This is a genomic window from Billgrantia sp. NRB1 (assembly GCF_056921725.1).
Genome location: NZ_CM167783.1, coordinates 3,169,185 through 4,065,600, shown reverse-complemented (window position 1 = coordinate 4,065,600; position 896,416 = coordinate 3,169,185). Strand labels below are relative to the sequence as shown.

General features: G+C 66.7%; 816 protein-coding genes, 15 tRNA genes, 6 rRNA genes, 1 other RNA gene, 13 pseudogenes and 1 riboswitch (1 of these 852 running past the window's edge). Of the genes and pseudogenes, 496 read left to right on the top strand and 355 right to left on the bottom strand.

Annotated features, from left to right (window positions below; genetic code table 11):
• Positions 1 to 206: 206 nt before the first annotated feature.
• The 3 genes and pseudogenes from ACZIYR_RS18625 to ACZIYR_RS18615 form a co-directional block, all read left to right on the top strand.
• Positions 207 to 338 (top strand): annotated as a pseudogene (locus ACZIYR_RS18625) (CoA transferase subunit A); the annotation flags it as partial.
• Positions 339 to 369: 31 nt separating this feature from the next.
• Positions 370 to 1,158, top strand: a complete 789-nt coding sequence (locus ACZIYR_RS18620) for an alpha/beta fold hydrolase (protein ID WP_483527684.1) — start codon at positions 370 to 372, stop codon at positions 1,156 to 1,158.
• A 93-nt stretch (positions 1,159 to 1,251) separates the two neighbouring features.
• Complete coding sequence (locus tag ACZIYR_RS18615) at positions 1,252 to 2,082, top strand: 3-oxoadipate:acetyl-CoA acetyltransferase (RefSeq protein WP_483527683.1); 831 nt, start codon at positions 1,252 to 1,254, stop codon at positions 2,080 to 2,082.
• A gap of 189 nt (positions 2,083 to 2,271) precedes the next feature.
• Here the strand turns inward: ACZIYR_RS18615 and ACZIYR_RS18610 are convergent, their stop codons facing one another.
• On the bottom strand, positions 2,272 to 3,174 hold the full coding sequence (locus tag ACZIYR_RS18610; RefSeq protein WP_483527682.1) for a LysR family transcriptional regulator: 903 nt from the start codon (positions 3,172 to 3,174) through the stop codon (positions 2,272 to 2,274).
• A gap of 104 nt (positions 3,175 to 3,278) precedes the next feature.
• Between ACZIYR_RS18610 and ACZIYR_RS18605 the strand changes: the two genes are divergently transcribed.
• From ACZIYR_RS18605 to ACZIYR_RS18570, 8 genes are all read left to right on the top strand, one after another.
• On the top strand, positions 3,279 to 4,397 hold the full coding sequence (locus ACZIYR_RS18605) for a muconate cycloisomerase family protein (protein ID WP_473031830.1): 1,119 nt from the start codon (positions 3,279 to 3,281) through the stop codon (positions 4,395 to 4,397).
• Between the two features lie 32 nt (positions 4,398 to 4,429).
• On the top strand, positions 4,430 to 4,720 hold the full coding sequence (gene catC / locus ACZIYR_RS18600) for a muconolactone Delta-isomerase (RefSeq protein ID WP_473031829.1): 291 nt from the start codon (positions 4,430 to 4,432) through the stop codon (positions 4,718 to 4,720).
• 70 nt (positions 4,721 to 4,790) lie between these two features.
• A complete protein-coding gene (gene catA / locus ACZIYR_RS18595) occupies positions 4,791 to 5,765 on the top strand; it encodes a catechol 1,2-dioxygenase (protein ID WP_473031828.1) in 975 nt (324 codons plus the stop codon).
• Between the two features lie 256 nt (positions 5,766 to 6,021).
• On the top strand, positions 6,022 to 7,389 hold the full coding sequence (locus tag ACZIYR_RS18590) for a Rieske 2Fe-2S domain-containing protein (RefSeq protein ID WP_473031827.1): 1,368 nt from the start codon (positions 6,022 to 6,024) through the stop codon (positions 7,387 to 7,389).
• Between the two features lie 31 nt (positions 7,390 to 7,420).
• Entirely contained in the window at positions 7,421 to 7,909 is a 489-nt protein-coding gene (benB, locus tag ACZIYR_RS18585; RefSeq protein ID WP_473031826.1) for a benzoate 1,2-dioxygenase small subunit, read from the top strand.
• 33 nt (positions 7,910 to 7,942) lie between these two features.
• The gene (benC, locus tag ACZIYR_RS18580; RefSeq protein ID WP_483527681.1) at positions 7,943 to 8,977 is read left to right on the top strand and encodes a benzoate 1,2-dioxygenase electron transfer component BenC; all 1,035 of its coding nucleotides are present in this window, start codon (positions 7,943 to 7,945) and stop codon (positions 8,975 to 8,977) included.
• The gene (gene benD, locus ACZIYR_RS18575; RefSeq protein ID WP_483527680.1) at positions 8,974 to 9,774 is read left to right on the top strand and encodes a benzoate diol dehydrogenase BenD; all 801 of its coding nucleotides are present in this window, start codon (positions 8,974 to 8,976) and stop codon (positions 9,772 to 9,774) included. Before benC ends, benD begins: the two co-directional genes overlap by 4 nt.
• A gap of 94 nt (positions 9,775 to 9,868) precedes the next feature.
• Entirely contained in the window at positions 9,869 to 11,119 is a 1,251-nt protein-coding gene (locus ACZIYR_RS18570) for a benzoate/H(+) symporter BenE family transporter (protein WP_483527679.1), read from the top strand.
• 331 nt (positions 11,120 to 11,450) lie between these two features.
• Here the strand turns inward: ACZIYR_RS18570 and ACZIYR_RS18565 are convergent, their stop codons facing one another.
• The 6 genes from ACZIYR_RS18565 to ACZIYR_RS18540 form a co-directional block, all read right to left on the bottom strand.
• Entirely contained in the window at positions 11,451 to 12,680 is a 1,230-nt protein-coding gene (locus ACZIYR_RS18565) for an ABC transporter substrate-binding protein (protein WP_473031823.1), read from the bottom strand.
• Positions 12,681 to 12,761: 81 nt separating this feature from the next.
• Complete coding sequence (locus ACZIYR_RS18560) at positions 12,762 to 13,256, bottom strand: MarR family winged helix-turn-helix transcriptional regulator (protein WP_483527678.1); 495 nt, start codon at positions 13,254 to 13,256, stop codon at positions 12,762 to 12,764.
• Between the two features lie 71 nt (positions 13,257 to 13,327).
• Positions 13,328 to 14,467, bottom strand: coding sequence for a cyclohexanecarboxyl-CoA dehydrogenase (gene aliB, locus ACZIYR_RS18555; protein WP_483527677.1), 1,140 nt, complete (start codon positions 14,465 to 14,467; stop codon positions 13,328 to 13,330).
• A 94-nt stretch (positions 14,468 to 14,561) separates the two neighbouring features.
• Positions 14,562 to 15,353, bottom strand: a complete 792-nt coding sequence (locus ACZIYR_RS18550; RefSeq protein ID WP_473031819.1) for an enoyl-CoA hydratase-related protein — start codon at positions 15,351 to 15,353, stop codon at positions 14,562 to 14,564.
• Positions 15,354 to 15,399: 46 nt separating this feature from the next.
• Positions 15,400 to 16,167: an SDR family NAD(P)-dependent oxidoreductase gene (locus ACZIYR_RS18545; RefSeq protein WP_483527676.1), complete on the bottom strand. Its 768-nt coding sequence runs from the start codon at positions 16,165 to 16,167 to the stop codon at positions 15,400 to 15,402.
• 51 nt (positions 16,168 to 16,218) lie between these two features.
• Positions 16,219 to 17,862 (bottom strand): AMP-binding protein, encoded by a 1,644-nt coding sequence (locus ACZIYR_RS18540; RefSeq protein ID WP_483527675.1) that lies wholly within the window; start codon positions 17,860 to 17,862, stop codon positions 16,219 to 16,221.
• A 264-nt stretch (positions 17,863 to 18,126) separates the two neighbouring features.
• On the opposite strand from ACZIYR_RS18540, the gene ACZIYR_RS18535 reads away from it, so the two are divergent.
• From ACZIYR_RS18535 to ACZIYR_RS18460, 16 genes are all read left to right on the top strand, one after another.
• Positions 18,127 to 19,020 carry an enoyl-CoA hydratase/isomerase family protein gene (locus ACZIYR_RS18535; protein ID WP_483527674.1) on the top strand — a complete coding sequence of 298 codons (894 nt, stop codon included), beginning with the start codon at positions 18,127 to 18,129 and terminating at the stop codon, positions 19,018 to 19,020.
• Positions 19,017 to 20,213, top strand: a complete 1,197-nt coding sequence (locus tag ACZIYR_RS18530) for an acyl-CoA dehydrogenase family protein (protein ID WP_473031814.1) — start codon at positions 19,017 to 19,019, stop codon at positions 20,211 to 20,213. The genes ACZIYR_RS18535 and ACZIYR_RS18530 overlap by 4 nt, the downstream gene beginning before the upstream one ends.
• A 9-nt stretch (positions 20,214 to 20,222) precedes the next feature.
• Positions 20,223 to 21,365: an acyl-CoA dehydrogenase family protein gene (locus tag ACZIYR_RS18525; protein WP_473031813.1), complete on the top strand. Its 1,143-nt coding sequence runs from the start codon at positions 20,223 to 20,225 to the stop codon at positions 21,363 to 21,365.
• 42 nt (positions 21,366 to 21,407) lie between these two features.
• Complete coding sequence (locus ACZIYR_RS18520) at positions 21,408 to 22,589, top strand: acyl-CoA dehydrogenase (RefSeq protein ID WP_483527673.1); 1,182 nt, start codon at positions 21,408 to 21,410, stop codon at positions 22,587 to 22,589.
• A 183-nt stretch (positions 22,590 to 22,772) separates the two neighbouring features.
• Entirely contained in the window at positions 22,773 to 23,522 is a 750-nt protein-coding gene (locus ACZIYR_RS18515; protein WP_483527672.1) for an electron transfer flavoprotein subunit beta/FixA family protein, read from the top strand.
• A 13-nt stretch (positions 23,523 to 23,535) separates the two neighbouring features.
• On the top strand, positions 23,536 to 24,462 hold the full coding sequence (locus tag ACZIYR_RS18510) for an electron transfer flavoprotein subunit alpha/FixB family protein (protein ID WP_473031810.1): 927 nt from the start codon (positions 23,536 to 23,538) through the stop codon (positions 24,460 to 24,462).
• A gap of 106 nt (positions 24,463 to 24,568) precedes the next feature.
• Positions 24,569 to 26,086, top strand: a complete 1,518-nt coding sequence (locus tag ACZIYR_RS18505; protein ID WP_483527671.1) for a 3-hydroxyacyl-CoA dehydrogenase — start codon at positions 24,569 to 24,571, stop codon at positions 26,084 to 26,086.
• A 67-nt stretch (positions 26,087 to 26,153) separates the two neighbouring features.
• Positions 26,154 to 26,930, top strand: a complete 777-nt coding sequence (locus ACZIYR_RS18500; RefSeq protein ID WP_473031807.1) for an ABC transporter ATP-binding protein — start codon at positions 26,154 to 26,156, stop codon at positions 26,928 to 26,930.
• A complete protein-coding gene (locus ACZIYR_RS18495; protein ID WP_473031806.1) occupies positions 26,927 to 27,682 on the top strand; it encodes an ABC transporter ATP-binding protein in 756 nt (251 codons plus the stop codon). Before ACZIYR_RS18500 ends, ACZIYR_RS18495 begins: the two co-directional genes overlap by 4 nt.
• A gap of 34 nt (positions 27,683 to 27,716) precedes the next feature.
• Positions 27,717 to 28,604: a branched-chain amino acid ABC transporter permease gene (locus tag ACZIYR_RS18490; protein ID WP_473031805.1), complete on the top strand. Its 888-nt coding sequence runs from the start codon at positions 27,717 to 27,719 to the stop codon at positions 28,602 to 28,604.
• Positions 28,605 to 28,608: 4 nt separating this feature from the next.
• Positions 28,609 to 29,592, top strand: a complete 984-nt coding sequence (locus ACZIYR_RS18485) for a branched-chain amino acid ABC transporter permease (RefSeq protein ID WP_473031804.1) — start codon at positions 28,609 to 28,611, stop codon at positions 29,590 to 29,592.
• A 27-nt stretch (positions 29,593 to 29,619) separates the two neighbouring features.
• A complete protein-coding gene (gene pcaF / locus ACZIYR_RS18480; RefSeq protein WP_483527670.1) occupies positions 29,620 to 30,822 on the top strand; it encodes a 3-oxoadipyl-CoA thiolase in 1,203 nt (400 codons plus the stop codon).
• 14 nt (positions 30,823 to 30,836) lie between these two features.
• The gene (locus tag ACZIYR_RS18475; RefSeq protein WP_473031802.1) at positions 30,837 to 31,877 is read left to right on the top strand and encodes a zinc-binding dehydrogenase; all 1,041 of its coding nucleotides are present in this window, start codon (positions 30,837 to 30,839) and stop codon (positions 31,875 to 31,877) included.
• A 645-nt stretch (positions 31,878 to 32,522) separates the two neighbouring features.
• Positions 32,523 to 33,734, top strand: coding sequence for a benzoate/H(+) symporter BenE family transporter (locus ACZIYR_RS18470; protein WP_483527669.1), 1,212 nt, complete (start codon positions 32,523 to 32,525; stop codon positions 33,732 to 33,734).
• 137 nt (positions 33,735 to 33,871) lie between these two features.
• A complete protein-coding gene (locus ACZIYR_RS18465; protein WP_483527668.1) occupies positions 33,872 to 34,684 on the top strand; it encodes a universal stress protein in 813 nt (270 codons plus the stop codon).
• Between the two features lie 192 nt (positions 34,685 to 34,876).
• A complete protein-coding gene (locus tag ACZIYR_RS18460) occupies positions 34,877 to 35,902 on the top strand; it encodes an LLM class flavin-dependent oxidoreductase (RefSeq protein ID WP_483527667.1) in 1,026 nt (341 codons plus the stop codon).
• A gap of 81 nt (positions 35,903 to 35,983) precedes the next feature.
• Here ACZIYR_RS18460 and ACZIYR_RS18455 read toward each other — a convergent pair whose 3' ends face one another.
• Positions 35,984 to 37,012, bottom strand: a complete 1,029-nt coding sequence (locus tag ACZIYR_RS18455; RefSeq protein WP_483527666.1) for a LacI family DNA-binding transcriptional regulator — start codon at positions 37,010 to 37,012, stop codon at positions 35,984 to 35,986.
• A 152-nt stretch (positions 37,013 to 37,164) separates the two neighbouring features.
• Between ACZIYR_RS18455 and ltnD the strand changes: the two genes are divergently transcribed.
• From ltnD to ACZIYR_RS18405, 10 genes are all read left to right on the top strand, one after another.
• A complete protein-coding gene (gene ltnD, locus ACZIYR_RS18450) occupies positions 37,165 to 38,109 on the top strand; it encodes an L-threonate dehydrogenase (RefSeq protein WP_473031798.1) in 945 nt (314 codons plus the stop codon).
• The gene (gene otnK, locus ACZIYR_RS18445; RefSeq protein ID WP_473031797.1) at positions 38,106 to 39,437 is read left to right on the top strand and encodes a 3-oxo-tetronate kinase; all 1,332 of its coding nucleotides are present in this window, start codon (positions 38,106 to 38,108) and stop codon (positions 39,435 to 39,437) included. The genes ltnD and otnK overlap by 4 nt, the downstream gene beginning before the upstream one ends.
• Positions 39,434 to 40,105, top strand: coding sequence for a 3-oxo-tetronate 4-phosphate decarboxylase (gene otnC / locus ACZIYR_RS18440; RefSeq protein WP_473031796.1), 672 nt, complete (start codon positions 39,434 to 39,436; stop codon positions 40,103 to 40,105). Before otnK ends, otnC begins: the two co-directional genes overlap by 4 nt.
• Positions 40,106 to 40,129: 24 nt before the next feature.
• Positions 40,130 to 40,930: a 2-oxo-tetronate isomerase gene (gene otnI / locus ACZIYR_RS18435; RefSeq protein WP_483527665.1), complete on the top strand. Its 801-nt coding sequence runs from the start codon at positions 40,130 to 40,132 to the stop codon at positions 40,928 to 40,930.
• Between the two features lie 35 nt (positions 40,931 to 40,965).
• The gene (denD, locus tag ACZIYR_RS18430) at positions 40,966 to 41,925 is read left to right on the top strand and encodes a D-erythronate dehydrogenase (protein WP_483527664.1); all 960 of its coding nucleotides are present in this window, start codon (positions 40,966 to 40,968) and stop codon (positions 41,923 to 41,925) included.
• A 110-nt stretch (positions 41,926 to 42,035) separates the two neighbouring features.
• Positions 42,036 to 43,034 (top strand): TRAP transporter substrate-binding protein, encoded by a 999-nt coding sequence (locus ACZIYR_RS18425; protein WP_483527663.1) that lies wholly within the window; start codon positions 42,036 to 42,038, stop codon positions 43,032 to 43,034.
• 55 nt (positions 43,035 to 43,089) lie between these two features.
• Positions 43,090 to 43,674, top strand: a complete 585-nt coding sequence (locus tag ACZIYR_RS18420; RefSeq protein WP_483527662.1) for a TRAP transporter small permease — start codon at positions 43,090 to 43,092, stop codon at positions 43,672 to 43,674.
• Positions 43,671 to 44,948, top strand: a complete 1,278-nt coding sequence (locus ACZIYR_RS18415; protein ID WP_089656411.1) for a TRAP transporter large permease — start codon at positions 43,671 to 43,673, stop codon at positions 44,946 to 44,948. The genes ACZIYR_RS18420 and ACZIYR_RS18415 overlap by 4 nt, the downstream gene beginning before the upstream one ends.
• Before the next feature lie 12 nt (positions 44,949 to 44,960).
• Entirely contained in the window at positions 44,961 to 46,421 is a 1,461-nt protein-coding gene (locus ACZIYR_RS18410) for an aldehyde dehydrogenase family protein (RefSeq protein WP_483527661.1), read from the top strand.
• A 39-nt stretch (positions 46,422 to 46,460) separates the two neighbouring features.
• Positions 46,461 to 47,357, top strand: a complete 897-nt coding sequence (locus ACZIYR_RS18405) for an NAD(P)-dependent oxidoreductase (protein ID WP_483527660.1) — start codon at positions 46,461 to 46,463, stop codon at positions 47,355 to 47,357.
• 82 nt (positions 47,358 to 47,439) lie between these two features.
• Here ACZIYR_RS18405 and ACZIYR_RS18400 read toward each other — a convergent pair whose 3' ends face one another.
• Positions 47,440 to 49,155 (bottom strand): methyl-accepting chemotaxis protein, encoded by a 1,716-nt coding sequence (locus tag ACZIYR_RS18400; protein WP_483527659.1) that lies wholly within the window; start codon positions 49,153 to 49,155, stop codon positions 47,440 to 47,442.
• A 331-nt stretch (positions 49,156 to 49,486) separates the two neighbouring features.
• On the opposite strand from ACZIYR_RS18400, the gene ACZIYR_RS18395 reads away from it, so the two are divergent.
• The 9 genes from ACZIYR_RS18395 to ACZIYR_RS18355 all read left to right on the top strand — a co-directional run bounded on the left by ACZIYR_RS18395 (position 49,487) and on the right by ACZIYR_RS18355 (position 60,052).
• On the top strand, positions 49,487 to 50,647 hold the full coding sequence (locus ACZIYR_RS18395; protein WP_483527658.1) for a ChaN family lipoprotein: 1,161 nt from the start codon (positions 49,487 to 49,489) through the stop codon (positions 50,645 to 50,647).
• Positions 50,648 to 50,655: 8 nt separating this feature from the next.
• The gene (locus ACZIYR_RS18390) at positions 50,656 to 52,635 is read left to right on the top strand and encodes a M1 family metallopeptidase (RefSeq protein WP_483527657.1); all 1,980 of its coding nucleotides are present in this window, start codon (positions 50,656 to 50,658) and stop codon (positions 52,633 to 52,635) included.
• A gap of 73 nt (positions 52,636 to 52,708) precedes the next feature.
• On the top strand, positions 52,709 to 53,113 hold the full coding sequence (locus tag ACZIYR_RS18385) for a ribonucleotide reductase subunit alpha (protein WP_483527656.1): 405 nt from the start codon (positions 52,709 to 52,711) through the stop codon (positions 53,111 to 53,113).
• 126 nt (positions 53,114 to 53,239) lie between these two features.
• A complete protein-coding gene (ahpC, locus tag ACZIYR_RS18380; RefSeq protein ID WP_473031780.1) occupies positions 53,240 to 53,803 on the top strand; it encodes an alkyl hydroperoxide reductase subunit C in 564 nt (187 codons plus the stop codon).
• A gap of 179 nt (positions 53,804 to 53,982) precedes the next feature.
• Positions 53,983 to 55,539 (top strand): alkyl hydroperoxide reductase subunit F, encoded by a 1,557-nt coding sequence (gene ahpF / locus ACZIYR_RS18375; protein ID WP_473031779.1) that lies wholly within the window; start codon positions 53,983 to 53,985, stop codon positions 55,537 to 55,539.
• A gap of 282 nt (positions 55,540 to 55,821) precedes the next feature.
• Positions 55,822 to 56,847, top strand: a complete 1,026-nt coding sequence (locus ACZIYR_RS18370; RefSeq protein ID WP_483529105.1) for an amino acid ABC transporter substrate-binding protein — start codon at positions 55,822 to 55,824, stop codon at positions 56,845 to 56,847.
• 125 nt (positions 56,848 to 56,972) lie between these two features.
• On the top strand, positions 56,973 to 58,163 hold the full coding sequence (locus ACZIYR_RS18365) for an amino acid ABC transporter permease (protein ID WP_483527655.1): 1,191 nt from the start codon (positions 56,973 to 56,975) through the stop codon (positions 58,161 to 58,163).
• 9 nt (positions 58,164 to 58,172) lie between these two features.
• Positions 58,173 to 59,273 carry an amino acid ABC transporter permease gene (locus tag ACZIYR_RS18360; RefSeq protein WP_483527654.1) on the top strand — a complete coding sequence of 367 codons (1,101 nt, stop codon included), beginning with the start codon at positions 58,173 to 58,175 and terminating at the stop codon, positions 59,271 to 59,273.
• Positions 59,274 to 59,323: 50 nt separating this feature from the next.
• On the top strand, positions 59,324 to 60,052 hold the full coding sequence (locus ACZIYR_RS18355; RefSeq protein ID WP_483529104.1) for an amino acid ABC transporter ATP-binding protein: 729 nt from the start codon (positions 59,324 to 59,326) through the stop codon (positions 60,050 to 60,052).
• Positions 60,053 to 60,065: 13 nt separating this feature from the next.
• Here ACZIYR_RS18355 and ACZIYR_RS18350 read toward each other — a convergent pair whose 3' ends face one another.
• Together ACZIYR_RS18350 and ACZIYR_RS18345 are read right to left on the bottom strand one after the other, a co-directional pair.
• The gene (locus ACZIYR_RS18350) at positions 60,066 to 61,526 is read right to left on the bottom strand and encodes a sensor domain-containing diguanylate cyclase (RefSeq protein WP_483527653.1); all 1,461 of its coding nucleotides are present in this window, start codon (positions 61,524 to 61,526) and stop codon (positions 60,066 to 60,068) included.
• Positions 61,527 to 61,834: 308 nt separating this feature from the next.
• Positions 61,835 to 62,449, bottom strand: a complete 615-nt coding sequence (locus tag ACZIYR_RS18345; protein WP_483527652.1) for a histidine phosphatase family protein — start codon at positions 62,447 to 62,449, stop codon at positions 61,835 to 61,837.
• Between the two features lie 198 nt (positions 62,450 to 62,647).
• Between ACZIYR_RS18345 and phnD (ACZIYR_RS18340) the strand changes: the two genes are divergently transcribed.
• The 6 genes from phnD (ACZIYR_RS18340) (at position 62,648) to ACZIYR_RS18315 (ending at position 68,848) form a co-directional block, all read left to right on the top strand.
• Complete coding sequence (gene phnD, locus ACZIYR_RS18340) at positions 62,648 to 63,643, top strand: phosphate/phosphite/phosphonate ABC transporter substrate-binding protein (RefSeq protein WP_473031772.1); 996 nt, start codon at positions 62,648 to 62,650, stop codon at positions 63,641 to 63,643.
• Between the two features lie 64 nt (positions 63,644 to 63,707).
• Positions 63,708 to 64,526, top strand: a complete 819-nt coding sequence (gene phnC, locus ACZIYR_RS18335; protein ID WP_483527651.1) for a phosphonate ABC transporter ATP-binding protein — start codon at positions 63,708 to 63,710, stop codon at positions 64,524 to 64,526.
• Positions 64,513 to 65,331 (top strand): phosphonate ABC transporter, permease protein PhnE, encoded by an 819-nt coding sequence (phnE, locus tag ACZIYR_RS18330; protein WP_483527650.1) that lies wholly within the window; start codon positions 64,513 to 64,515, stop codon positions 65,329 to 65,331. The genes phnC (ACZIYR_RS18335) and phnE (ACZIYR_RS18330) overlap by 14 nt, the downstream gene beginning before the upstream one ends.
• Complete coding sequence (gene phnE, locus ACZIYR_RS18325; protein ID WP_473031770.1) at positions 65,325 to 66,134, top strand: phosphonate ABC transporter, permease protein PhnE; 810 nt, start codon at positions 65,325 to 65,327, stop codon at positions 66,132 to 66,134. Before phnE (ACZIYR_RS18330) ends, phnE (ACZIYR_RS18325) begins: the two co-directional genes overlap by 7 nt.
• A gap of 29 nt (positions 66,135 to 66,163) precedes the next feature.
• The gene (locus ACZIYR_RS18320; protein ID WP_473034945.1) at positions 66,164 to 66,664 is read left to right on the top strand and encodes a host attachment protein; all 501 of its coding nucleotides are present in this window, start codon (positions 66,164 to 66,166) and stop codon (positions 66,662 to 66,664) included.
• 96 nt (positions 66,665 to 66,760) lie between these two features.
• A complete protein-coding gene (locus tag ACZIYR_RS18315; protein WP_483527649.1) occupies positions 66,761 to 68,848 on the top strand; it encodes a methyl-accepting chemotaxis protein in 2,088 nt (695 codons plus the stop codon).
• 38 nt (positions 68,849 to 68,886) lie between these two features.
• Here ACZIYR_RS18315 and ACZIYR_RS18310 read toward each other — a convergent pair whose 3' ends face one another.
• On the bottom strand, positions 68,887 to 69,813 hold the full coding sequence (locus ACZIYR_RS18310; protein WP_483527648.1) for a LysR family transcriptional regulator: 927 nt from the start codon (positions 69,811 to 69,813) through the stop codon (positions 68,887 to 68,889).
• A gap of 145 nt (positions 69,814 to 69,958) precedes the next feature.
• On the opposite strand from ACZIYR_RS18310, the gene ACZIYR_RS18305 reads away from it, so the two are divergent.
• Positions 69,959 to 70,735 (top strand): ferredoxin--NADP reductase, encoded by a 777-nt coding sequence (locus tag ACZIYR_RS18305; protein WP_473031767.1) that lies wholly within the window; start codon positions 69,959 to 69,961, stop codon positions 70,733 to 70,735.
• 117 nt (positions 70,736 to 70,852) lie between these two features.
• Here ACZIYR_RS18305 and glnK read toward each other — a convergent pair whose 3' ends face one another.
• From glnK to ACZIYR_RS18290, 3 genes are all read right to left on the bottom strand, one after another.
• Positions 70,853 to 71,191 (bottom strand): P-II family nitrogen regulator, encoded by a 339-nt coding sequence (gene glnK, locus ACZIYR_RS18300; protein ID WP_473031766.1) that lies wholly within the window; start codon positions 71,189 to 71,191, stop codon positions 70,853 to 70,855.
• A 146-nt stretch (positions 71,192 to 71,337) separates the two neighbouring features.
• Complete coding sequence (locus tag ACZIYR_RS18295) at positions 71,338 to 72,669, bottom strand: ammonium transporter (RefSeq protein ID WP_483527647.1); 1,332 nt, start codon at positions 72,667 to 72,669, stop codon at positions 71,338 to 71,340.
• 35 nt (positions 72,670 to 72,704) lie between these two features.
• Positions 72,705 to 73,043 (bottom strand): P-II family nitrogen regulator, encoded by a 339-nt coding sequence (locus tag ACZIYR_RS18290; protein WP_209474746.1) that lies wholly within the window; start codon positions 73,041 to 73,043, stop codon positions 72,705 to 72,707.
• A gap of 360 nt (positions 73,044 to 73,403) precedes the next feature.
• On the opposite strand from ACZIYR_RS18290, the gene ACZIYR_RS18285 reads away from it, so the two are divergent.
• Together ACZIYR_RS18285 and ACZIYR_RS18280 are read left to right on the top strand one after the other, a co-directional pair.
• A complete protein-coding gene (locus tag ACZIYR_RS18285; protein WP_473031764.1) occupies positions 73,404 to 73,724 on the top strand; it encodes an accessory factor UbiK family protein in 321 nt (106 codons plus the stop codon).
• A 69-nt stretch (positions 73,725 to 73,793) separates the two neighbouring features.
• Positions 73,794 to 75,302, top strand: coding sequence for a YifB family Mg chelatase-like AAA ATPase (locus ACZIYR_RS18280; RefSeq protein ID WP_483527646.1), 1,509 nt, complete (start codon positions 73,794 to 73,796; stop codon positions 75,300 to 75,302).
• Positions 75,303 to 75,328: 26 nt separating this feature from the next.
• Here the strand turns inward: ACZIYR_RS18280 and ACZIYR_RS18275 are convergent, their stop codons facing one another.
• Both ACZIYR_RS18275 and ACZIYR_RS18270 read right to left on the bottom strand, forming a co-directional pair.
• Positions 75,329 to 75,808 (bottom strand): hypothetical protein, encoded by a 480-nt coding sequence (locus tag ACZIYR_RS18275; RefSeq protein WP_483527645.1) that lies wholly within the window; start codon positions 75,806 to 75,808, stop codon positions 75,329 to 75,331.
• Positions 75,805 to 76,776 (bottom strand): alpha/beta hydrolase, encoded by a 972-nt coding sequence (locus ACZIYR_RS18270; protein WP_483527644.1) that lies wholly within the window; start codon positions 76,774 to 76,776, stop codon positions 75,805 to 75,807. Before ACZIYR_RS18270 ends, ACZIYR_RS18275 begins: the two co-directional genes overlap by 4 nt.
• 267 nt (positions 76,777 to 77,043) lie before the next feature.
• Between ACZIYR_RS18270 and ACZIYR_RS18265 the strand changes: the two genes are divergently transcribed.
• The 5 genes from ACZIYR_RS18265 (at position 77,044) to trmB (ACZIYR_RS18245) (ending at position 81,911) form a co-directional block, all read left to right on the top strand.
• Positions 77,044 to 79,218: a malate synthase G gene (locus ACZIYR_RS18265; protein WP_483527643.1), complete on the top strand. Its 2,175-nt coding sequence runs from the start codon at positions 77,044 to 77,046 to the stop codon at positions 79,216 to 79,218.
• Positions 79,219 to 79,532: 314 nt separating this feature from the next.
• On the top strand, positions 79,533 to 79,946 hold the full coding sequence (locus ACZIYR_RS18260) for a PaaI family thioesterase (protein ID WP_483527642.1): 414 nt from the start codon (positions 79,533 to 79,535) through the stop codon (positions 79,944 to 79,946).
• A gap of 114 nt (positions 79,947 to 80,060) precedes the next feature.
• On the top strand, positions 80,061 to 80,261 hold the full coding sequence (gene thiS, locus ACZIYR_RS18255; RefSeq protein WP_473031760.1) for a sulfur carrier protein ThiS: 201 nt from the start codon (positions 80,061 to 80,063) through the stop codon (positions 80,259 to 80,261).
• Positions 80,262 to 80,312: 51 nt separating this feature from the next.
• Positions 80,313 to 81,110: a thiazole synthase gene (locus tag ACZIYR_RS18250; RefSeq protein WP_483527641.1), complete on the top strand. Its 798-nt coding sequence runs from the start codon at positions 80,313 to 80,315 to the stop codon at positions 81,108 to 81,110.
• A gap of 54 nt (positions 81,111 to 81,164) precedes the next feature.
• Positions 81,165 to 81,911: a tRNA (guanosine(46)-N7)-methyltransferase TrmB gene (gene trmB / locus ACZIYR_RS18245; RefSeq protein ID WP_483527640.1), complete on the top strand. Its 747-nt coding sequence runs from the start codon at positions 81,165 to 81,167 to the stop codon at positions 81,909 to 81,911.
• A gap of 249 nt (positions 81,912 to 82,160) precedes the next feature.
• Here trmB (ACZIYR_RS18245) and ACZIYR_RS18240 read toward each other — a convergent pair whose 3' ends face one another.
• Positions 82,161 to 83,075 carry an AEC family transporter gene (locus tag ACZIYR_RS18240; protein WP_473031757.1) on the bottom strand — a complete coding sequence of 305 codons (915 nt, stop codon included), beginning with the start codon at positions 83,073 to 83,075 and terminating at the stop codon, positions 82,161 to 82,163.
• A gap of 108 nt (positions 83,076 to 83,183) precedes the next feature.
• Here ACZIYR_RS18240 and ACZIYR_RS18235 point away from each other — a divergent pair, with 108 nt between their 5' ends.
• Positions 83,184 to 83,696, top strand: a complete 513-nt coding sequence (locus ACZIYR_RS18235; protein ID WP_483527639.1) for a hypothetical protein — start codon at positions 83,184 to 83,186, stop codon at positions 83,694 to 83,696.
• A complete protein-coding gene (locus ACZIYR_RS18230) occupies positions 83,693 to 84,289 on the top strand; it encodes an SCO family protein (RefSeq protein WP_473031754.1) in 597 nt (198 codons plus the stop codon). Before ACZIYR_RS18235 ends, ACZIYR_RS18230 begins: the two co-directional genes overlap by 4 nt.
• A 28-nt stretch (positions 84,290 to 84,317) precedes the next feature.
• Here ACZIYR_RS18230 and ACZIYR_RS18225 read toward each other — a convergent pair whose 3' ends face one another.
• From ACZIYR_RS18225 to ACZIYR_RS18195, 7 genes are all read right to left on the bottom strand, one after another.
• Entirely contained in the window at positions 84,318 to 85,289 is a 972-nt protein-coding gene (locus ACZIYR_RS18225) for an alpha/beta hydrolase family protein (RefSeq protein WP_483527638.1), read from the bottom strand.
• 89 nt (positions 85,290 to 85,378) lie between these two features.
• A complete protein-coding gene (gene bamJ, locus ACZIYR_RS18220; protein ID WP_473031752.1) occupies positions 85,379 to 86,056 on the bottom strand; it encodes a BamJ family beta-barrel-assembly machinery protein in 678 nt (225 codons plus the stop codon).
• A gap of 130 nt (positions 86,057 to 86,186) precedes the next feature.
• Positions 86,187 to 86,630 carry a universal stress protein gene (locus tag ACZIYR_RS18215; protein WP_473031751.1) on the bottom strand — a complete coding sequence of 148 codons (444 nt, stop codon included), beginning with the start codon at positions 86,628 to 86,630 and terminating at the stop codon, positions 86,187 to 86,189.
• A gap of 37 nt (positions 86,631 to 86,667) precedes the next feature.
• Positions 86,668 to 87,951 carry a TRAP transporter large permease gene (locus ACZIYR_RS18210; RefSeq protein ID WP_473031750.1) on the bottom strand — a complete coding sequence of 428 codons (1,284 nt, stop codon included), beginning with the start codon at positions 87,949 to 87,951 and terminating at the stop codon, positions 86,668 to 86,670.
• Positions 87,952 to 87,975: 24 nt separating this feature from the next.
• Positions 87,976 to 88,554, bottom strand: a complete 579-nt coding sequence (locus ACZIYR_RS18205) for a TRAP transporter small permease (RefSeq protein ID WP_483527637.1) — start codon at positions 88,552 to 88,554, stop codon at positions 87,976 to 87,978.
• A gap of 212 nt (positions 88,555 to 88,766) precedes the next feature.
• Positions 88,767 to 89,783, bottom strand: coding sequence for a TRAP transporter substrate-binding protein (locus ACZIYR_RS18200; RefSeq protein ID WP_483527636.1), 1,017 nt, complete (start codon positions 89,781 to 89,783; stop codon positions 88,767 to 88,769).
• Between the two features lie 91 nt (positions 89,784 to 89,874).
• Positions 89,875 to 90,411 carry a TIGR02444 family protein gene (locus ACZIYR_RS18195; protein ID WP_483527635.1) on the bottom strand — a complete coding sequence of 179 codons (537 nt, stop codon included), beginning with the start codon at positions 90,409 to 90,411 and terminating at the stop codon, positions 89,875 to 89,877.
• 49 nt (positions 90,412 to 90,460) lie between these two features.
• Here ACZIYR_RS18195 and ACZIYR_RS18190 point away from each other — a divergent pair, with 49 nt between their 5' ends.
• Positions 90,461 to 92,413: an ATP-binding cassette domain-containing protein gene (locus ACZIYR_RS18190; protein ID WP_483527634.1), complete on the top strand. Its 1,953-nt coding sequence runs from the start codon at positions 90,461 to 90,463 to the stop codon at positions 92,411 to 92,413.
• Positions 92,414 to 92,737: 324 nt separating this feature from the next.
• Here ACZIYR_RS18190 and dtd read toward each other — a convergent pair whose 3' ends face one another.
• The 3 genes from dtd to thiD form a co-directional block, all read right to left on the bottom strand.
• Positions 92,738 to 93,175: a D-aminoacyl-tRNA deacylase gene (dtd, locus tag ACZIYR_RS18185; RefSeq protein ID WP_483527633.1), complete on the bottom strand. Its 438-nt coding sequence runs from the start codon at positions 93,173 to 93,175 to the stop codon at positions 92,738 to 92,740.
• A gap of 62 nt (positions 93,176 to 93,237) precedes the next feature.
• Complete coding sequence (locus ACZIYR_RS18180; RefSeq protein ID WP_483527632.1) at positions 93,238 to 94,083, bottom strand: universal stress protein; 846 nt, start codon at positions 94,081 to 94,083, stop codon at positions 93,238 to 93,240.
• A gap of 83 nt (positions 94,084 to 94,166) precedes the next feature.
• On the bottom strand, positions 94,167 to 94,979 hold the full coding sequence (gene thiD, locus ACZIYR_RS18175; protein ID WP_483527631.1) for a bifunctional hydroxymethylpyrimidine kinase/phosphomethylpyrimidine kinase: 813 nt from the start codon (positions 94,977 to 94,979) through the stop codon (positions 94,167 to 94,169).
• Positions 94,980 to 95,041: 62 nt separating this feature from the next.
• Between thiD and ACZIYR_RS18170 the strand changes: the two genes are divergently transcribed.
• Positions 95,042 to 95,473 carry a YqaA family protein gene (locus ACZIYR_RS18170; protein ID WP_473031745.1) on the top strand — a complete coding sequence of 144 codons (432 nt, stop codon included), beginning with the start codon at positions 95,042 to 95,044 and terminating at the stop codon, positions 95,471 to 95,473.
• Between the two features lie 7 nt (positions 95,474 to 95,480).
• Here the strand turns inward: ACZIYR_RS18170 and ACZIYR_RS18165 are convergent, their stop codons facing one another.
• The 5 genes from ACZIYR_RS18165 to ACZIYR_RS18145 all read right to left on the bottom strand — a co-directional run bounded on the left by ACZIYR_RS18165 (position 95,481) and on the right by ACZIYR_RS18145 (position 99,833).
• Entirely contained in the window at positions 95,481 to 96,884 is a 1,404-nt protein-coding gene (locus ACZIYR_RS18165) for a TRAP transporter large permease (protein WP_483529103.1), read from the bottom strand.
• A 10-nt stretch (positions 96,885 to 96,894) separates the two neighbouring features.
• Positions 96,895 to 97,443, bottom strand: a complete 549-nt coding sequence (locus ACZIYR_RS18160; protein WP_483527630.1) for a TRAP transporter small permease subunit — start codon at positions 97,441 to 97,443, stop codon at positions 96,895 to 96,897.
• Between the two features lie 95 nt (positions 97,444 to 97,538).
• Complete coding sequence (locus tag ACZIYR_RS18155) at positions 97,539 to 98,375, bottom strand: endonuclease/exonuclease/phosphatase family protein (RefSeq protein WP_483527629.1); 837 nt, start codon at positions 98,373 to 98,375, stop codon at positions 97,539 to 97,541.
• Positions 98,376 to 98,378: 3 nt separating this feature from the next.
• Positions 98,379 to 99,029, bottom strand: a complete 651-nt coding sequence (locus tag ACZIYR_RS18150) for a thiol:disulfide interchange protein DsbA/DsbL (protein WP_483527628.1) — start codon at positions 99,027 to 99,029, stop codon at positions 98,379 to 98,381.
• 183 nt (positions 99,030 to 99,212) lie between these two features.
• Entirely contained in the window at positions 99,213 to 99,833 is a 621-nt protein-coding gene (locus tag ACZIYR_RS18145; protein WP_483527627.1) for a c-type cytochrome, read from the bottom strand.
• Between the two features lie 423 nt (positions 99,834 to 100,256).
• Here ACZIYR_RS18145 and yihA point away from each other — a divergent pair, with 423 nt between their 5' ends.
• Positions 100,257 to 100,868, top strand: coding sequence for a ribosome biogenesis GTP-binding protein YihA/YsxC (gene yihA, locus ACZIYR_RS18140; RefSeq protein ID WP_483527626.1), 612 nt, complete (start codon positions 100,257 to 100,259; stop codon positions 100,866 to 100,868).
• 117 nt (positions 100,869 to 100,985) lie between these two features.
• Here the strand turns inward: yihA and ACZIYR_RS18135 are convergent, their stop codons facing one another.
• From ACZIYR_RS18135 to argH, 7 genes are read right to left on the bottom strand one after another with little or no spacing between them, the layout of a single operon-like run.
• A complete protein-coding gene (locus tag ACZIYR_RS18135; protein ID WP_483527625.1) occupies positions 100,986 to 101,735 on the bottom strand; it encodes an HAD family hydrolase in 750 nt (249 codons plus the stop codon).
• 5 nt (positions 101,736 to 101,740) lie between these two features.
• Entirely contained in the window at positions 101,741 to 102,652 is a 912-nt protein-coding gene (locus ACZIYR_RS18130; protein WP_483527624.1) for a tyrosine recombinase XerC, read from the bottom strand.
• Positions 102,645 to 103,358 (bottom strand): DUF484 family protein, encoded by a 714-nt coding sequence (locus ACZIYR_RS18125; RefSeq protein WP_483527623.1) that lies wholly within the window; start codon positions 103,356 to 103,358, stop codon positions 102,645 to 102,647. The genes ACZIYR_RS18130 and ACZIYR_RS18125 overlap by 8 nt, the downstream gene beginning before the upstream one ends.
• Before the next feature lie 29 nt (positions 103,359 to 103,387).
• Positions 103,388 to 104,221: a diaminopimelate epimerase gene (gene dapF, locus ACZIYR_RS18120; protein ID WP_483527622.1), complete on the bottom strand. Its 834-nt coding sequence runs from the start codon at positions 104,219 to 104,221 to the stop codon at positions 103,388 to 103,390.
• The gene (lysA, locus tag ACZIYR_RS18115) at positions 104,221 to 105,513 is read right to left on the bottom strand and encodes a diaminopimelate decarboxylase (protein WP_483527621.1); all 1,293 of its coding nucleotides are present in this window, start codon (positions 105,511 to 105,513) and stop codon (positions 104,221 to 104,223) included. Before lysA ends, dapF begins: the two co-directional genes overlap by 1 nt.
• Before the next feature lie 2 nt (positions 105,514 to 105,515).
• The gene (gene lptM / locus ACZIYR_RS18110) at positions 105,516 to 105,677 is read right to left on the bottom strand and encodes an LPS translocon maturation chaperone LptM (protein ID WP_483527620.1); all 162 of its coding nucleotides are present in this window, start codon (positions 105,675 to 105,677) and stop codon (positions 105,516 to 105,518) included.
• Positions 105,674 to 107,098 (bottom strand): argininosuccinate lyase, encoded by a 1,425-nt coding sequence (gene argH / locus ACZIYR_RS18105; RefSeq protein ID WP_483527619.1) that lies wholly within the window; start codon positions 107,096 to 107,098, stop codon positions 105,674 to 105,676. Before argH ends, lptM begins: the two co-directional genes overlap by 4 nt.
• Positions 107,099 to 107,367: 269 nt before the next feature.
• On the opposite strand from argH, the gene hemC reads away from it, so the two are divergent.
• The 4 genes from hemC to ACZIYR_RS18085 are packed head-to-tail and all read left to right on the top strand — an operon-like array spanning position 107,368 to position 111,925.
• Entirely contained in the window at positions 107,368 to 108,309 is a 942-nt protein-coding gene (gene hemC / locus ACZIYR_RS18100; protein WP_473031735.1) for a hydroxymethylbilane synthase, read from the top strand.
• Complete coding sequence (locus tag ACZIYR_RS18095) at positions 108,309 to 109,106, top strand: uroporphyrinogen-III synthase (protein ID WP_483527618.1); 798 nt, start codon at positions 108,309 to 108,311, stop codon at positions 109,104 to 109,106. Before hemC ends, ACZIYR_RS18095 begins: the two co-directional genes overlap by 1 nt.
• Positions 109,107 to 109,112: 6 nt before the next feature.
• Positions 109,113 to 110,675: a uroporphyrinogen-III C-methyltransferase gene (locus ACZIYR_RS18090; RefSeq protein WP_483527617.1), complete on the top strand. Its 1,563-nt coding sequence runs from the start codon at positions 109,113 to 109,115 to the stop codon at positions 110,673 to 110,675.
• Entirely contained in the window at positions 110,672 to 111,925 is a 1,254-nt protein-coding gene (locus ACZIYR_RS18085) for a heme biosynthesis HemY N-terminal domain-containing protein (RefSeq protein ID WP_483527616.1), read from the top strand. The genes ACZIYR_RS18090 and ACZIYR_RS18085 overlap by 4 nt, the downstream gene beginning before the upstream one ends.
• A 114-nt stretch (positions 111,926 to 112,039) precedes the next feature.
• On the opposite strand, the gene ybiO is transcribed toward ACZIYR_RS18085, so the two are convergent.
• From ybiO to pyk (ACZIYR_RS18070), 3 genes are all read right to left on the bottom strand, one after another.
• Positions 112,040 to 114,364 carry a mechanosensitive channel protein gene (ybiO, locus tag ACZIYR_RS18080; RefSeq protein ID WP_483527615.1) on the bottom strand — a complete coding sequence of 775 codons (2,325 nt, stop codon included), beginning with the start codon at positions 114,362 to 114,364 and terminating at the stop codon, positions 112,040 to 112,042.
• 299 nt (positions 114,365 to 114,663) lie between these two features.
• Entirely contained in the window at positions 114,664 to 115,143 is a 480-nt protein-coding gene (locus ACZIYR_RS18075) for a methylglyoxal synthase (RefSeq protein ID WP_473031730.1), read from the bottom strand.
• Complete coding sequence (pyk, locus tag ACZIYR_RS18070) at positions 115,136 to 116,605, bottom strand: pyruvate kinase (protein ID WP_483527614.1); 1,470 nt, start codon at positions 116,603 to 116,605, stop codon at positions 115,136 to 115,138. The genes ACZIYR_RS18075 and pyk (ACZIYR_RS18070) overlap by 8 nt, the downstream gene beginning before the upstream one ends.
• A gap of 359 nt (positions 116,606 to 116,964) precedes the next feature.
• Between pyk (ACZIYR_RS18070) and gap the strand changes: the two genes are divergently transcribed.
• Positions 116,965 to 117,987 (top strand): type I glyceraldehyde-3-phosphate dehydrogenase, encoded by a 1,023-nt coding sequence (gene gap / locus ACZIYR_RS18065; protein WP_483527613.1) that lies wholly within the window; start codon positions 116,965 to 116,967, stop codon positions 117,985 to 117,987.
• 73 nt (positions 117,988 to 118,060) lie between these two features.
• On the opposite strand, the gene ACZIYR_RS18060 is transcribed toward gap, so the two are convergent.
• From ACZIYR_RS18060 to ACZIYR_RS18050, 3 genes are all read right to left on the bottom strand, one after another.
• Positions 118,061 to 119,356 (bottom strand): aspartate kinase, encoded by a 1,296-nt coding sequence (locus tag ACZIYR_RS18060; RefSeq protein WP_483527612.1) that lies wholly within the window; start codon positions 119,354 to 119,356, stop codon positions 118,061 to 118,063.
• Between the two features lie 161 nt (positions 119,357 to 119,517).
• Positions 119,518 to 120,696, bottom strand: a complete 1,179-nt coding sequence (gene nspC / locus ACZIYR_RS18055) for a carboxynorspermidine decarboxylase (RefSeq protein WP_483527611.1) — start codon at positions 120,694 to 120,696, stop codon at positions 119,518 to 119,520.
• 3 nt (positions 120,697 to 120,699) lie between these two features.
• Positions 120,700 to 121,899 (bottom strand): saccharopine dehydrogenase family protein, encoded by a 1,200-nt coding sequence (locus ACZIYR_RS18050; protein WP_473031727.1) that lies wholly within the window; start codon positions 121,897 to 121,899, stop codon positions 120,700 to 120,702.
• Between the two features lie 226 nt (positions 121,900 to 122,125).
• Here ACZIYR_RS18050 and ACZIYR_RS18045 point away from each other — a divergent pair, with 226 nt between their 5' ends.
• Positions 122,126 to 122,374 carry a hypothetical protein gene (locus tag ACZIYR_RS18045; protein WP_483527610.1) on the top strand — a complete coding sequence of 83 codons (249 nt, stop codon included), beginning with the start codon at positions 122,126 to 122,128 and terminating at the stop codon, positions 122,372 to 122,374.
• A gap of 96 nt (positions 122,375 to 122,470) precedes the next feature.
• On the opposite strand, the gene ssrA is transcribed toward ACZIYR_RS18045, so the two are convergent.
• Positions 122,471 to 122,851, bottom strand: a transfer-messenger RNA (tmRNA) gene (gene ssrA, locus ACZIYR_RS18040).
• A 39-nt stretch (positions 122,852 to 122,890) separates the two neighbouring features.
• Positions 122,891 to 123,382 (bottom strand): SsrA-binding protein SmpB, encoded by a 492-nt coding sequence (gene smpB / locus ACZIYR_RS18035; protein ID WP_473031716.1) that lies wholly within the window; start codon positions 123,380 to 123,382, stop codon positions 122,891 to 122,893.
• Positions 123,383 to 123,508: 126 nt separating this feature from the next.
• Between smpB and ACZIYR_RS18030 the strand changes: the two genes are divergently transcribed.
• A complete protein-coding gene (locus tag ACZIYR_RS18030; RefSeq protein ID WP_473031715.1) occupies positions 123,509 to 123,943 on the top strand; it encodes a type II toxin-antitoxin system RatA family toxin in 435 nt (144 codons plus the stop codon).
• Positions 123,933 to 124,250 carry an RnfH family protein gene (locus tag ACZIYR_RS18025; RefSeq protein WP_483527609.1) on the top strand — a complete coding sequence of 106 codons (318 nt, stop codon included), beginning with the start codon at positions 123,933 to 123,935 and terminating at the stop codon, positions 124,248 to 124,250. Before ACZIYR_RS18030 ends, ACZIYR_RS18025 begins: the two co-directional genes overlap by 11 nt.
• 56 nt (positions 124,251 to 124,306) lie before the next feature.
• On the opposite strand, the gene ACZIYR_RS18020 is transcribed toward ACZIYR_RS18025, so the two are convergent.
• Positions 124,307 to 124,792, bottom strand: coding sequence for an outer membrane protein assembly factor BamE (locus ACZIYR_RS18020; RefSeq protein ID WP_473031713.1), 486 nt, complete (start codon positions 124,790 to 124,792; stop codon positions 124,307 to 124,309).
• Between the two features lie 72 nt (positions 124,793 to 124,864).
• Here ACZIYR_RS18020 and fur point away from each other — a divergent pair, with 72 nt between their 5' ends.
• On the top strand, positions 124,865 to 125,311 hold the full coding sequence (gene fur, locus ACZIYR_RS18015) for a ferric iron uptake transcriptional regulator (protein ID WP_473031712.1): 447 nt from the start codon (positions 124,865 to 124,867) through the stop codon (positions 125,309 to 125,311).
• A 76-nt stretch (positions 125,312 to 125,387) separates the two neighbouring features.
• Here the strand turns inward: fur and recN are convergent, their stop codons facing one another.
• Positions 125,388 to 127,064, bottom strand: coding sequence for a DNA repair protein RecN (recN, locus tag ACZIYR_RS18010; RefSeq protein ID WP_483527608.1), 1,677 nt, complete (start codon positions 127,062 to 127,064; stop codon positions 125,388 to 125,390).
• Positions 127,065 to 127,290: 226 nt separating this feature from the next.
• Here recN and grpE point away from each other — a divergent pair, with 226 nt between their 5' ends.
• From grpE to dnaJ, 3 genes are all read left to right on the top strand, one after another.
• A complete protein-coding gene (grpE, locus tag ACZIYR_RS18005; RefSeq protein ID WP_473031711.1) occupies positions 127,291 to 127,923 on the top strand; it encodes a nucleotide exchange factor GrpE in 633 nt (210 codons plus the stop codon).
• 131 nt (positions 127,924 to 128,054) lie between these two features.
• The gene (gene dnaK, locus ACZIYR_RS18000) at positions 128,055 to 129,986 is read left to right on the top strand and encodes a molecular chaperone DnaK (RefSeq protein WP_483527607.1); all 1,932 of its coding nucleotides are present in this window, start codon (positions 128,055 to 128,057) and stop codon (positions 129,984 to 129,986) included.
• 106 nt (positions 129,987 to 130,092) lie between these two features.
• Positions 130,093 to 131,238 (top strand): molecular chaperone DnaJ, encoded by a 1,146-nt coding sequence (gene dnaJ / locus ACZIYR_RS17995; RefSeq protein WP_483527606.1) that lies wholly within the window; start codon positions 130,093 to 130,095, stop codon positions 131,236 to 131,238.
• A gap of 72 nt (positions 131,239 to 131,310) precedes the next feature.
• Here dnaJ and ACZIYR_RS17990 read toward each other — a convergent pair whose 3' ends face one another.
• A complete protein-coding gene (locus ACZIYR_RS17990; RefSeq protein WP_483527605.1) occupies positions 131,311 to 132,255 on the bottom strand; it encodes an HNH endonuclease in 945 nt (314 codons plus the stop codon).
• A 235-nt stretch (positions 132,256 to 132,490) separates the two neighbouring features.
• Here ACZIYR_RS17990 and ACZIYR_RS17985 point away from each other — a divergent pair, with 235 nt between their 5' ends.
• The gene (locus ACZIYR_RS17985; RefSeq protein ID WP_473031708.1) at positions 132,491 to 132,772 is read left to right on the top strand and encodes a DUF2218 domain-containing protein; all 282 of its coding nucleotides are present in this window, start codon (positions 132,491 to 132,493) and stop codon (positions 132,770 to 132,772) included.
• Positions 132,769 to 133,674, top strand: coding sequence for an EamA family transporter (locus ACZIYR_RS17980; protein ID WP_473031707.1), 906 nt, complete (start codon positions 132,769 to 132,771; stop codon positions 133,672 to 133,674). The genes ACZIYR_RS17985 and ACZIYR_RS17980 overlap by 4 nt, the downstream gene beginning before the upstream one ends.
• On the opposite strand, the gene ACZIYR_RS17975 is transcribed toward ACZIYR_RS17980, so the two are convergent.
• Both ACZIYR_RS17975 and ACZIYR_RS17970 read right to left on the bottom strand, forming a co-directional pair.
• Entirely contained in the window at positions 133,671 to 135,641 is a 1,971-nt protein-coding gene (locus ACZIYR_RS17975; protein WP_483527604.1) for an MBL fold metallo-hydrolase, read from the bottom strand. The genes ACZIYR_RS17980 and ACZIYR_RS17975 overlap by 4 nt on opposite strands.
• Positions 135,642 to 135,732: 91 nt before the next feature.
• Positions 135,733 to 136,083 (bottom strand): hypothetical protein, encoded by a 351-nt coding sequence (locus ACZIYR_RS17970; protein WP_473031705.1) that lies wholly within the window; start codon positions 136,081 to 136,083, stop codon positions 135,733 to 135,735.
• Between ACZIYR_RS17970 and ACZIYR_RS17965 the strand changes: the two genes are divergently transcribed.
• The 5 genes from ACZIYR_RS17965 (at position 136,067) to greA (ending at position 142,584) form a co-directional block, all read left to right on the top strand.
• On the top strand, positions 136,067 to 136,369 hold the full coding sequence (locus tag ACZIYR_RS17965) for a HigA family addiction module antitoxin (protein ID WP_473031704.1): 303 nt from the start codon (positions 136,067 to 136,069) through the stop codon (positions 136,367 to 136,369). The genes ACZIYR_RS17970 and ACZIYR_RS17965 overlap by 17 nt on opposite strands.
• Before the next feature lie 53 nt (positions 136,370 to 136,422).
• A complete protein-coding gene (gene dapB, locus ACZIYR_RS17960) occupies positions 136,423 to 137,229 on the top strand; it encodes a 4-hydroxy-tetrahydrodipicolinate reductase (protein ID WP_483527603.1) in 807 nt (268 codons plus the stop codon).
• 424 nt (positions 137,230 to 137,653) lie between these two features.
• Entirely contained in the window at positions 137,654 to 138,811 is a 1,158-nt protein-coding gene (carA, locus tag ACZIYR_RS17955; protein ID WP_483527602.1) for a glutamine-hydrolyzing carbamoyl-phosphate synthase small subunit, read from the top strand.
• 54 nt (positions 138,812 to 138,865) lie between these two features.
• Positions 138,866 to 142,111: a carbamoyl-phosphate synthase large subunit gene (carB, locus tag ACZIYR_RS17950; protein WP_483527601.1), complete on the top strand. Its 3,246-nt coding sequence runs from the start codon at positions 138,866 to 138,868 to the stop codon at positions 142,109 to 142,111.
• The gene (greA, locus tag ACZIYR_RS17945; RefSeq protein ID WP_483527600.1) at positions 142,108 to 142,584 is read left to right on the top strand and encodes a transcription elongation factor GreA; all 477 of its coding nucleotides are present in this window, start codon (positions 142,108 to 142,110) and stop codon (positions 142,582 to 142,584) included. The genes carB and greA overlap by 4 nt, the downstream gene beginning before the upstream one ends.
• Before the next feature lie 128 nt (positions 142,585 to 142,712).
• On the opposite strand, the gene yhbY is transcribed toward greA, so the two are convergent.
• Positions 142,713 to 143,039, bottom strand: a complete 327-nt coding sequence (gene yhbY, locus ACZIYR_RS17940) for a ribosome assembly RNA-binding protein YhbY (protein ID WP_483527599.1) — start codon at positions 143,037 to 143,039, stop codon at positions 142,713 to 142,715.
• Positions 143,040 to 143,207: 168 nt separating this feature from the next.
• Here yhbY and rlmE point away from each other — a divergent pair, with 168 nt between their 5' ends.
• From rlmE to pnp, 15 genes are all read left to right on the top strand, one after another.
• Positions 143,208 to 143,894, top strand: a complete 687-nt coding sequence (gene rlmE / locus ACZIYR_RS17935) for a 23S rRNA (uridine(2552)-2'-O)-methyltransferase RlmE (RefSeq protein ID WP_483527598.1) — start codon at positions 143,208 to 143,210, stop codon at positions 143,892 to 143,894.
• A 214-nt stretch (positions 143,895 to 144,108) separates the two neighbouring features.
• The gene (ftsH, locus tag ACZIYR_RS17930; protein ID WP_483527597.1) at positions 144,109 to 146,109 is read left to right on the top strand and encodes an ATP-dependent zinc metalloprotease FtsH; all 2,001 of its coding nucleotides are present in this window, start codon (positions 144,109 to 144,111) and stop codon (positions 146,107 to 146,109) included.
• Positions 146,110 to 146,207: 98 nt separating this feature from the next.
• Positions 146,208 to 147,065, top strand: a complete 858-nt coding sequence (folP, locus tag ACZIYR_RS17925; protein ID WP_483527596.1) for a dihydropteroate synthase — start codon at positions 146,208 to 146,210, stop codon at positions 147,063 to 147,065.
• A gap of 2 nt (positions 147,066 to 147,067) precedes the next feature.
• Positions 147,068 to 148,417, top strand: a complete 1,350-nt coding sequence (glmM, locus tag ACZIYR_RS17920) for a phosphoglucosamine mutase (protein ID WP_483527595.1) — start codon at positions 147,068 to 147,070, stop codon at positions 148,415 to 148,417.
• Between the two features lie 66 nt (positions 148,418 to 148,483).
• Positions 148,484 to 149,233 (top strand): triose-phosphate isomerase, encoded by a 750-nt coding sequence (tpiA, locus tag ACZIYR_RS17915; RefSeq protein ID WP_483527594.1) that lies wholly within the window; start codon positions 148,484 to 148,486, stop codon positions 149,231 to 149,233.
• Positions 149,234 to 149,238: 5 nt separating this feature from the next.
• Complete coding sequence (gene secG, locus ACZIYR_RS17910; RefSeq protein ID WP_483527593.1) at positions 149,239 to 149,598, top strand: preprotein translocase subunit SecG; 360 nt, start codon at positions 149,239 to 149,241, stop codon at positions 149,596 to 149,598.
• Positions 149,599 to 149,622: 24 nt separating this feature from the next.
• Positions 149,623 to 149,709: transfer RNA gene (locus ACZIYR_RS17905), tRNA-Leu, on the top strand.
• A 133-nt stretch (positions 149,710 to 149,842) separates the two neighbouring features.
• A tRNA-Met gene (locus ACZIYR_RS17900) sits at positions 149,843 to 149,919 on the top strand.
• 214 nt (positions 149,920 to 150,133) lie between these two features.
• On the top strand, positions 150,134 to 150,595 hold the full coding sequence (rimP, locus tag ACZIYR_RS17895) for a ribosome maturation factor RimP (RefSeq protein WP_473031693.1): 462 nt from the start codon (positions 150,134 to 150,136) through the stop codon (positions 150,593 to 150,595).
• A gap of 47 nt (positions 150,596 to 150,642) precedes the next feature.
• Complete coding sequence (gene nusA, locus ACZIYR_RS17890) at positions 150,643 to 152,133, top strand: transcription termination factor NusA (RefSeq protein ID WP_473031692.1); 1,491 nt, start codon at positions 150,643 to 150,645, stop codon at positions 152,131 to 152,133.
• Between the two features lie 91 nt (positions 152,134 to 152,224).
• Positions 152,225 to 154,738, top strand: a complete 2,514-nt coding sequence (gene infB / locus ACZIYR_RS17885; protein ID WP_483527592.1) for a translation initiation factor IF-2 — start codon at positions 152,225 to 152,227, stop codon at positions 154,736 to 154,738.
• A gap of 18 nt (positions 154,739 to 154,756) precedes the next feature.
• Positions 154,757 to 155,179 carry a 30S ribosome-binding factor RbfA gene (gene rbfA / locus ACZIYR_RS17880; protein WP_483527591.1) on the top strand — a complete coding sequence of 141 codons (423 nt, stop codon included), beginning with the start codon at positions 154,757 to 154,759 and terminating at the stop codon, positions 155,177 to 155,179.
• Positions 155,179 to 156,096, top strand: a complete 918-nt coding sequence (truB, locus tag ACZIYR_RS17875) for a tRNA pseudouridine(55) synthase TruB (RefSeq protein ID WP_483527590.1) — start codon at positions 155,179 to 155,181, stop codon at positions 156,094 to 156,096. The genes rbfA and truB overlap by 1 nt, the downstream gene beginning before the upstream one ends.
• Positions 156,097 to 156,172: 76 nt before the next feature.
• On the top strand, positions 156,173 to 156,442 hold the full coding sequence (gene rpsO, locus ACZIYR_RS17870) for a 30S ribosomal protein S15 (RefSeq protein WP_473031688.1): 270 nt from the start codon (positions 156,173 to 156,175) through the stop codon (positions 156,440 to 156,442).
• Positions 156,443 to 156,608: 166 nt separating this feature from the next.
• Positions 156,609 to 158,741, top strand: coding sequence for a polyribonucleotide nucleotidyltransferase (gene pnp / locus ACZIYR_RS17865; RefSeq protein ID WP_483527589.1), 2,133 nt, complete (start codon positions 156,609 to 156,611; stop codon positions 158,739 to 158,741).
• 315 nt (positions 158,742 to 159,056) lie between these two features.
• On the opposite strand, the gene ACZIYR_RS17860 is transcribed toward pnp, so the two are convergent.
• From ACZIYR_RS17860 to dksA, 11 genes are all read right to left on the bottom strand, one after another.
• On the bottom strand, positions 159,057 to 160,232 hold the full coding sequence (locus ACZIYR_RS17860) for an acetyl-CoA C-acetyltransferase (protein WP_473031686.1): 1,176 nt from the start codon (positions 160,230 to 160,232) through the stop codon (positions 159,057 to 159,059).
• Between the two features lie 219 nt (positions 160,233 to 160,451).
• Positions 160,452 to 160,832 (bottom strand): aspartate 1-decarboxylase, encoded by a 381-nt coding sequence (gene panD / locus ACZIYR_RS17855; protein ID WP_473031685.1) that lies wholly within the window; start codon positions 160,830 to 160,832, stop codon positions 160,452 to 160,454.
• Between the two features lie 48 nt (positions 160,833 to 160,880).
• The gene (gene panC, locus ACZIYR_RS17850) at positions 160,881 to 161,729 is read right to left on the bottom strand and encodes a pantoate--beta-alanine ligase (RefSeq protein ID WP_473031684.1); all 849 of its coding nucleotides are present in this window, start codon (positions 161,727 to 161,729) and stop codon (positions 160,881 to 160,883) included.
• A gap of 21 nt (positions 161,730 to 161,750) precedes the next feature.
• Positions 161,751 to 162,542, bottom strand: a complete 792-nt coding sequence (gene panB, locus ACZIYR_RS17845) for a 3-methyl-2-oxobutanoate hydroxymethyltransferase (protein WP_483527588.1) — start codon at positions 162,540 to 162,542, stop codon at positions 161,751 to 161,753.
• Positions 162,543 to 162,619: 77 nt separating this feature from the next.
• A complete protein-coding gene (gene folK, locus ACZIYR_RS17840; protein WP_483527587.1) occupies positions 162,620 to 163,153 on the bottom strand; it encodes a 2-amino-4-hydroxy-6-hydroxymethyldihydropteridine diphosphokinase in 534 nt (177 codons plus the stop codon).
• Complete coding sequence (gene pcnB, locus ACZIYR_RS17835) at positions 163,150 to 164,553, bottom strand: polynucleotide adenylyltransferase PcnB (protein ID WP_483527586.1); 1,404 nt, start codon at positions 164,551 to 164,553, stop codon at positions 163,150 to 163,152. The genes folK and pcnB overlap by 4 nt, the downstream gene beginning before the upstream one ends.
• 938 nt (positions 164,554 to 165,491) lie before the next feature.
• The gene (locus ACZIYR_RS17830; protein WP_483527585.1) at positions 165,492 to 166,886 is read right to left on the bottom strand and encodes a sigma-54-dependent transcriptional regulator; all 1,395 of its coding nucleotides are present in this window, start codon (positions 166,884 to 166,886) and stop codon (positions 165,492 to 165,494) included.
• Complete coding sequence (locus tag ACZIYR_RS17825) at positions 166,864 to 169,824, bottom strand: ATP-binding protein (RefSeq protein WP_483527584.1); 2,961 nt, start codon at positions 169,822 to 169,824, stop codon at positions 166,864 to 166,866. The genes ACZIYR_RS17830 and ACZIYR_RS17825 overlap by 23 nt, the downstream gene beginning before the upstream one ends.
• Positions 169,814 to 169,990, bottom strand: a complete 177-nt coding sequence (locus tag ACZIYR_RS17820) for a hypothetical protein (protein ID WP_167119311.1) — start codon at positions 169,988 to 169,990, stop codon at positions 169,814 to 169,816. The genes ACZIYR_RS17825 and ACZIYR_RS17820 overlap by 11 nt, the downstream gene beginning before the upstream one ends.
• A gap of 13 nt (positions 169,991 to 170,003) precedes the next feature.
• Positions 170,004 to 170,915: a tRNA glutamyl-Q(34) synthetase GluQRS gene (gluQRS, locus tag ACZIYR_RS17815; protein WP_473031679.1), complete on the bottom strand. Its 912-nt coding sequence runs from the start codon at positions 170,913 to 170,915 to the stop codon at positions 170,004 to 170,006.
• A gap of 81 nt (positions 170,916 to 170,996) precedes the next feature.
• Positions 170,997 to 171,434 carry an RNA polymerase-binding protein DksA gene (gene dksA / locus ACZIYR_RS17810; protein ID WP_238978710.1) on the bottom strand — a complete coding sequence of 146 codons (438 nt, stop codon included), beginning with the start codon at positions 171,432 to 171,434 and terminating at the stop codon, positions 170,997 to 170,999.
• 281 nt (positions 171,435 to 171,715) lie between these two features.
• Between dksA and ACZIYR_RS17805 the strand changes: the two genes are divergently transcribed.
• Together ACZIYR_RS17805 and sfsA are read left to right on the top strand one after the other, a co-directional pair.
• Positions 171,716 to 172,876, top strand: a complete 1,161-nt coding sequence (locus tag ACZIYR_RS17805) for a pyridoxal phosphate-dependent aminotransferase (protein WP_483527583.1) — start codon at positions 171,716 to 171,718, stop codon at positions 172,874 to 172,876.
• Between the two features lie 3 nt (positions 172,877 to 172,879).
• On the top strand, positions 172,880 to 173,650 hold the full coding sequence (gene sfsA, locus ACZIYR_RS17800; protein WP_483527582.1) for a DNA/RNA nuclease SfsA: 771 nt from the start codon (positions 172,880 to 172,882) through the stop codon (positions 173,648 to 173,650).
• A gap of 36 nt (positions 173,651 to 173,686) precedes the next feature.
• Here sfsA and ACZIYR_RS17795 read toward each other — a convergent pair whose 3' ends face one another.
• The 6 genes from ACZIYR_RS17795 to ACZIYR_RS17770 form a co-directional block, all read right to left on the bottom strand.
• Positions 173,687 to 174,145 (bottom strand): DUF4426 domain-containing protein, encoded by a 459-nt coding sequence (locus tag ACZIYR_RS17795; protein WP_473031678.1) that lies wholly within the window; start codon positions 174,143 to 174,145, stop codon positions 173,687 to 173,689.
• A gap of 103 nt (positions 174,146 to 174,248) precedes the next feature.
• A complete protein-coding gene (gene metW, locus ACZIYR_RS17790; protein WP_473031677.1) occupies positions 174,249 to 174,848 on the bottom strand; it encodes a methionine biosynthesis protein MetW in 600 nt (199 codons plus the stop codon).
• Positions 174,848 to 176,005 carry a homoserine O-succinyltransferase MetX gene (gene metX / locus ACZIYR_RS17785; protein WP_473031676.1) on the bottom strand — a complete coding sequence of 386 codons (1,158 nt, stop codon included), beginning with the start codon at positions 176,003 to 176,005 and terminating at the stop codon, positions 174,848 to 174,850. The genes metW and metX overlap by 1 nt, the downstream gene beginning before the upstream one ends.
• A 47-nt stretch (positions 176,006 to 176,052) precedes the next feature.
• Entirely contained in the window at positions 176,053 to 176,646 is a 594-nt protein-coding gene (locus ACZIYR_RS17780) for a YggT family protein (RefSeq protein ID WP_473031675.1), read from the bottom strand.
• Positions 176,647 to 176,839: 193 nt separating this feature from the next.
• Complete coding sequence (gene proC, locus ACZIYR_RS17775) at positions 176,840 to 177,664, bottom strand: pyrroline-5-carboxylate reductase (protein WP_483527581.1); 825 nt, start codon at positions 177,662 to 177,664, stop codon at positions 176,840 to 176,842.
• 59 nt (positions 177,665 to 177,723) lie between these two features.
• Entirely contained in the window at positions 177,724 to 178,428 is a 705-nt protein-coding gene (locus tag ACZIYR_RS17770; RefSeq protein ID WP_483527580.1) for a YggS family pyridoxal phosphate-dependent enzyme, read from the bottom strand.
• 76 nt (positions 178,429 to 178,504) lie between these two features.
• On the opposite strand from ACZIYR_RS17770, the gene ACZIYR_RS17765 reads away from it, so the two are divergent.
• Both ACZIYR_RS17765 and ACZIYR_RS17760 read left to right on the top strand, forming a co-directional pair.
• Positions 178,505 to 179,539 carry a type IV pilus twitching motility protein PilT gene (locus ACZIYR_RS17765; RefSeq protein ID WP_483527579.1) on the top strand — a complete coding sequence of 345 codons (1,035 nt, stop codon included), beginning with the start codon at positions 178,505 to 178,507 and terminating at the stop codon, positions 179,537 to 179,539.
• A gap of 31 nt (positions 179,540 to 179,570) precedes the next feature.
• Positions 179,571 to 180,713, top strand: coding sequence for a PilT/PilU family type 4a pilus ATPase (locus tag ACZIYR_RS17760; RefSeq protein WP_483527578.1), 1,143 nt, complete (start codon positions 179,571 to 179,573; stop codon positions 180,711 to 180,713).
• Positions 180,714 to 180,895: 182 nt separating this feature from the next.
• Here ACZIYR_RS17760 and ACZIYR_RS17755 read toward each other — a convergent pair whose 3' ends face one another.
• Positions 180,896 to 182,026 carry an anhydro-N-acetylmuramic acid kinase gene (locus ACZIYR_RS17755; RefSeq protein ID WP_483527577.1) on the bottom strand — a complete coding sequence of 377 codons (1,131 nt, stop codon included), beginning with the start codon at positions 182,024 to 182,026 and terminating at the stop codon, positions 180,896 to 180,898.
• A gap of 121 nt (positions 182,027 to 182,147) precedes the next feature.
• Between ACZIYR_RS17755 and tyrS the strand changes: the two genes are divergently transcribed.
• From tyrS to rrf (ACZIYR_RS17725), 6 genes are all read left to right on the top strand, one after another.
• Complete coding sequence (gene tyrS / locus ACZIYR_RS17750) at positions 182,148 to 183,347, top strand: tyrosine--tRNA ligase (RefSeq protein WP_473031674.1); 1,200 nt, start codon at positions 182,148 to 182,150, stop codon at positions 183,345 to 183,347.
• A gap of 908 nt (positions 183,348 to 184,255) precedes the next feature.
• Positions 184,256 to 185,793 (top strand): 16S ribosomal RNA (locus ACZIYR_RS17745).
• A gap of 70 nt (positions 185,794 to 185,863) precedes the next feature.
• A tRNA-Ile gene (locus ACZIYR_RS17740) sits at positions 185,864 to 185,940 on the top strand.
• Between the two features lie 86 nt (positions 185,941 to 186,026).
• Positions 186,027 to 186,102 (top strand) — tRNA-Ala (locus ACZIYR_RS17735).
• Positions 186,103 to 186,472: 370 nt separating this feature from the next.
• Positions 186,473 to 189,362, top strand: a 23S ribosomal RNA gene (locus tag ACZIYR_RS17730).
• A gap of 83 nt (positions 189,363 to 189,445) precedes the next feature.
• Positions 189,446 to 189,561 (top strand): 5S ribosomal RNA (gene rrf / locus ACZIYR_RS17725).
• The 16S, 23S and 5S rRNA genes sit together here with 2 tRNA genes alongside, the layout of an rRNA operon.
• A gap of 258 nt (positions 189,562 to 189,819) precedes the next feature.
• On the opposite strand, the gene hisC is transcribed toward rrf (ACZIYR_RS17725), so the two are convergent.
• Positions 189,820 to 190,875, bottom strand: coding sequence for a histidinol-phosphate transaminase (gene hisC, locus ACZIYR_RS17720; protein ID WP_473031673.1), 1,056 nt, complete (start codon positions 190,873 to 190,875; stop codon positions 189,820 to 189,822).
• A 115-nt stretch (positions 190,876 to 190,990) separates the two neighbouring features.
• On the opposite strand from hisC, the gene ACZIYR_RS17715 reads away from it, so the two are divergent.
• From ACZIYR_RS17715 to mnmH, 5 genes are all read left to right on the top strand, one after another.
• On the top strand, positions 190,991 to 191,887 hold the full coding sequence (locus tag ACZIYR_RS17715) for an AEC family transporter (protein ID WP_473031672.1): 897 nt from the start codon (positions 190,991 to 190,993) through the stop codon (positions 191,885 to 191,887).
• Between the two features lie 117 nt (positions 191,888 to 192,004).
• Positions 192,005 to 192,466 carry a copper resistance protein NlpE N-terminal domain-containing protein gene (locus tag ACZIYR_RS17710; protein WP_483527576.1) on the top strand — a complete coding sequence of 154 codons (462 nt, stop codon included), beginning with the start codon at positions 192,005 to 192,007 and terminating at the stop codon, positions 192,464 to 192,466.
• A gap of 110 nt (positions 192,467 to 192,576) precedes the next feature.
• On the top strand, positions 192,577 to 193,953 hold the full coding sequence (gene radA, locus ACZIYR_RS17705; protein ID WP_483527575.1) for a DNA repair protein RadA: 1,377 nt from the start codon (positions 192,577 to 192,579) through the stop codon (positions 193,951 to 193,953).
• Between the two features lie 58 nt (positions 193,954 to 194,011).
• Positions 194,012 to 195,049, top strand: coding sequence for a selenide, water dikinase SelD (gene selD, locus ACZIYR_RS17700; RefSeq protein WP_473031671.1), 1,038 nt, complete (start codon positions 194,012 to 194,014; stop codon positions 195,047 to 195,049).
• A complete protein-coding gene (mnmH, locus tag ACZIYR_RS17695) occupies positions 195,046 to 196,173 on the top strand; it encodes a tRNA 2-selenouridine(34) synthase MnmH (protein WP_473031670.1) in 1,128 nt (375 codons plus the stop codon). The genes selD and mnmH overlap by 4 nt, the downstream gene beginning before the upstream one ends.
• Before the next feature lie 10 nt (positions 196,174 to 196,183).
• Here the strand turns inward: mnmH and ACZIYR_RS17690 are convergent, their stop codons facing one another.
• A complete protein-coding gene (locus ACZIYR_RS17690) occupies positions 196,184 to 196,879 on the bottom strand; it encodes a type 1 glutamine amidotransferase (protein ID WP_483527574.1) in 696 nt (231 codons plus the stop codon).
• Positions 196,880 to 196,951: 72 nt separating this feature from the next.
• Here ACZIYR_RS17690 and ACZIYR_RS17685 point away from each other — a divergent pair, with 72 nt between their 5' ends.
• A complete protein-coding gene (locus ACZIYR_RS17685; RefSeq protein ID WP_483527573.1) occupies positions 196,952 to 197,245 on the top strand; it encodes an MGMT family protein in 294 nt (97 codons plus the stop codon).
• Between the two features lie 43 nt (positions 197,246 to 197,288).
• Positions 197,289 to 197,885: a YjaG family protein gene (locus tag ACZIYR_RS17680; RefSeq protein WP_483527572.1), complete on the top strand. Its 597-nt coding sequence runs from the start codon at positions 197,289 to 197,291 to the stop codon at positions 197,883 to 197,885.
• Here ACZIYR_RS17680 and ACZIYR_RS17675 read toward each other — a convergent pair.
• The 5 genes from ACZIYR_RS17675 to hisB all read right to left on the bottom strand — a co-directional run bounded on the left by ACZIYR_RS17675 (position 197,882) and on the right by hisB (position 201,366).
• Positions 197,882 to 198,406, bottom strand: a complete 525-nt coding sequence (locus tag ACZIYR_RS17675) for a hypothetical protein (protein ID WP_483527571.1) — start codon at positions 198,404 to 198,406, stop codon at positions 197,882 to 197,884. The two genes, ACZIYR_RS17680 and ACZIYR_RS17675, sit on opposite strands and share 4 nt — an antisense overlap.
• Positions 198,407 to 198,435: 29 nt before the next feature.
• Entirely contained in the window at positions 198,436 to 199,209 is a 774-nt protein-coding gene (hisF, locus tag ACZIYR_RS17670) for an imidazole glycerol phosphate synthase subunit HisF (protein ID WP_473031665.1), read from the bottom strand.
• A gap of 2 nt (positions 199,210 to 199,211) precedes the next feature.
• Entirely contained in the window at positions 199,212 to 199,961 is a 750-nt protein-coding gene (gene hisA, locus ACZIYR_RS17665) for a 1-(5-phosphoribosyl)-5-[(5-phosphoribosylamino)methylideneamino]imidazole-4-carboxamide isomerase (RefSeq protein WP_473031664.1), read from the bottom strand.
• 141 nt (positions 199,962 to 200,102) lie between these two features.
• A complete protein-coding gene (gene hisH / locus ACZIYR_RS17660; RefSeq protein WP_483527570.1) occupies positions 200,103 to 200,744 on the bottom strand; it encodes an imidazole glycerol phosphate synthase subunit HisH in 642 nt (213 codons plus the stop codon).
• Positions 200,745 to 200,772: 28 nt separating this feature from the next.
• Positions 200,773 to 201,366, bottom strand: coding sequence for an imidazoleglycerol-phosphate dehydratase HisB (gene hisB, locus ACZIYR_RS17655; RefSeq protein ID WP_483527569.1), 594 nt, complete (start codon positions 201,364 to 201,366; stop codon positions 200,773 to 200,775).
• Between the two features lie 207 nt (positions 201,367 to 201,573).
• Between hisB and ACZIYR_RS17650 the strand changes: the two genes are divergently transcribed.
• From ACZIYR_RS17650 to ACZIYR_RS17620, 7 genes are all read left to right on the top strand, one after another.
• Positions 201,574 to 202,035 (top strand): GNAT family N-acetyltransferase, encoded by a 462-nt coding sequence (locus tag ACZIYR_RS17650; protein ID WP_483527568.1) that lies wholly within the window; start codon positions 201,574 to 201,576, stop codon positions 202,033 to 202,035.
• On the top strand, positions 202,032 to 204,386 hold the full coding sequence (locus tag ACZIYR_RS17645; protein ID WP_483527567.1) for an AsmA family protein: 2,355 nt from the start codon (positions 202,032 to 202,034) through the stop codon (positions 204,384 to 204,386). Before ACZIYR_RS17650 ends, ACZIYR_RS17645 begins: the two co-directional genes overlap by 4 nt.
• Positions 204,387 to 204,471: 85 nt before the next feature.
• Complete coding sequence (mutY, locus tag ACZIYR_RS17640) at positions 204,472 to 205,557, top strand: A/G-specific adenine glycosylase (protein ID WP_483527566.1); 1,086 nt, start codon at positions 204,472 to 204,474, stop codon at positions 205,555 to 205,557.
• A gap of 28 nt (positions 205,558 to 205,585) precedes the next feature.
• Positions 205,586 to 205,858: an oxidative damage protection protein gene (locus ACZIYR_RS17635; RefSeq protein WP_473031659.1), complete on the top strand. Its 273-nt coding sequence runs from the start codon at positions 205,586 to 205,588 to the stop codon at positions 205,856 to 205,858.
• Between the two features lie 93 nt (positions 205,859 to 205,951).
• A tRNA-Phe gene (locus ACZIYR_RS17630) sits at positions 205,952 to 206,027 on the top strand.
• Between the two features lie 6 nt (positions 206,028 to 206,033).
• Positions 206,034 to 206,108 (top strand) — tRNA-Gln (locus tag ACZIYR_RS17625).
• 46 nt (positions 206,109 to 206,154) lie between these two features.
• Positions 206,155 to 206,230, top strand: a tRNA-Thr gene (locus ACZIYR_RS17620).
• A 420-nt stretch (positions 206,231 to 206,650) separates the two neighbouring features.
• On the opposite strand, the gene istB is transcribed toward ACZIYR_RS17620, so the two are convergent.
• Complete coding sequence (gene istB / locus ACZIYR_RS17615) at positions 206,651 to 207,448, bottom strand: IS21-like element helper ATPase IstB (protein ID WP_483529102.1); 798 nt, start codon at positions 207,446 to 207,448, stop codon at positions 206,651 to 206,653.
• Entirely contained in the window at positions 207,448 to 208,755 is a 1,308-nt protein-coding gene (istA, locus tag ACZIYR_RS17610; protein ID WP_483527565.1) for an IS21 family transposase, read from the bottom strand. Before istA ends, istB begins: the two co-directional genes overlap by 1 nt.
• A gap of 244 nt (positions 208,756 to 208,999) precedes the next feature.
• Between istA and ACZIYR_RS17605 the strand changes: the two are divergent.
• Positions 209,000 to 210,141: pseudogene (locus ACZIYR_RS17605) on the top strand (IS3 family transposase).
• Between the two features lie 266 nt (positions 210,142 to 210,407).
• On the opposite strand, the gene nfsA reads toward ACZIYR_RS17605, so the two are convergent.
• The 4 genes from nfsA to ACZIYR_RS17585 form a co-directional block, all read right to left on the bottom strand.
• Complete coding sequence (gene nfsA, locus ACZIYR_RS17600) at positions 210,408 to 211,139, bottom strand: oxygen-insensitive NADPH nitroreductase (RefSeq protein ID WP_483527564.1); 732 nt, start codon at positions 211,137 to 211,139, stop codon at positions 210,408 to 210,410.
• Between the two features lie 195 nt (positions 211,140 to 211,334).
• Positions 211,335 to 212,537, bottom strand: coding sequence for a 3-oxoadipyl-CoA thiolase (pcaF, locus tag ACZIYR_RS17595; protein WP_483527563.1), 1,203 nt, complete (start codon positions 212,535 to 212,537; stop codon positions 211,335 to 211,337).
• A 35-nt stretch (positions 212,538 to 212,572) separates the two neighbouring features.
• The gene (locus tag ACZIYR_RS17590) at positions 212,573 to 213,346 is read right to left on the bottom strand and encodes a CoA-transferase subunit beta (protein ID WP_483527562.1); all 774 of its coding nucleotides are present in this window, start codon (positions 213,344 to 213,346) and stop codon (positions 212,573 to 212,575) included.
• Positions 213,346 to 214,176: a CoA transferase subunit A gene (locus ACZIYR_RS17585; RefSeq protein ID WP_483527561.1), complete on the bottom strand. Its 831-nt coding sequence runs from the start codon at positions 214,174 to 214,176 to the stop codon at positions 213,346 to 213,348. Before ACZIYR_RS17585 ends, ACZIYR_RS17590 begins: the two co-directional genes overlap by 1 nt.
• A gap of 177 nt (positions 214,177 to 214,353) precedes the next feature.
• Between ACZIYR_RS17585 and ACZIYR_RS17580 the strand changes: the two genes are divergently transcribed.
• The 6 genes from ACZIYR_RS17580 (at position 214,354) to ACZIYR_RS17555 (ending at position 221,474) form a co-directional block, all read left to right on the top strand.
• Positions 214,354 to 215,145: an IclR family transcriptional regulator domain-containing protein gene (locus ACZIYR_RS17580; RefSeq protein WP_483527560.1), complete on the top strand. Its 792-nt coding sequence runs from the start codon at positions 214,354 to 214,356 to the stop codon at positions 215,143 to 215,145.
• 264 nt (positions 215,146 to 215,409) lie between these two features.
• Positions 215,410 to 216,396 (top strand): Bug family tripartite tricarboxylate transporter substrate binding protein, encoded by a 987-nt coding sequence (locus ACZIYR_RS17575; RefSeq protein ID WP_483527559.1) that lies wholly within the window; start codon positions 215,410 to 215,412, stop codon positions 216,394 to 216,396.
• A gap of 78 nt (positions 216,397 to 216,474) precedes the next feature.
• Positions 216,475 to 216,975 carry a tripartite tricarboxylate transporter TctB family protein gene (locus tag ACZIYR_RS17570; protein WP_483527558.1) on the top strand — a complete coding sequence of 167 codons (501 nt, stop codon included), beginning with the start codon at positions 216,475 to 216,477 and terminating at the stop codon, positions 216,973 to 216,975.
• Positions 216,976 to 217,007: 32 nt separating this feature from the next.
• Entirely contained in the window at positions 217,008 to 218,504 is a 1,497-nt protein-coding gene (locus ACZIYR_RS17565) for a tripartite tricarboxylate transporter permease (protein WP_483527557.1), read from the top strand.
• Between the two features lie 155 nt (positions 218,505 to 218,659).
• On the top strand, positions 218,660 to 220,057 hold the full coding sequence (gene hglS / locus ACZIYR_RS17560) for a 2-oxoadipate dioxygenase/decarboxylase HglS (protein ID WP_483527556.1): 1,398 nt from the start codon (positions 218,660 to 218,662) through the stop codon (positions 220,055 to 220,057).
• 181 nt (positions 220,058 to 220,238) lie between these two features.
• Positions 220,239 to 221,474, top strand: a complete 1,236-nt coding sequence (locus ACZIYR_RS17555) for a hypothetical protein (RefSeq protein WP_483527555.1) — start codon at positions 220,239 to 220,241, stop codon at positions 221,472 to 221,474.
• Positions 221,475 to 221,487: 13 nt separating this feature from the next.
• Here ACZIYR_RS17555 and ACZIYR_RS17550 read toward each other — a convergent pair whose 3' ends face one another.
• Positions 221,488 to 222,201: an SDR family NAD(P)-dependent oxidoreductase gene (locus ACZIYR_RS17550; protein ID WP_483527554.1), complete on the bottom strand. Its 714-nt coding sequence runs from the start codon at positions 222,199 to 222,201 to the stop codon at positions 221,488 to 221,490.
• Positions 222,202 to 222,364: 163 nt separating this feature from the next.
• Between ACZIYR_RS17550 and ACZIYR_RS17545 the strand changes: the two genes are divergently transcribed.
• Positions 222,365 to 223,258 carry a 3-hydroxyacyl-CoA dehydrogenase NAD-binding domain-containing protein gene (locus ACZIYR_RS17545; protein WP_483527553.1) on the top strand — a complete coding sequence of 298 codons (894 nt, stop codon included), beginning with the start codon at positions 222,365 to 222,367 and terminating at the stop codon, positions 223,256 to 223,258.
• Between the two features lie 117 nt (positions 223,259 to 223,375).
• Here the strand turns inward: ACZIYR_RS17545 and ACZIYR_RS17540 are convergent, their stop codons facing one another.
• Together ACZIYR_RS17540 and ACZIYR_RS17535 are read right to left on the bottom strand one after the other, a co-directional pair.
• Positions 223,376 to 224,530: an acyl-CoA dehydrogenase family protein gene (locus tag ACZIYR_RS17540; RefSeq protein ID WP_483527552.1), complete on the bottom strand. Its 1,155-nt coding sequence runs from the start codon at positions 224,528 to 224,530 to the stop codon at positions 223,376 to 223,378.
• Positions 224,531 to 224,580: 50 nt separating this feature from the next.
• The gene (locus tag ACZIYR_RS17535; RefSeq protein ID WP_483527551.1) at positions 224,581 to 225,435 is read right to left on the bottom strand and encodes an IclR family transcriptional regulator; all 855 of its coding nucleotides are present in this window, start codon (positions 225,433 to 225,435) and stop codon (positions 224,581 to 224,583) included.
• Between the two features lie 248 nt (positions 225,436 to 225,683).
• On the opposite strand from ACZIYR_RS17535, the gene ACZIYR_RS17530 reads away from it, so the two are divergent.
• From ACZIYR_RS17530 to ACZIYR_RS17520, 3 genes are read left to right on the top strand one after another with little or no spacing between them, the layout of a single operon-like run.
• On the top strand, positions 225,684 to 226,475 hold the full coding sequence (locus ACZIYR_RS17530) for an enoyl-CoA hydratase (protein WP_228169037.1): 792 nt from the start codon (positions 225,684 to 225,686) through the stop codon (positions 226,473 to 226,475).
• Positions 226,475 to 228,004: a 3-hydroxyacyl-CoA dehydrogenase gene (locus ACZIYR_RS17525; protein ID WP_483527550.1), complete on the top strand. Its 1,530-nt coding sequence runs from the start codon at positions 226,475 to 226,477 to the stop codon at positions 228,002 to 228,004. Before ACZIYR_RS17530 ends, ACZIYR_RS17525 begins: the two co-directional genes overlap by 1 nt.
• A 41-nt stretch (positions 228,005 to 228,045) precedes the next feature.
• Positions 228,046 to 229,269, top strand: coding sequence for a CaiB/BaiF CoA transferase family protein (locus tag ACZIYR_RS17520; protein WP_483527549.1), 1,224 nt, complete (start codon positions 228,046 to 228,048; stop codon positions 229,267 to 229,269).
• A 31-nt stretch (positions 229,270 to 229,300) separates the two neighbouring features.
• On the opposite strand, the pseudogene ACZIYR_RS17515 reads toward ACZIYR_RS17520, so the two are convergent.
• Positions 229,301 to 229,807 (bottom strand): annotated as a pseudogene (locus ACZIYR_RS17515) (IS30 family transposase); the annotation flags it as partial.
• A gap of 29 nt (positions 229,808 to 229,836) precedes the next feature.
• Positions 229,837 to 230,364: a DUF1269 domain-containing protein gene (locus ACZIYR_RS17510; RefSeq protein WP_473031658.1), complete on the bottom strand. Its 528-nt coding sequence runs from the start codon at positions 230,362 to 230,364 to the stop codon at positions 229,837 to 229,839.
• A gap of 282 nt (positions 230,365 to 230,646) precedes the next feature.
• Between ACZIYR_RS17510 and thpD the strand changes: the two genes are divergently transcribed.
• Together thpD and ACZIYR_RS17500 are read left to right on the top strand one after the other, a co-directional pair.
• The gene (thpD, locus tag ACZIYR_RS17505) at positions 230,647 to 231,645 is read left to right on the top strand and encodes an ectoine hydroxylase (protein WP_473031657.1); all 999 of its coding nucleotides are present in this window, start codon (positions 230,647 to 230,649) and stop codon (positions 231,643 to 231,645) included.
• 108 nt (positions 231,646 to 231,753) lie between these two features.
• Positions 231,754 to 232,419 carry a fumarylacetoacetate hydrolase family protein gene (locus ACZIYR_RS17500; RefSeq protein ID WP_473031656.1) on the top strand — a complete coding sequence of 222 codons (666 nt, stop codon included), beginning with the start codon at positions 231,754 to 231,756 and terminating at the stop codon, positions 232,417 to 232,419.
• Between the two features lie 74 nt (positions 232,420 to 232,493).
• On the opposite strand, the gene speA is transcribed toward ACZIYR_RS17500, so the two are convergent.
• The 3 genes from speA to ACZIYR_RS17485 all read right to left on the bottom strand — a co-directional run bounded on the left by speA (position 232,494) and on the right by ACZIYR_RS17485 (position 235,773).
• Positions 232,494 to 234,404: a biosynthetic arginine decarboxylase gene (gene speA / locus ACZIYR_RS17495; RefSeq protein ID WP_483529101.1), complete on the bottom strand. Its 1,911-nt coding sequence runs from the start codon at positions 234,402 to 234,404 to the stop codon at positions 232,494 to 232,496.
• Positions 234,405 to 234,406: 2 nt separating this feature from the next.
• A complete protein-coding gene (locus tag ACZIYR_RS17490) occupies positions 234,407 to 235,366 on the bottom strand; it encodes a homoserine kinase (protein ID WP_483527548.1) in 960 nt (319 codons plus the stop codon).
• Between the two features lie 110 nt (positions 235,367 to 235,476).
• Positions 235,477 to 235,773 (bottom strand): DUF2782 domain-containing protein, encoded by a 297-nt coding sequence (locus ACZIYR_RS17485; protein WP_473031654.1) that lies wholly within the window; start codon positions 235,771 to 235,773, stop codon positions 235,477 to 235,479.
• A 189-nt stretch (positions 235,774 to 235,962) separates the two neighbouring features.
• Between ACZIYR_RS17485 and polA the strand changes: the two genes are divergently transcribed.
• On the top strand, positions 235,963 to 238,731 hold the full coding sequence (gene polA, locus ACZIYR_RS17480; protein ID WP_483527547.1) for a DNA polymerase I: 2,769 nt from the start codon (positions 235,963 to 235,965) through the stop codon (positions 238,729 to 238,731).
• Between the two features lie 85 nt (positions 238,732 to 238,816).
• Here the strand turns inward: polA and ACZIYR_RS17475 are convergent, their stop codons facing one another.
• From ACZIYR_RS17475 to ACZIYR_RS17435, 9 genes are all read right to left on the bottom strand, one after another.
• Positions 238,817 to 239,890, bottom strand: coding sequence for an ABC transporter ATP-binding protein (locus ACZIYR_RS17475; RefSeq protein WP_473031653.1), 1,074 nt, complete (start codon positions 239,888 to 239,890; stop codon positions 238,817 to 238,819).
• Positions 239,887 to 241,494 (bottom strand): ABC transporter permease, encoded by a 1,608-nt coding sequence (locus ACZIYR_RS17470; protein ID WP_483527546.1) that lies wholly within the window; start codon positions 241,492 to 241,494, stop codon positions 239,887 to 239,889. The genes ACZIYR_RS17475 and ACZIYR_RS17470 overlap by 4 nt, the downstream gene beginning before the upstream one ends.
• A 66-nt stretch (positions 241,495 to 241,560) precedes the next feature.
• Complete coding sequence (locus tag ACZIYR_RS17465) at positions 241,561 to 242,559, bottom strand: iron ABC transporter substrate-binding protein (protein WP_483527545.1); 999 nt, start codon at positions 242,557 to 242,559, stop codon at positions 241,561 to 241,563.
• A gap of 222 nt (positions 242,560 to 242,781) precedes the next feature.
• Positions 242,782 to 244,116, bottom strand: coding sequence for a TRAP transporter large permease (locus ACZIYR_RS17460; RefSeq protein ID WP_473031649.1), 1,335 nt, complete (start codon positions 244,114 to 244,116; stop codon positions 242,782 to 242,784).
• Positions 244,113 to 244,613, bottom strand: a complete 501-nt coding sequence (locus ACZIYR_RS17455) for a TRAP transporter small permease subunit (RefSeq protein WP_473031648.1) — start codon at positions 244,611 to 244,613, stop codon at positions 244,113 to 244,115. The genes ACZIYR_RS17460 and ACZIYR_RS17455 overlap by 4 nt, the downstream gene beginning before the upstream one ends.
• A gap of 64 nt (positions 244,614 to 244,677) precedes the next feature.
• The gene (dctP, locus tag ACZIYR_RS17450) at positions 244,678 to 245,781 is read right to left on the bottom strand and encodes a TRAP transporter substrate-binding protein DctP (protein WP_473031647.1); all 1,104 of its coding nucleotides are present in this window, start codon (positions 245,779 to 245,781) and stop codon (positions 244,678 to 244,680) included.
• 393 nt (positions 245,782 to 246,174) lie between these two features.
• The gene (locus ACZIYR_RS17445; protein WP_483527544.1) at positions 246,175 to 247,545 is read right to left on the bottom strand and encodes a TRAP transporter large permease; all 1,371 of its coding nucleotides are present in this window, start codon (positions 247,543 to 247,545) and stop codon (positions 246,175 to 246,177) included.
• Between the two features lie 21 nt (positions 247,546 to 247,566).
• Entirely contained in the window at positions 247,567 to 248,148 is a 582-nt protein-coding gene (locus ACZIYR_RS17440; protein WP_473031645.1) for a TRAP transporter small permease subunit, read from the bottom strand.
• Between the two features lie 84 nt (positions 248,149 to 248,232).
• Positions 248,233 to 249,348: a TRAP transporter substrate-binding protein gene (locus tag ACZIYR_RS17435; RefSeq protein ID WP_473031644.1), complete on the bottom strand. Its 1,116-nt coding sequence runs from the start codon at positions 249,346 to 249,348 to the stop codon at positions 248,233 to 248,235.
• A gap of 359 nt (positions 249,349 to 249,707) precedes the next feature.
• Here ACZIYR_RS17435 and ACZIYR_RS17430 point away from each other — a divergent pair, with 359 nt between their 5' ends.
• Together ACZIYR_RS17430 and ACZIYR_RS17425 are read left to right on the top strand one after the other, a co-directional pair.
• On the top strand, positions 249,708 to 251,798 hold the full coding sequence (locus ACZIYR_RS17430) for a GNAT family N-acetyltransferase (RefSeq protein ID WP_483527543.1): 2,091 nt from the start codon (positions 249,708 to 249,710) through the stop codon (positions 251,796 to 251,798).
• Positions 251,799 to 251,860: 62 nt separating this feature from the next.
• Positions 251,861 to 253,321, top strand: coding sequence for an aminoacyl-histidine dipeptidase (locus tag ACZIYR_RS17425; protein ID WP_483527542.1), 1,461 nt, complete (start codon positions 251,861 to 251,863; stop codon positions 253,319 to 253,321).
• A 63-nt stretch (positions 253,322 to 253,384) separates the two neighbouring features.
• On the opposite strand, the gene ACZIYR_RS17420 is transcribed toward ACZIYR_RS17425, so the two are convergent.
• The gene (locus tag ACZIYR_RS17420) at positions 253,385 to 253,858 is read right to left on the bottom strand and encodes a Dps family protein (protein WP_473031642.1); all 474 of its coding nucleotides are present in this window, start codon (positions 253,856 to 253,858) and stop codon (positions 253,385 to 253,387) included.
• Positions 253,859 to 254,170: 312 nt separating this feature from the next.
• Between ACZIYR_RS17420 and ACZIYR_RS17415 the strand changes: the two genes are divergently transcribed.
• The 4 genes from ACZIYR_RS17415 to ACZIYR_RS17400 are packed head-to-tail and all read left to right on the top strand — an operon-like array spanning position 254,171 to position 256,803.
• Entirely contained in the window at positions 254,171 to 254,722 is a 552-nt protein-coding gene (locus ACZIYR_RS17415; protein WP_483527541.1) for a hypothetical protein, read from the top strand.
• Positions 254,719 to 255,090 carry a hypothetical protein gene (locus ACZIYR_RS17410; RefSeq protein ID WP_473031640.1) on the top strand — a complete coding sequence of 124 codons (372 nt, stop codon included), beginning with the start codon at positions 254,719 to 254,721 and terminating at the stop codon, positions 255,088 to 255,090. Before ACZIYR_RS17415 ends, ACZIYR_RS17410 begins: the two co-directional genes overlap by 4 nt.
• A 37-nt stretch (positions 255,091 to 255,127) precedes the next feature.
• Entirely contained in the window at positions 255,128 to 255,805 is a 678-nt protein-coding gene (locus tag ACZIYR_RS17405; protein WP_473031639.1) for a DUF1007 family protein, read from the top strand.
• On the top strand, positions 255,796 to 256,803 hold the full coding sequence (locus tag ACZIYR_RS17400; RefSeq protein ID WP_483527540.1) for a nickel/cobalt transporter: 1,008 nt from the start codon (positions 255,796 to 255,798) through the stop codon (positions 256,801 to 256,803). The genes ACZIYR_RS17405 and ACZIYR_RS17400 overlap by 10 nt, the downstream gene beginning before the upstream one ends.
• On the opposite strand, the gene ACZIYR_RS17395 is transcribed toward ACZIYR_RS17400, so the two are convergent.
• The gene (locus ACZIYR_RS17395; RefSeq protein ID WP_483527539.1) at positions 256,800 to 257,222 is read right to left on the bottom strand and encodes an HIT domain-containing protein; all 423 of its coding nucleotides are present in this window, start codon (positions 257,220 to 257,222) and stop codon (positions 256,800 to 256,802) included. The genes ACZIYR_RS17400 and ACZIYR_RS17395 overlap by 4 nt on opposite strands.
• Before the next feature lie 137 nt (positions 257,223 to 257,359).
• Here ACZIYR_RS17395 and ACZIYR_RS17390 point away from each other — a divergent pair, with 137 nt between their 5' ends.
• Together ACZIYR_RS17390 and ACZIYR_RS17385 are read left to right on the top strand one after the other, a co-directional pair.
• Positions 257,360 to 257,491: an entericidin A/B family lipoprotein gene (locus tag ACZIYR_RS17390; protein WP_473031634.1), complete on the top strand. Its 132-nt coding sequence runs from the start codon at positions 257,360 to 257,362 to the stop codon at positions 257,489 to 257,491.
• Between the two features lie 59 nt (positions 257,492 to 257,550).
• Positions 257,551 to 257,874, top strand: coding sequence for an I78 family peptidase inhibitor (locus ACZIYR_RS17385; protein WP_473031633.1), 324 nt, complete (start codon positions 257,551 to 257,553; stop codon positions 257,872 to 257,874).
• Positions 257,875 to 258,044: 170 nt separating this feature from the next.
• Here ACZIYR_RS17385 and ACZIYR_RS17380 read toward each other — a convergent pair whose 3' ends face one another.
• From ACZIYR_RS17380 to ACZIYR_RS17365, 4 genes are all read right to left on the bottom strand, one after another.
• Positions 258,045 to 258,548, bottom strand: a complete 504-nt coding sequence (locus ACZIYR_RS17380) for an acyl-CoA thioesterase (RefSeq protein WP_473031632.1) — start codon at positions 258,546 to 258,548, stop codon at positions 258,045 to 258,047.
• A gap of 86 nt (positions 258,549 to 258,634) precedes the next feature.
• Complete coding sequence (locus tag ACZIYR_RS17375) at positions 258,635 to 259,945, bottom strand: short-chain fatty acid transporter (protein WP_483527538.1); 1,311 nt, start codon at positions 259,943 to 259,945, stop codon at positions 258,635 to 258,637.
• A gap of 93 nt (positions 259,946 to 260,038) precedes the next feature.
• A complete protein-coding gene (locus ACZIYR_RS17370) occupies positions 260,039 to 261,418 on the bottom strand; it encodes an MATE family efflux transporter (RefSeq protein WP_483527537.1) in 1,380 nt (459 codons plus the stop codon).
• A 104-nt stretch (positions 261,419 to 261,522) separates the two neighbouring features.
• Entirely contained in the window at positions 261,523 to 262,116 is a 594-nt protein-coding gene (locus ACZIYR_RS17365; protein ID WP_483527536.1) for a porin family protein, read from the bottom strand.
• Between the two features lie 200 nt (positions 262,117 to 262,316).
• Here ACZIYR_RS17365 and ACZIYR_RS17360 point away from each other — a divergent pair, with 200 nt between their 5' ends.
• Complete coding sequence (locus ACZIYR_RS17360) at positions 262,317 to 262,637, top strand: hypothetical protein (RefSeq protein ID WP_483527535.1); 321 nt, start codon at positions 262,317 to 262,319, stop codon at positions 262,635 to 262,637.
• 24 nt (positions 262,638 to 262,661) lie between these two features.
• Here the strand turns inward: ACZIYR_RS17360 and ACZIYR_RS17355 are convergent, their stop codons facing one another.
• The 3 genes from ACZIYR_RS17355 to ACZIYR_RS17345 all read right to left on the bottom strand — a co-directional run bounded on the left by ACZIYR_RS17355 (position 262,662) and on the right by ACZIYR_RS17345 (position 265,437).
• Positions 262,662 to 262,910: a YfhL family 4Fe-4S dicluster ferredoxin gene (locus ACZIYR_RS17355; RefSeq protein WP_483527534.1), complete on the bottom strand. Its 249-nt coding sequence runs from the start codon at positions 262,908 to 262,910 to the stop codon at positions 262,662 to 262,664.
• Positions 262,911 to 262,993: 83 nt separating this feature from the next.
• The gene (coaD, locus tag ACZIYR_RS17350) at positions 262,994 to 263,473 is read right to left on the bottom strand and encodes a pantetheine-phosphate adenylyltransferase (RefSeq protein ID WP_473031629.1); all 480 of its coding nucleotides are present in this window, start codon (positions 263,471 to 263,473) and stop codon (positions 262,994 to 262,996) included.
• A gap of 86 nt (positions 263,474 to 263,559) precedes the next feature.
• Positions 263,560 to 265,437 carry a beta-ketoacyl synthase gene (locus ACZIYR_RS17345; protein WP_483529100.1) on the bottom strand — a complete coding sequence of 626 codons (1,878 nt, stop codon included), beginning with the start codon at positions 265,435 to 265,437 and terminating at the stop codon, positions 263,560 to 263,562.
• 308 nt (positions 265,438 to 265,745) lie between these two features.
• On the opposite strand from ACZIYR_RS17345, the gene trmB (ACZIYR_RS17340) reads away from it, so the two are divergent.
• The 5 genes from trmB (ACZIYR_RS17340) (at position 265,746) to glnE (ending at position 271,781) form a co-directional block, all read left to right on the top strand.
• A complete protein-coding gene (gene trmB / locus ACZIYR_RS17340) occupies positions 265,746 to 266,429 on the top strand; it encodes a tRNA (guanine(46)-N(7))-methyltransferase TrmB (protein ID WP_483527533.1) in 684 nt (227 codons plus the stop codon).
• A 58-nt stretch (positions 266,430 to 266,487) separates the two neighbouring features.
• Entirely contained in the window at positions 266,488 to 266,817 is a 330-nt protein-coding gene (locus ACZIYR_RS17335; RefSeq protein WP_473031627.1) for a DMT family transporter, read from the top strand.
• A 70-nt stretch (positions 266,818 to 266,887) separates the two neighbouring features.
• The gene (dacB, locus tag ACZIYR_RS17330; protein WP_483527532.1) at positions 266,888 to 268,318 is read left to right on the top strand and encodes a D-alanyl-D-alanine carboxypeptidase/D-alanyl-D-alanine endopeptidase; all 1,431 of its coding nucleotides are present in this window, start codon (positions 266,888 to 266,890) and stop codon (positions 268,316 to 268,318) included.
• 26 nt (positions 268,319 to 268,344) lie between these two features.
• Complete coding sequence (locus ACZIYR_RS17325; protein ID WP_473031625.1) at positions 268,345 to 268,716, top strand: diacylglycerol kinase; 372 nt, start codon at positions 268,345 to 268,347, stop codon at positions 268,714 to 268,716.
• A gap of 83 nt (positions 268,717 to 268,799) precedes the next feature.
• Positions 268,800 to 271,781 carry a bifunctional [glutamate--ammonia ligase]-adenylyl-L-tyrosine phosphorylase/[glutamate--ammonia-ligase] adenylyltransferase gene (glnE, locus tag ACZIYR_RS17320; RefSeq protein ID WP_483527531.1) on the top strand — a complete coding sequence of 994 codons (2,982 nt, stop codon included), beginning with the start codon at positions 268,800 to 268,802 and terminating at the stop codon, positions 271,779 to 271,781.
• Between the two features lie 73 nt (positions 271,782 to 271,854).
• Here the strand turns inward: glnE and ACZIYR_RS17315 are convergent, their stop codons facing one another.
• The 3 genes from ACZIYR_RS17315 to ACZIYR_RS17305 form a co-directional block, all read right to left on the bottom strand.
• On the bottom strand, positions 271,855 to 272,244 hold the full coding sequence (locus ACZIYR_RS17315) for a hypothetical protein (RefSeq protein WP_473031624.1): 390 nt from the start codon (positions 272,242 to 272,244) through the stop codon (positions 271,855 to 271,857).
• A gap of 102 nt (positions 272,245 to 272,346) precedes the next feature.
• Positions 272,347 to 272,655: an AzlD family protein gene (locus ACZIYR_RS17310; protein ID WP_483527530.1), complete on the bottom strand. Its 309-nt coding sequence runs from the start codon at positions 272,653 to 272,655 to the stop codon at positions 272,347 to 272,349.
• Positions 272,652 to 273,368 (bottom strand): AzlC family ABC transporter permease, encoded by a 717-nt coding sequence (locus ACZIYR_RS17305; RefSeq protein WP_473031622.1) that lies wholly within the window; start codon positions 273,366 to 273,368, stop codon positions 272,652 to 272,654. Before ACZIYR_RS17305 ends, ACZIYR_RS17310 begins: the two co-directional genes overlap by 4 nt.
• 307 nt (positions 273,369 to 273,675) lie before the next feature.
• Between ACZIYR_RS17305 and ACZIYR_RS17300 the strand changes: the two genes are divergently transcribed.
• The 3 genes from ACZIYR_RS17300 to ACZIYR_RS17290 all read left to right on the top strand — a co-directional run bounded on the left by ACZIYR_RS17300 (position 273,676) and on the right by ACZIYR_RS17290 (position 276,144).
• A complete protein-coding gene (locus tag ACZIYR_RS17300) occupies positions 273,676 to 273,849 on the top strand; it encodes a hypothetical protein (protein ID WP_473031621.1) in 174 nt (57 codons plus the stop codon).
• A 34-nt stretch (positions 273,850 to 273,883) separates the two neighbouring features.
• Positions 273,884 to 274,831 (top strand): cobyrinic acid a,c-diamide synthase, encoded by a 948-nt coding sequence (locus ACZIYR_RS17295; RefSeq protein ID WP_473031620.1) that lies wholly within the window; start codon positions 273,884 to 273,886, stop codon positions 274,829 to 274,831.
• 86 nt (positions 274,832 to 274,917) lie between these two features.
• Positions 274,918 to 276,144, top strand: coding sequence for a toxic anion resistance protein (locus ACZIYR_RS17290; RefSeq protein WP_483527529.1), 1,227 nt, complete (start codon positions 274,918 to 274,920; stop codon positions 276,142 to 276,144).
• 60 nt (positions 276,145 to 276,204) lie between these two features.
• Here ACZIYR_RS17290 and ACZIYR_RS17285 read toward each other — a convergent pair whose 3' ends face one another.
• On the bottom strand, positions 276,205 to 277,473 hold the full coding sequence (locus ACZIYR_RS17285) for a GGDEF domain-containing protein (protein WP_483527528.1): 1,269 nt from the start codon (positions 277,471 to 277,473) through the stop codon (positions 276,205 to 276,207).
• The gene (locus tag ACZIYR_RS17280) at positions 277,470 to 278,876 is read right to left on the bottom strand and encodes a substrate-binding periplasmic protein (protein WP_473031617.1); all 1,407 of its coding nucleotides are present in this window, start codon (positions 278,874 to 278,876) and stop codon (positions 277,470 to 277,472) included. The genes ACZIYR_RS17285 and ACZIYR_RS17280 overlap by 4 nt, the downstream gene beginning before the upstream one ends.
• 223 nt (positions 278,877 to 279,099) lie before the next feature.
• On the opposite strand from ACZIYR_RS17280, the gene ACZIYR_RS17275 reads away from it, so the two are divergent.
• The 3 genes from ACZIYR_RS17275 to ACZIYR_RS17265 all read left to right on the top strand — a co-directional run bounded on the left by ACZIYR_RS17275 (position 279,100) and on the right by ACZIYR_RS17265 (position 283,929).
• On the top strand, positions 279,100 to 280,404 hold the full coding sequence (locus ACZIYR_RS17275) for an ATP-grasp domain-containing protein (RefSeq protein ID WP_483527527.1): 1,305 nt from the start codon (positions 279,100 to 279,102) through the stop codon (positions 280,402 to 280,404).
• Positions 280,405 to 280,426: 22 nt separating this feature from the next.
• Positions 280,427 to 282,469 (top strand): CocE/NonD family hydrolase, encoded by a 2,043-nt coding sequence (locus ACZIYR_RS17270; protein WP_473031614.1) that lies wholly within the window; start codon positions 280,427 to 280,429, stop codon positions 282,467 to 282,469.
• Positions 282,470 to 282,552: 83 nt separating this feature from the next.
• On the top strand, positions 282,553 to 283,929 hold the full coding sequence (locus tag ACZIYR_RS17265) for an MFS transporter (RefSeq protein ID WP_473034937.1): 1,377 nt from the start codon (positions 282,553 to 282,555) through the stop codon (positions 283,927 to 283,929).
• A 67-nt stretch (positions 283,930 to 283,996) separates the two neighbouring features.
• Here the strand turns inward: ACZIYR_RS17265 and ACZIYR_RS17260 are convergent, their stop codons facing one another.
• A complete protein-coding gene (locus ACZIYR_RS17260) occupies positions 283,997 to 285,223 on the bottom strand; it encodes an E22 family MetX-like putative esterase (protein ID WP_483527526.1) in 1,227 nt (408 codons plus the stop codon).
• Between the two features lie 125 nt (positions 285,224 to 285,348).
• On the opposite strand from ACZIYR_RS17260, the gene ACZIYR_RS17255 reads away from it, so the two are divergent.
• The 5 genes from ACZIYR_RS17255 to ACZIYR_RS17235 are packed head-to-tail and all read left to right on the top strand — an operon-like array spanning position 285,349 to position 291,971.
• Positions 285,349 to 285,876: a retropepsin-like aspartic protease family protein gene (locus ACZIYR_RS17255; protein ID WP_473031612.1), complete on the top strand. Its 528-nt coding sequence runs from the start codon at positions 285,349 to 285,351 to the stop codon at positions 285,874 to 285,876.
• 12 nt (positions 285,877 to 285,888) lie between these two features.
• Positions 285,889 to 286,887, top strand: a complete 999-nt coding sequence (locus ACZIYR_RS17250; RefSeq protein ID WP_483527525.1) for a YihY/virulence factor BrkB family protein — start codon at positions 285,889 to 285,891, stop codon at positions 286,885 to 286,887.
• Position 286,888: 1 nt separating this feature from the next.
• Entirely contained in the window at positions 286,889 to 287,953 is a 1,065-nt protein-coding gene (locus ACZIYR_RS17245; protein ID WP_483527524.1) for an NAD(P)H-dependent flavin oxidoreductase, read from the top strand.
• A gap of 12 nt (positions 287,954 to 287,965) precedes the next feature.
• Positions 287,966 to 289,690 carry a VRR-NUC domain-containing protein gene (locus tag ACZIYR_RS17240; protein WP_483527523.1) on the top strand — a complete coding sequence of 575 codons (1,725 nt, stop codon included), beginning with the start codon at positions 287,966 to 287,968 and terminating at the stop codon, positions 289,688 to 289,690.
• The gene (locus tag ACZIYR_RS17235; RefSeq protein WP_483527522.1) at positions 289,683 to 291,971 is read left to right on the top strand and encodes an ATP-dependent DNA helicase; all 2,289 of its coding nucleotides are present in this window, start codon (positions 289,683 to 289,685) and stop codon (positions 291,969 to 291,971) included. The genes ACZIYR_RS17240 and ACZIYR_RS17235 overlap by 8 nt, the downstream gene beginning before the upstream one ends.
• A 7-nt stretch (positions 291,972 to 291,978) precedes the next feature.
• Here the strand turns inward: ACZIYR_RS17235 and ACZIYR_RS17230 are convergent, their stop codons facing one another.
• Together ACZIYR_RS17230 and ACZIYR_RS17225 are read right to left on the bottom strand one after the other, a co-directional pair.
• The gene (locus ACZIYR_RS17230) at positions 291,979 to 293,796 is read right to left on the bottom strand and encodes a monovalent cation:proton antiporter-2 (CPA2) family protein (RefSeq protein WP_483527521.1); all 1,818 of its coding nucleotides are present in this window, start codon (positions 293,794 to 293,796) and stop codon (positions 291,979 to 291,981) included.
• 116 nt (positions 293,797 to 293,912) lie between these two features.
• On the bottom strand, positions 293,913 to 295,145 hold the full coding sequence (locus ACZIYR_RS17225) for a TIGR04086 family membrane protein (RefSeq protein WP_483527520.1): 1,233 nt from the start codon (positions 295,143 to 295,145) through the stop codon (positions 293,913 to 293,915).
• Positions 295,146 to 295,379: 234 nt separating this feature from the next.
• On the opposite strand from ACZIYR_RS17225, the gene ACZIYR_RS17220 reads away from it, so the two are divergent.
• Positions 295,380 to 295,559 carry a PLDc N-terminal domain-containing protein gene (locus ACZIYR_RS17220; RefSeq protein WP_473031607.1) on the top strand — a complete coding sequence of 60 codons (180 nt, stop codon included), beginning with the start codon at positions 295,380 to 295,382 and terminating at the stop codon, positions 295,557 to 295,559.
• Positions 295,560 to 295,577: 18 nt separating this feature from the next.
• Here ACZIYR_RS17220 and ACZIYR_RS17215 read toward each other — a convergent pair whose 3' ends face one another.
• Both ACZIYR_RS17215 and ACZIYR_RS17210 read right to left on the bottom strand, forming a co-directional pair.
• Positions 295,578 to 296,123 carry a GspH/FimT family pseudopilin gene (locus ACZIYR_RS17215; RefSeq protein WP_473031606.1) on the bottom strand — a complete coding sequence of 182 codons (546 nt, stop codon included), beginning with the start codon at positions 296,121 to 296,123 and terminating at the stop codon, positions 295,578 to 295,580.
• A 138-nt stretch (positions 296,124 to 296,261) separates the two neighbouring features.
• The gene (locus tag ACZIYR_RS17210; RefSeq protein WP_483527519.1) at positions 296,262 to 296,525 is read right to left on the bottom strand and encodes a PP0621 family protein; all 264 of its coding nucleotides are present in this window, start codon (positions 296,523 to 296,525) and stop codon (positions 296,262 to 296,264) included.
• Between the two features lie 99 nt (positions 296,526 to 296,624).
• On the opposite strand from ACZIYR_RS17210, the gene ACZIYR_RS17205 reads away from it, so the two are divergent.
• Positions 296,625 to 298,256: an NAD+ synthase gene (locus ACZIYR_RS17205; RefSeq protein ID WP_483527518.1), complete on the top strand. Its 1,632-nt coding sequence runs from the start codon at positions 296,625 to 296,627 to the stop codon at positions 298,254 to 298,256.
• A 242-nt stretch (positions 298,257 to 298,498) separates the two neighbouring features.
• Here the strand turns inward: ACZIYR_RS17205 and ACZIYR_RS17200 are convergent, their stop codons facing one another.
• Positions 298,499 to 299,320, bottom strand: coding sequence for an outer membrane protein assembly factor BamD (locus ACZIYR_RS17200; protein WP_473031605.1), 822 nt, complete (start codon positions 299,318 to 299,320; stop codon positions 298,499 to 298,501).
• A gap of 123 nt (positions 299,321 to 299,443) precedes the next feature.
• Here ACZIYR_RS17200 and rluD point away from each other — a divergent pair, with 123 nt between their 5' ends.
• The 5 genes from rluD to ilvN all read left to right on the top strand — a co-directional run bounded on the left by rluD (position 299,444) and on the right by ilvN (position 306,950).
• The gene (gene rluD, locus ACZIYR_RS17195) at positions 299,444 to 300,403 is read left to right on the top strand and encodes a 23S rRNA pseudouridine(1911/1915/1917) synthase RluD (RefSeq protein ID WP_483527517.1); all 960 of its coding nucleotides are present in this window, start codon (positions 299,444 to 299,446) and stop codon (positions 300,401 to 300,403) included.
• Between the two features lie 11 nt (positions 300,404 to 300,414).
• Positions 300,415 to 301,170, top strand: coding sequence for a peptidoglycan editing factor PgeF (gene pgeF / locus ACZIYR_RS17190; RefSeq protein WP_483527516.1), 756 nt, complete (start codon positions 300,415 to 300,417; stop codon positions 301,168 to 301,170).
• 236 nt (positions 301,171 to 301,406) lie between these two features.
• The gene (gene clpB, locus ACZIYR_RS17185; protein WP_483527515.1) at positions 301,407 to 303,989 is read left to right on the top strand and encodes an ATP-dependent chaperone ClpB; all 2,583 of its coding nucleotides are present in this window, start codon (positions 301,407 to 301,409) and stop codon (positions 303,987 to 303,989) included.
• A 745-nt stretch (positions 303,990 to 304,734) separates the two neighbouring features.
• On the top strand, positions 304,735 to 306,459 hold the full coding sequence (locus tag ACZIYR_RS17180; protein WP_473031603.1) for an acetolactate synthase 3 large subunit: 1,725 nt from the start codon (positions 304,735 to 304,737) through the stop codon (positions 306,457 to 306,459).
• Positions 306,459 to 306,950 (top strand): acetolactate synthase small subunit, encoded by a 492-nt coding sequence (gene ilvN, locus ACZIYR_RS17175; RefSeq protein WP_473031602.1) that lies wholly within the window; start codon positions 306,459 to 306,461, stop codon positions 306,948 to 306,950. Before ACZIYR_RS17180 ends, ilvN begins: the two co-directional genes overlap by 1 nt.
• Before the next feature lie 275 nt (positions 306,951 to 307,225).
• Here ilvN and ilvY read toward each other — a convergent pair whose 3' ends face one another.
• Complete coding sequence (ilvY, locus tag ACZIYR_RS17170) at positions 307,226 to 308,113, bottom strand: HTH-type transcriptional activator IlvY (protein WP_473031601.1); 888 nt, start codon at positions 308,111 to 308,113, stop codon at positions 307,226 to 307,228.
• 172 nt (positions 308,114 to 308,285) lie between these two features.
• Between ilvY and ilvC the strand changes: the two genes are divergently transcribed.
• The 53 genes from ilvC (at position 308,286) to rplQ (ending at position 349,575) form a co-directional block, all read left to right on the top strand.
• A complete protein-coding gene (gene ilvC / locus ACZIYR_RS17165) occupies positions 308,286 to 309,302 on the top strand; it encodes a ketol-acid reductoisomerase (RefSeq protein ID WP_483527514.1) in 1,017 nt (338 codons plus the stop codon).
• A 149-nt stretch (positions 309,303 to 309,451) separates the two neighbouring features.
• Complete coding sequence (gene pssA, locus ACZIYR_RS17160; RefSeq protein WP_473031600.1) at positions 309,452 to 310,330, top strand: CDP-diacylglycerol--serine O-phosphatidyltransferase; 879 nt, start codon at positions 309,452 to 309,454, stop codon at positions 310,328 to 310,330.
• 697 nt (positions 310,331 to 311,027) lie between these two features.
• Positions 311,028 to 312,565: ribosomal RNA gene (locus tag ACZIYR_RS17155) — 16S ribosomal RNA — on the top strand.
• A 70-nt stretch (positions 312,566 to 312,635) separates the two neighbouring features.
• Positions 312,636 to 312,712 (top strand) — tRNA-Ile (locus ACZIYR_RS17150).
• A gap of 86 nt (positions 312,713 to 312,798) precedes the next feature.
• A tRNA-Ala gene (locus tag ACZIYR_RS17145) sits at positions 312,799 to 312,874 on the top strand.
• Positions 312,875 to 313,139: 265 nt separating this feature from the next.
• Positions 313,140 to 316,138, top strand: a 23S ribosomal RNA gene (locus ACZIYR_RS17140).
• 83 nt (positions 316,139 to 316,221) lie between these two features.
• Positions 316,222 to 316,337 (top strand): 5S ribosomal RNA (gene rrf / locus ACZIYR_RS17135).
• A 345-nt stretch (positions 316,338 to 316,682) separates the two neighbouring features.
• Positions 316,683 to 317,666: a biotin--[acetyl-CoA-carboxylase] ligase gene (locus ACZIYR_RS17130; RefSeq protein WP_483527513.1), complete on the top strand. Its 984-nt coding sequence runs from the start codon at positions 316,683 to 316,685 to the stop codon at positions 317,664 to 317,666.
• Positions 317,663 to 318,502: a type III pantothenate kinase gene (locus ACZIYR_RS17125; protein WP_483527512.1), complete on the top strand. Its 840-nt coding sequence runs from the start codon at positions 317,663 to 317,665 to the stop codon at positions 318,500 to 318,502. Before ACZIYR_RS17130 ends, ACZIYR_RS17125 begins: the two co-directional genes overlap by 4 nt.
• 117 nt (positions 318,503 to 318,619) lie before the next feature.
• Positions 318,620 to 318,703, top strand: a tRNA-Tyr gene (locus ACZIYR_RS17120).
• A gap of 48 nt (positions 318,704 to 318,751) precedes the next feature.
• A tRNA-Gly gene (locus tag ACZIYR_RS17115) sits at positions 318,752 to 318,825 on the top strand.
• An 11-nt stretch (positions 318,826 to 318,836) separates the two neighbouring features.
• Positions 318,837 to 318,911, top strand: a tRNA-Thr gene (locus ACZIYR_RS17110).
• 146 nt (positions 318,912 to 319,057) lie between these two features.
• A tRNA-Trp gene (locus tag ACZIYR_RS17105) sits at positions 319,058 to 319,133 on the top strand.
• Positions 319,134 to 319,222: 89 nt separating this feature from the next.
• Positions 319,223 to 319,591: a preprotein translocase subunit SecE gene (gene secE / locus ACZIYR_RS17100; RefSeq protein ID WP_473034934.1), complete on the top strand. Its 369-nt coding sequence runs from the start codon at positions 319,223 to 319,225 to the stop codon at positions 319,589 to 319,591.
• An 8-nt stretch (positions 319,592 to 319,599) separates the two neighbouring features.
• Positions 319,600 to 320,133 (top strand): transcription termination/antitermination protein NusG, encoded by a 534-nt coding sequence (gene nusG / locus ACZIYR_RS17095; protein WP_238978558.1) that lies wholly within the window; start codon positions 319,600 to 319,602, stop codon positions 320,131 to 320,133.
• A 122-nt stretch (positions 320,134 to 320,255) separates the two neighbouring features.
• Positions 320,256 to 320,687, top strand: coding sequence for a 50S ribosomal protein L11 (gene rplK / locus ACZIYR_RS17090; protein WP_043514686.1), 432 nt, complete (start codon positions 320,256 to 320,258; stop codon positions 320,685 to 320,687).
• A gap of 2 nt (positions 320,688 to 320,689) precedes the next feature.
• The gene (gene rplA / locus ACZIYR_RS17085) at positions 320,690 to 321,382 is read left to right on the top strand and encodes a 50S ribosomal protein L1 (RefSeq protein ID WP_483527511.1); all 693 of its coding nucleotides are present in this window, start codon (positions 320,690 to 320,692) and stop codon (positions 321,380 to 321,382) included.
• 278 nt (positions 321,383 to 321,660) lie between these two features.
• The gene (gene rplJ / locus ACZIYR_RS17080; protein WP_473034933.1) at positions 321,661 to 322,164 is read left to right on the top strand and encodes a 50S ribosomal protein L10; all 504 of its coding nucleotides are present in this window, start codon (positions 321,661 to 321,663) and stop codon (positions 322,162 to 322,164) included.
• An 89-nt stretch (positions 322,165 to 322,253) separates the two neighbouring features.
• Entirely contained in the window at positions 322,254 to 322,625 is a 372-nt protein-coding gene (gene rplL, locus ACZIYR_RS17075; RefSeq protein ID WP_473034932.1) for a 50S ribosomal protein L7/L12, read from the top strand.
• Between the two features lie 232 nt (positions 322,626 to 322,857).
• On the top strand, positions 322,858 to 326,934 hold the full coding sequence (rpoB, locus tag ACZIYR_RS17070; RefSeq protein WP_483527510.1) for a DNA-directed RNA polymerase subunit beta: 4,077 nt from the start codon (positions 322,858 to 322,860) through the stop codon (positions 326,932 to 326,934).
• Between the two features lie 11 nt (positions 326,935 to 326,945).
• Positions 326,946 to 331,166 (top strand): DNA-directed RNA polymerase subunit beta', encoded by a 4,221-nt coding sequence (rpoC, locus tag ACZIYR_RS17065; protein WP_483527509.1) that lies wholly within the window; start codon positions 326,946 to 326,948, stop codon positions 331,164 to 331,166.
• A gap of 144 nt (positions 331,167 to 331,310) precedes the next feature.
• Positions 331,311 to 331,685: a 30S ribosomal protein S12 gene (rpsL, locus tag ACZIYR_RS17060; RefSeq protein ID WP_473034931.1), complete on the top strand. Its 375-nt coding sequence runs from the start codon at positions 331,311 to 331,313 to the stop codon at positions 331,683 to 331,685.
• Positions 331,686 to 331,822: 137 nt separating this feature from the next.
• Positions 331,823 to 332,293, top strand: coding sequence for a 30S ribosomal protein S7 (gene rpsG / locus ACZIYR_RS17055; RefSeq protein ID WP_238978563.1), 471 nt, complete (start codon positions 331,823 to 331,825; stop codon positions 332,291 to 332,293).
• Positions 332,294 to 332,338: 45 nt separating this feature from the next.
• Entirely contained in the window at positions 332,339 to 334,459 is a 2,121-nt protein-coding gene (gene fusA / locus ACZIYR_RS17050) for an elongation factor G (RefSeq protein WP_483527508.1), read from the top strand.
• A gap of 37 nt (positions 334,460 to 334,496) precedes the next feature.
• On the top strand, positions 334,497 to 335,690 hold the full coding sequence (gene tuf, locus ACZIYR_RS17045) for an elongation factor Tu (protein WP_483527507.1): 1,194 nt from the start codon (positions 334,497 to 334,499) through the stop codon (positions 335,688 to 335,690).
• Between the two features lie 162 nt (positions 335,691 to 335,852).
• Positions 335,853 to 336,164 (top strand): 30S ribosomal protein S10, encoded by a 312-nt coding sequence (gene rpsJ / locus ACZIYR_RS17040; protein WP_021819602.1) that lies wholly within the window; start codon positions 335,853 to 335,855, stop codon positions 336,162 to 336,164.
• Between the two features lie 148 nt (positions 336,165 to 336,312).
• Positions 336,313 to 336,951, top strand: coding sequence for a 50S ribosomal protein L3 (rplC, locus tag ACZIYR_RS17035; RefSeq protein ID WP_473034928.1), 639 nt, complete (start codon positions 336,313 to 336,315; stop codon positions 336,949 to 336,951).
• Positions 336,952 to 336,964: 13 nt separating this feature from the next.
• Complete coding sequence (gene rplD, locus ACZIYR_RS17030) at positions 336,965 to 337,570, top strand: 50S ribosomal protein L4 (RefSeq protein WP_473034927.1); 606 nt, start codon at positions 336,965 to 336,967, stop codon at positions 337,568 to 337,570.
• Positions 337,567 to 337,863 (top strand): 50S ribosomal protein L23, encoded by a 297-nt coding sequence (gene rplW, locus ACZIYR_RS17025; RefSeq protein WP_473034926.1) that lies wholly within the window; start codon positions 337,567 to 337,569, stop codon positions 337,861 to 337,863. Before rplD ends, rplW begins: the two co-directional genes overlap by 4 nt.
• 17 nt (positions 337,864 to 337,880) lie before the next feature.
• Entirely contained in the window at positions 337,881 to 338,711 is an 831-nt protein-coding gene (gene rplB / locus ACZIYR_RS17020; RefSeq protein ID WP_483527506.1) for a 50S ribosomal protein L2, read from the top strand.
• Between the two features lie 33 nt (positions 338,712 to 338,744).
• Positions 338,745 to 339,020: a 30S ribosomal protein S19 gene (gene rpsS / locus ACZIYR_RS17015; RefSeq protein WP_238978570.1), complete on the top strand. Its 276-nt coding sequence runs from the start codon at positions 338,745 to 338,747 to the stop codon at positions 339,018 to 339,020.
• Between the two features lie 18 nt (positions 339,021 to 339,038).
• Positions 339,039 to 339,371, top strand: coding sequence for a 50S ribosomal protein L22 (gene rplV, locus ACZIYR_RS17010; protein WP_010626471.1), 333 nt, complete (start codon positions 339,039 to 339,041; stop codon positions 339,369 to 339,371).
• 11 nt (positions 339,372 to 339,382) lie between these two features.
• Positions 339,383 to 340,081 carry a 30S ribosomal protein S3 gene (gene rpsC / locus ACZIYR_RS17005; protein WP_473034925.1) on the top strand — a complete coding sequence of 233 codons (699 nt, stop codon included), beginning with the start codon at positions 339,383 to 339,385 and terminating at the stop codon, positions 340,079 to 340,081.
• 15 nt (positions 340,082 to 340,096) lie between these two features.
• Complete coding sequence (rplP, locus tag ACZIYR_RS17000) at positions 340,097 to 340,510, top strand: 50S ribosomal protein L16 (RefSeq protein ID WP_111413341.1); 414 nt, start codon at positions 340,097 to 340,099, stop codon at positions 340,508 to 340,510.
• Complete coding sequence (gene rpmC / locus ACZIYR_RS16995) at positions 340,510 to 340,701, top strand: 50S ribosomal protein L29 (protein WP_238978572.1); 192 nt, start codon at positions 340,510 to 340,512, stop codon at positions 340,699 to 340,701. Before rplP ends, rpmC begins: the two co-directional genes overlap by 1 nt.
• 1 nt (position 340,702) lies before the next feature.
• On the top strand, positions 340,703 to 340,963 hold the full coding sequence (rpsQ, locus tag ACZIYR_RS16990) for a 30S ribosomal protein S17 (RefSeq protein ID WP_238978630.1): 261 nt from the start codon (positions 340,703 to 340,705) through the stop codon (positions 340,961 to 340,963).
• Positions 340,964 to 341,002: 39 nt separating this feature from the next.
• The gene (gene rplN / locus ACZIYR_RS16985) at positions 341,003 to 341,374 is read left to right on the top strand and encodes a 50S ribosomal protein L14 (protein ID WP_238978573.1); all 372 of its coding nucleotides are present in this window, start codon (positions 341,003 to 341,005) and stop codon (positions 341,372 to 341,374) included.
• A 14-nt stretch (positions 341,375 to 341,388) separates the two neighbouring features.
• A complete protein-coding gene (gene rplX / locus ACZIYR_RS16980; protein WP_238978574.1) occupies positions 341,389 to 341,706 on the top strand; it encodes a 50S ribosomal protein L24 in 318 nt (105 codons plus the stop codon).
• An 18-nt stretch (positions 341,707 to 341,724) separates the two neighbouring features.
• Positions 341,725 to 342,264, top strand: a complete 540-nt coding sequence (rplE, locus tag ACZIYR_RS16975; protein WP_473034924.1) for a 50S ribosomal protein L5 — start codon at positions 341,725 to 341,727, stop codon at positions 342,262 to 342,264.
• Positions 342,265 to 342,274: 10 nt separating this feature from the next.
• Positions 342,275 to 342,580, top strand: a complete 306-nt coding sequence (gene rpsN / locus ACZIYR_RS16970) for a 30S ribosomal protein S14 (RefSeq protein WP_473034923.1) — start codon at positions 342,275 to 342,277, stop codon at positions 342,578 to 342,580.
• A gap of 34 nt (positions 342,581 to 342,614) precedes the next feature.
• A complete protein-coding gene (rpsH, locus tag ACZIYR_RS16965) occupies positions 342,615 to 343,007 on the top strand; it encodes a 30S ribosomal protein S8 (RefSeq protein WP_238978577.1) in 393 nt (130 codons plus the stop codon).
• A gap of 9 nt (positions 343,008 to 343,016) precedes the next feature.
• Positions 343,017 to 343,547 (top strand): 50S ribosomal protein L6, encoded by a 531-nt coding sequence (gene rplF, locus ACZIYR_RS16960; protein ID WP_473034922.1) that lies wholly within the window; start codon positions 343,017 to 343,019, stop codon positions 343,545 to 343,547.
• A gap of 9 nt (positions 343,548 to 343,556) precedes the next feature.
• Complete coding sequence (gene rplR / locus ACZIYR_RS16955) at positions 343,557 to 343,907, top strand: 50S ribosomal protein L18 (RefSeq protein WP_483527505.1); 351 nt, start codon at positions 343,557 to 343,559, stop codon at positions 343,905 to 343,907.
• Between the two features lie 11 nt (positions 343,908 to 343,918).
• Positions 343,919 to 344,419 (top strand): 30S ribosomal protein S5, encoded by a 501-nt coding sequence (gene rpsE / locus ACZIYR_RS16950; RefSeq protein ID WP_238978580.1) that lies wholly within the window; start codon positions 343,919 to 343,921, stop codon positions 344,417 to 344,419.
• A 5-nt stretch (positions 344,420 to 344,424) separates the two neighbouring features.
• Positions 344,425 to 344,607 carry a 50S ribosomal protein L30 gene (gene rpmD, locus ACZIYR_RS16945; RefSeq protein ID WP_066452141.1) on the top strand — a complete coding sequence of 61 codons (183 nt, stop codon included), beginning with the start codon at positions 344,425 to 344,427 and terminating at the stop codon, positions 344,605 to 344,607.
• A 3-nt stretch (positions 344,608 to 344,610) separates the two neighbouring features.
• A complete protein-coding gene (gene rplO / locus ACZIYR_RS16940; RefSeq protein ID WP_473034921.1) occupies positions 344,611 to 345,045 on the top strand; it encodes a 50S ribosomal protein L15 in 435 nt (144 codons plus the stop codon).
• The gene (secY, locus tag ACZIYR_RS16935; protein WP_473034920.1) at positions 345,046 to 346,377 is read left to right on the top strand and encodes a preprotein translocase subunit SecY; all 1,332 of its coding nucleotides are present in this window, start codon (positions 345,046 to 345,048) and stop codon (positions 346,375 to 346,377) included.
• A 31-nt stretch (positions 346,378 to 346,408) separates the two neighbouring features.
• Positions 346,409 to 346,522 (top strand): 50S ribosomal protein L36, encoded by a 114-nt coding sequence (gene rpmJ, locus ACZIYR_RS16930; protein ID WP_009099023.1) that lies wholly within the window; start codon positions 346,409 to 346,411, stop codon positions 346,520 to 346,522.
• Positions 346,523 to 346,645: 123 nt separating this feature from the next.
• Positions 346,646 to 347,002 carry a 30S ribosomal protein S13 gene (rpsM, locus tag ACZIYR_RS16925; protein WP_473034919.1) on the top strand — a complete coding sequence of 119 codons (357 nt, stop codon included), beginning with the start codon at positions 346,646 to 346,648 and terminating at the stop codon, positions 347,000 to 347,002.
• A 39-nt stretch (positions 347,003 to 347,041) separates the two neighbouring features.
• On the top strand, positions 347,042 to 347,428 hold the full coding sequence (rpsK, locus tag ACZIYR_RS16920) for a 30S ribosomal protein S11 (RefSeq protein ID WP_010626488.1): 387 nt from the start codon (positions 347,042 to 347,044) through the stop codon (positions 347,426 to 347,428).
• 12 nt (positions 347,429 to 347,440) lie between these two features.
• Positions 347,441 to 348,061 (top strand): 30S ribosomal protein S4, encoded by a 621-nt coding sequence (gene rpsD, locus ACZIYR_RS16915; protein ID WP_238978584.1) that lies wholly within the window; start codon positions 347,441 to 347,443, stop codon positions 348,059 to 348,061.
• Positions 348,062 to 348,144: 83 nt separating this feature from the next.
• Complete coding sequence (locus tag ACZIYR_RS16910) at positions 348,145 to 349,143, top strand: DNA-directed RNA polymerase subunit alpha (RefSeq protein WP_473034918.1); 999 nt, start codon at positions 348,145 to 348,147, stop codon at positions 349,141 to 349,143.
• A 39-nt stretch (positions 349,144 to 349,182) separates the two neighbouring features.
• Complete coding sequence (gene rplQ / locus ACZIYR_RS16905) at positions 349,183 to 349,575, top strand: 50S ribosomal protein L17 (RefSeq protein WP_473034917.1); 393 nt, start codon at positions 349,183 to 349,185, stop codon at positions 349,573 to 349,575.
• Between the two features lie 173 nt (positions 349,576 to 349,748).
• On the opposite strand, the gene uvrA is transcribed toward rplQ, so the two are convergent.
• On the bottom strand, positions 349,749 to 352,619 hold the full coding sequence (gene uvrA / locus ACZIYR_RS16900) for an excinuclease ABC subunit UvrA (RefSeq protein ID WP_483527504.1): 2,871 nt from the start codon (positions 352,617 to 352,619) through the stop codon (positions 349,749 to 349,751).
• 162 nt (positions 352,620 to 352,781) lie between these two features.
• Here uvrA and ACZIYR_RS16895 point away from each other — a divergent pair, with 162 nt between their 5' ends.
• The 4 genes from ACZIYR_RS16895 (at position 352,782) to ACZIYR_RS16880 (ending at position 356,569) form a co-directional block, all read left to right on the top strand.
• Positions 352,782 to 354,170 carry an MFS transporter gene (locus ACZIYR_RS16895; protein ID WP_473034915.1) on the top strand — a complete coding sequence of 463 codons (1,389 nt, stop codon included), beginning with the start codon at positions 352,782 to 352,784 and terminating at the stop codon, positions 354,168 to 354,170.
• Positions 354,171 to 354,264: 94 nt separating this feature from the next.
• Positions 354,265 to 354,897, top strand: coding sequence for a single-stranded DNA-binding protein (locus ACZIYR_RS16890; RefSeq protein WP_483527503.1), 633 nt, complete (start codon positions 354,265 to 354,267; stop codon positions 354,895 to 354,897).
• A 44-nt stretch (positions 354,898 to 354,941) separates the two neighbouring features.
• Positions 354,942 to 355,829 carry a sugar nucleotide-binding protein gene (locus tag ACZIYR_RS16885; protein ID WP_473034914.1) on the top strand — a complete coding sequence of 296 codons (888 nt, stop codon included), beginning with the start codon at positions 354,942 to 354,944 and terminating at the stop codon, positions 355,827 to 355,829.
• Positions 355,826 to 356,569: a lysophospholipid acyltransferase family protein gene (locus ACZIYR_RS16880; protein WP_473034913.1), complete on the top strand. Its 744-nt coding sequence runs from the start codon at positions 355,826 to 355,828 to the stop codon at positions 356,567 to 356,569. Before ACZIYR_RS16885 ends, ACZIYR_RS16880 begins: the two co-directional genes overlap by 4 nt.
• Before the next feature lie 92 nt (positions 356,570 to 356,661).
• Here the strand turns inward: ACZIYR_RS16880 and fabB are convergent, their stop codons facing one another.
• Both fabB and fabA read right to left on the bottom strand, forming a co-directional pair.
• Entirely contained in the window at positions 356,662 to 357,879 is a 1,218-nt protein-coding gene (gene fabB, locus ACZIYR_RS16875; RefSeq protein ID WP_473034912.1) for a beta-ketoacyl-ACP synthase I, read from the bottom strand.
• 13 nt (positions 357,880 to 357,892) lie between these two features.
• Positions 357,893 to 358,408, bottom strand: a complete 516-nt coding sequence (gene fabA / locus ACZIYR_RS16870) for a 3-hydroxyacyl-[acyl-carrier-protein] dehydratase FabA (RefSeq protein WP_473034911.1) — start codon at positions 358,406 to 358,408, stop codon at positions 357,893 to 357,895.
• 238 nt (positions 358,409 to 358,646) lie between these two features.
• On the opposite strand from fabA, the gene ACZIYR_RS16865 reads away from it, so the two are divergent.
• Positions 358,647 to 360,515 carry a putative bifunctional diguanylate cyclase/phosphodiesterase gene (locus ACZIYR_RS16865; RefSeq protein WP_483527502.1) on the top strand — a complete coding sequence of 623 codons (1,869 nt, stop codon included), beginning with the start codon at positions 358,647 to 358,649 and terminating at the stop codon, positions 360,513 to 360,515.
• Positions 360,516 to 360,556: 41 nt separating this feature from the next.
• Here ACZIYR_RS16865 and ACZIYR_RS16860 read toward each other — a convergent pair whose 3' ends face one another.
• The 8 genes from ACZIYR_RS16860 to ACZIYR_RS16825 form a co-directional block, all read right to left on the bottom strand.
• Complete coding sequence (locus tag ACZIYR_RS16860; protein ID WP_483527501.1) at positions 360,557 to 361,828, bottom strand: class I SAM-dependent methyltransferase; 1,272 nt, start codon at positions 361,826 to 361,828, stop codon at positions 360,557 to 360,559.
• Positions 361,825 to 362,646, bottom strand: a complete 822-nt coding sequence (locus ACZIYR_RS16855; protein ID WP_473034909.1) for a DUF1365 domain-containing protein — start codon at positions 362,644 to 362,646, stop codon at positions 361,825 to 361,827. The genes ACZIYR_RS16860 and ACZIYR_RS16855 overlap by 4 nt, the downstream gene beginning before the upstream one ends.
• Positions 362,643 to 363,995 carry an NAD(P)/FAD-dependent oxidoreductase gene (locus tag ACZIYR_RS16850; protein ID WP_483527500.1) on the bottom strand — a complete coding sequence of 451 codons (1,353 nt, stop codon included), beginning with the start codon at positions 363,993 to 363,995 and terminating at the stop codon, positions 362,643 to 362,645. Before ACZIYR_RS16850 ends, ACZIYR_RS16855 begins: the two co-directional genes overlap by 4 nt.
• Complete coding sequence (locus ACZIYR_RS16845; protein ID WP_473034908.1) at positions 363,992 to 364,780, bottom strand: SDR family NAD(P)-dependent oxidoreductase; 789 nt, start codon at positions 364,778 to 364,780, stop codon at positions 363,992 to 363,994. Before ACZIYR_RS16845 ends, ACZIYR_RS16850 begins: the two co-directional genes overlap by 4 nt.
• Before the next feature lie 32 nt (positions 364,781 to 364,812).
• A complete protein-coding gene (locus ACZIYR_RS16840; protein WP_483527499.1) occupies positions 364,813 to 365,250 on the bottom strand; it encodes a nuclear transport factor 2 family protein in 438 nt (145 codons plus the stop codon).
• Between the two features lie 27 nt (positions 365,251 to 365,277).
• The gene (gene phrB, locus ACZIYR_RS16835; RefSeq protein WP_483527498.1) at positions 365,278 to 366,693 is read right to left on the bottom strand and encodes a deoxyribodipyrimidine photo-lyase; all 1,416 of its coding nucleotides are present in this window, start codon (positions 366,691 to 366,693) and stop codon (positions 365,278 to 365,280) included.
• Between the two features lie 35 nt (positions 366,694 to 366,728).
• Complete coding sequence (locus ACZIYR_RS16830; protein WP_483527497.1) at positions 366,729 to 367,643, bottom strand: MerR family transcriptional regulator; 915 nt, start codon at positions 367,641 to 367,643, stop codon at positions 366,729 to 366,731.
• A gap of 132 nt (positions 367,644 to 367,775) precedes the next feature.
• Positions 367,776 to 368,810, bottom strand: coding sequence for an NAD(P)/FAD-dependent oxidoreductase (locus ACZIYR_RS16825; protein ID WP_483527496.1), 1,035 nt, complete (start codon positions 368,808 to 368,810; stop codon positions 367,776 to 367,778).
• A gap of 105 nt (positions 368,811 to 368,915) precedes the next feature.
• Here ACZIYR_RS16825 and ACZIYR_RS16820 point away from each other — a divergent pair, with 105 nt between their 5' ends.
• Positions 368,916 to 369,827 carry a TIGR01777 family oxidoreductase gene (locus ACZIYR_RS16820; protein ID WP_483527495.1) on the top strand — a complete coding sequence of 304 codons (912 nt, stop codon included), beginning with the start codon at positions 368,916 to 368,918 and terminating at the stop codon, positions 369,825 to 369,827.
• Between the two features lie 18 nt (positions 369,828 to 369,845).
• Here ACZIYR_RS16820 and rapA read toward each other — a convergent pair whose 3' ends face one another.
• Both rapA and ACZIYR_RS16810 read right to left on the bottom strand, forming a co-directional pair.
• The gene (rapA, locus tag ACZIYR_RS16815; protein ID WP_483527494.1) at positions 369,846 to 372,794 is read right to left on the bottom strand and encodes an RNA polymerase-associated protein RapA; all 2,949 of its coding nucleotides are present in this window, start codon (positions 372,792 to 372,794) and stop codon (positions 369,846 to 369,848) included.
• A gap of 133 nt (positions 372,795 to 372,927) precedes the next feature.
• The gene (locus tag ACZIYR_RS16810; RefSeq protein ID WP_483527493.1) at positions 372,928 to 373,728 is read right to left on the bottom strand and encodes a TlpA family protein disulfide reductase; all 801 of its coding nucleotides are present in this window, start codon (positions 373,726 to 373,728) and stop codon (positions 372,928 to 372,930) included.
• 149 nt (positions 373,729 to 373,877) lie between these two features.
• Between ACZIYR_RS16810 and ACZIYR_RS16805 the strand changes: the two genes are divergently transcribed.
• The 3 genes from ACZIYR_RS16805 to ACZIYR_RS16795 all read left to right on the top strand — a co-directional run bounded on the left by ACZIYR_RS16805 (position 373,878) and on the right by ACZIYR_RS16795 (position 376,233).
• On the top strand, positions 373,878 to 374,123 hold the full coding sequence (locus ACZIYR_RS16805; protein ID WP_473034903.1) for a hypothetical protein: 246 nt from the start codon (positions 373,878 to 373,880) through the stop codon (positions 374,121 to 374,123).
• A 46-nt stretch (positions 374,124 to 374,169) separates the two neighbouring features.
• Positions 374,170 to 375,672: an SLC13 family permease gene (locus tag ACZIYR_RS16800; protein WP_483527492.1), complete on the top strand. Its 1,503-nt coding sequence runs from the start codon at positions 374,170 to 374,172 to the stop codon at positions 375,670 to 375,672.
• A 111-nt stretch (positions 375,673 to 375,783) separates the two neighbouring features.
• A complete protein-coding gene (locus ACZIYR_RS16795) occupies positions 375,784 to 376,233 on the top strand; it encodes a universal stress protein (protein ID WP_473034900.1) in 450 nt (149 codons plus the stop codon).
• A 6-nt stretch (positions 376,234 to 376,239) separates the two neighbouring features.
• Here the strand turns inward: ACZIYR_RS16795 and ACZIYR_RS16790 are convergent, their stop codons facing one another.
• Positions 376,240 to 377,568, bottom strand: coding sequence for a sensor domain-containing diguanylate cyclase (locus tag ACZIYR_RS16790; RefSeq protein ID WP_483527491.1), 1,329 nt, complete (start codon positions 377,566 to 377,568; stop codon positions 376,240 to 376,242).
• A gap of 245 nt (positions 377,569 to 377,813) precedes the next feature.
• Here ACZIYR_RS16790 and relB point away from each other — a divergent pair, with 245 nt between their 5' ends.
• A complete protein-coding gene (gene relB / locus ACZIYR_RS16785) occupies positions 377,814 to 378,008 on the top strand; it encodes a type II toxin-antitoxin system RelB family antitoxin (protein ID WP_473034898.1) in 195 nt (64 codons plus the stop codon).
• Complete coding sequence (locus ACZIYR_RS16780) at positions 378,008 to 378,292, top strand: type II toxin-antitoxin system RelE/ParE family toxin (protein WP_483527490.1); 285 nt, start codon at positions 378,008 to 378,010, stop codon at positions 378,290 to 378,292. Before relB ends, ACZIYR_RS16780 begins: the two co-directional genes overlap by 1 nt.
• Positions 378,293 to 378,410: 118 nt before the next feature.
• Here the strand turns inward: ACZIYR_RS16780 and ACZIYR_RS16775 are convergent.
• Positions 378,411 to 378,487, bottom strand: a tRNA-Pro gene (locus tag ACZIYR_RS16775).
• 114 nt (positions 378,488 to 378,601) lie between these two features.
• Positions 378,602 to 379,609 (bottom strand): octaprenyl diphosphate synthase, encoded by a 1,008-nt coding sequence (ispB, locus tag ACZIYR_RS16770; RefSeq protein ID WP_483527489.1) that lies wholly within the window; start codon positions 379,607 to 379,609, stop codon positions 378,602 to 378,604.
• Positions 379,610 to 379,903: 294 nt separating this feature from the next.
• Between ispB and rplU the strand changes: the two genes are divergently transcribed.
• The 16 genes from rplU (at position 379,904) to ACZIYR_RS16690 (ending at position 395,135) form a co-directional block, all read left to right on the top strand.
• Positions 379,904 to 380,215, top strand: a complete 312-nt coding sequence (gene rplU, locus ACZIYR_RS16765; RefSeq protein ID WP_473034894.1) for a 50S ribosomal protein L21 — start codon at positions 379,904 to 379,906, stop codon at positions 380,213 to 380,215.
• Between the two features lie 60 nt (positions 380,216 to 380,275).
• Entirely contained in the window at positions 380,276 to 380,533 is a 258-nt protein-coding gene (rpmA, locus tag ACZIYR_RS16760) for a 50S ribosomal protein L27 (protein ID WP_473034893.1), read from the top strand.
• 109 nt (positions 380,534 to 380,642) lie between these two features.
• Positions 380,643 to 381,830, top strand: a complete 1,188-nt coding sequence (gene cgtA, locus ACZIYR_RS16755) for an Obg family GTPase CgtA (RefSeq protein ID WP_483527488.1) — start codon at positions 380,643 to 380,645, stop codon at positions 381,828 to 381,830.
• A gap of 13 nt (positions 381,831 to 381,843) precedes the next feature.
• Entirely contained in the window at positions 381,844 to 382,983 is a 1,140-nt protein-coding gene (gene proB / locus ACZIYR_RS16750; RefSeq protein WP_483527487.1) for a glutamate 5-kinase, read from the top strand.
• Between the two features lie 386 nt (positions 382,984 to 383,369).
• Positions 383,370 to 383,636, top strand: a complete 267-nt coding sequence (gene rpsT / locus ACZIYR_RS16745) for a 30S ribosomal protein S20 (protein WP_102626712.1) — start codon at positions 383,370 to 383,372, stop codon at positions 383,634 to 383,636.
• 186 nt (positions 383,637 to 383,822) lie between these two features.
• A complete protein-coding gene (murJ, locus tag ACZIYR_RS16740) occupies positions 383,823 to 385,346 on the top strand; it encodes a murein biosynthesis integral membrane protein MurJ (RefSeq protein ID WP_483529099.1) in 1,524 nt (507 codons plus the stop codon).
• 450 nt (positions 385,347 to 385,796) lie between these two features.
• Positions 385,797 to 386,831, top strand: a complete 1,035-nt coding sequence (gene ribF, locus ACZIYR_RS16735; RefSeq protein ID WP_483527486.1) for a bifunctional riboflavin kinase/FAD synthetase — start codon at positions 385,797 to 385,799, stop codon at positions 386,829 to 386,831.
• Between the two features lie 10 nt (positions 386,832 to 386,841).
• A complete protein-coding gene (gene ileS, locus ACZIYR_RS16730) occupies positions 386,842 to 389,676 on the top strand; it encodes an isoleucine--tRNA ligase (RefSeq protein WP_483527485.1) in 2,835 nt (944 codons plus the stop codon).
• A 25-nt stretch (positions 389,677 to 389,701) separates the two neighbouring features.
• Positions 389,702 to 390,190 (top strand): signal peptidase II, encoded by a 489-nt coding sequence (gene lspA / locus ACZIYR_RS16725; RefSeq protein ID WP_473034888.1) that lies wholly within the window; start codon positions 389,702 to 389,704, stop codon positions 390,188 to 390,190.
• Positions 390,191 to 390,315: 125 nt separating this feature from the next.
• Entirely contained in the window at positions 390,316 to 390,762 is a 447-nt protein-coding gene (fkpB, locus tag ACZIYR_RS16720; protein WP_473034887.1) for an FKBP-type peptidyl-prolyl cis-trans isomerase, read from the top strand.
• A gap of 86 nt (positions 390,763 to 390,848) precedes the next feature.
• The gene (ispH, locus tag ACZIYR_RS16715; protein WP_483527484.1) at positions 390,849 to 391,844 is read left to right on the top strand and encodes a 4-hydroxy-3-methylbut-2-enyl diphosphate reductase; all 996 of its coding nucleotides are present in this window, start codon (positions 390,849 to 390,851) and stop codon (positions 391,842 to 391,844) included.
• 173 nt (positions 391,845 to 392,017) lie between these two features.
• A complete protein-coding gene (locus ACZIYR_RS16710; RefSeq protein ID WP_483527483.1) occupies positions 392,018 to 392,425 on the top strand; it encodes a type IV pilin protein in 408 nt (135 codons plus the stop codon).
• The gene (locus ACZIYR_RS16705; protein WP_483527482.1) at positions 392,425 to 392,862 is read left to right on the top strand and encodes a GspH/FimT family pseudopilin; all 438 of its coding nucleotides are present in this window, start codon (positions 392,425 to 392,427) and stop codon (positions 392,860 to 392,862) included. The genes ACZIYR_RS16710 and ACZIYR_RS16705 overlap by 1 nt, the downstream gene beginning before the upstream one ends.
• An 8-nt stretch (positions 392,863 to 392,870) precedes the next feature.
• Positions 392,871 to 393,287, top strand: coding sequence for a type IV pilus modification protein PilV (gene pilV, locus ACZIYR_RS16700; RefSeq protein WP_483527481.1), 417 nt, complete (start codon positions 392,871 to 392,873; stop codon positions 393,285 to 393,287).
• A gap of 9 nt (positions 393,288 to 393,296) precedes the next feature.
• A complete protein-coding gene (locus ACZIYR_RS16695) occupies positions 393,297 to 393,878 on the top strand; it encodes a PilW family protein (protein ID WP_483527480.1) in 582 nt (193 codons plus the stop codon).
• Between the two features lie 18 nt (positions 393,879 to 393,896).
• Positions 393,897 to 395,135, top strand: coding sequence for a pilus assembly PilX family protein (locus tag ACZIYR_RS16690; RefSeq protein ID WP_483527479.1), 1,239 nt, complete (start codon positions 393,897 to 393,899; stop codon positions 395,133 to 395,135).
• A gap of 30 nt (positions 395,136 to 395,165) precedes the next feature.
• Here ACZIYR_RS16690 and ACZIYR_RS16685 read toward each other — a convergent pair whose 3' ends face one another.
• From ACZIYR_RS16685 to ACZIYR_RS16675, 3 genes are all read right to left on the bottom strand, one after another.
• The gene (locus ACZIYR_RS16685) at positions 395,166 to 395,288 is read right to left on the bottom strand and encodes a hypothetical protein (protein ID WP_483527478.1); all 123 of its coding nucleotides are present in this window, start codon (positions 395,286 to 395,288) and stop codon (positions 395,166 to 395,168) included.
• Between the two features lie 112 nt (positions 395,289 to 395,400).
• Positions 395,401 to 397,032, bottom strand: coding sequence for an alpha/beta hydrolase (locus ACZIYR_RS16680; RefSeq protein WP_483527477.1), 1,632 nt, complete (start codon positions 397,030 to 397,032; stop codon positions 395,401 to 395,403).
• A gap of 91 nt (positions 397,033 to 397,123) precedes the next feature.
• Complete coding sequence (locus tag ACZIYR_RS16675) at positions 397,124 to 397,999, bottom strand: LysR substrate-binding domain-containing protein (RefSeq protein WP_483527476.1); 876 nt, start codon at positions 397,997 to 397,999, stop codon at positions 397,124 to 397,126.
• A gap of 98 nt (positions 398,000 to 398,097) precedes the next feature.
• On the opposite strand from ACZIYR_RS16675, the gene ACZIYR_RS16670 reads away from it, so the two are divergent.
• Complete coding sequence (locus ACZIYR_RS16670) at positions 398,098 to 399,099, top strand: EamA family transporter (protein WP_483527475.1); 1,002 nt, start codon at positions 398,098 to 398,100, stop codon at positions 399,097 to 399,099.
• Here ACZIYR_RS16670 and ACZIYR_RS16665 read toward each other — a convergent pair.
• Together ACZIYR_RS16665 and ACZIYR_RS16660 are read right to left on the bottom strand one after the other, a co-directional pair.
• Positions 399,059 to 400,300: a ribonucleotide-diphosphate reductase subunit beta gene (locus ACZIYR_RS16665; protein WP_473034876.1), complete on the bottom strand. Its 1,242-nt coding sequence runs from the start codon at positions 400,298 to 400,300 to the stop codon at positions 399,059 to 399,061. The two genes, ACZIYR_RS16670 and ACZIYR_RS16665, sit on opposite strands and share 41 nt — an antisense overlap.
• 284 nt (positions 400,301 to 400,584) lie before the next feature.
• Complete coding sequence (locus ACZIYR_RS16660) at positions 400,585 to 403,500, bottom strand: ribonucleoside-diphosphate reductase subunit alpha (RefSeq protein ID WP_483527474.1); 2,916 nt, start codon at positions 403,498 to 403,500, stop codon at positions 400,585 to 400,587.
• 423 nt (positions 403,501 to 403,923) lie between these two features.
• Here ACZIYR_RS16660 and ACZIYR_RS16655 point away from each other — a divergent pair, with 423 nt between their 5' ends.
• Together ACZIYR_RS16655 and ACZIYR_RS16650 are read left to right on the top strand one after the other, a co-directional pair.
• On the top strand, positions 403,924 to 404,637 hold the full coding sequence (locus ACZIYR_RS16655; RefSeq protein WP_473034875.1) for a winged helix-turn-helix domain-containing protein: 714 nt from the start codon (positions 403,924 to 403,926) through the stop codon (positions 404,635 to 404,637).
• Positions 404,638 to 404,641: 4 nt separating this feature from the next.
• Positions 404,642 to 406,264 carry an ATP-binding protein gene (locus ACZIYR_RS16650; RefSeq protein WP_483527473.1) on the top strand — a complete coding sequence of 541 codons (1,623 nt, stop codon included), beginning with the start codon at positions 404,642 to 404,644 and terminating at the stop codon, positions 406,262 to 406,264.
• Here the strand turns inward: ACZIYR_RS16650 and ACZIYR_RS16645 are convergent.
• Complete coding sequence (locus ACZIYR_RS16645; RefSeq protein WP_473035096.1) at positions 406,251 to 407,165, bottom strand: LysR family transcriptional regulator; 915 nt, start codon at positions 407,163 to 407,165, stop codon at positions 406,251 to 406,253. The genes ACZIYR_RS16650 and ACZIYR_RS16645 overlap by 14 nt on opposite strands.
• Positions 407,166 to 407,267: 102 nt before the next feature.
• Between ACZIYR_RS16645 and metE the strand changes: the two genes are divergently transcribed.
• Both metE and ACZIYR_RS16635 read left to right on the top strand, forming a co-directional pair.
• Complete coding sequence (gene metE, locus ACZIYR_RS16640; protein ID WP_483527472.1) at positions 407,268 to 409,568, top strand: 5-methyltetrahydropteroyltriglutamate--homocysteine S-methyltransferase; 2,301 nt, start codon at positions 407,268 to 407,270, stop codon at positions 409,566 to 409,568.
• A gap of 114 nt (positions 409,569 to 409,682) precedes the next feature.
• Positions 409,683 to 410,477: an MliC family protein gene (locus tag ACZIYR_RS16635; RefSeq protein ID WP_483527471.1), complete on the top strand. Its 795-nt coding sequence runs from the start codon at positions 409,683 to 409,685 to the stop codon at positions 410,475 to 410,477.
• Here the strand turns inward: ACZIYR_RS16635 and ACZIYR_RS16630 are convergent.
• On the bottom strand, positions 410,464 to 411,111 hold the full coding sequence (locus tag ACZIYR_RS16630; protein ID WP_483527470.1) for a helix-turn-helix transcriptional regulator: 648 nt from the start codon (positions 411,109 to 411,111) through the stop codon (positions 410,464 to 410,466). The two genes, ACZIYR_RS16635 and ACZIYR_RS16630, sit on opposite strands and share 14 nt — an antisense overlap.
• A gap of 140 nt (positions 411,112 to 411,251) precedes the next feature.
• On the opposite strand from ACZIYR_RS16630, the gene ACZIYR_RS16625 reads away from it, so the two are divergent.
• On the top strand, positions 411,252 to 411,830 hold the full coding sequence (locus tag ACZIYR_RS16625; RefSeq protein ID WP_473034873.1) for a superoxide dismutase: 579 nt from the start codon (positions 411,252 to 411,254) through the stop codon (positions 411,828 to 411,830).
• Positions 411,831 to 412,005: 175 nt separating this feature from the next.
• On the top strand, positions 412,006 to 412,608 hold the full coding sequence (locus ACZIYR_RS16620) for an FMN-dependent NADH-azoreductase (RefSeq protein WP_483527469.1): 603 nt from the start codon (positions 412,006 to 412,008) through the stop codon (positions 412,606 to 412,608).
• Positions 412,609 to 412,616: 8 nt separating this feature from the next.
• Here ACZIYR_RS16620 and ACZIYR_RS16615 read toward each other — a convergent pair whose 3' ends face one another.
• Together ACZIYR_RS16615 and ACZIYR_RS16610 are read right to left on the bottom strand one after the other, a co-directional pair.
• On the bottom strand, positions 412,617 to 413,693 hold the full coding sequence (locus ACZIYR_RS16615) for a metal-dependent hydrolase (RefSeq protein WP_483527468.1): 1,077 nt from the start codon (positions 413,691 to 413,693) through the stop codon (positions 412,617 to 412,619).
• A gap of 525 nt (positions 413,694 to 414,218) precedes the next feature.
• On the bottom strand, positions 414,219 to 414,755 hold the full coding sequence (locus tag ACZIYR_RS16610; protein ID WP_483527467.1) for a DNA-3-methyladenine glycosylase I: 537 nt from the start codon (positions 414,753 to 414,755) through the stop codon (positions 414,219 to 414,221).
• A gap of 93 nt (positions 414,756 to 414,848) precedes the next feature.
• Here ACZIYR_RS16610 and ACZIYR_RS16605 point away from each other — a divergent pair, with 93 nt between their 5' ends.
• The 3 genes from ACZIYR_RS16605 (at position 414,849) to ACZIYR_RS16595 (ending at position 416,460) form a co-directional block, all read left to right on the top strand.
• Positions 414,849 to 415,340: a DUF411 domain-containing protein gene (locus ACZIYR_RS16605; RefSeq protein ID WP_483527466.1), complete on the top strand. Its 492-nt coding sequence runs from the start codon at positions 414,849 to 414,851 to the stop codon at positions 415,338 to 415,340.
• A 198-nt stretch (positions 415,341 to 415,538) separates the two neighbouring features.
• Positions 415,539 to 415,979 (top strand): lactoylglutathione lyase, encoded by a 441-nt coding sequence (gloA, locus tag ACZIYR_RS16600; protein ID WP_483527465.1) that lies wholly within the window; start codon positions 415,539 to 415,541, stop codon positions 415,977 to 415,979.
• Positions 415,980 to 416,013: 34 nt separating this feature from the next.
• Complete coding sequence (locus ACZIYR_RS16595; protein ID WP_483527464.1) at positions 416,014 to 416,460, top strand: META domain-containing protein; 447 nt, start codon at positions 416,014 to 416,016, stop codon at positions 416,458 to 416,460.
• A gap of 222 nt (positions 416,461 to 416,682) precedes the next feature.
• Here the strand turns inward: ACZIYR_RS16595 and ACZIYR_RS16590 are convergent, their stop codons facing one another.
• The 5 genes from ACZIYR_RS16590 to ACZIYR_RS16570 all read right to left on the bottom strand — a co-directional run bounded on the left by ACZIYR_RS16590 (position 416,683) and on the right by ACZIYR_RS16570 (position 421,607).
• Positions 416,683 to 417,417 (bottom strand): phosphatase PAP2 family protein, encoded by a 735-nt coding sequence (locus tag ACZIYR_RS16590; protein WP_483527463.1) that lies wholly within the window; start codon positions 417,415 to 417,417, stop codon positions 416,683 to 416,685.
• Positions 417,418 to 417,560: 143 nt separating this feature from the next.
• Complete coding sequence (locus tag ACZIYR_RS16585) at positions 417,561 to 418,343, bottom strand: 3-hydroxybutyrate dehydrogenase (RefSeq protein ID WP_483527462.1); 783 nt, start codon at positions 418,341 to 418,343, stop codon at positions 417,561 to 417,563.
• Positions 418,344 to 418,369: 26 nt separating this feature from the next.
• A complete protein-coding gene (locus tag ACZIYR_RS16580) occupies positions 418,370 to 419,740 on the bottom strand; it encodes a TRAP transporter large permease (protein ID WP_483527461.1) in 1,371 nt (456 codons plus the stop codon).
• A gap of 58 nt (positions 419,741 to 419,798) precedes the next feature.
• Complete coding sequence (locus tag ACZIYR_RS16575; RefSeq protein ID WP_483527460.1) at positions 419,799 to 420,395, bottom strand: TRAP transporter small permease subunit; 597 nt, start codon at positions 420,393 to 420,395, stop codon at positions 419,799 to 419,801.
• Between the two features lie 99 nt (positions 420,396 to 420,494).
• On the bottom strand, positions 420,495 to 421,607 hold the full coding sequence (locus ACZIYR_RS16570; RefSeq protein WP_483527459.1) for a TRAP transporter substrate-binding protein: 1,113 nt from the start codon (positions 421,605 to 421,607) through the stop codon (positions 420,495 to 420,497).
• Positions 421,608 to 422,141: 534 nt separating this feature from the next.
• On the opposite strand from ACZIYR_RS16570, the gene ltrA (ACZIYR_RS16565) reads away from it, so the two are divergent.
• Complete coding sequence (gene ltrA, locus ACZIYR_RS16565; RefSeq protein WP_483527458.1) at positions 422,142 to 423,530, top strand: group II intron reverse transcriptase/maturase; 1,389 nt, start codon at positions 422,142 to 422,144, stop codon at positions 423,528 to 423,530.
• 210 nt (positions 423,531 to 423,740) lie between these two features.
• Here the strand turns inward: ltrA (ACZIYR_RS16565) and ACZIYR_RS16560 are convergent, their stop codons facing one another.
• From ACZIYR_RS16560 to ACZIYR_RS16540, 5 genes are all read right to left on the bottom strand, one after another.
• Positions 423,741 to 425,207: a sigma-54 interaction domain-containing protein gene (locus ACZIYR_RS16560; RefSeq protein ID WP_473034864.1), complete on the bottom strand. Its 1,467-nt coding sequence runs from the start codon at positions 425,205 to 425,207 to the stop codon at positions 423,741 to 423,743.
• A gap of 21 nt (positions 425,208 to 425,228) precedes the next feature.
• Positions 425,229 to 428,210 (bottom strand): valine--tRNA ligase, encoded by a 2,982-nt coding sequence (locus ACZIYR_RS16555; RefSeq protein ID WP_483527457.1) that lies wholly within the window; start codon positions 428,208 to 428,210, stop codon positions 425,229 to 425,231.
• 300 nt (positions 428,211 to 428,510) lie between these two features.
• Positions 428,511 to 428,951, bottom strand: coding sequence for a DNA polymerase III subunit chi (locus ACZIYR_RS16550; RefSeq protein WP_483527456.1), 441 nt, complete (start codon positions 428,949 to 428,951; stop codon positions 428,511 to 428,513).
• A 214-nt stretch (positions 428,952 to 429,165) separates the two neighbouring features.
• Positions 429,166 to 430,263 (bottom strand): branched-chain amino acid aminotransferase, encoded by a 1,098-nt coding sequence (locus tag ACZIYR_RS16545; RefSeq protein ID WP_473034860.1) that lies wholly within the window; start codon positions 430,261 to 430,263, stop codon positions 429,166 to 429,168.
• Positions 430,264 to 430,448: 185 nt separating this feature from the next.
• A complete protein-coding gene (locus ACZIYR_RS16540; protein WP_483527455.1) occupies positions 430,449 to 431,969 on the bottom strand; it encodes a leucyl aminopeptidase in 1,521 nt (506 codons plus the stop codon).
• A gap of 129 nt (positions 431,970 to 432,098) precedes the next feature.
• Between ACZIYR_RS16540 and lptF the strand changes: the two genes are divergently transcribed.
• The 8 genes from lptF to ACZIYR_RS16500 all read left to right on the top strand — a co-directional run bounded on the left by lptF (position 432,099) and on the right by ACZIYR_RS16500 (position 438,701).
• A complete protein-coding gene (gene lptF / locus ACZIYR_RS16535; RefSeq protein WP_473034858.1) occupies positions 432,099 to 433,178 on the top strand; it encodes an LPS export ABC transporter permease LptF in 1,080 nt (359 codons plus the stop codon).
• Positions 433,178 to 434,242 carry an LPS export ABC transporter permease LptG gene (gene lptG, locus ACZIYR_RS16530; protein WP_473034857.1) on the top strand — a complete coding sequence of 355 codons (1,065 nt, stop codon included), beginning with the start codon at positions 433,178 to 433,180 and terminating at the stop codon, positions 434,240 to 434,242. The genes lptF and lptG overlap by 1 nt, the downstream gene beginning before the upstream one ends.
• A gap of 43 nt (positions 434,243 to 434,285) precedes the next feature.
• Positions 434,286 to 434,762 (top strand): RDD family protein, encoded by a 477-nt coding sequence (locus ACZIYR_RS16525; protein WP_473034856.1) that lies wholly within the window; start codon positions 434,286 to 434,288, stop codon positions 434,760 to 434,762.
• A gap of 112 nt (positions 434,763 to 434,874) precedes the next feature.
• Positions 434,875 to 435,081, top strand: coding sequence for a (2Fe-2S)-binding protein (locus ACZIYR_RS16520; protein ID WP_473034855.1), 207 nt, complete (start codon positions 434,875 to 434,877; stop codon positions 435,079 to 435,081).
• A 190-nt stretch (positions 435,082 to 435,271) separates the two neighbouring features.
• Complete coding sequence (bfr, locus tag ACZIYR_RS16515) at positions 435,272 to 435,754, top strand: bacterioferritin (protein WP_473034854.1); 483 nt, start codon at positions 435,272 to 435,274, stop codon at positions 435,752 to 435,754.
• A 290-nt stretch (positions 435,755 to 436,044) separates the two neighbouring features.
• Positions 436,045 to 437,094: an ABC transporter substrate-binding protein gene (locus ACZIYR_RS16510; RefSeq protein ID WP_483527454.1), complete on the top strand. Its 1,050-nt coding sequence runs from the start codon at positions 436,045 to 436,047 to the stop codon at positions 437,092 to 437,094.
• A gap of 2 nt (positions 437,095 to 437,096) precedes the next feature.
• Entirely contained in the window at positions 437,097 to 437,924 is an 828-nt protein-coding gene (locus ACZIYR_RS16505; protein ID WP_473034852.1) for an ABC transporter ATP-binding protein, read from the top strand.
• Between the two features lie 9 nt (positions 437,925 to 437,933).
• Positions 437,934 to 438,701 (top strand): ABC transporter permease, encoded by a 768-nt coding sequence (locus tag ACZIYR_RS16500; protein ID WP_473034851.1) that lies wholly within the window; start codon positions 437,934 to 437,936, stop codon positions 438,699 to 438,701.
• 6 nt (positions 438,702 to 438,707) lie between these two features.
• Here the strand turns inward: ACZIYR_RS16500 and ACZIYR_RS16495 are convergent, their stop codons facing one another.
• From ACZIYR_RS16495 to ACZIYR_RS16485, 3 genes are all read right to left on the bottom strand, one after another.
• Positions 438,708 to 438,932, bottom strand: a complete 225-nt coding sequence (locus ACZIYR_RS16495) for a DUF1653 domain-containing protein (protein WP_473034850.1) — start codon at positions 438,930 to 438,932, stop codon at positions 438,708 to 438,710.
• A gap of 62 nt (positions 438,933 to 438,994) precedes the next feature.
• Entirely contained in the window at positions 438,995 to 439,843 is an 849-nt protein-coding gene (tcdA, locus tag ACZIYR_RS16490) for a tRNA cyclic N6-threonylcarbamoyladenosine(37) synthase TcdA (protein WP_483527453.1), read from the bottom strand.
• A 21-nt stretch (positions 439,844 to 439,864) separates the two neighbouring features.
• A complete protein-coding gene (locus ACZIYR_RS16485) occupies positions 439,865 to 440,632 on the bottom strand; it encodes a pseudouridine synthase (protein WP_483527452.1) in 768 nt (255 codons plus the stop codon).
• 162 nt (positions 440,633 to 440,794) lie between these two features.
• On the opposite strand from ACZIYR_RS16485, the gene ACZIYR_RS16480 reads away from it, so the two are divergent.
• On the top strand, positions 440,795 to 442,114 hold the full coding sequence (locus tag ACZIYR_RS16480) for a ferredoxin reductase family protein (RefSeq protein WP_483527451.1): 1,320 nt from the start codon (positions 440,795 to 440,797) through the stop codon (positions 442,112 to 442,114).
• A 120-nt stretch (positions 442,115 to 442,234) separates the two neighbouring features.
• Here the strand turns inward: ACZIYR_RS16480 and ACZIYR_RS16475 are convergent, their stop codons facing one another.
• Positions 442,235 to 442,783 (bottom strand): thioredoxin family protein, encoded by a 549-nt coding sequence (locus tag ACZIYR_RS16475; RefSeq protein WP_483527450.1) that lies wholly within the window; start codon positions 442,781 to 442,783, stop codon positions 442,235 to 442,237.
• Positions 442,784 to 442,914: 131 nt separating this feature from the next.
• On the opposite strand from ACZIYR_RS16475, the gene ACZIYR_RS16470 reads away from it, so the two are divergent.
• The 4 genes from ACZIYR_RS16470 (at position 442,915) to ACZIYR_RS16455 (ending at position 447,510) form a co-directional block, all read left to right on the top strand.
• Complete coding sequence (locus ACZIYR_RS16470) at positions 442,915 to 444,147, top strand: DUF418 domain-containing protein (RefSeq protein ID WP_483527449.1); 1,233 nt, start codon at positions 442,915 to 442,917, stop codon at positions 444,145 to 444,147.
• Between the two features lie 101 nt (positions 444,148 to 444,248).
• Positions 444,249 to 444,668 carry a SpoIIAA family protein gene (locus tag ACZIYR_RS16465; RefSeq protein WP_483527448.1) on the top strand — a complete coding sequence of 140 codons (420 nt, stop codon included), beginning with the start codon at positions 444,249 to 444,251 and terminating at the stop codon, positions 444,666 to 444,668.
• Positions 444,669 to 444,737: 69 nt separating this feature from the next.
• Positions 444,738 to 446,363, top strand: coding sequence for a LuxR C-terminal-related transcriptional regulator (locus tag ACZIYR_RS16460; RefSeq protein WP_483527447.1), 1,626 nt, complete (start codon positions 444,738 to 444,740; stop codon positions 446,361 to 446,363).
• A 304-nt stretch (positions 446,364 to 446,667) separates the two neighbouring features.
• On the top strand, positions 446,668 to 447,510 hold the full coding sequence (locus ACZIYR_RS16455; protein ID WP_483527446.1) for an SDR family oxidoreductase: 843 nt from the start codon (positions 446,668 to 446,670) through the stop codon (positions 447,508 to 447,510).
• A 76-nt stretch (positions 447,511 to 447,586) separates the two neighbouring features.
• Here ACZIYR_RS16455 and ACZIYR_RS16450 read toward each other — a convergent pair whose 3' ends face one another.
• Positions 447,587 to 448,174: an NAD(P)H-dependent oxidoreductase gene (locus tag ACZIYR_RS16450; RefSeq protein WP_483527445.1), complete on the bottom strand. Its 588-nt coding sequence runs from the start codon at positions 448,172 to 448,174 to the stop codon at positions 447,587 to 447,589.
• Between the two features lie 220 nt (positions 448,175 to 448,394).
• On the opposite strand from ACZIYR_RS16450, the gene ACZIYR_RS16445 reads away from it, so the two are divergent.
• Positions 448,395 to 449,696 (top strand): hypothetical protein, encoded by a 1,302-nt coding sequence (locus ACZIYR_RS16445; protein ID WP_473034840.1) that lies wholly within the window; start codon positions 448,395 to 448,397, stop codon positions 449,694 to 449,696.
• 58 nt (positions 449,697 to 449,754) lie between these two features.
• Positions 449,755 to 450,420 carry an SDR family oxidoreductase gene (locus tag ACZIYR_RS16440; protein WP_473034839.1) on the top strand — a complete coding sequence of 222 codons (666 nt, stop codon included), beginning with the start codon at positions 449,755 to 449,757 and terminating at the stop codon, positions 450,418 to 450,420.
• 83 nt (positions 450,421 to 450,503) lie between these two features.
• Here the strand turns inward: ACZIYR_RS16440 and ACZIYR_RS16435 are convergent, their stop codons facing one another.
• Complete coding sequence (locus ACZIYR_RS16435) at positions 450,504 to 451,271, bottom strand: DeoR/GlpR family DNA-binding transcription regulator (RefSeq protein WP_483527444.1); 768 nt, start codon at positions 451,269 to 451,271, stop codon at positions 450,504 to 450,506.
• Positions 451,272 to 451,399: 128 nt separating this feature from the next.
• Here ACZIYR_RS16435 and ACZIYR_RS16430 point away from each other — a divergent pair, with 128 nt between their 5' ends.
• Entirely contained in the window at positions 451,400 to 452,386 is a 987-nt protein-coding gene (locus tag ACZIYR_RS16430) for an ABC transporter substrate-binding protein (RefSeq protein WP_473034837.1), read from the top strand.
• A gap of 2 nt (positions 452,387 to 452,388) precedes the next feature.
• Positions 452,389 to 453,567: pseudogene (locus ACZIYR_RS16425) on the top strand (ABC transporter permease); the annotation flags it as partial.
• A 23-nt stretch (positions 453,568 to 453,590) separates the two neighbouring features.
• Here ACZIYR_RS16425 and ACZIYR_RS16420 read toward each other — a convergent pair.
• Positions 453,591 to 454,732, bottom strand: a pseudogene (locus ACZIYR_RS16420) (IS3 family transposase).
• Between the two features lie 64 nt (positions 454,733 to 454,796).
• Here ACZIYR_RS16420 and ACZIYR_RS16415 point away from each other — a divergent pair.
• From ACZIYR_RS16415 to ACZIYR_RS16395, 5 genes and pseudogenes are all read left to right on the top strand, one after another.
• A pseudogene (locus tag ACZIYR_RS16415) lies at positions 454,797 to 455,327 on the top strand (ABC transporter permease); the annotation flags it as partial.
• Positions 455,315 to 456,361 carry an ABC transporter ATP-binding protein gene (locus ACZIYR_RS16410; RefSeq protein ID WP_483527443.1) on the top strand — a complete coding sequence of 349 codons (1,047 nt, stop codon included), beginning with the start codon at positions 455,315 to 455,317 and terminating at the stop codon, positions 456,359 to 456,361. The pseudogene ACZIYR_RS16415 and the gene ACZIYR_RS16410, both read left to right, overlap by 13 nt.
• A complete protein-coding gene (locus ACZIYR_RS16405; protein ID WP_483527442.1) occupies positions 456,358 to 457,404 on the top strand; it encodes an MBL fold metallo-hydrolase in 1,047 nt (348 codons plus the stop codon). The genes ACZIYR_RS16410 and ACZIYR_RS16405 overlap by 4 nt, the downstream gene beginning before the upstream one ends.
• A complete protein-coding gene (locus tag ACZIYR_RS16400) occupies positions 457,391 to 457,939 on the top strand; it encodes a histidine phosphatase family protein (RefSeq protein WP_473034833.1) in 549 nt (182 codons plus the stop codon). Before ACZIYR_RS16405 ends, ACZIYR_RS16400 begins: the two co-directional genes overlap by 14 nt.
• Positions 457,929 to 458,381 carry a phosphatase domain-containing protein gene (locus tag ACZIYR_RS16395; protein ID WP_483527441.1) on the top strand — a complete coding sequence of 151 codons (453 nt, stop codon included), beginning with the start codon at positions 457,929 to 457,931 and terminating at the stop codon, positions 458,379 to 458,381. Before ACZIYR_RS16400 ends, ACZIYR_RS16395 begins: the two co-directional genes overlap by 11 nt.
• A 68-nt stretch (positions 458,382 to 458,449) precedes the next feature.
• Here the strand turns inward: ACZIYR_RS16395 and ACZIYR_RS16390 are convergent, their stop codons facing one another.
• From ACZIYR_RS16390 to ugpB, 6 genes are all read right to left on the bottom strand, one after another.
• The gene (locus ACZIYR_RS16390; protein WP_483529098.1) at positions 458,450 to 459,823 is read right to left on the bottom strand and encodes a CHAD domain-containing protein; all 1,374 of its coding nucleotides are present in this window, start codon (positions 459,821 to 459,823) and stop codon (positions 458,450 to 458,452) included.
• Between the two features lie 289 nt (positions 459,824 to 460,112).
• Positions 460,113 to 460,913 carry an inositol monophosphatase family protein gene (locus ACZIYR_RS16385; protein WP_483527440.1) on the bottom strand — a complete coding sequence of 267 codons (801 nt, stop codon included), beginning with the start codon at positions 460,911 to 460,913 and terminating at the stop codon, positions 460,113 to 460,115.
• Complete coding sequence (locus ACZIYR_RS16380; protein ID WP_473034828.1) at positions 460,910 to 461,983, bottom strand: sn-glycerol-3-phosphate import ATP-binding protein UgpC; 1,074 nt, start codon at positions 461,981 to 461,983, stop codon at positions 460,910 to 460,912. Before ACZIYR_RS16380 ends, ACZIYR_RS16385 begins: the two co-directional genes overlap by 4 nt.
• Position 461,984: 1 nt before the next feature.
• A complete protein-coding gene (ugpE, locus tag ACZIYR_RS16375) occupies positions 461,985 to 462,833 on the bottom strand; it encodes a sn-glycerol-3-phosphate ABC transporter permease UgpE (RefSeq protein WP_473034827.1) in 849 nt (282 codons plus the stop codon).
• Positions 462,834 to 462,854: 21 nt separating this feature from the next.
• A complete protein-coding gene (gene ugpA, locus ACZIYR_RS16370) occupies positions 462,855 to 463,739 on the bottom strand; it encodes a sn-glycerol-3-phosphate ABC transporter permease UgpA (RefSeq protein WP_473034826.1) in 885 nt (294 codons plus the stop codon).
• A gap of 72 nt (positions 463,740 to 463,811) precedes the next feature.
• A complete protein-coding gene (gene ugpB / locus ACZIYR_RS16365; RefSeq protein WP_483527439.1) occupies positions 463,812 to 465,131 on the bottom strand; it encodes a sn-glycerol-3-phosphate ABC transporter substrate-binding protein UgpB in 1,320 nt (439 codons plus the stop codon).
• Between the two features lie 288 nt (positions 465,132 to 465,419).
• Here ugpB and ACZIYR_RS16360 point away from each other — a divergent pair, with 288 nt between their 5' ends.
• Together ACZIYR_RS16360 and ACZIYR_RS16355 are read left to right on the top strand one after the other, a co-directional pair.
• Entirely contained in the window at positions 465,420 to 467,180 is a 1,761-nt protein-coding gene (locus ACZIYR_RS16360; RefSeq protein ID WP_483527438.1) for a GGDEF domain-containing protein, read from the top strand.
• Positions 467,181 to 467,317: 137 nt separating this feature from the next.
• Complete coding sequence (locus ACZIYR_RS16355) at positions 467,318 to 468,568, top strand: MFS transporter (protein WP_483527437.1); 1,251 nt, start codon at positions 467,318 to 467,320, stop codon at positions 468,566 to 468,568.
• Here ACZIYR_RS16355 and ACZIYR_RS16350 read toward each other — a convergent pair.
• From ACZIYR_RS16350 to phnD (ACZIYR_RS16325), 6 genes are all read right to left on the bottom strand, one after another.
• Positions 468,565 to 469,428 (bottom strand): undecaprenyl-diphosphate phosphatase, encoded by an 864-nt coding sequence (locus ACZIYR_RS16350; RefSeq protein WP_483527436.1) that lies wholly within the window; start codon positions 469,426 to 469,428, stop codon positions 468,565 to 468,567. The genes ACZIYR_RS16355 and ACZIYR_RS16350 overlap by 4 nt on opposite strands.
• 108 nt (positions 469,429 to 469,536) lie before the next feature.
• Positions 469,537 to 470,169: a histidine phosphatase family protein gene (locus ACZIYR_RS16345; RefSeq protein WP_483527435.1), complete on the bottom strand. Its 633-nt coding sequence runs from the start codon at positions 470,167 to 470,169 to the stop codon at positions 469,537 to 469,539.
• Positions 470,170 to 470,189: 20 nt separating this feature from the next.
• A complete protein-coding gene (gene phnE / locus ACZIYR_RS16340) occupies positions 470,190 to 471,005 on the bottom strand; it encodes a phosphonate ABC transporter, permease protein PhnE (RefSeq protein ID WP_483527434.1) in 816 nt (271 codons plus the stop codon).
• A gap of 142 nt (positions 471,006 to 471,147) precedes the next feature.
• Positions 471,148 to 471,957, bottom strand: a complete 810-nt coding sequence (phnE, locus tag ACZIYR_RS16335) for a phosphonate ABC transporter, permease protein PhnE (RefSeq protein WP_473034817.1) — start codon at positions 471,955 to 471,957, stop codon at positions 471,148 to 471,150.
• Positions 471,954 to 472,790: a phosphonate ABC transporter ATP-binding protein gene (phnC, locus tag ACZIYR_RS16330; protein ID WP_483527433.1), complete on the bottom strand. Its 837-nt coding sequence runs from the start codon at positions 472,788 to 472,790 to the stop codon at positions 471,954 to 471,956. Before phnC (ACZIYR_RS16330) ends, phnE (ACZIYR_RS16335) begins: the two co-directional genes overlap by 4 nt.
• 82 nt (positions 472,791 to 472,872) lie before the next feature.
• Positions 472,873 to 473,838, bottom strand: coding sequence for a phosphate/phosphite/phosphonate ABC transporter substrate-binding protein (phnD, locus tag ACZIYR_RS16325; protein WP_473034815.1), 966 nt, complete (start codon positions 473,836 to 473,838; stop codon positions 472,873 to 472,875).
• Positions 473,839 to 474,105: 267 nt separating this feature from the next.
• Between phnD (ACZIYR_RS16325) and ACZIYR_RS16320 the strand changes: the two genes are divergently transcribed.
• The 4 genes from ACZIYR_RS16320 (at position 474,106) to ACZIYR_RS16305 (ending at position 480,335) form a co-directional block, all read left to right on the top strand.
• The gene (locus ACZIYR_RS16320; RefSeq protein ID WP_473034814.1) at positions 474,106 to 474,723 is read left to right on the top strand and encodes a LysE family translocator; all 618 of its coding nucleotides are present in this window, start codon (positions 474,106 to 474,108) and stop codon (positions 474,721 to 474,723) included.
• Positions 474,724 to 475,215: 492 nt separating this feature from the next.
• Positions 475,216 to 476,064: a Hachiman antiphage defense system protein HamA gene (locus tag ACZIYR_RS16315; protein WP_483527432.1), complete on the top strand. Its 849-nt coding sequence runs from the start codon at positions 475,216 to 475,218 to the stop codon at positions 476,062 to 476,064.
• Positions 476,054 to 479,176: a DEAD/DEAH box helicase gene (locus ACZIYR_RS16310; RefSeq protein ID WP_483527431.1), complete on the top strand. Its 3,123-nt coding sequence runs from the start codon at positions 476,054 to 476,056 to the stop codon at positions 479,174 to 479,176. Before ACZIYR_RS16315 ends, ACZIYR_RS16310 begins: the two co-directional genes overlap by 11 nt.
• Before the next feature lie 178 nt (positions 479,177 to 479,354).
• On the top strand, positions 479,355 to 480,335 hold the full coding sequence (locus tag ACZIYR_RS16305) for a hypothetical protein (RefSeq protein WP_483527430.1): 981 nt from the start codon (positions 479,355 to 479,357) through the stop codon (positions 480,333 to 480,335).
• 145 nt (positions 480,336 to 480,480) lie between these two features.
• Here the strand turns inward: ACZIYR_RS16305 and ACZIYR_RS16300 are convergent, their stop codons facing one another.
• Both ACZIYR_RS16300 and ACZIYR_RS16295 read right to left on the bottom strand, forming a co-directional pair.
• Positions 480,481 to 481,539 (bottom strand): GGDEF domain-containing protein, encoded by a 1,059-nt coding sequence (locus tag ACZIYR_RS16300; RefSeq protein WP_483527429.1) that lies wholly within the window; start codon positions 481,537 to 481,539, stop codon positions 480,481 to 480,483.
• Between the two features lie 224 nt (positions 481,540 to 481,763).
• Complete coding sequence (locus ACZIYR_RS16295) at positions 481,764 to 483,743, bottom strand: serine hydrolase domain-containing protein (protein WP_483527428.1); 1,980 nt, start codon at positions 483,741 to 483,743, stop codon at positions 481,764 to 481,766.
• A gap of 182 nt (positions 483,744 to 483,925) precedes the next feature.
• Here ACZIYR_RS16295 and ACZIYR_RS16290 point away from each other — a divergent pair, with 182 nt between their 5' ends.
• From ACZIYR_RS16290 to ACZIYR_RS16275, 4 genes are all read left to right on the top strand, one after another.
• On the top strand, positions 483,926 to 484,522 hold the full coding sequence (locus ACZIYR_RS16290) for a TetR/AcrR family transcriptional regulator (RefSeq protein WP_483527427.1): 597 nt from the start codon (positions 483,926 to 483,928) through the stop codon (positions 484,520 to 484,522).
• Positions 484,523 to 484,600: 78 nt separating this feature from the next.
• A complete protein-coding gene (locus tag ACZIYR_RS16285) occupies positions 484,601 to 485,182 on the top strand; it encodes a hypothetical protein (protein WP_483527426.1) in 582 nt (193 codons plus the stop codon).
• Complete coding sequence (locus ACZIYR_RS16280; RefSeq protein WP_483527425.1) at positions 485,179 to 485,532, top strand: hypothetical protein; 354 nt, start codon at positions 485,179 to 485,181, stop codon at positions 485,530 to 485,532. Before ACZIYR_RS16285 ends, ACZIYR_RS16280 begins: the two co-directional genes overlap by 4 nt.
• Before the next feature lie 80 nt (positions 485,533 to 485,612).
• Positions 485,613 to 486,596 (top strand): alpha/beta fold hydrolase, encoded by a 984-nt coding sequence (locus tag ACZIYR_RS16275; RefSeq protein ID WP_483527424.1) that lies wholly within the window; start codon positions 485,613 to 485,615, stop codon positions 486,594 to 486,596.
• A gap of 40 nt (positions 486,597 to 486,636) precedes the next feature.
• On the opposite strand, the gene ACZIYR_RS16270 is transcribed toward ACZIYR_RS16275, so the two are convergent.
• Positions 486,637 to 487,167 carry a PadR family transcriptional regulator gene (locus ACZIYR_RS16270; RefSeq protein WP_483527423.1) on the bottom strand — a complete coding sequence of 177 codons (531 nt, stop codon included), beginning with the start codon at positions 487,165 to 487,167 and terminating at the stop codon, positions 486,637 to 486,639.
• 140 nt (positions 487,168 to 487,307) lie between these two features.
• Between ACZIYR_RS16270 and ACZIYR_RS16265 the strand changes: the two genes are divergently transcribed.
• Positions 487,308 to 487,679 carry a DUF2306 domain-containing protein gene (locus ACZIYR_RS16265; protein WP_483527422.1) on the top strand — a complete coding sequence of 124 codons (372 nt, stop codon included), beginning with the start codon at positions 487,308 to 487,310 and terminating at the stop codon, positions 487,677 to 487,679.
• A 30-nt stretch (positions 487,680 to 487,709) separates the two neighbouring features.
• Here ACZIYR_RS16265 and ACZIYR_RS16260 read toward each other — a convergent pair whose 3' ends face one another.
• Positions 487,710 to 488,450 carry a dienelactone hydrolase family protein gene (locus ACZIYR_RS16260; protein ID WP_483527421.1) on the bottom strand — a complete coding sequence of 247 codons (741 nt, stop codon included), beginning with the start codon at positions 488,448 to 488,450 and terminating at the stop codon, positions 487,710 to 487,712.
• Positions 488,451 to 488,543: 93 nt separating this feature from the next.
• Positions 488,544 to 490,403 (bottom strand): PHA/PHB synthase family protein, encoded by a 1,860-nt coding sequence (locus tag ACZIYR_RS16255; protein WP_483527420.1) that lies wholly within the window; start codon positions 490,401 to 490,403, stop codon positions 488,544 to 488,546.
• 245 nt (positions 490,404 to 490,648) lie between these two features.
• On the opposite strand from ACZIYR_RS16255, the gene ACZIYR_RS16250 reads away from it, so the two are divergent.
• Positions 490,649 to 490,957 (top strand): hypothetical protein, encoded by a 309-nt coding sequence (locus tag ACZIYR_RS16250; protein ID WP_473034805.1) that lies wholly within the window; start codon positions 490,649 to 490,651, stop codon positions 490,955 to 490,957.
• Positions 490,958 to 491,052: 95 nt separating this feature from the next.
• On the opposite strand, the gene phnE (ACZIYR_RS16245) is transcribed toward ACZIYR_RS16250, so the two are convergent.
• From phnE (ACZIYR_RS16245) to phnD (ACZIYR_RS16235), 3 genes are read right to left on the bottom strand one after another with little or no spacing between them, the layout of a single operon-like run.
• Positions 491,053 to 491,853, bottom strand: coding sequence for a phosphonate ABC transporter, permease protein PhnE (gene phnE, locus ACZIYR_RS16245; protein WP_483527419.1), 801 nt, complete (start codon positions 491,851 to 491,853; stop codon positions 491,053 to 491,055).
• Positions 491,810 to 492,613: a phosphonate ABC transporter ATP-binding protein gene (gene phnC / locus ACZIYR_RS16240; RefSeq protein WP_473034801.1), complete on the bottom strand. Its 804-nt coding sequence runs from the start codon at positions 492,611 to 492,613 to the stop codon at positions 491,810 to 491,812. The genes phnE (ACZIYR_RS16245) and phnC (ACZIYR_RS16240) overlap by 44 nt, the downstream gene beginning before the upstream one ends.
• Positions 492,614 to 492,624: 11 nt before the next feature.
• Entirely contained in the window at positions 492,625 to 493,479 is an 855-nt protein-coding gene (phnD, locus tag ACZIYR_RS16235) for a phosphate/phosphite/phosphonate ABC transporter substrate-binding protein (protein ID WP_473034800.1), read from the bottom strand.
• A gap of 270 nt (positions 493,480 to 493,749) precedes the next feature.
• On the opposite strand from phnD (ACZIYR_RS16235), the gene ACZIYR_RS16230 reads away from it, so the two are divergent.
• Positions 493,750 to 494,718, top strand: coding sequence for a porin (locus ACZIYR_RS16230; protein ID WP_483529097.1), 969 nt, complete (start codon positions 493,750 to 493,752; stop codon positions 494,716 to 494,718).
• Positions 494,719 to 494,918: 200 nt separating this feature from the next.
• Here the strand turns inward: ACZIYR_RS16230 and ACZIYR_RS16225 are convergent, their stop codons facing one another.
• Together ACZIYR_RS16225 and ACZIYR_RS16220 are read right to left on the bottom strand one after the other, a co-directional pair.
• The gene (locus tag ACZIYR_RS16225) at positions 494,919 to 495,455 is read right to left on the bottom strand and encodes a phosphatase PAP2 family protein (RefSeq protein WP_473034798.1); all 537 of its coding nucleotides are present in this window, start codon (positions 495,453 to 495,455) and stop codon (positions 494,919 to 494,921) included.
• The gene (locus ACZIYR_RS16220) at positions 495,427 to 496,590 is read right to left on the bottom strand and encodes a glycosyltransferase family 4 protein (protein ID WP_483527418.1); all 1,164 of its coding nucleotides are present in this window, start codon (positions 496,588 to 496,590) and stop codon (positions 495,427 to 495,429) included. Before ACZIYR_RS16220 ends, ACZIYR_RS16225 begins: the two co-directional genes overlap by 29 nt.
• Before the next feature lie 259 nt (positions 496,591 to 496,849).
• Here ACZIYR_RS16220 and aceK point away from each other — a divergent pair, with 259 nt between their 5' ends.
• The 3 genes from aceK (at position 496,850) to ACZIYR_RS16205 (ending at position 500,459) form a co-directional block, all read left to right on the top strand.
• A complete protein-coding gene (gene aceK / locus ACZIYR_RS16215; protein ID WP_483527417.1) occupies positions 496,850 to 498,595 on the top strand; it encodes a bifunctional isocitrate dehydrogenase kinase/phosphatase in 1,746 nt (581 codons plus the stop codon).
• A 32-nt stretch (positions 498,596 to 498,627) separates the two neighbouring features.
• Positions 498,628 to 499,362, top strand: a complete 735-nt coding sequence (locus ACZIYR_RS16210; protein WP_483527416.1) for an SIR2 family NAD-dependent protein deacylase — start codon at positions 498,628 to 498,630, stop codon at positions 499,360 to 499,362.
• 320 nt (positions 499,363 to 499,682) lie between these two features.
• On the top strand, positions 499,683 to 500,459 hold the full coding sequence (locus ACZIYR_RS16205) for a tRNA-uridine aminocarboxypropyltransferase (protein WP_473034795.1): 777 nt from the start codon (positions 499,683 to 499,685) through the stop codon (positions 500,457 to 500,459).
• 6 nt (positions 500,460 to 500,465) lie between these two features.
• Here the strand turns inward: ACZIYR_RS16205 and ACZIYR_RS16200 are convergent, their stop codons facing one another.
• Positions 500,466 to 502,313: a sensor domain-containing diguanylate cyclase gene (locus ACZIYR_RS16200; RefSeq protein ID WP_483527415.1), complete on the bottom strand. Its 1,848-nt coding sequence runs from the start codon at positions 502,311 to 502,313 to the stop codon at positions 500,466 to 500,468.
• 173 nt (positions 502,314 to 502,486) lie between these two features.
• Between ACZIYR_RS16200 and ACZIYR_RS16195 the strand changes: the two genes are divergently transcribed.
• Entirely contained in the window at positions 502,487 to 502,921 is a 435-nt protein-coding gene (locus tag ACZIYR_RS16195) for a transcriptional regulator (RefSeq protein ID WP_473034794.1), read from the top strand.
• Positions 502,922 to 502,936: 15 nt separating this feature from the next.
• Here ACZIYR_RS16195 and ACZIYR_RS16190 read toward each other — a convergent pair whose 3' ends face one another.
• From ACZIYR_RS16190 to def, 7 genes are all read right to left on the bottom strand, one after another.
• Positions 502,937 to 504,184 (bottom strand): TraB/GumN family protein, encoded by a 1,248-nt coding sequence (locus tag ACZIYR_RS16190; protein WP_473034793.1) that lies wholly within the window; start codon positions 504,182 to 504,184, stop codon positions 502,937 to 502,939.
• A 75-nt stretch (positions 504,185 to 504,259) separates the two neighbouring features.
• The gene (locus tag ACZIYR_RS16185; protein ID WP_473034791.1) at positions 504,260 to 505,714 is read right to left on the bottom strand and encodes a TrkH family potassium uptake protein; all 1,455 of its coding nucleotides are present in this window, start codon (positions 505,712 to 505,714) and stop codon (positions 504,260 to 504,262) included.
• Between the two features lie 43 nt (positions 505,715 to 505,757).
• Entirely contained in the window at positions 505,758 to 507,131 is a 1,374-nt protein-coding gene (gene trkA, locus ACZIYR_RS16180; RefSeq protein WP_483527414.1) for a Trk system potassium transporter TrkA, read from the bottom strand.
• A 117-nt stretch (positions 507,132 to 507,248) separates the two neighbouring features.
• Positions 507,249 to 507,455, bottom strand: coding sequence for a dodecin (locus ACZIYR_RS16175; RefSeq protein ID WP_473034789.1), 207 nt, complete (start codon positions 507,453 to 507,455; stop codon positions 507,249 to 507,251).
• A 53-nt stretch (positions 507,456 to 507,508) separates the two neighbouring features.
• Positions 507,509 to 508,861, bottom strand: a complete 1,353-nt coding sequence (gene rsmB, locus ACZIYR_RS16170; protein ID WP_483527413.1) for a 16S rRNA (cytosine(967)-C(5))-methyltransferase RsmB — start codon at positions 508,859 to 508,861, stop codon at positions 507,509 to 507,511.
• Positions 508,861 to 509,847 carry a methionyl-tRNA formyltransferase gene (fmt, locus tag ACZIYR_RS16165; RefSeq protein WP_483527412.1) on the bottom strand — a complete coding sequence of 329 codons (987 nt, stop codon included), beginning with the start codon at positions 509,845 to 509,847 and terminating at the stop codon, positions 508,861 to 508,863. The genes rsmB and fmt overlap by 1 nt, the downstream gene beginning before the upstream one ends.
• Before the next feature lie 118 nt (positions 509,848 to 509,965).
• A complete protein-coding gene (gene def, locus ACZIYR_RS16160) occupies positions 509,966 to 510,478 on the bottom strand; it encodes a peptide deformylase (protein WP_483527411.1) in 513 nt (170 codons plus the stop codon).
• A 179-nt stretch (positions 510,479 to 510,657) separates the two neighbouring features.
• Here def and ACZIYR_RS16155 point away from each other — a divergent pair, with 179 nt between their 5' ends.
• The 10 genes from ACZIYR_RS16155 to ACZIYR_RS16110 all read left to right on the top strand — a co-directional run bounded on the left by ACZIYR_RS16155 (position 510,658) and on the right by ACZIYR_RS16110 (position 522,697).
• The gene (locus ACZIYR_RS16155) at positions 510,658 to 511,755 is read left to right on the top strand and encodes a LysM peptidoglycan-binding domain-containing protein (RefSeq protein ID WP_483527410.1); all 1,098 of its coding nucleotides are present in this window, start codon (positions 510,658 to 510,660) and stop codon (positions 511,753 to 511,755) included.
• Between the two features lie 53 nt (positions 511,756 to 511,808).
• Positions 511,809 to 512,858 carry a DNA-processing protein DprA gene (gene dprA, locus ACZIYR_RS16150; protein WP_483529096.1) on the top strand — a complete coding sequence of 350 codons (1,050 nt, stop codon included), beginning with the start codon at positions 511,809 to 511,811 and terminating at the stop codon, positions 512,856 to 512,858.
• 68 nt (positions 512,859 to 512,926) lie between these two features.
• Positions 512,927 to 513,484: an L-threonylcarbamoyladenylate synthase type 1 TsaC gene (gene tsaC / locus ACZIYR_RS16145; protein WP_483527409.1), complete on the top strand. Its 558-nt coding sequence runs from the start codon at positions 512,927 to 512,929 to the stop codon at positions 513,482 to 513,484.
• 33 nt (positions 513,485 to 513,517) lie between these two features.
• Entirely contained in the window at positions 513,518 to 514,432 is a 915-nt protein-coding gene (gene hemF, locus ACZIYR_RS16140) for an oxygen-dependent coproporphyrinogen oxidase (RefSeq protein ID WP_483527408.1), read from the top strand.
• Positions 514,433 to 514,605: 173 nt separating this feature from the next.
• Positions 514,606 to 515,418 (top strand): shikimate dehydrogenase, encoded by an 813-nt coding sequence (gene aroE / locus ACZIYR_RS16135; RefSeq protein WP_483527407.1) that lies wholly within the window; start codon positions 514,606 to 514,608, stop codon positions 515,416 to 515,418.
• Positions 515,419 to 515,626: 208 nt separating this feature from the next.
• Positions 515,627 to 517,159: an ABC transporter substrate-binding protein gene (locus tag ACZIYR_RS16130; RefSeq protein WP_483527406.1), complete on the top strand. Its 1,533-nt coding sequence runs from the start codon at positions 515,627 to 515,629 to the stop codon at positions 517,157 to 517,159.
• Between the two features lie 85 nt (positions 517,160 to 517,244).
• Positions 517,245 to 518,225 carry an ABC transporter permease gene (locus ACZIYR_RS16125; protein ID WP_483527405.1) on the top strand — a complete coding sequence of 327 codons (981 nt, stop codon included), beginning with the start codon at positions 517,245 to 517,247 and terminating at the stop codon, positions 518,223 to 518,225.
• The gene (locus tag ACZIYR_RS16120; protein ID WP_483527404.1) at positions 518,222 to 519,964 is read left to right on the top strand and encodes an ABC transporter permease subunit; all 1,743 of its coding nucleotides are present in this window, start codon (positions 518,222 to 518,224) and stop codon (positions 519,962 to 519,964) included. Before ACZIYR_RS16125 ends, ACZIYR_RS16120 begins: the two co-directional genes overlap by 4 nt.
• Positions 519,961 to 522,267 carry an ABC transporter ATP-binding protein gene (locus tag ACZIYR_RS16115; RefSeq protein ID WP_483527403.1) on the top strand — a complete coding sequence of 769 codons (2,307 nt, stop codon included), beginning with the start codon at positions 519,961 to 519,963 and terminating at the stop codon, positions 522,265 to 522,267. The genes ACZIYR_RS16120 and ACZIYR_RS16115 overlap by 4 nt, the downstream gene beginning before the upstream one ends.
• A gap of 97 nt (positions 522,268 to 522,364) precedes the next feature.
• Entirely contained in the window at positions 522,365 to 522,697 is a 333-nt protein-coding gene (locus ACZIYR_RS16110; RefSeq protein ID WP_483527402.1) for a hypothetical protein, read from the top strand.
• On the opposite strand, the gene ACZIYR_RS16105 is transcribed toward ACZIYR_RS16110, so the two are convergent.
• Both ACZIYR_RS16105 and ACZIYR_RS16100 read right to left on the bottom strand, forming a co-directional pair.
• Entirely contained in the window at positions 522,698 to 522,958 is a 261-nt protein-coding gene (locus ACZIYR_RS16105) for a hypothetical protein (protein ID WP_483527401.1), read from the bottom strand.
• A 44-nt stretch (positions 522,959 to 523,002) separates the two neighbouring features.
• A complete protein-coding gene (locus tag ACZIYR_RS16100; protein WP_483527400.1) occupies positions 523,003 to 523,806 on the bottom strand; it encodes a M48 family metallopeptidase in 804 nt (267 codons plus the stop codon).
• Between the two features lie 134 nt (positions 523,807 to 523,940).
• Between ACZIYR_RS16100 and ACZIYR_RS16095 the strand changes: the two genes are divergently transcribed.
• Positions 523,941 to 524,807 carry an ATP-binding protein gene (locus ACZIYR_RS16095; RefSeq protein ID WP_483527399.1) on the top strand — a complete coding sequence of 289 codons (867 nt, stop codon included), beginning with the start codon at positions 523,941 to 523,943 and terminating at the stop codon, positions 524,805 to 524,807.
• 253 nt (positions 524,808 to 525,060) lie between these two features.
• On the opposite strand, the gene ACZIYR_RS16090 is transcribed toward ACZIYR_RS16095, so the two are convergent.
• The 15 genes from ACZIYR_RS16090 to trmJ form a co-directional block, all read right to left on the bottom strand.
• On the bottom strand, positions 525,061 to 525,690 hold the full coding sequence (locus tag ACZIYR_RS16090) for a hypothetical protein (RefSeq protein WP_473034780.1): 630 nt from the start codon (positions 525,688 to 525,690) through the stop codon (positions 525,061 to 525,063).
• A gap of 215 nt (positions 525,691 to 525,905) precedes the next feature.
• Entirely contained in the window at positions 525,906 to 527,312 is a 1,407-nt protein-coding gene (gene der / locus ACZIYR_RS16085) for a ribosome biogenesis GTPase Der (protein WP_483527398.1), read from the bottom strand.
• A complete protein-coding gene (gene bamB, locus ACZIYR_RS16080) occupies positions 527,309 to 528,475 on the bottom strand; it encodes an outer membrane protein assembly factor BamB (protein ID WP_483527397.1) in 1,167 nt (388 codons plus the stop codon). The genes der and bamB overlap by 4 nt, the downstream gene beginning before the upstream one ends.
• The gene (locus ACZIYR_RS16075; protein WP_473034779.1) at positions 528,472 to 529,131 is read right to left on the bottom strand and encodes a YfgM family protein; all 660 of its coding nucleotides are present in this window, start codon (positions 529,129 to 529,131) and stop codon (positions 528,472 to 528,474) included. Before ACZIYR_RS16075 ends, bamB begins: the two co-directional genes overlap by 4 nt.
• Before the next feature lie 49 nt (positions 529,132 to 529,180).
• Positions 529,181 to 530,506: a histidine--tRNA ligase gene (hisS, locus tag ACZIYR_RS16070; protein WP_483527396.1), complete on the bottom strand. Its 1,326-nt coding sequence runs from the start codon at positions 530,504 to 530,506 to the stop codon at positions 529,181 to 529,183.
• 25 nt (positions 530,507 to 530,531) lie between these two features.
• On the bottom strand, positions 530,532 to 531,647 hold the full coding sequence (gene ispG / locus ACZIYR_RS16065; protein ID WP_483527395.1) for a flavodoxin-dependent (E)-4-hydroxy-3-methylbut-2-enyl-diphosphate synthase: 1,116 nt from the start codon (positions 531,645 to 531,647) through the stop codon (positions 530,532 to 530,534).
• A gap of 9 nt (positions 531,648 to 531,656) precedes the next feature.
• Entirely contained in the window at positions 531,657 to 532,625 is a 969-nt protein-coding gene (locus ACZIYR_RS16060; RefSeq protein WP_483527394.1) for a RodZ domain-containing protein, read from the bottom strand.
• Positions 532,626 to 532,655: 30 nt separating this feature from the next.
• Positions 532,656 to 533,393: a type IV pilus biogenesis/stability protein PilW gene (gene pilW / locus ACZIYR_RS16055; RefSeq protein WP_483527393.1), complete on the bottom strand. Its 738-nt coding sequence runs from the start codon at positions 533,391 to 533,393 to the stop codon at positions 532,656 to 532,658.
• A 114-nt stretch (positions 533,394 to 533,507) separates the two neighbouring features.
• The gene (gene rlmN, locus ACZIYR_RS16050; RefSeq protein ID WP_483527392.1) at positions 533,508 to 534,635 is read right to left on the bottom strand and encodes a dual-specificity RNA methyltransferase RlmN; all 1,128 of its coding nucleotides are present in this window, start codon (positions 534,633 to 534,635) and stop codon (positions 533,508 to 533,510) included.
• A 75-nt stretch (positions 534,636 to 534,710) separates the two neighbouring features.
• Positions 534,711 to 535,136 (bottom strand): nucleoside-diphosphate kinase, encoded by a 426-nt coding sequence (ndk, locus tag ACZIYR_RS16045; protein WP_473034773.1) that lies wholly within the window; start codon positions 535,134 to 535,136, stop codon positions 534,711 to 534,713.
• Positions 535,137 to 535,501: 365 nt separating this feature from the next.
• Entirely contained in the window at positions 535,502 to 535,828 is a 327-nt protein-coding gene (locus tag ACZIYR_RS16040; RefSeq protein ID WP_473034772.1) for a HesB/IscA family protein, read from the bottom strand.
• 26 nt (positions 535,829 to 535,854) lie between these two features.
• Entirely contained in the window at positions 535,855 to 537,003 is a 1,149-nt protein-coding gene (locus ACZIYR_RS16035) for an aminotransferase class V-fold PLP-dependent enzyme (RefSeq protein ID WP_483527391.1), read from the bottom strand.
• 62 nt (positions 537,004 to 537,065) lie between these two features.
• Positions 537,066 to 537,539: a Fe-S cluster assembly transcriptional regulator IscR gene (gene iscR / locus ACZIYR_RS16030; protein WP_473034770.1), complete on the bottom strand. Its 474-nt coding sequence runs from the start codon at positions 537,537 to 537,539 to the stop codon at positions 537,066 to 537,068.
• 128 nt (positions 537,540 to 537,667) lie between these two features.
• Complete coding sequence (gene cysE / locus ACZIYR_RS16025; RefSeq protein ID WP_483527390.1) at positions 537,668 to 538,537, bottom strand: serine O-acetyltransferase; 870 nt, start codon at positions 538,535 to 538,537, stop codon at positions 537,668 to 537,670.
• 85 nt (positions 538,538 to 538,622) lie between these two features.
• Positions 538,623 to 539,387 carry a tRNA (cytosine(32)/uridine(32)-2'-O)-methyltransferase TrmJ gene (trmJ, locus tag ACZIYR_RS16020; RefSeq protein WP_483527389.1) on the bottom strand — a complete coding sequence of 255 codons (765 nt, stop codon included), beginning with the start codon at positions 539,385 to 539,387 and terminating at the stop codon, positions 538,623 to 538,625.
• Between the two features lie 241 nt (positions 539,388 to 539,628).
• Between trmJ and ACZIYR_RS16015 the strand changes: the two genes are divergently transcribed.
• Positions 539,629 to 540,423 carry an inositol monophosphatase family protein gene (locus tag ACZIYR_RS16015; RefSeq protein WP_473034769.1) on the top strand — a complete coding sequence of 265 codons (795 nt, stop codon included), beginning with the start codon at positions 539,629 to 539,631 and terminating at the stop codon, positions 540,421 to 540,423.
• 119 nt (positions 540,424 to 540,542) lie between these two features.
• On the opposite strand, the gene secF is transcribed toward ACZIYR_RS16015, so the two are convergent.
• The 5 genes from secF to queA form a co-directional block, all read right to left on the bottom strand.
• Complete coding sequence (secF, locus tag ACZIYR_RS16010) at positions 540,543 to 541,469, bottom strand: protein translocase subunit SecF (protein ID WP_473034768.1); 927 nt, start codon at positions 541,467 to 541,469, stop codon at positions 540,543 to 540,545.
• 22 nt (positions 541,470 to 541,491) lie between these two features.
• Positions 541,492 to 543,342: a protein translocase subunit SecD gene (gene secD, locus ACZIYR_RS16005; protein ID WP_483527388.1), complete on the bottom strand. Its 1,851-nt coding sequence runs from the start codon at positions 543,340 to 543,342 to the stop codon at positions 541,492 to 541,494.
• 351 nt (positions 543,343 to 543,693) lie between these two features.
• Positions 543,694 to 544,020: a preprotein translocase subunit YajC gene (gene yajC / locus ACZIYR_RS16000; RefSeq protein WP_473034767.1), complete on the bottom strand. Its 327-nt coding sequence runs from the start codon at positions 544,018 to 544,020 to the stop codon at positions 543,694 to 543,696.
• Between the two features lie 106 nt (positions 544,021 to 544,126).
• Complete coding sequence (tgt, locus tag ACZIYR_RS15995) at positions 544,127 to 545,245, bottom strand: tRNA guanosine(34) transglycosylase Tgt (protein ID WP_483529095.1); 1,119 nt, start codon at positions 545,243 to 545,245, stop codon at positions 544,127 to 544,129.
• A 53-nt stretch (positions 545,246 to 545,298) separates the two neighbouring features.
• The gene (queA, locus tag ACZIYR_RS15990; RefSeq protein WP_473034766.1) at positions 545,299 to 546,339 is read right to left on the bottom strand and encodes a tRNA preQ1(34) S-adenosylmethionine ribosyltransferase-isomerase QueA; all 1,041 of its coding nucleotides are present in this window, start codon (positions 546,337 to 546,339) and stop codon (positions 545,299 to 545,301) included.
• Positions 546,340 to 546,455: 116 nt separating this feature from the next.
• Between queA and ACZIYR_RS15985 the strand changes: the two genes are divergently transcribed.
• The 3 genes from ACZIYR_RS15985 (at position 546,456) to ACZIYR_RS15975 (ending at position 547,280) form a co-directional block, all read left to right on the top strand.
• Positions 546,456 to 546,542, top strand: a tRNA-Leu gene (locus ACZIYR_RS15985).
• Between the two features lie 103 nt (positions 546,543 to 546,645).
• Entirely contained in the window at positions 546,646 to 546,978 is a 333-nt protein-coding gene (locus ACZIYR_RS15980; protein ID WP_483527387.1) for a type II toxin-antitoxin system RelE/ParE family toxin, read from the top strand.
• Positions 546,975 to 547,280: an addiction module antidote protein gene (locus ACZIYR_RS15975; RefSeq protein ID WP_473034762.1), complete on the top strand. Its 306-nt coding sequence runs from the start codon at positions 546,975 to 546,977 to the stop codon at positions 547,278 to 547,280. The genes ACZIYR_RS15980 and ACZIYR_RS15975 overlap by 4 nt, the downstream gene beginning before the upstream one ends.
• A gap of 112 nt (positions 547,281 to 547,392) precedes the next feature.
• Here ACZIYR_RS15975 and ACZIYR_RS15970 read toward each other — a convergent pair whose 3' ends face one another.
• Positions 547,393 to 547,671 carry a hypothetical protein gene (locus ACZIYR_RS15970; RefSeq protein WP_473034761.1) on the bottom strand — a complete coding sequence of 93 codons (279 nt, stop codon included), beginning with the start codon at positions 547,669 to 547,671 and terminating at the stop codon, positions 547,393 to 547,395.
• Between the two features lie 396 nt (positions 547,672 to 548,067).
• On the opposite strand from ACZIYR_RS15970, the gene ACZIYR_RS15965 reads away from it, so the two are divergent.
• The 4 genes from ACZIYR_RS15965 (at position 548,068) to ACZIYR_RS15950 (ending at position 550,800) form a co-directional block, all read left to right on the top strand.
• Positions 548,068 to 548,250 (top strand): hypothetical protein, encoded by a 183-nt coding sequence (locus ACZIYR_RS15965; RefSeq protein ID WP_473034759.1) that lies wholly within the window; start codon positions 548,068 to 548,070, stop codon positions 548,248 to 548,250.
• A 146-nt stretch (positions 548,251 to 548,396) separates the two neighbouring features.
• On the top strand, positions 548,397 to 548,810 hold the full coding sequence (gene rnk, locus ACZIYR_RS15960; protein WP_473034758.1) for a nucleoside diphosphate kinase regulator: 414 nt from the start codon (positions 548,397 to 548,399) through the stop codon (positions 548,808 to 548,810).
• A 46-nt stretch (positions 548,811 to 548,856) separates the two neighbouring features.
• Positions 548,857 to 549,474, top strand: a complete 618-nt coding sequence (locus ACZIYR_RS15955; protein ID WP_483527386.1) for a LysE family translocator — start codon at positions 548,857 to 548,859, stop codon at positions 549,472 to 549,474.
• A gap of 96 nt (positions 549,475 to 549,570) precedes the next feature.
• Entirely contained in the window at positions 549,571 to 550,800 is a 1,230-nt protein-coding gene (locus tag ACZIYR_RS15950; protein ID WP_483527385.1) for an EAL domain-containing response regulator, read from the top strand.
• Here the strand turns inward: ACZIYR_RS15950 and ACZIYR_RS15945 are convergent.
• Positions 550,740 to 552,392, bottom strand: a complete 1,653-nt coding sequence (locus tag ACZIYR_RS15945) for an isovaleryl-CoA dehydrogenase (protein ID WP_483527384.1) — start codon at positions 552,390 to 552,392, stop codon at positions 550,740 to 550,742. The two genes, ACZIYR_RS15950 and ACZIYR_RS15945, sit on opposite strands and share 61 nt — an antisense overlap.
• A gap of 125 nt (positions 552,393 to 552,517) precedes the next feature.
• Here ACZIYR_RS15945 and ACZIYR_RS15940 point away from each other — a divergent pair, with 125 nt between their 5' ends.
• Together ACZIYR_RS15940 and ACZIYR_RS15935 are read left to right on the top strand one after the other, a co-directional pair.
• Complete coding sequence (locus tag ACZIYR_RS15940; RefSeq protein ID WP_483527383.1) at positions 552,518 to 553,066, top strand: NUDIX hydrolase; 549 nt, start codon at positions 552,518 to 552,520, stop codon at positions 553,064 to 553,066.
• Between the two features lie 79 nt (positions 553,067 to 553,145).
• Complete coding sequence (locus tag ACZIYR_RS15935) at positions 553,146 to 553,631, top strand: glutathione peroxidase (protein ID WP_483527382.1); 486 nt, start codon at positions 553,146 to 553,148, stop codon at positions 553,629 to 553,631.
• Positions 553,632 to 553,633: 2 nt separating this feature from the next.
• Here the strand turns inward: ACZIYR_RS15935 and ACZIYR_RS15930 are convergent, their stop codons facing one another.
• Positions 553,634 to 554,023 carry a DUF7079 family protein gene (locus tag ACZIYR_RS15930; RefSeq protein WP_483527381.1) on the bottom strand — a complete coding sequence of 130 codons (390 nt, stop codon included), beginning with the start codon at positions 554,021 to 554,023 and terminating at the stop codon, positions 553,634 to 553,636.
• Positions 554,024 to 554,205: 182 nt separating this feature from the next.
• Between ACZIYR_RS15930 and fabV the strand changes: the two genes are divergently transcribed.
• The 3 genes from fabV to ACZIYR_RS15915 all read left to right on the top strand — a co-directional run bounded on the left by fabV (position 554,206) and on the right by ACZIYR_RS15915 (position 556,942).
• The gene (gene fabV, locus ACZIYR_RS15925) at positions 554,206 to 555,402 is read left to right on the top strand and encodes an enoyl-ACP reductase FabV (protein ID WP_483527380.1); all 1,197 of its coding nucleotides are present in this window, start codon (positions 554,206 to 554,208) and stop codon (positions 555,400 to 555,402) included.
• Positions 555,403 to 555,614: 212 nt separating this feature from the next.
• Complete coding sequence (locus ACZIYR_RS15920; RefSeq protein WP_483527379.1) at positions 555,615 to 555,815, top strand: hypothetical protein; 201 nt, start codon at positions 555,615 to 555,617, stop codon at positions 555,813 to 555,815.
• 149 nt (positions 555,816 to 555,964) lie between these two features.
• The gene (locus ACZIYR_RS15915) at positions 555,965 to 556,942 is read left to right on the top strand and encodes a GlxA family transcriptional regulator (RefSeq protein WP_483527378.1); all 978 of its coding nucleotides are present in this window, start codon (positions 555,965 to 555,967) and stop codon (positions 556,940 to 556,942) included.
• A gap of 24 nt (positions 556,943 to 556,966) precedes the next feature.
• Here the strand turns inward: ACZIYR_RS15915 and ACZIYR_RS15910 are convergent, their stop codons facing one another.
• Positions 556,967 to 557,593, bottom strand: coding sequence for a class I SAM-dependent methyltransferase (locus ACZIYR_RS15910; protein WP_483527377.1), 627 nt, complete (start codon positions 557,591 to 557,593; stop codon positions 556,967 to 556,969).
• Between the two features lie 205 nt (positions 557,594 to 557,798).
• Between ACZIYR_RS15910 and ACZIYR_RS15905 the strand changes: the two genes are divergently transcribed.
• From ACZIYR_RS15905 to zapE, 6 genes are all read left to right on the top strand, one after another.
• On the top strand, positions 557,799 to 559,013 hold the full coding sequence (locus tag ACZIYR_RS15905) for an aspartate aminotransferase family protein (RefSeq protein ID WP_483527376.1): 1,215 nt from the start codon (positions 557,799 to 557,801) through the stop codon (positions 559,011 to 559,013).
• A gap of 50 nt (positions 559,014 to 559,063) precedes the next feature.
• Complete coding sequence (locus ACZIYR_RS15900) at positions 559,064 to 560,137, top strand: arginine N-succinyltransferase (protein ID WP_473034751.1); 1,074 nt, start codon at positions 559,064 to 559,066, stop codon at positions 560,135 to 560,137.
• On the top strand, positions 560,137 to 561,183 hold the full coding sequence (astA, locus tag ACZIYR_RS15895) for an arginine N-succinyltransferase (protein ID WP_483527375.1): 1,047 nt from the start codon (positions 560,137 to 560,139) through the stop codon (positions 561,181 to 561,183). Before ACZIYR_RS15900 ends, astA begins: the two co-directional genes overlap by 1 nt.
• Positions 561,183 to 562,652: a succinylglutamate-semialdehyde dehydrogenase gene (astD, locus tag ACZIYR_RS15890; protein ID WP_483527374.1), complete on the top strand. Its 1,470-nt coding sequence runs from the start codon at positions 561,183 to 561,185 to the stop codon at positions 562,650 to 562,652. The genes astA and astD overlap by 1 nt, the downstream gene beginning before the upstream one ends.
• A complete protein-coding gene (gene astB, locus ACZIYR_RS15885; RefSeq protein WP_483527373.1) occupies positions 562,649 to 564,019 on the top strand; it encodes an N-succinylarginine dihydrolase in 1,371 nt (456 codons plus the stop codon). The genes astD and astB overlap by 4 nt, the downstream gene beginning before the upstream one ends.
• A gap of 146 nt (positions 564,020 to 564,165) precedes the next feature.
• On the top strand, positions 564,166 to 565,344 hold the full coding sequence (zapE, locus tag ACZIYR_RS15880) for a cell division protein ZapE (RefSeq protein WP_483527372.1): 1,179 nt from the start codon (positions 564,166 to 564,168) through the stop codon (positions 565,342 to 565,344).
• Here zapE and ACZIYR_RS15875 read toward each other — a convergent pair.
• The 4 genes from ACZIYR_RS15875 to ACZIYR_RS15860 all read right to left on the bottom strand — a co-directional run bounded on the left by ACZIYR_RS15875 (position 565,334) and on the right by ACZIYR_RS15860 (position 567,822).
• Positions 565,334 to 565,930, bottom strand: coding sequence for a putative adenosine monophosphate-protein transferase Fic (locus tag ACZIYR_RS15875; RefSeq protein ID WP_473034748.1), 597 nt, complete (start codon positions 565,928 to 565,930; stop codon positions 565,334 to 565,336). The two genes, zapE and ACZIYR_RS15875, sit on opposite strands and share 11 nt — an antisense overlap.
• A gap of 20 nt (positions 565,931 to 565,950) precedes the next feature.
• Entirely contained in the window at positions 565,951 to 566,112 is a 162-nt protein-coding gene (locus ACZIYR_RS15870) for a YhfG family protein (protein WP_473034747.1), read from the bottom strand.
• A 154-nt stretch (positions 566,113 to 566,266) separates the two neighbouring features.
• Positions 566,267 to 567,313: an SPFH domain-containing protein gene (locus ACZIYR_RS15865; RefSeq protein ID WP_483529094.1), complete on the bottom strand. Its 1,047-nt coding sequence runs from the start codon at positions 567,311 to 567,313 to the stop codon at positions 566,267 to 566,269.
• A gap of 11 nt (positions 567,314 to 567,324) precedes the next feature.
• Positions 567,325 to 567,822: an NfeD family protein gene (locus tag ACZIYR_RS15860; protein ID WP_483527371.1), complete on the bottom strand. Its 498-nt coding sequence runs from the start codon at positions 567,820 to 567,822 to the stop codon at positions 567,325 to 567,327.
• A 278-nt stretch (positions 567,823 to 568,100) separates the two neighbouring features.
• Here ACZIYR_RS15860 and copM point away from each other — a divergent pair, with 278 nt between their 5' ends.
• Entirely contained in the window at positions 568,101 to 568,586 is a 486-nt protein-coding gene (gene copM, locus ACZIYR_RS15855) for a CopM family metallochaperone (RefSeq protein ID WP_483527370.1), read from the top strand.
• 199 nt (positions 568,587 to 568,785) lie between these two features.
• On the opposite strand, the gene proX is transcribed toward copM, so the two are convergent.
• The 5 genes from proX to tdh form a co-directional block, all read right to left on the bottom strand.
• Positions 568,786 to 569,823 (bottom strand): glycine betaine/L-proline ABC transporter substrate-binding protein ProX, encoded by a 1,038-nt coding sequence (proX, locus tag ACZIYR_RS15850; protein ID WP_483527369.1) that lies wholly within the window; start codon positions 569,821 to 569,823, stop codon positions 568,786 to 568,788.
• A 36-nt stretch (positions 569,824 to 569,859) separates the two neighbouring features.
• The gene (locus ACZIYR_RS15845; protein ID WP_483527368.1) at positions 569,860 to 570,753 is read right to left on the bottom strand and encodes an ABC transporter permease; all 894 of its coding nucleotides are present in this window, start codon (positions 570,751 to 570,753) and stop codon (positions 569,860 to 569,862) included.
• Positions 570,750 to 572,006: a quaternary amine ABC transporter ATP-binding protein gene (locus ACZIYR_RS15840; protein ID WP_483527367.1), complete on the bottom strand. Its 1,257-nt coding sequence runs from the start codon at positions 572,004 to 572,006 to the stop codon at positions 570,750 to 570,752. Before ACZIYR_RS15840 ends, ACZIYR_RS15845 begins: the two co-directional genes overlap by 4 nt.
• 159 nt (positions 572,007 to 572,165) lie before the next feature.
• Positions 572,166 to 573,356 (bottom strand): glycine C-acetyltransferase, encoded by a 1,191-nt coding sequence (gene kbl / locus ACZIYR_RS15835; protein WP_483527366.1) that lies wholly within the window; start codon positions 573,354 to 573,356, stop codon positions 572,166 to 572,168.
• Positions 573,357 to 573,360: 4 nt separating this feature from the next.
• Positions 573,361 to 574,386, bottom strand: a complete 1,026-nt coding sequence (tdh, locus tag ACZIYR_RS15830) for an L-threonine 3-dehydrogenase (protein WP_473034740.1) — start codon at positions 574,384 to 574,386, stop codon at positions 573,361 to 573,363.
• Between the two features lie 236 nt (positions 574,387 to 574,622).
• On the opposite strand from tdh, the gene ACZIYR_RS15825 reads away from it, so the two are divergent.
• Positions 574,623 to 575,213 carry a helix-turn-helix domain-containing protein gene (locus ACZIYR_RS15825; RefSeq protein WP_483527365.1) on the top strand — a complete coding sequence of 197 codons (591 nt, stop codon included), beginning with the start codon at positions 574,623 to 574,625 and terminating at the stop codon, positions 575,211 to 575,213.
• The gene (locus tag ACZIYR_RS15820; RefSeq protein ID WP_483527364.1) at positions 575,210 to 575,965 is read left to right on the top strand and encodes a trimeric intracellular cation channel family protein; all 756 of its coding nucleotides are present in this window, start codon (positions 575,210 to 575,212) and stop codon (positions 575,963 to 575,965) included. The genes ACZIYR_RS15825 and ACZIYR_RS15820 overlap by 4 nt, the downstream gene beginning before the upstream one ends.
• A gap of 5 nt (positions 575,966 to 575,970) precedes the next feature.
• Here ACZIYR_RS15820 and ACZIYR_RS15815 read toward each other — a convergent pair whose 3' ends face one another.
• The 5 genes from ACZIYR_RS15815 to ACZIYR_RS15795 all read right to left on the bottom strand — a co-directional run bounded on the left by ACZIYR_RS15815 (position 575,971) and on the right by ACZIYR_RS15795 (position 585,000).
• On the bottom strand, positions 575,971 to 576,786 hold the full coding sequence (locus ACZIYR_RS15815) for a PEP-CTERM/exosortase system-associated acyltransferase (protein ID WP_483527363.1): 816 nt from the start codon (positions 576,784 to 576,786) through the stop codon (positions 575,971 to 575,973).
• 40 nt (positions 576,787 to 576,826) lie between these two features.
• Complete coding sequence (locus ACZIYR_RS15810; RefSeq protein ID WP_483527362.1) at positions 576,827 to 579,655, bottom strand: bifunctional diguanylate cyclase/phosphodiesterase; 2,829 nt, start codon at positions 579,653 to 579,655, stop codon at positions 576,827 to 576,829.
• A gap of 42 nt (positions 579,656 to 579,697) precedes the next feature.
• Positions 579,698 to 580,912, bottom strand: a complete 1,215-nt coding sequence (locus tag ACZIYR_RS15805; RefSeq protein ID WP_483527361.1) for a hypothetical protein — start codon at positions 580,910 to 580,912, stop codon at positions 579,698 to 579,700.
• Positions 580,881 to 581,315, bottom strand: coding sequence for a hypothetical protein (locus ACZIYR_RS15800; RefSeq protein WP_473034730.1), 435 nt, complete (start codon positions 581,313 to 581,315; stop codon positions 580,881 to 580,883). Before ACZIYR_RS15800 ends, ACZIYR_RS15805 begins: the two co-directional genes overlap by 32 nt.
• Positions 581,316 to 581,574: 259 nt before the next feature.
• Complete coding sequence (locus tag ACZIYR_RS15795) at positions 581,575 to 585,000, bottom strand: hypothetical protein (protein WP_483527360.1); 3,426 nt, start codon at positions 584,998 to 585,000, stop codon at positions 581,575 to 581,577.
• A 146-nt stretch (positions 585,001 to 585,146) separates the two neighbouring features.
• Between ACZIYR_RS15795 and ACZIYR_RS15790 the strand changes: the two genes are divergently transcribed.
• The gene (locus tag ACZIYR_RS15790) at positions 585,147 to 585,860 is read left to right on the top strand and encodes a DUF3581 family protein (protein WP_473034726.1); all 714 of its coding nucleotides are present in this window, start codon (positions 585,147 to 585,149) and stop codon (positions 585,858 to 585,860) included.
• A 13-nt stretch (positions 585,861 to 585,873) separates the two neighbouring features.
• On the opposite strand, the gene ACZIYR_RS15785 is transcribed toward ACZIYR_RS15790, so the two are convergent.
• Together ACZIYR_RS15785 and ACZIYR_RS15780 are read right to left on the bottom strand one after the other, a co-directional pair.
• Positions 585,874 to 586,767, bottom strand: coding sequence for a universal stress protein (locus ACZIYR_RS15785; protein ID WP_473034725.1), 894 nt, complete (start codon positions 586,765 to 586,767; stop codon positions 585,874 to 585,876).
• 66 nt (positions 586,768 to 586,833) lie between these two features.
• On the bottom strand, positions 586,834 to 587,883 hold the full coding sequence (locus ACZIYR_RS15780) for an acyltransferase family protein (protein WP_483527359.1): 1,050 nt from the start codon (positions 587,881 to 587,883) through the stop codon (positions 586,834 to 586,836).
• 163 nt (positions 587,884 to 588,046) lie between these two features.
• Here ACZIYR_RS15780 and ACZIYR_RS15775 point away from each other — a divergent pair, with 163 nt between their 5' ends.
• Positions 588,047 to 588,901, top strand: coding sequence for an alpha/beta hydrolase (locus ACZIYR_RS15775; RefSeq protein ID WP_483527358.1), 855 nt, complete (start codon positions 588,047 to 588,049; stop codon positions 588,899 to 588,901).
• A gap of 4 nt (positions 588,902 to 588,905) precedes the next feature.
• Here ACZIYR_RS15775 and ACZIYR_RS15770 read toward each other — a convergent pair whose 3' ends face one another.
• Positions 588,906 to 590,675 (bottom strand): diguanylate cyclase, encoded by a 1,770-nt coding sequence (locus tag ACZIYR_RS15770; RefSeq protein ID WP_483527357.1) that lies wholly within the window; start codon positions 590,673 to 590,675, stop codon positions 588,906 to 588,908.
• Positions 590,676 to 590,885: 210 nt separating this feature from the next.
• Complete coding sequence (locus ACZIYR_RS15765; protein ID WP_473034722.1) at positions 590,886 to 591,293, bottom strand: phasin family protein; 408 nt, start codon at positions 591,291 to 591,293, stop codon at positions 590,886 to 590,888.
• A 251-nt stretch (positions 591,294 to 591,544) separates the two neighbouring features.
• On the opposite strand from ACZIYR_RS15765, the gene ACZIYR_RS15760 reads away from it, so the two are divergent.
• Both ACZIYR_RS15760 and ACZIYR_RS15755 read left to right on the top strand, forming a co-directional pair.
• Positions 591,545 to 592,720, top strand: coding sequence for a zinc-binding dehydrogenase (locus ACZIYR_RS15760; protein ID WP_483527356.1), 1,176 nt, complete (start codon positions 591,545 to 591,547; stop codon positions 592,718 to 592,720).
• Complete coding sequence (locus ACZIYR_RS15755; RefSeq protein WP_483527355.1) at positions 592,717 to 593,772, top strand: proline racemase family protein; 1,056 nt, start codon at positions 592,717 to 592,719, stop codon at positions 593,770 to 593,772. The genes ACZIYR_RS15760 and ACZIYR_RS15755 overlap by 4 nt, the downstream gene beginning before the upstream one ends.
• Positions 593,773 to 593,835: 63 nt before the next feature.
• On the opposite strand, the gene ACZIYR_RS15750 is transcribed toward ACZIYR_RS15755, so the two are convergent.
• On the bottom strand, positions 593,836 to 594,609 hold the full coding sequence (locus ACZIYR_RS15750; protein ID WP_483527354.1) for a DUF1499 domain-containing protein: 774 nt from the start codon (positions 594,607 to 594,609) through the stop codon (positions 593,836 to 593,838).
• Between the two features lie 552 nt (positions 594,610 to 595,161).
• Here ACZIYR_RS15750 and ACZIYR_RS15745 point away from each other — a divergent pair.
• On the top strand, positions 595,162 to 596,469 hold the full coding sequence (locus tag ACZIYR_RS15745; protein WP_483527353.1) for an acyltransferase family protein: 1,308 nt from the start codon (positions 595,162 to 595,164) through the stop codon (positions 596,467 to 596,469).
• Here ACZIYR_RS15745 and ACZIYR_RS15740 read toward each other — a convergent pair.
• The 5 genes from ACZIYR_RS15740 to ACZIYR_RS15720 all read right to left on the bottom strand — a co-directional run bounded on the left by ACZIYR_RS15740 (position 596,383) and on the right by ACZIYR_RS15720 (position 602,417).
• On the bottom strand, positions 596,383 to 597,624 hold the full coding sequence (locus tag ACZIYR_RS15740; protein ID WP_483527352.1) for an MFS transporter: 1,242 nt from the start codon (positions 597,622 to 597,624) through the stop codon (positions 596,383 to 596,385). The genes ACZIYR_RS15745 and ACZIYR_RS15740 overlap by 87 nt on opposite strands.
• Before the next feature lie 78 nt (positions 597,625 to 597,702).
• Complete coding sequence (locus ACZIYR_RS15735) at positions 597,703 to 598,638, bottom strand: 5-oxoprolinase subunit C family protein (protein WP_473034716.1); 936 nt, start codon at positions 598,636 to 598,638, stop codon at positions 597,703 to 597,705.
• Entirely contained in the window at positions 598,635 to 599,369 is a 735-nt protein-coding gene (pxpB, locus tag ACZIYR_RS15730; RefSeq protein WP_483527351.1) for a 5-oxoprolinase subunit PxpB, read from the bottom strand. Before pxpB ends, ACZIYR_RS15735 begins: the two co-directional genes overlap by 4 nt.
• Positions 599,370 to 599,556: 187 nt before the next feature.
• Complete coding sequence (locus tag ACZIYR_RS15725; protein ID WP_483527350.1) at positions 599,557 to 601,290, bottom strand: M14 family metallopeptidase; 1,734 nt, start codon at positions 601,288 to 601,290, stop codon at positions 599,557 to 599,559.
• A 125-nt stretch (positions 601,291 to 601,415) separates the two neighbouring features.
• Positions 601,416 to 602,417 (bottom strand): ion transporter, encoded by a 1,002-nt coding sequence (locus tag ACZIYR_RS15720; protein ID WP_483527349.1) that lies wholly within the window; start codon positions 602,415 to 602,417, stop codon positions 601,416 to 601,418.
• A 164-nt stretch (positions 602,418 to 602,581) separates the two neighbouring features.
• On the opposite strand from ACZIYR_RS15720, the gene ACZIYR_RS15715 reads away from it, so the two are divergent.
• Entirely contained in the window at positions 602,582 to 603,232 is a 651-nt protein-coding gene (locus ACZIYR_RS15715; RefSeq protein WP_483527348.1) for a TolB-like translocation protein, read from the top strand.
• Positions 603,233 to 603,249: 17 nt separating this feature from the next.
• On the opposite strand, the gene ACZIYR_RS15710 is transcribed toward ACZIYR_RS15715, so the two are convergent.
• Positions 603,250 to 604,104: a sirohydrochlorin chelatase gene (locus tag ACZIYR_RS15710; protein WP_483527347.1), complete on the bottom strand. Its 855-nt coding sequence runs from the start codon at positions 604,102 to 604,104 to the stop codon at positions 603,250 to 603,252.
• Between the two features lie 134 nt (positions 604,105 to 604,238).
• Complete coding sequence (locus ACZIYR_RS15705) at positions 604,239 to 604,766, bottom strand: YgjV family protein (RefSeq protein ID WP_483527346.1); 528 nt, start codon at positions 604,764 to 604,766, stop codon at positions 604,239 to 604,241.
• 129 nt (positions 604,767 to 604,895) lie between these two features.
• Here ACZIYR_RS15705 and ACZIYR_RS15700 point away from each other — a divergent pair, with 129 nt between their 5' ends.
• Positions 604,896 to 605,462, top strand: coding sequence for a nucleoside deaminase (locus ACZIYR_RS15700; protein ID WP_483527345.1), 567 nt, complete (start codon positions 604,896 to 604,898; stop codon positions 605,460 to 605,462).
• A gap of 52 nt (positions 605,463 to 605,514) precedes the next feature.
• On the opposite strand, the gene ACZIYR_RS15695 is transcribed toward ACZIYR_RS15700, so the two are convergent.
• Entirely contained in the window at positions 605,515 to 605,802 is a 288-nt protein-coding gene (locus ACZIYR_RS15695) for a sll1863 family stress response protein (RefSeq protein WP_473034709.1), read from the bottom strand.
• A 147-nt stretch (positions 605,803 to 605,949) separates the two neighbouring features.
• On the opposite strand from ACZIYR_RS15695, the gene ACZIYR_RS15690 reads away from it, so the two are divergent.
• A complete protein-coding gene (locus ACZIYR_RS15690) occupies positions 605,950 to 606,297 on the top strand; it encodes a hypothetical protein (protein WP_473034708.1) in 348 nt (115 codons plus the stop codon).
• A gap of 79 nt (positions 606,298 to 606,376) precedes the next feature.
• On the opposite strand, the gene ACZIYR_RS15685 is transcribed toward ACZIYR_RS15690, so the two are convergent.
• Positions 606,377 to 606,607 carry a DUF3820 family protein gene (locus ACZIYR_RS15685; protein ID WP_473034707.1) on the bottom strand — a complete coding sequence of 77 codons (231 nt, stop codon included), beginning with the start codon at positions 606,605 to 606,607 and terminating at the stop codon, positions 606,377 to 606,379.
• 17 nt (positions 606,608 to 606,624) lie between these two features.
• Entirely contained in the window at positions 606,625 to 606,957 is a 333-nt protein-coding gene (hmuQ, locus tag ACZIYR_RS15680) for a heme-degrading protein HmuQ (RefSeq protein WP_483527344.1), read from the bottom strand.
• A 192-nt stretch (positions 606,958 to 607,149) separates the two neighbouring features.
• Here hmuQ and ACZIYR_RS15675 point away from each other — a divergent pair, with 192 nt between their 5' ends.
• Together ACZIYR_RS15675 and ACZIYR_RS15670 are read left to right on the top strand one after the other, a co-directional pair.
• Complete coding sequence (locus ACZIYR_RS15675) at positions 607,150 to 607,782, top strand: SDR family oxidoreductase (RefSeq protein ID WP_473034705.1); 633 nt, start codon at positions 607,150 to 607,152, stop codon at positions 607,780 to 607,782.
• A 260-nt stretch (positions 607,783 to 608,042) separates the two neighbouring features.
• Complete coding sequence (locus tag ACZIYR_RS15670; RefSeq protein WP_473034704.1) at positions 608,043 to 609,305, top strand: hypothetical protein; 1,263 nt, start codon at positions 608,043 to 608,045, stop codon at positions 609,303 to 609,305.
• 80 nt (positions 609,306 to 609,385) lie between these two features.
• Here ACZIYR_RS15670 and bfr (ACZIYR_RS15665) read toward each other — a convergent pair whose 3' ends face one another.
• A complete protein-coding gene (bfr, locus tag ACZIYR_RS15665) occupies positions 609,386 to 609,853 on the bottom strand; it encodes a bacterioferritin (RefSeq protein ID WP_473034703.1) in 468 nt (155 codons plus the stop codon).
• 141 nt (positions 609,854 to 609,994) lie between these two features.
• The gene (locus ACZIYR_RS15660; RefSeq protein WP_483527343.1) at positions 609,995 to 610,672 is read right to left on the bottom strand and encodes a 5'-methylthioadenosine/S-adenosylhomocysteine nucleosidase; all 678 of its coding nucleotides are present in this window, start codon (positions 610,670 to 610,672) and stop codon (positions 609,995 to 609,997) included.
• A gap of 273 nt (positions 610,673 to 610,945) precedes the next feature.
• On the opposite strand from ACZIYR_RS15660, the gene ACZIYR_RS15655 reads away from it, so the two are divergent.
• A complete protein-coding gene (locus ACZIYR_RS15655; protein WP_473034701.1) occupies positions 610,946 to 611,569 on the top strand; it encodes a PAS domain-containing protein in 624 nt (207 codons plus the stop codon).
• A gap of 82 nt (positions 611,570 to 611,651) precedes the next feature.
• On the opposite strand, the gene ACZIYR_RS15650 is transcribed toward ACZIYR_RS15655, so the two are convergent.
• A complete protein-coding gene (locus tag ACZIYR_RS15650) occupies positions 611,652 to 612,086 on the bottom strand; it encodes an ATP-binding cassette domain-containing protein (RefSeq protein WP_483527342.1) in 435 nt (144 codons plus the stop codon).
• A gap of 98 nt (positions 612,087 to 612,184) precedes the next feature.
• On the opposite strand from ACZIYR_RS15650, the gene ACZIYR_RS15645 reads away from it, so the two are divergent.
• The 3 genes from ACZIYR_RS15645 (at position 612,185) to ACZIYR_RS15635 (ending at position 614,331) form a co-directional block, all read left to right on the top strand.
• Entirely contained in the window at positions 612,185 to 612,589 is a 405-nt protein-coding gene (locus tag ACZIYR_RS15645; RefSeq protein ID WP_473034699.1) for a GFA family protein, read from the top strand.
• Between the two features lie 60 nt (positions 612,590 to 612,649).
• Positions 612,650 to 613,750, top strand: coding sequence for a sensor domain-containing diguanylate cyclase (locus tag ACZIYR_RS15640; RefSeq protein WP_483527341.1), 1,101 nt, complete (start codon positions 612,650 to 612,652; stop codon positions 613,748 to 613,750).
• 68 nt (positions 613,751 to 613,818) lie between these two features.
• A complete protein-coding gene (locus ACZIYR_RS15635; protein ID WP_483527340.1) occupies positions 613,819 to 614,331 on the top strand; it encodes a GNAT family N-acetyltransferase in 513 nt (170 codons plus the stop codon).
• 138 nt (positions 614,332 to 614,469) lie between these two features.
• On the opposite strand, the gene ACZIYR_RS15630 is transcribed toward ACZIYR_RS15635, so the two are convergent.
• The gene (locus ACZIYR_RS15630; protein WP_473034696.1) at positions 614,470 to 614,967 is read right to left on the bottom strand and encodes a hypothetical protein; all 498 of its coding nucleotides are present in this window, start codon (positions 614,965 to 614,967) and stop codon (positions 614,470 to 614,472) included.
• A gap of 1 nt (position 614,968) precedes the next feature.
• Entirely contained in the window at positions 614,969 to 615,289 is a 321-nt protein-coding gene (locus ACZIYR_RS15625; protein ID WP_483527339.1) for a hypothetical protein, read from the bottom strand.
• Between the two features lie 118 nt (positions 615,290 to 615,407).
• Between ACZIYR_RS15625 and ACZIYR_RS15620 the strand changes: the two are divergent.
• Positions 615,408 to 615,521 (top strand): annotated as a pseudogene (locus ACZIYR_RS15620) (DUF427 domain-containing protein); the annotation flags it as partial.
• Positions 615,522 to 615,615: 94 nt separating this feature from the next.
• On the opposite strand, the gene ACZIYR_RS15615 reads toward ACZIYR_RS15620, so the two are convergent.
• Together ACZIYR_RS15615 and ACZIYR_RS15610 are read right to left on the bottom strand one after the other, a co-directional pair.
• Positions 615,616 to 615,924, bottom strand: a complete 309-nt coding sequence (locus ACZIYR_RS15615) for an RES family NAD+ phosphorylase (RefSeq protein WP_473034693.1) — start codon at positions 615,922 to 615,924, stop codon at positions 615,616 to 615,618.
• A complete protein-coding gene (locus tag ACZIYR_RS15610) occupies positions 615,863 to 616,306 on the bottom strand; it encodes an antitoxin Xre-like helix-turn-helix domain-containing protein (protein WP_473034692.1) in 444 nt (147 codons plus the stop codon). The genes ACZIYR_RS15615 and ACZIYR_RS15610 overlap by 62 nt, the downstream gene beginning before the upstream one ends.
• A gap of 399 nt (positions 616,307 to 616,705) precedes the next feature.
• Between ACZIYR_RS15610 and ACZIYR_RS15605 the strand changes: the two genes are divergently transcribed.
• Entirely contained in the window at positions 616,706 to 617,992 is a 1,287-nt protein-coding gene (locus ACZIYR_RS15605) for an MFS transporter (protein WP_483527338.1), read from the top strand.
• Between the two features lie 69 nt (positions 617,993 to 618,061).
• Here ACZIYR_RS15605 and ACZIYR_RS15600 read toward each other — a convergent pair whose 3' ends face one another.
• Positions 618,062 to 618,274, bottom strand: coding sequence for a hypothetical protein (locus ACZIYR_RS15600; RefSeq protein WP_473034691.1), 213 nt, complete (start codon positions 618,272 to 618,274; stop codon positions 618,062 to 618,064).
• 484 nt (positions 618,275 to 618,758) lie between these two features.
• Between ACZIYR_RS15600 and ACZIYR_RS15595 the strand changes: the two genes are divergently transcribed.
• From ACZIYR_RS15595 to ACZIYR_RS15575, 5 genes are all read left to right on the top strand, one after another.
• The gene (locus ACZIYR_RS15595) at positions 618,759 to 619,001 is read left to right on the top strand and encodes a DUF427 domain-containing protein (RefSeq protein ID WP_483527337.1); all 243 of its coding nucleotides are present in this window, start codon (positions 618,759 to 618,761) and stop codon (positions 618,999 to 619,001) included.
• Positions 619,002 to 619,084: 83 nt separating this feature from the next.
• A complete protein-coding gene (locus ACZIYR_RS15590) occupies positions 619,085 to 620,443 on the top strand; it encodes an IS1380 family transposase (protein ID WP_473034048.1) in 1,359 nt (452 codons plus the stop codon).
• Positions 620,444 to 620,665: 222 nt separating this feature from the next.
• Positions 620,666 to 620,779 carry a DUF427 domain-containing protein gene (locus ACZIYR_RS15585; protein WP_483529093.1) on the top strand — a complete coding sequence of 38 codons (114 nt, stop codon included), beginning with the start codon at positions 620,666 to 620,668 and terminating at the stop codon, positions 620,777 to 620,779.
• Between the two features lie 243 nt (positions 620,780 to 621,022).
• On the top strand, positions 621,023 to 621,649 hold the full coding sequence (locus ACZIYR_RS15580; protein WP_483527336.1) for a hypothetical protein: 627 nt from the start codon (positions 621,023 to 621,025) through the stop codon (positions 621,647 to 621,649).
• Positions 621,650 to 621,747: 98 nt separating this feature from the next.
• Positions 621,748 to 622,266 carry a hypothetical protein gene (locus tag ACZIYR_RS15575; RefSeq protein ID WP_483527335.1) on the top strand — a complete coding sequence of 173 codons (519 nt, stop codon included), beginning with the start codon at positions 621,748 to 621,750 and terminating at the stop codon, positions 622,264 to 622,266.
• A gap of 241 nt (positions 622,267 to 622,507) precedes the next feature.
• Here the strand turns inward: ACZIYR_RS15575 and recD are convergent, their stop codons facing one another.
• From recD to recC, 3 genes are all read right to left on the bottom strand, one after another.
• Complete coding sequence (recD, locus tag ACZIYR_RS15570; protein ID WP_483527334.1) at positions 622,508 to 624,925, bottom strand: exodeoxyribonuclease V subunit alpha; 2,418 nt, start codon at positions 624,923 to 624,925, stop codon at positions 622,508 to 622,510.
• Entirely contained in the window at positions 624,922 to 629,100 is a 4,179-nt protein-coding gene (locus tag ACZIYR_RS15565; protein WP_483527333.1) for a UvrD-helicase domain-containing protein, read from the bottom strand. The genes recD and ACZIYR_RS15565 overlap by 4 nt, the downstream gene beginning before the upstream one ends.
• A gap of 89 nt (positions 629,101 to 629,189) precedes the next feature.
• Positions 629,190 to 632,852 (bottom strand): exodeoxyribonuclease V subunit gamma, encoded by a 3,663-nt coding sequence (recC, locus tag ACZIYR_RS15560; RefSeq protein ID WP_483527332.1) that lies wholly within the window; start codon positions 632,850 to 632,852, stop codon positions 629,190 to 629,192.
• A gap of 235 nt (positions 632,853 to 633,087) precedes the next feature.
• Here recC and ACZIYR_RS15555 point away from each other — a divergent pair, with 235 nt between their 5' ends.
• Positions 633,088 to 633,696 (top strand): biliverdin-producing heme oxygenase, encoded by a 609-nt coding sequence (locus ACZIYR_RS15555; protein ID WP_483527331.1) that lies wholly within the window; start codon positions 633,088 to 633,090, stop codon positions 633,694 to 633,696.
• A 26-nt stretch (positions 633,697 to 633,722) separates the two neighbouring features.
• Here the strand turns inward: ACZIYR_RS15555 and ACZIYR_RS15550 are convergent, their stop codons facing one another.
• Positions 633,723 to 634,139 (bottom strand): NUDIX hydrolase, encoded by a 417-nt coding sequence (locus ACZIYR_RS15550; protein ID WP_473034684.1) that lies wholly within the window; start codon positions 634,137 to 634,139, stop codon positions 633,723 to 633,725.
• Between the two features lie 184 nt (positions 634,140 to 634,323).
• On the opposite strand from ACZIYR_RS15550, the gene ACZIYR_RS15545 reads away from it, so the two are divergent.
• Entirely contained in the window at positions 634,324 to 634,461 is a 138-nt protein-coding gene (locus tag ACZIYR_RS15545) for a hypothetical protein (RefSeq protein WP_483527330.1), read from the top strand.
• Here ACZIYR_RS15545 and ACZIYR_RS15540 read toward each other — a convergent pair.
• Together ACZIYR_RS15540 and ACZIYR_RS15535 are read right to left on the bottom strand one after the other, a co-directional pair.
• The gene (locus ACZIYR_RS15540) at positions 634,458 to 635,039 is read right to left on the bottom strand and encodes a cytochrome b (protein WP_483527329.1); all 582 of its coding nucleotides are present in this window, start codon (positions 635,037 to 635,039) and stop codon (positions 634,458 to 634,460) included. The genes ACZIYR_RS15545 and ACZIYR_RS15540 overlap by 4 nt on opposite strands.
• Before the next feature lie 22 nt (positions 635,040 to 635,061).
• The gene (locus tag ACZIYR_RS15535) at positions 635,062 to 635,730 is read right to left on the bottom strand and encodes a siderophore-interacting protein (RefSeq protein WP_483527328.1); all 669 of its coding nucleotides are present in this window, start codon (positions 635,728 to 635,730) and stop codon (positions 635,062 to 635,064) included.
• Between the two features lie 142 nt (positions 635,731 to 635,872).
• Between ACZIYR_RS15535 and ACZIYR_RS15530 the strand changes: the two genes are divergently transcribed.
• From ACZIYR_RS15530 to ACZIYR_RS15495, 8 genes are all read left to right on the top strand, one after another.
• A complete protein-coding gene (locus ACZIYR_RS15530) occupies positions 635,873 to 636,130 on the top strand; it encodes a 5'-nucleotidase (RefSeq protein ID WP_483527327.1) in 258 nt (85 codons plus the stop codon).
• Positions 636,131 to 636,380: 250 nt separating this feature from the next.
• The gene (locus ACZIYR_RS15525) at positions 636,381 to 637,358 is read left to right on the top strand and encodes a Bug family tripartite tricarboxylate transporter substrate binding protein (protein WP_483527326.1); all 978 of its coding nucleotides are present in this window, start codon (positions 636,381 to 636,383) and stop codon (positions 637,356 to 637,358) included.
• Positions 637,359 to 637,439: 81 nt separating this feature from the next.
• The gene (locus tag ACZIYR_RS15520) at positions 637,440 to 638,954 is read left to right on the top strand and encodes a tripartite tricarboxylate transporter permease (RefSeq protein WP_483527325.1); all 1,515 of its coding nucleotides are present in this window, start codon (positions 637,440 to 637,442) and stop codon (positions 638,952 to 638,954) included.
• Positions 638,951 to 639,439: a tripartite tricarboxylate transporter TctB family protein gene (locus ACZIYR_RS15515; protein ID WP_483527324.1), complete on the top strand. Its 489-nt coding sequence runs from the start codon at positions 638,951 to 638,953 to the stop codon at positions 639,437 to 639,439. Before ACZIYR_RS15520 ends, ACZIYR_RS15515 begins: the two co-directional genes overlap by 4 nt.
• A gap of 112 nt (positions 639,440 to 639,551) precedes the next feature.
• On the top strand, positions 639,552 to 640,535 hold the full coding sequence (locus ACZIYR_RS15510) for a TRAP transporter substrate-binding protein (RefSeq protein ID WP_483527323.1): 984 nt from the start codon (positions 639,552 to 639,554) through the stop codon (positions 640,533 to 640,535).
• Positions 640,536 to 640,550: 15 nt separating this feature from the next.
• The gene (locus tag ACZIYR_RS15505; RefSeq protein ID WP_483527322.1) at positions 640,551 to 641,117 is read left to right on the top strand and encodes a TRAP transporter small permease; all 567 of its coding nucleotides are present in this window, start codon (positions 640,551 to 640,553) and stop codon (positions 641,115 to 641,117) included.
• Entirely contained in the window at positions 641,114 to 642,379 is a 1,266-nt protein-coding gene (locus tag ACZIYR_RS15500; protein WP_483527321.1) for a TRAP transporter large permease, read from the top strand. The genes ACZIYR_RS15505 and ACZIYR_RS15500 overlap by 4 nt, the downstream gene beginning before the upstream one ends.
• Before the next feature lie 153 nt (positions 642,380 to 642,532).
• A complete protein-coding gene (locus ACZIYR_RS15495) occupies positions 642,533 to 644,008 on the top strand; it encodes a protein adenylyltransferase SelO (protein WP_483527320.1) in 1,476 nt (491 codons plus the stop codon).
• A gap of 139 nt (positions 644,009 to 644,147) precedes the next feature.
• Here the strand turns inward: ACZIYR_RS15495 and katG are convergent, their stop codons facing one another.
• Together katG and ACZIYR_RS15485 are read right to left on the bottom strand one after the other, a co-directional pair.
• Complete coding sequence (gene katG / locus ACZIYR_RS15490) at positions 644,148 to 646,328, bottom strand: catalase/peroxidase HPI (RefSeq protein ID WP_483527319.1); 2,181 nt, start codon at positions 646,326 to 646,328, stop codon at positions 644,148 to 644,150.
• A gap of 244 nt (positions 646,329 to 646,572) precedes the next feature.
• Positions 646,573 to 647,514: a LysR family transcriptional regulator gene (locus ACZIYR_RS15485; protein ID WP_483527318.1), complete on the bottom strand. Its 942-nt coding sequence runs from the start codon at positions 647,512 to 647,514 to the stop codon at positions 646,573 to 646,575.
• 207 nt (positions 647,515 to 647,721) lie between these two features.
• Here ACZIYR_RS15485 and ACZIYR_RS15480 point away from each other — a divergent pair, with 207 nt between their 5' ends.
• Both ACZIYR_RS15480 and ACZIYR_RS15475 read left to right on the top strand, forming a co-directional pair.
• Complete coding sequence (locus tag ACZIYR_RS15480) at positions 647,722 to 649,221, top strand: CoA-acylating methylmalonate-semialdehyde dehydrogenase (RefSeq protein WP_473034675.1); 1,500 nt, start codon at positions 647,722 to 647,724, stop codon at positions 649,219 to 649,221.
• 279 nt (positions 649,222 to 649,500) lie between these two features.
• A complete protein-coding gene (locus tag ACZIYR_RS15475; RefSeq protein ID WP_473034674.1) occupies positions 649,501 to 650,088 on the top strand; it encodes a peroxidase-related enzyme in 588 nt (195 codons plus the stop codon).
• Between the two features lie 9 nt (positions 650,089 to 650,097).
• Here ACZIYR_RS15475 and ACZIYR_RS15470 read toward each other — a convergent pair whose 3' ends face one another.
• Positions 650,098 to 650,775: a hypothetical protein gene (locus ACZIYR_RS15470; RefSeq protein ID WP_473034673.1), complete on the bottom strand. Its 678-nt coding sequence runs from the start codon at positions 650,773 to 650,775 to the stop codon at positions 650,098 to 650,100.
• Positions 650,776 to 650,924: 149 nt separating this feature from the next.
• Positions 650,925 to 651,042, top strand: a riboswitch (TPP riboswitch).
• Between ACZIYR_RS15470 and ACZIYR_RS15465 the strand changes: the two genes are divergently transcribed.
• The 4 genes from ACZIYR_RS15465 to ACZIYR_RS15450 all read left to right on the top strand — a co-directional run bounded on the left by ACZIYR_RS15465 (position 651,032) and on the right by ACZIYR_RS15450 (position 657,033).
• The gene (locus tag ACZIYR_RS15465) at positions 651,032 to 652,438 is read left to right on the top strand and encodes a sodium:solute symporter family transporter (protein ID WP_483527317.1); all 1,407 of its coding nucleotides are present in this window, start codon (positions 651,032 to 651,034) and stop codon (positions 652,436 to 652,438) included. Its footprint overlaps the riboswitch before it by 11 nt.
• The gene (locus ACZIYR_RS15460) at positions 652,435 to 653,130 is read left to right on the top strand and encodes a TenA family protein (protein WP_483527316.1); all 696 of its coding nucleotides are present in this window, start codon (positions 652,435 to 652,437) and stop codon (positions 653,128 to 653,130) included. The genes ACZIYR_RS15465 and ACZIYR_RS15460 overlap by 4 nt, the downstream gene beginning before the upstream one ends.
• 68 nt (positions 653,131 to 653,198) lie before the next feature.
• Positions 653,199 to 654,887, top strand: coding sequence for a dihydroxy-acid dehydratase (ilvD, locus tag ACZIYR_RS15455; RefSeq protein ID WP_483527315.1), 1,689 nt, complete (start codon positions 653,199 to 653,201; stop codon positions 654,885 to 654,887).
• A gap of 103 nt (positions 654,888 to 654,990) precedes the next feature.
• Entirely contained in the window at positions 654,991 to 657,033 is a 2,043-nt protein-coding gene (locus ACZIYR_RS15450) for a diguanylate cyclase (RefSeq protein WP_483527314.1), read from the top strand.
• Between the two features lie 81 nt (positions 657,034 to 657,114).
• On the opposite strand, the gene ACZIYR_RS15445 is transcribed toward ACZIYR_RS15450, so the two are convergent.
• From ACZIYR_RS15445 to ACZIYR_RS15420, 6 genes are all read right to left on the bottom strand, one after another.
• Positions 657,115 to 657,486: a DUF5362 family protein gene (locus tag ACZIYR_RS15445; protein ID WP_483527313.1), complete on the bottom strand. Its 372-nt coding sequence runs from the start codon at positions 657,484 to 657,486 to the stop codon at positions 657,115 to 657,117.
• 137 nt (positions 657,487 to 657,623) lie between these two features.
• On the bottom strand, positions 657,624 to 657,902 hold the full coding sequence (locus ACZIYR_RS15440) for an XRE family transcriptional regulator (RefSeq protein ID WP_473034655.1): 279 nt from the start codon (positions 657,900 to 657,902) through the stop codon (positions 657,624 to 657,626).
• Between the two features lie 144 nt (positions 657,903 to 658,046).
• Entirely contained in the window at positions 658,047 to 659,366 is a 1,320-nt protein-coding gene (locus tag ACZIYR_RS15435; protein WP_473034654.1) for a TRAP transporter large permease, read from the bottom strand.
• Between the two features lie 79 nt (positions 659,367 to 659,445).
• Positions 659,446 to 659,991, bottom strand: coding sequence for a TRAP transporter small permease subunit (locus ACZIYR_RS15430; RefSeq protein WP_473034653.1), 546 nt, complete (start codon positions 659,989 to 659,991; stop codon positions 659,446 to 659,448).
• Positions 659,984 to 661,003 carry a TRAP transporter substrate-binding protein DctP gene (gene dctP / locus ACZIYR_RS15425; protein WP_473034652.1) on the bottom strand — a complete coding sequence of 340 codons (1,020 nt, stop codon included), beginning with the start codon at positions 661,001 to 661,003 and terminating at the stop codon, positions 659,984 to 659,986. Before dctP (ACZIYR_RS15425) ends, ACZIYR_RS15430 begins: the two co-directional genes overlap by 8 nt.
• Positions 661,004 to 661,402: 399 nt before the next feature.
• Positions 661,403 to 662,827 carry an aminotransferase-like domain-containing protein gene (locus ACZIYR_RS15420; protein WP_483527312.1) on the bottom strand — a complete coding sequence of 475 codons (1,425 nt, stop codon included), beginning with the start codon at positions 662,825 to 662,827 and terminating at the stop codon, positions 661,403 to 661,405.
• Positions 662,828 to 662,968: 141 nt separating this feature from the next.
• Between ACZIYR_RS15420 and ACZIYR_RS15415 the strand changes: the two genes are divergently transcribed.
• The 4 genes from ACZIYR_RS15415 (at position 662,969) to lhgO (ending at position 668,232) form a co-directional block, all read left to right on the top strand.
• Positions 662,969 to 664,423: an NAD-dependent succinate-semialdehyde dehydrogenase gene (locus tag ACZIYR_RS15415; protein WP_483527311.1), complete on the top strand. Its 1,455-nt coding sequence runs from the start codon at positions 662,969 to 662,971 to the stop codon at positions 664,421 to 664,423.
• 37 nt (positions 664,424 to 664,460) lie between these two features.
• Complete coding sequence (gene gabT / locus ACZIYR_RS15410; RefSeq protein WP_483527310.1) at positions 664,461 to 665,747, top strand: 4-aminobutyrate--2-oxoglutarate transaminase; 1,287 nt, start codon at positions 664,461 to 664,463, stop codon at positions 665,745 to 665,747.
• A gap of 203 nt (positions 665,748 to 665,950) precedes the next feature.
• Positions 665,951 to 666,931, top strand: a complete 981-nt coding sequence (gene glaH / locus ACZIYR_RS15405) for a glutarate dioxygenase GlaH (RefSeq protein WP_483527309.1) — start codon at positions 665,951 to 665,953, stop codon at positions 666,929 to 666,931.
• Positions 666,932 to 667,035: 104 nt separating this feature from the next.
• Positions 667,036 to 668,232, top strand: a complete 1,197-nt coding sequence (gene lhgO / locus ACZIYR_RS15400) for an L-2-hydroxyglutarate oxidase (protein ID WP_483527308.1) — start codon at positions 667,036 to 667,038, stop codon at positions 668,230 to 668,232.
• Positions 668,233 to 668,265: 33 nt separating this feature from the next.
• Here the strand turns inward: lhgO and ACZIYR_RS15395 are convergent, their stop codons facing one another.
• Positions 668,266 to 670,353, bottom strand: a complete 2,088-nt coding sequence (locus ACZIYR_RS15395) for a TonB-dependent receptor (RefSeq protein ID WP_483527307.1) — start codon at positions 670,351 to 670,353, stop codon at positions 668,266 to 668,268.
• 195 nt (positions 670,354 to 670,548) lie between these two features.
• Here ACZIYR_RS15395 and ACZIYR_RS15390 point away from each other — a divergent pair, with 195 nt between their 5' ends.
• From ACZIYR_RS15390 to ACZIYR_RS15330, 13 genes are all read left to right on the top strand, one after another.
• Positions 670,549 to 671,343 carry an ABC transporter permease gene (locus ACZIYR_RS15390; RefSeq protein WP_483527306.1) on the top strand — a complete coding sequence of 265 codons (795 nt, stop codon included), beginning with the start codon at positions 670,549 to 670,551 and terminating at the stop codon, positions 671,341 to 671,343.
• A 1-nt stretch (position 671,344) separates the two neighbouring features.
• The gene (locus tag ACZIYR_RS15385; RefSeq protein WP_483527305.1) at positions 671,345 to 672,085 is read left to right on the top strand and encodes an ABC transporter ATP-binding protein; all 741 of its coding nucleotides are present in this window, start codon (positions 671,345 to 671,347) and stop codon (positions 672,083 to 672,085) included.
• The gene (locus tag ACZIYR_RS15380; protein ID WP_483527304.1) at positions 672,082 to 673,071 is read left to right on the top strand and encodes an ABC transporter substrate-binding protein; all 990 of its coding nucleotides are present in this window, start codon (positions 672,082 to 672,084) and stop codon (positions 673,069 to 673,071) included. Before ACZIYR_RS15385 ends, ACZIYR_RS15380 begins: the two co-directional genes overlap by 4 nt.
• A gap of 29 nt (positions 673,072 to 673,100) precedes the next feature.
• Positions 673,101 to 674,312, top strand: a complete 1,212-nt coding sequence (locus tag ACZIYR_RS15375; RefSeq protein ID WP_483527303.1) for an NnrS family protein — start codon at positions 673,101 to 673,103, stop codon at positions 674,310 to 674,312.
• A 164-nt stretch (positions 674,313 to 674,476) separates the two neighbouring features.
• Entirely contained in the window at positions 674,477 to 675,436 is a 960-nt protein-coding gene (locus tag ACZIYR_RS15370) for a TAXI family TRAP transporter solute-binding subunit (RefSeq protein WP_483527302.1), read from the top strand.
• Positions 675,437 to 675,464: 28 nt separating this feature from the next.
• Complete coding sequence (locus ACZIYR_RS15365; RefSeq protein ID WP_473034643.1) at positions 675,465 to 675,980, top strand: DUF1850 domain-containing protein; 516 nt, start codon at positions 675,465 to 675,467, stop codon at positions 675,978 to 675,980.
• 8 nt (positions 675,981 to 675,988) lie between these two features.
• The gene (locus tag ACZIYR_RS15360; RefSeq protein WP_483527301.1) at positions 675,989 to 678,010 is read left to right on the top strand and encodes a TRAP transporter permease; all 2,022 of its coding nucleotides are present in this window, start codon (positions 675,989 to 675,991) and stop codon (positions 678,008 to 678,010) included.
• Between the two features lie 349 nt (positions 678,011 to 678,359).
• Positions 678,360 to 678,866 carry a 5-(carboxyamino)imidazole ribonucleotide mutase gene (gene purE / locus ACZIYR_RS15355; RefSeq protein ID WP_473034642.1) on the top strand — a complete coding sequence of 169 codons (507 nt, stop codon included), beginning with the start codon at positions 678,360 to 678,362 and terminating at the stop codon, positions 678,864 to 678,866.
• A gap of 11 nt (positions 678,867 to 678,877) precedes the next feature.
• Positions 678,878 to 679,993, top strand: coding sequence for a 5-(carboxyamino)imidazole ribonucleotide synthase (locus ACZIYR_RS15350; protein WP_473034641.1), 1,116 nt, complete (start codon positions 678,878 to 678,880; stop codon positions 679,991 to 679,993).
• A 190-nt stretch (positions 679,994 to 680,183) separates the two neighbouring features.
• Positions 680,184 to 681,479, top strand: coding sequence for a ferredoxin reductase family protein (locus tag ACZIYR_RS15345; RefSeq protein ID WP_483527300.1), 1,296 nt, complete (start codon positions 680,184 to 680,186; stop codon positions 681,477 to 681,479).
• Positions 681,476 to 682,303 (top strand): cytochrome b5 domain-containing protein, encoded by an 828-nt coding sequence (locus ACZIYR_RS15340; protein WP_483527299.1) that lies wholly within the window; start codon positions 681,476 to 681,478, stop codon positions 682,301 to 682,303. Before ACZIYR_RS15345 ends, ACZIYR_RS15340 begins: the two co-directional genes overlap by 4 nt.
• A gap of 84 nt (positions 682,304 to 682,387) precedes the next feature.
• Positions 682,388 to 684,715 carry a putative bifunctional diguanylate cyclase/phosphodiesterase gene (locus tag ACZIYR_RS15335; RefSeq protein WP_483527298.1) on the top strand — a complete coding sequence of 776 codons (2,328 nt, stop codon included), beginning with the start codon at positions 682,388 to 682,390 and terminating at the stop codon, positions 684,713 to 684,715.
• 61 nt (positions 684,716 to 684,776) lie between these two features.
• Complete coding sequence (locus ACZIYR_RS15330; protein WP_473034638.1) at positions 684,777 to 685,976, top strand: cation:proton antiporter; 1,200 nt, start codon at positions 684,777 to 684,779, stop codon at positions 685,974 to 685,976.
• Here ACZIYR_RS15330 and ACZIYR_RS15325 read toward each other — a convergent pair.
• Positions 685,860 to 688,178, bottom strand: coding sequence for a heavy metal translocating P-type ATPase (locus ACZIYR_RS15325; RefSeq protein ID WP_483527297.1), 2,319 nt, complete (start codon positions 688,176 to 688,178; stop codon positions 685,860 to 685,862). The genes ACZIYR_RS15330 and ACZIYR_RS15325 overlap by 117 nt on opposite strands.
• Before the next feature lie 125 nt (positions 688,179 to 688,303).
• Here ACZIYR_RS15325 and cadR point away from each other — a divergent pair, with 125 nt between their 5' ends.
• Positions 688,304 to 688,759, top strand: coding sequence for a Cd(II)/Pb(II)-responsive transcriptional regulator (gene cadR, locus ACZIYR_RS15320; RefSeq protein ID WP_473034635.1), 456 nt, complete (start codon positions 688,304 to 688,306; stop codon positions 688,757 to 688,759).
• Between the two features lie 7 nt (positions 688,760 to 688,766).
• Here the strand turns inward: cadR and iadA are convergent, their stop codons facing one another.
• From iadA to ACZIYR_RS15280, 8 genes are all read right to left on the bottom strand, one after another.
• Positions 688,767 to 689,915: a beta-aspartyl-peptidase gene (iadA, locus tag ACZIYR_RS15315; protein ID WP_473034634.1), complete on the bottom strand. Its 1,149-nt coding sequence runs from the start codon at positions 689,913 to 689,915 to the stop codon at positions 688,767 to 688,769.
• A gap of 77 nt (positions 689,916 to 689,992) precedes the next feature.
• Positions 689,993 to 690,778: a transporter substrate-binding domain-containing protein gene (locus ACZIYR_RS15310; RefSeq protein ID WP_473034633.1), complete on the bottom strand. Its 786-nt coding sequence runs from the start codon at positions 690,776 to 690,778 to the stop codon at positions 689,993 to 689,995.
• Between the two features lie 375 nt (positions 690,779 to 691,153).
• The gene (locus tag ACZIYR_RS15305; protein WP_483527296.1) at positions 691,154 to 691,921 is read right to left on the bottom strand and encodes a transporter substrate-binding domain-containing protein; all 768 of its coding nucleotides are present in this window, start codon (positions 691,919 to 691,921) and stop codon (positions 691,154 to 691,156) included.
• A 129-nt stretch (positions 691,922 to 692,050) separates the two neighbouring features.
• Entirely contained in the window at positions 692,051 to 692,776 is a 726-nt protein-coding gene (locus ACZIYR_RS15300) for an ABC transporter permease (protein WP_483527295.1), read from the bottom strand.
• A 2-nt stretch (positions 692,777 to 692,778) separates the two neighbouring features.
• Complete coding sequence (locus ACZIYR_RS15295; protein ID WP_473034631.1) at positions 692,779 to 693,480, bottom strand: ABC transporter permease; 702 nt, start codon at positions 693,478 to 693,480, stop codon at positions 692,779 to 692,781.
• Between the two features lie 12 nt (positions 693,481 to 693,492).
• Positions 693,493 to 694,263 (bottom strand): ABC transporter ATP-binding protein, encoded by a 771-nt coding sequence (locus ACZIYR_RS15290; RefSeq protein WP_473034629.1) that lies wholly within the window; start codon positions 694,261 to 694,263, stop codon positions 693,493 to 693,495.
• A 247-nt stretch (positions 694,264 to 694,510) separates the two neighbouring features.
• On the bottom strand, positions 694,511 to 695,497 hold the full coding sequence (locus ACZIYR_RS15285; RefSeq protein ID WP_483527294.1) for a succinylglutamate desuccinylase: 987 nt from the start codon (positions 695,495 to 695,497) through the stop codon (positions 694,511 to 694,513).
• Positions 695,498 to 695,617: 120 nt separating this feature from the next.
• The gene (locus ACZIYR_RS15280) at positions 695,618 to 696,160 is read right to left on the bottom strand and encodes a lipocalin family protein (RefSeq protein WP_483527293.1); all 543 of its coding nucleotides are present in this window, start codon (positions 696,158 to 696,160) and stop codon (positions 695,618 to 695,620) included.
• 110 nt (positions 696,161 to 696,270) lie between these two features.
• On the opposite strand from ACZIYR_RS15280, the gene ACZIYR_RS15275 reads away from it, so the two are divergent.
• A complete protein-coding gene (locus tag ACZIYR_RS15275) occupies positions 696,271 to 697,134 on the top strand; it encodes a class I SAM-dependent methyltransferase (protein ID WP_483527292.1) in 864 nt (287 codons plus the stop codon).
• A gap of 107 nt (positions 697,135 to 697,241) precedes the next feature.
• Complete coding sequence (wrbA, locus tag ACZIYR_RS15270; protein ID WP_473034626.1) at positions 697,242 to 697,838, top strand: NAD(P)H:quinone oxidoreductase; 597 nt, start codon at positions 697,242 to 697,244, stop codon at positions 697,836 to 697,838.
• Between the two features lie 55 nt (positions 697,839 to 697,893).
• Here the strand turns inward: wrbA and ACZIYR_RS15265 are convergent, their stop codons facing one another.
• The gene (locus tag ACZIYR_RS15265; protein ID WP_473034625.1) at positions 697,894 to 698,253 is read right to left on the bottom strand and encodes a hypothetical protein; all 360 of its coding nucleotides are present in this window, start codon (positions 698,251 to 698,253) and stop codon (positions 697,894 to 697,896) included.
• A 12-nt stretch (positions 698,254 to 698,265) separates the two neighbouring features.
• Positions 698,266 to 699,660, bottom strand: coding sequence for an NAD(P)/FAD-dependent oxidoreductase (locus ACZIYR_RS15260; RefSeq protein ID WP_483527291.1), 1,395 nt, complete (start codon positions 699,658 to 699,660; stop codon positions 698,266 to 698,268).
• 411 nt (positions 699,661 to 700,071) lie between these two features.
• On the opposite strand from ACZIYR_RS15260, the gene ACZIYR_RS15255 reads away from it, so the two are divergent.
• Together ACZIYR_RS15255 and ACZIYR_RS15250 are read left to right on the top strand one after the other, a co-directional pair.
• Entirely contained in the window at positions 700,072 to 701,634 is a 1,563-nt protein-coding gene (locus tag ACZIYR_RS15255; protein WP_483527290.1) for a tetrathionate reductase family octaheme c-type cytochrome, read from the top strand.
• A gap of 1 nt (position 701,635) precedes the next feature.
• Entirely contained in the window at positions 701,636 to 702,268 is a 633-nt protein-coding gene (locus tag ACZIYR_RS15250) for a cytochrome b/b6 domain-containing protein (RefSeq protein ID WP_483527289.1), read from the top strand.
• A gap of 80 nt (positions 702,269 to 702,348) precedes the next feature.
• Here the strand turns inward: ACZIYR_RS15250 and ACZIYR_RS15245 are convergent, their stop codons facing one another.
• Positions 702,349 to 703,422, bottom strand: a complete 1,074-nt coding sequence (locus ACZIYR_RS15245) for a tartrate dehydrogenase (protein ID WP_483527288.1) — start codon at positions 703,420 to 703,422, stop codon at positions 702,349 to 702,351.
• Between the two features lie 113 nt (positions 703,423 to 703,535).
• Here ACZIYR_RS15245 and ACZIYR_RS15240 point away from each other — a divergent pair, with 113 nt between their 5' ends.
• Positions 703,536 to 704,450 (top strand): LysR family transcriptional regulator, encoded by a 915-nt coding sequence (locus ACZIYR_RS15240; RefSeq protein WP_473034620.1) that lies wholly within the window; start codon positions 703,536 to 703,538, stop codon positions 704,448 to 704,450.
• Here ACZIYR_RS15240 and ltaE read toward each other — a convergent pair.
• The 4 genes from ltaE to ACZIYR_RS15220 are packed head-to-tail and all read right to left on the bottom strand — an operon-like array spanning position 704,440 to position 708,836.
• On the bottom strand, positions 704,440 to 705,447 hold the full coding sequence (gene ltaE / locus ACZIYR_RS15235; protein ID WP_483527287.1) for a low-specificity L-threonine aldolase: 1,008 nt from the start codon (positions 705,445 to 705,447) through the stop codon (positions 704,440 to 704,442). The two genes, ACZIYR_RS15240 and ltaE, sit on opposite strands and share 11 nt — an antisense overlap.
• Positions 705,428 to 706,300, bottom strand: coding sequence for a M90 family metallopeptidase (locus ACZIYR_RS15230; protein ID WP_483527286.1), 873 nt, complete (start codon positions 706,298 to 706,300; stop codon positions 705,428 to 705,430). The genes ltaE and ACZIYR_RS15230 overlap by 20 nt, the downstream gene beginning before the upstream one ends.
• Before the next feature lie 4 nt (positions 706,301 to 706,304).
• On the bottom strand, positions 706,305 to 707,876 hold the full coding sequence (locus ACZIYR_RS15225) for a GNAT family N-acetyltransferase (RefSeq protein ID WP_473034618.1): 1,572 nt from the start codon (positions 707,874 to 707,876) through the stop codon (positions 706,305 to 706,307).
• Between the two features lie 54 nt (positions 707,877 to 707,930).
• Positions 707,931 to 708,836: a DMT family transporter gene (locus ACZIYR_RS15220; RefSeq protein WP_483529092.1), complete on the bottom strand. Its 906-nt coding sequence runs from the start codon at positions 708,834 to 708,836 to the stop codon at positions 707,931 to 707,933.
• 310 nt (positions 708,837 to 709,146) lie between these two features.
• On the opposite strand from ACZIYR_RS15220, the pseudogene ACZIYR_RS15215 reads away from it, so the two are divergent.
• Positions 709,147 to 709,443 (top strand): annotated as a pseudogene (locus tag ACZIYR_RS15215) (BCCT family transporter); the annotation flags it as partial.
• An 85-nt stretch (positions 709,444 to 709,528) separates the two neighbouring features.
• On the opposite strand, the gene ACZIYR_RS15210 reads toward ACZIYR_RS15215, so the two are convergent.
• The 5 genes and pseudogenes from ACZIYR_RS15210 to ACZIYR_RS15190 all read right to left on the bottom strand — a co-directional run bounded on the left by ACZIYR_RS15210 (position 709,529) and on the right by ACZIYR_RS15190 (position 715,992).
• Positions 709,529 to 709,930: a GlcG/HbpS family heme-binding protein gene (locus ACZIYR_RS15210; protein ID WP_483527285.1), complete on the bottom strand. Its 402-nt coding sequence runs from the start codon at positions 709,928 to 709,930 to the stop codon at positions 709,529 to 709,531.
• A 325-nt stretch (positions 709,931 to 710,255) separates the two neighbouring features.
• Positions 710,256 to 711,488 (bottom strand): glycolate oxidase subunit GlcF, encoded by a 1,233-nt coding sequence (gene glcF / locus ACZIYR_RS15205; RefSeq protein WP_483527284.1) that lies wholly within the window; start codon positions 711,486 to 711,488, stop codon positions 710,256 to 710,258.
• A gap of 19 nt (positions 711,489 to 711,507) precedes the next feature.
• Positions 711,508 to 712,587, bottom strand: a pseudogene (gene glcE / locus ACZIYR_RS15200) (glycolate oxidase subunit GlcE); the annotation flags it as partial.
• A 34-nt stretch (positions 712,588 to 712,621) separates the two neighbouring features.
• Positions 712,622 to 714,121: a glycolate oxidase subunit GlcD gene (gene glcD / locus ACZIYR_RS15195; RefSeq protein ID WP_483527283.1), complete on the bottom strand. Its 1,500-nt coding sequence runs from the start codon at positions 714,119 to 714,121 to the stop codon at positions 712,622 to 712,624.
• Positions 714,122 to 714,291: 170 nt separating this feature from the next.
• The gene (locus tag ACZIYR_RS15190; RefSeq protein ID WP_483527282.1) at positions 714,292 to 715,992 is read right to left on the bottom strand and encodes an L-lactate permease; all 1,701 of its coding nucleotides are present in this window, start codon (positions 715,990 to 715,992) and stop codon (positions 714,292 to 714,294) included.
• 367 nt (positions 715,993 to 716,359) lie between these two features.
• On the opposite strand from ACZIYR_RS15190, the gene ACZIYR_RS15185 reads away from it, so the two are divergent.
• Positions 716,360 to 717,067 (top strand): glutathione S-transferase N-terminal domain-containing protein, encoded by a 708-nt coding sequence (locus ACZIYR_RS15185; RefSeq protein WP_473034610.1) that lies wholly within the window; start codon positions 716,360 to 716,362, stop codon positions 717,065 to 717,067.
• Between the two features lie 12 nt (positions 717,068 to 717,079).
• Here the strand turns inward: ACZIYR_RS15185 and ACZIYR_RS15180 are convergent, their stop codons facing one another.
• Positions 717,080 to 717,736 carry a phosphoribosyltransferase gene (locus ACZIYR_RS15180; RefSeq protein WP_483527281.1) on the bottom strand — a complete coding sequence of 219 codons (657 nt, stop codon included), beginning with the start codon at positions 717,734 to 717,736 and terminating at the stop codon, positions 717,080 to 717,082.
• Positions 717,737 to 717,957: 221 nt separating this feature from the next.
• Between ACZIYR_RS15180 and ACZIYR_RS15175 the strand changes: the two genes are divergently transcribed.
• On the top strand, positions 717,958 to 718,821 hold the full coding sequence (locus ACZIYR_RS15175) for a hypothetical protein (protein ID WP_483527280.1): 864 nt from the start codon (positions 717,958 to 717,960) through the stop codon (positions 718,819 to 718,821).
• A gap of 305 nt (positions 718,822 to 719,126) precedes the next feature.
• Here the strand turns inward: ACZIYR_RS15175 and ACZIYR_RS15170 are convergent, their stop codons facing one another.
• Positions 719,127 to 720,518: a uracil-xanthine permease family protein gene (locus ACZIYR_RS15170; RefSeq protein WP_483527279.1), complete on the bottom strand. Its 1,392-nt coding sequence runs from the start codon at positions 720,516 to 720,518 to the stop codon at positions 719,127 to 719,129.
• A gap of 327 nt (positions 720,519 to 720,845) precedes the next feature.
• Positions 720,846 to 721,372: pseudogene (gene uraD / locus ACZIYR_RS15165) on the bottom strand (2-oxo-4-hydroxy-4-carboxy-5-ureidoimidazoline decarboxylase).
• Between the two features lie 246 nt (positions 721,373 to 721,618).
• On the opposite strand from uraD, the gene uraH reads away from it, so the two are divergent.
• From uraH to ACZIYR_RS15005, 32 genes are all read left to right on the top strand, one after another.
• Positions 721,619 to 721,972 (top strand): hydroxyisourate hydrolase, encoded by a 354-nt coding sequence (gene uraH, locus ACZIYR_RS15160; RefSeq protein ID WP_483527278.1) that lies wholly within the window; start codon positions 721,619 to 721,621, stop codon positions 721,970 to 721,972.
• A gap of 75 nt (positions 721,973 to 722,047) precedes the next feature.
• Positions 722,048 to 723,250, top strand: a complete 1,203-nt coding sequence (locus tag ACZIYR_RS15155; RefSeq protein ID WP_483527277.1) for a urate hydroxylase PuuD — start codon at positions 722,048 to 722,050, stop codon at positions 723,248 to 723,250.
• A 162-nt stretch (positions 723,251 to 723,412) separates the two neighbouring features.
• Positions 723,413 to 724,150, top strand: coding sequence for a GntR family transcriptional regulator (locus ACZIYR_RS15150; RefSeq protein WP_483527276.1), 738 nt, complete (start codon positions 723,413 to 723,415; stop codon positions 724,148 to 724,150).
• Positions 724,151 to 724,607: 457 nt separating this feature from the next.
• Positions 724,608 to 725,648, top strand: coding sequence for a TRAP transporter substrate-binding protein (locus ACZIYR_RS15145; RefSeq protein ID WP_473034603.1), 1,041 nt, complete (start codon positions 724,608 to 724,610; stop codon positions 725,646 to 725,648).
• Positions 725,649 to 725,698: 50 nt separating this feature from the next.
• Positions 725,699 to 726,277: a TRAP transporter small permease subunit gene (locus tag ACZIYR_RS15140; RefSeq protein WP_483527275.1), complete on the top strand. Its 579-nt coding sequence runs from the start codon at positions 725,699 to 725,701 to the stop codon at positions 726,275 to 726,277.
• A complete protein-coding gene (locus tag ACZIYR_RS15135) occupies positions 726,274 to 727,572 on the top strand; it encodes a TRAP transporter large permease (protein ID WP_473034601.1) in 1,299 nt (432 codons plus the stop codon). Before ACZIYR_RS15140 ends, ACZIYR_RS15135 begins: the two co-directional genes overlap by 4 nt.
• An 88-nt stretch (positions 727,573 to 727,660) precedes the next feature.
• Positions 727,661 to 728,338, top strand: coding sequence for an aspartate/glutamate racemase family protein (locus ACZIYR_RS15130; RefSeq protein ID WP_483527274.1), 678 nt, complete (start codon positions 727,661 to 727,663; stop codon positions 728,336 to 728,338).
• Between the two features lie 134 nt (positions 728,339 to 728,472).
• Positions 728,473 to 729,420, top strand: coding sequence for an allantoinase PuuE (gene puuE, locus ACZIYR_RS15125; RefSeq protein WP_473034599.1), 948 nt, complete (start codon positions 728,473 to 728,475; stop codon positions 729,418 to 729,420).
• A 212-nt stretch (positions 729,421 to 729,632) separates the two neighbouring features.
• Entirely contained in the window at positions 729,633 to 730,466 is an 834-nt protein-coding gene (locus ACZIYR_RS15120) for a bifunctional allantoicase/(S)-ureidoglycine aminohydrolase (RefSeq protein ID WP_483527273.1), read from the top strand.
• A gap of 9 nt (positions 730,467 to 730,475) precedes the next feature.
• The gene (locus ACZIYR_RS15115; RefSeq protein WP_483527272.1) at positions 730,476 to 730,964 is read left to right on the top strand and encodes an ureidoglycolate lyase; all 489 of its coding nucleotides are present in this window, start codon (positions 730,476 to 730,478) and stop codon (positions 730,962 to 730,964) included.
• Positions 730,965 to 731,153: 189 nt separating this feature from the next.
• On the top strand, positions 731,154 to 732,929 hold the full coding sequence (gcl, locus tag ACZIYR_RS15110) for a glyoxylate carboligase (protein WP_483527271.1): 1,776 nt from the start codon (positions 731,154 to 731,156) through the stop codon (positions 732,927 to 732,929).
• Between the two features lie 158 nt (positions 732,930 to 733,087).
• Positions 733,088 to 733,864, top strand: a complete 777-nt coding sequence (hyi, locus tag ACZIYR_RS15105) for a hydroxypyruvate isomerase (protein WP_483527270.1) — start codon at positions 733,088 to 733,090, stop codon at positions 733,862 to 733,864.
• A 193-nt stretch (positions 733,865 to 734,057) separates the two neighbouring features.
• A complete protein-coding gene (locus ACZIYR_RS15100) occupies positions 734,058 to 734,945 on the top strand; it encodes a 2-hydroxy-3-oxopropionate reductase (protein WP_483527269.1) in 888 nt (295 codons plus the stop codon).
• 183 nt (positions 734,946 to 735,128) lie between these two features.
• On the top strand, positions 735,129 to 736,454 hold the full coding sequence (locus tag ACZIYR_RS15095; protein WP_483527268.1) for a glycerate kinase type-2 family protein: 1,326 nt from the start codon (positions 735,129 to 735,131) through the stop codon (positions 736,452 to 736,454).
• On the top strand, positions 736,423 to 737,916 hold the full coding sequence (gene pyk, locus ACZIYR_RS15090) for a pyruvate kinase (protein ID WP_483527267.1): 1,494 nt from the start codon (positions 736,423 to 736,425) through the stop codon (positions 737,914 to 737,916). The genes ACZIYR_RS15095 and pyk (ACZIYR_RS15090) overlap by 32 nt, the downstream gene beginning before the upstream one ends.
• Positions 737,917 to 738,043: 127 nt before the next feature.
• Positions 738,044 to 738,778, top strand: coding sequence for a GntR family transcriptional regulator (locus ACZIYR_RS15085; RefSeq protein ID WP_473034593.1), 735 nt, complete (start codon positions 738,044 to 738,046; stop codon positions 738,776 to 738,778).
• Positions 738,779 to 738,905: 127 nt separating this feature from the next.
• A complete protein-coding gene (gene modA / locus ACZIYR_RS15080) occupies positions 738,906 to 739,715 on the top strand; it encodes a molybdate ABC transporter substrate-binding protein (RefSeq protein WP_483527266.1) in 810 nt (269 codons plus the stop codon).
• Positions 739,712 to 740,383, top strand: a complete 672-nt coding sequence (modB, locus tag ACZIYR_RS15075; protein WP_483527265.1) for a molybdate ABC transporter permease subunit — start codon at positions 739,712 to 739,714, stop codon at positions 740,381 to 740,383. The genes modA and modB overlap by 4 nt, the downstream gene beginning before the upstream one ends.
• A complete protein-coding gene (locus ACZIYR_RS15070; RefSeq protein ID WP_483527264.1) occupies positions 740,376 to 741,548 on the top strand; it encodes an ABC transporter ATP-binding protein in 1,173 nt (390 codons plus the stop codon). The genes modB and ACZIYR_RS15070 overlap by 8 nt, the downstream gene beginning before the upstream one ends.
• Positions 741,545 to 742,099 (top strand): DUF192 domain-containing protein, encoded by a 555-nt coding sequence (locus tag ACZIYR_RS15065; RefSeq protein WP_483527263.1) that lies wholly within the window; start codon positions 741,545 to 741,547, stop codon positions 742,097 to 742,099. The genes ACZIYR_RS15070 and ACZIYR_RS15065 overlap by 4 nt, the downstream gene beginning before the upstream one ends.
• 139 nt (positions 742,100 to 742,238) lie before the next feature.
• The gene (locus tag ACZIYR_RS15060; protein ID WP_483527262.1) at positions 742,239 to 743,249 is read left to right on the top strand and encodes a DctP family TRAP transporter solute-binding subunit; all 1,011 of its coding nucleotides are present in this window, start codon (positions 742,239 to 742,241) and stop codon (positions 743,247 to 743,249) included.
• Positions 743,250 to 743,307: 58 nt separating this feature from the next.
• The gene (locus tag ACZIYR_RS15055) at positions 743,308 to 743,787 is read left to right on the top strand and encodes a TRAP transporter small permease (RefSeq protein WP_483527261.1); all 480 of its coding nucleotides are present in this window, start codon (positions 743,308 to 743,310) and stop codon (positions 743,785 to 743,787) included.
• Positions 743,777 to 745,081 (top strand): TRAP transporter large permease, encoded by a 1,305-nt coding sequence (locus tag ACZIYR_RS15050; protein WP_483527260.1) that lies wholly within the window; start codon positions 743,777 to 743,779, stop codon positions 745,079 to 745,081. Before ACZIYR_RS15055 ends, ACZIYR_RS15050 begins: the two co-directional genes overlap by 11 nt.
• 418 nt (positions 745,082 to 745,499) lie before the next feature.
• Positions 745,500 to 746,498, top strand: a complete 999-nt coding sequence (locus ACZIYR_RS15045) for a DctP family TRAP transporter solute-binding subunit (RefSeq protein WP_483527259.1) — start codon at positions 745,500 to 745,502, stop codon at positions 746,496 to 746,498.
• 68 nt (positions 746,499 to 746,566) lie between these two features.
• Positions 746,567 to 747,067, top strand: a complete 501-nt coding sequence (locus tag ACZIYR_RS15040) for a TRAP transporter small permease (RefSeq protein ID WP_483527258.1) — start codon at positions 746,567 to 746,569, stop codon at positions 747,065 to 747,067.
• A 2-nt stretch (positions 747,068 to 747,069) separates the two neighbouring features.
• Complete coding sequence (locus ACZIYR_RS15035; RefSeq protein WP_483527257.1) at positions 747,070 to 748,341, top strand: TRAP transporter large permease; 1,272 nt, start codon at positions 747,070 to 747,072, stop codon at positions 748,339 to 748,341.
• Positions 748,342 to 748,378: 37 nt separating this feature from the next.
• Positions 748,379 to 749,152 (top strand): SDR family oxidoreductase, encoded by a 774-nt coding sequence (locus ACZIYR_RS15030; protein ID WP_483527256.1) that lies wholly within the window; start codon positions 748,379 to 748,381, stop codon positions 749,150 to 749,152.
• On the top strand, positions 749,152 to 750,114 hold the full coding sequence (locus ACZIYR_RS15025) for a 3-hydroxyacyl-CoA dehydrogenase (RefSeq protein ID WP_473034573.1): 963 nt from the start codon (positions 749,152 to 749,154) through the stop codon (positions 750,112 to 750,114). The genes ACZIYR_RS15030 and ACZIYR_RS15025 overlap by 1 nt, the downstream gene beginning before the upstream one ends.
• Positions 750,115 to 750,142: 28 nt before the next feature.
• Complete coding sequence (kce, locus tag ACZIYR_RS15020; protein WP_483527255.1) at positions 750,143 to 751,075, top strand: 3,5-dioxohexanoate:acetyl-CoA acetone transferase; 933 nt, start codon at positions 750,143 to 750,145, stop codon at positions 751,073 to 751,075.
• A 43-nt stretch (positions 751,076 to 751,118) separates the two neighbouring features.
• Positions 751,119 to 751,637 (top strand): gamma carbonic anhydrase family protein, encoded by a 519-nt coding sequence (locus tag ACZIYR_RS15015; protein WP_473034572.1) that lies wholly within the window; start codon positions 751,119 to 751,121, stop codon positions 751,635 to 751,637.
• A gap of 82 nt (positions 751,638 to 751,719) precedes the next feature.
• On the top strand, positions 751,720 to 752,757 hold the full coding sequence (locus ACZIYR_RS15010) for a LacI family DNA-binding transcriptional regulator (RefSeq protein ID WP_483527254.1): 1,038 nt from the start codon (positions 751,720 to 751,722) through the stop codon (positions 752,755 to 752,757).
• A gap of 28 nt (positions 752,758 to 752,785) precedes the next feature.
• Positions 752,786 to 753,925: a glycerate kinase gene (locus tag ACZIYR_RS15005; protein ID WP_473035076.1), complete on the top strand. Its 1,140-nt coding sequence runs from the start codon at positions 752,786 to 752,788 to the stop codon at positions 753,923 to 753,925.
• An 18-nt stretch (positions 753,926 to 753,943) separates the two neighbouring features.
• Here the strand turns inward: ACZIYR_RS15005 and ACZIYR_RS15000 are convergent, their stop codons facing one another.
• Positions 753,944 to 754,471 (bottom strand): macro domain-containing protein, encoded by a 528-nt coding sequence (locus ACZIYR_RS15000; RefSeq protein ID WP_483527253.1) that lies wholly within the window; start codon positions 754,469 to 754,471, stop codon positions 753,944 to 753,946.
• Between the two features lie 156 nt (positions 754,472 to 754,627).
• On the opposite strand from ACZIYR_RS15000, the gene ACZIYR_RS14995 reads away from it, so the two are divergent.
• The 5 genes from ACZIYR_RS14995 (at position 754,628) to ACZIYR_RS14975 (ending at position 761,060) form a co-directional block, all read left to right on the top strand.
• Positions 754,628 to 754,858 carry a DUF2798 domain-containing protein gene (locus ACZIYR_RS14995; RefSeq protein ID WP_473034570.1) on the top strand — a complete coding sequence of 77 codons (231 nt, stop codon included), beginning with the start codon at positions 754,628 to 754,630 and terminating at the stop codon, positions 754,856 to 754,858.
• A 212-nt stretch (positions 754,859 to 755,070) separates the two neighbouring features.
• Entirely contained in the window at positions 755,071 to 756,459 is a 1,389-nt protein-coding gene (locus ACZIYR_RS14990) for a KamA family radical SAM protein (protein ID WP_473034569.1), read from the top strand.
• Between the two features lie 421 nt (positions 756,460 to 756,880).
• Positions 756,881 to 757,861 carry a TAXI family TRAP transporter solute-binding subunit gene (locus tag ACZIYR_RS14985; protein ID WP_473034568.1) on the top strand — a complete coding sequence of 327 codons (981 nt, stop codon included), beginning with the start codon at positions 756,881 to 756,883 and terminating at the stop codon, positions 757,859 to 757,861.
• 158 nt (positions 757,862 to 758,019) lie between these two features.
• Positions 758,020 to 760,617, top strand: coding sequence for a TRAP transporter permease (locus ACZIYR_RS14980; protein WP_483527252.1), 2,598 nt, complete (start codon positions 758,020 to 758,022; stop codon positions 760,615 to 760,617).
• A gap of 14 nt (positions 760,618 to 760,631) precedes the next feature.
• Positions 760,632 to 761,060, top strand: coding sequence for a universal stress protein (locus tag ACZIYR_RS14975; RefSeq protein ID WP_483527251.1), 429 nt, complete (start codon positions 760,632 to 760,634; stop codon positions 761,058 to 761,060).
• A gap of 83 nt (positions 761,061 to 761,143) precedes the next feature.
• Here ACZIYR_RS14975 and soxZ read toward each other — a convergent pair whose 3' ends face one another.
• The 4 genes from soxZ to ACZIYR_RS14955 form a co-directional block, all read right to left on the bottom strand.
• Positions 761,144 to 761,971: a thiosulfate oxidation carrier complex protein SoxZ gene (gene soxZ, locus ACZIYR_RS14970; RefSeq protein ID WP_483527250.1), complete on the bottom strand. Its 828-nt coding sequence runs from the start codon at positions 761,969 to 761,971 to the stop codon at positions 761,144 to 761,146.
• Positions 761,972 to 761,990: 19 nt separating this feature from the next.
• Complete coding sequence (locus ACZIYR_RS14965; RefSeq protein ID WP_483527249.1) at positions 761,991 to 763,016, bottom strand: YeeE/YedE family protein; 1,026 nt, start codon at positions 763,014 to 763,016, stop codon at positions 761,991 to 761,993.
• Positions 763,017 to 763,121: 105 nt separating this feature from the next.
• On the bottom strand, positions 763,122 to 764,438 hold the full coding sequence (locus ACZIYR_RS14960) for an NAD(P)/FAD-dependent oxidoreductase (RefSeq protein ID WP_483527248.1): 1,317 nt from the start codon (positions 764,436 to 764,438) through the stop codon (positions 763,122 to 763,124).
• Positions 764,439 to 764,449: 11 nt separating this feature from the next.
• Positions 764,450 to 764,785, bottom strand: a complete 336-nt coding sequence (locus ACZIYR_RS14955) for a c-type cytochrome (protein ID WP_483527247.1) — start codon at positions 764,783 to 764,785, stop codon at positions 764,450 to 764,452.
• 354 nt (positions 764,786 to 765,139) lie between these two features.
• On the opposite strand from ACZIYR_RS14955, the gene ACZIYR_RS14950 reads away from it, so the two are divergent.
• The 5 genes from ACZIYR_RS14950 to ACZIYR_RS14930 all read left to right on the top strand — a co-directional run bounded on the left by ACZIYR_RS14950 (position 765,140) and on the right by ACZIYR_RS14930 (position 771,462).
• Positions 765,140 to 765,970 carry a DUF2189 domain-containing protein gene (locus ACZIYR_RS14950; protein ID WP_473034561.1) on the top strand — a complete coding sequence of 277 codons (831 nt, stop codon included), beginning with the start codon at positions 765,140 to 765,142 and terminating at the stop codon, positions 765,968 to 765,970.
• A 145-nt stretch (positions 765,971 to 766,115) separates the two neighbouring features.
• Positions 766,116 to 766,607, top strand: coding sequence for a putative pterin-binding protein (locus ACZIYR_RS14945; RefSeq protein ID WP_473034560.1), 492 nt, complete (start codon positions 766,116 to 766,118; stop codon positions 766,605 to 766,607).
• 59 nt (positions 766,608 to 766,666) lie between these two features.
• Positions 766,667 to 768,835, top strand: coding sequence for an ATP-binding protein (locus tag ACZIYR_RS14940; RefSeq protein ID WP_483527246.1), 2,169 nt, complete (start codon positions 766,667 to 766,669; stop codon positions 768,833 to 768,835).
• 97 nt (positions 768,836 to 768,932) lie between these two features.
• Entirely contained in the window at positions 768,933 to 770,120 is a 1,188-nt protein-coding gene (gene nosP, locus ACZIYR_RS14935) for a nitric oxide-sensing protein NosP (RefSeq protein ID WP_473034558.1), read from the top strand.
• A complete protein-coding gene (locus ACZIYR_RS14930) occupies positions 770,059 to 771,462 on the top strand; it encodes an ATP-binding response regulator (RefSeq protein WP_483527245.1) in 1,404 nt (467 codons plus the stop codon). Before nosP ends, ACZIYR_RS14930 begins: the two co-directional genes overlap by 62 nt.
• On the opposite strand, the gene ACZIYR_RS14925 is transcribed toward ACZIYR_RS14930, so the two are convergent.
• Complete coding sequence (locus ACZIYR_RS14925; RefSeq protein WP_483527244.1) at positions 771,459 to 772,145, bottom strand: response regulator; 687 nt, start codon at positions 772,143 to 772,145, stop codon at positions 771,459 to 771,461. The genes ACZIYR_RS14930 and ACZIYR_RS14925 overlap by 4 nt on opposite strands.
• A 118-nt stretch (positions 772,146 to 772,263) precedes the next feature.
• On the opposite strand from ACZIYR_RS14925, the gene exaC reads away from it, so the two are divergent.
• Both exaC and ACZIYR_RS14915 read left to right on the top strand, forming a co-directional pair.
• Positions 772,264 to 773,784 (top strand): acetaldehyde dehydrogenase ExaC, encoded by a 1,521-nt coding sequence (gene exaC / locus ACZIYR_RS14920; protein WP_483527243.1) that lies wholly within the window; start codon positions 772,264 to 772,266, stop codon positions 773,782 to 773,784.
• A 138-nt stretch (positions 773,785 to 773,922) separates the two neighbouring features.
• On the top strand, positions 773,923 to 775,080 hold the full coding sequence (locus ACZIYR_RS14915) for an iron-containing alcohol dehydrogenase (protein WP_483527242.1): 1,158 nt from the start codon (positions 773,923 to 773,925) through the stop codon (positions 775,078 to 775,080).
• Positions 775,081 to 775,369: 289 nt separating this feature from the next.
• Here the strand turns inward: ACZIYR_RS14915 and ACZIYR_RS14910 are convergent, their stop codons facing one another.
• From ACZIYR_RS14910 to ACZIYR_RS14895, 4 genes are all read right to left on the bottom strand, one after another.
• Complete coding sequence (locus ACZIYR_RS14910) at positions 775,370 to 775,609, bottom strand: hypothetical protein (protein ID WP_483527241.1); 240 nt, start codon at positions 775,607 to 775,609, stop codon at positions 775,370 to 775,372.
• Between the two features lie 152 nt (positions 775,610 to 775,761).
• On the bottom strand, positions 775,762 to 776,991 hold the full coding sequence (locus ACZIYR_RS14905) for a MerC family mercury resistance protein (protein WP_483527240.1): 1,230 nt from the start codon (positions 776,989 to 776,991) through the stop codon (positions 775,762 to 775,764).
• Between the two features lie 12 nt (positions 776,992 to 777,003).
• Positions 777,004 to 777,279 carry an anti-sigma factor family protein gene (locus tag ACZIYR_RS14900; RefSeq protein WP_483527239.1) on the bottom strand — a complete coding sequence of 92 codons (276 nt, stop codon included), beginning with the start codon at positions 777,277 to 777,279 and terminating at the stop codon, positions 777,004 to 777,006.
• Positions 777,276 to 777,917, bottom strand: coding sequence for a sigma-70 family RNA polymerase sigma factor (locus tag ACZIYR_RS14895; protein WP_483527238.1), 642 nt, complete (start codon positions 777,915 to 777,917; stop codon positions 777,276 to 777,278). Before ACZIYR_RS14895 ends, ACZIYR_RS14900 begins: the two co-directional genes overlap by 4 nt.
• A gap of 279 nt (positions 777,918 to 778,196) precedes the next feature.
• On the opposite strand from ACZIYR_RS14895, the gene ACZIYR_RS14890 reads away from it, so the two are divergent.
• On the top strand, positions 778,197 to 778,673 hold the full coding sequence (locus ACZIYR_RS14890) for a cupin domain-containing protein (RefSeq protein ID WP_483527237.1): 477 nt from the start codon (positions 778,197 to 778,199) through the stop codon (positions 778,671 to 778,673).
• A gap of 86 nt (positions 778,674 to 778,759) precedes the next feature.
• Here ACZIYR_RS14890 and betT read toward each other — a convergent pair whose 3' ends face one another.
• The 10 genes from betT to ACZIYR_RS14840 form a co-directional block, all read right to left on the bottom strand.
• A complete protein-coding gene (gene betT / locus ACZIYR_RS14885; protein ID WP_483527236.1) occupies positions 778,760 to 780,808 on the bottom strand; it encodes a choline BCCT transporter BetT in 2,049 nt (682 codons plus the stop codon).
• Between the two features lie 287 nt (positions 780,809 to 781,095).
• A complete protein-coding gene (locus ACZIYR_RS14880) occupies positions 781,096 to 781,758 on the bottom strand; it encodes a hypothetical protein (protein WP_483527235.1) in 663 nt (220 codons plus the stop codon).
• Positions 781,759 to 781,853: 95 nt separating this feature from the next.
• On the bottom strand, positions 781,854 to 782,564 hold the full coding sequence (locus ACZIYR_RS14875) for a response regulator (protein WP_483527234.1): 711 nt from the start codon (positions 782,562 to 782,564) through the stop codon (positions 781,854 to 781,856).
• Between the two features lie 12 nt (positions 782,565 to 782,576).
• A complete protein-coding gene (locus ACZIYR_RS14870; RefSeq protein WP_483527233.1) occupies positions 782,577 to 784,004 on the bottom strand; it encodes an ATP-binding protein in 1,428 nt (475 codons plus the stop codon).
• The gene (locus tag ACZIYR_RS14865) at positions 784,001 to 787,102 is read right to left on the bottom strand and encodes an efflux RND transporter permease subunit (RefSeq protein ID WP_483527232.1); all 3,102 of its coding nucleotides are present in this window, start codon (positions 787,100 to 787,102) and stop codon (positions 784,001 to 784,003) included. Before ACZIYR_RS14865 ends, ACZIYR_RS14870 begins: the two co-directional genes overlap by 4 nt.
• Positions 787,099 to 788,361, bottom strand: a complete 1,263-nt coding sequence (locus tag ACZIYR_RS14860; protein ID WP_473034536.1) for an efflux RND transporter periplasmic adaptor subunit — start codon at positions 788,359 to 788,361, stop codon at positions 787,099 to 787,101. The genes ACZIYR_RS14865 and ACZIYR_RS14860 overlap by 4 nt, the downstream gene beginning before the upstream one ends.
• 127 nt (positions 788,362 to 788,488) lie before the next feature.
• The gene (locus tag ACZIYR_RS14855) at positions 788,489 to 789,415 is read right to left on the bottom strand and encodes a LysO family transporter (RefSeq protein ID WP_473034535.1); all 927 of its coding nucleotides are present in this window, start codon (positions 789,413 to 789,415) and stop codon (positions 788,489 to 788,491) included.
• A gap of 278 nt (positions 789,416 to 789,693) precedes the next feature.
• On the bottom strand, positions 789,694 to 790,365 hold the full coding sequence (locus ACZIYR_RS14850; protein WP_483527231.1) for a hypothetical protein: 672 nt from the start codon (positions 790,363 to 790,365) through the stop codon (positions 789,694 to 789,696).
• 107 nt (positions 790,366 to 790,472) lie between these two features.
• A complete protein-coding gene (locus ACZIYR_RS14845; RefSeq protein ID WP_483527230.1) occupies positions 790,473 to 791,822 on the bottom strand; it encodes a nicotinate phosphoribosyltransferase in 1,350 nt (449 codons plus the stop codon).
• Positions 791,819 to 792,385, bottom strand: coding sequence for an isochorismatase family protein (locus tag ACZIYR_RS14840; protein ID WP_473034532.1), 567 nt, complete (start codon positions 792,383 to 792,385; stop codon positions 791,819 to 791,821). Before ACZIYR_RS14840 ends, ACZIYR_RS14845 begins: the two co-directional genes overlap by 4 nt.
• A gap of 288 nt (positions 792,386 to 792,673) precedes the next feature.
• On the opposite strand from ACZIYR_RS14840, the gene ACZIYR_RS14835 reads away from it, so the two are divergent.
• Positions 792,674 to 794,632: a methyl-accepting chemotaxis protein gene (locus ACZIYR_RS14835; RefSeq protein ID WP_483527229.1), complete on the top strand. Its 1,959-nt coding sequence runs from the start codon at positions 792,674 to 792,676 to the stop codon at positions 794,630 to 794,632.
• A gap of 2 nt (positions 794,633 to 794,634) precedes the next feature.
• Here the strand turns inward: ACZIYR_RS14835 and ACZIYR_RS14830 are convergent, their stop codons facing one another.
• On the bottom strand, positions 794,635 to 795,570 hold the full coding sequence (locus ACZIYR_RS14830; protein ID WP_483527228.1) for a 2-hydroxyacid dehydrogenase: 936 nt from the start codon (positions 795,568 to 795,570) through the stop codon (positions 794,635 to 794,637).
• Positions 795,571 to 795,843: 273 nt separating this feature from the next.
• Here ACZIYR_RS14830 and doeA point away from each other — a divergent pair, with 273 nt between their 5' ends.
• The 10 genes from doeA to ACZIYR_RS14780 all read left to right on the top strand — a co-directional run bounded on the left by doeA (position 795,844) and on the right by ACZIYR_RS14780 (position 809,941).
• Positions 795,844 to 797,043, top strand: a complete 1,200-nt coding sequence (doeA, locus tag ACZIYR_RS14825; RefSeq protein ID WP_483527227.1) for an ectoine hydrolase DoeA — start codon at positions 795,844 to 795,846, stop codon at positions 797,041 to 797,043.
• 266 nt (positions 797,044 to 797,309) lie between these two features.
• Positions 797,310 to 798,323 carry a N(2)-acetyl-L-2,4-diaminobutanoate deacetylase DoeB gene (gene doeB / locus ACZIYR_RS14820; protein WP_483527226.1) on the top strand — a complete coding sequence of 338 codons (1,014 nt, stop codon included), beginning with the start codon at positions 797,310 to 797,312 and terminating at the stop codon, positions 798,321 to 798,323.
• 16 nt (positions 798,324 to 798,339) lie between these two features.
• Complete coding sequence (locus ACZIYR_RS14815; protein ID WP_473034528.1) at positions 798,340 to 798,813, top strand: Lrp/AsnC family transcriptional regulator; 474 nt, start codon at positions 798,340 to 798,342, stop codon at positions 798,811 to 798,813.
• A gap of 214 nt (positions 798,814 to 799,027) precedes the next feature.
• Positions 799,028 to 799,897 (top strand): carbon-nitrogen hydrolase family protein, encoded by an 870-nt coding sequence (locus ACZIYR_RS14810; protein WP_483527225.1) that lies wholly within the window; start codon positions 799,028 to 799,030, stop codon positions 799,895 to 799,897.
• Between the two features lie 194 nt (positions 799,898 to 800,091).
• Positions 800,092 to 801,564: a biotin carboxylase gene (locus ACZIYR_RS14805; RefSeq protein ID WP_483527224.1), complete on the top strand. Its 1,473-nt coding sequence runs from the start codon at positions 800,092 to 800,094 to the stop codon at positions 801,562 to 801,564.
• A gap of 44 nt (positions 801,565 to 801,608) precedes the next feature.
• A complete protein-coding gene (locus ACZIYR_RS14800) occupies positions 801,609 to 802,607 on the top strand; it encodes a C45 family autoproteolytic acyltransferase/hydrolase (protein WP_483527223.1) in 999 nt (332 codons plus the stop codon).
• Between the two features lie 58 nt (positions 802,608 to 802,665).
• Positions 802,666 to 805,449, top strand: coding sequence for an aminotransferase class I/II-fold pyridoxal phosphate-dependent enzyme (locus ACZIYR_RS14795; RefSeq protein ID WP_483527222.1), 2,784 nt, complete (start codon positions 802,666 to 802,668; stop codon positions 805,447 to 805,449).
• Between the two features lie 232 nt (positions 805,450 to 805,681).
• Positions 805,682 to 807,181, top strand: coding sequence for an NAD-dependent succinate-semialdehyde dehydrogenase (locus ACZIYR_RS14790; protein ID WP_483527221.1), 1,500 nt, complete (start codon positions 805,682 to 805,684; stop codon positions 807,179 to 807,181).
• A 507-nt stretch (positions 807,182 to 807,688) separates the two neighbouring features.
• Positions 807,689 to 809,107 carry an aminotransferase gene (locus ACZIYR_RS14785; RefSeq protein WP_483527220.1) on the top strand — a complete coding sequence of 473 codons (1,419 nt, stop codon included), beginning with the start codon at positions 807,689 to 807,691 and terminating at the stop codon, positions 809,105 to 809,107.
• Positions 809,108 to 809,257: 150 nt separating this feature from the next.
• Positions 809,258 to 809,941 (top strand): haloacid dehalogenase type II, encoded by a 684-nt coding sequence (locus ACZIYR_RS14780; protein ID WP_473034523.1) that lies wholly within the window; start codon positions 809,258 to 809,260, stop codon positions 809,939 to 809,941.
• Between the two features lie 38 nt (positions 809,942 to 809,979).
• Here the strand turns inward: ACZIYR_RS14780 and ACZIYR_RS14775 are convergent, their stop codons facing one another.
• On the bottom strand, positions 809,980 to 810,636 hold the full coding sequence (locus ACZIYR_RS14775) for an ArsR/SmtB family transcription factor (RefSeq protein ID WP_473034522.1): 657 nt from the start codon (positions 810,634 to 810,636) through the stop codon (positions 809,980 to 809,982).
• 111 nt (positions 810,637 to 810,747) lie between these two features.
• Between ACZIYR_RS14775 and ACZIYR_RS14770 the strand changes: the two genes are divergently transcribed.
• Together ACZIYR_RS14770 and ACZIYR_RS14765 are read left to right on the top strand one after the other, a co-directional pair.
• Entirely contained in the window at positions 810,748 to 811,092 is a 345-nt protein-coding gene (locus ACZIYR_RS14770; RefSeq protein ID WP_473034521.1) for a DsrE/DsrF/TusD sulfur relay family protein, read from the top strand.
• A gap of 68 nt (positions 811,093 to 811,160) precedes the next feature.
• Positions 811,161 to 812,360 carry an MFS transporter gene (locus ACZIYR_RS14765; protein WP_483527219.1) on the top strand — a complete coding sequence of 400 codons (1,200 nt, stop codon included), beginning with the start codon at positions 811,161 to 811,163 and terminating at the stop codon, positions 812,358 to 812,360.
• A 61-nt stretch (positions 812,361 to 812,421) separates the two neighbouring features.
• Here ACZIYR_RS14765 and chrA read toward each other — a convergent pair whose 3' ends face one another.
• From chrA to ACZIYR_RS14750, 3 genes are all read right to left on the bottom strand, one after another.
• Positions 812,422 to 813,621, bottom strand: coding sequence for a chromate efflux transporter (gene chrA / locus ACZIYR_RS14760; RefSeq protein ID WP_483527218.1), 1,200 nt, complete (start codon positions 813,619 to 813,621; stop codon positions 812,422 to 812,424).
• Complete coding sequence (locus tag ACZIYR_RS14755; RefSeq protein ID WP_473034517.1) at positions 813,618 to 813,935, bottom strand: PadR family transcriptional regulator; 318 nt, start codon at positions 813,933 to 813,935, stop codon at positions 813,618 to 813,620. Before ACZIYR_RS14755 ends, chrA begins: the two co-directional genes overlap by 4 nt.
• Positions 813,936 to 814,325: 390 nt before the next feature.
• Positions 814,326 to 815,282, bottom strand: coding sequence for a sulfurtransferase (locus tag ACZIYR_RS14750; RefSeq protein WP_483527217.1), 957 nt, complete (start codon positions 815,280 to 815,282; stop codon positions 814,326 to 814,328).
• 350 nt (positions 815,283 to 815,632) lie between these two features.
• Here ACZIYR_RS14750 and ACZIYR_RS14745 point away from each other — a divergent pair, with 350 nt between their 5' ends.
• The 5 genes from ACZIYR_RS14745 to ACZIYR_RS14725 all read left to right on the top strand — a co-directional run bounded on the left by ACZIYR_RS14745 (position 815,633) and on the right by ACZIYR_RS14725 (position 821,311).
• A complete protein-coding gene (locus tag ACZIYR_RS14745; protein ID WP_483527216.1) occupies positions 815,633 to 818,014 on the top strand; it encodes a PqqD family peptide modification chaperone in 2,382 nt (793 codons plus the stop codon).
• 123 nt (positions 818,015 to 818,137) lie between these two features.
• Positions 818,138 to 818,434 carry a hypothetical protein gene (locus ACZIYR_RS14740; RefSeq protein WP_473034511.1) on the top strand — a complete coding sequence of 99 codons (297 nt, stop codon included), beginning with the start codon at positions 818,138 to 818,140 and terminating at the stop codon, positions 818,432 to 818,434.
• Positions 818,435 to 818,669: 235 nt separating this feature from the next.
• Positions 818,670 to 819,233 carry a DinB family protein gene (locus ACZIYR_RS14735; RefSeq protein WP_483527215.1) on the top strand — a complete coding sequence of 188 codons (564 nt, stop codon included), beginning with the start codon at positions 818,670 to 818,672 and terminating at the stop codon, positions 819,231 to 819,233.
• 89 nt (positions 819,234 to 819,322) lie between these two features.
• On the top strand, positions 819,323 to 819,679 hold the full coding sequence (locus ACZIYR_RS14730) for a hypothetical protein (RefSeq protein WP_483527214.1): 357 nt from the start codon (positions 819,323 to 819,325) through the stop codon (positions 819,677 to 819,679).
• 330 nt (positions 819,680 to 820,009) lie between these two features.
• Complete coding sequence (locus ACZIYR_RS14725; protein WP_483527213.1) at positions 820,010 to 821,311, top strand: DcaP family trimeric outer membrane transporter; 1,302 nt, start codon at positions 820,010 to 820,012, stop codon at positions 821,309 to 821,311.
• A 42-nt stretch (positions 821,312 to 821,353) separates the two neighbouring features.
• On the opposite strand, the gene ACZIYR_RS14720 is transcribed toward ACZIYR_RS14725, so the two are convergent.
• Together ACZIYR_RS14720 and ACZIYR_RS14715 are read right to left on the bottom strand one after the other, a co-directional pair.
• Entirely contained in the window at positions 821,354 to 821,551 is a 198-nt protein-coding gene (locus ACZIYR_RS14720; RefSeq protein ID WP_483527212.1) for a zf-HC2 domain-containing protein, read from the bottom strand.
• Positions 821,551 to 822,132: a sigma-70 family RNA polymerase sigma factor gene (locus tag ACZIYR_RS14715; protein WP_473034506.1), complete on the bottom strand. Its 582-nt coding sequence runs from the start codon at positions 822,130 to 822,132 to the stop codon at positions 821,551 to 821,553. The genes ACZIYR_RS14720 and ACZIYR_RS14715 overlap by 1 nt, the downstream gene beginning before the upstream one ends.
• 330 nt (positions 822,133 to 822,462) lie before the next feature.
• Between ACZIYR_RS14715 and ACZIYR_RS14710 the strand changes: the two genes are divergently transcribed.
• The 3 genes from ACZIYR_RS14710 (at position 822,463) to ACZIYR_RS14700 (ending at position 825,060) form a co-directional block, all read left to right on the top strand.
• The gene (locus tag ACZIYR_RS14710) at positions 822,463 to 824,208 is read left to right on the top strand and encodes a cation:proton antiporter (RefSeq protein ID WP_483527211.1); all 1,746 of its coding nucleotides are present in this window, start codon (positions 822,463 to 822,465) and stop codon (positions 824,206 to 824,208) included.
• Between the two features lie 107 nt (positions 824,209 to 824,315).
• Positions 824,316 to 824,747 carry a DoxX family protein gene (locus ACZIYR_RS14705; RefSeq protein ID WP_473034502.1) on the top strand — a complete coding sequence of 144 codons (432 nt, stop codon included), beginning with the start codon at positions 824,316 to 824,318 and terminating at the stop codon, positions 824,745 to 824,747.
• Positions 824,748 to 824,814: 67 nt separating this feature from the next.
• Complete coding sequence (locus ACZIYR_RS14700) at positions 824,815 to 825,060, top strand: hypothetical protein (RefSeq protein ID WP_483527210.1); 246 nt, start codon at positions 824,815 to 824,817, stop codon at positions 825,058 to 825,060.
• Between the two features lie 122 nt (positions 825,061 to 825,182).
• Here ACZIYR_RS14700 and ACZIYR_RS14695 read toward each other — a convergent pair whose 3' ends face one another.
• Both ACZIYR_RS14695 and ACZIYR_RS14690 read right to left on the bottom strand, forming a co-directional pair.
• The gene (locus tag ACZIYR_RS14695; protein WP_483527209.1) at positions 825,183 to 825,800 is read right to left on the bottom strand and encodes a TIGR04282 family arsenosugar biosynthesis glycosyltransferase; all 618 of its coding nucleotides are present in this window, start codon (positions 825,798 to 825,800) and stop codon (positions 825,183 to 825,185) included.
• Positions 825,790 to 826,482: a TIGR04283 family arsenosugar biosynthesis glycosyltransferase gene (locus ACZIYR_RS14690; protein WP_483527208.1), complete on the bottom strand. Its 693-nt coding sequence runs from the start codon at positions 826,480 to 826,482 to the stop codon at positions 825,790 to 825,792. The genes ACZIYR_RS14695 and ACZIYR_RS14690 overlap by 11 nt, the downstream gene beginning before the upstream one ends.
• A gap of 220 nt (positions 826,483 to 826,702) precedes the next feature.
• On the opposite strand from ACZIYR_RS14690, the gene ACZIYR_RS14685 reads away from it, so the two are divergent.
• Both ACZIYR_RS14685 and ACZIYR_RS14680 read left to right on the top strand, forming a co-directional pair.
• Positions 826,703 to 827,737, top strand: a complete 1,035-nt coding sequence (locus ACZIYR_RS14685) for a DUF3179 domain-containing protein (protein WP_483527207.1) — start codon at positions 826,703 to 826,705, stop codon at positions 827,735 to 827,737.
• On the top strand, positions 827,734 to 828,285 hold the full coding sequence (locus ACZIYR_RS14680; RefSeq protein ID WP_483527206.1) for a hypothetical protein: 552 nt from the start codon (positions 827,734 to 827,736) through the stop codon (positions 828,283 to 828,285). The genes ACZIYR_RS14685 and ACZIYR_RS14680 overlap by 4 nt, the downstream gene beginning before the upstream one ends.
• 22 nt (positions 828,286 to 828,307) lie before the next feature.
• On the opposite strand, the gene ACZIYR_RS14675 is transcribed toward ACZIYR_RS14680, so the two are convergent.
• On the bottom strand, positions 828,308 to 828,526 hold the full coding sequence (locus tag ACZIYR_RS14675) for a zf-HC2 domain-containing protein (protein ID WP_483527205.1): 219 nt from the start codon (positions 828,524 to 828,526) through the stop codon (positions 828,308 to 828,310).
• Entirely contained in the window at positions 828,520 to 829,143 is a 624-nt protein-coding gene (locus ACZIYR_RS14670) for a sigma-70 family RNA polymerase sigma factor (RefSeq protein ID WP_483527204.1), read from the bottom strand. Before ACZIYR_RS14670 ends, ACZIYR_RS14675 begins: the two co-directional genes overlap by 7 nt.
• A gap of 314 nt (positions 829,144 to 829,457) precedes the next feature.
• Here ACZIYR_RS14670 and ACZIYR_RS14665 point away from each other — a divergent pair, with 314 nt between their 5' ends.
• The 4 genes from ACZIYR_RS14665 (at position 829,458) to ACZIYR_RS14650 (ending at position 832,169) form a co-directional block, all read left to right on the top strand.
• Positions 829,458 to 829,856, top strand: coding sequence for a hypothetical protein (locus ACZIYR_RS14665; protein ID WP_483527203.1), 399 nt, complete (start codon positions 829,458 to 829,460; stop codon positions 829,854 to 829,856).
• Between the two features lie 399 nt (positions 829,857 to 830,255).
• Entirely contained in the window at positions 830,256 to 830,669 is a 414-nt protein-coding gene (locus tag ACZIYR_RS14660) for a hypothetical protein (protein ID WP_483527202.1), read from the top strand.
• Between the two features lie 146 nt (positions 830,670 to 830,815).
• Entirely contained in the window at positions 830,816 to 831,214 is a 399-nt protein-coding gene (locus ACZIYR_RS14655; RefSeq protein WP_483527201.1) for a hypothetical protein, read from the top strand.
• 163 nt (positions 831,215 to 831,377) lie between these two features.
• Positions 831,378 to 832,169 carry a YiiX/YebB-like N1pC/P60 family cysteine hydrolase gene (locus tag ACZIYR_RS14650; protein WP_483527200.1) on the top strand — a complete coding sequence of 264 codons (792 nt, stop codon included), beginning with the start codon at positions 831,378 to 831,380 and terminating at the stop codon, positions 832,167 to 832,169.
• On the opposite strand, the gene ACZIYR_RS14645 is transcribed toward ACZIYR_RS14650, so the two are convergent.
• The 4 genes from ACZIYR_RS14645 to ACZIYR_RS14630 all read right to left on the bottom strand — a co-directional run bounded on the left by ACZIYR_RS14645 (position 832,159) and on the right by ACZIYR_RS14630 (position 836,908).
• The gene (locus ACZIYR_RS14645; RefSeq protein ID WP_483527199.1) at positions 832,159 to 832,794 is read right to left on the bottom strand and encodes an ATP-binding cassette domain-containing protein; all 636 of its coding nucleotides are present in this window, start codon (positions 832,792 to 832,794) and stop codon (positions 832,159 to 832,161) included. The two genes, ACZIYR_RS14650 and ACZIYR_RS14645, sit on opposite strands and share 11 nt — an antisense overlap.
• The gene (locus ACZIYR_RS14640; RefSeq protein WP_483529091.1) at positions 832,791 to 834,485 is read right to left on the bottom strand and encodes an ABC transporter permease; all 1,695 of its coding nucleotides are present in this window, start codon (positions 834,483 to 834,485) and stop codon (positions 832,791 to 832,793) included. Before ACZIYR_RS14640 ends, ACZIYR_RS14645 begins: the two co-directional genes overlap by 4 nt.
• A 75-nt stretch (positions 834,486 to 834,560) precedes the next feature.
• A complete protein-coding gene (locus ACZIYR_RS14635; protein WP_483527198.1) occupies positions 834,561 to 835,790 on the bottom strand; it encodes an ABC transporter substrate-binding protein in 1,230 nt (409 codons plus the stop codon).
• 47 nt (positions 835,791 to 835,837) lie between these two features.
• Positions 835,838 to 836,908, bottom strand: coding sequence for a phosphotransferase (locus ACZIYR_RS14630; RefSeq protein ID WP_483527197.1), 1,071 nt, complete (start codon positions 836,906 to 836,908; stop codon positions 835,838 to 835,840).
• 296 nt (positions 836,909 to 837,204) lie between these two features.
• Here ACZIYR_RS14630 and ACZIYR_RS14625 point away from each other — a divergent pair, with 296 nt between their 5' ends.
• A complete protein-coding gene (locus tag ACZIYR_RS14625; protein WP_483527196.1) occupies positions 837,205 to 837,939 on the top strand; it encodes a cytochrome c peroxidase in 735 nt (244 codons plus the stop codon).
• Between the two features lie 292 nt (positions 837,940 to 838,231).
• Here ACZIYR_RS14625 and ACZIYR_RS14620 read toward each other — a convergent pair whose 3' ends face one another.
• The gene (locus ACZIYR_RS14620) at positions 838,232 to 838,636 is read right to left on the bottom strand and encodes a VOC family protein (RefSeq protein WP_483527195.1); all 405 of its coding nucleotides are present in this window, start codon (positions 838,634 to 838,636) and stop codon (positions 838,232 to 838,234) included.
• Between the two features lie 98 nt (positions 838,637 to 838,734).
• On the opposite strand from ACZIYR_RS14620, the gene ACZIYR_RS14615 reads away from it, so the two are divergent.
• From ACZIYR_RS14615 to ACZIYR_RS14585, 7 genes and pseudogenes are all read left to right on the top strand, one after another.
• Positions 838,735 to 839,046 carry a putative quinol monooxygenase gene (locus tag ACZIYR_RS14615; protein ID WP_473034480.1) on the top strand — a complete coding sequence of 104 codons (312 nt, stop codon included), beginning with the start codon at positions 838,735 to 838,737 and terminating at the stop codon, positions 839,044 to 839,046.
• 309 nt (positions 839,047 to 839,355) lie between these two features.
• The gene (locus ACZIYR_RS14610; RefSeq protein WP_483527194.1) at positions 839,356 to 840,834 is read left to right on the top strand and encodes an NfeD family protein; all 1,479 of its coding nucleotides are present in this window, start codon (positions 839,356 to 839,358) and stop codon (positions 840,832 to 840,834) included.
• A 55-nt stretch (positions 840,835 to 840,889) separates the two neighbouring features.
• Positions 840,890 to 841,627: pseudogene (locus ACZIYR_RS14605) on the top strand (slipin family protein); the annotation flags it as partial.
• Positions 841,628 to 841,888: 261 nt separating this feature from the next.
• Positions 841,889 to 842,803, top strand: coding sequence for a DMT family transporter (locus ACZIYR_RS14600; protein WP_473034478.1), 915 nt, complete (start codon positions 841,889 to 841,891; stop codon positions 842,801 to 842,803).
• A 344-nt stretch (positions 842,804 to 843,147) separates the two neighbouring features.
• Entirely contained in the window at positions 843,148 to 844,638 is a 1,491-nt protein-coding gene (locus ACZIYR_RS14595; protein ID WP_473034477.1) for a SulP family inorganic anion transporter, read from the top strand.
• 85 nt (positions 844,639 to 844,723) lie between these two features.
• Complete coding sequence (locus ACZIYR_RS14590; RefSeq protein WP_483527193.1) at positions 844,724 to 845,737, top strand: isocitrate dehydrogenase; 1,014 nt, start codon at positions 844,724 to 844,726, stop codon at positions 845,735 to 845,737.
• 91 nt (positions 845,738 to 845,828) lie between these two features.
• A complete protein-coding gene (locus ACZIYR_RS14585; RefSeq protein WP_483527192.1) occupies positions 845,829 to 846,683 on the top strand; it encodes a universal stress protein in 855 nt (284 codons plus the stop codon).
• 54 nt (positions 846,684 to 846,737) lie between these two features.
• On the opposite strand, the gene ACZIYR_RS14580 is transcribed toward ACZIYR_RS14585, so the two are convergent.
• The 6 genes from ACZIYR_RS14580 to ACZIYR_RS14555 form a co-directional block, all read right to left on the bottom strand.
• Entirely contained in the window at positions 846,738 to 847,787 is a 1,050-nt protein-coding gene (locus ACZIYR_RS14580; protein ID WP_483527191.1) for a LacI family DNA-binding transcriptional regulator, read from the bottom strand.
• Positions 847,788 to 847,904: 117 nt separating this feature from the next.
• Positions 847,905 to 849,011: an ABC transporter ATP-binding protein gene (locus ACZIYR_RS14575; RefSeq protein WP_483527190.1), complete on the bottom strand. Its 1,107-nt coding sequence runs from the start codon at positions 849,009 to 849,011 to the stop codon at positions 847,905 to 847,907.
• Positions 849,012 to 849,090: 79 nt separating this feature from the next.
• Complete coding sequence (locus tag ACZIYR_RS14570; RefSeq protein WP_483527189.1) at positions 849,091 to 850,710, bottom strand: alpha-glucosidase family protein; 1,620 nt, start codon at positions 850,708 to 850,710, stop codon at positions 849,091 to 849,093.
• A gap of 202 nt (positions 850,711 to 850,912) precedes the next feature.
• A complete protein-coding gene (locus tag ACZIYR_RS14565; RefSeq protein WP_483527188.1) occupies positions 850,913 to 851,755 on the bottom strand; it encodes a carbohydrate ABC transporter permease in 843 nt (280 codons plus the stop codon).
• Complete coding sequence (locus ACZIYR_RS14560; RefSeq protein WP_483527187.1) at positions 851,752 to 852,732, bottom strand: carbohydrate ABC transporter permease; 981 nt, start codon at positions 852,730 to 852,732, stop codon at positions 851,752 to 851,754. Before ACZIYR_RS14560 ends, ACZIYR_RS14565 begins: the two co-directional genes overlap by 4 nt.
• Positions 852,733 to 852,747: 15 nt before the next feature.
• Positions 852,748 to 854,019, bottom strand: a complete 1,272-nt coding sequence (locus ACZIYR_RS14555; RefSeq protein ID WP_483527186.1) for an ABC transporter substrate-binding protein — start codon at positions 854,017 to 854,019, stop codon at positions 852,748 to 852,750.
• 349 nt (positions 854,020 to 854,368) lie between these two features.
• On the opposite strand from ACZIYR_RS14555, the gene ACZIYR_RS14550 reads away from it, so the two are divergent.
• Positions 854,369 to 855,871, top strand: a complete 1,503-nt coding sequence (locus ACZIYR_RS14550; protein WP_473034467.1) for a carbohydrate porin — start codon at positions 854,369 to 854,371, stop codon at positions 855,869 to 855,871.
• A gap of 243 nt (positions 855,872 to 856,114) precedes the next feature.
• Positions 856,115 to 856,486 carry a RidA family protein gene (locus tag ACZIYR_RS14545; RefSeq protein ID WP_473034466.1) on the top strand — a complete coding sequence of 124 codons (372 nt, stop codon included), beginning with the start codon at positions 856,115 to 856,117 and terminating at the stop codon, positions 856,484 to 856,486.
• On the opposite strand, the gene ACZIYR_RS14540 is transcribed toward ACZIYR_RS14545, so the two are convergent.
• The 4 genes from ACZIYR_RS14540 to ACZIYR_RS14525 all read right to left on the bottom strand — a co-directional run bounded on the left by ACZIYR_RS14540 (position 856,487) and on the right by ACZIYR_RS14525 (position 860,106).
• Positions 856,487 to 858,004, bottom strand: coding sequence for a PhnE/PtxC family ABC transporter permease (locus ACZIYR_RS14540; RefSeq protein WP_483527185.1), 1,518 nt, complete (start codon positions 858,002 to 858,004; stop codon positions 856,487 to 856,489).
• Positions 858,001 to 858,774: an ATP-binding cassette domain-containing protein gene (locus ACZIYR_RS14535; RefSeq protein ID WP_473034464.1), complete on the bottom strand. Its 774-nt coding sequence runs from the start codon at positions 858,772 to 858,774 to the stop codon at positions 858,001 to 858,003. The genes ACZIYR_RS14540 and ACZIYR_RS14535 overlap by 4 nt, the downstream gene beginning before the upstream one ends.
• Before the next feature lie 12 nt (positions 858,775 to 858,786).
• Positions 858,787 to 859,644: a putative selenate ABC transporter substrate-binding protein gene (locus ACZIYR_RS14530; protein ID WP_483527184.1), complete on the bottom strand. Its 858-nt coding sequence runs from the start codon at positions 859,642 to 859,644 to the stop codon at positions 858,787 to 858,789.
• 108 nt (positions 859,645 to 859,752) lie between these two features.
• On the bottom strand, positions 859,753 to 860,106 hold the full coding sequence (locus ACZIYR_RS14525; RefSeq protein ID WP_483527183.1) for a carboxymuconolactone decarboxylase family protein: 354 nt from the start codon (positions 860,104 to 860,106) through the stop codon (positions 859,753 to 859,755).
• A 114-nt stretch (positions 860,107 to 860,220) separates the two neighbouring features.
• Here ACZIYR_RS14525 and ACZIYR_RS14520 point away from each other — a divergent pair, with 114 nt between their 5' ends.
• Positions 860,221 to 860,883 (top strand): ArsR/SmtB family transcription factor, encoded by a 663-nt coding sequence (locus tag ACZIYR_RS14520; protein WP_483527182.1) that lies wholly within the window; start codon positions 860,221 to 860,223, stop codon positions 860,881 to 860,883.
• A gap of 23 nt (positions 860,884 to 860,906) precedes the next feature.
• Here ACZIYR_RS14520 and ACZIYR_RS14515 read toward each other — a convergent pair whose 3' ends face one another.
• Positions 860,907 to 861,770: a MurR/RpiR family transcriptional regulator gene (locus tag ACZIYR_RS14515; protein ID WP_473034461.1), complete on the bottom strand. Its 864-nt coding sequence runs from the start codon at positions 861,768 to 861,770 to the stop codon at positions 860,907 to 860,909.
• A gap of 219 nt (positions 861,771 to 861,989) precedes the next feature.
• On the opposite strand from ACZIYR_RS14515, the gene zwf reads away from it, so the two are divergent.
• The 3 genes from zwf to ACZIYR_RS14500 are packed head-to-tail and all read left to right on the top strand — an operon-like array spanning position 861,990 to position 864,855.
• A complete protein-coding gene (zwf, locus tag ACZIYR_RS14510) occupies positions 861,990 to 863,483 on the top strand; it encodes a glucose-6-phosphate dehydrogenase (protein WP_473034460.1) in 1,494 nt (497 codons plus the stop codon).
• Between the two features lies 1 nt (position 863,484).
• On the top strand, positions 863,485 to 864,159 hold the full coding sequence (gene pgl, locus ACZIYR_RS14505) for a 6-phosphogluconolactonase (RefSeq protein ID WP_483527181.1): 675 nt from the start codon (positions 863,485 to 863,487) through the stop codon (positions 864,157 to 864,159).
• Positions 864,160 to 864,192: 33 nt separating this feature from the next.
• Entirely contained in the window at positions 864,193 to 864,855 is a 663-nt protein-coding gene (locus ACZIYR_RS14500) for a bifunctional 4-hydroxy-2-oxoglutarate aldolase/2-dehydro-3-deoxy-phosphogluconate aldolase (RefSeq protein ID WP_483527180.1), read from the top strand.
• A gap of 325 nt (positions 864,856 to 865,180) precedes the next feature.
• On the opposite strand, the gene pgi is transcribed toward ACZIYR_RS14500, so the two are convergent.
• From pgi to ptsP, 4 genes are all read right to left on the bottom strand, one after another.
• Positions 865,181 to 866,863, bottom strand: a complete 1,683-nt coding sequence (pgi, locus tag ACZIYR_RS14495; RefSeq protein WP_483527179.1) for a glucose-6-phosphate isomerase — start codon at positions 866,861 to 866,863, stop codon at positions 865,181 to 865,183.
• A gap of 156 nt (positions 866,864 to 867,019) precedes the next feature.
• Positions 867,020 to 868,762, bottom strand: a complete 1,743-nt coding sequence (locus ACZIYR_RS14490; RefSeq protein ID WP_483527178.1) for a PTS fructose-like transporter subunit IIB — start codon at positions 868,760 to 868,762, stop codon at positions 867,020 to 867,022.
• Entirely contained in the window at positions 868,759 to 869,739 is a 981-nt protein-coding gene (pfkB, locus tag ACZIYR_RS14485; protein WP_483527177.1) for a 1-phosphofructokinase, read from the bottom strand. Before pfkB ends, ACZIYR_RS14490 begins: the two co-directional genes overlap by 4 nt.
• The gene (gene ptsP, locus ACZIYR_RS14480) at positions 869,739 to 872,618 is read right to left on the bottom strand and encodes a phosphoenolpyruvate--protein phosphotransferase (RefSeq protein WP_483527176.1); all 2,880 of its coding nucleotides are present in this window, start codon (positions 872,616 to 872,618) and stop codon (positions 869,739 to 869,741) included. Before ptsP ends, pfkB begins: the two co-directional genes overlap by 1 nt.
• 193 nt (positions 872,619 to 872,811) lie before the next feature.
• On the opposite strand from ptsP, the gene cra reads away from it, so the two are divergent.
• Positions 872,812 to 873,813, top strand: a complete 1,002-nt coding sequence (cra, locus tag ACZIYR_RS14475) for a catabolite repressor/activator (RefSeq protein WP_483527175.1) — start codon at positions 872,812 to 872,814, stop codon at positions 873,811 to 873,813.
• Between the two features lie 157 nt (positions 873,814 to 873,970).
• On the opposite strand, the gene ACZIYR_RS14470 is transcribed toward cra, so the two are convergent.
• Positions 873,971 to 874,237, bottom strand: coding sequence for a hypothetical protein (locus ACZIYR_RS14470; RefSeq protein WP_473034443.1), 267 nt, complete (start codon positions 874,235 to 874,237; stop codon positions 873,971 to 873,973).
• A 36-nt stretch (positions 874,238 to 874,273) separates the two neighbouring features.
• Between ACZIYR_RS14470 and ACZIYR_RS14465 the strand changes: the two genes are divergently transcribed.
• The 7 genes and pseudogenes from ACZIYR_RS14465 to ACZIYR_RS14435 all read left to right on the top strand — a co-directional run bounded on the left by ACZIYR_RS14465 (position 874,274) and on the right by ACZIYR_RS14435 (position 882,080).
• A complete protein-coding gene (locus ACZIYR_RS14465) occupies positions 874,274 to 874,792 on the top strand; it encodes an Hcp family type VI secretion system effector (RefSeq protein WP_473034038.1) in 519 nt (172 codons plus the stop codon).
• 156 nt (positions 874,793 to 874,948) lie between these two features.
• A pseudogene (locus tag ACZIYR_RS14460) lies at positions 874,949 to 876,955 on the top strand (type VI secretion system Vgr family protein); the annotation flags it as partial.
• Between the two features lie 975 nt (positions 876,956 to 877,930).
• The gene (locus ACZIYR_RS14455) at positions 877,931 to 878,689 is read left to right on the top strand and encodes a PoNe immunity protein domain-containing protein (RefSeq protein WP_473034442.1); all 759 of its coding nucleotides are present in this window, start codon (positions 877,931 to 877,933) and stop codon (positions 878,687 to 878,689) included.
• Positions 878,686 to 879,489, top strand: coding sequence for a PoNe immunity protein domain-containing protein (locus tag ACZIYR_RS14450; protein ID WP_473034441.1), 804 nt, complete (start codon positions 878,686 to 878,688; stop codon positions 879,487 to 879,489). The genes ACZIYR_RS14455 and ACZIYR_RS14450 overlap by 4 nt, the downstream gene beginning before the upstream one ends.
• Positions 879,490 to 879,657: 168 nt before the next feature.
• Positions 879,658 to 880,509: a hypothetical protein gene (locus ACZIYR_RS14445; RefSeq protein ID WP_483527174.1), complete on the top strand. Its 852-nt coding sequence runs from the start codon at positions 879,658 to 879,660 to the stop codon at positions 880,507 to 880,509.
• 12 nt (positions 880,510 to 880,521) lie between these two features.
• Positions 880,522 to 881,280 (top strand): PoNe immunity protein domain-containing protein, encoded by a 759-nt coding sequence (locus ACZIYR_RS14440; protein ID WP_483527173.1) that lies wholly within the window; start codon positions 880,522 to 880,524, stop codon positions 881,278 to 881,280.
• 2 nt (positions 881,281 to 881,282) lie between these two features.
• Entirely contained in the window at positions 881,283 to 882,080 is a 798-nt protein-coding gene (locus tag ACZIYR_RS14435) for a PoNe immunity protein domain-containing protein (RefSeq protein ID WP_483527172.1), read from the top strand.
• Positions 882,081 to 882,340: 260 nt separating this feature from the next.
• On the opposite strand, the gene ACZIYR_RS14430 is transcribed toward ACZIYR_RS14435, so the two are convergent.
• The 5 genes and pseudogenes from ACZIYR_RS14430 to ACZIYR_RS14410 form a co-directional block, all read right to left on the bottom strand.
• Entirely contained in the window at positions 882,341 to 883,315 is a 975-nt protein-coding gene (locus ACZIYR_RS14430; RefSeq protein ID WP_483529090.1) for a carbohydrate kinase family protein, read from the bottom strand.
• A 9-nt stretch (positions 883,316 to 883,324) separates the two neighbouring features.
• Positions 883,325 to 884,323: pseudogene (locus ACZIYR_RS14425) on the bottom strand (aldose epimerase family protein); the annotation flags it as partial.
• On the bottom strand, positions 884,323 to 885,291 hold the full coding sequence (glk, locus tag ACZIYR_RS14420) for a glucokinase (protein WP_483527171.1): 969 nt from the start codon (positions 885,289 to 885,291) through the stop codon (positions 884,323 to 884,325). The gene glk and the pseudogene ACZIYR_RS14425, both read right to left, overlap by 1 nt.
• A gap of 50 nt (positions 885,292 to 885,341) precedes the next feature.
• Positions 885,342 to 887,228 (bottom strand): phosphogluconate dehydratase, encoded by a 1,887-nt coding sequence (edd, locus tag ACZIYR_RS14415; RefSeq protein WP_483527170.1) that lies wholly within the window; start codon positions 887,226 to 887,228, stop codon positions 885,342 to 885,344.
• 120 nt (positions 887,229 to 887,348) lie between these two features.
• Positions 887,349 to 888,743 (bottom strand): aldehyde dehydrogenase family protein, encoded by a 1,395-nt coding sequence (locus tag ACZIYR_RS14410; RefSeq protein WP_483527169.1) that lies wholly within the window; start codon positions 888,741 to 888,743, stop codon positions 887,349 to 887,351.
• Positions 888,744 to 889,791: 1,048 nt separating this feature from the next.
• Here ACZIYR_RS14410 and ltrA (ACZIYR_RS14405) point away from each other — a divergent pair.
• The 7 genes from ltrA (ACZIYR_RS14405) to surE all read left to right on the top strand — a co-directional run.
• Positions 889,792 to 891,123 (top strand): group II intron reverse transcriptase/maturase, encoded by a 1,332-nt coding sequence (gene ltrA / locus ACZIYR_RS14405; protein ID WP_483527168.1) that lies wholly within the window; start codon positions 889,792 to 889,794, stop codon positions 891,121 to 891,123.
• A gap of 608 nt (positions 891,124 to 891,731) precedes the next feature.
• Positions 891,732 to 892,877: a GNAT family N-acetyltransferase gene (locus ACZIYR_RS14400; protein WP_483527167.1), complete on the top strand. Its 1,146-nt coding sequence runs from the start codon at positions 891,732 to 891,734 to the stop codon at positions 892,875 to 892,877.
• Positions 892,878 to 893,116: 239 nt separating this feature from the next.
• Positions 893,117 to 893,464: a cell division protein FtsB gene (gene ftsB, locus ACZIYR_RS14395; protein ID WP_483527166.1), complete on the top strand. Its 348-nt coding sequence runs from the start codon at positions 893,117 to 893,119 to the stop codon at positions 893,462 to 893,464.
• Positions 893,457 to 894,206: a 2-C-methyl-D-erythritol 4-phosphate cytidylyltransferase gene (gene ispD / locus ACZIYR_RS14390; protein ID WP_483527165.1), complete on the top strand. Its 750-nt coding sequence runs from the start codon at positions 893,457 to 893,459 to the stop codon at positions 894,204 to 894,206. Before ftsB ends, ispD begins: the two co-directional genes overlap by 8 nt.
• Position 894,207: 1 nt before the next feature.
• Positions 894,208 to 894,708, top strand: coding sequence for a 2-C-methyl-D-erythritol 2,4-cyclodiphosphate synthase (gene ispF, locus ACZIYR_RS14385; protein WP_473034435.1), 501 nt, complete (start codon positions 894,208 to 894,210; stop codon positions 894,706 to 894,708).
• Positions 894,701 to 895,792, top strand: coding sequence for a tRNA pseudouridine(13) synthase TruD (gene truD / locus ACZIYR_RS14380; RefSeq protein WP_483527164.1), 1,092 nt, complete (start codon positions 894,701 to 894,703; stop codon positions 895,790 to 895,792). Before ispF ends, truD begins: the two co-directional genes overlap by 8 nt.
• Before the next feature lie 10 nt (positions 895,793 to 895,802).
• On the top strand, positions 895,803 to 896,416 hold the 5' portion of the coding sequence (surE, locus tag ACZIYR_RS14375; RefSeq protein ID WP_473034432.1) for a 5'/3'-nucleotidase SurE. 133 nt of this gene lie beyond the right edge of the window; 614 of the gene's 747 nt are visible here — the first part of the coding sequence; its start codon is at positions 895,803 to 895,805; its stop codon lies beyond the right edge, outside the window.

Below are 896,416 nucleotides of genomic sequence, written 5' to 3'. Positions count from 1 at the left end.
TGGCTCCGCCTACCCCGGCCCGCTTCCTCGGCAACCGACCGAAACACCAAGACATTATCCGCTGCATCGCAATGGGAGGCCTGGCCTCCCTTTGGCATGCCTGGAATCCGGGATTTGACGTCGGCCGGGATCGGGAGTAATTTGTTCGCATAACATATTATTGTTCGTTATTCGAACAATAGGAACGGCCACCAGGAGAAGATCCCATGGCCGAGTTCCTGAGCCTGCATGACGCGGTGGCGCGCTACGTCCACGACGGCGCCACCGTGGCCATGGAGGGCTTCACCCACCTGGTTCCCTTCGCCGCGGGTCACGAGGTGATCCGCCAGGGGGGGCGCCACCCTGATCGAATGGTGTAACGGAGGTCCTATGGCATTTCTGAACATCGAGGGGCGCTGCGTCGCCTACCGCCTGCTAGGCGCCGAGGCCAACCCCCTGGTGGTACTGGCCCATCCGCTGGGCATGACCCAGGCGGTGTGGGACGACCTGCTGCCGGCGCTGCTGCCGCGATACCGGGTGCTGGCCTGGGACCTGCCCGGCCACGGCGCCAGCCAGGCTTGGGGCGAGGCCCCCATCACGCCGGCCGACCTGGCTACTGAGGTCCTGGCCTTGGCCGATCACGCCGGTGCCGAGCGCTTTCACTTCGTCGGCACCTCCATCGGCGGGGTGGTGGGCCAGCAGCTGCTAGCCGAGCACGCCGAGCGCCTGCTCTCTGCCACCCTGACCAACACCGGGGCGGTGATCGGCACCGAGGAGCTGTGGACCACCCGCGCCGGGCGCGTGCGCCAGGAGGGCCTAGCGGCGATGGCCGAGGAGATCGTGCCGCGCTGGTTCGCCCCGGCCCGGATCGAGGCCGAGCCGGCCCTGAAGGCGGGCTGGTGCACCCAGATGGGCCGCGGCGACGACGACTCCTACGCCAGGCTCTGCGAGATGCTGGGCCGCCACGCCTTTACCGGCAAGCTCGCCAGCAAGCCGGTGAAGGTGCAGCTGCTGGGCGGCAGCGTGGACCTGGCTACCCCGCCGGCGACCCTCGAGGCCCTGGCCGCCGAGCTCGACGGCGCTTCTCTGGAGATCCTCGAGGGTGTCGGCCACGTGCCCGCCGTGGAGGTGCCCGGCCTCTTCGCCGAGAAGCTGTTGGCCGCGATCCAAGAGGGCTGAGCTGCCCCCGTTGCCACGAGCGCACATACAACGACATCTCCCCCACTCGAACAGCCGCACCGATGCGAAGCGTCGGTGCGAAGCGAGGTCACCATGTCCAACCCCTGCATTATCTGCGTTGCCATTACCGGCAGCCTGCCCCGTAAGGAAAACAACCCGGCCGTTCCCATCACCATCGAGGAGCAGGTCGAGAGCACCCAGGCGGCCTTCGAGGCCGGGGCGACCATCGCCCACTGCCATGTGCGCAACGACGACCAGACGCCGAGCTCGGATCCCGAGAAGTTCGCTCGCCTGATGGAAGGCCTGCAGAAGTACTGTCCGGGCATGATCATCCAGCTCTCCACCGGGGGCCGTTCCGGTGCCGGCGAGGAGCGCGGCGGCATGCTGCCGCTCAAGCCCGACATGGCGAGCCTGTCGGTGGGCTCCAACAACTTTCCCACCCGCGTCTACGAGAATTCGCCTCAGCTGGTGAACTGGCTGGCCGAGGAGATGCTCAAGTACGACATCAAGCCCGAGATCGAGGCCTTCGACCTGTCGCACATCCACCAGGCGGTAGCGCTCTCCAAGCAGGGCAAGCTCAAGGCGCCGCTCTACGTCCAGTTCGTGATGGGCGTGAAAAATGCCATGCCCGCCGACAAGCCGACCTTCGACGTCTACATCGAGACCCTCAAGCGCCTGGCCCCGGATGCCCAGTGGTGCGGTGCTGGGGTCGGCCCCAACCAGCTGATGCTCAACGAGTGGTCCATCGCCGCCGGTGGCCACACCCGTACCGGCCTCGAGGACAACGTGCGCCTCGACCGCGACACCCTGGCCCCCTCCAACGCGGCCCTGGTCGAGCGCACCGCGGCCCTGTGCGAGAAGTACGAGCGTCCGGTGGCCAGCTGGCAGCAGGCTCGTGAGATCCTCGGCCTCAAGGCCGTCTGAGCTCTTTATGGGACTATCCACGCCGCCTCCAGCCATTGGAGGCGGCGTTTGTTATGTTGCGATCAGCTCGCGGTAAACAGCTGCCGGCATCCCGGCTGGGCCTGGACACCCTTGACCGCCTGCCCCTCGCCTGCGATTGGTGAGACGCCTCCCCACCGAGCCGCCGTCCATCCAGCCTGGCAGGCATCCTCAGGGATAGCGCCCGCTGCGGCGGTTCTCCACCAGTACCTCGAGGATGGCGTTGGCCTCCCGCATGATCGGCGAGGGCGTCTCGCCGCGGCGTCGGCTGCACAGCACCGGCGACGTCAGGCTCCTGTCGGCGAGGTAGACGAAGCTCACGCCGTCGCGTCGCACGCGCTTGACCTGCTCCGGTACTAGGCTGATACCGATCTCCGAGGCCACCAGGCCCAGCGCCGTCTGCAGCTCGTTGGCCTCCTGCACCACTTCCACCTTGAGCCCCTGGCGGCGGAACAGGCCCAGCATGATGTCGGCCATGCTGGGGCGGGGCTTGGCGGGGAAAAGAATCAGCGGGTAGCGGGCCAGCGCCTCGAGGGTGGGGGTGGTGCCCTCCAGGGGGTGGCCGCAGGGCACCGCGGCCATGATCGGCTCGTCGAAGAGTACCTCCTGCTCCACTTCCGGGTCGTCGATGCGCAGGCGGCCGAAGCCCATGTCGATGCGCCCCGCCTTGAGGGCCTGGATCTGCTGCACCGTGGTCAGCTCGGCCAGACTCAGCTCGACATTATCCTTTTGTCGTAAGTCACGCACCAGCAGCGGCAGCTGCCCGTAGAACACCGAGGGCACGAAGCCGATGCTGAACAGCACGCGCTTGCTACGGGCCATGCGCCGGGTGGCCGCCACCGTGGCGTCCACCTTCTCCAGTATCTGCAGCGCATGCTGCTGGAAGAACAGCCCGGTAGGGGTCAGGCGCAGGCCGCGGGGCCCTCGCTCGAACAGCTCGGCGCCCACTTCCTGCTCCAATTGCTTGATCTGTCTGGATAAAGGCGGCTGCGACATATGCAGCTTCTCGGCCGCACAGGTCAGGTTGAGCTCCTCGGCCACCACGCAGAAGTACCTCAGATGGCGCAGCTCCATGATACCTCCAGGGTATGGCGGGACACCTAAACAATATTGGTTCCGCTTTTCCGCTGCAATCACACTGCTTCCCAATCATCGAAACATCTGGATTGGGAACCGCCATGACACCCCTGATCGACACCATCGAGACGCTGCTGGTCGACCTGCCGACCATCCGTCCCCACAAGCTCTCCATGACCACCATGGCCTGCCAGACCATGGTCATCGTGCGCATGCGTCACAGCGACGGCATCGAGGGCCTGGGCGAGGGCACCACCATCGGTGGCCTGGCCTACGGCCCCGAGAGCCCCGAGAGCATCAAGCGCAATATCGACAGCTACCTGGCGCCGCTGCTGATCGGCCAGCCGGCCGACAATCTCAACGCCCTGCGCGCCCGGCTGGCACGCCACACCCGCGGCAACATGATCGCCAAGTCGGCGCTGGAGACGGCCCTGCTCGATGCCCAGGGCAAGCGCCTGGGCCTCAGCGTGGCCGAGCTGCTGGGCGGCGCCCGTCAGGAGCACCTGCCGGTGCTCTGGACCCTGGCCAGCGGCGATACCGCCAAGGATATCGATGAGGCGCTGCTGCGTCTGGAGCAGCAGCGCCACCGCGATTTCAAGCTCAAGATCGGCGCCAACCCGGTGGATCGCGACGTGCGCCACGTGGCCGCCATCAAGGAGGCCCTGGGCGAGCGGGCCAGCGTCCGCGTCGACGTCAATCAGGCGTGGGACGAAGCCACCGCGGTGCGCGGCATCGCCGCCCTGCAGGAGGCCGGCATCGCACTGATCGAGCAGGCCATCCCGGCCCGCGAGCACGCCGGCCTGATCCGCCTGGCCAACCGCTTCGAGGTGCCGATGCTCGCCGACGAGGCGGTGCAGGACGCCCGCGACGGCTTCGACTTGGCGGCCGGCGGCTTCAGCGGCGCCTTCGCCCTGAAGATCGCCAAGTCCGGTGGCCTGGGCGGCGTGCTGGAGCTGGCCCACGTGGCCCAGGCCGCGGGCATCGGCCTCTACGGCGGCACCCTGCTGGAGGGCACCATCGGCACCGCCGCCTCCCTGCACGCCTGGGCGACCCTGCCCGAGATGGCCTGGGGCACCGAGATGTTCGGTCCGCTGCTGCTCCAGGACGACATCGTCGAGACGCCGCTCGAGTACCACGACTTTGGAGTGGCCCTGCCATCCGGCCCGGGCCTTGGCATCACCCTGAATGAAGCCAAGCTGGCCCGGTATTCGCGCCAGTAAGCGAGCGCTTACAGACTGAGGAGGAGAGAGCGATGCTGTTTCACGTGGAAATGACCGTCAAGCTGCCGCCGGAGATGCCGGCCGAGCAGGCCGCCGAGATCAAGGCCACCGAGAAGGCCTACGCCCAGGAGCTGCAGCGCGCCGGCAAGTGGCGCCACCTGTGGCGCGTGGCCGGCAGCTACTCGAACGTCAGCATCTTCGACGTCGAGGACAACGCCGAGCTGCAGGAGCTGGTTGGTCATCTGCCCCTCTTCCCCTACATGGAGATCAGCGTCAAGCCGCTGTGTCGCCACCCGTCCTCCATCCGCGAGGACGACACCTGAGTCACGGATGAAGCACGCCAGAGCCCGTCACCGGACGGGTGAACAAAGAGAAATCCAAGAGGAAACCGCCATGACCGTGAAGATTTTCGATACCCCCGAAGTGCAGGACTTCCTGAAGGCCGTCGCCGGCTTCGACCAGGAGGGCGGCAACGAGCGCGCCAAGCAGATCATGCACCGCCTGCTCTCCGACCTCTACAGGCTGATCGACGACTTCGACGTCAGCGAGGAGGAGTACTGGTCCGCCGTCAGCCTGCTCAACGCCCTGGGCCGCGACACCCAGTTCGCGCTGCTCTCGCCGGGGCTGGGCTTCGACCACTACCTGGACATGCGCCAGGACGCCGCCGACGCCGAAGCCAAGCGCCTAGGTGGCACCCCGCGCACCATCGAGGGCCCGCTCTACGTGGCCGGCGCCCCGGAGGCCGAAGGCTTCGCGCGCATGGACGATGGCAGCGACCCTGAGGCCGAGGTGATGTGGCTGACCGGCCAGGTGCGCGACCTGGACGGCAACCCCATCCCCGGCGCCAAGGTCGAGATCTGGCACTGCAACTCCAAGGGCGGCTACTCGTTCTTCGACCCGACCCAGAGCGAGTACAACATGCGCCGCACCATCTACGCCGATAGCGAAGGGCGCTATGCCGCGCGCAGCATCATTCCCTCCGGCTACGGCGTGCCGGAAGGCGCTCCCACCGACGTGGTACTGAAGTCCCTGGGCCGCCATGGCGAGCGCCCGGCACACATCCACTACTTCATCTCCGCACCGGGGCACCAGCACCTGACCACTCAGATCAACCTGGCCGGCGACCCCTACACCTTCGACGACTTCGCCTTCGCCACCCGCGAGGAGCTGGTGGTGCCGGCCGAGCGCATCGAGGATGCCGACGAGATCGCCAAGCGCGAGCTGGAGGGCCCCTTCTCCGAGGTGGTGTTCGACATCGAGCTGGCCAAGACCGACAAGGCCGAGCTGCAGAGCCGCCACGCCCGCCCGCGGGCTAAGGAAGACGAGCAGGACCGGCACAGCCAGCTGGCCGGTACCGCCAAGGTCTGATCGGCCCCTGACTCCGACTCTGACTTACCGCGAGGGGCGCCGGGGGCGGGCCGAAGAGGAGGTCATTCGACAGGGATGTCGAATGTAGCGTCCAGGGAGGGATTCACAGCGCCTCCTCAACGGCCCGCCGCCGGAAAAGCACCGAGCGGTGGGAGTCGACCACCATTCAGGAGCGCCGGAGGCGGGGCCGAAGAGGCGTCAGGCCCGCCGCCGGATCAGCCCCAAGCGGTCACGACAAGATAAAGAGGATGACTCCATGACCAGCAAGCTTGATCAACTCGAGAAGCGCGTGCGCGGCGCCGTCGTCGACGACGCCGAGGCCGGCATCTTCCGCTGCCACCGCAGCATGTTCACCGACCGCGAGTTCTTCGAACTCGAGATGAAGCACGTCTTCGAAGGCAACTGGCTGTTCCTGGCCCACGAGAGCCAGATCGCCGAGCCGGGCGACTACTTCACCGTGACCATGGGCCGCCAGCCGGTGATCATCACCCGCGACAAGGCCGGCGAGCTGCACGCCCTGATCAACGCCTGTGCCCACCGTGGCGCCACCCTGTGCCGCCGCAAGCAAGGCAACAAGGGCACCTTCACCTGCCCCTTCCACGGCTGGACCTTCAAGAACGACGGCAAGCTGCTCAAGGCCAAGAACGAGAAGCTCGGCGCCTACCCGGACGGCTTCAAGCAGGAGGGGTCCCACGACCTCAAGCGGGTGCCGCGCTTCGAGAGCTACAAGGGCTTCCTGTTCGGCAGCCTCAACGCCGATGTAATGCCGCTGGACGACTATCTCGGGGAAACCAAGAAGATCATCGACAATATCGTCGACCAGGCGCCGGAAGGCCTGGAGATCCTGCGCGGCACCTCCTCCTACACCTTCAACGGCAACTGGAAGCTGGGGGCCGAGAACGGCGCCGACGGCTACCACGTCAGCACCGTGCACTGGAACTACGCCTCCACCATGGACCGCCGCAACTACGACGCCGGCGGCACCAAGGCGGTGGACGCCGACGGCTGGTCGAAGAGCCAGGGCGGCTTCTACTCCTATGAGAACGGTCACATGCTGCTGTGGACCCGGCTGCTCAACCCCGAGGTGCGCCCGGTCTACCAGAACAAGGCGTGGATCGAGAAGGAGCTGGGCGAAGCGCGGGCCGACTCCATCGTCAACCAGACCCGTAACCTCTGCCTCTACCCCAACGTCTACCTGATGGATCAGTTCTCCACCCAGATCCGGGTGATCCGCCCCATCGACGTCGACAAGAGCGAAGTGACCATCTACTGCTTCGCGCCCAAGGGCGAGTCGGCCGAGAGCCGCCGCATCCGCATCCGTCAGTACGAGGACTTCTTCAACGTCTCGGGCATGGGCACGCCGGACGACCTGGAAGAGTTCCGCGCCTGCCAAGAGGGCTATCACGGTGAGCTGGCGGAGTGGAACGATCTCTCCCGCGGTGCCAAGCAGTGGATCCAGGGCGCCGACGAGAACGCCCAGGCGATCGGCATGAAGCCGCTCTTGAGCGGTGCCTCCCCCGAGGACGAAGGCCTCTACGTGCTGCACCACAAGCACTGGGTCGAGGAGATGCTGCGCGCCATCGAGAAGGAACGCAGCCAGTTTATCGCCACCCAGAGCGCCTGAGTCAGGCCGTACCGAGAAGGGGAGACACGACATGAGCCTTAGCTATCACGAGATCCAGGCCTTTCTGTACCGTGAGGCGCGGCTGCTCGACGACCGCGAGTGGGACGAGTGGCTGACCTGCTACCACAAGGAAGTGGAGTTCTGGATGCCGGCCTGGGACGACGACGACCGGCTGACCCAGGACCCGCACAGCGAGATATCGCTGATCTACTACCCCAGCCGCGAGGGGCTGGAGGACCGGGTCTATCGGATCAAGACCGAGCGCAGCGGGGCGAGCACGCCGGAGCCGCGCACCACCCACCAGATCACCAATATCGAGGTGCTCGAGGAGGCGGGCGACAAGGTGGAGTTGCGCTTCAACTGGCAGACGCTGGTGCACCGCTACAAGGAGACCCGCAGCTTCTTCGGGAGCTCCTTCTACACCCTGGACGTGTCCGGCGAGCGCCCGCTGATCACCCGCAAGGTAGTGCAACTCAACAACGACTATATCCACCAGGTCATCGACGTCTACCACATCTGATCGTCGACGGCCCGGTGTCGGAGGAGAACGACCATGAGCTACACCATTGCCCTCAACTTCGAGGACGGCGTCACCCGTTTCATCGGCTGCAAGGAAGGGGAAACGGTACTCGACGCCGCCTACCGCCAGAAGGTCAACCTGCCGATGGACTGCTCCGACGGTGTCTGTGGCACCTGCAAGGGCCACTGCGAGCAGGGTGACTTCGACATGGGTGACGAGTACATCGAGGAGGCGCTCTCCGACGAGGAGGCCGCCGAAGGCATGGTGCTGACCTGCCAGATGGTGCCGTCCACCGACTGCGTCATCCAGGTGCCGGTGGCCTCCACCCTGTGCAAGACCCAGGTGGGCAAGGTCGAGGGCAGGGTCGCCGCGGTCGAGCCGCTCTCCGAAGACAGCATCGAGCTGGCGGTGGAGCTGGACCCGGGGAGCGAGCTGACCTTCCTGCCCGGCCAGTACGTGCATATCGACGTGCCGGGCACCGAGGCGCACCGCTCCTACTCCTTCAGCTCCCTGCCGGGCGAGCGGCGCGCCACCTTCCTGATCCGCAATATCCCCAACGGGGTGATGAGCGGCTACCTCGGCGAGCGCGCCGCGGCGGGGGATCGCCTGACCCTCACCGGCCCGCTGGGCAGCTTCTATCTCCGCGAGGTCACCCGCCCGGTGCTGATGCTGGCCGGCGGCACGGGCCTCGCGCCCTTCCTCTCCATGCTGGCCCAACTGGTGGAGAAGGGCTGCGAAGCGCCGATCCACCTGATCTACGGCGTCAACAAGGACGACCACCTGGTCAAGGTGGACGCCCTGGAGGCCATCGCCGCCAAGCTGCCCAGCTTCACCTACGCCACCGTGGTGGTGGACGAGGCGAGCGAGCATCCCCGCAAGGGCTACGTGACCCATCACATGGACGCCGAGGTGATGCACGACGGCGACGTCGACGTCTACCTGTGCGGGCCGCCCCCCATGGTGGACGCCGTGCTCAAGCACTTCGATGCCGAGGGCATCGTGCCCCAGAGCTTCCACTACGAGAAGTTTACCCCCAACCAGGTCGCCCAGGCCGAGGAGGTGGCATGAGCGCCGTCGCCTTCGGTAGCCCGCGTTTCCAAGGCAGGGTGATGGTCGTGACCGGGGCGGCCCAGGGTATCGGCCGGCGGGTCGCGGAGCGGGCCGGCGCCGAGGGGGCCCGCCTGGCCCTGGTGGACCGCTCGGAGCTGATTCATGAGGTGGTGGCTGGGCTGACCGAGCAGGGCGTGGAGGCCATCGCCCTGCAGGCAGACCTGGAGACCTGGGAAGGCGCCACGGCGGTGATGGCGAAGAGCGTCGAGCACTTCGGCCGCATCGACATCCTGATCAACAACGTGGGCGGGGCGATCAACTTCAAGCCGTTCACCGAGTTCAGCGAGAGCGAGATCGCCGCCGAGGTGAACCGCTCGCTGATGCCCACCCTGTGGTGCTGTCGGGCCGTGCTGCCGACCCTGGTGGCCCAGGGCGGCGGGGTGATCGTCAATGTCTCCTCGGTGGCGACTCGAGGCATCCACCGGATCCCCTACTCGGCGGCCAAGGGCGGCGTCAACGCCTTGACCGAATCCCTGGCCTTCGAATACGCCGAGCACGGCATCCGGGTGGCGGCCGCCGGCATCGGCGGCACCGAGGCGCCGCCGCGAAAGATCTCCCGCGGCACGCCGGAGCCCCGCAACGAGACGGAGCGGGCCTGGTTCCAGGCCCATATCGACCAGACCAAACAGAGCTGCCTGATGGGCCGCTACGGCACCCTCGACGAGATGGCCGCGCCGATCCTCTTCCTGGCCTCCGACGAGGCCAGCTACATCACCGGCAGCGTGCTGCCGGTGGGTGGCGGCGACCAGGGATAGTCGGCTGTCGTGCCGGTTCGGCCAATGCCGAGCCGGTGAAATTGCCCTCGTCACTACCAAGACTACCAATGACAACAATCCCCTGGAGCACACCGTGAAACATATCGAAAAAGGCGTGAGTCTGAGGCATGCGCCCTCCGACTTCGTCAGAGACCTCAACCCCGACAACTTCAGCGCCGGCCTGGTGGCGGGTATCTTCGGCCTCAGCGCCGGGGTCATCCATATCAGCGCCGGCACCGCCGCGGGCCTCGACTCCTCCTTCATCATGATCTGGGTGATCAGCTACCTGATGATCAACGGGCTCTTCGGCCTGTTCATGCCGGCCTACTATCGGCTGCCCCTGCCCATGGCCAACTCCATCCCCGGGGCGCTGCTGTTCGCGGCGATCATTCCGGTGGTGGGCCTGGAGGCGGCGCTGGGGGCGACCCTGATCGCCGGAGCCATTTCGCTGGCGGCGGGACTCGCCGGGGTGATGAAGACCGTGATGCGGCTGATTCCGATGCCCATCGTGATGGGCATGATCGGCGGCGTGCTGCTCAGCTTCGGCCTCAACATGGTCAGCCCGCTGGACAACGCCCTGCTGCCGGCCTCGATCATGATCCTCTCCTTCTTCCTCTCGGCGAGACTGTTTCGCAAGATTCCGCCGCTGATCGTCTCCATGCTGGCGGGGATCCTCTACCTCTCGGTCACCGGCGTCGACTTCTCCGGCATCGAGTTCTCGGTGCGCTTCCCCGAGTTCATCGTTCCCGAGTTCACCCTGGGCGCCTTCCTGGCCTACGGCCTGCCGCTGGCGATCATCCTGGTGGGCATGGAGACGCCGGCCGGCGTCGGCCTGGTCAAGGGCATGGGCTACAAGGAGGTGCCCGCCAACGGGATCACCGCGGTAGGCGGTATCGGCACCATGATCTCCTCCTTCTTCAACCTGCACAGCACCTGCATCGCCGCGCCCATGACCGGCATCTGCTCCTCCCCCGAGGCCGGGGAGCGTGACAAGCGCTGGGTGGCGGCGGTGATCGCCGGGGCCATCTTCGTGATCGGCGCGCCCTTCTACGGCTTCGTGGTCAGCCTGCTCGAGGCGACCCCGGGCTACTTCATCGCCATCATCGCCGGCCTGGCGCTGGTGCGGGTCATCACCTCCTCGCTGGCCATCGCCTTCTCGGGCAAGAAGCACGAGATGGGCGCGCTTTTTGCCTTCCTGATCGCCGCCTCGGGCATCCAGATCCTGGACATCGGCTCCTCGTTCTGGGCCCTGGTGCTGGGCGTGCTGGTCTCGCTGATCTTCGAGACCAAGGACTTTGAGTTCGCCAGCAATCCCCACCCCCTGAAGAAGCCGGCGGGGGAGTGAAGCCCCTAGCTGGCTGAGACTGCTGCGTCCGGTTTCACGCGGTAACCGCTATCCTCCTTGGCCCGTATCCGCTTCGGCGGGCGGGCCTTTTTTCACTGCTGTAAAGCGATCGTAGGCTCGAAGTTGTAGGAAAAGTGAGGAGGCGAGAGGTGCCAAGCGCAAATTGGCTAGGGATTTCAGACGGAGAAAGTTCAGATTCAGCCGTGTATCACGGGAGCCCTTGTCTTGAAGCCATGCTCAAGGAGCCTGGTTGGGGAGGTGCCGATGATAGCAGGGGCAAGAAAAGCGAGCGTGGCGCTGCCACACTCGCAGGTTACAGGAGTTGAAGAGATCAGGAGTTGATGAGTGAGCAGCCGCTGTTATCAAGAGACTGGAAGGCCTGATCGCCTGGAATGGTCCGCAGCACACGATAGAGGTCCCACTCGCCTGAGGACTCCTCGGGCGACTTCACCTCAACCAGGTACATGTCATGGACCATGCGGCCGTCTTCACGAATCACGCCGTTGCTTGTGAACATGTCGTTGACTGGGTTCTCGCCCATCCAGGCGCGCACGGTGCTGGCATCGTCGCTTCCGGTACCCTCGATAGCATTGAGGTAGTGCAGTGTGCTGGAATAGATCCCGGCCTGCACCATGGTAGGCATGCTGCCCACACGCTCGTAGTAGCGCTCCGCCCACTCACGGGCCTCATCGTTCACGTCCCAGTACCAGCCGGTGGTGAGCTGCATGCCTTGAGTGGTTTCCAGGCCTAGCGCATGAATATCATTGAGAAACACCATCAGCCCAGCCAGGGTTTGACCTGCTTCCGCCAGCCCAAACTGGCCAGCGGTGCTGATGGCGTTGACCGTGTCAGATCCAGCATTGGCCAGACCGACGATCTCGGCCCCCGACCCCTGGGCCTGGAGAATGTAGGAGGAGAAGTCGCTCGTATTGAGGGGGTGGCGGACCTTGTCGAGGACCTCACCGCCCATTTCGGTGACCACATTTTCCACCTCGGCTTCCAGGGAGTGGCCGAAAGCGTAGTCTGCCGAAAGGATGAACCAGCTGTCACCGCCCTCCTCGACAATGGCTCGCGCGGTGCCGTTGGACATGGCGTGGGTATCGTAGACCCACTGGATGTGGTTGGGGCTGCAGTGTTCGTTGGTAACGCTAAGGGCAGCGGCTCCGGAGACCATGCCGATGCGGTCGTGATCGGCGAGCAGTCGGGTGGCAGCGATGGTAACTGAAGAAGCCACCAGTCCTCCTACCATGTCGACGTTGCGCTGGTCGATCCATTCGCGCACCGTGTTGGCGCCCACGTCGGCGCTGTTGCGGTCGTCTGCGCTGAACACCTCGATAGGAGCGCCGTGAATCGACCCTCCGTGCTCCTCGATGGCCATGCGCATGGCTTCCAGGCCGCCGGGACCTGCCAGATCGCGGTAGGGACCCGACATATCAGCCAGGTAACCAATGCGGATGGCACCGTCGCTAATGCTGGCGCTGGCACTTGTCCCACTGGCGAGCAGGGTGGCACCGACGGCCAGGGCGATGGTCTTTAGAAGGGTGTTGCGATTTTTAGACATGCGAATTCCTTGCCTCATCGTGGATGAGGCCGTTGTTGTTGTGACGGAAGGTGTTGCATTGGGGCGCCGGGGGCGCCGTGATCAGTTCTTGAAGATATTGTCGGTGGTGGCGGCCTCCTCTTCGGTCGATATGGGCTGAATTCGCTCCAGGTCCTTCTGGAACTTGTTGAGGTAGTGCAGCAGGCTGACCGTTTCGTCGAAGCTCAGGCTTTCCAGTCCCTGGGCATAGAAGTCATGGATCTTTGGCTGCAGGCTTTCCCAGTAAGTCCGCCCCTGATCGGTCAACAGGATCAGCCGGGCGCGGCCGTCGTCGGGGTGGGGGATTCGCCGCACATGGCCCTCGCGCTCCAGGCGCTTGAGGACACCGTCCAGGCTCTGTCGGCTGACGACCAGATACTCGGTCAGGTCATTGAAGGCGATTCCCTCTTCGTAGCCGCTGCGGGACAGGGCGCCAAGCACCGCCCACTGGACGGTAGTGAGCCCCACGGCGCTGACGGTCTGCTTCTGCAGGATATTGCTGGCCTGGAAGAGGCGGAAGAAAAGGCGGTTGGCGACGCTTCTGTCGTCCTGAGCCATCGGGAGCACTCCTTTGTCGCTCGGTGGCGTCAGGGGGGCGGCGCTGCGCCTCACTTCCCGGTAGGCGCTGGTCACCGCGGCACCGACTGACGCGTGATAATGTTCTTCATGATCTGGGCGGTGCCGTCGCCGATCTGCAGCCCCAGCACGTCGCGCATGCGCTGCGAGAAGGGCAGGTCCTCGCCCCAGCCGGTGTGGCCGTGGGCCAGCATGCACTGCTTGATCACGTCGAAGGCGAGCTTGGGACCCCACCACTTGTTCATGGCCGCCTCTGCCGTGTGGGGCAGGTCGTTGTCCTTCAGCCACAGGGCGTAGTAGCACTGCAGGCGGGAGGCCTGGACGTAGGTCTGGTACTCGGCCAGCGGGTGGGTCAGCCCCTGGAAGCCCGCCAGCGGCTGGCCGAAGGCCTCGCGCTCGGTGAGCCACTGCCAGGTCTCGTCCAGAGACTGCTGGGCCACCGCCAGGCACTGAAGGCCGATCAGCGCGCGGCTGTAGTCGAAGCCCTGCATCACCTGCTTGAAGCCCTGGCCCTCCGCGCCAAGCATGTGATCGGCGGGCACGGCCACATTGTCGAAGAAAATCGAGCCGCGGCCAATGGCGCGCTGCCCGGAATCCTCGAAGCGGCTGGTGGTGATCCCGTCCAGATCCATGGGCACCAGCAAGGCGCTGATGCCGCTGGCGCGCTGCTCCTGGGTGCCAGTGCGGGCGAAGACCACCGCTACATCGGCCTGGTCTGCCATTGAGATCGAGGTCTTTTCGCCGTTGACCACGAAGTGGTCGCCGTTGCGGGTCGCCTTAAGCTTCAGGTTGGCGGCGTCACTGCCGCCGTGGGGCTCGGTCAGGGCGATGCAGCAGATCTTCTTGCCGGAGGTGATGCCGGCGAGCCATTCGCGGGCTAGCTCGGGGCGCGCATGCTGGGCGATGATCTGGCCGTTCAGCGAGGCGAGCAACGGCAGGTAGCCGACGTTGAAGTCGCCGCGGGATATCTCCTCGATAATCACGCCGCTGGTAACGCAGTCCAGGCCGCTGCCGCCGTACTCCTCGGGAAGCTCCCCGCCCAGGCAGCCCATCTCGCCGAGCATTTCGACGATCTCGCGCTCGATGCGGGCCTCCTCCTCACGCCGCCGGTAGCGGGGGGCTAGCAAGTCGGCGGACAGCTTGGCCACGCTTTCGCGAATGGCATCTTGTTGTTCGGTAAAGGCAAAGTTCATGGCCGTCTCCTTCCATTTCGGAAAGCCGCCGCCCCCTGGGCCGGCGGCACCCTCCCTCATTCCCCTTGGGGCATCACTTATAGTGCTTGCGGAGCTAGAATTTTCGGAACTGGGGCTTGCGCTTCTCCTTGAAGGCCGTGACCCCCTCCTTGGACTCCTCGGTCTCGTAGTAGAGGCTCAGGGTCTGCATGCCGAGTGCGCCGATGCCGGCGATGTTCTCGCTGTCGGCATTGAAGGAGCGCTTGGCGATGGAAAGCGCGGTGGGGCTCTTCTCGAGGATCTCGTCGCACCACTTGCGCACCTCCTCGTCGAGCTGCTCCGGCGGCACCACGGCGTTGACCAGGCCCCATTCCAGCGCCTGCTGGGCGCTGTACTTGCGGCACAGATACCAGATCTCGCGGGCGCGCTTCTCGCCGATGACCCGGGAGAGGTAGGCGGTGCCGAAGCCCGGGTCCACGGAGCCCACCTTGGGGCCTACCTGGCCGAAGACGGCGGTCTCGGCAGCGATGGAGAGGTCGCACACCACGTGCAGCACATGGCCGCCGCCGATGGCGAAGCCGTTGACCCGGGCGATGACCGGCTTGGGCACCTGGCGGATCAGGGTCTGCAGCTCCTCCACCGGTAGGCCGATGATACCGCGACCGTCGTACTGGCCCTCGTGGGCGCCCTGGTCACCGCCAGTGCAAAACGCCTTGTCGCCGGCACCGGTCAGTACGATCACGCCGATGGACTTGTCCCAACCGGCGCGGTTGAAGGCGTCGAGCAGCTCCATGCAGGTTTGGCCGCGGAAGGCGTTGTAGCGGTCGGGGCGGTTGATGGTGATGGTGGCCACACCATCGGTGACGTCGTAGAGGATGTCTTCGTAGTTTGTCGCTGAGTGGGTCATCGCAGAGCTCCTGAAAATCGCTGTAAATAAAAAGCGTCGGCTTCGGTTAGCCGGCCATGGTCAGGCCGCCGGAGACACTGATCACTTGGCCAGTGATAAAGCTGGCCTCGTCGCTGGCGAGCATCGTGATGATGCCGGGGTAGTCTTTTGGCTGGCCGATGCGGCGCATGGGCACGGCGTTGCGGAAGGCCTCGAGGAGTTTCTCCGGGTCCCGGGCGGTATTGGCTACGCCTTTGAGCAGGGCGGTATCGGTGGGGCCGGGGCAGACCACGTTGAGGGTGACGTTCTTGCTGGCGAGCTCACGCGCCAAGGTCTTGCTTAGGCCCAGCATGCCAGCTTTGCAAGCGGCATAAACGGCTTCGCCGGAGGAGCCGACCCGGGCGGCGTCGGATGCGACATTGATCACCCGGCCACCACCGGCTTCGACCATCTTCGGCAGCACCACATGGTGCATGTTGAGCGCACCGGTCAGGTTGACGGCGATTAGCGACTCCCACATGGCCGGCTCGGTCTTGAGGAATGGCATGAAGCGGTCGAAGCCGGCATTGTTGACCAATACGGTGGGGGTACCGAGATCCTGCTCGATGTTCGCCACGGTGGCCACGATAGCGTTGTAGTCGGTGATGTCGGCGGCGTAGGCGCGGCCTTGGCCGCCGGCCTCGGTGACCAGTGCAACGGTGGCTTGGGCAGCCGCCTCGTCGCGATCGAGGACCGCGACCTTGGCGCCATGCTCGGCGAACCGTTTGCTCACCGCCTGACCGATGCCGCCGCCGCCGCCGGTCACTATCACGACTCTATCTTTTAAGCCTTCCATCAGGTCTCTCTCCTTTCGGGTAGTAGGGAATCTTTGCTGTAGAGGGTGGCCTCAATCGCGCCGGCTGGCCTGCTCTCGTAGCTTGAATTTCTGAATCTTGCCGGAGGGAGTGCGCGGCAGTTCGTCGAGTACCTCCAGGAATTCCGGCTGGTACTGGCGGGTCACCTTGCGCGCGGCCAGGAAGGTGCAGACCTCCTCGAGGGTCAGCGACTCTTCGCCCTCCTTGAGGGTCACGTAGGCGCACAGCCGCTCACCAAGGCGTTCGTCGGGCTTGCCGACCAGGGCCAGCGCCTGAATCTTGGGGTGCTGGTAGAGGATGTTCTCGATATCGACGATGGGGATGTTCTCGCCACCGCGAATCACCACGTCCTTGGAACGTCCGGTGATGCGCACATAGCCCTGCTCATCGAGACGCGCCAGGTCGCCAGTGGGAAACCATCCTTCGTCATCCACGCCGTAGAGCTCCGGCTGCTTGAAGTAGCCGACGAAGAGGCTTGCGCCACGCATGTAAAGAGGGCCCTCCCGCCCGGCGGGTAGCGTGTTGCCTTCCATGTCGGTGACCTTGAGCTCCACGTAAGGCAGCGTCACTCCATCGGAATTCACGGCACGCTCTGGATCATCTTCGGGCAGTGTGGTGGTCACCGCGCCGTTCTCGGTCATGCCCCAGGCGGAGAGGATGCGCGTCGGCAGGTTCTGGGCGGCCTTCTCCACCAGGGGGCTGGGGATCGGGGCGCCGGCACACAGGAACAGCTTCAGCGACTGCAGGTCCGGGCCGTGGGCGATGGCCTGCTCGGCGATATCGGCCAGGAAAGGGGTCGAGCCGAGCATCAGGCGGGGCCGTGCGGCGCGGATGATGGCCACGGCCTCTTCCGGCAGCCAGGTGTCCTGGAGCACCACGCTGGCCTTGAGATAGACGGGCAGCATCAGGCCATAGAGGAAGCCCAGCTGGTGGGCCAGCGGGGAGGGCATGAAGATGGTGTCCTCCTCGCCTAGGGCCAGACGCTCGGCGAAGGGTCGGATATTGCTGAACAGAGTGTTGGAAGTATGCATCACTCCCTTGGGTTTGCCGGTGGTGCCCGAGGTATAGAGAACCTGCACCACGTCGTCTCCCGACGGGCGGCGTTCCCGGAACAAGGTGGCGGTATCGACCTCATCTTCCCAGGCGCGCTCTAGCAGCACCCGCTCGAAGCTGTCCTCCCCTTCGCTGCCGACCACCAGCACATGCTTGAGCTGGGGCAGTGAGCGCTGGAGTTCATGCGCCATGGCGGAATGGTCGAATTTGCGGAAGACCTGGGGGACCACCAGCACCTTGCTCTCGGCCATGCCGAGCATGAATTCCAGCTCGTGCTCGCGGAAGATCGGCATCAGGGGGTTGAGCACGGCGCCGATGCGTACGCAAGCCAGATGCAGGGCGGTCATCTGCCACCAGTTGGGTAGCTGACAGGAGATGATGTCGCCCTTCTCCACTCCCAAGCCCGCAAGCCCTGCCGCTAGGCGAGTGACCTTGTCGTTCAGCTCACGATAGCTCAGCTCGATGCGGCTGCCGTCGCTCATTCGGTAGGTGGTGATGGCAACCCGATCCCCCGCCGAGGCCACCGCCTCATCCAAATAATCTGTAATGACAATGTCATTCCAAGCACCAAGCTCGACCATGGCCTCTCTGCGCTCAGGCATCAGATTCGTATGGATTGACATATAAGCTCCTGAAAAAACAATTTATTTGTCTTTGTTGACTTCGCGGTGTGCACTGGCTTTGCTGTGCGCCTTGAGATGAAACCTAGGCCACGATAAAATTTATGTCAATATATTGTCTTTTATTTTGAGTCTGACTAGACTCGAAGCGAAATCGAATCGGCCCTGGGATCCTCACGCCCTGCCCCCTGTGCTGATCGCGTGCCGGTTTGGTGTCATCGCTGAATACGCCAGCACGGCAGATAACAACCATCGGGAGAGAGCGCCATGAGCAAGCCCGTCACTCTGACCCGCAGCGGCCGCTGCGGCCTGATCACACTCTTTAACCCGCCGGTGAATGCCCTGGGCCATGTTGTACGGTCCGGATTGATAGAGGCGCTGGCCGCCGCCCTGGAAGACCCAGCAGTGGAGTGGGTCCTGCTGCAGTCTGGCGGACGCTGTTTCTCTGCCGGTGCGGATGTCAAGGAGTTCGGCACCTCCCCCCAGGCGCCGGTGCTGCCAGACGTGATCAATGCTATCGAGGACTCGCCAAAGCCGGTGGTGGCTTGGCTTCATGGCGTCTCTCTCGGCGGCGGATTGGAGCTGGCAATGGCTTGTCACTATCGATTCGCCGCGCCCGATGCGCGCTTCGGCCTGCCGGAGGTCAAGTTGGGGCTGATCCCTGGCGCCGGAGGCACCCAGCGGCTGCCAAGGCTTGTCGGGCTGGAAGCTGCCCTTGAGCGGATACTTTCCGGCGAGCCCATTGGGGCTGGCCCGGCCCTTGAGCTAGGCCTTGTCGATGGCGTCGCTGAGCAGGGACATACCCCAGAGGAAGCACGTGTGGCCATGGCAGCGGAGCTTGCCCGAGAGGGCGTGCGTCCCACCCGGGAGCGTGAGCTCCTCTCTAACAGCGAGGCGCCGCTCGCGTGGCTGGCCACCCAGCGCGAGGCGCTGGCGCTGCCCGCCTCGGGGGATCTCGCCCCCCTCAAGGCCGTCGAGGCCCTGGAGGCGGCCATGACCCACCCCTTCGACAAGGCGCTCGCCCGCGAGCGCGAGCTCTTCCTGGAGTGCCTGGCCTCGCCCCAGCGCCAAGCCAAGGTCGAAGCCTTCCTGGCTCGCGGCCGCGACAGTCGCTCTCTTAACGGCGGCGGCGGGGACAACACAAGAGGGACCACCGCATGAATATCCATTTCAGTGAACAGGAGCTGGCCTTCCGCGACGAGGTAAAGGCCTTCCTGGCGGCTGAGCTGCCTGCCGACATCGCCGCCAAGGTGCGGCTCGGTAAGAAGCTCACCAAGCAAGACCACCAACGCTGGCAGGCGATCCTCAATCGTCGCGGCTGGTATGCCGCCAACTGGCCGGTGGAACACGGCGGCACTGGCTGGAGCGTGGTGGAGAAGCATATCTTCGAGGAGGAGTGCGCGGCGGCGGGTGCGCCGCGGCTGATCTCCTTCGGCGTCAATATGGTGGCGCCGGTGATCATCAGGTTCGGCACCCCCGAGCAGAAGGCCCACTACCTGCCGCGCATCCTCGACGGCACGGACTGGTGGTGCCAGGGCTATTCCGAGCCGGGTGCCGGCTCCGACCTGGCCGCGGTGAAGACCCGAGCAGTGCGCGAGGGCGACCACTACATCGTCAACGGGCAGAAGACCTGGACCACCCTGGGCCAGCACGCCAACCGGATCTTCTGCCTGGTGCGTACCGATCCGGAGACCAAGCCTCAGGCGGGCATCTCCTTTTTGCTGATCGACATGGAGAGCCCCGGGATCTCGGTGCGGCCGATCATCACCCTGGACGGCGCCCACGAGGTCAACGAGGTGTTCTTCGACAACGTCCGGGTGCCGGTGGCGAATCTGGTCGGTCAGGAGAACGACGGCTGGACCTGCGCCAAGTACCTGCTGACCCACGAGCGCACCGGCCAGGCCGGCGTCGGTATCTCCAAGGCGGCCCTGGCTCATCTCAAGGCGATCGCCGCACGTGAGGTGATTGACGGTCGCCCGGCTCTCGAGGAGCCCCTTCTGCGCCAGCGTATTGCCGAGGTAGAGATGCGGCTGATGGCGGTAGAGATGAGCACCCTGCGCATCCTGGCCCGGGCCCAGGCTGGCGGGGTGCCGGGGGCGGAGAGCTCGATCCTCAAGATCACCGGTTCCGAGATCCGCCAGGCGATCAGCGACCTCACCCGCCGGGTGCTGGGCCCCCACGCCCTGCCCTTCCTGGCGGAGGAGATGGCGCTTGAGCACGACGGGGAGCCACTGCATGCCGACTACAGCGCCACGCCCGCCGCCCAGTATTTCAACCTGCGCAAGCTGTCGATCTACGGCGGTTCCAATGAGATCCAGAAGAACATCCTGGCGAAGGCCCAGTTGGGCTTATAGGAGGCCACCATGGACTTTTCCTTCACTGACGAGCAGCAGATGCTGCAGGACATGCTGGCCCGCCTGGTCAGGGAGCACTATGGCTTCGAGCAGCGCGACACGGTACAGCGCAGTGAGCCGGGCTTCAGCGAGGCTTTCCAGGCCCAGCTGGCCGAACTCGGCGTGCTGGCGGTGCCCATCGACGAGGCCCATGACGGCATGGGCGGCAGCGGGGTCGAGAACCTAGTGGTGATGCAGGAGCTCGGTCGTGGCCTCTGCCTGGAGCCCTACCTGGAGTCGCAGATTCTCGGGGGCGGCCTGGTGCAGGCACTCGGCAGCGAGGCCCAGCGCGAGGCGCTGCTACCTGCCCTGGCCGCGGGTGAGCTCTTGCTTGCGGTGGCCAGCGAGGAGCCGCGCACCCACTTTCGGCCTGAGTGGACGGAGGCCTGTGCTGAGCGCACCGCCGACGGCTGGCGGCTCTCGGGCCGCAAGTCGGTGGTGATCGGCGGTCAGGCCGCCCACAGGCTCCTGGTGGTGGCGCGCACGGCGGGGGAGCCCGGCGAGTGCGACGGCCTCTCGCTCTTCCTGGTCGACCCCGCGGCGGACGGCGTGCGGCGCCGCGCCTATCCCACCATGGCGGGCCCCTGGGCCTGCGACATCACCCTCGATGACGTGAGCCTGGCCGACGACGCCCTGCTGGGCGAGGCCGGTGCGGCCCATGAGGCCCTGAACTACCAGCTGGGGCGCGCCATGGCAGCCCAGTGCGCCGAGGCAGTGGGCAGCATGCAGCAGGCCTGCGAGCTAACCCTGGAGTATCTCAAGACCCGTCAGCAGTTCGGCAAGCCCATCGGCCGTTTCCAGGTGCTCCAGCACCGCATGGTGGATATGAGTACCGAACTGGAGCTGGCCACCTCCATGGCCATCCTCGCGGCCTGTCTGGCCGACGAGCCGGCAAGTCAGGAGCGCAGCCGCCAGCTGATTGCCGCCCAGCACGTGGTGACGCGTGCGGCTCGGTTGATCGCCGAAGAGGCGATCCAGCTCCATGGTGGTATCGGCATGACCTGGGAGTACAGCCTCGCCCACCATGCCCGCCACCTGGTGATGCTGGGCCACCGCTTCGGCGATGACGATCGTCACCTCAAGGCCTACGCCGACCTTATCGAGGCCAGCTGAGCTCCGTCAGCGCCCCTAACGACAACGACAGGAACCTTTGCCATGTCCCAGATGCCCGCCTTCCACTGGCAGGACCCGCTGCTCCTCGACCAGCAGCTCACCGAGGAGGAGCGCATGGTGCAGCAGAGCGCGGCCCAGTTCGCCGCCGACAAGCTCGCCCCCCGCGTGCTGGAGGCCTTCCGTCACGAGCAGACCGACCCGGCCATCTTCCGCGAGATGGGCGAGACCGGCCTGCTGGGGGCCACCATTCCCGAGCAGTACGGCGGCAGCGGCCTCAACTACGTCTGCTACGGCCTGATCGCCCGGGAGATCGAGCGCGTCGACTCCGGCTACCGCTCCATGATGAGCGTGCAGTCCTCCCTGGTGATGGTGCCGATCAACGAGTTCGGCAGCGAGGCCACCAAGCAGAAGTATCTGCCGAAACTGGCCAGCGGCGAGTGGATCGGCTGCTTCGGCCTAACCGAGCCCAACCACGGCTCCGACCCCGGCGCCATGGTGACCCGCGCCCGCAGGGTCGACGGCGGCTATCGCCTCACCGGCAGCAAGATGTGGATCACCAACAGCCCCATCGCCGACGTCTTCGTGGTGTGGGCCAAGGACGACGAGGGCGATATCCGCGGCTTCGTGCTTGAGAAGGGCTGGGAGGGGCTCTCGGCACCGGTGATCTACGGCAAGGTGGGCCTGCGCGCCTCCATCACCGGCGAGATCGTCATGGACAACGTCTTCGTGCCCGAGGAAAACCGCTTCCCCGAGGTGCGCGGCCTCAAGGGCCCCTTCACCTGCCTCAACTCGGCGCGCTACGGCATCAGCTGGGGGGCGCTGGGCGCCGCCGAGGACTGCTGGCACACCGCCCGCCAGTACACCCTGGATCGCCAGCAGTTCGGCCGGCCGCTGGCCGCCAACCAGCTGATCCAGAAGAAGCTGGCCGACATGCAGACCGATATCTGCCTGGCCCTGCAGGGCTGCCTGCGCCTGGGCCGCATGAAGGACGAGGGCAGCGCCGCGGTGGAGATCACCTCGATCATGAAGCGTAACAGCTGCGGCAAGGCGCTGGATATCGCCCGCCTGGCCCGCGACATGCTGGGCGGCAACGGCATCAGCGACGAGTTCGGGGTGGCGCGCCACTTGGTCAACCTCGAGGTGGTGAACACCTACGAGGGCACCCACGACGTTCACGCGCTGATCCTGGGGCGGGCCCAGACCGGCATCCAGGCCTTCTGCTAGGCACTGTGAAAAGTGCCTGCGCTCGGTCATGCGGCGTTAAAAATCGGCTCAAAGTACTCATTTACAGCCCGTAAACTCCGTCTTTTCGCCGATTTTTGCCTTGCCTGACCATCGCTCGTCGACTTTTCACCCAGCGCCTAAGTCGCTCTGGTAGTTACAACAACAGTTCACGGGAGATACGTCATGAAAGTCCTCGTCGCGGTCAAACGCGTCATCGACTACAACGTCAAGATTCGGGTCAAGCCGGACAACTCCGACGTCGACCTCACCAACGTCAAGATGGCCATGAATCCCTTCTGCGAGATCGCCGTGGAAGAGGCGGTGCGGCTGAAGGAGCGCGGGGTGGCCACCGAGATCGTCGCGGTGACCATCGGTCCCAAGGCCGCCCAGGAGCAGCTGCGTACCGCGCTGGCGCTGGGCGCCGACCGTGCCGTGCATGTCGAGACCGACGAGCGCGTCGAGTCGCTGGCCGCCGCCAAGCTGCTGGCCAAGGTGGTGGACGAGGAGCAGCCGGGCCTTACGATCCTCGGCAAGCAGGCCATCGACACCGACAACAACCAGACCGGCCAGATGCTCGCCGCCCTGACCGGCCTGCCCCAGGGCACCTTCGCTTCCGAGGTGGTCATCGACGGCGACAAGGCCCAGGTGACTCGCGAGATCGATGGCGGCCTGCAGACCGTCGAGCTCTCCCTGCCCGCCATCGCCACCACCGACCTGCGCTTGAACGAGCCGCGCTACGCCAAGCTGCCCGACATCATGAAGGCCAAGAAGAAGCCGATGGACGTCAAGTCGCCGGCAGACCTGGGCGCCGAGGTGGCCTCCAAGGTCAAGCTGCTCAAGGTCGAGCCGCCGGCCGAGCGCCAGGGCGGCATCAAGGTGGGCTCCGTGGATGAGCTCGTGGACAAACTGAAAAACGAAGCCAAAGTGCTTTGAGGGAGCTGATTTCATGAGCATTCTGGTCCTGGCCGAACATCACGACGGCGCCCTGGTTGGCGCCACTGCCCACGTGGTTGCCGCGGCGCAAGCCATCGGCGGCGACATTGACATTCTGGTGGCGGGCGAGAACGTCGGCGCCGTGGCACAAGCGGCCGCCAAGCTCGACGGCGTGCGCAAGGTGCGCGTGGCCGACAACGCCGCCTACGCCCACCTGCTGGCCGAGCCCACCGCCGCGCTGCTCGCCGAGCTGGCCGGCGACTACAGCCACGTGCTGGCCGCCGCCTCCACCACCGGCAAGAATGTGCTGCCCCGCGTCGCCGCCCTCAAGGACGTCTCCCAGATCTCCGAGATCATCGCGGTGGAGTCCCCGGACACCTTCAAGCGCCCGATTTACGCCGGCAACGCCATCGCCACCGTGCAGAGCGAGGATCCGCTCAAGGTGATCACCGTGCGTGCCACCGGCTTCGATGCCGTTGGCGAAGGCGGTAGCGCCGAGGTCGAAGCGGTGGACGTCGTGGCCGACAACGCCCAGTCCACCTTCGTCAAGGAAGCGCTGGCCGAGTCCGACCGTCCCGAGCTGGGCGCCGCCAAGGTGGTGATCTCCGGCGGTCGCGGCATGGGCAGCGGCGAGAACTTCAAGCTGCTCGAGGGCATCGCCGACAAGCTGGGCGCGGCCATCGGCGCGTCGCGGGCCGCAGTGGACGCCGGCTTCGTGCCCAACGACATGCAGGTGGGCCAGACCGGCAAGATCGTCGCCCCCGAACTCTACATCGCCGTGGGTATCTCCGGAGCCATCCAGCACCTGGCCGGCATGAAGGACTCCAAGGTGATCGTCGCCATCAACAAGGACGAGGAGGCGCCGATCTTCCAGGTGGCCGACTATGGCCTGGTGGCGGATCTCTTCGAGGCGCTGCCGGAACTGGAAAGCAAACTGTAAGGAAGATCGGGATCTTCCCGGTGGCGCTCTCGATGATCTGCGGCCTCGTCGCGGATCGCTTCCAGGCGCTGCCGGAACTTGAGAGCAAGCTCTGAGGAGGTGAGGCGTGGCGGAGTCAGCGAAAGAGAGAATTGGTGTCGTCGGCAGCGGCGTGATGGGCCGCGGTATCGTCCAGCTGTTTGCTGCTGCGGGCCATGAGGTGTGGTTGCATGACAGCCACGAAGGGGCTGTCGAGGAGGGGCTGAGTTTTATTAGCGGGTTGCTGGAGCGCTCGGTGGCCAAGGGGCGGCTCGCACCGGAAGAGCGGGAGGCGACGCTCTCCCGGATTCATCTCAGTAATGGCCTGACCGGGCTCGCCGAGTGCGATCTGGTGATCGAGGCGATCGTCGAGAACCTGGAGGCCAAGCAGGCGCTGCTGCGCCAGCTGGAGGAGGTGGTGGCCAGTGAGGCGATACTGGCCAGCAACACCTCCTCGCTGTCGGTGACGCGGCTCGCCAGCGCCTGCCGCCACCCCGAGCGGGTGGCGGGCTACCACTTCTTCAACCCCGTGGCGCTGATGAAGATCGTCGAGGTGGTGCGTGGTGAGCTGACCCGCCCGGCGGTGATCGAACGGCTCGCGCGGCTGGCCCGGGATGCCGGCCACTTCCCGGCGCTGACCCCGGACACCCCCGGCTTCCTGGTCAACCACGCCGGGCGCGCCTACGCCCCCGAGGCGCTGCGCCTTCTGGACGAGGGCATCGCCACGCCGGTGCAGATCGACCGGATCCTGACATTGAGCCTCGGCTTTCGTATGGGCCCCTTCGAGCTGCTCGACCTGATCGGCCTCGATGTGACCCATGCGGTGATGGAGTCGGTCTACCGCCAGTTCTATGACGACCCCTACTACACGCCCTCCTGGCAGGTGCCGCGGCGCATCGCCGCCGGCCTGCTGGGGCGCAAGAGCGGCGAGGGGTTCTACCGCTACGCGCAGGGCAAACGGCTCGAGCCGGACGTCGTGCCGCCGCCGGCGGTCCCCGTCACGCGCCCCTTCTGGCTGGATCGCCGGGAGCCCGAGTGGCGTGAGCGCATCGCCCGACTGGCCGAGGCTGCTGGCACCTGGCTGGAGGCGGGCACGGTGCCCTCTCCGGAGGCCATCTGCCTGGTTACGCCGATAGGGAAGACGGCCAGCGATACCATCGCCGAGCGAGGCCTTCCCGCCGAGCGCACCCTGGCGCTGGAGTCCCTGGCCGGCTTCGATGCTTGCCGGGTGCTGATGCGCCATCCCGCCATCGATGAGTCGGTGCTGGCCCAGGCGAGCTGTGTATTGAGCGTCGACGGCGTGCCGGTGGAGGTGATCCATGACTCGCCGGGGTTCGTGGCCCAGCGGATCCTCGCCTTCATGACCAATATCGGCAGCGAGATCGTGCGTCGTGGCGTGGCCGAGCCGGCCACTTTGGACCGTGCCGTCACCCTGGCTCTTGGCTACCCGCAGGGTCCGCTGGCCTTCGGTGAGCGCTTCGGGCCGCAGACCCTCTCTCAGGTGCTCGCCTGCCTGCATGAGCACTACGGCGAGGCGCGCTATCGCGTCAGCCCCTGGCTGAAGCAGCGTATTGCACTGGGGCTTCCGCTACGCGATTCACTATGACACCGGGTTCCCGGTGGTGCCTCTTTTCCCCCGCTGCCTGATTATCAACAACGATAAGGGAATCTTTATGGCAGATGAGTACATACTCGAAACTCGCGGGTTGACCAAGCAGTTTCGCGGCTTCACCGCCGTGGACGATGTCAACCTGCAGGTCCGGGAAGGACATATCCACGCCCTGATCGGTCCCAACGGGGCCGGCAAGACGACCGTCTTCAATCTCCTCACCAAGTTTTTGCCGCCGACCCGCGGCGAGATCCTCTATCGCGGCGACGCCATCACCGGCATGAAGGCCAACCAGATCGCCCGACTGGGCATGGTGCGCTCCTTCCAGATCTCGGCGGTGTTCGCCCACATGACCGCGCTGGAGAACGTGCGGGTGGCGCTGCAGCGGCCCATGGGCACCTCCTTCCACTTCTGGAAGTCCGAGCGCACCCTCGAGCACCTCAACGAGCGGGCCATCGAACTGCTGGACGAAGTGGGCCTGCGCGAGTACGCCGACGTGCTCACCGTGGAGATGCCCTACGGGCGCAAGCGGGCGTTGGAAGTGGCTACCACCCTGGCCATGGAGCCGACCCTGATGCTGCTCGACGAGCCGACCCAGGGCATGGGCGCCGAGGACGTCGACCGCATCGTCGAGCTGATCCGTCGCGTGGCCAAGGGCCGCACCGTGCTGATGGTGGAGCACAACCTCAGCGTGGTGAGCCGGCTGTGTGATCGCATCACCGTGTTGGCGCGTGGGGCCGTGCTGGCCGAAGGCGACTACGCCGAGGTGTCCGCCGACCCGCGGGTCAAGGAGGCCTACATGGGCACTGAAGCGGATGCAGAAGAGGAGGCCAGCGCATGAATCAGGTAGCCGAACCGGTCGCCGACGCCACGCACTATCAGGATCACGATGGCGCCGAAATGCTGCGGGTGCGCGACCTGCACGCCTTCTACGGCGAATCGCACATCCTCCACGGCGTCGACTTCGACGTGAGGCGTGGCGAGCTGGTCACCCTGCTGGGCCGCAACGGCGCGGGGCGCAGCACCACCCTCAAGGCGATCATGAACATGGTGGGCCGGCGCACCGGCTCGGTCATGATCAACGGGAACGAGACGCTGGGCATGAAGCCCCACCGCATTCCGCGGCTAGGCATCGGCTACTGCCCGGAGGAGCGCGGCATCTTCGCCAGCCTCGACGTCGAAGAGAACCTGCTGCTGCCGCCCACGGTGCGCTCCGGCGGGATGTCTCTCGACGAGATCTACGAGATGTTCCCCAACCTCTATGAGCGGCGGCGCAGCCAGGGTACCCGACTCTCCGGCGGCGAGCAGCAGATGCTGGCCATGGCGCGCATCCTGCGCACCGGCGCGCGCATGCTGCTGCTCGACGAGATCACCGAAGGGCTCGCCCCGGTCATCGTGCAGAAACTCGGCGAAGTGCTGGTCAAGCTGCGCGACCGCGGCATGACCATCGTGCTGGTGGAGCAGAACTTCCGCTTCGCCGCGCCCCTGGCCGACCGCCACTATGTGATGGAGCACGGCCGGATCGTCGAAGAGATCAGCAAGGCCGAGCTGGCCGGCAAGCGCGACCACCTGCATTCCCTGCTAGGGGTGTGAGCTTTCTTCTTCCCTATGTTGAGGAGAACCTAACATGACGATGATATTCGGGGTGCCGTTGGCGGTGTTCATGGGCCAGCTGATGCTGGGCCTGATCAACGGCGCCTTCTACGCCCTGCTGAGCCTGGGGCTCGCGGTGATCTTCGGCCTACTGAAGATCGTCAACTTCGCCCACGGGGCCATGTACATGCTCGGGGCTTTCGCCACCCTGCTGGGAATGCGCTACCTGGGTATCAACTACTGGGCGGCACTGCTGCTGGCGCCGCTGGTGGTGGGCCTGCTGGGGATGGTGATCGAGCGGCTGCTGCTGCGCCGCATCGGCCACCTGGACCACCTCTACGGCCTGCTGCTGACCTTTGGCCTGGCGCTGATCTTCGAAGGCACCCTGGTCAATTTCTTCGGGGTCTCGGGCGCCCGCTATCCCACGCCGGAGGCGCTGCAGGGCGGCTTCCAGCTGGGCTTCATGTTCCTGCCCGTCTATCGCGCCTGGGTGCTGCTGGCGGCGCTGGTGGTCTGTCTGGGTACCTGGTTCATCATCGAGCGCACGCGGCTTGGCGCCTACCTGAGGGCCGGCACCGAGAACCCGGCGCTGATGCAGTCCTTCGGTGTCAACGTGCCGCTGCTGATTACCCTGACCTACGGCTTCGGCGTGGCGCTGGCCGCCTTCGCCGGGGTGCTGGCCGCACCGCTCTATCCGGTGTCGCCGACCATGGGCTCCAACCTCTTGATCGTGGTCTTTGCCGTGGTGGTGATCGGCGGCATGGGCTCGATCCTCGGCGCCGTGCTCACCGGCCTGGGCATGGGCCTGATCGAGGGCCTCACCAAGGTCTACTACCCCGAGGCGGCCAACACCGTGATCTTCCTGGTAATGATCCTGGTGCTGTTGATTCGACCCGCCGGTCTCTTCGGCAAGGAGGCATGACGTCATGGCCACGACGCAAACCCTGACCCCGACCATGGAGCGCCAGCGGCGCGCCAATATGCGCCGCAACCTCCTGTATCTCGTGCTGATTGCGATCGGCCTGGTGGCACCCTTCTTCGCCTACCCGGTGTTCTTGATGAAGGTGCTGTGCTTCGCGCTGTTCGCCTGCGCCTTCAACCTGCTGCTGGGCTACGCGGGGCTGCTCTCCTTCGGGCATGCCGCCTTCCTGGCCACCGGCGGCTACGTGACCGGCTACCTGTTGGCCAGCTACCCGGCGCTGACCCCGGAGATGGGCATCATCGTCGGCACCCTGGCGGCCCTGGCCCTGGGCACGGTGTTCGGTGCCCTGGCGATTCGCCGCCAGGGAATCTACTTCGCCATGGTGACCCTGGCGCTGGCGCAGATGGTGTACTTCTTCTACGTTCAGGCGCCCTTTACCGGTGGTGAGGATGGCCTGCACGGGGTGCCGCGGGGCGAGCTGTTCGGCGTGATCAGCCTGCGCAGCAACCTGGCGATGTACTACTTCGTGTTCGCCGTCTTCCTGATCGGCTTCGCCATCGTGCAGCGCGCCGTGCACTCACCCTACGGCCAGGTGCTCAAGGCGATCCGCGAGAACGAGCCGCGGGCAGTGTCGCTGGGCTACAACACCGATGCCTACAAGCTGCTGGCCTTCATCCTCTCCGCGGGCCTGGCCGGCCTGGCCGGCTCCACCAAAACGGTGGTGTTCCAGCTGGCCTCGCTGACCGACGCTCACTGGCACATGTCCGGTGAGGTGATCCTGATGACCCTGCTGGGCGGGGTGGGCACCCTGTTCGGCCCTGTGGTGGGCGCCGGCTTGGTGGTCAGCCTGCAGCATCTGCTGGCCCAGGGCGCCCTGGGCGCCTGGGTGGGTCCAATCCTGGGGGTAATCTTCGTGGTCTGCGTGCTGAGCTTCCGTAGCGGCATCGTCGGCGAGATCCTCAAGTCCTATCGAAAGAACTTTAAATAAATTGCCGTGAATAATTTGGTGCCAGTTATGAATAGTGTCTACCTCTGCCATCCGCGGCGCACCGCCATCGGCCGCTTCGGCGGCACCCTGGCCAGCGTGCGTCCCGACGATATGGCCGCCACCATCTTCAAGGCGGTGCTGGCCGAGGCGCCGGATCTCGACCCTGCCGCCATCGAAGAGGTCTTTATGGGCTGTGCCAACCAGGCCGGTGAGGACAACCGCAACCTGGCGCGGATGTCGGCGCTGCTGGCCGGCCTGCCGGTGTCCATTCCCGGCACCACCCTGAACCGCCTGTGCGGTTCCGGCATGGACGCGGTGGGCACCGCCTTCCGCGCCATCAAGGCCGGCGAGATGGAGCTGGCCCTGGCCGGTGGCGTGGAGTCCATGTCCCGCGCCCCCTACGTGCTGGGCAAGGCCGACAGCGCCTTCTCCCGGGGCCAGAAGATCGAGGACACCACCATCGGCTGGCGCTTCGTTAACCCGCAGATGAAGAAGGCCTACGGCGTCGACTCCATGCCCGAGACCGCCGAGAACGTGGCCGAGCAGTTCGCCATCTACCGCGAGGACCAGGACGCCTTCGCCCTGCGCTCCCAGCAGAAGGCCGCAGCTGCCCAGGCCGCCGGCCGCTTCGCGCTGGAGATCACCGCCATCGAGATTCCGCGCCGCAAGCAGGAACCGCTGCGCTTCGACCAGGACGAGCACCTGCGCGCGACGACGCTCGAGAAGCTCGCCGGGCTGCCGACGCCGTTCCGCGAAGGTGGCAGCGTCACCGCCGGCAACGCCTCCGGAGTCAACGACGGCGCCGCCGCCATGCTGGTGGCAAGCGCCGCCGCGGTGGAGACGCACGGCCTCACCCCCATGGCGAAGATCCTCGGCATGGCCACCGCTGGCGTCGAGCCGCGCATCATGGGCATCGGCCTGGTTCCCGCGGTGCAGAAGCTGCTCGAGCGCACCGGCGTGTCGCTGGACGAGATCGACGTGATCGAGCTCAACGAGGCCTTCGCCGCCCAGGCGCTCGCCTGCATGTGCGAGCTGGGGATCAAGGATGACGACCCGCGGGTCAACCCCAACGGCGGCGCCATCGCGCTGGGCCATCCGCTGGGGATGTCCGGCGCCCGCCTGCTGCTGACCGCGGCCCACGAGCTGCAGAAGAGCGGCAAGCGCTACGCCCTGTGCACCATGTGCGTAGGCGTGGGGCAGGGCATTGCCACGCTGCTGGAGAGGGCCTAGCCATGCAGGGAACCATGAAGACCGTCGTGATTACCGGCCACGGTGGCAATGAGGTGGTCGAGGTCAGGCAGGGCGAGCGGCCCCGGCGACGGCCGGGCGAGGCGCTGGTGCGCCTGGAGGCGGGCACCCTCAATCAGGTCGATCTCTACATGCGTAACAGTGGCGCGGGCATCACCCACGAGCTGCCGCTGGTGATGGGGCTGGACGGCGCTGGCGTGGTGGAGGCCATTGAAGAGGGCGAGACGCGCCTGGCGACGGGCCAGCGGGTGGTGGTCTTTCCCAACCTGACCTGCGGGCGGTGCGAGTTCTGCCAGCGGGGCGACGACGTGCTCTGCACCCGCATGAAGCTGATGGGCGAGCATGTGGACGGCACCTTCGCCCAGTGGCTCAGCGTTCCAGTGGAGAACCTCTTCCCCATGCCTGCGCACCTGGACTTCGTGCAGGCCGCGGCCCTGGGGGTCAACTACCTCACCGCCTGGCGGATGCTCTTCACCCGAGCGCAGCTGAAGCCCTGGGAGACGGTGCTGGTGTTCGGGGTGGGCGGCGGTGTGTCGCTTGCCGCCATGCAGCTGGCCGCCAGCATCGGCGCCAGAGTGATCGTCACCTCCCGGGAGGATGACAAGCTCCAACGGGCCCTGACGCTGGGCGCCCACGAGGCGATCAACGGCAGTACCGAGGAGGTGGCTCGACGCGTCATGGCGCTGACCGATGGCCGCGGCGTGGACGTGGTGGTCGAGAACGTTGGCGAGGCCGTCTGGGCCTCGGCCATGAAGTCGCTGGTGCGCGGCGGGCGCCTGGTGACCTGCGGGGCGACCTCGGGGGACCAGCCCTCGGCGGATATCAGGCGTCTCTTTATTCGCCAGCTGCAGATCATCGGCTCCACCAGCGGCAACGCTTCCGAGTTTAGGGAGCTGATTGCCTATGTGGAGCGTCACGAGATCACACCCGTTATCGACAGTGTCTATCCCCTAGAGGCTATTTGCGAGGCCCTGGATCGTCTCAAGGCAGGCGGTCGAATGGGCAAGGTTGGGTTGGCCCTGCAGTCGAGTGGCTAGCGGGGTGGCGCAAGGCTCGTGACAAGGCGTGACATGTTCTCTCTCGGTCAGTGATGACCGGTGGCTTGGCGACGGGTGAACTCGTCGCCTTTTTTGCCATCTTCTGCACTCATTATGCTTTTGTCGCAGGCTCTCGGCGTTGCTGGATTGACAAAAATGCCACCTTTCCCCGAATCATTGCCCCAAGAGCGTTGGGGATCTTCCATTCTGGCAATGCAAGGCCAGCGGCATTGGACTTGTGTGCAATGTCCAATCCTGCCGGGACCTGCTGAAGGCAGGGTATAGTCGGCGAAACCACCGGAAATCATGGTTTTTTGTGGCTTTTGGATGGCAAGAGGACTTGGCCGGCCGATACCCCAGGGGTATGGCAGGTTACGCACACGATATTGGTTAGCCCTTTCGGCGAGCGCCAGAATCTCCTAACACCCGACAGGAGTGGAAGCTCACGACGATTCTATGGAGCCTTGCTCTCCTCCCTGATATGCAGTGAGATGCGCTTGGGATAGGCCCAAGGAGGTTATTCGACAGGAAACCGGGATGTCGAACATAGCTCTCTGGGAGCGGGTATAACAACCAGCCGACTCAAGGCCGCATAGTGAGGCCTCGCCTGGCTAAACCGCCTATCACCTGTAATAGGAAATTGAAATGCAACTGCACAAGGACTGGTCGATCCCCGCCCTGACCGCCGGTTTCGTGGCGGTGCTGATCTCCTACTCCGGCCCCCTGGCGATCTTCTTCCAGGCGGCCCAGAGCGCGGAGATCTCGACGGCCATGATGACCTCCTGGGTCTGGGCGATCTCTATCGGTGCCGGTCTCTCCGGCATCCTGCTCAGCCTGTGGCTGAAGGTGCCGGTGGTGACGGCCTGGTCGGCACCGGGGACGGCGCTGCTGGTCACGCTCTTTCCGGGGCTGTCGCTGAACGAGGCGGTGGGCGCCTACCTCACCGCCGCGGCGCTCCTCTTCGTGGTGGGTATCACCGGCTCCTTCGACCGTATTATCCAGGCGATCCCGCCGGGCATCGCCAGCGCCATGATGGCGGGCATCCTCTTCCAGTTCGGCGTCGGGGTCTTCCTGTCGCTTGAGCCGGTGCCGGCCCTGGCCATCGGCATGCTGGTCGCCTACCTGGCCTTCAAGCGGCTCACCCCCCGCTACAGCCTGATCCTGCTGCTGATCGTCGGTGTGGTGCTGGCGGTGGTGCTGGAAGGGGCCAGCCTGCGCGGGGTCTCGGTGCAGCTGGCCGAGCCGCAGTTCATCCGCCCCGAGTGGACCTGGAACGCCACACTGAGCCTGGCGATCCCGCTGGTGCTGGTCAGCCTCACCGGGCAGTTCCTGCCGGGCATGGCGATCCTGCGTACCTCCGGCTACACCACCCCGGCCAAGCCGATCGTCACCCTGACCAGCCTGACCTCCTTCGCCACCGCCTTCTTCGGCGGCATTACCACGGTAGTGGCGGCCATCACCGCGGCGATCTGCACCGGCAAGGAGGCCCACGAGGATCCCGACAAGCGCTACGTGGCCGGAGTGGCCAATGGCGTCTTCTACCTGGTGGGTGGCACCTTCGCCGGCACCATCGTGCTGCTCTTCACCTCGCTGCCTGGCGAGTTCGTGGCGATTCTGGCGGGATTGGCGCTGATCGGCGCCATCACCAGCAACATCAGCGCTTTCGCCGCCCAGAAGGGGCACCTGGAGGCCTCGGTGATCACCTTCATCGCCACGGCGTCCGGCATCAGCTTCCTGGGCCTGGGCTCCGCCTTCTGGGGTGTGGTGGTGGGGGTCCTGGCCTACCAGCTGCTGCATCGTCCCTTCGGGTTGCCACGGCGGCCAGATGGCGAGGCGGCTTCCGAGAAGCGGCCCTAGTCGCCAGCGTCGAGAACCGCGGCACTTGCTACACTGCTTTGCAGCGAAGGGGCTGTCGAGACGCGGTTTCCGGTGGCAGATTGCCAGGAGTCGGCGAGGCTCGGACAGTCGTTGGCAGAGGCTATGGAGGTGCTGAGATGCTGACCATTCATGTGGCGATCGACGAGTCGGTCTACTCCCTGCGCGGCATCATGCTGGCCGAACTGCTTCAGCGGCAGCTCTCGGCCCGGCTGCTGCTGACCTCCGTGGCCGGCTCGGCAGAGCGCGCCGAGCGGCATCGAGAGGCGCTCCTCCAGCTGCTCGAGCGCCATCGGCTGAGCGAATACGCCGAGTCGCTGAACGTCGAGGTGGGGGAGAGCCCCGCTGCCGTGCTGGCCCGGCTGGCCTCCCAGCCGGACAGCCTGCTCTGCCTGACCTCCCATGGGCGGCATCCCGCCTCCGAGCTGTTCCTCGGCAGCGTGGCGGGCCAGGCCGTGCGGGAAGCCGGTGCACCGGTGGTGGTGCGCGGCCCGCGCTTCGACCCGGAGGCGATCCGGCGCATCGATACGGTGATGGTCTGCGTGGACGGCTCGACGCTCTCCGAGGCCATGCTGCCCCATGTGGTCGAACTGTCGCGCCAGCTTGGGGCGCGCCTGCAGCTGCTGCAGGTGCTCGGCAAGGAGTCGGCGGAGGACGTCACGGAAGAGGGTGCCCAGGGCGATGTGATGGAGTCCAGCTATATGCACGGTCTGGCCAGGCGAGTGCACCAGGCCGATGGCCTCGACCCCGACTGGGAAGTGCTGCACGGCAACCCGGCCCAGGCCATCGTCGACTACCTGGGCGACTGCCAGAACACCCTGCTGGCCATGACCACCCACGGGCGCAGTGGCCTGGCCCGGGTGATCAGCGGCAGCGTCAGCCATGCGGTGCTGCACGAGGCGCGCTGCCCGGTGGCGATCCTCAGGCCATAGGACGACGCCCCCGGCCCACCCGCCAGAACGCCTCTCGCTCGGGCGCTGTCGATGCCTTGCGCTGGCGTTTTGGCGCCTGAGCCAACGGCGACCGAGTGTGCGATGCGGGCGCCGTGTCACGCGGTGGATTGCATATCGCCGCCGCTGCCCCGAAGGTGGGAGTCATCAGCAGGCTAATAATTTGGAGCTTTCATGCCTCGACTCGCCGATACCCCGCTTTCCGTTCTCGACCTGGCGCCGATTCGCCAGGGGGGCAGCGCCGCCGACAGCTTCCGTGAGAGCGTAGCCCTGGCGCGGCTGACCGAGCGACTCGGCTTCAGCCGCTTCTGGCTCGCCGAGCATCACGGCATCGAGGGCATCGCCAGCGCCGCCACCGCCGTGCTGATCGGGCATGTGGCGGGGGCCACCGAGCGCATTCGAGTGGGTAGCGGCGGTATCATGCTGCCCAACCACCCGCCGCTGGTGATTGCCGAGCAGTTCGGCACCCTGGAGGCGCTCTATCCGGGGCGCATTGACCTGGGCCTGGGGCGAGCGCCGGGCTCCGATGGCGCGACCATGGCCGCCCTGCGCCGCGATCCCCATGCCGGTGTCGACGACTTCCCTCAGCGTCTCGCCGAGCTGCAAGGCTTCCTGGGTGACGCGCAGCCCGGCCAGCGCGTGCGCGCCGTCCCCGGTCAGGGCGCGAAGGTGCCGATCTGGCTGCTCGGCTCCAGCGGCTACAGCGCCCAGCTGGCCGCCCGACTCGGCTTGCCCTTCGCCTTCGCCGCCCAGTTCGCCCCCGGCTACCTGTTCGAGGCGCTGCGCCTCTACCGCGAAAGCTTCCGCCCCTCCGAGGTGCTCGCGCGCCCCTACGCCATGGTCGGCCTGCCGGTGATCGCCGCCGAGAACGACGCCCTGGCCGAGTACCTGGCCACCACCGCCAAGCAGAAGTTCCTGGGGATGATCCGCGGCGCGCGCACCTGCGCCAAGCCGCCGGTGGAACACCTGGCGATGACGCCCGTCGAGGAAGCCCAGCTGCAGCAGTTTCTGGGCGCCGCCATCATCGGCGGCCCCGAGACCGTTCGCGAAGGCCTCGAGCACTTCCTCGAACAGACCGGCGCCGACGAGCTGATGCTCAACACCGACGTGTTCGCCCTGGAGGATCGCCTGCGCAGCTACGAGATCGTCGGCGGACTCGAGCCGCGCTCCCCCGTGGTCGCAGCGGCCCAGTCCGGCTGATCGGCGGCCGCCTCAGCCATGCGGCGCGGCACGAGGCGCCCTGGCGGTATGCCTTTGGCGCGGCTCGAGAGGGCACCGGCATCAGCAGCTCTCGCCTATGCGCAGCTTGAATCCGACATCATGCTGAAGACGACGCACCCGCTTGCCGGCCAGCCGGTTGAGCACCTCTTCCGCCGCCACTCGCCCCATGGTCTCACGGGGCGAGTGGATGGTGGTCAATCGCGGTGTGACGAACTCCCCCAGCGGAAGGCCATTGAAGCCGGCGATGGCGATGTCCTTGGGGACTGCCAGCCCCAGGCGCTGCGCATGCAGCAGGGCGCCACTCGCCAAGTCGTCATTGGAGAAGTGAATGGCATCGGCTCGAGGATGCCGCTTCAGGACCTCTTCGAGCCCCATGGCGCCGGCGCTCAGGCTGCCTAGCTGTTCGAGTTCGATCAAGGGGGCCTCGTGGCCGGCAGCCTTGAGCACCTCGCCGTGGCCGGCATAGCGCATGCCGGCGCGGTAGTCCTCGGCCATGCGGGCGCCCACATAGACGATCTGGCGGTACCCCCGGGCCAGCAGGTGGCGGGCCATGCAGCGGCCGGCCTCGGTGTGATCCAGTCCCACGTTGAGATCCAGCGCCTCGCCCAGCTCCATCACCTCCATGATCGGATGGTCCCACTGTTGCAGCAGGGTACGGCAGGCGTCGCTGTGGCGCAGCCCGGCGGTGACCAGCGCCGAGCACGACCAGCCCAGGAAGGTACGCACCAGCTGGGCCTCGCGGTCGAGGTCGTAGTCGGTGTTGCCGAGCAGAATCTGGTAGCCGGCCGCCTCGAAGGTCTCCTGCAGTCCCTGGATCACCTCGATGAACACCGCATTGGCCAGCGACGGCACGATCACCGCGATAAAGCGTGAACTGGCCGACGCCAGGCTGCCTGCCACTAGGTTGGGGACATAGCCGAGCCGCTCGACGGTGGCCAGAATGTGTTGCCGAGTCTCGGCATTGACGCGCTCCGGCGTATTCAGTGCCCGCGAGACCGTGATCGGCGATACCCCCGCGGCCTCGGCAACCTGGGCCAGGGTCGTGCGTGCCGAGCTGCGCCGCCGACGTGGTGGAGATGTCTTAGACATTGGTCGTGTCCTTGCAAGCCTATCCTTGATGATAACCGCTACCTCTACTAAAAGAGATGTTAGCGCTACCATGTTAGCGCTACCAGCTCGACCAAGCCGACACTCCCTGACGGCTTGATTGGGCATCATGACACCTGGCCTAGGAGATCAACGTGAGCCATAGCAGCCCTCAAACAGTTCCACGCGTGGGTGTCGTCGGCCTGGGGGCAATGGGCATGGGGGCCGCGCTGGCGCTCCATGAGCGTGGCCTGACAGTGACCGGCTGCGACCTGTCGGCCACGGCTCGCGAGTCCTTCGCGGCCCAGGGCGGCAGCAGCGTGGCTTCGACCGCCGAGCTGGCCGACTGCGAGGTGGTGGTGCTGCTGGTGGTCAACGGCGAGCAGGTCGAGCAGGTGCTGTTCGGCGAGCAGGGCCTGGCGGGCAAGCTTGCCGCGGGGAGCCTGGTCATCCAGTGCGCCACCGTGGCGCCAAGCCAGGCGCGTAGCCTGGGCGAGCGGCTGGCCGCCGAGGGGCTGGCGATGCTCGATGCCCCGGTCAGCGGCGGGGCGGCCAAGGCGCGCAGCGGTGACCTCTCGGTGATGGCGTCCGGCGACCCCGCCGCCTTCGACAAGGCCCGGCCGGTGCTGGATGCCATGGCCGCCACCGTCTACCGCCTGGGCGATGACGCGGGTGTCGGCTCGAGCATGAAGCTGGTCAACCAGCTGCTGGCCGGGGTGCATATCGCCACCGCCGCCGAGGCCATGGCGCTGGGCATCCGCATGGGCCTCGACCCGGACACCGTGTATGAGGTGATCACCCACTCGGCGGGTAACTCCTGGATGTTCGAGAACCGCGTGCCGCATATCCTCGAAGGCGATTACACCCCGCTCTCGGCGGTGGACATCTTCGTCAAGGATCTCAATATCGTGCATCAGACCGGCCGCGAGCTGGCCATGCCCACGCCGGTGGCGGCGAGCGCCCTGCAGCAGTTCACCGCCGCCAAGGGCGCCGGCTTCGGTCGTGAAGACGACGCGGCGGTGATCAAGGTCTACCAGCGGCTGTCGGGCATCGCGCTACCCGAGGCCGCCAATGACGCCGACGCAGGAGGTGACGCATGAGCCTGGTACTGGGTGCCATCGCCGACGACTTCACCGGCGCGACCGATCTCGCCAACAACCTGGTGCGCGCCGGCATGCGCTGCGTGCAGCTGATCGGCGTGCCCGACGACGCGCTCGACCTCGACGACGTGGACGCGGTAGTGGTGGCGCTGAAATCGCGCTCCTGCCCGGTGGACGAGGCGGTGGCCGACTCCGTGGCCGCGCTCGAGTGGCTCCAGGCGCGCGGCGCACGTCAGTGCTTCTTCAAGTACTGCTCGACCTTCGACTCCACCGACGCGGGCAATATCGGCCCGGTGGCCGATGCCCTCGTGGAGCGGCTTCGGGCGACAGAAACAGGGCAGCAGCTGGGCGGCGGCCAGACCGTGATGGTGCCGGCGTTTCCGACCAACGGCCGCAGCGTCTATCAGGGCCACCTGTTCGTCGGGGACCGGCTGCTCAACGACAGCGGCATGCAACACCACCCGCTCAATCCGATGACCGATGCCGACCTGGTCAGGGTGCTGGGGCGCCAGACGCCGCATGCTGTTGGCCTGGCAGCGCGACCGACACTCGCGCGAGGCAGCGAGGCGACGCGTGCCCATCTGGCCGACCTGGCAGCAGACGGCGTGCGCCATGTGATCTGCGACAGCCTGGACGAGCAGGATCTCGAGGTGCTGGCCGAGGCGGTGGTCGACTATCCGTTGGTTACCGGTGGCTCTGGCCTGGGGCAGGCGCTGCCAGAGCAGTATCGCCGCCGCGGCTGGCTGGCCGAGGTCAGCGAGCCGGGCCGGCTGGCGCCGGCCGCTGGCGGCGCGCTGGTGCTATCGGGGAGCTGCTCGCGGGCAACCCTTGGCCAGGTGGCCGAGTTCCTCGCGCATCATCCCGGCATGGCCCTCGACCCCCTGCAGCTCGCCGAAGGCGAAGCTCATTTCGATGCCGCCCTGGCCTTTGCCCGTGAGCAGCTCGCCAGCGGCGGCCCGGTACTGGTCTACGCCTCCGCCGACCCCGAGCAGGTCAAGGCCGCCCAGCAGGCGCTGGGCGTGGCGCGTGCCGGCGAGCTGGTAGAGCAGGCCCTGGGCCGACTAGCGCGGACGCTGGTCGATGAAGGCGTCGGGCGCCTGGTGGTGGCCGGCGGCGAGAGCTCGGGGGCAGTGGTCTCGGCGCTGGGCATTCGCCAGCTGCGCATCGGCGGCCAGATCGACCCCGGCGTGCCCTGGACCCAGGCGCCGCTGACGGACCGCGAGGCGCCGCTGTCGCTGGCGCTCAAGTCGGGCAACTTCGGCGGTGAGGACTTCTTCATCCGCGCCTTTACGGTGCTCGATGAGCTGACCGGGGAGGGCAAGGCATGAGCGAACGCAAGGCCCCCAGTGCTCATCTGGGTCAGGAGAGTCAGCTGCGCGAACAGATCGCCACCCTCGGCAAGTCGCTGTTCGACCGCGGCCTGACCATGGGCTCCAGCGGCAACATCAGCGTGCGCCTGGAAGATGGTGGCTGGCTGATGACCCCCACCAACGCCTGCCTGGGCCGGCTGGACCCGGCGCGTATCTCGCGCCTCGATGCCCAAGGTGATTGGCAGGGCGGTGACAAGCCCACCAAGGAGCACTTCCTGCACATGGCGATGTATGCCGAGCGGCCCCGGTCCGGTGCCATCGTGCACCTGCACTCCACCCACTCGGTGGCGGTCTCCTGCCTGCCGGATATCGACCCCTGCGACTGCATCCCGCCGCTCACCGCCTACTACGTGATGCGGGTGGGCCGGCTGCCGCTGGTTCCCTACCACGTGCCCGGCGACCCGACCCTCGGCGATGCGGTGCGCGGCCTGGCGGGCCAGCACAGCGCGGTGCTGCTGGCCAACCACGGCCCGGTGGTGGCCGGCAAGAGCCTCGAGGCGGCGGTGTATGCCACCGAGGAGCTGGAAGAGACCGCCAAGCTGTTCCTGCTGCTGCGCGGCGAGAACCCGCGCGCCCTGACGGCGGAGCAGGTCGCCGAACTCGAAGCGCGCTTCCCGCGCGACTGATGCGAACCGAACCGGATACCCACGATGATTCGACTGGCCGCCAACCTCAGCATGCTGTTCCACGAGCACGACTTCCTCGAGCGCTTCGCCGCCGCTGCCGAGGCGGGCTTTCGCGGCGTCGAGTACCTGTTTCCCTATGCCCACGACCCCCGGGTGCTGCGCCAGCGGCTCGATGAGCACCGCCTCGAGCAGGTGCTTTTCAACCTGCCGCCGGGGGACTGGGACGCCGGCGAGCGCGGCCTGGCCAGCCTGCCGGGACGCGAGGCGGAGTTTCGCGACTCGGTGGTGGAGGGGCTGCGCTACGCCGAGGCGCTGGGCTGCCCCCGCATCCACGCCATGGCCGGGCTGCTGCCCGCCGATGCCGACGACACGACCCGCGCCGCCCATCACGCCACCTATCTCGACAACCTGCGCTTCGCCGCCCGCGAGGCCGCCAGGCTGGGGCGCGAGGTGCTAATCGAGCCGATCAACACCCGCGACATGCCGGGCTTCTTCCTCTCCCGCCAGGCCCAGGCCATGGCGGTGCTCGACGAGGTCGGCGAGCCCAACCTGCGCCTGCAGTTCGACCTCTACCACTGCCAGATCATGGACGGCGACCTGACGCACCACCTGGAGCGCCAGTTCCCCGCCGTCGGCCACGTGCAGATCGCCGGGGTGCCGGAGCGCCACGAGCCGGATGTTGGCGAGGTGCACTACCCGGCGCTGTTCGCGCGCCTCGAGGCGCTGGGCTATGCCGGCTGGATCGGCTGCGAGTATCGTCCGGCGGGCGATACCCGTCGGGGCCTGGGCTGGGGCCAGGAGTACGGGCTTCAGCCACAGGGCTAAGGTCACACACAACGACAACCAGGACGCTACGTTTCATGCATATACTGATTACCGGCGCCGCCGGCTTTCTCGGCCAGCGCCTGCTGCAGCAACTGGTCGCCCGCGGCGAGCTGTGCGGCCAGCCGATCACCCGCTTCACGCTGGTCGACCAGAGCGAGGCCGCCGTACCCGAGACCTCGGGCATTGCCTTCGATCGTCAGGCGCTGGATATCACCGCCCCCGGCGCCTGGGACGGCGTGCTCGATACCCGGCCCGACGTCATCTACCACCTGGCGGCGGTGGTGAGCTCCGCCGCCGAGGCGGATCTCGACCTCGGCATGGCGGTCAACTTCGACGCCACCCGGGCGCTGCTGGAGGCCTGCCGCGCCCGCGACCTCGGCGCCACACGGCTGGTGATGGCCAGCTCGGTGGCCGCCTACGGCGGTGACCTGCCCGAGACCCTCGACGACATGACCGCGCTGCAGCCGCAGAACTCCTACGGCGCGCAGAAGGCGATGTGCGAGCTGCTGATCAACGACTACAGCCGGCGCGGCCTGGTCGACGGCCGGGTGCTGCGCCTGCCGACCATCGTGATTCGTCCCGGGCGGCCCAACGCCGCGGCGTCGAGTTTCGCCTCCAGCATCCTGCGCGAGCCGCTGGGCGGCGAGGAAGCGATCTGCCCGGTGCCGGTCGAGCAGCCGCTGTTCGTGATGTCGCCGGGCAAGGTGGTCGAGGCGCTGGTGCACGGCGCCGAGGTCGACGGCGAGGCGCTGGGCAAGTTCCGCGCCTTCATGCTGCCGGGGATCACGGTCACGGTTGCCGAGATGCTCGAGGCGCTGCGCCAGGTGGCCGGCGACGAGGCGGTGGCGCGGGTGCGCCACGAGCCCGACCCGCGCATCCAGGCCATCATCGCCAGCTGGCCGGCACGCTTCGACACCGCCAAGGCCGACCGCCTGGGCTTCCCCGGCGATGACGATTTCAAGCAGATCATCGATGCGTTCATTAACGAGCGCTGATGAGTCCCCTCACTGCCGCGCCAGGTAGTGAAACACCGCAGGGTAGCGCCGCTCAGCTGGGCGGTCGCCCGACAATTGCCACCCTCACAACAACACAAGAGGGCACTACAATGACCAAACGCTTTGCACGCCACACACTCGTTGCCGCTATCGGTGGTCTTGCTACAGTCGGCATGGCCCTGCAGGCCCAGGCCGCCACCGAAATCAGCCTCGGCCATACGCTCTCCTCCACCTCCCACTATGCGGTAGGGGCCCAAGCCTTCAAGGAGACCCTGGAAGAACTCTCCGACGGCGCCTTCACCGTCACCGAGCACACCTCCGGCTCGTTGGGCGGTGAGCGCGAGATGATCGAAGGCCTGCAGATCGGCACCGTGGACATCGTGATCACCTCCACCGGCCCGCTCGGCAACTTCGTCCCCGAAACCTACGTACTCGACCTGCCGTTCCTGTTCGAAGACTACGACCAGGCACGCTGCGTGCTCGACGGTGAGCTCGGCGACGAGCTGCTGGCCAAGATGAGCGACCACGACCTGGTCGGCCTGGCCTGGTCCGAGAACGGCTTCCGCCACATGACCAACAGCCGCCGCGAGATCGCCTCACCGGCCGACGCCGATGGCCTGCGGGTGCGCACCATGGAGAACGAGGTTCACCAGGAAGCCTTCCGCCAGATGGGCGCGCGGCCCACGCCGATGGCATTCCCCGAACTGTTCACCGCCCTGCAGCAGGGCACCGTGGACGGCCAGGAGAACCCCATCACGGTGATCGTGGCCACCAACTTCTGGGAAGTGCAGGACTACCTGTCGCTGACCGGCCACGTCTACTCGCCCTCCGCGGTGCTGGGGTCGCCGATCCTGCTCGACGGCCTCAGCGACGAGGAGCGTGAGTGGTTCCACGAGGCCGCCCGCGCCTCCGCAGAAGCCACCCGCGGAGAAGTCTCGCGCCTCGAAGAAGAGGGCGTGGCACTGCTCGAAGAGAACGGCATGACGGTCAAGACCGATATCGATATCGGCCCCTTCCAGCAAGCCGTTGAGCCGGCCTACGAGATCTTCACCGCCGAGCATGGCAGCGAGATGCTGGAGCGCATCCAGGCACAAGCCGCCAGCTGCTGATCCGTCCCGCCAGCCCCCGGCACATGCCGGGGGCATCTTCGCTCTTGGTGATCCTATGCTCGCTGCATTTCTGCGCTTCGAGCACCAGCTGACGCGTGTGGCCATGGCCGTGGCGATCGTCATGCTGGTGATCTCGGTGACGCTCAGTTTCTATCAGGTGTTGACCCGCTTCGTGTTCAACGCCCCCTCGACCTGGACCGAAGTCGCCTCGCGGGCGGCGATGATCTGGTGCGTCTTCATGGCCGCGGCGGCCACCTTCCGCGGCGGCTACATGATGGCCGTGGAGGCCATCTACAAGGTCATACCCACACGCTTTGCGCTATGGCTGGAAACCGCCATCGTGCTGTGCTGCCTGCTGGTGCTGGGGGTGTTGATCTACTTCGGCATCCTGATGACCGGGCGGGTCAGCAATCAGACCATGTCGGGGATGAACATCTCCATGTCCTACGCCTATGCGGCGATCCCCACCGGGTCGGCGTTCGCCATCGTGGCGGCCCTGGCGCGACTGTTCGCCCAGCTCAGCGGGCGCGAGCCGGTGGGGCCCGACAACAGCGAGGTCAGCCCCGAGGTCGAGCTGCAGCAGGTACAAGAGGCCCAGCACGACAGGGTCGATAATGACCAGGGAGGGTCGCGCTCATGAACCTGGTCATCGGACTCTCGCTACTGATCCTGTTCGCCTTCGGCGTGCCGATCGCCATCTCGATCATGCTGGCCTCGATCATCGGCATCGAGTTCTTCACCCGGCTGCCGCTGCTGCTGGTGCCGCAGCAGATGTTCATCGGCATCGACAAGTTTCCGCTGATGGCCATCCCGTTCTTCATCCTGGCCGGCAACCTGATGGCCGCCGGCGGGATCTCCCAGCGCCTGGTCGACCTGGCCAAGTCGATCGTCGGCCAGGTGCAGGGTGGCCTGGCAATGTCCTGCGTGCTGACCTGCATGATGTTCGCCGCGGTCTCCGGCTCCAGCGTGGCGACCACCTTCGCCATCGGCGCGATCCTGATCCCGGCGATGGTCAAGCACGGCTACCCGCGGCCGCTGGCGGCCTCGATCCAGGCCTCGTCGGCGGAGCTCGGGGTGCTGATTCCGCCGTCGATCCCGCTGATCCTCTACGGGGTCAGCACCGATACCTCCATCGGCCAGCTGTTCCTGGCCGGGGTCGGGCCGGGGTTCCTGATTGGCGGGGCGCTGATCCTGTTCCTCTACCTGTTCTGCAAGGCGCGCGGCTTCGGCAAGGAGGACTACAAGGACAGCACCGGCTTCGTCACCTCCTTCCAGCGTGCCTGGGCGGCGATGCTGATGCCGGTGGTGGTGATCGGCGGCATCTACGGCGGCGTATTCACCCCCACCGAGGCCTCGGCGGTGGCGGTGTTCTATGCACTGATCGTCGGCGGCTTCTACTACCGTGAACTGAAGCTGGGCGACCTGGTGCCGATCCTGCGCCAGAGCGTGATCTCCACCGCCGCGGTGATGCTGATCATCGCCGCCGCTTCGCTGTTCAGCTTCCTGCTCAGCCGCATCGGCCTGCCGGCGCAGATTGCCAATGCGGTCACCGCCGCCATCGACAACCCGCTGATGTTCCTGCTGGTGGTCAATGCCTTGCTGCTGGTGGTGGGCATGTTCATCGAGACCTCCGCCGCGATCCTGGTGCTGGCACCGATTCTGACGCCGATCGCCATGCAGTTCGGCATTCATCCGGTACATTTCGGCCTGGTGATGGTGGTCAACCTGGCGCTGGGCATGATCACGCCGCCGCTGGGCGTGAATCTGTTTGCCGCCTGCGCAGTGGCCAAGATCTCACTGGACCAGATGCTGCCCTGGCTGCTGCGTTTCGTGCTGGTGGTCATGGCCTGTCTGATGCTGATCACCTATATGCCATGGATCTCCATGGGGTTGGTCAATCTGGTATATGGATAAAGGAGCATGACAATGATGGAGAACTCTGCGATGCCGCCCCAGGCAGCGCTGATCGGCGGCGAATGGCAGGCCACACAGGCCACCCTGGATATGGAAGCCCCGGCCAGCGGGCGCATTACCACGCGTATCGCGCGCTGCCAGGCGGCGGACGTGGACGCCGCTGTGAGTGCCGCGCGGCGTGCCTTCGAGGGTGAGCTGGGCGACTGGGCGCGCTGGAGTACCCGTGAACGCGGCGCCTGGTTGCTGGCCATGGCCGCCGCCATCGAGGCCGACCACGAACACCTAGCTGCACTGGAGTGCCTGGACACTGGCAAACCGCTGACCCAGGCGCGGGCCGATATCACTGCCTGTGCGCGCTACTTTCACTTCTACGGCGGCGGTGCCGACAAGCTCCACGGTGAGACCCTCCCCTACGAAAACGGCTTCACGGTGATGACGCTGCGTGAACCCCACGGGGTTTGCGGCCAGATCATCCCCTGGAACTACCCGGCGCAGATTTTCGGCCGCTGCATCTCCGCTGCGCTGGCCACCGGCAATACGGTGGTGCTCAAGCCCGCTGAGGACGCCTGCCTGAGCGTGCTGCGCCTGGCCGAGCTGGCCATGCAGCAGGGCCTGCCGGCTGGCGCTCTCAACGTGGTGCCGGGGCTAGGCCGTGAGGCCGGTGCGGCGCTGGCCTCGCACCCGGGCATCGACCATCTCTCCTTTACCGGCTCGCCGGAGACCGGCACCCAGGTGACCCAGGCGGCGGCGGTGCACCATGTGCCGGTGACCCTGGAGTTGGGTGGCAAGTCGCCGCAGATCGTGTTCGCCGATGCCGACCTCGACGCTGCCTTCGACACCGTGGTGAGAGGCATCATCCAGAACGCCGGCCAGACCTGCTCGGCGGGCAGCCGGCTGCTGGTACAGCGCGAGATTGCCGAGGCCTTCACCGGCCGCCTGGTGGAGCGCTTCGCGGCGCTGCGCTGCGATGCCGGCGAGGCAGACGCCGACTGCGGGCCGCTGATCAACGCCCGCCAGAAGTCGCGGCTCGAGGCGCGCCTGGCCGCCGCCGAGGCGGACGGCATCCGCATTGCCGCCCGCGGCCAGCTGGCCGAGGGGGCATCACAGGAGGGGCACTTCGTGGTGCCGCATTTGCTCACCGAGATTCCCGATGGCCACGACGTGCTGCGCGAAGAGCTGTTCGGCCCGGTGCTGGCGGTGCAGGTCTTCGACGATGAAGCCGAAGCGCTGCGCCTGGCCAATGCCACCGACTTCGGCCTATGTGCCGGGGTCTGGACCCGCGACGGTGGCCGCCAGCTGCGCCTGGCCCGAGGCATCCGCAGCGGCCAGGTGTTCGTCAACAACTATGGCGCCGGTGGCGGCATCGAGCTGCCGTTTGGCGGCGTGGGGCGCTCCGGCCACGGTCGCGAGAAAGGCTTCGAGGGGCTGCGTAGCTACACCCGAATCAAGACCGTCGCCATCAAGCATGATTGATCGCGCTTTTATCTCGTTATCGACGCATGGAGACCCACGATGAGTCGCTCACTGGAATCGCCTGACGGCGCACGTCGCATCGGCATGATCGGCGTTGGGCTGATGGGGCATGGCATCGCCAAGAACCTGCTTGAGGCAGGCCATACGCTGACCTTTCTCGATCATTCCGGCAATCAGCCGGTGGAGGACCTGCTGGCGGCGGGCGCCGAGTCCCGGGCAAGCGCCCGCGAGGTGGCCGAATCGGCCGAGCTGGTACTGCTGTGCGTGACGGGCTCGCCGCAGGTCGAGGCGGTACTGTTCGAGCCCGGCGGCGTACTGGAGGGCCTGGCCCCCGGGGCGGTGGTGGTCGACTGCTCCACCGCGCTGCCGAGTTCCACGCAACAGGTCGCGGCGCGCGTCACCCAGGCCGGCGGCCGCTTTATGGACGCCGCCATGACCCGCACGCCCAAGGAGGCTGAAGAGGGGCGCCTCAACTTGATCGTCGGTGCGCCCCAGGCGCTGTTCGACGAGGTGCGGCCGGTACTGGCGTGCTTCGCCGAGAATATCGCCCATGCGGGTGACGTCAGCGCCGGTCATACCCTCAAGCTGCTGCATAACTTCGTCTCGCTGGGTTTCTCGGCGGTACTCGCCGAGGCCGCGGCGGCGTCGCGGCGGGCCGGTATCGATGACGCCGCGCTGCTCGAGGTGCTCGGCAAGGGCGGCGGCGGCGGGGTGGTGCTGGAGAGGCTGCGACCCTTCATCGCGTCCGGTGATCCCTCTGGGTTCCGTTTTAGCGTGGCTAACGCCAGCAAGGACCTGGGGTATTACCACGCCATGACGGAGGAACTCGGGGTCGAGGGAAGTGTGGCGGGTGCCGTGCATGCCCTCTACGCCGGCGTGGAGGACCAAAGCATGGCGGTGCCGGAACTGATTCGCGCGCTGCAGGAAAAGGCCTGACGACACCGTCAGGCCTTGAATGCCTTTCACTCGTTCTCCATCGTCAGCGGGAGCTCGCTTCTTTCCTTGGCTCCGTGCCCTTTTAGAACGCCTCCCACTCGGGCTCTGTCGATGCCTTGCGCTGGCGGCTGGCACGGGGCATGGGGTCGGCTTCCGGGACGGGGTGGGCAGATGGATGGGGAAGGTCGGTCGCTGCCGCGACGAGTGCCTGCGGCGTCGTGATGGCCGTCTGGCTGTCGCCCATGTGGAATGAGCTGACCGCCTCCGCCAGCAGGCCCGCCTGGTTCTTCAGTGACGAGGCCGCCGCCGCCGACTGCTCTACCAGGGTGGCGTTCTGCTGGGTGACCTGATCCATCTGGCTGACCGCGACGCTGACCTGCTCCACGGCCTGGGCCTGCTCCTCCGAGGCGGCGTTGATATCGGCCATCAGCTCCGAGACCCGGTGCACGCTGCCCATCACCTGCTCCATGGCCTCGCCGGCTTCCCTGACCAGGGCACTGCCATCCTTGACCAGCTCGCCATCGTGGGTGACCAGCGTCTGGATCTCCTTGGCGGCCGAGGCGCAGCGCTGTGCCAGGTTGCGCACCTCGCCGGCCACCACGGCAAATCCGCGGCCCTGTTCCCCGGCCCGAGCGGCCTCCACCGAGGCGTTCAGCGCGAGAATGTTGGTCTGGAAGGCGATGCCGTCGATCACCGAGATGATGCTGCCGATCTTCTCCGCGCTGTCTTCGAGCTCCTGCATCTTGCCCATGGCCTGCGAGGTCTTGTCGCCGCCGTTATCCGCCAGCTGGCGCGCGTCTCGGACCAGCTCGTTGGCCTGGCGGGTGTTGTCGGCGTTCTGCTTCACCGTCGAGGCGACCTGCTCCATGCTGGTAGCGGTTTCCTGGAGGCTGGCGGCCTGCTCCTCGGTGCGCTGCGAGAGGTCGTGGTTGCCCGAGGATATCTCGCCGGAGGCGGCGTGGATGGCCTGGGCGGACGACTGGATCCGTGCCACCAGCTCCCGCTGCTGGGTCTGGGTATCATCGAGCGCCTCCAGGGCGACACCGATTTCGTCTCGGCTGCCCGTCTCGATGCGATTGTCCAGGTGCCCGGCGGCGATCGCCTGGAAGTAGCCGACCATGCGCTCCAGCGGACGGGTAATGGCGCGGATCAGCGCCCAGCCGCCGAGGCTGCCGATAAGCAGCGCCAGGGCGATCATCGCCGCCGTCAGGTAGCGCATGAAATCGAAGGTCGACTGGGCGGCGGCGTACTCGGCCTGGGCCACGTTGCCCTGGAGGTCGATTAGTTCATGGAGCGTCTGGTTGGCGGCCACGAAGGCCGGCCGGGTCGCCTCGATCATATGGGCGGAGGCCTCGTCGATCCGGCCGGCCTCGTAGAGAGCGATGGCCGGCTCGATGCCCTGCTGGAAGAAGGCGCGGCGCTGATCGGCGTAGCGTTCGGCGAGCTCGGCCTCGCGGGGCGTCAGGTAGGTGCCCATATAGGTCGCCCAGACCTGCTCCATCGTCTCGAGATTGGCGTCCACGCTGTCCAGGTAGGGCTGCCGGTTGGCGCGGCTGGCCGCATCGCTGCCGGCATGATCATGAGTCAGGCTGATCTGGTTGAGCTCGATGATGCTGTCGCGCATCAGCTCGTCGATGCGCGTCAGCTGCTGGACGGGAATCAGGCGGTCTTCATAGATGGTATCGATCGCCTGGTCCATCGAGGTCATGCCGCGAATGCCCAGGCCGCCGACGGTGGCGATCAGGGCGATCAGCAGGGCAATCAGCAGGATCAATCGAGCTTTGATGGTCAGTGTCATCCACAGCCTCCTTGGCGTGTGTGGGAGAGTCGCGATGTGTGCTGTTGACGCCAAGGGGGATGGCTGTGCGCTTGATGGCACGAATCAACGATTAGTTGTACAAATATTTCACAGACAGTGTCAAAAGTAAAACCATGCTTTGACAATAGGGTACAAGCCTAACGATTAAAACAGACGATTGTATGCATTCATTGGTCTGATTGAGCCTGCCTATCCGGGAGCTGCGAGCGGGAAGGGGGACGACGATTGGCGCCGATCGTCAGGCCGCGTGGCTCGGAACCCGGCCGCGGGGTGGTACTCTCATCCTGTAACGCTTTCCATGGAGATGCCCATGTCGCTTACCGCTATTCGCGCCGGCCGCCTGGCGCTCGCTTGTGTGGCCGGCGCGCTGGCGCTGGGCACGACTCCCACCTGGGCCGAGGACTGCCTGGCGCCGGGCCAGTGGCTGCAGCCGGGCGGCGAGCGCCTCTCGCCGCCCGCCCTGTTTCGCGAGCTGGCCGAGCAGGAGGTGGTGCTGCTCGGCGAGCAGCACGACCGCATGGATCACCACCGCTGGCAGCTGTCGACCCTGGCGGGACTTCACGCGCGCCGCCCGGACATGGTGATCGGCCTGGAGATGCTGCCGCGGGAGGCGCAGCCGGCGCTGGACGCCTGGGTGGCGGGAGAGCTCGATGAGCAGGCCTTCCTCGACGACAGCCGCTGGCGAACCGCCTGGGGCTTCGACCCCGAGCTCTATTTCCCCATCCTGCACTTCGCCCGGCTGCACCGGGTGCCGCTGCAGGCCGTCAACATCACCCCGGAGCTGCGTGGTCGGCTGGTCAACGAGGGCTGGGAAGCCGTACCCCAGGCGGAGCGCTTCGCCATCAGCGCGCCCGCCGAGCCCCCGGCGGCCTACCGCGAGCGCCTCGCCGAGGTCTATGACCAGCATCCCTCCCGAGAGGGCGACGAGGCCGACTTCGCTCGCTTCGTGGCCGCCCAGCTGGCCTGGGACCGCGCCATGGCCGCGGGCCTGGCCGAAGCGGGCGAGGAGGGCGCCCTGGTGGTAGGGCTGATCGGCCAGGGGCATCTCGCCTACGGCCACGGTGTTCCGCACCAGCTCTCTGACCTGGGGGTCGAAGCCCACAGCACCCTGCTGCCCTGGCAGGTGGGCGAGCGTGGGTGCGAGCCGCCGGGGGAGGGCCTGGCCCGGGCGGTCTTCGCCATCGCCGATCGCCAGCCCGAGGCGCTGCCCCCCATGCAGCTGGGGGTTTACATTGTGCCCCACGAGGAGGGGGTCGAGATTCATGCCATTCTCGAAGGCTCCATTGCCGAGCAGGCCGGGCTGCAGGCGGGGGACGTGATCCTGCGCGCCGCCGGTGAGGCGCTGTCGCGTCCCGCCGACCTGACCGACCTGGTGCGCCAGCAGCGTCCCGGTACCCTGCTGCCGCTGGAGGTGCGTCGCAACGGCGATGAGCAGGAAATCCTGGCGCGCTTTCCGCCGCGTGACGCATGACGTCCCGCATGAGAAGCGCCGCCGTGTCTCCCCGGGCGAGGGGCTGGTGGTTCGCGGCGCTGCTGATGGTGCTGCCGGGCCTGGCCCTGGTGGCCGGAGCGAACGATGAGCCGCCGAGCCTAGCGCTGCGCGTCACCCTGGACCCGACCCGGGGCACCCTCGAGGGGGAGATGACCCTCTCACCGCCGCCCGCCTCGGCGGACTTCCAGCTGCTGCCGGGCCTCGAGGTCGTCGCGGCCACCGCCGGGCGCGACGAGCTGGCGGCCAGTCCCCGCGGCCCGGGACGCTATCGCCTGGCCCTGCCCGAGACGGCCGAGACGCTGACCCTGCGCTGGCGGGGTGAGCTCGACGACAGCGGGTCGCGCCTGAGGGTGTCGCCGGCGGGCAGCCTGCTGCCCGCCGGCAGCGGCTGGTACCCCCGTCTGGCCGACCTCGAGGCCTTCGCCCTCTCCCTGGAGATCCGGGTGCCCGAGGGGCAGCGGGCGGTGGGAACCGGCTCGCTGGTGGGAGAGCCGCAAGAGGACGAGGATGGCTACCGGGTTCGCCACGCCCACCCGCGCACGGACGGCTTGGAGCTCGCCGCGGGGCCCTGGCGCGAGCGGCAGCGCACGGAGGCGGGCGTGCGCCTGCGCACCCTCTTTCCCGCCGAGTTGGACGCCGCCTTCGCCGAGACCTACCTCGAGCACACCGCGGACTACCTGACGCTGTTCAGCGAGCGGGTCGGCCCTTATCCCTACGACAGCTTCACCATCGCCGCCTCCCCGGCCCCGGTGGGGCTGGCCTTTCCCGGCTTCACCCTGCTCGGCGAGCGGGTCATCCCGCTGCCGTTCATTCCCCGCACGTCCCTGGCCCACGAGCTGATGCACGCCTGGTGGGGGGCCGGGGTGCGGGTCGACTACGGAGATCGGAATGGGGCGGGCGGTAACTGGTCCGAGGCGCTGACCACCTACCTGGCCGACTACCACCTGGACGAGCGGCGCGGCGAGGCGCGCGAGACCCGCCGCCGCTGGCTGACCGACCTCGCCGCCCTGCCCGAAGGCCTTGAGCGTCCCCTGGCGGACTTCCGTGGCGGCCCCGACCCGGCCGGGCGGCTGGTGGGCTATCAGCACGGCGCCATGCTTTTCCATATGCTGCGCGAGCGCATCGGCGACGCGGCCTTCGATGCCGGCCTGCGGCGCTTCGCCGAGCGCCGCATGTTCCACGCCGCCGGCTGGGATGACTTGGCCGCCGCCTTCGGGGCGAGCGCCGGTGAGCCGCTGGAGGACTTCTTCGACGCCTGGGTGACGCGCCCCGGGCGCCCCGCCCTGTCGCTGACACAGGTAGCGTACCGGCGCACCGAGGGGGGCTGGAAGCTCGAGGGGCGCCTGGGGCAGTCGGGCGGCGATGCGCCCTGGCCACTGCGCCTGCCCCTGGCGGTGGAGAGCGACTCGGGTGTCAGCCGGCATGTGGTGGCGCTGGACGCCCGGGAGGCCGAGTTCTCGCTCGCCCTCGAGGAGGCGCCCCGGGCGCTGGCGGTGGATCCCGACTTCGAGGTGCTGCGCGAGCTGGAAGCCGCCCCCTTCACCCTGCGTCGCCTGGTGCTGGACCCAGAGACCCGCCTGCTGGCGCTGGACGCCGACTCGGCTGCCCTTGCCCCCCGCCTGCCGGGTCGGCCGCAGCCCCTCGACGCGCCAGGGGCGCGGCTCGACGAGACGCCGCTGATGGTGGTGGGCGAGACCCAGGCGGTGGCGGGCTGGCTGGCCGAGCAGGGGCTGCCCGAGCCGCCCCGAGACATGGCGCGGCGCGGCCAGGCGCGGATGTGGACCCTGCCCGGCACCCGCCTCGCGGCCTTGAGCGCCGATGACCACGAGGCCCTGGCGGGGCTCGCCGGCACGCTGCGCCACCACCAGCACCGCAGCTACCTGGTGGTGGAGGCTGGCGGCGAGACCCGGGAGGCCGGCACCTGGCCGCCGGGCGACGATGGCCTGCGCGTCGAGCTCGCGCCCTGAGCGCCTTGCGTCGGGGCGGTGGCTGTTCCATCATCGCTCTCCCTGCAGGCGTTGCGACTTCCGGAGGACTGCCTTGGCCATTTCCTGCTTTGCCGATCTGTTGAACGAGGCGCACAGCCAGCCCGACCCTCAGCGGCTGCTGTTCGTCTTCACCCGTGCCGAGCTGCCGGATCACCCCACCCCGGAACAGCGCGCTCGCTTCGAGCAGGGCGAGGGCGGGGTGCTGACGCCGGTGGTATGCGTCGACAAGACCCTGGATGAGCTCAGCGACATGGACGCGCTGGTCGCCGAGTCGCGGGAGACAGGGGTCGAGTGGGATATCGTCTTCGTGGCGGCCCTGGCCGGAAGCGGGTCTCTGCCGCCCTCCAGCGAGGAGGCCGAGCCGCACCTGCAGAAGATGGTCGAATCGCTCAAGATGGGCAACATCGAGAGCTTCCTGGCACTGGACCGCCAGGGTGAGGTGGTGTCATTTCAATAGTTTATTGGCCCTCCATAGACGAGGCCAATCAGCATCATGACACCATTCAATTTAGACTATTGCGAGGGCCGCGTTACGATAGGCCCCGTATTCGGAACACACCCCATCGACATGGAGCATCACTGAATGTCCCTGATCAACACTGAAGTCAAGCCGTTCAACGCTACCGCTTTCCACAACGGCGAGTTCATCGACGTGTCCGAGGAGAGCCTGAAGGGCAAGTGGAGCATCTTCTTCTTCTATCCGGCCGACTTCACCTTCGTCTGCCCCACCGAGCTGGGTGACCTGGCGGACAACTACGCAGAGTTCAAGGAGCTGGGCGTCGAGATCTACAGCGTCTCCACCGACACTCACTTCACCCACAAGGCGTGGCACGACAGCTCCGAGACCATCAACAAGATCCAGTACCCGATGCTGGCCGACCCGACCCTGAAGATCTCGCGCAACTTCGAAGTGCTGATCGAGGACTCCGGCCTGGCCGAGCGTGGCACCTTCGTGATCGATCCGGAAGGCAAGATCCAGATCGTCGAGATCAATGCCGGCAACATCGGCCGTAACGCCGAAGAGCTGCTGCGCAAGGTCAAGGCCGCTCAGTACGTGCGTAACAACCCGAACGAAGTTTGCCCCGCCAAGTGGAAGGAAGGCGAAGAGACCCTCGCGCCCTCCCTGGACCTGGTCGGCAAGATCTAAGCGATCGCCCGACCCCGCGAGGCAACCCCCTGGCCTCGTGAGCTCCTCGCCCGGGCATGTTCCGCCCGGGCGTTTTTCAAGAAAAGCGCAGACAATCCGCGCAGCTCATCGGCCCCTGGCCGTGTGCGCCGGCCTGCGCTGCGCTTTTACATTAGCCAAACATGAAGGAAACCGCTGTCATGTTGGACGACAATCTGAAAACTCAGCTCAAAGCCTATCTGCAGAAGGTCACTCGGCCGTTCGAGATCGTCGCGTCCCTCGATGACGGCGACAAGTCCCAGGAACTGTTCGGCCTGCTCAACGAGATCGCCGGGCTTTCCGACAAGATTTCCCTGCGCAGCGACGGTCAGGATGCCCGCAAGCCGTCGTTTGCCATCAATCGTCCCGACGAGGAGACCGGCGTGGTCTTCGCCGGCATTCCCATGGGACACGAGTTCACCTCCCTGGTGCTGGCGCTGCTGCAGGTGGGCGGCCATCCGCCCAAGGCCAGTCAGGAAGTGATCGAGCAGATCCAGAGCCTCGAAGGCCCGCTCCACTTCGAGACTTACTTCTCGCTCTCCTGCCAGAACTGCCCCGACGTGGTGCAGGCGCTGAACCTGATGGCGGTGCTCAACCCGAACATCCGCCACGTGGCCATCGACGGCGCCCTGTTCCAGGACGAGGTCGAGGTGCGCCAGGTGATGTCGGTGCCCAGCATCTACCTCAACGGCGAGTCGTTCGACCAGGGCCGGATGAGCCTGGAGCAGATCCTGGCCAAGGTGGACACCGGTGCTGCCGAGCGCGAGGCCGCCAAGCTCAGCGAGAAGGATGCCTTCGACGTGCTGATGATCGGTGGCGGCCCGGCCGGCGCGGCGGCGGCCATCTACGCCGCTCGCAAGGGCCTGCGCACCGGCGTGGCGTCCGAGCGTTTCGGTGGCCAGGTGGTGGACACCCTGGGCATCGAGAACTTCATCTCCGTGAACTACACCGAAGGCCCCAAGCTGGTGGCGGCCCTGGAGGAGCACGTCAAGGAGTATGAGGTCGACGTGATGAACCTGCAGCGGGCCACCCAGCTGGTGCCGGCCACCCAGCCCGGCGGCGAGCACGAGGTGCGCTTCGAATCCGGGGCGAGCCTCAAGAGCAAGACCCTGGTACTGGCGACCGGCGCCCGCTGGCGCGAGATGAACGTGCCCGGCGAGGCGGAGTACCGCAACAAGGGCGTGGCCTACTGCCCCCACTGCGACGGCCCGCTGTTCAAGGGCAAGCGCGTGGCGGTGATCGGCGGCGGCAACTCCGGCGTCGAGGCGGCCATCGACCTGGCCGGTATCGTCGGCCATGTGACCCTGATCGAGTTCATGGACGAGATGCGCGCCGACGCCGTGCTGCAGAACAAACTCAAGAGCCTGCCCAACGTCGATATCATCCTGGGGGCTCGCACCACCGAGGTGAACGGCGACGGCCAGCGCGTCAACGGCCTCACCTATGAAGAGCGCGCCAGCGGCGAGATCAAGCGCCTCGACCTGGAAGGTGTCTTCGTGCAGATCGGCCTGGTGCCCAACACCGAGTGGCTCAAGGGGTCGCCGGTGGAGATGTCGGAGCGCGGCGAGATCATCGTCGATGCCCACGGCATGACCAGCCTGCCCGGCGTGTTCGCCGCCGGCGATGTCACCACCGTGCCTTACAAGCAGATCATCATCGCCATGGGCGAAGGGTCCAAGGCCGCCCTCGGCGCCTTCGACCACCTGATCCGCAGCTGATCGCGCCAAAGCGCCATACCGCGCCCCCGTCGGCCCTGCCGGCGGGGGCGCGGTGCCGTTGGTAGGGTCGAAAAGTGGGCGCTCGGCCCTCGGATCCAGGGGAGCCGCTCTTTTCTGGTGCAGCATTCGAGGATCTTTTGCTGCGTTAGCTAGCGTTGAATCACAGTCTGTCCTGCCCTATCCCTTTTCTGGAATGAACCTTGCTAATGTCATGGCACATGCTGAAAGGCATGCATGCATTGGTTCGATGCGTTTTATCCAAGAAGAAGGGAGTTTCCCATGTTGTACAACAAGAACAAACTGGTACTGATGTCAGCGGCAGCCACTCTGGCGCTGGGGACCTCCGGGTTCGTCGCCGCCTCCACCCTGGAGGACACGCGGGACCGGGGGGCCGTACAGTGCGGCGTCAGCGATGGTCTGCCAGGCTTCTCCTCCCCGGATGACGAGGGCAACTGGCAGGGGATCGATGTCGATGTCTGCCGCGCCGTCGCCGCGGCGGTCTTCGGCGATGCCGATGCGGTCCGCTATATCTCGCTGAACGCCGTGGAGCGCTTCACCGCGCTGCAGTCCGGCGAGGTCGATATTCTCTCGCGCAATACCACCTGGACCACCACCCGCGACACCACCCTGGGCCTGAACTTCGCCGGGACCAACTTCTATGACGGTCAGGGGTTCTTGATCAACCGTGACCTCGGCGTCGGCAGCGCCAGCGAGCTGGACGGTGCGGCGGTCTGCGTGCAGTCGGGTACCACCACCGAGCTGAACCTGGCCGACTACTTCCGTGCCAACGGCATGGAGTTCGACCCCATCGTCTTCGACACCTCGGAACAGACCGTAGGGGGGTTCGAAGCGGGCCGCTGTGATGTACTGACCTCCGACACCTCCCAGCTGGCCGCCCTGCGCATTCAGCTCTCCGATCCCGACGGCGCCATGATTCTTCCCGAGGTGATCTCCAAGGAGCCGCTGGGCCCGGTGGTCCGCCAGGGCGACGACCAGTGGTACAACATCGTCAAGTGGTCGCTGTTCGCCATGCTCAACGCCGAGGAGTACGGCATCTCCAGCGACAATATCGATGAGCTGCTCGCCACCGAGGACCCCAACGTGGCGCGCCTGCTGGGCCAGGACGGCAACTATGGTGAAGGCATGGGGCTTGACGCCGACTGGTCCTACAACATCATTAGCCAGGTCGGCAACTACGCCCAGGTCTTCAACCGCAACGTCGGCATGGACTCGCCGCTGGAGATCGAGCGCGGCGTCAACGCCCTGTGGATCGACGGTGGCCTGCAGTACGCGCCGCCCGTCCGCTAACGCTCCGTCCAGGGTGCCGGCTGAACCGGCACCACATGCACATGATGCGCGACTTGCTGCCGGCTCGGCCATCCCGGGCCGGCAGCCGCGTGCCCTGCTTGACGGATCCAGGCGGAGAATTGTCCATGTCCGTTCGACCCCAGGCCCGACCTTCGGGCCCCAAGCCGCCGTTCTGGCGTGATCGCGCCAAGCGCGCGCTGCTCTTCCAGGCGCTGCTGATCGCCGCCGTGGCAGCCTTCCTGCTCTATATCATCGGCAACACCCAGGACAATCTGGCGGCTCGTGGTATCACCACCGGTTTCGGCTTTCTCGAAAGAACGGCGGGGTTTGGCATTGGCCAGAGCCTGATCGAGTACACCTCACAGAGTACCTACGGCCGGACCTTCCTGGTGGGGCTGCTCAACACCCTGCTGGTTTCGGCACTGGGTGTCCTGGCCGCCACCATCATCGGCTTTACCGTGGGCATCGCCCGGCTGTCGCCCAACTGGCTGATTGCCCGGCTGGCCAGCGGCTATATCGAGATCTTTCGCAATATCCCGCTGCTGCTGCAGATCTTCTTCTGGTACTTCGCCGTGCTTCAGGCGCTGCCCAGCCCGCGCGACAGCCTCACCCTGGGTGAGCTGGTGTTTCTCAATGTCCGCGGCCTGTTTTTGCCGGAGCCCCAGTTCCTGTCCGGCTTCGGGCTGATCCCCGCCGCGCTTGGCGTGGCCGTGGTGGCCAGCATCGCCCTGCTGATCTGGAACAGGCGCCGCCACGAGGCGACCGGGCAACGACTGCCGGCGGGCTGGATCTCGCTGGCGATGATCGTTGGCCTGCCGCTCGCGGTGCTGGTCGTGACCGGGGTGCCGGTGACCTGGGAGGTGCCGGAGCTGCGCGGGTTCAACTTCCGCGGTGGTATCACTGTGATCCCCGAGTTCCTGGCCCTGTGGCTGGCGCTGTCCATCTACACGGCCTCGTTCATCGCCGAGATCGTCCGGTCCGGCATTCAGGCGATTCCCCATGGCCAGACCGAGGCGGCCCAGGCGCTGAGCCTGCCCCAGGGGCTGGTGCTGCGCCTGGTGGTGATCCCCCAGGCGCTGAGGGTGATCATTCCGCCGCTGACCAGCCAGTACCTCAACCTGATCAAGAACTCGTCGCTTGCCACCGCCATCGGCTATCCGGACCTGGTCTCGGTCTTTGCCGGCACCACTCTCAACCAGACGGGGCAGGCCATCGAGGTGATCGCCATGACCATGGCGGTGTATCTCACTATCAGCCTGCTGGTGTCGCTGTTCATGAACTGGTTCAACGCCCGCGTGGCGCTGGTAGAACGCTAGGAGAGCGCCATGACGCACAACGACAAGATGATCGAGGCGCGCCGGGCACCGATCCGCACCGTGGGGCCCCTGGCATGGCTGCGTGCCAACCTGTTCAGCGGACCGGTGAACAGCCTGTTCACCCTGCTGGGCCTCTACCTGCTTTACCTCCTGCTGACACCGACGATCCAGTGGGCCTTCATCAACGCCGACTGGGTCGGCACCAGCCGCGACGACTGCTCCCGGGAGGGAGCCTGCTGGGTGTTCGTCAATGCCCGTTTCACCCAGTTCATCTACGGCCTCTATCCGCGCGCCGAGCTGTGGCGGCCCAACCTGATCTTCGCCACCTTTGCGGTGCTCATCGCCTGGCTGGCGATTCCCCGATTGCCCTTCAAGCGCTGGGTCGCGGTCTTCGGCTTGCTGGGCTTCCCGCTGATGGCCTATGGGGTGCTCTACGGCGGCTACTTCGGCCTGCCGGTGGTGGAAACCCATCGCTGGGGCGGGCTGATGCTGACCCTGGTGCTGGCCGTGGTTGGCATGGTCGCGGCGCTGCCCATCGGTATCCTGCTGGCACTGGGGCGCCGCTCCCAGATGCCCATCGTCAAGAGCTTCTGCGTGGTGTTCATCGAGTTCTGGCGTGGGGTGCCGCTGATCACCATCCTGTTCATGGCCTCGGTGATGCTGCCGCTGTTCATGCCCACGGGGGTCAGCGTCGACCGCCTGATCCGCGCCCTGATCGGTATCACTCTGTTCCAGAGTGCCTATATGGCCGAGGTGATACGCGGCGGCCTGCAGGCGATCCCCAAGGGCCAGGAGGAAGCGGCCGCGGCGCTGGGCATGAGCTACTGGCGACGCATGGGGCTGATCGTGCTGCCCCAGGCGCTGAAGATGATGATCCCGGGTATCGTCAATACCTTTATCTCGCTGTTCAAGGACACCACTCTGGTAATGATCATCGGGCTGTTCGACCTGCTGGGCATCGTCCAGGCGGCGCTGTCCGACTCGCGCTGGCTGGGCTTCGCCGTAGAGGGCTATGTCTTTGCGGCGTTCCTGTTCTGGATCTTCTGCTTCAGCATGTCGCGCTACAGCCAGTACCTGGAGCGGAAACTCCACACCGGCCATAAACGGTAAGGACTAATACAATGAATGAACAGGCAACCCAATCCAGCACTGGCGACCTGATGGTCGAGATGCGCGGCGTCAACAAGTGGTACGGCGATTTTCACGTGCTGCGCGACATTCATCTTGAAGTGAACCGCGGCGAGCGCATCGTCATCTGTGGCCCCTCGGGGTCCGGTAAGTCGACGCTGATCCGCTGTATCAATCACTTGGAAGAGCATCAGGAAGGGCAGATCGTGGTGGGCGGAATTCCGCTCACCCAGGACGTCAAGCGCATCGAGCAGATTCGCCGCAGCGTGGGCATGGTGTTCCAGCACTTTAATCTCTTTCCCCACCTGACGGTGTTGGAGAACTGCTGTATCTCGCCCATGTGGGTGCAGAAGAAGCCGCGCCGCGAGGCCGAGGCCGAGGCCATGAAGTATCTGGAGCGGGTTCAGATCGCTGAGCAGGCGAGAAAGTACCCGGGACAGCTCTCCGGTGGCCAGCAGCAGCGGGTGGCCATCGCGCGCTCGCTGTGCATGCATCCCGAGGTGATGCTGTTTGATGAGCCCACCTCGGCACTGGACCCGGAAATGATCAAGGAGGTACTCGATGTCATGGTCGAGCTCGCCCGCGAGGGCATGACCATGCTCTGCGTGACCCACGAGATGGGTTTCGCCAAGACCGTGGCCGACAGGGTGATCTTCATGGATCAGGGACAGATCATCGAGGAGAACGCCCCGGAGCCCTTCTTCAACGACCCCCAGTCGGAGCGCACTCGGCTGTTCCTGAGCCAGATCCTGGGCCACTGAGCCGCGGCCGAACTCAGGGCCAGTCGGCTCGGACCCGGTTGCGGCCGGCGTGCTTGGCGGCGTAGAGCGCCTGGTCGGCGCGGGCGATGGCCATGGCCTGGCCGTGGTGCAGTTCCTGGTCGGCGGGGAGCTCGGCGATGCCGATGCTGAGGGTGATCGCCACCTCCAGCGGCGGGGCATCGCTGTGGTCACCGCCGAGCTGAAAGGGGGAGTCGGCGATGCGTGTGCGCAGCCGCTCGGCGAGTGCGCGGGCCTGGGGGCGGCTCAGGCCGCCGGTGACCACCACGAACTCCTCGCCCCCCAGTCTGGCCAGGCCGTCCCCCGGGCGCAGTTCGTTGCCGAGGCGGCGGGCCAGCAGGCGCAGCAGCGAGTCGCCGGCGGGGTGGCCGTAGCGGTCGTTGACCGGCTTGAAGTGGTCGATATCGAGCAGCATCAGGTGGTGGGGCGCTGTGCCGGCGCTTAGCGCCTCGGCCAGGTGGCGGGTCAGTCCGCGACGGTTCATCACCCCGGTCAGCTCGTCGTACTCGGCGGCCTCCTTGGCGATCTCCTCGCCTCGCTTGCGCTGGCTGATGTCGATGACTAGACCCGCCAGGCCGCGCAGTCGCTGCTGCTCGTCATACATGGATTCGGCGACGATCTCGTGCCAGCGCCGCTGGCCGTGGGCGCTTTTCAGCCGCACATCGAGCCGCCAGCTCGGCAGCCGCGCCTCGAATCCCTCGCGAAGCTGTGCCCAGAGCCGCCGGCGATCCTCGGTGGCGATATGGGCGAGCAGCCGGCGCAGCGGCAGGTGGGCGTAGCGGTCCGGGTAGCCGAGGCTTCGCAGCAGCGCCCGCGAGCACCAGGTCGAGCCGCTGCGCGGGTCGATCTCCCAGATGCCGCAGTCGGTGACCTGCTGGAACAGCTCCAGCTGGCGCCGACGGCTGCTGAGCCGGCGGCGGTAGAGGGCCGAGGCGATCAGCTCGGCGGCCACCGTCAGGGCGTGCATGCCGCTGCCCTGCCAGTCCAGCGCCCGCTCGCAGTCATCGAAGCCCAGGGTGCCCCACCAGCGGCCCTCGACCATGATCGGCACCGTCACCATGGAGCGAATGCCCTGACTCTCGAGGTTGTCGCGCAGCGGGCCCGGGGGGATTCGGTGGGTAATAAAACGCTGAGCCTCGCCGCGCTGGCGCTCTTCCACCATACGGCGGTAGACCGGGTCGTCGAAGATCATCGAGAAGAAGCGAAAGCGCTTCTGCATGAGCTGGCGATAGCGCGGTGCCGACGCCCATTCGAAGACGTAGTCCTGCACCACGGCATCGGGCTTGAGCTCGATCAGCTGGAAGATCCAGACACGGCTGACGCCGGAGGCGCGGCCCAGCTCGCCGAGCAGCGCATCCACGCCCTGGGACCAGAAATAGGCGTCGATCAGCTCGCGACTGCCGCTGGCAAGGGCGGCAAGGAGGCGACTGGCATCGGGGCTGACCGTATCCGGCACGATGGGCACATCCTCTGAGCATCGGCTGTCATGTTACCGAATGCTACCGCACCGGGCGACATGGCGCCTGCTCCATTAGGCAAAGGCCGGGGGTCGGCGGCACCGAACAAAGCCGAGTGCGTGGCGGCACGCCATTTTCAGGTTCTTCGCACTTTAGCGTGAACATGTTTGGCAGGCTTTATGGTGGGAGGCCGGCTCTGCCGGGCGAAGGCGCCGCAGGCGCCCCATGGGTAGCGCTGCGCGCTACTTCGCGAGCTGAAGCTCCCTCCCACAAGGCAATTTCACGCCAGTCTGCGATGAACCCATTTTCAGTCCGTCGGCGGGGCCTGCCCCGGCGCCAGCAGAGTGACGCTGGCAGGCGCCAGCGGCGTCTGGTCGCGATGCTGGCCCAGCGGCCGCTGCGCCAGGGCGGTCAGCAGGATTTGCAGCGGGTCGCCATGGCTGACCAGCAGCACGGTGGCGTCATGGGCCTCGTGCTCCAGACGGTCGATCACCCCCTGCATGCGGCGGGCCACGGCGGCGACGCTCTCCACGCCGAACCGGCGGTGCCCCGGGTCCTCGGCGTCGAGCGCCCAGACCTCGGGGTAGCGGCTGTCGGGCTGGCCCTCCAGCTCGCCGAAATGGCGCTCGCGAAGCCCAGGCTCGGCGACCAGCGGCAGGTCGAAGCGTCGGGCCACGCGGGCGGCGGTCTCGGCGGTACGCAGGAAATCGGAGTGCAGGATATGGGTCGGTGCCGGCCAGGCCCACTCGGCGACCAACCGATCTAGCTGTTCGCGGCCCTGCGCGGAGAGCCCGAAGGCATCCAGGCCGCGCTCGGGGGTGCTGATGATCACCCCGCCGGCATTGGCCTGACTGTGGCCATGGCGCATCAGCAGATAGCGGTTGCGGCGTCCGGCGGGAGCGTTGAGGAATTCGGTTGACATGCTATCGTCACACTACCTAGATTGAAACATGAGCTTTCGTTTGTGATCACGACTGGCGGGAGCCATGTTCGATTTCGATCAGGTCGATGCGCGCCATCAGCATAGCGCACGCTGTCACACCGAACCCAGCCCCCCATTGCCAGCCTCAAAAGCGCCGCCAACCGCGATATCAACAACAATGACATCATGAGGTACGCCATGAAAGCACGCCTGGCTTCCCGGAAGCCCCCCTTCGCCACCCTGGCCTTCGCCACGCTGCTGCCGCTGGCCTGGCTCGTCTCCGCCCAGGCTCAGGCCGACTGCCCCCGCGGTGACCTGGACAGTCTCTACTGCGACGAGGAGGGCAACATGGTCGCCGACCTGCCCGCCGACGAGTCTCAGTGGGCCGACCCCGACACCCTCATCTTCGCCTATACCCCGGTGGAAGACCCGGCCATCTACTCCGATATCTGGCAGCCGTTCATCGACCACCTCGCGGAGGTCACGGAGCGTGACGTGCGCTTCTTCGCCGTTCAGTCCAACTCGGCGCAGGTCGAAGCCATGCGCAGCGGTCGCCTGCATATCGCCGGCTTCTCCACCGGGCCGACCCCCTTCGCGGTCAATCTGGCCGGCGCGGTGCCCTTCGCACTGATGGGGTCCGATGACGGCCAGTTCGGCTATACCCTGCAGGTCTATACCCATGTCGAGTCCGGTATCGACGCGCTTACCGACCTCGCCGGCAAGCGGGTGGCCCATACCTCGCCGACCTCCAACTCCGGCAATCTGGCGCCCCGGGCGCTGTTCCCGGAGTACGGCATCGTGCCCGATGAGGACTACGAGGTGGTCTACTCCGGTAGCCACGACCAGTCCATGCTGGGGGTGGTGGCCCGCGACTACGACGCCGCCCCGGTGGCCTCCGAGGTGGTCGAGCGCATGGCCGCCCGCGGCCTCTACGACCCGGACGAGGTCAAGATCATCTACGAGACCGACTCTTTCCCTACCACCTCCTACAACTATGCCCACAACCTGCATCCCGACCTGGTGGAGAAGATCAGGGAGGCGTTCTTCAGCTTCGACTTCGCCGGCACGGCGCTGGGCGAGGAGTTCGAAGGCGTGGATAAGTTCGTGCCCATCAACTACAAGGACAACTGGCAGGTCATCCGCACCATCCAGGCCGCCAACGACGTGCGCTACACGCGCGAAGACCTGGAATAAGTCCGCGCTGCCTGCTTCGGCCACCGGGTCGGGGCGGGCCGGTCTCTGGCTGTGAGGTGGGTGAATGCTGGAAATCTCGAAGCTGGTCAAACGCTACGGCCATGACGAGCCGGTACTCAAGGAGCTCGATCTGACCGTCGAGGGCAGCAGCGTGGTCTCCATCGTCGGCGCCTCGGGCGCCGGCAAGAGCACCATGCTGCGCTGTATCAATCGCCTGGTGGAGCCGACCTCCGGTTCGATCCGGCTCAACGGCCGGGAGCTGGTCAACCTTCGGGGGGCCGCACTGCGTCGGGCCCGGCGCAAGATCGGCATGGTCTTCCAGGGCTTTAATCTGATCGACCGGCTGACGGTGATGGAGAACGTGCTGGCCGGTCGGCTCGGCTACGTGAACCTCTACCAGGCGGTGACGCGACGCTATCCCCAGCAGGATATCGAGCGCGCCTTCACCCTGATGGAGCGGGTGGGGATCGCCCACTACGCCAACAAGCGGGCGGATGCGCTGTCCGGCGGCGAGCGCCAGCGGGTCGGCGTGGTGCGAGCGCTGATGCAGGAGCCCGAGGTGCTGCTGGCCGATGAGCCCACCGCCTCACTGGACCCGCGCACCTCCGAGCAGATCATGAAGCTGCTGCAGAGCCTGGCCAGCGAACTGTCGCTGCCGGTGCTGATCAATATCCATAACGTGGCCCAGGCCAAGACCTACACCGAGCGGATCGTGGGCCTGCGCCACGGCAAGATGATCTTCGACGGGGCGCCGGCCGACTTCACCAAGGAGGCACTGGAGGCCATCTATGGCGGCATCGAAGCGCCCGAGGAGGAGCTCGTCGAAACGCCGCCGGCCAGCGCCGACGCGGGGAGCCGGGGGGTGACCCATGACCAGGCCTGAGGCTGCCGGCTCGTCCTCGGGGCCGCGAACCTGGCGCAAGCCGCCCTTCATCGCCAATCCCTGGCTGCGCTACGGCCTGTGGCTGGCGGTGATCGCCTATCTGATCTGGGCCTTCGGTAGCCTGCCGTTCAACTGGGAGCGCATCAGCGAGGGGCTGCCGCGGGCGGCACGCATCTTCGGCGGCGGTTTTCCGCCGAGCTTCGAGCGCTGGGGGCTGCTGTTCACCGGCTTCAAGGAGAGCTTCCAGATCGCCATCCTGGCGACCCTGCTCGGCGTGGCGCTGTCGATCCCCTTCGCGGTGATGGCGGCGCGCAACGTCGCCCCGCTGCCGGTCTATCTGTTCGGCCGCGCGGTGATCATCGTCTCGCGCAGCTTCCACCCGGTGATCGTGGCCATCCTGTTCGTCGCCGCGGTGGGCTTCGGCCCCCTGGCGGGGATCCTGACCCTGACCCTCTACTCCATCGGCTTCGTCGGCAAGCTGCTGGCCGAGGAGATCGAGGAGATCGACTGGGGGCAGGTGGAGGCGATGCGCGCCGCCGGGGCCGGCTACCTGGCGACGCTGGTCTATGCGGTCTTCCCGCAGATCCTGCCGCGCCAGGTGGGGCTGTCGATGTACCAGCTCGACAGCAACCTGCGCGCCTCGGCGGTGGTGGGCATCGTCGGCGCCGGGGGCATCGGCGGCACCCTGATGAACGCCTTCGGACGCTACGACTATGACTTCGCCTTCGCGATCCTGTTGATCATCATCGCGGTGATCCTGGTCAGCGAAGGCATCAGCGGCTGGGTAAGGAAGAAGATATGGTAGATCACGCCGGTGCCCTGGCCGATCGCGTCTGGCAGCGCTACGACCGCCGGCAGCGCCTGATTCGCTATGCCGTGCTGCTGGTGACCCTGATGGTGGTCTACTGGGCGGTGCGCGACATCGACATCTTCTGGCCCTGGGTGTGGGACGCGCCGAATCAGATCTCCAATCTGGGGTCGCGCATGTGGCCACCGGATCCGAGCCGGCTGGGGCCGATCCTCAATGCCATGCTCGAGACGGTGCATATCGCGACCCTGGCGACGATGCTGACCATTTTCATCGCCCTGCCGGTCTCCTACATCGCTGCCCAGAACACCACCCCCAATCGCGCCTGCCTGTGGCTGGGACGCTTTATCCTGGTCGCCAGCCGTTCGGTGAACACCATCATCTGGGCGCTGCTGTTCGTGGCGATCTTCGGGCCCGGCGTGCTGGCGGGGATACTGGCGATCATGTTTCGCTCCATCGGCTTCATCGGCAAGTTGATGGGGGAGGCGATCGAAGAGATCGACCGCCGGCCGGTAGAGGCCATGCAGGCCACCGGCGCCTCCAAGCTGAAGGTGATCGCCTACGCGGTGGTGCCCCAGGTAATGCCGGCCTTCTTCGCCATCGTCATTCTGCGCTGGGACATCAACATTCGTGAATCCACGGTGCTGGGGCTGGTGGGCGCCGGCGGCATCGGAGTCCTGCTGCAGGGCGCCATCGACACCTTCGCCTGGCCCACCGTGGCGACCATCCTGATCGCCATCGTGGCGCTGGTGCTGGTCGGCGAGGCGATCACCAGCGTGCTGCGCCGCAAGGTGATCTGAGCAGTTGACCGCTGGGGTCGCCCTTGCCAATGTTGAGAGAGGGAGTGCCCGAAGCGGCCGAGACGCCGTGCGCTCCCATCCACTGGCATCAAGGAGAGGCTATGACAACCTATATCGTGGTGGCCGATGCAGCCCGGGCGCGCATCTTTACCCGCGACGCCCTCAAGCTGGAAGAGAAGGAGAGCCTGATTCATGCCGAGGGACGGCTGCACGAGGGCGATCTGGTGACCGACCGTGGGGCCGACGTTCACGAGTCCATGTCGACCAGCGCCCGCTCCTCGGGGGGCGAAAGCGTGGCGCGTACCCACGAAGAGCAGGTCTTCGCCAAGGAAGTGGCCGAGCGTATCTATCGTGCGCGGGTCGATAACACCCTGGAGAAGCTGATCCTGGTGGCCCCGCCGCGTTTTCTGGGCCAGCTGCGCGACAAGCTCGACGGCCCCTCCAGCAAGCTGGTGATCCACACCCTGGCCAAGGACCTCTCCAAGGCCAGCCTGGCGGACATCCAGGAGGCCGTCAGCGATATGCGCTGAGTGGCGTTGCCACTATGCGACCTTAGCCTAAAGAATTCTCCCCTTTCGCCGATAGCTCGATGATCTCGATCACAGCGCTCGGCCAAGGGGGAGTTCATGCACTTCACATCAATCCGCCGTTTCGTCATCGCCCTGGCAGGCCCTTGCCTGCTGGTGGTCGTGGTGGCGATGGTGGCCTACTCCCTGGTGGCGTCTTCGCGCACCCAGGAAACGGTGGCCTCCCGTACTGAAGAGCTGATGCGCGACTCAATCGATGAGCGCCTGGCATCGCTGGCGGCGTCCCGTGCGGTGGAAATTCGGCGCCGTCTGGAAGAGCCGCTGCGGGTCGCCCAGATGCTTGCCCAGACCAATGCCCTGATGGGCCGCGAGGATGCGCAGGGGCGCCCCCTGCTGTGGATGGACCGTGACGAGCTCTCGACGCTGATGCGTGAGACCCTGGTGGCCCATCCCGACTTGGTCGATGTCTATATCGGCTGGGAGCCCGATGCCTTCGATCGAGATCGCTTCCATGCCGGGCGCGAAGCGGACGGCTATGAACAAGAGACCGGCCGCTTCATGCCCTGGTGGTACCGTGACGCCGATGGTGCGATCGACGTGCTGCCCCTGGGCGACACCCTCGAGAGTGAAGCGCTGCTGCCTTCCGGTGTTCGCGAAGGGGAGTACTACCTCTGTGTGCGGGAGAACGAGGCGCCTTGCATCATCGATCCGGCCGCCTATGCGTTCGGCGACCAGACCCTGATGGTCACCTCCTTCAATGTGCCGGTAATGGTGGAGGGCGACTTCCGCGGCGTGGCCGGGGCCGATCTTTCGGTGGATTTCATTCAGGGGCTGCTGGAGGCGGCCAATGACGAGCTCTACGACGGTGCTGGCGAGATGGCCCTGGTGGCCGATGGCGGCGGGGTGGTGGCGCATACCGGCGCCGGCGATCGTCTCGGTGAGCCCGCCGAGGCGGTGATGGGCAGCGAGGTGGCCAGCCGAATCGCTGAGGCTCGCGACTCGGGGCAGATGATCGGGGTCGAGGCGGAGGGCTTGCTCGAGCGCTACCTCGCTTTCCCCATCGGTGACACCGATATCCACTGGACCCTGACGATTCGCCTGCCGGAGGCGGCCGTGCTGGCGGAGCTCAACGCCCTGCAGGAGGGGCTGGCCGAGCAGCGCCGCCAGGATACCCTGGGCATGAGCCTGGTGGGGCTGCTGCTGGCGGCGCTGGGTCTCCTGGCCCTGGCCTGGGTCGGCGGGCGCATCGCCCGACCGCTGCGCCATCTGGCGAGTCGCATGCGGGAGATCGCCTCCGGTGACGGCGACCTGACCCAGCGGCTGCCGGTGCGCGGACGGGATGAGGGCGCGCAGCTGGCCATCCAGTTCAATGCCTTCGCCGACAAGGTCCATGATGTCCTGGTGGAGGTACGGCGCAGCAGCGAATCGGTGCGGGTGGCCGCTTCGGAGATTGCTACCGGCGGGCAGGACCTGTCGCGGCGCACCGATAGCGCTGCCTCCAGCCTGCAGCAGACCTCCGCCTCCATGGAAGAGATCACCGGCACCGTGGCGCAGACCGCCGACTCCGCCCAGCAGGCCAACCAGCTGGCACTCTCCGCTTCCCAAGTGGCGGCCCGGGGTGGCGAGGTGGTGGGCGAGGTGGTCTCCACCATGGACGCCATCGGTGACTCCTCGCGGCAGATCGCCGAGATCGTCAACGTTATGGATGGCATCGCCTTCCAGACCAACCTGCTGGCGCTCAATGCCTCGGTGGAGGCCGCGAGGGCGGGCGAGCAGGGGCGCGGCTTCGCGGTGGTGGCCGGCGAGGTGCGCAACCTGGCGAGCCGCAGCACCACGGCGGCACAGGAGATCAAGGCGCTGATCGAAGCGTCGGATACCCGGGTCAAGGATGGGGCCAGCCTGGTGGCCCAGGCCGGCGACACCATGGCCGAGATCGTCGCCAGCGTTACCCGGGTGACCGACGTGCTGGGCGAGATCAGCTGTGCCGCCGGCGAGCAGCGTGATGGTATCGGCCAGGTCAACGTAGCGGTCAGCGAACTGGACGCCATGACCCAGCAGAATGCGGCCATGGTGGAGGAGTCGACCACCGCGGCGGTGCAGCTCCAGGAGCAGGCGGACCGGCTGGCTGAGATCATCGGCGGTTTCACCCTGCGCGGGGAGGCGGCCGACCCGTCCGGGGGGCGCTGAGCCGACTCGTCGCACGCACGCGATGCCTGTGCCCCGGCTCAGGGCACCGGGGGCAGGTCGATCTCGTCGCTTCGCCGGATCCCCTCGGTCATCTGGCGGCACAGGCGCAGGAACTCGCGCATCCCGGTGGCCAGGTACTTGTGGCGATGCCAGATGAAGGCGAACTGGCGGCTCAGGTCCAGCTCCGGGGTGGGGATCGGCACCAGGCTGCCGCGCCGGAAGGCATCGCGCAGCGCCAGCTTCGAGACGCAGCCGATGCCCAGCCCCGACTCCACCGCCCGCTTGATCCCCTCGGTATGCTCCAGCTCCAGCAGGATATTGAAGCGCCCGCGGCGGTGGCGGGCGGCCTGCTCCAGCGTCAGCCGCGTGCCCGAGCCCTGCTCGCGCATGATCCACGCCTCGCGTAGCAGCCGGTCCAGCTCCACGGGGCCCAGGCCCGCCAGCGGGTGGCGGGGGGAGCAGAACACCGCCAGCTCATCCTCCACCCAGGGCTGAGTGACCACGGCATCGTCCTCGCAGCGTCCCTCTATTAGGCCCAGATCAAGTTCATGCTGGACGATTCGTTCGATAATGGCGCTGGTGTTACGCACCTGCAGCCGCACCCGGCTGCCCGGATGGCGCTGCATGAAATCGCTGATCAACAGGGTGGCCAGGTAGTTGCCGATGGTCAGGGTCGCTCCCACATCCAGCGAGCCGACACCCTGCTGGCCGCGCAGCAGCTCCTCGATCTCCTCGCCGCGGTCGAGCAGCGCGACCGCCTTGGGCAGCAGCTGGAAGCCCAGGGCGTTGAGCTTGAGCCGCTTGCCGATGCGGTCGAGCAGCTGACAGTCGAACTGGCGCTCCAGCTCGGCCAGGGCGGTACTGGTGGCGGACTGGGAGAGGGCCAGGGCGCGAGCGGCATGGGAGACGCTCTCGTGCTGGGCCACGGCGACGAAGACTTCCAGCTGGCGAAGGGTGAAGTGCATGGTGTGGGCTCCGGAGCAGGCTATATCTATAGTATAGATAAACGTTATCCATACAATTCAATTAACAGATAACGCCGGGGCTCTTAGAATTCTCTTTATAGTTTACCGGAAGCGTTATTTCCTAATCGAATATCAAGGAGTCGGCATGAGCAAGTTTGCCTTGGAAGACGTTCTCAGCGTCCACCACTGGAACGACACCCTCTTCAGTTTCCGTACCACCCGGGAGCGCAGCCTTCGCTTCAAGAACGGCCAGTTCGTGATGATCGGCCTGGAAGTGAACGGCAAACCGCTGATGCGCGCCTACTCCATCGCCAGCCCCAACTACGAGGATCATCTGGAGTTCTTCAGCATCAAGGTGCCCGACGGCCCCCTGACCTCGCGGCTCCAGCACCTCAAGGTGGGCGACCAGATCATGGTCAGCCGCAAGCCCACCGGCACCCTGGTCACCGACGACCTGTTACCCGGCCGCAACCTCTACCTGCTCTCCACCGGCACCGGCCTTGCGCCCTTCATGAGCCTGATCCAGGACCCGGAGGTGTATGAGCGCTTCGAGAAGGTGGTGCTGGTGCACGGGGTACGCAGCGTCAGCGAGCTCGCCTACGCCGACTTCATCACCCAGGAGCTGCCGGCCCACGAGTACCTGGGCGAGGAGATCCGCGAGAAGCTGGTCTACTACCCCACCGTGACCCGCGAAGACTTCCACACCATGGGGCGTCTGACCGACCATATCCGCAGCGGCAAGCTGGCCGAGGACACCGGCCTGCCGGCGCTGGATCCCAAGCAGGATCGCGCCATGATCTGCGGCAGCCCGGCGATGCTCGACGAGACCAGCGCGCTGCTCGACGACCTGGGCTTCACCATCTCCCCGCGCATGGGCGAGCCCGGCGACTACGTGATCGAGCGCGCCTTCGTCGAGAAATAACCCGGCTGCGCCGGGAGCTATAAGCTTCAAGCCATAAGAAAACCCCATCGGCGCCGGTGGGGTTTTCTGCGTCTGGTAGCTACCTGGGCTGGGCTCTTCGCTTACAGCTTACGGCTGTCAGACGGCGTCCTTGTCGGTTTCCCCGGTGCGAATCCGGATGACCTGCTCCAGCGGAGTGACGAAGATCTTGCCGTCGCCGATTTTTCCGGTATTGGCGACCTGGGTAATGGCATCGATCACCTTCTCCGACATCTCGTCGTCCACGGCGATCTCGACCTTCACCTTGGGCAGGAAGTCGACCACGTACTCGGCGCCGCGGTAGAGCTCGGTATGGCCCTTCTGGCGGCCGAAGCCCTTGACCTCGGTGACGGTGATGCCCTGGACGCCGATTTCGGAGAGTGACTCCCTGACGTCGTCGAGCTTGAACGGCTTGATGATGGCGGTCACCAGTTTCATGGTTGTTTCCTCTTTGTCCGGGGCGGGGCTCGCGGGTCGCAGCCCGTCTTGGCGGTGGAGCGCGTTGGGCTAAAGCATACACTGCGTAGGCGGTGAAGAAAAAAGGCCCCCGAAGGGGCCTTCAAGAGACAGGCTACTGCTTGGTGCTATTCGGTGCGCGGCTTGCCCTGAACCGGCGCCTTCGGCTGCGCGGTATGGCCGCCGGTGCCGCGGCCGGTGCCGCCACCCTGCACGCTGGCGGCGCGGAACTCGGGATAGGCCTCCATGCCGCACTCGGCCAGGTCGACGCCCTCGTACTCCTCTTCTTCGCTGACGCGGATGCCCATGGCCGCCTTGAGCACCAGCCATACCACCAGGCTGGCAGCGAAGACCCAGGCGAAGATCGCCAGGCCGCCGATGATCTGGGCGCCGAAGTTGGCGTCGGCATTGGTCAGAGGCACGGCGAGCAGGCCCCAGATGCCGACCACGCCGTGCACCGAGATGGCGCCGACCGGGTCGTCGATCTTCAGCTTGTCGAGACCGACGATGGAGGCCACCACGATGGCGCCGCCCACGCCGCCGATCAGGGTGGCAGCCAGCGCCGAGGGGGCCAGGGGTTCGGCGGTGATGGCCACCAGGCCGGCTAGCGCACCGTTCAGCGCCATGGTCAGGTCGGCCTTGCGGAACCACAGCTTGGCCAGGACCAGGGCGGCGATCACCCCGCCGGCGGCGGCGGCGTTGGTGTTGACCAGCACCTGGGCGACGTTGTTGGCGGAGTCGACGTCGGAGACCTTGAGCTCGGAGCCGCCGTTGAAGCCGAACCAGCCCATCCACAGGATGAAGGTGCCCAGGGTGGCCAGCGGCAGGTTGGCGCCGGGAATGGCGTAGATGCTGCCGTCCTTGCCGTACTTGCCCTTGCGCGGGCCAAGGATCAGCACGCCGGCCAGGGCCGCGGAGGCGCCCGCCATGTGGACGATGCCGGAGCCGGCAAAGTCAGCGAAGCCGAGCTCATCGAGCCAGCCCTCGCCCCAGGTCCAGTAGCCGGATACCGGGTAGATGAAGCCGGTCATGACCACGGCGAAGGCGAGGAAGGCCCACAGCTTCATGCGCTCGGCCACGGCCCCGGAGACAATGGACATGGCGGTGGCCACGAACACCACCTGGAAGAAGTAGTCGGCCCGCATGGAGTAGTAGGGGGCGTCGTCGCCGCCGGCCAGCACCGCATCCACGCTGTTTTCGCCGCCGAGCAGGAAGCCCAGGTTGGGCAGCAGGCCCCCGGCGCTGCTCGAGTACATGATGTAGTAGCCGACCAGCAGGTACATGGTGCAGGCGATGGCGAACAGGGCGATGTTCTTGGTGAGGATCTCGGCGGTGTTCTTGGAGCGCACCAGGCCGGCCTCGAGCATCGAGAAGCCGGCGGCCATCCACATCACCAGCACGCCGCAGATCAGAAAGTAGAAGGTATCGAGCGCATAGCTCAGTTCGGTGAGTTCCGTCATTGGAATGTCTCCATGGCTCAGAAAAAGTCCGGTGATCAGACGGCTTCGGCGCCGCGTTCACCGGTGCGGATACGGATCACGTCCTCCAGCGGGGTGACGAAGACCTTGCCGTCGCCGATCTTGCCGCTGTTGGCGGCGCTGCAGATGGCGTCGAGCACGCTCTCGAGCCGCGAGTCGTCCACGGCGACCTCGACCTTGACCTTGGGCAGGAAGTCGACCACGTACTCGGCGCCGCGGTAGAGCTCGGTATGGCCCTTCTGGCGGCCAAAGCCCTTGACCTCGGTGACGGTGATGCCCTGGACGCCGTTGTCGGCCAGCGCCTCGCGGACGTCGTCGAGCTTGAACGGCTTGATGATGGCGGTGATGAGTTTCATCTCGAATCTCCTGGACGGTATGGCAGGGCGGCGGCGGCCGCCCGAGGGTTCGCTAATGCTGCCAAGCCAGATTCGTGCCACCTGCCGTTTTACGTCATTACTTTCATGGTGTTGCCCATTTACGGGGGGCGTGGTCGCCGTCCGCGGGGAGGCGGAGCCGGCGCGAATGCACCAGGCCGGTGCCGGGTGCGGGTGCAGCTGCCTCATGACGGGGCATCCGGGGCGGTTGCCGTGTGAATAGCGAGGGGCGAGGAGGGCAGACGATCCGCGATGGGCCTGGCGGAGCATCACGGGGAATGCGTGGCCGCCGGGCCTTGCGTATCCTGTAGGCAGTCATTTATCGCATCGGGAGAGATCAGCATGGTGAGTCATGACCACATCAGCCGCCTGGCCCAGCAGCTGGGCGAGCGCCTGCAGGGAGCGTCCCAGGCGCCGGAGGAGTTCCAGAAAGGGGTTCAGCAGGTGGTGCGCGGCGCCTTCGACCGGCTGGAGCTGGTATCCCGGGAGGATTTCGACATCCTGATGGATGTGCTGCAGCGCACGCGCATTCGCGTCGAGGCGCTGGAGCAGCAGGTCGCCGCCCTGGAGCAGGCGCTCGATGCCCGCGCCGGCGAGCCCGCCGCCGATGCCACGCCCCCGGCACCCGAGGAGGACGCCGGCGCGGGCGAGACCGGCCGCTAAGCGAGGCGTGGGCGGCCCGGGGAGGGGGCTGCTACGCTGAGGGCGTTACCACCGACTGCGAGGGACCGCATGACGCTGGCCATCATCGCCACCCGTGCCGGCCTGGGGCTGGAAGCGCCCGAGGTGCTGGTAGAAGTCCATCTGGCCAACGGCCTGCCGGGCATGACCCTGGTGGGCCTGCCCGAGGCCGCCGTCAAGGAGAGCCGTGAGCGGGTGCGCAGCGCCCTCCTCAATGCCGGCTTCGACTTTCCCAATACTCGCCGTATCGTGCTCAATCTGGCGCCCGCCGACCTGCCCAAGGTCGGCGGGCGCTTCGATCTGCCCATCGCCCTGGGCATCCTGGTCGCCTCCGGCCAGCTCCCAGTGGAGGCGCTCTCGGGGGTCGAGAGCGTGGGCGAGCTAGCGCTGGACGGCCGGCTGCGACCGATCAGCGGGGTGCTGCCGCTGGCACTCGCCGCCCGCCAGGCCGGCCGCAAGCTGATCGTGCCGCGGGAGAACGCCGATGAGGCGGCCCTGGCCGGGGACCTTCAGGTACTGCCCGCGGATCACCTGCTGGAGGTGGTGGCGCATCTGCTGGGGCAGACGCCGATAGAGGCGCACCGTCTTGCCGTGCCGCCCTTGGCCGCCACGATCGACGCTGACTTGGCCGAGGTGCGCGGGCAGCACCAGGCGCGCCGTGCCCTGGAGATCGCTGCGGCCGGGTCGCATAACCTATTGTTTTCCGGTCCGCCCGGGACCGGCAAGACCATGCTCGCCAGCCGCCTGCCGGGGATCCTGCCGCCGCTCACCGAGGACGAAGCGCTTGAGGTGGCGGCGATCCGCTCGGTGTGCGGCCTGTCGCTGGCCGATCAGTGGGGCCGGCGCCCCTTTCGCGCCCCGCACCACACCGCCAGCGCCGTGGCTCTGGTGGGGGGCGGCTCCTGGCCGCGCCCGGGCGAGATTTCGCTGGCCCATCACGGGGTGCTGTTCCTCGATGAGCTGCCCGAGTTCAGCCGCCATGTGCTGGAGGTGATGCGCGAGCCGATGGAGTCCGGGCGTATCCACATCGCCCGGGCCAGCCATGAGCGACGCTTCCCGGCCCGTTTCCAGCTGGTGGCAGCCATGAATCCGTGCCCCTGCGGCCACCTGGGTGATCCCCGCCAGGCCTGCCACTGTACCGCCGCCCAGATCCAGCGCTATCAGTCTCGGCTCTCCGGCCCGCTGCTCGACCGTATCGACCTGCAGGTGGAGGTGCCGGCGCTACCGCCGGAGCAGCTGACCGCCCGCGAGACCGGGGAGAGTTCGGCCAGCGTGCGCGAGCGGGTGATGGCGGCGCGCGAGCGGCAGTATGCCCGGGGCGCGCTCAACGCCCACCTGGGCAGCCGCGCGCTGGAGGCCGCCTGCGCCCTGTCCACGGCGGATCGCACCTGGCTGGCCGGGGTGCTGGAGCGGCTCAAGCTCTCGGCGCGGGCCTATCACCGGGTGCTGCGCGTGGCGCTGACCCTCGCCGACCTGGCCGGCAAGCCGCGTCCCGAGCGGGACGAGCTGATGGAGGCCATCGGCTATCGGCAGCTGGATCGCCAGCTCCGGCAAGGCTGAGAGGGGCGGGCGACGGGAATGCGCGGCTATAGCGCCGTGGCGTCGAAGGCGCCCTCGATCTCGGTCTGCCAGACGGCGGCCTCCGCGTCGGGGCGCTGCAGCGTCAGCGTCAGTCGGTAGGGCAGCAGGTCGCGGTCCGAGAGGCGCAGTCGGGGGCTTGTGGCTTCCAGCCGGCTCGCCAGCCACCAGTGCTGGGCGCTGCCTTCGCCGGCCATGTCGTCGTGCCAGTCCAGCACCTGGGGGCCGGACGTAGCGCTGAGCAGGCCGCGGGTCAGGCTTTCGAGAAAGCGCTCGGTGTCGATCTCCAGATCGCTGTCCACCTCGGGGCGCGGCAGCAGCAGCACCTGATCGCTGGGGGGCTGAAGCTCGGCCACGTCCATCACCCGCTCGGCGGCCCGCTCGCTGAGGTTCAGCAGCGCCCGGCGCACCGGATCGGGCTCCGGCGGCGGTGCGGCGCAGCCGGCCAGCAGCAGTGCCGTCGACAGGGCGAGGGCGAGCGCTCTCACGGGTCGCCCGCCGCGCGGTCAGCGCGGGGCTCCAGGTCGCCAATGAAATCGTCCAGCGCCGTGAACAGGGCCTGGCGAATCGGCTCGGCCTCGTTGACCAGGTGATGGCGCGCCTCGGGGTGGCGGTGAATGCGCGCCTGGGGAAATTTCTGCGCGAGCACCGACAGGTTCCACTCCCAGTCGACGGTCAGGTCCTGCTCGCCCTGCAGGATCAGGGTCGGCACGTGGCTGGGCGGCAGCGCCAGCAGCTCGGGCATCCACCGACGCATGGCGCTGACCCAGTTGACCGACAGGTGCTCGGGCTGCAGCGGGTCCTGCTCGCGCAGGAAGGCGGCGAACTCGGCGTCGGTAGAGTTCTCGTGAAAGCGGCGAGGCAGGGTGCGAACGAAGGGGCCCATCAACAGGTGCAGCCAGCTCGACTGCGACCAGCCCCAAGGGCGCACCAGGGGGGCCAGCAGGGCCAGCCCCGACCAGTGACCGTCGTCGGGACGGCTCAGGGCATCGGTGGCCAGAATCGCCGCGCCGGTGCTCTGGCCGACGCCGAGCCAGGGGCGTGGTGCCAGCCCCCGGTCGCTGAGCTGGTCCTGAAGCGCCCGCAGGCAGTCGCCGTAGTCGCCGAAGTCGTCGATGCAGGCGCGCCGGCCGCTGGAGAGGCCGTGGCCCGGCAGGTCCCACAGCACCACCCGCCAGCGGCGCTCCAGCAGTTGCTCCAGCAGGTGGCGATAGAGCCCCAAGTGGTCGAAGTAGCCGTGCACCACGAAGGCCGTACCCACGGCTTCCCGGGGGCTCCAGACCTGGGTCCAGAGCTGGAATCGCGCCGTGTCCAGGTAGCCGACGTAGAGCCCCACGTGCTCGGTGAGCAGCGGCGCCAGCCCGTAGTGCTGCAGGTAATCGTCCAGCGGCTGCCCGCGCTCGTTGACGAAGGGAGCGACCGGCCCCAGGGCCTGCAGCGCGGTGAAGTCGGTCATGGCGTCCTCCAGCGGGTCAACACGTGCTTTCCTTGAATCCTAGCGACCGACGGGGCCGTCGGGATAGCGTCTATTCGAAAAAGGAGGACGGATCCTGTCCAATTGGTCAGAAAGTCGGGCCTTCGCCCTATGTCTAGTAGGGTAGACCCTCCCCCGGGTTTACAGATGGAACAGTTTTCCACAAAATTGGCGCCTTCGCAGTGGTATCATCCCACGACATGCGGCTGGCCGAGGCAGGAACGGCCGCCACGCACGAGGAGACTTCCCATGTCCGAACGCGTCACTCGCCATCGTCTCCAGGTGGCCGCTGAACTGGACCGCTTTATCAACGACCAGGCCCTTCCGGGCACCGGTATCGACGCCGACGCCTTCTGGGCCGGCGTGGATGCGCTCTTTCATGATTTGACACCCAAGAACCGCGAGCTGCTCGATGAGCGTCAGCGCCTGCAGGAGCGGCTCGACGCCTGGCACCGCGAGCACCCCGGCCCGGTAGGCGACATGGCCGGCTACCGTGCCTTCCTGAAGGAGATCGGCTATCTGGTGGACCCGCCGGCCCAGGTCAAGGTGACCACCGCGGGCGTCGACCGCGAGATTGCCGTGCAGGCCGGTCCGCAGCTGGTGGTGCCGGTGAGCAATGCCCGCTATGCGCTGAACGCCGCCAACGCCCGCTGGGGCAGTCTCTACGACGCCCTCTACGGCACCGACGCCATCTCGGAGGAGGACGGTGCCGAGAAAGGTGCGAGCTTCAACCCCAAGCGCGGCGAGAAGGTGATCGCCTACGCTCGCGGCGTATTGGACCGCGCCGCCCCGCTGGCCACCGGCTCCCACCGCGACGCCGTCAAGTACGCGCTGCGTGACGGCCATCTGGTGGTGACCCTGGAGGGCGGTCGTGAGACCGGCCTCAAGTCGCCCGGCAAACTGGTGGGCTACCGCGGCGATGCCGCACGTCCGGAGGCCATCCTGCTGGTCAATCACGACCTGCATCTGGAGATCCAGATCGACCCCGAGCATCCCATCGGCAAGACCGACCCGGCCGGCGTCAAGGACCTGGTGGTGGAGGCGGCGCTGACCGCCATCATGGACTGCGAGGACTCAGTGGCGGCGGTGGATGCCGAGGACAAGGTCGGGGTCTATCGCAACTGGTTGGGGCTGATGAAGGGCGATCTGGAAGAGCAGGTCGAGAAGGGCGGCAAGACCGTCGCCCGTCGCCTCAGCGACGACCGCGAGTACACCGCCCCGGACGGCGGCAAGCTGACCCTGCCGGGCCGCTCGCTGATGTTCGTGCGCAACGTCGGCCACCTGATGACCAATCCGGCGGTGCTCGACGCCGAGGGCAACGAGCTGCCCGAGGGCATCCTCGATGGCATCGTCACCGGCCTGATCGCCCTGCACGACCTGAAGAAGGGTGAAGGCGAGCCGCGCAACTCCCGCGAGGGCTCCGTCTACATCGTCAAACCGAAGATGCACGGTCCGAAAGAAGTGGCCTTCTCCAACGAGCTGTTCGGCCGCGTCGAGGACCTGCTGGGCATGGCCCGCGACACCCTGAAGATGGGCATCATGGACGAGGAGCGCCGCACCACCGTCAATCTCAAGGCGTGTATCAACGAGGCCGCCTCCCGGGTGGTGTTCATCAACACCGGCTTCCTGGACCGCACCGGCGACGAGATGCACACCGCCATGGAAGCGGGCCCGATGATCCGCAAGGGCGACATGAAGGGGGCCGCCTGGATCGGCGCCTACGAGAAGAACAACGTCCAGGTTGGCCTGGCCTGCGGCCTGCGCGGCCACGCCCAGATCGGCAAGGGCATGTGGGCCATGCCGGACCTGATGGCCGCCATGCTCGAGCAGAAGATCGGCCACCCCAAGGCCGGTGCCAACACCGCCTGGGTGCCCTCGCCCACCGCGGCCACCCTGCACGCCCTGCACTACCATCAGGTGAGCGTCATCGAGGTGCAGCGCGAACTGGAGGGGCTGGGCGAGCCGGACTACCTCGATGAACTGCTCACCGTGCCGGTGGCTGCCGAGGCCAGCTGGTCCGACGAGGAGGTCCAGCAGGAGCTCGACAACAACTGCCAGGGGATCCTCGGCTACGTGGTGCGCTGGGTCGAGCACGGCGTGGGCTGCTCCAAGGTGCCGGATATCCACAACGTCGGCCTGATGGAGGACCGCGCGACCCTGCGGATCTCCAGCCAGCACATCGCCAATTGGCTGCACCACGGGGTGGTGGACGCCGAGCGCGTCCGTGCGACCCTGGAGCGCATGGCCAAGGTGGTCGACGAGCAGAATGCCGACGATCCCACCTACACGCCGATGAGCGCGGACTTCGCCGGCTCCACCGCCTTCCAGGCCGCCAGCGACCTGATCTTCAAGGGGCGCGAGCAGCCGTCCGGCTACACCGAGCCGCTGCTGCACCACTGGCGCGCCGTGCACAAGGCGAAATAATGGTTCATCACACTTTTGCGTGAACATGTTTGGCAGGTTTGGTGGTGGGAGGCCGGCTCTGCCGGGCGAAGGCGCCGGAGGCGCCCCATGGGTAGCGCTGCGCGCTACTTCGCGAGCTGAAGCTCCCTCCCACATAGCCCGTTCACGCCAGTCTGCGAAGAACCGAAAAAATCGGCGAGGTTCGAGGTTCGAGGTTCGAGGTTCGAGGTTCGAGGTTCGAGGTTCGAGGTTCGAGGGGCGCCCCGGGTATCTGCTCGGGGCGCTTTCGGTTATGTTGACGAGTTATCGCTGACCCCCACGCAAGGAGCCCGCCCATGACCGTGATGACCGCCGCCGCCATCGAGGATTTTCTCGATGAGGTCTTCCCGCAACGCGCCGGGACCATCGAGGGGGTCGACCATATGCGAGCCACCATGAGCCTGGCCATCGAGGATGAGCACCTGCGCCCCGGGGCGAGCGTTTCCGGTCCCACCCTCATGGGGCTGGCGGATGTCTGCCTCTACGTGGCGATCCTCGCCCAGATCGGCCCCGAGCCCATGGCCGTGACCAGCGACCTGCACTGCCGCTTCCTGCGTCGGCCCCGGGGCGATCGCGACGTGATCGCCAATGCGCGACTGCTCAAGCTGGGGCGCCGCCTGGCGGTGGGCGAGGTGCAGCTCTACTCGGCCGGCGACGAGGCCCCGGTGGCGCTGGTGACGGCCACCTATGTGCTGCCGGACTCGGACTGATCAGCGCCCCTGCCAGTGGGACTCCCCGCTGGGCAGTGCGGCTCACCGTACCCCGGTGGCGCCGAACCGGCTACAATGTGGGGCCGCGACAGTCGTCAACGCAGAGAGGACGCCATGCAGATTCAGCTCAACGGCGAGCCCCGCGACCTGGCCGCCGACCTCACGGTGGCGCAGCTGGTCGCGACCCTGGGCCTGAGTGGCCGACGCATCGCCGTGGAACTCAACGAGGACATCGTGCCGAAAAGCGAGCACGAGGCGGTGCGCCTGAGGGAGGGAGACCGGGTCGAGATCGTCCACGCCATCGGCGGCGGATAAATCGAGCCGCTGGATTCGCCCTACTCCGATCATTAGACAAAGGCACACTCGATGACAGACATCTTTCAGGACCAGCCGCTGCGCGTCGCCGGGCGTGAATTCGCCTCCCGGTTGCTGGTCGGAACCGGCAAGTACAAGGACTTCGACGAGGCCGCCGAGGCCATTGCCGCCTCCGCCGCCGAGGTGGTCACTTTCGCCGTGCGCCGCACCAATCTGGGGCAGGAGGCCGGCGAGCCCAATCTGCTCGACGTGGTGCCGCCGGAGCGCTTCACCCTGCTGCCCAACACCGCCGGCTGCTACACGGCCAAGGACGCGGTGCGCACCTGCAAGCTGGCGCGCGAGCTGCTCGACGGCCATCGGCTGGTCAAGCTCGAGGTGCTGGGCGACGACGGCACCCTCTATCCCAACGTGGTGGAGACCCTCAAGGCCGCCGAGGAGCTGATCGCCGACGGCTTCGACGTCATGGTCTACACCAGCGACGATCCTATCGTCGCCCGTGAGCTCGAGCGGCTGGGCTGCTGCGCGATCATGCCGCTGGGCTCGCTGATCGGCTCCGGCCACGGCATCCAGAACCCTCACAACATCCGCCTGATCATCGAGCAGGCCGGCGTGCCGGTGCTGGTGGACGCCGGGATCGGCACCGCCTCGGATGCTGCCATGGCCATGGAGCTGGGCTGCGACGGCGTGCTGATGAACTCGGCCATTGCCCACGCACGCCAGCCGGTACTGATGGCCAGCGCCATGAGAAAGGCCGTCGAGGCGGGGCGCGAGGCCTTCCTGGCCGGGCGCATGCCGCGCCGCCAGAGCGCCGATCCCTCCTCCCCCTTCACCGGCCGGATCAACGGCTGAGTGGCCGATCACAAGCCCAGAACGAGCGTCCAGAACGAGAGTCCCGACTGCCCCATGACTGACCCCTCGCGCCAAGACAGCCCCTCGACCACCGGCCCGGAAGGGCCGGAGGCCCCCCTGCACCGCCGCGGTATCAAGAGCTATGTGCTGCGCGCCGGGCGCATGACCCAGGCTCAGACCCGAGGCCTCGAGGAGGTCTGGCCCCGGCTGGGGCTCACCCTGGCGGATGGTCGGCAGGACCTGGATGCGCTGTTCGGGCGGCGGGCGCCGCGGGTGGTGGAGATTGGCTTTGGCATGGGCGCCTCGCTGATCGAGCAGGCCGAGACCCATCCCGATACCGACTTCATCGGCATCGAGGTGCACGCCCCGGGCGTTGGCAAGCTGCTCGACGAGGCCGACAAGCGCGGCTTGACCAACCTGCGCGTCTATCGCGAGGACGCCCTGCGAGTGCTCGAGGAGTGTCTGCCCGAGGCGAGCCTCGACACCCTGCAGCTGTTTTTCCCCGACCCCTGGCCGAAGAAGAAGCACCACAAGCGGCGCATCGTGCAGCCCGCCTTCGTGGCGCTGATTCGCACCCGGCTCAAGCCCGGGGGCACCCTGCACATGGCCACCGACTGGCAGGCCTATGCCGAGTGGATGGCCGAGGTGATGGACGCCGCGCCGGGCTATGCCAATACCGCCGCGCCGGACACCGCCCCCTATGTGCCGCGGCCCGAGTTTCGGCCGCTGACCAAGTTCGAGGCCCGCGGCGAGAAGCTCGGGCACGGGGTCTGGGACCTGATCTACCGCCGGGTCGATTGAACCGCCGCCGCTGCTCCTCCTGACAACGATGGCCCGCAGTTCATTCTGCGGGCCGTCGTCTTTTTCAGCGCAGCAAAAAAAAGCGCCCTCGGGGAGGGCGCAGGCAAGACCGTGACTAGCAATGAGGGGGGAGAAACCATGGAGGGAAACTGACGGCTTCCCTCATGGGTGTGGCGCCTCATCAACGCCACGCCCTTACTGTAATCCATTCTCATTACCTTTGTCAAAGCAAATGCGAATATTTTTTATCTATCCCGCCAGCTGCAGCCATAGCGGCAGCGTTGCCATGGCCAGCAGCGTCTGGCCAGTGATCAGCGCGGCCATCAGCTCGGCGTCGCCGCCCAGCTGGCGGGCCAGGATATAGGCCGAGGTGGCGGTGGGCAGGGCGGCGAACAGCAGCGCCACGTCGCGGCTCACGGCATCCAGCCCCAGCACCAGGGCCAGGGCCAGCACCAGGGTCGGCATCAGCACCAGCTTGACCAGGTTGGCGGCCCAGACGCCGCGGTCCAGCCGCATCAGGGCGCGGGGTCGCAGCGCGACCCCGACGGCCACCAGCCCCAGGGGCAGCGCGGCGCGGCCCAGCAGCTCCACCGTGGCACCGCTCCAGCCGGGCAGGCCGATGCCGGTCAGGTTCAGGGCGATGCCCAGCAGGCAGGCCAGGATCAGTGGGTTGCGTACCAGGGCGGCGAGACTCTTGCCCAGGCTGGAGGGGCCCAGGGTGCCGGCGGCGATGAAGCTGGCCACGCACAGCACGTTGACCACTGGCACCATCAGCGCCACGGCTACCGCCGCCACGGTAGCGCCGGGAGCGCCATGCAGGGCGGCGGCCCCGGCCACCCCTACATAGGTGTTAAAGCGCAGGGCGCCCTGGAAGACCGAGGTGAAGGCGGCAGGCTCGAGGGCCAGCCTGCGGCGCGTCACCCAGAGCAGTGCGCCGAAGGCGAGCATGGCGCCCAGCAGCGTCAGGGCCAGCCGGGTCACCGGCACCTGGGCAACGTCGGCGGTGGCCAGGGTGGCGACCAGCATGGCGGGAAACAGCAGGAAATAGATCAGCCGCTCCAGCTGTGGCCAGAAGTCGTCGCCGGGCTGCCTTAGCCAGCCCAGCAGGTAGCCGAGCAGGATCAGCAGGAACAGGGGGCCCAGTGCGCCCAAGACGCTATCCATGTCGTTCTCCTTGGTCCTTGGCTGCGACATCTGCTCACGGTCGGTCGGGAGCAAATGCTGTTAAGCTTACCCTCTGTCCCCCTTCATTGAAGTGCTGCTTTCGCCGTCATGAGCTCCTCCTCACTGCATGAGACCGCCGCACCCCGTTTCCCGAGGCTGCGCCTGATGATGCTGGCCACCCTGATCACCCTGGGCGTGGCGCTATGGTATCTTGCCGCTCATCTGGTGCGCGACGGCCAGGCGGTCAGCTGGGCCAGCGGTGACGCCGCCTGTGACTTGCACGATTCGGCCTGTACGGCGACCCTGGGGGAGGGCCGAGCGATAAGTCTCTCGGTGGCGACGCCGAACGGCATTCGGGCGCTGGAGCCGCTGCCGCTGACGGTGACCCTGGAGGGCATGGAGGCCAGCGCCGTGCACGTGGACTTCGTCGGCCGCGACATGGACATGGGCTTGCACCGCTTCCCCCTGGAGCGCCAGGAAGACGGTCGCTTCCAGGGGCTGGGGCAGGTAGCCATCTGCACCCAGGCGGTGATGCCCTGGCAGGCCCGCGTGGTGGTGGAGACGACAGGGGAGCGGCTTGGCGGCCGATTCGATTTCGAGGTGGAGCGGAGTAGACCATGAAGCGACAAGGGATCTGGGCGGCACTGGGTGTCGCTGTCGTGCTGGTCGTCGCCCTCGGCGGCTATGGCTGGTACCAGCAGCAGGGCGGGGAGAGCGGCGAGCCGCAGGGCGGGCCGGTGGAGCTGGCTTCGACTCAGGGCGACTTCTCGCTGGCCCAGCTCGAGGAAGACCAGCTGGCGGTGATGTTCTTCGGCTACACCTACTGTCCCGATGTATGCCCGATCAGCATGGCGGTGGTGCGGCAGGTCATGCAGCAGCTGGATGAGCCCTATCGCGACCGGGTGGTGCCGCTGATGATCACGGTGGACCCCGAGCGCGATACCGTCGAACGACTGCGCGAGTACGCCGGCTACTTCGGCGATGAGTTCATCGGCGCGACCGGCAGCGATGCCGAGCTCGCCGACGTCATGGAGCGCTACGGGGTGGTGCGGCGCCGTGTCGAAGCGCCGGACTCGGCGCTGGAGTACACCATCGACCACAGCTCGTCGCTCTACCTGGTGGACCGTCACGGTGAAATTCGCCAGCGGGTGCTCTATTCGCCGACGCCGCATGCCCTGCGCTCGGCGCTGGAGAGCCAGCTGGGCACGGGCTGAGATAGCGTCCCAGGCGATGGCCCGGGCGTCAGCGGCGGTCGTCGTCGGGCGCTTCCATCAGGCGGTCGAGCATGGCCATCAGCGCCCTGACCTGGGTCCCTTCCCGGGTATCGTGGAGCGGGTCGAGCTGCCAGCTGCTCTCGGCGAAGCCCCACCAGTCCCAGCAGCCCTGGGGATTGGCAAGGCTGGTTTCGGCCTGGGGATAGAGCACCAGGCGGCGATTGGCGGCGGCCCACGCATTGAGTCCGCTGTGCCTCACGAACGCCTCGCCGATCTGTTCACTGTCCATCCCGCAGCCGTGTAGGGCCAGGGTCAGGTCGCAGCCCCCCGCCTCGCAGCCCTCGGGAATCAGCAGATAGCCCACTTCGCCCAGCCCCCGGACGGCGTAGTCAGCCTGATCGAAAGGCTCGAGGCGGGCGCTATCATCTTCCGTGACCGGCGGCGACAGCTCGCCGTGCAGCCAGCTCAGCGCTTCGCCGGCAACGTCCAGGCCGCAGGCCAGCAGGTGGGTACCGCCACCGCTGCGACAGTCCGCCAGGTGGCGCGGTGGGATGGCGTCGCGCAGCGGCACCGGCCAGCCGTGGCCGGCATCGGGCTGCAGCACGTGCTTCAGCTGCCCGCCGGGGCTGGCCAGCCAGCCTGCCAGCTGCTCGCTCAGCGCTTCCCCCAGCGCCGGCGCCACGACGGTATCCGCTTCGCCGTGCCAGACGAAGGCGCGCAGTGCGGCCAGGTTGGTCGCCTCGCCCACCAGTCCCCTGGCCTGATAGTCGCGCAGGCGCAGGTTGATCTCGTCGAGGTCGGGGGGGCCACGGCGCGTCGACATGCACTGTCCCAGGGCGCGACCCAGCCCGCCCTGGGCACAGCTCCAGGGGCCGGCGCCCAGCACGGCCAGCCCGCTGAAGCGCTCCGGCCAGGCCACTGCCAGCTGGGTGGCCATGTAGCCCCCCGAGGAGACGCCCATCACGCTGACGGCATCCCCAGCGGCGCCGAGCCGCGGCAACTCGACCGGGCGCTCGTCGCCCAGCGCCGGCAGGGGCGTCAGCAGGGTCGTGGCGACCAGCGCCAGGACCGGGCTTCTGAGCGAGGCGATCAGTCCGTCACCTCCCGCAGCTCGACTCGGAAGATCAGCGTCTCGTTGGGGCCGATGGGGCCCTGGCCCTGGGCGCCGTAGGCGAGCTCGGCGGGAATGTAGATCATCCAGCTGTCGCCGGCGCTCATCAGCTGCAGGGCCTCCTGCCAGCCCTCGATCACCTGGTCGACCCGGAAGCTGACCGGCTCGCCGCGATCGAAGGAGCTGTCAAAGACCGTACCGTCCACCAGCATGCCCTCATAGTGCACCTCGACCTCGGACATGGGACCGGGGCTTGCGCCATCGCCGGCTTCCAGCACCTCGTACTGAAGGCCCGAGGTAGTGACCTCGACCTCGTCGCGTTCGGCATTTTCGGCCAGGAAGGCCTCCCCCTCGGCCAGGTTGAGCTCGGCCAGCTGCTCGGTCTCGGCCTGACGGCTGGCCATGGCGTCCTGCTGGAAGCGGGCCAGGGCTTCGGCCATCTCCTCGTTGCTCATGGCCAGTTCATTGTCGGCGATGACATCGCGGATGGCATCGGCGAAGGCGTCGACGTCCAGATCGGCGAAGTCCTGGATGATGCTCTGGCCGTAGGCGGCGCCCAGGCTGTAGCTGAGACGTTCTGCGTCGGTTTCGGGGGCGGCCATGGCCAAGGGGGCGGCCAGCGCCAGGGCAAGCGTGGAAGTCAGCAGAGGCTTCATGCAGAGTCCTTGTTGAAGGGATCGAGAGGCGCCCCGCTGCCGGGCGCGCCGTTCCGATAGTCGGACTCTAGCAGGGCCGGGCCGGTTCCGCACCCGCGGCGTGCGGGGGCGTGGCCGGCCCGGGGGGGGGTCAGACCACCAGGGTCGGGCAGTGGGCCGAGCCGGCCACCCGCTGGGCCACGCTGCCCAGCAGTAGGCTCTTCTCGCCGTTGGTGCCCTGAGCGCCGATGACGATCAGGTCGCACTCGCGCTTGCGGGCGAAGCGCACGATGGTGCGCGAGGGGCGCCCGCCCTTGACGAAGGCACGCAGCCTGGCGGGGTCGGCCCCCAGCTCCACCGCCTCGCTCTTGGCATGCACGGCAACCTCGGTGGCGTACTCCTTGAGAGCGTCGTCGGGAATATCCAGCTTGTCGGGCCGCACCATGGAGAGCGAGGCCTCCAGCAGGCTGTGGTGCTTGAACACGCACAGAATGTAGAGCTCGGCGCCGGTCAGCAGCTGCAGTCCCACGGCTTTTTCCAGCGCCTTCATGGCGCCCTTGGAGCCGTCCACCGGTATCAGTATCCGATTGAACATCGTTACCATCTCCTCAACATCGGGTCAGCCACATCGATCAGCGGAAGGCCAGGTCGCGCAGGAACAGGGCGATCTGCGGGAACATGATGATAAGCACCGCCGCCAGCACCAGCATGAACACGAAGGGTGGCGTACCGCGAATCACCTCCCAGTAGGGCCGCTTGAAGATGGCGATGGCGGTGAAAATGTCGCACCCGAAGGGTGGCGTCGCCGAGCCTATCGCCACCTGCAGGGTGATCAGCACGCCCACCAGCACCGGGTCGAGGCCGGAGGCGGCGATGGCCGGCGCGAAGATCGGTGTCAGCACCAGGATCACCACGATGGGATCGACGAACATACAGGCCACGAAAAAGGCCACACAGAGGGCGATCAGCACGCCGGTTGGCCCCGCCTCGTGGATGCCGACGGCGGACAGGATTTCCTGGGGGATCTGGGCGAAGGAGATGATCCAGGAGAACCCGTTGCCCACCGCCACCAGAATAAAGACCACGGCGGTGATCAGGCCGGTGGACTTGGCGATGGTGTAGATGTCCTGCATCTTCAGCGAGCGGAATACCACGAACTCCAGCAGCACGGCATATAGCACGCAGGCGGCGGCCGCTTCGGTGGGGCTGAAGATCCCGCCATAGATCCCGCCGACGATCAGCACCGGGAAGCCCAGCGGCCAGAGGGCGTCGCGGACTGCCAGGGCGCGCTCCTTCCAGGTGGACCGAGGTTCGGTCGGCACCTTCTTGACGATGGCATAGACCACGCAGTAGGCCGAGAACATGGCCAGGATCAGCAGGCCCGGCCCGATACCGGCGATGAACAGCTCACCGATGGAGGTGCCGGAGATGACCCCATAGATGATCATGCCGATGCTCGGCGGGATCAAAAAGGCGATGTCGCTGGAGTTGATGATCAGCGCCAGGGTGAAGGGATCCTTGTAACCGGCCTTGAGCATGCGCGGACGCAGCGGCGAGCCCACCGCCACCACCGTGGCCTGGGTGGAGCCGGAGACGGCGCCGAACAGGGTGCAGGAGGCCGCGGTGGAGACCGCCAGGCCGCCCTTGATGTGGCCGACGAAGCTCATGACCATGTTGATCAGGCGGTTGGCCGACTGGCCGCGGGTCATGATGTCGGCGGCCAGGATGAACATGGGCACGGCAATGAGCGCGGTGGGGCGAATGCCTCCCATCAGCTGCTGGATCAGGGTTTCCATCTGCCCGGTGCCGCCGAAGGTCATGTAGAAACCGACGAAGGCGGCGGTGGCCAGCGGGATCATCATCGGGAAGCCGAGCAGCAGCAACACGATCATGATGGTGACGATGACTGTAGTCATGATGTATTCCTCGTGAGGCCGGCGTCAGACTTCCGTTTCCGTATCCTTGTAGCCATCGACCACATGGGTCGACAGGTAGACGTCACGGGAGGTGAGGTTCTTGATGGCGGTGAGCAGGTACTGGATGCCGGTGATAGCGAAGCCGACGGGTACCCAGAGGTAGATGGTCCACACCGGGATGCTCAGCGAAGGCAGGACACGGCCGCGAGACTGGACCGTGGAGATGTAGCCGATCGAGTAGTAGCAGAGCACGAACATCACCAGCGAGGTGAACAGGGCGATGAAGATCATCAGGGCGCGCCGGCCGCCGGTGGGTAGCGCATCGTAGAAGGCCGACATGCGGATATGGCGCCCGTGGCGAGCGGCATAGCCGATACCGGCGAAGGTGATCATCACGATCAGGATGCGGTTGACCTCTTCGGAGAAGTGCAGGCTTTCGCCGAGGGCGAAGCGGCTGATCACGTTGGCGATGGTGTTGATCGCCATCAGGATCACGCCCATGGCCAGGATCACCGACTCCGCCTTGCTGATCCAGGTGTCGACGATCCCTAGCGGACCGGGGAGGGTCGATCGGTAGTTCTTCTCGGATTCTTCTTCTGTCATGAGACCGGGCTCCTGAGGGGCTTCCCTGCGCAGCGATGAATGGCTGTCCACTTGGCCCAAGGGTATGCAACCGTAGCGAGCCGCATGCCCTTATGCTTCAACGCTGATTGGCCGAGAGGCGGCAGCTGGCTGCCGCGCAGTTACGGTATGAACCACAAGGGGGCAGCCGGCCGGCTGCCCCCTTGCACGCTAGCGGTGAGTGGCCCGTGGGCTTACTCGCCGGTAACGGCTTCCAGGTCGGCCTTGAACTGCTCGAGCAGCTCGGCACCGCGCTCGCCGGTCATCTCGACGAAGCGCTCTTCGACCTGCGGGGCACGCTCGCGGAAGGCCTGGATCTCCTCCTCGTTGAGGCGGGTCACGGTGACCTCGTCGGAAGCCTCCTGGATCTTGGCCAGCGACTCCTCGGCCAGGCCCTGGATGTGCTCGATGGTGTGATCGTAGGCGGCCTCGGCCGCATCACGCACCAGCTGCTGCTCCTCTTCCGAGAGGCCGTTGTAGAAGTCCTGGTTGGCCATCATGGCGGTGGTGAACCAGCCGTGGCCGGTGAACACCAGGTGCGGCGAGACTTCGTAGAGGCCGCCGGACTCGATCCAGAAGATCGGGTTCTCCTGACCCTGGATGATGCCGGTCTGCAGGCCGCCGTAGACCTCGCCCCAGGGCAGCGGCGTCGGGGTGGCGCCGAAGGCGCGGTAGGTCTCGGAGAGCAGCGGGTTGGTCATGATACGGATGTTCTTGCCGCGCAGCTCTTCCGGGGTGCGGATGGGCTCGTCGACGGTGACGACCATCTCGCCTTCCGGGTACATCTTGAGCAGCTCGAGACCCTGCTCGGCGTAGAGCTCTGGGAACATCTCGTTGATGGCGACGCTGGTGTCGAAGAACTCGATGACGGTTTCTTCATCGGTCGGCAGCAGATAGGGCACGAAGAAGATCTGCGCCTCGGGGATCAGCGCGCCGGTGAAACCGGGTGACTGGTTGACGAACTGGAGGATGCCGGCCTGGGTCTGCTCCATGATGTCGTCAGACTCGCCGAGCTCGCCAAAGCGATAGATTTGCACGGTGTTGTCGGAGTTTTCCTCGACATACTCCTTGAAGGCGACGGCGAAGACGTCCTGGACATCACCCTCGAATTCCTCGTGCGCATAGCGCCAGTTGGCGGACTGGGCGGCGGCAGACATGCCGAACAGCAGCGCGCCAATACTGGCAGTGGTCAGCAGCTTGGTTGCCTTCATTCTTATGTTCTCCTCGCAGGTTTAGTCCCGTGAAAACAGCTTGCGTCAACAGGCGACTATCAGCCGCAATGGCTGCACAGGTAATTTCAGGCTAGCGTGGCCCCTGGGGAGGGTCAAGCTGGCATTCGAGGGTTTGCAGCGCCAGAAGTTGAGGTTTTTTCTGCAGTTGCCAGCGTGATGCCAGGGTTGATTCGAGGCCGGGAGGGGGGCTTGAAAGTCGGCAAATGCCCTGACCGCTTTCGCTCAACGCCTGCAGCCGTGACAGGGTCTCGCGCTCGGCGGCAAGCTCGGTGCGCTGGAGCCGACCGCGGACCTCGGCAACTCCGGGCTGGTCCCGGGCCGCGCGCTTCAGCTCGCGGCGCAGGCCGCGCAGCACGGCGGTGACGTCGCGCTGCCAGGCGCGGATCGGTGCCAGTGCCGCCGGCTCCCCCGCAACCGCGAGGCCGTGTCGGTAGAGCCAGCAGTGCCAGAGCAGCTCGCAGACATCGAGGCCGGCCTCATCCTGGAGGCGCAGGCAGGCGGTTTCCACGCCCGGGCGGGCATAGAGGGCCAGGGCAAAATCCCACAGTGGGTCGGCGGCGAGACGGGCCCGCAGGGCCGGGGTCATTGCGGTAGAATCGTCGTTCATGATCGGCTGTCGCCAGCGCGGCAGCCTCCTTTCTGCCATTGGAGTCTGCATGATTGCACTGCGCCGGGTCGCCCTGCAACGCGGCACCCAGACCCTGCTCGAGGAAGCCGACCTGACCCTGCACGCCGGCCACAAGGCGGGCATCGTCGGTCCCAACGGGGCCGGCAAGTCGAGCCTGTTCGGCCTGCTGCTGGGCACGCTCGCTCCCGACCGCGGCGAGATCGAGATGAGCGGCGGCCAGCGAATCGCCCATATGGCCCAGGAGGTGGAGGCGCTGGATCGCGCCATCGTTGACTATGTGCTCGACGGTGACCGCGAGCTGCGCCGGACCGAGGCGGCCCTGGAGCGCGCGCGGGCCCAGGGCGAGGCGCATCGGGAGGCCGAGCTGCACGGCGCCATCGAGGCGCTCGACGGCTACAGCGCGCCGGCCCGTGCCGCCCAGCTGCTGGTGGGGCTGGGCTTCACCCAGGCGGATCTGGCGCGCCCGCTGTCGGATTTTTCCGGCGGCTGGCGGATGCGCGTCAACCTGGCGCGCACCCTGTTCATGCCCTCGGATGTGCTGCTGCTCGACGAGCCCACCAACCACCTCGATTTGGACGCTCTGCTGTGGCTCGAGCAGTGGCTGACCCGCTATCCGGGCACCCTGCTGCTGATCTCCCACGACCGCGACTTCCTCGATGCGGTGTGCGACCACATCGTCCACTTCGATCGCCAGCGCCTGGTGCTCTACCGGGGTAACTACACCACCTTCGAGCGGACCCGAGCCGAGAAGCTGGCGCTGCAGCAGGCGGAGGCGGCCAAGCAGCAGGCCCGCAAGGAGGAGATCGAGCGCTTCGTGGCGCGCTTCCGGGCCAAGGCCACCAAGGCGCGCCAGGCTCAGAGCCGCCTGAAGATGCTCGAGCGCATGGGGGACATCGCCATGGCCCATGCCGACTCGCCGTTTCATTTCACCCTGCCCGCCGCCGACAAGACCTCGCATCCGCTGCTGGTGCTGGACGAGGCGCGGCTCGGCTACCGCGACGAGGCGGGGGCAGAGCACGTCCAGCTCGACCGGGTCAAGGTGACCCTGCTGCCGGGGCAGCGGATCGGGCTGCTGGGCCCCAACGGCGCCGGCAAGTCGACGCTGATCAAGTCGCTGACCGGGGAGCTGCCGCTGCTCTCGGGCAGGCGCATCCCGGGCGAGCATCTGGCCATCGGCTACTTCGCCCAGCACCAGCTGGAGGGGCTCGACCTGGCGGCGACTCCTTTTCAGCACGTGCAGCGGCTCTCGCCCACGGCGGCGGACCTGACCATCCGCAACTTCCTCGGCGGCTTCGGCTTCCAGGGGGATGATGCCTTCGCCGAGGTGGGGCGTTTCTCCGGCGGCGAGAAGGCGCGCCTGGCCCTGGCGCTGGTGGCCTGGCTGAAACCCAACCTGCTGCTGCTCGACGAGCCCACCAACCACCTGGACCTGGAGATGCGCGAGGCCCTCACCGAGGCGCTGGCGGCCTTCGAGGGCACGGTGATCATCGTCTCTCACGACCGCCACCTGCTGCGGGCCACGGTGGATGAGTTCTGGCGGGTGGCCGACCATCGGGTGGAGCCCTTCGACGGCGACCTGGAGGACTACCGCGCCTGGCTCAAGGCGCGGCTGGAGGACGAGCGCCGCGACGCTCGGGCCGACAAGGCCGAGCGTCAGGCGGAGGGCGGCGTCGCCAAGGAGGATCGTAAGGCGACCCGGCGCGCCGCCGCCGAGCTGCGCGAGAAACTGCGCCCGCTCAAGAAGCAGCGCGACCGGGCCGAACAGGCCATGGAGAAAGTGCAGGGGGAGCTTGCCGCGGTGGAGGAGGCGCTGGGCGACGCCGACCTCTATACTGATGCCGCCCGCAAGGAGGAGCTGACCGCCACCCTGGCCCGCCAGGGCGAACTCAAGTCGCGCCTGGATGACCTGGAAGCCGAGTGGCTGTCCGCCGAGGAGGCGCTGGAGACCATGGAGGCGGAGCTGCTGGAAAGCGGGGCTTAATCGGATGCGGCTGATCCGGCGGCAGGCGCCGGACCGACGAGGAGGCGCTGTGACCCCACCCCTGGGCGCCACATTGGTTCTTTGCAGACTGGTGGGTTCTGTGGGAGGGACGGTTCGACGCCTCGACTTCAGCTCGCGAAGTAGCGCGCAGCGCTACCCATGGGGCGCCGGCGGCGCCTTCGCCCGGCTGAGCCGGCCTCCCACCATAAAACTTGCCAAACATGTTCACGCTAAAGTGCGAAGAACCCTACATTTTTCATCCGTGACAAATGACCTCCTTTTCGGCCTGCCCCGGCGCCCTCATGCTGCTGGTGCTCGGTGCACTCAGCTCTCCAGCAGAAAGGTCACCGGCCCGTCGTTGATCAGCGAGACCTGCATATCGGCGGCGAACTCACCGCTTTCGACCCGGGGCCAGGCGGCCTGGGCTCGCTCGAGCAGGTAGTGGAAGAGCCGCTTGCCCTCGGCGGGCGGCGCGGCGCTGGAGAAGCTCGGGCGCAGCCCCTTGCGGGTATCGGCGGCCAGGGTGAACTGGGAGACCAGCAGCAGCCCCCCCTCCACCTGCTGCAGGTTGAGGTTCATCTTGTCCTCGGCGTCGCCGAACACCCGGTAGTGCAGCAGCTTGTGCAGCAGCTTCTCGGCGGCGGCCTCGTCGTCGCCCTTCTCCACGCCCACCAGGGCCAGCAGCCCCCGGTCGATGGCGCCCACGGTGCTCCCCTTCACGGTCACGCTGGCCTGGGTGACCCGCTGAATCAGTGCTTTCATCCTGTGCTCCCTGACATTTCAAGCGCCGCCAAGGGTAGCACGGGCGGGCCGCAGCGCAGGCGCTACCAGGCGCGGCACAGCATGATGTCGCAGTGCGGCTCGGAGAGCAGCGCCTCGGTGATATGGCTCTGGCGGCCCAGCTGGCCGCGGCTGCCCAGTGCCAGCAGGTCCGGCGGCTGGCGGCGCAGGCGGGTCAGCAGCACCTCCAGGGGGTCGCCCTGCTCGAGCACCAGCTCCAGCTCCGGGACGTCGTCGAGCTCGCTCATCAGCTGGTCGGTCTCGCGCTCCAGCTGGCCGCGCAGGCGCTCCACCTCGCGGTCCCGCCAGCGGGCGTATTCGCGGTCGGAGCCCAGCTCCCGCTCGCCGGGAATATCCCAGGCGTGCAGCAGGGTGAGGCGCGCCTCGGGGAAGCGCTTGAGGGTCTGGCGCAGGATATGGCGGGTCGCCAGCGAGAAATCCACCGGCACCAGGATGTCCTGCCAATCGTGGTTGGCGGGCTGGCTCACCGACAGCACCGGGCAGGGGGCGCTGCGCAGCACCCGCGCCAGGGTGGTGCCGGCGACCAGGTCCGGCTGGCCGCGCTTGCGGTGGGCGCCGAGGATGATCATGTCCACCTCGCGGTCGTGAGCCTCGCGGATGATCTCGGCGTAGGGGGCCCCGGCCACCGTCTGCAGCAGGGTGCGCGGCTCGGGCAGGGCGTAGTCCTCGCGGATGTCGGTCAGCATGGCCTGCATGTCGTCCACCACGGCCTCTTCCAGGTCGTGCAGCACCCGGTGAGGGAGGTAGGGGTCCAGCACATGGATGACGTCGAGACGCGCGCCGCTGTCCACGGCCAGGCGAATGGCACGGGCAAAGGCGGCGCGGTTCTCGGCGGAGAGGTCGCAGGCGAACAGCAGGGTCTGGGTCATGGTATCTCCCTCCCATCAAGAACGAACCCGTCGGGGCCGTCTTCAGCATGGGTGGGGAGTCGCCGGGCTGCAAGCCCGGCGGCCTACCACCAGGCGTGGAAGTGGTGTACCGGGCCGTGACCTTGTCCCACGTCAAGCCGCGTGCTGGCACTGAGCGCCGCCTCGAGCCAGCGCTTGGCGGCGGCCACCGCCTTGGGCAGGTCGTCGCCCTGCGCCAGGCGGGCGGTGATCGCCGAGGAGAGCGTGCAGCCGGTGCCATGCAGGTTGGCGGTGGCGATGCGCGTCCCCTCCAGCCAGCGGGTTGCGCTGCCCTGGATCAGCAGGTCGGGGCAGCTCTCGCTCTCGAGGTGACCGCCCTTGAGCAGCACGGCGCCGGCGCCCAGTGCGGCGAGCGACGGCGCCAGGGCCTGCATGCCGTCGCGTGTTTCGGGAGCCGGGCAGTCGAGCAGCACGGCGGCTTCCGGCAGGTTGGGGGTGATCAGGTCGGCCAGGGGTACCAGCACCTCGCGTACCGCGGCGATGCCGGCGTCATCCACCAGGATATCGCCGCTCTTGGCCACCATCACCGGGTCGAGTACGATCCAGCGCGGTCGCCGTCGGGTGAGGGCGTCGCGAATCGTCTCGGCCACGTCGCGGCTGGCCACCATGCCGATCTTCACTGCGTCGATGGTCACGTCGTCGAGCAGGGCAGTGAGCTGGGTGCCGATGAACGCCGCCGGGACCGGGTGCACGCCGACGACGCCGCGGGTGTTCTGGGCGGTCAGGGCGGTGATCACGCTGGTGCCGTAGGCGCCCAGGGCCGAGAAGGTCTTGAGGTCGGCCTGGATGCCGGCCCCGCCGCTGGGGTCGGAGCCGGCAATGGTCAACGCATTGGGAAGGGAGCGAGTCGTGGTCATGAGGGTGAGAGGTCCTATCGCATGAATCTGTCGAACGGAGCGGCCTGCCGGGAGCGTTGTCCGTGCTGAGTCTGTTTGCGGTGGCGCTGGTCAGTGCCACCCTGCTGCCCGGCGGCTCCGAGGTCTGGCTGGCGCGGCTGTGGTGCCTGGGCGAGCCGGCGCTGATGCTGTGGCTGGTGGCCACTGCCGGCAACACCCTGGGCAGCCTGATCAACGTCTGGATGGGGCGCTACGCGCGGCGCTTCCAGGACCGCCGCTGGTTCCCCGCCTCGCCGCAAGGGCTGGCCCGGGCCGAGCGCTGGTACCACCGCTTCGGCGAGTGGAGCCTGCTGCTCTCCTGGGCGCCGGTGGTGGGCGACCCGCTCACCGTGCTGGCCGGCATCTTCCGGCTGTCCTGGTGGCGGGCCACTCTGCTGATCACCCTGGCCAAGGGCGGGCGCTACGCCGTGGTGCTGCTGCTCGCCCAGGCCTGGTTGGCCCCATTGTGCCAGTAACGCCCTCCTAGAGCAGCGAGGGCAGCCAGGTGGCCAGCCCCGGGAAGGCGGCCAGCGCCAGCAGCATGGCCAGCTGCAGGGCAATGAACGGGATCACCCCGCGATAGATCGCCGAGGTGGGCACCGAGGGCGGCGTGACCCCGCGCAGGTAGAAGAGCGCGAAACCAAACGGTGGCGTCAAGAACGAGGTCTGCAGGTTGACGGCGATCATGATGCCTAGCCAGATGGGGTCGATGCCCATCATCAGCAGCACCGGCCCGACGATGGGCACCACCACGAAGGTGATCTCGATGAAGTCGAGGATGAAGCCGAGCAGGAAGATCACCACCATCACCACCAGGGTGGCACCCACCACGCCGCCGGGCAGCGCCGCGAACAGCTCCTTGACCAGCTCTTCGCCACCGTAGGCGCGGAACACCAGCGAGAAGAGCGCGGCGCCGATCAGGATCAAAAATACCATGCTGGTGACCTGGGCGGTGCTGCGTACCACGTCGCTGAGCATCGTCAGGTTCAGGCGGCGATTGGCCAGCGCCAGCAGGAAGGCACCCGTGGCGCCCACCGCCGAGGCCTCGGTGGGGGTGGCGAAGCCGCCGAGGATCGAGCCCAGCACGGCGACGATCAGCAGCACCGGCGGCACCAGCCCCTTGATCAGCAGCGGCAGCAGGCTACCGGTATGGCCGAGCTCCGCCTTCAGGGCGTTGCGGTCCGCGGGCGGGGCACTCTCCGGCTTGAGCCAGGCGGTCACCAGCAGGTAGACGATGTAGGCCACCACCAACAGCAGGCCGGGAATCAATGCCCCGACGAACAGATCGCCCACCGAGACGGTCCTGGGGCTCCACACGCCCATGGCCAGCTGGGCCTGCTGGTAGGCGTTGGAGAGCACGTCGCCGAGCAGCACCAGGGCGATGGAGGGAGGAATGATCTGACCCAGGGTGCCGGTGGCGCAGATGCTGCCGGTCGCAAGCTGCGGCGAGTAGCCGCGCTTGAGCATGGTGGGCAGCGACAGCAGGCCCATGGTCACCACGGTGGCGCCGACGATGCCGGTGGAGGCGGCCAGCAGCATGCCCACCAGCACCACCGAGATGCCCAGCCCTCCGCGCAGCGAGCCGAAGGCCATCGCCATGGCGTCGAGCAGGGTCTCGGCGACCCGCGACTTCTCCAGCAGCACCCCCATCAGCACGAACAGCGGCACGGCGAGTAGCGTCTGGTTGGTCATGATGCCGTAGAGCCGGTTGGGCATGGCGCTCATGTAGCGTGCCTCGAAGGGCACCGGCACGCCCATCGACAGCAGCAGGTGGCCAAGGCCGGCGAAGATCAGCGCCGTGCCGGCCAGCGCCAGAGCCACCGGGTAGCCCAGCATCAGCACCGCGCAGACGGTGAGGAATAGGAATAGCGGCATGAACTCGAGCAGGGCTTCCACGTCAGAGCACCTCCCTGCGCTCGGGGTCGCTGCCCGGCGCCTGGCCGCGCAGGATCATCACCTGGCGGATCAGCTGGGCGATGCCCTGGATGAGCAGCAGCGCCATCATCACCAGGATCAGCGACTTGAGCAGATAGACCCCGGGAATGCCGCCGTCCGGAGAACGCTCGAGAATCACCCAGCTGCTGCGCACATAGCCAAAGCTACCGATGGCGATGAACAGCGTCACCGGGATCAGCAGGAAGAGGGTGCCGCAGAGGTCGATCCAGGCACGGCCGCGCTCGGAGAGCTTGCGGTAGAAGATATCCACCCGCACGTGGCCGTCGTGGCGCAGGGTCCAGGCCGCGCCGAGCATGAATACCATGGCGTGCATGTACATCACCGACTCCTGCATCACCACGCTGTGGATGCCAAGGGCGTAGCGCATCACCACGATGGCGAACTGCACCAGCATCATGACGATCACCAGCCAGGCAATGGCTCGGCCAACGACCTCGGTAATGCCGTCGAGCCAGGCGAGCAGGGCCGGTTCACGGTTCGCGGAAGGCATGGGAAAGTTCCGTCCAGAAGCCAAACAGGGTGGGCATCATCGCCGATTCGCCGCGAGGCGTCATCCCTGTCTCTCAACGCCCTCGGGGCCGGCGGTCAGTGGCCTTCCGCCTTGAGTCGGGCGGTGAGGGTCTGCAGGCAGGCCGCCGGCAGCGCCACGTCCACGGCGATGGGCAGATGATCCGAGAAGAGGTGATCGAGCACCCGCACGTCACTGGCCTCCAGGGAGTGGGAGAGCAGGATGTGGTCGAGGGCGCGGCGCGGCTGCCAGGAGGGGTAGCTGAGCAGCGGGCGCACGGGGTGCAGCGGCAGCGAGGCGCAGAAGCGCGAGTGGGTGTGCAGCTGCTCGGGAGTGCAGTTGAGATCGCCCATCACCACCACATGGCGCAGCGGCTGGATGATCTCGCTGAGGTAGTCGAGCTGGCGCACCCGGCCACGGTGGCTCAGCGCCAGGTGGGCGACGAACAGGTGCAGGGCGTCCGGTCCGTCGCCGTAGCGGGCGTGGATGGCGCCGCGCCCGGGGAGGGTGCCGGGTAGGCGATGCTCCTCGATATGCGTCGGCTTCAGGCGCGACAGCAGACCGTTGCTGTGCTGGGCGAAGCGGCCCAGGTTACGGTTGAGCTGCTGAAAGTGGTGGGGAAAGCCGCCGCGACTGGCCAGGTACTCCACCTGGTTGACGTGGCTGGAACGAAAGCTGCCGCCGTCGACCTCCTGCAGGCCGACGATATCGAAGCGCCCCAGCACCTCGCTGACCATGTCCAGGCGCCGCTGGCGCCTGGGATGCGGCAGCAGGTGCTGCCAGCTGCGGGTCAGGTAGTGGTGGTAGGCCGAGGTCTGAATGCCGACCTGCAGGTTGAAGGTGAGCAGTTTCAGATGGCCGCCGTCGAGCGGCGGCGTCTTGGCGTCGGCCAGGTGTGACAGCTCAGTCTGCACGGCTTACTCGTTGCGTTCCTGGCGCACCCTGTCGATCAGGGCGTCGGCGATCTGCGGCATGTTCTCCAGGCTGCCGGCGCTCGAGGGCGTGACCCGGTAGCGGCCGTCGACCACCAGCGCCGGCACGCCCATCAGCTGCATGGCGCGCATGCGGGCATGAGCCTGGTTGACCTTGGCCTTGACCGCGAAGGCATCCAGCGCCTGGCGAGCCTCATCCTCGCTCACGCCGTACTCGCTGAAAAAGGCAGCGATGTCGTCGCTGGCGGTCAGGTTGCGGCCCTCTTCGTGGATGGCGTGGAAGATGTCGGCGTGGGCGTCCTCGAGAATGCCGAGCTCCTCGGCGGCAAAATAGACCGCGGCGTGGGTGTTCCAGTCGCCACCCATGGTGGCCGGCAGGTGAAGCACCTCGACGTCGTCGTCCAGGGTCTCGTACCAGGCGGTGACCGCGCCCTGCAGGTTGTAGCAGTGGGGGCAGCCGTACCAGAACGCCTCGGTGACTTCGATCTTGTCGGCGTCGACGCGGGTCTCGACCGGCTCGCTGATCACCTCGTAGTGCTGGCCTTCCACCAGGTTGCTGGCAAGGGCAGCCGCCGACATGCCGAGGCCGGCGACGGCGAGCATGGCGGACGTCACGATATGAGAGGGCTTGAACATGCGGGAATCACTCCTTGGATTTTCCGGGGCGCTCGTGCCGGGGCGGTCGCCCGATGGCGGCCGAGTCGCTGTCTTGGAGCGCGGTCGGAGCCGAGGGTTCCGCCGGGGCCGCAAACGCCGAAGGCGGCCGCTGGGCCGCCTTCGACGCGCTGGCCGGTAAGGCCATCAGCGAATGCGGCTAGCTCAGTGCAGGCCAAGAATATAGTTGGCCACGGCCTCCATGTCGGCATCGCTCATCTTGGCGGCGATATCGCGCATGATGTTGTTGGGGTCGTTGGCCCGCTCGCCGGAAGCATAGTCCTGCAGGGTGGCCACGGTGTACTCGGCGAACTGGCCGGAGAGCGCCGGGTAGACGGCGGAGTTGATTCCTTCGCCGCTGGGGGTGTGGCAGGCCGCGCAGGCGGGGATGCCCTTGGACATGTCCCCGGAGCGGTAGAGCTCCTGGCCGCGGGCGATCAGTTCGTCGTCCGGGTCGGCCTGACCGACGTGGGCATCCTGCTCGGCGTAGAAGGCGGCCACGTCCCAGGCGTCCTGGTCGGAGAAGTCGTCCACCTGGCCGACCATTTCCGGTACCAGCCGGTGGCCGTCGCGGATGTCAATGATCTGCTTGGCGGTATAGGACATCTGCTGGCCGGCGAGATGCGGGAAGGAGGACGCCGGGCTGATGCCGGTCTCGCCGTGACAGGCGGCGCAGGGCTGCGCCAGTTCGCGGCCGGCGGCCGGGTCGGCGTCTGCTTCCAGGTCCGCGTGGGCGGCGCCGACGGCGCCCATGGTAAGTGCCAGGCTTGCCAGTAACTTTCTCATCGCTAATCCACTATGCCGTTGTGTTGTTTACCGGTACGCACCCTGGGTGCCCCGCCCAAGGAAACACTGCACAAATGCTTGCGCGAGCGAATCGCTGCGTTGCGCGGTGCCGAAGCGTCGGACCGTCGGAATCCTCACATATACCCCATATGCTCCGGTTCCTGTGCTCCGTGCGCCTTGCGCTTCATCTCGCTCAGCGATTTGTTCAGCGCTCCCCCAAGTCCCTCAACTTCCAGGCCGGGTGCCCTGCCGCCTGGCGCGCCGAGCGAATCGGTCGCTGCCGGCGAGAGCACGGTGGTACACTAGCGTGCCCCAGGTCGCAGACAAAAGACACGGCATTATAACGAAACAAGCTCGCGTCGGGAATGCAGGCCACGCATCCCGCCGGCGCGGGCGCTTCTCTCTTCGGCAGGACCTCGACGCATGTCACGACTTCATTACCCCGCCGCGCGCTTCATGACCAGCGCGCCGAGCCTCGCCCAGTGCCCGCCCGACCAGGGGGCCGAGGTGGCCTTCGCCGGGCGCTCCAACGCCGGCAAGTCCAGCGCCATCAACGCCATTACCCGCCAGAAGGCCCTGGCGCGAACCTCGCGTACCCCGGGGCGCACGCAGCTGATCAACTTCTTCGCGCTGGGGGACGATGAGACCCGGCGCCTTGTCGACCTGCCCGGCTACGGCTATGCCAAGGTGCCCGAGGCGGTCAAGCGCGAGTGGCAGCAGCACCTCGCCGACTATCTGCGCGCCCGCCGCTCGCTGCGCGGGGTGGTGCTGGTGATGGACGTGCGCCACCCGCTGACCGAGTTCGACCAGACGCTGCTGGGCTGGGCGGATGACCAGGACATGCCGGTGCACATCCTGCTCACCAAGGCCGACAAGCTGAAGTCCGGCGCGGCCAAGGGCGCACTGCAGCAGGTGCGCAGTCGGCTGCGGGAGTGGGAGGACCTGGTGAGCCTGCAGCTGTTCTCCTCGCTGAAGCGCCAGGGCATCGACGAGACCTGCGCACGGCTGGATGACTGGCTGCTGGGCGCTGAATAGCGGGGGGAGAGGTGGGGCTATCCTGGCGGCAGGCCCCGAGGTGTTGGACCATTGCGAGGGCGCTGTCCTTGGAAAAGCCCCTCGCGACGACATGCCCCCAGCGCTTCTCGCTATGCGTTAGCGCTGCCGCTCCAGCCAGCGGATCAGCGCAGGCAGTTCACGAACGTGGTTCAGACGGTGAATGCCCGACGGCAGGGGCTGGTCATCCACATGGGGTGAGATCCAGGCGACCCGCATGCCCAGCCGCCGGGCCGGCTCGACGTCTTCGCGCCAGGAGTCGCCCACGTGCAGCGCCCGAGAGGGGGTGGTGCCGAGTCGCGCCAGCGCCGCCAGGAAGGGCCGCGGGTCGGGCTTGGGGGCGAGGATTTCCCCGGCGGCGATGGCCACCGGGAAGTGTTCGCCTAGCGCCAGGCGGGAGACATCGACGTTACCGTTGGTGATGCTGGCCAGTGGGTAGCGGCGCCCCAGTTCGGCAAGCAGCGGGGCGACCTCGGGGTAGGGGGTGACCCGGTGGCGCAGGGTCATGAAGGTCGCCATGGCGGCGCCGGCCCAGTGCCGGGCCGAGGCGGCGTCCAGGCCATAGTCGCCCAGTAGCGCCAGCAGCGCCTGCTCGCGCAGCCAGGTGAAGTCGCCGCGGCGCAGCGGGTGAGCCTCGGCCAGCCGGCGACGACGGGCCACGAAGGCCTCCAGCGGGTAGCGCTCGGCGAAGCGCTCGGCCGGCGGCTGACCGCGTTCTGCCAGCCAGGCGGCCAGGGCCTGGTCGAGCCAGTCGTAGTGGCCAAGCTCGGTGTCGAGCATCACCTGCTGGTTGTCCCACAGGGTGTCGTCGAGGTCGAAGGTCAGCGCCTCCAGGGGGTGGTCGGGCATGGCGGTTACTCGGTGGCGTCGGCGTCTCGGCGGCGGGCACGGGGGTGGGCCGCATCGTAGCTGGCGGCCAGGTGCTGCCAGTCGAGCCGGGTATAGACCTGGGTGGTGGCGAGGTGGGCGTGGCCCAGCAGCTCCTGGACGGCGCGCAGGTCATGGCTCGATTCCAGCAGGTGGCTGGCGAAGGAGTGGCGCAGGCGGTGGGGGTGCAGGTGCTCGGCCAGCCCGCGACGCCGGGCCAGCTCGGCCAGGCGCTTCTGGATGGCGCGGTGGCCCAGACGCCGCCCCCGGGCGCCCACGAACAGCGCCGATTCACTCGGCGGCGCCAGGGCCCCGCGGATGGCCTGCCAGGCGTCGAGCGCGGCCCGGGCGCGGCGGCCCACCGGCACCTGGCGCGGTTTGCCGCCCTTGCCCCGCACCCGGACCCGCTGCGGCTGCAGGTCGTCCAGGTCCAGGCCGGCGAGCTCGGCGAGCCGTAGCCCGCTGGAGTAGAACAGTTCGAGCATGGCCTGGTCGCGCACCGCCAGCGGCGAGCCGTCGTGGGGCGTATCGAGAAAGTGGCTGAGCTGGTCGGCGTCCAGCGGTTTGGGCAGGTGGGCGGACTGGCGCGGGGTGGGCACCAGCGCGACCGGGTTATGGGGCAGCCGCCCGGCCTTCACCAGCCCCTCGGCGAAGCGCGACAGCGCCGCCCGGCGCCGCGCCAGGCTACGTGGGGCGAGGCCGCGGGCGCGTTCGCTGCCCAGGAAGCGGCGCACCAGCGGCGCGCTCAGCTCGGCGCCATCGGTGACGCCGTGGCGCGCCATGAAGTCGCACAGCGCCTCCAGATCGCGGCGATAGGCGGCCAGGGTGGCGGGGCTGGCGGTGCATGCCAGCTCGCCGAGGCAGGCGTCGACCTGGTCGCGCAGCGGCGTTTCAGCCATGGGGGCCGGGACGCAGCACCAGGCGGGCCAGCACGTCGCTCAGGTACTCGGTGAACAGGGTGTCCATGCTGGCCCGGAAGTGGTCCGGGTCGGGGCTGGCCAGCACCAGGTAGCCCAGCGGCTCGCCCAGGGTCAGCCGCGCCAGGGCGCAGGAACCGGCCTGGCGCGGCGCCTCGACATGGGGCAGCAGGCGGCTCCAGTCGGTGGGCGTCAGGCGGGTGCAGCGGCTGGCGCGGCCGTCGAGCAGGGCGGCCAGGCGCTGGCTGGCATGCTCGTCGAGGATCTGACGGGGCGGCTGGGGAGGACGGGGTTCCCGGTCGGTGAGGCTGGCCGGACACCACAGGGCGACGGCCGGGGTCTGGAAACTCTCGGCCATCTGGGTGGCCAGGGCCTGGCCCAGGGCGTCGGCGTCCTCCGCCTCGAGCAGCGCCAGCACCAGCTCCCGAGTGCGCCGGAACTGGACCTCGTTGTGGCGGGCCGATTCCAGCAGCTGCTCGAGCCGCCACTCGGCCTGCTCGGCGCGGCGTCGCAGGTCGAAGACCAGGCGCTCGAGCAGCGAGGTGGCGCCCTGCGCTTCGGGATGGGGCACCTTGAGCTGCTGCAGCAGCCCTTCGCGGCCGATGAAGAAGTCCGGGTGGCGGGCCAGCCACTCGGCCACCCGGTCGGGGTCCAGGGTCTTGCGCGGTTCGGGGACGGCTCGGGACATGGAGACTCCTTGATCAGCTCGGGCAGCGCTCAGCTCAGGGCGACGCGTCCATCGAAGACACGCTCGGCGGGGCCGGTCATGCGCAGGGGGGCATCCGGGGCGGGCCACTCGATATGCAGGGTGCCGCCGGGCAGGTGAACGGTGACGGGGCTCTCCAGCACCCCCTGGCGGATGCCGCAGGCCGCGGCGGCGCAGGCGCCGGTGCCGCAGGCCAGGGTCTCGCCGCTGCCGCGTTCGTAGACCCTCAGGCGGATCTCGTGGGGCGTGACCACCTGCATGAAGCCCGCGTTGACCCGTTTTGGGAAGCGCGGGTGCGCCTCGATGGCCGGCCCCAGGCGCGCCACCGGGGCGCACTCGACGTCGTCCACCCGCAGCACCGCATGGGGATTGCCCAGGGAGACCGCGCCGATTTCCAGGCGCTCGCCGTCGACTTCCAGCACATGCCGGGGGCGGTCTTCGTCGGCCTCGAAGGGTAGGGCCGCAGGCTCGAAGCGCGGCACGCCCATGTCCACGGTCACCTGGCCGTCGCCCTCGACCAGCAGGGTCAGCGGGCCGCCGGCGGTCTCCACGCGGATCTCGTGCTTGTGGGTCAGGCGCTGGTCGCGCACGAAGCGGGCGAAGCAGCGCGCACCGTTGCCGCAGTTTTCCACCTCGCTGCCGTCGGCATTGAAGATACGGTAGCGAAAGTCCATGTCGGGGCTGCGCGGCGGCTCGACGACCAGCAGCTGGTCGAAGCCGATGCCGAAGCGGCGGTCCGCCAGCTGGCGGATCTGCTCGTCGCGCAGGCGGGCGCGCTGGGTGACCAGGTCAACCACCATGAAGTCGTTGCCCAGGCCATGCATCTTGGTGAAGTGCAGCAGCATCAGCGGGACTCCCCGTCGGCCCGCGGCGGCGCCTCGGGCAGCAGCGACTCGCCGGTCCAGAGCGCCTCGAGGCGCTCGCGACGGCGCACCACATGGTAGTGGTTGCCGTCTACCATCACCTCGGCGGGGCGGGGGCGGCTGTTGTAGTTGGAGGCCATGACGAAGCCGTAGGCGCCGGCGGAGCGCACCGCCAGCAGGTCGCCCTCGGCGATGGCCAGCTCCCGCCCCTTGCCCAGGAAGTCGCCGGTCTCGCAGACCGGGCCCACCACGTCGTAGGTGGCACTGTCGCGTGCCCGACGGGTGTCCACCGGGAGGATCGCCTGCCAGGCCTGGTAGAGCGCCGGGCGGATCAGGTCGTTCATGCCCGCGTCGACGATGGCGAAGTTCTTGGTCTCGCCGGGCTTGAGGTACTCGACCCGGGTCAGCAGAACGCCGGCGTTGGCGGCGATGGAGCGGCCCGGCTCGAACAGCAGGGTCAGGTGCTCGCCGCCCTGCCACTGGGCCAGGCGCTCGAGCAGCGAGGCGGCGTAGTCGAAGGGCGCCGGCGGGCGCTCGTCGCGATAGGGCACGCCGAGTCCGCCGCCCAGGTCCAGGTGCTCGATGTGGATGCCGCGCTCGGCCAGGCGCTCGAGCAGCACCAGCAGGCGGTCCAGGGCGTCCAGGAAGGGCGCCAGTTCGGTGAGCTGGGAGCCGATATGGCAGTCCAGGCCCACCACCTTCAGGTGGGGCAGGCCGGCCGCCAGCTCGTAGACCGCCAGCGCCTCGTCCACCGGGATGCCGAACTTGTTATCCTTGAGGCCGGTGGAGATATAGGGGTGAGTGCCGGCGTCCACGTCCGGGTTGACGCGCAGCGACACCGGCGCCACCCGGCCCAGCCGTTCGGCCACGGCGTTGAGGCGCTCGAGCTCGGGGCGCGACTCGACGTTGAAGCACTTGATGCCCACTTCCAGGGCGCGGGCCATCTCGGCCTGCTGCTTGGCCACCCCGGAGAACACCACCTTGGCCGGGTCGCCGCCGGCGGCCAGCACCCGCTCCAGCTCGCCGACCGAGACGATATCGAAGCCGGCGCCGAGCCGGGCGAGCAGGCCCAGCACCGCCAGGTTGGAATTGGCCTTCACCGCGTAGCAGATCAGGTGCGGGTGGCTGCCCAGCGCTTCGGTATAGGCGCGGAAGTGGCGGGCCAGGGTCGCCTTGGAGTAGACGTAGCAGGGCGTGCCGATCTCTTCGGCCACCCGCAGCAGAGGCACTTCCTCGCCGTAGAGCACGCCGTCGCGATATGCAAAGTGGTCCATGGTCAGCCCTTCTCGCGGAATTCTGTGTCGGAGGGCGCGGCGGCTGCACTGCCGCGCCCGGCGGTCGCCTCGTCATCGGGCAGGAAGAGCGGACCCTTCTGGCCGCAGCCGGCCAGCAGCAGACCGGCGGTCAGCGCCAGCGCGGCCAGGGCAAGCCGGCTCATGAGCGCGCGTCCCCTCGCAGGGCGGCCAGCGCCTCCCGGGCGCGCTGGGCGGCGGCGCGCACCTGGTCGGGGGCGGTGCCGCCGATATGGTTGCGGGCCGCCACCGAGCCCTTCAGGGTCAGCACCTCGAAGACATCCGCTTCGATGACGTCGGAGAACTGGCGCAGCTCCTCGAGGCTCATCTCGGAGAGGTCTTTCTGCTCGCGCAGGCCGAAGGCCACCGACTGGCCGACGATTTCATGGGCGTCGCGGAAGGCCACGCCGCGGCGTACCAGGTAGTCGGCCAGATCGGTGGCGGTAGAGAAGCCGCGGCGCGCGGCCTCGACCATGTTCGCCTGTCGTGCCTCGATGGCGGGCACCATGTCGGCGAACGCCTTGAGGCAGTCTCGCACCGTGTCGAGGGTGTCGAACAGCGGCTCCTTGTCCTCCTGGTTGTCCTTGTTGTAGGCCAGCGGCTGGGACTTCATCAGGGTCAGCAGGCCGATCAGGTGGCCGTAGACGCGCCCGGTCTTGCCGCGCACCAGCTCGGGCACGTCGGGGTTCTTCTTCTGCGGCATGATCGAACTGCCGGTGCAGAAGCGGTCGGGCAGGTCGATGAAGTCGAACTGGGCGCTGGTCCACAGCACCAGCTCCTCGCTCATCCGCGACAGGTGCATCAGCAGGATGCTGGCGAAGCCGGTGAACTCGATGGCGAAGTCGCGATCGCTGACCGCATCCAGCGAATTCTCCGCCGGACGCTCGAAGCCCAGCAGCTCGGCGGTGACGTGGCGGTCGATGGGGTAGGTGGTGCCGGCCAGCGCCGCGGCGCCCAAGGGCATCACGTTGACCCGGCGGCGGCAGTCGAGCAGGCGCTCGTGATCGCGGGCGAGCATCTCCTGCCAGGCCAGCAGGTGGTGGCCGAAGGTCACCGGCTGGGCGGTCTGCAGGTGGGTGAAGCCGGGCATGATGGTGTCGGCCTCGCGGTCGGCCAGTTCGATCAGCCCCTCGCGCAGGCGGCGAAGCTCGGTCTCCACCACGTCGATCTCGTCGCGCAGGAACAGGCGGATGTCGGTGGCCACCTGGTCGTTGCGCGAGCGGCCGGTGTGCAGCTTCTTGCCGGTGATGCCGATCTTCTCGGTGAGTCGTGCCTCGATGTTCATGTGCACGTCTTCCAGCGCCACGGACCAGGCGAACTCGCCGCGCTCGATCTCCCCTGCGATCTCGGTGAGCCCCGTGGTGATGGCGTCGCGCTCGTCGTCGGTCAGTACGCCCACCCGGGCCAGCATGGTGGCGTGGGCGATGGAGCCCTGAATGTCCTGCAGGGCGAGGCGCTGATCGAAATCCACCGAGGCGGTGAAGCGTTCGACGAAGGCGTCGGTGGGTTCGCTGAAGCGACCGCCCCAGGCCTGGTTGGTGCCGGGGTTTTTGGGACTAGAGCTCATCGGCGTGGGCATCCTGCATGGTTTATGCTGTGTCGTTCATGGGTGGCGCCGCCGCGCCCCCGGGTCATGGTCTGGCAGTGTACCAGAGTCGACGAGGCTGGCGAGGGGGCCGCCCGCGCGCCGCCGGCGAATCGGGGGCGAATGGGGGGCGAGTTTTTCCTGCCCCCTCTGGTGCTTTATGATGGCTCTCATCGACCGCGATCGTGACCGTTTGCGGCGTCAACAGCCAAGCGGGCCCGGGCGGGCCCAACATGCATGGGGAGAACCACGTGCGATCCATCAGTACGCTGCGTATTGCCACCCGCAAGAGTCAACTGGCCATGTGGCAGGCCGAACATGTTCGCGACTTGCTCATGGCCCAGCACCCGGGGCTGGAGGTGGAGCTGGTGGCGATGTCCACCCGTGGTGACAAGATCCTCGACACCCCGCTGGCCAAGGTCGGCGGCAAGGGGCTGTTCGTCAAGGAGCTGGAGGAGGCGATTCTCGACGGTCGCGCCGACATCGCCGTGCACTCCATGAAGGACGTGCCCATGCACTTCCCCGAGGGGCTCGGGCTGTCGGTGATCCTGGCCGGTGCCGAGCCCACCGACGCCTTCGTCTCCAACCACTACGCCTCGCTGGACGAGCTGCCGGAGGGGTCGCGCATCGGCACCTCCAGCCTGCGTCGTGGCCTGCAGATGCGCGAGGCGCGCCCCGACCTGGAGGTGCTCAGCCTGCGCGGCAACGTTCAGACCCGGCTGGGCAAGCTGGATGACGGCGAGTTCGACGCCATCCTGCTGGCCACCTCGGGCCTCAAGCGCCTGGGGCTCGAGGATCGCATCGCCATGGAGCTCCCGCCGGAGGTGTGTCTGCCGGCCTGTGGCCAGGGGGCGCTGGGCATCGAGTGCCGCATCCATGATCCCGACCTGGTGGCCCTGCTGACCCCCCTGGACGACCCCATCACCGCCACCCGGGTGCGCGCCGAGCGGGCCATGAACACCCGCCTGGAGGGCGGCTGCCAGGTGCCCATCGGTGGCTATGCCAGCTTCGAGAACGACGGCCAGACCCTCTGGCTGCGGGCGTTGGTGGGCAACCCGGAGGGGACCGAGGTGCTGCGCGCCGAGGGCCGCGGCTCCATCCATGAGCCGGAGGCGCTGGGCATCCGCGTGGCCGAGGAGCTGCTGGATCAGGGCGCCGGCGAGATCCTGGCACAGGTCTACGGCGCCGGCTGATGCCCGGGTCTCCGCCGGTTTTGATCTGCCGCCCCGGCGCCCGCGCCGGGGCTCTGGCCGAGGCCATCGAGGCCGCCGGTTTTGCGGTGGCCCGGCTCGAGGCCATGACCCTGGAGCCGCTGCCCGAGACCCCGGCGATGCGGGCTGCCTGGCTCGACTTCGATCACTTTCACAAGGTGGTGGTGGTCAGCCCCTTTGCCGCCGAGTGTCTTCACGATGCCCTGGATCGCTACTGGCCGCAGCTGCCGGTGGGCATCGACTACTACGCGGTGGGGGGCGCCACCGCCGAGACGCTGCATGCCCGGCTGGGCGTGCGCGTGCACCTGCCCCCGCCCCGGGCCGGAGAGGACACCAGCGAGGCGCTGCTGACGCTCGGCTCGCTGCGCGAGCTCGACGGCCAGCGGGTGCTGCTGGTGGCCGGCGAAGGCGGTCGTGCCCTGCTCGCCGAGGCCCTCACCGAGCGCGGCGCGCGCGTCACCCGCCTGGCGGCCTACCGGCGCCGCCTAGAGACGCCCTCCCCCGACATGCAGTCCCGTCTCGCCGATGGCGATTTCCGTGCCCTGGTGGTCAGCAGCGGAGAATTGCTGGAACATCTGGCAAGATGGAGTACCGAGACCACCTTGAACCAACCGCTAATCGTGTCCAGTCGCCGTTTGGCTACACTGGCCTACGACTTGGGGTTTCGCACACTCGTGGTGGCGCCGGGCGCCACGCCGGCCGCACTGGCCGAGGCGGTGGCGGGGGCCTGTGCCTCCGCGGATGCCGATGTCGATCACGACGATCTCGAAAAGGGCTAGCGACAGATGAGCAAACAATCAAACGAGCAGGATGAACAGAAGGTGCCATCCGGCGAGTCACAGGGCGGCAAGGGGCAAGAGACCTCTGCCGCGGATAAAAGTGGCGCCGGATCGGGCAAGAATCGCTCCCGCCAGCGCGGCAAATCGTCGCAGCAGAGCGGCAATGATAAACCGCAGAGTGCCCCGCCGACCCCTTCGGGATCGCCCCGTGAGACAGCGGCCAACGCCAAGTCGAGCGACGCCAAGCCGGCAGAGAGCAAGTCGGCAGAGAGCAAGCCGGCAGAGAGCAAGCCGGCAGAAAGCAAGCCGGCAGAGGCCGAGCAAAAGCCGGCCGGCGCCGCCGCCGAGGGTGCCAAGTCCGCTGCCGGTGATAAGGCCGCGACCGACGCGTCCAAGCCGCAGGCCGCCGACACCTCTGACCAGAAAGCCGCGGCCGACAGGCCCAAGGCGGCTGGCGCCGGTGGTAGCCAGGAGGCACCGCCCCCGCCGCCCCCGACAGCCCAGGGGGGCGGCAAGGGCGGCGGCAAGATGGGCGGGCTGGCCCTGGTGCTGGTGCTGGTGCTGGCCATCGCCGCGGGGATGTTCGCCCTGCAGGCCTGGCAGCGGCTGGATGCCCAGCAGCAGCGCCTGGCCGAGCTGGAGACCCGTACCGCCGACGCCGCCACGGCCGAGTCGCTTGGCGAGCTCGAGAGTCGCCTCGAGGCCCGCCTGGCCGAAGGCGAGAGCGAGCGCGACGCCGAGATGGCCGAGGCGCTGGAGGGGATGCAGCGCGAGTTCGCCAGCTATCGCGGCGAGGTCGATACCGCCCTGGACCAGGTGCTGGACGAGCTCTCCCGCGAGCAGCAGGCCGACGAGCGCGAGTGGCTCCACGCCGAGGCCGCCTACCTGCTGCGCCTGGCCAACCAGCGGCTGCAGTTGGAGCGTGACGTGGACGGCGCCGCGGCGCTGCTGCGCACCGCCGATGCGCGCCTGAGCGAAGCCGAGAATCCCGCGCTGCTCTCCATCCGCCGCGCCATCGCCTCGGAGCTGGCGATTCTGGAGAGCGTGCCCCAGGTCGACCGCACCGGCCTCTACCTGGCGCTGAACGCCCAGCAGGAGCGCCTGGCCACTCTGCCGCTGTCCCGTGAGCTCGAGGAGATCCCGGCGCGCTCCGGCATCGAGGAAGCCCCCGCCGGCGGCTGGCAGCAGCAGCTGTCGCGCTTCGGTCAGGAGCTGCGTGACCTGGTGGTCATCCGCCATCACGACGAGGCCCTGGAAGGCCTGATCTCCCCCGAGCAGGAGTCCTACCTGCGCCAGAGCGCCCGGCTGGTGCTGGAGCAGGCGCAGCTGGCGCTGCTCAAGGAGGAGCAGGACCTCTATGAGGCCAGCCTCGACAAGGCGCTGACCCTGATCGACGGCTACTACGATACCGAGCGTGACGAGGTGCAGTCGGTGATGGCCCGCCTCGAGTCGCTCAAGGCCGAAACCATCCGCCCCGAGCTGCCGGACATCAGCGGCTCCCAGCAGGCGCTGGCGACCTTCATCGAACGTCGTTTCGGTTCGCGCGGCGAACAGGGAGATGACGCATGAGAAAGCTGCTACTGATCGTTGTCGTAGGCCTCGCGCTGGGTGCCTTCTTCGGCCAGCTGATGGTCTCGGTGCCCGGCTACTGGCTGGTGCGGGTCGGCGAGACCTCCTACCAGACCTCCTTCTGGTTCGGTCTGGTGCTGCTGCTGATGGCCTTTTTCGTGCTGCATTTCGCCCTGCGCCTGCTGATGCGCCTGAACCGGCCGGTCAGCCGGCTCAAGGTGTGGAACAGTCGCACCCGCCATCGCAATGCCATGAAGCGCACCGTGCGCGGCCTGGTGGCGCTGGCCGAGGGGCGCTGGAAGCACGCCGAGAAATCGCTGGTGAAGTCCGCCGACGACTCCGGTACGCCGCTGGTCAACTACCTCTCGGCGGCGCTGGCGGCGCACTATCAGGGGCGCTACGACCAGGCCGATACTCTGCTCAAGCGAGCCCATCTCAGCACCGACGGGGCGGAGACCGCCGTGGGCCTGATGCAGGCCCAGCTGATGCTCGACCGCCAGCAGTACGAGGAGGCGCTGGCCGCCTTGACCCGGCTCGATCGCCAGATGCCCAACCATCCCCAGGTACTCAAGCAGCTCAAGCAGGCCTACCTCAGCGTCAGCGACTGGGACGGGCTGCGTCGACTGATGCCGCGGCTTGCCGCCCGCCAGCTGATCTCGCCGGAGGAGCGCAGCCAGCTGGAGCGACGCGCCTATAAGGAGCTGCTGGCCCGGGAGGCCCGCGATCCGAGCAACGTCGAGCGGGTGCGTAGCCTGTGGGCCGACATGCCCGATGCGCTGCGCAGCGACGTCGAGCTGGTGGTGCTCTACGCCGAGGCGCTGGTGCGGGGCAACGAGGAGGGCATCGCCGAGCGCCTGCTGCGCCATTCGCTGAAGGAGCACTGGGACAGCCGGCTGGTGCTGCGCTACGGCCTGCTCAACGTCGACCCGGCGCGCCAGTTGGTGCATGCCGAGAAGTGGCTGCAGGAGCGCCCCAACGATCCGGATCTGCTGCTGACCCTGGGGCGGCTGGCGCTGCGCAACGCCTACTGGGGCAAGGCCCAGGAGTACTTCGAGGCGAGCCAGCGTCAGCGTCCCAGCGGCGTGGTGTGCGCCGAGCTGGCGCGACTGTTCGCCAATCTGGGCGAGCACAACAAGAGCCAGCTCTACTATCGCCAGAGCGTCGAGCTGCTCGACAAGTCGCTGCCCTCGCTGCCGCAGCCCGACGATCAGGCGGCCACGGCGCTGGCCGGCAAGAAGAAGGCGAGCTGATCCCGCGGGCCCGGTGCCCCGTCGGGGCACCGGATAAGAGGAAATGGAAAGGGGCGCTACGGCGCCCCTTTCGCGTGGATGGCTGGGCAGCCGGCAGGCACCGGCCGCCCGGGCTCAGACCTCGTCGTCGTAGTCGCCCTTGAACTCGGGGTTGGGCTTGGCGCGTGGGTCCTCCTCGCCGGTGCGGCTCTGGTCAGCGGAGCGCGGTTGTCCGCCGGGGCGGCCGTCGATATCGAAGCTCTGCTGCATGACCCGCAGGTTGGCGGGTGGCGCCTCGGCTTCCTTGCCCACCCCGAAGTAGAGGGTGGTGTGGGGGAAGGGAATCTCGATGCCCTTGGTGTCGAAGTGCAGCTTGACCAGGCGGTTGTAGGCGCGCCCCACGGCCCACTGCATGCCCGGCACGGTCTTGATGCGCACCCGGATGTTGACCGAGCTGTCGGCGAGTGCCGTGACGCCGGCCACCTCTAGCGGGGCGAGAATGTTCATCTTGTGGTCGTCGCTGGCGGCGAGCTCGTCGAAGGCCTCGCGCAGGGCGACGATCGCCTCGTCGATGCTCTCGCGGTAGGCGATGCCGTATTCGCCGACGTGGTAGCCGAACTCGCGCATGTAGTTGGAGACGGTGTCCACGCTGGAGAAGGGCACGATGTGGTAGGTGCCGTTGAGGTCGCGGATGCCCACCGAGCGAATGCTCAGCCGTTCGGCGACCCCGGTGACGCCGCCGACGGTGACCACGTCGCCGGTGTTCATGGCGTTTTCTACCTGGATGAAGATCCCGGTGATGATGTCCTGGACCAGCTTCTGGGCGCCGAAGCCGATGGCCAGACCCAGCACGCCGGCACCGGCGATCAGCGGCCCGATATTGATGCCGATCTCGGCCAGCACGATCATGGTGGTGATGGTCACCACCGCAATCGCCAGGGCGTTGCGGAACAGGGTCAGCAGCGTCTTGGCGCGCGCCGAGGGCTCGCCGGTGCCGGTCTCGGGGTTGAGCTTATGCTCGATCAGGCTGGCCAGCCCGATCCACACCCCGATGGCAATCACCAGGATGATGGCGACGCCGACCAGCTTGGCGATCAGGCCGCGGCCCGGCTCGGAGGCGTACCAGCCGGCCAGGTCGAAGGCGCCCCAGGCGTCGAGCACCAGCATCGCCACGGCGATCAGGATCAGGGTGCGCAGGGCGCGCAGCATGTTGGGCACATAGGCGTTGAGCCGCGGCTCGAGCAGCGGCAGCTTGCGCCGCAGGTCGTCGGAGAGGCGGATGCGCCGGCCGATGGTCTGGGTCAGCAGGGTCGAGACCAGGATCCCGGCCACCACCGCCACCAGGGTCTTGAGCGTGGCGGTAAGCACGAAGGGCAGGGCGTCCGCCGGCCGGGTCAGGGTTAGCACCAGCACCATCAGGAAGTAGACCAGCGCAAACAGGTGCCAGGTGCGGGCGAACAGCTGCAGCGTCACCCGGGTGGCGGTGAAGCCGCTGCGGGACGCCAGTTCGTCGATGTTGTCGCGGATGCGGGTGCGATTCTTGAGCACCACGGCGACCGCATAGAAGAAGGCGCCGAACATGATCAGGGTGCCCACGCCCTGCCCCAGGGCCGGCGAGACGTAGAAGTTGGTCAGCGGCACCACCACCATCAGACCGTAGCCCACCAGGCCGATCAGGCGGGCCAGCCAGCGATTCCAGTAGGAGGCCTCGGCGGCCGAGATCGGCAGTAGACGCAGCCCCTCGTAGCGCGAGGAGAACAGCATGCGCACTGCGGCCTTGAGCAGCTCGATCACCAGGAAGGCGTTGAGGAACAGCGAAGCGCGGGTGGAGAGCTCGCCGGTCTCGCCCACGGCGAAGGTGGCGATCAGGTTGCCGCCCACATAGGCCAGCGCCACGACCAGCACGTCGATGACCGCCGCCAGGGCGACGCAGAGCACCAGCCGCAGCACCGGGGTGAGGCCGTCGCCGTGCAGCGACCAGCCGCTGATGCGGGTGAACAGCGGCCTGGCCAGGCGTCGGAAGCCGACGAACAGCACGAAGGTGGCGAGGATCACCAGGCCCAGGTTGATGGCCGCGGTGGTGAAAGCGGCCATGTCGAAGGCCACGGCCTCCTCGTCGGGGCTGAAGATGCCGGTCACGATGCCGGCCAGGTGCTGCAGTTCGCCGCCGATATCGCTGACCACGCGGCTGGTCAGTTCGGCCAGCTGCCTGGGCAGCGATACCTCCTCGGGCTCCTGGCCACTGGGGGGCGTGGCCTCGGTAGCCGGAGAGTCCCCGGCCTGCTGGCGCAGCTGGTCGATCAGCTGCTGGCGGGTCGTCTCGTCCTCGAGCAGGTCGGCCAGGGTCGAGTAGGCCGGGCCGTTGGCAGGCTCGGCCGGTTGCGCCAGGGCGGGTGTGGCGGCCATCAGGGCCAGCAGCAGGCAGCCGATGAGCCAGGGGAGTAGTCGCGTCGTGATCACGCAGTGACCTCCTTCTCGTGCGTGTGGGCGGAAGCGCCGGCGCTTCACCGGCTCATGATACGGGCTTTGCCGCCGAGCGACGAACCGCACGTCGGTTTTTGCCTATGCAATGATTGTACAATGCTAGCAGGCTGTGTCATATTGAGGGTGTGCCATCCCCTTGGCATCAATCCCCAAGCAGTATCCTCGACACTTCAGCCACCCATCCCCCGGGTGGCTTTTTTTGCGTTCATCGCAGGCTGATCTGGAGGGGTGGGGCTGGGTGCCGGGCAGTCAGGTCCGGCACCCGGGGGGAGGGGTTAGTCGCTCGAGCGGGCCGAGACCCAGGCGCCCGCATCGGGGATGGTCATCTCGTAGGCCTCTGTCAGCCAGGGGGAGCTGATCAGAAAGTCGGCGCTGGCGGCGTTGCAGGCCACCGGCACGTTCCACAGCGCGGCCAGGCGCAGCAGTGCCTTGACGTCGGGGTCATGGGGCTGGGGGGCGAAGGGGTCCCAGAAGAAGATCAGCAGGTCGAGGCGCTGCTCGGCGATCCGGGTACCGATCTGCTGGTCGCCGCCAAGCGGTCCGCTGAGCAGCCCCTCCACATCGAGTCCCAGCGCCGTGGCGACCCGCCCGGCGGTGGTGCCGGTGCCGGTCAGCTCGTGGTCGGCGAGGGTGTCGCGCCAGCGCGCGGCCCACTCCAGCAGCTCCTCCTTCTTGCCATCGTGGGCGATCAGCGCAATGCGCTTGCGGGCCGGCAGGGTGCGCTGCACCGTTCGCGGGGGGCGTTGCTCAGTCATGATCCGTCACCTCGAGTATCTTCAGGGTATTGGTGCCGCCGTGGGCGTTCATGTGATCGCCGCGGGTCAGGATGACACGATCCCCCGGCTCGGCCACGCCCTGCTCGACCAGCAGCGCCAGGGCCCGGGCGTTGAGCTCGGTGGGGGCCATCTCGCTGGTGTCGAAGGGCAGCGAGACCACCCCGCGATAGAGCGCCATGCGCCGCTGGGCGATGGGACTGTGGGCCAGGCCGACGATGGGCAGCCCCGAGCGAATCCGCGAGGCGATCAGCGGCGTGTAGCCGGTGGCGGTCATGCAGGCGATGGCTGCCACGCCCTGGAGGTGGTTGGCGGCGTACATGGCGGAGAGCGCGATGGTCTCGTCCACCTGGGAGAAGCCCTCGTGGATGCGGTGGCCCGAGGCCTGTGCGACCCGCTCCCGCTCGGCGCCCAGGCAGACCCGGTTCATCGCCTCGATGGTCTCCACCGGGAAGTCGCCGGCGGCGGTCTCGGCGGAGAGCATCACCGCGTCGGTGGCGTCGAGCACGGCGTTGGCCACGTCGAACACCTCGGCCCGGGTGGGCAGCGGCGACTCGATCATCGACTCCATCATCTGGGTGGCGGTGATCACCGCCCGGTTGAGGGCGCGGGCGCGCTTGATGATGCGCTTCTGGGTGCCGATCAGCTTCTCGTCGCCGATCTCCACGCCGAGATCGCCGCGGGCCACCATCACCGCCTCGCTGGCCTCGATGATGGCGTCCAGGGTGGCGTCGTCGGCCACCGCCTCGGCGCGCTCCAGCTTGGCCACCAGGCCGATCTCCTTCCCGGCCTCGCCGAGCAGCGCCCGGGCTTCGGCCATGTCGGCGGCAGAGCGCGGAAACGACACCGCCAGGTAGTCCACGCCGATCTCCACGGCGGTCGCCAGGTCCTCGCGGTCCTTGTCGGTGAGTGCCGGGGCCGAGAGGCCGCCGCCCTGCTTGTTGATGCCCTTGTTGTTGGAGAGCTTGCCGCCCACCGTGACGGTGGTGTGAACCTCGCGGCCGGCGATGCGCTCGACCTGGAGTACCAGGCGGCCGTCGTCGAGCAGCAGGCGGTCGCCGGGGGCCACGTCGTCGACCAGCGCCTGGTAGTCGCAGCCCACCCGGGAGGCATCGCCCTCGTCGCTGGGCAGCGCCATGTCGAGGATAAAGGGAGCGCCCTCCTCGAGGGTAACGGCGCCGTCGCGGAAGCGGGCGATGCGGATCTTGGGCCCCTGCAGGTCGCCCAGGGCGGCCACGCTCTTGCCCAGGCGGTCGGCGATCTCGCGGACCCGGGCCAGGCGCTGGCGGTGGTCGTCGGGGGCGCCGTGGGAGAAGTTGAGGCGCACCACGTCGACGCCGGCGGCGATCATCGCCTCGAGGACGCCGTCGCGGTCGCTGGCGGGTCCCAGGGTGGCGACGATCTTGGTGCGGCGAATGGGGGGGTGCGGCAGTTGATTCGGCATGTTGGCGCCTCCTAAGGGGAGAGAGTGTTGTCAGGTTACAACAAAACTGGCTCTCTGGTAAGTTTACTACATCATTCGGCGGAGCTCAGTCCACCATGGAGTGTCCGCATTGACCACGTTGATTGGGGTTTCGATTGGGGTTTCATGGCGGTGTCGGCGAGGTGTCGTGGGTCCGCTCGACCCCTTATGTCGTAAAGTTACTAAAAAAATCTTGAGCCCCTGATCAGTTTGCGTCACATTGGGGTCATACTGCCAAGAGCCGCAGGCTGCCCGCCGGCATCCCCGATGCCCGATCTCTGCCCACCGGCTCTGCCCCTACTGCGAAACGCCACACAGAGACGCTCTGGAGGAGAGAGAATATGACACTCAAGATCGCCATCAACGGCTTCGGCCGCATCGGCCGCAATGTGCTGCGGGCCCTCTACGAGAACGGCTACCGCAACCGGGTGGAGGTGGTGGCTATCAACGACTTGGGCGACCCGTCTCTCAACGCTCACCTGCTACGCCACGACACCGTGCACGGCCACTTTCCCTTCAAGGTGGAGCACGACGAGGAGAGCCTCAAGGTGGACGGCGACCGTATCGCCATTCTCTCGGAGCGCGACCCGGCAGGGCTGACGTGGAAGGCGCTGGGTGTCGATCTGGTGATGGAGTGCACCGGGCTCTTCACCAAGCGCGAGGCTGCCGCCAAGCATCTGGCCGCCGGCGCCGAGCGGGTGCTGATCTCCGCGCCGAGCCCGGATGCCGACGCCACCGTGGTGTACGGGGTCAACGAGAGCGTGCTTACCGCCGAGCACCGGGTGGTCTCCAACGCCTCCTGCACCACCAACTGCCTGGCGCCGATCGCCCAGGCGCTCAGCGAGTCGGTGGGCATCGAGAACGGCCTGATGACCACGGTACACGCCTACACCAACGATCAGAACCTCTCCGACGTCTACCACAAGGATCCCTACCGGGCGCGCAGTGCCACCCACTCGATGATTCCCACCAAGACCGGGGCCGCCGCCGCCGTGGGTCTGGTGCTGCCCGAGCTGGCCGGCAAGTTCGACGGTCTAGCGGTGCGGGTGCCGGTGATCAACGTCTCCCTGGTCGACCTGACCTTCACCGCCAGCCGCGATACCACCCAGGAAGAGATCAACGCCATCGTGGCCAAGGCCGCCGAGGCGTCCCCGGTGCTGGCGGTCAACGCTCAGCCGCTGGTCTCCATCGATTTCAACCACGACCCCAACTCCTCCACCTTCGATGCCAATCACACCCGGGTGAATGGCCGCCTGGTCAAGATCATGGCCTGGTACGACAACGAGTGGGGCTTCTCCAACCGCATGCTCGACACCGCCCTGGCCATGCAGGCGGCGGCCGAGGCCAAGCGTGCGGTGGCCTGAGGGGCGGAAAGCCGCTTTGCCGTAAGCGCCGCCCACGAGGAGGTCGGGCGGCATCGTGTCGGATGGCGAGGGGTCAGGCGGGAATCTGCCAGGTTGCCGGGCACTCGTGGCGCCAGAACAGCCGCTGGGCGGTGCTGGCGTTGCGCCGTTCGGCGACCACCGTCTTCCCTTCGCTTAGGTCGGCGAGCAGGGCATCGCTGTAATGGCGCACGGTGAGTAGCGCCAGGTCGCGCTGGGTGGTCACCGTGTAGTCCTGGGCCAGGTCGGAGAGCAGCGACTCAAGGGGCTCGGGCTTGTGGTCGACCACCAGCCGTAGGCGCATGGCCTCGACGTCGAGCAGGTTGGCATGCAGGCCGGCAGCGGCAAGCCGGGTGAGGATATCGGCCTGGCGCGACTCGTCGATGAAGCTGAAGTCGCTGGGCTGGATATCGATCAGCAGCTGGTCGTCGCGCAGGATGAAGGCCGGGCGTCGGTCGCCTTCGCCTGGCTCGGGGCCGATGTGGCTGGGCGGGGCGTCGAGGTCGACGAAGGAGCGCACGATCAGCGGGATGCCCTTGCGCTGCAGCGGTGCCAGGGTGCGGGGATGGATGACCTTGGCGCCGTACCAGGTCTGTTCGACGGCCTCGGCATAGCTGAGACGCGCGAGCTGCACGGCATGGTAGAAGCGTCGCGGGTCGGCATTGAACACCCCGGGGACATCCTTCCAGATCGTTACGTCCTCGGCGTCGAGGCAGTGGGCGAGGATGGCGGCGCTGAAGTCCGAGCCCTCGCGGCCCAGGGTCGTGGCGAGCCCCTCGCGGGTGCCGCCGATGAAGCCCTGGGTGATCCACAGCCTGCCGTCGTCGAGGTTGAGCGAGCGCAGCCGCTCGGCGGTGGTCTCCCAGTCGATGTTGGCCGCCTGATGCCGGTCGTCGGTGACGATCAGCTCGCGGGCGTCGCACCACTCGGTGGCGATGCCGCAGTGGTTTAGCCAGGCGGCCACCAGGCGGGTGGACAGCAGTTCGCCGAAGCAGACGGTCTGATCGTAGTGGAGCGAGTATGCCTCCTGCCGGTAGCGTTGATGGCGCGCATGAAGCTCGTCGAACAGGGTGCCGATGCGCTGCGCCACGGGCTCGGCGGCGTCGCCGAGCAGCTCACGGGCCACGCTCAGATGGCGCTCCTTGAGCGCGTCGAACCGTTGGCGGTAGTCGTCGTCGGCCCCCGAGCGGGCGGCGGCCAGCAGCGCCTCGAGGCCGTTGGTGGTCTTGCCCATGGCGGAGACCACGACCGCCAGCGGGCGGCTGTCGTGGCTGCCAAGCAGGTGGGCCAGATGGCGAATGGCGTCGGCGTCCTGGATGGAGGCGCCGCCGAACTTGTAGATACGGGTCATGATAGGGTCCCTTGCTGGATCGCTATGCCTCTACCTTGCGGGAAAATGGTGGGAGGGGGAAGGCGTTGCCACAGCGACAGCTGGCAGGATGTAACTGCCGTCGCAGAAACGAAAAGAGCCCCCGAAGGGGCTCGCAGTGCGTTGTGGCCGAAGCGCGCCGATCAGCTCAGCCGCTGCATGTAGTCCACGTAGCCGAAGGTCCGGACCGTTCGCACCGCTCGGGTCGACTCGTCGATGCGACAGATCGACGGCAGGCGGATGCCGTTGAAGGTGGTGGTCTTGACCATGGTGTAGTGGGCCATGTCGGTGAACACCAGGCGGTCGCCGATCGCCAGTGGCCGGTCGAACGAGTAGTCGCCGACCACGTCGCCGGCGAGACAGGTGAGGCCGCCCAGCCGGTAGGTGTGGGCCTTCTCGCCCGGCTCACCCGCACCGATGATCTCCGGCCGGTAGGGCATCTCCAGCACGTCGGGCATGTGCGCGGTGGCCGAGGTGTCGAGGATGGCGATGGGGCCGTCGTTCTCGACGATATCCAGCACCGAGCAGACCAGATAGCCGGTATTCAGCGCGATCGCCTCGCCGGGCTCCAGATAGACCGTCAGGTGCGGATGGCGTGCCTTGAAGTCGCGAACCACCCGTACCAGCCGCTCGACGTCGTAGTCGGCGCGGGTGATATGGTGGCCGCCGCCGAAGTTGACCCACTTGAGGCTGCCCAGATAGTGGCCGAACTTGGCCTCGAAGGCCGCCAGGGTCGCCTCCAGGTCGTCGCTGTTCTGCTCGCACAGGGTGTGAAAGTGCAGCCCCTCTAGCCCCTCCAGATCCGCCGGCGCCAGGTCCATGGCCCGGGTGCCGAGCCGCGAGCCTGGCGCGCAGGGGTCATAGAGCGGCACCGCGCCGGTGGAGTGCTCCGGGTTGACCCGCAGGCCGCAGGAGACCCGGCGCGGCGCCGCCGCTACCGTCTCGCGGAAGCGCCGCCACTGGCCCGGCGAGTTGAAGCTCAGGTGGTCCGCATAGCGCAGCACCACCGCCATCTCCGCCGGGGTGAAGGCCGGCGAGTAGCAGTGCACCTCGCCGCCGAAGGTCTCCGCGCCCAGGCGCGCCTCGTCCTGGCCGCTGGACGTGGTGCCCACCAGGTACTGGCTCACCAGCGGGAAGGTGTCCCACATGGCGAAGCCCTTCAGGGCCAGCAGAATCCGCGCGCCGCTGCGTTCCTGGACCTCGGCGAGGCGCTCCAGGTTGCGACGCAGCAGGGCGTCGTCCACCACATAGGCCGGCGAGGGGCAGGCCATCACGTCGAAGTCGAGTCCGAGGTCCAGGCCCTGTTCGCGTGCGTTCGCCATGACTCAGGCCAGCGGGTCGTGGTCGGGGTCGAGCTCGACCACCTGCCAGGGCAGGCCCATCTCGCCGATGCGCGCCATGAAGGGGTCCGGGTCGAGCTGCTCGACGTTGAACACGCCTTTGCCCTTCCAGATGCCTTCCAGCATCAGCATGGCGCCGGTCACCGCCGGCACGCCGGTGGTGTAGGAGATCGCCTGGGACTTGACCTCCTCAAAGCACTTCTCGTGGTCGCAAATGTTGTAGATATGCACCTTGCGACGCTTACCGTCCTTGATGCCGTCGGCAATGATGCCGATGTTGGTCTTGCCCTTGGTGCGCGGGCCCAGCGAGGCCGGGTCGGGCAGCACCGCCTTGAGGAACTCCAGCGGGGCGATCTCGGCATCGCCGACCTTGATCGGCTCGATGCGGGTCATGCCGACGTTCTCGAGCACCTTGAGGTGGGTGATGTACTTGTCGGAGAAGGTCATCCAGAAGCGGATGCGCTCCAGGCCCTTGATGTTCTGGCTGAGGGACTCGAGCTCCTCGTGGTAGAGCAGGTAGATGTCCTTCTCGCCGATGCCGTCGAAGTCGAACTTGCGCTTCTCGGCCAGTGGCGCGGTCTCCTTCCACTCGCCCTTCTCCCAGTAGCGCCCCTTCGCGGTGATCTCACGAATGTTGATCTCCGGGTTGAAGTTGGTGGCGAAGGGGTAGCCGTGGTCGCCGCCGTTGGCGTCCAGAATGTCGATGCGGTGGATCTCGTCGAACAGGTTCTTCTGGGCGTAGGCGCAGTAGATGTTGGTCATGCCCGGGTCGAAGCCGCAGCCCAGGGTGGCCATGTTGCCGGCCTCGGCGTAGCGGTCCTGGAAGGCCCACTGCTCCTTGTACTCGAACTTGGCCTCGTCGGGGTGCTCGTAGTTGGCGGTATCCAGGTAGGGCACGCCGGTGCGCAGGCATGCCTCCATGATGGTCAGGTCCTGATAGGGCAGCGCCACGTGGATCAACACGTCGGGCTGGAACGACTCGATCAGCGTGACCAGGTCATCGACGCTGTCGGCGTCCACCTGGGCGGTCTGGATCGGGCGATCCAACTGGGCGGCGATGGCCTGGCACTTGGCCTCGTTGCGGCTGGCCAGCAGGATCTCGCTGAAGACCTCGGGATGCTGGGCGCACTTGTGGGTGACGACGCCACCGACGCCACCGGCGCCGACAATCAGGACTTTGCTCATGGGGGTTCGGATCCAGATCGGGAAAATTCAATAGTGGTAGGGTCTTATCGGTAGTGGGCCGCGACAGCGCACCCCGACCCGATGCCACCCCGGTCTCGCTCTCGCCCAGGTCCTGTCTCAGGCCCGGCGAATGGGCGCAGATAATGGCCCCCCCTGAGGCTGCTCGCAAGTGCTTTTCGCGTCAAGTGTTAGACTAAAGTGCAGATGTCGTGAGGAGGGTGCCAAGGTGCTGGAGCATGAAAAGACCATCATGGCCTTCGATGAGCTGGGCCGCGAGTACATCATCGACATGTACGTCAGCGCACGGGACCTCGGCGACCTGCCGCATGCGGGCGCCACGGGCGAGGAGCCGGCCTCCTTCAGGACCCGGGATGGCCATACCGTGACCCACCTGGGCGGAGGCGAATTCTCGGTGCGGGTGCCGGGCGGGGACGACGCGGTGATCGTGCGCACCGACGACTCCGAGTTCGTGTGAGTTGCCCAGGGCCCAGCCGTTCGCTGTCGCGCTGGCGGCAGGCTGGTGCCAAGAAACGAAAAAAGCACCCGTAGGTGCTTGATTCGCTTGCTTGATTGGTGGAGGCGGCGGGGATCGAACCCGCGTCCGCCGGCACTCGCCCATTGGCTCTACATGCTTAGGTCCGTCTTTTGCTTTAACGCTGCTGACTCCGACGGGCAGGATTCAGCAACGCGATTCCTCGTCAGTTTTAACGGTTGGCGAGAGGACACCACCAACCGCGATCCCATCAGTCTTGGCTCGTATCCCCTCCGCGATGAATGGGCACATCGCTTTGGGGCCGGGCTAGAAGCTAACAGCGTTTAAGCTGCCAGCGCGCCCTGAGCGTAGTTGTCGTCGTTTGCGACTATTTAGTCGTGATGTTGGATTTACGAGATACATCACGCTCTCGGCATGCACCGCAGGGGTTGTCGCCGGCGTCGAAGCCATGTCGCCCCCATAAGCGCCATCATATCAGATGGACGTCCTTGTGACACCTCAGGCCTTGACTTGTTCCCGCATGATGCGGCCCTTCTGCCGCTGCCAGTCGCGGTCCTTCTCGGTGGCCCGCTTGTCGTGGAGCTTCTTGCCGGTCACAAGCGCCAGCTCGCACTTCACCTTGTTGCCCTTCCAATAAAGCTTCAGGGGCACGCAGGTGTGACCCTTGTCCTGGGTGCGCGAGAAGATCTTGGCGATCTCCTTGCGGTGCAGCAGCAGCTTGCGGGTGCGCGTGGGGTCGGCGACCTCATGGGTGCTGGCGGTGTTGAGGGGCATGATATGACTGCCCAGCAGCCACGCCTCGCCGTCCTTGATCAGGATATAGGTGTCGGTGAGCTGGGCCTTGCCGGCGCGCAGGCTCTTCACCTCCCAGCCGGCCAGCACCAGGCCGGCCTCGAAGGTCTCGTTGATGTGGTACTCGAACTTTGCCTTCTTGTTCTGGGCGATGACGTTGCTGCCGGGACCCTTGCCCTTGCCTTTCTTGTTGGCCATGGAACCTCGTATCGTGTTCTGCCGATGGCGCCCCCCCTTCGAACTGCGGGGAAGCGTGGTACCATTCAGGCGTGAAATAACGGCTCATGATACGCCCTGGGCACGGTGAAGTCAGCGGAGAGCGCAATGCCAACGGTCAATCGGTCCGCCCTGGTGCGGCACACCCCTAGGGACATGTTCGAACTGGTCAACGATTTCGAACGCTATCCGGAGTTCCTGCCGGGGTGTCGGCATGCGCGGCTGCTGGAGCGTGACGACTCCCACCTGATCGGCGAGATGACCCTGGGGCGCGCCGGTATTGAGCAGAGCTTCACTACCCGCAACGATCTGATCGAACCCGAGCGCATCGAGATGTCGCTGGTCAGCGGCCCCTTCAAGCGCCTGCGCGGACGCTGGCTGTTCTTGCCCATGGGCGACAACGCCTGCAAGGTCAGCCTGGAGCTGGAGTTCGAGTTCGCGAACCGCCTGCTGGGGATGGCCTTCGGCAAGCTGTTCCAGCAGGTGGCGGGGCAGCTGGTCGACTCTTTCACCCGTCGCGCCGATGACCTCTATGGCCGCTGAGGCAGCGGGTCCGCAGCGCCGGGTCGAGGTGGCCTTCGCCCTGCCCGAGAAGCAGCGGGTCATTGCCCTGACGGTGCCGGCGGGCACCACGGCGCGTCAGGCGGTGCTCCTGGCCGAGCTGCCACGGCACTTCCCCGAGGTCGCGGCGGAGACATTCCGGCAGGCCGATCTGGGAATCTTCGGCAAGCGGCTGCGCGACCCGGAGCACCAGGTGCTGCGCGAGGGGGATCGGGTCGAGGTCTACCGGCCGCTGAGCCTCGACCCCAAGCAGGCGCGTGCCCGGCGCGCCGCTCGCGGCGAAGGCTGACGGCAGGGCACCCGGCCAAGCGAGTGGCCCCCGGGCCGTCAGGGGTGTCGCGGGAATCAGAGTTCCAGAGCGTCGCCCGAGGCCGGCTCGCCGCCCTGGGGCAGGGTGCCGCCGGTGCGCGGGGTGGTTTCCGGGGCGGCCTCGGGCTGGGTGGCCGGCATGCCTTCGGTGGGGCTGGTGCCCTCGACGCTGGGGCCGATCCCGTCCTGAGGGCGCAGCTCGATGTCCCCGGTCATGTCCCCTTCCCGCTTGATATCGACCAGCTGGTTGTTGGCAAAGGTCAGGGTCACGCGGCGCTGCTGGACGTCGCCATAGGCCTCGTCAAGGCGGAAGACGTAGTCCCACTGGTTGGCATCGAAGGGCGCCTCGAGCAGCGGGCGGCCCATCACGCCGACCACCTGGTCGCGGCTCATGCCGGGCTGGAGCTGTTCGACCATGCCCTCGGTGAGATAGTTTCCCTGGGGCAGGTCACGCTTGTACACGCAGCCGGTGACCAGCGTCAGGGCAACGGAAAGGGTGACGGTTTTGATCAGCTTTTGCATTTGAGTCGGTTCTTCACTATCGTGGATTCGGTCGATCATACCCGACCCTACCTGATACTGCGAAGAGCGAACATGGCCGACCAGAACCATGAACTGCGCAAGGCGGGCCTCAAGGTCACCTTGCCGCGAGTGAAGATCCTGCAGATCCTCGAGAACGCCACCGGGCAGCACCACCTCAGTGCCGAGGACGTGTACAAGACCCTGCTCGACGCGGGAGAAGACGTGGGCCTGGCCACCGTCTATCGCGTGTTGACTCAGTTCGAGTCCGCCGGGCTGGTGATCCGTCACAATTTCGACGGCGGTCATGCGGTCTTCGAGATCTCCCAGGAAGAGCACCACGACCATATGGTGTGTCTGGAGAGCGGTGAGATCATCGAGTTCTTCGACGAGACCATCGAGCGGCGCCAGCAGGAGATCGCCGAGGAGCATGGCTTCGAGCTGGTGGACCATGCGCTGGTGCTCTATGTGCGCCCCAGGGGATCCCAGGCGACTCGTCCAGAAGGCATCCAGAAGAAGTAACTCGCGCGCCCGAATCGTCGCCCACCCCCTGGCTCGGATGAGCCGGGGGGGGGGTCTGTGCTGGCCAGAAGATGGCTCAGTGATGGGCGCGCTGCTGACTGGCGTCGAGCATTTCCCGGGCGTGGGCCAGGGTGCGGTCGGAGAGGGTCACGCCGCCCAGCATCCGCGCCAGCTCGCTGACCCGGCCGGCCTCGTCCAGCAGCGCCATGCGGGTCAGGGTGGCATCGCGCCTGGCCTGCTTCTCGATGTGCAAGTGGTGGTGGGCCTGAGCCGCCACCTGGGGCAAGTGGGTCACCGTCATCACCTGGCCACCCTCGCCCAGCCGGCGCAGCAGCTGGCCGACGATCTCCGCCGTGGCCCCGGAGATGCCCACGTCCACCTCGTCGAACACCAGGCTGGGAATGGTCGAATGACGGGCGGCCACTACCTGGATCGCCAGGCTGATGCGTGACAGCTCGCCGCCCGAGGCGACCTTGGTCAGCGGGCGCGGCGGCTGCCCGGGGTTGGCGCTGATCAGGAAGCGCACGGCGTCCAGCCCCTCCGCCTGGGGGGTGTCGAGCCCTTCCACCTCTACCTCGAAGCGCGCCTTGCCCATGGCCAGGAAGGTCAGCTGCTCCTGGACCGCCTTGCCGAAGCGCTTGGCGGCTTTGCGACGGGCCTCGCCCACGCGGCGGGCCTGGTCGCGCCAGGCGTCGCGCAGGGCCTCGACCTCGGCGCGCCGGGTCTCGAGGTCCTGGTCGCCGCCTTCCAGCCCCTCGAGCTCCTCGCCGAGCCGGCGATGCAGGGCGGGGAGCTCCTCGGGCATCACGTGGTGCTTGCGGGCGATGCGATGGACCTCGCCCAGGCGCGCCTCGACAAAGGCCAGGCGCTCTGGGTCCAACTCGGTGGTATCGACGAAGCGCTGCAGCTCGCGGGCCGCCTCCTCTACCTGAATGCGCGCCTCGCCCAGCATGGCCAGGGCCTCGGCCAGGCTGCCCTGCTGGTGGCCGGGCAGCGCGGAGAGCCGGCTGGTGGCCTGGTGCAGCAGCGACAGGGCGCCGCCCTCGTCGTGGTCGCAGCAGTCGGTGGCGAACTGCGCCTCACGCAGGGTCTCCTCGGCGTGGGCCAGCTGCTCCTGCTCCTGCTCCAGCCCCTCCAGCTCGTCATCGCCCAGGGCCAGGCCGTCGAGCTCCTCGACCTGGTAGCGCAGCAGCTGGCGACGGGCCTGGGCCTCGTCGCCGCTCTCCGCCAGCCGCTTGAGGCGCCGGCGCGCCTGTTGCCAGCGGCGAAAGGTCTCGGCCAGCTCGGCCACCGCCTGGCGCTGACCGGCGAAGTCGTCGAGCAGGCGCAGGTGCGTCTCCTCGCGCAGCAGCGCCTGGTGGGCGTGCTGGCCGTGAATTTCCACCAGATGCTCGCCCAGCGCCTTGAGGTCGGCGATGGTAGCCGGCTGGCCGTTGATCCAGGCCCGGGAGCGGCCGGCGGCGCTAACCGTGCGGCGCAGCAGGCAGTCGTCGTCGGGCAGCTCGCGCTCGGCAAGCCAGGCGCGGGCGGCGGGCAGCGCGGCGATATCGAAGCGGGCGCTGAGGTCGGCGCGCTCGGCGCCGTGGCGAACGCTGCCGGCGTCGGCGCGCTCGCCGAGGCACAGCCCCAGGGCGCCGAGCAGGATCGACTTGCCGGCGCCGGTTTCCCCGGTGATGGCGGTCATGCCGCCGGCCAGCTCCAGGTCAAGGGTGTCGACGATGGCATAGTCACGAATGGCTAGCTGAGTCAGCATCATTCTCCTCCCGGCGCTGGCTGAACGGCGTAGCTGGATATCCATACACGGATATTGAGTTTTTATACAGTAGTCCAGGGCGGCGCTCAATGCACGCGGTGCCATCCTCGCTGCCCATCCCTTGAGATTGTCGCCATGGCCCCCATATAGCCGGCAGATTGCAACGTGATTGCCACCCCGAATCATGCGCGGCCCGCGGGCCGACCTAGCGTTTCAGGAGATGCCCATGGCCAAAGAACCTCAGACCCCGCTGGATGACGAGCTGGCTCGTCACGAACAGGAGAGCGAGACCCCCGAGCAGGAGGCCGAGAGCCGCCTGGCCCAGGAGGAGCTCGAGGGCCTGGTCGAAGAGCAGGGCGAAACCTTCGATACCGAGGGCGCCAACCCCGAGGCCGAAGTGCTGGCGGCTCGGGTCGAAGAGCTCGAGCAGAGCGTGGCCGAGGCCAAGGACCAGGCGCTGCGCGCCGCCGCTGAGGCGCAGAACGTGCGCCGTCGCGCCGAGCAGGAGGCCGAGAAGGCGCGTAAGTTCGCCCTGGAGAAGTTCGTCAAGGAGCTGCTGCCGGTGGTGGACAGCCTGGAAAAGGCGCTGGATGCCATGGAGGAGGACGCCAGCGAAACCCATCGCGAGGGCGTGGCCATGACGCTGAAGCTTCAGCGCGACGTGCTGGGCAAGTTCGGCGTCGAGACGGTCGACCCGGCCGGCGAGCCCTTCGACCCCCAGTACCACGAGGCGATGGCCATGGTGCCCAATCCCGAGCTCGAGCCCAACAGCGTGATGGAAGTGATCCAGAAGGGCTACCTGCTCAACGGTCGCCTGGTGCGCCCGGCCATGGTGGTGGTCAGCCAGGCGGCGGGCTGAGCCGCCGCCGGCGAATCAAGGGACTTGTGCGGCGGGACTTGAAAAGTCAGGCGCCGCCCCCCAGATAGACGACAACCCCGCGGCAAGCGCCGCAGAGACGAATTCAAGCAACGACTTTTCGAGGATTTCCTATGGGACGCATCATCGGTATTGACCTGGGGACCACCAACTCCTGCGTGGCCGTGCTCGACGGCGACAGCGCCAAGGTGATCGAGAACGCCGAGGGCGCGCGCACCACGCCCTCCATCATCGCCTATACCGACGACGGCGAGACGCTGGTGGGCCAGGCAGCCAAGCGCCAGGCGGTCACCAACCCCCAGAACACCCTGTACGCGATCAAGCGGCTGATCGGCCGTCGCTTCAAGGACGACGTCGTCCAGAAGGACATCAAGATGGTGCCCTACGCCATCACCGAGGCCGACAACGGCGACGCCTGGGTCGAGGTGAAGGGTAAGAAGCTGGCACCGCCGCAGGTCAGCGCCGAAGTGCTGAAGAAGATGAAGAAGACCGCGGAAGACTACCTGGGTGAGGAAGTCACCGAGGCGGTCATCACCGTGCCGGCCTACTTCAACGACAGCCAGCGTCAGGCCACCAAGGACGCCGGCCGTATCGCCGGCCTCGAGGTCAAGCGCATCATCAACGAGCCCACCGCGGCGGCGCTGGCCTACGGCATGGACAAGGCCCGCGGCGACAAGACCATCGCGGTCTACGACCTGGGCGGCGGCACCTTCGATATCTCCATCATCGAGGTGGCCGACGTCGACGGCGAGACCCAGTTCGAGGTGTTGGCCACCAACGGCGACACCTTCCTGGGTGGCGAAGACTTCGACATGCACCTGATCAACTACCTGGTGGATCAGTTCAAGAGCGACAGCGGCATCGACCTCTCCGGCGACAACCTGGCCATGCAGCGCCTCAAGGAAGCCGCCGAGAAGGCCAAGATCGAGCTCTCCAGCGCCCAGCAGACCGACGTCAACCTGCCCTACATCACCGCCGACAACACCGGGCCCAAGCACCTCAACGTCAAGGTGACCCGGGCCAAGCTGGAGTCGCTGGTGGAGGACCTGGTCAAGCGCTCACTGGGGCCGTGCAAGACCGCCCTGGCCGATGCCGGGCTGTCCGCCTCAGAGATCGACGACGTCATCCTGGTCGGCGGCCAGACCCGCATGCCGTTGGTGCAGAAGAGCGTGGCCGACTTCTTCGGCAAGGACGCCCGCAAGGACGTCAACCCGGACGAGGCCGTGGCCGTGGGTGCGGCGATCCAGGGCGGCGTGCTGGGCGGCGACGTCAAGGACGTGCTGCTGCTCGACGTCACCCCGCTGACGCTCGGCATCGAGACCCTGGGCGGCGTGATGACCCCGCTGATCGAGAAGAACACCACCATCCCGACCAAGAAGACCCAGACCTTCTCGACTGCGGATGACAACCAGACCGCCGTGACCATCCACGTGCTGCAGGGTGAGCGCAAGCAGGCGGGCGGCAACAAGTCGCTGGGCCGCTTCGACCTGGCCGACATTCCGCCGGCGCCCCGCGGCGTGCCGCAGATCGAGGTCGCCTTCGATCTCGATGCCAACGGTATCCTGAACGTCTCCGCCAAGGACAAGGCCACCGGCAAGGAACAGTCCATCGTCATCAAGGCCTCCAGCGGCCTGTCCGACGACGAGATCGAGCAGATGGTTCGCGACGCCGAGGCCCACGCCGACGAGGACAAGAAGTTCGAGGAGCTGGTGGCGCTGCGCAACCAGGCCGACGGCATGGTCCACGCCTCGCGCAAGACCCTCGAGGAGGCCGGCGACAAGGCCAGCGACGAGGAGAAGCAGGCCATCGAGACCGCCATCACCGAGCTCGAGGAAGCGGTCAAAGGCGACGACAAGGACGACATCCAGGCCAAGCTGGACAAGCTGACCGAAGCCTCCGGCAACCTGGCCCAGAAGATGTATGCCGAGCAGGCCGATGCCGCCCAGCAGGGTGGCGGTGACGGCGCCGAAGCCGGCGGCAAGCCGGAAGAGGACGTGGTCGACGCCGAGTACGAAGAAGTCAACGACGACCAGAAGAAGCAGTAACCGTCACGGCCATGCCACGGACGACGGCAGCGCGGGGGGATGACTCCCGCGTTGCCGTTTCCGCGGATCAGGCGTTAACTGCCTAGACCAGGAGGCGCATGGACCCATGTCCAAACGCGATTTTTACGAGGTGCTGGGCGTCGAGCGCGGGGCCGATCAGAAAGAGATCAAGAAGGCCTACCGACGCCTGGCACAGAAGTATCACCCGGACCGCAACCCGGGCGATGATGAGTCGGCGGCCAAGTTTCGCGAGGTCTCCGAGGCCTACGAGGTGCTCAGCGACAGCGAGAAGCGGGCCGCCTACGACCAGTTCGGCCATGCCGGCGTCGACGGCCAGGCCGGCGGCTTCGGCGGGGCGGGCGCCGGCGCGGGTGCCGGGGGCTTCAGCGATATCTTCGGCGATGTCTTCGGCGACATCTTCGGCGGCGGCGGGCGGCGCAATCCCAATGCCCCGCAGCGCGGCAGCGACCTGCGCTACAACCTCGAGCTGGATCTCGAGAGCGCGGTGTCGGGCACCAGCGTGGACATTCGCGTGCCGCGCCACGTGGCGTGCGACCGCTGCGACGGCGAGGGCGCCGAGCCGGGCTCTACCAAGGAGACCTGCCCGACCTGTCACGGCCACGGCCAGGTGCGCATGCAGCAGGGCTTCTTCGCCGTGCAGCAGACCTGCCCCACCTGCCACGGCAGCGGCGTGCACATCAAGGTGCCGTGCCACAAGTGCCACGGCGAAGGCCGGATGCGCGAGACCCGCACCCTCTCGGTGAAGATTCCCGCCGGGGTGGATACCGGCGACCGGATTCGCCTGAACGGCGAGGGCGAGAGCGGCGTCAACGGCGGCCCGCCGGGCGATCTCTACGTCCAGGTGGCCATTAAGCCGCACCACATCTTCCAGCGCGAAGGGCGTCACCTGCAGTGCGAGGTGCCGATCAACTTCGTCGACGCGGCGCTGGGCGGTGAGCTCGAGGTGCCGACGCTGGACGGCCGGGTCAAGCTGAAGATTCCGCCCGAGACCCAGACCGGCAAGCTCTTCCGCCTGCGCGGCAAGGGCGTGAAGCCGGTGCGCGGCGGTCCCGCCGGCGACCTGCTGTGCAAGGTGGTGGTGGAGACCCCGGTCAAGCTCAACGAGGAGCAGAAGGAGCTGCTGCGCCAGTTCCAGGAGAGCCTCGGCGGCACCAACAGCGCCCACCACTCGCCCAAGAAGAGCGGCTTCTTCGACGGCGTGAAGAAGTTCTTCGAGGACATGAAGCCGTAAGGGGCATCGTGCCTCGCGGAGTCAGACGGGCCCCGGCATCGCCAGATGTCGGGGCCCTGTCGTGAACGGGGCTCAATGCTGCAGACGGTCCAGTCGCCAGGCCAGGGCCTCCCTGTCCGGCTTCCACTGCGGGTCCCGGGGCAGCACCAGCGGTTGGCCGTCCAGCTCGCAGAGCCAGCGATTATCGGGTACCAGGGCATCCACCGTGGGGCTCAGGTGCCAGCGATGGTCGGGACCGGGGGCGATCAGGTGGTTGTCCATGGCCCAGTGCAGATTGGGCGTCAGGGCCAAGCCATTGGTAGGCCGATCATCCTGGCTCTCGGCGAAGGGGATCAGGTGGGCCGCTTCCACCAGGTAGCGATAGTCCGGGGTGATATAGCGCAGCCGACTCGCTGCACAGCGGTAGTCGTAGGCCTCCAGTACCAGGGAGCGGAAAGCGGCGGAGCGGGCGTACTTCTGCTGTGATTCCTGGATACTGCCTTTCAGTCGCTCGGGATGCTTCTCGTATTCGCCGCTGGATAGCGCCGTCTCGAGATAGGCTTGAATGCGCTTATGAGCCGCCGAATCCGATGCTAGGTAGCGGTGGGCTAGCAGGGCGCAGGCCTCGTCAGCCGTTTGTCGCTCCTGTAGCGCCGAGAAAAGCACGGGGTCGAGTCGCGCTGAGGAGAAGCGCTCCAGGAGTTGGTTGAGGGACTTCGGTTGGCCGAGTTGATTCGCCAGGTCAGCGATCTTGTACGGGTATTCGGGCGACCAGAGTGCACCGGACGGTCCCTTGTCGCCGCGCAGGTGCCAAAGGGGGAGCCAGGCGCTGGCCCTGTGCCGTTCGCCCGTGAGCACTTCATAGAGGTCGTGGTAGCGTGCCAAGAGACGGGCGTCGAGGATGATCCGATTCGATGCGATATGGCCCGCCTGGATCTCGCAGATGATGGCCAGCAGCAGGCAGGGCTTGTTGGGGGCCGGCTGTCCTCGGCTCTGCCCGACCCTGAGGCGTGTCAGGCAGCCAAGCGCGTCGACCATGGGGTGTCTCCCTCTTCCCGGTGCAGTGTGGCGGTCACGTTACCACGCCTACATGGCTCAAGCCCGGGCCGTTGGTGCAAACCATGCAACCACTGGCCAAAGCAGTGTGCCAGCTCCCGATGGTCTGTCTTGCCGAACACTTCGTTCTGCTCGAATAGGCGGTGCGGGGGCTGGCGTCGAGCAGGGGGCTCGTCATAGTCTGGTAGCTCGATACCCCTGCAAGAGGAAGAGTGCCATGCCGATGTCGCGAGCGGAGATCGCTACCGAGTCTGGAAAGAAGCTGATCAACCGACTGTGCAAGCACTGGGCGCACAAGCTGGACGTGGAGCAGCAGGAGGCGCAGGGGCGGGTGGCGTTCGAAGAGGGCTCCTGCCTGATGCGGGCCGAGCCGGGCAGTCTGGTGGTGGCCATCGAGACGCTGGATGAGGAGAGCCTGGATCGCCTGGAGGGCGTGGTGGCGAGCCACCTGGAGCGCATGGCCGGCGACGAGACTCTCGAGATCGTCTGGGAAAATTGAGCCGGGCGAGCGCTGAGCGCAGCGCCCACCTGGGGATGCTGCTGTGGGCGCTGCTGGTGGGGCTGTCGTTCCCCGCCGTGGGGCTGATGAGCGAACTGCCGCCCCTGGCGCTCACCGCGCTGCGTTTCGCCATCGCCTGTGCGGGGCTGTGGTGGCTGGCGCGCCGTGCGCCAGGCTTCGTGCCGCCCTGGCGGGTGCTGCCGCTCTATGGCCTGATGGGCCTCTGCCTGGCCGGTTTCTTCGGCGCCATGTTCTGGGCCGCCCACCACGCCACGGCGCTCGCCATGGCCACCCTCTATGTCAGCGTGCCGCTGCTGGCCTTCCTGCTGGGGCTGGGGTTTCGCGTCGAGCGGCCCGGCTGGCGGCTGCCGGCCATTCTGGCGCTAGGCGCCAGCGGCGCGCTGGGGCTGGCCTTCGCCGAGTCGCTGGACGAGGCGGGCGCTCTGCGCCTGGGCATCGGCGAGGCGGTGTTCTTCCTTGGCTGCGTGTCGTCGGCTCTCTATCCGGTGCTCAGCAAGTGGGGGCTCGCCCGCGGCTGGCTGCCGGCGTCGGCGGCCGTGCGTACCTTCTGGAGCCTGGGGCTCGGCGGGGCGCTGATCGGCGGACTGGCGCTGCTTCTCGAGCCGGTGGGTCGCCTGGCGTCCATGACCGGCGGCGACCTGCTGCTGCTGGTCTATCTGGGGCTCTTCTCCAGCGCCCTCACCTTCTGGCTGATGCAGCGGGCCACCGCGGCGCTGACGCCGGGAGCCGTGACCGCCTACGGCTACATGGTGCCCTTCGTCTCCATGCTGCTGCTGTTTGCCACCGCCCCCGAGCAGCTCGGCTGGCAGTGGCTGCCGGGCAGTGCCCTGGTGCTGGTCGCCATCGCCCTGCTGCTGCGGCGGGACGCTCAGACGCCTTAATCCCGCTTTTCGGTATCGGGCTCACTGCCCGGCGTCGCGGCCAGCCGCGGAAAGTGCCGGCGAATCTCGGCATAGAGCTCGCCCAGGTCCTCCACATGGCGGCGCGAGAAGTGAAACGGCACCAGCTGGTCGACGCCGGCGGCAACCGCGATCTCGCCGCAGGCGCGGGCGGTCAGGTGGCCGGTGCGACGGGCCTGTTCGGCCTGGTCCTCGCGAAACGAGGCCTCGCAGAACAGCACCGCGGCGTTGTGGGCAAGTGAGAGAAGCCGCTGGCGGTTGGCGGGGGTGTCGCCGAAGTCGGTGGCGTAGACCAGGCGCCGGCCCGGCTGCGAGAACAGTAGCCGGCGGGCCAGCTCGGCGACTCCATGGCGGCTGCCGTCGGGCAGCGTGATGGTGGCGGTGTCATCGCCTTCCAGGGCGCGCTGCTTGAGCTCGCCCAGCCAGGGGCCGGGCGCCCAGCCGTGAGCCTCCAGGCGCTCCCTGCGTACCTTGAGCTGGGTGTCAGGCTCGAAGGCGAAGGCCAGCACCGGCGTGCCGTGGTCCAGGGTGGTGGCGCGGACGCGAAACCCCGGCACGGCGTGGATCACGCCCCCTTCGACATTCCGCGGTGACAGCGCCTTCATCGGCTGTCCGGCGACGAGTCGGTAGTGGGCCAGGCGTTCGTCGTGCAGCTCGAAGACCTCGAAGCGTGGCGCATTCTTCTCGATTCGGTCCCACAGGATGCCGTGCAGGAAACCGTCCAGGTGGGCGGCCAGCCCGGGTGGTCCGTACACCCGGCAGGGGCCGTAGTCGCCGATGCGCGAGCGCAGCAGCCACAAGAAACCGCCGATATGGTCGACATGCGCATGGCTGATGAACACCTCGCCGATCTGGTGGGCCAGCCGTGCCGGCAGACGGCCGGGGTCGCCCAGGTCGAACAGCAGGCTGCGCTTGCGATGACGCAGGCGCAGATGCAGCAGCGGGTCGCCGAAGACGCCGTTGACCAGGGTGGCGCGCACGCCGTTCAGGCGCACCGAGGGGCGCGGGTTGCTGGTGTGCTCCCGCGGCGGCAGGGCGAGCAGGGGCGCCTCCTGCGGTGCGGGGGGCGGTTGCTGCGGGCGAGCCGTCCCCAGGCCGCTTTCGGGGTGGCGAACGGCATCGCGCACCACCAGGGTGTGGGGCGGGTCGGCCGGGTCGGCCGGGGCGGGTAGGCGCAGCCGCAGCCGCTCGCCCTCCAGCGCCAGGATCTCGCCCAGTGCCAGGGTGTGGCCTTCGGCATTCAGCAGGCCAACCTGGCGTCCCCGCCAGGCGTTCACCGCCTGCTGGGGCGGCGGGGTGCCGATCACGGCCAGGCGGGAGAGATCGAGGTTCGCTTCGCTAGCGTCTTCCAGGTAGGCGTCCCAGGCCGCATTGCGCCATCGGCGGCGCTGCTGCTTGCCCGGGTGTCGCGCCTGCGGGTGGGCGAGCAGGTTCAGCGTCTCCAGCCCCAGGGAGGCGCGTTCGTCAGGGTAGGGGGCGGGCTGGCTTGCAGGTGCCAGGCGTACCACGGCACTCACGGCCCCGGCGCTGGCCAACGCCGCCAGCAGCTCGGCCCCGCCGATGCCGCGCTCCACGCCGGGCGCGTCAATCATCAGGGCGCCGGCATCGACGCGTTCGGCCAGGCGGCGCACCGCCTCGACCAGAGGTAGGCGGAAGCGGGCGCTGTCCAGGGTGGCCAGCGCCTCCATGGCCTCCAGCTGCCAGTCGCCCCGGTGCTCGTCCCAGCGCCCCAGGCAGATGGCACCCGGCGGGCCGATGCCGGGCAGGCCGGGGTCGGCGGCCAGGCAGCGGCAAGCCTGGCCTTGTGCGGCCAGCCGTGCCGCCACCCGGTGTGCCAGGGTGCTCTTGCCACTGCCGGGCGGGCCGGTGAGCAGCAGCCGCGGCCGGCGCGCCAGCAGCGCGAGCAGGGCGTCTTCGTTGGTGGCATCCAGTGAGCTCGGAGGCGGCATGGGGATCCCTTCGTCACAGCATCATATGCAGTGTGGGCGATTCCTTCGCGGCTGCCCAAGCGGGCCCCGGGCAGGCGTTCTGCTTGACGTATTACGCGTCGCGTAATAGTCTGCGGAAATGATTGAGTCCTTTGCCTGTAAGCGCACTCAGCAACTCTATGAAGGGACTGGATGCGCCAAAGCATTTCGCGCCTTCCGGCGACAGGCCGAGCGTAAGCTGCAGCTGCTGGATTCGGCGACCACCCTGGATTTCCTGCGCTCGCCACCCGGCAATCGCCTTGAGGCACTTCGCGGGGACAGGCAGGGTCAATACAGCATCAGGATCAATGACCAATGGCGCCTCTGCTTTCGCTTCAACAGCGGCGCCGCCTACGATGTCGAGATCGTGGACTACCACTGACCATTCCGAACAAGGAGCCCTCAGCATGATCAAGAACGGCATGCGGCCTATCCATCCGGGCGAGGTGCTGCGGGAGGACTATCTCGAGCCGCTAGAAATGAGTGTGAACGCCCTCGCGCGTGAGCTTCGCGTTCCTGCGACCCGGTTGCATGAGATCGTCAAGGAGCGCCGCGCGATTTCGGCAGATACGGCCCTGCGTCTGGCTCGTTACTTTGGTGGCGAAGCTCAGTCGTGGCTGAACCTACAGGCTGCCTACGATATCAAGCGGGTCGAACTCGACCATGGCGAGGAGATCGAGCGAAGCGTATCACCGCGAGATGCTGCCTGAGGCTCTGGTATACTCCTCCCCATTCTCAACGCCATGACAGTTCAGGAGTCCGCATGACCCGTATCGCCATCGTCGGTGTCGCCGGCCGCATGGGCCGCACCCTGGTCAACGCCGTGCAGCAGGACGCCGACGCCGTCCTGGCCGGCGGCATCGTCGAGCCGGGCAGTACCCTTGCCGGCGCCGATATCGGCGAGCTGGCTGGCGTCGGCAGGCTGGGGGTGGCGGCGGTGGATTCCCTCGACGCCATCGTCGACGACTTCGACGTGCTGATCGACTTCACCGCTCCCCAGGTAACGCTGGCCAACCTGGCCTTCTGCGCGGCCCACGGCAAGCGCATGGTGATCGGCACTACCGGGCTCTCCGATGAGGAGCTGGCCGTGCTCGACGGCTTCCGCGACCGGCTGCCCATGGTCTTTGCCCCCAACATGAGCGTGGGCGTCAACCTGACCCTGAAGCTGCTGCAGACCGCTGCCAAGGCGCTGGGCGACGAGGGCTACGACATCGAAGTGATCGAGGCCCATCACCGTCACAAGGTCGATTCGCCCTCCGGCACCGCGCTGAAGATGGGCGAGGTGGTGGCCGAGAGCCTGGGGCGCAGCCTCAAGGAGCACGGCGTCTTCGAGCGCGTCGGCCAGTGCGGGCCGCGGGACCCCAGGGAGATCGGCTTCGCCACGGTGCGTGCCGGCGATATCGTCGGCGAGCATACGGTGATGTTTGCCACCGAGGGTGAGCGCATCGAGATCACCCACAAGGCGTCGAGCCGCATGACCTTCGCCAAGGGCGCAGTGCGGGCGGCGCGCTGGGTCGCCGGCCAGGGCAACGGGCGCTATGGCATGCAGGACGTGCTGGGGCTGGAGTGAGGTGAAACCCCAGGGTTATCGCAGTTATTTTGTGGGAGGGAGCTTCAGCTCGCGAAGCAGCGCGCAGCGCTGCCCGATCTGGGCGCCTTTCGGCGCCTTCGCCCGGCAGAGCCGGCCTCCCACTTAGCCTCTCTCTACCGTGGGTGCTATCAGCTGCGATAGCCCTGCGGATAACCTCACTGGGGGTAGTCGCCGGGCACCATTTCCTGTAACATCTCCAAAATTTTGGCCGGGCGCCTGAAAAACAGCAGTTCCACTGCGCGCTTGTTGCGTGGCCAGCCCCCGAGTAAGACAGACAACAAGCGGGATGAAACCGGTTTTCTATCGGCTTCGTCCCGCTTTTTTACGAGCCGAATCTGTCGTAGTGACGATAGCCGACGAGCCTGCGCCCCTCAGGCTCGCATTAGCATGGGAGGATGTTACGTTGAACAGACCCGCGATACTGGCCCTGGAAGACGGCAGTGTATTTCATGGCACGGCGATCGGTGCCGATGGACAGACCAGCGGTGAGGTGGTGTTCAATACGGCCATGACCGGCTATCAGGAGATCCTGACCGACCCCTCCTACACCCGACAGATCGTCACCCTGACCTACCCCCATATCGGCAACACCGGCGTCAATGCCGAGGACGTGGAGTCCGACGCCATCGCCGCCGCCGGCCTGGTGATCCGCGACCTGCCGCTCATCGCCAGCAGCTTCCGCTCCGAACAGTCGCTCTCCGACTACCTCAAGAGCCAGAACGTGCTGGGCATTGCCGATATCGATACCCGCCGGCTGACCCGCATCCTGCGCGACAAGGGCTCCCAGAACGGCGCGATCCTCGCCGGTGACCTGGCCTCCGGCGACGACGCCGTGGCGCGTGCCCTGGCCGCGGCCCGGGAGTTCCCGGGTCTCAAGGGCATGGACCTGGCCAAGGTGGTTTCCTGCCAGACCCCCTATGAGTGGACCGAGGGGGAGTGGGCCCTGGGCGCGGGCTATGCCGATGCGGCCGGCCCTGATGGAAAGGCCGAGCGCCCCTACCACGTGGTCGCCTACGACTTCGGCGTGAAGCGCAACATCCTGCGCATGCTCGCCTCCCGGGGGTGCCGCCTGACCGTGGTGCCGGCCCAGACCCCGGCCAGCGAAGCGCTGGCGCTCAATCCCGACGGCATCTTCCTGGCCAACGGTCCCGGCGACCCCGCGCCCTGCGACTACGCCATCAAGGCGATCCGCGAGATCCTCGAGACCGAGCTTCCGGTGTTCGGCATCTGCCTGGGCCACCAGCTGCTGGCCCTGGCCAGCGGGGCCAAGACGGTGAAGATGGGCCACGGCCACCACGGCGCCAACCACCCGGTGCAGGACCTCGACAGCGGACAGGTGATGATCACCAGCCAGAACCATGGCTTTGCCGCCGACGAGGCGAGTCTGCCGGACACCCTGCGCGCCACCCATCGCTCGCTGTTCGACGGCACCCTGCAGGGCATCGAGCGCACCGACCGCCCGGCCTTCAGCTTCCAGGGGCACCCGGAAGCGAGCCCCGGTCCCCGGGACGTCTCGCCGCTGTTCGATCGTTTCGTCGCCATGATGAAGGCGCGCCGCTGAGCGCGACCCGACCGACATCAGCCTGTTTATCACCGATTAGCCGCGGGAATCATCATGCCCAAACGTACTGACATCCAGAGCATCCTGATCATCGGCGCCGGCCCCATCGTCATCGGCCAGGCGTGCGAATTCGACTACTCCGGCGCTCAGGCCTGCAAGGCGCTGCGCGAGGAGGGCTTCCGGGTCATCCTGGTCAACTCCAATCCGGCCACCATCATGACCGACCCGGCCATGGCCGACGCCACCTATATCGAGCCGATCACCTGGCAGGCGGTGGAGAAGATCATCGAGGCCGAGCGCCCCGATGCGATCCTGCCCACCATGGGCGGCCAGACCGCGCTCAACTGCGCCCTGGACCTGGACAAGCACGGTGTGCTGGCCAAGCATGGCGTGGAGATGATCGGCGCCAACGCCGACGCCATCAACAAGGCCGAGGACCGCGACCTCTTCGACCAGGCCATGAAGCGCATCGGCCTGGAGTGCCCCAAGGCCGAGGTGGCCCACAGCATGGAAGAGGCCTGGCGCATCCAGGCGTCGCTGGGCTTCCCGGTGATCATCCGCCCCTCCTACACCATGGGCGGCTCCGGCGGCGGGGTGGCCTACAACAAGGAGGAGTTCGAGGAGATCTGCACCCGCGGCTTCGAGCTCTCCAACAACCATGAGCTGCTGATCGACGAGTCGCTGCTGGGCTGGAAGGAGTACGAGATGGAGGTCGTTCGTGACAAGAACGACAACTGCATCATCGTCTGCGCCATCGAGAACTTCGACCCCATGGGCGTGCACACCGGCGACTCCATCACCGTGGCCCCGGCGCAGACGCTGACCGACAAGGAGTACCAGATCATGCGCGACGCCTCGCTGGCGGTGCTGCGCGAGATCGGCGTCGAGACCGGCGGCTCCAACGTCCAGTTCGGCGTCGACCCGAATACCGGGCGCATGGTGGTCATCGAGATGAACCCGCGGGTGTCGCGCTCCTCGGCGCTGGCCTCCAAGGCGACCGGCTTCCCGATCGCCAAGATCGCCGCCAAGCTGGCGGTGGGCTATACCCTGGACGAGCTCTCCAACGACATCACCGGCGGGCGCACCCCGGCCTCCTTCGAGCCCTCCATCGACTATGTCGTCACCAAGATTCCGCGCTTCACCTTCGAGAAGTTCCCCCAGGCCAACGACCGCCTGACCACTCAGATGAAGTCGGTGGGCGAGGTGATGGCCATCGGGCGCACCTTCCAGGAGTCGCTGCAGAAGGCGCTGCGCGGCATGGAGACCGGCAACGACGGCCTCGACCCCATATTTCCTGATTTCAAACCCGGCGACTTCACCGACGAGGCCCTGGCGCATATCAAGGGCGAGCTGCAGGCCGCCGGGGCCGAGCGCATCTTCTACGTGGCCGACGCCATGCGCTCGGGGATGAGCGTCGAGGAGGTCTTCGCGCTGACCAAGATCGACCCCTGGTTCCTGGTCCAGCTCGAGGAGCTGGTACGCCTCGAGCAGGAGGTGGCCAAGCGCTCGCTCTCCGAGCTCGACGCCCGGGAGCTCTTCCGCCTCAAGCGCAAGGGGTTCAGTGACGCCCGCCTGGCCCGCCTGCTGGGCGTGGCCGAGAAGGAGTTCCGCAAGACCCGTCAGAAGGCCGGCATCCGCCCGGTCTACAAGCGGGTGGACACCTGTGCGGCCGAGTTCGCCACCGATACCGCCTACCTCTACTCCACCTACGAGGAGGAGTGCGAGGCGGAGGTCTCCGAGCGCCAGAAGATCATGGTGCTGGGCGGCGGTCCCAACCGCATCGGCCAGGGGATCGAGTTCGACTACTGCTGCGTCCACGCCGCCTTCGCCATGCGCGACGACGGCTACGAGACCATCATGGTCAACTGCAACCCCGAGACCGTCTCCACCGACTACGACACCAGCGATCGCCTCTATTTCGAGCCGGTGACCCTGGAGGACGTGCTGGAGATCGCCGACAAGGAGCAGCCGGTGGGCGTGATCGTGCAGTTCGGCGGCCAGACCCCGCTCAAGCTGGCCCGCGAGCTCGAGGCCGCCGGCGTGCCGATCATCGGTACCACCCCGGACGCCATCGACCGCGCCGAGGACCGTGAGCGCTTCCAGCAGATGATCGACAAGCTGGGCCTCAAGCAGCCGCCCAACGCCACCGCCCGCAGCTTCGACGAGGCCTTCGCCAAGGCCGAGGCGATCGGCTACCCGCTGGTGGTGCGCCCCAGCTACGTGCTGGGCGGCCGCGCCATGGAGATCGTCTACGACGCCTCGGAGCTGGAGAACTACATGACCCATGCGGTCAAGGTCTCCAACGACTCCCCGGTGCTGCTCGACCACTTCCTCAACGCCGCCATCGAGATCGACATCGATGCGGTCAGCGACGGCCGCGAGGTGGTGATCGGCGGCATCATGCAGCATATCGAGCAGGCCGGGGTGCATTCCGGCGACTCCGCCTGCGCGCTGCCGCCCTACTCGTTGCCCGCCGAGGTGCAGGACGAGATGCGCGAGCAGGTCAAGCGCATGGCGGTGGAGCTGGGCGTCAAGGGGCTGATGAACGTGCAGCTGGCCTGGCAGGACGGCGAGATCTACGTCATCGAGGTCAACCCCCGCGCCTCGCGCACCGTGCCCTTCGTCTCCAAGTGCATCGGCACCTCCCTGGCCCAGGTCGCCGCCCGCTGCATGGCCGGTACCAGCCTCGCCGAGCAGGGCTTCACCCGGGAGATCGTGCCGCACTTCTACAGCGTCAAGGAGGCGGTCTTCCCGTTCAACAAGTTCCCGGGCGTCGACCCGATCCTGTCGCCGGAGATGAAGTCCACCGGCGAGGTGATGGGCAGCGGCGACACCTTCGCCGAGGCCTTCTACAAGGCGCAGCTGGGCGCCGGCGAGGCGATTCCTGCGCTTTCGGGCGACCGCAAGGCCTTCCTCTCTGTGCGCGAGCCGGACAAGCCGGGAGTTATCGAGATCGCCCGTTCTCTGTTAGGATTGGGCTTCACGCTGTGTGCGACCCGCGGTACCGCCGCTGCCCTGGAGGCGGCCGGTCTCGACGTCGAGGTCGTGAACAAGGTCTATGAAGGTCGTCCGCATATCGTCGATCTGCTCAAGAACGACGACATCGCCTACATCGTCAATACCACCGAGGGTCGCCAGGCGATCAATGACTCCTCGGTGATCCGTCGTACCGCGCTGGCCCGCAAGGTCCCCTACGCCACCACCCTGGCGGGGGCGAGTGCCGTTTGCATGGCGCTGGAGTACGGCAATGCCATTACGGTGCGGCGGCTACAGGAACTGCATGCAGGAGCTGCACAATGAACAAGGTCCCGATGACCGTCGCCGGTGAGGCGCGCCTGCGCAAGGAGCTCGATCACCTCAAGAGCGAGGCGCGCCCCAAGGTGATCGCCGCCATCGCCGAGGCCCGTGAGCACGGCGATCTCAAGGAGAACGCCGAGTACCATGCCGCCCGCGAGCAGCAGGGCTTCATCGAAGGGCGCATCCAGGAGATCGAGAGCAAGCTCGGGAGCGCCCAGGTGATCGATGTCACCAAGCTGCCGCGCACCGGGAAGGTGATCTTCGGCGTCACCGTGGAGCTGATCAATCTGGGCAACGATGAGGAGGTGACCTACCGCATCGTTGGCGAGGATGAGGCCGAGATCAAGGCCGGCAAGATCTCCGTGACCTCGCCCATCGCCCGGGCGCTGATCGGCAAGGAGGAGGGCGACACCGTGCTGGTCAAGACCCCCGGCGGCGAGGTCGAGTACGAGATCTCAAGCGTCGAGCACCTGTAGCCCTTCGGGCAGCTGTAAGCCATAAGCTTTAAGCTGTAAGAAGAACACCTCCAGTTCAGGTTTGAGCTGGAGGTGTTCTGGGTTTGACTTACAGCTTACGGCTTAAAGCTGACAGCTCTGAGGGCAGCTCAGTGTCGCCCGTGGTGCCCTTCGAAGCGCTTGAGGTTGGAGAGCTTGGGGTTGGCCTGGGGGTTGGCGCGGTAGAGCAGCGCCATCTTTCCGATGCTCTGCACCCGCTCGGCGCCGCTGGCGTCGATCAGCGCCTCGAGCATGGCGGCGCGATCGTCGCGATCGGGCAGGGCCAGCTTGACCTTGATTAGCTCGTGGTCGTTGAGCGCGCGGTCGAGTTCGGCCAGCAGCCCCTCGGACAGCCCGTTCTCCGATACGATCACCACCGGGCCCAGGTGATGCCCGATGCTGCGAAATGCTTTCTTTTGTGCCTGTGACAAGCTCATGGTATCTTGCGTCATCCGGTTGCGCTCAGCCCACCATGGTACGGTGAAACGCCACCCGGTGAAAGCATGGCAAGGCCTGATTGCCAGGCCGCCCGCCCCGCTCCAGCTCGCACCGCTTCAGGCACCTTGGCCTGCTCGCATTTCCAGATCGATTTTCAAGGTGATGCCGTGGCTCGCTCCACTTCCTCCTCGGGTGACAATACCGATGCCGCTCGTCGGCCCCGTGCCGGCAAGCATACCGCCAGCAAGACCAGCAAGGGGTGGCTCAAGGAGCACTTCGACGACCGCTTCGTCCAGCAGCGCTGGCAGGACGGCTACCGCAGCCGGGCCAGCTACAAGCTGCTGGCGCTCGACGAGAAGGATCGACTGTTCAAGCCGGGCATGGCGGTGATCGACCTGGGCGCGGCACCCGGCGGCTGGAGCCAGGTGGCCGCCGAGCAGGTGGGTCCGGAAGGGCTGGTGATCGCCTCCGATATTCTGGAGATGGATGCGCTGGCCGGGGTCGAGTTCATCCAGGGCGACTTCACCGAAGAGGCGGTGCTGGAGGCGATCCTCGCGACCCTGGGCGATCGCCCGGTGGACCTTGTGATGTCGGACATGGCCCCCAATATGAGTGGCATGGCCGCCATCGACCAGCCCCAGGCGATGTACCTGGTGGAGCTGGCGCTGGACCTGGCCCGCCAGACGCTGAGGCCCGGCGGTCGGTTTCTGGCCAAGGTGTTTCAGGGCGAGGGCTTCGATGCTTACCTGAAAGAGCTGCGCGGCGACTTCACGCGGGTGGTGACGCGCAAGCCGGAAGCGTCCCGGGCGCGTTCCCGGGAGGTGTACCTGCTGGCGGAAGGATTTCGCGGCTGAGCGCAGGCTCGGCGGCACGTAAGGGGATGGTCGGTGGCAGGCCGATCATCGATAGACAAAGACTAATGGCGCGATGGCCGGACAAGGTCGCTCAACTGTGTCACAGTGGGGCGTGGCGCGGTCTGTCGCCGCCGGGTGGAACATGCCTTGCCCGCGCGTGGTCTCAAAGCCAGGCGTTTCGGCCGGGAAAGATGCTTGCAATGAGGGTAGTCCCTTGAATGATATGGCGAAGAACCTGATTCTGTGGTTGGTCATCGCGGCGGTGCTGCTGACGGTGTTCAACAACTTCAGCGTCGACACGGCACCGCAGACGATGAACTACTCGCAGTTCGTCCAGCAGGTGCAGAACCAGCAGGTGCGTAGCGTCACCATCGACGGCTACCGCATCACCGGTGAGCGAACCGACGGCTCCGAGTTCCAGACCATCCGCCCAGCGGCGGAAGATCCCAAGCTGATCGACGATCTGCTCTCCCACAATGTTACCGTAGTGGGCAAGGAGCCCCAGGAGCAGAGCCTCTGGACGCGGCTGCTGATCGCCAGCTTCCCGATCCTGCTGATCCTGGCCATCTTCATGTTCTTCATGCGCCAGATGCAGGGGGGCGCCGGCGGCAAGGGCGGCCCCATGAGCTTCGGCAAGTCCAAGGCCAAGCTGCTCTCCCAGGACCAGATCAAGACCACCTTCTCCGATGTGGCGGGCTGCGACGAGGCCAAGGAGGAGGTCGAGGAGCTGGTCGACTTCCTGCGCGACCCCTCCAAGTTCCAGCGCCTGGGCGGCACCATTCCCCGCGGCGTGCTGATGGTGGGCCCGCCGGGTACCGGTAAGACGCTGCTGGCCAAGTCCATCGCCGGCGAGGCCAAGGTGCCGTTCTTCTCGATCTCCGGCTCCGACTTCGTCGAGATGTTCGTCGGCGTGGGCGCCTCCCGGGTCCGCGACATGTTCGAGCAGGCCAAGAAGCAGGCGCCCTGCATCATTTTCATCGACGAGATCGACGCCGTGGGTCGCTCGCGCGGCGCCGGCATGGGCGGCGGCAACGACGAGCGCGAACAGACGCTCAACCAGCTGCTGGTGGAGATGGACGGCTTCGAGGCCAACGAGGGCATCATCGTCATCGCCGCCACCAACCGTCCCGACGTGCTCGACCCGGCGCTGCTGCGCCCGGGCCGCTTCGACCGCCAGGTGGTGGTGCCGCTGCCCGATATCCGCGGTCGCGAGCATATTCTCAACGTGCACCTGCGCAAGGTGCCGCTGGCCGACGACGTCAAGCCGTCGCTGATCGCCCGCGGTACTCCCGGTTTCTCCGGTGCCGACCTGGCCAACCTGGTCAACGAGGCAGCGCTGTTCGCCGCGCGGCGCAACAAGCGCCTGGTGGGCATGGATGAGCTGGAGCTGGCCAAGGACAAGATCATGATGGGCGCCGAGCGCAAGTCCATGGTCATGACCGACAAGGAGAAGCTCAACACCGCCTATCACGAATCGGGTCACGCCATCATCGGCCTGGTGATGCCTGAGCACGACCCGGTCTACAAGGTGACCATCATTCCCCGCGGCCGCGCCCTGGGCGTGACCATGTTCCTGCCCGAGCAGGACCGCTACAGCCTGTCGCGGCAGCAGATCATCAGTCAGATCTGTTCGCTGTTCGGCGGTCGCATCGCCGAGGAGATGACCCTGGGGCCCAACGGCGTCACCACCGGGGCCTCCAACGACATCAAGCGCGCCACCGAGCTGGCCCACAACATGGTGGCCAAGTGGGGCCTCTCCGAGGAGATGGGGCCGATCATGTACGACGAGGACGAGTCCCACCAGTTCCTCGGCGGCCCCGGCCAGGGTGGCAAGCTCAAGTCCGGCGAGACCACGTCGAAGCTGGACAAGGAAGTGCGCAAGATCATCGATGAGTGCTATGCCCGGGCCAAGCAGATTCTCGAGGAGAATCGCGACAAGCTCGACGCCATGGCGGACGCCCTGATGCAGTACGAGACCATCGACGCCGACCAGCTCAAGGACATCATGGAGGGCCGCACGCCGCGCCCGCCCAAGGACTGGGAGGATGGTGATTCCGGCAGCGGCTCACCGATCACCGGCGAAGAGGCGCCGGAGGTGAGCGAGAGTGAGTCGCCGGCAAGCGACAGCGGCGACGGCAGCGACGACGGAGAGGAGGAGGACGACGAGCCGCGCCGCCGGCCCTCCGACCCGCTGGGTGGCCCCGCGGGCTCTTGATCCCGCTCACCGCCCCAGGCAGGCGCCCCAACGGGGCGCCTTTGCCGTGGGGCCTGCCGTTTCTGCCCCTCTGCGACCCGCCACAGGACCGACCCTAGATGATGGACAGCGTTTCGCCGACCTGGCTGCCGTGTGGGCGGCACCGCCTCGACCTCTCCTTTCCCCGGGTCATGGGGATTCTCAACGTCACCCCGGACTCCTTCTCCGACGGTGGCCACCACCTGGCCCTGGACGACGCCCTGCGCCATGCCGAGCGCATGCTGGCCGAGGGGGCGGCGATCATCGACGTGGGCGGCGAGTCCACGCGCCCGGGGGCGCTGCCGGTCACCCCTCAGCAGGAACTCGACCGGGTGGCCCCGGTGGTGGAGGCTCTGGTGCGCGAGCTCGACGCGCTGGTGTCGGTGGATACCAGCAGCCCCGAGGTGATGAATGAGGCCGCGGCGCTGGGCGCCGGGATGCTCAACGACGTGCGTGCCCTGGAGCGCGAGGGCGCCCTGGCCGCGGCCATCGGCAGCGGTCTGCCGGTCTGCCTGATGCATCGCCAGGGCGAGCCCCGCGACATGCAGCAGGCGCCCCACTATGATGAACCGGTAGAGGTGGCGGTGGCCGACTATCTCGCCGCCCGGGTGGCGGCCTGCGAGGCGGCCGGCATGCGTCGCGAGCGTCTGCTGCTCGACCCGGGCTTCGGCTTCGGCAAGACCGTCGAGCATAACCTGCGCCTGCTCAACCGTATGGACCGGCTGGCCGGCCTCGAGGTGCCGCTGCTGGTGGGGATGTCGCGCAAGAGCATGATCGGCAAGGTGCTGGGTCGGCCGGTGGAAGAGCGCTTGCCGGGTGGGCTGGCGCTGGCCGCACTGGCCGTCGAGCGCGGCGCCCGTATCCTGCGCGTCCATGACGTGGGCCCAACGCTGGACGCGGTCAACATGACCTGGGCCGTACTCAAGGAAGGCTGCTAGCCATGACCAGACGCTATTTCGGCACCGACGGCATTCGCGGCACCGTGGGCGAGTATCCGATCACCGCCGACTTTATGCTCAAGCTGGGCTGGGCCATGGGGCGGGTGCTGGTGCGCGATACTGGCCGTGCCCGGGTGCTGATCGGCAAGGACACGCGGATCTCCGGCTACATGTTCGAATCGGCGCTGGAGGCTGGACTCTCCGCCGCCGGCGTCGACGTGGCGCTGCTCGGCCCCATGCCCACGCCGGCCATCGCCTACCTGACCCGCACCTTCCGTGCCGATGCCGGCATCGTCATTTCGGCGTCGCACAACCCCTTCGCCGACAACGGCATCAAGTTCTTCTCCGCCGCCGGCACCAAGCTGGACGACGGCATCGAAGAGCGCATCGAGGCGATGCTCGAGGAGCCGCTGACCACGGTGGCGGCAGACAGGCTCGGCAAGGCGACGCGCATCGACGATGCGCCGGGGCGCTACATCGAATTCTGCAAGTCCACCATCCCCAACCGGGTTAGCCTGCACGGCCTGAAGGTGGTGCTGGACTGCGCCCACGGCGCCACCTATCACATCGCGCCCAGCGTGTTTCGCGAGCTGGGTGCCGAGGTGAGCCTGGTGGGGGCCTCGCCGGACGGCCTCAACATCAATCACGAGGTGGGCTCCACCCATCCGGCCAGCCTGCGTGCCGCGGTGATCCAGCAGGGCGCCGACCTGGGGATCGCCTTCGATGGCGACGGCGACCGGGTGCTGATGGTGGATGCCGACGGCCGCGAGATCGACGGCGACGACATCCTCTATCTGATCGCCCGGGATCGCCACGCCCGTGGCAAGCTCGACGGCGGGGTGGTGGGCACCCTGATGACCAATTTCGGGCTGGCCATGGCGCTGGAGCGCATGGGAGTGCCCTTCGAGCGCGCCAAGGTCGGCGACCGCTACGTGGTCGAGCGGCTGGCTGCCAACGGCTGGCAGCTGGGCGGCGAGTCGTCGGGACACATCGTCTGCGGCGATGTCCAGACCACCGGCGACGGCATCGTCTCGGCCCTGCAGGTGCTGGCCATCATGGTCAGCGAAGACCGGCCGCTCAACCGCCTGCTGGACGGCCTGGAAAGGGTGCCTCAGGTACTGGTCAACGTCCGCCTGACGCCCGGCAGCGATGCCAAGCTGTTGATGGAGCATTCGGCGGTACAGGACGCGGTCGCCGCTGTGGAAACGGAGCTGGGCGACGAAGGGCGAGTGCTGCTGCGCCCCTCGGGCACGGAGCCGCTGATCCGAGTGATGGTCGAGGGGCGTGCCCACCTTGACGTCGAGGGGCTCGCCCGTCGCCTGGCCGGCGAGGTGGAGGCTCAGCTGAGGTGATGTCGACGGTTGTCTTGACAAGGCAGCTCCTATACCATTTCGCACCACTTTGAAAGAGGACGGGTCATGCGAACGCCGCTGATCGCCGGCAACTGGAAGATGAACGGCTCGACCGAGCTGGTCGAGGCCTTCGGCCGAGGCTTTTCCGAGGCGTCGCTGGCCGAGGCGCTGGAGGTGGTGGTCTTCCCGCCGTTTCCCTATCTCGAGGCGGCGCGCCGCTGCTTTGCCGGCACGCCCCTGAAGCTCGGCGCCCAGACGCTGAACCCGCTGCACTCCGGAGCGCGTACCGGTGAGGTCAGCGGTCGCATGCTGCATGAGTTCGGCGTTGCCTATGCGCTGGTCGGGCACTCGGAGCGGCGCCAGCTCTACCGCGAGAGCGACGAGGATGTCTACGACCGCCTACTGGCGGCGCTGAGCGCCGACATGGCGCCGATGCTGTGCGTGGGGGAGACCCTCGAGGAGCGCGACGCCGGCCGTACCATGGAGGTGGTGCTGCGCCAGGTGGGCTATGTGATGGCGCGGCTGGAACCCGAGCAGCGGGCGCGAGTCGTTATCGCCTACGAGCCGGTATGGGCGATCGGGACCGGCCGCACGGCGTCCCCGCAGCAGGCCCAGGACGTCATGGCCGGCATCCGCACCTATCAGGCCGGCTTCGATCGCGACCTGGCGAACGGACTGCGGCTGCTCTACGGCGGCAGCATGAACGCGGACAATGCGGCTGAGCTGCTGGCTCAGCCCGACATCGACGGCGGCCTGGTGGGCGGTGCTTCGCTCAAGGTCGACGATTTTCTAGCCATTTGCCAGTCAGCAGGTTAAATCCCATGCAAGTTGCCATTCTCTTGACCCATGTGGTGCTCGCCATCGCCCTGGTCGTCCTCATCCTGCTGCAGCAGGGCAAGGGCGCCGAAGCCGGTGCCGCCTTCGGTGGCGGTGCTTCCCAGACCGTATTCGGCTCCCGCGGTACCGGCGGCTTTCTGTCGCGTACCACCGCGGTGCTGGCGGCGGCCTTCTTCGCCACCTCCCTGACCCTGGCTTACTTCGCCACCCAGGCGGGCCAGGCGCCGGAGGTCGGGATTCCCGATGCGCGGCTGATCGAAGAGCAGCGCAGCGTGCCGACACTTGACGACGACGCTCGGGACGTGGATAATGCCGCGCCAGTGCTGGAGGAAAACGGCGGCTAAGGTCGCGCCTTCACGCATCGCACTGCCGAAGTGGTGGAATTGGTAGACACGCTATCTTGAGGGGGTAGTGACCTTACGGTCGTGCGGGTTCAAGTCCCGCCTTCGGCACCATCAGCAAGACCGCGGTCGCGAGCAAGACGACGGGATCGCGGAAGCAGGATTGGCACCAGGAAGAGATAGGCAGAGTCGCCCAGGCGGCTTGACGCGCAACTGCCGAATGCCTATACTCGCCGACCTGGAATGTTGCGGGGTGGAGCAGTCTGGTAGCTCGTCGGGCTCATAACCCGAAGGTCATCGGTTCAAATCCGGTCCCCGCTACCATCTTCCGATCCGCTGCCTTGCGAGGCAGACGAGATCGCTGAAGTGGTACCACAGGTTTCTTGTGAAAGGCCCCTTCCTGCGAAGGGGCTTTTTGTTAGCAGCATACTGCCGGTCTGCGCCGGCAGCGCTTATCCGGGCAACGCCAATCAGCCACCTGACTTTCCTGTTCACTCCCGGCCAGGTGCCTGATGCAACGGCTGTAGGAGCTTTCTCTGTGGCACTCAAGCATGCTGCGCTCTACGCGCTGATCGAGCCGGTGGTAACCGCCATGGGGTTCGAGCTCTGGGGAGTCGAGTATCACTCCCAGGGCAAGCACTCACAACTGGTGGTCTACATTGATCATGCCGACGGCGTGAGCGTGGAGCATTGCGCCGACGTGAGCCGCCAGGTCAGCGCCGTGCTCGATGTCGAGGATCCCATCAGCGGCGAGTATCGCCTCGAGGTCTCATCGCCCGGCCTGGATCGACCGCTCTACACCCTCGATCAGTTTACCCGCTACCGGGGCCACCAGGTGGCGCTTAGGCTGCGCACGCCCTTCGACGGGCGGCGCAAGTTCCAGGGGCTGCTGGCCGGCACCGAGGGAGACGAAGTGCTGTTGCAGCTGGACGGCGAGGAGTATTGCTTTCCCATCGAAAGCATCGATCAGGCGCGCGTGGTACCGGTCTTCGAGGACTGAGGGCGCGAGTCGATGCATAAGGACAGGTTTTCTGGCGAGGCAAAGGCATGAGTAAAGAAATACTGACGGTCGTCGATGCGATCTCCAACGAGAAGGGCGTGCCCCGCGACGTGATCTTCGAGGCCGTCGAGGCGGCGCTGGCCAGCGCGTCTCGCAAGCGCTTCGAGGGCCGCGAGGTCAGCGTGCGGGTCCACATCGATCGCCACACCGGCGACTACGAGACCTTCCGCCGCTGGGAAGTGGTCGAAGACGACGAATTCGAGAATCCCGACGCCGAGATCAAGGAGTCCTTCGCCGAGCGCCGCGACCCGCCGCTCAAGCGCGGCGACGTGGTCGAGGAGCAGATCGAGAATGCCGCCTTCGGCCGCATCGCCGCCCAGACCGCCAAGCAGGTCATCGTGCAGAAGGTGCGCGAGGCCGAGCGTGCCGAAGTGGTGCGCCTCTACGCCGAGCGTGAAGGCGAGCTGGTGGCCGGCATCGTCAAGAAGACCACCCGCGACGGCCTGATCATCGACCTGGGCGACAACGCCGAGGCATTTTTGCCGCGCAGCGAGATGATCCCCGGCGAGCGCTACCGCATGAACGATCGGGTGCGTGCCCTGCTGGTCAAGGTCGACCCCGAGGCGCGCGGCGCTCAGCTGATCCTCTCGCGCACCTGCCCGGAGCTGATCATCGAGCTGTTCAGCATCGAGGTGCCGGAGATCGCCGAGCAGCTCATCGAGATCAAGGGGGCCGCACGGGACCCCGGCTCGCGGGCCAAGATCGCGGTGAAGACCAACGATCGCCGCATCGATCCGGTGGGCGCCTGCGTCGGGATGCGCGGCTCGCGGGTTCAGGCGGTCTCGTCCGAGCTGCAAAATGAGCGCGTCGATATCGTGCTGTGGGACGACAACCCCGCGCAGCTGGTGATCAATGCCATGGCGCCGGCGGATGTCGCCTCGATCCTCGTCGACGAGGAGACGCACGCCATGGACGTGGCGGTCGCCGAGGACAACCTGGCCCAGGCCATTGGCCGCAGCGGCCAGAATGTCCGCCTGGCCTCGGAGCTCACCGGTTGGCGGCTCAACGTCATGACCGAGAGCGAGGCCGAGGACAAGCGGGAGCAAGAGATCGACAGCCTGGTCGAGCACTTCATCCAGCATCTCGAGGTCGACGACGAGCTCGCCCGCCTGCTGGTGGAAGAGGGTTTCACCACGCTGGAGGAGATCGCCTACGTGCCCGTCGAGGAGATGCTCGAGATCGAGGAACTCGACGAGGAAGAGGTGGAAGAACTTCGTGCGCGCGCCAAGGACGAGCTGCTCAACCTGGCCATTGCCTCGGAGGAGGCGCTGGACGGGGCGCAGCCGGCCGATGACCTGCTGGAGATGGATGGCATGGAGCGCCACCTGGCGTTCATCCTCGCCAGCCGGGGTATCGTCACCATGGAAGATCTGGCCGAGCAGTCCGTCGACGACCTGATGGACATCGAGGACATGGACGAAGAGCGCGCTGCAGAACTGATCATGACGGCCCGTGCGCCATGGTTCGAAGGCGAGTAGCGACAGGGCGAATAGCCGCCGGACGTCGAGCGCGAAAGCCGAACGTTCAGGTGACGAACAGACAACGGGTCACGGGCTGAGGAGGGTCAAGATGTCAGAAATGACCGTTAAGGATTTTGCCGCAAAGGTGGGCCGCGATGTGCCCCGCCTGCTGGAACAGATGAAAGAAGCCGGGCTCGAGCACAAGTCCGAGAGCGACGCCGTGTCCGAAGAGGACAAGCGGCAGCTGCTCGACTTTTTGACCAAGAGCCATGGCACCAAGGGGACCGGGGCGAAGAATCGCATCACCCTGACCCGCAAGACCCGCAGCCGGATCAAGACCGGTGAGCGCGGCAAGTCGATCGAGGTGCAGGTGCGCAAGAAGCGCACCTACGTCAAGCGCACCGAAGAGGAGGCGCCCAAGGAAGCGCCGGCAGAAGAGACCGGTCCGCGTCAGCTGGTCGGCGACATGGCCGATTCCGAGGCGCGGCGCGAGGCCCGCGAGGCCGAGGAAGCCAAGTCGCGCGCCGCCGAGCAGGCCGCCCAGGAGGCCGCCGCCAAGCTCGAGGCAGAGAAGGCTGCCGAGGTGCCGGAGGTTCCCGAGGTGCCGGTGCCCGAGCTCGAGGAGAGCGAGCCCGCCGCCGAGCAGCCGCCGGCGCCGCCCAAGGAGGGCCGCAGCGACCGTCGCACCGCGCCGCCCAAGAAAGCGGCGGCCAAGAAGGGCCGCGGCGGCCGTGACGATGACGATCGGGGCGATCGCGAAGAGCGGCGTCGCGGTGGCAAGAAGGCCAAGCGCGCCGAGCGCCGCGGCAGCCGTCGTGGCGGCGGTCAGAGCGGTGGCAAGCACGGCTTCCAGAAGCCGACCCAGCCCATCGTGCGTGAGGTCTCCATCCCGGAGTCGATCAGCGTCGCCGACCTGGCCGACAAGATGTCGATCAAGGCCAACGAAGTCATCAAGACCATGTTCACCATGGGCGCGGCGGTGACCATCAACCAGACCATCGACCAGGACACCGCCGCCATCGTGGTGGAAGAGATGGGCCACAAGCCCAAGCTGGTCAAGGACGATGCGCTGGAGACCGAGGTGCTCGAGGGCATCTCCTACGAGGGCGAGGAGATCACCCGTTCGCCGGTGGTGACCGTGATGGGTCACGTCGACCACGGCAAGACCTCGCTGCTCGACTATATCCGCAAGGCCAAGGTGGCCACCGGTGAGGCCGGCGGCATCACCCAGCACATCGGCGCCTACCACGTCGAGGACGATCACGGCGGCGTGACCTTCCTGGATACGCCGGGTCACGCGGCGTTCACCGCCATGCGGGCCCGCGGGGCCAAGGCCACCGACGTGGTCATCCTGGTAGTGGCTGCCGACGACGGCGTCATGCCGCAGACCGTCGAGGCCATCGAACACTCCAAGGCGGCTGAAGTGCCGCTGGTGGTGGCGGTCAACAAGATCGACAAGCAGGGCGCGGACCCGGACCGGGTCAAGAACGAGCTCTCCCAGCACGGCGTGATCTCCGAGGAGTGGGGCGGCGACACCCAGTTCGTGCACGTCTCCGCCCATAGCGGCGAAGGCATCGAGGAGCTGCTGGAGGCGATCCAGCTGGTCTCCGAGGTGCTCGAGCTCAAGGCGGTCCCGGAAGCGCCCGGCAAGGGCGTGGTGGTCGAGTCGCGCCTCGACAAGGGGCGCGGCCCGGTGGCCACCGTGCTGGTCCAGAACGGCACCCTGAAGAAGGGCGACATCGTGCTGGCCGGTCTGCACTACGGCCGCGTGCGCGCCCTGACCAACGAACTGGGTCAGCAGGTCGACGAAGCCGGCCCCGCCATGCCGGTGGAGATCCAGGGCCTCGACGGCACCCCCGAGGCGGGTGACGACTTCATGGTGTTGGCTGACGAGAAGAAGGCCCGCGAGGTCGCCAACTTCCGTCAGGGCAAGTACCGCGAGGTGCGCCTGGCGCGCCAGCAGAAGGCCAAGCTGGAGAACATGTTCAGCCAGATGGGCCAGGACGAGGTGGCCAAGGTCAACATCGTGCTCAAGGCCGACGTCCAGGGCTCGCTGGAGGCGATCAAGGGTGCGCTGGAGGAGCTCTCCACCGACGAGGTCCAGGTGGCCGTGGTCTCTTCCGGCGTGGGCGGTATCACCGGTACCGATGCCAACCTGGCACTGGCCAGTGATGCCATCGTGGTCGGCTTCAACGTGCGTGCCGATGCCGCCGCCCGGGAGATCATCGAGCGCGAAGGCCTGGATCTGCGCTACTACAGCGTCATCTACCAGCTGATCGACGAGGTCAAGCAGGCCATGAGTGGCATGCTGGCCCCGGAGTGGAAGGAAGAGATCGTCGGTGTGGCCGAGGTTCGCGACGTCTTCCGCGCGCCCAAGATCGGCGCCGTGGCGGGCTGCATGGTGGTCGAGGGCACCGTGCATCGCAACAAGAAGATCCGGGTGCTGCGCGATAACGTGGTCATCTACGAGGGCGAGCTCGAGTCGCTGCGCCGCTTCAAGGACGACGTCCAGGAAGTGCGTAACGGCATGGAGTGCGGCATCGGGGTGAAGAACTACAACGATGTCCAGGTCGGCGACAAGATCGAGGTCTTCGATCAGGTCAAGGTCGAGCGGACGCTCTAACCGCTCCAGGAGTCGACAATGCGCGAGTTCAAGCGAACCGACCGGGTCGGCGATCAGCTGCAAAAGGAGCTGGCAGTGCTCATCCAGCGCGAGGTCAAGGACCCGCGGCTGGGCATGGTCACCGTCAGCGGGGTCACGGTGAGCCGCGACCTCGGCTATGCCGACGTCTATGTGACCCTGCTCGGCGAGGACAGCCCCGAGCGGGTCGTGGAGAACCTCAAGGTGCTGCGCCAGGCGGCCGGCTTCCTGCGCGGCCAGATCGCCAAGCGGATCAAGCTGCGCCATGTGCCGGAGCTGCGCTTCCATTTCGATGAGAGCGTGGTGCGCGGCCATCGGCTGTCGTCGCTGATCGATGAGGCGGTGCAGAGCGACCGCGCCCGCAGCGGCGACGAGCACGGCGATGGTGAGGACGACGGCGGCGACGGGAGCGAGCGCAACTGATGGCAAGGCGTCGCCGCGGCCTGCCGGTCAACGGGGTGCTGCTGCTCGACAAGCCCAAGGGGGTGTCCAGCAACCATGCCCTGCAGCGCGCCCGCCGGCTGTTCCAGGCCCAGAAGGCCGGCCATACCGGCACCCTGGACCCCATGGCGACGGGGCTTCTGCCGGTCTGTTTCGGCGAGGCGACCAAGTTCTCCGCTCATCTGCTGGAGGCCGACAAGGTCTACCGCACCCGGGTGGAGCTCGGCGTCATCACCGACACCGGCGACGCCGAGGGCGAGGTGCTCGAGCGCCGTGGGGTGCCACGGCTGACCGAGGCCGACATCGAGGGGGGACTCGAGCCCTTTCGCGGCGAGATCGAGCAGGTCCCGCCGATGTATTCGGCGCTGAAGCTCCAGGGCCGCAAGCTCTATGAGCTGGCCCGCGAGGGCAAGACGGTTCAACGTGCAGCGCGGCGCGTCACGGTGTATGATGCGCGCCTTCTCGCCTTCGATGGCGACGCCTTCGAGCTGGAGGTGAGGGTGAGCAAGGGCACCTATGTGCGCACCCTGGCCGAGGACATCGGCCTGGCACTGGGTACCGGCGCCCATATCAGCGCGCTGCGTCGGCTCAAGACCGGGCCCTTCAGCGGCGAGGGCATGTGGAGCCTCGAGGCGCTGGAGGCGCTGCCTGGCCAGGCGGAGCGCGAGGCGACGCTGCTGCCGGTGGACGTGCTGGTCGAGCACCTGCCGCGTCTCGAGGTGGGGGTGGTGGCCGCAGGGCGACTGACCCACGGCCAGCCGGCCGGGGTGGACACCACGGGTCTCGCCGTCGGCGAGACGCCAAGGCTCTATCGTGACGGCGCCTTTCTGGGCCTCGGCACGGTGACGACGCCACAGGAGGTGGCGCCGAAGCGGCTGCTGAGTACCGCAGCCGAATAGGGAGCAACGCCGAGACTGCAAATATGCGTGGTCTCCTACACTTATCACTTAGGCATATTGCTTACTGGAGAAACAGATGGCACTGACCGCTGAGAAGAAGGCCGAGATCGTCAATGAGTTCGGCCGTGGCGAGAACGACACCGGTTCCCCCGAGGTTCAGGTGGCCCTGCTGAGCGCCAACATCGATGGCCTGCAGGATCACTTCAAGAGCAACAAGCAGGATCACCACTCCCGCCGTGGCCTGATCCGCATGGTCAACCAGCGCCGCAAGCTGCTTGACTACCTGAAGCGCAAGGACTTCGAGCGCTATCAGGCGCTTATCCAGCGCCTCGGTCTTCGCCGCTAAGCGAAGCCGCGCAAGCACAACGAAACGGGCAGCCTTCGGGCTGCCCGTTTTGTATCTGTAGGGTGGAAATGTCGCTATACGGTGGCCGCGGGGCGCGTCAACCCCTAAAATGGTCGCCGAGTCGAAACGACCCAAACACAGAAAAGTACAGTTGAAGGAAGTCGCCGTGAATCCGGTCAAGAAGACATTTCAGTACGGTCGCAGCACCGTCACCCTGGAAACCGGGCGCATCGCCCGCCAGGCCACCGGTGCCGTGATGGTCACCATGGACGACACCGTGGTGCTCTGCACCGTGGTGGCAAAGAAGGAAGCCAACCCCAATCAGCCTTTCTTCCCGCTCTCCGTCCACTATCAAGAGAAGACCTACGCGGTCGGCAAGATCCCCGGCGGCTTCTTCAAGCGTGAGGGGAGGCCCACCGAGAAGGAGACCCTCACCTCGCGGCTGATCGATCGCCCGATCCGTCCGCTGTTCCCCAAGGGGTTCATGAACGAGGTGCAGGTGATCTGTACCGTGCTTTCCACCGATCGCAATCATGACCCGGATATCGCTGCGCTGCTTGGCACTTCCGCGGCCTTGGCCATCTCCGGCGTGCCGTTCAATGGCCCGATCGGCGCGGCCCGCGTGGGCTTCAGCGAGGAGAAGGGCTACTTCCTCAACCCCACCGTGGAAGACCTGACCTCCTCGGAGCTCGACATGGTCGTCGCTGGCACCGACAAGGCGGTGCTGATGGTCGAATCCGAGGCCGCCGAGCTGCTCGAAGACGAGATGCTGGGTGCGGTGCTCTACGGCCACCAGGAAATGCAGGTGGCCATCGCCGCCATCAACGAGCTGGCCGCCGAGGCCGGCAAGCCCAAGTGGGACTGGCAGCCGCCGGCAGACAATGTCGCGCTCAAGGAGGCCGTGGCGCGCGGCTTCGAGCAGAAGATCGGCGAGGCCTATCGCGTCACCGACAAGATGGCCCGCCAGGATGCGCTGAGTGCCCTCAAGACCGAAGCGGTTGAGCAGCTGGCCGGCGAAGAGGAAGGCCAGTTCGACGCCGACGAGGTCAAGGGCGCCTTCGCCAGCCTTGAGAAGCGCGTGGTGCGCTCCCGGGTCATCAAGGGCGAGCCGCGCATCGACGGTCGCGATCACAAGACCGTGCGGCCCCTGGCCATCGAGGTGGGGACCCTGCCCAAGACCCACGGCTCGGCGATCTTCACCCGCGGCGAGACCCAGGCGATCGTCATCGCCACCCTGGGCACCCTGCGCGACGCTCAGCTGATCGAGTCCCTGGAGGGGGAGCGCAAGGACCGCTTCCTGCTGCACTACAACTTCCCCCCCTACTGCGTGGGCGAGGCCGGCTTCATGGGCGGGCCCAAGCGTCGCGAGATCGGCCACGGGCGCCTGGCCCGTCGCGGCGTCGAGGCGATGCTGCCCAGCGACGACGAGTTCCCCTACACCATCCGCGTGGTGTCCGAGATCACCGAGTCCAACGGCTCCAGCTCCATGGCCTCGGTGTGCGGCTCGTCGCTGGCGCTGATGGATGCCGGCGTACCGATGAAGGCGCCGGTGGCGGGCATTGCCATGGGCCTGGTCAAGGACGACGACGGCTTCGCCGTGCTCACCGATATCCTCGGCGACGAAGACCATCTGGGTGACATGGACTTCAAGGTGGCCGGTTCGTCCGCCGGTGTCACCGCCCTGCAGATGGATATCAAGATCGAGGGCATCAACGAGGAGATCATGGAGCAGGCGCTGCAGCAGGCCAACGAGGCGCGCCTGCACATCCTCGAGCAGATGAACGCGGTGATCGGCCAGAGTCGTGCCGAGGTCTCCGAGAACGCCCCCTCCATGGCCACCATCAAGATCGACCCGGACAAGATCCGCGACGTTATCGGCAAGGGCGGCGCCACCATCCGCAAGATCTGCGAGGATACCGGCGCCTCCATCGACCTGGACGACGATGGCACCGTGCGCATCTACGCCGAGGACAAGGCCGCGGCCAAGCGGGCCATCGATACCGTGCTGGCGATCACCGCCGAGCCCGAGATCGGCCAGCTCTACCGCGGCAAGGTGGTACGCATCGCCGACTTCGGTGCCTTCGTCAACATCATGCCGGGGACCGACGGCCTGGTGCATATCTCGCAGATCGTGCCCGAGCGGGTCAACGACGTGCGGGATTTCCTAAACGAGGGCGACGAGGTGGTGGTCAAGGTGCTCGACATCGACAACCGCAACCGGGTGAAGCTCTCCATTAAGGAGATCACCGCGGAAGAGAAGGCGGCGTTCGAAGCCGCCGAAGCCGAGACCGCGCTGTAAGCGACCGCCTACGGCGAGCTTCAAGCCTTAAGCGGTAAGCCGTAAGAAAACCCTCCATGGTCTAACCGTGGAGGTTTTTTTCTATGGAGGGCGGCAAACGAAAGAAAAGGTTCTTCGCACTTTAGCGTGAATCCGTGCTTCTGGCTGCATTGTGGGAGGCCGGCTCTGCCGGGCGAAGGCGCCGCAGGCGCCCCTTTGGCAGTGCTGCGCACTGCTTCGCGAGCTGAAGCTCCCTCCCACATAGTCTGTTCACGCCAGTCTGCGAAGATCCTCATTTCATTGTGCTTACAGCTTATAGCTAGCGTGCAGTGGGGCTTAGCGCTCGATGGCGAGTGCGACGCCCTGACCGCCGCCGATGCACAGCGTGGCGAGGCCCTTCTTGGCGTCGCGGGCGATCATCTCGTGCAGCAGGGTCACCAGCACCCGGCAGCCGGAGGCGCCGATGGGGTGGCCCAGCGCGATGGCGCCGCCGTTGACGTTGATCTTGTCGGTATCCCAGCCCAGCTCCTTGTTGACGGAGAGCGCCTGGGCGGCGAAGGCTTCGTTGGCCTCGACCAGATCGAGATCGTCCAGGCTCCAGCCGGCCTTCTCCAGGCAGCGGCGGGTGGCCGGGGCCGGGCCGATCCCCATGATCGCCGGGTCGACGCCGGCGTTGGAGTAGGCGGCAATGCGGGCCAGGGGCTCGAGGCCGAGCTGCTTGGCCTTCTCAGCGGAGCAGAGCATGACCACGGCGGCGCCGTCGTTGATGGAGGAGGCGTTGCCGGCGGTGATGGTGCCATCCTTCTTGAAGGCGGGGCGCATGCTGGAGAGCTTCTCGGCGGTTACCGAGCGCGGGCCTTCGTCGGTGTCGAAGACCACCGGGTCGCCCTTGCGCTGGGGAATCTCCACCGGGACGATCTGGCTCTTGAACTTGCCTTCCTGGATAGCGGCGGCGGCCTTCTGCTGGGAGGCGGAGGCGAACTCGTCCATGGCCTCGCGGGTGATGCCGTACTTCTCCGCCAGGTTCTCGGCGGTGATGCCCATGTGGTAGTTGTTGAAGGCGTCCCACAGGCCGTCATGGACCATGGTGTCCACGGCCTTCCAGTCGCCCATGCGCTGGCCATTGCGCGAGTTGGGCAGCACGTGGGGCGAGGCGGACATATTCTCCTGGCCGCCGGCCAGGATCAGCTCGGCGTCGCCGCAGCGGATCGCCTGGGTCGCCAGATGCAGGGCCTTGAGGCCGGAGCCGCAGACCTTGTTGATGGTCATGGACGGGACAGCAGCCGGTAGGCCGGCCTTGATGGCCGCCTGGCGGGCGGGGTTCTGGCCGACGCCTGCGGTCAGTACCTGGCCGAGCAGCACTTCGTCGACCTGGTCGCCGGCCACGCCGGTGCTGGCCAGGATGTCCTTGATTACCAGGGCGCCCAGGTCGCTGGCGGGAATGCCGGCCAGGGAGCCGCCGAAGGTGCCGATGGCGGTACGCCGTGCGGCAACGATCACCACGTCTTGCATGGGGTTACTCCTGAAGGTGGTTGGCAGTCTTTACGATTGCCAGCATAGGGGAATGTTGTGCAGTGCGGCAATCCCCCTTGGGTCGATGGGTGGAGTCATCAGTATAGTGGGCTTGACGCGAGATGGGAGAGGCGGGAGTCGGCAGGGGAGAGGGGCAGCGAGGCGTATCGGGTAGGCTGTCAGGTCAGGCACCCGCCATGCGAGTGCCTGCCGTGGGCGTCAGGCCAGTTGAACGGGGATGGCGTTGCTGGTGTGGCTGACGTCGTTGCCCTCTTTGAGATAGACCAGGGCCGGCTGGTGGTCGTCGAGCTCCGCCTCGCTGTAGTGGCCGTAGCTGCAGATGATCACCCGGTCGCCGGGGCCGGCCAGGTGGGCGGCGGCGCCGTTGATGGAGATGACCTGGGAGCCCTCCTCGGCGCGAATCGCGTAGGTGGTGAAGCGCTGGCCGTTCTCGACGTTGTAGATCTGGATCTGCTCATTCTCGCGGATGCCGGACAGGTCCAGCAGGTCGCCGTCGATGGCGCAGGAGCCTTCGTAGTTGAGCACGGCGTGGGTGACGCGGGCCATGTGCAGCTTGGCCTTGAGCATGACGGTATACATGGTACGGAATCCTCTTGGTGTTACGGTACCGGCTGCGCACTCAGCGGTTCAGCGCGGTAGGGTCAGGGTCAGGTTGTCGATCAGGCGCGCGCCGCCCAGCTGGGCGGCGGCCAGCAGCACGGCGTCATGGGTGGTGTCGTTCACCGGCCCCAGGTCGGCGGCGCGCAGCTCCAGGTAGTCCGGGACAAAGCCCGCCTCACGGAGCTGCGCCTGGGCGGCGTCCAGTACGGCGGCGCTTGGCTCGCCGGCCTCCAGGGCGTCGCGGGCCTGGCACAGGGCACGGTAGAGCGTCGGGGCCCGGCGGCGCTGGTCGGCATCCAGGTAGCCGTTGCGCGAGGAAAGGGCCAGACCGTCCTCGGCGCGCACGATGGGCACCCCGACGATCTCGATGGGGAAGTGCAGATCGGTGACCAGCTTGCGGATCACCGCGAGCTGCTGGTAGTCCTTCTCGCCGAAGCAGGCCACGTCGGGCTGCACCAGGTTGAACAGGATGCTGACCACCGTGGCCACACCGTCGAAGTGGCCAGGGCGAGCGCCGCCGCACAGCCCTTCGCTGACCTCGGGCACGCAGACGCGGGTCTGGTGAGCCAAGCCGCGGGGGTAGAGCAGCGAGGTATCGGGGGCGAACAGCAGGTCGCAGCCGGCCTCCTCGAGCTGTGACTGGTCCGCCTCCAGGGTGCGCGGATAGGCGTCGAGATCCTCGTCGGGGCTGAACTGCATAGGATTGACGAAGATGGTGGCGATCACTACCTCGGCCTGGCGCCGGGCGCTCTCCACCAGCGCCAGGTGGCCCTCGTGGAGGTTGCCCATGGTCGGCACCAGGGCGATGCGCTGGTCGCGGCGGCGAAACTCGCCAAGGGCCTCGCGCAGCGCGGGTATCTCTCGCAGGGTACGCATGGTGGACTCCTGAGCGTAACGCTAGAAACAGTGCGCCTCGGCCGGGAAGCGGCGCGCCTTGACCTCTTCGTGGTAGCGGCGGAAGGCGTCCTGGATGTCCTCGGCCTCGGCCAGGAAGTTCTTGACGAAGCGTGGGGTGCGGCCGTGGGTCACGCCTAGCACGTCGTGCATGACCAGGATCTGGCCGTCCACGTCGGGGCCGGCACCGATGCCGATCACCGGCACGTCCAGCGCCTCGCTCACCGCGCGGCCCAGGCTCGCCGGCACGCACTCCAGCAGGATCACCGAGGCGCCGGCCGCCACCAGGGTGCGAGCGTCCTCGAGAATCTGGGTGGCCCGCTCGGCGTCGCGCCCCTGCACCTTGTAGCCGCCCAGCTGGTAGACGGTCTGGGGCGTGAGGCCGAGATGGGCACAGACCGGCACGCCGCGGCGGGTCAGCTCGCGGATGCCGTCCGCCATCCAGGCCTCGCCCTCCACCTTGACCAGTTCGGCGCCGGCACGCATCAGCTCGCCGGCGTCCTGCAGCAGCCGCTCCTGGCTGGCGTTGCTCATGAACGGCAGGTCGACCATGAGCAGGCTGGCCTCTTTGCCGCGCGCCACGCAGCGGGTGTGGTAGCAGATATCCTCGAGGGTCACCGGCAGGGTGCTGGCGTGGCCCTGCAGGACCATGCCCAGGGAGTCGCCCACCAGCAGCACCTCGATGCCGGCCTCAGAGGCGGCCCGGGCGAAGGAGGCGTCGTAGGCGGTCAGGCAGCTGAAGGGCTCGCCGGCCTGCTTGCGGGTCCTGAGCGTGCTGAGGGTGACGGTTTTCATGGCGTGCTCTCGTGTTGTCCTGGGCGACCGACCTGAGCCGCGGCGCCCGCGTTGCGCGTGATTGTTACCAGAATGCGCTATCCGTGTCGATAGGTAACACATTTTTCGTCGCTTGGGGTAACGGGTAACACCTGCGGCCTCTCGGCTCGGGGCAAGGCCGCCTTCAAGGCTGCCAGGCGGCGGCCGTCGGGCAGCCGCAGCGAGGGCGCTAGCTCGGCGAGCGGCTCCAGCACGAAGGCCCGCGCCGCCATCTCGGGATGGGGGACGCGCAGCCGGGGCGTCTCGATGCGCTGGTCGCCGTACAGCAGCAGGTCCAGGTCTAGGGTGCGGGGCCCCCAGCGCTTCTGGCGCACCCGGCGATGGCGCTGCTCCAGAGCCTGCAGCTGGTCGAGTAGCGCCAGCGGCGAGAGACGGGTCGCCAGGTGAGCCACGGCGTTGACGAAGTCGGGCTGGTCCTGGGGACCGACCGGCGCGCTGATATAGAGGCGTGAGGCGCTGACCCGCCTGGTCAGCGGCAGCCGGTCCAGCGCCGCCAGCGCCTGCTCGACCTGCTGTCGGGGGGCGTCGAGGTTGCTGCCCAGCCCCACGTAGGCGTCAACGGTCGGGGTCATGAGTTACCGGGCGGTGCACTGCGGCGACGCCGCTTGCGGGGACGTCGGCGCCGGGAACGGCCGTTGCCGCTCGGGGCGCTGTCCTGGGCCTTGCCGACCAGGCGCTGCTGGTCGTGCTCGTCGCCCTCCTGATAGGCGGTCCACCAGTCGCCGAGACCCGGCGGGATTTCGCCGGCAGCCTCGCGCAGCAGCAGGAAATCGTAGGCGGCCCGGAAGCGAGGGTGCTCGCGCGTCTGCTGGGCGCGCTTACCACTCCGCTTGGGCAGGCGCTGCTGCAGGTCCCAGATGTCACGCATCGGCAGGCTGAAGCGCTTGGGGATCGAGATGTGCTGAAGCTGGCGGGAAATGACCTGCTGGGCGGCGGCCTGCAGCGCGGGAATTGGTGGCATGCCGTCGGCTTCGAGAGCCGCCTGACGCTGCTGCACCGGCCCCCACAGCAGGGCCGCGAACAGGAACGCTGGCGTCACCGGACGCTCTTCCTGGATGCGCCGGTCGGTGCTGGCCAGGGCGGCTTCGATCAGCGGCTCGGCCCAGGGCAGCTCGGCCATGGCTTCCTCGGCCTCGGGGAAGAGCATGGCGAACAGGCCGTAGTGGCGCAGCTGGCGGAAGGTGTCGACACCGTGGCCGGCCATGAACAGCTTGAGAATCTCGTCGAAGAGTCGCGCAGGGGGGATCTGCAGCAGCAGCGGTGCCAGTTCGAAGATCGGCGCTTCGCTGGTCGGCGCGATCCGAAAGTCGAGCTTGGCGGCGAAGCGCACGGCGCGCAGCATGCGCACCGGGTCTTCCCGGTAGCGGGTCGTCGGGTCCCCGATCAGCCGCAGGGTGCGCGATTCGATGTCGTGAACGCCGTCGGCGAAGTCATGGATCGAAAAGTCGGCAATGCTGTAATAGAGCGCATTGATGGTGAAATCTCGGCGGATGGCGTCTTCCTGGATGTTGCCCCAGACGTTGTCGCGCAGCAGCAGGCCGTCCTCGGACTGCTGGGCGATATGGTCGCCATGATCGTCGCCCGGGCGGCCGCGGAAGGTGGTGACCTCGATCACCTCGCGACCGAAGCGCACGTGGACGATGCGAAAGCGCCGGCCGATGATGCGCGAGTTGCGAAACAGCTCGCGCACCTGCTCCGGGGTGGCATCGGTGGCGACGTCGAAGTCCTTGGGCATCTTGCCCAGCAGCGAGTCGCGAATGCAGCCCCCCACCAGGTAAGCTTCGTAGCCGGCGTTGTGCAGGCGGTAGAGCACCTTCAGCGCCGGTTCGCTGAAGTGCTGGCGCGATACGGGGTGCTCGTTGCGCGGGATGATGCGGGGCCCGGCAACGCCGGCGGCGGCTTCCTCGGGGCCGAACAGCGACCTCAAGTGCTCGCCAGGGCTCTGCAGAAAGCGGGTAAATCCTTTGAACATGCGGCGATATCGACTCGCAGGGTGCGAAAAGGGAGAGTGTAGCCGACCCCGAGACTTAGGGGAAACACCTTCGCGGCGGGCGCTGTCCTCCTGGAAGCGTGTCGGGCTCGAGCATGGTGGACGCGCACAGCAAAAGAGGAGACCCGTGGGCCTCCTCCGACAAGCTGAAAACGCTGCGTCCGTGCGGCTGTTTCTTCTTCGTGATGGCGCATCGCCTTGAATACGCACCACAGTCACCAAGGAATACACAGGCAAGCAGTGTTGTTGTGATTGTTGACGTTCCTGGTGGCGACCGTCTCGTATTCAAAACAATAATCCAACCACGACGGCAAGCTGAATTGCCTACCCTCGGCTTGTTGATGTTGTTGCCGAGGGCGCGCCTCTGCGGCCCTTGTTCTTGTTGGCGGCCGGTGTGGGCGCATCGCGTCCTGATGGATCCGGTACTTCGAGCTGTTGTTGTTGTTGCCTCGAAGGGCGGAAGCTGTGGGAGGGTGTCTTGTTGTTGTTGCGACTCCCGGTTCCGCTTCCACATCCTTTCTCGGCCCGACGTTATTGTTGTTGGTGCGGGCCCTGTCTCGCCTGGCCGCCTTGTTGTTGTTGTTGGCGCGGGTGACAGCCGGATGTTGTTTTTCTTGCCCTAGATATTGCAGTCCGCGTGCCACATTGTTTTTTATCCTTTTAAGACAGCGCCTTATGGTTATCGGCTGGCGCGGCGTCGGCAAGCCCCCGGCGGAGTGTTACCCATCTTGCGCCACTAAGGGGCACCTGCTGTGTGGGAAGGTAACACCTGGTGCAATTCCCGCTTCGATGACCCAAAAAAAGCGCCCGAGGGGTTGGCCCCGGGCGCTTGGACATTGGTCGTAGGCTTCGTCTGGAAACTGGCTGCGCTCGCCGACTTTTCGGGCGAAGCCTAGAAATGGCTTGGCGGCCGGCACGCATCAGCCGCTGCTGCGCCGGGCCTGCTTCTTGCGTGGAATGCCCAGGCGCTGGCGTCGCTCCCACAGGCACTTGCGGCTGATGCCCAGCTTCTGGGCCAGCTCGGTCTCGCTCATCTGGTCCTGATGCTCCAGCACGAAATGCTGGAAGTAGTCCTCCAGCGACAAATCCTCGCTGCCGTCGTCCGGCTCGAGCTCGATCGACTCGGTCGCTCGGGCCGTGGGCTCGGCAACGGGGCGTGACGCGCCCGGGAGACTCGGACGCAGGCCCAGGTCGTCGGGGTGGATCAGATGACCTTCGGCTAGGATCACGCCGCGCTCCAGGGCATTTTCCAGTTCGCGGACGTTGCCGGGCCAGGGGTAGTCGCGGATCTCGCGGCGCGCGGCCCGGGAGAGCCGCAACCCTTCACGGTCGTGTCGGCGGCAGGCCTTGTCCAGGAGAACATCGGCGATGGTCAACACGTCTTCGTCGCGATCGCGCAGCGGCGGCAGGTCGATCTGCATCACGTTGAGGCGGTAGTAGAGATCGAGGCGAAACTCACCGGTCTTCGATAGGGCGCGCAGGTCGCGGTGGGTGGCGGCAATGAGGCGCACGTTCACATGCCGGGTCTCCACCGAGCCGATGCGGCGAATCTCGCCCTCCTGCAGCACGCGCAGCAGCCGCGCCTGAGCGTCCAGCGGCAGCTCGCCGATCTCGTCGAGAAAGAGGGTGCCGCCGTCGGCGGCCTCGACCAGGCCGGTACGCGCCGCGCTGGCGCCGGTGAAGGCGCCCTTCTCGTGGCCGAACAGTTCGGACTCGATCAGCGTCTCGGGGATCGCCGCGCAGTTCACGCAGATCAGGGAGGCGCCGGCGCGCTTGCTCTGCTGGTGGATGGCCCGAGCCACCAGCTCCTTGCCGGTGCCCGATTCGCCCTGGATCAGCACGGTGACGTCGGCCGGGGCGGTCTTGCGAATGCGGGTATAGACCGCCTGCATCGCCGCACACTCGCCGATCATCTGCTGGCGGGTGCCGCCATCGTCGGTAATATCGGGGGGCTCGGCGCGCTGCGAGGCCTGCTGATGCAGGACGCGGGCCACGGTCTCGAGCAGCTCATCGTGGTCGAAGGGCTTGGCCACATAGTCCACGGCGCCCTGCTTGAGGGCATCCACCGCCGAGCGCATGCTGGCGTAGCTGGTCATGATCAGCACCGGCACCGGGGCGGCGCGGGCGATCAGCTCGGTACCGGGGTCGCCGGGCAGGCGCAGGTCGCTGATCACCAGGTCGAAGCCCTGGGGCTCCTGGGCCAGGGCCTCGTCCACCGAGCCGGCCTCGCTGACCCGGTAGTCGTGGCGCTCCAGCAGGCGACGCAGCGCGGCGCGAATGATGGCTTCGTCTTCAACGATCAGAATTCGGCTCATCGGTCTCTTCACCATCCTGTCGTTCGGTGGGCAGCCACAGGCTGATGCGGGTGCCGCAGGAATGCCCGGGGGGCGGAGATTCGAGTTCGATCCTGCCATGATGCTCGGCAATGATGCTGTAGACCAGCGGCAGGCCGAGCCCGGTGCCCTCGCCCGGCGGCTTGGTGGTCGTGAAGGGCTCGAACAGGTGTTCACGGACGTGGGGGTCAAGGCCATGCCCCTCGTCGGTGACGGTCACCCGCAGCATCTCGCCGTCCGGCGCGGCATCGATGACGATGTGGCCGCCGGGCCGGCTGGCGTCCCGCGCGTTGCTGAGCAGGTTGATCATCACCTGTTGTAGCCGCTGGGCGTCGCCGATGGCTTCCAGCTCGGGGGGGCAGAGGTTGTGATAGGCCACATCCTCGCCCGAGCGTGCCAGCTGGATCAAGTGCAGCGCCTCGTCGGTGACGGTGGCGATGGCGACCGGGGCGAAGCGGGTGCCGCCCACATGGCGTCCGCCGTGGGCGAAGCCCACCAGCGAACCGACGATGCGCGAGACGCGATCGGTGAGCTGCTGGATCTGAGTGGCGGTTTCCAGTACCTCGGGGTCGTCGGTGTCGTAGCGCAGGTTCTGGGCCAGCGAGGAGATCCCGGTGATGGGGTTGCCGATCTCGTGGGCCACGCCGGCCGCCAGCTGGCCGATGGAGGCCAGCCGGGCGGCGTGCACCAGCTCATCCTCGAGCCACTTCATTTCGCTGTGATCCTCGATCAGGATCACGGTGCCCCCACGAATGTCGTCGTCCGCCTGGAGCTCGGCGCGGTGCAGGGTCAGGTAGCGGGTGCCGCCTTCCAGCGCCACCGGCTGCTTGTAGAGGTGGTCGTGCTGCTCGCCGAGCATTCGGCCGAGCAGCTCGCCCCAGGGGGCGGGCAGGCCGTCGCGCCGGGCCCCGATCACGCTGGTGCCGTCGATGCCCGAGAGCTCGGCCAAGGCGTCGTTCCACATCAGCAGCTCATCGTCGACGCCGAAGGCGCATAGCCCCACCGGCAGCCGGGTGAGAATGCGGCGGTGGTAACGGCGCAGGCCGTCGAGCTCCCGAGCCAGGCCGGTGAGCCGCGAGCGGTAGGCTTCCAGGCGGTTCTCGACGAACTGGATATCGTCGGTGGGCTCCTGGCCGCCGCGCCGGTAGGGCAGCTGGCGGTCGACGATGTCCTGGGCCACCGAGGGGCCCATCAGCCCCGAGAGGTTGGCCTGGATGCGATCGCGCAGCCGGCGCAGCGCGTAGGGGCGGCCGTCCAGCGGCGAGAGTCCCAGGTCGGCCAGGGCGCGCTCCACTTCGCGCTCGGCTACCTCCTCGCCCAGGGCCGGGGCCAGGTGGCGCTTGAAGTCGGCGCCGGTGGTGGCCACCAGCGGCAGCCGCTTGGGCCGGATCACCGCGTCCACCGAGCACGCCTCGGCGGCGGCGCGCTCGCCGTCGGAGGTGTGGGTGGCCAGCGACACCAGAATGAAGACCAGGATGTTGGCGGCCAGCGACACCAGGGTCACCACGTACCAGTCAGGCTCGCCGGCGAGCCCCTCCAGCCCCGGCGGGATCACGATCCAGGGCGTCATGCCGGTGAGCAGCGGCAGCCACATGCCGACCAGCCAGATCAGGGTGCCGACGCAGAGGCCGGCGACCATCCCCTTGCGGTTGGCCCCCGGCCAGTAGAGCAGTGCCATCAGCCCCGGCAGGCACTGGGCCATGCCGACGAAGGCCGACAGCCCCAGCGGGGTGAGATCGTGGTGGACCCCCACGGTGCGATAGAACAGCCAGCCGCCGAGGATCACCGCGGCGATCAGCGCCCGGCGCAGCCAGCGCAGCCAGCGATAGAGGTTGTGCTGAGCGTCTGGCGGATGGGCCACCAGCAGCACGTGGTTGAGGATCATGCCCGACAGCGCCAGGGCGATGATCACCATGGTGCCGCTGGTGGCCGCCAGGCCGGCGATGAAGGCCAGCGCCCGGACCCACAGCGACTCCGAGAGGCCGAAGGCCAGGTAGGCGGCGCCGATCGTCTCGTCGCTGCCCAGGGACTGGCCGGCCCAGAGGATCAGCGGCACCGGCAGTGCCATCAGCAGCAGGAACAGCGGCAGCGACCAGCTGGCCTGGAGCAGGGTGTGCCGCGACAGGGTTTCGGCGAAGGTGATGTGGAAGATATGCGGCATCAGCAGCGCCGCGGCGAAGAACAGCAGCAGCAGGGTGCGCCAGTGGGCCGGATCGGGCTGCACCACGCCGGCCTGGTAGGCCTGGCCGGGACCGTCGAGCCAGGCCTGCAGGTCGGCGGGGCCGTCGAAGACCCCGAACAGGGCGATGGCGCCCAGGGTCAGCATGGCGCCGAGCTTGACCACTGAGCCGAAGGCGATCACCGCCAGCAGGGTGTCGTGGCGGGCATGCTGGCGGCGGTGGCGGGCGCCGAACAGCATGGCGAGCAGTGCGATCAGGGCGCTGAAGGCCAGCGCCAGCAGCGCCGGCGAGGCCACACCGCCGGTCATCAGGAAGATGGCGTCGCCCAGGGTCTGGACCTGCAGGGCCAGCAGCGGCAGCACCGCCAGCAGGCTGATCACGGTGATCAGGGTGCCGACCCAGCGCGAGCGGAAGCGGAAGGCGAACAGGTCGGAGAGCGAGGTGAGCTGGTAGGTGCGGGTCATGCGCTGGATGGGCACCAGCAGTACCGGCGCCAGCAGGAAGGCGCCGGCCACCCCCAGGTAGTAGGCCAGGTAGCCATAGCCGGCGCTGGCAGCCAGCTCCAGGCTGCCATAGATCGCCCAGGCGCTGGCATAGACCCCCAGCGCCAGGGTGTAGACGGCCGGGTGGCGGGTGATACGCAGGCTGATCCAGCCGCGCTCCACCGCCAGGGCGCAGAGGAACAGCACCAGCAGGTAGCCGGTGCCCAGGGCGAAGACGCCGGCCAGGCTAGCGCTCATCGAGCTTCCTCTTCTGTTCCAGCCACAGCGTCAGGGCAATCAGCACGCCCCAGATGACGAAGGGGCGGTACCAGGCCACGCCGGGGCTCGACCAGCCGCTCATCAGCAGCGGCGAGAGCAGATAGCCGCCGAAGACCAGGAACAGCATGATGCGGTAGACGTACATGCGGGCGCCTCGCTCAGGCCGGTGGCGATGCCGTGGCATCGTCGTCGCGGGTGTGCCGGACCGGCTCGGGGTGAATGAGCGCCACGTCCCAGTGGGCCACGGCCCAGGCGAGCTGTTCGGCCACCGGGGCCCGGGCGAGCGCTTCGGGCGGCGCCTGATCCAGGGCCTGCAAGGCGGCGTGCAGCAGCGGGCGAACCGCGTCGTCGTCGGTGGGCAGCGGCGGCGCCAGGTTCTGCTTGGAGAGCTTCTGGCCGTCGGCTCCCAGGATCAGCGGCAGATGCAGGTAGCGAGGCTCGGGATAGCCCAGGGCGTGCTGCAGCTGGCGCTGCCAGGGGGTGTTGTCGAGCAGGTCGAAGCCGCGAACCACGTCGCTGATACCCTGTTCGGCGTCGTCCACCACCACCGCCAGCTGGTAGGCCCACAGGCCATCCTTGCGCTTGAGCACCACGTCGCCGAGGTCGGCGGGGTCGAAGCGCTGCTCGCCGAACAGCCGGTCCTGCCACACCACCGGCCGCAGGCCCAGGTCGCTGCGCAGCCGCCAGGCCACCGGCTTGCCGGGCTCGCGCACGCCCTCTCGGCACCAGCCGGGGTAGACGGGGTACTCGCGCCACTGCTTGCGCGAGCAGCTACAGGGATAGGCGAGCCCCCGGGCGATGAGCGCTTCGAGGGCGGCGCCGTAGGCCGGGTCGCGCCCGTGCTGCCAGGTCACCGGCCCATCCCAGTGCAGGCCGAATGCCTCGAGCTGCCGCAGGATGGCATCGGCGGCGCCGGCGGGGCAGCGCGGCGGGTCGATGTCCTCGATGCGTACCCGCCACTCGCCGCCGGCCCGGCGGGCGTCCAGGTAGCTGGCCAGGGCGGCGATCAGCGACCCGGCGTGCAGAGGGCCGGACGGCGTGGGGGCGAAGCGGCCGCGGTAGCGATTCATGGGCGACTCCGGTCGCACTGGGCCGGTATGCAAACGGGCACCCTGGGGTGCCCGTCGCGAGGGGAGCGGCAGCGCATCGGCTCAGCCGCCGAGCTGCTTTTCCTTGAGTTCCGCCAGGGTCTTGCAGTCCACGCATAGGGTGGCCGTGGGGCGGGCCTCGAGACGGCGGATGCCGATCTCCACGCCGCAGGCCTCGCAGAACCCGTAGTCGTCCTCGTCGATCTTCTCGAGGGTCTCGTTGATCTTCTTGAGCAGCTTGCGCTCGCGGTCCCGGGTGCGCAGCTCCAGGCTGAAGCCCTCCTCCTGGGTGGCGCGATCGGCCGGATCGGCGTAGTTGTTCGCCTCTTCCTGGAGGTGGCGCACGGTGCGGTCCACCTCCTCCATCAGTTCCTGTTTCCAGCCCAGCAGGATCTGTCGGAAGTGCTCCAGCTGCTGCTCGTTCATGTACTCTTCACCGGCCGCCGACTCGTACGGGGTGAACTTCTTGGGCGCTTCCGTCTTCTTGTCTGCTACTGGCATGGGACTGCCTCATTACTTGAGTGACTGCTGATCAATACCCGCCATGATGGGGCCAGGTATCTCACGCCAAAGGCATGCTTGTTTAGCTGAAAATGGCAGTGTTTGCAATACTGCCGCTCATCATTCCTTGGCGCTGCCAGCGTCCTTGGGCCGGTTCGGCATAGCATTTTCCCGCCGCCGGCCAAAGCCGCTAGAATGCGCCATTCAGCGACGCGGCACGCCCAGGCTTTCGGCCTCACGGCTTGGACCGCGCCAAATCGGAATTTGCACAGGAGTCCGCCATGTCGTGGAGTGCGCGAGTCGATCGGGTGGCCCCCTTTCGTGTGATGAGCCTGCTGGAGACCGCCCAGGCTCGCGAGGCGGCGGGGCACGATGTGATCCACCTGGAGGTGGGCGAGCCCGATTTTCCCACCCCCGCGCCGGTGGTCGCCGCCGGCCAGGCGGCCCTGGCCGCAGGGCATACTCGCTATACGCCGGCGGCGGGGCTGCCGGCACTGCGCGAGGCGATCGCCGGCCACTACGCCGAGCACTTCGGCGCTGAGGTCGACCCGCGGCGCATCCTGGTCACCCCCGGCGCCTCCGGGGCGCTGCTGCTGGCCAGCCAGCTGCTGGCGGGCCCCGGCGACCGGGTGCTGATGGCCGATCCCAACTACCCCTGCAACCGCCACTTCATGGCCCTGGCCGGCGCCGAAGTGGACGCCGTGCCGGTGGGCCCCGAGAGCGGCTGGCAGCTGGATGCGGCGCTGGTCGATGCCCATTGGCGCGACGCCACCCGCCTGGCCATGCTGGCCACGCCCTCGAACCCCACCGGCCATATGCTCGAGGCGGGCCAGCTCGGCGCGGTGGCCGAGACGGTGGCAGCGAAGGGTGGCCAGCTGCTGGTGGACGAGATCTATCAGGGGCTCTGCTATGACCTCGAGCCGCTCTCGGTGGCGGCGATCACCCCGGACGCCTTCGTGGTCAACAGCTTCTCCAAGTATTTCGGCATGACCGGCTGGCGGCTGGGCTGGCTGCTGGCGCCGGAGGCGGCGGTGGAGCCGCTGACGCGCCTGGCTCAGAACGTGTTCCTGGCCGCGTCCACCCCGGCCCAGCATGCGGCGCTGGCCGCCTTCACGCCGGAGTGCCGGGCCCTGCTCGAGACCCAGCGGCGCGAGCTGGGGCAGCGTCGGGATGCCCTGCTGGCGAGGCTGGCGCGCCTCGACCTGGCGCCTTCGCTGCCGCCCCAGGGGGCCTTCTACCTGTGGCTGGATATCTCCCGCTACAGCCATGACAGCCAGGCCTTCTGCCGGCGCCTTCTGGAGGAGGAGAACGTGGCGATCACGCCCGGGATCGACTTCGCCCTGAGCGGTGGCGAGCGCCATGTGCGCATCGCCTTCACCACCGGCATCGCCCGGCTCGAGGAGGCTGTGGAACGCCTCGAGCGCTTCCTGGCGCGCCTCTAGGCCATGGAGTACCCGACGCTCCTCCCCGGGGTGCTGCGGCGGCGCTATAAGCGCTTTCTCGCCGAGGTGCGCCTCGATGACGGCCGCGATGTCGTCGCCCACTGCCCCAACACCGGCTCCATGCGGGCGGTCAATGTGCCGGGATGCAGGGTGTGGCTCGCGCCCAGTGACAACCCGGCGCGCAAGCTGGCCTGGACCTGGGAACTGATCGAGCTGCCCCAGCCCGATGGCAGCGTGGCGTTGGCCTCGGTGCACACCGGACGGACCAACCGCATCGTCGAGGAGGCGCTGTGCGCCGGCAGGGTCCCCGGGCTCGCCGGCTACACCACCCTCAAGCGGGAGACGAAGGTGGCGCTGGGTGACGGCAAGGCGTCGCGTCTCGACTTTCGCCTGGAGGATCCGGTGCGGGGGACGGCCTTCGTGGAGGTCAAGCAGGTGACGCTGAAGGAGGCCGACGGGCACGGCTACTTTCCCGATGCGGTCAGCGAGCGCGGCCGCCGGCACCTGGAGGCCCTGGCGGCACTGGCCGCCGGTGGCGATCGCGCCGTGCTGCTGTTCTGCGTGGCGCATACCGGTATCGGTGACGTGGCCCCGGCGGCGCACCTCGACCCGGCCTACGCGGCGACGCTGCGCGAGGTGGCGGGAGAGGGCGTCGAGGTGCTGGCCCACGGCTGCGTGATCGAGCGACGCGGGGAGTTGCCCACCGCCATTCGCCTGGGCGGGGCGCTGCCGGTGTCGCTCGCGGGCCGGGCGCAGACGCTCGGCGTCGATTGAGCGGGCGAGCGTCGCCCGAGGCACCTTCCGGCGGGTTCAGCGGTTGATGTAGAAGCGCTGGATAAAATTGACGCTGGCCGGCTCCCGGTTGCGGTCGTAGCGCACGTCCAGTTCAAAACGCATCGGCTCGTCGTCATGAATGCGGAAGACGGCGATCTGCGAGATGCTGTCGCCGTCGCGGAGGCTGCGGAAGGAGAGCGGTGAGGCAGCCTGGCCGCCGATGTCGCCGACCTGGCCGTCGACCTGGGCGTTCACCGGGCGGGTGGAGCCGTCCTCGAGCTCCTCGAGCACGCTGACGTTGAGTACCGCCATGGCCGGGCTGCGCTGAATGTTGTGCTCGGCGGCGACCTCCTCGGTGAGAAAGCTGGTGCTCACGGCGCTGTAGTGGATCTGGTAGTTGTCGACCCGCTCGTACTGCTGGGCCTGGAGCGGCAGGGCCAGGCACAGCAGCGCCAGGCCTGTGGCCAGGCGGGCCAGAAGGGTTTGGTGATTCATGCTTGCTCCTCCCCTGATCGTGTTGTGCGCTGCCTGAATGCCGGCTGCGCTCGCCGACTTTTCGGACAACGCCTTGGCGGCGCGCCCTGACAGGCCGGTGGGCTCACTCCTGCCGTCGGCTGACGCGAAAGATGGCGATCTCGCCGAACAGGTTGGGCCACAGCCGCGAGGTCCAGTGCCCCTCGTGGTCGCGGATGCCCACCGCGCGGTCGGTGATGATCAGACCCTTTTCCCGGCACAGGTGTTCAAAGTCGTTGAAGGTCGACAGGTGAATGTTGGGGGTGTCGTACCAGGCGTGGGGCAGCGACTTGGAAACGGGCATGTAGCCGCGGATGCCGAGATGCACGCGGTGGCGCCAATAGGCGAAGTTGGGGAAGGTGATGATGCACTCGTCGGCGACCCGCAGCATCTCGTCGAGCATGCGGTCGGGCCGGCGCAGCGCCTGCAGCGCCTGGGTCATCACCACCAGGTCGTAGGTGTCGTCCTCGAAGTTGGCGAGCCCCTCGTCGAGGTTCTGTTCGATGACGTTGACCCCCTTGCCGACGCAGGCGGTGATGCCCTCCGGGTCGATCTCCAGCCCGTAGCCGGTGACTGCCTTGTGCTCGGCCAGCGAGGCCAGCAGGGTGCCGTCGCCGCAGGCCAGGTCGAGGATATGGGCGCCGTCCGGCACCCAGCGGTGAATCAGTTTCAGGTCGGCGCGCATCAGGCAGCTTCCTCCAGGCCCTGCTCCCGGGCCACGCGTGACATGAAGGCGGCGAACACCGCCTGGTAGCGCGGCTCGGGCAGCAGGAAGGCATCGTGGCCGTGGGGCGAGTCGATGTTGACGTAGCTGACCGGCTTGCCGGCGCGCACCAGGGCGTCGACCAGTTCCTTGGAACGCGACGGCGGGAAGCGCCAGTCGCTGGTGAAGCTCACCACCAGGAAGGGGCAGCGCGAAGGGGCGAGCGCCTTGGCTAGCACCCCGCCGTGGGCCGCGGAGGGGTCGAAGTAGTCGAGCGCCTTGGTCATCAGCAGATAGGTGTTGGCATCGAAGGAGTTGGAGAAGGTGTCGCCCTGGTAGCGCAGGTAGGACTCCACCTGGAACTCCACCCCGTAGCCGAAGTTGAGGTCCTCGCTGCGCAGGTCGCGACCGAACTTGCTGCCCATGGCGTCTTCCGAGAGGTAGGTGATATGGCCCACCATGCGCGCCAGCTTGAGGCCGCGGCGCGGCGCCGTGCCATGCTCGAGGTACCAGCCGTCATGGAACTCCGGGTCCGAGCGAATGGCCTGGCGAGCGACCTCGTTGAAGGCGATGTTCTGCGCCGAGAGCTTGGGCGTGGCGGCGATCACCACCGCATTGGCGATACGCTCGGGGTAGCTCAGCGTCCACTGCAGCACCTGCATGCCGCCCAGGCTGCCACCGATCACCGCGGCGAAACGCTCGATGCCCAGGCGGTCGGCCAGGCGGGCCTGGCTGTGCACCCAATCGCCCACCGTCACCATGGGGAACTCCGGCCCCCACAGCCGGCCGGTGTCGCGATTCTCGCTGATCGGGCCGGTGCTGCCGTGGCAGCCGCCCAGGTTGTTCAGCGAGACCACGAAGAAGCGGTTGGTGTCGATCGACTTGCCTGGGCCGATATGGGCGTCCCACCAGCCCGGCTTGCGCTCGTCGGCGTCGTGGTAGCCGGCGGCATGATGGTGCCCCGACAGGGCATGGCAGATCAGCACCGCATTGCTGCGCTCGGCGTTGAGGGTGCCATAGGTCTCGTAGACGAGGTCGTAGGCCGGCAGCGTCTTGCCGCAGGCCAGATCCAGGGGGTCGTCGAAGTGCGCCGTCTGGGGCGTCACCAGGCCGACCGAATCGCGGGGAAGCTCGGGCATTGTGTTATTCGGTGTCCAGTCGTGCGGGTGCGGCGTGGGCCCGGGCGTTACAGGCCGACCAGTGCGCCAGAGATGCCGGCGGCCCGGGTCAGGGAGCCAACCACGATACCATCGATGATGCTGATGGCGATGAAAACCACGATCGGTGACAGGTCGATCATGCCCAGCGGCGGGATGACCTTGCGCACCGGGGCCATGATCGGTTCCACCAGCTGCATGATCAGCAGCGCCCCGGGGTGGCTGGCGTTGGGCGCCACCCAGCTCAAGATGATCATCACGATCAGCGCGAAGAAGTAGATCTTGAGGATGGCATTGGCGATGGCCGCCACCGCGCCGATGGCGATGCCCGCCACCGGCGGCATGCCGAAGCCGGCGATCTGCAGAATCACCACGATGCTCACCGCCTTTAGCACGAAGGCGGCGGCCAGGGTCGCCATATCGAAGCGCCCCATCACCGGGCCGAGGAAGCCCTGGAAGGGACGCACCACCGGCTGGGTGATCTTGACCACCGATTGGCTGATGGGGTTGTAGTAGTCCGCGCCCGACGCCTGCAGCAGAAAGCGCAGCATCATCATGAAGATGTAGATATTAATCAGGGTGTTGATCAGCAGCAGACCGGCATTTCCCAGCTGATTGCCCATGGGGCCTCTCCTTGTTTGTAAAATCTTGCCGACTTTTTGGAAAAAGCCTAAGGAAACACTGCACAAATGTCTGCGCGAGCGAATCGCTGCGTTGCGCGGTGCGCGGAATCCTCACATATACCTCATATGCTCCGGTTCCTGTGCTCCGTGCGCCTTGCGCTTCATCTCGCTCGGCGATTTGTTCAGCGCTTCCCTAACGCGTGCCGAATTCCTCGGCCATCTCTCGGGCGCGGGCGGCGCAGGCGTCCATGGCGTCACGCATGATGTCGCGCAGCCCGGCCTGCTCGAGGTGCTCGATGGCACGCTCGGTGGTGCCGCCGGGCGACATCACGTTGCGCTTGAGTTGGGCCGGTGGCTGATCGCTGAGCTGCGCCATGCGTGCCGCCCCCAGCGCCGTCTGCAGGGCCAGGCGCCGGGCGGTGTCGGCGGGCAGCCCCTGCTGGACGCCGGCCTCTTCCATGGCTTCGAACATCAGGAAGAAATAGGCGGGGGCGCTGCCGGAGACGGCGGTGACCGCGTCGAGCAGCGCCTCCTCCTTGACCCACTCGACCAGGCCCACGGCCTCGAGCAGCCGGGTAGCCTCGGCGCGCTGCTCATCGCTGACGTCGGCGTTGGCGAACAGGCCGCAGGCGCCGGCGCCCACCAGCGAGGGGGTGTTAGGCATGCAGCGGATCAGCGGCAGGCCGCCGCCCAACCACTGGTTCAGCGTCTCGGCATCGATGCCGGCGGCCACCGAGACGATCAGCGGGCGCAGACGCTGCAGGGTGTCGCGCAGGCTCTCGCAGACCTCGCGCATCACCTGCGGCTTGACCGCCAGCACCACCACGTCGGCACCTTGTACGGCAGAGGCGTTGTCGGTGTTGGTGCGAATGCCGTAGCGCTCATGGATCGGCGCCAGGAAGGCGTCGCTGGGCGAGGTGGCGGTGATGGCGGTGGCCGGATGGCCGTTGTCGATCATTCCGCCGATGATGGCGCTGGCCATGTTGCCGGCGCCGATGAAGGTGACTCTGCTGGCCATGCGATCTGTCCTTTCTCTGCTGTGAATCACGCCGGCCGGCGGCCGACGCGTAGGTGCCGTCATCGAGGCGAGCGTTCGCCGAAGATGGCCGTGCCCAGCCGCACCAGGGTGGCGCCCTCCAGGATGGCGGCTTCCAGGTCGCCGCTCATGCCCATCGACAGGGTGTCCAGCGGCGCCCCGGGGAACCGTGCGCGCAGCGCCTCCTGGGCCTCGCGCAGCCGGGCATAGGGCCGCCGCTGAGTCGCCAGGTCGTCGGCCGGCGCAGGGATCGCCATCAGTCCGCGCAGGCGCAGCGATGGCAGCGCCAGCACCGCCTCGGCCAGCGCCGGCAGCGTGTCGAGGGTGACGCCCGACTTGCTCGCCTCGTTGCTGATATTGACCTGCAGGCAGACGTTGAGCGGTGCCATGTCGGCCGGGCGCTGATCGTTGAGGCGCCGGGCGATCTTCTCACGGTCGAGGCTGTGTACCCAGGCAAAATGCTCGGCGACGGCGCGGGTCTTGTTGGATTGCAGTGGGCCGATGAAATGCCACACGATATCCGTCAGGTCGGCCAGCTCGGCCTGCTTGTCGAGGGCCTCCTGGAGGTAGTTCTCGCCGAAGTCCCGCTGGCCCAGCTTTCGCGCCTCGCGAATCGCCGCTGCCGGCTTGGTCTTGCTGACTGCCAGCAAGCGTGCGTCGTCGTCGGCCCGCCCGGCGGCCGCCAGGGCCTCGGCCAGCCGTCGGCGTGCGGCCGCCAGCGAGTCGCGAAGTACGAGATCCGTCATCTCAGCCACACGAAGTTCGCCATGTCGAAAGGTCTGTCATACTAAGTGAAACCGTATCTGGGAGCAGGGGAAGTGCATGGATATTACCGAACTGCTGGCGTTCTCGGCAAAGCAGAACGCCTCTGACCTGCATCTGTCGGCGGGACTGCCGCCGATGATCCGCGTCGATGGCGATATTCGCCGGCTCAACGTGCCGGCCATGGAGGACCGCGAAGTCCGCAAGCTGATCTACGACATCATGGGAGATCGCCAGCGGCGCGACTACGAGGAGTTCTTCGAGACCGACTTCTCCTTCGAGGTGCCTGGGGTGGCGCGCTTTCGTGTCAACGCCTTCAATCAGGCCCGGGGTGCCGGGGCGGTGTTTCGCACCATCCCCAGCGAGGTGTTGACGATGGACGATTTGGGGCTCGGCGATGTCTTCCGGCGCCTCTCCCTGCTGCCCCGGGGGCTGGTGCTGGTGACCGGCCCCACCGGTTCGGGCAAGAGCACCACCCTGGCGGCGATGATCGACTACATCAACGATCATCGATACGACCATATCCTGACCATCGAGGATCCGGTGGAGTTCGTACACCGCAGCAAGCGCTGCCTGATCAACCAGCGCGAGGTGCACCGCGATACCCACGGCTTCGCCCCGGCACTGCGCAGCGCGCTGCGCGAGGACCCCGACGTGATCCTGGTCGGCGAGCTCCGTGACCTGGAGACCATTCGCCTGGCGCTGACCGCCGCCGAGACCGGCCACCTGGTCTTCGGTACCCTGCATACCACCTCGGCGGCCAAGACCATCGACCGGATCATCGACGTCTTCCCCGGCGAGGAGAAGGCTATGGTGCGCTCGATGCTCTCGGAGTCGCTGCAGGGGGTGATCGCCCAGACCCTGCTCAAGCGCCAGGGGGGCGGCCGGGTCGCCGCCCACGAGATACTGATCGCCACCGCGGCGGTGCGCAACCTGATCCGCGAGGACAAGGTGGCGCAGATCTATTCCGCCATCCAGACCAGCGGCAATCTGGGCATGCAGACGCTGGATGCTTCCCTGGCCAAGCTGGTCAGCGACAACGTGGTGGCCAGGGAAGAGGCCCAGGCGCGTGCCAAGAGTGTGCTGACGCCGTAAGCAACCGACCATCACCCAGGGGAGCCGCTAGATGACCGCACGCGAATGGCTGGAACAGCTGCTGGGCATCATGTCCCAGAAGGAAGCCTCGGACCTGTTGATCTCGGTGCAAGCGCCGCCGACGCTGAAGATGGCCGGCAAGTTGACCGCGCTGGGCGACCAGCGGCTGTCGGTGGAGCAGGTGCGGGAGCTGGTCTACGCGGCGCTGCCGGAGGGATTCAAGGAGCGCTTTCACCGCGAGCGGGAAGCTAACTTCGCCTTGAGCCTCTCGGGGCGAGGGCGCTTTCGCGTCAGCGCCTTCCAGCAGCGCAACCAGATGGCCATGGTGATCCGCCGCATCGCCTATGACATCCCGCACCTGGAGGAGCTGTCGCTGCCGCCGGTGCTGGGTGAGCTGGCCAACATCAAGCGGGGCCTGGTATTCGTGGTAGGCGGCACCGGTACCGGCAAGTCGACCACCCTGGCGTCGATGATCCAGCAGCGCAACGAGACCATCGGCGGCCATATCATCAGCGTCGAGGACCCCATCGAGTATGTCCATCCCCACAAGAAGGCAATCATCAACCAGCGGGAAGTGGGAATCGATACCGACTCCTTCGAAGTGGCGCTGAAGAACACCCTGCGGCAGGCGCCGGACGTGATCCTGATCGGCGAGGTGCGCACCCGCGAGACCATGGAGCACGCCCTGACCTTTGCCGAGACCGGCCACCTTTGCCTGGCCACCCTGCACGCCAACAATGCCAACCAGGCGCTGGACCGGATCATTCACTTCTTCCCCCATGAGCGCCACGAGCAGATCTGGCTCGACCTGTCGCTGAACCTGCATGCCATCGTCGCCCAGCAGCTGCTGCCCACCGTGGACGGCGGTCGCTGCCCGGCCATCGAGGTGCTGCTGCGCACCCCGCTGGTGGGCGACCTGGTGCGCAAGGGCGATGTCGGGGAGATCAAGAACGTCATGAGCCGCTCCCGTGACCTCGGCATGCAGACCTTCGATCAGGCGCTCTATGAGCTGTTCAAGGCGGGGAAGATCAGCGAGGAAGTGGCGCTGGTGCATGCCGATTCCGCCAACGACCTGCGCATGATGATCAAGTATGGTGACGAGAGCAGCGATGCCCTGGCCAAGGCGCAGGACAGCGCGCAGCGGCTTTCGCTGCGCGATGAGGACGACTTTTAGGTTCTTCGCACTTTAGCGTGAACATGTTTGGCAGGTTTGATGGTGGGAGGCCGGCTCTGCCGGGCGAAGGCGCCGGAGGCGCTCCATGGGTAGCGCTGCGCGCTACTTCGCGAGCTGAAGTCGAGGCGTCGAACCGTCCCTCCCACATAGCCTGTTCACGCCAGTCTGCGAAGAACCGAATTTTAGGGAGCGTAGACGCCGCCGAGCACCCGGGGGCCGGCGGCGCCGGTGACCGCGGGCAGGTTGCCGGGCAGGCCGGCGAGCCGCCGCCACGCCAGCCAGGCGAAGGCGCCGGCCTCCAGCCAGTCGGCGGGCCAGCCCCAGTCGGCGCTGGCGATTAGCGGCGTGTCGGGCAGGTGGCGTGCCAGCCGATCCAGCAGGTGGGGGTTGTGGGCGCCGCCGCCGCAGGGGATCAGGGCCGCCGGGCGCGGCGCTCCGTAGCGTTCGCGTGCCATCTCCACGCCCAGTGCCACGCTGGTGGCGGTCAGCTCCGCCAGGGTGGCCTGGACGTCGGCGGGCGCTTCGTTTCCGGTTAGCTGGCGCGCCAGCCAGTCGAGATGAAAGACCTCGCGGCCGGTGCTGCGCGGCGGCGGGCGATGGAAGAAGGGCTCGGCGAGCAGTCGCTCTAGCAGGGCCTCGTCCACCTGCCCCGAGGCCGCCCAGGCGCCGTTGGCATCGAAGCGCCCGCCGCAGTGACGGGCGTGCCAGGCGTCCAGCAGCACATTGGCCGGGCCGGTATCGAAGCCGGTCACCTCGGCGTCGTGGTCGGCCGGCGGCAGGAGTGTCAGGTTGGCGAAACCGCCCAGGTTGAGTACCAGCCGCCACGCGCCCTGGTGGCGGAACAGCGCTTCGTGAAAGGCGGGTGCCAGGGGGGCGGCCTGCCCGCCGGCGGCCAGGTCGCGGCGCCGAAAATCGGCCACCACCCGGCAGCCGGTCAGCTCCGCGAGCAGGCTCGGGTTGTCCAGCTGCAGGGTATAGGCGGGGCCGCCAGCGTGTCCCCAGGGGGCATGTTCGATGGTCTGGCCGTGGCTGCCGATGGCGGCAATGGCCTCGGGCCGCGAGTCGCTGGCGTCGAGCAGCCGCGTCACCGCCTTGGCCTGCAGACGGCAGAAGGCATCTTCGGCGGCGGCCAGGACGGCAAAGTCGACATGCTCGGCCTGGCACAGTGTCAGCAGCTGCTGGCGTAGCGTCTCCGGCATGAGTTCGGCGTGGCTGGCCAGCAGCCTTGCCTGGCCTGTCGATACGACCTGGACCAGGGCGGCGTCGATGCCGTCCAGGCTGGTGCCGGACATCAGGCCAATGAACAGTGACATGCGCTTTATCTCCCGTGACCGCGGCCCCTCCGCGAAGCCTCAAGTCATGCTACCATCCTGCCCCATTCGATGGACCCTGCCCGCAGGGCCGAGCAACCGATTTGCCGTGGAGTAGGAGACGATGAGCGATGTCGCGAGCGCGCTGGCGCTGCTGCAGCGTGGTACCCAGGAAATCCTGATCGAGGATGAGCTCAAGAAAAAGCTCGACTCCGGTCGCAAGCTGCGGATCAAGGCGGGTTTCGATCCGACGGCGCCGGACCTGCATCTGGGCCATAGCGTGCTGCTGACCAAGATGCGCCAGTTCCAGGACCTCGGGCACGAGGTGATCTTCCTGATCGGCGACTTCACCGGCCGCATCGGCGACCCTACTGGCAAGAACGTCACTCGTAAGCCGCTCACCGAGGAGGAGGTCAAGGCCAATGCCCAGACCTATCGGGAGCAGGTGTTCAAGATCCTCGACCCCGACAAGACCGAGGTGCGTTTCAACTCAGAGTGGTTCTCCTCGATGAGCGCCGCCGACATGATCGAGCTGGCCGGCCAGAGCACTGTGGCGCGGATGCTCGAGCGCGACGACTTCGACAAGCGCTATGCCTCCGGCCAGCCGATCTCGATCCACGAGTTTCTCTACCCGCTAGTACAGGGCTATGACTCGGTGGCGCTCGAGGCCGACGTGGAGCTCGGCGGTACCGATCAGAAGTTCAACCTGCTGATGGGACGCGAGATCCAGAAGCACTTCGGCATGGAGCCGCAGGTGGTCATCACCATGCCGCTGCTTGAGGGGCTCGACGGCGTGCAGAAGATGTCCAAGTCCTTGGGCAACTACGTGGGCGTCGACGAAGCGCCGGGCGCCATGTTCAACAAGCTGGTCTCGATGCCCGACAGCCTGATGTGGCGCTATTTCGAGCTGCTCTCCCTCAAGGCAAACGAAGAGATCGAAGCGCTCAAGCGAGACGTCCAGGCCGGTGCCAACCCCCGCGACATCAAGATGGTGCTGGCCCGCGAGCTGATCGGCCGCTACCACGGCGAAGAGGCGGCTGCCAATGCCCACCGGTCGGCGGGAAACCAGCTCGCGGAGGGGGAGCTGCCTGAGGACCTGCCGGAGGTTGAGGTAGAGTTCGAAGGCAGCGCCCAGGCGCCGATCGCCGCGGTGCTCAACCGCTCGGGGCTTGCCAGCAACAGCGCCCAGGCCAAGGACATGCTGGGCAACGGCCGGGTCAAGGTGGATGGTGACGTGGTGGCCAAGGATGCGATGCTTGATACCGGCAAGAGCTACGTCATTCAGGCGGGGAAGAAGCGCTACGCCCGCGTCATCATCAAGTAAGTTGCCCTTTGGCAGATTCTGCAGCGCCCGCCTCGTGCGGGCGCTGTCGTCTCTGCCCGGGGCGCAAAAGCATCCACAGGGGGTTGTCTCTGAGCACCTGTGGACAGGTTCGCTGTCTTCGTCTCGCCATGCCCGGGTCAGGCGCCTGAAATATTTGGCTCTTCGCCTTTGGCGTGAGGTGAGCATGTTTGGCAGGTTTCATGGTGGGAGGCCGGCTCTGCCGGGCGAAGGCGCCACAGGCGCCCCATGGGTAGCGCTGCGCGCTACTTCGCGAGCTAAAGTCCCCTCCCACAGGGCAATTTCACGCCAGTCTCCGATGAACCGAATATTTTTACAGCCGCCCCTTGCAGGGGGCGGGGGAAAGCCTTAAAGTACGCATCCGCTGCCGGCAACGGGCAACGTTGCAGGCGGTGACAAGAGTGGTAAGTGGTTGTCTCGCTTTGGGTTTTTCGAATCGCTTCGCAAAGTTCCGACTTGACGCCCGCGGCGGATTCGGTAGAATACGCCCCACTCGACACAGAGACCCGTCAGGGGCTCTGAGCGGCCACCAGCAACGCTGGGCTTCGACGCCACGCTCACAGCAGTGAGGCAGCGAAGAGAGTTGACAAGCTCAGCCGGGTCAGTAGAATACGCCTTCCTCGCAGGGCGCTGGCGAGGCCGGAAGCTCCGGTCACGGCAGCAAGCGAGACGCTCCGCTCCTCGGGTTGAAATTGAGGGGAGTCAGGGGCCGCTCTTTAACAATCGATCAGGTAATTCATGTGGGCGCTTGTCGATGAGGTGGTGAGAAGTCACACCATTATCAAGGCAAGCGACTCGTCAAAGACTTTCGGGTCTTTTTGAGAACGTTTGAACCTTGAGCCAAGTTTGGTTCGCTTCCTCCTTCGGGAGGGCAAGAACTATATGATCTTAAACTGAAGAGTTTGATCATGGCTCAGATTGAACGCTGGCGGCAGGCCTAACACATGCAAGTCGAGCGGAAACGACGGGAGCTTGCTCCCGGGCGTCGAGCGGCGGACGGGTGAGTAATGCATAGGAATCTGCCCGGTAGTGGGGGATAACCTGGGGAAACTCAGGCTAATACCGCATACGTCCTACGGGAGAAAGCAGGGGCTCTTCGGACCTTGCGCTATCGGATGAGCCTATGTCGGATTAGCTAGTTGGTGAGGTAATGGCTCACCAAGGCGACGATCCGTAGCTGGTCTGAGAGGATGATCAGCCACATCGGGACTGAGACACGGCCCGAACTCCTACGGGAGGCAGCAGTGGGGAATATTGGACAATGGGGGCAACCCTGATCCAGCCATGCCGCGTGTGTGAAGAAGGCTTTCGGGTTGTAAAGCACTTTCAGTGGGGAAGAAGGCTTTCGGGTTAATACCCCGGAAGAAGGACATCACCCACAGAAGAAGCACCGGCTAACTCCGTGCCAGCAGCCGCGGTAATACGGAGGGTGCGAGCGTTAATCGGAATTACTGGGCGTAAAGCGCGCGTAGGTGGCTTGATAAGCCGGTTGTGAAAGCCCCGGGCTCAACCTGGGAACGGCATCCGGAACTGTCAGGCTAGAGTGCAGGAGAGGAAGGTAGAATTCCCGGTGTAGCGGTGAAATGCGTAGAGATCGGGAGGAATACCAGTGGCGAAGGCGGCCTTCTGGACTGACACTGACACTGAGGTGCGAAAGCGTGGGTAGCAAACAGGATTAGATACCCTGGTAGTCCACGCCGTAAACGATGTCGACTAGCCGTTGGGTCCTTCGCGGACTTTGTGGCGCAGTTAACGCGATAAGTCGACCGCCTGGGGAGTACGGCCGCAAGGTTAAAACTCAAATGAATTGACGGGGGCCCGCACAAGCGGTGGAGCATGTGGTTTAATTCGATGCAACGCGAAGAACCTTACCTACCCTTGACATCGAGAGAAGTTTCCAGAGATGGATTCGTGCCTTCGGGAGCTCTCAGACAGGTGCTGCATGGCTGTCGTCAGCTCGTGTTGTGAAATGTTGGGTTAAGTCCCGTAACGAGCGCAACCCTTGTCCCTATTTGCCAGCGATTCGGTCGGGAACTCTAGGGAGACTGCCGGTGACAAACCGGAGGAAGGTGGGGACGACGTCAAGTCATCATGGCCCTTACGGGTAGGGCTACACACGTGCTACAATGGTCGGTACAAAGGGTTGCCAACTCGCGAGAGTGCGCTAATCCCATAAAGCCGATCTCAGTCCGGATCGGAGTCTGCAACTCGACTCCGTGAAGTCGGAATCGCTAGTAATCGTGAATCAGAATGTCACGGTGAATACGTTCCCGGGCCTTGTACACACCGCCCGTCACACCATGGGAGTGGACTGCACCAGAAGTGGTTAGCCTAACTTCGGAGGGCGATCACCACGGTGTGGTTCATGACTGGGGTGAAGTCGTAACAAGGTAGCCGTAGGGGAACCTGCGGCTGGATCACCTCCTTAAACGACATATCGCCGCCTCGCGGCAAGTGCTCACAATGAATTACCTGATCGGCCAGAGCAAAGACTGTTTGGGTCTGTAGCTCAGTTGGTTAGAGCGCACCCCTGATAAGGGTGAGGTCGGCAGTTCAAGTCTGCCCAGACCCACCAAATTTGCGTGATACTGCGTTGCTTCGATACTCGCATAGCAGGCTATGCGTCGCATCGAAGCGCCTTGTCTCACACAAATTTCCTTCGGGGCCATAGCTCAGCTGGGAGAGCGCCTGCCTTGCACGCAGGAGGTCAGCGGTTCGATCCCGCTTGGCTCCACCACTTTCCTTGGAAAGTCCGGAACGGCTCAGCTGAGGGAGCGCCTGCCTTGCACGTCAGGTGGTCAGTCCGGGGTCGCGGGCGACTTCGATCCCGCTTGGCTCCACCATCTTCTCAGCCTTAAGCCGTAAGCTTGAAGCTGTAAGAAAACCCCATCAAAACAGTCTAACGTTAGCGCTAAGCTATAAGCTTTGACGACACTGCAAGGTGTTGACTTAAAGCTTACAGCTTAGGGCTTACCGCTCTAAATGCTCTTTAACAATGTGAATCATGCTGACAAGTTCCTTTCTGAGAAGAAAGGACATGAGATACGTCTCAAGCGTATCCGGCAATTGTCGTACGTAATCGCCGACCAGACCCTTTCGGGTTATATGGTCAAGCGATTAAGCGCATACGGTGGATGCCTAGGCAGCCAGAGGCGATGAAAGACGTGGAAGCCTGCGATAAGGCTCGGCGAGGTGGCAAACAACCTGTGACCCGGGCATCTCTGAATGGGGAAACCCACCCTGCATCAGCAGGGTATCCCACACTGAATCCATAGGTGTTGGGAGGCGAACCGGGGGAACTGAAACATCTAAGTACCCCGAGGAAAAGAAATCAACCGAGATTCCCCCAGTAGCGGCGAGCGAACGGGGACCAGCCCTTAAGCTGGTGAATGGTTAGGCGAACGCGCTGGGAAGCGCGACCATAGCGGGTGATAGTCCCGTAGCCGAAAGCCTGATCCAGTGAAATCGAGTAGGTCGGGGCACGTGAAACCTTGACTGAAGACGGGGGGACCATCCTCCAAGGCTAAATACTCCTGGCTGACCGATAGTGAACCAGTACCGTGAGGGAAAGGCGAAAAGAACCCCGGCGAGGGGAGTGAAATAGATCCTGAAACCGTATGCGTACAAGCAGTGGGAGCACGCTCGTCGTGTGACCGCGTACCTTTTGTATAATGGGTCAGCGACTTATATTCAGTGGCGAGCTTAACCGATTAGGGGAGGCGTAGGGAAACCGAGTCTTAACTGGGCGACCAGTCGCTGGATATAGACCCGAAACCGGGCGATCTATCCATGAGCAGGTTGAAGGTTGAGTAACATCAACTGGAGGACCGAACCAGGATCTGTTGAAAAAGATTTGGATGACTTGTGGATCGGAGTGAAAGGCTAATCAAGCCCGGAGATAGCTGGTTCTCCTCGAAAGCTATTTAGGTAGCGCCTCACGTATCACCACCGGGGGTAGAGCACTGTTTCGGCTAGGGGGTCATCCCGACTTACCAACCCGAGGCAAACTCCGAATACCGGTGAGTGCCAGCGTGGGAGACACACAGCGGGTGCTAACGTCCGTTGTGAAAAGGGAAACAACCCAGACCGTCAGCTAAGGTCCCCAAATCCTGGTTAAGTGGGAAACGATGTGGGAAGGCTCAGACAGCTAGGAGGTTGGCTTAGAAGCAGCCATCCTTTAAAGAAAGCGTAATAGCTCACTAGTCGAGTCGGCCTGCGCGGAAGATGTAACGGGGCTAAACCAGGTACCGAAGCTACGGGCTTGCCGAATGGCAAGCGGTAGAGGAGCGTCGTGTACGCCGACGAAGGTGAGTCGAGAGGCTTGCTGGAGGTATCACGAGTGCGAATGCTGACATGAGTAACGACAAGGGGAGTGAAAAACTCCCCCGCCGGAAGACCAAGGGTTTCTGTTCGACGCTAATCGGAGCAGAGTGAGTCGGCCCCTAAGGCGAGGCCGAAAGGCGTAGTCGATGGGAAACGGGTCAATATTCCCGTACCTCACTGTATTGCGATGGGGGGACGAAGAAGGCTAGGTGAGCCAGGCGTTGGTTGTCCTGGTGAAAGCTTGTAGGCTGGGGGTTCAGGCAAATCCGGATCCCTAAGGCCGAGAAGCGAGACGAACACCCCACGGGGTGGAAGTCATCGATGCCACGCTTCCAGGAAAAGCCTCTAAGCTTCAGATACAGTGGGACCGTACCCCAAACCGACACAGGTGGTCAGGTAGAGAATACCCAGGCGCTTGAGAGAACTCGGGTGAAGGAACTAGGCAAAATGGTGCCGTAACTTCGGGAGAAGGCACGCCGCCACTACGTGAAGGCCCTCGCGGCCGGAGCGGAAGGCGGTCGAAGATACCAGGTGGCTGCAACTGTTTATTAAAAACACAGCACTCTGCAAACGCGTAAGCGGACGTATAGGGTGTGACGCCTGCCCGGTGCCGGAAGGTTAATTGATGGTGTTAGCCCTCGGGCGAAGCTCCTGATCGAAGCCCCGGTAAACGGCGGCCGTAACTATAACGGTCCTAAGGTAGCGAAATTCCTTGTCGGGTAAGTTCCGACCTGCACGAATGGCGTAATGATGGCCACGCTGTCTCCACCCGAGACTCAGTGAAATTGAAATCGCAGTGAAGATGCTGTGTACCCGCGGCTAGACGGAAAGACCCCGTGAACCTTTACTATAGCTTCACACTGGACGCTGATGTTGCCTGTGTAGGATAGCTGGGAGGCTTGGAAACCCGGACGCCAGTTCGGGTGGAGCCAACCTTGAAATACCAGCCTGGCATCATTGGCGTTCTAACTCAGGTCCGTGATCCGGATCGAGGACAGTGTGTGGTGGGTAGTTTGACTGGGGCGGTCTCCTCCCAAAGCGTAACGGAGGAGCACGAAGGTACCCTCAGCACGGTCGGAAATCGTGCAATGAGTGCAAGAGCATAAGGGTGCTTGACTGCGAGACAGACACGTCGAGCAGGTACGAAAGTAGGTTCTAGTGATCCGGTGGTTCTGTATGGAAGGGCCATCGCTCAACGGATAAAAGGTACTCCGGGGATAACAGGCTGATACCGCCCAAGAGTTCACATCGACGGCGGTGTTTGGCACCTCGATGTCGGCTCATCACATCCTGGGGCTGAAGTCGGTCCCAAGGGTATGGCTGTTCGCCATTTAAAGTGGTACGCGAGCTGGGTTTAGAACGTCGTGAGACAGTTCGGTCCCTATCTGCCGTGGGCGTTGGATGTTTGAGAAGAGCTGCTCCTAGTACGAGAGGACCGGAGTGGACGCACCTCTGGTGTTCCGGTTGTCACGCCAGTGGCATTGCCGGGTAGCTATGTGCGGACGGGATAACCGCTGAAAGCATCTAAGCGGGAAGCCCCCTTCAAGATGAGACATCCCCGAGGCCTCGAGCCTCCTGAAGGGCCCAGCGAGACCAGCTGGTTGATAGGCCGGGTGTGGAAGCGCTGCAAGGCGTTGAGCTAACCGGTACTAATGGCCCGTGAGGCTTGACCATATAACCCCAAGGGGTCTGCGCATTGCGCGCGACATTGACGGATACGACGAGACGTAGCGTCGGCATGATTCCAACCGTTTTCGCCTGACGACCATAGCGAGTGGGAACCACCTGATCCCTTGCCGAACTCAGCAGTGAAACCGCTCAGCGCCGATGGTAGTGTGGGGCTTCCCCATGCGAGAGTAGGTCATCGTCAGGCATTTATACCGAGAAAACCCCGGACATTTCGATGTTCGGGGTTTTTTCATGGGCATGGGTCAGCCCGCTCTTTATTCGTGGGGCCGCTTCGCGGGCCGGCCCCTCGCAGGCTCGGGGCGTTCGAGCGCCCTCGCGGCGGTGCCGCGAAGAGCCGGGCGCTCTCACCCCCATGCGAGAGTAGGTCATCGTCAGGCACTTCTTCAGAAACCCAGCTTCGAAAGAGGCTGGGTTTCGTCGTTTAGGGGCGGCTGTGTCGTGGTTAGCGGCATAGCCCTTCGAGCACTTCGATCAGGCTATCCATCTCGTCGTCGGTGCCGATGGAGATGCGCAGGAAGTCGCGCAGTGACTCGGTGTTGAAATGACGCACCAGGATGCCGCGTTCACGCAGGCCGACGAAGAGCTGGGCGGCGTCGTGTTCAGGGTGGCTGGTCAGCACGAAGTTGGCCTGCGACGGCAGCACCTGGAAGCCAAGATCGGCAAGGCGTCTGGCAGTGCGTTCGCGGGTGGTGATCACGCGCTCCCGGCAGGCGTCGAAGTGTTCCCGGTCCTCGAGCGAGGCGATGGCGACGGCACTTGCCAGGCTGTCGATGGGGTAGGAGTTGAAGGAGTCTTTGACCCGCTCGAGCCCCTCGATCAGCTCACGGGACCCGACGGCGTAGCCCAGCCGTAAACCGGCCAGGCTGCGAGACTTCGAAAAAGTGCCTGTCACCAGTAGGTTGGGATGGTCGGCTACCAGGGGTATGGCGCTTTTACCGCCGAAATCCACATAGGCCTCATCGATGAGCACGACGCGTTGGGTGACCCGCCCCAGCAAGCTGGTGATGTCGGCCCGGCCGTGGCCGTGGGCCGTGGGGGCGTTGGGGTTGGCAAAGATCACCCCGCTGCCGCTGTCATCGAAGGCGTTCAGGTCCACGCGCCACTGCTCATCCAGGGCAAGGCCTTGGCGCTCGATCCCGTACAGCCGGCAATAGACCGGGTAGAAGCTGTAGGTGATGGCCGGCATCTGCAGGGGTTGACCGTGGCAGAAGAACGCCTGGAAGGCGAGCGCCAGGACTTCATCGGAGCCGTTGCCGACGAACACCTGCCCGATGTCGACGCCAAATTCGTCGGCCAGCGCCTGGCGCAGAGCACGGGACTCGGGATCCGGGTATAGGCGCAGGTGGTCGGCGGGAAACTCCCGCAGCGCAGTTTCCACGCCGGGGGCCGGCGGGTAGGGGTTCTCGTTGGTGTTCAGCTTGATCAGGCGCTCGCGCGGCTGCTCCCCGGGCACATAGGGGGTCAGCTCGTGAACCGCCGGGCTCCAGAACTGGCTCATGGTGGCTCGCTGTTCGTCATGATGGACTTTAGCCCATGGTGACCGCTGCGGCCTGACCGCGCAAGCCGGCAGCATGCTAGCCTAGGCGCTTTCGTCTGGATCCTGGAACCCGTATATGACCGCCCAGATTTTCGCCACCCTGCTGCCGGTATTTTTGATTGCCGGCTGCGGCACGCTCTATGGTCGTTACCGTACGCCTGACATCCGCGGCCTGAACACCCTCAACATGGAGCTTTTCGTCCCCATGCTGGTGTTCGCTGTGCTGGCCGATGGCCGGGCGCCGCTGGAGGAGTATGCCGGCCTGGCGCTGGCGGCAGCCGTCGTGGTGCTGGGCTCCGGGCTGGTGCTATGGCCGCTGGCCAAGTGGCTGAAGCTGGAACCCAAGACCTTCCTGCCGCCGATGATGTTCAACAACGCCGGCAACATGGGGATTCCGCTACTGGTGTTGGCCTTCGGTGAAGCGGCGCTGCCGGCGGCCGTGGTGGTGTTCATCGTCGAGATGCTGCTGCATTTTTCGGTGGGGCTTTATATGCTGAGCCCCAGGACGCCGCTGTGGCGGTTGCTGCGCATGCCCATCGTGCTGGCCAGCATCGCGGGACTGGCGATCAACCTGGGAGGGGTGTCCCTGCCGAGCTGGCTGCTCGAGGCGCTGCATATGCTGGGCGGGGTGTGCATTCCGCTGATGCTGTTCGCCCTCGGTGTGAGAATGCTCGATATCGATTTCGGCGACTGGAAGACGGGGCTGTTGGGCGCCGTGCTCTGCCCGCTTTCCGGGCTTCTGCTGGCGGTCCCGATGGTCCTGTGGCTGGAGCTGACCGGCCTGCAGGCCGCTACCCTGTGGGTGTTTGCGGCCCTGCCGCCGGCAGTGCTCAACTATCTGGTGGCCGAGCAGTACCGCCAGGAGCCCCACAAGGTGGCCTCGCTGGTGCTGATCGGTAATCTGGGGAGCCTGGTGGTCATGCCCATCGTGCTGGCGCTGGTGTTTCAGCATGTCTACTCGGGCGCCCTGTGAGTCGGCCCGGAGGGAACCGCCGCGGATCGAAACTGTCCGCTGAGCCGCAGAGGCGTTATGCTGTGAAACAGGCTGCCGTAGATTACGGCGACAAGCCCATTGCTTAGGAGTGAACGAATGCAAATCAGGACCCTGCTGGCCAGCTCGGCAATGCTGGCCCTACTCGCGGGCTGTGCCGCCGCCCCGAGCGATGATCATGCGGCCGCCCCCGCCATGGACGACGGCGAAGTGGCCTATCAGGGCACGCTGCCTTGCCGCAACTGTGGTCCCGGTGGGGGGATCGACCTGGATGTGCGGCTGATGGGCGATGAACAGAGCAGTCTCGCGGAGCGCACCTTCACGCTGCGCGCCAGCTACCGGGAGCATCCGCAGGAGCCGGAGGACGAGAACTACGCCGGCAACTGGGAAGTGCTTAGCGGCACGGCCGTGGATCCGGATGCCACCGTTTATGAGCTGACGCCCGATGATGATGGCCAGGTCTATTATTTCCTGCGCCTCGATGAATCCACTCTCGAGCTGATCGACCCCCAGCGTCGCCGCTTCGAGAACAACGAGATGCTGCGCCTGCAGCGCCTCTGAGGGCGAGCGTGAGTTCGACGAAGGCGGCCTGAGGGCCGCCTTCGCGCGTTTGGGCGCCGCTGCCGGTGCTGCTGGTAGAATGGGGCCATTCATCAGAGAGGGGCCCGCGCATGGCCAAAGCGAAGAGTGCCTTCGTCTGTACCGAGTGCGGTGCCGAGTACCGCAAGTGGCAGGGGCAGTGTGGCAGCTGCCAGGAGTGGAATACCCTGACCGAGGTGCGGCTAGCCGCGGCGCGACCCGGTGCAGGGACGGCGTCCGGAACCGGTCGCGGCGGCTATGCCGGCAGTTTGTCCCGTGAGGTAGTGGACCTGGCCAGTGTCGATCTCGCCGAAGTGCCGCGGCTGTCGTCCACCTTCGGCGAATTCGACCGGGTGCTGGGCGGCGGGCTAGTCCCCGGCTCCGCGGTGCTGCTGGGCGGCCACCCGGGTGCCGGCAAGTCGACCCTGCTGCTGCAGACCGCCTGCAAGCTGGCGCAGAGCCGGCGGGTGCTCTACGTCACCGGCGAGGAGTCGCTCGCCCAGGTAGCGATGCGCGCCCACCGCCTGCAGCTGCCGGTGGCGGGGCTCAAGATGCTGGCCGAGACCAGCGTCGAGACGATCCTTGCCGTGGCCGAGCGGGAGCGTCCGGAGATACTGGTCATCGACTCCATCCAGACCATGCACCTGGAGGATATCGCCTCGGCGCCGGGGGGCGTGGCCCAGGTGCGTGAATCCGCCGCGGCCCTGACCCGTTTTGCCAAGCAGACGCATACCGTCCTGCTGCTGGTGGGACACGTCACCAAGGACGGCTCCCTGGCCGGCCCCAAGGTGCTGGAGCACATGATCGACGCTTCCCTGCTGCTCGAGGGCGGTGCCGATTCGCGCTTCCGGACCCTGCGTGGGCAGAAGAACCGCTTCGGCGCGGTCAACGAGCTGGGGGTCTTCGCCATGCTCGAGCACGGCCTGAAGGAGGTGAAGAATCCCAGCGCGATCTTCCTGTCGCGCAGCGAAGAGCAGGCCTCGGGCAGTCTGGTGATGGTGGTCTGGGAAGGGACCCGACCGCTGCTGGTGGAGGTTCAGGCGCTGCTCGACGAGTCGGCGCTGGGCAATCCGCGGCGCGTGGCGGTGGGGCTCGATCACAACCGCTTGGCGATGCTGCTGGCGGTGCTGCATCGTCACGGCGGGCTGTTCACCGGCGACCAGGACGTCTTCCTCAATGTGGTCGGCGGGGTTAAGGTGCTGGAGACCAGCGCCGACCTGGCGGTGCTGGTGGCGGTGGTCTCCAGCCTGCAGAATCGCCCCCTGCCCCGTGAGCTGGTGGTGTTTGGCGAGGTGGGGCTGTCTGGTGAGATTCGTCCGGTCCCTAGCGGCCAGGAGCGTATCGTCGAAGCCGCCAAGCACGGGTTCACCCGTGCCATTGTCCCCCGCGCCAACGCGCCGAAACGCGCCCCCGAGGGCATGGAGGTGGTGGCCGTGGACAAGCTGGCCGATGCCCTGGAGGTGCTGTGATTCCGGTCATCTGCGCCCTTTGATTAGAATGCCAACAGGAACTGCCAAGGAGAACGACATGAGCGCCATCCGCCTGACCCAGTACAGCCACGGGGCTGGCTGCGGCTGCAAGATTGCCCCCGATGTCCTGGACGGCATCCTGGCCAAGGCCGGCCCGGGGGCCGCCCATGCTCGACTCATCGTCGGCAATCAGGGCCGCGAGGATGCGGCGGTCTACGATCTGGGCGACGGTCGCGGCATGATCGCGACCACCGACTTTTTCATGCCCATCGTCGATGACCCCTTCGATTTCGGCCGCATTGCCGCCACCAACGCCATCAGCGACGTCTACGCCATGGGGGGCACCCCGGTGATGGCGCTGGGCATTCTTGGCTGGCCGCTGGACAAGCTGGGGGCCGAGATCGCCGGCGACGTGGTGGCCGGCGCCCAGGCGGTATGCCGCGAGCTGGGGCTGGCGCTGGCCGGCGGCCACTCCATCGATGCGCCGGAGCCAATCTTCGGCCTGGCGGTCAACGGCCTGGTGGATCTGGAGCATCTCAAGCTCAACAACGGGGCCCAGCCCGGCGATCTGCTGTTTTTGACCAAGCCCCTGGGGGTGGGGATCCTCACCACCGCCGAGAAGCAGGGACTGCTGGAGGCAGGCCACCAGGGCCTGGCGCGGGAAACCATGCTGAAATCGAACCGGATCGGCGTCGAGCTGGCGAAGGTCAAGGGCGTACACGCCATGACCGATGTGACCGGCTTCGGTCTGGCCGGTCATCTGGCCGAGGTGTGTGCGGCCAGCGGCGTTGCCGCGCGCATCGACTTCCGGCGCCTGCCGCGGTTGGCCGAGGCGGAGGGCTATCGCCGCCGCGGCGCGGTCCCGGGCGGCACCCGGCGCAACCGCGAGGCCCTGGGCGAGAGCCTGCCGGCCATGGATGACCCTCACTGGCAGTGGCTGTGCGATCCGCAGACCTCCGGAGGCCTGCTGCTCTCGGTACACCCCTCCTGGGAGGATGACGTGGAGCGCATCGGTCGCGCCCATGGCATCGAGCTCCAGCCCTTCGGCGAAGTGGTCAAGGCCAGGGGGCCGGCGCTGATCGAGGTGCGCGGATGAGCCTGCCGCAGGTCGACCCCGACCTCTCGCTGCTGCGCGCGGGGCGGGTCTTGATCGACGTGCGTGCCCCGGTAGAGTTCGCCCAGGGCGCGCTGCCCGGCGCGGTCAATCTGCCGCTGATGGATGACGAGGAGCGCCGCCGGGTCGGCATCGAATACAAGCAGCGTGGGCAGCAGGCGGCCATCGCGCTCGGCCAGCGGCTGGTCAGCGGTGCCATCAAGACGGGCCGCGTCCGCGCCTGGCTGGCGGCGCTGGAGCGTCATCCCGACGCCATCGTCTACTGTTTCCGGGGCGGGCTGCGCTCGCAGATCGCCCAGCAGTGGATCGCCGAGGCGGGTATTGAGCGACCGCGCATTCGCGGCGGCTGGAAGGCGATGCGCCAGGGGCTCTGCGCACGCATCGATGCCGCCGCTGACCACCCCTTGCTGGTGGTGGGCGGCCTGACTGGCTGTGCCAAGACGGCGCTTATCCAGTCCCTGGACAACGGCCTCGACCTGGAGGGGTGTGCGCGCCACAAGGGCTCCGCCTTCGGTCGTCATCCGCTGCCGGCGCCTTCGCAGATCGACTTCGAACACGCCATGGGACTGCGCCTGCTGGCGCTGCCGGGCCCGGTGGTGGTGGAGGACGAGTCGCGTCATATCGGCTCGGCCAATGTGCCGCTGTCCTTCTGGCGAGCCATGGAGCAGGCGCCCAGGCTGCGCGTGGAGATGCCGCTGGACTGGCGGCTGGCGCAAATCCAGAAGGATTATATCGACGACCTCTGGGCGGTCTATCGCCGCCAGTGCGGGGAGTGGCTGGGCTGGGCGCTGATGCGCAAGCAGCTTGCCTCGGCGCTGGCGCGGCTTCGCAAGCGGTTGGGCAGCGCCCGGCTGGCGCGGATCGCTCGGCTCCAGGCGCTGGCGTTTCGCGAGCATGAGCGCGGCAATGCCCAGGCCCACGAGGCGTGGTTGGCCCCGCTGCTCACCGAGTACTACGACCCCATGTACCGTTACCAGCTGGAGAAGCAAGACCCCCGCCGCTTCCTGCACGTGGGGGACTGGGAGAGCTGCCTGGCAGCCGCGAGGGCCTGGTCGGAGACCGCCGAGCAGGCCTGCGCCGGCTCGAACCGCGCCGCGCTGGCCTGAGGTTCGGGGCTCAGGCGCGGCCTGTGCTTAGCCACTGGCTCAGCAGGCGGTCGAGCAGCGGGGCCAGGCGGTCGAAGCGCGCGCTCTCCGCGAGCATCGTCTCGCGGGACTGGACGTGAGGCCCGTCGGCGCCACCTTGCGGCGGCGCTGCGCCGTCGAGCAGCTCGATCACGCCGGCCCGGGTCAGCTCCAGGTGACACAGCAGGCCCAGCGCGCGACCGCCGTCCCAGGCGAATCCCTGCACCGGGCTGGCCTGGCTGCCGCCCAGCGGCAGGGCGTCGTCGGGCAGGGCAAAGACCCGCTCATGCCACATGAAGGCGGTGAAACGCTCGGGCAGGTCCAGGGGGCTTTGCGGCGAGAGCGTTACCTCGTGCCAGCCCACCTCGGCGAAGGTGCCGCGTCCCACGGTCGCCCCGAGCGCCTCGGCGATCAGCCGGGCGCCGAGGCCGATCCCCAGCAGCGGCTTGTTGCTATCCAGGGCCCGGTCGATCAGCTTGCGCTCGCGCTTGAGCCAGGGGTGGCTGGCCTCCTCTTCGCTGCCCCAGGGCCCGTCGAGCACGATCAGGGCGTCGCAGTCGGCCAGGCTGGGCGGGGCTTCACCGGCGTGCAGATGAAAGACCGTATGGCTGTGCCCCATGCTGTGCAGCCAGTCGGCGATGCGGGCCGGGCCCTGGAAGTCACTGTGTTGAAGCAGGTGGACGTGCATGAAGGCCTCGCCGAGTAGAGAATGAATGGGCGGTGCCGGTGCGGCCCGCAGGGTCAGGGAGCGAAAGGGTACATGAAGGCGTCGCTGCGCGAACAGATATTGACCATCCTCGCCCAGGTGCCGCCGGGGCGAGTGACCACCTACGGGCGCATCGCGTCGATGACCGAGGGTGGCGCGCCGCGGCTGGTGGCGCGCGCCCTGCGCGAACTGCCCGCCGGACATTCGCTGCCCTGGTTTCGGGTGATCACCGCCTCGCGGCGGCTGGCCGACCACCCCGGGGCACACGAACAGCGCCAGCGACTGATGGCCGAAGGGGTGGTCTTCGACGACCGCAATCGCGTTCCGCCACGCTGCCTCTGGCCGTGACGAGACCCGTGCCCATGAGACAGACCAACTGCCAGGAGACTCCATGAGCGGCTTTCATCAGCGCCTTCTCACCCTCGAGCCGCGACGTCAGCAGGCCTTCATGGCCGCACTGTGCGAGCGGCTGCTGCCCAACTTTGTGTTTTACCATCAGGCCCGCCAGGCCCAGGCCGGCGGTGCGGACAACCCGGCGGCGGGCCTGCGCGCGATCCTCGATCTGGTCTGGGAACGACTGTCGGTCAAGGAGGCCAGCATCGACTTCGACCGCCAGGCGGAGAAGCTCGCCGAGCTGGAGCCGCCGGCAGAGGATGACAGCTTCGGTGCCCGTCGCGCCCTGGAGGCGGTGGTGGCGCTCTCGGCGCTGCTCGATACCCTGCGCGGCGAGGCTCCCGAAGCGATCCTGGAGGTGAGCCGCGCCTCCAAGGGCGGGGTGCGCGCCTTTATCGAGCTGACCGAAGGCGAAGAGGATCCCCAACGCCTCTCGGCGCTGCTCAAGCAGCACCCGCTGATGGCCGAGGAGAATGACTTCCAGGACGCCGTGCTGGAGGCGGTGGAGGGCCCGCTCGATCGCGACTCCCTCAAGGCGCTGCGCCGGCTCGGGCGCAACGAGGGGGTCAGCAACCTGGGGCTGTCGTTGGACTAGAAGCGGATACCGCCGGTGACCATGGCCCCCGCCACCCCGAACACGATCAGGTCGGCCTCGAAGCGCTCCCAGCGCAGCCCCACGCTGGGCAGCACGGCCGGGGCGGTGCCGTAGCGGTTGAAGGGGATGTTGTCCCGGTACTCGCCCCGGTAGCCGTGCAGGGCACCGGCAGTCAGCTTGGCGCGAAAGCTCAGGTTCTCGGCCGGCTCCCAGAAGGGGAACTTGCGCCCGACGTACCCGTACCAGGTGGGCTGGTCGTAGGAGTTCTTGAACCACGCAAGGCCCGCCAGCCAGCGGTCGGGGTTGTGGAGTTCGATGCTGATCAGGTCTTGCTGGTTGTTATGCTCGTCCCGCGGGCTGAAGTGGGTGGTGTAGAGGCTGGTTTGCACCAGCACATGACTGAGCTCCGGCTTGGGCGGCCAGGAAGGATAGAAGCTGTCGGCCACCGCGGTGGCCGACAGCAGTAGGCAAAGTAGCGCTCCGACCAGGCCGAGACGGGCCGTCTTCCCTGAAGGTGTCACGATGACGCTCCTGAGAGAGATATGTTCTCCTAGAGTCGCATTTCGATGCCCCGCTCGGCCATATAGCGCTTGGCCTCGGGAATGGTGTATTCGCCGAAGTGGAAGATGCTGGCGGCCAGCACCGCGTCGGCACCGCCCTCACGCACCCCTTCCACCAGGTGGTCGAGGTTGCCGACGCCGCCGGAGGCGATCACCGGTACGCTGACTGCTTCGCTGATGGCGCGGGTCACGCCCAGGTCGAAGCCTGCCTTGGTGCCATCGCGGTCCATGCTGGTGAGCAGCAGTTCGCCGGCGCCGTACTCGACCATCTTCTTGGCCCACTCGACGGCATCCAGTCCGGTAGGGCGGCGGCCGCCGTGGGTGAAGATCTCCCAGCGCGGCGGTTCGCCCTCCTTGGATACCTGCTTGGCATCGATGGCCACCACGATGCACTGGCTGCCGAAGCGCTCGGCGGCCTCGCGGACGAACTCGGGATTGTTCACCGCGGCGGTGTTGATCGACACCTTGTCGGCGCCGGCGTTGAGCATGGTGCGAATGTCGTCGCAGGAGCGGATGCCGCCCCCCACGGTCAGCGGAATGAACACCTCGCCGGCGATTCGCTCGACCATCTCCACCGTGGTGTCGCGATCCTCGTGACTGGCGGTGATGTCCAGGAAGGTGATCTCGTCGGCGCCCTGCTGGTTGTAGCGCTGGGCGATCTCCACCGGGTCGCCGGCGTCGCGAATGCCGATGAAGTTGACGCCCTTGACCACGCGGCCGGCGTCGACGTCGAGGCAGGGGATGATGCGTTTGGCCAGTGGCATGGTCAGTTCCCCGCTTGGCTGGTGAGTTGGTCGCAGAGACGCTGGCCTTCGGCCACGTCCAGGCTGCCCTCGTAGATGGCACGCCCGGTGATGGCGCCGAGGATCCCCGGCTCACCGGCTTCCACCAGGGCACGCAGGTCGTCTAGGTTGGTCACTCCGCCCGAGGCGATCACCGGCAGGCCGCCGTCGCGGGCAAGCGCCGCGGTGGCCTCGACGTTGACGCCGTTCAGCATGCCGTCCCGGGCGATATCGGTGTAGACAATGCTCGAGACCCCATCGTCGGCGAAGCGCCTGGCGAGATCCACCGCCTTCACCTGGGAGACTTCGGCCCAGCCGTCGGTGGCGACGAAACCGTCACGGGCATCGAGGCCGACGATCACATGTCCCGGAAAGGCGCGGCACATCTCGCCGACGAAGTCGGGCTCCTTGACCGCCTTGGTGCCGATGATCACGTAGCTGACCCCGGCGGCGAGGTAGTGCTCGATGGTCTCGGCGGAGCGGATGCCGCCGCCGATCTGGATCGGCAGCTCGGGGAAGCGCTTGGCGATGGCGGTCACCGCCTCGCCATTGACCGGCTCGCCGGCGAAGGCGCCGTTGAGGTCGACCAGGTGCAGGCGACGGGCGCCGGCCTCGACCCAGCGAGCGGCCATGGCCACGGGGTCGTCGCCATAGGTGGTGGCGTCTTCCATGCGGCCCTGCTTCAGGCGCACGCACTGGCCGTCCTTGAGATCGATGGCGGGAATTACCAGCATGTCCAGCTCCTTTCGGCGCGTCGTCGGGCGCCTGAAATTAGTGGCGCGTCGTCGGGCGCCGGTGATTGGCGGCGCAGCAGCGGGGCGCCCGGTGGATGAGTCGTGTGCGGCGAGGTCGTCCTGGCGCGGTGTGGCCGCCGCTCAGGGAGTCCAGCGCACGAAGTTTTCCAGCAGGGTGAGGCCGGCCCGGGAGCTCTTCTCCGGGTGGAACTGCACGGCGAAGGTGGCATCGCGGCCCACCGCCACATGGGCGCTGATGCGGCCATAGTCGGTGGTGCCAAACACCGTGGCGTCGTCGCTGGCCTCGGCATAGTAGCTGTGCACGAAATAGAAGTGCTCGTCCTGGTCGATGCCCTTCCATAGCGGGTGCTCGCGATGCTGATGCACCAGGTTCCAGCCCATGTGCGGGACCTTCAGGCGCTGGTCGTGGTCGTCGCGCATGTCGGTGGGAAAGCGGCTCACCTCGCCGGGCAGAAAGCCCAGGCAATGGATGCCGCCGTTCTCCTCGCTGTGCTCCAGCAGCATCTGCTGGCCCACGCAGATGCCCAGCAGCGGCTTGGCCTGACTGGCCAGCAGCTCCTCGACGAGGCCGCGCAGCTCGGTCTTCTCGAGTTCACCCATGCAGTCGCGGATCGCCCCCTGGCCGGGCAGCACCAGGCGGGTGGCGCCGCGGATACGGCGCGGGTCGCGGGTGATGGTCACATGCTCGTGGGTGACGTGCTCCAGGGCTTTGGCAACCGAATGCAGATTGCCCATTCCGTAGTCGATGACGGCAATGGTCATGAGTGCTCCTCTGGTGTCGGTCGCGGTCCTACAGGCAACCCTTGGTGGACGGCATCTGGCCGGCCATGCGCGGGTCGGGCTCCACGGCCATGCGCAGCGCGCGACCGAAGGCCTTGAAGATGGTTTCCGCCTGGTGGTGGGCGTTGAACCCCTTCAGGTTGTCGATATGCAGGGTGACGCCGGCATGATTGACGAAGCCCTGAAAGAATTCCCAGAACAGCTGGGTGTCTAGGCGGCCGATGCTGGCGCGGGTGAAGTCGACCTCCATGAACAGGCCCGGCCGGCCGGAGAAATCGATCACCACCCTCGAGAGCGCCTCGTCCAGCGGCACATAGGCATGGCCGTAGCGGCGGATGCCGCGCTTGTCGCCAATGGCGCGGGCGAAGGCCTGGCCCAGGGTAATGCCCAGGTCCTCGACGGTGTGGTGGTCGTCGATGTGCAGGTCGCCCACCGCCTTGATATCGAGATCGACCAGGCCGTGGCGGGCCACCTGGTCGAGCATATGGTCGAGAAAGGGAACGCCGGTCTCGCAGGTCAGTCGACCTTCGCCATCCAGGTTCACGGACACCGTGATCTGGGTTTCCTGGGTGTCACGGCTGACCGTGGCGATACGCTCGGACATGGGGGACTCTCTCCAGCGCTGGCCTGTCTCTGCGGTGCCGGCGCGAATTCAGGGGTTGGCCCGGAAGCACGGCGCGGCCGCTGCCGGGCGGGCAAGCCGCAGCGCTTGCCGCCGTAGAGCGGCCATTATAGTGAATCGACGCCCCCATCCGCTACAATGCGCCCATCACAGCGGCGGCGCATTGCCGCCTGGCCCCGGAGAGCTCCTATGCCGGTAACGCTACATCTCATCGATCACACCGCCTGGGGCGAGGATGCCCAGGTGCGGCTCGATCTGCAGCGCATCTATCAGGATGCCCCGGCCGATCGCCTGCCTGCCGCGGTGGACGACTTTATTTCCGACCACCTCAGTGCTGGCCACTTCTTTGGCTGCGCGCGATTCAATGATCGGCTGCTCGGCGCCGTGGCGGTGCGCTCCGACCCCGACGCCTGGTGGCTGTCACAGATGTGCGTGCGCAAGACCACCCGCCGGCGAGGCGTCGGCTCGCGTCTGCTGGCGCTGATCAGCCGTTCGGCCCATGACCGGGGATGCCAGCTGCGGGTGCCGGCCTCCCAGCTGCCGATGCCCGATCAGATGCTGCTCAGCCGTCTGGGCTACCGGCTGCATGCCACCGGTGACTATTTCGAACTCGACCCACCGCTACAGGGACAGGGAGAAGAGACGCCATGAAGCGACTCTTTCAAACGCTGCTGGCGGCCATCGGCGTACTCGGCGTCGTGGTGGTGGCCGCAGTGGTGTATGTCACGACCTTTCTCGATCCCGAAGACTTCAAGCCGCGCCTCATCGAGGTGGTGGAAGAGCATAGCGGGCTCGAGCTAACCATGGAGGGGCCGCTGGCCTGGTCGTTCTACCCGCGGCTGGGGGTCAGTGTGGAGAGCGTCGAGAGCCGCCTGCCGGAACAGGAGGATGAGGCCCCCTTCCTGGCCTTCGAGCGGGCCGAGGTTAGCCTCGCCTTCGCGCCTCTGCTGCGCCGCGAGATCGCCATCGAGGGCTTGACCCTGGATGGCATGCAGCTGCGCCTGGAGCGCGATGCCGAGGGGCGAGGCAACTGGGAGTCGCTGCTGCAGCGGCTGGACGAGCGTCGTGAGGGCGCCGAGACGGTGCTGGCCCCGGCCAGCGCCGGCCCCAGCCCCAGCTTCGCGGGGGGCGGCAATCTGGCGGTGGCACTGAACATCGCCAGCGTTCAGGTGCGCAACGGCGAGGTGCTGTACCGCGACCTTGGCGAGGAGCGGGAGTGGCTGCTGGAAGGGCTCAGCCTGACCGGCACCAACGTCAATCCCGCCCGCGCCTTTCCGCTCCGGACCTCCTTTCGCATAGCCTCCTATGGCGCCCTGGACTGGCGGGAGCTGGAGCGCACGCCGGGGCTCTCTAGCGAGGTCTCGCTGGAAAGCCGGGTTCATCTCGACCTGGCCGAGCGGCGCTACCGGCTCGAGGAGCCCCAGCTGAATACGACCACCCGGCTCGCCGAGGTGGAGGGGCGCCAGGCATTGAATGTCAGCGGCCGGGAGCTGTTGCTGGAGCTCTCCCAGCGACGCATGGGGCTCGAGGAGGGCCAGCTGGATGCCAGCCTCCAGCACTCGGCGCTGGGCGAGCAGCCGGTAGCGCTCTCGCTTGGCTTCGTGCTCGATGCCGATCTAGCCGAGCACACCGCCCAGCTGCGCAAGCTGCAGCTCAGCGGCCCGGACGGCCTGCGCCTGAGCGGCAATCTCAATCTGGCCGGGCTGGACACGGCGCCCACCTACAGCGGCCAGCTCAGCCTGGCGCCGCTGTCGCTTAGGCCCTGGCTCACGCGCATGGAGCGACTGCCGGTCATGGCCGGGTCGGATGCGCTCTCCGACGTCGCCATGACCAGTCCGGTGCGCGGCGACCTGAACCGGCTCGAGCTTTCCAGCCTGACCCTGGTGCTGGATGACAGCACCTTCACCGGCCGCCTGGCCATGGGGTTCGCGGGCAACGACCTGAACGTGGATCTGCGGGGCGACCGCCTGGACCTGGATGCCTACCTGCCGCCGCCCGAAGGGGCCGCCGATACCGCCTCGCGGAGCGGTTTCTTCGCCATCGGCCGCGCCCATGCCGATGAGGAGGCGCCGCTGGTGCCCGCCGAATGGCTCTCGGCACTGAGCCTGGACGCCAGCCTGACGCTGGGGCAGCTACGGCTGATGGGCCTTGACTTTGCCGAGGTCGAGCTGGAGCTGGCCGGAAGCGAGGGGCGACAGCGCCTGGAGCGTTTCACCTCAGGGTTCTACGACGGTGAGCTCCATGCCGGCGGGGAGCTCGACCTGACCCGCGACCCGGTTCGCTGGCAGCTGTCGCCGACGCTCTCGCGGGTGCGCCTGGAGCCGCTGATTCAGGCGCTGGGCCGCAGCGAGGAGCCGTCGCCGCTGCGCGGCCGACTCACGGTCGACGGTCAGCTGGAGTCGCGGGGCAACAGCTGGCTGCAGCTGCGGCGCAACCTGGATGGTCGATTGGCCGCGCATATCGACGAAGGGGCAGTGCTCGACGTCAATGTCTCCCGGGAGCTGTGCACCACCGTCGCCGCCCTCGAGGGACGCGAGACCACCCGCGACTGGAGTGCCGACACCCGCTTCGACCGGGCCGAGGCCAGTATCCGGATCAACGACGGTGTGGCCCGCAGCGACGACATCCTGCTCACCCTGCCCGGCATTGAACTGGGCGGCGAGGGGGAGCTGGACCTGGTCACCGAGCGCTTCGACCTGCGCGCCGCGGCCCGCTTCGTCGATAGCGCCGATGCGGCCTGTCGCGTCAACCCGCGCCTGGAGCGGGTACCGCTGCCGGTGCGCTGCTCCGGCAGCTACCTGGGCGATAGCCGCGAGTGGTGCCGCTTCGACCGCGAAGCCTTCCAGGCCAGCCTGGTCGAGCTGCTACGCGACGAGGCCGCGCGCCGGGGGCAGGATGAAATCGAGCGGCGCCTGGAGCGCCCCCTGGAACAGCTCGAGGAGCGGCTCGGGGAGGGTGCCGGCCAGGAACTCCGTGACGCCCTGCGCGGTCTCTTCAACTGAGCATCAAGCAAGTCAGTCCCTGCGCCGGCCCCGTGTCGGCGCTTTTTTTGCCGCTGACCCTGAGCGCGCCCGACAAGGATCGATGATGACGGATTCTCCCGTGCCCGTACTGTCCGCCGAGGCCTTCCAGGGCCGGCTGCTGGCCTGGTACGACCGCTACGGCCGCCACGACCTGCCCTGGCAGCATGACCGCTCGCCCTACCGGGTCTGGGTATCTGAGATCATGCTGCAGCAGACCCAGGTCGCCACGGTGATCCCCTATTTCGAGCGTTTCATGGCGCGCTTTCCGAACGTCCAGGCCCTGGCTGACGCCGAACAGGATGAGGTCCTGCACCTGTGGACGGGGCTTGGCTATTACGCCCGTGGCCGCAACCTGCACCGGGCGGCCAGGGAGATCGTCGACCACCATGCCGGCGAGCTGCCCCTCGAGGTGGAGGCGCTGGCCGAGCTGCCGGGCATCGGTCGCTCCACCGCGGGGGCCATCGTGGCCCAGAGCAGCGGCCGGCGGGCGGTGATTCTCGACGGTAACGTGAAGCGCAGCCTCGCTCGCCTGCATGCCATACCGGGTTGGCCGGGGCGGCCGGCCGTGGAGCGCCGCCTGTGGGCCCTGGCCGAGCACTACACGCCCCATCATCGCCTGGCCGACTACACCCAGGCGATGATGGACTTCGGGGCCACCCTGTGCCGTCGCGGCATGCCCGAATGCGTGAGCTGTCCCTTTGCGGACGTCTGCGTGGCCCATGCCCGGGGGGAGCAGCGCCGCTTCCCCGAGTCCAAGCCGAAGAAGGCCCTGCCCACCCGTACCACCCTGATGCTGGTGCTGCAGGATGCCCAGGGGCGTGTACTGCTGGAGCGACGGCCTGCCAGCGGCCTATGGGGCGGACTCTGGAGCCTGCCGCAGTTCGACGATCAGCCCGCCCTCGTGGCCTGGCTGGATCAGCACGCCCCGGGCAGCAGGCTGGCCCCCAGCGGGTCCACCTTTACCCATGTATTCAGCCACTTTCGGCTCGAGATCACCCCGCAGCCGGCCAGAGTCAGTCGACTCGACTCGGTGGGCGAGGGCCGGCGCTGGTACGATCCCGATAACCCCGACAGCCTGGGCCTGGCGGCACCGGTGAAGTCGCTGCTCACCTCGCTTGCGACCTTCACCCTTACCGCGCCAGGCCCTTGATCCCCCCACACCTGACCAGGAGAACCCCATGAGCCAGACTGTCTACTGCCGCAAGTACCAGCAGGAACTCGAGGCCCTGCCGTTTCCGCCCCTGCCGGGCAAGAAGGGCAGAGATATCCAGGCCAGTGTGTCGAAGCGGGCCTGGGAGGAGTGGCAGGCGCTGCAGACGCGACTCATCAACGAGAAGCACCTGAACATGCTCGACCCCGCCGCACGGGAGTATCTCACCGACCAGATGGAGCGCTTCCTGGACAACCGCGAGACCGACCAGGCTGAAGGCTATGTGCCGCCCGAGCGCTAAGCGGCTGGGCCTTGGTCACGCCTCCTCATCTGCATGATAAGAAAGGGGTTGACGGCGACGGCGGTATCTTGTTTAATACGCACCGTTGGCAGCGGCCAGATAGCTCAGTTGGTAGAGCAGGGGATTGAAAATCCCCGTGTCGGCGGTTCGATTCCGTCTCTGGCCACCACACTGCTGGGGTATAGCCAAGTGGTAAGGCACCGGTTTTTGGTATCGGCATTCCCAGGTTCGAATCCTGGTACCCCAGCCACGCCAACCCTGTTTCCGATTCTGCATTTCGTCTGAGTCGGTCCCGAGCCGGCATAGCTCAGTTGGTAGAGCAACTGACTTGTAATCAGTAGGTCCCGGGTTCGACTCCTGGTGCCGGCACCATCTAAACGTCGGGATTATCAACGAATTGCAGCAGTTGAGAAGCCGCCCATTGAGGCGGTTTTTTGTGCGCGTAAAATGTGACGTAAATATCAATACCACCACGGGTGACTTGCTTCTGTTACCGCTCTACTGCCGTAACTCGATAATGACTTTAGCAGTGTCAATACGACTCAGAGGCTCGGGCAGGGAGCTGCAACGGTCATCTCTCTGGGGGGCTTGGGCTTGCGTTCTATGCCTATGCTGTCGGTGCTAGTGGCAAGGGTGTAGCAACCGTGCTGACCGAGCTCGTGGCTCTATCAGGGACGTTTCTGTGGAGCCGAAGGCGTGGCTCTGGGGACCAAACTGATAATGGCACCGGAGGCGTGTCAAGCGACATCAGAAAGTGACCCCCTTGCGACAGTGAAATCTGCCCCCCCCCCCTTACCCTCTGACGACCTGCTCGTGATGATGGATGGAATCGGGCTTGATCAGCCCGGCCTTGCGTTTGGCACGCAGTCGGTAACTGTCACCGCGGATGGTGATGACGTGACTGTGATGCAGCAGCCGGTCGAGGATGGCGGTGGCCACCACGGCATCACCGAACACCTCGCCCCACTCGCTGGCCGCCCGGTTGCTGGTGACCAACAGGCTGCCGCGTTCGTAGCGCCGGGTGACCAGCTGGAAGAACAGGTTGGCCGCCCCCGGCTCCAGTGGCAGGTAGCCCAGCTCGTCGATGATCAATAGCTTGGGTTTGGCGAAGTGCCTCAGGCGCTCCTCCAGGGCGCCATTGGTATGGGCCTGGACCAGCTGGGTGATCAATGCCGTGGCGGTGGTGAACAGCACCGAGTAGCCGGCCCTGACCGCTTCCCGGCCCAGTGCCACGGCGAGATGGCTCTTGCCCACGCCCGGCGGGCCGAGCAGCAGCAGGGCATCGCCGTTGGCGATCCAGCGCCCACAGGCCAGCTCACGGATCTGGCCGGGGTCCACGGCAGGCTGGGCGCTGAAATCGAAGCCCTCCAGGGTGCGCAGGAACGGGAAGCGAGCGATGCTCAGCCCCATCTGGATGCGTCGCTGCTCCTTGTGAGCCACCTCCTGCTCGCACAGGTAGGCCAGCGTCTCGCGCAGGGTCAGCTCCCGGCGTGCGGCTTCGTCGAGCAGAGTGTCGAGGCGCTCGCGGATGGCGGTCAGCTTGAGGCGCGTCAGCATGGCGTCCAGGCGCTCAGTATCCGGCGTCGTCATCACCAGCCACCTCCCACCACGGCCTCATATTCGGTCAGGTCGCGCTGCAGCGCGGCCGGCGGCAAGGTGGCCACGATCTCGCTGGGCGCCACGGTGCCTCCGGTGTCCGCTTTGGGCGGCCGGTAGCCGACGATGCCCTGCAGGTGCTCCGGCAGGCAGCGTACCTGACGACGCCCGCCCAGCTCCGGGTGGCGGGCCACCTCGCAGCCGGCGTGGTGCACCCGCAGTTCGCCGTCGGTCACGCTGACCTGGACGGGCTCACCGATCAGGCGCCAAGGCACGCTGTAACGGTTGGTGTCGACCTCCACGGTGGCGTCGCGCTGGACCCGCCGGCTCAGCTCTCGGGCCTGCTCGAAGGGCGCCCGGTCGTTCAGCGGCTGCAGGCTGGCCTGTTCGGCGATGAAGCGCACCGCCGGCAGCTCTCCTGTGGTGCCGTGGACCCGCTGGTCGGCGATCTCGCGCATCCACCAGCTCAGATGGGCCTCCAGCGCCGACCAGGCGGCGAAGGTCCGGCCGGCGATGGCGTTACGCTTCACGTAGCCGACACCTCGCTCGTCCTTGCCCTTGGTGCGGGCGCGGTACGGCGCGCAGGCCACCGGTCGGAACCCCCAGTAACGCGCAAAGGCCGCCAGCCGCTCGTTGAACACGACTTCGCGGGTCGCCGCGTTATGGTGGTCGACCAGCGCCCGGGCGTTATCCAGCAGCACCTGCTCTGGAACCCCGCCAAAGTGGCGGAAGGCGCCCTCCAGGCCAGCGAACCACGCCGATTGCCGCTCGTGCCGGAAGGCGCGGACGTAGAGACGGCGGGAGTAGCCCAGGGTGGCGACAAACAGGAAGACCTTGACCGACTCTCCATCGATGGTGATGTGGCGGCTGCCGAAGTCGATCTGCAGTTGCTTCCCGGGCGGGGTCTCGAATCTCACCGTGGCCTTGGCCTCGGCGGCCAGTGCCTGGCGGAACGGCGCGCAAGCGCGTTCCACCGTGCGCAGGCTGACCGTGAGGCCGTGTTCGAGCTGCAGGTCCTGCAGGACCACGGCGGCGTTGCCGGCATGCTGCAGGAAGCGAGCCTTCAGCCATTCCTCAAACCCTTCAAGCGACTTGCTGCGCTTCGGGCTCGCGTAGGGCGCCCAGCCGCCCTGGCGCAGGTAGCGCTTGACGGTGTTCCTGCTGACACCGAGTTCATCGGCGATGCGTTTCGTCCCCCAGCCACAGGCCTTCAGGCGCAGCATGGCGGCGACATCCTCTGGGCTCTGCATCGGTTCCCCTCGTACCTGAGTGTGGGGAACGTTATATCCGGATTTCTTCATGGGCGGACCCTCCTGGTGAGCTCACGGAGGGGTCAGTTTTCCGTGTCGCTTGGGGGTCAGTTTTCCATGTCGCCTGACAGGCGAGTAGCTGTGTTGCCGAGAAGCTCCCGGTTCAGGGAGCTTCTTTTGCATCACTGGTGCACGATAGGCACGCTCAGGTCGTAGACGTCCAACATCCCCGTGAAGTGGTCCAATTGGAGCGGACACCCCGATAAGCCTCATAATAGAGGCAATGGAGGTGTTCATGACCAAGAAGACTCGACGTCGGTTTTCCGATGAATTCAAGGCGGATGCGGTGAGCCTGGTGATCGATCAGGGGTATTCCGTATCCGAGGCCGCCCGGCGCCTTGGCGTGGAGCGCAGCGTGCTGGACCGCTGGTGCCGCAAGCACCGTCAGCAGGTCTCCGGCACCCCGGGGCGGCAGGAGGACGATCGCGACGCCGAGATCAAAAAGCTCCGCGAAGAAGTTCGTAAGCTTCAGATTGAAAAGGATATTTTAAAAAAGGCGGCGGCCTTCTTCGCCAAAGAGTCGAGCTGAGATACCAGTTTATCGAGTCGGAGAAGGCCACCTATCCCGTGGCCGTGTTGTGTCGAGTCATGCAGGTCAGCCGGAGCGGTTTCTATGCCTGGCGACGGCGTGGCCCTGATGACCATCGTCAGGCCTTACTTCAAGAGGTCAGAGAGATTCATCGCCAGAAGCGTGGCAGCTACGGAAGCCGTCGCATGGCCAGAGAGCTACGACGCCGAGGCTACGACGTCGGCCGTTACCAGGCCCGCAGCCTGATGCGGGAAGCAGGTGTAGAGGCACGTCAGCGGCGCCGCTGGCGCCATACGACCGACAGTGAGCATAGCCTGCCGGTGGCGCCCAACCTGCTGAACCGCCAGTTCATGGTGGCAGCACCGAATCGGGCCTGGGTGGCCGATATCACGGCGATCTGGACGCTGGAAGGATGGCTCTATCTGGCGGCGGTGCTCGACCTCCACGATCGGCAGCTGGTGGGCTGGGCGATGGCTGACCACATGCGCACGCCGCTGGTCCTGGATGCCTTGGAAATGGCCGTAGGTCGCCGGCAGCCCGAGAGAGGGCTGATTCATCACAGCGATCGCGGCAGCCAGTACGCGTCACGTGATTACCGCGCCAGGCTGGATCGACACGGGTTCCAGGCTTCGATGAGCCGGAAGGGGAACTGCTGGGACAATGCCGTGATGGAGCGCTTCTTCGGCTCACTGAAAAGCGAGTGGCTGGCGGGCCAGCGATACTGGAGCCGGCAGGCAGCACGGCGGGATGTGATCGACTACATCGAGATGGAGTACAACAGCTGCCGGCTCCACTCGACCCTGGGCTACCAGACGCCGAGGGAGATTGAATTGGCAGCTGCGGCTTGAAAATGTGTCCGCTCTGACTTGACCAGAACACCGCTGACCGCTGGCGTCCTGCTTTTCGTGCTGGGTGCCCTTGGTGTCGGTGATCCCTTTCCGCTCAGGTCATGCATGCTGAAGTGCTCGCTTCTGTGATGATCTCGTCCTCCATGGCGCGGCGAATGAAGCGCTACCAGGCGCTCTCCGGGTAGAGCCGCCGGTAGTGGGTGGGGAGGACTCCATCCCATTGCTTACGCTAATGCCTGAAGTCAGGGTGTTCAATTTGAGCTGGGCTACTTCATCTCAAAACCGCGCTTTACCAGAAAATCATACATATGGGAGCGCAGTTTGGTATCGAATAGCGGGGTCAAGTTCTGCGACCAGTTGCTCCTTTTGTTGCCACCCTTCCTTGATTGATAGTAGGTGCACATTGTCGCATCGAAGGCCTCCACCTGCTCGCGGTCGTCCGTATAGACATCCTCCTTGAGGATCGCTTCCACCGGAAGACGTGGCTTAATATCCGGTTGCTGGTCAGGGTAACCGAGGCACATCCCGAATACTGGATAGACGTGATCCGGTAGGCCTAATAGATCGCTGATGGCTTGGGGGTTGTTGCGCACCCCCCCGATGTAGCAGATGCCCAGTCCCTCGGACTCAGCGGCTACGGCCACGTTCTGGGCCATCAGGGCGGTGTCTATACTGGCCACTAGCAGTTGCTCGGTCATCCCTCGCACCACCCGAGCGCCGCTGCGCTTGGCGGCTTCTGTGGGGCGCTTCATGTCGGCGCAAAATATCAGGAAGGCACCGCAGCTTGCTACATAGGATTGGCCGCCGGCCAGTTCGGCAATCTTCTCACGGTTCTCGAGCTTCTTAACATGGATGACCGTGTAGGCTTGCACATGGCTGGAGGTGGCGGCTCCCTGTCCGGCGCGGATTAGCTCTTCCAGCAGCGCCCGGGAGATAGGTTGGTCGGTGAATTTTCGGATGGAACGATGGGACTTTAGCAGTTCGATGGTCGAGTTCATCATTTTTTCGCGAGATACCCTGCACTTATTGTGTAGGGAGGGATAGGTCGTTGCCTGTAGGGAGTCCCTGCTCTCGCTGCCTCCTTTCAATTTTTTGCTATCATGCATTTGCTAGTTTCTTTTGAAATTACTAGACGCTCTTACAAGTATGGCTGATGCCCGAAATAAGAAAAAATCCTATCGCACAAGCTACTTTTACACTCCCTCGATCAGGGTGGCGATGCCTTGGCCCACGCCCACGCACATGGTGCAGAGGGCATAGCGCTTGCCGGTGCGCTGCAGCTCATGGGCGGCGGTGAGCAGCAGGCGCGCGCCGGACATGCCCAGCGGGTGGCCTAGTGCGATGGCGCCGCCGTTGGGGTTGACCCGCGGGTCGTCATCGGCGAGCCCCAGGTCACGCATGCAGGCCAGCGCCTGGGCGGCGAAGGCCTCGTTGAGCTCGATCACCTCGATCTCGTCCAGCGATACGCCGGTTCGCTCGAGCAGGCGGTTGACAGCGGGCACCGGGCCGTAGCCCATGATACGCGGCTCGACGCCGGCGGTGGCCATGCCGAGGATCTTCGCCATGGGGGTGAGGCCGTGCTGCTCTACTGCGGCCCGGCTCGCTACCAGCATGGCGGCGGCGCCGTCGTTGACCCCGGAGGCGTTGCCGGCGGTGACGCTGCCGCCCTCGCGGAACGGCGTCGGCAGGCCGGCCAGCTTCTCGAGGGTGGTCTCGCGCAGGTGCTCGTCCTGGTCGAAGCGCAGTGGCTCCTGCTTGCGGCGCGGGATCTCGATGGCGGTGATCTCCAGCGCGAAGCGGCCGGCCTGCTGGGCGGCGGCGGCCTTCTGCTGGGAGCGCAGGGCGAAGGCGTCCTGGTCCTCCCGGGCGATGGCGAATTGCTCGGCCACGTTCTCGGCGGTCTCCGGCATGGCGTCGATGCCGTAGGCCTTCTTCATCAGCGGGTTGACGAAGCGCCAGCCGATGGTGGTGTCCTCGATCTTCTGGCCCCGGGAGAAGGCGCTGTCGGCCTTGCCCAGCACGTAGGGGGCGCGGGACATGGACTCCACGCCACCGGCCAGGGCCAGCTCCATCTCGCCGGCCTTGATGGCGCGGAAGGCGGTGCCCACCGCGTCCATGCCGGAACCGCACAGGCGGTTCAGGGTGGTGCCGGGAATGGACACTGGCAGGCCGGCCAACAGCGCCGACATGCGCGCCACGTTGCGGTTGTCCTCGCCGGCCTGGTTGGCGCAGCCCATAAAGACCTCTTCGATGGCGGCCGGGTCGAGATCCGGTGCCTCGGCGAGCACCGCCTTGAAGATGCTGGCCGCCAGGTCGTCGGGGCGCACGCTCGAGAGGGTGCCGCCGAAGCGGCCCACGGCGCTGCGGCGCGGATGGCAGAGGAATACATCGGTCATTGCCTTATCTCCTGAAAGTCGCTGCGGTCGCGGCGTCACTCGCCGGCGTGGGCACGGGCGGTGCGATCCTTGAGATCCCGCAGGATCTCGAGTTCCTTTGCGCTGGGCTCAGGGGTGTCCTCGAGCCGCTCGGCGAAGCGGATCTCCCAGCCGGTGGCCGCGATCACGTCCGCGCGGGTCACGCCCGGATGGAGCGATACCACGACCAGCTCCTTGGTCTCGGGGTCGGGCTTCATCACGCAGAGGTCGGTAATGACGCGAGTGGGGCCCTTACCGATATTGGGCACGCCGTCACGGCCCTTGCCGTCGCGGCCGAAGCCCAGAGTGGTGACGAAGTCGACCCGGTCGACGAAGGCGCGCCTGGAGTGCTTCAGGGTGATGAAGACCTCGCCGGCATTCGTCGCGATCTCGGGCGCCCCGCCACCGCCCGGCAGGCGCACCTTGGGCTCGCGATAGTCGCCAATCAGGGTGGTATTGAGGTTGCAGTAGCGGTCGATCTGGGCGGTGCCCAAAAAGCCCACGTCGATCTTCCCGCCCTGAAGCCAGTAGCGGAACATCTCCGGCACCGCCACGGTGGTGAGCGCGGTCTCGGCCAGCTCGCCATCGCCGATGGAGAGCGGCAGCACGTCGGGCTTGGTCTGCAGGGTGCCGGATTCGTAGATCAGTACCACGTCGGGGGCATGGGTGAGGCGCGCCAGGTTGGCCGCCTCACTGGGCAGGCCGATGCCGACGAAACAGGTCATGCCGTTCTCCAGGGCGCGGGCGGCGGTGACGGTCATCATCTCCGAGGCAGTGTAGTCGAGGCTCATCAGGCGTTCCCCCCTGCGTTCATGACGTTCTCTTCGATCCAGGCGGTGAAGGTGTCGCGATCCCGGGCGATGGCGTCCCACTCCTTGTAGAAGGCGTTGTTGCGCGGGTAGTAGCCGTGGGCATAGGAGGGCAGCGAGCCCTTCTCGGCCACGGCGATGGCGCTGATCGCCCAGCCCGGGATGATGCAGGCGTTGGGGTGGTAATCCGGCTCGCTGCGCAGGTCGTCGACGATCTCCTCGACGGTGACGATGCTCTGCTTGGCCGCCAGCACCGCCTCCTTCTGAACGCCGACGATGCCTTCCACCAGCACGTTGCCGGCGCGGTCGGCCTTCTGCGCATGCACGATGGAGACGTCCGGGCGCACCGCTGGCACCGCCGCCAGGCGCTCGCCGGTGAAGGGGCACTCGATGAACTTGATCTGGTCATTGACGCTGGGCAGCTCGCTGCCCACATAGCCGCGCAGCACCGCCAGCGGCAGGCCCGCCGCGCCGGCCTCGAAGGCGCAGGCCATGGCGGCATGGCTGTGCTCGAGGATCTCGACCTGGTGGGGCCAGCCCTTCTCCACAGCGTCGCGCAGGCGATGCAGCGAGCCCACGCCGGGATTGCCGCCCCAAGAGAAGATCACCTTCTTGGCGCAGCCGGCGCCGATCAGCTGGTCGTAGACCAGGTCGGGGGTCATGCGGATCAGGGTCAGGTCGCGCTTGCGCTGGCGGATCACTTCGTGGCCTGCGGCGAAGGGAATCAGGTGGGTAAAGCCCTCCATCGCCACGGTGGCGCCGTCTTCTACATAGCGCGCCACCGCGTCATGCAGGCTCAGGATTTCGGCCATGGGAATACTCCTGATAGCTTATGGTTTGTGCGTATTGCGGACATAAATTTTCATTGCGAACAAAATACCTCCGCCTCGATCATTCGTCAAACTCCCATGCCGTGCTGACTGGCGATGCAATGTTCGCTATGCGTTCGGATACTCAATATTAGAAAAATTTAATTTTATGGAGAAAAAATGTCACATAGTGCTGTAGATGGAGCGATTACATTTGAGGATCGTGATTTCGTCACCGCTCTCGCCAGAGGGCTGGAAGTAATTCTGGCTTTCGATGAGGCGCATCCGCGTATGACACTGAGTGAGGTGGCTGCTCGGACCGGCATGAACCGCGCCCGTGCCAGGTGCTTTTTGCTGACCCTGCATGCGTTGGGCTATGTGCGCAAGCAGCAGCGCGTCTTCGAGCTAACCCCTAAGGTCTTACAGCTCGGCTACGCTTTCCTGTCGGCTAGTGACTATCGAAGTGTGATTCAGCAAGTCCTTGAGGACATTACCAGCGAGTGTGGCGAATCATCGTCTCTGGGGATGCTGGATGGTGATGAGGTCACCTATGTGGCGCGTTCCTCTTCTCGACATCGGTTGCTGGCCATCACTCTTTCGGTAGGTGCGCGTTTGCCAGCGGCGTCCACCTCCATCGGACGAGCATTGCTGGCCCAGCTTTCCGGTGGTGATCTCAATGCATGGTTAGCTCGCGTGAAGCTGACCCAGCACACTGAGAAGAGCATCATCGATAAAGCTGGTCTCAAACAGTGCATCCTCGATGTGCGTCATCAAGGTTACGCCGTCATAGACCAGGAGCTCGACTCCGGACTGCGTTCCATCGCAGTGCCGGCTTTCGATGCTAACGGTAAGTTGCTTGGCGCGATCAACATCATTACGAATGCTGTTCGCGTCGGTTACGAGGCCCTGGTGGACCAGTACCTGCCACTGCTACAGGATAAGGTCAGGCTTATTCGTACCAGTGTCAGTTGAACCCTGGGAGTCAGTCTATCCGCGCGAGGTCGGCAGTCATCAGCCCTACGGAGCTCTATCGAGGCATGATGAGGATGCCCAGCCCACGTTCGGGGTGACAGCTTGCCCTTAGATGCAGCGAATGTCATCTGATGTGAACGGGCCCGTGATGATCGTGCTTAAGACTAAAGTTGAGTATCAAGCGCTAAGCTGGCCACATTAGGCTGTGTGTGGTTGACGAATCTATGTTCACAATGCGAACAAGACTGATCGAAGGAGATAACGATGAACAACTTCCTCAAGTCCCTCTGCGTGGCCACCTGCGGGGGTGCAGTGGCGCTAACACTGTCTGTTTCTTCTGCCCAGGCCGATGATTGGCCGAGCGGAGATGTTCGCTTAGTGGTTCCTTATGCGCCGGGGGGGACTACCGACGTTCTATCCCGCCGCGTTGCGGATCTTCTACAGAATGAACTCGAGGCCAATGTCGTTGTTGAGAATCGCCCAGGTGCGGGTTCAACCGTGGCCACTGGCCGTCTTGCGCGCGGCGGGCGCGATTCCGATCACACCATCCTGATGGCTTCGCCGGGGCACACCATCGGTGCGGCTATCTATCCTGACTTGGCCTATGATCCGGTGAATGACTTCGTCTTCCTGCAGAACCTGATCGACATCCCCAACGTCATGGTGGTGCCGGCCGACAGCCCCTACGACAGTGTCATCGAGTTCGTTGAGACGGCCAGAGAGCAGAGCATGACCTTTAGCCATAGCGGCGTGGGAAGCTCCATTCACATGTCCGGCGAATTGTTCAAGACGCTGACCGAGACTAATCTCACTGCTGTGCCCTTTGCCGGCAGCGGAGCGGCACTGCCGGCCCTGCTCGGCGGTGACGTCGATGTCTCCTTCGAGAACATGCCCACCGTGCTGTCTCACATTCGCTCCGGAGACCTGAAGCCGCTGGCGGTGACTTCTGCCAGCCGGTCGCCTCACCTTCCGGACGTGCCGACTCTGAGCGAGATTGGCGAGTACAACCTTGATCAGTTTATTACCACCGCCTGGTTCGGCCTGATTGCCCATGAGTCTTTTCCTCAGGAAGCGCAGGATGCCATGCAAGAAGCCCTTGCTGGCGTGATGCAGCGAGAAGAGTTCCTCAACTTTGCAGACCAGCTGGGCGCCGAGTTGGGCCAGGTGTCCGGTGAGGAGTTCCAGGTGTTCATTGCGGAGGAGGTCGAGCGCTGGCAGGAAGTTGCCGAGCAGGCCGGCATCAGCCAATAAACGAATAAGCTGATTCTAACTCATCACTGAGGCAAGGGAGGCACCCCTTGCCTCAGCATTCGCCCGTTGAGTGTTACTATGTCGACTTCGCTTACCAAACGTATTAAGATGATACGCGACCCAGGTGATGTCCTTTCAGGGGGCATACTGCTTGCCGCTTCCGTGATTCTTTTGTTCTATCTGGTGCCCAACTACATCAGTGAGCCGCCGATTCTGCAGAATCCTATGATGTCGCCACGTTGGCTGCCACGCATCGTGGGCGGATTGATGCTTGGCTTTTCCTTCCTACTCATCGTACAAGGTCTGTTAGTCGATAATACAGGTAAAGATGATGGGCGCCGACTCAACAAAGGTTCAAAGCTGCGCTTCGCCATGATGGTGGTTGCTCTGGTGGTCTATGTTGGACTATTTGAAGCACTCGGCGCTGTGATTGCTGGGATTCTGGCCACTCTGATTCTGTTTGCTGCACATCCGGTTCAGACCTGGTGGGTTTACAGCCTGGCAGTCGTCTTTCCTGCTGCTGTCGCTTTTATCTTCGTAAATGTCATGAATGTGCCGCTTCCACTGATGCCTTTTTGATGGCAGGCGCCTCATCTAGCCCTAGGTGACCTATGGATATGTTTTCGGAAGTCCTGCAACTCTTTCTCAGTCTTGATAATATTTTTGCCATTGCGCTGGGTGTGATCATAGGTGTAGTGGTGGGCTCGATTCCTGGTCTGACCGCTACCATGGCGGTTGCGCTTGCGTTGCCTTTCACCTTCAGCATGGAGCCAATCGCAGCCATCCTGCTGTTGGTGGGTATCTATAAAGGTGGTATGTATGGTGGCTCGATCACGGCTATTTTGATCCGCACGCCGGGCTCGCCGGCGTCGGCCTGTACCCTGCTTGATGGTTATCCCCTCGCTCAGCAGGGGCATGCTAAGAAGGCCCTCAAAACGGCGCTCTATTCATCCGTCATTGCCGACTTTATCTCAAATATTGCGCTGATCTTTTTTGCCGCCTATCTGGCAAAGATTGCCCTGAATTTTGGGGCTCCGGAATTTTTCTGGCTGATCTGCTTTTCATTGACCATCATTATCTCGCTGGCCAGTGGTTCGATGGTCAAGGGATTGCTGGCAGCGTTGATGGGTATCCTGCTCTCGCTGGTGGGGCTGGATGAGGTCTACGGCTCACAGCGCTTGACCTTCGGCAATTACAACCTGATGGACTCTATCTCGTTCATACCGCTACTAATTGGGTTGTTTGCGATTCCGGAGATCATAGAGTTCTATCGCAAGAAAGTCGTTCCGCATATCAAGGCCAAGGCCAGTGGGGTCGGCATGACCCTGGCAGAGTTCAAACGCTGCCTCAAGCCAATAGTCCGTGGGAGCCTGTTTGGGGTGCTTATAGGTGCCATTCCCGGTACCGGCGCCACCGCTGCAGCCTTCATCTCCTACAGCGATGCCCGGCGCCGCTCACCCAACCGTGACAATTTCGGCAAGGGCGAAGTGGAAGGTGTGGCCGCGGCCGAAGCGGGCAACAACGGCGTTGCCGGCTCCACCATGATTCCGTTGCTGTCGCTGGGTATCCCTGGGGATGTAATCACCGCTATCATCCTAGGGGCCTTCATGGTTCACGGCCTGACGCCTGGCCCAATCATGTTCCAGGAGAATTTAACACTGATCTATGCGCTGTTTGTTGGCATCATGTTGAGTTCACTGGTGCTGCTGGTGGTCGGAAGTGGTGCGATCAAGTACTTTTCACTGATCGCCGATATCCCCAAATCGATTCTCTTCCCCATTGTGCTGATGTTCTGCGTATACGGTGCCTATGCCGTCAATAATGATACCTTCGACGTGTGGTTGATGCTGGGCTTCGGCGTGCTGGGCTACATCTTTAACCGGGCGGCCATTCCTGCCGCGCCGTTCCTCATCGGCTTCATCCTCGGGCCGATGTTTGAGGACAACCTGCGGCGCTCGCTGCTGATCGGACATGGCGACATGTCGATCTTCGTGCGTGGCCCGATCACTTGGTTCTTCATCGCCTTGACCCTGGGATCGATCCTGCTGGCGCTCTATCGTTACTTCTCTGCACGCAACCAGTCCTCACTAAGCTCTGACAAGCCGTAGGAGGTCCCATACGCCCTATCTTGTCCGGCCAGAGCCGCTGAGCCAAGGTCGAATAAGGAGACTTCCCTGAAATTCAGCTGGCTGTCCCGGGTTCGTTCCGGGACGGCAGGTAGTATGTCGGCTGTCATGCGAATAGCAAGAGAGAGAATCAAACAATGAGCGGGAACTATATTGCCAGCGACCGCATTCGCGATCGTTTCTCCCAAGCAATGTCCGATATGTACCGCCAGGAGGTACCTCAATATGACTCGCTGCTCTCACTGGTCGATGAGGTGAACCGCGAGATGCTGGCGTGTAACCCATCTCTAGAGCAAGAGTGGACACTTACGGGCGAACTCGAGCGGCTGGGCGTAGAGCGGCATGGTGCCATCCGTGTTGGCACGCCGGGTGAGCTGGCGCTGTTGCGCCGCATGTTCGCGGTAATGGGCATGTACCCGGTGGGCTACTATGACCTTTCGGTGGCTGGCGTGCCGGTGCACTCCACCGCCTTTCGCCCCGTCGAGGATGAGGCGCTGCGGCGCAACCCGTTCCGCCTTTTCACTTCGCTGCTGCGCCTGGAGCTCATTGGTGATGACGGGCTGCGCGCGCGGGCTGCAGCGATTCTCACCGAACGTGAGATCGCTACGCCCGAGGCCGTAGCCCTGATCGAACGCCACGAAGCCCGGGGCGGGCTGACCGAGGCCGAGGCCGAGCGCTTCGTGGCCGAGGCGCTGCAGACTTTCCGCTGGCATCGCAATGCCACCGTGGACCTAGCCACCTATCAGGCGTTGCACGACGAACACCGCCTGATTGCCGATGTGGTCTGCTTTCGTGGGCCGCACATCAACCACCTTACCCCACGCACCCTAGACATCGATGAGGTGCAACGGCGCATGCCTGAAAAGGGCATCGTGCCCAAGTCAATCATAGAGGGGCCGCCCAGGCGCCACTGCCCGATCCTGCTGCGCCAGACCAGCTTCAAGGCGCTGGAGGAGTCCATCCTCTTCGCTGATGCGGCCCAGGGCCGCCATACAGCCCGATTCGGCGAAATTGAACAGCGTGGCATGGCGCTGACGCGCAAGGGGCGAGCGCTCTACGACCGCCTGCTGGCCGCTTCCCGTGAGGGGGGGAGTGGAACTGACAACGCAATCCATCAGGTTTGGCTGGGTGATATCTTCGCCGACTTTCCCGATGAGCCGGCCGAGCTGCGCCGACAGGGTTTGGCCTTTTTCCACTACCGCGCGGTGGCCGGGGCGAAGGTGATAGGCGACATCGACGTTGGCCAGGTCGAGGCGCTGATCGAACAGGGCGCTTTGATTGCAACGCCGATGATCTACGAAGATTTTCTTCCGGTCAGTGCGGCGGGGATTTTCCAGTCGAACTTGGGTAGCGGCGTTGGAGAGCAGTATGGCAGTCAGTCGAGCCAGGCGCTTTTCGAGCAGGCCTTGGGCGAGACAGTAATTGACGAGATTGTACTCTACGAGAGGTGCCAGCAAGCATCGCTCGATCGGGCGCTAGACGAGCTGAGGGCTCTGGGTGAGGTCGACACCTCGCAAAGCCAGCGTGGGCTCTAAGAAGGTTGTGACGACTCGCCAATGCTCTGGGATCCGATCCAATGCTCTGGCTAGCGTTCTGCTTGCCATCGCTATGGTGCTAACCGCCTGGCGCCAAATGGGGGCGGCGGCGACGGTTGGCTATTTCGTTGAAGTCGTGCTTGTAGGCTTTCTAGTATTGATCTGGCCACGCCTATCGTACATGGCGCGTCTGCTGTTGGTGGCATGTGGTGCGGCCACGCTTCTTGCCCTATGGCGTCTTGCCTCACCCTGGGGGGCACTTCACGAGGCCGCCAGTAGCTTCGCTTTCCTTGCAGCTTTCATGTCCGCTCTGGCGCTGCTGCGCCTGCCAGCCTATCGTTCGAGGCTGATTCGTCGATGTGGGCAGAGCCTGCTGATGCAGCCCCCCACTTGGCGCTACCCCCTGCTCTCGCTGGGGTCGACACTGTTTGGCATTGTGCTCAACTTCGGCGTACTCAATCTATTCATGTCGATGATCGACAGGGCCAATACTCTCCGCTCGGCTCAGGGGAAAGTGTGGCTGCAAGAGGTGCGGCGCAGGCGCATGTTAGTGGCAACTTTGCGCGGCTTCACCCTAGCGCCGTTGGTTTCTCCTCTAGGCATCGGCGTCGCGGTGGTGTTGGGCAATCTTGATCGGCTGACTTGGGCTGATCTATTTCCCTATGTGCTAGTGTCGTCTGTTGTGCTGTTTTTCCTGGGTTGGGCCTGTGATCAGTTTTCAGGCCCTCGCCCGAGAGCCAGTGGAACAGTGTCCAAGCGGCCCTCGCTGATGCCGCTGGGGACCTTTAGTTTGCTGCTGCTGGCCCTGGTAATGCTGGTATTCATTCTAGCTAGCGTATTGTCTCTTCGGCTGCCTCAGGCTGTGTTGTTGGGTGTGCCACTGGGTGCTTGGCTGTGGCTGGTCTGGCAGTGTCGTCGCCTTGGATCTGCCGGTGTAGGACCTGCAGCAACATTGTTGGTCCGTCGTGTGCCCGGTGTGCTGGGAGGAATTGGTAATGAGGTAGTAGCGCTGGGTTCTAGCGCCTACCTGGGTTATCTCAGCGTGGCTTTACTAGATCCTGAGCAGCTGGAATGGGCAGCGACCCTGTTGGTTGCTTTAGGAGGCTGGTTGCCGGTGTTAGCGCTCCTGCTGATCTTTGCGTTTTCCCAGGTGGGCGTAAATCCGATCATCAGCGTGACCTTCTTAACCAGTATGGTCGCCCAAGTGGGACTAGAAGGTGTGTCGTTGCCGCTGTTTGCGACAGCTATGCTGGCAGGTTGGTCGTTGACCATGGTGTCGTCGCCGTTCACGGCGGCGATGATGATCATGTCACGTTCCACCGGCATGACTGCTGGGCAAATTGGCCTGCGCTGGAATGGTGTTTTTCTGGCGGCCTCGCTGATGACGGCCGCCGTGTTGTTTCGATTGGTGAGTTGAGTAAAGTGGGTGCTTATCCCATGGTGACACCACCGCAAACGAAAAGCGTCTGCCCGGTGATGAAGCTGCTGCTGGAGTCGCAGAAGAAGCTGACTGCCTGAGCAACATCTTCGGGTTGACCGATGCGCTGCGCCGGAATGTTCTCGATGATGCGACGCGCACGCTCAGAATTGGGGGGATTGTTTTCCCAGAATGCAGTGGTAGCGATCGGCCCTGGAGCCACGCAGTTGACTGTGACTCCGTTGCTGGCCAACTCCAGCGCCCATGTGCGTGCCATGGATTGCAATGCCCCTTTCGTCGCGCTGTACAGAGTGCGGGCCTCCTTGCCCAGTACCACACGGCTGGCATTCATTACTATGCGGCCTTGACCATGGCGGCGCATGCTGGGCAGAAGAGATTGAGTGCACACCAGCGCGGAACGCACGTTGAGATGCATCAGTGGGTCAAAATCTTCGACACATGTGTCGTCAAGCAGGGCAGGGCGCACTATGCCAACATTATTGACGAGGCACGTCACCGCATGGGCATCGGCAATCGGCTGGAGTATCTGGCGGGTTGCATTGACGTCACTGAGGTCGACTTGATGAGCATCTGCTTTCAGAGACTCTGCCTCGGGTGGCTCGATGTCTAGCACGAAGACGCGATAGCCATCTTGCTGTAAGCGTAAGGCAATGGCTTGGCCGATGTTTCGCGCACCACCGGTGACGACAGCACAGGGTTTAGACATAGAGAAATCCTTATGGAGTTGGGAGGTTACTTTGGAGGGGGATGTTCTGATTATACGCTAAATAATGCTGACTTCGTATACACTTTATTTTCCGCTTCCATCTGTTGGGAGCAAGGCCACCTGTGTCACCATGGTGAGTACTAAAATCGTATAGGAGTAATGTATGCAGTTATATAAAAAAGGCCTGGTTGTCGGGGCTGGCACCATGGGGATGAAGCTTGCTAAGCTAATGCTTGGTAACGGCATGACAGTGACTGTGGTAGATATCAATTCCAAGGTGTTGGATCGTTGTCGCCAGGCCCTGCAGTCTGATCTAGGTAACGAGGTGCAAGCTCACTTTGTCAACGATTGGTTGCAGGTGGGGGAGTGCGATGTCGTGGTCGAGAGCGTCACCGAAGACCTTGCACTAAAGCAGCGAGTGCTGAAGGATGTGGAGGCTCATGTTGGTGACGCAACACTGATACTAACCAATACATCAGGACTTTCTATCGATGATCTGTCTGATGTGCTGACTCGTCCGGAGCGGTTTGTGGGAGCTCATTTTTTTAATCCTGCAGATCTCATACCGACTGTCGAGGTGATCCCAGGGCGATTCACTTCTGATACCTGTGTCGATCACGCGGTTAACGTACTCCGGGGGCTCGGAAAGCGTCCTGCCGTGCTGAAGAAAAGCGTGCCGGGCTTCGTGGCGAATCGTATTCAGCATGCATTGATGCGTGAGTGCCTCTCGATTTTGGAGCAAGGCGTTGTGGACGCCGAGACATTAGACGATATCGTACGCTATTCAATTGGTATTCGTCTTGCTATCAACGGGCCACTACGCCAGCGGGATCTTAATGGACTGGACACCCATCTCAATATCTCAGGCTACCTGTATCAGAGCTTGGATAATCGCAACACACCATCCCCTCTGCTTGAGGCGTTGGTGGAAAAGGGGTGTCTCGGTCGTAAGAGTGGAAGCGGCTTCTATGAATGGCCTGCTGGAAGTGGGGAGAACTCCGACCGTCAGGAGAGAGAGTTGCTTGTGAGTCTCTTGTCAATGATGAGAGAGGATTAAGGCTGGTAGGAGCAATTGTTATTAATTGATGATGCTATAGAAACACTCCCTTGCCTGAGGTTGGGGCGACGTTAGGCAAGGGGGCTTAGTATGGAGGTGCCTAAAATAGGATAAAGTTTAACTCTGGGCTTCTCGAATCATGTTGCGAGAGATGATCACCTGCTGAATTTGGGTGGTGCCTTCATAGAGTCGGAATAGGCGTACATCGCGGTAGAACCGCTCAACGGCGTATTCGCTGATATAGCCGGCTCCGCCATGAATTTGCACACCACGGTCTGCCACGCGGCTGCACATTTCCGTCGCGAACATCTTGGAACAGGAGGCCTCGGTGCTGACGTTCTGGCCTTCATCCCGCTTGCGTGCGGCATCCAGTACCATACACTTGGCGGCATAGATCTCAGCCTTGGAGTCTGCCAGCATTCCCTGGATCAGCTGGAATTCCGCGATGGGCTTGCCGAATTGCTTGCGTTCCATAGCGAAGCGAAGGGAGTCCTCCAGAACACGCTCGGCTGCGCCCACTGCGATGGCGGCAATATGCAGGCGCCCCTTATCCAGCACTTTCATTGCAGTCTTGAAGCCGACGCCTTCCTGCTCGCCAATCAGAGCGCTTTCCGGAACCCGGACATTGTCAAAGATGATATCTGCAGTGTGAGCCCCCTTCTGGCCCATCTTCTTGTCGCACTTCCCAACCGTGATACCCGAGGTATTGGCATCTACAATAAAGGCGCTGATACCTTTGGCACCTTTGATATCCGGGTTGGTGCGCGCCATGACGGTGAAGATGCCGGCATGCGGTGCGTTGGTGATGTAGCGCTTTGTGCCATTGATGATGTATTCATTTCCATCCTTTACAGCAGTCGTCCTTAATGACGCCGCATCGGACCCTGAATCCGGTTCGGTCAGGCAGAAAGAGCTGAGAATCTCACCGCTGGCCAGCCGTGGCAGGTAGCGGGATTTCTGCTCGTCTGTGCCGTCGAGAAGAATGCCAATTGAGCCGATACCGTTGTTGGTCCCGATGAAGGAGCGAAAAGCAGGAGAGGTTCTGCCAAGCTCAAAGGCAATGTTGACTTCTTCCTCCATTGTGACTCCGAGGCCGCCAAACTCCTCGGGAATGGTAAGCCCAAACATTCCCATATCGCGCATTTGCGATACGATGTCGTCAGGAATTTTGTCAGTTTCGGCGACTTCTTCCTCTCGTGGAATAAGCTCTTCGTTGACAAAGCTACGAATAGAGTCAAGAAGAATCTGCATTGTTTCCTGGTCGCGAATCATGATCTCATCTCGCTGATATAGTGGTTGCTGGTCAGTTTTTATCTCGCTGTTTACGAGATTTGGGTATTGATATCATTCACCATCTGTACCAGCCGGGGTCCAATAAATTCTTCAAGTTTCTCGCGAGAAACCTGGAATTCGGGGCCTCCGCAGTTGAACGCGAGCACCCCTAGCTGCGGGTGGTTCAAGGGAACCGCAACCGCATTGACTTTTTTCTGCCAATCGCCCATCGACAGGCAGTAGCCATATTCTGCGTACTCTTTGAAGGCGCCATCCAGTGCTCTGCGAATGTCTGGCCATTCGTCGGGATGGCTCTGCTGTATATGCTCCATGATCACCTCGGCTTCTTCTTGAGGCATAGCGGCCAGGCAGGCGCGACCGGCCGAGCTTTGGTGAATCGGGAGGCGTGTTCCGATCTGGCGGCGAATAGTGGAGCGTAGGGCGCTCTGGACAACGTCCAGGTAGACCATGTCTAAACGGTCACGTGCCGACATCGCCACGGTGGCGCCGACTTCATCGGCGAGGTTCACCATCAAGGGCTGGGCAACCGAGCGAATCGGGAGATTGGAGATCATGGAGTAGCCGAAGGACATCACGCCTACGTCCAGTTGATACTTCCCGCGCGGCAGAGGACGAAGATAGCCGAGCCTGGCGAGGGTGTGGGTCAGCCGGCTCACGGTGGGGCGTGGCAGCCCTGTCTTTCTAGCCAGATCGAGGTTGCTGAGCATGCTATCCCGTGGGGTGAAGCAGCGTAGCAGCTCCAACCCCCGTGCCAGCGATGTCACGAACTGTCGATCCTTCTCCTGCTCTTCCATCGCATGGATAGGGTCTACCACGATCTGGAAGTCGCTCTGGCTGTCTTTTTTCTTCACTGAATCCTCGCTCCCGTGGCGGATAGCAGTCATGAAAGTTTGCGCGCACTGTCTCTGTGATGTCAATTCTGCAATCTAAAAGACCGCTTGGCGGACATTTATGGGGGCTGTCATTTTCATCGGGGCGACATCCTCGCTGTTTCTCAAGCCCTCCCCAAAACCACAAGGCGGCGTAAAGCGCGCGCAGCGATGTCGTTGACAGCTTTCTGCCAACCTGTGTAGGTTAACGAGTATAGCAAAACAAATGTCCGCATAGCGATCATTTTACTGTGAGGTGGTGCATGAACGACAAGCAGCAGCCCGCCGAGGTATACCTCGCCTCGCTCGACGAAGGGGTGGCGGTGGTTCGCATCGATCGACCATCCGCCAAGAATGCCCTCAACGGCGCCGTTAGGCGTCAGCTCGCCGAACTGTTCTCATCCCTGGCCCGGCGTGATGACGTGCGGGCTATCGTGCTGACGGGAGGGGAGCAGGTGTTTGTGGCCGGTGCTGACGTCAAGGAGTTTGCCACGGCGTCGCCCACCGAGATGCATTTGCGCCACAACGAGCGGTTCTGGGAGCCCATTGCGCACTGCCCCAAGCCGGTCATTGCTGCGGTCAATGGCTTCGCTCTGGGCGGCGGCTGTGAGCTTGCCATGCACTGCGACATCATCGTGGCCGGCGAGTCCGCCCGGTTCGGGCAACCTGAAGTCAAACTTGGCCTGATGCCCGGCGCTGGAGGGACCCAACGCCTGGTACGCGCGGTGGGTAAGTTCCAGGCGATGCGCATGCTGATGACCGGCTGCATGGTACCGGCGCCCGATGCACTGCGTATGGGGCTAGTCAGCGAGGTCGTCCCCGATGAGCAGACGCTCGAGCGTGCCAAGGCATTGGCTCAGGAAATTGCCCATCTGCCGGCCTTGGCCGTGGAGCAGATCAAGGAGACCGTACTCGCCGGTGCCGACCTGCCGCTTGAGAGTGCGCTAGTCCTCGAGCGGAAGGCCTTCCAGATGCTGTTCGACACCAAGGATCAGAAGGAAGGGGCTGCCGCCTTCATCGAGAAGCGCAAACCGACCTATCGGGGGGAGTCATGATGGCAGGACAAGTGAATCGGCTGGGGATCGTCGGCACTGGTGTGATGGGCGCAGGGATCGCTCAGATAGCAGCTCAGGCCGGTCTCGAGGTCGCGCTGTTCGATAAGCGTGCCGGGGCTGCCAGCGCCGCACGTGATGGCCTGCAGGCGACATTCGATAAACTGGTGAGCAAAGGCAAGCTCTCTCGTGAGTCTGCCGAGGAGGCCTTGGCCCATCTTTCCGTCGTCGACTCGATGACGGCCCTGGCGGATTGCGACCTGGTCATCGAGGCAATCGTCGAGGACCTTGGCATCAAGCAGGCCCTGTTCGCCGAGCTGGAGGCAATCGTGGCCCGCGATTGCATTCTGGCGACCAATACCTCGTCGCTTTCGGTCACGGCTATTGCCGCGGATCTGGCCTGTCCCGAACGGCTTGCCGGTTTCCACTTCTTCAACCCCGTGCCGCTGATGAAGGTCATCGAGGTGATCGGGGGGATTGATACCGACGAGACCGTGATCGACACCCTGCTGAATTTGGCAGGCCGGCTCGGGCACACCGGCGTGCGTGCCCAGGATACCCCTGGTTTCATCGTCAACCATGCAGGACGCGCTTACAGCACCGAAGGGTTGAAGATTCTTGAGGAGCGGGTAGCGCCACCAGAGGACATCGATCGGATCCTTCGCGAGCAGGCCGGGTTCCGGATGGGGCCGCTCGAGCTTTTTGATCTGACCGGCTTGGATGTCTCGCATCCTGCGATGGAGTCGATCTTCGAACAGTTCTATCACGATCCGCGTTATCGACCTTCCTCTATCTCACGGCAGATGCTGAAAGGTAAGCGACTGGGACGCAAGACAGGGATTGGTTTCTACCGCTATGAGGCAGGCAGGAAAATTGAAGCACTGACGCCACTGCCAGTGCCGGATGTTAGTGATCTACCGCCGATCTGGGTGGGGTGTGAGGATATTGCCCAGCGTGCAGAGGTTGCGTCACTCCTAGAATCGCTTGGTGGGCGAGTGGAGCCGACGGGTTCACCCTCTGAGCAGGCGCTTTGTCTGTTACTCCCCTTTGGTGATGATGCTGTGAGTGCGACTAATCACTTCGGTGTCGATCCCGAGCGTTCAGTCTGCCTCGATGTCCTCATGGGGCTTGAGTCTCATCGCACGCTGATGATGACACCAGTCACTCGACAGGAGATGCGGGACGCGGCTCATGCGTTGCTGGCATCGGATGGTGTTGGAGTGACAGTTATTCGTGACAGCGCGGGGTTTGTCTCGCAGCGTGTGCTTGCTTCGGTGGTCAACTTAGCTTGCGACATTGCACAGCGTGAAATTGCTACTCCTACTGATATCGATGATGCCGTCAGGCTGGGGCTCAACTATCCCCATGGTCCGCTGGCATGGGGGGATTCACTGGGGGCGAAGCGGTTGCTTGGCATATTGGACCGCATCTACGCGTTGACTGGGGACCCACGCTATCGGCCAAGCCCATGGCTTCGCCGTCGTGCCACTCTTGGGGTTTCACTGTTACATGTAGCACCGAGCTGTCGTTGATATTGGAGGTTACTCATGATGGTGGAAATTGGGGGTATACCATGGGGGCGCTAACGGGAGTCAGAGTGCTTGACTTGAGTCGTGTACTGGCCGGCCCATGGTGCAGTCAGGTGCTGGCGGATCTTGGTGCAGATGTTGTTAAAGTGGAGCGTGTTGGGCGGGGTGATGACACCCGGGCCTGGGGCCCCCCCTATATGAAGAATGCTCAGGGGGACGAGACGCAGGAAGCCTCATACTATCAGTCCACCAATCGCAACAAGCGATCTGTAGCGGTCGACATAGCGACTGAGAAAGGCCAGGAGATTGTCCGTGCCTTGGCTGCCGAGAGTGATGTGCTGATTGAGAACTTCAAGGCCGGTTCGTTGAAGAAATATGGACTGGGTTACGAATCGCTTTCGAAGATCAACCCCAGGCTGATCTATTGCTCCATCACGGGGTTCGGCCAGACGGGCCCTCGAGCGAAGGAGCCAGGTTATGATTTCATCATCCAGGGAGTGGGCGGGCTGATGAGCATCACCGGGGAGCGTGATGGCCTCCCTGGCGGAGGCCCACAGAAAGTAGGGGTGGCAGTAACCGACGTGATGACGGGGTTGTACTCGGTGATTGCCATTCAGGCCGCGCTGCTGTCACGAGAAAAAACTGGCCGTGGCCAGCATTGTGACATGGCCCTTCTGGATGTGCAGGTGGCGGCACTGGGCAACCAGAGTCAGAACTATCTCAGTACAGGCGTTTCGCCTGGTCGGTACGGAAATGCACACGCTAATATCGTTCCCTATAACTCATTTCATGCCAGCGACAAGGACTTCATCATCGCTTGTGGCAATGATTCGCAATTTTCTGCACTCTGCGAGGCCATCGGATTGCCAGGACTTTCCGATGATCCCCGGTTCGCTAAGAACGAGGATCGTGTAAGGAATCGAGACGTGGTCACTCAGATTCTCTCTGATCATTTCAAGGAGGGTAAGGCTGAGATGTGGGTGGAAAAAATTAGCAGCGTCAAGGTCCCGGTTGGCGTCATCAACGACATTGCCGGTGCTCTTGCTGAACCTCAGGTGGAAGCCCGTGGTATGCTGGTCAACATACCCCACTCCATGAATCCTGACTTCAAGATGGTTGGCAGCCCGATCCATCTTTCCGATACTTCGGTGGAGTACAAGAGGCCTGCGCCAATGCTGGGGCAGGATACTAATGATGTACTTTCGGAATACCTTGAGCTTTCCCCAGAGCAGTTGTCGCAACTGAAAAACGACGGTGTAGTGGGTTGACTCATGGCGGTATCAAGTTCTAAGCACAACACTATTGAAGGGTGTCCGGTCCAGCGACTGATTTCTGGAGCACCTCGGAATACACTTCCAGAGGCGTTCGTCAGTCCAAAGTCTTGCGGAGCCGTGTGTTTAAGGAATCTGCAATGGCATCGAGCTCTTTCTGGCTATAGACCGACAGGTCAGTGCCCTTCGGCAGGTACTGCCGCAACAAACCGTTGGTATTCTCGTTGGAGCCCCGTTGCCACGGGCTATGGGGATCGGCGAAATAGATGGCTGTCCCGGACCGAGTTGTGTGAACTCGGCATGTTTCATCATCTCCCTGCCCTGGTCATAGGTCGTAGAGCGCCGCAGGGCGCGTGGGACCTTGCTCAGCTTGTCGCTGAACCCAATGGCAGCAGCGGTGGCCGTTGTGCCATCCAGCTTTGCCAGTATCACCAGGCGCGTGGAGCGCTCCACTAGCGTGCCGACGGCGGATCGGTTGTTGGCTCCCATGATCAGGCCACCCTCCCCAGTGGCCGGGCATCAGCCGGTCTTCGATTCTGAGTCCAAAGCGGAGGACCTGCGTTTTCAGTGACCTTCGCCGCCGTGCTTGCGTTTGTCCCGGGGGCGTATCTTGTCGATCACGACCTCGGGGTGGTGGCGGCGGATCACACGCGTGACGTTCTCCTCTCGCTCGGCCGGAACGTCGACCATCAGCAGCAGCTGGCCTTGTTTTAACTGCTTGTCGAACTTGGCAACCTTGATGTCGCGCACCGATACGCCGACCATGGTGCTGGCCCAGATGCCGAACAGGGTGCCAAATACGCCTAGTCCTACCACCATCCAGACGATATGGGTGCCGGCCAGTATGAAGTGGATGGCCAGGCCCAGCGCCACGCCGACAGTACCCCCGGTGATGGCGCCTCTACGGAAGGCGTTGACCACGTCGGAGGTCTGGATCAGGGTTGCGTGGGGGACGCCCTCTTCCTCTTCGAGAGATCGCCAGTCCGTGCCCAGCACGTGCATGTCCTCCTTGGCCAGGCCCATCTCGCTGAGCTCATGGACGATGTCGGTGGCGGTGACCTTGTCGGGTATCAGAAAATATAAACGTAGCATGGCCAGGCTCCTCCCTCGTTCGTATGCAGTGGCGACCTGCGCCTGTTCGACTGCCTTGTCCCTCGGTTTAGCACTTGGGGTGGCCGGCTCGCCAACCGGGGCAGCCCTGCTGCCTAGTCGCGCTTGACTCCTTCGGGCCGAGCTGGCGCCGGGAGGGGTTGAAACGGCTGACGTCCGCCCTTAGATGATAGTAGCGGCTCCTTTCCTGGGGTCGCCCGCGGCTGTCTTGCCGTTGGTACGAGCCTAGCTGAAACTAATCACGGAAACACAGGAGGTGATTGGATGTCAGTGCAGACATCGTCCAACCCCAAGCTCAAGCAAGCCGATTTCGCTGCCACCGCCGGAACATCGGCGGCGCCTAGCCGAGTGAAGGGTGCGCCGCGAGCCGGCCAGGATCCCTACCCCACGCGTTTGAGTGAGCCGCTGGACATGCCGTGGCTGAGCCGGCGCGAGGGGGTGGTCAAGGGGCGCGCCATGCAGGGGCCGCTGAGCCAGGCCAGGCTCGATGAGTTCGAGCGCAAGGGCTTTCTGTTCGAGCCTGATTTCATCAGCGGCGAGGAGCTCGATGAGCTGCGCAGTGAGCTGCACGAGCTGCTGCAGTGCGAGGCGTTCCGCGGTCGCGACTTCAGCATCACCGAGCCGGAGAGTCGCGAGATTCGTTCGCTGTTCGCGGTACACTTTCTTTCCGAACGCTTCGCCGCCCTGGCGCGGGACGAGCGGCTGTTGGGGCGGGCGCGCCAGATCCTTGGCGGGGAGCCCTATGTGCATCAGTCGCGCATCAACTACAAGCCGGGCTTCGAGGGCAAAGGCTTCAATTGGCACTCCGACTTCGAGACCTGGCACGCCGAGGACGGCATGCCCGCCATGCATGCGGTCAGCGCCTCTATCGTGCTGACCGACAACCATCACTTCAACGGGCCGCTGATGCTGATTCCCGGCTCCCATCGAGTGTTCGTGCCCTGTCTTGGCGAGACCCCGGAAGACAATCATCGCCAGTCGCTCAAGAAGCAGGAGCTCGGCGTGCCGAGTCGCGAGGCATTGTCGCAGCTGGTCGAGCGCCACGGCATCGAGGCGCCGACCGGCGCCGCCGGGGGCCTGTTGCTGTTTGACTGCAACGTGCTGCATGGCTCCAACGCCAATATGTCGCCGGACCCGCGCAGCAACGTCTTCTTCGTCTACAATCGTCGGGACAACGGCTGTGTGGCGCCCTTCGCCGCGCCGCGCCCGCGCCCCAGCTTCCTGGCCCACGGTCCGGACGAGGTCTGGACCCCCTTGGGCTGAGCGAGCCTGGCCAGGCCGTCGGGGAGTGTGGCACGCAGCGCGGTGTGCGGTAGACTGTTACGCTTGTCGTTGAAGAGCGGCACGCTAACGAGAAGGAGAAGACCCGCCATGCGCTTTGTTCCACGTTTTACCGATGGCCAGGAATTTCCCCATGCGCTGGGTAAAATCGTCTGCATCGGCCGCAACTATGCCGACCATGCCAAGGAGCTGGACAACCCGGTGCCCAGCGAGCCGCTGCTGTTCATCAAGCCGTCCACCAGCGCGGTCTCGCTGGACGCCCCGCTCGATGCGCCTTTTTCCCAGGGCGAAGTGCACTACGAGATCGAGCTGGCGTTGCTGATTGGCGAAGAGCTGGCCCATGCCACCAGCGACGAGGCCGAGCGGGCCATCGTCGGCATCGGGCTGGGGCTGGATTTGACCCTGCGCGATGTCCAGACCCGTCTCAAGGAAAAAGGGCATCCCTGGGAGGTGGCTAAGGCCTTCGACGGTGCCTGCCCGCTGACCCCTTTCCTGCCGCTCAGCCGGGTGCCGAACTGGAACGCCCTGAGCTTCGAGCTGGAGATCAACGGCGAGCTTCGCCAGCACGGCGAGGGCTCGGACATGCTGTTTCCGGTACCGACCCTGGTGGCCGAGATGAGCCGTCATTTCACGCTGCAGCCCGGTGACGTGGTGCTGACCGGCACGCCGTCCGGCGTGGGCGAGCTGCCTCGCGGTGCCAGCCTGCGCATGACGCTTACCGGAGGCCTGGAGGTTTCCGCCAGCGTCATCGAGTGAGACGGCCCCACTCACGCAAACGCCCCGCCTAGGCGGGGCGTTTGCGTTTCTGGTGCGCCTTCCTCGACGGCTGTCTACTCCAGGTAGGTGTAGCCTTCCAGTCCCGCCGAGAGGTCATCGAGGAAGCGCTGCTGCTCGGCCTTGCTGAGGCCGCTGGCGGCGAGCTGGTCGGCCAGGTGGCGGCGCAGCACCTCGGCGTTGAAGTTGACGTAGCCGAGCACGTCCGACACTCGATCGCCCTGCTGGATCTGGCTGATCGTCCAGCTGCCGTTACCGTCCAGGGCGGCGTCCGCCGAGTCGGTGTCGCCAAACAGATTGTGCAGGTCGCCAAGGATCTCCTGGTAGGCGCCCACCAGGAAGAAGCCCAGCAGTTTCTCTTCGCCCTCCTGCCACTCCGGCAGCGGCAGGGTGGTCTCCACCCCCTGGCCGTCCACATAGCCATCGATGCGGCCGTCGCTGTCGCAGGTGATGTCCTGAATCACCCCGCGCCGCTCGGGCTCGCGGTTGAGCCCGGAGAGCGGCAGCACCGGGAAGATCTGCTGGATGCCCCAGACGTCGGGCACCGACTGGAACAGCGAGAAGTTGACGAACAGCTTATCGGCGAGTTTCTCGGCCAGCTCGTCGGCGATCTCGCGGTGAACGCGGTTGCGGGTGTCGAGCCGTTGGCGCAGTCGGGCGCAGGCGGCGAAGTAGACCCCTTCCCCCTCGGCCCGGGCGTTGATGTCGGCCATACCGATCACGAAGCGCTCGTGCAGCTCGCCCATGGCATGCACCAGGTCGTGCCAGGCTTCCACCAACCCGCGCGGCTCGTGCATCTCGTGGAGCAGGTCGTGCACCCGCCACAGCTCGTCGACCTGGGGGTCGTCCTCGACCCGCCGCTCCGGCGCCTGTTCGCTGACCCGCTCGTCACCGATCACGTTGCTGATCAGCACCGCATGGTGCGCGGTGAGGGCGCGGCCCGACTCGCTGATCAGATGCGGCTGCGGCAGCTCGAACTCCTGGCACGCCTGGCGAAAGGCGTAGACCACGTTGCGGGCGTACTCGAGCATGGAGTAGTTGGCCGAGCAGAAGCTGCGTGAACGGGTGCCCTCGTAGTCGATGCCCAGGCCGCCCCCCACGTCCACGGTATCGACGGGAGCGCCCAGCGAGATCAGGCTCTGGTAGAAGCGCGCGCACTCCCGCAGGCCGCGCTGGATGTCGCGGATATTGGCGATCTGCGAGCCCAGGTGGAAATGCACCAGCTGCAGGCTGGCCAGGGCGTTGGCCTCGCGCAGCTGCTGGACCACCAGCAGGATCTGGCTGGCGGTGAGGCCGAACTTGGACTTTTCGCCGCCGGTATTCTGCCAGCGCCCGCGACCCACCGAGGCGAGCCTGGCGCGCACGCCGATGCGCGGGGTGACGCCGAGTCGCTCGGCCTCTTCGAGAATCAGCGGCAGCTCCGAGAGCTTCTCCACCACCAGGTAGACCCGATGGCCGAGTTTCTCCCCCATCAGCGCCAGGCGCACGTACTCGCGGTCTTTGTAGCCGTTGCAGACAATCAGCGAGGAGCCATCGCCGGAGAGCGCCAGCACGGCGAGCAGCTCCGGCTTGCTGCCGGCCTCCAGGCCCACTCGGCCGCGACCGCGCTCCTGGGTGCCGAGGATCTCCTCTACCACCCGGCGCTGCTGGTTGACCTTGATCGGGTAGACCGCGGTGTAGCCGCCCTCGAAGCTCTCTTCGGCCATGGCGGTGTCGAAGGCGATGCACAGCTGCTCGACCCGGTCATGCAGGATATCGGTGAATCGCACCAGCACCGGCAGGCGCAGCCCGGCCCGGCGCAGCTCGTCCACCAGCTCGTCCAGCGGCAGCGCGGGTCCGTCGCTCTCGCTGCCCTGCGGGCGCACCAGGGCGTGGCCGGTGTCGTCCACGTCGAAGTAGCCGCTGCCCCACTGGTCGATGTTCCAGATGCGCCGGGCGCGCAGTGCCGGTCCGCCTCTGCTTGCCATGTTCATGAGCCTGTCTCGGGTAGGGGGAGGGCGCCATGCGCGAGGCGAGCCCGCAGGATGGTGCGGAACTGCTCGGGATCATGGGGCGTGAGATCGTGGGCGGGCGGGTCCACATAGACCACCAGCAGCCGGGAGAGCCAGTAGCGCAGGGCCGTCATGCGCAGCATCGTCGGCCAGGTCTTGCGCTCGGCCACGGTCATCGGACGCCGTGCCAGGTAGGCGCGGAGGATGACGTCGTGGCGCTCGCGATTAAGGCGGCCGTCGGCCTCGGTCGCCCAGTCGTTGATGACGATGGCCAGGTCGAACAGTAGATCGCCAGTGCAGCCGTTGTAGAAGTCGATGATGCCGCCCAGGCGGTCACCCTCGAAGAGGGTGTTGTCGCGGAACAGGTCGCCGTGCAGGGCACCCTGGGGGAGGTCCGGTGCGTCGCCGAGCACGCCCTGGTAGATCTCCACTTCGTCCTTCATCAGCGTCTGGTCTTCCGGCGACAGGTAGACCAGCACCTTGTGGTGCATGGCCGTCAGCCAGTTGAGGTCGCGGGGGTTGGGTCGGTGCCCCGGGAAGCGCTGGGAGACCACATGGAAGTGCCCCAGGGTGTCGCCCAGCACTCGGCACTGCTCCAGGTTCGGGGCCTGGGGGTGGCGGCCGGGCAGGCGCGGGAACAGCAGCGCCGGTTTGCCGGCCAGACTGTGCAGGGCGATGCCGTCACGGTCGTGTACCGGCCCCGCGACGGGCACGCGGTGTTCGTCAAGGTAATCGAGCAGGTCGACGAAGAACGGCAGTTCCTCGTGCTCGCCCTGCTCGAACAGGGTCAGCACCAGCTGGCGGCGCTCGGTAGTGACGAAGAAGGTGGAGTTCTCCGTGCCGCTGGGAACGCCCTCCAGGGCGACCAGCGAGCCGACGTCGAACCGACTGAGGAACTCTGCGACCTGTGCGTCGCTAAGCGGTGTGAATACGGCCATGTGTCTCTCGCCCAGGTTGCCAAGGCGCCTATTGTAGCGACTTGGCACGGCGATGCACGCCCACGGAAGACGCCGCGCGCGGTCGCTACCGGCGAGCGCACCGTGGGTGGCTACCAGGAGCGCAGCACCCACTGCGGCACGGCGATGCGATCGCCCTGCTGACGCTCGAAGTTGCCGTCGCCGTCGTGGTCCACCAGGTAGTAGCTGGGGCCTCGCGAAGGCTGGATCTCGATGGCATAGAGCTGGCCGTTGACCCGATACTCACGGATGGTGCGGTCCTCCTCCTGACGGATGGTAATGTCCGGCTCGATATCGGTGGAGGTTTGCGCCATGCCGGGCAGGGCGGCCGCCATGCCAAGTCCCAGCGAGAGCAGGGCAACCGCCAGGGTGCGGTGAGAAACGTTCATATTGGCCTCCGAGACCGCCAGCGGCTGTCATCGCCATTGGGTAGTGTACTTCCGAGTCACTGGGTTCAGTGTATGACCTTGGACCGCACGATCCCAAGGATGGCGGCAAAAGCCTCGGGCAATGCGTATCATGACGGCTCAGGATCACGCTACTCTTCCAGCTCTTCCAGACTCAACGGATGCCGATACATGGCCGATACGCCCATCGTTCTCGTCGACGGTTCTTCCTATCTCTACCGCGCCTTCCACGCCCTGCCGCCGCTGGCCACCTCCGAAGGCCAGCCCACCGGCGCCGTCAAGGGCGTGCTCAACATGCTCAAGCGGCTGATCAAGGACTACCCCGACAGTCCCATGGCGGTGGTCTTCGATGCCCCTGGCAAGACCTTTCGTGACGAGCTGTTCGAGCAGTACAAGGCCCACCGGCCGCCGATGCCCGACGACCTGCGTGCCCAGATTGAGCCGCTGCACGCCTGCGTCAAGGCGCTGGGGCTGCCGCTGCTGTGCATCGAGGGCGTGGAGGCCGACGACGTCATCGGCACCCTGGCGCGCCAGGCCACCGAGGCCGGTCGCGACGCGGTGATCTCCACCGGCGACAAGGACATGGCCCAGCTGGTCAACGCCCATATCACCCTGGTCAACACCATGAAGGACGAGACCCTGGACGTCGACGGCGTCAAGGAGAAGTTTGGCCTACCCCCGGAGCTGATCATCGACTTTCTGGCGCTGATGGGCGACAAGGTCGACAATATCCCCGGCGTGCCCGGGGTGGGCGAGAAGACCGCCCTGGGGCTGCTGCAGGGCATGGGGGGTGGGCTTGACACCATCTATGCCGACCTGGAGAAGGTCAAGTCGCTGGACTTCCGCGGGGCGAAGACCCTGCCAAAGAAGCTCGAGTCGCACCGCGACCAGGCGTTTCTCTCCTACCAGTTGGCCACCATCAAGACCGACTGCGAGCTGCCGGTGGGCCTTGGCGATCTGGACATCGCCCATCCCGACCGGGAGGCGCTGCTCGAACTCTATCGAAAACTGGAGTTCAAGGCCTGGCTGTCGGAGCTCCTCGAGGGCAGGGACGAGGGCGTGGATGACGTGAGCGGCGGCACCCCACCGCCGGCCGATGCCGATGACGCCAGCAAGGCGCCTGGTGCCGTCGCCCGCGAGGATCACGTGATCCTCGACCAGGACGCCCTGGATGCCTGGCTCGAACGCCTGAAGGCCGCCGAGGCCTTCTGCTTCGATCTGGAGACCACCAGCCTCGACTACATGGAGGCCCGTATCGTCGGGGTGGGGCTTGCGCTCACCCCCGGCGAGGCGGCCTACATCCCGCTGGGTCACGACTACCTGGACGCCCCGGAGCAGCTCGACCGCAACGCCGTGCTGGCCGCGCTCAAGCCGATGCTGGAGGATGCCGGCAAGACCAAGGTTGGCCAGAACCTCAAGTACGATATCTCGGTGCTGGCCAGCGACGATATCCAGGTGGTGGGCCCGCTCGAAGACACCATGCTGGAATCCTACGTGCTCGACTCCACCGCCACCCGTCACGACATGGATTCGCTGGCGCTGAAGTACCTGGGCGAGAAGACCGTCACCTTCGAGTCGATCGCCGGCAAGGGTGCGGGGCAGCTCACCTTCAATCAGATCGCCCTGGAACAGGCTGCCCCCTACGCCTGCGAGGACGTGGATATCACCCTGCGGCTGCATCGCGAGCTTCGCCCGCGCCTAAAGGCCGAGGGGCGCCTGGCCGAGGTGCTGGAGACCATCGAGCTGCCGCTGGTGCCGGTGCTGTCGCGCATGGAGCGCACCGGGGTGGCGCTGGACCCGCAGCGCCTGCATGCTCAGAGTCGCGAACTCGAGACCCGTATCCGCGAGCTGGAGGCCCGCGCCCACGAACTGGCCGGCCGCGAGTTCAACCTGGGCTCTCCCAAGCAGCTCGGCCAGATCCTCTTCGAGGAGCAGAAGATTCCGGTACTCAAGAAGACCCCCAAGGGGGCGCCCTCCACCGCCGAGGCGGTGCTGGAGGAGCTGGCGCTGGACTATCCCCTGCCCAAGGTGATCATGGAGCATCGTGGGCTCGCCAAGCTCAAGTCCACCTATACCGACAAGCTCCCGCGACTGGTCAACAAGGCGACCAGCCGGCTGCACACCAGCTACCATCAGGCGGTCACCGCCACCGGGCGGCTCTCGTCGTCGGACCCCAATCTGCAGAACATCCCGATCCGCACCGAGGAAGGGCGAAAGATCCGCCAGGCCTTTATCGCCCGGCCGGGCTACCGCATCGTCGCCGCCGACTACTCCCAGATCGAGCTGCGCATCATGGCCCACCTCTCCGAGGACAAGGGTCTGCTCGAGGCCTTCGCCGAGGGGTGCGACATCCATGCGGCCACCGCCGCCGAGGTGTTCGGGGTGGCACTCGACAAGGTCTCCAGCGACCAGCGGCGCAGCGCCAAGGCGATCAACTTCGGGCTGATCTACGGCATGAGCGCCTGGGGCCTGAGTCGCCAGCTGCATATCGAGCGCAGCCAGGCGCAGACCTACATCGACCGCTACTTCGACCGCTATCCCGGGGTGGCACGCTACATGGAGCGGATCCGCGCCCAGGCGGCGGAGGACGGCTTCGTCGAGACGGTGTTCGGCCGACGCCTGCATCTGCCGGAGATCCACTCCCAGAATCGTGCCCGTCGCCAGGGGGCGGAGCGCACCGCCATCAACGCCCCCATGCAGGGCACCGCCGCGGATATCATCAAGCGCGCCATGATTGAGGTCGACGCCTGGCTGCAGGAAGGCGAGATGGACGCCTGGATGGTGATGCAGGTCCACGATGAGCTGGTCTTCGAGGTGGCCGAGGCTCAGGTGGAGGAGTTTATCGGCGAGGTGAAGGCGCGCATGCAGGCCGCCGCCGAACTCAAGGTGGCGCTGATCGTCGAGGCGGAGAGTGGGGCGAACTGGGACGAGGCCCACTAAGCCCAGTAGCGAGAGTCGAGGCTGCTCCAAGTGGGGTGGCCTGTCCTTGCCCCTTGTCCCTCGCGCCTCGAACCTTCGGTAGTGCTTATTCCCTTAGCACCGTGGCGGTGCGCTGGGGCTCGAGCCTGACCTGCTCGCCGATTTTCCACAGGGTGTGGCTGGGGGTGATGGCGCAGAAGCGCTGGCCCTGGTGCTCCAGGAGGTAGAAGCAGTCGTGGCCGCGGAACTCGCGCTCGACGATGGTGGCCCCGTGGTCGTCCGGGGCCGCCGACAGCGACAGATGCTCGGGGCGCAGGGAAAGCTGCACCGGGCCCCGGCGACTATGGTCGATCGCCACCGGGCCGAGGGGAGTCTGGGCGATTTCGCCATCGGCCTCCCCTTCGAGCAGGTTGGTATGGCCGAGAAATTCGGCGACGAAGGCGGTGGCCGGGGTCTGGTAGATGCGCTCCGGGCGGTCGACCTGCAGCAGCTGACCCGAGTGCATGACGCCGACCTGATCGGCGAAGGAGAGCGCCTCGGCCTGGTCGTGAGTGACCAGAATCACCGAGGTGCCGGCGGCCTTGAACAGCCGGCGCACCTCCTTGCGGGTCGACTCGCGCAGCGCCGCGTCGAGATTGGAGAAGGGTTCGTCGAGCAACACCAGCTCCGGCTCGGCGGCCAGGGTCCGGGCCAGGGCCACGCGCTGCTGCTGGCCGCCGGAGAGCTCGTCGGGCATGCGCGCAGCGAGGTCGGCCAGACCCACCAGGTCGAGCCATTCGCGAGCCTTGGCCCGGCGCTTGGCCTTGGGCACATGACGCATGGCAAAGGCCACGTTCTCGCCCAGGCTCATGTGCGGAAATAGGGCGTAGTCCTGAAAGACGATGCCGATGCGGCGCTGCTGGGGCGGCAACTGGGTGACGCGCTTGCCGCGCAGATAGACATCGCCCCGGTCCGGGTCCTCGAAGCCGGCGATCATGCGTAGGGTGGTCGACTTGCCGCAGCCGCTGGGACCCAGCAGGGCGAGGATCTCGCCGTTGCCCAGTGAAAAGCTGACATCCTCTACCGCCAGGGGGTCGCCGTCGCGGTAGCGCTTGTGCAGGCCGCTGACCGACAGCAGCGGGTCGGCCAGGCGAACCGCGGCCCCCTTGGGGTCGGCGCTGATATTGAGGTTCGTCATCATTTGCCCTCCTTGGTGAGCAGAAGGCCCACGGACAGGCTGGAGAACACCACGATGGCCGCGGCGAACGGTGCCGCTTCGGCCAGCATGCCTTCCGAGGTACGGGTAAAGACGGTGACCGCCAGGGTGGTATAGCCGGTGGGGGCCAGCAGGAAGGTGATCGGCAGCTCCTTCATGCACAGCACGAAGACCAGCACTACGCCGGCCAGGATGCCGCGCCGCAGGCGCGGGAAGATCACGTGGATGAAGGTGCTGACGGGACCGTGACCCAGGGAGTGGGCGGCCTGCTCCATGCTGGGACGGGTCTGCAGCAGGGCGTTGCGGATCGGCCCCAGGGCCAGGGCCAGCGAGGCCATGGCCCAGGTGATGATCAACAGCGCCAGGGTCTGGTAGAGAAAGGGGGCGGTGCGCAGCGAGAAGAACACCATCGCTAGCGCCAGCGCCAGCGGGGGCAGGGCATAGCCGATGTAGGCCGTCCGCTCGACCAGGGTGGAGAAGGGCGAGCGGTAGCGCACCGTCAGATACGCCAGCGGCAGGGCGAAGGTCGCCGCTAGCAGTGCCGCCGGCAGGGCGGCACCCGCCGATCGCAGGAAGGTGCCGGGCACGCGGGCGAAGAAACTGAGATCGGGCGGTGAGAGCAGCAGCCAGTAGCCGAGAATCATCACCGGCAGGCCGATGGAGACAGCGAACAGCGCCACCAGATAGGGCCAGGCCAGGAAGCGTGCGCGACCCAGCGGCGCGGGCCTCAGCGGGCGTGCCACGCCCGTGCCGACCCGTGCCAGCTTGCGTTTGACCACTAGGCTGTCGAGCATCACGAAACTGGCGGCCACGGCCAGCAGCATGATCGCCAGCCAGGCGGCGTAGACACGGTCGAAAGCGCCGGAGTACTGGGTATAGATGGCATAGCTGAAGGCTTCATAGCGCATCAGGGCCACGGCCCCGAAGTCGCCCAGCACGTAAAGTGTGATCACCAGCCAGCCGGCCATGAGGGCCGGCATCAGGTGGGGCAGGATCACGCGGCGCAGGATCTCGCCCTGGGAGTAACCCAGGCTGCGGGCGCTCTCCTCCAGGTTGCCGTCGAGACCGGACAGCGCGGTACGCAGATTGAGAAACAGGTACGGAAAGGTGTAAAGCGATAGCGCCAAGGTCGCGCCCCAGTAGCCCTGGATGCGCGGCAGCTGGATACCGGTGAGCTGTGCCAGCACCCCGTAGTTGCCGCCCAGGCCGATTAGCGCGTAGGCCATTACGTAGCCCGGTACCGCCAGCGGAATCACCCCGAGTACGGTTAGGGTGCGCTTGAAGCGGATATCGGTGCGGGTGACCAGCCAGGCCAGCGGGAAAGCCATCAGGGTGGTCAGGACCACGACGCCCAGGGCGAGTCCCAGGGTATTGAACAGCAGCTGGAGGTTGCGGGTGCGAAAGACCAGATTGGCCAGGGTGGCGCCGTCGGCCTCGAAGGCACGCAGCCCCAGGTAGACCAGCGGCACCAGCATGGCGGCAGCAACCAGCAGCGACGGCAGTAGGATATGCAACGGCACGCGCCCCGGCAGCAGTCGGGACAGGCGAGGGGTGGCCAGTGGTCGGGCAGTGCTGTCGGTCCGGGTCATCGTGCCTCTCAGAAAGACAGATGCCGCCTGCTGGGCAGGCGGCGCGTCACTGGCGGTGCGGGTGGCTTACAGCAGCCCGACATCGCGCAGCAGGTTCAGGGTGCCCTCGAGATCCTCCAGCTCATCCAGGTCGATCTGGGGGCTGACTTCCAGTAGGCGGTCGAAGTCTTCGAGCACCGGGTTCTGGATCACGTTGCGGGTCACCGGGTACTCGTAGACGTTGCCGGTGAAGTACTGCTGGGCGGCCGGCGAGAGCAGGTAGCGCACGAATTCCACGGCGGCGTCTTGATTGTCGCTGCTTGCCAGCACGGCGATGCCGGCGACGTTGACCAGGTTGCCGATGTCGCCATCGGTGAAGAATGCCTGGGAGACGGGGAAATCGCTGTCGTTGGCCAGGAAGCGCGGCAGGTAGTAGTTGTTGACCAGGCCAAAGTCGATCTCACCGTCGGCGATGCCCTGTACCTGAGTGGTATTGTTGCGGAAGGTCACGGCACCGTTGTCACGCATGCCTTCCAGCCACTCGCGGGTCGTGTCATCGCCGTGCTCGACGCGCATGGCGGTTAGGAAAGACTGGAAGGAGCCGTTGGTGGGCGCCCAGCCGACGCGGCCCTCATAGCGCTCGTCGACGAGGTCGAAGACGCTTTCGGGGATTTCGTCCTCGCTGACACGCTCCGGCGAATAGGCTACGACCCGGGCGCGTCCGCTGGCGGCGACCCAGTTGCCAGTCTCGCTGGTGTAGATGGTCGGCAGTCCTTCATAAATATCGCCAGGCAGTTCGGCCAGCAGTCCGGCCTGGCTGATGGCCCCCATGGCGCCGGCGTCCTGCCCCCAGTAAAGGTCGGCCGGTGAGCGGTCGCCTTCCTCCTGGAGCAGCACGGCCAGCTGGGCAGTATCGCCGTAGCGAACCTGTACGCTGATACCGGTGTCCTTCTCGAATTGAGCGATGATCGGCTCGACCATGGACTCGCCGCGGCCCGAATAGAGCGTCAGACTGGCGGCGGAGGCCAGCGGTGCGGCGAGCAGGGTGGTGGTAACGGCAGTGGCGGCAAACAGCGTCTTGCGCATGGGATCTGATTCCTTGAAGGGGGTTGGGAGATAGGCCGCTCTCCGGCGGCTGCGTCCCCTCTGCCAGTCTCGGTCAATCGGCACGATAGCAAAAAAGCAACTCCCTGCAAATGGTAATGATACGCGGAAAGATTTTTATGACCTCGGTCAAATTTCCGACCCATAAAGAGAGCGCCCGCCATCCAGAGGATGGCGGGCGCTCATGGGGGGCAGGCGCTGGGCTCAGTAGCCGACCAGTATCGAGGGCAGGCCGGTGACCAGCGCCGGGAAGAAGGCCATCAGCAGGCAGGCCAGCACGATCAGCGCCACGAAGGGCAGCACCGCCTTGTAGAGGTCGACGATCTCCACCCCCTTGGGGGCCACGCCCTTCAAGTAGAACAGCGCATAGCCGAACGGCGGGGTGAGGAAGGAGGTCTGCAGTACCACCGCCACCATGACCACGAACCACAGCACGTCGATGCCCATCTGCTGGACGATCGGCAGCATGATCGGGAAGCTCAGCAGCACGATGCCGGTCCAGTCGAGGAACATGCCCAGCAGGAACACCAGGAACAGCATCAGGATCAGCGCCCCGGTGGTACCGCCGGGCATCGCCATCACCAGGTCGCTGATCACCGTCATGCCGCCGCCGCGGGAGAAGACCCCGGTGAAGGCGGTGGCGCCCACCAGTACCAGCATCACCATGGTGGTGGTCTTGCTGGCCTCGATCAGGGTGCGAAAGCAGGTCTTGAGCTTGCGGTCGCCGAAGATCATGAACAGCAGGAAGGCGATGCCCACGCCGATGGCCGAGGCCTCGGTGGCGGTGGCCACCCCGGTGAACAGCGCCCCCAGCACGCCCAGGATCAGCGTCATCGGCGGCAGCACGTACTTGGCCAGCATGACCAGCAGCTGGCCGGTACTGGTCTCGGCGCGCTCCTCGGCGGGCACCGGCGGGCCGTAGCTCGGCTTGACGTAGCAGATCACCAGCACGTAGAGGGCATACATCGCCCCCAGCATCAGTCCCGGCACCAGGGCGCCGGCAAACAGGGCGCCCACCGACACCGGCGAGTAGCTGGCCATCAGGATCAGCATGATGCTCGGCGGGATCAGAATACCCAGACAGCCGCTGGCCATGATCACGCCCGAGCTGAGCTCCTTGTTGTAGCCGTGCTTGAGCATCGGCGCCAGGGCGATCATGCCCATCACTGCGATGGAGGCACCGACGATGCCGGTGGTGGCGGCCAGCATCACCGAGACGATGACCACGGTAAGCGCCAGGCCGCCGCGCAGGTTGGCCAGCAGCAGGCGCATCACCGCGAACATCTTCTCGGTGACCCCCGAGTCATTGAGAAAGCGCGCCATCAGCACGAACAGCGGGATGGCCACCAGGACATAGTTGTCCATGGCGTTGCCGTAGATGTTGTTGATGATGCTGGCGAGTATGCGCTCGCCGGGGCCCAGGTAGGCGCCGATGACGGCGACGCCGCCCAGCACGAAGGCCAGCGGATGGCCCATGAACAGGCCGATTAGCAGCCCGCCGAACATGAACAGCGTCAGCAGTTCGGGACTCAGGTTCATGCGGTTTCCTCCCGCAGCTGCTGGATGGCACGGATGACGATGGCGATGGCCTGGAGCAGGATCAGGAAGGCGGCCACCACGATGACGCCTTTCACCGGATAAACGGGAATCGACACGACCCCGTAGGTGGTTTCGCCGCGGCTGAAGGAGCGCATGAAGAAGTTCCAGCCCAGCGGCAGCAGCATCCAGATAAAGGGCACGAAGAACAGCAGATAGCCGAGGATCTCGACGGCGGCCTGCTTCTTGCGTGAGAGCAGGCGCTTGAGCACATCGACCTCGACATGGGCGTGATGGCGCAGGCCATAGGCGGCCATCAGCATGAAGTGGGCGCCGAACAGCATCTTGGTGATGTCGAAGGCCCAGTCGCTGGGGCGCCCGGTGAACAGGCGCGAAGCGATATCGTAGAGCACCACCAGGGTGATGATGGCGATCAGCGGTGCGATGACTCGCCCAAGCACCTCGTTGAGCGTGTCGATCGCCTTGGCAATCGCATTCATGGATCAGTCTCCGACGTCGGAACGCAGGCCGCCCCGGGCGAGGCCGGGGCGGCTGAGGTGCGCCTTACAGGCAGGCTTCGATCTCTTCCAGGGACGGCAGGTTGTCCATGGTGCGGCTCATGTTGAACGGCGCGGAGATATCGCGCCAGTTCGCATAGTGCTCCAGGTAGCCGATCATGGAGTGGTACACCTTGGCGTGGTCCGGATGCTCGCAGGCACCGCGCAGGATCACCTCGTTGGTGATGTCCTGAATGCGTGCCAGGTCCTCCTCGGGGAGCGGGTTGATCTCCACGCCCGCCTCGATGAAGTTGACCGTGCCTTCGGTGGAGCCGCGCTCGGACCAGGCCAGCGACCAGGCCATGGTGGCGTCGGCGGCGATCTTCAGCTTCTGCTGGGTCTCCTCGGAGAGGGCGTCCCAGGCGTCCTTGTTGATCATTACGCCGAACACGCTGGCCGACTGGTGCCAGCCGGGCACCGACCAGTACTCAACCACCTCGGCGAAGCCGGCGTTGTAGTCCACGCCCGGCGTGGAGAACTCGGCGCCGTCGACCACGCCGCGCTCCACCGCCTGGTAGATCTCGCCGCCGGCCAGGGTCACCTGGGAGCCGCCCAGCTGTTCGAGTACGCGACCCTGGTCGCGGCCGGAGAGGCGCAGGCGCTTGCCATCCAGGTCGGCCAGGCTCTCGATGGGGGTGCGGCCCATGAAGCCCGACTCGTTATTGGTGATGCCGTAGGGCAGATAGACCATGTCGTACTGGCCGTAGATCTCCTGGTAGAGATCCCAGCCGCCCCACTGCTGGATCCAGTTCAGGTAATCCACGCCGTTGAACAGCATGGTGGTGGTGGCCAGCGGCGAGAAGGCCGGGTTGCGGCCGGCCCAGTAGCCGGGCCAGTCGCCGGCGGCCTCGATGCTGCCGGTCTCGGTGGCGTCGAACACCTCGGTGCCAGGCATCAGGGTGCCGCCGGCACGGAACTCGATCTCCAGCTCGTCGCCGGCGATCTGATTGACGAGGTTCACCCAGTGGCGATCGATCTCGATCAGATCGATGCTGTCCGGCCAGGTGGAGGTCATGGTCCAGCGCTCCTGGGCCTGGGCGGTGGACGACAGGGCGGCCATCGCAACGCCGGCCGCCAGGCCGGTGAGGGCGAACTTGGTCATCATCTTCATGTGGAGCTCCCTTCGTGTTTCTTGTGTCGTCGATTGGATAACTCGTGCCGAGGTGGCGTATCGCGGTGGCGTCGCGGTCGGTATTGACCAGCTGCACAGCTCGGCGTCAAGACACAAGCTAGCACGCTCACATGGCGGCAATCGATAGACGTCACCGAAACCCAGTCGAGCGTTTGCTCGACAGCAAAGAGGGGGCGGTGGAGTCAGGCTTTGTGCTTGTTAATCATATTCTTATGATCGAGTGAGCGGTTGATGGAAAGGGGCTTGGTGGCGTTTCCAGCGTTGAAAGGCCGCTTGGCGTTCGACCAAAGTTGAAGCGCCTTGCGGTGGCGGCATCCAGCGGCTCGAGCCGGTGGATGCCGTCTTTGGGGCGGTCGCTGTGGAGGAGGGCTCCTAGCGGCCGCCGTAGACCTGGCCGGGCAGCCAGGTGGCCAGCGGCTCGTAGAAGAACACCAGCGCCAGCCCCAGCAGCTGCAGGGCCACGAAGGGCGCCACGCCCAGGTAGATGTCCCGGGTGACGATTCCCGGCGGGCAGACCCCCTTGATGTAGAAGAGCGCGAACCCCACCGGTGGCGTCAAGAAGGAGGTCTGTAGGCAGATGGCGAAGAGGATGGCGAACCATACCGGGTCGACCCCCAGGCTGAAGACCACCGGCGCCACCAGCGGCAGAATGATCAGGGTGATCTCGACCCAGTCGAGGAAGAAGCCCAGCAGGAACACCACCAGCATGATCGTCAGCACCACGCCGGCGGGCCCGAAGGGCAGGCCGGTGATGGCATCGCGGATCACGTCGTCGCCGCCCAGGCCGCGCAGCACCACGGCGAAGATGGTGGCACCGACGAAGATGCCGAAGATGAAGGCTGTGGTGCGAGTGGTCTGGTAGAGCGCCTTGGAGACCACCTCGAAGCTCAGTCGGCGGCTGAACAGGGCCAGCAGCATGGCACCCAGGGCGCCCACTGCCGAGGCCTCGGTGGTGGTGGCAAAGCCGGTGAAGATCGAGCCCAGTACCGCCACGATCAGCGCCATGGGCGGCAGCACGGCAATCAGCACCTCGAACAGTGCACGGGCGTTGAGCGGCTTGCGGTTCTCCGGTGCCGGGGCCAGGTCCTTCTTGATATAGGCGGCGATCAGGATATAGGCGATGTACATTACCCCCAGCATGATCCCGGGAATCAGCGCCCCCATGAACAGCCGGCCCACCGAGGCCTCCGAGGTACCCAGGCGGTCGGCCATCAGCACCAGCATGATGCTCGGCGGTACCAGGATGCCCAGGGTGCCCACCGAGCAGGCGGTGCCGACGGCCAGCGACTTGTTGTACTTGGCCTGCAGCATGGGGCCGATGGAGAGCATGCCGAGCAGTACCACCGAGGCGCCGACGATGCCGGTGGAGGCGGCCAGCAGCACGCCGACGATGACCACGGTGACGGCATAGCCGCCGCGCAGCCCGCCCAGCACGCGGACCAGGGAGTTCATCAGCCGCTCGGCGATGCCGGAGCGGTCGAGCATGATGCCCATGAAGATGAACAGCGGCAGTGCCACCATTAGCTCGTTGGCGACGATGCCGTAGAGCCGGCGGTCGAGCACGCCGATGGTGCCGCCCCAGGAGAACCAGAGGTCGGCGTGAAAGTGTTCGACCAGCACGTGGCCGATGATGGCAAACAGAAAGCCGATGCCGGCCAGCGACCAGGCGACGGGGAAGCCAAGCAGCAGCAGTCCCATGAAACCGGCGAACATGCCGATGACGAGTAGTTCTTCAAGACCCATGATGATCCTCGCTGATCCGCGTTAGCGAAAGTCGCTCGGGCGACGCAGGTGAAGCTCCCGCGGAAAGCGGAAAAGATAGGTACAGCAGCGCAGCGCCCGCGACGAGAGCGCAATGGCAATCAGGGCCATGCCGATGGGCAGCGTGCTCTTGATGATGAAGCGGTAGGGCAGGCCGCTGGGCGCCTGGGAACGCTCGCCTCGGGTGAAGGAGCGATAGGCGTACTCGATGAGGTTGTCGATCATGAAATAGAGCACCGGCAGCATCAGCAGCACGATGCCGAGCAGTTCCACCCAGGCCTGGAAGCGCAGCGAAAATTTCTCCCGCAGCACGTCGACGCGCACGTGGTCATCGGTGACCACGGCGTAGGCCAGGGTCAGGATCATGGTGGCGCCGAAGAAGTGCCAGGAGAGCTCTTCCAGGGCGATGGAGCCGCGCCCGAGGATGAAGCGGCTGAAGACGTTGGTCAGCACCACTGCCAGGGTGGCCAGCCACAGCCAGGAGAGCAGCTTGCCGATGGTGGCAACGGTGATGTCCAGCCGATGGCTGAGCGCATTGGTGGGTAGATCACGGGGATCCGGCGAGTCTGAAACGTGGGTCGACATGATGAAGGGCTCTCTGGGCCTGAGGGGGCAAAAACTACCGGAGAGCCTGGGCAGGCCCTCCGGTCGAGCTCATCCGAGCGGTGCTCAGTCGAGCTGCTGCACCCTGTCGGGTGCGAAGTGTTCGCGCGGCAGGTGTCCCTTGACGTGCCAGTCGCCGTGAATGCGCATCCAGTCCTGCTGGCTCTGCAGAACGCGACGGAACATTTCGTCCTCGGCGGCGATCTCGGCCTGGACCTCGTAGGTGACCTCACGCAGCGCCTCGAGGATCTCCTCCGGCAGCACCTGGGCGTTGACCCCCTCGGCCTGGAAGTCGCGCAGGGCCAGCGGGTTCTCCCACTCGCTCTCGGCGAAGCCGAACAGGGTCGCGGAGCGACAGCCCAGCTCGATCTGGGCGCGGGTGGTGTCCTCAAGGGCCTCCCAGGCATCCTTGTTGATCAGCAGGTGGGCGGTGGTAAAGGTCTGGTGCCAGCCCGGCAGGACATAGTTGTTGACGATCTCCTGCATGCCGAGAATGCGATCCACGGCCGGCGCGGAGAACTCCGTGGCATCGATGGTGCCGCGCTCCATGGCCTGGTAGAGCTCGCCGCCGGGCAGCATGGTCACCGAGGCGCCCAGGCGCTCCATCACTCGCCCGCCGATGCCGGCGAAGCGGATGCGCAGGCCGTCGATCTGGTCCAGCGACTCCAGCGGCTCGGCGAACCAGCCCGCCGCTTCGGGGCCGATCATGCTGCACAGCAGCGGATGCACGTCGTAGGGCTCGTAGATCTCCTTGAGCAGCTCGTGGCCGTCACCGTGGTAGTGCCAGGCCAGGTAGGCCGGCGGCTCAAAGCCGAAGGGGGCGCCGGCAAAGAGCGGCAGCGAAGGGATGCTGCCCTGGTCGTATCCCACCCAGGTAAAGCCGGCCGGATAGCGACCTTCCGATACCGCATCGAGGATCTCGAAGGGCGGGATCAGCTCGCCCGGCTCGTAGTAACGCAGGTTGATGTTGCCTCCCGAAATGGCCTCCAGGCTTTCGGAGAGATGCACCACCGGGGTGCTCAGGCCGACCAGGTGGGAGGGGAAAGCGATTGGGACCTGCCAGCGGACGCGCTCCTGGGCGCTGGCGGTGCTGGCCAGGGTGGCGCCGGCGAGGATAATGGCAGCGGCAGTGCCGCTGAGCGCGAAACGAACGGACGTACGGCGGCCGGATGAGGCTTGCATAGACGCGACTCCACTTCATTGTGACGGGTATTGTTGTAGGAAAAGGCCTAGTTCCGAGGAAAGAGACTATAGGCGGCCTGCGGAGTGCTCAAGTTTGGAAAATTGGTAATACCAATAATGGCAATGCGACTGCTGCGACGCGGCATTCGGATCGATGAGGCAAATTCTCGGAACGACGCCGGAACTATGGTCGTCCTGCATGGAACGTCGAGGAACTTTGCGCCAGAATTAGCAGGCTTACGGTTGCTGTCGAGCCAATGGGTGCGACCAATGGCTAAGCGCAGGGGATGCTTTTTCCGTCGAAAGGCGAGGGTGTTCAGCGGGTGGCGAGGTGGCTAATGGAATCTGAGACGGACTCTTTGCTCAATTGGTCATACCAGCTGGGGCAGCTTGGCTGGCGAGGCCTGGTGTGGGTGCGCGGTGAGCCGGCGGATGCCCGCCAACGTGCGCTGGCGCTGTGGCGAGGGGGCGGCTGGCGCCGTCCCTGTTGGGTGTCGGACGTGGCGCCGCCGACCCTCGAGGCGGAGGCGGTGCTGCCCCCCTCGCAGGCGCGCAGCCGCCTGGGGGGCGAGCAGGATCTGCTGGTGGTCGATGCCGCCTCCGGTGACGTCAGCTTCGACCCGGACGCCTTCGGTGCCCTCGGCGGCACCCTGCGGGCCGGCGGTCTGCTGCTGCTGTTGACGCCGCCCTGCTGGGAAGCGCCCGGCGATGCGCCGGATGACGGCGGCTCGCGCTATCTGGCGCGCCTTGTCCGGAGGCTAACGACGGCCGAGGAGATCGCCTGCTGGAGCGCGGCTGGACTTCGCCTGCCGGCGCTGCCCGACGCCTCGCCCCGGATGCCGGCGACGCGCGCCGACCCCGACTGTCTGACCGCCGACCAGGCCGCGGCGGTCGCCGGCCTGGTCAAGCTGCGGCGCCGCCGCCCCCTGGTGCTGACCGCCGATCGGGGCCGCGGGAAGACCGCGGCCCTGGGGATCGCCTGTGCGCGGCTGCTGGCCGCCGGCGAGCGGCGGATTCGCATCACCGCCCCGCGGCCGGCGGCGGTGGCGGCGCTGTTCGAGCGGCTCGAGCGGCTACGCCCGGCGGGAGCTCTGCAGAACCATGTCTTCCTAGACCCGGAAGGCGGCCGGGTGGAGTTCTGCGCCCCGGACGAGCTGGCGACCCTGGCCGAGCGAGGCGAGGCGGGCGGGCCCGGCACGCTGCTGCTGGTGGACGAGGCGGCGGCCATTCCCGCTGCCCTGCTGGGGCAGTGGCTGGCGGCCTTCCCGCGCATCGCCTTCGCCACCACGGTGCACGGCTACGAAGGCTCGGGACGCGGCTTCGCGCTGCGTTTTCGCGACCGCCTGAGGCGCCAGACCCCCGACTGGCGGGAGATGCATCTGGCTGCCCCGGTACGCTGGGCGGCGGGTGATCCGCTGGAGCGGCGCCTGGCCGACCTGCTGCTGCTGGATGCCGAGCCGCCACCCGCCCCGGCGGAGCGCCTTACGCTCAGGCGCTGGTCCCGCGACGACCTGGCCTGCCGGGAGTCGGCGCTGCGCGACCTCTTCGGCCTGCTGGTCCAGGCCCACTACCGCACCACGCCCAGCGATCTGCGGCGCCTGCTCGACGCCCCGGGACTGCGCATTGCCACCCTGGAGGCCGAAGCGCGCCCCCAGGCGGTGGCGGTGGTCGGCGACGAGGGCGGTTTTTCTGCCGCCCTGGCCGAGCGGGTGGCGCGCGGCGAGCGCCGGCCGCCGGGCCACCTGCTGGCGCAGTCGCTGGCGGCCCACGCCGGCTGCCGGGAGGCGCTGATCGCACGACTGCGGCGGGTGCAGCGTATCGCCGTGCACCCCGAGCGACGCCGGGAGGGGCTGGGGCGCCGCCTGCTGACGGCAGAGCTGGCGGCGGCGCGGGAGGCGGGTATCGATCTGGTGGGAGCCAGCTTCGGCGCCGAGCCTCAGCTGATCGCCTTCTGGCGGGCGCTGGGCTTTCGCGCGGTGCGCCTGGGGCTCTCGCGAGAGACCGCCACCGGCGAGCATGCGTTAATGGTGGTCATGTCTACCAGTGTCCGGGGCGAGGCCCTGGCCGAGTCGCTGACGGCGGACTTTCAACGCCTGCTGCCGGCGCTGTTGGCCTTCGAGCTGAAGGCGCTCGATCCGCAGGTGGCGCTGGCGCTGCTCGCCGAGGGGGCGCGGCCCAGGCTGTCGGCGCGCGATCGCCAGGACCTTGCCGATGTCGCCTATGGCCGGCGGGAGCCGGCCACGGTCCGCCCGGCGCTGCAGGCGCTGCTGCGTCGCCGGATCCTCGACGCCGACCCTGCCCCGGCGCTCGCCTGGCTGGTGGCCTGGGCCTTCCAGGGCCGCGACCCGACCTGGCTGGCGGCGCAGCTGGGGGTGGCCGGGCGTCGCCAGGCCATGGCACAGCTGCGCCAGGCGGTGGCCGCCATGCTCGGGGCCGAGGCGGACGACTGAGCGCTTTTCCCGACGCGGTTTGCCCGGTAAGGTAGCGCGGTTAACCTCGATGAAGACTCGCCATGAACGAACACCTCGAGCAGCTTTCGCCGCAGCCGCTGTGGCGCCACTTTCGCACCCTGTGCAACACGCCGCGCCCTTCCGGCCACGAGGCCGAACTGGTCGCCACGCTCGAGCGCTGGGCCGACGCCCGGGGGCTCGCGCATGATCGCGACGCCCACGGTAACCTGCGCCTGCGCAAGCCGGCCATGCCTGGCCATGAGCACGCCCCCGGGGTGATCCTGCAGGGGCATCTGGACATGGTGGCTCAGGCCAACGCCGACCACCCCCATGATTTCACCCGCGACCCCATCGAGACCTATGTGGCCGACGGCTGGCTGCATGCCCGCCATACCACCCTGGGCGCCGACAATGGCCTGGGAGTCGCGGCGGCCCTGGCCATCCTGGAAGACGACAGCCTGACCCACGGGCCCCTGGAGGCGCTGTTCACCCTGGAGGAAGAGTCTTCCATGGGCGGCGCCCTGAACCTGGCGGAGGGCTGGCTCGAGGGCCAGGTGCTGCTGAACCTGGACTCCGAGGATCGCGGCGAGGTGTTCATCGGCTGCGCCGGCGGCGCCGACGTGGTGGTCGAGGCGGCGCTGCCCACTGCCCCGCTGGCTGAGGACGAGGTGGCTCTGCGGCTGTCGCTGACCGGCCTGGTGGGCGGACACTCGGGCATCGATATCCATCGCGGTCGCGGCAACGCCAACCGCCTGCTGGTGCGGGTGCTGCGCTCGCTGGAGGCCTTCGATGCGCGTCTGGTGGACTACCATGGTGGCACCCTGCGCAATGCCCTGCCCCGCGAGGCGTTCGCCACCCTGGTGCTGCCTGCCGACGAGGCGGCCGCGGCCGGCGAGCGGGTCGCCGCCCTGCAGCAGGAGCTGCGCGGTGAGCTGGCCGGCGTCGATGACGGCCTGTCCTTGACCCTGCACCCGCTGATGTCGCCCCCCGCCCAGGCGCTCAACGCCCACGCCAGCCGCATGCTGGTGGCGGCGCTGTTGGCTGCGCCCTGCGGCGTGGAGCGCATGAGCCCCGAGCTGGACGGGGTGGTGGAAACCTCCAACAACCTGGGAGTGGTCAGCCTGGAGGACGGCCGCTTCCATCTCTGCGCCCTGGTGCGCTCGCTGCGCGACAGCGCCGCGCAGGACATCGCCGAGCGGTTTCGCGCCCTGTTCGAACTGATCGGTGCGCACACCCGGGTCGAGAACGTCTATCCGGGCTGGACGCCGGCGCCCGACAGCCCCCTGCTGACGCGTTTCTGTCGCCTGCACCGCCAGCAGCTGGGCAGTGAGGCGGCGGTCAAGGTGATCCACGCCGGCCTGGAGTGCGGCATTCTCGCCGGCAAATACCCCGGTTTGCAGATGATCTCCTTCGGTCCGCTGATCCGCGGCGCCCACTCGCCCGATGAGCGGGTCGAGCTGGCGTCGGTGAGCGAGTTCTGGACGCTGCTCAGGGCGCTGGTCGAGGAGCTGGCCGAGGGCTGAGTTGCCCGCATAGCGAGACGCCGCCCGGCACGGGCGGCGTCACGGTCAGCCGAGGGGGGCGGCTCAGCCCAGGTAGGCGTTAAGCATCCATACGGTTTTTTCCTGCTCGCGGATGTAGTCGCCGGCCTGGGCGGCGGTGCCCTCGTCGTCGGCGTCGGCGGCCAGGGCGAGGATCTCGCGCTGCAGCTCGATCAGGGTCTGGTATCCCTGGAGGACGCCGCGCACGCAGGCCTCGCCGTCGTGTACTTCCTTGTCTTCGCGAATCTCGGCCATCGCCACGTAGTCGCTGTAGGCGTGCACCGGCGTGTGCCCCAGCGTCAGGATGCGCTCGGCCACCTCATCGACCTTGACCAGCAGGTCGGTATAGAACTCCTCGAACTTGGTGTGCAGCTCGAAGAACTGGGGGCCCTTCACGTTCCAGTGGTAGCCGCGCACGTTCATGTAGAAGATCTGGTAGTTGGCCAGCAGGGCATTGAGCTTGTCGGCCAGCTGGCTGGCGCTGCCTTGATGCAGGCCGATGGCATTGGTGTCGGTCATGCGAGTGCCTCCTTGTTCGCGATAGGGTCCGAAACGACGGGCCCAGTGTAAGGGCTTGCCGGATGGCGGGTAAGCCAAATCTTGCCATCGCCGCCATAGCGTCTCCCCATGGGATGCCGGCTGGCGGCTCGGTTTTCAAGGGGCTGCGCCATTTTGCCACCCGCTGTGGCGGGTCAAGGAACCCCTGGCGCCGACGGGACTCTGAAGGGGGCGTTGATATCGGGTCGAGGCTGGCTCGGCGGGTGGTTGCATGGCGCCCGGGCCAGCGTAGACTGCCGGCAAGACGAAGGAAATCTGCTCAGGAGACATGCCATGCGCCCCTGGTGGCCGATGCCCATTGTGCTGGTGCTGGCCGGCTGCGAGACCACGCCGACCGTGCTGCCCGCGGCCGAGCCGCGGCCGGCCGCGGCGTGCCGCTGGGAGGCCAGCGAGCCGTCGCCGGTGGAGTGGGTGCGTCGGGCGGCAGAGGTCTTCGAGCAGGAGGGCTTCGAGGTGCGCCATACCGCCCCCGAGCTAGGGGTGATCAGCGCGGAGCGCCGACGTCGTGTCTACGGCTACGGCGACCCCTACGACAGCTGGTCGCGGCCCACCTGGTTTGGCAGCTACGGGGTGGGGCGTGGCGCGGGGTTCTCTACCGGCGTGATGGTCGGGTTCGGCAGCGTCGGCTATGCTCGGCCCGCCGACGCCACGCGGCTGGAGCGGGTCTCGCTGGTGGCTGATGGCCAGGCGGTCCGGGTCAGCCGGGATCTCCAGGTGATCGACTGGCAGGGCGATCAGCGCACTTCACGCAGCGCCAGCGATGCCGACTTCTGTCGGCAGCTGCGCGAGGCGCTGGAGCGGGTCGAACCCGGGGAGGTCCTGTGAGGCGCTGGCTGCTCGTTGTGCTGCTATCGACCGGACTGGCCGGCTGTGCGGCCGGTGGTGCCACGCCCCCGGAGCCGCGGGAGCTCGCCTACGCCGCCTCTCCGGAGGCCACCCTGCGCGAGGGGATCAACCTGCTGGCCGAGCAGGGCTACGTGATCCGCCATGCCGACCCCGCGCTGGGCCGCGCCGAGGCCGTGCTGTCGCGCTGGCCGGGCTATCGCGTCCAGCTGACGGTGACGGCAGAGGGCGAGGGAGCTCGTGCCAGCCTGACGGCGACGCGCGGTGGGCGGCCGCTGCCGCCGCACCTGCTCGACCCGCTGCTTGCGGATCTCGAGTCGCGCCTGGGGCTGGGGCCCTGGGCGCAATAGAGGTAGCTGTTTCACTATCGGGAGTCCCTGCACCACCATGACACTGTCTTGTCTCGTTTTGCGACGCTGGCGCGGGCTCACCGCGCTGGCCGCTGCCCTGCTGCTCGTGCCGGGCCTGGCCCTGGCGCACCCGCACGGCTGGATCGATATGCGCATGCGGCTGGTGGTCGATGACCAGGGGCGCCTGGAGGGCCTGCACCAGGCCTGGCGGATGGACCCCTTCTACAGCCTGGTGATTCTCGAGGAGCTGGAGCATGCCGCCGGGGGTGGCGGGATCGAAGCCGGGCTCGACCAGCTGGGCGCCGAGATCCGCGAGAACCTGCGTCCCCACGACTATTTTACCGAGCTGCGGCTGGGCGGTGAGCGGCTGGCCCTGGGCGAGGTCAGCGAGTACACCGTGATGTCGCGCGGCGGGCGCATCGAGTTCATCTTCCTGCTGCCGCTGGCGACGCCGCAGCCCCTGCAGGAGCGGACCCTCCACTACAAGGTCTTCGATCCCACCTACTACCTGGAGGTGGTGCATGAGGCCGAGGGCAATACGCCGCTGGACGATGCCCTGGTGGTGGGCGGTGACCTGGCCTGCAGCACGCGCATCGTGCCCGCCGACCCGGACCCGGAGCGAGTCATGGAGGCGGCGATGCTCGATATCACCGACGAGGCCGCGCCGGGCCTCGGGCGCCACTTTGCCGAGACCGGGGAGGTGACATGCGAGTAGCGCTTCGCCGCGTGAGCGGCAAGTGGTGGCTGGCAGCCGTTGCGCTGCTGCTGGCCGCGCTGCTTTTCCACCTGGCCTTCCAGGGGGGCTTTCAGTCGCTGAGCTTTCAGATCGTGGCCTGGCAGCGGGACCTGCATCGGGCGCTGACCCTGGCGATCACCGAGCTCTCCGGCGCGCCGTCCCCCGCCACCTGGGCCGTGCTGCTGGGGATCAGCTTCGGCTACGGGGTCTTTCATGCCGCCGGGCCGGGCCACGGCAAGGCGGTGCTGACCACCTACCTGCTGTCCCAGGGGGGCGCCGTGCGTCGTGCCCTGGGGCTCTCCTTCGCCGCTTCCCTGCTGCAGGGCATGATGGCCATCGGCCTGGTGGTCGTGCTGGTGTATGGGCTGGGCTGGGTGACCCGTCAGGCCATGGGCAGCGTGGTGTGGGTCGAGCAGGCCAGCTTCCTGATGGTGGCGCTGCTGGGGGCCTGGCTGTGCCTGCGGGCGATCCGCCAGCTGCGCCGCGCGTCGCCGGCCCCCCGTGCCGAGGGTCACGCTCATGCCCATGACCACTGCTGCGGCGGCCATCATCATCTGGATCCGCAGCAGGCCGCCGACTGGCGCACCGCTCTGGCAACGGTGGTGGCCATCGGCATGCGACCCTGCAGCGGTGCCGTGCTGCTGCTGGGAGCGGCGAGCCTGCTCGGCCAATTCGTGGTCGGGGTGGCGGCGGTGCTGGTGATGTCGCTGGGCACGGCGCTCACCGTCTCGGGGCTGGCGCTAGCCAGCGTCATGGCCCGCGGCTGGGCGGAGCGGCGACTGGCGCGTCAGGGCGGGGCACAGCGCGCCGGTCGCCTGCTGAGCTGGGCCGCCCTGGGAGGCGGCCTGGCGATCCTGGTGTTGGGGGTGTCGCTGTCGGTGACCGGAGTCAGTCAGCCCGGCTCGGCGCCACTGCTGGGCGAGCCGCCCTCCCGCAGCGGGGAGGCGACGCCGCGGACCGGCCCCTTCGGAGGCTAGCCCAGCTCGAGCCCCTCGAGCTGGGCCAGCAGCCGGTCGCGCATGGCAGCCAGGCCGTCCAGGTCGTAGGGAACCGCCGTGCCATGTCCCCACACGGGTGACGGCCAGGCATCGTCATCGCGGCGGCGCACGATCACGTGGACATGCAGCTGGGCGACCTGATTGCCCAGGCTCGCCACGTTCAGCTTGTCCCCCTCGAGGCTCCGCATCAGCGCCTGGCCGATGCGGCTGGCTTCTCGCCATAGCTGCTGCTGGTCTGACTCATCGAGTTCGAAGACTTCCCGGATGCCGGGATGACGGGGGATCAGCACCAGCCAGGGAAAGCGGGCGTCGTCCATCAGTCGCAGCTGGCACAGAGGCAGCTCGGTGACCGGGTAGCTGTCGGCCACCAGGCGCTCATCCGGCTCGAAGGGGGGCATGGCACTCTCCTGTGATTCTGGCCTGTGATTCCGGGACGCTGCCTGCATGATGGCATAGTGCCGGAGGTGCGGGGCGATTTTCCGCCATCGATGCTAAAGTGAACGATGTTCCCCCTGACTCGAGATCGGAGGCAATCATGAGACGGATGCTCGCGCTGATACTGGTGGCACTCTTCGCCCTGTCGCTGCTGGGTGGCTGCAATACCATTCGCGGTGCCGGCCAGGACATTCAGGAGGGCGGTGAGGCGATCGAGCGCTCCACCTACTGAGCCTTTCCAGCGGCGCCGGGGATGCCGGTGCCGAATTCACTGTCACAGGAAGACGCCTCATGTGGTACCGATTCGCCGCGCCGCTCGGCGCGGCCCTGATGCTTACGGCCTGCGCCATGCCCACCACGCCGCCGCCCCACGAGCCGGCCCCGCCGCCGCCCACCGCCGACCGCCAGGATGACCCCTGCGGGGCCCAGCGCGTTCAGGCGCACATCGGCGACTCCTACAGTGAGGCGCTCGGTGAGGTGCTTCAGCAAGAGAGCGGTGCCGAGGCGCTGCGGGTGATGCGCCCCGGTCACGCCTACACCATGGAATACCGCGCCGACCGGCTCAACGTCCGCCTGGATGAGGCGGGCAGAATCACCGCAATCGGCTGCGGTTGAGGAAACACTGCACAAATGCCTGCGCGAGCGAATCGCTACGTTGCGCGGTGCCGAGGCGTCGGACCGGCGGAATCCTCACATATACCCCATATGCTCCGGTTCCTGTGCTCCGGGCGCCTTGCGCTTCATCTCGCTCGGCGATTTGTTCAGCGCTTCCTTAAGAGAGGGGATCACTGGTCATCGTGGGCCGCCTGGGTGCGACGCTCCTCCTCTTCGGCCTGCTTGCGCAGTTTCTTGCGCAGCGCGGCCTTCTCGAAGCGTAGCTTCTGCTGCGGTGTCGCCAGGGTAAGCGGCGGCACCGGGGCCGGTTTGCCGTGGCCGTCCACCGCCACCATCGTCAGGTAGCAGCTGTTGGTATGGCGAATCACCTTGTCGCGGATGTTCTCGGCGACCACCTTGATGCCGATCTCCATGGAGGAGCGGCCCACGTGGTTGACGCTGGCCAGGAAGGTCACCAGCTCGCCGACGTGGATCGGCTGCTTGAACAGCACCTGGTCCACCGACAGCGTCACCACATAGTGCCCCGAGTAGCGGCTGGCGCAGGCGTAGGCCACCTCGTCGAGCTTCTTGAGGATGGCGCCGCCGTGCACCTTGCCGCTGAAGTTGGCCATGTCGGGTGTCATTAGCACGGTCATCGAGAGTTCATGCTGGCCGGGCAGGTCGTAGGCTTCCATCTGCGGTATTCCTCGCGAGTGTTTTTCAGAGCATAGCGCCTCGTCCCGCGGCCTGGGGACGAGGCGCTAACCGCCGCCTGATGGGGTTAGAACCAGGTCAGCCCCACGGCGATGATGGCGCCGGTGATAAACAGCTGGATCAGACAGAAGCCCATGATGTCCTTGGCTTTCAGTCCGGCGATGGCGAGCACCGGCAGCGCCCAGAACGGCTGCAGCAGGTTGGTCCAGGCGTCGCCCCAGGCCACCGCCATGGCCACCCGAGAGACATCCACGCCCAGTGCCTCGGCGGCCGGCAGCATGACCGGCGCTTGTACCGCCCACTGGCCGCCGCCGGAAGGCACGAAGAGGTTGACGATACCGGCGCTGATGAAGGACCAGAACGGCAGCGAGGTCTCGGTGGCGAACCCGATCAGCGACTCCGACATGGTTTCCGCCAGCCCCGACTGCACCATGATCGCCATGATGCCGGCGTAGAAGGGGAACTGGATGACGATGCCGGCGCCGCCCTTGATCGCCTCGTGCAGGCTCTCGAGCAGGCTGCGCGGTGTGCGGTGCAGCACGATGGCCAGGAACAGGAACATGAAGTTGACGATGTTCAGGTTCAGTCCGCCGCCACGCAGCAGGAAGTGGTCGAGCAGGAAGATCACCCCGGGGATGCCCACCAGCCAGGCCAGGGTGACGCTGTTCTCGAGGCGCTCGGCCGGACGGGTGATGCGCACCTTGGCCTCGGGGGCCTCCCCCAGCAGCTTGGGGTCCACGTAGACGCTGTCCTTCTCATCGGGCAGCATCAGCCGGTTGACCAGCGGGATGCTGATGAACAGGCAGACCACGATGGCCAGGTTGAAGAACGAGAAGATGGTCGAGCCCGTGCCGATCACGCCGATCTGATCGGCGGTGAAATGGCCGTCGGTGGCGATGGTCAGCGGAATGGAGCCGGCCAGGCCGCCGTGCCAGACCACGAAGCCGGAGTAGGCGCTGGCCACCAGCAGCCGGTAATCGACGCGCACCAGCCGCGCCAGTTCCTTGGCGAACAGCGCCCCCACCACCAGGCCGAAGCCCCAGTTGATCCAGCTGGCCGCCAGCGAGACCAGGGTCACCAGTACGATGGCACCGCCGGCGTTCTTGGCTAGGGCGGCGAGGCGCTGCAGCAGGCGCTTGACCGGCGGTGAGCTGGCCAGCATGAAGCCGGTCACCAGCACCAGCAGCATCTGCATCGAGAAGGTCAGCAGGTTCCAGAAACCGTCGCCCCAGAAGCGCATCACCGCCAGCGGCGTCTGGCGCTCCACGGCAATGGCGGCGGCGGCGGCGATCACGGTCAGCAGCAGTACGAAGATGTAGGGATCGGGCAGGTAGCGTTCGACCAGCCGCACGGCCGGTCGGGAAAGGATCTTGAGCATGGCGGTTTCGCTTGTTCTCTGTTGTAAACGGTGTTCCTACGGGTCGTCTGAGAAAAAATAGCGCAGTCTCAGAAGCTTGCACGGTTTGCCCGGTCAACGTTGCCCGCCCGGCGTGCCGCTGTCAAAGGGGCGGTAGCGCCAGCGTGTGCGCCGATAGCGCAAGTAGTACCCGGCCAGCACCGCGGAGCGCACCAGGCCGAAGGTCAGAAAGGCCAGCCACAGACCGTGGTTGCCCAGGCCCTGGCTGAGCCACCACACCGGTAGATAGACGGCCAGGCCGGCGAAGATGCTGTTGCGCATCTCGCGGATCGCCGTGGCGCCGATGAAGACGCCGTCGAACAGGTAGCTCCAGACCGCGATCAGCGGCATGGCCACCATCCAGGGCAGGTAGAAGGCGGCGGTGGTGCGCACCTCCGGCAGGCCAGTGAGCAGGGCGATGAGCTGGTGGCCGCCCAGGGCGAAGGCCAGGGAGGCGGCGCCGGCGGTGATCAGCGAGAACCAGGCGGCACTTCTCACCGCCTGGCCGAACTCGTCCCAGCGGCGGCGGCCTACGGCGCGGCCGGTAATCGCCTCGGCGGCGTGGGCGAAGCCGTCCAGGGCGTAGCTGGTCAGCATAATGAACTGCAGCAGCACGGCGTTGGCGGCCAGCACGGTGTCGCCCTGCACGGCGCCGCGGGAGGTGAAGAAGGCCATGGCGAACAGCAGCCCCAGGGTGCGCACGAAGAGGTTGGCGTTGACCTGGAACAGTTCGGCGTAGGCGGCCAGCCGCAGCAGCCGCTCGCGCAGGAAGCGCCCCTCGAGCCGCCTGAGCTGGCCCATCACCAGGGTGGCGCCGAACGCCAGCGCCGTGTAGTCGGCGATCACCGAGGCCCAGGCCACGCCGTCGCTGGTCATGCCGAGCCCCACCACGAACAGCAGGTCCAGGGCGATATTGACGCCGTTGGTCAGCATCAGGATGGCCAGCGTCACCCGCGAGTTCTGCTGGCCGAGAAACCAGCCGAGGATGGCGTAGTTGGCCAGCACTGCCGGCGCCGAGAGGATGCGGATCTGGGCATACTCCGCGGCGACGGCGGTGGCCACTTCGCTGCCGTCGAGCAGCCACAGGCCCAGCGCGATCAGCGGCTGGGAGAACAGAATCAGCAGCAGCCCGATGCCTGCCGCCAGCAGCAGCGACTGGCCCAGCAGGTTGCGCACCTCGCTGTCGCTCTCGCGCCCCACCGCCTGGGAGGTCAGGCCGGTGGTGCCCATGCGCAGAAAGCCGAAGCCCCAGTAGAGGAAGCTGAACAGGGTGGCGCCCAGGGTGACTCCGGCCAGGTAGCGGGAGTCCGGCAGGTGGCCGACCACGGCGGTATCCACCAGCCCCAGCAGAGGCACGGTGATATTGGAGAGGATGATCGGCCAGGCCAGGGTCCAGATGCGTCGGCGAGAGGCGTCGGCGGGTGGGGCCTCGGGGGGAGCGGTGGCTGAAGTCACGGCAAGCCTGCGGGCGGTCAAACCGGCTATCTTCTCGCCCCCCTGTCAGGAACGCAACCGCCCCGCACGGCGGCGGGGCGTCTGGGGCAAGCCCTACGGGGGGATCAGAAGAGGTACCCGATACCAACAGAAATCAGCTCAATCGTGAAGTCTTCTCCGCTGTCACGTAGATCGAAATACTCGTATTCAGCACGCACCATGAATTGGTCGACCACATATTCGCCACCAATACCGTAGAAGGGATCGGTACTGTCCACCCCGTCCCGAATCACGGTGCCCGTAGACGAGTCACGATACCTTGCATCCCCATCCCAAGCGATCAGGCCGACCTTGCCGTAAATGCCAAACCCATTCTGGATTGGCAGCCTGCCCAGCATGGCAACCCCGAATCCGTCTGCGCTAGCCCTGAGTGATTCTGGCCCCAGGTCAGCGGTGAATTTTCCAAAATCTACATAGCTGGCTTCCACGGAAAAGTTGGGATTGAAGTCATAGCCGACAAATAGTTTATAGGCTGTATCGGTATCATCGGTGCTGGCACCCATGCTGCTAAGGAAGTCCTGAGAATCATTATCGAGCTTGGACTGCCCTAGGCCGGCGCCCAGATAGAGGCCCGTATGGGGATCAGGCTGATAACTCTGTGCCAGGGCGGGAGTACTGGCCAGGGCGGCCATAATGGCGATGGCGACAAGACGTTTCATGATGCTCTCCATTGCATGCAGGGCCAGGTTGTAGCCCGTTTAGGGAAGGGTCTATGGCATGAGTGCCGGCTAAGATTGTAAGGCCTTGTGACAAACTGTAGTCTTGATGGTGTTGAAAACCAAGTTGAGTGAGCCGAATGAATGACGTACTGGTATGTGGGGTCATGTAGCGGCTAGTGGTAGAAGCGAGGGAGCGGGCAATGAACACGATACGCAAGACGCTGATGGCGGCGGCAGTAGCGTTGGTGACGCTTGCGGGCAGTCTGCCGGCGCTGGCGCAGCAGCAGCATCTGGAAGCCCAGCCCAGCGGCGGGGCCATGGTGGTCGATGCGCTGGTGGCGCGCCCGCTGCTGGCTGCAGCCACCCTGGGGGGCACGGCGGTATTTCTGGTGTCGCTGCCGTTCACCGCGCTGGGCGGCAACGTGGGCCCCGCCGCCGAGGCGCTGATCAAGACGCCGGCCGAGGCGACCTTCCGTCGCTGTCTGGGGTGTACCGTCAGCCGGCGCGCGGACGAGCTGTAGGGCGTCAGGGCGGGGCGATGCCGCTCAGGCGGCGGTGATCAGGCGATACTTGGCCATCAGCTCGTCGTGGGTCTCGCGGCGCTCCGGGTCCAGGGGGATGCAGTCCACCGGGCAGACCTGCTGGCACTGGGGTTCGTCGTAGTGGCCGACGCACTCGGTGCAGAGGTCGGGGTCGATGACGTAGATCTCCTCCCCCGGCGAGATGGCGCCGTTGGGGCATTCGGGTTCGCAGACGTCGCAGTTGATGCACTCGTCGGTGATCAGCAGGGCCATGGGCTACCTCACGAGTGGGCCTATGGGCAGTCGCGCCCGGCCCGAGGATATTGCGGTTGGTGGCGTATTGCCGAGTGTTTCAGTCAGGTATTGTAATGGCTGCGCAGCGTCTCGGCGACCCTGGGATGCACCAGGCGGGAGATGTCGCCGCCAAGCTTGGCGATCTCGCGCACGATGGTGGAGGAAATATAGGAGTTCTCCACCGCCGGGGTCAGGAAGACGCTTTCCAGCTCCGGGACCTGGGCGCGATACATGTTGGCTAGCTGAAGCTCGTACTCGAAGTCGGAGACCGCACGCAGGCCGCGCAGGATGATGCGCGCCTGCTGCTCGGCCAGCAGGTCGGTGAGCAGGCCCGAAAAGCCGATCACCTCGACGTTGGTAAGCTCCTCGACCACCTCCTCGGCCAGGGCGATGCGGGTCTCCAGCGCCAGGGCCGGGCCCTTGCCGGGGCTCGCCGAGATCGCCACCACCACCCGGTCGAAGAGCCGCGAGGCGCGCTCGATCAGGTCGAAGTGGCCATAGGTGATGGGGTCGAAGGTGCCGGGATAGACCGCGATGTTCATTCGTACACTGCTCGCTGGAACGGCTGGCTGGGTAGGTCAGGGTAACCGCCGGCGGTTCGGCCGACAATATCGGCCGCCGCCGGCGCTTAGTCGTCCAGGCGGCCGAAGGGGTTGTCCGGCGCCAGGGAAACGGGGCGGGCATAGCCGGGAATCCGGATATGATCGGCGTTGACCTCCAGCTCCGGCCCCTCGAGCACGCCCTCGCCGAAGCGATAGCGGGCGAGATAGTGGCCGTGATCGGCGCGCGCCAGATAGGCCTGGCGCGCCTCGCGGGTCGCCTCGCGGCGCTCGCGCCAGGCGGCTAACGTCGCTTCCCCGTGCCGACGTGCCAGCAGCCGCTCGGTGACCGACGGCGACAGCACCACCCCGGTGGCATTGTTGCCGCCAAAGCCCTTGGCGTTGATCAGGGCGGCATCGGCCTGGAAGGCGCGCGGCGTGCGCGAGAAGGCGAGGCGCTCGGCGTGGACGTCCTCGGCCACGGCGTCGAGGGTGGGAATGCCCGGCAGCAGGCCATAGGCGAAGCTGCCCAGGGCGCTGGCCAGCTGATCGCCGGCGGCGCCCCCCTGGGAGTGGCCGACGAAGGCCTTGACCGCCGCCACCGGCCAGGACTCGATGCCGTGGGCGCGGGCCACCAGGTCGAAGACATGGGATTCGGTCACGCGGTTCTTGGGCGTGCTGGTGCCGTGGGCATGCAGGAAGCTGCGCTGGCGCAGTGCCTCGCCGCCGAGCATGTCGTGAACGAGGGCCGCGGCCTTGCCCAGGGTGACGTAGTTGCCGATGCCCGGTGCCGAGATGGAGCGCTTCCAGCCGTCGGCGTTGACATAGACGGCCGGTACGCAGCCGAGTATCTCGGCGCCCACCTCCAGGGCCAGGCTGTCGTCCATCAGCAGGACGAACTGGCTGGACTCGGCGATGGTGAAGCCGCAGTTGCGCGCGAAGGGGCGGCAGGCGCGCTGGTAGTCGGCGTCGGTCAGCAGCTCCAGGGCGTCCAGCGCCTTGAGGCTGTCGTCATCGGCCAGTGCGCCCATGGCGCGGAACCCCTCGATGATCTCCGGGGTCACCGGCGCATCGGCGGTGCCCACCATGACCGCGCGGCGCTGGCCGCTGCGGATGTCCTCGATGCCCAGGCGCAGGTTGTAGAGGAAGCTGGCACAGGCCCCCAGGGCGGCGCCGGTGCCGCCCACGCTGCCCAGCACATAGGCGTTGAGGAAATCGGCGGGCATCTGGCCGTAGCCCAGCGGCATCTGCTTGGAGGTGGCGCGGTTGCCGGAGACGAAGCTCTTGAGCAGGCCGCCCCAGCCCTCCTCGTCGAGCTGGCCGATGGAGTTGCCGGCATAGACCGCGACCTGGTCCGGGTCGAGGCGGTCGCGCAATGCGTCCCAGGAGAGTCCGCTGTCGCCCAAACAGTCGCTGGCGGCGAAGATCGCCATGGAGAGGCCGCGGGGATGGTGCACGCTGCGGTAGTGGCGGCTGGGGTCGAAACCGCTGGGCAGCTGGCCGGCGGCGCGCACCTGGGCGGGGCGGGTCTCCGGCAGCAGCACATCGAGAGGGCCGGCGGGCACCGTCACCTCCAGGGTTTGGCGATCGACTTCGCGGACCTGCCAGGTGGGCGGTACCTGATCGGGCAGCTGGCGGCGGCGCACGCGAAAGGTGAGGGGAGCCTCCAGGCCGAGGCTGGCCCGACGGTTGGCGGGCAGCCCCGCCTCGTTGAAACGCGGATCCTCGATGCGCCGGATCAGGGTGTGGTCCATGATCTGGGCGCGACACCCCTCGGCCAGCTCGGCGGCGTCGACGGGCTCGCCGTCGGCAGTGTGCCAGGCGCCGTCCCGGTGGCTGCCCAGCCCCATCAGGGAGGCCAGACCCAGCAGCAGCGCCTGCTGGTCGTCTTCGGTCAGGGCATCGATCACGGTGCGACGAAATGCTTGATGGCCAGACGTGCGTCCGGCGGCATTGACGCCGCCCATGCCGACGATCACCGGTAAATGAGACAAGCCGCTTTCCTCACTGTGCTGTTGGTGCGAGTCAGAGTTATTAGTATGAGAAAACCGATCATAGCACCCGCCTCGGGACCCCGTCATGGGGCGCTCTGGGCGGTTTTCTGCGACTGCAATAAAACAAACGTTTGAAAACTGCCGGAGGGCCGGCTATCATGAAGTGGCTGTTTGAGTCATACGAGTGGGTATCTGGGCGCATTCTTTCGGGGGTGCGCCATTTTTTTCGCCCTCCGGCTGGTAGACTACCCGGCCCTGCAGCCTGGCCACAGTGACCGTCCATGCACGCCTCTTCCCGCACCATCACCACCAATCAGTCGGGCCCCCATGACGACTTGGTCCGGCGCGTCGAACGAGCGCTGGCTCATCCGCTGCGCAAACCGCTGGCCGGGCACACCCGCGAGGCCTTCATCCGGGCCGAGGCCTGGCTCGAACGACGTGGGGCGCCGCTGATCCTGGATGCCGGCTGCGGCGTGGGGGTGTCCACCCGACGCCTGGCGGAGCGCTTTCCCGAGCATGCCGTCATTGGCGTGGATCGCAGCGCCGACCGGCTTAGCCGCGACCATGGCCCGCTGCCGGCCAATGCGCTGCTGGTGCGAGCCGATCTGGTGGATTTCTGGCGCCTGGCGCTGGCGGCCGACTGGCGGCCGCAGCGCCACTACCTGCTCTACCCCAACCCTTACCCCAAGGCGGCGCACCTCAAGATGCGCTGGCACGGTCATCCGGTGTTCCCGACGCTGCTGGCGCTGGGCGGGCGGCTCGAGCTGCGTTCCAACTGGTGCCTCTACGTGGAGGAGTTCGCCCTGGCGCTGGCTCGGGCAACGGGCGTGCAGGCCGGGGTGGCCCCCCATATGCCGGCATCCTGCCTCACCCCCTTCGAACAAAAGTATCACGCCAGCGGTCAGTCCTTGTGGCGGCTGGTGGCCACTCTGCCCCATTCGCCCTCCCTGGTGCCCTCGGCCTGACGCCGGGGCAGCACATGGCTAGAATGGCGTGACTTTCGCAAGCCCCAAGGAGTCGCCCATGGCCTTTGTCTACCTGGCCCTGGCTATCGTGGCCGAGGTGGTCGCCACCAGCGCCCTGAAGGCCTCGGATGGCTTTACCCGGCTGTGGCCCAGCGTCACCGTCGCGGTGGGCTATGCACTGGCGTTCTATCTGCTGTCGCTGGTGCTGCGCAGCATTCCGGTGGGCGTTGCCTACGCCATCTGGGCCGGCCTGGGGATCGTGCTGGTCGCCCTGGTGGGGCTGGTGGTGTACGGCCAGCGCCCCGACCTGCCGGCGGTGCTGGGCATGGCGATGATCGTTGCCGGGGTGGTGGTGATCCAGCTGTTTTCCCGTTTTGGCGCGCACTAGGCTTCTTCCAAAGACTGGCTGCGTCCTTGCCAGGCGCCCCGCGCGTCGATGACTGCTAAGTGGAGATAAGATGTTGCGCCGTTTCGCTGTGCTATGTGCGCTGATGCTGCTGCCGATCACGGCGGCGGCGTCGGGGTTCTCTGAGCTCGCTCGTCTGGCCGAGCGAGGCTTTCTGATCGGCGCCGAAGCGCGCCTGCTGGACTCCCACGAGGTGCTTGGCGCCATCGAGCCCGACCGGCAGCTGTCGCCGGCCTCGGTCACCAAGGCCTATGCGGCGGCGGCGGCCCTGGACCGCTGGGGGCCTCAGCACCGCTTCACCACGCGGCTGGTCAGCGATGCCGAGCTCGAGGCCGGTGTCCTGCGCGGCGATCTGCTGCTCGACGGCGGCGGCGATCCGGCGCTGACCACCGAGGAGCTGTGGCGCCTGGCGCAGCGGCTGCACCAGCGCGGGGTGCGTGAGATCGAAGGCCGGCTGGTGGTCAGCCAGTGGCGCTATGGCCCCGTGGCCTGCATCACCACCGACCGCTGCCAGGCCCAGACTCGGGTGGCCAACGCCTACAGTGCGCTGCTCTCCTCGGCCGGGGTCAATTTCGGCAGCTGGTGCGTCAGCGTGGCGCCGGGCGCGGCGGCGGGGGAGCCGGCAAGCATCACCAGCTGTGACAGCCAGTCGCCGATCGTCGAGATCGACAACCGGGTCGAGACCCGTCCGCCCAACAGCGGCACCGAGCTCGATGCCGAGCGCATCACCCGCGACGGTGAGGATGTCATGGCGCTGCGCGGCCAGATCTCGCTCAACGCCGCGCCGCGGGAGGTCTATCGCGCTAGCAGCGACCCGGCACGCCAGACCGCCCGAACGCTCCAGGCCATGCTCGAGCAGAGCGGTATCCGGGTGGGCGGCGGCTATGCGGTGAGTATCGAACCGCCGTCCGCCGGGGTCCGTACCCTGGCGGCGGTGGATGGCAAGCCGTTGCAGGAGCTGCTGCTGCGCACCATGAACTACTCCAACAACTTCATGGCCGACGTGCTGGCCCTCAACCTGGTGGAGACGCCGCGTGCCGATCTGGAGCAGGGCGCGGCGGCCATCGAGCACTTCGTGGCCGGGATTCCCGACCACGGGCCGCTCAGCCTGCGCAGCGGCAGCGGCCTGACCCCGGAGAATCGCATTTCAGCCAGCGGGGCCAATGCGCTGCTGGCCAGCATGTTCCATCGCCCGGCGCTGTTTCCCAGCTTCGTGGCCAGCTTCCAGTCGCCGGGTAACGGGGTAATGCGGTTCATCCGGCGCGGCTCGCCGACCTTCCAGCACCACGTGATGCTCAAGACCGGAACCCTCAACCAGCCGGTGGCGGTGCGCGCGGCGAGCGGTTACTTCCGCACCCGCTCCGGCCGCTGGGGGGTGTTCAGCGTGATGGTCAACGGCACCGCCACCACGCCCTGGCTTAACTGGGCCCAGGTTCTCGACCCGCTGGCCGAGGACCTCACTGGTATGATCGAGGCCCACTGACGGCGTCGGCAAAGGGAGAGGCGATCATGAAGCATGGACAGACGGGATGGCGGCATCTGGTTCACTCCACCGGCTATTCCCTCAAGGGGCTGCAGGCCGCCTTCCGCCATGAGGCGGCCTTTCGCCAGGAACTCGCGCTGTTCGCGATCCTGCTGCCGCTGGCCTGGTGGATCGGCGAGGGCCCGGTCGAGTGGATCCTGCTGGTGGGCAGCGGGCTGCTGGTGCTGATTGTGGAGCTGCTCAACAGCGCCATCGAGAGCGTGGTGGACCGAATCGGCACCGAGCATCACGAGCTCTCCGGGCGGGCCAAGGACATCAGCTCCGCGGCAGTGATGCTGGCACTGGCGCTGGCCGGGCTGACCTGGACTCTGCTCGCGGCTCAGAAGCTGCTCGGCTGACGGGTGGCGTCGGGCCGGGGTGCCGCCGGCGCTTCGCCTTCGCTATGCTGGGGGCATTCGAGCGGCGACGAGACGAGATGCCCATGGCCCTTAGCGAAGACTTTCTACCCACCGGTGACCTCCCCGCGCCACTCAAGGGAGCCCTGGCCCAAGCCTGGCAGCGCCTGCACGACAGCCTGGCGCAGGCCGACAATGTCGCCGAGATGACCGACCAGGAGCCACCCTCGGAGAGCTGGCAGGCGCTGGCCGAGTCCCGGCGTGAGCAGCTGGCCCGGGTGCTGGCGATCTCCGATTTTGCGCTTGAAACCTTGGTTCGCCACCCTGACTGGCTGCTCCATCTGGATGCCAGCGGCGAGCTGGATGCTCCCCCCGAGGCCGGTACCCTGCGCGACTGGCTGGAGGAGCGCCTGGAGGCGGCCGAAGACGAGGCCGCTCTGCACGCCGCCATCCGCCGCTTTCGGCGCGCCCGCATGCTGGGCATCGTCTGGCGCGACCTGACTCGTCCGCCCGGCACCGACATGTGGGCCACCGCCGCGGCGGTGTCGCGGCTGGCCGAGACTTGCCTGGAGGCGGCGCTCGGCTGGCTGGAGGCGCACCTGGCGCCGCGCTGGGGTCGGCCCGCGCCCCGCGGTGACGGCAGCGAGCAGCGCCTGGTGGTGCTGGGCATGGGCAAGCTCGGTGCCGGCGAGCTCAACCTCTCCTCGGATATCGACCTAATCTTCGCCTTCCCCGAGAAGGGCGAGACCGAAGGCGGGCGCAAGTCGCTCACCCACCAGGAGTACTTCACCAAGCTGGGGCAGCGGCTGATCACCGCCCTGGATGCGGTTACCGCCGACGGCTTCGCCTTCCGGGTCGATATGCGCCTGCGCCCGCTGGGTGACGGCGGGCCGCTGGTGGGCAGCTTCGCCTCGCTGGCCGGCTACTACCAGGACCAGGGCCGCGAATGGGAGCGCTATGCCATGCTCAAGGCGCGGCCGGTGGCCGGCGACCGAGAGGCGGGCGACGAGCTGCTTGCCAACCTGCGTCCCTTCGTCTACCGCAAGTACCTGGATTTTGGCGCCATTGAATCGCTGCGCGAGATGAAGGCGCTGATCAACCGCGAGGTCAAGCGACGCGGCATGCAGGCCAATATCAAGCTGGGGCCGGGCGGTATCCGCGAGGTGGAGTTCGTGGTTCAGGCCTTCCAACTGATCCGCGGCGGGCGCGATACCGAGCTGCAGGTCACGTCCCTCAAGACGGCAATGGAGCGGCTTCCCGACCTCGGGCTGCTGCCCCGGGAGGTGATCGAGGAACTGCTCCCCGACTATGTCTTCCTGCGCGACCTGGAGCACGCCCTGCAGGCGCTGGAGGATCGTCAGACCCAGAGCCTGCCCGGCGATGATCTCGACCGCGAGCGAGTGGCCCTGGCGCTGGAAATGGCCGACTGGCCGGCGGTCATGGCACGGCTAGACGAGGTGCGCGAGCGGGTGCGCCAGCACTTCGATGCGGTGATCGCCGACCCGGAGGCGGAGGTCGAGGAGGCCGACGATACGTCCGACGAAGAGGGCGTCTCTCTGGAGGAGTGGCGCTCGCTGTGGTGCGGTGAACTCGAAGATGACGAGGCCGGCGTGCTGCTCGAGGGTACGGGGTTTTCCGACGCCGATACGGCGCGGCGGCGGCTGGCCACGCTGCGCCATTCCCGCCAGGTGCAGGCCATGCAGCGGATCGGCTTCGAGCGGCTCGAGGCGCTGATGCCGCTGCTGCTCGATGCGGCGTCACGCAGTGAGGCCCCGGATACCGCGCTGGAGCGGGTGCTGCCGCTGGTCGAGTCGGTGCTGCGCCGCACCGCCTACCTGGCGCTGCTGCGCGAGAATCCCGAGGCGCTGGGGCACCTAATGCACCTGTGCGGTGCCAGCCCCTGGATCGCCGAGCAGCTGGCGCGCCATCCCCAGCTGCTCGACGAACTGCTCACCCCCGAGACCCTCTATACGCCGGCCGACAAGGCGAACCTGGCCGATGAGCTGCGCCAGGCACTGGGTCGCATTCCCGAAGATGACGAGGAGGCCCAGCTCGAGGCGCTGCGGGTGTTCAAGCATGCGCACGTGCTCAGGGTGGCGGCCTCGGACGTGGCCGGCACTCGCCACCTGATGAAGGTCAGCGACTACCTGACCTATATCGCCGAGGTGCTGCTGGAGGCGGTGTTGGCCATGGCCTGGCGCCATCTGGTGCGCAAGCACGGCCATCCGCTTCGCCGCGACGGCTACCGCGCCGGCGGTGAGCCGGAGTTTCTGATCGTCGGCTATGGCAAGCTGGGGGGCATCGAGCTGGGCTACGGCTCCGACCTCGACCTGGTGTTCATCCACGACGCCGACTCCCGGGCCGCTACCGACGGCGCACGCCCCCTCGATGCACCGGTCTTCTTCACCCGCCTGGGGCAGCGCATCATTCACCTGCTCACCGCGGTCACGCCGGCGGGGACCCTCTACGAGGTGGACATGCGGCTGCGCCCTTCGGGCAACTCGGGCCTGCTGGTCACGTCGCTGGAGGCCTTTGCCGACTACCAGCGCCACCAGGCCTGGACCTGGGAGCACCAGGCGCTGGTGCGGGCCCGGGTCGTGGCCGGGCATCCCCGCCTGGCCGAGGGCTTCGACGCCGTGCGCCGGGAGATCCTCGGCCGCCGGCGCGACGTCGAGGCGCTACGCCAGGAAGTGGTGGCGATGCGCCACAAGATGCGCGACCACCTGGGCAGCAAGGGGGCGGCGGCCGAGTTCGACCTCAAGCAGGACGCCGGCGGCATGGTCGACATCGAGTTTCTCTGCCAGTTTGCGGTGCTCTCCATGGGCCATGACGCGCCCGACCTGCTCGCCTACAGCGACAACATGCGTATCCTGGAGACGCTGGAAGCGACCGGCCGGCTGCCAGGGGAGGATTGTCGGCGCCTGCGCGACGCCTACCTGGCCTATCGCAGCGCCGTTCACCGCGGTTCGCTGACCCGCGAGCCGGCCAACGGCCGAGCGTCGGAGGTCGGCGCCCACCGAGAGGCCGTCACCGCCCTTTGGCAGCGGCTGCTCGAACCGGCATCCTGAGCCGGCTGCCCGGGGATTCAAGGGCGGGGCGAAAGCATGACACTATCTCTTGTTGGCCCGCCGCCCTGGCGGGTCATTTTTTTGCCGGGTCGTCGGATTTCACCTCGTAGTCGCCCTCCAGCACCTGCTGGTCGCGAAACTCGCCTTGACTATGACGGGCCTCCCTGGAACGGGCCTCCCGATAGTGAACCCCGCCACCGACGTCCTCGGCCTGCTCGGCGCGCAGCCGTTCGAGGCGCTTTTTCATGCGATAGCGGACGATGGGCAGCATCGCCCAGCCGAGCAGCAGGAAGAACAGCCCCAGCACGGTGCCGATGATCAACATGATGCCGAACAGCAGCCAGGTCAGGACCAGTTTCAGTCCGCCGAGGCCGCCGGAGGGGTGTGTCTGGCGGGCGCGCTCCCGCCACTGCTGGGCGGCGTGCCAGGCGGGATTGCGGCGGGGGTCATGGGGGTCGGTCATGGACGTCTCCAGCGAGAGAAGGGTGCGCCTGGGCCGGGGTGGCCTAACGAATGGCTGGCCCTTGGAGGGCGCTGCGACGGAAATGTTCCAGTCGTCGTCAGGCTACCATAGCCGCCATAGCGCTGCGGTAAGGATGCCGGTGAGGATGGCCGGCAGCGGTTTGCGGGTAGCCAGCATCACGCCGAGGGTAGCCACCAGCGCCAGGCGGGCGCCCCAGTCGCCCTGCACCGCCATGGGCGTGATCACCGCCACCAGAACCGACCCGGCCATGGCGTTGATGAAGCGCTCGATCCTTGGGCCGATGGGCAGGCGCGACATGATGAAGACGCCGCCGCTGCGGGTCAGGTAGGTGACCAGGGCCATGATCACCAGGGCGGCTAGGGAGCCGGTAAGCGTTGCCGGCAGGCTCATGGTTGCCTCTCCCGGTCTCCCGGCAGCAGCAGGCCCACCAGCCCGCCGGCCAGGGCGCCGACGATCACATGCGCATGCGGCGGCAGCCAGGCCATGGCCGCCAGGGCAGCGAGTGCCGCTGCCGCCCAGGGCAGCAGCATGCCGAGGTCGCGCTGTCCGCCCACCAGCATGGCCAGCAGGAAGCAGCCCATGATCACGTCGAGCCCGAAGCGTTCGGGATCCTCGATGCCGCTGCCGAACGCCACGCCCAGCAGGGTGCCCAGCACCCAGGCCAGCCACAGGGCGAGGCCGCCGCCCACCAGCATGCCGACATTGGTGGCGCCGTTGCGGTAGTCGGCGGCGGCCATGGCCCAGTTGGAGTCGCTCATCACCGCCACGCTGGCGTAGCGCTGGCCGCTGGGCAGATGGGCCAGCCAGGGTTGGATGGCCGCGCCCATCAGCAGGTGGCGGGCGTTGATGGCGAAGGTGATGGCGATCAGCGGCAGCAGCGGGATCTGTGGTCCCCACAGCTCCAGCGCGGCGAACTGCGAGGCGCCGGCGAACACCAGGGCGCTCATCAGTACCGCCTCCAGGCCGGAGAGGCCCCGGGACAGGGCGGCCACGCCGAAGGCCAATCCGAACACGATCACGAACAGGCTCAGCGGCGCCATGCGGCGAATGCCGAGCAGGGTCCCGGCCAGATCCAGCTGAGCCCCGCAAGCGGGCCGCGTCATGATGGCCACGCCCGCCGGGCAATAAGGCGGGCAGCCGGAGCGTGGGCGGCCCGGTCGCTGCGGCGGGGTGCCGACAGCGGCGGCGCGGTGAGGGGCCTGTCGAGGCGTGGAAGCATGGTGGCGTCCGGTCGGGAAAAATGATTAGCCTGCTGGGTTTCCATAGCATCGGGCCAATGCTGTCGGGATGCAATCCCCGCGGCGGTATTCCCGCGTCCTGTCGTGGCCTGGGCCCGCCCCTGCGGCAATGGTAGTCAGCGGGGGCCGCACGTCGTAAGCTCAGGGGAAACGGTGAAATCGGACTTCCACCATGGGGCTCATCGGCTCGAGACGCGGCCTGCGCCGCGGCGCAACGCGACGGCGCAAGTCGCGGCGTCCCGCCAAAGGAGATTTCGACCGCTGGCTCGACCGCGCGGTGGATGTGGCCGTCATCACCGCGCTGCTGGTGGGAGCGCTGGCGCTGGCGTTGAGCCTGCTGCTGTGAGCGGCTCATCGAATGGTAACGGATAGCGAGGCCTATGCTGGGATTCCTGCAGGGATTTGCCTATGGACTCTTTCTGACCTGCGTGCCCTGGTGCCTGCTGGGGCTGGCGAATCCGCGGCTGGCGGTGCCCACCGAGCGTCCCGGCCGCCTGCAGGTGATCTTCCGCTACTGCCTGGCGATCCCCTTTCTCAGCATGCTGCTGTGGCTGACCTCGCTGTGGGGTGGCTTTGGCCCCAGCCTGGCGGGGTGGCTGGCGGGTCTGGTGGCGATCGCCGTGGCCCTGCCCGTGGAGCGGCGCTGGTATCGCTGGCGGGAGTGGCGGCATCGCCGGCGGCTCGAGGCACGGCTCGAGGAGGAGGCGAGGCGCCGCCGCGCCGCGCAGGAGCGCGAAGCGCGCGAAACTGGGGTAGCGGTGCTCGATCCGGCCAACCCGCCGGTAGAGGCCGATGACCTGGTGCTGGCCCTGTGCCGGGCCAAGCAGGCGCTGCTCGACGTGCGCCGTCCCGATCTGGCGATCCAGGCCGACCGCCTCTATAGCCGCTACGGCCATGTCATGGAAGTGTTGGAAGGGCGCTTCGACCGCAGCGAGCTGGCCTTCGAGCGTTCACGCACCCTGGTCACCGAGGTGTGTCTCGGGGCGGTGGACAACCTCACCTCCATGGCTTCCCAGGCCCGCGGCGTGGTGGGACTTGACGGCGACTTCGTGCGGCGCCGGCTGGAGCGTGAGGGCGAACGGCTCACCGTCGAGGAGCGCATTGCCCTGAAGCGGCGCCTGGAGCTGATTGAAGGCACCGAGCGTCGCCTGCGCCATCTCGCCGCCCGCAACGAGTCGGCCCTGACCCTGCTCGACGACACGGCGGTGGCCATGGCGCGAATCGAGACCGGGCGGCCGCAGGCGTCGGTGGCCACCGACCAGGCGCTCGAGGAGCTGCGCCGCTTCATCGGCCGCGCCGAGCGCTATGGCCGCAGCGGCCAGCGTTAGGCTATGTCTGAAACGTCGACGAGCGATGGTATCTAGCTGCCTCGGGCTGCTAGCTTTCAGGTAGGACCCAGGGGGATGAGAGACTTATGAACCAGCACTCCGAGAACGGCTCCCGGCTGTCGCTGCCGCCGGTGGAGGAGATTGCCCGCGAGCTGGTCGAGACGACCCCCGAGGACGACGAGCCGGTCAGCGACGACCCGGAGCTTGCGGCCATGGCCGAGGCCTTCGCCGAGGAGGTGCTGGCCGGGGCCGAGGATGCCGACACCCTGGCGCAGCAGCGCCGCGCGGTCGACGAAATGGGGCTCGAGCTCCAGCAGCAGGCGGCCCACCAGAGCGCCATGCTGCAGACGCCGCTGCGCAAGCTGGCGCACCACGGCGACGACGGCGGGCCGGTGGCCCAGGCGCTGGTCGACCTGCGCGGCAAGATGCAGGCGCTGGACCCGCGCCAGCACCGGCTGTCGACGGGGCGGCTCGACCGGGTGTTGGCCAGGATCCCCGGCGCCGGCAGCCGTCTGCAGCGCTACTTCCGCAAGTTCGAGAATGCCCAGCAGGCGCTGGACGCGATCATCGCCGACCTGGAGGCCGGGCGGGACATGCTGCATCGCGACAACCTGACCCTGGGGGATGATCAGGAGGCGCTGCGCGAGATTCTCGCCAGGCTGCAGCGCCAGATCGCCCTGGGGCGCCTGATCGACCGCCGGCTGCAGCAGGTCGCCGCAGGGCTCGACGAGGACAGCGACCGGCGCCGCTTCATCGAGGAGGAGCTGCTCTTCCCGCTGCGTCAGCGCATCGTCGACCTGCAGCAGCAGGTGGCGGTCAGCCAGCAGGGGGTGCTGGCGCTGGAGGTGATTATCCGCAACAACCGCGAGCTGATGCGCGGCGTGGATCGGGCCATCCACGTGACCGTCTCGGCCCTGACCGTGGCCATCGCCGTGGCCCTGGCGCTGGCCAACCAGCGGCTGGTGCTCGACCGGGTGGAGTCCCTCAACGCCACCACCTCGGAGATGATCGCCGGCACCGCCAAGGCGCTGCGCCACCAGGGGGTGGAGATTCAGACCCGTGCCTCCTCGGCGCTGCTCGACATGCAGTCGCTGGAGGAGGCCTTCGGCGATGTCATGGCGGCCATCGACGATCTCTCCCGCTACCGCCAGGAGGCGCTGCCCCGGCTGGATGACCAGATCAGCCGCCTGGGGGCCCTGGCCCGGGAGGGCGGCGAGGCGATCGAGCGCCTGCAGCGGGGCAGTGACGTGCAGCCGGAAGAGACGCCGGGCGGTGGGGGTAAGGCGTCCGAGGGACGCGGCGACCGGCGCTGAGACTGACCACTCGGAGGCTCCCTGGCACCTTGCTTGCCGCCGCGATGGGGCGCTGTGGCGTCAGGCCTTGGAGGCGATCTGGTCGCGACCCCGGTGCTTCGCGCGATAGAGCTGCCGGTCGGCCTGCTCCAGCAGCGCCTCGCAGGTCATGCCGGCCTCGTCTGGCACGGCGCTGGCGACCCCCAGGCTGGCGGTGACCCGATCGTTACCCGGCGACCCGGTGTGGGGAATGGCCAGGGCCAGGATGGCCTCGCGAATGCGACGGGCGACCCGCCGGGCCCCCTCCAGATCGGTTTCCGGCAGCACGCAGACGAACTCCTCCCCGCCGTAGCGGGCAACCAGGTCGGTGCTGCGATTGACCGTTTCGCTCAGGGCGTTGGCCACGGCGCGCAGGGTGTCGTCGCCGCTTACGTGTCCGTAGCGGTCGTTGAAGTCCTTGAAGTTGTCGATGTCGATGAAAATCACCGACAGCGGCGTGCGAGTGCGCCTGGCTCGCTGCCAAGAGTCGATCAGGAAGCTGTCGAACCGGCGCCGATTGGCGATGCCGGTGAGACCATCCACCGTCGATATCTGGTGGAAGCGGTCGCGCTGATCCAGGCCGTGCTGGAAGGCCTTGAGCAGGTCGTCCAGGCTCTCCACCAGGTGGCCCAGCTCGTCATTGCTGTGGCCCTTGAGTCGGGGCTTGGGCCACTGGCCCGGCCGCTGCGGGTCGCTGGCCGCAATGGCGGCATGCACCTGCAGCAGCGGGCGGGTAATGACCCGGTGGAAGATGGCGACCACCAGGGCGGCAATGGCCAGCGCCTTGAGCACACCCAACGTGACGATCAACAGGCTGCGGTCGGCGAAGGCCTGGCCCAGGCTGCCCAGGGAGAGGGTCAGCTCGATCTCACCCACGGTCTCGGCAGGGCCCTCGTTCTCCAGCTCGTAGGTCAGGGTGCGCTGGTAGTGCAGGCTGTCGCCGAAAAGGGCCTGGGTGAGCCGGCCGGCGCTGCTCTGCTCGGGGCGCTCCCGAACCGCCATGGTGCGATCGAAGTCGTCGCGTATCTCCACCCGGGCGACGTGTTCGCCATCCAATAGGCCGTCGGCCACCTGGGCGGCCAGCTCCGGGTTGAGCTGGAAGGCGGCTTCTGCGGCGGTCCCCTGCACCAGGTCCATCAGGTAGCGTGTCTGACTCTGGACCTCCTGGCGCATGGTGCGGGCATCCGAGGCGAGCTCGACCCCTCCGGCAATGATGCTCAGCACCAGAGCGATCACCAGGGTCAGTGCCGCCTGCTTGGCGGTCAGGCTGCGCCGTCGCCGGCTGGCTTGTCGGGGTGGCTGCTTGCTCATGAGGCGGGCGCTTCCGAGGAAGGGGCGTCGCCGGGGGGCTGCGCAGCGGCCGGCCCGTCGTCGAGCCGGGATGCCAGGGCGGCTTGCAGGCGGGTAACGAAGCTGTCGGGGACCGACGGGTGGCAGGCGAGGTAGAGGTCCACCTCGCGGAACCGGAACTGGCGGTGCAGGGCGATCTCGGCGTCGTCGGCCAGGTGGCGGGCGGTCTCTTCACCGGTCACCCAGACATCGATCAGCCCCGCCTCGAGCCGCGCGATGTTCTCGTGCTCGGCGCTGGCCATTACCACCGGGATGCCTTGCTGGGCCACGAACTGCCCCACGGCGTCCTCGCGGAAACTGCCCACCCGCAGGTTCTCGAGGGCGTCCAGCGCGTCCAGTTCCAGGTCGCTTTCGGTCAGTGTGAAGGCCGACCAGTGACTGGTTGCCAGCGGCCCGATCCAGGTGAAGTGGGGCTCACGCTCTTCGGTGCGGGTGGTGGAGTAGACACAGTGGTTGTCGCGCAGCCGGGCCTCGGTGTAGGCGCGGGCCCAGGGGAGCAGGCGGAAGGTGGCCGACAACCCAGCATCCTCCAGGGCCTTGCGGAGCAGCTGCGTCGAGCGTCCATCGACCTCGCCGGCGGCGTTCAGGAAATTGAAGGGAGGGTACGCCTCGGTGTTGAACACCATGGTGCCACCCAGGAGCTTGCGCAGCTTCCCCTGCCGGCGCAGGGTATCCAGCGCCGACTGCATGCGTTCGACCAGCGCCGGGTCGGTGTCCTGGTGCAGGGCATAGTAGAGGTCGGACTCGCTGAGGTTGAGTACCGGCATGAAATCGGTGATCTGCAGGCCGTTCTCCTCCATCAGCCAGTAGGCCACGTCCTCGCTGTACGCCCACAGGTCGACCCGGCCGCGATCCAGCATGCGCAGGGCGCTGAGGTTGTTGATCGCCGGGCGCAGGCGCTCGGCGGGTACGCCGGCTTCCTGCAGGCGCTGGGCACCGATGTCCTCACGAATCACGGCGATGCGGTAGTCGCTGTCCAGCAGCGCCTCAGTATTCGCCAGCTGAATGCCGCTGTCGCGCCGCGCGATCAAGGACACCCGGTCGGTAGCGATGGGGCCAACCCATTGGAAGAGCGCTTCGCGCTTGGCGGTGCGGGTGGTGGAAAACAGCACCGTCTCCGGTTCGTTCAGCGCGGTATCGTAGCCGCGCGCCCACGGCAAGTAGCGAACATCATCCCGGGTCAGCGGGGTCTCGGTATGCGCGAAGATCTGCTCGAGTATCTCGATGGAGATGCCTTCCAGGCGCTCGTTACGCTGGAAGTTGTAAGGCGGGTACTCTTCGGTGATGAAGGTCAGTGCCTGCAGGTCCGCCAGGGTCGGAGCGGGCAGCAGGCAGCAGACAGCAAGCAGAAGCGATTTTTTCATGCCCGATCCTGGCCCCTTCATCCATACCGATTGGCAACCGAATCGCATGCCGGCAACCAAGTGCTTACAAATTAGCCGATGCCTTGCAGGCTGTCATCCACCGGCCGCCAACGCTCGCGCCCGGGTGGACTGACTGAGAATTCCCGCGCACCGCCGATGGGCTGGGCTATGCTGCTAGAGTTGGGCCTCGAGCCCCTTGTTACCCCGTCGGAGGGGAGCGGCCATGGCGATTTCCGGTAATGTCTTCGTGGTGGGGCTCAACGACGTCAATCGGGAGCGGCTCGCCCGGCTGCGCGGGGCCGAGGGGCTCTGCTTCCATGGGGTGATCGACCCCGAGCGGGTCTATGACACCGAAGTGTTCGATATCGCCGCCATGCTCGAGGAGGCCACGGACCAACTCGAGGCCTTCGAGGGCACCATCGATGCCATCGTCGGTTACATGGACTTCCCCGTCTCGACCATGCTGCCGATTCTCTGTGAGCGTTTCGGCACACGCACCCCCTCGCTGGAGAGCCTGCTCAAGTGCGAGCACAAGTTCTGGAGCCGGCGGGTCCAGCGGGAGGTGATCCCCGACTTCATTCCGGCCTTCACTGCCTTCGACCCCTTCGATGACCAGGCGCTGACGCAGATTGGCGAGGCGGGCCTCTACATCCCCTTCTTCATCAAGCCGATCAAGTCCTCCGGCTCGCGGCTGGGGTTTCTCATCGACAGCCCCGAGACCTTCTACCAGGCCATCGAGCAGCTGCGCGAGCAGATCGGCCTGATCGCCGACCCCTTCAACACGGTGCTGGAGCAGGCGCGCCTGCCCCCGAGCGTGGCCGGGGTGGATGGCGGCTTCTGTCTGGCCGAGGCGATCATCGGCGGCTGGCAGTGCACGCTAGAAGGCTATGTCTTCGAGGGCGAAGTGGTCAGCTACGGCATCGTCGATTCGCTGCGCTACCCCGGGGTGCTGAGCTTCTTCCACTACCGCTACCCCTCCGGGCTGCCCGACTACGTGCAGGCCAAGATGCGTGAGCTGACGCAGGCCGTCATGACCCATATCGGCTACGACAATGCCGCCTTCAACATCGAATACTTCTGGGATGAGGTACAGGAGCGCATCTGGCTGCTGGAGATCAACACCCGCATCTCCCAGTCCCACTGCGACCTCTTCGAAAAGGTCGACGGCGTCAGCCATCAGCAGGTCACCGTCGACCTGGCCTTGGGCCGTCGCCCTGACATGCCCTCGCGCCAGGGCGACTTCGCAATGGCCGCCAAGTTCTTCTATCGGGTGTTCTTCCGCGATGCCCGAGTGACCCGGGTGCCCACGGCCGAGGAGATCGCCGCCCTGGAGGCCGAATTCCCGGGCTGTGCCATCGAGCTGCAGGTGGCCGTGGGGCAGCGGCTGTCGAGCCTGCCTGAGCAGGACAGCTACAGCTTTGCCCTGGCCCATGTGTGGCTGGGCGCCGACGATGTGGAGCAGCTTCACGCGCGCTATGACAGCCTGGCCGTACGGCTGTTCTTCGAGTTCGATGACATCGAGGGATAGGGACAGGGATCAGGAGGGCCGTATGCGCATCATCGAGCAGTTTCCGCGGCGGGTCATGGAAGAGGAGACCTGGATCCCCCTGCCCGACGGCGCCCGACTGGCGGCGCGCATCTGGCGCCCGGTGGACGCCGAGCTGCATCCCGTGCCGGCGATTCTCGAATACCTGCCCTATCGCAAGCGCGACCTCACCGCCGAGCGCGATGTCCAGATGCACCCCTACTGGGCGGGGCACGGCTATGCCGGGGTGCGGGTCGACATTCGCGGCACCGGTGAGTCCGACGGGGTGCTCATCGATGAGTACCTGCCCCAGGAGCTCGAGGACGCCCTGGCGATCCTCGACTGGCTGGAGGCGCAGCCCTGGTGCAGCGGCGAGGTGGGCATGGTGGGCATCTCCTGGGGAGGCTTCAACGGCCTGCAGGTGGCGGCCCTGCGCCCGCCCCAGCTCAAGGCGGTGATCGCTCTCTGCTTCACCGACGACCGCTACGCCGACGACATTCACCATATGGGCGGCTGCCTGCTGGCCGACAACCTCTCCTGGGCCTCGACCATGTTCGACGGCAACGCCTGCCCGCCGGACCCCGAACTGGTGGGGGAGCGCTGGCGCGAGATGTGGCTCGAGCGCCTCGACGGTAGCGGTCTGTGGCTTACCACCTGGCTCGCCCACCAGCGCCGGGACGACTACTGGAAGCACGGCTCGGTGTGCGAGGACTATGCGCGGATCCAGTGTCCGGTCTATGCGGTCAGCGGCTGGGCCGACGGCTACTGCAACGCGGTGTTCCGGCTGCTGGCGGGCCTCGAGGTGCCGCGCAAGGGGCTGGTCGGCCCCTGGGCGCACAAGTATCCCCACCTGGGCGAGCCGGGGCCGGCCATCGGTTTCCTGCAGGAGGCGCTTCGCTGGTGGGATCGATGGCTCAAGGGCGTGGAGACCGGGATCATGGACGAGCCGATGCTGCGCCTGTGGATGCAGGCATCGGTGCCGCCTTCGGCGCGCTATGAGGAGCGGCCCGGGCGCTGGGTGGCCGAGCCCACCTGGCCCTCGCCCAACATTGTGCCAGCCTCACTGCGGCTTACGGTGGGCCATGACCTTGTGCCCGAGCATGAGCCTCGAGGCGAGAGGGAAGGCGACGAGGCGGCAAGCCTGGATATCCGCTCGCCGCTCTCGGTGGGCCTCTATGCCGGCAAGTGGTGCTCCTACAATGCGCCACCGGACCTGCCCCATGACCAGCGCGACGAGGATGGCGGCGCGCTGATCTTCCAGACCGCTCGTCTCGAGGCGCCGCTGGAGATCTGCGGCGCGCCGGAAGTCGAGCTCGAGCTTGCCGCCGACCAGCCGGTGGCCATGGTCGCCGTGCGCCTCTCCGATATCGCCGCCGACGACAAGGCCACGCGGGTCTCCTATGGACTGCTCAACCTGACCCATCGCGACAGCGACGAGTTTCCCCAGCCGTTGGCGCCGGGCCAGCGCTATCGGGTGCGGGTCAGGCTCAAGCATATCGCCCAGCAGTTCCCCGCCGGCCATGCCATTCGCCTGGCGCTCTCCACCAGCTACTGGCCGCTGGCCTGGCCGGCCCCGCAGCCGGTTCGGCTGACGGTGTGGCCGGCCGAGAGCCGGCTGCAGCTGCCGCTGCGCGAGCCGCGGCCGGCAGAAGAAGCGGCGCTGCCTTGCTTTGCCGAGCCGGAAGGGGCGCCGCCGCTGGCCAAGACGCTGCTGCAGCCCACCCAGGAGGCCTGGCGGGTGATCCGCGACCTGGCCAACGACGAGACCACCCTGGAAGTGATCCACGACGAGGGGTGCTACCGGCTCGATGACATCGACCTGACCATTGCCGCCAAGGTCACCGAGCGCTACCGCTATGCCTACGGCAGCTACGATAGCGTGAGCGGCTGGACCGAGTGGGAGCGCAGCTTCCAGCGCGGGGACTGGGCGGTACACACCCTGACCCGTACGCTGCTGACCAGCGACGCCGAGCAGTTCCGGATTCGCGCTACCCTGGACGCCTGGGAGGGCGAGACCCGGATCTTCGCCCGCACCTGGGACGAGACGATTCCCCGGGATCTGGTCTGAGCGGCGTACCTCGATGGTGCGGTATCGCGGGGACCTGCTAGGCTGGCCACACCGATGACCACAGGGATGCGATCATGAGCGTGATGAGCGACGCGACGCCGCGGCGGCAGCGAGCCTCCAAGAAGGAGGTCGTCGGCTGGGCGATGTTCGACTTCGCCAACCAGGCCTATACGCTGCTGATCATTACGGTGGTGTTCGGCGAGCTGTTCACCACGGTGATCGTCGGCGACCGTGACGACGGCTATCGGCTGGCCAACCTGCTGTGGAGCCTGGCGCTGGCGGTGAGCTACCTGCTGGTGGTGCTGACCGCGCCGCTCTACGGGGCGGTGATGGACTACCAGGCGTCCAAGAAGCGCTTCCTGTTCGCCAGCTACCTGGCCACCGTGGCAACCACCGCCATGCTCTACTTCGTGGCGCCGGGCTATGTGGTGCTGGGCCTGTTGCTGATCGTGGTCTCCAACTACGCCTACTCCCTGGGGGAGTCCTTCATCGCCGCCTTCCTGCCCGACCTGGGGCCGCCCGAGGACATGGGCAAGATCTCCGGCTTCGGCTGGGCGCTGGGCTACGTGGGCGGGCTCTTCGCCGCCGGTTTCACGCTGCTGGTGCTGGGCGAGGCCACTGCCGAGAACTTCGAGCGCATCCGCTGGGTGGGCCCCTTCGCGGCCGCCTTCTTCCTGGTCACCGCCATTCCCACCTTTCTGTGGGTCAGGGAGCGCGGCACCCCTCAGCCCCCCGGCAAGCCCTACCACCGCATCGCCTGGGAGAGGATCGCCACGACCTTCCATGAGCTGCGCCGTTTCCGGGATCTCGGCATCTTCCTGGTCTCGCTGCTCTTCTCCATGGCCGGGATCTACATCATCATCGCCTTCGCCTTCATTTACGGCGCCCAGGTGATCGGCTGGGACGAGTCGATCCGCAATATCATGTTCATCATCGTGCAGATCACCGCGGCGGCCGGCGCCCTGGGTTTCGGCTTCCTCCAGGATCGCATCGGCACCAAGATCACCTACCTGCTGACCCTGACGCTGTGGGTGGTGGCGATCCTGGCCATCTGGGCCACGCCGGAGGTGACCGCCTTCCTCAATGCCCGCCTGGGGTTGGACTGGGAGGCTCAGCACCTCTTCCTGTTCGTCGGCTGCCTGGCCGGGCTCAGCCTCGGCTCCAGCCAGTCGGCCAGCCGCGCCCTGGTGGGGCTCTTCTCGCCGACGCGCAAGGCCGCCGAGTTCTTCGGTTTCTGGGGGCTGGCCAACAAGCTCGCCGGAGTGTTCGGCATCATTGGCCTGGGGCTGCTGCAGTCGGTGGTGGGTCTGCAGGCGTCGATCCTGCTCTGCGCGGCGCTGTTCATCGCCGCCATCCTGATCTGCCTGTTCGTGAATCAGGCCCGCGGGCAGCGGGCGGCAGAGGAGTGGGAGCGCTGCGACCGGGCGGCGCGCCGTGGCCCGGCGGAAGCGGCGCCGTGACGCCGGTGCGTGCTACCTGCTACCGGCGCCTCTCCGGGAGCGGCAGCCGCCGCCCCCGGCGGGGTGATCACTCGCGCAGGAAGCGGGCGAGCGCCTCCCCGGCCTGGTCGATGGCGACCACGCCGTCGAGGTGGCCGCGGTTGCCGGTGAGCGGAACTAGCTCCACCGAGGCGCCGCCGTCGGCGATCAGTTCGGCGGTGCGGCGCACGCTCTGGGGGGCGAAGACCAGGTCATCCTCGCTGTAGAGCATCAGGGTGGGGGCGTCGATGGCGTCGAGCCCCGCTTCGAGGCTCTCGCCGTGGCCGGCCACGAAGGCCTGATTGGCCTGGACCAGGTAGAGCAGGTGGTTGGCATCGGCCACTTCGGCCCGGGCGGCGGCGATGTCGTCGAGGGTCTGCTCGATGGCGTAGCGGGCGTGGATATCCCGGGCCGGGTCGGCGTCCTCATCGGCCCAGCTGCGGTCGAAGGCCTCGTTGGCCCACTGCCAGTGGTTGGCGTTGAGGGTGACCAGCTTGAGCGCCTCGCGCAGGCCGTCCAGGGGCGGTTCGCCCGCATAGTAGTCGCCGTCGTTCCAGTTGGCGTCGAGGCGAATCGGTGCCGCCCAGGCGCTCAGGGTAGCCAGCAGCCAGGGGTCGGCCTCGCCGGCGCCGATCACCGGAATCAGCCGCTCGACCCGCTCAGGGTAGCGGCTGGCCCACTCGAAGGCTTGCAGTGCACCCATGGAAGCGCCCATCACCGCGTGCAGCTGCTCGATGCCCTGGCTCTCCAGCAGCGCCTTCTGGACGTCGACGAAGTCGCCAATGGTCACCACCGGGAACTCCAGGCCCCAGGGCTCCCCCGTCTCCGGGTTGAGCGTCGCCGGCCCGGTGGTGGTGACATTCGGGTCGTGGGCATTGAGATTGACCAGGGTATCCGAGGCGATGATGTAGTAGTCGTCGGTGTCCAGCGGCTTGCCCGGCCCGATGATGGCGTCCCAGTAGCCGGCGGGACCCTCCTCCTCATAGCGCCCCGCCGCCTGGCTGGTGCCGGAGAAGAAGTGGGTGATCAGGATGGCGTTGTCCTTCGCCTCGTTGAGGGTGCCGTAGGCCTCCCAGCCTACCCGCACCGGGGCGATGGTCTCGCCGCCGCGGGTGGTGTATTCATCGAGCTCGAAGACCTGCTTCTCCACCAGGTCGTCTCCGGCCAGGGCGCCGCTGCCGCCCAGCAGCAGCGCGCCGCCCAGGCAGAGGGCGGCACCGCTCGGCAGGGAATGATGACGTCCATGAGGGGTCGAACGTAGGCGCATGTCGTGCATGTGGCTATCCTTGTTATTGTCGACGTGAGGGTTGTGCTTGCAGACGGTCTTCAGTACAGACAGGGCGCGAATATGTGTCAATGCTCAATCAGCATGTGACAATGCCATGGCGGCGGGAGGGCTTCATGCACGATGACGACAGGGCGGTGCGGCGAACCGGGCTCGGCATGATGCTGCTGTTCTGGCTGCTGTTCATCGCCGCCGGCTCCTGGTGGTTCCACGGCTTTCTCGACGACCAGCGCAATCCCAATGCCCACCTGGTCAACGCCGTGGGCGGCGAAGGGGAGCCCATCGTGCTGGAGCGCAGCCGTTCCGGGCACTTCATGGCCACCGGACGCATCAACGGCGAGCCGGTGGAGTTTTTGCTCGACACCGGGGCCACCTACGTGGCCGTACCCAGCGCCATGGCCGAGCGGCTGGGGCTGGAGCGCACCGGCTCGGCCTGGTTCAATACCGCCAACGGTCGGGTACGCGGCGATCTGACCCGCCTCGATGAGGTCAGCCTCGGCGGCTTCGCGGCGGCTGACGTACGCGGCTCGATCAGCCCCGGCCTGGAGGGCGACGTGGCGCTGATGGGCATGAGCTTTCTCAACCGTTTCGATATCGAGATTCGCGACGCCCGCATGGTGCTGCGTCCCGCCGAGACCCGTTGACGAGAGGCGCCCATGGACGATGACGCGCGCGGCCGCCGCGCCGAGCGGCCGCGTCAGATATCCCCCGGCGGCTGGTTCGACATCCTCTGGCGCGTCAAGCAGGAGCTGACCGACGACCGCGTCGGCATTCTGGCCGCCGGCATCGCCTTCTATGCGCTGCTGGCGTTGTTTCCTGCCATCGCGGCGATTCTCTCGCTGTGGGCGCTGGTCCTCGACCCCCAGCAGCTGGCCTACCAGATCGGCGAGCTATCCCGGGTGCTGCCGGCCGATGCGGCGCGACTGATCGAGGAGCAGGCCCACGAGATCAGCGCCCATACCGATACCGGCCTCAGCCTGACCGCGCTGGGGAGCCTGGCGGTTGCGATGTTCGTGGCCTCCAAGGGGGTGCGCGGGCTGCTGGTGGCGCTCAACCTGGTCTATGGCGAGGGTGAGCAGCGCGGCCTGCTGCGCCGCACCCTGGTGGTGGCGGCGCTGACCCTGGGCCTCATACTATCGACTCTGGTGACCATCGTCTTCGTGGCCGGCTTTCCGCTGGTGATCGGCATGCTCGGCCTGGACAGCCGGCTGGCCACCCTGATCGGCCTGCTGCGCTGGCCCATGCTGCTGGTGGTGATGATGGGCGTCATTGCCGTGCTCTACCGTTTTGGTCCCTATCGTCGCCAGCCCCGCTGGGAGTGGGTGCGGGTCGGCACCGTCACCGCCACCCTGCTGTGGCTGCTGGGGTCCGGCGGTTTGTCGCTGTATGTCGGCCAGGTGGCCAACATGAGTGAGCTCTACGGCTCCCTGGGCGCGGTGGTGGTGCTGATGCTGTGGTTCTGGCTATCGGCCTTCGTCGTCTTGCTGGGGGCGGAAATCAACGGTGAAATGGAGCGCCAGACCCGTCGCGATACCACCGTGGGTGAGCCGCGACCGCTGGGCGAGCGCGGTGCCGTGGTGGCCGATACCCTGGGGCGTCGCCACCCCTGGCGGCGCCGAGACGCGTCCTCCGATTCATCCGATCCAGGAGAGTGACATGAACCCGATGCGCCAGCTGGGCATCGAGCTGCCCATCTTCCAGGCGCCCATGGCGGGCGCTCAGGGAGCAGATCTGGCCGTGGCGGTGTCCGAGGCCGGGGGCCTTGGCGCGCTGCCCGGTGCCATGCTCGGCCCCGAGGCGCTGGCCGCCGAGTTGGCCGGCATTCGCGACCGTACGACCAGGCCGATCAACGTCAATTTTTTCTGCCATACCCCGCCCACCCCGGATGCCGTTCGCCAGGCCCACTGGCATCAGGCGCTCTCGCCCTACTATGGCGAGTTCGGTCTGGATATCGAAGCCGTGCCGGCCGGCGCCGGGCGCCGGCCCTTCGATCATGACGCCTGCGATGCCCTCGAGTCCTTCCGCCCCGAGGTGGTGAGCTTCCACTTCGGGCTGCCGGCGCCGGCGCTGCTCGAGCGGGTCAAGGCCTGGGGCGCGCTGGTGCTCTCCTCGGCCACCACGGTGGAGGAGGCGCGCTGGCTCGAGGCCCATGGCGCCGACGCCATCATCGCCCAGGGGCTGGAGGCGGGCGGCCATCGCGGCATGTTCCTCAGCGACGATCTCACCACCCAGGTCGGCAGCCTGGCGCTGCTGCCCCAGGTCAAGGCGGCGGTGGGGCTGCCGGTGATCGCCGCCGGGGGCATCGCCGACGCCCGCGGGGTGGCCGCGGCGCTGGCGCTGGGCGCCGACGCCGTGCAGGTGGGCACCGCTTTCCTGTGCTGCCCCGAGGCCACCACCTCGGCGATCCATCGCCGCGCGCTGATGAGCGAGGCGGCCCGCCATACCGCCCTGACCAACCTCTACAGCGGTCGACCGGCCCGCGGGATTGTCACCCGGCTGATGCGCGAGCTGGGCCCGCTGAGCGCCGAGGCGCCCGCCTTTCCCCTGGCCACCGCCGCCATCGGGCCGCTGCGCGCCGCCGCCGAGGCCCAGGGCAGCGGCGACTTCTCGCCGCTGTGGGCGGGACAGAATGCCAGCGCCTGCCGCGAGATGCCCGCCGCGGAGGTGGTGCGCGAGCTGGCCGCCGGACTGGGGGCCCTGACGGGCGTTGGGCTCGCCTGATACCATGGATGCATGAACAGTATGCCTGCCGGTGCGCCGGTCGCCGCCTCCCTGGACGATCCCTTCTACTACCTGGCGAACTTCGAGTACCTGCTGGGCTGGGTGGCCGAGCGCCACGGCGACCTGCTCAGCGATGCGGAGCACGGCTTCCTCGCCGCCTTTGGCGAGCTGCCCCGGGCCTCCCGGGCGCTGCTGGTGCGCATGGTGATGCGCCGGGGCGAGCACTTCCGCACCGCCCGGCTCGCCTACGCCGAGATCGGCGATACCGCCGCGGCCCTGGCGCCCCTGATCGACACCGGTTTCGTCGAGCCCGACCCCGAGCTGTCCCTGGAGACGCTGTTTGCTCAGCTGCGGCTGGCCGAGCTGCGTCGGGCCTTCGCCGCCCAGGCGGCCGCGGAGGGCCTGGGCCGGGCCACCAAGGCCGCGCTGCAAGAGGCCCTGGCGCCGCGCTTTCTCGAGGCGCGCCGGTTCGCGGCCTGGTGGCCCGAAGGGCCTGCCGGCGAGCGCATCGTGCGCCTGACCGTGATGGCCACCTGCGACCGGCTGCGGCTGATGTTCTTCGGCAACCTGCGCCAGGACTGGGCCGAGTTCGTGCTGGCCGAGCTGGGCCTGCAGCGCTTCGAACGGGTCGCCTTCACCGCCGACTCCCGCGCCTTTCAGCGGCGTGAGGAGGTCGACGCCTATCTGGCCCTGCACCGCCTGCGCGAGCGGCTGGAGGCCGGCGAACCCGTCGCGGCGCTTGCGGAGGCGCTGCCCGCGGTGCCTGAGGACAACGCCTGGCTGGTGACGCGGCGCAACCGGCTGCGCTATCGGCTGGGGCGGGAGGCCGAGCGCGGCGGCGAGACCGAAACGGCGCTGTCGCTCTATCTGGCCGGCGGCTGGGGGCCGGGTGGGGAGGGGGAGGCGCGGATCCGTGGCCTGCGCCTGCTCGAGCGCCTGGGCGAGCATCGGCGGGCCCTGACCCTGGCCGATCGGCTGGCCGCCCAGCCGGTCGACGACAGCGAGACCCAGGCGCTGGCCCGCCTGCGGCCGCGGCTGTGTCGACGGCTGGGCTTGGCGCCGCCGGCGACGCCGGCCGACCCCGAGCTCGAGCGCTGGACGCTGTGTCTTTCGCCGGGGGCGGAGGGCGTCGAGCTCGCCGTGCGCGATCATCTGCACCGCGCCGATGCGCCGGTGCACTACGTGGAGAACGCCCTGCTCACTGGCCTGTTCGGGCTGCTCTGCTGGGAGGCGCTCTACGCGCCGCTGCCCGGCGCCTTCTTCCACCCCTTCCACAGCGGGCCGGCGGACCTCTATCGGGAGGATTTCGTGGCCCGCCGCCGGGAGCGTTTCGCGGCCTGCCTGGCGCGCCTCGACGACGGCCGCCACCGGGAGGCGATCCGCGCCACCTGGCGTGCGAAGCACGGCATCGCCTCGCCCTTCGTGCACTGGGAGCGTCTAGACGCGGCCCTGCTCGACCAGGCCCTGGCCTGCCTGCCCCCCGAGCACCTGCGCGCCTGCTGCGAGCGGCTGCTGGGCGACCTCAGGGCCAACCGCGCCGGCCTGCCCGACCTGATCCAGTTCCTGCCCGAGGCGCCACCGGGGCAGCCCCGCTACCGGCTGATCGAGGTGAAGGGCCCCGGCGACCGCCTGCAGGATAACCAGCGCCGCTGGCTGGCCTTCTTCCATGCCCAAGGGATTCCGGCGGCGGTGTGCCATGTGCGCTGGCAGGCGCCCGCGGGGGCCGGCCATGGCTGAGGCCGCAGGCCATCGGGTGACGGTCCGGGCGCTGTGCGACTTCACCGCGCGCCAGGGGGATCTCGATCATCGCTTCACCCCCTCGCCCAGCGCCCGGGAGGGCATCGCCGGCCATGCGCGGGTGGTCGAAGGGCGCGGCCCGGGCTACCAGGCGGAGCTGCCGCTCTCGGGCGCCGTCGGCGAGCTGGTGGTCAGCGGCCGGGCCGACGGCTATGACCCGGCGGCCAACTGCCTCGAGGAGATCAAGACCCACCGCGGCAGTCTGGCGCGCATGCCGGCCAACCAGCGGGCCCTGCACTGGGCCCAGCTGCGGGTCTACGGGGCCCTGCTGTGCGCCGAGCGGGGCCTCGAGTCCCTGAGCCTGGCGCTGGTCTATCTGGATATTGCCGATGGCGGCGAGACGCGCCTGACCGAGACGGCCTCGGCGGATGAGCTGCAGGCGTTCTTCGCCGCCCAGTGCCGACGCTTCCTGGCCTGGGCCGAGCGGGAGGCCGCCCACCGCCGGCGCCGCGACGCCGCCCTGCGCCGGCTCGCCTTCCCCCACGCGATATTTCGCCCCGGACAGCGCGAGCTGGCCGAAGGGGTCTACAAGGCCGCGGCCACCGGGCGCTGCCTGCTGACCCAGGCCCCGACCGGCATCGGCAAGACCCTGGGCACCCTGTTTCCTCTGCTTGTCGCCGTCCCGCGTCACGGGATCGACCGCGTCGCCTTCCTGACCATGAAGACCCCGGGGCGGCGGCTGGCGCTGGACGCCCTGACGGCCCTGGGCGCTGCCCCGGCGGCCGGCGAAACCGCCGAGCGCCTGCCGCTGCGAGTGCTGGAGCTCGTCGCTCGGGACAAGGCCTGCGAGCACCCCGACAGGGCCTGCCACGGCGAGGCCTGCCCGCTGGCGGCAGGCTTCTACGACCGGCTGCCGGCGGCGCGTCGGGCGGCGGTCGACCGGGGCTGGCTCGACCGCGCCGCGCTGCGCGAGGTGGCTCTGGCCCACGCGGTCTGCCCCTACTACCTGGGCCAGGAGCTGGCGCGCTGGTGCGACCTGAGCGTGGGCGACGTCAACCACTGGTTCGATGCCACGGCGCTGCTCCACGGCCTGGCCCAGGCCGACGGCTGGCGCTGTGGGCTGCTGGTGGACGAGGCCCACAACCTGGTGGCTCGGGCGCGGGGCATGTACAGCGCCGAGCTCGACCAGCAGCGTCTCAATCGCCTGCGGCGCAGGGCGCCGCCAGCGCTCTCCCGGCCCCTGGGACGCGTGGCGCGCCACTGGCAGGCGCTGGTGCGGGAAACCTTCGAGTCGGCGCCGGACGCCGACTATCGGCTGCTCGAGGGGCTGCCCGACGGGCTCCTTGCGGCGCTGCAGCAGGCCAGCCGCGCCGTCCTCGACTATCTGGCCGAGCCGCCCGGCGGGGTGGATGCGACGCTGCAGGAGTGGCTGTTCGAGGCGCTGGCCTTTACCCGGCTGGCGGAGTCCTTCGGTGACCACTCGCTGTGCGATCTCCGTCGTCATGGGCGCGGCCGGGCGGTGCTGGGGCTGCGCAACCTGGTGCCGGCGGACTTTCTGACGCCGCGCTTCGCGGCGGCCCACTGCGCGGTCCTGTTCTCGGCGACCCTGACCCCGGGGGAGTACCACCGGGACCTGCTGGGCCTTCCCGCGGGGACCGCCCGGCAGCAGGTCGCCTCGCCCTTCGCCGCCGAGCAGCTCGAGGTGCGGGTGCGCGGCGACATCTCCACCCGGCTGCGCGACCGCGAGGCCTCAAGGGCGCCTATCGTCGCCGCCATGGCCGAGCAGTATCGTCGTCGGCCGGGGCACTACCTGGCCTTCTTCAGCAGCTTCGCCTATCTGGAGGCCGTGCTCGCCCGCTTCCGCGAGGCCCAGCCGGACATTCCGGTCTGGGCGCAGCGGCGCGGCATGAGCGAGCCCGAACGCGAGGCCTTCCTGGCGCGCTTCGCCCCGGGCGGGGTGGGTATCGGCTTCGCGGTGCTGGGCGGGGCCTTCGCCGAGGGCGTCGACCTGCCCGGCGAGCGGCTGATCGGCGCCTTCGTGGCTACCCTGGGGCTGCCGCCCTTCGACCCCTTCAACGAGGCGCTCAAGGCGCGGCTCGAGGCCCGCTTCGGTCGCGGCGACGACTACGCCTACCGGGTGCCCGGGCTGATCAAGGTGGTGCAGGCCGCCGGCCGGGTGATTCGCGGGCCCGAGGATAGGGGGGTAGTGCAGCTGCTGGACGACCGTTTCGCCCGCCGCGAGGTACAGGCGGGGCTGCCCGACTGGTGGCGCATTCCCTGAAGCGACCTCAGCGTCGACGTTCCGGCACCTCGTCCACCCGCGTGGCGATATCCTCGTCCGCCTCGTAGAGCGCCTCCAGCTCCCGGGCCGCCTCCTGAATGGTCTGAATCAGCTTCTTCTCGTTGCCGAACACCGCGAGCTGGCGCAGCAGCGCCTGCTCGTCGTGGTCACGGAAGGTGTCGATGGTGTGCTGGGCCTGCTCGCGGGGGATGCCCAGGCCGTTGAGGGCCTCGCGGGTCAGCTCCAGGCTGGCGGGCAGCAGCTCGCGCACGATGTCGGTGACCCCGGCCCGCATCAGCAGGTGGGCGTGGTAGCGATTGCGCGCCCGGGCATAGAGCCTGAGGTGCGGGAAGCGTCGCTTGACCTGCTCGACGATGCGCATCGAGGCCTCGGGGTCGCCCACCGCTACCACCAGGACGCGGGCCTTGTCGGCTCCGGCGGCGGTGAGCAGGTCGATGCGCGAGGCGTCGCCGAAATAGACCTTGTTGCCGTAGCGGCGCACGAACTCCACCTGGTCGGCGTTGATGTCGAGGATGGTGTAGGGGATCTTCAGCCCCTGCAGGGCGCGCCCCATGATCTGCCCGAAGCGGCCGAAGCCGGCGATGATGATCTGCGGCGCTTCATCGCTGGGGCGGTCGTAGGCGCGCTTCGGGCGCGAGGCGACGAACAGCCGGCGCAGGCCGTGCACGTGCAGCTGGAAGAGCAGCGGCGTGGTCGCCATGGAGAGCGAGATGACCAGGATCAGCAGGCTGACCAGGGCCTGGTCCAGCAGGGCCGCGGCCGCGGCGGCGGAGAGCAGCACGAAGCCGAACTCGCCGCCCTGGGAGAGCAGCACGCCGAGGTTGGCCGTCTCCTTCCAGCTGCTGCGGTAGAGGCGGGCGGCCAGCGCCACCGAGAGCGCCTTGAGCAGTACCAGGCCCAGGGTCAGGCCGATCACGGTCAGGGGTATCTCCGCCAGCAGGCCGATCTCGGCCATCATGCCCACGGCCATGAAGAACAGCCCCAGCAGCAGGCCGCGAAACGGCTCGATGTCCGCCTCGATGCTGTGGCGATACTCGGAGTCGGCGAGCAGCACCCCGGCGATGAAGGCGCCCAGGGCCATGGAGAGGCCGGCCAGCTCCATCAGCAGGGCGGCGCCGATCACCACCATCAGGGCGGTGCCGGCGAACACCTCGCGGCTACCGGTTGCGGCGGCGTAGTGGAAAAGCGGCCGCAGCAGGTAGCGCCCGCCGATAATCAGCCCGGCGAAGGCGCCGGCGGCGAAGGCCACCTCCCGCAGCAGCGGGGCCGCCCCGTTGGCCAGCAGGCTGTCGGCGGCGAGCAGCGGAATGATCGCCAGCACCGGGATCGCCGCCAGGTCCTGGAACAGCAGCAGGGCGAAGGCGTGACGGCCGTGGCGAGTCTGCAGCTCCTTGCGCTCGCCGAGCAGGTGCAGCACCAGCGGCGTGGAGCAGAGCCCCAGGCTGAAGCCCACCACCAGGGCCGCGGCCGGCGGCAGGCCCAGCCACCAGGCGGCCACGGCCAGTACGCTGCTGGTGACGGCGACCTGCAGGCTGCCGAAGCCGAAGACCGCCTTGCGCATCACCTTCAGCCGCGAGGGCTTGAGCTCCAGGCCGATCACGAACAGCAAAAAGACGATGCCCACCTGGGCGAACTGCAGCACGCCCTCGGCATCCGGCACCAGGGCCAGCACTGAGGGACCGATCACCACGCCGGCGGCCAGATAGCCCAGCACCTCGCCGAGGCCCAGGCGCTTGAATAGCGGCACGATGAGCACCGCGGCGGCGAGAAAGATCAGCGCGTTGAGCAGCAGTCCGCTGGCCAATGAAGGCACCTCCAAGTTGGCGGGGGAGAGAGCATTCTACCCGAGGGCACTTGCTTTATGCCAAGCAAGAAGCGGGCCAGGATAGGCGCTTTCCGAAACGTGGCGTGGTGTCGGCGTCAGTGGCGACGGCCAGCGGCGGAGAGCGTCTCGAGCACGTTGACGCCGATGAAGCCCGTCAGGGCGCCGGTCAGAAAAGCCCCCGCCTCGGTGGCTACCACGGCGCCCGGCAGGCCTAGGTAGCCGACGCCGAGCACGCCGGCAACATAGGCGATGCTGGCGACCACCAGGCCTTCGACGAGGCGCCGCGAGGTCTGTGCCCGGCGTGCCCCCTTGATGAAGCGTCGGCCGAACCCGCCCAGGGCACCGCCGACCAGGGCGGCCAGCAGCGGCCCCCAGGGGAAGCGCTGGCGGATCTCGATTTCGCTGCTCAGGCTGCCGGTAAAGGCGCTGAGGGTGATCGGGGCGAGGCCTGATGAGCGTAGGCTGAAGGAGGTGGAGGCCTGTCCCGGCTCGAAATGCAGGGGCCCGGACTCGATACGGCCGCCGCCGTCGAGGGTCAGGGCGATATCGGTGAGCTGGTCTGCGGGCAGCGGCATGCCGTGAGGCGCCACCCGCACCAGAGTAACCGCCACGCGCTCCAGGCCCAGCCCCAGCACGCTGCGCGAAGTCGGGTGCAGCTCGAGGCGGGGGAGCACCTCGAGTTCCAGGTCGACATCGGAGATGGTGGATCGGATCTCGAGCGTGGGGTTGGGCGTGGAAGGCATGAAACTCAAGCCCAGGGTCTGCTCGTTGGCCAGGCCCGGGGCGTCGATGCGCAGGGGCGGCAGGGGGGCCTGCAGGGTCAGTCCCCTGAGTCTGATGCGGACCTCGACCGGGTGCTCCAGGTCGAACCCCGCGCTGAGACGCTCATCCGACGGCTGCAGCCCGAAGCTGAGCTCGGTATGGTAGGCGCCGCTCAGAGGGTTCCAGGTGACCGGCACCGGGCTTGCCGCCAGCGTCAGGCGCAGCCAGCTGGTGGGCGGCGGGGAGGGCGCGCGCTCCGTGTCTTCCGGGTCGGGGAGGGGTGAGGGGATGAGCAGGCCATCCGGCAAGGTGATCCGTTCATCCGTGGAGACGCGCAGGGTGTCGATCGCCTGGCGCTTGAGGACGAGGGGGCGGGATGGGGGCACGGCCAGGCTGATGCGCCCCTGCTCCTGACGCGGCTGCACCTGCTCGGTCATGTCATGACCCTCCAGGTCCATGACCCTGAGTTCTTCCACGCCCAGCGCCCAGTCGAGCAGGACACGGTCGTCTGCCGGCGTTGGCGGAACGCCGATGGCGATTGTCATGGCCAGGGTACAGAGGGCCATGAGGGCTTGCCGGCAGGAGGAGGTGTGCGATGCCATGGGGTGCCCGCCATCTTGACTCGGCGGCGGCGTGGTGAGACAAGGCCCCTGAGGCCGAGGCGCATGAGACGTGAATGGCGGCCGCCGCTAGGTATGTGGGGTCGGTGGAATTTGCCCTCAGTATAGTCCAGTGGCCGTCACGTCCATGGCGATGGTGGCCTCGCCTTCCCGGGATTACCGAGCAAAGGAGTCTGCGCCATGGGTATCGAAGTGAGTGGCCTGTTGGGCCTGATCTGGCTGATCATCGTGATCTGGGCCATCGTCAAGGTGGCCAAGAGCCCGGCGGGGCCGGTGGCCAAGCTGCTGTGGATCCTGATCCTGCTGTTCTTCCCGCTGGTGGGCCTGATTGTCTGGCTGCTGCTGGGGCCCAAGGGGTAGTAGGCAGAGTGAGGGAGCTCAACAGTCCCGCTGGGCGTTGACGCGCACACGCCCGAAGTTGCTGACGATGACCTGTGAGCCGGTGTCGTGCCGGCCGCAGATGCGAAAGGTGCCGTTATGGCCGGAGGCGCGCCCCAGGGCCGTGTAGCGAACCGCCCGGTCCTGTCGATAGCTCAGCGAGGGCACTCGGCTGGCCGGCAGCCGGCGTAGCACCTGGGCCTCTGGCGTGTTGGGGCTCAGCACGACTAGCAGCGGTAGCGTCCAGTCGCTCAGGTCGCCGTTGCACTGGTTCGCGTCGCCGGCGGCGGGGCAGACCATCACCGGCGCGCGTCGGGTGATGGCGGTGTTGCGCGCCAGTGCCAGCGCCGTCTTGAGGCGCATCACCTCGGTGGCCACCTGCTGACGGGCATTGAGGGTCTGGAAGCCGGGAACGGCCCAGCCCAGCAGGATCGCCATCAGGGCAATGGCGGTCAGCAGTTCGATCAGCGTCAGGCCGCGCTGGCCGCTGGCGGTCCACAGGGGGTGTCGGCGGGGAAGGGGCCCGCTGGAATCTTCGGCTCGCATGGCGCTCTCCCGGAGTGAAGTCCCTTGTCACTGAGGGTCTCTTCACTCTAGGTCGGCACGGTGAGCGTTCTGTAAGCCATCGCTGATAGGGAGCGTGCGCCAGCCCCTGTGGGAAGCGTCATCCGGCCGCTGGCGCCCCTACTCTTCGGACTGCTTCTCTTCCAGGTAGCGATCGCGGTGGGCGCTGCAGCAGAACCACTCGCCCCGTTCGCGCAGGGCATCGGACTCCGGCAGGTGGACCTGGCACCAGCTGCAGCGGACCATGGAGCTGCCCTCCTGCCCCGGCTGTTCCTCGAGCAGCTCCTCGCGGTCCAGCTTCCACTCGCGGTACATGCGGTAGAGTTTCAGGCCGGCGAAGAACAGCACGGCGAAGATGATCAGACGTATCAGCAACAGGTTCATCCTGGTATCGGCTCCCTGGTGTGGGCGAGCGGTTTTGCCAGCCGGGCGCCCTTGCGGGACAATGTGGGTACCCTGGATTCTCGAGAGATTTCTACGCCCATGCAAGACTTGACGCTGGTGATGGCGCAGCTGGACCCGCTGGTCGGGGACATTCCCGGCAATGCCGATCGTGCTATCGAAGCCGTGCGCGAGGCGCGCATCGAGCATGGCGCCGATATCGTGGTGTTTCCGGAGCTGTTTCTGAGCGGCTATCCCCCGGAGGATCTGCTGCTGCGCCCCTCGATGGAAACGCGGCTGCGCGAGGCGCGTGCGCGCATGGCCGCCAAGGTGGCCCGCGACGTGCTGGTGATCATCGGCTATCCTGGTCGTCGCGAGGCCAAGGGCTACAACCTGGCGGGCCTGCTCTACAACGGTGAATGGCTCGATGAGTACGCCAAGCAGGCGCTGCCCAACTACCAGGTGTTCGATGAGCGGCGCTACTTCAGCACCGGCGAGCGCAGCCTGGTGCTCGATCACAAGGGGGTCAAGCTCGGCCTGCTGATCTGTGAGGATCTCTGGGACGGAGGCCCGGTGCAGGCGGCGCGTGATGCCGGTGCCGAGATCCTGATCGCCCTCAACGCCTCGCCCTACCATCAGGACAAGCCCGCCGAGCGGCTGCGGCTGCTCGAACAGCGGGCCGCCGACGTGTCGCTGCCGGTGGTCTACGTGAATACCATCGGCGGTCAGGACGAGCTGGTCTTCGACGGCGGCTCGGCCTGTGTGGATGCGCAGGGTGAGCTGCGGGTGCTGGCGCCCTACTGGGCGGCCGGGCTGATGCCGGTACAGTTCGTGCAGGAGGGCGGCCGCTGGGTGCCCCGGGAGGGGGAGATCGAACCCCAGCCGGAGCCCGAGGAGAGCCTCTACTGCGCGCTGGTCACCGGGCTGCGCGATTACGTCAACAAGAGCGGCTTCGAGGGCGTGGTGCTGGGCCTTTCCGGCGGCATCGACTCGGCGCTGTCGCTGGCCATCGCCGTGGATGCCCTGGGCCCGCAGCGGGTGCAGGCGGTGATGATGCCCTACCGCTATACCGCCGACATCTCCAAGCAGGATGCCGCCGAGCAGGCCCGCCTGCTGGGCGTCGGCTATCGGGTGCTGCCCATCGAGCCGATGGTCGACGCCTTCATGGAGACGCTGGCCGATACCTTCGCCGGCACCGCCCGCGACACCACCGAGGAGAACCTGCAGTCGCGCTGCCGCGGCGTGCTGCTGATGGCGATCTCCAACAAGAAGGGACTGATGGTGCTGACCACCGGCAACAAGAGCGAGATGGCGGTGGGCTACGCCACGCTCTATGGCGACATGGTGGGGGGCTACAACGCCATCAAGGACGTCTACAAGACCTGGGTCTATCGCCTGGCGCGCTGGCGCAACACCCAGTCGCCGGCGATCCCCGAGCGGGTCATCGAGCGTCCGCCCACTGCCGAGCTGGCGCCGGACCAGCAGGACAGTGACTCGCTGCCCGACTACGACGTGCTCGACGCCATCCTGGTGCGCTATATCGAGGGCGATATGAGCGCCGAGGCGATTATCGCCGCCGGCTTCGACCGCGACGACGTCTACAAGGTGGTCAAGCTGGTCGACCGCTGCGAGTACAAGCGACGCCAGGCCCCGGTCGGGGTGAGGGTGACGCCCCGCGGCTTCGGCCGCGACCGCCGCTACCCCATCGTCAACGGCTGGCAGCCGGGGGAATGAGCGCGGGAAGCCTGAAGCTGTAAGCTTGAAGAAAAACCAGCGCTGTCATGAATGGCAGCGCCGGCTTTCAATTTCCTTTCAGTGGGAGTGCGAGCCGCGCGGCTCCCGTCGTTCGGTCAGCGACTTGGTGACGGGCGTCAGGTGCCGAGGCAGAATGTTGAGAGCCCCCGTCAGTCTGTGCTGGCGGGGGCTCTTGGTTGACGTCAGCCGATATCAGTCATCAGTCTGCGGCGCTCGGCGCTTTACGCCGAGAGCGAGTCGGCGCTGACGTGCCGGGGCCGGAAGGTACGACCGCGCAGCTGGGCGTGGTCCGGGTCGTTCTCGATCAGCACGGCCAGCACCTCGCGGGCGCGGTCGCGCATGTCCAGGCCCAGGTAGCCTTCCACCATCATCGCCAGGGCGTCGCGGGTCGCCTCGGACTGCGGGTAGTTCTCGACCACCCAGCGGCCGCGCTCCACGGCGGCCAGATAGGCACCCTTACGCAGGTAGAAATCGGCCACGTGGAGCTCCTGGCGGGCCAGCAGGTTGCGCAGGTAGACGATGCGCTGCTCGGCGTCCGGGGCGTACTCGCTGTCCGGGTAGCGGCTAACCAGTTCGCGGAAGTCGGTGTAGGCGTCGCGGCTGGCACCCAGATCGCGCTTGGAGATGTCGATCAGCCGCAGGCGCTCGAGGCTGAAGCGCCCCGCTTGCCAGGCGGCCAGGCCGCGCATGTAGAGCGCATAGTCGGCCCGCGGGTGGGTGGGGTGCAGCCGGATGAAGCGACTCGCCGCCGCCCGGGTGGCCTCCCAGTCGCGGCTCTCGTAGTAGGCGTAGATCAGCTCGAGCTGGGCCTGTTCGGCGTGCTGGCCGAAGGGGAAGCGGGTGTCGATGGCCTCCAGGCGCTCGATAGCGGAGGTGTAGCGACCGGCCTCGAGGGCGTCGCGGGCCTCCTCGTAGAGCTCGCGCTCGGCAACGCCGGCGAATTCGTCCTGCGGGTCCGTGCCAGACCTGCCGGCGCAGCCGGTGACCAGAGCGGCGGCCAGCAGCAGGGCGACAAGGCGTTTAGCGGTGGGGGAAACGCGCATCCTGATCCTCGTATCAAACAACAACCCGTGTCGGCCATGGTAGAATCGGCCACAACCCGTTCACTATAAAGCACCTGGCGTGAAAACGCAGTCCTCCGGTGCCGCCCAAACGACAGCTTCGATATGCCCCAGACTCTGGAAGCCCAGCACCGTGTGCCTGATGCCTTGGCCGGCGTTCGCCTCGACCAGGCCGCCGCCGAACTCTTCGCCGACCACTCCCGCGAGCGCCTCAAGGGCTGGATCAAGCAGGGGGCCCTGACCGTGGACGGCCGCCCCGGCAAGCCCAAGGACCGGCTGGCCGGCGGTGAGCGATTGCGGCTGGTGGCCGAGCTCGAGGACGATGACCGCTTCACGCCTCAGGCGATTCCCTTGACGGTCGTGCACGAAGACGACCAGGTGCTGGTCATTGACAAGCCGGCCGGGCTGGTGGTTCACCCGGCGGCTGGCAATCCTGACGGTACCCTGCTCAATGCGCTGCTGCACCACTGGCCCGAGCTGGTGGCGGTGCCGCGGGCCGGGATCGTGCATCGGCTGGATAAGGACACCAGTGGGCTGATGGTGGTGGCCAGGACGCTGGCGGCCCAGACCGCCCTGGTGGAGCAGCTCCAGGCGCGCACGGTGTCGCGCGAATACGATGCCGTGGTCACCGGCGTGATGACCGCCGGCGGCAGCGTGGATGCGCCGATTGGCCGCCATCCCAAGGATCGCAAGCGCCAGGCGGTGACCGTCAATGGCAAGCCGGCGGTGACCCACTACCGGGTAGTGGAGCGCTACCGCGGTCACACTCATGTGCGCTGTCGGCTCGAGACCGGACGGACTCACCAGATCCGTGTGCACCTGGCCCATCGGCGCTTTCCGCTGGTGGGCGATCCGGTCTATGGTGGGCGGCTGAAGCTGCCGGCCGGGGCCGTCGAGCCGCTCAAGGAGATTCTCCGCGAGTTTCCCCGCCAGGCCCTGCACGCCCGCAAGCTGGCCTTCGATCACCCGGGCAGCGGTGAGCGGGTCGAATTCCGTGCCGCCCTGCCCGATGACATGCTGATGCTGATCGACTACCTGCGCGATGATCACGCGACCATGCGCTGAGGAACCCCACCATGAGCGACGCCCCTGACCTGCGCCCGACCCTGATCGAGCCGGACTGGCCGGCCCCGCAGCGCGTGGGGGCCTTCGTGACCACCCGCGAGACCGGGCCCAGCCTGAACGACTTCGCCGCCTTCAACCCGGCGGAGCACGTCGGCGACAATCCCGACCATGTGGCGCTGTGCCGTCGCCTGCTGGGCAAGGAAATCGGCGACGAGCGGCCGCTGTTGTGGCTGGATCAGGTGCACGGCGCACGGGTGCAGCAGCACTATGCCGCGGCGCCGCCCGAGGCCGATGCCGCGGCGGCCTTCGACCGCGGCCACGCCTGCGTGGTGCTCACCGCCGACTGCCTGCCGGTATTCTTCTGCGACTGCCGGGGCAGTCGAGTGGGCGTGGCACATGCCGGCTGGCGTGGCCTGGCGGGGGGCGTGCTGGAAGCCTCGGTGGCGGCACTCGGCGTGCCGCCGGAGGAGCTCATGGCCTGGCTGGGGCCCGCCATCTCCAACGCTCAGTTCGAGGTGGGGCCGGAGGTGCACCAGGCCTTCGTCGGCGTGCACCCCGAGGCCGAGAGCGCCTTCGACCCCAGCCCGTATCGACTGGGCCACTACATGGCCGATCTCTACAAGCTCGCCCGGCTGCGGTTGGAGCGTCTGGGGGTATCGCATATCAGCGGCGGCCACTTCTGCACCGCCTGCGAGCCGCGCTTCTACTCCCATCGTCGCGACGACGGCCATACCGGCCGCATGGCCAGCGTGATCTGGCTGCGCTGACCCCTTCGGGGAGCTGTAAGCTATAAGCTTCAAGCTGTATGAAACCCCTTTTCGCAAGACCGGTGCCGGCAAGCTGGCTTACGGCTTACGGCCTTGACTCGCATCAACTCGCCATGGCTTTCCTGTGGCGCCTGACTTGAAAGCCGGCCAATCTGACTCCATTGAATGTGTCAAGACGATTTGACAGGGCTTAGCGGTGCGTCCGAACGCGCCGCCACCCCGATGGAGGAAGATTCATGCGATTCGACAAGTTCACCGCCAAGCTGCAGAACGCCGTGGCCGATGCCCAGTCGCTGGCCGTGGGCCGCGGCCACAATCAACTGGAACCGGGCCACCTGCTGATGGCGCTGCTGGAGGCCCGGGATACCGGTGTCAAGGCGCTGGTGCAGAAGGCCGGCGGTGACGCCGCCCGGCTGCGGGACGGCCTGGTAGGCCATCTGGACGACCTGCCCAAGGTCGCTCAGTTCGACGGCGAGGTGCAGCCCTCCCGCGACCTGATCAAGCTGTTCAACCTCACCGATCGTGAGGCCCAGAAGCGCGGCGATCAGTACATCGCCAGCGAGCTGGTGCTGCTGGCGATCCTGGAGATGGGGCATGTGGTGAGCAAGCTGCTGGCCCAGGCCGGGGTGACCCGCAAGGCCCTGGAGTCCGCCATCAGCAGCGTGCGCGGCGGCGAGGCGGTCGACGACCCCAACGCCGAGGATCAGCGCGAGGCGCTGGAGAAGTACACCCTGGACCTCAACGAGCGGGCGGCCAGCGGCAAGCTCGACCCGGTGATCGGCCGCGACGACGAGATCCGCCGCACCATCCAGGTACTGCAGCGGCGCACCAAGAACAACCCGGTGCTGATCGGCGAGCCCGGGGTGGGCAAGACCGCCATCGTCGAGGGGCTGGCTCAGCGCATCGTCGACGGCGAGGTGCCGGAGGGGCTCAAGGAGAAGCGCGTGCTCTCGCTGGACATGGGCGCGCTGCTGGCCGGGGCCAAGTTCCGCGGCGAGTTCGAGGAGCGCCTGAAGTCGGTGCTCAAGGAGCTCGCCCAGGAGGAGGGTCGGGTGATCCTGTTCATCGACGAGCTGCACACCATGGTCGGCGCCGGCAAGGCCGAGGGCGCCATGGACGCCGGCAACATGCTCAAGCCGGCGCTGGCTCGCGGCGAGCTGCACTGCGTGGGCGCCACCACCCTGGACGAGTATCGCAAGTACATCGAGAAGGATGCCGCCCTGGAGCGGCGCTTCCAGAAGGTGCTGGTCGATGAGCCCAGCGAAGAGGACACCGTGGCCATCCTGCGCGGCCTCAAGGAGCGCTACGAGGTGCACCACGGCGTCGACATCACCGACGGGGCGATCATCGCCGCGGCCAAGCTGTCGACCCGCTATATCACCGACCGCCAGCTGCCCGACAAGGCCATCGACCTGATCGACGAGGCCTCCTCACGGATCCGTATGGAGCTCGACTCCAAGCCCGAGGAGATGGACCGCCTCGACCGGCGCCTGATCCAGCTGAAGATGGAGCGCGAGCATCTCAAGAAGGAGACCGACGAGGCCTCGAAGAAGCGCCTGGAGAACCTGCAGGAGCAGATCGACGAGCTGGAACGCGAGTACGCCGATCTCGACGAGATCTGGAAGGCCGAGAAGGCCAGCATCCAGGGCGCCGCCCAGTTCAAGGACGAGCTCGACCGGGCCCGCGTCGACCTGGAGCAGGCCCGCCGCCAGGGGGACCTGGCGCGGATGTCCGAGATCCAGTACGGGGTGATCCCCGAGCTGGAGAAGAAGATCGCCGAGAGCGGCGAGGCCGAGGCCGACACGGCCAAGCACACGCTATTGCGCTCCAACGTCACCGAGGAGGAGATCGCCGAGGTGGTGTCGCGCTGGACCGGTATCCCGGTGGCCAAGATGCTCGAGGGCGAGCGCGACAAGCTGCTGCGCATGGAGGAGGCGCTGCACAAGCGCGTGATCGGCCAGGAGGAGGCGGTCACCGCCGTGGCCAACGCCGTGCGCCGCTCCCGTGCCGGTCTCGCCGATCCCAACCGGCCCAATGGCTCCTTCCTGTTCCTCGGCCCCACCGGGGTGGGCAAGACCGAGCTGTGCAAGGCGCTGGCCAATTTCCTCTTCGATACCGAAGAGGCCATGGTGCGCATCGACATGTCGGAGTTCATGGAGAAGCACTCCGTGGCGCGGCTGATTGGTGCGCCTCCCGGCTACGTGGGCTACGAGGAGGGCGGCTACCTGACCGAGGCGGTGCGCCGCAAACCCTACTCGGTGCTGCTGCTTGACGAGGTGGAGAAGGCCCATGCGGATGTCTTCAATATCCTGCTGCAGGTGCTAGAGGACGGCCGCCTGACCGATGGTCAAGGCCGCACGGTGGATTTCCGCAATACAGTGATCGTGATGACCTCTAATATGGGCTCGGACATTATCCAGCGCCTGGGCGGCGACGAGGCGGACTATGCCCAGATGAAGAGCGCGGTGATGGAGGTGGTGGGCATGCACTTCCGCCCCGAGCTGATCAACCGTATCGACGAGGTGGTGGTCTTCCATGCGCTGGTTCAGGCGCAGATTCAGGCCATCGCCAGCATCCAGCTCGACCGCCTGCGCGGCCGCCTGGCCGAGCACGACCTCTCCCTCGAGGTCAGTGAGGCCGCCATGGCCCAGCTGGCCGAGGTGGGCTTCGATCCGGTGTTCGGCGCGCGACCGCTCAAGCGCGCCATCCAGAGTCGCATCGAGAACCCGCTGGCACAGGACCTGCTGGCCGGCCGGTTCGCCCCGGGAGATGTCATCCGGGTGGATGCCGAAGAGGGTCGGTTGGTATTCGGCCGCTAACCCGCCACGCCAGGCCGCTCGGTCACAAGCTGTTACCGAGCGGCCTGAGCACAGGGTGAGCGAGCGGCTACACTGAAAATCAGGTTGCGTCCTGTAACCCCCTTGGCCCGCCTGCTGCAAAGTCGGCGGGTTTTTTTTGGTTCATCGCACTTTAGCGTGAATATGTTTGGCAGGTTTTATGGTGGGAGGCCGGCTCTGCCGGGCGAAGGCGCCGCAGGCGCCCCATGGGTAGCGCGGCGCGCTACTTCGCGAGCTGAAGCTCCCTCCCACATAGCCTGTTCACGCCAGTCTGCGAAGAACCTTTTTTTTCGTCCGGCGCCTGTCGCCTTCGGCTGGCTGGAATCAGCCCGGCGAGGGGGAAACGCCGACTGGCGGTTGACACCGTTGCAGCGCTAATGGAATCTTGAGCGTTCCTGATTTGCGGGCGCGGACCTCAGCGGGCAACCCCCCTTTCCCGCGCGAAGGGTAGGCCGAGTCGCCTCTACCCGCCGAAGGACTACCGGGAGCGGACCAACCGTCCGTCCTGGCCAACGCCCCGACGCGGTAAACCGCCGCGAGAGGGAACGGCTGGTTTATATCGCGATAAATCGGCGTTCCCGATGAGAGTGCAGGCCCCAACAGGGCCAATTGCCAGGGTTTGGCATCAGGTGCCGGCATGGCCGGCAGCGGCATACCGCCGCACTCGACCCCGTGCCTGGCTGAAAGGCACGGATCGCACTCGAGACCTCCAGGGGAGATACATCAAGTGGAACTGCTTTCCGGCGCGGACATGATCGCCCGATTCCTGCAGGATGAGGGCGTCGAATACATTTACGGCTATCCCGGTGGCGCGGCGCTGCATATCTACGACGCCCTGTTCCGCCAGGACAAGGTCAAGCACATCCTGGTACGCCACGAGCAGGCGGCCACCCATGCCGCCGACGGCTACGCGCGGGCCTCGGGCAAGCCCGGCACGGTGCTGGTCACCTCCGGTCCCGGCGCGACCAACGCGGTCACCGGCATCGCCACCGCCTACATGGACTCGATTCCGATGGTGGTGCTGTGCGGCCAGGTGATGAGCCACCTGATCGGCGATGACGCCTTCCAGGAGACCGACATCATCGGGGTGACCCGCCCGATCGTGAAGCACAGCTTCTCGATCAAGCATCCCACCGAGATTCCGGAAGTCCTAAAGAAGGCTTACTACCTGGCCTCCACCGGCCGTCCCGGCCCCGTGGTAGTGGACATTCCCAAGGACATGACGGCCCCCACCGAGCGCTACGAGTACGTCTATCCGAAAAAGGTCAAGATGCGCTCGTACAATCCGGTGGCTCGCGGCCACACCGGCCAGATCAAGAAGGCCGTGGAGATGATGCTCAAGGCCAAGCGGCCGGTGTTCTACACCGGTGGCGGCGTGGTCACCGGGCGGGCCTGCGAGGGGCTGACCGACCTGGTCAAGCGGCTGGGCTACCCCATCACCACCACCCTGATGGGTATCGGTGCCTACCCCCAGAGCGACCGTCAGTGCCTGGGCTGGCTGGGCATGCATGGCTCCTATGAGTCCAACATGGCTATGCACCATGCCGACCTGATCGTCGCCATCGGCGCGCGCTTCGATGACCGGGTGACCAATAACACCTCCAAGTTCTGCCCCACGGCCAAGATCATCCACGTGGACATCGACCCCAGCTCGGTCTCCAAGACGGTGCGCGCCGATGTGCCCATCGTCGGTCCGGCGGGCAGCGTGATCAACGAAATGATCAGCCTGGTGCAGGGCAAGGAGGTCGCCCACCCGGAGGCGCTGGCCGAGTGGTGGGGCAAGATCGAGGGCTGGCGTGAGGAGCGTCATGGCAAGCTCTATGAGCCCTCCCAGGCGGGCGAGATGCTCAAGCCTCAGGAGGTGATCGAGGCGCTGTGCGAGGCGACCCGCGGCGAGGCCTACGTCACCACCGACGTGGGTCAGCACCAGATGTTTGCCGCCCAGTACTACAAGTTCGACAAGCCCAACCGTTTCATCACCTCGGGCGGGCTCGGCACCATGGGCTTCGGCTTCCCGGCGGCCATGGGCATCAAGCAGAACTTCCCCGACGAGCAGGTGGTCTGCGTGACCGGCGAGGGCAGCTTCCAGATGATGATGCAGGAGCTCTCCACCTGTAAGCAGTTTGGCGGCGGGGTAAAGATCGTCAACCTGAACAATGCCTCGCTGGGCATGGTGCGCCAGTGGCAGGACCTGAACTACAAGTCGCGCCATGCACACTCCTACATGGAGTCGCTGCCCGATTTCGCCAAGCTGATCGAGGCCTATGGCTTTACCGCACTGCGGGTGGAAACCATGGAGGAGCTCGCGCCGGCGCTGGAACGGACCTTCGCCGACAAGCACGAGCTGGTGTTCCTCGACGTCATCGTCGATCCGCGGGAACACGTCTATCCGATGCAGGTGCCCCTGGGCTCCATGCGTGACATGCTGCTTTCCAAGACGGAGCGGACCTGATGCGCCATATCATCTCGATTCTGATGGAAAACGAACCGGGCGCCCTGTCACGTGTGGTGGGGCTGTTTTCGCAGCGCAACTTCAACATCGAAACGCTGAACGTGGCGCCTACCGAAGACGAAACCCTCTCGCGGTTGACCGTGACCACGGTGGGTGACGACCGGGTGATCGAGCAGATCACCAAGCACCTCAACAAGCTGATCGACGTGGTCAAGCTGGTCGACCTGACCGAGGGCAACCACATCGAGCGGGAGCTCATGCTGGTCAAGGTCAAGGCGCTGGGCGCCGCCCGCGACGAGGTCAAGCGCACGGTGGACATCTTCCGTGCGCAGATCGTCGACGTGACGCCAAGCCTCTACACCGTGCAGATCACCGGCGACGCGCCGAAGCTCGACGCCTTCCTGCAGGCCATGGGGCCGGTGGGCATCCTGGAGGTGGCGCGCACCGGGGTGTCGGGTATCGCCCGCGGCGACAAGGTGCTGTCGCTCTGATTTACTACTGCGCTCGACGACCCACAGGGATGTGGGAAGTGCGCTGGTTCGCCGGGAGCGAACCTAGCCATCTCGGCCACCGGCGGTGTCGAGGCGTCGAACCGTCACAATCCTCATTGAGCAGCCAGTCAACTCCGGTTGCTGCGCTCCGGCGGTGGCCGACCTATCTTCGCTCGTGACGTAAATCTACATCTGCAGAATGTTAGGCCGCCCCACGGGGCGGCCTCTGCGTTTGTGGGTGTCGTCCTGCCTATGGGGCACCGCGCCGCGAGGTCCTACCGCTCGGCCACGGTCTCCCACAGCGCCTGGATCAGCGGGCTCTTCAGTCGCCGATTGAGCACGCACAGGCCGACGTCGTAGTGGGGCAGCTCGGGTTTCACCGGCAAGACCCGCACCCGTTCGGCCAGCGGGCTGTTGTCGAGCACGATCTTGGGCACCACCCCCACCCCGAAGCCCAGGCTGACCATGCTGACGATCGCCTCATGGCCGGCAACCTGGGCATAGATGCGCGGGGTGATGCCTAGCGCCTTGAACCAGGTATCGGCATATTCCCGCGACAGGCCGGCCTCGGAGAGGATCATCGGCACCGCGGCCCAGGCATCGGCCTCGGGAACCTCGGGGGTGGAGGGCAGCCAGCCGGCGGCGGCCTGGGGGGCGATGAAGACCAGCGGCGAACGGGTCAGCGACTTGAAGGCCAGCGACCCCGGTGGGCGGCGGGGGCGCGGTGTGATCGCCATGTCCTCGTCACCGCCTACGACGCGCGTCATGGCCTCGGCGGGGTCCCCGGTATGCAGCTTGAGCTCGATACGGGGATGGCGCAGCCGAAAGTCGCTGAGCAGGTCGTAGAGAAAGCTGTAGCTGGCAGTGACCGAGCAGTAGATGCTGATCTCCCCGCTGAGCCCGTCGTTGTCCGCGCTCAACGTTTGCCGCAGCAGCTCCCACTGAGCCACGGTTTCCCGGGCAAAGGTCAGGAACGTGAGCCCATGGTGGGTCAAGGCTACGTGGCGGTTGTCGCGTTCGAACAGCGTCACCTCAAGGGTGTTCTCGAGCTGGCGAATGGTGCGGCTGAGCGTGGAGGGGCTGACATGGCAGAGCTCGCTGGCGCGACCGAAGTGCAGGGTGTCGGCCAGGGCCAGGAACTGCTGCAGCGGGCGAATATCCATGGGGTATATTGCATCTTCTGGGATGTTGTATTGCAAATATAGCGTTTTACGCAATGTGTGTCCTGGCGTAAGGTGGAGCCATCGGACGACGAGATCCCAGCGCCGCGACAGACGGCGCGGGTGGCCATCAACGCTGACATCGCTTTCAACCTCTTCCGTTCAGGAGCACATCATGCGCGTGTATTACGACAAGGACTGCGATCTCTCCCTCATTCAGGGCAAGAAGGTCACCATTGTGGGCTATGGCTCCCAGGGGCATGCCCATGCCAACAACCTCAAGGAGTCCGGTGTCGATGTCACCGTGGCCCTGCGCCAAGGCTCCTCCTCCGCCGCCAAGGCCGAGGCCGCCGGCCTCAAGGTCGCTTCCGTGCCTGAGGCGTGCCAGAGCGCCGACGTGGTGATGATCCTGGCGCCGGATGAGAACCAGAAGGCGATCTACGAGAATGAGGTCGAGCCGAATCTGAAGCAGGGCGCCACCCTGGCCTTCGCGCATGGCTTCAACATTCACTACAACCAGATCGAGCCGCGCAAGGATCTGGACGTGATCATGATCGCCCCCAAGGCGCCGGGTCACACCGTGCGCTCCGAGTTCGTCAAGGGCGGCGGCATCCCCGACCTGATCGCCATCCACCAGGATGCTTCGGGCAAGGCCAAGGAGCTGGCGCTCTCCTATGCGGCCGGCGTCGGCGGGGGGCGCAGCGGCATCATCGAGACCACCTTCAAGGACGAGACCGAGACCGACCTGTTCGGTGAGCAGGCCGTGCTGTGCGGCGGCGCGGTCGAGCTGGTCAAGGCCGGCTTCGAAACGCTGACCGAGGCGGGCTACGCGCCGGAGATGGCCTACTTCGAGTGTCTGCACGAGCTCAAGCTGATCGTCGACCTGATGTACGAGGGCGGCATCGCCAACATGAACTACTCCATCTCCAACAACGCGGAGTATGGCGAGTATGTGACCGGTCCCGAGGTGATCAACGACGAGTCCCGCGCCGCCATGCGCAATGCTCTCAAACGCATCCAGACCGGCGAGTACGCCAAGATGTTCATCAACGAGGGTAACTCCAACTACCCGTCGATGACCGCGCGTCGCCGCCTGAACGCCGAGCATGAGATCGAGACTGTGGGTGCCAAGCTGCGCGGCATGATGCCGTGGATCGCTGCCAACCAGCTGGTCGACAAGTCCAAGAACTAAGGCTTGCGATCGGTCGCATGTCGAGAAGGGCGCGGTTTTCCGCGCCCTTCTCGCATTGTGGGTGGGTGGCTGCTCGTCTCGACCTGGCGACACCGTGTAGAATGATGGTACGCCTGCGGGCGGCTTCATTATGGCAACGGACGAGACGCATGAGTCAGGACCCCCACAAGACCGAGCATGAACCGGCGCGTCGCGATGGTGAGCCCGAAGGCGTCGAGCCGGGCGCCCGATCGGCTACCGATGAAGACCTGGCTGCCGCTTTCGTGCGGGAAACGGAAGTCATCGAGGAGTCGATCGAGGGCGGCAAGAAGGTGCGGCGCAAGGGTATCTATCTGCTCCCCAACCTCTTTACCACCTCGGCGCTGTTTGCCGGCTTCTTTGCGGTGGTCGCGGGGATCAACGGTGACTTTTCCGCGGCCGCGGTGGCGATCTTCATTGCCATGGTGCTCGACGGCCTGGATGGCCGCGTGGCCCGACTGACCAATACCCAGAGTGCCTTCGGTGCCGAGTACGACAGCCTCTCCGATATGCTCTCCTTCGGCGTGGCGCCGGCGCTGGTGGCCTTCACCTGGATTCTTCAGGACATCGGCAAGACCGGCTGGGTGGTGGCCTTCCTGTACGTGGCCTGTGCCGCGCTGCGGCTGGCACGCTTCAATGTCCAGATCGGCAGCGTCGACAAGAAGTGGTTCATCGGGCTGCCGAGCCCTTCGGCGGCGGCCTTCGTGGCGGCCAGCGTCTGGACCTTCCATAGCTTCGATGCCGATGCGATGGGCTTCAAGCTGCTGATGTTGCTGGTGGTGGCCGTGTCCGGCGTGCTGATGGTCAGCAATATCCGCTATTACAGCTTCAAGGATATCGACTTCAAAGGGCCGGTGCCCTTCGTGGTGCTGCTGGCCATCGTGCTGGGCTTCGTGGTGATCTCCATGCAGCCCTCGGTGATGCTGCTGCTGCTGTTCGGTGCCTATGTCGCTTCCGGGCCAACGCTTGCCGTGATGCGCAAGCTCAAGCAGCCCCCAGCGAGCGGGTGAAGGCAGGAGTTTCGACAGCGCCCGCCTCGTGCGGGCGCTGTCGTCTCTGCCCAGGGCGCAAAAGCATCCACAGGGGGTCGCCGGCGAGCGCCTGTGGATATCCCCGGCGCCATCGTCTCGTCATGGCGTGGCCATGCGCCTGAAATATTTTTACGGCTGCCCCTTGCAGTTGTCCGGGGAAAGCCGTAAAGTACGCATCCGCTGCCGGCAACGGGCAACGTTGCAGGCGGTGACAAGAGTGGTAAGTGGTTGTCTCGCTTTGGGTTTTTCGAATCGCTTCGCAAAATTCCGACTTGACGCCCGCGGCGGATTCGGTAGAATGCGCTCCACTCGATACAGAGGCCCGTCAGGGGCTCTGGGCGGCCACCAGCAACGCTGGGCTTCGGCGCCACGCTCACGGCAGTGAGGCGGCGAAGAGAGTTGACAAGCTCGGCCGGTTCAGTAGAATACGCCTTCCTCGCAGGGCGCTGGCGAGGCCGGAAGCACCGGTCACGACAGCAAGCGAGACGCTCCGCTCCTTAGAGAGCTCGGAGCCGCTCTTTAACAATCGATCAGGTAATTCATGTGGGCGCTTGTCGATGAGGTGGTGAGAAGTCACACCATTATCAAGGCAAGCGACTCGTCAAACGAGACGTTTGAACCTTGAGCCAAGTTTGGTTCGCTTCCTCCTTCGGGAGGGCAAGAACTATATGATCTTAAACTGAAGAGTTTGATCATGGCTCAGATTGAACGCTGGCGGCAGGCCTAACACATGCAAGTCGAGCGGAAACGACGGGAGCTTGCTCCCGGGCGTCGAGCGGCGGACGGGTGAGTAATGCATAGGAATCTGCCCGGTAGTGGGGGATAACCTGGGGAAACTCAGGCTAATACCGCATACGTCCTACGGGAGAAAGCAGGGGCTCTTCGGACCTTGCGCTATCGGATGAGCCTATGTCGGATTAGCTAGTTGGTGAGGTAATGGCTCACCAAGGCGACGATCCGTAGCTGGTCTGAGAGGATGATCAGCCACATCGGGACTGAGACACGGCCCGAACTCCTACGGGAGGCAGCAGTGGGGAATATTGGACAATGGGGGCAACCCTGATCCAGCCATGCCGCGTGTGTGAAGAAGGCTTTCGGGTTGTAAAGCACTTTCAGTGGGGAAGAAGGCTTTCGGGTTAATACCCCGGAAGAAGGACATCACCCACAGAAGAAGCACCGGCTAACTCCGTGCCAGCAGCCGCGGTAATACGGAGGGTGCGAGCGTTAATCGGAATTACTGGGCGTAAAGCGCGCGTAGGTGGCTTGATAAGCCGGTTGTGAAAGCCCCGGGCTCAACCTGGGAACGGCATCCGGAACTGTCAGGCTAGAGTGCAGGAGAGGAAGGTAGAATTCCCGGTGTAGCGGTGAAATGCGTAGAGATCGGGAGGAATACCAGTGGCGAAGGCGGCCTTCTGGACTGACACTGACACTGAGGTGCGAAAGCGTGGGTAGCAAACAGGATTAGATACCCTGGTAGTCCACGCCGTAAACGATGTCGACTAGCCGTTGGGTCCTTCGCGGACTTTGTGGCGCAGTTAACGCGATAAGTCGACCGCCTGGGGAGTACGGCCGCAAGGTTAAAACTCAAATGAATTGACGGGGGCCCGCACAAGCGGTGGAGCATGTGGTTTAATTCGATGCAACGCGAAGAACCTTACCTACCCTTGACATCGTGCGAAGTTTCCAGAGATGGATTCGTGCCTTCGGGAGCGCACAGACAGGTGCTGCATGGCTGTCGTCAGCTCGTGTTGTGAAATGTTGGGTTAAGTCCCGTAACGAGCGCAACCCTTGTCCCTATTTGCCAGCGATTCGGTCGGGAACTCTAGGGAGACTGCCGGTGACAAACCGGAGGAAGGTGGGGACGACGTCAAGTCATCATGGCCCTTACGGGTAGGGCTACACACGTGCTACAATGGTCGGTACAAAGGGTTGCCAACTCGCGAGAGTGCGCTAATCCCATAAAGCCGATCTCAGTCCGGATCGGAGTCTGCAACTCGACTCCGTGAAGTCGGAATCGCTAGTAATCGTGAATCAGAATGTCACGGTGAATACGTTCCCGGGCCTTGTACACACCGCCCGTCACACCATGGGAGTGGACTGCACCAGAAGTGGTTAGCCTAACTTCGGAGGGCGATCACCACGGTGTGGTTCATGACTGGGGTGAAGTCGTAACAAGGTAGCCGTAGGGGAACCTGCGGCTGGATCACCTCCTTAAACGACATATCGCCGCCTCGCGGCAAGTGCTCACAATGAATTACCTGATCGGCCAGAGCAAAGACTGTTTGGGTCTGTAGCTCAGTTGGTTAGAGCGCACCCCTGATAAGGGTGAGGTCGGCAGTTCAAGTCTGCCCAGACCCACCAAATTTGCGTGATACTGCGTTGCTTCGATACTCGCATAGCAGGCTATGCGTCGCATCGAAGCGCCTTGTCTCACACAAATTTCCTTCGGGGCCATAGCTCAGCTGGGAGAGCGCCTGCCTTGCACGCAGGAGGTCAGCGGTTCGATCCCGCTTGGCTCCACCATCTTCTCAGCCTTAAGCCGTAAGCTTGAAGCTGTAAGAAAACCCCATCAAAACAGTCTGATGTCAGCGCTAAGCAATGAGCTTTGATGATGCCATAAAGGTGTTCACTTAAAGCTTACTGCTTAGGGCTTACCGCTCTAAATGCTCTTTAACAATGTGAATCATGCTGACAAGTTCCTTTCTGAGAAGAAAGGACATGAGATACGTCTCAAGCGTATCCGGCAATTGTCGTACGTAATCGCCGACCAGACCCTTTCGGGTTATATGGTCAAGCGATTAAGCGCATACGGTGGATGCCTAGGCAGCCAGAGGCGATGAAAGACGTGGAAGCCTGCGATAAGGCTCGGCGAGGTGGCAAACAACCTGTGACCCGGGCATCTCTGAATGGGGAAACCCACCCTGCATCAGCAGGGTATCCCACACTGAATCCATAGGTGTTGGGAGGCGAACCGGGGGAACTGAAACATCTAAGTACCCCGAGGAAAAGAAATCAACCGAGATTCCCCCAGTAGCGGCGAGCGAACGGGGACCAGCCCTTAAGCTGGTGAATGGTTAGGCGAACGCGCTGGGAAGCGCGACCATAGCGGGTGATAGTCCCGTAGCCGAAAGCCTGATCCAGTGAAATCGAGTAGGTCGGGGCACGTGAAACCTTGACTGAAGACGGGGGGACCATCCTCCAAGGCTAAATACTCCTGGCTGACCGATAGTGAACCAGTACCGTGAGGGAAAGGCGAAAAGAACCCCGGCGAGGGGAGTGAAATAGATCCTGAAACCGTATGCGTACAAGCAGTGGGAGCACGCTCGTCGTGTGACCGCGTACCTTTTGTATAATGGGTCAGCGACTTATATTCAGTGGCGAGCTTAACCGATTAGGGGAGGCGTAGGGAAACCGAGTCTTAACTGGGCGACCAGTCGCTGGATATAGACCCGAAACCGGGCGATCTATCCATGAGCAGGTTGAAGGTTGAGTAACATCAACTGGAGGACCGAACCAGGATCTGTTGAAAAAGATTTGGATGACTTGTGGATCGGAGTGAAAGGCTAATCAAGCCCGGAGATAGCTGGTTCTCCTCGAAAGCTATTTAGGTAGCGCCTCACGTATCACCACCGGGGGTAGAGCACTGTTTCGGCTAGGGGGTCATCCCGACTTACCAACCCGAGGCAAACTCCGAATACCGGTGAGTGCCAGCGTGGGAGACACACAGCGGGTGCTAACGTCCGTTGTGAAAAGGGAAACAACCCAGACCGTCAGCTAAGGTCCCCAAATCCTGGTTAAGTGGGAAACGATGTGGGAAGGCTCAGACAGCTAGGAGGTTGGCTTAGAAGCAGCCATCCTTTAAAGAAAGCGTAATAGCTCACTAGTCGAGTCGGCCTGCGCGGAAGATGTAACGGGGCTAAACCAGGTACCGAAGCTACGGGCTTGTGTGCATCACCCAAAGCTATTCGTTTACGCGAGCGAAGCGAGCGAAAGCGCCCAACAATAGTCGAGTTGGTCGCCAACGTAAGCCGAGCCAGCAGCGAGTGGTTTTCGGGATGCACACAAGCGGTAGAGGAGCGTCGTGTACGCCGACGAAGGTGAGTCGAGAGGCTTGCTGGAGGTATCACGAGTGCGAATGCTGACATGAGTAACGACAAGGGGAGTGAAAAACTCCCCCGCCGGAAGACCAAGGGTTTCTGTTCGACGCTAATCGGAGCAGAGTGAGTCGGCCCCTAAGGCGAGGCCGAAAGGCGTAGTCGATGGGAAACGGGTCAATATTCCCGTACCTCACTGTATTGCGATGGGGGGACGAAGAAGGCTAGGTGAGCCAGGCGTTGGTTGTCCTGGTGAAAGCTTGTAGGCTGGGGGTTCAGGCAAATCCGGATCCCTAAGGCCGAGAAGCGAGACGAACACCCCACGGGGTGGAAGTCATCGATGCCACGCTTCCAGGAAAAGCCTCTAAGCTTCAGATACAGTGGGACCGTACCCCAAACCGACACAGGTGGTCAGGTAGAGAATACCCAGGCGCTTGAGAGAACTCGGGTGAAGGAACTAGGCAAAATGGTGCCGTAACTTCGGGAGAAGGCACGCCGCCACTACGTGAAGGCCCTCGCGGCCGGAGCGGAAGGCGGTCGAAGATACCAGGTGGCTGCAACTGTTTATTAAAAACACAGCACTCTGCAAACGCGTAAGCGGACGTATAGGGTGTGACGCCTGCCCGGTGCCGGAAGGTTAATTGATGGTGTTAGCCCTCGGGCGAAGCTCCTGATCGAAGCCCCGGTAAACGGCGGCCGTAACTATAACGGTCCTAAGGTAGCGAAATTCCTTGTCGGGTAAGTTCCGACCTGCACGAATGGCGTAATGATGGCCACGCTGTCTCCACCCGAGACTCAGTGAAATTGAAATCGCAGTGAAGATGCTGTGTACCCGCGGCTAGACGGAAAGACCCCGTGAACCTTTACTATAGCTTCACACTGGACGCTGATGTTGCCTGTGTAGGATAGCTGGGAGGCTTGGAAACCCGGACGCCAGTTCGGGTGGAGCCAACCTTGAAATACCAGCCTGGCATCATTGGCGTTCTAACTCAGGTCCGTGATCCGGATCGAGGACAGTGTGTGGTGGGTAGTTTGACTGGGGCGGTCTCCTCCCAAAGCGTAACGGAGGAGCACGAAGGTACCCTCAGCACGGTCGGAAATCGTGCAATGAGTGCAAGAGCATAAGGGTGCTTAACTGCGAGACAGACACGTCGAGCAGGTACGAAAGTAGGTTCTAGTGATCCGGTGGTTCTGTATGGAAGGGCCATCGCTCAACGGATAAAAGGTACTCCGGGGATAACAGGCTGATACCGCCCAAGAGTTCACATCGACGGCGGTGTTTGGCACCTCGATGTCGGCTCATCACATCCTGGGGCTGAAGTCGGTCCCAAGGGTATGGCTGTTCGCCATTTAAAGTGGTACGCGAGCTGGGTTTAGAACGTCGTGAGACAGTTCGGTCCCTATCTGCCGTGGGCGTTGGATGTTTGAGAAGAGCTGCTCCTAGTACGAGAGGACCGGAGTGGACGCACCTCTGGTGTTCCGGTTGTCACGCCAGTGGCATTGCCGGGTAGCTATGTGCGGACGGGATAACCGCTGAAAGCATCTAAGCGGGAAGCCCCCTTCAAGATGAGACATCCCCGAGGCCTCGAGCCTCCTGAAGGGCCCAGCGAGACCAGCTGGTTGATAGGCCGGGTGTGGAAGCGCTGCAAGGCGTTGAGCTAACCGGTACTAATGGCCCGTGAGGCTTGACCATATAACCCCAAGGGGTCTGCGCATTGCGCGCGACATTGACGGATACGACGAGACGTAGCGTCGGCATGATTCCAACCGTTTTCGCCTGACGACCATAGCGAGTGGGAACCACCTGATCCCTTGCCGAACTCAGCAGTGAAACCGCTCAGCGCCGATGGTAGTGTGGGGCTTCCCCATGCGAGAGTAGGTCATCGTCAGGCACTTATTCAGAAACCCAGCTTCGAAAGAGGCTGGGTTTCGTCGTTCTAGGGGCTTCCCATGGAGAGTCCCGGGAGCCCGGCGCAATCATCGTCAGGCACTTATTCAGAAACCCAGCTTCGAAAGAGGCTGGGTTTCGTCGTTTAGGGGCTTCCCATGGAGAGTCCCGGGAGCCCGGCGCAATCATCGTCAGGCATTGATTCAGAAACCCAGCGTCGAAAGAGGCTGGGTTTCGTCGTGTTAGGGCAGTGCGAAAGCGCTCGGGGGCTTGGTTTTTCCGGGCGGTGCGTTTCCGGGCCTGCGCCAGTTCCGCTAGAATGGGCCTTTTCCCGCTGGGGGCATAGGGCATGACCATCGGTGAACTGATTCGCTTGCTCAGCGACGGTGAATTTCATTCCGGCGAACAGCTGGGCGAGCGGCTTGGCGTTTCGCGCACTGCGGTGTGGAAGCAGCTGAAGAAGCTCGAAGCACTGGATATTCCCCTAGAGGCCGTCAAGGGCCAAGGCTATCGACTCTCGGAGCCGCTGGAGCTGATGGACGGGAGCGCCATTATCGCCGGCCTGTCCCGCACGGGAAGGCAGCATCTGACGCGGCTGTTCGTCGAGGAGACGCTGCCATCGAGCAACCAGTTCATTCGTCAGCGCTTCGACCAAGGGGCCGGGCATGCCGAGGTGTGTCTGGTCGAGCAGCAGAGCGAGGGGCGAGGGCGGCGTGGTCGAAGCTGGTCTACCCCCTGGGGGCGTGCCCTGATGCTCTCGCTTGGCTGGCGGTTCGACTCGGGCATCGCCTCCCTGGAGGGGCTGAGTCTCGCCGTGGGCGTGGCGTTGGCTCGCGTCCTGGAACGCCATGGTGTGACCCCCCGGCTCAAGTGGCCCAACGATGTCCTGCTCGAAGGGGAAGACGGCCGACTGGCCAAGCTCGCCGGAATCCTGGTGGAGATCAGTGGCGATACGGCGGGTCCTTGCGAGGCGATCGTGGGGATGGGGATCAACGTCAGTCTGCCGTCGACGTTTCGGGAGCGCATCGAGCAGCCGGTGGTGGCGGTGCACGACCAGGCACCGGGGCTCTCGCGCAATGCGCTGGCCGTGGAGCTGCTGGAAGAGCTGCTGCCGATGATGGCGGGCTACGAGCGCCAGGGCTTTGCCGCCTGGCAGGCCGAGTGGAATGTCCGTCATGCCTTTGCCGGCTGCGCTATCGAAGTGCTCAGCCAGGGACAGCGTCTCGACGCCGTGGCCGAGTCGGTGGACGCATCCGGCAACCTGTGGATTCGTCGAGGAGAGGCGCGGGAGCGGCTGGCCGGTGGGGAAATTAGCGTGCGTGGTCGTTCATGATCCTGGATCTGGACATCGGCAATACGCTGTCCAAGTGGCGGCTCAAGGATGCCGACAGCAGCGAGATCCGCTCGCGGGGGGCGGTGTGGACCCGGGAGGAGTGGAAGCCGGGCTCCGATATCCCGGACCTGGACGTGGTCGAGGCGGTGCGCATCTCCAGCGTGGCCCGGGCGGCAGTGCTGGGGCAGACGGTCTCGCTGCTGCAGGATCGCGTGGCACTGGTGCATGTGGCTCGCTCGGCGCCCGAGGCCCTGGGGGTCGTCAACGGCTATGAGGAGCCGCATCGGCTGGGCGTGGATCGCTGGATGGGCGTGCTGGCCGGCTACCAGCTGGCCGGTGGTTGCTGTGCGGTCGATTGCGGCAGTGCTATCACCGTGGACTTCGTGCTGCCCGGCGGGCGCCACCTGGGGGGCTACATCATTCCCGGCCTGCGGCTGATGAAGGAGAGCCTGAAGCTCGGTACCCGCAATGTGGCCATAGATCCCGACAGCGAGGCCGAAGAGCTGCTGTTGCCGGGGCAGCGCACCGTCGAGGCGGTCAACCACGGCATCTTCCTGGCGGCGGTCAGCGCGATCAACCGAATCTATGCGGAGGTGTGCGACCGAGAGGGCGTCGCCCTGCCGATGCTGCTGACGGGAGGCGATGCGCGCGTGGTCGCGCGGGGAGTCCAGTCCCCCCACGCCATCTGGCCCGACATGGTCTATGCAGGCCTCGAGGCGTGCTTCCCGCTGACGGCCGCCGAGCGGGCCGGGCGGATGTCGGGGGCGCCCAGGGTGCCGGCACCGGCCGGCCTGGAAAAAATTCGCGCCGGCCTTGCATTCTCCATGCTGCTTTGACACAATGCAGCGCGTTCCGGGGGCGAGGGCATCTCCAGCGAGATGCGCCCAGAGGCAAGTCGCTGATAAATAAGCGCTTGACACGGCAACCGGAGGCGGTAGAATAGGCCGCCAGTTGGAGGGGTTCCCGAGTGGCCAAAGGGAGCAGACTGTAAATCTGCCGCGAAAGCTTCGAAGGTTCGAATCCTTCCCCCTCCACCAAGTTTTTGTCGTAATCGGCTTTGGCGATTCGACGGCCAGAGTGGGTAGGCGGGTATAGTTCAATGGTAGAACCTCAGCCTTCCAAGCTGATGATGCGGGTTCGATTCCCGCTACCCGCTCCAGGCAGAGTTTGGCTCATGTAGCTCAGGGGTAGAGCACACCCTTGGTAAGGGTGAGGTCGACGGTTCAAATCCGTCCATGAGCTCCAAATATAAAAAAGGCGAGCCTCGGCTCGCCTTTTTATTTCGCGGCACCCGGTGCCCGAAAGGGGTTGTCAGGCGAGTCAGGCTTCGCTATCATGGCGCCCGCTGTTGTCACCGCCGCCTGCAAAGGGTGGCGGCGTTCAGCAAATACAGGCCAGTAGCTCAATTGGCAGAGCAGCGGTCTCCAAAACCGCAGGTTGGGGGTTCGATTCCCTCCTGGCCTGCCAACCTTCCCCAGGTTGGCGCAGGCGCGAAGCGCCATCTACATGCCTTTCAGAACACGATTCGCTGCCGCACCCTGAGGAGTCTCGTTTTTATGAAACATAACGCCGAGGTGCAGGACTCGCGCCACGACGGGCTCAAGTGGGCGGTTATCGTCACTCTGCTGGTAGTGGCTGTCGTCGGCAACACCTACTTCGCCGACGTGGCCATTCTCTACCGCGTGCTGGGCGTGGTTGCCCTCTGTGCCCTCGCCGGCGTGCTCGCCCTGACCACCGTCAAGGGTCGGGAGCTGGCCGAGCTGGCCAAGAGCGCCAAGAAGGAGATCCAGCGCGTGGTCTGGCCGACGCGCCCCGAGACCGTTCAGACCACCGCCATCGTGCTGGTGGCTGTGCTGGTCGTGGGGCTGATGCTGTGGCTGATCGACACTCTTCTGAGCTGGGCGATGTCCGGCGTTATCGGTTAGGAGTTTTCATGTCCAAGCGTTGGTACGTCGTTCACGCCTACTCCGGCTTCGAGAAGCATGTCATGCGCTCGCTCATCGAGCGCGTGAAGATGTATGGCATGGAGGATCGCTTCGGCGAAATCCTGGTGCCGACCGAAGAGGTCGTCGAGATGCGCGACGGCAAGCGTCGCAAGAGTGAGCGCAAGTTCTATCCCGGCTACGTGCTGGTCGAGATGGAGATGGATGACGCCACCTGGCACCTGGTCAACGAGACGCCTCGCGTGATGGGGTTCATCGGTGGCACCAAGGAGAAGCCGGCGCCAATTACCCAGAAGGAAGCCGATGCCATCCTGCGTCGTGTCAAAGACGGCACCGACAAGCCGCGCCCCAAGACGCTGTTCGAGCCGGGGCAGTCCGTTCGTGTCATCGACGGCCCCTTCGCCGATTTCAACGGCGTGGTCGAAGAGGTCAACTACGACAAGAGTCGCCTGCAGGTCAGCGTGCTGATCTTCGGTCGGGCCACTCCTGTCGAGCTGGAATTCGCACAGGTCGAGAAGGAGTGATCCGCTCGTCCTGGCATCTGTAAGGCGGCCGCTGAAGCAGCCGCGTAACCGGGGAGCCGCAAGGAGCACGCTCAAGTCGAGCGGTGTTTTCCGAGGCGCTACTACCCAACTGGAGTCTACACATGGCCAAGAAAGTCCAGGCTTACATCAAGCTGCAGGTCGCAGCGGGTAAAGCCAACCCGAGTCCCCCCGTGGGCCCCGCGCTGGGTCAGCACGGCGTGAACATCATGGAGTTCTGCAAGGCGTTCAACGCCGCGACCCAGGAGATCGAGCCGGGTCTGCCCACTCCCGTGGTGATTACCGTCTATTCCGATCGCAGCTTTACCTTCATCACCAAGACCCCGCCCGCCGCGGTCCTGCTGAAGAAGGCGGCTGGCATCAAGTCCGGCTCCGGCGAGCCGAACAAGAAGAAGGTCGGTACCGTGACCCGCGAACAGCTCGAAGAGATCGCCAAGACCAAGGAGCCGGATCTGACGGCAGCCGATCTCGACGCCGCGGTGCGTACCATTGCCGGTAGCGCCCGCAGCATGGGCCTCAACGTGGAGGGTCTCTGATCATGGCCAAGCTTTCCAAGCGTGCGCAGCAGATTCGCGAAAAGGTCGACACCTCCAAGGCCTACTCCCTCGAGGAGGCCGTGGCCCTGCTCGCCGAGCTGTCCACCGTCAAGTTCAAGGAGTCCTTGGACGTTGCCGTTAATCTCGGTGTCGATCCGCGAAAATCCGATCAGGTGGTTCGCGGTGCGACCGTGATGCCCAACGGTACCGGCAAGGACGTCCGGGTGGCGGTCTTTACCCAGGGTGCCAACGCCGATGCGGCCAAGGAAGCCGGTGCCGATATCGTCGGCATGGACGACCTGGCCGAGCAGGTCAAGAAGGGCCAGCTCGATTTCGACGTGGTCATCGCCTCGCCGGACGCCATGCGCGTGGTCGGCCAGCTGGGCCAGATCCTCGGTCCGCGCGGCCTGATGCCGAACCCCAAGGTCGGCACCGTGACGCCCGACGTGGCCACTGCCGTCAAGAACGCCAAGGCGGGTCAGGTGCGCTTCCGTACCGACAAGAACGGCATCATTCATACCACCCTTGGCAAGGTCGATTTCGACGCCGCCGCCATTCAGGGCAACCTGGAAGCGCTGATCGCCGATCTCAAGCGGCTCAAGCCGAGCACCTCCAAGGGCGTTTATTTCAAGAAGGTCACCCTGTCCACCACCATGGGCCCGGGTGTGACCATCGATCATTCCGCGCTGGTTTGATCGGCGCGGCCTGATTCGGCCGGTTGCAAGAACTTTGCGGTCCCCGTGCGCTGATGCATTCAGTCTCGGCGGGGCACCGTCAAAGACCGCAGGCGCCGCTCCTCACGCGAAGAGCGGCTTAATCTTTCCGCTTAGGGATGCCTGCGCAGATGGTGTGTCCGCCAGTCGCCGCTGGTGAGCACCATCACCCTGGACTTCCGTTGCCGCCTGGCGTGTGACGGAAGAGATGGTAACCCCCGGACACCGCTCTGCGGTTCCGGCACGAAGGAGTGATCACTGTGCCACTAGCACTTGAAGGCAAGAAGGCGATCGTTGCCGAGGTCAGTGAAGCCGCCAAGGGCGCACTCTCCGTCGTTGTTGCCGATTCTCGTGGCGTTACGGTCGAGAAGATGACCGGCCTGCGCAAGCAGGCACGCGAGAATGGCGTCCAGCTGCGTGTTGTTCGCAACACCCTGGCACGTCGCGCCCTCGAGGGCACTCAGTGGGAGTGCCTGAACGAGAGCTTCGTGGGTCCGACTCTGCTGGCCTTTTCCACCGAGCATCCGGGCGCTGCCGCCCGTCTGTTCAAGGATTTTGCCAAAGAAGAGAAGAGCTTCGAAGTCAAGGCGCTGGCCTACGAAGGCGAGCTGATCCCGGCTGGCGACATCGACCGTCTGGCGAGCCTGCCGACCTACGACGAGGCCATCGCCAAGCTGATGTCCGTCATGAAGGAAGCGTCCGCCGGCAAGCTGGTCCGCACCCTTGCGGCCCTGCGCGACCAGAAGCAGGAAGCGGCCGCCTGATTGGCGAACTCAACGCTGCAGCCTGAATCGAACACTGAATAGACGAGCGCTCGGCACGCCGAGGCTCCCGCAAAGGTAGGAATACGAAAATGGCACTGACCAAAGAAGACATCATCAACGCCGTCGCCGACATGTCCGTGATGGAAGTCGTCGAGCTGATCGAAGCGATGGAAGAGAAATTCGGCGTCTCTGCCGCTGCCGCCGTGGTCGCTGGCCCGGGTGGTGGCGAAGCCGAAGCCGTCGAAGAGCAGACCGAGTTCGACCTGGTGTTGACCGCTGCCGGCGACAAGAAGGTCAACGTCATCAAGGCCGTCCGCGAGCTGACCGGCCTGGGCCTGAAGGAAGCCAAGGGTGCCGTCGACGGTGCACCGGCGACCATCAAGGAAGGCATGTCCAAGGAAGACGCCGAAGCGGCCAAGGCGAAGCTGGAAGAAGCCGGCGCGAGCGTGGAGCTCAAGTAATCCTTGTGCCCATGGCTTCACGCGCTGCGTAAGCTTCCACGGCTGGTGGCGGGCCCTCCCGCTGCCGGCCTTTTTCTGTTGCACTAGCGTCTTGCTTACGCAGCGTCGCTAGAAGAATCCCGACGGCGAGCTACCCACAGGGGGCTTGCCGTCAGCGCCTGACAGGGCCGAGCCTGTCGGGTGGCGCCGACCACGCATCGGTCACCCATGGTGAACAAGCTGGGGAATACAGATGGCTTACTCATACACTGAGAAAAAACGCATCCGCAAGGATTTCGGCAAACTGCCCCAAGTGATGGATGTGCCCTACCTGCTGGCGATCCAGCTTGATTCCTATTACGACTTCCTCCAGCAGGACCGTTCGGCCGAGGAGCGTCTCGATATCGGCCTGCACGCGGCCTTCAAGTCTGTGTTCCCAATCGAGAGCTTCTCCGGCAACGCCGCCCTCGAGTACGTCAGCTATCGCTTTGGCACCCCGGCCTTCGACGTCAAGGAGTGTCAGCTGCGCGGCGTGACCTACTCCGCGCCGCTGCGCGTCAAGGTTCGTCTGATCATCTACGATCGTGACTCCTCGAACAAGGCCATCAAGGACATCAAGGAGCAGGAAGTCTACATGGGGGAGATCCCCCTGATGACCGAGAACGGCACCTTCGTGGTCAATGGCACCGAGCGGGTCATCGTCTCCCAGCTTCACCGCTCTCCGGGCGTGTTCTTCGACCATGACAAGGGCAAGAGCCACTCGTCAGGCAAGCTGCTCTATTCGGCCCGGGTGATTCCCTACCGCGGCTCCTGGCTCGACTTCGAGTTCGATCCCAAGGACAGCGTCTTCGTGCGTATCGACCGTCGCCGCAAGCTGCCGGCCACGGTGTTGCTGCGCGCGCTGGGCATGAGCGCCGAGGAGATCCTCGACGAGTTCTTCGAGACCAGCACCTTTCATATCGAGCGCTCCGGCTTCTCCGTGGAGCTGGTGCCGTCGCGCCTGCGCGGCGAGACCGCCACCTTCGACATCAAGGATGGCGAAGGCAACCTGATCGTCGAGGAAGGTCGGCGGATCACTCAGAAGCATATTCGCCAGCTGGAGAAGGCCGGCCTCGAACGCCTCGAGGTGCCGATGGAGTACCTCTACGGCAAGACCCTGGCCAAGGATCAGGTCGACGCCAACACCGGCGAGCTGCTCTGCCCCTGTAATACCGAGATCACCCCCGAGCTGCTCGAGAAGCTGGCCCAGGCGGGTACCACCAGCCTCGAGACCCTCTACACCAACGACCTCGACTGTGGCCCCTTCATCTCCGATACCCTCAAGCTGGATACCACCGGGTCACAGCTCGAGGCGCTGGTCGAGATCTATCGCATGATGCGTCCCGGCGAGCCCCCCACCAAGGAGGCCGCCGAGACGCTGTTCCACAACCTGTTCTTCACCGAGGACCGCTACGACCTCTCCGGCGTCGGCCGCATGAAGTTCAACCGTCGCCTGCGTCGCGACGCCGACACCGGCTCCGGCGTGCTCGACAACCGCGATATCCTCGATGTGCTCAAGGAGCTGATCCATATCCGTAACGGCTTCGGCGAAGTCGACGATATCGATCACCTGGGCAACCGTCGCATCCGCTGCGTCGGTGAGATGGCCGAGAACCAGTTCCGCGTCGGCCTGGTGCGCGTCGAGCGCGCGGTCAAGGAGCGCCTCTCCATGGCCGAGAGCGAGGGCCTGATGCCTCAGGACCTGATCAACGCCAAGCCCGTCGCTGCGGCGGTCAAGGAGTTCTTCGGCTCCAGCCAGCTCTCCCAGTTCATGGATCAGAACAACCCGCTCTCCGAGGTCACCCACAAGCGCCGCGTCTCCGCACTCGGCCCGGGCGGCCTGACCCGCGAGCGGGCCGGGTTCGAGGTGCGCGACGTTCACGCCACTCACTACGGCCGCCTCTGTCCGATCGAGACGCCGGAAGGCCCCAACATCGGCCTGATCAACTCCCTGGCCACCTACAGCCACACCAACAGCTACGGCTTCCTGGAGACGCCGTACCGCAAGGTTGTGGATGCCCAGGTGACCGATGACGTGGTGCATCTCTCCGCCATCGAGGAGGGCGACTTCGTCATCGCCCAGGCCTCGGCTGGCGTCGATGAGAACGGCCGCCTGGTCGATGACCTGGTGCAGGTGCGTCACAAGGGCGAGACCACCTTCATGCGTCCCGAGCAGGTGACCCTGATGGACGTCTCCCCGCGTCAGGTGGTGTCCGTGGCCGCGGCGCTGATTCCGTTCCTCGAGCACGATGACGCCAACCGCGCCCTGATGGGGGCCAACATGCAGCGCCAGGCGGTGCCCACCCTGCGTGCCGACAAGCCGCTGGTCGGCACCGGCATGGAGCGCTTCGTCGCCCGGGACTCCGGCGTCTGCGCCGTGGCGCGTCGCGGCGGGGTGATCGACTCGGTCGACGCCAAGCGCATCGTGGTGCGGATCAACGAGGACGAGATCATCGGCGGCGAGGCCGGCGTCGATATCTACAACCTCACCAAGTATGTGCGGTCCAACCAGAACACCTGCATGAACCAGCGCCCCATCGTGCGCCCCGGTGACGTGGTCGAGCGTGGCGACATCCTCGCCGATGGCCCCTCGGTGGACATGGGCGACCTGGCCCTGGGTCAGAACATGCGCATCGCCTTCATGCCCTGGAACGGCTACAACTTCGAGGACTCCATCCTGCTCTCCGAGCGGGTGGTCCAGGAAGACCGTTTCACCACCATCCACATCCAGGAGCTCACCTGCGTCTCCCGCGACACCAAGCTGGGGCCGGAGGAGATCACCTCCGACATTCCCAACGTGGGGGAATCCGCCCTGGCCAAGCTGGACGAGGCCGGCGTGGTCTACATCGGTGCCGAGGTGGGCCCGGGCGACATCCTGGTGGGCAAGGTCACCCCCAAGGGCGAGACCCAGCTGACCCCGGAAGAGAAGCTGCTGCGGGCGATCTTCGGCGAGAAGGCTTCCGACGTGAAGGACACCTCCCTGCGTGCCCCCACCGGCATGAAGGGCACCGTCATCGACGTCCAGGTCTTCACTCGCGACGGCGTGGAGAAGGATTCCCGGGCGCTCTCCATCGAGCAGATGCAGCTCGACGAGGTGCGCAAGGATCTTCAGGAGACCTACCGGATCGCCGAGGACGCCACCTTCGAGCGCCTCAAGCGCACTCTGGCCGGCCAGCCGGTCAACGGCGGGCCCAAGCTCAAGAAGGATGATCTGCTCTCCGAAAGCTATCTGGAGGAGCTGCCCCGCCAGCAGTGGTTCAAGCTGCGCCTGCAGGACGAGACCCTCAACGAGCTGCTGGCCCAGGCCGACGAGCAGCTGGAGAATCGTCGCAAGGAGATGGAGGAGCGCTTCGAGGACAAGAAGCGCAAGCTGACCCAGGGCGACGACCTGGCGCCGGGCGTGCTGAAGATCGTCAAGGTCTACATGGCGGTCAAGCGCCGCATCCAGCCGGGCGACAAGATGGCCGGTCGTCACGGCAACAAGGGTGTCATCTCGGCGATCATGCCGATCGAGGACATGCCCTTCGACGACAACGGCGAGCCGGTGGACGTGGTGTTGAACCCCTTGGGCGTGCCGTCGCGCATGAACGTCGGTCAGATCCTCGAGACCCACCTGGGCCTGGCGGCGCATGGGCTGGGGATGAAGATCCAGGCCATGCTGCGCGAAGCCCGCGACCAGCAGGTCGCTCAGCTGCGCGACTTCCTCGGCAAGGTCTACAACACCCCGGGCACCCGGGTGGAGGACTTGAGCACCCTGACCGATGACGAAATCATCGCCATGGCCAAGAACCTTCAGCAGGGGGTGCCCATGGCCTCGCCGGTCTTCGACGGCGCCGAGGAGCAGGAGATCAAGCAGTTGCTGCGCCTGGCCGACCTGCCCGACTCCGGTCAGATGACGCTCTACGACGGCCGCAGCGGCGACGCCTTCGACCGCCAGGTCACGGTGGGCTACATGTACATGCTCAAGCTCAACCACCTGGTGGACGACAAGATGCACGCCCGTTCCACCGGCTCCTACTCGCTGGTCACCCAGCAGCCGCTGGGCGGCAAGGCGCAGTTCGGCGGACAGCGCTTCGGCGAGATGGAGGTCTGGGCGCTGGAAGCCTACGGTGCCGCCTACACCCTCCAGGAGATGCTCACGGTGAAGTCCGACGACGTGGAGGGTCGCACCAAGATGTACAAGAGCATCGTCGACGGCGACCACACCATGCATGCCGGCATGCCGGAGTCCTTCAACGTGCTGGTGAAGGAAATCCGTTCGCTGGGCATCGATATCGAGTTAGAGAGCTAGGAGCCGACTCCATGAAAGATTTGGTGAAAGTCCTCAAATCGCAGTCGCAGACCGAAGAGTTCGACGCGATCAAGATCACCCTGGCGTCGCCAGACATGATCCGCTCCTGGTCCTACGGCGAGGTCAAGAAGCCCGAGACCATCAACTACCGCACCTTCAAGCCGGAGCGGGACGGGCTCTTCTGCGCCAAGATCTTCGGCCCGGTGAAGGACTACGAGTGCCTGTGCGGCAAGTACAAGCGCATGAAGCACCGCGGCATCATCTGCGAGAAGTGCGGCGTGGAGGTCACTAAGGCCGCCGTGCGCCGCGAGCGCATGGGCCATATCGAGCTGGCAAGCCCGGTCGCCCATATCTGGTTCCTCAAGTCGCTGCCGTCGCGCATCGGCATGTTCCTGGACATGACCCTGCGCGACATCGAGCGGGTGCTCTATTTCGAGAGCTTCGTGGTCATCGACCCCGGCATGACCACGCTGGAGCGCGGCCAGCTGCTCAACGACGAGCAGTACTTCGAGGCGCTCGAGGAGTTCGGTGACGACTTCGACGCCCGCATGGGTGCCGAGGCGGTCCAGGCGCTGCTCAAGGACATCGACCTCTCCGAGGAGGTCGAGCGCCTGCGCGAGGAGATCCCGCAGACCAACTCCGAGACCAAGATCAAGAAGCTCTCCAAGCGCCTCAAGCTGCTGGAGGCCTTCCTCAACTCCGGTAACGACCCGGCGTGGATGGTCATGGAGGTGCTGCCGGTGTTGCCGCCGGACCTGCGCCCGCTGGTGCCGCTAGACGGCGGACGCTTCGCCACCTCCGACCTCAACGATCTCTATCGTCGGGTGATCAACCGCAACAACCGCTTGAAGCGCCTGCTCGACCTCAACGCGCCGGACATCATCGTGCGCAACGAGAAGCGCATGCTGCAGGAGGCGGTGGACGCGCTGCTGGACAACGGCCGCCGCGGACGTGCCATCACCGGCTCCAACAAGCGTCCCCTGAAGTCCCTGGCCGACATGATCAAGGGCAAGCAGGGGCGCTTCCGTCAGAACCTGCTGGGCAAGCGCGTCGACTACTCCGGCCGCTCGGTGATCACCGTGGGTCCGACCCTGCGCCTGCACCAATGCGGCCTGCCCAAGAAGATGGCGCTGGAGCTGTTCAAGCCGTTCATCTACTCCAAGCTGCAGTCGCTGGGTTACGCCTCCACCATCAAGGCGGCCAAGAAGATGGTCGAGCGCGAGCTGCCCGAGGTGTGGGACATCCTCGCCGATGTCATCCGCGAGCATCCGGTGCTGCTCAACCGCGCCCCGACCCTGCACCGTCTCGGCATCCAGGCCTTCGAGCCGCTGCTGATCGAGGGCAAGGCGATCCAGCTGCACCCGCTGGTCTGCGCCGCCTACAACGCCGACTTCGACGGCGACCAGATGGCGGTGCACGTGCCGCTGACCCTGGAGGCCCAGCTCGAGGCCCGGGCGCTGATGATGGCCACCAACAACGTGCTGTCGCCGGCCAACGGTGAGCCGATCATCGTGCCCTCACAGGACGTGGTGCTGGGGCTCTACTACATGACCCGCGAGCGCATCAACGCCAAGGGCGAGGGCATGGTGTTCGCCGACCTCAACGAGGTGGAGCGCGCCTTCGGTACCCAGCACGTCGATCTGCACGCCCGGGTCAAGGTGCGCCTGACCGAAGTGGTCATCGACGAGGAGAGCGGCGAGCAAAGCATCGTGCGCAACCTCTACGACACCACCGTGGGGCGGGCGCTGCTGTTCCGCATCCTGCCCGACGGCGTGCCCTTCGAGCTGGTCGACCAGCCGATGAAGAAGAAGGCGATCTCCAAGCTGCTCAACGAGGTGTATCGCCGCGCCGGCCTCAAGCCGACGGTGATCTTCGCCGACCAGCTGATGTACACCGGCTTCCGCCTGGCGACCTGGTCCGGCGCCTCCATCGGCGTCAACGACTTCGTCATCCCCGAGGCCAAGGCCGAGATCGTCGATGCGGCCGAGGCCGAGGTCAAGGAGATCGAGGATCAGTTCTCCTCGGGTCTCGTCACCGCTGGCGAGAAGTACAACAAGGTGATCGACATCTGGTCCAAGGCCAACGACAAGGTGGCCAAGGCGATGATGCGCGGGATCGAGAAGGAGACCGTCACCGATCGCGACGGCAACGAGGTCGAGCAGGACTCCTTTAACAGCGTCTTCATCATGGCCGACTCCGGTGCCCGGGGCAGTGCCGCCCAGATCCGCCAGTTGGCGGGCATGCGCGGCCTGATGGCCAAGCCGGACGGTTCGATCATCGAGACGCCGATCGTCGCCAACTTCCGTGAAGGCCTGAACGTCCTGCAGTACTTCATCTCCACCCACGGCGCGCGGAAAGGCCTGGCGGACACGGCACTCAAGACCGCCAACTCCGGCTACCTGACCCGTCGTCTGGTCGACGTGGCCCAGGACATGGTCATCACCGAGACCGACTGCGGCACCGAGCGCGGCCTGACCCTGCACCCGGTGATCGAAGGCGGCGACATCATCGTCTCCCTGGCCCAGCGCGTGCTGGGCCGGGTGGTGGCCCAGGACGTCGTCGACCCGGCCACCGAGGAGGTGCTGATCGAGAAGGGCACGCTGCTCGACGAGGCCTGGTGCGAGCGACTCGACACCATGGGCGTCGACGAGATCGTGGTGCGCAGCGCCATCACCTGTGAATCCGGTCACGGCGTTTGCTCTTCCTGCTACGGCCGGGATCTGGCGCGGGGTCACCAGGTCAACATCGGCGAGGCGGTGGGCGTCATCGCCGCCCAGTCCATCGGTGAGCCGGGCACCCAGCTGACCATGCGGACCTTCCACATCGGCGGCGCCGCTTCGCGGGCCTCCGCGGTGGACAGCGTTCAGGTCAAGCACGGCGGCCGGGTGCGCCTGCACAACATGAAGTTCGTGGAGCGCGCCGACGGCAAGCTGGTGGTGGTGTCGCGCTCCAGCGCCCTGGCCGTCGCCGACGATCACGGCCGCGAGCGCGAGTACTATAAGCTGCCCTACGGTGCCGAGCTTTCGGTCAAGGACGGCGACGCCGTCGATGCCGGCCAGGCCGTGGCCAAGTGGGACCCGCACACTCACCCGATCATCGCCGAAGTCGAGGGTCAGGTGCAGTACACCGACATGGATGAGGGTGTCACCATCCACCGCAGCGTGGACGAGATGACCGGTCTCTCCTCCATCGAGGTGATCGAGTCGGCGGCGCGGCCCCAGGCCGGCCGCGACAAGCGCCCGATGGTCATGCTGACCGACGCGGCCGGCGAGCCGGTCTGCGTGTCGGGCTCCAACACCCCGGTGCAGTACCTGCTGCCCGGCAAGGCCATCGTCTCGGTCGATAACGGCACCCAGATCGGGGTCGGCGAGATCGTGGCGCGGATTCCGGTGGAGGCGTCCGGCAACAAGGACATCACCGGGGGTCTGCCCCGGGTGGCGGACCTCTTCGAGGCACGCAAGCCCAAGGAGCCGGCGATCCTGGCCGAGATCAGCGGCGTGATCAGCTTCGGCAAGGAGACCAAGGGCAAGCGCCGCCTGGCCATCACTCCGACCGACGGCGGCGATCCCTTCGAGATGCTGATCCCCAAGTGGCGTCAGATCGCGGTGTTCGAAGGCGAGACCGTGGAGAAGGGCGAGGTGATCTCCGACGGCCCGAGCAACCCGCATGATATCTTGCGCCTGCTGGGCGTGGCGGAGCTGGCCAAGTACATCACTGCCGAGATCCAGGAGGTCTACCGCCTCCAAGGCGTGGGCATCAACGACAAGCACATCGAAGTGATCGTGCGTCAGATGCTGCGCAAGGTAGAGGTGACCGACGCCGGTGACTCCGACTTCATCCCCGGCGACCAGGTGGAGCTGGTGCGGGTGCTGGAGCAGAACGCGCGCCTGGAGAAGGACGAGAAGTTCCCGGCTCGCTACCAGCGTGTGCTGCTGGGCATCACCAAGGCCAGCCTGGCCACCGAGTCGTTCATCTCCGCGGCCTCCTTCCAGGAGACGACCCGGGTGCTGACCGAGGCGGCGGTCACCGGCAAGCGCGACTACCTGCGCGGCCTCAAGGAGAACGTGGTGGTGGGTCGCCTGATCCCGGCCGGGACCGGCCTGGCCCATCACCAGGAGCGTCGCCGCAAGCGCGAGGACAGCGAGCGGCTGCTTCACCCGTCGGCCTTCGACGTCGAGCAGGAGCTGGGCGCTCAGCTCACCGCGCTAGACTCGGACGACGACGACCTGTAGACCGCGTGCCGCGTCAGGCAGGGGCCACGTGCCCCGGCTTGACGCCGGGGCACGTGAGACATTAGAATGCGCAGCCTTTAACAGTGGGGTGGGTACGCCCGCGCCCGCTGCAAGGCAAGGCAACCACTGGAGTCAGCTACCAATATGGCAACGATCAATCAGCTCGTGCGCAAGCCGCGCAAGCGCCCCGCCGCCAAGAGCGACGTGCCGGCGCTGCAGGCCTGCCCGCAGAAGCGCGGCGTCTGCACCCGCGTCTACACTACCACCCCGAAGAAGCCGAACTCGGCCCTGCGTAAGGTCTGCCGCGTGCGCTTGACCAACGGCTTCGAGGTTTCCTCCTACATCGGCGGTGAAGGTCACAACCTTCAGGAACACTCCGTGGTCCTGATCCGCGGCGGCCGTGTCAAGGACTTGCCGGGTGTGCGCTACCACACCGTGCGCGGTGCCCTGGATACCTCCGGCGTGCAGAACCGTAAGCAGGGCCGTTCCAAGTACGGCACCAAGCGTCCCAAGGCCTGATCGGCCCGGACGTTCGTATCCACCGTTTTTTGATATCGGTCTGATAAGAGTAAGGCCGGACGGCGTCAGCGCAGCGTGAGTCGCGTAATGGCGTGAGTGCCGGGTTTGCCTGAAAGACCCTTCACAGAGGGCTTGTCATGCCTAGAAGAAGAGTTGTAGCCAAGCGCGAGATTCTGCCGGATCCCAAGTTCGGAAGTGAGCGTCTGGCGAAGTTCATGAACCACCTGATGGTCAGCGGCAAGAAGTCCACAGCTGAGCGCATCGTCTACGGTGCGCTGGACACGGTTGCCGAGCGCAGTAAAGAAGAGCCGCTGGAGATCTTCGACAAGGCGCTGGAAGCCATTCAGCCCATGGTCGAGGTCAAGTCCCGCCGCGTCGGCGGTGCGACCTATCAGGTGCCCGTGGAAGTTCGCCCCTCGCGCCGCCAGGCGCTGGCCATGCGCTGGCTGGTAGACGCCGCCCGCAAGCGTGGCGAGAAGACCATGGTGCAGCGTCTCGCAGGCGAAATGCTCGATGCCTCCGAAGGCAAGGGCTCCGCTGTCAAGAAGCGTGAAGACGTGCATCGCATGGCAGAAGCCAACAAGGCCTTCTCTCACTACCGCTTCTAAGCGCAGCGCCGCTAAGCGCATCGCCAACCAACGGGGAGTTCCACCGTGGCTCGCAAGACTCCACTCAACCGCTATCGTAATATCGGGATCGTCGCCCACGTCGATGCCGGCAAGACCACCACGACCGAGCGCGTGCTGTTCTATACCGGCATCAACCACAAGCTGGGCGAGACCCATGAAGGTGCCTCCACCACCGACTGGATGGAGCAGGAGCAGGAGCGGGGTATCACCATTACCTCCGCTGCCGTGACCACCTTCTGGAAGGGCATGAACCGCCAGTTCGATGAGCACCGCATCAACATCATCGACACGCCGGGGCACGTCGACTTCACCATTGAGGTGGAGCGTTCGCTGCGGGTGCTCGACGGTGCCGTGGTGGTGCTGTGCGGCTCCTCCGGCGTACAGCCGCAGACCGAGACCGTCTGGCGTCAGGCCAACAAGTACGAAGTGCCGCGCATGGTGTTCGTCAACAAGATGGACCGCACCGGCGCCGACTACTTCATGGTGGTCGACCAGCTCAAGGAGCGTCTCGGCGCCAACGCCGTTCCGATCCAGATCAACTGGGGTACCGAGGAAGACTTCAAGGGCGTCATCGACCTGCTCGAGATGAAGGCGATCCTGTGGAACGAAGCGGATCTGGGTGCGACCTACGACCTGGTCGATATCCCCGCCGAGCTTCAGGAAACCGCCGCGAAGTATCGCGAGGAGATGATCGAGGCGGCTGCCGAGGCCTCCGAAGAGCTGATGGACAAGTACCTGGAAGGCGGCGAGCTGACCAAGGAAGAGATCAAGGCCGGCCTGCGTCGCCGCACCCTGGACAACGAGATCGTGCTGGTCACTTGCGGTTCGGCGTTCAAGAATAAGGGCGTGCAGGCGGTGCTGGATGCCGTAGTCGAGTACCTGCCGTCGCCCACCGAGGTCAAGGCCATCGAGGGTGAGCTGGACGACAAGGATGGCACCATCGCCACCCGCGAAGCGGACGACAAGGCGCCTTTCGCCGCCCTGGCGTTCAAGATCGCCACCGATCCCTTTGTCGGCACCCTGACCTTCATCCGCGTCTACTCAGGCGTGCTCAACTCCGGCGATAGCGTCTTCAACTCCGTGAAGAGCAAGAAGGAGCGCGTAGGTCGTATCGTTCAGATGCACGCCAACTCCCGCGAAGAGATCAAGGAAGTTCGCGCCGGTGACATCGCCGCCTGCATCGGCCTCAAGGACGTCACCACCGGTGACACCCTGTGCGATCTGGAGAGCAAGATCGTCCTCGAGCGCATGGAGTTCCCGGACCCGGTGATCTCCGTGGCCGTGGAGCCGAAGTCCAAGGCCGACCAGGAGAAGATGGGCGTGGCCCTGGGTAAGCTGGCTCAGGAGGATCCCTCCTTCCAGGTCAAGACCGACGAGGAGACCGGCCAGACCATCATCTCCGGGATGGGTGAGCTGCACCTGGACATCATCGTCGACCGCATGCGTCGCGAGTTCAAGGTCGAGGCCAACATCGGCAAGCCGCAGGTGGCCTACCGCGAAACCATCCGCGGCAGCGTGGAGCAGGAAGGCAAGTTCGTTCGCCAGTCCGGCGGTCGCGGCCAGTATGGCCACGTCTGGCTGCGCATCGAGCCGCTCACCGACGCGGACAAGGGCGAAGACGAAGAGATGCACTTCAAGTTCGCCTCCGAGATCGTTGGCGGCGTCGTGCCCAAGGAGTACGTGGGCGCCGTCGAGAAAGGGGCCTTTGAACAGCTGCAGAACGGTGTCATCGCGGGCTACCCGATGATCGACGTCAAAGTTACGCTGTACGATGGTTCCTACCATGACGTGGACTCTAACGAGAACGCGTTCAAGGTCGCCTCTTCCATGGCAGTCAAGGAAGGTGCCAGGAAGGCAAAGGCCGTGCTGCTGGAGCCGATGATGAAGGTCGAGGTCGTGACCCCCGAGGACTTCATGGGTGACGTCATGGGCGACCTGAACCGTCGTCGCGGTCTGGTGCAGGGCATGGATGACACTTCTTCCGGTAAGGTCATCCGCGCAATGGTGCCGCTGGGCGAGATGTTCGGTTACGCCACCGATCTGCGCTCTCAGACCCAGGGCCGTGCGAGCTACTCCATGGAGTTCGCGAAGTACGACGAGGCGCCCTCCAGCGTCGTTGAAGCCGTCATCAACCAGAAAGGTTAATCGGTTAACCGTTAGCTAACGTAAAGAGGTTATCGAAGTGGCTAAGGAAAAATTTGAACGTTCCAAACCGCACGTCAACGTCGGCACCATCGGTCACGTCGACCACGGCAAGACCACTCTGACTGCGGCCCTGACCCGCGTCTCTGCCGAGGTGTTCGGTGGCGACTGGCGCGAGTTCGACACCATCGACAACGCCCCGGAAGAGCGTGAGCGCGGTATCACCATCGCCACCTCTCACGTCGAGTATCAGTCCGAAGAGCGCCACTACGCGCACGTCGACTGCCCGGGTCACGCCGACTACGTGAAGAACATGATCACCGGTGCTGCCCAGATGGACGGCGCTATCCTGGTCTGCTCCGCCGCCGACGGCCCCATGCCGCAGACCCGCGAGCACATCCTGCTGTCTCGTCAGGTTGGCGTTCCGTACATCGTCGTGTTCCTGAACAAGGCAGACATGGTCGACGACGAGGAGCTGCTCGAGCTGGTCGAGATGGAAGTGCGTGAGCTCCTCAACGAGTACGACTTTCCGGGCGACGATACCCCGATCATCACCGGCTCCGCCCTGATGGCGCTGGAAGGCAAGGACGACAACGGCATGGGCACCACCGCCGTTGCCAACCTGATCAAGGCCCTGGACGAGTACATCCCCGAGCCGGAGCGCGCCATCGATCAGCCGTTCCTGATGCCGATCGAGGACGTCTTCTCCATCTCCGGTCGCGGCACCGTGGTCACCGGTCGTATCGAGCGCGGCATCATCAAGGCCGGCGAAGAGATCGAGATCGTCGGCATCAAGGACACCACCAAGACCGTGGTGACCGGTGTCGAGATGTTCCGCAAGCTGCTCGACGAAGGGCGTGCCGGTGAGAACGTCGGCGCCCTGCTGCGCGGCACCAAGCGTGACGAAGTCGAGCGTGGCCAGGTCCTGGCCAAGCCGGGCACCATCACCCCGCACACCATCTTCGAAGCCGAGGTGTACGTGCTGTCCAAGGAAGAGGGTGGTCGTCACACGCCGTTCTTCAAGGGCTACCGTCCGCAGTTCTATTTCCGTACCACCGACGTGACCGGTACCTGTGAGCTGCCGGAAGGCGTCGAGATGGTCATGCCGGGCGACAACGTCAAGATGGTCGTCACCCTGATCGCTCCGATCGCCATGGACGAAGGTCTGCGCTTCGCCATCCGCGAAGGCGGTCGTACCGTCGGCGCCGGCGTCGTGGCCAAGATCGTTCAGTAAGCGACCGGCTGCTGATTGATCGAAGGGGGCTCCGCGAGGGGCCCCCTTTCTGCGCAGCGCGACGAGTGTTTGACACTCGGTTGCGCCGCGCCTATAATGCGCATCCTTTAAATGCGTGGGTAGACGGCTCGCGCCGTCGACATCCATTGGAGTTTAGGGCAAATGCAGAACCAGAAGATTCGCATTCGGTTGAAGGCCTTCGACCATCGCCTGATCGACCAGTCCGCCGCGGAGATCGTCGAGACCGCGAAGCGTACCGGTGCTCAGGTGCGCGGTCCGATCCCGCTGCCGACCAACCGTGAGCGCTACACCGTGCTGATCTCGCCGCACGTCAATAAAGACGCGCGCGACCAGTATGAGATCCGCACTCACAAGCGCGTGCTCGATATCGTCGAGCCGACCGAAAAGACCGTTGATGCCCTGATGAAGCTCGACCTCGCCGCCGGCGTGGACGTGCAGATCAAGCTCGACTGATAACACTAGACACCCGCGGCCCAGCGCTCGTCGCCAGCGTTCGAGCAGCAGCCGCCGCGCCGTGAGGCGCCACACAACGTGCTAGTGGAATGCTCTGGAAAGGGCAGCCATAGCGGGTGATAGCCCCGTACACTATAGGAGACTGAGAATGACTATCGGTTTAGTCGGTAGGAAGGCCGGAATGACCCGTGTCTTCACCGAAGATGGCGCATCCGTGCCCGTGACCGTGATCGAGGTTGATCCCAATCGCGTAACCCGCGTCAAGACCGTTGAGTCTGACGGCTACGCCGCGATTCAGGTGACAACCGGCTCTCGCAAGGCCAAGCACCTCACCAAAGCCCAGGCGGGTCAGTACGCCAAGGCGGGTGTCGAGGCCGGTCGTTCGCTGATGGAGTTTCGCCTGGAAGAGGGCGCTGAGGCTCCGGAAGTGGGCGGCGAACTCACCGTATCCCTCTTCGAAGCTGGCCAGATGGTCGATGTGGCCGGCACCTCCAAGGGCAAGGGTTTCCAGGGCGCCGTCAAGCGCTGGAACTTCCGCACCCAGGACAACAGCCACGGTAACTCCCTGTCGCACCGCGCGCCGGGCTCCATCGGCATGTGTCAGACCCCGGGTCGCGTCTTCAAGGGCAAGAAAATGGCCGGTCAGATGGGCAATGTCCGCTGCACCGTGCAGAGCCTGGAAGTCGTCCGTGTCGACGCCGAACGCAACCTGCTGCTGATCAAGGGTGCCGTGCCCGGTGCCACCGGCAGCGACGTCATCGTGCGCAGCGCCGTCAAAGCTGGCTGAAGGGGATAAACCGATGAATCTGAATCTTGCTGCAGGCGCGGGTACCGTCGAAGTGTCCGACGCCACCTTTGGCAAAGAATTCAACGAGGCGCTGGTCCACCAGGTCGTCACCGCCTACCTGGCCGGTGGTCGTCAGGGCACCCGCGCTCAGAAGACCCGTTCCGAAGTGCGCGGCGGCGGCAAGAAGCCGTGGCGTCAGAAGGGCACCGGTCGTGCCCGTGCCGGCACCATCCGCTCGCCGCTGTGGCGCAGCGGCGGCGTGACCTTCGCGGCCCGTCCGCAGGACTACACCCAGAAGGTCAACCGCAAGATGTACCGCGCGGCCATGCGCGCCATCCTGTCCGAGCTGGTGCGTCAAGAGCGCCTGGTGGCCGTCGATGCGATCAGCGTCGATGCGCCCAAGACCAAGCAGCTGGTGGCGAAGCTCGAGGAGCTGGGCCTGGAGAAGGCGCTGATCGTGACCGAAGAGGTCGACGAGAAGCTCTATCTGGCCGCCCGCAACATCCCCAACGTGGATGTGGTGGACGTCGCTGCCGCCGATCCGGTGAGCCTGATCGCCTTCGACAAGGTGCTGGTCACCGTCTCCGCCCTGCGTAAATTCGAGGAGAAGCTGGCATGAACCAGGAGCGCGTATTCAAGGTTCTGCTTGGTCCCCATGTGACCGAGAAGGCCGCTTTCGCCGCCGAGCGCAACCAGTATGTGTTCAAGGTGGCCAGCGACGCGACCAAGCCCGAGATCAAGCAGGCCGTTCAGGCGCTGTTCGGCAAGAAGGTCGATCGCGTCCAGGTGCTGAACATGAAGGGCAAGACCAAGCGCACCGCGCACGGTCTGGGCCGCCGCCAGGGCTACCGCAAGGCTTACGTGACCCTGGCCGCTGGTGAGACGCTCGAAGACTTCACTGGCGCCGAATAAGGGCAGGAGTACGGATCATGGCAATCGTCAAGACTAAACCCACATCCGCCGGTCGTCGCCACCTGGTCAAGGTCGTCAGCGAAGATCTGCACAAGGGTAAGCCCTATGCGCCCCTGCTGGAAAAGCAGTCGCGCAGCGGCGGACGCAACAACAACGGTCGCATCACCACCCGCCACGTGGGCGGTGGTCACCGTCAGCACTACCGGGTCATCGACTTCAAGCGCACCAAGGATGGCGTTCCCGCCGTCGTCGAGCGCCTGGAGTACGATCCCAACCGCAGCGCCCACATCGCGCTGCTGAAGTACCTGGACGGCGAGCGTCGCTATGTCATCGCGCCCAAGGGCGTGAAGACTGGCGACCGCCTCGAGTCCGGCGTCAACGCAGCCATCAAGAAGGGCAACACCCTGCCGCTGCGTAACATCCCGCTGGGTTCCACCGTGCACTGCATCGAACTGAAGCCCGGCAAGGGCGCTCAGATTGCCCGCAGCGCCGGCACCAGCGCCCAGCTGGTCGCCCGTGAAGGCAACTATGCCACCCTGCGTCTGCGCTCCGGCGAAATGCGCAAGGTGCTGGCCGAGTGCCGCGCGACCCTGGGGGAAGTGAGCAACTCCGAGCACAGCCTGCGTCAACTTGGCAAGGCCGGTGCGAAGCGCTGGAGAGGCGTGCGTCCGACCGTTCGCGGCGTGGCCATGAACCCGGTTGATCACCCGCACGGCGGCGGCGAAGGCCGCACCAGCGGCGGTCGTCATCCGGTGTCCCCGTGGGGCGTTCCCACCAAGGGCCACAAGACGCGCAAGAACAAGCGCACCGACAAGCTCATCATCCGTCGCCGCAAGGCACGGGGCTGAGACCATACGCCAAGACATTAAGAGGTAACGGCTGTGCCACGTTCACTGAAGAAAGGTCCTTTCATTGACCTTCATCTGCTGAAGAAGGTTGAGGCTGCAGTGGAGAAGGGCGATCGCAAGCCGATCAAGACCTGGTCGCGTCGCTCCATGATCCTGCCCAACATGGTCGGGCTCACCATTGCAGTCCATAACGGTCGCCAACACGTCCCGGTGCACGTCTCCGAGGAAATGGTTGGCCACAAGCTGGGCGAATTCGCTGCCACCCGCACCTATCGCGGTCATGCGGCGGACAAGAAAGCCAAACGGTAAGCCAGAGAGGATTGAGAGATGGAAGTCACAGCTAAGCTGCGTGGCGCTCGTTTATCCGCCCAGAAGGCCCGTTTGGTGGCTGACCAGGTGCGCGGTAAGCCGGTCGCCGAAGCGCTCGACCTGCTGACCTTCTCACCGAAGAAGGCTGCCAAGCTGGTCAAGAAAGTGCTGCAGTCCGCCATCGCGAACGCGGAAGAAAACAACGGCATGGATATCGACGAGCTGCGTGTCTCGACCATCTGCGTCGATGAGGGCATGACGCTCAAGCGTATCAAGCCGCGCGCCAAGGGCCGTGCGGATCGTATCTTGAAGCGCACCTGCCACATCACCGTCAAGGTAGCCGAGAAGTAGGAGTCGACCAGATGGGTCAGAAAGTACATCCGACAGGTATTCGGCTGGGTATCGTCAAGGATCACACCTCGGTGTGGTACGCCGAGCGCGGTGCCTACGCCGACAAGCTGAACAACGATCTCGAGGTGCGTCGCTTCCTGGAAGAGCGTTTGAAGAACGCCTCCGTGAGCCACATCCACATCGAGCGTCCGGCCAACAACGCCCGCATCACCATTCACACCGCCCGTCCGGGCATCGTGATCGGTAAGAAGGGCGAGGACGTCGATCGCCTGCGTCGCGACATCACCGCCATGATGGGCGTGCCCGTGCACGTCAATATCGAGGAAGTGCGCAAGCCGGAACTCGACGCCAGGCTCGTCGCGCAGAACATCGCCGGCCAGCTCGAGCGCCGCGTGATGTTCCGTCGCGCCATGAAGCGTTCCGTACAGAACGCCATGCGCCTGGGCGCCGGCGGCATCAAGGTGATGCTCTCCGGTCGTCTCGGTGGCGCCGAAATCGCCCGTACCGAGTGGTACCGGGAAGGTCGCGTGCCGCTGCACACCCTGCGTGCGGACATCGACTACGCCACCTACGAAGCCAAGACCACCTACGGCATCATCGGTGTCAAGGTCTGGGTCTTCAAGGGTGAAATCCTCGGGGGCATCGAAGAGGTCCGCGCCAAGGCGAAACAGCAGCCTGCCGCGCCCTCCAAGAAGAAAGGTTCCAGGTAAGGGGAGAGCGAGTCGATGTTACAACCCAAGCGCATGAAATTCCGCAAGATGCAGAAGGGCCGCAACCGTGGCCTGGCACATCGCGGAAGCAAGATCAGCTTCGGGGAATACGGCCTGAAGGCTACCGGTCGCGGCCGCATCACGGCCCGCCAGATCGAGGCCGGCCGTCGTGCGATCACCCGTCACGTCAAGCGTGGCGGCAAGATCTGGATCCGCGTCTTCCCCGACAAGCCGATTTCCAAGAAGCCGCTCGAAGTTCGTATGGGCAAGGGCAAGGGCTCCGTCGAGTACTGGGTCGCACAGATCCAGCCGGGCCGGGTCCTCTATGAAATCGAAGGTGTCTCCGAAGAGCTGGCCCGCGAGGCCTTCTCCCTGGCGGCCCAGAAGATGCCCGTATCCACCACCTTTGTGAAACGGACGGTGATGTGATGAACGCCCAGGAAATTCGTGAAAAGTCTGTCGAAGAGCTCAACGAGCAGCTTTTCGAACTCCTCCGCGAGCAGTTCAACCTGCGCATGCAGAAGGCCACCGGCCAGCTGAGCCAGACACACCTGCTCAAGCAGGTTCGTCGGGACATCGCCCGGGTGAAGACTGTGCTCAACGAGAAGGCAGGTGACTGAGATGGCCGAAGAGAAGAAATCCCGTACGCTCACCGGCAAGGTGGTGAGCGACAAGATGGAAAAGTCCATCGTCGTGATGATCGAGCGCCGCGAGCGTCACCCGATCTACGGCAAGTACGTTAAGCGCTCCACCAAGCTGCACGCCCATGACGAGGCGAACCAGGCCAAGGTCGGCGATACGGTCTCCATTCAGGAGTGTCGTCCGCTGTCCCGCAAGAAGGCTTGGGCGCTGGTCGAGGTGATCGAGCAGGCCAAGGGCTGAGCTCGGCGAGAGCAGTCAGATTAGGTTTGGAGAAAACCGATGATTCAGACTCAGACAATGCTGGATGTCGCCGACAACAGCGGAGCGCGCCGGGTGCAGTGCATCAAGGTGCTGGGCGGTTCACATCGCCGCTACGCTCGCGTGGGTGACATCATCAAGGTCACGGTGAAGGAAGCCATTCCGCGTGGCAAGGTCAAGAAAGGCCAGGTCCTCAAGGCGGTAGTGGTTCGCACCCGCAGCGGTGTCCGTCGTTCCGACGGCTCGCTGATCCGCTTCGACGGAAATGCGGCGGTTCTGTTGAACAACACCAACGAACAGCCGATCGGTACCCGTATTTTCGGGCCGGTGACCCGTGAGCTTCGCAACGAGAAGTTCATGAAGATCATTTCCCTGGCGCCGGAAGTGCTGTAAGGAGCGAGGCGGATATGCAAAAGATCAAACGTGACGATGAAGTGATCGTCATCGCCGGCAAGGACAAGGGCAAGCGCGGCACTGTCAAGCGCGTCCTCAAGGACGAACGCTTCGTCGTGTCCGGTGTGAACATGATCAAGCGTCACACCAAGCCCAACCCTATGGCGGGCAAGCAGGGCGGTATCGTCGAGCGCGAGGCTCCGATTCACGCGTCCAACGTGGCGATCTTCAACTCGGAGACCGGTAAGGCGGATCGCGTCGGCTTCCAGGTTAAGGAAGACGGTACCAAGGTACGCATCTACAAGTCGACGCAGACGCGGATCGACGCCTAACGCGAGTCGGGTAGCAAAATGGCGAACTTGAAAGAACGTTATCAGAACGAGGTGGTGGCTAAGCTCAAAGAGCAGTTCAGCTACGCCAACGTGATGCAGGTGCCGCGGATCACCAAGGTGACCCTCAACATGGGCATCGGCGACGCGACCAGCGACAAGAAGCTGATCGAGAATGCCATCGGCGACCTGGAGAAGCTCTCCGGTCAGAAGCCGGTGGTGACCAAGGCGCGCAAGTCCATCGCGGGCTTCAAGGTACGCGAAGGTTGGCCCATCGGCATCAAGGTGACCCTGCGCAGCGAGCGCATGTGGGAGTTCCTTGATCGCCTGGTCAACATCGCGATTCCCCGCGTGCGTGACTTCCGTGGTCTCAACCCGAAGTCCTTCGACGGTCGCGGCAACTACTCCATGGGGGTGCGTGAGCAGATCATCTTCCCGGAGATCGAGTATGATAAGATCGACCGGATTCGTGGTCTGGATGTCACTATCACCACCACCGCCAACACCGATGAGGAAGGTCGTGCGCTGCTGAGCGCGCTGAACTTCCCGTTCAAGAAATAAGGGTGGGATCATGGCAAAGAAAAGCATGGTAGAGCGTGAGCTGAAGCGCACCAAGCTGGTCCAGAAGTACGCGGCCAAGCGCGCCCAGCTCAAGGCAATCATCCAGGACGTGAACGCTTCCGACGAAGAGCGCTTCGAGGCAACGCTGAAGCTGCAGCAGCTGCCGCGCGACTCGAGCCCGGTGCGCCAGCGCAATCGCTGCCGCGTGACCGGCCGTCCGCACGGTTTCTACAACAAGTTCGGCCTCGGTCGTAACAAGCTGCGTGAAGCCGCCATGCGTGGCGAGGTCCCTGGGCTGAAGAAGTCCAGCTGGTAAGCCGCCACGTAGAATCATCAGGAGCGCAACGTAAATGAGCATGCAAGACACTCTGGCGGATATGTTTACCCGTATCCGCAATGCGCAGATGGCCACCAAGGAGACGGTCACCATGCCGTCTTCCAAGCTGAAGGTCGAGGTGGCCCGCGTATTGAAGGACGAGGGCTTCATCACCGAATTCGCGGTGGACGAAGGCGCCAAGCCCGAGCTGACCGTGACCCTCAAGTACTTCGAGGGCAAGCCGGTCATCGAGCACCTGCAGCGGGTCTCCAAGCCGTCCCTGCGCCAGTACAAGGGCAAGGATTCGCTGCCCAAGGTGGCCGACGGTCTGGGTATCGCGATCGTCACCACCTCCAAGGGCGTGATGACCGACCGTGCCGCCCGCCAGGCCGGCGTCGGTGGCGAAGTCATCTGCACCGTATTCTAGGAGTTTGGAATGTCCCGCGTAGCCAAATATCCGGTTAAAGTGCCCGCTGGCGTCGAGATCAAGCTCGACGGTGACCAGCTGACCGTCAAGGGCGGTCAGGGCACGCTGTCCATGACCGTCCACCAGGACGTGGTCGTCGGCCAGGAAGAGGGTCAGCTGACCTTCAATCCGAGCGAGACCGCCAAGTCCTGGGCGATGGCCGGCACTACTCGTGCTCTGGTCCAGAACCTGGTCACCGGCGCCTCCGAGGGCTTCACCAAGACCCTCGAAATCAACGGCGTCGGCTACCGTGCCCAGGCCAAGGGCCAGACGCTCAATCTGTCACTGGGCTTCTCGCACCCGGTCGAGTACTCCCTGCCTGAGGGTGTCGCGGTGGAAACACCGAAGAACACCGTCATCGTGCTGAAGAGCGCGGACAAGCAGAAACTCGGTCAGGTCGCCGCGGAAATCCGCGCCTTCCGTCCGCCCGAGCCCTACAAGGGCAAGGGGATTCGGTACGCCGACGAGCAGGTGCGTCGCAAAGAAGCCAAGAAGAAGTAAGGCAGGGTTATGAACGCGAAGAAAGAATCTCGTCTCCGTCGTGCCCGCCGCGCTCGCGCCAAGATCCGCGAGCTGGGCGTGTATCGCCTGTGCGTCAACCGTACCCCCCGCCACATCTACGCGCAGATCATCTCGCCGGATGGTGGCCAGGTCCTCGCCAGCGCTTCGACGCTGGACAAGGCCCTGCGCGAGGGTGCGACCGGCAACTCAGACGCCGCCGCCAAGGTGGGGGCACTGATCGCCGAACGCGCCAAGCAGGCTGGCATCACCCAGGTGGCCTTCGATCGTGCCGGCTTCAAGTATCACGGTCGCGTCAAGGCCCTGGCCGACGCCGCTCGTGAAGGCGGCCTGGAATTCTAAAGGGTTTTACGATGGCGAAGAACGAACAGAACACCGGCGACCTGCAGGAAAAGCTCGTGCAGGTCAACCGCGTCGCCAAGGTGGTCAAGGGTGGCCGTATTTTCGGTTTCACTGCCCTGACCGTCGTGGGCGACGGCAATGGTCGTGTCGGCTTCGGCCGCGGCAAGGCGCGTGAAGTGCCGGTCGCGATCCAGAAGGCCATGGACCAGGCACGCCGCAACATGGTCAAGGTCACCCTGAAGGGCCACACCCTGCAGTACCCGGTCAAGGCGCGTCACGGCGCCTCCAAGGTGTACATGCAGCCGGCCTCCGAGGGTACCGGCATCATCGCCGGCGGTGCCATGCGCTCGGTCCTCGAGCTGGCGGGCGTCCACGACGTCCTGGCCAAGTGCTACGGTTCCACCAATCCGGTGAACGTGGTGCGGGCAACCGTCAAGGGCCTCGCTTCCATGCAGTCGCCGGACGACATCGCCGCCAAGCGCGGTCTGTCCGTCGAAGCGATCACGGGGTAAATACCATGGCAGCAACACTCAAGGTTACCCAGACCCGTAGCACCATCGGCACCCTGCCCAAGCACAAGGCCACCATGAAGGGCCTGGGGCTGCGCCGCATTGGTCACACGGTCGAACTGGAAGACACCCCTGCCGTGCGCGGCATGATCCACAAGGTCAACTACCTTGTGCGCGTTGAGGGAGAGTAATCCATGAAACTCAATAGCCTGAGCCCGGCACCGGGCTCCAAGCACGCCGAGAAGCGCGTCGGCCGCGGCATCGGCTCCGGTCTGGGCAAGACCGGTGGCCGTGGCCACAAGGGCCTGAAGTCGCGCAGCGGCGGCAGCGTCAAGCCCGGCTTCGAGGGCGGTCAGATGCCGCTGCAGCGGCGTCTGCCGAAATTCGGCTTCACTTCCATGAAGTCGCTGGCCTCCGAGGAAGTGCGTCTGGCCGAGCTGGCCAAGGTCGCCGGTGACGAAGTCACCCTCGAGAGCCTCAAGCAGGCCAACGTGCTCAAGGATGCCACGCTCCACGCGAAGATCATCCTGTCCGGCGAACTCAACAAGGCGGTCACGGTCCGCGGCCTCAAGGTCACCAAGGGTGCCCGTGCCGCGATCGAAGCCGCCGGCGGCAAGGTAGAGGACTAAATGGCCAAGTCAGGAAATGTGCCGGCGATGGGCAGCGGTCTGAGTGAACTGTGGGCGCGTCTGCGCTTCGTGCTCCTCGCCATCGTGGTGTACCGGATCGGTGCCCACATCCCCGTACCCGGTATGAATCCTGACCAGCTTGCTGCCTTGTTCAGGGAGCAGCAGGGGACCATTCTGGGCATGTTCAACATGTTCTCGGGTGGCGCCCTGGAGCGCATGAGCATTATGGCGCTGGGCATCATGCCCTACATCTCCGCGTCGATCATCATGCAGCTGCTGACCGCGGTCTCGCCCCATCTGGAGCAGCTCAAGAAGGAGGGCGAGGCCGGCCGCCGCAAGATTAGCCAGTACACCCGCTACGGGACCGTGCTGCTGGCCTTCGTTCAGGCTGTCGGCATGTCGGTGGGGCTGGCCAGCCAGGGTATCGCCTACACGGCCGACTTCAGCTTCTATTTCACTGCCATCGTCACCTTCGTGTGCGGGGCGGTGTTCCTGATGTGGCTGGGCGAGCAGATCACCGAGAAGGGGATCGGCAACGGCATCTCGCTGCTGATCTTCTCGGGTATCGTCGCCGGCCTGCCGGGCGCGGTGGGCCAGGCGTTCGAGCTGGCCCGCAACGAAGGCGCGTGGAACGTGCTGCCGCTGCTGGCTCTCTCAGTCCTGGGCGTGGCGACCGTGGCCTTCGTGGTGTTCATCGAGCGCGGCCAGCGCCGCATCACGGTGAACTATCCGCGGCGTCAGGTCGGCAACAAGATGTATGCCGGACAGAGCAGCTACCTGCCGCTCAAGGTGAACATGGCGGGCGTGATTCCGCCGATCTTCGCCTCCAGCATCCTGCTGTTCCCCGCCTCCATGGGGCAGTGGGTCGGCGCTGGCGACGGCATGGAGTGGCTGCAGCGTGCTTCCCAGGCCCTGGGGCCGGGCCAGCCGCTCTACATCTTGCTTTTCGGCGCGGCGGTGATATTCTTCTGCTTCTTTTACACAGCGCTGGTCTTCAATCCCAAGGATGTCGCTGACAACCTCAAGAAGTCAGGGGCCTTCCTGCCGGGGATTCGCCCTGGTGAGCAGACCGCTCGCTATGTCGACAAGGTCATGACCCGTCTGACCCTGTGCGGCGCCCTGTACATCACTGCGGTTTCGCTGATGCCCCAGTTCCTGATCGTGGCGTGGAACGTGCCGTTCTTCTTCGGCGGTACCGCGCTGCTGATCATCGTGGTGGTGATCATGGACTTCATGGCCCAGGTGCAGTCGCATCTGATGTCGCATCAGTATGACTCGGTGATGAAGAAGTCCAACCTGAAAGGCTACGGCAGCGGCGGCATCATGCGCTAAGGCGCGCCGTACGTGAATTGGAGAAGGAACGATGAAAGTTCGAGCTTCCGTCAAGAAGATGTGCCGCAACTGCAAGATCATTCGACGCAATGGCGCCGTGCGCGTTATCTGCATCGAGCCGCGGCACAAGCAGCGCCAGGGTTGATCCCTGCGCTGGATGAAACCGGTGCCGGCATGCCCCTTGCCCTTCGGTGGGTAAAGGGGTATGCTGTTGCGCCTTTTGTAGATGACCCAACGAGCAAGCCGCTCACATATTCGGAGTAAGCTGATGGCCCGTATAGCAGGCGTCAATATCCCGGACAACAAGCATGCGGCGATCTCGCTGACCTATATCTTCGGGATTGGCCGCACGCGCGCGCAGGAAATCTGTGCCGCTACCGGCATCGCGCCGACCGCCAAGATTCAGGAGCTCTCCTCGGAAGAGGTTGATGCCCTGCGTTCTGAGGTTGGCAAGTACACCGTGGAAGGTGACCTTCGTCGTGATGTGACGCTGAATATCAAGCGTCTCATGGACCTGGGTTGCTATCGTGGTCTGCGTCATCGTCGTAGTCTTCCGCTGCGTGGTCAGCGTACGAAGACCAATGCGCGTACCCGTAAGGGCCCGCGCAAGCCGATCCGCAAGTAACACGCACGTTCTGGCGTAAAGACAGGAATAGACATCAACATGGCTAACCCGCGTAGCAACCGTAAAAAGGTTAAAAAGCAGGTAGTGGACGCCGTTGCGCACATCCACGCCTCTTTTAACAACACGATCGTGACGATCACAGACCGCCAGGGCAACGCTCTCTCTTGGGCGACAGCCGGTGGTTCGGGTTTTCGTGGTTCTCGCAAGAGCACCCCGTTCGCTGCTCAAGTGGCAAGCGAGCGTGCAGCGACCGCTGCAGCCGAGTATGGTGTGAAAAACGTCGACGTGCTGGTCAAGGGCCCCGGTCCTGGCCGTGAATCCGCCGTGCGCGCGCTGAGCGCCGCCGGCTTCCGCGTGCAGAGCATCACCGACGCGACGCCCATTCCCCACAATGGCTGCCGTCCGCCGAAGAAACGCCGCGTTTAAGGAGACAGATTCATGGCTCGTTATATTGGACCGAAGTGCAAACTGTCTCGTCGCGAGGGGACCGACCTCTTTCTGAAGAGCGGTGTCACTCCCTTCGAGAAGAAGTGCAAATCCGAGCAGATCCCGGGTGTGCACGGCCAGCGCCGTCAGCGTCTTTCCGACTACGGCTTGCAGCTTCGTGAGAAGCAGAAAGTACGTCGCATGTATGGCGTGCTCGAGAAGCAGTTCCGCAGCTACTACAAGGAAGCCGCGCGTCGCTCTGGCGCTACCGGCGAAGTGCTGCTGCAGCTGCTGGAATCCCGACTGGACAACGTCGTCTACCGCATGGGCTACGGCTCCACGCGCTCCGAGGCGCGCCAGCTGGTCAGCCACAAGGCCATCGCGGTCAACGGCAAGACCGTCAACGTGGCTTCCTACCAGGTGAAGCCCGGTGACGTGGTGTCCGTGCGCGAGAAGGCCAAGAACCAGGCGCGCATCCAGAGCGCCCTGTCGATCGCTGCCAACCGTGGCGATGTGGCCTGGATCGAAGTGGACGCGAAGAAGATGGAAGGCACCTTCAAGGCTATCCCGGAACGCGGCGACCTGTCTGCCGACATCAACGAAAACCTGATCGTCGAGCTGTACTCGAAGTAAGCGTCGCTGATCGCGGCGGGCCGGCCCTTCGGGGTCGGCACCGAGTACCGAGTAACCGTTTGGCAGCCTCAAAGGTGTAGTATATGCAGCGTTCAGTGACAGAGTTTCTCCGTCCGCGCGATATCAAGGTCGAAGAGATCAGCGCGCATCACGCGAAGATCGTGCTCGAGCCCTTCGAGCGTGGCTTTGGCCACACTCTGGGGAATGCGCTGCGCCGCATCCTGCTCTCGTCCATGCCCGGCTGTGCCGTGGTGGAAGTCGAGATCGCGGGTGTCGAGCACGAGTACAGCGCGATCGAGGGCGTTCAGGAAGATGTCATCGAGATCCTCCTGAACCTCAAGGACGTGGCCATCCGCATGCACAGTCGCGACGAGGCGGTGCTCTCGCTGAACAAGCAGGGCCCGGCCGTGGTGACCGCGGGTGACATCGTTCTCGATCATGATGTCGAGATCGTCAATCCGGATCACGTCATCGCCCACGTCAACGAAGGTGCCGAGCTCAAGATTCAGCTCAAGATCGCTCGCGGTCGCGGCTATGAGCCCGCCGACGCGCGCGTCGGGGCGGATGACGAGTCGCGCGCCATCGGTCGCCTGCAGCTGGATGCCACCTTCAGCCCCGTGCGGCGTGTCTCCTACGCCGTCGATGCGGCGCGTGTCGAGCAGCGGACCGATCTCGACAAGCTGATCATTGATCTGGAGACCGACGGCACCCTGGATCCCGAGGAAGCGATCCGTCGCAGCGCCACCATCCTGCAGGAGCAGCTGGCCGCGTTCGTCGACCTGGAAGCCGACAAGGAACAGGAGGTCGAGGAGGAAGAGGATCATATCGATCCGATCCTGCTGCGCCCCGTGGACGATCTCGAGTTGACCGTTCGCAGTGCCAACTGCCTGAAAGCCGAAAACATCTACTACATCGGTGACCTGATCCAGCGCACCGAGGTGGAGCTGCTCAAGACGCCGAACCTCGGCAAGAAGTCCCTGAACGAGATCAAGGACGTATTGGCAGCGCGCGGTCTTTCGCTTGGCATGCGGCTGGAAAACTGGCCCCCGGCAAGCCTGAAGGACGAAAAGAGCTCCGCCTAAGCGTCGACTCGAGTCCCAGTTTGGTAAGGAATCACAACCATGCGTCATCGTAAGAGTGGTCGTCACCTGAATCGTACCAGCTCGCATCGCCAGGCCATGTTCAAGAACATGAGCGTGTCGCTGATCGAGCACGAAGTGATCAAGACAACCCTGCCCAAGGCCAAGGAGCTGCGTCGCGTCATCGAGCCGCTGATCACCCTGGCCAAGCAGGACAGCGTCGCCAACCGGCGCCTGGCCTTCAGCCGCACCCGTTCCAAGGAAGCGGTCGGCAAGCTCTTTAATGAGCTGGGTCCGCGTTACGTCGAGCGTCCGGGCGGCTATGTCCGGATCCTCAAGTGCGGTTTCCGCACCGGCGACAACGCGCCCATGGCCTTCGTCGAGCTCGTCGACCGTCCGGTCGTCGAGGAGACCGAGGAAGCCGCCGAGGAGTGAACCTCGACCGGCCCTCCGGCTCGGCAAGCGCTGAAAGAAAAACCGGCCCCGCAAGGGGCCGGTTTTTTTGTTGCCCGGCTTCGCCGGGAGTCGGAAGCCATAAGCTGTAAGCTATAAGAAAGCCCCGTCAGGGTTGGCCTGCGGGGTCTCATGCTTTGCTTACAGCTTACTGGTCAGGTCTCCGCCGTGCTCGCGGCGCGTGGCTCGCGGCCCGTCGCTTGCCGCTCCAGCAGCGTCTTGAGGAAGCGCCCGGTATGGGAGGCTTCCATCTTCGCCACCTGCTCCGGGGTGCCCTCGGCGATGATGCGCCCGCCGCCGGAGCCGCCCTCGGGGCCGAGGTCGACCAGCCAGTCGGCGGTCTTGATCACGTCCAGGTTATGCTCGATGACGACGATGGTGTTGCCGTGGTCGCGCAGGCGGTGCAGCACGGTGAGCAGCTGGCGGATGTCCTCGAAGTGCAGCCCGGTGGTGGGCTCGTCGAGGATATAGAGGGTCTTGCCGGTGTCGCGCTTGGCCAGCTCGCGGGCCAGCTTGACCCGCTGGGCCTCGCCGCCGGAGAGCGTGGTGGCGCTCTGGCCCAGGCGGATGTAGGAGAGTCCGACATCCATCAGCGTCTGCAGGCGCCGGGCGATGGCCGGCACCGGCGAGAAGAACGCCAGCGCCTCCTCCACGGTCATCTCGAGCACTTCGTGGATGCTCTTGCCCTTGTAGGCGATCTCCAGGGTCTCGCGGTTGTAGCGCTTGCCCTTGCAGACGTCGCAGGGCACGTAGATATCGGGCAGGAAGTGCATCTCCACCTTGATCATCCCCTCGCCCTGGCATGCCTCGCAGCGGCCGCCCTTGACGTTGAAGGAGAAGCGCCCCGGCTTGTAGCCCCGCGAGCGCGCCTCCTGGGTGCCGGCGAAGAGCTCGCGGATGGGAGTGAAGATGCCGGTATAGGTGGCCGGGTTGGAGCGGGGCGTACGGCCGATGGGGCTCTGATCGATGTCGATGACCTTGTCCAGCTGATCGAGCCCTTCGATGTGTTCATAGGGGGCCGGGGTCAGGGTCGTCGCCTTGTTGAGCTCCCGGGCGGCGATCGGCATCAGCGTCGAGTTGATCAGGGTCGACTTGCCCGACCCGGACACCCCGGTGACGCAAATGAACAGCCCCAGCGGCAGCGTCAGGTTGACCCGGTGCAGGTTGTTGCCGGTGGCGCCGGTCAGGCGCAGCTGCTTTTCCGGGTTGCCGGGAATGCGCCACTTGGGCACCTCGATGCGGCGCTTGCCGGAGAGATACTGGCCGGTCAGGGAGTCGTGGCTGGCCATGACCGCCTCCGGGGTGCCCTGGGCGACGATGCGTCCGCCGTGCACGCCAGCGCCGGGACCGATATCCAGCACGTGGTCGGCGGCGCGGATGGCCTCCTCGTCGTGCTCCACCACGATGACGGTGTTGCCCAGGTCGCGCAGGTGCTCGAGGGTCTTGAGCAGGCGGTCGTTGTCGCGCTGGTGCAGGCCGATGGAGGGCTCGTCGAGGATGTACATGACGCCCACGAGGCCGGCGCCGATCTGGCTGGCCAGGCGGATGCGCTGGGCTTCCCCGCCGGAGAGGGTGTCGGCGCTGCGCTCCAGGTTAAGGTAGTCGAGCCCCACGTTGACCAGGAATTCCAGGCGGGCGTGGATCTCGTTGATGATCTTGACGGCGATCTCGCCGCGGCGCCCGGGCAGGGTCAAACGGCTGAAGTAGTCCCAGGCCTCGCCGATGGGCAGGCGGACCACCTCCGGCAGCGGGCGTCCATCGATGTAGACGTGGCGGGCCTCCTGGCGCAGCCGCGAACCGTGGCAGCTGGGGCAGGGGCGCTCGGCGATGTAGCGGGCCAGCTCCTCGCGGACCATGCTGGATTCGGTCTCCCGGTAGCGCCGCTGCATGTTGGGCAGCACACCTTCGAAGGGGTGTTCCCGGGTTACCTTGCGACCGCGGTCGTTGACATAGTGGAAGGCGATGTCATCGTGGCCGCTGCCGTGCAGGATGATCTCGCGCTCGTGCCGCGCCAGGTCTCGCCAGGGGGTCTCCAGTTCGAAACGATAGTGCGCCGCCACCGCCTGTAGCTGGCTGAAGTAGTAGACGCTGCGCCGATCCCAGCCCTTGATCACCCCTTCGGCCAGCGACAGCTCGGGGTGGCTGATCAGCTTGTCGGGGTCGAACACCTGTTGCACGCCCAGGCCGTCGCAGGTGGGGCAGGCGCCGGCCGGGTTGTTGAAGGAGAACATGCGCGGCTCGAGCTCGGCGATGGCGTAGCCGCATACCGGACAGGCGAAGCGCGATGAGAAGGGAATGTCCTCCGCCTCGCCGTCCATGAAATGGATCACTGCGGTGCCGTCGGCCAGGTTTAGCGCGGTCTCGAAGGATTCGGCCAGGCGCTGGGCGAGTCCCTCGCGAACCTTGATGCGATCCACTACGACGCTGATATCGTGCTTCTTGTTCTTGTCCAGCGGAGAGATATCGTCGAGCTCCAGCACCTGGCCATCGATCAGGGCGCGCACGAAGCCCTGGGCGCGCAGCTCGGCGAGCAGCTGCAGGTGCTCGCCCTTGCGGCCCTTGACCACCGGGGCCAGCAGCATCAGCTTGCTGCCCTCGGGCAGCGCCAGCACCTGGTCGACCATCTGCGAGACGGTGCTCGCCTCCAGCGGCTCGTCGTGCTCGGGGCAGCGCGGCGTGCCGGCCCGGGCGAACAGCAGGCGAAGGTAGTCGTAGATCTCGGTGATGGTGCCCACGGTGGAGCGCGGGTTGTGGGAGGTGGATTTTTGCTCGATGGAGATGGCCGGTGAGAGCCCCTCGATGTGGTCGACGTCGGGTTTTTCCATCATCGACAGGAACTGGCGAGCGTAGGTGGAGAGCGACTCCACGTAGCGACGCTGTCCTTCGGCATAGAGGGTGTCGAAGGCCAGCGACGACTTGCCCGAGCCGGAGAGCCCCGTCACCACGATCAGGCTGTCCCGGGGCAGCTCGACATCGATCTGCTTGAGGTTGTGAGTGCGGGCACCCCTGACCAGAATCCTGTCCATTCCCACCTCGTGGCGCGCGGCAAAACCACCATTATACGGGCGGGGTCCATCGGCCGGCAAAGCGGCTTGGTGGCGAACGTTTCCTGCGTCGGCCGGAACGGCTAGAATGGCCCCTCACCCAGGGCGAGCTCGCCCGTCTATCCATCGGATTCACGCCACCCTATGCGCAAGGTCTCTGGACTCCTGCTAGCCTCCGAACGGCGCGCCATCAGCGGCCTGGCTGGGCTGTATGCCACCCGCATGCTGGGCCTGTTCATGGTGCTGCCGGTACTGGCGCTCTATGCCGACGACCTGGCCGGCGCCACGCCGCTGCTGGTGGGGCTGGCGCTGGGCGTCTACGGTCTGACCCAGGCAGTCCTGCAGATTCCCTTCGGCCTGCTCTCCGACCGCCTCGGGCGCAAACCGGTGATCGCCGGCGGCCTGCTGCTGTTTCTGCTTGGCAGCGTCGTGGCCGCCCAGGCCGATACCATTGGCGGCGTCATCCTCGGGCGCTGCCTGCAGGGCAGCGGGGCGGTGGCCGCCGCTATCATGGCGCTGTTGGCCGACCAGACCCGCGAGCAGGTACGCACCGCGGCCATGGCCACCATCGGCCTCTCCATCGGGGTGGCTTTCGCCGTGGCCATGGTGCTGGGGCCCTGGCTGGCCTCGGCCTTCGGGCTGTCCTCGGTCTTCTGGTTCACGGCCCTGCTGGCCGCGCTGGGCCTGGCGGTGCTGTGGAAGCTGGTGCCGCCGGCGCCGCGTCGCCTGCGGCACCGCGACGTGGGCATCGACCGCCGCCAGCTGGCCGGAATCCTCACCCGCGCCGATCTGTGGCGGCTCGACCTGTCGATCTTCGCCCTGCACCTGGTGTTGATGGCGATCTTCGTCGCCGTGCCCTTCCGCCTGGTCGAGGCCGGCATCGCCGCCGAGCGTCACGGCCTGGCCTACCTGGGGATCATGGTGCTGGCCTTCGCCTGCATGGTGCCGCTGGTGATCGTGGCCGAGAAGCGCCACCGCATGCGCGGCATGTGCCTGCTGGCTATCGGCGGCATCGCCGTCAGCCTGGCCGGTCTGGCCGGGGTCGGTGGCGGCTGGCTGCTGTTTGCTTGGCTGCTGCTGTTTTTCACGGCCTTCAACCTGCTCGAAGCCACCCTGCCGTCGATGCTCAGCAAGCTGGCGCCGGCCGGGGCCAAGGGCACTGCCATGGGCGTCTACTCCACCAGCCAGTTCCTGGGGGCCTTCCTGGGCGGCCTGCTGGGTGGCCTGCTGGCCCAGCAGTGGGGGCTGCCGGCGGTGTTCATCGGCTGCGCCCTGCTGGCCGCACTGTGGTGGCTGGTGATGCTGGGGATGCCGGTGCCGCCGCATCTTTCCAGCGAGGTGGTGGCGCTCGACGACGACCACCCCGAAGGCACCATGGAAACACTGATGGCGAGCTTTGCCGAGGTGGCCGGCGTCGAGGATGTGCTGGTCGTGCCCGAGGAGCGGCTGGCCTATCTTAAGGTGGACCGGCGGCATCTCGACGAAGACGCCCTGGACCGCCTGATCCGTTCCAACCGCCATCGCGGCGGCTAGCCCTGAATCCGGGCGCCCAACGGCGCCCCGGGGCGCCTGTTTCCACACGCTCGACCCACGACACGAGCTGAATCAACGAATAGGGAGTTCCACCATGGCCCGAGGCGTCAACAAGGTCATACTCATCGGCAATCTGGGGCAGGACCCGGAGGTGCGCTTCATGCCGTCCGGCAACCCCGTGGCCAATCTGCGCCTGGCCACCACCGACACCTGGACCGATCGCCAGAGCGGTCAGCGCCAGGAGCGCACCGAGTGGCATTCGGTGGTCATGTTCAACAAGCTGGCGGAGATTTCCCAGCAGTACCTGAAGAAGGGCTCGCGAATCTACATCGAGGGCCGGCTGCAGACCCGCAAGTGGCAGGGCCAGGATGGCCAGGACCGCTATACCACCGAGATCGTCGCCAACGACATGCAGATGCTGGACTCCCGCGGCGGCGGTGGCGATTTCCAGGGCGGCGGGGCGCCTCGTCAGGGCGGCTATCAGCAGGGCGGCGGCTACGGCGGCCAGCCCCAGCAGCAGGGCAACTACGGTGCCGCCCCGCCGCCCCAGGGGGGCAACTTCGCCGGCGGACAGCCCCAGCAGCGTCCGGCTCCCCAGCCGGCGCCGATGCCCCAGCAGGGAGGCGGTCAGCAGGGCAATCCCCAGCAGGGTGGCCAGCAGCAGGGCAGCTACGGCGCCCCCGATCCGGGTAGCTTCGACGACTTCGATGACGAGATTCCGTTCTAGTCGAATCCTCTGAAGCGTATTTCCAGTCTGCGGGAGGGTCTGGCGTGAAGCTGCTGATACTGGATGCCGGGCACTGCCTGAACCTGGCCCTGGCCAGGGTGGCGCATCGGCGTAGCGATACCGAGTTGGTGATCGAGTCCGGCCTGGAGATTGATGCCCACCGGCTGCGCGAGTTGGCGCCGGACGCGGTCATCATGCCGCCGCTCTCCGGCCCCATGGATATCGAGCCGGCGACGGTGGTCGCCCACGGTCACGGCGTCGACGCCTGCCTGGCGGCCTGCCGGGAAACCGATACGCCGCTGGTGTGGTGCGTCTCCGACCAGCTCTACCAGGACGGCTTCGATACGCCCATCGACGAGCACGTGATTCCCGCCCCGCGGGACGAGAGCCTGCGTCGGCTGATCGCCATCGGCGATCGCATCCGCAGCGGCCATCCGCGCCATCTCATCGTGCGGCTGGGGCCGCTGTTCGCCCTGGAAGGCGGTCACGCCTGGCTCAGCGGCGTCATCGATAGCCTGATCGCCGGAGACGACGTGCGCGCCGCCCAGGACGTGATCTTCTGCCCCACCTCGGCGGATGCCGTGGCCATGGCGCTGGTGGGGATGCTGCACCAGCTGGCCTGTGGCTCCAATGCCTGGGGCGCCTACCACCTGGCCGGCACCGAGCCGGTCAGCGCCTACACCTTCACCTCCCTGGTGCGTACCCAGCTGGCGACGCGGCTCGAAGGCCTCGGCGAGCAGGTCGAGCTGGGCCAGGTCAAGGCGCTCAAGCACCACCATGACCAGCCGCTGCGGCGGGTGCTGAACTGCCGGCGGGTGCTGCAGGCCTTCGGCGTGCACCAGAAGCCCTGGCGCCTGGAGGTGGGGCGCATGCTCGATGAGTGGTGTCAGGCGCGTCGCCCACCGCGGGAAGAGGGTGATGCTCGCCCATGAACGTGTTTCGCAGCCTGCTCTTCTACCTAGGCTATTTCCTGGCCATCCTGGTCTGCGGCGGGCTCTTCCTGCCGGTGGCGCCGCTGCTGCCGCTGCCCGCCCGCTATCGCCTGCTCAATCTCTACAACCATTTCCTGACCGCCTGGTTCCGCTGGACCTGCGGGGTGCGCTACTGCATTCGAGGGCGCGAGCATCTGCCCGAAGGCCCCTGCGTGATCCTGGCCAACCATCAGTGCGAATGGGAGACCCTCTACCTGCAGATCCTCAAGCCGCCGGTGTGCACGGTGCTCAAGCAGGAGCTGTTGCGCATCCCGCTGTTCGGCTGGGGGCTTAGGCTGCTGCATCCCATCGCCCTGGATCGCTCCCGCCCCGCCCGGGCCATGAAGCAGGTGCTGTCCCAGGGCGTGGCGCGCCTGCGGGAGGGGCTCTCGGTGCTGATTTTTCCGGAGGGGACTCGGGTGGCGCCGGGACAGCGCCGTCGCTACAACAAGAGCGGCACGGTGATCGCTTGCCGCGCCGGGGTGCCGGTGCTGCCAGTGGCACACAACGCCGGCGAGCGCTGGCCGGGGCGCCACTGGGTCAAGAACCCGGGCACCCTGAACGTGGTGGTGGGCGAGCCGATCGCCACCGCCGGACGCAGCGCCGACGAGGTGCTGGCCGAGGCGGAGGCGTGGATCGAGGCGCGCCTGGCCGAAATCTCCGAGGTGCCGCGGCCGGTGCCCGCCGAGAAGCCCGCCTGACGGCGCCGGCTCAAGGGTCAGAGTGGCCGGCGCAAACGCCAGCGGCGCCCCAAGGGGCGCCGCTGGCGTTACGCTGAGGCGTCAGGGCGGCGTCAGCCCCGGTATTTCTCCAGCACCAGGCAGGCGTTGGTGCCCCCGAAGCCGAAGCTGTTGGAGAGCACCCGCTCGACGGTCGCCTCATCGCGACGCTGGGTGACGATATCGAAGCCGTCTGCCTGCTCGTCGAGCGCTTCGACGTTGGCCGAGGCGGCGATGAAGTCGTTCTCCATCATCAGCAGCGAGTAGATCGCCTCCTGCACGCCGGTGGCGCCCAGCGAGTGGCCGGTCAGCGACTTGGTGGAGCTCATGGCCGGGGTGGTATCGCCGAACACCTCACGGATCGCCTTGAGCTCGGCGACATCGCCCACCGGGGTGGAGGTGCCATGGGTGTTGATGTAGTCGATCTTGCCGTCGACGCTGGCGAGCGCCTGGCGCATGCAGCGTACCGCGCCCTCACCGGAGGGGGCGACCATGTCGTAGCCGTCGGAGGTCGCGCCGTAGCCCACGACTTCGGCATAGATCTTGGCGCCCCGGGCCTTGGCATGTTCGAGCTCCTCGAGCACCAGCATGCCGCCGCCGCCGGCGATGACGAAGCCGTCGCGGGCCTGGTCATAGGGGCGCGAGGCCTTGTCGGGGGTCTCGTTGTAGTGGGTGGAGAGCGCGCCCATGGCGTCGAACAGGCACGACAGGGTCCAGTGCTCCTCCTCCCCGCCGCCGGCGAAGACCACGTCCTGCTTGCCCATCTGGATCTGCTCCATGGCGCTGCCGATGCAGTGGGCCGAGGTGGCGCAGGCCGAGGAGATCGAGTAGTTGACCCCCTTGATCTTGAAGGGCGTGGCCAGGCAGGCGGACACGGTGCTGCCCATGGTGCGGGTCACTCGGTAGGGCCCCACGCGGCGCAGCCCTTTTTCGCGCATGACGTCGGCGGCCTCGACCTGGTTGGCGCTGGAGGCGCCGCCGGAGCCGGCGATCAGCCCGGTGCGCTCGCTGGACACCATCTCCGGGGCGAGCCCCGCATCCTCGATGGCCTGGGCCATGGAGACGTAGGCGTAGGCCGCGGCGTCACCCATGAAGCGGCGCAGCTTGCGGTCGACCAGGCTGTCGAGGTCGATGTCCACGACGCCGGCCACCTGGCTTCTGAAGCCACGCTCGGCGTAGTCTTCCTTGAAGCGAATGCCCGAGCGCCCCGTTTTCAGGGCTTCGGTAACCGCGTCGCGGTCATTGCCCAGGCAGGACACGATGCCCAGTCCAGTGACTACCACTCGTCGCATGGGAGCCTCCTGATCAGAAGTTCGCGGTAGAGGTGAACAGGCCGACGCGCAGGTCGGTGGCCTGGTAGATGTCGCGACCGTCCACGGACACCGTGCCGTCGGCGATGCCGAGGATCAGGCGCCGGGTGATGATGCGCTTGATGTCGATCTTGTAGGTGACCTTACTGGCGTCGGGCAGGATCTGGCCGGTGAACTTGACCTCGCCGCAGCCCAGGGCGCGGCCGCGGCCGGGATGGCCCAGCCAGCCCAGATAGAAGCCCACCAGCTGCCACATGGCGTCCAGCCCCAGACAGCCCGGCATCACCGGATCGCCGGGGAAGTGGCAGTCGAAGAACCACAGGTCGGGATGGATATCCAGCTCGGCGACCAGCTCGCCCTTGCCGTGATCGCCGCCGTCTTCGTAGATCCGCGTGATGCGGTCGAGCATCAGCATGTTGGGGGCCGGCAGCTGGGCATTGCCGGGGCCGAACAGTTCGCCGCGGCTGCATGCCAGCAGCTCTTCGCGTTCGAAGGAGTGTTGCTTGGTCACTGGGTCGTTCCGAGTCGCAGTTGTTGTGGGCCTCCCGCAGCGTGGCGGGCGCGTCGTCTGGCGGCGCCCCTCGCCCGGGCGGCCCCGCCTAGTCTACTGGCCGTGGCCGATGAATGCACGCCGGGCATGACGCGCCGCCGCCGAAGGATTAAAGTGTGGCGCCAACCGGCCGATAGGGGTTGCCAAGCAGGCGACTCGTGACGCCGCTCTTCCTACGCCCGTTACCGCGGACCCTGACATGCTGTCTTCCACGACCCTCAATCGCCCTCTGGCCTGGGCGGCCCTGGCCGCACTGCCGGCCTGCATCTGGCTGCCCGACCCCGGGCTGCGGCTGGTCGCGGTGGGCATTGTCGCGCTGGGGGGCGCCGACGCCTGGCGTCAGCTGCGGCGCGACCGACAGCATGCCGACCTGATGCAGCAGGCGCTGATGCTTTCCGAAGAGGGGGTGCAGATCACCGACGCCCGGCATCGTATCCTGGCGGTCAATCCGGCCTTCACCCGTATCACCGGCTTTACCGAAGAGGAGGTTCGCGGCCTCAATGCCAGCAATCTGGTGGCCGCCCGACACGATGCGGCCTTCTTCAAGCGTTACTGGCAGACCCTGGAGAGCAAGGGGCGCTGGGAAGGGGAGATCTGGAGCCGCCGCAAGCAGGGTGACGACTACCCCGAGTGGCTGCGCATCAAGGCGATCACCGATGCCCGCGGCCGCATTCGCCACTATGTCGGCACCTTCACCGATATCTCGGTGCACAAGGCCCGCGAGCAGGACCTGCGGCGCATCGGCTTCGAAGACCCGTTGACGGGCCTGCCCAACCGGCGCCGGCTGCACGACCTTATGACCTCGCGGCTGCGCCATCTGCGCGCCGGGGAGAGCCTGGATATCGCCATCATCGACATCGACGGTTTCAAGTCGGTCAACGATAGCCTGGGCGTCGAACAGGGCGACCGCCTGCTGGCCCGTTTCGGTCAGCGCCTGGTGGGCCATGTGGCCGGCGGCGTGGTCGGGCGCTTGGGCGGCGACGAATTTCTGGTGATCCGTACCACCACCTTCGATGACCACGACAACTGGATTGCCGGTCTGCGCCAGCATTTGGGGGAGCCCTTCGAGATCGGCAGTCGCTCGCTGCGCCTGGGGCTGTCCATCGGCAGCTGCCGGGCACCGGAGGACGGTCGCGACTCGGGAGTGCTGTTCCAGCGCTTGGAATCGGCGCTCTACTCGGCCAAGCGCCACGGCCGCAACGTCAGCCAGCGCTTTCGTCCTGCGCTGGACGTCCAGGAAAGCCCCCACATGGCGCTGGTCTATGCCCTGCGCGATGCCCTGGCCAACGGTGATCAGCTGGAGCTTCACTATCAGACTCAGCATCGCACCCGCGACGGCGCGGTGGTCGGCATGGAGGCGCTGCTGCGCTGGCGCCACCCGGAGCACGGCATGGTCTCCCCGGGGGATTTCATCCCCCTGGCGGAGCGGCATGGTCTGATGGGCCAGCTGGGCAACTGGGTCATTGACGAAGCCCTGGGGCAGATGGCGCGCTGGCGTGAGCTGGGCCTCCCGCTGCTTCCGGTGTGGATCAACATCTCGGCGATCCAGATGTTCCAGGGCGAGCTGGAGTCGGCGCTCTCCTCGGGGCTGGCGCGTCACGGCATTTCCGCCGACCAGCTGGGCCTGGAGCTGACCGAGTCGGTGCTGCTCGACGAGCGGGCCGGCGATATCGTGCCGCGGCTCGAGGCGCTGCGTCAGCGCGGCCATCGAATCGCCATCGACGACTTCGGCACCGGGTACTCGTCGCTGAGCTATCTCAAGCGCCTGCCCCTGGACAAGATCAAGCTCGACCGCGCCTTCATTCGCTCGCTGCCCAACGACCCCGCCGATGCCGCTATCGTCAGCGCCGTGCTGGCCATGGCCCGGGGCCTGGCCATGGACGTGGTGGCAGAGGGGGTGGAGACCGAGGGACAGCTGACGTTCCTGAACGATGCCGGCTGCGCGCTGGTGCAGGGCTTCTTCTACTCGCGGCCGGTCTCGGCCCAGGCCCTGGAAGCGCAGTGGCAGGCCGCACCCGAGGGTGCGTCGGCGGCCCCCGGCGCGCTGCGCTCTAACCCCACCCCCTGAGCGACCCTTGCCCCCTCACCCGTGACGAGGCTATCGCGGCGTCAAGGCCGTCCTAGCCGCGGCGCAGGCCGCGCGCCGGACTTGGCCAGCAGCAGCTGGCAGGTGCCGATGCTGCGCTCCGTAAATCCCCCCTCGCAGTAGCAGAGGTAGTAGCGCCACAGGCGGATGAAGCGCTCGTCGTAGCCGAGCCGGCGGACGCGCTCGAGGCTGGCCTCGAAGCGATGGCGCCACTCGCGCAGGGTGCGCGCATAGTGGGGGCCGATCTCGTCCAGGGCGAGGACGTTGAGCGAGGTGCGCCGGGTCAGGCCGTCGAGCAGGGCGCGGTGGGAGGGCAAGAAGCCGCCGGGAAAGACATGGCGCTTGATGAAGTCCATCTCCCGCTTGGCCGCCTCGAAGCGCTGGTCGCGGATGGTGATCGCCTGCAGCATGGCCAGGCCGTCGTCGGTCAGCAGCCGGTCGAGGGTGGCCAGGTAGGTGTCCAGGTATTCATGGCCCACCGCCTCGACCATCTCCACCGAGATCAGCCGATCGTAGCGACCGGTGAGCTCGCGGTAGTCCTGCTGGAGCAGGGTGATGCGCTCGCCAAGGCCCTCCTCCTCGATGCGCCGAGCGACATGAGCGTACTGCTCGGCGGAGATGGTGGTGGTGGTGACCCGACAGCCGCGGGTGCGGGCGGCATGAATCGCCAGGCCGCCCCAGCCGGTGCCGATCTCCAGCAGGTGATGGTCGGGACCAACGCCCAGCGCATCCAGCATCACATCCAGCTTGTGGGTGGAGGCCTCCTCCAGGCTCGCCTCGGCATGCGGGAAGAGGGCGCTGGAGTACATGCGGTGCTCGCGGTCGAGGAAGGTCGCGAAGAGCTCGTTGCCGATGTCGTAATGGGCGGCGATGTGGCGCCGTGCGCCGCGCCGCGTATTGCGTCGCAGGGCGTTGAGGGCGCCGAGCAGCCAGCGGCCGATTCGCGCGGGACCGTTTTCCAGCTCGCCGTTGACGCGCTCCAGGTTGAGGGCGAACAGGCGGATCAGCGCCACCAGGTCATCGGCGTCCCAGTCCCCGTCGATATAGGCTTCGGCGGCCCCTACGCTCCCGCCCAGTGCCAGGCGCCGCCAGGCCCTGGGACGACGCACCACCAGCGTGACCCGCAGCGGGCCGTCCTGGCCCAGGTGGTAGCACTGGCTGCCCTCGATCAGGGTGATCTTTCCCCCCTCGAGGCGCTGCAGCTGGGCCAGCAGCCGGGGGCGCAGCCAGCGGGTCAATTGGTCGGTCTCTTCCGCCAGGGGGCGGGGGGGGCTAGCAGAGCGCAGGGTGTTCACGATGAACCCTCCTTACGGGATCTCGGGGCGGGACCGGGGTGGTCGTGGATCGGCACGCGCTTGAGCCACAGGCGCAGCGCCTCGAAGTGGATGCCGGCCAGGGTCTTGAGGTTCATCCACGGCTGGCGCGCCAGGGTGGCGAGTAGCACCCCGCGGGTCGCGGGGCGGGCCGTCAGGGTCAGGGTGGCATCGAAATGACGCCGGCCATCCTTCCAGGTCTCCATGTGCATCATCAGCGCCTCGCCGGGCGTGTTGAAGCGCCAGCGATAGGTCATGTCCATGGGGTTGAAGGGCGAGACGTGCATCGCCTTGGCGAATTCGGCGCGGTGGACACGGCGCTGCGGCGCGACGGGACAGGCGTAATAGGCCCGCTCGCCCCAGGGGGTGTTGCTCACCTCGCCGAGCAGGGCGCGCAGCTCGCCCGCGGCGTCAAAGGCGTAGTAGAGCGAGATCGGATTGAAGCCCATGCCGAGGGTGCGTAGCTGGGTCAGCAGGCAGATCCGTCCATCCGGCGCCCAGCCCAGCTGGCGCTCGATCTCCTCCTGGGCGACCTGTTTCAGCGGCCGGTCGTGAGCGGGCAGGTCGTCCTGGGCAGGGGCCTTGTTGAGAGGGGCCTTGTTGAGATAGTCCTCGCGGCGAAAGCGGGCCAGCGCCGGACGCCGGGCGCTGAAGCCGGGCACGCCGTCGAACAGCCCGGGCAGCTCTTCCAGGTCGAGCCAGGCCATCCACACCTGGTAGGTGAAGGCGTGGTGACGCGGCAGCAAGCGACGATGACACAGGCTGCCGCGGTAGATCCGCGAGCGCGGCGTCGCGATCATGCCGGGATGCCCTCGGCGGCAGGCCGTGCGGCATCGGTCGGTGTGCCCGGCGGCGGCGTCTCTTCGTCGCAGCCCAGGCCCCTGGCGACCCGCAGGGTGCTCCACACCCCGTCCTCGTGGAAGCCGTTGCGCCAGTAGGCGCCGCAGAAGTGGGTTCGGCTCGCCCCGCCCGAGATCTCCCCGTGGCGTGCCTGGGCGGCATGGCCCGCCAGGGTGAACTGCGGGTGAGCGTAGGTGAAGCGGCCCAGCACTCGGGCCGGGTCGACGGCGGCCGTGTCGTTGAGCGTTACGCAGAAGGTGTGCGGTGCGTCCAGGCGCTGCAGGATGTTCATGTCATAGGTCACCGAGACGCGGGCGGCTTCGCCGCGGCCGTCGAGGCGGTAGTTCCAGCTCGCCCAGGCGCGGGGGCGGCGCGGCAGCAGGCGGGTGTCGGTATGCAGCACCACGTCGTTGTCGCGGTAGGGCAGAGCGCCGAGGATCTCGCGCTCGGTGGCGCCGGCGTCATCCAGCAGGGCCAGCGCCTGATCGGCGTGGCAGGCCAGCACCACCTGGTCGAAGCGCTCGACGCCCTGGTCGGTGCGCAGTGCAACGCCGTCGGTCAGGCGGCGGATGCCGCGTACCGGGGTCGAGAGGCGGATGCGCTCGGAGTAGGGAGCGGTCAGCGCCGGGATATAGGCGCGCGAGCCGCCCACCAGGGTGTACCACTGGGGCCGGTCGTTCACCGACAGCAGGCCGTGGTGGCGGAAGAAGCGCAGGAAGAACAGCGCCGGGAAGGCGCGCAGGCTATCGATGCTGGCCGACCAGATGGCGGCGCCCATGGGCAGCAGGTAGCGGGTCTGGAACGCCTGGCCGTAACCGCCGCTTTCCAGATACGCCCCCAGGGGGGTGGCGGCATCCAGCCGGTCGCCGTCGAGGTCGCGTAGGGCGCGGCGGTTGAAGCGCAGGATGTCGGCCAGCAGGCGGTAGAACGCGGGGCGCAGCAGATTGCGACGCTGGGCGAACAGGGTCGCCAGGGTATGGCCGTTGTACTCGAAGTCGCGATCGGTCTGGTGCACCGAAAAGCTCATCTCGGTGGGCTGGCTGGCGACCCCCAGCGTCGCCATCAGGCGCTGGAAGTGGGGGTAGGTCCAGTCGTTGAAGACGATGAAACCGGTATCGATGGCGTAGCGGCGGCCGTCGAGTTCGACATCCACGGTGGCGGTGTGACCGCCCAGGCGTTCGCCGGCCTCGAACAGCGTGACCTCGTGACGGGGGCTCAGGTACCAGGCGGCCGCCATGCCGCTGATACCGCTCCCCACCACGGCGATGCGCTGTGGCTGGGGGGGCAGGGACAAGCAGGGTGCGTTCATGGCTGGGCCTCCGTGGCCGATGACCGGGACAGGCGTCGCCCGAGCCGGAAGCGCAGCCCGGGCGGCAGAAGGCCGAGCAGGCGCAGCGCCAGGGTGAAGCGACGCGGAAAGTGGATGTCCAGGCGGCGTCGGGCCAGCCCGGCGAGAATGGCCTTGGCGGCGGCGTCGGCGGGGATGCGCATCGGCATGGCGAAGTCGTTGCGCTCGGTCAGCGGCGTCTCGACGAAACCGGGATGGATCACGCTGACGTCGATGCCTTCGGCGTGGAGGTCCTGGCGCAGCGACTCCAGGAAGTGGCTCAATGCCGCCTTGGAGGCGCCGTAGGCTTCGGCCCGGGGCAGCGGCAGGTAGGCCGCGGCGCTGGAGGTGGCGGCGAGCAGCGGATGGTGGCCCTGTGCCCTGGCCCGGCGCAGCAGCGGCAGGGCCGCCTCGATGCAGTGAATGGTGCCGAAGACGTTGACGGTGAAGACCCGCTCGACCAGTGCGGCATCGAAGTCATGCACCTCCAGGTACTCGCAGGTGCCGGCGTTGAGCAGCGCCAGGTCGAGGCCGCCGAAGGCGTCGGCGAGTCGCTCGCCGGCGCGAGCCACGGCGTCCCGGTCGGTCACGTCCAGCGGCAGCGCCAGGGCATTGTCATATCCCGCGGTGAGCTGGGCCAGCGCGCCTTCTCCCCGGGCGCTCAGCGCGACGCGGTGTCCCTGCGCCAGCAGCCGCAGGGCCAGGGCGCGCCCGATGCCGGAGGTGGCACCGGTCAGCCAGATGCGTTGGGTCGCGGGTCGGGGCATGTGGCCTCCAGTGGATGGCGGCCGTAGCCGCCCTAGCCGAAGCGTCGCTTGAGCTGTCGAATCACCCCGCCAAGCAGCGGCAAGCGCTCATAGAGCAGGGCGCCAACGTCGAAATAGTCGCGGTGGAAGGCCACCCTGCCGCTGCCGTCGGCGGCAAAGCGCAGCCGGGAGCAGCCCTCGACCCGGATGTCGCGCCCTTTCGCCAGTCGGGGATGGGCCAGATGCAGGGTCCAAGTGGCGAAGGCGGTATCGCCCAGACGCTGTCGCTCATGGAACTCGAACCGGCACGACGTCACATTCTCGTACAGGCTGGCGAAGTAGCGTTCCAGCGCCTCTGCTCCCTCTATGCGGTGCAGCGGGTCGATAAATTCGACGTCCTCAGTATAGAACCTGTAAAGTTCTTTTGTACAGCTTTTGTCAAGATTATTGAAGAAGCCGCAGAAGGCTTCCAGGTGCGGGTCCCGGTGCATGGGGCGTACCTCTCGGTGTGGCCTGGCTCAGTCGGCCTTGAGCGCGGCGAAGGCCGCTAGGGCGCGGGCTCGGGCCTCCTTGTGATCGACGATGGGCGGCGGATAGCCGATCTCATCCCGGCGGTCGGTCGGCGGGGCATGACGGGCCTTGGCCGGCAGGCCGGCTAGCTCGGGCAGCCACTCGGCGAGAAAGCGGCCCTCAGGGTCGAAGCGCTGAGACTGGGTGGTGGGATTGAAGATGCGGAAATAGGGGGCGGCATCGGTGCCGGTGGAGGCCGCCCACTGCCAGCCGCCGTTGTTGGCGCTGAATTCGCCGTCCACCAGGTGGCGCAGGAAGAAGGCCTCGCCGCGTCGCCAGTCGATCAGCAGGTGCTTGGCGAGAAACATGGCGGTGATCATGCGTAGCCGGTTGTGCATCCAGCCGGTGCTCACCAGCTGGCGCATGGCGGCGTCGACGATGGGGTAGCCGGTGCGGCCTTCGCACCAGGCGGCGAAGCCCGCCTCGTCGTCGCGCCAGGCGAGTTGCTCGGTGTGGGCCTGGAAGGGGCGGTGGCGACACACCCGGGGGAAGCCGAAGGCGATGTGCTGGTAGAACTCGCGCCACACCAGCTCGTTGACCCAGGCGACCAGACCGGCGTTGCCCTCGGCCAGCTGGCCGTCATTCTCGGCCAGCACCGCCTGCAGGCACTGGCGATGGGAGAGCATGCCCAGCGCCAGGTAGGGCGAGAGCTCGCTGGTGCCGTGGGTCGCCGGAAAATCGCGCTGCTGGGCGTAGTGCCGGGCGCGAAAGCGCAGGAAGCGCTCGAGCCGGTCGGCGGCCGGGCCCTCCCCGGCGGGCCATCGGCGGCCGTCGATGGGGGCGTCCGGCAGCTCGGGCTGTGCGGGCAGCGGATCGCCGGCAATGCCGGTGTCCGCCTGGGGCGCCGGGGTGTCGGCAAGGGTCAGGCGCTCCGGGGACAGCTGGCGATGCCAGCGCTTCGCGAAGGGGGTGAAGACGCCGTAGTAGTCCCCCTTGCCGGTCAACAGCTCGCCGGGCGCGAAGGCCACGCCGTCGTGGTGGCCGTGAGCATCGAGCCCGTTGGCCTGGAAGGCCTCGACTACCGCCCGGTCCCGGGCCACCTCGTTCAGCGGGTACTCGTGGTTGAAATGCAGCGCCGTGGCGCCGACGTCGCGGGCGATGGTCAGCAGCGCTTCGGGGGCCTGGTCGAAGGCCTCGAGGTCGCGATGGAGCAGCGGGATATTGAGCCCGGCCAGGGCCTCGCCCAGCGCCGCCACGCCGCGGTGCCAGAAATCCAGCTTGTTGGCGCCGTGCCCGTGGCGCTGCCACTGGGGCAGGCAGCGCAGGAAGACCGCCACCACCGGCCCCTGGCGGGCCGCGGCGGCCAGGGCGGCGTTGTCGGTAATGCGCAGGTCGCTACGAAACCACATCAGGACGGGTGGCATGGCGGCTCCTTGGGCGTGGCGATCGGAGGGGGCGATCACGCCTCGTGCAGCAGGGTGCCCAGGCGGGTGATGGCCGGGGGCAGATCGTCGCCGAGCAGCGCCACCTGGCTGGCCTTGAGGTCGCTCTGGCGAATCCGCGCCACCGGCCCACACAGCGCCAGCGGCACCTCCAGCTGCTCTGCCAGGCGTGGCAGCTGGCGGCGGATCAGGTCGGCGCGTTCGGCGCGGCCGCTGGCCATCAGCAGGGCCGAGGCCTTGAGTCGCTCCGCTGCCAGCGGCAGCTCACCCAGCGGCAGGGGAGCGTCGAACAGCTGGATATGGTAGCCGGCATCGCTGGCCGCCAGTGCCGCCAGTAGCAGCCACAGGGGGCCCGGGTCGTCGGGTAGCGGGGTCATCAGCAGGCGCGGTCCCTGGCTTACCTGGTTGGCGTGGTAGAGCCGCGTGCCGATGCAGGTACGCAGAAAGGCCTCCAGGGCTCGGCGCTGCAGGGCGGCGCCGAGCTGGTCCTCCCAGCGCTCCTCCAGTTCGCGCACGGCCGGCTGCCACAGCTCGGCCAGGCAGGTGGGCACCGGATAGAGCGACATCCCCTGGTGGAACAGCGCCTCCAGGCGCGCCAGGTCCAGGGCTTCCACCGCCGCGACCAGCTGGCGCCGCTGGCTCGGCCAGTCGCCGGACGCCGGCTCGGGGTCGGGGACGACCTCCGGCTGGTCGAGCAGGTCCTTGACCTGGCTGACCGGGACGCCGCGGTTGAGCCACTGCAGGATGCGTTCGACGCGCTCGATGTCCTCGCGGGCGTAGAGGCGGTGCCCCTTGGGGGTACGCTGGGGGCAAATCAGCCCGTAGCGACGCTCCCAGGCGCGCAGGGTGACCGAGTTGACACCGGTGAGTCGGGACACCTCGCGTATCGGGTACAGCGGCGTGTCGGCCGGGTGGGTCGCCTTGTCGGTCATGCTGCGCTTGCCTCCTGGTTGGGCGGGACCGAACGCCTCCGCCTGTCGTCACCTTGGTCCGGGCGCCTTCGCCCTGCATCTCGCGGTATTGTACACCAGTCTGGCGGTGTACAACTGCCGCCAGCGGCCGGATCAGTCATCTTCCGCCAGCGCCTGGCCGAGGTGGTGGCCGGACAGCCAGGCGTCCTCGACGCGGGGCCCGCGCCAGCCGTCGCCGCACAGCGCCAGGCCGTCGGTCCCGCGCCGGTAGTCGCGGTTGACCGCCTCGCCGCTGGCGAACACATCGGGCTGGGCATAGCGCCAGCGGTGGGCGCCCGCCTCGCTGGGCGCGGGAAGCGTGACGCCCGCAGGCAGCACCTCGCCCAGGGCGTCGAGCAGCGCGGCCGCCACCCAGGAGGCGTCGGCCTCCAGGTGTTCCTGGCTCCAGGTCAGCCTGGCCAGCAGGGTCAGGCTTTCCCCCTGTCCTTCGCGGCCGGGCTTGGTGTCGTTGCGGGCCACGAAGCGCAGCGGCCCCTCGGCCGGCATGGCCGCCTGCCAGTCCTCCGGCACGCCGGGCAGGCGCGGTAGCGGTGCTGAGAAGCGTGCCCAGGCGGCCCAGCAGGGGCGCTGGATGACCCGGCGGCAGGCCTCGGCGAGCGCCGCGTCATGGGGCGCCACCAGGGGTTCGGCCTGGGGCGAGGGAGCGCTCACAACCACCCGGGCGTAGGGCCCGTGGCGATGGCCGCCGTGGTCGTGCAGCCACCAGCCAGTGCTATCGCGGCTAAGCTGGACGATGCGCGTTTCGGCGTGCAGCGTCAGGCCTTCGGCCAGGTGGCGGGTGATGGCGCTCATGCGCGGCGTGCCGATATAGCGGGTGCGGCCGTCATGGTGGCTGTGCCACTGGCCGCCCTCCACGCGCCACACCCGCTGGGGCCAGGGAGCGATGCGTCGGTCCCGGGACCAGGCTTCCACTTCCCGCTGAAAGCTCGGGTCCCTTACGCTGAAGAACTGGGCGCCGATATCCAGGTGGGCACCCGTCAGCCGCCGGGTCGCCAGGCGTCCGCCGGGGCCGCGGGACTTCTCAAACAGCGTCACCGGCCGGCCGGCCGCGGTGAGGGCGCGGGCGCAGGCCAGGCCGGCGATGCCGGCGCCGATGATGGCGGTGGAGCGGGGAGCCGATGGGGTCATGGGTGCCTCACGCAATTGGGCGGCTTTTCCGCTAGACTAGCAGAAGTGTACAACGGTTGTATAACCAACCTTTCGCCATCAACGATGCCAGGGGAGGAATTCGGGATGCGAGTGCTGATTACCGGAGGCAGTGGGTTCGTCGGACAGCGGCTGTGTCAACGCCTCGATGAGGCGGGGCATCGGCTGCTGGTAGTGTCCCGCGACCCTGAGGCGGTGCGCAGTCGGTTACCCGAGGGGGCCGATCTGCGCCGCTCAGTGCTGGATTTCGTCGACTCCCCGCCCGATGCCATCGTCAACCTGGCCGGCGAGTCGATTGCCGGTCGGCGCTGGAGCGACAACCAGAAGAAGCGGCTGATCGACTCGCGGGTCAACATTACCCGCGACCTGGTGATGCTCTGCGAGCAGCTCAAGCAGGCCAACGGACAGGCGCCGCGGGTGATGGTCTCAGGGTCGGCAATGGGTTACTACGGCGACCAGGGGGACACCGAGGTCACCGAGGAGACGCCGCCCCACGACGAGTTCGCCCATCGGCTCTGCAAGCGCTGGGAGGATGCCGCCAGGGAGGCGACCGCGTTCGGCACTCGGGTGGTACTGCTGCGAATCGGCCTGGTGCTCGACGCCGGCGGCGGCAGCCTGGAGAAGATGCTGCCGCCCTTCAAGCTGGGCCTTGGAGGCCGCTTTGGCGACGGCAAGCAGTTTATGCCCTGGATTCATCGCGAGGATCTGGTGCGGGCGATTCTCTTCCTGCTCGAACGTGACGACCTGGAGGGGCCGGTCAACGGCAGCGCGCCCCACCCGGTGCGCAACGCCGAGTTCGCTCGTACCCTGGCGAAGCAGCTGCGGCGGCCGGCGGCGCTGCCGGTGCCGGCCATCGCCCTGGAAACCGCCTTCGGCGAGATGGCGCGGCTGCTGCTGACCGGTGCCGACATGCGCCCCGCGCGGCTGCTCGAGGCAGGGTTCGAGTTCCACTTCCCGACCCTCGAGCAGGCGCTGGCGGATATCCTCGGCAAGTCCTGACGCTTACCGCCACGAGGCTCAGCGGCTCTCGTCACCCACCGTGACGATGACGCGCACCGAATCCAGGCGTAGGCGGGTGCCCTCGATGGCCTCGTCCAGGGCGGTGCGCTCGGCGCGCAGCGCGGCGATCTCGTCCTCGCGCACTGCCGGGTTGTGGCGCGCCAGGGCCGTCAGGCGGGCCAGCTCGCCGTCCAGGGCCGAACGCATGCGTCCCTGGGCGGCCTCGACGATGGAGGGCAGCTCGCGCTCCGCCTCGCCCTCGCCGCGGTCGAGCAGGTCGCGCAGCACCTCCAGCCGGCTGCGGATCAGGTCTCGCGCCATGGCCTTCTTGACCTTCTGCAGGTTCTTGGAGAGCCCGCTGAAGGAGATCTTGTCGGTGAGGTTGGCGCCCGACTCGTCGAGCAGCACCCGCACCGCGGTGGGCGGCAAGAAGCGGTTGAGGTGCAGCCGCTTCGGTGCCGGGCAGTGGGTGCGAAACACCAGCTCGGCCATTACCCGACCGGCGGGCAGCGCCGGGTGCTTGAGCAGCGCCAGCGCGGTATTGCCCATGGTGCCGTCGAGGATACGCCCCATCATCTCGCGGACCAGCGGATGTTCCCAGGAGAGCCGCTGGACGTCGTCACGGGAGAGCGCACGCAGCCGGGAGAAGGTCGCTGAGAAGCCCTCCTCCCCTTTCACCAGGCCGGGCAGGCCGTCGAGCATCTGCTGGCTGGGCGTCAGGTGCTGGATGCCGCCGCCCAGCTCCTGGCTGTCCACCCCGAAGATGTCCAGGGCCAGGTCGAGGTAGCGGGGCAGGGCGCGGTCCTCGTCCAGCTCGCCGATCGCCGCGGCCACCGCCTCGGCGCGCTCCGGGCGGCAGGCGTTGAGCTCCAGCAGGCGATTGCGGCCGGCGTCGCGCTCGGCCAGGCGGCTCTCGAAGAAGGCGCGGGTCTCTTCCACCACCTCGGTCAGCGCCTCCTCGTCGAGCAGCGCCTCGGCCAGGGGATCGCCGAAGGCGTCGAAGATCTCGCTGCCGATGCCGTGGGGGGCGCTGAAGGCGTCCATGCCGTCCCGGTACCAGCGCAGCATCTTCTCGCCGGGGCTGCCCTCGAACACCGGCACATGGAGCTCGATGGCATGATGCTGGCCGATGCGGTCCAGGCGGCCGATACGCTGCTCCAGCTGGTCCGGATGCAGGGGGAGGTCGAACATCACCAGGTGGCGGCAGAACTGGAAGTTGCGTCCCTCGGAGCCGATCTCCGAGCAGACCAGCACCTGGCAGCCCTCCTCCTCGTCGGCGAAGGCCGCGGCGGCGCGGTCGCGCTCCACCAGGGAGAGTCCCTCGTGGAACACCGGCGCATGGTAGCCGCCCAGCACCCGCAGCGCCTCGGCCAGCCCCTGGGCGGTCTCCCGGTCATGGGCGATCACCAGCACCTTGTCGCCGGCCAGCCCCCCGTCGGCGTCGTCGGCCAGCCGCTCCAGCAGCCAGTTGACCCGGGGATCGATCTGCCACCAGGGCTCCCCGTTGAGAGGGTCGTCGGCCAGGGCGCGGTACATGGCGTCCAGGTAGACCAGCACCTCGGGGTGGTCGAGGCCGGTCTCGATCAGCAGCTCGTCCAGGTAGTCTTCGTCGCGCTCCAGCTTGCGCAGTACCCGGCGGTAGGCGGAGGGCAGGGCGAGCTCGGTGACATGCAGGTGGCGCTCCGGGAAGCCGCCCACGTGGCGGCGACTGTTGCGGAACATCACCCGGCCGGTGCCGTGGCGGTCGAGCAGCTGGTCGCGCAGCTGGTCCCGGGCGGTGGTGCGCTGAGCCTCGCTGGCCTCGGGGTTGGCCAGGGTGTCGAGCAGCGCCAGGCTGTCGGCCTCATTGATCACCGCGGCGACCCGCTCGCGGTCGGCGCCCTCGCCGGGCAGGCGCTCCAGGGCGTCGATCGCCTCGGCCACCTCGACATAGTGGGCCTCCTCCTCGCGGAAGGCGGCCAGGCTGTGGTAGCGGTCTGGGTCGAGAAGGCGCAGGCGGGCGAAGTGGCTCGCCACGCCCATCTGCTCGGGAGTGGCGGTGAGCAGCAGCAGCCCCTCGCTCTCCTGGGCCAGGCGTGCCACGCAGGCGTAGCCGGGCCCCACCTGCTCCTCGCTCCAGTCCAGGTGGTGGGCCTCATCGACGATCAGCAGATCCCAGGCGCAGGCCAGGGCCTGGGACTGGCGGTGGGGGTTGGCGAACAGCCAGTCCTGGCTGGCCAGGATCAGCTGACCGGCCTCGAAAGGGTTGGCGTCGCCGTGGGCCTGGCTCTGCTGCTCGTCGAGCAGGGTCACCTCCAGGGCGAAGCGGCGCAGCAGCTCCACCAGCCACTGATGGCAGAGGCTCGCCGGTACCAGGATCAGCGCCCGTTCGGCGCGGCCGGTGAGCAGCAGGCGATGCAGGATCAGCCCCGCCTCGATGGTCTTGCCCAGCCCCACCTCGTCGGCCAGCAGCACGCGCGGCGCGTGGCGCCGGGCCACTTCGTCGGCGATGTAGAGCTGATGGGGAATCAGGTCGATGCGCGGTCCGGCCAGGCCCAGGGCCGGGTTCTGCTCGATGCGGTGATGATGGTGCAGGGTGCGAAAGCGAAGGTCGAACCAGTCGTTGCGGTCCACCTGGCCGGTGAGCAGGCGGTCGCGGGCCTGGTCGAACTGCATGGTGTCGGCAAGCCGCGCCTCGGGCAGCTCGGTGAGCTCGCCCTGGTCATCCTCGCCGATGTAGACGATCAGGCCGCCCACCTCCTTGCTGTCCTCGACCCGCATCTGCCAGCCGTCGGCGGACCGGATGCGGTCGCCGCTGCCGAACACCACCCGCGTCAGCGGCGCCTGGCGGCTGCTGTAGGTGCGGGTTTCCTGGCTGGCGCCGAACAGGACGGTGACGCTGCGTGCATCGCAGCTGAGGATGGTGCCCAGACCCAGCTCGGCCTCGCCGTCGCTGATCCAGCGCTGGCCGGGTGAAAAGTCGCTCATGGTGCCTCGGAGGATGCTGATAACGGTGCGCACGCCGCCGACGGCTCGAACCGGCGGCAGCAACGGGGCGGGCGATTCTAACGCAAAGCCCGCCCCGGCTTAAGGGTGGCGCTGGCGGGCAGAACCTGCTAGCTCAGTGGCGGCGCAGCCAGCCGTCGAGCTGGGCGCGGGAGAGCTCGCCGACGTGACGCTCCACGGCGCGGCCTTCGGCGTCGAACAGCACCGTGGTGGGCAGCCCGGGCGACTCCATGAGCATCATCAGCTCCTGATGGGGATCGAGCAGCGGGTAGCGAAACGCCAGCGCCTGCTCGTCGAGGTAGCGGACCACCTGCAACAGCTCCTCGCCCTGATTGGCCACCACCACGGTGACGCCATCGCGGGTATCGGCCTCGGCCAGCAGCGGCATCTCGCGCAGGCAGGGCGGGCACCAGGTGGCCCACAGGTTGACCACCACGCGCTCGCCGCGCAGGTCGTGGAGGTGCACCGTCTCGCCCTCGAGGTTCTCCAGGGCGACATCGGGCAGCTCGCCCACCACCATGTTGCCGCCCAGCGGGGCCAGGGTCACCAGCACCAGCCACAGTGCCGAGGCGCCCACCGTCAGCGCCATGGCGCCGATCAGCCGCAGCAGATGGTCGCGCAGGGCCCAGCCGGTCCAGATCAGCGCGGCGAGCAGCCCCCACAGGCCGTGATAGCCCGGCAGCCAGAGCTTGAGGATGTCCAGGGGGGCGGCGGCATAGGCGTCCAGGTGCATCGCCACATGGCCCAGCCGGGCACCCACCAGCCAGGCCAGGATCAGGCCGTTGAACCAGCGCGCCCGGGCGCTGGTGGAGAGCCCCAGCAGCAGCCAGGCGGCGAGAAGCAGCAGCAGCGCACAGGCCAGGGCATAGAGGCGGGGAATCGAAATCAGCACGGGGCCCAGGGCGAAGGCATCCATGGGTATGGCTCCGGGGTGCGGGGTCGGCGCCGGCGGCGGGACCGGGTAGAATCACACGCTTACGACAGCGTTTCGATAAAGGCATGCCTACTGTTCATCGACAGGGCCAGCTTTTCAAGCGCCGCTATGCCACCCGGTGGGAGCCGTTCATGGTCAACAAGCCTCTCGATACCCTGCGTGCCCTGGCCATTGGCAGCCAGGCACTGGGGTTCATCGCCATCATCACCCTGGAAACCCTGATGGGCAATGCCGCTCGGCCCTGGCAGGGGCTGACCCTGGCGCTGATGGTGGCCTTTGCGCTGGCGCTTGCCGTGGTGCGGCTCTATCGGCGCAACAAGGCGCGCAAGGCGCTGGACCGGCGCCTGGCGGACGACGAGGACGACGATGCGCCCTGACGCGGGGTGCTGAGCTGCGCAGGCGGCTGAGGAGAGAGGAGAACGCATGATGCACGGCGACTCGCAGGAGGCGAACCAGGAGGCCCGCCGCGAGAGGCGGCGGCGATGGGGGCTGGCAGCAGGCCTGCTGTCGGGACCGCTGCTGGCCCTGCTGGTGATGCTCGCGTCGCCACCGGCCCAGCTGTCACCGACCGCCTGGCAGGTGGTGGCGCTCACGGTCTGGATGGCCGCCTGGTGGGTCGCCGAGCCGGTGCCCATCGCGGTGACCGCGCTGCTGCCGGTGGCGGTGCTGCCGCTGATGGGCACGGCGCCCATCGCCGAGGTGGCGACGCCCTATGCCAACCCGCTGATCTTTCTGTTCCTCGGCGGCTTCCTGTTGGCCGAAGCCATCCAGCGCTGGAACCTGCATCGGCGCATCGCCATGCTGGTGCTGCATGTCTCCGGGCATCGGCCCCATCAGCTGGTGGGCGGCTTCATGATCGCCACTGCCGGGCTCAGCATGTGGGTCAGCAATACCGCCACGGCGGCGCTGATGGTGCCCATCGGCCTGTCGGTGCTGGGGCTGCTGGAGCGCCAGGGCGGGGTCGGCGCCAGCCGGCACATGGCGCTGACGCTGCTGCTGGGTATCGCCCTGGCGGCCAATATCGGCGGCATGGGGACGCTGATCGGCACCCCGCCCAATGCATTGCTGGCCGGCTTCATGGCCGACAACTACGGTATCGAGATCGGCTTCGCCCAGTGGATGCTGCTGGCGTTGCCGCCGGCGGTGGTGCTGCTGGCGCTGGCCTGGTGGCTGTTGACCCGACTGGTCTACCCGCTGCCCCGGGATGTCGTGCCGGGCATCGCCGGGCTGCTGCGCGAGCAGGCCGATGACCTGGGGCGCATGACCGGCCCCGAGCGCCGGGTGGCGATGATCTTCGCGCTGGTGGCGCTGGCCTGGGTGACGCGCCCGCTGCTCCAGACGCTCTTGCCGGGGCTGGAACTGAGCGATGCCGGGATCGCGGTGATCGGCGCTCTGCTGCTGTTCGTGACCCCGGCTCGCTGGCAGACTCGCCAGTTCCTGCTCGACTGGGAGAGCGCGCGCCACCTGCCCTGGGGGGTGCTGATCCTGGTCGGGGGTGGCCTGAGCCTGGGCAGTGCCATCGAGAGCAGCGGCCTGGCCGCCGCGGTGGCCGAGGGGCTGTCGGCCTTCGGCGACTGGCCGTCCTGGACCCTGGTGACCCTGGTGGTGCTGGTGGTGATGCTGATGAGCCATGTGACGAGCAACACCGCGACGGCGGCGGCCATCCTGCCGCTGACCGCCTCGCTGACCGTCAGCCTGGGAGCCAGCCCGCTGCTGCTGTCGGTGCCGGTGGCCATGGCCGCCAGCTGTGCCTTCATGCTGCCGGTGGCCACGCCGCCCAACGCCGTGGTGTTCGGCAGCGGCAAGCTGAAGGTGGTCGACATGGTGCGCGCCGGTGCGCTGGTCAGCCTGGCCGGCGTGGCGGTGATCACCCTGGTGGTGTTTGCCCTGGCCATGCCGGTGCTGGGTTTCGGCTGGGCGCGCTGAGGAGGTCGCCGGCACGGGGTTGCCCTCTGCCGAGCAGCGGCTAGTCTGGAAGCAGGGAGCGGCGCTGCGCGCGTCCTCGTCTCAGAGCAAAGCTGGAGGGCAGGATCGCACATGAATCACGCCATACTCGTACCCATCGACGGCTCCGCTCATGCCGAGAAGGCCCTGGCCGTGGCGGCGCAGATGGCCATGGCATCCTCGGCCGCCATCCATCTGCTGCATGTTACCGAGTTTCCCGATGATATCGGCATCCTGATGGGGCGCGGTACCGGGCCCTTGACCGAGGAGAAGCGGGAGGCGCTTGCCGCCGAGAATCGCGACAAGGCGCGCCGGGTCCTCGATCAGTCCCGCCAGGCGGTGGATCTGTCGGGGCTGGACGCCAAGGAGCTGATACGCGAGGGGCGCCCGGCCCATGTCATTCTGGAGGTGGCCAAGGAAGTCGGGGCCGATGTCATCGTCATGGGCAGCCGCGGCATGAGCGACCTCAAGGGAATGGTGGTGGGCAGCGTGTCCCACCGGGTATCGCACGCGGCCGAGTGCACGGTCATTACCGTGACGTGAAGCGGATCAGTCGTCGGCCAGCACCAGGGTGTTGCGCCCCGCCCGCTTGGCCCGGTAGAGGGCCTCGTCGGTGCGAGCGATCATACTGTCCATGTCATCCCCCGGGCGGTATTGGGTAATGCCCAGGCTGATGGTGATGGCCAGGCCCTGGAAGCGGGAGTCGGCGATCTGCTGGCGCAGTCGCTCGGCAAAGGTGCTGGCGCCGGACAGGGGCGCGTCGAAGAGCAGCACGGTAAACTCTTCGCCGCCCCAGCGTGCCAGCAGGTCGGTGCTGCGCAGACTGGCGCCGACCTTGTCGGCCAGGCGCTTGAGGATGGCATCGCCGACGTCGTGGCCGTGGCGGTCGTTCACCGACTTGAAGTGGTCGATGTCGAACAGCAGCAGCGAGAAGGGCTCGCCGCCACGCTCTGCCTGGCGAATCGCCCTGTGGATGGCGCTGTCGAAGGCGCGCCGATTGTGTGTGCCGGTGAGATGGTCTCGGGTGGCCTGGCGCGCCAGCTCGCTCTCCATCTCCTTGCGCTCGCTGATGTTGTGGAACACTGCGATGAAGTGGCGAATCTCGCCCTGGTCGTCATGGACGGCGGTGATCGACTGCCAGAGCGGGTACACGTCGCCATACTTGTTGCGGTTCCAGATCTCGCCCTGCCAGTGACCGGTGGTCAGTACCGAGTCCCACAGTCGCTTGTAGAAGCGCTTGCCGTGGCGCCCGGACTTGAAGAGTCGCGGGGTCTCGCCGATGACCTCCTCGGCGCGGTAGCCGGTGATGTCGGTGAAGGCCTGATTGACCTTCTCGATACGCATCTCGGCATCGGTGATCAACGTGGCCTGGCCGGTTTCGAAGACGCTGGCCAGCAGCTTCAGCTCGTTCTCCTGGCGCTTGCGCTCGGTGATATCCTCCTTCACCGCCACGAAGTTGACGATCTCGCCGTCATCGTTGCGGATCGGCGTGATCACCTCGGACTCCCAGTACAGCTCGCCGTTCTTCTTGCGATTGAGCAGCTCCCCCTTCCACACCTCGCCGCGGCGCAGCGACTGCCAGAGGTCGTGGTAGACCGCCTCCGGCGTCTTGCCCGACTGAATCATGGCTGGCGTCCTGCCGATCAGCTCCTCGCGGCGATAGCCGGTGACATCCAGGAAACGCTGGTTGACGTATTCGATGCGCCCGTTGGTATCGGTGATCGCGGTGGCGGCCGGGCTCTGCTCCACGGCAATGTAGAGCTGGTAGAACTTGGCGCGCAGGATCTCGATATCGGCGCTTTGCCAGGCGTTGCCGAAGGCCGTGGCCTGGCCAACCGCGCTGTGTGGGGTAGTGGTGCCGAGCTTGTCGGACGTCACGCACATTCTCCTTATTCTTGTTTCTGGGCAAGTCTTCTTCCAGAAGCGGCTGAATGGCTTGTGTAAGCGGGGCTGTGTCGTCACCTAGGGCGTGCAAGCATAGCGTTTTTTGGGCGCGCCGGCATTCGCCTTGGGTGGCAAGGGCAACATGAGATAGCAGCGGGGCCGCCTCACACCAGCCAGCGGATGATGCGGCTGGTGTTGACGCGCTACACTGTGAGCAACCCTGCATTCTGGAGCGCACCATGACCACGCGGCTCGACCCCATCGTCTCCGAGTTCGAGACCCAAGAGCAGGCAGACGCCTATGATCAATGGCTGCGCGCCAAGGTCGAGGCCAGCCTGGCCGATCCTGGCCCCGGCGTACCGCATGACGAAGTGATGGCGCGTGCAAAAAAGGTAATCGAAGAAATCGAGCGCCGTCGTCGTGAGCAGGCGTGATGCTTCCGATGGTCTGGCTGGACGATGCCAGTGACGACCTGCTGGAGATCGTGGCGTTCATCGCCGAGGAGAACCCTGCAGCCGCTCACCGGCTCCACTCTCGACTGGAGTTGGCCCCGTTGCTGCTGGCTGATCATCCCTACCTATGCCCTCCCGGGCGGATTCCCGGGACACGAGAACTCGTCGCTCACCCCAACTACCTGATCGTTTACCGGGTCACCGCTACCAGGGTCGAGATCGTCAACGTGGTTCACACCCGCCGCCAATATCCCCCCGAAGAGTAGCCCTTCGCTTCCAGCGCCAGGTGCGGCTTTCTGACCCCCGGCTACCACCAGGGAATGAGGCACAACGAAAAACCGCCACCCGGCATGATCCGTAAGTGGCGGTTTTTGCTGTGTTCTTTGGTCGGAGTAGCAGGATTCGAACCTACGACCTCTGCCTCCCGAAGGCAGCGCTCTACCAAGCTGAGCTATACTCCGTGTCTTGCCTTTCGAGCCGTTTCAATGGGGCTCTGGGTCGGCTCCGGGAGCCGACGGATGGGCATTATACCCAAAAGCGTTGGGCTTGCAAGTCCCGGGCACTGAGCGGGGGCCTTAGGTCCGCCGCTCTACCGCCAGGCGGGCCAGATCGGCCATGCTGTCCCGGTAGCGACTCGCGGGCAGGGCGTCGAGCTGGGCCAGCGCCTTGGCGGCCATCTCTTCGGCGCGGGCCCGGGTGTAGGCCAGGGCGCCGGTGTCGTGGACGATGGCCAGCACGTCGTCGAGCCGGTCGAGGCCGCCTTGGCGAATGGCCTCGCGCACCGTGCTGGCCTGCTCAGGCGAGCCTACGGCCATGGCCTGGATCAGCGGCAGGGTCGGTTTGCCTTCCGCCAGATCGTCACCCACGTTCTTGCCCATCGCCTCGGCGTCGCCCTCGTAGTCGAGCAGGTCGTCGATCAGCTGGAAGGCCAGGCCCAGGTAGCGGCCATAGTGCTGCAGCGCGGCTTCCTGCTCCGGGGTGGCGTCGGCGAGGATGGCGCCGCTGTGGGAGGCCGCTTCGAAGAGCATCGCGGTCTTGCCCTGAATGGTCTCGAAGTAGGCGGCCTCGTCGGTGTCCGGATTGCCCACGTTGGTGAGCTGCTGCACTTCGCCCTCGGCGATCACGCAGGTGGCGCGCGACAGCACGTCCATGATCTTGAGCGAGCCCACTTCCACCATCATCTGGAAGGAGCGCGAGTAGAGGAAGTCGCCGACCAGCACCGAGGGCGCGTTGCCCCAGGCGTCGTTGGCGGTGGCCTTGCCGCGGCGCAGGTGGGATTCGTCCACCACGTCATCGTGCAGCAGCGTCGAGGTGTGCATGAACTCGATCAGGGTGGCCAGGGAGATATGCTGCTCGCCCCGGTAGTCCAGCGAGCGGGCGGCCAGCAGCACCAGCAGCGGGCGCAGCCGCTTGCCGCCGCTGGCGATGATGTACTGGCCGATGGTCTCGACCAGCGGCACGCGCGAGGCCAGCTGCGCCATGATGGTGCGATTGACGGCGGCAAAGTCATCGGCGACCGCCGCGTGCAGCGGCGAGGCGGGGGCGGTGCTGGCGGACGGTGTCGGAGTGGCTTTGGCTGGCATGGAGTCGGGTCATCGAGCGGGTGGGGCCGGGCACGGGCAGGCGTGGCCGCTGGCCTTGGGTTGCCGGTCATGCTATGGGGCCCCCATGGGGGCGTCAAGCGGCAGCGGCTCCCGGCAGGCGGGCGTTGCGATTGGGCGCTGACGCCGGACAAGCCGCGACTTGTGGGCGGGGTTGACTGTCGTTATAATACGCGGCCCACTCATCATGCTCCCTGCCAGATGGCTGCCGAAAGGGGCGCCACTCGAAGCAGGCCGATGAAGAGCCAACCCCCGATGAGTTTCGGAGAGACAAGCATGTACGCAGTTATCAAGAGCGGTGGCAAGCAGTACCGCGTTGAGGAAGGGCAGACCCTCAAGCTCGAGAAGCTGGAGCTGCCGACCGGCGAGAGCGTCGCGTTCGACGAGGTGCTGCTGGTTGCCGACGGCGACGACATCAAGGTCGGCGCGCCGCTGGTCGACGGTGCCAAGGTGTCTGCCGAGATCGTCTCCCACGGCCGTGGCGAGAAGATCCGCATCATCAAGTTCCGTCGCCGCAAGCACAGCATGAAGCGTCAGGGCCACCGTCAGTGGTTCACTGAAGTCAAGATCACCGGGATCTCCGCGTAAGCATCGCCGTGCATGCGGCAGGTGTTTCGAGATACCCCCTGAACGAGCGAGGACTTTGCAATGGCTCATAAGAAGGCGGCGGGCTCTACCCGCAACGGTCGCGATTCCGAATCCAAACGCCTTGGCGTCAAGCTGTTCGGCGGCCAGGTCGTCACCCCGGGCAACATCATCGTGCGTCAGCGTGGCACCAAGTTCCACGCCGGCACCGGTGTCGGTATCGGCAAGGACCACACCCTGTTCGCACTGGACGAGGGCGTGATCAAGTTCGAGACCAAGGGTCCGAAGAATCGCAAGTTCGTCAGCGTCGTCTCTGCCTGAGCGCGCCCGAACCGGCAATGGAAGGCCCCGCTCAGGCGGGGCTTTCTTGTACTTATACCATGGCTGCCATAGCGGCTGTGACGGCAGGCTGCCGTCAGGAGAGTGACAGATGCAGTTCGTCGACGAAGCCTCGATCATCGTGGAGGCCGGCAAGGGCGGTAACGGCTGCCTGAGCTTCCGCCGCGAGAAGTACGTGCCCAAGGGTGGCCCCGACGGCGGCGACGGCGGTCACGGCGGCAGCGTCTACCTGATCGGGGATGACGCCCTCAATACCCTGATCGACTTCAAGTACCAGCGCTTCTACAAGGCCCAGAACGGCCAGCCCGGCCAGGGTCGGCAGATGAGCGGTCGGGCCGGCGACGACCTGCACGTCAAGGTGCCGGTGGGCACCACGGTGATCGACGAGGACACCCTCGAGGTAATCGCCGATGTCACCGAGGCCGGCCAGGTGGTGCCGATCGCCCAGGGCGGGCGCCGCGGGCTCGGCAATATTCACTTCAAGTCCTCCACCAACCGTGCGCCGCGCAGGACCACCCCGGGAACCGAGGGCGAGCGTCGCAACCTGCGTCTGGAGATGAAGGTGATGGCCGACGTGGGCCTGCTGGGCATGCCCAATGCCGGCAAGTCGACGCTGATCCGCGCCGTATCGGCAGCTAAGCCCAAGGTGGCCAACTACCCCTTCACCACCCTGGTGCCCAACCTGGGCGTGGTGAAGCTCGGCATGCACGAGCACTTCGTGATGGCCGACGTGCCGGGGCTGATCGAAGGTGCCTCCGACGGCGCCGGCCTGGGGCTGCGCTTTCTCAAGCACCTGACCCGCACCCGGCTGCTGTTCCATGTGGTCGATGTGGCGCCCTTCGACGAGTCGGACCCGGTGGAGGCGGCCCGGGCCATTGCCCGGGAGCTGGAGCAGTTCTCGCCGGCGCTGGCCGAGCGTCCGCGCTGGCTGGTGCTCAACAAGCTCGACCTGCTCCCCGAGGATGAGCGCGAAGCGCGGGTGGCCGCCATCGTCGAGGGGGTGGGCTGGGAAGGGCCGGTGTATCGCATCTCCGCCATTGGCGGCGAGGGCACCGACGCCCTGGTGCAGGCCGCCCATCGCTGGCTCACCGAGCAGCGGCGGCTGGAGAACGAGGACGAAGCGGTCGCCGAGCAGGAGCGCGAGATGCGCGAGCGCATGGAGGCGGAGGCCGTGGCGCGCACCGAGGCGCGGCTGGGCCGCAAGCGCAAGAAGACCGATGAGGATGACGACGATTTCGATGACGACGACTACGACGTCGAGGTCGAATACGCGCCCTGAGGGTTGAGAGCCGATGGATAGCAACGAGCAGGTGACGGGCCGCGAGGCGCTGGTGGGCGCCCGCCGGGTGGTGGTGAAGATCGGCAGCGCGCTGCTGACCAACGATGGCCGGGGTCTCGACGAGCCCGCCATCGGAGGCTGGGTCGATCAGATCGCCGCGCTGCATCGGCGCGGTATCGAGGTGGTGCTGGTCTCCTCCGGCGCGGTGGCCGCTGGCATGGTGCGGCTGGGCTGGCAGGCGCGGCCCTCGGCGGTGCACAAGCTGCAGGCCGCCGCCGCGGTGGGGCAGAACGGCCTCACCGAGTGCTACGAGGGGCACTTCGCCCGTCACGGCCTGCTCACCGCCCAGGTGCTGCTGACCCATGACGACCTCTCCAACCGCAAGCGCTATCTCAATGCCCGCTCGGCGCTGCGCACCCTCGTCGATCTGCGCGTGGTGCCGGTGATCAACGAGAACGACACCGTGGTCACCGACGAGATCCGCTTCGGTGACAACGACACCCTGGGGGCGCTGGTGGCCAACCTGCTGGAGGCCGACGCCCTGGTGATCCTCACCGACCAGGAGGGCCTGTTCGACGCCGACCCCCGCCATAACCCCGAGGCTCGCCAGATCCACGAGGGGCGGGCCGACGACCCGGCGCTGGCGGCGGTGGCCGGCGGCGGTGGCAGCCTGGGGCGAGGCGGCATGGTCACCAAGGTGCAGGCGGCGCGCCTGGCGGCACGCTCCGGCGCCTATACGGTGATCGCCAGCGGCCGCCAGCCGGCGGTGCTCGAGCGGCTGACCGGCGGTGAGCGGCTCGGCACCCTGCTCTGCCCGGAAGAGGCGCCCATGGCGGCGCGCAAGCGCTGGCTGGCCGGTCAGCTGCAGGTGCGCGGCACCCTGACCCTCGACGCCGGGGCGGTGAAGGTGCTGCGCGACAGCGGCTCCAGCCTGCTGGCGGTGGGGGTGCGCTCGCTCAGCGGCCAGTTCCGCCGCGGCGACATGGTGCTGTGCGTCGACCCGCACGGCGAGCGGATCGCCAAGGGGCTGGTCAACTACGACGCCGACGAGGCGCGTCGCCTGTTGGGGCAGCCGAGCCACCGGATCGAGGCGATCCTGGGCTACATGGAAGCCCCGGAGCTGATCCATCGCGACAACTTGGTGGTGCTGTAAAGCGGGTTCATCGCACGTTAGCGTGAACATGTTTGGCTGGTTTTATGGTGGGAGGCCGGCTCTGCCGGGCGAAAGCGCCGCAGGCGCCCCATGGGTAGCGCTGCGCGCTACTTCGCGAGCTGAAGTCGAGGCGTCGAACCGTCCCTCCCACAGAGCCAGTTCACGCCAGTCGGCGATGAGCTGTAAAACAGGGGCTATAGCAAGCATGGCCAGGGCTGTGATAGGATGCGCCATCCTCTCAGACACGGCCCGTGAACGATCGCTGCCTACTCAGCGGTCGGCCAGATGGCCAAGCCGGCGGAAAGGCTCAGGCTTTTCTGCCGGATCAATACGTTATCGATGCCGTCACCACACGGGCGGCGAAGAATCTCCAAGGAGACAGTTCAGTGGCAAACAGCAAGCAAGCTCGCAAGCGCGCCCGTCAGGCCGAAGGCCGTCGTGTCCTGAAGGCCAGCCAGCGCAGCATGGTCCGTACCTACATCAAGCGCGTCATCAAGGCCATCAACGGCGGCGACCACGCCGAGGCGATGACCGCGTTCCAGAAGGCGCAGCCGGTCATCGACCGCATCGCCGACAAGGACGTGCTCTCCAAGAAGAAGGCCGCGCGCCTGAAGAGCCGCCTGAACAAGCGTATCAAGGCGCTGGCTGCCTAAGCAGACCGGATGCCCGCGGAGTGACTCGCCCCGATGGGCGGGCCTCCAGCAGAAAGACCGGCTGCGGCCGGTTTTTTTGTGGCTGTCAGACAGGCTGAGGACCCAGACGTGACGGATCGCGAGCAGACGCCACCCTCGCCGGTGGCCGAGCACGACAAGGTGGTGGCCCCCAAGGCCGGCGGCCTGATGCGCTCGGGCCTTGTGGTCAGCGTCATGACCATGCTCTCGCGGGTCATGGGGCTGGTGCGCGACGTGGTGGTGGCCACCCTGTTCGGGGCCGGCAACGGCGCCGACGCCTTCTTCGTCGCCTTCAAGGTTCCCAACTTCCTGCGCCGGCTGTTTGCCGAGGGCGCCTTCAACCAGGCCTTCGTGCCGGTGCTCTCGGAGTACGCCACCCGCGGCAGCAAGCGCGAGGTGCGCGAACTCCTCGACGCCGTCTCCGGCAGCCTCACCGTGGTGCTGGCGCTGCTCACCGCGCTGTTCATGCTGGCCGCGCCCTGGCTGGTGTGGGTCTTCGCCCCCGGCTTCGGCCGCGACCCGGCCAAGCTGGCGCTCACCGCCGACATGCTGCGGCTCACCTTCCCCTACCTGCTGCTGATCTCGCTGACGGCCTTCGCCGGCAGCGTGCTCAACACCTGGAACCGCTTCGCCATTCCGGCCTTTACCCCGGTGCTGCTCAACCTCTCGCTGATCGGTGCCGCGCTGCTACTCACCCCGCTGATGAGCGAGCCGGCCATGGCCCTGGCCTGGGGCGTGCTGATCGCCGGCGTCGCCCAGCTCGCCTTCCAGGTGCCCTTTCTGGTGCGCCTGGGGCTGATGCCCAGGCCCTGGCCCAGCTTCGTCCATCCCGGGGTGAAGCAGATCATGGTGCTGATGGCGCCGGCGCTCTTCGGCGTCTCGGTGTCCCAGATCAACCTGCTGCTGGACACCGTGCTGGCCTCGCTGCTGGCCCCGGGCAGCGTCTCCTGGCTCTACTACTCCGACCGCCTGGTGGAGCTGCCCCTGGGGGTCTTCGGCATCGCCATCGGCACCGTGATCCTGCCGGCGCTCTCCAAGCGCCACGCCGAGCAGTCCGGGGAGCACTTCAGCGCGATGCTCGACTGGGCGATCCGCGCCGTGCTGCTGCTCGGCCTGCCGGCGGCCCTGGCCCTGGCGATACTGGCCGAGCCGCTGCTGATCTCGCTGTTCCACTACGGCGCCATGACCGAGCGCGACATCGTCATGGCGGCGATGAGTTTGCGGGCCTATGCCTTCGGCCTGGTCGCCTTCATGCTGATCAAGGTGCTGGCGCCGGGCTTCTTCGCCCGTCAGAACACCAAGACCCCGGTGAAGATCGGCATCATCGCCATGGTCGCCAACATGGTCCTCAACCTGATCCTGATCTGGCCGCTGGCACACGCCGGCCTGGCGCTCGCCACGGCGCTCTCGGCGTTTCTGAATGCCGGCCTGCTGGGGTGGATCCTGCGCCGCGAGGGGGTGCTGGTGTTCCAGCCCGGCTGGGGGCGCTACGCGGTGCAGCTGCTGGGCGGCTGCACGGTAATGGGCCTGGGGCTGGTCTGGCTCGCCCCCGACTGGCAGGCCTGGCTCGACTGGAGCGTCTGGACCCGCGTGCAGTGGCTGGCGCTGCTGGTGGCGGCCGGCGCCGGGGTCTATTTCGCCTGGCTCGCCGCCACCGGCGTGCGCATCCGCCACTTCAGGATGAAGAGCTGACCTGACTTTGCGAGAGCCAGGCTCCGCCGGGCGAATGAGGGCTGACCGGACTTTGTGGGAGCCAGGCTCCGCCGGGCGAATGAGGGCTGACCGGACTTTGTGGGAGCCAGGCTCTGCCGGGCGAATGAGGGCTGACTGGACTTTGTGGGAGGCCGGCTCTGCCGGGCGAATGAGGGCTGACTGGACTTTGTGGGAGGCCGGCTCTGCCGGGCGAATGGCGCCGCAGGCGCCCCGGCGGTGTTGCTAGCGTTGGCGCATGCCGCCAGGAGCCCTTCGGTCTCCATTCGCCGGGCATAGCCCAGCTCCCACAGGGTGCCCTGCAACGAATCGCGCTGGATTGCCAGGGACCAAGCCGGCCCGGCTGTCAAGGGGCCGGCTGTCCGGTATAATCGCCCACTTTATGACCATCCTTTCGCCACTCACCCAAGGCAGCGGGGCTCGAGCAACGCCATGCAAGTGATCCGAGGACTGCACAACCTGCGCGACGCCCACCGCGGCTGCGTGGCCACCATCGGCAACTTCGATGGCGTGCACCGTGGCCACCAGGCGATCCTCGACCAGTGTCGAGAGCAGGCCACGGCGCTGCAGCTGCCGGTCACCGTGGTGGTCTTCGAGCCCCAGCCCCGGGAGTTCTTCGCCGGCGACCAGGCCCCGCCGCGCCTGACCCGGCTGCGCGAGAAGGTGCGCCTGCTCGGCGAGTGCGGCGTCGACTACGTGCTCTGCCTGCCGTTCAACGACGCCCTGCGCAGCCTCACCGCCCAGGAATTCATCGACCGGGTGCTGGTCGAAGGGCTGGGCGTGCGCCACCTGGTGGTGGGCGACGACTTCCGCTTCGGCTGCGACCGCAGCGGCGACTTCCACCTGCTCACCGAGGTCGGCGAGGTGCGCGGCTTCAGCGTCGAGCACACCCGCACCTTCGCCCTGGACGACGAACGAGTCTCCAGCACCCGAGTGCGCACCCTGCTGGCCAGCGGCAATTTCGCTCAGGCGGCGCGCATGCTGGGGCGCCCCTACCGTCTCGGCGGCCGGGTGGTGGCCGACCAGAAGCTCGGCCGCACCATCGGCGTGCCCACCGCCAACCTGCCGCTGCCGCCGTTGCCCCTGGCGCTGCGCGGGGTCTATGCGGTGGTCACCGAGCTGCCCGACGGCCGGCGCCGGCCCGGAGTGGCCAACATCGGCTGGCGGCCCACGGTGGGCAGCGCCCGGCCGGTGCTGGAGGTGCACCTGTTCGACTTCGACGGCGACCTCTACGGCGAGCGGCTGACCGTCTTCCCCTGCGCCAAGCTGCGCGGCGAGGTGAAGTTCGACGACTTCGCGGCCCTCAAGCAGCAGATCGCCGCCGACCAGGTCCGGGCCCGCCGCTACCTGACCGAGCGCCGGCCCGGCGCGGACGAGACTCTTCCACTGGCATCGGCGCCGCTGGCGCGCGAGGCCGTGACTTCCGATTCCTCGGCGGGTACTCCCGCCGACCACGACGACGGCTGACCCCCAGGATATGAGCGACTACAAGCACACACTGAACCTGCCCGAAACCGACTTCCCCATGCGCGGCATGCTGCCCAAGCGCGAGCCCGGCCGGGTGGCGCAGTGGCAGGAGTTGAAGCTCTACCAGCGCCTGCGCGAAGCGCGCCAGGGGCGGCCGACCTTCGTGCTGCACGACGGCCCTCCCTACGCCAACGGCAGCATCCATATCGGTCACGCCGTCAACAAGATCCTCAAGGACATCATCGTCAAGTCCAAGAACCTGGCCGGCTTCGACGCCCCCTACGTGCCCGGCTGGGACTGCCACGGCCTGCCCATCGAGCACAAGGTGGAGACCACCCACGGCAAGCACCTGGCCCCCGAGCGTGCCCGGGAACTGTGCCGCGAATACGCCGGTGAACAGATCCAGGGCCAGCTCCAGGACTTCGTGCGGCTGGGCGTGATCGGCGACTGGGGCAACCCCTACCGCTCCATGGACTACGCCAACGAGGCCGGCGAAATCCGCGCCCTGGCCGACATGGTCGAGGCGGGCTACGTCTTCAAGGGCCTCAAGCCGGTCAACTGGTGCTTCGACTGCGGCTCCGCCCTGGCCGAGGCCGAGGTGGAGTACGCCGACAAGAAGTCCGACGCCATCGACGTCGCTTTCCCCTGTGCCGACGAGGCCGGGCTCGCCGCCGCCTTTGGCCTGACCGAGCTCACCAAGCCGGCGGCCGTGGTGATCTGGACCACCACTCCCTGGACTATCCCGGCCAACCAGGCGCTCAACGTTCACCCCGAGTTCACCTACGCCCTGGTGGACACCGGCGAGCGGCTGCTGATGCTGGCCGAGGAGCTGGTGGAGAGCTGCCTGGAGCGCTTCGGCCTGGAGGGCGAGATTATCGCCACCGCCACCGGCGAGCGCCTCGACCGGCTCGCCTTCCGCCACCCCTTCTATGACCGCCGCTCGCCGGTCTATCTCGCCGACTACGTCGAGGCCGAGGTGGGCAGCACCGGCATCGTCCACTCCTCGCCGGCCTACGGCGTCGACGACTTCGTCACCTGTCGCGCCTACGGCATGGACTTCAGCGAGATCAGAAGCCCGGTGCAGGGCGACGGCGTCTACGCCGACGACCTGCCCTTCTTCGGCGGCCAGCTGATCTGGAAGGCCAACCCCCATATCGTCGACAAGCTGCGCGAGGTCGGCGCGCTGATGGCCCACAAGCCGATCACCCATAGCTACATGCACTGCTGGCGCCACAAGACCCCGGTGATCTACCGCGCCACCGCCCAGTGGTTCGTGGGCATGGACATCCCGGGCAAGGACGGCAAGACCCTGCGCGAGCGGGCGCTCGCCGGCATCGAGGCGACCCGCTTCACCCCGGGCTGGGGCCAGGCGCGGCTGCACGCCATGATCGCCAACCGCCCCGACTGGTGCATCTCCCGCCAGCGCAGCTGGGGCGTGCCGATCCCCTTCTTCCTGCACAAGACCACCGGCGAGCTGCATCCCCGCACCGTCGAGCTGATGGAGGCGGCGGCAAGCCGCGTGGAGAAGGCAGGCATCGACGCCTGGTTCCGCCTCGACCCGGCCGAGCTGCTGGGCGAGGAGGCCGCCGACTACGAGAAGGTCACCGACACCCTGGACGTCTGGTTCGACTCCGGCACCACCCACCGCCACGTGCTGCGCGGCTCGCACCCCCACGGCCACGCGTCGGGCCCCCGCGCCGACCTCTACCTGGAGGGCTCCGACCAGCATCGCGGCTGGTTCCACTCCTCGCTGCTCACCGGCTGCGCCATCGACGGCCATCCGCCGTACCGCGGCCTGCTGACCCACGGCTTCACCGTGGACGCCCACGGCCGCAAGATGTCCAAGTCCATGGGCAACGTGGTGGCCCCCCAGGAGGTGATGGACAAGCTCGGCGCCGACATCCTGCGCCTGTGGGTCGCCTCCACCGACTACGGCGGCGAGATGGCGGTCTCCGACGAGATCCTCAAGCGCACCGCCGACGTCTACCGGCGCATCCGCAACACCGCGCGTTTCCTGCTGGCCAACCTCAACGGCTTCGAGCCCAACCGCGACGCCGTGGCCTTCGGCGAGATGCTGGCGCTGGACCAGTGGGTGGTGGACCGCGCCGCCCAGCTGCAGGCGCGCATCGAGACCGCCTACGACGAGTACCGCTTCCTGGACGTCTACCAGCAGGTGCACGGCTTCTGCGCCCGGGAGCTGGGCGGCTTCTACCTGGACGTGATCAAGGACCGCCAGTACACCACCCAGGCCGACTCCCTGGCCCGGCGCAGCGCCCAGACCGCCCTCTACCAGGTGGTGGAGGCGCTCGCCCGCTGGGTGGCGCCGATCCTCAGCTTCACCGCCGAGGAGATCTTCGAGAACATCCCCGGCGAGCGCGGCGACAGCGTGCTGCTGGAGGAGTACTACGACGGCCTGGCCACCCTGCCGGAAAACGCCGAGATGGGCCGCGACTTCTGGGAGCAGGTGCTCGAGGTCAAGCAGGCGGTCAACAAGTGCCTGGAAGAGGCGCGCAACGCCAAGACCATCAAGGGCAGCCTGGCCGCCGAGGTCACCCTCTACGTGGACGATGCCCTGCAGGCGACGCTGGCCAAGCTGGGCGACGAGCTGCGCTTCGTGATGCTCACCAGCGAAGTGCGCCTGGCACCGCTGGCCGATGGTGAAGGTGCTGAGGCCACCGAGCTTGCCGGCCTGAAGGTGGCCGTAGCCGCCAGCGGCCACACCAAGTGCGAGCGCTGCTGGCACCACCGCGAGGACGTGGGCCGCCACGCCGAGCACCCCGAGCTGTGCGGGCGCTGCGTGAGCAACCTGCCGGAAGGCCCCGGCGAAGTGCGTCGCTATGCCTGAGCAGCCGCGCACCGAGGAGCTCCCGATGAAGCGGCCGCTGCGCTGGCTGTGGCTGGCCGCGGCGGTGGTGGCGCTCGACCTCGCCACCAAGGCCCTGGCCTCGGCCCTGCTGACCTACGGCCAGCCGGTGGCGGTGCTGCCGTTCTTCAACCTGACGCTGCTGCACAACCACGGCGCCGCCTTCAGCTTCCTGGCCGACCACGGCGGCTGGCAGCGCTGGTTCTTCGCCGTGATCGCGGTGGGCGCCAGCATCGGCCTGACGGTCTGGATGAGCCGGCTCAAGGCCCACGAGAAGCTGCTGGGGGCCGCCCTGGCGCTGATCATCGGCGGCGCCCTGGGCAATCTCTACGACCGCCTGGTGCACGGCTACGTGGTGGATTTCCTCTCTTTCCACGTGGCCGGCTGGTACTACCCGGCCTTCAACGTGGCGGACATCGGCATCACCCTGGGGGCCATCGCCCTGATCTGGGAATCCATCTTCGACGGCCGCCGCAAGGCGTCCCGGCGCGGCTGAGCGCCAGGCCGCCTTGGCTTTGTAGGAGGCCGGCTCCGCCGGCGGCTCGACGCTTCGACGAAGGGCGTCGACAGGCGCCTGGCGGAGCTATGAACCCATACCATCTTTAGCGAGTCCGAGATTTCATGAGCGACTATCGAATTGACGAGGGCATGGAAGTCACCCTGCACTTCACCCTCAAGCTGGAAGACGGCACCGTGGTAGACTCCACCCGCGACAAGCAGCCCGCCACCTTCCAGGTGGGCGACGGCAACCTGCCGCCGGGCTTCGAGCAGCCGCTGAAGGGCATGACCGACGGCGAGTCCGGCCGCTACGAGATCACCCCGGAGCACGCCTTCGGCCAGCACAACCCGCAGAACATGCAGCTCCTCGACCGCAGCGACTTCGAGGAGATCGAGCCCGAAGTGGGCACGGTGATGTCCTTCGCCGACCCCGCCGGCGGCGAGCTGCCCGGCGTCATCACCCGGGTCGACGACAAGCAGGTGGAGGTGGACTTCAATCACCCGCTGGCAGGGCGTACCCTGACCTTCGAGGTGGAAGTGATCGAGGTGAAGCCCGCCCAGACGCACTGAGAGCGATTGAGAAACCTCCCAGCGGCTGAGGGGCGCCGGGGGAAGGTCGCAGCGAAGGCTCCACCAGCACCGGAACACAGACACCGATGCCGAGGCATCAAGGACGCAACACCATGCAAGCTAGTTCTTTGCAGATCAAGCTGGCCAACCCCCGCGGCTTCTGCGCCGGTGTGGACCGCGCCATCGAGATCGTCAACCGCGCGCTGGACGTCTTCGGCCCGCCGATCTACGTGCGTCACGAGGTGGTCCACAACCGCTTCGTGGTCGACACCCTGCGCGAACGCGGGGCGGTGTTCGTCGAGGAGCTCGACGAGGTGCCCGACGACGTCATAGTGATCTTCTCCGCCCACGGCGTCTCCCGCGCCGTGCAGGAGGACGCCGAGCGCCGCGGCCTCAAGGTCTTCGACGCCACCTGCCCGCTGGTCACCAAGGTGCACATGGAAGTGCTGCGCTACGCCAAGCGCGGCCAGGAGTGCATCCTGATCGGTCACGCCGGCCACCCCGAGGTGGAAGGCACCATGGGCCGCTATGACACCGCCCACGGCGGGCGGATCTACCTGGTGGAAGACGAGGCCGACGTGGCGAAGCTGGAGGTCAAGGACCCTGAGCATCTCTCCTTCGTTACCCAGACCACCCTCTCCATGGACGACACCGCCAAGGTGATCGACGCCCTGCGCGCCAAGTTCCCCGCCATTGACGGGCCGCGCAAGGACGACATCTGCTACGCCACCCAGAACCGCCAGGACGCGGTGCGCGAGCTGGCTGCGGGCAGCGACCTGCTGCTGGTAGTGGGCAGCCCCAACAGCTCCAACTCCAACCGCCTGCGCGAGCTGGCGGAGCGGGTGGGGACCCCGGCCTATCTGATCGACGACGCCGACCAGATCGACCCCCGCTGGCTCGACGGGGTCAAGGTGGTGGGCATTACCGCTGGCGCCAGCGCCCCGGAGGTGCTGGTCAAGGGGGTGATCGAGCGGCTGCAGGGCCTGGGCGCCACCGCCCCGGAAGAGCTCGACGGCCGCGAGGAGACCATCACCTTCTCCATGCCCCGGGAGCTGCGCGAGCGGGTGATCGCCAGTGAGTAGCGAGCCGTCTTCGGGATGAGAATGCTGGCGCTAGTGTGACCAGCTCTGTCAGTATCGGGACTGGGCAGGGAAGCCGGGCGAAAGCCCGGCTTTTTTGATCTCCCGCCTGGCGAGGCTGGCTGGGATCATACATACTGAAACTAAATGTAACCAAGGCAGGGGAGAAGCGCCGAGTGACGAACACCGCCACCCGACGTCGGCCAGTGGCCACCGCAGGAAGCGCCCGGCGCCGGGCCGCCGGCTTTACGCTGATCGAGCTTTTGATCGCCGTGGCGATCATCGGCATTCTGGCGTCGATCGCGATACCGAGCTATCAGCGGTATGTGGAAAACAGTCGGCGAGCGGATGCGCATGCAGGGCTGATGCAGGCCGCCGGGCAGCTCGAGCGCTGCTACACGGTCAACAACAGCTACAGCGGCTGCTCGATCACCGAGACCTCACCGGATGGGATCTACACCATTTCGGTCAGCGATGCTGGCTCTGGCTATACGCTGACGGCCACCACCTCTCAGGAGGATCGCTGCCCGGGTAATTTGACGCTTACACACCTTGGTGAGCGTGGCCCAGACGGCTGCTGGTGATGATGATGAGACCCCGTGGCTTCACCTTGATCGAGCTGTTGGTCACCATTGCGGTGCTGGCGATCATGGCCACCGTTGCCGTACCCGGGTTTCAGGGCATGATGGCCAGTAACCGGTTGGCCAGTGACTACAACGAGATTCTCAGTGGGCTCAACTATGCCAGGAGTGAAGCGATCAAACGCAGAGAGCCCGTCACCTTCGAAGTCGTCGATGAGTCACCCTGGCAGTACGTCGTGTCCTACTCAGGGGGGGAGCTTGCGAGAAGGGAAGGGAGAGGCGCACAGGTGACAGTGGATGAGATCGAGGTGGTCTTCAACGCATTGGGAAGAAGAGCTAGCTGTCCCAGCGGCTGCAGCCTGACGATTGTACATAGCAGCGGGGGAGATCGTGAGATTCAGGTGAGTGCCACCGGCCGCATTGGCAAACCGACGAGTTGAGGAGGGCGATGAATCCGTATCGACAGGCATCTGGATTTACGCTGATAGAGGCATTGATTGCCGTCCTGGTGCTTTCCATCGGCCTGCTAGGTGTGGCGGCCATGCAGCTCAAGGCGCTGCAGAGTGCGCATATGGGCTACCAGCGCGCGGTGGCGAGCCTGATTGCGGTTGATGCCCAGGAAAGGGCATGGGCGGCGCTGAGCCAGAGCGGAGTGTGTCCAGACGCATCAGCGATCAATGGCTGGATAGACGACTGGGCAGGTGTTCTTGAAATTACCAATGGTGATGCCCTGACTGGTGGTGGAGTGTCGAATGACTGTGAGTACGACGTGAAACTCGAGTGGGGCGAAGACAGGCTGTCAGTTGATGAGGCCTTCCAGGCTTTCGAGTATCGGTTTCGTCTTCCCATATTATCAACTCCTTGAAGGCTTTTCATGAAGGCATGGGCGCGACACAATGCTACTCCGCAACGCTACCAAGGGGGATTTTCCTTGGTGGAGTTGATGGTGGCCATGCTGGTAGGGCTGATCATCATCCTGGGGGCGGGACAGCTTTTCTTGACTGGGTTTCAAACGTTCCGGCAGACCGAGCTGCTGAGCAATAAGCAGGCGGCGCTGACCTTTGCCACGGAAACGCTGATCCGTGATATTCGTAGGGCAGACAACATCGCTTTTAATGGTGGTGAACTGACTATTCAGTTTCCAAACAATGGTGATATGGCGGCTTGCGACCCGGGCAATAATATCATTCGCGTCTATCGGCTGAGTAGTTCTGCTGTAAGCACCACGGAAGGCTGGGCGCTGAACATGGGGCAGGGCTGCAATACTGCTCCAGCCTCTAACTCCTACGAGCCACTCGTAACCTCATTTGTGAGCGGTGGGTTCAGCGCCGATGACTCTGAAGCGGCGAGTGGAGTCTGGACAATTAATTTTACTCTTCTCTCCAGTCAGGACGGAGATCCCGATTCCTTCGACTTCACGGCTGTGAATCGAAGCCGGGCTGTAACAGCGCCTTGATAGGCGAAGGAGGTTGGCATGAAACAGCAACGCGGTGCGGCACTGGTGGTGGTACTGTCGATGCTAGCAATGTCACTGATGCTGGGGCTTTCCGGCATGCAGTCGTCGCTGATTGATGAGCGCTTGGCGGGGAACTATAAGGCAGCATCTGAAGCGCAAATGGCAGCAGAGATGGCTGCTTCGCAAGGGGTTACAAGAATTGCCTCCCCTACTGTGAGTGATGCCTATCCTGATCCGGTTTTCATTGAGGTGATAGATTTTAAGCCCGGTGATTATGCTAGCTTTGCATGGTTAAATTCTTGGGATGATTTTTCTGCTTTTGGACTTCAGGGTGGTGAGCTTAATGATGCACATGGAGGGGAAATTGTCTCAAGTGATCCTCGGGAGCCAAGCTGGGCATATCGGTTTGTAGAGGGCAGTGGAGGGCGGAGATATGTTGTAGCCATGGGGGCTATATCCGATGGTGCAAAGGTGCTCTCCCAGAGTGAGCCAGTGATTGTTTCGTATTCTTCAAAATTTAATTTTAATCGCGCTCTCAGTGTTTTTGGTGGCATACAGGATATTAACTCTCCGCCTTCTTGGTACCCTAACTCCGCAAACGCGGGTATCAATGGTGGCGATGATGGCCAAGCACTTTTCTATGAGGGGGAGGCGCATGATTGTGAGTCTTCCGAGAATAGGCAGCAATGCTATGAGGGCTTGCATCTTTATGGCGGAGTAACCTATGGAGGTGAAGAGAACACAGAAGCAAGAAGTATGTTTGAGATGTTGTATAATTCAGTTGATGGTGCTCCAGGTGATGTTGTAAAAGAGAGCTCGGATATTGAGTGGATAGACCGTAATGCTGATTGCAGCGAAGAAGGTGTCTATCAGGTAGCAGTGCTGGAGACATTTAGCGCGGCTAACAATAAAAAATTTTGCGGCTTGCTGGTTGTATGGGGTGGATATGTAAACATTGACGATAACGCTGTGGATGTAACGCTTAGCGGTAATGAGAATGTTGATGGCACCTTGATAGTTGGTAATTATGCAAAAGATTTTGATGCCGACAATAATCCTATCCCTGATTTCACTCAGCCTGTTTCTGAGGTTGATTTGACAATAAATGGTGGAGGGGCAAATGGTTCTGTTTTCTTTAATCTTGGTGTGATATGGAGCTCTATGTTGGAGCTTGGTGTAAGCGAGGAGGAAATTGAAGAGCTTTTCCCTGCTGCGGGTGGGGGTGGGTTCAATATTTTTCCAGATAGTTGGCGGTAGCTATAGATAGGGTGAGGATCAGCCGGTCTCTCATTCCCTCTTGCCAGGCCCCCGATAATGCCCGGGTACCTTGATTCTCTCGCCGCTGGGCAGCTGCCGGAAATAGGTGGGCACATAGACCCGCTTGATGACGCTCCTGCGCTGCTCGCTCATGGCCATTCCTCCTTGTCCTTCCATGTCCCTTCAACATAAGCCCTCGACGGCCGGGTAAGCAATCGCCAGCCGAGGGCAGCCCCCGGCTTGGCATCCCTGCCGGGCCTGTCCGTCAGGGGGCGAAGCGCTCGCGCAGCCTGTCCAGGTCGGCCTCGCTCCAGCCCTCGGGCTCCGTCAGCGCCAGCCAGGCGTCGATATAGTGCTCGGCGGCGATCTCGTGGCCGTAGCCCGGCGGGGCGCGGCCGATGGCCAGGTCGGCCAGCAGCTGCAGCAGCGTGACCACCGGGTACCAGCGCAGCGCCTCGGAGACATCCGGACCGCGGGGTTCGCGCATCCAGTCCGGCTCCCGATAGAGCGCCCGGGGCTCGAAGAAGGTAATCGGGTCGCTGGCGTACTGCAGGTAGGCGATGCGAAACGCTCCCCACTCGCCCTCCGGCGCCTCCAGCCCCTGATACTGGTTCATGAAGCGCACCACCGAGCCGTCGCGGAAGCGCGGCAGCCAGGCCGGCGAGCCCGGTTCGCGGTCCCGGGTGACATTGCGCCAGGTGGCGCTGCGAAACGGCGGGCCGCTCCACAGCGCTCCGTGGAAGGGGTCGTCGATGATGTCGTAGAGGTCGAAGGAGAGATCCGAATTGAGCGAGCCCAGGCTCAGCCCATGCAGGTAGAGCCGCGGGCGCTCCTCCTCGGGCAGCGTGGTCCAGTGGCCGGAGACGGCCTCGAACAGCGCCCGGGCGCTTTCCACGCCGTAGTCGCCCTCCACCACCAGCGACAGGTGGCTGGGCAGGTAGGAGTACTGGGCGGTGACGGTGGCGATATCGCCGCGGTGGAGGTATTCCAGGGTGTCCTGGGCGCGGGGGTCGAGCCAGCCGCGCCCGGTGGGCGTGGCCAGCAGCAGCACGTTGCGCTCGAAGCCGCCCACTCGCTTGAGCTCCTCCAGGGCCAGCTCGGCCCGCGCCTCGGCGCTCTCGGCGGCGTTCAGGCCCACATAGACGCGAATCGGCGCCGATGCCGGTTCGCCGAGAAAGTCGCTCAGCGTCTCGGCCGAGGGCGTGCGGGAGACGAAGCGCCGCCCGCGGCTGCCCAGCGCCTCCCAGCTCACCAGCGACTCGGCGCTGCCGGTGGTCATCGGGTCAGCGGGCGGCGCCAGGTCGTCCTGCATTAGCTCGTCGACCTGCTGGTAGGAGGTGTCGGCGGCGCGCAAGGCGAGGGTGAAGACGATGCCGTCGATCACCGACCAGAACAGCGCCGCCGCCGCCACCACGCCGATGACGTTGGAGACCCGGCGCGGGATATGGCGCTGCAGCCGAGCGGAGAGAAAGTGGAAGGTGCGCCGGAAGAGCCTCGCCAGCAGCAGCAGGGCGGAGAAGACCAGCAGGGAGAGCAGGGCGATGGTCAGGGGACGAATGCCGCGCACCTCGTCCATGCCCATCAGCTCGCGCACCGAGTTCTGCCAGGCGGAGGCCTGCCATAGGAAGGCGACGGCGATCAGCCCGCAGAGCAGGGCGGCCACCCAGGTGACGATGCGGCCAAGGCGTGGCCCCGGCTCCGGCAGATGGAGATAGGCCCACACCCAGTGGCCGGCCACCCCCAGCGCATAGCCGGCAGTGAAGGACAGCCCCGAGACGACCCCCTGGGCGTAGAGCGGGCGTGGCAGCAGGCTCGGGGTGAGGGAGGCGGCGAATAGCAGCGTGCCGAGCAGCAGCCCGACCGTGGAGAAGGTCGCGAATTGCCTGAGTCCTTGCATGGCGATGCCTCTCCTGGCGGCCTGGGGTAGACGGTGGGGGTTCTGAGAAAAGGCTACCGAGTCAGCACGGGGCCGTCCAATCGGCGCCGCCTCAGTTGCCGGCGGGGCCCTGGGGCGCGAGCTGCTCCGCGATCAGCTCGGCCAGGCAGCGGGCCGGCGCCGTCGGGCGCCCCGGGGCCCTGTGCAGCGCTAGCTCGATGGCGGGTAGCGCCGGCAGTCCGCTGCTCTCGTCCAGGGCCCGCAGCGCGGGCGTGAGCATGTTGCGGGTCACCACCACGACCGCCAGGCCGGCCGTCACGATGGGGGCAAGGCCGGTCATCGACTGGCTGGTGAAGGCGAGCCGCCAGTCGCGGCCTGCGGCCGCCAGGGCGCCTTCCGCCACCTCGCGGAAGAGATCCGCGCCGGGGGAGTAGAGCGCCAGGGGGAGGGGATCGCTGAGCGACGGCTGCTGATGCAGGCCCACCGCCCACACCAGAGGCTCGCGGCGCACCACCGTTCCTCCCGGGGAGTGGCGCTGGCGCGTGACCAGGGCCAGGTCCAGCTCGCCGGCCCGCACCTGCTGGACCAGGGTGGCGCTGGTGTTGCAGGCCACCTGGAGCCGCACCGCCGGGTAGAGCTGGTGGAAATAGGAGAAGACCGAGGAGAGCAGCGAGGCGTAGTCCTCGGGGATGCCCAGGCTAAGGCTGCCGGCGACCTGGCGCTGCTGCATGTCGCTCCAGGCCGCGTCGTTGAGCGCCAGCAGCCGGCGGGCATGGCCCAGCAGCCGCTCCCCCTCGGCGGTGAAGCGCAGGCGGCGGCCGTCGCGCTCATGCAGCGCCACCCCCAGGGAGGCCTCCAGCCGGTGGAGCTGCATGCTCACCGTGGACTGGGTGTAGGCCAGTCGCTGGGCGGCGGCGGTCACGGTGCCGGTGTCGGCGATCGCCACCAGGGTGCGCAGCAGGTTCAGGTCCAGGGTGCGCTGTCGCATACATCACCAAGATTGATGAATCGCATCATGAAAGATCGATATTGTGATGATTCTGCCCCGGTTACCCTGCTGCCGTCATCCCCGGACAGGAGTTAGCCATGTCGACCCTCACGCATGCCCCCCATCGTCCCCTGCTGGGCAGCGTGGCCGCGGCATTGCCGGCCATTCTGCTGTGGAGCCTGGCGCCGCTGCTGGTGGAGGCCGCCGGCGGCCTGCCGCCTCTGCGCCTGAGTGCGCTGGCGCTGGTGGCGGGGGCGCTGGCCACGGCAACCCTGGGGCCGCGCCGCCCCAGCGTACCGGCGCCGCTTTCCTCCGCCTGGCGGCTGGCGCTCTTCGCCCTGGTGCCGCTGCTGATGGTCGGGGCGGTGGGCGCCTACCTGGCCGGCCTGGGCATGGCGCCCACCGCCGAGGCGGCGCTGATCACCTATACCTGGCCGGTGCTGTTCGTGGTCATCAGCCAGTGGTTTGCTCAGGGGCGGGTCACCTTTTCGGCGCTGAGCGGCGCCGCCGTGGCCTTTGCCGGCGGTGCGCTGCTGCTCGCTCCCCAGGCGCTGGCGGGCGGGATGTCGGGAGAGCTGGCGGGCTATGCGCTGGCGCTGCTGGCGGGGTGCTGCTGGGCGCTCTACTCCTGGCTCTGCCAGGCGGCGCCGGTGGCCCTCACCGCGCTGATGCCGCGGCTCTTCCTGGCGGCCGGTGGCCTGGCCGCGCTGCTCAGCCTGGCGCTGGAGGGGGTGGGAGGCCTGCCCGCCGGCCAGGCACTGCTGGCCGGTGTGGCGCTGGGCGCGGGGCCCTACGGGGTGGCCATGGTGTGCTGGGACAGGGCGCTGCGTCTGGGCCACCCCGGCCTGGTGGGCAGCCTCGCCTATGGGGTGCCGGTGTTTGCCGCGCTGTTCATGGTGATGGCCGGTGTTGCCACGCCGGACTGGCGGCTGCCGGCGGCCGCCGCCCTGGTGGTGACCGGCTGCGCGGTGTCGGGGTGGCCTACCCGGGGGCGGCAGAAACGCCCAGGGCCGGCACCCGAGGATGCCGGCCCTGTCGAAACGTCGCCGCAGGCCGAGTTCAGTCCCAGCTCAGCGCGCCGCCCACCTGGTACTCGGTGACCCGAGTCTCGAAGAAGTTCTTCTCCTTGCGCAGGTCGATGATCTCGCTCATCCAGGGGAAGGGGTTCTGGGCGCCGGGGAACTGCTCCTTGAGGCCGATCTGGGCCAGGCGGCGGTTGCAGATGAAATGGAGATACTCCTCCATGATCGCCGCGTTCATGCCCAGCACGCCCCGGGGCATGGTGTCCCGGGCGTAGGCGATCTCCAGCTCGGTGCCCTCGAGGATCATCTGGGTCACTTCGTCCTGGAACTCGGCCGTCCAGAGGTGCGGGTTCTCGATCTTGATCTGGTTGATCATGTCCACGCCGAAGTTCAGGTGCATGGACTCGTCGCGCAGGATGTACTGGAACTGCTCGGCCACGCCGGTCATCTTGTTGCGCCGCCCCATGGAGAGGATCTGGCTGAAGCCGCAGTAGAAGAAGATGCCCTCGGTGACGCAGTAGAAGGCGACCAGGTTGCGCAGCAGCTCCTGGTCGGTCTCCGGGGTGCCGGTCTGGAAGTCCGGGCGCGCCAGGGACTGGGTGTGCTTGAGGCTCCAGGCGGACTTGGCGGCCACCGAGGGCACCTCGCGGTACATGTTGAAGACCTCGCCCTCGTCCATGCCCAGCGACTCCACGCAGTACTGGTAGGCGTGGGTGTGGATCGCCTCCTCGAAGGCCTGGCGCAGCAGGTACTGGCGGCACTCGGGGTTGGTGATCAGCCGATAGAGGGCCAGCACCAGGTTGTTGGCCACCAGCGAATCCGCAGTGGAGAAGTAGCCCAGGCTGCGCTCGACGATGCGCCGCTCGTCGGCGGTCAGGCCATCCTGGCTCTTCCACAGGGCGATGTCGGCGTTCATGTTCACTTCCTGGGGCATCCAGTGGTTGGCGCTGCCGTCCAGGTACTTCTGCCAGGCCCACTCGTACTTGAAGGGCACCAGCTGGTTGAGGTCGGCGCGGGCGTTGATCATCTGCTTGTCGTCGACCTCGATGCGCGCCGCGCCCATCTCCAGCTCTTCCAGGCCCGCGGCCACGTCGAGCTCCTCCAGGGACCGACGGGCACGCTCGAGACGGTCGCCCTCGGCCACCCGGTAGCTGCCGCTGGATTCCGCCACCGTATCGCTCGCGGCCTTGGCGGGTTGCGGCTTGGCGGCCGGCGCGGCCTTGGCCGGCTGCTCGGCGACGGGGGTATCGTCTTCGTGGAACTCGTCCCAGTTCAGCATTTCATTTTCCCTCAGATATATGACTCGTTTCAGGCTCCGCCGGGGCGCCTGCGGCGCCAGTCGCGACGCGGAGTCGGAGCGCCGAACCGGGCGCTCCTACATATGCACCGTCTCTGTAGGAGCATCTTTAGATCGCGACTGGAGGCGACAGCCTCCCGGCGGTGTCCCGGCGTTGGCGGTTACCGCGAGCGTTGCCGTCTCCGCTGGGGCGCCTGCGGCGCCAGTCGCGACGGGAACCGGGCGCTCCTACAGGTGCGGCCTCCCGGCGGTGTTGCCTGCGGTGCTTACTGGCACGCTTCGCAGCCCAGCTCGTCGATATCGCTCGCCGAGGGGGCCCGGGAGCCGCTGCCGCTCTTGCCGGTGAGGAAGTCCTCGATGCCGCGGGGCTCTCTACCGGGCGCTGAGGGCTCCGGCTTGCCGGCAGGCTCGGCGGGCGTGGCGGCCGGCGCGCTGCCGCTGCTCACGGCGTTGAGCGTGCCGCGGTCCACGGTGGACTTCTCCACTGCCGTGGCGCCCAGGGCGCGCAGGTAGTAGGTGGTCTTGAGGCCGCGGAACCAGGCCATGCGGTAGGTCACGTCGAGCTTCTTGCCGGAAACGCCCTTGATGTAGAGGTTCAGCGACTGCGCCTGGTCGATCCACTTCTGGCGGCGCGCGGCGGCCTCCACCAGCCACTTGGGCTCCACCTCGAAGGCGGTGGCGTACTTGGCCTTGAGGTCCTCGGGCACCCGGTCGATGGGCTGCACGCTGCCGTCGTAGTACTTGAGGTCGTTGATCATCACCTCGTCCCACAGGCCGCGGGCCTTGAGGTCGGCCACCATGGCGGCGTTGACCACGGTGAACTCCCCTGAGAGGTTCGATTTGACGAACAGGTTCTGGTAGGTCGGCTCGATGGACTGGGTCACGCCGCAGATGTTGGAGATGGTCGCCGTCGGGGCGATGGCCATCACGTTGGAGTTGCGCATGCCCTGCTCGGCGATCTTGTGACGCAGGCGGCCCCACGCCTGGGTGGTGCTGGTGTCCACTTCCAGGTAGTCGGCGCCGCGCTCGACCTTGAGCTTCTCCAGGGAGTCGATGGGCAGCACGCCCTGGCTCCACAGCGAGCCATCGAAGCTCGCGTAGCGGCCGCGCTCGGCGGCGAGATCGCTGGAGGCCTCGATGGCGTGGTAGCTGACCAGCTCCATGGAGCGGTCGGCGAACGCCACCGCCGCGTCAGAGGCGTAGGCGATGTCCTGGGCGTAGAGGGCGTCCTGGAAGCCCATGATGCCCAGCCCCACCGGGCGGTGCTTGAGGTTGGAGCGCTCGGCCTGGGGCACCGCGTAGTAGTTGATGTCGATGACGTTGTCGAGCATGCGCACGGCGGTACGCACGGTGCGCTTGAGCTTGTCGCCGTCGAGCTCGCCGTCCACCACGTGGGCCGCCAGGTTCACCGAGCCCAGGTTGCACACCGCGATCTCGTCGACGCTGGTGTTCAGGGTGATCTCGGTGCACAGGTTGGAGGAGTGCACCACCCCGGCGTGCTGCTGGGGACTGCGCAGGTTGCAGGGGTCCTTGAAGGTGATCCAGGGGTGGCCGGTCTCGAAGAGCATCGAGAGCATCTTGCGCCACAGGTCTTTGGCCCGCACCCGCTTGTAGAGCTTGAGCTGACCGGTGTGGGTCATCGCCTCGTACTCGGCATAGCGCTGCTCGAAGGCGGCGCCGTAGAGGTCGTGGAGGTCCGGGCAGGTGGAGGGCGAGAAGAGCGTCCACTCCTTGTCGTCGAAGACCCGCTTCATGAACAGGTCCGGCACCCAGTTGGCGGTGTTCATGTCGTGGGTGCGGCGGCGGTCGTCGCCGGTGTTCTTGCGCAGCTCCAGGAACTCCTCGATGTCCAGGTGCCAGGTCTCCAGGTAGGCGCACACCGCGCCCTTGCGCTTGCCGCCCTGGTTCACCGCCACGGCGGTGTCGTTGACCACCTTGAGAAACGGCACTACGCCCTGGCTCTTGCCGTTGGTGCCCTTGATGTAGGAGCCCAGCGCCCGCACCGGCGTCCAGTCGTTACCGAGCCCCCCGGCCCACTTGGAGAGCAGGGCGTTGTCGCGGATGGCGCTGTAGATGCCGTCCAGATCGTCGGGCACCGAGGTCAGGTAGCAGGAGGAGAGTTGGCTTCTCACCGTGCCGGCGTTGAACAGCGTCGGGGTGGAGGCCATGTAGTCGAAGCGCGAGAGCAGCTCGTAGAACTCGATGGCGCGCGCTTCGCGATCATCCTCGTTGAGCGCCAGCCCCATCGCCACGCGCATGAACATCACCTGGGGCAGTTCGTAGCGCACCTCGTCCCGGTGGATGAAGTAGCGGTCGTAGAGGGTCTGCAGCCCCAGGTAGGTGAAGGCGTTGTCGCGGGTGTGATCCAGGGCCTCGCCCAGCCGCGCCAGGTCGAACTCGGCGAGCCGCGGGTCGAGCTGCTCGAACTCGATGCCCTTGGCCACGTAGGCCTCGAAGGCCGGCTTGTAGAGCTCGGCCATGTCGCCGAAGGTGGCCTCCTCGGCGATACCCAGGAAGGAGAGGGCCTCGCGGCGCAGGTTGTCCTGCAGCAGCCGCGCGGTGACGTAGGTGTAGTCCGGCTCCTTCTCCACCAGGGTGCGGGCGGTCATCATCAGCGCCTGGGAGACGCCGTCAACGGTGACGCCGTCGTAGAGGTTCTTCAGCGAGTCCTCGACGATCTTGTCCGGGTCGACGTTGGCGAGCCCCGCACAGGCGTCCTGCACCAGGGTCTCGATGCGGCCCAGGTCCAACGGGCGCGCCGTGCCGTCGGTCAGGGTGACGTTGAGGGTGGGGTGGGGCTTGGCGATGTCTTCATTGGCGGCGCGGGCCCGGGCGTGGGCTTCGCGGTAGAGCACGTAGGCGCGGGCGACCTTCTGCTCGCCGGCGCGCATCAGCGCCAGTTCCACCTGGTCCTGGATGTCCTCGATGTGCACGGTGCCGCCGTCGGGCATGCGGCGCTGGAAAGTATCGGCGATGCCGCGGGACGCCTCGGCAACGAAGTCGCGCACCCGCGAGGAGGCGGCGGCGTTGTCGCCCTCCACGGCGATGAAGGCCTTGGACATGGCCACGGCGATCTTGTCGACGTCGAAGGCCACCACGTCGCCGGTGCGCTTGATGACGCGCAGGGTTCGCGGGGCGGTGACCGACAGGTCGGGGGCGTCGGGGGAGTGGAGTGTTTCCATGGGAGTCAGTCCCTTCCTCTTGGGTTGGGCTAGGCGCTGTCTGGCCATCGCACGTCGACGCTTCAGGCAGAGCCTACATCAGGGAAAGATGGGCATTGACAGTCGCGCTGTCGGTTGTTAGGCGCACATCATCTTGTGGTTCATGTGTCAGTGGGCACAAGATAGTGTGTGTTTTGCCCCTCATCAAGTGGATAAGCTGTGGGTGAGCTGTGCAGCATCCGGTCGCCCCTGTGGGCAAGCCTCGCGGGCCCGGCATGAAGCCCGCTGCGACGCGCCTGCCGGCCGACGCCCGGGGCGGGCATTTTGGTCAATGAGATGCGCTCCGGGCAGGCGAAAGGGCGCTTTTCGGGTATCCTTTATAGAATGATGACGGGATGTAACGTCCCGATTACTTAACGATGGCCCAGTTCGGGGATGGAGAGGATGGACGACAACCTGGAACAGAGCGACAGGGAGCATGTACTGATCATCGAGGATGACGAGCGGCTTGCCGGGCTGACCCGCGACTACCTGGAGAGCAACGGTTTCCGGGTCACGGTTGAGGCCAACGGCGCCCGTGGCGTCGATCAGATCCTGGCCCTGCAGCCGGACCTGGTGATTCTCGACCTGATGCTGCCCGGTGAGGATGGCCTGTCGATCTGTCGCCGCGCCCGGCCCAGCTACGCCGGCCCGATCCTGATGCTCACCGCCCGCACCGACGACATGGACCAGGTGTTGGGGCTGGAGATGGGCGCCGACGACTATGTGCCCAAGCCGGTGCAGCCGCGGGTGCTGCTGGCGCGCATGCGCGCTCTGCTGCGCCGCACCGATGTGGCCGAGCCCAGCGGCGACGCACGCCTGAGCTTCGGCAACCTGGAGATCGACAGTGCCACCCGGGAGGCCTGGCTCGCCGGCGAGCGCATCGACCTGACCAGCGCCGAGTTCGACCTGTTGTGGCTGCTGGCCAGCAACGCCGGCCGGGTGCTGACCCGCGAAGAGATCTTCAGCGATCTGCGCGGCATCAAGTATGACGGCCAGGATCGCTCCATCGATGTCCGGGTCTCGCGGATCCGCCCCAAGATCGGCGACGACCCCAACCATCCCCACCGGATCAAGACGGTGCGCAGCAAGGGGTACCTGTTCGTCAAGGACGGTTGAGCCCATGCAGCGATTCCTGGCAGACGGCTCCTTCCTGCGCGTCTACCTGGCTCTGGCGCTGGCGCTGCTGCTCAGCGGCGGCCTGGCAGTGGCGAGCTTCCTGATGGTCGACCACGTGCGCCGCGAGCACTATCACGAGCAGCTGGCGCTGGCGCCCATGGCGCTGCTCACCGCGCAGGTGGCGGAGCTGCCCGCCGAGCTGCGCGACCCCTGGCTGGTCGAGCAGCAGGAGCGCCTGGATATCCGCTTCTCGCTGCACGATATCGGCGCCTACCCCTTGAACTACTTCGAACGCTCGCGGCTCGCGGCCGGACGCACCCTGGTCAGCCGCGAGGGGGAGCAGGGCTGGCAGCTCTATCGCCAGCTGCCCGACGAGCCGCTGGTCTTGAGAGCCAACCTGGCCAGCCTCGGCGAGCATCAGCTGCTGGGGCTGGCGGAGATGCTCGGCGACTGGCTGGCTAGCGTGCAGGGGGAGAAACGCCGGGAGCGGCTGGACATGCTGCAGAGCTCGGCGATTCCGCTGATGCTCAGCGACGACCCGCCCGATGGCCTGGACAGCGCGCAGCTCGAGCGGCTCTACGACGCCGAGGTGGTGATCCGCCTGCTGCCCCAGCGCTGGGCGATGTCGCTCTACCTTCGCCTGCCCACCGCCACCGGCGGCCTGCAGTGGGTCGAGGTGGGGCCGCTGCACGCCTTCGAGCCGATGCCGCTGACCCTGTCGCTGCTGCTGGCGGTGATCATCCTGCTGGGCCTGGCCGGCGCCATTTACCTGATCGTGCGAGGCGTGGAGGCGCGCCTGGCGCGGCTGGAGCTGGCCGCCGAGCGCATCGCTGGCGGGCGCCTGGATACCCGGGTCAAGGTCGACGGCGGCGGCTTCATGGGTCGGGTCGGCATGGCCTTCAATGCCATGGCGGTTCAGGTGCAGTCGCTGCTGCGCGCCCAGCAGGAGATGATCCGCGCGGTCTCCCACGAGCTGCGCACCCCGGTGGCGCGCATCCGCTTCGCCATGCAGATGGTCGAGGACATGAGCGACGACCCGGCGGTGCATCGCCAGCTACAGGGCATCGATGGCGATATCGAGGAGCTCGACCACCTGATCGACGAGATCCTCACCTACGCCCGGCTCGACAGTGGCATCGCCAACGGCGCCGAGCTGCAGCGCAGCCCGGTGGAGTGCCGGGCCCTGGCCCGGCGGGTCATCGAGACGCTGGCGCCGCTGCACGCCCAGCTGCGCCTCGAGCTGGCCCCCGGCGAGGAAGCCGAGATCCTGGCGGAGCCGCGCTACCTGCAGCGAGCGCTGCAGAACCTGGTGGCCAATGCCTGCCGCCACGCCCGGTCGCGGGTGCTGGTGCGCATCACCGTGGAGCGTCGGGTAGTGCGCTTCGACGTCGAGGATGACGGCCCCGGGGTGCCGGAAAGCGAACGCCAGGCCATCTTCAAGCCCTTCGCCCGCCTCGACGACAGCCGCACCCGCCAGTCGGGCGGCTACGGGCTCGGGCTCTCCATCGTCGAGCGCATCATGGCCTGGCACGGCGGCAGTGCCCTGGTCGACGACAGCGAGGCGCTGGGCGGCGGGCGCTTCTCGCTGCTGCTGCCCCAGCCGGTCCCCACTATCAGGCAGGCCTGATGCCCTCGAGCACCGCGAAGGAGGTCTCCCGCGCGGTGCGCAGGAAATCCTCCATCCACGGCTGCTCGCGGCTCTCTTCGCGGATGGCGGCGAACAGCGTGCTCCAGACCCCCTTCTCGCCCAGCGCCACCGCCTTGACATAGTCGCGCTCCAGATACTCGGTCAGCGCCCAGTTGGGCAGCGCGCAGACGCCGCGGCCGCTGGCCACCAGCTGCATCATCATGATGGTCAGCTCGGCGGTGCGGATCTCCCGGGGACGCACCCCGGCGGGGTCGAGAAACTGGGTGAAGACATCCAGCCGCGAATGCTCCACGGGGTAGGTGATCAGGGTCTCGTCGGCGAGCTCCTCCGGGGTAACGAAGCCGCGTTCGGCAAGCGGGTGCTGGCGGGCGACGGCCAGCAGCCCCTGATAGCGGAACAGCGGCTCGTAGTGCACGCCGGCCAGCGGCTGGGGGTCGGCGGTGATCACCAGGTCGAGCTGCTCCCGGGCCAGCGCCGGCAGCGGGTCGAAGTGGTGGCCGCCGGGGATATCCACCTCCACCTCAGGCCAGTGGTCGCGGAAGTGGTCGATGGTCGGCATCAGCCACTGAAAGCAGCTGTGACACTCGATGGCCATGTGCAGTCGGCCGGGCTCGTTGCCGGCCAGGCGCGCCAGGTCGCGCTCGGCCATGCGCACCTGGGGCAGCACCTGCTCGGCCAGGGCCAGCAGCCGCTGGCCGGCGCGGGTGAACTCCACCGGTCGTGTCTTGCGCACGAACAGCGGGCTGCCCAGGCGCTCTTCCAGATCCTTGATTTGGTGGGAGAGCGCCGACTGGGTGAGATGCACCCGCTCGGCGGCCTCCACCAGCGAGCCGGCATCGCGCAGGGCGAGCAGGGTGCGGAGATGGCGCAGTTCCAGCATCGTATGAAATCACCTCATGTTTTTAATTAAAAAGTTTAGTTTGATTCACTAGAGGTGGCCAGCGAGACTCTGCTGCATCACTCATGCAGAAGAGACATTATCATGACACTGGCTCATATCTCCGGCTACCCGCGCATCGGCGCCAATCGCGAACTGAAACGGGCGCTGGAACGCTACTGGCAGGCGGACCTCGACCGGGAGGGGTTGGAAGCCGTGGGTCGCGAGCTGCGCGAGCGCCACTGGCAGGCCCAGCGCGAGGCCGGCCTCGATCTGGTCACGGTGGGCGACTTCGCCTTCTACGATCAGGTGCTCAACGTCTCGGCCCTGGTAGGGGCGGTACCCCCGCGCTTCGCCGCCGAGGAGGAGGTCGCTCGCGGCGAGGTTGACCTGGACACCCAGTTCCGCATGGCCCGGGGCCGGGCGCCCAGCGGCGAGCCCGCCGCCGCCTGCGAGATGACCAAGTACTTCGATACCAACTACCACTACCTGGTCCCGGAGCTGCATGCCGGGCAGACCTTCCGTCTGGCCAGCAGCCGGCTGTTCGACGAGGTGGACGAGGCCCGCGAGGCGGGTCACTCGGTCAAGGTGACCCTCACTGGGCCGCTGACCTGGCTGTGGCTGGGCAAGGAGAAGGGCGACACCGACTTCGACCGCCTGTCGCTGCTCGAGGCGCTGCTGCCGGTCTATGGCGAGGTGCTGGCGCGGCTGGCCGAGCAGGGCGTGGCGTGGGTGCAGCTCGACGAGCCGGCGCTGGTCCAGGACCTGCCCCAGGCCTGGAAACAGGCCTTCGAGGCCGCCTACAGCGTGCTGGGGCGTGCCCCGGTCAAGCTGCTGGTGGCCAGCTACTTCGGCGGGCTGGGCGACAACCTGCAGCTGGCGGTCAACCTGCCGGTGGAGGGCCTGCATATCGACGCGGTGCGCGCCCCCGAGCAGCTGACCCCGGTGATCGACAACCTGCCCGGCTACAAGGTGCTCTCGGTGGGGGCCATCGACGGCCGCAACGTCTGGCGGGCCGACCTGGCCGCCCTGCACGAGCGCCTGGCCGGGGCGCGCATGCGCCTGGGCGAGCGGCTGTGGATCGCTCCCTCCTGTTCGCTGCTGCACGTGCCGGTGGATCTGGCCGCCGAGACCGAGCTGGACGACGAACTCAAGGGCTGGCTGGCCTTCGCCCGCCAGAAGCTCGACGAGACGGTGACCCTGGCGCGGCTGCTGGACGGTCGGGCCGGCGACGCCGATCGCGCCCGCCGGGATGCCGCCACCGCGGCACTGGACGGGCGTCGCGAGTCGGCGCGGATTCACCGGCCGGCAGTGGCCGAGCGCCTGGCCCGGCTGAGCGAAGCCGATACCCGCCGCGACAGCGCCTACCCCGAGCGGGCGCGGGCCCAGCGGCGCAAGCTGGCGCTGCCGCTGTTTCCCACCACCACCATCGGCTCCTTTCCCCAGACCGCCGAGATTCGCGCCGCCCGGCGGGCCTACAAGGCGGGCGAGCTCGACCGGGAGGCCTACGAGGCGCGGATGTGCGAAGAGATCGCCGCCACCGTGGCGCGCCAGGAGGCGCTGGGGATCGACATGCTGGTGCACGGCGAGGCCGAGCGCAACGACATGGTCGAGTACTTCGGCGAGCAGCTCGACGGCTTCATCTTCACCCGCTTCGGCTGGGTGCAGAGCTACGGCTCGCGCTGCGTGAAGCCGCCGGTGATCGTCGGCGACGTGGCCCGCCCCGCACCGATGACGGTGCGCTGGAGCCAGTACGCCCAGTCGCTCACCGAGCGGCCCATGAAGGGGATGCTCACCGGGCCGGTGACGATCCTGCAATGGTCCTTCGTGCGTGACGACCAGCCCCGCGAGACCACCTGTCGCCAGATCGCCCTGGCCCTGCGCGACGAGGTGGCCGACCTCGAGGCGGCGGGGATTGCGGCCATCCAGATCGACGAGCCGGCGCTGCGCGAGGGGTTGCCCCTGCGCCAGGCGGAGTGGCAGGGCTATCTCGACTGGGCGGTGACCTGCTTCCGCCTCACCGCAGCGGTGGCCGACGACGCCACCCAGGTTCACACCCACATGTGCTACTCGGAGTTCAACGACATCATCGGCTCCATCGCCGCGCTGGATGCCGATGTGATCACCATCGAGACCTCGCGTTCCGACATGGAGCTGCTCGACGCCTTCCAGGACTTCGCCTATCCCAACGAGATCGGCCCCGGCGTCTACGACATCCACTCGCCGAACATTCCCGAGGTGGACTGGATGGTGGGGCTGATGGAGAAGGCCGCCGAGCGTATCCCGGTCGACCGGCTGTGGGTCAACCCCGACTGCGGGCTGAAGACCCGCGGCTGGGCCGAGGTGGAGCCGGCGCTGGCCAATATGGTCAAGGCCGCCGAGACGCTGCGCCGCCGCCACGGCTGAGCGCGGGGTGTGCGAAAGCCTGACCGGCATCGACGACAGGCGCCGGGGCCAAGTGCCCCGGCGCCTGGTATGCTGGCGTCCATGGACCGTCGATCCGCGCAAGGAGCCACCCCGATGTCTCATCTCTCCGCCTCTGTCTCCCCGTCCACTTTGCCGCGCCCCGCGCTGGGGCTGGTCGCCCTGCTGATGCTGGCCGGCTGTGCCGCCCCCGGTGAAGGCCCCCGGCCCGAAATCCGCGATGCCGCCCCCTCCCCGGAGGAGCCCGAGGCGACGGAAGCGGCCCTGGAGGCGCCCTCCGCGCCGCTGCTGCCTTCGCTGCTGTTCGCCGGCGGCGCCCGGGAATTTCAGGCCTGGCGCTGCATGCCGGCTCAGGATCTGGTCTCGGTGCAGGCCAACGATGAGCTGCGGCTGTGGTCGGCCCACGGCGCCTATCGGCTGCAGCCGGCGGTGGTGGCCAGCGGGGCCCGTTTTCAGCATGGTGACATCAGCTTCTGGTCGAAGGGCGAGGAGGCGCTGGTCGAGAGCGCCAACGGCCGGCTCGACTGCACCCGGGATGCGACCCGCAAGACGCTGACCCGCCAGGAGCGTCCCGGGGTGATGTTCCATGCCCGGGGCAACGAGCCGGGCTGGGTCGCCAATCTGGCCCACGACGTGCCCGAGGTGAGCCTGCTGCTGGACTACGGCACCCGGGAGCTGACGCTGCCCTACCGGGTCACCGAGATGGACAACGCCGCGGGGCGGGTGACCCTGGCCAGTGGCCGCAGTGACACGCCCTTCGAGCTGCGCCTGGAGGCGCGGGCCTGCTTCGATGACATGAGCGGTGAGCCCTTTCCGGCGCGGGTGACCCTGACCCTCGAGGGGGAAAGCTATCGGGGCTGTGGCCAGGGTATCGCGCCTACTCCTCCGTGATCCGGTAGGCGCAGCGCCGGGCGCCGGCCAGCACATGGTCGAGGCGCTCGACGCTGACGTCCTCGCCCAGCGCGGCGCGAAACACCTGAAGCTCCGACTGGCACAGGGCCGGGCAGGCCTGGGCCGCGCTGCAGATCGGGCAGTGGTTCTCGATCAGCAGCAGGCTGCCATCGTCCTCCCGGTGCCACTCGGCCATGTAGCCCTCCCGGGCGCGGAGCTCGGCGAGCCGGGCCACGCGCTCGCCCAGCGAGGCGCAGGCGGCCAGCTCGCGACGATAGAGCGCCAGGGTCTCGGCCTCGCGGGTGTCCACCAGCCGCTTCAGCGCCGGCTCTCCGAGGGTGTCGCGCACGCTGACGATCAGCCTCGCCGCCAGCTCGGCGTGGGTGTCGGGAAACCGGCGGTGCCCCGCCTCGGTGAGCCGCCACTCGGTGACCGGCCGCCCCACGCCTCCCGGGCGCGGGCGCTGGGCCACCAGCCCCTGGCGCGCCAGCTTGCCGAGCTGCTGGCGGGCGTTTTCGCCGCTGGTGCCCAGCATCTCGCCCAGGGCGGCGGCGGAGTGCGGGCCGCGGGTCTTCAGCAGGTGCAGCAGCCGCTCGCCGGCGGTGGCGGGTTTTTCATTAGGATCGCTTGACATGGCGTCTGATGGAATTAACCTAGTGATCGCTTTGAAAATTACGCTGCAATGAAAATACCGACGGGGCGGCCATCAGGCAAGCCGGCGAGTCCGGCAGGGATCGCCCCGATTCCCACCGTGAAAAGCAAGGAGCGACCAGCATGGCATTCGAACTGCCCGCACTGCCGTACGAGAAGAACGCCCTCGAGCCGCACATCTCCGCCGAGACCCTCGAGTATCACTACGGCAAGCACCACCAGGCCTACGTCACCAAGCTCAACGAGCTGACCGAAGGCACCGAGGACGCCAACAAGTCCCTGGAGGAGATCATCAAGTCCTCCTCCGGCGGCCTGTTCAACCAGGCGGCCCAGGTGTGGAACCACACCTTCTACTGGCACTGCCTGTCTCCCAACGGCGGCGGCGAGCCGAGCGGCGCCCTGGCCGAGGCCATCAACGCCAAGTTCGGCTCCTTCGACAAGTTCAAGGAGACCTTCAACGCCAACGCCGTGGCTAACTTCGGCTCCGGCTGGACCTGGCTGATCAAGACCGACGACGGCGGCGTGGACATCGTCAACACCAGCAACGCCGACACCCCCATCGCCCACGGCCAGACCCCGCTGCTGACCATCGATGTGTGGGAGCACGCCTACTACATCGACTACCGCAACGCGCGTCCGAAGTACCTCGAGAACGTGTGGAACGTGCTTAACTGGGACTTCGTCGCCCAGAACTTCAGCTGATTGCCGGCGCCGCGGCCGCGGCGCCTGCCGGCTGACATGCGGGGCCTCGTCGGAAACGGCGGGGCCCCGTTTTTTCGATTTTATTGAATGTCACGCCCGGATTTTTCTGCTTTTCGTTGCACTAAATGCACGCAATCATGGCTCCCATGATTCATCGCCTATCAAGGAGCTTGCCATGACCACCCGGACTCTCGTTCTCACCTCCTCCATTCTCGGCCAGCAGGGCCAGTCCATCGCCCTGGCCGAGCACTTCAAGCAGCGGGTCGCCACCCGGGACGACGTGCAAGTCACCGAGCGCGACCTGGTGGCCGAAGCGCTGCCCCATCTCGACATCGCCGAGCTCTCCAGCTGGCAGCAGCCGGCGGATGAGCGGACCGCGGAGCAGCGCGAGCTGGCGGCCCGCTCGGATGCGCTGATCGAGGAGCTGCGCGCCCATGACCTGCTGGTGCTGGCGGTGCCGCTCTACAACCTGGGCATCCCCTCCCAGCTCAAGGCCTGGTTCGATCGGGTGCTGCGCGCCGGGGAAACCTTCCGCTACACCGAGAATGGTCCCCAGGGGCTGCTCGAGGGCAAGCGCGCGGTAATCCTGGCGGCCCGCGGCGGCCAGTACGCCGGCACCGAGCTCGACAGCCAGACCCCGCATCTCAAGGGGATGCTGGGGCTGATCGGCATCACCGACGTGCAGGTGGTCTATGCCGAGGGGCTGGCCATGGGACGCAAGGACGTCGCCATGACCGAGGCCAAGCAGGCCATTGATGGGCTGGTCGAGCGCCTATAAGGCAGCCATCAACACCGCTCGGGTGTTTTCACCACCCAGCGGCTGGCCACGAAGTCGCTGGTGCACAGCATCGGGTCGGGGCTGAGGATGCGCTGCTTCAGGCGGGGCAGCGCCGTCAGGCGCGCCTCGTCGGCCTGGTAGGGGCTCGCCAGCTGCTCGGTGACGGCCAGCGGCTGCCACTCGCCGCCCTCCCGGGTGGCCAGGGTGAAAACGAAGGGATGAAAGCCGGGAAAGCCCAGGCGCAGATCGGTGGCGGTAAGCGTCTCGCGGCCGTCGATCATCTCCGCCTCGTAGCGCAGGAAGGGGCCGGCGAACCAGTCCAGCTGTCGCCCCTGTTCGATAGCCAGCGCTTCCGATTCCAGCGCCGCGCCGCGGGTATAGGTCTCCAGCCGCGGCGGCGTCGCGCCGTCGAAAAGACCGATCAGCACCTCATGGTGGGCGTCGCCGTCCACCACCGTGGCCCGCCACAGCAGCGTATTGAAGGGCGTGGGCTGCACCACCCGCGGCGCGTCCTGCAGGCCGTGCTCGGCCAGCAGCGGCTCGAGCCGCTGCTCCACCAGCTGCTTGGCACCGAAGGCGAAGACCAGATAGGCACAGGAGAGCGCCAGCCCCCAGGCCGGGCCGCGCCGGCCGTTGCCGGTGATCAGTGCCACGCCGATGCCCGCCAGCAGCGGCAGGGTGTAGAGCGGGTCGATGATGAACACGATGGGATAGGCGGTGGGGGGCACGTCCAGCGGCCACCACAGCTGAGTGCCGTAGGTGGTCAGGGCATCCAGCAGCGGGTGAGTGGTCAGGCAGAGCACGAAGAAGAGCCACCAGTGCCCCAGCGGAATCGCTCTGGCCGATTGCCATCGCGAGGCGAGCAGGGCCAGCAGGGTGCCGAGCCCGGTCAGCACGAACAGCGAGTGGCTGAAGCCGCGATGCTCGGTGACGTTGGCTACGGCATCGCCGTAGTCGAGGAGGACATCGAGGTCGGGCAGGGTGCCGAGGGCGGCGCCGATCAGCACGGCCTTGCGGCCCAGGCGCCGGCCCAGTACGGCGCCGCCCACCGCGGCCCCGAGAGCCGCCTGGGTTACGGTATCCATCGGGAGGGGCTCCTCGCTGAGAGTGCCCGACTATGATGCCATGGGTGCAGGCTCGGTTCCCGCTTGCCAACGGTTACCCCGCCCGGAGCTGATCCGGCGACAGGCCCCGGGGCGCCGGACCGACGAGGGGGCGCTGTAAATACCTCCCTGTACGCTACCGATTCCCTGCTGCGCTCTCGCGTCCCGCTCCGCTGGCAGGTCCGGTGCTGGCCATCCATGGCCAGCCCGTTCGGAGCAATGCTCCTCACCCCTGGAATCGGCCCCCCTCTTCGGCCTGTCCCCGGCGCTCCTTGCCATCCTGCAAAGCTCTATCTATCAGAGCCAGCTGTCGGGTTATCCGCGTTCATGCAATTTCGAGGGATGCGTCCATTTTGGGGTTCTTCGCACTTTAGCGTGAACATGTTTGGCAGGTTTTATGGTGGGAGGCCGGCTCTGCCGGGCGAAGGCGCCGCAGGCGCCCCATGGGTAGCGCTTTGCGCTACTTCGCGAGCTGAAGCTCCCTCCCACAGGGCAAGTTCACGCCAGTCAGCGATGAACCCACCTTGGCCCTGCCTCGAGGATATGCGCCTGCACCGGGCAGTCGTCGCGGTGGGCGCCGGGCAGGTAGCCGGTGCTCATCAGAAACTCTCCGACGATCTCGGGGCCGGTAAAGCGGAAGGTGCGCTTGAACAGGCGCACCCAGTCGCCGTGGTCGAGCGGATGGTGATGATCCAGCCACGCCTTGAAGCTGCCGTGCTCTCGCTGCAGCGCCTGGATCACCCCGGCGTTGTGGATCACCGCCGCGACCTTGAGCCGGTTGCGAATGATCGTGGCGTCGCCGAGCAGGCGTTGGCGCTCACCGTCACCGTAGGCGGCAACCTTTGCGATATCGAAGTGGTCGAAGGCACGACGAAACGCCTCGCGCTTCTTGAGCACCGTCAGCCAGGAGAGGCCGGCCTGGTTGATCTCCAGCGCCAGACGCTCGAACAGCGCGGCGTCATCGGCCACCGGGAAACCGTACTCCCGATCATGATAGGGGCCATGAAACGGATGACCCGGTGCCAGATCACAATAGTGCGACATTTCCACTCTCTTTCCCTTGGCAGGTATTGGCAAGCCGTTGACGGCTTGTCACGATTCCACTATCCGGTGTCAACGCTTCAGGAGCCACCCAGCATGAAAAGCCTATCCATGAACCGCAAGGCGAGAAAGATGACGGCGTTCTCGCTGCTGGCCGGCGGCGCCTTGGCCGTCTACCTCGCCTTCGCGCCCGGTACCAGCCCCCAGGCCGGCACCGTGGTCGAGATGTACCAGGACCCCAACTGCGGCTGCTGTGACGCCTGGGCCGAACACCTGGAGGCCGAGGGCTTCACGGTCGAGCAGCACCGGACTCGCGACGTGCGCTCGGTGAAGATCGAGCACGGCGTCACCCCGGAGCTGGCCTCCTGCCACACCGCCCTGGTGGACGGCTACGTGATCGAGGGCCATGTGCCCGCCGCGGATATCCACCGCCTGCTGGAGGAGCGCCCCGACGTGGTCGGCCTCACGGTGCCGGGCATGCCCCACGGCTCCCCGGGCATGGAGACCGGGCAGTACGATGACTATCAGGTGTTGACCTGGCAGCATGACGATCGTACCCCGGCGGTATTCAGCGAGTACACTCACTGAGTCGAGCCCCGTCGGTGTTGATTGCCAAGAGCGATAGCAATCGGGGCTGATCCGGCGACAGGTCTGTGCGGAGGCGCTGTGAACCCTTCCCTGGGCGCTACTTTTGCCATCCCTGGCAAAAGACCTCCGCGACGACCTGTCCCCGGCGCCCCTCGACATGCTCCGCTGAGATACCCCTGATTCAATAAAGGAGCCGATATGCAGTACCTGCACACCATGGTGCGCGTCAGCGACCTCAAGGCCTCGCTGCGCTTCTACTGCGACCTGCTGGGCCTCAAGGAGGTGCGGCGCAAGGAGAATGACAAGGGGCGCTTCACCCTGGTCTTCCTGGCCGCCCCGGACGACGAGGCGCGCTCCGCCGAGCTCAAGGCGCCGGAGCTCGAGCTCACCTACAACTGGGACCCGGAGACGTATACCGGCGGGCGCAACTTCGGCCACCTGGCCTACCGGGTCGACGATATCTACGCCCTGTGCGAGAAACTCCAGAGAGCCGGGGTGACCATCAATCGCCCGCCGCGAGACGGCCACATGGCCTTCGTGCGTAGCCCCGACGGCATTTCCGTCGAGCTGCTGCAGAAGGGTGAGGCGCTGCCCGCCCGAGAGCCCTGGGCCTCCATGGAAAATACCGGCACCTGGTGAATCGCCGGCCCCTGACAAGGAAGAATGACGAGACATGACGACCAAGCTTGCGGCCCGCCTGGGCCTGGTAATGGCCGCCACGCTGCTGCTGGCGGCCTGCGGCAGCCGCCCCGATGCGCCGCCAGAGCGCGAGGTGAGCCTCTCGGGGCCGGTGGTGGAGCAGCGCTGGAACCTGCTGCTGGTGGGCACCGACGAGCGCCTCTCCCTGCCCCAGCCTGCCTGGTTTCGCATCGATGAAAAGGGCCGGGTGACGGGCAGCGACGGTTGCAACGAGATGCGGGGCCGGGTGCGCGTGGGAGAGCATCAGCGCATCGAGTTCACCGAGCTTGCCACCACCCGCCGCGCCTGCCCCCAGGGCGAGAACGCGGCCCGCGTCACCGGCATGCTGGAAACCGCCTACCGCTACCTGATCGACCACGACCGGCTGGTCTTCTTCGGCCCCGACCAGCGAGTGCTGGGCGGCTGGCGCAAGGCCAACTGACGAAAGCGCGGATTCGCTACTGCGCTCGACGACCCACATGGATGTGGGAAGTGCGTTGGTTCGTCGGGAACGAACCTAGCCATCCTGGCCGCCGGCGGTACCGAAGCGTCGGACCGTCACAATCCTCATTGAGCAGCCAGTCAACTCCGGTTGCTCCGTTCCGGCGGCGGCCAGCCTATCTTCGCTCGTTACGCGACTATGCGCTTTCTTCGCGAAAGGCTGTTAGCGCCCCGGCAGCAGCGCCTGAACCTTGGCCAGCCCCGCGGTGATGCCCCGCGACAGCCAGGGACCCACCGGCGTCAGCAGGATCCAGGGGGCGACGATCAGGTTGATGACCAGCGCGGCGAAGTAGACGTCGCTGAACCAGTGGGCGCCGCTGAGAATTCGCGGCGCGCTGAGGATCACCGCCGTCACCGCGCTGACCAGCATTACCTTGAGACCGGCGAAGCGCCACATGAAGGCGGTGAACAGGATCAGGTTGACGCCGTGGTCGCCCGGAAAGCTCGACCCGGAGCTGTCCTTGGTGGAGAAGTCGACCATCTGGGTGACTAGGTTGACGTCCTCATAGACCAGGGTGGGGCTGGGATGGGTGTAGGGCACCACCATGCGCACCCCCTGGGCGATGAACGCCGCGGTGAGCAGCATGGTGATGCCGGTGCCGCCCCAGCGCAGCATCCGCTGGTGCGGCTCCGGGTCGCGGCCGATGGCCCACAGGTAGATCGCCAGCAGGATGAAGAAGCTGACCACGTCGAAGAGCCGTGCGTTGGTGGCGGCCACCATCCACACCCAAGCGCTGTTGTCTTCCGTCAGCCAGGCGTTGGTGACGAAGAAGACGGCATCATCCAGCTCTGTCCAGAACATGACCCCGGGCGAGATCCAGGTCAGGATCAGCGCCACCCCCAGCAGGTTGAAGAGCAGCAGCTTGGGCAGATCGAGCTTGGGGGTAGTCGGCGGCATCGCAATGGCTAGGTTGGGGAGTTGTGACGCTATTTTAGGCCAAATGGCGATAACAGAACAGTGTTCCCCAACTGCCTTCCCCCGGCTGCCCCCCTGGCTGACCCGGCTACTGCATTCCCCCGGCTGCCCCCTGGCTGACCCGGCTACTGCATGTACCAGCCGTGACTGGCCACCACCGACTGCCCGGTGAGCGCTGCCGTGGGAAACGCCGCCAGGTGAAGGGCCACCTCGGCGATATCCTCCAGGGTGGTGAACTCGCCGTCGACGGTATCCTTGAGCATCACGTCGCGCACCACGGCCTCCTCGGAGATGCCCAGGGCCTGGGCCTGCTCGGGGATCTGGCGATCCACCAGCGGCGTGCGCACGAAGCCCGGGCAGATCACGTTGGTGCGTACGCGGTGCGCGGCCCCCTCCTTGGCCACCGTGCGGCACAGCCCCAGCAGAGCGTGTTTGGCCGCCACATAGGGGGCCTTCAGCGGCGAGGCTAGCTTGCTGTGTACCGAGCCCATGTACAGTAGACAGCCACCCTCATCCTGGCGATACATCTGGCGCAGCGCGGCGCTGGTCACCAGGAAAGCGCCGTCCAGGTGAACGGCGGTGACCTTGCGCCAGTCGGCGAAGCTCAGGGTGTGCAGCGGCTCGATGTGCTGGATGCCGGCGTTGGCCAGCACCACGTCCAGGCGGCCCCAGCGCGCTACCAGGGCCTCAACGCCGGCGTTGACCGCCGCTTCGTCGGTGACGTCCATGGCCAGCGCCATGGCCTCGCCGCCGGCCTCGCGGATTCCCGCGGCGGTCCGTTCGGCCGCTGCCAGGTCGAGGTCGGCGATGGCCACCCGGGCCCCTTCGCGGGCGTAGCGCTCGGCCACGGCGCGACCGATACCGCCGGCGGCACCGGTGATCAGGGCGGTCTTGTCAATCATGCGCATAAGGGTATCTCCAGGTTAAAGGGCGGTCAGCGACCGCCGTAGACTTCACTGGGCAGCCAGGTCGCCAGTGGCGAGAAGGCGAACACCAGCAGCAGGCCCAGCAGTTGGATGGCCACGAAGGGGGCGACCCCGCGATAGATATCGCCAGTGGTGATCCCCGGCGGGCAGACGCCTTTGATGTAAAAGAGCGCGAAGCCCACCGGCGGGGTTAAGAACGAGGTCTGCAGGCAGATGGCGAAGAGAATGGCGAACCACAGCGGATCCACGCCCAGGCTCATCACCACCGGGGCCACCAGCGGCAGGATGATCAGGGTGATCTCCACCCAGTCGAGGAAGAAGCCGAGCAGGAACACCACCGCCAGGATGGTCAACACGATGCCGGTCTCGCCGAAGGGCAGCCCGGTGAGCGCCAGGCGCACCACGTCGTCGCCGCCCAGGCCGCGCAGCACCGCGGCAAAGACCGTGGCGCCGATGAAGATCGCGAAGATAAAGGCGGTGGTGCGGCTGGTCTGATAGAGCGCATCGCGCACCTTGGCCACGGTCAGGCGGCGGTTGGCCAGGGCCAGCAGCATGGCGCCCAGCGCCCCCACCGCCGAGGCCTCGGTGGTGGTGGCGAAGCCGGTGAAGATCGAGCCCAACACCGCCAGGATCAGCCCCAGCGGCGGCAATACGGCCAGAAACACCTGCAGGTAGGCGCGGGCATCCAGGGGTTCGCGGTTCTTGGGGGCCGGGGCCAGGTCCTTCTTCAGGTAGGCGGCGATCAGGATGTAGGCGATATACATCAGCCCCAGCATCACGCCGGGCACCAGGGCCGCCATGAACAGCCGTCCCACCGAGGCGTCGGAGGTACCCATCCGGTCGGCCATCAGCACCAGCATGATGCTTGGCGGTACCAGGATGCCCAGGGTGCCCACCGAACAGGCGGTGCCCACGGCCAGCGACTTATCGTACTGGGCGCGCATCATCGGCCCCAGCGACAGCATGCCGAGCAGCACCACCGAAGCGCCGACGATGCCGGTGGAGGCGGCCAGCAGCACGCCGACGATCACCACGGTGACGGCGTAGCCGCCGCGCAGCCCGCCCAGCACCCGAACCAGGGAGTTCATCAGCCGCTCGGCGATGCCGGAGCGGTCGAGCATGATGCCCATGAAGATGAACAGCGGCAGGGCCACCATCAGCTCATTGGAGACGATGCCGTAGATGCGTCGGTCCAGTACGCCGATGGTGCCGCCCCAGGAGAACCACAGGTCGGCGGCGAAGACCTCCACCAGTAGGTGGCCGATCACGGCGAAGACGAAGCCGACGCCGGCCAGCGACCAGGCGACGGGGAAGCCCAGCAGCAGCAGGCTCATGAAGCTGGCGAACATGGCCAGCACGAGGAGTTGTTCCAGTCCCATAGTCAATCTCGATGCGTTAGCGAAGCAAGGCCCGGGGGGCGGGAAGCCGGCCAGGGCGCTACTGACGCGGCGTGGTGCGCGCCAGGCGCCGCGGGAAGCCGAACAGCAGGGTGGTGCAACGCAGGGCGCGGGAGGCCAGCGCGACCGCCACCAGGGTCAGGCCGATGGGAATCAGGGTCTTGATGATGAAGCGATAGGGCAGGCCGCTGGGGGCCTGAGAGCGCTCGCCGCGCGCAAAGGAGCGGTAGCCGTACTGGTACAGCTGCTCCACCATCAGATAGAGAATCGGCAGGGCGAGCAGAACGATGCCCAGCAGCTCGATCCAGGCTTGGGCCCTAAGCGAGAATTTCTCGCGGATCACGTCCACGCGCACGTGATCGTCGCTGACCACGGCGTAGGCCAGGGTCAGGATCATGGTGGCACCGAACAGGTGCCAGGAGAGCTCTTCCACGGCGATGGAACCGCGGCCGAGGATGAAGCGGTTGACCACGTTGGTCAGCACCACCGCCAGGGTGGCGAGCCACAGCCAGGAGATGACCCGCCCGACCGTCAGGATGGCCATGTCAAGGCGGTAGCTCAGGCGGTTGGTGGGCAGCTCAGGCGCAGAGTGCCCTTCCGGCGCCGGGGCGCCGGAGGCGGAATCGTGCACGCTCATGGGGTGGCTCCGTGGCGTCGATGCGGGATACGGAAGTAACGAGGCAGCTGGCCGCCCCCCTGCGGGCGGCGGCCGGCGTTCAGGCGGCGATGGCGCGCATCACTCCTCGTCGAGGGCCTCGGGGGCGTAGTAGGAGCGCGGCAGGTGGCCTTTCACGTGCCAGTTGCCGTGCACCTTCATGAACTCACGCTGGCTTTCGAGCACGCGGGCGAACATCTCGTCCTCGGCGGCGATCTCGGCCTGCACCTCGTTGGTCACCCGACGCAGCTCGCCGAGGATCTCGTCGGGGAGCACCTGGGCGTTGACGCCCTCTTCCTCGAAGTCGCGAAGCGCCTTGGGGTTCTCCATCTCGCTCTCGGAGTAGCCGTACAGCGTCGCGGCGCGGCAGCCCATGTCGATGGTGGCGCGGGTCTGGGGCTCCAGGGCGTCCCAGCTCTCCTGGTTGATCAGCAGGTGGGCGGTGGTGAAGGTCTGATGCCAGCCCGGCAGCACGTAGTTCTGGACGATCTCCTGCATGCCCAGGATGCGGTCGACGGCCGGCGCCGAGAACTCCATGGCATCGATGGTGCCGCGCTCCATGGCCTGGTAGAGCTCGCCGCCGGGAATCATGGTGACCGAGGCGCCCAGGCGCTCCATCACGCGCCCGCCGATGCCGGCAAAGCGGATGCGCAGGCCGTCGATCTGCTCCAGGTCCTCGAGGGGTTCGGCGAACCAGCCGGCGGCCTCGGGGCCGATCATGCTGCACAGCAGCGGATGGACGTCGTAGTCCGCGTAGATCTCCTCGAGCAGTTCGGCACCGCCGCCGAAATAGTGCCAGGCCAGGTAGGCGGGCGGCTCCATGCCGAAGGGGGCGCCGGCAAACAGCGGCAGGGCGGGGATGCTGCCCTGATCGTAGCCGACCCAGGTGAAGCCGGCCGGATAGCGACCTTCCGATACCGCATCGAGGATCTCGAAGGGCGGGATCAGCTCGCCCGGCTCGTAGTAGCGCAGGTTGATGTTGCCCCCGGAGACCTGGTCCAGCGACTCGCTGAGATAGCGTACCGGGGTGCTGAGCCCCACCAGGTGGGAGGGAAAGGCGATGGGCACCTGCCAGCGCACCCGCTCCTGGGCTTCGGCCGAGCTGGCCCCGGCGGCGCCCAGCAGCAGAGAGGCGCCGGCGACGCCGAGAGTGAGGGGGCGAAGCAGGCTGGCGAAAGAGGTCTTGGAGGACATGACGGCTCCTTGAAGCGGTTGTTGTTGGCATAGACGCGCCACGCGGCGTGGCGCCTGGCCATGTCATTGTGCGCCAGGCATGGCGCGTAGCACCGATAGGTGCTGTTCTCGAGGGTGGTGCCTCGGGATGACTCGGGGGTGAAAGTCCCCTGCGGACCCTGATAGCGGGAACCGCTAGCCGAACAGCAAGGGTGTCCGCCGCGAGGCGGAATCTGAAGGAAGCTGAAGGCAAACTCCCGGCCTGACGAACAGGAATCGCATATGAGGCAGCCACATCTGGGCGAGAGGGCAATGACACTCGAAGCCCAATAGCTATCCGGAAGATGTGGAGGTAAATGCGGCGGGTAGATGGGAGGAAGGTCGCGCGTCTTACCCTGGGAGGTCTGGTGGTCTGCCACGGTGCTACCGGCGCCGAGAGGCGACGGGATGGGCCGCCAGACGTCAGCAGAGGCCATAGTAAGTGCCGATTCACTCCGGCACCAAGGGCCGAACATGAAGAACCGCGAGTAGGCGATGACGTCTCGAGGATCGATCATGAAGACAGAAAGCGGCGCTGATACCGCCCTCCACCCAGAGGGGCAGGGGCAGTACCCCGAGTCCCAGCCGGTGGGCGTCGAGACGATCCCGGCGTCGTCATTGTGGACGAAAGCGGAGCCCGCCCCGCTCATGGAGGCCGTGGTAGAGAAGGCCAACATGGCGCGGGCTTACCGGAGGGTGGTCGCCAACAAAGGCGCACCGGGTGCCGATGGCATGACGGTGGACCAGTTGGCCGACCACCTGAAACAGTACTGGCCGACGCTGCGCGAGCGGCTGCTGGCCGGTGAGTATCACCCCAGCCCGGTCCGGGCCGTCGAGATCCCCAAGCCCAAGGGCGGGACGCGACAGCTCGGCATCCCCACGGTCACCGACCGGCTGATCCAGCAGGCGCTGCTGCAGGTGCTAACGCCGATCTTCGATCCGGGCTTCTCCGCATCGAGTTACGGCTATCGGCCGGGGCGCAATGCCCAGCAGGCCGTCTCGGCGATGAAGGCCCATGTCACCGCCGGCCACCGCTGGGTGGTCGACCTCGACCTGCAAGCCTTCTTCGACCGGGTGAATCACGACCTGCTGATGGCCCGGGTTGCGCGCCGCGTCCGCGACAAGCGGGTACTGCGCCTGATCCGACGCTATCTGGAAGCCGGGATGTTCCAGGACGGCCTGGCCGCGCCACGCCGGCAGGGAACGCCCCAGGGGGGACCGCTGAGTCCGCTGCTGGCCAATATCCTGCTGGATGACGTGGACAAGGAGCTAGAACGCCGCGGCCACCGCTTCTGCCGCTACGCCGACGACATGCAGGTGTATGTCAGGAGTCGGCGGGCGGGCGAGCGCGTCATGGCGAGCCTGAGTGATTTTCTCGAGAGCTCGCTCAGGCTCACGGTCAATCGCGACAAGAGCGCGGTGGACCGCCCCTGGAACCGGGGGTATCTGGGCTATACGCTGACCCGACACAAGCTGCCGAAGCTGACGCTGGCCAAGGCCAGCCTGCAGCGCCTAATGCAGCGTGTCCGCGAGATCCTCAAGCGTGGCAGGGGGCGCAACATACGGCGCGTTATAGAAGAGTTGACCCCGGTCCTGCGGGGCTGGGCCAACTACTTCTCCCTCGTCGACGTAAAGCGCCCGCTGGAAGCGCTGGATGGTTGGATACGTCGCCGACTGCGTTGCGTGATCTGGCGGCAGTGGAAACGCCCGCGGACCCGGCGTCGTAAGCTCCTGGCGCTGGGACTGGACGACTACCGAGCGTGGAAGGCAGCGGGAAACGGGCGAGGCCCTTGGTGGAACGCCGGCGCCTCGCACATGAATCAGGCCTTGCCACGGAAGTGGTTCAATCAACTGGGTCTGATCTCGGTACTCGATACGGCAAGAGGGCTTAGCCGTTCTTCATGAACCGCCGTATACCGAACGGTACGTACGGTGGTGTGGGAGGGCGCCGGGGGTGACCCCGGCCCCTACCCGATGCAGACTCCGTGCCATCTTTGGAAAGCGATTTAAAAACAAGGGGTTGTAGTCGTGGCTCGGGAAGGGTGTTAGGCAGGGTGTCCGGATATACAGACAATGTTCGACCTTGGTTCGAGACGAAGGTGTCCGAAAATCCGGTCAGGTGTCTGGTTTTTCAGACAGTCGAGCCAGTTTTTCATATAGCACCGAGCGGGGAATGCCCAGCAGGCGGGCGGCGCGGGATTTGTTGCCGTGGCAGGCGTTCAGCGCATTGTGCAGGGCGGTGCGCTCCGCCTCGGCCACCACCTGGGCCAGCGGGCGCACCGGGGAGGGGCCGGCCGGCCCGGGGAGCGTGTCGTCGGGCGCGGCGGGCAGGGTGGTGAGCAGCGCCGGGGCGTCGATCACGCTGCATGCCTCATGGAGGGCCAGGGTCTGCTCGAGGGTGTTGCGCAGTTCGCGAATGTTGCCCGGCCAGTCGTGGCGCTGCAGCAGTGCCACCGCCTCGGCGGTGATCTCGGCGCGTGGCTCGCCGCTCTCCGCAGACAGCCTGCCAAGGATCGCCTCGCAGAGAATGCCCAGGTCCGCCAGGCGTTCCCGCAGCGGCGGCACGCGAATGCGCAGCACGTTGAGCCGGTAGTAGAGATCGGAGCGGAAGCTGCCCTCGGTGACCATGGCCTCGAGATCGCGGCTGGTGGCGGCGATCAGGCGCACGTCCACCGACTTGACCTCGTTGGAGCCCAGCGGCTCCACTTCGCCCTCCTGAAGAGCGCGCAGCAGCTTGGCCTGCAGCGGCAACGGCATGTCGCCGATCTCGTCGAGAAACAGGGTGCCGCCGCTGGCCAGCTGGAACTTGCCCTGCCGCGCCCGCCGGTCGGCGCCGGTGTAGGCGCCGGGGGCAACGCCGAAGAACTCCGCCTCCAGCAGGGTCTCCGGCACTGCCGCCACGTTGACCGCCACGAAGGGCTGCGCGTAGCGGGGCGAGTCGCCATGGATGGCCTGGGCCAGCACCTCCTTGCCGGTGCCGGTCTCGCCCAGCAGCAGCACTGGGGTGGAGCGGGCCGCCGCCAGCCGGGCGCGGCGCTTGACCTCCAGCACGCCGGGACTGGCGCCGATAAAGTCGCCCAGGGCGTAGCGGGCCCCGCGGCTCGCCAGGGCGCGGCGGGCCACCGCCAGGTCGTGCTGCAGGCGGCGGTACTTGCCCATCAGCGGCGTCAGCGCCTCCAGGTCCTCGAAGACGATGAAGGCCACGGCGCCGGTAATGGCGCCGGTCTGGCGGTCATGCAGCGGCAGCCGGGTGACCACCAGCTGATGCGCCCCGTACTCCATGATGTCGAGCAGGATAGGACGGCCGCTGCGCACCACCTCCGGCATGCGGGTGTGGGGGATCACCTCGCCCACCGGTCGGCCGATCGCGCTGGCCGGGTCGTCGATGCCCAGCAGACGACAGTAGCTGTCGGTGATCCAGGTGAGCCGCGCCTGGGCATCCACCGAGATGGCGCCGGCGCTGGCATGCTCGAACAGCGGAAACAGCGGGCTGATCGCCTCCCGCGTCAGCCCCGCGCTCAGGGGGCTGGGAGGGTCGGATGGCGGGCCACTGCCACTCTGCCGTTGGTCGCGGCGGCGCATCTCAGGGGTCCCCGGCCGCCCTCAGAGGGCGGCGATCTTGTCGCGCTGCTCGACCAGCAGGTTGCGGGTGGTCTGGAATTCCTTGAGCTTGCCGCGCTCCTTCTCCACCACCGCTTCGGGGGCCTTGGCGACGAAGCTCTCGTTGGACAGCTTCTTCTCGATGCCGCCGATCAGCTTCTCCTGCTTGTCGATCTCCTTGGTCAGGCGGGCCAGCTCGGCGTCCTTGTCGATCAGGTCGGCCATGGGCACCAGCACCTCCATCTCGCCCACCAGCTGGGTGGCCGAAAGCGGCGCCTCGCTCGGGTCGTCGAGCCAGGCGGCGCTGTCCAGCTTGGCGAGCTTGGCCAGGAAGGGGCGATTGGCCGTGAGGCGCTCGCGGTCGGCGGCCGAGCCTTTGGTCAGCAGCACGTCGAGAGGCTTGCCCGGGGCGATGTTCATCTCGGCGCGGATATTGCGCACCGCCACGATGACCCCCTTGAGCCACTCGATATCGCGCTCGGCGGCTTCGTCGATCTTGTCCTCTTCGGTGCTGGGCCAGGGCTGGACCATGATCGAGTCGCGCGGGCTCGAGTCGGCATCCAGGGTGCCGGCCAGCGGGGCCACGCGCTGCCAGATCTCCTCGGTGATGTAGGGCATCATCGGGTGGGCCAGGCGCAGGATCGCTTCCAACACCCGCACCAGGGTGCGACGGGTGCCGCGCTTGGCCTCGGCCGAGGCGGAGTCGTCCCACAGCACCGGCTTGGAGAGCTCCAGGTACCAGTCGCAGTACTCGTTCCAGACGAACTCGTAGAGCGCCTGGGAGGCGTGGTCGAAGCGGAATTCCTCCAGCGCTCGGGTCACCTGGGCCTCGGTCTGCTGCAGGCGCGAAACGATCCAGCGGTCGGCCAGCGACAGCTCCACGTCGCCGCCATCGGCGCCGCAGTCCTGCCCCTCGGCGTTCATCAGCACGTAGCGCGAGGCGTTCCATAGCTTGTTGCAGAAGTTGCGGTAGCCGTCGAGGCGGCCCATGTCGAACTTGATATCGCGTCCGGTGGTGGCCTGGGAGAGGAAGGTGAAGCGCAGCGCATCGGTGCCGTGGGGCTCGACGCCCTCGGGGAACTCGGCGCGGGTGGCTTTGGCGATCGCCTTGGCCTTCTGCGGCTGCATCAGGCTGCCGGTGCGCTTCTCCACCAGGTTTTCCAGGTCGATGCCATCGATCAGGTCGATGGGGTCGAGCACGTTGCCCTTGGATTTGGACATCTTCTGCCCCTGGCCGTCGCGCACCAGGCCATGGACGTAGACGGTCTTGAACGGCACCTCGCCGGTGAACTTCAGGGTCAGCATGATCATCCGCGCGACCCAGAAGAAGATGATGTCGAAGCCGGTGACCAAGACGCTTGAGGGGTGGAAGTTGAGGAAGTCCTCGCCGCGGTTGGGCCAGCCGAGGGTAGCGAAGGTCCACAGGCCCGAGCTGAACCAGGTGTCCAGCACGTCTTCGTCCTGGGTCAGCGGCTGCACGCCGAGCCGCTCCATGGTCAGCAGGGCGTCGGAGGTCAGCCGGGTGGTACCGCCCAGCAGCTTGTCGAAGGAGCGTAGGCGCATGGCGTCGTGGAAGTTGTCGCACTCGTGCTCGAGGTAGTCGGCCAGTTCGGAGACGTACTGGCGAGTTGCCTCGACCTCGTTGCGGGCCACGAAGACGTTGCCGTCGATGTCGTACCAGGCGGGAATGCGATGGCCCCACCACAGCTGGCGCGAGATGCACCAGTCCTGCAGGTCGCGCATCCACGAGAAGTACATGTTCTCGTAGTTCTTGGGCACGAACTGGATGTCGCCCTTCTCGACGGCCTCGATGGCCGGTTTGGCGAGGCTCTCCACGGCCACGAACCACTGGTCGGTGAGCAGCGGCTCGATGACGTCGCCGGAGCGGTCGCCATAGGGCAGGGTGTTGTTGACCGTCTCCACCTGCTCGAGCAGCCCGGCAGCCTCCATGTCGGCGACGATCTGCTTGCGAGCCTCGAAGCGATCGAGCCCGGCGTAGGCGTCGGGCAGGCTGGGGTCGATGTTGGGCAGCGGATTGCCCTGCAGGTCGAAGACCTCGGCGCGGGCCAGGATCTTGGCGTCCTGGGAGAAGACGTTGATCAGCGCATGGTCGTGGCGCTTGCCGACCTCGTAGTCGTTGAAGTCGTGGGCGGGGGTGATCTTCACGCAGCCCGAGCCCTTCTCCATGTCGGCGTGCTCGTCGGAGACGATGGGAATGCGCCGTCCTACCAATGGCAGCTCGACGAACTTGCCCACCAGGGAGGCGTAGCGCGGGTCTTCCGGGTTTACCGCCACCCCGGTGTCGCCGAGTAGGGTCTCGGGGCGGGTGGTGGCGACGACCAGGTAGTCTTGGCCAGCGTCGGTGGTGACGCCGTCGGCCAGCGGGTAGCGGAAGTGCCAAAACTGGCCCTGCTGGTCGCGGTTCTCCACCTCCAGGTCGGAGATGGCGGTGTGCAGGGTGGGGTCCCAGTTGACCAGGCGCTTGCCGCGATAGATCAGGCCCTCGTTGAAGAGCCGCACGAAGACTTCCTGCACCGCCTTGTAGAAGCCATCGTCCATGGTGAAGCGCTCGCGGCTCCAGTCGACGCTGGCGCCCATGCGGCGCAGCTGGCGGGTGATATGGTCGCCCGACTCCTGCTTCCACTCCCAGACCTTATCGATGAACGCTTCGCGGCCCAGGTCGAAGCGGCTCTTGCCCTCTTCCGCGGCGACCTTGCGCTCCACCAGCATCTGGGTGGCGATGCCGGCGTGGTCGGTGCCTACCTGCCACAGGGTGTTCCTGCCCTGCATGCGCTTCCAGCGGATCAGGGTGTCCATGATGGTGTCCTGGAAGGCGTGACCCATGTGCAGGCTGCCGGTGACGTTGGGCGGCGGGATCATGATCGAGTAGGGCAGGCCGGAGCCGGAGGGGGCGAAATGGCCGTCGGCCTCCCAGCGCTCGTACCAGCGGGATTCGATCTGCTCGGGTTGGTAGGTCTTGTCCATGGGCGTTCCGGGTCCAGAAATGGTCGCCGCCGACCCGGGGGTCGGACGGCAGGAGAGGGCGACGAAAAATGGGCCTGATTATAGCGCGAGGGGGCGCCTGGCGTCATGGGCGCCGGAGTGCTGATGCTGGGCTGTCGCAGTTTGTGTGGGAGGGAGCTTCAGCTCGCGAAGCAGCGCGCAGCGCTGCCACACCCGGGCGCCTGGCGGCGCCTTCGCCCGATGAATCGGCCTCCCACCTTGCTCGGCCACTCAGGGTTGAAGGCCGCAACCGCAATGGCCTCGTGAACGGGCTCAGCCTGCCTAGCCGCGTAGTTGATGCGCCTTGACGGGATATCCGCGCTGCTTGTAGGTCTGCCAGCACTCGCGCTTGGCGACGAGCACCTGCTGGTGCTGGTTGATGATCTCGGCGACCCGCTCGAAGCGCGAGAACCACTCGGGAATCTCCGGGTGCAGGTTGAGCAGCGCCTGGGGGTGTTCCTCGGCGGGTTCCGGTGGCCCCTGCCAGCCGATCACCACCGGCACCTCGCGGGCCATCTCGCTGCCGGCCAGGGCGTGGGGCAGGTAGGCGTCGGGGCGGAAGGTCCACAGCCGCTCGTCGAGGTCGTTGGCCATGGCCTCGTCCTCGGCGTGCAGGTGCAGTCGGTAGCCCTTGCCGGCGATGGTCTCGGCCAGCCGGCAGGCGAAGTCGAGCCGCGCCTCGAGCGTGGTGTCGGGGAGGATGTAGAAATCGACCTGGGTCATGGGACTCTGTCCAAAGCGGACTGTGCTCCTGGTGGGAGATTCACGGTTGGCCTGCAAGCCCCGGGGCGCCTGCGGCGCCTTCGCCCAGCCGAGCTGGGCTCCCACAGTTGCCATGGCGCCATCCTCGGCCTGGGGCAGCGAAGCTTCTGTGGGAGCCCGGTTTACCGGGCGAAGGAGGCCGCAGGCCTCCCGTGCGCCACGGCCGGCGAAGCGATCACACCAGCCGCGTCAGCCAGCCGTGAGTATCCTCGGCGCGGCCGTACTGCAGGTCGAGCAGCTTGCCGCGCAAACGCTTGGCGATCTCGTTGCCGGCATCGGGCATCTGAATGGTGCCGTCCTCGGTAACCAGCTGGCCCACCGGAGTGATCACCGCCGCGGTGCCGCAGGCGAATACTTCGGTCAGCTCGCCGGAGGCGGCGGCCTCGCGCCACTCGTCGATACTGATTGGACGCTCTTCGGGGGTGAGGCCCTCGTCCTTGGCCAGGGTCAGCACCGAGTCGCGGGTCACGCCCTCGAGGATGGTGTCGGTGAGGCGCGGCGTGGCGATGCGGCCATCCTTGAACACGAAGAAGAGGTTCATGCCACCCAGCTCCTCGATCCACTTGTTCTCAGCGGCGTCGAGGAAGGCCACCTGGCCACAGCCGTGGTTGCTGGCCTCCTTCTGGGCGGCCAGGGAGGCGGCGTAGTTGCCGCCGCACTTGGCGAAGCCGGTGCCGCCGGGGGCGGCGCGCTTGTAGTGGCTGGAGAGCCAGATCGACACCGGGGCGATGCCGCCCTTGAAGTAGGCCGCCGCCGGGGAGGCGATCACGTAGTAGTCGACCTCCTGGGCCGGGCGCACACCGAGAAACTTCTCGCTGGCGATCATGAAGGGGCGCAGGTAGAGGCTGCACTCGTCCGCCTCGCTCGTCGGCGTCGGCACCCAGGCATGGTCCTGGGCGAGCAGCGCTTTTAGCGAGCCGATGAAGTCCTCGTCGGAGAGCTCCGGCAGGGCCAGACGGCGGGCGCTGCGACGGAAGCGCTCGGCGTTCTTCTCCGGGCGGAAGGTCCATACCGAGCCGTCGGCATGGCGGTAGGCCTTGATGCCTTCGAAGATCTCCTGGGCGTAGTGCAGCACGGCGGCGGCAGGATCCAGGGTCAGGGGCCCGTAGGGGCGCACTTCATGGCCGTGCCAGCCGGCGTCCAGGGTCCAGCGTACGTGGGCCATGTGGTCGGTAAAGTGCTGGCCGAAGCCGGGGCTGGCGAGGATATCCTCACGGATCGAGTCGGCCGTGGGGGTGGAATTGGGCAGGAATTCGAAGCTAGCATTCGACACGGCAAGGGGTCTCCGCTACGCCCGGGGCGTGCCGGCCCCGGGGTGATACAGGAAGCTCGGGCCGGTGAGTGCCGGCCCGGGTCGTGGATTCATCGTCAGTCCACATGAGAAAGGCGACGCGGCAAAAACGCAAGCCCTGTAGGGACTCAACGCGGCCCGATCGAGGGGCGCCGTGGAACCGCCTCTCACTCCTTCTCGGTTTCCACCACGGCCTCGGCCTCGCGATCCAGCAGGTACTGGGTCAGCAGGCCCACGGGCCGGCCGCTGGCACCTTTCTGCTTGCCGGAGGTCCAGGCGGTGCCGGCAATGTCCAGGTGCGCCCAGGGAAACTTGTCGGCGAAGCGAGACAGAAAGCAGGCCGCGGTGATGGTGCCCGCCGGGCGGCCGCCGATATTGGCCAGGTCGGCGAAGTTGGAGTCGAGCTGCTCCTGGTACTCGTCCCACAGCGGCAGGTGCCAGGCGCGGTCCCAGGCGGTCTGGCCGGCGTCGAGCAGGTCGAGAGCCAGGTCGTCGTCGTTGGAGAGCAGCCCGGTGGCGTGATGACCCAGGCCGATGATGCAGGCGCCGGTCAGGGTGGCGATGTCGACCACGCTGGCGGGCTCGAAGCGCTCGGCGTAGGTCAGGGCGTCGCACAGCACTAGGCGTCCCTCGGCGTCGGTGTTGAGCACCTCCACGGTGAGGCCCTTCAGCGTCTTGATGATATCGCCGGGCTTGGTGGCGCGGCCGTCGGGCATGTTCTCGGCGGCGGCGACGATGAATACCAGGTTGAGCTTGGGCTTGATGGCCAGCACCGACTTGACGGCACCGAACACACTCGCCGCGCCACACATGTCGAACTTCATCTCATCCATGGCCTCGCCGGGCTTGAGCGAGATGCCGCCGGTGTCGAAGGTGATGCCCTTGCCGACCAGCACATGGGGCGCGTCGTCGGGGTTCTCGGCGCCCTGGTAGCGCATCACGATCAGCCGCGAGGGCTCTTCGCTGCCGCGACCCACCGAGAGCAGGCTGTGGGCGCCCAGCGCCTCCAGGGCCTCCTCGTCGAGGATCTCCACCGCCAGCGCCCCGCCGGAGCCCTGGCCCAGCTGCTCGGCCTGCTCGGCCAGGTAGCGCGGCGTGCAGACGTTGCCCGGCAGGTTGCCCAGGGTGCGGGTCAGGCTCACCCCCTGGCCGATGGCGTCGCCGATGCGGGCGCCTTCCCGGGCCGCCTCGGCGTTGCCGCCCTCGCTGACCAGCAGGGTGGTGCGCGCCAGGCGGGGCGTCGGCGCCGGCTGGGACTTGAACTCGTTGAAGCGATAGACGGCGCGATGGGCCGCCTCGGCCACCATGCGCGCCTTCCAGTCGCACTGGCGGTCGGCCAGCGGCACGTCGGTGAAGGCGACCGTGACGTCGTCCACCTGCAGCCCGGCCAGGGCGGTGAAGGCGGCGTCCACGGCCTTGCGGAAGGCACCTTCCTGGCACTTGTCGCGCTCGCCCAGGCCGACCAGCATCAGGCGGTCGGCGCCCAGCCCGGGGGCGAAGGGAATCAGCTGCACATTGCCCAGCTTGGCATCGAAGTCGCCGCGCTCGATCAGCTGGCCGATCAGTCGCTCGCTGGCGTCATCGAGTTTGGCGGCGGCGGGCAGCAGGTCGCCGTCCTTGAACACCGGGACTACGAAGCAGGCCGTTTCGATCTTGGCGGGGTTGGCCGTCTGAACTGGGAATTCCATGGTGACTCCACAAGACAAGCTTTGGGGTTACAAGCGTTGAGGGATTCTGGATAATGCCGGCACGCCCGCAGGCCGTGCCGAATCGCCTCAGTGTACCCAAGGCATGGCCCCATTGCATAAAAGAGCTGCATGATCATTTTTCGCTACCTGACCCGCGAGATCCTGCTGACCATGGCCGCCGTGGCCGGGGTCCTGCTGCTGGTCATCATGGGCAGTCGCTTCATCCGCTATTTCACCGATGCCGCCGAGGGAGACATCCCGGCCAGCATCCTCGGCACCCTGATGCTCTTTCATCTGCCGGGCTTTCTCGAGCTGATCCTGCCGCTGGCGTTCTTCCTCGGCATCCTGCTGGCCTACGGCCAGCTGTATCTCAACAGCGAGATCACCGTGCTGGTGGCCTGCGGTACCAGCCCGGCCAAGCTGCTGCAGGTAAGCTTGGTGCCGGCGGCGCTGGTGGCGCTGCTGGTGGGGCTGTGCAGCCTGTGGCTGACCCCCGCCGGGGCGCTGCACAACGCGGTGATGCTCGAGGAACAGCGCAGCCGGCTGGACTTCACCGCCCTGGCGCCGGGGCGCTTCCAGGACTTCGGCGGCGGCCGCACCGCCTACACCGAGGCCTTCAGCGACGATCGCTCTCAAATGCTGGAGGTGTTCATCAGCGAGCGTCAGCGGCGCCGTGACGGCACCCCGGAGAGCGCGGTGACCCGCGCCGCCAGCGGCTATCAGACCGTCGACGAGGAGACCAGCAGCCGCTTTCTGGTGCTGGCCGAGGGCGAGCGCTACAGCGTCGACCCAGGGCGCTTCGAGGCCGAGCGCCTTGAGTTCGCCACCTACGCTGTGCGTCTCTCCCAGGTGGACGACATGCGCGAGCTCGATGCCACCGAGTATGCCTCCACCGCGGCGCTGCTGGCCGACGACGCCGCCGAGGCCCGCGCCCAGCTGCAGTGGCGGCTGTCGCTGCCGGTCATGGTCTTCGTGCTGACGCTGCTGGCTATGCCGCTCTCCCGGGTCAACCCGCGCCAGGGCCGCTTCGCCAAGCTGCTGCCGGCGGTCTTTCTGCACGTCTGCTACCTCAGCCTGCTGCTGGCGGCCCTGGATGCCATCGGCCGCGGGGCGCTGCCGGCGGCGATCGGCATGTGGCCCATTCACGCCGTCTTCCTGGCCCTGGGGCTGGGGTTGATGCTGCACGCCCAGCGCAAGGGGATGCGCTGATGGGCCTGGATCGTCTCGACCGTTATATCGCCCGCAACGTGCTGGGCGCGATCATCGTCGTCCAGGTGGTGCTGCTGGGGCTCGACTTGGTGATCTCCTACATCAACGACCTGGACGATATCGAAGGCGACTATGGCGCCTTCCAGGTGCTGCTTTACCTGCTGCTGCGCCTGCCCTGGCGCTTCTACCAGTATGCGCCGGTGGGGGTGCTGATCGGCGCGCTGATCGGCCTGGGCAGCATGGCCTCGAGCAACGAGCTGACGGTGATGCGTGCCGCCGGCCGCTCGCTGACGCGGATCCTGTGGAGCGTGATGAAGCCGGTCATTCTGGTGGTGGTCGTGGTGCTGCTCATCGCCGAGTACGTCAGCCCGCGAACCGAGCAGTTCGCTAGCGCCTGGCGGCTGGAGCAGCTGCAGGGCGAGGGAGCGGTGGTGACCCAGCGCGGCGGCTGGCAGCGAGAGGGCGACAGCGTCTACCGCTTCGGCGCCATTCGCGCCGACGACACCGTGCTCGACCTGACCCGCTATCGCTTCGAGGCGCGCAGCCTGCGCGAGGCCACGGTGGCCGATCGGGCCGTGTGGCGCGACGGTGCCTGGGTGCTGGAGAACGTGGCCACCACCCGCTTCGGCGAGTCGCACACCGAGGTCGAACACCGCGACGCGCAGGTCTGGGAGACCGCGCTGACGCCCGAGCAGCTCAACCGCCTGCTGCGCCCCATCAACAGCCAGGCGCCCAGCGAACTGTGGGCCTATGCCCGCTATCTACAGGACCAGGGGCTGCAGGCCACCCAGCCGTTGCTCTATTTCTGGCAGAAGGTCTTGATGCCCCTGACCATGGCCTCGCTGGTGCTGGTGGCGGCCTCCTTCGTCTTCGGGCCGCTGCGCACCGTGGCCGCCGGTACTCGGGTCTTCTACGGGGTCGTCACCGGCCTGGTGTTCAAGTACCTGCAGGACCTGCTGGCCCCGGCCTCCATGGTGTTCGGCTTCTCGCCGGCCTGGGCGGTGCTGGCGCCAACCCTGCTGTGCGCCGCCCTAGGGCTCTATCTGCTACGCCGCACCGGCTGACCCTCGGTTGCGCTTAATCGGTTGGAAACAAGGTACCCACGCTATGCAACGACGCTTCACCCAACTCGACGATGTCTGGCCCGCCGGCCTGGGACGACGGCTGGGGGCCATGCTCTACGACGCCTTTCTGGTCGCCGCCATCTGGATTCTGCTGGCGACGCTGCATCTGGGCGTGCTGCGTCAGCTGCTGGGCTTTTCCGCCGAGGAGGTGGGGGTCGGCAGCCTGCAGCGGCTCACGCTCCAGCTGCTGCTGCTGGCCGGGGCCTTCGCCTTCTTTGCGGTCTCCTGGACCCGCGGCGGCATGACCCTGGGCATGCAGGCCTGGCGCCTGCGGGTGCAAACCCGCGACGGCTGCTCGATCACCCTGGGCCAGAGCCTGGTGCGCTTCCTGGTGGCCTGGGTCTCCCTGGCGGTCTTCGGGCTGGGCTACCTGTGGGTGCTGATCGACAACGAGCGGCGCAGCTGGCCGGATATCGTCTCCGGCACCCGGGTGGTGGTGCTGCCCAAGGCCTCCCGCTGATCGACAGGAAGCGGGAAAGTTGACCTGGGACACACATCGAGGCGATCAACGCTTGCGATAGCCTATGCGAATCGTTTACATTAAACCTCGTAGGCACAGCGAGGTGATGGCGATGTACGTATGTCTCTGCAAGGGTGTAACTGACCACAAGATCCGCGAGAGCGTGGAGAGTGGCGCGCGCAGCTGGCGCGAGGTGCAGGGCGAGACCGGCTGCGGTACCCAGTGCGGCAAGTGCGCTGGTGCCGGCAAGGCGATCACCCGTGAAGCCGTAATGACCGAGATGACCGCCTCGGCGAGCGATCTGGCCTACGCCGTCTGAACGTGATCGGGCCCGGTCGCCCACCTCCTTCCCAACGTGAAGCCAATCCTTCTCATTCTTGTTGATATTTCTCCAAGCCATTGTTGATATTGGACTTTTTGGCACTGTTGTCCAATACTGTCAGAATGGATTCAGCGCCGATGGGCGCTGACTTCCCGCAAGACCTGACGACGCAATAGGGAGAAGTGCAATGAAAGGCGATGCCAAGGTCATCGAACACCTCAACAAGGCACTCGGCAATGAGCTGGTGGCGATCAACCAGTACTTCCTGCACGCCAAGATGTACAAGGACTGGGGCCTCAAGGCATTGGCCAAGTGGGAGTACGACGAGTCCATCGATGAGATGAATCACGCCGACAAGCTGATCGAGCGCATCCTCTTCCTCGAGGGCGTCCCCAACCTGCAGGACCTCGGCAAGCTCAATATCGGCGAGAACGTGCGCGAGATGCTCGAGTGCGACCTCAAGATCGAGCACGAAGGTCGCCAGGACTACATCGACGCCATCGCCTACTGTGAGCAGGTGAAGGACTATGTCTCCCGCGATCTCTTCCGCGATATTCTCGCGGATGAGGAAGAGCACATCGACCATATCGAAACCGAGCTCAGCCTGATCGACAAGGTCGGCATCGAGAACTACCTGCTCAAACAGATGCAGGAAGCCGGCGACGAATAACGCCCCCTCCGCGATAGCAAGCCAGAGACACTCCACCGGCGCCCCTGAGGCGCCGGTGGTGTGTCTGCCCCGGCTCTCTGCCCCCTACCGCCCGCTTGGCAACGTCCGGCAATGATCTACGCTGGTGCATGTGGATGCACCGCCAGGCAGGTGCTGCACCACGTCGCTGCCGCTGGCGTTGCGGTCTGCACCGTCGTCACCCGCAATCCCCCGGGTGGTGTCCGGCAGCGTGGAGTTGGCAGGCTTTCTGCATACAAAAAGTAAAATCCAGACTGCGCGAGGGCACATCCATGCATCGATTTCCTGTTCGTTCTACTGGCCTGATTGCCGGAGCACTCGGCCTGTCGCTGATCGGGGCCCCGCTGGCGGCGGCCGACGAGACCCGCATCCGCTTCCAGCTCGACTGGCGCTTCGAGGGTCCCTCGGCGCCCTTCCTGATGGCGGTGGAGCGCGGTTACTTCGCCGAGGAGGGGCTCGACGTCCAGGTCGACTCCGGCAGCGGCTCCGCCGGCGCCATCAACCGAGTCGCCTCCGGCGCCTACGAGATGGGCTTCGGGGATCTCAATGCCCTGGTGGAATTCCTGGCCGAGAATCCGGACGGCCCTGGCATCCAGGGGGTCTACGTGGTCTACGATGGCTCCCCGGCCGCGGTCTTCGCCCGCAAGGATCGCGGCATCGAGTCCCCCGCGGACCTGGACGGCAAGTCCCTCGCCGCGCCCGCCTTCGATACTGGCTACCGCGCCTGGGGGATCTTCGCCGCCGCCAACGACCTCGACGCCGAGGCCGTCTCCTGGCAGAACGTCGATCCGACCCTGCGCGAGACCCTGCTGGTACGCGGCGACGTGGACGCCATCACTGGCTTCTACTTCACCAGCCTGCTCAACCTGGAGGGGCGCGGCATGGGCGAAGAGGACCTGACCATCCTGCCCTTCCCCGACTACGGGGTGCCGCTCTACGGCAACGCCATCATCGCCAGTGAAGCCTTCGCCGAGGACAACCCCGAGGCGGTGGAGGGCTTCCTGCGCGCCTTCAACCGGGCCCTGGCCGAGACCCTGGCCGACCCGGAGGGGGCCATCGACTACGTGCTGGCCCGGGACGGTCTGATCGACGTGGAGATGGAGACACGCCGTCTCAAGCTCGCCATCGAGAGCGTGATCGACACCCCGGATGCCCGCGACCACGGGGCCGGCGCGGTGGACGAGGCGCGCCTGGCCAACGCCATCCAGCTGGTGGCCGACGCCTACGACCTGCCCGAGGCGCCCTCGGCGGAGCGGGTCTTCACCTCCCGCTATCTCCCCGAGCAGGCGGAGCGGATGATCTTCCCGGCGCAGGGAGACTGAGCATGACGGCACCCGCCACCCTGACCCCGGACGGCGCTACGCGCGCCGGGGCGGCCCCCTTCGTGGCCTTCGACCGGGTCAGCCTGGCCTACGATGACAGCGGCAACGCCATCGAGGAGGTGTCGCTGACCATCGAGGAGGGGGAGTTCGTCGCCTTCGTGGGCCCCTCGGGCTGCGGCAAGTCCACCTTCATGAAGCTCTGTACCGGCCTGCACGCCCCCACCGGGGGGAGCGTGCGGGTCGACGGCGAGTCGGTGGGCGGGCCGCTGAAGATCTGCGGCATGGCCTTCCAGAGCGCGAACCTGCTGCCCTGGCGCACCACTCTGGACAATGTGCTGCTGCCGCTGGAGATCGTGAAGCCCTACCGTTCCCAGTTCCGCAAGCGCCGGGCCGAGTTCGAGGGCTGGGCCCGGGAGCTGCTGCGCACCGTCGGTCTCGAGGGCTACGAGGATCAGTACCCCTGGCAGCTCTCCGGGGGAATGCAGCAGCGTGCCTCTATCTGTCGCGCGCTGATCCATCGTCCGCGCCTGCTGATGCTCGACGAGCCCTTCGCGGCGCTGGATGCCTTTACCCGGGAGGAGCTGTGGTGCGTGCTGCGCGACCTCTGGGAGGCGCAGCGCTTCACCGTGGTGCTGGTCACCCACGACCTGCGCGAGGCGGCCTTCCTGGCCGACACCGTCTACGTGATGAGTCGTCGCCCCGGGCGCATCCTCGAGCAGCGGAAGATCGACTTCCCGCGGCCTCGGTCGCTGGAAATGACCTTTGAACCCGCCTTCACCGGCCTGGTGCAGGAACTGCGCGCGCGGATCGGCACGATCCGCGGCAGCTGAGGAGTCATCATGTCCAAGCACAGCCGGCTGCTCGAGCGCCTGGCCCCCTGGATCGCCGTGCTGGCGCTGATCCTGATCTGGGAGGCGACGGTCAGGCTCTTCAACGTGCCGCCCTTCATCTTCCCCAGCGCCTCGGCCACCGCCCAGGCCCTGGTCACCTTCGCGGGCCCCATCGGAGTGCACTCCTGGCAGACCTTCTGGACCACCATGGCGGGCTTCGGCCTGGGGGTGGCGGTGGGTCTGCTGCTGGGCTTCATCATCGGCTCGTCGCGCTTCCTCTACCACGCCTGCTACCCGCTGCTGGTGGGCTTCAACGCCATTCCCAAGGTAGCCTTCGTGCCGATCCTGGTGGTGTGGTTTGGCATCGGCTCGGTGCCAGCGATCCTCACCGCCTTTTTGATCTGCTTCTTTCCCATCGTGGTCAACGTGGCCACCGGGCTTGCCACCCTGGAGCCGGAAATGGAGGACGTGTTGCGGGTGCTGGGCGCGCGGCGCCTGGACGTGCTGCTCAAGGTGGGCCTGCCGCGCTCGCTGCCCTACTTCTTCGCCTCGCTGAAGATCGCCATCACGCTCGCCTTCGTCGGCACCGTGGTGTCGGAGACGGTGGCCTCCAACCAGGGCATCGGCTACCTGATGATGAGCGCCGGCTCCCAGATGCGCATGTCGCTGGTGTTCGCCGGGCTGATCGTGATCAGCGCCATGGCCATGGTGATGTACGAGCTGTTCGCCGTCCTCGAGAAGCGGATGACAGCGTGGGCCCACCGCGGCCAGCGGTAAGGTGCCTTAGAACGCCTTTTCGAGTTCGAAGCGCGGCACCGGCTCGCCCTGCACCTCCACCAGCTCGGTGAAGTTGTCCAGCGGGCGCACCCAGAGGCCGTAGTCGCCGTAGAGGGCGCGGTAGACCACGACCGGCTCCTCGGTTTCGCTGTGGCGGGCGACGCCGAGCACCTCATAGCGGTTACCCTTGTAGTGGCAGTAGATGCCGGGAACGGGGCGGGGACGTGTCATGGTGGGCTCCAGGGGTGGGGGCCGGCTTTCCTCGACCGGCTTTGGTGGGGTCGCGCTTGGGGTCACTCTTCCGGGGGCGGTGCCTGTCGCGTCTTGCTGGCCTGCTTCGCCAGCCGGGCCAGCACCCGCGAGGCGGCAACGAAGCCGAAGCTGCCGGTGAGGAAGGTGGCGGCGCCGAACCCCGAGGCGCAGTCGAGGCGCGTCGACTCGCCGCTGGCGGGCTTGGCGAAGCACACCTCGCCGTCGCTGTCGGGATAGACCAGCTGTTCGTCAGAGTAGACGCATTCCACCGAGAAGCGCCGCCTGGGATTGCGTGAGAAGCCGAAATCGCGGCGCAGGCGCGAGCGTACCTTGGCCAGCAGCGGGTCGTGCTCGGTGCGGGTCAGGTCGGCCACCCGAATCCGGGTGGGGTCGGTCTGGCCGCCGGCGGCGCCGGTGACGGTAATGGCCAGCTTGCGCCGCTTGCACCAGGCGATCAGCGCCGCCTTGGCCACCACGCTGTCGATGGCGTCGAGCACATGGTCGGCGTCCTCGGGAATGCGCTCGGCCAGGTTGGTGGGGGTGATGAAGGCGCTGTCCGCCACCACCTCGATCCCCGGCTGAATGGCCCGGCAGCGCTCGGCCAGCACCTCTACCTTGGGACGCCCCACGGTGCCGTCCAGGGCGTGAAGCTGGCGATTGACGTTGGAGACGCAGACGTCGTCCAGGTCGATCAGGGTCAGCTTGCCGATGCCCGAGCGGGCCAGGGCCTCTACCGCCCAGCTACCCACACCGCCGACCCCGACCACCACCACATGGGCCTGGCGGAAGCGTTCCACGGCGGTGTTGCCGTAAAGCCGGCGGATGCCGCCGAAGCGCAGGGCGTAGTCGTCAGTGGGCAGTGCGGCGCTGGGGGTCGAGGGGGCGGTCATGGCGGCAGTCGAGTCTCCCGGTCAGGCGGGGGTGGCGGATGAAGGGGCAAGGCGGCGCGCGCCGTCCACCGGCAGGTGGCCGGCCCAGCCGAAGCGCTCGAACAGTGCGCGCATGGCGGCGTCCGGCGCGCAGCTCAGCGCCAGGCGATACTCCTCTACCGGATGGTCGAACGTCAGTTCCACCGCGGCCAGCAGCAGGCGCGGGCAGGCGAGGCGCTCGGCGAAGAAACGGTTGTGGTTGCCCTTGCCGTGCTTGGCGTCGCCGATGATCGGGTAGCCCCGCCGCGACAGGTGGCGGCGGATCTGGTGGCGACGCCCGGTCAGCGGCCGCGCCTCCATCAATGAGTAGCGGCTCTGGGGGTAGCGGTCCACCTGCACCGGCAGCTCCACGCTGTCCAGGCGGCGAACATCGGTGACCGCCTCCATGGCGGGCATCTCGGCCTTGGGCAGGCGGGCGTCCTCCTCCCGCAGCGGATAGTCGAGGCGCTCCGCCTCGGGGCCGATGCCCCGCACCACCGCCAGGTAGCGTTTCGCCACCCGCCGCTCGGTGAAGGCCGCGGCCAGGGAGGTGGCCACCTCGGGCGACAGCGCAAAGACCATCACCCCGGAGGTGGGGCGGTCCAGGCGGTGCACCGGATAGACTCGCTGGCCGAGCCGGTCGCGCAGCCGCTGCAGCAGAAATTCCCGCTCGCCGCGGGCCAGGGCGGTGCGATGCACCAGCAGCCCCGCCGGCTTGTGCACGGCGACCAGGTGCTCGTCCTGATGCAGGAGGGTCAGCGAATGCGGCATGCTGGATTAGCCCGTGGCAGCAAAGGGCCGACATTGTCGCCGTCGAGGCCGCGGATGTCACCACCCCCGGCGGCCATGGGGGAGGGGCGCTGTACCCCCGGGGGCATTGCGGCCACACTGGGCTGCAGGATGCCAGACTGACCCGTTGCAGAGGAGGCGACCATGAGGCCGGTGACCCGACGCGCGCTGCTGTGGAGCGGTATTTACCTGGCGCTGGTGCTGATGCCGCTCGCCGCGGTGATGCTGGGCGGGCGGCCCGAGCCGCGGGGGCTGCTGGGGGAGTTCGGCGCGCTGCTGGGGCTGCTGGCCCTGGGCGTGTTCGGCATGCAGCTGGTGGCCTCGGGTCGGCATCGCTGGTTTGCCCGCGGCCTGGGCTTCGACAACGTGCTCCAGTTCCATCGGCAGCTCGGCCTGTTCGCGCTGCTGCTGGTGCTGGCCCATCCGCTGGTGCTCCTGGGCGCCGAGCCGGGCTTTCTCCACTATCTCGACCCCCGCGATGCGCCGCTGCGCGCGCTCAGCCTGTTCGCCCTGGCGGGGGCGGCCCTGGTGCTGGTGGCAAGCTCGCTGTGGCGAACGCGCTGGGGGCTGAGCTACGAGTGGTGGCGCCTGCTGCACGGTGGCCTGGCGCTGTTCCTGGTACTCGGCGGCCTGGGGCATGCGCTGATGGTGGGGCGCTACAGTGGCGGCTGGATCAGCGCCCTGGCCCTGGTCGCCATCATGGCGGTGCCGGTGGGGCTGCTGCTCGACTCTCGGCTGCTGCGGGTCTGGCGCCTGCGTCGCCGGCCCTGGAAGGTCATCGACAATCGCCCGGCCCGCGGCGATGCCACCACCCTGACCCTGGAAGCCGAAGGGCATCGCGGTCTGAGGTTCCAGCCGGGTCAGTTCATCTGGATCACCCTGGGCGAGACCCCCTTTTCGCTGCAGCAGCATCCGTTCTCGCTGGTCTCCTCGGCGGCCGAGCCCGGGCGGGTGGCCTTCACGGCCAAGCGACTGGGCGATTTCACGGCGCGCCTGCCCGAGGTAACGCCCGGCACCCGGGCCTTCATCGAGGGGCCATATGGCGCCTTCATACCGGAGTCTGGCCACCCCTCGGGCGCGGTGCTGATCGCCGGGGGGATCGGCATCACGCCGATCATGAGCATCCTGCGCAGCTTTCGCGACCGTCGGGAGAGGATGCCGCTGTGGCTGGTTTACGCCAACGAGACCTGGGAGGAGGCCACCTTCCGGGAGGAGCTGGCCGAGCTGCGCCAGGCGCTGCGCCTCGAGGTTATCCACGTGCTGGCCGAGCCGCCCACCGGCTGGGAGGGGGAGCGGGGCCTTGTGGACGGCGCGCTGCTCGAGCGCCGGCTGCCCGCCGACGACGGCCGGCGCGAGTATTTCATCTGCGGCCCCGATCCCCTGATGAACGCCGCCGAGGGGGCGCTGATCGACCGGGGCGTGGCCCCCACCCGGATCTTTTCCGACCGCTTCGATATGGTGTAACAGCGCAAGGAGTCGCCATGCTACATCGCTACGCCCGCCGGCTCGGCATCCTGATGGCCCTGGTCCTGGTGGCGATCGTCCTGTTGCTGGCGATCTGGCTGACCGCCTGACCGGCACGGCCTATTTCCACTTGATATTGCACCCCATCGACGGCATCTGCCGCTCGCTCGGCGACTGGCCGGCCAGCACCGCCTCGGCGGCGGCGCGCAGGTCCTCCCCGGTCACCGGGGTCGCCTTGCTGGGGCGGCTGGCGTCGAACTGGCCGCGGTAGGCCAGCCGGTGCTCCCGGTCGTAGAGGAAGAAGTCCGGCGTGCAGGCGGCCTGAAAGGCCCGTGCCACCTCCTGGCTCTCGTCCACCAGGTAGGGAAAGGAGTAGCCGCGCCGCTGCGCCTCCTCGATCATCCGCGCCGGGCTGTCGTCGGGCTGGGCCCGGTAGTCGTTGCTGTTGATGCCAACCACCGCCAGGCCTCTGGCCTGATACTCTCGGGCGAAGTCGGCGAAGGCATCGGCGATGTGCTTGACGAAGGGACAGTGGTTGCACAGGAAGACTACCAGCAGCGGCTGGCCGTGGTACTCGGCGTTGCCCACCTCGCCGCCGCGGGGGTCGGGTAGCCGAAAGGCCGGCATGGGGCTGCCGAGCTCGGGCATGGTCGAGGGCGTCAGGGTCATGGGGTTGCCTCCAGTTGCGGTTCCGCCAGTGTTTCAAGGTAGCAGAGCCTCGGTGTGGCGCCTGACGCGGGTGATCTCGCCTGTTAACGTGCGGGAGGGCAGGGGCGGCGAGGGCCGCGGGGAGGCGTGGTATGACAGGGCGTGACGCAGCAGCCGGCGGCGTACAGCCGGGCGAACGCATCGACAGCCTCGACGTGCTGCGGGGCATGGCGATCCTCGGCATCCTGGTGATGAACGTTCAGGGGTTCGCCATGGTGACCGCCGCCTACGTGAACCCCACCTATGCCGGCCCCATCGGCCCGGCCGAGTGGTGGGTCTGGAGCCTCGGCCAGGTGGCCTTCGCCGGAAAATTCCTGGCGATCTTCTCGGTGCTGTTCGGGGCCGGCCTGGTGCTGATGGCCGAGCGTGCCCAGGCCGCCGGTGTCGCGCCCTGGCGCCGCCATCGACGCCGTACGGCGGTGCTGGCGCTGATCGGGCTGGCCCACGCCTACCTGATCTGGTTCGGCGATATCCTCTTCACTCTGGCGCTGATCGGCCTGCTGGCCTTCGTCTTTCGCCGCTGGTCGTCGCCTCGCCTGCTGCGGGCGGCGGCCTGGCTGTATGCCGTACCCGTGCTGTGGGGCCTGCTGATGACATGGCTGATGCACGCCATGCCCGAGGCCGCCTACCGCGACCTGGTGGTCAGCGCCTGGCAGCCCTCTGCCGAGCAGCTGGCCGCCGAGCAGGGCGCCTACCGCGGCGGTTGGCGGGCGCAGATGGCGCAGCGGGTGCCCGACGTGCTGCAGATGCATCTGCTGGTGGTTCCCCTGGAGGAGGGCTGGCGCATCTTGGCGATGATGCTCGCCGGCATGGCCGCCTACCGCAGCGGCCTGCTGACCGGTGCCTGGTCGGCGGCACGCTATCGGCGAGCGGCGCTGCTCGGGGCAGGGCTGGGGCTGCCCCTGGCCGCGGCCGGCCAGCTCTTTCATCACGCCACCGGTTGGGAGATGCGCACCTCGCTCTACCTGGGCGGGCTGTTCAACCATGTCGCCACGCCGCTGGTCGCCATGGCTTGGGTCTGTACGCTGATCTGGCTGCACAAGCGCGGCGCCTGGCCGGGGCTGATGCACCGGCTGCGCTGCCTGGGGCGCGGTGCGCTCACCGGCTACCTGCTGACCAGCCTGCTGTGTACCGCGCTCTTCTATGGCCACGGTCTGGGGCTGTTCGGCCGGCTCGACCGGGTCGAGCAGCTGCTGGTCGTCGCCATGGTGTGGGCGCTGCTGCTGGGCCTGGCCCCGCTCTGGTTTCGTCACTTTCGGATGGGGCCGGTGGAGTGGCTATGGCGGTGGGGGACCTATGGCCGCCGCGCTCCCCTGCGCCGTTAGGCCCCCCAGCCCCCAAGGGTGGCGCGATCCTCCCCCGGCAGTCTGCCACGACCGGCTATGCTGAAGGCGAGAGAAACCGCTGCGATTCAAGGAGACGCTAGATGCTGGAATTCATTACCCATCCCGCAGAGCATGTCGTGGCCATGAGGGCCGGCGGTGTCGTCACCGCCGAAGAGCTGCAGCGGGCCATCGATGCCATCGAGACCGCCAAGCGCGACCATCCCCGGGTCAGCCTGGTGGTGGAGCTCGACGACATGCGCTGGATGACCCTCACCGCCCTGCTCAAGGACATTGGCTACGGCCTCACCCAGCTTAGCGACCTCGAGCGCTATCATCGCGCCGCCGTGATCACCGACCGGGAGTGGATCAAGCACCTCGCTCATCTGGAAGAGCGCTTGTTCAAGGCCGTTGACCTTCGCACCTTCCCCCGGCGCGACTACGCCACCGCCTTGCAGTGGGCCGGCGAGCTGCCCAAGGGGGCCCACGAAGACCCCGAGGAGGACGGCTATCACGGCGCCTGATAGCGGTAAGAGAGCCCTTCGATACGCCAGCAGGCGTGTTTTTCGGACGAGCGGACAGCGGAGATCGTCATGCCGGGCACCGATTCGGACGACCCCTTGCATCAGGCCGGAAACGCCCTGCAGCGGGGTGACTGGTCCGTGGCCCGGACGGCGTTCAAGGAGGCGCTGCAGGCCGGCGAAAGCGCCAAGGCCTATGAAGGCCTGAGCTGGGCGGCGCTGGCCATGGATGCGGGCGATGAGGCGCTCTGGGCCCGGCAGAACGCCTACCGGCTGTACCGAAAGCAGAACGAACCGGTCAGTGCCGCGCGCATGGCCATGTGGGCCGGCAAGGACCACGAAGACTTCCGCGGCGAGATGTCGGTGGCGCGTGGCTGGCGCCAGCGTGCGCACCGCCTGCTCGAGGACCAGCCAACGGTACCGGAGCACGGTTGGCTCGCCCTGTTCGATTGCTGGGCCTCCCTCAGCGACGGCGAGGATCCCGAGCATGTCCGGCAGTGCACCCGGACCGCGCTGGCGGTCGCGGAGGCGTGCGATGAGCCCGACCTCGGCGTCCTGGCGCTCGCCATGGGCGGCTTGGCGCTGGTCAGTGACGGCCGCGTCGAGGAGGGCATGCGCCGGCTCGACGAAGCGGCTGCCGCGGTGCTGGGCGGAGAGCTGCGGGAGCCGATCTGGGAGCTGCCCGTGCTGTGCTGGCTGATCTTCGCTTGCGAGCGTGCTCGCGATTTCGCCCGCGCCGCCGAGTGGTGCGAGAGGATGCACGCCGCCGCCGAACGCCTGGCGCACACGGCCAGCCAGGGGGTCTGTCGCGCCCATTACGCCATGCTGCTCGTCTGCCGCGGTCGGTGGCAGGAGGCGGAAACCACCCTGAACGAGGCCGCGGCCTGCTTCCAGGCCAGTTGGCCGCCACAGACGGCCGAGACCTCGATCCGCCTGGGGGACCTGCGGCGGCGCCAGGGGCGCCTGGATGAGGCCGATGCGCTGATGCGGCCGCTCGAGTGGCATCCGCTGGCCATGCTCGGCCTGGCCGAGATCGCCCTGGAACGCGGGCGGCGCCAGGAGGCCGAGGAGCGAGTCGAGGCGTACTTGCGCCATATCCCCGAGGGCAATCGCCTTGGCCGCGCGGCGGCCCTGGAGCTGCAAGTGCGCCTCGATGTCGCGTCCGGGGAGCATGCTCGCGCCGCCCGGGCCACCGAGGCGCTGGAAGCCATCGCGTCGGCGGTGGGCACCGGGCCCCTGCAGGGGGCGGCAAGCTTCGCCGCCGGCGTCCTCGCCCGGGCAACGGGCGAGATGCAGCACGCCCGGGCCTGTCTCGAGAATGCCGTCGTCGCCTATGAACGCAGCGGCACCCCCTTCGAGTCCGCCCGTGCCCGGCTGGAACTCGCCGCGGTCCTGACCGCGCTTGAGCGCCCGCAGCGCGCCCGGGCCGAGACGGCCAGCGCCCGACACACCCTGGCGGGCCTGGGTGCCCGGGACCGGTTCGAGAAGACCGGCGCTTACGCCTCCTTGCCGCTCACGCCGCGCCAGGCCGAGATTCTTCGACGGGTCGCCCGGGGCATGAGCGATGCGGAGATTGCCGAGGCGCTGGGCATCAGCATTCACACCGTGCATCGGCACGTGGCCAATATCCTCCAGCGCCTGGACGTTCCCACCCGCGCCGCGGCGGCGACACAGGCCGCCATCGCCGGCCTCATCTAAGGAAACACTGCACAAATGCCTACGCGAGCAAATCGCTGCGTTGCGCGGTGCGCGGAATCCTCACCTATACCCCATAGGCTCCGGTTCCTGTGCTCCGTGCGCCTTGCGCTTCATCTCGCTCGTCGATTTGTTCAGCGCTTCCCTAAGCGCTCCGCCGCCCCCATGGCCCGAACGGGCCATGCCACGAATGGCGCCTCATGGCCCGTCTGGCCGAAGCGCCGGCCTATCCCGCCTGGCTAGCCTCGGGGCAAGGCTTCGGCTCGACCGAAGTCGCTATCTGCCATCATCACCCAGGAGGTGCAGCATGATTCTTGTCACAGGCGCCACCGGAACCATCGGCTCCGAACTGGTGAGGGAGCTGGCGAGTCAGGGCGAACCCGTGCGCGCCGCGGTCCATGTGCGGCCGCTACAGGTCGACGGCGTGGCGACCTGCCCCATCGACTATGACCGGCCCGAGACGCTGCCGTCGGCGCTTCGCGGGGTCGAATCGCTCTTCCTGCTGTCCCAGGAGGTGACCCATGAGCGACCCATGGTCGATGCCGCCCGGGAAGCCGGGGTCAGGCGCATCGTCTACCTCTCCTCCTACGGAGCGGACACCGATACCTTCATCGTTGGCCAGCTGCACCGGGAGATCGAGCGCTGCATCGAGGGCAGCGGCATGACCTGGACCTTTCTGCGCCCCAACTACCTGATGCAGAACTTCATCACCCTCATGGGCGACGACATCCGCAACGAGGATACCTTCTACGACTCCATCGGCGATGCCCGGGTCAGCCGCATCGACACCCGCGACGTGAGCCATGTGGCCGCCCGGGTGCTGACCGAGTCCGGCCACGAGAATCGCGCCTACGAACTCAGTGGCCCCGAGGCCATCACGCACCATCAGGCGGCCGAGCTGCTCTCAGAAGCGCTGGGACGACGCATCCGCTATGTGGAGCTGGACGACGACAGCTTCCGGCGTCGGTTGATCTCCCAGGGCGTGCCCGAGGAGTTCGCCGGCTTCGTCGAGGACGTCAATCGCCGCAACCGCCGCGGCGAAACCCACGACGACCGGGTCACCGACAGCGTTCGCCGCATACTGGGCCGGGAGCCGACCCCGTTCTCCCGGTTCTGCCGGGATCACGCGTCCCTGTTTGGCGCACCCTGAGCCCTCGGCGGAGCCGGACGACCCGTACCGGGAAAGCCGTTGGCGGGAGGGGCTGCTCCCCTGGCCGCTGGCGGCCTCACTTGGCCTCGGCGCCGAGCGCATGCAGCTTGCGAAACCACTTGTCGCGCTCCTGCTCGCTCATCGCCTCCACGCTGCCGATCAGCGTCTCGCGCACCGGTGACAGGCCGACGAAGCCGAGAATATTGCGCTCCAGCGATTTCACGCTGTGGGCTCGATAGAGGTGGCGGTAGATCAGCGCCGGCATGCCCATGGTCACCACCACCCGCGCCGAGCGGCCGGTCAGCCCCTTCTTGCCCAGCGGGTTGCCCTCCACGTACTCGAAGGCGAAGCCGGGGCGCAGCACCTGCTCCAGGAAGGCCTTGACCAGGGCCGGCATGTCGCCAAGCCACAGCGGGAAGAACAGCACCAGGTGCTGGCACCAGCCGATGGCCTCCTGTGCCGCCGCCAGCGAGGAGGGGAGGGGAGCGACCTTCCACGCCTTCTGGGAGCGCAGCAGCGGAAACTCCAGGGTGGCCAGGTCGATCAGGCGGACCTCATGGCCCTGGGCATGGGCGCCTTCGTGGTAGTGGGCGGCCAGGGCGTGGCAGAGGTGCGTTTCGCTGGCATCGGGGTGTCCCTGCAGGATCAGGATTCGCTGGCTCATCTCGGCGGGTTCTCGCGGCAAGGAAAGGGGAGTCCTGACGTTCAGCCTAGCCGCTTTCCATCCCTTCGCACTTCCCGCCGGCGGGGCAGTGGCCGCCCCTGACGTCGCGCCCCGGGCGATGCAGGGCGGTGTGCGCGGAGCCCTGGCGGGGAGCCTACACTGGAGGCAAGGCGTCGCGCCCTGCGGTGCGGCGGGTTCCACCGATGGAGGAGGCGTTGCCATGGCGTCGCCGGACCACCTGAACGCGCTGTTCCACTACCCCCTCTTCGAGGCCATGCTGGGGCGCCGCGCCCGGCGCTTCGGCCTGGGCATGGAGATCCCCTCCGGGCCCCTGGCCTATCGCTCCCGTCACGCGCCGCTGCCGCTCTCGGCCCTGGAGCGGGACCTGCTGCTGATCGCCGGCACCGGGGTCAGCGGTTGGAGCTTTGGGGTGCCCTACGGGCCGGATCGCCCCGACGAGCACGCCCACTATTCGTTGCGCTATACCGGGCGCACCGCGCCCACCGCCGGGGGCTTCGGTACCCCGGCGATGCTCTTCACCGATGACGAGGGCCTCCACTTTCTCAACACCCGCGACCTGCCCCCGAGCCGCATGCAGGAGTACCGGGACGTCGACGACGACCTGGAACGCCTGGTGGCGCTGGTGCGCGAGCACACCCTGACGCTCTCGCCCCAGCGGCTGGATCTGCCCGCGGCGCCGCCCCATATGCTCGAGCCCAACCTGTGGATGGCCAATGCGCCGGGCTCGACCCTGTTCATGCCCGTCGGCGATGCCAGCGAGCAGGTGCTGGCGCTGCTGGCCATGGCCATCGGCAATGGCAACACCCTCGTGGATGACGAGCTTGGCTGTCCCGCCGGTGACCTGGCGCCCTTCCAGCGCAGCGGCCTGCTCCAGGAGGAGAAGCGGGTGCCCCTTTCGGTGCTGCAGCAGATGGCCTATGAGGGGAACTGCGCCGAACTGGCCATGATGGGCCACAATATGGTGCTGACGATGCAGGCCATGGGCCTCGGCGGTCTCTACTTCAACGGCCTCAACCGCTGGAGCATCCTGGGCGCCTTCGCCGACCAGGGCATCGCCGGCGCCGGCTTCCGCTTCGTGCGCGATGCGCGCTGGACCCTGCCCAACCCGGTGGGGCTCGATGGCGTCTACGAGGCGCTCTGCCCGCCCTACTACCCGGACATGCGGGCGGCAGTGGCGGCCTTCGTGGAGCGCAAGTTCGGCCCCGGCGGCGCCTACGATGCCGCCACGCCCGGCCCCTGGCAGCGCAACCGCGAGGTGAAGGGTGGGGTGACTCCCTATTCGGAGGCGTTCGTGGCCTGCCTGGGCGAGGTGGCCCAGTACATCCACGACAAGTACGGCAAGTTTCCCGGCACCTTCACCACCATCGTGCTGCCCGGCTTCGTTCAGGCGGTGCACCTGGACACCGACTTCTACGACCGCCACTACCGACCGGGGGCCTACCTGGCCACCCATGCCGAGCATCTCGAGCGCTGGCATCCCGGCGAGTCAGGCGGCGGTTGACGTCGGAGGCCCGTCCCCCCACCTTTAGGGCACCGATCATTCCCATACTGGAGTTGCCATGACGTCCACCGTATTGATCACCGGCGCCAATCGCGGCGTCGGCCTGGCCCTGGCCCGCCACTATCGCGCCGAGGGCTGGGCAGTAATCGGCGTCTGCCGCGAGGCCTCACACGAGCTGGCCGAGGTCGCGGAGCGGCTGATCGAAGGCATCGACGTGACCCGCGCCGATGACGTGGCTCGCCTGGCCGACGAGCTGGCGGGGCAGCGCCTGACGCTGCTGATCAATAACGCCGGCTTGCTCAGGGACGAGGTGCTGGGCGAGATCGACTTCGACTCGATCCGCGAGCAAATGGAGATCAACGCCTACGCGCCGCTACGGGTGACCGAGGCGCTGCTCGATAACCTGGGCGAGGGCAGCAAGGTGGCCAACATCACCAGCCGTATGGGCTCCATCGCCGACAACGACTCCGGCGGCCGCTACGGCTACCGCGCCTCCAAGGCGGCCCTGAACGCCTTCGGCAAGTCCCTGGCCGTGGACCTCGCGCCCCGCGGCATCGCGGTGATCCAGCTCCACCCCGGCTATGTGCAGACCCGCATGGTCAACTTCGGCGGCTTGATCACCCCGGAAGAGGCCGCCGCCGGTATCGCCGAGCGCATCGCGACGCTGACGCTCTCCACCTCCGGCACCTTCTGGCACAGCAACGGCGAGCCGCTGCCCTGGTAGCCAGACATCAGATGATGAATGAAGCCTTCGGCATACTGGTTGGCTAGGTAGGGCTGTAAGTCAGCCTGCTCTACTTAGCCAGGTTATCGTGAGGCGCTAGCCGAGGCGCAATGTATACCCTTTGCCGCCAGCGGGCTTCGCAGTTGGTCGGGTAACGGAATGTCGGTGATAACGGCATCGTAATCGGCGAGTTCACCCGCAGCTCTGCGCAGCGGGAGATCGAATTTGGTGCTGTCCATAACCAGGATGCGATAGGCGGCGTTTGTGAGCAGTGCCTCGCGAGCCATCGCCTCGTCGTCATTGTAGTCGAATAGCTGCCCCTGGCTATCCATTCCGCCCACTGAGACGATGCCCACATCGACCCGATAGCGGTGAAAAAAACGCCAAGCATCACCGCCTATCACGTCCTGGTCCCTCTGGCGTACGCGTCCTCCCGCCACTATTAGCTCGGCCTCCATGCTACACAGCCGAATCATTGCATGCAGGTTGTTGGTTATGATCTGGAGGCCCTGTTTGTCACGCAGCATCTCGGTGAGCTGCACGACGGTAGTGCCGGTGCCCAGAAACAGCGACTGATTGTTCTGGATCAATGTGGCAGCGCGTCGTGCAATTTGGCGTTTGCCTTCTTCGTTGATGATTTTTCGCCGGTCGTAGCCAATGTTCTCTCGTTCGGGAAACGGTAAGACCTCGCCATGACGACGCAGTACCAGGCCTTTCTCGGCCAGGTGGCGCACATCCCCCCGCAGGGTCTGGACCGATACCCCGAACCTCTGTGCCAGAGTTTCCAGCGGCTGACGGCCATGCTGATTCACCTCCTCCAGCAACTTTCTATGCCGTTCAAATTTGTTCATGCCATCTCCAAACGAAAGGAAAAAGAAGTGATGCGAAGCACATGGCTTGTCGAACGAAACGTTGGTGTCACTTTGCTGTAAGGCGATGACAGTAATGTTGATGGGGCCCAACCTCAGGAGATTTTCTCATGTTGAAGCGCCCCTCGATTACCGCTCTTTCCGCAGCCGCAATACTGGCCGGCCTGGCTCTTCCCGCACTCGCCAGCGACAAGCTCGTGCTCTACACCAGCCAGCCCAACAGCGATGCCCAGCAGACCGTCGATGCCTTTCGTGCCGCCCACCCGGATATCGAGGTGGAGTGGGTGCGCGACGGCACTACGCAACTGATGACCCGTCTGCGCTCCGAGCTCTCGGCCGGCGTCAGCAATCCCGACGTGCTGCTGATTGCCGACAGCATGACCATGGTGTCACTCAAGCAGGAGGGGCATCTGCAGGGCTACCTCAGCCCCGAGCGCGAGGCCTATGCTGCCGAACTGTATGAGCCGGAGGGCTACTACTACGGCACCAAGCTGATCACCACCGGTATCGTCTACAACACCGGTGCCGATCGACAGCCGCAGAGCTGGGAGGAGCTCACCCAGCCCGAATACGCTGGGCAGGTCACCATGCCGAGCCCCCTCTACTCGGGCGCCGCGCTGATTCATATGGCGGCGGTGGAGGCTCATCCTGATCTGGGGGAGGGATACTATGAGGCGCTGCAGGCCAACCGCACCGAGGCCCAGGGCGGTAACGGCGGCGTGTTCAATGCCGTGGCGGCAGGCAACAAGCCCTATGGCATCGTGGTGGACTTCCTGCCGATCCGTGAGGCCGCCAAGGGCTCGCCGGTGGCGTTTGTGTTCCCCGAAGAGGGCGTGAGCGCCGTGACCGAGCCGGTCGCCATCATGCAGCAGGCCAGGAATCTCGAAGCGGCGCAGAAGTTCGTCGATTTCGTGCTCTCGCGTGAAGGGCAGGAGCTGGTCAGCGAGCAGGGCTACCTGCCCGCACATCCCGAGGTGGCGCCGCCCGAGGGCTTCCCCGCGCGTGACGATATCGCCCTGATGCCGCTGGATACCCAGAGTGCCCTGGCCAGGGAAGCCGAGCTCAAGCAGCGCTTTGGCGACCTTTTCGGTAGCTGATCATGACACCGAGTCTGACTGACGGCAGCCAGCAACGCTGGCTGCTCACCTTGTTAACCATCACTATCGTGGCGCTCAGCCTCGTGCCCAGCCTGCGCTTGCTGATGGAAGCGCTGGGCGACCTGGCCCAGGGCAACGAGGCACCGCTATGGCGAGTGCTGCAGGCCGAGAGCACCTGGCGGGCACTCTGGCGCAGCCTCTATACCTCGGGGCTGGGCATGCTGATTGCCCTGGCGCTGGGAAGCCTGTTCGCCTTCGTGGTCACGCTGACCAATATTCGCGGCAAGGCCTGGCTGGTGTTCTGCTTCATGCTGCCCATGATGATTCCGCCCCAGGTCACGGCGCTGAGTTGGCTGCAGCTCTTCGGTCCGGCCAGTCCGCTGCTCAAGAGCATCGGCATGGCGCCACCGCTGGGCAGCCCGCAGCCCCTGTACTCCGCCGAGGGCATTGCCCTGCTGCTGGGCATCCAGAGTGCGCCGCTGGTGTTCCTGGCTCTACGCACCTCACTGCTTTCCCTCCCCCGTGAGCTGGTCGAGGCCGCCAGAATCAGCGGCGCCCGCCAGACCCAGGTGTGGGGCCATATCATCCTGCCGGTGACTCGCGGCGGCCTGATCGCCGGCGGTGCCATGGCGTTCATCTCCAGCCTGGGCAACTTCGGCATCCCGGCCATGTTGGGCATCCCCGCCGGCTACTATGTGCTGCCGACCCTGATCTACCAGCGCATGGCCAGCTTCGGCACCGGCGTGCTGGCCGAGATGGCCTCGCTGTCGCTGCTGATCGGCTTTCTGGCGCTGGCCGGTGTGGCACTGCAACAGGCGTGGATGAAGCGCAGCCGATTCGGCCTGGTGGGCCATGCCGGACGTGCCCACGACTTCTCGCTGGGGCGTTGGCGCAGCGCGGTGACCGCACTGTTGGTCGCTGTGCTGATGGCGATTCTGGTCGCACCCCTGGCCGCCTTGATAGTGAGCTCGCTGGTGCCTGCCGTGGGGGTGCCGCTCTCCTGGGAGACCGCCACCTTGAATGCCTATCACGAAGTGATCGGACGCCAGGGGGCGACCTGGCGTGCAGTGCACAATAGCCTGAGGCTTGCGGGAGGGGCCGCGCTGGTGCTGATGCTGTGTAGCCTGCCACTGGCCTACCGCCTGCAGCGTCTTCCCCAGCGCTGGCAGAACCTTGTTCTGGTCAAGTCAGAGCGGACACATTTTCAAGCCGCAGCTGCCAATTCAATCTCCCTCGGCGTCTGGTAGCCCAGGGTCGAGTGGAGCCGGCAGCTGTTGTACTCCATCTCGATGTAGTCGATCACATCCCGCCGTGCTGCCTGCCGGCTCCAGTATCGCTGGCCCGCCAGCCACTCGCTTTTCAGTGAGCCGAAGAAGCGCTCCATCACGGCATTGTCCCAGCAGTTCCCCTTCCGGCTCATCGAAGCCTGGAACCCGTGTCGATCCAGCCTGGCGCGGTAATCACGTGACGCGTACTGGCTGCCGCGATCGCTGTGATGAATCAGCCCTCTCTCGGGCTGCCGGCGACCTACGGCCATTTCCAAGGCATCCAGGACCAGCGGCGTGCGCATGTGGTCAGCCATCGCCCAGCCCACCAGCTGCCGATCGTGGAGGTCGAGCACCGCCGCCAGATAGAGCCATCCTTCCAGCGTCCAGATCGCCGTGATATCGGCCACCCAGGCCCGATTCGGTGCTGCCACCATGAACTGGCGGTTCAGCAGGTTGGGCGCCACCGGCAGGCTATGCTCACTGTCGGTCGTATGGCGCCAGCGGCGCCGCTGACGTGCCTCTACACCTGCTTCCCGCATCAGGCTGCGGGCCTGGTAACGGCCGACGTCGTAGCCTCGGCGTCGTAGCTCTCTGGCCATGCGACGGCTTCCGTAGCTGCCACGCTTCTGGCGATGAATCTCTCTGACCTCTTGAAGTAAGGCCTGACGATGGTCATCAGGGCCACGCCGTCGCCAGGCATAGAAACCGCTCCGGCTGACCTGCATGACTCGACACAACACGGCCACGGGATAGGTGGCCTTCTCCGACTCGATAAACTGGTATCTCAGCTCGACTCTTTGGCGAAGAAGGCCGCCGCCTTTTTTAAAATATCCTTTTCAATCTGAAGCTTACGAACTTCTTCGCGGAGCTTTTTGATCTCGGCGTCGCGATCGTCCTCCTGCCGCCCCGGGGTGCCGGAGACCTGCTGACGGTGCTTGCGGCACCAGCGGTCCAGCACGCTGCGCTCCACGCCAAGGCGCCGGGCGGCCTCGGATACGGAATACCCCTGATCGATCACCAGGCTCACCGCATCCGCCTTGAATTCATCGGAAAACCGACGTCGAGTCTTCTTGGTCATGAACACCTCCATTGCCTCTATTATGAGGCTTATCGGGGTGTCCGCTCCAATTGGACCACTTCACCTGGCGCTGAGTGCCATCGAGCTACCCTACGCGCTGCCGGGTGTGGTGCTGGCGGTGGCTTGCATCCTGCTCTTCGTGCGGCCTATTCCGGTGGTCAACGTAGCCCTCTACGGCACCCTGGGGCTGATCTTCGTCGCTTACCTGATGCGCTTTCTGGTGGTGTGCCTCAAGCCGGTGTCCGCGGGGCTTTCCCAGCTCGACCCTGCATTGGAGGAGGCCGCCCAGCTTGCAGGTGCCGGACCCTGGCGGCGCTTGGTAGGCATCGTGCTGCCGTTGGTGGCTCCGGCCATGTTTGCGGGTGGACTGCTGGTGTTCCTGCTGGCGGTAAACGAGCTGACGGTCTCGGCTCTGCTGTGGAGTGCCGGCAGCGAGACCCTGGGCGTTCTGATCTTCAATCTTGCGGAGGGTGGCGAGAGCGTCCTGGCTGCAGCGGTGTCGGTGCTGGTGGTGGCGATGATCGCTGCGCTGATGCTACTCCTCAGCGTGCTGGCGCCTCGCCTGCCCAAGGGAGTCGTGCCATGGCAGAGCTGATAATCGATCGGGTTACCAAGCGCTTCGGCGAACAGTCCGCCGTCGAGGCCCTCTCGCTGGACATCGAACCGGGAGAGTTCGTCGCGTTGCTCGGCCCCAGCGGCTGCGGCAAGACCACCATGCTGCGCATGCTGGCCGGCTTCGAGTCACTCAGCGAGGGCAAAATTCGCCTGGGGCAGCGCACACTGGCCAGCCGTGAGCACCATGTGCCGCCCGAACAGCGCAACATGGCGATGGTGTTCCAGTCCTACGCCCTATGGCCGCATATGAGCGTGGCCGATAACGTCGGCTACCCGCTCAAGCTGCGGCGTCTAGCGGGCGAGGCCTACCGCCGTAGGGTGGAACAGGCGCTGGCGATGGTGGATCTCGCTCCTTACGCCGAGCGCACGCCGCAGGCGCTGAGCGGCGGTCAGCGACAACGCGTGGCGCTGGCCCGCTGCCTGGTCACCGATCCGCAAGTGGTGCTACTCGACGAACCCTTGGCCAACCTCGATCGCCACCTTCGGGCGTCCATGGAGCAAAGCTTTCGGGAGTTTCATCGCCGCACCCGGGCCACCATGATCTACGTCACCCATGACCAGAGCGAGGCGATGTCGTTGGCTGATCGCATCGCCGTGATGCGTGACGGCCGGCTGGCGCAATGGGCCACGCCCGAAGCGCTCTATCGCAAGCCACGCAGTGCCTGGGTAGCCGGCTTCATCGGCCAGGGCAGCCTGCTCCGGGTGGCGGCGGGGCGGCCGGGCCGGCGCCTGGAAGAGGCTGCCTTGATGCGCGGGCTTGCCGCCGTTTCCGGCGAGCGTACCCAGTCGGTGCTGGTGCGTCCCGAGCATGTCATGGTGTTGCCTGATGACTCAGCAGGGCGGGGCCTGCTGGCGCGGGTGGAGAGCGTGACCTTCCGTGGCGAGCGCTACGAGTTGCACCTGCGTCTCGAAAGCGGTGAGACGCTGCTGGCCTATCATCATGCCGCGCCTGCCATGGGGCAGGAGGTGACGGTTGTGCTGCACGAGGGATGGTGCCTGGAGCCCGACGTATGAGCCTGCGTATCGAAGTGCTCAGCGGACTGGGCGAGAAGGCCCCGGCCGCCATCCTGGTCGAGGCCGAGGGCAGGCGCCTGCTGCTCGATGCCGGCGGTGCCCTCCACCCGGGGCAGTCGAGCGAATGGGCCAAGGGCCTGGATGTCGATGCGGTGCTGATCAGCCACGACCATGTCGATCATATCGGCGGCGTGGCGGCGTTGCCCGCCGAGCTGCCGCTCTACTGTACGGCCCCGGTGGCGGCTGCCCTGCCGCAGGGGCGTGAGTGGCGTCCCTTGCCCGCACGCGGCGAGTGTCGGATTGCTGGCATTACGGTTACCACTGGCCAGGCGGGGCATTCGCTGGGCGGTGTATGGCTGCATCTCGGTGTTGGTCAAGGCGTTTATTACAGCGGTGATGCCTGCCTGGAATCGCTGCTGTTTCCCTTCGACGAGCCGCCGCCGGCCTGCGTTGCGCTGCTGGATGCTTCCTACGGGCTCTACGATGTGCCCCAGGCGCAGTGCCGAGACGCCCTTGCGCAGCAGCTGAGCGAACCGCGGGTAATGCCGGTGCCGGCTTCGGGTCGCGCGCTGGAGATGGCGCTGTGGCTCGATGCCATGGCGCCGCGGCTCGGCATCGACTGGAACCTGGACGACGCCTGTCGGGTGGGGCTCGAACGCTTGCTGTGCCTGCCCGCCACGCTGCGCCGGGTGGAACACGACGCGGCCATTCGCCGGCTGCTCGAGGCCTCGCATTCGACCTCGCCCAGACTGTGGCTGGTGGAAGACTGCGACGACGACCCGGATGACTGGCCGATTCATCGCCTGCTTCATACCGGCTATCTCACCCCCCGACGACAGCGTCAGCGCGCAGCGGGTGAGGTCGACTGGCGACGCTGGAACGTCCACCTGCGATTGTCGCACCTGCGCGTACTGGTGCATCGGCTCCGGGCCATACGGGCGATTCCACTGTTCACTTCCCAAACCCATGAGGTAAGCAACATGTTGCAACTACCGACAGGATTGGCCGTGAACGCGGCGGAGGAAAGCGATGTTGCTGGCTAGGCCCTTCGTCTTCATTCGCCACGGCGAGACCCGGCTCAATCGCGAGCAGCGCATCTGCGGGCGCATCGACGTGCCATTGACGGCGCTGGGCGAGGCTCAGGCGCGCCGGGCCGGCGCCTGGCTGGAGCGACCCTGGAGCCGGGTCGTGACCAGCACCCTGCAACGCGCCTGGCACACCGCGGAGCTGGCGGTGCCCGGCCAGCAGGCCACGCGCCTGAGCGGGCTCGACGAGCGCGACTGGGGGCAGTTGGACCAGATGCATCTGACGCAGCAGCCGGCCTACGAAGCCACGCCACCCGGCGGCGAGAGCTGGGCGGATTTTCAGGCCCGGGTGCTGACGGCGCTCAACGGCGTGCTGGCAAGCGCGGAGCTGCCGCTGATTGTGGCTCACTCGGGGGTGTTTCGGGCCATCCGCGCCCAACTGATCGGCACGCCGCACGGCCCGCGGCTGGCCAACGCCACCCCGTACTTGATGTCGCCCGGCGTTCTGGGTTGGCAAATACACCGCTATGAGGCACATCAGCATGCAAGATAACGCAGTAATCGTCGATGTCGACGGCACCCTGGCAGAGTTCAATCCCGGCCGGGAGGGGGCCTGGGTGCTGGGGCCGGAAAAACAGTGGGATCCATTTTTTTCGCATATGGCCGAGGCCCCGGCCATCGAGCCGGTCGTGAGACTGGTACGCATCCTGGCGGAACAGGGCCAGAGCATCGTGATCTGCAGTGGTCGGCCCGATGGCTATCGCGAGCACACCCGGCGCTGGCTGATGGAGCAAGAGATTCCCTACCACGGCCTCTACCTGCGAGACCAGGGTGATGATCACCTCGCCGACGAAGTCGTAAAATCCCGGCTGCTTGAGCGTATGCGCTGTGACGGCTTCATCCCCTGGTTAGTCCTGGATGATCGCGATGCCGTGGTGGCGCAGTGGCGTCGCCTGGGCCTCACTTGCCTGCAGTGTGCCGACGGTGCTTTCTAAGCCTTCCAGCTTAGCGGTGCGGCGGTCGTCAAGGGCAGAGCCTGGTGGCTTTCGCCGCTCAGGAGGATTCACAGGGCGTCCTTGCTGGCAAGGGCGCCAAGCCTCAGGATGGCGTGCCGTGCCGCGGCCTTGCGTTCCTCGCGTCGTGCTTGCCAATGACGCAGCGCCTGAAGAGTTTCCCGAGAGGGCGATGCCTGTTGACGAAAGGCCTCGAACCAGGCCAGCTGCGTGCAGAGGTCCTGAAACTCTCCCAGCCGCTCCTGGCGCCCCTTGAGCTGGTCGAGCAGGCCCCGGTGCCTTTCCGGTGCCAACTCGGCGAGATAGCGGATGCGCTTCACCTGCTTGCGCAGCCGATGCAGTGCCGCATCCGGAGAGGCTTCGTCGAGAGAGTTAAGGAGCGCATCATGGCGGGCCAGTTGCTCGTGCAAGACCTGATCGACCTGAGGTTTCTTCAGGCGGTTGAGTGCCTTGGCAAAGTCCCCAGAGTCGATGAGCTCCCTCCATGCCTGCATGTCGCGAGCATAGCGTCGCCCTCGCAAGTTTTCCCTGAACGCCTGGCGCGCCCTCTGTGCCTCGGCACGCAGCCAGGCAATTATCGGCTCCCGTGCTTTCCGGGGGGCATCGTTAGACCGCCGGCTCAGGTCATCCAGCATTACCTCCAGGTCGCGCAAGTCGCTGGTGGCCTGTGCATGACGACGCAGCCCTTTCAACGCACGCTTGAGCCCCGGGATGTCAAGAATGGCTTTCAGCGCCTCTCCCACCGCTCGGCTGCGTCGCAGGTTGACCCGATACTGGTGCAGGAATTCGGGGTCGTGCCCGGCGCTTGCACCGGCTTCCAGGGATCGGATCATGCGGTACTGGTATGCCAGTCGATACTGGATGCGCGTGGCCGTCTCCAGCTTGTCGAGGCGCGGCGGTTCAGGCGCCTTACGCTGGAACAGGGTATGACTCGCTTCCAGAGGCGAGAGCGTATGGCGGACCTCCCCTTGGCAGCGGCCCAGATCGTGCCAGGTGTCGATGGGCAGGGCGAGGTGTATCAGCCCACCGGTCGGTAGCCGCTTGGGCACCTCGTCGCTCAAACGTTGGGCCAGTGCCAGCAGGGCAGGATTATGGCCGATCAAGGCGAGATGATCGACCGCAGGATCAACGGCCTGGAGCCATCGGTGAAGCGCTTCTTCCTCGAAGGTGTAAAGGGCGTCATGGCACCGTGCCCGCTTTACCAGATCCAGCTCGTGCAGAGCGGTATCCAGTGCCTCTAGCGTTTGCCGAGCCCGAAGGGCCGAGCTGACGTGGATGTCTCCGCAAAAGGCACCAAGTTGCCTCAGCGCCGGGGCCATGGCCGCTGCCTGGCGCTGGCCTCGGGCGCTCAGCGGACGCTGGCGATCCTCGATATCGCCAGTTCGTTTCGCCCTGGCATGTCGAATCAAGTAGAGATGCTTCATGGCAGTCGACCCTCTTGTCCGTGGTGCGTCAGTCGTTTTTGCGATTGTCGGGCCGTTGCTCACATCTTGAGCGTCGCCGCTCGCGCTCACGGCGACGGTGCTGGGCCAGGGCATTGCCATTGGCCAATTGGACCAGGAACTCGACCTCCTCGTCACTCAGCGGTTCGCGCTGTCGCCGTGGCATCGGGCTGTCTCCTGTCGAAGGGTCTAGGTCTCTAGACGCTAACGACGGAGGATGACAGCAGGGTGACGAGTCGGGCCGGGCAAGGCATCAAGTGTATCGAGGTGGTCAGCCTGCCTTCAGCAAGGCTTCGAGCAGCGCATCGTGCCGCTCGGCATGGGCCACCAGCAGGCTGTGCCATTCGGCGGGATCGGTGTTGCCCTCGAGGTCAGTCACGACAAGGCCTGCCTCCTGGGCGAAGACGATACCGGCGGCCACATCCCACAGGTCGAGCCTGGCGCCCTGGGACCAGAAGGCATCGAAACGGCCAAGGCCGGTGTAGGCGATCTCCAGAGCTGCCGAGCCGGGGGTCCGAATCCCGGCCACGGTCGGCATCAGTGCCGTGAGCTGGCGCAGGCTGGTAGGGCAGTCGCCCTTGGCGTGATACGGCAGGCAGGTGGCGAGGAGCATTTCCGGCATGGGGCGGGCTGGAGAAGCGACGACACGATGGCTGCCAAGGTGGGCGCCTTGTCCTTTGACCGCCCACAGCATCTCGTCGAGCAGCGGCTGGTAGACCACCCCATGGGTCAGCTGGTTACCCTCTTGCACGGCGATGGACACCGAGAAGTGAGGCACGCGGTGCAGGAAGTTGTTGGTGCCATCCAACGGGTCGATGACCACCACGAGGGTGCCGTCCTGGGCTGGCGTTGCGCCCGTCTCCTCCCCCAGGAAACCCACCTCAGGATGGTGGCGACGCACGGTGTCGATGATGGCCCGCTCTGCCGCCCTGTCGTAGTCGGTCACGAAGTCCGAGGCGCCCTTGCACTGGAAATCGATCGTGCCTGCGGCCTGATAACCCTCGCGCAGGATTTCGCCGGCCGCCTGAGCGGCTTGCTTGAGCGTGTCGATTAGCGGCGTCTTGTGGATCATGCGGCCTCCTGTCGGGTGGGTTTGTCGGTGCGCCTTCCGCTTTCCCGGTGGAAGGGGTGCAGCGCTTCGCGGCGCACGTAAAAGCGCAGGGTCTCGCCTTCCGCCACCGGCGGCTGGCCGGCGGTGCGAATCACGCTGGACTGGTCGCTGCCGGCCAGGCGCACGTAGAGGTGGCTCTCAGCGCCGGCGGCCTCGAACAGCTCCAGGGTGGAGTCCACCACCAGATGTGGGCCACTCGGGGTCTGCATGTGCAGGTCGTCGGGGCGGATGCCGACGATATCGGTGCCTGTGGGCAGGTCCTCGAGTAGTCCATTGCCCCGCTCACGCAGATAGTCCAGCGGAATCAGGTTCATCGCCGGCGAGCCGATGAAGGTGGCCACGAACAGGGAGGCCGGGCGCGCGTAGATCTCCATGGGTGTGCCGACCTGTTCGATGCGACCGCCGTTGAGCACTACCAGGCGGTCGCCCAGGGTCATGGCCTCGAGCTGGTCGTGAGTGACGTAGAGGCTGGTGGTCTTGAGGCGACGCTGGAGCTGCTTGATCTCCACGCGCATCTGCACGCGCAGCTTGGCATCGAGATTGGAGAGCGGTTCGTCGAACAGGAAAGCGGCGGGTTCGCGCACCAGCGCCCGGCCCATAGCCACCCGCTGGCGCTGGCCGCCGGAGAGCTTGCGTGGCTTGCGCGGGAGGAACTCCTCGATTTCCAACATACGTGCCGCCTCGCGCACCCGGCGCTCTATCTCGTCGCGCTTGAAGCCGCGATTCTTCAGTCCGTAGGCGAGGTTGTCGAACACCGTCATGTGGGGATAGAGGGCGTAGTTCTGGAACACCATGGCAATGTCGCGCTGGGCGGGCTCCAGGTCGTTGACTATCCGCTCGCCGATGGTCAGCCGGCCCTCGCTGATGGTCTCGAGACCCGCCACCATGCGCAGCAGGGTCGACTTGCCGCAGCCCGAGGGGCCTACCAGCACTACGAATTCGCCGTCCGCCACCTCCAGGTCGACGCCCTTGACCGCCTGGACATCGCCGGGATAGGTCTTCTTCAGGCCTTCCAGCTTGATACTTGCCATTTTACTTCTCCGTCTCGGTCAGGCCCTTCACGAACAGCCGTTGCATGAACAGGATCACCAGCACCGGGGGCAGCGCGGCCATGACCACCGCGGCCATCACCAGGTGCCATTGCGGGTCGCCGTCGGCGGCGGTGGTCATGCGCTGCAGGCCCATGACGATGGTGTAGTAGTCGGGGTCGGTGGTGATCAGCAGGGGCCACAGGTACTGGTTCCAGCCGTAGATGAACATGATCACGAACAGCGCGGCGATGTTGGTCACCGACAGCGGCAGCAGGATGTCCTTGAAGAATTTCAGCGGCCCGGCGCCATCAACGCGGGCGGCTTCCAGCAGTTCTTCCGGCACCGTCATGAAGAACTGGCGGAACAGGAAGGTGGCGGTCGCCGAGGCGATCAGGGGGATGGAGAGGCCGGCGAAGCTGTTGAGCATGCCGAGGTCCGCCACCACGCGGAAGGTGGGGATGATGCGTACTTCCACCGGCAGCATCAGGGTGATGAAGACGATCCAGAAGAAGAACATCCGGAAGGGAAAGCGAAAATAGACGATGGCAAAGGCTGACAGCAGCGAGATGGACAGCTTGCCGAGGGTGATGGCCAGCGCCATCACCAGGCTGTTCCAGAGCATTTGGCCTGCCGGCGGGGCACCGGCGCGGGAGAGGCCGGTCTGCCACATGGCGCGGTAATTCTCCAGGGCGTGGCTACCTGGTACCAGCGGCAGGGTGCCGCGCAGGAACTCGCCCGGCCCCTGGGTGGAGGCGACGATGGCCACGTAGACCGGAAACAGCACCAGGGCCACGCCGAGGATGATGATCAGATGGGCAACCAGGTTGCCCCAGGGCCGGTTTTCGACCATGACGTTGCGTGCCTCTTGGAATCAGTAGTTGACGCGGCGTTCGATGAAGCGGAATTGGATCACCGTCAGCGCGATGACGATGGCCATCAGGATCACCGACTGGGCAGCCGAGCTGCCGATGTTCATGCCCACGAAGCCGTCGGCGTAGACCTTGTAGACCAGGATGTTGGTCGCCTGGGCCGGGCCTCCCTGGGTGGTGGCATGAATGACGCCGAAGGTGTCGAACATGGCGTAGACCACATTGACCACCAGCAGGAAGAAGGTGGTGGGGGTGAGCAGCGGGAAGACGATGGTCCAGAAGCGCTTGGCCGGACCGGCACCGTCGATGGCTGCGGCCTCGATCAGCGACTGCGGGATCGACTGGAGCCCGGCCAGGAAGAACAGGAAGTTGTAGGCGATCTGCTTCCAGGCCGCCGCGATGATCACCAGGATCATGGCATCCGTGCCCGAGGTGCGGTGGTTCCAGCGGTAGCCCAGCATGTCGAGCACGTAGGGCACGATGCCAATGGAGGGGTTGAAGATGAACCACCACAGCACACCGGCGATGGCCGGTGCGATGGCATAGGGCCACACCAGCAGGATGGTGTAGCCATCTCGGGAGCGAAGCATTCGGTTGACGGTGACTGCCAGGAGTAGGGCCGCGCTCATCGAGAGCAGGGTCGTGCCCAAGGCGAACACGGCGGTGACCGAGAGGGAGTTGAGATAGTAGGCGTCTTCGAACAGCCGGGAGAAATTGGCCAGCCCGACGAAGGTGGTGCTCAGGCCGAAGGCATCCTCGCGCAGCAGCGATTGGTACAGCGCCTGTCCCGCCGGCCAGATGAAGAAGATCAGGGTGATGATGACCTGAGGCGCCAGCAACGCATAGGGCAGCCAGCGACCGGGAAACGTCATGCGTTTGGTCTGCATGATTTATTGCTCGGCAAGACGATGGAAAAAGGCGCCCCCCTCCCAGGGGAGGGCGGCGCGAAAGGGCTGTTCTTATTGATTGGCTTGCTGGAAATCCCTAAGCAGGGCATTGCTGCGCCGTGCCGCATCGGCGCTGGCCTGCTCGCCGCTCTTGCGTCCGGCCATCACCGCTTCCATCTCCTCGGAAATCATGTCGCGAATTTGCACGAAGTTGCCGAAGCGCAGCCCCTTGGAGTTCTCGGTTGGCTCGTTGAGGGTCATCTGCTCGATGGAGATCTCGGTGCCCGGGTTCTCGGCATAGAAACCCTGTGCCTCGCTAAGCTCCCAGGCGGCATGGGTGATCGGCAGGTAGCCGGTGCGCTGATGCCAGTCGGCCTGCACCTCAGGCTCGGAGAGGTAATCGAAGAAGGCCGCCACGGCTGCGTACTCCTCCTCGCTGTGCCCGCGCAGCGTCCATAGGGTGGCACCACCGATGATGGAGTTTTGCGGCGCATCCTCTACGTCGGCGTAGTAGGGCAGCATGCCGTAGCCGACCGCGAAATCGGCATTGGCCAGCACGCCGGCACGGGCTGCCGAAGAACCGAAGAACATGGCGCACTCACCGGAATAGAACATCGGGGCGGCGTCGCTGCCCGGTCCCGGTCCACCCCAGCGGAACACGCCCTCGTCTTGCCACGTCTTCAGGTTGTCCCAGTGGCGGGCCACCAGCTCGTTATCGAAGACGAACTCCGTTTCGAGGCCGCCGAAGCCGTTTTCCAGGGTGCCCAGCGGCGAGTTGTGCATGGCGGAGAAGTTCTCCAGCATCACCCAGCTCGGCCAGGAGGTGGTGAAGCCGCAGCTGGCGGCATCCTGCTCGCTTAGCCGGCGTGAATAGGCTTCGACGTCCTCCCAGGTCTGCGGCGCACCCTCGAGCCCCGCCGCCTCGAAGGCATCGCGGTTGTAGTAGAGGATCGGGGTGGAGGAGTTGAAGGGAAAGGAGAGCATGTTGCCGCGGGTATCGGTGTAGTAGCCCACCACTGCCGACAGGAAGGCCTCCCGATCGAAGGCTCGGCCATGGTCTTCCATCAGCTGGTAAACGGGATAGACGGCGCCTTCGGCGGCCATCATGGTGCCAGTTCCGACCTCGAACACCTGCAGGATGTGGGGATGCTGGCCGGCGCGGAAGGCGGCGATGGCACCGGTCATGGTCTCGGTGTAGTTGCCCCGGTAGCTGGGGCGAACCCGATACTCCTCTTGGGAGGCGTTGAAGTCTTCGGTGATGCCTTCCAGTATCTCGCCGAGTTCGCCGCCCATAGCATGCCACCATTGCACCTCCACGGTGGCATGAGCGGACAGCGACAGGCTGGCTGCGGCGATGCCGGCGGCCAGGCCTTTCAATAAAAATGCGGGCATGATGCTCTCCTTGCGTCTGCGGCGACCCATGGGCCAATGATGAAAATGAACACTTTTCCCGCCGATATTAGTGACAGGCGATGACATCGCGGTGGCAGAAAAATGTCGGTTAGGTGATGGTGGGTGGCTGACATCATGTATCCAGCCTGCCTCGGGGCGTTGGTCGTTCGCGGTGGGGCTGATGAGAGTTCGTGTCCATGGCGACGCTTCAGTGACACGCTTCCACTGTCATGGATTTGCCATCGCACTACCGCATCCTTATGGCTTTTCATGGCGACGAGTGTGGGCATGACACCGAGCGAGCAACACCTGCTGGAGGCGATCATTGTTGGGGAGCAGTTGACGCCCTACTTCCAGCCCATCGTCGATATGGGGCAACGCCGCATCCACGGCTATGAGGCGTTGATTCGTGGTCCACAGCATTCACCGCTGCACGCTCCCCAGCGGCTTTTCGAGAGCGCCATGCAGGCCGGTCTGCTAGTGGAGCTGGACCTGCTCTGCCGGCGGCTGGCCATCGAACGTTTTGTGGCGCTGGGGCTTGGAGGAAAGCTGTTCCTCAATGTCATGCCCTCGACCCTGCTGGAGCGTGATTTTCGAGAGGGGCTGACCCTGGCCTATCTGGATAGAGGTGGGCTGGCACCGGAGCGGGTGGTAATCGAGCTTACCGAGCATCTTCCCATCGCGGATTACCAAGCGATGCGACAGGCCATGGACCACTATCGGGAGATGGGCTTTCGAGTGGCCCTAGACGACCTGGGGGCGGGTCACTCCAGCCTTCGCCACTGGGCGGAATTGCGTCCGGACATGGTCAAGCTGGATCGTCACTTCGTCGCCGGGATCGATAGTTCTCCCGACAAGCGCGAGTTCCTGCGCTCGCTGCTGGACGTGGCCCGCAGCCTGGGATGTGAACTGATTGCGGAAGGTGTCGAAACCGCCGAGGAGCAGCGCTGTCTCTGGGAGCTGGACCGTGGGCTCGTGCTGCTGCAGGGCTATTATTTCGCCCGACCCTGTGCCGAGCCACCGCGCCAGGTGTCGCCGCTGCTGCCCAGCCACGGCCTGACGGCACAGTCACCGCGACGCAGTGCCAGCGCGATTGTTGCGCAGGTGGACCCTGTCTCGCCGAGGCTGCCGGTTCTGTCCCTGGTAGAGCGCTTCCGTGCCCAGCCCGAGCTTCGCTGCGTGCCGGTGGTGGAGGCTGACCGCCCACTGGCGGTGGTGCGTCGTCACGAATTCCTGACGCTGTTCACCAATCCCTACAGTCATGCTCTGCACGCCAGAACAGAGGTGGATCAGATCGCCGATCGTCACCTGCTCAGCGTGCCTCAGGATACGTCCCTGGAAGTACTCAGCCAGCGCATTACCGATGCCCGTGGGCTGCAGCAGGAGGACTTCGTAGTCGTCGACGATACAGGGCGCTACCGAGGCATGGGGAATATCATCGACCTGCTGCGGGAGATCACCGCCATCCAGGTGCGCCAGGCCCGCAACGCTAATCCGCTGACCGGCCTGCCGGGGAATATCCTGATTCAAGAAGCGTTGACCGAGCGGCTACGTCAGGGGCAGGCCCTGGTGGCGGTGTTTGCCGACCTGGATAACTTCAAGGCCTACAACGACGGCTATGGCTATGCCGAAGGGGATCGGATGATCCTGTCACTGTCGCGGCTGTTGTTGGCGCGCCTGAGTGATGCCGATGATTTCCTGGGGCATGTGGGCGGCGATGACTTCATGCTGCTGCTCGGGGGAGATGACTGGCGAGCTACCTGCGAGGCGATACTCGCGGATTTCGCCGCTCTGGTGCCCGAGTTCTATCGTCCTGAGCACCGCGCTGCCGGTGGCATGGTAGGTGAGAGTCGCCGGGGTGAGCAGGTCTTTCATCCGCTGGTCAGCCTGTCGCTGGCGGCGCGGCCGATAGCGGCCGGGGAAGCACTGGCGCCGCCACAGCTTGCCGCCGAGCTCTCCGAGCTCAAAGCCCAGGCCAAACGCCGGCCCGGCAACAGCCTCTTCGTCGATCGTCGCCACCACAGGCGTCGCGCGGGGAACTCCAGCTGAGGACACGGTGTCTCGGTCGTGTGCCGCTCTGGCTGCCAGAACTCAGATGACGAATGCAGCCTTCGCCAATGGCGTTGGCTAAAGGCGAAAAATTGTGTGTAGGCTAACGGTTTTCCCTGTTATGACCGGAGCCTGCCATGTCTGCCTCGCCTCCTGACGCTTTGTCGCTGCACGTTCGCGGAGAAGGCTGGCGGGTCCTTGCCGCCACGACCTGGGTGCAGGTCCTGTGCAGTGGGGGCATGCTGCTGGTGCCGACCCTGGCACCTCAGGTGGCGGCGGCCTTCGGCATACCCACCGGCTGGGTGGGGCTGCAGGTCAGCCTGCTCTACGGGGTGGCGATGCTCGCCTCGCTGCAGTCAGCGGTGCTAGCCAGACGCCTGGGGGGCTGCCGGGCCAGCCAGCTGGCCATGGCGCTGGTGATGGGGGGCTGTGCGCTGGCGCTGATCGGTACGCCCTTGGCCCTGCTGGCCACCACCCTGCTGCTGGGCCTTGCCTACGGTGTCACCAGCCCTGCGGCCGCCGAGCTGCTCTCCCGCTTCACCCCGCCGGAACGGCGCAACCTTGTCTACTCCATTAAGCAGACCGGCGTGCCCCTGGGCGGCGTGCTTGCCGGTTTGATGGCCCCCCCGCTGGCATCCATCTGGAACTGGCAAGCGGCCTTCCTGGCGGTGGGGGTGGCCTGCCTGGCCACCCTGCTGCTGCTTCAGCCGCGCCGCGAGCGATGGGATGCCAGCCGGGATGCCAGCGTGCGCATACAGCGGGCCGGCAGCCTGGGCGTGCTGCGCCGCTATTCTTCCATGCGTTGGCTGGGGGCCACCGGGTTCTGTCTCTCGGCCGCCCAGCTCTCGCTGCTCAGCTTCGCGGTGGCCTATATGGTGGAGGAGCTGCTGCTAAGCCTGGTGGTGGCCGGCGCCGTGGTCTCCCTGGTGCACGTGGCCGGGGTATCGGGCCGCTTGGCGTGGGGGGCGCTGGCCGACCGCCTGGGCGGCAGCCTGCCGGTGCTGTTTGGCCTCGCCGGGATCATTGCGGTGATCTTTTTCCTGCTGGCGGCGCTCGGCCCCGCGGTGCCAACCTGGCTGACGATCACGCTAATGGTGGTGGCCGGCGCCACAGCGGTGGGGTGGAACGGCGTCTACCTGGGAGAGGTAGCGCGGCGCTGCGAGCCCGGCGAGGTGGGCGAGGCCACCGCCGCCGTGCTGGTGCTCACCTATATGGGAGTACTGGTGGGGCCGGCGCTGTTCAGCCTGATCGTCTGGCTCACCGGCAGCTACGCCGTGGGCTTCCTGCTGCCCACGGCAACCGGCGCCCTGGCCGTGTTCTGCCTGTTTCGATGCGTGCGCAGCGACGGCCTGACCAAGGCTCGCCTCCCCAGGGACCGCCACCCCTAGCCAAGGTTGATCACGCCCAGCAGCACGGCGGCGGCCAGGCCCCAGAGGTAGAACGAGAAGACCTTCATGCGGGCGCGGTAGAGGAAGTAGAGCACCAGACGCAGGGCCAGGGCGCCCACGGCGGCGGCCACCACGAAGGCGGTCAGCATCACGGCATAGTCGAGTTCGCCGAGCCCGCCGTTGCGGGCCACTTCGACGGCCTGCACGCCGGTGGCGGCCAGGATGGTAGGGATCGCCAGGAAGAAGCTGTATTCCGCGGCCCAGCGGCGCTTGAGCCCGCTCAGCAGGGCGGCGGAGATGGTCAGGCCGCTGCGGCTAAAGCCCGGCACCAGCGCGAGCCCCTGGGCCGCGCCGATGACCAGGGCATTGCGCGGCGTGATCTGGCGCAGCCCCCGGGGGCGAGCGCCGAGGGTATCGGTCCACCACAACAGGAGCCCGGTCAGCGTCAGGGTGCCGACCACCAGCATGGGCAGCGCGAAGACCCGCTCAAAGGTGGTCTTGAGCAGCAGCCCCACCGCGGCGGTGGCCGCCACCGACAGCACGCAGAGCAGCGCCAGGCGCAGATAGAGCAGCTCACGCCCCAGGGAGCCGCGCCGAGAGGCCCACTCGAGGCTCTGGCGCGTGATGCCGACGCTCAGGCGCACCAGACTCGATCGAAACACGAGGGCGATGGAGACCAGGGTGCCGACATGCACCACCAGGTCGAAGAGAATCATCTCGGCGCTGTCCGGGGCCGGCAGACGGTGTCCCTGACCGATCAGCCAGTGCTGCGTGAGCACCAGATGGGCGGTAGAGCTGACCGGTAGAAACATGAAGACGCCTTGTATGGTGCCGAGCAGGGTGGCAATCCAGAGAGTCATGATGATCAACCGTCGAGTAGTGGTACGCCTAGGGGTGCGGCAGTGAGTCGTCTGCCTCCCGGGCAGCGGGCCATTGCACTAATCCACTTTATCTGGCTGGCCACGCCATCATCGCCCGATCCACTCCACCAGGCTGGTCTCGCCCAGAGCGTGGCGCTCGTGGCGGACGCGGCAGGTGGCGGCGTAGGGCAGGTCGAAAGCCAGGATCCGTGAGAGTGGCTGTGCCAGCACCTGGCGCAGCACGGCATTGGTGACAAAAAGGTGGCAGACTACCAGCACATGCCGACCGGGCGGCTCGGCCAGCAGCGACTCCCAGGCACCACCGACCCTTGCGTCGAAATCCGCCGGCCTCTCACCGCCGGGTGGGGCGTGGCGGCTGGGGTCGGCCCACAGCGCGGCCTGGTGGTCAGTATCGCCCTCCATGGCGCGCGCCTCAGCGTGGGTCTTGCCCTCCCAGTCGCCCAGGGCCATCTCGGCCAACCCTGGCTCCACCGTGACCGGCAGGTCGTGCTGCTCGCCCAGCCATAGGGCAAACTCGCGGCAGCGCGACAGCGGCGAGGTCACGATAGCGTCCCAGGGAGGCTCGCCCTCCACCGTCAGGGCGTAGACGGCCGCCTGCATCTGTTGCCAGCCCTGCTCGCTTAGGGGGTGGTCGGTGGTGCCGCGCAGCATCCGGCCCCCCACCGGTTCGCCGTGTCGGACCAGGTCTAGGGTAGTCACCTCGGCATCGGGAAAGCGCATGGTGGTGCTCCTGTTCACGTTCAGATGATGGCGTGGCGCACCCGGGCGGAGATCCACTCCGAAGCCAGCACGGTGACGAAGATCATCACGAAGATCACGCTGACCTGATTCCAGGCCAGGCTGTTGATGGCGGCGTTGAGCTGCAGCCCGATGCCGCCTGCCCCCACCAGCCCCAGCACCGTGGACTCGCGAATGTTGATATCCCAGCGGTAGACGCTGATGCCGGCGAAGGCGGGCATCACCTGGGGAAGCACCCCGTAGCTCATCACCTGCAGGCGGCCGGCGCCGGTGGCGCTGATCGCCTCCACCGGGGTGGGGTGGATCTCCTCGATGGCCTCATAGAGCAACTTGCCGATAAAGCCGATGGAGCGCAGGGCGATGGCGATGATGCCGGCCAGCACCCCCGGCCCCAGGATGGTGACCAGCAGCATGGCCCAGATCAGCGAGTTGATGGAGCGCGACGAGACGATGATCACCAGGGCGGCGCTGCGCACCAGGGGGTGGGGCGTGGTGTTGCGGGCGGCCAGAAAGGCCACCGGAAAGGCCATGGCGATGCCCAGCAGGGTGCCCAGGGTGGCAATGTTGAGGGTGTCCCACATCGGCTTCCAGAGCCGGTGGGCGATCTCCCACTGGGGCGGCAGCATGCGGCTGATGAGATCGCTGCCCTGGCGGCCGGCGTCCTCCACGAAGACCCACATGGTGTTGTCGGAGATCAGCTTCCAGCAGAGCAGGAACAGGCAGGCGCCGGCCAGCCAGGCCAGATAGCCCAGCCACTGGGCGCGGGTCGTGCGCAGGCGCCAGGTGGGCGTGCCCTGCGGCGTCGTTGAAACGGGCATGGATCATTCCTTTCAGGCAAAGGCAATGAGCGAGCGGAATGAAGCGCAAGGCGCTCGAAGCGCAAGAACCGGAGCATATGAGGGATATGTGAGGATTCTGAGCATTCGAGCAACACAGCGATTCGTACGCGCAGTCATTGCATTACTGGGTCCAGCGGCGGATGTGGCTCGAGGAGTACTCACACAGCAGCACGATGGCGATGATGATCAGCAGTATCGCGGCCGAAGTGTCGTACTCGTAGCGGCTGATGGAGGTGTTCAGGGTGGCGCCGATGCCGCCGGCCCCGACGATGCCGATCACCGCCGACTCGCGGAAGTTGATGTCCAGCCGGTACATGGAGAGCCCGATCAGCCGCGGCATCACCTGGGGCTGCACGGCGTGGTTCATGGTCTGCCACCAGCTCGCACCGGTGGCGCGCACCGCCTCCACCTGGCGCCAGTCCAGGTCTTCGATGTCCTCGGCGAGCAGCTTGGCCATGAACCCAATGGTGGCGAAGGCCAGGGTGATCATGCCGGCCAGGGGGCCGAAGCCGAACATCACCACGAAGAGGATGGCGATGATGATCTCCTGGAAGGTGCGCGACACCGTGATGATGCCCCGGCACAGGTAATAGATCGGCCAGGGTGCGATATTGCGCGCCGCGCCTAGCCCCACTGGAACGGCCAGGGCCACGCCGATCACCGTGGAGGTGAGCGTCATGGTGAGGCTCTCGAGGATGCCGTCGATGATGTCGCCGCGGCGGCTGACGAAATCTGGCTGAGTGAAGGCCGCCAGGAAGTTCAGCCCTCGGCTGGCGCCCTCGGCGACCCGTGCCCAGTTGACGTCGATGGTGGAAAGGGCCAGCACCAGATAGACGGCCAGGCCCACCACCAAGCCCCAGCGCAGCCTGGGGTTCTCGATCAACGGCAGGCGCCGCCAGCGGCCCGCCTGCGCCAGTGTCTGACGGCTCATGAGGTGCCCCCGGTGGCCAGGGTCAACTGGGGAGAGGGGGTGGGCTCGGCAGCGGGCTCGCTCGGGGATTCCTCCTCCTGGACCCGGGTATCCCACTCCTCCTCGCCATAGATGGTGGTGAGGGTGTCGGCGTCGAGCTCGCCGGGCCTGCCGTCGAAGACGATCTCGCCGGCGCGCAGCCCCACGATGCGGTCGGCGAACTGCTGGGCCAGTGCCACGTCGTGGATATTGATGATGGCGGCCAGCTCCCGCTCGGCGCACAGCTCGCGAATCAGTCGCATGATCTGTCGGGAGGTCTTGGGATCGAGGCTCGCCGTGGGTTCATCCACCAGCAGCAGCCTGGGACGCTGGATCAGCGCCCGGGCGATGCCCACCCGCTGGCGTTGGCCGCCGGAGAGGGCGTCGGCGCGCTTGTCCAGGGCGTGGGGCAGGCCCACCCGCTCCAGCAGGCGAAACGCCTCGGCGACGTCATCGGCGGGGTAGCGGCGCAGGAAGCTGCGCCAGAAGCCCACGTAGCCCAGCCGGCCGGAGAGCACGTTCTCCATCACCGTGAGGCGATCCACCAGGGCGTACTCCTGGAAGATCATCGCCATGGCGCGGCGCGCCCGGCGCAGGGTGTTGCCGGAAAGCCGGGTCAGTTCGGTCTCCTCCAGGCGGATACTGCCGCTGGTAGGCTCCACCAGGCGATTGACGCAGCGGATCAGGGTGCTCTTGCCGGCCCCGGAGGGGCCGATCAGCGCCATCACCTGACCGCGGGGCAGCGTCAGCTCGATGTCGGTCAGGGCACGGTCCCCGGTGGGGTAGCGCTTGTTGACCTGGGAAAGCGTCAGCATGGTCGGGTCTCCCTTACATGCGCACGGGCCCGGAGAGCGAGGCCCTCCTGGCCCGTGCTGGATCAGTGGTACGAGGTGGGGATCAGTCGCAGTCGTAGGTCACGCCGTTGGCCTCGGCGATGGTGCGAATCACCGACCAGTGCTCTTCGTAGGTGACCGGAATGAACTGAGACTCACCGTTGTTGGCAAACTCGGCTTCGAGCGGGGTGCCCGCCCAGTCGTAGCTGAAGAAGGCCTGCTGAATCGCCTCCTGAAGCTCCGGATGCAGGTTGTGGGCGGTGCCGTAGGCAGTGGTGGGGAAGGTCTCGGAGGTGTAGATGACCTCGTAGTCGCCTTCGTTGATCACGCCACGGGCCTGCATGCGGCCGGACACCGAGTTGGCGATGGCCGCCGCCTCGTAGTCCTTGTTGATGACGCCGAGGATGGAGTTATCGTGGGAGCCGGAGAAAGCAGTCTCGAAGTCCTCATCGGCCTCCATGCCGTACTCGGAGCGCAGCAGCGCCGAGGGAGCGCGGAAGCCGGAGTTGGAGGTGGGCGAGGTGAAGGCGAGCTGGCGACCGGCCAGATCCTCCATTTGCTCGATGCCGCTGCCCGGATAGGTGATGATCTCCATCTCGTAGCCGAAGCTGCCGTCTTCCCCGGCCATGATGGCGAAGGGGCGGAAGCCGCCGCAGTTCACCGCGACCGGCACGCCCCCGGTGTTGAAGCCGGCCACATGAAGACGACCGGCGCGCAGCGCCTCCTGCTGGGCGGCGTTGGACTGCACCGGGAAGAACTGCACCCGTTTGCCCGTCGCCTCGGCGAGATGATCGAGGAAGTCGGCCCAAACGTCGGCATAGACGCTCGGATCTTCCACCGGGGTGTAGGCGAACACCAGCGTAGCCGGGTCGACCCAGCGGGACTCATCGCTGGGAATGTCGGCGACCATGTCGCCGTCGGCGTCGGTGTAGCGCTGTGAAAGATCGGCGCTGGCGGAGAAGCTGGCGGCGGCGAACAGGCCAGCCACGGTGCTGGCCAGCAGGGTGCGATTCAGGGTCGAAACGGTCATGGTGGCTCCAGGTCGTGATAACGGTACTGGGTGAAGCGGAATCGGCCCCTACTTTCGCCTGGGATCATGACAGTCAGCAGTCGATGGCATGACGGAGCGGTTAAGAGCTGATGAAGCGTTGGTGGCAGCCCCGAAGGGGCCTTGGCGGAGATGCTGCGGTAGAGCGCGGTCGGCTCGGCGGCCTGGGGCCCCATGAGAACCCGGGGCGACGGCTGCCACGGCGCGTGATAGCGTGTAGTGCTCACTCGATACATCGGCAGGAAAACCATGTCCCTCGAAAGCGCGCTCCTCTATCTCGTGGCCATCTTCGTGTTTGCCGTGACCCCCGGTCCTGGGGTCTTCGCCCTGCTGGCCCGAGGCATGGCATCCGGAGCGCGAGCCTGCCTGCCTCTGGCGCTGGGCATGACCTTGAGCGATCTGATCTACCTGGTGCTGGCTTTCTACGGCCTGGCGGCCATCGCCGAGAATTGGAGCGAGGCCTTCACGGTGATCCGCTACCTTGGCGCCGCCTACCTGCTCTACCTGGGCTGGAAGATGTGGACCGCCCCGGTACGGGCCGAGCCCCTGGACCCGGAGCAGCGGCGAGTCGATGCCATGAAAGGCGTGTTGCAAGGCTTTCTGATCTCCGCCTCCAACCCCAAGGTGATTCTCTTCTACATCGCCTTCCTGCCCACCTTCATCGACCTCACCGCCCTGAGCGGCGGCGACATGGGGCTGGTGGTCGGCCTCACCTTCCTCGGGCTGATGGCAGGCCTGATGCTGGTGGCTTCCGGCGCCTCCAGCGCGCGGCGTTTCCTGCAGACCGAGCGCGCCATGAAGGGCGCCAACCGCTCCGCCGGCTCGTTGATGGCCGCCGCCGGCGCCTTCCTGATCGCCAAGGGGTAGGGCCGGTTGTGCCAACCCACCCGGTTGGCCACGAAAAGCCCCAGCACCGACGGCGAGGCACCGCTGCGCATCGGCGGGGCTAGTCTCTTGCCCCACGAATATGAGAAAACTCGAGATTCGGCCGGGCAGATCGAAGAAATCTTTAGTACGCTGAGAGTTACTCGATGTGGCCAGATGGGCTATCGATCTCGTCTTGATGGCTCGATGTAGGCAACTGGCTACCGGAAAGGGTCAGCATGAAGGGCAGCGAGCGGCTCGAATGCGCTATTCGGTGGCTCCCCCCACTGTAGGAGGTCGCTTTAGCGCGCGACCAGCGGCGGTTGAGCTGGCCAGATGAAGGCACTGAGTATCGAAAACCGCCGGCGTGAGGGAGGAGAAGGGCAGAAAACGACCCATAGCGGCCATGGAGTCAAAGGCAGCATGCTCGTTCATCCGGTATCAGACCGTGCGGAATAATATCTGTTAGCCCCTTACGTAACATCAGGAACTGGAATGCCCTGGACTTCAGACCATATAAAATGGCTCGTCGACACCGGCGAACGAGTGACGACTTCCGACGGCAAGGAGGTGGAAGTCTGGGATTTCCGTCATGATAACGACGAGGACGTGCTATCCGCTTGGGCGAAACATTTCCGGAATCACTATTGCCTGGATACTGAGATTGATTTCCTCCGTGGAAAACGTCCGCGCCCGGATTACCTCACCAATATAAAGTTCCCATGCAAAAAATCCAAACTTGGCCCAGGGATCCGAGCGGGTGACTTTGGGGAAATTCTGGTTTCCGATTACCTTCAATGGCTGCTCGGTTACTGGGTGCCCAGGGTACGATGGTCATCGAAGGTTGTTCGAGATGAATCGCCCAAGGGTAGCGATGTCATTGGATTCCGCTTTCACAAAGAAGAAGGTGAACCCTCCTCAAAGGATGTGTTGTTTGTCTTTGAATCAAAAACAAAGTTCTCTGCCTCTAAGGTCAATCGTTTGCAGGATGCTATTAACGATTCCGCCAAGGATCATATTCGAATAGATGAATCTCTTAACTTTATCAAGCAAAAGCTTTTTGAAAAAAAGAAAATCGAACAGGCCCAAAGAGTCGAGAGATTTCAAAGCCCCGTAGATATGCCCTACAAGGAAACCTTCGGTGCTGCGGCTATCATCTCTGATGAATATTTCGTCGCTGATGAATTGGCCTCTGCGGACTGCAGTAAGATTCCCAAGTCAGCGAAGTCCAGCGAGTTCTTTCTCCATCCAAACAGTGACAGCCTTGTCCTATTAGTTATCAAGGGGCCCGGCATGATGGATCTTGTCCATGAGCTCTACAGGAGGGCTGCGGATGAGGCCTGAACAGAAATCCCAACTCCTCCTAGGCATCACCCGGTCAAAGGCAAAGATGCTAGAGTATGGCATCCCGGAGGAGCATCACATCAAAATTAATCAAGATCCGGCCAAGCTCTTCACTATATCGATCGGTCTTTTGGGCGACCTTGCCGCCGCTATCAATCGAAAGGAGACAGATTCAGGATCTCTCTCGGAGTTGAAATCCAATCTGCTTTTTTCTGCCCATTTCTTTGACTCATACTTACAGTCAAAGCTGAACGAGACGCTAGACCCATACCTCTTACTTGTTGGCGCGTCGTCTTACTATCTTTGCGATTTGCCTGGAAGCGCCTCCGTACTGGCCTGGAATGCCGATGCGGATTTTCCAGATCTAGATGCTATGGGTCTCGAAAATCTGATTTTTTGGATGTTGCGAGGAGAGATATCTACGGATTTTGGTGGCGCGGAGGGAAAGCTCGGAGATTATATCGACGTTATTTTTAAAGCATTGGTACGGTTTGTCAGCAATGGCACCGGTGAAGACGATCTCCTAGATCAGCTCAGAAAGCTCAGAGTTGCTGTTTACGATTTTGGTACACCTAGACAGCTTTTGCTTGGCGATATTGCAGCAGCTTTGGTTAGGAAAAAAATTATTAACTCTTGCTGGAATGCCCTTCCATTATATTCCGGGCTCTCTAGGGAAAAGTGGCGATTGGCGATTGAAAAGAGTTCGTTTATCAAAGAACTATGGCCAGCACAACATCTTTTGGGCAGAGCAGAAATCCTGAAAGGAAGGTCTGCTATCGTACAAATGCCTACCAGTGCCGGAAAAACAAAGGCAACGGAGCTTATCCTTCGGAGCGCGTTTCTGGCAGGCCGCGTGTCTCTGGCCATCATCATCGCTCCGTTCCGGGCGCTGTGTCATGAGATCAAGAACAGCCTCGTCGGTGCATTCCACAGTGAACACACCAAGGTGGATGAGTTATCCGATGCCCTGCAGACCGACTTCGAGATTGCCGAGCTCTTGGGGCACCAGCAGATCCTGGTCGTAACCCCAGAGAAGCTGCTCTACGTCCTCCGGCACGCTCCGGAGCTAGCTGCCCATGTTGGCCTGCTGGTCTTTGATGAAGGCCACCAGTTCGACAGCGGCACCCGAGGCATCACATACGAGCTGCTCCTAACATCGCTGCGCTCCATGATTCCCAATGGATCCCAGAAAGTGCTGATTTCAGCTGTTATCAGCAATGCCGAGGCTGTCGGAGAATGGCTGAACGGTGAGCCTAATGTCGTCGAAGGCACAACTCTGATTCCGACTTTTAGGTCGGTTGGGTTCGCGAGCTGGCTCGATCAATTGGGAAGAATCGAGTATGTTGACAGCCGAGACGCCGAACAAAACGAGTTCTTCGTTCCAAGGGTTATTGAAAGGTTCAATCTCGGAAGGAAGAAGCGGGAAAGGAAGGACCGTTTGTTTCCTGAAAAGACTGACGGGCAGGCTATCGCACTTTACCTCGGTCTGAAATTGGTGCCGAATGGTAGTATTGCTGTTTTCTGTGGAAGGAAGTCGACAGCGGCCGGCGTCTGCGAAAAGGCCGTCGATATTATAGAGCGAGGCGCACCTTTGTCCCTGCCGTCAGATTTTTCAGACGCACAGGAAGTTGAGAGGCTGACACATCTGCATGTAGAGAATCTTGGCGCTGACGCTCCGGTGTCTCAGAGCGCAGCATACGGAATTTTTTCTCATCATGGAAATACGCCGCATGGTATCCGTTTGGCGGTGGAGCATGCAATGCGTGACGACCTTGTGCGATTCGTCGTTTGCACATCCACCTTAGCGCAGGGCGTAAATCTTCCCATTCGATACCTCATCGTGACCAGTGTCTACCAAGGCATGGAACGCATCAAGGTTCGAGATTTCCACAATCTCATTGGCCGAGCGGGTCGAGCCGGTATGCATACCGAAGGCAGTATCCTGTTTGCAGATCCGGTGATCTATGACAAGCGGAAGGCCCGTAACGATAAATGGCGCTGGGATCAGGTGAAAGAACTTCTCGAACCTCGCAACTCTGAGCCATGCATCAGCAATCTTCTATCGATCTTCGACCCCATTAAGAGTGAAGACGAGAAATACACAATCACTATGGAGGCTCTGGATTTCGCTAAGGCCTACATCAACGACCCTGATGAAGTTGCCAGCCTGGCTGCTGGGATAGCCGAACGACATGGAGATAAAAGATTCTCAAGAAGTGGTGTCGAGAGGCAAGTCGCTTGGAGAATCAGCCTCATATGTGCCGTGGAGAGCTTTCTTTTATCCCATTGGGATGAATCGGAGAATGGTCTTTCGGAAGCCGATGTGTTCCACCTGGCCGAAGGGACGCTGGCTTTCTTCTTGGCTGATGATCAGAAAAAGGAGTATCTCCGCGAGTTATTTAAGCTTCTCGCTGAGAACATCTCGGTAAAAATTACTGATCCAGATCGCCGTAAAATCTACGGCAGGACGCTTTACGGAATTCAGGATGCCCAAGCTATTGAGGGATGGGTCAAGTCCAACGCTGACAGTCTGCTTTCGATTGTTGATGAAACAGAAGCGCTCGATATTGTCTGGCCATTGCTTACACAGCATATCAATGGTGGTGTGTTTACCAAGTTTGATAAACCGGAGGTGCTCAACGAAATCGCTCATGAATGGATCAATGGAAAGCCCTTCTGGGATCTCCTAGCAATTATACGTAAGCGAAAAGCCAAGATGATCTGGGGCACCCGCCGTAGGGAATTCAAGATCGATCATATCGTGGACGTCTGTGAAGGGACGCTCGCTTATGACGGTGCGCTTGCTGTAGGTGCTGTGTGTGAGTTCATTGAAACACTCAACCAAGATGGCACTGGCGAGCTAGTCACTCGCCTTCAGCTTTTTCAAAAGCGCCTCAAATATGGCTTGCCCACGGAAACTACCATTGCCCTTTATGAGCTTGGCTTTTCGGACCGTGTCATCGTTCAGGACCTTGCCGCATCCTTAAACCTAGAAGCGACTCAAAAGAATGATCTTGTGAAGGCGCTGAAACAAGACATGGACGGAGCTAGTGCGGTGGTGGAGAAATACCCAAGCTATTTTCAGGTGCGAATGGATGAACTGTTGGTCTAAAAAATCGCTGCACTGGATTTTTTACTCCATTTTGCTCCGTAAAAGCCAGTGAGCTCAAGCATTACATCAGCACATCCTAAATTTCCGCTTCTGGCTGAATTCAGACATGCGAGAAGGGCGGCTGGAGAGGCGGTTTTTTAAAATTTATGATTCGCATATTTAATATTGGTGGTGATTAATGAAAAGCAGCGGCAAGTGGAAAGATAAATTGCTTTCGTCAAGTTTTCCTCTTGAGTACGAAGCCATGAAAATCTTGGTCGAAAAGGGTTTTAGTGTTTCATCTGATTTTAGTTACTCTCGGTTGGATGGAGATATCATAAAAGACTTTTCTGTTGACATAGAAGCCCTGGCATTTACTCCCTTTGAGGACCAAAATGATATAACAAGCACAGTTAGGCTGCTCGTCGAGTGCAAATATAGGAAAGATGGTATTGCCTGGATTTTTTTGCCAGACCCAAATGACGCTAGTTTTTCACCATTTACCATGGGGCACACTATCAGAGCTGTTGATTGCTTTTCAAGAGATATATTGAGCCCGAATAGCATGGTTTCATTTGATGGTGGTGAAGATGTGGTTTTCTGCTTTAAAGGTGTTGAGGTAGATACTGTAAATCCATCTGCCCATGACGCACAAATAAAGCATGGGGTAAATCAGCTCCACTATGCTCTACCAGTCATGCTGGAAAAAGAGATTAACAATAATTCCTGTCCCCAGCCGGGCCCAGCTAGACCTTTTTTTATCGTCCCAATACTTTTGACAAACGCAGAATTATATGTTGCTGAAGATGGGTTTTCAATGCGTTTGGTTAAGGAGGCTGGCTCTTTAGATAATATTGCCTTTCGAGCTCCATATGTGGTTACATATAATGATATTAGTCCAGATTTTGAAAGTCACTGCGCCGCAATTTTTGAAGACGGATTTTTCTTTGATGCTGAGTATTTAAGTGAAATTGGAAACTATCGCTCATCTAAAGGCGAATACGAGAACTGCCTCCCGCTGAATGTTATAGAGTCACTTGAGTCGAACAGGATGTTTGAGCTGAAAAGGTATTTCACGCAGTATATTGTTTGTAACTGGGATAGCTTTCCTGAGCTTGTTGATGACATTAAAAACACAGTTTTAACTGCGATTAAAGATGTTGATAGAGGAAACGGTTAAATTCTAGATTTTTTTACCCATGGTGATATTAGTTTCATCTAAAATTCCTGGGCGTCCGCTTCTGGCCGAAAGCCGGCATCTTCTCGTGCTTCCAAGGTAGGCACTTGCCCCTATTGCGAAGTGACTCTCTGCATGGCGACCCCGGCTATACGTCAACGGTGGTCTCCGACGCGACTCCAGCCTCCACTGCACGGCCATCGCAGACGCGGTTGCGTCCATTCGCCTTGGCCTGGTAGAGCCGTTCATCGGCGATTCGGCTGAGGGTATCCAGGTCCATTCCATCGGGGCCGTATTCGGCGACGCCGATGCTGACGGTGAGTTTCAGTGTCTTGTCCCGATGTTCGATGGCCAGCTGCTCCACGCCTTGCCGAAGCGCCTCGGCCACGGTGACAGCGCGTTTGCCATCGGTGTTGTTCAGCAGGACCAGGAATTCCTCGCCGCCAAAGCGTGAGACCAGGTCGATCTCCCGCAGGCGCTCGCGCAGCAGGCGGGCGAAGGCGACCAGCACTCTGTCGCCGGCCTCATGACCGTGCTCGTCGTTGATCCGCTTGAAGCGATCCAGATCCAGCATCAGCACCGACAGCGGGGTCCCGTGGCGCTGCGCCTGTGCCCGTTCCCATTCGAAGACATCGTTGAGCCGCATGCGATTGGCCAGCCCGGTCAGCGGGTCGACCGTCGCCAGGCGCATCAACGTTTTCTCGGAGCGTTCACGGGTGCGTTCGTAGAAGTGTGACATGCCCAGGGTGGTCAGCGCGGCGATGACGGCGTTGGCCAGCACCTCCACTCGAACGAGTTCGGGGTGGCCGCCAAAGCGGTACAGATAGATGACGCCGCCAACCCCCATATAGCCCAGTGAGAGCCACAGTCCCAGCCGGGAGCCGAGCAGGAGATGGGTGACAAGCGGGATGATCAGCAGCCAGATGAAGGCGTAGGGCGAGATTTCCGGGCGGCTTAGCAGCAGGATCGTGGCGGACAGCAACACCAGCATGAAGCCCAGACACCAGGCCTGAACCCGCTGCGTGCGCCGAACCACGACCAGTAGGCCGGCGGCGAAGGCGGCAAGGGCTACCTGGATCCAGGCGACCAGGATCATGTCGTCAGGAAAGTTGAGGGCCGCAAAGCCGAGGGCGCTGACGATGGTGACCAGCAGCATTGCCTGCAGCACCGCCCGGCGGTGGCCTTGATCCGCTTGATAAGGATGCATGCACGGGTCCTTGTCTCGTCTATGCACGCTCCTCGGAGTGATCCATGACTCCCGTGCATGATGCGCGCTGTCCCTATCGCGATGACATAGGATTCATTATTGCTCGGGTGTCATTCAACACCATGATGTAACGCAAGCAAATGTTGACTTTCGGCCGGGACAGCTGCCTGGGCAGGCAAGCGGCGATGCCGGATCCAGGGGCGCCGATGACAAACGGGACGCTGCTAGATAACCGCGGCGCCGATGATCCGCCACTCCCAGAGCTGCAGGCTCACCAGCAGCAGGGCCAGGGAAAAGAGGCTGAAATGCAGCCGCCGCCACAGGCCCCAGCCGGAGCCGCGCCAGGCGGGCCATAGTGCCGCCAGCATGAGCAGGGCGGCCCCCGCCACCAGCCAGCCGGCATAGTGGAGCAGGAACATGCCGGTGTCCGGGTAGTGTTCGGTCATGCGGCTCAGGTCGAAGTCCGCCATCCCCATGGCCAGCAGGATCAGGGCGGTGATGAAAAGGCCCAGGGCGCCAACGGCAGCGATGGCAAGGGTGCCGGCGATCCTTGCCGGCCGCGTGCCGCCACCCCCGCGGCCGACACGTCGCCAGGCCCCGAGCAGGGTGGTCAGGCCGAACAGGGTGGCCAGGCCGACCGTCGTCACGAGAGTAATGGGGTGCTGCCAGATGTCGACCCGCTCCAGCGTATGCACCCCCATGGCGTCGGCCAGTGCGACTACCTCGCCATCGGCATTGCGCAGCACGGCGACACGCCCGCCCCGGGCGTTCTCGAAGACATCGGTGGCGCCCTCGAGGCGGCGGTAGTAGTCGCTGCCCTCCATGGGGTGGCTGAGCGTGAAGCCGTCGCGGGAGACGGGGGACAGCCGGGTGACGTTGAACGCCCCCAGCACGGCGGCAAAGGTGGAGAAGACGCGGCGGTTGTTCCGGTAGCTGCCGGCCAGCTCGGCCAGGGCCTCCGGATCGTCGTCTTCGATGAGCAGCGGCACCGGGTCGGTGCCCGTCAGGTGGTCGATCAGCAGGGTCGGCAGCTGGGCGATCGGTACCATGGTGTGGGTGCTGTTCTGCGACACGAACACGCCCAGGTCCAGTTCCGGCACCAGCACCAGATTGGTCAAGAAGGCGGCGGTACCGCCTCCATGGCCCAGGGTGCGAAGGCCGCGATGGGGCATGTCCTGCCAGCCGTGGGCTACATCGGCGGCGTCGGGGCGGTCATCATAGGCGCGCTGCCACATCTGCGCATGGGTCTCCGGGGACAGCAGCCGGATGCCGTCGAGCTCGCCGCCATTGAGGTGAAAGCGCATCCAGCGTGCCATGTCCGTGGCGGTGGAGGCCATGCCGCCCACCGGCCAGTAGGCGCCGAGCTGCAGATTGTCCTGCCGGCCGAGACCGCCGTGGCGGGGGCGATAGCCGGTGGCGAGTCGCTCTCGCCTTGCCGCCTCCATGTGACGCGGAGCCTGCCAGGTGGTGTTCTGCATGCCCAGGGGGGTGAGCAGCTCCCGCTGGAGGAAGTCCCCGTAGGCCAGGCCGGAGACGTCCTCGACCACCTGTGCGGCAAGCCCGGTCCCCCAGTTCGAGTAGGCGGTCCGCGCCCCGGGCAGGTAGACCCGCTTCGGCTGATGGGCGGTGAGCAGCGCCGCCAGGCGGCGCGGGTCATCGTCGGCCACAGTGAACAGTTGCAGCGTGTCCTCGAAGCCGGCCCGGTGCGCCATCAGGTGGCGCAGGGTGACCGGCTTCCCGAAGGCGGCGTCGACCTCGACCTCGTGGAGGTAGGCGTTGACGTCGGTGTCCAGGTCCAGTTCGCCGCGTTCGACGAGCAGCATCACGGCGGTCCAGAGGAAGGTCTTGGACACGGAGCCGATCCGGAACAGGGTGGTATCCGGGTCGACCGGTCGAGCCGTCGCCAGATCCGCCTGCCCATAGCCCCCGGCGACGTGCAGGGTGTCATCGAGCACCACGGCCAGCGTGACCCCGGCCAGGCCATGCTCCCGCCGCAGGCTGCCCAGGGCACCCTCCACCAGGGCTGTCAGGGTTGGATCGGCCGCTCGGGCCGGGGCGGAGGCGAGCTCGCCGATCGTCAACGCTTCGGGGCGGGTGTCAGCCGCCGCCGGCATGGGGCCTGACGTCGGCCCTGTGCTTTCCGCCCAGGCCAGGGAGGCGAGTCCCAACAGGATCAAGACGAGCAGCAGGCGTCGGCAGTCCATCGCGTCACTCCCAGGGCGGGCCGTTCTGGCTGAGCTTACAACAGGTCCGGCCACTGCGCTGTTACGGGTGGCGTCTTGCTTGACATGTCACTGAAAGGTGACTTATAAAGTCACCACTAGGTGACATAGCCCCTGAGTGCTCACAGTCGCCGATAGCGACGGACGGAAGCCGGGAGAGAACGATGGTGCGGGACAAAGAGCAGACCAGGCAGAAGCTGATCGAAGCGGTGGGCACGGCGCTTTCCGAGCAAGGCTTCCAGGGGCTCGGGGTGAACGCCGTGGCGCGGGCGGCGGGGGTCGACAAGGTGTTGATCTACCGCTACTTCGGCGGGTTGTCGGAGCTGCTCGAGGCATACGGCGAGAGCCAGGGGTTCTGGCCCAGTCGGGAGGAGGTGCTGAGTCGGGAGGTGGCCGACATCAAGGCGCTGCCCAAGGCCGAACGTGTCGAGACGGTGCTGCTGGGGCTACTCGACGCGCTGCGTCAGCGCCCCCAGACCATCGAGGTGCTGGCCTGGGAGGCGGTGCAGCAGAGCCCGCTGACGCAAAGACTGGCCGAGCGCCGCGAGGCCTGGAGCCGCGAGATCCTCGCCGAGCTGTTCGAAGATGCAGGCCCCGAGGACCGGCCGCTGCTGACCCTGGCCAGTCTGCTGGTGGCGGGCTTCCAGTATCTGCTGATCCGGGCGCGTCGAGGCGGCGTATACGGCGGCATCGCGCTGGATTCCGAGGCGGGTTGGGCCGAGGTGCGCGATGCCATTCGCAGGGCGTGTCGTGCCGGCTGAGGCAAACTGACACGAGTGGCGAGAGGAGGTCGAGACGATGAACAGACGACAGTCTCTGGGCGGGGCGGGGCGGGGGCGGTGACCCTCTTGCAGGTGGGCGGCGGCGTCTGGCGGGCCACGGATCAGAGTGTGTTCCGCGGCGTGCAGGGAGATGCCTACACGCCCTGGCATGACTGGCGGGAAGCCGACGGCACGCCCCTGGCGCTGGTCAAGGCGGGAATCCTCGCTGCCAATCCCCACAATACCCAGCCCTGGGCGTTCGAGATCAGCGAGGAGCGCATCGTTCTCTATGCGGACCGGAGCCGCCATCTCGGCAGCTTCGATCCCTACCGGCGCGAGATGTATCTGGGGCTGGGCTGCGCCCTGGAAAACATGCTGCAGGCCGCGGGGCCGAACGGCTATGCGGCTTCGCTCGCCGTAGCGTCCGGCGACTTATCGCTCGAACCGCCCCACGATGGGCTGGTCCAGGTGGCGGAGCTGGGCATTGCGCCGGCTGCCAGGCGTGAGCTGGCGGCGCTGCTGCCCGGGGAACGGCGGCGCCCGACCTTCGCCTTCCGGGTGGGAGTGGCCGAATCGTCGGCGCGGCCAAGCCCCCGACGCAGCGTCGCCAACACGCTGGTCGATGACGACATGCCATCGATCGGGAGGGCGAGCGCATGAAGGTTCTGATGCTCAAGGCCCTGGCGCTGTTCGGTGCGCTGCTGCTGGTGGTGATCGCACTGGGGGTGATCGCCGACATCCGCAGCTTCGACGAGACGCGGGGTGGCTACGAGCCCCCCTATACCGGCTACACCGGCGAGCCCATCGACTGGGGCCGGCTCGATCGCGGCCCGGAGGGCTTCGTCAAGCGCGGCCATGTGATCGACGTGCTGGTCAACTGCGAGACCGGCATGATCAGCCTCTCGGTGTTTGGCCTCGAATGGCAGTGGCGCCAAGTGTCGCCACGGGCCCTGGCGGTGCACCGCCCACGCGAAGCCTGCCAGCAGGCCGGCTATGTAACGCGCTTCTGAGGCGGCGCCTACACTCGGAAGAGTGACAACGCAGGACAATGGCAGCCGAACCGGCTGGAGGCGTCGACGGGAGGAAGCAGATGGGAGGAATGGGCGTCGGGCGCGTGGCGGTGATCCTGATTGGCCTGCTGCTGATCGCCTCGCTGGTGGTCGTTACGGCCCTCTACCAGCGCGATATCCGCCAGGCGCGGGAGCGCGTCGCCGTCGGCAGTCAGGTCGTCGAGACGCCCTGCGGGTCGATCGAGTACGCCGTCGCCGGTGAGGGACTGCCCGTGCTGGCGGTGCACGGCGCCGGTGGGGGCTTTGATCAGGGCCTCGGGGCGCTCGAGCCGCTGGCTGGGGAGGGCCTGCGGCTCATCGCCATGTCGCGATTCGGCTACCTGCGCACCCCGCTTCCCTCGGATGCCTCCGCCGCCGCCCAGGCGGATGCCCACGCCTGTCTGCTGGATGCGCTGGAGATTCCACGCGCCGGGATCGTCGGTGCCTCCGCCGGGGCGCCGTCATCGCTGCAGTTCGCGCTGCGCCACCCGGAGCGCACCGCGGCGCTGGTGCTGCTGGTTCCCGCCGCCTATGTGCCCCGGCCCGGCGGCGCCCCGCCGCTGGTGACGCCGCGTGGCACCGACTTGCTGTTCGAGACAGCGCTGCGCTGGGACTTTTTGTTCTGGCTGGCTCCCAGGATCGCCCGCGACACGGTACTGCGCGCGATCCTCGCCACCCCACCGGAGGTGGTGGAGGCCGCCAGTGCCGACGAACAGGCTCGGGTGGCGAGGATGATGGAGCGCATCCTGCCCGTGAGCCCGCGCCGGGAGGGGATGCTCAATGATGCGGCGGTCATCTCGACGCAGCCGCGCTACGCGCTGGAGCGTATCGACGCCCCGACGCTGATCATCAGCCTGGAGGATGATCTGTTCGGCACCTATGACGCGGCACGCTACAGCGCGGAACAGATTCCCAATGCCCGCTTCATCGGCTATTCGCACGGCGGGCATCTGTGGGTCGGGCATCACGCCGAGGTGATGAGCGCAATGGCCGACTTTCTTCGGACGCATGGGGCGAGGCAGTGACCGACTACGCCCGCCCCCTCGAGTGTCGGCGTGATCGCCCTCACTCCCCTTCCTCCAGCACCTCCTCGATCCACGCCAGCCAGGTCTCGGTAAGCCGCTGCCCCAGCCGCAGGGTGTGCCAGGGCGCGCGCTGGGCGGGTGTCAGGGCCTCCGGGTCGCTGAACCACTCCCGCTCGATGGCGGCGTAAGTCTCCAGGCGCTCGCGGAGCTGCTCGCGCAGGGCGGCAAGCTCCTCGCGGCGGGCGGGTTCGGGCCAGCGCTCCCAGGCGAAGAACTTGGCGAACAGCGGCTGGCGCACGGGGCTGGCGGCCAGGGGCTCGGCAAGCCAGGCGTCCAGTGCCTGCCGGCCCGTCTCGGTCAGCCGGTAGACCTTGCGGTCGGGGCGCTCGGCCTGGGGGACCGTCTCGCACTCGAGCAGGCCGTCGCCGCGCATGCGGTCCAGCTCCCGGTAGAGCTGTTGGTGGCTGGCCTGCCAGACGTGGGCGAGCCCGGCCTTGAAGCGCTGGAGAACGTCGTAGCCGGTGCCCGGCTCGCGCTGGAGGGTGATCAGGAGGACGGCGCGTAGTGACATGGGCGGGAGTCGATGGGGTTAGGTGATTTTGATATGCACATGGTTGCATAGCCTGCGGGTGGAGGCTAGTCTTATGCAACAAGTTGCATTGTGAGCGAGGCGCTGGCCAGCCGGCCGGCGCCTGGCGATCGGAGGCTGCCATGGCGTTCACCCTACATCTCTATGCGTCCTTCCTGGCCCTGGGGCTCGGGGCCGTTCTGCTGCTCGCGCCCAAGGGGACCATCCCTCACCGGCTGATGGGCGGCGTCTGGGTACTGGCCATGGCCCTCTCGGCGCTGAGCTCCTTCTGGCTGGGCGGTGGCGTGCTGCCGCTGGTGGGGCATTTCGGCCCCATCCACCTGCTCTCGCTGTGGATGCTGGTGGCGCTGAGCGTGGCCGTGCTCGCCATCCTCAGGGGCCGGGTGGCGCAGCACCGCGCCTGGATGCGCGGGGCCTATCTCGGGCTGGTGGGCGCCTTTATCGGCACCCTGGCCCCGGGGCGCTGGGTGGCGACCCAGCTCGGCTGGTGGTGAGCCTCAATGTGAGGGACGCCCCTGCGTTCGTTACAGCGTCTCTTCCAGGAGCAGGGCGAGCCGCTTGTGATGCAGGGCGTCGGCGGTGGCGTTGTAGGAGGGCGCGTCCTTGGCCGTGAAGCCGTGGGCCGCTCCCTTGTAGAGCTCCGTGGTGAAGTGCACGCCGGCCCTGGCCAGCGCCTCGTCCAGGCGGGCGATCTGCTCGGGCGGCAGCAGCTCATCCCGGTCGGCGTGGCCGAGATAGACGCGCCCCTCGATGGTGCCGACCAGATGGACCGGACTCTCCGGATCATCGGCGCCCGCCAGCCGGGCCGAGTGAAAGCCGGCCGCGGCGGCGACGCGGTCGGGGTGTTCGGCCGCCAGGCGCAGCGCGAAGGCCCCGGTCATACAGTAGCCGACCACGCCGAGCTTGCCGCGCGCGAACTCGGCCTCGCGATCGAGGCAGCCGAGGAGGGCGGCGAAATCGCGGGATTGCGCCTCGGGGGTCAGCCGGCCGGCATACGCGAACAGCGTCGGACGCACGTCCGGATCGCGGAAGGACTTGCCCTCCGGCACGACGGGACCGCGCGCATCGCGATAGTAGACGTTGGGCATCAACACGGCGTAGCCGTTGTCGGCTATCCGCTGGGCCTTCTCGTGAAAGCAGGGGCGCAGGCCGCCGATATCGGTGAACAGCAGCACGGCCGGCAGTGGACCTTCGGCGCTCCCGGGCGTGACGATATGGGCGTCTATGGTGCCGTCGGCGGCGGGAATGTCGATAGCGCGAGACATGAGCGGGCTCCGAAGTGTCGATGGGGAGGGATCTTGCCCAGAAGCAGTGTACTGCTTCTGGGCCGCTGTATCGGGGCAAGCGCCTCCGGCGTCTCACCCGCCGGAGGCACCCACGTCGTCGACCCGCACCCGGACATAGGAACCTGGCGCCTCCTCAATGGGGGGGTAGCGCCCACCTCCGGGCTCGCGGGCGGGCACCTGGCCACCGGCGTGGCGCACGATCCAGCCGCGCCACTCCGGCCACCAGGAGCCCGCATGGTGGGTGGCCGAGGCCAGCCAGCGCTCGGGTTCTTTCGGCAGGTGGCCATAGGTCCGGTAGCCATACTTCGGCGAGCCGGCGGGGTTGATGACCCCAGCGATATGGCCGGAGCCGCCGAGCAGGAAGCGGGGTCGCCCGCCCAGTAGGTGCGCGCCGCGGTAGCTAGACTGCCAGGGCGCGATGTGATCCTTCTCGGTCGCCACGAAGAACGTCGGGATGCGCACCTTGCTCAGGTCGATGGCTTCCCCCGCCAGGGTGATGCCCCCGGGTTCGGCGAGGCGGTTCTCCAGGTACATGTTGCGCAGGTAGAAGCTCTGCATGCGCCGCGGCATGCGGGTGGAGTCGGAATTCCAGTAGAGCAGATCGAAGGCCTGGGGCTCCCGGCCGAGCAGGTAGTTGTTGATCACGAAGCCCCAGATCAGGTCGGCGGACTGCAGCAGGTTGAAGGCGTTGGAGAGATGCGTGCCCTCCAGGTAGCCGCGTTGGGCCATGTGCTGCTCGATATAGCGGATCTGCTCCTCGTCGATGAACACCTCCAGCGGCCCCACCTCGCTGAAGTCGAGCAGGGTGGTGAAGAAGGTGGCACTGTGCACCCGCTCATCGCCCCGGGCGGCCTGATGCGCCAGGGTGCTGGCCAGCAGGGTGCCGCCGATGCAGTAGCCGATGGTGTTGAGCGTCTCCTCGCCGGTGACCTCGGCCACCACGTCCATGGCCTTGAGGGTGCCCTGGGTGAGGTAGTCGTCGAAGGCCACCTCGGCATAGCGTTCGTCCGGATTGACCCAGGCGATGACGAACACCGTCATGCCCTGTTCGACGGCCCAGCGGATGAAGGAGCGCTGCGCCGTCAGGTCCAGGATGTAGAACTTGTTGATCCAGGGCGGGACGATCAGCAGCGGCCGGCGGTCGACCGTCTCGGTGGTCGGCGCATATTGGATGAGCTGCATCAACTCATTCTGGTAGATGACCTTGCCCGGGGTCGCCGCAATGTTCTTGCCCAGCTCCAGCCCGGCCGAATCGCTCTGCTTGATGCGCAGCAGCCCCTCGCCCCGGGCCAGGTCCTCCATCAGGTTGGCCATGCCCTGCAGCAGGTTGGCGCCGCCGGTGCGCAGCGTGGCCTCGATCACCTCCGGATTGGTGGTGGCGAAGTTGCTGGGGGCGAGGGCATCCATCAGCTGTTGGGCATAGAACTCGACCTTCACCCGCTCGTCGTGGTCCAGCTCCTCGGTGACCTCATGCACCCCCTTCAACCACTGCTCGGCGGTCAGCTGGTAGGCCTGGCGGAGCATGTCGAAGTAGAGGTTCTCCTCCCAGCCCTTGCCCTTGAAGCGCCTGTCTCGCGGGGTGGGCTCGAGGGCCGATGACGGCGCTTCGCCGAGCAGGCGCTGCGTGGTGTTATGCCACAGCGTCGTGTAGCCCTGCCAGAGCTGCCGCTGGACCTCCAGGGCGCGCTGTGGCTGCAAGAGGAACTGCTGGCTCAGGCGGGTCATGGCCTTGGCCGCGACCGCCGGGTCGGGCAGGGTGAAGAAGTCCCCGCGCGCCTGGCGCTCGAGCCAGCCCTGCCAGGCCTGGGACGATCCGGTCGACAATCGCGCGAGGGCCTCGCCATAGCGCTTTGCCAGCTCGTCGGATGGCGTCTCCTGGGGTGGCGTTGGCTGGTCGCCTGACTTCGCTGACGACGGTTTTGGGTCACCCATGGCGTTGCTCCCTGGTGAGTGCGACGCGATGGCGGCGGTCTCCGGCCACGGCTCGAAGGCAGGCCGATGCGCCGCCCCATCTGCCGCCGCCTTCCGTCTCAGTATCGTAGGGCCTGGGGGAGACGCAACCGTACGCCCTTGGCCGGGGAGGCAGGAGGCGGGAACAATCCCGATGCCGGCTGCGTCCTTGCGCTCGCCGGGGTGAGCTCCGGCGATTCGCAACCTGCAGAGCACGGGAGGATGTCATGATCATTGCACGCTGGTACTGTCAGGCCCGCTTCGGGCACAAGCAGGAGCTGCTGGCGAAGACCCAGGAGTGGTGGTCCACCATCGGCCGCGACATAGGCCAGACCGACTACACCATCACCACCGGCAGCGTGGGCGCCGCCGAGTCGGTGGTGGCGGTGGATCTCCGGGTGGCGGACATGGCCACCCTGAGCGCCCAGTGGGACAAGCTCGCCGAGCGTGACGACCACCGGGAGTGGGGCAAGGCGATCGAGCCCCTGGTGGTCAGCGGCTCCACCCGCTGGGAGATCTACCGCGTGGTGGAGTAAGGCGGCTGGCGCCACTCGCTGCGCCGTGGTGGTGAAGACCGCCGCGGCGCTCATCGCCATGCCCACGCCGGTGGAGCCGGAGAGAGCCGATCTACTCAAATCACCCGCTTGCGAATCCAGGCGCTGACCTGCTCGACGCCGATCACCACCACCAGGATGGCAAGGATCACGGTGAGGGCCTGGTCGTAGCGGAACAGGTTCATGGCCGCGGAGAGCTCCACGCCGATGCCGCCGGCGCCCACCAGGCCCAGTACCACGGCGCTGCGCACCGCCTTCTCCACCGAAAAGAGGCTGGTCGCCACGAAGGAGGGCGTGCACTCGGGGATGATGGCACCGCACACCACCCCGCTACGCGAGGCGCCGGTGGCGGCTAGGGCCTGGCCGGGGCCGGGGTCCACCTCCTCGATGCGCTCGGAGAAAAAGCGCGCGCAGAAGCCGATGGTATCCATGATGATGGCGAGAATGCCCGCTAATGGACCCAGCCCCACGGCGACCACGAAGATCAGCGCCCACACCAGGTCGGGCACGGTACGTAGCGTCGCCACCACGTTGCGAGCGATGACCCGAACGAGGGGGTGCGGACTGGTGTTACGGGCACACAGCAGGGCCATGGGCAGGCTCAGGATCACCCCGAACACCACGCCGACGATGGCCATCTGGAAGGTTTCCAGCATGGCGACGGCGATGACGTCCCAGCGGGCGAAGTTGGGCGGCATCGCCTCGCCGAAGAAGGTGCCCAGATTCGCGACGCCGCGCAGCAGCCGGTCCGGATGGATATCGGCGCTGGTAAAGCCGCTGATGAAGAAGGCCGCGAAGGCCAGCAGCAAGATGAAGGCGATGGGGGAGGGCCGTTCAAGCCTGGGCGGGGCGTCGCGGTGCGGCGATGAATCGCTCATCGGTAGCGGCCTCCTGTGGTGTGACGGTCTGGTAGAGGGCCGTGATGTCGGCGTCGCCGATCTCGGCGGTGGGGCGGTCGAAGGCAAGCTGACCGCCGTGCAGGCCGATCAGCCGCTCGCCGAACTCCCGAGCCAGGTCGATCTGGTGCAGCACGCAGAGCACGGTCATGCCGCGCTCGCGCACCACCGACCAGAGCAGCTCCATCACCTCGCGGCCCGCACGGGGGTCGAGACTCGCCACTGGCTCGTCGGCCAGCACGATCTCGGCGTCCTGCATCAGCATGCGAGCGATGGCCACGCGCTGCTGCTGGCCGCCGGAGAGGGTGTCGGTGCGGCGCGGCGCCAGGTGGGCGAGGCCCACCCGCTCAAGTGCCTGCATGGCGTCCCGTCTCGATTCGCGGCTGGCGGTCAGGGCATGGCTGGCCAGGATCCCGCGGCGGCCCATCAGGCCGAACAGGACGTTCTGCAGCACCGAGAGGTTGCCGACCATGTTGAATTTCTGGAAGACGCAGCCGATACGCTGGCGCAGCGGACGCAGCTCGCGGCGGGAGGCGCGGGCAAGGTCGAGGCCGTCCAGTACCAGGCGCCCCGTGGTGGGGCGCTCGAGACCGGTCAGGCACTTCATCAGCGTCGACTTGCCGCAGCCGTTGTGCCCAAGGATCACAACGCCCTCCCCGGGAGCCACCTCGAACGACAGCCCGCCCAGGGCGCGGGTGCCGTCCGGGTAGATCTTGGTTAGGTCGCTTACGGTCAATTGCATACAGCTCACACTTAGTCGCTGAGGCCCAGCAGGGCGTAGGAGTCGCGCACCACGTCGTACTCGGCGTCATTCACGCGAACCATCTCGGCGCCGATATACTTGTCACGCTCGCCCGGGGCGAGAATTGCCTGCAGCAGGCCCTCCGGGTCGGCCATGAAGGCCTCCTGGATCTCGCTCACGCAATCCGCGGCGATATGCGGGCCGGCCACCATCGGGTCGCCCGGCATGTCCTGGCCGCGCTCGATGATGCGGTAGTTCTCCTCGCCGTGCTGGGCAACGAAAGGCGCGAAGTCGCGCACGCCGGTACCCACGGCGTCCACCTCGCCAGAAGCCAAGGCCTGCATGCGGGCACCGTCGAGCAGGGTGATCTGCAGGTCGCGGTCAATGTCCAGGCCGGCCTGGTGCAGCATGTAGCTGGGCATGATATGGCCGGTGGTGGAACCGTGGTCCTTCATGGCCACGTGCTTGCCACGCAGATCCTCCAGGGTCTCGATGTCGCTGTCGGTGGAGGCGATGAACACCGAGTAGTACTCCGGGCGTACGATGGCGCTGATCGGCTGGATGCCCTCGACGCGCTCGGCCATCAGCACGTACTCCGAAGGACCGGCCAGCACGATGTCGACCTGCTCGAAGCGCAGGGCGTTGATGGCGGTAGTGCGGTTGCCCACTGGGAAGAACTCCACCTCGACACCTAAGCGCGACTCAACTTCCTCGACAAATTCATTGAAGGCGCGCTGAAGTTCTTCTGTGCCTTCAATACCGGTATCGGCAAAGCGCAGGGTGGAGGGGCAGGACTCGGCGGCCTGGGCCTGGCCAGTAGCGAAGAGCGCGGCGGCAATGGTCAGGGGCAGCATCGACTTGATCATGGAGAACCTCTTGGCAAGCGGTGTGAATAACTGCGTTAGCGGTTGCCAACCTTGCCAAGGTGATGTGACAGAGGGGCTTCACGATCATGACCGTTTAGTGACGCCGGCTGGGGGATGATGACGAATCAGTGTATCGACATGAGATTGGCACATAACTGACATTTTGGGCCGTTATGATCGAGGCCAAAGAACAAGAATAGGGTGCCTTTTGCGGTGCCTCTACTAACGCCAATCGTCTACATGATCGTTCGTCCAAGGGAATTTATGATGATGAAGAAATCTCTCATTTCCAGTGCCATCGCCAGCGTCTTGCTGGCATCTTCTGCGGCCCATGCGGCTAAGGTTTATGATCAGGATGGCACCAGCCTCGATCTCTATGGTCGCATCGCCATGGGCGTAGAGTCCGGTGGTAATGCAGAGGATAATGGTAGTGAGTTCGTTAACGTGGGCTCTCGCCTGCAGCTGACCGGCAGTAGCGTGATCAATGATGATCTGCGTGGTTTTGCGCGGGTGCAGTGGCGCTTCAATGGTGATGAGCGTGACCAGTCGTCGGGCTTCAGCGAAGTGCGCAACAGCTACCTGGGGGTGGAAAGCGCTACTTTCGGCACCCTGATCGCCGGCAACTATGACAGTTTTTACAGTGACCTGGTGGCCGCACCCTTCGATGTTTACATCAACAAGGGGTTTGAAATCGGCGGTGGCGGTCTTCAGGCGCGCGGCGACTCCCTGGGCTACATCACACCGAACCTGGAAGGCTTCAAGGCCTTTATCTCAGCCAAGCACTACAGCAGCAACGATGCGGCTCCCGGGGAGTCGTCCGAGATAGTCACCCAAGGCGGCGTGAGCTATGAAACAGGGCCGTTCGGCATTGCCCTGGGCTATGTGGATGACAAGGATGGCGTCGCTGGTGGGGCCGGAGAAGTGCTTTACGGGGCTACCGCTTCCTTCGCCTTCAACGATGCCTTCTCTGCCCGTATCGGCTACGAAACGCAGGATGATAATTTCGACACTATCGGCTTGGGTGGCACCTTCTCCACCGGTCAGTGGCGCTTTCATGCCGACTACTACAACAAGGATGAAGAAGCCCAGTCAGGCAGTCGAGATATCTGGGTGGCTGCCGCGCACTATCGACTCTCCAGCAGTCTCGACTTCTTCGTCGAGTTCATGGATGAAGAAGCGAGAGACGGCGACGCCAACGATGATGCCTATTACATTCTGGGTGCGCGGTATCATTTCTGAGGCTGTCTCGGGGTGCCTGGCAGTGTGACCCTGCCCGGCGACCCTCTAGTGTCTGTTTCGATCGTTACACTTGCCGGTGCGCTGAAAAGCCACCGGCTTTTTGGCATTTAGCGGTGCAGGAATCGAGGGCACTTCAGAGCCAGCGCTCTCGATCTCGAGTGGGCTGGGGGCGGTAAGAAGGCTTGGCAGACTGGCGAGTTTCAGCCCAGCAGCCTGAGGCTGAGCTGGGCGAAGGCGGCACCGATCAGCGCGCCGGCAATGACATCGCTGATGTAGTGCAGCCCCAGGCCGACGCGGGAGAGGGCGATCAGCAGCGTCAGCGGCACCAGCAGGGGCAGCAGCCAGGGCGCATGGCTCGCCGTCAGCACACAGAACATCACCGCATGCATGGTATGGCCGCTGGGAAAGCTGTAGCGATCCCGAGCCGGTTCGCCGCAGCGAATGCCGAAGGTGATAAAGGGGCGCTCGCGGCACAGTCGTGTCTTGATCAGCCGGTAGACCAGGAGGGCCACCAGCGCCGTTGCCGTGTACTGAAGCAGGAGGGGCATACCGTCTCGGCCGTGGAGCCAGGGCTGTGCCGCGATCAGGACCACCCAGGCGGGCCAGTCGCCGAGCTTGCTGGCCAGCCGCAAAGTGGCCAGCCAGGGGCGGTTTGCGCTGAGTCCGGCGAAGCGGCGGCAGAGCCGCCACTCCAGCAGGTCGAGTCGGTCAAATACTGCAGGGGTGCGTGCTGGCATGGGGGACCTCCCTGGCGCGCGCGAGGACTGACAGGAATTGATCGGCAATGGCGGGCCAGCGGCAGTCGAGGGCCCGGTTGCGGGCGGCTCGGCCCAGGCGCGCGCAGCGGGCCGGGTGCTGGCAGAGGTCGGCGGCGGTCTGGCAGAAGCCTTCGGCATCGCCGGGGGGCAAGGTCATGCCGTTGATGTCGTTGTCGATCAGTTCGGCCGCGGCAGCGTGGCGATAGGCGAGCACCGCCAGGCCGCTGGCCATGGCCTCCGGCACCACGTTGCCCCAGGTTTCGGAGAGTGAGGGGAAGACGAAAATATCGGCGCTGGCATAGTGGCGGGCCAGCGCCTCCGGCGTCAGAAAGCCGGTGAAGTGCGCCTCGGGGAGGGCCTTTTCCAACGCCTGGCGCCCGGGGCCGTCGCCGACGATCACCGCGGCCATGTCGGGCCGCGCCTGGCGCATGGCGATTAAGCTCTCTTGCAGCAGGGCGAGGTTCTTTTCGCTGGCCAGGCGACCCACGTAGAGCGCCACGGGGCAGTGTGCATCCACCCCCCACTGCTGTCGCAGGAGAGGGTCGCGGTGGGCGGGCGAGAAACGCTGGCCGTCGATGCCTCGGCCCATCACCGCCAGGCGTTGAAAGCCGCTTGCGCTCAACGCGGCGGCCTGTCGGTGAGTGGGGACCAGCGTGGCCGCACAGCCGTTGTGGAAGTGTCGCAGCGCGGCGCGCATGACGGGCGTTAGCCAGGGGACGCGATAGTCTTGGCAGTAGTGATCGAAGTTGGTGTGCCAGCCCGCGACAACGGGAATCGACAGGTGTCTGGCCGCCCGCCTGGCCGACCAGCCGAGCGGTCCCTGGGTGGCCAGGTAGATCACATCGGGACGCTGCTCGCGCCACAGGCGCTGGAGGCGGCGGGTGACCGGCAGCCCGAACCGGACCTCGCGGTAGCCGGGCAGCGATACGCCGGGCACCTGGAGTTCGGTTTGCATCCCGGGTTCTCGCCGGAGGGCCAGATGGTGGCGTGGTCGCAGGCGCACCAGCTGCAGCCTCGTACCGCGCGACATCAGCTCACGGCTGAGCTGGCTCAGGGTATGGGCCACGCCGTTGATGTCGGGCGACCAGGTCTCGCTGACCAGACAGATGCGCATGGGCTCCTCGTCGTATGCTCAATGGCTCGATCGAGCGGGATGGCTCATTGCAGACTGAGCCCAGGCGATGACGCTGGCGAGACGCTGCCATGAACAAATCATGACAGGGCTCGCTATGACCGAGGCGGTTAGGCTGCACCGCCCAAGGCGCTCGGCGTGGCGGCACTTGTCATTTCGCTACAGCACGTCTCACCATGGTCGGCTCGCCAAGCGCCTCGTAATTCGCGAAGCTGTGCCTTCACGCTGCCCGGAGTCCGTCATGAAGCTTTCGCCCGCCTATCGCCTTGCTGCCACTATCCTGCATGGCTTCGACGAATACCGCTCGCGCTTCAAGGAGATCACCGCCGATGCCAGCCGGCGTTTCCGCGATGCCGCTTGGCGGGAGGCGCAGCAGGCCTCGGCGGAGCGCATTAACCTCTACGAACAGAAGGTGGGGGAGACCCTGGGCCGGCTGCAGCGGACCTTCTCCGACGAGGAGCTGACTCATTGCGAGTGCTGGCGGGAGGCGAAGAACCACTACGCCGAACTGATCAGTCAGCGCCTGGACTACGAGCTGGCCGAGACCTATTTCAACTCGCTGTTCTGCTCGATCTTTCACCACCGGCATATCCGCAACGACTGGATGTTCGTCTACAGCTCACGGGATGCCGCCGCCCACCACTCGGGGATCGAGCGCTGCCGTCGCTTCACGGTCAACGGCGACTGGGAGGCGGCCATTCGCTGGGCGCTGGCCGAGGCCCCCTTCGAGACCCCTTTTGACGATCTTCAGCGCGACGCGCGGTTGGGCAGCGACTTCCTGTGCGGTCACCTGCCGGCGGCGATTCTCGAGGCCGGCGATGCCGAGGTCGAGCTGCTCAAGAGCGTTTTCTACCGTAACAAGGGCGCCTATCTCGTGGGGCGCATCCGCGGCGGCGGCGAGCAGGTGCCGCTGGTGCTGCCGGTGCTCCACGACGAGGGCCAGGGGCTGCACCTGGACACGGTACTGATCGAGCCCGACGAAGTGTCGATCATCTTTTCCTTCACCCGCGCCTACTTTCAGGTCGAAGTGCAGGTGCCCGGGGAGTTCGTCGACTACCTGCAGGAGCTGATGCCTGACAAGCCGGAGGGCGAACTCTATGCGTCGATCGGCTTCTTCAAGCACGGCAAGACCGAGTTCTTTCGGGCGTTGAACCGGCAGGTGGCCAAGCGCGAGGACCAGTTCATCATTGCCCCCGGTGTGCGCGGCATGGTGATGGCGGTGTTCGTGTTGCCCTCCTTTCGCACGGTGTTCAAGATCATCAAGGACCGCTTCGACCCCACCAAGGAGATGAGCCGCGAGAACGTGCGCGAGAAGTATCGGCTGGTCAAGCGCCACGACCGGGTCGGGCGCATGGCCGATACCCAGGAGTTCTCCAACTTCATCGCCCGCAAGGATCACTTCTCGCCGGAGTGCCTGGAGCACCTGCTGGCGGTGGCGCCTTCCACGGTGCGGCTCAAGGGCGACAAGGTGATCATCAAGCACTGCTACACCGAGCGCATGATGACCCCGCTCAACCTCTACCTGGAGCAGTGCGACGAGGCCGAGACCCGCGCGGTGATCAAGGACTACGGCAACGCCATCAAGCAGATGGCGGCGGCCAATATCTTCCCCGGCGACATGCTGCTGAAGAACTTCGGGGTGACCCGTCACGGGCGGGTGATCTTCTACGACTACGATGAGGTCTGCTACCTCACCGAGTGCAACTTCCGCCATATCCCCGAGCCCATGTACCCGGAGCAGGAGCTCGCCGACGAGCCTTGGTATTCGGTGGGGCCCAATGATATTTTCCCCGAGGAGTTCGGCCCCTTCCTGTTTGCCGACATACGCTTGCGCAAGCTCTTCTATGAGCTGCATCCGGAGCTGCTCGACGCCGACTACTGGAAGGGGCTGCAGCAGGCCATTCGCGACGGGCGCGTGATCGATGTCTACCCCTATCGCAACAAGCAGCGCTTCGCCGGCAACGAGACCAACGGCCTGGTCTATTGAAGCCGGCGGGGCAATGGGTCAGGAGGCAGTGCATGGGCGAGCCAGCGCGCCCCCATCTGGTGGTGCTGAGCGGTTCCGGCATCAGCGCCGAGAGCGGGATTCAGACCTTTCGGGCCAGCGACGGCCTGTGGGCCGACCACCCCATCGAGGAGGTCGCCACGCCCGAGGCGTGGCGGCGCGACCCGGAGCGGGTGCTGCAATTCTACAACCGGCGGCGCGACCAGGTGCGTCGCGCCCGCCCCAATGCGGCCCACAAGGCCCTGGCCGCCCTGGAGAAGCAGGGCTTTCGGGTCAGTATCGTCACCCAGAACATCGATGACCTGCACGAGCGGGCCGGCTCGCGCAACGTGCTGCACCTGCACGGCGAGATCCTCAAGGCGCGCTCCACGGTGGACCGCCGCATGCAGTATCCGCTGCCGCGCGGCGGCATTGCGCTGGGCGATATCTGCGACAAGGGCAGCCAGCTCAGGCCCGATGTGGTGTGGTTCGGCGAGAGCGTGCCGCACTTCGGTGACGCCTGCGAGATCGTCGCCGAGGCGGACCTGCTGCTGGTGGTGGGCACCTCGCTTGCCGTGATGCCGGCCGCCTCGCTGCTCGATCACGCCCCCATGGAGACGCCCTGCCTGCTGGTCGACCCCGACGCCGAATCGCTGGCGCCGCCGGGCGTGGTTCGGCTGGCCCGGCCCGCCGGCAAGGGCGTGCCGCAGCTGGTGCGCCACTGGAAGCGCGCGGGACGGCTCTGGGTGCCGGAGGTGGTGCTGGGATAGTGGATGAGCCGCTTGTGGCTTACTCCGGGGGGTAGGCCAGGGTGATCGCATGATGCAATGTTTTCTCATCGGGTGGCTTCTGATTGGCAAGGGGTGGCAGGTGGGAGGGCGGCTTTGCCGCGCGAAGGCGCCGTCAGGCGCCCATTCTTTGGCAGCGCTGCGCGCTGCTTCGCCCGCTGAAGCGGCCTCCCACGGTAAGAATCACCCTTGACGAGAGTCATTCTTGTCGTGCGGCTGCCCTGGGGACAGGCCCGCTCAGCTCCGGCCCGGTGGTCAGGCATGGTAGAATGCCGCCCCCTGTCGAGACGAAGCGTGACCCCATGTCCGATCGCTACTCCCCGGATGCCCTCGCCGAGCCTCCCGCTACCGGGCTTTCGCGTGATCCCGCTACCGGTCATCCCCGCCCGCCGCGCCGTGAGTTCAAGGCCCGCGGCAGTTTCGTGGTGCGCTGCCAAGGGTGCAACCTGCCCGAGCTCAACTGCCTCTGCCCCTACCGGGCCCGCGCCGCCAGCGAGGCGCGGGTGTGGCTGCTGACCCACCCCCTGGAGCACCACAAGCCGACCAATACCGGGCGGCTGATCCGCGACGTGCTGCCCGACACCGAGGTGTTCACCTGGTACCGCACGGCCCCGGATGAGCGGCTGCTGGCGCTGCTGGAAGATGAGCGCTACGCCCCCTTCGTGATCTTCCCCGACGACCAGCCCGACTATGCCGACCGGGTGGTGGGGATCGAGGCGGTGGCCAGCGCCAAGGAGCGGGCCCGAACCCCGGTGTTCATTCTGCTCGACGGCACCTGGCGCCAGGCGCGGCGCATCTTCCGCAAGAGCCCCTACCTCGAGGCGCTACCGGTGCTGCCGCTGGCCACCGAGCGGCTGACCCGTTACCGGCTGCGCAAGCCGGCTTCCGCGGCCCACCTGTGCACCGCCGAGGTGGCCGCCGAGCTGCTGCGCCAGTCGGGCGATGCCGATGCCGCCGGCGTGCTCGACGACTACTTCGATGCCTTCAACGACAGCTACGCCGCCAGTCGGCGCTTCGAGAAGATCGAAACGCCCACGGTGGCGATGCAGCGCCTGCTGGCGCGGCAATCACAGGGCTGAGCAATGCTACTGGGTGGTTACCACGCGAACACAGCCACGTCCGGCATCTTTGGCTTCGTACATGGCGAGATCTGCACGTCGAACAATACTTCTGGGCGTATCGCCAGGCTCCCAGCGTGTGACGCCAATGCTCACGGACAGCCGTTCCACGGGGGGAATGGAGAGGGAGGGTATCTCGTGACACAGTCGGTTGGCCAACTCAACAGCCGCTTCCAGCTTGGATCCGGAAGCGATGATCAGAAACTCTTCGCCCCCCCAACGGCCGAGATGGTCGGTCGTGCGCAGTCGAGCCTGGACTTCAGACGCGAGCCGCCTGAGGATTTTGTCGCCAGCGTTGTGGCCATGGGTGTCATTGATACGTTTGAAGTGGTCGATATCGAAGAGCAACAACGAGCAAGGCGTGTGATCTTTCTCACTGACCAGCAGTTCGGCATCGAGGATCTGCTCAATATGATGTCGGTTGGCAATCTGGGTGACGGGATCGGTATGCGCTAGCTGCATGAGCGTGGCATTGTGCTCCTGCAACTTGAGGCTGAGCTTTCTCGCTTTCCGGGCGGTAATATCGGCCGATAGTAGTCGAGCCAGATCCCGTGCGTGCTGTCGGTCGTAGTGGCTCCATGGTCGGCTGTGTCCGTTAGGGCTGACTGCCGGACGGAATAGCAGCAGCCAGTCATTGGCACCGCCGCTGTCCAGGGCAACGGCGAGCAGACCGCCAATCCGATTGGCTTGAGGGAGTTCGGCGAGAGGGAGCTGGGTGAGCTCATGGCTTGCCCAAGGCTGCTCTTGGGCATGCGTCTTCAGGAACGGCATGATCTTGCACAGCATCGTTTTGTCAGGATGTGTTCCGACGCCATTGATTTGATTGCCATGGATAAGGAGCATACCGCATGCTCGGAAGTCATTCAGCCACGTCTTGCTGGCTGCGCGCAGAGTCCGAATCGGCGGGTGCTGCTGACCTCCACTGGTGACCTGAGGATAGGCGTCCAGGAAGCGCTGCCTGCGCTGCAGGCTGTGGCGGGCCTCCAATAGATGGAGACGTTGCAGGGCGGTTCTCGTGATCAGCCGGAGCAGTCGACGCAACGGTGAGGGGAGATGACGCGGCACATTGCTGTGGCTAATCAGTGTTCCCCACTGTGGCGTGGCGGCCTCGTTGAATGAGATCGACAGCATGGAGTGAATCCCCTCTTGTCGCAGCCGCTGGGCCTCTGGGGTTGCCAAGGCCTGCAGCTCGCTGGATGGCAGGGCGTGGCTCGCTGGAGGGGTGCCAACAAGAGGAATCGGGGCGGCCTGAGTGTCGGCAACCATGCACAGATATAGCGAGCTGTCTGCTGATGGGGCGGATGCCGGGGCTAAGGGATGAGCAGACGCGTGATCGTGCCCGCTGAGCTCGCGAACAGCGCGTAGCAGCAGGTCAAGCAGTGCGTCCTCGTCGTCGCATTCGGCAATTCGATCTCCCCAGGCCATCGCTTGGTAAGCCAGATCGTCATGCAGGCCGTCGCATGGTTCGATCTCGAGGGTGGCACCGGACGGTGTGGCATGAGCGGCCACCAGCAGGGAGCGCTCGGAAGAACTCAATCGTCGAATGGCATATCGGTTTCGATTAGCGGGACATGGCGCGAGGTCTTGCTGCAACTCATGGATCAAGCCTTTGCCGAGCAGCCGCTGAGGAGAATGGGTGAGGGCTGCATCGACAGTCAGTGAAAAAAAGTCCTCCAGGTTGGCACTGGCCATGCGTACGCGCCGCCACTGTCGATCGACGGTGACGAGGCAACCGCAGGGCTGAATGGTGCGGGCGTCGCGCTTCAATGCGATTCGGTAGTCGCTCGCTTCGAGATCCGTTCCCAGCGAGTCCATGGCGGTTTCCTTGGCTCGGGATCCGGTAGGTCGGGTTGCCCCTGGGGACGCCGATGCCTGAGCTGCAGTTTTGAGTAAAGGCAATTTCCTATTTTGTTAATTTAACCATTGGTTCACATGCTAGTTCAACTAGAGTTTATCCTGACGTGTGGCATGCGCGGCAAGTTGCCGCAATGAGCGAAAAGACTTCGTTTGCCGAGCGACTGGCCAGTGCCATGCGTGCTGCCGGCTATGAGCCCCGCCCTGCCGTGCTGGAGCGTGAATTCAACCTGCGCTACTGGGGCAAGCCGGTGACGCTGCAGGGGGTGAGGCGATGGCTGCTTGGCGAGACCCTACCGAAGCAGGAAAAGATCGAGGTGCTGGCTGCCTGGCTGGAGGTAGAGCCTCAGGCGCTACGCTATGGCGAGACCGTTGGCCGGCAGATTCGTGAGGCCAGGGGGCGCTGGGATGCCACGATCAGCGCTGAGGAGAGGCAGGTGCTGGAGCGCTACCTTGCACTGCCCATCGCACAGCGCAAGGTAGTCGCTCAGGTCATAGAGGCGTTCCATCGCGCCGAGAATTGCCCGCCACTTGATGCCGACGCGACCGGTGGGAGGACTGAGCGGTAGAATGCGGTTGATGCATCAGGCGCCGCCGCTGCCAAATAGCGCCCCGGCGATGCGAAAGCCCGCCACCCAGGTGCCGGCGGCCGAGCCCAGGGTGGCCAGCAGGAACACCAGCAGGGTGCGCGAGACCCGGTTACGCCACCAGCCCCTGAGCGCGGTCACGTCGTGGCGCAGGGTCGAGAAGTCGCGCACCTTGGGCTTGCGCATGAACAGCTCTACCCCGGCGGCGACGAAGCCGGCGCCGATGGTGGGGTTCAGCGAGGTGAGCGGGGCGGCGAAGAAGGTAGCGGCGATGGTGACCGGGTGGGCCAGGGCAATGGTAGTGGCCAGCGCCGAGAAGACGCCGTTGATCAGGAACCACTCGCCCACCAGCTGCCAGCCAAGCTCTGTGTTGCGTGAGAAGCCGATGGCGAAGCCGGTCAGTACCAGCACGGTGACCAACCAGGGCAGGGCACGCCACACCTTCGAGGGTGGCGGCGTGGTGTCGAGCTTCTCGCGCTCTTCCCGGGGCGAGGGCGGCAGCGGCGCCTCCAGGGTCTCGGCCATGCCCTTCAGGTGGCCGGCGCCGATCACCACCAGCACGTTGCGATAGCGCCCCGGCGGCGCCTCCTCGGCCAGGCGCATCACCATGTAGCGGTCGCGCTCGGTGATCAGTGGGGTGAACAGCGCCTCGGACTCGGCGGCGAACTCGCTGAAGGTTGACTCCAGCACATCCCCCTCCTTGAGCCGCTCGATCTCCTCGGGCTTGACCTCCTGGCGAGACAGCACGCTGCCCAGCAGCCCCGAGAACAGCGAGAAGCGCTGCCACCAGGGCACGTTGTGATAGATGCGCTTGAGGGTAATGCCCACGTCGCGGTCGATCAGCAGCAGTGGCAGCTCGCGGCGGCGGCTCTCCTCCAGGGCGGCGCGCATTTCGGCGCCGGGCTCGATGCCGGACTGCTCGGCGACGCGCTGCTGGAAGGCGCCCAGGGCGAGACTCGCCGCCACCATGCCGGCCTTGCCCTGGCGGAAGATGGCGAACAGATCCTGGCCGCCCAGCGCGTCCGGGTCGCTGAGATTCTGGTGGCGGGAGTCGCACAGCTCGATGGCCACGGCCTCGAAGTCGCCGGAGCGAATCAGGCGGCGGACGTCCTCGGCGCTGTCGGCAGAGACATGGGCGGTACCCAGCAGGGTATAGCGAGTGCCGCCGAGTTCGACGATACGGTGCGGGCCGCTCAAGGCCCCGGTCTGGCCGGGGTCGATCACGGGATCCTGGGAGTCGGTCATGGACGCTCGGACATCAAGGGGTGAGAGAGACGATTATCCACGAAGGGCCGCAGCAGGCCAAACCCCTTGGCTGCCTCAGCGGCGCCAGAAGGCGGGGGTAAACAGCACCAGCACGGTGAAGATCTCCAGGCGGCCCAGCAGCATGGCCACCACCAGGATCCACTTGGCGAGTTCCGGCAGGTCGCCATAGTTCGCGGAAGCCGCGCCCAGCGCCGGGCCCAGGTTGTTGAGCGCCGAGGCCACCGTGGACCAGGCGGTGACCTGATCGACCCCGGTGGCCATGACGCCCACCAGCATCAGGAAGAACAGCATCAGGTAGACCGAGAAGAAGCCCCACACCGCCTGGGCGATGCCGTCCGGCACGCTCACCTTGCCGATCTTCACCGCGATGACCGCGTTGGGGTGGATCAGGCGCATCACCTCGCGCATGCCCTGCTTCAAGATCAGGATGATGCGAATCACCTTCATGCCGCCGCCGGTGGAGCCGGAGCAGCCGCCGACGAAGGCCGCCACGAACAGCAGGAAGGGCAGCGCACCGGGCCAGGCCGCGAAGTCGGCGACGCCGAAGCCGGCGGTAGTGGCCACCGAGACCACCTGGAAGAGGCCGTGACGCAGGGCGCGCTGGGTCTCGTCGCCGTAGACGCCGGTGAGCCACAGCGAGATGACCGTGATCATGGCCAAGCCGGCCAGGAACAGCAGCAGGAAGCGGGCCTCCGGGTCCTGCAGATAGTGCCGGAGCTGCTTGCCGCGCCAGGCCAGGAAGTGCAGGCTGAAGCTCATCGCCGAGACGATCAGGAAGGTCACGCAGATCAACTCGATCACGGCGCTGTCGAAGTGGCCGATGCTGGCGTCGTAGGTGGAGAAGCCGCCGATGGCCACCGTCGAGAAGCTGTGCCCCAGGGCGTCGAACCAGTCCATGCCCGCCGCCAGGTAGGCCAGAAAGCAGGTCACGGTGAGGGCGGCGTAGATGTACCACAGCGCCTTGGCCGTCTCGGTGATGCGCGGAGTGAGCTTGGAATCCTTCAGCGGCCCCGGAATCTCGGTGCGGTAGAGGGCCATGCCGCCGACGCCCAGCGTAGGCAGTATCGCCACCGCCAGCACCACGATCCCCATGCCGCCCAGCCACTGCAGCTGCTGGCGATAGTAGAGCACCGACTCGGGCAGGTGCTCGATGCCGGTGATCACCGTGGCCCCGGTGGTCGTCAGCCCTGAGAAAGACTCGAACACCGCGTCGGTAATGGAGAGCGCCGCGTCGCCGGTGAGCATCAGCGGCAGCGACCCGAACAGCCCCAGCACGCTCCAGAACAGCGCCGCGATCAGGAAGCCGTCCCGGGTGCGCAGTTCCTTGCGGGCGCGCCGGTTGGGCAGGTACATTGCTCCGCCGGTGGCCACCGTGATCAGGATGGCGATGGCGAAGGCATCCCACATGCCGTCGCCAAACAGCAGCGAGATCAGGATCGGCGGCATCATGGTCAGGCTGAACATCACCAGCAGCAGGCCCAGGATGCGAAGAATGATGCGCAGGCTCATCGGGCGGCGGTCCTTGCGTCGCGGCAGGCGGAAATCATGCTCATCAGAAAAACGTCAGGCCGACCTGGAACAGCCGCTCCACCTCGCGGATGCGGCGCTTGTCGATCACGAACAGGATAACGTGGTCGCCGGACGCCACCACCACGTCGTCATGGGCGATCAGCACCTCCTTGCCGCGCACGATGGCGCCGATGGTGGTGCCGCGCGGCAGGTCGATCTCGCCGATGGCGCGGCCCACCACCTTGGAGGACTGCATGTCGCCGTGGGCGATCGCCTCGATGGCCTCGGCGGCGCCGCGACGCAGGGAGTGGACGTTGACGATGTCGCCGCGGCGCACATGGGTCAGCAGGCTGCCGATGGTGGCCTGCTGCGGCGAGATGGCGATGTCGATCTCGCCACCCTGGACCAGGTCCACATAGGCGGCGTTGTTGATCAGCGTCAGCACCTTCTTGGCGCCCATGCGCTTGGCCAGCATCGACGACATGATGTTGACCTCGTCGTCGTTGGTCAGGGCGCAGAAGATGTCGCACTCGTCGATGTTCTCCTCCTCCAGCAGCCGCTTGTTGGTGGCGCTGCCGTGCAACACCACGGTGCGGTCGAGGCGTTCTGAGAGCACCGTGCAGCGCTCGATGCCGTGCTCGATGATCTTGACCTGGTGGCTGTGCTCCAGGTGCTCGGCGAGCCGCTCGCCAATGTTGCCGCCGCCGGCGATCATCACCCGGCGGAAGTCGCGGTCGACCCGGCGCAGCTCGCTCATCACCGCGCGGATGTCGCGGCGGGCGGCGATGAAGAACACCTCGTCGTCGGCCTCGATGACGGTGTCGCCGCGCGGGATGATCGGCCGGTTGCGACGGTAGATGGCCGCCACCCGGGTGTCGACGCTGGGCATGTGGCGGCGCAGAAACCCCAGGTCCTGGCCCACCAGCGGGCCGCCGTAGAAGGCCTTGACCGCGACGAGCTGCACCAGGCCGCCGGCGAACTCCAGCACCTGCAGGGCGCCGGGGTGCTCGATCAGCCGGCGGATATGGTCGGTGACCACCTGCTCGGGACTGATCAGCACATCGATGGGCACCGCCTCGTGGGCGAAGAGCCCCTTGCGGGTCAGGTAGGCGGTGGCGCGCACCCGGGCGATCTTGGTGGGGGTGCGAAACAGGGTATGGGCGACCTGGCAGGCGATCATGTTGACCTCGTCCTGGCTGGTCACCGCGATCAGCATGTCGGCATCCTCGCAGCCGGCCTGGCGCAGCACCATGGGGTAGGAGCCAGGGCCCACCACGGTGCGGATGTCGAGCTTGGTATGCAGTTCGCGCAGGCGCTCACCGTCGGTATCCACCACGGTGATGTCGTTCTCTTCGCGGGCCAGGTGCTCGGCGAGGGTGCCGCCGACCTGGCCGGCGCCGAGAATGATGATCTTCATGGGCTCTTGGGTCCGACACAAGCAGCGGCGGCGCAAATGGTGCGCCGCAACGTGATGACGGCAAGCCTAAACCAGCCGCCGTCGAAATAACAGGCCGGGCCAGGCCCGGCGCTGCGGTCAGTCGAGTGTGAAGCCGATCTTCAGGGTGACCTGCCAGTGGGCGACACGGCCGTTCTCGATATGCCCGCGGGTGTCCACCACCTCGAACCAGCGCATGCCGTGCAGGCTTTGCGAGGCCTTGGCGATGGCGCTCTGAATCGCGGCCTCGATGCTCTCCTCCGATGAGCCGGTCAGTTCGACGTGCTTGTAGACGTGATTGCTCATGGCACCTCCGGTTGGCGTATGACAGGAATGGCCGATTCAGCCGGTCTGCCACCTCAGTCTGGCACTTTTTTGAGCCGGGCGTAAAAGAAGCCGTCGTGGCTGTCGGGCTCGGGCAGCAGCTGGCGCCCGGCACCGGCGGGACGCCCCCAGCCCACGTCCGACGGCGTGGTGACCTCGGCGTTGGGGGTGCGGGCCAGGAAATCGCGCACCCGGTCGGCGTTCTCCTCGGGCAGTACCGAGCAGGTGGCGTAGAGCAGGGTGCCGCCCGGGCGCAGCAGCGGCCAGAGGTTGTCCAGCAGCCGCGTCTGCAGCTCGGCCAGCTTGGTGATGTCCGAGGGCCGGCGCAGGCGCTTGATGTCCGGATGGCGGCGAATGACCCCGGTGCCGGAGCAGGGAGCGTCGAGCAGGATGGCATCGAAGGGGGTGCCGTCCCACCAGTCGCGTCGGGTGGCGTCGTCGTGGACCAGGGTGGCCGAGAGCCCGAGCCGGGCCAGGGTGTCCTCGACCCGGGCCAGACGCGCGGCGTCGCTGTCCAGCGCCAGCAGCTCGATGTCGAACAGCTCCAGCAGGTGGGCGCTCTTGCCGCCGGGAGCGCAGCAGGCGTCCAGTACCCGGCCGCCGGGGCGCGGCGCCAGCGCCGGACCGAGCAGCTCGGCGGTCAGCTGGGCGGCCTCGTCCTGGACGCTGATGTCGCCCTCGGCGAAGCCGGGCAGAGCCGACACGTCCACCGGCGTCTCCAGGGTCAGGCCGTCGGGGGAATGGGAGCACAGCCGGGCCTCGATGCCGGCATCGATCAGCCGAGCCAGATAGGCTTCGCGGTCGCCGTGGCGACGATTGACCCGCAGCGTCATCGGGCCGGGCTGGTTGTTGGCATCGCAAATGGCGCGCCAGTCGTCGGGCCAGGCCTGGCGTAGCGCCTTGAGCAGCCATTTGGGGTGCAGCAGCGCCACCGATGGGTCGCGGTCGACCTCGGCCTGCAGCGCGGCGGACTCGCGCTGTAGGCGGCGCAGGCAGCCGTTGATCACCCGGGTGGCCCACTCCTTGCCGAGCAGTCGGGCGGCGCCAGCGGTTTCGCCCACCGCAGCGTGGGCCGGGATGCGCAGGTAGAGGAGCTGGTGGATGCCGACCAGCAGCAGCGCCTGAACGTCGGCGTCACGGGCCTTGAAGGGGCTCTTGAGCAGCCGCTCCGCCAGGGCTTCCAGCCGCGGCAGGGTGCGGCAGACACCGTAGCAGATGGCCTTGAACAGCGGCCGGTCGCGGGCGACCACCTGGTGGTCGTCGAGATCGGCCAGCGACCCCTTGCCGGCGATCACCGGGGCCAGGGCTCGGGCGGCGCTGGCGCGCACGGCCTGGCCACCGTTCTGGAGCGACTTGCCGGCGCGAGTGGCGGGAGTGGAGCGGTGCATCAGGGCGTCTCCTCGTTAGCCTGGCCCAGACGCAGGCCGGGAGGCAGGCGGTCGCCACGGGCGTTGAGCAGGTCGCGCACCGCCAGCGGCTTGCCGCCGGGCAGCTGGGCGCGGCTCACCCGCAGCACCTCATGGCCGTGCTCGCCGCAGGCGATGCGTAGGGCGTCCGTGTCGTGGTCGAGCAGGGTGCCGGGGGGGCGGGGCGATTCCCCGTCGGCCGGTGGTGCCACTTCCGCCATCAGCAGGCGCAGGCGCTCCGTGCCCAGCGGGCACCAGGCCACCGGCCAGGGATTGAAGGCGCGAATGCGGGCGGCCAGCTCGGCGGCCGGGCGGGAAAAATCCAGCGCCGCTTCGGCCTTGCTGAGCTTGGCGGCGTAGGTGACCCCGACCGCGGGCTGGGGGGTGGCGCTCAGTTCGCCATCGGCCAGGGCGTCCAGCGCCGCGACGATCGCCTCGCCGCCGAGCGCGGCCAGGGTATCGTGGAGCTCGCCGCCGGTGGTGGTGGCGCTGATCGGGGTGCGGCGGGTCAGCAGCATGTCGCCCGTGTCCAGGCCCTCGTCCATCTGCATGATGGTGACCCCGCTTTCGGCGTCGCCGGCCTCGATGGCGCGCTGGATCGGCGCTGCTCCGCGCCAGCGCGGCAGCAGCGAGGCGTGGACGTTGAGACAGCCCAGCGGGGGGATGTCGAGCACTGCCCGGGGCAGGATCAGGCCGTAGGCCACCACCACCAGGACATCGGCCTCGAAGGCGGCCAGCTCGTTCTGGACCTCGGGGGCCTTGAGGGTCTCGGGCTGGCGCACCGGCAGGTCATGGGCCAGCGCCAGCGCCTTGACCGGGCTGGCGGTCAGCTTGCGGCCGCGACCGGCGGGGCGGTCCGGCTGGGTGTAGGCGGCGACGATGGTGTGACGGCTGCCCAGCAGGGCCTTGAGGCTTTCGGCAGCGAAATCGGGGGTGCCGGCGAAGAGGACGCGCAGGGGTCGGGACATGATGTCGAGGGCCTTGCCTGAATGGATGCCCCATTATGATAACGGAGCCGGACGCAAACGACGAAGGCCGCGCCCGGGTAACGGGCGCGGCCTTCTCGGCAGCGGGCTTGGCGGCCCGTCAGGCCGGCTGCATCTGGCGGTGGCGCTTGTGCATCTTCTTGAGCACCCGCTCGCGCTTGAGCGGCGAGAGGTAGTCGACGAACAGCACCCCTTCGAGATGGTCGCACTCGTGCTGGATGCAGTGCGCCAGCAGGCCGTCGGCCTCCAGCTCGTAGGGCTGGCCGTCGCGGTCCAGCGCCTTGAGGTGGACCTTCAGGGCGCGGGGCACCTCGGCGGTGTATTCCGGGATCGACAGGCAGCCTTCCGACATCGGCTCGCGCTCGTCGCCGATAGGCGTGTACTCGGGGTTGATCAGCACCAGCGGGCGGGAGCGGTCGTCGCTGACGTCCATCACGATGACGCGGCGGTGGACATCCACCTGGGTGGCGGCGAGCCCGATGCCGTAGGCGTCATACATGGTCTCGAGCATGTCGTCGACCAGCTGGCGCACCTCGTCATCGACCGTCTCGACCGGCGCCGCCTTGGTGCGCAGCCGCTCGTCGGGAAATTCGAGGATGGGTAATTTAGCCATGGCGTTGGATTCACCGTTATGCTGTCATTCAGGGGATGCCCCTATTCTAGGGCGACGGGGTCCGGGGTGAAACCTTGCGACCCCTTATCTTCACAATAGCATCAGACTATAGCACGCCGGCCCGGTTCCCGGGGACGGGCACAGGGGTGGCGAGCTGCAGACGCAGGGGGACAGCAGGGATGAACGCAAGGGGGAAGGGGCGGCGACCCGCTCGGCTGGTCAAGCGGCTCACGGGGGCGCTGTGCGCTGCGCTGCTGTTGGCGGGCGGTGCCGCCATGGCGCAGTCGCCAAGCTGGCAGCAGGGGCTGCGCAGCGACGCGCCGGAACGCTATACCGTGGTGCGCGGCGACACCCTCTGGGACATCTCGGGACGCTTTCTGCGCCACCCCTGGCAGTGGCCCGAGGTCTGGCAGGTCAACCCGCAGATCCGCAATCCGCACCTGATCTACCCTGGCGACGTTATCTATCTCTACGACTGCAACGGTCGTCCCTGTCTGGGGCTCGAACGCGGCCAGGGCGAGGTGCGGCTGTCGCCCGAGGTGAGGCGGATTCCACCGCGTGAGGCCATCGAGCCGATTCCGCTGGAGGCGGTGCAGCACTTCCTGCGCGACCATCGGGTGATCGATGACCCCGAGGCGCTGGAGGAGCTGGCCTACGTGGTGGCCGGCGACGACCGGCGCATCATCAGCGGGGCCGGCGACCGCCTCTATGCCCGCGGCCACCTCGAGCGCGGGCCGCGCTACGGCATCTATCGCATCGGCGAGCGCTACTCCGATGCCGTCAGCGGCGAGCTGCTGGGCCTGGAGCTGGAGAGCGTGGGACAGGCCCGCCAGGTACGCCAGGAGGGCGATATCGCCGTGCTCGAGGCGCTCTCGGCGAGCCAGGAGATTCGCAACAACGATATCGTGCTGCCGCTGGAAGAGCGGGAGCTGACCCGCGAGTTCGTTCCCCGGGCGCCGGATGAGGCGGTGGACGGGCAGATCCTGGCCGTGCCCGGCGGGGTGCGCTTCATCGGCCGGCTTCAGGTGGTGGCCCTGGACCGCGGTCGCCGCGACGGCCTGGCGCCGGGCCATGTGCTCGAGGTCGAGCAGCTCGGGGAGCGGGTCAGCGACCCTCGCACCGGCGAAACGCTGCGGCTGCCCGGCACCGAAGCGGGGCTGGTGATGGTCTTTCGCCCCTACCAGAAGATGAGCTACGGGCTGGTGATGCGGGCTACCCGCACCCTGGAAGTGGGGGATCGTGTGCTCAGCCCGGCAACCGGGGTGGCGGGGCGGTGAGCCTGGCCCGGCTCCAGGCCCGGGAGTGGCTGGCGCTGTCGCGGCTGCCGGGGATGGGGGCAGCGCGGCTGACCGAGATCGCCGCCACCGCGCCGCCCTGGCCCGACGGCTGGCTGGCGCGGCTGCCGCGCGAGGCCGCCACGGCGCTGCGGCTGTGGCTCGACCACCCCTCGCGCAGCCCGCTGACGGCCCAGATCGAGGCCGACCAGGCCTGGCTGGCCCAGGGCGTGGGGCGGCATCTGCTGCACGCCGGGCACCCCGCCTGGCCGGGGCTGCTCGGCCAGATCAGCGACCCGCCGCCGGTGCTCTGGGCGCTGGGCGACCTCGAGGCGCTCAGGCCGCCGGCGCTGGCCATGGTCGGCTCGCGGCGTCCCACCCGGGAAGGGCTGGCCAACGCGGCGGCCTTCGCCCGGGAACTGGTGGCCCGGGACTGGTGCGTGGTCAGCGGCATGGCGCTGGGGGTCGACGGTGCCGCCCAGCGGGCGGCGCTGGAGGCCGGCGGGCGCAGCGTGGCGGTGCTCGGCTGCGGGGTGGACGTGATCTACCCGCCGCGCCATGCCGCGCTCCATCGGCGGCTCCAGGAAAGTGGCGGTCTGCTGCTCGCCGAGCATCCGCCCGGCACCCGGGCCCGCGCCGGTTTCTTCCCGCGCCGCAATCGCATCCTGACCGGCCTGGCGCTGGGCGTGCTGGTGGTGGAGGCCGCCGAGAAGAGCGGCTCGCTGGTCAGCGCCCGGCTGGCCATGGAGCAGAACCGCGAGGTCTTCGCGCTGCCCGGGTCGATCCACAATCCCCAGGCGCGCGGCTGCCTGCGGCTGATTCGTCAAGGCGCGGTGCTGGTGCGCCAGGTCGACGACATCCTCGAGGAGCTGAGTCAGTGGGCGGTTGCCGCCGCCGCACCCCTGGCGGCGAGTTCGTCGGATGTCGCCGGCGACCCGCTGCTGCGCTGGCTCAGCGATACCCCCTCGCCTCTGGACGCCCTGGTGGCGCTGACCGGCCTGGCGGTGCCCGACTGCCAGCGCCGCCTGCTTGAGCTGGAGCTGGAGGGCCGCGTCGCCCAGGCCCCGGGTGGCTGGGTGCGCCTGCCGGGCGGCGTGCCGGCGTGATAGCATGGGCCTTCCGGCCGTCCGGGCCCGCTGTCTCCATTGACCGTGACCTCGAGGATCGATCCGCTATGTCCCAGGCTGCTTCCCTTGCCCCTGTCGTTACCGCGCTGCGTGCCGGCGGGGTGATCGCCTATCCCACCGAGGCCGTCTGGGGGCTGGGCTGCGACCCGGACAACGACGAGGCGGTGGCGCATCTGCTGCGGCTCAAGCAGCGCGACCCGGCCAAGGGGCTGATCCTGGTGGCCGGTAGCATCGCCCAGTTCGCTCCCTGGCTGGAGGGCCTGCCCCTGGAGCTCCATGCGCCCCTGGCGGCCAGCTGGCCGGGGCCCAACACCTGGCTGGTGCCGGATAATGGCCGCACCCATGCGCTGGTGCGCGGCGCCCACGATAGCGTGGCGCTGCGGGTCAGCGACCATCCGGGGGTGATCGCGCTGTGTGAGGCCTTCGGCGGCCCTATCGTGTCCACCTCGGCCAACCGGGCGGGCGAGCCCCCGGCGCTGAGCGCCGATGATGTCAGGGCGGCCTTCGGCGATGAGCTCGACGCCGTGGTCGAAGGTGAGCTGGGGGGGCTGGAGCGCCCCAGCACCATTCGCGATCTGATCAGCGGGCGGGTACTGCGCGGCTGACCCTGCCTCTCATTTTCTTCACCAGGAGGGTGCGTGGCTCACGCCTATCTCGATGACGTCAAACGCTACCTGCTCGATCTGCAGGAGCGGCTCTGTGCCGGCCTGGCCGCCGAGGACGGCAAGGCGAGCTTTCGCGAGGATGCCTGGCAGCGCGAGGCCGGCGGTGGTGGTCGCTCCCGGGTGCTCGAGCACGGTGCCGTCTTCGAGAAGGGCGGCGTGAACTTCTCCCATGTGTTCGGCGAGCAGCTGCCGCCTTCCGCCACCGCCGCGCGCCCGCAGCTGGCCGGGCGCAGCTTTCATGCCGTGGGCGTCTCCTGGGTGCTGCACCCCGAGAACCCCCATGTGCCCACCAGCCATGGCAACGTGCGCTTCTTCATCGCCGAGAAGCCCGGCGAAGCGCCGGTGTGGTGGTTCGGCGGCGGCTTCGACCTGACGCCTTTCTATCCGGTGCGCGATGACGTCTTGCACTGGCACCGGGTGGCCCGGGATGCCTGCGCCCCCTTCGGCGAGGACGTCTACCCCCGCTTCAAGGCGTGGTGCGACGACTACTTTTACCTCAAGCACCGCGACGAGACCCGCGGCGTCGGTGGGCTCTTCTTCGACGACCTCAACGAATGGGGGTTTGCGCAGTGCTTTGCCTTCCAGCGCGCCGTGGCCGACGCCTTCCTCGACGCCTACCTGCCCATCGTCCAGCGCCGCCGCGACACGCCCTGGGGCGAGCGCGAGCGTGACTTCCAGCTCTACCGGCGCGGGCGCTACGTGGAGTTCAACCTGGTATGGGACCGCGGCACCCTGTTCGGGCTGCAGAGCGGCGGGCGCACCGAGTCGATCCTGATGTCGATGCCGCCCCTGGCGCGCTGGGAATACGCCTGGGAGCCGGAGCCCGGCAGCCCCGAGGCGGTGCTTTATACAGACTATCTGCGCCCCCGCGACTGGCTGGGGGAATAACCCAATGCCCTCTCCGCTGGCGTGACAAGAGGCGCCGGGGACAGGTCGCAGAAGAGGTCCGATGCCAAGGAGGGCATCGGTAGCGTCCAGGGAGGGATTCACAGCGCCTCTTCGTAGACCTGTCGACGGAGGAGCCTCACAGGCCAGCAGCAGGCCGTGAAAGAGATGAACTCATGACTGACCGCTACTGTGTCTTTGGCCACCCGGTGGGCCACTCCAAATCGCCGGCCATTCACGCCGCCTTCGCCGAGCAGACCGGCGAGGCGCTCGACTACACCGCCATCGAGGCGCCGCTGGACGACTTCGCCGGCGCCTGGCGCCGCTTCGTCGCCGAAGGGGGGCGCGGCGCCAACGTCACCGTGCCCTTCAAGGAGGAGGCCTACCGCCTCTCCGACACCCTGAGCGAACGCGCCCGGCGGGCCGGGGCGGTGAATACCCTGATCCTGGCCGATGGCAACACCACCCATGGGGACACCACCGACGGTATCGGCCTGGTGCGCGACCTCAAGCGCCACGGGGTCAGTCTGGTTGGCGCCAGGATCCTGGTGCTGGGGGCCGGCGGGGCGGTGCGCGGCGTGCTGGAGCCGTTGCTGGCCGAGTCGCCGGCGAGCCTGCGGGTCGCCAATCGCACCGCCGCCAAGGCCGAGGCCCTGGCCGCCGACTTCCGCGACCTGGGTGAGATCGTCGGCGGCGGTTTCGATGCCGTCGAGGGGCCCTATGAGCTGGTGATCAACGGCACCAGTGCGAGTCTCGCCGGCGACCTGCCGCCGCTGCCCGACGACCTCTTCGCGCAGCCCGCGGCCGCCTACGACATGATGTACGGTGCAAAGCCCACGGTGTTCCTGCGCTGGGCCGCCGAGCGCGGCGCTCACGGGATCGACGGTCTTGGCATGCTGGTGGAGCAGGCGGCGGAGTCGTTCTTCCTGTGGCGCGGCAAGCGCCCGGACACCGTCCCGGTACTGGAGCAGCTTCGGCGTGCGCTATAGGGGGGAGTGAACGTTTAATCTGATAGTTGACACTGTCAACGTGGCTTCCTAGGGTGTTGCTAATATTCATGTTTTGTCTATCCTTGGCATGAATAATCATTACAAACCCGAGGTTGAAGCAGTGAAAAATATCAATAACACGCACTTTGCAAGCAAGGTCCTGGTTGGCACCATGGGGGTAGGGCTGACAGCCCTGGCCGGAACGGCAATGGCCCAGCAGCCGGTACCCCCCATCGACCTGATGACCACCACCGAGTCCTACGACCCCATCCGCTACGAAGCCGCCTTTATCATTGCCGATCGCTGGCGCGAGCTGGGTCTCGAGGTCAACGTTCAGCCCACCGAATTCAGCACTGCGCTCGAGCGTTTCTACGATCAGCAGGACTTTGATGCCACCATTCTCGGCTGGAGCGGGCGCACCGACCGCCTCGACCCGCAGTTCTTCCTCAGCACCCTCGATTCGCGGCAGGCCAACCCCGGCGGCAACAACCCCGGCGGCTACGACAACCCCGAATTCGACGCCCTGTTCGACCAGCAGTCCCAGGCCTTCGACATGGACGAGCGCCAGCGCATCGTTCACGAGATGCAGGAGCTCTACAAGCCCGACGCGCCGCTGGTAGTGCTGTTCCACCGCGACGAGGTGGTTGCCTACAACCACGACGCCTTCGAGGGCATCAACCCCATGGCGGGGGAGGGGCTCTACAGCGAGTGGGGGCCCATGGAGGCGCACCCGATGGGCGATCGCTCCACCCTGCGCATCGGCGGCCCCCAGGAGCCGGACAACCTCAATCCGCTGGCCTCTACCTCGGTATGGGGCTGGAAGTGGATGCGTCTCTACTACGACCGCCTGGTGCGCCTCTCCGCCGACGTGGAGCCGCTGCCCTGGGCCGCCGAGTCCGTGGACCAGGTCGACGACACCACCGTGGCCGTCACCCTGCGCGAGGGCATGACCTTCCACGACGGCGAGCCGGTCACCGCCGAGGACGTTACCTTCACCTGGAACTACTACCTCGATCAGGACTACAGCTACTTTAATTCCTACCTGGCGGCGCTCGACCGGGCCGAGCAGCTCGACGAGCACACTGTGCACTTCCACCTGAGCGAGCCATCGGCCTCCTTCGCCAGCATCTCGCTGTCGCAGATCCCGATCCTGCCTAAGCATATCTGGGAGGAGATCGAGGATGCCTCCACGCTGTCGCCGTCGGAGACCCCGACGATCGGCTCTGGCCCCTTCGTGCATGAGCGCTTCGATCGCGGCGAGTTCATGGCGCTGAGCAAGTTCGAGGATCACTTCCACGCCGACGAGATCGCCGTGGACGGCGTCGAGTTCATCATCTATGCGGACATGGAGGGCGTCTACACCGGCCTGCAGACCGGCCAGATCGACGTGACCGCCTGGCGCATGGAGCCTGGCCAGATCGCCCTGGCCGAGGGGGAGGATCATCTCACCGTGGTCAACGTGCCGGACTTCGGCTACTTCCACATGACCTACAACCTGCGCCGCGCGCCCTTCGACGAGCGCGCCGTACGCCGCGCCCTGACCATGGCCACCGACCGCGACCGCATGGTCAACGTGCTGCTCGACGGCCGCGGGGAAGTGGGGTCCAGCGTCATCGCGCCGGTGAACACCTTCTGGAACGACCCCTTCGTCGAGCGCTTCGACTTCGACATGGCGGCCGCCCGGGCCGAGCTCGAGCAGGCCGGCTATTCCTGGGACGATGAAGGTCGCCTGGTCCGCTAAGCCACTCCCGACCCGTGTACGCCGTCACCTCTCACCGCCCACAAGGCGGTGAGAGGTCGTATCAGTCGTCAACAGCGAGCCTGTCATGTCGTCACGCAGAAGCTACCTGATACGCCGTGTCTTCCACGGCTTCCTGGCGCTGTTCATCATCGCCACCCTGCTGTTCTTTCTCTTTCGTCTGGGGCTACCCGACCCCACCGCCGCGCTGATCACCGAGGGGCTCAACCCCGAGGAGCGTGAGCGTATCCGCGCCAGCTTCGGGCTCGACCGGCCCATCTGGGAGCAGTACTTCATCTACCTGGCCAATATCGTCCAGGGGGACTTCGGCTACTCCTTCCACTACCGGGCACCGGTGGCGGACATCATCTGGGAGCGGCTTGGCAACACCATGATCCTGATGCTGCCCGCCATCGTGCTGGCCTATGCGGTGGGGGCGCCGCTGGGCGCCTGGCTTTCCTGGCGGCGCGGCAGTCGCACCGACACCAGCGGGATCTTCGTTGGCCTGATGTTCCGCTCGGCGCCGATGTTCTGGACCGGCATGATCGCCATCCTGATCTTCGGCATCGCCCTGGGCTGGCTGCCCACCAGCGGCATGCGCACGTTGCCCTACGAGGCGTCGGGCTTCTTCGACAAGATCTTCACCCTGGACTTCCTGCACCACCTGATCCTGCCGGCACTGGTCGTTGCGCTCTACTATCTGGGCTCACCGCTGCTGATCATGCGCAACACCATGCTCGAGGTCTACGGCGAGGATTTCATCGAGATGGCCCGCGCCAAGGGGCTGCCGGAGCGGCAGATCCTCTACGCCCATGCGGCGCGCAATGCGCTGCTGCCGGTGGTGACGCAGCTGGCGGTGACCATCGGTCTGGCGGCCGGGGGACAGGTCGTGGTCGAAGTGGTGTTCTCCTGGCCGGGTCTGGGGCGCGAGATCCTCAACTCGGTGCGCACTTCCGACTTCCCCCTTGCCCAGGCCAGCTTTTTGGTGATGGCAGCCTTCGTGGTGACCCTCAACCTGCTGGTGGACATCCTCTACACCTTGCTTGATCCGAGGGTGAGCTTCAAATGATGCGATCACGACTTCTCAAGAGCGCCCAGGAACCCCTGCGCGCCATCGTCGGCGACCGTCTGGCCCTGATCGGGCTGGCGGTGCTGCTGTCGATCATTGCCCTGGCGCTGTTCGCGCCCTTTCTTTCCACCCATAAGCCCCTGGCGGTCAACGAGCGCGAAGAGGGCTCGCTGCTGGTGCGCAGCGCCGACGACAACGGGGTTCGCTGGGAGCAGCTACCCGCGCTGGGCGAGCGTACCCTCAACGCGGCCGACTATCACCAGGGCGTTGGGCTGGCCGTGGGCCGCGACGGCGCCGTCTGGCGCTACATGGCCGGTGACTGGCAGGCCCTGGAGAGCTCGCTTTCCAACAGCCTCAACGATGTCGCCATCGGCCCCGATGGCGCGGCCCTGGCGGTGGGCAATGCCGGCAGCGTGGCGCTGCTGGAGGACGTCCGCCGCGATGACCGCTGGCGGCTTATCGAGGCCCCGGCGGAGGTGGCGTTGAACGGCGTGACTTGGCTGGATGGTGCCACGGCGCTGATGGTGGGTGGCGACGAGACCCTTTGGCGCCTGGATGTGCCAAGCGGCGACTTCGAGGCCCTGGAGAGCCCCCTGGGGCGCGGCATGGCCCTCAATGCGGTGGCGATAGACGTGGACGGCAGCGCCTGGATCGTCGGCGAACGTGGCCTGACCCTGCGCCTGGACCTTGAGGAGGACAGCCTGTCGCTGGAGCGGCTGCCCACCAACCGTGATCTCAACCACATTCACTTGGCGGATAGCGGCCACGGCCTGATCGTCGGTGAGCGCGGCACCCTGCTGGCCCGCTCCGCCTCCGACGAGCGCTGGGAGAGCCAGGACACCCCGGACTCCCGCGCCATGCGCGCCGGCTGGGTCACCGACGAGGGCCATGCCTTCGCCGTGGGGCGCAGCGGCATCATCTTCGAGCGCGAAGGGGACGCCTGGGAGCTGGTCCCAAGCGATGAGGAGCGCCATCTGCGCGCCTTGATGGTCACCGAGGCGGACTATTTCGCCTTGGGCTCGGATCGTTTCGTCAACCGCCTGGCAGCTCCCTCGGGCGAGCACTGGTTCGGCACCGACCACCTGGGCCGCGACCTCTACAGTCAGAACGTTCATGGCTCGCAAATCGCACTGCTGGTGGGCTTCCTCGGTGCCAGCCTGGTAGTGCTGATCGGCGCCAACGTGGGGCTGATCGCCGGCTATTTCCGCGGGCGTACCGAGACCGTGCTGATGCGCACCGTGGATGTGATGTACGGCATTCCCTTCGAGCCGTTCGCGCTCATCCTGGTGCTGCTGTTCGAACCGAGCCTGCTGATCGTGATCCTGGCCGTGTCGCTGCTCACCTGGCGCACCGTGGCGCGGCTGATCCGCTCCCAGGTGCTCAGCCTGCGCGAGCGGCCCTTCGTCAAGGCGGCCCGGGTGGCCGGCGCCTCGGACCTGCGGATCATGTACCTGCACATCTTCCCCAACGTGATGCCGCTGGTGTTTCTCGAGCTCGCCATCATCGTCGGGGTGTCGATCATCGCCGAGGCGACGCTCTCCTTCCTGGGCCTGGGGCCGCCCCAGTCGATCTCCTGGGGGGGCATCCTGCATAACGCACGCCTCTCCGGGGCCTGGCGCGAGGCGTGGTGGTGGAACCTGCCGCCGGGGCTGCTCATCATGATCACGGTGCTCTCCGTGTTCTTCATCTCCCGCTCGCTGGAGCTGGTTGCCAACCCACGATTGAGGGCACGCCGATGACCGATCAACGACTGCTGAGCGTCGACGACCTGGCCATTCACTACCAGACCGGCAGCGGTCCGGTGCAGGCCGTGGACGGCGTGAGTTTCGACCTGCGCCCCGGTGAGGCACTGGGGCTGGTGGGCGAGTCTGGCTGTGGCAAGACCACCGCCGCCAAGGCGATGCTGCGGCTGCTGCCACCCAACGGTCAGGTGCCACGGGGGCGCATCGACTTCGATGGGCGCGACCTGGTCGGGCTCGATCCTGAGGCAATGCGTAAGGTGCGCTGGAAGGAGATCGCCTGGATCTCTCAGGCGGCCATGAATGCCCTGGACCCGGTCTACACCGTGGGCGATCAGATCCTCGAGGCGATGAACGCCCATATCAAGATCGATCGCAAGGCGGCTTGGGCCCACGCCGAGGAGCTGTTCCGGGCGGTGGGCATCGACCCTGGCCGGCTTTCTGCCTATCCCCACGAGATGAGCGGGGGCATGAAGCAGCGTGCGGTGATTGCCATGGCGTTAGCGCTGGACCCCAAGCTGATCATTGCCGACGAGCCCACCACGGCGCTGGACGTGGTGACCCAGGCCCAGATCCTGGCGCGGCTCTCCAAGCTGCGCCGTGAGCGCGGCATGGGGCTTCTCTTCATTACCCATGACATCTCGGTGGTCGTGCAGACTTGCGACCGGGTGGCGGTAATGTATGGCGGCCATATCATGGAGACTGGGCCGGTCCGGGAGGTCTTCGGCACGCCGTTTCACCCCTACACCATGGGGCTGACCAACGCCTTCCCGACCCTGGAAGGAGCGCAGCGCGAGCTGATTTCGATTCCGGGCAGCCCGCCGGACCTGCTCAGTCCACCGGCCGGCTGCCGCTTCGCCGAACGCTGCCCCTTCGCTACCGAACGCTGTCAGCGTGAGATGCCGCCGCTGCACACGGTAGGTGAAGATCGCCAGGCGGCCTGCCACTACCCCGACAAGGCCGAGGCATTTCGCACCAAGGCGGCGCTGAATGAGACCTGGACTCTGGTGGGTGAACGGTTGAATGAACCGGTGCAAGGGGCCGGTTCGATTGCGCATCATGAGGAGGCCATGCCGACGCTGCTCGAAGTGGAGGGGCTGCGCAAGCACTTCCCGGTGGAGCAGGGGTTTCTCGAGGGACTGCGTGGTCGCGGCAAGGAGCGCAAGGTCCACGCCGTGGACAATATCGACTTCGATCTTCGCGAGGGGGAGATTCTGGGACTGGCCGGCGAGTCGGGCTCGGGCAAGACCACCACCGGTGAGATGCTGGTTCGGCTGCTCGATATCACCGCGGGTGAGATTCGCTTCGAGGGGGCCGATATTGCCCGACTCGCCGGAGGTGAGCTCAAGACATTTCGTCGCCGTGCCCAGATGATCTTCCAGGATCCCTACCAGACGCTGAATCCGCGCTTCACCATCTTCGATATTGTGGGCGAGCCGCTGATCATCCATCGCCTGGCCGAGGGTGAGGCGTTGGAGAGGCAGGTGATCGAGGCGCTGGAGCGGGCCGGCCTCAAGCCCGCCTCGGTGTATCGCGACCGCTTCCCCCACGAGCTCTCCGGGGGGCAGCGCCAGCGGGTCGCCATCGCCCGGGCCATCGTGCTGGAGCCGCGCTTCATCGTGGCCGACGAGCCGGTATCGATGCTCGACGTCTCGATCCGCGCTGGCGTACTCAACCTGATGCACCGCTTTCGCAATGAGCTTGGCATCTCGTTCGTCTACGTCAGCCACGATCTGCCGACGATCCGCTACGTGGCGGATCGCACGGCGATCATGTACCTGGGGGAAATCGTCGAAGTGGGGCCCACCGAGCAGGTGGTCAGCGAGCGCCTGCACCCCTATACCCAATTGCTGCTCGATGCCAGCCCCGAGCCCGACCCGGCGGTGGTCAAGCCGCCGTTGGAGAGCGCAGGCGAGATCCCCAGCGCCGTGGAGCCGCCCAACGGCTGCCATTTCCATACCCGCTGCCCTCGGGCGATGGCCCACTGCGGCTGGGAAGGGCGCGATGTGGTCACAGCCATGAGCGAGTGGCGTATAGCTGGCCACGAGATCGAGCACCTGGGCAGCGCCGAGGTGGATGGGCTAGACGTCTATTTGCAGGTGCGCGGTGGGAATCTCGAGGCGTCGGAAGGCGAGCTGGATGCCTTGATGAGGGCCAAACATCCGTCTCTCGCCGAGGCGGCGCGGGTGGCACGTGAAGGGAGCCAACTGGTGGTGGCGTTCAGTGCTCAGGCATCGCCAACACGGCGCCTGATCGCCCGGGAGCACTCGGTGGCTTGCTATCTTTACGAGAAGGAGCATTAATGACGCTGTAGCGAGGAAGGCGTGCTCCGCCAGGCGGCGCTGGGCGCGCCCTCCTCGCATGACGCTCAGAACGTGCGCATTCGCGTGAGGAACCGGCATGTCACCAACACCGCCCCGACAGTCCAGCCTGGGCATCGTGTCGCTGCTGATCGCGCTATTCGGTGCCGTCTTCCTGGCGGGGCTGGCGGTGACGGCTTCGATCATCACCGCCAGTGCACCCGAGAATAGCGGCGGGCATCCACAGAGCATCAGCGTGGTCGGCGTGGAGCTCCTCTTCCTGGTCGGCCTGCAGCTGATTGCGGCCGGCATGGGCATTGCTTCGCTGCGCCGGAAGGGCGAGCGTCGCCTGTTCGGGCTGCTGGGCACGGTCACGTCGCTGCTGGTCATCGTCACGGCCGCGGGGCTGACGCTGGCCGGACGCCTGGCCTGATCAGCGCCGCTTGACGTAGAGCCCCACCATGCACAGCCCCACGCCTACCACCGACAGCAGCATGCCGCCGTTGACCAGCAGCGGCTGACGCTCCACCCAGGGCACGAAGGGCTGGGGGGTCTCGCGACACACCCCTTCGAGGTAGTCCCAGTAGCCTTCCTGTACCAGGGTGCATTCGCGCACGTTCCCCAGTTCCCAGAAGTAGAGGCCCATCAGGGTCAGGGGCGGCACGATCAGCAGCAGCAGTCCAAGTTTCAGCATTCGCTTTCCAAAAAGTGGGAGGTGGGGGGAGCGCCGCAATGCGTTTAGGGGCGTCGGCAGTCGGGCTGGCGCCCGGCCTGCTGAGCCTGCTCATAGCGGCTCAGGGCGCTGTCCATCTGCGCCTGCAGCCCCTGCACGCGCTGGCCGTGGCTGGGGTGGGTGGACATCCAGACCGGAGGCTGGCCGCCGCCGCTGGCGGCGCTCATGTTGTCCCACAGCGCCAGGCTCTCGCGCGGGTCGAAGCCGGCGTCGGCCATCAGCTGCAGGCCGATGGTGTCGGCCTCGCTCTCATGACGCCGCGAGAAGGGCAGCAGGATGCCGAACTGGGCGCCCAGGCCCAGGGCGCCCATCAGCTGCTGGCCGCCCGGTGACTGCATGCCGGCGGTGGTGGAGAGTACCGAGAGCCCCAGATCGGTGGTCATCTGGGTCGAGACCCGCTCGTTGGCGTGGCGGGCCAGCACGTGACCGATCTCGTGGCCGACCACCGCGGCAAGCTGGTCCTGGGTCTCGGCGATCTCCAGCAGGCCGGTGGTCACGCCCATGTAGCCGCCGGGCAGCGCAAAGGCGTTGGCGCGCTCCTCCTCGAAGACGCGGATCTGCCAGTCCTGCTGTCGCTCGCGCTCGGGCAGCACCCGAATCAGGGCATCGGCCACGCACTGGGCGTAGCGCTGATGGGCGCTTCCCGCGCTGGGCAGCTCCTCCTGGTACTGCTCGAAGGCCTGCTGGCCCATCTGATTGAGCTGAGCGTCGGAGACCAGCGTCAGCTGCTGGCGGCCGGTGGGCGAGGTGGCGCAGGCGGTGAGCGTCAGGGTCAGCGCGCCCACGGCAAGATAACGAAACCAGCGCATGATGGAGTTCCTCATGTATCCGGGACCTGTATGACCCTGGACGGGGATGACGGTTCGCCACAAGATACCCCGAACAACCGCCAGGTCAACCTGATCGTTACCCCACTGCACCCCATGACAAGGAGGCGCCACCGATGGATGCCGAGCTGACAAGACGCCTGAGCCACCTGCTGGACCACGTGGAGCACTGGCTGCCCCCGGTACCCGAGGAGGTCGACTGGCAGCACGATGTGGCCGCTCTCTGGCAGCGCCACGCGCTGGGCGGAAGGCTGCTGCCGGTGCCGCCGCGCGATGCGCTGAGCCTTGACGATCTGCTGGGTATCGAGCGTCAGAAGCTGGCGCTGGTGGACAATACCCGCGCCTTCCTGCAGGGGCTGCCGGCCAACCATGCCCTGCTGTGGGGCTCCCGGGGCAGCGGCAAGTCGTCGCTGATCCGCGCCCTGCTCAACTCCCTGGCGGGGGAGGGGCTGCGCCTGGTACAGGTGGATCGCCACGATCTCGCCAGCCTGCCGATGCTGGTGGAGCAGCTGCGCCACCATGAGCAGCGTTTCGTGGTCTACTGCGACGATCTCTCCTTCGAGGGCCACGATGACGCCTACAAGGCGCTGAAGAGCGTGCTGGACGGGGCGCTCACCGGCCCGCCGCCCAATGTGCTGCTCTATGCCACCTCCAACCGACGCCACCTGCTGCCGGAGTCGCTGGCCGACAACGCCGATAGCCAGCTGGTGGGCGACGAGCTGCATCACGGCGATGCCGTGGAGGAGAAGATCTCGCTCTCCGACCGCTTTGGCCTATGGCTGGGCTTCTACCCCTTCAATCAGGATGTCTATCTGGAGGCGTGCTGCCACTGGGTGACCCAGCTCGGCCATCGGGAGGACTGGAACGCCGAGGCCCGCGCCGAGGCGATCCGCTTCGCTACCCTGCGCGGCGGGCGCAGCGGCCGCGGCGCCTGGCAGTTCGCCGCCCAGTGGGTGGGCCGCCGGCGCCTGCATGGGAAGTAGGCGCCAGCGGCGCCAAAGAAAAGGATCATCGCAGACTGGCGTGAACTGGCTTTGTGGGAGGGACGGTTCGACGCTTCGACTTCAGCTCGCGAAGTAGCGCGCTGCGCTACCCAAGGGGCGCCTGCGGCGCCTTCGCCCGGCAGAGCCGGCCTCCCACCTTGAAGCTTGCCAAACATGTTCACGCTAAAGTGCGAAGAATTAAAGAAAAGACGAGTAGCGCCGGGAGCAGCCCCGAGCCGGTCGTGTGTCAGCATTAACCCCGCGGCATCAGCCTGCCGTCCTCGCCCACGCCCAGGCGGATGGTGGGAGTGAGCAGGCCGGCGGGCAGGGTCATGCCCAGGCCGCGCAGATCGCCCGGGGTGATGGCCAGCTCGCTGCCGGCGGGCAGCTCCCCCTGGCGCGCCAGCTGGCTGGCCAGTTCCACCATCGGGCCGAGCCCTTCGCGGCCGCCCGCCAGCAGGTCGAAGGCCACCGGCAGGCGCAGGTTGGCATCGTCGCCGGAGGTGAGGGTGACGTCCTGCTCGTAGTTGCCGCTGACCGGGTCGACGCCCGGCATGTCCAGGCTCCAGCGAAAGCCGGACATCTCCACCGGCGGCATCCCGGTGGGCAGTCCCAGGCCCATGGCCAGAGTCGCCTGCACCGGAAGGCTGCCGGCGCCCAGGCTCGAGAGCGCCAGCGACATGATATCGCTGGTGTCCAGGCGGGCATCCACGGCGTAGGGGCCGATACGCACCTCCTCCACGCCCAGCGAGGTCACCGCCAGGCGGAAGGCGAACAGGCCGGTCTGGGGGAGCGCCAGGCAGCCGGCGAGCAGGGCGGAGAGGCACAGCGGCGCGAGCAGCCGCCAGCGCCGAAAGCGAGCAGGAACGAGTCGAGAGATCATCGAGGGTGCCTCCAGGAGAAGAGTGGGCGCGGCCCGAATGCCGCCATGCTGCGGCGCAAAATCGGCGTATTTGAGGGCCGGCGGTGCGCCCTGTCAAGTGGATTCTGTTTGGCGGATTCTGCAGGATTCGCCCCGGGGCGGGAAGTGGCCAGAAAGCGACAGCGCCCGGCCCGCCGAGAGGCGAGCCGGGCGCTGTCGAGGCCGGTGGCGCGGGGTCAGCGGCGGCGGCTTTGACGCGCCTCCTTGGTGCGGGAGAGTTCGCGCTTCTTGGCCTTCTCGCGGTCGCTGGCGCCGGCCAGCGGGTCGTAGGGGTTCTTGCCGGAGCGGAACTCGAAGCGGATCGGCGTACCACGCACCTTGAGCACCTTGCGGAAGGTGTTGGTCAGGTAGCGCCGATAGGCCTCAGGCAGCGCGTCCGTCTGGTTGCCGTGGACCACGATGATCGGGGGATTGCTGCCGCCCTGATGGGCCATGCGCAGCTTGATGCGCCGCCCGTGGACCAGCGGGGGCTGATGCTCGCTGACCGCATCCTGCAGGATGGTGGTCAGGCGGTTGGTGGACCAGTGGGCGTTGGCCGAGGCGAAGGCGCGCTCGATGGAGGGGTAGAGATCCCCCACCGCGGTGCCGTGCAGCGCCGAGATGAAATGCAGCTCGGCGTAGTCGGCGAACCCCAGGCGGCGCTTGATCTCGGCGCGCATCGTCTCCTTGGCCTCGTGCTCCAGGCCGTCCCACTTGTTGACCGCCAGCACCAGGGCGCGACCGGTGGTCAGCACATAGTCGAGCAGGTGCAGGTCCTGCTCCACCAGGCCCGAGCGCGCATCGAGGACCATGATGGCGACATGGCACGCCTTGATCGCCTCCAGGGTCTTGATGATCGAGAATTTCTCGGCGATCTGGCTGACGTTCTTGCGGCGCCTGACGCCGGCAGTATCCACCAGCACATAGGGCTTGCCGCGGCGCTCGAAGGGGATCTCGATGGCGTCGCGGGTGGTGCCGGCCTCGTCGAAGACCACCACCCGTTCCTCGCCGAGCAGGCGGTTGACCAGGGTCGACTTGCCGACGTTGGGGCGACCGATCACGCCGATACGGATGCCCTTGGTACCGGTGTCTGCCGGGATGCTCTCGTCCCGCTCGGGGAAGGGGGCGAGCACTTCGTCGATCAGCGCGGTGACGTTGCGCCCGTGGGCGGCGGCGATGGGCCGCGGCTCGCCCAGTCCCAGCTCCCAGAACTCGGCCACGGCGCTCGGCTCATCGAGGCCGTCGGTCTTGTTGACGACCAGCCAGGTCTTCTTCTGGTTGACCCGCAGGTGGTTGGCGATGGCCTGGTCGGCCACGTTGAGACCGGCCCGGGCATCCACCAGGAAAAGCACGATGTCGGCCTCATCGATGGCGGCCAGTGACTGCTCGGCCATGGCCGCATCGATGCCCGCCTCGTCGCCGCTGATACCGCCGGTATCGATCACCGTATAGGCCTTGCCACCGAGCAGGCCGTTGCCGTACTTGCGGTCCCGGGTCAGCCCGGGGAAATCGGCTACCAGGGCGTCCCGGGAGCGGGTCAGGCGGTTGAACAGGGTCGACTTGCCCACGTTGGGGCGGCCGACCAGGGCGATCACTGGGGTCATTGGCGAATGTCCAGGGCCTCGAGGCGGCCGTTGTTGGCCAGCACATAGATCCGGCGGAAGTCGGTGATCGGGCGCACGCTGATGCCGGAGCGGTCGATGCGGCTACGGGCGGCAAAGTCGCCGCTGCGGGCATCGATCAGGTGCAGATAGCCCTCGAAGTCGCCCACCACCAGGTTGCCGTCGGCGAACGCCGGCGAGGTCAGCCAGCGGCCTTCCAGGTCGCGGTTGCGCCACACTTCCGCGCCGCTGTTGGCATCCAGGGCGATGACATGGCTGGCCTCGTTGACGGAGAACAGCACATCGCCCACCAGCACCGGCGTCAGGTAGCTGGAGTGCTCGCGCTCCCACAGGATATCGCCGCTGGTGGCTTCCAGGGCCACCAGGCGTCCGTTGTAGCTGGTCACGAACAGCCGCCCATCCGGGGTCAGCACCGGCTGGCCGTCGAGGTCCACCAGGCGTTCGATCTCGCTGCGGCCCTGGGGCACGGCGATGCGCCGCTCCCACAGCGGCTGGCCGCTGCGATTGTCCAGGGTGGTCAAGCGGCCGTTGGCGAAGCCGACGAAGGTGACCGGCTCGATCACCTGGGGGGTGCCGGTGCCCCGCAGGGTCAGCGCCGGCTGGCTGCTGGTGTGCACCCAGCGCTCCTGGCCGGTGCGGCGGTCGAGGGCGGTGACGGCCCCGTCCACGCTCTGCACCACCAGCAGCTGCTGATTGGGCTGGGGGGGCGCCAGCACTTCGCTGGAGACCCGTGAGCGCCACAGCACCTCGCCGTCCTCCTGGCTCAGCGCCAGCACCTCGCCGTTGCGGGTGCCCAGGTAGACCTGGTTGGCCACCGCGGTCAGGCCGCTGGAGACGCCGGTCTCCAGGTCCTGCTGCCACAGCCGGTCGCCGCTCTCGGCGTCCACGGCCATCACCCGGCCACGCTCGTCGGCGGCGAAGAGCACGCCGCTGTCCAGGTCCGGGGCGATGGGGTACTGGCCGCGGCCCAGGCCACGGCCAACCCGCTGGCGCCAGTCGGTGTCCAGCTCGTGGCTGGCCTCGAAGCGCTGCAGCTCCTTGGGGGTATAGCGGGGCTCCGGCTTGCTGGCGCAGCCGGCCAGCAGGGCCAGGGTGAGCAGGCCGACGAGGGCCAGCGGGACCCTGGGAATCAGGGAAGGGGTCATAGGGTGGCCTCCTCCACGCCGAGGTCGTCGAGCTTGAGATCCACGCCATACAGCGGCTGGTCGCGCTGTTCGGCGGCCGCCATGGCGTTCTGCCAGGCGCTGCGGGCGTCGTCATCGCGGCCCAGCGCCCGGTAGGCGTCGCCGCGGATATCTTCACGCTGGGCGGTGAGCGCGGCGGGGACGCTGCTCTCCAGGGTGGCCAGGGCGGCGTCGGCATCGCCCTGGGCGATCTGCAGGCGAGCCAGGCGTAGCCTGGCCAGACCCTGCAGGTATTCCCGGCCGCTGGCATCGATCACCGCGCGCAGGGCGGCCTGGGCGGCGTCGTGATCCGCCTGGGCCACGGCCAGGCGGGCGTCGATCAGGCGGGCCAGATCGGCATACAGGGTGCGACCGTGGTTGTCGACGATCTCGTCGGCCAGCTGGCGGGCCTGTAGCACGGCGTCTTCGCCGAGGTCGTTGCCGGCGGTGAGGTTGATCAGCTGCTGGTAGCGCATCGAGGCGGCGGTGGACTGATTCTCCTGGTAGTTCTGCCAGGCGTTCCAGCCCAACACGCCGGCCACGGCGATGGCGACGCCGGCGATCAGCGAGGTACCGTTCTCCTTCCACCAGCGCTTGATCGCGTCCAACTGCTCTTCTTCGGTTCTCAGCTCCGCCACGGGCGGTCTCCTTTACGGCAATGCGATGGGTCGGGCCAGGCCGCCCGCCTCAGGCGGCGCTGTCGTCGGCCAGCAGGGGGGCGAGCTCGGCAGCCAGCGACTCGCGGGGCAGGCGCTGCTGGTCGCGCTCCTCGCGCAGAAACTTGAGGGTCACCTGGCCCTGGGCCAGCTCATCCTCGCCGAGCAGCAGCGCCAGGCGGGCGCCGCTCTTATCGGCCTTCTTGATCCGGCTCTTGAAGCTGCCGCCGCCACAGTGCAGCTGCAGGCGCAGCTCGGGCAGCGCGGCACGCAGCTCCTCGGCGAGCACCAGGGCGGTGCCGGTGGCGCTATCATCCATGGGCAGCAGATAGACGTCCAGCTCGTCCAGGGCGGCCTCGGGCACCAGTGCCAGGGTCTCGAGCAGCAGGATCAGCCGCTCGATGCCCATGGCGAAGCCCACCGCCGGCGTCGGCTTGCCGCCCAGCTGCTCGACCAAGCCGTCGTAGCGGCCCCCGGCGCACACCGTGCCCTGGCTGCCCAGCGCCGTGGTGGTCCATTCGAAGACCGTACGGCCATAGTAGTCCAGGCCGCGCACCAGTCGCGGGTTGATCACGTAGTCGATGCCGGCGGTATCGAGCATGGCGCAGAGCGCCTCGAAGTGCTCGCGGGAGGCATCGTCCAGGTGGTCGATCAGCTTGGGGGCGCCGGCGAGCATCTCGGCCATCGCCGGATTCTTGGAGTCCAGGATGCGCAGCGGGTTGCTCCCCAGACGGCGGCGCGAGTCCTCGTCGAGGGTATCGTAGTGGGCCTCGAAGTAGGCCACCAGGGTGTCGCGATAGGCGGCGCGGGCCTCCGTGGAGCCCAGCGAGTTGAGCTCCAGGGTGACATGCTCGAGCAGGCCGAGGTCGCGCCACAGTCGCGCCGAGAGCAGAATCACCTCGGCATCGATGTCCGGGCCCTCGAGGCCGAAGGACTCCACGCCGACCTGATGGAACTGCCGGTAGCGGCCCTTCTGGGGGCGCTCGTGGCGGAACATCGGGCCCTGGTACCAGAGCCGCTGGGTCTGGTTGTGCAGCAGGCCGTGCTCCATGGCGGCACGCACGCAGCTCGCCGTGCCTTCGGGGCGCAGGGTGAGGCTATCGCCGTTGCGATCCGCGAAGGTGTACATCTCCTTCTCGACGATATCGGTGACCTCGCCGATGGAGCGGGCGAACAGCGCGGTCTGCTCGACGATGGGGGTGCGGATCTCGGCGTAGCCGTAGCGGCGCATCAGCGCCTGGACCTTGCCTTCGAAGTACTGCCACAGGGCCGACTGCTCCGGCAGCAGGTCGTTCATGCCGCGAATGGCCTGGATCTTCTTGCTCGACGCTTTTTGACTCGCTTGGGACTTGCTCAATGCTGACTCCTTGTTGATGCCCGGCTCACTGGCCGCGGGCAATCACATCCTGTTCGGCCTGCTCTTTCTCGCGCACCTTGTCGCGGATCAGTCGCTCCAGGTCGTCGACCAGGTGGTCGTTGCGCAGCTTGCTGGCCGGCTTGCCATCGATATAGACCAGGTTGGCAGGGCTGCCGCCGGTGAGCCCGATATCGCTCTCCTTGGCCTCGCCGGGGCCGTTGACGATGCAGCCGATCACCGAGACGTCCAGCGGCGTCATGATGTCTTCGAGGCGCTCTTCGAGCACGTTCATGGTACCGATCACGTCGAAGTTCTGCCGCGAGCAGCTGGGGCAGGCGATGAAGTTGATGCCCTTGCTGCGCAGGCGCAGGCTCTTGAGCATGTCGAAACCGACCTTGATCTCCTCCACCGGATCGGCGGCCAGCGACACCCGGATGGTGTCACCGATGCCGTCCATCAGCAGCAGCCCCAGGCCAATCGACGACTTGACGGTGCCCGAGCGCAGGCCGCCCGCTTCGGTGATCCCCAGATGCAGCGGCTGCTCGATCATGCCCGCCAGCTGACGATAGGCGGCCACCGCCATGAAGACGTCGGAGGCCTTGACGCTGACCTTGAAGTCCGGGAAGTCGAGGCGGTCGAGGTGGTCGATATGGCGCATGGCGGACTCCACCAGCGCCGCCGGCGTGGGCTCGCCGTACTTGCGCTGCAGCTCCTTCTCGAGCGAGCCGGCGTTGACGCCGATGCGGATCGGGATGCCGTTGTCGCGGGCGGCCGACACCACGGCGCGCACGCGCTCCTCCTTGCCGATGTTGCCGGGGTTGATGCGCAGGCAGTCGACACCGAGCTCGGCGACCCGCAGGGCGATCTTGTAGTCGAAGTGAATGTCCGCCACCAGGGGCACCGCCACCTCACGCTTGATGCGGCCGAAGGCCTCGGCGGCGTCCATGGAGGGCACCGAGACACGCACGATGTCGGCACCGGCCGTCTCCAGCTGGCGAATCTGGGCCACGGTGGCGGCCACGTCCAGGGTGTCGGTGTTGGTCATGCTTTGCACGGAGATCGGGGCGTCGCCCCCGACCGGTACCTGGCCGACATGGATCTGGCGCGACTTGCGACGAATGATGGGGGATGGTGCGTGCATGGCGGCGGGTCACTCTCCCAAGGTAAAGCGGGCGACGTTGTTGGCACCGGCGCGGGCGCCGAGATCGACGCTCTCGCCGGCCCAGATCAGCTCGACACCGGTGGCGTTGCCGATGGTCAGGCGAAACGGCGGTTCGCCTTCGACGCTTGCCGAGGTGCCGGGTTCCTGTAGACCGACGAAGATGCGCTGGTTGTTGGCATCGAAGATCTCGGTCCAAGACTGTTCGTTGAAGGTCAGCTCGAGCTGGCGCGGGTCGGCGGCGGGCGCCTCGACCGGCTCGGGCTCTGCGACCTCTTCGACCTCGGCGGGGGCGTCATCGGTCGCCGGTGCCTCGGGGCCGGCGGCAATCAGCAGCGCACCGCCGGGGTCCACCTCGCCGGGAGGGGTGGTTGGCGTCGGGGCGGCGGGCGCGCCGGGATCGATGGGGTCGACGCCCTCCTCGGGCAGCGGCGGCAGGCCCTCGCCGGTGGCTGGGGCGGGCTCCTCTTCGAGCAGGGTGGTGCCGTCGAGGGTGTCCACGGACACCGGTCCGCTGTCGCTAACATCGGGCGGCTCGCTGCCGCCGCGGCTCTGCCACCACATCAGGGTCAGGCCGATCAGACCGGCGATCACCAGCAGGGTGACCAGCTTGAACAGCCAGGCGCCGATCCGCGAGGGGGGACGGGTCACCTGTACCGGGGTCACGCGGCGCTCCGGTTCGTCCTCCTCGAAGCGGCTGGCATAGGCGTCCAGCACGGCGCGGTCTTCCATGCCCAGCAGACGGGCATAGGCGCGCAGGTAGCCGCGCCGATAGGCGACGATGGGCACCTGGTCGTAGTTGTCCGCCTCCAGGCCGTCGATCACGGCGGGCCGGAGGTTGAGCGCCGTGGCGACCTCGTCGCGGGATAGCCCCTGGGTCTCGCGCTCGCGGCGCAGCAGTTCGCCGGGGGACGCTTGGGCCGTGACGTCGGGAGCATCGGTATTGTAGGTGTCGCTCATGGCTGAGCATCCTTCGTCATGAAACGTTGATCAGGGAGCGCCACTCGGGGAATCCTGGGTGCGTAAGGCGGTGCCGGGCGCGCCACCGGCGTCGGCAAGGTCCCGGGCCAGCGCCTGGGCCGCCGGTGTCGAGCCGGCCAGGCGCATGAAGCCCTCGAGCTGCCGCTGGGCGCGCTCGAGGTTGCCCGACGCCAGCTCCAGCTCCGCCAGGGTGAAGTAGCTGCGCGGGTGGCGCGGGTCGATCGACTGGGCGCGCTCGAGGCTGGTGCGCGCCGCGGCCGTGTCGCCCATGTCCCACTGGCACTGGCCAAGGTTGGCGAACAGCTGCCCGCGGCTGGCATATTGGGTGTCCCGGGACGCCTCTTCCAGCTGCTCGCAGGCCTCGCGGGTGCGGCCGCGGTCATACAGGTAGGCCGCATAGTTGTTACGCGCCCGGGTAAAGCCGGGATCGGCCCGGAGGGCCCGCTGGAACGTTGAGTCGGCCAGCTCGTGCTCCCCCTGGCGCTGGTAGACGATGGCCATGGCCTGGAGCGCCTCGGGACTTCTGGGGGCGATCTCCAGGGCGCGGTTCAGCGCCGACATGGCCCGGCTCAGGTTGTCCCGCTCCAGATAGGCCGTGCCCAGCTGGGTATAGGCCTCGGCAGGGCCTGGCACGTCGCCGGCTCGCTCGCCCTGTGCCGCGCAGCCGCCAAGCCACAGCGCCCCGGCCAGGATGGCCGCCAGGCGCAGCGGCGTCGGTCGGTGGAGCAGGCGGGGGCGGCGCGTCATGGCATCCTCTTCGTCACGGCTTGCGGCCGTCTGACAACGGCTGCGCCCGGGTGGCCGGTAAAAGCCTGACCATCAAAGCGCTGTGCCGGGTTGAAGTCAAGGCAGGCGCCGCCTTCAGTCGGCGTCGATCTGGATCGAGCGGATATAGCGCTCATGGCGGCGTGTGCGGTCCTTAACCCTGCCCACCAGCTGGCCACAGGCGGCGTCGATGTCGTCACCGCGGGTGGAGCGGATCGGCGCCGTATAGCCCAGCTCATAGAGCCACTGCTGGAAACGCATCGTCTGGTTGCGCGAGGGTTTCTCGTAGCCCGAGTGGGGGAAGGGGTTGAAGGGGATCAGGTTGATCTTGCACGGCAGCTCCTCGAGCAGCGCGGCCAGCTGTTCGGCATGCTCCCGCTGGTCGTTGATGTCCTTGATCAGCGTATATTCGATGGTCACCATCCGGGTGTCGTCGCACTTGGCCAGATAGCGCTGGCAGGCGTCGAGCAGCATGCGGATGTTGTACTTGCGGTTGAGCGGCACCAGTTCGCTGCGTAGCGCATCGGTGGCGGCGTGCAGCGAGATCGCCAGGCTCACGTCGAGCTCGTCGCCGAGCTTGTCGAGCATCGGTACCACCCCGGAGGTGGAGAGCGTCACCCGACGCTTGGAGAGGCCGTAGCCGTTGTCGTCGAGCATCAGCTTCATGGCCGGCACGACGTTGTCGTAGTTCATCAGCGGCTCGCCCATGCCCATCATCACCACGTTGGTCACGGGGCGGTTGGCGGTGTCCTTGCGGGGGCCGCCGCTGCGGCTGGCCACCCACACCTGGCCGATGATCTCGGCGGCGCTGAGGTTGCGCTGAAACCCCTGCTTGCCGGTGGAGCAGAAGCTGCAGTCAAGTGAACAGCCCACCTGGGACGAGACGCACAGGGTGCGGCGCTTGCCGTTCTCGGCCGGGATCAGCACCGTCTCGACATAGCTGCCGTCCTCCACTTCCAGCACCCACTTGCGGGTACCGTCGCCGGAGGTGCCTTCGTAGACCACCCCGGGACCGCGGATCTCGGCGACCTCGGCCAGGCGGGTGCGCAGGGCCTTGGAGAGGTTGGTCATGGCCTCGAAGTCGTCGCAGCCTTCGTGGTGGATCCACTTCATGACCTGGGCGGCGCGGAACTTCTTCTCGCCGATGGAGAGGAAGAAGGCTTCCATCTCCTCGCGGGTCAGGCCGAGTAGGTTGGTCTTCTGGGGAGCGGTATTGGCGGTCATGGCATCAGGGACGTCGGAGGGGCAAGGGCGGGGGCGTGTCGCCCCCGCGCAGCAGGTGTCAAGCCGGCGCCTGCCTCAGCGTGCGCAGATCTCGTCGGCTCCAAAGAAGTAGGCGATCTCGCGCTCGGCGGATTCCGGAGAGTCGGAGCCGTGCACGGCGTTGGCGTCGATGGTCTCGGCGAAGTCGGCGCGAATGGTGCCCGGCGCGGCCTCCTTGGGGTTGGTGGCGCCCATCAGGTCGCGGTTCTTGGCGATGGCGTCCTCGCCTTCCAGCACCTGCACCACCACCGGACCGGACGTCATGAAGCCGACCAGGTCCTTGAAGAAGGGACGCTCCTTGTGCTCGGCGTAGAAGCCGCCGGCCTTCTCCTCGTCGAGCTTGAGCATCTTGGCGGCCACGACTTTCAGGCCGGCTTTCTCGAAGCGCGAGATGATCTCGCCGATGGCGTTCTTGGCAACGGCGTCGGGCTTGATGATGGACAGGGTGCGCTGGGTAGCCATGGGCGTATCTCCGAATGGGTCAGTAGTGGGGCGGTGTTCCGCCGAGATGAAAACGTTCGCTGCAGATGCAGATAGCGTCGCGCCGCCCCGGGCTCCCTGGGGAGCGAGGGCGGCGCGCGCAGCGTGATACGGTGCGGCCTGGGCCGACTGGGCGCGTAGTATAGCGCCGCCGGACGGCGTTGAACAATCGTCACCGGCACCCCAGGACTATCACCGTTAGCAGCACCGCTCGGGGCTGATCCGGGAGCAGGCCGACGAGGAGGCGCTGTGAACCCCTCCTTGGGCGCTACCGATGCCATCCATGGCATCGGACCTCCTCGTCGGCTTACTCCCGGCGCCTCTCAGGCCTTGGGAGTGCCGTAGGGTTACACGGTGAAGCTCTCGCCGCACCCACACTGATCCTTGACGTTGGGGTTATTGAAGCGGAAGAAGCGGTTGAGCCCTTCGCTGACATAGTCCACCTCGCTGCCGTCGAGCATCTCCAGGGCCTCGGGAGCGACGAACACGGTGACCCCGTGCTCCTCGAAGGTGGCGTCGTTGGCGGCCGCCTCGTCGGCGAAGTCGAGGACGTAGCTGTAGCCGGAGCAGCCGCTGGGTTTGACCGAGACGCGCAGGCCAAGGCCGTGGCCGCGCTCCTCGAGCACCCGGCGAATCTGGTCGGCGGCGGCGGTGGTGATCGAAAGTTGCGCCATGGTCAATCTCCTGCAGGTGGACGAGGCTAGCGACGCAGCCCCGGCAGTGCATGGTGCAGGGCATCCAGGGCCCTGTCGATATCGGCGTCGGTGGTGAAGCGGCCGAAGCTGAAGCGCAGCGACGCCAGCGCCAGGCGACGCGGGACGCCGATCTCCTTCAATACATAGGATGGCTCGACGCTGGCCGAGTTGCAGGCCGATCCCGTCGAGAGGGCGATCTCGCGCAGCGCCATCAACAGCGACTCGCCGTCGACGCCCTCGAAGGCGAGGTTGAGAATGTTGGGTACCGAGACCTCGCGAGTGGTGTTGCAGTGAATGCCGTCGAGCCCCGCGAGGCCGTTGAGCAGTCGGTCGCGCAGCGTGGCAATATGCGCCTGGTCGGTCGCGCTCTCGGCGGCGGCCAGGGCGCAGGACTCGCCCATGCCGGCGATCTGATGGGTGGGCAGGGTGCCGGAGCGCATGCCGCGCTCATGGCCGCCGCCGTGGATCAGCGCCTCCAGGCGTAGCTCGGGGCTGCGCTTGACGTAGAGCACGCCCACCCCCTTGGGGCCGTAGGCCTTATGGCCGGAGAGCGACATCAGGTCGATGCCCAGCGCCTTGACGTCGAGGGGAATGCGCCCCACGCCCTGGGCGGCGTCGACGTGGAAGACGGCGCCGCCGGCATGGGCCACCTCGGCCAGCGCCGCGAGATCGTGGATGGCGCCCAGCTCGTTGTTGACCGCCATCAGCGACACCAGCGCGGTGTCGTGGCGCATGGCGTCGCGCAGCTGGTCGGGCGTCACCCGGCCGTCGCGGCCCGGGGTCAGCCAGGTCACGTCGAAGCCCTCGGCCTCGAGCGCCTTGGCGGTATCGACCACCGCCTTGTGCTCGATGGTCGAGGTGACCAGGTGCCGGCCGCGCTCCCGGTTGGCGCGCATGAAGCCGATCAGCGCCAGGTTGTCCGACTCGGTGGCGCCGCTGGTCCAGACGATCTCGCGCGGGTCGGCGCCGATCAGGTCGGCCACCTGGCGGCGGGCGCTCTCCACGGCCTGCTCCGCCTGCCAGCCGAGCATGTGGCTGCGCGAGGCGGGGTTGGCGAAGATGCCGTCCAGGGTGAGGTGGCGGGCCATGACCTCGGCGACCCGCGGGTCGACCGGCGTGGTGGCGGCATAGTCGAGGTAGACGAGGGCGCTCATGGGCTCGCGGGGGTCTCCGGTTCTGGGGCTGTCATGGTTGGCGGGGCGCGACGGCGCCGGGTTCAGGGCGGCGAGGTCAGAATGGTGTCGCTGTCCCGGCTGCGCTGCCGCTGGCGGGCGGCGATGCGCCGCACCTCGCCGTTGTCGACCAGCTGGGCGAGTGTGATGCCGTCGAGAAAGCCGCGGATCTGCTCGGAGAGGTCGCACCACAAGTGGTGAGTCAGGCAGGTGTCGCCCTGCTGGCAGTCGGACAGCCCCTGGCAGCGGGTGGCGTCCACCGACTCATCGACCGCATCGATGACCCGAGCGATGGACAGCGCCTCGGTCGGCATCGCCAGCAGGTAGCCGCCGCCGGGCCCGCGTACGCTCTTGACTAGCTCGGCGCGGCGTAGCCGCGCGAACAGCTGCTCGAGGTAGGGCAGCGAAATCTCCTGGCGGCGCGAGATGTCGGCCAGGCTGGTAGGCCCCTTCTCGGCGTTGAGGGCCAGATCGAGCATGGCGGTGACGGCGTAGCGTCCCTTGGTGGTCAAACGCATGCTGGGCTCGTTAAACGCATGGGGAGCGTACCTCGGCGCCGGTGGCGGGCTGGTGCTCGGGGAGCGAAGCGGCCGGGCTGCCAACCGCAAGATTCAGACCCCATTATGATAAAGCCCAAGCGCCGTGGTCAACCATTGCCCGAATCGCCCTCCGGCTTGCACTGTCGGTCGCTGCGGCGTGTCGACGGCTCGGCTTCGGTGGGCCCGCAGCAGCGCTCCACGTCGGCAAGTATCTCGGCGAAGTCCTCGTCGCGCAGCTCCGGCAGGCGGCCATCGCGGTAGCCGGCATCCAGCTTGCGCAGGGTGCTGCACATCCGCTCGATGCGCTCGTCCACGGCGTGCATGTGATCGAGCATCGCCTGGATGGAGCGCGCCACCGGGTCCGGCATGTCCTCGCTGACGCCGTAGGCGTCGAAGCCGAACTTCTGGCGGATCGCCTCGCGGCGCTCGGGGTCCACGGCCAGCGCCTCGGCGCTGTCGGGGTCGGGGCGCTGGACGATCTTGCCGGGGATGCCGACCACGGTGGCGCCGGGGGGCACCGCCTTGGTGACCACCGCGTTGGAGCCGACCTTGGCGCCGGTGCCCACGGTGAAGGGGCCGAGGATCTTGGCGCCGGCGCCGACGATCACCCCGTCCTCCAGGGTCGGGTGACGCTTGCCCTTGTGCCAGCTGGTGCCGCCCAGGGTCACCCCCTGGTAGAGGGTGACGTCATCGCCCACCTCGGCGGTCTCGCCGATCACCACGCCCATGCCATGGTCGATGAAGAAGCGCCGGCCGATCTTGGCACCGGGGTGAATCTCGATGCCGGTCATCCAGCGGGAGAAGGTCGACAGCGTGCGGGCCAGCCATTTGAGTCTCTTGCCCCACAGCCAGTGCGCCAGGCGGTGGAGCAGCAGGGCGTGCAAACCGGGGTAGTTGGTCAGCACCTCCAGGAAGTTGCGGGCGGCGGGGTCGCGGGAAAAGACGCTGTTGATGTCCTCGCGCAGTCGTTGAAACATGCGGCGGTCCTTGGGTGGCAGGGCGTGTGACAGGGTGTGCGGCGACCGGGTATCGATCACTATCTGGGGGCGGCAGGCATTGGCTTCAAGGCCTGGGCTCGCGCTCGTCCTGGGCCGTCCGAGCCTGCTTCTCGGTAGCGGAGAGGATGCCGCGCAGGATATTGAGCTCCATGCGCTCGGGGCGCGCCCTCAGGGTGAAGCGCCGCAGCCGGGCCATCAGCTGTCGCGGCAGCGACGGGTCGTGAAAGCCGATGGTGACCAGGGTGCGCTCCAGGTGGTCAAAGTAGTGCTCCAGCTCCTCATGGCTGGCCAGCGGCTGATGGGGTACCGGCGCCGCTTCGGGCGCATCGCCGCTGGCCAGCCAGGCCAGGCGGCACTCGTAGGCGAGCACCTGCACGGCGGCGGCCAGGTTCAGTGAGCTGAAGTCCGGGTTGGTGGGGATGTGCACATGGGCATGGCAGCGCTGCAGCTCGGCGTTGGTTAGCCCGCTGTCCTCGCGGCCGAAGACCAGGGCCAGGCGGGCGCCGTCGCCGGCCAGCTCCGCCGGCAGCCGCTCGCCCAGGGCCCGGGGGGAGATCATCGGCCAGGGCAGGGTGCGCGAGCGGGCGCTGGCCCCCACCACCAGGGTGCAGTCGCTCACCGCCTGCTCGAGGGTCTCGACGGTGCGGGCACGGTGCACCAGGGCATCGGCGCCCGAGGCGCGGGAGATGCTGTCGCTGGTCAGTGGCTCGCAGCGCGGCGCCACCAGAGCCAGGTCGGCCAGCCCCATGTTGTGCATGGCACGGGCGGTGGCGCCGACGTTGCCGGGGTGGCTGGTGCCGATCAGAACGATGCGGATGCGCTCGAGCATGGGGCTTCTCGTAAGGCTGGTGGAACGGTAAGTGGGGGAGTCTAGCATGCTGGGGCGAGGGGCGAGGGGCGAGGGGCGAGGGGCGAGGGGCGAGGGGCGAGGGGCGAGGGGCGAGGGGCGAGGGGCGAGGGGCGAGGCCGATGGCGCTCGTCGCGTCCTTCTGCTAGGATTCGCGCCGACCCGTTCGCCTCCAGACGAACCGCTTCGTTCTTTAACACCACCGACGCTCCAAGGCCCGATCATGCATCCGATGGTCCAATTCGCGCTGCGCGCCACGCGCAGCGCCGCCGAACAGTTTTTGCGCATTCGCGAACGTATCGAGAATGCCCATGAAGAACACAGCCTCGAGCGCCTGCTCGAGGACGCCGCCCGCAACGCCGAGACGCTGATCGTTCGTCAGCTCAGCCGTGGCTATCCCCAGCATGCCATTGCCGGACGCTTTACTCCCTACCGCGCCGGTGAAGGCGAAGGGGAGGATATCGAATGGCGGATCGAGCCCTTCCACGGCTATTCCAGCCTGGGCGTGGCCGGCAAGGGCTTCGCCCTGTCGCTGGTCTGCCTGGTCAAGGGACGCCCGGAGCATGCGGTGGTGATCTGCCCCTTCAGCGATGACGAATACCTGACCAGCCGCGGCCGCGGTGCCCAGCACAACGGCAAGCGCATCCGCGTGCCCAAGACTGCCGCCATCGCCGGGGCGCGGCTGGCCATGGGGCTGCCAGAGAGCGAGCGGCGTTCGCGCCACCTGCCCGCCTACCTGACCCTGATCCAGCAGCTCGGTCCCCAGCTCGAGACCCAGCTGGCCAGCGGCAGCGGCCTGCTGGACATGGCCGAGCTGGCCGCCGGCCGCGTCGACGCCGCCTTCGTGCTGGGGCTGGAGGAGCAGGACCGCCTGGTCGGCAGTCTGCTGCTCAAGGAGGCCGGCGCGCTGATGGGCACGCCGGACGGCAAGCCCGCCATGGAGACCGGAGGGCTGCTGATGGCTGCCGGCCCGCGCCTCTACAAGGCCTTGGTTCAGCAGCTCAAGCCGCATTTCTGAGCCATAAGCTTTATGCCTTAAGCTATAAGAAAACCCCACTCGCCTGACAGCGGTGGGGTTTTTCGTTTTTCCCATAAATTGATGCTGACCAACAGCTTACAGCTTACAGCTTACAGCTGTCAGGGCAGCTCCTCCTCCGCCTCGGCGTCCTCCTTCTTGGGCGGGATCAGGTCCTTACGCTCCAGCTTCACGGCGAGCAGCAGGGCGGCCGCCACGTAGATGGAGGAGAAGGTGCCGACGATCACACCGAGGATCAGGGCGATCGAGAAGTAGTGGATCATGTCGCCGCCCAGCAGCAGCAGCGCCATCAGTACCAGCAGGGTGGTACCAGAGGTCGCCAGCGTGCGGGACAGGGTGAGGTTGATCGCTTCGTTGAAGATCGCCGGCATGTCGTCGATGCGCGACTTGCGGATCGTCTCGCGGATGCGGTCGTAGACGACGATGGTGTCATTCAGCGAATAGCCGATTACCGCCAGCAGCGCGGCCAGCACGGTGAGGTCGAAGTCGAGCTGGAACAGCGAGAAGATGCCGACCACGATCAGCACGTCATGCATCAGGGCCAGCAGGGCGCCGATGGCGAACTTGTACTGGAAGCGGAAGGCCACGTAGAGCATCACGATGCCCAGCGCTACCAGCAGGCCCATGCCGCTGCGGTCGCGCAGCTCTTCGCCGACCTGGGCGCCGACGAACTCGGCGCGGACCAGCTCCACGGTATCACCGTCGGCCCGCAGCAGGCTGACCACCCGGTCGCCGACCTCGGGGTCGAAGGCCTGTTGCAGGCGAATCAGCACCTCGGTAGAGGCGCCGAAGGTCTGCACCGAGACGTCGCGGAACCCGGCGGCCTCCAGGGTCTGGCGCACGGCGTCCAGGGAGGGCGCCACCGCATAGCGGACCTCCACCAGGGTTCCCCCGGTGAAGTCCAGACCCAGGTTGAGCTGCTGGAAGAGCAGCGAAAGGATCGACACCAGGATCAGAGCGGCCGAGATCGCGAAGGCGACCTTCCGCTTGCCCATGAAGTCGAACTGTCGATTGACGAGGGCTTTCATAACCACCTCATGTTGGTGAGCCTTAGATCCACAGCTTCTTGACCGGCTTGCCGCCGTAGGTGAGGTTCACCATCGAGCGGGTCACCAGCAGGGCGGTGAACAGCGAGGTGAGGATCCCCAGCGACAGGGTCACGGCGAAGCCCTTGACCGGCCCGGTGCCGATCGAGAACAGGATCACCGCCACCAGCAGCGTGGTGATGTTGGCGTCGAGGATCGAGGTAAAGGCGCGCTCATAGCCGGCATGGATCGCCTGCTGGATCGATAGCCCGCCGCGCAGCTCCTCGCGTATTCGCTCGAAGATCAGGACGTTGGCATCCACCGCCATGCCGAGCGTCAGCACGATACCGGCGATGCCGGGCAGGGTGAGGGTGGCGCCGAGCATCGACATGGCCGCGATCAGCAGGGTCAGGTTGAGCGCCAGGGCGACGTTGGCGAAGAGGCCGAACATCTTATAGCGAATCAGCATGAAGGCCACCACCAGCAGCAGCCCGATCTGCACCGACATCACGCCCCGCTGGATGTTCTCGGCGCCGAGGCTCGGGCCGATGGTGCGCTCCTGGACGAAGTAGATGGGGGCGGCGAGCGAGCCGGAGCGCAGCAGCAGGGCGAGTTCCCCCGCCTCGGTGGGCGAGTCGAGCCCGGTGATGCGGAAGCTGTTGCCCAGCGCGCTCTGGATGGTGGCCAGGCTGATCAGGCCGCGCTCGGTGTAGGGCTCGCGAACTTCCACTTCCTCGCCGTCTTCGATGACCACCCGGTCGCGGGTCTTGTGCTCGATGAACAGCACCGCCATGTTGCGCCCGATATTGGTGCGGGTGGCGCGGTTCATCAGGGTGCCGCCGGTGCCGTCCAGGTTGATGTTGACCTGGGGGCGGCCGTTTTCGTCGAAGCTGCGGTTGGCGCTGGAGACGCTGTCGCCGGTGATGATGACGTCGCGCATCAGGTCGGCGGTGCGATTGGGGTCGTTGCGGAAAGCGAACGTCTCGGTCTCGGCGTCCGGGGTATCCGGGCGCGCCTCGAGGCGGAACTCGAGGTTAGCGGTGGCGCCCACCACTCGCTTGGCGGCCACGGTGTCTTGCACCCCCGGCAGCTCCACCACGATGCGATCCGGTCCCTGGCGCTGCACCATGGGCTCGGCCACGCCCAGCTCATCAACCCGGTTGCGCAGGGTGGTGAGGTTCTGGTTGACCGCGTAGTCCTGAATCTCGTTGACCGCCGTGTCGGTCAGGGTCATCACCAGGCGTGACCCGCGGCCGTCGCCTTCGCTGGCGTAGTCGAAGTCGCGGAACTCGCGGCTGATCAGCCGGCGGGCGTTGTCGCGGTCCTCTTCGTTGGCGAAGGAGAAGGTCAGGGTGCGCTCCTCGATCTCGGTGCCGCGATAGCGGATGCGTTCGCTGCGCAGCTGCTCGCGCATGGCGCTGGCGTTGACCTCGAGGCGCTGGGTCAGAGCGGCGTCCATGTCCACTTCGAGCAGGAAGTGCACCCCGCCGCGCAGATCAAGACCCAGGGTCATGGGCGAGGCGGCGAGCGACCGCAGCCAGGCCGGGGTCGAGTCGGCGAGATTGAGCGCCACCACGAAGTCGTTGCCGAGCATGTCGGCGATCAGGTCGCGGGAGCGAATCTGGTCGTCGGCGTCGTCGAGCCGGATCAGCACCCGGGTGTCGTCGATGTCGACGCGCTTGATATCGATGCCGGCATCGCGCAATGACTGCTCGATGCGCTCGAGTTGGCCCGCCTCGACGGTGGCGTCGCCGCGGGCACTGCTGATCTGGATGGAGGGATCTTCCGGGTAGAGATTGGGCAGCGAGTAGACCAGGCCTACCAGCAGCACAATGACTATCAGCAGGTACTTCCAGAGGGGGAAACGGTTGAGCATGCGAGCCCTGCCCTTGGTTGCTGAAACGAGATGGCTGAGAACGGGTTGCCGCAAAAGGGGCTAGGAGCCTGTCGGACTTAACGCTGATCTGCTGCGAAACCCGGGCTTTCGGCCAATTTCATTCGATCTGATTCGTTAAATAGCGCGCTATTCGCCTCATCAGATCGATAAACTTGTCTCGAAATCCGTGTTCCTCGCGACGATCGGTCAAACCCGACAGGCTCCTAGCGCAACGTCAGCTCGGCCGCTGCCCCCGGTGGCCTAGAGGCACCGGGGACAGCGGCCGCTGTACGTCCCTCGCCGCTATCCGGCCCGGGCGGGGCCAGCCGGCAAGGGCGTGGGGCGACAGCATCAGATGGACTTGATGGTGCCCTTGGGCAGCACGGCGGCCACGGCGTTCTTCTGTACATTGACCTCGGTGCCGTCGGAGATTTCCATGCTGATGAACTCGTCGCTGACCTTGGTGATGCGACCCACCAGGCCACCGCCGATGACGATCTCGTCACCCTTGGAGAGGCCGCCGATCAGCTCACGATGCTGCTTGGCGCGCTTTGATTGGGGGCGCCACAGCAGGAAGTAGAAGATCAGCACGAAGCCGACCAGCATGATGATCTGGGCCATGCCGCTGCCGGCCCCGGCGTCCTGGGCGTAGGCCGGTGAGATGAAGAAATCCAGCATGAAGGTGCGTCTCCTAGGTTGTCTGAAACGGAGTGGTCCGAAAGGTCGTCAGGCAATGGCGCCGCTGGCGGCTGCCGGGCGCCCGGCCCGGGTCACCGGCCACGGATCAATTCGGTGCGGGAGGTGTTGGCAGCCCGCGCTGCGCATAGAAGCCTTCCACGAAGTTCGCCAATGTACCCGCTTCGATGGCACCGCGCAAACCGGCCATGAGCCGCTGATAGTGGCGCAGGTTATGGATGGTGTTGAGCATCGAGCCGAGCATTTCGCCGCAGCGGTCCAGGTGGTGGAGGTAGGCCCGGGAGAAGTGCTGGCAGGTGTAGCAGTTGCAGCCCTCTTCCAAGGGGCGAGTGTCGTGACGGTACTTGGCATTGCGGATCTTGACGGTGCCTTCGGCGGTGAACAGGTGGCCGTTCCTGGCGTTGCGGGTGGGCATCACGCAGTCGAACATATCGACCCCGCGGCGTACGCCCTCCACCAAGTCCTCGGGTTTGCCCACGCCCATCAGATAGCGGGGGTAGTTCTCAGGCATCCACTGGGGGAGATAGTTCAGCACCCCGATCATCTCCTCCTTGGGCTCGCCTACCGAGAGGCCGCCGATGGCCAGGCCGTCGAAGCCGATCTCCATGAGCCCCTTGAGGGACTGCTCGCGCAGCTCGGGATACATGCCGCCCTGAATGATGCCGAACAGCGCCGAGGGAGAGTCGCCGTGGGCGTCTCGCGAGCGCTTGGCCCAGCGCAGGGAGCGCTCCATGGAGAGCGCGGCCTCCCGCTCGGTGGCCGGGTAGGGGGTGCACTCGTCGAAGATCATCACCACGTCGGAGCCCAGCGAGCGTTGCACTGCCATGGACTCCTCGGGGCCCATGAACACCTTGGCGCCGTCCACCGGCGAGCGAAAGTGCACGCCCTGCTCGGTGATCTTGCGCATCTCGCCCAGGGAGAAGACCTGGAAGCCGCCGGAGTCCGTGAGGATCGGCCGCTGCCACTGGGCGAAGTCGTGGAGGTCGCCATGGCCCTCGATCACCTCGGTGCCGGGGCGCAGCCAGAGGTGAAAGGTGTTGCCGAGGATGATCTCGGCGCCGATCTCTTGCACCGACTGCGGGGTCATGCCCTTGACGGTGCCGTAGGTGCCCACCGGCATAAAGGCAGGGGTCTCCACCGTGCCGCGGGGGAAGGTCAGGCGGCCGCGGCGCGCCCGGCCGTCGCTGGCCAGCTGTTCGAAGGACATGAAGCATTCGTTACGCATGGAACTCTCTTCTTTCTGCAAGGCCCTCGAAAGGTTCAGGGCGTCTTGCGGGTCAAGTACATCGCATCGCCGTAGCTGAAAAACGCATAGCGCTCGGCGACGGCTTCGCGGTAGGCCGCCATGGTGGTCTCATGCCCGGCGAAGGAGGCCACCAGCATCAGCAGGGTGGATTCCGGCAGGTGGAAGTTGGTGATCAGGGCGTCCACGCAGCGCCACTGGTAGCCCGGGTAGATGAAGATATCGGTCTCGCCGCTGTAGGGGGCAATCTCACCGCTGGTGCGCTTGGCGCAGGCGCTCTCCAGGCAGCGCACGCTGGTGGTGCCCACTGCCACCACGCGGTTGCCGCGACGCTGTGTCGCACGCACCTGCTCGCAGACGGCCTCGCTGACCTCGATCCATTCGCTGTGCATCTGGTGCTCGCGGATATCCTCGGCGCGCACCGGCTGGAAGGTACCGGCGCCCACGTGCAGGGTGACGAAGGCGCTGGCCACGCCTTTCTCGGCAAGCGCCGCCAGCAGCGGCTTATCGAAATGCAGTCCGGCGGTGGGGGCGGCCACGGCGCCGTCGCGGCGGGCGTAGACGGTCTGATAGCGGTCGCGGTCGGCCAGCTCATCCTCGCGGTCGATATAGGGCGGCAGCGGCATATGGCCGTGCTGCTCCAGCAGCTCGATCAGTGGCGTTTCGCCGAGAAAACGTAGCTCGAACAGCGCCTCGCGACGCCCCTCCACCACGGCACGGATGCCGCCCTCGAAGACCAGCTCGGTGCCCGGCTTGGGTGACTTGCTCGAGCGTAGATGTGCCAGGCCGCGATGGGCGTCCAGCGGCCGCTCGAGCAGCAGCTCCACCTTGCCGCCGCTGGCCTTGTGGCCGTGCAGGCGGGCGGGAATCACCCGGGTGTCGTTGAATACCAGCAGGTCGCCGGGGGCCAGCAGCTCCAGCAGGTCGGGGAAGCGGCGATGGGCCAGCGCGCCGCTGGCGCCCTCCACGCACAGCAGGCGGCAGTCGCTGCGCTGCTCGGAAGGGTAGCGGGCGATCAGCGCCTCGGGCAGTTCATAGTGAAAATCGGCGCGCTGCATGGGCAGTATCGGAATCCGGTGGCTCTGGGCAAGCCGCTAAGGATACCGGTTCACCCGGACGAAGTCAGGCCCGCGATTGACCTCCTGCGGGGCCCACGTATAATGCTTCGCGCGTTGCCGGCGTGGCGGAATTGGTAGACGCAGCGGATTCAAAATCCGCCGGGTGCAAGCCCTTGTCGGTTCGAGTCCGACCGCCGGTACCATCAAGCAGCAGCTTGTTTCTCCTTCCTTACCTCGCATTTCCTGCCATCATGACTGGGCTCTGTGCCCGTTCTTCCTAGTAGCTTTTAGGCTACAATGTTCTCGATGATGGAGCTGACGCACTACCTCACCGCTGATGGCCATGACCCCTTCCAATCCTGGCTGGACGCCACCAAGGCCAAGGATCGTCAGGCCGCCATGCGCGTGCTGACACGCCTCAACCGCTTGGCCGCTGGCAATGCCGGCGACACCAAGTCCGTGGGTGATGGAGTGCTGGAGCTGCGGATCGACTACGGCCCTGGCTACCGGGTGTATTACGCCAAGGTGGGCAGGCGCCTGGTGATGTTGTTGATCGGGGGCACCAAGAAGCGCCAGCAGGCCGACATCGAGCAGGCCAAGGCGTTTCTGGCCGACCACCGAAGGAGAGCCCGGAGATGAAAAGCCACGACGATGCTGTGATTGAGATGCTGCGCGATGACCCGGCGATGGCCGTTGACTACCTGCGCGCCGCCTTCGATGAGCTGGACGAGGAGGGCGGAGAGTCTGCCTTTCTGATGGCCCTACGCCATGTGGTGGAAGCCCAGGGTGGCATGGCTGCTGTGGCCGAGCGTGCCAAGGTCTCACGGGAGAGCCTGTACCGGGCGCTCTCTCCCAAGGGCAATCCCACCTTGCGCACCATGACCGCCGTCATCAAGGCGACCGGTATCCACTTCCACGACCTGACGCATCATGCTTCGTGAGGTGGTCGGCAAGCGTGGCAGGGTGTGGCATCCCGTATCGCCCTAGCGCATTTCGAGTATTGGGATAGGAATTGGGATACGAGCGGCTGCTGGTGTTTCTGCGCACCCCGCGTCAGCCCTCGGCCACCGTCTGGTCGCTGCCATCCTCCCTTACGGGCTGGCATTTTCGCCGCCGCGCAGCCGCAGGCTCGCGATGGCAGATGGCCATGGCCCCGTCCAGGCTCGTGGCTACGCCGTCCCAAGGTAGCGGTGAGCCGGCCAGGTGGCAGTGGTAGAGAGCATCGTCATCGACCTCGACGCGATGAATGTCGTTGCCCTGATCATCCTGCCACCAGTCGGCGTGAACATGCTGCCAGTGGGGCTGCAGTGGCTTGGCAAAGGTGATGTTCATGGCGGCTGTCCCTCCTCGAATGAGCCTTGCTGGCCGCCGTGCCAGGTGCACGCTGTTTTCTCATGGTGCGGGCTTCCTGCCCGGGCCTGCGGCGTCGAGAGCCCGCCGCCTGGTTCCTTGTCCCCTATTAGACAGGCTAGTAGAAAAACGGTGTTTGTAAACGCTGTTCTTTAATCTGTTGCCACTCCCTGAGCGCCAGACCACGACACCGTCGCCTGGAACGCCGCTAAGCTGTGTCAAGAGAAGGGAAGTGCTCGCCTCATGGCCAGAGTGCCTCGGGCTGTGCTTAGCTGAGAGCAGCAGGCATGGCGGGAGTGAGTTGCACGGTGCACGTCCCGCAGCCGGCCCCTTCGCTGGGGCGCTGCTCGGTAGCGAGCAGGAAGGGTCGGATAACCCATGAGTCACGGGAACAAGGAGTCCGCTATGGGGGTGAAGTGGTTCGCCGCGGTGCTGATCGGGCTGGGCCTGGCGCTGGCGCTGTTCGGCCTGCAGGCCTGGAACCCGGTCGCCTTCGTCGGGGTAGCGCTGACGGCGCTGGGCGTGGTGGTGCTGGTGACCGCCCGTCGCTCGCCTCGTTAGGGAGCATCGATAGGGCCTGACAGGGCCGCTGCTTGGGCTTATGATGGCCAAAAGCCACAGTCCTTCTCCCGCTTGCGGGCGAAGGACTGTTTTTGTTGCACGGTCGGCGTTGCGTCTAGGCAGCGTTGACTGGCTGAGGAGGTGCTATGTCGTCCCGTCCCCCCATCATCATCAACCGCCTCGATGCCGAGCGGCTGCAGCGCCTGATTGACGCGGCGAGCGATAAGGATCGCTTCGTGGCCGACCTGCTGGAAGTCGAGCTTGAGCGGGGCGAGGTCATCGACCCGGAGGATATCCCCGAGGACGTGGTCAGTATGAATAGCCAGGTGCAGTTTACCGACCTGACCCGCGGCCGGCAGATGATCCGCACCCTGGTCTACCCGCATGCCCTGGCCGACACCGAGGATGGCCTCTCGGTGATGGCGCCGATCGGCGCCAGCCTGATCGGGCTGCGCATCGGCGATACCATCGACTGGCCGCTGCCGGGCGGCGGCGAGGCAACGCTGCGCATCGATGCCATCCTCTGGCAGCCGGAGCGCGAGGGGCAGTTCCACCGCTGAGCCGCCAAGATCGCCGAAGGCTCGACACCTGCAAGGAGAGACAAGGATGCCGTTCACGCTATGGATGTCGCTGGTAGCGGTTTGCGCCATGGGGGCCATGTCGCCCGGGCCCAGCCTGGCGCTGGTGCTGCGCCATACCCTTGGCGGTGGGCGCGCCCCGGGGGTGATGGCGGCGCTCTCCCATGCCCTGGGGGTGGGGTTCTATGCCCTGCTTACCGTGTGGGGGCTGGGCGCGCTGATCGTGCGCTTTCCGCTGCTGTTTCAGCTGATTACCTGGGGCGGGGCGGCCTACCTGGCCTGGCTGGGTATCCAGGCCCTGCGGGCCGGGCGGGGCGGCACGCTGGAGGCCAGCGGCCTGGCCACCACTCGCGGCCAGGCGGCCCGCGACGGCATGCTGGTGGCGCTGGGCAACCCCAAGCTGATCCTCTTCTTTATCGCCCTGCTCAGCCAGTTCGTCACCCCGGAGATGAGCCTGGCCGCCAAGGCGATCATCGTGCTCACCGCCATGGTCATCGACGGTGGCTGGTACGTGCTGGTGGCGGTGTCACTCTCGCACTCCCGCGTGCTGCCCTGGCTGCAGGCCAGGGCCCACTGGATTCACCGCCTGACCGGGGTGATCCTGCTGGCCTTGGCCCTTCGGGTGGTGCTCGGCCCGATCGGCTGACCGGCGGCTGCGTTGACAGCAAGTGCCGCATCGCTGGGATGCTCGCGGCTCGGCGATGCTAGCCTCAAGGCTGTTGCCTGAGCGGACACCCTGCCGATGCACCATCAGCCAAATCCACCGCGCACCCTGGCGCTGGTTCTCGATGAGGACCCCGACGTGGTTGCCATTCTCTCGCTGCAGCTTCACCTGCTGGGCATGGAGAGCCGCTGCTGTCGGCGAACCCTGTCGCTGCTCGACGAGGTGGCCGCCTGCCAGCCCGAGCTGGTGATCATGGGGCTGGAGTTCGGCGACCCGGACGGCATCGCTCTGCTGCGCAAGCTGGCTGAACAGGAGTATGCCGGCTGGGTGCTGCTGCTCGGTGGCGTCGAGCGCAAGATCTCGCGCATCGCCGAGCGCGTTGGGCAGACCCTGGGGTTGCAGATGCTGGGCTCGCTGGACAAGCCCATGCGTCTGGCCGAGCTGCGCCAGCGGCTGAGCGGGCTGCGCATCGGCCGGGAGCCGGCCATCGTCCCCGAGAGCGCCCCCTTCTTCTCCGCCGAGGAGCTGGAGCGGGCCCTCGAGCAGGGCGAGCTGACTCTCCACTATCAGCCCCAGTTCGAGCTGGTCAGCGGGCGGCTCAGCGGCGTTGAAGCGCTGGTCCGCTGGGTCCACCCGGAGATCGGCCTGATCGGGCCGGCCAGCTTCCTGCCCATGCTCACGCCCGGCCAGAGCCGGCGCCTGACCCGCCACGTGCTGCACCAGGCGCTGGTCGATGCCGAATGCTGGCAGCGCCTGAGCCTGGCGCTGTCGGTATCGGTCAATGTCACCGCCGATGACCTGATGGCGCCGGACCTGCTGGCCCGGACCCGTCAGCGGATCCCGGGAGCGTCACCGCCGGTGGTGCTCGAAATCACCGAGACGGCGGCCATGGACGATGAGCTGTTGGGATCGGAGATTGCCGCCCGGCTGCATCTGGCCGGGCTGGAGGTGTCGGTGGATGACTTCGGTGTCGGCTTCTCGTCTCTCTCCCGGCTGCAGATGCTGCCGATCAGCGAGCTCAAGATCGACCGCAGCTTCGTGCGCCACCTGCAGGACGACACCCAGGACGCCGCCATCGTCGAAGCGGTGGCGCTGCTGGGGCGTCGCCTGGGGATCCGGGTGGTCGCCGAAGGCGTCGAGGAGTTGGAGTGCCTAGGCCTGCTGGCTCGCTTCGGCTGCACCCATGTGCAGGGCTTCGGCCTGTCGCGGCCGGTGCCCGCCGAGGCGATTCCCGGCCTGGCGCTGGCTCAGTCGCCGATACGCGCCAGGATCGCCGCTAGCGGCGCATCGCCTGGCAGCACGCCGTAGACCGGGGCCGCCTCGACGCCGAGCCGGGTGCGACAGAAGGTCATGGCCACCTCGCTGGGGGCATGGCGCAGCAGCAGCGAGGCCTGCAGGCACTGGGCCAGACGCTGGGTGAGCCAGCGGGCGCGGGGCTCCAGGGCCTCGGCGGAGCGCCCCAGTTCGCGCTCGAGCCCGGCCAAGGCGAGGTCGAAGTCGGGCTGCTGGCCGTGGGCGGCGGCGAGCTCGTCGTGCAGGGCCTGCAGCGAGGCCGGATGGCGCGCCAGGACCCGCAGCACGTCGAGGCAGATCACGTTGCCCGAGCCCTCCCAGATCGAGTTCACCGGCGCCTCCCGGTAGAGCCGCGCCAGCGGTGTCTCCTCCACGTAGCCGATGCCGCCGAGACACTCCATGGCCTCGGCCATGAAGCCCGGGCCGCGCTTGTTGTGCCAGTACTTGGCCAGCGCCGGCAGCAGCCGGGCCAGCGCCGCTTCCCGATCATCGCCCCGGGCGGCGCCGTCGAAGGCCCGGGCGGCGCGCAGCACCAGGGCGGTGCCTGCCTCCACCTCCAGCGCCAGGTCGGCGATCACCGCGCGCATCAAGGGCTGCTCGGCCAGCGCTCGGCCGAAGGCGTGGCGCCCCCGGGCGTGGTGCCAGGCCTCGGTCAGCGCCTGGCGCATCATGCCCACCGGCGCCGTGGCGGCGTCCAGCCGGGTCTGCTGGACCATGTCGAGGATGGTGGCTACGCCGCGGTCGGGCTCGCCGATAAGCGTCGCCCAGGCGCCGCGGTACTCGATCTCGGCAGAGGCGTTGGCGCGGTTGCCGCATTTCTCCTTGAGCCGCTGCAGTTCGATGGCGTTGCGCTCGCCGTCCGGGGTGAAGCGCGGCACCAGGAAGCAGCCCAGCCCGCCTTCGGTCTGGGCCAGGGTCAGGAAGGCGTCGGACATGGGGGCGCTGCAGAACCACTTGTGACCGGTGAGTCGCCACGCCTCGCCCGCCGGCTCGGCACGGGTGGTGTTGCGGCGCACGTCACTGCCGCCCTGCTTCTCGGTCATTGCCATGCCCAGGGTCAGGCCGTGCTTCTCCGACGCCGGCAGGGTGCGCGGGTCATAGGCGTGGGCCAGCAGGCCCGGCGTCCAACGCGCCTCGACCTCCGGGTCGCGGCGCAGCACCGGCATGGCGGCATGGGTCATGGTGACCGGGCAGCAGACACCCGGCTCGGCCTGGGTCAGCAGGTAGAGGGCCGCCACATGGGCCTGGTGGCCGCCGCGTCCCTCCTCCTCCCAGGCCACGGCATGCCAGCCGTTTTCCAGCGCCAGCGCCATCAGCGAATGGTAGGCCGGATGGTAGCTCACCTCGTCCAGCCGCCGGCCGTGGCGGTCGAACAGCCGCAGCTCCGGCGGATGGTGGTTGGCGGCTTCGCCCAGGGCGGCGACCCGGGGGCTGCCGACCTCGCGGCCCAGCGGGGCCAGGCGCTCGACAACCCAGGCAGGCGCCTCCCGCGCCAGCGCCTCGCGCAGCGGGATGTCGCCGGTAAGCCGGTCGCGTTCGCCCGGCGGTGCGGGCTGGTTGTTCACCTCGTGGGTTGCCAGCCGCGTGCGGGGTGCCCGGTCGGTCATGGCAGCGCTCCTCGGGGGCCTGTTCGCAGCATGGTCATTGTGCCCGCGGCGGTCAACGTGACGATGCGCGTGACGCGGTGGCGAGGGCTGGGTAGGCTGGGGGCAGACTTGCTGTGGAGAGAGCCGTGACGGTCCCCGCCCCCCTCGACCAGGCGCTGCCGGCGCCGCGCATTGCCGACGAGTCCATCCAGCTGGTGGATGCCCGCAACCGCCCCTGCGGCAGCGCTCCGCGGGCGCTGATGCGCCGCTTCCGGTTCTGGCATCGCGCGACCTATGTGGTGGTGTGCAATGCCCGCGGCGAGCTCTGCGTGCAGCGCCGCACCCTGACCAAGGAGGTGTTTCCCGGCGCCCTCGACCTCGCCGCCGGTGGCGTGGTCGGTGCCGGGGAGGCGGTGCACGTGGCGGCTCGCCGTGAGCTGGCCGAGGAGCTGGGGATCCGCGGAGTGCCGCTGCGCTATGCGCTGCAGTTCGTGCATGCCCAGGGCGGCAACCATATCTTCGGCAGCGCCTTCGTCGTCGACTACGATGGCCCCCTGACCCTGCAGGCCGACGAGGTCGCCGAGGCCTTCTGGGTCCCCCTGGGCGAGGCGCTGACGATGGCCCAGGTCACCCCGGATACCCGCCAGGCGGTGGAGGCGCTGGTGCGGGAAGGCTGGCTTAACGCGCCGGCATGACGCCGCCGGCGGCCGCGGCGGGCTGGCGCCGCCGCAGACGACGTGGCATCGTGATAGGTGACTCCAAGGCAGGCAAACCATGTCCATTCATGACCATGAATGCCGCACCTACAGCGGCGAACCGTTCAATCTGGCAGCCCTGCAGGGGCAGGTGCTGTTGATCGTCAATGTGGCCAGCCGCTGCGGCTTCTCCTCCCAGCTGCGCGACCTGGAGCGGCTCTATCGTCGCCATCGCGAGCGGGGCTTCACGGTGCTCGGCTTTCCCTGCAACCAGTTCGCCCGCCAGGCACCGGAGTCGGCGCTGGATTTCTGCGTCCACTGCTCACGGGAGTACGGCGTGACCTTCCCGCTGATGCAGAAGGTCAAGGTCAATGGGCGCGGCGCGCATCCGCTGTTCGTGGAGCTCAAGCGCGCAGCGCCGGGGGTGCTGGGCACCACGGTAATCAAGTGGAACTTCACCAAGTTTCTGGTGGCGCGCGACGGGCGCGTGCTGCAGCGCTTCTCACCGGGGGAGAACGGTGAGGCCCTGGAGCTGGCCCTGGAGCGGGCTCTGGATGAACATTGAACTCAGTGGGGCGTTTCGCCCCGGGCGATCATCACCCGCAGCATGAGCTCGTTCCAGCGGTGGCGTGTCATCATGGTGGTCAGCCCCGAGAACAGCGACCAGCTCATGCGTCGCCAGCCCTTGAGCCGCAGGTTGTGGGCCACCAGCCGCTGCATCAGCTTGTAGTCGTCGAACTCTCGCCATTCGCCTGCCATGGACATCTGGTTGCGCGCCAGCACCGGCGCCAGCTCGATGCGAAAGACCCACTCCAGCTCGTTCAGGGTCAGGTCGTGGTGCTCGATCACCTCCACCATCCGCGCGAAATCGCGCTCGCTCGGTTCGCGGTCTAGCCACAGCGGGGCCAGCGCCAGCCACAGCTCGCCGCGCTCATCGACCAGCGTCTGCGCATCCATCGTCGTCTCCTGCCTGCGCGTTACCCGGGAAAGGCATCCTGCCCCACTCGGCGGCGCGGCTCAAGAGCGGGGCAGGACAGGGGCGGACAGGACGGGTGGCGGCCGCTAGAATATCGCCATAGCCTACTTTACTCGCTCGGGCGGCGCCTGCGGGGCGCCCGCCATCAACAACGAGGTCTGTCGTGATCATCAAACCCAAGGTTCGCGGTTTCATTTGCACCACTACCCATCCCGTCGGCTGCGAGAAGAACGTGCTCGAGCAGATCGAGGCGACTCGCGCCCGCGGCCTGAACGCCCAGCAGGGCCCCAAGAAGGTACTGGTCATCGGCGCCTCCAGCGGCTATGGCCTGGCGGCGCGTATCACCGCCGCCTTCGGCTACGGCGCCGACACCCTGGGGGTCTTCTTCGAGAAGCCCGGCAGCGAGAAGAAACCCGGCACCGCCGGCTGGTACAACAGCGCCGCCTTCGACCGCTTCGCCAAGTCCGAGGGGCTCTACAGCCGCTCGATCAACGGCGACGCCTTCTCCCACGAGGTGCGCGAGAAAGCCATCGAGCTGATCCAGCAGGACCTGGGGCAGGTCGACCTGGTGGTCTATTCGCTGGCCTCGCCGGTGCGCAAGCTGCCCGACTCGGGCGAGCTCAAGCGCTCCAGCCTCAAGCCGATCGGCGAGACCTATCGCGCCACCGCCATCGACACCAACAAGGACACCATCATCGAGGCCGAGGTCGAGCCCGCCACCGAGCAGGAGATCGAAGACACCAAGGCGGTGATGGGCGGCGAAGACTGGGAGCTGTGGATCGAGGCCCTCGATCGCGCCGGCGTGCTGGCCCCCGGCGCCCGCAGCGTCGCCTTCAGCTATATCGGCACCGAGATTACCTGGCCGATTTACTGGCATGGCGCCCTGGGCAAGGCCAAGGAGGATCTCGACCGCGCCGCCGGCGAGATCGATGCCCGGCTCAAGGCCAGCGGGGGTGGCGCCAACGTGGCGGTGCTCAAGTCGGTGGTGACCCAGGCCAGCGCCGCCATTCCGGTCATGCCGCTCTATATCGCCATGGTCTACAAGGTGATGAAGGAACAGGGCCTGCACGAGGGCACCATCGACCAGCTCAACCGCTTGTTTGGCGAATGCCTCTACGGCAGCGACTGCAAGATCGACGAGGCGGGCCGGCTGCGTTTGGACGACTGGGAGCTGCGCGACGACGTCCAGCAGGCGTGCAAGGCGCTGTGGCCCAAGGTGACGACCGAGAACCTTTTCGAGATCACCGACTATGCTGGTTACAAGCACGAGTTCTTGAAGCTGTTCGGGTTCGAGCGCGACGACGTCGATTACAATGCCGATGTGAACCCGGACGTGAGCTTCGATGTCGTGACGGTATAGTCCCGGCGAATCGAGGTCCCGTACCCGATGGGCCGGGCACACACCCCAAGGAAGCGCTGAACAAATCGCCGAGCGAGATGAAGCGCAAGGCGCCCGGCGCACAGGAACCGGAGCATATGGGGTATATGTGAGGATTCCGCGCACCGCGCAACGCAGCGATTCGCTCGCGCAGGCATTTGTGCAGTGTTTCCCCAAGCCGATGGAGAGCTGCGATGGACACCAGGGAAAGCAAGACCTTGGAAGAGGAGCGCCAGCACCTCAAGGAAGTGAGGGAGCCGGAGGATTTCGACAACCCGGAGCCGGACGAGGATCAGCCGGAGGCCAAGCAGTCGCCCCAGAACCTGCACTGGGTGCTGCTGGTGGCGGCGCTGATCGCCGGGGCGATTCTGATCTTCACGCTGGTCTGGCCCTGAGGCCCCCACCCGCCGGCCCGGCGATCGGTAAGGGCCGTTCGCGTTGAGCGAGCGGCCCGATAATCGCTGCGTTGCCAGCCGATGTTCGGCGCGGCCCGTGCCAATCGAGTAAGATCACAGCCTCGATTCGGCTCACGGCGCTGCGTTCCATGCCCGATACCCCCATCCCGCAATCCGCGACATCGCCGACCCGTCGGGTCGGCGTTCTCACCCTGCCCGGCTTCTCGCTGCTCGCCCAGGCCTGTGCGCTGGAACCGCTGATGGTGGCCAACCAGCTGGCCGGCTGTCGCCTCTACCGGGTGCAGGCCTTCAGCGCCGACGGCCGTGAGGTGCCGAGCCTGGCCGAGCTAAGCCTCGCCGCCGGCCAACCCGTCGAGAGCGTGCCGGATGAGCTGGAGATGCTGATCGTATGCGCCCCGAGCCCGCTGCCTGCTGCCGTCGAGTCGCTGCCCCTGGCCTGCCTGCGCCGGCTGGGGCGCAGCGGCGTGGTGCTGGTGGGGGTCGGTGGGGGGACCGAGTTGCTGGCCCGCGCCGGCGTGCTGGACGGCTACCGTGCCACCCTGCCGTGGCAGCGTTTCGCCGCCTTCACCCGCGCCTTCCCGCGGGTGCGACTCACCCAGCAGCTGTTCGAGATCGACCGTGACCGCCTCACCTGCGGCGGTGGCACGGCGGCGATGGACATGATGATGACCCTGATCGCCGCCCATCACGGCAGCGAGCTGGCCGAGCGGGTCTCCGAGCACTTCGTGCTGGAGCGCATTCGCATGGCCGACGAGCCCCAGCAGGTGCCGCTGCGTACCCGCCTGGGCCATGCCCCGGCGCAGCTGGTGGATGCGGTACAGCTGATGGAGGCCAACATCGAGGAGCCGCTGACCACCCATGAGCTGGCCGAGCACCTGGGGATCTCGCGACGCCAACTGGAGCGGCTGTTCAAGAAGTATCTGCAGGCGGTGCCCGGCCGCTACTACCTCGACCTGCGCCTGCAGGAGGCGCGTCGGCTCCTGCGCGAGAGCGAGCTGCCCGCCGGGGAGATCGCCCTGAAGACCGGCTTCTCCTCGCCGGCCCACTTCTCCACCGCCTACCGCAACCACTTCGGAGTGACCCCGCGCGAGGAGCGGCTGGGCTGAGCGCCATGGCGGGTCTGTCGCCGCTCAGGTGTCGGCTGCCTTGTGGGCTAGCAGGGTGCGAAACAGCGACCCCATCAGCACCGGCCGGTCGAGGGTGACGGTGAAACCGGCGGCTTCCAGCAGGGGGCGGGCCTGGCGGGTGATATCGGTGGCCAGCGCCGAGGTCAGGACGTTGAGCGCTCGGCGCGTCACCCGGGCAGGGGACTCATCGGCCTGGAACTTGTCCATCACGCACAGCTGGCCGTCTGTGTTCAGGACGCGGTGGGCCTCGGCCAGGCCCCGCTCGGGGTGGGGCATCACCGCCAGGATCAGGTGCATGATCACCGCGTCGAAGCTGCCGTCAGGGTAGTCCAGCGCCTCGGCGTCCATCACGCGACAGAGCGCGTCAATGCCCAGGTGCTCGGCACGGGCTTCCAGGCGCTTGACCATGGCCGGCGACAGGTCGGTGGCATGCAGCTCCACGTCCCGCGGCAGCCAGGGCAAGTCCAGCCCGGTGCCGGCGCCGACCAGCAGCACGCGCATGCCGGGTTGCCAGTCCACCTGCTCCAGGGACACCTGGCGTGCCTTGCGAAAGGCGCGATCGGCCACCGCATCGTAGATCGGCGAGTAGAGGCCGTAGCGGATTCGATTCCAGCGGGTGGTATTGAACATGGCTCGCTCCTTGCCAGACCAACAGTCTAGCAGCCTGTGGGACTTAACACTGATCCGCTACACGATCCTGACCGGCGGTGATGACACCCTGCGGTCACAGCCTTTTTCACAAGTCGGGGTCCCATTGCTGAAAGCCAGCGCGAGGCGCGCTCCCTATACTCGGGTGATACTTCGCTTGCCTATTTCTCGATGGAGGGAGACCGACATGAGCCAGACCCCGACCCGCGCCGATTTCGATCAGTACATGGTGCCCAACTACGCCCCCCAGGCCGCCATCCCGGTGCGCGGTGAAGGCAGCCGCCTGTGGGACCAGCAGGGGCGCGAGTACATCGACTTCGCCGGTGGTATCGCGGTGAACTCCCTGGGTCACTGCCACCCGGTGCTGGTCGAGGCGCTCACCCAGCAGGCGGGCAAGCTCTGGCACCTCTCCAACGTCTACACCAACGAGCCGGCCCTGGCGCTGGCGCGCAGCCTGGTGGAGCGCACCTTTGCCGACAAGGTATATCTCTGCTCCTCGGGCGGCGAAGCCAATGAGGCGGCGCTCAAGCTGGCGCGTCGCTGGGCCCACGATACTGCCGGCGAGCACAAGCACCGCATCGTCTCCTTCTCGCAGTCGTTCCACGGCCGTACCTTTTTCACCGTCAGCGTCGGCGGCCAGCCCAAGTACTCCCAGGGCTTCGGGCCGGTGCCCGGCGGCATCGTCCACGGCGAATTCAACGACCTGGACAGCGTGCGCAATCTGATCGATGACGACACCTGCGCGGTAATGGTCGAGCCGATGCAGGGGGAGGGCGGCATCGTGCCGGCCACGCCCGAGTTCCTGCAGGGGCTGCGCGACCTGTGCGATGCCCACGATGCCCTGTTGATCTTCGACGAGGTGCAGACCGGCGCCGGCCGAACCGGCAGCCTGTTCGCCTACATGGAGTACGGCGTCACGCCGGATATTCTGACCAGCGCCAAGTCGCTGGGCGGCGGTTTCCCGGTGGGCGCCATGCTGACCACCGACCGCATCGCTCCCTCCATGGCCATCGGCACCCACGGCTCCACCTATGGGGGCAATGCCCTGGCCTCCGCGGTGGCCCTGGCCGCCGTCGAGCATATTGACACCCCGGAGGTGCTGGCCGGCGTCAAGCGTCGCCACGATCTGTTTCGCGAACACCTGGAGGCCATCAACCGCCAGCACGGCGTCTTTCAGGAGATTCGCGGTATGGGGCTGCTGATCGGTGCCCAGATGGCGCCCGAGTACGAGGGGCGCGCCAAGGATATCCTGCCGCTGGCCATCGAGGAGGGACTGATGGCGCTGATCGCCGGCCCCAACGTGCTGCGCATGGCCCCCTCGCTGGTGATTCCCGAGGCGGATATCAGCGAGGGCATGGCGCGGCTCGAGCGCGCCGTGGCGAGGCTGGTGGCCGGCCAGTGAGGTCCGGGCATGCCCCGCAAGACGTCGACCCACGACTCGGAGATCCAGCCATGATGGTGGTACGCCCCGTGCGGCCGGCCGACCTGCCGGCCCTGGAGCGGCTGGCGGGCTGCGCCACGCCGCGCCTGACCAACCTGCCGGCCCATCGCGACCGCCTCGAGGAGCGCATCGCCCGCTCGCGGCAGGCGTTCGCCCGTGAGGTGGACTTCCCCGGCGACGAGCACTACACCTTCGTGCTCGAGGATCTGGAGCGCGGCGAGGTGGCAGGCACCGCCACCATTCGTGCCGAGGCCGGCGCCAGCGAGGCCTACTACACCTATCGCCAGGAGACCCTGATCCACGCCTCCCAGCAGCTCAACGTGCGCCGCGAGGTGCAGACCCTGGCGCTCTCCCACGAGGTCTCCGAGGCGACCCTGCTGTGCGCCCTGTCCCTGGACCCGCGCTACCGCGGCACCAGCGCCGAGAGCCTGCTGCGCCGGGCCCGGCTAATGTTCATCGCCCAGTACCCGGAGCGCTTCGCCGACATCCTGGCGATGGCCTTTCCCGGCTACCTGGACGAGGCCGGCGAGTCGCCGTTCTGGAACAGCGTGGGGTGCCATTTCTTCGTGCGCGACTACCATGAGATCAACTACCTGGCCGGGGTGCGCTCGAAGAGCTTCATCGCCGAGGTGATGCCGCAGTTCCCGCTCTACCTGGCGCTGCTCACCCCCCAGGCGCGCGCCGCCATCGGCCGCGAGCACCCCGACCACGAGGTCGCCATGGCCGAGATGCTGGCCGAGGGATTCCTGCGCTCGCGCCACGTCGACATCTTCGATGCCGGGCCGGTGATCAAGGGCGAGCGCGAGCGGCTGGCCAGCTTCCGCCGTGCCGCCTGGCACCCGGTGCGGGTGCGCCCGGCACATTTGCTGCCCGACGCCGAGCCCGCCATGGTGGCTAACCAGCGCCTAGGCGACTTCCGCTGTGTGGTGGCGCGCTATGCGCTGTCGCCCACCGGCCAGCTGATGCTCTCGCCGGCCCATGCCGATCTGCTGGGCGTGGAGGAGGGGCGGGCGGTGCTCGCCGCTCCCCTGGCCCTGCCCGGCAGCGACGACGACGAGCCCGGATTCGACGAGGGGGAGCTGTGATGCGTATTCGACCGATCGCCGAGGGCGACCTGGCGGAGCTGCAGGCCCTGGCCCGGGAGACCGGCGTGGGCTTCACCTCGCTGCCCGACAATCGCGAGTTCCTGGCGGCCAAGATCGCCTCGGCGGTCGCCGCCTTCGAGGAGCGCACGCCGGTGGACCGGCGCAACTACTTCTTCGTGCTGGAGGACGAAGCCAGCGGCGAGCTGGCCGGCTGCTGCGCCATCGAGGGGCAGGTGGGACGCGAGGTGCCCTTCTACCACTACCGGCTGGGTACCCTGGCCCACTCCTCGGTGCAGCTCGACCTGCACCGCACCATCGATACGCTCTTCCTGAGCTCGGACCATACCGGCGATGCCGAGGTGGCCTCGCTGTTTCTGCGCCCACAGTATCGCGGTGCCGACCGTCGCCATCAGCGCAACGGTGCCCTGCTGTCGATGATGCGCTGGCTGTTCATGGCCGAGTTCCGCGACCGCTTCCCCGACAAGGTGCTGGCGGAGATGCGCGGGGTGTTCGACGAGCGCGGCAAGAGCCCCTTCTGGGAGTGCCTGGGCAGCCACTTCTTCCCGCTGGACTTCGACGAGGCGGACCGCCTCACGGGGCTGGGCCAGAAGAGCTTTATCGGCGAGCTGATGCCCAAGTTCCCGATCTACACGCCCTTCCTCTCCGACGCCGCGCGGGCCTGCATCGGCCAGGTTCACGAGCATACCCGCCCGGCCCTGGCCATGCTCAAGAAGGAGGGGCTGCGCTGGGAAGGCTTCATCGACATCTTCGACGGCGGCCCCACGGTGGAAGCCTACATCGACGACGTTCGCGCCGTGCGCCGGTCGCGCCGCTGCCGGGTTGAGATCAAGCCGGCCGATGAAGTCCCGGCACAGCGCCCGCGGTGGCTGGCGGCCACCACCGGCATGGCGGACTTCCGCGCCGCCTGGGTCGCCGCCGGCCCCGACCAAGACGACATCATCACGCTCAACGCGCAGGAGGCAGAGCGGCTCGGCGTCGCCGCCGGCGATGCCCTGCGCGTCCTGGATACCGAGGAGACACCTTGATGAACGCCACGCAGCAGCTATTGATCGGGGACGCCTGGCAGGGGGGCGAGGCGGAAGGCTTCACCAAGCGCGACCCGGTCTCCGGTGAGACCCTGTGGCAGGGGGCAGCGGCCTCCGATGCCCAGGTAGGCGCGGCGGTGGCTGCGGCCCGGGCCGCCTTCCCGGCCTGGGCGCGCACCCCCTTCGCCGAGCGCCAGGCGCTAGTGGAGCGGTTCCGCGAGGTGCTGGAATCCCACCGCGAGGACCTGGCCCGGGCCATTGCCGGCGAGACCGGCAAGCCGCTGTGGGAGGCACGCACCGAGGTGGGCGCCATGATCGGCAAGGTGGCCATCTCGGTGCGCGCCTACCAGGAGCGTACCGGCATGCGGGAGCGCGACCTGGGCGATGCCCGCGCTGTGCTGCGCCACCGTCCCCACGGGGTGATGGCGGTGTTCGGCCCCTACAACTTCCCCGGCCATTTGCCCAACGGCCACATGGTGCCGGCGCTGCTGGCCGGCAACACGGTGGTCTTCAAGCCCAGCGAGCAGACCCCGCTGACCGCCGACCAGGCCCTGGCCTGCTGGCAGGAGGCGGGCCTGCCGGCGGGGGTGATCAACCTGGTGCAGGGCGGCGCACCGGTGGGCCAGGCGCTCTCGGCCCATCCCGACATCGACGGCCTGCTGTTCACCGGCAGTGCCAAGGTGGGGGGGCTGCTGCATCGCCAGTTCGCCGGTCAGCTGGACAAGATCCTGGCGCTGGAGCTGGGCGGCAACAATCCTCTGGTGATCAAGGACGTGCCCGACCAGGATGCCGCCGTGCTGACCATCCTGCAGTCGGCCTTCCTCTCCGGTGGGCAGCGCTGCACCTGCGCGCGGCGGCTGATCGTGCCGGAGGGGCAGGTGGGCGATCATCTGCTCGATGCCTTGAGTGATGCCATGGCCCGGCTGCGGGTGGCCGGCCAGTTCGACGAGCCGGCGCCCTTCTACGCCGGCCTGGTTAGCCCCGGAGCCGCCGACGGCCTGCTCAAGGCCCAGGATGATCTCGAGGCGCTGGGCGGCACGGTGCTCTCGCGCATGGAGCGGCTGCGCGAGGGCACCAGCCTGCTGTCGCCGGCGCTGATTGACGTCACCGGCCTGCCGGTGCCCGACGAGGAGCACTTCGGCCCGCTGCTCAAGGTGTATCGCTACCGCGACTGGGACGAGGCGATCGCCCTGGCCAACGACACCCGCTACGGTCTCTCCGCCGGCCTGATCGGCGGCGAGCGCGCCGACTGGGACGATTTCCTGCTGCGCATCCGCGCCGGGATCACTAACTGGAATCGCCAGACCACCGGCGCCTCCGGCGATGCCCCCTTCGGCGGCGTGGGGGACAGCGGCAACCACCGCCCGAGCGCCTACTATGCGGCCGACTACTGTGCCTATCCGGTGGCCTCCATGGAGAGCGAGGACCTCCACCTGCCCGATCAACTGCCGCCGGGGGTGAGCCTGTGAGCATCGACGACCGCCAAGCGGACTACCGGGAAGTCAACTTCGACGGCCTGGTGGGGCCGACCCACAACTACTCGGGCCTGGCGCTGGGCAACGTTGCCTCCATGACCCACGAGGGGCTGGTGGCCAACCCCCGCGAGGCGGCGCTGCAGGGGCTGGCCAAGATGAAGGCGCTAAAGGACGCCGGCTACGCCCAGGGCGTGCTGCCGCCCCAGCAGCGCCCCGACCTGGGGGCCTTGCGTGCGCTGGGTTTTGCCGGCAGCGACGCCGAGGTGCTGGCCCGGGCGGCGGGGGAGGCGCCCCAGCTGCTGCGGGCGGTCTGCTCCGCTTCCAGCATGTGGACAGCCAATGCCGCCACCGTGACCCCCAGCGCCGACGCCGCGGACGGCCGGGTGCACTTCACGCCGGCTAACCTGCAGTCGAGCTTCCACCGCTTCCTTGAGCCCGCCACCACCGGCCGGGTGCTGGCGGCGATCTTTCGCGACGAGGCCCGTTTCGCCCACCATCCGGTGCTGCCCGCCACCCCGGCGTTCTCCGACGAGGGGGCGGCCAATCATACGCGCCTGGCCGGCGATCACGGCGAGCCCGGCGTGCACCTCTACGTCTATGGCCGCCAGGCTTTCGGCTGGGGCAGCGAGCCGGGGGTGGCTCCCCGGCGCTTCCCGGCCCGCCAGACCCTGGAGGCGAGCCAGGCGGTGGCCCGCCAGCACGGCCTGACCGAATCGCAGACGGTATTCGCCCAGCAGCATCCCGAGGCGATCGACGCCGGCGTGTTCCACAACGACGTCATCGCGGTGGGCAACGGGCCGGTCCTGCTCTACCACGAGATGGCCTTCCTCGACGAGCAGGCCACCCTCGACGAACTGCGCGCCAAGCTGGCCACGCCACTGATCCCGGTGCGGGTGCCCACCGAGGCGGTGAGCCTCGCCGACGCCGTGGGCTCGTATCTGTTCAACTCCCAGCTGCTCTCCAACCCCGATGGCACCATGACCCTGGTGGTGCCCGGCGAGTGCCAGGAGAACGAAGCGGTGTGGCGCACTCTTCAGGACCTGCTGCTGGCGGGCCCCAATCCCATCGGCGAGGTGGTGGTCAAGGACGTCAAGCAGAGCATGCGCAACGGCGGGGGCCCCGCCTGCCTGCGCCTGCGGGTGGTGCTCTCGGCGGCGGAACGCGCCGCGCTCGCCGGCCGGGTACTGCTCGACGATGCCCTCTACGGCGAGCTCACCGCCTGGGTCGAGCGCCACTACCGCGACCGGCTGGCGCCCGCGGATCTCGCCGACCCGCAGCTGGCCGTGGAGTCGCTCAGCGCCCTGGACGAGCTCACTCGCATTCTGCAGATCGGCTCGGTGTATCCGTTCCAGCGGGGGTGAAGGGGCAGCCCCCTGAGCCCCGGCCCGTCTGCTGGCGAGCCGGGGCTTTAACGATTATGGTGGAGCCTCACCGCTAAGGATGGTTTCAGGAGCCCCGGCATGACCGAAGCAGCCCGCATTGAGCGGCTGAGCGCAGACGCCGAGACATGACGGCTGTTTCACCGCTGGCGCTGTACCGCGAGGCGGTGGAGCGCCAGGGCTTCGTGCCGGATGAGGCGCAGCGGACTGCCGCCGTCCGGCTCGACGCCTGCCACCGGGCGCTGCACGATAACGCCGCCTCAGATGGGTGCCAAGCCATACCCGGCGTCTATCTCTGGGGCCCGGTGGGGCGCGGCAAGACCTGGCTGATGGACGGCTTCCACCGACATCTCCAGGTGCCCGCCCGGCGCTTGCACTTCCACCATTTTATGCGCTGGGTGCACCAGCGCCAGTTCCAGCTGAGTGGCACCGCCGACCCACTCATCGCGCTGGCGCGGGAGCTTGCGGCTGAGGTGCGCGTGCTCTGCCTCGATGAGCTGTTCGTCAACGATATCGCCGATGCCATGCTGCTCGGCCGACTACTGGGCGCGCTGTTCGACGAGGGACTCGTGCTGGTGTGCACATCGAATCAGGCACCGGATGGGCTCTATGCCGACGGTTTCAACCGCGACCGCTTCCTGCCTGCCGTGGCGGCCATGAGGCGTTGCATGGAGGTGGTCGAACTGGATGGTGGGCAGGACCACCGGCTGCACCCAGGCAAGCCCTGCCAGCGCTACTGGGTGAGCGAACCCGGCCGCCCGAGTGTACTAGCGGCCGTTTTCGAGCGCTTGAGCGAGGAGGAGACGACGAGCACCGAGCCCAGCGCCGAGTTCATCGAGCTGGGGCATCGCCGGATTGCGGTGGAGCGGTGCAGCGAGCGGGTGGTGTGGTGCCGCTACGCTGAGCTGTGCGAGCAGCCGCTGGCCGCGCTGGACTTCATTGCGCTGGTCGACGAGTTCGACCATATCCTGCTCAGCGAGGTACCGCAGCTTAACGATGCCCATGCTCTGGGCGGCATCGCGCGTGGTACCGAGGATGGTATCGAGCGTGTCGAGGCCGGGGAGAGGGAGCTGCCGCCGCTCTCGCGCCGCGACGACGGCGTGCGTCGCTTCATCGCCCTGGTGGATGAATGCTACGACCGTCGCGTACCGCTCTATGTGGAAGCCGAGGTGCCCATGGAAGAGCTCTATCCCCACGGCTATCTCGCCTTCCCGTTCTGTCGTGCCCTGAGCCGCCTGCAGGAGATGCAGCTGGAAAGGTTTGGTGGACTACCTGCAAGCGGCTCAACCGACTACGTCATTCGGTAAGCGGCGCCCCGATACACTGCCTGAAAACCTCGATCATGGGGCCGTAATCGCAGTAGTAAGCAGCGATGTTGGCTCGAATCCACTCGTCCCGTTCCAGCCGGGCCCACGATATCTCGTAGCCGCAATTAATGATCAGATGCTCGAAGAGAATACGCTGCGCCCTGCCGTTGCCTTCCCGAAAGGGGTGCAGGACATTGAGATCGCCGTAGAACTCTGCGGCGGCAACTATCAAGTCGTCACGCTCAAGGTCTGTGTACCAGTTGGCTCGCACTAACTGTGTGAACAGCTTGTTGGCTTCCGGTTCAATGCGGTCGCAATGGCAAAAGCGCGTATCGCCTTTGGAAATATCTATGGTACGGATTTCGCCGGCCCAAGGATAAAGGTCACGGAAGAGCTGCCTGTGCAGCGCCTTGAGATAGTCAAAATCGTAGGGCGGGGGAGTGAAAGGAATCCCGTCGGCAGCAATGATCGTCAGCTCGCGTTCGGCTTCCTGCAGGATTGCATCGTCACGAATATCGAGGAGATTCTTGAAAACGCTGCTACCGTCGTAACAGTAGGGATCCTGGCCGACGCCGTACTTGTCCATGAAAACGGCTAGTGGCACGCTCAACGCTGGCGATATTTTTCCAGCGTGGCGGACTTGCTGGGCAGCGCGTGCAGTGGTGCATTGGGAGCCCTGAACCCTTCCAGGCGCAGGCTGGCCGCATAGTTGTGCTGCTTGACCTTGGCAAAATAGTCCTGCTTGGTCTTGAGGGATACCTTGGTCATGGGGATTGCCTCGAATTTTCCGATGCCCGTATTTTAACGTATATCGGCGCACGATGCTTCCTTCCCGAGCGCTAGTCGCTGTAGTCGGACCAGTCGCTGTCGCTGGAAAAGTGCCGGGACATCGGCCTGACAGCCGATGCCCAGGCTTCGAGCGTTAGCCGCTGGCCGCACCGCCCACCACGCCGCCGCGCAGGCCGCTTGCGTTGCCGCCGGCCTTGAGGTGGCTGGCCACGGCGTCCTCCGGCGAGCCGGCCATCTCGCGGAACATACCCATGGAGCCCAGCAGCGCCGAGGATTCGTAGGGCACGAAGACGCGCTCGCCCTCCTGGGCCATGGTCGGCAGCGCCTTGATATAGCTCTGGCCGAGCAGGTAGCCCACCACGGTACGCTTGTTCTCCTCGCTGTCGCCGATGGCGCCCAGCACCAGCTTGATCGACTCCTGTTCGCCCTGGGCACGCAGGATGGCCGACTCCTTATCGCCCTGGGCGTTGAGAATCGCCGACTCGCGCTGACCCTGGGCCATGGCGATGGCGGCGGCCTTCTCGCCCTCGGCCTCGGTCACGGTGGCGCGGCGCTTGCGCTCGGCGGCCATCTGCAGGCGCATGGCGGACTCCACCTCCTCGGGCATGGCGATGTCCTGCACCTCGACCCGGGAGATCTTCACCCCCCACTTGGAGGCGGGCTCCTCCATGGCGGCCTGGATCTCGTTGTTGACCTCGGCCCGGGACTCGAACAGCTTGTCGAGCTCCATCTTGCCCACCACCGAGCGCAGGGTGGTCTTGGCCAGCACCTCCACCGCCTGGCTCATGTTCTCGACCTCATAGACGGCGCGCCTGGGGTCGATGATCTGGTAGTAGAGCGCCCCGTTGATGCGCACCGTGACGTTGTCGGTGGTCACCACCGGCTGGCCGGGGAAGTCCATCACCGTCTCGCGGCGGTCGATGCGCGTCTCGTTGCTGGTGATGGCGTGGTACTCCTCGCCCATCTTGCGGTAGCGGATCATGGTGATGGCGCGGGGCTGGTCGATGAAGGGCACGATGATGTTGATACCGCTCTCCAGCACCCGGCTGAACGACCCCAGGCGCTCGATCACCATCACCTCCGACTGGCGCACGATCACCAGCCCCTTGGCGATGATCAGGATGCCGATGACGACGACGATCAGGGCGATGATCAGCCCCGGGCTGATGGGAAGGTCCATATCCATGTGGGTTACTCCGGGTCGTGGGTGGCGCGCCGGAAGGGCGTCGCCTGGGCGAGGCGGACGATGGCGGTGGTGCCGTCGAAGGCCTGGAAGATAACGGGGGTGCCTGCCGGCAGCTCGGTCTCGCCGCTCCTTTCCCCCGCTTCGTCGGCGACGCGCAGGCGATAGAAGTCGCCGTTGATCTTGATGCCGGTGGCGCCGTCGAAGTCGCGTTTGAGGGTGGTATAGGTGTGGCCCTTCTCCACCCCGGTGCCGGTGGTGCCGTAGGCCACCCCGCGGGGCGAGAACCAGGGGCGGATCTTCCACACGGCCAGCGGCACCAGCACGCCGGACAAGACGCCCATGCCCAGCAGCTGCCAAGGCAGCGATAGCCCCAGGGTGGCCAGGGCGGCTGTGAGCAGGGCGGCTGCGGCCAGTGCCAGCAGCACCAGGCCGCCGGAGGTCAGCTCGGCCAGGCCCAGCAGCAGGGCGATGATCAGCCAGATGAGAGAGGGGTTCCAATCCATGGTGGTTCCGTGGCTCGGGCAGCATGTGGCTCGGAAAAAATGAGGCAGAGCTCATGTGTGAGTGTCATCACGAGGGTACTCGGTTACCGCGTTACGGGCTACGCTTACCGGCTGCTTTCAGACACGCGCGCACAGATAAGGGGGCATCGCTCGATACCCGGGAACCCGTTGCGCCGATGGCGTTCCAACCAGGGCAGGCAATTCGCTTACCCTTGGTTGGCCCACAGGTATCAGACGGAAGGGCCTCCCGACGTGCTACACCCGCAAGGAGCTTCATGATGACCCATCGACAGACCCCCAGGCCGAACCGCAAGGATGATATTCGCGCCATCGCCGCCGGCCGCCCCCAGGCAAGGCTTGGCTGGTGGGCCGCGGCGCTGGGCGCTGCCGCCCTGGCCGGGGCCGGGCTGCTGGCCCAGCCGGCCATGGCCAGCAGCCATGGCGATGATCATGCCCATGGTGAACACGGCGATGCTCCTCACGCCGAGGAGCATGCCGACAACCCGGCGGTGCAGGCCTACCGGGAGGCCAATGACCGCATGCATGAGGGCATGATGGTCGGCTTCACCGGCGATGCCGACGTGGACTTCGCCCGCGGCATGATCCCCCATCACCAGGGGGCCATCGATATGGCCAACATCGTGCTCGAGCACGGCGAGGACGAGCAGATCCGCGAGCTGGCGGAAGAGATCATCGCGGCCCAGGAGGAGGAGATCGCCTTCCTGCGCGACTGGCTCGAGGCGCATGGCCACGCCGTCGACTGACCGCTACCGGCGGCATTGCTACTACCCTGCGCAGGCGGCCTCCGGGCCGCCTGCCTGCGTCAGGCAGCAGAGGCTGCCATCGCGGTAGATGGGGTAGATGGCAAGGGGGGCAGCGTGACAAGCGCCCCTGCCGAAGGGGCAGGGGCGCTACGGGGTATTTTGTGATACCCCACTGCCGCTCCCGAGGAGACGCCGATGCTTACTCGGCGGCGCTGCGGGCGGCGGCGAGCCACTCATCGACGGTATCGCGGTTCTCGGCGATCCACTCGGCGACCAGCGGCCGGACCTGGGCATCGGTGAGGTCCTGCTCGTCCATGGCACCGTCCACTTCGCTGATCCACTCCAGGGGCAGGCGCACCTGGCGGAACAGCTCGGCCGCGGCCGGGTTGGCCTCGAGGAAGGCGTTATTGGCCGCCACCTGAATGTCGGCGGCCACGAAGCCCATCTCGATGGGGTCGCTGACCGCGCCTGCGACGCCCTCGGCGCGCTCGGCCTCGTCCTCGACGATGCCCGGGGCGTTGATCCACATCACGTCCTCGCCGGGCACCAGGGAGAGCAGCCAGGCGCTGGGCCCCCAGGTGTAGTAGAGCGCCGGCTCGCCGGCCTGGATGCGCGACAGCGCCTCGGCGAAGTTGGCGGCGTAGCCGGCATCCACGTGGTTGATATGGTCGCGTAGCTCGAACTTATCGAGCATGGCATTGATGCCCTCGTGGCAGCCCCACCCCGGCGGGCAGCCGAACAGGTCGGCTTTGCCATCACCGGTGGCATCGAAAGCGGCCTTCACCTCGTCGCGGGTGAAATCCTCGATGCCGGTGATCTCATACTCCTCGATGGAGGGCGTGTCGGCCAGATAGCCCTGGATACCGCAGGCAGTGCAGAGCGGATCGAAGATGGTGGCGACCTCGTCGAAGTTGTCCGGCAGCTGCGGGCTGTGCAGCGGGAACCAGCCGTTAGGCCAGTAGTCGGCGTCACCCTCGGAGACCGCCAAGTAGGCCACCGGATTGGAGAGCGAGATCGGGGTCTGGACCTCATAGCCGAGCTCCTCGAGCAGCTCGACGAAGGCCCAGCTCACCGGTACCGCCGAGGTCCAGGTGGCCACGGCGGGCTGTACCGATACGCCCTCGCCGGGGCGCTCGGTGTCGGCCGCTGCCTGGCCGCCCAGCCCCAGCAGGCAGGCCGCCGACAGGGCCAGGGTGGTGTGCTTCAGCGGATGTCGATGGGTTGTCGTGTTATGCATGACATACCTCCTGTTCACGTTGCGGTGAAAGCGGGACTATTTGCCTTTTCCGGGCGCCTTCTCGCCCAGTCCCTGGGTGATGCGGTCCAGCACCATGGCCAGCAGCACGATCCCGATGCCGCCGACGAAGGCCTGGCCGATGTTGAGGCGCTCGAGCCCGGCGTAGACCTCCAGGCCGAGCCCGCCGGCGCCGATGATGGCGGCGATCACCACCATCGAGAGTGCCAGCATGATGGTCTGGTTGAGCCCTGCCATTACGGTGGGCAGGGCCAGCGGGAACTGCACCTTCCAGAGGATCTGGCGTGAGGTGGAGCCGAAGGCCTCGGCGGCTTCGATGTACTCCGTAGGCACCTGACGAATGCCCAGGTTGGTCAGGCGGATCATCGGCGGCATGGCGAAGATGATGGTGGCGATCAGCCCTGGCACGTTGCCGATGCTGAATAGCATCACCGCCGGCACCAGATAGACGAAGGGTGGGGTGGTCTGCATGATGTCGAGGATCGGCCGCATGCCATTGGCGAAGCGGTCGCTGCGCGAGCAGAGGATGCCCAGCGGCAGGCCGATGAGCATGCAGAACAGCACTGCCGTGGCCACTAGCGAGAGGGTCACCACCATGGCGTCCCACACGCCCATGAAGCCGACCAGGGCGAAGGCGATCAGGCTGAACAGCCCCACCCGCCAGGAGGCGGCCCGCCAGCCGATCAGGAAGATGCCGATCAAAAACAGCCCCGGCGGGATGGCCTGCAGAGCGGTTTGGATGACCTCCATCACGCCGCGCACCGGCGGGCTGAGGTAGGCGCGGAAGAAGTCGCGGAAGTTGCTCACCACCCAGTTGACCGCATCGGTGATCCATTGACGCACCGGCAGGGCGTCGAGCAGCCCGAAGGGGTCGGTGATCAGCTGGCGAAGCAGCTCGAGAAACTCGCTCATGAGCACGCCTCCTCCGTCGCCGGCTGCGACTCGCCGTCGGCGCTTGGCCCGCGCTTCTCGAGAATGCCACTGATCAGCTGGGGCTCGTCGATCAGTCCAATGACGCGGCCCTCGTCGTCGGTCACCAGCGTCGGTAGCGCGGTGCGGGTGCGGCCACGCAGCACCCGACGCAGGACAGTCTCGCGCGGACAGTGCATCAGCAGGTCCTCACGTCGGGCGCCACGGGCCTCGCTTTCGAGCGCCTCATCGAGCGAGCGGATCTCGAGGCGTTGCTCATTCAGGCGGGCCTCGCACAGCTGGCCCTGATCGTCCAGGCCATAGTGCAGCTCCGGCAGATCCTCGGCGGCGACAAAGCGTAGGCCGTCGGCCTCGCTCACCGTGGTGAAGGCCGGGCTATCGAAGGGCAGGGCAATGGTGCCGGCGGTGATGACCCCGGTGGGGTCGGCGTGTTCGACGAAGCGGGCCACGTACTCGGTACGCGGGTTGACCAGAATCTCCTCGGGGGTGCCGAGCTGGATGATCTTGCCCTCTTCCATGATGGCGATGTGATCGCCAATATGCATGGCCTCGTCGAGGTCGTGGGTGATGAACAGGATGGTGCGGCCCAGCTGCTGCTGGATCTTCTTCAGCTCCTGCTGCATGTTGACCTTGATCAGCGGATCCAGCGCCGAGAAGGGCTCGTCCATCAGCAGCACCCCGGCGTCGGTGGCCAACCCCCGAGCCAGCCCGACCCGCTGCTGCATGCCGCCCGACAGCTCCGACGGGTAGGCCTTGCCCCAGTCGCCCAGGCCGACCATCTCGAGCATCTCCTGGGCGTGGCGGTGGCGTTCGTCACGCGACTTGCCCTGGACCTCCAGCCCGTAGGCCACGTTGTCGAGCACGCTGCGATGGGGGAAGAGCGCAAAATTCTGGAAGACCATGCTCATGTGGTACTTGCGCAGCATGCGCAGACGCTCACCGGAGAGCTGCGTGATGTCGATCTCTCCCTCGTCGGGATGCTGGAAGAAGATGTGTCCGGCGGTGGGTTCGAAGAGCCGGTTGATGCAGCGAATCAGGGTGGATTTACCGCTGCCCGAGAGGCCCATGATGACAAAGATTTCGCCCGACTCGACGGTGAAGCTGACGTCGTGGACCCCCACGACCTGGCCTGTCTCGGCCTGAATTTCGCTTTTTCCCTTGCCCGACTCCAGCAGCGGTAGCGCCGTTTCTGGAGTCGGGCCGAAGACCTTGGTGACGCCTTCTGCGCGTATCAAATCGGAGCCTCCTGCGCCTTTTAGCACTGTTTTCCCGAGTTCTATCGGGGGCGTGCCTTGATGTTCAAGGACTCAGCGAGCCTGCTCTTAACTCCCTAATGGTAAAGGGTAGCGTAAATTTTTCTGCCTGCATGATCCGCTTCAGGGGGCGACAGCCTCCTAGAGCCCCAGCCGCTCCTTGACCCGACCGAAGGCGGCCAGGGCGAATTCCAGGTCGTCGTGGGTGAGCGCCGCCGACATCTGGGTGCGGATGCGTGCCTTGCCCTTGGGCACCACCGGGTAGGAGAAGGCAATCACGTAGATGCCCTCTTCGAGCATGGCGTCGGCGAAGCGGCCGGCGGCCGCGGCATCGTGCAGCATCACCGGCACGATGGGGTGCTCGCCGGGCAGCAGCTCGAAGCCCAGTCGCTCGAGCCCGTCGCGGAAGAAGGCGGTGTTGTCCTTGAGTCGGTCGCGCAGCTCATCGGACTCGGCGGCCAGCTCCAGCGCCTTCAGGGCGCCCGCCACCACCGGCGGTGCCACGGTGTTGGAAAACAGGTAGGGCCGCGAGCGCTGGCGCAGCAGCTCCACGATCTCGCGCTTGCCGCTGGTGTAGCCGCCGCTGGCCCCGCCCAGCGCCTTGCCCAGGGTGCCGGTGGTGATGTCGACCCGGTCCAGGCAGCCGTGGTGCTCGTGGGTGCCGCGCCCCCCGGCGCCGACGAAGCCGGTGGCGTGGCAGTCGTCGAAGTGGACCAGCGCCCCGTAGCGCTCGGCCAGATCGCAGATCTCGTCGAGGGGGGCGATGTAGCCGTCCATGGAGAAGACGCCGTCGGTGGTGATCAGCTTGAAGCGGGCGCCGTCGCGGTCAGCGGCCTTGAGCTGCGCCTCCAGGTCGGCCATGTCGCGGTTGCGGTAGCGGTAGCGACGGGCCTTGGAGAGGCGTACGCCATCGATGATGCTGGCGTGATTGAGCTCGTCGGAGATCACCGCGTCCTCGGCGCCCAGCAGGGTCTCGAACAGCCCGCCGTTGGCGTCGAAACAGGAGGGATAGAGGATGGTGTCCTCGGTGCCGAGAAACTCGCTGAGCTTGGCTTCCAGCTGCTTGTGCAGGCTCTGGGTGCCGCAGATGAAGCGCACCGAGGCCAGGCCGTAGCCCCACTCTTCCAGCCCCGCCTTGGCGGCGGCGTTCACCGCCGGGTGCTGGGCCAGGCCCAGGTAGTTGTTGGCGCACAGGTTGAGCACCTCGCGCCCCTGCTCGATCGCCACGTGGGCCCCCTGCGGCGAGGCGAGCAGCCGCTCGTGCTTGGTCAGGCCGGCCGCCTCGATGGCGTCCAGCTCGCGGCGCAGGTGGTGTTGAAAGTCCCCGTACATCTCATCACTCCCAGTTCAGAACGACCTTGCTGGCTTCACCGGACAGCATGGCATCGAAGCCCCGCTGGAACTCGGTATAGGGCAGGCGGTGGGTGATCACCGGCGCGATATCCAGCCCCGATTCGATCATCACCGACATCTTGTACCAGGTCTCGTACATCTCGCGCCCGTAGATGCCCTTCAGGGTCAGCATGTTGAAGATTACCGTGTTCCAGTCGATGGCGATGTCCTCGGTGGGAATGCCGAGCATCGCCACCTTGCCACCGTGGCACATGTTAGCCAGCATGTCGCGGAAGGCGGCGGGACTGCCGGACATCTCCAGGCCAACGTCGAAGCCTTCGCTGAGCCCCAGGTCGCGCTGTACCTCGGCCAGGGTCTCGTGGCGCACGTCCACGGTGCGGGTGGCGCCGAGGCGCTTGGCCAGCGCCAGGCGTTCGGGATTGAGGTCGGTGATCACCACGTGGCGGGCGCCGGCGTGGCGACACACCGCGGCGGCCATGGCGCCGATGGGGCCGGCCCCGGTGATCAGCACGTCCTCGCCGAGCAGGTCGTACTGCAGGGCGGTGTGCACGGCGTTGCCCAGGGGGTCGAAGATGGCGGCCACGTCGAGATCGATGCCCGACTTATGCTCCCAGACGTTGGACATGGGCAGGGCGACATACTCGGCGAAGGCGCCCGGCCGGTTGACCCCCACGCCGCTGGTGTAGGCGCACAGATGGCGGCGTCCCGCCAGGCAGTTGCGGCAGCGCCCGCATACCACGTGACCCTCGCCGGAGACGATCTGGCCAGGCTTGAAATCGTTGACGTTGGAGCCGACCTCGACGATCTCGCCGACGAACTCATGACCCACTACCATGGGAGTGGGGATGGTCTTCTGCGCCCAGCTATCCCAGTTGTAGATGTGCATGTCGGTGCCGCAGATGGCAGTGCGCTTGACGCGGATCAGCACGTCGTTGATGCCGACATCGGGTGTCGGCACGTCTTCCAGCCACAGGCCGGGGGCGGCTTCCTTCTTGACCAGTGCTTTCATGTCTCACCTGTTGTGGGTCGTGGTACGAGCGTTTGTCGCCAAGCGAGGCGCTTGTGGCGCCGGGCTGGCAGCCAATGGGCAGGGCGGTCGTTGGCAATCGGGGTTGTCGTGTTTACTATAGAAGATTCGTTTCCAGTATTGCAGAAATATTCTGCTATGCAAGATTAATTTCCCTTATAATGGAATTTTCGGTGGGCATGCGTGCCACCTGTCTATCGGTATAGAGGAGAGTCGAGGTGAACGATAGCGCATCCGCCAGAGAGGGCGCCGTCGACGTGGGCAGCCAGGGCCTGGCCAACCGGGTGATCGAGCTGCGCAAGAAGCGCAACCTCACCCTGGAGCAGCTGGCCGCCGCCTCGGGGGTCAGCCGTTCGATGCTCAGTCAGATCGAGCGCGGGCGGGCCAATCCTACGCTGGCGGTGACCCTGCGCATCGCCCAGGCCTTCGGCCTCAATATCGGCGAGCTGGTGGACCAGCCCTGGGCCGCCTCGCGCATCGAAGTGGTGCGTAGCGACGACGCCAGCCAGCTGTTTCGCGACGACCAGGAGTGCCGGATTCGCACTCTCTCCCCGCTGCACCTGGAAAAGAACGTGGAGTTCTACGAAGTGCGTCTGGCCCCGCGGGCCAGCCTGCACAGCGCCCCCCACTTCGAGGGCACCCGCGAGCTGCTCACCGTGACCCAGGGCAGGGCTCGCATCGAGGCCGGCGACAACCGCTGCGCCCTCGGCCCCGGGGATTGTGCCCACTACCATGCCGACCTGGAGCACACCATCGAGAACAGCGGTGACGAGGAGCTGGTGGGCTTTCTGGTGGTGACCTACCAGTGACGGGACTGATCTACTGGCTGGACATGGCAGGGGTGATCGTCTTCGCCCTCTCCGGCGTGATACTGGCCTGCCGCTCGCGTATGGACCCCTTCGGCATGCTGGTGCTGGCGGCGGTAACTGGGATCGGTGGCGGCACCCTGCGCGATCTGGTGCTGGGCGTTCGCCCGGTGTTCTGGGTCAGTGACCCCACCTACCTATGGGTGATCCTGGGCACCGTGGGGCTGTCGATGATCGGCTTCCACTATATTCACCGCCTGTCACGGGTCTTCCTGCCGGTGGCCGACGCCTTCGGCCTGGCGCTGTTCACGGTGATCGGGGCGCACAAGGCGCTGCTGCTCGAGGCGCCGGGGCTGGTGGCGGTGCTGATGGGCCTGCTGACCGGGGTGGCCGGCGGCATGGTGCGCGATGTGCTGGCCCGCCGGGTGCCCATGGTGCTGCGTCGTGAAGTCTATGCCACGGCCTCCATCGCCGGCGGTATCGCCTATGTGGTGCTGGAGGCGCTGGCGGCGCCGCCGACCCTGACCATCGCCGTGGCGCTGCTGATCACGCTGGGGCTGCGCCTGGCCGCGATCCACTGGCGGCTGGCGCTGCCCACCTTCGCCTGGGTAACGATCCAGCCTCCGAGCCGGCCCGGGGTGCCGCCGGAGGGGCACTCCGGGGATGGCGGGCCACCGCGGGCACGCCCCAAAACGCGGGTCAAGCTGATCCCGCCAAGCCGCCAGCGCGATCGCCAAGGGCCGCGCGATCCCTGAACGGCTCAGCCGGGACGGGCGCGCGCACTGTCGACGGCGCCGGGCATGGCCCGGGGCAGCTGGGGGGCCAGGGTGCGTTGGATGTGCCGGTAGAGGGGCACCAGGTGGGGGTGCATCTCCCGTTCCGCCCGCTGCTGGTCGATGTAGTAGGCGCTGCGTCGGCCATGGAAGTCGATGGTGTCGCCGACCCGGGTGAAGCTCAGCCCCGACATCGACAGCAGCCTGGGCAGCCGTGCCTCCATCATGGCGAAGACGTGCCGGCGACCGGCCAGGCCCACCAGGGCGGTGCTGGCCAGGAAGAGCCCGACGATGATCGCCGGGAAGCTGCGCCGTTCGGTGTCGCTGAACAGCGGCGGCGCGCCCGGGTCGACGATGTCAGCATTGGCCGGACGGTTGCGGAAGTGCGGCGAGGTGGCCAGTCGCGAGACCTCGCAGATCCGGCGGTGATCGAGTCGTTCCGGGTGCCAGACGGAATGGGTCAGGCTCTGCCCTGCGTATCCCTGAAGCGGCAGCCGCGGGCCGTCCGGCTGCTCGAGGGGGGCGGGAAGCACCAGGCGCAGGCAGCCGGCGGCGAGGCCGCTGTCGAGGTGGGTCACCAGGCAGTGAATGGCCTGGCGGTCATGGGCGTCGTACTCCAGCTCCTTGACGGGATCGGCGGCCGCCTCATAGCCGAGCTCGCGGCAGTAGACCGCATGGCGCAGGCGAAAGACGCGCTCGTGTTCGGCCGGAGTGGCAGTTAGCTGGAACTGGAACTCACGCTGAAAGCGCTCGAAGAGCCGGGTTGGCTCGGGTTGGGCACCGAAGTTCTCGCGAGCGGTCATCTTCAAGGTTCCTTGGCGGATCATGGGAGTGCCGGTCGGTTCAGCCGTCGAGTGAAATCACGCCGAAGGCCACGCTGTGGGGAATCGGTTTCCCCAGGTGAAAACCCTGCCCGTAGGCGATGCCGTAATCCTGCAGGATCGGCAGCATCGCCTCCTGGTCGACGAACTCGGCGATGGCCTGCTTGCCGAAGCCGGCGGCAATGTCGGCCATGGCCCTGACGATCACGCGACTGTCAGCGCTGGTGGTCAGGGTGCGGATGAAGGAGCCGTCGATCTTGATGTAGTCCACCGGCAGCTGGCCCAGGTAGTGGAAGCTGCTGAAGCCCACCCCGAAGTCGTCGATGGCGGTGCGGCAGCCCAGCTCGCGCATGCCCTGCAGCACCCCCCTGGCCGTGGAGAAGTCGGTGACCGCCGCGGTTTCGGTGACCTCCAAAATCAGCTGGCGCGGGTCGGCGCCGCTGGCGGCCAGCTCATCGGCGAGGAACTGGTTGAGGCCGGCGTCGTGCAGCGACTGCCCGGAAAGATTGACGGCCAGGCTGATGCCGCGTCCCTGGACGGCTGCCAGCAGGCGCAGGCTGCGGCGGATCACCCAGCGGTCGAGCTGCAGGATCTGGCCGTTGCGCTCGGCGATAGGGATGAAGCGGCCCGGTGAGAGCAGGGTGCCGTCGTCCTCGCGCATGCGCAGCAGCACCTCGTAGTGGCGGATATCGCGATCGGCCAGCCGCACGATGGGCTGCACCATCAGCTCGAAGGCGTCCTCCCGCAGTGCCTTGCGGATGCGCTCCACCCAGTAGACCCGCTCCTTGAGCTCGATACGCGCCTCCTCCACGGTGGAGAGCAGGTGCCAGCGCTGGACGTTGCTGGCCTTGGCCTTGTACATGGCGACATCGACGCTGGCCATCAGCTCGGTGGGGGTATCGCCATGGATCGGGTAGAGCGCGATGCCGATGCTGGCATTGGCCCGGTGCCGGCGGCCGCCGCTGGAAAACTCCAGGGTATCCAGCAGATGTTCGATATGCTGGGCGGTGCGCACGGCGCGCTGCTCGTCGGCGCCCTCGATGAGCATGGCGAACTCGTCGCCGCCGAGCCGCGCGATGACCCCGCGGTGGCCGAGCTCTTGGTGGAGGGTGTCGGCCACCATGCGCAGCAGGCGGTCGCCGGCGTGGTGGCCGCTGAGTTCGTTGACGTCCTTGAACTGGTCGAGGTCGAGGAACAGCAGCGCGCCGCCACCCTCCCGCACCAGCGCCTTGTCCAGCGCCTCTTGGAAATAGCGGCGATTGTAGAGCTCGGTCAGCGGGTCGCGCTGGGCCAGCCAGGTCAGTCGGGTCTCGGCCGCCTTGCGCTCGGTGATGTCCAGGCCTACCGAGATACGTGCCAGTGAGGCATCGCTGGAGGCGTTGAGGGGGGCGTGATACCAGACGATGGTGCGCACGATGCCCGGCCCCAGCGACAGGGTGCGCTCCTCGTGCTGCTGCCCCGGCAGGTGCGTCTGGCGCGTCGCCAGGGGGAACACATCGTCGAAGTGGCGTCCCAGCAGGGCGTCCTCGCCCACTCCCAGCACGCCGAGGGTGTGCTCGTTGACCAGCGCCAGCCGACCGCGCTCGTCCTGGGCGAGGATGAAGACCCGGGCGGTATCCAGCAGGCTGCTGACGAAGTCGCGCTCCTGGCCCAGCTCGCGCACGCGGGTCTCCAGTAGCTCGCCGCGGCGGTGGACCTCTCGGTCCAGCATCTGCAGGCGGTCGGCCAGCTCCAGGGTAGTGCCTTCCAGCACGTCGATCTCGTCGGCCAGGCGGTGCCGGGGCCGGGCGATCCGGGCACGGGCGTCGGCGAAGCCCCCCATGGCCAGCGAGGGCAGAGCCCCGGCCAGCCGGCGCAGCCGCGCCATGGGGCCCAGCAGGATGGCCAGCAGCATCAGCTCGGCGGCCAGCCAGCCGCCGAGGCCGGCCAGCAGCAGGGTGCGGGTATCGCGCTGGATGGCCTGGATCTGGGGGGTAATGTCCGATACCAGCAGGAAGTGACCGCTGTATCCCGGCTCGCTGTGATCTGCCAGGCGCACGGCGCTCAGCTCGAAGTGGCGCTCGGCGTGGGTCAGCTGCAGCGGGCGCTCCTCGAGGGGCGCCAGTGACGAGAGGGAGGCTGCCTGCCGCAGAATCGGCAGGCTCGCCTGCGCATGGGTCAGCGCGACGAGATCGCCGTTCCAGGCGGCGAGATGGCGCTCGGAGGGGCCCACGGCGGCCTGGCGGCCGGTGACCAGCAGCGCCACCTTGCTGTCGGAGACCTGGTGCAGCTGGCGGATCACGTCGGCCAGCGAGCGGGAGAGGCTGACCATGCCTAGGTTCTCGCCCTCGCCCAGCACCGGCACCGCCGCATACTGGCGGCAGTCGTCGCGGCAGCGCAGGGCGGTGAGCGGCATGTCCGAGCCGATCACGCGGTGCCGCCACTCATCCAGTGGACGGTCGTCTCCGGCGTGGCGTTCCCCCCGGCCGGCCAGCTGCTGGCCCTGGCTGTCGAAGGCCAGGATTTCGTCGATGCCGGCCTCCAGCTGCAGGGTCGGCCACTGGGGGGTGAGGGCCGCGAGGATGGCCTCTCGGTCGCGGTTCGCCAGGGCCGGACCCAGGCCGGGAGAGGAGGCCACCACGCCGGCCAGCTGACGCAGGCTTTCCTCCGAGCGGGACAGGGCCAGGCGGATCTCGCGGACCTGGCGGGCGTGATGGTCGTCACGACTCTGCTGGAACTGGCGGGTCAGGTTGTCATGACCCAGGTAGGTGAACAGCCCCGCGACGCCGAGCAGCAGCAGGGAGCTCAGGGCGATGACGCGCCACGTCAGGCTGAGGCGTCGGCGCTTGACGGCGGTGGTGTCGTGGGTCATCGGCAAGCACCTTCCATCATTCGGGGCTGACAGCCGCAGGGCTCAGAATCGCAGCGAGAGCTGGAACAGCACCATGTTCCAGCGCCGCCGCGTCTCATCGGGGTCGGGATTGTCCTGGCTGGGTAGCCAGCCGGTGCCGTCGATATGGTGATACTCCGCCGCCAGCAGCAGCTTGGGGTGGGGGGTCCACTGCAGACCGAGAGTCAGGTCGTCGGCGAACTGGGAGTGTGCCGGCCCCGCTCCGCTGGCGGCATAGGCGCGCCCGGAGCGGTCGTCGCGGTTGCTGGTCAGGCTATCGTAGCGCACCAGCCACTGCCATTGGTCATGGAAGCGGCGTGTGTACTGGACGTACCAGCTCTCGCCGGTGATATCGAAATTGAAGCGCGGGTCGTCGAAGCCGCTCATGCTAGAGCCGCGCAGCGCGAACTCGCCGGTCAGGCTCCAGCGCTCGGCATTGTACTGCAGTGACAGGATCCAAGGCTCGAAGCGGAAATCGCCGTCGCCAAGCCCGGGCACCTCCGACTCGAAGGTGGTCTTGACCGTGGCGGCGCTGATGGCCGCCGCGATGCGCCCGCCGTCGTGCTCGTAGCGCAGCTGGCCGATGGCCGAGTTCCGCGACGCAAAGCCGCCGGGAACCTCATTCAGCCTCAGCGTGCGGCGCAGGTCGTCGCCAGTCTGTGCCCGGCCGACGCCGAGCTGTGCGCGCAGCGAACCGCTGGGCAGGCGCTCGTCGAGGTAGAGGCTCACGCCGTCCGCCGACAGCCCCAGCGAGCGGGTGCGGTCGAAGTAGATCGATTGCGGCAGCAGGATGCTGGGCCGGGTGAAGGCCACGTCACGGGTCTGGTTGTAGAAGCCGAAGGGGTTCTTGAAACGGCCGGCCTGAAGGCCCAGGGTGCGCCGCTGGTCGGAGAGCATCTGGTAGTCGACCACCCCGTAGTCCAGCACCGGCCTGGCATCGCTGCCATCGCCTCCCGCGCGCCGGCTGAGTACCTGGGCCGCGAGCAGCACGTCCTGATGGGGGCGAAGCGAGGCATTGGCGCCGATCTCGGTGAACTTAAGGCTGCCGCCGTCGTCGCTGCTGGGACCGAAGAAGTCGTTGTCATCGGTGATCACCAGCGCCTGACTGAGAAAGCCGTGCACCTGCAGGGTATCCAGGATGCCGTCCGCCGCCGCCGGCGAGGCGCCGAGGGTGGCCAGGGCCGCCAGGATCAGGCGCTGCGCTGCGCTATTCCATGGTGATGACTTGGACACGCTCATCCAGATGCTCCCTTGCGAGATAGCCGAGGCTGCCGGGGGTCGTGGCTACCCGCTCCAGCATGTCGGCCGGCGAGGATACACGGGTGGGGGCCTGGCCGGTACCCGAAAACACCACCCGGTCCCAGGACAGCTGTAGCTGGTGCGGGAAGACGGCGAGGCGCTCCTTGGCAAAGCGCACGTGGTCTTCGTGCTCGTTGGCCAGTACGAAGACCCTCACCGCCTGGCCGTCGGGCCAGGTGCGCTGGCGCATGGCGAAGATGGCTCGGGTAGTGTCTCGGGTCAGCGTCTGGGTGGTGACCTCCGGGTGTGCGACCAGCTCTACCCGCTCGGCATCGCTACCGGCGGCCGAGGTCGCCAGCAGCAGCGCCAGAGCGGCGAGCAGCTGTTGCCTCAGCCCGACCAAGCGCCACCCTTTCCGAAGCTGCACTGGCGTGAGGCGGTCATGGTCCTGATGTTCGGCGTGAGCATCGTGATAGCGTGGACTCCCGATTCCTTGGCTTACCGGGCGCCGCCCGGATGACGTCGTGTTCCCTGAGCTGGCACGATTGAGTGATGCGTTTATGCACAATATATGCGTTGGAAGCCCTTGATGCGAAGGGAGGCGGCCCTAGGCTATCAACGCAATGCGATCAACCTATCGTAAACGTTCTGGGGGCAGAGGGTTAGTCGTCGGTGCCGGAGATCACCCCGTCGACGGCCTGCCGCCAGTCGCTCGGCAGCGGCTGGCGGGGGTCGCGCGCCTGGGCCTCGGCGGCGCTGTCGTACCAGCGCCGCGGGCGGAATAGCCGCAGCTGACGCCCGTCATCTCCCAGGGTAAGTCCCAGCCGCCCTGCGCCGTAGCGGGCGTAGAGCACCCCCCGCAGCGTCTCGTCGGCGAGCCGCAGGTTGGCCAGCAGGGCCAGGTCGCGGCCGGTCAGGTCCAGTTCCTCGAGGTGCAGTCCATCGCCGCCCAGGCGCAGCCGGGTATGACCGCGGATATCGGGCACGGTGAGCAGCCGGCCGAGCCGCGGCCGCTCGGCGCTTCTGGCCAGCACCAGGTTGGCCAGCAGTCCGCTGTCGCGCATGGCTAGCGCCAGCTCGGCATCCAGATGGAGCGGCTGCTGCCAAGTGAGCTGGCCCGCCTCGAGGTCGAGCTGAGCCCACCAGCCTCGTTCGCGCTGGCCGTCGAGCCCCTGGCGCGAGACGTTGTCCAGTCGCAGGCGGCTGCCGGCGGCATCGAACTGCAGGGTCTCGAGGTTGCCTTCGCGCAGCCGGGCCTCCAGGCGCAGGTTGCCCTGCAGCTGCTGTTCGCCGAGGCGCAGGCCGGCATCGAAGGCCTGCAGGGTCAGGTCCCCCCGGGCGCGGGGGCCCTCCAGCTCGAGCTCGGCGGCGAGGCTGGCGCGCCCGCCCAGTAGGGCCAGTCCGGCGCCCGCCGGCAGATAGGCCTGATAGTCGGCGAGGTCCGCGACCTCGGCCACCGGCAGCGCGATACGGGTGGTCAGCGACGCCAGCGGGATCGCCCCGGCGGCCATCGCGAAATGGGGCGTGGCGATCTCCAGGCGGAAGTGGCGGCCGCTGAGGTAGGTCGTTGTGCCGTCACGCCGCCCCAGCGACAGCCGCGGCAGGCTCAGGTCGAGCCGTGCGGCGGGGGCTTGGGGGTTGCCCTCCAGGCGTGCCTCCAGCCGCCCGCCGCCGACCACGCGGTAGTCCAGGAAGGTGGCGGCCAGCCGCTGGGTATCCACCTGCAGCCGGCTGCCCGGCTGGGGGGTCTGGCCCAGCAGTTCGAGATCGGCCTGCAGTTGACCGTCGCCGCGCAGCGTCACGCCGTGGGCGGCGGGCAGGAAGCGATCGAGAAAGCCCAGCCGCTCGACCCGCCCCTCCAGCACCAGCCGACTGCGGGGAGGCTGCCCCCCACCGAAGGGGTGATCGAAGCGGGCCCGGCGGGCCACCAGCAGTGTGCTCAGCGGCTGGTCGCCCTCCGCGCCGTCGGCGAGCAGCGTCAGGCGGGCGCCGGAGAGGTCGAGGTGGCTGCCGTCCAGGCGGGCGTGGCGAATCGGCAGTGCCAGGCTAAGCTCGCCGTCGACCTCGGTGTCCAGCAGTCGGGCCCGCAGGGCGCGTCCGCTCAGCGCGAGCTCGCCGCGCACCCCGTCGGGCGACAGCCGCAGCTCGCCGCGGCTGTCGGCGCGTCCGCCCAGCAGCGCCAGGGGGGCGGCCGGGGGCAGGTGCTGACCCAGCACCGCCACGTCGGGGACGCTGGCTTCCGACCAGGCCAGGCGCAGGGCCGCGGCCTCGGGCGCGTCGAGCGAGTCGAGCTCTGCCGCCAGGGTCAGGGTCGGGGCGAGCAGCAGCGGGCGCGGGTCCTGGCCATGGCCCAAATGCGCGTCTTCCAGGCGCAGCTCAAGCTCGGCCCCGGGTGCCGCCTGGGCCTCGTTCAGCTGCGCCAGCAGACTGCCGCGCCCCCGGGCGTGAAAGCCCAGGAAGCGGGCCTCGAGCCGCGGCGCGCTCAGGGCCAAGCGGCTGCCAGGGAGGGGGTGGCCGTTGCCCAGCCGCAGGTGGGCCTCGAGTTCGCTCTCCCCGTCCAGGGTCAGGCCGCGGCCGTCGAGGGCCTCTGCGAGGTAAGCGTTCAGGAAGGCCAGGTGGGTGACCCGCCCGCTGACCGCAAGCTCGCCGTCCAGCGGCGGCGGGCCCGTCGGGTCCGCCAGCTCGGCCAGCGGTCGCCGGGCCTGGAAGCGCGCCATCGGCAGCCTCAGGTCGGTGATCATCGGCGTGGGTTCGCCCGCCGCGGCGGCTGCCACCCGCAGGTGCGTTCCCGAGAGGTCGAGGCGCCGCGCCTGGGGGTCGAGCTCGACGAGGTTCAGCCCCAGGGTGAGCTCGCCCAGCAGGCGCTGCTCCAGCAGGGTCAGGGCCACCGTCTCGCCGCTCAGGTCGATGCGGCCCCGGAGCCGGCCGTGGCGATAGCGAAGCTCGGCGTCCAGGCGGGCGCTGCCGTCATGCAGCGCTAGCGGTGAGCCCGGCGGCAGGTAGCGGGCCAGTCGGCCCACGTCGGCGACCTCGGCGCCGTGCCAGCTCAGCTGCGCGCTGTCGGGGGGCCGGGAGGGCGCTGTCAGGTCGGCGTCGGGCAGCCAAGCCGAGAGGGCGAAGCGGCGGCTGGCGAGCAGCGGCGGGGCATCCGCCTCGTGGAGCGGTTGCATGGTCACCTCAATGAGGCCGACGTCTAGCCGGGGCGTGGCGGCGGCCTCGTCCTCGGCGCTCACCCTCAGGCTGGCCCGGCCGCGGCCGGCCAGCCGCTGGCGCTTCCCGGAGGCGGCGGCATCGGCCTCCTCGAGCAGGGCGCTCTCGTCGAGGGTCACCGCCAGGGCCGGGGCGTCCAGGGTCAGGTGGCTGCCCGGGGCCAGCACGCCCTGCTGCAGCGCCAGCTCGCCGCTGAGTACGCCGCTACCCGCCAGCGCCAGCCAGGGGGTGGCCTGCAGGTAGGGATTGAAGACATCCCAGGCGTCGGCGCGACCGGCCAGGCTCAGCTCGCCGGAGACCGCGGCAAGCTGAGCCTGATCGACGCCCCGAGTCGGGTCGGTGGGGTCGACCCTCAGGCGGGCGGTCAGGGAGAGCGCCTCGGCCAGCAGGGTCTCGTCGCGCCACAGGGCGCCCTCGCCCAGGGACAGCGCCAGGGAGTCGAGGCTGAGGCGATCGGCGGTCAGGCTCAACGCCTCCAGGCGCAGCTCCCCCTCGCCCTGCAGGCGGTGTTCGCCCACCGCCAGCCGCCGCAGGCCGCTGGCGTCGAGCCGCTGAATCCTCAGCCGACGCTGGAGCAGCTCGCCCGGCGCCAGCCGCAGCTCGGCCTCTTCCACGGCCAGGGTCAGCGGCAGCGCCTCGGTGTGGCGCTCGATGACCAGGCCTTCGAGCCGCAGCCGGCCGGGCCAGAGGCTCCAGCCGCTGTGCCAGGAGATCGAGACCTCGGGCAGGCGGCGGTCGAGCCAGGCCTGGGCCCAGGCGCTGTTCAGCAGCAGGTTGAGACCGGCCAGGCAGAGCAGTGTCAGCAGCGCCAGGCTCGCTGCCAGCCAGATCGCGCTGCGCCTGAGCCGGCGCGGCGGCTGTTCGTTGGTGGGCCCCATGGCGTGCCGCTGGCCTCCTTGTTGGCTGATTGCCGCGAGCGCAGTGGCTTCGCCCCGGGCCGATTTATGGCATCATCGACGCGTTGCAGCATGCCGCCGATTCGCATCGGTGACCGCCTCATCACCCAGGGCAGACAAGACCACGTATGTTTCTCGATCCTTATCATACGCGCACGGGCTCGCGCATCTGCATTTCTGCGCAGCAGGCCAGCGACTTCGCCAAGCGCGTTGCCGGCGACTTCAACCCCATCCACGATGCGGGGGCGCGGCGCTTCTGCGTGCCGGGAGACCTGTTGTTCGCCCTCGTGCTGGACCGTTTCGGTCTCTCGCGGCACATGGACTTTCAGTTCAAGAGCATGGTCGGCGACGGCACGCCGCTCACCCTGCAGGCCCAGGACGATGGCCTGCTGGAGGTCAGTGACGACGAGGGCAAGTGCTACCTGGAGGCCACCCGCCGCGGCGAGACGACCCATGAGGCCGCCGCGGTGGAGGCCTTCACCCGCGGCTACGTGGCCTTCTCGGGCAAGAACTTCCCCCACGTGCTCAAGCCGCTGCTCGAGGCCCAGGGGGTGATGTTCAACCCGCGCCGCCCGCTGGTGATCTACGACAGCATGGGCTTCTCACTGGAGCGCCTGGCCCTTCGCGAGCCGCAGCTGACGCTGGTCGACGCCACCCTGGAGGTGAACGGCAAGCGCGGCGACGTGCGGCTCGAGTTCTCCATCACCGACGGCGGCGAGGAGGTCGGCAGCGGCAATAAAAAGCTGGTGGTCAGCGGCCTGTGCGACTACGACGCCGAGGCCATGGAGGCGATCGTCACCGAGTTCTACCGGCTCAAGGCCGCCTACGAAGCCGGCGACTGAGCGACCGCGAGCGCTACACCACCACGGTGACTGGGCAGGAGGCCAAGTCGATGACCCGGTGGCTGACGCTGCCCAGCAGCGCCTCGCGCCAGGTGCCCAGCCCGCGCCGCCCCATGATGATGACCGGGTAGTCCTCGTAGCGCGCGGCGTGTTCGGCGATTGCCTCGGCGAAGCGCTCCCCGGCCAGCAGCTGCTCGGTAACGCCGGCCGGCACCTCGCCCAGGACCTGGCGGGCCTGGGCGAAGATGCGCTCGGCCTCATCCTGCTGGTCGGCGTCCTGGTCGGCCGGTTTGCCGCTGGGGCGGCAGAACAGCAGTTCCACGCCGGCCTCGGCGCTGCGTGCCAGGTCCCCGGCCAGCTCGGCGGCCTGGTTGCTGTGCCGCGAGCCGTCCACCGGCAGCAGCACACGGCCGATGCGCTGGATATCCTCCGGCGCCGCCTCGGCGTGGACCACGGTGACCGGGCCGCGCGCCCGGTGGACCACCTCGTTGCTGACGCTGCCCTCCACGAACTTGCCCATGTCGGTGAGGTGGCGAGCACCGATCACCAGCAGGCAGCGGTCGTGCTGGCGAGCATGGTTGACGATGGCGCGGGCCGGCTGGCGCACGAAGGTGTCGTCCTCCAGGGTGACCTCGCGGGGCGGCGATGCCAGCGGCGGTTCGATGGCCTCGCGGGCGCTGGCGAAGGCGTCGGCGGCGGCCTGCAGGCGCAGCGAGCGGTCGCGGTCGGCCTCGGCCTGGCGGTTGGCCGGCATATCACTGAATTCCGGCGGATTGAGCGGCATCACGTGGAGCAGCTGCAGCTCGGCCTCGAGCAGGCGCGCCAGCAGGGCCGCATGGCGGGTAGCCGCGGCGGCGGTGGACGACCCGTCCACGGGTACGATCACGAGCGAAATGCGCTCACTCATGGAGATTTCTCCCTTGGCGGCAGAAGGCGACAGCTCAAGCCTAGCGCACTTCGCTGGGCCTCGTCTTCAGGCCACACGCAGCCGCTTGCCCAATAGCATGCCGCCCCAGTGCAGCCGGTTGGCCAGCACGTTGAGGCAGATAGACCCGGCCAGTCCGACTACGATCAGCAGCGCCGAGTACACTGGCAGCGGGAAATGCAGGCGATCGTCGACGAAGTCGACCACGGCGAAGAACAACGGATGGGCCAGGTAGATACCGAAGGAGTATTCGTTGATGCGCTTGACCACCGGCGTGGCCGGGCGTCCCCGAAGGTGGGTCATGGCCCAGAAGATGAACAGGATGAAAAGCGGCACCACCCAGGTCTCCTTGGAGGAGTATTCCAGCCAGCCCGGCAGCGTCAGCAGGGCGATGAGCGCGACGAAGGCGATCAGATAGCGGGTCTGGGCCAGTCGGCGTATCCAGCCCAGCGCCCGCGTGTCGGAACCGGCCGCCTCGGTTGGTGGCGCGCCGAGGGCGGAGTAGTGGCGGACCAGGAGCATGGCGAGAAAGAAGAGATAGACCCAGCCCAGGGGCGCGATCCACAGCAGGTAGCCGGGGGGCTCGATGCCGAATAGCCGGGTCAGTCCCCAATAGGCGATGCCCATTGCGCCGCCGATTACCAGCCAGGGGCCCGAGGGGAGCCAGTGTGCCAGTCGATAGCGGGTATAGACCCAGTAGAAGGCATAGAACTGCATGGCGATGATCAAGAAGTAGCCGTGCCAGCCGGCATAGACGAGGTACTCGATCAGGTTCTCCACGAAGCCCACGCCGTCGTCGCCAGCATTGAGTCGGATGAACTCGGCGGTGGAGTAGATCATGCCGTAGACCAGATAGGGCACCATCACGTACTGCAGGCGGGTCAGCAGAAAGCCCGGCGGGGGGTGGCTGGCGTAGCGCGCGGCGAACAGGAAGATCGAGATGAAGATGAAGATCGGTGTGCCGAGCACGGTGGGAATCCGGGCCAGGTCAAGGTAGACGTTGTCGAGGTGCTGGTTGAGTCGGTCGAGGAAGTGAAAGGCGAACACGGCCAGGCAGCCGTAGAAACGCAGCCAGTAGATTTCCTCGATTCGCTTCATGGGGACTCCGTGCCCGGCGCTGAGTGGCAAGTGAACGTCGATGGTCGACGCGAGGTCGGACATCTCCGAGTTCCAGGAATTCCCATGGAGGTGGCGTATCGCTTTGTTTCCTGACCGGTATCGCTGGAAATTCCGAGTCGCCCCCTGGTGGATGGCGGGGCTTTTGCTGCTACTGAGCGCACCGACGCTGGCCGGGCAGGTCACACAGCACCGCTTTCCCTCCGAGACGCTGGGGGAGGCGTACCGCTACACGCTCTACCTGCCCGATGGCTACCGATCATCCGAGCTGGCCTACCCGGTCATCTACCTGCTGCACGGCTCTTTCGGCAGTCACCGCGACTGGGTCGAGCAAGGTTCGCTCGAGCAGATCGCCGACCGGCTCATGCGCGAGGGGACGATTCCGCCGGCGGTGATCGTGATGCCGGGCAGCCGCAGCTGGTGGATCGACGGCCACAACGAGGCGGCCCGTACGGCCTTCTTCGAGGAACTGATTCCCCACGTGGAGGCAACCTGGCAGGTGGTCCCCGAGCGTGAGTGGCGCGGCGTGGCGGGGCTGTCGGCGGGGGGGTACGGCAGCGTCAACTTCGCCCTGGAGCGCCCGGACCTGTTCGGCGCCGCGGCGGCGCTGAGCCCGGCCAGCTACCACCCGCAGCCGCCGGCCAACTCCTCGGCATGGCACCATCCCGCCTTTCTCGACGACGAGGGGGCGTTCGATACCGAGCTGTGGCAGCGAAGCAACTACACGGCGTATCTGACCGACTATCTGGCCCAGGAGCGGGTGGTGCCGCTCTACCTCAGCGCAGGCGATCGCGACGCCTTCAATGCCGAGCACCATGCCCGCCTGCTGCGTCAGTCGCTGGTGTACCACCAGCCGCAACACCTCGCCCTGGAGGTCTTCCCCGGGGGCCACACCTGGCGTGTGTGGCGGGCCAGTCTGCCCCACGCCCTGACCTGGATGTTCCAGTTCCTGGAGGGGCCCATCGCTCTGGAGGCGCTCGCGGTGCGGGCCGCTAGGTGAGGGCCTAACTGGTGGCGCGGGACGAGGCACCGTCCACCACGCTGCGGTTGCAGCCCAGGCGCTTGGCCGAGAAGAGCGCACGGTCGCTGCGCTGCATCAGACTCTCGGCGGTATCCCCGGCCCCCAGCTGGGCGATGCCCAGGCTGAGGGTGACCCGGGCCAGCTGGTTGGGCAGCGGCGTGAACGGCTGATCCTCGATGGTGCGCCGCAGCCGCTCGGCGATCTCCACCGCCGCCTGGGCGTGAGTGCCCGGCAGGATGAGGGCGAACTCCGAGCCGCCGTAGCGACAGGCGATGTCGTTCTGACGCACATGCTGGCGGATCTGCTTGGCCAGCGCTTCCAGCACCTGGTCCCCGGCCTCATGGCCCCAGCTGTCGTGCCAGGCCTTGAAGTGATCCACCTCGAGCAGGATCAGGCTCAGCGGCTCGCCGTTGCGTCGGCAGCGCTTCACCGCCTCCCGCAGGGCGCCGGGCAGACGCTGGCGGTTGTAGAGCCCGGTCAAGGGGTCGGTCATGTCGCGCTGCTGCCCCGAGCCGCGCTGGCGATCCCGGACGGCAGGCTCCCGTGCCAGCCAGTGCACTCGCCAGGCCAGCGCCAGTGGCAGCAGCAGGGCGGCCACCAGCGAGCCGGCCTGATAGCCGTGCACGCTCCACGGGCGGTAGGGCAGAATCCCCAGGTAGAGGCCGGCCGTCAGGCCCAGGCCGCCGATCAGCGCCAGCCAGGCGGGCAGCAGGCCCCAGGCCGGCCGGAAACCGCGGCGCAGGGCGCGTGCGGCGACCGTCATCAGGGCGATGGTGCAGACCACTCCCATCAGGGTGTGGTAGGGCAGGCTGATGCGTTCGCCGAACAGCAGCATCGCTAGCGGCGTGCTGGCCGCCACCAGCAGGCCCAGACGAGTCAGCCGCTCGCCGTCGGTGTCGCGGCTGGGGGTGAGCAGGAAGTCACGGCTGAGCAGCAGTGCCGCCATCGCCATGGCCGCCAGGGTGGCGCTCCCCGCCAGCAGCTCGAGGCGCGGCGTTGCCGTCGGCCAGAAGGTGATGAGCAGCCCTCGCGATAGACTCAGGTGCAGGGCCGCCAGCACGATCAGCAGCGCGTACCAGAGCGGGCTGCGGTCACGCAGGGTCAGCGCCTGCACCAGAGCGAAAAATGCCAGGGCGGCGAGCAGCCCGTAGTAGAGGCCGTTGGTGAAGTCGTGTTGGCGTGCTTCGGCCAGGTAGGCGCCCGGTGTCTGCAGCTGCGGGGCGACCAGCATGGGAGCGGCGGACGCCAGCCGCAGCATGAAGCGCTGAGGCGCCTCGGCCTCGAGGGGCAGTTCGAACAGCGGCCCCTCGGCGCCTGTCCGCCGGGCGCTGGGCGCCAGCGGCTGCCAGCCCGCCTCGCTGCGCTGGTAGAGGGTGACCTCCTGGAACCGATGCCGGTCAAGATGCAGCAGCCAGGGGCCTGTCGGTACCGTCGGGGCGAGCAGCTCGAGGTGCAGCCACACGGCGGTGTCCACCCGACCCAGGTTGAGGGCCTCGGCCTTGGCCGGCCAGAAGGCGCCGGCAGCGAAGGCGCGCACTGCCTGTTCGACCTGCCAGCCGGATTCCGGCTCGACGACATAGTGGGCGTGGGGCAGCAGTGGCGTCGACTCGCCCTGGAAGGAATGCGGTTCGGCGCCGGCCTCGCCGACCAGGAGGAACAGCCACAGCATCGCCGGGATAAGCAGGCGAATCGGCGCCGCGCTCCAGCGCCCTGCCTGTCCGCTGCCGTTGGCCCTGCCCGCTGCTCGGTTCACCTGTGCGCTCCCTGTTGCCGGCCGCCTCGCCACCTGTCCCCTGCTGTCAGCATATCCTTGCGGGGGCGTTGACGCTAAGCATGACCAGCCCGGGGGGCTGTCGCAAGTTCACCGTGCGCCGGTGGTCGGCGTCTACGCGAAAAGGGCCGTCGATCGGCGATCGACGGCCCTACTGTCACGTCTTGGCTGCCGGCATGGCCGGCGGCGGGATCAGGCCCGCTTGGCGGCCTTGCTAGCCGACTCGGTCACCTTCTTGACGCCGCTCTCGGCGAGCTTCTGGCTTTTCTCGACGCTCTCCTCGGTCAGCTTCTGGCTCTGCTGGACGAAGTCCTGCTGCAGGGCCACCACCTTGTCGGCATCGCGCTTGAAGCGCTCGGTGATCTCCTTGGCGACGTTCTGCTGGCCTTCCATGTAGATCCGCAGGTCTTCGGCGGTCTTGACGTTGAGCAGGCTGCGCAGCTGCGCCAGGCTGGCGTCGGCCCAGGACTTGCCGGCCTCGAGCTGGGCGTTGATCAGCTTCTCGCTGTAGTCCACGGTCAGCGCCGCGTAGGCGCGAGTCGGGCCGATGAACACGGATTCGAACTGCTCGGTGAACTGCTTGGTATCGACGTTTTGCATCGCTTGACCCTCCTTAGGGTGCTTGATAGTGCGAAGGCCTTGGTGGTCGACCGATGCCTTCTGCGTCTTTGCTGCATTGCACAATAGCAGGGATTTTTGTGCAGTGCAACATAGCGAATCCACGCCCTCCCGGAAAGGCCCGCCCGGCGCGCTGGCCGTGGCACGGGGGGCCGACCTATGCTGCTGTTGGCAGTGCCGATGAGTTTGCTATCGTCGCGCCATGAGTCATTCATCAATTCAGGAGGCAGCCGATGGCCCACGATTCCCATCCGGAGACGATCCCCGCCAGCATGTCGGCCATGCTGCTGACCGGCCACGGTGACGTCGACAAGCTGGTCTATCGCCAGGACGTGCCGACGCCCCGCCCTGGCCGCGGCGAGGTGCTGGTGCGGGTCACCGCCACCGCCAAGAACAATACCGACCGCAAGGCCCGCGAGGGCCTCTATCCCACCAAGGACAAGGGCGAGGTGACGTCCTTCGCCATGGGGGGCGAGCCCACCCTGAGCTTTCCGCGCATCCAGGGGGCCGATGTGGCAGGTCGGGTGGTCGCCGCCGGGGAGGGGGTGGATCTCGAGCGGCTCGGTGAGCGCGGTCTGCTCGACTTCAACCTCTACGCCGACGCGCGTCGCGACATCAACCTGACGCCGGACTATTACGGCCACGGTGCCGACGGCGGCTTTGCCGAGTACATCGTCGTGCCCTCGGAGCAGTTCCACCATGTGCCCAACCCGGAACTGGCGGATGCCGAGGTGGCCGCCATGGGCATGTGCTCCTACCAGACCGCCTACCACATGATGACCTCGGCCCGGGTCGGCGCGGGGGAGAGGGTGCTGGTGAGCGGCGCCAGCGGCGGCGTGGGCACGGCGCTGATCCAGCTCTGCCGTATCGTCGGCGCCATTCCCTATGCGGTGAGCCAGCCCGACAAGCGCGAGGCCCTGCTGGCGCTGGGCGCCGAGGCGGTGATCGACCGCGGCGACCTGGAGAGCTTCGTCGGGCGGGTCCTCGAGGCCACCGGGGGGGCGCCCATCGACGCGGTGATGGATCTGGTCGGCGGCGAGATGACCGACCGCTTCATCGACACCATGATCGTCGACATGAAGCGCCGAACTACCTATCCGCGGCTCTCCATCGCCGGCGCCAGCGGGGGCAACCTCTCCGAGATCATGTGGACGCGCATCTATCTCTACCAGGTGCAGATCTTCGGGGTTTCCCACGGCACCCGCGAGGAGGCCGAGCAGCTGGTCGAGTGGATCCGCGGCGGTCAGCTCAAGCCGGTGCTTCACGCCGCCTTCAAGCTCTCCGAGCTGCACGAGGCCGAGCGCTATTTCGTCAATCGCGGCAGCGGCTACCTGGGCAAGATCGTCATCGTCCCCGATTCGCAGTGGGCCGAGCACGGTGCCCCCTTCGCGCTGGAGAACACCCCATGAGCAACGAACTGGTCCTGCAGCTGATGGACACCCACGCTGGCGGCGATGTCAGCCGTATCGTCACCGGCGGCATCGAGCCGCTGCCCGGGGCCTCGGTGCGCGAGCAGATGCACTACCTGCGCGACGACGCCGACGGCCTGCGCAAGCTGCTGCTGGAAGAGCCCTACGGGATCCCCGAGATGTCGGTGGACCTGCTGGTGCCGGCCACCCACCCCGAAGCGGCGGTGGGCTACATCATCATGGAGGTGATGGGCTACCCCATCTACTCCGGCTCCAACACCATCTGTACCGCCACGGCGGTGCTGGAGAGCGGCCTGGTGCCCAAGCGGGAGGGGCGCCAGCGTTTCGCGCTGGAATCGCCAGCGGGGCTGGTGCAGATCGAGGCGCTGGTGGAGAACGGGGTGGTCGAGGCCATTACCTGCGAGGGGCTGCCCAGCTATATCGATACCTACCGGGCCGCCATTCATGTGCCCGGAGTGGGGGAGGTGACCTACAGCGTGGCCTATAGCGGCGGCTTCTACGCCCTGGTGGATGCCGCCGAGCTGGGCTTCCACCTGACCCGCGACGAAGAGCGGGCCCTGGCGGACTGTGCCCACCGGATCGTCGAGGCGATCCAGGCCGAACGCGGCTTCTCCCACTACACCCTGGGCGATGTCGGGCCGCTGCCCTTCCTGCACTTCATGGGGCCGGTGGAGCAGGTCGCCGACGACTTCTACCGCTCACGTTCCACCACCTACGTGCATCCCGGGGTGATCTGTCGCAGTACCACCGGCACCGGTACCTCGGCGCGCCTGGCGCTGATGCACTACGAGGGGCGCATCAGGCCCGGCGACAAGCTGGAGACCGTCTCCCTGCGCGAGACCGGCTTCATCGGCAAGTTCACCGGTGTCCGTGAGGAGGGCAAGGGCCTGGTGGTGGAGAACACTATCACCGGCAAGAGCTACGTGCTGGCGCGCTCGGACATCGTCGTCAACTGCGAGGACCCCATGGTGGAGTGCGCCGGGCTGCACCATATTCTCAGCACCGCTCATTCGTCTCCGGACGCCGAGTAGCGCCGACAGGCTGCCGGACGCTGCCACTGTGCTCCGTTCGGCATCCCCCATCGCCCGCGACGATTATCCTCCGACCCGCTGCGCCAGGGCGTCGCGATAGGCGCGGATTCGGGCCGCATTGGCCCCCATGTCGCCGCGCCCGATCCGCGAAGCGGAGCGCACGTCCACGCGTACCCCCTCGTCGGTCTCGGTGAGGCGGATGGCCACGTCGTCCTCAAACCCAAACCAGGCGGTGGTGGCGGTGGCCTCGAGGGTGGTATCGGTGACGCCGGCCAGCTCCCAGCCCATGTCGAGCGCCGCCGCCTCGGCGGCGCTGAGCGCGGTTGCCAGGGGCAGGTCCAGCAAGATCGGCTGGATATCCGGATAGGCCTGGCGCTGCTGGCGGGCGGTCGCCTCGCCGGGGTAGGCCACGGCGTTGGGGGCCGCCTCGCGGGCGCCGGCCAGGGCCTCGAAGGCGGGCGGATTCTGGGTGTCGGTGGTGATGTCGTGGATCGGCGGCGTCTCCTGGGCGCGCTGCCAGTGTTGCCAGGGCACCGCCATCATGCCGACGCTGGCGGCAACCACCGCGACGGCGGTCAGGACGACCAGGCGCCGCCGACAGGCCGCGGCGACGATCAGGGTGGCCAGTCCCACGGCGCCGGCTCCCAGCGCCACGAAGATGCCGTTGCGCAGCAGGTGGAAGGCCTCGCCCAGCGGCAGCATCCCCTGGCGGTAGGCCGGCCCGGCGCCGATCACCATCAGCGCCGCCACGATCAGCAGCAGCACGGCCAGCCAGGCAAGCATCGTCGGCCATTTGCCGCCCCGGGGGCGGGGAGGAGAGGAGCTGTGGGGTGCCATCGGTAACCTCCGCGTCACAGGTATCTGACCAACAGCATATCGCATCGGCGCTTACCCGCTCGTCGCGTCGCGCCGATGGGCGGCGAGTTGCTGCAGTGCGTCATGATGAGGCATGGGCCGATGTTGGCGTCCCTGGCTGGTGCATGTCGCGGCCCGGGCGGCGCGTGCCGTCGTGCCCCGTGGGGCGCTCAATGCATATAACTATCTGATTATAAATGAAGTGGCCAATTATTGGCCCGCCTCTCGCATTGTGAGGGATAGACAGGTTGAAGACCTGAAACGGATTTCCTGCAGCGCGAGCGCTGCAACGCTGCCACCCCTGGCAGTAACACGATGTGAGCTGGCGTGCTCCTACTGGGCCCCTTCGGGGGTCCTTTTTTATTGAAAGGATTACGGTGCAGCGCAATGTGGCTGCAGCTGCGCCTGAGTGTTGGCGACGCCATGGTCGCTGACGGCTCACCCCTTGTCGTCTCCGGAGGGCTGGTATAGAACGGGATTTAAGAAACACCGTTTCTTAAGCGCGTGTCTTACCCGTCATAGCCGGAGTCGACCATGAGTCAGTCAGGAATCGCCGCCGCCACGACTCGCGACCGCTATCCGGATGCCCTACGAGCCGGCGCCCTGCTGATGGTGGTGTTCGGCCACTGGATCGCCACCCTGCCGCGCTTCGACGAGGGACTGTTGGTAGACACCGACCATCTGCTGGTGGTTTGGGAGGGGGCGGGTGTCCTGACCTGGTTCGTGCAGGTGGTACCGCTGTTCGTCTTCGTTTCCGCCGCGGTGAGCACCGACGGCGCCCTGCGTCGGCTCGATGTCGGGCATCGCCAGCTGCACTGGTGGGCGGCCCGGGCGCTGGCCCTGGCACGTCCCATGGTGACCTACCTGGCGGTGCTGGCCGCCGTGGCGCTGCTTTCGCGCTATACCGGCGGGCGTTTCCTAGAGCCCTTCAACCACTCCCTGACGGTGCACCTGTGGTTCTTGTTGATGCTGCTTGGTGTGCAGGCGCTGCTACCGCTCAGCGTGCGCGCCGACCGGCGCTGGGGGCTCGGGGCTGTCTCCATGCTGGTGGTTATCGCCGTACTGGTCGATCTGCTGCGGGCGCGTCCCGGGTCATCGGCAGACCTGCTGCGGCTGGGCGAGCTGGCCACTGACCGCGTCACCGTACTTGGCTGGCTCAACCTGCTGGTGGTCTGGCTGCTCCCGCAGCAGCTGGGGATCGCCTGGCGGCAGGGGCGCTTCGCCGGCCCATGGGCCGGCCTGGGGCTGGGCGCGTTGGGGCTGGCATGGCTGGCTCTGGCGGTGGGCTCCGGCTATCCGCTGGCCATGGTGGATGGCGAGGTGGGCGGGCGCAGCAATTTGCTGCCGCCGACGCTAGCGCTGATGGGGGTGATGTGGCTGCAGGTGGGTACCGTGCTGCTCGCCGAGGGGCCGGCCCGGCGCCTGCTGGCGCGTCGCCCGATCCACCGCACGGTGACCCTCCTCGGCGCCCTGGGCATGCCCCTCTATCTGTGGCACAAGGTGGCCGAGCTGCCGGCGGCCTGGCTGGGCGAGCGCCTGGGGTTGCCCATCGATGCCGGGGTGCCGGGGGAGCTGGGCTTCTGGTGGGGGCGGCTGGTGTGGCTGCTGCTCTGCGCCCTGACGGTGGCGCCGGTGATGGTGGCGGTGGTCAGCTTCGAGATGCGCCGCAAGCGCGATGTGGTCTCTGCCACCGCTGCCCCGGCGGTGCTGGGCGGCGGGGCGGCGCTGTTTGCCGGCATTCTGATCAGCATGGCGCTAGGGGCGATGCCGGGCGCCCTGATCGGCCTGGCCGGGGTGGCGGCGGCCTCTTGGCTGCTGCGCCGGCATCCCCAGCCCCGCTGAGGCGCCACGCCGCACCCGTCGGCGCAGCAGGACCAGCCCCGCGCCCATCAGGCCCACCAGGGCGAGCAGCAGCAGCGGGAAGGCGCCGGTGCCGGCCCGCTCCAGCAGGGGACCGGCCAGCGACGGTACCGCCATGGCACCGCTGCCGGCCGCCAGGAAGATCCAGCCGGTGGTGCGTCCGCTCATGGGCATCAGCTGGTTGGCCAGCCCGAACAGGGTGGGGAAGATCGCCGAGCTGGCCAGGCCGAACAGCAGTGCCACCGCCGGCAGGGGAAGCCAGCCGAATTGCAGCGCCAGGGCGGCGGCGAGCGCCAGCCCCAGGCAGAGGCGCAGCACCCGCCACGGCGTGATCCGGCGCAGCAGGGGGATGGCCAGCAGGCGCCCCGCCGAGAGTGTCACCCAGAACAGCGTCACCAGCAGGGCCGCGCTGCCGGCCGGCATGCCGCCAAGGGTCGCGTAGGCGGTAATCCAGCCGGCGAAGGTCACCTCCATCCCCACGTAGAGCCCGAACAGCAGCAGGAACAGGGCAAGCCGCCCGGCGTCCGGCGCGGGTCGGTTCGCCGACTCCTCAGCGCGGGGGGCGGGCGGCGGCGGGCTCGGCTGTCTGGCCAGCGGGACGAGCAGCAGCAGAGCGTAGAGCGCCACTCCCCAGAAGGCCCACTGGAACTGGCCGGTCATGGCCAGCGCCGCCACCAGCAGCAGCGGCACCAGCATGTTGCCCAGCCCGAAGCAGAAGTGCAGGGCGCTGATCCAGGGCGGCGAGGCGGTGCCGTGAAGCCACAGCAGCAGGGTGTTGGCCCCGGCGTTGACCGAGACCTCGCTGACCCCGAGCAGGAAGACCACCGCGGTGAGTGCCGCCAGGGCCTGGCTGAAGGGCACGGCGGCCAGGCCCAGGGCCATCAGCCCGAGCATGCCCATCAGCACCCGATGCCCGGGGAAGCGGTCCACCAGGGCGCCGGAGAGCACCGAGCCGAGCATGTTGCCGAGCGCCCGGGCCGTGAATAGGATGGCGATCTGGCCCATGGTGGCGCCGGTCATCTCGGCCAGGTGGGGCAGGGCCGGCCCCAGCAGGCCGCCGCTCATGCCGATGGCGACGAAGGCGGCGAAGTAGCTGTAGGTGGTCTGGCGGGCGTCCCGGTGGGGCGTTGTCGTCATGTCCGCTCCATGGCCATGGTGAAAGGGCGGGGAAGGAGAACGGCCTGAGCCACCCTCGGTCGCGCCGTGCCCCGACGCTCAGCAGAAGCGTGCCAGGAAGCGGCGGTGCTCGGTCAGGGCGTGCTCTATAGCGACCGGGGCGAGTCTCACCGCCTGGCCGGGCAGGCACTGGGCAAGCCGTGAGGCTGACAGCGGCGTCAGGTTGCCCAGCCGCGGGTAGCCGCCGATGGTCTGGCGGTCGTTGAGCAGGACGATGGGCTGGCCGTCCGGCGGCACCTGGACGGCTCCCAGGGAGATGCCCTCCGAGATAAGCGACTCGATCCGGCAGCTCAGGGCGGGGCCGGTCAGGCGAACCCCCATGCGGTCGGCGCGGTCATCCACGTGCCACTCGTCATTGAAGGCCGCGTACAGGCTGCTGCCGGTGAAGTCGGCGATCTGGGCGCCGGGCAGCAGGCTCAGCCGTGTCGGGGCGCGATAGTCGGGGCGCTGGTCGGTCGGCGCCTCGCGTGTCTCGACGCAGGCCGCCCCGGTGCGGCGTACCGCCAGCCGGTCATCGTCGGCCAGCCGGCGGCCCTGGCCGTCCAGGCCGCCGAGCCTCTCGCGCACCACGCAGGCGACGCTGCCCAGCACCGGCTCGGCGGCGAAGCCTCCGGCCACCGCCAGGTAGGCGCGCAGGCCGTTGGTCGGCGTGGTGAAGGCCAGCCGTGCCCCCTGGCGCACCTGCAGGGTGCGCCACATCGGCAGCGGCGCCCCGTCCAGGGTGGCCGCCAGATCAGCGCCGGCCACTGCCAGCGTCATGTCGCGTTCGGCAAGCAGCTCAAGGCCGCCGAAGGTGATCTCCAGGGCTGCCGCTCCCCAGGCGTTGCCGGCCAGGTGATTGGCCCAGGCCCAGGCGTGGAGGTCGGCCGGGCCGCCCTGGGTCACGCCCAGCTGCCGCACCCCGAAGCGGCCGGCATCCTGCAGCAGCGCCAGCGGCCCGGCGCGCTCCACCCGAAATCCTGTTGCTTCGCTCATGGCGATGCATCCTCCCCTTCGCTGGCCACCGGCGTGACGTCTCCGCCCCGAGCCTCGAAGTCGGCCCGCGCCACGGGAATGAAACGCACCCGATCCCCCACCCGCAGCAGGCTGAAGCCGTCACGGTTGCGGTCGAACAGGCGGGCGTGGGTGCGGCCGATCAGGTTCCAGCCGCCAGGCGTCACGGTTGGGTAGGCCGCGGTCTGGCGACCGGCCAGCGCTACGCTGCCTGTCGGCACCTGGCGCCGCGGCGTGGCCAGGCGCGGGCACTCCAGGCGCTCGTCGAGCAGGCCCATAAAGGCGAACCCGGGCGCGAAGCCCAGGGCGAAGACCCGATATTCGCGGGCGGCATGGGCCTCGATCACCGCCTCGACGGAGAGCCCCGCGCGCTCGGCCACCCGCGACAGCTCGGGCCCGACGCTGGGGTGGTACCAGGTGGACAGCTCATGCAGCGGCCCCGCCGCGCCGCTCTCGTCCGAGGTGAGCTCGGCCAGCAGCTCGAGCAGCCGGCGGCGCACCGCCTGAGGGTCGAGGCGCACCGGATCGAAGACCACCAGCAGGGTGGTGTAGGAGGGCACCAGGTCCACCAGGGCGTCCCCGAAGGCGTGTTCGCACTCACGGCTCAGGGCGGCGAGCCAGGGCAGGTTGCGCTCCTCGATGGCGTCGAACAGCCGCACCATCCAGCCGTCGAGGCCTGCGGGTTCCAGTCTTGGTAGGGATGTTGGGCGCATGGCGTTAGCGACTCCCGGGGCGGTGCGGCCCAGTGTAATGGAGAAGGGGGAAGCGTCGGAACCTCAGGGCGCGCTGCCCGGGGCGCTGGTCGGGGTGGCGGGGCCTCCTGGCGGCTGCGGGTCCACCCGCAGCCGCGCTGAGCCTCGAGGTCCAGGTGCCCCCTGCCGGCCGAGGCGTGATTTCCCCCTACCGGTGCGAATCCGCCGGTATCGGGAGGGTGAGCGTCAGCTGGCCCAGCCGCGGTCCACCGACGCGCACCCGGACTTCCCCCTCGCCCCGGAGGATCCAGCGGGCCGTGGCCTGGTGGTCATTGCCCGGCGAGCGCTGGAACCAGGGCATCTGCGCGGCCTCGCCCAGGCCGCGTCCCCATCCCGCCAGATGGCCCAGCGACTGGCGGGCCTCTCCGGGATCCAGCAGCCGGCAGCCCTCGCCACTGAGGTGGGCCTCGACGCCGGTGTTCCAGGGGCGCTCCCGGGCGGCATTGACCCCGTGGCTGGGCAGGTAGCCGCGATTCTCCACCGTGACCCGCAGCTCCCAGTGGCCCGCTCCCAGCGGCGTACAGTGCACGGCGGCGATGGCCAGGCGTGGCAGTAGGGCCGCCACGCGCAGCCAGTAGGCGGCGATGCCGTCGCAGAGCTCGGGCAGCGCCTCGGGGGGCGGGTTCCAGATCCCATGGACCGGGTCCAGGCCGCCGACTTCCACCTCGCCCAGCTGGGGGTGGCGAACGGCCCGCCAGGGGTGGAAGAGACGCTGGCGGTTATGGTCGTGGTCCCAGCGGGCCAGCCGCTCCATTCCCTCGCGATCGAGGGAGGTGTAGTGCTCCACGAAGCGTTCGGGACGCGGGCGTTCCATCCGCTGGAAGAGGTCCCAGAGCTCGCAGACCATCGCCACACAGCCGCGCTGGTGGTAGGCGAACTCGGTGAGGTCGCCGTGCAGCGGGGTTTCCGGCTGATAGGTGAACTCCTCGTAGCCGCTGACGGTGGGGTAGTCGAGCCGGGTGCGGCCCCAGGCGGCCAGCTGGCGGTAGATGGCCAGGTCGCCCTGATCCATTTGACTGTCGGGGGCGTCGATCAAGGGGCGGATGAACACGCCGCCGAAGGTGTGCAGGTTCAGCCAGGCATAGAGGTTCGGGTGCGCGCTGGCGAAGTCGATGACGGCGCGCGTCTCGGGCTCGGAGCCCGGATAGTCGCCGGCGCCGACCTGCTCCGGCTCCGGCCGCCAGCGCCAGGGGAAATTGCGGTTGAAGTCGGGCGTGTCCTGCAGCCACTCGGGCTCGGGGATGGTCTCGCCGTCCCAGTGCTCGATGACGCCTTCGGGATAGAGCCGCCAGTAGGGCGGGGGGTCGTCGATCCGGCGTGGCAGCATCAGGCCGGGGGCGTCGGGCGACGCGACGAAGTCGCCGGCTGCGTCCTCCAGGCGCAGGTAGCGGCAGCGACCGTCGCCATCCAGGTCCTGGGCGCGCCAGTGCGGCCGACCGGCGCTCTCCGGCGAGCGGCGCGGCGCGGAACGCACGAAGCCGCCCTGCCTGAGCACCTGTTCGGCCCCGTCCGGCGAGAGGCGCGGACAGACGTAGAACAGCACGTCCTGCAGGAATTGGCGACAGTGCTCGGGCAGGTCGCCCGGCACGGCGCCCGACTCGCTGTGCAGGGCCAGGGCCGCCTCGGCCACCGCCAGGGCAACGCTGGACCCCGCCAGCTCGGTGCCGTGCATGTTGCCGTCCACCCACACGCCCGGCCGCTTGCGCTCCGGCTCGTGGCCGATGGTGAGTACCCAGATCTCCCGCCCCCCGGGGCTGATGCCGATGCTCTGCAGGTGAGCCAGCCGCGGGTAGGCCTGCACCCACGCCTTGAGCTGGTGCGTGAGGTCGTCATGGCTCAGGTAGCGATGACGGAAGCGGCTGTCGTGCAGATCCTGTCCCATTTCCCCTCCCCGCTTCGGTTGGCCCCGCCTGGTGACAGTATGGCGCAAACCCGGCGTCTGCCACGCGATGGCGGCGTGCTCCCGGCGGTCGAGCCCGCCGCTCGACCATCAGTTCCGCCTCGGCGTCACTGGTACTTGCGGTGCCAGTGCTTGACCGCGATCTGCTCCTTGAGCAGCTCCAGCATGTCCACCAGCACCTGTTCGGTGACCTGTTCGGTATGGGAGTCGGTGTGCAGCCAGGCATCGAAGCCGCTCTCGGCCAGGTGCTCCACCAGCGCGGTGAACTCCGCCGACTGCAGCCCCTCCAGGGCCTCGTTGACCAGTCGGCAGGCCAGGTCCGAGAGCGAGGCCTCCAGGCCCCGGCTCACCTGGCTACCCAGCGGCAGGCGCGCTAGACGGCGCATCTCCGGGCTCTCCGCCAGGGTGCGGCCGACCAGGCCGCGCACATAGCGCAGGGTGTCGTCGCGGTTGTGGGCGTAGGCGGTGCCGGCCATGGCCTCCAGGCGCTGGCTGATCTCCTGGATCAGCGCCTGCTGGCGGGGCCGCACCACCTGGTCGACCAGCCGAGTGGAGAGCGAGTCGCTGGAGCGCAGCTGGGACTGGACGTTGTCGAGCATACGGATGGCGATGCGGTCGGTGAGCTCCTCCAGCAGGATATCGTAGTACTTGGCGACCACCCCGTAGAGGTACCAGCGGCGCACGTCGATTAGGCCCAGCCGCTGCAGGCGATGCAGCAGCGAGATGATGCGCAGGATGCGCAGCAGCCGGAAGCCGCCCACCGGAATGCAGCCGAGCACGTCGTACCAGTGCACGAAGGGGTAGAAGAACCAGCGGTGATAGCGCCGCTCGGCGATGGCCACCGCCCAGCCCAGCAGCACGTCGAGCACAAAGATGGCCACGAACGCCAGGTCGATGGCGATGAAGCGGGTGTGGATGTACCGGTCGTAGGCGCCATGCAGGCCGGGGGCCGCGGCCTCGAAGGCGGCATTCAGCGGCGACAGCAGGAAGAGGCTGTCGAACAGCAGCAGGGCCAGGTTGGCGATCACCAGCACGATGATCAGCAGGTCCCACACCAGATGGACACGCTCCAGGGCGGGGCTGAGCGCTCTCTCGCGGGTGTCAGACATGACGCCTCCTTGAGCTCGGTGCCGCAGCGATGCTTTCCAGCCTAGAAGGTTGGCCCGTTGGCGACCTCCTTCACGCCTTGTCGGAAGAGGGCGGGCTGCTACCCTGAGCCTGGCAGCCCCTGGAGGGATCGACTGTCACGCACCAGCCAACGGGAGGCTTGAGGATGGTATCGACGAGCCCGGCCGCCATGCGCGTCTGTTGTCTGCTGGCCCTGGCGGGAAGCGCCCTGGCCGGCTGTGCCGAGCCCCCGCCCGAGGAGGCGGCAACGCCCGACCTCGTCCCCCTCGAGGTCGGCGAGGCGACGGTCCGGGGCGCCGATGGTAGCGAGCTGCTCACCATCGGCGCGCTGCCGGGCAACATTCGCGTCGATGCCGACAGCGAGTTTGGCGCCGCACAGCGCTTCACCGATGCCCGCCTCTCGCCGGATGGTGACTGGCTGGCGATCACCACGGCGGGGGCCGCCCACGGCGCCGGCTGGCTGGTGGCGCGGGACGACCAGGCCATTCATCCCGCCGCCTTCCAGTACGGCGGCAGCGTCACGCTCGGCCCCTGGCGCGACGATGGCCAGTACGTGGTATTTGCCCAGGAAGGCCCGGCCCCGACCCGTACCCTGGCGGTGGTCGGCCTCGACGGGCTCGGCGAGACGGTGAGCGACAACGCCCGGCCGCTGCGCCTGCCCGAGCATGAGCCGCAGGTCCCGCCGGAGACCGAGTACCACGCCGTCGAATGGCGCGACGGCGCGCTGATCGTCGAAGTGGAGGGGCAGCGCTGGCGCTATGACCCGGCCGGCGGCGAGACCATTGCCGTCGACTGAGCCGGCGAGAGAGCGGCTCAGCGGGCGGCGGGCAGCGCCAGCAGCAGTGGGGCGCCGGCCAGGGCCTCTTCCAGGCGGGTGGCGAGAATCTCCAGGATGCCGTCGTGCTCGCCCGCCAGCCGGGTCGTGGTGACGCTCAGCCCGGGGGTGTCCACCATCGCCTGCTCGCAGATTGCGGCGATGTCGCCGCCTTCGCCAGCGTGGCGGCCCGGGGAGAGGAACAGCATGGCCAGGATGATCTCGCTGTCGGCCATGGCCCGTGAGGCCAGCAGGTCCACCAGCAGCGGCTCGTTGAAGCGGTAGGCCTCGCCGTCACGGCGCTCCATGGAGGCGAAGGTGACGCAGCTGGCCTCCCCGGCCAGCAGCACGCTGAGCTGGCCGGCGAGATAGTTGCGCACCGCCGTGACCTCGGGGATCGGGCTGCCGTGGTCGACCAGGACTACCTTGGGCGGCGACGAGCCGCGAATCCGTTCGCGGACGTTGTCGGCCAACAGCTTCGCCAGGCGCAGGTCCACCGGGGCCTGGCTGTCCACCAGCGGCAGCGCCACCTTCACGGACAGCTTAGGATGGTTGGCCTGCACCTCGGCCAGACGTTCGGGCAGGTAGCGGGTCAGCGCCTGGCTAGGGCCGAAGAAGAAGGGCAGGACCACCAGCTCGGTCGCGCCTTGCGCCGCCAGCTGTGCGGCCCGCGGCCCCAGCGAGACCGCCTTGTGCCCCTCGAGCTGCTCCGCGGGAATCTTGTAGGAATGCAGCAGGGAGGCGGCCTCGACCTCATGGCCGGTGGTCCGGCTCAGGGCCTCGGCCAGGCGACGCAGGTTGAGCGCGGCCTGGGGCCTCAGGGAGCCGTTATCGACGAGCAGGATCTTGCGCATGGAGGCCTCTTGGCTGGCACGGGGCGGGGATTGGCGCCAGGGCGCCTGGGCCCATCACACTACCCAGGCGGGTCCCGGTCAAGTGGGGAAGCTGCCAGGTCCTGCCGGCTGGTGCGCTGGTCCATGATGGCGGCTCACCCGTGGATATAGCGCAGGCGGGCATCGCGGCGCATCCGCAGTACGGTGATCACGTTGGTCGCGAAGATCAGCGATTCGGCGATGGTGCCGCCGATCGAGCCGGCCAGCAGGTTGCTGATAACCCAGCACAGCGCCGCGGCCGCCAGGGTCAGGCGCATGGGAATCCCGCGCAGCATGAACATGCCCCAGGTGCCCAGCAGCCCGGCGGTCAGGGCCGGGATGTCCTGGGGCCCGCTCCAGGACAGTGCCGCCACCGCGAGGGTGGCCAGCAGCATCGTCGCCATCAGGATACGGTTGCGCGGATAGCGCCGCACCAGGGCGATGCGCAGCACGATCAGCGCCGAGATGCCGGCGGCCACCCAGCTTTCGAAAAGCGCGAACTGGGCGGCGAAGGCGACATTGGCGAACAGCAGCAGCACGAACAGCTTGTCGTCCCGCTTGCTCGCGAAGGCCACCAGGCAAAGCGTCAGTGCTATCAGGCTCACGCCCTGGCCCAGCAGCCATCTCAGGCCGAGCTCTTCCATGGACACACCGCTGTCGAAGTGGAAAGGAATCGCGCCATGCTAGCACGCCGGGCCGTCGCCCTGTGGGATGACCAAGGGCGGCGACGATTCAGGCATGATGGCAGTTTCGATGTGGCAACAGGAGAGACCATGCACACGCTGTTGAACGCTGGCGCCGAGGTGACCGAGGCGGCGCTGATCGCCATCGCCCATATGCCCACCGGCAGCCTGCCGGCGCTGATGAATGACGACTTCGCACGGCGCCTGAGCGATGCCGATCTCATGCGTATCGCGGTGCTGCTGGCCGAGAAGAGCCGTGAGGAGGGCGGCTGTCCCATTGGCGCTGTAATCATCGACAATGACACTCGGCGCATCGTCGGCAAGGGGCACAACACCCTGGTTCAGGAGGATCACCCCTACAACCACGGCGAGACCGCCGCCATTCGTGATGCCGGGCGCCTCGACTTCAGCCGCACCACGCTCTTCACCTCCCTGAGCCCCTGCGATATCTGCGCCACCCTGCTGTACATGCGCGGCTTCGCCCGGGTAGTGGTGGGCGACGTCACCAATGCCTCCGGCAACGAAGAGCTGCTGCGCGGCAAGGGGATTCGGGTCGATATTCTCGAAGACCCCCGTGGCATCGAGCTCTACGCCCGCTTTCGCGCCGACTGCCCCGAGCTGGATCGCGAAGACTGGCAGGGCAAGCGTGCCCCTTGATCGATGCTCTGCTTGGCAAGACCGACGGCCGCAGCGGCCGTCGGCAGGCGGCTTACTTGAAGCGCGAACGCGCCTTCTCGAGGGAATCGCTGAGTGATTTCCAGGCGCGCTCGGCGCCATCCTTGAGGTCTTCCCAGGCGCCATCGCCGGCCTCGCGAAGTTCGGCCAGCTTCTCGCGGGCCTCCTCGCGGCTCGCTTCCAGCCGGTCGATCTCTTCCTGATAGTCGATCCGCGCATCGGCCTCGGCGCTCTTCGCCTTGGCCTTGAGCTTGTCCACCTCGGCCTGCCATTCATCCAGCTTGGCCTGCAGCTTCTGCTCATAGGCTTGCCTGTCGCTCATGGGGCGCTCCTTTGCGTCTGATGAAAGTGGGCACCTTGAGGATAGTCGGTCTCGGGCCGACAGGGTGCTGCCCTCCAGGGTGGCATATTCAGCCGGCGCGGTGGCAAGCTGGCGGCGATGCCATCTCATTGATACGGAGACAGCCCCATGCTCACGTCCGAGCAAGCCGAGCTGGCTTTGCGCCTGCGCGAACGGCTCGAAGACCTCCCCGACGAGGCCGTGCCCATCACCTACCAGCAGGCCGCCGAAGCGCTGGGGCTCACCCCGCCGCGGACCATCCAGCGCGTGGCCCTGGCGCTGGAAGCGCTGATGCGCGAAGACGTCGCCGCCGGCCGCCCGCTGATCGCCGCCCTGGTGGTCAGCCGGCGCGGCGACCTGCCCCGGCAGGGCTTCTTCGAGCTGGCGGTGGCGCTCGGGCGTTTTCCCGCCGACCCGTCGCAGCACCCCGCGGCTTATCGGGCCGAGCTGGCCCGGGTCATGGCGGGGCGCGCCTGACGCCTCGTAGCTGGCGGCAGGCGCGGATGCCCGGGCACCCGAGGGGGAGCGCCGGGGCGCCGCGATCAGCGGGCGGGGCCTACCGAGTCGTCGGCTCAGGCCGCTGGCGCAGCGGCTCGAGCAGCGGGCTCAGGCCATTGTGGTCGATCTCGTGCATCAGCTGCAGCAGCTGGCCGATCTCGCCGGCCGGGAATCCCTGACGGGCGAACCAGTTGAGATAGGGGCCGGGCAGGTCGGCGATCAGCCAGCCTTCGTACTTGCCGTAGGGCATCGTTCGGTTGACCAGCTTTTCCAGGTCCGCGGGCTGCACGCATCACACTCCTTGATTCAGGTGTCGCTGTGGTTATCGAGGGTCTGGATGACCTCGAATCCCTCGAAGGTCGGCGGGCCCAGGTAGAGCCCCTCGCGGCGGCTCTGGCCGGCGTTGGCGTGGGCCGCGCGGAACGCCTCGGAGTGCGTCCAGGCCTCGAAGTCCTCGCGCGAGCGCCAAACCGTGTGGGAGGCGTAGAGCACGTGGTCCTCCTTCTCCGGGCCGCGCAGCATATGGAACTCGACGAAGCCGGGCAGACCCTGCAGGTGCGTCTCCCGCGTCAGCCAGATCTGTTCGAACTCGTCCACTCTTTCGGGATTGACTCGGAAACGGTTCATGGCGATGTACAAGGTGCCTTCTCCCAAGGTCAGGTGGGTGATCGTGCTCGCTGGACCATGACACCTTGCCCCGAGCGAGGCAAGGTGGTGCGAGGCTGGCGAGCTCCCTTACGCGAAACGGAGCCGGCCCGCGGCGGTGCGGTGTTATCCTCGGGGGGCTGGCCCGCAGCGGAATCTCGAAGACAGGAAAGGAGGGAGTGCCCTATGACGACCCTGGTGATCGGTGCCAACGGCCAGATCGGCCGCCAGTTCTGTGCCCTGGCTCAGCAAGCCGGCGAGCCCATCCGCGCCATGATCCGCGACCCGGAGCAGCAGCCCTGGTTCGAGGAGCGCGGCATCGACACGGTGATCGCCGACCTGGAAGGCGACTTCGTCCACGCCCTGGACGGCTGCGACCAGCTGCTGTTCTCTGCCGGCTCCGGCCCCCATACCGGGGCCGACAAGACCCTGCTGATCGACCTCTACGGCGCCATCCGCAGCGTCGAGGCGGCCCGTGAGCAGGGCCTCTCGCGCTACCTGATGGTCAGCGCCATGCGTGCCGAGGACCCCCAGGCCGCCCCCGAGAAGCTGCGCCCCTATATGGCCGCCAAGTTCGCCGCCGACGCCTACCTGCGCGCCTCTGGCGTGCCCCATGTGATCCTCAAGCCGGGGCGGCTCACCGACGAGGCGGCCACCCAGCGGGTTGCCGCCTCGCTGGAGGAGACCGGCGGCGAGAACGGCGTCTCCCGGGCCAACGTGGCCCATGCCCTGCTGCATCTGACCAAGGCCCGGGAGCTGGTTAACCGCGAGTTCGTGCTGCTCGACGGGCAGCGCACCCTCGCCGAGGTGCTGGTCTGATACCTCAACCCCGGTGAGCCTGGATTATCCACCCGTTTGACCCTTGAGCCGAATCACCTCCTCATTCGGCTCATCTGTTGAGCCGCTGGGTGGCCCCTTTCGATCGGTCTCTCCGACCTCCCTCAGCAGCCACAGCCCCAGCCGGGGCTGCCGGTCCCCTTCACTTGAACGGGGACTGGTCCAGGGGGCACTGCTACTTTAGCGAAGAGTGCGTTGCCGTCGGGCACCGCACTATCGATGGCCACAAACAGGGAGTACCCATGATGACGTTTTCGGCCCTTACGCCTGCGCGCGCCTGGCGGACTGCCAGCCTGATGGGAGCTGGCATGCTGGTGGCGGCGGCGCCGATCGGCGCCGACCCGCTTGAGGAGCGGATGCCGCCGGGCCTGCTGTTCGAAATGGTGGACCCCACGCTCTGCATGATGCCCCCGGCAGAGATCGCCGATGCCGAGATCCTTGCCATGATCGACAGCGACGACCCGGAGATGGCGCCCCCCATCACCGGCAGCTGGGAGCATCAAGATGAGCGCTGGCGCGTCTATGGCCAGGGCTGGTTCAACGTCAGCGACAGCAGCGGGCTAGTTGCCGCCTCGGACCTCATCCTCAGAAGCGACAGCGACGAACTGCAGTACCTGTGCCTGGTGCTGTCGCCTCACGAAGAGACGCTGATGGTGACGGGAGAGGCAGACCTGGTCGGCCCGGAAGTCGAGACCCTCGATGGCGATACCTTCATGGTCGTTGGGCTGCTGGGAGGGCGCGACGACGGTGACTTCGTCCCCCAGGCAGAAGTGCTCACGGACACGGGAAGCGTTTCCCTCGAGCGGCCGGCAGCCGATACCCTGGAAGGCAGCCTGGAGTTCGGCGGCCGCCTTGTCGATATGCAGGGGCAGGCGCTGGAGGGGGCCGAGGTGTCCCTGACGCTCGAGATCGGCGAACTGACCCAGGATGCGTCAATGCGAGTCGCCAACTGGGACAGGGATGATCTGGTGGATGCCTCCGCCCCATCCGTCAGCGAGGAAGAGCTGGCCGAGGTGAAGGCGCTGTTTCGCGACGATATCCGCCTGGAGGTAGAGCCGGTTGTGAGCCCGGAGAGCAGCGATATCGTGCAGCGCACCGTCTATCGCTACGACTACGACACCTTCGCCTCGCGCTCCGACGACAGCGGCTGGCGCAGCACCCGCGAGTACTTCTTCTACCGGGACGGGGATCAGCTGGTGCCCTTCCAGCGCCCCTCCAGCGACACGGACCTGAGCGCCTTCTTCGGCGACCTGATCGCCTCCGACTTCGTGCTCGAGGAGGCCTCCGCCGAAGACTTCCGCGAGCTGCTGATCACCCTGACCGGCGAAGACTTCTTCGATGAGGAGGACGTCAAGCTGGACGATATCGTCAATTTCCGCCCCGACGAATGGATCTTCTTCACCGGCACCTTCTTCGATAACTACAAGGCCTTCGTGGTCTACACCGACGACGACGGGCGTCCGGAAAAGGTGCTCTACCGGCTCAAGCAGCAGCCGGTGTCCTGATCATCAGGTGGTTCGATCAGCGCCGGCATGCGGCTTAGCTGAGAGTTTCACAGGGGGAAGGCAGGGGGCGCCTGCCGGGCTCACATTTGCGACACCAGGTAGTTCGGTTTGCCGAGCATCTTGATCAGCCGCAGCTGCTGTTCCAGCCAGTAGGCGTGATCCTCTTCGGTGTCGGCGAGCAGCCCCAGCAACACGCTGCGGGTCTGAAAGTCGCGCTCCCGCTCGCACAGGGCGATGGCATCCTTCAGGGCGTCGCCCACTTCGTACTCGAGCTGGAGGTCGTTGGCGAGCATCTCCTCCACATCGGCGCCAATGCGCACCGGGGTACGGGTATGGATGTCGGGCTGCCCCTCCAGGAACAGGATCCGCTCGATCAGCTGCTTGGCATGGCCCTTTTCGTCGTCGAATTCGTGGGCGATGCGTTCGTGAAGCTTGCTGAGCCCCCAGTCGGCATACATCTCGGAGTGAAGAAAGTACTGATCCATGGCGGCGAGCTCAGCCGCCAGCAGACCGTTCAGGGCGTCGATGATGCGTTGGTTGCCTTTCATGCGTGTCCTTCCCTTGGCGCGAATCGAGCGAATCACCCATCCTAGAAGGAATTCTTCACTAGGTCAATTTCCCTTTAAATTCAGGTGGTTGATATTGCCTTCGCGTGCGATTCGCATTCGATCCGGCAAGCCGGCCGGCGGTCAGTCCGCGAGCCCCCGGCCAAGCGCCTCGCCGAGCCGATCCACGGCGGCGGCGAGCTTCTCGTCGATGATATGCAGGTACTCCGTCCAGTCGTCCACGTGGTGTAGCTCCGCCTTGCCGTCCGAGATGCCGCGCAGCGCCACCAGCGGCACGTCGAAGCGCATACAGGCGCGCAGGCAGGCGTAGCTCTCCATGTCCACCATCTCGGCGGCGATGGCGTCGTAGGCCGCGCCCGAGACGATATTGGCGCCGGTAGAGAGTGTCGCCTCGCGAATGCCGGGAATGCGCAGTGGCAGCGGGAGCGTCGCCGGCAGGTCGAGAAAGGGGGTGGCGCCCTTCTCGAAGCCCAGCGCCGTGGCGTCCATGTCGCGGTAGGCGACCGAGGTCGCCTGGTAGACCTCGGTCTGTTCGAGCACCCGGCTGCCGGCCGAGCCCAGCGACACCACCAGGTTTGGCAGGTGCCCACGGTGGGCGAGGGCGGCCAGGGCCGCAGTGAGCTCCACGGCCGCCTCCACTGGGCCAACGCCGGTCATGGTGGGAGTGAAACGCTGCCGGAGATGCGGCCCGTACTCGGCTTCGGCGGCCATCACGAAAAGCACCCTGTGCCCGCCCAGTGAGGTCAGCCTGGGCTCGCCAAGGGCATCGGTTAGGGCATCAGGGGGTGAGGAATCGTTCATCGACGCTGTTTCCTTTTCCACAGAGAGGTTCATCAAGAGATTCGTCCCAGTGTACTGCCTTGACACCCTCGATACCCCGATAGCGACCGGCAGGCGAGCCCGCGCCTGGGTCTCGTCCAGGGCTGAGTGGTTCGAACTTGCCGACGAATTGCCTAAGTATAATGGGCTTCTTACGTTGAATTTGTCGCCCCGTGCGATGTCGACGAGAGATGATCAAATCGGGAAAATGTCGGTGACAATACGGATGTAGGAATGGCTGAGGGTCGGTGCGGTATGTCTGAGTACGACAGTGTGTATGAAAGTATTGCGACACGCATGAACGGATTCTTGTACCGCTGCCGCAACGACGATCACTATACCATGCTGAATTTGACCGGCAGGGTAAAGGCGTTGACGGGATATGAGAGCGAGGATTTGATTGGCAATCGCAACCAGTCTTATGTGGAACTTATTCATCCCGATGACGCCGCTGGACTTGACCAGGCTATTGAGAGCGCCATCGACTCTGAGCGTAACTGGCAGGCTGATTACCGCTTGAAATGTCAGGATGGAAGTCTGCGCTGGGTGAGTGAGTATGGTGGTGCTGTCAAGGATGCCGAGAACAACGTGATCTACTTGGAAGGCGTGGTAACGGACATTCAGTCGCGGCGTCAAAATGAAGAAAGGTTGGCCGAGATCAGCCGTGATATTGCCACGGAAACGGAGCAGATTGTGCATGCATTGAAAATGCTTCGGCTGTTGAGCATCAATGCAGGCATAGAGGCGGCTCGCGCCGGTGAGGCGGGCAAAGGGTTTGCCGTGGTGGCGGATAATGTGCGTAGGCTGGCTGACGATACGAGCGGTTCCGCAGCGACGATTACGGATCTGATGAAAAAGCTCGACCAGTTGAATGTTTGAACACCTCTCGCCGAAGCGGGGGCGAGACGCTATTCGCCTGAAACCTATCGTTTATCGAGGCTGTTTTCCCTGCCATGCAGGATCAGCGGGATGACCTGAGCGGCTCCAGCCTCCAACCCTGATCGGTCGCCAGCAAGCGATCGGTCAGGCCGAGGTTATCCAGAAAGGCGTCGTCATGGGACACCACGATCAGTGCGCCCTGGTAGCTGCGCAGCATGGCTTCCAGGGCCTCTGCCGAGGGCAAATCCAGATGGTTGTTGGGCTCATCGAGTAACAGCAGCGGCGGTGGCCTGTCGGCGTAGAGTAGGCAGGCGAGAGCCGCCTTCAACCGTTCCCCCCCGCTCAGTGACCCACTGGGCGTCGCTATCTTCTGCGCATCGATCCCCAGTTGCGCCAGGCGCATGCGCAGGTCCGCCTCGGGTGCCGTGCGATTGGCGGAGCGTATCTGCTCGAGAACGGGCTTTGCCGGATCCAGGTTCTCCAGCTGCTGGTCCAGATAGGCGCTCTCGGGCGTCACCTTGCAAACACCGACTAGGGGCGTAACCCTCCGACTATACTGCATCGTTATTCGCTCCAAAACCCGTTAGATGAAAAAACCGACCGGAAGAAACGCCGATGCACAAGGGAAGCTGCCTATGTGGCAAAGTGGAATACGAGTACCGCGGCGAGATCGATGAGGTCTCGATGTGCCACTGCAAGCAGTGCCAGAAGGCCCAGGGCTCGGCCTTCGTCGCCGTGGCACCGATCCGCTCGGCCGACTTTTCCATCACTCGGGGCGCGGAATACCTCAAGGAGTTTCGCGCCACGCCTGGCAAGGTGCGGGTGTTCTGCGCCGAGTGCGGTAGCCCGCTCTACAGCGCCCGTGACGACCTGCCCGAAGCCAAGCGGCTGCGCCTCGGCACCCTGGACACCCCGATAGCGCCCGGCAGGCGCGTCCACGCCTGGGCCTCTGCCAAGGCAGAGTGGTTTGAACTCGCCGACGAACTGCCCCGTTATCCGCAAGCCGCGCCGAAGCACTGATGCCACCTATTCGCCTGGCTTCGGGCGTCCTGAGTGATTGGCCATGCGGTACCCGATGTCATGGCTTTCGCTCCGAACGGGTTGGCGACACTTGCCAGGCCAGGTGGTTACTGTAAAGGTATGGAAAACCTCGCCGCAGGTGATCCCATGGCTGTTGAACCGCTTCAGCAGACACTGCAATCCTTCCACGAAGCCCTGATGAGGCATCCGCTGATTCGTGAGCTGTGGAATCACTTCCCCGAGAACATGTTCCTGGTACGCGTGGAGGACGACGGACAGTTCACGGCTGAGGCCGCCAACCCGGCGCAGCTCGACACCATTGGCCGTGAGTGCCTGGGCCAGCCGCTGTCGGCGTTCATGCCGGCTGCTTCGGCTGAGGCGGTCTATGCGCGCTACCGCGAATGCGTGGCGCGAGATAAGCCGATGCGCTATCAAGAGCATGCCACCTTCTTCGATGAGCATGGCAACGAGCAGCACGGCTACTGGTTGACGCTGATCGTGCCGCTGCACAACGCTGCCGACGACCCGCAGCGCGTCACCCATCTTTTCGGCATCGCTCAGGACGTGACCGAACTGCACCAGGCTCGAGAAGCGCTGGAGCGTCACAACCAGATGCTGGAAGCACGCGTGGAGCAGCGTACCGCTGAATTGCAGCATGCCAACCGCGAGCTCAGGGTGCTCAACGGCCAGCTCGAGCAGATGGCCACCCGCGACTTCCTGACCGACTGCTACAACCGCCGACATATCGAGACCCTGGGCCAGCGCGAAATTGAGCGGGCGCTGCGCTATGGCAATTCGCTCAGCGTGTTGATGATCGACCTCGACGCCTTCAAGCAGATCAACGACACTCAAGGCCACGACGCAGGGGATGCCGCGCTCAAACGCGTTGCGGCGAGCCTACAGAGCGCCTTGCGCACAAACGACCTGCTGGGCCGCTTCGGCGGCGATGAATTCCTGATCCTGCTGCCCGAGAGCAACGACGAAGAGGCTCGCGCCACCGCCGAGCGCCTGCAGCAGCAGACGCAGGAGCAGGCCGCCATCTCGATCAGCGCGGGGATTGCCACGCTGCGCCGCGACGACACCCTGGAAAGCCTCGCTGCCCGCGCCGACCAAAGGCTACTCGCCGCCAAGCGGAAATATCATCGAGAAGCGCCTGGTTGACGCATTTCACGAGAGAATGACCCTCTCTGAAGGCTTAGGCCGGAAGAGCACCTGCTTGGAGTCTCCCGATGGCATTGGATTCCGGGTCACTGCACTTGGCCCCGGTGGATAAGCGGCACTTGGCGCTACTGCAGTCCTGGTTGCCGGATGCCGAGCATGCCCGGCTGTGGGGTGGGCCCGCCATCCGTTACCCCTTCACCGCCGAGAGCTTTAGCGACGACCTGCAGCTCGAGAGCGTGACGAGCCGTGCGCTGTTGAACGACAGGGGCAGTCTCCTGGGCTTCGGGCAGTATTGCTTACGCCATGAGCGCTGCCATCTGATGCGGCTCGCCATTGCCCCGAGTCATCGTGGCCAGGGCCTTGGGGGAAGACTCATTGCCGCCTTGGCGAGAGAGGGGGGCGAAGCGCTGAGCGTCACCGAGTGCGCGCTCAACGTCTATCCTCACAACCCAGCAGCCAGGCTCTATGCGCGCCTGGGGTTCAATGACGCAACACCACCCGATGGTCAAAGCTTGGATGGCTGCCGCTACCTGGTGGTATCGGCCTTCGTGGTGAAAAGTCGTGGTGACGGGAGAGAGTAGTGTCTCCCCATCGATGTCGGTCGGTACGGGCTCTACCAGTTCGTTGATGCAGTGCATGGGACAAAACATGGCGGTCTCAATGACCTGAATTCAAGCAATAAGTGCAACACCTGCCCCAGCTCAGAGGATGAATTCCACTTATATATCTCTAACTATTTTCTTTAAAGATTCTTTTTCTAGGAAGTCAGAGTCCAACTTCACAAGCTTGCCGTTGTCTCCTATTATGAAAATGTATGATTTCCCTCTGTTGCCTGAGTATACGACAGAGTATTCTTTCTCAGACCATTTCTCAACTTCTCGGTCTTCCACAAAGTGCTCTTGCATTATCTGGATGCTATCTTGGTCACATCCAGAGTCATTCGTATCGAAGAAAACAGCCATAAAGAAAGAGCTAGTTGGGCATCCATAGCTAAGGGTTTGGTCATCCGTCATGTCGGAAAAAGCCAAAAACCTCTTCCCCAGCTCATCTCCATACCTGAATATTAAAATGTTTTGACTGCCTCCTGCGTCACCTATCATGGAGAAGTTGCCGGGAATTTCAAATCTAAGGCCTGAGTACGTTAAGTCAATGCCTGTCTTTGCAAACGTGCCAAGGGGAAATAGCAGCAAAGCAATAGAAAGCCCGATTTTTAGCATTTTAAATTCCTTGTAATACCATGGTTGTTTCTGTTTTATAGCTTACGCTAATTCTAACCTTGCAAACATGGTAAATGGATGTGTTTCCAGCGACTATGTTCTTTCCAATGTTTGCAATCTGTTTGGCAATATATGACATCCCCGGTTTGACGCCGCTGGGCCTTGGGACGAGGTCCATGGATGAAGAGCATGCCTGCGCTTCAGAGATTGCTTTGTAAACCACCTCGGTAGCTCTCTCATTTACTGTCTGAGGCGATGCTGTGCCGTCTCCCCAAAAATAGTTAATAGCTGCAGATATGTATTCCCTATCGTAGTAGTCCATGCTCCAGATTCCTTCTGGCCTATTGTGTCGATACTATTCCCTTAGCTGATTGGATACTACCAACAAACGATGGCTTCCACCAGTGAATAACAGTGTGTCCTAATAGTCTGATACCGCGATCCACTGCCCCTTCAAGGGCGTTGCCGCCTACTACTCCCGTGGCGAGCATCACAGTGTGGCGTGGAGCTATGAACAGCCCTTGGCTGGCATGCAGGCGATAGCGCATCACTTGGCGTTCGATGACAAGCGTCATTCCGGCGAAGCGGAGAGCACGGTACAAGTAGCGGCCCTCGCTGCATCCCGCGCAGGGCTATCTGAATCAACCCTCACTCCACCAATCGCAGCTCGAGGACATGGCGAATTCGCTCGCCGTCCCACTCATAGCCGAGGTGCCGGCCCTGCCAGGTGGCCGACAATACCGGCGGGCGCAACACCGCGGCACACTCACCGCTCGGATCACGCACGCTTGGGTAGACAATCCCATCGGCATGGGACTCCCAGGCCTTGCGGCCAAACGCCTGGCCCGCGCTCCAGTCAGCCGGGGCCAGCAGAGGGGTGGCCCCAGGCGGGTTGTCACGCAAGTCGAAGAGTTCGCCCTGAAGGTCGGCCAGGTAGACCCGCTGCTGGAGCTGCATGGGCCGCATTGAGGTGCTGGCGGACCACATAGAGATCCTGCACCAGGCCGCTGCGCAGCCGATCGAGCGGTGACTGGCCAGCAAACAGGGGATTGTGATTGGGCCGGCGCAACCAGGCATCCGCGGCGTCGGCCCGCGGCAGCAGGATCTGCAGGGCCTTGTAGATCCCCAGGATCAGCGACATGCGCTCGAGCTGATTGACGTCGAGACGGGCCGCCGTGGGCTGCTTGCGCCAGCGCCGATAGGTGGACTCAGGCACGCCAAGCAGCAAGGCGGCTTCCTGCTCCTTCAACCCCCAGTCGTTGGCAATGCTGGGGTAGGTACGCATCGCCGCGGCGCTCATCTGCTGGCGCTTTTCGGTGGGTAGCTGGGGTAGGGCCATTCTGACCTCCTTCGCCAAATGGCGGATATATGTCACTCTCGACCAAATGGTGGAAGGCATCAATGTCGTCTTCTTCGAAGATGCCCTCCCCACACCCCAGCTGCCAGGCTCTATGCGCGCCTGGGGTTCGGTGTCGCATCACCATCCGATGGTCAATGCTTGGATGGCTGCCGCGACCTGGTGGCATCGGTCGCCGTGGTGATGAGTCGTGTCCACTGAGCGACGCTGATGGGGTGCAGGGCCTGTAAAACATCGGGCGACCAGGCCTCCCCATACTATGCTGGGGTAGGCCAGCAGCGGCCGTAGGGAGAGGGCCGACACGCCATCATGCGCCCAGGGGCGGCGACCGGGCGCCGGTGACTATCTACCACTTCATGGCAGTCTGGCGGAGGACGCAGGATGAGGCTTTCCAGCACGGGATTCGCGCTACTCGGGGCCGCACTGATCGCGATCAGCTTCGGCCTCGCCCGCTTCGCCTTCGGGCTCTTCGTGCCACCCATTCGCGAGGAGCTGGGGCTCAGCTCCTATGTGATCGGCATCATCGGCTCGCTGCCGCTGATCAGCTTCCTGCTGGCCACGGCGGTCGCGCCGCTCGTCACCGACCTCCTCGGCGCCCGCTACGCGGCGGTGCTCTCCGGGGCCTTCGGCGCCGGTGGGCTTTCGCTGATCAGCCAGGCCACCGGACCGATGATGCTGGGCGCCGGGGTCTTCGCCTGCGGGATCTGCACCGGCCTGATGATGCCGGCGCTGACGGCGGCCATGCAGGCGATCGTGAAGCGCTCGCTGCACGGGCGGGTCAGCTCGGTGATGAACGCCGGCACTAGCATCGGCGTGATCGTGGCGGTGCCCACGGTGCTCTTCATGGTCGGCGCCTGGCGCCTCGCCTATCTCTCCTTCGCCTTGCTGGCCGGCCTCGGCGTGATCGCCGCCTGGCTCTTCCTGCCCTCGGTCTCGCGGATCGTGCCGTCGAACGCGGCGGAACCGCCGCCGCTCAGCGAGCTCCCCTGGTCGCGGCTGATTCGGCTTTCGCTGTTCGCCTTCCTGATGGGCTTCGTCTCCGCCGCCTACTGGATCTTCGCCCCTGACCTGGTGGTGACCCTGGGCGGCCTGCCCCCCAGCGCCACCGCCTGGCTGTGGCTCGCGGTGGGGGTGGCCGGGCTCGGCGGCGCGGTGGTGGCCGACCTGGCCGATCGCAACAACCCGCCCATCACCCAGGCCCTGATGCTGATGATGCTCTCGGCGAGCCTCGCCCTGCTCGCGGCCAGTCCCGACCAGCCGCTGCTGACGGCCTTCTCCGCGCTAGTCTTCGGCCTGGCCTATATGAGCCTGACGGGGCTCTATCTGATGACCGGCATTCGCCTGCTGCCCGGCCGCCTCTCCGTGGGGCCAGTGCTGCCCTTCATGGCGGTCTCCCTGGGGCAGGCGGCAGGTTCGCCCGTGGTCGGTAGCCTGGTGGAAGGCTTCGGCTATGCCGACGCCTTCGCCATGTTCGCGGCGCTGGGCATCCTGGTGGCCGTCCTCTCGCCCTTCTACCCGGGCGCCATCGCCCAGGAGGAGGAGGAAGAGGTCACCGAGGAGGAGAGCGGCCTCCAGGCGGCCTACGATCACCAGCTCCTGGACGAGGAGGGCGAGCCACTGGAGGACCCCCTCGAGGAGGAAGACGAGACGCCTACCGCCACGTCCTGAGGGGGGGCGGGCAGCCGGCCACCCAGGGCCAGGCTTTCCTCGCGTCCCTGCCGACGCCTTGCCCGGTGGTCACTCGCGCTGCCCGTTAAAGACGGCGATGGCCTCGTCCAGGCTGGTGGCCTCGGCGTTCCACGGCAGCGGCGACCCGGCGAAGTGGCAGTAGTAGAGCGCCTCGTCGTCGATCTCGACACGATGGATGCGGTTGCCTTGATCGTCCTGCCAGCAGTCGGCATGGACATGCTGCCAGTTGGGGGCGAGCGAGGTGAACATGGCGATGTTCATGATGGCTTCCCTCCTCAAGTCGCTCGAGTCTGGCGTGGGCTCAGGGCGCTTTTGGTTGCCTATTACTTTGTCACAGTCAGGGCGGCGATCCTTTCAGTGCTTTCCTGGGCAGGGGTAGGGCCAAGGGAGGAAGTGCCCATGCCGCCGCCAAGGGAGCCGTGATGCCTCGTATCGCCCCCACCCCCGGTTGAGCTACCAGGTTCCTCCAGTGTAGAACAGGGTGGAGACATTCAGTCACATTTAATTACATTTCTGCATGTTTCCCAGGATTGGGGTGGGAAGTCCCTCGTCGGCTCCGTTCTGCGATCCTTTCGTCGGCCAGGAGTGCAAGGCGGGCTTTCGGGACGCAGCGGGGAATACCGACATCTTCCAGGGCAGGTAGCGCCGACATCCCGTCGTTCCCATGCCTGGGACACAGCATCCTTCGGTGCTAGTCTTGGACAGATACCGATAACGACACCGCCAGAACGCAAGGGACAGCATCATGGCAACGGACCGCCCCGAGCCCCGTATCACCCTGCACCCGCACTCCCGCCGGGTGCGGGTCGTCATCGACGGCACCGTGCTGGCCGACACCACCCGCGCCATCGAACTCCGCGAACGCGGCTACCCGCCCCGGCAGTACCTTCCCCGCGACGACGTGCGCATGGACCTGTTGACCCCCTCCGACAGCGTGACCCACTGCCCCTTCAAGGGCGATGCCGCATACTTTTCCCTGAATCCGTGAGGTCAGCCACCCGAAATGCTTCTAACTCACTGACCTGAATGGCAATATAGCGGATATCTCCGTTCACCCAGACAGTTCCATCCATGCCCAACGTCAAATTCCGCGCCAGTCGCCGCACCCTTACCAGCCACGCCGGGCTATCCATCATCGGGCAGTGCTTCGAGATCGCCGGCGTCGACAGCATCGACGGCCGTTTCCCCACCACGCTGGGCATGCGCACCAGCGACGTGGTCAAGAGCTACCTGGGCCTGCTGTGCCTGGGCATGAGCGACTATGATGCCATCGAAAACTTCCGCCGCGACAAGCCCTTCCAGCAACTGCTGACCCTGCAGAAGGTGCCCAGCACGGCGACGCTGCGACAGCGGCTGGAGAAGCTTGCCGCCAACGACCTGCAGGCACGCACCGCCACCTGGTCCACCATCCTGCTGTCGCTGGTGGAGGCACCGATCACCGCCGAGACGACACATGTCTGCCTCGACATCGACACCTTCGTCATGGACAACAGCAACTCGAAGAAGGAAGGCGTCTCGCGGACCTACAAGAAGGTCGACGGCTACACCCCAATCGCCGCCTACCTGGGCAACGAAGGCTGGTGTCTGGGCCTGGAACTGCGTCCCGGCAAGCAGCACACCATGAAGGAGAGCAACGCCTTCCTGGAGCGGGTGCTGCCCCGCGCCCAAGGCCTGACCGAGCGACCTATCTTGCTGCGCGAGGACAGCGGCTTCGACAGCCAAGCGCACCTGGCCCTTCTCGAACGGCAGCGGCTGGCCTTTGCCGAGGAGGGCCGCCGGCTGGACTACCTCGTCAAATGGAACCCGCGGGACTCGGCCACGGCCGATCAGGACACCTGGCTGGCCGTGGCGGCGGACTATTGGGAAGAATTGCGCCCCGGAAAGCGCCAGGCACTATGGACGCAGACCGTCTCGATCCGCGATGGTCGGTCTGAGTACGAGCTCAAGCGCGTGATGCGCCTGGTGGAGCGCACCGCCGATCACGATGGCCAGTTACTGCTCGAACCGGAGTATGAGCTGGAAGGCTGGTGGACCAGCCTGGACGAGGCGCCGGAGGCGGTGATCAAACGCTACCAGGCGCATGCCACTCATGAGCAGTTTCACAGCGAGATCAAGACCGATCTCGACCTGGAGCGGCTGCCGTCGGGAAAGTTCGCCACCAATGATCTGATTCTGCACCTCGCCCAGCTGGCCTACAACATCCTGCGGCTGATGGGCCAGATGGGCATGACCGGCGAGCTGAGCCCGGTGCGCCATCCCGCCAAGCGGCGCCGGATCCGCACCGTGCTCCAAGAGTTGGTACATCGCGCGGCTCTCGTGATCCACAAGGCACGGCAGGTCATCCTCGACTTCGGGCAGGACATCGGGCGCATGACGGTGTTGAACACCCTGCGATGCCGCCTTCGCTATCCCCGAGGCACACCATGCTGATCGTCTGTCGGACAACGACATCACGTAGAGGGCTGACGGTCACCGGCAGCCAGCATCACCGTGCCCGGCGGGTAGCTATGCATGTCAAAACGGGCTGCCGTCGCCGGTCAACGCCGCCCTGGTCGGCCATCACCGGCATGCATTGGGCAGTTGAGACGGAATCGGAGGTCAAAAAATGCGCACTGGCGGTGATAGGGGAAGTGTCGGCGCTGGCTTCACGGAATCAGGTTTTCGTTTGGCGAACACCAGGATGTGGCGTGGAGCTATGAGCGGCCGGTGGAGGGAGTGGAAGCACTTGCCGGATGGCTGGCGTTTTACGAGGGGGTGACGGAATGACGGGAATCGATGCCGAACAGCTCCTTCGATCACCACCTCGTCCTGTAGGAGGTCGCTCTAGCGCGCGACCAGCGGCGGCTGATCTGGCCAGATGGAGGCACTGGCTATCGGAAACTGTCGGCGTGAGGGAAGAGAAGGGCAGAAAACGACCCAAAGCGGACACTAAAAAACTTCTAAAATCCGCTGTATGGTTTTCTGAAATTTTTCATTAATTGTTGTGCAAAGTTTGAGAGCTTGATAAGCATGGAAGAAAAAAAATACAACTTGCCATTGCAAACGCTTCCTTCACTAGAGTACTCCCATCACTATCAGGACCTAGTCGAACTTAATGAACACCTCTCTTTAAAAGGGATAAAATTAAAAAATACAAGAATCGAGAGATATTTGGACTATTTTTCTTTGGTTTTGGAGGAAGATGCAGATCCTTGGAGAGTGTTTAAAAATTCATTGGCAGGGCCGTTTGAAAGCCCGTTGGATTGGGAGCTTTATGTGTTGCGGGAAGTTCACGAGCTTATGTGGATATTGAGGGGGTTGAAATGCAAAGAGCCTTTAGGTGGTGATGAGAAGTTGGAGCTCATGATAGGAGGAAGTGACTTTGCTGCACTAGATAAAGACTCTGGCTCTAGGAATGCTCAGTTTGAGCTTAGAATCGCTAGTTATTTTTTGCAATATGGCTGCCATGTAGATCTTACTACCGAAACTGATGTTATTGCTTTTTCAAAAAAAGCAGCCTTTTATATTGAATGCAAGAGAGTTGCCAGCAGTAAGCAATTGAGAAAAAGAATAAGAGATGCTGAAGCTCAGCTGCTAAAACGAATGCCAAAAAACGTGATGGGAGGAACGTCTTTGGCTGCGTTGCTGCTGATGTAACTAAAGTTGCATATAAGCATAATGGTTTAACGTTTGCCGTTACTGGTGATCATGCTAAAGATACGATTCAAAAAGATTTAAAAAAGGTGGTTAGCCACTTGGAGTCTAATTCAGACCTCGGAATAAAGAGGAGAATTTTTAATTATTGGTTTCAAATTCATATTCCCTCGTTGGTTTCTCACCCTGCATCAGTGAGCACTAGGTTTTCTTCATTCCACAGATTTAAAGAACATGCGAATAGAAAGGAAATTAAGGCCGCTAAGATTTTTCGTGAAATTTTTGAGTCTGCTTCACTAAAATCTGATAAAAGAGAAATTCCGCCTCAGGAACTTAAGCGTCGAACTAGATTTCATATTCCGGCAGGGGCTGTTTACTCATTTGACGACGATGTAGTTTGTAGTGTGTTTAAAGAAAAGGAAATTGAAAAATGGCCAATAGAAACGAGGTTGGCAGTCTTGGAGGTTGGCGGCGATGTTCACTACTTTCATGTTGCTGATTTAGAGATGGTGTTGCCTGAAGTTAGAAAAGCCATACATGAGAATAGATATGAAAAATTAGAAGAGATAGCCTTGGTGATGATAGCCATTATGTTTTCGTTTAGATTTCCTTATGAGTGATTTAAGCCTCTGGCTGTATTAACAGGCTTGCGTTAAGCCTGCCGGAGGAAATATATAGCGCACTCATAGAAGCTTTCTGATGGAGCTGGGCATGAGCACCAAGTGACGAGGTGCCTAACAGGTCGCTCCAGTCGTACGACAAGCCTGCTATGCGGCTTTGTCGTTGTTGTATATCAATAAAATCTCAATGGCCGCTTCTGGCCGAAAGCCGACCTCACCTGCAAGGGTGATATCGGCTTTCCTACATCCGCCCCAACCCACTCACCCTCACCACTTCCCTCGTCACCGCCTCGTCCAGCATCCCACGGCCCGTCTCCACCAGCGTCAGCCAGTCCCTCGCTCGGGTGATGCCGGTGTAGACCAGCTCCCGGGTGAGGATGGGGTTGGGGGCGTCGGGGAGCAGCAGGGCGGTGTGGGTGAATTCCGAGCCCTGGGATTTGTGCACCGTCATGGCGAAGACGGTTTCCACCGCCTGCAGGCGGCTGGGTAGCACCCACTTGATGTCGCCGCTGCCGTCGCTTGCCGGGAAGGCGACGCGCAGCAGGGTGCGGCCGGGTGATTCGGTGGCGCTTCGGGCCTCGGGTACGGCGAGGGTGATGCCGATATCGCCGTTCATCAGCCCCAGGCCGTAGTCGTTGCGGGTGACGAGCACCGAACGGCCCTCGAACCAGCCCTGTTCCAGCTCCAGGTCGCTGGCCTTGAGCCAGCCGGCGCGGCGCAGCGCCCGGCCGATGCGCGGGTTCAGCCCCTCTATCCCCCAGGGGCCTTTCCGCAGCGCGCACAGCAGCTGGAAGTGGCCGTGGGCGGCGAGCACCTGGCGGGCCCAGGCGTCGTAGGGCTGACGCGCTTCGCCTTCGCCGAAGTAGGGCTGAGCGGGGCGCGTTGCCTGCATCACCTCCAGGTAGTGGGCGTAGCCCCGAGGCGGGGCGATGGGCTCGCCGCGGCGGTCGTGGCGACCTTCGCCGCTATTGATGAATCCGGTCGGGTTACCGTTGACCACCAGCCGCTCCAGCGCCGGGTCGTCGGCGTCCGCCAGGGCGAGGCGGGCGATATCGGCGTAGCCATGCTGGAAGATCTCGCGTACCGCGCGTTTCTTCTCTTTCTGCTCCGCTTTCTCATTCTGGCAGGGGCCGTGCGGGCGGTTGACCGCCTCGGCGAGCTGCCCGATGCCGCTCTTGGCATCGAAGCGGTGGCTCACCCGCAGCATGGCGATGGCCTGGTCCAGCGGCTGGCCTTCTGCATCCTGGTACTGCGCGGGAATCGGCGTGCCGGTCACCCGTTGCAGCCAGTCACAGGTGGCCGGGGTGTAGTGGCCGCCTTCGGCGCGCTGGCACAGGTCGCCGAGCACGGCGCCGGCTTCCACCGAGGCGAGCTGGTCCTTGTCGCCGAGCAGGATCAGCCGCGCCTTGGGCGGCAGGGCGGTAAGCACGGCGGCCATCATCTCGATATCCACCATCGAGGCTTCGTCGATCACCAGGGCGTCCAGCGCCAGCGGGTTGCCGGCGTGGTGGCGGAAGTGGCGAGTATCCGGCCGCGAGCCCAGCAGGCGGTGCAGGGTGGTCACCTCGGTGGGGATACTGTCGCGCAGGGTTGAGATATCCACACCCTGTTGGCCCACGGCGGCGGCCAGTTCCACCAGCGAGAGGTTCTGCACCTGCTTGGCGATGGATTCGTTGAGCCGTGCGGCGGCCTTGCCGGTGGGGGCGGCCAGGCGAATATGCAGCGGCCGCGGGGCACTGGCGCCGGGTTGTGCAGTTTCGCCAAGGGCCAGCGCCTGCAGCAGGGCGAGCAGCTTGACCACGGTGGTGGTCTTGCCGGTGCCGGGGCCGCCGGTGATCACCGCGAAGTGAGCCTGGGCGGCGAGGGCACAGGCGATTTTTTGCCAGTCCAGTTCGGTGGTGGGGAAGAGGGAATCAAGAGCGGTGGCGAAACGGTTAGTGTCAGTGGCGCTATCCGGGCGCCTGTCGGCGCCAGTCGTGAGCTGAAGCTTCCTCCTACAGGTTTCGTCGCTTGTGCTGGAGAGTAAGGCGTCGCCGCTTGTGCCCAGTCTTGCCGAGATACGTTGGCGGATGTCCTGCTCGTACTGCCAGTAGCGGCGCAGGTAGAGCCGCACGTTGCCGTCGCGCTCGCTGCGCACCAGCGGGGTGTTGCCCGGTGGGGCGTTGTCGTCGGCGATCAGCAGCGGGTTGTCCAGGGCGGCGCGCCAGGTGGCGAGTTCCAGCTCGGCCAGCAGCTCGCTGGGCAGCGGCGGCGGGTCGCTCAGATCGTCGCCTTCCGGCGGCAGCGAGAGCGCCAGGTCGGGGGCGGCCAGGGTCTGGGCAAGGTCGAGGCAGACGTGGCCGCGGCCGAGCTGATGACTGGCCAGCGCCGCGGCGAGCAGCAGCAGGGGCGAGGCGTCGTTCACTTCACGGTGCAGGAAACCCGCCAGCGCCCGGTCCAGAGCGCGCAGCCAGCCGCGCGTCACCCAGCGGTCGAGCAGGGCGAACAGCGCCTGGGTGTCGTGGAGGGCGGCTTGTACGTTGCCCTGTGCGGCTTGGGGCGATTCCGGCTTGGCGGGTAAGCCCTTGTCGGCTGCCTGACTGATGCCTGCTGATTCTTCACCGAGATCGGCGAACAGGTCCGGGGTGGCGTCGTCGTGGGGCTTGCTGCGCTTGCTCATGCCGGCGCCTCCGTGGTGGTGGGGGTGCCTGCCGCCTGGGCATCGCCCTGGAACAGCGCGTCCAGCGCTTCGATCAGCTCCCGCGGGGGGCGCTCGGCGTGCACGCCGCGGCTCTCCGCATTGGCACCACGCAGGAACACGGTGAGCGAGCCGCCGATATGCCGGTCGTAATCGTAGCCAGGCAGGCGCGCCTTGAGCAGTCGATGCAGGGCCAGCAGGTAGAGCGCGTACTGCAGGTCGTAGCGCTTGGCGGCCACCGCCTGACGCATGGCCTCAGGGCTGTAGGCGCTGTCGTCCGGCCCCAGGTGGTTCGATTTCCAGTCGGCCACGTAGTAGCGCCCATCTAACTCGAACACTAGATCGATGAAGCCCTTGAGCATGCCGTTGAGGGTGTCGACATCCAGCGCGGGGCGGGGGGTGCCCGGTAGTGTGTAAGCACTGACGAGGGCGTCCAGCCCGCGGGTGTCGACCCGGTGCGAGGAGAACCAGAACTCCATCTCCACCTGATAGCTCGTCAGCGCTTCGAGGCTGAGGCTGCCCGCGCCGTTGGGCAGCGGCAGCGGGGCGGCGAGCAGGGTGCCGAACCAGGCGTTCAGGGCGTTCAGCCACGGCTGCCAGCCGCGCACCTGGCAGCGCCGGGCGAGGGCATCCTCGCGCAGGGCGGGGTCGCGGGCCACGCGGGCGAAGCCCTGTTCGCCGGCCCATTCCAGAATGCCGTGGAGGAAGGTGCCGGGCCCCGGTCCACGGGGGAATCGATGCAGCGAGGGCAGCGGTTCGCCCTGGCCGCTGTCACGGGGCTCCTCCAACACCTCCAGCGCGGTGGCCTCCATGGCGGTGGCCGGCTCCGGCAGGCTGTCGCCCTGTGAAGCGCCCATGGCATCGGGTAGCGCCGGTAAGTCAGTGCTGACTGGGGCGCTGGCCGCTTCGACGCTGACCGTCTCGCCGGAGAGGCGCAGCGCCGAGTAGCTGGCGATCCACCAGTGCTCCCGGGCGGGGCGTGCGGGGGTGCGCGCTTCGCCCAGGGCCTCGTCGCGCTCGCTCTGGCGGACGACCTGGCCGTGGGCCGGCGGCGCCGGGGCGATCTCGATGGCGCCGCAGTCGCCCTTGAGCCGCTCGAGCGCGCTGGCAAATCCAGCGGGGCTCAGCGGTTCGCCATTGGCCAGCAGCTGCCCGATGGCGCTGCCTTCGCCGCCCTTGAGCGGGGCCATGCCGAGCCAGGTAGCGTGGCGGGCGCGGGTCAGCGCTACGTAGAGCTTGCGCAGGTCCTCGCCCAGGCGCTCGCGGTCGACGGTGGCCAGGGTCTCGTCGTCGGCTTCCAGGCTGATGCGCAGGCGGCCCTCGGCGTCGTGCCAGCGTAGCGGCGAGTCGTCCTTCTTGGTGGCGCGGTGGTTGCAGATGAAGGGCAGGAACACCAGCGGGTACTCCAGGCCCTTGGACTTGTGGATGGTGATGACCTGCACCAGGTCGGCGTCGCTCTCCAGGCGCAGCTTGTGGGTGTCGCCATGGCCTTCGGGATTGGCGATGGCCTCGGCGAGAAAGCGGATCAGCGCGTGTTCGCCGTCGAGTTCCTGGCTGGCGTGCTGCAGCAGTTCGCCCAGGTGCAGAAGGTCCGTAAGCAATCGCTCACCATCCACGAATGTCTGCACGGGCGAATCGCTGTGTTGCTCGGTGCTCGTAAGCTCGCCTAACCCCACGTTATGTCTCGCTTCCTGTGCGCCGAGCGCCTTGCGCTTCATCCCGTTCGACGATTCGTGAGCAGGCCCGCTTTGTAAGAGCCGCTGAGCCACGTCGAAGTCGTGGATGATCTTGCGCACCAGCGGCAGCACGCCCTGGCGTTGCCACAGCCGGTGGTAGTCGCGGAACTGCAGCACATGGCCTTCCCAGGCCAGTTCGTCTTCGTTGAGGCGATCCAGCGTGGCGATATCGAGCCCCAGCACCGGGGTGGCCAGGGCGGTACGCAGCAGCCTGTCATCGTCGGGCGCCGCGCAGGCGCGCAGCCAGGCGTCGAGCTGGGGGGCAACCGGCGAGGCGAACACCTTGTCCTTGTCGGAGAGGTAGACGCTCTTCACTCCGCGCTGGGCCAGCGCCTGGCGGATCGAGCGCGCCTCGCCCAGGCCGTTGACCAGCACCGCCATATCGGAAGGCTTAAGCGGCTTGAGCGCCGCCGTTTCTTGAAAACCGGCGCTGCCGCCCTCCGCAAACCCGGTGTGGCCGATTAGCCCCTCGTTAAGCAGCTCCACCATGGTGGAGGCGCAGCGTTCGGCCATCTCCTGCTGGTAGGCGGTCTTGGAGAGCGGCTCGTCGCTGTCGAGCTGCCACAGGGTCATGGCCGGCAGCGGCTGGCCCTGGCGGGTGAGTGAGTCCTTGCGTCCTTTGGCTCCCACGGGCGAGAAGGGAACGGGGTTCCCCTCGGGGGAATTGAAAAGAAAGGCGCCGGGCGGGTGTGCCTCGGCGAAGGCGAAGCAGCGGTTCACCGCCTCGACCATCGCGCGGCTGGAGCGGAAGTTGGTGCCCAGGGTGACGTGGCGGCCTTGGGTGTCGCGGCGGGCGCGCAGGTAGGTGTAGATATCGGCGCCACGGAAGGCGTAGATCGCCTGCTTGGGGTCGCCGATCAGGAAGACGCCGCACTCTGGGCCATTCTCGCGGATGCGGTACACGCAGTCGAAGATGCGGTACTGCACCGGGTCGGTGTCCTGGAACTCGTCCACCAGGGCGACCGGGAACTGACGGCGGATCTGGGCGCCCAGTGCGTCGCCGTTGGGGCCGGTGAGCGCCCGGTCGAGATGGGTGAGCAGCTCGTTGGGACCCATCTCGGCGCGGCGCTCCTGCTCGCGGTCGAGCCGCGCCCGGCACCAGTGCACGGCGTGGGTGAGCAGGTCGGCGTAGGGATCGGGCAGGGCGTTGAGCTCGTCCTGCAATGCTTCCAGCGCGGCCAGCGCCGGGTGATCCGGCGGCTCGCCCTTGAGCCAGATATCGGCCATGCCCTGGGGCGTGAGGCGCTTCCAGGCGGCCTCGGTCAGGCCGGGCCGGGTGGCGTCGCCTTGGCACCATTCACGCAGCTTGCCGAACCAGTTGGCGCGGCTCCTGGCGTTGAAGCTCTGGCCCTTGAAGGCCTTCTGCCGGGCGGCCTCTTCGAACAGCGCCTCGCACTCGTCCAACCATTGGGGCCAGGGGGCCTTGAGCCGGGCCAGGCGCTCGGCGGTTTCGCGGCTGGCGTTGGCGATGGTCTCGGCCGGGGGCGGGGCGTTCTTGTTCAGCGCCTCGGGCTCACTCAGCGCTTCGCTGTGGGGCATCAGGTCGCGCACCGCCTGGTGCAGCGCTTCGGGTGTTTTCCAGTGCGGCACCACGGTGGCCAGCTCGTCGACGCTCAGCGGGTAGTAGAAGCTTCGCCAGTAGTCGCGCACCACCTCGAGCTCCAGCTCGGTCTGGTCGTTTTCCAGGTTGAGCGAGAACAGGCTGCCGCTGTCGAAGGCGTGCTCGCGCAGCATGCGGTAGCACCAGCTATGGATGGTGGAGACGGCGGCCTCGTCCATCCATTCGGCGGCGAGCTGCAGGCGCCGGGCGCAGGCGGGCCAGGTGGCGGGGGCGTATTGGTTGCGAAGAGAGATGAGAAGTGGATCAAGACCCTCGCTACGTCCTGTCCCCGGCGCCCCTTGGTCAGCCGATTCGTCAGCAGGATTTTGCGGAGGCGCTGTGAACCCGTCCCTGGGCGCTACCGATGCCCTGCTGCGCTCTCGCGTCCCGCTTCGCTGGCAGGTCCGGTGCTGGCCATCCATGGCCAGCCCGTTCGGAGCAGTGCTCCTCACCCCTGGCATAGGACCTCCGCTCCGTTCTGCTCCCGAAGCTTCGGCAATGTCGGATGTAGTTTCGGGTGTTTGCAAAAATACACCAGCGGCTTCCACCAGCCGCGCGCGAATCCGCTCGCGCAGCTCCTGGGTGGCGGCGTTGGTGAAGGTGACGACGAGAATCTCGGGCGGCGTGAGCGGGCATTCGAAGGCGGCAGCGTCGTCGGCCGAGCGGGCGCCGAGCACCAGGCGCACGTAGAGCAGGGCGATGGTGAAGGTCTTGCCCGTGCCGGCGCTGGCCTCGATGAGGCGGCTGCCGTGAAGCGGAAACTCAAGCGGATTCAGCGCAACTGGCTGCGCGACCGAATCACTGCGTTGCGCGGTGCTCATAGACTCGCCTAACCCCAAGTTATGTCTCGTCTCCTGCGCTCCGTGCGCCTTGTGCTTCATGTCGCTCGCCGAGTTGCGGGTTCCGTCGCTCATGGCTGGCTCCCCGCTTGCTTCGTTGCCTTCTTCCCTCTCTCTTTCTTGTCGCTCTCTTTCTTGTCGCCCCCTTTCTTATCCCCTTTTACGGCCAGATGCACCGGGGCGAGCAGCCGCTCGGTGAGTTCGGCGAAGCCGAGTTGGTCCTGGCGTGCCTCATAGAGCGCGGTGAAGCTGGACCAGCGGTGGGCGAGGTAGGGGTTGCGGCCCGCCTCGCCAGCGTTGAAGTCGTCGCCGTTGTAGGCGCTGGCGGCGGCGCGCCAGGCGTCGCTGACTCGCTCGCTCTCCGGTGGGTGTTGTGAAGAGCCCAGCTTGCTCAGCCACACGAAGGCGGTGTCGCAGGCCAGCGGTAGGGGCGTCTGCATGCCGGCCTGCCAGGTGCGGACGATCTCGCGCAGCTGCTGGCGGGCCGCTTCCGGATCGAGGGGCGGCAGGGTGACTTCGCCGGCCTTGGAGAGCAGCAGGGTGGTCATGGGCCGGTCGTTCAGGTGGCCGGCCAGGTGCGCGACCCAGTGGCGCAGGATCTGCGACCAGCGGTACTTGCCCTTCTTCACCAGGCTGCTGCTGGCGAGCACCAGGCGGCAGCGCTCGCCCGACTCGCTCTCGCGTAGCTCGTCGAGCCAATCCTCGATAGGCGGGGCACCGGGCACGCTGAGCTGCACCGGCTCGGGGTCGTCCAGTGAGCGGGGCCAGGCGTCCAGGGCCTGTTCATAGGCTTCGAACAGCGCGTCCATCGGTTCGCTGAGCTGTTCGCGCATGCGCTCGCCGAAGGCGCCCATGGCCAGCACCCCTTGGCCCTGAAGGCGGTCGAGGGTGTCGAGCAGGACGGGCAGGCGCTCGCGGCCTTCGTCCACGGCGCGGCGCTGCTCGCGGATCAGCAGGTCCTGCAGCTGCCAGTTGGCGAGCCCGTCCAGGTCGAAGGGTTCGTGGTCGAGGCTGACGATGTCTTCGCGCTCCAGAAACACCTTGAGGCGGGTGGTAAAGAAGGCGCGGGCCGGGTCTCTCAAAAAGCTCCCGAGTTGGACCAGGGTCAGCGGCGTGTCTTGCGTGAACGCTTCAAGCTCGAGAGGCGCCGCTTCCGGTGCTGTCTCGCCGTGCACCTCGCGCCACTCGTGGGCGTAGGTGAATAGCCTTCGGGCCGACACGCTGCGCTCGGCCTGCTGCGCCTCGGTGGGGAAGTAGCGGCGGCTGAAGGGCTGCAGCGGGTGCGCGGTGGTGAGGGCGGCGAGCAGGTCGCTTCCGTCGGTGGTTTGCCATCCCGCTTCAAGATGATCGCGCAGCTGGCCGACCAGCACCGAGGGCGGCTTCTCGCTGTTGTCAACGATGCTGCTGGCCACCCAGCTCACGTAGAGCTGCTCCCGGGCGGAGAGTAAGGCTTCCAGGAACAGGTAGCGGTCGTCCTCGCGGCGCGAGCGGTCGCCGGGGCGGTAGTCGCCGTTCATCAGGTCGAAGTCCAGCGGCGGGTGGCTGCGGGGGTAGTCGCCGTCGTTCATGCCCAGCAGGCAGACGCGTTTGAAGGGGATGGCGCGCATCGGCATCAGGGTGGCGAAGTTGACCGCCCCGGCCAGGAAGCGCTGCGACAGGCTCGGCTCGTCGATCTGGGCCAGCCAGTGTTCACGCACCACCGAGAGCGGCAGCTGCCGGGTCAGCCCAGCCTCTTCGGCGCTCTCCTGCCAGCTCTGCAGCGCCTGTTCGAGCTGGGCCAGTATCAGGCTGTCTTCCGGGGCCTCGGCCAGAAAGCTCGCCTCCAGCAGGGTGCGCAGGCGCGCTACCCAGCCGGCCACGTCGGTGGGTTCGCGCAGGCGGCGCCACTGCTGCTCCAGGGTGTCCAGCAGCGCGGCCAGCGGGCCGGCCAGGGCCGCCTCCAGCCCACCGATGTCGTCGAAGGGCTCGATGCCCTGCCAGGGGCCGCTGGCGGCCTCGCCCACGGCGTAGCCCAGTAGCAGCCGGCGCAGGCCGAAGGCCCAGGTGTTCTGTTCCATGCCGGCGGGCAGGTCGAGGCTGCCGCGCTGGCCGGCGTCGAGCCCCCAGCGGATGCCGGCGCCCTCGATCCAGCGGCGCAGGGTGGGCACGTCCTGCTCCTGAATACCGAAGCGGGCGCGCAGGGCGGGGACGTCGAGCAGGTCGAGCAGGTCGCTCACCGAGAGGCGCAGCTCCGGCAGGCGCAGCAGTTTCTCCAGCGCGATCAGCAGCGGCAGGCGGTGGCGGCTGCCTTGGTCGGAGAGGGTGAAGGGGATATAGCGCGGGTCGTCGTGTTCGATTTGGCCCCTCGCATATTGACCAAAGACGGCCTGCACGTGGGGCGCGTAGTGGTCGATGTCCGGCACCATCACGATCACGTCGCGGGGCTTGAGGCTCGGGTCGGCGCTGAAGGCGGCGAGCAGCTGGTCGTGGAGGATCTCCACTTCGCGCTGGGGGCTGTGGGCGGCGTGGAAGACGATGGAGTCGTCGAGGCTTGGGTCCACCGCCGGCCAGGTCTCGCGGGTCTCGTGCAGCGGGCGCAGCTCGCGGATGTCGTCCTGCAGCTGCTGCAGCAGCCGGCCGTTGCCTTCGCGCACGAAGGGCTCGAAGAGGTCGATGCGCAGCGAGTCGGCCTGGAACAGTGGCTCGTACTGCTGGGCATCGTCGTGCTCGTCGAGCAGGCGCAGGTAGTCACGACCCTGCTTGCCCCAGGCGGCCAGCAGCGGCTGGGCGTGCAGGTGCAGGCTCTCTTCGCCATCTCCATCGCCGAGTACGTCGAGCCGATCCGGCATGCCGGCCTTGCGGTGTTGGCGGTAGCGCTGGGCACGAAGCAGGTCCTTGTGTTCGATGATATCGGCCCAGTAGTGCTGGCAGGGGTTGTGCACGCACAGCACCACCTGGCAGCAGCGGGCCACGGCGGCCAGGGCCTCCAGCGCCTGCTGGGGCAGCGAGGAGATGCCGAACACCATCACCCGGCGCGGCAGGCCGGGGGGGCAGTCGCTGCCGTGAAGCTCCCGGGCGGCGGCGAGAAAGCGCCGGTGCACCATGGCACGGCTGGAGGCCACGCCGTCGTCGCCCACGTCGGCGATGAGCGCTCGCCACAGGGCCGGCTGCCAGCGCTGGGTGTCGGAAAGCGTCTGGGCGTGGCCGCGGGGGTCGATCAGCACGTCCTCGCCCCGGGCCCAGGCCTCGAGCCAGTCGGCGCGGTATACCTGGTACTGGTCGAACAGGTCGGCCAGGCGCTCGGCGAGCTGGTGGTGCTTGCGCAGGTCGCCGTCGCCTTCGAGGAAGCGGCGCAGCGGGGCGAACTCGTCGCGCGGCATCAGTTCCGGCAGCAGGCGCAGTAGCCGCCACAGCAGGCGCGACTTGTCGAAGGGCGAGGTGGCCGGCACTGCGTTGGGGTCGCCCTCCACATGGTTGAGCACCGCACGGTAGGCCTGCCACAGGAAGCGCGCCGGCAGGGTGACGTCCAGCGCGGCGGCGATACCGCTGCCGCCGTCGACCTCGTCGGCGGCCAGCGCCAGCTTCATCCACTGGCCGATGCCGTTGCTCTGCACCAGGATCGTCTCGTTCTCCAGCGGCGCCAGCGGGTGACGCTTCATCCACTCTACCGCCACGCCGCGCAGGTCCTCCAGGCGGTTGCCGTGAACGACCATGAAGCCGGGGGTGAGGACAGCGTCGTGGGTGGCCGGGGGCATGATGCGGTTCCTTCGCGATGGCGAAGGGTCATGGTGCCATAAATGCGCTTTTGCAGTTTTGCAGTTTTGCAGTGTTGTAGTTATACAGTGCCAGCCGGGTGCGGAATGGCATCGCCAGGGCGTCAGCGGTGGGCGTTGCCATGCGCCTCCCGGTCGAACGCAGCGGCCTCCTGTGGGTGGATGTGACCCATGAGCCGACGCGCTCCTTCTGTCCCTTCCCTATAACGAGGCCCTCATGGAAACCGTAACCCCGCCAGAGCAGACCACCGTTCAGCCACTCAGCAAGCGCCTAAAGCATGCCACCCGAGAGCAGCATGAGCGGGTCGATCACGCGATCATGACGCTGCGCCCTTTTGACGACCTGGAAGGCTATGCGCGCTTCTTGCGGGTGCAATACGGCTTTCAACAGCGCTGCCTGCCCTGCTATCGCCATCCGCAGCTGGCCGACTGGATCACCGACCTGGGCCCGCGCTGCCGATACGCCGCCGTAATACGCGACTGCCAGGATTTGAACGTCGACGTCGAACGGCAGGCAAAGGCGAAGCCGTTGGCAGCGCCGACAAGTGAGACGGCGTCCAATCTGTTGGGCTGGCTGTACGTGAACGAGGGCTCCAATCTGGGGGCGGCCTTTCTGTTCAAGCGTGCCGCCGAGCTAGGGCTATCTGCCCGCTACGGGGCGCGCCACCTGGCGCACAGCGACGATGGCCGCGGCCTGCACTGGCGACACTTCACCCAGCAGCTGGATGCGATAGCGCTAAGCGAGGCAGACATCGCCCAGGCGGTCGCTGGGGCCAAGGAGGCTTTCGCCTATGTCGAAACGCAAGCACGTTCGCTGGCGCGCTGAATGTTCAACCCGCTCGGGCGAGATCGCTACAGTCGGGGAGCCAACCCCGCAGCGCGTAGGTGATCGAGCAGTTCTGCGACCAGCGGCATGCTGCTTATCTGATCGGCAGGCACCCAGTGCACCTCGGCGGCGTCATCGCCGGCTTGCAGCACACCGCCGATGGGGCTAGCGGCGAAGTCATGCAGTTCGTAAACGATGCCGTCATCCCAGGCTAGCTGTGCCGTCCACAGCCGCTGACCAACCTCGACGCGCAAGCCCGTCTCCTCGAACGCCTCGCGGGCGGCGGCGTCACGCAAACTCTCTCCTGGATCGACCTTGCCACCGGGCACCGACCATAAGCCCGCTTCGGGCGGGTTAAGACGTTTCACCATCAGGATGGCGCCATCCTCGCGCTGAATGACCGCGCAAGCCGCTTGTATCGTTCTTGGCACACTGTCCTCCATCGATGCTCGAACCACCCCGAGCCAAAGCCTGCCCCTTAGCGTAACGCTTGCATGCAATCTGCTGCGCCACTTTTCAGCTCATGTTGCACAAGTCGTTGAGGAATATCTTTGCCTCAGATCTCATTATAAATGAGAAGTATAATCACTCGATAAATTGTGTGCGGAGAGGGACCCTACTTGCAGTATGAATAGCGCGGTGGCTACCCAGCGCGACTACCTGCTCGCCTGGCTCTCGCTGCGCTGGCAGGCGGGAGTACTCGATAAGGGCGATATCGAACGGGTGGCGGGGCTTTCGGTGCAGGTTAGCGCGCGGCTTGGTTAAGCGTCGCGCGTGGCCCGGGGTGAGCCCAGCATGCGCGCCAGGATGCCATCCTTGAGCCACAGGCGATGGGCCAGTGCCATCGCCACATGGCCAGCGATCAGTGCCAGCAGCAGCCAGGCCAGGGTGCTGTGCAGCAGATCGGCAGGTGCCATCATCCAGGCAATCTCGCGCTCCGCTTCCGGCAGCAGTTCCATGCCATAGAAGAACAGGTGGCCGCCCCGGCCATACTGGCGCAGGATGGCCAGCGTCGGTATCAGGATCAACAGCACATAGAAGGCCAGGTGCACGCTCCGAGCCAGCAATCCCCCCAAGCCTGGTGGGCGGGGCGGTCGGTGATGGCGCTGGCGGTAGGCCCAGATGGCGCGCAGCAGCGTCGTCACCAGCAGCATGGCGCCCAGTGAGCCATGAGGGCCGATCCTTGCCAACAGCAGGGTGACGGGGTGCTCACCGAATCCCTTCCAGGCCAGCAGTACGCCGAATAGCAGTATCACTTGCGCCGCCGTCAGCCAGTGAAGGAGACGGCTGATGAGACCATAGCGATCAGGAGTGTCTCGCCAGCGATTGGCCGGTGTTGTCATGACTCAGGGGTCCACGCGATGTTCAGCTGTCCGCCTTGCCCAGGCGCCAATAGCCCATGCTGGTGACGCACTTCAACCAGCGCAGCTTGGCGGGGGGAGAGAGGGGCTGGATATCATCGCTACGCGGCACTTCGATCAAGGCCTCTACCCGTGGGGCGAGGGGCAGGTCGTCGAGTGTTTCGAAGATGCCGGCGGCCGCCGGCAGGGCGGTCTCGTCGGCGATAATTAGGATGCGCCGTACACCCCGCGGTGGCTTCCACTCATAGCCGAGCTTTTCGCCCCCGGCATTGGCCAGCGGGGCGGTCATCGCCAGGCGGTCGCCGGGGCGGGCGCGCATCGCCCAGCGTGAGGCGGGGCCGTTGTCGCCATGCAGCACGAACTCGACATCGACTTCGCCGCGTGCCGGGCGCAGTGCGCGAATGGTGTAGGTGCGCATAGGGGGGCGCTGGGTGTCGGGCAGGGCACGATAGGCGCCGAACCAGTCGTGCTCTTCCAGCTTGGCAATCTCGAACAGCGCGTCTAGGCCGTTGGCATCCTTGGGAAAGAACAGTTTGATGCGTTGGTCCGGCGCGTGAGTGGCCATCTGGCCAACCTGGGGCCCGGTGAAGGTGAACCTGACCAGCGATGGGCTGACCTGGGTACGGCGTGCCAGGGTGATATCGAAAAGGCGATAGCTCGTGCGTCCAGCCATAGTGGATGACTCCCATGGTGAGGTGGGAATACTATCACTGGTAGTAATGATTCTCAATTATATTGAGTATGATGAATAACCCCGCCTGAAACGTTAACTCTCATGGGTATTGGATGAACCGTAGGTTAACGAGGCGATGGTAATGGTGCGATTGTTATGGGTGGCATTGGCGGCATTGAGCTTTGCTGTGGGTTTTCTCGGCGGTATCGCCAAGGAGCACGTTCTCGGCATCATCAAGCCGCATATCTTCTTCGACGACCAGGCGTCTCATCTCTCAGCCACCAGCGATCTTTTGCCATCGGTGCATGTACCGTTCGGGCAGCTCAACCAGGGGCTAGGCGCTATTCAGGAGAACACCATTCGGCCTGGCCATTCATCGCTGGAAGAGGATCATTCATAAGCGTCACATCGACGTCGTACCGCGGCACCCCGAGCAGGCGCCTCCAGCGCCTGAGCTCCACGCCTGCCGCCGAGTGGGCTCGGGCGTGTCATGGCCCTAATTTAGATTGGCGCGGAATCGACAAGACAATCCTCGAAATTCGCAAGAGACCCGTTGATTCAGCGCATAAGGTTGAGAAAGGAGCGATCCGTTGCGGTATGAAGGCGCTCCCTCCCATGACACAACAGAAACAACAACCCAGGAGTTTCTTATGAAGTTTCCTTTCTCGAAGACTGCCATTGCCGTGGGGAGCGCCATGCTGACCCTGACGGCTGGCGCGGCACTGGCTTCCGATGCGCCCAGCCTGGGGAGTGATCCGATTCGCATCGTGATGCCCTATGGTGCCGGCGGCAGCACCGACATCACCGCGCGGATCATCGCCGCCAACGCTGCCGAGCACTGCGGCACTCGCATCGATGTGGTCAGCATGCCGGGCGCAGGGGGCATGGAAGGCCTGCAGTTCGTGGCCGACGCTGAGCCCAACGGCCATACCATCCTGATGGCGGACTACTCCGCCACCATCACCCAGACTCTTACCGAGGATACGTCCTGGGAGGTGGAGGACTGGGCGCCGATCGTTCATCTCACCGATTGGAAGCCTACCGTCTATGCCAAGGCCGACCATGCGATCCAGAGCATCGAGGACTGGGTCGAGCTGGCCGAGGCCGAGCCCAACACCCTGGTCTTCGGCCATGCTGACCCGCTCAGCCTGGTGCACCTGCCGCTGGTGTTGCTGGAGCAGGAGACCGGCATCCAGAACGTTCATCTGCCGACTACCGGCGGCGGCGAGACCCGCACCATGATCCTCGGCGGCCACATCGACCTGGGCATGACCCTGCCGCCCTCCATCGTCTCCAACGTCAACAACGGCGAGGTGACCGCGATCGGCGTCTTCGCCGACGAGCGCTCCGACGTGCTTCCCGACGTGCCCACCTTCCAGGAGGCCGGCTACGACGTCTCCTTCGAGGCCCCGCTGCTGGTCTACACATTCTCTTCCGTGCCGGAGGAGATCCAGCAGCAGCTTGCCGAGTGCATCATGACCGGGCTGGATACCGCCACCGCCCAGAGGATGAGCGATCAGGCCTCCGCCGGCCTGGATAACGTTCAGGGGCTCGAAAGCGCGCAGGCGGTCTATCGCGACACCACCGAGCGCGTTCGCGAGGTGCTGGCCGCAATCGGCGAGGAGTGATTCCTGGCCCATTGCCCGGGGCGCCAGCGTAGCTGGCGCCCCTGTCTGCCGTGATTCCTGGAGCCTCGCCGGAGAGCGCTGATGTTAGATCTTGTCATTGAGGCCAGCGCGCTGGCCTTCCATCCCTATGTGTTGATGTATGTGTTCCTTGGGGTGCTGCTTGGCATCACGCTGGGCGCCATTCCCGGCTTGTCGGGCGACATGGCCATTGCGCTCCTACTGCCCTTCGTATTCTTCCTGGAGCCGGCGATGGCCATGGGCCTGCTGGTGGGGATCTACAAGGGGGGGCTGTTCGGCGGCTCGATTGCCGCGATCTCCTTCGGCGTGCCCGGCACGCCAGGGGCGGCGGCCACCAGCATCGATGGCTACCAGGCCAAGCTCAAGGGTAGGCCCAGCAAGGCGCTGCACACGGCACTGTATTCGTCGGTGATCGGCGATACCACCAGCGATCTCGTGCTGATATTTATTGCCGTGCCACTGGCGGCGGTGGCGCTGACCTTCGGGCCCATCGAGTTCTTTGCGCTCTATGCGTTCTCATTGATTCTGATTGCCGCGCTCAGCCAGGGCATGGTGGCCAAGGGGGTGGCAGTCGCCGCGATTGGTGTGCTGCTGGCGATGATCGGCCGCGACCCTATCACCGGCGCCTCGCGGCTCACCTTCGGTATGCCCGAGCTTTCCGGTGGCCTTAGCCTGATTCCGGTGCTGATTGGCATTTTCGCCATCTCCGAGGTGGTGATTCAGGGGGCCAAACTGTGGCGGCGCAAGGTCGACAAGCTGATGGATGACGTGGCCGAACAGGCTAGCCTGCTGCAGGGCTACGACATCAGCAAGGACAGGCTGACCTGGGCCGAGTTCAAGTCGACCCTCAAGGCGACCTATATCGGTGCCGCCGTGGGCACCTTCATCGGGGCGCTGCCGGGGGCGGGGCAGTCGCTGGCGGCCTTCATGAGTTATGGCCTGGCCCAGCGCTTTTCACGGCGCTCCGAGGAGTTCGGCAAGGGCTCCCTGGAGGGCATCGCCAGCGCCGAGTCGGGAAACAGCGCTACGGCGGGGTCGACCTTCATCCCGCTGTTTGCCTTCGGCATCCCCGGTAGCGCCACTGCGGCGCTGTTCGGTGCGGCCTTCATCCTGATGGGGATGACCCCTGGACCCAGCCTTCTCAGCGACAATACGGCGATCATCTATGCGCTGTTCTTCACGCTGATCTTCGCCAATCTGGTCAATCTGGTGCTAGGCAAAATCCTGCTGCCTTACTACTCCCGAATCGCCATGATTCAGCCGGGCTTCATGATTCCCGCGGTGTTCATCCTGGCCATCGTCGGCACCTATGCGGCCAACAATTCGGTGGTGGATGTGTGGGTGCTACTGTTCGCCGGGGCGCTGGGTGTGACGCTGCGGCTGATGAGTTTCCCTCTGGCACCGCTGGTGTTGGGCTTCATCATTGGTCCCGGCGCCGAGAGGGCCCTGCGCCAATCGATGATCATGGGGGGCGGTGACTGGACGGTGCTGATCACCAGTCCCATTGCGATCGGCTTCTACGTGGCGGCCTTCGCGCTGATCCTGCTCTTCACCTTTGCCTTGAGGGCCAAGTCATGAATCGCACGATCACCAAAGAACTGCTCTCCGCCGCCCTGATGCTGGGGCTGGGCTTTGCCGGACTGCTGCATATCGAGCATGGGGCCTGGCGGCCCGCGCCGCTGGTGCCCTCCTATATCATGCCCCAGACGGCCTACTACTTCCTGGTTGCCGGGGGGCTATGGGTCCTGGCTACCCTCGGGTTGTTCACGCTGCGTCAGCGGCTGAAGGCCCTGGAGCCCCGCGGTGCCCAGGATCAGGACCTCGTAGCCATTGCCGTATCCGTGGCGTTGATGCTCGGGGGCGCGGTGCTCTACTTCCTGATGGTGCTCAACGTGGGGCTGGTAGTATCCACCGTGGCTTTCAATGCGGTGCTGATCGCAACGCTAGCGCCCAACGTCGGCCTCAAGGGGCTGTTGATCGTGCCGCCGCTGGTGGGCCTGGCAGTGTGGGTGCTGTTCGTGCAGATGATCAGCGTCACCCTGCCGCCGGCGTTACTGTTCTAGTGTTGCATCGTGTCGGCTGCCATCAACGCCCTGTCTGCGGTACTCTTTTCAGCCGATAACGAGAACGGCAGGCCCTGGCGCCTGCCCCGGCTGGACCGACACGAGGCTTTCCATGAACCGCATCAAGACGCTGACCCTGGCCGTGGCCGCGGCTGCCCTGGCCACTTCTTCTCTCACCGCCCAGGCGCGGGATTTTCGCCTGGGGCTGATCACCCCTCCCCAGCACCTCTGGTCGCAGCAGGCCGAGGCCTTTGCCGAGGACCTGCACGAGCGCTCCGGCGGCGAGCATAGCGTCAGCGTCTTTCCTGCCCAGCAGCTCGGCAACGAGGCGCAGATGGTTCAGCAGCTGCAGACCGGCGCGCTGGACATGGCGTTTCTGACCATCGCCGAGATCTCCAACCGGATTCCCGACTTTGGGGCCCTCTATGCGCCCTATCTGGTAGACGACGTGGATCACGCCGCGGCGCTGCTGCGCTCCGACACCGCTGCCGAGCTGCTCGAGCTGATGCCCCAGGGCGTGGGCCTGATGGGCCTCGGCTACGGCATGGTGGGCATGCGACAGGTGCTCAGTCGCGGCCCCATCGAGAGCATGGAAGACATGCGTGGCCAGCGCCTGCGCATCACCCCCTTCGAGCCGATCCGTGACTTCTACACCGCCACCGGGGCGGCGCCGGCGCCGATGCCGTTGCTCGAGGTCTACGATGCCCTGGCCAACGGCCAGGTGGACGCCATCGACATGGACTTCGATTCGATCCTGATCCTCAAATTCTACGAGCAGGCCGACAATCTGCTGATTTCCAACCACATGATGTTCCCCATGGTGGGCGTGGTGTCGGGGCGGGTATGGCGCGAGCTCGACGAGGCCGACCGCGAGCTGATCGAGACCACCATGGCCGAGCACCTCGACCAGGTCCTGACCGGCTTCCAGGAGATGGATGCCGCCCAGGAGCAAGAGATCCGCGAGCTGGATATCAATATCGTCGAGGCCGACGCCGAGTTCTTCAGCGAGGCCATCGCCGAGTGGGAGGGCATCTGGGCCGAGAAGGCGCCCATGCTCGAGGCGCTGCGCGAGGAAGCCGAGCGGCTGCGTCAGTAAGGAGTCTCCGCGCCGATGCTCTCCCGCCTCTCCGATCGCCTGGCACGCCTGGAGGAGGCCGCCGCCGCGGCGCTCGCGGCGGCGGTTACCTTGCTGATCCTCGTCAACGTGGCCTTTCGCGCTGCAGGCAGCCCGCTCTACTGGATCAGCGAGCTGGCCATCTACGCCATGATCTGGATGACCTTCCTGATCGCCAGCGCCGTTCTCAAGCGGCGCCAGGGAATTGCCGTGACCCTGATCAGCGACCTGCTGCCGGGGTTTTCGCGTCGGTTGCTGATGGCCGGCGTGGACCTTGCCGTGCTGGTGTTCGCAGTGCTGCTGGCGTGGCTGTGCTGGCGCTGGTACCAGCCGCTGGCGCTGGCTCAGGCCGGCTTCGACGTGCAGGCCTTCCAGGGAGAGACATTCAACTTCATCTATGCCGAGCGCACCTCGACGCTGGGTATCCCCAAGTTCTGGGTGTGGCTCTGCGTGCCCTGGCTGTCGCTCTCGCTCACCTTCCACGGGCTGGTGAACCTGACCGAGGCCCTGCGTGGCCTGCGTGACCCGGGTCAGGCGCCCCCGCCACCGGAGGCGACGCCATGACGGTGGCGGTCTTTGTCCTGCTGCTGCTCGGTGCCGTGCCCATCGCCCTGGTGCTGGCGCTCACGGCCATGGTCTATATCCAGACCTCGGGCAACAGCGTGCTGTTCGAGTCCTACCCCCAGCAGCTCTTTGGGGCGATAGAGAGCTATGGCCTGCTGGCCATCCCGCTCTTCATGCTGGCCGGCGAGCTGATGAACGAGGGAGGCGTGACCCGCCGGCTGATCGACCTGGCAAGGCTGCTGGTGGGGGGCTTCCGTGGCGGGCTCGCCTATATCAACCTGGTGGCCAATATGATGATGGCGGCCATCGTCGGCTCGGCGGCCTCCCAGATCGCCATCATGTCCCGCGCCATGGTGCCGGCCATGGAGCGGGAGGGCTACGACAAGCCCTACAGCGCGGCGATCACCGCCGCCGGGGGCTTGCTCTCGCCGATCATCCCGCCCTCCATGCTGTTCGTGCTGTTCGGGGTGATGGCCCAGGTGCCCATTGCCGAGATGTTCATCGCCGGCATCCTGCCGGGGCTGCTGCTAGGCTTTACCTTCTTCCTGGCCATCGCTGTGGTGGGGCTGGTCAAGCAGTACCCCAAGGGCGACTGGCCCAGCCGCGGCGAGGCCAGGCGGGCGCTGATGATGGGGCTGCCGGCGCTGGCCATTCCGCTGATCATTATCGGCGGCATTCTGCTAGGGCTGGCCACGCCCACGGAGTCGGCGGCCCTGGCGTCGCTGGCCGCCCTGCTGCTGGGGCGCTTCCTCTACGGCGATCTGCGCTTCGCCATGCTGCCCACGGTGCTCAAGCGCACCGCGGTGAACGCGGGGCTCGTCATCATGCTGATCGCCGCCGCCGGGGTGTTCGGCTGGGTGATCGTCTACGAGCGGCTGCCGCAGATGGCCGCGGCCTGGATCGCTGCCATGACCACCGACCCCTTCCTCTTCCTGCTGCTGATGATCGCGGTGCTGCTGGTGGTGGGGATGATCATCGACGGCATCGCCGCCCTGATCCTGGTGGTGCCCATCCTGCTGCCCATCGCCACCCAGCAGTTTGGCATCAGCCCCTACCAGTTCGGGGTGGTGGTCTGCCTGACCCTGGTGCTGGGGCTGCTGACGCCGCCGGTGGGGGCGGGGCTCTATATCGCCTCCTCCATGACCGGCGCCTCGCCCATGCGCATCTTCCGCTCGCTGCTCCCCTTTCTGCTGGCGAGCCTCGCCACCTTGGTGCTGCTGGCCTGGCAGCCCTGGCTCACCACTGCGCTGATCGGGCGCTAAGCTCCCCTCGGGGTCAGACCCTTAAATCCCCTTAATGGTCTGACCCCGAAGGGGGGCTCCTGCGAGCCGCCTGCGGCTCGATAGCAACAATTCCTAGCGTTATACTCGGGTATTTATTCACCGGCTGAGCCCCAGCCCTCGCCCGGAGTCGCCATGTTTCCAAGATTCACCCTGCGCTATGCTCGCCTGCCGGCGCGCTTCTTCGAACGCTTCGACCCGGTGCCGGTGAAGGCGCCGCGGCTGGTGGCCTTCAATCGGCCCCTGGCCGAGGCGCTGGGCTTCGACCTGGCGGACTTCGACGCTGAGGAGGCGGCGGTATGGTTCGCCGGCAACGTGGTGCCCCCTGGCGCCGAGCCGCTGGCCCAGGCCTACGCCGGCCACCAGTTCGGCAACTTCGTGCCGCGGCTGGGCGACGGCCGGGCGGTGCTACTCGGCGAAGTCACCGACCGTGACGGGCAGCTGCGCGACATTCAGCTCAAGGGGGCCGGGATGACGCCCTTCTCGCGGGGGGCGGATGGCCGGTCGCCGTTGGGCCCCGTGCTGCGCGAGTACCTGGTCAGCGAGGGCATGCACGCACTGGGCATTCCCACCACCCGGGCCCTGGCCGCGGTGACCACCGGTGAGCCGGTGTTCCGCGGGCTGCCCGAGCCTGGTGCCATCCTCACCCGGGTGGCAGCCAGCCATCTCCGGGTGGGCACCTTCCAGTACTTTGCCGCCCGCGGCGACGTCGAGGCCCTGCGCACCCTGGCCGACCTGGCCATCGAGCGCCACTATCCCGACCTGCGGCGCCTGGCTCAGGGGGAGCGTTACCTGGCGCTGATCGAAGCGGTACAGGCGCGCCAGGCGGCGCTGGTGGCGAAGTGGATGGGCGTGGGCTTCATCCATGGCGTCATGAACACCGACAACACCACGATCAGCGGTGAGACCCTCGACTACGGGCCCTGCGCCTTCATGGAGGCCTATGATCCCGAGACGGTGTTCAGCTCCATCGATGAGCTGGGCCGCTATGCCTATCGTAACCAGCCCTGGATCGCCCAGTGGAACCTGGCGCGCTTCGCCGAGACGCTGCTGCCGCTGATCGACGAGGAACAGGCGCGGGCCGTGGAGCAGGCCACCGCCCTGATCCAGGCCTACCCCGAGCAGTACGAGGCGGAGTGGCTGGCCGTGATGCGTGCCAAGCTGGGGCTCGAGGAAGCGCAGACGGGTGATAGGGCGCTCGCCGAGGGGCTGCTCGAGGCCATGCAGCGGGGACGCGCCGACTTCACCCTGACCTTTCGTCGCCTCTGTGACGCCGCCGAATCCTCCCGGGCCGATGAGGCGCTGGTGGCGCTGTTCGAGCGGGCGGATGCCATCGAGACATGGCTGGCGCGCTGGCGCGAGCGATTGGCCCAGGAGGCGCTGGCGCCGGAGGCGCGGGCCCGGCGCATGCGCCGCGCCAACCCGGCGGTCATTCCCCGCAATCATCGGGTGCAGGAAGCCATCAGTGCCGCCGAGGAGGACGATTTCGCGCCCTTCGAGACGCTGCGCGAGGTGCTGGCCGAGCCCTTTGTCGAGCAGCCCGGCCGCGAGGCGTACGCCCGCCCCGCCGAACCCGCCGAGCGGGTGTTTCGCACCTTCTGCGGGACCTGAGGCTCCGCGGTGCGATGTGGGAGGCCGGCTCTGCCGGGCGAAGGGAGGCGCAAGCCAGCGATGAACCAGAAAAAAGACGCCCGGGGAGCCCGGGCGTCTCTGTCAGCAAGCCAGGGCGGGTGCCTGGCTTAAGCCACCATCACTTCTGGAGTTTTTCCACGTCGAAGCGGTCGGCGTTCATCACCTTGGTCCAGGCCTTGACGAAGTCCTTGACGAACTTCGCCTGGTTGTCGTCCTGGGCGTAGACCTCAGCATAGGAGCGCAGGATGGAGTTGGAGCCGAACACCAGATCGATCCGGCTGGCGGTCCACTTTACCTGGTCGCTCTTGCGGTCGCGGATCTCATAGAGATTGTTGCTCGCCGGCTTCCAGGCATTGTTCATGTCGGTCAGGTTGACGAAGAAGTCATTCGTCAGCTGCCCCTCCCGGTCGGTGAACACCCCGTGCTGGGTGCCGCCATGGTTGGTGCCCAGCACGCGCATGCCGCCGACCAGCACGGTCATCTCCGGCGCGGTCAGCCCCATCAGCTGGGCGCGATCGAGCAGCATCTCCTCCGGCTTGACCACGTACTCCTTCTTCTGCCAGTTGCGGAAGCCATCGGCGAGCGGCTCCAGCGGCTCGAAGGACTCGGCGTCGGTCAGCTCGTCGGTGGCGTCGCCGCGGCCCGGAATGAAGGGCACCAGGATATCGTGGCCCGCGGCCCTGGCGGCCTGCTCGATGCCCACGCTGCCGCCCAACACGATCAAGTCGGCGACGCTGGCGCCGGTCTCGCTGGAAAGCCGCTCGTAGACCTTGAGCACCTTTGCCAGGCGCTGCGGCTCGTTGCCCTCCCAGTCCTTCTGCGGGGCCAGGCGGATGCGCGCGCCGTTGGCGCCGCCGCGCATGTCGGAGCCGCGGAAGGTGCGGGCGCTGTCCCAGGCGGTGGCGACCAGCTCGGCAATGGGGAGGCCGCTATCGGCGATCTTCTGTTTGACCGCCTCGACGGAGTAGTCGGTATTGCCTGCCGGTACCGGATCCTGCCAGATCAGGTCCTCTTCCGGTGCATCCGGGCCGATGTAGCGCGACTTTGGCCCCATGTCGCGGTGGATCAGCTTGAACCAGGCCCGTGCGAAGGCGTCCTGGAAGTAGGCAGGGTCCTTGCGGAACGCCTCCATGTACTTCCGGTAGCTGGGATCCATCTTCATCGCCATGTCGGCGTCGGTCATGATGGGATTGTGGCGAATGGAGGGGTCGCTGGCGTCGACCGGCTTGTCTTCCTCCTTGATGTCGACGGGCTCCCACTGGTTGGCGCCCGCGGGGCTCTTCTTCAGCTCCCATTCGTGGTCGAGGAGCATTTCGAAGTAGCCCATGTCGAACTTCGTCGGCTCCTTGGTCCAGGCGCCTTCGATGCCCGAGGTCACCGCCTTGGCGGCCTTGCCCTGCATGTGGGGGTTGGTCCAGCCAAACCCCTGCTCCTCGACGTCGGCGGCCTCGGGCTCCGGGCCCAGGGCCTCGGCGTCGCCGTTGCCGTGGCATTTGCCGACGGTGTGGCCCCCGGCGGTCAGCGCCGCGGTCTCCTCGTCGTTCATCGCCATCCGCTTGAAGGTCATGCGCACCTGCTCGGCGGTCTTGAGCGGGTCGGGGTTGCCGTTCACGCCTTCCGGGTTGACGTAGATCAGGCCCATTTGCACTGCGGCCAGCGGATTCTCCAGGGTGTCCGGCTTCTCGACGTTGCCGTAGCGCGTATCGGAGGGCTCCAGCCACTCCTTCTCCGCCCCCCAGTAGATATCCTTCTCGGGATGCCAGATGTCTTCGCGGCCAAAGGAGAAGCCGAAGGTCTTCAGGCCCATGGACTCGTAGGCCACGTTGCCGGCCAGGATGATCAGGTCGGCCCAGCTGATCTTGTTGCCGTACTTCTTCTTGATCGGCCACAGCAGGCGGCGCGCCTTGTCCAGGCTGGCGTTGTCGGGCCAGCTGTTGATCGGGGCGAAGCGCTGGTTACCGGTGCCGCCGCCGCCGCGGCCATCGGCGATCCGGTAGGTGCCCGCCGCGTGCCAGGACATGCGGATCATCAGGCCGCCGTAGTGGCCCCAGTCGGCCGGCCACCACGCCTGGCTGTCGGTCATCAGGGCGTGCATGTCCTGCTTCAGCGCCTCGAAGTCGAGCTTCTTGACCTCTTCGCGATAGTCGAAGTCCTCGCCCATCGGGTCGGTCTTGCGGTCGTGCTGGTGAAGGATGTCCAGGTTCAGGGCTTCCGGCCACCAGTCCATGTTCGAATGGCCCGAGGCGGTGTTGCCGCCGTGCATGACCGGGCACTTGCCAATGTTCTGCTGATCACCCATATCGCTCTCCACTCATGGCTGCGTTGGTGTAGCTGCCACCTCTGTATAGTCGATGGCGGTTTGGGGTAGCAATGAGCCTTATCAACCTATGGTCATCAACTGCCCACGGTTGCGGCTTTGCGTCCTGTAACCCTCAACCTACGCGGGATGTGTCCATTAGCACAAAACGAGATTGCCGACCGTGCTGATAGCGAATCTTTATCATCAGCCGGCGTAGCGGTCCGCCGTGTCTGGCGATTGGCGTTCAGTCTTCGGGAAGGCGAAGCTCCCGCGCCTCGCCCATCAGGAAGGCACGGTTGGCCTCCAGCGCTTCGCGCAGGAAGTCCCACAGCAGCCGCACCCGGGCCAGGCGGCGCTGCTCCTGGCGCGAGGTGATCCAGAACTGGCGGGTGATGGCGACCTCATTGCTCAGCACCGGCGCGAGTCCCGCCGTGGGCTCGGCCATGAAGCAGGGCAGCACCGCCAGGCCGGCGCCATGAAGGGCGGCGGCGTGCTGGGTGGTGACGCTGGTGCTGCGGATCGAGAAGTGGGGGCCGGGATGGCCCACCACGGCGGGGTCGAGCAGCGGCTCCAGATAGCTGAGCTGCTCGCTGAAGATCAGGTCGTCCACGTAGCCGATCAGGCGATGCTCGCCCAGCCCGGCCAGGGTGTCGGGAATGCCCTGGCGGGCCAGGTAGTCGTGGCTGCCGTAGAGCCGTAGCCGGTAGTCGCACAGCCGCGAGATCACCAGTCCCGGGCTCGCCGGGCGCTCCACGGTGATGGCTAGGTCCGCCTCATGGCGGCTGAGGTTGACCACCCGGGGCAGGGCCAGCAGGTCCAGGGTGATGCCGGGGTGGCGGCGGCAGAAGGCCGAGAGCAAGGGGGCGATGACCCAGGTGCCGAAGCCCTCGGTCACGCCGAGACGGATCTGGCCGCTGACCTGATGGTTCTTGTCGGTGAGGCTCTCCCCGGCCTCGAAGGCGTGGCGAGCCATCTCCTCGGCGTGGGCGAGCAGCTGCTGGCCGGCCTCGGTGAGGTGGTAGCCGTGGGTGCTGCGTTCGAACAGCTGGGTGTTGAGCCGCTGCTCGAAGCGGCGGGTGCGCCTTGACAGGGTGGAGTGATCCACCCCCAGGCGCCGGGCGGCATCGGTGAGGCGCTGGCTGCGCGCTACCTCCAGGAAGATCTGGATATCTTGCCAGTCGAGCATGGTGCCTCCCGAAGCGGTTGGCTGTGCATTATTGCACAAACAATGTGCCCGCGTGCCCGTTGTCACGGTATCCGGCGAGTGGCTAGACTCGTTGGCACCGTACTTCGTGTTTTTATACACATAAAGTCTAATGTCGGTGCGACCACTACCACAATGCCAATTCATCGCCAGACAGCCGACACGCCAACCACAGAGGAGCACGACACCATGTCCGTTCGCGAAATCCCCATGTACATCGACGGCCAGCCCGTCCAGTCCCAGAGCCAGGAGTGGCGCGACGTGGTCAACCCGGCGACCCAGGAAGTGGTGGCGCGGGTGCCGTTTTGCACGGCAGATGAAGTGGAGCAGGCCGTTGCCAGTGCCAAGGCGGCCTTCAAGGAGTGGCGCAAGGTGCCGCTGGGCAAACGCATGCGCATCATGCTCAAGCTGCAGGCGCTGATTCGCGAGAACACCGCCGAGCTGGCCGCGCTGATCACCGAGGAGCACGGCAAGACCCTGCCCGACGCCGAGGGCGAGGTGGGCCGCGGCCTGGAAGTGGTAGAGCACGCCTGCTCGATCACCTCCCTGCAGCTGGGCGAGCTGGCCGAGAACGCCGCCAGCGAGGTGGACGTCTATACCCTCAATCAGCCGCTGGGCGTGGGCGCCGGCATCACCGCCTTCAACTTCCCGATCATGCTGCCCTGCTTCATGTTCCCGCTGGCCATCGCCACCGGCAACACCTTCGTGCTGAAGCCCTCCGAGCAGGATCCGAGCTCCACCATGCGCTTGGTCGAGCTGGCCCACGAGGCGGGCATTCCCGCCGGGGTGCTCAACGTGGTGCACGGCGGCCCGGACGTGGCCAACCAGATCGCCGATCACACCGATATCAAGGCGCTGTCGTTCATCGGCTCTAGCCACGTTGGCACGCTGCTCTACAACCGTGCCGCCGCCGCCGGCAAGCGCATGCAGTCGATGATGGGCGCCAAGAACCACTGCGTGGTCATGCCCGACGCCAACCGCAGCCAGGCGATCAACAACCTGCTGGGCTCCGCCTTCGGTGCCGCCGGCCAGCGCTGCATGGCCAACTCCGTGGTGGTGCTGGTGGGCGAGGCCAAGGCGTGGCTCGACGATATCGTCGACGGTGCCCGCAACATGAAGGTGGGCCCTGGCACCCAGCGCGACGCCGACCTGGGGCCGCTGGTCTCGCCGGCCGCCCGCGACCGCGTAGTGCGCCTGATCGACGCCGGCGAGCAGGAGGGCGCCAAGCTGCTGGTGGACGGCCGCGGCTATGAGGTGTCGGGCTACGAGCACGGCAACTTCGTCGGGCCCACCGTCTTTGCCGACGTCAAGCCGGAGATGACCATCTATCGCGAGGAGATCTTCGGCCCGGTGCTCTGCGTGGTGACCGTCGACACCCTGGACGAGGCGATCGAGTTCATCAACGCCAACCCCAACGGCAACGGCACCTCCATCTTCACCAACTCCGGCTGGGTGGCGCGTCGCTTCGAGACCGACATCGACGTGGGCCAGGTGGGCATCAACGTGCCGATCCCGGTGCCGGTGGCCTACTTCAGTTTCACCGGCTCGCGCGGCTCGAAGCTGGGCGACCTGGGCCCCAACGGCAAGCAGGCCATCGCCTTCTGGACCCAGACCAAGACCGTCACGGCCCGCTGGTTCGAGCCGGAGAACGTCTCCAGCGGCATCAACAGCACCATCTCGCTGAGCTGATCCTGCCGCTCGGTGGCATCGCGGCCCCGCCTCGCAAGAGGCGGGGCCGCGTGCGTTTCGGTCCATGACTTCCGTGGCAGTCTTTCTGTGGGAGGCCGGCTCTGCCGGCGGTTCGACGCTTCGACGGATGGAGGCCGCAGGTCCCCTGCGGTGGCCGCCAACGGTCAGGCTGGCCGCCATGCCTTTCGGGTACGCCTGAGACGGAAATCGTATGGACAGCATGGTGACGTTGACGTTAACTGGAAGTTTCCAAGAACAATCGTCCAGTCAGGAGCCACCATGACCGCCCCCATCAGCCGCTTTCCGATACCCGAATCCATCGACGACCTGCCCGAGGACATCCGCGACGCCATGCTGGCGGTGCAGGAGAAGGCGGGATTCGTGCCCAACGTCTTTCTCATGCTGGCCCACCGGCCGGCGGAGTTCCGCGCCTTCTTCGCCTACCACGATGCGCTGATGGAGCGGGAATCCGACACCCTGACCAAGGCCGAGAAGGAGATGATCGTGGTGGCCACCAGCGCCCAGAATCGCTGCCTCTACTGCGTGGTGGCCCATGGCGCCCTGGTGCGGATCTACAGCAAGGACCCGCTGCTGGCCGACCAGGTGGCCATCAATCATCGGGTCGCGGGCCTGAGCGAGCGCCACCGGCTGATGCTCGATTTTGCCTTTCATAGCGGGCTGGAGGTGGGCGAGCTGACCGATGACTGGCAGACCCGCCTGATCGACGCGGGGTTCACCCTCGACGACATCTGGGACATCGGCGCCATTGCCGCCTTCTTCGGCATGTCCAACCGCCTGGTCACCCTGGCCGGCACCCCGCCCAACGACGAGTTCTACCTGATGGGCCGAGTGCCGCGGGAGCGGTAGTGCGGGTGATCAGGCCTTGGCGATCGCTTCCTTGAGCAGCTGTAGCGCCGGCGCCAGCTGGCTTTCGTGCAGCACCAGCACGGTCGCGCCGCTTTCTCCCTCGACGGGCGCAACCACGGCGAATTCGCCCTCTTCCAGATGGAACTCGTGGATCTCGCGCGGGCCGTCCGGGGTCTCGCAGTGGATGGAGCGGTAGGTGTCGTCCTCGCCATAGATGAGGCGGTGGTAGACCTTGAAGAAGGTGTAGAGGTACAGCCCTTGGGGAAAGGCGGGCCAGCGGGCGGGGATGGTGCGGGTCTCCTCGTCCAGGGACTGGCCGCCGGCTTCGGCCCGTGCGATGGCCTCATCCAGCGGGGCGGCCAGCAGGGAGGCGGCATCGTAGGGCAGCGGCTGCTGGGCCTGAAAGGCCTGCCGATAGCGCTCGGCCACCTGCTGCATGTCGCCGAGCGAGCCGATGGGGTGATCGCTGTGCTTCAGGTCGGCGGGCTCGAAGCCGCCGTTTTCCCAGCCGTGAATGACTCGCAGCGTCAAGTTGCCGTTCGTCATGGGGGCCAGCACCAGCGCTTGGATGGCGACCCGCAGATGCAGTAGCCGCTCGATGACCGGATTCTCGAAGGCGCTGTAGGGGTCGGCAAAGATGGCGTGCAGGCGGCAGGTGGCGTGTTCCTTGGCTTCACGGTAGGGCATGGGCGTGTCTCGTGTCGGGGCAGGACGGCGGGCATCGGCCGCCAGTATGAGCATTCGCGCCTGCCGATGGAAGGCCACGACGGCTTTACAGTCGGCATCTGAGGGTCGATGATGACGTTCCGGCATAGACCGGGCTCAATCCACGAATATTCTGTCGCCAGGGGAGTCCCGCCAGCTGCTTCGGCACTGGGGGCTGAGAGGGCCAAGCGCCGACCCTGGAACCTGATCCGGTTCATACCGGCGGAGGAAGCGCGACATGCCCTACCTGACGTCTGCCGTGCTCGGCGCGGCGCTCTTGTGCTTTGCATTCCTGGGCCTGCGGGCCCGCCGGGCCGACGGCCTGCTCGATGACTACGTCACCGCCCGCAACTCCCAGGGCGCCCAGGCCATCGGGCTGTCGTTCCTGGCCTCCAGCATGGGGGCCTGGATCCTCTTCGCGCCGCCGGAGATCGGCGCCTTCGTGGGGCCGGTGGCGCTGGCCGGCTACGCCATCGGCTCGTCGTTGCCGTTCCTGGTGCTGGGGCTCTACGGCCCGGCGATCCGCCGCCATCTGCCGAAAGGGCGCAGTATCGGCGAATTCGCCGAGTCCTGCTACGGTGCCGGAGTGCGGCGATGGGTCTCCTTCGTCTCGGTGGCCTACATGGCGATCTTCCTGGCCGCCGAGCTCACCGCCATCGGTGCCATCGCCGCGCTGCTCTCGGACGTGTCCCCGGCGCTGGTGATCCTCGGGGTGGCAGTGGTCACCCTGGTCTACACCACCCTGGGCGGGCTGCGGGCGAGCCTTGCCACCGACCGCTGGCAGGCCTGGCTGCTGCTGGCCTTGCTGCTGGTGGTGGGCGGTGTGGCCTGGTGGTGGCTGCCGCCCATGCCCGCCGGGGCGGTGATGCCATCCATTCCTACCGGTAACGCGCTCTCCGTGGCGCTGACCCTGGTGATCGCCGTCACCGCGGCCAACCTCTTCCACCAGGGCTACTGGCAGCGGGTGTGGGCGGCCGAGGATGACCGCGCCCTGGCCCGCGGGGCCCTGCTGGGCGGGGCAAGCACCCTGCTGGTGGTGATGGCTATCGGCGGCCTGGGTATGCTGGCGGCCATGCATGCGCTCCCCTTGGGTGAGCCGCCGATTCCCTTCTTCGCGCTGCTCTCCGCCGCGCCGGCCTGGCTGGGTGTTCCGGCCCTGGTGCTGGCGGTCACCCTGGTGGCCTCCAGCGTCGATACCCTGCAGAACGCCATCGCCTCCATGGCGGTGGCCAGCTCCGGCCGGCGCGGGCTCTCGGTGCGGGCGGCGCGGCTGGCCACGGTGGCGCTGATGCTGCCGGTGGTGTGGGTGGCCCTGCAGGGCTTCTCGGTGCTGCGTCTCTTCCTGATCGCCGACCTGCTGTGTGCGGCCATCCTGCTGCCGGTGCTGCTGGGCCTGTGGCGGCGCATGTCGCCGCTGGCGGCGGTGGCCGGCGGCGTGGCGGGCCTACTAGGCGCGATCGTGCCTGGCTGGATCAGCCTGGGCAGCCTCTCCGCCGGCGTGCTCGCCGCCACCTTTCCGGACAGCATCCCGACCCTGGCGCCTTTCCTCGGCGCGCTGGTCGCCTCCACGCTGGTCAGCCTGCTGGTCGCCTGGCGGCGTCCGGGGGCGAGATTCCAATCCACCCTCAAGGGAGATGCCCTGTGACGAAACGCTCCGACTGGAATGCCTGGGCGGCGCAACAGGCAGCGCCGCGAATCACCGACTGGCTGCGCGAGCTCAGCGAGCCCGACTGGTCCGCCACCGTGAACCACCCGCTCTTCGATGCGATGGCCGAGGGGCGCCTTTCCGGTGACGATTTTGCCGCCTATATGGTGCAGGACTACGGCTTCGTCGACCCCTTCACCGCCCTGATCGGCTTCGCCATCGGCCGCGCGCCGAGCATGTCGGACCGGGTGGTGCTGGGACAGTTCATGGGCATGCTGACCAGCGACGAGAACAACACCTTCCAGCGCACCTTCGAGGCCTTCGAGGTGCCCACCGCCCAGCGCGAGGCGCCGGACCACCTGCCCGAGACCCGGGACTTCCAGGCGCTGCTGCGCGAGACCGGCCGCACCGGCGACTACGCGGAGATACTGGCCGCCCTGGTGGTCACCGAGTGGATCTACCTGGAGTGGGCGCTGCGGGTCACCCGAGCCGAGGGGCTGCACCCGCTGGTGGGGGAGTGGATCGACCTGCACGACAACCCCGCCTTTCAGGACTTCGTGGCCTGGCTGCGCCGCCGCCTGGACGAGGAAGCGGAGGCGCTCGATGACGCCGCCTTCAGCCGCATGGCCGAATGCTTCCGCGAGACCGTGGCGAAGGAACGCGCCTTCCATGATGCCGTGATGCCGCGCTGAGCTAGTTGCCAGCGGGGTGGTGAGAGGCCACCCTCTGAGGGTCACGCCATCTTCAGAGGAGCCCTCCCATGAGCGATACCCCGAAAGATTCCCGCCGCCGTCACTCCTCCACCGTGGTGGACGGCCCCGGCAAGGCGGCCAGCCGTGCCATGCTGCGCGCGGTGGGTTTCAGCGACGAGGACTTCGCCAAGCCCCAGGTGGGCATCGCCTCCACCTGGAGCATGGTCACGCCCTGCAACAGCCATATCGGCGAGCTGGCCGAGCACGCCCGGGACGGCGCCGACGCCGCCGGCGGCAAGGGGGTGATCTTCAACACCATCACCATTTCCGACGGCATCGCCAACGGCACCGAGGGGATGAAGTACTCCCTGGTGTCGCGGGAGGTGATCGCCGATTCCATCGAGACGGTGGCGGGCTGTGAGGGCTTCGACGGCCTGGTGGCCATCGGCGGCTGCGACAAGAACATGCCGGGCTGTCTGATGGGGCTGGCGCGCCTCGACCGGCCCAGCGTCTTCGTCTACGGCGGCACTATCCTGCCCGGCAAGGGCCACACCGATATCGTCTCGGTGTTCGAGGCCATGGGCGCCCACAGCCGCGGCGATATCGACTTGATCGAGCTCAAGCAGATCGAGGAGACGGCGATCCCCGGCCCCGGCTCCTGCGGCGGCATGTACACTGCCAATACCATGGCCTCGGCCATCGAGGCGCTGGGCATGAGCCTGCCGGGCAGCTCGGCGCAGAACGCCGTCTCCAACGACAAGCGGGAGGACTGCGAGGCGGCGGGGGCCGCGGTGCTCGAGCTGCTCGAACGTGACCTCAAGCCCTCGGACATCATGACCCGGGAGGCCTTCGAGAATGCCATCACCGTGGTGATCGCGCTGGGCGGCTCCACCAACGCGGTGCTGCACCTGATCGGCATGGCTCGCACCGTCGGGGTGGATCTCGCCCTCGAGGACTTCACCCGCATCGGCAAGCGCGTCCCGGTGGTGGCGGACCTGCGTCCCAGCGGCCACTACATGATGAGCGAGCTGGTGGCCATCGGCGGCATCCAGCCGCTGATGAAGACCCTGCTCGACGCCGGCCTGCTCCACGGCGACTGCCTGACGGTGACCGGCAGGACCCTGGCCGAGAACCTGGCGAGCGTCACCCCCTATCCCGACGACCAGCAGATCATCGCGGCGCTGGATCGTCCGGTGAAGGCCGAGAGCCACCTGCGCATCCTGCACGGCAACCTGGCGCCGGAGGGGGCGGTGGCCAAGATCACCGGCAAGGAGGGCACGCGCTTCTCCGGCACCGCCCGGGTGTTCGGCTCCGAGGAGGAGGCCCAGGCGCGCATCAACGACGGCACCGTGGTGGCCGGCGACGTGGTGGTGATCCGCTACGAGGGGCCAAGGGGCGGGCCCGGCATGCGCGAGATGCTCACGCCGACCTCGGCGATCATGGGCCGGGGGCTCGGCAGCGAGGTGGCGCTGATCACCGACGGGCGCTTCTCCGGCGGCAGCCACGGCTTCGTGGTGGGCCACGTGACCCCGGAGGCCTTCGACGGCGGCCCCCTGGCGCTGGTGGAGGATGGCGATGTGATCACCATCGACGCCGAGGCCGATACCATCGACGTCGACCTCACCGACGAGGAGCTGATGCGCCGCCGCGCCGCCTGGCAACAGCCGGCGCCGCGCTATACCCGCGGGGTGCTGGCCAAATACGCCGCTCAGGTCAGCTCCGCCTCGACGGGGGCGGTGACCGATTGGCAGCCGTGAGGAGCAGGCGAGTGGCGTCGTCGGGCCCGTGAGTGACCCAAGTGTGAAGTCATGTTATTATTTGTAATAATGTCGATATAGTCCGTTTGGGAAAGGAAAATCAATGATAGACCCTGGCGCCGCCCCTGATGCCGGCCCGTTCGAATCCCTGGTGAGGGGACTACCCGTGCCGGTGTTGGTGGTGGATGGTGAAGGCGACATCCAGTTTGCCAACGAGGCGGCGCTGGGGCTTTTCGAGCCAGCGATGGCCGGTGAGCGGGCGAGCCTGGCGCAGCTGTGGAGCGCTGCGGACTGCCGAACTATTCGCGAGGGCTGGTCGGCGCTGGGCGAAGGCGGGCCTGAGGATCACTCTCAGGGTCCCTTTACCACCCTGACCGGCCAGACGTTCGCCGAGGTGCGTGCCAGCCGCCTGGCCTGGCAGGGAGGTCCGGCCATTCAACTGACGCTGCTCGCGCCGCTCTGGCGAGACGACGTCGATCAGGTCTCGCTCTACCGGGAGATGTTCAGCACCAACCCGGCGGTGAAGCTGCTGATCGACCCGCTCGACGGGCGCATCGTCGATGCCAATCCGGCGGCGGCCGCCTTCTATGGCTACTCGCTGGGCGAGCTCAAGCGGATGAACATCGCCGAGATCAACTGCCTTGGCCCCGATGAGATACGGGCACGAATGGCCGAAGCGCGGGCCTGCCATCAGCTGTTCTTCGAGTTTTGCCACCGAACTGCCTCGGGCGAGCGGCGCGACGTGCATGTCTACTCCGGACCGGTCACGGTGGGCGAGCGCCACTATCTGCACTCCATCATCGTCGATGTCACCGCTGAAAAGCGCTATCAGGCCGAGCTGGAGGTGGATCACGAACTGTTTTGCCACCTGCCGGTGGGCGTCTACCGCAACACCCCCGGGCCCGAGGGGCGCTTCATCACCGTCAACCGGGCCATGCTTTCGATCTTCGAGGCCGAGTCCCAGGAGGAGCTCCTGGCGGTGCCCATTGCCCGGCTGTATGACGCGCCCGATCAGCGTGAGGCTTTCAGCGAGACACTGCTGCGCGAAGGGGCAGTCAACCGCTGGCCGCTGCGGCTGCGTTCGCTGAAGGGACGGCCGATCTGGGTCGAAGTGACCGCGCGGGCGCGGACCGAGCCGGATGGCAGCCTGGTGTTCGATGGCGTCATGGAGGACGTGACCGCTCGCAAGGAGGCACAGGTGCTGACGGAGCGTCTGACCCACCTGCTGGATGCCTCCCCGGACTTCGTCTCCATCACCGACGCCAAGCAGCGGGTGGTCTACCTCAACAAGGCGGGACAGCGTCTGCTGGGGGAACTGCCCGATCGCCTTCCCGAGGCCCTCTCGGTGGCGCACCCGGAGTGGGCGCAGCGGCTGATCGAGGAGCAGGGCATCCCCTTCGCCCAGCGCCATGGCTACTGGTACGCGGAGACGGCGCTGCTGACGTCTCGGGGAGAACTGCCGGTGTCGCAGCTGATCGTGGCCAGGCGCGATGAGCATGGCGAGCCGGACAGCATCGCCACCATCATGCGCGATATCAGCCAGACCAAGCACTATCAGGCCGAGCTGGAGCATCTCGCCGGCCACGATCCCCTCACCGGTGCGGTCAACCGCGGGCGCTTTCTCTCCCTGCTGGAGCGTGAGCGTGTCATGGTGCGCCGGAGCGGGCGCCCGCTGAGCCTGGTCATGCTGGATCTGGACCATTTCAAATGGGTCAACGATGGCTTCGGGCACAGCATCGGCGACGAGGTGCTGCGCAAGCTGGTGGCGATCTGCAAGGAGCACCTGCGCGAGGCGGATGTGTTGGCGCGCTGGGGCGGCGAGGAGTTCATGCTTCTGCTGCCGGATACGGACTTGTCGGGCGCCATGATCCTGGGGGAGCGACTGCGCCAGGCGATCGAGACGGCAGATTTCGACCCCGTCCCCCGCGTGACCAGCAGCTTCGGCGTGGCGGAGATTGCCCCGGATGAGCCGGAGTCGCGCTGGCTGAAGCGCCTCGATGCCGCCCTGTATCGGGCCAAGGCTGAGGGCCGAAACCGCCTCTGCAGCGCCGAGCCGGCGTCAACCGCTACTCCGCCGGTACCGGGTCGCGGCACGCACCAGGCCGGCGCGGCTATGCCTGACCGGGCGGCGGGGCTGCCGGACTGATCGCTGAGCCAACGACGACAGCGCCCCTGGCGGATCCCCGCCAGGGGCGCTGTCGTAGAGCTGGAGTTGGGCGGAGAAGGCTTACATGCCGCCCATGCCTCCCATCATGCCGCCCATGCCGATGGCGCCGAACAGCAGGCCAACCACGGCGATGACCAGGTAGATCAGGATCAGCACGCCGAAGATGGTGAAGTAGGTCTTGAGCTTGCGCATGGCGTGCTTCATCTCGAGATGGTCGCCACTCTCATAGACCCGTCCGGTGGCGCCGGCGGCCTGCATCAGCACCCAGCCCCCCCAGATCGGAATCCAGGCGACGATCAGGCCGACAATCGACAGCGCGGTCATCAGTCCCGAGAGAATCAGCATCACACCGGTAAGCTGCATCCAGAACTTGCCCCGGTAGAGGGGCTCGATAAGGTCGCGAAGTGGCTCTTGGGGGGTGTTGGATTCCATGTAACGCTCCCTGTTGTGATTGCCTTGACGCCCGCGACTCTAGCAGCCGCGGCGCTGTGCGTCCCCCTGCCTATGAAGGGGGAGTGCAAGGCGCCCCGTCGTGACGAGGCGAGGGTATGAGGGCGTGAGCGTAAGGGCTAGTGGGAGCCACCCTCCGGGTCGATGGTGCGATGCACGAGGCGCAGCTCATCTACCGAGAGGTGTTCCAGCCGTCCGGCCAGCAGGTCGCTGATCTTCTGGGCCGGCAGCCCGGCTCGACGGGCGATCTCTCTACTACCGAGATCGGACACGGCGATCAGCCGAGTCACGATGCGCATGAGGCGTGTACGTTTTTCCAGGTCCCTGACGTCGAGGTCAGGGCATCTAGGCGGAGGTTCGTTGCGCTCCGCGCTGATGGTATGGCGTGCCGTGCTCATGATGCTCCATTGGGCGATTTCGACATCCCCATCATGGGGGCTTTTCAGGAATTTTGCCAGTGTCGATTCGCTGATGCGTTGGTGGCAGCGGGAAGGAGGCGCCGGTGGAGGGCGCGGGGGTCTGGCTGGCCCCCGCGGTGAGGCTTAGAAGAGTCGTTCGGGCAGCCACAGGGCGATGCTCGGGAAGGCGACGATCAGCGCCAGGCCGAGGATCTGCAACGCCACGAAGGGCAGGGCCGAGCGGTAGATGTCGACGATGGTGATCGACTTGGGCGTGACCGACCTCATATAGAAGAGGTTGTAGCCGAAGGGTGGCGTCAGGTAGGCGGACTGCATACTGAGGATGAACAGCACCGCAAACCAGGTGGTGTCGAAGCCAAGCTCCCGCACGATGGGCACGTAGAGGGGAACCGTGATGAAGAGGATCGCAAAATCATCCAGGAACATGCCGAGCAGGAAGAAGCTGAGCAGCATGAAGATGATCACGGTATAGGGCGACAGGGCGAAGTCGTGAACGATGTCGCTGATGATCATGCCCGCGCCCAGGCCCATATAGATGCGGCTGAAGAAAACCGCGGCAATGGCGATCCAGATCAGCATCCCGGTGATCTTGGTGGTATTGAGCATCACGTAGCGCAGCAGCTTCCAGCTCAGCTTGCCGCGCATGGCCGCGATCAGCAGGGCACCGCCGGCCCCCACGGCAGAAGCCTCGGAAGGAGAGGTCACGCCACCGATGATGCAGCCGAGTACCGTCACCACCAGCAGGCCCGGTGCGATGATGTGGCGCAGCGACTGGAGCTTCTCCTTGGCGGTGAAGCGCTCTTCGGCGGGGGCGGCGGGCCCTAGCTCGGGATTGAGACGGCAGCGGATCAGGATGAACGCCATGTAGATGGCGGCCAGCATCAGGCCGGGCATCAGCCCCGCCGCGAACAGCTTGCCTACCGATTCACGGGCCAGGAAGGCGTAGACGATCATCAGCACGCTGGGCGGGATCAGAAAGCCCAGGGCGCCGCCGGCCATGATGGTGCCGGTGACCAGGCGCTTGTGATAGCCACGCTTGAGCATGGCCGGCAGGGCGATGATTCCCAGGCTGACGGTCGCCGCGCCGGAAACGCCGGCCATGGCGGCGATCAGCGCGCAGATCAGTACCGTGCCAACGCCGAGCCCGCCGGGGATGCTGCCCATCAGCTTGTGGATCATGTCGAAGAGGGCGTCGGTGATCCCGGATCGTTCGAGTACCAGGCCCATGAAGATGAACAGCGGCAGGGACACCAGCAGGAAGTTGTCCATGGCGCTATAGGCGGAGGCCAGCAGCAGGTCCAGACCGCCGGGACCGAACATCAGGTAGGCGCTGCCCATCCCGGAGATCATCAGCGCCAGGGCCAGCGGGGCCCCCATCGCCATGAGCACCAGCATGGAGAGAAACATGATGGCGGTGATTGTCAGGGGCTCTAGTTCAGCCATAAGCAAGCTCTATGTGAGACACGCCGGTCGAGCGTGTCTGTCGTGAAGCGTATGGGAAGCGGCGCTCAGGAGGTGTTGGCTAGAGAGCGGCGTCTTCCTGGTCGTCGCGGGGGTCCTGATAGGCGAAGCCCGCCAGGCGAAGGGCCGCCCGTACCAGCTCGGCCAGGCACTGCAGCATCATCAGGGCCACGGCCAGGGGAATGGTCGCCTTGATCGGCCACAGGGGAGGACGCCACACGCTGCGGTTGGAAAACTCACCGATGCGCCAGGAGTGATAGGCGAAATCCACCGCCATATGGAGGACCACCGCCAGTACCACCAGCGCCAGGCTGAAGATCACCACATCGCAGAAGGCCTGGACACGGAACGGAAGCAGGCGATAGATGACGTCGCTGCGCACGTGGCCGTGATGGCGAAGGGTGTAGCTTCCCGCCAGGATGCTCAGGGCGCCGAAGAACATGGTCGACAGCTCATGTCCCCAGATGGTGGGGGAGTTGAGCAGGTAGCGAGCCACGACCTCATAGATCAGCACCCCGATGATGCCCAGCGTCAGCCAGGAGACGGCCCTTCCGACCCAGTCGGAAAGGCCATCCTGCACCCTCAGGTAGCGGGTGACTTTACTCACTCAAACGTCCTTGCTCGATAGCGTTGTTGATCAGGATCTCGACGGCACGCGCGTTGCGCTCGGACTTCTCGGCTTCCGCTTCCCAGATGGGCAGTGAGGCCTCGGCCAGGCGCCGGGAGTCGTCTTCCGGAAGCGTGGCGAACTCGAAGAGCTCCCCTTCGTCGATGATGCGCTGGTTGCCCTCTTCCAGCCAGTTATGCACGTCCAGCAGGTACTGGTCGATGGCCTCGGTCAGGATGCTCTGCTGCTCCTCGCTGAGGCCTTCCCAGGTGCGCGGGTTGATCAGGGCGTTTTCGGTCCAGCCGGGGTTGAGCAGATTGATGTCGGTATAGTGCTCGGCGACTTCGTGCAGCTTGAGCTGCTCGTACTCTACCGGTCCGCCGTAGACGGCCCCGTCGATGACGCCGGTGGAGAGGGCCACGTAGAGCTCTTCGCCGGGCAGGAAGACGGTGGGGATGTCGAAGGCTTCCAGCACGGTGGCGATCGAGCTCGTCGCGCGGATGCGCATGGAGCGCAGATCCTCGAGGCTCGAGACCGGTTCGCGGGTCAGCAGGCCGTAGTCGCTGCCGAAGCCGCGGCCGATCAGCTTGACGCCCTGCTCCTCGTAGGCTTCCGCGATCAGCTCGTCGAGCCCCTGGTTGGCGAAGATGTCGCGGGCCTCGTCGGCGTTGACCCAGGCGCCCGGCAGGCCGCCCTCGACGATGCCGATGCCGACGCGCCCCGGCCAGTAGCTGCCGACACCGTGGGCGATATCGATGGTGCCGCGAGCCACGGCGTCAACGAACTGGTCGCTGTCGACCAGTTCGCCACCGCGGAAGAACTGGATGCGAATGGAGCCGTCGCTGGCCTCGCTGACGCGGTCGCGCAGGTCGGCGGCGATGGAATCGACCTCGGTGCCGTAGAAGGTGTGCATCCGCAGGCGGACATTGTCGGCATACGCTAGCTGGCTGGCGACCAGGGATGCCGCGATGGTGGTGCTCAGGGTGCCTTTGAACAGAGTGGAAAGCTTCATTGAGGCCTCTTCATGATCGGGTTGTCGGATTGTTCGTTGTCTGGATATTGGCCCTAGCCATGATGCCGAGTGTGCATCGGCGATTCGATTTGAGCATAAGACAGAAATTGAGATCATACAAATTTCCGCATTATGTCTATATTTTCGGCGGCGCGATTTCCCTGCAACGACTCGCTCGAATGGCGCTCGAGCCGCAGCCCACCGCTTGCCGTGCACCTCAGGCGTCGAGAGAACGCTAGCAGCAAAGGCAAGGGCTGCCTATGGACCAGTGCCTGCGAAAAATGGACCAATTGTCCTGTGCCGGTTTGGTACCCGGCTTTGACGTGAGCCCGATGAGTATCCCGGGGCGACATGGGGGGAGATGGGACTTTGGTCGCGGGGGATGCCAGCCCCTGGACATCAGCCATCGAGGCAGCGTGTCAGCACATGGCGAAGGCGCTCCGCCTCGCTCGCCAGGGTGTTGCCGGAGAGCATCCCGATTCCCAGGATCAGGCCGCTGCGGGGATCGTGTTCTGCGCAGGTCGTGCTGAGCGGACGCGCGATGAGATGCGACTGCAGCAGCCGGTTGACAATGCGCTTGTCATCGACTCCCGGCGCAAACTGCACGCAGAGGCTGATGGAGTGGCTGGGCGGCGAGACGTGGATCACGCCGGGCACCTGCGTCAGCCGGTCGTGCATCACCTGCTGGCGGGCCAGGTAGTCGCGCTGGATGCGTCGGTACCAGGTGTCCAGCTCGCCCTCGGCGATGAACTGGGCCAGGGCGGCCTGGTCCAGCAGGCGCCCTTCGCGGAACACCTCGCTGCGCAGCTGGTTGAGCGGCGCCACCATCGCGCGGGGAGCCACCAGATAGCCCAGACGCAGGCCGGGAAACATCAGCTTCGAGAACGAGCCCACCAGCAGGTGCCGGGCCGAGCGGCCATCGAACATCAGGTTGGCGCCGTCCTCACCGGTGAACTCATAGTCGTCCTCCAGCACGAAATCGGGCTTGAGGCGGGCGCAGAGTGCCTGCCGGTGTGTGCGGGAGGTGGACACGCTGAGCGGGTAGTGGTGTGAGCCGGTGAAGTAGGCCAGCCGCACGGGGGCCGTGCGGTCACCCTGGGCATGGCCCCCCTCGGGAGACCAGGCCAGCTGATCGACCCTGGTGCCCGCCGCGGTGAAGACGTTGCGGGCGCCCCAGTAGCAGGGGGACTCCATGAGCACCCGGTCGCCGACATCGGTGAGGGCGAGGGCGCACAGCTCGATGCCGTTGTGGGTGCCCTCGGTGATGATGATCTGATCGGTCTCGCACTCCAGCTGTCGCCAGCGCCAGAGGAAGTCGCGGATGGCGCGCTTGAGCGGGCCATAGCCGCCGCTGGAGTAGGAGAGCAGCAGGGCGTTGCGCGGCACGGTGACGCTGGCGTAGAGCTCCCGCCACTTGGCCATGGGGAACTGGGTGATGTCGGGGATGCCGGGCATGAAGGCCCCGCTCTGGATGGCGCTGGCGCTGGGGGCATCGAGGATGGAGCTAGCGCGTGCCGAGAGGCGCGGGGCGGCGTCGGACGGTGCCGGATGGGACGTGCCCGGGCGGCGGGTCCAGGTGCCCTGGCCCTGTCCGGTGACGATATACCCCTCTTCGTCCAGGCGGCGCATGGCCTGAGCCAGGGTGTCACGCGCCACGCCCAGCTCCCGGCACAGCTGGCGGTGCGCCGGCAGGCGGCTGCCCGTGGGCCAGTCGTACAGAATCGCCAGGCGCAGGGCCTGCTCGATGCGCACGCTCTTGCCCAGGCGCTCCGGCTGCTGGCCGAAGCGTGCAATCAGCGAGTCGAGGGAGGCGTTACAGGGCATGTCGGGCGGACCGGCAGCGTGAAAGTGCAGCGATTATCTCGCCCCGGAGCGCATTGGTCCACCCGGAGGGGAAAATGGTCCATAGGTCGCGGTGCGCCTTGCTGCTAGCGTGCCGTTCGATATCAACAAGAGGAGCCCCCCATGACGCTGATCGACTCGCTGTTGATCGATGGCACGGCCGCCGCCCTGGTAGGTGAGGCGTGGCAGACCGGCAGTGCCAGCTTTCCCGTGACCAACCCGGCCACCGGAGAGCGGCTGGCCCAGGTAGCCGACCTGGGTGCGGAAGAGGCCCGCGAGGCGGTGGCCGCCGCCGAGGCGGCCAGCGCCGCCTGGAAGAAGGTCACCGCCAAGGAGCGCGCCGCTCTGCTGCGCGCCTGGTTCGTGCGTATCCAGGAGGAGGCCGAGGGGCTGGCCGAGCTGATGACCCTGGAGCAGGGCAAGCCGCTGACCGAGTCCCGGGGCGAGGTGGCCTACGGTGCCAGCTTCATCGAGTACTTCGCCGAGGAGGCCAAGCGCATGGCCGGCGAGACCCTGCCGACCCATGCCGCCGACAAGCGCCTGCTGGTGCTGCGCGAGCCGGTCGGGGTGGTGGCCGCCATCACACCCTGGAACTTCCCCATGGCGATGATCACCCGCAAGTGCGCCCCGGCCCTGGCCGCCGGCTGCACGGTGGTGATCAAGCCCGCCGAGGCGACCCCGCTCACCGCCCTGGCCCTGGCGCGCCTGGCCCGGGAGGTCGGCATCCCGGCCGGCGTAATCAACGTGGTCACCGCGGCGAGCCCGGCGGCGGTGGGTGAGGTGCTGACCACCGACCCACGGGTGCGCAAGGTCTCCTTCACCGGCTCCACCCCGGTGGGCAAGCGGCTGCTGGCCCAGTGCGCCAGCACCGTCAAGAAGGCCGCCATGGAGCTTGGCGGCAACGCCCCCTTCATTGTCTTCGATGACGCCGACATCGACGCTGCCGTGGCCGGGGCCATCGCCTCCAAGTACCGCAATGCCGGCCAGACCTGTGTTTGCACCAACCGCTTTTTGGTTCAGGACGGGGTCTACGACGCCTTCGTCGAGGCGCTGGCCGAGAAGGTCGCGGCGATGCCGGTGGGCGACGGCCGCGAGCCCGGCGTGATGATCGGCCCGCTGATCAACCAGGCCGCCGTTGACAAGGTGCAGCGCCACGTGGACGACGCCGTGGCCAAGGGCGGCCGCCTGCTGTGCGGCGGCACGCCCCATGCGCTGGGGCAGAGCTTCTATGCGCCTACCGTGATTGCCGATGCCACCCCGGCGATGGAGGTGGCCAGCGAGGAGACCTTCGGCCCGCTGGCGCCGGTGTTCCGCTTCCGCGACGAGGAAGAGGCGATCGCCATGGCCAACGATACCCCCTTCGGCCTGGCCGCCTATTTCTACGCCCGGGACTACCGCCGCATCTGGCGCGTCATGGAGGGGCTCGAGTACGGCATGGTCGGGGTCAACGAGGGCATCATCTCCACCGAGCTTGCCCCCTTCGGCGGCGTCAAGGAGTCCGGCCTCGGCCGTGAGGGCTCGCGCCACGGCCTCGAGGAGTTCACCGAGCTCAAGTACGTCTGCGTGGGCGGTCTCTGAGCCCGGCGCGCCACTCATTCACCATCAGGATCTCGACATGACTCAGACCTTCACCAACGCCGAACTCAACGCCCTCAAGCAGCGCTTCGTGGCCAATGGGGCCGCCACTCCCACCGAGCAGTTCGTGGCCCGGGCCGAGAACGCCGAGCTGTGGGACGAAGACGGTCGTCGCTGGATCGATTTCGCCGGCGGCATCGGCGTGCTCAACCTGGGCCACCGTCACCCGCGCATCGTCAAGGCCGTGCAGGATCAGCTCGAGCGCGTCATGCACACCTGCTCGGCGGTGATCTCCTACGCCCCCTATATCCAGCTGTGCCAGCGCCTGTGCGAGGTGGCCCCGGTCAAGGGCCCCGAGCGCAAGGCGATGCTGGTCAACACCGGCGCCGAGGCCCTGGAAAACGCCGTCAAGATCGCCCGGGCCGCCACCGGACGCAGCGGGGTGATCACCTTCGACGGCGCCTTCCACGGCCGCACCATGATGACCCTGACCATGACCGGCAAGGTGCTTCCCTACAAGAATGACTTCGGCCCCATGCCGGGGGATGTCTATCGCGCCCCCTATCCCAACCCGCTGCACGGCATTAGCGAGGAGGCGGCGCTCGCGGGTCTGGAGAAGCTCTTCAAGACCGACATCCCCGCCCATCGGGTCGCGGCCATTGTCATCGAGCCGGTGCAGGGGGAGGGGGGCTTCTACATCGCCTCGCCTGAGTACCTCAAGGCGCTGCGGGCACTGTGTGACCGCCACGGCATTCTGCTGATCGTCGACGAGGTGCAGTCGGGCTTCGCCCGCACCGGCAAGCTGTTCGCGCTGGAGCACAGCGGCATCGAGGCGGACATGCTGACCACCGCCAAGTCCCTGGCCAACGGCATGCCGCTCTCGGCGGTGGTGGGCACCGCCGAGGTGATGGACGCCTCCGGTCCCGGCTCCCTGGGCGGCACCTACAGCGGCAACCCGCTCTCCTGCGCCGCGGCGCTGGCCGTACTCGATGCCATCGAGGAGGAGAACATCCTGGAGCGGAGCGCTCAGATGGGCCGCCTGCTGGCCGAGCGTTTCGCGGTATGGGAGGCGCGCTTCGCCAGCGTTGGCAACGCCCGCAACCTCGGCGCCATGGCGGCCTTCGAGCTGCTCGATGCCGATGGCAGGCCCGACCCCGCCAAGGCCCAGGCGCTCTGCGCCAAGGCCCGAGAGCAGGGCCTGATCCTGCTCTCCTGCGGCTTCTACGGCAACACCGTCCGCATCCTGGTGCCGATCACCGCCCCCTCCGAGGTGTTGGAGGAGGGGCTTGGCATCATCGAGAGCTCGCTGGATGTCCTCTCGGCCTGAGGCCCCATGACCCGCCTCTCGTCTGTCGAGTGAGTGAGCGCCTCCGGCAGGGGGCGACATGCTTCGCCGAGACCCACGCCGGGTCTCGGCTTTTTTCTCTGGGCAATCAATCTATGCAAGACGGTATTTTTGACAAAAATTAAAAATATAGATATTTTCTTAAGGGCAGTCCTCGTCCCCCATAACAACCCGGAGATCCTGACATGACCGTTCTCACCCAGCTTCCCGATACCGCCATGCCGCTGCCCGCCGACATCCGCGGCTTCACCCTGGCGCCGTCTGCCGCCTCGCCGCGCCTGCTGCAGCTGACGCTCTCCGGTGGGGTGGTCAGCGCTTTCCTGGAGGCCGTGGCCGAATGGCCGGTGCAGGCCCTGGAGTACAAGTCGATGCTGCGCTTCCGCGTGGCGAAGATCCTCGATGACCTGTGCGACAACACCCTGCAGCCGGTGCTGGTCAACACCCTGGTGGATCGCGCCACCGGTGGCTTCCAGGTGGTGATGGAGGGGCTCGACTCCGTGGCGCAGGCCGAGGAAATGGTCAAGGTGTCCACCGCCGTGGCCCACCTGATGGGGCGCTCCAACTACGACGCCATGAGCGGCCAGTACTATGCGCGCTTCGTGGTCAAGAACGTCGACGACTCCGACTCCTACCTGCGCCAGCCGCACCGGGTCATGGAGCTGCACAACGACGGCACCTTCGTCGAGCAGGACACCGACTATGTGCTGATGATGAAGATCGACGAGCAGAACATGGCGGGCGGCAACTCCCTGCTGCTGCACCTGGACGACTGGGAAGACCTGGAACGCTTCTTCGCCCACCCGCTGGCCCATCGGTCCATGCGCTGGACCGCGCCGCCCAGCAAGAAGGTCGACCGCGACGTCTTCCACCCGGTCTTCGACGTGGACCGTGAAGGCCGCCCGATCATGGCCTACATCGACCAGTTCGTGCAGCCCAAGGACTTCGAGGAGGGCAACTGGCTGACCGACCTCTCCGAGTCGCTGGAGACCAGCCCGGCCATCGTCTCGCTGCCCAACCCGGTGGGCAGCTTCCTGCTGATCAACAACCACTTCTGGCTGCACGGCCGCGACCGCTTCACCCCGCACCCGGACCTGCGCCGCGAGCTGATGCGCCAGCGCGGCTACTTCACCCACGCCAAGACCCTGCGCAACCCCCGCCAGGTGTGATGGCGTCAGAGGTGACGGCAGCCCCGGCGGTTGTCATGCTATGAACCCTGCCACGCCTTCGCGGCGTGGCTTTCGCGCGTTCAGCGAGAGAGAAGTGAGACGAGATGCACGACTTCATCATCATCGGCGGCGGTATCCTGGGCATGTCCACCGCCATGCAGCTCAAGCAGGCCTACCCCGACCGGCGCATGCTGCTGCTGGAGAAGGAGGCCGCGCCGGCCATGCACCAGACCGGCCACAACAGCGGCGTGATCCACGCCGGGGTCTACTACACCCCGGGCAGCCTCAAGGCGCGCTTCTGCCTGGCCGGCAACCGCGCCACCGTGGAGTTCTGCCAGGCCCACGACATCCCCTATGACACCTGCGGCAAGCTGCTGGTGGCCACCAACGAGCTGGAGATGGAGCGCATGGCCGCGCTCTGGGAGCGCACCGAGGCCAACGGCCTGGAGCGGGAGTGGCTCTCCGGCGGCGCGCTGGCCGAGCGCGAACCCAACATCACCGGCCTTGGTGGCATCTTCGTGCCCTCCAGCGGGATCGTCGACTATGCCGCGGTGACCCGGGCCATGGCCGCCGAGTTCGAGCGCATGGGCGGCGAGATCCGCTACGGCTCCGAGGTGACGGGCCTGGAGGAGCGTCGCCAGGAGGTGGTGGTGAAGAGTCGCGGCGGCGAGTTTACCGGCCGCTACCTGGTGACCTGCTCGGGGCTGATGGCCGACCGGGTGATCCGCCTGCTGGGCCAGGACCCGGGCTTCACCATCTGTCCCTTCCGCGGCGAATACTACCGCCTGCCGGAGAAGCACAACCGCATCGTCAACCACCTGATCTACCCGATTCCCGACCCCTCCATGCCCTTCCTCGGGGTGCACCTGACGCGGATGATCGACGGCAGCGTCACCGTGGGGCCCAACGCGGTGCTCGCCTTCAAGCGCGAGGGCTACCGCAAGCGTGACGTCTCGCTCGCCGACCTGGCGCAGATGGCCACTAACCCGGGCATCCTCAAAGTGCTGGCCAGGAACCTGCGTCCCGGGCTCTTCGAGATGAAGAACTCCCTCTACAAGCGCGGCTATCTGGAGCTGGTGCGCAAGTACTGCCCGAGCCTGGCCCTGGAGGATCTCGAGCCCTATCCGGCGGGCGTGCGCGCCCAGGCGGTCTCCCGGGACGGCAAGCTGGTGGACGACTTCCTGTTCGTCAAGACGCCGCGCACCCTCAACGTGGGTAACGCGCCGTCGCCCGCGGCGACCTCCGCCATCCCCATCGGCGCCCATATCGTCGAGCAGGTGAAAGCGATGGCGGAGGTCTGAGGGCACCAGGGCCCGCGGCGCCGGGACTAGGCCTCAGAAGCGCCCGCGCAGGGTGAGCACGGCGCCGCGGCCCGGGGCCAGCAGGTCGCCGCCGGCCGGCTGGTCGGTGAGGTGCTCGCGATAGCCGCGGTCGAAGAGGTTGTTCACCTCCAGACCCACCGCCAGTGACGACAGCCCGCCGGTATCGCCGAAGCGCCAGCCAAGGCTGAGATCGGCCGTGGCGAAGCCGGGGGTGGAGGGCTCGGTGCCTCCCGAGAAGACGTCGGCGGTGCGGTCCTGGCGAGCCACGGCGCGCACCTGGGCATGCCAGTGAAAGCCCAGCTCGGGGCGCTGGCCGATGCCCAGCGTCGCCTCCGGGGCCGGCATCTGGAAGAGCGGCTCGTTGTCCTGCTTGTTGGTGCCGCGCAGCCAGGTCAGGCTGCCATCCAGCGCCCAGTCCCGGCCGTCGACCCAGGCGTCGAGCGGCAGGGCGAAGCCCGCCTCCACGCCCTGGATCTCCACCCGGTCCAGATTCTCGGTGCGCTTGATCGGCGTGCCCTGCGGGTTGGTCATGCCGGTGATGCGCCCGGCGATATAGTCATCGATGCGGGTATGGAAGGCCGCCAGGTGGTATTCGCCGCGCTCGCTGCGCCCCTTCAGGCCGACCTCCAGGCTGGTGGAGCGTTCGGGGTCGAGTTGCGGGTTGCCGATATGAAAGTAGCCGTCGCCGCGCTCGGCGTCTTCGAAGCGCTCGCGCATGTCCGGGGCGCGGTAGGCGGAGCCCAGGCTGACGTAGGGGTTGAGCAGCGGCGAGGCGTTGTAGATGGCGCCCAGCGACCAGGAAAGGGTGTCGCTGGTGTTCTTCAACCCCTCGGTGGTGGCGTTGGGCCCGCTGCCCTTGAGATCGGCGTCGCCGGTCACGCTGTCGTATCGCCCACCCAGCATCAGCGTCCAGTCATCGAACATCACCTCGTCCTGCACGAAGAGCCCGCGGCTCTCGATGCTGCCGTTGCGGAAGGGCGAGCTGGCAACCTCATCATTGCTCGCCCCCTGGAAGCGGAAGCGCTGGGGGTCGCCGGTCATCTCCCAGGTCTCGGCCCCCAGGGTCAGCAGGTGGCGCTCGCCCAGCGGCAGGCGGTACTGGGTGCGAAGACCGTCGGTGGTGAAGGTGACGTCGTTGCGTACCTGGTTGCGCTCCAGGCCGCTCGACCAGGCGCGAATCTGGCGGAATACCTCCTGGCGGTAGAGGCTCGCCTCCAGGGTGCCGGGGCCGACCTCGCCCTGGTAGCTCAGCTCATAGAGTTCCCGCTTCTGGCGCGGCGAATGGATGGTCAGCAGCCCCAGTGCCGGTGCGGGGGCCTGCTTGGTCGAGCCGGGGTACCAGACGTCGCGATCCTCCTGATGCTGCAGGTTAAGCTGCAGGCGGTGGCCCTCGGCCAGGCGGAAGGCGTACTTGGCCAAAAAGGCGCCGGAGCGGAAGCCGCTGTTCTCGACCCGCCCCTCGGGGGTGTCGTAGTCGCCCAGGTCGCGGCCGGTGGCGCCCAGGACCAGGGCGTGGTCGGGGTTGGAGAGCTGCAGGATCGCGCCGCCGCCGACGCTGTCGTCGATGCTGCCGGCGCTGGCGCTGAATCTCCCTCGGGCGCTGGGGGCATCGGTGAACTCCGCCTGCGGCGTGCGCAGGTTCACGGCCCCGCCCAGGGCGCCGCTGCCGTGCAGCACCGACCCCGGTCCCTTGACCACCTCGACGCTCTCCAGCAGCCCCAGGCTCGCGAAGGAGGCCAGGGCGCCGGCGGGCTGGGCCGAGTTGAGGCGCACTCCGTCGACCTGCAGCACGATGCTCTCTTTCTGCAATCCCCGTAGCACCGGATTCTGCCCCCAGGCGCCGTCGCTCTGCACGGCGGTGCCGGGCTGGCCACGGAACAGGCTGCCCACGCTGTCGGCGACCGGCACCCGATCGGCATCCAGGCGTAGCGTAGCGCTGGGGGTGTCCAGGGTGTCGGCCTCATAGCCCTTGGCGGTGACGGTAAGCGTGGCGAGCGGCTGGGCGCTCTCCTCGGCCAGGGCGGGCAGGCTGATGGCGCCGACGAGGGCAATGGCGACGGCGAGCGGGGTGCGTCGGGACGGGAGAATCGACGGGTGCATGTAGGACCTCCTTGGATAAGAGGTATATATAATGCATTTTATAATGATTCTTGTTTTGATCTGTGTCACGGGTGCCGCCCCTCGCTGTCGCGACGCGATATGCCGAGAGCCGAGCGCCGATTGACCGGCATCAACACGGCGGCCGTTGCTTGGCGGTAAAGTCGAATCATTCTTGTTTTCCCTGTGGAGATGCACATGAAGCGGTCATTGCCGACGCGGGGCGTCGAAACGCTCCTCGGCTGGGGGGGCAGCCTCACCGGGGTGCTGCTGTTCGTGGCGCTGTGGGAGTGGGGCAGCCTGGCCTACGGCAGCTTCCTGCTGCCGGGGCCGCGGGATGCGCTGGCGGCCCTGGCGCGGCTATGGCAGGAAGGGGAGGCGGCCTCGGCCGTGTGGGCCACTACCTGGCGGGCCATGCTCGGCTTCATGGCGGCCGCGTTAGCGGGCATGACGCTGGGCATCCTGGCGGGGCTCTCGCGCACCCTGGGGCGCGCCCTGGAGCCGGTGTCCACGGTGCTGCTGGGAATACCGCCCATCGCCTGGATCGTGCTGGCCATCCTGTGGTTCGGCAGCGGCTCCATGGCCACCATCTACACGGTCATGGCCACCACCCTGCCGGTGACCTTTACCGGCGCCCAGATGGGGGCCCTGACGCTGGATCGCCGACTGCGCGAGATGGCCGACGTGTTCCGGGTGCCGCCGCTGATGCGGCTGGTCGATCTCCATCTGCCGCACATCGTCTCCTACGTCTTCCCGGCCCTGGTCACGGCACTGGGCGTGGCCTGGAAGGTGGCGGTGATGGCCGAGCTGTTCGCCACCGAGGATGGTATCGGCGCCGGGCTGGCCATCGCCCGGGTCAACCTGGACACCGCCGCGGCGATGGCCTGGATCGTACTGGTGGTGGCGCTGCTGCTCACCGCCGAACATGGCCTGCTGCGGCCGCTGCAGCGTCGCATGGAGCCCTGGCGGCAGGCCGGGCGGGGAGGGCACTGAGATGCTGTCGCTTGAGAGTATCGGCCATGTTTTCGGCATGGGGCGGGTGATCGACCGGGTGAGCCTGACGGTGGCGCCGGGGGAGTCGGTGTGCCTGGTGGGGCCGTCCGGCTGCGGCAAGACCACGCTGCTGCGTATCGCCGCCGGCCTGGTACCCCCCACCGAAGGGCGGGTGAACGACGGCTTCCGGCGCAGTGCCGTGGTTTTCCAGGAGGGGCGCCTGCTGCCCTGGCGGCGGCTGCTCGACAACATCGCCCTGGGGCTGAAGGCGATGGGCGTGCCGCGCGGTGAGCGCCTGGCCCGAGCCCGGGCTCTGGCCGCCGAGCTGGGGCTGGCCGACCGCCACGACCACTTTCCCCATGAGCTCTCCGGCGGCATGCAGCAGCGCGTTGCCCTGGCCCGGGCGCTGGCGGTGGAGGCCGACTGCCTGCTGCTCGACGAACCCTTCAGCGCCCTGGACGTGGGCCTGCGCAGCGAGGCCCAGGCGCTGCTGCTGGACCTGCTGGCGCGCCGGGGGATCGCGGCGCTGATGGTCACTCACGACCTGACCGAGGCGCTGCGGCTGGGTCACCGGGTGGTGGTGCTGTCCCCCGCGCCGGGGCGCATCGTCCACGAGGAGCGCATCGCCCGGCCCTTCGCCGAGCGCGACACCGCCTTTCTCTATGAGGCCGCCGGGGCGCTGCTGCGCCATCCCGCGGTGGCCGAGAGTTTCCTGTTTCGACCCCAAGAGGTGACGTCATGAACGACCTGTCCCGCCGTCGGCTGCTGCAGTATGCCGCCGCCACTGCCGCCCTGGCGGCGGTCCCCGCGATCGGCCAGGGCGCGCCAACCCGCCTGCGGGCGGCCACGCCGCTGGGCCTGCCCCAGCTGATCCTGGCCCGGGCGCTGGCGGACGAGCGCCTGAAAGCGTTGGCGGGTGAGCCCGAGCTTCGCGCCTGGCGTGACCCCGACCAGCTGCGCGCCTGGATCGCCGGTGGCGAGGTGCAGCTGACCGCCACGCCCACCAACGTAGCGGCCAACCTCTACAATCGCGGGGTGCCGGTGGTGCTGATGAACGTCAACGTCTGGGGCACCCTGGGCATGCTGTCGCTGCCCCAGCCCTTCGATAGCCTGGCCGACCTGGCCGGGCGCCATGTGGGGGTGCCCTGGCGCGGCGATATGCCCGACCTGGTGCTGCGCTACCTGTTGGCGCGCCAGGGGCTCGAAGTGGGGCGCGACCTGCGCATCACCTACCACGCCAGCCCCTTCGAGACGGTGCAGATGTTTCTCGCCCGCCGCCTGGACGCCGCCGTGCTCCCCGAGCCGATGCGCACCGCCACTCGCCTGCAGGGCGCCTCGCTGGGCATCGAGCCGGGCGAGCTGGACCTGCAGCAGGAGTGGGCGCGGCTCACTGGCGGCGCGGCGGCGCTGCCCCAGGCCGGGGTGATCTGCCGCCGTGAGCTGCTTGAGGCGCACCCCGACTGGATCGCCGCCGTGCAGGCGGCCGTGGCCGAGGCGGTGCCCTGGATCGGCGCCGAGCCGGCGGCCGCGGCCCGCCTGGGGGCCGAGCATTCGCCGCTGTCGGCGCCGGTGTTCGAGGGCGCTATCGCCCGCACCCGGCTCGAGATGCAGCCGGCCGCCCAGGCCCGCCCGGCGCTGGAGGCCTTCTTCGCCGCCCTGGCCGAGCTGTCGAGCGGCTTCATCGGCGGCGGCTTGCCGGACGATGCCTTCTATCTGGCCGACGCCTGATCCGTTACCCCCGAGCACAAGGAGCTGACATGAGCACCTCTCTGGCGAGTGCCGTCCCGCCGCGACTGCCGATCCTGGCCTATGCCTTCCGCCCCTTCTTCCTGCTGGCGGCCCTCTATGCGCCGCTGGCCCTGCTGCCCTGGGTGGGGGGCATGCTGCAGGTGATGAGCCTGGACCTGGGCATGCCGCCCATGGCCTGGCATGGCCACGAGATGCTGTTCGGTTTCGTGGCTGCGGCGCTGGCCGGTTTCCTGCTCACCGCGGTGCCCTCCTGGGTCAGGGTCGAGCCGCTGACCGGCGCCCCCCTGGCGGGGCTGGTGATGCTGTGGCTGGCCGGGCGTGTCGCCTTCTGGCTGGCCGGCGGGCTGCCGGGGTGGCTGGTGGCGGCGGTCAACCTGGCCTTCCCGCTGGTGGTGCTGGGCTGGGCGCTGCCGGCGCTGCTGTCGCCGGAGGGGCGCCGCCACCTCAGCCTGGGGGCTCTGCTGGGGGGCTTTCTGGCCGCCCAGCTGGGCTTCTACCTGGCCTGGCTCGGGCCCTTGCCACTGCCGTTCGGCCTGTTGGACCCGCTGCACCTGGCGGCCAACCTGCTGCTGATCATGATCGCGGTGACCGCTACGCGCATCGTGCGGGTGGTGGCCATGGCGGCCCTGAAGGCCAGCGGCGGCGAGCGGCCGCTTCGCTTGACGCCGGCCCGTGAGCACCTGGCGGTGGCCACGCTCTGCCTGTTCGCCCTGGCGGATTTCCTGGCGCGCGGGCACCCGGTGACCGGCTGGATCGCCCTGGCCGCGGCGGCGGCCCAGGCCGACCGCCTCTCCGAGTGGCCCTGGGGGCGCGCCATGGGGCGGCTCTACCTGCTGCTGCTGACCCTGGCCTATGTGTGGCTGACCCTGGGACTGGTGCTGGTGGGCGTCACGGCGCTGGTGGAGAACCTGCCGGCCTACGCCGGCCGGCACGCGCTCTTCCTGGGGGCCATCGGCACCGCCGTGCTGGCGGTCTTCTGCATCGCCGGGCTGCGCCATACCGGGCGGCCCCTGGCGCTGCCACGGCTGATCTGGCTGGCGCTGGCCTGCCTGCTGCTGGGCACGGCGCTGCGTACCGGCGTACCGCTGCTGTGGCCCCAGCAGTACCTGGTGGCCAGCGTGGCGGGGGCAGCGGCGCTGTGGCTGCTGGCCTTCCTGGGCTATGCGGTGGGCTACGCGCGGATGCTGCTCAGCGCCCGCCCCGATGGCCTGCCTGGCTGACCAACGACCTTGGTGGGATTGCCGAAAATTCCGGAAAACGTAGAAACTGGCGATTAGCGTCTCGATGCAGGGGCGTGCTAGCTTTTGTCGGGAAGCGGTCGGGTTCGCCCGACACGCAACCTATGAACAACCATAAACGATCCGGTTTCAGGACGGAGGAATCCATGCGAGCTCTCAAATACGCTGCGGCAGCCACCCTGCTGGTCACGGCTCCGCTGGCAGCAGCACAGCAGCTTTCCATCGCCACCGGCGGCACCGGTGGTACTTATTACCCCTATGGTGGGGGGCTTGCCGAGCTGATCAACAACCATATCGAGGGGGCCAGCGCCGTGGCCGAGGTCACCGGCGCCTCGGTGGAAAACATGGGGCTGGTCTGGCGCGGCGATTCCGACCTCGCCCTGGCCCTGGCGGACACCGTCTTCCAGGCCTATAGCGGCACCGGTGACTTCGAGGGGCGCCAGCTCGAGAACATTCGCGCCCTGGCTTCCATCTACCCCAACGCCGTTCAGCTGGTGACCCTGGCCGACTCCGACGTCCAGAGCCTGGATGACCTGCGCGGCAAGCGCGTCTCGGTCGGCGCGCCGGGCAGCGGCACCGAGCTCAACGCCCGCGCCCTGCTGGAAGCCAACGGCATCAGCTACGACGAATTCACGCCCCAGCGCTTGAACTTCAACGAGACCGCCGACGCCATCCGCGACGGCGACATCGACGCCGGCTTCTGGAGCGTGGGGCCGCCCACCAGCTCGATCCTCAACCTGGCCACCACCCGCGACATCCGCCTCATCGGCTTCTCCGACGAGGAGATCGCCAACGCCCGCGAGGCGGAGCCGGTATTCGCCGCCTATGAGCTGCGGGCCGGTCTCTACGAGGGCATGGACGAAGCCGTGCAGACCATCAGCATTCCCAACGTGCTGGCGGTCAGCACTGAGATGGACGATGAGCTGGCCTATCAGATCACGCGGATTCTCTTCGAGCAGACCGACGAGCTGATCGCTGTGCATCCGGCGGCCAACGACACCACGGTCGAGTTCAGCGTCAACTCCACGCCGATCTCCTTCCACCCGGGTGCGCTGCGCTATTACGAGGAAGTGGGGGCCGAGGTCCAGGACCACCAGCGCCAGTAATCAAGCCACCGCTGGCGCGACGTCCCGCATGGGTATTTGCGCTGCATTCGTCAGGCAGAGTCGCCGCACCTTCGGGGCGGCGACTTTGTGCGCGCTGGTGCTGTGTGGCGCCAGTACAGCGGCCTGGGCCGATGCGGCGCAGCTCGAAGTGCACCATGACGACGGCCGACGCCTGGTCGTGCTGCCAATGCCGGAAGGCGAGCCCTGGTGCCTGGAGTGGAACCACTCCGTCACCGGTATCCGCGTGCAGGATTGCTATCGCCATGTTCAGGGAAGAATGGTGCTGGAGCGTAGCCACCAGCCGGACTTTGCCGCCGGGCTCGGCCATGTGCCGGGCCGCGGTCGCCAGGTCTCCGACGGTGCGGGCGGCTACTGGATCGAGGAGATCGATGAGCCAGTGCCCGGCAATCGCTACCGCCTGCGGGTCGGCTCCCCGGAGGTCAACCACCGACTGCTGCACGACGGCCGCCGGTTCAGTCTGAGCGAGCTGGCGGCGGGCGAGCGGGTAACGATCCACCTGCGCCTCCCTGATTCCACCCCCTGAGAGACGCCATGAGCGAAACGACCACCCCCAAGGTTACCGTGCCCGGTGGCAGTGCCATCCAGCCCCGCCCGATCCTGTGGTTGATCACCCTGGTGGCGGTGGGGCTGTCGCTGTTCCAGCTCTACTCCGCCGGCATCCAGCCGCTGGGCCTGTTCTATCAGCGCAGCATTCACCTGATGCTGATCATGATGCTGGCCTTCCTGATCTTTCCGGTCTTCGGCCCCCACCGCAAGCGCGGCGCGCTGGGTTTGGCCATCGATACGGCTTTTTTTGCCGGCGCCTTGATCACCGGCGGCTACCTGGTGCTCTATCTCGACGAGATCATTCGCCGCGCCGGCTTCTGGAGCCAGACCGATATCCTCGTCGGCTGCATTGCCGTGGTGACCGTGCTGGAGGCCAGCCGCCGGGCGGTGGGCCTGGGCATGACCATCATCGGCGTGATCGCCATTCTCTACGCCTTCGCCGGGCCGCGGGGCGAGCTGCCCTGGCTCGGCCAGTTCCTGCCGGGGATCCTCGAGCACCGCGGCTACAACATCGACCGGGTGGTGGGCCAGCTCTACCTGGGCCAGGAGGGGATCTTCGGCCTACCGCTGGGGGTGGCGGCCACCTTCATCTTCGTCTTCGTGCTGTTCGGCGCCTTCCTCGAGAGCACCGGTGCCGGCAAGTTCTTCATCGACCTGGCCTACGCCGCCACCGGCCGCCAGCGCGGCGGGCCGGCCAAGGCCGCGGTGATCGCCTCCGCCGGCATGGGCTCGATCTCGGGCAGCGCCATCGCCAACGTGGTGACCACCGGCGCCTTCACCATCCCCTTGATGAAACGCCTGGGCTACAAGCCCCACCAGGCCGGCGGCATCGAGGCGGCCGCCTCCACCGGCGGGCAGATCATGCCGCCGCTGATGGGCGCCGGGGCCTTCCTGATCGCCGAGTACACCAACACCCCCTATCTGGACGTGGTCAAGGTGAGCATCCTGCCGGCGATCATGTACTTCGCCACCGTCTATCTGTTCGTGCACATCATCGCCCTGAAGCAGGGCATGCAGGGCATGGCCAGAAGCGAGCTGCCGCAGATGCGCGACGTCATGCGCGAGGGCTGGCACTTCCTGCTGCCGCTGGCGGTACTGGTGTGGCTGCTGGCGATGCACATGTCGCCGATGCGGGTGGGCTTCTACGCGGTGGTGACCATGGTCGCCGTGGCCGCGCTGCGCTACGCCATCTGGTTCCTCTTCGTGGCGCCCCGGCAGGGCCAGCCCGTCACCCTGGCCAGCACCGGGCGGGTGATCTGGGCCGGCTTTCTCAAGCTGACCGAGGGGCTGGAGCTGGGCGCGCGCAACGCCGTGGCGGTCTCCCTGGCCTGTGCGGTGGCCGGCATCATCGTCGGCATCGTCGGTCTGACCGGCCTGGGGCTGAAGTTTTCGGCCATGATGATGGCGTTTTCCGGCGGCAATATCGTGCTGGCGCTATTGATGGTGCTGCTGGCCAGCCTGGTGCTGGGCATGGGCCTGCCGGTGACCGCCAGCTATATCGTGCTGATCGTGCTGGTCGGCCCGGCGCTCACCGCCGAGTTCGGCATTCCGCTGCTGATCGCCCACCTGGTGGTGTTCTGGTATTCCCAGGACTCCAACGTGACGCCACCGATCGCCTTGGCCGGCTTCGCCGGGGCGGCCATTGCCGGCAGCAAGCCGATGGAGACCGGCTTCCAGGCCTGGAAGTTCGCCAAGGGCCTCTACCTGATCCCGATGTTCATGGTCTTCAATCCGGAGATCATCGTCGGCGGGCCCTGGCAGGTGGTGATCTGGAACGGCGTGATCGCGATACTCGCCCTGGGGGCCTTCGCCGCGGCCCTGGAGGGCTATCTGTTCACCCGCATGTCGTGGCTGCCGCGTCTGGCCATCGTGCCGGCCATCGTGGCGGTGTTCTATCCGAGCCTCGTCTTCGAGGTGAGCGGGGTGGCAGTGATGGTGCTGGCCATCGGCGGCAACTGGCTGGCCAGCCGGCGGGAAATTCACTCGGCCGGAGCCGGGATGACGTGACTGCGCCGGTCAGCACAGCGACGAAAAGCCAGGGGCGCTGGAGGTAAGCCGAAAAGGAGGTCCTGCGCCATGGGTGAGGAGCACTGCTCCGAACGGGCTGGCCATGGATGGCCAGCCCCGGTCCAACAAGCGGAGCAGGATGAGGGAGCGCAGTTGGGCGCCGGTAGCGCCCAGGGAGGGGTTTACAGCGCCTCCGGAAGGCCGGCCCCGCTTGCAGGCTTGCCTGCAGATCAGCCCCGAGCAAGCCGTTGTCGATTGCTTGCTGCCCGACTGGTCAAGATGACGGCGCCTGCGGGCGCCGTTAGAATACCTGCCCTTCGCTTTTCTGCACCATTCTCGGGAGCCGTCTATGCAGTCCGAACAGTCGCCGAAGGTCGGCGTGATCATGGGATCGAAGTCAGACTGGCCGGTGATGGAACACGCCGTGACGATGCTCGAGCGGCTGGGCGTGCCCTGCGAGACCCGCGTGGTCTCCGCCCACCGCACGCCGGATCTGCTGTTCGACTACGCCAAGAGTGCCGCCGAGCGGGGCCTTTCGGTGATCGTTGCCGGCGCCGGCGGAGCGGCCCACCTGCCGGGCATGGTGGCCTCCCAGACCGCGCTGCCGGTGCTGGGCGTGCCGGTGGAATCCAAGGCCCTCAAGGGGCTCGACTCTCTGCTCTCCATCGTGCAGATGCCCGGCGGCATCGCCGTGGGCACGCTGGCTATCGGCAAGGCCGGCGCCACCAACGCGGGGCTGATGGCCGCCCAGATCGTCGGCCTGCAGGATGCGCAGGTGCGAGCCGCGGTAGAGGCCTTCCGCGCCGAGCAGACCCAGACGGTGCTCGACAACCCGGATCCCCGTCCCAGCGAATGAGGAAGCAACCCATGAATATCGGCGTCCTGGGTGCCGGCCAGCTCGGCCGCATGCTGGCCCTGGCCGGCTATCCCCTGGCCAATCGCTTCACCTTCCTGGACACCACCGGCCACCCCAGCGCCGGCATCGGTGACGTCATGGTCTACACCGACCAGCACCATCTGCTCGATGACTTCCTGGCCAAGGTCGACCTGGTCACCTATGAGTTCGAGCATCTGCCGGTGGCGCTGATCCAGGCCATCGAGGAGGTCAAGCCGGTCTATCCCGGAAGCGAGGCGATCCGCGTCTGTCAGAACCGCGCCGAGGAGAAGGCGCTGTTCGACCGCCTGGGCATTCCCACCCCGGCCTATCGCCTGGTGGAGCACGCCGACGAGCTCGAAGCCGCGGCCCGGGAGCTGGGCTGCCCGGTGGTGGCCAAGTCGGTTACCGAGGGCTACGACGGCAAGGGCCAGGCGGTGATCCGCGACCCTGCCGAGGCGGCCGAGGCGTGGCGCTCGATCAACCATCCCAAGCTGATCGTCGAGGCCTTCGTCGATTTCGTGCGCGAGGTGTCGATCATCGCGGTGCGCGGCCGCGACGGCGAGGTGGCCTTCTACCCCATGGCCGAGAACCAGCACGTGGACGGCATCCTGCGCTACTCCATCGCCCCCATGCCCGACCTGGACGACGGCGTGCAGCAGACCGCCGACGGCTATATCCGCGCGCTGCTCGACGAGCTCGACTATGTCGGCGTGCTGACCCTGGAGCTCTTCCAGTGCGCCGACGGCAGCCTCTTGGCCAACGAGATGGCGCCCCGGGTGCACAACTCCGGCCACTGGACCCTGGACGGGGCGGTGACCAGCCAGTTCGAGAACCACCTGCGCGCCATCCAGGGCCTGCCGCTTGGCGACACCGCGGCGCGCCTGCCCACCTGCATGCTCAACGTGATCGGCCGCGAGGGCGACTCAGCAAAGATTCTCGCCCTGCCGGACGCCCACCTGCACCGCTACGACAAGCGCGAGCGCCCCGGGCGCAAGCTGGCCCACGTCAACCTGGTGGCGCCGACCCATGAGGCGCTGATGGAGCGGGTGCGCGCCTGCGCGGCCCTGCTGCCCGATGCCCCCGAGCCGCGCTTCAGCTTCGAGTAGCCCGGCGCCCGGCACGATGCCTCCCGCCACGCCCCCCGGCCCCGCCATGAGCGGGGCCGGCTGCCTTCAGTCGAGCGTCTCGCCAATGGCTGACTGAGATCAATCGAAGCTGGGTAATTGTCGCTCGACCTTGAAGCCGGCTGCCGATCGACGACACTTGCAGAAGACGATGTCGGCGAGGGGAGGCGCCATGCGACGATGGCTGAAGGTGGGCGATATCGCCCTGATCGCAGCGCTGCTGCTGCCACTGCTGGTGGCGCTGCCGCGCCTGGGTGGCCCTGCCGGGCCGCCCGAGCGGTGGCTGACCTGGGTCGGGCAAGCCACCGGCATCCTGGGGCTGGCCATGATGCTGCTGGCGGCGGCGGTGAGCATCCGCCTGCCGGGCACGGATCGCTGGTTCGGCGGGCTGGCCCGGCTCTGGCGGCTGCACCACTGGCTGGGCTTCGGCGCCTTTATCCTGGTGATGATCCACGCCCTGGCGCTGGGCCTGGCGGCGGTGCCGGCCTCCCTGGACGCCGCCGTGGCTACTCTCTTCCCGCCCCCCGCACACGGGGCGATCTGGCTGGGCTGGCTCGCCTGGCTGGCCATGGTGATCTTCCTGGCGCCCACCTTCGACTTCTTCGGCCAGCCCCACTACCAGCGCTGGAAGCGGCTGCACCTGGTCTCCGCGGCGGCGCTGCTGCTGGCACTCTGGCACGCCCTGCTGCTGGCCGGCGAAACCGCCCTCTGGTGGCTGCTGGGGCTGGCCGGGCTGGGCGCCATCGTCTGGCGCAAGCTGGTCTCTCCCCGGGTGGCGCGCCATCCCTACCGCGTCGAGGCGGTGGAGCCCCTGGCCCGGGGTGTGGTGGAGCTGGTGCTGCGCCCCGAGGGCAGCGGCATCCGCCATGAGGCGGGGCAGTTCGTCTACCTCTCGCCGCTGGACGAGACGCTCTCCGCCGGGCGCGGCGAAGAGCACCCCTACACCATCGCCTCGGCGCCCTCGGACTCGCGCCTGCGCATCGGCATCAAGGACCTGGGCGATGCCAGCCACGCCCTGCAGCGCGTGACGCCCGAGACCCGGGTGCTGATCGAGGGCCCCTACGGCGAGTTCTATGCCCGGCGCTTCCCCGAGCGCGATCAGCTGTGGATCGGGGGCGGCATCGGCATTGCCCCCTTCGTGGGCGGTGCCCGGGACCTGGCGGCGGGGGGGCGCGTGGAGGGACGGGTCCAGCTGCTCTATTTGGCCAACGACGAGCCCCGTGCCTACTATCGAGAGGAGCTGGCCGACATCGCCGAGCGAGTCGAGGGCTTCACCTTCACTCAGCACTACTCCAGAGAGCGGGGACGCCTGGATGAGGCTTTCCTGCGCCAGCACTGCCCCGATTTCACCGAGCGGGAGATCTACCTCTGTGGGCCTCCCGCCATGAATGCGCACCTGCAGCGGCTGCTGGCCGAGCAGGGGGTGCCCGCCTCACGCATCCATAGCGAGGTCTTCGATTTCCTATGACGATTCACAAGATTGCCTACTCCGCTTTCATCGCCTTCGTGGCGAGCCTAATGACCCTGGTCTCGGTGAGCGCGCTCTCCAGCAACGAGCGCGACGAGACCGATGACGAGGCGCTGGACCCGATCACCCTGGACGAGCTCGCCGAGCACGACGATGCACAGAGCTGCTGGAAGGCGATTCATGGCCGGGTCTACGACATCACCGACTACGTGCCTGACCATCCCACCGATGAGGCGGTGATCCTCGAGTGGTGCGGCCGGGAGTCCACCGAGGGCTGGGACAACAAGCGCCCCGGGGTACCCCACAGCCCGCGGGCCGAGGCGATGCTCGAGGAGTACCTGATCGGCCGCCTGGTGGATGAGGAGGGCGAGCCGGTCGAACCCGAGGCCGCCCCCGAGGAGACCGCCCCCGACGAGGCGCGGTTCTCGCCCGCCGAGGATGAGCGGCTGCACCGGGCCCTGCTGGGCCTGCCGCTGGATGGCCACTATCGCGGCGTGTTCATCGATCGCGGGATCATCCAGGTCAATATCACCTTCGACCTCGAGGATGGCCGCTTCACCCGGCTCGCCTTCCGTCACCTGGCCTATCGAGACGATGACTACCTGGCCATGGAGGAAGGCGAGGCGCTCTATCCGGTGCTGCAACAGCATCGCCAGATCCTCGAGCGCCTGGAGGGCGAGCCGGTGACCGCCATCTTTGCCCTCTATGAGCCCGAGCGGCTGGCCGATGACATCGACGGCTATAGCGGGGCCACCCTGCGCGGCGCCAAGCTGATCTCGGCGATCCGCGATGCCTTGAACCGCGGGGTCTACAGCTGGCCCTGATGACCTGGGTCAAGCCGGCGGCCGAGTCCGTTGAGGGCGCCGGCCTCGCCAAGCCGGGCGGCATGCTGTAAAGATAGCGCTACAATGTCTAACGCCAAATTAAGGCTCGGCATGCCGCCACTTTCGCCTTCGCCTCTCCGGCGACAGCTCTGTCACGAACAGGTACGTCTGCTCTACGAGCGGCTCTGGCAGCCGGTGCTGACCAGCGTGCTGGCGGCCCTGCTGCTGGTGGCCGCCATGTGGCCGGTGATGCCCGCCGGGCCGCTGATCGGCTGGCTGGCGGCGCTGGTGGCGGTGTCCGGGCTGCGGCTGTGGCTGGCCCGGCATTTCCAGGCGCTACCCAGGCGGCGGCGCCGGCAGCGGCGCTGGCTGTGCCGGTTCGCCCTGGGGGCCGGACTTGCCGGGGTGGTCTGGGGGCTGGCGGGGGTGCTGATGTTCACCATGGAGCACCACGGCCAGCTGGTGGCGCTGACCATCGTGCTGGCCGGCATCGCGGCCGGCGGGGTGATGACCCTCGCCGCCGTGCCGTGGGTGGCACCGCTGTTCGTGCTGCCGGTGCTGCTGCCGCTGCTGGGGCAGTTCCTGCTGCAGGGCACTTCCCTGGCCTGGCTGCTCTCGGCCATGGTGCTGCTGTTCCTGGGGCTGCTGCTGGTGACCGGTCAGCGGCTGAGCGGCATCATCGGCGACAATATCGCCCTGCGTCTGGCGGTGACCACCCGGGAGCACCAGCTGCGCGACAGCGAGACCCGCTACCGCACCATCTTCCGCCATACGCCGCTGGGGGTGATGCACTTCGACCGGCACGGCGAGATCCGCGATTGCAACGACAAGTGCCTGGAGATCCTCGGCACCCGCCGCCGGCGGCTGGTGGGGTTCAACCTCCTGCGTCATGCCCGGGATGAGCGGGTGGTGGCCGCGGTGCGCGACGCCCTCGACAAGGGCGTCGGCTATTTCGAGGGCGACTATCAGGCGGTCAACAGCGGCAAATCGACGCCACTGCGGGCCTTCTACAATGCGCTGCGCAGCGAGGACGGCGAGGTGGTGGGCGGCGTGGCGATCATCGAAGATTTCAGCGAGCGCAAGCGGGCCGAAGCGGTGATCCATCGCCAGGCCTACTACGATGCGCTGACCGAGCTGCCCAATCGACGCCTGCTGATCGAGACCCTGGAGAGCGTGCTCGAGGCCCGGCGAGAGGACGAACGCCAGGGGCTGGTGATGTTCCTCGACCTGGACCGCTTCAAGATGATCAACGACTCCCTGGGCCATGCGGTGGGCGACGAGCTGCTGCGACAGGTCAGCCAGCGGCTGCAGGCCAGCCTGGGGGCGGGGGACCTGGCGGCCCGCCTCAGCGGCGATGAGTTCGTCGTGCTGGTGCCGACGTTGGCCGAGCGCGGCGAGATCGATCTGGACGCGGTGGAGCGGCGTGTCGCCGAGCTGCTTGCCGCGCTGCGCCGGCCCTATGAGCTGGAAGGGCAGCGCCTCAGCGTGACGCCCAGCATCGGCTATACCCTCTTCCCCTTCGGCGACGAGACGGTGGGCGACGTGCTTCGCCACGCCGATACCGCCATGTACCAGGCCAAGGCGCGCGGCCGAGCGCGGATCTGCTGCTACGAGCCGGCCATGCAGGAGCAGGTCGCCTGGCGGCTGGAGATGGAGCAGTCGCTGCGCGGAGCGCTGGCCGAGGGGCAGCTGGCCATGCATTTCCAGCCTCAGGTGAGCGGGGGCGGCGAGATTCTCGCGGCCGAGTCGCTGATGCGCTGGCGGCACCCGGTGCAGGGCCCCGTTTCGCCCGAGGTCTTCATCGCCATCGCCGAGGAGAGCGATCTGATCGTCGAGCTCGAGACCTGGATGCTCGATACCTGTTGCGCGCTGCTGGGGCGGCAGCCGGCGGCGGCCCTGCCGCGGCTGTCGGTGAATATCAGCGTGCGACACTTCGTCCAATCGGACATCGTGGCCACCGTGGAAGGGGCGCTCGCGGCCCATGGCGTCGACCCGGGCCGACTGACCGTGGAGCTCACCGAGAGCATCCTGATCGACAGCCTGGAGGAGGCCGTGGAGCGCATGCGTGCGCTCAAGCGCCTGGGCGTGCGCCTCGCCCTGGACGACTTCGGCACCGGCTTCTCGTCGCTGATGTATCTCAAGCGCCTGCCGCTGGACGAGCTCAAGATCGATCGCAGCTTCGTCGGCGAGCTGGATAGCGACCCCAACGATGCCGCCATCGTCGAGACGGTGCTGGTCATGGCCGACCATCTGGGCCTGGCGGTGGTGGCGGAAGGGGTCGAGAATGCCGCCCAGCTGGCGTTTCTCGAGGCTCGGGGCTGTCACCACTTCCAGGGCTTCTACTTCCACCGGCCGATGGCCGAGGCCGACTTTCAGCGCCTGCTGGCACCGGACGACGCCTTCCTGCCGTGAGCGCCCCGTCTCGCCGGCCCGGCCGCTGTACTTCATGGGGCTGGCTGGCTAAGGTCATCCCATGACCGCAAGCGACCCCTGGCAATGGCCGACCGCCGAGGTCGGCGTGGCAACGGGCAACCTGATTCTGCTGGGCGTGATTCTCAGCGTCAGCATCGGCGTCGATGCCCTGGCCAGGCGCCTGGGGCTGCCACGTATCTCGCTGCTGGTGCTGGTCGGGGTGGCGCTGGCGCTGGTCCAGCAGCTGCTGCTGGACCATGACGGAAGCGAGCCCCTGGGCGCACTCGGCGAGCCGCTGATTCACCTGGCCCTGGTGCTGGTGTCGTTTCTGCTGGGCGGCGAGCTGACCCTGACACGGCTGCGGCGGCACGGATGGCTGCTGGTGGGCATCTCCCTGGCCATCGTGCTCAGCGGCGCGCTGCTGGTCGGCTTCGGTCTGCTGCTGCTGGGCTTTCCGCTGGTGGTGGCGCTCAGCCTGGCCGTTATCTCGGTGGCCACCGAGCCGGCGGAAATCACCGACGAGGTCTATGCCCGCGGCGACACGCGGCTTCGCGCACGGCTGCTGATGGGCATGGTCGCCATCGACGATGCCTGGGGCATACTGCTGTTCGGGGTCGCCATGGCGCTGCTCGGCTGGCAGCTGACCGGCGAGGGCGGCCTGGCCCTGGCTCACGCCGGCTGGGAGCTGGGCGGCGCGCTGCTGCTGGGGGCGGCCATCGGCCTGCCGGCGGCCTGGTTGACCGGGCGGCTGCGGCCCGGGGAGCCGACCCAGGTCGAGGCCCTGGCACTGATCCTGCTGCTCTCCGGACTCTCCACCTGGCTTCAGGTCTCGGGACTGCTGGCGGCGATGTTCGCCGGGGCGCTGGTGGCCAACCTCTCCTCCCACCATACCCGCTCGTTTCGTGAGATCGAGCACATCGAATGGCCCTTCCTGGTGTTCTTCTTCGTGCTCTCCGGGGCCAAAGTCGACCTGGGCTATCTGGGCAGCGCGCTGTGGTTGACCCTGGCCTATATCGCCCTGCGCCTGGCCGGGCGCTATCTGGGCGGTGCCCTGGGGGTTCGCGCCATGCGGCGCCGGGAGGAGCTGCCCCACGATATCGGCCTGGCGCTGACGCCCCAGGCCGGCATCGCCATGGGCATGGCGCTACTGGTGGTCGAGCGATTCCCCGAGCACGGCACGCTGCTGCTCTCGGCGGTGGTGGCCTCCACCGTGGTCTTCGAGCTGATCGGGCCCTTCCTGATCCGACGCGTGCTGCGCTGAATCAGCCCGTCTCGGCACACGGCGCAACAGGCGCAGGCCGTTGGCCACCACGATCAGGCTGGCGCCCATGTCGGCGAACACCGCCATCCACAGGGTGGCGTGGCCGGTGAAGGCGAGCGCCATGAACACCGCCTTGAGGCCCAGGGCGATGGCAATGTTCTGTACCAGCACCGCTCGCGTGCGCCGTGAAAGACGCAGGAAGTCGGCCAGGCGGCGCGGGTCATCGTCCATCAGCGCCACGTCGGCGGTCTCGATGGCGGCATCGCTGCCGAGCGCGCCCATGGCGAAGCCGATATCGGCGCGGGCCAGCGCCGGGGCGTCGTTGATGCCGTCGCCCACCATGCCCACCGGTCCCCGCTGAGCCCGCGCCTCGATCATCGCCAGCTTGTCCTCCGGCAGCAGGGCGCCATGGGCCTCGTCGATGCCGGCCTGGGTCGCCACCGAGGTTACGCTGGCCGGATTGTCGCCGCTGAGCACCAGCGTGGTCACGCCCAGCCGATGCAGCGCCCCGATGGCTTCGCGGCTCTCTTCACGCAGCGGGTCGCCGACGGCGAACAGGGCCAGCGGGCGTGTCTCTTCCCCCAGGATCACCAGCGTCTCGCCCCGGGCCTCGTGCTCGGCGAGCTGCGCATCGAGGGCTTCCTCGATCGGTGAGAACTGCTGCATCAGGCGGCGGTTGCCGAGCCACAGCCTGCGCCCATCGTAACTAGCCGTCACGCCGCGGCCGGGCAGTTCGCGCACGTCGCTGACTTCCAGCGGGTCGACGCCATCGGCCTCGGCGGCGCGGGCCAGGGCCGCCGACACCGGGTGCGAGGAGCGCACGGCGAGGCCTGTCGCCAGCGCTCGCAGGCGCTCCCGGCCGGGCATGCCCAGCGTGCCGTCGAGCGGGTGCCAGGCCCGCTGGGAGGGGCGGCCCCGGGTCAGGGTGCCGGTCTTGTCGAAGGCGATGGCGGTAAGTCGATACCCCTGCTCCAGGAAGTGGCCGCCCTTGACCAGGATGCCCGCCCGGGCGGCCGCGGCCAGGCCGCTGACCACGGTGACCGGGGTGGAAATCACCAGCGCACAGGGGCAGGCGATCACCAGCAGCACCAGGGCGCGGTAGATGCCCTCGAGCCAGCTGACGCCGAACAGCCACGGCCAGGTGAAGCCCACCAGCAGGGCGATGGCGAAAACCGCCGGGGTATAGACCGCAGCGAAGCGATCGATGAAGCGCTGGGTGGGGGCGCGACTGGCCTGGGCCTGCTCCACGGTGTGAATGATGCGCGCCAGGGTGGTGTCGCTCGCCGCCCGGGTGGTGCGATAGAGGAATTCGCTGCCCTGGTTGACGCTACCGGCGAACACGGCGGCGCCGGGTGCCTTGTCCACCGGCAGGCTTTCGCCGGTGATGGGCGATTCGTCCAGCGCCGGGTGGCCCTCGGCCACGCTGCCGTCCAGCGCCAGACGCTCGCCGGGGCGCACCCGCACCAGGCTGCCCACGGCGACCTCGCTGGCCGGCATGCTGCGAAAGGCGCCATCGGCCTGGCGCACGCTGGCGCTTTCCGGCGCCAGCGAAAGCAACTCGCGAATGGCGTTGCGCGCGCGGCCCAGTGAGCGCGCCTCGATGCGCTCGGCCAGGGTGAACAAAACCAGCACCATGGCCGCCTCGGCCCACTGGCCGATTAGCAGCGCGCCGGTCACCGCCACGCTCATCAGGGCATTGATGTTGAGCGTGCGATGGCGCAGGGCGATGAAGCCCTTCTTCCAGGTCGGCAGGCCGACCAGGGCGATGGCCGTCAGCGCCAGCGCAGCGGCCAGCCACGGCTCGGCCAGCGCCAGCCAGTCGCTGGCTTCGGCGGTCAGCGCCAGTATCGCGGCGGCACCGAGCTTCCACCAATTCTCCTCGCTGCTGGCCGTCGGCGTGCGCTGGGACGGCTCGTGGCGGTGCGCGGTCATGCCGGTGGCGGCGATACGCCGCTCGATGGCGTCTTCCGTGACGTGGCGGTGATGCACCGTCAGCACGCGATTGACCAGATCGAAGTCGAGCCTCTCGATGTCCGGCGTGTCGCCCAGCGCCCGGCGCAGCAGCGCTTCCTCGGTGGGGCAGTCCATCGCCTCGATGTGCAGGCGAAGCGCCTGGGTGCCGGGCGGCGGATCGTTGCGCCCGGCCCGGCCCGGGGCGGGCGGTGCCGGTGTGCAGCTCGAGCAGCCGTTGCGTTCGGTCATGGCGGGACTCCGTGTCATCGTATAGGCTGATGACACACCCTGTAGCAACTACAGAGTCAAGTCGGAAACGTCAATTTCTAGAGCATTTCCCCAAGTACTTCCGAGAAGACCATGCGAGGCCTCACATGAAGATCGGTGAGCTGGCCAGCCGCACCGGCTGCGCGGTGGAAACCATCCGCTACTACGAGCGCCAGGGGCTGTTGCCCGAGCCCGCCCGCTCCAGCGGCAACTATCGCCTCTATGCGGCGCCCCACGTCGAGCGGCTGCGTTTCATCCGCCACTGTCGTACGCTGGACATGACGCTGGAGGAGATCCGCACCCTGCTCGATTACCATGACCATCCGCGCCAACCCTGCAACGCGGTGAACGGCCTGATCGATGAACACTTGGCTCACGTCGAGGCGCGCATCGAGCAGCTGCAGGCGCTGCGCGAGGCCCTCGTCATCCTACGCTCTCGCTGCAACGGCGAGACCGACTCCAGCCACTGTGGGATCCTCCAGGAGCTGGCTCAGCCGGTGGCGGAACGGCTTGCCGAGTCGCATGAGCCGAGCCATGTGCCGGGTCCGCATGGAGGGGGTTGATTGGCGGCTAGCCGCGCCGAAACACCCGCCGCCCCAAGGCCCATACCTCGTCGATGGCCCACTCGCCGTCGCTTAATACCAGAAGGTCTGCGTCGCAGCCCGGGGCCAGACGCCCCTTGGCGGTGAGCTTGAGGGCGTCGGCGGCGTGGCCGCTGGCCATGCCCAGGGCGCGCTCCAGGGCGATGCCGTGGTCGTTGACGCACTGGCCGAGCACCGCGAACAGGCTCGATAGCCGCCCGGGCTCGAGGCCCACGAAGCGGCGCGCCTCGTCGAACTGCGGCAGCGAGGCGTTGGCGTCCGAAGAGAGGGTGATGCGCGACGGCTCCACCCGGGCGTGCAGGGCGCGAGCCACCGCTTCGGCGGCGGGGACCTCGCCGCCGGCCAGCAGCGCCGGGGTAGTGCTGGTGGTGAAGTCGATGCGCCCGCCTTCGCGGGCGAAGCGTACGCCGTCCTCGAACAGCTCCGGGGTGCGGTTGATATGGGTCGGCAGGAACTGGGCCAGCGGGATGGCGCTTTGGCGGGCCGCCTCGCGCAGCGGCTCCAGGTGCGTTGGGGCATCGCCGGTATGGATGAAGACGATGCCCGACTTGCCCGCCAGCATGCCGGCGGTGCGCGCCTCGGCGGCCAGCCGGGCCAGTTCGCTCGCCGCCGGCTGGGAGCCGCGATGGTCGCTGATCGCGACCTCGCCCACGCCAATGAACTCGGGAATGAACAGGATGTCGCTGCCCACCGAGCCGGTCAGCGTGACCGGCGGCAGCTGATAGGAGCCGGTGTAGCAGTAGGTGGTGAGCCCGCCGGCGGCGAGCTCGCGGGCCTTGCCCAGCAGGTTGGCCGGGGTGCGGGTCAGGGCGTCGGTGCCCAGGGCGCCGACCAGGGTGGTGACGCCGGAAGCCAGGGCATCCTCCAGGCTGAGCTCCGGGGTGCGGGTGCCGAAGCCGCCCTCGCCGCCGCCGCCGATGAAGTGCACCAGGGGGTCCACCAGGCCGGGAATCACCCGGCGTCCCGCCAGGTCGACCGTCTCGACGCCCGGGCCGCTGGCGGGCAGCGGCTCGCCGTCCGCTATTACGGCGGCGATGCGCCGGTCGGCGATCAGTAGGTGGCAGAGTCCCAGGGGCTCGGGGGCGTAAAGGTGGGTATTCTTGAGCAGCGTCAGCATGGCGGCTTCCGGTCGCGGATGAAGAAGCGCCAGCGCCGGGGCGGCCGGCGCTGGCGGGGTCGCGGAGAGCTACTCCGTCAGAGCTTGATATCGTAGTTGAAGTAGCGCTCCATGATCTCATCGTAGGTGCCATCCTCCTTGAGGGCGGCCAGCGCCTCGTTGAAACGCTCGGCGAGATCGCGGTCGCGGGGGCGGAAGGCCACGCCGACGCCCTGGCCGAAGATGTGCTCGGGCTGATTGATGAAGTCGCTGACGCGCTGGAAGCGGGAGTCGTCGGCCTCGAGATCCATGCGCGACTCCGCCACCGGGGCGTCGAGGAAGGTCAGGTCGAGACGCTCGGCGCGCAGGTCGTTGAGCACGTCATCGCCACTGGTATAGCGGCGGATCTCCACCAGGTCGCCGTACAGCTCGGAGACATAGTTGTCCTGCAGGGTGGCGCGCTGCACGCCCACCACCAGGCCTTCAAGGCTGTCGCGATCGGCGATGTCGACCTCCCGGCCCTGCAGGCTGAACCAGGCACTGGGGGTGGTGTAGTAGGGCTCGGAGAAGAGAACCCGCTGGGCCCGCTCCTCGGTGATCGCCATGGAGGACATGATGCCGTCGTAGTTGCGCGCCAGCAGTCCCGGGATGATGCCGTCCCAGTCCTGCTCGACCCACACGCAGGTGGCCTCGAGATAGTCGCAGACGGCCTCGCCCAGCTCGATCTCGAAGCCGGTCAGGGTGCCGTCCGGCTGGCGGTACATGAAGGGCTCGTAGGGCAGGTCGATGCCGAGACGGATCTCGGAATAGTCGCGGGCCTGGGCGCTGCCGGCGGCGAGGCCGGCGGTCAGGGTAGCGGCGAGCAGCAGGGTCATATGACGCATGGGACTTTCTCCCGTGAAGGTGTTGGGTGACACGTATTGTCCGGCCACGCGGTAGCGCGGGTACGGGCGAGTTTTGGTTGGCGAGGATGCGACCGGGGTCGCGCCGATGTGCCGCCGCTCGGGCGGCGTCTCACGAACCGGGCACGGGCGTGCCATGGCGGCCTGGACGGCTGCCGGGGAAGGCTATTCGTCGAACCATTCGCTGAGGTAGAAGCTGTCGACGTAACAGCGGTAGACCTCGCGCGATGACGGGGATTGGCAATCGATCATGGACGCTGTCCTGATGCGATGGTGACGGTTTGACTTTCCACAAGAGACGCAGTGGTGTCAATCCCTTCCCCGGTGGCCGGGGAAGGGGAGCACACGGCGCGGGGCTTATTCGTCGCCGAAGTAGCGCTGGTAGATCTCATCGTAGGTGCCGTCTTCCTTCAGCGTGGCGAGTGCCTCGTTGAAGCGCTCGGCCAGCGCCTCGTCGCGCTGGCGGAAGGCGATGCCGAAGCCTTCACCGAAGTACTCTTCCGGCTCGGTGACCATCTCGCCGACCACCTGGAACTGACCCTCGCGGGCGTCGAGCAGGGTGACCTGGCCGACGATGAACTCCAGGAAGACGAGATCCAGGCGCTGGGCCTGCAGGTCCAGCACCATGTCGTCGGCGGTGGAGTAGCGGCTGATGCTGGCGACGCCGCCGTAGTTGTCGGTGACGTAGCTGTCGAAGGTGGTGCCGCGCTGCACGCCGATGCTCTTGTCGGCCAGGGTCTCCTCGTTGATCGCCTCGATCTCGCTGCCGGCGGGGGCGAACCAGGCGCCGGGAATGGTGATGTAGGGATCGGAGAAGAGCACGGTCTGGCGACGCTCTTCGTTAATGGTCATCGAGGACATGATGGCGTCGTAGTTGCGCGCCAGCAGGCCCGGGATGATGCCGTCCCACTCCTGCTCGATCCACTCGCAGGTGACGCCCATCTCGGCACACAGGGCATTGCCCAGCTCGATGTCGAAGCCGGTCAGTTCGCCGTCCGCGTCACGGTACTCCATCGGCTCGTAGGGCACGTCGACGCCGAACCGCACGTGATCGTAGTCGCGGGCCTGGGCGGTGCCGGCGGCCAGCGCCACGCCGAGAATTGAGACAGTCAGCAGTGTTTTCATCGTTGGTTTCCTTTTGTAGTCGTTCGTCCACCGATCGGGTGACGTCGCGCCAGAATTTAGCGCAGCTGCGCAGGGCGAGAAAGCCCTCAGACGCGGTTTTGCCAACGCCTGTTTGACGCTGACGCCCCCTCAGCTCTGGGGCTTGAGATGCGCCAGCAGTCGCTTCTCCAGGTAGCGGAAGAAGAAGAGGATGGCAAACGTCAGGCAGAGATAGATCACCGCCACGAAGATGAAGGCCTCGAAGGGAGCATAGAAGCGCGCGTAGACGAAGCGTGCCGCCCCGGTGAGGTCCATCAGCGTGACCACGCTGGCAATCGCACTGGCATGCAGCATGAAGATCACCTCGTTGCCGTAGGCCGGCAGGGCGCGGCGGAAGGCACTGGGCAGGATGATGCGTCGCATCATCAGCGCTCGGGACATGCCGTAGGCCCGGGCCGCCTCGATCTCGCCCTTGGGGGTCGCCTTGATGGCGCCGCGGAAGATCTCGGTGGTGTAGGCCGCCGTGTTCAGGGTGAAGGCGATCAGGGCGGGGTAGAAGGCCTCGCGCAGCAGCGGCCACAGGAAGGTCTCCTGGATGCCGTCGAAGAACACTACCCCGTAGTAGATGATGTAGAGCTGGATCAGCAGTGGCGTGCCGCGGAACACATAGGTGTAGGCGTAGATCGGCAGGCTGATCCAGCGATGCTTCGAGCTGCGCCCGATGGCCAGGGGCACCGCCAGCACCAGGCCGATCAGCAGCGACAGGAACACCAGCTGAACGGTGACGACCAGGCCATCCCAGTAGTAGCCCAGCGTCTGGGGGGTAAAGATCAGGTTGTCGTCCAGCAGCTCATGGAACCAGGCGAGAATCTCCATGTTCAGTGCTCCCCGAAGCCGACGTTGTAGCGCTTCTGCAGCCGCGCGAAGATCCACTCCGATAGCGAGGCGATCAGCAGATAGATGAGTGCCACCGGGATCAGGAAGGTGAAGGGCTCATGGGTGGCTCGGGAGGCCTCGGCGGCGACCCGCACCATATCGGTGAGACCGATGATCGACACCAGGGCGGTGGTCTTGAGCAGCACCATCCAGTTGTTGGAGAGCCCGGGCAGGGCGTGGCGCATCATCAGCGGAAAGCGGATGCGGCGAAACACTAGCCAGGGGCTCATGCCGTAGGCCTTGCCCGCCTCGATCTGGCCGTGGTCCACGGCCATGAAGGCACCGCGGAAGGTCTCGCCCATGTAAGCGCCGAAGATGAAGCCGATGGTCAGCACTCCGGCGGCGAAGGCGTTGAGGTTGATGTACCAGTCGACGCCGAAGCGGTCGTAGAGGGCGTCCGTGACCACGTTTAGCGCCATCTGGCCGCCGAAGAACAGCAGCATCATCAGCACCAGGTCCGGCACGCCGCGGATCAGGGTGGTGTAGACAGTGGCGATCTTGTGCAGCAGCCAGCTGCGGGACATCTTGGCGCTGGCGGTGAGCAGCCCCAGCACGATGGCCAGCGCCAGCGAGAGAATCGCCAGCTGGAGGGTGACCCCGGCGCCTTCCAGCAGCCTTGGGCCGTAGCCGTGTAGGTCGAGCATGATGGAGTATCCTCAGTACTTCGGCGCCAGGAACTGCTGGAGACGCGGCGACTGCGGGTTGCCCAGCACCTCCAGGGGCGGGCCGGCCTCTTCCACCAGGCCCTGGTGGAGGTAGATCACTTCGCTGGAGACGTCCCGGGCGAAGCTCATCTCGTGGGTCACCACCACCATGGTGCGGCCCTCGTCGGCCAGGTCGCGCATGACCTTGAGGACATCGCCGACCAGCTCCGGGTCCAGCGCCGAGGTGGGCTCATCGAACAGCATCACCTCGGGGTCCATGGCCAGCGCCCGGGCGATGGCGCCGCGCTGCTGCTGGCCGCCGGACATCTGCGCCGGATAGGCATCGGCCCGGGCGGTGAGGCCGACGCGCTCAAGCAGCGCCCTGGCCTGCTCGATGGCCTCCTTCTTCGGCTTGCCGAGCACGTGCACCGGCGCCTCGATGATGTTCTCGAGCAGGGTCATATGGGCCCAGAGATTGAAGCTCTGGAAGACCATGGAGAGCTTGGCGCGCATCTGCACCACCTGCTTCCAGTCGGCGGGCTCGCGGCCGTGGCGGGTCTGCTTGAAGCGAATCGGTTCGCCGTGGACGATCAGGTCGCCTTCGTCCGGCTGTTCGAGCAGGTTCATGCAGCGCAGGAAGGTGCTCTTGCCGGAGCCGGAGGCGCCGATCAGGGTGATGACGTCCCCCTTATGGGCCGCAAGCGAGAGGCCCTTGAGGACTTCGGTATCGCCGAAGCGTTTCTTGATGTTGCGCACCTCGAGCGGAATCGGGGTATCGGCCATGTTGAGGCTCCAGGTCGGGGCATATCGCCGGCAGCGGCGACGGGCCGGTCAAGCGGGCTGGCACGAAAAGGAGGCGATTCTAACAGGCCCGGCGCTTTTCGACAGACTGGCTTGGCGGTAGTGCCATTCGACCTTGGTGGCAATCATGGTGGTGTCGAATCATGGGATATCTCCGGATTGTTGTTGTTGAGTCGAGTATTTCACTAAGGTTTGGCGCCTGTGCAGCAATCGCTGCCAGGTCGCGGGGTTAGTCCGGTGGAGCGCTGGGTGCCACCAGCAGCGCCGCCCTGGCGCCGACTTCCACCTGGGCATTGGGAAAGACCACCCGCATCGGCGACTCGCCCACCGTGAAGGGGCCCGCCTTGCCATCCTCGGCGAGACGCGTGCCGGGAGCGAACTCCGTGAAGTTGGGCGTGTCGTCGGGAAAGCAGAGCCTGAAGTCGTGGTCCTGGCGCATCAGCTCGTGGGCGACCCGGAAGTAGGCCATGCGCTCGGGGGCGGCGCCGAATGGCTCGCGCCCCTCGAGCAGCGCCGTGAGCAGCCGCCCCATGGGCGCCAGCGGCGCTAGGTCGTTGTGGCCGAAGGGCAGGGCGCGGCCCAGCTCCAGGGTGAAGGCCTGGGCGCCGTGATAGTGCTTGGCGTAGTGGGAGAAGGTCCAGCTGTGCTGGTGCTGATGCAGCACCGCCTGAATATCGGCCCCGGCCAGCCAGCGCCACTGTTCGGGCCGGGTGGACGTTTCGGCGAAGGGCTCGACTACGAAGCGCGGGTAGCGACTGTCGCGGATCGCCGTGTGCAGGTCGTAGTGCAGGCGCTCCCGCCCGGGGTGGCGGGCGAAGAAGTCATCCACGCTGACCATCAGCTTGCGCGCCCGGTCGGGTTCCATCCCGCGCTCGCCGAGGTCGCGGCGAAACAGTCGGTTGAGATTGGTGGTCACGAAGCGCCGGCCCTGGCGAATGGCCTCCAGGTTGCCGAGGATCACCAGCGCGGGGGCGCCCAGGCGAGTCAGGCCGGCCTCGAGTCGGGCCAGGCAGTCGCCGAGCAGCTCGATGGGGGCGGTCTCATTGCCATGAATGCCCACCGACAGCACGCAGGCGCGGGCATCCTCGGCCGGCGTATCGGGGGTGAGTTCGAGAATGCCCGGCCCGAGAATCGTGAAGTGTCCGCCCCGCACCGCGCCGTCGGTTCGGGGCGGGGGGGTGCCTTCCAGGCTGAGGTCGATCCATTCCGCCAGCATGGCCGCTATCCTGATCGTGTGAAAAGACTCGGGCCACCTTCCGGCGCCGTGCACTTTCCCACAAGCCCCGGAGTCGGGCTGGTGAAAGCGCGGGTGCGATAGTGAAATTCACGCCCGGCCTCAGCGCCAGGGCGCGCAGGCCTCGCCCTGGTCCACCTCGATCAGCTCGTCGACCGGAAAGGCCATGCGTTCGGCGCTGGCCACCAGGCCCTCATAGGTGGCGGCATCGAGCTGCGGGTCGCGCGCCAGGATCCAGAGATAGCGGCGGTCGGGGCCGGCGACCAGCACCCACTGGTATGCCTCGTCAAGCTCGAGGATGTTATAGCCGCCGTAGAAGGGGCCGAAGAAGCTCACCTTGAGACGGCCGACGTCTTCGTCGCCGATGAAATAGGCGCGCCCCTCGGCCTCGTCCACCTCGCCTTCGCTCAGGTTCACACCGCGGTTGATCACCCGCACGCCGCCGTCGTCGCGTCGGGAATAGTCGGCGGTGACGCAGTCCAGGCCGCGCTCGAAGGAGTGGTCGAGGCGGGCGATCTCGTACCACTGGCCGAGGTAGCGATCGAGCTCGAAGCCGGTGACGGGCTCGGTCCCCTTGGGAATCCCGGTGCAGCCGGCCAGCAGCAGGGCGGTGCCCAGCGGGGCGAGCAGGAGGTGGCGGAACATCGGCGACTCCTTGTCGTGGGGCCGCGCAGGCGGCGGCTGTGACCTTGGCAGGATGGGGCCAGTGGCGACGCCGAGCTAGACTGACCGCCTGTCCCAGCCAGGAGGCCGCCATGACCGACCACGTCCGCCATCTCAATGACCACTATGATGCCCTTGCCGCCGGGGGCGGGGAAAGCCTGATGCTTCGGCTGCGCAAGGCCTTCCGGGAGGCAGGCTGCGACCCGGACCGGCTGACCCTGGATGAGGTGGCGGGCATTGATCAACTCCACCTGGGGGGGCGCAGCGCCAGCCGCTCGTTGGCGGCGCGGGGGGAGCTGAGCCCCGGGGAACGGTTGCTGGACGTGGGCTGCGGCACCGGCGGCGCCAGCCGGCTGCTGGCCGCCGAGGCAGGCTGCCGGGTGGTGGGCCTGGACATCACCGCGGCTTTCATTGAGGTGGCCGAGTGGCTGAGCGAGGCCACCGGCATGGCCGCCCAGACCCGCTTCCTGTGCGCCGATGCCGCCCAGGCCCCGCTGCCGGACGCGCGTTTCGACGCCGTCTGGTGCCAGCATGCGCTGATGAACATGCCCCAAGTGCCGCGGGTGCTGGCCGAGTGGCGTCGCCTGCTGGTGCCCGGAGGGCGAGTGCTGCTTCACGAGGTCGTGGCCGGCGACAACCGCGAGCCGCTGGTGCTGCCGGTGCCCTGGGCGCGCAGCGCGGCGACCAGCCATCTGCGCGACCGCGGCGAGCTCGAGCGCACCCTGGCCCAGGCCGGCTTCGAACCGCTGGCGGTACGCGACGTGACCGAGGCGGCGCTGGCCTGGCGACGCGAGCGCAGCCGGCGCGAAGTCGCCGGTGCGGTGCCGGCCGCCCTGCCGGGCCCATCGCTGATCTTCGGCGACGACTTCCCGGTCATGGGGCGCAACCTGCGTGACAACCTGGCGGCTGGCAAGGTGCGCATCCTGGAGGGGGTGTGGCGCCGCTCGGTTCGATAAGATCGATGTCTGGGGTCGAAAAGCTTCGCTTTTGTTCACCGCTACCCCTTCTATGCTGAGGGCGTGATTCGTCGGATACCCCATTATCCAGCAGAAGGAGAGTGACCATGACCAAGGTGCTCGTGCTCTATTACTCCATGTATGGCCATATCGATACCCTGGCCAGGGCGGTGGCCGAGGGTGCCAGCGGGGTAGCCGGGGTCGAGGTGACCGTCAAGCGAGTCCCCGAGACCATGGACCCTGACGCTTTCGCCAAGGCCGGCGGTAAGGCCCTCGACACGCCCGAGGCAACCCCCCAGGAGATGGCCGACTACGATGCCGTGATCTTCGGCACCCCGACCCGCTTCGGCAACATGGCGGGGCAGCTGCGCACCTTCCTTGATCAGACCGGTGGGCTCTGGGCCAGCGGCGGCCTGCGCGGCAAGGTGGCCAGCGTGTTTACCTCCACCGGTACCGGAGGCGGCAATGAGTCGACCATTCTCTCCACCTGGGTCACTCTGGCCCACCACGGCATGGTGATCGTGCCGATCGGCTACGGGCAGGATTCTCAGTTCGACCTGTCGGAGGTCAAGGGGGGCTCGCCCTACGGGGCGGCCACCATCGCCGGCGCCGACGGCTCGCGACAGCCCAGCGATACCGAGCTCGAGCTGGCTCGCTTCCAGGGCGAACACGTGGCGACCATTGCCGCCAAGCTCGCCGCCTGAGGCTTTCTATACTCCCTATGGCACCCCGCCCGGAGGCCCGGGTGGGGTTCGGTCGTCAGCTGAACTGAGCGGGTTGCCGAAGGCGCCCCCCTCGCACCAGATAGCTGAGCGGATGCAGCACCAGCCAGGCGGCGAGCGCCAGGCCGATGACGGCGCCAATCATGGCCACCCAATCGAATGGCGTTGCCACATAGGCCAGCCGCGAATGGGTGAAGAGGGGAATCCACCAGAGTCCCGAGAGGCCAATCGCCAGCGCCGCCAGGTTGGTCCCCCAGCAGCGATACTGGAGCGCGCGATAGCCGCGCAGCCGGGCCACCAGCTGGGCGATCACCAGCACGCTCACCCCGGCCACGATCAGCCACAGGAAGGGGGCCAGGGCGTACATCAGGATGGTCAGTGCACCTTGAATCGTCATCGTCGGGTCTCCTCAGGCCTGGCCTTCCAGCACGGCATAGTAGGCCGGCTGCAGCATGCGATCCTTCATCACCCAGGCGACCCAGGACTCGTCCCGGGGATCGATGAAGGGGAAGGAGGGCAGGAAGTCCAGGTTATTGTCATAGCCGAACTCCACCAGCATCGCCTTGCCGATGCCGGTGATCATCGGGCAGGAGGTATAGCCGTTGTGGCGGGCCGGCAGCGGCTGCTCCTGCATCTGGGCCAGCAGGTTGGCCTCCACCACCGGGGCCTGGGCCTTGACGCTGGCGGCGGTCTTGTTGATCGGTGCGCCGATCACATCGCCGATGCCGAAAACCTCCGGATAGCGGTGGTGCTGCAGGGTGTGAATATCCACATCCAGCCACTCGTCGCGGAAGGGCCCCTCGCGGGCGATCAGGTCGCTTGCCTTGACGAAGTCCGGGGCGCTCATCGGCGGCACCACGTGGATGAAGTCGTAGTCGGCGATCACCGTGCGTTCGCCCTCCTGGGTGAACGCCGCCTCGCGCAGCTCATGGTGGGAGGTGAACTCGCTGTCCGGGCCGACGAAGGCGAACTCCGCCTGCCGCGCCCCGGGGTCGATGGCGGTGAGCCGATAGTGGTGGCGTCGCGTGACGCCCTGGTCGTCGAAGCGCTGCTTGACGAAGTCGTTGACCCAGGGCTGGCTGAACAGCGCCTCCCCCGGGGCCAGGAAATCGACCTGAAAGTCGTCGCGATGACCGGTTGCCTCCAGCCGCGACAGCGTCGTGAAGGTCATCTTCAGAGGCGCGCCGGCACACTTCACCGGCGTCGGGGCGGCGGTGAAGAGGCCCTTGCCGCCGCCGGTGGTGATCCAGGCGTCGATGGCGTCACGGGTGCGGGCGGCGCCCTCGATGCTGGCGTAGACGCTGCCGATGCCGTGGCTGCCCACCAGATCCGGCGACATGCCGTCGATCAGGTGGTAGTTGAGCTGTAACCCGGTGGCCACCACCAGGTAGTCGTATTCCAGCTCGCTGGCATCGGCGAGCGAGACCCGGCGGCGCTCGGCATCGATACCCACGGCGGGCTGGCGTACCCACTCCACGCCGGCGGGTACGAAGTTGGCGTTGGGGCGGGTGGTCTTTTCCGGGTGCCAGACGCCGGAGGCCACCAGGGTCCAGCCCGGCTGATAGTGGTGGATCTCGCGGGGTTCGACGAGGGAGATGCGCCCGCCGTCCAGCCGGCGGGCGAGCCGGTTGGCCATGGCCATGCCGGCGGCGCCGCCGCCGAGGATGACCACATGGGCCGAAGTGGAGAGCGTGTTGGCCTGCAGGCTGCCCAGGGGCAGCAGGCTGGCGGCACCGACGCCAAGGCCCAGCTTGAGCAGCTGGCGACGGTCGAGTCGGCCGGCAAAGGGGGGGTGGTGTGTCATGGGGTTTCTCGCGTATCAAATGGAAATTATGGTTATATCCTTATAATTTTATTTCCTTAGTATCCATTCTGTCTCGCCAGCGGCTGCGGCGCATTGACGCATATCAATATTCGATCTCTCGCTATATGGATATTCCACCTTTTGCTATTTCGGCTGGGGTTTCTCGCCGCGAAGGCGGGCTGTGGCGGTTTGACGCACGTCATGTTGCCTTGCATTTATGACTGCAAGGCAAGACAAAAGTCTTGATTTCTTTGTCTGTATTTGTTGATCCCGGTCAGTTTGTCCTGCTGCGGCTTTGCCAGACTTTCCTTGATCCTTCGCACCGCTGCCCTGGGTGGGGGTGGAGGCCGTGACAACACGACAAAGCGCCCCACGACGAGAGGCGCAGGCTGCAGCAAGGGGAATAGCGCAATGACCGATACCGACAAGATACGGTGGCGAAGGCTGCCGGTGCTCATAGTGGGGCTGCTGGGCCTTATGCTGGCATCGGGGGTGATGGCCAGCACGGCGGACCATACCGCCTTTGACGAACTTCAAGGGCCGTTCGATAGCGCAGAGCAGGTCACCGAGGCCTGCTTGAGCTGCCACACCGAGGCCGCCCGGCAGGTAATGGGGACCCGCCACTGGACCTGGGACTACGAGAACCCCCACAGCGGTGAGCGGCTGGGCAAGCGCACCATGCTCAATACCTTCTGCATTGCCGACCAGTCCAATGAGGGCTTCTGCCAGGCGTGTCACGTGGGCTATGGCTGGGAGGACGATACCTTCGACTTCTCCGTCGAGAGCCGGGTCGATTGCCTGGCCTGCCACAATACCGGCGACTATGTGAAAAAGGGCGGCTGGGCCGGCTGGCCCAACGATGAGCTGACCGATCTGACCCTTGCCGCCCGGAACGTGGGGGCATCCTCCCGCGAGACCTGCGGCACCTGCCACTTCTACGGTGGCGGCGGCGACGGGGTGAAGCACGGCGACCTGGACTCATCGCTCTTCCACCCACCCCGGGAGCTCGACGTCCATATGGATGCCGAGGGGCTCGACTTCAGCTGCAGTACCTGCCACCAGACCGAAGGCCATGACGTGCCTGGCAGCCGCATCCAGGGCACCGCAGTGGATGCGCATCCGGCGCTCACTCGCGGCAGCCAGGCGGATCGCAACCCCGCCACCTGCCAGGCTTGCCATGGCAGTCAGCCCCACGAGACCGGCACGCACGCCCAGCGGCTCAACGAGCACACTCGGGCGCTGGCCTGCCAGACGTGTCATATCCCCGAGATGGCCCGCGGCGGCGTGCCGACCCGAATGGCATGGGACTGGTCCACGGCGGGCCAGCTGGATGAGGAGGGCAATCCTTTCCTGCGCAGGGATGAAAACGGCTTCATTGCCTATGACAGCAGGAAAGGGGACTTCGTGGCTGAGATCAACGTGGTGCCCGAGTACCTGTGGTGGGACGGCAACACCACCTTCGTGACGGGGGAAACGCTGATCGACCCCAGCGAGCGCGTGCAGTTGAACCCCTACCATGGAATGCCGGGCGCCGAGGACTCCCGCATCTGGCCAGTCAAGCGGGCGCTGGGCAAGCAGCCCTACGATACCGTGCACAACACGCTGCTCAAGCCGCAGGTGGCAATACCCGGCAACGAGACTGCCTTCTGGTTCAACTTCGACTGGGACAAGGCGCTCCAGGCCGGCACCGAGCTGGCGGGCCAGCCGTTCAGCGGCGAATACGACTTCGTCGACACGGCGATGCTGTGGCCCATCACCCACATGGTGGCGCCCACCGAGATGGCCCTGGACTGCGCCTCCTGCCATGCCGATGACGGCCGCCTGGCCGGGGTGGAGGGGGTCTGGATGCCGGGCCGGGATCGCCATCAGTTGCTCGACCGCTTCGGCTTCGGCCTGGCCGGCCTGGTCCTGCTGGGCGCGCTAGGCCACGGGGCCATGCGCTTAGCCACTCGCAACCGCAGCAAGGGGCACTGATATGAGCGAGCGACTCTACCTCTTCACCCGCTTCGAGCGTTTCTGGCACTGGGCCCAGGCGGCGCTGATCCTCACCCTGCTGTTCACCGGTTTCGCGATTCGCGGCGTGCACGGCCTGGTCGGCTTCGAAACGGCGGTGCGCGTGCACGAGGCGGCGGCCTGGCTGCTGATCGGCCTCTGGGTGTTCGCCATTTTCTGGCACTTCACTACCGGTCAGTGGAAGCACTACATTCCCACCGTCGAGCGCATCGGTGCCATGGTGCGCTACTACGCCCACGGGATCTTCGTCGGGGCGCCGCACCCCTACCGGATCACCGTGGAGCGCAAGCACAACCCCCTGCAGCGTCTGGCCTACCTGGGCGTCAAGCTGGTGATCAACCCCCTGGTGTGGATTTCCGGTCTGCTCTATCTGTTCTGGGGCAGCGTGCGCGACAGCGTGCCGATCTGGCTGGGTCTCGAGCAGGTGGCTTGGCTGCACACCCTGGGTGCCTTCCTGATGCTGGCCTTCCTGATCATCCACGTCTATCTGGCCACCGCCGGCCATACGCCCCTGGCGCATATCAAGGCGATGGTGACCGGCTGGGAGGAGGTCCACGATGAGGGCCAGGTAAAGCATCCGCCGCGGGCGCCCTGATCAGCCGGCGCCCTGAACCACAAAGCGTCCCCCGCCATGGCGGGGGACGCTTCGCTTTTCGGAGAAGAAGGGCGGAAGGATCAGCCCGCGAGGCGTGCCGCAATGGCCCGGCCCAGCGTCTCGGTGGTGCCGCTGCCGCCCACGTCGGGGGTGAGCACCGCCTTGTCGCCCTCGGCCAGCACTGCCTCGAAGGCGTCGACGATGGCGGCCGCGGCCTGCGGATGGCCCAGGTGCTCGAGCATCATGGCGGCCGACCAGATCTGTCCGATGGGGTTGGCGATGCCCTTGCCGGCGATGTCTGGGGCGCTGCCGTGGACCGGCTCGAAGAGACTCGGGAAGGTGCCCTCCGGGTTGATGTTGGCCGAGGGGGCCACCCCGATGGTGCCGGTGCAGGCCGGGCCCAGATCGGAGAGGATGTCGCCGAACAGGTTGCTGGCCACCACCACGTCGAACCAGTCCGGGTGCATCACGAAGTTGGCGGTGAGGATATCGATATGGAACTGATCGACGCTCACCTCGGGGTAGTTCGCCCCCATGGCGGCTACCCGCTCGTCCCACCAGGGCATGGTGATGGCGATGCCGTTGGACTTGGTGGCCGAGGTGAGTTTCTTTCGCGGCCGTGACTGGGCCAGCTCATAGGCGAACTTCAGCACCCGGTCGACGCCGTGGCGGGTCATCACCGTTTCCTGGATCACCACTTCGCGGTCGGTACCCTCGAACATCTTGCCGCCGACGCTGGAGTACTCCCCCTCGGTGTTTTCCCGCACCACGTAGAAATCGATATCGCCGGGCTGTCTGTCCGCCAGCGGGCTCTTGATGCCGGGTAGCAGCTTGCAGGGGCGCAGGTTGATGTACTGGTCGAAGCGGCGGCGGAACTGCAGCAGCGACCCCCACAGCGAGATATGGTCGGGCACGGTGTCCGGCCAGCCCACGGCGCCGTAGAAGATGGCGTCGACGTCCTTGAGCTGCTCGAACCAGTCGTCGGGCAGCATCTGACCGTGCTCGGCGTAGTAGTCGCAGCTGGCGAAGTCGAAGTGCGCAAGCTCAAGCTCGATGCCGAAGCGCTTGGCCGCGGCTTCCAGGGCGCGCAGGCCCTCGGGCATGACCTCCTTGCCGATGCCGTCGCCGGGAATGACCGCAATGCGATGTGCCATGGGAATCTCCGCTGTGGTGTTCGTGAGAATAGCTGCCACCAGTGTAGCGCCCGCCATGGCAATGATAATCAGGCTATAATGCAATGTATTGTTGACTGAAAGTGGAGAATAAGGTGGCCCCGCTCGATGATCTGGCCTTCTTCCAGCGTCTCGCCCACGCCGGGAGTCTGACCGCTACGGCCCGTGAGCTGGGGCTGTCGCTGTCGGCGGTGAGCAAGCGGCTCAAGCAGCTGGAGACGCGACTGGGGGTGGAGCTGGCCAGCCGCACCACGCGTCGCCTCTCGCTGACGGCGGAAGGCGAGCGTTACCTGCAGCGCGGGGCGGCCATCCTCGAGGAGCTTGCCGAGCTGGAAGAGGCGCTGGGCGAGCAGCAGGCGGCGCTCTCCGGGCCGCTGCGTCTCAATGCTACCTTCGGCTTCGGGCGACGCCACGTGGCCCCGCTGCTCTCGGCCTTCTGCGCGCGGCACCCCGGCGTGGAGGGGGCGCTGGAGCTCTCCAACTTCCCGATGAGCCTCGGCGACCGCGGCGTCGATATCGGCATCCGGGTGGGCGAGCCGCCCGATTCCCGGCAGGTGGCGCGGCGCATCCTGGTCAACCGACGGGTGCTGTGCGCCGCGCCCGCCTATCTGAGCAGGATGCCGCCCCTCGAGGCCCCGGCGGATCTCGCCGGCCACCCCTGCCTGGTGCTGCGCGAGAACGACAGCGACTACGCCGTGTGGCGCTTCCAGCCGCGCGGCGGCGACGCCGAGCAGGCGGTGAAGGTGACCGGGCCGCTGGCCAGCAACGACGGCGAGGTGATCGTGCGTCTGGCGCTGGACGGCCATGGCATCGCCCTGCGCTCCTGGTGGGATGTGCACGAGCACCTGGAGAGCGGCGCCCTGGTCGCGCTGCTGCCCCAATGGCAGGGGGTGCGCGCCGATTTCCACGCCGTCTATCAGCAGCGCCGGCATGTGCCGGCGCGGATTCGCGCCTTCATCGACTTTCTCGAGGCAAGGCTGCCGGAGCGGGTGCCGGCGCTCAGCGGGTGACGAAGTAGGCGCGCACGGCCTCGATCACCTGCTCGATGGCGTCGTCGTCGAGGTCGCGGTGGGTCACCAGGCGTGTGGCGTAGAGCACCTCGATGAGGATGCCGCGCTCGCGCAGCCACGCCTTGAGCGGGGCGGTATGCGGCTGGGGCACGCGCAGAAAGACCATATTGGTGGCCCGGGAAAGCACCTCGAGACCTTCGATCTCGGCCAGCCCTTGGGCCAGGCGCGCCGCCCGGCGGTGGTCGTCCGCCAGCGACGCGACGTGATGGTTCAGGGCATGGTGGCAGGCCGCGGCGGCGATGCCGGCCTGGCGCATGCCGCCGCCGAGCATCTTGCGCCAGCGGCGTGCCGCCTCGATCAGCGGTACCGGGCCCACCAGCACCGAGCCCATCGGCGCCCCCAGTCCCTTGGAGAAGCACAGCGAAACGCTGTCGAAGGGCGCGCTGAGCGCGGCCAGCGGCGAGTCGCTGGCCACCGCGGCGTTGAACAGCCGGGCGCCGTCCAGGTGGGTGGCCAGGCCGTGCTCGCGGGCCAGGTCGGTGGCCGACGCGACGTAGCCGGGGTCGAGCACCTTGCCGCCGATGGTGTTCTCCAGTGCCAGCAGTCGGGTGCGGGCGAAGTGAAAATCCACCGGCTTGATGGCGGCGGCGATCGCCTCCAGCGGCAGCGAGCCGTCCTCGGCGTGGGCGATGGGCTGCGGCTGAATGCTGCCCAGCACCGCGCCGCCGCCGCCCTCGTACTTGTAGGTGTGGGCCTGCTGGCCGGCGATGTACTCGTCGCCGCGTTGGCAGTGCGCCAGCAGGGCGGCCAGGTTGCTCTGGGTGCCCGAGGGAAAGAACAGCGCCGCGGGCTTGCCGGCGCGTTCGGCCACGGCGTCCTGGAAGGCGATGACGCTGGGGTCGTCGCCGAGCACGTCGTCGCCCACCGGGGCGTCGGCCATGGCGGCGCGCATGGCGGGGGTGGGGCGGGTCACGGTATCACTGCGCAGATCGATCATGGGCCTCTCGCGGGTCGCGGTCATCGTGATGGTCCTGGGAGGGGGAGTGGCCTTCGACCAGCGCCAGCCGGGGCAGCGGATCCTGGCGGAAGTAGCGGGCCAGCAGGGTGTAGAGCGCCGGGTAGGCCTCGTGGAGCAGGTCGGGGGCGGTGAAGAAGGCCTCGCAGCAGACCGCGAAGCACTCGCCGGGGTGGCTGGCGGCGTAGTCGTCGATGGGCGTCGCCTCGCCGCGGGCGAGGCGCGCCTGAAGATCGTCCCAGACCCCCGTGAAAACCCGGTGCCACTCCCGCGGATCGATGTCGTGGGGCAGCGGCGGGAAGCCGTCCACGTCGAGGGAGTTGCCCAGGTCGAGCTTGTGGGCCAGCTCGTGGATCACCACGTTGAAGCCGGAGAGCTCGCCGCTCTCCATCAGGTCGGGAAAGGCCACCACCACCGGCCCCTGGGAGGAGGTTTCGCCGGCGCGTTCGTCGACGTACTCGTGCATCACCCCGAACTCGTCCATCTCCTCCACCTGGCGGCGGAAGGCCTCGGGCAGGATCAGGATCTCGTGCACGCCGCTGAAGGCGTCATCGTGCTCCGCCTCGCTCCAGCCCAGGGTGAGCAGGCAGCCCTGGGCGGCCAGCGCCAGCTGGGCCGGCAGGTCGAAGGGGGTATCCTCGGCCAGCGCCGGGTGCAGGCTCAGGCGCTTGGCGTGCAAGAAACGCCAGGCGCGCCGGCCCAGGCGCTCCGCCTCGTCGTCGTACAGCGCGGCCAGCAGCGGCACCCGGCCGCGGGCCTCGGCCCAGGCATCGGCCGGGAAGGGGTGGCGTGCCTCGAAGGTCTTCGCCCGCCAGCGGCGCAGCCTGCCCAGCATGGCGTCAGTTCTCCTCCAGGTTGGCCCCGGACTTCCACGACCAGTCGCGCCAGCGCAGATCGAACAGATCCTTGCGGCGGTCCTTGAGGTTGGTCACCGAGCCCTCGGCGCGGACCACCGTGAGCCGCGTCAGGTCCAGGTCCGAGAACATCACCATCTCGGTGTTGGGGGTGGTCTCGGAGAGCACGGCGTCGTGGGGGAAGGCGAAGTCCGAGGGTGAGAACACCGACGACTGGGCGTACTGGATGTCGAGGTTCTCGATGGAGGGCACGTTGCCCACGCTGCCGCACAGCACCACGTAGCACTCGTTCTCGATGGCCCGCGCCTGGGAGCAGTGGCGCACCCGCAGGTAGCCGTTCTTGGTGTCGGTCCAGAAGGGCACGAAGAGGATGTCCATGTCCTGGTCGGCGAGCAGCCGCGACAGCTCCGGAAACTCCACGTCATAGCAGATCTGGATGCCCACCCGGCCGGCGTCGGTGTCGAAGACGCGCAGCTCGTCGCCGCCGTCGATCACCCAGTCGCGGCGCTCCTGGGGCGTGATATGCAGCTTGTCCTGGTGCTCGATGCTGCCGTCGCGATGGCACAGGTAGCAGACGTTGTAGAGGCGGTCGTCCTCGCGCAGCTCGATCATCGAGCCGGCGACGATATTGATGTTGTAGGCCACCGCCATACGCGACAGCTCAGTGACGAACTGGTCGGTAAAGCCGGCCAGGAAGCGGATCGCCGCCTGCTGATCCTGCTGGGCGGCACGGTCCTGAAGGCCCATCAGCGGGGCGTTGAACAGCTCCGGAAAGACCGCGAAGTCGCTCTGGTAGCCGGAGAGCGCATCGACGAAGTATTCCACCTGCTGGAGCACCGCCTCCACCGATGCGAACTCGCGCATCTGCCACTGCACGGCGCCGACGCGCACCTGGGTGGGGCGGTTCTCCAGCACCCGCTCGGCGGGCTCGAAGAGGATGTTGTTCCACTCCAGCAACGTCGCGAAGCCCTGGGACTTCTCGTCCTCGGGCAGGTACTTGCGCAGCAGGCGCTTGACCTGGAAGTCGTTGGCCAGCTGGAAGGAGAGGATCGGGTCGTGGATCTCCTTGCGTGCCACTCGGTCCAGGTATTCGGCGGGCGAGAGCGCTTCGGCGTGCTCGTGGTACTGGGGAATGCGCCCGCCGGCCAGTATCGCCCGCAGGTTCATCGAGCGGCATAGCTCCTTGCGCGCCTCGTAGAGCCGCCGGCCCAGCCGGTAGCCGCGGTAGTCCGGGTGGATCAGCACGTCGAGGCCGTACATGGCGTCGCCGTCGGGGTCGTTGAGGATGGTCTCGCGCTTGCCGATCAGGTCGTCGTACTGGTGCGGATTGGAGAAGGTGTCATAGTCCACCAGGGCGGTCAGCGCCACGCCGACGATGGTCTCGTCGTCCTCGATGGCGATCTGGCCGTCGGGGAACTCCTTGATCAGCTTGTCGATGGTGGGCTTCGGCCAGGCACCGCCGATATCGTCGTAGACCCGGTCCATTAGCGCCTTGAGCTGCGGATAGTCCTCGGGGGTCAAGTTGCGCAGGTTGAGGTGCAGATCGTCGAGGGACATGGCGCATCCTTGTTGGTCAGGGGATCGGGAAGAGAGCCTCTGAACGGCAGTCTATCACGCGCGATCCGCGCCGCTGATAGCTCGCCGCACCGGCCGGGTGAGGGTCTGGGCCATGATCACCCCGGCCAGGACCAGGGCCCCGCCGAGGAAGTGGAAGGCGGCTACCCGCTCGCCGAGGAAGGCCATGGCGATCAGGGCGCTGAACAGCGGCATCAGGTTGATGAAGATGCTCGCCTGGCTGGCGCCGATCTGGCGGATGGCGCGCATCCACAGGTAGGTAGTGATGATCGAGGCGGGGATGCCCGCGTAGAGGATCAGCCAGACGTTGTGGCCGTCCACCGGCGTCATCGGCCCCAGCAGGTAGCCGGGCAGCAGGAACAGCACCGCGAAACAGACCTGGGCGTAGAGCACCACCCAGGGCGGCAGGTCCAGGGGCCAGCGCTTGAGCATCACCCCGTAGAGGGCGTAGCAGGTGGCGGCAACGACCATTAGCGCATCGCCCAGGGCGACTTCCAGCTCCAACAGCGAGAGGGGGTTGCCGCGGCCCAGCAGAATGGCCACGCCGAGCAGGGCGAGGGCGCCGCCAAGGGTGCCGCCGAGGCTAGGCGCCTCGCGCAGGATCAATGCGCTGAGCAGCACGGTAAGCAGCGGCACCATGGCGGCGAGAATGCCCATGTTGGTGGCCGAGGTGGTCTCGGCGGCCACATAGGCCAGCCCCTGCCAGAGTGCCATGCCGAGCAGCCCCAGGGCGGCGAGCTTCGGCCATTCCCGACGCAGGGTGGCACGGTGCTGCCAGGCCTGTGGCAGCAGTAGCGGGGTGAGAATCACCAGGGCCAACAGCCAGCGCAGAAAGGCGATACTGCTCGGCGCGATGGCGCCCACGGTGAGCTGGTTGATGGTCATGTTGCCCGACCAGATCAGCACGGCCCCCAGCGGGGCCAGGAAGTAAAGCAGCGGCATGGTGTCCTCGGCACGACGAAACAGGGCCCTGGAGCCCTGGGGGCGGGTGAGCATGGCCTGTCGGTCGATAATACGCGGCAATTGATAAGGACGCTAATGACGGGCTTCGTCGCCGGCTTTCGTGGATTCAGAGTTTATCTACATGAGGTTAACCCCTGAGCCCTCCTGTACCTTGAGAACACTCCCCTTGGACAGGAAGAGGACGAGTGTCATGAGCCCACCCAGCGACCCGCAGCCTTCGCACCCGTCCAGCGACATGGCAATGGACTATGTCGTCGGCCAGGACAATATCGAAGGCCAGCTGGGCCCCATCGGCATCGTCCTGGCGCTGATCTTCTTCGTCACCTCGTAGGACTCCGGCTCCCTGGTGATCGATACCATCACCGCCGGCGGCAAGATCGACTCGCCCCGGCCGCAGCGGATGTTCTGGGCCGTGGTGGAGGGCATGATCGCCATCGTGCTGCTGCTGGGGGGCGGCCTAGCGGCGCTCCAGGCCGGGGTGACGGCGACGGCGATTCCGTTCTCCATCGTCATGCTGCTGATGTGCTATAGCATCATCGTGGCGCTCAACGGCGAGCTGCGTCACCGGCGCCCCGGCAAGGCGTGATCCCGCGCTGCGGTTGCGCATGAAAAAGGCCGGCCGCGACACCCTATATCGGCAGGGAGCCGCGGCCGGCCTGTTTGGCTCCGCCTCAGGCGACGGCGTCGATGCCGGCCCTGGCAACGCGCACGTCCTGGTCGGATTTGACGCCGGAGACTCCCACGGCGCCGGCCACCTGGCCGTCGACGATCACCGGCACGCCGCCCTCCAGCAGGCCCGAGAGCGGGGCGGAAAGAAAGGCCGGGCGGCCGTTGTTGATCATCTCCTCGAAGAGTCGGGTCTCCTTGCGGGCCACGGCCGCGCTGCGTGCCTTCTCGGCGCTGACGATGGCAGTCATCGGGGCGGCGCCGTCCAGGCGGCGCAGGCCGAGCGGGTGGCCGCCGTCGTCGGCCACCACGATGGTCACGGTCCAGCCGTTGGCTTCGGCTTCCCGCTGGGCGGCGTCGAGAATGGCGTTGACGTCGCTGAGGGTCAGGGCGGGTTTGGTTTGCATGGTTGTATCCTCTATCGAGTGGGTAAGGGCAGTGCGTTGAGACACAGCGGGTCTCGGGCACCGTGGCGCTCGCCACGGGCCTGGGAAGTCGGGCTGGGTTGGCGCTCAGCGCGGCATCAGCGCGTCATCGACAAGCTCGATCCAGTGGCGCACCTCGGTGCGGTTGGCGCCGTTGAGGTGCGTCTGGCAGCTGAATGATTGAGCGCCGTGACGATCGTTCATGGCAGTGCCTCGTCGACGATCTCGATCCAGTGGCGAACGGGCGTGCGGTTGGCGCCGTTGAGGTGCGTCTGGCAGCTGAATGCTTGAGCGCCGTGACGATCGTTCATAGCAGTGCCTCGTCGACGATCTCGATCCAGTGGCGAACGGGCGTGCGGTTGGCGCCGTTGAGGTGCGTCTGGCAGCCGATGTTTGCCGTGACGATCACCTCGGGGCCGCCCGCCTCCAGGTTGTCGAGCTTGTCGTCGCGCAGCTGTCGCGAGAGCTCGGGCTGGGTAATGGCGTAGGTGCCCGCTGAGCCGCAGCAGAGGTGGGCGTCGGCCACCGGCGTGAGGCTGAAGCCGAGCCGGCTCAGCACGGCCTCCACCGCACCGCCGAGCGCCTGGGCGTGCTGCAGGGTGCAGGGGCAGTGGAAGGCGAGTTCGCGGCTCTCTTTTATCTGCAGGTCGTCGAGATTCTCGTCACGCAGCACCTCGACAAGGTCGCGGGCCAACTCGCTGACCCGGGCCGCCTTCTCGGCGTAGGCCGGGTCCTCTTTGAGGATATCGGCGTACTCCTTGACGAAGGCGCCGCAGCCGCTGGCGGTCTGGACGATGGCCTTGGCGCCGGCCTCGACGTGCGGCCACCAGGCATCGATATTGGCCCGCGCTCGGGCGCGACCCTCGTCCTGGGCGTTCAGGTGAAAGTCGATGGCGCCGCAGCAGCCCGCCTCCGCCACCGGGGTGAGGCCGATGCCGAGGTGGTCCAGCACCCGTGCCGCGGCGGCGTTGGTGTTGGGCGAGAGCCCCGGCTGCACGCAGCCTTCGAGGATCAGCATCTGGCGAGAATGGCGCCGGTGATCGGGGCGGACGCCGGCATCCACCGGTGCCGTTGGGAGCTTGTCTCTGAGTGCGGCGGGCACCAGCGGCCGGAAGGTCTGCCCCAGCTTGAGCAGCGCCCGGAAGCGCTTGGGCTCCACCAGCATCTTGCGCAGGGCATAGCGCTGGGCCCGCTCGGCCGGCTTGCGGGGCACGCGACGCTCGATCTCGGCGCGTCCGATGTCGAGCAGCTTGTGGTACTCCACGCCGGAGGGGCAGGTGGTCTCGCAGTTACGGCAGGTGAGGCAGCGGTCCAGGTGGAGTCGCGTTTGGGCCGTCACGTTCTCGGTGTCGTCGGGGTTCTCCAGCATCTGCTTGATCAGGTAGATGCGCCCGCGAGGGCCGTCGCGCTCGTCGCCCAGCAGCCGGTAGGTGGGGCAGGTGGCGTTGCAGAAGCCGCAGTGCACGCAGCTGCGCAGCACCCGGTCGGCCTCGCGGATATGCGGCTGCTGGAGGGCTTGCTCGCTGAAGTGCGTCTGCATAGGCGTCTTCCCGTCAGTCTCAGAGTGCGGCGTAGAGCCGGCCCGGATTGAAGATCCCCTTGGGGTCGAGCTCGGCCTTGAGGCGGCGGTGGTATCTCTCGAGCGCCGGGGCGAGCGGGTGGAAGGGTGTCGCTACCGGTTGCCCGTTGGCGCCCCGCCAGCAGGTGGCGTGGCCGCCGAGCCGGGCACAGGCCTCGCGCAGGGGCTCGGCCTCCAGGTCGCTACGCAGCCAGCGCTGGGCCCCGCCCCAGTCATGCACCATGCCGTCGTTGTCGATTTCCGGCAGCGCTAGCGGTGGCGCGTGCTGGGGCAGCGACAGCCGCCACAGGGGCCGTGGGTCGTCGTAGGAGAAGAGCGCCAGGCGCTGTTCGCGCAGCACCTCCCAGATGCCGCTGTCCTGGGTATCGCCGCCCAGCCGGGCGTGGGTGTCGGCCACCGAGCGCTCGCCCCCCTCCAGGCGCAGGTGCAGGACGCCCTCGCACCAGGCCGCGGCGCTGATCGGCAGCGGCTCGCGGCCCCAGTCGGCGAGCCGCGCCAGGGCCTCGTCCAGGGGCAGCGCCAAGCGCAGGCTGAGCGCCGCGCGGGGCCGCGGCAGCACCTTCAGGGAGACCTCGCTGATCAGCCCCAGGGTGCCCTGGGCGCCGACCATCAGCCGCGAGAGATCGTAGCCGGCCACGTTCTTCATCACCCGTCCGCCGAAGCGCTGCTCGACGCCCTGGTGGTTGATCACCCGGGTGCCCAGCACGGCGTCGCGCACGCTGCCGGCCCAGGGGCGGCGCGGCCCGGACAGGCCGGTGGCCACCATGCCGCCGACGGTGGCGTTCTCGCCGAGGTGGGGGGGCTCGCAGCCGAGCATCTGGCCATGCTCGGCCAGGGCCGCCTCGAGCTCGGCGAGCGGCGTGCCCGAGCGCACCGACACCACCAGCTCCACCGGATCGTAGAAGGTGATGCCGCGATGTTCGCGGGTGGAGAGCGCCTCTCCCGCCACCCGGCGACCATAAAAGGGCTTGGTGTCGCCGCCGACGATGCGCAACGGGACGCCGTCGGCCGTCGCCTGGCGGATGCGTTCACCCAGTGCGGCGCTGGCGTCCTGGGGGGTGAGGGGGCTTGGGGACTCGCCATCTTCGCTCCTGTCAGCCGTGCTTGGGAGACGCCGGGGGCGTCGTACTGGCGGGGGGCGCCAGGGTCCGGTACTCCGAGCAGCGCGCCGGGGTGGGGATGTTCTTGCCCGGATTGAGGAGCTGCGCCGGGTCGAAGGCGGCCTTGGCGGCGCGAAAGGTGGCCAGCTCGTCGGGGCGGAACTGGGCGCACATCTGATTGATCTTCTCACGGCCTACGCCGTGCTCCCCGGTGATGGTGCCGCCCACCGCCACGCAGAGCTCGAGAATCTCCCCGCCCAGCGCCTCGGCCACCGCCAGCTCCCCCTCGCGATTGGCGTCGAACAGGATCAGCGGGTGCATGTTGCCGTCGCCGGCGTGGAAGACGTTGGCCACCCGCAGCCCGTAGCGCTCGGAGAGCTCGGCGATGCCCTTGAGCACCCGGGGCAGCTCGCGGCGGGGGATGGTGCCGTCCATGCAGTAGTAGTCCGGCGACATGCGCCCCACCGCGGGGAAGGCGTTCTTGCGCCCGGCCCAGAACAGCGCCCGCTCGGCCTCGTCGCGGGCCTGGCGCACCTTGCTGGCGCCGGCGGCCTCCAGTACCCGGCGCACGGTGTCGCAGTCCTCGTCCACATCGGCCTCCACGCCGTCCAGCTCGCAGAGCAGGATCGCCTCGGCCTCCACCGGGTAGCCGGCGCCGATGAAGTCCTCGGCGGCGCGGATGGCGAGGTTGTCCATCATCTCCAAGCCCCCGGGGATGATGCCCGCGGCGACGATGTCGCCCACCGCGCGGCCGGCATTCTCCAGGTCATCGAAGCTCGCCATCAGCACCTTGGCGGTTTCGGGCTTGGGCAGCAGCTTGACGGTGATCTCGGTGACCACGCCGAGCATGCCCTCGGAGCCGGTGAACAGCGCCAGCAGGTCGAAGCCGGGGGCGTCCAGGGCGTCGCTGCCGAGCGTCAGGCGCTCGCCCTCGATGGTCATTACCTCCACCTTGAGCACATTGTGCACGGTGAGGCCGTATTTCAGGCAGTGTACGCCGCCGGCGTTCTCCGCCACGTTGCCGCCGATGGAACAGGCGATCTGCGAGGAGGGGTCGGGGGCGTAGTAGAGCCCATGGGCGGCGGCGGCCTCGGAGATTGCCAGGTTGCGTACCCCGGGCTCGACCCTGGCGATGCGCGCCTCGGGGTCGATCTCGAGGATGCGGTCGAAGCGCGACAGCACCAGCAGCACCCCCTGCGCCAGGGGCAGGGCGCCGGCGGAGAGGCCGGTGCCGGCGCCGCGGGTCACCACCGGCACGCCCAGGGCGTGGCAGCGGCGCAGCAGGGTCTCGACCTCGTCCAGGGTGCCGGGCAGGGCCACCAGCATCGGCAGGGTGCGATAGACCGAGAGGCCGTCGCACTCGAAGGGTCGCATATCCTCCTCGCGCTCCAGCAGCGGCATGTTCGGCAGGTGGCGGGCCAGGTCGGCCGCTACCTCGTCCTTGTCGCGGCGGGGGATGTCGCCATCGAGACGTGGGTCGTAGAGGATGTTCATCTCGGCTCCCGGAGCGGTGGGGATGCGTCCCTGCATTCTAGGCAGAGAGCCGGACGAGTGTAAATGGAAAAAATTTCCACGAAACCTCGGCGGATGACCGCCGTCCGGACGAAAAAGGCCCCGCCGGCATCATCGCTGGCAGGGCCTTGGGTCGCGCCTGGGCCGATCGATCAGCCGGCGCGCATCAGCGGGTCGCTGACCCCGAGCACGTAGAAGGCCACCAGCGCGATGATCCCCGCAAACACCATGTAGTAGATGGTCGGCAGGATGGTCTTGCGAATGGTCTCACCTTCGCGGCCCAGCAGGCCCACGGTGGCCGATGCCGCCACCACGTTGTGGATGGCGATCATGTTGCCCGCCGCGGCGCCCACCGCCTGCAGTGCCACCATCATGGCGGTAGAGAGCCCCAGCTGCTGCGCCACGTTGAACTGGAACTCCGAGAGCATCAGGTTGGAGACCGTATTGGAGCCGGCGATGAAGGCGCCGAGACCGCCCACCGCCGGGGCGAACAGCGGATAGACGCCGCCCACGCCGTCGGCCACGAACTGCGCCATGGCCACCGGCATCGAGACCAGATCGGCGGCGTTGACCCCGGAGTTGATCAGGATGCGCACCATGGGGATGGTGAAGATCAGCACGAAGCCGGCGCCGAGCAGGGTCCGGGAGGACTCGCCGAAGGCGGCCTTGAGCTCGCCCAGGCGCATGCGGTGGAGCACGGCGGTGATCAGGACCACCATCAGCAGGATACCACCCGGCAGGTAGAGCGGCTGGATGGCACCGGAAACCCCGGCCTCGCCCAGGATGTTGCTCCAGCCGAGGCTGACGGACTGGAGTGCTTCGCGAAACGGGTCGACGACGCGGGAAGCGACGAGGATGACCGCCAGCAGGACATAGGGTACCCAGCCCATGAGGGTCGAGATCGGCGCCTTGCCGACGACATCGTCCAGCTTGATTTCCAGCCTGCCGATCCAGGCATCGGGCCAGGACTTGCTCTCCGGGAAGTCCCAGGTCTTCTTGGGCAGCAAGAAGCCGCGCCGTGCCGCCGGTACCACGATCGCCAGGCCCACGCCGGCGCCGATCATCGCCGGGAACTCCGGCCCCAGCAGGACGCCGGCCAGCATGTAGGGCACCACGAACGCCACGCCCGTGAAGAGGGCGAAGGGGGTGATGTCCAGGCCCTCCTTCCAGGATTTGTTGGCACCGAAGAAGCGCACCATGATCACCACCATGATCAGCGGCATGAAGACACCGACGATGCCGTGGACGATGGCCACTTCCGCGCCGATCAGGTGGAAGTACTCCTGCCAGGTGGCGCCACCGGCTTCCAGCGTTTCGGTGATACCGGTCCGGTCTATGCCGCCTGACACCCCGACGATGATGGGCGTGCCAACGGCGCCGAAGGAGACCGGCGTGGACTGGATCATCATGCCCACCACCACCGCGGCGAGCGCGGGAAAGCCCAGTGCCACCATCAGCGGGGCGGCCACGGCGGCCGGGGTGCCGAAGCCGGAGGCGCCCTCGATGAAGCAGCCGAACAGCCAGGCGACGATCAGCGCCTGCACTCGGCGGTCGGGGCTGATGCCCGAGAAGCCGTTGCGGATCGCCTTGATGCCCCCCGAGTGCTTCAGCGTGTTGAGCAGCAGGATGGCGCCGAAGATGATCCACAGGATCGCCACCGTCAGGATCAGGCCTTGGAAGGTGGAGGCGAGCACTCGGTTGAAGCTCATGTCCCAGGCGAACAGGGCAATCAGGGCGGTTACCACGTAGACCGCCGGCATGGCGGTTCGGGCGGGGAGTCGCAGGCCGATCAGCAGGACACCCGCCAGGATCAGCGGTGTGAAGGCGAGTAGCGCCAGTGTTGTATCAGTCATGAGGTGGAGTACCTCGCGGTCTCGTTGTCGATGGGTAAGCGGGCGTTGGCCTCGGTACGCCTAGCGGACCGAGGCAGCGGCTGGAGGCAACGATACGGGGCTGTATGGCGCTCGGCCAGATGTGGGTAATTGGTATTACCAATATTTTGCTGATGGATGCCGCGCTGTTTTCTCGGATAAAAATTTTATAAACAGTGGTTTATGTATTTTTCGCGGCGTCGTTAGGCGCAAGCCGGTGACCGAAGGGTTAGACTAATGGACAGTCTTGTTCCCCGGCGTCGGCAGGCGCGAGGCTCGGATTGGCGTCCTGGAGGAAAGGCTGGCACTATCGGCTGACGACGTTTATCAGCTTAAGCCGGGAGGCGGCATGGCAAGGGTGCTCTACGACCTGTGCGGTATCGACGAGGGGCTGAGGTTTTCGCCCTACTGCTGGCGCGTGCGTTACGCGCTGGCCCACAAGGGCCTGGATTACGAGCTGCGTCCCTGGTATTTCACCGACAAGCAGGCACTCAGCTTTGCCGATCATGACAAGGTGCCGGTGCTGGTCGACGATGACCAGGTGGTCACCGACAGCTACGAGATCCTGCGCTACCTGGACCGCGCCTATCCCGAATCGCCGCTGCTGGGCGAGGGAGTGGCCGAGTCGCGGGCGCGCTTCTTCAAGCACTACGCCGAGCGGTCGCTGCAGCCGGCGATGCTGCGCACCATCGTCATGGACCTGCTCAACGCCATTCATCCCAAGGATCGGGACTATTTCCGCGAGACCCGGGAGAAGCGCCTGGGGCGTACCCTCGAGGAGTTTCACTCCCCGGCCAAGGGGCTGTCGCAGTTGGATGCGGCGCTGGCGCCGCTGCGCGGCTGCCTGAGCGATGCCGACTTCATCGATGGCGACTCGCCGGCGGCGGCCGACTACCTGCTGTTTGGCAGCTTCATGTGGGCGCGCTGTGTCTCCACCGCCGATCTGGTCTCCAATGCCGACCCGGTCTATGGCTGGCTCGAGCGCATGCTGGATCAGCATGGCGGGCTGGGGCGCAGCGCCATGCGGGTGACCGACATCGAGGGCGCCTACCGCTGAGCGGCAGGCGCATCACGAAGCCGAGTCGTCGGGTGCGGCCCGGCGGCCTTGAGCCGCCGAGGCCAGCAGCGCCATGACCTCATCGTCATCCACCTGGCCGAAGTCGGCGAAGAACTGACCCACCGCCATGAAGCCCTCGGGGACCTGCAGGCAAGCGACCTCGTCGGCCCAGGCCTCCAGGCGCGACACGGCGCTGGGTGAGGCTACCCCCAGGGCGGCGATCAGCCGCTCGGGTCGCCCGTGCAGGGCCTTCAGGGCGGCCTCCATGGTGGCGCCGGTGGCGCTACCGTCATCGACCACCACTACCACCCGGCCATCCGGTGAAATCGGCGTTCGCACCGCGGCATAGCGCTGGCGGCGATCGGCGATCAGCTGGTGCTGGCGGGCAATTTCCCGCTCTACGGCCACCGGCGAGAAGTGGTGGGCGACGTCGTCATCAAGCAGCACGCTACCATCCTCGCCGACCGCGCCAATGGCGAACTCCGGGCTTCCCGGGGCGCCGATCTTGCGGACCAGCACTACGTCCAGCTCACCTTCCAGCGCTTCGGCCAGCCGGTGCGCCATCGGCACCCCGCCGCGGGGAATGGCCAGTATCAGCGGGTGATGATCCTTTAGATGATCAAGGCGCCGGGCGAGCTGCTCGGCGGCATCGAGGCGATCTCGGAACATGGCAAACCTCCTGGCGATTGCTCCTCTGATTCAGTGTAGGAGGCCGACGCGATGCCGTGTCGGACATTGGGTGCTGAACGCTCCATTAATTGGAAAATATTTCCAGTATACAATTTGTTTGTGTAGTGTATCGGGTGGGTGTCGATCAGCGTGGCGTCACTTTGGTAGCGTCAGCCGTTCGATGCCCCTCTCTACAAATCCAATAACCGGAGATACCCTGGATGCTCGATGCTACCTCTCGCGGCCTTGTCGCCGGCACCGCGCTGGCTGCGGCCTTGACCGCCGGTGCGGCCCAGGCAGCCACCTGGAGCGACACCTTCATCGGCTATCGCTATGGCACTCAGTTCACCGAGCCCAACAATCCCGACAAGGTGGAAAAGCACATCCTGCAGTTCTCCCATGTCAGCGGCTATTCGCTGGGGCAGAATTTCTTCAATCTGGATGTCCTGCAGTCTGACAGCACCGACCCGGCCCGGGGCAGCGCCAGCGGCGCCACCGAGGCCTATCTGGTCTATCGCCACCAGCTGCACGCCGGCAAGCTCTTCGACGCGCCGCTGGCCTTTGGCCCGGTCAGGGACATGGCGCTCACCGTGGGCTTCGATCTCAATACCAAGAACACCGAGTTTGCACCGCGTAAGCGCCAGCTGCTGGTGGGGCCGACCTTCAAGTTCGATGTACCGCGCGGCTTTCTCGACCTCAGCCTGTTCTACAGTCGGGAGTGGAACCACTGTGGCCTCGCCCCCTGTGGCCTGCCGGGCAATGACAACAGTCTCTCCTTTGACCCCTACTATCAGATCAATCTGGCCTGGGGGCTGCCCTTCGAGGCGGGGGCGCTGCCGATGAAGTTTCAGGGCTTCTATAACTACAACGGCAAGAAGGGCGACGACTACTTCGGGGTCTCCACCAAGGCCGAGCAGCTGATGCGCACCTCGCTGATGCTCGACGTGGGGCAGCTTGCCTGGGGCGGCGACAATACCCTCTGGGCCGGGGTTGGCTATGAGTACTGGCGCAACAAGTTCGGCAACCACGACAAGCCGGGCGTCGATACCGATGCGCTGACCCTCAACCTGGAGTGGCACTTCTGACCCAGGCGCTATGCCTGGCAGGTCGAAAAAGGCGTTTCGCAGGCAGCGGGCCAGCCACCTTGGTGGCTGGCCCGCTTGCGTTCAGCCACGTTCTCCTGGTGAGGACGATGGCGAGGGAGGCGGCAGAACGGGGAGTAAGAGGGTAGGCCAGAGAGTGGGAGGTCAACCAGTAGAGGGGCAAGCGGCGAGGGGTGAATGCGGAGTGCGGAGGAGCGTTGCATACGAGGGGCAAGTTACCGAGGGCTAGAACCTAAAACGCCGCCGGCGGGTGCCGGCGGCGCGGATGGGAGCAGGTCAGGCGAGCCTTAGAGATTGGACTTGACCTTCTCGCTCTTGGTGGCGATCGCCTCGTCAGCCTCGGGCTCCGCCCGGCGCGGCTTGCCGGGCAGGATGGCGTCCAGCAGCAGAGCGGCGACGGCGGCCGGCACCAGGCCTGACTTCAGCAGCAGGCCGGCCTGACCCGGCATGGTGTCGGAGATGGCCTCCACCGCCGGCAGGCCGATACCCAGGCTCATGGCGACGGCGATGATCAGCATGGCGCGCTGGTTGAGTTCGCACTCCTGGATGATCTTCAGGCCGGCAGAGGCGATCATGCCAAACATCACCACCCCGGCACCGCCCAGCACGGCGTGAGGCATGGCCGCCACCAGACCGCCCAGTTTGGGGAACAGGCCCATGCAGATCAGCAGGATGCCGCCGATGGTCACCACGTGACGGCTGACCACGCCGGTCAGGGTGATCAGGCCCACGTTCTGGGCATAGGCGGTATTGGGCAGGGTGTTGAAGACGGCGGCGAAGGAGGTGGCCACGCCGTCGGCCATCACGCCGCCGGAGAGTTCGCGGTCCTTGGCCTGGCGGCCGGCCCCGCCGATGGTGATGGCAGAGATGTTGCCAATGGTCTCGAGGCCCACCACGAACATGATCAGGGTCATGCCGATGATGGCGGTCAGATGGAACTCCATGCCGTACTGCAGCGGCTGGGGGATGGCGAACCAGGCGGCGTCGGTGACGCTGGAGAAGTCCACCATGCCCAGGGCGATCGCTACCAGATAGCCACTGCTCAGACCCACCAGCACCGAGGCGGCCTTGAGAAAACCGCGCCCGAACTGGTGCACGACGATGGTCACCACCAGCACGAACAGCGCCAGGCCCAGATTAGTGGGGGAGGCGAAGTCATCGGCCCCCACGCCGCCGGCGGCGTAGTTGAGGCCCACCGGCATCAAGGTGATGCCGATCAACAGCACCACGATGCCGGTGACCACCGGCGAGAACCAGTGGCGGATCTTCTTGAGGAAGGCCCCCAGCACGATCTGCAGTAAACCGGCGATCATCGAGGCGCCGAGCACCGCGGCCAGCCCGAAGGCATTGGCCAGGGGCAGGGCCACCGGCAGGAAGCCGAAGCTGGTGCCCTGGACGATGGGCAGGCGGGCACCGACCGGCCCCATGCCGATGGTCTGGATCAGCGTGGAGATGCCGGCCACGAACAGGGCGACCTGGATCAGGAAGATCTGCTCGCCGGTGGCGGCACCGATCACGCCGGCGATAATGATCGGCGGCGTCACGTTGCCGGCGAACATCGCCATGATGTGCTGGATACCCAGCGGGATCGCCTTGCCCAGCGGTGGCATGGCATCGGGGTTCTGGTTGACGGTACGCGAGGGTCTCGGCTGCGTGGAGGACTGCTCTGTATCGGTCATGTCAGGCTCTCAGGCTTGTTGTTGTATGCAGTGGCACACGTTGTGAGCACCACACCTGCTTGTGAATGTACACAATCATTGTGATTTTGAAAGACAGCCTGCGGGTATTTTTTTATGGAAATTGTTTCCATCTTTTAAAAACAGAGGGTTGCGCGCCTTGAGTTGACTGTTTGGTCAGCCTTTGGCGGGATGGTATGGGCGATGTATGGCCTGAGGGCCTTGCGGTGGCAGGCACGGTGTTGCGACCTATCTTATCCCTAAGGATAGGTGACGTACGGCTCTTGAAGGCGGGGGAAAGGGGCGCCGGCCGCAGCCGGCGCCCGGGGATCAGGCTTCGCTGCGCGCTTCCAGGCGGAACAGGGCGATGCGGTTGATCTGTTCGATGGCGGTGCGCCGCTCTTCGTCGGCATCGTTATCCAGGCGGGTCTCGAAGGCGGCCAGAATGGCGTGGCGATCGCTGCCCTTGACGGCCATCACGAAGGGAAAACCGAACTTCTCTTTATAGGCGGCGTTGAGGCGTTCGAAACGGGCCATCTCCTCCGGCGTGCACTGATCGAGGCCGGCGCCGGCCTGCTCACGGGTGGAGTCGTCGGTTAGCTCGCCGGCGATGGCCGCCTTGCCGGCAAGGTCGGGGTGGGCGCGGATCACCGCGAGCTGCTGCTCGGGGGCGCTTCGCGCAGGGTTTGGCCCATGGCCTCGGCCAACCCCGCCGGGGTGTCCTGTTCGGGGGTCAGGCCTCGCTCCCAGGTCAGTTCGGCCACCCAGGGGGAGTGCTCGTAGATCTCGCCATACTGGGTCACGAAGGCATCACGGCCGAGGCTGCTGGGACGCGGGGTCAAGCTCTTGTCGTTCATCTGGGTCTCCAGGGTCGATGGTGGGTATGGGGGGCCACTCACATGAGGGCCAACAGTGGCAAGGCTACGCCCATGGCCCAAGTGTATACAAAAAAATTTTGAAATGTATCGCAATAAGCGCTAAAACTGTCCTCATGAGGTGTGGCGCTCGCATGCCGCCTGGGCCGGACACCTCGTTACACCATGATGCGCCTCACCCGGTGACATCGCCACACGACTCGATCACACATCTAGGGGGAGAAACCGATGGGACGTCTAACCACACATGTTCTGGACACCGCTCAAGGCCGCCCCGGCGAGGGGATTCGTATCGAGGTCTTTCGCCTGGCAGGCGAGGGCCGCGAGCGCCTCAAGGAAGTCACCACCAACGACGACGGCCGCTGCGACGCTCCGATCCTCGAGGGCGGCGACTTCACGGCCGGCGAGTACGAGCTGGTGTTCCATGCCGGCGACTATCTGCGTCAGCAGGGCGTAAAGGCCAGCGAGCCGCGCTTTCTCGACGTGATTCCGCTGCGCTTCGGCGTTTCCGATGCCTCCGCTCACTACCATGTGCCGCTGCTGCTCTCGCCCTATGGCTACTCCACCTATCGCGGCAGCTGACGGCGTGCGGGCCTAGAGACGCTGGTCGCTCCGTCATGTTTACCAACAACAAGCACTCCCGGTGAGGTTCCCTGAATGCAAGCCTACCTACTCGAATTCCTGAACTTCATGCTGCGCTGGCTTCACGTCATCGCCGCTATCGCCTGGATCGGCGAATCGATCTATTTCGTGATGCTAGACAACGGCCTGAAAAAGCCCAAGGCCGCCGAGGACCGAGAGAAGGGCGTGTTCGGCGAGATGTGGGCCGTTCACGGCGGCGGCTTCTATCACAACCAGAAGTACGCCACGGCACCGGCCAAGCTGCCCGATGACCTGCACTGGTCGTTCTGGAAGTCCTACACCACCTGGCTGTCGGGCTTCGCGCTCTTCGTGCTGCTCTACATGGCCAACCCGAGCTTCTATCTGGTCAATCCCAACGCCAACTGGGAGTGGGCCGCCAACATGAGCGGCTGGCAGGCCAACGTCTTGGCGCTGCTGTTCCTGCTGGGGGGCTGGGTGGTCTACAACGAGCTGTGCAAGCGCATCAGCCCCAACATGACCCGTGATGGCCTGCTGAGCATTGCCGTGGCGATCATGATGGTGGTGGTCGCCTATCTGAGTACCCAGATGTTCTCCGGCCGGGCCGCTTTTCTACTCACCGGTGCGGTCATGGCCACCGCCATGTCGGCCAACGTCTTCTTCTGGATCATTCCCGGACAGCGTCGCATGGTCAAGGCGATGCAGGCCGGCGAGGAGCCCAACCCGCTGGATGGCAAGCGCGGCAAGCAGCGCTCGGTGCACAACACCTACTTCACGCTGCCGGTGGTGCTGCTGATGATCAGCAACCACTACTCCTTTGCCTACAGTCACGAGCATGCCTGGATACTCATGTCGCTGTTCATCTTCGGCGGTGCGCTGATTCGGCAGTTCTTCGTGCTGATGCATGCCGGCAAGATCCAGCCCGCCTATCCGGCCGCCGGCACCGCGCTGATTCTGGTGGCCTTCTGGGTCGCGATGCCCTCTAGCCAGCCGGCTGCCGCGGTGGCGGAGGGCGAGGCGACGTCCTTCGAGGAAGTGCATGCGCTGGTCGACCAGCACTGCGTGGCCTGCCACTCCAGCGATCCCACCCAGCCGGGATTTGCGGCCCCGCCGGCCGGCGTGGCCTATGACACCGAGGATCAGATCCTGCGTCAGAAGCGCGAGATCCAGCAGGTGGTGGCCAGCAAGTACATGCCGCTTGGCAACATGACCGGCATGACCGATGAGGAGCGCGAGGCGATCGCCGCCTGGTCGGAGTAAGGGTGGGGACGTGTCCCCCGGACAGCGGTCATCGACCCGGGCTGTCGTCAGCCAGACAGGGGCTCGCCAATCGGCGGGCCCCTTGGCGTACCGGGTGGTTCGGTCCCAGGCCCTCAATGCGTATACAATAAGGTCATCTAGGGTCATGCAAGGAGGGATACCATGAATCAGCTGGCAGACCACGGCGAGTCGACCAAGGGGCGCCCCCGGCGCCTGGGCAAGAACGGTGACGGTGCCGAACGGCACGAGGTCATCTACCGCTCGATCAGCGATGCGATCATCGAGCATCGCCTCAAGCCGGGCGCTCGGCTGCGCGAGGATGCGCTCTCCGAGGTGTTTGGCGTCAGCCGTACCGGTATCCGCAAGATCCTGCAGCGCCTGGCACTCGAGCAGCTGGTCACCCTCACCCCCAGGCGCGGCGCCAGCGTCACCCGACCCACCGCCGACGAGGCCAGGGAGGTCTTCGATGCCCGTCAGATGGTCGAGTGCGGCCTGATGCCTGATGTGGCCCGTCGTATCACCGAGGACGACATTCGCGAGCTGCGCGGCATGGCCAGCCGTGAGCGCGAGGCGCTGCGAGCGGGCGAGCAGAGCTCGGCGATCAAACTCTCCGCGGCCTTTCACGAGCGCCTGGCCCAGCTCTCAGGCAACAGCACGCTTGCCGCCTTCGTCGGTCGGCTCTGCTCACGCTCATCGCTGATCCTGGCGGTCTACGGCAATCCCGGCAACCTGGGCTGCGAATCCCACGACCACGACGATCTGATCCGCTACCTGGAGGCAGGCGACGGCGAGGGGGCCCGCGCCTTCATGAGCCACCACCTCGAGGAGATCGAGGCGTCACTCGCCATCGTCGAGGAAGAGGCCGAAGCGCCGGATCTGCACAGCATCTTCGGCGACTGACCCTCGCGGCACCCTATTATCCCCTCGTAACGCCAGCGCCCCGGACCATGGATCCGGGGCGCTGGCGTTGATACCTGGGTGGGTTACTGGCGGAAGCGCTGGCAGGGCGCCCAGTGGGTCATTAAGAGAACATCTTGCCGACACTTATTGTATACATGAAATGTTTTCAAATGCTGTTTCCTAGCCCTGAAAGCGAGTCGTAGGCAGAGTTGATCAGAGTGTTAAGGTGGCCGGTCAACCAGGAAAGCAAGGTCAGCACGCTGGATACGTAACTGATAAATAATAATACAATCAATGGGATGGGGTCGTTTCCTGAGCGGGTCCGAGTTTTTTGTATACGAAAATTTGTGTTTTCGTATTTTTTGTCCTAGCTTCTAGGTGTGCGTAACACATAGAGCCCTCTGGCTCTGGTCATGCCGCTCCTTCAACAATGACTCCAACGGCAAGGAGAACAGCGATGCGTCAATATGCCCTCCCCGTGACTGCCACCTTGGTAGCTTCTTTCATTACCGCCTCAGCCATGGCTGCACCATCTTCGATTCGGGCCCTAGGCCAGCCGGTTGGCTCAGGCGCCATTCAGAACGACCTCGAACAGCCATTCTTCGAGAACTTCGCCGAGCGTACCGGCGTGAGCACCCAGGTAAGTTATAGCCCTGTGGATACTTCCGGCGTCAGCGATGCCGAGGGCTTGAGGGTTCTTCGCAACAATCTCTTCGGCATTGTCTCGCTGCGTTTATCGCAGATCAGTGGTGATGAGCCGACGTTGCTAGGCTTTGATCTGGTTGGCCAGAACCCCACCTATGAAGTTGCTCGCCAGAATGTCGATGCTTATATGCCAGTAGCGGATGCGCGACTACAGGAGCGGTTCAATTCGAAACTGCTGGGCGTCTGGCCGGCGGGCCCTCAGGTGATCTTCTGTGAGCCCGAGATCAGTGGGCTCGAAGACCTCCGAGGGAAGCGGGTGCGGGTTTATGACAATATTCTTGGGAACTTCATGTCGAGCCTGGGTGCCGCTCCGGTGCCGCTCTCCTTCCCCGAAACGCAGCAGGGCATCGCCCGAGGGGTGGTCGACTGTGGTGTAACCGGGCCAAGTTCGGCCAATGCCGCTGGCTGGCCGGAAGTCACCAGCTACGTTTATCCCCTGCCGGTACAAATGGCGATGAACGGCTATGCCGTCAACCTCAACGTGTGGAATCAGTTCTCCGAAGAGGAACAAACGCAGATTGAGACAGCATTCAATGAGCTCGTAGACGATATATGGGCTTATTCAGAAGAGCTCTATGAAGATGCCTCTCGCTGCAATACTGGGGCTGAGCCTTGTGCCAACGGCCGCCCCTATTCACTTACCGGTATCGATGTGACCGAGGAGGATCTTCAGACCGTCAATGAGGCCGTCGAGACCATGTCGCTGCCCAACTTCGTTGAGCTGTGTGACAGAACCAACCCGAGCTGCTCGGAGGATTGGAAAGCCACCGTGGGTGCCAATCTGGGGCTGTAAGCGATGCGGCCGGCGCAGAACAGCGCCGGCCGCCTTCGTATAGGAGGTCTATGATGAACGGTTTAATAAGAATTTTTAGTATTGTCTTTGGGGTCATTTTCTTCTCACTCTCCTTTGTAGTGAGTCTAGAGACCCTTACTCGCAGACTCTTCAACATCTCCTTAGGAGGCATCGACGAGCTCTCCGGTTATGCAGTGGCTGTGGCCGCCGGCCTGGCCTTCTCGGTGGCATTAATCCAGCGGGCGCATATCCGCATCGATCTCGTCACATCTCGGTTGTCAAAGCAGAAACAGGCCTTTCTCAATTGGCTCGCCAGTGTCTCCATGGCATTGCTGGGGCTGTTCTGTATCTGGCTGGCCTATGGGGTGATTGGTGACACTATTGCTTACGGTAGCCGGGCGCCCACTGTTTGGGCGACGCCGCTGGTCTACCCTCAGGCTCCCTGGTTCTTGGCCCTGTTGATCTTCTGTGTTCTAGCAGTGTTCCTGGCTGTCCGTGCCACCCTGCTGCTGGCTCGTCGTGATACGAGTGGGCTGCTGAGAGACTATGGCCCGCGTAGCGCTAAGGACGAGCTCAAGGAGGAGCTGGAGGATATCCGCCACCGTGAAGAGGAGGTGGTCACGTCATGACGCTTGTCTATGTTTTTATCGCCTTCTTGGTCATGCTCGGTATGATGCTGGCGGGTATTCCCATCGCCGTGGCCATGGTTGCTATCGGCGTGGTGGGTGGCCTGATCACTTTTGGTATGCCACTGGTTGAATCCATGGGGTCGGTCATCTGGGCCTCCCTCAATCAGAGCCTGCTGACGGCCATCCCGCTGTTCATCCTGCTGGGGGAGCTGCTGTTGCGTGGCGGTATTGCCGATCGCATGTTCTATGCCCTGTCGATTTGGATGAACCGTTTGCCAGGCGGGCTGTTGCATACCAATATCGCTTCCTCGTCGCTGTTTGCCGCCACCTCCGGTTCCTCCGTGGCCACTGCGGCAACTATCGGTACCTTAGCTCTTCCCACCCTGGAGAAACGCGGTTACCCCATGGGGCCGGCGCTGGGGTCGCTGGCTGCCGGTGGTACCCTGGGCATTCTCATCCCACCCAGCGTTAACCTGCTGGTGTTCGGCTCTCTGGCCAATGTCTCGGTGGGACAGCTGTTCCTGGCTGGGGTTATCCCGGGAATCGCCCTCACCCTGCTGTTCAGCCTCTATCTGTTGGTCAGCCAGTGGGGTAAGCAATATGGTGAAGACGAGGTACGTATTCCGCTGAGCGAGAAGCTCAAGGCTTCGAAGAGCCTGGTACCGCCGCTGGTAATCTTCTTCATTGTCATGGGGTCGATCTATGCCGGCCTGGCTACGCCCACCGAGTCTGCAGCCCTGGGGGTGGTAACAGCGATATGCTTCGTCTGGCACGGTGGACGCCTCAATCTGGCCCTGCTCGAATCAGTTTGCATCAACTCGGCCCGCACCACGGGCATGGTGCTGCTGGTGATCATCTGTGCACTGATGCTCAATGTTACTGTTTCACTGACCGGCGTTGCCCAGACCCTGACCCAATGGGTGGTGGCTTTCGACCTCTCGGTCCTTGCGCTGCTGCTGATCCTGATCCTCTTTTACATCCTGCTGGGGATGTTCATGGATGTTATGTCGATGCTGGTGCTTACCGTGCCGGTGGCCATGCCCATCGTCATGGCGGCGGGCATTGACCCGATCTGGTTCGGTATATTCATCATCATGATGTGTGAGATCGGCTTGATTACACCGCCAGTGGGCATGAACCTCTATGTGGTACACGGTGTACGTCCAAGCGGCGGCGATTTTCGCGAAGTAATGTGGGGCGCCTTCCCGTTCGTGATCATCCTGTTGCTCTTCACCTTCCTGCTGATCGCCTTCCCCGATATTGCGTTGTGGCTACCTCGTAACATGATGGGATAGTCGCGCTACCCGAACACATCTTGTTTTCCCGATGAACTGTAGACCCCATCCTTGGCCTGTTGGGCCAGGGGTGGGGGAGGAGTCATGTATGCGTTTACTACTGCTGAATGGCAACGCCAATACCGCGATGACAGAGCAGATGGCCAAGCGTGCCCGTGAGCGGCTTGGCGCGAATGTCGAAGTGGTGGCCGAAACTGCGACCGACAGTGTTGCCTATATCGGTTCACGCCGCGAGTGTGCTTTGGCCGGAGCTGCCATAGTGACGCTGGTCGAGCGCCACCTCGCTGCGGAGGACAGGCCTTTCGATGCCATCCTGCTGGCCTGCTTTGGTGAGCCGGGCATCTCCGCGGTGCGTGAAATCAGTCCCGTGCCGGTCGTCGGGATGCTTGAGGCTTCGCTATTGACCGCTGTGCAGTTGGGGAGCCGCTTTTCGATTATCACCCCGGGGGTCCGCTGGCCTCGGATGATAGATGATGTGCTGCATGACCTAGGTTTGTCTCGCCGTTGCCTGGGGGTCGATGCGATTGTGATCGATGATCTGACGCTACCGCGCCAGCGGGACGAGGCGGCTCGACGGCTCTTCGCCACGCTCGGTTCCCAGGAGGAGCGACTCTCCCCGGACGTCATCATTATCGGTGGGGCGGCGTTCACCGGGCTGGCAGACAGCCATGGGTCTGTAGGGAGCGGCCAACTGCTGGACTGCTTTGATGCCGCGGTCATGCAGTGCCAGGCGCTGATGCAGCTGACATGGCGGATGTCTGCTTGAACACCCTTTTGCCCTTGCAACCGAGGTGGATACAGCTTAAGTTGTCATTGTATACACTAGGTGTTGTCATGACCTTGCCCCTCGGGGCCATCATGTGACACTTATTAACAGATAGAACAACAAGGAGAGGTGCGATGAGCGTTGCCAGCATCCATGACTACCCCCGCGATCTGGTCGGCTACGGCCGCACGCCTCCCCATGCCAACTGGCCCGGCCGGGCGAAGATCGCCGTGCAGTTCGTGCTCAACTACGAAGAGGGCGGCGAAAACTGCGTGCTGCACGGCGATGAAGGCTCCGAGCAGTTCCTGTCCGAGATCATCGGCGCGCCGGCCTTTCCCGCCCGCCACCTGAGCATGGAATCGATCTATGAGTACGGCTCCCGGGTAGGGGTGTGGCGCATCCTGCGCGAGTTCGAGCGGCGCGGCCTGCCGTTGACCGTGTTCGGCGTGGCCATGGCGCTTGAGCGCCATCCGGAAGTGGCCCACGCCTTCAAGGAACTGGGCCACGAGATCGCCTGCCACGGCTACCGCTGGATCCACTACCAGGAGGTGCCGGAGCACGTCGAGCGCGAACACCTGCAGCGGGCCATGGAGATCTTCCAGCGCCTCTACGGCGAGAAGCCGCTGGGCTGGTACACCGGCCGCGACAGCCCCAACACCCGCCGGCTGGTGCTCGACGAGGGCGGCTTTCTTTACGACAGTGACTACTATGGCGACGACCTGCCGTTCTGGACCCGCGAGGCCGACAGTCAGGGGGTCGAGCACGACCACCTCATCGTGCCCTATACCCTGGACAGCAACGACATGCGCTTCGCCGCGCCCCAGGGCTTCAATACCGCCGACCACTTCTTCAGCTACCTGCGCGACGCCTTCGACGTCCTCTATGCGGAGGGTGAGGAGTCACCCAAGATGCTCTCGGTGGGCATGCACTGCCGGCTGCTGGGGCGTCCAGGCCGGTTCCGCGCCCTGCAGCGCTTCCTCGACCATATCGAGGCCCACGACCGGGTGTGGGTCACCCGCCGCGTGGATATCGCTCGCCACTGGGCCGAGCACCACCCCGCCCCGGCGCGCAGAGGCACATAGCTCGCCTATCCCGGCGAAGTCTTTTGAGCTGCCGCTGCCCGAAGCGAGAGGCGCCGGGGACAGGTCGAAGAGGGGGTCCTATGCCAGGGATGGCATCGGTAGCGCCCAGGGAGGGGTTCACAGCGCCCCCTCGTAGACCTGTCGCCGGAACTGCCTCGAGCGATGTCTGCCATGGGCACGGCTTTCGGCCGCACACTAATTCAGGATACCCCATGAAATCACGCACCTACTACGCTCCCCACGGCGGTCATCCGCCCCAGACCCAGCTGCTCTCCGACAGGGCGGTGTTCACCGAGGCCTATGCGGTGATTCCCAAGGGGGTCTTCGGCGATATCGTTACCAGCAACCTGCCATTCTGGGAGGAGACCCGGCTGTGGGTGCTGGCGCGCCCGCTGTCGGGCTTCGCCGAGACCTTCTGCCAGTACATCATGGAGGTCGCGCCCGGTGGCGGCAGCGAGAAGCCCGAGCTCGACCCCGCCGCCGAAGGGGTACTGTTCGTGGTCGAGGGCGAGATGACCCTGACCCTCGCCAGCGAGCGTCATCACATGACCCCGGGCGGCTATGCCTTCCTGCCGCCGGGCAGCCACTGGCAGCTGCGCAACGAGTCGGATGCCCCGGTGCGCTTTCACTGGGTGCGCAAGGCGTACGAGTTCGTCGAGGGCATCGAGGTGCCGGAGGCCTTCGTCACCAACGAGAACGAGATCGCCCCGACGCCGATGCCCGACACCGACGAGCGCTGGGCGACCACGCGCTTCGTCGACCCCGCCGATGTGCGCCACGATATGCACGTCAATATCGTCACCTTCCAGCCCGGTGCGGTGATCCCCTTCGATGAGACCCACGTCATGGAGCACGGCCTCTACGTGCTGGAGGGCAAGGCGGTCTACCACCTCAACCAGGACTGGGTGGAGGTCGAGGCCGGCGACTTCATGTGGCTGCGCGCCTTCTGCCCGCAGGCCTGCTATGCCGGCGGCCCGGGGCCGTTCCGCTACCTGCTCTATAAGGACGTCAATCGCCACCCGGCGCTGCGGTTGGGTGGCCGCTAGGAGATCGTCATGCTGGAACTGAAAGCCGAGCCGCTGACGCCGGAGGCCTTCGCCCCCTTCGGCGACGTCATCGATACACGAATCGCCGACTCCTTTCCGATCAACGCCGGACGCACCCGGCGCTACCACGACCTGGCCAGGGTGGAGACCCTGGGTGAGGAGGCGAGGGCGCTGATCAGCATCTTCGTCAGCCAGCCGGTGGAGGTGCCGCTGGAGCTCGACTTCCTGGAGCGCCATCCCCAGGGCAGCCAGGCCTTTATGCCGCTGCATGAGGAGCGCTTCCTGGTGGTCGTCGCGCCGCCGGGGGACGAGATTGATCCGGCCGCGGTGCGCGCCTTCGTCACCGACGGCCGCCAGGGCGTCAACTACCGCGCCGGCACCTGGCATGCCATCCAGTCGGTGCTGGAGCGGGAAGGGGAATTCCTGGTGGTGGACCGGGGCGGGGCCGGCAACAACTGCGACGAGCATCCGCTGGCCATCCGGGTGACTCTGGAGTGAGTCGCGGGGCGGCCTTCGCCCCCTTTTTTCCAGGCCCAAGTCGCTGTTAGCGCTTGGGCTTTTTTGTCGACAAGGATTTTTGTGAAAATGTTTTCCAGAAATCTTGACGGCGCTTCGCTGGCGGCCTAGTCTCTGTATACAGAAATATTTTCCAAAAATATTAGCAGGCCCCTCACCGGAGGAATCAACATGGCTCGTATGACCGCAGCTGAAGCCGCCATCCACGTGCTCAAGAAAGAAGGCATTGACGTTGCCTTCGGCGTGCCCGGCGCCGCCATCAACCCCTTCTATGCCGCCATGCGCAAGGTCGGCGGCGTCGACCACGTGCTGGCGCGCCATGTCGAGGGCGCCTCGCACATGGCCGAGGGCTACACCCGCACCCATGCTGGCAACATCGGCGTGTGCATCGGCACCTCCGGGCCTGCCGGTACCGACATGATCACCGGGCTCTACTCGGCCAGCGCCGACTCCATCCCGATCCTGTGCATCACCGGCCAGGCGCCGCGTGCCAAGCTGCACAAGGAGGACTTCCAGGCGGTCAACATCCAGGAGATTGCCGGGCCGGTCACCAAGTGGGCGATCACCGTGCTGGAGCCGGCCCAGGTGCCACGCGCTTTTCAGCAGGCCTTCCAACTGATGCGCAGCTCGCGTCCGGGGCCGGTGCTGATCGACCTGCCCATCGACGTGCAGATGAGCGAGATCGAGTTCGACCCGGACACCTACGAGCCGCTGCCGGCCTACAAGCCCAGCGCCTCACGGGCCCAGATCGAAAAGGCCATCGCCATGCTCGAGGAGGCCGACAAGCCGCTTCTCGTCGCTGGTGGGGGGGTGATCAACGCCGATGCGAGCGAGCTGCTCACCGAGTTCGCCGAGCTCACCGGGGTGCCGGTTATTCCCACCCTGATGGGCTGGGGCTCGATCCCCGACGATCATCCGCTGATGGCGGGCATGGTGGGGCTGCAGACCGCCCACCGCTACGGCAACGCCACCCTGCTGGCCTCGGACTTCGTGATGGGCATCGGCAACCGCTGGGCCAATCGCCACACCGGCAATCTCGAGTCCTACACCGAGGGGCGCAAGTTCGTTCACGTGGACATCGAGCCGACCCAAATCGGGCGCATCTTCGGCCCCGACTACGGCATCGTCTCCGATGCCAAGGCCGCCCTGATGCTGTTCGTGGAAGTCGCCCGGGAGCTCAAGGCCGCCGGCAAGCTGAAGGACCGCTCCGCCTGGGCCGAGGAGTGCCAGGAGCGCAAGCGCACCCTGCTGCGCAAGACCCACTTCGACGACGTGCCGGTCAAGCCCCAGCGCGTCTACGAGGAGATGAACAAGGCATTCGGAAAGAACACCCGCTATATCAGCACCATCGGGCTGTCGCAGATCGCCGGTGCCCAGTTCCTGCACGTCTACAAGCCGCGCCACTGGATCAACTGCGGCCAGGCCGGCCCGCTGGGCTGGACCATTCCGGCGGCGCTCGGCGTGCGGCGTGCCGACCCGGAGGCGGAGATCGTCGCCCTCTCCGGCGACTACGATTTCCAGTTCATGATCGAGGAGCTGGCCGCCGGCGCCCAGTTCAAGCTGCCCTATATCCACGTGCTGGTGAACAACTCCTACCTGGGGCTGATTCGCCAGGCCCAGCGCGGCTTCGACATGGACTACTGCGTGCAGCTCTCCTTCGAGAACGTCAACTGCCCGGAGATCAACGACTACGGCGTCGATCATATCTCCGTGGTGGAGGGACTGGGCTGCAAGGCGCTGCGTGTCACCCGGCCCGAGGACATCGCGCCGGCCTTCGCCGAGGCCCGCGAGCTGATGGCCCAGTACCGCGTGCCGGTGGTGGTTGAGATCATCCTCGAGCGGGTGACCAACATCGCCATGGGCACCGACCTGGGCGGCGTCAACGAGTTCGAGGCCCTGGCGGAAAACGCCGAGGATGCCCCGACCTCCATCGCCGCTCTTGTGTAAACCAGCACTAAGCCAAGGGGCGCTGGGGACAGGCCGTAGAGGAGGTCCGATTCCAGGGAAGGAATCGGTAGCGTACAGGGATGTATTTACAGCGCCTCCTCGCAGGCCTGTCGCCAGACAAGCCCCGTTACAACAGAAGCGACCCAGAGGAGTTCCACATGCCAAAGTTTGCCGCCAACCTCAGCATGCTGTTTACCGAGGTGGATTTCCTCGACCGCTTCGAGGCCGCCGCCAAGGCCGGCTTCCGGGGCGTCGAGTACCTCTTCCCGTATGACGTCGAGGCCCCCGAGATCAAGCGGCGCCTGGACGACAACGGCCTGACCCAGGTGCTGTTCAACCTGCCGGCGGGCGACTGGGGCGCCGGCGAGCGCGGGATCGCCTGTCACCCGGATCGCGTGGAAGAGTTCCGCGCCGGCGTCGACCGCGCCATCGAGTACGCCAAGGTGCTGGGCAACACCCAGGTCAACTGCCTGGCCGGCATTCAGCCGGAAGGCGTCAGCGACGACCAGGCCCGCCAGACCCTGGTGGAGAACCTGCGCTTCGCCGCCGACAAGCTCGAGGCCGCTGGCATCCGGCTGATCGCCGAGCCCATCAACACCCGCGATATCCCCGGCTTCTTCCTCAACCGCACCGAGCAGGCGCTCGCGATCTTCGACGAAGTCGGAAGCCGTAACCTCGCGCTGCAGTACGACATCTATCACATGCAGATCATGGAAGGGGATCTGGCCCCGACCATCGAGAAGCACCTGGCGCGGATCGCCCACGTGCAGCTGGCCGACAACCCGGGCCGCCACGAGCCGGGCACCGGCGAGATCAACTACCCGTTCCTCTTCGCCCATCTGGATCGTCTCGGCTACGACGGCTGGATCGGCTGCGAGTACAAGCCCAAGACTACCACCGTGGAAGGCCTGGGCTGGCTGGATAGCGTCCGCTGACTGGGCATCTTGCCCCGACAGCGATGAGCTGTCCCGGCGGCACGTCTAGGCGAGGGCGCTTTGAACCCATCCCTGGGTGCTACATTTGCCATCCATGGCAAATGACCCTCGCTACGAGGTGCCCCCGGCGCTCATCTCTACAGCATGCTCGGCAAGATAGAGACCACCAAGACAAGCTGGAAGGAGAATCATCATGAGCAAGATCGGTTTTATTGGCCTGGGTATCATGGGCCGCCCCATGGCAGGACACCTGCTGGACGCCGGCCATACGCTGTCCACCGTCAAGCGCGGCACCCTGGACGAGTCCCTGGCCAGCAAGGGCATGCAGGAACTCGACAATCCCAAGGCGGTGGCCGAGGCCTCCGAGATCATCATCACCATGGTGCCGGACACCCCGGACGTGGAAGAGGTGCTGTTCGGTGAGGGCGGCGTGATCGAGGGCCTGAAGCCGGGCACCCTGGTGATCGACATGAGCTCCATCGCCCCCATCGCCACCCAGGGCTTCGCCAAGCGCATCGTGGAAGCCGGCGGTGAATACGTCGACGCCCCGGTCTCCGGCGGCGAAGGCGGCGCCATCAATGCCGCCCTGACCATCATGGTGGGTGCCACCGAGGAAGGCTTCACCCGTGCCAAGCCGGTGCTGGACGTGATGGGCAAGACCATCACCCATATCGGCGGCCACGGTGCCGGCCAGACCTGCAAGGTCGCCAACCAGATCGTCGTGGCCCTGACCATCGAGGCGGTGGCCGAAGGCCTGCTGTTCGCCTCCAAGGCCGGCGCCGATGTCGCCAAGGTGCGCGAATCGCTGCTCGGCGGCTTGGCCCAGTCGAAGATCCTCGACGTTCACGGCGAGCGCATGATCCAGCGCACCTTCGATCCCGGCTTCAAGATCAAGCTGCACCAGAAGGACCTCAACCTGGCCCTGGAAGGGGCGCGCAACCTCGACCTGGCGCTGCCGGGCACCGCCAACGCCCAGCAGCTGTTCCAGGCCTGTGCCGCCCAGGGCGGGGCCGACTGGGACCACGCCGGCATCCTGCGGGCGCTCGAGTCGCTGGCCGATCACGAGGTCGGCAGCCGCTGAACCGATAATCCCCCCTTCCCTCAATGGCAGGCGTCGGGTCGTCGTCTGCCATGGCCACTGCATGTGGCCCTTTACCCGGCGGCGGGTATCCCCTGACGGAACCCCGCCCGTCGCCGGGCTTTTTTCTTCCTTATCCCGGCTGCTACCGTCGGTGGCGGATTGGCCCGCTGCGAGGAGTTCCCCATGAATGCCCAGACCTCTGTTCCTCCCTTTGACCCCGCGGTGGACGCCGGCGCCTGGCTCCGGCAGCTGGCCGACACCGCCGTCGCGGCGGTGCACCCCGATAGCCTGGTGGCCGACCAGCTGCCCGCGCCGCCCCCCGGACGCACCGTGGTGGTGGGCGCCGGCAAGGCGGCCGCGGCCATGGCGGCGGCCCTGGAGCGGGCCTGGCAGCAGCACTGCCCCCAGGCGCCGCTGTCGGGCCTGGTGGTGACCCGTTACGGTCACGGTCCTCAAGGTCAGAGCGCGTCCTGCGAGCGTATCGAGGTGCTGGAGGCCTCCCACCCGATGCCCGACGACCTCGGCGAGCAGGCCGCCCGGCGCATGCTCGAGGCGGTCGAGGGGCTGACCGAGGACGACCGGGTGATCGCCCTGATCTCCGGCGGCGGCTCGGCGCTGATGACGCTGCCGGCCGAGGGCATCACCCTGGCCGACAAGCAGGCCCTGAACCGCGAGCTGCTGCGCTGCGGTGCGCCGATCAGCCAGATCAATACCGTGCGGCGCCACCTCTCGGCGATCAAGGGGGGCCGGCTCGCCGCGGCGGCGCATCCCGCCCAGGTGGTGACCTGGCTGATCTCCGATGTCCCGGGCGACGAGGCGTCGCTGATCGCCTCCGGCCCTACCCTGCCGGATGCCACCACGCCGGCCGACGCCCTGGCCGTGCTGGCCCACTTCGGGATCGACATTCCTGACGGCGTGCGGCGCCATCTCGGCGAGGCGCCCCGGGCGCCGGCCCCGGAGGACCCCGAGTTCGCTCGCGACCGCAGCGTGATGCTGGCCCGGGCCAGCGATGCCCTGCAGGCCGCCCGCCAGGCCGCCGAGGCGGCGGGGATCGAGGTGCGGCTGCTCGGCGACGACCTGGAGGGCGAGGCCCGCGAGCTGGGGCGTGCCCAGGCGCGCCTGGCGCTGGCCGCGCGGGAGGCGATCACCGCCCCGCTGCTGATCCTGTCCGGCGGCGAGACCAGCGTGACCGTCAAGGGTGATGGGCGCGGCGGGCGCAACGTCGAGTACCTGCTGGGGCTCTTCGAGGCCCTCGAGGGTGCGGAAGGCATCCATGCCCTGGCCATCGACACCGACGGCATCGACGGCTCCGAGGACAATGCCGGGGCGCTGTTCTCCCCGGGTGATTGGCACCGCGCCGGCGAGCAAGGGCTTGACCCCCTCGAACACTTGTCACGCAATGACGCCTACACTTTCTTCCAGGGCCTGGAGCGCTTGATCGTCACCGGGCCGACCCGCACCAACGTCAACGACTTTCGTGCCATTCTGGTCTTGCCGAGGACATCATGACCCTTCCCCCCATGCTCCCATCCATGCCCCCATTCGCCGTACCAAGATCGTCGCCACCCTGGGACCCGCCAGCGACCGCGACGGCGTCCTCGAGGCGATGATCGCCGCCGGCGTCGACGTGGTGCGCCTCAACTTCTCCCACGGCGCCCCCGACGACCACCGCCAGCGCCTGGCCCGGGTCCGCGAGATCGCCGACCGCCTGGGCAAGAGCGTGGCCGCCCTGGGCGACCTGCAGGGGCCCAAGATCCGCATCGCCCGCTTCCGCGACGGCGCCGTTACCCTCCAGGAGGGCGCCCCCTTCATCCTCGACATGGCGCTGCCCAGCGACGAGGGCGATGCCTCCCGGGTGGGCTGCGACTACCAGGCGCTGATCGACGACGTGGCCCCCGGCGACCGGCTGCTGCTCGACGACGGCCGCCTGGTGCTCCAGGTCGAGCGCATCGCCGGCCGCGAGGTCCACACCACCGTCACGGTGGGCGGCAAGCTCTCCAACAACAAGGGCATCAACAAGCAGGGCGGCGGCCTCTCGGCCCCGGCACTCACCGACAAGGACCGCGAGGACCTGGCGACCGCCGTGGAGATCGGCGTGGACTACCTGGCGGTGTCGTTTCCGCGCTCTGCCGCCGACATGGCCGAAGCCCGGGCGCTGCTCGGCGAGGCCGGGAAGGAGATCGGCCTGGTGGCCAAGCTGGAGCGCGCCGAGGCGGTGGCCGACGACGCCACCCTGGACGCCATCATCGAGGCCAGCGAGGCGGTGATGGTGGCCCGCGGCGATCTCGGCGTGGAGATCGGCGACGAGAAGCTGATCGGCACCCAGAAGCGCATCATCAAGCGCGCCCGCGCCCTCAACCGGGCGGTGATCACCGCCACCCAGATGATGGAGTCGATGATCGAATCCCCCCTGCCCACCCGGGCCGAGGTGTTCGACGTGGCCAACGCCGTGCTCGACGCCACCGACGCGGTGATGCTCTCCGCCGAGACCGCCGCCGGCGACTTCCCGGTGGAGACCATCGAGGCGATGAACCGGGTCTGCCTGGGCGCCGAGCGGGAGCGGGTCGCCCAGGCCTCGGGCCACCGCATCCACGAGGGCTTCTCCCAGGTGGACGAGACCATTGCGCTCTCCGCCATGTACGCCGCCAACCACCTCCAGGGCGTGGCGGCCATCGCCTGCATGACCGCCACCGGCTACACGCCGCTGATCGCCTCGCGGATTCGCTCGGGGCTGCCCATCGTCGGCCTGGCCCACAGTCCCATCGCCCAGCGGCGCATGGCGCTCTATCGCGGGGTGGTCTCGCTGCCCTTCGACACCAGCGAGATGGCCCCCACCGAGCTCAACGCCCGGGCCCTGGCGCTGCTGGTCGAGCAGGGCGTGGCCGAGCCGGGGGATCGTGTCATCCTGACCCGCGGCGATCACATGAACGCCCACGGCGGCACCAATACCCTGAAGATCCTTCAGGTGTAAGCGCGACGCGGCCTGCACATTCCTGGCCCGAGCGATTATTGTATACAATAGTGACTCAGGCTGTGGCCATTGGGCAGAAAACATGCGATGGTAGCGTGGGACACAGGCCGCTAGCGAAGGGGGCAGCATGAGCCATGCCTGGCAGGACGATGTGCAGGCCGCCGTCAGGGCGGGAGGGCGCATCAACGACCGATTCATCGTCGACAAGGTGCGCAAGGCGGTATTGATGCAGCGATTGCCGCCGGGAACGCGGCTGCCCGAGGTGGCGCTTGGCGAGATCTTCGGCGTCAGCCGCTCGGTGGTGCGCAAGGCACTGACCCGGCTCGCCGCCGACCACGTGGTCACCCAACAGCCCAACCAGGTGGCCCGGGTGCGCGCGCCGAGCATCGACGAGACCCGGGAGACCTTCGACGCCCGCCGGCTGGTGGAGGGCGAGGTGGTCGCCCTGCTGGCCGGTCGCCTCGATGCCGATCAGCTGGCGGATATCGAAACGCTGGTGGAGCGCGAGGCCGCCGCCTACGCCGCGGGCGACGAGCCGGCGCGCATCGAGCACTCCCTGGCGCTGCACCACCGGCTCGCCGAGCTGTCGCCCAACCGAGTGCTGGGCGCCATGCTCACCGACCTGATCCTGCGGACCTCCATCGTCATCGCCCTCTACAAACGCTCTGGGCTCACCAGCTGCTACCTGGCGCCGGACCATCCGGCACTGCTTACCCACCTGCGCAGCGGCGACGGCGAAGCGGCCCGGCACTGCATCCAGGATCATCTCCAGGCGCTGGAGAACCTGCTCGACCTCAGCGTGCGCGATGCCAGCATCGACCTGATGGCGATCCTGGGCCAGCGGGAGAGCGTGACCTCCTGAGAGGGCGTTTACAGAAGGGCCGCAGGGCGCCCATGCCGGGAGGTACCTCCCATGGCCGGCTTTACCCGCCCGGAGCCCTGGATGACAATGCCGAACGTTATCCTTCTGGTCGATAGGTAGTCCTTCGATGAATTCACTCTCACGCTGGGTGCTGGCCGCCTGCCTGGCACTGGGCCTTAGCCCTGCCTTGGCGTCACCCCCTACTGTGGCCGCCGCCTCCGACCTGCAGTTCGCCCTTGCTGAGGCCGCCGAGCGCTTCGAGGCCGAGACCGGCAGGTCGCTACGCCTAAACTTCGGCTCTTCCGGCAATTTCCGCCGCCAGATTGCCCAGGGCGCCCCCTTCGAGCTTTATCTCTCCGCCGACGAGGCCTATGTGCGGGCCCTGCACGACGAGGGCCACACCGAGGACGAGGGCGTGGTCTACGCGATCGGTCGGCTGGCCTGGCTCCAGCGCGCCGGCCGCGACGATCTGCCCGGCGACGACGCCCCCCTGACCGCCGTGCGCGAGGCGCTGGCCACTCATGCCGCCGGCGAGGGCCGGCCGCGCCTGGCCCTGGCCAACCCCGAGCACGCCCCCTACGGCGTAGCTGCCAAACAGGCGCTCGAGCATGCCGGTCTGTGGGAGGCGACGGCGCCGCTGCGCGTTCTCGGCGAGAACGTCTCCCAGGCGGCCCAGTTTGCGCTCTCCGACGACGCCCGGGGCGGCCTGGTGGCCTGGTCCCTGGCGCTGGCTCCACAGCTGGCCCAACGCAGCGACTTCGTGCTGATTCCCGAGGCGTGGCACGCGCCCCTGGTGCAGCGCATGGTGCTGGTCAAGGGGGCCGGCGAGACCGCCCACGCCTTCTACGCCTGGCTGCAGCAGGAGGAGGCTCGCCAGATTCTCGCGCGCTACGGCTTTCGCCTGCCCGATGAGACCGAGCCGGCCGAGGCGCGATGATGGACTGGACGGCGCTGTCGGTATCGCTTCAGCTGGCCGCCTTGACCTGCCTGTTCCTGCTGCCGGTGGGGCTGTGGCTGGGCCGCAGCCTGGCTCGGGCACGCTTTCGCGGCAAGGCGCTGTGCGAGGCTCTGGTGGCGCTGCCGCTGGTGATGCCGCCCACCGTGCTGGGCTTCTACCTGATGATGAGCTTCGGCCGGGAGGCGCCCTTCGGCGCCTTCTGGTACCGCCTGACCGGGGAGGGCCTGAACTTCACCTTCACCGGCATCCTGCTCGCCTCCCTGGTGGCCAATCTGCCCTTCGCCGTCCAGCCCATCCAGCGCGCCTTCGAGGCGTTGCCGGCCAACCTCCGCGAGGCGGCCTGGTGTAGCGGGCTCTCGCCCTGGCAGACCTTCCTGCGTATCGAGCTGCCGCTGGTGTGGCCGGGGGTGATCTCGGCGCTGGCCCTGACCTTCGCCCATACCCTGGGGGAGTTCGGGGTGATCCTGATGGTGGGGGGTGCCATCGACGGCGAGACCCGCACCCTGGCCATCGCCATCTATGACCGGGTGCAGGCCTTCGATGAGGCCGGCGCCGGCATCATGTCGGCGATGCTGCTGCTGGTCTCCTTCCTGACCATCGGCGTGGTTTACGGCCTGGCGGGCCGACGGCGGTGGCGACGTGTCTGAGTCGCGTCGTCCCGTCACGCGAGCGACCGGGGGGGCGCCGCCCGCCGAGGTCGCCGCCGCCGGCAGCGGGGCGCTGACTGTCTCCCTCCACCAGTCCGGGCCCATCCCCCTGGCCGCCGACTTCCACTGTGCGGCCGGCGAGCTGCTGGCGCTGGTGGGGCCCTCCGGTAGCGGCAAGACCACGCTGCTGCGCGCCATCGCCGGTCTCTACCGGCCGGCCGGGGGGCGCATCGCCTGCGGCGACGCCACCTGGCTGGACCCCGACCGGGGCGTTGCCCTGGGCCCCCAGCGGCGCCGGGTCGGTATCGTCTTTCAGGACTACGCGCTCTTTCCCCATCTGACCGCCCGCGACAACGTCAAGGTGGCGCTGGGCCATCTCGATGCCGCCGCCCGGGACGCCTGCGCCGAGCGCTGGCTTCACCGGGTGCGCCTGGAAGGGCTCAGCCGGCGCTATCCGTCCGAGCTCTCCGGCGGCCAGCGTCAGCGGGTGGCGCTGGCCCGGGCCCTGGCCCGGGAGCCCCGGGTGCTGCTGCTCGACGAGCCCTTCTCCGCGGTGGACCAGGTGACCCGGCGGCGCCTGCAGCGCGAGCTGGCGCTGCTGCGCGAGGAGATTGCGATTCCCATCGTGCTGGTGACCCACGACCTGGACGAAGCGGTGGCGCTGGCCGACCGGCTCTGCGTCCTGCACGGCGGGCGCAGCCTGCAGAGCGGCTCGCCCGAGACGCTGTTTCGCCACCCGGCCAGCGCCGAGGTGGCGCGGCTGCTGGACCGCCATAACGTCTTCGAGGGCGAAGTGGTGGAGGAGAACGGCGAGCGCCGGCTGCAGTGGGGGCCCTGGCGGCTGGAAGTGGCCGAGGGGCTGGAGGCCCTGTCGCCGGGGCAGCGGGTCGCCTGGTACCTGCCCGACTCCGACGTGGTGCTGCATCGCCGCGACCGACCCTCCCGCGGCGAGCGGGAGAACCCGGTGACCGGACGGGTGACCGAGATGGTGGTGCTCGGCGGCATGACCTCGATCACCCTGGCCTTCGACCACGGTCGCGAGTCCCTGCGCTTCGATATCGCCACCCATGCGGCACGGCGCAACGGCCTGGCCCGCGGCGCCACTGCCCAGGTCTCGCTGCTGGCCGGTGGCATTCACCTGATGCCGGAGGCACCCCTTCCATGAAAGCGAATTGGCGGCGCTGCCTGCCGCGCTCGGCGCTGCAGCGGCTGGGGACGATCCTGCTGGCGGCCTGGATGGCGCTGTGGCTCAGCGGACACTGGCCGCCTGTGGACGCCTCGCCGCGGCCGGTGAGCTTCGAGACGGCGCCCCTGACCATTGCCGCCGGCTCACAGGTGCATCATCTCGAGGTGGAGCTGGCGCGCAGCCTCGCCCAGCGTCAGTTCGGACTGATGGATCGCGATCATCTGGACGAGCGGGCGGGCATGCTGTTTCTCTACGACCGCCCCCAGTCCCCCCGCAGCGGCTTCTGGATGTATCGCACCCGTATCCCGCTGGATATCGCCTTCATCGATGCCCGCGGGCGCATCGCGGCCATCGAGACCATGCAGCCCTGCCGGTCGGACAGCCCCGCCGACTGTCCGGCTACCCTGGCCGGCGTCACCTACGTGGCCGCACTGGAGGTCAATGCCGGCTTCTTCGCCGAGCACGGCATCGGGCTTGGCGACTGCGTCGTGTGGCCGGGGCGCCCACCCGGCTGCGGGGCCGTCGATTAAGGCGGGTCCGACAGCCCGGCGCGGGCTTCCATTCAACGCCCGACTTCGGGGATGATCGCAGCGTGGCATCATGCATTACACCTAAAAACGATGAACGCGGCCGGCCCTCGCGCCGGCCCCCTGCTGCAAAGGACACGTCATGACAGCTGCTAGTCGACTGACCCGTGTTGCCGCGGCCCTGGCCGGTGCCGCGGTGCTCACCGCCTCGCTCTCGGCCCAGGCCCGCGAGCTCTCCGTTTCCACCGTGCTCTCCGACGCCTTCCCCTGGGGGCAGGCCGCCGAAAAATGGGCGGAACTGGTCGAGGAGCGCACCGATGGGGAGCTGACCCTGCGGGTCTATCCCAACTCTCAACTGGTGGCCGGAGACCAGACCCGCGAGTTTTCCGCCATGCGCTCCGGTCTGATCGACATGGCCATCGGCTCGACCATCAACTGGTCGCCCCAGGTGCCGGAGCTCAATCTCTTCTCGCTGCCGTTCTTCATGCCCGACGAGGCGGCGGTGGACGCCGTGACCGGCGGCGAGGCCGGCGAGATGATCTTCGACGCCATCGAGTCCCGCGGCGTGATTCCGCTGGCCTGGGGGGAGAACGGCTTTCGTCAGCTCTCCAACTCTCGGGGCCCGATCAGCGAGCCCGCCGACCTGGACGGCCTGAAGGTCCGCGTGGTGGGCTCGCCGCTGTTCCAGGACACCTTCAACGCCCTGGGCGCCGATCCCACCCAGATGAGCTGGACCGATGCCCAGCCGGCCCTGACCACCGGCGCTGTGGACGGCCAGGAGAACCCGCTGTCGGTCTTCGACGTGGCGCGCATCGATCAGGTGGGGCAGGAGTATCTGACCCTGTGGAACTACATGAACGATCCGCTGATCTTCGCCGTCAACCAGCGGGTCTGGGACTCGCTCTCCGAGGAGCACCGCGAGATCCTGCGCGAGACCGCCCTCGAGGCCGGTCAGTGGGAGATCGCCATGACCCGCGAGGAGGAGAGCGAGCGGCTGGCCGATATCCAGGCGCGGGGCGTGGAAGTCACCGAGCTCACCGAAGCGCAGCACAGCGCCTTCGTCAGCGCCACCGCCAGCGTCCATGAGAAGTGGGTTCCGCGCATCGGTCAGGAGCTCGTCGACACCGCTCGCGAGGCCATCGAAGCGCGCTGATCACTCCCTGGTACCCGCCGGCCCCACCCGGGGCCGGCCCGCTGCGCATGAGGCGCTCATGAAACCCTCACCCGATGCCCGGCCGGAGCGCTGGCTGGGGGCCCTGGCGCTGGCGATCATTTCGCTGATCAGCCTGGGCAACGTCATCACTCGCTATGTCACCGGCGGCTCGCTGGCCTTCACCGAGGAGTTCTCCGTGTTTCTGCTGGTGGTGTTGACCTTCGCCGGTGCCTCGGTGGCCGCGCGACGCAACGGCCATATCCGCATCGGCCTGCTGGAGCGGGCCCTGCCGTCCGCGCCCAGGAAGGCGCTGATCCTGTTCCAGTGGCTGTGTGGCGCCACCGTGCTCGGTCTGATCACCTGGTTCGGCGCCAAGCTGACCTGGGAAGAGTACCAGTGGGAGTCGCTGTCGCCGGGGCTGGGGCTGCCGCAGTGGTGGTACCTGATCTGGCTGCCGCTGCTTGCCGCGGCGATGCTGGTGCGGCTGACCCAGCAGACCCGCGACCGCCTGGCCGGGAGGCTCGACGATGAGCCCTGATCTGTGGATGATCCTGGCCTTCGCCGGCCTGCTGATCGCCGGCGTGCCGGTAGCCTTCTCGCTGGCCATGGCCGGGGCGGTGGGCATCGTGGCGGGGCTCACGCCGGAGATGCTGGCCACGCTGGGCACCAACACCTACAACAGTATCGCCAAGTACCCGCTGATCGCGATTCCGCTGTTCATCATGACCGGTCTGATTTTCGAGCGCGCCGGGGTCGCGCTGCGTCTGGTGCGCTTCGCCCAGGCGCTGATCGGGCCGCGCCACGGCGGTCTGGCGCTGGTGGCGGTGCTGGTCTGCATGATCATGGGCGGGATGAGCGGCTCCGGCCCGGCGGACGCCGCGGCGGTGGCCATGGTGATGCTGCCGAGCATGACCAAGGCGGGCTATCCCCGGCCCTTTTCGGCCACGCTGATCGCCGCCTCCGCGTCCACCGCCATCCTGATCCCGCCTTCGGTGGCGCTGATTCTCTACTCCATCGTGGTCCCCGGGGTCGACCTGCGCGCGCTCTTCGCCGCCGGGCTCTTTCCCGGCATCCTGGCCGGCCTGGCGCTGCTGGTGCCGGCGCTGCTGGTGTCGAAGCGCTACGGCTGGGAAGGCGGCACGCCGGTGGCGGAGGCGGAACGGCTCAAGGTAGGCGAGACCTTCAAGCAGGCGCTGCCGGCGCTGTTCGCCCCGGTGCTGATTCTCGGCGGGCTGCGCTCGGGGCTCTTCACGCCCACCGAGGCGGCCGTGGTGGCGGTGGCCTACGGCGCCCTGGTGGGGCTCTTCCTGACCCGCGAGATCGGCCTCAAGGACCTCTGGGGGCTGTTTGGTGAGGCGGCAGTGATCTCCGGGGTGGTGATGCTGATCATCGCCCTGGCCGGCATCTTCGCCTGGGCCGGCACCATGCTCGGCACCTTCCGCCACCTGGCCGAGTGGATCATCGGGCTCTCCGACAGCGGGGTGCTGCTGTTGATCCTGATCATGCTGGCGGTGCTGCTGGCGGGCATGCTGCTGGACGCCATCTCCATCTACCTGATCATGATGCCGATCCTGATTCCGGTGATGCAGCATTTCGGCTGGAATCCGGTATGGTTCGGTATCCTGCTGGCGATGAACATCGCCATCGGCCAGTTCACGCCACCGGTGGCGGTCAACCTGATGGTCACCACCGAGATTGCCAAGATCCGGCTGGAGCAGACCGTCGGCTGGGCGCTGCTGTTCGTGGCCGCCATGGCCGGTGCCCTGGCGCTGGTGGCGATCTTCCCCGAGATTGCGCTGTGGCTGCCCAGGACCCTGGGCTACAACGTCTAGCCTGTCGATCACTCGCTCGCCTCCCAGGCATATTGCCCCCATCCCGGCCTGGCGGTTGATGCCGCCAGGCCGGTACTCCTTCGGCCCGCTGCCGGCGGGTATCCCCACGGCGGACAAGCGATGAAGGGGCGGCTGCTATGTCGCCGCCTCCTGTAGCCTCTGTCGCGCCATGGATACCATCCGGCCGCGGGGGCTGGGCGTGATGTGGCAGCATGAATGAATACGTATTCAGCTTGTAATACTAAAGTATATGCCCTTAAAAAACATTAGGTTACTATGAATCTTGACTAAATGCATTTCGATGGTTTGCATACGTATGCTCTCGTGATCTACAACTGTGTCGTAACCCCGGCCGAGGTCGGCAGGGGACGAGGCCACCGGCCTGCTAGACGACAAAGACAATCGAGAGGAGTGCACCATGAGCCGCACCAACCGTTCCCTCTTCACCAAGACCACCCTGGCATCCGCGCTCTCGCTTGCCATGGTGACCGGCGCCCAGGCGGGCACCGAACGTACCATCGACGTCAGTCTGCCCCTGGGGCCCGACTCCCAGCAGGGCATCGGCATCCTCAAGTTTGGCGAGGAGCTGGAACGACTTTCCGAAGGGCGTCTGAGCATCGAGCCGCACTATGACAATGCGCTGGGGGCCGAGCGCGAGGTGGTCGAGGGCATGGGCTTCGGCATCGTTGATGCGGGCATCTCCTCGACCGGGCCCATGGGCGGTTTCGTTGACGAGTTCCTGCTCTTCGACCTGCCCTACATCTTCGAGAATCATGCCCACGCCTATGCCTTCCTCGACAGCGAGCACGGCGAGCACCTGGCGCAGCTGGCCGAAGAGCAGATGAACGTCAAGATCCTGGCGTGGATGGAGAACGGCTTTCGCCACAACACCAATTCGGTGCGTCCGCTCCATCATCCCGAAGACCTGGACGGCATCAATCATCGTACCCAGGAGAGCCGGGTCCAGGTCGATACCTGGGAGGCGCTGGGGGCCAATGCCACGCCGATGGCCTGGACCGAGGTCTTCACGGCGCTGCAGCAGGGGGTCATGGACAGCCAGGAGAATCCCTTGGCGACGATCTATGACGTCAATTTCTATGAGGTGCAGGACTATCTCAACATCACCCAGCACGTCTATTCGCCGGCGCCGCTGATGATGGGCCTGGATCTGTTCAACTCCTTCAGCGAGGCGGATCAGGCGATCATCCTCGAGGCGGCCCAGATTGCCCTGCCGGTGCAGCGCGAGGCCAGCCAGGAGCTGGAGCAGCGCTACCTGGTACAGCTCGAGGAGCTGGGCATGACGGTCACCCATCCCGACCTCGAACCCTTCAGCGAGGCGGTACGCCCGGTGATCGAGGAGTGGGCCCCCACCGTCGGCGAGGAGCTCGTCGAGGCTGCCATTAACTTCGACTACTGAGTCAGGCCTCCCCGAAGGTGGCGTCCGCCGCCTTCGGGGGCTGCTCGTATCTGCGACGAGAGGCAGTCATGAAAAAATTGCTGCTGCTAACCCATGACGGCATCGGGCTGTTCAACCGGATAATCGGCTGGTCACTCGCCGCTCTGCTGCTGGTCATGACCGTACTGATTTTCTGGCAGGTCTTCGCCCGCTTCGTGGTGGGGAGTCCGCTCTATTTCTCGGATGAAATTGCCCGGTTCGCCATGATCTGGCTGACCTTTATCGGGGCAGGCTATGCCTACCGAAAGGGACTGCTGATTTCGGTGGATATCGTGCTCGAGTTTGCCGGGCCCAGGATCTCCCGTCTGTTGCGTATTCTGATCATTCTCGCCTCGGCGCTCTTCGCCTTCATCCTGGTCAAGTATGGCTTCGAGCTGGTGGGACGTGTCGCCAACCAGACGGCTCCGAGCACCCGGATCTCGATGATGTGGCCCTATATGGCCGTGCCCATGGGGGGGCTCGTCATCCTGGTCAACTCCGTGGCGTTGCTGATCGATGAAATCCTCGGCATCGAGAAGAAGGAGTCCTGATCATGGCGCTGCTGCTGTTCCTATTGCTGATCGCCCTCTTCATCATCGGGGTGCCCATCGCCTTCTCGCTGGGGCTGGCCTCTGCCATCACCGTCTGGCAGGGCGACCTGATGCCCATGCTGATCGTGGCGCAACAGTTCATTGCCTCGGTCAATTCGTTTCCGCTGATGGCGATCCCGTTCTTCATTCTGGCCGGCTATATCATGCAGAGCGGGGGGATATCGCGTCGCCTGGTCGATTTTTCCAATACCCTGGTGGGCAGCATGACCGGCGGCCTGGCCATGGTCGCCATCGTGACCTCGCTGTTCTTCGCTGCCATCTCAGGCTCCGGGGCGGCGACCACGGCGGCCATCGGCTCCATTCTGATTCCGGCGATGATCGCCAAGGGCTACTCGGCCACCTATGCGTCGGTCAACCAGGCGGCATCCGGGGCGCTGGGCGTGATCATTCCGCCGAGCATTCCGCTGATTCTCTACGCTATCGCCGCCAATGTCTCGGTGGGCGACATGTTCGTGGCGGGCGTACTGCCGGGGGTAATGATTACCCTTAGCCTGCTCCTCTTCGCCTACTGCTATGCGCGCTACTACGGTCATGGCGGCGGGGAGAAAAGCTCCCTATCCGAGGTCTTTGCGGCGGGGAAGAAGGCGATCCTGGCGATCTTCATGCCGGTGATCATTCTGGGTGGTATCTATGGCGGTATCTTTACCCCCACCGAGGCGGCGGTAATCGCAGTGGCCTACTCCTTCCTCGTCGGTTTCGTCATCTACCGGGAGATCAAGCTCAAGGACATCGTCGGTATCCTTCAGGAGGCGGCGGTCACCACCGCCGTGGTGCTGAGCATCATCGGGGCCGCAGGGCTTTACGGCCGAATCCTGCAGCGGCTGCGCGTGCCCTCGACGATCTCCGATTTCGTGGTCGGCACCATCGATAGCCCGCTGCTGTTCATCATCTTGGCCAACGTTCTGCTGCTGATGGCGGGGATGTTCATCGAGGCCGCCGCCGCCATCCTGATCTTCGTGCCGATCCTGCTGCCCATTGCCGTGAGTTTCGGCTTCGATCCGGTGCACTTCGGAATCATCATGGTCGTCAATCTGGCCATGGGCATGTTCACACCACCGGTCGGGCTCAATCTGTTCGTCGCGTCGCAGATTTCCAAGGTGGGCGTGGCCAGGCTCTCCTACGCGGTCCTGCCGTTCGTGGCCATCGTGCTGGTCAATATCCTGATCATCAGCGTGGTTCCTTTCCTCTCCACCTGGCTGCCGTCATTGCGCTAGACGCGAGTATCGGACATCCACTGCAAGGAGTTTCACTATGCGAGTCATTGAAAGCCTGGTGCCGCGCCGCGGCCTCAAGGTCCTGGTCACCGCGGGTACCAACGGCATCGGCCTGGCCATCGCCACGGCCTTCCATGAGGCGGGAGCGCAGGTGCATGTCTGCGACATCGATGCCGAGGCGGCGGACAGCCTGCCCCAGGGCGTGGGCTTCACTCGCGCCGATATCGGCGACGAGGCTCAGGTGGCCAGGCTCTTCTCGGAGGCCGCCGGGCTTGGCGGTCTCGATGTGGTGGTCAACAACGCCGGCGTCGCCGGTCCCACGGCGAGTATCGACGAGATCGACTCCGAGGCCTGGCGCCAGACCATCGACATCAACCTCAACGGCCAGTACTACGTCGCCAAGCATGCGGCCGCGGCCCTGCGCGAGAGCGAGGGGCTGCTGATCAACATGGCCTCGGTGGCCGGTCGGCTGGGGTTTGCCTTTCGCACGCCCTATGCCGCCAGCAAGTGGGGTGTGGTCGGCCTGACCAAGAGCCTGGCCTGTGAGCTGGGACCCTCCGGGGTGAGGGTCAATGCGATTCTGCCCGGCATCGTCCGCGGGCCGCGGATCGAGAAGGTCATCGAGGAGCGCGCGGCCAAGCGCGGCATCAGCTACGCCGCCATGGAGCAGGAGAACCTGGCCAAGATCTCCATGCGCAAGATGGTGGAGCCTACCGATATCGCGGCCATGGCGCTGTTCCTGGCGGCCCCGGGTGGCGCCAACATCTCCGGCCAGGCGCTCAGTGTGTGCGCCAACGTGGAGTCCCTGTGATGCATCCGAGCGACGACATGACCGCCATGCAAGTCCCGGTCGGGGTGATGGGGGCCGGCTTGATCGGCCGCGCCTGGGCCATCGTCTTCGCCAGGGCGGGCGTATCCGTCCGGCTCCATGATGTCGATGAGCAGGCCCTGGAGGCGGCCCGAGAGGCCTTGGAGCACTCGCTGCAAGACCTGGCAGCCCATGGGCTGATCGACGCGCCCCAGGACGTGTTGGCAAGAATTCGCTTCGAGCCCGACCTGGCCCGGGCCATGGCCGACGTCGGCTATGTGCAGGAGTGCGGTCCCGAGAATCTCGCGGCCAAGCGGCAGATCTATGCGCAGCTGGAGGCGGCGGTCGCACCGACCACCATCCTGGCGAGCTCCACCTCCGGCATTGCTGCCTCACGCTTTACCGATCATCTGCAGCACCCGGAGCGCTGCCTGGTCGCCCACCCCGTCAATCCTCCCTACCTGATTCCCCTGGTCGAAGTCGTGCCCACCCCGGCCACCGCCGAGGCCGTGGTGGAACGCACCCTGAGGCTCATGGAGGTGGTGGATCAGGCGCCGATCCTGGTACGCCGGGAGGTGCAGGGCTTCGTTCTCAATCGGCTTCAGGGGGCGCTGCTCAACGAGGCGCTACGGCTGTTTCGCGATGGCTATGTCTCGGCCGCCGATCTCGACAAGACCGTCAAGCACGGGCTGGGGCTGCGCTGGTCCTTCATGGGCCCCTTCGAAACCATCGATCTCAACGCCCCCCAGGGGGTGGTGGACTACGGGGAACGCTACGGCCCCCTCTATCGGGACGTCGATGACCAGCGCGGCGACGACGATCCCTGGGACCCCGAAACGCTCGGCGCGCTCGATGCCGAGCGGCGCCGGGCACTTCCCGGCGAGAAGCTCGCCGAACGCCAGGCCTGGCGCGACCGGCGCCTGATGGCGCTGATCGCCCATCGGCGGGCCACCCGTAACGCCTGAACGACTCCCTATTTCACGAGGTATTCCCATGGCAACGCAACGCAACGTCATCATCACCTGCGCCGTGACCGGTGCCATTCACACGCCCTCGATGTCGCCGCACCTGCCGGTGACGCCCGAAGAGATCGCCGAGGCGGCCATCGCCGCCGCCGAGGCCGGTGCCTCCATCCTGCACCTGCATGCCCGCGACCCCAAGACCGGCAGGCCGACCCAGGATCCCGCGGTCTTCGAGAAGTTTCTGCCGCGCATCAAGGAGGCGACCAATGCGGTGGTCAACCTGACCACCGGCGGCAGCCCCCACATGACGGTGGAAGAGCGCATGCGCCCGGCCATCGAGTTCAAGCCGGAGCTCGCCTCCATGAACATGGGGTCGATGAACTTCGGGCTCTTTCCCATGCTCGATCGCTTCACGACGTTCCAGCACGACTGGGAGCGGGCGCATCTGGAAAACAGCCGCGACCTGGTGTTCAAGAACACCTTCGCCGATATCGAGAAGACCATGACGCTGGGGGCGCAGAACGGCACCCGCTTCGAGTGCGAGTGCTACGACATCGGTCACCTCTACAGCCTGCGCAACCTGATGGATCGGGGCATCATCGGGGGGCGTGTCTTCGTGCAGAGCGTGTTCGGCATTCTCGGCGGTATCGGCCCCCATCCCGAAGATGTACTGCATATGCGGCGCACCGCCGACCGACTGTTCGGCGACGACTATGCCTGGTCCGTGCTGGGGGCCGGCAGCAGCCAGATGCGCCTCGCCGCCCAGTCGGCCGCGATGGGGGGACATGTGCGGGTCGGGCTTGAGGACTCCCTGTGGCTGGGGCCGGGACGGCTCGCCGAGAGCAATGCCAGCCAGGTGAGCAAGGTGCGTGAGATCCTCGACGGGCTGTCGTTCGGCGTGGCCACGCCCGACGAGGCGCGGGATATGCTGCAGCTCAAGGGGGCCGACAAGGTCGGCTTCTAACAGCCTGTCGGCCATCATCTGTGCAAATAGTGGAGGACGCCATATGCCGTGCTATCGACTGGAGGGCCACGCCCCCGATATCGATGCGAGCGCCCTGGTGCTCAACGAGGCCGTGCTGATCGGCCGTGTCCAGCTGGGGCGGGAGGTCAGCGTGTGGCCGGGCGCCGTCCTGCGGGGCGACAATGAGCCGATCACGGTCGGCGAGGGCAGCAACCTGCAGGATGGCTGCGTGATTCACACGGATCCTGGCTATCCGGTCAGCGTGGGCCGCCAGACGACCGTCGGTCACCTGGCCATGCTGCACGGTTGCCGAATCGGTGACGGAGTGCTGGTGGGCATGCAGGCAACCGTGCTCAACGGTGCCGACATCGGTGATCATTGCATCATCGGTGCCGGCGCGCTGATTACCGCCAACAAACGCTTTCCCCCGCGCTCGCTGATCGTGGGCTCTCCGGCCAAGGTGGTCAGGGAGTTGACCGACGAGGAAGTGCAGGGCGTACTGGACAACAGTCGTACCTACGTGGCGAAGATCGCCACCTACCAATCCTTGGAGCCTGTGTGAACCTCAGGCCGCAGAGTGGAGCTTTCGGCAGGCTCTTGGCATCCCCCAAGGGGACACTGAGCTGCCTGCCGTCCCGTGCTAGATGAAAAGGAAATCGATCACATCCCGTGATGTCGCCAAGCTTGCCGGCGTGTCGCAGTCGGCGGTGAGTCGCTGCTTCTCGCCCCATGCCAAGGTCTCGGAGCGCACCCGCGAGAAGGTGATGGCGGCCGCGCGTGAGCTGGGCTATCGGCCCAATACGATCGCGCGTTCGCTGATCACCCGATCCAGCCGGACCATCGCCGTGGTGACCTATAGCCTCGAGAATCCGTTCTACTCCTTCGTCTTGGAGAGGGCGTCCCGTTTCTTCCAGCAGCAGGGCTACCACCTGCTGCTGTTCTTCGCGCCGGCGAATGGCGACGTCAATGCGGTACTCGATGAGATCATTCAGAGCCAGGTGGAAGGGGTGCTGATGCTGGCCATCACCCTCGACGCCGAGCAGGCCAGCGTGGTGGCCGACTTCGGCATCCCCGTGGTGATCATCAACCGCACCGTCAACTACGCCGGCATCAGCCAGGTGGGCAGTGACAACTTTGCCGGCGGCTACTGGGCCGGCAGCTACCTGGCCTCCCTTGGCCATCGGCGCATGGCTTACCTGGCGGGGCTGCCGGACTCCTCCACCAATCGTCAGCGCCATGACGGCTTCGTGGACGGGCTGGCAGCCCAGGGCCTGGGGTGTCAGGCGGTCGAAGTCGGCAACTATCGCTACGAGGACGCCTGTCATGCCACGCGACGCCTGTTTGCCGCTCCGTCGCCGCCGGATGCCCTCTTTGCGGCCAACGACCTGATGGCCATCGCGGCGATGGAGACCCTGCGCCATGAGCTGGGGCTGTCGGTGCCGGAGGATGTGGCCGTGATCGGTTTCGACGATATGCCTATGGCCGCCTGGCCGAGCCACTCGCTGACCACCCTGAAGCAGCCCGTGGATCTGATGATCATGAAGGCAACGGAGCTGCTGCTCGATCAGATCAACGAGACCGAGAGCGCGCCACAGCAGCTGACCCTGCCGGTGACGCCGATGCTGCGCAACAGCACCCGGCGTCCCGGACGGGGAGGGGAAAAAGGTCAAGCCTCAAACTAGCAGACTGGAAGACGGATGGGAGGTTGCCATGAAGGTCATTCTGGCCCCCGACAGCTACAAGGACGCGCTCCCGGCGCGTGAGGCGGCCCGCGCGATGGCCGAGGGGGTCCGTCGGGGGGATCCGCATAGCCGCCTCGACGAGTGCCCCATGGGGGACGGCGGCGAGGGCACCCTGGATGCCCTGCTGGCCGCCACCGGGGCGGAGCGTCGGGAGCAGGACGTGCACGACGCCCTGGGGCGGCCCTGCCGGGCCGCGTGGGGCTGGCAGCCGGCGAGGCGTACCGCCTACATCGAGCTGGCCGAGGCCAGCGGCCTGCAGGGGCTGGCATCGGCCGAACGCACCGCGCTACACAGCACGACCCAGGGGGTCGGCGAGCTGATCCGCGCGGCGCTGGACCACGGCGCGCAGCGCCTGCTGCTGATGCTCGGGGGCAGCGCCACGAACGATGCCGGTGCCGGCATGCTGGCGGCCCTGGGCGCACGCCTGCTGGACGCCGAGGGACAGCCGCTGCCCCCGGGCGGCGCAGCGTTGTCGCGGCTGGCGCGCCTTGAACTCGATGGCCTCGATCCCCGGCTGGCCGCGCTGGCCGTCGAGACCGCGGTGGACGTCGACAACCCGCTGCTGGGCCCTCACGGCGCCAGTTCGGTATTCGGCCCCCAGAAGGGCGCCACGTCCGATGAGGTGGCCACGCTGGATGCGGCACTGGCCCGGTTCGCCGACTGCACGGCGACGGCGCTTGGCGAAGACCATCGTGAACGGCCCGGTGCGGGGGCTGCCGGCGGTATGGGGTTTGCGGCGCGCGCCTTTCTCGGCGCCGAGCTGCGTCCCGGTATCGAGCTGGTGATGGATCAAGTGGGCTTCGATACCCGCCTGGCGGATGCCGATCTGGTGATCACCGGGGAAGGGCAGCTCGATGGCCAGAGCCTGGCCGGCAAGACGCCGATCGGGATCGCCCGACGGGCCTGCGCACACGGCGTGCCGGTGGTGGTGTTGGCAGGCCGCCTGGGGGAGGGGTGGCAGGCGGCTTACCGCGAAGGCGTCACGGCGGCTTTTGCCCTGGCCGACGGTCCAATGACGCTGGAGCAGGCCCTCGACGGCTGCGCCGACCAACTGCTGGCGCGGGCCGAGAGTGTCTCACGGCTCTTCGTGGCTGGCCGCCGCGCATGAGGCGAGGGCGGTATGGCCTCAGCGGCCATTCAGCGTTGCCAAGGTGCGCTCATGCAGTTTGGTGCTTTCGGCATCGAAGAGTACGAAGCGTACCCGCTCGACGCTGGGGCACTCGGGTAGCGTTCTGACTACCGTGGAGAGCGCCACGCGTGCGGCTTCCGCCGCCGGATAGCCGAAGGCACCGGAGGAGATGGCCGGAAACGCCACCGAGGCGATGCCGTGCTCCTCGGCCAGCTGCAGGGCGCGACGATAGCAGTCGGCCAAGAGCTCGTCGGAGGGCTCATCGCTGCCGTAGATCGGACCCAGGCAGTGAATCACATAGCGGTTGGGCAGTGCGAAGGCCTCGGTGATCACCGCCTGGCCGGGCTTGATGGGCGCCAGCGGACGGCAGGCCCGGTCGAGCTCGGGGCCGGCGGCGCGGTGCAGCGCCCCGGCTACGCCGCCGCCCGGCCGCAGTTCGGCGTTGGCGGCGTTGACCACCGCCTCCATGTCGCTCTGGCGGGTAATATCGCCCTGTTGGCATTCGATACGCGAGAAGGCGTCCATCGTTGTCTCCTTGGCGGGTCGCTGCGAGAGAGGCTTGCCCTTCTGACCGGTATGGGGTCATGAGTTCCCTTCGGGTGATCCCCCATGGTATTGGCTTGGTAGTTATAAGATAATGCCTTTATCGTATTTATCCGCTTGCTGAACGAGGAGCCTCCCATGCGGCTGCCGGCCCGTTTCGCCCCGCTGCTGTTTTCCATTCTCATGTCCATCTACATGGTCTTCCTGATGACCTTCGTCATCACCTGGGTCAACACCGGCCTGGGAGACGGCTTTCTCGGCCGCTGGTGGCGTGCCTTCTATATCGCCTGGCCGGTGGCCTTCGCGCTGATCCTGGTCGGGGCGCCGCGCCTGCAGCGCCTGGTGGGGCGGCTGGTGCGCAAGGCGTGAATCGGGGACGATCAATATGTTGCGCCTGATGGCACTTTGCGTGACATTCGTTGCAAATCGCCGCAAAAGCTTGCAACTTTGCCCTTGAGTCGGTACCAATGGCCACCCCCGAAGAGACCACGGCATAGCGGTCGCCATCCTGGCGGCTCGGTCGCGGTCACCGGCCCGATCCCGGTGACTCGGACATGCCGTGCCAGACCAGAGGAGGTGGCATGAACCAGCGCGTGAACATCGATCTCGGCGATCCGCTGGCCGAGGCCTTCGAGGCCCGTCAGTTCAAGGTCTACACCCATCGCCAGCTCGACAAGATCGAGGCGATCCAGACTCTGCCTGACGACCTGCGCTTCGACATGCGGGTGGTGAGCCAGGTGCTGCCGTTTCGCGTCAACGAGTACGTCATCGACGAGCTGATCGACTGGGACAATATTCCCGCCGACCCCGTCTTCCAGCTCACCTTTCCTCAGCGTGGCATGCTGCGTCCCGAGCACTTCGACGAGGTGGCCGAGCTGATGCGCCAAGAGGCCTCCGCGGCCGAGATGAAGCCGGTCATCGAGCGCATCCGCTCCGAGCTCAACCCGCATCCGGCGGGGCAGATGGACCTCAACCTGCCGCTGCTCGACGGGGAGCCGCTGCCCGGCATGCAGCACAAGTATCGCGAGACGGTGCTGTTCTTCCCGAGCCAGGGCCAGGTGTGCCACAGCTACTGCACCTTCTGCTTCCGCTGGGCGCAGTTCGTCGGCGACAAGGATCTCAAGTTCGCCTCCAGCGAAGCGGATTCCCTGCACCGCTATCTGGCCGAGCATACCGAGGTCACCGACCTGCTGATGACCGGCGGCGACCCCATGGTGATGAAGGCCAAGCACCTGCGCCAGTATCTGGAGGGGCTGATGGCGCCGGAGCTGGACCATGTCCAGGATATCCGCATCGGCACCAAGAGCCTGACCTTCTGGCCCTATCGCTTCGTCACCGACCCGGACGCCGAGGATATCCTCGAGCTGTTCCGCGAGCTGACGGCAGCCGGCAAGCACGTCGCCTTCATGGCGCACTTCAACCACTGGAAGGAGATGGACACCCCCATCTGCAGGGAGGCGATCCGTCGCATCCGCGCCACCGGGGCCGAGATCCGCACCCAGGCGCCGCTGCTCAAGCACATCAACGACGACGCCGACCAGTGGGCGAAGATGTGGACCACCCAGGTACGCCTGGGGATGATCCCCTACTACATGTTCGTGGAGCGCGACACCGGCGCTCGCCACTACTTCGAGGTGCCGCTGGTCCGCGCTTGGGAGATCTATCGCGAGGCCATCAAGGCGGTACCGGGCCTGGCACGTACCGCCCGCGGGCCGTCGATGTCCGCCGACCCCGGCAAGGTGGAGATCCAGGGGGTGACGGAGATCAAGGGCGAGAAGGTCTTCGTGCTGCGTTTCATCCAGGGTCGCGACAACGACTGGGTGCAGCGGCCCTTCTTCGCCAAGTACGACGAGGAGGCGACCTGGCTCAACCATCTGGAGCCGGCGCTGGGGGAGAGCGAGTTCTTCTTCGAACCCGAATTCGCCGCCATGAAGGACGAGAAGCAGGCGCTGATCATGAAGGCGTCCTAGTCATAGGCTGACCCCGCATGGGGTATGCCGTTCCCGCTAGGAGCCTGTCGGGTTTGACCGATCGTCGCGAGGAACATGGGGTTCGTAGCAGATCAGCGTTAAGTCCGACAGGCTCCTACAGGCTCCTACAGGCTCCCTGTCCGGTTTTCCGGGCAGGGAGCCTCGCCGTTCTGGGGCCTGGGTGTGGGGGGTATCACCGGGATTTCGGACTGCCGGGGTCAAGGAGGCGGCAAAATTAACGCACACTAAACGTTCTTCGTGACTAAAATTAGGCTGTTGAAAAAGAGCTCATCAAGCAGGCGTATTTTTCGCTAAAGTAGGGGGGAGCGGTAAGGACCGCCGGCAGACCGGCTGATCCGGCTGCCAACCAGACCCAGCTGTCGGAAACGTCAGCTTGCTCACAATATCAAGAGGTGTGTTCATGAAACGCCATGCATTCTCGGCTGCTGCTTTCTCCGGCGCCCTGCTCGGCGCCGCGCTGTTCTCGGCCCCGGCCGTGGCACAGGATCGCTTCATCACCATTGGTACCGGTGGTCAGACCGGTGTCTACTTCGTCGTCGGCCAGTCCGTTTGCCGCATGGTCAACCGTGGCAGCGACGAGCACAACATCCGCTGTAACGCGCCGTCCACCGGTGGCTCCGTGGCCAACGTCAACGGCATGAAGTCCGGCGAGCTCGACATGGGCGTGGTGCAGTCCGACGTCCAGTTCCGCGCCTACCACGGCGAGGCCAACTTCGAATCCGACGGGCCCTGGGAAGACATGCGAGCGGTCTTCACCATGCATGGTGAGCCGCTGACCGTGGTGGCGCGTGCCGACTCCGGGATCGAGCACTTCAGCGACTTTCCCGGCAAGCGCGTCAACATCGGCAACCCCGGCTCCGGCCAGCGCAACACCATGAACGTGGTGATGGATGCCATGGGTTGGGACATGGACACCTTCTCGCTGGCCTCCCAGTTGGATGCCGCCGAGCAGGCCGCGGCCCTCTCCGATAACAACATCGACGCCATGGTCTACGTGGTCGGCCACCCCAACGGTTCCATCCAGGAAGCCACCACCACCATCGATGCCCGCCTCATTCCGGTGACCGGTGACGAGATCGATGGACTGATCGAAGAGTATCCCTACTACACCCGTTCGGTGATTCCCGGGGGGCTCTACCGCGGTAATGATCAGGACACCGAGACCTTCGGCGTGGCGGCCACTTTCGTCAGCTCCACGGCGGTGGATGAAGACATCATCTACGAAACCGTGAAGGCGGTGTTCGAGAATTTCGACCGCTTCAAGCGCCTGCATCCGGCCTTCGAGAACCTCAACGAGGAGGACATGATCTCCGATGGCCTGACGGCGCCGCTGCATGACGGTGCGGCACGCTACTACCGCGAGCGTGGCTGGATCGAGTAATCGACAGGCCGAGGGTCCCAACCCTCCGGTGAAGGATGCGCGGACACCACTGGGGTCCGCGCATCTGTTTCAAGGCTGGCTGGAGAAAGGAAGACACACCGTGATGAGGGTTCATCAGCAGGGAACTGCACGTCAATCCACACTGGGCAGGGCGACGTATGACTGACGAGAAGACACCCCCCCGAGGGTCCCATGTCGACCTTGAGGACATGGTCGCCTCCAGCGATTCTGGCGCACGCAAGCCGCTGGGGGCACCGGGCAAGCTGCTGGTGGGTATCGCCGCCGCCTGGTCGCTGTTCCAGCTCTGGATCGCCTCGCCTTTGCCCTACATGCTGCGTTTCGGGGTCTTCAACGCCACCGAGGCACGCTCGATCCATCTGGCCTTCGCCATGTTCCTGGCCTTCATGGCCTATCCGGCGCTAAAGCGCTCGCCCCGCGACCGCATCCCCCTCCAGGACTGGGTGCTGGCGCTGGTGGGGGCCTTCTGCGCCGCCTATATCTTTATCTTTTACGCCGAGCTCTCCGAGCGCCCCGGGGCGCCGATCACCCAGGACGTCATCGTCGGCGTGGTGGGGATCCTGGTGCTGCTCGAGGCGACGCGGCGGGCGCTGGGGCCGCCGCTGATGATCGTGGCCTCGATCTTTATCGTCTATTCGCTGTTCGGGCCCCACATGCCGGGTCTATTGGCCCACCGTGGGGTCAGCCTCAACGGCATGATCAACCACCAGTGGCTGACTACCCAGGGGGTGTTCGGCATCGCGCTGGGGGTCTCGACCAGCTTCGTCTTCCTGTTCGTGCTATTCGGGGCGCTGCTCGACAAGGCCGGCGCCGGCAACTACTTCATCAAGGTGGCGTTCTCGCTGCTCGGCCATTACAAGGGCGGCCCGGCCAAGGCGGCGGTGGTGGCCTCCGGCATGACCGGCCTGATCTCGGGCTCCTCGATCGCCAATACCGTGACCACCGGCACCTTCACCATTCCGATGATGAAGCGGGTCGGCTTCCCGGCGGAGAAGGCGGGTGCGGTTGAGGTGTCATCCTCGGTAAATGGCCAGATCATGCCGCCGGTGATGGGGGCCGCGGCCTTCCTGATGGTGGAGTACGTGGGCATTCCCTACGTGGAGGTGATCAAGCACGCCTTCCTGCCGGCGCTGATCTCCTATATCGCGCTGATCTATATCGTCCATCTCGAGGCGCTCAAGGCCAACATGGCGGGCCTGCCGTCGAGCAATCCGGCGCGGCCCTTCCTCAACAAGGTGATCGGTTTTCTGACCGGTCTGCTGCTGCTGATGGCGCTCTCCTTCGCGGTCTACTATGGGCTCGGCTGGCTCAAGCCGGTGCTGGGCGGAGCCACTCCCTGGGTGGTGGCCGTGGGGCTGACGGTCATCTATGTGGGGTTGCTCAAGGTGGGGGCCAACTACCCGGAGCTGGAGCTCGACGATCCCAACTCCCCGGTGGTCACCCTGCCACAGACCCGACCCACGGTGATGGTGGGGCTGCACTATATTCTGCCGGTGATCGTGCTGGTGTGGTGTCTGATGGTGGAGCGCCTCTCGCCGGGGCTCTCGGCCTTCTGGGCGACGGTGTTCATGATCTTCATCATGATCACCCAGCGGCCGATCACCGCTCTGTTCCGTGGTCGCAGCCGGCTGGTGCCCGATATCGTGGAAGGCTTCATCGACCTCTGGGACGGCCTGGTGGCCGGTGCCCGCAACATGATCGGCATCGGTATTGCCACCGCTACCGCCGGCATCGTGGTGGGGGCGGTCTCCCAGACCGGCGTTGGCCTGGTGCTGGCCGACGTGGTGGAGATTCTCTCCATGGGCAACCTGATGCTGATCCTGCTGCTCACCGCGGTGCTCAGCCTGATCCTGGGCATGGGCCTGCCGACCACCGCCAACTACATCGTGGTTTCGGCCCTTATGGCGCCGGTGATCGTGATGCTGGGCCAGCAGAACGGCCTGATCGTGCCGCTGATCGCCGTGCACCTGTTCGTGTTCTACTTCGGCATCATGGCCGATGTGACCCCACCGGTGGGCCTGGCGTCGTTTGCCGCCGCGGCCGTGTCCGGGGGCGATCCGCTGCGCACCGGTTTTCAGGCCTTCTATTACAGCCTGCGCACCGCGGCGCTGCCGTTTCTGTTCATCTTCAACACCGACCTGCTGCTGATCGATGTGGGACTCTTGCAGGGGATCGTGATATTCATCATCGCCACTATCGCGATGCTGATCTTCGCCGCCGGTACCCAGGGGTTCATGGTGGTGCGCAACCGCTGGTACGAATCGATCCTGCTGCTGCTGGTGGCCTTCACCCTGTTCCGTCCCGGCTACTGGATGGACATGATCCACGACCCCTACCAGTCGGTGCCGCCGAGCGAGTTCGCCCAGGCGCTGGGCGAAGTGGAGGATGGCAGCAACCTGCGGGTGCAGATCGCCGGTGAAGACGCCTTCGGCGATCCCATGACCACCTATATCCTGGTGCCGGTGCCGCGGGGGGATACGCCCGAAGAGCGCATGGAGCGCCTCGGCATGGAGCTCTGGGTCGACGGCGACCAGACTCTGGTGGACTTCGTCGAATTCGGCGGCCTGGCCCAGGATCTCGGCTTCGATTTCGACCAGGAGATCCTCGAGGTGATGGCGCCGGTGGATCGTTGGGCCAAGGAGTGGATGTGGATACCGGGCTTCCTGGTATTCGGCCTGGTGGTGCTGCTGCAGCGTCGTCGACGCAACCTTCAGTCGCCCAGCGAGGCGGCTGCCTGAAGAGGTGATCAGCCATGTATAGCAAGATACTGCTGCCGGTGGACCTCAACGAGGAGAGCTCCTGGCAGAAAGCCCTGCCCACCGCGGTGACCCTGTGCCGCACCTTCGGCGCCTCGCTGCACGTGGTGACGGTGTTGCCGGACTACCGCATGCCGCTGGTGGGCTCCTACTTTCCCAAGGACTTCGCCAGCAAGGCGCATGAGGCGGTCACCGAGGCGCAGCACAAGTTCATCGGGGAACACGTGCCGGAGGATATTCAGGTCCAGACAGTGATCGTCGACGGCTCCCCCTGGGAGGCAATCATCAAGGCGGCCAAGAAGCTCGAGGTCGACCTGATCGTGATGGCCTCCCACAACAAGCGCAAGTTCGCCGACTACGTGCTCGGCCCCAATGCCGAGCACGTCGTCCACCATTCGAAGATATCGGTGATGATCGTGCGCTAGCTTGACCCACTCTCGCGAGAGGAAGCGCCGTGCGCCCCTGCCTTTCCAGGCGGGGGCGCACGGCGTTACGGGACAGGAAAAGCCTAGGACACGTTGAACTCGCGGGTTTCGCGGGTGCTCTCGCCGCGGTCGTCCTGCCACTCGATGACCGCTTCGCCTTCGGTCTCTGGGCTCAGGTGGAAGCGCAGGTAGGGGTTAGCGGAAATCGACTGGTGCAGCTCGGCGGCGAAAGCGGTCTCGCCGTTGAGGCTGACGCTGAAGCGCTCGACGATATGGCGCGGCAGCGTTTCGCCGTTGGGCCCCTCGCGTAGCCCGGTCTCCATGGGGTGGCTGATCAGGGTGCGCACCTCGGCGGCTTCACCGCTGCTGAACTGCGACGGCAGACTCACCCGCGGGTTGGACAGGGGGGGCGGCGTCTCATCGTCGCCGCGCATCAGGCAGCCGCTGACGGTGACTCGTACCTCCCGGGCGGCGGCGAACTGCTCGCCCTGGCGACTGGTGGCGATGGCGATCACCTGCTGGGTTTCGTTGAGCCGCACCCGGGTGGAGATCTCCGGCTTCCCGCTCAAGGGCGTGAGATGGAAGGTGGCGATCTCGGGCGAGGGGTTATCGCTGGCGAAGAGGTCGATACGCTCGATATAGTCGCCATCCGCGAGCTGCCCCGCGAAGCCCACCGTGAGCGCCACGGCGGAGCCATCCTCCGAGACATGGGGCAGGTCGAGCACGAGGCCCTCGGTATGCGGGCTGGCATCGCCCAGCACGCTGCGCGCGGCGTCCAGCCGCTGCCAGGGGCCATCGGCCAGCGCCGGCAGGCTCAGGCCGAGCAGGGCGACACCCAGCGTCGCCGCGGCCAGGCCGCGCAGCAGGCGACGCCGCCGGGCGTCAGGGGGGGAGACGGGAATCGAACGCATGCTTTCCTCCAGATGAGAATCATTGCTTGGACACTGCCAATGGGCCCGAAATTCCCAGCCGTGCCCCGGCCAGGATGCCCGCCAGGGCGGCGAAGGTGGTCAGCGACAGCGTCGAGAACCCCGACAGCCCCTGGCCGATGGAGCAGCCCAGCGACATCACCCCGCCGATGCCCATCAAGGTGCCGCCGGCCATGCTGCGCAGCATGTGCCGGGGGCCTTCGAAGCCCTGCAGGTGCAGCTCGCGTCGCGCCAGTGCCATGACCAGGGCGCCGGCCAGCACTCCGGCCACCACGCTGACCCCGAAGCCGAGCCGGGTGCCGGTGGCCAGCATCAGGTACTGCAGCGATTCGCCGATGGGGGCGATGAAGGTCAGGGTGGCCAGGCGCACCGGCTCGAAGTCATCGAAGCCGACCACGCCGGTGACGTACCAGCCGGCGGGGACCAGGGCCCCGATGATCAGGCCGCCCAGCCAGTCCCGCGGCGAGGCGCGAAAGGTGCGGTCGGCCAGCGCCCAGCCGGCCAGGGCGCTGCCAAGCACCAGTGCCGGCAGCCAGCCGGGCACGCCGAGCAGGCGTGGCAGGTCCCGGGCGGGCAGCGCCAGGGCGGTGGCGCTTTCCAGCCATAGCCGCAGCGGTGCCAGCACCCCGGAGAGCGCCATGTAGGCCGCCAGGCCCAGGCACATCAGCACCACGAAGCTGCGCAGGTTGCCGCCGGCCAGCAGCACCAGCGAGCGGGCGCCGCAGCCGTTGGCCAGCACCATGCCGTAGCCGAACAGGGCGCCCCCCAGCGGCACCGCCAGCCACGAGGGGGAGGGCGTCAGGTAGAGGGCATCCCCCAGGGAGAGCACGCCGAGCGCCACCAGCGCCTGGCTGCCCAGCAGCGCCACGGCCATGGCCAGGGCGAAGGCGCGCAGCTTGCGACTGTCGGCGGCCCGCCAGGCGTTGATCAGCCCGCGGGTCAGGCAGAATCCGGTGGCCTGGCCGGTGGCGCCGAACAGCAGCCCAATGGCCAGCCCCGACCAGACGACCAGCTCGGTATGGCTCATGGCGATGAGCTCCTATCACGATGGTGGTGCGCAACAACGCGGTAGATGAACGCAAGCGGGGCCATCCGAAGATGGCCCGCGCAGTATACCGGATGGGGCAGACCTTCAGGCCGTGGTGCCCCAGGTGTCCTGGCAGATGGCGTTATACCAGCCCACGGCGTACTCCGCCTCCAGCGCCCGGATGCTGTCCGGGGCGTCGGTCGGGCTCAGCCCCCCGGCGCCTTCCACCTCGGCGATATGGCCGTCCTGCACCCGATAGACGCCGGCGACCGAGATGCCGTATTCCGGCCCGATCAGGCTGTAGCAGGTGTTGGTCCAGTAGGCGTCCGGCGCCGGGCGCGACTCCAGCGAGGCGGCGATGGCGGCGGCTACTACCTTGGCCTGGCCGTTGGCGCAGAAGCCGGACTTGGGCATTGGCGCGGCCACGGTGGCATCCCCCACCACGTAGATATCCTCGACCCGCTGCGACTCGAAGGTCTCGGGCTTCACCGGGACCCAGCCGGAGTCGTCGGTGACCCCGGCGCGGTCGGCGATCCAGCCCGCCTTCTGGGGCGGGATGACGTTGAGCACGTCGGCCCGGTGGCGCGTGCCGAACTCGGTTTCCACCTCCAGGCGGTCGGCGTCGACGCGGGTCACCCGGCCGTCGTTGGAGAGTCCCACCCACTCGATGCGATCGCCGTAGAGACGCTCCCAGCCGGCGGTGAACAGCCCCTGCTTGGAGAAGTTGTCCTTGGCGTCGAGGATCAGCACCTTGGATTTCGGCTTGTGCTGCGCCAGGTAGTGGGCGATCAGGCTGGCGCGCTCATAGGGCCCCGGGGGGCAGCGGAAGGGATTCTCGGGCGCCACCATCACCACGCTGCCGCCATCCTCCATGGCTTCCAGCTGGCGGCGCAGCAGCTCGGTCTGGGCGCCGGCCTTCCAGGCATGGGGAGCCTTCTCGGCGGCGGTCTCGTCGTAGCCCTCCAGGGCGTTCCAGCGGATATCGATCCCCGGCGACAGCACCAGGCGGTCGTAGGCCAGCGACTCGCCGCTGGAGAGCGTGACGCGATGGGCCTCGGCATCCACGTCCTCGGCCATGGCGTGCACGACCCGAACGCCGTAGCGGTCGCGCAGCTCGTCGTAGCCGTGGGAGATCTTGTCCAGGCCGCGCAGCCCCCCCAGGTAGAGGTTGCTGAACGGGCAGGTGTAGAAGACCTCGGCGGGCTCGACCAGGGTCACCTCGACAGCGGGATTGGCGCGCTTGAGGTATTTGGCGGCGGTGGCACCGCCGAACCCCCCGCCGACCACCACCACCCGGCCGGCGTGCTGGCCACCGATGGCGAAGCTGCCGACCCCGCCCACCAGGGGCAGCAGGGAAGCGGCCCCAAGGCCCTGGATCAACTGGCGGCGGCTCAGGCCGGTGCGGCTATGCTGCTGGCTCATCTCAGGCTCCCTTATTCCGGTTCGATGTCGGCGAAGTGCTGGGCCAGGGCGCTGAGTTCCTCGTCGCTGAAGCCCTTGGCGATACGGTCCATGATGGTGGTTTCCGGCACCGACTCGTGCTTGAAGGCGAGCAGGCGCGAGGCCAGCAGCTTGGCGGGGCGCCCGGCGAGGGCGGGCACATTGCCGGTGAGCCGGCCATCGGTGCCGTGACAGCTGGCACAGCCGCCGGCCATCACCTCGAGCTGGGCGGCGGAAAAGCCATCGTCGGCAAGCGTCGCCGGCACCACGCCGGTCAGCAGCAGGGCGCCCAGTAGCCCTGCAGAGAGGCGGTGAAAGACCCGTTTCATCATCAGGCTCCCTTGCGATGGGGGTGTCCTAGGAAGGAGGGATAGACTTGGCATGCTAATGGGCCTGAGCGGAGGTCGGAAGGAACGCTTTTGCATTCCGTTATGCCAATATGACCTCTCTGGTTAATCCGTTATGCACTTTTGTCTATATCGGGCGCGCTAGCGTTGATAGGCCCGGCCGGCAACCTTGTGCCAGGTCAACTACATTGTTAATCGTGTACCACCACAACAAGATGCCATCCGGGCTTAGGCCTTGTTCGAAAAGTCGGCGAGCGCAGCCAGTTTTCAGACGAGAGCCTAGCCGGAATGTCGCTCACCTTTGTCCCTCCCACGGCGACTAGACGGGGTAACAAGATGAATGCAACCACCAAATCTACCGGCCAGTCATCGGTCCCCACGGTGAAGATCACCATCAATCCGATCGGTATGGACAGGCCCCGGGCCTGGCTGGCGGCCGGTCTGGAGGACTTTCGACAGGCCACGGTGGTCAGTCTGGCCTATGGCATGTTCTGGGTGGGGCTGAGCATCGCCGTCACCGTGGGCGCCATCATGCTGGGGCTTTGGCACTGGCTGCTGCCCATGGCGGCCGGCTTCATGTTCATCGGGCCGCTGGTCACCGTGGGCTCCTACGGCATCAGCCGTGCGCTGGAGGCGGGGCGGGCGCCCCACCTGGGCGATGCCTTCAGCGCCTGGCGGCCGCATGCTGGGCAGCTGGCGATGATGGGCGTGATGCTGATGATCTTCTTTCTCGCCTGGATTCGCCTGGCGACCCTGCTGTTCGCGCTGTTCTACGGCTTCGAGGCGCCCGGACCCTCCGCCCTCTATGCCTCGCTGCTGACCACTCCCCAGGGGCTGGGCATGATCGCGGTGGGCACGGCGGTGGGCGCGGTGCTCGCCTTCGGCGCCTTTGCCATCAGCGTGGTGGCGATCCCGACCCTGATGGACCAGGACCTGACCTTCATGGAGGGCATCGAGGCCAGCGTGCGCTCGGTGGCCCGCAACTTCCGTCCCATGCTGCTGTGGGCGGTCATTCTCACCGGCTGCGTGCTGGTCGGCATCCTGACCTTCTACATCGGCCTGGCGTTGATCCTGCCGGTGCTGGGCCACGCCAGCTGGCACGCCTACGAGGAGCTGGTGCGCTGCGAACCGATCGCGCCGGAAGGCGGCGACACGCACAGCGCCTGATTCCCCTGTAATGCAAGGGGGGCTTTGCCTCCCTTGCGTCTTTTTGACGCCTGACCTCGCGCGTCTGATCGCGTAACCTTGACGGCTGTTCCCGTGACTTTGCCGGATGGCCGTGATGCTTCGAGACAGGCGATTCCCCCTTGCGTTGATTCTGTGGTTGCTGCTGCTGGGCTATTTTCCCCTCAAGGCGCAGGCCGGGCATCTGCCGCCGCCCAAGGGCGAGGTGATCCTGCGCATCAGCGGTGACCTGGCCCACCCCAACGTGGGCGATGAGCTGCACCTGGACCGCGCCATGATGATGACCCTCCCCACCACGGTCGTCGAGACCCACACCCCCTGGACGGAAGGCGCGGGGCGTTTCGAAGGCCCCCTGGCGCGGGCGGTGCTCGATGCCGCCGGGGCCCGGGGCGAGCGGGTACAGGTGCGCGCCCTCAACGACTTCGAGGCGGAGATCCCCGTCTCGGATTTCCGCGACTACGATGTCATTCTCGCCATCAAGCGTGACGGTGAACCCATCGCCGTGCGCGACTTCGGGCCGGTGTTCGTGCTCTACCCCTTCGATGACCACCCGGAGCTGCTCAACGAGACCGTCCGCTTTCGGTCGGTATGGCATGCGAATCGCATCCATGTGCCCTGAGTCATTGCCCTGTCCATTCGACCAGCGTCCAGCCTGATGCACCTTACTGGAGGCCCGATGTGCTGCACTATCCGCTCCGGTTGAAGCTGGGCGCCATTGCCGCCCTGCTGTTCTTCACCGCGGCCCTGGTGGTGGTGGGGCTGGTAGCCTGGCGTCAGGAGAGCGTTTATCAAAGTGTGGGGGGCGATGCCGCCTGGCATGCCTACAAGCTTGACCGCGATATTATCCAGCTGCGCAGCGATCTGGCGCTGGCCGATGAGAGCGTTCTCTCCCTCTCGGGGCTGCGGCTTCGCTTCGAGCTGACCTACAGCCGCCTCAATCTGTTGGAGCGAGGTGATATCGCCGAGCTGCTGGCCAAGATCGACACTGGGACTCGGCAGCTGCCCGAGCTGGTTAAGCAGTTCGACGCCCTGGATACCAAGCTCCAGGCGCTCGAAGAGCTGGGGGAGAGCGAGCGCTTCGCTCTCGACCGGCGCCTGGAACGCCTGGGCCAGCTCACCGAGCGGCTGGTCATCGCCATCAATGGTAATCTCGCCGAGCTGACGACCCGCGAGCGGGAGGTGCTGCAGTCGCTCTATGCGCTGCTGCTGGCGCTGCTGTTGGCCATGAGTCTGTCGGGGCTGTTGGTGGTGGTGTTCCTGGTGCGAGAGGCCCGGGACAATGCGGCGGCCCGGCGCTCGCTGGAGAGCCTCAGCCGGGAGCTGCAGACCACGGCCCGGCGCGCCGAGTCGGCCAGCCAGTCCAAGTCCGAGTTCCTGGCCACCGTGAGCCACGAGATTCGCACGCCGCTCAACGGCGTCATCGGCATGAGCGACCTGCTCATGGATCAGCCGCTGGATCAGCGCTCCCGGGACTATGCCCGCACCCTGCACGCCAGCGCCGGGCGCCTTCTGGAGCTAATCAACGATATCCTGGATTTCTCCAAGATCGAGTCGGGGCGGCTCGAGCTGGAGCGGCGCCCCATCCGCCTGGCGGCGCTGATCGAGGACGCCTGTCAGCTCTTTCGCCCGCGCGCCGATGCCAAGGGCCTGGCCCTGGAAGTCCGGCTGTCGCCCGAGCTTCCGGCCAGGGTGATGGGCGATCCGGCCCGACTGCGCCAGGTGCTGCTCAATCTGCTTGCCAACGCCATCAAGTTCACCGAGCGCGGCGAGGTGCGCATCGAGGCCGGCGTGAGCGCGGCGAGGCGATTACGCCTGGCCGTGACGGATACCGGCCCAGGGATTCCCGCTGACCAGCAGGAGCGGCTCTTCGAACCGTTCCGCCAGGGCGACGCCTCCACCGCCAGGCGCTACGGCGGCACCGGGCTGGGGTTGGCCATCTGCCGGCGGCTCACCGACGCCATGGGCGGCGAGATCGGCGTCTACAGCGTTCCCGGTGAGGGCTGTCGTTTCTGGGTCGAACTGCCGCTGGAGCCGGTCGATGCCGCCTCGGAGGATGAGGCGACGCTGCCGGCTGCCCCGCCGCCGGCGCCCGGTGCCAGCGTGCTGGTGGTGGAAGACAATCCCGTCAACCAGCAGGTGGCCTCGGCGATGCTCGAACGCCTGGGGTGTCGGGTGCAGCTGGTCGATAGTGGGCAGCGCGCCCTGGTGGCCGTTGCGGAGAAGGCCTATGACGCCATCTTCATGGACGTGCAGATGCCCGACATGGACGGGCTGGAAACGGTGCGACGGCTGCGTGAAGGCGAGGGCTGGCGGGCCACGGTGCCGGTGGTGGCGATGACCGCCGGTGGGCCGGGGGCCGAGCAGGCGCGCTGCCTGGAGGCCGGCATGAGTGACTACCTGACCAAGCCGCTGAGCCGGGAGGCGCTGGCCAGCTGCCTGCGGCGGGTGCTGCCCCAGTCGCCGCCGGGCCAGGCCGAGCCAACTGCCGGTGGGCGCGATGGCGATGGCCTGCTCGATGAGGCAGCGCTGGGCGAGCTCGAGCAGAGCATTGGCAAGCCAGGGCTGGAGGCGCTGACGGCGCTCTATCGGCGTCAGCTGGCCGAGCGGCTCGACGAGCTGGAGCGGGCGGTGGAGAGCCCGGACGCGGAGGCGCTGAGGCGGCTGGCCCATCAGCTCAAGGGCGAATCCGCCAGCCTCGGGGCGGTCCGAATGGCCGACCTGGCGGCCCGGCTGGAGGCGGCGGCATCCGGCCAAGGCGACGATTGGGTCAGGGACCTGCTGGACGCGCTGCGTGGCTGCGAGGAGGAGACCCTCGAGGCGGTGGCGGCCTGGACCGCGCGTCGCTGAGCGCTCGGCCGGCGGCGGTTTCCGGGGGAGCGAGGGCATTGTGGCCCCGGGCAGCGGCGGCCTACACTGGCGCTACCGCCAGCCCGCGAGTGCCGCCATGCCTGACCCGGAATTCCTGACCAGCCGCCCGCCGGGGCGGCTCGAAGCGCCGCCGCTGCGTACCGCCTGCAGCCGCCAGCGCAGCCCCGCTGACGCCGCCCGCGAGCTGGCCGAGTCGCTCCATCATCCCGAGCTCGGCTTCGTGCTGTTCTTCTGCAGCGCCGAATACCCGCTGGCCACGCTGGGGGCGGCCCTGCAGTCGGTCTTCGCGGATGTGCCGGTGTCCGGCTGTACCACCGCCGGCGAGATCACCCCGGCCGGCTACTGCCGCGGCTGCATCGTGGCCATCGGCTTCGACCGCCGCGCCTTCGCCGTGGCCCATGCGCTGATCGCCGACCTGGAGGGCTTCGACCTGCTTCAGGCCCAGCGGCTGACCGGCGAGCTGCTCGACGCCTGCCGGCGGGTGTCGCCGGCGCTGGAGGGTGGGCGCCATTTCGCCCTGACCCTGCTCGACGGCCTCTCCAGCAGCGAAGAGCAGGTGCTGGCGACCCTGGATACCGCCCTGGGCCGCATTCCCAGCTTCGGCGGCTCCGCCGGGGACGACAACCGCCTGGCCCATACCCATGTCTACAGCGCCGGGCGCTTTCACAGCGAGGCGGCGGTGGTGGTGATGATCCATACCCGCCTGCCCTTCGAGGTCTTCACCACTCACCACCTGCGCCCGCGGCGGGAGAAGCTGGTGGTGACCGCCGCCGACCGTGAGCGCCGTCGGGTGCTGGAACTCAATGCCGCGCCTGCCGCCGAGGAGTATGCTCGCCTGGTGGGGGTGGCGGTGGCCGACCTGGCGCCTGCGGTGTTCGCCCGCCACCCGCTGGCGGTGCGGATCGGCGAGCGGCACTACGTGCGTTCCATCCAGCGTGCCAACGCCGATGGCAGCTTGAGCTTCTACTGCGCGGTGGAGAATGGCATCGTGCTCACCGCCATGCAGCCCACCCCGCTGCTCGATGACCTCCAGGCGGTGTTCGAGGGCCTGCACGAGCGTCTCGGCGAACCGGCGCTGATCATCGGCTGCGACTGCTTCCTGCGGCGGCTGGAGCTGGAGGCGCTGGGCCAGGTGACGGCGGCATCCGGCCTGCTGGGGCGCGAGCGGGTGGTCGGCTTCAACACCTACGGGGAGCAGCACCATGGCATGCACGTCAACCAGACCTTCACCGGGGTCGCCATTGGATCTCGGCCGCTCCCCTGAGCCGGTCGCCGCGGCCAGCGAGCGGGAGCGCGCGCTGCAGGAGGAGAACGCTCGGCTGCGGCGGATCTGCGCGGCGCTGATCGAGCGGGTCGAGGCCGGCGGCGTCGCCGGCAGCGCCCCCTATGCCGCCTTCGAGCACTCGGTGCTGCTGGCCGAGCAGGTCCGCGAGCGCACCGAGACCCTGCAGCATACCCTCGTCGAACTGGATCATGCCAAGGCCGAGGCGGAAGCCGCGAACCTCTCCAAGACCAAATTCCTGGCTGCGGTCAGCCACGACCTGCTGCAGCCGCTCAACGCCGCCCGGCTGTTCGCCAGCGCCCTGGAAGAGCACCCCCTGCCCGAGCCGTCGCAGCGGCTGGTGGGGCATATCGGCCGCTCGCTCAAGGATGTCGAATCCCTGCTCGGCACCCTGGTGGACATCTCCCGCCTGGATGCCGGCGTGCTCAAGCCGGATATCGCGCCCTTCCGCGTGGGCGAGCTGCTCGACGTGCTGGCCGAGGAGCATCGCCAGCTGGCCGCCGCCCGGGGGCTTCGCCTCGACTATGTGCCGAGCGGCGCGGTGGTCGCCTCCGACCTGGCGCTGCTGGCCCGGGTGGTGCGCAACTTCCTCAGCAATGCGCTGCGCTATACCGAGCGGGGGCGCGTGCTGCTGGGCTGTCGGCGCCGTTCCGAGGGCCTGGAGATCCTGGTGGGCGATACCGGCCCCGGCATTCCCGAGAGCCAGCGCGAGGCGATCTTCCAGGAGTTTCGCCGAGGCGGCAGCGGGCCCCATGATCGCGACCGGGGACTGGGGCTGGGGCTTGCCATCGTCGATCGCATCTGCGGCATGCTGGGCCACCCGCTGCGGCTGGATTCCCGCCCCGGCCAGGGGGCGCTGTTCTCGGTGCGAGTGCCCTATGCGCACCTGCCCGCTGCCGCGGGACGGGGGCGCGCCGTGGGAGAGTCCGGGGAGGGCCAGCAGCGGCTGGCGGGTGCCAGTGTCTGGGTGATCGACAACGACGCGGCGATTCGCGAGGGCATGCGGGCGCTGCTGGGCGGCTGGGGCTGTCGGGTGCTCACCGCGGCCTCACTGGACGAGCTGGAGTCGGCGCTCGACGGCCGGCCGGCGGACGTGCTGCTGGTGGACTATCACCTGGAGGAGGGCGGGCCGGACGGCCTGGCGGTGGCGGCCGAGCTGCGTCGCCGCTACCCCGGGCTGCCGGTGGTGGTGATTACCGCCAACCACGACGCCGCCCTCAAGGCGCGCGCCCGGCGTGCGGGCCACGACTGCCTGCTCAAGCCCTTGAAGCCGCTGCGGCTGCGAATGCTGCTGACGACGCTGCTGGAAGCCGGCGACGGCTAAAGCGGCTGGCGTCGCTGGGCTAGCAGCCCCTCCACATCGACGCTGCCGGCGGCGAGGATCGCCTGGACCCGGCTGGTCACGCCGAGCTTGCGCAGGATCGCCGAGACGTGGGTCTTGACCGTGGTCTCGGCGATGTCGAGCTCCCAGGCGATCCACTTGTTGGATTCGCCACGGGTCATGTGGATCAGCACCTCGAGCTGCTTGTCGGTGAGCCGGGCGAAGCGGGCGTCGTCGGCCGGTGGTGCACCCGACGCGGCATCGGCGGGCGTGGCCGCCGCGGGCGGGCGGCGCATGATGTCGGGAGGCAGATAGACCTGTCCTTCGAGGATGCGGTTCAGCGCCGCCAGCAGGTCGTCCCGCGGGGTCGACTTGGGGATGTAGCCCACCGCGCCCATGTCGATGGCCTCGAGAACGATGCGGCGGTCCTGCTCGGCGGAGAGGATCGCCACCGGCAGCCGCGGCAGCGCCTCGCGCAGCTGGGCCAGCCCGGCTAGGCCCTCGGCGTCGGGCAGGCCAAGGTCGAGCAGCAGCAGGTCGAGCTCCTCGAAGGGCTCGGCCTGCTGCAGGGCGCGGGCCAGGCTGTCGGCTTCCAGCAGCCGACAGCCCGGCAGCCCGTTGGCGATCACCGCGCCGATGGCGTCACGGAACAGCGGATGGTCGTCGGCGACCATCAGGGTATACATGGGGCTCTCCTACCAAGGAAGGAGGGGGTCTCCTGCCACGGGAGTATGTCGCACTTCGCCGGATTGACCAAGACTGTGCCTTGTCACCCGAACAACGACAAGACACAGGAGTCACGCCATGATCTACGCCAATCCTGGCCAGTCCGGTTCTCTCATCGCCTTCGAGGCGCGCTACGGCAACTACATCGGCGGTGAGTTCGTCCCGCCGGTGCAGGGGCAGTACTTCGACAACGTCAGTCCGGTCAACGGTGAAGGGTTCTGCCAGATCCCGCGCTCCACCGCCGAGGATATCGAGCTGGCCCTGGACGCGGCCCATGCCGCCGCCCCGGCCTGGGGCAAGACCTCCGCCGCCGAGCGCTCCAACATCCTGCTTAAGATCGCCGATCGCATCGAGCAGAACCTGGAGATGCTGGCCGTGGCCGAGACCTGGGACAACGGCAAGGCGGTGCGCGAGACGCTGAATGCCGACCTGCCGCTCGCCGTGGACCACTTCCGCTACTTCGCCGGCTGTATCCGCGCCCAGGAGGGCACCGCCGCCGATATCGACGCCAACACCGTGGCCTACCATTTCCATGAGCCGCTGGGCGTGGTCGGCCAAATCATCCCCTGGAACTTCCCGCTGCTGATGGCCACCTGGAAGCTGGCCCCGGCGCTGGCCGCCGGCAACTGCGTGGTGCTTAAGCCCGCAGAGCAGACCCCGGCCTCGATTCTCGAGCTCATGAAGCTGGTCGGCGACCTGCTGCCGCCGGGGGTGGTCAACGTGGTCAACGGCTACGGCGCCGAGGCCGGCCAGGCGCTGGCCACAAGCAAGCGCATCGCCAAGATCGCCTTCACCGGCTCCACCCCGGTGGGCGCGCATATCCTCAAGTGCGCCGCCGACAACATCATTCCCTCCACCGTGGAGCTGGGCGGAAAGTCCCCCAACATCTACTTCGCCGACATCATGGATGCCGAGCCGGAGTTCATCGACAAGGCGGCCGAGGGCCTGGTGCTGGCCTTCTTCAACCAGGGCGAGGTCTGCACCTGCCCGTCCCGGGCGCTGATCCAGGAGTCCATGTACGACGCCTTCATGGCCAAGGTCATGGAGAAGGTGGGCAAGATCACCCGTGGAAATCCGCTGGACACCGAGGTCCAGGTGGGGGCCCAGGCGTCCCAGGAGCAGTTCGACAAGATCCTCTCCTACATGGAGGTCGCCCGTGAAGAGGGCGCCGAGTTCCTCACCGGTGGTGACAAGGCGAGCGTCGACCCGGCCTATGCCAGCGGCTACTACATCGAGCCGACCCTGCTCAAGGGCCACAACAAGATGCGCGTGTTCCAGGAGGAGATCTTCGGGCCGGTGGTGGCCGTGACCACCTTCAAGGACGAGGCCGAGGCACTGGCGATTGCCAACGACACCGAGTTCGGGCTGGGCGCCGGGGTGTGGAGCCGCGACATCAACGTCGCCTTCCGCATGGGCCGCGGCATCCAGGCCGGCCGCGTCTGGACCAACTGCTACCACCAGTACCCGGCCCACGCCGCCTTCGGCGGCTACAAGAAGTCCGGCGTCGGCCGCGAGACCCACAAGGTGGCGCTCGCGCACTACCAGCAGACCAAGAACCTGCTGGTGAGCTACGACACCAACCCGCTGGGCTTTTTCTAGCCTCACTTTCCTCGCCCTTGACGAAGGCGCCGGGCGGCTTTTGCCGCCCGGTCACCCAGCCACGCCGCCACGACAAGAAGCCACTCGCAGTGGTCGGCGGCGCCAACGAACGCAGTGTGTCAGAGCAGGAGCATAACAATGAGTCAATCCATTCAAGCCTTCTTCGTTCCCACGGTCTCGCTGATGGGCGCCGGTGCCCTCCAGACGCTGCCCGAGCGTATCCAGATGCTCGGCGGCAAGAAACCTCTGGTGGTGACCGACAAGGGCATGACCGCCCTGGGCTATACGGGCAAGCTGACCGAGCTACTGGGTCAGGCCGGCATCGATTCGGTGGTTTTCGATGAGGTCGTGCCCAACCCCACCGATGCCAACGTGGCCGATGGGCTGGCAGTCTACGAGAGTGAAGGCTGTGACATGCTAGTGTCGCTGGGGGGTGGCAGCGCCCACGATTGCTGCAAGGCGATCGGCCTGGTGGCCACCAGCGGCGGAACCATTCACGACTATGAGGGCCTCGACCAGGCCAAGCAGCCGCTGCCGCCCTATATCGCCATCAACACCACCGCGGGCACTGCCAGCGAGATGACTCGCTTCACCATCATTACCAACACCTCGAATCACGTGAAGATGGCCATCGTCGACTGGCGTGTCACCCCGGACGTGGCGGTCAACGACCCTGAGCTGATGGTCGACATGCCGTCGTCGCTGACGGCCGCCACCGGCATGGACGCCCTGACGCATGCGATAGAGGCCTATGTCTCCACCGCCGCCACGCCGATCACCGATGCCTGTGCCCTGCAGGCCATTACCCTGATTGGGCAGTGCCTGCGCCGAGCCGTGGCTCGGGGCGAGGACATGGAGGCTCGCGAGCGAATGGCCTATGCCCAGTACCTGGCGGGCATGGCTTTCAACAACGCGAGTCTCGGCCACGTGCACGCCATGTCCCATCAGCTGGGCGGCTTCTACGACCTGCCCCACGGGGTCTGCAACGCCTTGCTGCTGCCCCATGTCTGCGAGGCCAACCTGATGGCGCGCCAGGAGCGCTTCGTGCATATCGCCGAGGCCCTGGGCGAGAACACCGAGGGGTTGGCACTGCGTGAGGCGGCGCGGTTGGCCATCGTGGCGATTCGCAGTCTCTCTGCCGACGTGGGCATTCCGCAGAGTCTGGCCGAACTCGGCGTGCAGGAGAAGGATATCCCGGTGATGGTGGGCAATGCCCAGAAGGATGTCTGTGGGCTTACCAATCCGCGGCGTCTCACCGACGATGAGGTCGCCGCCATCTACCGCGCGGCGCTGTAGTCACCGACCAGAGCTCTCTCGGCAAGCATGTGGTGAGGTTGGGGCGCAACTGAGTTGCGCCCCTTTTTTTCAGGTTCTTCGCAGACTAGCGTGAACCTGTTTCAGGTTTGATGGTGGGAGGCCGGCTCTGCCGGCGGTTCGACGCTTCGACGAAGGCGCCGGAGGCGTCCCATGGGTAGCGCTGCGCGCTACTTCGCGAGCTGAAGCTCCCTCCCACCTAGCCTGTTCACGCTAAAGTGCGATGAAGCTTTTTTCATCGGCTTGGGACGTCGCCTCCCGCACGCCGTGATTAGGTCCGCAGGAGCAGGTTGCGCTCATCCAGGTCCCGAAGCAGCTTAGCGAAGGGGGTCTTGAGGACCAGTATCTCGCCGTTGGTCATGGTGACGATGGCGCCGGGCTCGTGGCGGGGCTCGTTCTCCGCCTCGGCTTCCGGTCGAATATGCAGGATCTGGTCGATCTGTAGCAGCAGCACATACTCCTGCTCGGTGGTCGGGTAGTCGCTGACGACTTCGATGAATCGATGGCTCATGGTCGCCCCCTGATCATGCGTTGCCTGTCATCAGTGTAGTCCTGGCGTCGGGTCGGTTCCGATCTCCTGCAGCAGCCGGCCGAGCCGGACACCGAGAGCCAGATCCTCCTCGACGCCGAAGTGACGGTGGCGCAGCCGGCCCCAGGCATCGATCAGTAATGGCCTGCCTCCAGGCCCAGCACCTCGGCTTCCCGGAGGCGTCGTCGACGCAGGTCCCAGAGCGCGGCGGCGGCCAGCAGCGCGAAGCCGACCAGCTCCACCAGGGCGTGATAGTCGATGAACAGCGCATAGAGAATGGCGCCGCTGCCCGCTGTCGCCAGCAGCGTGGGGCCGATGGCGCGGTGGTAGTGAAAGCCGGCGGCCAGGGTCAGCAGCGTCAGCAGCACGAACAGCGCAATGGCGGCGGCCCAGGCCCCCTCATTGAGCGTCAGTCCCAGGCCCAGCAGCGGCAGCAGGCCGACCAGCGCCAGGGTGCCATAGCAGCTGACGAGCGCCATGACTAGCGCCGCCACCCCCAGCATGCCGCGGCGCTGGAGGCGGCGCCAGGCGCGCCGTGGGTCGAGCCGGCGCCGCCACCGCTGGAAGGCCGAAGGCGACGCCTCACCGCGCCGCATGCCCACCTCGATGGAGTGGGCGCCGAAGCTTTCCGCCACCTCGCGGGTCTGCTGGCTGGGGCTCAGCTCGAAGTAGTCGTGACTGGCCACCACCTCGATCTCCTCGAAGCCGGCTTCGGCGAACAGCGCCAGCAGCTCCTCCTTGACCGTGGCGCCCACCACGCACTCCACCCACAGACGCGGGTCCTCGTGGCAGTCCACCGACACCGGCCGGTGAATCACCACGTCGGCCAGCTGCACGCGGCCGTGGGGCTTGAGCACGCGGAACATCTCGGTCACCGCGCGGCGCTTGTCCGGCACCAGGTTGAGCGCGCCGTTGCTGGTGATGGCGTCGACGCTGGCATCGGCCAGCGGCAGCGCCTCCGCCGAGGCCTGGATGACCGCCAGCTGGCTCTCTCCCGCCTGGTCCGCCGTGCGCTTGAGCTTGCGGGTCATGGCGGCCGTCAGGTCCAGGGCGATCACCCGTCCCTCGGGGCCGGCGAGGCGGCTGGCGATCAGGCTGTCGTTGCCGGCGCCGGCACCGATGTCCAGCACCCGGTCGCCGGGACGAACGGCCTCGGCGCGAAAGGGGTAGCCGACCCCGGCGAATGAGGCCTGCAGGGCGTCGGGCATTGCGGCGGTGAGCGAATCGGGATAGCCGAGCCGCCGGCAGGCAGCGCGCCCCACCGGAAAGTGGAAAGGGCCGTCAGGGGTCTCGGCCACGGCCGTGTACATCTCCTGAACGGCGGCGGCGATCTGCTGCCGGGAGTATCCGAGTATGGCCACCATGAGCATTGCTCCTCACGGGTCGCCGGGTGGGCCCTCGCCGCCGGGCGGGTCGGGGTATCGGTCGAGCAGCTGTCGGATGCGCCGCTGCAGTCGCGGAGGGGCGCTGGCGGTTCCGGCGGCCTCCACCCTGGCCCGTAGTCGTTTTTCGAACTCGGCGCGCGTGAAGCAGTCATGACAGCGGTGCAGGTGCCGCTCGATGTCGGCCGCCTGCTGCGATGCCATTTCCTGGTCAAGATAGTCGAAGAGGCGTTCGATCACCTCTTCGCAGCTCAGCTCACGCTCGCTCATGACGGTGACCCTCCCTGTCCTGGTGGTCCCGGGCGTTCGCCACCGATGACCCCAGCCTCCCTGGCCTGCTCCCAGAGCTGTTTCTGCAGGATCCCGCGTGCCCGGCTCAGTCGGGAGCGCACGGTGCCCAGCGGGATCCCCAGCAGTTGCGATGCCTCGAGATACGTATAGCCCTGCACCTCCACCAGCACAATCGTCAGCCGGAAGGGGTCGGGAAGGCTGTCCAGGGCACGCTGCAGGTCTTCATGGAGAAGCCCGTTGAAGAACTGCTCTTCCAGGCTACCCCACCAGAGCAGGAAGGGCTGATGCAGCTGCTGGAAGAGGGTGAAACGGGTGATGTCGAGGTCGTCCGGCGAGGGCGGTTCGCCGCCGGCGGCCGGCTTGGGGCGGCTCTGGCGCCGGCGCCACTCGCTGATGAAGGCGTTGGTGAGAATATGGAACAGCCAGCCCTCGAATCGCCGGGGGTCTCGCAGCTCGTCGAGTCGGGCCCAGGCCTTGCTTACCGCCTCGGCGACGATGTCCTCGGCGTCGTCCGGGTCGCGGGTCAGGCGCAGGGCGTTGCCGTAGAGCCGGTCCAGCAGGGGCTCCAGACGCTGCTCGAACCACTGTCGCCGCTGGGCGCTATCGTGGAACTTCATGGTGGCCCCCGATTCGCTCCGACACCGGCGCTGCGGGCGCGCGGTCGGGGCGCTGGTGGACGGGCTGGCAAGAGACATGGGCCACCTCTGAGCATGGATCGCCCCCGGGATCGGGGCAAGGCTGTCATCGGCAGGGACGCGCCGGTCTCCCCTGGGGTTCCCGGCAAGGGGGAGGCGTCCTGGGGCGGGTCGGGAACCCTGGGCGGGGGTGCTGCGTCCTTGGGGTCACGCGGCCCAGGTGCCGCGTCACGACCCTGACGAGCAAGAGGAGCCAGCATCATGAAGACTCAGACCGCGATCCTGACCGGTGCCGCCCTGACCCTGGCCATGGCCGCCGCCGGCCTGCAGGCCTCGCCCTATCACGGCGACGGCCACCTGCTGGGTACCCCCGACGATCTCTCCTGGGGGCCGGTGGGTTCCATGGGCGAGGGGGCGGAGATCGCCATCATCGAGGGGGATCTCAGCGAGGAGGCCCCCTTCACCTTCCGCCTACGCCTGGCGGATGGCTACGAGATCAAGCCCCATGTCCACCCGGCCTACGAGCGGGTCACGGTGCTCCAGGGCACCCTGCACTTCGCCCACGGCGAGACCTTCGACCCCGATGCTACCAAGACCCTGCCGGTGGGTGGCTTCGCCATCATGGCGCCGGGCGATCCCATGTTCGGCTACGCCGAGGGCGAGACCATCATCCAGCTCCACGGCACCGGCCCCTGGGGCATCGAGTACGTCGACCCGGCCGACGACCCGCGCGGCTAATCGCCTGCGCCAGGGCGAAAGCACGCGCCAACGCAAACGGCGACGCCGGGTGGCGTCGCCGTTTGTTCGTGGGCCGCTTGACGGCATCAGGCCTGGGTGGCGCCGTCCGGCAGCTCGCCCACCGCGCCCGGCATGGCCTGGACGCTGCCGCCCTGGCCGGCCAGGGTAAGGAAGTGCAGGTGGCGTTCGTACTCACAGAGCACGTCGCCGATCACCTGGCCGCGAGTGTAGCCGTTGAGGTCCTTGTCCAGACCGCCCTCGGCCAGGTAGACGTCGAGGCGCACGTAGTAGTCGTCGTCCGCCGGCAGGAAGCTCGGGGTGCGCATGCGGTGCGGGCACACCTGGTAGACGAAGCTGGCGGCATCCTCGAGGTCCACCTGCAGGGTAAGGCGCGGCAGCGGCTCACCCTCGAGGATCTCCTCGGTCACCGTGGCGCTCTGCCCGCGGCTCTCCAGCTCCTGGGCGAACTGGGCCAGCGCCGGGCGAATGGCGTGCTCGATGGAGGCCGCCGCGCCGGCGCGGGTGGAGGTGTCCAGGGCTCGGTCGAGGCGCTCGCGCCAGTCGCCCCCCGGGGCGGTACCGGCGATCTGACGGCGGGCGTCGGCCTTGCTGCCCTCCAGCTTCAGCGCCTTGAACATGCCCCACATGATGGCGAAGATCACCAGCGAGAAGGGCAGGGCGGTGATCACCACCGCGCTCTGCAGGGCGGCCAGCCCCCCGGCCATCAGCAGCGCCACGGTGACCAGGCCGATCACCGCCGACCAGAAGATGCGCAGGCCCACCGGGGCGTCGTGGTTCACGTCGCTGAGGATCGAGGTGAAGTTGGCCAGTACCAGGGCGCCGGAGTCCGCCGAGGTGATGAAGAAGACGATGCCGAGCACCGTCACCACGGCGGCGGTCAGGCCGATCCAGGGGTAGTGCTCGAGCAGGGTGTAGAGGGTGGTCTGGGGCGAGCTGAGCGCCTGCTCGCCGAGCTCGACCACGCCCTGGTTGGCCACCAGCTCGATGCCGCTGTTACCGAAGACCGACATCCACACCATCATGAAGGCCAGCGGGATACCCAGCGCGCCGGCGACGAACTCACGAATGGTACGACCCCGCGAGATACGCGCCAGGAAGAGCCCCACGAAGGGTGTCCAGGCGATCCACCAGCCCCAGAAAAAGATGGTCCACCACATCTTCCACTCGTTGGCTTCCTCGCCGGCGAAGGCGTAGGTGTCGAAGCTCTTGGCGATGAAGCCGGAGAGGTAGTCGCCGGCGTTGTTCACCGCCATGTCGAGCAGCTTCAGGGTATGGCCCTGGAAGAGCACGAACAGAAGCAGGGCCAGCGCCAGCAGCATGTTGAACTCGGAGAGGCGGCGGATGCCCTTCTCCACGCCGCTGACCACCGAGATGGTCGCCAGCACCACCACTAAGGCGATCAGGATCATCTGCACCGAGAGACTCTCGGGCACGTCGAACATGTAGCTGAGCCCGTAGTTGAGCTGCATCACCCCGATGCCGAGGCTGGTGGCGATGCCGAACACCGTGGAGATCACCGCGGTGATGTCCACCGCGTGGCCGATGGGACCGTAGATGCGCTTGCCGAGCAGCGGATAGAGGGCGCTGCGAATCGCCAGCGGCAGGCGGTGGCGGTAGCTGAAGTAGGCCAGCGCCATGCCCATTAGCACGTAGAGCCCCCAGCCGGACAGCCCCCAGTGCAAGAAGGTCTGGACCACCGCGGCGCGCATCGCCTCCTGGCTCTCCGGGGGCATGTCCGGCGGTGCCAGGTAGTGGGCCACCGGCTCGGCGACGCTGAAGAACAGCAGGTCGATGCCGATGCCGGCGGCGAACAGCATCGCCGCCCAGGAGAGCAGCGAAAACTCCGGCCGCGAGTGGTCGGGGCCGAGTCGTACGCTGCCGAAGCGCGAGCAGCCAATCAGCACCACGAAGACCAGGTAGGCGACGATCGCCAGCATGTAGTACCAGCCGAAGGTCTCGCTGACCCAGGCCAGGCCGGCGTCGAAGAAGGCGCCGGCCTGTTCGGTGAAGGTCATGGTGATCACCAGGAACACCAGGATGCCGGCCACGGAGCCGTGGAAGACCACGGGATTGAGCCGGTCGCGTCGCTCGGGAAGCGGGGTGTCATGCGCCATGCAGACGAACTCCAGTTGGTGGAACCTCGGCCGCTGCCTGTCTCGCCGTCACGACGCGCTGTGGATTGTTCCGCACAATCGAAAGCACGCCCGCTCGACGCCGGGGCGAACGGCCACTCTTTTTTGAATGAACGTTCAAATAAAATACGCAGGTCTCGACGGAGGTTCAACCCTTGGGGGCATATCGGGTATGGCTGATGGTCGGGAGGGGGGAGGTGAGTGGCGACAAAAAAGCCCGGCCAGAGAGGCCGGGCCGGGCAGGGGGGCGGGGAACATCGTGGGATGGATCAGTCGCCTTGCGGCTGGCCGCCACGGTACGGGGCCTTGCCCTGGCCCTTGTAGCCGCGGCTGGGCATGGCGGCTTCCAGCGCCGCGATCTGCTCGTCGGTGAGCAGCTCGGCCAGCGCCTCGCGGTGCGCGTCGCGCAGCCCCAGCCATGCCTCGCGGCGCTCGTCCCGAGAGTCGAAGCTCTGGCCGCGCAGTTCGGCCATGTCGGCGTAGAGGGCCTCGCGGGTCTCGCGCAGCACCTCGCGCTCCTCGTTGGAGAGCTCCCAGGAGTCGACCAGGGCGGTCAGCCGCTGCTGCAGGCTGCCGCGCCGATCGCTCCGGTAGGCGTCGCGCTTCTCCTGGCGCATCTCCTGCTTGGCGGCCTTCAGCGCCTCGCGCTGGTCGTCGTCGAGGATCTCGTCCATACGCTGGCGGTGCTGGTCGTGCAGCTCGCGCATGGCCTCGTGGTGCTCGGCGTGGGCGTCTTCCAGGGCGCTGCGGGTCTCGTCGTCGAGGCCGGCGCGCTCGAAGAGCGCCTGGCGATGCGCTTGGAACTGCGCCTGGCGCTGTTCGTGCCAGCCCTTGGCGTCCTTGTCGCCCGCGGTGGCGGACAGCGCCAGCGGTGCAATGGCCACGGCGAGCAGGGCAGGCAGCAGCAGGGTGCGGGACAGCGATGCTTTCATGATGGCGATTCCTTGCGTGGTGAGTTGACGGTGCCAGTCTCCTCGGGCGGCGTGCAGCGGCCATGCAGGAAGTGTGCAAAGCGCGTGCAGGGGCCTCACTCCTCGGGCTGGTACTTGTAGCCCACCCCGTAGACCGAGCGGATGATCTCGCGTTCCGGCCAGACGTCGGCGATCTTGCGCCGCAGCTTCTTGACGTGGCTGTCCACGGTGCGCTCGGAGACGATGCGGTGATCGCGGTACATATGGTCCATCAGCTGGTCCCGGGAGAAGATCCGCCCCGGCGCCTGCATCATCACCTTGAGCAGCTGGAACTCCACGGCGGTCAGTCCCAGGTCCTGGCCCTCGGCCAGGGCGCGCCAGCCGTCGTCGTCCAGCACCAGCCGGTGGGGGTCTTCATGCTGGGGGTCACGGGCCGCCCGGCTGCGGCGTAGCACCGCCTTGACCCGGGCCACCACCTCCCGCGGGCTGAAGGGCTTGCAGATGTAGTCGTCGGCGCCCAGCTCCAGGCCCAGCAGGCGGTCCACCTCCTCGACCCGGGCGGTGAGCATGATCACCGCGATGCCCGGCCAGCGCTGACGAATTTCGCGGCATAGCGTCAGGCCGTCGGTGCCGGGCAGCATCAGGTCGAGGAGCACCAGCGCCGGGCGGCTCTGCGCCTCCTTGAGCCATGGCAGTACGCTGTCGCCATGGTCGATATGGCGGGTGGCAAAGCCGCTGCCCTCCAGGTAGTCGGCCACCAACCGGGCGATCTTGGGTTCGTCCTCCACGATCAGCACGCTGTCGCGGGGAGTGTCGGTGTCGTGCATGGGGTCCCTTCCTTATCGGCTTCGACCGTCGTCATCCAGAGCGGGAAACGTCAGCGTCCAGCATAACCCACCCAGCGGCGAGGGGGAGGGCGAGAGGCTGCCGCCGTGGGTCTTGACCAGGGCGCTGGCGATGGAGAGGCCCAGGCCGCTGCCGCCGCTGGCCCGGCTGCGCGAGCCCTCGACGCGATAGAGCCGGTCGGTGAGCTTGCCCAGCGCTGTCTCGGGCACCCCGGGGGCGCTGTCTTCCCAGGTGACTCGCACCCGCTCGCCGTCACGGGTCAGGGCCACCGCCAGTCGGCCCGGCGGGGTGGTGTAGGCGCAGCTGTTGTCGAGCAGGTTGGTCCACAGCTGGCGCAGGCGGCGGGCGTCGCCGCGGATCCACGCCGGCCCCGGGAGATCGGCGGCGAGCGCCAGGCCGCTGTCGTCGAGCCAGCCGCGGGCCTCGTCGAGACGCGAACGCAGGCTGGCCGCCAGGTCCAGCGGCGCCAGCTGCACCTCCAGGGCGCCGGCGTCGCTCTGGGAAAGCAGCCGCAGGTCGGTGACCAGCCGCTCCAGCTGGCCGACCTCCTGGGAGAGCGAGTGCAGGTTGTCCTGGTTGAGCGGGCGGATGCCGTCCTGCATCGCCTCTATCTCGCCATGCAGCACCGCCAGGGGGGTGCGCAGCTCGTGGGCGATGTCCGAGACCCAGCGCGCCCGGGCCTCGCGGCTCGCCTCCAGGGTGGCGGCCAGCACGTTGAAGTCGCGGGCCAGGCGGGCCAGCTCGTCGCGACCGCGCTCGGGTAGGCGGATGCTGTAGTCGCCCTCGGTGAGGCGGCGGGTGGCCAGCGCCATGCTGCGGGTGCGTCGGCCCAGCCACCAGGCGAGCCCGCCGGCCAGCAGCAGCGAGGCGACCCCCAGGGCGGCAATGATGATGCCCAGGTTGCGCTGCTGGCGGGCGAGGAAGATGCGGTCCATGCGCGCCATCAGCTGCTGGGGCGGACGGTAGCCCAGGGTGCCGACCCGCTCGCCGGCGTGCTCGATGGGCAGCCAGTGCAGTTCGGCGGCCATGGCCTCGTCGTCGGGGGGCAGGCCGATCACCGGCAGCCCCTCGGCGTCGTGGAGCACGAAGTCGCGGGCGTCGCCGAGGCGGCGCTCGATGCCGTGGGCCGGCGGCCCCTCACCGGGCCATACCTGCTGGCGCACCAGCCGCTGCCAGGCCGGCGGCGAGTCGCGCAGCCACTGCCAGTCGCCACGGCGCGCCCACTCCTGGCCGAGCCCCTCGGCCAGGGTCTCGGCGCGGCTCGCCTGGGTGGTCTCCAGGTAGTCGATGAAACCGCGATCCAGGCTGCGCGACACCGCCATGAACACCAGCACGGCGATCACCACGTTGACCACCAGGATGATCACGAACAGCTTGATCCCCAGGCGCGAGATGGCGGGGCGGGGCAGGCGAAAGGTCATGGGGCGGACTCCTGTTGCGGGATGCCGTGGCCGGTGAGGCGCTCGCGCAGTCGCTCCATCATCAGATAGAGGCAGGGTACCAGCACCAGCAGGATGAGGGTGGCGAAGAGCATGCCGAAGCCCAGGGAAATGGCCATGGGAATGATGAAGCGGGCCTGGCGGGAGGTCTCGAAGATCATCGGTGCCAGTCCCAGGAAGGTGGTCAGGGTGGTCATCATGATCGGCCGCAGCCGCCGGGTGGCGGCGGCGACGATCGCCTCGCGGGCGCCGAAGCCCTCGCGGCGCCGGCGGTTGGCGTAGTCGATCAGCACCAGGGCGTCGTTGATCACCACCCCGGAGAGCGCCAGCATGCCCATCAGGCTGATCACCGAGAGGCCGTAGCCCATGATCAGGTGGCCGATCATGGCGCCGATCACCCCGAAGGGGATGGCCGCAAGGACCAGCAGCGGCTGCAGATAGCTGCGAAAGGGGATGGCCAGCAGGGCGTAGAGGGCGAGCAGCGTCAGCCAGCTGGCCTGGGTCAGCGTCGAGACGTTGTCGGCGGTCTCCTGCTGGCGTCCGCCGGGCGTGATCTCAAGCCCGGGCCAGCCGGCCCGCAGGGTGGGGAAGACATCGGCCTCCAGGGTGCCCAGCACCTGGTTGATGCGCTGGTCGGAGGCGGCGTCGGCGGTGACGCTGATCAGGCGTCGGCCGTCGACGCGCTGCAGGGTGGCGGCGGCCCGGCCCAGGCGAATCTCGGCGACCCGGGCCAGCGGAACCTCGAGGCCCTCGGGGGTGCGCACGGGCAGCTGGTAGAGATCGGCGAGGCTGTCGCGGGCCTCGCCGGGCAGGCGCACCTCGACGCGGATCTCGTGGCGGCCGACGAACTGCTCGACGGCGGTGACGCCCTGCAGCGGCCCGCGCAGCTGGCCGGCCAGGTCGCCGCCGGTCAGCCCCAGGGCGCGGCCCTCGGCGGAGAGGCGAATCTCCAGCTGCGGCTTGCCGTCGGCAAGCCCGGTGTCGATGTCGGTGATGCCCTCCAGCGTGCCCAGTTCGTCGGCGAGCCGGCTCGCGGCGGCTTCCAGGGCACCGCTGTCGGGATGCGACAGGCGCAGGGTCAGGCCGGCCCCGGCGCCGGGGCCGCCCACGTCGGCCTCGAAGCGCACCGCCTGCACGCCGGTGAAGTCGCCGGCCTGGTCTCGCCAGGCCCGTGCGACCCGCGACGGTGGCCAGGCGTCGAGACTATCGCGCTCCAGGGTCAGGCGCACCGTCAGGCGGTCGCCGTCGAGCTGGGCGCGGGTGGCGGCGAAGCGCGGCCCGTCGTCGCGCTCGGCCAGCGCCTCAGCGGCACCCAGCAGCTGGTCGCGGTTGCGTCGGTCCTCCTCGACGGGGCTGCCCACCGGCAGGGTCACCGAGGCCTGCACCTGGTCGGACTCCACCCGCGGCATCAGCGAGAAGCCCAGCCGCCCGCTTATGGCCCAGGCCAGGGCCACCGCCAGCACGGCGATGGCCAGGCTGACGGTGAGCAGCCGCTGGTCCAGGCAGCGCTCCAGGAAGGGGGCGAAGCGGTGCTGGGTGACATGCGCGAGCCACCCCTGGAGCCCCCGGCGCAGGCGCTCCAGGGGGCGCTGCCAGGCCGGGGTGGGGCGCCGGGCCGCGCCGTGGGCCAGGTGGGCGGGCAGGATGAACAGCGCCTCCAGCCAGGAGACCAGGAACACCGTGATCACCACCAGCGGCACCACGGCGAAGATCATGCCCAGAAAGCCGGGCAGGAACAGCAGCGGCAGGAAGGCGACGATGTTGGAGAGGATGGCGAAGGTGATCGGCACCGCCATCTCCCGGGCGCCGCGCACCGCCGCCTCGCGCAGCGAGTGGCCCTGCTCCCGGTAGCTGTGGATGTTCTCGCCCACCATGATGGCGTCATCGACCACGATGCCCAGCGCGATCAGGAAGGCGAACATCGACATCATGTTGATCGATACCCCGAGCCAGGGCAGAAACAGCAGGGCGCCGAGGAAGGCGGTGGGGATGCCCAGGGTCACCCAGAAGGCCAGGCGCGCCTCCAGGAAGAGCCCCATCAGCACCAGCACCAGGGCCAGGCCCAGGAAGGCGTTCTTGAGCAGCAGGTCCAGGCGGTCGCGGTAGACCTCCGAGGTGTCGCGGGAGACCGAGAGGCTCAGCCCCTCGGGGAGCTCGGCGCGCAGCCGCTCGAGCTGGGCGTGGACGGCGTCGGAGACCCCGATCGGGGTCTGGTCGCCGATCTGGTAGACCTCCAGGCTCAGCGCTGGCGTGCCGTTGAACAGCACCTCGCGGTCGGTCTCGGTGAAGCCCTCCGTGATCCGGGCGATATCGCCCAGGCGAAGCTGGCCGCCGTCGGGGGTGCCGAGGATGGGCAGCTCGGCGAACTCGCGCGCCTGATCGCGTCGCCCCTGGTAGCGGATCAGCCACTCGCCCTCGGCGGTGGCCAAGCGGCCGCCGGCCAGGTCCTGGGCCTCGTCGCCGATGCGCCCGGCCAGGGTGCGGTGGTCCAGGCCGTGGCGCTGCATCGCCTCGGCGTCGAGCAGCACCTGGATCTCGCGCTCGCGGTGGCCATTGAGCTCGACGCGGGAGATCCCCGGCCCGGCCTGCAGCTCGGCGCGTAGCTCTTCGGCCACGGCATGCAGCAGGTGCTCGTCGACCCAGCCGTGCAGCTGCAGGCTCATCACGCTGCGCGAGCGGCCGGCCAGCCCGAAGCGCGGTGGGTCGGCGGCCGCCGGGAGGGTGGTGATGGCGCCCACCGCCTGCTGAATGTCCTGGTAGACGCGCATCACCTCGACGCCCTCCACCAGGCTGACCGAGACTCGGCCGGCGCTCTCGTTGGCGGTGGCGGTCATCTCGTCGATGCCGTCGACCCCGGCCAGCGCCGCCTCCAGGGGCAGCAGCAGGCTGCGTTCGACCTCCTCTGGGGTGGCGCCGGGATAGCCGATGGCGACGGTGATGATCTCCAGCTCGAAGTCGGGAAAGACCTCTTTCTTGATGGCGCTGGACGCCATTAGCCCACCGACGATCAGCAGCAGCATCAGCAGGTTGGGGGCCACGCCGTGGTGGACCATCCAGGCGATGGGGCCGCGGCGCATCATGCCTCGGGCTCCGCGGTATCGGCGGCAGCGGCAGCGGCAGCTGAGACCGGGCGCTCGTCGGCCGGCGGTCGCGGGCGCAGCGCCATGCCGGGGCGCGGCTGGCCGAGCTGGGAGACCACCACCCGCTCGTCGTCGGCGAGCCCGGTGCCGATCAGCACCTGCGCGTCGCCGCGATGCAGCACGCTGACGCTGCGGTAGCGCAGCCGGTCCTCGTCGTCCAGCACCCACACCTCGTCGCCGGGGCGCAGCGCCCGGGCCGGCAGCTCGATGACCCCGTCGCGTGGCGTGGCGGCGAAGTCGAGTCGCACCAGGTCGCCCAGGCGCAGGGCCGGGCCCTCGTCTGACAAGGCCAGGGGGTCCTCGACGGCCACCAGCAGCTGGGCCTGCAGGCCATTCTCCTCCAGCGCGGGCAGCACGGCGATCAGCTCTCCGTGGCGCTGCTGCCCGGCCGGCCAGCCGCGGCTGCTGAGCACCGCTTCGCTGCCGGGCCCTTCCTCGCTAGCGGCACGCAGCCAGTCGAGGGCCTCGCCGGGCAGGGTGACCCTGACCCAGAAGCGCGAGACGTCCACCAGGTGCACGAGCTCGGTGCCGCTGGCCACTTCGCTGCCGCTGCCCAGCAGCCGGGCCTGGATCATGCCGCGCCAGGGGGCGGTGACGGTGGCGCGCTGCAGGTCGAGCCGGGCGCGGTCGCGCAGCGCCCGGGCCCGCTCCACCTCGGCCTCGGCGCTGCGCCGCTGGGGGTCGCGAAGCACCAGGGCGCGGCGCTCGGCGGGCAGCTCGCGGCCGAAGCTCTGATACTCCGACTGGGCGCGCTGCTGCTCGCCCCGTTCCATGGCCAGGGCGGCTTCGGCCTGGGCCAGGGCGGCCTCGGCCTCGCGCAGGGCGAGCCGCAGGTCGGCGTCGTCGATGTGCGCCAGGGGGGTGCCGGCTTCGACCACCCGGCCGGGCAGCGCCTGGGAGGGGAAGTCGAGCAGCTGGCCGCCCACGCGGCTGGCCAGCCGCGCCTCGCGTTCGGCGACCACCCGGCCGAAGCCGTGCAGCGCCGGGGCGGCCGCGCGGTGCTGGGCGACCACCACCTCGACCAGCGGCGGCGGCGCGGCGGTCGGCGGTCGCCGCTCGATGCGCGGCGGCTGGGTGAGCAGCCACCAGGCGGCGGCGAGCCCCGCGGCCAGCACCAGCAGGGCGGCCAGGGAGCCAAGGTGGACGCGGCCCTGCTGGCGGGGCGGCAGGGCCCGGGGAGGCGACGATGAGGGTGACATGGGCGGCTCGCGGCAGACAGGCGTGAGGCTCCCAGCATCGGCCCTGGGAATGCAGCCAATGGTCATGAATCTTGCAAGCAGTGTGCAAGGCGGGGTGCCCCGCCGTTCCCGCCCGGCGACAGGCTGCTCAGAGCGACAGCAGCAGCAGTATCAGCGGCGGCGACAGCAGCGAGAGGATAAAGCCCGAGACCACGGCCACCGGTACGCAGGCCACGCCGCCGTGCTGCTGAATCACCGGCAGGGTGAAGTCCATGGAGGTGGCGCCGCCGTAGCCGATGGCCAGCGGGGCGTGGCGGCGGATCAGCAGCGGAATCAGCACGAAGGCCAGCAGTTCGCGGGTCAGGTCGTTGAAGAAGGCGACGCCGCCGAGCACCGGGCCGAGCTGGTCGCCGATCAGGATGGCGGAGAGCGAGTACCAGCCAAAGCCGGCGGCCATGGCCAGCCCCTCGTTCCAGCGCAGCTCGAGCAGCGGCGCGGCCAGCAGGCCGCCGATCAGCGAGCTCACCGCCAGGGTGGCGGCGATGGCCAGGCCGTGGCGATTGAGCAGGATCTGGCGCAGCGGCATGCCGGAGTTGCGCAGCTGGCAGCCGATCAGCGCCAGCAGGGCGTAAAGCACCCACTCGGCGAGCCGCTCGGCGCCGTCGTAGATCGCCTGGCCGCCCAGCCAGCCGAGCCCCAGGCCGAGCAGCACGCCGAGGACCACTACCGCCACCAGCGACAGCGAGCCGAGCATGGCGGCCAGCTTGGTGGTCGGAGCGCCGGCCACCACCGGCGAGTCGCCGCCGTGCAGGCCGAGGCGCCGGGACAGCCACCACAGCGCCGCCAGGTTGAGGGCGGTGATCACCGTGAAGAGCTGCAGGGCCTGGCCGCCCATCCGCGACAGCTCCCGGGTCAGCTCCTCCAGGCCCGCCAGGCCGATCCCCATCAGCAGCAGGATGACGTACACCGAGGCGTGTACGCCGTGGTTGATCAGCGCCAGCAGGCCGGCATGGCGCACCGGCACCAGATAGCCCAGCAGCAGCGGCAGCAGCACGATCGCCAGCCCGGTCAGCATGAGAGTCCCTTCTACGCGCTGCGCCGCCGAAGGGGCGGCGCAAAACCCGCCATTTTAGCCAGTTCGCTGCTGGGGGGGAATGGCCGCGATGTCGGAGCGGGACTAGTGCAGATAGCGTATACCGCTCGGGGCTGATCTGGAGGCAAGCCTGCAAGGAGGCGCTGTAAACCCCTCCCTGGGCGCTACCGGCGCCATCCATGGCGCAGGACCTCCTCTTCGGCTTGCCTCCAGCGCTCCTCGCTTTTCGTAGCTGCGATTGCCATGGATACCGGGTTGCATCAGTGCGTCGGGAGCTCCAGCGAGGTCAGCGACAGGCGGCTGCGGCGCTGGCCGTCCCGGTGGTAGTCCACCGCCAGCAGCAGGCCGGGCAGCTCGGGGTGAAAGCTGAACTCCATGCGCCGCTCGGGGCTGTCGGGCTCGGTCACCTCGACCCTGACCGCCTCGAACTCCCCGGCGGGCAGGCGCAGCGTCTCCCGGGCGAGGGGGCGAAACGCCAGGCGCTCCTCGCGTCCGCGGTGGTCCAGGTAGCGCAGCTCGCAGCTCGATTCGCAGTCCTGGCTTACCGCGCGACGCGACAGCTCGAACAGCGCCGCCTGGCGGTCGGGCAGTTCGGTCAGGTCGCCGGGGGCGAGACGGTAGTCGCCGCCGAAGCCCAGCAGCGAGTAGCCGCTGGCGTACTGCAGCGCATTCACGCCGTTTTCATTGATCATGAAGCGGCTGCGCTCCTGGCCGCGGGCCACGGCGATGGCGCCGCGCATTTCGCTGTACCAGGAGGCGCCGTCGCGGCTCAGCCGGTGGTCGATGGTGGCGTTGGGCCAGCCGCGCACCTCCAGCCGGTAGCTGGCGGTGAAGGGGGTGGCGGCGGCCGAAGCGGCGGCCTTCGCCGCCAGGGGCAGGGTCAGCAGCGCGCCCAGCAGCAGGGTCGAGAGCAGGCGGTGTCGGGCGATCATGGCGGTCATCCGTGTCGAGTCGGCCTGCTATCAGAGTGCACGCTGGCGCGGTGGGTTCCCCGTGCCCGGGGCTTGCATCCTTGTTGCAACATTACCCGTCGACTCCTTCAGCCGATCTCGCGCTGCAGGCGCTCGAGGGCCTCGCTCAGGGCCACCGGGTAGTCGGCCTCGCCGGGGTCGAGCCGGGTGAGCGAGTCGGGCATGCTGGCCAGGGCGGCGGCTACCCGCTCCCGGGCGCCTTCGGCCATGGCCAGGGTCTCCTGGTCCACGGCGCCACCGCGCACCAGTGGCAGCAGCAGCGCCTCGCCGGCGTCGAGGCTTTCGTCGCGGCGGGCGATGACGTCGCCGGCCAGGCGGCCTTGGGCGTCGCGGCGCCGATAGAGCTGCTTGCGCCCCGGCAGGTTGACCTTGCCGGTGGAGTGCTTGACCCGGGGCCGGCCGGCGTACTCCACCAGCTTGTAGGAGAGGTCGATCACCGGAGCGTCGGCCGCCACGCCCATTTCGGTGCCCACGCCGAAGGCGTCGATGGGGGCGCCGTCGTCGAGCAGCGCCTGAATCTGGTGCTCGTCGAGCCCGCTGCTGGCGATGATCTTGAGGGTCGTATGGCCCGCCTCGTCGAGCAGCCGTCGCGCGCCCTTGGCCAGCTCGCCCAGGTCGCCGGAGTCGAGCCGGATGGCGGCAACGTCCAGTGCCGGCTCTTCCGCCATCAGCTCAATCACCTTGCGCACTCCCTCGAGGGTGTCGTGGGTGTCCACCAGCAGGGTGGTGCCCGGGTAGGTGCGGGCGAAGGCGCGCAGGGCCTCGCGCTCGTCGTCGTGGGCGAGGATATAGCTGTGGGCCATGGTGCCGGAGAGCGGCAGGTCGTGGCGCAGGCCACCGAGCACGTTGCTGGTGCCCGCCAGGCCGGCGGTGCGATAGGCGCGTACGCCGCGCACCGCGGCATCTACCCCGTGCATGCGCCGCAGGCCGAAGTCGACCACCGGGCGCCCCCGGGCCGCCATGACGAGGCGCACCGCCTTGGAGGCGAGCACGGTTTCCAGCTGCACCAGGTTCATGATCAAACTCTCCAGCAGCTGAGCCTCGGCGATCGGCGCATCCACCTCCATCAGCGGCTCGTTGGCGAACACCGGGGTGCCCTCGGCGAGGGTCCAGATATCGCCGCTGAAGCGAAACCCGGCCAGCCAGTCGAGGAAGTCGTCGTCGAAAGTGCCGGTGCCGGCCAGCTGCTCCAGATGGTGCGCCTCGAAGCGCAGCCGGCTGACCAGAGCGGCGGCATGCTGCTGGCCGCAGGCCAGCATGAAGCGACGCCCCGGCGGCAGCTTGCGAAAGAACAGGCTGAAGGTGGCCGACTCGCTCATGGCCTCGCGCCAGTAGGCCTGGACCATGGTCAGCTGGTAGAGGTCGGTGAGCAGGATCAGGTCGCTGTCGGCCACCTGGACGGGGATCGGGGCGCTCATGAAAGCACCTCGATGCCGGCGGCTTCCAGTTCCCGGGCGCAGTCCTCGCGGCCCTCGGGCGTGACCGGCTCGGTCAGCGTGGCGAGCAGCAGGGTGGTGAAGCCCTCCTGGCGAGCCGCCAGGGCGGTGGCCTTGACGCAGACGTCCATGGCCAGGCCGCAGACGATCACCCGCTCGATGCCGCGGTCGCGCAGGTAGCCGCCAAGGCCGGTGCCGTCGAAGGCGGAGTAGGCGTCGGCGTCGAAGGCGGTGGCCTTGCTGACGCGCACGGTGGTCTCGGTCAGCGCCAGGTCGGGATGGTAGGCGGCCCCGGGTGTGTCCTGCACGCAGTGCACCGGCCAGGGGCCGCCGCGGTGCGCGAAGCTCACATGGTCGATGGGATGCCAGTCCCGGGAGGCGACCACCAGGGCGCCCGCCTGGCGGGCCGCCTCCATCTGGGCGTTGATGCCCGGCACCAGGGCGCTGCCGCCCTCGACGGCCAGGGCGCCCCCTTCGCAGAAGTCGTTCTGCATATCGACCACCAGCAGGACATCGTGCGGGCCGTAATCCAGTTGCCGTGTCATGGGTGACCTCCATGGCGGTTGGCGTATGTACTCCTCAGCGTATCCCCTGAAGCGCCCTTCGTGTAGGGCAGGCACGCCGTGACGCATGGGTCAAGCCGCGCAGACCGGAAGATCGGGAATCGAATAAGGAGCTGATGCGGATCAATCTTGCCGACGCGGATCAGCCGCGGGCCTCAAGCAGGCGCCCGAGATGCCGACATTGCGATCACATCACAAGCACAACAGCTCATGCCACGCGCCTTACACGCCACTCTTGGATATCACACCCGGTTAGGCAGGAAGACCCTCATGAAACACCTTCTTCATCGTATTCCCATGTCGCGCAAGTTTGCGCTGGCCCTGGCGTTGCCCCTGCTGGTGATTGCCTGGCTGGCCGGCACCGGCATCGTCGAGCGCCAGCAGCTGGTCGGCAACATGGCCGAGGTCGAGCGCATGACCGCCCTGGCCACCCAAATGGGCGACCTCGTCCACGAGCTGCAGGTCGAGCGCGGCATGTCGGTGGGCTACCTGGGCAGCGGTGGCGATACCTTCGCCGGCCAGCTCGGGGAGCAGCGCCGCAAGGTGGACCGGCACATCGAGGCCTTCGCCTCGCGCCAGGCGCAGCTGAACCTGGAGGCAGGGGACGCGATCGTCGCCGAGCGTCTCACCTCCGCCGAGTCGCATCTGGCATCGCTGGACGACCTGCGGAGCCGAGTCGACGCCCTGCAGGCCGACCGTGACGAGGTGATCGAGACCCTCACCATGCTGATCGACGATCTGGTCGCAGCGGTGGGGCGGATGTCCTCACTGACCGACCAGGGGCCGGTGTCCCGGCGCCTGGCCGCCTACTATGCGCTGATGGAAATGAAAGAGACCGCCGGCATCGAGCGCGCGGTGCTGACCGGGGCCTTCGCCCAGGATGGCATGTCGTCGGCCGTCTACCGGCAGTTCGTGCTGCTGCTGGGCGAGGAGTCGGCCTTCGAGGAGAGCTTCTATGCCCTGGCCACCCCGGCGCTACGTGAGCGTCTGGAGGCGGCGATGGACCATGACGAGGCGAGCCAGCTGGGGATGATGCGCCAGATCGCCCTCACTCGCGGCATCGAGGGCGGCTACAGCATCGGCGCCCAGCGCTGGTTCGACATGCAGACGCGCAAGGTCGAGCGGCTCAAGGAGGTGGAGGACGCCATGGCCGCCGAGATCGGCGAGCGGGTCGCCGGGCTCGCCGCCCAGGCCCGCGGCGCCCTGCTGCTGTACGCCCTGCTGTCAGGGCTCTCGGCGCTGGTCGCCATCGTGCTGTCGGTACTGATCGTGCGCAGCATCCTGGGGCCGCTGCGCCAGGCCCTGGCCGATATCCAAGCCCGCGGCGGCGACCTGACCCAGCGCCTGGCGGTGCCGGGCAGCGACGAGCTCTCCCGACTCTATGCCGCCTTCAACGACGCCACCGCCAGCATGGAAGCACTGGTCGCCAGTATCCAGCAGGGGGCTCAGGGGGTGGGCTCGGCCAGCGGTGAGATCGCCCAGGGCAACGAGGACCTGGCCAGTCGCACCGAGGAGCAGTCCTCCTCCCTGGTGGAAACCGCCACCAGCATGGAGCAGATGACCGCCACGGTGCGTCAGTCGGCGGACAGCGCCCAGGAGGCCCGGGGCAAGACCGACCAGGTGGCCGAGCGTTCGGAGCAGGCCAGCCGGGTGGCCGGCGAGGCCCGCGACGCCATGCAGGCGATCTTCGAGGCCAACCGCCAGGTCACCGCCATCGTCGAGGCGATCGACGGTATCGCCTTCCAGACCAACCTGCTGGCGCTCAACGCTTCGGTGGAAGCGGCCCGGGCTGGCGAGCATGGCCGCGGCTTCGCGGTGGTGGCCGGGGAGGTGCGCCAGCTAGCCAGCCGCAGCGCCGAGGAGGCCGAGCGAATCCGCCGGCTGATCGCCGACAACGCCAAGCGGGTGCAGACCGGCGACGGTCTGGTCAACGAAACCCACGGGGCGCTGAGCGAGATTGCCAGCGAGGTGCGCCAGGTGGCCGGCCTGGTGGCGGAGATGTCGGCAGCGACCAGTGAGCAGTCGGCGGGCATCGAGCAGATCAACCAGGCGGTATCGCAGCTCGAGCAGACCACCCAGGAGAACGCCGCCCTGGTCGAGCAGGTGGCGGCGGCCAGCCGTTCGCTGGACGGCCAGGCCGGCGAGATGGCGCAGCTGATCGCGCGCTTCAAGGTCGGCGAGGCGGCGGCTGGACGGGAGGTTGGCGGCTTGCTGCCGCAGCCAGGCTGAGCCTAGTAGCCGTCGGCGGGGTTCACCGTGGCCTGGGGCTCGCCGGCCTCGAAGGCGCGCAGCGCCTCGGCCACCTGGTCCAGTGCCTCGCCCAGCGGGGTGGGGCCGGCCATGTGCGGGGTGACCCAGACGCGCGGATGGCGCCATAGCGGGTTGGTTTCGGGCAGCGGCTCCTCGGGGAAGGCGTCGAGCAGCGCGCCGCGCAGCCGCCCCTCGGTGTCACCATCGCCCAGGGCGTCCAGCAGCGCGGCCTCGTCGATCAGGGTGCCGCGCCCCGGATTGATCAGGCTGGCTCCCTCGGGCAGCCGCGCCAGGGCCTCTGCGTCGATGACATGGCGCGTCGCCGGGGTGTCCGGGAGCAGCAGTACCAGGGTGCGCACCTGGCCGAGCAGCGCCTCGAGCCCCTCATCGCCGTGATGGCAGACGATGCCATCGAGGCGCTTCGGCGAGCGGCTCCAGCCGTGCACCGGGAAACCGTCGTCGGCCACCATGGCCGCCACCCGGGCGCCGATAGCACCCAGCCCCAGCACGCCCACCGCCCAGTCGGCCTTGTCGATCACCGCATGCTCCCGCCACTGCCGGTCCTGCTGCTGGCGGCGGTAGCGGTCGAAGTCGCGCTGGAAGTGCAGGATGCCGTAGCGCACATAGTCGCCGATCAGCTCCGCCATGCCGGCGTCGCGAAGCTTGACGATGGGGACTCCCTCGGGAAGGCCGGGGTTGCCCAGCAGGGCGTCGACCCCGGCGCCCAGGTTGACGATGCCCTTGAGCCGGCGCTGCTCCTGTAGCAGCGACGCCGGCGGCTTCCAGACCGCCAGGTAGTCGGCGTCGCGGCGCTGGGCCTCGGGTGCCTCGCTGGTCACCACCTCGGCATCGGGTAGCCTGTCGGACAGGGCGTCGCGCCACTGGTCGGCGGCGTCGATGTGGACTACCACTTTCATAACCTTCTCCTTGGAACTGGCCCGTTTCATCTTGGAAGGCCGGGGGCCGGGGAGCAAGCGCCGGGCCCGGTGAATCGGGATATCAGGAAATGCTTGACCGGCTACCAGGGGTTGGCAGTAACCTCCACCCAAGGGGGCTTGCCCCACTGCCTGGCGCATTGACCGGTGTGGCTCCCCGGTCCGGCACTTCGTCAGTGAGTCGTCACCCTGGCCCGGCCTTCTCCCCACCGCGAGAGGGCCGATTTTCTTGATGCTGCGATGGCGAGTGGCCCTATGACTGAGGTAACCCTGCCTTTCACCCGCGAGGAGTATGCCAGCCGCCTGTGGAAGGTGCGTGCCGAGATGGCCGGTCGAGGCATCGACGTGCTGGTCATCAGCGACCCCTCCAACATGGCCTGGCTCACCGGCTATGACGGCTGGTCCTTCTACGTGCATCAGTGCGTGCTGGTGGGGCTCGAGGGGCAGCCGGTGTGGTACGGCCGGCGCATGGACGCCAACGGGGCGCTGCGCACCTGCTGGATCGATCCGGAGAATATCACCTACTACCCGGACTACTACGTCCAGAACCCGGACATGCACCCCATGGACTATCTGGCCCAGTCGATCATGCCCGATCGCGGCTGGCATCAGGGCGTGGTGGGGCTGGAGATGGACAACTACTACTTCTCGGCCAAGGCCTACCAGAGCCTGCTGAGGGAGCTGCCCCACGCCCGCTTCCTGGACGCCAACTCGCTGGTCAACTGGTGCCGGGCGATCAAGTCGCCCCAGGAGATCGACTACATGCGCGTGGCCGGCAAGATCGTCGAGGGCATGCACTCGCGCATCCTCGAGGTGATCGAGCCGGGCCTGCCCAAGAGCAAGCTGGTCTCGGAGATCTACCGGGTGGGGATCGAAGGCTGGGTGGACGACAGCGGCAAGGTCTTCGGCGGCGACTACCCCGCCATCGTGCCGATGCTGCCCACCGGCAAGGACGCCGCCGCGCCTCACCTCACCTGGGACGACACCCCCTTTCGCGAGGGCGAGGGGACCTTCTTCGAGATCGCCGGGGTGTTCAAGCGCTACCATGCGCCGATGTCGCGCACCGTCTACCTGGGCAAGCCGCCCCAGGACTTCGTGCGCGCCGAGTCGGCGCTGCTGGAGGGCATCGAGCTCGGTCTCGCCGTGGCCAAACCCGGCAATCGCACGGCGGACATCGCCATGGCGCTGGGGACGGCCATGGACAAGTACGGCTTCGACCGCGGCGGTGCGCGCTGCGGCTACCCCATCGGCATCAGCTATCCGCCGGACTGGGGCGAGCGCACCATGAGCCTGCGCCCCTCCGACGAGACGGTCCTGCAGCCGGGCATGACGTTTCACTTCATGCCCGGCATGTGGCAGGACGACTGGGGGCTCGAGATCACCGAGAGCATCCTGATCACCGAGACCGGCTGCGAGACCCTGGCCAACTTCCCGCGCCAGCTTTTTGTGCGCTAAAGGAGGCTGCTTTTCACTTTGGCGTGAATCTAATCTGCAGGCTGTATGGTGGGAGGTCGGCGGTTCGATGCTGCGAAGTAGGCGCCTGGGTTCCTTCCGGCAGTGCTGCGCACTGCTTCGCGCGCTGAAGCGCCCTCCCACCGGATGGGCCACCGAAGGTAGGGAAACGAAGCGTCGAACCGGAGCTGAAGTCGAGGCGTCGAGCCGTCCCTCCCACACAGGCATTTCACGCTAGTTTGCGAAGAGCTTACAAGGAGACCCTGACTATGACCAAGCGTCCCAGCCCCATCAGCGCCACCGTCGATTTCGATGCCGACGGCGTCCAGCACGGCTTCCTCAAGCTGCCGATCTCCACCGACGAGTCGGCCTGGGGGGCGGTGATGATTCCGATCACCGTGGTCAAGAACGGCGAGGGCCCCACCGCGCTGCTCACCGGCGGCAACCACGGCGACGAGTACGAGGGCATCACCTCGCTGCTCAAGCTATCGAGCCAGCTCAAGGCCGAGGAGGTCAGCGGCCGGGTGATCATCGTGCCCTGCATGAACACCCCGGCGGTGACGGCCGGCAAGCGCACCTCAGGCCTCGACGGCGGCAATCTCAACCGCAGCTTTCCCGGCGACCCGGACGGCAACGTTACCGAGAAGATCGCCGACTACTTCACCCGGGTGATGGTGCCCATATGCGACGTGGTGCTCGACCTGCACTCCGGCGGGCGCACCCTGGACATCATCCCCTTCGGCGCCTCCCATGTGCTGGACGACCCCGAGCAGCAGCGCCAGGCGCTCGAGGGCGCCAAGGCCTTCGGCGCCCCCTACGCCATGATGATGTTCGAACTCGACGCCGCGGCTCTCTTCGACACCGCCGTGGAGAGCCAGGGCAAGGTCTTCGTGGCCACCGAGCTCGGCGGGGGCGGCACCTCCACCCCCGAGAGCATGGCGATCACCGAGCGCGGCGTGCGCAATTTCCTCATCCACTACGGCCTGATGGCCGGCGAAGTGGCCATGCCGAGCGAGCCCCAGGTCTACCTCGATATGCCCGACGCCAGCTGCTACGTGCAGAGTGAACACTCGGGCGTGCTGGAACTCTGCCACGCCCTGGGCGAGCGGGTCGAAAAAGGCGAGGTGGTGGCCCGGGTCTACGACATGACCCGCAGCGGCAGCGCCCCCGTGGAGTACCGCGCCAGCCGCAGCGGCGTGCTGGCAGCGCGGCGTCACACGGCGCTGGTCAACATGGGCGACACCGTCGCGGTGATCGCCGATGTCGTCGACTCCCTGGGCTGAGGGTGCCGGAATCGCCATGAAACTGGATCGTTACGACCTGAAGATCCTCGAGATCCTCTCCCGGGATGGCCGCATCACCAAGTCCAAGCTGGCCGAGGCGATCAATCTCTCGGTCAGCCCCTGCTGGGAGCGGGTGCGGCGCCTGGAGCGGGCCGGCATCATCGAGGGCTACAGCGCGCGGATCAATGCCGCGGCGCTGGTCAAGCGCACGCCGGTGTGGGTGCAGATCGAGCTCAAGGCCCATAATGCCGAGAGCTTTGCCCGCTTCGAGGCGCTGGTTCACGCCACCCCCGAGGTTACCGAGTGCGTGGCGGTGGGCGGCGGCATGGACTACCTGATCAAGGTGGAGACCGACTCCATCGACGCCTACCAGCGGCTCATCGACGCCTGGCTCACCGGTGAGGCCGGCATCGAGCGCTACTTCACCTATATCGTGACCAAGACGGTCAAGCAGACACGGCCGGATCAGCTGCCCCGGGAGCCGGCCTGAGGCCCGGGGCAGGCCCTCGATGGCTAACGCTAATTCAGCGTTGATGTCATGTCGTCGCCAATTGACTTAAGCTTCAGGGAGCAGGTGAGCCACTGCTCACCCGTGACGGGCGATCCCGCTGGTGCCTATTTTCATGAAATTGCGAAGGCAACCGGGCCGTGCCGGACCCGCGTAGCCGAATGTTTCGAGATCGCCTGAGGCAGAGAGAACCATCATGACCTATTTCACCATTGCCGGGGTGCAGATGCATGCCCTGCACCACGGCGACAATACCGAGGCCATGCGCCACCGGGTCGACGTGCTGATGAGCCGTTTTCCCCAGGTGCAGATGGTGCTGTTCAGCGAGCTGATGCCCATGGGCGCATCGCCGCACCACGCCCAGCCGCTGCCCAGTGCCACCGAGGGGCTGTTCTGCCAGCTTGCCGAGCAGCATCGCATCTGGCTGATTCCCGGCTCGATGTTCGAGCAGGCCGAGGGCCAGGTCTACAACACCCTGTCGGTCATCAACCCCCACGGCCAGGTGGTGGCGCGCTACCGCAAGCAGTTTCCCTTCCGTCCCTACGAGGCCGGGGTGGAGAGCGGCAGTGAGTTCGTCACCTTCGACGTGCCCAACGTGGGGCGCTTCGGGGTGTCGATCTGCTATGACATGTGGTTCCCCGAGACCACCCGGACGCTGGCCGCCATGGGCGCCGAGGTGATCCTGCATCCCACCATGACCGACACCATCGACCGCGACATCGAGCTTTCCATCGCCCGCACCAACGCCGCGGTCAACCAGTGCTACTTCTTCGACATCAACGGCGCCGGGGCCATCGGCAACGGCCGCTCCATCGTGGTGGGGCCCTCCGGCGACGTCATCCACCAGGCCGGCACCGGCGAGGAGGTCATGCCCATCGAGGTGGACATGAACCGGGTGCGCCGCGAGCGGGAGACCGGCCTGCGCGGGCTTGGCCAGCCGTTGAAGAGCTTCCGCGACCGTCGGGTCGACTTCTCACTCTACCGCAGCGAGACCGGCTCGTCGGCGTTCCTCGATACCTTGGGCCCGCTGGCCAAGCCCCTGCGTGCCGATATCGAGGAGTACTGAGCACCGGGCGGCCCAGCGATGCGACCCCCAGGCGCGATAAAGGAGACACCGCCATGCTGGAGAACCTGATTCGAGCGCTGCGCCGCCTGCTGGGCCGACCCTCGGCTTCCGCCGATGCCCCGCCTTCCCCCGGACCAGAGGCGTCCGGTGGGCCGACCGCCGGGACGCCTTCCGCCACCGATGGAGCGACAACGATGAGCAAAATAACAAGCATTGCCGATGTTCGCCGCCACTTCCGCAACAACAAGGAGCCGATCTACTTTATCTCCGCCACCAACTTCAACCTGCTGGGGATCGGCGACTGGGTGGGGAATTTTCGCCATATCAACTACATCGACTGCTTCGACGGCCAGCAGCGCAACGTCTTCGTACCCAAGGAGAAGTTTCCCCGCGACTTCGAGAGCATCGAGGACATCAACAACTACCTGCTCGAGCACAAGGAGGTCATCGACTTCATCCAGTCGCGGGCCGACGGTGAGAATGCCGGCACCGCCGCCTTCCTGATGTTTGACGAGCACACCGAAGCCGTGTGCCAGCAGCTGGGGCTCAAGGTGGCCTTTCCGCCGGCGGCGCTTCGCTCGCGCATGGACAACAAGATCGAGACGGTGCGCATCGGCAACAAGGCCGGCGTGCCCAGCGTGCCCAACGTGCTGGCCAGGGTGGGCAGCTACCAGGAGCTCTGCGAGGTGAGCCAGGAGCTGGGCACCGACCTGGTGGTGCAGACCGCCTTCGGCGACTCCGGCCACACCACCTTCTTCATTGCCAGCGAGGACGACTACTACAAGCACGCCGAGGAGATCGAGGCCGAGCCCGAGGTCAAGATCATGAAGCGCATCAACTGCCGCGGCTCGGCCATCGAGGCCTGTGCCACCCGCTGCGGCACTGTGGTCGGCCCCTTGATGACCGAGCTGGTCGGCTTCAAGACCCTGACCCCCTACAAGGGCGGCTGGTGCGGCAACGAGATGTTCGCCGGGGCCTTCTCCCAGGAGATCCGCGACAAGGCCCGGGAGTACACCTTCCAGTTCGGCGAGGCGCTGCGCGAGGAGGGCTACCGCGGCTACTTCGAGCTCGACTTCCTGATCGACATGGACAGCGGCGACGTCTATCTCGGCGAGCTCAATCCGCGGGTGACCGGCGCCAGCTCGCTCACCAACGTGGCGGCCTTCGCCCACTCCGATATCCCGCTGTTCCTCTTCCACCTGCTGGAGTTCTCCGATCTCGACTTCGAGCTCGACATCGAGGAGATCAACGAGCGCTGGTCCCACCCCGACAGCGTCGACAGCTGGAGCCAGCTGGTGATCAAGCATACCGACGAGAGCGTCGACCTGCTCACTTCCGCCCCGCGCACCGGGGTGTGGAAGATGGCCGAGGACGGCAGCATCGCCTATGACCACTACAGCTACCACCCCCACGCCGCCGAGAACGAGCAGGAAGGCTTCTTCCTGCGCATCAGCGGGGCCGGCGATTTCCGCTACGAGGGGGCGGACCTGGGCATCCTGATCACCCGCGGGCGCCTGATGGACGACGATTTCCAGCTCACCGAGCGCGCCAAGGCGTGGATCGACGGCATTCGCGACCAGTACCTGGGCCAGTCGCTGCAGGACCCGGTGGTGGAGCAGGTCGCGGTCAACCACGCCGTGGGTGGCGGCAACTTCAAGATCCTGTGAGCGGGGAGCGCGGCGCTGCCCCTCGCGGCGCGCCGCCGGCCGATATGGACAAGACGCTGGTGTTCCAGAGTGTGCATGAGGCGATGCCGGGGCCCAAGTGGCGTGGGCTGTTCGACACCCACTGGCCGGCCTACGAGGCCTGGTACCTCAGCGAGGGCGAGCGCGAGCGGCCGGGCTATCTGGCCTGCCTCAACGCGCTGCGCCGGCACATGCCGGAGCTGCTGCCGAGCTACCGGGCGCTCTGCGAGCTGGCCGGGGGCGGCGATCTGGCGGCGCGCTTCCTGAGTCTCTACCAGCCGCCGCCCTATATCACCGGCTGCTCCCAGGCGGTGCTGGCGCGTCCCGGTGCCACCCTGCTGGCGCGCAACTACGACTATCCGCCGGAGCTTTGCGAAGGGAGCGTGCTCTACACCCGCTGGAACGGGCGCGGCGTGATCGCCATGACCGACTGCCTGTGGGGCGTGCTCGACGGCATGAACGACCGGGGGCTCGCCGTCTCGCTGGCCTTCGGCGGGCGCAAGGCGGTGGGGGAGGGCTTCGGGGCGCCGATCATCCTGCGCTATATCCTGGAGTTCTGCCACAGCGTGCCCGAGGCGGCCGAGGTGCTGGCACGAGTGCCGACCCATATGGCCTACAACATCACCGTGGCCGACAGCGCCGGGCGCTACGTCACGGCGATGATCGGCCCCGATCGCCGGGCCAGCATCCGCCGCGTGCCGGTGGCCACCAACCATCAGAAGAAGATCGAGTGGTACGCCCATGCGCTGGCCTCCGAGACCCTGATCCGCGAGCGCCAGCTCTCTATCCTGGTGGACGATGAGGCCACCACCGAGGAGCGGCTGATCTCGGCCTTCTTCTCACCGCCGCTGTTTCGCCACGACTACGCCCGCGGCCTGGGCACGGTGTACACCGCCGTCTACCGCCCCGGGGAGGGGCGCGCCCAGTTCCACTGGCCCGGTCGCTGGTGGGATCTCACGTTCGACGACTTTCCGGAGGAGCGACTGACGGTGCGCTATGGCGCGCGCAATCTTACCGCCGGCTAGGCGTTTCCGGAGCGTCGACGACAGCGGCCGACAATAATCAACATACGAAGGTGGCGTCATGCAAGAGACCAACCATTCCGATACGTCCTACTCGGCGCTGGGCTTCTATCACAAGATCTCCCACCTGCGTGCCGACACCTGGAATGCACTGAAGCGCGACCTCGGCATCCTGGTGCGGCTCGACGACGAGAGCCGCGCCAAGAACCTGATCAAGGCCATCGACGTCAAGCTGACGCGGCTCGAGATCATCGAGGACTACCACGCCTTTCCCTCCAAGGAGGACTTTCGCCATCTCTGGTCGCTGTTCGACCGCGAGGAGTACACGCTGCTGGAGAAGGTGGTCAAGCGGCTGGTGCGAGCGCTGATCAGCGAGTCCTACCGGCGCCGCCACGTGGACCTCTCCGAGACCGATGCCGATGCCGAGGATCTCGAGACCCTGGACGCCCTGGCCCAGCTGCGCCACGGCCACCCGGCCTCCAACAGCTCGGCGCAGCCCTACTTCGAGCTGCTGGTCGTCGACAACCTCTCCGCCCAGGAAGAGGAGGTGGTCCGCGAGGCCTTCCGCAACATGCGCCGCCCCGAGGACCGCTTCGTCTACGACGTGGTCACGGTGAGAAGCTTCGAGGACGCGCTGATCGCGGTGCTGGTCAATCCCAATATCCAGGCCTGCCTAATCCGCTATGAGTTTCCCTACAAGTCCAAGTACAACCTAAGCGCCCTGCGCAACTACCTGGAGGGGCTCTCCGAGAAGGCACTGGAGAGCCAGACCGAGGCCGAGCGCAGCATCCTGCTCAGCTCGATGATCCACGAGCTGCGCCCGGAGATCGACCAGTTCCTGGTCACCAGCGGCGACGTGGAGGCCACCGCGAGCCGCGACATCCGCTACTTCAATCGCATCTTCTATCGCGAAACCGACTACATCGAGCAGCACCACACCATCCTGCGCGCCATCGACAGCCGCTATCGCACGCCCTTCTTCGACGCCCTGCGCGAGTACAGCAAGAAGCCCACCGGCGTCTTCCACGCCATGCCCATCTCCCGGGGCAAGTCGGTGACCCGCTCTCACTGGGCGGGGCAGATGATCGACTTCTACGGCATCAATATCTTCCTGGCCGAGACCTCGGCCACCTCCGGCGGGCTCGATTCGCTGCTGCAGCCCTACGGGCCGATCAAGAAGGCCCAGGAGTATGCCGCTAGGGCCTTCGGCGCCCGCCAGAGCTTCTTCGTCACCAACGGCACCTCCACGGCCAACAAGATCGTCGTTCAGGCGCTGATCAAACCCCGCGACATCGTGCTGATCGACCGCGACTGCCACAAGTCGCACCACTACGGCATGGTGCTGGCCGGCGCCCACGTCAGCTACCTGGACTCCTACCCGCTTCACGACTACTCCATGTACGGGGCGGTGCCGCTGCGGGAGATCAAGAAGACCCTGCTCAAGTACAAGCGCGCCGGGCAGCTCGACAAGGTGAAGATGCTGCTGCTCACCAACTGCACCTTCGACGGCGTGGTCTACAACGTGCGCCGGGTGATGGAGGAGTGCCTGGCGATCAAGCCCGACCTGGTGTTCCTGTGGGACGAGGCGTGGTTCGCCTTCGCCGGTTTCAACCCCACCTATCGCCCCCGCACCGCCATGCACACCGCCCGCACCCTGCGCTACCGCTACCGCAGCGACAGCTATCGGGAGGAGTACGCGGCCTGGAAGGCCGAGTTCGATGCCCTCGACCCGGACGATGACGCCACCTGGCTCGACAACCGCCTACTGCCCGACCCCGAGGCGGTGCGCATCCGCGCCTATGCCACCCACTCCACCCACAAGACCCTGACCTCGCTGCGCCAGGGGTCAATGATCCATGTGTGGGACCAGGACTTCCGCCAGAAGGTCGAGGCGCCGTTCCACGAGGCCTACATGACCCACACCTCCACCTCGCCCAACTACCAGATCCTCGCCTCGCTGGACGTGGGGCGCATGCAGGCCGAGATGGAGGGCTTCGAGCTGGTCCACGCCCAGGTGGAGGCGGCGCTGTCGCTGCGCGAGCAGCTCTACAGCCACCCGCTGCTGCAGAAGTATTTCCGGGTGCTCAAGAACGCCGACCTGGTGCCGGCGGAGTATCGCGAGTCCGGGGTCGAGTCCTACTACGACCCGGTCACCGGCTGGAACGCCATGGAGGAGGCCTGGGCCCGGGACGAGTTCGTGGTCGACCCCAGCCGGGTGACCATCGCCATCGGCGCCACCGGCGTCGACGGCGATGCCTTCAAGAACGACTACCTGATGAACAAGTACGGTATCCAGATCAACAAGACCTCGCGCAACACCGTGCTGTTCATGACCAACATCGGTACCACCCGGGGCTCTATCGCCTACCTGCTCGACGTGCTGATCAAGCTGGCCAAGGAGTTCGAGTACCGCTGGGAGGAGAGCAGCCGCCCCGAGCGCAAGATCATCGAGCATCACGTGCGCTCGCTGACCCAGGAGCTGCCGCCGCTGCCCGACTTCAGTCGCTTCCATGACGCCTTCCGGCCCAATCCCGCCGGCGACACCCCCGAGGGCGATATCCGGCGCGCCTATTTCCTGAGCTATGACGAGGAGAACACCGAGTACCTGCGCTTCGACAACGGCGAGCTGCAGGGCGAGATGCGGGCCGGGCGCGACGTGGTCTCGGCGAGCTTCGTGATTCCCTATCCGCCGGGGTTCCCGGTACTGGTGCCGGGCCAGGTGATCAGCGAGGAGATCCTCTATTTCCTGCAGGCCCTGGACGTCACCGAGATCCACGGCTACCGCCCCGAGCTCGGCCTGATCGTGTTCACCGAGGCGGCCCTGGCCGATCCACCGGCGGGCTGAGTCGGCCGCTGCGGTCGCGCCCAAGGGGCGCGGCCAGGCCGCAGAAGAAATCGACGACTTAACGCGTCAGGACGAAAAATATCGCAACTCGCCAGGCGCTCGATCGAAAAGTCCTTCCCCTTCAAAGCCTTTACCCTATGGTCATCGAGCGGCCAGACGGCCGCTCGACCATTTTGACCATCACCGGCCATCTCCACGATCCGCGGGCCGGTGCATTCAGGGGAGGTGCCGCATGAACATGAAGCTGGCCAGGACGCTGTCCACCATGCTCGACGATCCGCGTCTTTTCCGTCAGTACGCCTATGTCGACGGCAAGTGGACCCACGGCGAGGGCGGTCGCGAAGAGGCCGTCTTCGATCCGGCCACCGGCGAGGCGCTGGGCCATATCCCCTGGCTCGAGGCACACCAGATCCAGGCTGCCGTGGACGCCGCCGATGCCGCCTTCGTGCACTGGCGGGCGCTGCGCGCCGACGAGCGCTGCGAGCGGCTGCTGGCCTGGCACGACCTGATCCTCGCCAACCGCGAGGACCTGGCCATCATCATGACCCTGGAGCAGGGCAAGCCACTGCCGGACGCCCGCGGTGAGGTGGAGTATGGCGCCAGCTTCGTGCGCTGGTTCGCCGAGGAGGGCAAGCGCACCTTCGGCGAGACCATTCCCAGCCACATTCCCAGCGCGGCGCTGGGCACGATCAAGGAGCCGCTGGGAATCGCGGCGCTGATCACGCCCTGGAACTTCCCGCTGGCGATGATCACCCGCAAGGCCGCCGCGGCCTTGGCCGCCGGCTGCTCGGTGATCGTCAAGCCGGCCGGCGAGACCCCCTTCTCGGCGCTGGCGCTGGCGGAGCTGGCCGAGCGCGCGGGCATTCCCGCCGGGGTCTTCAACGTGGTGCTGGGCGAGCCCGCGGAAGTCTCCAAGCTGCTGTGTGCGGAAGAGCGGGTCAAGGCGCTGTCGTTCACCGGCTCCACCCGGGTCGGACGGCTGCTGCTGGAGCAGAGCGCCCAGACGGTGAAGCGCGTCTCCCTGGAACTGGGCGGCAACGCCCCCTTTATCGTCGGCCCGGACATGGACCCCAAGGAGGCCGCCTATGCGGCGGTGGCCGCCAAGTTTCAGACCGCGGGGCAGGACTGCCTGGCCGCCAACCGCATCCTGGTGCACGAGTCGATCCATGACGACTTCGTCGCGCATTTCGCCGAGCGCATGGCGGCGCTGACCGTGGGCAACGGCCTGGAAGGCGAGGTCGACCTGGGCCCGCTGATTCACCGCCAGGCGGTGGAGAAGGCCGCGGCCATCGTCGACGACGCCCTTTCCCGCGGGGCGACCCTGGTGGCCGGCGACCAGAGCGCCGCGCCCGGCGAGAACTTCTTCATGCCGGTGCTGCTCACCGGGGTAACGCCGCAGATGAAGGTGTGGCGCGAGGAGAACTTCGCCCCGGTGGCGGGGGTGACCGCCTATCGGGACGATGAGGAAGTGATCGCCATGGCCAACGATACCGAGTATGGTCTTGCCGCCTACGTCTACACCCACGACATCCGCCGCATCTGGAAGCTGCTGCGGGCGCTGGAGTACGGCATGGTCAGCGTCAACTCGGTGAAGATGACCGGCCCCCCCGTGCCCTTCGGCGGCGTCAAGCAGTCGGGCCTGGGCCGCGAGGGCGGCATCACCGGCATCGATGAGTATCTGGAGACGAAGTACTACTGCCTGGGCGGCCTGGGTTCAGTCTCCGGGAGCTGATCCCTGCCCCTGTGGGAGGCCGGCTCTGCCGGGCGATTGTCGCCGCAGGCGCCCGGGTGCCTTCCGGCAGTGCTGCGCACTGCTTCGCGCGCTGAAGCGTCCTCCCACCGGATGGGCCACCGAGGGTAGGGAAACCTATTGTGGGAGGCCGGCTCTGCCGGGCGATTGGCGCCCCAGGCGCCCGGGGTCCTTCCGGCAGTGCTGCGCACGGCTTCGCGCGCTGAAGCGCCCTCCCACCGGATGAGCCGCCGAAGGTAGGGAAACCCAAGGTGGGAGGCCGGCTCTGCCGGGCGATTGTCGCCGCAGGCGCCCGGGTGCCTTCCGGCAGTGCTGCGCACTGCTTCGCGCGCTGAAGCGTCCTCCCACCGGATGGGCCACCGAGGGTAGGGAAACCTATTGTGGGAGGCCGGCTCTGCCGGGCGAAGGCGCCGATAGGTGCCCCTGGGTATCCGAAATTGAAACCTCTCCCCGGCGGGACGCCGGGGAGCCTTGAGAAGAGAGAGCGAAATGAACCAGCAGCACAGGGAACTGATCGACCGCGACCGCAAGGTGACCTTTCACGCCTCCACCCACCTGCGCGACTTCGCCCATGGCGATGCGCCGGGCCGGGTGATCACCGGCGGCAAGGGCATCCATATCCGCGACAAGGACGGCCGCGAGTTCATCGACGCCTTCGCGGGCCTCTACTGCGTCAATATCGGCTACGGGCGCACCGAGGTGGCCGAGGCGATCTATCAGCAGGCCCTGGAGCTCTCCTACTATCACACCTACGTGGGCCACGCCAACGAGCCCCAGATCGCGCTGTCCGAGAAGATCCTCGAGCTCGCCGGCCCCGGCATGTCCAAGGTCTACTACGGCCTGGGCGGCAGCGACGCCAACGAGACCCAGCTCAAGATCGTGCGCTACTACAACAACGTGCGCGGCCTGCCGCAGAAGAAGAAGGTCATCTCGCGCATGCGCGGCTACCACGGCTCGGGGCTCGCCACTGGCTCGCTCACCGGGCTCAAGGCGTTCCACGACCAGTTCGACCTGCCCATGGCCGGCATCCTGCACACCGAGGCGCCGTTCTACTACCAGCGCGCCGCCGAGCTGGAGGGCATGAGCGAGCGCGAGTTCTCGCAGCATTGCGCCGGCAAGCTCGAGGAGATGATCCTGGCCGAAGGGCCCGACACCGTGGCCGCCTTCATCGGCGAGCCGGTGCTCGGCACCGGCGGCATCGTGCCGCCGCCGGAGGGCTACTGGGAGGCGATCCAGGCGGTGCTGGCCAAGTACGACGTGCTGCTGATCGCCGACGAGGTGGTGTGCGGCTTCGGGCGCATCGGCACCGACTTTGGCAGCCACTTCTACGGCATCAAGCCCGACCTGATCACCGTCGCCAAGGGGTTGACCAGCGCCTACCAGCCGCTTTCCGGGGTGATCGTCGGCGACCGCGTCTGGCAGGTGCTGGAAGCCGGCACCGGCGAGTACGGCCCCATCGGCCACGGCTGGACCTACTCCGGCCACGCCCTGGGCTGCGCCGCCGGCCTGGCCAACCTGGCGATCATCGAGCGCGAGGGCCTGGCCGCCAACGCCGCCGAGACCGGCGCCTACCTGCAGCAGCAGATGCAGGCCGCCTTCGGCGACCATCCCATCGTCGGCAACGTGCGCGGCGTGGGCATGCTGGCGGCGCTGGAGTTTTCGGTCGCCCCCGAGCAGCGGGCGGCCTTCGACCCGGCCCTCAAGGTGGGCCCGCGTATCGCCGCCGCGGCGCTCGACGAGAACCTGATCGCCCGCGCCATGCCCCAGGGCGACATCCTGGGTTTTGCGCCGCCGCTGGTCACCACTCGTGCCGAGGTCGACGAGATCGTTGCCCGGGTCCGCCGCGCGGTGGATGGGGTCACCGATGCCCTGGTGCGCGAGGGCGCCCTCCAGGCGGTGCGCGCCTGACGGCGCCCCAGCGCCACCAGTCAGCCAATGAGAGCGCCGCGGGGGAGACCCCGCGGCGCTCTCATGTGCTTGGCTTGAGTAGCCGGGGCTTGAGCCCGGCACCCCGTGGCCTCATGCTCTGTCATCGAGACCCAACCGAGGAGCGCGACGATGGCAACGGTACTGGCCTTCGATGTCTACGGCACCCTGATCGATACCCACGGCGTGGTGGCGGAGCTGGAAACCCGGCTTGGCAAGTCGGGCAGGCAGGGGCTGGCCGCCGAGTTCTCACGACGCTGGCGGGACAAGCAGCTGGAGTACAGCTTCCGCCGCGGCCTGATGGGCGCCTATGTGCCGTTTTCCCAATGCACCGAGGAGGCGCTGGCCTTCACCGATCGCGCCTTGCAGACGGCGCTTTCGGACAGCGACAAGGCCCACCTGATGGGCGTCTACGGCGAGCTGCCGGCCTTTGCCGAGGCGGCCGAAACCCTGGCGCGGCTGACCCGGGCCGGCGTGCGCTGCGCGGCCTTCTCCAACGGCACCCGGGAGGCGGTGGAGGCGCTGCTCGACCGGGCGGGCCTCGGCGAGCACTTCGAGACCGTGGTCAGCGTCGACGAGGTCAAGCGCTTCAAGCCCGATCCGGCGGTCTACGCCCACCTGCGCCACCGCCTCGATGTTGCCCCCGGCGATACCTGGCTGATCTCCAGCAACCCCTTCGACGTGATCGGCGCCCGTCACGCCGGCCTGCACGCCGCCTGGGTGCGCCGCACCCCCGAGGCCCCCTTCGACCCCTGGGGCGTCGAACCCGATATGACGGTGCCCGACCTGGACGCCCTGGCCGAGCGGCTGGCCTAGCAGCCTGTCATTGGTCAAATCCGACAGGCTGCCAGGACTCAGGCCACCGGCAGTCCGGCGGCCTTCCACTCCGGATAGCCCTCCTCGAAGCGCCGGACGCGATAGCCGAGCTGGCGCAGGCGCTGCACGGCCTCGTGGGAGAGGGCGCAATACGGCCCCCGGCAGTAGGCGACGATCTCCTTGTCCCGGGGCAGCCTCTCCAGCATCACCTCGAGCTGGGCCAGGGGGATGTTGATCGCCTCGGGCAGATGCCCGGCCTCGTACTCCTCCTCGGGTCGAACATCCAGCAGTGCCACCTGCCCGCTTTCCAGCTTGGCCAGCAGCTCACCTCGGGAGACCGCTTCCAGAGCCCCCTGGGCATCGTCGTCGGCAAATAGCCGGCCGACCAGGCGCTCCATTTCGGCCAGGTTGGTCTCGGCCACCTGGCGCAGCAGGCCCATCAGGGTGACGACGCGCTCATCGGTCAGGCGATAGATCATCTGCTTGCCGGCGCGCCTGGCAGTCACCAGGCCCGCTCGCCGCAGCTGCTGAAGATGCTGGGAGGCGTTCCCTACCGTGAGATCGGCGGTGCTCGCGAGCGTCTCAACCGGCGCCTCGCCCTGGGCCAGGCGCTCCAGCAGGGCCAGGCGGTGACCGTTGCCCAGGGCGCGGGCAACCAGGGCCAGGGTGTCGAGCAGTTGCTGTTGCGACGTCATCGTTGCATCTCTCGATGGAAAGCGGATACCCCCATTGTGCCGGTTGACAGAGGGTCATGCATAGAACCATCATTCTATCGATTCATAGAATGATGAAAAAGGAGCGACGCCATGCAGACCCTCATCGTCATCAACGATCCTCCCTACGGCACTGAACGACTCTACAATGGCCTGCGCCTCGCCCATGCGCTGCTCAAGCGCGAGAGCGAGGTGACCGTGTTTCTGATGGGCGATGCCGTGTCGGGCGCCAAGCGCGGCCAGCAAACTCCGGACGGCTTCTACAACGCCGAGCGCATGATCAAGCGCGTCACCGCCAAGGGCCGCGTGTTGCTGTGCGGCACCTGCATGGATGCTCGGGGAATCGCCGTCGACGAGCTGGTGTCGGGCGCGCAGCGCAGCACCATGGAAGCCCTGGCCGAGGCCACCGAGCAGGCCGACAAGGTGTTGATTTTTTGACGCGTACTGCTGGGTGCAGTCCTTAGGCACCCTGTGAACGGATTCAGCCGCGAAGGAGAGAGGCTCACATGACCCCCGCACGCTTGGAAAAATGCAACGTGGCCATTCTGGTCATCAGCCAGACGCTATTCATGGTGGCTTCGATCACCGTGATGACGCTGAGCGGGGTCATCGGTCAGCAGCTCAGCCCCGACCCGAGCCTGGCGACGCTGCCGATTGCCATGATGATGCTGGGCACGGTGATCTCGACCCTGCCGGCCTCGCTGTACATGAAGCGGGTGGGGCGGCGCCGCGGGTTCATCACGGGAGCGAGCCTGGGCGGCGTGCTCGGGGGGCTGATCAGCTTCGGCGCCGTTGCGGGGGGCACCTTCTGGTTGTTCTGTGCCGGCAACCTGCTGCTGGGCCTCTACCAGGGGTTCGCCATGTACTATCGCTTCGCGGCTGCCGACGTGGCCAGTGCCGCCTTTCGCAGCCGGGCGATCTCCTTCGTGATGGCCGGCGGGGTGGTCGCCGCCTTCCTCGGCCCCTGGAATGCCAGCGTGGCCACCGACCTGGTGGCTGGCGTGCCCGGCGGTGGCCCCTATCTGGTCATCGCCCTTCTCGCCCTGCTGGCCATTGGCCTGCTGACGCAGCTGCGGGTACCGCCCAGCGGCGAGCCCCAGCCCGGCGAGACGTCACGCTCCATGGCCACCATCGCCGCCCGGCCCGGCTTCCTGGTGGCGGTACTGGCCGGGGCGGTGGGCTACGCCATCATGGTGCTGGTGATGACCGCCACGCCGCTGGCCATGCGGGCCCGCGGCTTCGAGATGGCCCAGGTCGCCTTTATCATGCAGTGGCATGTGCTGGGCATGTTCGCCCCCTCATTCGTGACGGGTAGCCTGATCGCCCGTTTAGGTGTGTCGGCCATTCTGCTGGCCGGTACCGCCTTGCTGGCCGCCGCGGTCCTGGTCGCCAACCTCGGCGCCAGTCTCGGGCACTTCTGGGTGGCCCTCGTGCTCCTCGGCATCGGCTGGAATTTCCTCTTCGTGGGGGGCAGCGCGCTGCTGTCTTCGGTACATAGCGAGGCCGAACGCGGCAAGGTGCAGGGCATCAATGACCTCATCATCTTCGCGCTGGTGGCCATGGGGTCGCTGATGTCGGGGGCGCTGCTGCACCGCCTGGGCTGGGAGACCCTCAATCTGGCCATGCTGCCGGCGATACTGGCGGTGGCCCTGGCCACGCTATGGCTGCGTCGTGGTAGCCGTCGCGCGATGTCCCGTCCCGTCTAGCCCTGATCCGACGCGGCCGGGGACCGGCTATCGCCTCGCGCCGACCGGTGGGGGACGCCCGCTACAGGGTGATGAGTATGCCGCCGCTGGCGAGGAGGATGACCACCGCCCAGGCGGGCAGTTTCCAGACGCTGAGCAGAAGAAAACCGGTCAGCGCCAGGGCGAACTCCCGGGGACCGAGAATGGCGCTAGTCCAGACCGGCTGGTAGAGGGCAGCACCCAGGATGCCCACGACTGCCGCATTGGCGCCGCGCATCAGCGCCTGGGCGCTGTCCCAGCGACGAAAGCGGTTCCAATGCGGCAACACTGCCACCAACAGCAGCATTCCGGGCAGGAAGATCATCACCAGGGCCAGGGTGGCGCCGAAGACGCTGCCGCCGAGCGGTCCCATCACTGCCCCCAGATAGGAGGCAAAGGTGAATAGCGGCCCCGGTACGGCCTGGGCAGCGCCATAGCCGGCAAGGAACTCGTCCGCACCGACCCACCCGGATTGCACTACCTCGGCCTCGAGAAGCGGCAGCACCACATGCCCACCGCCGAACACCAGCGCACCGGCGCGATAGAAGGCGTCCATGACCGCCAGTGTCGTGGAGGGGGTGGCCCACGCCAGCAGCGGCAGTCCGACCAGCAGGGTCATGAAGGCCAGCCCCGCCAGGTAGCCGGCCCGAGGCGAGACGGGCAGTGCCATGGGCGTTACCTCCGCCTCGGCGTGAGCGCGACAAAGCACCATGCCGGCGAGGGCGCCGACCACGATGGCCGATACCTGGCCCAGCGGGCCGCTGACCAGCACAACGGTGAATACGGCCGCCAGTGCAATGCCGGCGCGCCGCTGATCGGGGCAGAGGCTTCGGGCCATGCCCCAGACGGCGTGGGCGACGATGGCCACCGCCGTCACCTTGAGGCCGTGGATAATGCCCTGGCTGACGGGGCCGTCAAGCGCGGCAGCACCCAAGGCGAACAGCACCAGCACGATGGCCGAGGGTAGCGTGAAGGCCGCCCACGCCGCCGCTGCCCCCCAAGGACCGGCGCGCATCAGCCCCAGGGCGAAGCCCACCTGACTACTGGCAGGCCCGGGCAGGAACTGACACAGCGCCACCAGGTCGGCATAGGCGTGCTCCGTGAGCCATCGCCGACGCTCCACGAACTCGGTGTGAAAATAGCCGAGATGGGCGATGGGACCGCCGAAGGAGGTCAGGCCCAGCATCAAAAAGGCGGTGAAAACTTCTCTGATGTGCCCGGCGGGTTCTGGTGTATGGCTCATCGCTCGGACTCCTTGTCATTCATGGTTTCACCGGTAAGCTCCCGCAGCTGTCGTTTGGCGACCGCCAGCCCTTCCCGACCGAGGTCGGTTGCTCGGTAGAGTCTACGGCGGGTGCTTCCTTGGGACTCTTCACGGGAAATCAGGTACCCCTTGCGTTCCATCGAATGCAGCATGGGGTATAGGGTACCGGGGCTGAGCCGGTAGCCATGGTGGGCCAACTCGTCGATCATCCACTGGCCGTAGATCTCATGTTGAACCGCATGGTGGAGGACATGCAGCCTCACCAGGCCTGCCAGCAGGTCATGATGCTCCATGGAAGTGACACTCCCGTGACCAATAACGAAAGTCGATATCGAATTTCGTTTTATCAAGCCGGCACCTTCGTTTCAACTCGTCGTGTTCCAGAGAGGCGCCAGACGTTGCATCAAGGGTTGAGCATTCCGACCAATGACAGGGGGCGGTCGATCACAGCAGGTTGAAGTGGTCCCATTTGGAGCGGACTCGACGATAAGCCTTATAGGGGAGGCGGGAGCGCGCAAAGGCGAGTAGGGGAAGGGCTTCCTTGTCCATGGTCAAGTCATGCGTCGCTCAATTAGCTGATTTTTCTATAAGCTAATAACGGCAAGGCGAGAGCCTGCCGCTCTGTCATCGAGGCAGGCTCTTCTACGGGAGGGAAGGGGCACGGCGGGTCGCCGGGCAAGGCCTCACTCGCGCAGTTCTTCCACGGTCACGGTGTCGCGGCCAGCCAGCTGGATGGGGCGCGCGTCATCCCGGGTCCAGGCGGCCATGGAGCCGTCGTACATGGTGGTGTTGTCGAGGCCGCCGATCTCGCTGAGCTGGAACCAGCCGCTGGCGGCCCAGTGGCCGGTGTTGCAGAAGGCCACGGTGGCAGCCTGGCGATCCAGTCCGGCGGCGTCGATGGCGGCGTTCAGCCGCTCGGGCTCCAGGTAGTAGGCGCCGTCCCGCGCTACCAGGGCGCCGTCGTGGGGCAGGTTGGTGGCGCCGGGGATGGTGCCGGGCACGAGCGTTGCCGGTGACTGGGTCTCCCCGGTGTAGAACCCCTCCGGGCGGGCGTCCACCAGCTGTTCTCCCGCCTGGCGAGCCGCCTCGACCGCCTCGGTGCTGGCCAGCAGCGCCTCTTGTAGGCTCGCCTCGAAACGGGTCGCGGCGGGCTCACTTGCCGGGCCGCTGGCCACCTCATGGCCCTGCTGCTGCCAGCCGGCGAAGCCGCCGTTGAGAATCGCCACTTCCTCGTGGCCCAGGGCCTTGAAGGTCCAGTAGACCCGGGCGGCGCTGCCGAAGTCGGTGGCCCCGGTGCCGGCCGGTACGACCACCACGGTATCGTCATTGTCGATGCCCAGATCGCCGATCAAGGCTTCCAGCTCCGCGACGTCCGGCATCAGTCCGGGCACGCCGTCGCGCTCCTCGCGCCAGCCGGCATCGGTGTAGCTGCTGTAGCGACTGCCGGGGATGCGGGCGGCCTCGAAGGCGTCGCGGTCGCCGCCATCGTCGATGGAGGAGCGTACGTCGAGGACCACCAGGCCGTCGTTGCCCAGCTGGCTTTCGAGCCAGTCGGCGTCGACCAGCGGTGCGGGATGCAGGGCATGGGCGGGGGCGGCAGCGACCAGCGCGCCGGCGGCCAGGAACAGGTGGAGTCGCATGGGGCAGTCCTCTTCGTCGGGGATGAGGTGAGCCTAGGCCGGCCGATGGTGCCGGGGCAACGCCTCATCAAGAACGCTTATCTCGCCTTTCAGCACCAAAGGGAATAACTTGCCGGCTTCTGATGCCCCGGCGTGGAGGCCAGGGCAAGTGTGACCGGCTTGGGCTCTCACGTCGTAAATTTAGGATCGATTAGTACATAACTCAAGGCGATGGCTGCAGGCCGTTGGACTACGCTTCGCTGTAAGGATGCCGCCGCGGCTGCGACATAAGGGCTACGACGGCGTCGAGCGGCCCCGCGAGCGCCAGCGCCGTGGCCGCCGACAACAACAATGCACAGGAGATCGCGAGCATGACGGAACAGCTGCCGCCGACACCGCGTTTCTGGCTGGGAGGCAAACGCGCCGCCGAGCAGGACCGCTTCTTCCGCGAGACCCTCGAGCCGCTGGGCTGGCAACAGGGTAACGCTCAGCAGTGGGATGCCGCCTGGATCACCGGCATGCCCGAGCCTGCCCAGTTCCGACGCGTCTCGGCGCGTCGCAAGCTCAACCACTTTCCCGGCAATGCGGCGCTGACCGTCAAGAGCCGGCTGCACGAAAGCCTCTCAGGGCTGCGCCGGCGGTTGGTGGACGGCTACGGCGAGCACCACCCGCTCACCGCCCGGCTGAACTTCTTCCCCCGCGCCTATGTGATGCCCCACGACTATCACGCCCTGCAGCAGGCGGCGCTGGATAACCCGACGCAGCGCTGGATCCTCAAGCCCACCAACGCCTCCAAGGGCAAGGGCGTGCGCGTGCTGCGCGACGTGGCCGAGGCGCCGCTGGCGCCCGACTGGCTGGTCCAGGAGTACCTGGACAACCCCCATACCATCCGCGGCCACAAGTACGTGCTGCGCCTCTATGTGCTGATCAGCTCGCTGGCGCCGCTGCGGGTCTACCTGTATCGGCAGGGCTTCGCCAAGCTGGCCTCCGAGCCCTGGGATCCCGACGATGCCGACAACCCCTTCAGCCAGCTCACCAACCCCGACATCAATGCCCTGAATACCAGCGCCGAGGTGCCGGTGGAGTTCATCGACCTCGACCGCTACCGCGCCTGGCTTGGCGACCAGGGCCATGACGCCGATGCGCTGTTCGCGCGCATCGAGGAGCTGGTCGCGCTGACCGCCATCGCCGGGGTCGACGCCATGCGCAGCCGAACGGCGGCGGTGGGCGCCGATCCGCGGGGCTGCTACGAGCTGCTGGGGCTCGACTGCATGGTGGACGATACCCTCAAGCCTTGGATCCTGGAGTGCAACCTCAGCCCGTCGCTGGGGATTTGTGCCGCACCGGAGACCGGCGGGCGCATCGAGGAGGAGGTCAAGGGCAGCCTGGTGCGCGACATGATCTCACTGGTCGATCTCGCCGCCCTCGAGCCCGACGCCGGCGAGGGGGACGACCCGCTGGCCGAGAGCCGCGCGGAGCTGGCGCGGGCGGGAGGCTTCAAGCGCCTGCTTCCGGCGGCCGACCCCATGCCCTACCTGGCCAGCTTTTCCCTGCCGACCCCCCAGGACCTGGCGCTGGCCGATGCCCTGGCGGGTCGGCGCGTGCCGCGACCGCGGCTGGTGCGGCGCCGGGTCAGCGAGCTCTATGACGACGAGCGCCTGGCCCTCTACGCCCCCGACAGCGGGCGCCTCTATCGCCCCAACGACACCGCGGCGCTGATCTGGCTGCTGGCCACCGAAGGCCTGGAACCGGATGCCATTGTCGAGACGCTGGCGGCCGCCACCGCTCGGGAAGGCGAGGCCCAGGTGTCGCCCGAGACGTTGCGCCACGAGGTCTGGTCCACCCTGGGCGAGTGGTGCCGGGCCGGGCTGCTCTGCCAGGGCGAGGCCGAGCCGCTTGCCTCGGCCGACCCTCCCCGGGCGGAACAGTCCGCGCCACCCCGGGCCGAGGCCCTGCGGCGACTACAGCTGGCGCATGAGGGCCGACGCTGGGTGCTGGAGGTGGCTGATGCCGCCGCCGCCAACCGGTTGCAGGCCTGGTTCGAAGGGCGGCTCTCGGCCCTCCCCTCCGAGGCGGCCAGCCCCCTGCCGCGCCTTGCGGTGCTCAAGGCGGCGGCGGGCTACGCCCTGGTCGCGGAGGACGAGCTGATCGCCTCGCGCCTGTCCCTGGCGGATATCGCCCCGGCCCTGGTCGACTATCTGCTTCACCAGGCGGCACGCCCGGGGGAGCTGGTGATCGACGCCGGGCTGCTGGTCACACCGGAGGGACAACGGGTGGTCTGTGCGGTAGACAATGCCCGGGCCCGAGAGGCGTTGGACAGCCTCGCCGCGTCCCTCGACGGCAGGCTGTCCCGCGGTGTGCGGCTGGTCCCGGAGGAGGGCGCGTCCCGGCTCGAGCCGCTGGCGCTGCCCTGGTCGGGCCCGGTCGCCTCAGTCGCCGAGACGTTTGAGGAGCGGCCCGATCAGGCGATAGGGGTGGTGAGCTTCAGCGACGCGCTCGCCGAGACCGATCCCCCATCGTCCCTGGCGCGGTTCGAAGCCCTCGCCGCGCTGCTGCCCGGGTGCCGCGCCGCCCAAGGGGCGCCGCCGTCGGCCGAGGCGGTCCAGGCGCTGGATCGGTGGCTTCAGGGGCGCGCCTGCCGGTCGGTGGGCGCCGACATCAGCGCAACGCACTTGATCACCTGGCTCGAGACGCCCCGGCATGAGGCAACCGAGCGTGACGCCCCGGCGGGCTCTCTGTCGGCCGAGGCTTGAGTCGTCGGCGATTCACTCCGGTGGGTCGCCTTCGTGAAGCGCTGCCCCAGGGCACGCTTCGCAGCAAGCGGCATGTCGGCCATCGGCCGCTAGCCGTGCCACAACCCTGATGGAGGTCTTGATATGACAGAGCACGACGAAAAGCGCCGCACGCTTCTGAGCCGGCTAAGTCGCCAGCTCGGCTACGCGGCACCCGCCCTGGCGCTGGTGGCAAGCGGTGCGGCCATGCAGGCCGTTGCCAACGATGCCCCGGCCTACACCAGCGGACAGGAGGCGCCGCTAATGCTGGCTGAAGCCCACGCTGAAGGCGAGGCAGAGGGCAAGCCAGAAGGGGAAGCCGAAGCCGAAGCAGAAGGTGAGGCCGAAGGAGAAGCAGAGGGAGAAGCGGAAGGCGAGGCCGAGGGCGAAGCGGAAGGCTGACCCGCGGCCGAGCGGGAAGCCGCAGCCGGGGCGAGTCGAGCGCTGCGGGCTTCCCCTTTACGAAATGACAACTTGGATTAGGCTTTGTCCGAAAAGTCGGCGAGCGAAGGCCAGACAAGGCGAAAATCGGCGAAAAGACGGAATTTACGGGGTGTAAATGAGTATTTTGAGCCGATTTTTAACGCCGTATGGTCGAGCGCAGCCAGTTTTCAGACAGAGCCTAGGGAGTGTGGCCATGTCATCGATCACTGCAATGCCAGCGCCGGAGAAGGACGCGCTCATCGAGGAAAACCTCGAGGCATTGGCACAGCTTAGGGACCTTGTCGCCGAGCTGTCGCCGGAGCACTACCAGCATCCCTTCGGTGCTCAGGGGCGTCACAGCCTGGGCAAACACGTTCGCCATATCATCGATCATTATGATGCCCTGCTCATCGGCAAGGCCGCCGCGGGGGAGGGCGAACTGGACTACGAGCACCGTCAGCGCGACGCGGCGCTGGAGCAGTGGCCGCAGCTCGCCGGCCGTCGGCTGGGCGAGATTGCCGAGCGGCTGCTCGCCGCGGATGGGCTATCGCCCGGTCGGGAGGTGAGGCTTAACTATCCGACCGGCGGCGAGACGCTGTCGTTGACCACCAGCGTAGGGCGTGAGCTGGCCTTCTTGACCAGCCACACCGTTCATCATATGGCGATCATCGGCCTGCTGGCCGAGCAGCTCGGCATTGCGTTGCCCGAGCACTTCGGGGTGCACCCCTCGACGCGGCGCCACTGGCAGCGCGATGCAGTGGATCAGGCAGGTGCCTGATGCCGGTGGTTGCCGGCTTCGGGCTTGCGGCCAGGGGATAGCCCGGTCAGCGTAGGCAGCATGTTGACAACACCCGGGAGGGCAAGGCGATGGCTCCTCCAGACGACGCCCAGTTGATACCTTCGCCCAGGGATCACGTCATCGAGGCGGTGCTCATGATGCTGGCCATCCTGCCGGTGACCGTCTCCGCCTACGCCAGCCTGGTCACGGGGGAGGGGCACTGGTTTCAGCGCTCCGGGGCCCTGATGGTACTCTTCTCCTTTGCCGTGGAATATCACCGTACCCACATGATGCGCTGCATTGCGCCGGAAGGGGTCTCCCTGTTCGGTCACTCCCAGTGGCTGGCGCGCTGGATCACGCGCTTCTGGCGCTCGGTTCCCTACGTTTGCTATCTGGCCATCTTCCTCGGCACCCTGATCTGGAGCTACGGCGACCTGCTCTTCTAGCGCTACCCACCGGTTCTATCCCGATGGTCACGAACTTGGCCAATCGTCAGGTGTCGGCTGTGAATCCCCCGGCCCATTATGGGGATTTTAGAGTCAAAAGCCCAAAGGCATTCGTCGGCTCGTTAGTGATTTCCTTACGCCGTTGGGAGCCTGTTTGTTGAAATATGGCCGGCATGAAAAATTATAAGTGAACCAGGTGGATTCGCTGTCATAAAGCGCTCCTTTTTCTGACTCAACATGGCGACCTTCTTTCGCAGAAGGGATGCATAAGATGTCGAGCATCTTCCGGCCTCGACAACACAATGCCATGTAGTGAAGAAGGGGAATTCCATGGGACATTCACATCACAAGAAGCGTCTGCCCGTCATGCTGGTGTCGACGGGGACGGCGGCACTCACATTCGGCATGCTGAGCGTGCCCGCCATGGCGCAAGACGTGACCGCCGAGCAATTGCGCGCCCAGATGCAGGAGATGCAGCGCCAGATCGATCGGTTGGAGCGGCAATCGGAAGAAGCCCAGCAGCGGCCGGCCGATGCCGTGACCGGCGGGGATACCCCCGGTAGCTTCAAGCTCCCGGGCTCCGATACCTCCGTGGAAATTGGCGGCTACGTCAAGCTGGATGCGATCTACGACCTCGACCAGGACCTTGGCGATACCCTGTTCGCCGAAGGTATCGATACGGGGGGCCCGTCGAGTAAGAACTCGTTCCGCGCCCATGCCCGCCAGTCGCGACTGTTTCTCAAGACGTCGACGCCCACCGCGATGGGACCGGCAACCACCCACCTCGAGGGGGATTTCTTCGGCGGGGGCGGCAATGAAGTGTTCTCCAACTCGCGCAGCTTCCGCCTGCGCCACGCTTACGGGGAGTGGGCCGGGCTGCTGGCGGGGCAGACCTGGACCAACTTCATGCACTTTACCGCCTACCCCAGCACCGTCGATTTCGATGGCCCGGTGGGCGTCAGCTTCCTGCGCCAGGCGCAGGTGCGCTATACCCTGCCGGTGGGCGACGGGGCACTGTCGTTCTCCGCAGAGAACCCCGAGGCGACCGGCTTCGAAGGATCGCGTGATACCGCGCCGGATGTTACCGCCCGCTATCAATGGAGCGGGGACAATGCCGGCTTCGAGACCGCCGCGGTGCTCCGGCGACTCAAGGTCGACGACGGCAACGTCAATGACTCCGCTACCGGCTATGGCCTGATGCTGGCGGGCAACGTGGGTGTCGGGCCGGACACGACCCTGATGGCGGGCGCCATCTATGGCGATGGCATCGGGCGCTACCTGTATACGGCGAGCGGGGCCAGCGATGGTTCGAGTGGGATCGGCGAAGCTTTCGTGGATGCCAACGGCAGCCTGGAGACCATCGAGGCCTACGGCTTCAACGTCGCTGCTGTCCAGCAGTGGACCGACCAGTTCAGCTCCAGCCTCTCCTACGGGCAGGTTCGGGGGGATCGTCCGAGCAACCTGTTCCCCGATTCCACTCGCAAGCTGGAGAGCATTCACTTCAGCCACTTTTATCAGGTGAGCGAGCCGGTGACGCTGGGGTTTGAGGTCTCCCATGCCCGCAAGGAGGAGCAGAGTCGCGCGTCCAACGACAACACGCGCCTGCAGTTCTCGGCGCAGTATAGCTTCTGAATGGTGCCCAAACCTGTTCAGGCAAGGGCGAGGGGGCAGGGCTCACCTGCCCCCGTTGCCCTGCTGATCCAGATCGAACCGGTACTGCACCCGATGCAGCAGCTCGAACTGCCGGTTGCACTGGGTGCAGGCGCCGCACATGGAGAGGTGGAGACGCAGCGAGAGGCGTTCCTGCCAGGTCAGCGGTCGATCCAGGCGCTGGGACATCAGCTCAGTGGCACGTCGGCACATCACTATCATCAGCATTGCTCCTTCAGCCAGCCCTGTTCGATGCAGCTGCGCAGGCGAAGCCGAGCCCGGTGAAGGATCACCCAGCAGTTGTTCTCCTTGATGCCGAGCTCTCGGCAGATATCCTCGGTGGAGAGCCCCATCAGCTCGCGCAGCGAAAAGACCCGGGCGATGTTATCCGGCAGGGCGATCATGCAGGCATCGAACACCTGCCAGAAGTGCTCGTTCTCGAACGCCGCCTCCGGTTCGCCCCAGCTGGCCGGGCGGGCCTCTTCTCGCCAGCGGCCGTTCTGCTGGAACTGGCGGTCCAGGGCCTCGTCGTCGGTTTCGTCCTCGAGCGGTTGCCATTTGCCCTGGCGTTTCTGGGCGCGCATGGTATCGAGGATCTTGTACTTGAGAATGCCGAAGACCCAGGTCTCGTAGCCCGAGCGGCCGGAGAAGCTGGCGTCTTTCTCGATAGCAGCCTCCAGCGCGTCCTGGACGGCATCCTCGGCCTGGGCGTTGTTGCGCAGGTGCAGCCGGGCGAAGGATACCAGCCGTGGCCGGACGGCGGACAGGCGCTGCATGCGGTCGTCTAGCGTTTCTGCGGTCATGTTGGGGCTTCCTGTTTCGGCACGGTAGTCCATAGGGCATGCGCTAACACAGCATGGTCCAGGGTCTCAGGCATTGGCAATTTTCCGTCGGGCTCCTGCCTTTTTAGCTCGACGTATTGGCTGCCTATCGCCTTGGCGTCATGTGAAATGCGCAACGCCGCCACTGGCGGCCCCTACATGATATGCATTTAGTACCGATCGTTCCAATATCTGTCAGGACCGTATTACTACACTTTGAACCCTAAACATACTGACACGATGCGAAGGGCAAAATACCCACCGCCAGCTCATGCTGGCCCGCGGCTCGGCAATAGCGTCTGGAGGTAGTGGATGGAAGGCTTCGTCGACGACCATACCCGGCTTCTGGCCGCGCTGTGCGGCTTTCTGTTTCTGGTGTCCTGCATTCGCCATTATGCGCCGCGTACAGCGCTGCCGGCAGAGTCATGGCTGCTCCTGGCGGGTATCGGCTATGGGTTGGCGGCGTCGCGCATCGCCGAGCTTCCGTCCCTGCGTCTCGATCCGGCAGTGGTTTTCGGCATACTGCTGCCCGTGCTGGCCTTCTCGGAAGGGCGCCACCTGCCTATTGCGCTGCTGGTGCGTGCCGCCGCTCCGGTGATGCTGCTAGTGCTGCTGGGCATGCCCATGGCGATGTTTCTGATCGGCCTGCCTGTCGCCTGGCTGCTCGAGCTCCCCTACCTGCATGGTCTGATGTTCGGTGCCGCCGTGGCGGCAATCGATACCATCTCCGTCGCCCACTTGCTGGACCGGTTCGCCATACCCAGGCGGCTCAGATTGCTTTTGGACGGTGAGTCGATCTTCATCGATGCCATCACCGTGGTGATGTTCACGGCACTGGCCGGGGCCGTGATCGGGGCGGGCGATTTTCTGCCTGGCGATATCGCCATCGAAACCTTTCGCAGCATGCTGCTCGCCGTGCCGGTTGGGCTTTTGCTGGGCTGGCTGATCGGGCGTCTGGTGCGCCACTGGGGCGAGCAGAATCGTATGTCAGGGTTGACCTTGACCCTGGCGCTTCCCGTTGCGGGCTTTCTGCTCAGCGAACGCCTGCTGCACGCCTCGGGCATCATCGCGGTGGTGTTCGCGGCTTTGGCCTTCAGCCACTCCCGCCGCAGTAGCGCGCCTGACAAGCGAGAGCTCTATGACGATTTCTGGGAATACCTGGGCAGTCTGGGGTCAAGCGTGCTGTTCTTTGCCCTGGGGGCGGCGATGGCGCCACAAGTGTTCTCCCTCGACTGGACCCACGCGCTGATCATCGTACTGCTCTTGTTCAGTCGCGCCCTACTGGTCTATGCCTCTGGCCCCCTTATCCGCCTGCAAGGCTGTGCTTTGCCACTTGCATGGCGTCATGCCCTGATGCTGGGTGGGTTGCGGGGGGCGATACCCGCTGGGCTTGCCCTGATGCTGCCCCTGGATTACCCCTACCGGGATGAACTGCTGGTGATGGTGTTCGCCGTGGTTGCCTTCGGCATCCTGGTGCATCCACTGCTGATGGCGTGTTACCTGAAACGTTACCCGGTCAATGAGCTCCCGGTTGCCGAGGGACGGGAAAACTCGGATCCCGGCGACGCCATGAGCAGTATGTCGCCTCTCCTGGCGCGGCGTCTGAAACAGAGCGCCTGGGGGCTGGCCGCCATTGCCGGTTTCATTGCCGGCGTCGTCTTCATTTTTCTGGAGATGGCCATGGTCTGGCTCTTTCAGGGCATGAGTCCCTGGGCGCCGGTCAGAATGATCGCGGCGATTGGCATGGGGCCGCACGTCCTGCCGCCGCCTGCCACCTTCGCCATCGACCTGGCGCTGGTGGCCATAGTGGTGCATTTCACCCTGTCGCTGGTCTATGCCTGGATACTCGCCCCCTTTATCGAGGAGGCCGGCCTGATCAAGGCGCTGGGGGCTGGCCTGCTCTTCGGGCTTGCGATCTACCTGGTGAACTTCTACCTGTTTACCGCCATGTTCCCCTGGTTCGAGATGGCGAGAAACTGGATCACCATCTTGGCGCATCTGGTATTCGGCGCGGTACTGGCCATTAGCTACTGCCTGGCTCGCCGATACTCTCGCTGAGGGGCGGCAGGAGAGCGAAGACCATGCCGCTTTTGTAAGGCTCCGCCGCTGCCCTCGACAGACTCTTGAGCCCCGATACTTCGAGATCAAGCCAAGGAGATGACGAGATGAACACAGACAGAACCGCCGGCGCCGTCCAACAGGCCCCTGTAGAGCGGTATGCCCATTGGTTTCTGCGCTTCGCCCTGGCCAGTGTCTTTCTCTACATGGGGATCGACAAATTCATGGGGGGCGGTGTCGCCGAGTTCTCCATGATGATGGGACTCCCCCTGGTGCTTGGCGGCGCCGTGGCACTGGGTGAGGTCGGCACCGGAGTGCTGATCCTGCTCGGAGGTTTGATCGCGTCCGAGCTAGGCGACCTGGCCACCCGTCTGGCCGCCCTGGGCATGATCCTGATCCTGCTGGGGGCCATCTTCATGGTGCATTGGGGCCAGTGGCACTTCATGGCCACTGCGTCGCATCCGCTCGGCGGCATGATGTTCCAAGTGACGCTGGTGATGCTGGCCCTCTACCTGCTGGCCAAGGGCAATAACGCCTGAACGCCGTGATCCCCGATTCGGTGGCCTGGGCTGACGCTGCCACCGAAATACCCGACAAGGAGGATGTATGCCGGACGACAAGCGACAAAATCTTCTCAACAGCCTTTCCCGGGGCGTTGCCTATGCCGTCCCCGTCTTGGCCCTGGTTACCGGGGGCTCGGCGCTCACGGCGATCTATTCCGATGTGGCCACCGAAAGCGGCTATCACATGATGGCGGAAGCCGAGGCAGAGGGTGAAGCCGAAGCGGAAGCCATGGGCGAAGCCGAGGCAGAAGCGGAAGGCGAGGTCGAGGCGGAAGCAGAAGCCCAATAAGCCCGCTGGACTATCCGCGATTGGATATGCCGCGTCCACGAATGCGCAGTGCGTCGGGTGACAGCCTGGCCGCTGCGCTGGCTCGGTAAGACCACCGAGTGGAGGGAAGGGCGAAGGAGTGCTCAGTCGCCGGCGGCCGGTTCGGCCCTGAGCCAGCGTGCCACGTCCTCGGGACGGTCCACGTCCCATACCGTCGCCGGACAGGCGAGGCGCCAGCCCAGCGCTGCGACCCGGTGCCGTGTCTGAGCCATGACCCGCTCGCTGCCCCAGTCGATCGCGGCGAACAGCCGGGTGTCGGGACGGCGCGCGCCAATCAGCGCATAGCCGCCGTCCTCGGCCGGCAGGCAGACGGCGTCCGACCCGGCAAGCGCCGCGTGACACTGGCGCAGCAGCGCCGGCGTCAGGACCGCGCAGTCGCTGCCGATCACCAGCCCCGGCCCCGGCATGGCGGTCAGGGCGTGGTGCATGCGCTGGCCCAGATCGCCCGCCGGCTGAGCGTGTAGCTCGATGTCGTAGCGCCTGGCCAGCTCGAGGAACAGCGGATGGGCGTGATCCAGCGCCGTCCATAGGCTGATACGGTGGGATACGGTGGCCGCCGTGGCCACCGTGAGCGTCTGACGCAGCAGCTGGGCATGCAGCCGCGCCGCCGTTTCGGCGCCCAGCGCCGGGATCAACCGCGTCTTGACCCGCCCCGGCAGCGGCGCCTTGGCGAGTATCGCCAGTGGGAAGTCAGCGGACATGGCGATACTCCCGGACCAGCTCCTCGGCCGCGACGCCTCGCCAGTAGCGAAAGCGCAGCCGCCACATCAGCCAGATTGTCGCCCAGGCGCCACCGCGATCCCAGCGGCGGCCGCTGGAGGTGACCCTGGCGCCCACACAGGCCGGCGGCGAGAGGCGCTTGAGCCGCCTCGAGAGTTCGATGTCCTCCATCAGCGGCTGGTCGGGAAAGCCGCCCACCGCCTCGAACGCCCGGCGGGTCATGAACATGGCCTGGTCGCCAGTGGCGATACCGGTGAGCCGCGAGCGGCGGTTCATGGCGAAGGCGATCAGCAGCAGCAGCGGATGGCGGCCCTCCAGACGGACATCGAAGCGCCCCCAGCAGCGCCTGCCGGCCAGCGCCTGGGCGACCAGCCGGTCGGCGCGTTTCGGCAACCGGGTATCGGCATGCAGGAACAGCAGGTGCTCACCTTGGCTGGCCCGGGCGCCGGCGTTCATCTGCGTGGCGCGCCCCAAGGGCGTCGTGATCACGCGGGTGGCCAAGGGGCGGACCCGGGCCAGGGTGTCGTCCCGGCTGCCGCCGTCGACGACGATGATTTCCACGCCGCAGACCCACAGGCCAAGCAGGTGGTGCATCAAGGCGTCGACGGTCTCGGCCTCGTTGAGTGTGGGAATGACAATGCTCAGCCGAGGGGCCGGGGGCATGGGCGATCTCCGGTAGCGGGGTGCCGTTTGGTCGTGCCGTCGCGGAGAAGCTTACACGGAATCCTGCCGCTATAGGGCGCTCGCCATGGCGGCCGGAGGCGAGGGCGGGCCGGTTCGTGAGCTGTAAGGCATCCGGTTCCTGTGGCGACCAAGGGGGACGCGTACCGACGCCGATGGCGTAAAGCCGCCACCGCCGCCCTGAAACCGAGGAGAGGGGACCATGAAGCCTTCGCACTCCCTGCCGCTGGCACTGACCCTGACGCTGTCACCGCTGATGGCCGCCTTGGCCGCACCGCCTACCGAGCACCCTCCTGCGGTTCCTCTGGCGTATTCGCTGGAGGCCTTTCGCAGTGAGATTCGCGCCGGCGGGCCCGGCAAGGACGGCATCCCCTCCATCGACCGGCCGCATTTCCAGCCGGCCGACCAGGCCGACCTGGATCCCGAGGAGCGGATCATCGGGGTACACCATAACGGCGTGGTACGCGCCTACCCGCAGCGCATCCTGGTCTGGCATGAAATCGTCAACGATGAGCTGGGCGGCGAGCCGGTGAGCATCACCTACTGTCCGTTGACCGGTACCGCGCTGGGGTTCAAGCGCGGTACCACCGAGCTGGGGGTCTCCGGTCGGCTGGTCAACAGCAACCTGATCATGTACGACCGGGCCACCGACAGCGAGTGGCCGCAGATTCTCGGCGTGGCCATCGACGGACCGCTCGAGGGACGCGGGCTGGAGGAGTTCCGCGTGGTCTGGACCACCTGGGAGCGGTGGCAGGCGCGCTATCCCGACAGCGAGGTGCTGACCGACCGGACCGGCTACGTGCGCAACTACCAGCGTGACCCCTACGGTAGCTATACCCCCCTGTCAGGCTACTATCGGCCCGACAGCGCCCGCCTCTTTCCGGTGATGAACCGGGACGACCGCTTTGCGCCCAAGACGGAAATCCTCGGCTTTCGCACCCGACACGGCGCCGCGGCCATCACGCCGCAGGCGCTGGCGGCCGAGGGGGTGGTCGACCTGGCGCTGGGCGACAGCCACTACAGCGTGGTGCACGACCCCGAGCTTGCCACTGGCTGGGTGTTCCATAACCCCGAGCAGCTCGCTCTCGATGCCCAGGCGATTCTTTTCGGCGATGACGGGGTCAGCGGCGGCGGTACCGGCGAGCTGGAACCGGTCAACGCCTTCGAGGCGATGTGGTTTGCCTGGGCGGCCTTCTATCCCGATACCGTCCTCTATGAAGGCGGGGAGGCACCATGAGGGCCCTGCTGCGCGTCGTGACGTCGCTGCTGTCGCATCCCGCCATGGCCAGCGCCGTGGGGACGATCACGGTCGTGTACGCCCTGCTGTACCTGTGGCTGACAGGTGACATCATGGGGGGAGGCCAAGGCGGCTGGCTGGCGCTCTTTCCCGCCTGGGAAAGGGTGTGGGAGACGCGGGGGCCCTTCCAGTTCGAGCCCGTGGGGCTGTTCTTCCTGGGCAGGCTGGTCTGGACCTTCAGCCCCATCAATACCCTGCTTGCGCTGATCGTGGGGCTATTGGTGGGGCTCAACCTGGTGGCCGGCTGGCGGCTGTGGCGGGCACCACGCGCCTGCGGCCTGGGGGGCTCCGGCACCGGCCTGCTGGCAGCGCTGCCCGCCCTGCTGGCCGGCGGCGCCTGCTGCGCGCCGCTGGTGCTGATCTGGCTGGGGCTGCCGATCGCCGGCGCCGTGGCCAGCCTGGCCCCGGTATTGATTCCCGTGTCGCTGCTGCTGCTGTGCGTCGCCCTGTGGGGGATGGCCAAACGGCTCGACGTTTCTCTTTCCTGATCCCCAAGGTGGCAGAGCCCGGTTAGCGGGCGGTGTCATCGCCTTCGTCTTCATCCTCCTCGTGGATCGGCGCCGAATCGAAGGACCGGCCGATCTCGTGCAAGAGGGTGAATTGACGGTCGCATTCACGACAGGCCCCGCACATCGAAAGATGCAGGCGCAGCGATAGTCGCTCTTGAAAGGTAAGCGGCCGGTCATGCTTCAGCGACATCAGGCGCGTGGCTTCCTTGCACATCAGCATGGTTGGGCCTCCGTGAGCCAGCGGCTCTCGATACAGCTTCGCAACTTGAGCCGCGCCCGGTAAAGCAATACGGCGCAGTGATTCTCTCCAATCCCTACCTCCCGACAGACATCGCGAGTCGATAGCCCCATCAGCTCACGAAGTAAAAAGACCCTGGCCAAGTTGTCGGAAAGGTTCTGCATGCAGGCGTCAAATACCTGCCAGAAGCGTTCGTTCTCGAACATGCTCTCCGGTTCGCCCCAAGCGCTGGGTCGGGCCAGAGCGTGCCAGCGGCCATTGTGCAGAAACTGCCGATCGGTGGCGTCGTGATTGGCATTTTCTTCCAGGGTCTGCCAGTACCCACGGCGTTTTTGATCCTGTATGGCATCGAGAATCTTATACTTGAGGATGCCAAATACCCAGGTTTCATACCCCGAACGGCCGGAATAGGTGCTGCCATTTTCAATGGCCGCAAGCATGGCGTCTTGTACGGTGTCTTCGGCCAGCGCGGGGTCGCGCAGGTGTAGCAGGGAAAACGATAGCAGGCGAGGGCGGATGGAAGCCAATCGTGCGATTCGCTCAGCATCTCTGGGTGCTGTATTTCCAGTGGCTTTCTTGGCTGGTGCTTCATTCATCATGGCTTCCGCCCCCTGTGTTGTTGTGCGAACGAAACCTGTCTCATGCGGAAGTGCATCGCTATCCAGAGCGTGCGCGAGAAACGTCCGCCATTGGTATGGCGCCTGACGGAAAAGTGGCGTAGGGCTTGGTCGTATTTAGGGGGAGTGCCTTACAGGTCATGATGAAATATTTTGGTGGATATATAGAAGGCAATGGAATCTTTGTTTCTCGATTTTCCTGTAATAATTGGGTGTGGGGTGCTACTAAGAGGCAAGGATTCACGAGATGGAACTCTCAAAAGATAACCAGAAGTCGTTGATTGAGGAGAAGTGTCATGAAACTCACAATGAAAGCATCCGCTGCCGTAATGACCGCTGCACTCATGCTGGGCGTGGCCAGCCAGGCCTCCGCGATGTCGCTGGACCTGAACAATGGCTACTCGAGCTCACAGGCGGTGGGTGGCAAGGACCACTATACCCTGCAGGTCCAGTCCCCAACCCGGGTCAAGGTCGCCAGCCAGGCGTTCATTCCCACTGAAACGGCGCACATTCACGTTCGTGCCGCCCTGCGGGATGAGAGCGGCAGCGTGGTGACCACAGCGGCCCGGCAAGGCAGCAACTTCGTCCTCGACCGCCAGCTGCAGCCGGGTACCTACACGCTGGAAGTCGAGTCCTGGAACGCCAGCGGCAAACAGCAGGGCGCCAATCGCTACCAGCTTCGCGCCGACTATTAATCGACAACTTTCCCCCCTTCCCATGACATCGCCAGGCGACACGCCTGGCGATGTCGTTGGCATCCTGATAGATGAGCTCCCACCATGACAGGCAGTGACTGAATTCGGCCGCTCGGTTGCCGGCACCCTCGTGGGAGTGATCCGGGGACTAACATCATGCGTCCTCTCCCGGTGTTTCTCGCGAGCCGGACGGCGAAATGCGCGAAGGCTTTAGTCGTAGAAAAAGGCGATTCTTTACAGGTCGGTATGAAATCTTCTGACTGTTTTATAGAAGGCAATGGAATCTTGTTTTTGTCGTTTTTCCTGTAATGACTGGCTGTGGCTGTACTACTAAGAGGCAAGGATTCACGAGATGGGTCCTCGAAAGCTAACGAGTTAAGATGATGGAAGGAGAGTGTCATGAAAGCGATAACCAAATTCTCGGCAACACTGTTGGCGGCGTCGCTGGCGCTGGGAGCCGTGGCTCATGCATCGGCAAGTGATGATACGGTTCTGCGCCAAGGCTGGTCGGGTTCCAGCTCGGTAGGAGGAACGGACCGCTATAGCCTGCAGCTTCAATCGCCGGCGAGAGTGACCGTGAAGAGCCATAGTATCGTTCCCCTCTACTCAGGCAGCCTGAATGTTCGTGGTCGCCTGGTCGATGAGAACAACAACGTGGTGGCATCCATCCCTCACTGGAGCAGCGCCTTCACTATCGATCGCCAGTTAGAACCGGGTCGCTATACGCTGCTGGTGGAATCTCGCAACATCACCATGAAGAAGGACGGCCCCAATCGTTATCTGCTTAACACCCGGATCGTCGCCGGGCGGTGATGGGGTGTGGCCGACAGCTGGCTGATGACTTGTTGGGGAAATGCTGTAAGGAATCGGTCTGAGTTACCTACTAAATAACCAAGGATCGGCGCAATAAGATCCTGGTGATAAATTGATTATAAACTTGATGGTGTCAGGAGAGTATCATGAAATTTTCGATGAAAATTACCGCTGCCGCAATGACGACTTCACTTGCACTGGGCTTGGCCGGTCAGGCCTCCGCGATGTCGCTGGACCTGAACAATGGCTACTCGAGCTCACAGGCGGTGGGTGGCAAGGACCACTATACCCTGCAGGTCCAGTCCCCGACCCGGGTCAAGGTCGCCAGCCAGGCGCTCGTTCCCACTGAAACGGCGCACATTCACGTTCGTGCCGCCCTGCGGGATGAGAGCGGAAGCATGGTGACCACAGCGGCCCGGCAAGGCAGCAACTTCGTCCTCGACCGCCAGCTGCAGCCCGGTACCTACACGCTGGAAGTCGAGTCCTGGAACGCCAGCGGCAAACAGCAGGGCGCCAATCGCTACCAACTGCGCACCGACTATTAATCGACAACTCTCCCCCCTTCCCATGACATCGCCAGGTAGCACGCCTGGCGATGTCGTCTGCGCCTCTGCGATAGCTGCTTCCCCTGTAAGGCGCGGCCAATGGTCGCGACAGCAAGTCATAGCCGGCGCGTTGGTGCCTGGCTAGCTGAGGGAGGGGCGGATCATGAACGAGTTGATCGAACGGATCGGGTATCTGCTGAGCTGTTGGCTCTCTTGCCCGCGCCCCTGGCATCAGCCCGAAGGGCGTATTGAAAGCGACCTGCTGCCCTGCCTGGAGCCGGGAGATGTGCTGCTGGTGGAGGGCTCTTCACGACTCAGCACCGTGATCAAGTATCTCACGCAGTCCTCCTGGTCCCATGCCGCGCTCTTCGTCGGCGAGCAAGCCGCTCGGGAAGCCGGCGGGCGGCCGGGTGACTGCTTCGTCGAAGCGGATCTCAGCGAAGGCGTCAGACTGGTGGGGTTCGATGAGTTTGTCGGCGTGCCGTTGAGAATCTGCCGCCCCATGGGGCTCGCGCCTGAGGATGTCGATGCGCTGATACGCTTCGCCTGTGGTCGAGTCGGCCACTGCTACGACCTGCGCAACATCCTGGATCTGGCGCGCTACCTGATGCCGCTTCCTCCGGTACCCTCGCGCTGGCGTCGGGGCATGCTCATGCTCGGCAGCGGAGACCCGACCCGGGCCATCTGCTCTACGCTGATTGCCGAGGCGTTTCAGTCGGTTCGGTATCCGATTCTGCCCAGCCATGAAGGCGCCAGGGTTGGGTCCGGGCCGCGCAAGGGGCGCCCTCTGCTACGACGGCGCCACCATTCGCTGTTCACGCCTCGGGATTTCGATCTCTCGCCCTATTTCCAGATCGTCAAACCCAAGCTGGTCGACGGCTTCGATCCTTATCGGCTGCGCTGGCAAGAGCCGCATGGGGGCATGCCGACTACCTCATCCGGACTCAGTGACTGAGCTCGATCACCCGGCCGCCGGCATCCTCGGCGTCTTCCCGGTCGTGGGTGACCAGCAGGCTGGGCAGCCCAGCATCGCGCAGCCGCTGGAACACCAGCTGGCGCATCTCGTGACGCAGATGAGTATCGAGCTTGGAGAAGGGCTCGTCGAGCAGCACGGCACAGGGCTCGGAGAGCAGCAGGCGCATCAGCGCCACCCGGGCCATCTGGCCGCCGGAGAGGGTGGCCGGGTCGCGCTTGGCAAAGCCCGCGAGGCCGATCTGGGCAAGCGCCGAGGCCACCCGAGCGGCCTTGTCGGGGGTGGCGCGGGGCATGCCGAAGCGCAGGTTGCCGCCCACCGAGAGATGGGGAAACAGCAGCGGGTCCTGAAACAGCAGGCCGATACCGCGTCGCTCCGCCGGCAGGCCGGTGATGTCCCGGCCATCGAGTAGCGCCCGGCCGCTGGCCCGGAAGGCCGGGGCCAGGAAGCCGGCCAGGAAGGCCAGCAGGGTCGACTTGCCGGAGCCCGAGGGGCCCATCACCGTGAGCACTTCGCCGGGACCCACCTCGGCGTCGAGCTCCAGCAGCGTCACCTCGTCCAGGGTGATGCGGATCTGTTCCAGGGTCAGGGTATGGCGGTCGTTCATGGGGCGCCTCGCATGCCGCGACGGTGGGACCAGAGCAGCCGTGGCAGGCCCACGGCAATGATGAAGCCCACCAGCGGCAGGCTGGCCTGGACCAGGGCCCAAACCCCGATCACCCGGCGGTTGCCGCCGGCCGCCAGCGACACCGCTTCGGTGGTCACGGTGGGTACCCGGCCGGCGCCGAGCAGCTGGGTGGGCAGGTACTGGCCGATGCTGACGGCAAGCCCCACCGCGCAGGCGGTGAGCATCGGTGCCAGCAGCATGGGCAGCCGCACTCGCCAGAAGACGCCGTTGCGCGAGCCCCCCAGGCTGAGCGCCAGCTGCGTCCAGCGCGGGTCGAAGCGCCGGTAGGCCTCGGACAGCGACAGGAACACATAGGGCAGCACGAACAGCAGGTGGCCGAAGATCACCAGGCCATGGGTGGGGCGAGTGCCTAGGGATTCCATCACCACCACCAGGCCGAACAGGAAAGCGATCTGCGGCACGATCAGCGGCAGATAGAGCAGCCCCAGCGCTGAGAGCACCCGCCCCTCGGTCGGATGGCGGCCGGTACGCTGCTCATTTTCCAGTGCCGCCAGCGCCAGCGCCAGGGCGATCAGGGTGGCGACGCAGGCAATGACGATGGTCGAGATCACCGGTCCGGATAGGGCAGGCAGGGCGCGCAGCCAGTGCGTTGTGGTCACGCTTTGGGGCAGGGCCTCGGGGAAGCGCCAGAAACCGGCGACGGAGTTGAGGGCGAGGCTGGCCATGCCGGTGAAGGCGGTCAGGGTGGCCAGCAGGATCGATCCCTTGCCGGCCAGGCGCAGCGGCTGCTCGCCGCGCCGGCGCCCGCCGCGCGCGATCCAGTGCTGTCCCAGACGGGAGATCACGCGCTCTAGGCACCACCAGGTGGCCAGTGCCGTGGCGGTGACGCCGAGCTGAAGCACGGCACCGGCCGAGGCCATGAAGCGCCGGGAGAGGTCGGGGTCGTGGAACCAGGTAAGGATCGATACCGACAGCGTCGGCGGCAGGGTGGGGCCGAGGATCAGCGCCACGTCCACCACCGAGGTGGCGTAGGCGATCACCGCATAGACCGGCAGACGGATCAACGGATAGAGCGCCGGCAGCACCACCTTGAGCCAGGCGATGGTCGGGCGGTAGCCCAGCGAGCGGGCCATCGCCAGGCGCCGCTCGGGGTCGAGCTGGGGCAGGGCGGCAAGGCTCATCAGCAGCAGGAAGGGGATCTCCTTGATGACCAGGCCGGCCATCAGCGAGAGTCCCCAGGGGTCTTGGACGATCAGCGCATCCGGCGGCCGCTCCCAGCCGGTGAGCCCCGGCGAGAGTAGGCGTGCCACCAGGCCGGAAGGAGCAATCAGGAAGGCCAGCCCGAAGGCGGCGGCGGCGTGGGGAATCGACAGCAGCGGCGAGACCATCCGCCGGATCCAGCGGTCCAGCCGGCTGCCCGAGGCGCCGGCCAGGAACAGCAGCACCACGGCAAGCGACACCGCGGTGGTGGCCAGGCCGCTGGTGAAGCTCACCGCCACCGAGCGCCCCAGGCCGGGCTGGGCGAACAGCTCCCGCCACGGCGCCAGGCTGAACGCGGTGCCGCCCAGCGCCGGCAGATAGCCGAAAGCGGGCAGCACCGCCATGGCCAGCCCGGCGAGGATGGGGCCGACCAGCAGGGTGACAATCAGCGCCGGCGCGAGACGCAGCATCACCGCCTAAGCGCCCGATGTGGGCGCCTCTCACGATACGGCCGGCACAAGGGACTGGCGACTCTCTGAGGTCCTTCAGTTGCCCACATAGCGAGCCCGCCAGGCCTCCTGCAGGGCGGTCATCCAGCTGGGGTGGGGCTCGGGCAGGGTCTTCTGCAGGGCATCGGCCGGCAGCATGGCCGGGTTGTCCTGGTCGATGACGAAGCGTGCCTGGTCCCGTTCGTCCAGCCTGGCGACGTCGAGCACGGTGCGGTCGCCCCATACCGCTACATCCTGCTTGTGGGCCTGGGCTTCCGGCGAGAGCAGGAAGTTGGCCACCGTCATGGCCGCCGCCTTGTGGGGCGAATTGAAGGGAATGGCCACGAAGTGCACGTTGCCGAGGGTGCCGTCATCCAGCACATAGCTGGCGACGGTGGGCGGCAGTTCGAAGTCGGCCACCGCCGCGGCGGGCTCCGATGGATGGAAGGTGAAGGCCAGCGACAGCTCGCCGTCGCCCATCAGCCGGCGCAGCTCCGGCCCGTTGGCGGGAAACTGGCGGCCGCCGCGCCACAGGTGGGGATGCAGCGCTTCCAGGTAGTCCCACAGCGGCTGGGTCACGGCGTCGAAATCGCTTTCCGCCACCGGGGCGTAGAGCACCTCGGTGTCGTCGGTCAGGGCGATCAGCGCCTGCTTGAGAAAGGTGCTGCCGGTGAAGTCGGGGATGCGGGGATAGGTGAAACGCCCCGGGTTGGCCTCGGCCCAGGTGAGCAGCGCTTCGATGCTGCGCGGTGGCGCCTCGACGCCAGCGCTCTCGTCCATGTCGTCGCGGTCGTAGTAGAAGGTGATCTGCGCCTTGCCCCAGGGGGACTCGAAGCCCTCCGTCGGCAGGGTGAAGTCGGTTACCACCTCGGGGTTGTAGTCGGGGTAGGTCAGTGAAAAGTTCGGCAGCGCTTCCGCGAAGGGGCCGAACAGCAGGTCGTTGTCGCGCATGGCGGCGAAATTCTCGCCGTTGATCCAGATCAGATCGACGCTTCCGCTGTCGTGGTTGCCCGCTTGTTTCTCGGCCAGCACCCGCGATACTGCGGAGCTGGTGTCCTCCAGCTTGACGTGGACCAGGTCGATATCGTGCTCGGCCTTGACGCGGCCCTTGACCCAGTCGATATAGCCGTTGGTGCGGGTGTCTCCCGCCCAGGCATGCCAGTAGACGGTCTGGCCACGGGCCTCGTCGAGCACTGCCTCCCAGTCGCCGGGGTCGGGGGCGGCATGTGCTGACAGGGGCAGCAGCAGGGCGAGGGCGGGTAGCAGGGAAAGGGGGCGGATCGGCATCGTCGGAGTTCCTTTCGGCAGTGTCGTCATGGGGCCTCAGGGCCGGGTCACAGGGAGAGGCTGCGCTCGAGTTCGCGCAGCTCGGCGCGCACGTGTTCGATGATCGGCCGCGACAGATAGTGCTCGACGCGGTCGCGGACGTGGGCGACCAGGGCGTCGTCGCTGAGCTCGGCCGACCAGTCTTCCCCGCGCGCGGTAGCGTCCTGGGCGCGGCCATGGCGGGCGCGCCACTTGGCGCACCAGGTCAGCGACCAGAGCCACATGGCGCGCCTGCAGGCCAGCAGGCTGGCGCTATCGGAAGCGGCCTCTGCGGCCTGTGCCCAGTCCCGATAAAAGCCGGCCACCTGGTCGGTCGTGAGCTCGGCATGGCTGTTCAGGTCCCAGGTGGTGGAGGTGTAGAGAGTGGCGTGGGCCAGGTCGAAGCCGGGCAGGCCGTAGCGGCACTTCTCGAGGTCCACCAGCACCGCACGGCCTTCGGCCGTCATCAGGAAGTTGCCGGGGTGGGCATCGAAGCTGATCAGCCGCGCGTCGGCGTTGGGCAGGGTGTCGGGCAGTGCCGCCAGTTCCGCCTCGATGGCGTCGCGCTGTGCCGGGCCGAGGTCGGCCGCGTCGAGGAAGGCGGCCTGGTCGGCCACCTCCCGGCGCATCGCCGCCCAGGGGTCGGCGGGGGCGCGCAGCGGCGCGCGCCGCTCTCGTGGCGGCAGCGGCAGGGCATGCAGGGCGGCCAGGGCGGCGGCGATGGCCGGCAGATCCTGGGGCAGTCGTGCCGGGCGGCCACGCACCGCGCTGACCAGCAGCCCCCCGCGGGGCAGCGCCGACGAGGGGGGGAGTACTCCCTGCAGCGCCGGGGTATGGCCGCTCGCAGCCGCGCGAGCGAAGCAGGTCGCCTGGTAGTCCAGGTTGGCGTCCGGAGCCAGGCCCAGCTGACTCTGCTTGGGCAGTCGGGCGACCCAGTCCCCGCCTTCGCGGCCAAGCCACAGGTGGTGATGGGCCAGGCCGGTATCGGCCATCGGCCGAATCTGGCCAATGTCGCGCCGCTGGCCGTCCAGGCTGAGCGCCGCCTCGAGCTGAGCGGCCAGCGTTTCCGGACCAGCGAAGGCAGAGACGGTATCCGGCATGGATTCCTCGCTATCGGGTCGTCCGATCTCGGGCGGTGGACCGGTAGACAGTGAACAAGTGGACAGTGTGCCAGTGAATGGTCGGAGGTGGGGCCCTTTCCTTACAGCGCTGTCCTGCACTGACCATGAGCAGGCGCCAATCGGTATCCAGTCTGTCCCCGGCTGTAAGGTCTCGCTGTCTCAGCCTACCAAAGCCTACCGTCGACAGCCGGCGGTGCCCTCTCATTAGGGAGCGATCATAATACAATCTTAACAATCAACAACTTGCTATGGATTGCCATAGGGAGGTAGAGATCATGTCACAGCATGACGAGAAACGCCGCAGACTGCTGGGTCGCCTCAGTCGACAGCTGGCCTACACGGCACCGGCCCTGGCCCTGATGGCGGCCGGCGGCGTGGCGCTGCAGGTCACCGCCGACGATACCTCGGGTGACAGGGGGCTGGCGTCCCTGTCGGAAGAGACGCTGCTGCTGGCCAGCGCCCAGGCGGAAGGGCAGGCCGAAGGCGAGGCTGAAGCAGAAGGGGAGGCAGAGGGAGAAGCCGAGGCAGAGGGAGAAGCCGAGGCGGAAGGGGAGGCTGAAGCAGAGGGAGAAGCCGAGGCAGAAGCGGAGGGAGAAGCCGAGGCAGAAGCGGAAGCCGAAGCCGAAGCGGATACCAGTGATATCCAGCGCCCCGAGGGCTACTCACCGGTCTACAGCGAGGACGGCACGAACGACCCCGAGCTGCTGGCGCTGGGTCGCGAGCTGTTTCGCGACAACTCCCTGAGCACCAACAACATGTCCTGCGCCACCTGCCACGCCGAGGATGCGGGGTATCTGGAAACCTTCAAGCAGCCCTATCCGCATCGTGTGGCCATGGGCGAGAACATGTTCGGCCTGGACCAGGTGCACGCCGACGAGATGGTCCAGATGTGCATGGTAGTTCCCATGGCGGCCGAGGCGATGGGCTGGGACAGCGAGGAGCTGGCCGCGCTCTCGGCCTATGTGGTGGAGGTGCAGCGACGCTATGCGGGCGAGCCGCATGACCTCTAGCCAGGCCCTGCTCGACTGATGAAAAAAAGGGTTCAGCGCAGACTGGCGTGAATGGGCCTTGTGGGAGGGAGCTTCAGCTCGCGAAGTAGCGCGCAGCGCTACCCAGGGGGCGCCTGCGGCGCCTTCGCCCGGCAGAGCCGGCCTCCCACCATAGAGCCTGCCAAACATGTTCACGCTAAAATGCGAAGAACCAAAAAAAGGGTGCCACCGCCAGCGGTGGCACCCAAGGAGCCAGCATGTCGGGCATGCCGGTGAACCGGCGGCCAGAGGGCCGCCAACGAGAGAGAAGGGGTCAGCGCAGCCGCTGGCCGGATACGCTGGGGTGATAGAGCGGCTGTACGGCAGTGCCGTCGGGATCCCGGCAGTAGAGGCTGCGGCCGCCGTCGCCGTGATCGTGGGGGCCGCGTACTACCTCGACACCGCTGGCCTGCAGGTAGTCGTGCCAGGCATCCACGTCCTCCGGGGTGTCGACCACGAAGCCGAAGTGATCCAGGCGCTGCGGGTCGCCGCCGGTGTCGGCCTTGGCGCGGCTCAGCGAAAAGTTGTCGTTGCCAAGCGTCAGGTAGACCAGATCCTCATGGGCGCGTCTCAGCACGCGCATGCCCAGGATATCCACGTAGAAGCGCTCGCACGCCTCCAGGTCCTGTACCTGCAGGGCGATATGGCGCATGCCGTTGAGCGGGGCGGGGCGTTGCATGGGCTCGATCTCCGGGTCAGGGTTTCGTGTATTTGTGGAAAATGTTTTCATAAATATCCCTTAACCACAACCCCATCGCTTTCGACAGGAGCCCGCCCATGTACTGCATCATCGTCCAGACCCGCCTCAAGCCCGGCCAGCGCGACGCCTTCCTGGCCGCCATGCTGCCCAATGCCGCCGCCTCGGTACGCGAGGAGCCGGGCTGTCATGCCTTCGACGTCATCGAGGATCGCGACACGCCGGACCTCTTTCACCTCTACGAGATCTACGCCGACGAGGCGGCGCTCGCCGCCCACAAGCAGACGCCCCACTACCTGGCCTGCCGGGAGGTGGTCAATCCGCTGATCGCCGAACAGCGGGTGATTCGCGCCGACGTGCTGGCCACCCAGCCGCGAGCGGTCGCTCACTGACCCAGGCGCCAGGCCGACATTCGATTCGCAGGGTTATCGCAGATAGCTCCATCGCTCGGGGCTGATCCGGCAACAAGCCTGAGAGGAGGCGCTGTGAACCCTTCCCTGGGCGCTACCGACGCCATCCATGGCGTAGGACCTCCTCTCTGGCTTGTCCCCGGCGCCCTTCGTTGTCGCCAACTGCGATAGCCTTGATTCGATTCGGCGTCGCCTTGCCTGCCCTGCTAGGCTGGAATCAGAAGACGCTGAACCAACCGCGGCGGAGACACTCACACAGGACAGCTGCCGTTACCGGAAGGAAGGGTCATCATGAGCGTGCTCCGTGCCTCCCTGTTTCATCGCCTGGTGCTTCTCTTCAGCCTGCTCTGCCTGGTGCTGGGCGGGCTGATGGCGTGGCATGCCCACGCCCAGCAGGAGCAGCGCACCGCCCTGGTGATGACCATCGATGGCGCCATCGGCCCCGCCACCAGCGACTATTTCCAGCGCGGCCTGAGCCGGGCCGCCGAAGGGAACGCCGAGATCGTGGTGGTAGAGATGGATACCCCCGGCGGCCTGGACGCCTCCATGCGGGACATGATCCGCGCCATGCTCACCTCCAGCGTGCCGGTGGCCATCTATGTGTCGCCCAGCGGTTCGCGGGCCGCCAGCGCCGGCACCTACCTGATCTATGGCAGCCATGTCGCCGCCATGGCGCCCTCCACGCACCTGGGGTCGGCCACGCCGGTGCAGATGGGGGGTGGCTTTCCGGGCATCGGTGACGACGACGATGACGCCAATGACGAGGCGAGCGAAGAAAACGGTGCCAACGATGACGAGGCGCTGCCCGATGACGACGAGATGCGCGAGGAGGCCGACGAGCGCAGCGAGGCCGCCGACAGCCCGCGGCGCGGCGAGACCGCCATGGAACGCAAGGTGCTCGAGGACGCGGTGTCCTATATCCGTGGGCTGGCCGAACGTCACGGCCGCAACGCCGACTGGGCCGAGGAGGCGGTTCGTGAAGCGGTCAACCTGACCTCTCGCGAAGCCCTGGAGAAGAATGTCATCGACGTGGTGGCCAGAAACATCGATGACCTGCTGGCGCAGATCGACGGCCGCACCGTGGTGATGGATGATGGCGAGCGCACCCTGGAGACCGCCGATCTGGTGATCGAGCGCTTCGATCCCGACTGGCGCACCCAGCTGCTGCAGGTGATCACCAACCCCAACGTCGCCTACTTCCTGATGATCATCGGCTTCTACGGGCTGATCTTCGAGCTGTCCAACCCGGGCAGCCTGGTGCCGGGCACCATCGGCATCATCTGCCTGCTGCTGGCGCTGTTCGCCTTCCAGGTGCTGCCGGTGAACTATGCCGGCCTGGCACTGATCCTGGTGGGCCTGGCGCTGATCGTCGGCGAGGCGCTGATGCCCAGTTTCGGGATACTGGGCACGGGAGGCATCGTCGCCTTCGTGATCGGGTCGGTGATCCTGATGGATGCCGACACCCTGCACATCTCCATTCCCATGATCGCCAGCGTGGCGGGCCTGGCCTCGCTGCTGATGCTGTGGGTGATGACCCGTTTCGTGGGGCTGCGTCGCAGCCGGGTGCGTACCGGGCAGGAGGAGCTGGTGGGCGCCGAGGCCGTGGCGCTGGAGGATTTCGAGGGACAGGGCCATGTGCGCCTCCACGGGGAGCGCTGGCGGGCCCAGGCGAGCCAGCCGATCCATCGGGGGCAGTCGCTCAAGGTCGTGGCCATCGACGGCTTGACCGTCGAGGTGGTACCGGCCGAGGCCCACTCATCCGGTTCGTAGCCATCGGCTGCGGCCATGACATCGTAAGCCAAGGAACTGCCAAGGAGTCGCGACCATGTTGATTACCTATCTTGTGCCGCTGGTACTGGTGCTGATGTTTCTGGCAGCGGCCATTCGTATCCTGCCGGAGTACAAGCGCGGGGTGGTGTTCTTTCTCGGCCGCTTCCAGTCGGTCAAGGGACCGGGCCTGATCATCATCATCCCCGGCATCCAGAAGATGGAGGTGGTCGACCTGCGGGTGATCACCATGGACGTGCCCGAGCAGGACGTCATTTCCCAGGACAACGTCACCGTGCGCGTCAATGCGGTACTCTATTTCCGGGTGGTGGACCCGGAGAAGGCGATCATCCAGGTGGAGAACTTCGTCAATGCCACCAGCCAGCTCGCCCAGACCACGCTGCGCTCGGTGCTCGGCAAGCACGACCTGGACGAGATGCTCTCCGAGCGCGACAAGCTCAACGACGACATTCAAGAGATCATCGACAGCTCGGCCGAAGGCTGGGGCATCAAGGTGGCCAACGTGGAGATCAAGCATGTCGACCTGGATGACAGCATGATTCGCGCCATCGCCCGCCAGGCCGAGGCTGAGCGCGAACGGCGCGCCAAGGTGATCCACGCCGAGGGTGAGCTGCAGGCCTCCAAGAAGCTGGTCGAGGCGGCCCATATCATGTCCGGCAACCCGGCGGCCCTGCAGCTACGCTACCTGCAGACCATGAACGACATGAGCAACAAGAACGCCTCCACCATCGTGGTACCGCTGCCCATCGATCTCATGGACGCCTTCAAGCAGATGGGCGGCGCCTTGCGTTCCGGTGGCAGCGGCGGAACCCCTGCCGGGAACGGCGGGGACCCTTACCAAGCGGATCGGGCGCAGGCCGAGGCCGAGCAGGCCGAGTTTCTCCAGCAGGACGATGCCGATCAGCCGGACCCGGACACTCACCAGGAGCCAGACAAGCATGCGGACAGGGACGACCAGAACGACGAGGGGCGTGACAAGGGATAAGACGCCCATTTCAACGACCCCCGCGACGGGGCTTCCGGCAACGGGGTCGCCTTGATTCATTCGCTTTCACATCGCCAGCAGGGGCTGCTGCTGACCGGCGGCGGCGCCCTGATCATCTCTCCCGACGCCCTGCTGATCAAACTGATCGGCCTTCCCGACGCCGAGATCCTGGTCTGGCGGGGATTGCTCACGGCACTGGGCTTTATCGCCATCATGCTGCTGCGTCACGGCGCCGGCACCCTGCAGGCCTACCGGCGCTGCGGCTGGACCGGCATCGGCGTGGCGGTGCTGTTCAGCTGCTCCACCTTTGGCTTCGTGCTCGGCAACCAGTACACCAAGGGCGGCAACGTGCTGATGATCCTGGCCGGGGCGCCGCTGATCGCCGCGCTGCTGTCGCGCCTGTTTCTCGGTGAACGGCTGCCGCGGCGGACCTGGCTGGCGATCTGGCTCTGCCTGCTGGGCACCTCGCTGATCGTGCTCGACGATGCCGGCGAGGGCTCCTGGATCGGCAACGGCTTCGCGCTGCTGGCGGCGACCTCGCTGGCCGCCAACTTCACCCTCTGCCGAACCCGTCCGGGGATCGACATGAGCCCCATGCTGACCCTCTCCGGGCTGCTGGTGGCCGGCGTGGCCGCCCTGGTGGGCAGCGTGACCGGCGGCCTGGCTCTGCCCCCGGCGGAGAGCCTGCTGCTGCTGGTGCTCTTGTGCCTGGTGCTGCTGCCGCTGGGCTTCACCCTGATCCAGCGCGGCCCCCTCTATCTGCCCGCCGCCGAGGTGGGCCTGCTGATGCTGCTCGAGGTGGTGGTGGGCACGCTCTGGGTGTGGTGGATCCTCGCCGAGCGGCCGGCGCCCATCGCCCTGGTGGGCGGCGGCCTGGTACTCGGCACCCTGGTCGCCAAGGGCCTCTATGAGCGCCGCCTGGAGAAGCGGCTGCGCGGCCAGGATGCAGCGCAGCATCGAGTCTGATAGAATGCCGCGCTCCTGACGTGGCGGTCGCCTGGACCTTTGACAGCGTGGCCGATCGAATAGCGCGATCGGCAAGCCCCGATCGTAAAGAACAAGGGAACGACACACCGTGATGACTCCCCTGACAGGGCTGGCCACGCCGCCCTAGCGTACTCCTCCCCGCAATCTGGCAGTGCGGCTGCTGGGCATCACGCTGATGCCTCGGGCGCGCTGTGCCTTTCTGCTTTACCCGATGGCGACCCTCCTGCCTCCGTACCCTTCAGGGTGCGGCCAACGGCATGGTGTCGCACGCAAGACCCCCTGGCGCCTGACGGCATGACGATAACGCTCCACTGGACGGTCACATGTTCGAATCCTTAAGACAGACCTGGTTCTCCAACGTGAAGGGCGACACCCTCGCCGGTATCGTGGTGGCCCTCGCCCTGATACCCGAGGCCATCGCCTTCTCCATCATCGCCGGCGTGGACCCCAAGGTGGGCCTCTACGCCTCCTTCTGCATCGCGGTGATCATCGCCTTCACCGGCGGCCGTCCGGGCATGATCTCGGCGGCCACCGGCGCCATGGCGCTGCTGATGGTCACCCTGGTACGCGACCACGGTCTCGAGTATCTGCTCGCCGCTACCCTGCTCACCGGGGTGCTGCAGATCATCGCGGGCTATCTCAGGCTCGCCGAGCTGATGCGCTTCGTCTCGCGCTCGGTGGTGACGGGCTTCGTCAACGCCCTGGCGATCCTGATCTTTATGGCCCAACTGCCGGAACTCACCGGCGTGACCTGGCATGTCTACGCCATGACCATCGCCGGCCTGGCTATCATCTACGGCTTTCCCTACCTGCCGAAGATCGGCAAGTCGATTCCCTCGCCGCTGGTCTGCATCGTGGTGCTCACCGCCGTCTACATGATCTCGGGCATGGAGATCCGCAGCGTGGGTGACATGGGCGAGCTGCCCGATACCCTGCCGATGTTCCTGTGGCCGGACGTGCCGCTCAACCTCGAGACCCTGTGGATCATCCTGCCCTATGCGCTGATGCTCACCGTGGTGGGCCTGCTGGAGTCGATGATGACCGCCACCATCGTCGACGACCTCACCGATACCCCGAGCGACAAGAACCGCGAGTGCAAGGGCCAGGGCATCGCCAACATCGGCTCCGGCCTGCTGGGCGGCATGGCGGGCTGCGCCATGATCGGCCAGTCGGTGATCAACGTGAAATCCGGCGGCCGCGGGCGGCTTTCCACCCTGGTGGCCGGCGTGGTGCTGCTGATTCTGGTAGTTTTTCTCTCGGACTGGGTGTCGCAGATCCCCATGGCAGCGCTGGTGGCGGTGATGATCATGGTCTCCATCGGCACCTTCAGCTGGAGCTCCATCAAGGACCTCAAGCAGCATCCGATGAGCACCAACGTGGTGATGGTCGCCACCGTCATCGTCACCGTGGCGACCCACAACCTGGCCATCGGCGTCTTCGTCGGGGTGCTGATCGCCGCCATGAACTTCGCCAACAAGGTAGGCAACATCCTGTATATCGGCTCCGAAGAGACCGATGAGGGGCGCCATCGGACCTATCGGGTGGTGGGGCAGGTGTTCTTCGCCTCTTCCGAGCGCTTCGGCAACGCCTTCGACTTCAAGGAGACCGTGGAGAAGGTCACCATCGACCTCTCCCGCGCCCACTTCTGGGATATCACCGCCGTGCAGACCCTGGACCGCGTGGTGATCAAGTTCCGCCGCGAGGGCACCGAGGTGGAGCTGGTGGGCCTCAACGAGGCGAGCGCCACCATCGTCGACCGCTACGCGGTGCATGACGACCCCGCCGCCGTGGAGAAGCTGATGGGCGGGCACTGAGGCGCATGCCACTTTCGCCGGGCTGGTCAAGCGGTGCGCCGTGTTCGACCATACCGGCGCACACTGATTCGACGAGGAGGCACTGGTGAGTCAAACGATAGCGGTACTCAAAGGCGATGGCATCGGCCCGGAAATCATGGACGCGACCCTCAAGGTATTGGAGGCCCTGGACTGCGGGCTCGAGTTCGACTTCGTGGAGGCGGGGCTGGGCGCCCTGGAGAAGCACGGCACCCTGATTCCCCAGCCCTCCCTGGACAAGATCGCCGAGTACGGTGTGGCCCTGAAGGGGCCCTTGACCACCCCCATCGGCAAGGGCTTCTCCTCGATCAACGTGCAGCTGCGCCGCCACTTCGACCTCTACGCCAACGTGCGCCCGGCGATCAGCTTCCCCGGCACTCGCTCGCGCTACGATGACATCGACCTGATCACGGTGCGCGAGAACACCGAAGGCGCCTACATGGCCGAGGGCCAGAGTCTCAGCGAGGACGGCGAGACCGCCCTGGCCAGCATCAAGGTGACCCGCACCGGCTCCGAACGCATCGTCCGCTACGCCTTCGAGCTGGCCCGCAGCAAGGGCCGCAAGAAGGTCACCGCGGTGCACAAGGCCAATATCATCAAGACCAGCTCCGGGCTCTTCCTCGATGTGGCCCGCGAGGTCGCCCAGGAATTCCCCGAGATCGAGTTCCAGGAGATGATCGTCGACAACGCCTGCATGCAGCTGGCGATGAATCCTCACCAGTTCGATGTCATCGTCACCACCAACCTGTTCGGCGATATCCTCTCCGATCTGTGCGCCGGCCTGGTAGGCGGCCTGGGCCTGGCGCCGGGGGCCAATATCGGCAAGGACGCCGCCATCTTCGAGGCCGTCCACGGCTCGGCTCCCGACATCGCCGGCAAGCAGCTTGCCAATCCCTGCGCCCTGCTGCTGGCCGCGGCGGACATGCTCGACCACCTGGGCATGGTGGACAAGGGCACCCGGATTCGCACCGCCATCCGCGAGGTGCTCGAAACGGCTCGTGACCAGGTGACGCCGGATCTGGGCGGCAGCGGTACCACCGACACCTTCGCTGAGGCCCTGGTGGCAAACCTGACGGCGTAAGACTCGCCGGCGCGCCTAGGCAACACCCTGACGATGCGGTAAAAACGCCCGTAGGGATAGTGAAACGAACGCCAGCTCGGGAAACGATGCAATGACAGACCAGGTGATGGCCGCTATCGACGGCTCCAAGTTCTCGGCGGGCGTGTGCGACTACGCCGCCTGGGCCAGCCGGGCGCTCGAGGCGCCGCTGACCTTCCTGCACGTGGTGGACAACCACCCCCAGACCGCCGAGGCGGACCTCTCCGGCAATATCGGCCTGGGGTCTCGTGAGCACCTGCTCGAGGAGCTCGCCCACCTCGACGAGCGGCGCGCCAAGATTGCCCAGGAGCAGGGGCGGCTGATGCTGGGGGCCGCCAGGGAGCGGGCCGTGGAGGCCGGCGTCGAGGAGCCCGCCATCCGCCAGCGCAACGGCACCCTGGTGGAGACCCTGGAGGAGCTGCAGGAGGAGATGCGCCTGCTGGTCATCGGCAAGCGCGGCGAGACCGCCCATCAGGACAGCGGCCACCTGGGCTCCAACCTGGAGCGGGTGGTGCGCACCCTGCATCGGCCGATCCTGATGGTGCCCGATACCTTCACACGCCCCGAGGCGGTGATGCTTGCCTTCGACGGCAGCAAGACCACCCGAAAGGGCGTGGAGATGCTGGCCAAGAGCCCGCTGTTCGAGGGGATTCCGGTGCACGTGGTGATCGTCGGCGCCGAGACCGGCGACAACCGCTCCCAGCTCGACTGGGCGCTGACGACGCTACGCGAGGCCGGCCATGAAGCCGAAGGCGCCATCCGCGCCGGCGAGGTGGAGGCGACGCTGCGCACCTACAAGGAGGAGCACGGGATCGACCTGCTGGTGATGGGGGCCTACGGCCACTCGCGGATTCGCCAGCTGCTGGTGGGCAGCACCACCACCGCCATGCTGCGGCGTGCCAACGTGCCGGTGCTGCTGCTGCGCTGAGCCTGGTGCCGCCAGGAAACGCAGGCCGCCGACCCTCGGGTCGGCGGCTTGCGTTCAGGGACAGCTCTCGCCGATCAGCAGCTCCGTGGTCAGCAGGCTGGAGGCGGGCGGGGTCAGGCCCAGGATCATGCGGGCGGCCATGCGTCCTTTCTCGACGCTGTCCTGGCGTACCGTGGTCAGGCGCGGGGCGCGGTACTGCCCCTCGGCGATACCGTCGAAGCCGGTGATCCGCAGTGCCTCGGGGATGCGCAGGCCGCGGCTTTCGGCCAGGGTCAGGGCGGTCAGGGCGATGCGGTCGGACATGCAGAACAGCAGATCGGGGCGCTCGTCGTCGGGCAAGTCGAGGATCGGCGCGATCACCGGGGCGCATACCTCGAAGGTGTTCTCCTCGATATTCCACATGGGCACGGCGGCGGGATCATGACCGGCTTCCTCCAGCGCCCGATAGAAGCCGGTGAGCCGCGAGCGGGTGATGGTCTGTTCGGCGCTGAGCAGCCGCCGGCCGGCGTCGATGGGACCGTTGCAAGGCTCGGCGGTCAGGCGCAGATTGATGATGCCCGGGCGGCGCGTGGTCCGACTCAGCGCATGGCGGGCGATACCGTAGCAGGCCCGCTCATCGTCCACATGGATCGAAGGACGCCCTTCGACGTCGAAGTCCACCGCCACCAGGGGCGCCTGGGTCGGCAGGGTCGCCAGCAGCGTCTCGCTGGGCATCAGGCCATAGACGATATAGCCGTCCGCCATGCTGGCGGCACCGGGCAGTTCGCTCTGCATCTGGCGGGCGGAGAGCAGCAGCAGGGTATGGCCCTGGGCGTCCAGCACCTCGGCGACGCCGGAGAGCAGCTCGCTGGCCACGGCGTCGTTGAGGCTGTAGGTGAGGCTCTCGGCCAGGATCACCGCAATGATCCGCGAGCGCCCGGTGCGCAGGCTGCGCGCCTTGGCGTCAGGCCCGCGATAGCCCAGGCGCTTGGCCTCTCCGAGGATGCGCTTGCGCAGGGCCGGCGAGAGCTGATCCGGCCGGTTGAAGGCGTTGGAAACGGTCGCCGTGGAGACGTCGAGCTCCCGGGCCAGGTCCTTCAGGGTAATACGTCGGGGAGTGGACACGAGCGCTTCCTTCGCCATCTTTATCGATTCAGTTAGCCCGCTATCATAGTCGCGATGGCGCCCCTTGGCCAATGCGACCATGGATGCAGCCCCGACGGTGATGCGACGCTCCGTGCATCAGGCCACCGCCCGGGCCGGGACGACGCCAAGCGCGCGGTCCTGGCCGTCGAACAGGTGGACATGCTCGGAGTCGGGCGCCAGCGCCACCTTCTGGCCGACCCGCCAGGGGCTGGGTGCCTCGCTGCGGTGGATCAGCAGGGTCTCGCCAGCCTTGGGCTCCAGGTAGACATAGACTTCGTTGCCCAGGTACTCGACGTTGACGATCTCGAAGGCGTTGTCGCCGCTGGATTCGGCCAGGCGCAGGTGCTCGGGGCGCACGCCCAGGGTCAGGGCCTCGGCGGGGGCATGGCGGCTGGCGTTCTGGGGCAGGGCCAGTTCGCCGATACCATCGGTTGCCACCCGGCATCCTTCGGCGCCGCCGGAGACCAGTTCCGCGGACAGGAAGTTCATGGTGGGCGAGCCGATAAAGCCGGCGACGAACTTGGTGGCCGGGCGCTGGTAGAGTTCATGGGGCGTGCCTACCTGCTCCACCCGCCCGGCGTTGAGCACCACGATCTTGTCGGCCAGGGTCATGGCCTCCACCTGGTCGTGGGTGACGTAGATCATGGTGGATGCGAGGCGCTGGTGCAGGCGGGCGATCTCGTTGCGCATCTGCACCCGCAGGGAGGCGTCCAGGTTGGAGAGCGGCTCGTCGAACAGCAGAATGCGCGGCTCCCGGGCCATGGCGCGGCCCATGGCCACCCGCTGACGCTGGCCGCCGGAGAGCGCCTTGGGCTTACGGTCGAGCAACTCCTCGAGCTGCAGGATGCGCGCGGTGGCCATCACCCGCTCGTGGACCGTCTGCTTGGCGGTCTTGGCCAGCTTGAGCCCGAAGGCCATGTTGTCGTAGACCGTCATATGCGGGTAGAGCGCATAGGACTGGAAGACCATCCCCACGCCGCGCTCCCGGGGCGGCAGCTCGTTGACCACGGTCTCACCGATACGCAGTTCGCCGTCGCTGATCGATTCCAGCCCGGCGACCAGCCGCAGCAGCGTGGACTTGCCGCAGCCCGAAGGGCCGACGAAGACCACGAATTCGCCGGCGCCGATGTCGAGGTCGACGTCCTTGATGATATGGGTGCTGCCGAAGACCTTGTTGACCTTGTCGAGTGTGACGCTTGCCATGGGATGTCTCCTTGCCGGCCCGGTGATGAAGGGTCTCGCCCCCGGGCCGGCCTGTTGTTATGTCTGTTGCCGTAGAGAGTCAGACCCTGAGCCAGGCCGCCTGGTAGGGCGGCAGGCGCAGGGTCTCGCCGTCTTGCTCGTGATGAAAGCCGTGCCCCTCGAGGGCCGCCTGTACCGACATCGGTAGCCGGGTCTCCTGGGGCTGGCCGGTCAGATTGAACACGCACAGGATGCGCTCGTCGCCCGTTTCCCGCACGAAGCCGAGCAGGTCGTTGCCGACGTCCACCAGGGCGAGGTCGCCATCGACCAGGGCCGGATGGGCGGTGCGGAAGGCCAGCAGGCGGCGGGTGGCGCTGAGCAGCGAGTCCGGGTCGTCCTGCTGCTCGGCCACGGCCAGCGGCAGCTGGCGGGCCTCCACCGGCAGCCAGGGTTCCACGCCCGCGGCGGTAAAGCCACCCGTCTCGGCGTTCTCCCAGGGCATGGGCGTGCGACAGCCGTCGCGGCCCTTGAACTCCGGCCATAGCACCTTGCCATAGGGGTCCTGGAGGCGCTCGAAGGGCACCTCGGCCTCGGGCAGGCCCAGCTCCTCGCCCTGGTAGAGGCAGACGCTACCGCGCAGCGAGAATAGCATCGCCAGGGTCGCCTTGGGGTAGGCGACGGGGTCCTCGTCGGTTCCCCAGCGGGTGGCACTTCTCACCACGTCGTGGTTGGAGAGTGCCCAGCAGGGCCAGGCGTCGCCGGCCAGGCGCTGGAAGCGTTCGATCACTTCCCGCAGGTACTGGGCCGAGCGCGGGGCGTTGAGCAGGTCGAAGGTGTAGGCCATGTGCAGCTTGTCGCCACCGGCGGTGTACTCGGCCATGCGCTCCAGCGGATTGTCGTCGCCGATCTCGCCCACCGTGGTGGTGCCGGGGAACGCGTCCATCAGGGCGCGCAGCTCCTTGAGGAAGTCGAGGTTCTCCGGGCGGCTCAGGTCATAGACGTGGCGCTGCCAGGTGTAGGGGTTGGCGTCCGGGGCGCCCAGGGTCTTGGCCTCGCCCGCCGGCACCGGCGGGTTGTCGCGAAGCGCCGGGTCGTGGAAATAGAAGTTGACGGTGTCCAGACGGAAGCCGTCGACGCCGAGCTCCAGCCAGAAGCGCATGTTGTCGAGCTGGGCGGCACGCACCTCCGGATGATGGAAGTTGAGGTCCGGCTGGCTGGTCAGAAAGTTGTGCAGGTAGTACTGACGCCGGCGGGAGTCGAAGGTCCAGGCGGCGCCGCCGAAGATCGATAGCCAGTTGTTGGGCGGGGTGCCGTCGGGCTTGGGGTCGGCCCAGACGTACCAGTCCGCCTTGGCGTTGGTGCGATCGGCGCGGCTCTCCTGGAACCAGGGGTGTTGGTCGGAGGTGTGGCTGATCACCTGGTCGATCATCACCTTGAGGCCCAGTGAATGGGCCTTCGCCAGCAGCGCCTTGAAGTCGTCCAGGGTGCCGAACATCGGGTCGACATCGCGGTAGTCGCTGACGTCGTAGCCGAAGTCGAGCATCGGCGAGGTGAAGAAGGGCGATAGCCATATGCCGTCGACGCCGAGGCTCGCCACATAGTCGAGCTTCGCGGTGATACCGGCCAGGTCACCGATCCCATCGCCATTGGCGTCCATGAAACTGCGCGGGTAGATCTGGTAGATGACGCCACCGCGCCACCATAGGGTATTGTCTTGCATCGGATTTCCTTTGAACGGGATGCTGTACGGACTTTGGGGCTGATCGCGTTGAGGCTCGGGACTATCCTGGGGACAGGCGCTCTGCGAAGACGCTGTAAACCCTTCCCTGGGCGCTCCATTCTTCATCCCTGAAGAATGAGCTTCGCGTCGACCTGTCCCCAGCGTCCCTCAGCAACTAAACCGTGAAAATCTGGCATGGGGTCTATCCCTTCACCGCGCCGGCGGTGAGGCCGGAGACGATACGCCGCTGGAAGATGATCACCAGGATCACCAGGGGCACGGTGACCACCACCGAGGCGGCCATGATCGGGCCCCAGGGCAGCTCGTAGGCGCTGCCGCCGGAGAGCAGGGCAATGGCCACCGGCACGGTGCGCTGGCTGTCGGTGAGGGTGAAGGTCAGCGCGAACAGGAACTCGTTCCAGGCGGCGATGAAGGCCAGTAGCCCGGTGGTCGCCATGGCGGGCCACATCAGCGGCAGGAACACCTTGGTGATGGTGACCCAGGGGGTGGCGCCGTCCATGATCGCTGCCTCCTCCAGCTCCATGGGCAGCTGACGCATGAAGGTGGTCAGCACCCAGACGGTGAAGGGCAGGGTGAAGATGGTGTAGCTCAGTATCAGGCCGCCCGGGTTGTTGTAGAGGTTCAGCGCCCGGATCACCTCGAACAGCCCCGAGAGCACCGCCACCTGGGGAAACATCGAGACCCCGAGGATCACCAGCAGCACCGTGGAGCGGCCGCGGAAACGCACCCGCCCCAGGGCGTAGGAGGCGGTGATGCCAAGCAGCAGGGCGATGAACACCACGCTGGTGGCGATCAGGATGGAGTTGAAGATCGCCTGCAAAAAACTCTTCTGGGTGAAGACCTGGACATAGTTGGCCAGGCTCCAGGTGGATGGCCACAGCTCGACCCGGAAGAGGTCGCTGGACGGCTTGAGGGAGGTGATCACGGCGTAATAGAAGGGGAACACCGCGACGACCACCACGAAGGCCACCAGCAGCCAGAAGCCGACACGGGTGGCGAGCTTGTTGAACTGGCGCGAGGTCATGCGTCACCTCCCAGGTTGAGTTGCTTGCGGCCCAGGTAGAGGTAGGCGATGGTGGCGAGTGCGATGATCAGGAACAGCAGGGTCGAGGCGGCGCTGCCGTAGCCCACGTCCTGGAACTCCACCAGCTGCTGGCGGGCGTAGATCGACATCGACATGGTGCTGGTGGAGTTGGAGGTCAGCACATAGATGACGTCGAAGACCCGCAGGGCGTCGAGCAGGCGGAAGATCACCGCCACCATCAGCGCCGGGGTGATCAGCGGCAGGGTCACCTTGAAGAACACCCTGACCGGATGGATGCCGTCGACCTCGGCGGCCTCGTAGCAGTCCTTGGGCAGCATCTGCATGGCGGCCAGGGCCAGTAGGGCGACGAAGGGGGTGGTTTTCCAGACATCGACCATGATCACCGCCCACATGGAGTAGCTGGCGTCGGCGGTCCAGGCGATGGGCTCAGCGATAATGCGCAGCGCCATCAGCAGCTCATTGATGATTCCGAACTGGTCGTTGAGCATCCAGGCCCACATCTGCGCCGAGACGATGGTGGGAATGGCCCAGGGAATCAGCACCGCGGCGCGCACGAAGGTGCGGCCCTTGAACTGAGCATTGAGGATCAGCGCCACGATCACCCCGAACACCACCTCCAGGGACACCGAGACGATGGCGAAGTAGAAGGTGTTCCATACCGACCGCCACCAGATGGGGTCGGCGAGCACGCCGTACCAGCGGCCGTCGTCGTAGACCAGGTAGTTCTCCAGGCCGACGAAGAAGACATTGCTCAGGTCGGAGAGCGAGGCATCGGTGAAGCTGAAGTAGAAGGTGCGCGCGAGGGGCCAGCCGGCCACCAGGGTCAGTGCCACCAGCATCGGCGCCAGGAAGGTCCAGGCGGCCTTGACGCGCTGGCGGCGCACCTTGGTGCTGCGGTAGGCCTTGGCCGGTAGGCGCGCCGCGGCGGGCGCGCTATCGTCGACGGTCGTACTCATGGGAGGGCTCCCGGATTACCAGTTGCGGCGCTTGACGCGTGACAGGTCGCGCTCGAGGTCGGCCACGGCCTGCTCGCCGCTCCGGCTGCCGGAGAGCACGTCGTGGGTGGCACTGAAGAAGGCGTTGCTGACCCGGCCGTAGGCGTCGCCGGTGACTGCCGAGGGGCGGGCCACGGCGTTGACGAAGGTGTCGTAGAGCTCGCCGAAGAAAGGCACCGCCTCGAGCACTTCCGCGTCTTCGTAGAGGGCCGCCAGGGTGGGGTTGTAGGCCCCCTCGATGGCGCGGCGCTTCTGCTCCTCGAAGCCGCTGAGAAAGGCGACCAGGTCGACGGCGAGCTCGGGGTTGTCGCTGTAGCGGGAGACCGCCAGGTTCCAGCCGCCCAGGCCGGCGGCGCTGGTGCCATCGGCGCCTGCCGGCAGCTGGGTCACCCCTACCTTGCCGCGCACTTCGCTGCCGTCGCTCTGGGCCAGGGACCAGGCGTAGGGCCAGTTGCGCATGAACACCGCGTTGCCGCCCTGGAAGACGCCGCGTGCCTCCTCCTCGGTGTAGTTGAGCACGCCGCTGGGGGCGATCTCACCGACCCAGCTGGCGGCCAGCTCCAGGGCCGCGGCGGCACGCGCGTTGTTGATGCTGATCTCGCCGTCGCGCTCCACCAGGCTGCCGCCCCCAAAGCTGGCTACCCATTCCAGGGCGTTGACGGTCAGCCCTTCGTAGGCGCGACCCTGAAAGACGAAGCCGTGCATCCGCTCGTGGCCGGCTGCCCTCTCGGCGTCCTGGATATCGCGGGCGATCTCGGTGAGCTGCTGCCAGGTCTCGGGCGCCTCGAAGCCGTACTGCTCCAGCAGGTCCTGGCGGTAGTAGAGCACCCCGGCATCGGTGAACCAGGGCATGGCCACCAGGCGGCCGTCCACGGTGTTGTTCTCGATGATCGTGGGGAAGTGCCCCTCGCCGGCCTGATCGCCCAGCACCTCGCGCAGGTCGAGCAGATGGTTGGCGAGCAGACCGGGCCAGATGACGTCGATCTGGAAGACATCGATATCGCTGGAGTTGGCGGAGAGGATCTGCTGGTAGAGCGACAGCCGTTCAGTGGAGGAGTTGGGGGTCGATACGACATCGACGCTGTGACCGGTCTGCGCCTCCCAGGCGCGCACGCCCTCCTGGCAGAGGGTCAGTTCGGCACCCACGGCGCCGCAGGAGATGGTCAGGTCGGCGGCCTGGGCCTGGCCCGTGGCGGTCAGGGCGGCAGAGCCCAGGGCAATGGCGGAGAGCAGGGATTTCTTGAGCATGGGCATCCTCACGATTGTTGTTATGAAATGGTTGTCTTAAACGATTAAGTTCGTGGCGACAGTTAAGACCATGGCCGAGGCGCCATCAACCTAGACTTTTGTCGAAGTGTCATCTTCAGGCAATGCCGTTCGTTAGACTTTGGTTGCATTCTTCGGCGGTAACATTGAGGCATCGGGCTTAAACGATTAAGTTTTGTCTGGCTTGTCGCTCGACCCGGCCCCGATCGGCCCCGGGGTGTTTTGAGGCGCAGAACTTAATCGATACAGATCGGCCGGGGTCAGCGCACCCAATCCCTAACGGCACGTTGCCTAACAACTCGTTTCATAACAACAAGAGGACCGCATCATCATGCACACCGCCATGTTCAAGACACCGCTCGCCGTCGCCATCACCGCCGCGGGGCTCGCCCTGAGCACTACGGCCAGTGCCGATGGCCAAGGCCTGGAGCAGCGCCTGGCCGAACTGGAGGCGCGGATCGCCGCCGCCGAACAGCGGGCCACCGCTGCCGAGCAGCGCGCCGAGATTGCCGAGCGTCAGGCTGAAGCCGGGGCCGAGGGCGCTCTCTCCGCCGAGCAGGTGGAGGAGCGGCTGGCCAGGGTCGAGCGCCAGGCCAGCGGCGAGGAGGGCTTCTCCTTCAATGTCTACGCCCGCTCCGGCCTGCTGCTGGGCGAGGATCGCAAGAGTCTCCCGGGCGGGCCCTACGTGACCCCGGCGGGATCCTTGGGCGGCGCCGTGGGGCGGCTGGGCAACGAACCCGACACCTATGCCGAGGCGATCCTTAACTACCGCATGCAGTTCGACAACGGTGCCAGGGCGCTCTACCGCACCATGCTGGCCGACGGCACCACCACCAGCAACGACTGGAACGACGACGCCAACCTCAACGTACGCCAGGTCTACGCCGAGTTCAGCGACCTGCCCTCCTTCACCGGCGCCTTCGAGAACGCCTCCATCTGGGCGGGCAAGCGCTTCGACCGCGACAACTTCGATATCCACTGGCTCGACAGCGACTTCGTCTTCCTGGCCGGTACCGGGGCGGGGCTCTACGATATCCAGCTGGCCGACGATTGGCGTGCCAACCTCTCGCTCTACGGGCGCAGCTTCAGCGACTTCCCGGTGAGTCGCGAGAACCCGGGCCTGACCGGCGATACCGACAGCCTGATCCTCACCGCCAACAATTACATCGGCAACTGGCAGTTCATGGTCAACGGCCTCTCCGCCGCCGACAACGATGAGCGGGTCATGGAGGGGGAGGACTATTCGGCCGCCGACAGCGGCTGGCACACCATGGTGGCCTACCACGGCGACAGCTTCTTCGGCCTGGGGGAGGGCAACTTCAAGGTGGCGCTGCTGCACGGCCAGGGCCTGGGGGCCGAGGTCAAGGGACTCGGCAGCAACGGCGAGCTGACCGAGGATGCCCAGGCCACCCGCCTCGGCGTCTACGGCACCACCTACATGGCCCCCAACTGGCGCGTCGCCCCGGCGCTGCTGGCCGAGACCAGCCGGGATCGCTTGGCCGTCGGCGACCGCTTCGACTGGGCGACGCTCAACCTGCGCCTGGCCAACGAGATCACCCAGAACTTCGAGATGCAGTACGAGGGTAGCTATCAGTACATGGATCTCGACCCGGGTGAGGGCGGCAACGCTGTCAGCGGCAACTGGGGCAAGCTGACCATCGCGCCCACCTTCAAGCCCCAGGTGGGCGGCTTCTGGCAGCGCCCCGAGATTCGTCTCTTCGCCTCCTACACCGACTGGGATAGCGAGCTGAACGCGTTCAACGGCAGCTTCGGCGACGACGGCTTCACCGGCGGCCAGTGGAGCTTCGGCGTCCAGACCGAAGTGTGGTTCTGAGGGAGACGGCCCGGCAGGAGGCCGGGCCCTGCTTGCGGTTTCGATCTTTGCCCGTGGCTCAGGCCACGGGCTTTTCGATACAGTGCAGCAGTCGGCCATGCCGGACGAGTCGTCGGGTGGCGCTCGGTGCGGTGCTCGACGCTGCCAACGTATCGACTATTCGCCATGATCCGGTAATACTGGCTGCCTTGCCACTCAGCTGGCAGGTTTTCTTTCTGTCGATAACCGCTAAGGGAAGTGTTCATGACCATTATTCGCCACGACACCAAGGCGCGCATGAGCCGCGCTGTGATCCACAACGGTATCGCCTACCTGTGCGGCCAGGTGGCCGGCCCGGAGGCGCGCCACGGCGACATCACCGAGCAGACCCAGAGCATGCTGGCGCGCGTGGATGCCCTGCTCGCCGAGATCGGCTCCGACCGGGAGCACCTGCTGACCGCGACGATCTACCTGAAGGACGGCCACGACTTCGCCGCCATGAACGCGGTGTGGGACGCCTGGGTGCCCACCGGCCACGCCCCGGCGCGTACCTGCGTCTGTGCGCCGATGCCCGCCGACGAGCTGAAGGTGGAGATCACCGTTACCGCCCTGGTGATCGGCGAGTACAGCTACTAACTACCGGGTGCAGGGATCGTCCATGGGCGCCTCCCGCGGCCGCAGCCGCCGCGAGAGGGCGTCCACGGCGATGTTCAGCGTCGCGGTGATCAAGAGCAGGAAGAAGGCCACGTCGAACATCAGGTAGTCGAAGCCCTCCTCGATGTAGAAGCCCAGCGTCGCCACCCCGAGCATGCCGAGGATCGCCGTCTCGCGCAGGATCACCTCGGCGCGGTAGTAGAGCAGCGCCAGCAGCCCCGGATAGAGCCGCGGCACCAGCTCGTAGGCCAGCCGGCCCGAGGCCGGCAGCCCCGGCATGCCGGGCTGGATGGCGTTGGCGTGGCGGGCCACCAAAAAGGCGATCAGGGCGCCGTTGTGCAGTGCCAGGGCGAGCCACGCCGGCAGCAGCGAGGGGCCCAGCAGCAGCAGGAAGATAAACGCCAGCATCAGCTCCGGCGTGGAGCGCAGGAAGATCAACAGCCCGTGCCCGGCCAGCCGGGTGCCGCGATTGCCGACATGGCGACAGGCCAGCGGCCAGAGCACCATGGCCACCACCAGGGCACCCACGGTGCCGAGCAGTCCCAGCAGCAGGGTATTGCCGATGGCCGGCCCCAGCTGTGGAAGGCGGGCGAGCCATTGCCCCACGCCCGCCCAGTCGCCGGCGAGCAGCGGCGCCGGCCAGATGTCCTCACTGACGAAGCGCCACACCAGTCCCCCATCCACGCTGGGCCAGGGGCCCAGCAGCCAGGCGCCGCCGATCAGCAGCAGCGGGATCAAGGCGCGGTGACTCCACCAGGGGAGGCTGGCGATCAGCAGGTAGAAGAGCCACAGCAGGGCACCGGCTTCGTGGTAGCGCCCCTCGCGAAAGGCGGTCTCCAGGTGGAAACCTAGCGTCGGCAGGCCCACGAAGCCCAGCAGCACGCTGGCGCGCAGGGCGCACTCGAAGCGGTAACGGGTGTAGGCAACGAGCTGCGCCCAGGCCAGCGGCAGCTCCACGTAGACGAAGCGCGACAGCCGCCCCGTGCCGGGCGGCAGGGACTCGCTCGGGGCCCGCGGCAGCTGTTCGAGGATCTCGGCATAGACCTTGGCGAAGATCCCGGCATAGGGGATGGCCAGGGCGAGCAGGGCGGTGAGCGCCGAGAGGCCGAATACCTGCAGGAAGAGCAGCGCCCAGAACAGTTCGTGGATGGCCCGCACGAAGGCGCAGCCGGCGCGCACCAGCCGCGAACGCAGGAACAGCAGGGCCAGCGGCAGCCCCAGCACCACACCGGCGAGCGTCCCCCAGATCGCCACCGCCACGGTCAGGCCGATGGCCGAGAGCGGCGATTCCAGCGATCCCCAGGCGGGCCAGGCCAGGCCCAGCGCCATGCGGCCGAGCTCCGCCCACGGGTCCCGGGTATGCACGGCCAGGTCGGCGAAGGGCAGCAGCAGCACGGCCAGCGCCAGCAGCGCCAGGCTGTGGCGGGCCAGGCGCAGGCCGGTGCTCTGGCCGCGCCACCAGTAACGGCCGTGACGCGGCGGGCTGGCCGCCTCGCTCATGGGCGACCCCGGGCGCAGGGCAGGGCCTCGGGATCCGGGGCCGCCGGCGTGGCGTCGTCGACGCTGGACGAGCCGGCCGTTGCATCCGGGTAGAGGCTGTCCAGGTCGGCCAGGGTCAGCTCGTCGGCAGGCGCATCGATCACCAGGCGGCCGTCGCGCAGGCCCCAGACCCGGTCGAAGTGGGAGAGCGCCAGTTCGCGCTGGTGCAGGGCCACCACCTGGGTGGTGTGACGCGCCGCGATCAGCGCCAGCAGTCGCAGCGCCTGGTGGGGATCGACGCTGGCCACCGGCTCGTCGCCGAGGAACACCACGCGTCCCTGGTAGAAGGCCCGGGCGATGGCCACTCGCTGGCGCTGGCCGCCGGAGAGCTGGCCCACTGGGCGGCGCGCGAGGTCGGCGAGTCCCACCAGCGTGCAGAGCTCGCCCACCTCTTGCCAGGGGCGCGCCAGCGGTCGCACCAAGTTCCACAGGTTGGCCAGCGCCGAGCGCTCCGGGAGGCGTCCCATGTAGACGTTGTGGTAGACGGCGAGCTGGGGCACCAGGCCGTGGTGCTGGGGGCACCAGGCAGCCTGCCGGCCGAGACGAGTGCGCAGCTCGCCGAGCAGGGTCGACTTGCCGGCGCCGCTCTGGCCGAGCAGGGCGATCCGCTCTCCCGCGAAGAGGTGCAGGGTCAGGCGGGGCAGCACCACCCGGTCGTCCTGCCCCTTGACGCTATAGCCCAGGTCCTCGGCGTCGAAGGCGACCAGAGGCCGGCGTTGCTCGCTCTCCATGACGTTCGGACCTCAGCGCAGCAGGCCCAGCGCCTCGCCCACTTCCTCGATGGGGGCGTAGAGGGCGTTGTCGGCGGGGATGAAGGCCTCCCGGGGAAAGCTCGCCAACAGCGCCGGGTCGTCCATCTCCAGGAAGGCGGCCCGCACCTGCTCGGTGAAGCCCTCGCCAAAGCGCTCGTCGGCGTCGCCGCGCAGGGTCCAGTTGTAGTCGGGGTAGGGCGGGGTGGCCCAGATCACCTCGACGCGGTCGGTGTCGACGCGGCCGTCGGCCACGGCCGCCTCCCACACGGTGTAGTTGACCGCGCCGATATCGTAGGTACCGGCCTCGACCAGGGCGATGGTGCGGGAGTGGTCGCCGGAGTAGCCCACCCGGGAGAAGAAGGCCTCGGGGTCGATGTCGTCGAAGCGCTCGCGGAAGAAGTGCTCCGGCATCAGGCGCCCAGAGGTGGAGGTGCGCGAGCCGAAGGTCAGGCTCATGCCCTCGAGTTCATCGGGCAGCGCGTCGGCCATCCCCAGGCCGGTGGAGCGGTGGGCGATGAAGTAGCTCATGAAGGCGTCGTCCTCGCTGCCCTGGGCAAGCGCCTGGGAGCCCGGCACCAGGCGGCGGGCCTGCACGCCGGAGAGGCCGCCGAACCAGGCCAGCTGCACCTGGTCGTTGCGAAAGGCGGTGACCGCGGCGCTGTAGGACTTCACCGGCACGTACTCCACCGCTACGCCCAGGCGCGCCTCCAGGTAGTCGGCCACCTTGCCGAAGCGCTCCACCAGCCGTGCCTGGTCCTCATCGGGAATGGCGGTGAAGCGGAAGGTCTCGGCGCTGGCGGTGTGGCTGACCAGGGCGAGGGCAGCGAAGGCGAGGGCGATCCGGCGCATGGGGTGACTCCGTTAGGCATCAGGGAGCCGCTATTGTTGTGCGCCGCGGCCCGCCAAGCAAGTCCGCCAGGGGGGCGGGCCGCGGCCAGCCGTCCGGTAGCCGCAGGGTCAGCCTTGCCGACCCTCGGCGAAGCTGTCGTAGGCTTCCAGCGCCTGGGCGGCATAGGTGAAGGCGGGGCCGCCACCCATGTACATGCAGACGCCGATGGTTTCCATGACCTCCTCGCGGGTGGCGCCCAGCTCCGCCGCGGTCTTGGCATGAAAGGCAATGCAGCCGTCACAGCGCACGCTGATGCCGATGGCCAGTGCCATCAGCTCTTTCTGCTTATGGGAAAGCGCCCCTTCGGTGTTGGCCGCTTTGGCCATCTGAGTAAAGCCCCGGGTGACGTCGGGGATTTCCTTGCCGATACGCTGCATCAGCCCGGAGAGGTCCTGGGTGATCTTGTTCCAGTCCTTGTGCATGGCGGTTTCCTCAACTTAGTGTATATTCAATTGAATGATTGAATTATTGAGGGCCGTGTCGCAGGTTGTCAAGTCGCGGCGTACCATCGGGACAATACAAAGCAGAGGATCCCCATGCCGATTTCTCGACACGAGCTGTACGATGCCCTGGCCCAGGTCGGGCGCGCGCTGAGCAACGGTAACCGGTTGGAGCTGCTGGAGCGCCTGGCCCAGGCCGAGGCGCCGGTGGAGAGCCTGGCCCAGGCCGCGGATCTCTCAGTGGCCAATGCCTCGCAGCACCTGCAGCAGTTGCGCCGCGCGGGGCTGGTCACGGCGCGCCGTGAAGGGCGCCAGATGATTTACCGGCTGACCGACGAGCGGATCGTCGTGCTGATGGGGCTGCTACGCGAGATCGCCGAGTGCAACCTGGCGGAGGTGGAGCGGCTGGTGGGTCAGCTGTTTGCCGATGAGGAGACGGACGGCGAGGCGCTGGAGCCGATCTCCCGGGAAGCGCTGCGGCGTCGCCTGGAGCAGGGCGATATCGCCCTGCTCGATGTGCGCGGTGAGGAGGAGTACCGGGCCGGACACCTGCCGGGGGCGATCAATCTGCCCTTCGAACGGCTGGAGGCGATGCTCGACCAGCTGCCGAAGGATCAGGAGATCGTGGCCTACTGCCGAGGGGTCTACTGCGTAACGTCTCACCGGGCGGTGCAGCTGCTGCGCCGCCGCGGCTTTCGTGTGCGTCGCCTGGAGGACGGGGTCCCGGAGTGGAAGGCCGCCGGCCTGCCGCTGGAATGAGCTCGCCGGGAGCCGCCCCGGCCTCAGTCGCGTCCGCCGGCCGGGTAGCGGGTCTCCTTGAGGCTGTCCTTGATCTTCTTGAGGTGGGGCAGGAAGTCCTCGCCGCGGCGCAGGGTGACGCCGGTGGCCAGCACGTCGATCAGCGTCAGCTGAATCATCCGCGAGGTCATCGGCATGTAGAGGTCGGTGTCCTCCGGGGTGGCCACCTCCAGGGTTTCGGTGCACTCCCGGGCCAGCGGCGAGCCGGGGGCGGTGATACCCAGCACCACGGCGCCGCTCTCCCGCGCCAGGCGAGCGATGTCCACCAGCTCCCGGGTGCGGCCGGTCCAGGAGATCACCACCACCACGTCGCCGGTATGGCAGGCGGAGGCGATCATCCGCTGCATCAGCACGTCCACGTAGGAGGTCACCGGCAGGTTGAAGCGGAAGAACTTGTGCTGGGCGTCCTGGGCCACGGCGCCCGAGGCGCCCAGGCCGAAGAAGTGGATCTGCTTGGCCTGGGTCAGGTAGTCCACTACCCGCTCGATGCGCGCCGGGTCGATGTCGCGGCGGGCCTCGTCCAGGGCGGCGATGGTGGCGCCGAAGATCTTGCGGGTATAGTCGACGGCGGCGTCGCTAGGCTCCACCGCCTGGCTCACATAGGGCGTGCCGCCGGCCAGGCTCTGGGCCAGCTTGATCTTGAAGTCGGGGTAGCCCTTGGCGTCGAAGCTGCGGCAGAAACGGTTGACCGTGGGCTCGCTGACCGAGGCCGCCTGTGCCAGGCTGGCAATGCTCAGGCCCGTGGCACGGGCCGGGTCGGCGAGGATCACGTCGGCGACCTTGCGCTCGGAGCGATTGAGTTCATCGAGCCGTTGGCGAATGCGCTGAAGCAGATCGTGATGGGCCATGGTGGGGGAGCGTCTCCATACGGCGATAGGGGAGTTGACGGGGTGCGGTCCCGATGTGGTGATTTAACTACACCAAAGCGGCTATCCTAGCGCGAAGCGCCATTCGAGTGCGAACCGGTCGCGCCGATGCGCCTTTTTGTTGTAAAGTTACAGATATTGCTTGCAGGTTTTCGCATGGTTGGGGTATTTTTTTGGTAAGTTAACTAAATAGGGGGCGGCATGAGTCATTTCAACCGAACCGGCCGGGAGGCCAGCACCGAGATCGACCTGGCGCTGTTCGGGGCTCTCGGCGACCTGGCGCAGCGCAAACTGTTTCCGGCGCTGTTTCATCTCGACCGCGAGGGCCTGCTCGACTCCCATACCCGTCTGCTCGGCCTGGCGCGCCAGGAGCTCGACGCGGAGACCTTCAAGGCGCGGGTGGAAGCGGCGCTGAAGACCCACGTCAAGGCCGATGAGCTCGACCGCGGCGTGCTCAAGCGTTTCCTGTCCCGACTGGATTACCGGCAGCTCGATTTTACCCGGGGCGACGGCTACGCGGCGATCCGCGAGTGGCGCGAGGGCGCCCCACGGCCCATGGTGGTCTACCTGTCGGTGGCGGCGAAGCTCTACGGCGCCATTTGTCACCACCTGGCAGCCAGCGGCAGCCTCGATGAGACCTCCCGGGTGGTGGTCGAGAAACCCATCGGCTACGACCTGGCCTCCTCGGCCGACATCAACGACGCCATCGGCGAGGTCTTTCCCGAGTCGCGCATCTACCGTATCGACCACTACCTGGGCAAGGAGACGGTGCAGAACCTGATCGCCCTGCGCTTCGCCAACCCCCTGTTCGGCACCCAGTGGAACCAGAACCACATCTCCCACGTGGAGATTACCGTGGCCGAGAAGGTCGGCATCGAGGGCCGCTGGGGCTACTTCGACGAGGCCGGTCAGCTGCGCGACATGGTGCAGAATCACCTGTTGCAGCTGGTCTGCCTGATCGCCATGGACCCGCCGGCCAACCTGGATGCCGACGCCATCCGCGACGAAAAGGTCAAGGTGCTCAAGGCGCTCAAGCCGTTCACTGACGATATGCTGGGGCGCGACGTGGTGCGTGGCCAGTACATCGCCGGCACCAGCGAGGGACAGGCCGTGCCGGGCTACCTGGAAGAGGAGGGCGCCAACCTCGACAGCCACACCGAGACCTTCGTGGCGATGAAGACCGAGGTGGCCAACTGGCGCTGGGCCGGCGTGCCCTTCTACCTGCGCACCGGCAAGCGCATGCCCGAGAAGCTCTCGCAGATCGTCATCCACTTCCGCCAGCAGCCCCACTACATCTTCGATCCGGACCAGCGCGGCCTGGCCGCCAACAAGCTGGTGATCCGCCTGCAGCCGGAGGAGGGCATCGCCCTGCAGGTGCTGACCAAGGACAGCGGACTGGACAAGGGCATGCGGCTGCGCCCCGGGCCGCTGCACCTGGACTTCAGCAGCGCCTTCCCCAAGACGCGGATTCCCGACGCCTACGAGCGGCTGCTCCTCGAGGTGATGAAGGGCCAGCAGTATCTCTTCGTGCGCCGCGACGAGGTCGAATACGCCTGGCGCTGGTGCGACAGCCTGATCGCCGCCTGGCACGATCGCAACGAACCGCCGCGCCGCTATCCGGCCGGCTCCTGGGGGCCGGTCGCGTCCATCGCCATGATTACCCAGGACGGTCGTAGCTGGTATGAGGATTACTGAGATGTCATACGATGCCACTCCCCGTGCGACCCTCGCCCGCCAGCTGGCCGGCGCCGTTGCCGATGCGCTGCGCCAGGACCTCGTCGAGCAGCCGCGTGCCCTGCTGGTGGTCTCCGGCGGCTCGACCCCGGTGCCCTTCTTCCAGGCGCTGGCCCAGAGCGAGCTGCCCTGGTCGCGCATCGACGTGACCCTGGCCGACGAGCGCTGGGTGGCCGAGGACGCCGCCGACAGCAATGCCCGTCTGGTCCGTGAGCACCTGCTGCAGGGCCCGGCCGCCGCGGCGAACTTCGTGCCCCTGACCACCGCCGACCCCACTCCCGAACAGGGGGTGGCCGCGGTCGCCGAGCGCCTGGCGGGGCTGGCGTGGCCGGCCAGCGTGGTGATCCTGGGCATGGGCGGCGACGGCCATACCGCCTCGCTGTTCCCCGACAGCCGCGAGCTCGACCTGGCGCTCTCTACCGCTGAACCGCTGGTGGCGGTGCGCACGCCCAGCCAGCCCCAGGCGCGCATCACCCTCAGCGCCGACCGGCTGCATCAGGCGCGTCGGCACCTGCTGCATATCACCGGCGAGGACAAGCGTGCCGTGCTGGGGCGCGCGCTCGTCGGAGACGACATCCGCGAGCTGCCCATTCGCGCCTTTCTTTCCTGTCCGCTGGCCGTCTACTGGGCCCCCTGACCGCTGCCGGTCCGACTTTCTGGAGTGCTAATCATGACCATCGAAAAACAGCTGCCGTCCACGCGCACCACCGAACTCGACAGCATCTGCCTCAAGGCGGAAGTGATCCCCGTGCTGGCCATCGCACGCATCGAAGAGGCCGTGCCGCTGGCCAAGGCCCTGGTGGAGGGCGGTCTTAGCGTGCTGGAGGTGACGCTGCGCACCGACTGTGCCCTGGAGGCCATTCGCCGCATCAAGGAGGCGCTGCCTCAGGCCAGCGTCGGCGTGGGCACCGTGCTGACCCCCGCTCAGTACCGTCAGGCCGAGCAGGTGGGGGCGGACTTCGTGGTCACCCCGGGAACCACCGAGGCCCTCTACCGCTACGGCGTGACCAGCCCGGTGCCCATGCTGCCCGGCGTGGCCACCATCTCCGAGCTAATGACCGGCTGGCAGTATGGCTACCGTCGCTTCAAGTTCTTCCCCGCCGAGGCCAGCGGCGGCGTCAAGGCGCTCAAGGCCTTCGCCGGCCCGATGCCCGAGGCGCGCTTCTGTCCCACCGGCGGCATCGGCATGGACAACGCCGAGGACTACCTGGCGCTGAAGAACGTGATGTGCGTGGGCGGCTCCTGGCTGACCCCCAAGTCGCTGGTCGACGCCGAAGACTGGAACGGCATCCGCCTGCTGGCCCGCGAGGTGGCCGAGCGCTTCCACCACTAAGATCGTCCGCTATCGGTTTCCCTTGTGCTCTCGTGGCAGCTCAGCGCTGTCGTTTCCCCCGGCCCCCACGGCCGGGGTTTTTTGGACTCTTCGCACTTTAGCGTGAACATATTTGGCAGGTTTAGTGGTGGGAGGCCGGCTCTGCCGGGCGAAGGCGACGTAGGCGCCCCATGGGTAGCGCTGCGCGCTACTTCGCGAGCTGAAGCTCCCTCCCACATAGCCTGTTCACGCCAGCCTGCGAAGAACATTTTTTGTATCCGCTGGGGATGGGCGGCGGCGATCCGGAGATCGCCGCCGCGGAGAGGCATCGGAAGAGGGGGCGAGCCTAGGGGCGCTTGCCCTTGCGGCGTGGCGCCTTGGTTGGGGACGTGTCGCTGGCGGCGTCGGCCGGCGCGTCGACGGCGTCGCGCCCGAAGTGGCCCCGCACCAGCGCCAGCAGCCCCTGGGTGGAGGCGTCGAAGTCCTGGCTCTGGGCGTCGATGCGTTCGCTGATCTCGCCGGCGATGCGCTTGCCCAGCTGCACGCCCCACTGGTCGAAGGAGTTGATGTTCCAGATCACCCCCTGTACGAACACCTTGTGCTCGTACAGCGCGATCAGTGCGCCGAGGTTCTTGGGCGTCAGCTCGTCGAGCAGCAGCACGCTGGAGGGCCGATTGCCCGGGCAGCTGTAGGGGTCGAGCTGGCTATCGCCTCTGTCCTGCCCACCATGGCTGCCCTCCATGAAGGCGTTGGCCTGGGCCAGCATGTTGGTGAGCAGGGCGAAGTGGTGCTCCTCCATGCCGGGCTCGGGCTTGAGCGAGGCGATGAAGTCGATGGGCACGTAGCGCGTCCCCTGGTGGAGCAGCTGGAAGAAGGCGTGCTGGCCGTTGGAGCCGGTCTGGCCCCAGACGATGGGGCCGGTCTTGTAGTCCACCGGGCGGCCGAAGATATCCACCGACTTGCCGTTGGACTCCATGTCGAGCTGCTGGAGGAAGGCGGGCAGCTGATGCAGCGCCTGGTCGTAGGGCACGATGGCCTGGGTCTCGGCGCCGTGGAAGTTGATGTACCAGATGCCGATCAGCGCCATCAGCACCGGCATGTTCTCGGCGAAGGGGGCGGTGAGGAAGTGCTGGTCCATTTCATAGGCGCCCTCGAGCAGCTCCATGAAGCCGTCGAAGCCGATGGAGAGGGCGATGGGCAGGCCGATGGAGGACCACATGGAGTAGCGCCCGCCGACCCAAGCCCAGAACTCGAAGATATTCTCCTCGCGGATGCCGAACGCCATGGCCGCCGTCTTGTTGGTGGAGGCGGCGATGAAGTGGGCACCCACGTCGGCATCCTCGCCGGCGTTTTCCAGGAACCAGCGCCGGGCGGTCTTGGCGTTGAGCAGCGTCTCCTGGGTGGAGAAGGTCTTGGTGGAGACGATGAACAGGGTGGTGGCCGGGTCGAGGCGGCTCAGCACCTTCTGGATATGGGCGCCGTCGACGTTGGAAACGAAGTGGAAGCTGAGCTCCGAGTGGCGGTACTTGAGCAGCGCCCGGCAGGCCATGTTGGGGCCCAGGTCCGAGCCGCCGATGCCGATATTGACCACGTCCTTGATGCGCTTGCCGCTGTAGCCTTTCCACTCGCCGCTGCGCACCGCCTCGGAGAAGCGCTTGATCTGCTCGCGGGTGCGCTGGATCTCCGGCATCACGTCTTGGCCGTCGACCATCAGCGGGCCCTCGCCTTGATTGCGCAGGGCGGTATGCAGCACCGGGCGGTTCTCGGTGACGTTGATGATGTCGCCGGAGAACATCTGGGCGCGGCGCTGCACCAGCGCCGAGTGGTCGGCCAGCTCCAGCAGCTTGGCCAGCACCGCCTCGGAGACCTGGTGCTTGGAGTAGTCGAGGAACAGGCCGCCCACGCGCAGGCTCATCTTCTCGAAGCGCTGCGGGTCGGCGGCGAAATAGTCGCGGATACGATCGTTGGTGGTCTGCTCGTGGAGCTGGGTGAGTGCCTGCCAGGTGACGCTGCGGGTCAGTTGAAACATAAGGCGATCCGGTGTGGTGGGTCAGGGGCGCTGAATGGAGAATTTATGTAAAAATACTACATAAAAGGAGATGGTAAGCAATAGCGCCGTGACGTTCGAGCTGGGATTGTTAATAAAACATTCGTGCGGGGCAGGCCGGCGGCCTGCCCCTGGGGCTCAGGCGTTGGCACTGGCGCCCACCGCCACCGGGGTGGCGCCGCGCTTGATCGCAGCATAGCCCAGGCCGGTGATCAGCGAGCCGATCACGATGGCGGCCAGGTAGAGCAGTACCGGAGTGATGGCATGGGGGATCAGCAGCACGAAGATGCCGCCGTGGGGAGCCATCAGCTGGGCGCCGACCCACATGGAGAGGGCGCCGGTCACCGCGCCGCCGACGATGCAGGCCGGGATCACCCGCAGCGGGTCCTTGGCGGCGAAGGGAATCGCCCCCTCGCTGATGAAACACAGCCCCAGCACGAAGGAGGCCTTGCCCGCCTCGCGCTCCGGCTCGGAGAACTTGTGCCGGGCCACGAAGCTGGCGACGCCCATGCCGATGGCCGGCACCATGCCGGCGGCCATGATCGCCGCCATGGGGGCGTAGGTCTGGGAGGCCAGCAGGCCGACGCCGAAGGTGTAGGCCGCCTTGTTGACCGGCCCGCCCAGGTCGAAGCACATCATGGCGCCGAGCAGGATGCCCAGCAGCACGGCGTTGGTGGCGTCCATGCCGGCCAGGAAGCCGGTCAGGCCGGCCATGATGGCCGCCACCGGCTCGCCGATCACGTAGATCATGGTCAGGCCGGTGACCAGGCTCGCCACCAGCGGGATGATCAGGATCGGCTTGAGCGACTCGACGCTGGCCGGCAGCTTGACGTGGCGCGCCACCGCCAGGGCCACATAGCCGGCCAGGAAACCGGCCAGGATGCCGCCGAGGAAGCCCGCCTCGATGTTGGCCGCCAGCATGCCGCCGATCATCCCCGGGGCGATGCCGGGGCGGTCGGCGATGGAGTAGGCGATATAGCCGGCCAGCACCGGGATCATCAGCGCGAAGGCGGTGCCGCCGCCGATCTGCATCAGCGCCGCGGCCAGGGTGCCCTCCTGCTCGAAGGCATCGATGCCGAACACGAAGGAGAGCGCGATCAGTAGTCCCCCGGCCACCACCATGGGCAGCATGAAGGAGACCCCGGTGAGCAGGTGCTTGTAGACCCCCTTCTCCTTGACGCCCTTCGGCGCCTCGCCCTTGGCGGAGGTGTCTGCGCTCTCCACCTCGGCATCGGCCAGGGCCGCCTGGATGGTGGCCTGGGCCTGCTTCAGGGCGTTGCCGGTGGAGGTGCGGTAGAGGCGCTTGCCGGCGAAGCGGGTGGGGTCCACCTCGATGTCGCAGGCCAGGATCACCAGGTCGGCGGCGGCGATCTCCTCCTCGGTGAGCTTGTCCTGGGCGCCTACCGAGCCCTGGGTCTCCACGCGGATCTCGTGGCCCAGCGCCTTGCCGGCCTCGGACAGGGCCTCGGCCGCCATGAAGGTATGGGCCACCCCGGTGGGGCAGGCGGTCACTGCGACGATCCGGGCGCCGTCCGGAGCGGCGGCCGGGGGCTCGACCTCTACCGGCGGGGTAAAGGGCGCGGCCTCGCGCTCGGCGCGGGCCAGGAAGGCGGCCGGGTCGGGCAGGGCCTGGTCGATGGTGGCCTGGAACAGCGGCTTGCCGGCGAAGCGCTGGGGAGCCGGGACCCGGTCGGCGGCGACCACCACCAGGTCGGCGGCGGCGATGGCCTCGGCGGAGAGCGGCGCCGGGGGCGCCAGTTCGCCGTGCATCTCGACGCTGGGGGTCCAGCCCAGGCGCCGGGCGGCCTGCTCCAGGCGGCGGGCGGCGAGGAAGGTGGTGGCCATGCCGCTGGGGCAGGCGGTGACGATGATGACGTTCATGCGATGGCTCCCTCCGCGTGGGTATCGACGTCATTCAGACGACGCACGCGGGTCTGTTGTTGGAGGTGGGGGAAGTCGCTGGCGCGGGGATTGCCGACGCCCACATGGCGGACGGACTCGGCGGAGAGCGCGGTGGCCAGGCGCAGGGTCTGCTCCGGGGTGTGGCCCTCGACCACGCCGTGGAGCAGGGCGGCGAGCAGGGTGTCGCCGGCGCCCACGGTGCTGGCCACCTCGAGACGCGGCGGCACCGCCTGCCAGGCGCCGCGTCCGCTGACCCACAGCACCCCGGCGGGACCCGCCGAGATCAGCGCCTCCTCGACGCCGACCGCGTAGAGCCGGAGCGCCGCCTTGAGGCGCGCCTCGAAGCCCTCCAGGGGCTGGCCGGCCCAGTCGGCCAGTTCGTGCTCGTTGGGCTTGACCGCGGTGGGGCGGGCCTCGATGGCCTGGCCGAGCGCCTCGCCGCTGGTGTCCACCCAGACCGGCAGGCCGTCGCCGCGCAGGTGGGCGATCAGCTCGGCGAGCCCCGCGGGCGAGACGCCGGGGGGCAGGCTGCCGGCGATCACCACCGCATCGGGACGGCGTTCGGCGTTGGCCAGGCGGGCGTCGAGCCAGGCCAGCAGGCGCTGCCAGGCGCCCTGGTCGATGGTGGCGCCGGGGCCGTTGATATCGGTGACCCGCCCGTCGGCCTCGGCGAGCTTGGCGTTGATGCGGGTCTCGCCGGGCACGCGCAGGAAGGCGTCCTCCACGCCCAGGGCCTCGAAGGCGCGCAGGAAGGGGCCGTCGTTGTCGGCGCCGAGAAAGCCCGACACCGCGACCTCGTGGCCGAGGGCGACCAGCACCCGGGCCACGTTGACCCCCTTGCCGGCGGCCTCGAGATGGGTCTCCCGGGTGCGGTTGACCTCCCCGGGGACGAGCCGCTCGAGGCCGATCGACAGGTCGAGGGCGGGGTTGAGGGTGAGGGTGAGGATCCGGGCCATCAGCGCACCTCCAGGGCGTCGCGCACCGCTTCGGCGGTAGGCTGGGCGAGGGCCAGCTCGGCCTGGGCGCGGGCCTCTTCGAGATCGAACTCGGAGAGACGCGCCTTGACCAGCGGCACCTGGCGGGCGCTCACCGAGAGCTCGTCGACGCCGAGGCCCACCAGCACCGGCACCGCGGTGGCGTCACTGCCCAGTTCGCCGCAGACCCCGACCCACTTGCCCTGAGCGTGGGCGGCCTGGACGGTCATCTGGATCAACCGCAGCACCGCCGGATGCAGGCCGTCGGATTGGGCGGAGAGCTCCGGGTGGCCACGGTCGATGGCCAGGGTGTACTGAGTCAGGTCGTTGGTGCCCACCGAGAAGAAGTCCACCTCGGGGGCGAGCGTCGGGGCCAGCAGGGCCGCGGAGGGCACCTCGATCATCACCCCGAGCTGCACGTCGGTGGCGCGCTCGGTCTTGGGAATCTCCTCCAGCAGGCGGTCGTAGATCGCCTTGGCCTGCCGGAACTCGCCGAGGTCCTTGACCATGGGCAGCATAATGCGCAACGGACGGCCGACACTGGCCATCAGCAGGGCGCGCAGCTGGGTCTCCAGCACTTCGGGGCGGGTCAGCGCCAGGCGGATGCCGCGCAGGCCGAGGAAGGGGTTGTCCTCCTTGGGCACCGGCCAGTAGGGCAGCGGCTTGTCGCCGCCCACGTCCAGGGTGCGGGCCACCAGGGGGCGACCGTCCAGGGCGTCGGTGGCCTCGCGGTACTCCTCGACCTGGGTCGCCAGGTCGGGCATCGCGGCATGGGCCATGAAGATGAACTCGGTGCGCAGCAGGCCGACCCCTTCGGCGCCGCGCTCCACGGCATCGGCGGCGTGGGCGGTGTTGCCCAGGTTGGCGGCCACTTCGACACGGTGGCCGTCGCGGGTCTGGGCCAGCTGGTGGCGGGCCTCCCACGCCTCGGCCTCGCGGCGGCGCTGGTCGGCCAGGCGCTGCTCGGCGCTCGCCAGGCGCTCCTCGGAGGGCGCCACGGTATAGCGCCCCCGGTCGCCGTCGAGGATCAGCAGGGTGTCATTGGCCATCGTCAGCACCCGCTCGCCGGCGCCCACCGCGGCGGGGATGCCCAGCGCCCGGGCCAGGATGGCGCTATGGGCGGTGGCGCCGCCGCGGGCGGTGAGCAGGCCGCGCACCCGGGCGGTATCCAGGCGGGCCACGTCGGAAGGACCGAGGTCGTCGGCCACCAGCACATAGGGGGCGTCCGGCGGCTCGGGCAGCGCGACGTCGCACAGAATGCCCAGCACCCGGCGGCCCACGTCGCGCAGGTCGGCGGCGCGCTCGGCCAGTAGCCGGTCGGCGAGCATCTCCTGGGCGTGGGCGGCGGTCTCGATGGCGTGCCACCAGGCGGCCTCGGCGGAGGCACCTTCCGCGATGCCCTCGCGGGCGGCCTGGTGCAGCTCGGGGTCGCTGAGCATCTCCTCGTGCATGGAGAGGATCTGGGCCACCTCGCCGCCGCGGGCCTGGCGCACCAGGGCCTCGAGCTGTTCGGCACCCTCGTGGAGCGCCGCCTCCAGGCGGCGGTTCTCGGCGGCGGGATCACTGGCCCGCTCGGGGTACGTGAAGCGCGGAGTGCGCAGCACGAAGGCCGGGGCGATGGCCAGGCCCGGGGAGGCGGCCACTGCGCTCTGCGGGGCGTTGTCGGGCAGCGGCTCGAGGGTGATTTCGGGCTCGGGCAGCTGGTGCTCGCGGCTCTCGTCGAAGGGCGCCACCGCCTCGCCCAGGCCCTCGGTCACCGCCCGGCAGACGGTCTCCAGAGCGCGCTCGGCCTCGTCCGCCGGGGTGTCGTCGCCCTCCAGCGAGAACTGCAGCAGCTGGCCGCGACGGGCGCCGAGGTTGATCACCTTGGTCAGGCTGGTGGCCGAGACCGCCTCACCACCGCCCTCGGCTAGGCGCACCCGAATCGGTAGCTCCTGAGCGCGGGCCACCTGGACCAGCTGCTTGGCGGGGCGGGCGTGAAGGCCATGGGCATTGAGCACCCGCACCCGGCGGGTGAGGGCGGCCGCGCTCTCGCCGGCCAGCCGGGCCAGCACGGTGGCGGCATCGGCCCCGGCCAGGTCGTCGGCACCGCCGCTCTCCAGCAGGGTGACGAGTCGCTCCAGCAGGTTTAGGTGGCCCTCGCCCTGGGCGGCCAGGCAGAAGACCCCGGCCAGTCTTTCATTATTGTCGGCGGCGAGGCGGCCCTCGGCGGTGGCCAGGCCCAGGGCCGGGGTGATCACGCCTTTGTCGCTTGCCACCAGCCAGAGGCCCTGGCCCAGGGGACGGGGGGCCTGGTCGGCCACCTCGGCGACGAAGGCGCTCTCCACGCAGCCGGCCTGACGCAGCCGCGCGGCGGCGGCCAGCGCCAGCTCGTGGCTGTCCCGGGCGGGGAAGCCCAGGCACAGGGTATCGGCATCCAGGCGTGCCTCCACCATCGCCTTCGACAGCAGTCCGGCGATCTCGGCGCGGGAATCGGCGGCGGCCAGTCGTTCCGAGACCCCCTCGCGGTCCAGCACATGGGTGAGCTGGCGCAGGATGCCCAGGTGCTCGTCGCTCTGGGCGGCGATGGTGACCAGCACATGGACGCGGTTGCCGTCGTGCCAGTCGATGCCGCGGGGGAACTGCAGCACCCGCACCCCGGTGGCCTTGACGTGCTCGCGGCTCTCGGGGGTGCCGTGGGGGATGGCGATGGCATTGCCGAGGAAGGTGGAGGATTGGGCCTCCCGGGCGTGCAGGCCGTCGCGGTAGCCAGCGGCCGTGAGGCCGGCCTGCTGCAGGGCCTCGGCGGCGCTATCGAGGGCGCTGTGCCAGTCCTGGGCCTCGCAGCCGAGCAGGATGTCGTCCTGGCTTAGGGTCAGCATGGGACTTTCCTCAAAGTGTGAGCATTGTGCGTTATGGCTGAATCGTGTCACCTATGGGGTTAAGGCTGGATCGATTCACCCGATTTGGCAAGGCTGTTCTTCTACGACATTGGTAGGGTGTGGGGTGGCGGATGGCGGGCGATCCGGTCGCCACTCGCGTAGAATCGTGTCATCAAGCTCCCAAGAGGTGGTTATGACGCTCGCTGAAATCGCCCGCCTGGCCGGTGTCTCGCGCACTACGGCCAGCTATGTCATCAACGGCAAGGCCGAGGAGAAGCGCATCAGCCCCCAGACCGTGGAGCGGGTGATGGCGCTGGTGCGCAAGCACCGCTACCGGGTCGATGCCCAGGCCGCGGCCCTGCGGCGCGGATCGAGCCGCACCCTGGGGCTGATCGTGCCGGACCTGGAGAACGTCAGCTATGCGCGCCTGGCCAAGCGCCTGGAACGGGGTGCCCGGGAGCAGGGCTACCAGCTGCTGATCGTCGGCTCCGACGACCGGCCGGAGAGCGAGCGCGACCTGGCGCTGGCGCTGCGCGCCCAGCGCTGCGAGGTGCTGATCACCGCCAGCTGCCTGCCGCCGGACGATCCCTTCTATGTTGAGCTGATGGCCGATGGCCTGCCGGTGATCGCCGTGGACCGTGGGCTCGACCCCTCGCGTTTCACCTGCGTGGTGAGCAACGACGGCGAGGCCGCCGAGCGGCTGACCCGGTCGGTGCTGGGCGAGGGGGTGAGGCGGGTGGCCTGGCTGGACGCCGTGCCGGGGATCTCCATCACCCGGGAGCGCCGGGCGGGGTTCGAGCGGGCCCTGGCGGACAGCGAGGCCGAGGCGATCCTCGCCAGCGGCGAGCGCTACGATCGCGACGAGGGGGCGCGGCTGCTGCGCGAGCTGCTCGACGCCCATGGCCTGCCCGACGCCCTGATCACCGCCTCCTATACGCTGCTCGACGGCGTCTTCGACGTGCTGCTGGAGGAGGGGGGGCTGCCCCAGGGCCTGCGCCTGGCGACCTTCGGCGACAGCCGGCTGCTGGACTTCCTGCCGCAGCCGGTCAACTCGGCGGTGCAGGACCACGACCGCATCGCCGCCACGGCCCTGCAGGCCGCCCTGGCCGCGGCCCGGGGCGACTACCGCCCGGGCGAGACGGTGATCGCCCGCCGGCTGCGCTGGCGGCGGCCGGAGCGCCAGGCGGTGAAGTAGGGCGAACCGGTCAGGCCACTATGGCTCGCTTCAGCCCTTGAGACGGGCGCCGTGGTGGATTAAGGGATTTGTTCCCACACGTTAGGCCATGCCTACCTCGCGGTGAGAAAGCCACCGCTGTGATGCTTGTTGCCGTCACGGTGAAGTGTTTGGCCAGTCAGGTCATTTGGGAAGCGGCATAGGTTAAGGAGGGAATCAGAATGCCGAGAGAAGAGGTTAATATTCTGTAATCTTTGTAACTGTTGAGGGTTTTGTGGGAAACATTGGCCGGGCCATTTCTTGCCCGCAGGCAAGAAATGACCCGATTTTCAGGCAATGTATTGCCTGGAAGAAGGCCTGTGAGCACGGAGGGTTTTCGTAGGTATTTGATTATTTTGTATTTTGCTAATATTGGCATGGTCCCTGCCCCTTGTTGGGTGTCCACAGGACACTCTCTTTCATACCGTCAAGGAGCAGACTCATGCCGACACCTTGCTATATCAGCATCCACGGTCAGACCCAGGGCCATATCACTGCGGGCGCCTTCACCCCGGACTCCGTGGGCAATATCTACGTGGAAGGCCACGAAGATGAGATGCTGGTGCAGGAGTTCAAGCACATCGTCACCGTGCCCACCGACCCGCAGTCCGGCCAGCCTTCCGGCCAGCGTGCCCACAAGCCGTTCATCTTCACCGTGGCCCTCAACAAGGCCGTGCCGCTGCTCTACAACGCCCTGGCCTCCGGCGAGATGCTGCCGAATGTCGAGCTGAGGTGGTACCGCACCTCCGTGGAGGGCCGTCAGGAGCACTTCTTCACCACCACCCTGACCGACGCCACCATCGTCGACATCAACCTGCACATGCCCCATGCCCAGGACCTGACCAAGGCTGAGTTCACGCAGCTGATGGATGTTTCCCTGGCCTACCGCAAGATCGACTGGGAGCACACCGTGGCGGGTACCTCCGGGTCCGACGACTGGCGCGCCCCGCTGGAATCATAAGCGCCCAGATGGCCGCCTGTGGGCGGCCATCGTCTTGGCCGTTGATGCCAGGGCACCTCGCCGCGCCCTGGCATCAGCGGCTCGAGTGACCCCATTGGACACGCCGCGCCCACATCGTGCGGCAGCCGTACCGACTTCCAGGAGGGAAGACGCCGCATGGCCCATGCAAGCGGACTGCAGTTCACCTTGACCCTGCCCGGGGGCGAGGATGTGGCGGTCATCGACTTCATCTATCGCGAGGCCCTCTCCGCCCCCTTCGAGCTCAGGGTGACCCTGGCCAGCCGCGACCCGGAGATCGCCCCCGCCGACACGCTCGATCGCAACGCTACCCTGACGGTCTGGCAGGACGGCGAGCCGCTACGCCGCGTCCACGGCATCGTCAGCGAGTTCGGCCGCGGCGACCGCGGCCACCGCCGCACCTTCTACACTCTGGTCATCCGCCCGGCGCTGTGGCGCCTCGACCTGCGCCACAACTCGCGGATCTTCCAGGACACCCCGCCCCAGGACATCCTCGCCACCCTGTGCGATGAGCGCGGCCTGCGTGATGTGGCCTTCGCCCTGACCCGCGAGCCCGCCGAGCGCGAGTTCTGCGTGCAGTACCGCGAGACCGACCTGGCCTTCGTCGAGCGCCTGGCCGCCGAGGAAGGGCTCGTCTACCTCCATGAGTTCGAGAATGCCGAAGGCGGCGCCCACCGGCTGGTCTTCATCGATGCCACCCAGCTGCTGCCCAGGGTGGGGGAGCGCACCTACCACGGCCGGGCCGGCGGCACCCCGCCGCGGCGCCATATCCGCAAGCTGCGCCAGGTGTCGCGGGTGCGCCCGGCGTCGGCGATGCTCAAGGACTACACCTTCAAGAACCCGGCCTACGACCAGCTTCACGAGCACCCGGCGCCGGGGCTCGGCGAGCACGCCCAGCGGGAGGACTACGAGCACTTCGACTACCCCGGCCGCTACAAGGCCGATGCCTCGGGGGTGCCCTTCACCCGGGTGCGCCTGGAGGCGCTGCGCGCCGAGGCCAATACCGCCCAGGCCGAGAGCGACCTGCCGGAGCTGGCCCCGGGAATGTGCTTCACCCTCACCGACCACGATATCGACGCCCTCAACCGCGACTGGCAGGTGGTGGCGGTGGTGCATCATGGCGAGCAGCCCCAGGCCCTGGAGGAGGATGGCGTCGCCCAGGGGGAGGCGGCTGGCCAGGGCCAGATGACCCGCTATTATAACGAGCTGGTGCTGGCCCCCGCTGAGCGCGTCTGGCGCCCCGAGCCCCCCGTCCGGCCGCGGGTCGACGGCCCCCAGGTGGCCGTCGTGGTCGGCCCCGAGGGCGAGGAGATCCACTGCGACGAACACGGCCGGGTCAAGGTGCAGTTCCCCTGGGACCGCTACGCCGAGCCCGATACCGCCGGGGCTGGCGGCGAAGCCGCTGAAAGAGGGGCCAGTGCCTGGATTCGGGTCAGCCAGGGCTGGGCCGGCGGCGGCTACGGCGCCATGGCCATTCCGCGCATCGGCCACGAGGTGATCGTCAGCTTCCTGGAGGGCGACCCGGACCAGCCGATCATCACCGGGCGCACCTACCACGCGGTCAACACCCCGCCCTATGCGCTGCCCGCGCACAAGACCCGTACCGTGCTGCGCACCCAGAGCCACAAGGCGGAAGGCTTCAACGAGCTGCGCTTCGAGGATGCGACCGACGCCGAGCAGATCTGGCTGCACGCCCAGATGGACCTGGAGCTGCTGACCCTCAACGACCGCACCGAGACCATCCGCCGCGACAGCCACCTTGCCATCGAGCGCCACCGCCTCGGCGAGATCCACGGCGACGACCACCTCACGGTGCACGGCCAGCGCCACACCCAAGTGAAGGGCGAGGGCGGCCAGCACCTCACCGTGCACGGCAGCCTGCACCTCGAGGCCGGCCAGGCCTGGCTGACCGAGAGCGGCCGCGAACTGCATATCAAGGCCGGCCAGAAGGCCGTGCTCAACGCCGGCCGCGAGATCACCCTCAAGGCCGGTGGCAGCTTTATCAAGCTTGATGCCTCTGGGGTGACCATCGTCGGTCCCCGGATCAAGGTCAATGCCGGCGGCAGCCCCGGCACGGGCAGCGGCCAACACGCTGAGCCGCCGCGCCTGCCCGGCGAGGCCATCCCCGAAAGCAGCGAAGACGTGACGCTCAAGGCGCATCAGCAGGCCCTGCTCGATGACGAGATGGTCAGCTACAACCCCGGCCAGGAAGCGGGCCGTGTGGTCAGCAGCCATTGGGATAATGCCAAGGCAGCCACCAGGACCGCCTGGGAGGCGCTGCCATTCACCAGCGACGACGACGCCACGAAAGCCGCCCGAGGCCGTGTCGTGCAAGGTACCCAAGACACCTACCAGGGGTTGCGCACCCTGTCAGGGCCAAGTGCGATATCTCTGGCTAGAAGCACCCTCAGCCTGCGCAGCGGCGATATCGAGCCCACCCTTCAGTACGTCGACGACTGGCAGCGCACCACAGAGGCCTACGGCGCCATCTGGGATGCCGGGACGGAGGCCTGGCAAGACGCTAGTGAGCGTAACGGCATCCCGGGCGCCCTGGAGATGAGCGCGACGGCAATCGCCATCGAGGCGGTGGGAGGTCGAGGTAGCGGCGCTGCCAGCAGTGCGGCCGGCACCGCCCGGCGTGCCCCGGACGGCGACGGGGTATCTATCTCCCGCAACGCCACCAACCATCAGAGAGCCGCCTTCGGCGAAGCGCGTGCCCACGATCTGATGACGCGCAATGGCCTGGAACCGATCGGCCGCACCGACGGCATCTATCTGCCGGGGCAGACGGGCATCGACGGCATTTATCGCCACCCCAGTCCGCCGCCGGACTTCGTCATCACCGAGGCCAAGTTCGGCCGTAGCCGACTGAAGCGGTTGGCCGATGGCTCCAAGCAGATGGATAATCGCTGGGTGCAGCGGAATCTCTTCGAGGCCGTGGATGGTGATAACAACCCCGCGCTCTTTCGTGAAGTCGACAGAGCACGAAGAGCCGGCCGCATCGACAAGTATCTGGTGCGTGTCAAACCCGACGGTTCGTCCCGGGTAAGACTGCTGGATAATAATGCTAGAGTCATCGGCGATGCCCCGGGGTTTTAGGGTAAAAGGAGAGGAAGTTACATGCTGCGTGAAACGACTCGCAAGAAAGAAGATCTCGACGAATATATTCGCTTTTTCTCGGAAGCCTTGGCCGAGGATGAAGTCGACATCCTCAATCCGGACCTGTGGCCCCCGGAAGGCAAAGTCACAGCTGCCTCTGGAATGTTCTCGCAAGCGCTCGACCTGATGGTTGCCCGCTATTCGCGAGGCGACGATCTGACGGCCCTCCGCGACGACCTGCCTGGGCTACTCGAACAGCGCGAAAAGCTGCTGCACTACTGCGACGCCCTGCCCGAGGAAGATCAGGAATCTCGCGTGATGTATGAGCGCCTGGACGACAAGTTCTATATCGAGTACTGCCGCTGGCTGACCTTCGCCGCCTGCCTGGGCGCCGAGCAGGCGCATATCGAGCGTGCCCTGGCGCTGATCGATAATGCCGGAGTGGATGCGCTGTTCGACCGCATCGCCATTGCCCTGGGGGACCGCGAACGTCCCGTGGCCGAGGGCCTGCTCTACCCCAAACCCTATGCGCCGCTGTATGAGGCTCTGGACGCCGCCCCGGCCCAGCAGGGCAAGCTGATCAAGAAATTTCTCGATGGCTATGCCAAGACCATCCGTAGTTGGGGCATCGGCATCATCCGCAAGGGCACAGGCCCCTATCACCCCGGCGACTGGTGCTTCGAAGCGGCGCTGGTGGTCAAGCTGTTCCACATCGACGACAGCGCCTTCCGCGATCATCCGCTCTATCCCGCCGCGCTGATTCATGGAGACCCGGCATGACGACCCTGCGCGACACCCGCAAGTCACCGGCGTATTTCACCTCGCTGTTGAGCGAACTCGATGTCGGCTTGCAGGGTGAGCCTACCGATCCGGTCAACCGTCTGCCCGATGACCGGGTGCGCAGCGCCTGGCAGCTCTTCGAAGGCAGTCTGTACGGCCTCATCGCCCGCTACTCCCAGGGCGATGCGCTGGAGAGCCTGCGGCCCCACTTGGATGAGGTGCTCAGGCGGCGTGAGCAACTGGCCGAGTACGCCGATAAGCTGCCCGAACGCCAGCAGGTGATGCGCCGTCCGCTGGAGCAATTCGACAGTCGCTTCAACACCTTCGACACCTACCTCTACCATCTCTGGTGGTGGTCGCTGGCGGGCTGCCTGGGTGTGGATGATGCCTATCGCCAGCGAATGCTGGCCCTCACCGGCAATGTCGGCCAGGACTCCCTGCTCGACCGGTTGGCCGTGCGGCTTGGGGACCGCCACCGCGAGGTGGCCGACACGCTCTGTTATCCGGCCCTGCACGGCACGCTGCTTGGCGTCATCGTCTCACCGCCGGCACAGCGCCCAGCCCGGCTTCAGCGTTTCCTCGACGACTGGTACACGGCCTGCGAACCCGCCGCCTGGTACGACAACCACCTCAAGGAAGACGAGGAGTTCGAGCTGGCGGATTTCTATGTCGGCTACTGGTGCTTCGAGGCAGCGCTGGTCGTGGCGCTCTACGATATCGACGACACATCCTTCCGAGCGCACCCGCACTACCCGGCCGACCTGGTAGCGCATTACCGTTCGATGCCAGCGAGAAGCTGATGCCGTCGAGGTAGCCGCCAGCAAGCCGACGCCCACCTGGCGCAAGCCGACCGGCTGCGTGAGGCCCTGAACGACGCCCCCAACGACAGATCGCTGGAAGACGCCGAAGCGCTGTATGCCGAGGTCGAGCGACTGATCGGCGAAACCCGGGGGCAGAAAGACGCCCTGATGGATGCCGCCAGGGAAGGACGCCTCGGCAGCGACGACCTCCTCGACAGCCATTTCCTCGTCGACGAAGCGGCACAGCGTGCCAATGACCTGCGCCAGGAAGCCGAGCGGCAGGTGCGTTACGCTTCCTCGTCTGGTCAGGCGACCCGGGCGGTAGGGACGTTCGCCGCCGAGGTCTTCACGCCCTACGGCACCGCGGTGGACGCCCAGGATACCTATCAGCTATGGGGCGAGGGGCGTTATGGCGCCGCGACGGGTATGGCCGCGCTCACGGCGGTATCGGTCGTGCCCGGGGTCCGGGCCGTGCGCAAAGTGGGCGAAGCCGGTGACGGCATACGCGGCACCCGCAGATCGGACAGTGCAGGCATGCGCCCTGGGCGATTGCCAGCGCCCCAGGGGGCACTCACCCCGGATGACTTCCCCTACGCCGGGCTCAATCATCGCCGGGCGGCGGCGGGCGAGCACAATGCCCACCTGCTGATGCAAGAAAGAGGGTTTACGCCGGTGGGCAATACCAACGGCCGGTACACGCCCGGTGCCCAAGGCATCGACGGGGTGTACCGCAACGCCAACCCACCACCGGAGTTTGTGATCACCGAGGCCAAGTACAATCGGGCTAGAATGGGCAACACTGCCGATGGGCGGCAGATGAATGATGATTGGATAACGAATGAGCGGCTGCGTGATGCCGGAATTACTGATCCGGCCGAGCGGGATAGGATCCTAAAAAATCTTAAGCGCGGAAATGGCCACGTCGACAAATACCTGATTCGAAGCAAACCCGATGGCAGCATGAGCACTCGGGTATTGGACAGAAAAGGCTATGTATCCGGCACCCCCAACGGCTTTTAACAGGAGAAAAAAGTGCTCAGAGACCCGCTACAACCCAAAGCCTATTTTGATGACAATATCAATTTTCGGTTGGCATCCATCCAAGAGGATAAGGACGATCTGTCCCACCCCGAAACGCTGAACCCGTTCGGGCGCATGGGGGTCTCCTTCGGGGTGGTTGAGGGAACCCTGATGCTCCTTGAACTGCGTTACTCCCGTGGCGACGCCATTGCGGAGATGGGCGAGGATATTCATCAGCTATTGACCTACCGCCGCCTGCAAGCCCAATACGCCGATGCCTTACCGGAGGAAGACCAGCCGGACCGGGTGATGTGGGAGCGCCTGACCCAGGATCGCTATGAGCAATATATGCAGTGGCTGGCCTTTGCGGTAGGCGTTGGCATGGATCAGGGCTATCTGCAGGAGACCCTGGAACTGATGGGCAACCAGGGGCTGGATGCGCTGTTTGACCGCATTGGCGTACAATTGGGCGACGTCAATCGCCCTGTGGCGGATACGCTGCTCTACAAGAAGCACTATGCGCAGCTGCTCAAGGTGGTGGAGGCAGAGCCTGCCCAGCGACCGGTCTTGATGAAGGCCTTTCTGGATGGTTGGTACGAAAACCGCAAAGACCGGCCCGCTTTTGACTGCCATCTGACAGCCGCCGAGGACAAACTCTATAGCGGCTACTGGTGTTACGAAGCCGCCCTGGTGGTCAAGCTGTTCGATATCGATGACAGTTCTTTCCGTGACCACCGCTACTACCCCGCCGCCCTGGTGCATGGAGACTGAGCATGCTGCGTGATACCCGCCGCTCGGCCGCGTACTTCGACGAGCTGTTACCCGAGTTCGACGAGGGCATCGAAGAGACCCAGCAGGCGCTGGATGCCGGCGGCTTCGTGCTGCCCGATGAGCAGGTGGACGCCGCTCATCAGCTCTATGAGCTGGCCATCCTGCGGGCGGTGGCTCACTACTCCAGCGGTGCCAGCCCGGCCGAACTGGCGCCGTTGGTGGCCGAGATCCTGCCGCTGCGCCAACAGCTCTCGGCAGTGGCGGATCGGCTGCCGGCCGGCCAGCAGGTCTACCGCCAGCCCTTCGAGGTCTTCGGCGGCCAGGGCGAGGCCTGCGGCTCGGCCAATATCAACCGCTATATCTATGCCCTGTGGTGGCTGGGCCTGCTGGTCGCCACCGGCGCCGATGAGGCGCATCTTCAGCAGGCGCTGGCCTGTATCGGCAACGCCGGACGCGATGCGCTGCTGGACCGCATCGCCGCCCGGCTGGGCAGCCCGCCCGAGACGCCTGCCGAGGAGCTGCGCTATCCCGCCCTCTATCGTCCCCTGCTGGCCGCCTTCGATGCCGAGCCCGCCACACAGCAGACGCTGCTCGGGGTGTTCCTTGATCAGTGGTATGACCAGTGCCAGGAGGCCGACTGGTACGACAGCCATCTGTGCGATGGCGAGTTCGTCTACACCGATTATTACGTCGGCTACTGGAGCTTCGAGGCGCTGCTGGTCGCCCGGTTACTGGGGGTAGACGACCAGGGGCTCCGCGGCCATGAGCATTATCCGGGGGATCTGAGCCAGCAACCTTAACGCCGGCGGCAGCCCGAGTGCGGGCAGGTCGCCAAAGCGCCGCGCCGACTGCAGCAGGTCTCGTCACAAGGCGGATGCCTTCGGCGCGCTTCACCCGGGTGCGCCTGGAGGCGCTGCGCAGCGAGGCCAATACCGACGACATCGCGAGTGCCTGGGTGAGAGTGAGCCAGGACTGGGCCGGCGCCGGAATGCCGCGCCGCGTTGCCGCATGCCGGCAAGTTCGCGCCCGCCGACGATTAACCCGGTGGCGCGGCGGGAGCCTACTCCTTGAGCTTCGCCAGGTCCTCGCGAGTGGGCAGGGCGGCGTAGGCGCCGGGGCGGGTCACGGCATGGGCGCCGCAGCGGCAGGCGGTCTCCACAGCGCGGGCGAGAAAGGCCGTGTCGCGGTGCCAGTCGCCGTCGATCCCCACCTCGCCGAGGTGCGCGGCGAGCTCGGCCAGCAGGCCGCCGATAAAGGCGTCGCCGCCGGCGGTGGTGTCCACCGCCTGGACCCGGGGCGGGGCCACCCGCTGCTCGATGTCCACCCCCTTGAGCACCACCTCGCCGCCCCCGTCGGTGATCACGGCGGCCTTGATCCCGGCGGCCAGGCGCTCGGCCAGCCAGGCGTCTGCCGGGTGGTCGGCGCGCAGGTAGTCGAGCTCGTCGGTGGAGAGCTTGAGCAAGTCGGCCTCGTCCAGCAGCCGGGTCACCAGGGCGATATCGGCTTCCCCGCCTTCCCAGAGGTTGTGGCGCAGGTTGGCGTCGACGCTGACCAGGCAGCCGGCGCGGCGTGCCATCTCGGCCATGGCCAGGGTGGTCTCGGCGATGGCCGGCTCGGTGAGGCTGTTGGTGCAGAAATGGACGATTGCCGGCTCGGCGAAGATCCCGGCGGGCAGGTGTTCGAGCCGGTAGAGCAGGTCGGCGGCCGGCGGGCGGTAGAAGTCGAACGTGCGCTCACCGTCGGTGTCCCGGGAGACGAAGGCCAGCGCCGTGCGCGCCTGCCGGGTGCGCACCACGCCGCTGGTGTCGACGCCGTGGGTGGCCAGCTCCCGGGCCAGGAAGTCCCCGAAGTAGTCCTCGCCGAGCATGCCCAGAAAGCGGCTGGGCACGCCCAGCCGCGCGCAGGCCACGGCCACGTTGGCGGGGGCGCCGCCGGCATAGGGGGTAAAGGTCTCGGGGGCGTCGCCGGCCGGCTCGCCGAGGCGGCTGGAGAGCATGTCCACCAGGGCTTCGCCGAAGCTGATCAGGGGAATCATGACGGCGTCCGCCAGGGAGAGGGTGGTGCCCAGCAGGTGCTGGGCACCGGGCACCAGCCATACCGGGTCGAGGCGGGTATTGGCCGACTCCACGCACAGGAAGCGCCGCACGGCCTCGGCGGGCGTATCGTCGGGCGGCGTCTCGCCGGGGTGCCAGACTACCGCGGAATCGCTGCCCTGGCGGGCGATGCGCAGCCGCCGGGTGCCGTCGTCGAGGGTCAGCTCGGCGTTGCTGTGGTAAATGCGGTCGAGCCCGCCGCGCACCGCGAGCTCGCCCTGCTGGTCGCGTTCGGCGAAGCCCGCCGTCTTGTCCAGATAGCGGGCGCCGGCTAGCCCCTCCACCCGGCAGGCGAAGCTGTCGGCCACCGCCAGGTAGCTGTGCAGGGCGCCGCTGAGCTTCTCGGGGGTCTCGCCCACGTGCTCGGTGATCAGCTCGACGTGCAGACGCCGGGCGTTGGCCTGGATCACCGCGCGGGGCGAGAGCTGGCTGTGCAGGCGTGTCTCCGGCGAGAGGTGCAGCTCCACCCCCTCCTCGTGCTCGTCCACTGCATCGAGGCGCCACTCGGCCTTGCGCGCCGGGCCGTGGAAGGGGCCTGAGCGGTCCGGCGTCTCGTCGGCGTAGTGGTCGTCGGCGAACCAGGGCCAGCACAGCGGGATGCCGCCACGGATCGCCCCGGGCAGCGCCTGGGGCGTGGGCGTGACCCATAGCCAACCGCCGGCGACCATGCCCTCCGGCGCGGGATCGGGCGCCGGTAAAGAGCCATCAGCTGGCGCGGGATCGGGCGCCGGTAAAGAGCCATCAGCTGGCGCGGGGGCGGGCGCCGGTAAAGAGCCATCAGCTGGCGCGGGGGCGGGCGCCGGTGAAAAGTGCAGGACCTGGGCGCCCTGGAGCGACACCGCCAGTTCGCCCCAGGGCTCGTTGGCCAGCCAAACCTCGCGGCCCTCCCACTGGGCGCGCCGCTGGCCGCGGGTCTCGTCGAGCAGGGTGCGTAGGGCGTGCGGAATCATCATGTCACCTCTTCATTGTGCAGGGCCTCGGCGGCGCCCAGCAGGCCCGGCCAGGGGGAGGTCACCAGCCGCACCGGGATGGCGGCGGTGTAGGCGTTCATGCGCCCCTTGGCGGTGAAGGCCGCCTCGAAGCGGCTCTGCGGCAGCCAGTCGCGCAGCCGCGGCAGGATGCCGCCGCACAGATAGACCCCGCCGCGAGCCCCCAGGGTGAGTGCCGCGTCGCCGCAGACGTCGCCGAGAATCTTCAAGAAGCGCAACAGGGTATCACGCGCCACGCCGTCCCCCTCGTCGGCCGCCCGGGTGACCTCGGCGGGATCGGCGTAGCGGGGCGGGGCCCCCTTCAGCGAGCAGTGGGCCAGGTAGAGGTCGTGAAGCCCCTGGCCGCAGAGGATGCGCTCCACGCTGACCCGGCCGTAGCGGTTGCGGAAGTGGCGCAAGAGGTTTTGCTCGCGCTCGTCGGTGGGGGCGAAGGTGACGTGGCCGCCCTCGGTGGTCAGCGGGATCCAGGCGCGTCGGCCAGGGACCAGCCCGGCCACGCCCAGGCCGGTGCCGGGGCCGATCACCAGGCGGGGGGCATCGGGCTGCGCCTCGCCGGGGCGGACCTCGACCAGGTCCTCATCGCGGAGGTGCGGCACGCCGAGCGCCTGGGCGGTGAAGTCGTTGATCACCTTGAAGCGCTTGAGCCCCAGCGTTTGCTGGACCTCGCCCCGGGAGAAGGCCCAGGGGTTGTTGGTCATGCTCACCCGGTCGCCGCGGATCGGGCAGGCGAAGGCCAGGCAGGCCTCGCGCGGGGCATCGTCGCCCGTCAGCCCGGCCCGCGCCAGGTAGTCCCGGGCCGCTTCCACCGGCCCCGGGTAGTCGGCGCAGGGCAGGCTCTGCACCTGCTGGGGGGCGAAGCTGCCGGGTGTCACCAGGGCGAAGCGGGCATTGGTGCCGCCGATATCGCCGATCAGCGCAGGTCGTGTCATCGTCAATATGTCCTTTGTCTCTCCCCGGTGCTTCTCGCTATGGCCGTAGCTCAGGCGTCGTCTTCGTGGATCTGGCTCTCCTGGCGGGCGAGGTCGTCGGCCTCGAAGCCGCCGAAGACGCCCGCGCCCTGCTCGCCGCGCATGGCCAGGTGGCGGAAGCCGCCGAACAGCTCGCGGCCCAGGCCGACGTGATAGTGGTCCAGCTCGCCCACGCGCAGCTCGCGATCGGCCAGCGCCTGGGGCGAGAGCTTGACCTCGAGGGTGCCGCGGTCGGCGTCGAGGCGTACGATATCGTCGTCCCTGAGCCTCGCCAGGGGGCCGCCGTCCAGCGCCTCGGGGCTGATATGGATGGCCGCCGGCACCTTGCCCGAGGCCCCGGACATGCGCCCGTCGGTGACCAGCGCCACCTTGAAGCCGCGATCCTGCAGCACCCCCAGGTACGGGGTCAGCTTGTGCAGCTCCGGCATGCCGTTGGCCTTGGGGCCCTGGAAGCGCACCACGGCAATCACGTCGCGGTCCAGCTCGCCGGCCTCGAAGGCGGCCTTGAGCTCGTTCTGGTCCTCGAAGATCTTGATCGGTGCCTCGACCAGGCGGTGCTCCGGGGCCACCGCCGAGATTTTGATCACCCCGCGTCCCAGGTTGCCGTCGAGCACGGTGAGTCCGCCGGTGGCGGCAAACGGCTCGGCCACCGAGGCCAGCACGTCGCGGTCGAGGCTCTCGGTGGGCCCCTCGCGCCAGGTCAGCTTGCCGTCCTCGAGGAAGGGCTCGCGGGTGTAGGCGGTCAGGTCGGTGCCGAACACCGTGGGGATATCGGTATGAATCAGCCCGGCACCCATCAGCTCACGGAACAGCAGGCTCATGCCGCCGGCGGCCTGGAAGTGGTTGATGTCGGCCTGGCCGTTGGGATAGACCTGCATCAGACTCGGCGTCACCGCCGAGAGCTCGGTGAAGTCGTTCCAGTCGATGGTGATGCCCGCCGCGGCGGCCATCGCCACCAGGTGCAGGGTGTGGTTGGTGGAGCCGCCGGAGGCCAGCAGGCCGACGATGGCGTTGACGATGGCGCGCTCGTCGATCTGCTTGTAGAACGGCCGATACTCGCCGCCGGGCTCGCTGTTGCGGATCGCCTGTTCGGTGGCGAAGCGGGTCAGCGCCTCGCGCAGCTCGGTGCCGGGGTTGACGAAGGAGGTGCCCGGCAGGTGCAGGCCCATCATCTCCATCATCAGCTGGTTGGAGTTGGCGGTGCCGTAGAAGGTGCAGGTGCCGGGGCTGTGGTAGGAGGCCGACTCCGCCTCCAGCAGGTCCTCGCGGCTCGCCTTGCCCTCGGCGTAGAGCTGGCGGATGCGCGCCTTCTCCTTGTTGGGCAGGCCGCTCTCCATGGGGCCGGCGGGTACGAACATCGCCGGCAGGTGGCCGAAGCGCGCCGCGGCAATGAACAGCCCCGGCACGATCTTGTCGCACACGCCGAGATAGAGGGCGGCATCGAACATGTTGTGGGAGAGCCCCACGGCGGTGGCCATGGCGATCACATCGCGGGAGAACAGCGACAGCTCCATGCCCGGCTGGCCCTGGGTGACGCCGTCGCACATCGCCGGCACGCCGCCGGCGAACTGGGCGGTGGAGCCCATGGCCCGGGCGGCGGCCTTGATGGTCTCGGGAAAGACCTCCAGCGGCTGGTGGGCCGAGAGCATGTCGTTGTAGGAGGAGATGATGCCCAGGTTGGCCGAGTTCATCAGCTTCAGCGAGTTTTTGTCTTCTGCGCCGCAGGCGGCGAAGCCGTGGGCCAGGTTGCCGCAGGAGAGCTCGCCGCGATGCACGCCGCGCTTGTGCTGGTCGGCCATGCGGCTCTCGTAGAGGGCGCGGCGCTCGGCGGAGCGCTCGCGGATCCGGCGGGTGACGTCGGCGACGGTGGGATGGAGGGCGGGTGATGGGCTAGTCATGGGGCACCTCGCGGGTCGAGATTCAGTTTATGGTAAGTTTACCAAAATAATGCGCGCAGTTTCCGCCATGCTACGCCATTTATGGGCTTTAATGTAGTTTTATTACCTTGTGCTGGCGGCTCATCGACCCACCAGGCGTAGCAGCCAGCGCTTGTAGGGCGGATTGAGCCAGCTCACGCGGCTGTGCCGCGACTGCATGAAGACGCCGCGCGCGTGGCTGAAGCGCCGAAAGCCTGTCTCTCCATGGTAGGCCCCCATGCCGCTCTCTCCCACGCCGCCGAAGGGCAGCGCCGGCACGGCGTTGTGCCATAGGGTGTCGTTGAACACCACGCCACCGGAGTGGGTTTGCTCCAGCAGCTGCCGGCGCCGGGCGGCATCATCGGTGAAGGCGTAGAGCGCCAGGGGCCGCGGGCCGGCGTTGACCTGGGCCAGGGCGGCGTCGAAGTTGGCGATACCGATCACCGGTAGCCAAGGGCCGAAGATCTCCTCGCGCATCAGGGTCAGGCCGTGGTGGGGGTCGATCACCAGGGTGGGGGGCAGCTTGGCGCCGTCTTCCAGTGCGACCCGCTCGCCGAGCGCGATCACCCGGCAGCCGTGGTCCCGGGCCTCGGTCAGCATGCTCTCCAGCCGCTGCCGCTGAGACGCGCCTAGCACGGCGCTGTAGTCCTCGCTGGCGCAGCCTTTGGGGTAGAAGTCGCGCAGCGTCTCGCGCAGCGCCTCGATAAAGGCGTCGAGCCGTGAGGTCTCGATCAGCACGTAGTCCGGGGCGATGCAGGTCTGGCCGGCGTTGAGCCACTTGCCGAAGGCGACGCGCTCGGCGGCCTTGGCCAGGTCGGCGTCGGGGCCGATGATCACCGGCGTCTTGCCGCCGAGCTCCAGGGTGATCGGGGTGAGGTTGGCCGCAGCGGCGCGGGCCACCTCGCGACCCACCCGCGGGCTGCCGGTGAACAGCAGGTGGTCGAAGGGAAGGGCGGCGAAGGCCTGGGCCGTCTCCACGCCGCCGGTGATCACGGTGAGCTCGTCGGGGGCGAAATACTGCTCGGCGAGGCGCGCCATGAGCGCGCTGGTGACCGGGGTGTGCTCGCTGGGCTTGATTAGCACCCGGTTGCCGGCGGCCAGGGCATCCACCGCCGGCAGCCAGGTCAGGTTCCAGGGGTAGTTGGACGGCGCCATGATGCCCACCACACCCAGCGGCTGGCGGTGAATGCGCGCCCGGCCGGGCAGCAGGCGCCAGGGGACCGCGGCGCGCCGCGAGCGCATCCAGCGGCGCAGGTGGCGCCGGGCGTGGCGTGCCGCCAGTCCCACCGTGGCGATCTCGGCGAGCCGCGTCTCGGCCTCGGCGCGGTGCCCGTAGTCGGCGGCGATGGCGCGAACGATCTCGTCGCCGTGACGGCGGGACAGGGCCGCCAGCCTTGCCAGGCGGTCGCGGCGCCTGGCCAGGCTGGGGTAGGGCTCGGCCGCGAAGGCCTGGCGCTGGGCGTCGAACCGCGCCTGCAGCGCGCGTGCATCGGTCATGCGCCTCTCCAAGTCGATAAGGGATAGAAGGGGGCTCGGGCACTGGGCACAATGTAGGCCTTCAGCCAGCGGATTGTCAGCCGTACCGCTGTGGGAGGGAGCTTCAGCTCGCGAAGCAGCGCGCAGCGCTGCCAGAGGATGCCGGGGCGCCTGCGGCGCCTTCGCCCGGTGAACCGGCCTCCCACAGCTGAGCGCGCTTTTGCCGCTGCGGGAGGGAGCTTCAGCTCGCGAAGCAGCGCGCAGCGCTGCCGGAGGATACCGGGGCGCCTGCGGCGCCTTCGCCCGGTGAACCGGCCTCCCACAGATGAGCGCGCTTTGGCCGCTGTGGGAGGGAGCTTTAGCGCGCGAAGCAGCGCGCAGCGCTGCCGGAGGATACCGGGGCGCCTGCGGCGCCTTCGCCCGGTGAACCGGCCTCCCACAGCTGAGCGCGCTTTTGCCGCTGCGGGAGGGAGCTTCAGCTCGCGAAGCAGCGCGCAGCGCTGCCGGAGGATACCGGGGCGCCTGCGGCGCCTTCGCCCGGCAGAGCCGGCCTCCCAGTGCGCCCGAGAAGGCGTGCACACAGTGCGGTGAGAGTCCGCATCGGGGTAAGCCATGGCCCCGTAGCCAAAGGTAACTGCGTCGTCGCGAGGCGGGGTGGGGAGCAACCGGAGGCGAACTGGCGGTCCGTAGGATGACGAACTCGATTCGGCCGGGTCAGGTGGCGAGCTCGCTGGGAGATAGCGAAGCCTGAAACTCACCCGTCGCGCTGGCATGGCGGACAAAGCGACGACGGGACCTGCCAGGTGGTTGGAGGCGGAACGTCAGGAAGGGTGTACGAGATAATCGGGGAGACCTGGCGGCCGAGGTGACGGCGGCCAGGAGTCAGAGCCTTCATAGTACCGGCGTGCGGATCACGCCCTGGCCACGGCTCATCCCGGCGAAAGCCGGGATCGAGAGATGCTGGAGCGCGGACTCTGCCTACCGCCAAGGCGCCGCACAGGAGGCGCAGAGAACAGAACCTGCGTCGAGGGAAGGGAGGCAGGAAGATGGATGCGAGAGACGACCAGAGATGAGCGAACGCGACAGCACAGCATCGACAGTGCCCCACGATGGGGCTAAACAAGATGCGTCAACACCCGCCACGATGGCAGGGATTGACCGCTCGATCTGGACGGACCGCATGTTGGCGGCGCTGGATAACGGCGTCAAAGGACGTAAGTGGTTCAGTCTGATCGACAAGGTATACCGCTCGTCGACCCTGGTCAGTGCCTGGCTGCAGGTCTACCGCAACCAGGGAGCGGCGGGTGTCGATCGGCAAAGCGTGTCCCGCTTTGCGTCGCAGGCCGAACGCTATCTTGAGGAGCTCCAGGCCGACCTGGCAGCGGGGCGTTACCGCCCGCAAGCGGTGCGACGCGTCGAGATCCCCAAGGGCAACGGCAAGATGCGCCCGCTGGGCATTCCGACCGTCAAGGACCGTATTGTCCAGGCAGCGGTCAAGCGCGTGATCGAACCGATCTTCGAGCATGAGTTCCTGCCGATGAGCTACGGCTTCCGGCCGGGCAGAGGCTGCAAGGATGCCTTACGAGACGTTGATGAGGCGCTCAAGGCGGGCATGACCTGGGTGGTGGATGCGGATCTGCAAGGCTATTTCGATAGCATCCCGCACGACCGCCTGATGGCCCGCGTCGAGGGACGGATCAGCGACGGTCGACTGCTGGCCTTGCTACGAAGCTGGTTGAGCCAGGATATTGTCAGCGACATGAGCCGATGGACCCCCACGTCAGGGACGCCACAAGGAGCGATCATCAGCCCCTTGTTGGCGAACGTCTACCTGCATCCGCTGGACCAGGAAGTGACACAGCACGGCTACCGTATGGTGCGGTATGCCGATGACTTCGTCATTCTCTGCCACAGTGAGCAGGAGGCCCGACAAGCCCTGGCCCACGTACAGGAATGGGTGGCGGCGAATGGCCTGACCCTGCACCCTGACAAGACCCACGTCGGCGATTGCCGGCAGAAGGGACAGGGTTTCGACTTCCTAGGCTACCGCTTCGAGGCGGGCAGGCGCTGGGTGCGTAAGAAGAGCCTCAAGGCGTTCAAGGACAAGGTGAGAAGCAAGACGCGGCGGACGGAAGGCAAGAGCTTGCGGCACGTCATTGCCTCGCTGAACCCCATGCTGAGAGGCTGGTTCGGCTACTTCCAGCATGCCTATCGGACGACGTTCCGGCCTCTGGATGGCTTCATTCGTCGACGTCTTCGGGCCATGCTGCGCAAGCAGGAGAAGCGCCCGGGGCGTGGTAACACCCGGTCGGACACATGGCGCTGGTCGAATACGTTCTTCGCGACCGCAGGGCTCTTCACCCTAGCCGGAGCCTGGCGGTACGCGAGCCAATCCCGATGAGGAAAACCATCGACTGGAGAGCCGTGTGCGGGAGAACCGCACGCACGGTTCGGAGGGCGGGGAGGGCACAGCCCTTCCCGACCCCTATCCGTGAATGGGCCTTGTGGGAGGGACGGTTCGACGTCTCGACTTCAGCTCGCGAAGCAGCGCGCAGCGCTGCCAGAGGATGCCGGGGCGCCTGCGGCGCCTTCGCCCGGTGAACCGGCCTCCCACAGATGAGCGCGCTTTGGCCGCTGTGGGAGGGAGCTTTAGCGCGCGAAGCAGCGCGCAGCGCTGCCGGAGGATACCGGGGCGCCTGCGGCGCCTTCGCCCGGTGAACCGGCCTCCCACAGCTGAGCGCGCTTTTGCCGCTGTGGGAGGGAGCTTCAGCGCGCGAAGCAGCGCGCAGCGCTGCCGGAGGATACCGGGGCGCCTTCGGCGCCTTCGCCCGGTGAACCGGCCTCCCACAGCTGAGTGCGCTATTGCCGCTGTGGGAGGGAGCTTCAGCTCGCGAAGCAGCGCGCAGCGCTGCCAGAGGATGCCGGGGCGCCTGCGGCGCCTTCGCCCGGTGAACCGGCCTCTCACACAGATGAGCCGGCGTGCCATGAGTCACCATGCCAGGAGACCCCATGCCCGAACTGGTACTCAAGGAGTTGCCCGCCATCGAGGCGGTACCGGCTGCGGCCTGGAACGCCCTGGTGGGCGACGACCATCCCTTTCTGCGCCACGAGTTCCTCCACGCCCTGGAGGCCAGCGGGGCGGTGGGCCCGGCTACCGGCTGGGTGCCGCGCCACCTGACGCTGTGGCGCGGCGAGGCGCTGGTCGGGATACTGCCCCACTACCACAAGCACCACTCCTACGGGGAGTATGTCTTCGACTGGGCCTGGGCCGACGCCTGGGAGCGGGCCGGCGGGCGCTACTACCCCAAGGGCCTCTCGGCGATTCCCTTTACGCCGGTGCCGGGGCCGCGCCTGGCGCTGGCCGAGGACGTCGATCCCTTCGAGGCCCGCGAGGCGCTGGCCGCGGCCTGGGAGGGCGACGGGATCGGCGGCGAGCTCTCCAGCTGGCACCTGCTGTTCGCCGAGGAGGAAGAGGTCGCCGCCTGGCAGGCGGCCCGCCCCGCGCTGCTGGCTCGCCATGGGGTGCAGTTCCAGTGGCGCGATGCCGGCTACGGCGACTTCGACGGCTTTCTTTCCGCCATGACCTCGAAGCGGCGCAAGGCGATCCGCCGCGAGCGGCGCCTCGTCGCCGAGCAGGGCCTCAGCCTGCACCGCCTGGAAGGCGAGGCGATCGACGCCGCGGCCATCGCGCACTTCTTTCGCTGCTACGAGATCACCTACCTGGAACGCGGTCGCCACGGCTATCTCAATCTCGATTTCTTCCGCCGCCTGCACGCCGCGATGCCGGAGCGCCTGGTGCTGGTCCAGGCGCGTCTCGAAGGCCGGCCGGTGGCCGCCGCCCTCTGTCTGCAGGGGGCGCATACCCTCTACGGGCGCTACTGGGGCAGCGAGGTGATCGCCGACAGCCTGCACTTCGAGGCCTGCTACTACCAGGGCATCGAGCATTGCCTGGCGCGGGGGCTGACCCGCTTCGACCCCGGCACCCAGGGCGAGCACAAGCTCGCCCGCGGCTTTGCGCCGCGGCTGCTCACCTCGCTGCACCATATCGCCGACCCGGGGCTGAACGCGGCGGTGGCGCGCTTCTGCGCAGAGGAGCGCCGTCATGTGCGGGCCTACTGTCGCGCCGCCGAGCGCGCCCTGCCGTTCAAGGCATGAACTGGCAGAGTGGGAGGGCGGCTCTGCCGTCGGTTCGACACTTCGACGAAGGCGCCGACAGGCGCCCTACTCTGGCAGTGCGCCGCACTGCTTCGCCCGGTAAACCGGCCTCCCACGACAATAAGCCGCAAGTGTGGAGAGTGATTCTTATGCGTGATCGCCTAGGCCTCCGGGTTCAAGACGTGAGCCAAAGGAAGGTGGCATAATGTCGGCCGTTTCAAACTGCGAGGAAGGACCCGATGCTCAAGTGGCTCGCCATCGCCCTGCTGTTGCTGCTGGCCCTGCTGCAGTACCGGCTGTGGTTCGGCGACGGCGGCGTTCAGGAGCTGCGTCAGATTCGTGAGCGGGTGGCGGCACTGGACGAGGCGAACAAGCCCCTGCGCGACCGCAATGCCCGGCTGGCCGCCGAGGTGGTGGACCTCAAGACCGGGCTCGACGCCATCGAGGAGCGGGCGCGCAGCGATATCGGCATGGTGCGCACCGACGAGCATTTCTACTGGGTGCCCGGCGCGGTGCTCGAGGCCAGCGGGTTTGCGGGGGAGCGCACCGCCGCGTCGCCCGCCGCGGAGGGGGGCGGCCATGAGTGAGTCGCTGTGGCTGGTGGTCCCCGCCGCGGGCCAGGGGCGGCGTATGGGCGCGGCACGGCCCAAGCAGTACCTGCCCCTGGCCGGCCGTCCGGTGATGGCCCACACCCTGGCACGGCTGCATGCGGCCCTGCCCGAGGCGCGGCTCTGCCTCTGCCTGGATCCGGACGATGCCCACTTCGACCCCGCCTGGGTGCCCTTCGCCGACTGGCGGCGGGTGGCCGGCGGGGCCGAGCGGGTCGACTCGGTGGCCAATGCCCTGGCCGCTATCGCCGGCGAGGCGGCCCAGGACGACCTGGTGCTGGTCCACGACGTGGCCCGCCCCTGCGTTACCCCTGCCGATCTCGAGCGGCTCTGCGAGGCGCTTCGCGGCGACCCCGCGGGCGGCCTGCTGGCCGCACCGGTGGCCGATACCATGAAGCGCGACGACGGCGCCGGGCGGGTCGCGGCCACCGAGCCCCGGGCCGGGCTGTGGCACGCCCTGACCCCCCAGGGGTTTCGCTTCGGGCTGCTGCGCCGTGCCCTGGCGGCGGCGGCCGAGGCCGGGGTCTCGGTGACCGACGAGGCCTCGGCGGTGGAATCGCTGGGAGTGGCGCCGCGGCTGGTAGCCGGGCGCCGCGACAACCTCAAGATCACCCATCCTGAAGACCTGGCGCTGGCCGAGCAGATCCTGGTTGCCCAGTGCGCCGACCCCACCACCCACCCGGGCCGCGGCGCAACGCGGCCCGGCCGGCAGAGGCCCTGACATGCTGCGAATCGGCCACGGTTTCGACGTGCACCGCTTCGGCGACGGCGACCACCTGATGATCGGCGGCGTCGCCATTCCCTTCGCGCGCGGCTTCGTCGCCCACTCCGACGGCGACGTACTGCTGCATGCAGTCTGCGACGCCCTGCTCGGCGCCTGTGCGCTGGGCGATATCGGCCGCCACTTCCCCGACACCGACCCGGCCTGGGCCGGCGCCGATAGCCGCGTCCTGCTGCGCCAGGTGATGGCCCTGGTCAGGGAGGCCGGCTACCGGGTCGGCAACCTGGACGCCACGGTGATCGCCCAGGCGCCCAAGCTGGCCCCCCATATCGACGCCATGGCGGCCACCATCGCCGAGGAGCTCGACGTTGCGCCCGGCGCGGTCAACGTCAAGGCCACCACCAGCGAGCGGCTGGGCTTCACCGGCCGCGGCGAGGGCATCGCCGCCGAGGCGGTGGTGCTGCTGACCGCTGGCGCCGCCGAGGGGCCCGACGGTGACTGAGGCGGCGAGGGACGACATCGCCTGGCCACCGGCCTGGCCTCGCGCGCTGGACGCCGCCTTCGGCGCACCCTGGCCGGGCGAGTACCGCGCCTGTGCCGAGGACTTCGTGGTCGAGGAGTGCCTCGACTTCGCCCCGGAAGGGCAGGGCGAGCACCTCTGGCTGTGGATCGAGAAGCGCGAGCTCACCACCCTGGAGGCGGTGCACCTGTTGGCCCGGCTGTGCGAGGTCTCGCCCCGGGCGGTGGGCTACTCCGGCATGAAGGATCGCATCGCCGTGACCCGCCAGTGGCTCTCGGTGCAGCTGCCGGGGCGCGAAGCGCCCGCCGGCCTGGCCGAGGCGCTGGCCGAGGGCGGCGTGACCCTGCTGGAAAGCGCCCGCCACCCGCGCAAGCTCAAGCGCGGCGTGCATCGCGCCAATCGCTTCTCGCTGGTGATTCGCGGCGCGGCCCTGGACGACCCCCGGCTGGAGGCGCGCTGGGCCTGGCTGTGCGCCCACGGCGTGCCCAACGCCTTCGGGCCCCAGCGCTTCGGCCCCCAGGGGCGCAACCTGGCCCGCGCCCGTGCCGTGCTGGCGCGGGGCTGGCGCAAGCGCGACGACCGCCAGGGCATGCTGCTCTCCGCCGCCCGCAGCTACCTGTTCAACGAGCTGCTGGCCAGGCGGCTGGACGACGGCAGCTGGAACGCCCTGGTGCCCGGCGAGGTGGCCATCCTCGACGGCACCGCCAGCCAGTTCGTCGTCGAAGACGTCGACGCGGCGCTGGTCGAGCGCGCCGAGCGGCTCGACCTGCATCCCAGTGGCGTCCTGTGGGGCAGCGGCGACTCCCTGGCCGACGGGGCGGCGGCGAGCCACGAGCAGGCCCTGCGTGCGCGCCATCCGGCGCTGTGCGAGGGGCTGGAGCGTGCCGGCGTGCGCCTGGCCCGCCGCGCCCTGCGCCTGCGCCTGGCCGAGCCCCGGCTCAGCCGCGAGGCCGAGGGCCTGCGGCTCGATTTCCATCTGCCCCGCGGCGGCTTCGCCACGGCGGTGCTGCGCGAGCTGATCGATCACCCGACCCTGAACTTCGAGCCGGCGTCGCCGGCCTCGTGAGGAGACCTCCATGCGCCGACTGCTGCTATCCAACGATGACGGCGTGCATGCGCCGGGCCTGCGCGCCCTGTTCGATGCCTTGACCCCCCATGCCAGGCTGCGCGTGGTGGCGCCGGATCGCGACCGCAGCGGCGCCAGCAACTCGCTGACGCTCTCCCGGCCGCTCTCGCTGACCGCGCTGGACAGCGGCTTCTACTGCGTCGACGGCACGCCGGCCGACTGCGTCTACCTGGGCGTCAACGGCGTCTGGGACGAGAAGCCCGACCTGGTGATCTCGGGAATCAACCACGGCGGCAACCTGGGCGACGACGTGCTCTACTCCGGTACCGTGGCGGCGGCCATGGAGGGGCGCAACCTGGGCATGCCGGCGATCGCCATGTCGCTGACCGGGACGCGCCACTTCGACACCGCCGGGCGCGTGGCGGCGAGCCTGGTGGGCGCGGCCGATCAGCTCTCGCTGCCGCCGCGCAGCCTGCTCAACGTCAACGTGCCGGATCTTCCCTGGGACGAGATCCAGGGCTTTCGCGTCACCCGGCTGGGCTACCGCGGGCCCGCCGAGCGCCCCATGGAGGTGCGTGACCCGCGCGGCCGGCGCCGCTACTGGATTGCGGCGGTGGGTCTCAA

Bases quoted from the DNA above. Each gene is read 5' to 3' on its own strand.
- ACZIYR_RS15150 (WP_483527276.1), top strand. From the start codon at position 723,413: ATGAATCAGCTGGCAGACCACGGCGAGTCGACCAAGGGGCGCCCCCGG.
- ACZIYR_RS15495 (WP_483527320.1), top strand. From the start codon at position 642,533: ATGTTTCCAAGATTCACCCTGCGCTATGCTCGCCTGCCGGCGCGCTTC.
- ACZIYR_RS16105 (WP_483527401.1), bottom strand. From the start codon at position 522,958: ATGCTGAAACTTGGACTGCTGCTGCTGATCGTGCCGCCCCTGACCCTG.
- ACZIYR_RS16390 (WP_483529098.1), bottom strand. From the start codon at position 459,823: ATGAAGCATCTCTACTTGATTCGACATGCCAGGGCGAAACGAACTGGC.
- ACZIYR_RS15755 (WP_483527355.1), top strand. From the start codon at position 592,717: ATGAGCAACGAACTGGTCCTGCAGCTGATGGACACCCACGCTGGCGGC.
- ACZIYR_RS18240 (WP_473031757.1), bottom strand. From the start codon at position 83,075: ATGGATAGCGTCTTGGGCGCACTGGGCCCCCTGTTCCTGCTGATCCTG.
- ACZIYR_RS15465 (WP_483527317.1), top strand. From the start codon at position 651,032: ATGCCCTACCTGACGTCTGCCGTGCTCGGCGCGGCGCTCTTGTGCTTT.
- bamJ (WP_473031752.1), bottom strand. From the start codon at position 86,056: ATGAAGCCTCTGCTGACTTCCACGCTTGCCCTGGCGCTGGCCGCCCCC.
- ACZIYR_RS17860 (WP_473031686.1), bottom strand. From the start codon at position 160,232: ATGCAAGACGTGGTGATCGTTGCCGCACGGCGTACCGCCATCGGCACC.
- ACZIYR_RS14700 (WP_483527210.1), top strand. From the start codon at position 824,815: ATGCCGGACGACAAGCGACAAAATCTTCTCAACAGCCTTTCCCGGGGC.
- ACZIYR_RS17365 (WP_483527536.1), bottom strand. From the start codon at position 262,116: ATGAAACGTCTTGTCGCCATCGCCATTATGGCCGCCCTGGCCAGTACT.
- ACZIYR_RS17290 (WP_483527529.1), top strand. From the start codon at position 274,918: ATGAACCAGCACTCCGAGAACGGCTCCCGGCTGTCGCTGCCGCCGGTG.
- ACZIYR_RS16595 (WP_483527464.1), top strand. From the start codon at position 416,014: ATGACGACCAAGCTTGCGGCCCGCCTGGGCCTGGTAATGGCCGCCACG.
- ACZIYR_RS18360 (WP_483527654.1), top strand. From the start codon at position 58,173: ATGACGCACAACGACAAGATGATCGAGGCGCGCCGGGCACCGATCCGC.
- ACZIYR_RS14550 (WP_473034467.1), top strand. From the start codon at position 854,369: ATGCACACCGCCATGTTCAAGACACCGCTCGCCGTCGCCATCACCGCC.
- bfr (WP_473034703.1), bottom strand. From the start codon at position 609,853: ATGAAAGGCAACCAACGCATCATCGACGCCCTGAACGGTCTGCTGGCG.
- dnaJ (WP_483527606.1), top strand. From the start codon at position 130,093: ATGTCCAAACGCGATTTTTACGAGGTGCTGGGCGTCGAGCGCGGGGCC.
- def (WP_483527411.1), bottom strand. From the start codon at position 510,478: ATGGCTAAATTACCCATCCTCGAATTTCCCGACGAGCGGCTGCGCACC.
- ACZIYR_RS15970 (WP_473034761.1), bottom strand. From the start codon at position 547,671: ATGAACATCACCTTTGCCAAGCCACTGCAGCCCCACTGGCAGCATGTT.
- ACZIYR_RS18195 (WP_483527635.1), bottom strand. From the start codon at position 90,411: ATGAACGACGATTCTACCGCAATGACCCCGGCCCTGCGGGCCCGTCTC.
- ACZIYR_RS17540 (WP_483527552.1), bottom strand. From the start codon at position 224,530: ATGATTCGCGACCAGGAAACAATGCAGATTCTTCTTGACTCTATTCGT.
- ACZIYR_RS15500 (WP_483527321.1), top strand. From the start codon at position 641,114: ATGACGGTGGCGGTCTTTGTCCTGCTGCTGCTCGGTGCCGTGCCCATC.
- ACZIYR_RS16060 (WP_483527394.1), bottom strand. From the start codon at position 532,625: ATGAGCGACACCTACAATACCGATGCTCCCGACGTCACGGCCCAAGCG.
- ACZIYR_RS15580 (WP_483527336.1), top strand. From the start codon at position 621,023: ATGGAAGAAAAAAAATACAACTTGCCATTGCAAACGCTTCCTTCACTA.
- ACZIYR_RS16575 (WP_483527460.1), bottom strand. From the start codon at position 420,395: ATGAGCGTGCACGATTCCGCCTCCGGCGCCCCGGCGCCGGAAGGGCAC.
- ACZIYR_RS15915 (WP_483527378.1), top strand. From the start codon at position 555,965: ATGCCCGATACCCCCATCCCGCAATCCGCGACATCGCCGACCCGTCGG.
- ACZIYR_RS15700 (WP_483527345.1), top strand. From the start codon at position 604,896: ATGCACACGCTGTTGAACGCTGGCGCCGAGGTGACCGAGGCGGCGCTG.
- ACZIYR_RS18020 (WP_473031713.1), bottom strand. From the start codon at position 124,792: ATGCAAAAGCTGATCAAAACCGTCACCCTTTCCGTTGCCCTGACGCTG.
- ACZIYR_RS15615 (WP_473034693.1), bottom strand. From the start codon at position 615,924: ATGCAGCTCCAGCAGCGGGTCTACCTGGCCGACCTTCAGGGCGAACTC.
- ACZIYR_RS18460 (WP_483527667.1), top strand. From the start codon at position 34,877: ATGCCTCGACTCGCCGATACCCCGCTTTCCGTTCTCGACCTGGCGCCG.
- ACZIYR_RS16520 (WP_473034855.1), top strand. From the start codon at position 434,875: ATGTACGTATGTCTCTGCAAGGGTGTAACTGACCACAAGATCCGCGAG.
- ACZIYR_RS14445 (WP_483527174.1), top strand. From the start codon at position 879,658: ATGGATGCCGCCAGGGAAGGACGCCTCGGCAGCGACGACCTCCTCGAC.
- ACZIYR_RS16360 (WP_483527438.1), top strand. From the start codon at position 465,420: ATGACACCGAGCGAGCAACACCTGCTGGAGGCGATCATTGTTGGGGAG.
- ACZIYR_RS15360 (WP_483527301.1), top strand. From the start codon at position 675,989: ATGAGCGAAACGACCACCCCCAAGGTTACCGTGCCCGGTGGCAGTGCC.
- ACZIYR_RS17270 (WP_473031614.1), top strand. From the start codon at position 280,427: ATGCGCATCATCGAGCAGTTTCCGCGGCGGGTCATGGAAGAGGAGACC.
- iadA (WP_473034634.1), bottom strand. From the start codon at position 689,915: ATGCTGACGCTGCTCAAGAATACCCACCTTTACGCCCCCGAGCCCCTG.
- ACZIYR_RS16685 (WP_483527478.1), bottom strand. From the start codon at position 395,288: ATGAGCGAGCAGCGCAGGAGCGTCATCAAGCGGGTCTATGTGCCCACC.
- ACZIYR_RS15630 (WP_473034696.1), bottom strand. From the start codon at position 614,967: ATGCTAAAAATCGGGCTTTCTATTGCTTTGCTGCTATTTCCCCTTGGC.
- rpmJ (WP_009099023.1), top strand. From the start codon at position 346,409: ATGAAAGTTCGAGCTTCCGTCAAGAAGATGTGCCGCAACTGCAAGATC.
- ACZIYR_RS15725 (WP_483527350.1), bottom strand. From the start codon at position 601,290: ATGGGACAGGATCTGCACGACAGCCGCTTCCGTCATCGCTACCTGAGC.
- ACZIYR_RS14875 (WP_483527234.1), bottom strand. From the start codon at position 782,564: ATGCACGACACCGACACTCCCCGCGACAGCGTGCTGATCGTGGAGGAC.
- ACZIYR_RS16625 (WP_473034873.1), top strand. From the start codon at position 411,252: ATGGCATTCGAACTGCCCGCACTGCCGTACGAGAAGAACGCCCTCGAG.
- ACZIYR_RS18485 (WP_473031804.1), top strand. From the start codon at position 28,609: ATGGCCACGACGCAAACCCTGACCCCGACCATGGAGCGCCAGCGGCGC.
- smpB (WP_473031716.1), bottom strand. From the start codon at position 123,382: ATGGCCAACAAGAAAGGCAAGGGCAAGGGTCCCGGCAGCAACGTCATC.
- rpsE (WP_238978580.1), top strand. From the start codon at position 343,919: ATGGCGAAGAACGAACAGAACACCGGCGACCTGCAGGAAAAGCTCGTG.
- ACZIYR_RS17310 (WP_483527530.1), bottom strand. From the start codon at position 272,655: ATGAGCCTGCCGGCAACGCTTACCGGCTCCCTAGCCGCCCTGGTGATC.
- ACZIYR_RS18150 (WP_483527628.1), bottom strand. From the start codon at position 99,029: ATGTTCAAGCCCTCTCATATCGTGACGTCCGCCATGCTCGCCGTCGCC.
- cysE (WP_483527390.1), bottom strand. From the start codon at position 538,537: ATGTTTCAACGACTGCGCGAGGACATCAACAGCGTCTTTTCCCGCGAC.
- ACZIYR_RS16295 (WP_483527428.1), bottom strand. From the start codon at position 483,743: ATGGACTGCCGACGCCTGCTGCTCGTCTTGATCCTGTTGGGACTCGCC.
- rplU (WP_473034894.1), top strand. From the start codon at position 379,904: ATGTACGCAGTTATCAAGAGCGGTGGCAAGCAGTACCGCGTTGAGGAA.
- ileS (WP_483527485.1), top strand. From the start codon at position 386,842: ATGAGCGACTACAAGCACACACTGAACCTGCCCGAAACCGACTTCCCC.
- rplD (WP_473034927.1), top strand. From the start codon at position 336,965: ATGAATCTGAATCTTGCTGCAGGCGCGGGTACCGTCGAAGTGTCCGAC.
- ACZIYR_RS16480 (WP_483527451.1), top strand. From the start codon at position 440,795: ATGAGGCCGGTGACCCGACGCGCGCTGCTGTGGAGCGGTATTTACCTG.
- ACZIYR_RS18030 (WP_473031715.1), top strand. From the start codon at position 123,509: ATGCCAACGGTCAATCGGTCCGCCCTGGTGCGGCACACCCCTAGGGAC.
- pgl (WP_483527181.1), top strand. From the start codon at position 863,485: ATGTCATACGATGCCACTCCCCGTGCGACCCTCGCCCGCCAGCTGGCC.
- ACZIYR_RS14465 (WP_473034038.1), top strand. From the start codon at position 874,274: ATGCCGACACCTTGCTATATCAGCATCCACGGTCAGACCCAGGGCCAT.
- rpoB (WP_483527510.1), top strand. From the start codon at position 322,858: ATGGCTTACTCATACACTGAGAAAAAACGCATCCGCAAGGATTTCGGC.
- ACZIYR_RS16290 (WP_483527427.1), top strand. From the start codon at position 483,926: ATGGTGCGGGACAAAGAGCAGACCAGGCAGAAGCTGATCGAAGCGGTG.
- ACZIYR_RS16500 (WP_473034851.1), top strand. From the start codon at position 437,934: ATGTCCAAGCACAGCCGGCTGCTCGAGCGCCTGGCCCCCTGGATCGCC.
- ACZIYR_RS15325 (WP_483527297.1), bottom strand. From the start codon at position 688,178: ATGACCGAACGCAACGGCTGCTCGAGCTGCACACCGGCACCGCCCGCC.
- ACZIYR_RS15120 (WP_483527273.1), top strand. From the start codon at position 729,633: ATGAAATCACGCACCTACTACGCTCCCCACGGCGGTCATCCGCCCCAG.
- ACZIYR_RS16505 (WP_473034852.1), top strand. From the start codon at position 437,097: ATGACGGCACCCGCCACCCTGACCCCGGACGGCGCTACGCGCGCCGGG.
- ACZIYR_RS14450 (WP_473034441.1), top strand. From the start codon at position 878,686: ATGACGACCCTGCGCGACACCCGCAAGTCACCGGCGTATTTCACCTCG.
- ACZIYR_RS16795 (WP_473034900.1), top strand. From the start codon at position 375,784: ATGAATCACGCCATACTCGTACCCATCGACGGCTCCGCTCATGCCGAG.
- ACZIYR_RS17690 (WP_483527574.1), bottom strand. From the start codon at position 196,879: ATGCACGTCCACCTGCTTCAACACAGTGACTTCCAGGGCCCGGCCCGC.
- ACZIYR_RS15100 (WP_483527269.1), top strand. From the start codon at position 734,058: ATGAGCAAGATCGGTTTTATTGGCCTGGGTATCATGGGCCGCCCCATG.
- ACZIYR_RS16495 (WP_473034850.1), bottom strand. From the start codon at position 438,932: ATGACACGTCCCCGCCCCGTTCCCGGCATCTACTGCCACTACAAGGGT.
- wrbA (WP_473034626.1), top strand. From the start codon at position 697,242: ATGACCAAGGTGCTCGTGCTCTATTACTCCATGTATGGCCATATCGAT.
- tsaC (WP_483527409.1), top strand. From the start codon at position 512,927: ATGTCCCAGGCTGCTTCCCTTGCCCCTGTCGTTACCGCGCTGCGTGCC.
- thpD (WP_473031657.1), top strand. From the start codon at position 230,647: ATGTCAGTGCAGACATCGTCCAACCCCAAGCTCAAGCAAGCCGATTTC.
- dctP (WP_473031647.1), bottom strand. From the start codon at position 245,781: ATGAAGATGATGACCAAGTTCGCCCTCACCGGCCTGGCGGCCGGCGTT.
- rplA (WP_483527511.1), top strand. From the start codon at position 320,690: ATGGCCAAGCTTTCCAAGCGTGCGCAGCAGATTCGCGAAAAGGTCGAC.
- queA (WP_473034766.1), bottom strand. From the start codon at position 546,339: ATGCAGCGCGCCGATTTTCACTATGAACTGCCCGAGGCGCTGATCGCC.
- ACZIYR_RS18250 (WP_483527641.1), top strand. From the start codon at position 80,313: ATGACAGACATCTTTCAGGACCAGCCGCTGCGCGTCGCCGGGCGTGAA.
- ACZIYR_RS16125 (WP_483527405.1), top strand. From the start codon at position 517,245: ATGTCGTCACGCAGAAGCTACCTGATACGCCGTGTCTTCCACGGCTTC.
- metW (WP_473031677.1), bottom strand. From the start codon at position 174,848: ATGCGCGCCGACCTGAAACTGATTCACCGCTGGGTGCCGGACGGCGCC.
- mnmH (WP_473031670.1), top strand. From the start codon at position 195,046: ATGAGCCTGCCGCAGGTCGACCCCGACCTCTCGCTGCTGCGCGCGGGG.
- ACZIYR_RS17575 (WP_483527559.1), top strand. From the start codon at position 215,410: ATGAACAACTTCCTCAAGTCCCTCTGCGTGGCCACCTGCGGGGGTGCA.
- ACZIYR_RS16455 (WP_483527446.1), top strand. From the start codon at position 446,668: ATGATTCTTGTCACAGGCGCCACCGGAACCATCGGCTCCGAACTGGTG.
- ACZIYR_RS15420 (WP_483527312.1), bottom strand. From the start codon at position 662,827: ATGCCCTGTAACGCCTCCCTCGACTCGCTGATTGCACGCTTCGGCCAG.
- ACZIYR_RS17990 (WP_483527605.1), bottom strand. From the start codon at position 132,255: ATGGTCGACGCGCTTGGCTGCCTGACACGCCTCAGGGTCGGGCAGAGC.
- rapA (WP_483527494.1), bottom strand. From the start codon at position 372,794: ATGAGCGACTTTTCACCCGGCCAGCGCTGGATCAGCGACGGCGAGGCC.
- ACZIYR_RS14455 (WP_473034442.1), top strand. From the start codon at position 877,931: ATGCTGCGTGAAACGACTCGCAAGAAAGAAGATCTCGACGAATATATT.
- ACZIYR_RS17760 (WP_483527578.1), top strand. From the start codon at position 179,571: ATGACCGCACGCGAATGGCTGGAACAGCTGCTGGGCATCATGTCCCAG.
- ACZIYR_RS15060 (WP_483527262.1), top strand. From the start codon at position 742,239: ATGACAGCTGCTAGTCGACTGACCCGTGTTGCCGCGGCCCTGGCCGGT.
- ACZIYR_RS16405 (WP_483527442.1), top strand. From the start codon at position 456,358: ATGAGCCTGCGTATCGAAGTGCTCAGCGGACTGGGCGAGAAGGCCCCG.
- ACZIYR_RS18530 (WP_473031814.1), top strand. From the start codon at position 19,017: ATGAATATCCATTTCAGTGAACAGGAGCTGGCCTTCCGCGACGAGGTA.
- secG (WP_483527593.1), top strand. From the start codon at position 149,239: ATGCAAGTTGCCATTCTCTTGACCCATGTGGTGCTCGCCATCGCCCTG.
- ACZIYR_RS15695 (WP_473034709.1), bottom strand. From the start codon at position 605,802: ATGAGCGACAGGCAAGCCTATGAGCAGAAGCTGCAGGCCAAGCTGGAT.
- ndk (WP_473034773.1), bottom strand. From the start codon at position 535,136: ATGGCTACCCAGCGCACCCTGTCCATCATCAAGCCCGACGCCGTTGCC.
- ACZIYR_RS16205 (WP_473034795.1), top strand. From the start codon at position 499,683: ATGTCCGATCGCTACTCCCCGGATGCCCTCGCCGAGCCTCCCGCTACC.
- ACZIYR_RS15365 (WP_473034643.1), top strand. From the start codon at position 675,465: ATGGGTATTTGCGCTGCATTCGTCAGGCAGAGTCGCCGCACCTTCGGG.
- ACZIYR_RS17545 (WP_483527553.1), top strand. From the start codon at position 222,365: ATGCAGTTATATAAAAAAGGCCTGGTTGTCGGGGCTGGCACCATGGGG.
- gluQRS (WP_473031679.1), bottom strand. From the start codon at position 170,915: ATGAATCGCTACCGCGGCCGCTTCGCCCCCACGCCGTCCGGCCCTCTG.
- ACZIYR_RS15545 (WP_483527330.1), top strand. From the start codon at position 634,324: ATGAATAGCGCGGTGGCTACCCAGCGCGACTACCTGCTCGCCTGGCTC.
- ACZIYR_RS14715 (WP_473034506.1), bottom strand. From the start codon at position 822,132: ATGACCGCAGAAACGCTAGACGACCGCATGCAGCGCCTGTCCGCCGTC.
- ACZIYR_RS17530 (WP_228169037.1), top strand. From the start codon at position 225,684: ATGAACGACAAGCAGCAGCCCGCCGAGGTATACCTCGCCTCGCTCGAC.
- ACZIYR_RS14840 (WP_473034532.1), bottom strand. From the start codon at position 792,385: ATGACACGGCAACTGGATTACGGCCCGCACGATGTCCTGCTGGTGGTC.
- phnE (WP_483527650.1), top strand. From the start codon at position 64,513: ATGACCAGGCCTGAGGCTGCCGGCTCGTCCTCGGGGCCGCGAACCTGG.
- ACZIYR_RS17260 (WP_483527526.1), bottom strand. From the start codon at position 285,223: ATGCACGACATGCGCCTACGTTCGACCCCTCATGGACGTCATCATTCC.
- ACZIYR_RS15595 (WP_483527337.1), top strand. From the start codon at position 618,759: ATGGCAACGGACCGCCCCGAGCCCCGTATCACCCTGCACCCGCACTCC.
- ptsP (WP_483527176.1), bottom strand. From the start codon at position 872,618: ATGCTGACCCTAAGCCAGGACGACATCCTGCTCGGCTGCGAGGCCCAG.
- ACZIYR_RS15845 (WP_483527368.1), bottom strand. From the start codon at position 570,753: ATGAGCGAGTTTCTCGAGCTGCTTCGCCAGCTGATCACCGACCCCTTC.
- ACZIYR_RS17435 (WP_473031644.1), bottom strand. From the start codon at position 249,348: ATGCAAGCCTCATCCGGCCGCCGTACGTCCGTTCGTTTCGCGCTCAGC.
- fmt (WP_483527412.1), bottom strand. From the start codon at position 509,847: ATGTCCCGACCCCTGCGCGTCCTCTTCGCCGGCACCCCCGATTTCGCT.
- ACZIYR_RS17970 (WP_473031705.1), bottom strand. From the start codon at position 136,083: ATGCCGTTCTTGATCATGCTGAGGGCTCCTTGTTCGGAATGGTCAGTG.
- astA (WP_483527375.1), top strand. From the start codon at position 560,137: ATGCGTATTCGACCGATCGCCGAGGGCGACCTGGCGGAGCTGCAGGCC.
- pilW (WP_483527393.1), bottom strand. From the start codon at position 533,393: ATGACGCGCCGCCCCCGCCTGCTCCACCGACCGACGCCGCTGCGCCTG.
- panD (WP_473031685.1), bottom strand. From the start codon at position 160,832: ATGTATACCGTCATGCTCAAGGCCAAGCTGCACATGGCCCGCGTCACC.
- ACZIYR_RS16825 (WP_483527496.1), bottom strand. From the start codon at position 368,810: ATGACCCCATCGGCTCCCCGCTCCACCGCCATCATCGGCGCCGGCATC.
- ACZIYR_RS14525 (WP_483527183.1), bottom strand. From the start codon at position 860,106: ATGCACAAGGACTGGAACAAGATCACCCAGGACCTCTCCGGGCTGATG.
- ACZIYR_RS14555 (WP_483527186.1), bottom strand. From the start codon at position 854,019: ATGCTCAAGAAATCCCTGCTCTCCGCCATTGCCCTGGGCTCTGCCGCC.
- trmB (WP_483527640.1), top strand. From the start codon at position 81,165: ATGACTGACCCCTCGCGCCAAGACAGCCCCTCGACCACCGGCCCGGAA.
- dksA (WP_238978710.1), bottom strand. From the start codon at position 171,434: ATGCCAGTAGCAGACAAGAAGACGGAAGCGCCCAAGAAGTTCACCCCG.
- gabT (WP_483527310.1), top strand. From the start codon at position 664,461: ATGACTCAGACCTTCACCAACGCCGAACTCAACGCCCTCAAGCAGCGC.
- ltrA (WP_483527168.1), top strand. From the start codon at position 889,792: ATGAGCGAACGCGACAGCACAGCATCGACAGTGCCCCACGATGGGGCT.
- pssA (WP_473031600.1), top strand. From the start codon at position 309,452: ATGAGTCAGGACCCCCACAAGACCGAGCATGAACCGGCGCGTCGCGAT.
- ACZIYR_RS15375 (WP_483527303.1), top strand. From the start codon at position 673,101: ATGAGCACCTCTCTGGCGAGTGCCGTCCCGCCGCGACTGCCGATCCTG.
- ACZIYR_RS15385 (WP_483527305.1), top strand. From the start codon at position 671,345: ATGCTGTCGCTTGAGAGTATCGGCCATGTTTTCGGCATGGGGCGGGTG.
- rplL (WP_473034932.1), top strand. From the start codon at position 322,254: ATGGCACTGACCAAAGAAGACATCATCAACGCCGTCGCCGACATGTCC.
- grpE (WP_473031711.1), top strand. From the start codon at position 127,291: ATGGCCAAAGAACCTCAGACCCCGCTGGATGACGAGCTGGCTCGTCAC.
- ACZIYR_RS16645 (WP_473035096.1), bottom strand. From the start codon at position 407,165: ATGCTGGAACTGCGCCATCTCCGCACCCTGCTCGCCCTGCGCGATGCC.
- ispF (WP_473034435.1), top strand. From the start codon at position 894,208: ATGCTGCGAATCGGCCACGGTTTCGACGTGCACCGCTTCGGCGACGGC.
- ACZIYR_RS17455 (WP_473031648.1), bottom strand. From the start codon at position 244,613: ATGAATGCGATTGCCAAGGCGATCGACACGCTCAACGAGGTGCTTGGG.
- cadR (WP_473034635.1), top strand. From the start codon at position 688,304: ATGAAGATCGGTGAGCTGGCCAGCCGCACCGGCTGCGCGGTGGAAACC.
- ACZIYR_RS14930 (WP_483527245.1), top strand. From the start codon at position 770,059: ATGGCATGCACGTCAACCAGACCTTCACCGGGGTCGCCATTGGATCTC.
- ACZIYR_RS16345 (WP_483527435.1), bottom strand. From the start codon at position 470,169: ATGCGCTTTCCCGATGCCGAGGTGACTACCCTAGACCTGGTCCGACAC.
- ACZIYR_RS16665 (WP_473034876.1), bottom strand. From the start codon at position 400,300: ATGCTGAACTGGGACGAGTTCCACGAAGACGATACCCCCGTCGCCGAG.
- denD (WP_483527664.1), top strand. From the start codon at position 40,966: ATGCATATACTGATTACCGGCGCCGCCGGCTTTCTCGGCCAGCGCCTG.
- ACZIYR_RS14595 (WP_473034477.1), top strand. From the start codon at position 843,148: ATGTTCGAATCCTTAAGACAGACCTGGTTCTCCAACGTGAAGGGCGAC.
- ACZIYR_RS15255 (WP_483527290.1), top strand. From the start codon at position 700,072: ATGACCGATACCGACAAGATACGGTGGCGAAGGCTGCCGGTGCTCATA.
- otnI (WP_483527665.1), top strand. From the start codon at position 40,130: ATGATTCGACTGGCCGCCAACCTCAGCATGCTGTTCCACGAGCACGAC.
- ACZIYR_RS17305 (WP_473031622.1), bottom strand. From the start codon at position 273,368: ATGACGCGGCCCGCTTGCGGGGCTCAGCTGGATCTGGCCGGGACCCTG.
- ACZIYR_RS15415 (WP_483527311.1), top strand. From the start codon at position 662,969: ATGACGCTGATCGACTCGCTGTTGATCGATGGCACGGCCGCCGCCCTG.
- radA (WP_483527575.1), top strand. From the start codon at position 192,577: ATGGCCAAAGCGAAGAGTGCCTTCGTCTGTACCGAGTGCGGTGCCGAG.
- ACZIYR_RS15030 (WP_483527256.1), top strand. From the start codon at position 748,379: ATGCGAGTCATTGAAAGCCTGGTGCCGCGCCGCGGCCTCAAGGTCCTG.
- ACZIYR_RS15045 (WP_483527259.1), top strand. From the start codon at position 745,500: ATGAGCCGCACCAACCGTTCCCTCTTCACCAAGACCACCCTGGCATCC.
- rplN (WP_238978573.1), top strand. From the start codon at position 341,003: ATGATTCAGACTCAGACAATGCTGGATGTCGCCGACAACAGCGGAGCG.
- lptG (WP_473034857.1), top strand. From the start codon at position 433,178: ATGGGCCTGGATCGTCTCGACCGTTATATCGCCCGCAACGTGCTGGGC.
- ACZIYR_RS15670 (WP_473034704.1), top strand. From the start codon at position 608,043: ATGATGACGTTTTCGGCCCTTACGCCTGCGCGCGCCTGGCGGACTGCC.
- ACZIYR_RS15520 (WP_483527325.1), top strand. From the start codon at position 637,440: ATGTTAGATCTTGTCATTGAGGCCAGCGCGCTGGCCTTCCATCCCTAT.
- rsmB (WP_483527413.1), bottom strand. From the start codon at position 508,861: ATGCACCGCTCCACTCCCGCCACTCGCGCCGGCAAGTCGCTCCAGAAC.
- ACZIYR_RS16300 (WP_483527429.1), bottom strand. From the start codon at position 481,539: ATGCATCCTTATCAAGCGGATCAAGGCCACCGCCGGGCGGTGCTGCAG.
- ACZIYR_RS17425 (WP_483527542.1), top strand. From the start codon at position 251,861: ATGAACGAACACCTCGAGCAGCTTTCGCCGCAGCCGCTGTGGCGCCAC.
- ACZIYR_RS17465 (WP_483527545.1), bottom strand. From the start codon at position 242,559: ATGCGCAAGACGCTGTTTGCCGCCACTGCCGTTACCACCACCCTGCTC.
- ACZIYR_RS16570 (WP_483527459.1), bottom strand. From the start codon at position 421,607: ATGTCCTCCAAGACCTCTTTCGCCAGCCTGCTTCGCCCCCTCACTCTC.
- ACZIYR_RS16100 (WP_483527400.1), bottom strand. From the start codon at position 523,806: ATGCGCTGGTTTCGTTATCTTGCCGTGGGCGCGCTGACCCTGACGCTC.
- ACZIYR_RS15765 (WP_473034722.1), bottom strand. From the start codon at position 591,293: ATGCAAAACGTCGATACCAAGCAGTTCACCGAGCAGTTCGAATCCGTG.
- ACZIYR_RS16195 (WP_473034794.1), top strand. From the start codon at position 502,487: ATGAGCGAAAAGACTTCGTTTGCCGAGCGACTGGCCAGTGCCATGCGT.
- ACZIYR_RS16435 (WP_483527444.1), bottom strand. From the start codon at position 451,271: ATGAACAAATTTGAACGGCATAGAAAGTTGCTGGAGGAGGTGAATCAG.
- ACZIYR_RS14630 (WP_483527197.1), bottom strand. From the start codon at position 836,908: ATGCCGGATACCGTCTCTGCCTTCGCTGGTCCGGAAACGCTGGCCGCT.
- ACZIYR_RS14660 (WP_483527202.1), top strand. From the start codon at position 830,256: ATGAAAGCGATAACCAAATTCTCGGCAACACTGTTGGCGGCGTCGCTG.
- ACZIYR_RS15230 (WP_483527286.1), bottom strand. From the start codon at position 706,300: ATGCTGGGCAGGCTGCGCCGCTGGCGGGCGAAGACCTTCGAGGCACGC.
- ACZIYR_RS15980 (WP_483527387.1), top strand. From the start codon at position 546,646: ATGATGGAGCTGACGCACTACCTCACCGCTGATGGCCATGACCCCTTC.
- ACZIYR_RS16475 (WP_483527450.1), bottom strand. From the start codon at position 442,783: ATGACCCTGACGCCCTCGACCATGCCCGAGCTCGGCAGCCCCATGCCG.
- ACZIYR_RS18135 (WP_483527625.1), bottom strand. From the start codon at position 101,735: ATGCCCGACCACCCCCTGGAGGCGCTGACCTTCGACCTCGACGACACC.
- ACZIYR_RS17390 (WP_473031634.1), top strand. From the start codon at position 257,360: ATGAGACGGATGCTCGCGCTGATACTGGTGGCACTCTTCGCCCTGTCG.
- ACZIYR_RS18180 (WP_483527632.1), bottom strand. From the start codon at position 94,083: ATGACCCAGACCCTGCTGTTCGCCTGCGACCTCTCCGCCGAGAACCGC.
- rplW (WP_473034926.1), top strand. From the start codon at position 337,567: ATGAACCAGGAGCGCGTATTCAAGGTTCTGCTTGGTCCCCATGTGACC.
- ACZIYR_RS14410 (WP_483527169.1), bottom strand. From the start codon at position 888,743: ATGACCGATGCACGCGCGCTGCAGGCGCGGTTCGACGCCCAGCGCCAG.
- clpB (WP_483527515.1), top strand. From the start codon at position 301,407: ATGCGATTCGACAAGTTCACCGCCAAGCTGCAGAACGCCGTGGCCGAT.
- ACZIYR_RS15335 (WP_483527298.1), top strand. From the start codon at position 682,388: ATGTCTAACGCCAAATTAAGGCTCGGCATGCCGCCACTTTCGCCTTCG.
- ACZIYR_RS14855 (WP_473034535.1), bottom strand. From the start codon at position 789,415: ATGCTGACCGGGCTGGCGATCGTGCTGCTGCCGCTGCTGCTGGGCTAT.
- ACZIYR_RS16095 (WP_483527399.1), top strand. From the start codon at position 523,941: ATGGATGCCGAGCTGACAAGACGCCTGAGCCACCTGCTGGACCACGTG.
- ACZIYR_RS15180 (WP_483527281.1), bottom strand. From the start codon at position 717,736: ATGTTCCGAGATCGCCTCGATGCCGCCGAGCAGCTCGCCCGGCGCCTT.
- rpsJ (WP_021819602.1), top strand. From the start codon at position 335,853: ATGCAGAACCAGAAGATTCGCATTCGGTTGAAGGCCTTCGACCATCGC.
- benC (WP_483527681.1), top strand. From the start codon at position 7,943: ATGAGCTACACCATTGCCCTCAACTTCGAGGACGGCGTCACCCGTTTC.
- lhgO (WP_483527308.1), top strand. From the start codon at position 667,036: ATGCACGACTTCATCATCATCGGCGGCGGTATCCTGGGCATGTCCACC.
- ACZIYR_RS18605 (WP_473031830.1), top strand. From the start codon at position 3,279: ATGACACCCCTGATCGACACCATCGAGACGCTGCTGGTCGACCTGCCG.
- aliB (WP_483527677.1), bottom strand. From the start codon at position 14,467: ATGAACTTTGCCTTTACCGAACAACAAGATGCCATTCGCGAAAGCGTG.
- ACZIYR_RS17360 (WP_483527535.1), top strand. From the start codon at position 262,317: ATGAACACGATACGCAAGACGCTGATGGCGGCGGCAGTAGCGTTGGTG.
- ACZIYR_RS15470 (WP_473034673.1), bottom strand. From the start codon at position 650,775: ATGCCCTACCGTGAAGCCAAGGAACACGCCACCTGCCGCCTGCACGCC.
- phnD (WP_473034800.1), bottom strand. From the start codon at position 493,479: ATGATCAAGTCGATGCTGCCCCTGACCATTGCCGCCGCGCTCTTCGCT.
- ACZIYR_RS16810 (WP_483527493.1), bottom strand. From the start codon at position 373,728: ATGGATGCCTTCGCCCTGGGCCCCGTGCTGATTTCGATTCCCCGCCTC.
- ACZIYR_RS15280 (WP_483527293.1), bottom strand. From the start codon at position 696,160: ATGTTCCGCCACCTCCTGCTCGCCCCGCTGGGCACCGCCCTGCTGCTG.
- ACZIYR_RS18145 (WP_483527627.1), bottom strand. From the start codon at position 99,833: ATGAGAAAGTTACTGGCAAGCCTGGCACTTACCATGGGCGCCGTCGGC.
- ACZIYR_RS15275 (WP_483527292.1), top strand. From the start codon at position 696,271: ATGACCGACCACGTCCGCCATCTCAATGACCACTATGATGCCCTTGCC.
- murJ (WP_483529099.1), top strand. From the start codon at position 383,823: ATGCGCTCGGGCCTTGTGGTCAGCGTCATGACCATGCTCTCGCGGGTC.
- ACZIYR_RS15040 (WP_483527258.1), top strand. From the start codon at position 746,567: ATGAAAAAATTGCTGCTGCTAACCCATGACGGCATCGGGCTGTTCAAC.
- ACZIYR_RS16280 (WP_483527425.1), top strand. From the start codon at position 485,179: ATGAAGGTTCTGATGCTCAAGGCCCTGGCGCTGTTCGGTGCGCTGCTG.
- ACZIYR_RS16695 (WP_483527480.1), top strand. From the start codon at position 393,297: ATGAAGGCATGGGCGCGACACAATGCTACTCCGCAACGCTACCAAGGG.
- hisC (WP_473031673.1), bottom strand. From the start codon at position 190,875: ATGAGCCAGTTCTGGAGCCCGGCGGTTCACGAGCTGACCCCCTATGTG.
- ilvC (WP_483527514.1), top strand. From the start codon at position 308,286: ATGCGCGTGTATTACGACAAGGACTGCGATCTCTCCCTCATTCAGGGC.
- ACZIYR_RS15920 (WP_483527379.1), top strand. From the start codon at position 555,615: ATGGACACCAGGGAAAGCAAGACCTTGGAAGAGGAGCGCCAGCACCTC.
- ACZIYR_RS15265 (WP_473034625.1), bottom strand. From the start codon at position 698,253: ATGACGATTCAAGGTGCACTGACCATCCTGATGTACGCCCTGGCCCCC.
- ACZIYR_RS15505 (WP_483527322.1), top strand. From the start codon at position 640,551: ATGCTCTCCCGCCTCTCCGATCGCCTGGCACGCCTGGAGGAGGCCGCC.
- ACZIYR_RS18235 (WP_483527639.1), top strand. From the start codon at position 83,184: ATGAGCTCCTCCTCACTGCATGAGACCGCCGCACCCCGTTTCCCGAGG.
- ACZIYR_RS14990 (WP_473034569.1), top strand. From the start codon at position 755,071: ATGAACCAGCGCGTGAACATCGATCTCGGCGATCCGCTGGCCGAGGCC.
- ACZIYR_RS14880 (WP_483527235.1), bottom strand. From the start codon at position 781,758: ATGAAAGCATCGCTGTCCCGCACCCTGCTGCTGCCTGCCCTGCTCGCC.
- ACZIYR_RS17680 (WP_483527572.1), top strand. From the start codon at position 197,289: ATGAGCGGCTTTCATCAGCGCCTTCTCACCCTCGAGCCGCGACGTCAG.
- ACZIYR_RS15740 (WP_483527352.1), bottom strand. From the start codon at position 597,624: ATGACGACAACGCCCCACCGGGACGCCCGCCAGACCACCTACAGCTAC.
- ACZIYR_RS15170 (WP_483527279.1), bottom strand. From the start codon at position 720,518: ATGACCGATACAGAGCAGTCCTCCACGCAGCCGAGACCCTCGCGTACC.
- ACZIYR_RS15860 (WP_483527371.1), bottom strand. From the start codon at position 567,822: ATGGATTGGAACCCCTCTCTCATCTGGCTGATCATCGCCCTGCTGCTG.
- ACZIYR_RS18320 (WP_473034945.1), top strand. From the start codon at position 66,164: ATGTTGAGAGAGGGAGTGCCCGAAGCGGCCGAGACGCCGTGCGCTCCC.
- ACZIYR_RS14785 (WP_483527220.1), top strand. From the start codon at position 807,689: ATGAACCAGCAGCACAGGGAACTGATCGACCGCGACCGCAAGGTGACC.
- folK (WP_483527587.1), bottom strand. From the start codon at position 163,153: ATGACCCCGACCGTTGACGCCTACGTGGGGCTGGGCAGCAACCTCGAC.
- pxpB (WP_483527351.1), bottom strand. From the start codon at position 599,369: ATGCGCCCAACATCCCTACCAAGACTGGAACCCGCAGGCCTCGACGGC.
- ACZIYR_RS14565 (WP_483527188.1), bottom strand. From the start codon at position 851,755: ATGACCTCGCGCCAGTTCAACAAGCTCGCCACCCGTGTCGGCTTCTGG.
- hyi (WP_483527270.1), top strand. From the start codon at position 733,088: ATGCCAAAGTTTGCCGCCAACCTCAGCATGCTGTTTACCGAGGTGGAT.
- ACZIYR_RS15250 (WP_483527289.1), top strand. From the start codon at position 701,636: ATGAGCGAGCGACTCTACCTCTTCACCCGCTTCGAGCGTTTCTGGCAC.
- ACZIYR_RS14710 (WP_483527211.1), top strand. From the start codon at position 822,463: ATGGAAGGCTTCGTCGACGACCATACCCGGCTTCTGGCCGCGCTGTGC.
- ACZIYR_RS18315 (WP_483527649.1), top strand. From the start codon at position 66,761: ATGCACTTCACATCAATCCGCCGTTTCGTCATCGCCCTGGCAGGCCCT.
- ACZIYR_RS14995 (WP_473034570.1), top strand. From the start codon at position 754,628: ATGCGGCTGCCGGCCCGTTTCGCCCCGCTGCTGTTTTCCATTCTCATG.
- ACZIYR_RS15370 (WP_483527302.1), top strand. From the start codon at position 674,477: ATGCGAGCTCTCAAATACGCTGCGGCAGCCACCCTGCTGGTCACGGCT.
- lptF (WP_473034858.1), top strand. From the start codon at position 432,099: ATGATCATTTTTCGCTACCTGACCCGCGAGATCCTGCTGACCATGGCC.
- ACZIYR_RS15955 (WP_483527386.1), top strand. From the start codon at position 548,857: ATGCCGTTCACGCTATGGATGTCGCTGGTAGCGGTTTGCGCCATGGGG.
- ACZIYR_RS16175 (WP_473034789.1), bottom strand. From the start codon at position 507,455: ATGAGCAATCACGTCTACAAGCACGTCGAACTGACCGGCTCATCGGAG.
- ACZIYR_RS16430 (WP_473034837.1), top strand. From the start codon at position 451,400: ATGTTGAAGCGCCCCTCGATTACCGCTCTTTCCGCAGCCGCAATACTG.
- phnC (WP_483527433.1), bottom strand. From the start codon at position 472,790: ATGCTGACGCTTTCCCAGGTCAACAAGCGCTACCCCACCGGGGACCGT.
- ACZIYR_RS17345 (WP_483529100.1), bottom strand. From the start codon at position 265,437: ATGGGCGGCGTCAATGCCGCCGGACGCACGTCTGGCCATCAAGCATTT.
- ACZIYR_RS16820 (WP_483527495.1), top strand. From the start codon at position 368,916: ATGCGAGTGCTGATTACCGGAGGCAGTGGGTTCGTCGGACAGCGGCTG.
- ACZIYR_RS17285 (WP_483527528.1), bottom strand. From the start codon at position 277,473: ATGAGCAAGCAGCCACCCCGACAAGCCAGCCGGCGACGGCGCAGCCTG.
- ispG (WP_483527395.1), bottom strand. From the start codon at position 531,647: ATGCACGCACCATCCCCCATCATTCGTCGCAAGTCGCGCCAGATCCAT.
- ACZIYR_RS14640 (WP_483529091.1), bottom strand. From the start codon at position 834,485: ATGCTGCGTCTCGCGCCGGCGCTGATTGTCACCCTGCTGGTCGGCCCC.
- ACZIYR_RS17685 (WP_483527573.1), top strand. From the start codon at position 196,952: ATGAAGGCGTCGCTGCGCGAACAGATATTGACCATCCTCGCCCAGGTG.
- ACZIYR_RS15815 (WP_483527363.1), bottom strand. From the start codon at position 576,786: ATGACCGCTCGCGAGAACTTCGGTGCCCAACCCGAGCCAACCCGGCTC.
- rpmD (WP_066452141.1), top strand. From the start codon at position 344,425: ATGGCAGCAACACTCAAGGTTACCCAGACCCGTAGCACCATCGGCACC.
- rplB (WP_483527506.1), top strand. From the start codon at position 337,881: ATGGCAATCGTCAAGACTAAACCCACATCCGCCGGTCGTCGCCACCTG.
- ACZIYR_RS14900 (WP_483527239.1), bottom strand. From the start codon at position 777,279: ATGAGCGAGCGTGAGCTGAGCTGCGAAGAGGTGATCGAACGCCTCTTC.
- pcaF (WP_483527670.1), top strand. From the start codon at position 29,620: ATGAATAGTGTCTACCTCTGCCATCCGCGGCGCACCGCCATCGGCCGC.
- ACZIYR_RS15715 (WP_483527348.1), top strand. From the start codon at position 602,582: ATGGTATCGACGAGCCCGGCCGCCATGCGCGTCTGTTGTCTGCTGGCC.
- otnK (WP_473031797.1), top strand. From the start codon at position 38,106: ATGAGCCTGGTACTGGGTGCCATCGCCGACGACTTCACCGGCGCGACC.
- ACZIYR_RS15540 (WP_483527329.1), bottom strand. From the start codon at position 635,039: ATGACAACACCGGCCAATCGCTGGCGAGACACTCCTGATCGCTATGGT.
- ACZIYR_RS16450 (WP_483527445.1), bottom strand. From the start codon at position 448,174: ATGAGCCAGCGAATCCTGATCCTGCAGGGACACCCCGATGCCAGCGAA.
- phrB (WP_483527498.1), bottom strand. From the start codon at position 366,693: ATGCCACCCGTCCTGATGTGGTTTCGTAGCGACCTGCGCATTACCGAC.
- rplO (WP_473034921.1), top strand. From the start codon at position 344,611: ATGAAACTCAATAGCCTGAGCCCGGCACCGGGCTCCAAGCACGCCGAG.
- ACZIYR_RS17315 (WP_473031624.1), bottom strand. From the start codon at position 272,244: ATGACCGACCCCCATGACCCCCGCCGCAATCCCGCCTGGCACGCCGCC.
- speA (WP_483529101.1), bottom strand. From the start codon at position 234,404: ATGGCAAGCAGAGGCGGACCGGCACTGCGCGCCCGGCGCATCTGGAAC.
- gloA (WP_483527465.1), top strand. From the start codon at position 415,539: ATGCAGTACCTGCACACCATGGTGCGCGTCAGCGACCTCAAGGCCTCG.
- metX (WP_473031676.1), bottom strand. From the start codon at position 176,005: ATGCCCGAGCTTCCCCGCGATTCGGTCGGCCTGGTGACGCCCCAGACG.
- ACZIYR_RS18400 (WP_483527659.1), bottom strand. From the start codon at position 49,155: ATGACACTGACCATCAAAGCTCGATTGATCCTGCTGATTGCCCTGCTG.
- tdh (WP_473034740.1), bottom strand. From the start codon at position 574,386: ATGAAAGCACTGGTCAAGAAGGAAGCCGCCCCCGGCCTGTGGCTGGAA.
- ACZIYR_RS16130 (WP_483527406.1), top strand. From the start codon at position 515,627: ATGGCCCAGCAGCCGGTACCCCCCATCGACCTGATGACCACCACCGAG.
- phnE (WP_473031770.1), top strand. From the start codon at position 65,325: ATGGTAGATCACGCCGGTGCCCTGGCCGATCGCGTCTGGCAGCGCTAC.
- ACZIYR_RS14635 (WP_483527198.1), bottom strand. From the start codon at position 835,790: ATGCCGATCCGCCCCCTTTCCCTGCTACCCGCCCTCGCCCTGCTGCTG.
- ACZIYR_RS14800 (WP_483527223.1), top strand. From the start codon at position 801,609: ATGGACAAGACGCTGGTGTTCCAGAGTGTGCATGAGGCGATGCCGGGG.
- ACZIYR_RS16605 (WP_483527466.1), top strand. From the start codon at position 414,849: ATGAAAAGCCTATCCATGAACCGCAAGGCGAGAAAGATGACGGCGTTC.
- hisB (WP_483527569.1), bottom strand. From the start codon at position 201,366: ATGTCCGAGCGTATCGCCACGGTCAGCCGTGACACCCAGGAAACCCAG.
- ACZIYR_RS15510 (WP_483527323.1), top strand. From the start codon at position 639,552: ATGAACCGCATCAAGACGCTGACCCTGGCCGTGGCCGCGGCTGCCCTG.
- ACZIYR_RS16555 (WP_483527457.1), bottom strand. From the start codon at position 428,210: ATGGACAAGACCTACCAACCCGAGCAGATCGAATCCCGCTGGTACGAG.
- ACZIYR_RS15735 (WP_473034716.1), bottom strand. From the start codon at position 598,638: ATGAGCGAAGCAACAGGATTTCGGGTGGAGCGCGCCGGGCCGCTGGCG.
- ACZIYR_RS15750 (WP_483527354.1), bottom strand. From the start codon at position 594,609: ATGGCACCCCACAGCTCCTCTCCTCCCCGCCCCCGGGGCGGCAAATGG.
- ACZIYR_RS14540 (WP_483527185.1), bottom strand. From the start codon at position 858,004: ATGAGCGAGGCGGCCAGCCCGCCGCGTCACGGCCGTTACTGGTGGCGC.
- bamB (WP_483527397.1), bottom strand. From the start codon at position 528,475: ATGACCCCTTCCCTGATTCCCAGGGTCCCGCTGGCCCTCGTCGGCCTG.
- ACZIYR_RS17130 (WP_483527513.1), top strand. From the start codon at position 316,683: ATGACCATCGGTGAACTGATTCGCTTGCTCAGCGACGGTGAATTTCAT.
- ACZIYR_RS18515 (WP_483527672.1), top strand. From the start codon at position 22,773: ATGAAAGTCCTCGTCGCGGTCAAACGCGTCATCGACTACAACGTCAAG.
- ACZIYR_RS15930 (WP_483527381.1), bottom strand. From the start codon at position 554,023: ATGGATGCGCAGACGCTGGTCGATGAGCGCGGCGAGCTGTGGCTGGCG.
- ACZIYR_RS17570 (WP_483527558.1), top strand. From the start codon at position 216,475: ATGTCGACTTCGCTTACCAAACGTATTAAGATGATACGCGACCCAGGT.
- ACZIYR_RS18280 (WP_483527646.1), top strand. From the start codon at position 73,794: ATGACGCTGGCCATCATCGCCACCCGTGCCGGCCTGGGGCTGGAAGCG.
- ACZIYR_RS15225 (WP_473034618.1), bottom strand. From the start codon at position 707,876: ATGTCCCTCGACGATCTGCACCTCAACCTGCGCAACTTGACCCCCGAG.
- ACZIYR_RS16630 (WP_483527470.1), bottom strand. From the start codon at position 411,111: ATGTCAAGCGATCCTAATGAAAAACCCGCCACCGCCGGCGAGCGGCTG.
- folP (WP_483527596.1), top strand. From the start codon at position 146,208: ATGATGGACAGCGTTTCGCCGACCTGGCTGCCGTGTGGGCGGCACCGC.
- ACZIYR_RS15805 (WP_483527361.1), bottom strand. From the start codon at position 580,912: ATGAGCGTGTCCAAGTCATCACCATGGAATAGCGCAGCGCAGCGCCTG.
- ACZIYR_RS17125 (WP_483527512.1), top strand. From the start codon at position 317,663: ATGATCCTGGATCTGGACATCGGCAATACGCTGTCCAAGTGGCGGCTC.
- catA (WP_473031828.1), top strand. From the start codon at position 4,791: ATGACCGTGAAGATTTTCGATACCCCCGAAGTGCAGGACTTCCTGAAG.
- betT (WP_483527236.1), bottom strand. From the start codon at position 780,808: ATGGCGCATGACACCCCGCTTCCCGAGCGACGCGACCGGCTCAATCCC.
- ACZIYR_RS14755 (WP_473034517.1), bottom strand. From the start codon at position 813,935: ATGGAGCATCATGACCTGCTGGCAGGCCTGGTGAGGCTGCATGTCCTC.
- ACZIYR_RS17280 (WP_473031617.1), bottom strand. From the start codon at position 278,876: ATGAAAAAATCGCTTCTGCTTGCTGTCTGCTGCCTGCTGCCCGCTCCG.
- pcnB (WP_483527586.1), bottom strand. From the start codon at position 164,553: ATGTTCAAAGGATTTACCCGCTTTCTGCAGAGCCCTGGCGAGCACTTG.
- ACZIYR_RS17335 (WP_473031627.1), top strand. From the start codon at position 266,488: ATGGCCTTTGTCTACCTGGCCCTGGCTATCGTGGCCGAGGTGGTCGCC.
- thiS (WP_473031760.1), top strand. From the start codon at position 80,061: ATGCAGATTCAGCTCAACGGCGAGCCCCGCGACCTGGCCGCCGACCTC.
- ispH (WP_483527484.1), top strand. From the start codon at position 390,849: ATGCCGAGGCATCAAGGACGCAACACCATGCAAGCTAGTTCTTTGCAG.
- ACZIYR_RS17645 (WP_483527567.1), top strand. From the start codon at position 202,032: ATGAAGCGACTCTTTCAAACGCTGCTGGCGGCCATCGGCGTACTCGGC.
- dnaK (WP_483527607.1), top strand. From the start codon at position 128,055: ATGGGACGCATCATCGGTATTGACCTGGGGACCACCAACTCCTGCGTG.
- hisH (WP_483527570.1), bottom strand. From the start codon at position 200,744: ATGACCATTGCCGTCATCGACTACGGAATGGGCAATCTGCATTCGGTT.
- ACZIYR_RS14585 (WP_483527192.1), top strand. From the start codon at position 845,829: ATGACAGACCAGGTGATGGCCGCTATCGACGGCTCCAAGTTCTCGGCG.
- ACZIYR_RS16670 (WP_483527475.1), top strand. From the start codon at position 398,098: ATGTCGACCCTCACGCATGCCCCCCATCGTCCCCTGCTGGGCAGCGTG.
- ACZIYR_RS17555 (WP_483527555.1), top strand. From the start codon at position 220,239: ATGGCGCGTCTGCTGTTGGTGGCATGTGGTGCGGCCACGCTTCTTGCC.
- ACZIYR_RS18520 (WP_483527673.1), top strand. From the start codon at position 21,408: ATGTCCCAGATGCCCGCCTTCCACTGGCAGGACCCGCTGCTCCTCGAC.
- ACZIYR_RS14520 (WP_483527182.1), top strand. From the start codon at position 860,221: ATGCCGATTTCTCGACACGAGCTGTACGATGCCCTGGCCCAGGTCGGG.
- ACZIYR_RS17510 (WP_473031658.1), bottom strand. From the start codon at position 230,364: ATGCTACGTTTATATTTTCTGATACCCGACAAGGTCACCGCCACCGAC.
- ACZIYR_RS15780 (WP_483527359.1), bottom strand. From the start codon at position 587,883: ATGAAGCGAATCGAGGAAATCTACTGGCTGCGTTTCTACGGCTGCCTG.
- ACZIYR_RS15535 (WP_483527328.1), bottom strand. From the start codon at position 635,730: ATGGCTGGACGCACGAGCTATCGCCTTTTCGATATCACCCTGGCACGC.
- ACZIYR_RS18455 (WP_483527666.1), bottom strand. From the start codon at position 37,012: ATGTCTAAGACATCTCCACCACGTCGGCGGCGCAGCTCGGCACGCACG.
- ACZIYR_RS15875 (WP_473034748.1), bottom strand. From the start codon at position 565,930: ATGGACAAGTACGGCGTCGGCCAGGATCCCTACTGTTACGACGGTAGC.
- ACZIYR_RS16465 (WP_483527448.1), top strand. From the start codon at position 444,249: ATGCTGGAATTCATTACCCATCCCGCAGAGCATGTCGTGGCCATGAGG.
- pilV (WP_483527481.1), top strand. From the start codon at position 392,871: ATGAATCCGTATCGACAGGCATCTGGATTTACGCTGATAGAGGCATTG.
- ACZIYR_RS18050 (WP_473031727.1), bottom strand. From the start codon at position 121,899: ATGAGCAAAGTCCTGATTGTCGGCGCCGGTGGCGTCGGTGGCGTCGTC.
- ACZIYR_RS18565 (WP_473031823.1), bottom strand. From the start codon at position 12,680: ATGTCTAAAAATCGCAACACCCTTCTAAAGACCATCGCCCTGGCCGTC.
- ACZIYR_RS16200 (WP_483527415.1), bottom strand. From the start codon at position 502,313: ATGGACTCGCTGGGAACGGATCTCGAAGCGAGCGACTACCGAATCGCA.
- ACZIYR_RS17985 (WP_473031708.1), top strand. From the start codon at position 132,491: ATGCCGATGTCGCGAGCGGAGATCGCTACCGAGTCTGGAAAGAAGCTG.
- lysA (WP_483527621.1), bottom strand. From the start codon at position 105,513: ATGGACCACTTTGCATATCGCGACGGCGTGCTCTACGGCGAGGAAGTG.
- ACZIYR_RS14650 (WP_483527200.1), top strand. From the start codon at position 831,378: ATGAACGAGTTGATCGAACGGATCGGGTATCTGCTGAGCTGTTGGCTC.
- rplX (WP_238978574.1), top strand. From the start codon at position 341,389: ATGCAAAAGATCAAACGTGACGATGAAGTGATCGTCATCGCCGGCAAG.
- ACZIYR_RS15450 (WP_483527314.1), top strand. From the start codon at position 654,991: ATGATAGACCCTGGCGCCGCCCCTGATGCCGGCCCGTTCGAATCCCTG.
- ACZIYR_RS15065 (WP_483527263.1), top strand. From the start codon at position 741,545: ATGAAAGCGAATTGGCGGCGCTGCCTGCCGCGCTCGGCGCTGCAGCGG.
- ACZIYR_RS15705 (WP_483527346.1), bottom strand. From the start codon at position 604,766: ATGGAAGAGCTCGGCCTGAGATGGCTGCTGGGCCAGGGCGTGAGCCTG.
- ACZIYR_RS18475 (WP_473031802.1), top strand. From the start codon at position 30,837: ATGAAGACCGTCGTGATTACCGGCCACGGTGGCAATGAGGTGGTCGAG.
- nusG (WP_238978558.1), top strand. From the start codon at position 319,600: ATGTCCAAGCGTTGGTACGTCGTTCACGCCTACTCCGGCTTCGAGAAG.
- ACZIYR_RS14705 (WP_473034502.1), top strand. From the start codon at position 824,316: ATGAACACAGACAGAACCGCCGGCGCCGTCCAACAGGCCCCTGTAGAG.
- istB (WP_483529102.1), bottom strand. From the start codon at position 207,448: ATGACGACGCCGGATACTGAGCGCCTGGACGCCATGCTGACGCGCCTC.
- ACZIYR_RS18090 (WP_483527617.1), top strand. From the start codon at position 109,113: ATGAGCAAACAATCAAACGAGCAGGATGAACAGAAGGTGCCATCCGGC.
- ACZIYR_RS15640 (WP_483527341.1), top strand. From the start codon at position 612,650: ATGGCTTTCGCTCCGAACGGGTTGGCGACACTTGCCAGGCCAGGTGGT.
- modA (WP_483527266.1), top strand. From the start codon at position 738,906: ATGAATTCACTCTCACGCTGGGTGCTGGCCGCCTGCCTGGCACTGGGC.
- ACZIYR_RS16225 (WP_473034798.1), bottom strand. From the start codon at position 495,455: ATGCCAGCACGCACCCCTGCAGTATTTGACCGACTCGACCTGCTGGAG.
- yajC (WP_473034767.1), bottom strand. From the start codon at position 544,020: ATGCTGGATTTCTTCATCTCACCGGCCTACGCCCAGGACGCCGGGGCC.
- ACZIYR_RS18230 (WP_473031754.1), top strand. From the start codon at position 83,693: ATGAAGCGACAAGGGATCTGGGCGGCACTGGGTGTCGCTGTCGTGCTG.
- ACZIYR_RS14620 (WP_483527195.1), bottom strand. From the start codon at position 838,636: ATGCAACGCCCCGCCCCGCTCAACGGCATGCGCCATATCGCCCTGCAG.
- panB (WP_483527588.1), bottom strand. From the start codon at position 162,542: ATGAAAACCGTCACCCTCAGCACGCTCAGGACCCGCAAGCAGGCCGGC.
- ACZIYR_RS14980 (WP_483527252.1), top strand. From the start codon at position 758,020: ATGACTGACGAGAAGACACCCCCCCGAGGGTCCCATGTCGACCTTGAG.
- ACZIYR_RS14670 (WP_483527204.1), bottom strand. From the start codon at position 829,143: ATGATGAATGAAGCACCAGCCAAGAAAGCCACTGGAAATACAGCACCC.
- rplE (WP_473034924.1), top strand. From the start codon at position 341,725: ATGGCGAACTTGAAAGAACGTTATCAGAACGAGGTGGTGGCTAAGCTC.
- ACZIYR_RS18365 (WP_483527655.1), top strand. From the start codon at position 56,973: ATGTCCGTTCGACCCCAGGCCCGACCTTCGGGCCCCAAGCCGCCGTTC.
- ACZIYR_RS18465 (WP_483527668.1), top strand. From the start codon at position 33,872: ATGCTGACCATTCATGTGGCGATCGACGAGTCGGTCTACTCCCTGCGC.
- ACZIYR_RS16110 (WP_483527402.1), top strand. From the start codon at position 522,365: ATGTCACCAACACCGCCCCGACAGTCCAGCCTGGGCATCGTGTCGCTG.
- ACZIYR_RS18620 (WP_483527684.1), top strand. From the start codon at position 370: ATGGCATTTCTGAACATCGAGGGGCGCTGCGTCGCCTACCGCCTGCTA.
- aceK (WP_483527417.1), top strand. From the start codon at position 496,850: ATGAAGCTTTCGCCCGCCTATCGCCTTGCTGCCACTATCCTGCATGGC.
- benD (WP_483527680.1), top strand. From the start codon at position 8,974: ATGAGCGCCGTCGCCTTCGGTAGCCCGCGTTTCCAAGGCAGGGTGATG.
- phnC (WP_483527651.1), top strand. From the start codon at position 63,708: ATGCTGGAAATCTCGAAGCTGGTCAAACGCTACGGCCATGACGAGCCG.
- rpmC (WP_238978572.1), top strand. From the start codon at position 340,510: ATGAACGCCCAGGAAATTCGTGAAAAGTCTGTCGAAGAGCTCAACGAG.
- ACZIYR_RS15390 (WP_483527306.1), top strand. From the start codon at position 670,549: ATGAAGCGGTCATTGCCGACGCGGGGCGTCGAAACGCTCCTCGGCTGG.
- glaH (WP_483527309.1), top strand. From the start codon at position 665,951: ATGACCGTTCTCACCCAGCTTCCCGATACCGCCATGCCGCTGCCCGCC.
- ACZIYR_RS16445 (WP_473034840.1), top strand. From the start codon at position 448,395: ATGGCGTCGCCGGACCACCTGAACGCGCTGTTCCACTACCCCCTCTTC.
- ltrA (WP_483527458.1), top strand. From the start codon at position 422,142: ATGAAGACAGAAAGCGGCGCTGATACCGCCCTCCACCCAGAGGGGCAG.
- sfsA (WP_483527582.1), top strand. From the start codon at position 172,880: ATGGAGTACCCGACGCTCCTCCCCGGGGTGCTGCGGCGGCGCTATAAG.
- ACZIYR_RS17380 (WP_473031632.1), bottom strand. From the start codon at position 258,548: ATGGAAGCCTACGACCTGCCCGGCCAGCATGAACTCTCGATGACCGTG.
- ACZIYR_RS17210 (WP_483527519.1), bottom strand. From the start codon at position 296,525: ATGAACCTGTTGCTGATACGTCTGATCATCTTCGCCGTGCTGTTCTTC.
- rbfA (WP_483527591.1), top strand. From the start codon at position 154,757: ATGCGCGAGTTCAAGCGAACCGACCGGGTCGGCGATCAGCTGCAAAAG.
- ACZIYR_RS15395 (WP_483527307.1), bottom strand. From the start codon at position 670,353: ATGCACCCGTCGATTCTCCCGTCCCGACGCACCCCGCTCGCCGTCGCC.
- ACZIYR_RS15600 (WP_473034691.1), bottom strand. From the start codon at position 618,274: ATGAACATCGCCATGTTCACCTCGCTCGCCCCCAACTGGCAGCATGTC.
- ACZIYR_RS18305 (WP_473031767.1), top strand. From the start codon at position 69,959: ATGAGCAAGTTTGCCTTGGAAGACGTTCTCAGCGTCCACCACTGGAAC.
- chrA (WP_483527218.1), bottom strand. From the start codon at position 813,621: ATGAGCCATACACCAGAACCCGCCGGGCACATCAGAGAAGTTTTCACC.
- ACZIYR_RS16250 (WP_473034805.1), top strand. From the start codon at position 490,649: ATGATCATTGCACGCTGGTACTGTCAGGCCCGCTTCGGGCACAAGCAG.
- ACZIYR_RS16510 (WP_483527454.1), top strand. From the start codon at position 436,045: ATGCATCGATTTCCTGTTCGTTCTACTGGCCTGATTGCCGGAGCACTC.
- rplR (WP_483527505.1), top strand. From the start codon at position 343,557: ATGAACGCGAAGAAAGAATCTCGTCTCCGTCGTGCCCGCCGCGCTCGC.
- ACZIYR_RS16275 (WP_483527424.1), top strand. From the start codon at position 485,613: ATGGGAGGAATGGGCGTCGGGCGCGTGGCGGTGATCCTGATTGGCCTG.
- mutY (WP_483527566.1), top strand. From the start codon at position 204,472: ATGACGGATTCTCCCGTGCCCGTACTGTCCGCCGAGGCCTTCCAGGGC.
- pfkB (WP_483527177.1), bottom strand. From the start codon at position 869,739: ATGGCCCGGATCCTCACCCTCACCCTCAACCCCGCCCTCGACCTGTCG.
- ACZIYR_RS14870 (WP_483527233.1), bottom strand. From the start codon at position 784,004: ATGACCTTTCGCCTGCCCCGCCCCGCCATCTCGCGCCTGGGGATCAAG.
- ACZIYR_RS17770 (WP_483527580.1), bottom strand. From the start codon at position 178,428: ATGACGGATCTCGTACTTCGCGACTCGCTGGCGGCCGCACGCCGACGG.
- kbl (WP_483527366.1), bottom strand. From the start codon at position 573,356: ATGTACGGGGACTTTCAACACCACCTGCGCCGCGAGCTGGACGCCATC.
- rpsH (WP_238978577.1), top strand. From the start codon at position 342,615: ATGAGCATGCAAGACACTCTGGCGGATATGTTTACCCGTATCCGCAAT.
- ACZIYR_RS18615 (WP_483527683.1), top strand. From the start codon at position 1,252: ATGTCCAACCCCTGCATTATCTGCGTTGCCATTACCGGCAGCCTGCCC.
- pgi (WP_483527179.1), bottom strand. From the start codon at position 866,863: ATGTTTCAACTGACCCGCAGCGTCACCTGGCAGGCACTCACCCAGCTC.
- glcF (WP_483527284.1), bottom strand. From the start codon at position 711,488: ATGCAGACGCACTTCAGCGAGCAAGCCCTCCAGCAGCCGCATATCCGC.
- ilvY (WP_473031601.1), bottom strand. From the start codon at position 308,113: ATGGATATTCGCCCGCTGCAGCAGTTCCTGGCCCTGGCCGACACCCTG.
- rpsD (WP_238978584.1), top strand. From the start codon at position 347,441: ATGGCTCGTTATATTGGACCGAAGTGCAAACTGTCTCGTCGCGAGGGG.
- rlmN (WP_483527392.1), bottom strand. From the start codon at position 534,635: ATGACCGCCAATACCGCTCCCCAGAAGACCAACCTACTCGGCCTGACC.
- uraH (WP_483527278.1), top strand. From the start codon at position 721,619: ATGGGACGTCTAACCACACATGTTCTGGACACCGCTCAAGGCCGCCCC.
- ACZIYR_RS17245 (WP_483527524.1), top strand. From the start codon at position 286,889: ATGAACCCGATGCGCCAGCTGGGCATCGAGCTGCCCATCTTCCAGGCG.
- ACZIYR_RS18390 (WP_483527657.1), top strand. From the start codon at position 50,656: ATGAGAAGCGCCGCCGTGTCTCCCCGGGCGAGGGGCTGGTGGTTCGCG.
- ACZIYR_RS17565 (WP_483527557.1), top strand. From the start codon at position 217,008: ATGGATATGTTTTCGGAAGTCCTGCAACTCTTTCTCAGTCTTGATAAT.
- ACZIYR_RS16120 (WP_483527404.1), top strand. From the start codon at position 518,222: ATGATGCGATCACGACTTCTCAAGAGCGCCCAGGAACCCCTGCGCGCC.
- ACZIYR_RS15295 (WP_473034631.1), bottom strand. From the start codon at position 693,480: ATGCTCGACCTACACGGCTACGGCCCAAGGCTGCTGGAAGGCGCCGGG.
- ACZIYR_RS17975 (WP_483527604.1), bottom strand. From the start codon at position 135,641: ATGCCGCCTCCGAGCTCACTGGATGCCACCAACGAAGACGCCCTGCTC.
- ACZIYR_RS14815 (WP_473034528.1), top strand. From the start codon at position 798,340: ATGAAACTGGATCGTTACGACCTGAAGATCCTCGAGATCCTCTCCCGG.
- ACZIYR_RS14575 (WP_483527190.1), bottom strand. From the start codon at position 849,011: ATGGCAAGCGTCACACTCGACAAGGTCAACAAGGTCTTCGGCAGCACC.
- relB (WP_473034898.1), top strand. From the start codon at position 377,814: ATGACCACGCGGCTCGACCCCATCGTCTCCGAGTTCGAGACCCAAGAG.
- ACZIYR_RS16550 (WP_483527456.1), bottom strand. From the start codon at position 428,951: ATGACCCAGGTCGATTTCTACATCCTCCCCGACACCACGCTCGAGGCG.
- ACZIYR_RS14430 (WP_483529090.1), bottom strand. From the start codon at position 883,315: ATGATTCCCCTGATCAGCTTCGGCGAAGCCCTGGTGGACATGCTCTCC.
- ACZIYR_RS17440 (WP_473031645.1), bottom strand. From the start codon at position 248,148: ATGTCGACCCACGTTTCAGACTCGCCGGATCCCCGTGATCTACCCACC.
- ACZIYR_RS15760 (WP_483527356.1), top strand. From the start codon at position 591,545: ATGGCCCACGATTCCCATCCGGAGACGATCCCCGCCAGCATGTCGGCC.
- hisF (WP_473031665.1), bottom strand. From the start codon at position 199,209: ATGCCACTGGCCAAACGCATCATCCCCTGCCTCGACGTCGACGCCGGC.
- ACZIYR_RS16460 (WP_483527447.1), top strand. From the start codon at position 444,738: ATGCCGGGCACCGATTCGGACGACCCCTTGCATCAGGCCGGAAACGCC.
- ACZIYR_RS15870 (WP_473034747.1), bottom strand. From the start codon at position 566,112: ATGACCAAGGTATCCCTCAAGACCAAGCAGGACTATTTTGCCAAGGTC.
- exaC (WP_483527243.1), top strand. From the start codon at position 772,264: ATGATCTACGCCAATCCTGGCCAGTCCGGTTCTCTCATCGCCTTCGAG.
- ACZIYR_RS18025 (WP_483527609.1), top strand. From the start codon at position 123,933: ATGGCCGCTGAGGCAGCGGGTCCGCAGCGCCGGGTCGAGGTGGCCTTC.
- ACZIYR_RS14665 (WP_483527203.1), top strand. From the start codon at position 829,458: ATGAAACTCACAATGAAAGCATCCGCTGCCGTAATGACCGCTGCACTC.
- ACZIYR_RS14770 (WP_473034521.1), top strand. From the start codon at position 810,748: ATGCAGACCCTCATCGTCATCAACGATCCTCCCTACGGCACTGAACGA.
- ACZIYR_RS15525 (WP_483527326.1), top strand. From the start codon at position 636,381: ATGAAGTTTCCTTTCTCGAAGACTGCCATTGCCGTGGGGAGCGCCATG.
- ACZIYR_RS15900 (WP_473034751.1), top strand. From the start codon at position 559,064: ATGATGGTGGTACGCCCCGTGCGGCCGGCCGACCTGCCGGCCCTGGAG.
- ACZIYR_RS18270 (WP_483527644.1), bottom strand. From the start codon at position 76,776: ATGACCGACTTCACCGCGCTGCAGGCCCTGGGGCCGGTCGCTCCCTTC.
- trmB (WP_483527533.1), top strand. From the start codon at position 265,746: ATGCACGCCTCTTCCCGCACCATCACCACCAATCAGTCGGGCCCCCAT.
- ACZIYR_RS16610 (WP_483527467.1), bottom strand. From the start codon at position 414,755: ATGTCGCACTATTGTGATCTGGCACCGGGTCATCCGTTTCATGGCCCC.
- ACZIYR_RS16620 (WP_483527469.1), top strand. From the start codon at position 412,006: ATGACCACCCGGACTCTCGTTCTCACCTCCTCCATTCTCGGCCAGCAG.
- lspA (WP_473034888.1), top strand. From the start codon at position 389,702: ATGAAGCGGCCGCTGCGCTGGCTGTGGCTGGCCGCGGCGGTGGTGGCG.
- ACZIYR_RS15745 (WP_483527353.1), top strand. From the start codon at position 595,162: ATGAGTCAGTCAGGAATCGCCGCCGCCACGACTCGCGACCGCTATCCG.
- ACZIYR_RS16855 (WP_473034909.1), bottom strand. From the start codon at position 362,646: ATGATCGCGACGCCGCGCTCGCGGATCTACCGCGGCAGCCTGTGTCAT.
- ACZIYR_RS18125 (WP_483527623.1), bottom strand. From the start codon at position 103,358: ATGTCCCGAGCCGTCCCCGAACCGCGCAAGACCCTGGACCCCGACCGG.
- ACZIYR_RS16680 (WP_483527477.1), bottom strand. From the start codon at position 397,032: ATGCAAGGACTCAGGCAATTCGCGACCTTCTCCACGGTCGGGCTGCTG.
- ACZIYR_RS16230 (WP_483529097.1), top strand. From the start codon at position 493,750: ATGAAGAAATCTCTCATTTCCAGTGCCATCGCCAGCGTCTTGCTGGCA.
- ACZIYR_RS14570 (WP_483527189.1), bottom strand. From the start codon at position 850,710: ATGCAAGACAATACCCTATGGTGGCGCGGTGGCGTCATCTACCAGATC.
- ACZIYR_RS15260 (WP_483527291.1), bottom strand. From the start codon at position 699,660: ATGACACACCACCCCCCCTTTGCCGGCCGACTCGACCGTCGCCAGCTG.
- astD (WP_483527374.1), top strand. From the start codon at position 561,183: ATGAACGCCACGCAGCAGCTATTGATCGGGGACGCCTGGCAGGGGGGC.
- ACZIYR_RS17535 (WP_483527551.1), bottom strand. From the start codon at position 225,435: ATGACTGCTATCCGCCACGGGAGCGAGGATTCAGTGAAGAAAAAAGAC.
- ACZIYR_RS18495 (WP_473031806.1), top strand. From the start codon at position 26,927: ATGAATCAGGTAGCCGAACCGGTCGCCGACGCCACGCACTATCAGGAT.
- ACZIYR_RS15290 (WP_473034629.1), bottom strand. From the start codon at position 694,263: ATGGCCGATACCCCGATTCCGCTCGAGGTGCGCAACATCAAGAAACGC.
- ACZIYR_RS18295 (WP_483527647.1), bottom strand. From the start codon at position 72,669: ATGACGGAACTCACCGAACTGAGCTATGCGCTCGATACCTTCTACTTT.
- benB (WP_473031826.1), top strand. From the start codon at position 7,421: ATGAGCCTTAGCTATCACGAGATCCAGGCCTTTCTGTACCGTGAGGCG.
- ACZIYR_RS18265 (WP_483527643.1), top strand. From the start codon at position 77,044: ATGTCCGAACGCGTCACTCGCCATCGTCTCCAGGTGGCCGCTGAACTG.
- iscR (WP_473034770.1), bottom strand. From the start codon at position 537,539: ATGCGTTTGACCACCAAGGGACGCTACGCCGTCACCGCCATGCTCGAT.
- dapF (WP_483527622.1), bottom strand. From the start codon at position 104,221: ATGCTGCTGCACTTCACCAAGATGCATGGCCTGGGCAACGACTTCATG.
- cgtA (WP_483527488.1), top strand. From the start codon at position 380,643: ATGCAGTTCGTCGACGAAGCCTCGATCATCGTGGAGGCCGGCAAGGGC.
- ACZIYR_RS16470 (WP_483527449.1), top strand. From the start codon at position 442,915: ATGACAGGGCGTGACGCAGCAGCCGGCGGCGTACAGCCGGGCGAACGC.
- doeA (WP_483527227.1), top strand. From the start codon at position 795,844: ATGACTGAGGTAACCCTGCCTTTCACCCGCGAGGAGTATGCCAGCCGC.
- ACZIYR_RS15910 (WP_483527377.1), bottom strand. From the start codon at position 557,593: ATGTTCAATACCACCCGCTGGAATCGAATCCGCTACGGCCTCTACTCG.
- ACZIYR_RS15635 (WP_483527340.1), top strand. From the start codon at position 613,819: ATGGCATTGGATTCCGGGTCACTGCACTTGGCCCCGGTGGATAAGCGG.
- ACZIYR_RS16040 (WP_473034772.1), bottom strand. From the start codon at position 535,828: ATGGCGCAACTTTCGATCACCACCGCCGCCGCCGACCAGATTCGCCGG.
- ACZIYR_RS18085 (WP_483527616.1), top strand. From the start codon at position 110,672: ATGAGAAAGCTGCTACTGATCGTTGTCGTAGGCCTCGCGCTGGGTGCC.
- ACZIYR_RS15010 (WP_483527254.1), top strand. From the start codon at position 751,720: ATGAAAAGGAAATCGATCACATCCCGTGATGTCGCCAAGCTTGCCGGC.
- ACZIYR_RS18395 (WP_483527658.1), top strand. From the start codon at position 49,487: ATGTCGCTTACCGCTATTCGCGCCGGCCGCCTGGCGCTCGCTTGTGTG.
- ACZIYR_RS17325 (WP_473031625.1), top strand. From the start codon at position 268,345: ATGAAGCATGGACAGACGGGATGGCGGCATCTGGTTCACTCCACCGGC.
- ACZIYR_RS15245 (WP_483527288.1), bottom strand. From the start codon at position 703,422: ATGGCACATCGCATTGCGGTCATTCCCGGCGACGGCATCGGCAAGGAG.
- ACZIYR_RS14625 (WP_483527196.1), top strand. From the start codon at position 837,205: ATGTCACAGCATGACGAGAAACGCCGCAGACTGCTGGGTCGCCTCAGT.
- ACZIYR_RS17490 (WP_483527548.1), bottom strand. From the start codon at position 235,366: ATGGCCGTATTCACACCGCTTAGCGACGCACAGGTCGCAGAGTTCCTC.
- ACZIYR_RS16270 (WP_483527423.1), bottom strand. From the start codon at position 487,167: ATGTCACTACGCGCCGTCCTCCTGATCACCCTCCAGCGCGAGCCGGGC.
- ACZIYR_RS18525 (WP_473031813.1), top strand. From the start codon at position 20,223: ATGGACTTTTCCTTCACTGACGAGCAGCAGATGCTGCAGGACATGCTG.
- hglS (WP_483527556.1), top strand. From the start codon at position 218,660: ATGAGCGGGAACTATATTGCCAGCGACCGCATTCGCGATCGTTTCTCC.
- ACZIYR_RS15305 (WP_483527296.1), bottom strand. From the start codon at position 691,921: ATGAAAACACTGCTGACTGTCTCAATTCTCGGCGTGGCGCTGGCCGCC.
- glcD (WP_483527283.1), bottom strand. From the start codon at position 714,121: ATGAACATCCTCTACGACCCACGTCTCGATGGCGACATCCCCCGCCGC.
- ACZIYR_RS16880 (WP_473034913.1), top strand. From the start codon at position 355,826: ATGAACGTGTTTCGCAGCCTGCTCTTCTACCTAGGCTATTTCCTGGCC.
- recD (WP_483527334.1), bottom strand. From the start codon at position 624,925: ATGAGCAAGCGCAGCAAGCCCCACGACGACGCCACCCCGGACCTGTTC.
- ACZIYR_RS18260 (WP_483527642.1), top strand. From the start codon at position 79,533: ATGACCGTGATGACCGCCGCCGCCATCGAGGATTTTCTCGATGAGGTC.
- ACZIYR_RS18075 (WP_473031730.1), bottom strand. From the start codon at position 115,143: ATGACTGAGCAACGCCCCCCGCGAACGGTGCAGCGCACCCTGCCGGCC.
- ACZIYR_RS17420 (WP_473031642.1), bottom strand. From the start codon at position 253,858: ATGACCGACACCAATGCCATCGGCCTGCATCAAGGCAGCGCCAGCCAG.
- rplP (WP_111413341.1), top strand. From the start codon at position 340,097: ATGTTACAACCCAAGCGCATGAAATTCCGCAAGATGCAGAAGGGCCGC.
- aroE (WP_483527407.1), top strand. From the start codon at position 514,606: ATGACTGACCGCTACTGTGTCTTTGGCCACCCGGTGGGCCACTCCAAA.
- ACZIYR_RS15945 (WP_483527384.1), bottom strand. From the start codon at position 552,392: ATGACCGACCGGGCACCCCGCACGCGGCTGGCAACCCACGAGGTGAAC.
- ACZIYR_RS16090 (WP_473034780.1), bottom strand. From the start codon at position 525,690: ATGATCTCTCGACTCGTTCCTGCTCGCTTTCGGCGCTGGCGGCTGCTC.
- der (WP_483527398.1), bottom strand. From the start codon at position 527,312: ATGACCCCAGTGATCGCCCTGGTCGGCCGCCCCAACGTGGGCAAGTCG.
- ACZIYR_RS16305 (WP_483527430.1), top strand. From the start codon at position 479,355: ATGAAAAGCAGCGGCAAGTGGAAAGATAAATTGCTTTCGTCAAGTTTT.
- ACZIYR_RS14910 (WP_483527241.1), bottom strand. From the start codon at position 775,609: ATGAGCCATCGATTCATCGAAGTCGTCAGCGACTACCCGACCACCGAG.
- ACZIYR_RS16260 (WP_483527421.1), bottom strand. From the start codon at position 488,450: ATGTCTCGCGCTATCGACATTCCCGCCGCCGACGGCACCATAGACGCC.
- ACZIYR_RS15605 (WP_483527338.1), top strand. From the start codon at position 616,706: ATGAGGCTTTCCAGCACGGGATTCGCGCTACTCGGGGCCGCACTGATC.
- ACZIYR_RS14890 (WP_483527237.1), top strand. From the start codon at position 778,197: ATGAAGACTCAGACCGCGATCCTGACCGGTGCCGCCCTGACCCTGGCC.
- ACZIYR_RS18215 (WP_473031751.1), bottom strand. From the start codon at position 86,630: ATGTTCAATCGGATACTGATACCGGTGGACGGCTCCAAGGGCGCCATG.
- ACZIYR_RS16410 (WP_483527443.1), top strand. From the start codon at position 455,315: ATGGCAGAGCTGATAATCGATCGGGTTACCAAGCGCTTCGGCGAACAG.
- ACZIYR_RS18610 (WP_483527682.1), bottom strand. From the start codon at position 3,174: ATGGAGCTGCGCCATCTGAGGTACTTCTGCGTGGTGGCCGAGGAGCTC.
- ACZIYR_RS15285 (WP_483527294.1), bottom strand. From the start codon at position 695,497: ATGCTGGCGGAATGGATCGACCTCAGCCTGGAAGGCACCCCCCCGCCC.
- ACZIYR_RS17525 (WP_483527550.1), top strand. From the start codon at position 226,475: ATGGCAGGACAAGTGAATCGGCTGGGGATCGTCGGCACTGGTGTGATG.
- nspC (WP_483527611.1), bottom strand. From the start codon at position 120,696: ATGGCGAACGCACGCGAACAGGGCCTGGACCTCGGACTCGACTTCGAC.
- ACZIYR_RS15530 (WP_483527327.1), top strand. From the start codon at position 635,873: ATGGTGCGATTGTTATGGGTGGCATTGGCGGCATTGAGCTTTGCTGTG.
- ACZIYR_RS17200 (WP_473031605.1), bottom strand. From the start codon at position 299,320: ATGCGCGTTTCCCCCACCGCTAAACGCCTTGTCGCCCTGCTGCTGGCC.
- pcaF (WP_483527563.1), bottom strand. From the start codon at position 212,537: ATGACCGATGTATTCCTCTGCCATCCGCGCCGCAGCGCCGTGGGCCGC.
- ACZIYR_RS16315 (WP_483527432.1), top strand. From the start codon at position 475,216: ATGCCCTGGACTTCAGACCATATAAAATGGCTCGTCGACACCGGCGAA.
- ACZIYR_RS17825 (WP_483527584.1), bottom strand. From the start codon at position 169,824: ATGAGCGCTAGCCTGGCCGGCGTCTTCGCCCTGGGCACCGGCTACCTG.
- ACZIYR_RS16590 (WP_483527463.1), bottom strand. From the start codon at position 417,417: ATGCCGCCGACTACCCCCAAGCTCGATCTGCCCAAGCTGCTGCTCTTC.
- ugpB (WP_483527439.1), bottom strand. From the start codon at position 465,131: ATGCCCGCATTTTTATTGAAAGGCCTGGCCGCCGGCATCGCCGCAGCC.
- ACZIYR_RS18415 (WP_089656411.1), top strand. From the start codon at position 43,671: ATGAACCTGGTCATCGGACTCTCGCTACTGATCCTGTTCGCCTTCGGC.
- ACZIYR_RS16485 (WP_483527452.1), bottom strand. From the start codon at position 440,632: ATGCCGCATTCGCTGACCCTCCTGCATCAGGACGAGCACCTGGTCGCC.
- ACZIYR_RS16220 (WP_483527418.1), bottom strand. From the start codon at position 496,590: ATGCGCATCTGTCTGGTCAGCGAGACCTGGTCGCCCGACATCAACGGC.
- ACZIYR_RS16660 (WP_483527474.1), bottom strand. From the start codon at position 403,500: ATGGAAACACTCCACTCCCCCGACGCCCCCGACCTGTCGGTCACCGCC.
- ACZIYR_RS15140 (WP_483527275.1), top strand. From the start codon at position 725,699: ATGATGAACGGTTTAATAAGAATTTTTAGTATTGTCTTTGGGGTCATT.
- ACZIYR_RS16385 (WP_483527440.1), bottom strand. From the start codon at position 460,913: ATGATCCACAAGACGCCGCTAATCGACACGCTCAAGCAAGCCGCTCAG.
- ACZIYR_RS15590 (WP_473034048.1), top strand. From the start codon at position 619,085: ATGCCCAACGTCAAATTCCGCGCCAGTCGCCGCACCCTTACCAGCCAC.
- ACZIYR_RS18160 (WP_483527630.1), bottom strand. From the start codon at position 97,443: ATGCCTTCCGCGAACCGTGAACCGGCCCTGCTCGCCTGGCTCGACGGC.
- rpsC (WP_473034925.1), top strand. From the start codon at position 339,383: ATGGGTCAGAAAGTACATCCGACAGGTATTCGGCTGGGTATCGTCAAG.
- zwf (WP_473034460.1), top strand. From the start codon at position 861,990: ATGAGTCATTTCAACCGAACCGGCCGGGAGGCCAGCACCGAGATCGAC.
- ACZIYR_RS17820 (WP_167119311.1), bottom strand. From the start codon at position 169,990: ATGTACGTCTACCGCATCATGCTGTTCCTGGTCTTCGGCGGCTATCTG.
- ACZIYR_RS15380 (WP_483527304.1), top strand. From the start codon at position 672,082: ATGAACGACCTGTCCCGCCGTCGGCTGCTGCAGTATGCCGCCGCCACT.
- ACZIYR_RS14745 (WP_483527216.1), top strand. From the start codon at position 815,633: ATGACGGAACAGCTGCCGCCGACACCGCGTTTCTGGCTGGGAGGCAAA.
- fkpB (WP_473034887.1), top strand. From the start codon at position 390,316: ATGAGCGACTATCGAATTGACGAGGGCATGGAAGTCACCCTGCACTTC.
- ACZIYR_RS17215 (WP_473031606.1), bottom strand. From the start codon at position 296,123: ATGCGAGCCGAAGATTCCAGCGGGCCCCTTCCCCGCCGACACCCCCTG.
- ACZIYR_RS17405 (WP_473031639.1), top strand. From the start codon at position 255,128: ATGACACTGTCTTGTCTCGTTTTGCGACGCTGGCGCGGGCTCACCGCG.
- ACZIYR_RS14895 (WP_483527238.1), bottom strand. From the start codon at position 777,917: ATGAAGTTCCACGATAGCGCCCAGCGGCGACAGTGGTTCGAGCAGCGT.
- ACZIYR_RS17415 (WP_483527541.1), top strand. From the start codon at position 254,171: ATGCGCCCCTGGTGGCCGATGCCCATTGTGCTGGTGCTGGCCGGCTGC.
- lptM (WP_483527620.1), bottom strand. From the start codon at position 105,677: ATGAGCCGGCTTGCCCTGGCCGCGCTGGCGCTGACCGCCGGTCTGCTG.
- ACZIYR_RS15710 (WP_483527347.1), bottom strand. From the start codon at position 604,104: ATGCGCAAGATCCTGCTCGTCGATAACGGCTCCCTGAGGCCCCAGGCC.
- rpmA (WP_473034893.1), top strand. From the start codon at position 380,276: ATGGCTCATAAGAAGGCGGCGGGCTCTACCCGCAACGGTCGCGATTCC.
- ACZIYR_RS16805 (WP_473034903.1), top strand. From the start codon at position 373,878: ATGGTCAACAAGCCTCTCGATACCCTGCGTGCCCTGGCCATTGGCAGC.
- tgt (WP_483529095.1), bottom strand. From the start codon at position 545,245: ATGTCCTTCGAACAGCTGGCCAGCGACGGCCGGGCGCGCCGCGGCCGC.
- ACZIYR_RS16580 (WP_483527461.1), bottom strand. From the start codon at position 419,740: ATGGGACTGGAACAACTCCTCGTGCTGGCCATGTTCGCCAGCTTCATG.
- proC (WP_483527581.1), bottom strand. From the start codon at position 177,664: ATGGCCAGCAGAGTCACCTTCATCGGCGCCGGCAACATGGCCAGCGCC.
- copM (WP_483527370.1), top strand. From the start codon at position 568,101: ATGACCCATCGACAGACCCCCAGGCCGAACCGCAAGGATGATATTCGC.
- ACZIYR_RS16800 (WP_483527492.1), top strand. From the start codon at position 374,170: ATGATGCACGGCGACTCGCAGGAGGCGAACCAGGAGGCCCGCCGCGAG.
- ACZIYR_RS14735 (WP_483527215.1), top strand. From the start codon at position 818,670: ATGTCATCGATCACTGCAATGCCAGCGCCGGAGAAGGACGCGCTCATC.
- panC (WP_473031684.1), bottom strand. From the start codon at position 161,729: ATGCGTACCCTGCGAGAGATACCCGCGCTGCGCGAGGCCCTTGGCGAG.
- ACZIYR_RS15190 (WP_483527282.1), bottom strand. From the start codon at position 715,992: ATGACTGATACAACACTGGCGCTACTCGCCTTCACACCGCTGATCCTG.
- ACZIYR_RS15965 (WP_473034759.1), top strand. From the start codon at position 548,068: ATGAGTCACGGGAACAAGGAGTCCGCTATGGGGGTGAAGTGGTTCGCC.
- ACZIYR_RS14730 (WP_483527214.1), top strand. From the start codon at position 819,323: ATGGCTCCTCCAGACGACGCCCAGTTGATACCTTCGCCCAGGGATCAC.
- rplQ (WP_473034917.1), top strand. From the start codon at position 349,183: ATGCGTCATCGTAAGAGTGGTCGTCACCTGAATCGTACCAGCTCGCAT.
- ACZIYR_RS16840 (WP_483527499.1), bottom strand. From the start codon at position 365,250: ATGCACCGGGACCCGCACCTGGAAGCCTTCTGCGGCTTCTTCAATAAT.
- uvrA (WP_483527504.1), bottom strand. From the start codon at position 352,619: ATGGACAGGATTCTGGTCAGGGGTGCCCGCACTCACAACCTCAAGCAG.
- ACZIYR_RS17475 (WP_473031653.1), bottom strand. From the start codon at position 239,890: ATGATGACGAACCTCAATATCAGCGCCGACCCCAAGGGGGCCGCGGTT.
- ACZIYR_RS15015 (WP_473034572.1), top strand. From the start codon at position 751,119: ATGCCGTGCTATCGACTGGAGGGCCACGCCCCCGATATCGATGCGAGC.
- ACZIYR_RS15485 (WP_483527318.1), bottom strand. From the start codon at position 647,514: ATGCTCGACTGGCAAGATATCCAGATCTTCCTGGAGGTAGCGCGCAGC.
- ACZIYR_RS17500 (WP_473031656.1), top strand. From the start codon at position 231,754: ATGCGCTTTGTTCCACGTTTTACCGATGGCCAGGAATTTCCCCATGCG.
- ahpF (WP_473031779.1), top strand. From the start codon at position 53,983: ATGTTGGACGACAATCTGAAAACTCAGCTCAAAGCCTATCTGCAGAAG.
- ltaE (WP_483527287.1), bottom strand. From the start codon at position 705,447: ATGATCGATCTGCGCAGTGATACCGTGACCCGCCCCACCCCCGCCATG.
- ACZIYR_RS14685 (WP_483527207.1), top strand. From the start codon at position 826,703: ATGAAGCCTTCGCACTCCCTGCCGCTGGCACTGACCCTGACGCTGTCA.
- ACZIYR_RS17470 (WP_483527546.1), bottom strand. From the start codon at position 241,494: ATGACCCGGACCGACAGCACTGCCCGACCACTGGCCACCCCTCGCCTG.
- ACZIYR_RS14695 (WP_483527209.1), bottom strand. From the start codon at position 825,800: ATGTCCGCTGACTTCCCACTGGCGATACTCGCCAAGGCGCCGCTGCCG.
- ACZIYR_RS15220 (WP_483529092.1), bottom strand. From the start codon at position 708,836: ATGCCGCTGCTTTACTTCCTGGCCCCGCTGGGGGCCGTGCTGATCTGG.
- ACZIYR_RS18130 (WP_483527624.1), bottom strand. From the start codon at position 102,652: ATGGCTGAAACGCCGCTGCGCGACCAGGTCGACGCCTGCCTCGGCGAG.
- ACZIYR_RS14925 (WP_483527244.1), bottom strand. From the start codon at position 772,145: ATGTATACCCTGATGGTCGCCGACGACCATCCGCTGTTCCGTGACGCC.
- ACZIYR_RS14805 (WP_483527224.1), top strand. From the start codon at position 800,092: ATGAGCAAAATAACAAGCATTGCCGATGTTCGCCGCCACTTCCGCAAC.
- ACZIYR_RS15555 (WP_483527331.1), top strand. From the start codon at position 633,088: ATGGAAACCGTAACCCCGCCAGAGCAGACCACCGTTCAGCCACTCAGC.
- glnK (WP_473031766.1), bottom strand. From the start codon at position 71,191: ATGAAACTGGTGACCGCCATCATCAAGCCGTTCAAGCTCGACGACGTC.
- hisA (WP_473031664.1), bottom strand. From the start codon at position 199,961: ATGCTGGTAATTCCCGCCATCGATCTCAAGGACGGCCAGTGCGTGCGC.
- ACZIYR_RS18470 (WP_483527669.1), top strand. From the start codon at position 32,523: ATGCAACTGCACAAGGACTGGTCGATCCCCGCCCTGACCGCCGGTTTC.
- ACZIYR_RS15440 (WP_473034655.1), bottom strand. From the start codon at position 657,902: ATGAGCACGGCACGCCATACCATCAGCGCGGAGCGCAACGAACCTCCG.
- ACZIYR_RS17780 (WP_473031675.1), bottom strand. From the start codon at position 176,646: ATGGGCAATCAGCTGGGAAATGCCGGTCTGCTGCTGATCAACACCCTG.
- ACZIYR_RS16615 (WP_483527468.1), bottom strand. From the start codon at position 413,693: ATGGATACCGTAACCCAGGCGGCTCTCGGGGCCGCGGTGGGCGGCGCC.
- ACZIYR_RS15155 (WP_483527277.1), top strand. From the start codon at position 722,048: ATGCAAGCCTACCTACTCGAATTCCTGAACTTCATGCTGCGCTGGCTT.
- ACZIYR_RS15790 (WP_473034726.1), top strand. From the start codon at position 585,147: ATGTTTCTCGATCCTTATCATACGCGCACGGGCTCGCGCATCTGCATT.
- ACZIYR_RS14750 (WP_483527217.1), bottom strand. From the start codon at position 815,282: ATGCGACTCCACCTGTTCCTGGCCGCCGGCGCGCTGGTCGCTGCCGCC.
- ACZIYR_RS14835 (WP_483527229.1), top strand. From the start codon at position 792,674: ATGAAACACCTTCTTCATCGTATTCCCATGTCGCGCAAGTTTGCGCTG.
- ACZIYR_RS15340 (WP_483527299.1), top strand. From the start codon at position 681,476: ATGACGATTCACAAGATTGCCTACTCCGCTTTCATCGCCTTCGTGGCG.
- ACZIYR_RS16655 (WP_473034875.1), top strand. From the start codon at position 403,924: ATGGACGACAACCTGGAACAGAGCGACAGGGAGCATGTACTGATCATC.
- trmJ (WP_483527389.1), bottom strand. From the start codon at position 539,387: ATGCTCGAGCGCATCCGCATCGTTCTGATCGGCACCAGCCACCCCGGC.
- ACZIYR_RS17300 (WP_473031621.1), top strand. From the start codon at position 273,676: ATGGGGCTCATCGGCTCGAGACGCGGCCTGCGCCGCGGCGCAACGCGA.
- secD (WP_483527388.1), bottom strand. From the start codon at position 543,342: ATGCTCAACCGTTTCCCCCTCTGGAAGTACCTGCTGATAGTCATTGTG.
- ACZIYR_RS15135 (WP_473034601.1), top strand. From the start codon at position 726,274: ATGACGCTTGTCTATGTTTTTATCGCCTTCTTGGTCATGCTCGGTATG.
- ACZIYR_RS14950 (WP_473034561.1), top strand. From the start codon at position 765,140: ATGAATGCAACCACCAAATCTACCGGCCAGTCATCGGTCCCCACGGTG.
- ACZIYR_RS17965 (WP_473031704.1), top strand. From the start codon at position 136,067: ATGATCAAGAACGGCATGCGGCCTATCCATCCGGGCGAGGTGCTGCGG.
- ACZIYR_RS17385 (WP_473031633.1), top strand. From the start codon at position 257,551: ATGTGGTACCGATTCGCCGCGCCGCTCGGCGCGGCCCTGATGCTTACG.
- ACZIYR_RS18205 (WP_483527637.1), bottom strand. From the start codon at position 88,554: ATGACAGAAGAAGAATCCGAGAAGAACTACCGATCGACCCTCCCCGGT.
- ACZIYR_RS15950 (WP_483527385.1), top strand. From the start codon at position 549,571: ATGCACCATCAGCCAAATCCACCGCGCACCCTGGCGCTGGTTCTCGAT.
- rpsN (WP_473034923.1), top strand. From the start codon at position 342,275: ATGGCAAAGAAAAGCATGGTAGAGCGTGAGCTGAAGCGCACCAAGCTG.
- ACZIYR_RS16355 (WP_483527437.1), top strand. From the start codon at position 467,318: ATGTCTGCCTCGCCTCCTGACGCTTTGTCGCTGCACGTTCGCGGAGAA.
- recC (WP_483527332.1), bottom strand. From the start codon at position 632,852: ATGCCCCCGGCCACCCACGACGCTGTCCTCACCCCCGGCTTCATGGTC.
- pgeF (WP_483527516.1), top strand. From the start codon at position 300,415: ATGAGCGACGCCCCTGACCTGCGCCCGACCCTGATCGAGCCGGACTGG.
- ACZIYR_RS17255 (WP_473031612.1), top strand. From the start codon at position 285,349: ATGCACGATGACGACAGGGCGGTGCGGCGAACCGGGCTCGGCATGATG.
- ACZIYR_RS16380 (WP_473034828.1), bottom strand. From the start codon at position 461,983: ATGGCAAGTATCAAGCTGGAAGGCCTGAAGAAGACCTATCCCGGCGAT.
- ACZIYR_RS16115 (WP_483527403.1), top strand. From the start codon at position 519,961: ATGACCGATCAACGACTGCTGAGCGTCGACGACCTGGCCATTCACTAC.
- fur (WP_473031712.1), top strand. From the start codon at position 124,865: ATGGCCGACCAGAACCATGAACTGCGCAAGGCGGGCCTCAAGGTCACC.
- ACZIYR_RS15565 (WP_483527333.1), bottom strand. From the start codon at position 629,100: ATGAGCACCGCGCAACGCAGTGATTCGGTCGCGCAGCCAGTTGCGCTG.
- ACZIYR_RS17275 (WP_483527527.1), top strand. From the start codon at position 279,100: ATGGCGATTTCCGGTAATGTCTTCGTGGTGGGGCTCAACGACGTCAAT.
- ACZIYR_RS15185 (WP_473034610.1), top strand. From the start codon at position 716,360: ATGGCAAGGGTGCTCTACGACCTGTGCGGTATCGACGAGGGGCTGAGG.
- ahpC (WP_473031780.1), top strand. From the start codon at position 53,240: ATGTCCCTGATCAACACTGAAGTCAAGCCGTTCAACGCTACCGCTTTC.
- ACZIYR_RS14960 (WP_483527248.1), bottom strand. From the start codon at position 764,438: ATGAGCCAGCAGCATAGCCGCACCGGCCTGAGCCGCCGCCAGTTGATC.
- ACZIYR_RS18405 (WP_483527660.1), top strand. From the start codon at position 46,461: ATGAGTCGCTCACTGGAATCGCCTGACGGCGCACGTCGCATCGGCATG.
- ACZIYR_RS18285 (WP_473031764.1), top strand. From the start codon at position 73,404: ATGGTGAGTCATGACCACATCAGCCGCCTGGCCCAGCAGCTGGGCGAG.
- secF (WP_473034768.1), bottom strand. From the start codon at position 541,469: ATGAAAGCCCTCGTCAATCGACAGTTCGACTTCATGGGCAAGCGGAAG.
- edd (WP_483527170.1), bottom strand. From the start codon at position 887,228: ATGACTAGCCCATCACCCGCCCTCCATCCCACCGTCGCCGACGTCACC.
- ACZIYR_RS18560 (WP_483527678.1), bottom strand. From the start codon at position 13,256: ATGGCTCAGGACGACAGAAGCGTCGCCAACCGCCTTTTCTTCCGCCTC.
- istA (WP_483527565.1), bottom strand. From the start codon at position 208,755: ATGAAGAAATCCGGATATAACGTTCCCCACACTCAGGTACGAGGGGAA.
- proX (WP_483527369.1), bottom strand. From the start codon at position 569,823: ATGCATAACACGACAACCCATCGACATCCGCTGAAGCACACCACCCTG.
- ACZIYR_RS15435 (WP_473034654.1), bottom strand. From the start codon at position 659,366: ATGGCTGAACTAGAGCCCCTGACAATCACCGCCATCATGTTTCTCTCC.
- dtd (WP_483527633.1), bottom strand. From the start codon at position 93,175: ATGAAAGCACTGATTCAGCGGGTCACCCAGGCCAGCGTGACCGTGAAG.
- ribF (WP_483527486.1), top strand. From the start codon at position 385,797: ATGCAAGTGATCCGAGGACTGCACAACCTGCGCGACGCCCACCGCGGC.
- ACZIYR_RS14955 (WP_483527247.1), bottom strand. From the start codon at position 764,785: ATGAAACGGGTCTTTCACCGCCTCTCTGCAGGGCTACTGGGCGCCCTG.
- phnD (WP_473034815.1), bottom strand. From the start codon at position 473,838: ATGACCGTTTCGACCCTGAATCGCACCCTGCTGGCCAGCACCGTGGCT.
- ACZIYR_RS15515 (WP_483527324.1), top strand. From the start codon at position 638,951: ATGAATCGCACGATCACCAAAGAACTGCTCTCCGCCGCCCTGATGCTG.
- polA (WP_483527547.1), top strand. From the start codon at position 235,963: ATGGCCGATACGCCCATCGTTCTCGTCGACGGTTCTTCCTATCTCTAC.
- ACZIYR_RS17710 (WP_483527576.1), top strand. From the start codon at position 192,005: ATGCAAATCAGGACCCTGCTGGCCAGCTCGGCAATGCTGGCCCTACTC.
- ACZIYR_RS17445 (WP_483527544.1), bottom strand. From the start codon at position 247,545: ATGGGTCTTGAAGAACTACTCGTCATCGGCATGTTCGCCGGTTTCATG.
- ACZIYR_RS17755 (WP_483527577.1), bottom strand. From the start codon at position 182,026: ATGTCACTGTTCATTGGCCTGATGTCCGGCACCAGCCTGGACGGCATC.
- modB (WP_483527265.1), top strand. From the start codon at position 739,712: ATGATGGACTGGACGGCGCTGTCGGTATCGCTTCAGCTGGCCGCCTTG.
- ACZIYR_RS16320 (WP_473034814.1), top strand. From the start codon at position 474,106: ATGTCCCTCGAAAGCGCGCTCCTCTATCTCGTGGCCATCTTCGTGTTT.
- ACZIYR_RS17485 (WP_473031654.1), bottom strand. From the start codon at position 235,773: ATGAACGTTTCTCACCGCACCCTGGCGGTTGCCCTGCTCTCGCTGGGA.
- ACZIYR_RS18210 (WP_473031750.1), bottom strand. From the start codon at position 87,951: ATGACTACAGTCATCGTCACCATCATGATCGTGTTGCTGCTGCTCGGC.
- ACZIYR_RS14780 (WP_473034523.1), top strand. From the start codon at position 809,258: ATGGCAACGGTACTGGCCTTCGATGTCTACGGCACCCTGATCGATACC.
- ACZIYR_RS17635 (WP_473031659.1), top strand. From the start codon at position 205,586: ATGAGCCAGACTGTCTACTGCCGCAAGTACCAGCAGGAACTCGAGGCC.
- ACZIYR_RS18540 (WP_483527675.1), bottom strand. From the start codon at position 17,862: ATGTCAATCCATACGAATCTGATGCCTGAGCGCAGAGAGGCCATGGTC.
- yihA (WP_483527626.1), top strand. From the start codon at position 100,257: ATGTCACGACTTCATTACCCCGCCGCGCGCTTCATGACCAGCGCGCCG.
- ispB (WP_483527489.1), bottom strand. From the start codon at position 379,609: ATGCCAGCCAAAGCCACTCCGACACCGTCCGCCAGCACCGCCCCCGCC.
- purE (WP_473034642.1), top strand. From the start codon at position 678,360: ATGCAGTCCGAACAGTCGCCGAAGGTCGGCGTGATCATGGGATCGAAG.
- rnk (WP_473034758.1), top strand. From the start codon at position 548,397: ATGTCGTCCCGTCCCCCCATCATCATCAACCGCCTCGATGCCGAGCGG.
- ACZIYR_RS16650 (WP_483527473.1), top strand. From the start codon at position 404,642: ATGCAGCGATTCCTGGCAGACGGCTCCTTCCTGCGCGTCTACCTGGCT.
- rpsM (WP_473034919.1), top strand. From the start codon at position 346,646: ATGGCCCGTATAGCAGGCGTCAATATCCCGGACAACAAGCATGCGGCG.
- phnE (WP_483527419.1), bottom strand. From the start codon at position 491,853: ATGAGCGATTCATCGCCGCACCGCGACGCCCCGCCCAGGCTTGAACGG.
- ACZIYR_RS14790 (WP_483527221.1), top strand. From the start codon at position 805,682: ATGAACATGAAGCTGGCCAGGACGCTGTCCACCATGCTCGACGATCCG.
- ACZIYR_RS15905 (WP_483527376.1), top strand. From the start codon at position 557,799: ATGAGCCAGACCCCGACCCGCGCCGATTTCGATCAGTACATGGTGCCC.
- ACZIYR_RS14850 (WP_483527231.1), bottom strand. From the start codon at position 790,365: ATGATCGCCCGACACCGCCTGCTCTCGACCCTGCTGCTGGGCGCGCTG.
- ACZIYR_RS16035 (WP_483527391.1), bottom strand. From the start codon at position 537,003: ATGAGCGCCCTCGTCTACCTCGACTATGCCGCCACCACGCCGGTCGAC.
- soxZ (WP_483527250.1), bottom strand. From the start codon at position 761,971: ATGCGTTCGATTCCCGTCTCCCCCCCTGACGCCCGGCGGCGTCGCCTG.
- ACZIYR_RS14905 (WP_483527240.1), bottom strand. From the start codon at position 776,991: ATGGTGGCCATACTCGGATACTCCCGGCAGCAGATCGCCGCCGCCGTT.
- ACZIYR_RS15675 (WP_473034705.1), top strand. From the start codon at position 607,150: ATGACGACCCTGGTGATCGGTGCCAACGGCCAGATCGGCCGCCAGTTC.
- ACZIYR_RS15865 (WP_483529094.1), bottom strand. From the start codon at position 567,313: ATGGACCTTCCCATCAGCCCGGGGCTGATCATCGCCCTGATCGTCGTC.
- doeB (WP_483527226.1), top strand. From the start codon at position 797,310: ATGACCAAGCGTCCCAGCCCCATCAGCGCCACCGTCGATTTCGATGCC.
- gap (WP_483527613.1), top strand. From the start codon at position 116,965: ATGACACTCAAGATCGCCATCAACGGCTTCGGCCGCATCGGCCGCAAT.
- ACZIYR_RS16845 (WP_473034908.1), bottom strand. From the start codon at position 364,780: ATGCCCCGACCCGCGACCCAACGCATCTGGCTGACCGGTGCCACCTCC.
- ACZIYR_RS15095 (WP_483527268.1), top strand. From the start codon at position 735,129: ATGAATGCCCAGACCTCTGTTCCTCCCTTTGACCCCGCGGTGGACGCC.
- ACZIYR_RS15145 (WP_473034603.1), top strand. From the start codon at position 724,608: ATGCGTCAATATGCCCTCCCCGTGACTGCCACCTTGGTAGCTTCTTTC.
- ACZIYR_RS15935 (WP_483527382.1), top strand. From the start codon at position 553,146: ATGTCCATTCATGACCATGAATGCCGCACCTACAGCGGCGAACCGTTC.
- ACZIYR_RS18060 (WP_483527612.1), bottom strand. From the start codon at position 119,356: ATGACCCGTATCTACAAGTTCGGCGGCGCCTCCATCCAGGACGCCGAC.
- ACZIYR_RS15660 (WP_483527343.1), bottom strand. From the start codon at position 610,672: ATGAACGATTCCTCACCCCCTGATGCCCTAACCGATGCCCTTGGCGAG.
- proB (WP_483527487.1), top strand. From the start codon at position 381,844: ATGGATAGCAACGAGCAGGTGACGGGCCGCGAGGCGCTGGTGGGCGCC.
- carB (WP_483527601.1), top strand. From the start codon at position 138,866: ATGCCCAAACGTACTGACATCCAGAGCATCCTGATCATCGGCGCCGGC.
- ACZIYR_RS16865 (WP_483527502.1), top strand. From the start codon at position 358,647: ATGCTGTCTTCCACGACCCTCAATCGCCCTCTGGCCTGGGCGGCCCTG.
- ACZIYR_RS15550 (WP_473034684.1), bottom strand. From the start codon at position 634,139: ATGGAGGACAGTGTGCCAAGAACGATACAAGCGGCTTGCGCGGTCATT.
- phnD (WP_473031772.1), top strand. From the start codon at position 62,648: ATGAAAGCACGCCTGGCTTCCCGGAAGCCCCCCTTCGCCACCCTGGCC.
- ACZIYR_RS17715 (WP_473031672.1), top strand. From the start codon at position 190,991: ATGACCGCCCAGATTTTCGCCACCCTGCTGCCGGTATTTTTGATTGCC.
- ACZIYR_RS16705 (WP_483527482.1), top strand. From the start codon at position 392,425: ATGATGATGAGACCCCGTGGCTTCACCTTGATCGAGCTGTTGGTCACC.
- phnE (WP_483527434.1), bottom strand. From the start codon at position 471,005: ATGCCCGTTTCAACGACGCCGCAGGGCACGCCCACCTGGCGCCTGCGC.
- ACZIYR_RS15130 (WP_483527274.1), top strand. From the start codon at position 727,661: ATGCGTTTACTACTGCTGAATGGCAACGCCAATACCGCGATGACAGAG.
- rpsQ (WP_238978630.1), top strand. From the start codon at position 340,703: ATGGCCGAAGAGAAGAAATCCCGTACGCTCACCGGCAAGGTGGTGAGC.
- ACZIYR_RS16560 (WP_473034864.1), bottom strand. From the start codon at position 425,207: ATGCGCCGCCGCGACCAACGGCAGAGTGGCAGTGGCCCGCCATCCGAC.
- ACZIYR_RS16350 (WP_483527436.1), bottom strand. From the start codon at position 469,428: ATGACTCTCTGGATTGCCACCCTGCTCGGCACCATACAAGGCGTCTTC.
- ACZIYR_RS14545 (WP_473034466.1), top strand. From the start codon at position 856,115: ATGACCATTATTCGCCACGACACCAAGGCGCGCATGAGCCGCGCTGTG.
- ACZIYR_RS14560 (WP_483527187.1), bottom strand. From the start codon at position 852,732: ATGAGTACGACCGTCGACGATAGCGCGCCCGCCGCGGCGCGCCTACCG.
- ACZIYR_RS18095 (WP_483527618.1), top strand. From the start codon at position 108,309: ATGCCCGGGTCTCCGCCGGTTTTGATCTGCCGCCCCGGCGCCCGCGCC.
- ACZIYR_RS16185 (WP_473034791.1), bottom strand. From the start codon at position 505,714: ATGAGCCTGCGCATCATTCTTCGCATCCTGGGCCTGCTGCTGGTGATG.
- ACZIYR_RS15645 (WP_473034699.1), top strand. From the start codon at position 612,185: ATGCACAAGGGAAGCTGCCTATGTGGCAAAGTGGAATACGAGTACCGC.
- ftsB (WP_483527166.1), top strand. From the start codon at position 893,117: ATGCTCAAGTGGCTCGCCATCGCCCTGCTGTTGCTGCTGGCCCTGCTG.
- puuE (WP_473034599.1), top strand. From the start codon at position 728,473: ATGAGCGTTGCCAGCATCCATGACTACCCCCGCGATCTGGTCGGCTAC.
- ACZIYR_RS16310 (WP_483527431.1), top strand. From the start codon at position 476,054: ATGAGGCCTGAACAGAAATCCCAACTCCTCCTAGGCATCACCCGGTCA.
- ACZIYR_RS17795 (WP_473031678.1), bottom strand. From the start codon at position 174,145: ATGAATCACCAAACCCTTCTGGCCCGCCTGGCCACAGGCCTGGCGCTG.
- ACZIYR_RS17225 (WP_483527520.1), bottom strand. From the start codon at position 295,145: ATGGCCCTCTGTACCCTGGCCATGACAATCGCCATCGGCGTTCCGCCA.
- dacB (WP_483527532.1), top strand. From the start codon at position 266,888: ATGTTGCGCCGTTTCGCTGTGCTATGTGCGCTGATGCTGCTGCCGATC.
- ACZIYR_RS17395 (WP_483527539.1), bottom strand. From the start codon at position 257,222: ATGCCCCCCTTCGAGCCGGATGAGCGCCTGGTGGCCGACAGCTACCCG.
- ilvN (WP_473031602.1), top strand. From the start codon at position 306,459: ATGCGCCATATCATCTCGATTCTGATGGAAAACGAACCGGGCGCCCTG.
- ACZIYR_RS16890 (WP_483527503.1), top strand. From the start codon at position 354,265: ATGGCCCGAGGCGTCAACAAGGTCATACTCATCGGCAATCTGGGGCAG.
- secY (WP_473034920.1), top strand. From the start codon at position 345,046: ATGGCCAAGTCAGGAAATGTGCCGGCGATGGGCAGCGGTCTGAGTGAA.
- ACZIYR_RS14740 (WP_473034511.1), top strand. From the start codon at position 818,138: ATGACAGAGCACGACGAAAAGCGCCGCACGCTTCTGAGCCGGCTAAGT.
- ACZIYR_RS14655 (WP_483527201.1), top strand. From the start codon at position 830,816: ATGAAATTTTCGATGAAAATTACCGCTGCCGCAATGACGACTTCACTT.
- ACZIYR_RS15785 (WP_473034725.1), bottom strand. From the start codon at position 586,767: ATGAGTGAGCGCATTTCGCTCGTGATCGTACCCGTGGACGGGTCGTCC.
- ACZIYR_RS16585 (WP_483527462.1), bottom strand. From the start codon at position 418,343: ATGCGCATGATTGACAAGACCGCCCTGATCACCGGTGCCGCCGGCGGT.
- ACZIYR_RS14530 (WP_483527184.1), bottom strand. From the start codon at position 859,644: ATGCGCCGGATCGCCCTCGCCTTCGCTGCCCTCGCCCTGGTCAGCCAC.
- ACZIYR_RS18420 (WP_483527662.1), top strand. From the start codon at position 43,090: ATGCTCGCTGCATTTCTGCGCTTCGAGCACCAGCTGACGCGTGTGGCC.
- ACZIYR_RS14720 (WP_483527212.1), bottom strand. From the start codon at position 821,551: ATGATAGTGATGTGCCGACGTGCCACTGAGCTGATGTCCCAGCGCCTG.
- ACZIYR_RS17550 (WP_483527554.1), bottom strand. From the start codon at position 222,201: ATGTCTAAACCCTGTGCTGTCGTCACCGGTGGTGCGCGAAACATCGGC.
- ACZIYR_RS15480 (WP_473034675.1), top strand. From the start codon at position 647,722: ATGTCCGTTCGCGAAATCCCCATGTACATCGACGGCCAGCCCGTCCAG.
- ACZIYR_RS17650 (WP_483527568.1), top strand. From the start codon at position 201,574: ATGCCGGTAACGCTACATCTCATCGATCACACCGCCTGGGGCGAGGAT.
- ACZIYR_RS17295 (WP_473031620.1), top strand. From the start codon at position 273,884: ATGCTGGGATTCCTGCAGGGATTTGCCTATGGACTCTTTCTGACCTGC.
- gcl (WP_483527271.1), top strand. From the start codon at position 731,154: ATGGCTCGTATGACCGCAGCTGAAGCCGCCATCCACGTGCTCAAGAAA.
- ACZIYR_RS16015 (WP_473034769.1), top strand. From the start codon at position 539,629: ATGCATCCGATGGTCCAATTCGCGCTGCGCGCCACGCGCAGCGCCGCC.
- ACZIYR_RS15005 (WP_473035076.1), top strand. From the start codon at position 752,786: ATGAAGGTCATTCTGGCCCCCGACAGCTACAAGGACGCGCTCCCGGCG.
- ACZIYR_RS16400 (WP_473034833.1), top strand. From the start codon at position 457,391: ATGTTGCTGGCTAGGCCCTTCGTCTTCATTCGCCACGGCGAGACCCGG.
- ACZIYR_RS16395 (WP_483527441.1), top strand. From the start codon at position 457,929: ATGCAAGATAACGCAGTAATCGTCGATGTCGACGGCACCCTGGCAGAG.
- ACZIYR_RS15115 (WP_483527272.1), top strand. From the start codon at position 730,476: ATGCTGGAACTGAAAGCCGAGCCGCTGACGCCGGAGGCCTTCGCCCCC.
- glnE (WP_483527531.1), top strand. From the start codon at position 268,800: ATGGCCCTTAGCGAAGACTTTCTACCCACCGGTGACCTCCCCGCGCCA.
- ACZIYR_RS14725 (WP_483527213.1), top strand. From the start codon at position 820,010: ATGGGACATTCACATCACAAGAAGCGTCTGCCCGTCATGCTGGTGTCG.
- ACZIYR_RS17240 (WP_483527523.1), top strand. From the start codon at position 287,966: ATGAACAGTATGCCTGCCGGTGCGCCGGTCGCCGCCTCCCTGGACGAT.
- ACZIYR_RS14845 (WP_483527230.1), bottom strand. From the start codon at position 791,822: ATGAGCGCCCCGATCCCCGTCCAGGTGGCCGACAGCGACCTGATCCTG.
- dctP (WP_473034652.1), bottom strand. From the start codon at position 661,003: ATGAAGCTTTCCACTCTGTTCAAAGGCACCCTGAGCACCACCATCGCG.
- ACZIYR_RS14860 (WP_473034536.1), bottom strand. From the start codon at position 788,361: ATGTCACCCTCATCGTCGCCTCCCCGGGCCCTGCCGCCCCGCCAGCAG.
- nosP (WP_473034558.1), top strand. From the start codon at position 768,933: ATGCCTGACCCGGAATTCCTGACCAGCCGCCCGCCGGGGCGGCTCGAA.
- ACZIYR_RS16690 (WP_483527479.1), top strand. From the start codon at position 393,897: ATGAAACAGCAACGCGGTGCGGCACTGGTGGTGGTACTGTCGATGCTA.
- ACZIYR_RS15330 (WP_473034638.1), top strand. From the start codon at position 684,777: ATGACCGCAAGCGACCCCTGGCAATGGCCGACCGCCGAGGTCGGCGTG.
- ACZIYR_RS17250 (WP_483527525.1), top strand. From the start codon at position 285,889: ATGGACGATGACGCGCGCGGCCGCCGCGCCGAGCGGCCGCGTCAGATA.
- ACZIYR_RS14610 (WP_483527194.1), top strand. From the start codon at position 839,356: ATGAGCGTGCTCCGTGCCTCCCTGTTTCATCGCCTGGTGCTTCTCTTC.
- ACZIYR_RS18550 (WP_473031819.1), bottom strand. From the start codon at position 15,353: ATGACCCACTCAGCGACAAACTACGAAGACATCCTCTACGACGTCACC.
- ACZIYR_RS15210 (WP_483527285.1), bottom strand. From the start codon at position 709,930: ATGCAAACCAAACCCGCCCTGACCCTCAGCGACGTCAACGCCATTCTC.
- ACZIYR_RS14985 (WP_473034568.1), top strand. From the start codon at position 756,881: ATGAAACGCCATGCATTCTCGGCTGCTGCTTTCTCCGGCGCCCTGCTC.
- ACZIYR_RS16850 (WP_483527500.1), bottom strand. From the start codon at position 363,995: ATGAACGCACCCTGCTTGTCCCTGCCCCCCCAGCCACAGCGCATCGCC.
- tyrS (WP_473031674.1), top strand. From the start codon at position 182,148: ATGAGCGATGTCGCGAGCGCGCTGGCGCTGCTGCAGCGTGGTACCCAG.
- nusA (WP_473031692.1), top strand. From the start codon at position 150,643: ATGAGTAAAGAAATACTGACGGTCGTCGATGCGATCTCCAACGAGAAG.
- ACZIYR_RS16635 (WP_483527471.1), top strand. From the start codon at position 409,683: ATGTCTCATCTCTCCGCCTCTGTCTCCCCGTCCACTTTGCCGCGCCCC.
- rplV (WP_010626471.1), top strand. From the start codon at position 339,039: ATGGAAGTCACAGCTAAGCTGCGTGGCGCTCGTTTATCCGCCCAGAAG.
- ACZIYR_RS15000 (WP_483527253.1), bottom strand. From the start codon at position 754,471: ATGGACGCCTTCTCGCGTATCGAATGCCAACAGGGCGATATTACCCGC.
- argH (WP_483527619.1), bottom strand. From the start codon at position 107,098: ATGAGCTCTAGTCCCAAAAACCCCGGCACCAACCAGGCCTGGGGCGGT.
- ACZIYR_RS14515 (WP_473034461.1), bottom strand. From the start codon at position 861,770: ATGGCCCATCACGATCTGCTTCAGCGCATTCGCCAACGGCTCGATGAA.
- bfr (WP_473034854.1), top strand. From the start codon at position 435,272: ATGAAAGGCGATGCCAAGGTCATCGAACACCTCAACAAGGCACTCGGC.
- ACZIYR_RS15300 (WP_483527295.1), bottom strand. From the start codon at position 692,776: ATGGAGATTCTCGCCTGGTTCCATGAGCTGCTGGACGACAACCTGATC.
- rpsK (WP_010626488.1), top strand. From the start codon at position 347,042: ATGGCTAACCCGCGTAGCAACCGTAAAAAGGTTAAAAAGCAGGTAGTG.
- ACZIYR_RS15445 (WP_483527313.1), bottom strand. From the start codon at position 657,486: ATGGAATCCAACACCCCCCAAGAGCCACTTCGCGACCTTATCGAGCCC.
- truB (WP_483527590.1), top strand. From the start codon at position 155,179: ATGGCAAGGCGTCGCCGCGGCCTGCCGGTCAACGGGGTGCTGCTGCTC.
- ACZIYR_RS15655 (WP_473034701.1), top strand. From the start codon at position 610,946: ATGTCTGAGTACGACAGTGTGTATGAAAGTATTGCGACACGCATGAAC.
- ugpE (WP_473034827.1), bottom strand. From the start codon at position 462,833: ATGGTCGAAAACCGGCCCTGGGGCAACCTGGTTGCCCATCTGATCATC.
- phnC (WP_473034801.1), bottom strand. From the start codon at position 492,613: ATGCAATTGACCGTAAGCGACCTAACCAAGATCTACCCGGACGGCACC.
- ACZIYR_RS15085 (WP_473034593.1), top strand. From the start codon at position 738,044: ATGAGCCATGCCTGGCAGGACGATGTGCAGGCCGCCGTCAGGGCGGGA.
- rplK (WP_043514686.1), top strand. From the start codon at position 320,256: ATGGCCAAGAAAGTCCAGGCTTACATCAAGCTGCAGGTCGCAGCGGGT.
- yhbY (WP_483527599.1), bottom strand. From the start codon at position 143,039: ATGAGCTTGTCACAGGCACAAAAGAAAGCATTTCGCAGCATCGGGCAT.
- ACZIYR_RS15345 (WP_483527300.1), top strand. From the start codon at position 680,184: ATGCGACGATGGCTGAAGGTGGGCGATATCGCCCTGATCGCAGCGCTG.
- ACZIYR_RS14500 (WP_483527180.1), top strand. From the start codon at position 864,193: ATGACCATCGAAAAACAGCTGCCGTCCACGCGCACCACCGAACTCGAC.
- recN (WP_483527608.1), bottom strand. From the start codon at position 127,064: ATGCTGACTCAGCTAGCCATTCGTGACTATGCCATCGTCGACACCCTT.
- infB (WP_483527592.1), top strand. From the start codon at position 152,225: ATGTCAGAAATGACCGTTAAGGATTTTGCCGCAAAGGTGGGCCGCGAT.
- ACZIYR_RS14680 (WP_483527206.1), top strand. From the start codon at position 827,734: ATGAGGGCCCTGCTGCGCGTCGTGACGTCGCTGCTGTCGCATCCCGCC.
- ACZIYR_RS18490 (WP_473031805.1), top strand. From the start codon at position 27,717: ATGACGATGATATTCGGGGTGCCGTTGGCGGTGTTCATGGGCCAGCTG.
- ACZIYR_RS17765 (WP_483527579.1), top strand. From the start codon at position 178,505: ATGGATATTACCGAACTGCTGGCGTTCTCGGCAAAGCAGAACGCCTCT.
- ACZIYR_RS15720 (WP_483527349.1), bottom strand. From the start codon at position 602,417: ATGTCTGACACCCGCGAGAGAGCGCTCAGCCCCGCCCTGGAGCGTGTC.
- ACZIYR_RS15795 (WP_483527360.1), bottom strand. From the start codon at position 585,000: ATGGGGCCCACCAACGAACAGCCGCCGCGCCGGCTCAGGCGCAGCGCG.
- ACZIYR_RS18410 (WP_483527661.1), top strand. From the start codon at position 44,961: ATGATGGAGAACTCTGCGATGCCGCCCCAGGCAGCGCTGATCGGCGGC.
- ACZIYR_RS16910 (WP_473034918.1), top strand. From the start codon at position 348,145: ATGCAGCGTTCAGTGACAGAGTTTCTCCGTCCGCGCGATATCAAGGTC.
- dprA (WP_483529096.1), top strand. From the start codon at position 511,809: ATGGGGGCAGCGCGGCTGACCGAGATCGCCGCCACCGCGCCGCCCTGG.
- phnE (WP_473034817.1), bottom strand. From the start codon at position 471,957: ATGAGCCGTCAGACACTGGCGCAGGCGGGCCGCTGGCGGCGCCTGCCG.
- nfsA (WP_483527564.1), bottom strand. From the start codon at position 211,139: ATGAACTCGACCATCGAACTGCTAAAGTCCCATCGTTCCATCCGAAAA.
- ACZIYR_RS18190 (WP_483527634.1), top strand. From the start codon at position 90,461: ATGATTGCACTGCGCCGGGTCGCCCTGCAACGCGGCACCCAGACCCTG.
- ACZIYR_RS17805 (WP_483527583.1), top strand. From the start codon at position 171,716: ATGTCGTGGAGTGCGCGAGTCGATCGGGTGGCCCCCTTTCGTGTGATG.
- ACZIYR_RS14915 (WP_483527242.1), top strand. From the start codon at position 773,923: ATGAGTCAATCCATTCAAGCCTTCTTCGTTCCCACGGTCTCGCTGATG.
- ACZIYR_RS14865 (WP_483527232.1), bottom strand. From the start codon at position 787,102: ATGATGCGCCGCGGCCCCATCGCCTGGATGGTCCACCACGGCGTGGCC.
- rplC (WP_473034928.1), top strand. From the start codon at position 336,313: ATGACTATCGGTTTAGTCGGTAGGAAGGCCGGAATGACCCGTGTCTTC.
- ACZIYR_RS17830 (WP_483527585.1), bottom strand. From the start codon at position 166,886: ATGAGCCGAATTCTGATCGTTGAAGACGAAGCCATCATTCGCGCCGCG.
- tpiA (WP_483527594.1), top strand. From the start codon at position 148,484: ATGCGAACGCCGCTGATCGCCGGCAACTGGAAGATGAACGGCTCGACC.
- ACZIYR_RS18200 (WP_483527636.1), bottom strand. From the start codon at position 89,783: ATGAAGGCAACCAAGCTGCTGACCACTGCCAGTATTGGCGCGCTGCTG.
- ACZIYR_RS16190 (WP_473034793.1), bottom strand. From the start codon at position 504,184: ATGACCGACTCCCAGGATCCCGTGATCGACCCCGGCCAGACCGGGGCC.
- metE (WP_483527472.1), top strand. From the start codon at position 407,268: ATGACACTGGCTCATATCTCCGGCTACCCGCGCATCGGCGCCAATCGC.
- ACZIYR_RS18545 (WP_483527676.1), bottom strand. From the start codon at position 16,167: ATGGAAGGCTTAAAAGATAGAGTCGTGATAGTGACCGGCGGCGGCGGC.
- ACZIYR_RS14675 (WP_483527205.1), bottom strand. From the start codon at position 828,526: ATGCTGATGTGCAAGGAAGCCACGCGCCTGATGTCGCTGAAGCATGAC.
- ACZIYR_RS16780 (WP_483527490.1), top strand. From the start codon at position 378,008: ATGCTTCCGATGGTCTGGCTGGACGATGCCAGTGACGACCTGCTGGAG.
- rluD (WP_483527517.1), top strand. From the start codon at position 299,444: ATGCCCCAGACTCTGGAAGCCCAGCACCGTGTGCCTGATGCCTTGGCC.
- tcdA (WP_483527453.1), bottom strand. From the start codon at position 439,843: ATGACCGCCCCCTCGACCCCCAGCGCCGCACTGCCCACTGACGACTAC.
- ACZIYR_RS16895 (WP_473034915.1), top strand. From the start codon at position 352,782: ATGCGCAAGGTCTCTGGACTCCTGCTAGCCTCCGAACGGCGCGCCATC.
- ACZIYR_RS17590 (WP_483527562.1), bottom strand. From the start codon at position 213,346: ATGAGCCTCGACTACACTGCCTCGGAGATGATGACCGTCACCGCCGCC.
- ACZIYR_RS17400 (WP_483527540.1), top strand. From the start codon at position 255,796: ATGCGAGTAGCGCTTCGCCGCGTGAGCGGCAAGTGGTGGCTGGCAGCC.
- ACZIYR_RS15310 (WP_473034633.1), bottom strand. From the start codon at position 690,778: ATGCGTCATATGACCCTGCTGCTCGCCGCTACCCTGACCGCCGGCCTC.
- ACZIYR_RS18425 (WP_483527663.1), top strand. From the start codon at position 42,036: ATGACCAAACGCTTTGCACGCCACACACTCGTTGCCGCTATCGGTGGT.
- ACZIYR_RS14435 (WP_483527172.1), top strand. From the start codon at position 881,283: ATGCTGCGTGATACCCGCCGCTCGGCCGCGTACTTCGACGAGCTGTTA.
- rpsO (WP_473031688.1), top strand. From the start codon at position 156,173: ATGGCACTGACCGCTGAGAAGAAGGCCGAGATCGTCAATGAGTTCGGC.
- ACZIYR_RS15035 (WP_483527257.1), top strand. From the start codon at position 747,070: ATGGCGCTGCTGCTGTTCCTATTGCTGATCGCCCTCTTCATCATCGGG.
- ACZIYR_RS18535 (WP_483527674.1), top strand. From the start codon at position 18,127: ATGAGCAAGCCCGTCACTCTGACCCGCAGCGGCCGCTGCGGCCTGATC.
- rplF (WP_473034922.1), top strand. From the start codon at position 343,017: ATGTCCCGCGTAGCCAAATATCCGGTTAAAGTGCCCGCTGGCGTCGAG.
- ACZIYR_RS16255 (WP_483527420.1), bottom strand. From the start codon at position 490,403: ATGGGTGACCCAAAACCGTCGTCAGCGAAGTCAGGCGACCAGCCAACG.
- ispD (WP_483527165.1), top strand. From the start codon at position 893,457: ATGAGTGAGTCGCTGTGGCTGGTGGTCCCCGCCGCGGGCCAGGGGCGG.
- ACZIYR_RS14775 (WP_473034522.1), bottom strand. From the start codon at position 810,636: ATGACGTCGCAACAGCAACTGCTCGACACCCTGGCCCTGGTTGCCCGC.
- rpsG (WP_238978563.1), top strand. From the start codon at position 331,823: ATGCCTAGAAGAAGAGTTGTAGCCAAGCGCGAGATTCTGCCGGATCCC.
- ACZIYR_RS14535 (WP_473034464.1), bottom strand. From the start codon at position 858,774: ATGGAGAGCGAGCAACGCCGGCCTCTGGTCGCCTTCGACGCCGAGGAC.
- ACZIYR_RS15475 (WP_473034674.1), top strand. From the start codon at position 649,501: ATGACCGCCCCCATCAGCCGCTTTCCGATACCCGAATCCATCGACGAC.
- ACZIYR_RS14690 (WP_483527208.1), bottom strand. From the start codon at position 826,482: ATGCCCCCGGCCCCTCGGCTGAGCATTGTCATTCCCACACTCAACGAG.
- ACZIYR_RS15975 (WP_473034762.1), top strand. From the start codon at position 546,975: ATGAAAAGCCACGACGATGCTGTGATTGAGATGCTGCGCGATGACCCG.
- ACZIYR_RS15610 (WP_473034692.1), bottom strand. From the start codon at position 616,306: ATGGCCCTACCCCAGCTACCCACCGAAAAGCGCCAGCAGATGAGCGCC.
- secE (WP_473034934.1), top strand. From the start codon at position 319,223: ATGAAACATAACGCCGAGGTGCAGGACTCGCGCCACGACGGGCTCAAG.
- ACZIYR_RS17585 (WP_483527561.1), bottom strand. From the start codon at position 214,176: ATGGCCGAAATCCTGAGCCTGCATGACGCGGTGGCGCGCTATGTAGAA.
- fabB (WP_473034912.1), bottom strand. From the start codon at position 357,879: ATGCGACGAGTGGTAGTCACTGGACTGGGCATCGTGTCCTGCCTGGGC.
- ACZIYR_RS18345 (WP_483527652.1), bottom strand. From the start codon at position 62,449: ATGTCAACCGAATTCCTCAACGCTCCCGCCGGACGCCGCAACCGCTAT.
- selD (WP_473031671.1), top strand. From the start codon at position 194,012: ATGAGCGCCATCCGCCTGACCCAGTACAGCCACGGGGCTGGCTGCGGC.
- ACZIYR_RS16540 (WP_483527455.1), bottom strand. From the start codon at position 431,969: ATGGAATTCCCAGTTCAGACGGCCAACCCCGCCAAGATCGAAACGGCC.
- zapE (WP_483527372.1), top strand. From the start codon at position 564,166: ATGACGGCTGTTTCACCGCTGGCGCTGTACCGCGAGGCGGTGGAGCGC.
- otnC (WP_473031796.1), top strand. From the start codon at position 39,434: ATGAGCGAACGCAAGGCCCCCAGTGCTCATCTGGGTCAGGAGAGTCAG.
- ugpA (WP_473034826.1), bottom strand. From the start codon at position 463,739: ATGCAGACCAAACGCATGACGTTTCCCGGTCGCTGGCTGCCCTATGCG.
- dapB (WP_483527603.1), top strand. From the start codon at position 136,423: ATGACCCGTATCGCCATCGTCGGTGTCGCCGGCCGCATGGGCCGCACC.
- ACZIYR_RS14400 (WP_483527167.1), top strand. From the start codon at position 891,732: ATGCCCGAACTGGTACTCAAGGAGTTGCCCGCCATCGAGGCGGTACCG.
- ilvD (WP_483527315.1), top strand. From the start codon at position 653,199: ATGAGCGATACCCCGAAAGATTCCCGCCGCCGTCACTCCTCCACCGTG.
- ACZIYR_RS18500 (WP_473031807.1), top strand. From the start codon at position 26,154: ATGGCAGATGAGTACATACTCGAAACTCGCGGGTTGACCAAGCAGTTT.
- ACZIYR_RS15025 (WP_473034573.1), top strand. From the start codon at position 749,152: ATGCATCCGAGCGACGACATGACCGCCATGCAAGTCCCGGTCGGGGTG.
- ACZIYR_RS18290 (WP_209474746.1), bottom strand. From the start codon at position 73,043: ATGAAACTCATCACCGCCATCATCAAGCCGTTCAAGCTCGACGACGTC.
- ACZIYR_RS16440 (WP_473034839.1), top strand. From the start codon at position 449,755: ATGACGTCCACCGTATTGATCACCGGCGCCAATCGCGGCGTCGGCCTG.
- pyk (WP_483527614.1), bottom strand. From the start codon at position 116,605: ATGCCGAATCAACTGCCGCACCCCCCCATTCGCCGCACCAAGATCGTC.
- ACZIYR_RS17580 (WP_483527560.1), top strand. From the start codon at position 214,354: ATGTCACATAGTGCTGTAGATGGAGCGATTACATTTGAGGATCGTGAT.
- ACZIYR_RS15690 (WP_473034708.1), top strand. From the start codon at position 605,950: ATGCTCACGTCCGAGCAAGCCGAGCTGGCTTTGCGCCTGCGCGAACGG.
- ACZIYR_RS17375 (WP_483527538.1), bottom strand. From the start codon at position 259,945: ATGCTCAAGATCCTTTCCCGACCGGCCGTGCGGCTGGTCGAACGCTAC.
- ACZIYR_RS16265 (WP_483527422.1), top strand. From the start codon at position 487,308: ATGGCGTTCACCCTACATCTCTATGCGTCCTTCCTGGCCCTGGGGCTC.
- ACZIYR_RS15055 (WP_483527261.1), top strand. From the start codon at position 743,308: ATGAAACCCTCACCCGATGCCCGGCCGGAGCGCTGGCTGGGGGCCCTG.
- ACZIYR_RS15350 (WP_473034641.1), top strand. From the start codon at position 678,878: ATGAATATCGGCGTCCTGGGTGCCGGCCAGCTCGGCCGCATGCTGGCC.
- glmM (WP_483527595.1), top strand. From the start codon at position 147,068: ATGACCAGACGCTATTTCGGCACCGACGGCATTCGCGGCACCGTGGGC.
- catC (WP_473031829.1), top strand. From the start codon at position 4,430: ATGCTGTTTCACGTGGAAATGACCGTCAAGCTGCCGCCGGAGATGCCG.
- katG (WP_483527319.1), bottom strand. From the start codon at position 646,328: ATGGGTGATCAGCAGAACATTGGCAAGTGCCCGGTCATGCACGGCGGC.
- ACZIYR_RS17355 (WP_483527534.1), bottom strand. From the start codon at position 262,910: ATGGCCCTGCTGATCACCGACGAGTGCATCAACTGCGACGTCTGCGAA.
- ACZIYR_RS16210 (WP_483527416.1), top strand. From the start codon at position 498,628: ATGGGCGAGCCAGCGCGCCCCCATCTGGTGGTGCTGAGCGGTTCCGGC.
- ACZIYR_RS14965 (WP_483527249.1), bottom strand. From the start codon at position 763,016: ATGAGCCATACCGAGCTGGTCGTCTGGTCGGGGCTGGCCATTGGGCTG.
- ACZIYR_RS14645 (WP_483527199.1), bottom strand. From the start codon at position 832,794: ATGAACGACCGCCATACCCTGACCCTGGAACAGATCCGCATCACCCTG.
- rpsL (WP_473034931.1), top strand. From the start codon at position 331,311: ATGGCAACGATCAATCAGCTCGTGCGCAAGCCGCGCAAGCGCCCCGCC.
- ACZIYR_RS17460 (WP_473031649.1), bottom strand. From the start codon at position 244,116: ATGAACCTGAGTCCCGAACTGCTGACGCTGTTCATGTTCGGCGGGCTG.
- cra (WP_483527175.1), top strand. From the start codon at position 872,812: ATGACGCTCGCTGAAATCGCCCGCCTGGCCGGTGTCTCGCGCACTACG.
- ACZIYR_RS15175 (WP_483527280.1), top strand. From the start codon at position 717,958: ATGCTCGATGCTACCTCTCGCGGCCTTGTCGCCGGCACCGCGCTGGCT.
- ACZIYR_RS14765 (WP_483527219.1), top strand. From the start codon at position 811,161: ATGACCCCCGCACGCTTGGAAAAATGCAACGTGGCCATTCTGGTCATC.
- glk (WP_483527171.1), bottom strand. From the start codon at position 885,291: ATGACACGACCTGCGCTGATCGGCGATATCGGCGGCACCAATGCCCGC.
- ACZIYR_RS15625 (WP_483527339.1), bottom strand. From the start codon at position 615,289: ATGGACTACTACGATAGGGAATACATATCTGCAGCTATTAACTATTTT.
- ACZIYR_RS16675 (WP_483527476.1), bottom strand. From the start codon at position 397,999: ATGCGACAGCGCACCCTGGACCTGAACCTGCTGCGCACCCTGGTGGCG.
- coaD (WP_473031629.1), bottom strand. From the start codon at position 263,473: ATGAACATCGCGGTCTATCCCGGCACCTTCGACCCCATCACCTATGGC.
- ACZIYR_RS15810 (WP_483527362.1), bottom strand. From the start codon at position 579,655: ATGACCCACGACACCACCGCCGTCAAGCGCCGACGCCTCAGCCTGACG.
- ACZIYR_RS14490 (WP_483527178.1), bottom strand. From the start codon at position 868,762: ATGAACGTCATCATCGTCACCGCCTGCCCCAGCGGCATGGCCACCACC.
- ACZIYR_RS17205 (WP_483527518.1), top strand. From the start codon at position 296,625: ATGCAAGACTTGACGCTGGTGATGGCGCAGCTGGACCCGCTGGTCGGG.
- ACZIYR_RS18590 (WP_473031827.1), top strand. From the start codon at position 6,022: ATGACCAGCAAGCTTGATCAACTCGAGAAGCGCGTGCGCGGCGCCGTC.
- ACZIYR_RS14830 (WP_483527228.1), bottom strand. From the start codon at position 795,570: ATGAAAGTGGTAGTCCACATCGACGCCGCCGACCAGTGGCGCGACGCC.
- ACZIYR_RS15050 (WP_483527260.1), top strand. From the start codon at position 743,777: ATGAGCCCTGATCTGTGGATGATCCTGGCCTTCGCCGGCCTGCTGATC.
- ACZIYR_RS16525 (WP_473034856.1), top strand. From the start codon at position 434,286: ATGCAACGACGCTTCACCCAACTCGACGATGTCTGGCCCGCCGGCCTG.
- ACZIYR_RS14975 (WP_483527251.1), top strand. From the start codon at position 760,632: ATGTATAGCAAGATACTGCTGCCGGTGGACCTCAACGAGGAGAGCTCC.
- ACZIYR_RS18510 (WP_473031810.1), top strand. From the start codon at position 23,536: ATGAGCATTCTGGTCCTGGCCGAACATCACGACGGCGCCCTGGTTGGC.
- ACZIYR_RS18355 (WP_483529104.1), top strand. From the start codon at position 59,324: ATGGTCGAGATGCGCGGCGTCAACAAGTGGTACGGCGATTTTCACGTG.
- greA (WP_483527600.1), top strand. From the start codon at position 142,108: ATGAACAAGGTCCCGATGACCGTCGCCGGTGAGGCGCGCCTGCGCAAG.
- rpoC (WP_483527509.1), top strand. From the start codon at position 326,946: ATGAAAGATTTGGTGAAAGTCCTCAAATCGCAGTCGCAGACCGAAGAG.
- ACZIYR_RS17235 (WP_483527522.1), top strand. From the start codon at position 289,683: ATGGCTGAGGCCGCAGGCCATCGGGTGACGGTCCGGGCGCTGTGCGAC.
- ACZIYR_RS17265 (WP_473034937.1), top strand. From the start codon at position 282,553: ATGAGCGACGCGACGCCGCGGCGGCAGCGAGCCTCCAAGAAGGAGGTC.
- kce (WP_483527255.1), top strand. From the start codon at position 750,143: ATGGCAACGCAACGCAACGTCATCATCACCTGCGCCGTGACCGGTGCC.
- ACZIYR_RS14795 (WP_483527222.1), top strand. From the start codon at position 802,666: ATGCAAGAGACCAACCATTCCGATACGTCCTACTCGGCGCTGGGCTTC.
- ACZIYR_RS14810 (WP_483527225.1), top strand. From the start codon at position 799,028: ATGACCTATTTCACCATTGCCGGGGTGCAGATGCATGCCCTGCACCAC.
- thiD (WP_483527631.1), bottom strand. From the start codon at position 94,979: ATGACCACGACTCGCTCCCTTCCCAATGCGTTGACCATTGCCGGCTCC.
- ACZIYR_RS18310 (WP_483527648.1), bottom strand. From the start codon at position 69,813: ATGCACTTCACCCTTCGCCAGCTGGAAGTCTTCGTCGCCGTGGCCCAG.
- ACZIYR_RS16830 (WP_483527497.1), bottom strand. From the start codon at position 367,643: ATGACCGACAAGGCGACCCACCCGGCCGACACGCCGCTGTACCCGATA.
- ACZIYR_RS17220 (WP_473031607.1), top strand. From the start codon at position 295,380: ATGGGTATCGAAGTGAGTGGCCTGTTGGGCCTGATCTGGCTGATCATC.
- ACZIYR_RS16155 (WP_483527410.1), top strand. From the start codon at position 510,658: ATGAACGCAAGGGGGAAGGGGCGGCGACCCGCTCGGCTGGTCAAGCGG.
- ACZIYR_RS17520 (WP_483527549.1), top strand. From the start codon at position 228,046: ATGGGGGCGCTAACGGGAGTCAGAGTGCTTGACTTGAGTCGTGTACTG.
- trkA (WP_483527414.1), bottom strand. From the start codon at position 507,131: ATGAAGATCATCATTCTCGGCGCCGGCCAGGTCGGCGGCACCCTCGCC.
- ACZIYR_RS14615 (WP_473034480.1), top strand. From the start codon at position 838,735: ATGTACTGCATCATCGTCCAGACCCGCCTCAAGCCCGGCCAGCGCGAC.